This window comes from Rummeliibacillus sp. G93, assembly GCF_023515935.1.
Taxonomy (GTDB): domain Bacteria; phylum Bacillota; class Bacilli; order Bacillales_A; family Planococcaceae; genus Rummeliibacillus; species Rummeliibacillus stabekisii.
Genome location: NZ_CP097314.1, coordinates 2189760 through 3112505, shown reverse-complemented (window position 1 = coordinate 3112505; position 922746 = coordinate 2189760). Strand labels below are relative to the sequence as shown.

Annotated in this window: 901 protein-coding genes, 53 tRNA genes, 18 rRNA genes, 1 other RNA gene, 6 pseudogenes, 14 riboswitches and 4 other annotated features (1 of these 997 cut by a window edge); of the genes and pseudogenes, 728 read left to right on the top strand and 251 right to left on the bottom strand. The window is 38.4% G+C overall.

Annotation, left to right across the window (positions count from 1 at the left end):
* Positions 1-37 precede the first annotated feature (37 nt).
* From gltX to M2M59_RS16555, 57 genes are all read left to right on the top strand, one after another.
* Positions 38-1495: a glutamate--tRNA ligase gene (gene gltX / locus M2M59_RS15795; RefSeq protein WP_147197428.1), complete on the top strand. Its 1458-nt coding sequence runs from the start codon at positions 38-40 to the stop codon at positions 1493-1495.
* Positions 1496-1617: 122 nt separating this feature from the next.
* Positions 1618-1843 (top strand) — a binding site (T-box leader).
* Positions 1844-1911: 68 nt separating this feature from the next.
* A complete protein-coding gene (cysE, locus tag M2M59_RS15790) occupies positions 1912-2553 on the top strand; it encodes a serine O-acetyltransferase (protein ID WP_249775054.1) in 642 nt (213 codons plus the stop codon).
* A 6-nt stretch (positions 2554-2559) separates the two neighbouring features.
* Positions 2560-3960, top strand: a complete 1401-nt coding sequence (gene cysS, locus M2M59_RS15785) for a cysteine--tRNA ligase (protein WP_249775053.1) — start codon at positions 2560-2562, stop codon at positions 3958-3960.
* A 5-nt stretch (positions 3961-3965) separates the two neighbouring features.
* Positions 3966-4391: a Mini-ribonuclease 3 gene (locus M2M59_RS15780; protein WP_305882089.1), complete on the top strand. Its 426-nt coding sequence runs from the start codon at positions 3966-3968 to the stop codon at positions 4389-4391.
* On the top strand, positions 4388-5134 hold the full coding sequence (gene rlmB / locus M2M59_RS15775) for a 23S rRNA (guanosine(2251)-2'-O)-methyltransferase RlmB (protein WP_184117592.1): 747 nt from the start codon (positions 4388-4390) through the stop codon (positions 5132-5134). The genes M2M59_RS15780 and rlmB overlap by 4 nt, the downstream gene beginning before the upstream one ends.
* Before the next feature lie 9 nt (positions 5135-5143).
* On the top strand, positions 5144-5662 hold the full coding sequence (locus M2M59_RS15770; RefSeq protein WP_066790963.1) for an NYN domain-containing protein: 519 nt from the start codon (positions 5144-5146) through the stop codon (positions 5660-5662).
* Positions 5663-5720: 58 nt separating this feature from the next.
* Positions 5721-6368 carry an RNA polymerase sporulation sigma factor SigH gene (gene sigH / locus M2M59_RS15765; protein ID WP_066790960.1) on the top strand — a complete coding sequence of 216 codons (648 nt, stop codon included), beginning with the start codon at positions 5721-5723 and terminating at the stop codon, positions 6366-6368.
* A gap of 87 nt (positions 6369-6455) precedes the next feature.
* Positions 6456-6602: a 50S ribosomal protein L33 gene (gene rpmG, locus M2M59_RS15760; protein WP_084246973.1), complete on the top strand. Its 147-nt coding sequence runs from the start codon at positions 6456-6458 to the stop codon at positions 6600-6602.
* A gap of 42 nt (positions 6603-6644) precedes the next feature.
* On the top strand, positions 6645-6830 hold the full coding sequence (gene secE / locus M2M59_RS15755) for a preprotein translocase subunit SecE (protein ID WP_249775051.1): 186 nt from the start codon (positions 6645-6647) through the stop codon (positions 6828-6830).
* 100 nt (positions 6831-6930) lie between these two features.
* Positions 6931-7464 carry a transcription termination/antitermination protein NusG gene (gene nusG, locus M2M59_RS15750; protein ID WP_066790956.1) on the top strand — a complete coding sequence of 178 codons (534 nt, stop codon included), beginning with the start codon at positions 6931-6933 and terminating at the stop codon, positions 7462-7464.
* A 179-nt stretch (positions 7465-7643) separates the two neighbouring features.
* On the top strand, positions 7644-8069 hold the full coding sequence (gene rplK / locus M2M59_RS15745; RefSeq protein ID WP_066790954.1) for a 50S ribosomal protein L11: 426 nt from the start codon (positions 7644-7646) through the stop codon (positions 8067-8069).
* 126 nt (positions 8070-8195) lie between these two features.
* A complete protein-coding gene (gene rplA, locus M2M59_RS15740; RefSeq protein ID WP_066790953.1) occupies positions 8196-8897 on the top strand; it encodes a 50S ribosomal protein L1 in 702 nt (233 codons plus the stop codon).
* Positions 8898-8946: 49 nt separating this feature from the next.
* Positions 8947-9090, top strand: a sequence feature (ribosomal protein L10 leader region).
* A 32-nt stretch (positions 9091-9122) separates the two neighbouring features.
* The gene (gene rplJ, locus M2M59_RS15735; RefSeq protein ID WP_066790951.1) at positions 9123-9623 is read left to right on the top strand and encodes a 50S ribosomal protein L10; all 501 of its coding nucleotides are present in this window, start codon (positions 9123-9125) and stop codon (positions 9621-9623) included.
* Positions 9624-9694: 71 nt separating this feature from the next.
* Positions 9695-10054 carry a 50S ribosomal protein L7/L12 gene (rplL, locus tag M2M59_RS15730; RefSeq protein ID WP_066790948.1) on the top strand — a complete coding sequence of 120 codons (360 nt, stop codon included), beginning with the start codon at positions 9695-9697 and terminating at the stop codon, positions 10052-10054.
* A 214-nt stretch (positions 10055-10268) separates the two neighbouring features.
* On the top strand, positions 10269-10868 hold the full coding sequence (locus M2M59_RS15725) for a class I SAM-dependent methyltransferase (RefSeq protein ID WP_147197422.1): 600 nt from the start codon (positions 10269-10271) through the stop codon (positions 10866-10868).
* Between the two features lie 237 nt (positions 10869-11105).
* Complete coding sequence (rpoB, locus tag M2M59_RS15720; RefSeq protein ID WP_066790946.1) at positions 11106-14660, top strand: DNA-directed RNA polymerase subunit beta; 3555 nt, start codon at positions 11106-11108, stop codon at positions 14658-14660.
* Positions 14661-14788: 128 nt separating this feature from the next.
* Entirely contained in the window at positions 14789-18391 is a 3603-nt protein-coding gene (gene rpoC / locus M2M59_RS15715) for a DNA-directed RNA polymerase subunit beta' (RefSeq protein WP_147197420.1), read from the top strand.
* A 460-nt stretch (positions 18392-18851) separates the two neighbouring features.
* Positions 18852-19271, top strand: a complete 420-nt coding sequence (rpsL, locus tag M2M59_RS15710; RefSeq protein ID WP_066790943.1) for a 30S ribosomal protein S12 — start codon at positions 18852-18854, stop codon at positions 19269-19271.
* Between the two features lie 35 nt (positions 19272-19306).
* A complete protein-coding gene (gene rpsG, locus M2M59_RS15705; protein WP_066790941.1) occupies positions 19307-19777 on the top strand; it encodes a 30S ribosomal protein S7 in 471 nt (156 codons plus the stop codon).
* Positions 19778-19819: 42 nt separating this feature from the next.
* Complete coding sequence (gene fusA / locus M2M59_RS15700; RefSeq protein WP_147197418.1) at positions 19820-21901, top strand: elongation factor G; 2082 nt, start codon at positions 19820-19822, stop codon at positions 21899-21901.
* A gap of 145 nt (positions 21902-22046) precedes the next feature.
* Positions 22047-23234, top strand: a complete 1188-nt coding sequence (gene tuf / locus M2M59_RS15695; RefSeq protein ID WP_066790935.1) for an elongation factor Tu — start codon at positions 22047-22049, stop codon at positions 23232-23234.
* 364 nt (positions 23235-23598) lie between these two features.
* Entirely contained in the window at positions 23599-23907 is a 309-nt protein-coding gene (gene rpsJ / locus M2M59_RS15690) for a 30S ribosomal protein S10 (RefSeq protein WP_066790933.1), read from the top strand.
* A gap of 45 nt (positions 23908-23952) precedes the next feature.
* Positions 23953-24582, top strand: coding sequence for a 50S ribosomal protein L3 (gene rplC, locus M2M59_RS15685; RefSeq protein WP_066790931.1), 630 nt, complete (start codon positions 23953-23955; stop codon positions 24580-24582).
* A 26-nt stretch (positions 24583-24608) separates the two neighbouring features.
* Positions 24609-25232: a 50S ribosomal protein L4 gene (rplD, locus tag M2M59_RS15680; protein WP_249775050.1), complete on the top strand. Its 624-nt coding sequence runs from the start codon at positions 24609-24611 to the stop codon at positions 25230-25232.
* Positions 25232-25510, top strand: a complete 279-nt coding sequence (rplW, locus tag M2M59_RS15675) for a 50S ribosomal protein L23 (RefSeq protein WP_066790927.1) — start codon at positions 25232-25234, stop codon at positions 25508-25510. The genes rplD and rplW overlap by 1 nt, the downstream gene beginning before the upstream one ends.
* Before the next feature lie 40 nt (positions 25511-25550).
* Positions 25551-26381 carry a 50S ribosomal protein L2 gene (gene rplB / locus M2M59_RS15670; protein ID WP_147197414.1) on the top strand — a complete coding sequence of 277 codons (831 nt, stop codon included), beginning with the start codon at positions 25551-25553 and terminating at the stop codon, positions 26379-26381.
* Between the two features lie 60 nt (positions 26382-26441).
* Positions 26442-26723, top strand: a complete 282-nt coding sequence (rpsS, locus tag M2M59_RS15665; protein WP_066790923.1) for a 30S ribosomal protein S19 — start codon at positions 26442-26444, stop codon at positions 26721-26723.
* A 21-nt stretch (positions 26724-26744) separates the two neighbouring features.
* Positions 26745-27089, top strand: a complete 345-nt coding sequence (gene rplV / locus M2M59_RS15660) for a 50S ribosomal protein L22 (protein ID WP_066790918.1) — start codon at positions 26745-26747, stop codon at positions 27087-27089.
* A gap of 3 nt (positions 27090-27092) precedes the next feature.
* On the top strand, positions 27093-27749 hold the full coding sequence (rpsC, locus tag M2M59_RS15655; protein ID WP_147197412.1) for a 30S ribosomal protein S3: 657 nt from the start codon (positions 27093-27095) through the stop codon (positions 27747-27749).
* 1 nt (position 27750) lies between these two features.
* The gene (rplP, locus tag M2M59_RS15650; protein WP_147197410.1) at positions 27751-28185 is read left to right on the top strand and encodes a 50S ribosomal protein L16; all 435 of its coding nucleotides are present in this window, start codon (positions 27751-27753) and stop codon (positions 28183-28185) included.
* Positions 28175-28375 carry a 50S ribosomal protein L29 gene (rpmC, locus tag M2M59_RS15645; RefSeq protein ID WP_066790908.1) on the top strand — a complete coding sequence of 67 codons (201 nt, stop codon included), beginning with the start codon at positions 28175-28177 and terminating at the stop codon, positions 28373-28375. The genes rplP and rpmC overlap by 11 nt, the downstream gene beginning before the upstream one ends.
* Positions 28376-28395: 20 nt before the next feature.
* Positions 28396-28659, top strand: coding sequence for a 30S ribosomal protein S17 (gene rpsQ / locus M2M59_RS15640; RefSeq protein WP_066790906.1), 264 nt, complete (start codon positions 28396-28398; stop codon positions 28657-28659).
* 41 nt (positions 28660-28700) lie between these two features.
* A complete protein-coding gene (rplN, locus tag M2M59_RS15635; RefSeq protein WP_147197408.1) occupies positions 28701-29069 on the top strand; it encodes a 50S ribosomal protein L14 in 369 nt (122 codons plus the stop codon).
* Between the two features lie 35 nt (positions 29070-29104).
* A complete protein-coding gene (gene rplX, locus M2M59_RS15630) occupies positions 29105-29416 on the top strand; it encodes a 50S ribosomal protein L24 (RefSeq protein WP_147197407.1) in 312 nt (103 codons plus the stop codon).
* Positions 29417-29443: 27 nt separating this feature from the next.
* Positions 29444-29983, top strand: a complete 540-nt coding sequence (gene rplE, locus M2M59_RS15625; RefSeq protein ID WP_147197405.1) for a 50S ribosomal protein L5 — start codon at positions 29444-29446, stop codon at positions 29981-29983.
* Between the two features lie 17 nt (positions 29984-30000).
* Complete coding sequence (locus tag M2M59_RS15620) at positions 30001-30186, top strand: type Z 30S ribosomal protein S14 (RefSeq protein ID WP_147197404.1); 186 nt, start codon at positions 30001-30003, stop codon at positions 30184-30186.
* Between the two features lie 30 nt (positions 30187-30216).
* On the top strand, positions 30217-30615 hold the full coding sequence (gene rpsH, locus M2M59_RS15615; protein ID WP_066790894.1) for a 30S ribosomal protein S8: 399 nt from the start codon (positions 30217-30219) through the stop codon (positions 30613-30615).
* A gap of 32 nt (positions 30616-30647) precedes the next feature.
* On the top strand, positions 30648-31187 hold the full coding sequence (gene rplF, locus M2M59_RS15610; RefSeq protein ID WP_249775049.1) for a 50S ribosomal protein L6: 540 nt from the start codon (positions 30648-30650) through the stop codon (positions 31185-31187).
* A 33-nt stretch (positions 31188-31220) separates the two neighbouring features.
* Positions 31221-31580 (top strand): 50S ribosomal protein L18, encoded by a 360-nt coding sequence (gene rplR, locus M2M59_RS15605; RefSeq protein WP_147197400.1) that lies wholly within the window; start codon positions 31221-31223, stop codon positions 31578-31580.
* Positions 31581-31601: 21 nt separating this feature from the next.
* The gene (gene rpsE, locus M2M59_RS15600) at positions 31602-32105 is read left to right on the top strand and encodes a 30S ribosomal protein S5 (RefSeq protein WP_066790882.1); all 504 of its coding nucleotides are present in this window, start codon (positions 31602-31604) and stop codon (positions 32103-32105) included.
* 14 nt (positions 32106-32119) lie between these two features.
* The gene (gene rpmD, locus M2M59_RS15595; RefSeq protein ID WP_066790880.1) at positions 32120-32302 is read left to right on the top strand and encodes a 50S ribosomal protein L30; all 183 of its coding nucleotides are present in this window, start codon (positions 32120-32122) and stop codon (positions 32300-32302) included.
* Between the two features lie 32 nt (positions 32303-32334).
* On the top strand, positions 32335-32775 hold the full coding sequence (gene rplO / locus M2M59_RS15590; RefSeq protein ID WP_066790877.1) for a 50S ribosomal protein L15: 441 nt from the start codon (positions 32335-32337) through the stop codon (positions 32773-32775).
* Positions 32775-34061 carry a preprotein translocase subunit SecY gene (gene secY, locus M2M59_RS15585; protein ID WP_066790875.1) on the top strand — a complete coding sequence of 429 codons (1287 nt, stop codon included), beginning with the start codon at positions 32775-32777 and terminating at the stop codon, positions 34059-34061. Before rplO ends, secY begins: the two co-directional genes overlap by 1 nt.
* Positions 34062-34125: 64 nt before the next feature.
* Positions 34126-34779 (top strand): adenylate kinase, encoded by a 654-nt coding sequence (locus M2M59_RS15580; RefSeq protein WP_147197398.1) that lies wholly within the window; start codon positions 34126-34128, stop codon positions 34777-34779.
* A 410-nt stretch (positions 34780-35189) separates the two neighbouring features.
* A complete protein-coding gene (gene infA / locus M2M59_RS15575; protein ID WP_038179110.1) occupies positions 35190-35408 on the top strand; it encodes a translation initiation factor IF-1 in 219 nt (72 codons plus the stop codon).
* Between the two features lie 37 nt (positions 35409-35445).
* Complete coding sequence (rpmJ, locus tag M2M59_RS15570; RefSeq protein ID WP_000868344.1) at positions 35446-35559, top strand: 50S ribosomal protein L36; 114 nt, start codon at positions 35446-35448, stop codon at positions 35557-35559.
* 23 nt (positions 35560-35582) lie between these two features.
* A complete protein-coding gene (gene rpsM, locus M2M59_RS15565; protein ID WP_066790872.1) occupies positions 35583-35948 on the top strand; it encodes a 30S ribosomal protein S13 in 366 nt (121 codons plus the stop codon).
* A gap of 25 nt (positions 35949-35973) precedes the next feature.
* Positions 35974-36363 carry a 30S ribosomal protein S11 gene (rpsK, locus tag M2M59_RS15560; RefSeq protein WP_066790867.1) on the top strand — a complete coding sequence of 130 codons (390 nt, stop codon included), beginning with the start codon at positions 35974-35976 and terminating at the stop codon, positions 36361-36363.
* A 133-nt stretch (positions 36364-36496) separates the two neighbouring features.
* Complete coding sequence (locus M2M59_RS15555; protein WP_066790865.1) at positions 36497-37441, top strand: DNA-directed RNA polymerase subunit alpha; 945 nt, start codon at positions 36497-36499, stop codon at positions 37439-37441.
* Positions 37442-37492: 51 nt separating this feature from the next.
* A complete protein-coding gene (rplQ, locus tag M2M59_RS15550; RefSeq protein WP_066790864.1) occupies positions 37493-37873 on the top strand; it encodes a 50S ribosomal protein L17 in 381 nt (126 codons plus the stop codon).
* A gap of 392 nt (positions 37874-38265) precedes the next feature.
* Positions 38266-39111 (top strand): energy-coupling factor ABC transporter ATP-binding protein, encoded by an 846-nt coding sequence (locus M2M59_RS15545; protein ID WP_249775048.1) that lies wholly within the window; start codon positions 38266-38268, stop codon positions 39109-39111.
* A complete protein-coding gene (locus M2M59_RS15540) occupies positions 39087-39959 on the top strand; it encodes an energy-coupling factor ABC transporter ATP-binding protein (RefSeq protein WP_147197394.1) in 873 nt (290 codons plus the stop codon). Before M2M59_RS15545 ends, M2M59_RS15540 begins: the two co-directional genes overlap by 25 nt.
* Complete coding sequence (locus tag M2M59_RS15535; protein ID WP_066790861.1) at positions 39956-40759, top strand: energy-coupling factor transporter transmembrane component T family protein; 804 nt, start codon at positions 39956-39958, stop codon at positions 40757-40759. Before M2M59_RS15540 ends, M2M59_RS15535 begins: the two co-directional genes overlap by 4 nt.
* Before the next feature lie 20 nt (positions 40760-40779).
* On the top strand, positions 40780-41523 hold the full coding sequence (truA, locus tag M2M59_RS15530) for a tRNA pseudouridine(38-40) synthase TruA (RefSeq protein WP_147197392.1): 744 nt from the start codon (positions 40780-40782) through the stop codon (positions 41521-41523).
* A gap of 184 nt (positions 41524-41707) precedes the next feature.
* On the top strand, positions 41708-42145 hold the full coding sequence (gene rplM, locus M2M59_RS15525) for a 50S ribosomal protein L13 (protein WP_066790859.1): 438 nt from the start codon (positions 41708-41710) through the stop codon (positions 42143-42145).
* A gap of 21 nt (positions 42146-42166) precedes the next feature.
* Positions 42167-42559 (top strand): 30S ribosomal protein S9, encoded by a 393-nt coding sequence (gene rpsI / locus M2M59_RS15520; RefSeq protein WP_066790857.1) that lies wholly within the window; start codon positions 42167-42169, stop codon positions 42557-42559.
* 140 nt (positions 42560-42699) lie between these two features.
* A complete protein-coding gene (locus tag M2M59_RS16555; RefSeq protein ID WP_371923793.1) occupies positions 42700-42885 on the top strand; it encodes a CPCC family cysteine-rich protein in 186 nt (61 codons plus the stop codon).
* A gap of 217 nt (positions 42886-43102) precedes the next feature.
* Here M2M59_RS16555 and M2M59_RS15515 read toward each other — a convergent pair whose 3' ends face one another.
* The 3 genes from M2M59_RS15515 to bla form a co-directional block, all read right to left on the bottom strand.
* On the bottom strand, positions 43103-44485 hold the full coding sequence (locus M2M59_RS15515) for an SMI1/KNR4 family protein (protein ID WP_249775047.1): 1383 nt from the start codon (positions 44483-44485) through the stop codon (positions 43103-43105).
* A 184-nt stretch (positions 44486-44669) separates the two neighbouring features.
* Positions 44670-45263 carry a VanZ family protein gene (locus M2M59_RS15510; RefSeq protein WP_249775046.1) on the bottom strand — a complete coding sequence of 198 codons (594 nt, stop codon included), beginning with the start codon at positions 45261-45263 and terminating at the stop codon, positions 44670-44672.
* A gap of 840 nt (positions 45264-46103) precedes the next feature.
* Positions 46104-47030, bottom strand: a complete 927-nt coding sequence (gene bla, locus M2M59_RS15505; RefSeq protein ID WP_249775045.1) for a class A beta-lactamase — start codon at positions 47028-47030, stop codon at positions 46104-46106.
* Positions 47031-47299: 269 nt separating this feature from the next.
* Here bla and M2M59_RS15500 point away from each other — a divergent pair, with 269 nt between their 5' ends.
* The 3 genes from M2M59_RS15500 (at position 47300) to M2M59_RS15490 (ending at position 50010) form a co-directional block, all read left to right on the top strand.
* Positions 47300-49066 carry a BlaR1 family beta-lactam sensor/signal transducer gene (locus M2M59_RS15500; RefSeq protein ID WP_249775044.1) on the top strand — a complete coding sequence of 589 codons (1767 nt, stop codon included), beginning with the start codon at positions 47300-47302 and terminating at the stop codon, positions 49064-49066.
* A 28-nt stretch (positions 49067-49094) separates the two neighbouring features.
* Positions 49095-49475 carry a penicillinase repressor BlaI gene (gene blaI / locus M2M59_RS15495; protein WP_147197382.1) on the top strand — a complete coding sequence of 127 codons (381 nt, stop codon included), beginning with the start codon at positions 49095-49097 and terminating at the stop codon, positions 49473-49475.
* A 145-nt stretch (positions 49476-49620) separates the two neighbouring features.
* Positions 49621-50010, top strand: coding sequence for a collagen-like protein (locus M2M59_RS15490; RefSeq protein WP_147197380.1), 390 nt, complete (start codon positions 49621-49623; stop codon positions 50008-50010).
* A gap of 199 nt (positions 50011-50209) precedes the next feature.
* Here M2M59_RS15490 and M2M59_RS15485 read toward each other — a convergent pair whose 3' ends face one another.
* Both M2M59_RS15485 and M2M59_RS15480 read right to left on the bottom strand, forming a co-directional pair.
* Complete coding sequence (locus M2M59_RS15485; protein WP_147197378.1) at positions 50210-50749, bottom strand: PadR family transcriptional regulator; 540 nt, start codon at positions 50747-50749, stop codon at positions 50210-50212.
* Between the two features lie 45 nt (positions 50750-50794).
* Positions 50795-51982, bottom strand: coding sequence for a YhgE/Pip domain-containing protein (locus M2M59_RS15480; protein WP_249775043.1), 1188 nt, complete (start codon positions 51980-51982; stop codon positions 50795-50797).
* A gap of 323 nt (positions 51983-52305) precedes the next feature.
* Positions 52306-52520, top strand: a binding site (T-box leader).
* A gap of 45 nt (positions 52521-52565) precedes the next feature.
* Between M2M59_RS15480 and proS the strand changes: the two genes are divergently transcribed.
* The 3 genes from proS to M2M59_RS15465 all read left to right on the top strand — a co-directional run bounded on the left by proS (position 52566) and on the right by M2M59_RS15465 (position 55969).
* Positions 52566-54002, top strand: coding sequence for a proline--tRNA ligase (gene proS / locus M2M59_RS15475; RefSeq protein ID WP_249775042.1), 1437 nt, complete (start codon positions 52566-52568; stop codon positions 54000-54002).
* A gap of 118 nt (positions 54003-54120) precedes the next feature.
* Entirely contained in the window at positions 54121-54834 is a 714-nt protein-coding gene (gene cwlD / locus M2M59_RS15470) for an N-acetylmuramoyl-L-alanine amidase CwlD (RefSeq protein WP_066790837.1), read from the top strand.
* 70 nt (positions 54835-54904) lie between these two features.
* Positions 54905-55969 (top strand): Mrp/NBP35 family ATP-binding protein, encoded by a 1065-nt coding sequence (locus M2M59_RS15465; RefSeq protein ID WP_066790835.1) that lies wholly within the window; start codon positions 54905-54907, stop codon positions 55967-55969.
* Between the two features lie 47 nt (positions 55970-56016).
* On the opposite strand, the gene gerD is transcribed toward M2M59_RS15465, so the two are convergent.
* Positions 56017-56634, bottom strand: a complete 618-nt coding sequence (gene gerD / locus M2M59_RS15460; RefSeq protein WP_066790833.1) for a spore germination lipoprotein GerD — start codon at positions 56632-56634, stop codon at positions 56017-56019.
* Between the two features lie 148 nt (positions 56635-56782).
* Here gerD and M2M59_RS15455 point away from each other — a divergent pair, with 148 nt between their 5' ends.
* A complete protein-coding gene (locus M2M59_RS15455) occupies positions 56783-57505 on the top strand; it encodes a KinB-signaling pathway activation protein (protein ID WP_249775041.1) in 723 nt (240 codons plus the stop codon).
* A gap of 41 nt (positions 57506-57546) precedes the next feature.
* Here the strand turns inward: M2M59_RS15455 and M2M59_RS15450 are convergent, their stop codons facing one another.
* The gene (locus tag M2M59_RS15450; RefSeq protein WP_249775040.1) at positions 57547-58179 is read right to left on the bottom strand and encodes a hypothetical protein; all 633 of its coding nucleotides are present in this window, start codon (positions 58177-58179) and stop codon (positions 57547-57549) included.
* A 359-nt stretch (positions 58180-58538) separates the two neighbouring features.
* Here M2M59_RS15450 and M2M59_RS15445 point away from each other — a divergent pair.
* The 21 genes from M2M59_RS15445 (at position 58539) to M2M59_RS15345 (ending at position 80306) form a co-directional block, all read left to right on the top strand.
* Positions 58539-60086: ribosomal RNA gene (locus tag M2M59_RS15445) — 16S ribosomal RNA — on the top strand.
* Positions 60087-60277: 191 nt separating this feature from the next.
* Positions 60278-63206: ribosomal RNA gene (locus tag M2M59_RS15440) — 23S ribosomal RNA — on the top strand.
* Positions 63207-63319: 113 nt separating this feature from the next.
* A 5S ribosomal RNA gene (gene rrf, locus M2M59_RS15435) occupies positions 63320-63435 on the top strand.
* Together the 16S, 23S and 5S rRNA genes with 6 tRNA genes alongside form the textbook arrangement of a ribosomal RNA operon.
* A gap of 270 nt (positions 63436-63705) precedes the next feature.
* A tRNA-Thr gene (locus M2M59_RS15430) sits at positions 63706-63778 on the top strand.
* Positions 63779-63880: 102 nt separating this feature from the next.
* Positions 63881-63955 (top strand) — tRNA-Glu (locus tag M2M59_RS15425).
* Positions 63956-63975: 20 nt separating this feature from the next.
* A tRNA-Val gene (locus M2M59_RS15420) sits at positions 63976-64051 on the top strand.
* A 6-nt stretch (positions 64052-64057) separates the two neighbouring features.
* Positions 64058-64141: transfer RNA gene (locus tag M2M59_RS15415), tRNA-Tyr, on the top strand.
* Between the two features lie 5 nt (positions 64142-64146).
* A tRNA-Gln gene (locus tag M2M59_RS15410) sits at positions 64147-64221 on the top strand.
* Between the two features lie 4 nt (positions 64222-64225).
* Positions 64226-64298, top strand: a tRNA-Lys gene (locus M2M59_RS15405).
* A 176-nt stretch (positions 64299-64474) separates the two neighbouring features.
* Positions 64475-65377, top strand: coding sequence for an arginase (rocF, locus tag M2M59_RS15400; protein ID WP_066790722.1), 903 nt, complete (start codon positions 64475-64477; stop codon positions 65375-65377).
* Positions 65378-65725: 348 nt separating this feature from the next.
* Complete coding sequence (sigW, locus tag M2M59_RS15395; RefSeq protein WP_066790721.1) at positions 65726-66289, top strand: RNA polymerase sigma factor SigW; 564 nt, start codon at positions 65726-65728, stop codon at positions 66287-66289.
* 13 nt (positions 66290-66302) lie between these two features.
* Positions 66303-66923 (top strand): zf-HC2 domain-containing protein, encoded by a 621-nt coding sequence (locus tag M2M59_RS15390; protein ID WP_249775039.1) that lies wholly within the window; start codon positions 66303-66305, stop codon positions 66921-66923.
* Positions 66924-67154: 231 nt separating this feature from the next.
* Positions 67155-67997, top strand: a complete 843-nt coding sequence (gene cdaA, locus M2M59_RS15385; RefSeq protein ID WP_249775038.1) for a diadenylate cyclase CdaA — start codon at positions 67155-67157, stop codon at positions 67995-67997.
* Positions 67997-69316, top strand: coding sequence for a CdaR family protein (locus tag M2M59_RS15380; RefSeq protein ID WP_249775037.1), 1320 nt, complete (start codon positions 67997-67999; stop codon positions 69314-69316). Before cdaA ends, M2M59_RS15380 begins: the two co-directional genes overlap by 1 nt.
* A gap of 77 nt (positions 69317-69393) precedes the next feature.
* Positions 69394-70746 carry a phosphoglucosamine mutase gene (glmM, locus tag M2M59_RS15375; protein ID WP_249775036.1) on the top strand — a complete coding sequence of 451 codons (1353 nt, stop codon included), beginning with the start codon at positions 69394-69396 and terminating at the stop codon, positions 70744-70746.
* Positions 70747-70853: 107 nt separating this feature from the next.
* Positions 70854-71372 carry a type 1 glutamine amidotransferase domain-containing protein gene (locus tag M2M59_RS15370; RefSeq protein WP_184117595.1) on the top strand — a complete coding sequence of 173 codons (519 nt, stop codon included), beginning with the start codon at positions 70854-70856 and terminating at the stop codon, positions 71370-71372.
* Positions 71373-71855: 483 nt separating this feature from the next.
* Positions 71856-73658 carry a glutamine--fructose-6-phosphate transaminase (isomerizing) gene (glmS, locus tag M2M59_RS15365; RefSeq protein WP_249776039.1) on the top strand — a complete coding sequence of 601 codons (1803 nt, stop codon included), beginning with the start codon at positions 71856-71858 and terminating at the stop codon, positions 73656-73658.
* A gap of 210 nt (positions 73659-73868) precedes the next feature.
* Positions 73869-74705: a TnsA endonuclease N-terminal domain-containing protein gene (locus M2M59_RS15360; protein WP_249775035.1), complete on the top strand. Its 837-nt coding sequence runs from the start codon at positions 73869-73871 to the stop codon at positions 74703-74705.
* Positions 74686-76833, top strand: a complete 2148-nt coding sequence (locus tag M2M59_RS15355) for a Mu transposase C-terminal domain-containing protein (protein WP_249775034.1) — start codon at positions 74686-74688, stop codon at positions 76831-76833. The genes M2M59_RS15360 and M2M59_RS15355 overlap by 20 nt, the downstream gene beginning before the upstream one ends.
* The gene (locus M2M59_RS15350) at positions 76826-78457 is read left to right on the top strand and encodes an ATP-binding protein (RefSeq protein ID WP_249775033.1); all 1632 of its coding nucleotides are present in this window, start codon (positions 76826-76828) and stop codon (positions 78455-78457) included. Before M2M59_RS15355 ends, M2M59_RS15350 begins: the two co-directional genes overlap by 8 nt.
* A gap of 13 nt (positions 78458-78470) precedes the next feature.
* The gene (locus tag M2M59_RS15345; protein WP_249775032.1) at positions 78471-80306 is read left to right on the top strand and encodes a TnsD family transposase; all 1836 of its coding nucleotides are present in this window, start codon (positions 78471-78473) and stop codon (positions 80304-80306) included.
* Positions 80307-80387: 81 nt separating this feature from the next.
* Here M2M59_RS15345 and M2M59_RS15340 read toward each other — a convergent pair whose 3' ends face one another.
* A complete protein-coding gene (locus tag M2M59_RS15340; protein ID WP_249775031.1) occupies positions 80388-81560 on the bottom strand; it encodes a hypothetical protein in 1173 nt (390 codons plus the stop codon).
* A 411-nt stretch (positions 81561-81971) separates the two neighbouring features.
* Here M2M59_RS15340 and M2M59_RS16485 point away from each other — a divergent pair, with 411 nt between their 5' ends.
* The 11 genes from M2M59_RS16485 (at position 81972) to M2M59_RS15290 (ending at position 90986) form a co-directional block, all read left to right on the top strand.
* On the top strand, positions 81972-82103 hold the full coding sequence (locus M2M59_RS16485; RefSeq protein WP_256467883.1) for a hypothetical protein: 132 nt from the start codon (positions 81972-81974) through the stop codon (positions 82101-82103).
* Positions 82104-82461: 358 nt separating this feature from the next.
* Positions 82462-82779 carry an ArsR/SmtB family transcription factor gene (locus tag M2M59_RS15335; RefSeq protein ID WP_371923792.1) on the top strand — a complete coding sequence of 106 codons (318 nt, stop codon included), beginning with the start codon at positions 82462-82464 and terminating at the stop codon, positions 82777-82779.
* A 1-nt stretch (position 82780) separates the two neighbouring features.
* Positions 82781-83833, top strand: a complete 1053-nt coding sequence (gene arsB / locus M2M59_RS15330) for an ACR3 family arsenite efflux transporter (protein WP_249775030.1) — start codon at positions 82781-82783, stop codon at positions 83831-83833.
* A 12-nt stretch (positions 83834-83845) separates the two neighbouring features.
* A complete protein-coding gene (arsC, locus tag M2M59_RS15325; RefSeq protein WP_249775029.1) occupies positions 83846-84262 on the top strand; it encodes an arsenate reductase (thioredoxin) in 417 nt (138 codons plus the stop codon).
* Between the two features lie 62 nt (positions 84263-84324).
* Complete coding sequence (gene arsD, locus M2M59_RS15320; protein ID WP_249775028.1) at positions 84325-84693, top strand: arsenite efflux transporter metallochaperone ArsD; 369 nt, start codon at positions 84325-84327, stop codon at positions 84691-84693.
* Positions 84693-86468 (top strand): arsenical pump-driving ATPase, encoded by a 1776-nt coding sequence (arsA, locus tag M2M59_RS15315; protein ID WP_249775027.1) that lies wholly within the window; start codon positions 84693-84695, stop codon positions 86466-86468. Before arsD ends, arsA begins: the two co-directional genes overlap by 1 nt.
* A 1-nt stretch (position 86469) precedes the next feature.
* Positions 86470-86754 carry an iron-sulfur cluster biosynthesis family protein gene (locus M2M59_RS15310; RefSeq protein ID WP_249775026.1) on the top strand — a complete coding sequence of 95 codons (285 nt, stop codon included), beginning with the start codon at positions 86470-86472 and terminating at the stop codon, positions 86752-86754.
* Positions 86755-86763: 9 nt separating this feature from the next.
* Positions 86764-86967 carry a hypothetical protein gene (locus M2M59_RS15305; protein ID WP_249775025.1) on the top strand — a complete coding sequence of 68 codons (204 nt, stop codon included), beginning with the start codon at positions 86764-86766 and terminating at the stop codon, positions 86965-86967.
* Between the two features lie 3 nt (positions 86968-86970).
* The gene (locus M2M59_RS15300; protein WP_249775024.1) at positions 86971-88398 is read left to right on the top strand and encodes an NAD(P)-binding domain-containing protein; all 1428 of its coding nucleotides are present in this window, start codon (positions 86971-86973) and stop codon (positions 88396-88398) included.
* A 124-nt stretch (positions 88399-88522) separates the two neighbouring features.
* The gene (locus M2M59_RS15295; protein ID WP_249775023.1) at positions 88523-89020 is read left to right on the top strand and encodes a GNAT family N-acetyltransferase; all 498 of its coding nucleotides are present in this window, start codon (positions 88523-88525) and stop codon (positions 89018-89020) included.
* Between the two features lie 73 nt (positions 89021-89093).
* Positions 89094-90986: a TnsD family Tn7-like transposition protein gene (locus M2M59_RS15290; protein ID WP_249775022.1), complete on the top strand. Its 1893-nt coding sequence runs from the start codon at positions 89094-89096 to the stop codon at positions 90984-90986.
* Positions 90987-91972: 986 nt separating this feature from the next.
* Here the strand turns inward: M2M59_RS15290 and M2M59_RS15285 are convergent.
* Positions 91973-92329 (bottom strand): winged helix-turn-helix transcriptional regulator, encoded by a 357-nt coding sequence (locus tag M2M59_RS15285; protein ID WP_249775021.1) that lies wholly within the window; start codon positions 92327-92329, stop codon positions 91973-91975.
* A 176-nt stretch (positions 92330-92505) separates the two neighbouring features.
* Here M2M59_RS15285 and M2M59_RS15280 point away from each other — a divergent pair, with 176 nt between their 5' ends.
* Complete coding sequence (locus tag M2M59_RS15280; RefSeq protein ID WP_150285534.1) at positions 92506-92838, top strand: antibiotic biosynthesis monooxygenase family protein; 333 nt, start codon at positions 92506-92508, stop codon at positions 92836-92838.
* Positions 92839-93041: 203 nt separating this feature from the next.
* The gene (locus M2M59_RS15275; protein ID WP_249775020.1) at positions 93042-93866 is read left to right on the top strand and encodes an alpha/beta fold hydrolase; all 825 of its coding nucleotides are present in this window, start codon (positions 93042-93044) and stop codon (positions 93864-93866) included.
* Between the two features lie 133 nt (positions 93867-93999).
* On the opposite strand, the gene M2M59_RS16550 is transcribed toward M2M59_RS15275, so the two are convergent.
* Positions 94000-94179: a transposase gene (locus M2M59_RS16550; protein WP_223823632.1), complete on the bottom strand. Its 180-nt coding sequence runs from the start codon at positions 94177-94179 to the stop codon at positions 94000-94002.
* Positions 94180-94885: 706 nt separating this feature from the next.
* Between M2M59_RS16550 and M2M59_RS15270 the strand changes: the two genes are divergently transcribed.
* From M2M59_RS15270 to M2M59_RS15260, 3 genes are all read left to right on the top strand, one after another.
* On the top strand, positions 94886-95140 hold the full coding sequence (locus M2M59_RS15270; RefSeq protein WP_150285532.1) for a DUF7660 family protein: 255 nt from the start codon (positions 94886-94888) through the stop codon (positions 95138-95140).
* Between the two features lie 438 nt (positions 95141-95578).
* Positions 95579-96070, top strand: a complete 492-nt coding sequence (locus M2M59_RS15265) for a DUF2716 domain-containing protein (protein WP_150285531.1) — start codon at positions 95579-95581, stop codon at positions 96068-96070.
* Positions 96071-96187: 117 nt separating this feature from the next.
* A complete protein-coding gene (locus M2M59_RS15260; protein WP_249775019.1) occupies positions 96188-96640 on the top strand; it encodes a GNAT family N-acetyltransferase in 453 nt (150 codons plus the stop codon).
* 156 nt (positions 96641-96796) lie between these two features.
* Here the strand turns inward: M2M59_RS15260 and M2M59_RS15255 are convergent, their stop codons facing one another.
* Positions 96797-97249 (bottom strand): GNAT family N-acetyltransferase, encoded by a 453-nt coding sequence (locus M2M59_RS15255; protein WP_249775018.1) that lies wholly within the window; start codon positions 97247-97249, stop codon positions 96797-96799.
* A gap of 31 nt (positions 97250-97280) precedes the next feature.
* Positions 97281-98054, bottom strand: coding sequence for a Cof-type HAD-IIB family hydrolase (locus tag M2M59_RS15250; RefSeq protein ID WP_249775017.1), 774 nt, complete (start codon positions 98052-98054; stop codon positions 97281-97283).
* Between the two features lie 206 nt (positions 98055-98260).
* Here M2M59_RS15250 and M2M59_RS15245 point away from each other — a divergent pair, with 206 nt between their 5' ends.
* The 6 genes from M2M59_RS15245 to M2M59_RS15220 all read left to right on the top strand — a co-directional run bounded on the left by M2M59_RS15245 (position 98261) and on the right by M2M59_RS15220 (position 102319).
* On the top strand, positions 98261-98575 hold the full coding sequence (locus M2M59_RS15245) for an ArsR/SmtB family transcription factor (RefSeq protein WP_150285527.1): 315 nt from the start codon (positions 98261-98263) through the stop codon (positions 98573-98575).
* Positions 98576-98577: 2 nt separating this feature from the next.
* A complete protein-coding gene (gene arsB, locus M2M59_RS15240) occupies positions 98578-99624 on the top strand; it encodes an ACR3 family arsenite efflux transporter (protein ID WP_256467878.1) in 1047 nt (348 codons plus the stop codon).
* A gap of 15 nt (positions 99625-99639) precedes the next feature.
* Positions 99640-100053, top strand: coding sequence for an arsenate reductase (thioredoxin) (arsC, locus tag M2M59_RS15235; RefSeq protein WP_249776037.1), 414 nt, complete (start codon positions 99640-99642; stop codon positions 100051-100053).
* A 90-nt stretch (positions 100054-100143) separates the two neighbouring features.
* Positions 100144-100365: a hypothetical protein gene (locus M2M59_RS15230; RefSeq protein WP_249775016.1), complete on the top strand. Its 222-nt coding sequence runs from the start codon at positions 100144-100146 to the stop codon at positions 100363-100365.
* A complete protein-coding gene (locus M2M59_RS15225; protein WP_249775015.1) occupies positions 100352-101728 on the top strand; it encodes an NAD(P)-binding domain-containing protein in 1377 nt (458 codons plus the stop codon). Before M2M59_RS15230 ends, M2M59_RS15225 begins: the two co-directional genes overlap by 14 nt.
* A gap of 93 nt (positions 101729-101821) precedes the next feature.
* Positions 101822-102319 (top strand): GNAT family N-acetyltransferase, encoded by a 498-nt coding sequence (locus tag M2M59_RS15220; RefSeq protein ID WP_249775014.1) that lies wholly within the window; start codon positions 101822-101824, stop codon positions 102317-102319.
* A gap of 89 nt (positions 102320-102408) precedes the next feature.
* On the opposite strand, the gene M2M59_RS15215 is transcribed toward M2M59_RS15220, so the two are convergent.
* On the bottom strand, positions 102409-102804 hold the full coding sequence (locus M2M59_RS15215; RefSeq protein WP_249775013.1) for a VOC family protein: 396 nt from the start codon (positions 102802-102804) through the stop codon (positions 102409-102411).
* A gap of 286 nt (positions 102805-103090) precedes the next feature.
* On the opposite strand from M2M59_RS15215, the gene M2M59_RS15210 reads away from it, so the two are divergent.
* Entirely contained in the window at positions 103091-104182 is a 1092-nt protein-coding gene (locus M2M59_RS15210) for a DUF2157 domain-containing protein (RefSeq protein ID WP_249775012.1), read from the top strand.
* Positions 104169-104747, top strand: a complete 579-nt coding sequence (locus M2M59_RS15205) for a GDYXXLXY domain-containing protein (RefSeq protein ID WP_249775011.1) — start codon at positions 104169-104171, stop codon at positions 104745-104747. The genes M2M59_RS15210 and M2M59_RS15205 overlap by 14 nt, the downstream gene beginning before the upstream one ends.
* Positions 104748-104792: 45 nt before the next feature.
* Here the strand turns inward: M2M59_RS15205 and M2M59_RS15200 are convergent, their stop codons facing one another.
* The gene (locus tag M2M59_RS15200) at positions 104793-106046 is read right to left on the bottom strand and encodes a helix-turn-helix domain-containing protein (RefSeq protein WP_249775010.1); all 1254 of its coding nucleotides are present in this window, start codon (positions 106044-106046) and stop codon (positions 104793-104795) included.
* Between the two features lie 130 nt (positions 106047-106176).
* On the opposite strand from M2M59_RS15200, the gene M2M59_RS15195 reads away from it, so the two are divergent.
* The 10 genes from M2M59_RS15195 to M2M59_RS15150 all read left to right on the top strand — a co-directional run bounded on the left by M2M59_RS15195 (position 106177) and on the right by M2M59_RS15150 (position 112007).
* Positions 106177-106935 carry an SDR family NAD(P)-dependent oxidoreductase gene (locus tag M2M59_RS15195; RefSeq protein WP_249775009.1) on the top strand — a complete coding sequence of 253 codons (759 nt, stop codon included), beginning with the start codon at positions 106177-106179 and terminating at the stop codon, positions 106933-106935.
* 201 nt (positions 106936-107136) lie between these two features.
* Positions 107137-107397: a metal-sensitive transcriptional regulator gene (locus M2M59_RS15190; RefSeq protein ID WP_066790563.1), complete on the top strand. Its 261-nt coding sequence runs from the start codon at positions 107137-107139 to the stop codon at positions 107395-107397.
* Positions 107398-107455: 58 nt separating this feature from the next.
* Positions 107456-107803 (top strand): rhodanese-like domain-containing protein, encoded by a 348-nt coding sequence (locus M2M59_RS15185; protein ID WP_249775008.1) that lies wholly within the window; start codon positions 107456-107458, stop codon positions 107801-107803.
* A gap of 23 nt (positions 107804-107826) precedes the next feature.
* Positions 107827-108123 (top strand): rhodanese-like domain-containing protein, encoded by a 297-nt coding sequence (locus tag M2M59_RS15180; protein ID WP_249775007.1) that lies wholly within the window; start codon positions 107827-107829, stop codon positions 108121-108123.
* Positions 108124-108170: 47 nt separating this feature from the next.
* Positions 108171-108737: a sulfurtransferase TusA family protein gene (locus tag M2M59_RS15175; protein WP_249775006.1), complete on the top strand. Its 567-nt coding sequence runs from the start codon at positions 108171-108173 to the stop codon at positions 108735-108737.
* A gap of 64 nt (positions 108738-108801) precedes the next feature.
* The gene (locus M2M59_RS15170; RefSeq protein ID WP_249775005.1) at positions 108802-109197 is read left to right on the top strand and encodes a DsrE/DsrF/DrsH-like family protein; all 396 of its coding nucleotides are present in this window, start codon (positions 108802-108804) and stop codon (positions 109195-109197) included.
* Between the two features lie 90 nt (positions 109198-109287).
* Complete coding sequence (locus tag M2M59_RS15165) at positions 109288-110415, top strand: MBL fold metallo-hydrolase (protein ID WP_249775004.1); 1128 nt, start codon at positions 109288-109290, stop codon at positions 110413-110415.
* Positions 110416-110500: 85 nt separating this feature from the next.
* Positions 110501-110728 (top strand): sulfurtransferase TusA family protein, encoded by a 228-nt coding sequence (locus M2M59_RS15160; protein ID WP_249775003.1) that lies wholly within the window; start codon positions 110501-110503, stop codon positions 110726-110728.
* Positions 110729-110819: 91 nt separating this feature from the next.
* Positions 110820-111596 (top strand): sulfite exporter TauE/SafE family protein, encoded by a 777-nt coding sequence (locus M2M59_RS15155; protein WP_066790547.1) that lies wholly within the window; start codon positions 110820-110822, stop codon positions 111594-111596.
* A 21-nt stretch (positions 111597-111617) separates the two neighbouring features.
* Positions 111618-112007: a DUF302 domain-containing protein gene (locus tag M2M59_RS15150; protein ID WP_249775002.1), complete on the top strand. Its 390-nt coding sequence runs from the start codon at positions 111618-111620 to the stop codon at positions 112005-112007.
* A 107-nt stretch (positions 112008-112114) separates the two neighbouring features.
* Here the strand turns inward: M2M59_RS15150 and M2M59_RS15145 are convergent, their stop codons facing one another.
* A complete protein-coding gene (locus M2M59_RS15145; protein WP_249775001.1) occupies positions 112115-112807 on the bottom strand; it encodes an ArsR/SmtB family transcription factor in 693 nt (230 codons plus the stop codon).
* 136 nt (positions 112808-112943) lie between these two features.
* On the opposite strand from M2M59_RS15145, the gene M2M59_RS15140 reads away from it, so the two are divergent.
* Positions 112944-113837, top strand: coding sequence for a DMT family transporter (locus M2M59_RS15140; protein ID WP_249775000.1), 894 nt, complete (start codon positions 112944-112946; stop codon positions 113835-113837).
* A 205-nt stretch (positions 113838-114042) separates the two neighbouring features.
* Here M2M59_RS15140 and M2M59_RS15135 read toward each other — a convergent pair whose 3' ends face one another.
* Complete coding sequence (locus M2M59_RS15135; protein ID WP_249774999.1) at positions 114043-114375, bottom strand: winged helix-turn-helix transcriptional regulator; 333 nt, start codon at positions 114373-114375, stop codon at positions 114043-114045.
* Positions 114376-114541: 166 nt separating this feature from the next.
* Here M2M59_RS15135 and M2M59_RS15130 point away from each other — a divergent pair, with 166 nt between their 5' ends.
* From M2M59_RS15130 to M2M59_RS15010, 25 genes are all read left to right on the top strand, one after another.
* Positions 114542-115393 carry a VOC family protein gene (locus tag M2M59_RS15130; RefSeq protein ID WP_249774998.1) on the top strand — a complete coding sequence of 284 codons (852 nt, stop codon included), beginning with the start codon at positions 114542-114544 and terminating at the stop codon, positions 115391-115393.
* A gap of 208 nt (positions 115394-115601) precedes the next feature.
* Positions 115602-116039, top strand: a complete 438-nt coding sequence (locus M2M59_RS15125) for a MarR family winged helix-turn-helix transcriptional regulator (protein WP_147198018.1) — start codon at positions 115602-115604, stop codon at positions 116037-116039.
* Positions 116040-116107: 68 nt separating this feature from the next.
* Positions 116108-117055 carry a ring-cleaving dioxygenase gene (locus tag M2M59_RS15120; RefSeq protein WP_249774997.1) on the top strand — a complete coding sequence of 316 codons (948 nt, stop codon included), beginning with the start codon at positions 116108-116110 and terminating at the stop codon, positions 117053-117055.
* Between the two features lie 55 nt (positions 117056-117110).
* Complete coding sequence (locus M2M59_RS15115) at positions 117111-118088, top strand: ring-cleaving dioxygenase (RefSeq protein WP_249774996.1); 978 nt, start codon at positions 117111-117113, stop codon at positions 118086-118088.
* Positions 118089-118396: 308 nt separating this feature from the next.
* Positions 118397-119365, top strand: coding sequence for an ABC transporter ATP-binding protein (locus M2M59_RS15110; protein ID WP_249774995.1), 969 nt, complete (start codon positions 118397-118399; stop codon positions 119363-119365).
* A complete protein-coding gene (locus M2M59_RS15105; RefSeq protein WP_249774994.1) occupies positions 119358-120881 on the top strand; it encodes an ABC transporter permease/substrate-binding protein in 1524 nt (507 codons plus the stop codon). Before M2M59_RS15110 ends, M2M59_RS15105 begins: the two co-directional genes overlap by 8 nt.
* Before the next feature lie 85 nt (positions 120882-120966).
* Positions 120967-121524: a ribonuclease FAU-1 family protein gene (locus M2M59_RS15100; protein WP_147198032.1), complete on the top strand. Its 558-nt coding sequence runs from the start codon at positions 120967-120969 to the stop codon at positions 121522-121524.
* Between the two features lie 76 nt (positions 121525-121600).
* Entirely contained in the window at positions 121601-122659 is a 1059-nt protein-coding gene (locus M2M59_RS15095; protein WP_249776036.1) for an LLM class flavin-dependent oxidoreductase, read from the top strand.
* Positions 122660-122863: 204 nt separating this feature from the next.
* Complete coding sequence (locus M2M59_RS15090; RefSeq protein ID WP_249774993.1) at positions 122864-123316, top strand: MarR family winged helix-turn-helix transcriptional regulator; 453 nt, start codon at positions 122864-122866, stop codon at positions 123314-123316.
* Positions 123317-123335: 19 nt separating this feature from the next.
* Complete coding sequence (locus M2M59_RS15085) at positions 123336-123869, top strand: spermidine/spermine N(1)-acetyltransferase (protein WP_249774992.1); 534 nt, start codon at positions 123336-123338, stop codon at positions 123867-123869.
* Positions 123870-123876: 7 nt separating this feature from the next.
* On the top strand, positions 123877-124491 hold the full coding sequence (locus M2M59_RS15080; protein WP_249774991.1) for an FMN-binding negative transcriptional regulator: 615 nt from the start codon (positions 123877-123879) through the stop codon (positions 124489-124491).
* 196 nt (positions 124492-124687) lie between these two features.
* The gene (locus M2M59_RS15075; RefSeq protein ID WP_066790524.1) at positions 124688-124990 is read left to right on the top strand and encodes a metal-sensing transcriptional repressor; all 303 of its coding nucleotides are present in this window, start codon (positions 124688-124690) and stop codon (positions 124988-124990) included.
* A 12-nt stretch (positions 124991-125002) separates the two neighbouring features.
* Positions 125003-127387, top strand: a complete 2385-nt coding sequence (locus M2M59_RS15070; RefSeq protein ID WP_249774990.1) for a heavy metal translocating P-type ATPase — start codon at positions 125003-125005, stop codon at positions 127385-127387.
* A 30-nt stretch (positions 127388-127417) separates the two neighbouring features.
* Positions 127418-127627 (top strand): copper chaperone CopZ, encoded by a 210-nt coding sequence (gene copZ / locus M2M59_RS15065; protein ID WP_147198042.1) that lies wholly within the window; start codon positions 127418-127420, stop codon positions 127625-127627.
* Between the two features lie 289 nt (positions 127628-127916).
* Positions 127917-128765 carry a DUF6612 family protein gene (locus M2M59_RS15060; protein ID WP_147198044.1) on the top strand — a complete coding sequence of 283 codons (849 nt, stop codon included), beginning with the start codon at positions 127917-127919 and terminating at the stop codon, positions 128763-128765.
* A 160-nt stretch (positions 128766-128925) separates the two neighbouring features.
* The gene (locus M2M59_RS15055; RefSeq protein WP_147198046.1) at positions 128926-129072 is read left to right on the top strand and encodes a lmo0937 family membrane protein; all 147 of its coding nucleotides are present in this window, start codon (positions 128926-128928) and stop codon (positions 129070-129072) included.
* Between the two features lie 136 nt (positions 129073-129208).
* Positions 129209-129342: riboswitch (FMN riboswitch) on the top strand.
* 142 nt (positions 129343-129484) lie between these two features.
* Positions 129485-129618: riboswitch (FMN riboswitch) on the top strand.
* A gap of 144 nt (positions 129619-129762) precedes the next feature.
* Positions 129763-129893, top strand: a riboswitch (FMN riboswitch).
* 152 nt (positions 129894-130045) lie between these two features.
* Positions 130046-131131 (top strand): bifunctional diaminohydroxyphosphoribosylaminopyrimidine deaminase/5-amino-6-(5-phosphoribosylamino)uracil reductase RibD, encoded by a 1086-nt coding sequence (gene ribD, locus M2M59_RS15050; protein ID WP_249774989.1) that lies wholly within the window; start codon positions 130046-130048, stop codon positions 131129-131131.
* 10 nt (positions 131132-131141) lie between these two features.
* A complete protein-coding gene (gene ribE / locus M2M59_RS15045; RefSeq protein ID WP_147197149.1) occupies positions 131142-131780 on the top strand; it encodes a riboflavin synthase in 639 nt (212 codons plus the stop codon).
* Positions 131781-131798: 18 nt separating this feature from the next.
* Positions 131799-132989, top strand: coding sequence for a bifunctional 3,4-dihydroxy-2-butanone-4-phosphate synthase/GTP cyclohydrolase II (locus tag M2M59_RS15040; RefSeq protein WP_249774988.1), 1191 nt, complete (start codon positions 131799-131801; stop codon positions 132987-132989).
* Between the two features lie 15 nt (positions 132990-133004).
* Entirely contained in the window at positions 133005-133475 is a 471-nt protein-coding gene (ribE, locus tag M2M59_RS15035; protein WP_147196940.1) for a 6,7-dimethyl-8-ribityllumazine synthase, read from the top strand.
* A 180-nt stretch (positions 133476-133655) separates the two neighbouring features.
* A complete protein-coding gene (locus M2M59_RS15030; protein WP_249774987.1) occupies positions 133656-134780 on the top strand; it encodes an NAD/NADP octopine/nopaline dehydrogenase family protein in 1125 nt (374 codons plus the stop codon).
* Between the two features lie 206 nt (positions 134781-134986).
* Positions 134987-135421 carry a MarR family winged helix-turn-helix transcriptional regulator gene (locus M2M59_RS15025; RefSeq protein ID WP_147196944.1) on the top strand — a complete coding sequence of 145 codons (435 nt, stop codon included), beginning with the start codon at positions 134987-134989 and terminating at the stop codon, positions 135419-135421.
* Positions 135422-135440: 19 nt separating this feature from the next.
* Entirely contained in the window at positions 135441-136091 is a 651-nt protein-coding gene (locus tag M2M59_RS15020; protein ID WP_249774986.1) for a beta-barrel domain-containing protein, read from the top strand.
* A gap of 8 nt (positions 136092-136099) precedes the next feature.
* A complete protein-coding gene (locus M2M59_RS15015; RefSeq protein ID WP_249774985.1) occupies positions 136100-137923 on the top strand; it encodes a DHA2 family efflux MFS transporter permease subunit in 1824 nt (607 codons plus the stop codon).
* A 199-nt stretch (positions 137924-138122) separates the two neighbouring features.
* Positions 138123-138467 carry a hypothetical protein gene (locus M2M59_RS15010; RefSeq protein ID WP_249774984.1) on the top strand — a complete coding sequence of 115 codons (345 nt, stop codon included), beginning with the start codon at positions 138123-138125 and terminating at the stop codon, positions 138465-138467.
* A gap of 44 nt (positions 138468-138511) precedes the next feature.
* Here the strand turns inward: M2M59_RS15010 and M2M59_RS15005 are convergent, their stop codons facing one another.
* The 4 genes from M2M59_RS15005 to M2M59_RS14990 form a co-directional block, all read right to left on the bottom strand.
* Positions 138512-138793, bottom strand: a complete 282-nt coding sequence (locus M2M59_RS15005; RefSeq protein ID WP_066790495.1) for a hypothetical protein — start codon at positions 138791-138793, stop codon at positions 138512-138514.
* A gap of 9 nt (positions 138794-138802) precedes the next feature.
* Positions 138803-139192: an SHOCT-like domain-containing protein gene (locus M2M59_RS15000; RefSeq protein ID WP_249774983.1), complete on the bottom strand. Its 390-nt coding sequence runs from the start codon at positions 139190-139192 to the stop codon at positions 138803-138805.
* Positions 139193-139207: 15 nt separating this feature from the next.
* A complete protein-coding gene (locus M2M59_RS14995) occupies positions 139208-139570 on the bottom strand; it encodes a DUF2089 domain-containing protein (protein WP_066790488.1) in 363 nt (120 codons plus the stop codon).
* A 214-nt stretch (positions 139571-139784) separates the two neighbouring features.
* Positions 139785-141614 (bottom strand): hypothetical protein, encoded by a 1830-nt coding sequence (locus M2M59_RS14990; RefSeq protein WP_249774982.1) that lies wholly within the window; start codon positions 141612-141614, stop codon positions 139785-139787.
* 181 nt (positions 141615-141795) lie between these two features.
* Between M2M59_RS14990 and M2M59_RS14985 the strand changes: the two genes are divergently transcribed.
* The 7 genes from M2M59_RS14985 to thiE all read left to right on the top strand — a co-directional run bounded on the left by M2M59_RS14985 (position 141796) and on the right by thiE (position 146959).
* Positions 141796-142524, top strand: coding sequence for a hypothetical protein (locus M2M59_RS14985; RefSeq protein WP_249774981.1), 729 nt, complete (start codon positions 141796-141798; stop codon positions 142522-142524).
* 1 nt (position 142525) lies between these two features.
* Positions 142526-143260: a hypothetical protein gene (locus tag M2M59_RS14980; RefSeq protein ID WP_249774980.1), complete on the top strand. Its 735-nt coding sequence runs from the start codon at positions 142526-142528 to the stop codon at positions 143258-143260.
* Positions 143261-143286: 26 nt separating this feature from the next.
* A complete protein-coding gene (locus M2M59_RS14975; RefSeq protein WP_249774979.1) occupies positions 143287-143715 on the top strand; it encodes a GNAT family N-acetyltransferase in 429 nt (142 codons plus the stop codon).
* Between the two features lie 71 nt (positions 143716-143786).
* Positions 143787-143885, top strand: a riboswitch (TPP riboswitch).
* 54 nt (positions 143886-143939) lie between these two features.
* Positions 143940-144038, top strand: a riboswitch (TPP riboswitch).
* A 61-nt stretch (positions 144039-144099) separates the two neighbouring features.
* Entirely contained in the window at positions 144100-144780 is a 681-nt protein-coding gene (tenA, locus tag M2M59_RS14970; RefSeq protein WP_249774978.1) for a thiaminase II, read from the top strand.
* Positions 144767-145516 (top strand): hydroxyethylthiazole kinase, encoded by a 750-nt coding sequence (gene thiM / locus M2M59_RS14965; protein WP_147196961.1) that lies wholly within the window; start codon positions 144767-144769, stop codon positions 145514-145516. The genes tenA (M2M59_RS14970) and thiM overlap by 14 nt, the downstream gene beginning before the upstream one ends.
* Positions 145516-146382 (top strand): bifunctional hydroxymethylpyrimidine kinase/phosphomethylpyrimidine kinase, encoded by an 867-nt coding sequence (thiD, locus tag M2M59_RS14960; RefSeq protein ID WP_249774977.1) that lies wholly within the window; start codon positions 145516-145518, stop codon positions 146380-146382. Before thiM ends, thiD begins: the two co-directional genes overlap by 1 nt.
* Positions 146327-146959, top strand: coding sequence for a thiamine phosphate synthase (thiE, locus tag M2M59_RS14955; protein WP_305882088.1), 633 nt, complete (start codon positions 146327-146329; stop codon positions 146957-146959). Before thiD ends, thiE begins: the two co-directional genes overlap by 56 nt.
* A gap of 57 nt (positions 146960-147016) precedes the next feature.
* On the opposite strand, the gene M2M59_RS14950 is transcribed toward thiE, so the two are convergent.
* On the bottom strand, positions 147017-147718 hold the full coding sequence (locus M2M59_RS14950; RefSeq protein ID WP_249774976.1) for a hypothetical protein: 702 nt from the start codon (positions 147716-147718) through the stop codon (positions 147017-147019).
* Positions 147719-147862: 144 nt separating this feature from the next.
* Between M2M59_RS14950 and M2M59_RS14945 the strand changes: the two genes are divergently transcribed.
* From M2M59_RS14945 to M2M59_RS14920, 6 genes are all read left to right on the top strand, one after another.
* Positions 147863-148402, top strand: a complete 540-nt coding sequence (locus M2M59_RS14945) for a GNAT family N-acetyltransferase (protein ID WP_147196968.1) — start codon at positions 147863-147865, stop codon at positions 148400-148402.
* On the top strand, positions 148359-148832 hold the full coding sequence (locus M2M59_RS14940) for a GNAT family N-acetyltransferase (RefSeq protein WP_249774975.1): 474 nt from the start codon (positions 148359-148361) through the stop codon (positions 148830-148832). Before M2M59_RS14945 ends, M2M59_RS14940 begins: the two co-directional genes overlap by 44 nt.
* 24 nt (positions 148833-148856) lie before the next feature.
* Positions 148857-149756, top strand: a complete 900-nt coding sequence (locus M2M59_RS14935) for a TIGR01777 family oxidoreductase (protein WP_249774974.1) — start codon at positions 148857-148859, stop codon at positions 149754-149756.
* 114 nt (positions 149757-149870) lie between these two features.
* Positions 149871-150674: an alpha/beta fold hydrolase gene (locus tag M2M59_RS14930; protein WP_147196974.1), complete on the top strand. Its 804-nt coding sequence runs from the start codon at positions 149871-149873 to the stop codon at positions 150672-150674.
* Positions 150675-150691: 17 nt separating this feature from the next.
* Entirely contained in the window at positions 150692-151045 is a 354-nt protein-coding gene (locus M2M59_RS14925; RefSeq protein WP_249774973.1) for a PAS domain-containing protein, read from the top strand.
* Entirely contained in the window at positions 151042-151671 is a 630-nt protein-coding gene (locus M2M59_RS14920; protein ID WP_249774972.1) for a GGDEF domain-containing protein, read from the top strand. Before M2M59_RS14925 ends, M2M59_RS14920 begins: the two co-directional genes overlap by 4 nt.
* A gap of 76 nt (positions 151672-151747) precedes the next feature.
* Here M2M59_RS14920 and M2M59_RS14915 read toward each other — a convergent pair whose 3' ends face one another.
* Positions 151748-151942 (bottom strand): hypothetical protein, encoded by a 195-nt coding sequence (locus M2M59_RS14915; RefSeq protein WP_066790465.1) that lies wholly within the window; start codon positions 151940-151942, stop codon positions 151748-151750.
* 251 nt (positions 151943-152193) lie between these two features.
* Between M2M59_RS14915 and M2M59_RS14910 the strand changes: the two genes are divergently transcribed.
* The 5 genes from M2M59_RS14910 (at position 152194) to M2M59_RS14890 (ending at position 156160) form a co-directional block, all read left to right on the top strand.
* Complete coding sequence (locus tag M2M59_RS14910) at positions 152194-153531, top strand: TrkH family potassium uptake protein (protein ID WP_249776034.1); 1338 nt, start codon at positions 152194-152196, stop codon at positions 153529-153531.
* 18 nt (positions 153532-153549) lie between these two features.
* Positions 153550-154203, top strand: coding sequence for a potassium channel family protein (locus tag M2M59_RS14905; RefSeq protein ID WP_147196980.1), 654 nt, complete (start codon positions 153550-153552; stop codon positions 154201-154203).
* Positions 154204-154271: 68 nt separating this feature from the next.
* Positions 154272-154565 carry a plasmid mobilization protein gene (locus M2M59_RS14900; protein ID WP_147196982.1) on the top strand — a complete coding sequence of 98 codons (294 nt, stop codon included), beginning with the start codon at positions 154272-154274 and terminating at the stop codon, positions 154563-154565.
* A 262-nt stretch (positions 154566-154827) separates the two neighbouring features.
* Positions 154828-155310, top strand: coding sequence for a KGG domain-containing protein (locus tag M2M59_RS14895; RefSeq protein WP_147196984.1), 483 nt, complete (start codon positions 154828-154830; stop codon positions 155308-155310).
* Between the two features lie 292 nt (positions 155311-155602).
* Positions 155603-156160 (top strand): integrase, encoded by a 558-nt coding sequence (locus M2M59_RS14890; protein WP_147196986.1) that lies wholly within the window; start codon positions 155603-155605, stop codon positions 156158-156160.
* A gap of 47 nt (positions 156161-156207) precedes the next feature.
* Here M2M59_RS14890 and M2M59_RS14885 read toward each other — a convergent pair whose 3' ends face one another.
* On the bottom strand, positions 156208-157470 hold the full coding sequence (locus M2M59_RS14885) for a CYP152 family fatty-acid peroxygenase CypC (protein ID WP_147196988.1): 1263 nt from the start codon (positions 157468-157470) through the stop codon (positions 156208-156210).
* Positions 157471-157641: 171 nt separating this feature from the next.
* On the opposite strand from M2M59_RS14885, the gene M2M59_RS14880 reads away from it, so the two are divergent.
* The 7 genes from M2M59_RS14880 (at position 157642) to M2M59_RS14850 (ending at position 163907) form a co-directional block, all read left to right on the top strand.
* The gene (locus M2M59_RS14880) at positions 157642-158400 is read left to right on the top strand and encodes a polysaccharide deacetylase family protein (RefSeq protein ID WP_249774971.1); all 759 of its coding nucleotides are present in this window, start codon (positions 157642-157644) and stop codon (positions 158398-158400) included.
* The gene (locus tag M2M59_RS14875; RefSeq protein ID WP_147196992.1) at positions 158397-158939 is read left to right on the top strand and encodes an NADPH-dependent FMN reductase; all 543 of its coding nucleotides are present in this window, start codon (positions 158397-158399) and stop codon (positions 158937-158939) included. Before M2M59_RS14880 ends, M2M59_RS14875 begins: the two co-directional genes overlap by 4 nt.
* Positions 158940-159032: 93 nt before the next feature.
* Positions 159033-159404: a DoxX family protein gene (locus M2M59_RS14870; RefSeq protein WP_147196994.1), complete on the top strand. Its 372-nt coding sequence runs from the start codon at positions 159033-159035 to the stop codon at positions 159402-159404.
* 107 nt (positions 159405-159511) lie between these two features.
* Positions 159512-160441: a hypothetical protein gene (locus tag M2M59_RS14865; protein WP_147196996.1), complete on the top strand. Its 930-nt coding sequence runs from the start codon at positions 159512-159514 to the stop codon at positions 160439-160441.
* A 339-nt stretch (positions 160442-160780) separates the two neighbouring features.
* On the top strand, positions 160781-162589 hold the full coding sequence (locus tag M2M59_RS14860) for an APC family permease (protein WP_371859448.1): 1809 nt from the start codon (positions 160781-160783) through the stop codon (positions 162587-162589).
* 123 nt (positions 162590-162712) lie between these two features.
* Entirely contained in the window at positions 162713-162880 is a 168-nt protein-coding gene (locus M2M59_RS14855) for a hypothetical protein (RefSeq protein WP_158512605.1), read from the top strand.
* Between the two features lie 130 nt (positions 162881-163010).
* On the top strand, positions 163011-163907 hold the full coding sequence (locus M2M59_RS14850) for a DMT family transporter (protein WP_147197000.1): 897 nt from the start codon (positions 163011-163013) through the stop codon (positions 163905-163907).
* A gap of 22 nt (positions 163908-163929) precedes the next feature.
* On the opposite strand, the gene M2M59_RS14845 is transcribed toward M2M59_RS14850, so the two are convergent.
* From M2M59_RS14845 to M2M59_RS14835, 3 genes are all read right to left on the bottom strand, one after another.
* Positions 163930-164364 carry a GNAT family N-acetyltransferase gene (locus M2M59_RS14845; protein WP_249774970.1) on the bottom strand — a complete coding sequence of 145 codons (435 nt, stop codon included), beginning with the start codon at positions 164362-164364 and terminating at the stop codon, positions 163930-163932.
* 76 nt (positions 164365-164440) lie between these two features.
* The gene (locus tag M2M59_RS14840; RefSeq protein WP_305882087.1) at positions 164441-164755 is read right to left on the bottom strand and encodes a DMT family transporter; all 315 of its coding nucleotides are present in this window, start codon (positions 164753-164755) and stop codon (positions 164441-164443) included.
* The gene (locus M2M59_RS14835) at positions 164755-165096 is read right to left on the bottom strand and encodes a DMT family transporter (protein ID WP_147197006.1); all 342 of its coding nucleotides are present in this window, start codon (positions 165094-165096) and stop codon (positions 164755-164757) included. Before M2M59_RS14835 ends, M2M59_RS14840 begins: the two co-directional genes overlap by 1 nt.
* 53 nt (positions 165097-165149) lie before the next feature.
* Positions 165150-165246, bottom strand: a riboswitch (guanidine-I (ykkC/yxkD leader).
* A gap of 123 nt (positions 165247-165369) precedes the next feature.
* On the opposite strand from M2M59_RS14835, the gene M2M59_RS14830 reads away from it, so the two are divergent.
* Together M2M59_RS14830 and M2M59_RS14825 are read left to right on the top strand one after the other, a co-directional pair.
* Entirely contained in the window at positions 165370-166299 is a 930-nt protein-coding gene (locus tag M2M59_RS14830; RefSeq protein WP_147197008.1) for a 1,4-dihydroxy-2-naphthoate polyprenyltransferase, read from the top strand.
* A 21-nt stretch (positions 166300-166320) separates the two neighbouring features.
* Entirely contained in the window at positions 166321-167178 is an 858-nt protein-coding gene (locus M2M59_RS14825; protein ID WP_249774969.1) for a putative RNA methyltransferase, read from the top strand.
* A 221-nt stretch (positions 167179-167399) separates the two neighbouring features.
* Here M2M59_RS14825 and M2M59_RS14820 read toward each other — a convergent pair whose 3' ends face one another.
* Positions 167400-167879, bottom strand: coding sequence for a VanZ family protein (locus M2M59_RS14820; RefSeq protein WP_147197012.1), 480 nt, complete (start codon positions 167877-167879; stop codon positions 167400-167402).
* Between the two features lie 178 nt (positions 167880-168057).
* Between M2M59_RS14820 and M2M59_RS14815 the strand changes: the two genes are divergently transcribed.
* The 8 genes from M2M59_RS14815 (at position 168058) to M2M59_RS14780 (ending at position 173716) form a co-directional block, all read left to right on the top strand.
* Positions 168058-169050, top strand: a complete 993-nt coding sequence (locus tag M2M59_RS14815; RefSeq protein ID WP_249774968.1) for a YecA family protein — start codon at positions 168058-168060, stop codon at positions 169048-169050.
* 136 nt (positions 169051-169186) lie between these two features.
* Positions 169187-169375, top strand: a complete 189-nt coding sequence (locus M2M59_RS14810; protein WP_066790425.1) for a hypothetical protein — start codon at positions 169187-169189, stop codon at positions 169373-169375.
* Between the two features lie 336 nt (positions 169376-169711).
* Positions 169712-170002 carry a helix-turn-helix transcriptional regulator gene (locus M2M59_RS14805; RefSeq protein ID WP_244946711.1) on the top strand — a complete coding sequence of 97 codons (291 nt, stop codon included), beginning with the start codon at positions 169712-169714 and terminating at the stop codon, positions 170000-170002.
* A 156-nt stretch (positions 170003-170158) separates the two neighbouring features.
* Positions 170159-170698: a signal peptidase I gene (gene lepB / locus M2M59_RS14800; protein ID WP_066790420.1), complete on the top strand. Its 540-nt coding sequence runs from the start codon at positions 170159-170161 to the stop codon at positions 170696-170698.
* A gap of 10 nt (positions 170699-170708) precedes the next feature.
* Positions 170709-171176, top strand: a complete 468-nt coding sequence (locus M2M59_RS14795) for a low molecular weight protein-tyrosine-phosphatase (RefSeq protein WP_249774967.1) — start codon at positions 170709-170711, stop codon at positions 171174-171176.
* Positions 171177-171320: 144 nt separating this feature from the next.
* Entirely contained in the window at positions 171321-172169 is an 849-nt protein-coding gene (locus tag M2M59_RS14790; protein ID WP_066790415.1) for a KPN_02809 family neutral zinc metallopeptidase, read from the top strand.
* A 131-nt stretch (positions 172170-172300) separates the two neighbouring features.
* Positions 172301-173014 carry a YebC/PmpR family DNA-binding transcriptional regulator gene (locus tag M2M59_RS14785; protein WP_066790412.1) on the top strand — a complete coding sequence of 238 codons (714 nt, stop codon included), beginning with the start codon at positions 172301-172303 and terminating at the stop codon, positions 173012-173014.
* A gap of 141 nt (positions 173015-173155) precedes the next feature.
* Positions 173156-173716 carry a YdcF family protein gene (locus tag M2M59_RS14780; protein ID WP_249774966.1) on the top strand — a complete coding sequence of 187 codons (561 nt, stop codon included), beginning with the start codon at positions 173156-173158 and terminating at the stop codon, positions 173714-173716.
* A 101-nt stretch (positions 173717-173817) separates the two neighbouring features.
* Here the strand turns inward: M2M59_RS14780 and M2M59_RS14775 are convergent, their stop codons facing one another.
* A complete protein-coding gene (locus tag M2M59_RS14775) occupies positions 173818-174840 on the bottom strand; it encodes a YecA family protein (RefSeq protein ID WP_249774965.1) in 1023 nt (340 codons plus the stop codon).
* A gap of 222 nt (positions 174841-175062) precedes the next feature.
* Here M2M59_RS14775 and M2M59_RS14770 point away from each other — a divergent pair, with 222 nt between their 5' ends.
* The 4 genes from M2M59_RS14770 (at position 175063) to M2M59_RS14755 (ending at position 178696) form a co-directional block, all read left to right on the top strand.
* The gene (locus M2M59_RS14770) at positions 175063-176760 is read left to right on the top strand and encodes a M3 family oligoendopeptidase (RefSeq protein ID WP_147197022.1); all 1698 of its coding nucleotides are present in this window, start codon (positions 175063-175065) and stop codon (positions 176758-176760) included.
* Positions 176761-176939: 179 nt separating this feature from the next.
* On the top strand, positions 176940-178019 hold the full coding sequence (locus M2M59_RS14765; protein WP_147197024.1) for an AI-2E family transporter: 1080 nt from the start codon (positions 176940-176942) through the stop codon (positions 178017-178019).
* A 23-nt stretch (positions 178020-178042) separates the two neighbouring features.
* The gene (locus M2M59_RS14760) at positions 178043-178510 is read left to right on the top strand and encodes a hypothetical protein (RefSeq protein ID WP_249774964.1); all 468 of its coding nucleotides are present in this window, start codon (positions 178043-178045) and stop codon (positions 178508-178510) included.
* A 24-nt stretch (positions 178511-178534) separates the two neighbouring features.
* Entirely contained in the window at positions 178535-178696 is a 162-nt protein-coding gene (locus M2M59_RS14755; protein WP_190323509.1) for a hypothetical protein, read from the top strand.
* A gap of 49 nt (positions 178697-178745) precedes the next feature.
* Here the strand turns inward: M2M59_RS14755 and M2M59_RS14750 are convergent, their stop codons facing one another.
* Positions 178746-179747 carry an inorganic phosphate transporter gene (locus tag M2M59_RS14750; RefSeq protein ID WP_147197028.1) on the bottom strand — a complete coding sequence of 334 codons (1002 nt, stop codon included), beginning with the start codon at positions 179745-179747 and terminating at the stop codon, positions 178746-178748.
* Positions 179748-179762: 15 nt separating this feature from the next.
* Complete coding sequence (locus M2M59_RS14745; protein ID WP_066790398.1) at positions 179763-180383, bottom strand: DUF47 domain-containing protein; 621 nt, start codon at positions 180381-180383, stop codon at positions 179763-179765.
* Positions 180384-180624: 241 nt separating this feature from the next.
* Between M2M59_RS14745 and M2M59_RS14740 the strand changes: the two genes are divergently transcribed.
* The 4 genes from M2M59_RS14740 (at position 180625) to fumC (ending at position 184947) form a co-directional block, all read left to right on the top strand.
* Positions 180625-181152: an NfeD family membrane protein gene (locus M2M59_RS14740; RefSeq protein WP_147197030.1), complete on the top strand. Its 528-nt coding sequence runs from the start codon at positions 180625-180627 to the stop codon at positions 181150-181152.
* 76 nt (positions 181153-181228) lie between these two features.
* A complete protein-coding gene (locus tag M2M59_RS14735; RefSeq protein WP_147197032.1) occupies positions 181229-182755 on the top strand; it encodes a flotillin lipid rafts scaffold protein FloT in 1527 nt (508 codons plus the stop codon).
* A 133-nt stretch (positions 182756-182888) separates the two neighbouring features.
* Positions 182889-183434, top strand: coding sequence for a PCYCGC motif-containing (lipo)protein (locus M2M59_RS14730; protein WP_236717647.1), 546 nt, complete (start codon positions 182889-182891; stop codon positions 183432-183434).
* Between the two features lie 130 nt (positions 183435-183564).
* Entirely contained in the window at positions 183565-184947 is a 1383-nt protein-coding gene (gene fumC / locus M2M59_RS14725) for a class II fumarate hydratase (protein WP_147197034.1), read from the top strand.
* Positions 184948-184996: 49 nt separating this feature from the next.
* Here the strand turns inward: fumC and M2M59_RS14720 are convergent, their stop codons facing one another.
* On the bottom strand, positions 184997-185851 hold the full coding sequence (locus M2M59_RS14720) for a LysR family transcriptional regulator (RefSeq protein ID WP_147197036.1): 855 nt from the start codon (positions 185849-185851) through the stop codon (positions 184997-184999).
* A gap of 113 nt (positions 185852-185964) precedes the next feature.
* On the opposite strand from M2M59_RS14720, the gene M2M59_RS14715 reads away from it, so the two are divergent.
* Positions 185965-186945: a YeiH family protein gene (locus tag M2M59_RS14715; RefSeq protein ID WP_147197038.1), complete on the top strand. Its 981-nt coding sequence runs from the start codon at positions 185965-185967 to the stop codon at positions 186943-186945.
* A gap of 71 nt (positions 186946-187016) precedes the next feature.
* Here the strand turns inward: M2M59_RS14715 and M2M59_RS14710 are convergent, their stop codons facing one another.
* The 3 genes from M2M59_RS14710 to efeO are packed head-to-tail and all read right to left on the bottom strand — an operon-like array spanning position 187017 to position 190879.
* Complete coding sequence (locus M2M59_RS14710; protein ID WP_147197040.1) at positions 187017-188756, bottom strand: FTR1 family iron permease; 1740 nt, start codon at positions 188754-188756, stop codon at positions 187017-187019.
* The gene (gene efeB / locus M2M59_RS14705) at positions 188731-190008 is read right to left on the bottom strand and encodes an iron uptake transporter deferrochelatase/peroxidase subunit (protein ID WP_147197043.1); all 1278 of its coding nucleotides are present in this window, start codon (positions 190006-190008) and stop codon (positions 188731-188733) included. The genes M2M59_RS14710 and efeB overlap by 26 nt, the downstream gene beginning before the upstream one ends.
* 7 nt (positions 190009-190015) lie before the next feature.
* Positions 190016-190879 carry an iron uptake system protein EfeO gene (efeO, locus tag M2M59_RS14700; RefSeq protein ID WP_147197045.1) on the bottom strand — a complete coding sequence of 288 codons (864 nt, stop codon included), beginning with the start codon at positions 190877-190879 and terminating at the stop codon, positions 190016-190018.
* A gap of 408 nt (positions 190880-191287) precedes the next feature.
* Between efeO and M2M59_RS14695 the strand changes: the two genes are divergently transcribed.
* A complete protein-coding gene (locus M2M59_RS14695) occupies positions 191288-191791 on the top strand; it encodes an RNA polymerase sigma factor SigV (RefSeq protein WP_147197047.1) in 504 nt (167 codons plus the stop codon).
* A 4-nt stretch (positions 191792-191795) separates the two neighbouring features.
* The gene (locus M2M59_RS14690; protein WP_150285441.1) at positions 191796-192713 is read left to right on the top strand and encodes an anti-sigma-V factor RsiV; all 918 of its coding nucleotides are present in this window, start codon (positions 191796-191798) and stop codon (positions 192711-192713) included.
* A gap of 127 nt (positions 192714-192840) precedes the next feature.
* Here M2M59_RS14690 and M2M59_RS14685 read toward each other — a convergent pair whose 3' ends face one another.
* The 3 genes from M2M59_RS14685 to nhaC form a co-directional block, all read right to left on the bottom strand.
* A complete protein-coding gene (locus tag M2M59_RS14685; RefSeq protein WP_249774963.1) occupies positions 192841-193440 on the bottom strand; it encodes a hypothetical protein in 600 nt (199 codons plus the stop codon).
* Between the two features lie 228 nt (positions 193441-193668).
* Positions 193669-194829, bottom strand: a complete 1161-nt coding sequence (locus tag M2M59_RS14680) for a class I SAM-dependent methyltransferase (RefSeq protein WP_249774962.1) — start codon at positions 194827-194829, stop codon at positions 193669-193671.
* Positions 194830-194879: 50 nt separating this feature from the next.
* A complete protein-coding gene (nhaC, locus tag M2M59_RS14675) occupies positions 194880-196277 on the bottom strand; it encodes a Na+/H+ antiporter NhaC (RefSeq protein WP_249774961.1) in 1398 nt (465 codons plus the stop codon).
* A 533-nt stretch (positions 196278-196810) separates the two neighbouring features.
* Between nhaC and putP the strand changes: the two genes are divergently transcribed.
* From putP to M2M59_RS14655, 4 genes are all read left to right on the top strand, one after another.
* A complete protein-coding gene (putP, locus tag M2M59_RS14670; RefSeq protein ID WP_249774960.1) occupies positions 196811-198298 on the top strand; it encodes a sodium/proline symporter PutP in 1488 nt (495 codons plus the stop codon).
* A 61-nt stretch (positions 198299-198359) separates the two neighbouring features.
* Positions 198360-199052: a VOC family protein gene (locus M2M59_RS14665; protein ID WP_249774959.1), complete on the top strand. Its 693-nt coding sequence runs from the start codon at positions 198360-198362 to the stop codon at positions 199050-199052.
* 115 nt (positions 199053-199167) lie between these two features.
* Positions 199168-200433: a GTPase HflX gene (hflX, locus tag M2M59_RS14660; protein WP_147197059.1), complete on the top strand. Its 1266-nt coding sequence runs from the start codon at positions 199168-199170 to the stop codon at positions 200431-200433.
* A 426-nt stretch (positions 200434-200859) separates the two neighbouring features.
* Positions 200860-202347 (top strand): peptide MFS transporter, encoded by a 1488-nt coding sequence (locus tag M2M59_RS14655; protein ID WP_147197060.1) that lies wholly within the window; start codon positions 200860-200862, stop codon positions 202345-202347.
* A 150-nt stretch (positions 202348-202497) separates the two neighbouring features.
* On the opposite strand, the gene M2M59_RS14650 is transcribed toward M2M59_RS14655, so the two are convergent.
* Positions 202498-203754 (bottom strand): mechanosensitive ion channel, encoded by a 1257-nt coding sequence (locus M2M59_RS14650; RefSeq protein ID WP_249774958.1) that lies wholly within the window; start codon positions 203752-203754, stop codon positions 202498-202500.
* 301 nt (positions 203755-204055) lie between these two features.
* Here M2M59_RS14650 and M2M59_RS14645 point away from each other — a divergent pair, with 301 nt between their 5' ends.
* The 6 genes from M2M59_RS14645 to M2M59_RS14620 all read left to right on the top strand — a co-directional run bounded on the left by M2M59_RS14645 (position 204056) and on the right by M2M59_RS14620 (position 209916).
* On the top strand, positions 204056-205006 hold the full coding sequence (locus tag M2M59_RS14645; protein ID WP_066791983.1) for an ABC transporter permease: 951 nt from the start codon (positions 204056-204058) through the stop codon (positions 205004-205006).
* Entirely contained in the window at positions 204999-205949 is a 951-nt protein-coding gene (locus M2M59_RS14640; protein WP_249774957.1) for an iron chelate uptake ABC transporter family permease subunit, read from the top strand. The genes M2M59_RS14645 and M2M59_RS14640 overlap by 8 nt, the downstream gene beginning before the upstream one ends.
* A complete protein-coding gene (locus M2M59_RS14635) occupies positions 205946-206707 on the top strand; it encodes an iron ABC transporter ATP-binding protein (protein ID WP_147197065.1) in 762 nt (253 codons plus the stop codon). The genes M2M59_RS14640 and M2M59_RS14635 overlap by 4 nt, the downstream gene beginning before the upstream one ends.
* A gap of 16 nt (positions 206708-206723) precedes the next feature.
* Positions 206724-207707, top strand: a complete 984-nt coding sequence (locus tag M2M59_RS14630) for a siderophore ABC transporter substrate-binding protein (RefSeq protein WP_147197067.1) — start codon at positions 206724-206726, stop codon at positions 207705-207707.
* A 138-nt stretch (positions 207708-207845) separates the two neighbouring features.
* A complete protein-coding gene (locus M2M59_RS14625) occupies positions 207846-208448 on the top strand; it encodes a phosphatase PAP2 family protein (RefSeq protein ID WP_249774956.1) in 603 nt (200 codons plus the stop codon).
* A gap of 220 nt (positions 208449-208668) precedes the next feature.
* Positions 208669-209916, top strand: coding sequence for a YeeE/YedE family protein (locus M2M59_RS14620; RefSeq protein WP_147197070.1), 1248 nt, complete (start codon positions 208669-208671; stop codon positions 209914-209916).
* A 75-nt stretch (positions 209917-209991) separates the two neighbouring features.
* Here the strand turns inward: M2M59_RS14620 and M2M59_RS14615 are convergent, their stop codons facing one another.
* Entirely contained in the window at positions 209992-211200 is a 1209-nt protein-coding gene (locus M2M59_RS14615; RefSeq protein ID WP_147197072.1) for an MFS transporter, read from the bottom strand.
* Positions 211201-211377: 177 nt separating this feature from the next.
* Between M2M59_RS14615 and zupT the strand changes: the two genes are divergently transcribed.
* Complete coding sequence (gene zupT, locus M2M59_RS14610) at positions 211378-212190, top strand: zinc transporter ZupT (RefSeq protein ID WP_150285430.1); 813 nt, start codon at positions 211378-211380, stop codon at positions 212188-212190.
* A 397-nt stretch (positions 212191-212587) separates the two neighbouring features.
* Here zupT and thrB read toward each other — a convergent pair whose 3' ends face one another.
* A complete protein-coding gene (gene thrB / locus M2M59_RS14605; protein ID WP_249774955.1) occupies positions 212588-213496 on the bottom strand; it encodes a homoserine kinase in 909 nt (302 codons plus the stop codon).
* Positions 213493-214545, bottom strand: coding sequence for a threonine synthase (gene thrC, locus M2M59_RS14600; protein ID WP_249776032.1), 1053 nt, complete (start codon positions 214543-214545; stop codon positions 213493-213495). Before thrC ends, thrB begins: the two co-directional genes overlap by 4 nt.
* A 239-nt stretch (positions 214546-214784) precedes the next feature.
* On the opposite strand from thrC, the gene M2M59_RS14595 reads away from it, so the two are divergent.
* From M2M59_RS14595 to M2M59_RS14560, 8 genes are all read left to right on the top strand, one after another.
* Entirely contained in the window at positions 214785-215993 is a 1209-nt protein-coding gene (locus M2M59_RS14595; protein WP_249774954.1) for an MFS transporter, read from the top strand.
* A gap of 163 nt (positions 215994-216156) precedes the next feature.
* Positions 216157-216903: a gluconate 2-dehydrogenase subunit 3 family protein gene (locus tag M2M59_RS14590; protein WP_147197079.1), complete on the top strand. Its 747-nt coding sequence runs from the start codon at positions 216157-216159 to the stop codon at positions 216901-216903.
* Positions 216904-216918: 15 nt separating this feature from the next.
* Positions 216919-218628, top strand: a complete 1710-nt coding sequence (locus tag M2M59_RS14585; protein WP_147197081.1) for a GMC family oxidoreductase — start codon at positions 216919-216921, stop codon at positions 218626-218628.
* A 54-nt stretch (positions 218629-218682) separates the two neighbouring features.
* Positions 218683-218898, top strand: a complete 216-nt coding sequence (gene tatA / locus M2M59_RS14580; RefSeq protein WP_173668486.1) for a twin-arginine translocase TatA/TatE family subunit — start codon at positions 218683-218685, stop codon at positions 218896-218898.
* Between the two features lie 15 nt (positions 218899-218913).
* On the top strand, positions 218914-219798 hold the full coding sequence (tatC, locus tag M2M59_RS14575) for a twin-arginine translocase subunit TatC (RefSeq protein WP_147197083.1): 885 nt from the start codon (positions 218914-218916) through the stop codon (positions 219796-219798).
* A gap of 774 nt (positions 219799-220572) precedes the next feature.
* The gene (locus M2M59_RS14570) at positions 220573-221703 is read left to right on the top strand and encodes a M20 peptidase aminoacylase family protein (RefSeq protein ID WP_249774953.1); all 1131 of its coding nucleotides are present in this window, start codon (positions 220573-220575) and stop codon (positions 221701-221703) included.
* Between the two features lie 26 nt (positions 221704-221729).
* The gene (gene menC / locus M2M59_RS14565) at positions 221730-222842 is read left to right on the top strand and encodes an o-succinylbenzoate synthase (protein WP_249774952.1); all 1113 of its coding nucleotides are present in this window, start codon (positions 221730-221732) and stop codon (positions 222840-222842) included.
* A 129-nt stretch (positions 222843-222971) separates the two neighbouring features.
* Positions 222972-223898, top strand: coding sequence for a manganese-dependent inorganic pyrophosphatase (locus M2M59_RS14560; protein WP_249774951.1), 927 nt, complete (start codon positions 222972-222974; stop codon positions 223896-223898).
* Positions 223899-223944: 46 nt separating this feature from the next.
* On the opposite strand, the gene M2M59_RS14555 is transcribed toward M2M59_RS14560, so the two are convergent.
* Complete coding sequence (locus tag M2M59_RS14555; protein WP_249774950.1) at positions 223945-225315, bottom strand: FAD-dependent oxidoreductase; 1371 nt, start codon at positions 225313-225315, stop codon at positions 223945-223947.
* Positions 225316-225451: 136 nt separating this feature from the next.
* Between M2M59_RS14555 and M2M59_RS14550 the strand changes: the two genes are divergently transcribed.
* Positions 225452-226159 (top strand): DsbA family oxidoreductase, encoded by a 708-nt coding sequence (locus M2M59_RS14550; RefSeq protein ID WP_147197158.1) that lies wholly within the window; start codon positions 225452-225454, stop codon positions 226157-226159.
* Positions 226160-226274: 115 nt separating this feature from the next.
* On the top strand, positions 226275-226922 hold the full coding sequence (locus M2M59_RS14545) for an FMN-dependent NADH-azoreductase (RefSeq protein WP_066790332.1): 648 nt from the start codon (positions 226275-226277) through the stop codon (positions 226920-226922).
* A 112-nt stretch (positions 226923-227034) separates the two neighbouring features.
* Here M2M59_RS14545 and M2M59_RS14540 read toward each other — a convergent pair whose 3' ends face one another.
* On the bottom strand, positions 227035-227388 hold the full coding sequence (locus M2M59_RS14540; RefSeq protein WP_249774949.1) for a DUF2500 domain-containing protein: 354 nt from the start codon (positions 227386-227388) through the stop codon (positions 227035-227037).
* Positions 227389-227565: 177 nt separating this feature from the next.
* Here M2M59_RS14540 and murB point away from each other — a divergent pair, with 177 nt between their 5' ends.
* The 12 genes from murB to M2M59_RS14480 all read left to right on the top strand — a co-directional run bounded on the left by murB (position 227566) and on the right by M2M59_RS14480 (position 238218).
* On the top strand, positions 227566-228480 hold the full coding sequence (murB, locus tag M2M59_RS14535) for a UDP-N-acetylmuramate dehydrogenase (RefSeq protein WP_147197095.1): 915 nt from the start codon (positions 227566-227568) through the stop codon (positions 228478-228480).
* A 156-nt stretch (positions 228481-228636) separates the two neighbouring features.
* Positions 228637-229419 carry an exodeoxyribonuclease III gene (locus M2M59_RS14530; RefSeq protein WP_147197097.1) on the top strand — a complete coding sequence of 261 codons (783 nt, stop codon included), beginning with the start codon at positions 228637-228639 and terminating at the stop codon, positions 229417-229419.
* 308 nt (positions 229420-229727) lie between these two features.
* A complete protein-coding gene (locus M2M59_RS14525; RefSeq protein WP_147197099.1) occupies positions 229728-232088 on the top strand; it encodes a penicillin acylase family protein in 2361 nt (786 codons plus the stop codon).
* Between the two features lie 10 nt (positions 232089-232098).
* Positions 232099-232473, top strand: coding sequence for a fluoride efflux transporter FluC (locus M2M59_RS14520; protein ID WP_249774948.1), 375 nt, complete (start codon positions 232099-232101; stop codon positions 232471-232473).
* Positions 232470-232817, top strand: a complete 348-nt coding sequence (locus M2M59_RS14515) for a fluoride efflux transporter FluC (protein WP_147197103.1) — start codon at positions 232470-232472, stop codon at positions 232815-232817. The genes M2M59_RS14520 and M2M59_RS14515 overlap by 4 nt, the downstream gene beginning before the upstream one ends.
* 196 nt (positions 232818-233013) lie before the next feature.
* Complete coding sequence (locus M2M59_RS14510) at positions 233014-234138, top strand: GNAT family N-acetyltransferase (protein WP_066790321.1); 1125 nt, start codon at positions 233014-233016, stop codon at positions 234136-234138.
* 86 nt (positions 234139-234224) lie between these two features.
* A complete protein-coding gene (mntR, locus tag M2M59_RS14505; protein ID WP_066790320.1) occupies positions 234225-234644 on the top strand; it encodes a transcriptional regulator MntR in 420 nt (139 codons plus the stop codon).
* Positions 234645-234674: 30 nt separating this feature from the next.
* Positions 234675-235532, top strand: coding sequence for a CvfB family protein (locus M2M59_RS14500; protein ID WP_066790319.1), 858 nt, complete (start codon positions 234675-234677; stop codon positions 235530-235532).
* Positions 235533-235661: 129 nt separating this feature from the next.
* Entirely contained in the window at positions 235662-236597 is a 936-nt protein-coding gene (locus tag M2M59_RS14495) for a DUF1002 domain-containing protein (RefSeq protein WP_066790317.1), read from the top strand.
* Positions 236598-236713: 116 nt separating this feature from the next.
* Complete coding sequence (locus tag M2M59_RS14490; protein ID WP_147197106.1) at positions 236714-236995, top strand: GNAT family N-acetyltransferase; 282 nt, start codon at positions 236714-236716, stop codon at positions 236993-236995.
* A 191-nt stretch (positions 236996-237186) separates the two neighbouring features.
* The gene (locus M2M59_RS14485; protein ID WP_147197108.1) at positions 237187-237654 is read left to right on the top strand and encodes a DUF4064 domain-containing protein; all 468 of its coding nucleotides are present in this window, start codon (positions 237187-237189) and stop codon (positions 237652-237654) included.
* Positions 237655-237879: 225 nt separating this feature from the next.
* Positions 237880-238218, top strand: coding sequence for a hypothetical protein (locus tag M2M59_RS14480; RefSeq protein ID WP_223823624.1), 339 nt, complete (start codon positions 237880-237882; stop codon positions 238216-238218).
* Positions 238219-238262: 44 nt separating this feature from the next.
* Here the strand turns inward: M2M59_RS14480 and M2M59_RS14475 are convergent, their stop codons facing one another.
* Positions 238263-238913: a LytTR family DNA-binding domain-containing protein gene (locus tag M2M59_RS14475; RefSeq protein ID WP_066790308.1), complete on the bottom strand. Its 651-nt coding sequence runs from the start codon at positions 238911-238913 to the stop codon at positions 238263-238265.
* A 472-nt stretch (positions 238914-239385) separates the two neighbouring features.
* On the opposite strand from M2M59_RS14475, the gene M2M59_RS14470 reads away from it, so the two are divergent.
* The 4 genes from M2M59_RS14470 to M2M59_RS14455 all read left to right on the top strand — a co-directional run bounded on the left by M2M59_RS14470 (position 239386) and on the right by M2M59_RS14455 (position 242332).
* A complete protein-coding gene (locus M2M59_RS14470) occupies positions 239386-240171 on the top strand; it encodes a helix-turn-helix transcriptional regulator (RefSeq protein ID WP_147197110.1) in 786 nt (261 codons plus the stop codon).
* Between the two features lie 105 nt (positions 240172-240276).
* On the top strand, positions 240277-241125 hold the full coding sequence (yidC, locus tag M2M59_RS14465; RefSeq protein ID WP_147197112.1) for a membrane protein insertase YidC: 849 nt from the start codon (positions 240277-240279) through the stop codon (positions 241123-241125).
* Positions 241126-241301: 176 nt separating this feature from the next.
* Positions 241302-241547 carry a hypothetical protein gene (locus M2M59_RS14460; protein ID WP_249774947.1) on the top strand — a complete coding sequence of 82 codons (246 nt, stop codon included), beginning with the start codon at positions 241302-241304 and terminating at the stop codon, positions 241545-241547.
* 41 nt (positions 241548-241588) lie between these two features.
* Positions 241589-242332 carry a M15 family metallopeptidase gene (locus M2M59_RS14455; protein WP_249774946.1) on the top strand — a complete coding sequence of 248 codons (744 nt, stop codon included), beginning with the start codon at positions 241589-241591 and terminating at the stop codon, positions 242330-242332.
* 83 nt (positions 242333-242415) lie between these two features.
* On the opposite strand, the gene cls is transcribed toward M2M59_RS14455, so the two are convergent.
* The gene (gene cls / locus M2M59_RS14450) at positions 242416-243873 is read right to left on the bottom strand and encodes a cardiolipin synthase (protein WP_147197117.1); all 1458 of its coding nucleotides are present in this window, start codon (positions 243871-243873) and stop codon (positions 242416-242418) included.
* A 298-nt stretch (positions 243874-244171) separates the two neighbouring features.
* Between cls and M2M59_RS14445 the strand changes: the two genes are divergently transcribed.
* Complete coding sequence (locus tag M2M59_RS14445) at positions 244172-245497, top strand: L-cystine transporter (RefSeq protein WP_184117602.1); 1326 nt, start codon at positions 244172-244174, stop codon at positions 245495-245497.
* Positions 245498-245589: 92 nt separating this feature from the next.
* Here the strand turns inward: M2M59_RS14445 and M2M59_RS14440 are convergent, their stop codons facing one another.
* Positions 245590-246759: an MFS transporter gene (locus tag M2M59_RS14440; protein WP_249774945.1), complete on the bottom strand. Its 1170-nt coding sequence runs from the start codon at positions 246757-246759 to the stop codon at positions 245590-245592.
* A gap of 245 nt (positions 246760-247004) precedes the next feature.
* On the opposite strand from M2M59_RS14440, the gene M2M59_RS14435 reads away from it, so the two are divergent.
* Both M2M59_RS14435 and M2M59_RS14430 read left to right on the top strand, forming a co-directional pair.
* Positions 247005-247295, top strand: a complete 291-nt coding sequence (locus M2M59_RS14435) for a hypothetical protein (protein WP_147197123.1) — start codon at positions 247005-247007, stop codon at positions 247293-247295.
* Between the two features lie 305 nt (positions 247296-247600).
* A complete protein-coding gene (locus tag M2M59_RS14430) occupies positions 247601-247738 on the top strand; it encodes an Lmo0850 family protein (RefSeq protein ID WP_173668485.1) in 138 nt (45 codons plus the stop codon).
* A 160-nt stretch (positions 247739-247898) separates the two neighbouring features.
* Here M2M59_RS14430 and rodA read toward each other — a convergent pair whose 3' ends face one another.
* Positions 247899-249092 carry a rod shape-determining protein RodA gene (rodA, locus tag M2M59_RS14425; protein WP_147197125.1) on the bottom strand — a complete coding sequence of 398 codons (1194 nt, stop codon included), beginning with the start codon at positions 249090-249092 and terminating at the stop codon, positions 247899-247901.
* Positions 249093-249268: 176 nt separating this feature from the next.
* On the opposite strand from rodA, the gene M2M59_RS14420 reads away from it, so the two are divergent.
* The 7 genes from M2M59_RS14420 (at position 249269) to M2M59_RS14390 (ending at position 257760) form a co-directional block, all read left to right on the top strand.
* Entirely contained in the window at positions 249269-250174 is a 906-nt protein-coding gene (locus tag M2M59_RS14420) for a hypothetical protein (protein ID WP_249774944.1), read from the top strand.
* Positions 250175-250432: 258 nt separating this feature from the next.
* Positions 250433-251500, top strand: a complete 1068-nt coding sequence (locus tag M2M59_RS14415) for a D-alanine--D-alanine ligase (protein ID WP_249774943.1) — start codon at positions 250433-250435, stop codon at positions 251498-251500.
* Positions 251501-251522: 22 nt separating this feature from the next.
* Entirely contained in the window at positions 251523-252896 is a 1374-nt protein-coding gene (gene murF, locus M2M59_RS14410; RefSeq protein WP_249774942.1) for a UDP-N-acetylmuramoyl-tripeptide--D-alanyl-D-alanine ligase, read from the top strand.
* A gap of 178 nt (positions 252897-253074) precedes the next feature.
* Positions 253075-253770: an alpha/beta hydrolase gene (locus M2M59_RS14405; protein WP_249774941.1), complete on the top strand. Its 696-nt coding sequence runs from the start codon at positions 253075-253077 to the stop codon at positions 253768-253770.
* Between the two features lie 345 nt (positions 253771-254115).
* Positions 254116-255642 (top strand): degradosome RNA helicase CshA, encoded by a 1527-nt coding sequence (locus tag M2M59_RS14400; protein ID WP_280524629.1) that lies wholly within the window; start codon positions 254116-254118, stop codon positions 255640-255642.
* Between the two features lie 128 nt (positions 255643-255770).
* Positions 255771-256244, top strand: coding sequence for a PH domain-containing protein (locus M2M59_RS14395; protein WP_249774940.1), 474 nt, complete (start codon positions 255771-255773; stop codon positions 256242-256244).
* The gene (locus M2M59_RS14390; RefSeq protein WP_249774939.1) at positions 256237-257760 is read left to right on the top strand and encodes a PH domain-containing protein; all 1524 of its coding nucleotides are present in this window, start codon (positions 256237-256239) and stop codon (positions 257758-257760) included. The genes M2M59_RS14395 and M2M59_RS14390 overlap by 8 nt, the downstream gene beginning before the upstream one ends.
* Before the next feature lie 34 nt (positions 257761-257794).
* Here M2M59_RS14390 and M2M59_RS14385 read toward each other — a convergent pair whose 3' ends face one another.
* Entirely contained in the window at positions 257795-258403 is a 609-nt protein-coding gene (locus M2M59_RS14385; protein WP_249774938.1) for a rhomboid family intramembrane serine protease, read from the bottom strand.
* Positions 258404-258471: 68 nt separating this feature from the next.
* Between M2M59_RS14385 and acpS the strand changes: the two genes are divergently transcribed.
* From acpS to tsaD, 27 genes are all read left to right on the top strand, one after another.
* Positions 258472-258825 carry a holo-ACP synthase gene (acpS, locus tag M2M59_RS14380; protein WP_066790282.1) on the top strand — a complete coding sequence of 118 codons (354 nt, stop codon included), beginning with the start codon at positions 258472-258474 and terminating at the stop codon, positions 258823-258825.
* A gap of 53 nt (positions 258826-258878) precedes the next feature.
* On the top strand, positions 258879-260150 hold the full coding sequence (locus M2M59_RS14375) for a prolipoprotein diacylglyceryl transferase (RefSeq protein WP_249774937.1): 1272 nt from the start codon (positions 258879-258881) through the stop codon (positions 260148-260150).
* A gap of 174 nt (positions 260151-260324) precedes the next feature.
* Positions 260325-261449 carry an alanine racemase gene (gene alr, locus M2M59_RS14370; RefSeq protein ID WP_249774936.1) on the top strand — a complete coding sequence of 375 codons (1125 nt, stop codon included), beginning with the start codon at positions 260325-260327 and terminating at the stop codon, positions 261447-261449.
* 204 nt (positions 261450-261653) lie between these two features.
* Complete coding sequence (locus M2M59_RS14365; RefSeq protein WP_236717644.1) at positions 261654-261938, top strand: transcriptional regulator; 285 nt, start codon at positions 261654-261656, stop codon at positions 261936-261938.
* A 4-nt stretch (positions 261939-261942) separates the two neighbouring features.
* Positions 261943-262293, top strand: a complete 351-nt coding sequence (locus M2M59_RS14360) for a type II toxin-antitoxin system PemK/MazF family toxin (RefSeq protein WP_066790273.1) — start codon at positions 261943-261945, stop codon at positions 262291-262293.
* 296 nt (positions 262294-262589) lie between these two features.
* A complete protein-coding gene (locus tag M2M59_RS14355; RefSeq protein ID WP_147197141.1) occupies positions 262590-263003 on the top strand; it encodes an anti-sigma regulatory factor in 414 nt (137 codons plus the stop codon).
* Between the two features lie 189 nt (positions 263004-263192).
* Positions 263193-263534 carry an STAS domain-containing protein gene (locus M2M59_RS14350; RefSeq protein ID WP_147197143.1) on the top strand — a complete coding sequence of 114 codons (342 nt, stop codon included), beginning with the start codon at positions 263193-263195 and terminating at the stop codon, positions 263532-263534.
* The gene (gene rsbW, locus M2M59_RS14345; RefSeq protein ID WP_066790267.1) at positions 263521-263991 is read left to right on the top strand and encodes an anti-sigma B factor RsbW; all 471 of its coding nucleotides are present in this window, start codon (positions 263521-263523) and stop codon (positions 263989-263991) included. Before M2M59_RS14350 ends, rsbW begins: the two co-directional genes overlap by 14 nt.
* Entirely contained in the window at positions 263969-264748 is a 780-nt protein-coding gene (sigB, locus tag M2M59_RS14340) for an RNA polymerase sigma factor SigB (RefSeq protein ID WP_066790265.1), read from the top strand. The genes rsbW and sigB overlap by 23 nt, the downstream gene beginning before the upstream one ends.
* A gap of 103 nt (positions 264749-264851) precedes the next feature.
* Entirely contained in the window at positions 264852-267005 is a 2154-nt protein-coding gene (locus M2M59_RS14335) for a Tex family protein (RefSeq protein WP_147197145.1), read from the top strand.
* Positions 267006-267187: 182 nt separating this feature from the next.
* A complete protein-coding gene (locus M2M59_RS14330; protein ID WP_147197147.1) occupies positions 267188-267643 on the top strand; it encodes a SprT family protein in 456 nt (151 codons plus the stop codon).
* A 98-nt stretch (positions 267644-267741) separates the two neighbouring features.
* Positions 267742-267818: transfer RNA gene (locus tag M2M59_RS14325), tRNA-Asn, on the top strand.
* 1 nt (position 267819) lies between these two features.
* Positions 267820-267891, top strand: a tRNA-Glu gene (locus M2M59_RS14320).
* 10 nt (positions 267892-267901) lie between these two features.
* Positions 267902-267978 (top strand) — tRNA-Asp (locus tag M2M59_RS14315).
* Positions 267979-267985: 7 nt separating this feature from the next.
* Positions 267986-268060 (top strand) — tRNA-Gln (locus M2M59_RS14310).
* A gap of 17 nt (positions 268061-268077) precedes the next feature.
* Positions 268078-268153, top strand: a tRNA-Lys gene (locus tag M2M59_RS14305).
* Positions 268154-268215: 62 nt separating this feature from the next.
* Positions 268216-268301: transfer RNA gene (locus M2M59_RS14300), tRNA-Leu, on the top strand.
* A gap of 12 nt (positions 268302-268313) precedes the next feature.
* Positions 268314-268390: transfer RNA gene (locus tag M2M59_RS14295), tRNA-Arg, on the top strand.
* A gap of 24 nt (positions 268391-268414) precedes the next feature.
* Positions 268415-268488 (top strand) — tRNA-Gly (locus M2M59_RS14290).
* 123 nt (positions 268489-268611) lie between these two features.
* Positions 268612-270159, top strand: a 16S ribosomal RNA gene (locus M2M59_RS14285).
* A 191-nt stretch (positions 270160-270350) separates the two neighbouring features.
* Positions 270351-273279, top strand: a 23S ribosomal RNA gene (locus M2M59_RS14280).
* A gap of 63 nt (positions 273280-273342) precedes the next feature.
* A 5S ribosomal RNA gene (gene rrf / locus M2M59_RS14275) occupies positions 273343-273458 on the top strand.
* 141 nt (positions 273459-273599) lie between these two features.
* Positions 273600-274085 (top strand): pyridoxamine 5'-phosphate oxidase family protein, encoded by a 486-nt coding sequence (locus tag M2M59_RS14270; RefSeq protein ID WP_249774935.1) that lies wholly within the window; start codon positions 273600-273602, stop codon positions 274083-274085.
* Between the two features lie 128 nt (positions 274086-274213).
* Positions 274214-274666: a tRNA (adenosine(37)-N6)-threonylcarbamoyltransferase complex ATPase subunit type 1 TsaE gene (tsaE, locus tag M2M59_RS14265; protein WP_147197819.1), complete on the top strand. Its 453-nt coding sequence runs from the start codon at positions 274214-274216 to the stop codon at positions 274664-274666.
* A complete protein-coding gene (gene tsaB / locus M2M59_RS14260) occupies positions 274663-275370 on the top strand; it encodes a tRNA (adenosine(37)-N6)-threonylcarbamoyltransferase complex dimerization subunit type 1 TsaB (RefSeq protein ID WP_249774934.1) in 708 nt (235 codons plus the stop codon). Before tsaE ends, tsaB begins: the two co-directional genes overlap by 4 nt.
* A complete protein-coding gene (gene rimI, locus M2M59_RS14255) occupies positions 275367-275810 on the top strand; it encodes a ribosomal protein S18-alanine N-acetyltransferase (RefSeq protein ID WP_249774933.1) in 444 nt (147 codons plus the stop codon). The genes tsaB and rimI overlap by 4 nt, the downstream gene beginning before the upstream one ends.
* Entirely contained in the window at positions 275810-276829 is a 1020-nt protein-coding gene (gene tsaD, locus M2M59_RS14250) for a tRNA (adenosine(37)-N6)-threonylcarbamoyltransferase complex transferase subunit TsaD (protein ID WP_249774932.1), read from the top strand. Before rimI ends, tsaD begins: the two co-directional genes overlap by 1 nt.
* Positions 276830-277190: 361 nt before the next feature.
* Here tsaD and M2M59_RS14245 read toward each other — a convergent pair whose 3' ends face one another.
* The gene (locus tag M2M59_RS14245; RefSeq protein ID WP_249774931.1) at positions 277191-279128 is read right to left on the bottom strand and encodes an ABC transporter ATP-binding protein; all 1938 of its coding nucleotides are present in this window, start codon (positions 279126-279128) and stop codon (positions 277191-277193) included.
* A gap of 129 nt (positions 279129-279257) precedes the next feature.
* Here M2M59_RS14245 and M2M59_RS14240 point away from each other — a divergent pair, with 129 nt between their 5' ends.
* The 4 genes from M2M59_RS14240 to tatC (M2M59_RS14225) all read left to right on the top strand — a co-directional run bounded on the left by M2M59_RS14240 (position 279258) and on the right by tatC (M2M59_RS14225) (position 283302).
* The gene (locus tag M2M59_RS14240; RefSeq protein WP_147197830.1) at positions 279258-279893 is read left to right on the top strand and encodes a redox-sensing transcriptional repressor Rex; all 636 of its coding nucleotides are present in this window, start codon (positions 279258-279260) and stop codon (positions 279891-279893) included.
* Between the two features lie 165 nt (positions 279894-280058).
* On the top strand, positions 280059-282116 hold the full coding sequence (locus tag M2M59_RS14235; RefSeq protein ID WP_147197832.1) for a catalase: 2058 nt from the start codon (positions 280059-280061) through the stop codon (positions 282114-282116).
* A 221-nt stretch (positions 282117-282337) separates the two neighbouring features.
* The gene (locus tag M2M59_RS14230; RefSeq protein WP_066790243.1) at positions 282338-282529 is read left to right on the top strand and encodes a twin-arginine translocase TatA/TatE family subunit; all 192 of its coding nucleotides are present in this window, start codon (positions 282338-282340) and stop codon (positions 282527-282529) included.
* Positions 282530-282546: 17 nt separating this feature from the next.
* A complete protein-coding gene (tatC, locus tag M2M59_RS14225; RefSeq protein WP_147197834.1) occupies positions 282547-283302 on the top strand; it encodes a twin-arginine translocase subunit TatC in 756 nt (251 codons plus the stop codon).
* A gap of 117 nt (positions 283303-283419) precedes the next feature.
* Here tatC (M2M59_RS14225) and M2M59_RS14220 read toward each other — a convergent pair whose 3' ends face one another.
* The gene (locus M2M59_RS14220; RefSeq protein WP_249774930.1) at positions 283420-284136 is read right to left on the bottom strand and encodes a CPBP family intramembrane glutamic endopeptidase; all 717 of its coding nucleotides are present in this window, start codon (positions 284134-284136) and stop codon (positions 283420-283422) included.
* 190 nt (positions 284137-284326) lie between these two features.
* Between M2M59_RS14220 and groES the strand changes: the two genes are divergently transcribed.
* Both groES and groL read left to right on the top strand, forming a co-directional pair.
* Positions 284327-284611 carry a co-chaperone GroES gene (gene groES, locus M2M59_RS14215; protein ID WP_066790234.1) on the top strand — a complete coding sequence of 95 codons (285 nt, stop codon included), beginning with the start codon at positions 284327-284329 and terminating at the stop codon, positions 284609-284611.
* A gap of 51 nt (positions 284612-284662) precedes the next feature.
* Entirely contained in the window at positions 284663-286294 is a 1632-nt protein-coding gene (groL, locus tag M2M59_RS14210) for a chaperonin GroEL (RefSeq protein WP_066790231.1), read from the top strand.
* Positions 286295-286422: 128 nt separating this feature from the next.
* On the opposite strand, the pseudogene M2M59_RS14205 reads toward groL, so the two are convergent.
* The 3 genes and pseudogenes from M2M59_RS14205 to M2M59_RS14195 form a co-directional block, all read right to left on the bottom strand.
* A pseudogene (locus M2M59_RS14205) lies at positions 286423-286614 on the bottom strand (tyrosine-type recombinase/integrase); the annotation flags it as partial.
* A gap of 209 nt (positions 286615-286823) precedes the next feature.
* Complete coding sequence (locus M2M59_RS14200; RefSeq protein ID WP_249774929.1) at positions 286824-288119, bottom strand: MFS transporter; 1296 nt, start codon at positions 288117-288119, stop codon at positions 286824-286826.
* A gap of 189 nt (positions 288120-288308) precedes the next feature.
* The gene (locus tag M2M59_RS14195; RefSeq protein ID WP_249774928.1) at positions 288309-289073 is read right to left on the bottom strand and encodes an MBL fold metallo-hydrolase; all 765 of its coding nucleotides are present in this window, start codon (positions 289071-289073) and stop codon (positions 288309-288311) included.
* Between the two features lie 133 nt (positions 289074-289206).
* On the opposite strand from M2M59_RS14195, the gene M2M59_RS14190 reads away from it, so the two are divergent.
* On the top strand, positions 289207-289614 hold the full coding sequence (locus M2M59_RS14190) for an Lrp/AsnC family transcriptional regulator (protein ID WP_256467872.1): 408 nt from the start codon (positions 289207-289209) through the stop codon (positions 289612-289614).
* A gap of 523 nt (positions 289615-290137) precedes the next feature.
* On the opposite strand, the pseudogene M2M59_RS14185 reads toward M2M59_RS14190, so the two are convergent.
* Positions 290138-290341: pseudogene (locus tag M2M59_RS14185) on the bottom strand (tyrosine-type recombinase/integrase); the annotation flags it as partial.
* Positions 290342-290507: 166 nt separating this feature from the next.
* Here M2M59_RS14185 and M2M59_RS14180 point away from each other — a divergent pair.
* The 4 genes from M2M59_RS14180 to M2M59_RS14165 all read left to right on the top strand — a co-directional run bounded on the left by M2M59_RS14180 (position 290508) and on the right by M2M59_RS14165 (position 292849).
* Positions 290508-291161, top strand: a complete 654-nt coding sequence (locus M2M59_RS14180; RefSeq protein ID WP_249774927.1) for a uridine kinase family protein — start codon at positions 290508-290510, stop codon at positions 291159-291161.
* An 18-nt stretch (positions 291162-291179) separates the two neighbouring features.
* On the top strand, positions 291180-292271 hold the full coding sequence (locus M2M59_RS14175; RefSeq protein ID WP_249774926.1) for a low temperature requirement protein A: 1092 nt from the start codon (positions 291180-291182) through the stop codon (positions 292269-292271).
* A gap of 85 nt (positions 292272-292356) precedes the next feature.
* The gene (locus M2M59_RS14170) at positions 292357-292563 is read left to right on the top strand and encodes a (4Fe-4S)-binding protein (RefSeq protein ID WP_147197842.1); all 207 of its coding nucleotides are present in this window, start codon (positions 292357-292359) and stop codon (positions 292561-292563) included.
* A gap of 13 nt (positions 292564-292576) precedes the next feature.
* Positions 292577-292849, top strand: a complete 273-nt coding sequence (locus M2M59_RS14165) for a GNAT family N-acetyltransferase (protein ID WP_371923791.1) — start codon at positions 292577-292579, stop codon at positions 292847-292849.
* Positions 292850-293088: 239 nt separating this feature from the next.
* On the opposite strand, the gene M2M59_RS14160 is transcribed toward M2M59_RS14165, so the two are convergent.
* The 4 genes from M2M59_RS14160 to M2M59_RS14145 all read right to left on the bottom strand — a co-directional run bounded on the left by M2M59_RS14160 (position 293089) and on the right by M2M59_RS14145 (position 297616).
* Positions 293089-294468, bottom strand: a complete 1380-nt coding sequence (locus M2M59_RS14160; protein ID WP_249774925.1) for a YheC/YheD family endospore coat-associated protein — start codon at positions 294466-294468, stop codon at positions 293089-293091.
* Between the two features lie 390 nt (positions 294469-294858).
* The gene (locus M2M59_RS14155; RefSeq protein ID WP_147197846.1) at positions 294859-295275 is read right to left on the bottom strand and encodes a CotY/CotZ family spore coat protein; all 417 of its coding nucleotides are present in this window, start codon (positions 295273-295275) and stop codon (positions 294859-294861) included.
* Positions 295276-295364: 89 nt separating this feature from the next.
* A complete protein-coding gene (locus tag M2M59_RS14150; protein WP_249774924.1) occupies positions 295365-296387 on the bottom strand; it encodes a YheC/YheD family endospore coat-associated protein in 1023 nt (340 codons plus the stop codon).
* The gene (locus M2M59_RS14145; protein ID WP_249774923.1) at positions 296387-297616 is read right to left on the bottom strand and encodes an ATP-grasp domain-containing protein; all 1230 of its coding nucleotides are present in this window, start codon (positions 297614-297616) and stop codon (positions 296387-296389) included. The genes M2M59_RS14150 and M2M59_RS14145 overlap by 1 nt, the downstream gene beginning before the upstream one ends.
* A 1093-nt stretch (positions 297617-298709) precedes the next feature.
* Here M2M59_RS14145 and M2M59_RS14140 point away from each other — a divergent pair.
* From M2M59_RS14140 to M2M59_RS14130, 3 genes are read left to right on the top strand one after another with little or no spacing between them, the layout of a single operon-like run.
* Positions 298710-299204 (top strand): RNA polymerase sigma factor, encoded by a 495-nt coding sequence (locus M2M59_RS14140; protein ID WP_249774922.1) that lies wholly within the window; start codon positions 298710-298712, stop codon positions 299202-299204.
* Positions 299201-299749, top strand: a complete 549-nt coding sequence (locus M2M59_RS14135; RefSeq protein ID WP_249774921.1) for a zf-HC2 domain-containing protein — start codon at positions 299201-299203, stop codon at positions 299747-299749. The genes M2M59_RS14140 and M2M59_RS14135 overlap by 4 nt, the downstream gene beginning before the upstream one ends.
* Positions 299750-299751: 2 nt before the next feature.
* Positions 299752-300435, top strand: coding sequence for a YfjL-like protein (locus M2M59_RS14130; protein WP_249774920.1), 684 nt, complete (start codon positions 299752-299754; stop codon positions 300433-300435).
* Between the two features lie 68 nt (positions 300436-300503).
* Here M2M59_RS14130 and tatC (M2M59_RS14125) read toward each other — a convergent pair whose 3' ends face one another.
* The 7 genes from tatC (M2M59_RS14125) to M2M59_RS14095 all read right to left on the bottom strand — a co-directional run bounded on the left by tatC (M2M59_RS14125) (position 300504) and on the right by M2M59_RS14095 (position 305444).
* Complete coding sequence (gene tatC / locus M2M59_RS14125) at positions 300504-301271, bottom strand: twin-arginine translocase subunit TatC (RefSeq protein ID WP_249774919.1); 768 nt, start codon at positions 301269-301271, stop codon at positions 300504-300506.
* Positions 301272-301287: 16 nt separating this feature from the next.
* Positions 301288-301482 (bottom strand): twin-arginine translocase TatA/TatE family subunit, encoded by a 195-nt coding sequence (tatA, locus tag M2M59_RS14120; protein WP_066790201.1) that lies wholly within the window; start codon positions 301480-301482, stop codon positions 301288-301290.
* A gap of 51 nt (positions 301483-301533) precedes the next feature.
* Positions 301534-302112 carry an undecaprenyl-diphosphatase gene (locus M2M59_RS14115; RefSeq protein WP_147197862.1) on the bottom strand — a complete coding sequence of 193 codons (579 nt, stop codon included), beginning with the start codon at positions 302110-302112 and terminating at the stop codon, positions 301534-301536.
* 31 nt (positions 302113-302143) lie between these two features.
* Entirely contained in the window at positions 302144-303082 is a 939-nt protein-coding gene (locus M2M59_RS14110) for an LCP family protein (RefSeq protein WP_249774918.1), read from the bottom strand.
* Between the two features lie 20 nt (positions 303083-303102).
* Entirely contained in the window at positions 303103-303747 is a 645-nt protein-coding gene (locus M2M59_RS14105) for a helix-turn-helix domain-containing protein (protein ID WP_150285589.1), read from the bottom strand.
* Positions 303748-304041: 294 nt separating this feature from the next.
* Positions 304042-304953 (bottom strand): sigma factor regulator N-terminal domain-containing protein, encoded by a 912-nt coding sequence (locus M2M59_RS14100; protein WP_249774917.1) that lies wholly within the window; start codon positions 304951-304953, stop codon positions 304042-304044.
* Positions 304926-305444 (bottom strand): RNA polymerase sigma factor, encoded by a 519-nt coding sequence (locus M2M59_RS14095; protein WP_147197871.1) that lies wholly within the window; start codon positions 305442-305444, stop codon positions 304926-304928. The genes M2M59_RS14100 and M2M59_RS14095 overlap by 28 nt, the downstream gene beginning before the upstream one ends.
* Positions 305445-305664: 220 nt before the next feature.
* Between M2M59_RS14095 and M2M59_RS14090 the strand changes: the two genes are divergently transcribed.
* The 5 genes from M2M59_RS14090 (at position 305665) to M2M59_RS14070 (ending at position 310400) form a co-directional block, all read left to right on the top strand.
* Complete coding sequence (locus tag M2M59_RS14090) at positions 305665-306234, top strand: GNAT family N-acetyltransferase (RefSeq protein WP_249774916.1); 570 nt, start codon at positions 305665-305667, stop codon at positions 306232-306234.
* 209 nt (positions 306235-306443) lie between these two features.
* Entirely contained in the window at positions 306444-307484 is a 1041-nt protein-coding gene (locus M2M59_RS14085) for an ABC transporter permease (protein WP_249774915.1), read from the top strand.
* A gap of 1 nt (position 307485) precedes the next feature.
* Complete coding sequence (locus M2M59_RS14080) at positions 307486-308166, top strand: ABC transporter ATP-binding protein (protein WP_249774914.1); 681 nt, start codon at positions 307486-307488, stop codon at positions 308164-308166.
* A 177-nt stretch (positions 308167-308343) separates the two neighbouring features.
* On the top strand, positions 308344-309024 hold the full coding sequence (locus M2M59_RS14075; RefSeq protein WP_147197878.1) for a response regulator transcription factor: 681 nt from the start codon (positions 308344-308346) through the stop codon (positions 309022-309024).
* On the top strand, positions 309021-310400 hold the full coding sequence (locus tag M2M59_RS14070) for a HAMP domain-containing sensor histidine kinase (RefSeq protein WP_249774913.1): 1380 nt from the start codon (positions 309021-309023) through the stop codon (positions 310398-310400). The genes M2M59_RS14075 and M2M59_RS14070 overlap by 4 nt, the downstream gene beginning before the upstream one ends.
* Positions 310401-310573: 173 nt before the next feature.
* Here the strand turns inward: M2M59_RS14070 and M2M59_RS14065 are convergent, their stop codons facing one another.
* The 10 genes from M2M59_RS14065 to M2M59_RS14020 all read right to left on the bottom strand — a co-directional run bounded on the left by M2M59_RS14065 (position 310574) and on the right by M2M59_RS14020 (position 320332).
* Entirely contained in the window at positions 310574-311539 is a 966-nt protein-coding gene (locus M2M59_RS14065) for an ABC transporter ATP-binding protein (protein WP_249774912.1), read from the bottom strand.
* Entirely contained in the window at positions 311536-312531 is a 996-nt protein-coding gene (locus M2M59_RS14060; protein ID WP_147197883.1) for an ABC transporter ATP-binding protein, read from the bottom strand. The genes M2M59_RS14065 and M2M59_RS14060 overlap by 4 nt, the downstream gene beginning before the upstream one ends.
* Before the next feature lie 12 nt (positions 312532-312543).
* Positions 312544-313461: an oligopeptide ABC transporter permease gene (gene opp4C / locus M2M59_RS14055; RefSeq protein ID WP_066790174.1), complete on the bottom strand. Its 918-nt coding sequence runs from the start codon at positions 313459-313461 to the stop codon at positions 312544-312546.
* Between the two features lie 13 nt (positions 313462-313474).
* A complete protein-coding gene (locus M2M59_RS14050) occupies positions 313475-314431 on the bottom strand; it encodes an ABC transporter permease (RefSeq protein WP_066790172.1) in 957 nt (318 codons plus the stop codon).
* A gap of 150 nt (positions 314432-314581) precedes the next feature.
* Positions 314582-316294: an ABC transporter substrate-binding protein gene (locus M2M59_RS14045; RefSeq protein WP_150285579.1), complete on the bottom strand. Its 1713-nt coding sequence runs from the start codon at positions 316292-316294 to the stop codon at positions 314582-314584.
* Between the two features lie 681 nt (positions 316295-316975).
* On the bottom strand, positions 316976-318064 hold the full coding sequence (locus tag M2M59_RS14040) for an NAD(P)-dependent alcohol dehydrogenase (protein ID WP_249774911.1): 1089 nt from the start codon (positions 318062-318064) through the stop codon (positions 316976-316978).
* A gap of 41 nt (positions 318065-318105) precedes the next feature.
* On the bottom strand, positions 318106-318918 hold the full coding sequence (locus M2M59_RS14035; RefSeq protein ID WP_249774910.1) for a cytochrome c oxidase assembly protein: 813 nt from the start codon (positions 318916-318918) through the stop codon (positions 318106-318108).
* Entirely contained in the window at positions 318905-319408 is a 504-nt protein-coding gene (locus M2M59_RS14030) for a DUF2243 domain-containing protein (protein ID WP_249776028.1), read from the bottom strand. The genes M2M59_RS14035 and M2M59_RS14030 overlap by 14 nt, the downstream gene beginning before the upstream one ends.
* A gap of 117 nt (positions 319409-319525) precedes the next feature.
* Complete coding sequence (locus M2M59_RS14025; protein WP_066790161.1) at positions 319526-319783, bottom strand: DUF3243 domain-containing protein; 258 nt, start codon at positions 319781-319783, stop codon at positions 319526-319528.
* A gap of 117 nt (positions 319784-319900) precedes the next feature.
* The gene (locus M2M59_RS14020; RefSeq protein ID WP_249774909.1) at positions 319901-320332 is read right to left on the bottom strand and encodes a YugN family protein; all 432 of its coding nucleotides are present in this window, start codon (positions 320330-320332) and stop codon (positions 319901-319903) included.
* A gap of 253 nt (positions 320333-320585) precedes the next feature.
* Between M2M59_RS14020 and M2M59_RS14015 the strand changes: the two genes are divergently transcribed.
* From M2M59_RS14015 to M2M59_RS14000, 5 genes and pseudogenes are all read left to right on the top strand, one after another.
* Positions 320586-321083 (top strand): pyridoxamine 5'-phosphate oxidase family protein, encoded by a 498-nt coding sequence (locus M2M59_RS14015; protein WP_147197895.1) that lies wholly within the window; start codon positions 320586-320588, stop codon positions 321081-321083.
* 155 nt (positions 321084-321238) lie between these two features.
* Positions 321239-322399, top strand: coding sequence for an endonuclease Q family protein (locus M2M59_RS14010; protein WP_249776027.1), 1161 nt, complete (start codon positions 321239-321241; stop codon positions 322397-322399).
* Between the two features lie 221 nt (positions 322400-322620).
* Positions 322621-323238 (top strand): thermonuclease family protein, encoded by a 618-nt coding sequence (locus M2M59_RS14005; protein ID WP_249774908.1) that lies wholly within the window; start codon positions 322621-322623, stop codon positions 323236-323238.
* Positions 323239-323283 (top strand): annotated as a pseudogene (locus tag M2M59_RS16545) (excalibur calcium-binding domain-containing protein); the annotation flags it as partial.
* A gap of 222 nt (positions 323284-323505) precedes the next feature.
* Entirely contained in the window at positions 323506-325482 is a 1977-nt protein-coding gene (locus M2M59_RS14000; protein ID WP_249774907.1) for an acyltransferase family protein, read from the top strand.
* A gap of 58 nt (positions 325483-325540) precedes the next feature.
* Here the strand turns inward: M2M59_RS14000 and M2M59_RS13995 are convergent, their stop codons facing one another.
* Positions 325541-327577, bottom strand: coding sequence for a Na+/H+ antiporter (locus tag M2M59_RS13995; RefSeq protein WP_371923790.1), 2037 nt, complete (start codon positions 327575-327577; stop codon positions 325541-325543).
* 309 nt (positions 327578-327886) lie between these two features.
* Here M2M59_RS13995 and M2M59_RS13990 point away from each other — a divergent pair, with 309 nt between their 5' ends.
* From M2M59_RS13990 to M2M59_RS13980, 3 genes are all read left to right on the top strand, one after another.
* Complete coding sequence (locus M2M59_RS13990) at positions 327887-329275, top strand: protoporphyrinogen oxidase (protein ID WP_249774906.1); 1389 nt, start codon at positions 327887-327889, stop codon at positions 329273-329275.
* 27 nt (positions 329276-329302) lie between these two features.
* Positions 329303-329962, top strand: coding sequence for a class A sortase (locus tag M2M59_RS13985; protein WP_147197903.1), 660 nt, complete (start codon positions 329303-329305; stop codon positions 329960-329962).
* A gap of 135 nt (positions 329963-330097) precedes the next feature.
* Positions 330098-330523, top strand: coding sequence for an HIT family protein (locus tag M2M59_RS13980; RefSeq protein ID WP_147197905.1), 426 nt, complete (start codon positions 330098-330100; stop codon positions 330521-330523).
* A 41-nt stretch (positions 330524-330564) separates the two neighbouring features.
* Here the strand turns inward: M2M59_RS13980 and M2M59_RS13975 are convergent, their stop codons facing one another.
* Together M2M59_RS13975 and rpoN are read right to left on the bottom strand one after the other, a co-directional pair.
* Positions 330565-331140 carry a GNAT family N-acetyltransferase gene (locus M2M59_RS13975; RefSeq protein ID WP_147197907.1) on the bottom strand — a complete coding sequence of 192 codons (576 nt, stop codon included), beginning with the start codon at positions 331138-331140 and terminating at the stop codon, positions 330565-330567.
* A gap of 34 nt (positions 331141-331174) precedes the next feature.
* The gene (gene rpoN / locus M2M59_RS13970; RefSeq protein ID WP_147197908.1) at positions 331175-332464 is read right to left on the bottom strand and encodes an RNA polymerase factor sigma-54; all 1290 of its coding nucleotides are present in this window, start codon (positions 332462-332464) and stop codon (positions 331175-331177) included.
* Positions 332465-332735: 271 nt separating this feature from the next.
* Between rpoN and M2M59_RS13965 the strand changes: the two genes are divergently transcribed.
* Both M2M59_RS13965 and M2M59_RS13960 read left to right on the top strand, forming a co-directional pair.
* Positions 332736-333731, top strand: a complete 996-nt coding sequence (locus M2M59_RS13965; RefSeq protein ID WP_147197943.1) for a Delta(5) desaturase DesA — start codon at positions 332736-332738, stop codon at positions 333729-333731.
* A gap of 104 nt (positions 333732-333835) precedes the next feature.
* Complete coding sequence (locus M2M59_RS13960) at positions 333836-334441, top strand: response regulator transcription factor (protein WP_066790141.1); 606 nt, start codon at positions 333836-333838, stop codon at positions 334439-334441.
* 50 nt (positions 334442-334491) lie between these two features.
* Here the strand turns inward: M2M59_RS13960 and M2M59_RS13955 are convergent, their stop codons facing one another.
* The 3 genes from M2M59_RS13955 to M2M59_RS13945 all read right to left on the bottom strand — a co-directional run bounded on the left by M2M59_RS13955 (position 334492) and on the right by M2M59_RS13945 (position 337361).
* The gene (locus M2M59_RS13955; protein ID WP_249774905.1) at positions 334492-335466 is read right to left on the bottom strand and encodes a proline dehydrogenase family protein; all 975 of its coding nucleotides are present in this window, start codon (positions 335464-335466) and stop codon (positions 334492-334494) included.
* A 411-nt stretch (positions 335467-335877) separates the two neighbouring features.
* Positions 335878-336633: an ABC transporter permease gene (gene fetB / locus M2M59_RS13950; RefSeq protein WP_249774904.1), complete on the bottom strand. Its 756-nt coding sequence runs from the start codon at positions 336631-336633 to the stop codon at positions 335878-335880.
* Positions 336630-337361, bottom strand: coding sequence for an ABC transporter ATP-binding protein (locus tag M2M59_RS13945; RefSeq protein ID WP_249774903.1), 732 nt, complete (start codon positions 337359-337361; stop codon positions 336630-336632). Before M2M59_RS13945 ends, fetB begins: the two co-directional genes overlap by 4 nt.
* 150 nt (positions 337362-337511) lie before the next feature.
* On the opposite strand from M2M59_RS13945, the gene M2M59_RS13940 reads away from it, so the two are divergent.
* The 9 genes from M2M59_RS13940 to M2M59_RS13900 all read left to right on the top strand — a co-directional run bounded on the left by M2M59_RS13940 (position 337512) and on the right by M2M59_RS13900 (position 349242).
* Complete coding sequence (locus tag M2M59_RS13940; RefSeq protein WP_249774902.1) at positions 337512-338012, top strand: methylated-DNA--[protein]-cysteine S-methyltransferase; 501 nt, start codon at positions 337512-337514, stop codon at positions 338010-338012.
* A 101-nt stretch (positions 338013-338113) separates the two neighbouring features.
* Positions 338114-339595, top strand: coding sequence for a nicotinate phosphoribosyltransferase (locus M2M59_RS13935; protein WP_066790129.1), 1482 nt, complete (start codon positions 338114-338116; stop codon positions 339593-339595).
* Entirely contained in the window at positions 339592-340416 is an 825-nt protein-coding gene (nadE, locus tag M2M59_RS13930) for an NAD(+) synthase (RefSeq protein WP_147197917.1), read from the top strand. The genes M2M59_RS13935 and nadE overlap by 4 nt, the downstream gene beginning before the upstream one ends.
* Positions 340417-340611: 195 nt before the next feature.
* Positions 340612-341559, top strand: a complete 948-nt coding sequence (locus M2M59_RS13925) for an AAA family ATPase (protein WP_147197918.1) — start codon at positions 340612-340614, stop codon at positions 341557-341559.
* Positions 341556-342758 carry a DUF58 domain-containing protein gene (locus M2M59_RS13920; RefSeq protein ID WP_249774901.1) on the top strand — a complete coding sequence of 401 codons (1203 nt, stop codon included), beginning with the start codon at positions 341556-341558 and terminating at the stop codon, positions 342756-342758. Before M2M59_RS13925 ends, M2M59_RS13920 begins: the two co-directional genes overlap by 4 nt.
* Positions 342755-344962 carry a transglutaminase-like domain-containing protein gene (locus tag M2M59_RS13915; protein ID WP_249774900.1) on the top strand — a complete coding sequence of 736 codons (2208 nt, stop codon included), beginning with the start codon at positions 342755-342757 and terminating at the stop codon, positions 344960-344962. The genes M2M59_RS13920 and M2M59_RS13915 overlap by 4 nt, the downstream gene beginning before the upstream one ends.
* Before the next feature lie 34 nt (positions 344963-344996).
* Positions 344997-345098, top strand: a riboswitch (purine riboswitch).
* Between the two features lie 95 nt (positions 345099-345193).
* A complete protein-coding gene (guaA, locus tag M2M59_RS13910) occupies positions 345194-346780 on the top strand; it encodes a glutamine-hydrolyzing GMP synthase (protein ID WP_184117617.1) in 1587 nt (528 codons plus the stop codon).
* A 506-nt stretch (positions 346781-347286) separates the two neighbouring features.
* Positions 347287-347538 (top strand): hypothetical protein, encoded by a 252-nt coding sequence (locus M2M59_RS13905; protein WP_249774899.1) that lies wholly within the window; start codon positions 347287-347289, stop codon positions 347536-347538.
* 873 nt (positions 347539-348411) lie between these two features.
* Entirely contained in the window at positions 348412-349242 is an 831-nt protein-coding gene (locus M2M59_RS13900; protein ID WP_249774898.1) for a class I SAM-dependent methyltransferase, read from the top strand.
* A 74-nt stretch (positions 349243-349316) separates the two neighbouring features.
* Here the strand turns inward: M2M59_RS13900 and M2M59_RS13895 are convergent, their stop codons facing one another.
* A complete protein-coding gene (locus M2M59_RS13895) occupies positions 349317-349871 on the bottom strand; it encodes a flavodoxin family protein (protein ID WP_249776026.1) in 555 nt (184 codons plus the stop codon).
* Between the two features lie 118 nt (positions 349872-349989).
* Between M2M59_RS13895 and M2M59_RS13890 the strand changes: the two genes are divergently transcribed.
* From M2M59_RS13890 to M2M59_RS13880, 3 genes are all read left to right on the top strand, one after another.
* The gene (locus M2M59_RS13890) at positions 349990-350892 is read left to right on the top strand and encodes a LysR family transcriptional regulator (protein WP_249774897.1); all 903 of its coding nucleotides are present in this window, start codon (positions 349990-349992) and stop codon (positions 350890-350892) included.
* A 196-nt stretch (positions 350893-351088) separates the two neighbouring features.
* A complete protein-coding gene (locus tag M2M59_RS13885) occupies positions 351089-351778 on the top strand; it encodes a FadR/GntR family transcriptional regulator (RefSeq protein WP_249774896.1) in 690 nt (229 codons plus the stop codon).
* Between the two features lie 4 nt (positions 351779-351782).
* Positions 351783-353003, top strand: coding sequence for a CynX/NimT family MFS transporter (locus M2M59_RS13880; protein WP_249774895.1), 1221 nt, complete (start codon positions 351783-351785; stop codon positions 353001-353003).
* A gap of 82 nt (positions 353004-353085) precedes the next feature.
* Here M2M59_RS13880 and M2M59_RS13875 read toward each other — a convergent pair whose 3' ends face one another.
* On the bottom strand, positions 353086-353793 hold the full coding sequence (locus M2M59_RS13875; protein ID WP_249774894.1) for a YjjG family noncanonical pyrimidine nucleotidase: 708 nt from the start codon (positions 353791-353793) through the stop codon (positions 353086-353088).
* Positions 353794-353806: 13 nt separating this feature from the next.
* Complete coding sequence (locus M2M59_RS13870; RefSeq protein ID WP_066790092.1) at positions 353807-354424, bottom strand: pentapeptide repeat-containing protein; 618 nt, start codon at positions 354422-354424, stop codon at positions 353807-353809.
* 187 nt (positions 354425-354611) lie between these two features.
* Positions 354612-354713: riboswitch (purine riboswitch) on the top strand.
* Between the two features lie 111 nt (positions 354714-354824).
* On the opposite strand from M2M59_RS13870, the gene M2M59_RS13865 reads away from it, so the two are divergent.
* The 6 genes from M2M59_RS13865 (at position 354825) to pabB (ending at position 364010) form a co-directional block, all read left to right on the top strand.
* The gene (locus M2M59_RS13865) at positions 354825-356159 is read left to right on the top strand and encodes an NCS2 family permease (RefSeq protein WP_249774893.1); all 1335 of its coding nucleotides are present in this window, start codon (positions 354825-354827) and stop codon (positions 356157-356159) included.
* A gap of 426 nt (positions 356160-356585) precedes the next feature.
* A 16S ribosomal RNA gene (locus tag M2M59_RS13860) occupies positions 356586-358133 on the top strand.
* Positions 358134-358324: 191 nt separating this feature from the next.
* A 23S ribosomal RNA gene (locus tag M2M59_RS13855) occupies positions 358325-361253 on the top strand.
* Positions 361254-361316: 63 nt separating this feature from the next.
* Positions 361317-361432, top strand: a 5S ribosomal RNA gene (gene rrf / locus M2M59_RS13850).
* Positions 361433-361677: 245 nt separating this feature from the next.
* Positions 361678-362271: an anthranilate synthase component II gene (locus M2M59_RS13845; protein WP_249774892.1), complete on the top strand. Its 594-nt coding sequence runs from the start codon at positions 361678-361680 to the stop codon at positions 362269-362271.
* A 128-nt stretch (positions 362272-362399) separates the two neighbouring features.
* Positions 362400-364010 carry an aminodeoxychorismate synthase component I gene (pabB, locus tag M2M59_RS13840; RefSeq protein ID WP_371923789.1) on the top strand — a complete coding sequence of 537 codons (1611 nt, stop codon included), beginning with the start codon at positions 362400-362402 and terminating at the stop codon, positions 364008-364010.
* Between the two features lie 80 nt (positions 364011-364090).
* Here the strand turns inward: pabB and M2M59_RS13835 are convergent, their stop codons facing one another.
* Complete coding sequence (locus tag M2M59_RS13835; RefSeq protein WP_158512602.1) at positions 364091-364258, bottom strand: hypothetical protein; 168 nt, start codon at positions 364256-364258, stop codon at positions 364091-364093.
* Between the two features lie 886 nt (positions 364259-365144).
* On the opposite strand from M2M59_RS13835, the gene M2M59_RS13830 reads away from it, so the two are divergent.
* The 5 genes from M2M59_RS13830 (at position 365145) to purB (ending at position 371907) form a co-directional block, all read left to right on the top strand.
* A 16S ribosomal RNA gene (locus tag M2M59_RS13830) occupies positions 365145-366692 on the top strand.
* 191 nt (positions 366693-366883) lie between these two features.
* Positions 366884-369812 (top strand): 23S ribosomal RNA (locus M2M59_RS13825).
* A gap of 62 nt (positions 369813-369874) precedes the next feature.
* Positions 369875-369990 (top strand): 5S ribosomal RNA (rrf, locus tag M2M59_RS13820).
* Between the two features lie 181 nt (positions 369991-370171).
* Entirely contained in the window at positions 370172-370363 is a 192-nt protein-coding gene (locus M2M59_RS13815) for an NETI motif-containing protein (RefSeq protein ID WP_249774890.1), read from the top strand.
* Between the two features lie 248 nt (positions 370364-370611).
* Positions 370612-371907, top strand: a complete 1296-nt coding sequence (gene purB, locus M2M59_RS13810) for an adenylosuccinate lyase (RefSeq protein ID WP_147197648.1) — start codon at positions 370612-370614, stop codon at positions 371905-371907.
* 49 nt (positions 371908-371956) lie between these two features.
* On the opposite strand, the gene M2M59_RS13805 is transcribed toward purB, so the two are convergent.
* Positions 371957-372682, bottom strand: a complete 726-nt coding sequence (locus tag M2M59_RS13805) for a hypothetical protein (protein ID WP_249774889.1) — start codon at positions 372680-372682, stop codon at positions 371957-371959.
* A gap of 150 nt (positions 372683-372832) precedes the next feature.
* Here M2M59_RS13805 and M2M59_RS13800 point away from each other — a divergent pair, with 150 nt between their 5' ends.
* From M2M59_RS13800 to gatB, 9 genes are all read left to right on the top strand, one after another.
* Entirely contained in the window at positions 372833-374563 is a 1731-nt protein-coding gene (locus M2M59_RS13800) for an adenine deaminase C-terminal domain-containing protein (protein WP_249774888.1), read from the top strand.
* A 158-nt stretch (positions 374564-374721) separates the two neighbouring features.
* Positions 374722-375039, top strand: a complete 318-nt coding sequence (locus M2M59_RS13795) for a YerC/YecD family TrpR-related protein (RefSeq protein ID WP_147197654.1) — start codon at positions 374722-374724, stop codon at positions 375037-375039.
* A gap of 149 nt (positions 375040-375188) precedes the next feature.
* The gene (locus M2M59_RS13790; protein WP_147197655.1) at positions 375189-375881 is read left to right on the top strand and encodes a heptaprenylglyceryl phosphate synthase; all 693 of its coding nucleotides are present in this window, start codon (positions 375189-375191) and stop codon (positions 375879-375881) included.
* 31 nt (positions 375882-375912) lie between these two features.
* Positions 375913-378150, top strand: a complete 2238-nt coding sequence (gene pcrA / locus M2M59_RS13785; RefSeq protein ID WP_249774887.1) for a DNA helicase PcrA — start codon at positions 375913-375915, stop codon at positions 378148-378150.
* An 18-nt stretch (positions 378151-378168) separates the two neighbouring features.
* Entirely contained in the window at positions 378169-380175 is a 2007-nt protein-coding gene (gene ligA / locus M2M59_RS13780) for an NAD-dependent DNA ligase LigA (RefSeq protein WP_249774886.1), read from the top strand.
* A gap of 17 nt (positions 380176-380192) precedes the next feature.
* Positions 380193-381338 carry a CamS family sex pheromone protein gene (locus tag M2M59_RS13775; protein ID WP_249774885.1) on the top strand — a complete coding sequence of 382 codons (1146 nt, stop codon included), beginning with the start codon at positions 380193-380195 and terminating at the stop codon, positions 381336-381338.
* Between the two features lie 584 nt (positions 381339-381922).
* Entirely contained in the window at positions 381923-382216 is a 294-nt protein-coding gene (gene gatC, locus M2M59_RS13770; protein WP_066790065.1) for an Asp-tRNA(Asn)/Glu-tRNA(Gln) amidotransferase subunit GatC, read from the top strand.
* A 12-nt stretch (positions 382217-382228) separates the two neighbouring features.
* Positions 382229-383689 carry an Asp-tRNA(Asn)/Glu-tRNA(Gln) amidotransferase subunit GatA gene (gene gatA, locus M2M59_RS13765; protein WP_147197663.1) on the top strand — a complete coding sequence of 487 codons (1461 nt, stop codon included), beginning with the start codon at positions 382229-382231 and terminating at the stop codon, positions 383687-383689.
* A 1-nt stretch (position 383690) separates the two neighbouring features.
* Positions 383691-385118 carry an Asp-tRNA(Asn)/Glu-tRNA(Gln) amidotransferase subunit GatB gene (gene gatB / locus M2M59_RS13760; protein WP_249774884.1) on the top strand — a complete coding sequence of 476 codons (1428 nt, stop codon included), beginning with the start codon at positions 383691-383693 and terminating at the stop codon, positions 385116-385118.
* A gap of 47 nt (positions 385119-385165) precedes the next feature.
* Here the strand turns inward: gatB and M2M59_RS13755 are convergent, their stop codons facing one another.
* Positions 385166-385621 (bottom strand): ASCH domain-containing protein, encoded by a 456-nt coding sequence (locus tag M2M59_RS13755; RefSeq protein WP_147197666.1) that lies wholly within the window; start codon positions 385619-385621, stop codon positions 385166-385168.
* A 15-nt stretch (positions 385622-385636) separates the two neighbouring features.
* Entirely contained in the window at positions 385637-386773 is a 1137-nt protein-coding gene (locus M2M59_RS13750; protein ID WP_223823611.1) for an MFS transporter, read from the bottom strand.
* A gap of 145 nt (positions 386774-386918) precedes the next feature.
* On the opposite strand from M2M59_RS13750, the gene M2M59_RS13745 reads away from it, so the two are divergent.
* The 12 genes from M2M59_RS13745 (at position 386919) to M2M59_RS13695 (ending at position 395194) form a co-directional block, all read left to right on the top strand.
* A complete protein-coding gene (locus tag M2M59_RS13745) occupies positions 386919-387479 on the top strand; it encodes a thioredoxin family protein (RefSeq protein ID WP_147197670.1) in 561 nt (186 codons plus the stop codon).
* A 148-nt stretch (positions 387480-387627) separates the two neighbouring features.
* Positions 387628-388545: a diacylglycerol kinase gene (locus M2M59_RS13740; RefSeq protein WP_249776025.1), complete on the top strand. Its 918-nt coding sequence runs from the start codon at positions 387628-387630 to the stop codon at positions 388543-388545.
* A 359-nt stretch (positions 388546-388904) separates the two neighbouring features.
* Positions 388905-390251 carry a cytochrome ubiquinol oxidase subunit I gene (locus tag M2M59_RS13735; protein WP_147197671.1) on the top strand — a complete coding sequence of 449 codons (1347 nt, stop codon included), beginning with the start codon at positions 388905-388907 and terminating at the stop codon, positions 390249-390251.
* On the top strand, positions 390248-391273 hold the full coding sequence (locus M2M59_RS13730; protein ID WP_249774883.1) for a cytochrome d ubiquinol oxidase subunit II: 1026 nt from the start codon (positions 390248-390250) through the stop codon (positions 391271-391273). The genes M2M59_RS13735 and M2M59_RS13730 overlap by 4 nt, the downstream gene beginning before the upstream one ends.
* A 14-nt stretch (positions 391274-391287) precedes the next feature.
* Complete coding sequence (locus M2M59_RS16540; RefSeq protein ID WP_371859453.1) at positions 391288-391407, top strand: cytochrome bd oxidase small subunit CydS family protein; 120 nt, start codon at positions 391288-391290, stop codon at positions 391405-391407.
* 150 nt (positions 391408-391557) lie between these two features.
* A complete protein-coding gene (locus M2M59_RS13725; protein WP_249774882.1) occupies positions 391558-391899 on the top strand; it encodes a hypothetical protein in 342 nt (113 codons plus the stop codon).
* 26 nt (positions 391900-391925) lie between these two features.
* Positions 391926-392294, top strand: a complete 369-nt coding sequence (locus tag M2M59_RS13720) for a hypothetical protein (RefSeq protein ID WP_147197677.1) — start codon at positions 391926-391928, stop codon at positions 392292-392294.
* A gap of 16 nt (positions 392295-392310) precedes the next feature.
* The gene (locus tag M2M59_RS13715; RefSeq protein WP_249774881.1) at positions 392311-392793 is read left to right on the top strand and encodes a hypothetical protein; all 483 of its coding nucleotides are present in this window, start codon (positions 392311-392313) and stop codon (positions 392791-392793) included.
* A gap of 35 nt (positions 392794-392828) precedes the next feature.
* On the top strand, positions 392829-393188 hold the full coding sequence (locus M2M59_RS13710) for a MafI2 family immunity protein (protein ID WP_249774880.1): 360 nt from the start codon (positions 392829-392831) through the stop codon (positions 393186-393188).
* 21 nt (positions 393189-393209) lie between these two features.
* Positions 393210-393407 (top strand): hypothetical protein, encoded by a 198-nt coding sequence (locus M2M59_RS13705; RefSeq protein WP_249774879.1) that lies wholly within the window; start codon positions 393210-393212, stop codon positions 393405-393407.
* A 225-nt stretch (positions 393408-393632) separates the two neighbouring features.
* Positions 393633-394037, top strand: a complete 405-nt coding sequence (locus tag M2M59_RS13700; RefSeq protein ID WP_249774878.1) for a hypothetical protein — start codon at positions 393633-393635, stop codon at positions 394035-394037.
* 59 nt (positions 394038-394096) lie between these two features.
* Positions 394097-395194 (top strand): MutS-related protein, encoded by a 1098-nt coding sequence (locus M2M59_RS13695; RefSeq protein ID WP_249774877.1) that lies wholly within the window; start codon positions 394097-394099, stop codon positions 395192-395194.
* 47 nt (positions 395195-395241) lie between these two features.
* Here M2M59_RS13695 and M2M59_RS13690 read toward each other — a convergent pair whose 3' ends face one another.
* The gene (locus M2M59_RS13690; RefSeq protein ID WP_249774876.1) at positions 395242-395655 is read right to left on the bottom strand and encodes a VOC family protein; all 414 of its coding nucleotides are present in this window, start codon (positions 395653-395655) and stop codon (positions 395242-395244) included.
* Positions 395656-395820: 165 nt separating this feature from the next.
* Between M2M59_RS13690 and rlmD (M2M59_RS13685) the strand changes: the two genes are divergently transcribed.
* Complete coding sequence (rlmD, locus tag M2M59_RS13685) at positions 395821-397182, top strand: 23S rRNA (uracil(1939)-C(5))-methyltransferase RlmD (RefSeq protein WP_249774875.1); 1362 nt, start codon at positions 395821-395823, stop codon at positions 397180-397182.
* Between the two features lie 256 nt (positions 397183-397438).
* Here the strand turns inward: rlmD (M2M59_RS13685) and M2M59_RS13680 are convergent, their stop codons facing one another.
* Positions 397439-398140, bottom strand: a complete 702-nt coding sequence (locus tag M2M59_RS13680; protein ID WP_249774874.1) for a type 1 glutamine amidotransferase domain-containing protein — start codon at positions 398138-398140, stop codon at positions 397439-397441.
* 74 nt (positions 398141-398214) lie between these two features.
* Here M2M59_RS13680 and M2M59_RS13675 point away from each other — a divergent pair, with 74 nt between their 5' ends.
* Positions 398215-398565 carry a MerR family transcriptional regulator gene (locus M2M59_RS13675; protein ID WP_249774873.1) on the top strand — a complete coding sequence of 117 codons (351 nt, stop codon included), beginning with the start codon at positions 398215-398217 and terminating at the stop codon, positions 398563-398565.
* A gap of 120 nt (positions 398566-398685) precedes the next feature.
* Here M2M59_RS13675 and M2M59_RS13670 read toward each other — a convergent pair whose 3' ends face one another.
* Positions 398686-399654, bottom strand: a complete 969-nt coding sequence (locus M2M59_RS13670; RefSeq protein WP_249774872.1) for an NAD(P)-dependent alcohol dehydrogenase — start codon at positions 399652-399654, stop codon at positions 398686-398688.
* Positions 399655-399860: 206 nt separating this feature from the next.
* Positions 399861-400441 (bottom strand): annotated as a pseudogene (locus M2M59_RS13665) (Crp/Fnr family transcriptional regulator).
* Positions 400442-401138: 697 nt separating this feature from the next.
* Here M2M59_RS13665 and M2M59_RS13660 point away from each other — a divergent pair.
* The 5 genes from M2M59_RS13660 to M2M59_RS13640 all read left to right on the top strand — a co-directional run bounded on the left by M2M59_RS13660 (position 401139) and on the right by M2M59_RS13640 (position 404540).
* Positions 401139-401459, top strand: coding sequence for a PadR family transcriptional regulator (locus M2M59_RS13660; protein WP_066790021.1), 321 nt, complete (start codon positions 401139-401141; stop codon positions 401457-401459).
* Positions 401456-402010, top strand: a complete 555-nt coding sequence (locus M2M59_RS13655; RefSeq protein WP_249774871.1) for a DUF1700 domain-containing protein — start codon at positions 401456-401458, stop codon at positions 402008-402010. The genes M2M59_RS13660 and M2M59_RS13655 overlap by 4 nt, the downstream gene beginning before the upstream one ends.
* Positions 402003-402791, top strand: coding sequence for a DUF4097 family beta strand repeat-containing protein (locus M2M59_RS13650; protein ID WP_249774870.1), 789 nt, complete (start codon positions 402003-402005; stop codon positions 402789-402791). The genes M2M59_RS13655 and M2M59_RS13650 overlap by 8 nt, the downstream gene beginning before the upstream one ends.
* A gap of 114 nt (positions 402792-402905) precedes the next feature.
* Complete coding sequence (locus M2M59_RS13645; RefSeq protein ID WP_249774869.1) at positions 402906-403562, top strand: Type 1 glutamine amidotransferase-like domain-containing protein; 657 nt, start codon at positions 402906-402908, stop codon at positions 403560-403562.
* 477 nt (positions 403563-404039) lie between these two features.
* Entirely contained in the window at positions 404040-404540 is a 501-nt protein-coding gene (locus M2M59_RS13640; protein WP_147197718.1) for a DUF6584 family protein, read from the top strand.
* A gap of 24 nt (positions 404541-404564) precedes the next feature.
* On the opposite strand, the gene M2M59_RS13635 is transcribed toward M2M59_RS13640, so the two are convergent.
* From M2M59_RS13635 to M2M59_RS13615, 5 genes are all read right to left on the bottom strand, one after another.
* Entirely contained in the window at positions 404565-404897 is a 333-nt protein-coding gene (locus M2M59_RS13635; RefSeq protein ID WP_249774868.1) for a hypothetical protein, read from the bottom strand.
* A complete protein-coding gene (locus M2M59_RS13630) occupies positions 404894-405202 on the bottom strand; it encodes a hypothetical protein (protein ID WP_249774867.1) in 309 nt (102 codons plus the stop codon). Before M2M59_RS13630 ends, M2M59_RS13635 begins: the two co-directional genes overlap by 4 nt.
* 488 nt (positions 405203-405690) lie before the next feature.
* Positions 405691-406239, bottom strand: a complete 549-nt coding sequence (locus M2M59_RS13625) for a hypothetical protein (protein ID WP_249774866.1) — start codon at positions 406237-406239, stop codon at positions 405691-405693.
* A 455-nt stretch (positions 406240-406694) separates the two neighbouring features.
* The gene (locus M2M59_RS13620) at positions 406695-407744 is read right to left on the bottom strand and encodes a 2,3-butanediol dehydrogenase (RefSeq protein ID WP_249774865.1); all 1050 of its coding nucleotides are present in this window, start codon (positions 407742-407744) and stop codon (positions 406695-406697) included.
* A gap of 18 nt (positions 407745-407762) precedes the next feature.
* Positions 407763-408401 carry a GntR family transcriptional regulator gene (locus M2M59_RS13615; RefSeq protein ID WP_249774864.1) on the bottom strand — a complete coding sequence of 213 codons (639 nt, stop codon included), beginning with the start codon at positions 408399-408401 and terminating at the stop codon, positions 407763-407765.
* Between the two features lie 393 nt (positions 408402-408794).
* Between M2M59_RS13615 and M2M59_RS13610 the strand changes: the two genes are divergently transcribed.
* Together M2M59_RS13610 and M2M59_RS13605 are read left to right on the top strand one after the other, a co-directional pair.
* Positions 408795-409277 (top strand): NUDIX domain-containing protein, encoded by a 483-nt coding sequence (locus M2M59_RS13610; protein ID WP_249774863.1) that lies wholly within the window; start codon positions 408795-408797, stop codon positions 409275-409277.
* A gap of 236 nt (positions 409278-409513) precedes the next feature.
* The gene (locus tag M2M59_RS13605; protein WP_249774862.1) at positions 409514-409894 is read left to right on the top strand and encodes a VOC family protein; all 381 of its coding nucleotides are present in this window, start codon (positions 409514-409516) and stop codon (positions 409892-409894) included.
* Positions 409895-409970: 76 nt separating this feature from the next.
* Here M2M59_RS13605 and M2M59_RS13600 read toward each other — a convergent pair whose 3' ends face one another.
* Positions 409971-410549 carry a TetR/AcrR family transcriptional regulator gene (locus M2M59_RS13600; protein ID WP_147197729.1) on the bottom strand — a complete coding sequence of 193 codons (579 nt, stop codon included), beginning with the start codon at positions 410547-410549 and terminating at the stop codon, positions 409971-409973.
* A 57-nt stretch (positions 410550-410606) separates the two neighbouring features.
* Positions 410607-411350: an SDR family NAD(P)-dependent oxidoreductase gene (locus tag M2M59_RS13595; protein ID WP_249774861.1), complete on the bottom strand. Its 744-nt coding sequence runs from the start codon at positions 411348-411350 to the stop codon at positions 410607-410609.
* A 426-nt stretch (positions 411351-411776) separates the two neighbouring features.
* On the opposite strand from M2M59_RS13595, the gene M2M59_RS13590 reads away from it, so the two are divergent.
* A complete protein-coding gene (locus tag M2M59_RS13590; RefSeq protein WP_249774860.1) occupies positions 411777-412313 on the top strand; it encodes a DUF3267 domain-containing protein in 537 nt (178 codons plus the stop codon).
* Between the two features lie 271 nt (positions 412314-412584).
* Here M2M59_RS13590 and M2M59_RS13585 read toward each other — a convergent pair whose 3' ends face one another.
* Positions 412585-413937 carry an MATE family efflux transporter gene (locus tag M2M59_RS13585; protein WP_249774859.1) on the bottom strand — a complete coding sequence of 451 codons (1353 nt, stop codon included), beginning with the start codon at positions 413935-413937 and terminating at the stop codon, positions 412585-412587.
* 140 nt (positions 413938-414077) lie between these two features.
* Between M2M59_RS13585 and M2M59_RS13580 the strand changes: the two genes are divergently transcribed.
* The 3 genes from M2M59_RS13580 to M2M59_RS13570 all read left to right on the top strand — a co-directional run bounded on the left by M2M59_RS13580 (position 414078) and on the right by M2M59_RS13570 (position 416429).
* Entirely contained in the window at positions 414078-414758 is a 681-nt protein-coding gene (locus M2M59_RS13580; RefSeq protein WP_249774858.1) for a TetR/AcrR family transcriptional regulator, read from the top strand.
* Between the two features lie 111 nt (positions 414759-414869).
* The gene (locus M2M59_RS13575; RefSeq protein ID WP_249774857.1) at positions 414870-415685 is read left to right on the top strand and encodes a MerR family transcriptional regulator; all 816 of its coding nucleotides are present in this window, start codon (positions 414870-414872) and stop codon (positions 415683-415685) included.
* Positions 415686-415745: 60 nt separating this feature from the next.
* Positions 415746-416429 carry a DUF554 domain-containing protein gene (locus M2M59_RS13570; protein WP_249774856.1) on the top strand — a complete coding sequence of 228 codons (684 nt, stop codon included), beginning with the start codon at positions 415746-415748 and terminating at the stop codon, positions 416427-416429.
* Between the two features lie 5 nt (positions 416430-416434).
* Here the strand turns inward: M2M59_RS13570 and M2M59_RS13565 are convergent, their stop codons facing one another.
* Together M2M59_RS13565 and M2M59_RS13560 are read right to left on the bottom strand one after the other, a co-directional pair.
* Positions 416435-417136, bottom strand: a complete 702-nt coding sequence (locus M2M59_RS13565; protein ID WP_147197752.1) for a metallophosphoesterase family protein — start codon at positions 417134-417136, stop codon at positions 416435-416437.
* Between the two features lie 193 nt (positions 417137-417329).
* Positions 417330-418289 (bottom strand): polysaccharide deacetylase family protein, encoded by a 960-nt coding sequence (locus tag M2M59_RS13560; protein WP_249774855.1) that lies wholly within the window; start codon positions 418287-418289, stop codon positions 417330-417332.
* Positions 418290-418574: 285 nt separating this feature from the next.
* On the opposite strand from M2M59_RS13560, the gene M2M59_RS13555 reads away from it, so the two are divergent.
* From M2M59_RS13555 to M2M59_RS13525, 7 genes are all read left to right on the top strand, one after another.
* Complete coding sequence (locus M2M59_RS13555; protein ID WP_249774854.1) at positions 418575-419543, top strand: tRNA dihydrouridine synthase; 969 nt, start codon at positions 418575-418577, stop codon at positions 419541-419543.
* Between the two features lie 529 nt (positions 419544-420072).
* Positions 420073-420180: riboswitch (TPP riboswitch) on the top strand.
* Positions 420181-420284: 104 nt separating this feature from the next.
* A complete protein-coding gene (tenA, locus tag M2M59_RS13550) occupies positions 420285-420974 on the top strand; it encodes a thiaminase II (protein WP_249774853.1) in 690 nt (229 codons plus the stop codon).
* Entirely contained in the window at positions 420974-421597 is a 624-nt protein-coding gene (gene tenI / locus M2M59_RS13545) for a thiazole tautomerase TenI (protein WP_249774852.1), read from the top strand. The genes tenA (M2M59_RS13550) and tenI overlap by 1 nt, the downstream gene beginning before the upstream one ends.
* Positions 421598-421629: 32 nt before the next feature.
* A complete protein-coding gene (gene thiS / locus M2M59_RS13540; RefSeq protein ID WP_249774851.1) occupies positions 421630-421833 on the top strand; it encodes a sulfur carrier protein ThiS in 204 nt (67 codons plus the stop codon).
* A gap of 1 nt (position 421834) precedes the next feature.
* Positions 421835-422602 carry a thiazole synthase gene (locus M2M59_RS13535; RefSeq protein WP_147197765.1) on the top strand — a complete coding sequence of 256 codons (768 nt, stop codon included), beginning with the start codon at positions 421835-421837 and terminating at the stop codon, positions 422600-422602.
* The gene (locus tag M2M59_RS13530) at positions 422599-423618 is read left to right on the top strand and encodes a thiazole biosynthesis adenylyltransferase ThiF (protein ID WP_249774850.1); all 1020 of its coding nucleotides are present in this window, start codon (positions 422599-422601) and stop codon (positions 423616-423618) included. The genes M2M59_RS13535 and M2M59_RS13530 overlap by 4 nt, the downstream gene beginning before the upstream one ends.
* 92 nt (positions 423619-423710) lie before the next feature.
* The gene (locus tag M2M59_RS13525; RefSeq protein ID WP_147197769.1) at positions 423711-423992 is read left to right on the top strand and encodes an HNH nuclease-like protein HlpB; all 282 of its coding nucleotides are present in this window, start codon (positions 423711-423713) and stop codon (positions 423990-423992) included.
* Positions 423993-424047: 55 nt separating this feature from the next.
* On the opposite strand, the gene M2M59_RS13520 is transcribed toward M2M59_RS13525, so the two are convergent.
* From M2M59_RS13520 to M2M59_RS13510, 3 genes are all read right to left on the bottom strand, one after another.
* Positions 424048-424539, bottom strand: coding sequence for a hypothetical protein (locus M2M59_RS13520; RefSeq protein WP_249774849.1), 492 nt, complete (start codon positions 424537-424539; stop codon positions 424048-424050).
* A gap of 376 nt (positions 424540-424915) precedes the next feature.
* A complete protein-coding gene (locus M2M59_RS13515; RefSeq protein WP_249774848.1) occupies positions 424916-426334 on the bottom strand; it encodes an MDR family MFS transporter in 1419 nt (472 codons plus the stop codon).
* Positions 426335-426404: 70 nt separating this feature from the next.
* Positions 426405-426983, bottom strand: a complete 579-nt coding sequence (locus tag M2M59_RS13510) for a TetR/AcrR family transcriptional regulator (RefSeq protein ID WP_249774847.1) — start codon at positions 426981-426983, stop codon at positions 426405-426407.
* 218 nt (positions 426984-427201) lie between these two features.
* Between M2M59_RS13510 and M2M59_RS13505 the strand changes: the two genes are divergently transcribed.
* The gene (locus M2M59_RS13505) at positions 427202-427687 is read left to right on the top strand and encodes an HIT family protein (protein ID WP_249774846.1); all 486 of its coding nucleotides are present in this window, start codon (positions 427202-427204) and stop codon (positions 427685-427687) included.
* 63 nt (positions 427688-427750) lie between these two features.
* Here the strand turns inward: M2M59_RS13505 and M2M59_RS13500 are convergent, their stop codons facing one another.
* Together M2M59_RS13500 and M2M59_RS13495 are read right to left on the bottom strand one after the other, a co-directional pair.
* Positions 427751-428551: a helix-turn-helix domain-containing protein gene (locus M2M59_RS13500; RefSeq protein ID WP_249774845.1), complete on the bottom strand. Its 801-nt coding sequence runs from the start codon at positions 428549-428551 to the stop codon at positions 427751-427753.
* Between the two features lie 555 nt (positions 428552-429106).
* Complete coding sequence (locus tag M2M59_RS13495) at positions 429107-429868, bottom strand: SDR family oxidoreductase (RefSeq protein ID WP_249774844.1); 762 nt, start codon at positions 429866-429868, stop codon at positions 429107-429109.
* A gap of 259 nt (positions 429869-430127) precedes the next feature.
* A riboswitch (SAM riboswitch) is annotated at positions 430128-430241 on the top strand.
* Positions 430242-430333: 92 nt separating this feature from the next.
* Between M2M59_RS13495 and M2M59_RS13490 the strand changes: the two genes are divergently transcribed.
* From M2M59_RS13490 to M2M59_RS13460, 7 genes and pseudogenes are all read left to right on the top strand, one after another.
* Positions 430334-431413, top strand: a complete 1080-nt coding sequence (locus M2M59_RS13490) for an LLM class flavin-dependent oxidoreductase (RefSeq protein WP_249774843.1) — start codon at positions 430334-430336, stop codon at positions 431411-431413.
* Positions 431406-432353, top strand: a complete 948-nt coding sequence (locus tag M2M59_RS13485) for an ATP-grasp domain-containing protein (protein WP_249774842.1) — start codon at positions 431406-431408, stop codon at positions 432351-432353. Before M2M59_RS13490 ends, M2M59_RS13485 begins: the two co-directional genes overlap by 8 nt.
* Before the next feature lie 386 nt (positions 432354-432739).
* A complete protein-coding gene (locus M2M59_RS13480) occupies positions 432740-434209 on the top strand; it encodes an FAD-binding oxidoreductase (protein ID WP_249774841.1) in 1470 nt (489 codons plus the stop codon).
* Positions 434210-434220: 11 nt separating this feature from the next.
* Positions 434221-434751: a hypothetical protein gene (locus M2M59_RS13475; protein ID WP_249774840.1), complete on the top strand. Its 531-nt coding sequence runs from the start codon at positions 434221-434223 to the stop codon at positions 434749-434751.
* A 31-nt stretch (positions 434752-434782) separates the two neighbouring features.
* Positions 434783-434875, top strand: coding sequence for a hypothetical protein (locus M2M59_RS13470; RefSeq protein ID WP_371923788.1), 93 nt, complete (start codon positions 434783-434785; stop codon positions 434873-434875).
* Positions 434872-434988, top strand: a pseudogene (locus tag M2M59_RS13465) (hypothetical protein); the annotation flags it as partial. The gene M2M59_RS13470 and the pseudogene M2M59_RS13465, both read left to right, overlap by 4 nt.
* 226 nt (positions 434989-435214) lie before the next feature.
* Positions 435215-436438 carry an MFS transporter gene (locus M2M59_RS13460; protein ID WP_249774839.1) on the top strand — a complete coding sequence of 408 codons (1224 nt, stop codon included), beginning with the start codon at positions 435215-435217 and terminating at the stop codon, positions 436436-436438.
* Positions 436439-436581: 143 nt separating this feature from the next.
* On the opposite strand, the gene M2M59_RS13455 is transcribed toward M2M59_RS13460, so the two are convergent.
* The gene (locus M2M59_RS13455; RefSeq protein WP_147197794.1) at positions 436582-437481 is read right to left on the bottom strand and encodes a LysR family transcriptional regulator; all 900 of its coding nucleotides are present in this window, start codon (positions 437479-437481) and stop codon (positions 436582-436584) included.
* A gap of 122 nt (positions 437482-437603) precedes the next feature.
* Here M2M59_RS13455 and M2M59_RS13450 point away from each other — a divergent pair, with 122 nt between their 5' ends.
* From M2M59_RS13450 to M2M59_RS13440, 3 genes are all read left to right on the top strand, one after another.
* The gene (locus M2M59_RS13450) at positions 437604-439610 is read left to right on the top strand and encodes a YhgE/Pip domain-containing protein (RefSeq protein ID WP_249774838.1); all 2007 of its coding nucleotides are present in this window, start codon (positions 437604-437606) and stop codon (positions 439608-439610) included.
* Positions 439611-439945: 335 nt separating this feature from the next.
* Entirely contained in the window at positions 439946-440413 is a 468-nt protein-coding gene (locus M2M59_RS13445) for a MarR family transcriptional regulator (RefSeq protein ID WP_249774837.1), read from the top strand.
* A gap of 142 nt (positions 440414-440555) precedes the next feature.
* Positions 440556-441977: an MDR family MFS transporter gene (locus M2M59_RS13440; protein WP_249774836.1), complete on the top strand. Its 1422-nt coding sequence runs from the start codon at positions 440556-440558 to the stop codon at positions 441975-441977.
* A gap of 129 nt (positions 441978-442106) precedes the next feature.
* Here M2M59_RS13440 and M2M59_RS13435 read toward each other — a convergent pair whose 3' ends face one another.
* From M2M59_RS13435 to M2M59_RS13420, 4 genes are all read right to left on the bottom strand, one after another.
* Positions 442107-442751 carry a hypothetical protein gene (locus M2M59_RS13435; protein ID WP_249774835.1) on the bottom strand — a complete coding sequence of 215 codons (645 nt, stop codon included), beginning with the start codon at positions 442749-442751 and terminating at the stop codon, positions 442107-442109.
* A gap of 145 nt (positions 442752-442896) precedes the next feature.
* On the bottom strand, positions 442897-443352 hold the full coding sequence (locus M2M59_RS13430; RefSeq protein WP_256467915.1) for a phosphotransferase family protein: 456 nt from the start codon (positions 443350-443352) through the stop codon (positions 442897-442899).
* 500 nt (positions 443353-443852) lie between these two features.
* Entirely contained in the window at positions 443853-444350 is a 498-nt protein-coding gene (locus tag M2M59_RS13425; RefSeq protein WP_249774833.1) for a phosphotransferase, read from the bottom strand.
* A 56-nt stretch (positions 444351-444406) separates the two neighbouring features.
* Positions 444407-445684: an MDR family MFS transporter gene (locus tag M2M59_RS13420; protein ID WP_249774832.1), complete on the bottom strand. Its 1278-nt coding sequence runs from the start codon at positions 445682-445684 to the stop codon at positions 444407-444409.
* A 561-nt stretch (positions 445685-446245) separates the two neighbouring features.
* Between M2M59_RS13420 and M2M59_RS13415 the strand changes: the two genes are divergently transcribed.
* From M2M59_RS13415 to M2M59_RS13385, 7 genes are all read left to right on the top strand, one after another.
* The gene (locus tag M2M59_RS13415; RefSeq protein ID WP_249776023.1) at positions 446246-446719 is read left to right on the top strand and encodes a DUF2306 domain-containing protein; all 474 of its coding nucleotides are present in this window, start codon (positions 446246-446248) and stop codon (positions 446717-446719) included.
* 164 nt (positions 446720-446883) lie between these two features.
* A complete protein-coding gene (locus M2M59_RS13410) occupies positions 446884-447816 on the top strand; it encodes a tetratricopeptide repeat protein (RefSeq protein ID WP_249774831.1) in 933 nt (310 codons plus the stop codon).
* A 572-nt stretch (positions 447817-448388) separates the two neighbouring features.
* Positions 448389-450182, top strand: a complete 1794-nt coding sequence (locus tag M2M59_RS13405) for a S9 family peptidase (RefSeq protein ID WP_249774830.1) — start codon at positions 448389-448391, stop codon at positions 450180-450182.
* Between the two features lie 380 nt (positions 450183-450562).
* A complete protein-coding gene (gene abc-f / locus M2M59_RS13400; RefSeq protein ID WP_249774829.1) occupies positions 450563-452023 on the top strand; it encodes a ribosomal protection-like ABC-F family protein in 1461 nt (486 codons plus the stop codon).
* Positions 452024-452700: 677 nt separating this feature from the next.
* Positions 452701-454431, top strand: a complete 1731-nt coding sequence (locus M2M59_RS13395; RefSeq protein WP_249774828.1) for a pre-toxin TG domain-containing protein — start codon at positions 452701-452703, stop codon at positions 454429-454431.
* A 12-nt stretch (positions 454432-454443) separates the two neighbouring features.
* Entirely contained in the window at positions 454444-454947 is a 504-nt protein-coding gene (locus M2M59_RS13390) for an Imm6 family immunity protein (RefSeq protein WP_249774827.1), read from the top strand.
* Between the two features lie 578 nt (positions 454948-455525).
* The gene (locus M2M59_RS13385) at positions 455526-456098 is read left to right on the top strand and encodes a DUF5105 domain-containing protein (RefSeq protein ID WP_249774826.1); all 573 of its coding nucleotides are present in this window, start codon (positions 455526-455528) and stop codon (positions 456096-456098) included.
* A gap of 73 nt (positions 456099-456171) precedes the next feature.
* On the opposite strand, the gene M2M59_RS13380 is transcribed toward M2M59_RS13385, so the two are convergent.
* Complete coding sequence (locus M2M59_RS13380) at positions 456172-456747, bottom strand: DNA-3-methyladenine glycosylase (RefSeq protein ID WP_147197327.1); 576 nt, start codon at positions 456745-456747, stop codon at positions 456172-456174.
* A 97-nt stretch (positions 456748-456844) separates the two neighbouring features.
* Between M2M59_RS13380 and M2M59_RS13375 the strand changes: the two genes are divergently transcribed.
* On the top strand, positions 456845-457489 hold the full coding sequence (locus M2M59_RS13375; protein WP_249774825.1) for a hypothetical protein: 645 nt from the start codon (positions 456845-456847) through the stop codon (positions 457487-457489).
* 445 nt (positions 457490-457934) lie between these two features.
* Positions 457935-459998, top strand: coding sequence for an EAL domain-containing protein (locus M2M59_RS13370; RefSeq protein ID WP_249774824.1), 2064 nt, complete (start codon positions 457935-457937; stop codon positions 459996-459998).
* A 67-nt stretch (positions 459999-460065) separates the two neighbouring features.
* Here the strand turns inward: M2M59_RS13370 and M2M59_RS13365 are convergent, their stop codons facing one another.
* Complete coding sequence (locus M2M59_RS13365) at positions 460066-461304, bottom strand: MFS transporter (RefSeq protein ID WP_147197324.1); 1239 nt, start codon at positions 461302-461304, stop codon at positions 460066-460068.
* 156 nt (positions 461305-461460) lie between these two features.
* On the opposite strand from M2M59_RS13365, the gene M2M59_RS13360 reads away from it, so the two are divergent.
* On the top strand, positions 461461-462078 hold the full coding sequence (locus tag M2M59_RS13360) for a histidine phosphatase family protein (protein ID WP_249774823.1): 618 nt from the start codon (positions 461461-461463) through the stop codon (positions 462076-462078).
* Positions 462072-462452, top strand: coding sequence for a hotdog family protein (locus M2M59_RS13355; protein ID WP_147197322.1), 381 nt, complete (start codon positions 462072-462074; stop codon positions 462450-462452). The genes M2M59_RS13360 and M2M59_RS13355 overlap by 7 nt, the downstream gene beginning before the upstream one ends.
* Before the next feature lie 50 nt (positions 462453-462502).
* Here M2M59_RS13355 and M2M59_RS13350 read toward each other — a convergent pair whose 3' ends face one another.
* Complete coding sequence (locus M2M59_RS13350) at positions 462503-463129, bottom strand: TetR/AcrR family transcriptional regulator (protein ID WP_147197320.1); 627 nt, start codon at positions 463127-463129, stop codon at positions 462503-462505.
* Between the two features lie 156 nt (positions 463130-463285).
* Here M2M59_RS13350 and kynU point away from each other — a divergent pair, with 156 nt between their 5' ends.
* From kynU to kynB, 4 genes are all read left to right on the top strand, one after another.
* The gene (gene kynU, locus M2M59_RS13345) at positions 463286-464560 is read left to right on the top strand and encodes a kynureninase (RefSeq protein ID WP_249774822.1); all 1275 of its coding nucleotides are present in this window, start codon (positions 463286-463288) and stop codon (positions 464558-464560) included.
* An 80-nt stretch (positions 464561-464640) separates the two neighbouring features.
* The gene (locus tag M2M59_RS13340; RefSeq protein ID WP_249774821.1) at positions 464641-466047 is read left to right on the top strand and encodes an amino acid permease; all 1407 of its coding nucleotides are present in this window, start codon (positions 464641-464643) and stop codon (positions 466045-466047) included.
* Entirely contained in the window at positions 466032-466871 is an 840-nt protein-coding gene (gene kynA / locus M2M59_RS13335) for a tryptophan 2,3-dioxygenase (protein WP_147197314.1), read from the top strand. Before M2M59_RS13340 ends, kynA begins: the two co-directional genes overlap by 16 nt.
* Before the next feature lie 62 nt (positions 466872-466933).
* Positions 466934-467557, top strand: a complete 624-nt coding sequence (gene kynB, locus M2M59_RS13330; protein ID WP_249774820.1) for an arylformamidase — start codon at positions 466934-466936, stop codon at positions 467555-467557.
* Positions 467558-467707: 150 nt separating this feature from the next.
* Here the strand turns inward: kynB and rsgA are convergent, their stop codons facing one another.
* Together rsgA and M2M59_RS13320 are read right to left on the bottom strand one after the other, a co-directional pair.
* Entirely contained in the window at positions 467708-468745 is a 1038-nt protein-coding gene (gene rsgA, locus M2M59_RS13325) for a ribosome small subunit-dependent GTPase A (RefSeq protein ID WP_147197310.1), read from the bottom strand.
* Between the two features lie 264 nt (positions 468746-469009).
* Positions 469010-469174 carry a hypothetical protein gene (locus M2M59_RS13320; RefSeq protein ID WP_158512601.1) on the bottom strand — a complete coding sequence of 55 codons (165 nt, stop codon included), beginning with the start codon at positions 469172-469174 and terminating at the stop codon, positions 469010-469012.
* Positions 469175-469541: 367 nt separating this feature from the next.
* Between M2M59_RS13320 and M2M59_RS13315 the strand changes: the two genes are divergently transcribed.
* The 4 genes from M2M59_RS13315 (at position 469542) to M2M59_RS13300 (ending at position 474242) form a co-directional block, all read left to right on the top strand.
* On the top strand, positions 469542-470939 hold the full coding sequence (locus M2M59_RS13315; RefSeq protein WP_147197362.1) for an amino acid permease: 1398 nt from the start codon (positions 469542-469544) through the stop codon (positions 470937-470939).
* A gap of 295 nt (positions 470940-471234) precedes the next feature.
* Positions 471235-472683, top strand: coding sequence for an MFS transporter (locus M2M59_RS13310; protein ID WP_147197308.1), 1449 nt, complete (start codon positions 471235-471237; stop codon positions 472681-472683).
* A gap of 165 nt (positions 472684-472848) precedes the next feature.
* Positions 472849-473808 (top strand): EamA family transporter, encoded by a 960-nt coding sequence (locus M2M59_RS13305; RefSeq protein WP_249774819.1) that lies wholly within the window; start codon positions 472849-472851, stop codon positions 473806-473808.
* A complete protein-coding gene (locus tag M2M59_RS13300) occupies positions 473808-474242 on the top strand; it encodes a GNAT family N-acetyltransferase (RefSeq protein WP_249774818.1) in 435 nt (144 codons plus the stop codon). The genes M2M59_RS13305 and M2M59_RS13300 overlap by 1 nt, the downstream gene beginning before the upstream one ends.
* Positions 474243-474311: 69 nt before the next feature.
* Here M2M59_RS13300 and M2M59_RS13295 read toward each other — a convergent pair whose 3' ends face one another.
* Complete coding sequence (locus tag M2M59_RS13295) at positions 474312-475571, bottom strand: sensor domain-containing protein (RefSeq protein ID WP_249774817.1); 1260 nt, start codon at positions 475569-475571, stop codon at positions 474312-474314.
* Positions 475572-475884: 313 nt separating this feature from the next.
* Here M2M59_RS13295 and M2M59_RS13290 point away from each other — a divergent pair, with 313 nt between their 5' ends.
* The 3 genes from M2M59_RS13290 to M2M59_RS13280 are packed head-to-tail and all read left to right on the top strand — an operon-like array spanning position 475885 to position 478120.
* Positions 475885-476664 (top strand): transporter substrate-binding domain-containing protein, encoded by a 780-nt coding sequence (locus tag M2M59_RS13290; RefSeq protein ID WP_249774816.1) that lies wholly within the window; start codon positions 475885-475887, stop codon positions 476662-476664.
* A gap of 34 nt (positions 476665-476698) precedes the next feature.
* Positions 476699-477364, top strand: coding sequence for an amino acid ABC transporter permease (locus tag M2M59_RS13285; RefSeq protein ID WP_066789878.1), 666 nt, complete (start codon positions 476699-476701; stop codon positions 477362-477364).
* A 12-nt stretch (positions 477365-477376) separates the two neighbouring features.
* Positions 477377-478120: an amino acid ABC transporter ATP-binding protein gene (locus tag M2M59_RS13280; RefSeq protein ID WP_305882086.1), complete on the top strand. Its 744-nt coding sequence runs from the start codon at positions 477377-477379 to the stop codon at positions 478118-478120.
* A gap of 140 nt (positions 478121-478260) precedes the next feature.
* Here M2M59_RS13280 and bioA read toward each other — a convergent pair whose 3' ends face one another.
* The 3 genes from bioA to M2M59_RS13265 are packed head-to-tail and all read right to left on the bottom strand — an operon-like array spanning position 478261 to position 480891.
* Complete coding sequence (gene bioA / locus M2M59_RS13275; protein ID WP_249774815.1) at positions 478261-479622, bottom strand: adenosylmethionine--8-amino-7-oxononanoate transaminase; 1362 nt, start codon at positions 479620-479622, stop codon at positions 478261-478263.
* Entirely contained in the window at positions 479609-480328 is a 720-nt protein-coding gene (gene bioD / locus M2M59_RS13270) for a dethiobiotin synthase (protein ID WP_249774814.1), read from the bottom strand. Before bioD ends, bioA begins: the two co-directional genes overlap by 14 nt.
* A 20-nt stretch (positions 480329-480348) precedes the next feature.
* Entirely contained in the window at positions 480349-480891 is a 543-nt protein-coding gene (locus M2M59_RS13265) for a biotin transporter BioY (RefSeq protein ID WP_066789871.1), read from the bottom strand.
* Positions 480892-481008: 117 nt separating this feature from the next.
* Here M2M59_RS13265 and bioB point away from each other — a divergent pair, with 117 nt between their 5' ends.
* Both bioB and M2M59_RS13255 read left to right on the top strand, forming a co-directional pair.
* The gene (bioB, locus tag M2M59_RS13260) at positions 481009-482004 is read left to right on the top strand and encodes a biotin synthase BioB (protein WP_249774813.1); all 996 of its coding nucleotides are present in this window, start codon (positions 481009-481011) and stop codon (positions 482002-482004) included.
* Positions 482005-482269: 265 nt separating this feature from the next.
* The gene (locus tag M2M59_RS13255; RefSeq protein WP_249774812.1) at positions 482270-483085 is read left to right on the top strand and encodes an alpha/beta fold hydrolase; all 816 of its coding nucleotides are present in this window, start codon (positions 482270-482272) and stop codon (positions 483083-483085) included.
* A gap of 148 nt (positions 483086-483233) precedes the next feature.
* Here M2M59_RS13255 and M2M59_RS13250 read toward each other — a convergent pair whose 3' ends face one another.
* The 3 genes from M2M59_RS13250 to M2M59_RS13240 all read right to left on the bottom strand — a co-directional run bounded on the left by M2M59_RS13250 (position 483234) and on the right by M2M59_RS13240 (position 484716).
* Positions 483234-483665 carry a DUF5808 domain-containing protein gene (locus M2M59_RS13250; RefSeq protein ID WP_249774811.1) on the bottom strand — a complete coding sequence of 144 codons (432 nt, stop codon included), beginning with the start codon at positions 483663-483665 and terminating at the stop codon, positions 483234-483236.
* Positions 483666-483742: 77 nt separating this feature from the next.
* Complete coding sequence (locus M2M59_RS13245) at positions 483743-484324, bottom strand: DUF1648 domain-containing protein (RefSeq protein WP_249774810.1); 582 nt, start codon at positions 484322-484324, stop codon at positions 483743-483745.
* Positions 484324-484716: a GntR family transcriptional regulator gene (locus tag M2M59_RS13240; RefSeq protein WP_249774809.1), complete on the bottom strand. Its 393-nt coding sequence runs from the start codon at positions 484714-484716 to the stop codon at positions 484324-484326. The genes M2M59_RS13245 and M2M59_RS13240 overlap by 1 nt, the downstream gene beginning before the upstream one ends.
* A gap of 339 nt (positions 484717-485055) precedes the next feature.
* On the opposite strand from M2M59_RS13240, the gene M2M59_RS13235 reads away from it, so the two are divergent.
* Positions 485056-485331 carry a hypothetical protein gene (locus tag M2M59_RS13235; RefSeq protein WP_249774808.1) on the top strand — a complete coding sequence of 92 codons (276 nt, stop codon included), beginning with the start codon at positions 485056-485058 and terminating at the stop codon, positions 485329-485331.
* A 58-nt stretch (positions 485332-485389) separates the two neighbouring features.
* Here the strand turns inward: M2M59_RS13235 and M2M59_RS13230 are convergent, their stop codons facing one another.
* Positions 485390-485965 (bottom strand): uracil-DNA glycosylase, encoded by a 576-nt coding sequence (locus M2M59_RS13230; RefSeq protein ID WP_249774807.1) that lies wholly within the window; start codon positions 485963-485965, stop codon positions 485390-485392.
* Positions 485966-486112: 147 nt separating this feature from the next.
* Between M2M59_RS13230 and M2M59_RS13225 the strand changes: the two genes are divergently transcribed.
* From M2M59_RS13225 to M2M59_RS13185, 9 genes are all read left to right on the top strand, one after another.
* The gene (locus tag M2M59_RS13225; protein WP_249774806.1) at positions 486113-486874 is read left to right on the top strand and encodes a MerR family transcriptional regulator; all 762 of its coding nucleotides are present in this window, start codon (positions 486113-486115) and stop codon (positions 486872-486874) included.
* A gap of 259 nt (positions 486875-487133) precedes the next feature.
* Positions 487134-488555 carry an alanine/glycine:cation symporter family protein gene (locus M2M59_RS13220; RefSeq protein WP_147197286.1) on the top strand — a complete coding sequence of 474 codons (1422 nt, stop codon included), beginning with the start codon at positions 487134-487136 and terminating at the stop codon, positions 488553-488555.
* Positions 488556-488852: 297 nt separating this feature from the next.
* Positions 488853-489821, top strand: a complete 969-nt coding sequence (locus tag M2M59_RS13215) for a sensor domain-containing diguanylate cyclase (protein ID WP_249774805.1) — start codon at positions 488853-488855, stop codon at positions 489819-489821.
* 314 nt (positions 489822-490135) lie between these two features.
* Entirely contained in the window at positions 490136-491626 is a 1491-nt protein-coding gene (locus tag M2M59_RS13210; protein WP_066789854.1) for a malate:quinone oxidoreductase, read from the top strand.
* A gap of 253 nt (positions 491627-491879) precedes the next feature.
* Positions 491880-492872, top strand: a complete 993-nt coding sequence (locus M2M59_RS13205) for a helical backbone metal receptor (RefSeq protein WP_249774804.1) — start codon at positions 491880-491882, stop codon at positions 492870-492872.
* A 15-nt stretch (positions 492873-492887) separates the two neighbouring features.
* Positions 492888-493877 (top strand): FecCD family ABC transporter permease, encoded by a 990-nt coding sequence (locus M2M59_RS13200; RefSeq protein WP_249774803.1) that lies wholly within the window; start codon positions 492888-492890, stop codon positions 493875-493877.
* 2 nt (positions 493878-493879) lie between these two features.
* On the top strand, positions 493880-494665 hold the full coding sequence (locus tag M2M59_RS13195; protein ID WP_249774802.1) for an ABC transporter ATP-binding protein: 786 nt from the start codon (positions 493880-493882) through the stop codon (positions 494663-494665).
* A gap of 13 nt (positions 494666-494678) precedes the next feature.
* Positions 494679-495176: a HugZ family pyridoxamine 5'-phosphate oxidase gene (locus M2M59_RS13190; RefSeq protein WP_249774801.1), complete on the top strand. Its 498-nt coding sequence runs from the start codon at positions 494679-494681 to the stop codon at positions 495174-495176.
* 197 nt (positions 495177-495373) lie between these two features.
* On the top strand, positions 495374-497068 hold the full coding sequence (locus M2M59_RS13185; protein ID WP_244946719.1) for a methyl-accepting chemotaxis protein: 1695 nt from the start codon (positions 495374-495376) through the stop codon (positions 497066-497068).
* A gap of 73 nt (positions 497069-497141) precedes the next feature.
* Here the strand turns inward: M2M59_RS13185 and M2M59_RS13180 are convergent, their stop codons facing one another.
* Positions 497142-497558 carry a DUF1284 domain-containing protein gene (locus M2M59_RS13180; protein WP_249774800.1) on the bottom strand — a complete coding sequence of 139 codons (417 nt, stop codon included), beginning with the start codon at positions 497556-497558 and terminating at the stop codon, positions 497142-497144.
* A gap of 52 nt (positions 497559-497610) precedes the next feature.
* Positions 497611-498750, bottom strand: coding sequence for an FAD-dependent monooxygenase (locus tag M2M59_RS13175; protein ID WP_249774799.1), 1140 nt, complete (start codon positions 498748-498750; stop codon positions 497611-497613).
* Positions 498751-498885: 135 nt separating this feature from the next.
* Between M2M59_RS13175 and M2M59_RS13170 the strand changes: the two genes are divergently transcribed.
* Positions 498886-499371 (top strand): YehS family protein, encoded by a 486-nt coding sequence (locus M2M59_RS13170; RefSeq protein WP_249774798.1) that lies wholly within the window; start codon positions 498886-498888, stop codon positions 499369-499371.
* A 55-nt stretch (positions 499372-499426) separates the two neighbouring features.
* Here the strand turns inward: M2M59_RS13170 and M2M59_RS13165 are convergent, their stop codons facing one another.
* Positions 499427-500218 carry a TatD family hydrolase gene (locus M2M59_RS13165; protein WP_249774797.1) on the bottom strand — a complete coding sequence of 264 codons (792 nt, stop codon included), beginning with the start codon at positions 500216-500218 and terminating at the stop codon, positions 499427-499429.
* 328 nt (positions 500219-500546) lie between these two features.
* Between M2M59_RS13165 and M2M59_RS13160 the strand changes: the two genes are divergently transcribed.
* On the top strand, positions 500547-502862 hold the full coding sequence (locus M2M59_RS13160) for a hypothetical protein (protein ID WP_147197265.1): 2316 nt from the start codon (positions 500547-500549) through the stop codon (positions 502860-502862).
* Between the two features lie 165 nt (positions 502863-503027).
* Positions 503028-505397, top strand: coding sequence for a hypothetical protein (locus M2M59_RS13155; protein WP_147197263.1), 2370 nt, complete (start codon positions 503028-503030; stop codon positions 505395-505397).
* 149 nt (positions 505398-505546) lie between these two features.
* Here M2M59_RS13155 and M2M59_RS13150 read toward each other — a convergent pair whose 3' ends face one another.
* The 3 genes from M2M59_RS13150 to M2M59_RS13140 form a co-directional block, all read right to left on the bottom strand.
* Positions 505547-506074 carry a cupin domain-containing protein gene (locus M2M59_RS13150; protein ID WP_249774796.1) on the bottom strand — a complete coding sequence of 176 codons (528 nt, stop codon included), beginning with the start codon at positions 506072-506074 and terminating at the stop codon, positions 505547-505549.
* Between the two features lie 62 nt (positions 506075-506136).
* Positions 506137-507033: a 4-hydroxy-tetrahydrodipicolinate synthase gene (gene dapA, locus M2M59_RS13145; RefSeq protein WP_249774795.1), complete on the bottom strand. Its 897-nt coding sequence runs from the start codon at positions 507031-507033 to the stop codon at positions 506137-506139.
* Positions 507034-507142: 109 nt separating this feature from the next.
* Positions 507143-507323: riboswitch (Lysine riboswitch) on the bottom strand.
* Positions 507324-507410: 87 nt separating this feature from the next.
* Entirely contained in the window at positions 507411-508439 is a 1029-nt protein-coding gene (locus M2M59_RS13140) for a YsnF/AvaK domain-containing protein (protein ID WP_249774794.1), read from the bottom strand.
* A 168-nt stretch (positions 508440-508607) separates the two neighbouring features.
* Here M2M59_RS13140 and M2M59_RS13135 point away from each other — a divergent pair, with 168 nt between their 5' ends.
* From M2M59_RS13135 to M2M59_RS13110, 6 genes are all read left to right on the top strand, one after another.
* Positions 508608-509129, top strand: coding sequence for a D-glycero-alpha-D-manno-heptose-1,7-bisphosphate 7-phosphatase (locus M2M59_RS13135; RefSeq protein WP_249774793.1), 522 nt, complete (start codon positions 508608-508610; stop codon positions 509127-509129).
* Positions 509130-509450: 321 nt separating this feature from the next.
* Positions 509451-510557: an NADH-dependent flavin oxidoreductase gene (locus M2M59_RS13130; protein ID WP_147197254.1), complete on the top strand. Its 1107-nt coding sequence runs from the start codon at positions 509451-509453 to the stop codon at positions 510555-510557.
* Positions 510558-510833: 276 nt separating this feature from the next.
* Complete coding sequence (locus M2M59_RS13125; RefSeq protein ID WP_249774792.1) at positions 510834-512345, top strand: NADH dehydrogenase subunit 5; 1512 nt, start codon at positions 510834-510836, stop codon at positions 512343-512345.
* Entirely contained in the window at positions 512342-514942 is a 2601-nt protein-coding gene (locus tag M2M59_RS13120) for a DUF2309 domain-containing protein (RefSeq protein WP_249774791.1), read from the top strand. Before M2M59_RS13125 ends, M2M59_RS13120 begins: the two co-directional genes overlap by 4 nt.
* 85 nt (positions 514943-515027) lie before the next feature.
* Complete coding sequence (locus M2M59_RS13115) at positions 515028-515393, top strand: Na-translocating system protein MpsC family protein (RefSeq protein WP_249774790.1); 366 nt, start codon at positions 515028-515030, stop codon at positions 515391-515393.
* 107 nt (positions 515394-515500) lie between these two features.
* Entirely contained in the window at positions 515501-515866 is a 366-nt protein-coding gene (locus M2M59_RS13110) for a hypothetical protein (protein WP_249774789.1), read from the top strand.
* Positions 515867-516196: 330 nt separating this feature from the next.
* Here M2M59_RS13110 and M2M59_RS13105 read toward each other — a convergent pair whose 3' ends face one another.
* On the bottom strand, positions 516197-517198 hold the full coding sequence (locus M2M59_RS13105; protein ID WP_249774788.1) for a M23 family metallopeptidase: 1002 nt from the start codon (positions 517196-517198) through the stop codon (positions 516197-516199).
* 162 nt (positions 517199-517360) lie between these two features.
* Here M2M59_RS13105 and M2M59_RS13100 point away from each other — a divergent pair, with 162 nt between their 5' ends.
* The 4 genes from M2M59_RS13100 (at position 517361) to M2M59_RS13085 (ending at position 525017) form a co-directional block, all read left to right on the top strand.
* Positions 517361-519256: a PrkA family serine protein kinase gene (locus M2M59_RS13100; protein ID WP_147197358.1), complete on the top strand. Its 1896-nt coding sequence runs from the start codon at positions 517361-517363 to the stop codon at positions 519254-519256.
* Between the two features lie 160 nt (positions 519257-519416).
* Positions 519417-520586, top strand: coding sequence for a sporulation protein YhbH (gene yhbH, locus M2M59_RS13095; RefSeq protein WP_150285176.1), 1170 nt, complete (start codon positions 519417-519419; stop codon positions 520584-520586).
* A 58-nt stretch (positions 520587-520644) separates the two neighbouring features.
* Positions 520645-522045, top strand: a complete 1401-nt coding sequence (locus M2M59_RS13090; protein WP_150285175.1) for a SpoVR family protein — start codon at positions 520645-520647, stop codon at positions 522043-522045.
* Between the two features lie 242 nt (positions 522046-522287).
* Positions 522288-525017 (top strand): S8 family peptidase, encoded by a 2730-nt coding sequence (locus M2M59_RS13085; RefSeq protein ID WP_249774787.1) that lies wholly within the window; start codon positions 522288-522290, stop codon positions 525015-525017.
* 42 nt (positions 525018-525059) lie between these two features.
* On the opposite strand, the gene M2M59_RS13080 is transcribed toward M2M59_RS13085, so the two are convergent.
* Positions 525060-526667: a ribonuclease J gene (locus M2M59_RS13080; protein WP_371923818.1), complete on the bottom strand. Its 1608-nt coding sequence runs from the start codon at positions 526665-526667 to the stop codon at positions 525060-525062.
* Between the two features lie 265 nt (positions 526668-526932).
* Between M2M59_RS13080 and M2M59_RS13075 the strand changes: the two genes are divergently transcribed.
* Entirely contained in the window at positions 526933-527385 is a 453-nt protein-coding gene (locus tag M2M59_RS13075) for a universal stress protein (protein ID WP_066789814.1), read from the top strand.
* A 47-nt stretch (positions 527386-527432) separates the two neighbouring features.
* On the opposite strand, the gene M2M59_RS13070 is transcribed toward M2M59_RS13075, so the two are convergent.
* From M2M59_RS13070 to M2M59_RS13060, 3 genes are all read right to left on the bottom strand, one after another.
* Positions 527433-528179 carry an amino acid ABC transporter ATP-binding protein gene (locus M2M59_RS13070; RefSeq protein ID WP_305882084.1) on the bottom strand — a complete coding sequence of 249 codons (747 nt, stop codon included), beginning with the start codon at positions 528177-528179 and terminating at the stop codon, positions 527433-527435.
* 15 nt (positions 528180-528194) lie between these two features.
* Positions 528195-528854, bottom strand: a complete 660-nt coding sequence (locus M2M59_RS13065) for an amino acid ABC transporter permease (protein ID WP_066789802.1) — start codon at positions 528852-528854, stop codon at positions 528195-528197.
* Positions 528855-528985: 131 nt separating this feature from the next.
* Positions 528986-529759, bottom strand: coding sequence for an amino acid ABC transporter substrate-binding protein (locus M2M59_RS13060; protein WP_249774786.1), 774 nt, complete (start codon positions 529757-529759; stop codon positions 528986-528988).
* Between the two features lie 269 nt (positions 529760-530028).
* Here M2M59_RS13060 and M2M59_RS13055 point away from each other — a divergent pair, with 269 nt between their 5' ends.
* Positions 530029-530733: a DUF2935 domain-containing protein gene (locus tag M2M59_RS13055; protein WP_249776019.1), complete on the top strand. Its 705-nt coding sequence runs from the start codon at positions 530029-530031 to the stop codon at positions 530731-530733.
* Between the two features lie 61 nt (positions 530734-530794).
* On the opposite strand, the gene cysK is transcribed toward M2M59_RS13055, so the two are convergent.
* Together cysK and M2M59_RS13045 are read right to left on the bottom strand one after the other, a co-directional pair.
* Positions 530795-531718, bottom strand: coding sequence for a cysteine synthase A (gene cysK, locus M2M59_RS13050; RefSeq protein ID WP_249774785.1), 924 nt, complete (start codon positions 531716-531718; stop codon positions 530795-530797).
* 489 nt (positions 531719-532207) lie between these two features.
* Entirely contained in the window at positions 532208-532738 is a 531-nt protein-coding gene (locus tag M2M59_RS13045; RefSeq protein ID WP_249774784.1) for an AAA family ATPase, read from the bottom strand.
* Positions 532739-532993: 255 nt separating this feature from the next.
* Between M2M59_RS13045 and M2M59_RS13040 the strand changes: the two genes are divergently transcribed.
* The 10 genes from M2M59_RS13040 to M2M59_RS12995 all read left to right on the top strand — a co-directional run bounded on the left by M2M59_RS13040 (position 532994) and on the right by M2M59_RS12995 (position 543784).
* Positions 532994-533182 (top strand): hypothetical protein, encoded by a 189-nt coding sequence (locus M2M59_RS13040; RefSeq protein WP_066789788.1) that lies wholly within the window; start codon positions 532994-532996, stop codon positions 533180-533182.
* Positions 533183-533401: 219 nt separating this feature from the next.
* The gene (locus tag M2M59_RS13035; RefSeq protein WP_249774783.1) at positions 533402-535150 is read left to right on the top strand and encodes a protoglobin domain-containing protein; all 1749 of its coding nucleotides are present in this window, start codon (positions 533402-533404) and stop codon (positions 535148-535150) included.
* A gap of 185 nt (positions 535151-535335) precedes the next feature.
* Complete coding sequence (locus M2M59_RS13030; protein WP_249774782.1) at positions 535336-535890, top strand: VanZ family protein; 555 nt, start codon at positions 535336-535338, stop codon at positions 535888-535890.
* A gap of 56 nt (positions 535891-535946) precedes the next feature.
* Positions 535947-536099: a Fur-regulated basic protein FbpA gene (locus tag M2M59_RS13025; RefSeq protein ID WP_084246948.1), complete on the top strand. Its 153-nt coding sequence runs from the start codon at positions 535947-535949 to the stop codon at positions 536097-536099.
* A gap of 149 nt (positions 536100-536248) precedes the next feature.
* Complete coding sequence (gene asnB / locus M2M59_RS13020; RefSeq protein WP_066789777.1) at positions 536249-538075, top strand: asparagine synthase (glutamine-hydrolyzing); 1827 nt, start codon at positions 536249-536251, stop codon at positions 538073-538075.
* 156 nt (positions 538076-538231) lie between these two features.
* Positions 538232-539227, top strand: coding sequence for a C39 family peptidase (locus M2M59_RS13015; protein ID WP_249774781.1), 996 nt, complete (start codon positions 538232-538234; stop codon positions 539225-539227).
* 129 nt (positions 539228-539356) lie between these two features.
* A complete protein-coding gene (locus M2M59_RS13010) occupies positions 539357-540529 on the top strand; it encodes a carboxylate--amine ligase (protein WP_066791933.1) in 1173 nt (390 codons plus the stop codon).
* Positions 540530-540532: 3 nt separating this feature from the next.
* Complete coding sequence (locus M2M59_RS13005) at positions 540533-541234, top strand: cysteate racemase (protein WP_249774780.1); 702 nt, start codon at positions 540533-540535, stop codon at positions 541232-541234.
* Positions 541235-541320: 86 nt separating this feature from the next.
* Entirely contained in the window at positions 541321-542553 is a 1233-nt protein-coding gene (locus M2M59_RS13000) for a DEAD/DEAH box helicase (protein ID WP_249774779.1), read from the top strand.
* A gap of 1 nt (position 542554) precedes the next feature.
* Entirely contained in the window at positions 542555-543784 is a 1230-nt protein-coding gene (locus M2M59_RS12995; RefSeq protein WP_249774778.1) for an aminopeptidase, read from the top strand.
* A gap of 271 nt (positions 543785-544055) precedes the next feature.
* On the opposite strand, the gene M2M59_RS12990 is transcribed toward M2M59_RS12995, so the two are convergent.
* On the bottom strand, positions 544056-544433 hold the full coding sequence (locus tag M2M59_RS12990; protein WP_066789768.1) for a magnetosome magnetite crystal formation protein family: 378 nt from the start codon (positions 544431-544433) through the stop codon (positions 544056-544058).
* Between the two features lie 126 nt (positions 544434-544559).
* Positions 544560-544666, top strand: a riboswitch (TPP riboswitch).
* A gap of 124 nt (positions 544667-544790) precedes the next feature.
* Between M2M59_RS12990 and thiT the strand changes: the two genes are divergently transcribed.
* On the top strand, positions 544791-545354 hold the full coding sequence (gene thiT, locus M2M59_RS12985; RefSeq protein WP_147197224.1) for an energy-coupled thiamine transporter ThiT: 564 nt from the start codon (positions 544791-544793) through the stop codon (positions 545352-545354).
* 97 nt (positions 545355-545451) lie between these two features.
* Here thiT and M2M59_RS12980 read toward each other — a convergent pair whose 3' ends face one another.
* The gene (locus M2M59_RS12980; protein WP_249774777.1) at positions 545452-546162 is read right to left on the bottom strand and encodes a nucleotidyltransferase domain-containing protein; all 711 of its coding nucleotides are present in this window, start codon (positions 546160-546162) and stop codon (positions 545452-545454) included.
* A 240-nt stretch (positions 546163-546402) separates the two neighbouring features.
* Between M2M59_RS12980 and M2M59_RS12975 the strand changes: the two genes are divergently transcribed.
* Both M2M59_RS12975 and map read left to right on the top strand, forming a co-directional pair.
* Positions 546403-546915 carry a DUF2179 domain-containing protein gene (locus M2M59_RS12975; RefSeq protein WP_147197348.1) on the top strand — a complete coding sequence of 171 codons (513 nt, stop codon included), beginning with the start codon at positions 546403-546405 and terminating at the stop codon, positions 546913-546915.
* A gap of 183 nt (positions 546916-547098) precedes the next feature.
* Entirely contained in the window at positions 547099-547851 is a 753-nt protein-coding gene (gene map / locus M2M59_RS12970) for a type I methionyl aminopeptidase (RefSeq protein ID WP_249774776.1), read from the top strand.
* 18 nt (positions 547852-547869) lie between these two features.
* On the opposite strand, the gene M2M59_RS12965 is transcribed toward map, so the two are convergent.
* Positions 547870-548598 carry a tryptophan-rich sensory protein gene (locus M2M59_RS12965; protein ID WP_249774775.1) on the bottom strand — a complete coding sequence of 243 codons (729 nt, stop codon included), beginning with the start codon at positions 548596-548598 and terminating at the stop codon, positions 547870-547872.
* 313 nt (positions 548599-548911) lie between these two features.
* Here M2M59_RS12965 and M2M59_RS12960 point away from each other — a divergent pair, with 313 nt between their 5' ends.
* Positions 548912-549457, top strand: coding sequence for a GNAT family N-acetyltransferase (locus M2M59_RS12960; protein WP_147197218.1), 546 nt, complete (start codon positions 548912-548914; stop codon positions 549455-549457).
* A gap of 158 nt (positions 549458-549615) precedes the next feature.
* Here M2M59_RS12960 and mreBH read toward each other — a convergent pair whose 3' ends face one another.
* From mreBH to M2M59_RS12945, 3 genes are all read right to left on the bottom strand, one after another.
* Entirely contained in the window at positions 549616-550614 is a 999-nt protein-coding gene (gene mreBH, locus M2M59_RS12955; RefSeq protein ID WP_249774774.1) for a rod-share determining protein MreBH, read from the bottom strand.
* A gap of 248 nt (positions 550615-550862) precedes the next feature.
* On the bottom strand, positions 550863-551003 hold the full coding sequence (locus M2M59_RS12950; RefSeq protein WP_158512599.1) for a hypothetical protein: 141 nt from the start codon (positions 551001-551003) through the stop codon (positions 550863-550865).
* Between the two features lie 294 nt (positions 551004-551297).
* Positions 551298-552530: an aminopeptidase gene (locus M2M59_RS12945; protein ID WP_249774773.1), complete on the bottom strand. Its 1233-nt coding sequence runs from the start codon at positions 552528-552530 to the stop codon at positions 551298-551300.
* 300 nt (positions 552531-552830) lie between these two features.
* Here M2M59_RS12945 and motA point away from each other — a divergent pair, with 300 nt between their 5' ends.
* Positions 552831-553634 (top strand): flagellar motor stator protein MotA, encoded by an 804-nt coding sequence (gene motA, locus M2M59_RS12940; protein ID WP_066789754.1) that lies wholly within the window; start codon positions 552831-552833, stop codon positions 553632-553634.
* Entirely contained in the window at positions 553618-554424 is an 807-nt protein-coding gene (motB, locus tag M2M59_RS12935; RefSeq protein WP_066789752.1) for a flagellar motor protein MotB, read from the top strand. The genes motA and motB overlap by 17 nt, the downstream gene beginning before the upstream one ends.
* Before the next feature lie 106 nt (positions 554425-554530).
* On the opposite strand, the gene M2M59_RS12930 is transcribed toward motB, so the two are convergent.
* Positions 554531-554752: a DUF1128 domain-containing protein gene (locus tag M2M59_RS12930; protein ID WP_066789749.1), complete on the bottom strand. Its 222-nt coding sequence runs from the start codon at positions 554750-554752 to the stop codon at positions 554531-554533.
* A gap of 104 nt (positions 554753-554856) precedes the next feature.
* A complete protein-coding gene (locus M2M59_RS12925; protein WP_249774772.1) occupies positions 554857-556254 on the bottom strand; it encodes an alanine/glycine:cation symporter family protein in 1398 nt (465 codons plus the stop codon).
* Positions 556255-556426: 172 nt separating this feature from the next.
* Here M2M59_RS12925 and M2M59_RS12920 point away from each other — a divergent pair, with 172 nt between their 5' ends.
* Both M2M59_RS12920 and M2M59_RS12915 read left to right on the top strand, forming a co-directional pair.
* Positions 556427-556807 carry a YtxH domain-containing protein gene (locus tag M2M59_RS12920; protein WP_184117573.1) on the top strand — a complete coding sequence of 127 codons (381 nt, stop codon included), beginning with the start codon at positions 556427-556429 and terminating at the stop codon, positions 556805-556807.
* A 26-nt stretch (positions 556808-556833) separates the two neighbouring features.
* Positions 556834-557841 (top strand): YihY/virulence factor BrkB family protein, encoded by a 1008-nt coding sequence (locus M2M59_RS12915; RefSeq protein WP_249774771.1) that lies wholly within the window; start codon positions 556834-556836, stop codon positions 557839-557841.
* Positions 557842-558044: 203 nt separating this feature from the next.
* On the opposite strand, the gene M2M59_RS12910 is transcribed toward M2M59_RS12915, so the two are convergent.
* The 3 genes from M2M59_RS12910 to M2M59_RS12900 all read right to left on the bottom strand — a co-directional run bounded on the left by M2M59_RS12910 (position 558045) and on the right by M2M59_RS12900 (position 562350).
* A complete protein-coding gene (locus tag M2M59_RS12910; RefSeq protein WP_249774770.1) occupies positions 558045-559952 on the bottom strand; it encodes a heavy metal translocating P-type ATPase in 1908 nt (635 codons plus the stop codon).
* A 552-nt stretch (positions 559953-560504) separates the two neighbouring features.
* Positions 560505-562043, bottom strand: coding sequence for a fumarate hydratase (locus M2M59_RS12905; RefSeq protein ID WP_147197206.1), 1539 nt, complete (start codon positions 562041-562043; stop codon positions 560505-560507).
* 118 nt (positions 562044-562161) lie between these two features.
* Positions 562162-562350, bottom strand: a complete 189-nt coding sequence (locus M2M59_RS12900) for an SE1561 family protein (RefSeq protein WP_147197203.1) — start codon at positions 562348-562350, stop codon at positions 562162-562164.
* A gap of 167 nt (positions 562351-562517) precedes the next feature.
* On the opposite strand from M2M59_RS12900, the gene M2M59_RS12895 reads away from it, so the two are divergent.
* Positions 562518-562670 carry a hypothetical protein gene (locus tag M2M59_RS12895; RefSeq protein WP_184117574.1) on the top strand — a complete coding sequence of 51 codons (153 nt, stop codon included), beginning with the start codon at positions 562518-562520 and terminating at the stop codon, positions 562668-562670.
* A gap of 704 nt (positions 562671-563374) precedes the next feature.
* The gene (locus M2M59_RS12890; protein ID WP_147197342.1) at positions 563375-564532 is read left to right on the top strand and encodes an MFS transporter; all 1158 of its coding nucleotides are present in this window, start codon (positions 563375-563377) and stop codon (positions 564530-564532) included.
* Positions 564533-564788: 256 nt separating this feature from the next.
* On the opposite strand, the gene M2M59_RS12885 is transcribed toward M2M59_RS12890, so the two are convergent.
* A complete protein-coding gene (locus M2M59_RS12885) occupies positions 564789-565547 on the bottom strand; it encodes an SDR family oxidoreductase (RefSeq protein WP_249774769.1) in 759 nt (252 codons plus the stop codon).
* Positions 565548-565693: 146 nt separating this feature from the next.
* Here M2M59_RS12885 and M2M59_RS12880 point away from each other — a divergent pair, with 146 nt between their 5' ends.
* Entirely contained in the window at positions 565694-566257 is a 564-nt protein-coding gene (locus M2M59_RS12880) for a TetR-like C-terminal domain-containing protein (protein ID WP_147197199.1), read from the top strand.
* A gap of 237 nt (positions 566258-566494) precedes the next feature.
* On the opposite strand, the gene M2M59_RS12875 is transcribed toward M2M59_RS12880, so the two are convergent.
* From M2M59_RS12875 to M2M59_RS12865, 3 genes are all read right to left on the bottom strand, one after another.
* Positions 566495-567919: an MDR family MFS transporter gene (locus M2M59_RS12875; RefSeq protein ID WP_244946727.1), complete on the bottom strand. Its 1425-nt coding sequence runs from the start codon at positions 567917-567919 to the stop codon at positions 566495-566497.
* Between the two features lie 417 nt (positions 567920-568336).
* Positions 568337-569692 (bottom strand): 23S rRNA (uracil(1939)-C(5))-methyltransferase RlmD, encoded by a 1356-nt coding sequence (gene rlmD, locus M2M59_RS12870; RefSeq protein WP_371923817.1) that lies wholly within the window; start codon positions 569690-569692, stop codon positions 568337-568339.
* A gap of 85 nt (positions 569693-569777) precedes the next feature.
* Entirely contained in the window at positions 569778-570596 is an 819-nt protein-coding gene (locus tag M2M59_RS12865; protein WP_249774767.1) for a polysaccharide deacetylase family protein, read from the bottom strand.
* A 116-nt stretch (positions 570597-570712) separates the two neighbouring features.
* On the opposite strand from M2M59_RS12865, the gene recX reads away from it, so the two are divergent.
* From recX to M2M59_RS12850, 3 genes are read left to right on the top strand one after another with little or no spacing between them, the layout of a single operon-like run.
* Positions 570713-571537: a recombination regulator RecX gene (gene recX / locus M2M59_RS12860; protein ID WP_147197191.1), complete on the top strand. Its 825-nt coding sequence runs from the start codon at positions 570713-570715 to the stop codon at positions 571535-571537.
* Positions 571521-571844, top strand: a complete 324-nt coding sequence (locus M2M59_RS12855; protein WP_147197189.1) for a YfhH family protein — start codon at positions 571521-571523, stop codon at positions 571842-571844. Before recX ends, M2M59_RS12855 begins: the two co-directional genes overlap by 17 nt.
* A 3-nt stretch (positions 571845-571847) precedes the next feature.
* Positions 571848-572102 carry a YfhJ family protein gene (locus M2M59_RS12850; RefSeq protein ID WP_249774766.1) on the top strand — a complete coding sequence of 85 codons (255 nt, stop codon included), beginning with the start codon at positions 571848-571850 and terminating at the stop codon, positions 572100-572102.
* 101 nt (positions 572103-572203) lie between these two features.
* Here the strand turns inward: M2M59_RS12850 and M2M59_RS12845 are convergent, their stop codons facing one another.
* Complete coding sequence (locus M2M59_RS12845; RefSeq protein WP_249774765.1) at positions 572204-573196, bottom strand: metal-dependent hydrolase; 993 nt, start codon at positions 573194-573196, stop codon at positions 572204-572206.
* Positions 573197-573320: 124 nt separating this feature from the next.
* Here M2M59_RS12845 and mutY point away from each other — a divergent pair, with 124 nt between their 5' ends.
* From mutY to M2M59_RS12800, 9 genes are all read left to right on the top strand, one after another.
* Positions 573321-574400: an A/G-specific adenine glycosylase gene (gene mutY, locus M2M59_RS12840; protein ID WP_147197183.1), complete on the top strand. Its 1080-nt coding sequence runs from the start codon at positions 573321-573323 to the stop codon at positions 574398-574400.
* Between the two features lie 121 nt (positions 574401-574521).
* A complete protein-coding gene (locus M2M59_RS12835; RefSeq protein ID WP_066789721.1) occupies positions 574522-574752 on the top strand; it encodes a gamma-type small acid-soluble spore protein in 231 nt (76 codons plus the stop codon).
* Positions 574753-574876: 124 nt separating this feature from the next.
* Positions 574877-575422 (top strand): nucleoside tri-diphosphate phosphatase, encoded by a 546-nt coding sequence (locus tag M2M59_RS12830; protein ID WP_249774764.1) that lies wholly within the window; start codon positions 574877-574879, stop codon positions 575420-575422.
* 93 nt (positions 575423-575515) lie between these two features.
* Positions 575516-577264: an ABC transporter ATP-binding protein gene (locus M2M59_RS12825; protein ID WP_305882083.1), complete on the top strand. Its 1749-nt coding sequence runs from the start codon at positions 575516-575518 to the stop codon at positions 577262-577264.
* Positions 577265-578286: 1022 nt separating this feature from the next.
* Positions 578287-579306, top strand: coding sequence for an ABC transporter ATP-binding protein (locus M2M59_RS12820; RefSeq protein ID WP_249774763.1), 1020 nt, complete (start codon positions 578287-578289; stop codon positions 579304-579306).
* Positions 579278-580267 carry an ABC transporter ATP-binding protein gene (locus tag M2M59_RS12815; RefSeq protein WP_249774762.1) on the top strand — a complete coding sequence of 330 codons (990 nt, stop codon included), beginning with the start codon at positions 579278-579280 and terminating at the stop codon, positions 580265-580267. The genes M2M59_RS12820 and M2M59_RS12815 overlap by 29 nt, the downstream gene beginning before the upstream one ends.
* 23 nt (positions 580268-580290) lie before the next feature.
* Positions 580291-581904 carry an ABC transporter substrate-binding protein gene (locus M2M59_RS12810; protein ID WP_249774761.1) on the top strand — a complete coding sequence of 538 codons (1614 nt, stop codon included), beginning with the start codon at positions 580291-580293 and terminating at the stop codon, positions 581902-581904.
* Between the two features lie 101 nt (positions 581905-582005).
* Positions 582006-583010: an ABC transporter permease gene (locus tag M2M59_RS12805; protein ID WP_249774760.1), complete on the top strand. Its 1005-nt coding sequence runs from the start codon at positions 582006-582008 to the stop codon at positions 583008-583010.
* A 16-nt stretch (positions 583011-583026) separates the two neighbouring features.
* Positions 583027-583923 carry an ABC transporter permease gene (locus M2M59_RS12800; RefSeq protein WP_147197172.1) on the top strand — a complete coding sequence of 299 codons (897 nt, stop codon included), beginning with the start codon at positions 583027-583029 and terminating at the stop codon, positions 583921-583923.
* A 47-nt stretch (positions 583924-583970) separates the two neighbouring features.
* Here M2M59_RS12800 and M2M59_RS12795 read toward each other — a convergent pair whose 3' ends face one another.
* The gene (locus tag M2M59_RS12795) at positions 583971-585065 is read right to left on the bottom strand and encodes an FUSC family protein (RefSeq protein ID WP_249774759.1); all 1095 of its coding nucleotides are present in this window, start codon (positions 585063-585065) and stop codon (positions 583971-583973) included.
* Positions 585066-585372: 307 nt separating this feature from the next.
* Between M2M59_RS12795 and bcp the strand changes: the two genes are divergently transcribed.
* The 3 genes from bcp (at position 585373) to perR (ending at position 587368) form a co-directional block, all read left to right on the top strand.
* Positions 585373-585846: a thioredoxin-dependent thiol peroxidase gene (bcp, locus tag M2M59_RS12790; RefSeq protein ID WP_150285147.1), complete on the top strand. Its 474-nt coding sequence runs from the start codon at positions 585373-585375 to the stop codon at positions 585844-585846.
* A 3-nt stretch (positions 585847-585849) separates the two neighbouring features.
* Positions 585850-586791 carry a D-2-hydroxyacid dehydrogenase gene (locus tag M2M59_RS12785; RefSeq protein ID WP_249774758.1) on the top strand — a complete coding sequence of 314 codons (942 nt, stop codon included), beginning with the start codon at positions 585850-585852 and terminating at the stop codon, positions 586789-586791.
* Between the two features lie 133 nt (positions 586792-586924).
* Positions 586925-587368, top strand: a complete 444-nt coding sequence (gene perR, locus M2M59_RS12780) for a peroxide-responsive transcriptional repressor PerR (protein ID WP_184117575.1) — start codon at positions 586925-586927, stop codon at positions 587366-587368.
* 159 nt (positions 587369-587527) lie between these two features.
* Here the strand turns inward: perR and M2M59_RS12775 are convergent, their stop codons facing one another.
* Positions 587528-587908 (bottom strand): YgzB family protein, encoded by a 381-nt coding sequence (locus M2M59_RS12775; RefSeq protein WP_066789689.1) that lies wholly within the window; start codon positions 587906-587908, stop codon positions 587528-587530.
* Positions 587909-588035: 127 nt separating this feature from the next.
* Between M2M59_RS12775 and M2M59_RS12770 the strand changes: the two genes are divergently transcribed.
* The 24 genes from M2M59_RS12770 to M2M59_RS12655 all read left to right on the top strand — a co-directional run bounded on the left by M2M59_RS12770 (position 588036) and on the right by M2M59_RS12655 (position 597028).
* A complete protein-coding gene (locus M2M59_RS12770) occupies positions 588036-588911 on the top strand; it encodes a nucleotidyltransferase-like protein (protein WP_249774757.1) in 876 nt (291 codons plus the stop codon).
* 311 nt (positions 588912-589222) lie between these two features.
* Positions 589223-590770, top strand: a 16S ribosomal RNA gene (locus M2M59_RS12765).
* 98 nt (positions 590771-590868) lie between these two features.
* Positions 590869-590945 (top strand) — tRNA-Ile (locus M2M59_RS12760).
* Positions 590946-590957: 12 nt separating this feature from the next.
* Positions 590958-591033, top strand: a tRNA-Ala gene (locus M2M59_RS12755).
* Between the two features lie 110 nt (positions 591034-591143).
* Positions 591144-594072 (top strand): 23S ribosomal RNA (locus M2M59_RS12750).
* 127 nt (positions 594073-594199) lie between these two features.
* Positions 594200-594315 (top strand): 5S ribosomal RNA (rrf, locus tag M2M59_RS12745).
* Positions 594316-594330: 15 nt separating this feature from the next.
* Positions 594331-594407, top strand: a tRNA-Asn gene (locus M2M59_RS12740).
* Positions 594408-594414: 7 nt separating this feature from the next.
* Positions 594415-594506: transfer RNA gene (locus M2M59_RS12735), tRNA-Ser, on the top strand.
* A gap of 18 nt (positions 594507-594524) precedes the next feature.
* Positions 594525-594599: transfer RNA gene (locus tag M2M59_RS12730), tRNA-Glu, on the top strand.
* Positions 594600-594604: 5 nt separating this feature from the next.
* Positions 594605-594680: transfer RNA gene (locus M2M59_RS12725), tRNA-Val, on the top strand.
* Positions 594681-594720: 40 nt separating this feature from the next.
* Positions 594721-594797 (top strand) — tRNA-Met (locus tag M2M59_RS12720).
* Positions 594798-594801: 4 nt separating this feature from the next.
* Positions 594802-594878: transfer RNA gene (locus tag M2M59_RS12715), tRNA-Asp, on the top strand.
* A gap of 29 nt (positions 594879-594907) precedes the next feature.
* A tRNA-Phe gene (locus M2M59_RS12710) sits at positions 594908-594983 on the top strand.
* An 11-nt stretch (positions 594984-594994) separates the two neighbouring features.
* Positions 594995-595070: transfer RNA gene (locus M2M59_RS12705), tRNA-Thr, on the top strand.
* A 4-nt stretch (positions 595071-595074) separates the two neighbouring features.
* Positions 595075-595158, top strand: a tRNA-Tyr gene (locus M2M59_RS12700).
* An 8-nt stretch (positions 595159-595166) separates the two neighbouring features.
* Positions 595167-595240 (top strand) — tRNA-Trp (locus M2M59_RS12695).
* Positions 595241-595267: 27 nt separating this feature from the next.
* Positions 595268-595343: transfer RNA gene (locus M2M59_RS12690), tRNA-His, on the top strand.
* 40 nt (positions 595344-595383) lie between these two features.
* A tRNA-His gene (locus M2M59_RS12685) sits at positions 595384-595459 on the top strand.
* Positions 595460-595462: 3 nt separating this feature from the next.
* Positions 595463-595534: transfer RNA gene (locus M2M59_RS12680), tRNA-Gln, on the top strand.
* An 8-nt stretch (positions 595535-595542) separates the two neighbouring features.
* Positions 595543-595617: transfer RNA gene (locus M2M59_RS12675), tRNA-Gly, on the top strand.
* An 18-nt stretch (positions 595618-595635) separates the two neighbouring features.
* Positions 595636-595710 (top strand) — tRNA-Cys (locus tag M2M59_RS12670).
* 31 nt (positions 595711-595741) lie between these two features.
* Positions 595742-595822, top strand: a tRNA-Leu gene (locus M2M59_RS12665).
* Positions 595823-596305: 483 nt separating this feature from the next.
* Positions 596306-596488, top strand: a complete 183-nt coding sequence (locus M2M59_RS12660) for a hypothetical protein (RefSeq protein ID WP_249774756.1) — start codon at positions 596306-596308, stop codon at positions 596486-596488.
* Between the two features lie 117 nt (positions 596489-596605).
* The gene (locus M2M59_RS12655; protein ID WP_249774755.1) at positions 596606-597028 is read left to right on the top strand and encodes a hypothetical protein; all 423 of its coding nucleotides are present in this window, start codon (positions 596606-596608) and stop codon (positions 597026-597028) included.
* A gap of 488 nt (positions 597029-597516) precedes the next feature.
* On the opposite strand, the gene M2M59_RS12650 is transcribed toward M2M59_RS12655, so the two are convergent.
* Positions 597517-597951, bottom strand: a complete 435-nt coding sequence (locus tag M2M59_RS12650) for a MerR family transcriptional regulator (protein ID WP_249776017.1) — start codon at positions 597949-597951, stop codon at positions 597517-597519.
* A 254-nt stretch (positions 597952-598205) separates the two neighbouring features.
* Here M2M59_RS12650 and M2M59_RS12645 point away from each other — a divergent pair, with 254 nt between their 5' ends.
* The 5 genes from M2M59_RS12645 (at position 598206) to M2M59_RS12625 (ending at position 601904) form a co-directional block, all read left to right on the top strand.
* Positions 598206-599396, top strand: coding sequence for an MFS transporter (locus tag M2M59_RS12645; RefSeq protein WP_249774754.1), 1191 nt, complete (start codon positions 598206-598208; stop codon positions 599394-599396).
* A 52-nt stretch (positions 599397-599448) separates the two neighbouring features.
* Positions 599449-599868 carry a universal stress protein gene (locus M2M59_RS12640; protein WP_249774753.1) on the top strand — a complete coding sequence of 140 codons (420 nt, stop codon included), beginning with the start codon at positions 599449-599451 and terminating at the stop codon, positions 599866-599868.
* A gap of 222 nt (positions 599869-600090) precedes the next feature.
* Positions 600091-600309: a hypothetical protein gene (locus M2M59_RS12635; protein ID WP_249774752.1), complete on the top strand. Its 219-nt coding sequence runs from the start codon at positions 600091-600093 to the stop codon at positions 600307-600309.
* A gap of 1 nt (position 600310) precedes the next feature.
* Positions 600311-600820 (top strand): GrpB family protein, encoded by a 510-nt coding sequence (locus M2M59_RS12630; protein WP_249774751.1) that lies wholly within the window; start codon positions 600311-600313, stop codon positions 600818-600820.
* A 166-nt stretch (positions 600821-600986) separates the two neighbouring features.
* On the top strand, positions 600987-601904 hold the full coding sequence (locus tag M2M59_RS12625; RefSeq protein WP_249774750.1) for a DUF3885 domain-containing protein: 918 nt from the start codon (positions 600987-600989) through the stop codon (positions 601902-601904).
* A 147-nt stretch (positions 601905-602051) separates the two neighbouring features.
* On the opposite strand, the gene M2M59_RS12620 is transcribed toward M2M59_RS12625, so the two are convergent.
* Complete coding sequence (locus tag M2M59_RS12620) at positions 602052-603254, bottom strand: MFS transporter (protein WP_249774749.1); 1203 nt, start codon at positions 603252-603254, stop codon at positions 602052-602054.
* 247 nt (positions 603255-603501) lie between these two features.
* Between M2M59_RS12620 and M2M59_RS12615 the strand changes: the two genes are divergently transcribed.
* On the top strand, positions 603502-604080 hold the full coding sequence (locus M2M59_RS12615; protein WP_249776016.1) for a TetR/AcrR family transcriptional regulator: 579 nt from the start codon (positions 603502-603504) through the stop codon (positions 604078-604080).
* Between the two features lie 265 nt (positions 604081-604345).
* Here the strand turns inward: M2M59_RS12615 and M2M59_RS12610 are convergent, their stop codons facing one another.
* Positions 604346-604762 carry a MerR family transcriptional regulator gene (locus M2M59_RS12610; RefSeq protein WP_249774748.1) on the bottom strand — a complete coding sequence of 139 codons (417 nt, stop codon included), beginning with the start codon at positions 604760-604762 and terminating at the stop codon, positions 604346-604348.
* A 220-nt stretch (positions 604763-604982) separates the two neighbouring features.
* Here M2M59_RS12610 and M2M59_RS12605 point away from each other — a divergent pair, with 220 nt between their 5' ends.
* From M2M59_RS12605 to wrbA, 5 genes are all read left to right on the top strand, one after another.
* Positions 604983-605612: a flavin reductase family protein gene (locus tag M2M59_RS12605; RefSeq protein WP_249774747.1), complete on the top strand. Its 630-nt coding sequence runs from the start codon at positions 604983-604985 to the stop codon at positions 605610-605612.
* A 258-nt stretch (positions 605613-605870) separates the two neighbouring features.
* Positions 605871-606287 carry a GNAT family N-acetyltransferase gene (locus M2M59_RS12600; protein ID WP_371923786.1) on the top strand — a complete coding sequence of 139 codons (417 nt, stop codon included), beginning with the start codon at positions 605871-605873 and terminating at the stop codon, positions 606285-606287.
* 292 nt (positions 606288-606579) lie between these two features.
* Positions 606580-607035 (top strand): GNAT family N-acetyltransferase, encoded by a 456-nt coding sequence (locus tag M2M59_RS12595; protein ID WP_249774746.1) that lies wholly within the window; start codon positions 606580-606582, stop codon positions 607033-607035.
* A gap of 57 nt (positions 607036-607092) precedes the next feature.
* Positions 607093-607746, top strand: a complete 654-nt coding sequence (locus M2M59_RS12590) for an HAD family hydrolase (RefSeq protein ID WP_249776014.1) — start codon at positions 607093-607095, stop codon at positions 607744-607746.
* A gap of 127 nt (positions 607747-607873) precedes the next feature.
* Positions 607874-608485 (top strand): NAD(P)H:quinone oxidoreductase, encoded by a 612-nt coding sequence (gene wrbA, locus M2M59_RS12585; protein WP_249774745.1) that lies wholly within the window; start codon positions 607874-607876, stop codon positions 608483-608485.
* 40 nt (positions 608486-608525) lie between these two features.
* On the opposite strand, the gene M2M59_RS12580 is transcribed toward wrbA, so the two are convergent.
* Positions 608526-609506, bottom strand: a complete 981-nt coding sequence (locus M2M59_RS12580) for an EAL domain-containing protein (RefSeq protein ID WP_249774744.1) — start codon at positions 609504-609506, stop codon at positions 608526-608528.
* Positions 609507-609646: 140 nt separating this feature from the next.
* Positions 609647-609856, bottom strand: a complete 210-nt coding sequence (locus M2M59_RS12575; RefSeq protein ID WP_066789666.1) for a hypothetical protein — start codon at positions 609854-609856, stop codon at positions 609647-609649.
* Between the two features lie 102 nt (positions 609857-609958).
* On the opposite strand from M2M59_RS12575, the gene M2M59_RS12570 reads away from it, so the two are divergent.
* The 4 genes from M2M59_RS12570 to M2M59_RS12555 all read left to right on the top strand — a co-directional run bounded on the left by M2M59_RS12570 (position 609959) and on the right by M2M59_RS12555 (position 613370).
* Positions 609959-610210: a hypothetical protein gene (locus M2M59_RS12570; protein ID WP_249774743.1), complete on the top strand. Its 252-nt coding sequence runs from the start codon at positions 609959-609961 to the stop codon at positions 610208-610210.
* A 110-nt stretch (positions 610211-610320) separates the two neighbouring features.
* Positions 610321-611241 (top strand): S66 peptidase family protein, encoded by a 921-nt coding sequence (locus tag M2M59_RS12565; RefSeq protein ID WP_249774742.1) that lies wholly within the window; start codon positions 610321-610323, stop codon positions 611239-611241.
* A 109-nt stretch (positions 611242-611350) separates the two neighbouring features.
* Positions 611351-612271, top strand: a complete 921-nt coding sequence (locus M2M59_RS12560; RefSeq protein ID WP_249774741.1) for a S66 peptidase family protein — start codon at positions 611351-611353, stop codon at positions 612269-612271.
* 13 nt (positions 612272-612284) lie between these two features.
* Complete coding sequence (locus M2M59_RS12555) at positions 612285-613370, top strand: mandelate racemase/muconate lactonizing enzyme family protein (protein ID WP_249774740.1); 1086 nt, start codon at positions 612285-612287, stop codon at positions 613368-613370.
* 62 nt (positions 613371-613432) lie between these two features.
* Here the strand turns inward: M2M59_RS12555 and M2M59_RS12550 are convergent, their stop codons facing one another.
* The gene (locus M2M59_RS12550; protein WP_147196178.1) at positions 613433-614125 is read right to left on the bottom strand and encodes a B3/B4 domain-containing protein; all 693 of its coding nucleotides are present in this window, start codon (positions 614123-614125) and stop codon (positions 613433-613435) included.
* A 63-nt stretch (positions 614126-614188) separates the two neighbouring features.
* Between M2M59_RS12550 and queG the strand changes: the two genes are divergently transcribed.
* Both queG and trmL read left to right on the top strand, forming a co-directional pair.
* Positions 614189-615328, top strand: a complete 1140-nt coding sequence (gene queG / locus M2M59_RS12545) for a tRNA epoxyqueuosine(34) reductase QueG (RefSeq protein WP_249774739.1) — start codon at positions 614189-614191, stop codon at positions 615326-615328.
* A gap of 76 nt (positions 615329-615404) precedes the next feature.
* A complete protein-coding gene (trmL, locus tag M2M59_RS12540) occupies positions 615405-615878 on the top strand; it encodes a tRNA (uridine(34)/cytosine(34)/5-carboxymethylaminomethyluridine(34)-2'-O)-methyltransferase TrmL (protein ID WP_147196182.1) in 474 nt (157 codons plus the stop codon).
* A 219-nt stretch (positions 615879-616097) separates the two neighbouring features.
* Here the strand turns inward: trmL and M2M59_RS12535 are convergent, their stop codons facing one another.
* Complete coding sequence (locus tag M2M59_RS12535; RefSeq protein ID WP_249774738.1) at positions 616098-616670, bottom strand: DJ-1/PfpI family protein; 573 nt, start codon at positions 616668-616670, stop codon at positions 616098-616100.
* Between the two features lie 121 nt (positions 616671-616791).
* On the opposite strand from M2M59_RS12535, the gene M2M59_RS12530 reads away from it, so the two are divergent.
* Positions 616792-617109, top strand: coding sequence for a hypothetical protein (locus tag M2M59_RS12530; protein ID WP_249774737.1), 318 nt, complete (start codon positions 616792-616794; stop codon positions 617107-617109).
* A gap of 72 nt (positions 617110-617181) precedes the next feature.
* Here the strand turns inward: M2M59_RS12530 and M2M59_RS12525 are convergent, their stop codons facing one another.
* Together M2M59_RS12525 and M2M59_RS12520 are read right to left on the bottom strand one after the other, a co-directional pair.
* Positions 617182-617535 (bottom strand): DUF952 domain-containing protein, encoded by a 354-nt coding sequence (locus tag M2M59_RS12525; protein ID WP_249774736.1) that lies wholly within the window; start codon positions 617533-617535, stop codon positions 617182-617184.
* Positions 617532-618608, bottom strand: coding sequence for a hypothetical protein (locus M2M59_RS12520; protein WP_249774735.1), 1077 nt, complete (start codon positions 618606-618608; stop codon positions 617532-617534). Before M2M59_RS12520 ends, M2M59_RS12525 begins: the two co-directional genes overlap by 4 nt.
* A gap of 151 nt (positions 618609-618759) precedes the next feature.
* On the opposite strand from M2M59_RS12520, the gene M2M59_RS12515 reads away from it, so the two are divergent.
* Positions 618760-618915 carry a hypothetical protein gene (locus M2M59_RS12515; RefSeq protein ID WP_190323461.1) on the top strand — a complete coding sequence of 52 codons (156 nt, stop codon included), beginning with the start codon at positions 618760-618762 and terminating at the stop codon, positions 618913-618915.
* Positions 618916-618960: 45 nt separating this feature from the next.
* Here M2M59_RS12515 and M2M59_RS12510 read toward each other — a convergent pair whose 3' ends face one another.
* Positions 618961-620259 (bottom strand): NCS2 family permease, encoded by a 1299-nt coding sequence (locus M2M59_RS12510; RefSeq protein WP_249774734.1) that lies wholly within the window; start codon positions 620257-620259, stop codon positions 618961-618963.
* Between the two features lie 243 nt (positions 620260-620502).
* Between M2M59_RS12510 and M2M59_RS12505 the strand changes: the two genes are divergently transcribed.
* On the top strand, positions 620503-621330 hold the full coding sequence (locus tag M2M59_RS12505) for an aldo/keto reductase (protein ID WP_249774733.1): 828 nt from the start codon (positions 620503-620505) through the stop codon (positions 621328-621330).
* Positions 621331-621371: 41 nt separating this feature from the next.
* On the opposite strand, the gene M2M59_RS12500 is transcribed toward M2M59_RS12505, so the two are convergent.
* Together M2M59_RS12500 and M2M59_RS12495 are read right to left on the bottom strand one after the other, a co-directional pair.
* The gene (locus tag M2M59_RS12500; protein WP_249774732.1) at positions 621372-621896 is read right to left on the bottom strand and encodes a thioredoxin family protein; all 525 of its coding nucleotides are present in this window, start codon (positions 621894-621896) and stop codon (positions 621372-621374) included.
* 1 nt (position 621897) lies between these two features.
* Positions 621898-622323, bottom strand: coding sequence for a disulfide oxidoreductase (locus M2M59_RS12495; RefSeq protein WP_066789636.1), 426 nt, complete (start codon positions 622321-622323; stop codon positions 621898-621900).
* 191 nt (positions 622324-622514) lie between these two features.
* Between M2M59_RS12495 and M2M59_RS12490 the strand changes: the two genes are divergently transcribed.
* The gene (locus M2M59_RS12490; RefSeq protein ID WP_066789634.1) at positions 622515-623630 is read left to right on the top strand and encodes a GAF domain-containing sensor histidine kinase; all 1116 of its coding nucleotides are present in this window, start codon (positions 622515-622517) and stop codon (positions 623628-623630) included.
* Positions 623631-623643: 13 nt separating this feature from the next.
* Positions 623644-624285: a response regulator gene (locus M2M59_RS12485; RefSeq protein WP_249774731.1), complete on the top strand. Its 642-nt coding sequence runs from the start codon at positions 623644-623646 to the stop codon at positions 624283-624285.
* Between the two features lie 101 nt (positions 624286-624386).
* Here M2M59_RS12485 and M2M59_RS12480 read toward each other — a convergent pair whose 3' ends face one another.
* Both M2M59_RS12480 and M2M59_RS12475 read right to left on the bottom strand, forming a co-directional pair.
* A complete protein-coding gene (locus M2M59_RS12480) occupies positions 624387-625298 on the bottom strand; it encodes a cation diffusion facilitator family transporter (protein WP_066789630.1) in 912 nt (303 codons plus the stop codon).
* A gap of 92 nt (positions 625299-625390) precedes the next feature.
* Positions 625391-626737 (bottom strand): hemolysin family protein, encoded by a 1347-nt coding sequence (locus M2M59_RS12475; RefSeq protein ID WP_249774730.1) that lies wholly within the window; start codon positions 626735-626737, stop codon positions 625391-625393.
* Between the two features lie 657 nt (positions 626738-627394).
* Here M2M59_RS12475 and M2M59_RS12470 point away from each other — a divergent pair.
* The 4 genes from M2M59_RS12470 (at position 627395) to M2M59_RS12455 (ending at position 635664) form a co-directional block, all read left to right on the top strand.
* Positions 627395-629134, top strand: a complete 1740-nt coding sequence (locus tag M2M59_RS12470) for an ABC transporter ATP-binding protein (RefSeq protein ID WP_147196199.1) — start codon at positions 627395-627397, stop codon at positions 629132-629134.
* Positions 629134-630876 carry an ABC transporter ATP-binding protein gene (locus tag M2M59_RS12465; RefSeq protein ID WP_249774729.1) on the top strand — a complete coding sequence of 581 codons (1743 nt, stop codon included), beginning with the start codon at positions 629134-629136 and terminating at the stop codon, positions 630874-630876. Before M2M59_RS12470 ends, M2M59_RS12465 begins: the two co-directional genes overlap by 1 nt.
* A gap of 200 nt (positions 630877-631076) precedes the next feature.
* Positions 631077-634886: a DEAD/DEAH box helicase gene (locus M2M59_RS12460; RefSeq protein ID WP_249774728.1), complete on the top strand. Its 3810-nt coding sequence runs from the start codon at positions 631077-631079 to the stop codon at positions 634884-634886.
* Between the two features lie 7 nt (positions 634887-634893).
* Positions 634894-635664 carry a hypothetical protein gene (locus M2M59_RS12455; protein WP_249774727.1) on the top strand — a complete coding sequence of 257 codons (771 nt, stop codon included), beginning with the start codon at positions 634894-634896 and terminating at the stop codon, positions 635662-635664.
* Positions 635665-635703: 39 nt separating this feature from the next.
* Here M2M59_RS12455 and M2M59_RS12450 read toward each other — a convergent pair whose 3' ends face one another.
* Positions 635704-635907, bottom strand: a complete 204-nt coding sequence (locus tag M2M59_RS12450) for a YheE family protein (protein WP_249774726.1) — start codon at positions 635905-635907, stop codon at positions 635704-635706.
* Positions 635908-636036: 129 nt separating this feature from the next.
* Here M2M59_RS12450 and M2M59_RS12445 point away from each other — a divergent pair, with 129 nt between their 5' ends.
* The 10 genes from M2M59_RS12445 (at position 636037) to M2M59_RS12400 (ending at position 647594) form a co-directional block, all read left to right on the top strand.
* Positions 636037-637176, top strand: coding sequence for a DUF445 domain-containing protein (locus tag M2M59_RS12445; protein ID WP_244946691.1), 1140 nt, complete (start codon positions 636037-636039; stop codon positions 637174-637176).
* A gap of 68 nt (positions 637177-637244) precedes the next feature.
* Entirely contained in the window at positions 637245-637592 is a 348-nt protein-coding gene (locus M2M59_RS12440; RefSeq protein ID WP_249774725.1) for a YlbF family regulator, read from the top strand.
* A 160-nt stretch (positions 637593-637752) separates the two neighbouring features.
* Positions 637753-639267 (top strand): coproporphyrinogen III oxidase, encoded by a 1515-nt coding sequence (locus M2M59_RS12435; protein WP_249774724.1) that lies wholly within the window; start codon positions 637753-637755, stop codon positions 639265-639267.
* A gap of 245 nt (positions 639268-639512) precedes the next feature.
* Entirely contained in the window at positions 639513-640373 is an 861-nt protein-coding gene (locus M2M59_RS12430) for a DUF2785 domain-containing protein (protein ID WP_249774723.1), read from the top strand.
* A 516-nt stretch (positions 640374-640889) separates the two neighbouring features.
* Positions 640890-641819, top strand: a complete 930-nt coding sequence (locus M2M59_RS12425; RefSeq protein ID WP_147196210.1) for an ABC transporter permease — start codon at positions 640890-640892, stop codon at positions 641817-641819.
* Complete coding sequence (locus M2M59_RS12420; protein ID WP_147196212.1) at positions 641819-642754, top strand: ABC transporter permease; 936 nt, start codon at positions 641819-641821, stop codon at positions 642752-642754. Before M2M59_RS12425 ends, M2M59_RS12420 begins: the two co-directional genes overlap by 1 nt.
* A gap of 27 nt (positions 642755-642781) precedes the next feature.
* Entirely contained in the window at positions 642782-643840 is a 1059-nt protein-coding gene (locus M2M59_RS12415; protein WP_147196214.1) for an ABC transporter ATP-binding protein, read from the top strand.
* Positions 643833-644729 carry an ABC transporter ATP-binding protein gene (locus tag M2M59_RS12410; RefSeq protein WP_066789605.1) on the top strand — a complete coding sequence of 299 codons (897 nt, stop codon included), beginning with the start codon at positions 643833-643835 and terminating at the stop codon, positions 644727-644729. The genes M2M59_RS12415 and M2M59_RS12410 overlap by 8 nt, the downstream gene beginning before the upstream one ends.
* Positions 644730-644974: 245 nt before the next feature.
* Positions 644975-646612, top strand: a complete 1638-nt coding sequence (locus M2M59_RS12405) for a peptide ABC transporter substrate-binding protein (protein WP_147196216.1) — start codon at positions 644975-644977, stop codon at positions 646610-646612.
* Positions 646613-646808: 196 nt separating this feature from the next.
* A complete protein-coding gene (locus tag M2M59_RS12400; protein WP_249774722.1) occupies positions 646809-647594 on the top strand; it encodes an enoyl-CoA hydratase in 786 nt (261 codons plus the stop codon).
* 58 nt (positions 647595-647652) lie between these two features.
* Here M2M59_RS12400 and M2M59_RS12395 read toward each other — a convergent pair whose 3' ends face one another.
* The gene (locus M2M59_RS12395; protein WP_066789599.1) at positions 647653-647838 is read right to left on the bottom strand and encodes a YhzD family protein; all 186 of its coding nucleotides are present in this window, start codon (positions 647836-647838) and stop codon (positions 647653-647655) included.
* A gap of 133 nt (positions 647839-647971) precedes the next feature.
* Here M2M59_RS12395 and M2M59_RS12390 point away from each other — a divergent pair, with 133 nt between their 5' ends.
* Genes M2M59_RS12390 through yhaM form a run of 3 tightly spaced genes read left to right on the top strand, consistent with a single transcriptional unit; the run spans position 647972 to position 652999 of the window.
* Positions 647972-649183 carry a metallophosphoesterase family protein gene (locus M2M59_RS12390; protein WP_249774721.1) on the top strand — a complete coding sequence of 404 codons (1212 nt, stop codon included), beginning with the start codon at positions 647972-647974 and terminating at the stop codon, positions 649181-649183.
* Positions 649184-649205: 22 nt separating this feature from the next.
* Positions 649206-652064: an ATP-binding protein gene (locus tag M2M59_RS12385; RefSeq protein ID WP_249774720.1), complete on the top strand. Its 2859-nt coding sequence runs from the start codon at positions 649206-649208 to the stop codon at positions 652062-652064.
* Positions 652061-652999, top strand: a complete 939-nt coding sequence (yhaM, locus tag M2M59_RS12380) for a 3'-5' exoribonuclease YhaM (RefSeq protein ID WP_147196222.1) — start codon at positions 652061-652063, stop codon at positions 652997-652999. Before M2M59_RS12385 ends, yhaM begins: the two co-directional genes overlap by 4 nt.
* Before the next feature lie 38 nt (positions 653000-653037).
* On the opposite strand, the gene M2M59_RS12375 is transcribed toward yhaM, so the two are convergent.
* Positions 653038-653913, bottom strand: coding sequence for a peptidylprolyl isomerase (locus M2M59_RS12375; RefSeq protein WP_249774719.1), 876 nt, complete (start codon positions 653911-653913; stop codon positions 653038-653040).
* 157 nt (positions 653914-654070) lie between these two features.
* Between M2M59_RS12375 and M2M59_RS12370 the strand changes: the two genes are divergently transcribed.
* Complete coding sequence (locus M2M59_RS12370) at positions 654071-654181, top strand: YjcZ family sporulation protein (protein WP_147196225.1); 111 nt, start codon at positions 654071-654073, stop codon at positions 654179-654181.
* A gap of 94 nt (positions 654182-654275) precedes the next feature.
* Here the strand turns inward: M2M59_RS12370 and M2M59_RS12365 are convergent, their stop codons facing one another.
* The 6 genes from M2M59_RS12365 to M2M59_RS12340 all read right to left on the bottom strand — a co-directional run bounded on the left by M2M59_RS12365 (position 654276) and on the right by M2M59_RS12340 (position 657278).
* Complete coding sequence (locus M2M59_RS12365) at positions 654276-654461, bottom strand: hypothetical protein (protein WP_066789589.1); 186 nt, start codon at positions 654459-654461, stop codon at positions 654276-654278.
* 115 nt (positions 654462-654576) lie between these two features.
* Positions 654577-655161 carry a DUF3267 domain-containing protein gene (locus M2M59_RS12360; RefSeq protein WP_066789587.1) on the bottom strand — a complete coding sequence of 195 codons (585 nt, stop codon included), beginning with the start codon at positions 655159-655161 and terminating at the stop codon, positions 654577-654579.
* Positions 655162-655382: 221 nt separating this feature from the next.
* Positions 655383-655898 carry an HTH-type transcriptional regulator Hpr gene (locus M2M59_RS12355; RefSeq protein ID WP_066789585.1) on the bottom strand — a complete coding sequence of 172 codons (516 nt, stop codon included), beginning with the start codon at positions 655896-655898 and terminating at the stop codon, positions 655383-655385.
* A 117-nt stretch (positions 655899-656015) separates the two neighbouring features.
* Positions 656016-656390 (bottom strand): YtxH domain-containing protein, encoded by a 375-nt coding sequence (locus M2M59_RS12350; RefSeq protein WP_066789583.1) that lies wholly within the window; start codon positions 656388-656390, stop codon positions 656016-656018.
* A gap of 147 nt (positions 656391-656537) precedes the next feature.
* Positions 656538-656879: a DUF3147 family protein gene (locus M2M59_RS12345; protein WP_150285007.1), complete on the bottom strand. Its 342-nt coding sequence runs from the start codon at positions 656877-656879 to the stop codon at positions 656538-656540.
* A complete protein-coding gene (locus tag M2M59_RS12340) occupies positions 656880-657278 on the bottom strand; it encodes a MarR family winged helix-turn-helix transcriptional regulator (protein ID WP_147196229.1) in 399 nt (132 codons plus the stop codon). It lies immediately after the preceding gene.
* 294 nt (positions 657279-657572) lie between these two features.
* Here M2M59_RS12340 and M2M59_RS12335 point away from each other — a divergent pair, with 294 nt between their 5' ends.
* The 8 genes from M2M59_RS12335 (at position 657573) to M2M59_RS12300 (ending at position 663341) form a co-directional block, all read left to right on the top strand.
* Positions 657573-658100: a GNAT family N-acetyltransferase gene (locus M2M59_RS12335; RefSeq protein WP_249774718.1), complete on the top strand. Its 528-nt coding sequence runs from the start codon at positions 657573-657575 to the stop codon at positions 658098-658100.
* A gap of 9 nt (positions 658101-658109) precedes the next feature.
* On the top strand, positions 658110-659585 hold the full coding sequence (locus M2M59_RS12330) for an amidase family protein (protein WP_249774717.1): 1476 nt from the start codon (positions 658110-658112) through the stop codon (positions 659583-659585).
* A 112-nt stretch (positions 659586-659697) separates the two neighbouring features.
* Positions 659698-660216, top strand: coding sequence for an NUDIX hydrolase (locus M2M59_RS12325; protein ID WP_147196235.1), 519 nt, complete (start codon positions 659698-659700; stop codon positions 660214-660216).
* A 41-nt stretch (positions 660217-660257) separates the two neighbouring features.
* Positions 660258-661562, top strand: a complete 1305-nt coding sequence (locus M2M59_RS12320) for an acyl-CoA thioesterase/bile acid-CoA:amino acid N-acyltransferase family protein (protein ID WP_249774716.1) — start codon at positions 660258-660260, stop codon at positions 661560-661562.
* A gap of 23 nt (positions 661563-661585) precedes the next feature.
* A complete protein-coding gene (locus tag M2M59_RS12315; protein WP_147196239.1) occupies positions 661586-661864 on the top strand; it encodes a YesK family protein in 279 nt (92 codons plus the stop codon).
* A 71-nt stretch (positions 661865-661935) separates the two neighbouring features.
* Positions 661936-662340, top strand: coding sequence for a VOC family protein (locus M2M59_RS12310; RefSeq protein WP_147196241.1), 405 nt, complete (start codon positions 661936-661938; stop codon positions 662338-662340).
* A 43-nt stretch (positions 662341-662383) separates the two neighbouring features.
* A complete protein-coding gene (locus M2M59_RS12305; protein WP_249774715.1) occupies positions 662384-662833 on the top strand; it encodes an NUDIX hydrolase in 450 nt (149 codons plus the stop codon).
* Between the two features lie 37 nt (positions 662834-662870).
* Entirely contained in the window at positions 662871-663341 is a 471-nt protein-coding gene (locus tag M2M59_RS12300; protein WP_249774714.1) for a GNAT family N-acetyltransferase, read from the top strand.
* Positions 663342-663434: 93 nt separating this feature from the next.
* Here M2M59_RS12300 and M2M59_RS12295 read toward each other — a convergent pair whose 3' ends face one another.
* Positions 663435-663587, bottom strand: coding sequence for a hypothetical protein (locus M2M59_RS12295; protein WP_249774713.1), 153 nt, complete (start codon positions 663585-663587; stop codon positions 663435-663437).
* A 195-nt stretch (positions 663588-663782) separates the two neighbouring features.
* Between M2M59_RS12295 and M2M59_RS12290 the strand changes: the two genes are divergently transcribed.
* The gene (locus tag M2M59_RS12290) at positions 663783-664844 is read left to right on the top strand and encodes a DUF2332 domain-containing protein (protein WP_249774712.1); all 1062 of its coding nucleotides are present in this window, start codon (positions 663783-663785) and stop codon (positions 664842-664844) included.
* Between the two features lie 41 nt (positions 664845-664885).
* Here M2M59_RS12290 and M2M59_RS12285 read toward each other — a convergent pair whose 3' ends face one another.
* The gene (locus tag M2M59_RS12285) at positions 664886-665413 is read right to left on the bottom strand and encodes a tryptophan transporter (RefSeq protein ID WP_249774711.1); all 528 of its coding nucleotides are present in this window, start codon (positions 665411-665413) and stop codon (positions 664886-664888) included.
* A gap of 132 nt (positions 665414-665545) precedes the next feature.
* On the bottom strand, positions 665546-665971 hold the full coding sequence (locus tag M2M59_RS12280; RefSeq protein WP_066789561.1) for an HIT family protein: 426 nt from the start codon (positions 665969-665971) through the stop codon (positions 665546-665548).
* A 246-nt stretch (positions 665972-666217) separates the two neighbouring features.
* Here M2M59_RS12280 and M2M59_RS12275 point away from each other — a divergent pair, with 246 nt between their 5' ends.
* Both M2M59_RS12275 and M2M59_RS12270 read left to right on the top strand, forming a co-directional pair.
* Entirely contained in the window at positions 666218-666958 is a 741-nt protein-coding gene (locus M2M59_RS12275; RefSeq protein WP_066789558.1) for an ABC transporter ATP-binding protein, read from the top strand.
* Positions 666951-668132, top strand: coding sequence for an ABC transporter permease (locus tag M2M59_RS12270; protein WP_147196253.1), 1182 nt, complete (start codon positions 666951-666953; stop codon positions 668130-668132). Before M2M59_RS12275 ends, M2M59_RS12270 begins: the two co-directional genes overlap by 8 nt.
* A 58-nt stretch (positions 668133-668190) precedes the next feature.
* Here the strand turns inward: M2M59_RS12270 and M2M59_RS12265 are convergent, their stop codons facing one another.
* Positions 668191-668718 (bottom strand): antibiotic biosynthesis monooxygenase family protein, encoded by a 528-nt coding sequence (locus tag M2M59_RS12265; protein ID WP_249774710.1) that lies wholly within the window; start codon positions 668716-668718, stop codon positions 668191-668193.
* Positions 668719-669058: 340 nt separating this feature from the next.
* Between M2M59_RS12265 and hemE the strand changes: the two genes are divergently transcribed.
* From hemE to M2M59_RS12240, 5 genes are all read left to right on the top strand, one after another.
* Entirely contained in the window at positions 669059-670120 is a 1062-nt protein-coding gene (gene hemE / locus M2M59_RS12260; RefSeq protein ID WP_066789551.1) for a uroporphyrinogen decarboxylase, read from the top strand.
* Between the two features lie 83 nt (positions 670121-670203).
* Positions 670204-671136 carry a ferrochelatase gene (gene hemH / locus M2M59_RS12255; RefSeq protein WP_249774709.1) on the top strand — a complete coding sequence of 311 codons (933 nt, stop codon included), beginning with the start codon at positions 670204-670206 and terminating at the stop codon, positions 671134-671136.
* A 74-nt stretch (positions 671137-671210) separates the two neighbouring features.
* Positions 671211-671717, top strand: coding sequence for a FixH family protein (locus tag M2M59_RS12250; protein WP_249774708.1), 507 nt, complete (start codon positions 671211-671213; stop codon positions 671715-671717).
* A gap of 113 nt (positions 671718-671830) precedes the next feature.
* A complete protein-coding gene (locus tag M2M59_RS12245) occupies positions 671831-672400 on the top strand; it encodes a TetR/AcrR family transcriptional regulator (RefSeq protein WP_147196261.1) in 570 nt (189 codons plus the stop codon).
* A gap of 65 nt (positions 672401-672465) precedes the next feature.
* A complete protein-coding gene (locus M2M59_RS12240; protein ID WP_249774707.1) occupies positions 672466-675276 on the top strand; it encodes a YhgE/Pip domain-containing protein in 2811 nt (936 codons plus the stop codon).
* A gap of 179 nt (positions 675277-675455) precedes the next feature.
* On the opposite strand, the gene yhfH is transcribed toward M2M59_RS12240, so the two are convergent.
* On the bottom strand, positions 675456-675581 hold the full coding sequence (gene yhfH / locus M2M59_RS12235; protein ID WP_084246941.1) for a protein YhfH: 126 nt from the start codon (positions 675579-675581) through the stop codon (positions 675456-675458).
* A 139-nt stretch (positions 675582-675720) separates the two neighbouring features.
* On the opposite strand from yhfH, the gene M2M59_RS12230 reads away from it, so the two are divergent.
* The 6 genes from M2M59_RS12230 to M2M59_RS12205 all read left to right on the top strand — a co-directional run bounded on the left by M2M59_RS12230 (position 675721) and on the right by M2M59_RS12205 (position 682970).
* Complete coding sequence (locus M2M59_RS12230; protein WP_147196265.1) at positions 675721-676713, top strand: lipoate--protein ligase; 993 nt, start codon at positions 675721-675723, stop codon at positions 676711-676713.
* 98 nt (positions 676714-676811) lie between these two features.
* Positions 676812-677516 carry a response regulator transcription factor gene (locus M2M59_RS12225; RefSeq protein WP_066789539.1) on the top strand — a complete coding sequence of 235 codons (705 nt, stop codon included), beginning with the start codon at positions 676812-676814 and terminating at the stop codon, positions 677514-677516.
* A 2-nt stretch (positions 677517-677518) separates the two neighbouring features.
* Positions 677519-678517 (top strand): sensor histidine kinase, encoded by a 999-nt coding sequence (locus M2M59_RS12220; RefSeq protein WP_147196267.1) that lies wholly within the window; start codon positions 677519-677521, stop codon positions 678515-678517.
* 97 nt (positions 678518-678614) lie between these two features.
* On the top strand, positions 678615-679388 hold the full coding sequence (locus M2M59_RS12215; protein WP_249774706.1) for an ABC transporter ATP-binding protein: 774 nt from the start codon (positions 678615-678617) through the stop codon (positions 679386-679388).
* The gene (locus M2M59_RS12210; protein ID WP_221298000.1) at positions 679354-681294 is read left to right on the top strand and encodes an FtsX-like permease family protein; all 1941 of its coding nucleotides are present in this window, start codon (positions 679354-679356) and stop codon (positions 681292-681294) included. Before M2M59_RS12215 ends, M2M59_RS12210 begins: the two co-directional genes overlap by 35 nt.
* Before the next feature lie 119 nt (positions 681295-681413).
* Positions 681414-682970: a fatty acid--CoA ligase family protein gene (locus M2M59_RS12205; RefSeq protein WP_147196274.1), complete on the top strand. Its 1557-nt coding sequence runs from the start codon at positions 681414-681416 to the stop codon at positions 682968-682970.
* Positions 682971-683025: 55 nt separating this feature from the next.
* Here M2M59_RS12205 and M2M59_RS12200 read toward each other — a convergent pair whose 3' ends face one another.
* Positions 683026-684378, bottom strand: a complete 1353-nt coding sequence (locus tag M2M59_RS12200; RefSeq protein ID WP_249774705.1) for an amino acid permease — start codon at positions 684376-684378, stop codon at positions 683026-683028.
* 180 nt (positions 684379-684558) lie between these two features.
* Between M2M59_RS12200 and M2M59_RS12195 the strand changes: the two genes are divergently transcribed.
* The 15 genes from M2M59_RS12195 (at position 684559) to M2M59_RS12125 (ending at position 699256) form a co-directional block, all read left to right on the top strand.
* Entirely contained in the window at positions 684559-686532 is a 1974-nt protein-coding gene (locus M2M59_RS12195; protein WP_249774704.1) for a S9 family peptidase, read from the top strand.
* A gap of 195 nt (positions 686533-686727) precedes the next feature.
* Positions 686728-687372, top strand: a complete 645-nt coding sequence (locus M2M59_RS12190) for a DedA family protein (RefSeq protein ID WP_244946695.1) — start codon at positions 686728-686730, stop codon at positions 687370-687372.
* A 285-nt stretch (positions 687373-687657) separates the two neighbouring features.
* Entirely contained in the window at positions 687658-688890 is a 1233-nt protein-coding gene (locus M2M59_RS12185; RefSeq protein WP_147196282.1) for an EAL and HDOD domain-containing protein, read from the top strand.
* A 179-nt stretch (positions 688891-689069) separates the two neighbouring features.
* Positions 689070-689468, top strand: coding sequence for a cytochrome c551 (gene cccB / locus M2M59_RS12180; RefSeq protein ID WP_066789520.1), 399 nt, complete (start codon positions 689070-689072; stop codon positions 689466-689468).
* Between the two features lie 150 nt (positions 689469-689618).
* Positions 689619-690560 carry an HPr(Ser) kinase/phosphatase gene (gene hprK / locus M2M59_RS12175; protein ID WP_147196284.1) on the top strand — a complete coding sequence of 314 codons (942 nt, stop codon included), beginning with the start codon at positions 689619-689621 and terminating at the stop codon, positions 690558-690560.
* Between the two features lie 28 nt (positions 690561-690588).
* Positions 690589-691398 (top strand): prolipoprotein diacylglyceryl transferase, encoded by an 810-nt coding sequence (lgt, locus tag M2M59_RS12170; RefSeq protein WP_066789516.1) that lies wholly within the window; start codon positions 690589-690591, stop codon positions 691396-691398.
* Between the two features lie 36 nt (positions 691399-691434).
* A complete protein-coding gene (gene ppaX, locus M2M59_RS12165) occupies positions 691435-692094 on the top strand; it encodes a pyrophosphatase PpaX (RefSeq protein ID WP_249774703.1) in 660 nt (219 codons plus the stop codon).
* Positions 692087-692605, top strand: a complete 519-nt coding sequence (locus M2M59_RS12160) for an acyltransferase (RefSeq protein ID WP_249774702.1) — start codon at positions 692087-692089, stop codon at positions 692603-692605. The genes ppaX and M2M59_RS12160 overlap by 8 nt, the downstream gene beginning before the upstream one ends.
* A 198-nt stretch (positions 692606-692803) precedes the next feature.
* Positions 692804-694324, top strand: a complete 1521-nt coding sequence (locus M2M59_RS12155) for a tetratricopeptide repeat protein (RefSeq protein ID WP_249774701.1) — start codon at positions 692804-692806, stop codon at positions 694322-694324.
* Positions 694325-694414: 90 nt separating this feature from the next.
* Positions 694415-695362 carry a thioredoxin-disulfide reductase gene (trxB, locus tag M2M59_RS12150; RefSeq protein WP_147196293.1) on the top strand — a complete coding sequence of 316 codons (948 nt, stop codon included), beginning with the start codon at positions 694415-694417 and terminating at the stop codon, positions 695360-695362.
* Between the two features lie 276 nt (positions 695363-695638).
* Positions 695639-696121 (top strand): NUDIX hydrolase, encoded by a 483-nt coding sequence (locus tag M2M59_RS12145; RefSeq protein ID WP_249774700.1) that lies wholly within the window; start codon positions 695639-695641, stop codon positions 696119-696121.
* On the top strand, positions 696108-696995 hold the full coding sequence (gene rapZ, locus M2M59_RS12140) for an RNase adapter RapZ (RefSeq protein ID WP_066789497.1): 888 nt from the start codon (positions 696108-696110) through the stop codon (positions 696993-696995). Before M2M59_RS12145 ends, rapZ begins: the two co-directional genes overlap by 14 nt.
* A 4-nt stretch (positions 696996-696999) precedes the next feature.
* Positions 697000-697986, top strand: a complete 987-nt coding sequence (gene yvcK, locus M2M59_RS12135) for a gluconeogenesis factor YvcK family protein (RefSeq protein WP_147196297.1) — start codon at positions 697000-697002, stop codon at positions 697984-697986.
* 33 nt (positions 697987-698019) lie between these two features.
* Positions 698020-698967, top strand: a complete 948-nt coding sequence (gene whiA / locus M2M59_RS12130; RefSeq protein WP_147196299.1) for a DNA-binding protein WhiA — start codon at positions 698020-698022, stop codon at positions 698965-698967.
* A 31-nt stretch (positions 698968-698998) separates the two neighbouring features.
* Positions 698999-699256, top strand: a complete 258-nt coding sequence (locus M2M59_RS12125; RefSeq protein WP_147196301.1) for an HPr family phosphocarrier protein — start codon at positions 698999-699001, stop codon at positions 699254-699256.
* A gap of 230 nt (positions 699257-699486) precedes the next feature.
* On the opposite strand, the gene M2M59_RS12120 is transcribed toward M2M59_RS12125, so the two are convergent.
* Positions 699487-699558 (bottom strand) — tRNA-Arg (locus M2M59_RS12120).
* A gap of 180 nt (positions 699559-699738) precedes the next feature.
* Here M2M59_RS12120 and clpP point away from each other — a divergent pair.
* On the top strand, positions 699739-700329 hold the full coding sequence (gene clpP / locus M2M59_RS12115; RefSeq protein WP_066789483.1) for an ATP-dependent Clp endopeptidase proteolytic subunit ClpP: 591 nt from the start codon (positions 699739-699741) through the stop codon (positions 700327-700329).
* A 77-nt stretch (positions 700330-700406) separates the two neighbouring features.
* On the opposite strand, the gene M2M59_RS12110 is transcribed toward clpP, so the two are convergent.
* From M2M59_RS12110 to M2M59_RS12100, 3 genes are all read right to left on the bottom strand, one after another.
* Positions 700407-700865, bottom strand: a complete 459-nt coding sequence (locus M2M59_RS12110; RefSeq protein WP_147196303.1) for a spore coat protein — start codon at positions 700863-700865, stop codon at positions 700407-700409.
* A gap of 85 nt (positions 700866-700950) precedes the next feature.
* Positions 700951-701250, bottom strand: a complete 300-nt coding sequence (locus M2M59_RS12105; protein ID WP_147196305.1) for a hypothetical protein — start codon at positions 701248-701250, stop codon at positions 700951-700953.
* Positions 701251-701437: 187 nt separating this feature from the next.
* Positions 701438-702337 (bottom strand): TetR/AcrR family transcriptional regulator, encoded by a 900-nt coding sequence (locus M2M59_RS12100; RefSeq protein ID WP_066789477.1) that lies wholly within the window; start codon positions 702335-702337, stop codon positions 701438-701440.
* A gap of 175 nt (positions 702338-702512) precedes the next feature.
* Here M2M59_RS12100 and M2M59_RS12095 point away from each other — a divergent pair, with 175 nt between their 5' ends.
* Entirely contained in the window at positions 702513-704039 is a 1527-nt protein-coding gene (locus tag M2M59_RS12095; RefSeq protein WP_147196307.1) for a DHA2 family efflux MFS transporter permease subunit, read from the top strand.
* Positions 704040-704180: 141 nt separating this feature from the next.
* On the opposite strand, the gene M2M59_RS12090 is transcribed toward M2M59_RS12095, so the two are convergent.
* Positions 704181-704789 carry a spore coat protein gene (locus tag M2M59_RS12090; RefSeq protein ID WP_371859441.1) on the bottom strand — a complete coding sequence of 203 codons (609 nt, stop codon included), beginning with the start codon at positions 704787-704789 and terminating at the stop codon, positions 704181-704183.
* 165 nt (positions 704790-704954) lie between these two features.
* Between M2M59_RS12090 and M2M59_RS12085 the strand changes: the two genes are divergently transcribed.
* The 12 genes from M2M59_RS12085 (at position 704955) to M2M59_RS12030 (ending at position 716223) form a co-directional block, all read left to right on the top strand.
* Positions 704955-705533: a LemA family protein gene (locus M2M59_RS12085; protein ID WP_249774699.1), complete on the top strand. Its 579-nt coding sequence runs from the start codon at positions 704955-704957 to the stop codon at positions 705531-705533.
* On the top strand, positions 705530-706360 hold the full coding sequence (locus tag M2M59_RS16480) for a TPM domain-containing protein (protein ID WP_256467865.1): 831 nt from the start codon (positions 705530-705532) through the stop codon (positions 706358-706360). The genes M2M59_RS12085 and M2M59_RS16480 overlap by 4 nt, the downstream gene beginning before the upstream one ends.
* Positions 706361-706394: 34 nt before the next feature.
* The gene (locus M2M59_RS12075; protein WP_066789471.1) at positions 706395-706628 is read left to right on the top strand and encodes a glutaredoxin family protein; all 234 of its coding nucleotides are present in this window, start codon (positions 706395-706397) and stop codon (positions 706626-706628) included.
* Between the two features lie 379 nt (positions 706629-707007).
* Positions 707008-708060: a sugar-binding transcriptional regulator gene (locus M2M59_RS12070; RefSeq protein WP_371923785.1), complete on the top strand. Its 1053-nt coding sequence runs from the start codon at positions 707008-707010 to the stop codon at positions 708058-708060.
* A gap of 23 nt (positions 708061-708083) precedes the next feature.
* Complete coding sequence (gap, locus tag M2M59_RS12065) at positions 708084-709088, top strand: type I glyceraldehyde-3-phosphate dehydrogenase (protein ID WP_249774698.1); 1005 nt, start codon at positions 708084-708086, stop codon at positions 709086-709088.
* Positions 709089-709372: 284 nt separating this feature from the next.
* Positions 709373-710557 carry a phosphoglycerate kinase gene (pgk, locus tag M2M59_RS12060; RefSeq protein ID WP_249774697.1) on the top strand — a complete coding sequence of 395 codons (1185 nt, stop codon included), beginning with the start codon at positions 709373-709375 and terminating at the stop codon, positions 710555-710557.
* Positions 710558-710583: 26 nt separating this feature from the next.
* On the top strand, positions 710584-711345 hold the full coding sequence (gene tpiA, locus M2M59_RS12055; protein WP_066789460.1) for a triose-phosphate isomerase: 762 nt from the start codon (positions 710584-710586) through the stop codon (positions 711343-711345).
* Positions 711338-712864 carry a 2,3-bisphosphoglycerate-independent phosphoglycerate mutase gene (gene gpmI / locus M2M59_RS12050; RefSeq protein WP_249774696.1) on the top strand — a complete coding sequence of 509 codons (1527 nt, stop codon included), beginning with the start codon at positions 711338-711340 and terminating at the stop codon, positions 712862-712864. The genes tpiA and gpmI overlap by 8 nt, the downstream gene beginning before the upstream one ends.
* A gap of 19 nt (positions 712865-712883) precedes the next feature.
* A complete protein-coding gene (eno, locus tag M2M59_RS12045) occupies positions 712884-714179 on the top strand; it encodes a phosphopyruvate hydratase (RefSeq protein WP_249774695.1) in 1296 nt (431 codons plus the stop codon).
* Positions 714180-714314: 135 nt separating this feature from the next.
* On the top strand, positions 714315-714716 hold the full coding sequence (locus tag M2M59_RS12040; protein ID WP_249774694.1) for a VOC family protein: 402 nt from the start codon (positions 714315-714317) through the stop codon (positions 714714-714716).
* A 199-nt stretch (positions 714717-714915) separates the two neighbouring features.
* Entirely contained in the window at positions 714916-715200 is a 285-nt protein-coding gene (locus M2M59_RS12035; RefSeq protein WP_249774693.1) for a DUF3219 family protein, read from the top strand.
* A gap of 6 nt (positions 715201-715206) precedes the next feature.
* Positions 715207-716223: an LLM class flavin-dependent oxidoreductase gene (locus tag M2M59_RS12030; RefSeq protein ID WP_249774692.1), complete on the top strand. Its 1017-nt coding sequence runs from the start codon at positions 715207-715209 to the stop codon at positions 716221-716223.
* 897 nt (positions 716224-717120) lie between these two features.
* On the opposite strand, the gene M2M59_RS12025 is transcribed toward M2M59_RS12030, so the two are convergent.
* Together M2M59_RS12025 and M2M59_RS12020 are read right to left on the bottom strand one after the other, a co-directional pair.
* Positions 717121-717693, bottom strand: a complete 573-nt coding sequence (locus M2M59_RS12025) for a hypothetical protein (protein ID WP_249774691.1) — start codon at positions 717691-717693, stop codon at positions 717121-717123.
* A gap of 1 nt (position 717694) precedes the next feature.
* A complete protein-coding gene (locus M2M59_RS12020) occupies positions 717695-719107 on the bottom strand; it encodes an AAA family ATPase (RefSeq protein ID WP_249774690.1) in 1413 nt (470 codons plus the stop codon).
* Positions 719108-720377: 1270 nt separating this feature from the next.
* On the opposite strand from M2M59_RS12020, the gene secG reads away from it, so the two are divergent.
* The 13 genes from secG (at position 720378) to M2M59_RS11960 (ending at position 733043) form a co-directional block, all read left to right on the top strand.
* Positions 720378-720602 (top strand): preprotein translocase subunit SecG, encoded by a 225-nt coding sequence (gene secG, locus M2M59_RS12015; RefSeq protein ID WP_147196323.1) that lies wholly within the window; start codon positions 720378-720380, stop codon positions 720600-720602.
* A 117-nt stretch (positions 720603-720719) separates the two neighbouring features.
* A complete protein-coding gene (locus tag M2M59_RS12010; protein WP_249774689.1) occupies positions 720720-721466 on the top strand; it encodes an alpha/beta hydrolase in 747 nt (248 codons plus the stop codon).
* A 42-nt stretch (positions 721467-721508) separates the two neighbouring features.
* Positions 721509-723887 carry a ribonuclease R gene (gene rnr / locus M2M59_RS12005; protein ID WP_249774688.1) on the top strand — a complete coding sequence of 793 codons (2379 nt, stop codon included), beginning with the start codon at positions 721509-721511 and terminating at the stop codon, positions 723885-723887.
* Positions 723888-723939: 52 nt separating this feature from the next.
* Positions 723940-724407, top strand: coding sequence for an SsrA-binding protein SmpB (gene smpB, locus M2M59_RS12000; RefSeq protein ID WP_066789429.1), 468 nt, complete (start codon positions 723940-723942; stop codon positions 724405-724407).
* Between the two features lie 249 nt (positions 724408-724656).
* Positions 724657-725016: a transfer-messenger RNA gene (ssrA, locus tag M2M59_RS11995) on the top strand.
* A gap of 362 nt (positions 725017-725378) precedes the next feature.
* Entirely contained in the window at positions 725379-725534 is a 156-nt protein-coding gene (locus tag M2M59_RS11990; RefSeq protein WP_249774687.1) for a hypothetical protein, read from the top strand.
* 280 nt (positions 725535-725814) lie between these two features.
* Entirely contained in the window at positions 725815-726135 is a 321-nt protein-coding gene (locus M2M59_RS11985; RefSeq protein ID WP_256467864.1) for a site-specific integrase, read from the top strand.
* A gap of 1132 nt (positions 726136-727267) precedes the next feature.
* Entirely contained in the window at positions 727268-728476 is a 1209-nt protein-coding gene (locus tag M2M59_RS11980; RefSeq protein WP_249774685.1) for a GmrSD restriction endonuclease domain-containing protein, read from the top strand.
* Between the two features lie 203 nt (positions 728477-728679).
* Positions 728680-729021, top strand: a complete 342-nt coding sequence (locus tag M2M59_RS11975) for a hypothetical protein (protein WP_249774684.1) — start codon at positions 728680-728682, stop codon at positions 729019-729021.
* Between the two features lie 6 nt (positions 729022-729027).
* Positions 729028-729282 (top strand): DUF2726 domain-containing protein, encoded by a 255-nt coding sequence (locus M2M59_RS16535; RefSeq protein ID WP_371923816.1) that lies wholly within the window; start codon positions 729028-729030, stop codon positions 729280-729282.
* Positions 729283-730064: 782 nt separating this feature from the next.
* The gene (locus tag M2M59_RS11970; protein WP_249774683.1) at positions 730065-730757 is read left to right on the top strand and encodes an SLATT domain-containing protein; all 693 of its coding nucleotides are present in this window, start codon (positions 730065-730067) and stop codon (positions 730755-730757) included.
* Positions 730754-732148, top strand: coding sequence for a reverse transcriptase domain-containing protein (locus tag M2M59_RS11965; RefSeq protein ID WP_249774682.1), 1395 nt, complete (start codon positions 730754-730756; stop codon positions 732146-732148). The genes M2M59_RS11970 and M2M59_RS11965 overlap by 4 nt, the downstream gene beginning before the upstream one ends.
* Positions 732149-732416: 268 nt before the next feature.
* Positions 732417-733043: a serine/threonine protein kinase gene (locus tag M2M59_RS11960; RefSeq protein WP_249774681.1), complete on the top strand. Its 627-nt coding sequence runs from the start codon at positions 732417-732419 to the stop codon at positions 733041-733043.
* A gap of 9 nt (positions 733044-733052) precedes the next feature.
* On the opposite strand, the gene M2M59_RS11955 is transcribed toward M2M59_RS11960, so the two are convergent.
* Positions 733053-733235, bottom strand: a complete 183-nt coding sequence (locus M2M59_RS11955) for a tyrosine-type recombinase/integrase (RefSeq protein WP_249776012.1) — start codon at positions 733233-733235, stop codon at positions 733053-733055.
* Between the two features lie 294 nt (positions 733236-733529).
* Here M2M59_RS11955 and M2M59_RS11950 point away from each other — a divergent pair, with 294 nt between their 5' ends.
* Together M2M59_RS11950 and M2M59_RS11945 are read left to right on the top strand one after the other, a co-directional pair.
* Positions 733530-734249 carry a hypothetical protein gene (locus M2M59_RS11950; RefSeq protein ID WP_249774680.1) on the top strand — a complete coding sequence of 240 codons (720 nt, stop codon included), beginning with the start codon at positions 733530-733532 and terminating at the stop codon, positions 734247-734249.
* 624 nt (positions 734250-734873) lie between these two features.
* Positions 734874-735521, top strand: coding sequence for a hypothetical protein (locus tag M2M59_RS11945; protein ID WP_249774679.1), 648 nt, complete (start codon positions 734874-734876; stop codon positions 735519-735521).
* A gap of 78 nt (positions 735522-735599) precedes the next feature.
* Here the strand turns inward: M2M59_RS11945 and dcm are convergent, their stop codons facing one another.
* Complete coding sequence (dcm, locus tag M2M59_RS11940) at positions 735600-736850, bottom strand: DNA (cytosine-5-)-methyltransferase (RefSeq protein ID WP_249774678.1); 1251 nt, start codon at positions 736848-736850, stop codon at positions 735600-735602.
* Positions 736851-736979: 129 nt separating this feature from the next.
* Positions 736980-738452: a MutH/Sau3AI family endonuclease gene (locus tag M2M59_RS11935; RefSeq protein ID WP_249774677.1), complete on the bottom strand. Its 1473-nt coding sequence runs from the start codon at positions 738450-738452 to the stop codon at positions 736980-736982.
* Between the two features lie 157 nt (positions 738453-738609).
* Between M2M59_RS11935 and M2M59_RS11930 the strand changes: the two genes are divergently transcribed.
* Positions 738610-738897, top strand: a complete 288-nt coding sequence (locus M2M59_RS11930; RefSeq protein ID WP_249774676.1) for a hypothetical protein — start codon at positions 738610-738612, stop codon at positions 738895-738897.
* A 108-nt stretch (positions 738898-739005) separates the two neighbouring features.
* On the opposite strand, the gene M2M59_RS11925 is transcribed toward M2M59_RS11930, so the two are convergent.
* The 3 genes from M2M59_RS11925 to M2M59_RS11915 all read right to left on the bottom strand — a co-directional run bounded on the left by M2M59_RS11925 (position 739006) and on the right by M2M59_RS11915 (position 741837).
* Positions 739006-739518 (bottom strand): SMI1/KNR4 family protein, encoded by a 513-nt coding sequence (locus tag M2M59_RS11925; RefSeq protein WP_249774675.1) that lies wholly within the window; start codon positions 739516-739518, stop codon positions 739006-739008.
* 340 nt (positions 739519-739858) lie between these two features.
* Entirely contained in the window at positions 739859-741340 is a 1482-nt protein-coding gene (locus M2M59_RS11920) for a PH domain-containing protein (RefSeq protein ID WP_249774674.1), read from the bottom strand.
* Positions 741340-741837 (bottom strand): PH domain-containing protein, encoded by a 498-nt coding sequence (locus M2M59_RS11915; RefSeq protein ID WP_249774673.1) that lies wholly within the window; start codon positions 741835-741837, stop codon positions 741340-741342. Before M2M59_RS11915 ends, M2M59_RS11920 begins: the two co-directional genes overlap by 1 nt.
* Positions 741838-742199: 362 nt before the next feature.
* On the opposite strand from M2M59_RS11915, the gene M2M59_RS11910 reads away from it, so the two are divergent.
* Together M2M59_RS11910 and M2M59_RS11905 are read left to right on the top strand one after the other, a co-directional pair.
* Positions 742200-743990 carry a M3 family oligoendopeptidase gene (locus tag M2M59_RS11910; RefSeq protein ID WP_249774672.1) on the top strand — a complete coding sequence of 597 codons (1791 nt, stop codon included), beginning with the start codon at positions 742200-742202 and terminating at the stop codon, positions 743988-743990.
* A gap of 249 nt (positions 743991-744239) precedes the next feature.
* The gene (locus M2M59_RS11905; protein ID WP_249774671.1) at positions 744240-745193 is read left to right on the top strand and encodes a restriction endonuclease; all 954 of its coding nucleotides are present in this window, start codon (positions 744240-744242) and stop codon (positions 745191-745193) included.
* A gap of 153 nt (positions 745194-745346) precedes the next feature.
* On the opposite strand, the gene M2M59_RS11900 is transcribed toward M2M59_RS11905, so the two are convergent.
* The 4 genes from M2M59_RS11900 to M2M59_RS11885 all read right to left on the bottom strand — a co-directional run bounded on the left by M2M59_RS11900 (position 745347) and on the right by M2M59_RS11885 (position 748032).
* Positions 745347-745535: a hypothetical protein gene (locus M2M59_RS11900; protein WP_249774670.1), complete on the bottom strand. Its 189-nt coding sequence runs from the start codon at positions 745533-745535 to the stop codon at positions 745347-745349.
* Between the two features lie 257 nt (positions 745536-745792).
* On the bottom strand, positions 745793-746578 hold the full coding sequence (gene gdh / locus M2M59_RS11895) for a glucose 1-dehydrogenase (protein WP_147196344.1): 786 nt from the start codon (positions 746576-746578) through the stop codon (positions 745793-745795).
* A 40-nt stretch (positions 746579-746618) separates the two neighbouring features.
* Positions 746619-747470, bottom strand: a complete 852-nt coding sequence (locus M2M59_RS11890) for a GRP family sugar transporter (RefSeq protein WP_147196346.1) — start codon at positions 747468-747470, stop codon at positions 746619-746621.
* Between the two features lie 298 nt (positions 747471-747768).
* A complete protein-coding gene (locus tag M2M59_RS11885) occupies positions 747769-748032 on the bottom strand; it encodes a hypothetical protein (RefSeq protein ID WP_249774669.1) in 264 nt (87 codons plus the stop codon).
* A 200-nt stretch (positions 748033-748232) separates the two neighbouring features.
* Here M2M59_RS11885 and M2M59_RS11880 point away from each other — a divergent pair, with 200 nt between their 5' ends.
* From M2M59_RS11880 to M2M59_RS11865, 4 genes are all read left to right on the top strand, one after another.
* On the top strand, positions 748233-750515 hold the full coding sequence (locus tag M2M59_RS11880; RefSeq protein WP_249774668.1) for a leucine-rich repeat protein: 2283 nt from the start codon (positions 748233-748235) through the stop codon (positions 750513-750515).
* Between the two features lie 196 nt (positions 750516-750711).
* Complete coding sequence (locus M2M59_RS11875; protein WP_249774667.1) at positions 750712-751437, top strand: gamma-glutamyl-gamma-aminobutyrate hydrolase family protein; 726 nt, start codon at positions 750712-750714, stop codon at positions 751435-751437.
* Positions 751438-751454: 17 nt separating this feature from the next.
* A complete protein-coding gene (locus tag M2M59_RS11870) occupies positions 751455-751595 on the top strand; it encodes a hypothetical protein (protein ID WP_249774666.1) in 141 nt (46 codons plus the stop codon).
* Between the two features lie 238 nt (positions 751596-751833).
* Positions 751834-752973 (top strand): zinc-dependent alcohol dehydrogenase, encoded by a 1140-nt coding sequence (locus M2M59_RS11865; protein WP_249774665.1) that lies wholly within the window; start codon positions 751834-751836, stop codon positions 752971-752973.
* Positions 752974-752991: 18 nt separating this feature from the next.
* Here the strand turns inward: M2M59_RS11865 and M2M59_RS11860 are convergent, their stop codons facing one another.
* The gene (locus tag M2M59_RS11860; protein WP_249774664.1) at positions 752992-753621 is read right to left on the bottom strand and encodes a DUF2238 domain-containing protein; all 630 of its coding nucleotides are present in this window, start codon (positions 753619-753621) and stop codon (positions 752992-752994) included.
* Positions 753622-753792: 171 nt separating this feature from the next.
* Here M2M59_RS11860 and M2M59_RS11855 point away from each other — a divergent pair, with 171 nt between their 5' ends.
* The 8 genes from M2M59_RS11855 (at position 753793) to M2M59_RS11820 (ending at position 760827) form a co-directional block, all read left to right on the top strand.
* A complete protein-coding gene (locus tag M2M59_RS11855; RefSeq protein ID WP_066789338.1) occupies positions 753793-754254 on the top strand; it encodes a hypothetical protein in 462 nt (153 codons plus the stop codon).
* Between the two features lie 20 nt (positions 754255-754274).
* A complete protein-coding gene (locus M2M59_RS11850) occupies positions 754275-754724 on the top strand; it encodes an OsmC family protein (RefSeq protein ID WP_249774663.1) in 450 nt (149 codons plus the stop codon).
* A 427-nt stretch (positions 754725-755151) separates the two neighbouring features.
* A complete protein-coding gene (gene hutU / locus M2M59_RS11845; RefSeq protein WP_066789333.1) occupies positions 755152-756828 on the top strand; it encodes a urocanate hydratase in 1677 nt (558 codons plus the stop codon).
* Complete coding sequence (hutI, locus tag M2M59_RS11840) at positions 756821-758083, top strand: imidazolonepropionase (protein ID WP_249774662.1); 1263 nt, start codon at positions 756821-756823, stop codon at positions 758081-758083. The genes hutU and hutI overlap by 8 nt, the downstream gene beginning before the upstream one ends.
* 158 nt (positions 758084-758241) lie before the next feature.
* The gene (gene hutH / locus M2M59_RS11835; RefSeq protein ID WP_147196362.1) at positions 758242-759732 is read left to right on the top strand and encodes a histidine ammonia-lyase; all 1491 of its coding nucleotides are present in this window, start codon (positions 758242-758244) and stop codon (positions 759730-759732) included.
* A 289-nt stretch (positions 759733-760021) separates the two neighbouring features.
* Positions 760022-760192, top strand: coding sequence for a Fe3+ hydroxamate ABC transporter substrate-binding protein (locus tag M2M59_RS11830; RefSeq protein ID WP_249774661.1), 171 nt, complete (start codon positions 760022-760024; stop codon positions 760190-760192).
* 9 nt (positions 760193-760201) lie between these two features.
* Positions 760202-760444, top strand: a complete 243-nt coding sequence (locus M2M59_RS11825; RefSeq protein WP_249774660.1) for a hypothetical protein — start codon at positions 760202-760204, stop codon at positions 760442-760444.
* Between the two features lie 74 nt (positions 760445-760518).
* Positions 760519-760827 carry a DUF3784 domain-containing protein gene (locus M2M59_RS11820; protein WP_249774659.1) on the top strand — a complete coding sequence of 103 codons (309 nt, stop codon included), beginning with the start codon at positions 760519-760521 and terminating at the stop codon, positions 760825-760827.
* A gap of 86 nt (positions 760828-760913) precedes the next feature.
* On the opposite strand, the pseudogene M2M59_RS11815 reads toward M2M59_RS11820, so the two are convergent.
* Positions 760914-762101, bottom strand: a pseudogene (locus M2M59_RS11815) (MFS transporter); the annotation flags it as partial.
* Between the two features lie 186 nt (positions 762102-762287).
* Here M2M59_RS11815 and M2M59_RS11810 point away from each other — a divergent pair.
* Positions 762288-763184, top strand: coding sequence for a 5'-3' exonuclease (locus M2M59_RS11810; RefSeq protein ID WP_147196366.1), 897 nt, complete (start codon positions 762288-762290; stop codon positions 763182-763184).
* Here the strand turns inward: M2M59_RS11810 and M2M59_RS11805 are convergent.
* The 5 genes from M2M59_RS11805 to M2M59_RS11785 form a co-directional block, all read right to left on the bottom strand.
* The gene (locus tag M2M59_RS11805; RefSeq protein WP_249774657.1) at positions 763146-763688 is read right to left on the bottom strand and encodes a C39 family peptidase; all 543 of its coding nucleotides are present in this window, start codon (positions 763686-763688) and stop codon (positions 763146-763148) included. The genes M2M59_RS11810 and M2M59_RS11805 overlap by 39 nt on opposite strands.
* 76 nt (positions 763689-763764) lie before the next feature.
* The gene (locus tag M2M59_RS11800; RefSeq protein ID WP_147196371.1) at positions 763765-764085 is read right to left on the bottom strand and encodes a thioredoxin family protein; all 321 of its coding nucleotides are present in this window, start codon (positions 764083-764085) and stop codon (positions 763765-763767) included.
* Positions 764086-764285: 200 nt separating this feature from the next.
* Entirely contained in the window at positions 764286-764651 is a 366-nt protein-coding gene (locus tag M2M59_RS11795) for a DUF2188 domain-containing protein (RefSeq protein ID WP_249774656.1), read from the bottom strand.
* A gap of 84 nt (positions 764652-764735) precedes the next feature.
* Complete coding sequence (gene mgtE / locus M2M59_RS11790; RefSeq protein ID WP_371923784.1) at positions 764736-766097, bottom strand: magnesium transporter; 1362 nt, start codon at positions 766095-766097, stop codon at positions 764736-764738.
* 167 nt (positions 766098-766264) lie between these two features.
* Entirely contained in the window at positions 766265-766870 is a 606-nt protein-coding gene (locus tag M2M59_RS11785) for a general stress protein (protein WP_084246938.1), read from the bottom strand.
* Between the two features lie 450 nt (positions 766871-767320).
* Here M2M59_RS11785 and M2M59_RS11780 point away from each other — a divergent pair, with 450 nt between their 5' ends.
* The 10 genes from M2M59_RS11780 (at position 767321) to M2M59_RS11735 (ending at position 777249) form a co-directional block, all read left to right on the top strand.
* Positions 767321-769711 (top strand): 3-hydroxyacyl-CoA dehydrogenase/enoyl-CoA hydratase family protein, encoded by a 2391-nt coding sequence (locus M2M59_RS11780; protein WP_249774654.1) that lies wholly within the window; start codon positions 767321-767323, stop codon positions 769709-769711.
* 29 nt (positions 769712-769740) lie between these two features.
* On the top strand, positions 769741-770913 hold the full coding sequence (locus M2M59_RS11775) for an acetyl-CoA C-acetyltransferase (protein ID WP_249774653.1): 1173 nt from the start codon (positions 769741-769743) through the stop codon (positions 770911-770913).
* Positions 770914-770968: 55 nt separating this feature from the next.
* Positions 770969-772753, top strand: a complete 1785-nt coding sequence (locus M2M59_RS11770) for an acyl-CoA dehydrogenase FadE (protein WP_066789291.1) — start codon at positions 770969-770971, stop codon at positions 772751-772753.
* A 119-nt stretch (positions 772754-772872) separates the two neighbouring features.
* A complete protein-coding gene (locus tag M2M59_RS11765) occupies positions 772873-773229 on the top strand; it encodes an arsenate reductase family protein (RefSeq protein ID WP_066789288.1) in 357 nt (118 codons plus the stop codon).
* 78 nt (positions 773230-773307) lie between these two features.
* Positions 773308-773691 (top strand): glycine cleavage system protein GcvH, encoded by a 384-nt coding sequence (gene gcvH, locus M2M59_RS11760; RefSeq protein ID WP_066789285.1) that lies wholly within the window; start codon positions 773308-773310, stop codon positions 773689-773691.
* Positions 773692-773779: 88 nt separating this feature from the next.
* Positions 773780-774121, top strand: a complete 342-nt coding sequence (locus tag M2M59_RS11755; protein WP_066789282.1) for a toprim domain-containing protein — start codon at positions 773780-773782, stop codon at positions 774119-774121.
* Positions 774122-774135: 14 nt separating this feature from the next.
* Complete coding sequence (locus M2M59_RS11750; RefSeq protein WP_147196375.1) at positions 774136-774444, top strand: thioredoxin family protein; 309 nt, start codon at positions 774136-774138, stop codon at positions 774442-774444.
* A 56-nt stretch (positions 774445-774500) separates the two neighbouring features.
* Positions 774501-774606, top strand: a riboswitch (SAM riboswitch).
* An 89-nt stretch (positions 774607-774695) separates the two neighbouring features.
* Positions 774696-775721, top strand: a complete 1026-nt coding sequence (locus M2M59_RS11745) for a methionine ABC transporter ATP-binding protein (protein WP_249774652.1) — start codon at positions 774696-774698, stop codon at positions 775719-775721.
* Complete coding sequence (locus M2M59_RS11740) at positions 775711-776379, top strand: methionine ABC transporter permease (protein WP_249774651.1); 669 nt, start codon at positions 775711-775713, stop codon at positions 776377-776379. The genes M2M59_RS11745 and M2M59_RS11740 overlap by 11 nt, the downstream gene beginning before the upstream one ends.
* A gap of 51 nt (positions 776380-776430) precedes the next feature.
* Complete coding sequence (locus tag M2M59_RS11735; RefSeq protein WP_249774650.1) at positions 776431-777249, top strand: MetQ/NlpA family ABC transporter substrate-binding protein; 819 nt, start codon at positions 776431-776433, stop codon at positions 777247-777249.
* 37 nt (positions 777250-777286) lie between these two features.
* Here M2M59_RS11735 and M2M59_RS11730 read toward each other — a convergent pair whose 3' ends face one another.
* The gene (locus tag M2M59_RS11730; protein WP_249774649.1) at positions 777287-778192 is read right to left on the bottom strand and encodes a glutamate biosynthesis transcriptional regulator GltC; all 906 of its coding nucleotides are present in this window, start codon (positions 778190-778192) and stop codon (positions 777287-777289) included.
* A gap of 502 nt (positions 778193-778694) precedes the next feature.
* On the opposite strand from M2M59_RS11730, the gene sufC reads away from it, so the two are divergent.
* The 7 genes from sufC (at position 778695) to M2M59_RS11695 (ending at position 786101) form a co-directional block, all read left to right on the top strand.
* Positions 778695-779480, top strand: coding sequence for a Fe-S cluster assembly ATPase SufC (sufC, locus tag M2M59_RS11725; RefSeq protein WP_147196385.1), 786 nt, complete (start codon positions 778695-778697; stop codon positions 779478-779480).
* Between the two features lie 18 nt (positions 779481-779498).
* Positions 779499-780806 carry a Fe-S cluster assembly protein SufD gene (gene sufD, locus M2M59_RS11720; RefSeq protein ID WP_147196387.1) on the top strand — a complete coding sequence of 436 codons (1308 nt, stop codon included), beginning with the start codon at positions 779499-779501 and terminating at the stop codon, positions 780804-780806.
* Complete coding sequence (locus tag M2M59_RS11715; protein ID WP_147196389.1) at positions 780806-782038, top strand: aminotransferase class V-fold PLP-dependent enzyme; 1233 nt, start codon at positions 780806-780808, stop codon at positions 782036-782038. Before sufD ends, M2M59_RS11715 begins: the two co-directional genes overlap by 1 nt.
* Positions 782025-782462, top strand: a complete 438-nt coding sequence (gene sufU, locus M2M59_RS11710; protein WP_173668481.1) for a Fe-S cluster assembly sulfur transfer protein SufU — start codon at positions 782025-782027, stop codon at positions 782460-782462. Before M2M59_RS11715 ends, sufU begins: the two co-directional genes overlap by 14 nt.
* A 185-nt stretch (positions 782463-782647) precedes the next feature.
* The gene (gene sufB / locus M2M59_RS11705) at positions 782648-784045 is read left to right on the top strand and encodes a Fe-S cluster assembly protein SufB (protein ID WP_147196391.1); all 1398 of its coding nucleotides are present in this window, start codon (positions 782648-782650) and stop codon (positions 784043-784045) included.
* A 323-nt stretch (positions 784046-784368) separates the two neighbouring features.
* Positions 784369-785442 carry an AAA family ATPase gene (locus M2M59_RS11700; protein WP_249774648.1) on the top strand — a complete coding sequence of 358 codons (1074 nt, stop codon included), beginning with the start codon at positions 784369-784371 and terminating at the stop codon, positions 785440-785442.
* A complete protein-coding gene (locus tag M2M59_RS11695; RefSeq protein WP_249774647.1) occupies positions 785442-786101 on the top strand; it encodes a DUF3226 domain-containing protein in 660 nt (219 codons plus the stop codon). Before M2M59_RS11700 ends, M2M59_RS11695 begins: the two co-directional genes overlap by 1 nt.
* A 103-nt stretch (positions 786102-786204) precedes the next feature.
* Here the strand turns inward: M2M59_RS11695 and M2M59_RS11690 are convergent, their stop codons facing one another.
* Positions 786205-786717, bottom strand: coding sequence for a GNAT family N-acetyltransferase (locus tag M2M59_RS11690; RefSeq protein ID WP_249774646.1), 513 nt, complete (start codon positions 786715-786717; stop codon positions 786205-786207).
* Positions 786718-786952: 235 nt separating this feature from the next.
* Here M2M59_RS11690 and M2M59_RS11685 point away from each other — a divergent pair, with 235 nt between their 5' ends.
* The 4 genes from M2M59_RS11685 to M2M59_RS11670 all read left to right on the top strand — a co-directional run bounded on the left by M2M59_RS11685 (position 786953) and on the right by M2M59_RS11670 (position 790445).
* Positions 786953-787390 carry an SMI1/KNR4 family protein gene (locus tag M2M59_RS11685; RefSeq protein ID WP_249774645.1) on the top strand — a complete coding sequence of 146 codons (438 nt, stop codon included), beginning with the start codon at positions 786953-786955 and terminating at the stop codon, positions 787388-787390.
* Between the two features lie 184 nt (positions 787391-787574).
* Positions 787575-788846 carry a helix-turn-helix domain-containing protein gene (locus M2M59_RS11680; RefSeq protein ID WP_249774644.1) on the top strand — a complete coding sequence of 424 codons (1272 nt, stop codon included), beginning with the start codon at positions 787575-787577 and terminating at the stop codon, positions 788844-788846.
* Positions 788847-788858: 12 nt separating this feature from the next.
* Positions 788859-790067, top strand: coding sequence for an MFS transporter (locus M2M59_RS11675; RefSeq protein WP_249774643.1), 1209 nt, complete (start codon positions 788859-788861; stop codon positions 790065-790067).
* Between the two features lie 99 nt (positions 790068-790166).
* A complete protein-coding gene (locus tag M2M59_RS11670) occupies positions 790167-790445 on the top strand; it encodes a hypothetical protein (protein WP_249774642.1) in 279 nt (92 codons plus the stop codon).
* 297 nt (positions 790446-790742) lie between these two features.
* Here the strand turns inward: M2M59_RS11670 and M2M59_RS11665 are convergent, their stop codons facing one another.
* Positions 790743-791309 carry a GNAT family N-acetyltransferase gene (locus M2M59_RS11665; RefSeq protein ID WP_249774641.1) on the bottom strand — a complete coding sequence of 189 codons (567 nt, stop codon included), beginning with the start codon at positions 791307-791309 and terminating at the stop codon, positions 790743-790745.
* Between the two features lie 257 nt (positions 791310-791566).
* Here M2M59_RS11665 and M2M59_RS11660 point away from each other — a divergent pair, with 257 nt between their 5' ends.
* The 7 genes from M2M59_RS11660 to M2M59_RS11630 all read left to right on the top strand — a co-directional run bounded on the left by M2M59_RS11660 (position 791567) and on the right by M2M59_RS11630 (position 798082).
* Positions 791567-792421 carry a DUF72 domain-containing protein gene (locus tag M2M59_RS11660; RefSeq protein WP_249774640.1) on the top strand — a complete coding sequence of 285 codons (855 nt, stop codon included), beginning with the start codon at positions 791567-791569 and terminating at the stop codon, positions 792419-792421.
* A 3-nt stretch (positions 792422-792424) separates the two neighbouring features.
* Positions 792425-793255, top strand: coding sequence for a sulfite exporter TauE/SafE family protein (locus tag M2M59_RS11655; RefSeq protein ID WP_249774639.1), 831 nt, complete (start codon positions 792425-792427; stop codon positions 793253-793255).
* 12 nt (positions 793256-793267) lie between these two features.
* A complete protein-coding gene (locus tag M2M59_RS11650) occupies positions 793268-794629 on the top strand; it encodes a bifunctional metallophosphatase/5'-nucleotidase (protein ID WP_147196412.1) in 1362 nt (453 codons plus the stop codon).
* 45 nt (positions 794630-794674) lie between these two features.
* A complete protein-coding gene (locus M2M59_RS11645) occupies positions 794675-795778 on the top strand; it encodes an HD-GYP domain-containing protein (protein WP_249774638.1) in 1104 nt (367 codons plus the stop codon).
* A 50-nt stretch (positions 795779-795828) separates the two neighbouring features.
* On the top strand, positions 795829-796626 hold the full coding sequence (yunB, locus tag M2M59_RS11640) for a sporulation protein YunB (RefSeq protein ID WP_249776011.1): 798 nt from the start codon (positions 795829-795831) through the stop codon (positions 796624-796626).
* 142 nt (positions 796627-796768) lie between these two features.
* A complete protein-coding gene (gene lipA / locus M2M59_RS11635; protein ID WP_066789228.1) occupies positions 796769-797686 on the top strand; it encodes a lipoyl synthase in 918 nt (305 codons plus the stop codon).
* Between the two features lie 30 nt (positions 797687-797716).
* Positions 797717-798082, top strand: coding sequence for a YutD family protein (locus tag M2M59_RS11630; protein ID WP_147196418.1), 366 nt, complete (start codon positions 797717-797719; stop codon positions 798080-798082).
* Positions 798083-798102: 20 nt separating this feature from the next.
* Here the strand turns inward: M2M59_RS11630 and M2M59_RS11625 are convergent, their stop codons facing one another.
* The gene (locus M2M59_RS11625; protein WP_066789222.1) at positions 798103-798369 is read right to left on the bottom strand and encodes a DUF3055 domain-containing protein; all 267 of its coding nucleotides are present in this window, start codon (positions 798367-798369) and stop codon (positions 798103-798105) included.
* An 89-nt stretch (positions 798370-798458) separates the two neighbouring features.
* Between M2M59_RS11625 and M2M59_RS11620 the strand changes: the two genes are divergently transcribed.
* The gene (locus M2M59_RS11620) at positions 798459-798911 is read left to right on the top strand and encodes a type VII toxin-antitoxin system HepT family RNase toxin (RefSeq protein WP_147196420.1); all 453 of its coding nucleotides are present in this window, start codon (positions 798459-798461) and stop codon (positions 798909-798911) included.
* A gap of 1 nt (position 798912) precedes the next feature.
* Positions 798913-799680, top strand: a complete 768-nt coding sequence (locus tag M2M59_RS11615) for a TIGR01457 family HAD-type hydrolase (RefSeq protein WP_249774637.1) — start codon at positions 798913-798915, stop codon at positions 799678-799680.
* A 262-nt stretch (positions 799681-799942) separates the two neighbouring features.
* Here the strand turns inward: M2M59_RS11615 and M2M59_RS11610 are convergent, their stop codons facing one another.
* A complete protein-coding gene (locus M2M59_RS11610; RefSeq protein ID WP_066789217.1) occupies positions 799943-800179 on the bottom strand; it encodes a YuzB family protein in 237 nt (78 codons plus the stop codon).
* A 263-nt stretch (positions 800180-800442) separates the two neighbouring features.
* On the opposite strand from M2M59_RS11610, the gene M2M59_RS11605 reads away from it, so the two are divergent.
* From M2M59_RS11605 to M2M59_RS11595, 3 genes are all read left to right on the top strand, one after another.
* On the top strand, positions 800443-801507 hold the full coding sequence (locus M2M59_RS11605; RefSeq protein WP_249774636.1) for an NAD(P)/FAD-dependent oxidoreductase: 1065 nt from the start codon (positions 800443-800445) through the stop codon (positions 801505-801507).
* 583 nt (positions 801508-802090) lie between these two features.
* Entirely contained in the window at positions 802091-802291 is a 201-nt protein-coding gene (locus tag M2M59_RS11600) for a cold-shock protein (RefSeq protein ID WP_147196424.1), read from the top strand.
* 363 nt (positions 802292-802654) lie between these two features.
* Positions 802655-803221 carry a dihydrofolate reductase family protein gene (locus M2M59_RS11595; RefSeq protein ID WP_249776010.1) on the top strand — a complete coding sequence of 189 codons (567 nt, stop codon included), beginning with the start codon at positions 802655-802657 and terminating at the stop codon, positions 803219-803221.
* A gap of 228 nt (positions 803222-803449) precedes the next feature.
* On the opposite strand, the gene M2M59_RS11590 is transcribed toward M2M59_RS11595, so the two are convergent.
* Positions 803450-803776, bottom strand: a complete 327-nt coding sequence (locus M2M59_RS11590; RefSeq protein WP_249774635.1) for a YuzD family protein — start codon at positions 803774-803776, stop codon at positions 803450-803452.
* Positions 803777-803858: 82 nt separating this feature from the next.
* Here M2M59_RS11590 and M2M59_RS11585 point away from each other — a divergent pair, with 82 nt between their 5' ends.
* Entirely contained in the window at positions 803859-804107 is a 249-nt protein-coding gene (locus M2M59_RS11585; RefSeq protein ID WP_223823599.1) for a NifU family protein, read from the top strand.
* A gap of 61 nt (positions 804108-804168) precedes the next feature.
* Here M2M59_RS11585 and M2M59_RS11580 read toward each other — a convergent pair whose 3' ends face one another.
* Positions 804169-804852, bottom strand: coding sequence for a DUF2225 domain-containing protein (locus tag M2M59_RS11580; protein ID WP_147196431.1), 684 nt, complete (start codon positions 804850-804852; stop codon positions 804169-804171).
* A gap of 145 nt (positions 804853-804997) precedes the next feature.
* Between M2M59_RS11580 and M2M59_RS11575 the strand changes: the two genes are divergently transcribed.
* The 3 genes from M2M59_RS11575 to M2M59_RS11565 all read left to right on the top strand — a co-directional run bounded on the left by M2M59_RS11575 (position 804998) and on the right by M2M59_RS11565 (position 806349).
* Entirely contained in the window at positions 804998-805360 is a 363-nt protein-coding gene (locus M2M59_RS11575) for a HesB/IscA family protein (protein WP_147196433.1), read from the top strand.
* Positions 805361-805433: 73 nt separating this feature from the next.
* Positions 805434-805925, top strand: a complete 492-nt coding sequence (locus tag M2M59_RS11570) for an NUDIX domain-containing protein (RefSeq protein WP_249774634.1) — start codon at positions 805434-805436, stop codon at positions 805923-805925.
* A gap of 94 nt (positions 805926-806019) precedes the next feature.
* Positions 806020-806349 carry a YuiB family protein gene (locus M2M59_RS11565; protein ID WP_066789191.1) on the top strand — a complete coding sequence of 110 codons (330 nt, stop codon included), beginning with the start codon at positions 806020-806022 and terminating at the stop codon, positions 806347-806349.
* A gap of 83 nt (positions 806350-806432) precedes the next feature.
* Here the strand turns inward: M2M59_RS11565 and M2M59_RS11560 are convergent, their stop codons facing one another.
* Positions 806433-806903 (bottom strand): divergent PAP2 family protein, encoded by a 471-nt coding sequence (locus M2M59_RS11560; protein WP_260320795.1) that lies wholly within the window; start codon positions 806901-806903, stop codon positions 806433-806435.
* A gap of 150 nt (positions 806904-807053) precedes the next feature.
* Between M2M59_RS11560 and M2M59_RS11555 the strand changes: the two genes are divergently transcribed.
* The 3 genes from M2M59_RS11555 to M2M59_RS11545 all read left to right on the top strand — a co-directional run bounded on the left by M2M59_RS11555 (position 807054) and on the right by M2M59_RS11545 (position 809486).
* Positions 807054-808565, top strand: coding sequence for a leucyl aminopeptidase (locus M2M59_RS11555; protein ID WP_249774633.1), 1512 nt, complete (start codon positions 807054-807056; stop codon positions 808563-808565).
* 64 nt (positions 808566-808629) lie between these two features.
* A complete protein-coding gene (locus M2M59_RS11550; protein ID WP_190323477.1) occupies positions 808630-808776 on the top strand; it encodes a hypothetical protein in 147 nt (48 codons plus the stop codon).
* Positions 808777-808925: 149 nt separating this feature from the next.
* A complete protein-coding gene (locus M2M59_RS11545; RefSeq protein WP_249774632.1) occupies positions 808926-809486 on the top strand; it encodes a DUF5366 family protein in 561 nt (186 codons plus the stop codon).
* Between the two features lie 50 nt (positions 809487-809536).
* Here the strand turns inward: M2M59_RS11545 and M2M59_RS11540 are convergent, their stop codons facing one another.
* Together M2M59_RS11540 and M2M59_RS11535 are read right to left on the bottom strand one after the other, a co-directional pair.
* Complete coding sequence (locus M2M59_RS11540; protein WP_249774631.1) at positions 809537-811390, bottom strand: transglycosylase domain-containing protein; 1854 nt, start codon at positions 811388-811390, stop codon at positions 809537-809539.
* A gap of 87 nt (positions 811391-811477) precedes the next feature.
* Complete coding sequence (locus M2M59_RS11535) at positions 811478-812698, bottom strand: MFS transporter (protein ID WP_066789180.1); 1221 nt, start codon at positions 812696-812698, stop codon at positions 811478-811480.
* Positions 812699-812890: 192 nt separating this feature from the next.
* Here M2M59_RS11535 and M2M59_RS11530 point away from each other — a divergent pair, with 192 nt between their 5' ends.
* Both M2M59_RS11530 and M2M59_RS11525 read left to right on the top strand, forming a co-directional pair.
* The gene (locus M2M59_RS11530) at positions 812891-813481 is read left to right on the top strand and encodes a peptidylprolyl isomerase (RefSeq protein WP_066791907.1); all 591 of its coding nucleotides are present in this window, start codon (positions 812891-812893) and stop codon (positions 813479-813481) included.
* A gap of 17 nt (positions 813482-813498) precedes the next feature.
* Entirely contained in the window at positions 813499-813705 is a 207-nt protein-coding gene (locus M2M59_RS11525) for a hypothetical protein (protein ID WP_066789177.1), read from the top strand.
* Positions 813706-813750: 45 nt separating this feature from the next.
* Here the strand turns inward: M2M59_RS11525 and M2M59_RS11520 are convergent, their stop codons facing one another.
* Positions 813751-814926, bottom strand: a complete 1176-nt coding sequence (locus M2M59_RS11520) for a MalY/PatB family protein (protein WP_249774630.1) — start codon at positions 814924-814926, stop codon at positions 813751-813753.
* A gap of 76 nt (positions 814927-815002) precedes the next feature.
* Here M2M59_RS11520 and M2M59_RS11515 point away from each other — a divergent pair, with 76 nt between their 5' ends.
* A complete protein-coding gene (locus M2M59_RS11515; RefSeq protein ID WP_249774629.1) occupies positions 815003-815263 on the top strand; it encodes a DUF1871 family protein in 261 nt (86 codons plus the stop codon).
* A gap of 181 nt (positions 815264-815444) precedes the next feature.
* On the opposite strand, the gene M2M59_RS11510 is transcribed toward M2M59_RS11515, so the two are convergent.
* Both M2M59_RS11510 and M2M59_RS11505 read right to left on the bottom strand, forming a co-directional pair.
* Entirely contained in the window at positions 815445-815663 is a 219-nt protein-coding gene (locus tag M2M59_RS11510) for a helix-turn-helix domain-containing protein (protein ID WP_066789168.1), read from the bottom strand.
* Between the two features lie 373 nt (positions 815664-816036).
* The gene (locus M2M59_RS11505; RefSeq protein ID WP_249774628.1) at positions 816037-816273 is read right to left on the bottom strand and encodes a hypothetical protein; all 237 of its coding nucleotides are present in this window, start codon (positions 816271-816273) and stop codon (positions 816037-816039) included.
* A gap of 543 nt (positions 816274-816816) precedes the next feature.
* On the opposite strand from M2M59_RS11505, the gene yugI reads away from it, so the two are divergent.
* The gene (gene yugI, locus M2M59_RS11495; RefSeq protein ID WP_066789162.1) at positions 816817-817194 is read left to right on the top strand and encodes a S1 domain-containing post-transcriptional regulator GSP13; all 378 of its coding nucleotides are present in this window, start codon (positions 816817-816819) and stop codon (positions 817192-817194) included.
* A gap of 115 nt (positions 817195-817309) precedes the next feature.
* Here yugI and M2M59_RS11490 read toward each other — a convergent pair whose 3' ends face one another.
* Positions 817310-818614 (bottom strand): AAA-type ATPase lid domain-containing protein, encoded by a 1305-nt coding sequence (locus M2M59_RS11490; RefSeq protein ID WP_249774627.1) that lies wholly within the window; start codon positions 818612-818614, stop codon positions 817310-817312.
* Between the two features lie 136 nt (positions 818615-818750).
* Here M2M59_RS11490 and pruA point away from each other — a divergent pair, with 136 nt between their 5' ends.
* From pruA to M2M59_RS11475, 3 genes are all read left to right on the top strand, one after another.
* Complete coding sequence (pruA, locus tag M2M59_RS11485) at positions 818751-820295, top strand: L-glutamate gamma-semialdehyde dehydrogenase (RefSeq protein ID WP_147196454.1); 1545 nt, start codon at positions 818751-818753, stop codon at positions 820293-820295.
* Positions 820296-820387: 92 nt separating this feature from the next.
* The gene (locus M2M59_RS11480; RefSeq protein WP_249774626.1) at positions 820388-821593 is read left to right on the top strand and encodes an ornithine--oxo-acid transaminase; all 1206 of its coding nucleotides are present in this window, start codon (positions 820388-820390) and stop codon (positions 821591-821593) included.
* A gap of 98 nt (positions 821594-821691) precedes the next feature.
* Positions 821692-822936 (top strand): Glu/Leu/Phe/Val family dehydrogenase, encoded by a 1245-nt coding sequence (locus tag M2M59_RS11475; protein ID WP_147196458.1) that lies wholly within the window; start codon positions 821692-821694, stop codon positions 822934-822936.
* 52 nt (positions 822937-822988) lie between these two features.
* Here M2M59_RS11475 and M2M59_RS11470 read toward each other — a convergent pair whose 3' ends face one another.
* The 3 genes from M2M59_RS11470 to M2M59_RS11460 all read right to left on the bottom strand — a co-directional run bounded on the left by M2M59_RS11470 (position 822989) and on the right by M2M59_RS11460 (position 825059).
* Complete coding sequence (locus tag M2M59_RS11470) at positions 822989-823240, bottom strand: DUF378 domain-containing protein (protein ID WP_066789153.1); 252 nt, start codon at positions 823238-823240, stop codon at positions 822989-822991.
* 94 nt (positions 823241-823334) lie between these two features.
* Complete coding sequence (locus tag M2M59_RS11465) at positions 823335-824315, bottom strand: cation diffusion facilitator family transporter (protein WP_150285130.1); 981 nt, start codon at positions 824313-824315, stop codon at positions 823335-823337.
* Between the two features lie 12 nt (positions 824316-824327).
* Positions 824328-825059, bottom strand: coding sequence for an MgtC/SapB family protein (locus M2M59_RS11460; RefSeq protein ID WP_066789149.1), 732 nt, complete (start codon positions 825057-825059; stop codon positions 824328-824330).
* A gap of 121 nt (positions 825060-825180) precedes the next feature.
* Between M2M59_RS11460 and M2M59_RS11455 the strand changes: the two genes are divergently transcribed.
* The 31 genes from M2M59_RS11455 (at position 825181) to M2M59_RS11305 (ending at position 840867) form a co-directional block, all read left to right on the top strand.
* A complete protein-coding gene (locus M2M59_RS11455; protein WP_147196462.1) occupies positions 825181-826098 on the top strand; it encodes a DMT family transporter in 918 nt (305 codons plus the stop codon).
* A 239-nt stretch (positions 826099-826337) separates the two neighbouring features.
* A 16S ribosomal RNA gene (locus M2M59_RS11450) occupies positions 826338-827885 on the top strand.
* 192 nt (positions 827886-828077) lie between these two features.
* A 23S ribosomal RNA gene (locus tag M2M59_RS11445) occupies positions 828078-831006 on the top strand.
* A gap of 127 nt (positions 831007-831133) precedes the next feature.
* Positions 831134-831249 (top strand): 5S ribosomal RNA (rrf, locus tag M2M59_RS11440).
* Between the two features lie 8 nt (positions 831250-831257).
* A tRNA-Val gene (locus M2M59_RS11435) sits at positions 831258-831333 on the top strand.
* A 9-nt stretch (positions 831334-831342) separates the two neighbouring features.
* Positions 831343-831418, top strand: a tRNA-Thr gene (locus M2M59_RS11430).
* Positions 831419-831426: 8 nt separating this feature from the next.
* Positions 831427-831502, top strand: a tRNA-Lys gene (locus tag M2M59_RS11425).
* Between the two features lie 10 nt (positions 831503-831512).
* A tRNA-Leu gene (locus tag M2M59_RS11420) sits at positions 831513-831597 on the top strand.
* 36 nt (positions 831598-831633) lie between these two features.
* Positions 831634-831708 (top strand) — tRNA-Gly (locus tag M2M59_RS11415).
* A 5-nt stretch (positions 831709-831713) separates the two neighbouring features.
* Positions 831714-831802 (top strand) — tRNA-Leu (locus M2M59_RS11410).
* 28 nt (positions 831803-831830) lie between these two features.
* Positions 831831-831907: transfer RNA gene (locus tag M2M59_RS11405), tRNA-Arg, on the top strand.
* 4 nt (positions 831908-831911) lie between these two features.
* Positions 831912-831988, top strand: a tRNA-Pro gene (locus tag M2M59_RS11400).
* A 16-nt stretch (positions 831989-832004) separates the two neighbouring features.
* A tRNA-Ala gene (locus M2M59_RS11395) sits at positions 832005-832080 on the top strand.
* A gap of 21 nt (positions 832081-832101) precedes the next feature.
* Positions 832102-832175: transfer RNA gene (locus tag M2M59_RS11390), tRNA-Met, on the top strand.
* Between the two features lie 7 nt (positions 832176-832182).
* A tRNA-Ile gene (locus M2M59_RS11385) sits at positions 832183-832259 on the top strand.
* Positions 832260-832269: 10 nt separating this feature from the next.
* Positions 832270-832362 (top strand) — tRNA-Ser (locus M2M59_RS11380).
* 27 nt (positions 832363-832389) lie between these two features.
* Positions 832390-832466, top strand: a tRNA-Met gene (locus M2M59_RS11375).
* Between the two features lie 3 nt (positions 832467-832469).
* Positions 832470-832546, top strand: a tRNA-Asp gene (locus M2M59_RS11370).
* 19 nt (positions 832547-832565) lie between these two features.
* A tRNA-Phe gene (locus tag M2M59_RS11365) sits at positions 832566-832641 on the top strand.
* A 4-nt stretch (positions 832642-832645) separates the two neighbouring features.
* Positions 832646-832719 (top strand) — tRNA-Gly (locus M2M59_RS11360).
* A gap of 4 nt (positions 832720-832723) precedes the next feature.
* Positions 832724-832800, top strand: a tRNA-Ile gene (locus M2M59_RS11355).
* A gap of 8 nt (positions 832801-832808) precedes the next feature.
* Positions 832809-832885 (top strand) — tRNA-Asn (locus tag M2M59_RS11350).
* Positions 832886-832888: 3 nt separating this feature from the next.
* Positions 832889-832979 (top strand) — tRNA-Ser (locus M2M59_RS11345).
* Between the two features lie 7 nt (positions 832980-832986).
* A tRNA-Glu gene (locus M2M59_RS11340) sits at positions 832987-833058 on the top strand.
* 170 nt (positions 833059-833228) lie between these two features.
* The gene (locus M2M59_RS11335) at positions 833229-833750 is read left to right on the top strand and encodes a TraR/DksA C4-type zinc finger protein (RefSeq protein ID WP_249774625.1); all 522 of its coding nucleotides are present in this window, start codon (positions 833229-833231) and stop codon (positions 833748-833750) included.
* A 155-nt stretch (positions 833751-833905) separates the two neighbouring features.
* Positions 833906-835291 carry an isochorismate synthase gene (locus tag M2M59_RS11330; RefSeq protein WP_249774624.1) on the top strand — a complete coding sequence of 462 codons (1386 nt, stop codon included), beginning with the start codon at positions 833906-833908 and terminating at the stop codon, positions 835289-835291.
* The gene (gene menD, locus M2M59_RS11325) at positions 835281-837008 is read left to right on the top strand and encodes a 2-succinyl-5-enolpyruvyl-6-hydroxy-3-cyclohexene-1-carboxylic-acid synthase (protein WP_249774623.1); all 1728 of its coding nucleotides are present in this window, start codon (positions 835281-835283) and stop codon (positions 837006-837008) included. The genes M2M59_RS11330 and menD overlap by 11 nt, the downstream gene beginning before the upstream one ends.
* On the top strand, positions 836996-837820 hold the full coding sequence (gene menH, locus M2M59_RS11320) for a 2-succinyl-6-hydroxy-2,4-cyclohexadiene-1-carboxylate synthase (RefSeq protein ID WP_147196104.1): 825 nt from the start codon (positions 836996-836998) through the stop codon (positions 837818-837820). The genes menD and menH overlap by 13 nt, the downstream gene beginning before the upstream one ends.
* A 12-nt stretch (positions 837821-837832) precedes the next feature.
* On the top strand, positions 837833-838651 hold the full coding sequence (menB, locus tag M2M59_RS11315) for a 1,4-dihydroxy-2-naphthoyl-CoA synthase (protein WP_147196102.1): 819 nt from the start codon (positions 837833-837835) through the stop codon (positions 838649-838651).
* Between the two features lie 98 nt (positions 838652-838749).
* On the top strand, positions 838750-840186 hold the full coding sequence (locus tag M2M59_RS11310) for an o-succinylbenzoate--CoA ligase (RefSeq protein ID WP_249774622.1): 1437 nt from the start codon (positions 838750-838752) through the stop codon (positions 840184-840186).
* 114 nt (positions 840187-840300) lie between these two features.
* On the top strand, positions 840301-840867 hold the full coding sequence (locus M2M59_RS11305) for a manganese efflux pump MntP (protein WP_066789131.1): 567 nt from the start codon (positions 840301-840303) through the stop codon (positions 840865-840867).
* A 31-nt stretch (positions 840868-840898) separates the two neighbouring features.
* Here M2M59_RS11305 and M2M59_RS11300 read toward each other — a convergent pair whose 3' ends face one another.
* On the bottom strand, positions 840899-842821 hold the full coding sequence (locus tag M2M59_RS11300; RefSeq protein WP_147196096.1) for an FUSC family protein: 1923 nt from the start codon (positions 842819-842821) through the stop codon (positions 840899-840901).
* Between the two features lie 166 nt (positions 842822-842987).
* On the opposite strand from M2M59_RS11300, the gene M2M59_RS11295 reads away from it, so the two are divergent.
* The gene (locus tag M2M59_RS11295) at positions 842988-843422 is read left to right on the top strand and encodes a Dps family protein (RefSeq protein WP_066789125.1); all 435 of its coding nucleotides are present in this window, start codon (positions 842988-842990) and stop codon (positions 843420-843422) included.
* Positions 843423-843464: 42 nt separating this feature from the next.
* Here the strand turns inward: M2M59_RS11295 and M2M59_RS11290 are convergent, their stop codons facing one another.
* Positions 843465-844424 (bottom strand): metal ABC transporter solute-binding protein, Zn/Mn family, encoded by a 960-nt coding sequence (locus tag M2M59_RS11290; protein WP_249774621.1) that lies wholly within the window; start codon positions 844422-844424, stop codon positions 843465-843467.
* Positions 844425-844523: 99 nt separating this feature from the next.
* Positions 844524-844757, bottom strand: coding sequence for a membrane protein insertion efficiency factor YidD (yidD, locus tag M2M59_RS11285; RefSeq protein WP_066789117.1), 234 nt, complete (start codon positions 844755-844757; stop codon positions 844524-844526).
* Positions 844758-844965: 208 nt separating this feature from the next.
* Between yidD and M2M59_RS11280 the strand changes: the two genes are divergently transcribed.
* The 6 genes from M2M59_RS11280 to M2M59_RS11255 all read left to right on the top strand — a co-directional run bounded on the left by M2M59_RS11280 (position 844966) and on the right by M2M59_RS11255 (position 849391).
* Positions 844966-845220 (top strand): GlsB/YeaQ/YmgE family stress response membrane protein, encoded by a 255-nt coding sequence (locus M2M59_RS11280; protein ID WP_066789114.1) that lies wholly within the window; start codon positions 844966-844968, stop codon positions 845218-845220.
* Between the two features lie 107 nt (positions 845221-845327).
* Complete coding sequence (locus M2M59_RS11275) at positions 845328-846752, top strand: UDP-N-acetylmuramoyl-L-alanyl-D-glutamate--2,6-diaminopimelate ligase (protein WP_184117446.1); 1425 nt, start codon at positions 845328-845330, stop codon at positions 846750-846752.
* 572 nt (positions 846753-847324) lie between these two features.
* On the top strand, positions 847325-847636 hold the full coding sequence (locus M2M59_RS11270; protein WP_066789107.1) for a transposase: 312 nt from the start codon (positions 847325-847327) through the stop codon (positions 847634-847636).
* 51 nt (positions 847637-847687) lie between these two features.
* Positions 847688-848155 carry an RNA deprotection pyrophosphohydrolase gene (ytkD, locus tag M2M59_RS11265; RefSeq protein WP_249774620.1) on the top strand — a complete coding sequence of 156 codons (468 nt, stop codon included), beginning with the start codon at positions 847688-847690 and terminating at the stop codon, positions 848153-848155.
* The gene (locus tag M2M59_RS11260) at positions 848139-848918 is read left to right on the top strand and encodes an alpha/beta hydrolase family protein (protein WP_147196086.1); all 780 of its coding nucleotides are present in this window, start codon (positions 848139-848141) and stop codon (positions 848916-848918) included. The genes ytkD and M2M59_RS11260 overlap by 17 nt, the downstream gene beginning before the upstream one ends.
* A 17-nt stretch (positions 848919-848935) precedes the next feature.
* Positions 848936-849391: a hypothetical protein gene (locus tag M2M59_RS11255; protein ID WP_147196084.1), complete on the top strand. Its 456-nt coding sequence runs from the start codon at positions 848936-848938 to the stop codon at positions 849389-849391.
* A gap of 93 nt (positions 849392-849484) precedes the next feature.
* Here M2M59_RS11255 and pckA read toward each other — a convergent pair whose 3' ends face one another.
* Positions 849485-851071 carry a phosphoenolpyruvate carboxykinase (ATP) gene (gene pckA / locus M2M59_RS11250; RefSeq protein ID WP_066789099.1) on the bottom strand — a complete coding sequence of 529 codons (1587 nt, stop codon included), beginning with the start codon at positions 851069-851071 and terminating at the stop codon, positions 849485-849487.
* Positions 851072-851349: 278 nt separating this feature from the next.
* A riboswitch (SAM riboswitch) is annotated at positions 851350-851467 on the top strand.
* 247 nt (positions 851468-851714) lie between these two features.
* On the opposite strand from pckA, the gene metK reads away from it, so the two are divergent.
* Both metK and M2M59_RS11240 read left to right on the top strand, forming a co-directional pair.
* Positions 851715-852908: a methionine adenosyltransferase gene (gene metK / locus M2M59_RS11245; protein ID WP_249774619.1), complete on the top strand. Its 1194-nt coding sequence runs from the start codon at positions 851715-851717 to the stop codon at positions 852906-852908.
* 235 nt (positions 852909-853143) lie between these two features.
* Entirely contained in the window at positions 853144-853563 is a 420-nt protein-coding gene (locus tag M2M59_RS11240) for a YiaA/YiaB family inner membrane protein (RefSeq protein WP_147196080.1), read from the top strand.
* A gap of 44 nt (positions 853564-853607) precedes the next feature.
* Here M2M59_RS11240 and M2M59_RS11235 read toward each other — a convergent pair whose 3' ends face one another.
* Positions 853608-854132 carry a gamma carbonic anhydrase gene (locus M2M59_RS11235; protein WP_147196078.1) on the bottom strand — a complete coding sequence of 175 codons (525 nt, stop codon included), beginning with the start codon at positions 854130-854132 and terminating at the stop codon, positions 853608-853610.
* Between the two features lie 239 nt (positions 854133-854371).
* On the opposite strand from M2M59_RS11235, the gene M2M59_RS11230 reads away from it, so the two are divergent.
* The gene (locus tag M2M59_RS11230; protein ID WP_066789083.1) at positions 854372-855172 is read left to right on the top strand and encodes an alpha/beta hydrolase; all 801 of its coding nucleotides are present in this window, start codon (positions 854372-854374) and stop codon (positions 855170-855172) included.
* Positions 855173-855480: 308 nt separating this feature from the next.
* Positions 855481-856977 (top strand): alanine/glycine:cation symporter family protein, encoded by a 1497-nt coding sequence (locus M2M59_RS11225; RefSeq protein ID WP_249774618.1) that lies wholly within the window; start codon positions 855481-855483, stop codon positions 856975-856977.
* An 18-nt stretch (positions 856978-856995) separates the two neighbouring features.
* Here M2M59_RS11225 and M2M59_RS11220 read toward each other — a convergent pair whose 3' ends face one another.
* Together M2M59_RS11220 and M2M59_RS11215 are read right to left on the bottom strand one after the other, a co-directional pair.
* Positions 856996-857517 (bottom strand): isoprenylcysteine carboxyl methyltransferase family protein, encoded by a 522-nt coding sequence (locus M2M59_RS11220; protein WP_249774617.1) that lies wholly within the window; start codon positions 857515-857517, stop codon positions 856996-856998.
* 4 nt (positions 857518-857521) lie between these two features.
* Positions 857522-858586, bottom strand: coding sequence for a type III polyketide synthase (locus tag M2M59_RS11215; protein ID WP_249774616.1), 1065 nt, complete (start codon positions 858584-858586; stop codon positions 857522-857524).
* A 174-nt stretch (positions 858587-858760) separates the two neighbouring features.
* Between M2M59_RS11215 and M2M59_RS11210 the strand changes: the two genes are divergently transcribed.
* Positions 858761-859429 (top strand): MerR family transcriptional regulator, encoded by a 669-nt coding sequence (locus M2M59_RS11210; protein WP_249774615.1) that lies wholly within the window; start codon positions 858761-858763, stop codon positions 859427-859429.
* 43 nt (positions 859430-859472) lie between these two features.
* Here M2M59_RS11210 and M2M59_RS11205 read toward each other — a convergent pair whose 3' ends face one another.
* Complete coding sequence (locus M2M59_RS11205) at positions 859473-860045, bottom strand: tRNA 5-(aminomethyl)-2-thiouridylate-methyltransferase MnmM (protein ID WP_249774614.1); 573 nt, start codon at positions 860043-860045, stop codon at positions 859473-859475.
* On the bottom strand, positions 860042-861013 hold the full coding sequence (locus tag M2M59_RS11200) for a tRNA modification radical SAM protein MnmL/YtqA (protein WP_066789067.1): 972 nt from the start codon (positions 861011-861013) through the stop codon (positions 860042-860044). Before M2M59_RS11200 ends, M2M59_RS11205 begins: the two co-directional genes overlap by 4 nt.
* Before the next feature lie 443 nt (positions 861014-861456).
* Between M2M59_RS11200 and M2M59_RS11195 the strand changes: the two genes are divergently transcribed.
* From M2M59_RS11195 to M2M59_RS11170, 6 genes are all read left to right on the top strand, one after another.
* Positions 861457-862644, top strand: a complete 1188-nt coding sequence (locus M2M59_RS11195; RefSeq protein WP_147196067.1) for an MDR family MFS transporter — start codon at positions 861457-861459, stop codon at positions 862642-862644.
* 65 nt (positions 862645-862709) lie between these two features.
* Positions 862710-862923, top strand: a binding site (T-box leader).
* A 52-nt stretch (positions 862924-862975) separates the two neighbouring features.
* On the top strand, positions 862976-865393 hold the full coding sequence (leuS, locus tag M2M59_RS11190; RefSeq protein ID WP_147196065.1) for a leucine--tRNA ligase: 2418 nt from the start codon (positions 862976-862978) through the stop codon (positions 865391-865393).
* Between the two features lie 131 nt (positions 865394-865524).
* Positions 865525-866154 carry a Bax inhibitor-1/YccA family protein gene (locus tag M2M59_RS11185; RefSeq protein WP_249774613.1) on the top strand — a complete coding sequence of 210 codons (630 nt, stop codon included), beginning with the start codon at positions 865525-865527 and terminating at the stop codon, positions 866152-866154.
* Between the two features lie 52 nt (positions 866155-866206).
* Positions 866207-866908: a polysaccharide deacetylase family protein gene (locus tag M2M59_RS11180; RefSeq protein WP_147196062.1), complete on the top strand. Its 702-nt coding sequence runs from the start codon at positions 866207-866209 to the stop codon at positions 866906-866908.
* Between the two features lie 6 nt (positions 866909-866914).
* Complete coding sequence (locus M2M59_RS11175; RefSeq protein WP_147196059.1) at positions 866915-867532, top strand: DedA family protein; 618 nt, start codon at positions 866915-866917, stop codon at positions 867530-867532.
* A gap of 105 nt (positions 867533-867637) precedes the next feature.
* Positions 867638-868804 (top strand): MGDG synthase family glycosyltransferase, encoded by a 1167-nt coding sequence (locus M2M59_RS11170; protein ID WP_184117447.1) that lies wholly within the window; start codon positions 867638-867640, stop codon positions 868802-868804.
* A 36-nt stretch (positions 868805-868840) separates the two neighbouring features.
* Here the strand turns inward: M2M59_RS11170 and M2M59_RS11165 are convergent, their stop codons facing one another.
* Positions 868841-870094 (bottom strand): GGDEF domain-containing protein, encoded by a 1254-nt coding sequence (locus M2M59_RS11165; RefSeq protein WP_147196055.1) that lies wholly within the window; start codon positions 870092-870094, stop codon positions 868841-868843.
* 273 nt (positions 870095-870367) lie between these two features.
* Positions 870368-871627: a BaiN/RdsA family NAD(P)/FAD-dependent oxidoreductase gene (locus M2M59_RS11160; RefSeq protein ID WP_249774612.1), complete on the bottom strand. Its 1260-nt coding sequence runs from the start codon at positions 871625-871627 to the stop codon at positions 870368-870370.
* Positions 871628-871835: 208 nt separating this feature from the next.
* On the opposite strand from M2M59_RS11160, the gene M2M59_RS11155 reads away from it, so the two are divergent.
* Together M2M59_RS11155 and M2M59_RS11150 are read left to right on the top strand one after the other, a co-directional pair.
* Complete coding sequence (locus tag M2M59_RS11155) at positions 871836-873446, top strand: putative polysaccharide biosynthesis protein (protein WP_147196149.1); 1611 nt, start codon at positions 871836-871838, stop codon at positions 873444-873446.
* Between the two features lie 11 nt (positions 873447-873457).
* Positions 873458-874171 (top strand): pseudouridine synthase, encoded by a 714-nt coding sequence (locus tag M2M59_RS11150; protein WP_249774611.1) that lies wholly within the window; start codon positions 873458-873460, stop codon positions 874169-874171.
* Positions 874172-874355: 184 nt separating this feature from the next.
* Here M2M59_RS11150 and M2M59_RS11145 read toward each other — a convergent pair whose 3' ends face one another.
* A complete protein-coding gene (locus M2M59_RS11145) occupies positions 874356-874577 on the bottom strand; it encodes a DeoR family transcriptional regulator (RefSeq protein WP_066789033.1) in 222 nt (73 codons plus the stop codon).
* Positions 874578-874901: 324 nt separating this feature from the next.
* Here M2M59_RS11145 and pepV point away from each other — a divergent pair, with 324 nt between their 5' ends.
* The 5 genes from pepV (at position 874902) to M2M59_RS11120 (ending at position 881841) form a co-directional block, all read left to right on the top strand.
* Positions 874902-876293 (top strand): dipeptidase PepV, encoded by a 1392-nt coding sequence (pepV, locus tag M2M59_RS11140; RefSeq protein WP_147196049.1) that lies wholly within the window; start codon positions 874902-874904, stop codon positions 876291-876293.
* A gap of 182 nt (positions 876294-876475) precedes the next feature.
* Positions 876476-878785, top strand: coding sequence for a right-handed parallel beta-helix repeat-containing protein (locus M2M59_RS11135; RefSeq protein WP_249774610.1), 2310 nt, complete (start codon positions 876476-876478; stop codon positions 878783-878785).
* A gap of 98 nt (positions 878786-878883) precedes the next feature.
* Positions 878884-879891 (top strand): NERD domain-containing protein, encoded by a 1008-nt coding sequence (locus tag M2M59_RS11130; RefSeq protein WP_249774609.1) that lies wholly within the window; start codon positions 878884-878886, stop codon positions 879889-879891.
* Between the two features lie 133 nt (positions 879892-880024).
* Complete coding sequence (gene trmB, locus M2M59_RS11125) at positions 880025-880675, top strand: tRNA (guanosine(46)-N7)-methyltransferase TrmB (protein ID WP_147196044.1); 651 nt, start codon at positions 880025-880027, stop codon at positions 880673-880675.
* Positions 880676-880977: 302 nt separating this feature from the next.
* Entirely contained in the window at positions 880978-881841 is an 864-nt protein-coding gene (locus M2M59_RS11120; RefSeq protein ID WP_249774608.1) for a YtnP family quorum-quenching lactonase, read from the top strand.
* A 48-nt stretch (positions 881842-881889) separates the two neighbouring features.
* Here the strand turns inward: M2M59_RS11120 and M2M59_RS11115 are convergent, their stop codons facing one another.
* Complete coding sequence (locus M2M59_RS11115; RefSeq protein ID WP_066789000.1) at positions 881890-882204, bottom strand: peptidase M4; 315 nt, start codon at positions 882202-882204, stop codon at positions 881890-881892.
* Between the two features lie 190 nt (positions 882205-882394).
* Between M2M59_RS11115 and M2M59_RS11110 the strand changes: the two genes are divergently transcribed.
* The 10 genes from M2M59_RS11110 to M2M59_RS11065 all read left to right on the top strand — a co-directional run bounded on the left by M2M59_RS11110 (position 882395) and on the right by M2M59_RS11065 (position 893344).
* Entirely contained in the window at positions 882395-883444 is a 1050-nt protein-coding gene (locus tag M2M59_RS11110) for a M42 family metallopeptidase (protein ID WP_371923815.1), read from the top strand.
* 114 nt (positions 883445-883558) lie between these two features.
* A complete protein-coding gene (locus M2M59_RS11105; protein ID WP_371923783.1) occupies positions 883559-884089 on the top strand; it encodes a DUF84 family protein in 531 nt (176 codons plus the stop codon).
* 11 nt (positions 884090-884100) lie between these two features.
* Positions 884101-884691 (top strand): hypothetical protein, encoded by a 591-nt coding sequence (locus M2M59_RS11100; protein WP_249774607.1) that lies wholly within the window; start codon positions 884101-884103, stop codon positions 884689-884691.
* A gap of 12 nt (positions 884692-884703) precedes the next feature.
* A complete protein-coding gene (locus M2M59_RS11095) occupies positions 884704-885015 on the top strand; it encodes a thioredoxin family protein (RefSeq protein WP_066788983.1) in 312 nt (103 codons plus the stop codon).
* 69 nt (positions 885016-885084) lie between these two features.
* Positions 885085-885900, top strand: a complete 816-nt coding sequence (locus M2M59_RS11090) for a DUF1444 domain-containing protein (protein WP_371923814.1) — start codon at positions 885085-885087, stop codon at positions 885898-885900.
* Positions 885897-886505: a YtpR family tRNA-binding protein gene (gene ytpR, locus M2M59_RS11085; protein WP_147196040.1), complete on the top strand. Its 609-nt coding sequence runs from the start codon at positions 885897-885899 to the stop codon at positions 886503-886505. The genes M2M59_RS11090 and ytpR overlap by 4 nt, the downstream gene beginning before the upstream one ends.
* Positions 886506-886837: 332 nt before the next feature.
* Positions 886838-890362, top strand: coding sequence for a DNA translocase FtsK (locus tag M2M59_RS11080; protein ID WP_249774606.1), 3525 nt, complete (start codon positions 886838-886840; stop codon positions 890360-890362).
* A 440-nt stretch (positions 890363-890802) separates the two neighbouring features.
* Complete coding sequence (gene murC, locus M2M59_RS11075; RefSeq protein WP_249774605.1) at positions 890803-892107, top strand: UDP-N-acetylmuramate--L-alanine ligase; 1305 nt, start codon at positions 890803-890805, stop codon at positions 892105-892107.
* Positions 892108-892320: 213 nt separating this feature from the next.
* Positions 892321-892782: a DUF948 domain-containing protein gene (locus M2M59_RS11070; RefSeq protein WP_147196039.1), complete on the top strand. Its 462-nt coding sequence runs from the start codon at positions 892321-892323 to the stop codon at positions 892780-892782.
* A gap of 16 nt (positions 892783-892798) precedes the next feature.
* Positions 892799-893344, top strand: coding sequence for a YtxH domain-containing protein (locus M2M59_RS11065; RefSeq protein WP_249774604.1), 546 nt, complete (start codon positions 892799-892801; stop codon positions 893342-893344).
* Positions 893345-893395: 51 nt separating this feature from the next.
* Here M2M59_RS11065 and pilM read toward each other — a convergent pair whose 3' ends face one another.
* On the bottom strand, positions 893396-895546 hold the full coding sequence (gene pilM / locus M2M59_RS11060; RefSeq protein ID WP_249774603.1) for a pilus assembly protein PilM: 2151 nt from the start codon (positions 895544-895546) through the stop codon (positions 893396-893398).
* A gap of 181 nt (positions 895547-895727) precedes the next feature.
* On the opposite strand from pilM, the gene M2M59_RS11055 reads away from it, so the two are divergent.
* On the top strand, positions 895728-896813 hold the full coding sequence (locus tag M2M59_RS11055) for a bifunctional 3-deoxy-7-phosphoheptulonate synthase/chorismate mutase (RefSeq protein WP_249774602.1): 1086 nt from the start codon (positions 895728-895730) through the stop codon (positions 896811-896813).
* Between the two features lie 291 nt (positions 896814-897104).
* Positions 897105-898103 (top strand): catabolite control protein A, encoded by a 999-nt coding sequence (gene ccpA, locus M2M59_RS11050; RefSeq protein WP_066788961.1) that lies wholly within the window; start codon positions 897105-897107, stop codon positions 898101-898103.
* 52 nt (positions 898104-898155) lie between these two features.
* On the opposite strand, the gene M2M59_RS11045 is transcribed toward ccpA, so the two are convergent.
* The 4 genes from M2M59_RS11045 to M2M59_RS11030 form a co-directional block, all read right to left on the bottom strand.
* The gene (locus M2M59_RS11045; RefSeq protein ID WP_249776006.1) at positions 898156-899319 is read right to left on the bottom strand and encodes an acetoin utilization protein AcuC; all 1164 of its coding nucleotides are present in this window, start codon (positions 899317-899319) and stop codon (positions 898156-898158) included.
* Positions 899316-899966: an acetoin utilization AcuB family protein gene (locus M2M59_RS11040; protein ID WP_249774601.1), complete on the bottom strand. Its 651-nt coding sequence runs from the start codon at positions 899964-899966 to the stop codon at positions 899316-899318. Before M2M59_RS11040 ends, M2M59_RS11045 begins: the two co-directional genes overlap by 4 nt.
* A gap of 19 nt (positions 899967-899985) precedes the next feature.
* Entirely contained in the window at positions 899986-900618 is a 633-nt protein-coding gene (locus tag M2M59_RS11035; RefSeq protein ID WP_066788955.1) for a GNAT family N-acetyltransferase, read from the bottom strand.
* 290 nt (positions 900619-900908) lie between these two features.
* Positions 900909-903593, bottom strand: a complete 2685-nt coding sequence (locus M2M59_RS11030; RefSeq protein ID WP_249774600.1) for a transglycosylase domain-containing protein — start codon at positions 903591-903593, stop codon at positions 900909-900911.
* 708 nt (positions 903594-904301) lie between these two features.
* Between M2M59_RS11030 and tyrS the strand changes: the two genes are divergently transcribed.
* Positions 904302-905570 carry a tyrosine--tRNA ligase gene (gene tyrS, locus M2M59_RS11025; protein WP_147196027.1) on the top strand — a complete coding sequence of 423 codons (1269 nt, stop codon included), beginning with the start codon at positions 904302-904304 and terminating at the stop codon, positions 905568-905570.
* 120 nt (positions 905571-905690) lie between these two features.
* On the opposite strand, the gene M2M59_RS11020 is transcribed toward tyrS, so the two are convergent.
* Positions 905691-905942 carry a glutaredoxin family protein gene (locus M2M59_RS11020; RefSeq protein ID WP_066788947.1) on the bottom strand — a complete coding sequence of 84 codons (252 nt, stop codon included), beginning with the start codon at positions 905940-905942 and terminating at the stop codon, positions 905691-905693.
* Positions 905943-906096: 154 nt separating this feature from the next.
* Here M2M59_RS11020 and M2M59_RS11015 point away from each other — a divergent pair, with 154 nt between their 5' ends.
* From M2M59_RS11015 to M2M59_RS11005, 3 genes are all read left to right on the top strand, one after another.
* Positions 906097-906360: a metal-sensitive transcriptional regulator gene (locus M2M59_RS11015; RefSeq protein WP_066788944.1), complete on the top strand. Its 264-nt coding sequence runs from the start codon at positions 906097-906099 to the stop codon at positions 906358-906360.
* Between the two features lie 16 nt (positions 906361-906376).
* Positions 906377-906673 (top strand): rhodanese-like domain-containing protein, encoded by a 297-nt coding sequence (locus tag M2M59_RS11010; RefSeq protein WP_066788941.1) that lies wholly within the window; start codon positions 906377-906379, stop codon positions 906671-906673.
* An 81-nt stretch (positions 906674-906754) separates the two neighbouring features.
* Positions 906755-907528 (top strand): sulfite exporter TauE/SafE family protein, encoded by a 774-nt coding sequence (locus M2M59_RS11005; RefSeq protein ID WP_249774599.1) that lies wholly within the window; start codon positions 906755-906757, stop codon positions 907526-907528.
* 61 nt (positions 907529-907589) lie between these two features.
* Here M2M59_RS11005 and M2M59_RS11000 read toward each other — a convergent pair whose 3' ends face one another.
* From M2M59_RS11000 to rpsD, 4 genes are all read right to left on the bottom strand, one after another.
* Positions 907590-907895, bottom strand: coding sequence for a CotD family spore coat protein (locus M2M59_RS11000; RefSeq protein ID WP_244946683.1), 306 nt, complete (start codon positions 907893-907895; stop codon positions 907590-907592).
* A gap of 174 nt (positions 907896-908069) precedes the next feature.
* A complete protein-coding gene (locus tag M2M59_RS10995; protein WP_244946682.1) occupies positions 908070-908327 on the bottom strand; it encodes a transporter suffix domain-containing protein in 258 nt (85 codons plus the stop codon).
* 125 nt (positions 908328-908452) lie between these two features.
* Positions 908453-908962, bottom strand: coding sequence for a DUF3231 family protein (locus tag M2M59_RS10990; RefSeq protein WP_147196019.1), 510 nt, complete (start codon positions 908960-908962; stop codon positions 908453-908455).
* A gap of 1063 nt (positions 908963-910025) precedes the next feature.
* Positions 910026-910628, bottom strand: a complete 603-nt coding sequence (gene rpsD, locus M2M59_RS10985) for a 30S ribosomal protein S4 (RefSeq protein ID WP_066788927.1) — start codon at positions 910626-910628, stop codon at positions 910026-910028.
* A 392-nt stretch (positions 910629-911020) separates the two neighbouring features.
* On the opposite strand from rpsD, the gene M2M59_RS10980 reads away from it, so the two are divergent.
* Complete coding sequence (locus M2M59_RS10980; RefSeq protein WP_249774598.1) at positions 911021-912889, top strand: sensor domain-containing diguanylate cyclase; 1869 nt, start codon at positions 911021-911023, stop codon at positions 912887-912889.
* A gap of 14 nt (positions 912890-912903) precedes the next feature.
* On the opposite strand, the gene M2M59_RS10975 is transcribed toward M2M59_RS10980, so the two are convergent.
* A complete protein-coding gene (locus M2M59_RS10975) occupies positions 912904-913389 on the bottom strand; it encodes a GAF domain-containing protein (RefSeq protein ID WP_147196016.1) in 486 nt (161 codons plus the stop codon).
* An 18-nt stretch (positions 913390-913407) separates the two neighbouring features.
* Positions 913408-914202, bottom strand: coding sequence for a histidinol-phosphatase HisJ (gene hisJ / locus M2M59_RS10970; RefSeq protein WP_249774597.1), 795 nt, complete (start codon positions 914200-914202; stop codon positions 913408-913410).
* 145 nt (positions 914203-914347) lie between these two features.
* On the opposite strand from hisJ, the gene ezrA reads away from it, so the two are divergent.
* The 8 genes from ezrA to sppA all read left to right on the top strand — a co-directional run.
* Positions 914348-916033: a septation ring formation regulator EzrA gene (ezrA, locus tag M2M59_RS10965; protein ID WP_249774596.1), complete on the top strand. Its 1686-nt coding sequence runs from the start codon at positions 914348-914350 to the stop codon at positions 916031-916033.
* Between the two features lie 84 nt (positions 916034-916117).
* The gene (locus M2M59_RS10960) at positions 916118-917254 is read left to right on the top strand and encodes a cysteine desulfurase family protein (RefSeq protein WP_249774595.1); all 1137 of its coding nucleotides are present in this window, start codon (positions 916118-916120) and stop codon (positions 917252-917254) included.
* A 4-nt stretch (positions 917255-917258) separates the two neighbouring features.
* Positions 917259-918461: a tRNA uracil 4-sulfurtransferase ThiI gene (thiI, locus tag M2M59_RS10955; protein WP_150284816.1), complete on the top strand. Its 1203-nt coding sequence runs from the start codon at positions 917259-917261 to the stop codon at positions 918459-918461.
* Positions 918462-918540: 79 nt separating this feature from the next.
* Positions 918541-918747 (top strand): alpha/beta-type small acid-soluble spore protein, encoded by a 207-nt coding sequence (locus M2M59_RS10950; protein ID WP_066788894.1) that lies wholly within the window; start codon positions 918541-918543, stop codon positions 918745-918747.
* A 98-nt stretch (positions 918748-918845) separates the two neighbouring features.
* Positions 918846-919058, top strand: coding sequence for an alpha/beta-type small acid-soluble spore protein (locus M2M59_RS10945; RefSeq protein ID WP_066788891.1), 213 nt, complete (start codon positions 918846-918848; stop codon positions 919056-919058).
* A gap of 120 nt (positions 919059-919178) precedes the next feature.
* On the top strand, positions 919179-920759 hold the full coding sequence (gene mbcS / locus M2M59_RS10940; protein WP_249774594.1) for an acyl-CoA synthetase MbcS: 1581 nt from the start codon (positions 919179-919181) through the stop codon (positions 920757-920759).
* 70 nt (positions 920760-920829) lie between these two features.
* Complete coding sequence (gene rarD / locus M2M59_RS10935) at positions 920830-921741, top strand: EamA family transporter RarD (protein ID WP_249774593.1); 912 nt, start codon at positions 920830-920832, stop codon at positions 921739-921741.
* A gap of 66 nt (positions 921742-921807) precedes the next feature.
* Positions 921808-922746, top strand: partial view of a signal peptide peptidase SppA gene (gene sppA / locus M2M59_RS10930; protein ID WP_249774592.1) — the 5' portion only. It continues 72 nt past the right edge of the window; 939 of the gene's 1011 nt are visible here — the first part of the coding sequence; the start codon lies at positions 921808-921810; its stop codon lies off the right edge, out of view.

Sequence of the window (922746 nt, the reverse complement as noted above, 5' to 3'; positions counted from 1 at the left end):
AGTTGAATTTTTGAACGATTAATAGGAGGATTTAGACATGACTAACAAAGTTCGAGTACGTTATGCACCGAGCCCTACTGGACATTTACATATTGGCGGCGCACGTACAGCTTTATTTAACTTTTTGTATGCAAAACACCACGACGGAGACTTTATTGTCCGCATTGAAGATACGGATGTGGCCCGCAATATCGAGGGTGGCGAAGCATCTCAATTAGACAACCTAAAATGGCTTGGTATTGAGTACGACGAATCAATTGATATTGGTGGTCCATATGCGCCATATCGTCAAATGGAACGTTTAGAAATTTATACAGAATACGCAAATAAGCTAATTGATATGGGCATGGCTTATAAATGCTTCTGTACTTCAGAAGAATTAGAAGCAGACCGTGAAGCTCAGCAAGAGCGCGGCGTTGCGGCTCCTATGTATAACGGAAAATGCAGACATCTATCAAAAGAGGAAGTAGCTGCAAAAGAAGAAGCAGGCGAACCTTATACAATCCGTTTTAAAGTGCCGGAAAACGTTGTATATAAATTCGATGATTTAGTTCGCGGAGAAATTTCTTTTGAATCAAAAGATATCGGCGATTGGGTTATCGTAAAAGCAAATGGCATCCCAACATATAATTATGCAGTAGTTCTTGATGATCATATGATGGATATTACACATGTATTTAGAGGGGAAGAGCATTTATCAAATACACCAAAGCAATTAATGATATTTAATGCATTTGGTTTTGAACCACCTCACTATGGTCATATGACGCTGATCGTAAATGAAAATCATAAAAAACTTTCTAAGCGTGATGAATCCATTATCCAGTTTGTGAAACAATATAGAGATCTTGGCTACCTGCCAGAAGCGATGTTCAATTTCTTTGCTCTTTTAGGGTGGTCTCCAGAGGGTGAAGAAGAGATCTTCACAAAAGAAGAGCTTATCGAAAAGTTCGATGAAAAACGTCTATCTAAATCACCATCCATGTTCGATAAACAAAAACTAAAATGGATGAATAACCAATACATGAAGAAGTTGAATAGCGAAGAAGTAGTTGCTTTAACCCTTCCATTCTTACAAAAAGAAGGACTTCTTCCTGAAAACTTATCCGAGGAACAACAAGAGTGGGCTAATAAGTTGATTGGTTTATACCATGAGCAAATGAGCTTTGGAGCAGAAATTGTTGATTTATCTCGTATGTTCTTCACAGAGGAACTTGCATATACTGATGAAGAAAAAGAAGTTCTTGCAGGAGAGCAAGTACCAGAAGTAATGGCTGCGTTCAAAGAACAGTTACAACAGTTGGAATCATTTGAGCCTGCAGACATTAAGAAAGCAATCAAAACAGTGCAGAAAGAAACAGGCCATAAAGGCAAAAATCTTTTCATGCCAATTCGTGTAGCTACTACAGGTGAAATGCATGGACCAGAACTAAATGATGCACTTTCATTACTGGGCAAAGAAACTGTTGTTAAACGGATCGAAGCATTCATTTAGTAATACTTTTATTCATATGCTGTCGTAGGGCAGAATGGATGAAATAGGTTTATCATTTTTAATTGGTTTTTATTTTGATTGATTTTTTTTCGCTACATTGTAAAATGAAGCTAACAAATGATATAAAAGCGATGAAGAGGAGAAGTACGCAATTCATGCTCTATAAGAGAGGACCATCACCGGCTGAAAATGGTCTGAGCCAATGAATTACGGAAATGCACCTCTGAGCGTTAAGTTGAAATAGTCACTAGAGTAGACTTAGCCGGTAATCTCCGTTAAAAGATGTTCAAGCGGGAAGCGAGTATGCTTCCAATCAGAGTGGAACCGCGCATAGTAGGCGTCTCTGTCTTTCATTAGACAGGGGCGTCTTTTTTGTTGAATCCAAATGTCTTAGATATTTGTGGGGGAGGATTTACATGTTTAAGAATATGAAAGAAGACATTCAAACGATTTTTGATAATGACCCGGCAGCGCGAAGCACAATGGAAGTTGTATTAACCTATGCAGGCTTGCATGCTATATGGTCTCACCGTATTGCCCATGCTTTGTATAAACGCAAATTTTATTTTTTAGCAAGAGCGATTTCTCAGATTAGTCGTTTCTTTACAGGGATTGAAATTCACCCAGGGGCAAAAATTGGCCGGCGTTTCTTCATCGACCATGGTATGGGGGTAGTCATTGGTGAAACCTGTGAGATTGGCAATGATGTGACGATCTATCAAGGCGTGACATTGGGTGGTACAGGGAAAGAAAAAGGTAAACGGCACCCAACACTTCATGACAACGTACTAGTGGCCACAGGAGCAAAGGTATTAGGTTCGATTACAATTGGAGAGAATAGTAAAATCGGGGCAGGATCCGTTGTATTAAAAGAGGTTCCACCAAATGCCACTGTTGTAGGGATTCCAGGCAAAGTAGTCATCCAGGATGGCGTCCGTGTCAACCATAAACAAAAATTAGATCATCAAAACATACCTGATCCAGTAGAAGAACGATTAATGAAAATAGAAGAAAAAATAACCGCTTTAGAACAAGAAGAAAACAAAAAGGAGAGATAGTATTTTATGGGAATCCAAATTTTTAACACGTTAACAAGAGAAAAAGAATTATTTGTCCCTCTTGAAGAAGGAAAGGTTAAGATGTATGTATGCGGTCCAACCGTTTATAACTATATTCACATCGGAAATTCACGTCCTGTCATCGTATACGATACAGTGCGCCGTTATTTAACATATCGCGGATATGATGTGACATATGTTTCTAACTTTACTGATGTGGACGATAAAATTATCAAAGCAGCCAACGAATTAGGGGAAGAAGTGCCTGAGCTAACAGAACGTTTCATAAACGCTTATTTTGAGGATATCACTGCATTGGGCTGCCAAAAGGCGGATGCACATCCACGTGTAACTGAACATATGGATGAAATTATCGATTTTATTAAGGTGTTGGTTGATAAAGGCTATGCCTATGAATCACAGGGAGATGTTTATTACAGAACTCGTAAGTTCGAAGGGTACGGCAAATTATCACACCAGTCAGTAGATGATTTAAAAGTAGGCGCTCGCATTGAAGCGGGTGAGAAAAAAGAAGATGCTTTGGATTTTGCTTTATGGAAAGCAGCGAAGCCGGGAGAGATCTCATGGGAAAGTCCATGGGGCAAAGGACGTCCAGGCTGGCATATTGAATGCTCAGTAATGGTGCACAATCATTTTGGTGATACAATCGACATCCATGCAGGTGGTCAGGATCTAACCTTCCCGCACCATGAAAATGAAATTGCCCAATCTGAAGCATACAGTGGCAAAACATTCGCGAGATATTGGATGCACAATGGCTATATCAATATTGACAACGAAAAAATGTCAAAATCACTAGGGAATTTTATCTTAGTGCATGATATTATTCAGCAAATTGATCCACAAGTTTTAAGATTCTTTATGCTATCGGTACACTATCGTCATCCAATTAACTTTGCTCAAGATTTAGTGGAAGCAGCAGCTGCTGGCTTAGAACGTATACGCACTTCTTATACGAATTTAAAACACCGGTTGCAAGTATCTGCGAACCTAGAAGATGCCGATACATCGTACTTGGATGAAATCAAAAAGCAACGCCTGGATTTTGAAACAGCTATGGACGATGATTTCAATACTGCTAATGCTATTGCTGCCTTATTCAGCTTATCAACTGAAGCGAATAAGTACTTGAATCAAGAAAATACTAATAAAGAAGTATTATCTGCTTTTATTGATACGCTATCTGAACTTTCACATGTATTAGGCCTTGAGCTCGAGGTGAAAGAGGAATTAGTAGATGAAGAAATTGATGCTCTGATTGAAGAAAGACAACAAGCACGTAAAGATCGTGATTTTAAACGTGCTGATGAGATACGTGATCAATTGAAAGAAATGAATATTATTTTAGAAGATACACGCCAAGGTGTTCGATGGAAACGAGGTTAATAAAAGTGAAAGAACTGCGCACGGCGGATGTAAAACAACTGAACGCGCTGGCTTTAGCTTATATGGGAGATGCCGTTTTAGAAATTGCCATCCGTGAACACTTGCTACAAACTGGGCGAGTAAAGCCAAATGTTTTACACAGGGAAGCGACGCATTATGTTTCTGCTAAAGCACAAGCGATGGTCATTCGCCAAATGATGGATGAAACATTTTTTACAGAAGAAGAAATGGCTGTATTAAAAAGGGGACGCAACGCCAAGTCTGGCTCAGTCCCCAAAAATACAGATGTACAAACGTATCATTATAGTTCCGCTTTTGAAGCGGTTCTTGGTTTTTTATATTTAACGAAACAGCAAGAAAGACAAGAACAAGTTATTCAATATGCCATACAATTAGTCGAAAATAAGAGAGAAGAGGTGGCGAAAAAGTGACTGAACAAACAAAAGAAATGATTGCCGGAAAAAATCCGGTTTTAGAAGCTCTTCGTTCAACGAGAGACATCAATAAAATATGGATTGCAGAAGGCGTTAAAAAAAGCGGCATCAATGAATTGATAAGTATGGCAAAAGAACGAGGAATTATCGTACAGTTTGTTCCAAAAAAGAAGATTGATCAACTATCTTCCGAAAACCATCAGGGAATTGTGGCATCTGTTGCAGCATACAATTACGCAGAGCTTGATGATTTATTCCAATTGGCAAAAGAACGCCAAGAAGATCCGTTCTTTATTATTTTAGACGAACTTGAGGATCCTCATAATTTGGGCTCTATTATGCGGACGGCGGATGCGATAGGAGCACATGGCATCATTATTCCAAAGCGCCGGTCGGTAAGTTTGACAGCTGTAGTTGCTAAAGCATCTACAGGGGCCATTGAATACATCCCTACTGTACGCGTCAACAATTTAGCACAAACGGTAGAAGAGTTAAAAGAACGCGGTGTATGGATTGCAGGGACAGATGCCAAAGGTTCTGTTGATTATCGCAAAATGGATGCCACTCTTCCTCTAGCTGTCATTATCGGCAGTGAAGGAAAAGGAATGAGTCGTATCTTAAAAGAAAAATGCGATTTCCTTTACCACTTGCCGATGGTGGGTCATGTTACCTCTTTGAATGCTTCGGTAGCTGCTTCTCTTTTGATGTACGAGGTATACCGCAAGCGCCATGAGATTTAGGTGACATGAATGAATATACTCTTAGTTGATGGTTATAACATTATCGGTGCGTGGAAAGAGCTTCAACGTTTAAAAGAACATAAGCTTGTAGACGCAAGAGATCGACTGATAGAGTTAATGGCAGACTATCAAGCCTATTCTGGGATGCGAGTCATCGTCGTTTTTGATGCATACCTTGTACCAGGCATTGCCACAAAGTTGAAACAAAGTGATGTGGAAGTGATCTATACAAGGGCAAAGGAAACAGCGGATGATCGCATTGAAAAACTCACGGCAGAGCTGACTTCCAAACGCAATAAGATTTATGTGGCAACGTCTGATATGGCGGAGCAAAGCGTCGCATTTGGTAATGGCGCATTGCGAAAGTCAGCGCGTGAGTTTGAAATTGAGCTGCAGGAAGTCCAAATGCAAATAACGCATAAAGTAAAAAAAATCCAAACACAAAAGCCTAGTTCTAAAATCCCTTTATCAGCAGAAGTATTAGAAAAATTCGAACAAATGCGAAGAGGAAATAAATTGAGTGATTGACTGATAATTTCCACCTCCGTTATACTTGTTCTAAATAGCCATCTGGTGAGGTGATACTTTGGTAACAAGCGATCATTTGCAAGAGAAGCATATACGTCTTGAAGATTGTTCGGATGAGCAATTAGTCGAGATGGCATGCAATGCCGATTCAAACGCATTAGATTTTTTAATCAGCAAGTATAAACCTTTAGTGCGTTTAAAAGTAAAGTCCTATTTTTTAATTGGTGCTGATAAAGAAGATATTGTGCAAGAAGGAATGATTGGGCTTTATAAAGCAGTAAGAGATTTTAATGGCGAGAGAATCACATCATTTAAGGCGTTTGCAGAACTCTGTGTCAGACGCCAAATCATTACAGCAATTAAAGCAGCTACACGCCAAAAGCATATACCACTGAACTCTTATGTTTCGCTGGATAAACCTGTTTTTGAAGAAGAATCATCAGCAAAAACGCTTATGGATATGCTTTCAGGAGCAACAATTGATGATCCGGAAAAACTTATTATCCATCAAGAAGAGTTTAATAGCTTAGAAGAAAAGATTGGACAGGTATTAAGTGACTTAGAACGCCAAGTATTAACTCTATATTTAGAAGGCAGATCATATCAAGAGATTTCTGCGAGTTTGGACCGGCATGTGAAATCAATTGATAATGCTTTGCAGCGAATTAAACGCAAACTCGAACGCCATTTGGAAGTAGAAGTATAGTTTTGAGTGATTAAAAGGTTAGTTGACAGTATTTGTGATAGGTGATAGGCTTCTCTAAAGGGATTAAAGTGTAAAAAGGTGAGGACTATGGGGCAGAAAGTAGCATTAAGCTGCGAAAAATGCGGTTCTAGAAATTATCATTTACCCGCAACTAAGAATCATTCTATACGAATGGAGCTTAAGAAATATTGTTCAAATTGTAATGAGCATACATTACATAAGCAAACGAAATAATACGATTTAGTAGATAGACGATTATATTCGGAGGTTTGGTGAATGGGCAAGATAGGTGGATTTTTTAGCAGCGTTCTATCGGAAATGCGAAAGACAAGTTGGCCAAAACGCAAAGAATTAACAAAGTATACAATCATCATCGTGACAACTTTGCTATTTATGGCTGCCTTTTTTATGGTAGTTGACTTAGGTATTTCTAAATTATTGCGCTGGTACTTAGAATTGTGATTTAATAAGATTAATATGTTCGAATTAGCCCGTATATGAAACGGGTTTTTTCATTTGCCTTTTAGAAAAGGAGGGAAGGGCGGCAATCGCCCTATCTATTATGGAAAAAAATTGGTATGTTGTTCATACTTACTCAGGTTATGAAAATAAAGTCAAAGCAAACCTTGAAAAACGTGTTGAAACAATGGGGATGCAAGACAAAATCTTCCGTGTTGTAATTCCAGAAGAACAAGAAACAGAAGTAAAAGATGGCCGCAAAAAAACGTATATGCGCAAAACTTTCCCTGGCTATGTATTAGTAGAATTGATCATGACAGACGATGCTTGGTACGTTGTAAGAAATACGCCAGGCGTTACTGGCTTTATCGGTTCATCAGGCGGTGGTGTAAAACCAACTCCACTATTGCCGGAAGAAGTAGAAGCTATCCTTAAACAAATGGGTGAAACTGAAGGTAAAGTGGATCTAGACTTCAACGTAGGAGACTTAGTAGAAGTTTTAGAAGGACCATTTGCCCACTTCCAAGGTATTGTAGGCGAAATCCTTAGCGACAAAGAAAAAATTAGCGTAACCATCGATATGTTTGGTCGCGAAACAAAAATGGAGCTAGATTTTGACCAAGTTCTAAAAGTTTAATCTCTAGGGACTTGCCTTGTATTTTAAAAAGTGTTATCATTTCAAAGGTCATACTATAGGAATTATCCATACGTAGTAGGCATCAGTAATTTTAATGTTATCGGATTAAGCCGACAGACAAATATTGAGTGGGAGGGGCAACCCTATTACCACATCACGGACTTAAGGAGGTGTGTCTCGTGGCTAAAAAAGTTATTAAAGTTGTAAAACTTCAAATCCCAGCTGGTAAAGCAAACCCAGCACCACCGGTAGGTCCTGCATTGGGTCAAGCAGGTGTTAACATCATGGGATTCTGTAAAGAATTCAATGCTCGTACTGCAGATCAAGCAGGATTAATCATCCCAGTTGAGATTTCTGTATTTGAAGACCGTTCATTCACTTTCATTACAAAAACTCCACCGGCAGCAGTATTACTTAAAGTAGCGGCTGGTATTCAATCAGGCTCTGGTGAACCAAACCGCAACAAAGTTGCTACTGTGAAACGTGATAAAGTACGCGAAATCGCGGAAACTAAAATGCCTGACCTAAACGCAGCATCAGTAGAAGCTGCTATGTCAATGGTTGAAGGTACTGCACGTAGCATGGGTATTGTAATCGAAGACTAATCCCATTACTTGATAAAGTATTGTTTTTGAGGTTGCGATTGTTTCTTATAGTCATATTTGAAACACGCAGCCTTTATTCGTGGGAGGTTTAATCCGTTACAACCACAATCAAGGAGGAAATTTAAAATGGCTAAAAAAGGTAAAAAAATGCAAGAAGCAGTTAAACTTGTAAATCGTGATCAACTTTACACAATTGCAGAAGCAACTGAACTTGCTAAAAAAACAAGCACTGTTAACTTTGACGCAACAGTTGAAGTGGCATTTAACTTAAATATCGATACTCGTAAAAACGACCAACAAATCCGTGGCGCAGTTGTGCTTCCAAACGGTACTGGTAAAACTCAACGTGTATTAGTTTTCGCTAAAGGCGAAAAAATCAAAGAAGCAGAAGCAGCTGGTGCTGACTATGTTGGCGATGCTGAATATATCCAAAAAATCCAACAAGGCTGGTTCGACTTCGATGTAATCGTTGCAACTCCAGACATGATGGGTGAAGTAGGTAAACTTGGTCGTGTATTAGGACCTAAAGGCTTAATGCCAAACCCTAAAACTGGCACAGTTACATTCGACGTAACAAAAGCAGTTAACGAAATTAAAGCTGGTAAAGTAGAATACCGTGCTGACAAAGCTGGTATCGTACATGCGCCAATCGGTAAAGTATCATTCGATGCTGACAAACTAGCTGAAAACTTCTCAACACTTGTTGATGTAATCGTTAAAGCAAAACCTGCAGCAGCAAAAGGTACTTACATCAAGTCTCTTCATGTAACTACTACAATGGGACCATCTATCAAAGTTGATCCATTAACAGCAACTGCAGTAAAATAGTATTTTTTCATTGACAAACTATTGATCGTTTGCTATGATGAATAACGTTGTGATTTATCCATTTGTACCGTAGACCGTAGGGGCCTAGTGCTTAATGATCCTACCGAGGGCAAAGGAACTCAGACTCTTGTTTTAAAGATGATGAAATTCCGCCTCTTGTCTACTGATGGCAAGAGGCTTTTCTTTTGTCGGTATAAATGACTCATTCTTATAGGAGGTGTCAATATGAACAAAGCAGTTGAAATGAAACAAGCTGTTGTTCAAGAAATCGCTGACAAGTTTAAAAATGCAGCATCAGTTGTAGTAGTTGACTACCGCGGACTTTCAGTAGCTCAAGTTACTGAACTACGTAAACAACTACGTGAAGCTGGTGTAGAATTTAAAGTATACAAAAATACTTTAGTTCGCCGTGCTACTGTAGAAGCTGGCCACGAAGATCTAAATGAAGTTCTTACAGGCCCGAACGCAATCGCATTCTCTAATGAAGATGTTGTTGCGCCTGCACGTATCATTAATAACTTCGCGAAAGAAAACGAACAATTAGAAATCAAAGCTGGCCTTATTGAAGGTGCTTACGCTGACGTTGCAGAAGTTAAAGCATTGGCAGAACTTCCATCACGCGAAGGTTTACTATCTATGCTACTTTCTGTTCTTCAAGCTCCAGTACGCAACTTCGCTCTTGCAACAAAAGCTGTTGCAGAACAAAAAGAAGAGCAAGGCGCTTAATTTTAAGTGCAGCTTAAATGCACTTGCATAAAACAAAAAAACTAATACATTCCACATAGGAGGAAAATATAATGAATAAAGAGCAAATCTTAGAAGCAATCAAAGCTATGACAGTTCTTGAATTAAATGATTTAGTAAAAGCAATCGAAGAAGAATTCGGTGTTACTGCAGCTGCTCCTGTAGCAGTTGCTGGTGGCGGCGCTGCAGCTGCAGAAGAAAAAACAGAATTTGATGTTGTTTTAGCTTCTGCTGGCGATCAAAAAATTAAAGTAATCAAAGTGGTTCGTGAAATCACTGGTTTAGGTCTTAAAGAAGCTAAAGAAGTAGTTGATAACGCTCCTAAAGCTCTTAAAGAAGGCGCTTCTAAAGAAGAAGCTGAAGAAATCAAAGCTAAACTTGAAGAAGTTGGCGCATCTGTAGAAGTAAAATAATTTCTACTGATTGATTGTAAAAGCTCGTCAATTTGGCGGGCTTTTTCTTTATCTCAAATTAATGGGCATAAAGTTTTTGTGCCGACTTTTAATAGAGTATAAGTTTGGAGCATTTACCCGTGAAATTACTGATTAGAACAGCAATCAGCAGATAGAAGAACAGCTCCGTTTGTTAGAAGTTTTACGTTATCATTACATGATGGGGGTATTTTTCTTGTCAGAACATTATTATTCCAAAAATCCTCAAGTAGAAAGCAAGCCTTCTAAATGGCAATACACACTACGAGGTTTTTTATTTACTTTTGAGACAGATGCTGGAGTTTTTAGTAAAAGCGAAGTAGATTTTGGTTCCCGTGTATTAATTGATTGTTTTGTTATGCCTGATGTTGAAGGGCATGTTTTAGATGTAGGGTGTGGTTATGGCCCGATTGGATTGTCGATTGCAAAAAGTTATCCTGACCGAATCGTTGAAATGATGGATGTAAATGAGCGGGCGGTTAATTTAGCAAAAAAGAACGCTGAATTGAACGGGGTTCAAAATGTGCAAATTTATGAAAGTGATGCACTTTCATCTGTTCCGAACGGAAAAATCGCTGCTGTTTTGACGAATCCCCCTATACGAGCTGGTAAGAATACTATTTTTAGATTCTATGATGAGGCGTATGATAAGTTGGCGGATTCAGGCGAGTTGTGGGTAGTGATACAAAAAAAGCAAGGAGCTCCATCAACTTTTGATTATTTGGAATTAAAATTCTCAAAAGTGGAGATAGTAGAGAAGAAAAAAGGTTATTGGATTATCAAAGCGAGGAAATAAAAACTTATAGATTGACTTGACAAATGCGCTATGATATTATAATAAAATGCAAAAATATTAATTTGAAGGCGTTTGCCCTTTGGCTGAAAAGTGAATAGCAAGAGCTTTCAAATTTGAATTTGGTTAATCGGAAATGAGCTCATATTTGAACTTATTTTCTTTTTTGTCTTTCGTTATCATACAACATTTATATGGTTTCTGAAAGACCTATTATCGCTTTATTGAGGGGTGAATGAGTTGACAGGTCAACTAGTTCAGTACGGACAACACCGAAAGCGTAGAAGCTTCGCGCGTATTAAAGAGGTGCTAGAACTTCCGAATCTTATTGAGATTCAAACTGCATCTAACGAGTGGTTCCTTGAAGAAGGATTACGTGAAATGTTTCATGATATTTCACCAATTGAAGACTTCACAGGGAATTTATCACTAGAATTCGTCGACTATAGTCTCGGAGAACCGAAATATGATGTCGACGAGTGTAAACAACGTGACGTAACTTATGCAGCTCCATTACGAGTTAAAGTGCGTCTACTCAACAAAGAAACAGAAGAAGTAAAAGAACAAGAAGTATTCATGGGTGACTTCCCGCTTATGACGGATACAGGTACTTTTGTAATTAATGGTGCTGAACGCGTCATTGTTTCCCAATTAGTACGATCACCAAGTGTTTACTATCACGATAAAACAGATAAAAACGGTAAAAAAGGCTTTGGTGCAACAGTTATTCCAAACCGTGGCGCTTGGCTTGAATACGAAACAGATGCAAAGGACATTGTATACGTCCGCATAGACCGTACGCGTAAATTACCGATTACGGTATTGCTTCGCGCGCTAGGGTTTGCATCTGATCAAGAGATTATCGATTTGATCGGTGACAATGAGTTTTTACGCAATACGTTGGAAAAGGACAATACAGACAGCACAGAAAAAGCATTGCTTGAAATCTATGAGCGTCTTCGTCCAGGTGAACCACCAACAGTAGAAAGCGCAAAAAATCTGTTGTATTCTCGTTTCTTCGACCCAAAACGCTATGACTTAGCGAATGTTGGTCGCTATAAAATGAATAAAAAGCTTCATATCAAAAATCGTCTTTTCAACCAAACGATCGCTCAAACATTAGCAGATCCTGAAACAGGCGAGATATTAGTTGAAGCGGGTACATTAATCGACCGTCGCGTTTTAGATCGCCTTATCCCTTATTTAGAAAATGGTGTAGGCTTTAAAACCGTATCAAAAGTAGGCGGTGTCCTTGAAGGCGATATCCAAATTCAAGAGATTAAGATCTATGCACCAAATGACGAATCACAAAAAGAAATTAAAGTGATCAGCAACGCATATATCGATGAAGAAGTTAAACATCTTACTCCTGCTGATGTAGTAGCATCTGTTTCTTACTTCTTTAACTTGCTATATGGTGTAGGTGATACAGATGATATTGACCATTTGGGTAACCGTCGTTTGCGTTCTGTAGGCGAATTGTTGCAAAATCAATTCCGTATTGGTCTTTCCCGTATGGAACGAGTGGTGCGCGAGCGTATGTCAATTAACGACACTGCTTCTCTAGTGCCACAACAATTGATCAATATCCGCCCAGTTATTGCGGCGATTAAAGAGTTCTTCGGAAGCTCTCAATTGTCACAATTCATGGACCAAACAAATCCATTAGCTGAGCTTACGCATAAACGCCGTCTATCCGCTTTAGGACCTGGTGGTTTAACGCGTGAACGTGCTGGCATGGAAGTGCGTGATGTTCACTATTCTCACTATGGCCGTATGTGTCCGATTGAGACACCTGAGGGTCCAAACATTGGTTTGATTAACTCACTATCTAGTTATGCGAAAGTAAACAAATTCGGATTTATCGAAACACCTTACCGTCGCGTAGACCCTGAAACAGGTCGTTTAACAAGCCACATCGACTATTTAACTGCCGATGAAGAAGATAACTATGTTGTAGCACAAGCAAACTCTCCATTAAATCCAGATGGTTCGTTTGTTGAGGAAGAAGTTGTTGGCCGTTTCCGCGGTGATAACTCTGTGTTTAAACGTGATACAGTCGATTACATGGACGTCTCACCAAAACAAGTAGTATCAGCTGCAACAGCTTGTATCCCATTCTTAGAAAACGATGACTCTAACCGTGCCCTAATGGGTGCGAACATGCAACGCCAAGCTGTTCCTCTTTTAAATCCTGAAGCTCCATTCGTTGGAACAGGTATGGAACACGTAGATGCTAGAGACTCAGGCGCAGCAGTAGTTGCGAAATATCCTGGTATTGTCGAGCATGTTGAAGCACGTACTATTCATGTGCGTCGCATTGAAGAAATCGACGGTAAAGAAGTTAAAGGCGATTTAACAAAATATAAATTACAAAAATTCACTCGTTCTAACCACGGAACAAGTATCAACCAACGCCCGTTGGTAAAAGTCGGTGACCGTGTTCAACCTCGTGATATCTTAGCAGATGGTCCATCTATGGAAAATGGTGAGCTAGCACTAGGACGAAATGTTGTGGTTGCATTCATGACATGGAACGGTTACAACTATGAAGATGCTGTTATCATGAACGAACGTTTAGTGAAAAATGATGTGTATACATCTGTACACATTGAAGAGTACGAATCAGAAGCTCGTGATACAAAGCTCGGACCTGAAGAAATCACTCGCGATATTCCGAATGTCGGTGAAGAGGCATTGCGCAATCTTGACGAACGAGGAATTATCCGTATTGGTGCGGAAGTAAATGATGGCGATATCTTAGTAGGTAAAGTTACTCCTAAAGGTGTAACAGAACTAACTGCAGAAGAACGCCTATTACACGCAATCTTCGGTGAAAAAGCGCGTGAAGTACGTGATACTTCTCTTAAAGTGCCACACGGAGCAGGCGGTATTGTACTAGATGTCAAAGTCTTCAATCGTGAAGATGGCGATGAACTATCTCCAGGTGTTAACCAAATGGTTCGTGTCTATATTGTCCAAAAACGTAAAATCCGCGTTGGGGATAAAATGGCCGGTCGTCATGGTAACAAAGGGGTTATCTCTCGCATCTTGCCTGAAGAAGATATGCCATACTTGCCAGACGGCACTCCAGTAGATATCATGTTAAATCCATTAGGCGTACCTTCTCGTATGAATATTGGACAGGTATTGGAGATTCACCTAGGCATGGCAGCTCGCTATTTAGGCGTGTACATGGCTACACCGGTATTTGATGGTGCTTCAGACGAAGATGTTTGGAGAACAATGGAAGAAGCCGGCATGAACCGTGACGGTAAAACTGTTTTATATGATGGACGTACAGGCGAACCATTCGATAACCGCGTTTCAGTTGGGGTTATGTACATGATCAAACTGGCTCACATGGTTGACGATAAATTACACGCTCGTTCAACAGGCCCTTACTCACTTGTTACGCAACAACCACTTGGCGGTAAAGCACAGTTCGGTGGTCAACGTTTCGGTGAGATGGAAGTATGGGCGCTTGAAGCGTATGGCGCTGCTTATACTCTTCAAGAAATCTTAACAGTTAAATCCGATGACGTTGTGGGCCGTGTGAAAACATACGAAGCCATCGTTAAAGGAGAAAGCGTTCCTGAAGCAGGCGTTCCGGAATCTTTCAAAGTATTAATTAAAGAGCTTCAGTCTTTAGGTTTAGACGTAAAAATGTTGACTATCGATGATGAAGAAATCGAATTGCGTGATACTGAAGATGATGATGATCTTCAACCAAACGATTCATTCAATATTGCTTCGACTACAGAAGAAGAAGCATCAGTAGGATCAGCAGAATAAAAATATTTATAACTACAGGATACTGGACAGGACCGTTTGCGGGCTTGTCCTTATCCCCTTTTACCAATAAATATCGCCGAGCTAATGGAAAGTCACTTAAGACTTCAGAATAAAGGGAGGTAGGCTCCTTGATAGACGTTAATAATTTTGAATACATGAAGATTGGTCTAGCTTCGCCCGATAAAATCCGTTCATGGTCTTATGGAGAAGTCAAAAAACCAGAAACTATTAACTATCGAACACTTAAACCAGAAAAAGACGGTTTGTTCTGTGAACGTATCTTTGGACCGACAAAGGACTGGGAATGTCATTGCGGGAAATACAAACGTGTACGTTACAAAGGTGTTGTATGTGACCGTTGTGGAGTAGAAGTAACTCGCGCTAAAGTACGTCGCGAACGCATGGGGCATATCGAATTAGCTGCTCCTGTCTCACACATCTGGTACTTCAAGGGAATCCCGAGCCGTATGGGACTTATCCTAGATATGTCACCACGCTCACTTGAAGAAGTAATCTATTTTGCATCATATGTGGTAATTGAAGCGGCAGATACACCACTTGAAAAGAAACAATTGCTTTCAGAAAAAGAATACCGTGCGTACCGCGAAAAATACGGTAAAACTTTCGTAGCTTCAATGGGTGCCGAAGCAATTCAACAACTATTATCAGAAATTGATCTTGATAAAGAAACAGAAGCATTAAAAGAAGAACTTAAAACAGCACAAGGCCAACGCCGCACAAGAGCAATCAAACGTCTTGAAGTGGTAGAATCATTCCGCCATTCCGGCAACCGTCCTGAATGGATGATTCTAGATGTGCTACCTGTAATCCCGCCTGAATTGCGCCCAATGGTACAACTAGATGGTGGACGGTTCGCTACATCAGATTTAAATGACTTATATCGTCGTGTAATTAACCGTAACAACCGTTTGAAACGCCTTCTTGATCTAGGCGCGCCTGGCATTATTGTTCAAAACGAAAAACGTATGCTGCAAGAGGCTGTCGATGCACTTATAGACAATGGCCGTCGTGGCCGTCCTGTTACAGGACCTGGTAACCGTCCATTAAAATCTTTATCTCATATGTTAAAAGGGAAACAAGGTCGTTTCCGTCAAAACCTATTGGGTAAACGTGTTGACTACTCTGGCCGTTCTGTAATCGTTGTAGGTCCATCTTTGAAAATGTATCAATGTGGTCTTCCAAAAGGTATGGCAATCGAATTGTTCAAGCCTTTCGTAATGAAAGAATTAGTAGAACGCGGTCTTGCGCATAATATTAAATCTGCAAAACGTAAAATTGAACGTATGCACCCAGAAATCTGGGATGTTCTAGAAGAAATCATGAAAGAGCATCCAGTACTTCTAAACCGTGCTCCTACTCTTCACAGACTTGGTATTCAAGCGTTTGAACCAACTCTTATCGAAGGGAAGGCTATCCGTCTTCATCCATTAGTATGTACAGCTTACAACGCTGACTTCGATGGTGACCAAATGGCGGTTCACGTTCCACTTTCTGCAGAAGCACAAGCGGAAGCTCGTTTACTAATGCTTGCAGCACAAAACATTCTAAATCCAAAAGACGGTAAACCAGTTGTTACGCCATCTCAAGATATGGTACTAGGGAACTATTACTTAACACTTGAAAGAAAAGGCGCTATTGGTGAAGGTTCTGTCTTCTATGGACCAGAAGAATTAAATATTGCTTATCAAAATAACGAAGTGCATTTGCACTCACGTATTGCAATTAAAGCATCTTCTTTAAACAATAAGACATTTACAGAAGAACAAAACAATATGTTGTTGCTTACAACTGCTGGGAAAGTTTTCTTCAATGAAATCTTGGATAATTCATTCCCATATATCAATGAACCAACAAATACAAACTTGCATGATGCAACACCAGACAAATACTTTATTCCTACGACAACAGATGTGAAGGAACATATCGCTTCACAAGAACTTGTTAAGCCGTTTACGAAGAAGTATTTAGGTAATGTTATTGCAGAAGTATTTGCAAGATACCATATTACTGAAACATCCGTCATGCTTGACCGTATGAAAGATCTTGGCTTCAAGTACTCTACTAAAGCCGGTATTTCAATTGGTATTTCCGATATCATCGTATTACCAGGGAAACACGAGATCTTGCATAAAGCGCAAGAGCAAGTGGATAAAGTGATGAAACAATTCCGTCGCGGTTTAATTACAGAAGAAGAACGCTACGATCGCGTTATTTCTTTCTGGAGTGCTGCTAAAGACGAAATTCAATCAAAACTGATGGATTCCCTTCCAGCAGAGAACCCAATCTTTATGATGAGTGACTCTGGTGCCCGTGGTAACGCATCTAACTTTACTCAGCTTGCTGGTATGCGTGGTTTGATGGCCAACCCGGCCGGACGTATTATCGAACTTCCGATTAAATCATCATTCCGTGAAGGTTTAACAGTACTCGAGTACTTCATCTCTACGCATGGTGCACGTAAAGGTCTTGCCGATACAGCGCTAAAAACAGCCGATTCAGGTTACCTTACTCGCCGTCTAGTTGACGTAGCACAAGATGTTATTGTTCGTGAAGATGATTGCGGTACTGATAGAGGTTTAGCAATCTCTGCTTTGAAAGAAGGCACAGAGATTATTGAAACACTAGAAGAGCGTATGATCGGACGTTATGCGAAGAAAACAATTCGCCACCCAGAAACAAACGAAGTCCTTGTAGCACGCGACGAATTGATTACAGCTGAACTTGCTCGCCTAATTGAAGAAGTGGGCATTGAAGAGGTAACAATCCGTTCTGCCTTCACATGTAACACCAAACATGGTGTATGTAAAAAATGTTACGGTATGAACTTAGCAACAGGCGATAAAGTTGAAGTTGGTGAGGCTGTTGGTATCATCGCTGCACAATCAATCGGTGAACCTGGTACACAGTTAACAATGCGTACATTCCACCAAGGTGGGGTAGCCGGTGCCGATATTACACAAGGTCTTCCACGTATCCAAGAGATATTCGAAGCACGTAATCCAAAAGGTCAAGCGGTCATTACTGAAATCGCTGGTGTTGTAACAGAGATTGAAGAAATTCGCGAAGGCCAAAAAGAAATTACGGTCCAAGGAAAAGTTGAAACACGTAAATATTTAGCTCCATATAATGCACGTCTAAAAGTTCAATTGAACGAAAATGTGTATCATGGTCAAATATTAACAGAGGGTTCAATTGATCCGAAAGAATTACTTAAAGTTACAGATGTTTCTTCAGTAGAAGAATATCTATTAAAAGAAGTCCAAAAAGTATACCGTATGCAAGGGGTAGAAATTGGTGATAAACACGTAGAGGTAATGGTTCGCCAAATGCTTCGCAAAGTACGTGTTATTGAAGCTGGAGAAACAGACTTACTTCCTGGTACATTGCTAGATGTACACCAATTTGCAGAAGCAAATGCTGAAGCTATTGTTGAAGGTAAGATTCCAGCTACATGTCGACCAGTCATCTTGGGTATTACAAAAGCTTCTCTTGAAACAGAATCATTCTTATCTGCAGCTTCATTCCAAGAAACAACTCGTGTATTAACAGATGCAGCAATCAAAGGTAAACGCGATGAACTACTTGGACTGAAAGAAAATGTTATCTTAGGTAAACTTGTTCCTGCTGGTACAGGTATGCAACGTTACCGTCAAATTAAAATGGCCGATAACGAAACAGAAGAACAAGAAGAAACACTTGCGGTAGATTAGTTAAAAGTATGAGGGGAGGGGTAGTCCTCCTCCTCATCTTTTTAATAAATTCGTTGACAATATGATCAATGGATGATAATATATTTTAGGTTGATAGTTGGTTGTCTGTTGCACTCATCGATCTTGTATTGAACAAATGCATAGGATAACAAACAATCATTGGTAAGAAAACAAAACAGTACAGCATTGCAAGGGTATATTACCGAAGTTTTCGTTGCTCATATGCAGACGATCGAATGGCCACGCATGCGGTGCTTATAGCACAAAGAATTGGCATTCCCGTTGTATAGGTAGACTCGAAAAGAAGACTTGGTAGAGCCTACGCAATATAATAGAGCAACAATAGTGCGACCACTGAATATTGGTTTTTGCGATGATCACGCAAAAGCTTTGTTTTTTACCTTAAAATGAACCACCTGGATGTGTGGATTAAGAAACAGTATGAAGGGAGGAAAAATCGATGCCTACAATTAACCAATTAGTACGTAAGCCTCGTCAATCCAAAAGTAAAAAATCTAAATCACCAGCTCTAAACAAAGGTTATAACAGCTTTGTAAAATCATTGACTGATGTAAACTCACCACAAAAACGCGGTGTTTGTACACGTGTTGGTACAATGACTCCGAAAAAACCGAACTCAGCTTTACGTAAATATGCTCGTGTTCGCTTAACTAACCAAATCGAAGTTAATGCTTACATTCCTGGTGAAGGCCACAACTTGCAAGAACACAGTGTTGTTCTAATCCGCGGCGGCCGTGTAAAAGACTTACCAGGGGTACGTTACCACATCGTACGTGGTGCTTTGGATACTGCTGCAGTAAACGGCCGTATGCAATCTCGTTCTCTATATGGTGCTAAAAAACCAAAAGAAAAAAAATAATCTAATTATGCTTTTTAATGAAAGGAGGAAAACAAATGCCTCGTAAAGGTCCTGTTTCCAAACGTGACGTGTTACCAGATCCAATTTATAACTCAAAACTAGTAACTCGTTTAATCAATAAAATGATGGTAGATGGTAAAAGAGGTACTTCTCAAAAAATCTTATACGGAGCTTTCGAATTAGTAAAAGAACGCTCTGGTCAAGATCCACTAGAAGTATTTGATGCTGCTCTAAATAATGTAATGCCAGTTCTTGAAGTTCGTGCTCGCCGTGTCGGTGGTGCTAACTATCAAGTACCAGTTGAAGTTCGTCCAGAACGTCGTACAACTTTAGGTCTTCGTTACCTAGTGAACTACTCTCGTCTTCGTGGCGAAAAAACAATGGAAGAGCGTTTAGCAAATGAAATTCTAGATGCTTCTAACAACACTGGTGCGTCAGTTAAAAAACGTGAAGATATGCACAAAATGGCAGAAGCGAACAAAGCATTCGCTCACTATCGTTGGTAATCACAAACTAACCTTAATCCATTATGGAAGGAGAAAGACAGCATGACTAGAGAGTTCTCCCTTGAGAATACTCGTAATATCGGAATCATGGCTCACATTGATGCTGGTAAAACAACAACAACTGAGCGTATCCTTTATTACACTGGTAAGATTCACAAAATCGGTGAAACTCATGAAGGTGCTTCTCAAATGGACTGGATGGAGCAAGAGCAAGAACGTGGTATCACTATCACTTCTGCTGCTACAACAGCTCAATGGAAAGGCAACCGCGTAAACATCATCGATACTCCGGGACACGTAGACTTCACTGTAGAAGTTGAACGTTCTTTACGGGTACTTGACGGTGCAGTGACTGTACTTGATGCTCAATCAGGTGTAGAACCACAAACTGAAACAGTATGGCGTCAAGCAACAACGTACGGAGTACCACGTATCGTATTTATCAACAAAATGGATAAAATCGGTGCTGACTTCTTGTACTCAGTAAACACTTTGCATGAACGTTTACAAGCAAATGCTCATCCAATTCAGCTTCCAATCGGTGCAGAAGATGAGTTCAATGCTATCATCGACCTAATTGAAATGAAAGCTACTTTCTACAAAGAAGGCGATGACGGTTCTAACGCTGAAGTTCGCGAAATTCCAGAAGAGCACAAAGCTCAAGCTGAAGAATACCGCGAAAAATTAATTGAAGCTGTTGCTGAACTTGATGAAGATTTAATGGAAAAATACTTCGCTGGTGAAGAAATCACTAATGAAGAATTAAAAGCTGCTATCCGTAAAGCTACATTAAATGTTGAGTTCTACCCAGTAACATGTGGTACAGCATTCAAAAACAAAGGTGTTCAATTAATGCTTGATGCTGTAATCGACTACCTTCCTGCTCCAACAGACGTTGCTGCAATTAAAGGTACATCAGTCGATGGAGATGAAGAAATTGTTCGTCATTCATCTGACGAAGAACCATTCTCTGCATTAGCATTCAAAGTAATGACTGACCCTTATGTTGGTAAATTAACTTTCTTCCGCGTATATTCTGGTATCTTAGAATCTGGATCATACGTACAAAACTCTACAAAAGGTAAACGTGAACGCGTAGGTCGTATCCTACAAATGCACGCTAACTCTCGTGAGGAAATCTCAAAAGTATACGCTGGAGACATTGCAGCTGCTGTAGGTCTTAAAGCAACTACTACTGGTGATACTCTATGTGACGAAAAATCACTAGTGATTTTAGAGTCAATGGAATTCCCAGAACCAGTTATCTCACTTTCTGTAGAACCAAAATCTAAAGCTGACCAAGATAAAATGGGACAAGCTTTACAAAAACTACAAGAAGAAGATCCAACTTTCCGTGCTCACACTGACACAGAAACTGGTCAAACAATCATCTCTGGTATGGGTGAACTTCACTTAGACATTCTTGTGGACCGTATGAAACGTGAATTCCATGTGGAAGCAAACGTTGGTGCACCACAAGTATCTTACCGTGAAACATTCCGTTCTGGCGCACAAGTTGAAGGTAAATTTGTACGTCAATCAGGTGGTCGTGGACAATTCGGTCACGTATGGATCGAATTCCAACCAAACGAAGAAGGTAAAGGTTTCGAATTCGAAAACGCAATCGTTGGTGGTGTAGTTCCTCGTGAATACATTCCAGCAGTTGAAGCAGGTCTTCGCGACTCTCTAGAAAATGGTGTCCTTGCTGGATTCCCATTGATCGATATCAAAGCAAAACTATTTGATGGTTCTTACCACGATGTCGATTCAAATGAAATGGCATTTAAAGTAGCTGCTTCAATGGCACTTAAAAATGCAGTTTCAAAATGTAACCCAGTTCTTTTAGAACCAGTTATGAAAGTGGAAGTTGTAATGCCTGAAGAATACCTAGGTGATATCATGGGTAACATCACTTCTCGCCGTGGTCGCGTTGAAGGTATGGAAGCTCGCGGTAACGCTCAAGTTGTTCGCGCTATGGTTCCACTTGCTGAAATGTTTGGTTACGCAACAACTCTACGTTCTGCTACACAAGGACGTGGTACATTCTCAATGGTATTTGACCATTATGAAGAAGTTCCTAAATCAATTAGCGATGAAATTATCAAACAAAACAAAGGTGCATAATTTCAAAGTAATTTTTGATTGAATTTTACCTTTATATAAAGTATAAATAACATGTAAGCTATGTCATCTTCAGGAAGCAAGGGCCCTGCCTCCGAAGATACGTAACTATAAACTAAACTTATAACCTTGAGGAGGCAATTTTAAAATGGCTAAAGAAAAATTCGACCGTTCTAAAACGCATGCTAACATTGGTACAATCGGACACGTTGACCATGGTAAAACAACTTTAACTGCTGCTATCGCTACAGTTCTTTCTAAAAAAATGGGTGGAGAAGCTAAATCATACGATCAAATCGATAACGCTCCAGAAGAAAAAGAACGCGGTATCACAATCAATACTTCTCACATCGAATACGAAACAGAAAAACGTCACTATGCTCACGTTGACTGCCCAGGACACGCTGACTATGTTAAAAACATGATCACTGGTGCTGCTCAAATGGATGGCGCTATCCTTGTAGTATCTGCTGCTGATGGTCCAATGCCACAAACTCGTGAACACATCCTATTATCTCGTAACGTAGGCGTACCTTACATCGTAGTATTCTTAAACAAATGCGATATGGTAGACGACGAAGAATTACTTGAATTAGTAGAAATGGAAGTTCGTGATCTATTATCTGAATATGACTTCCCTGGCGATGATGTTCCTGTAATCAAAGGTTCTGCTCTTAAAGCTCTTGAAGGCGAAGCAGATTGGGAAGAACGCGTTGTTGAATTAATGAACGCTGTTGATGAATACATCCCAACTCCAGAACGTCAAACTGACAAACCATTCATGATGCCTGTCGAAGATGTATTCTCTATCACAGGTCGTGGTACAGTTGCTACTGGTCGTGTAGAACGCGGTCAAGTAAAAGTTGGTGACGTTGTTGATATCGTAGGTATCGCAGAAGAAACTAAACAAACAACTGTAACTGGCGTTGAAATGTTCCGTAAATTATTAGACTACGCTGAAGCTGGCGATAACATCGGTGCATTACTACGTGGTGTTGCTCGTGAAGAAATCCAACGTGGACAAGTATTGGCTAAACCAGGCACAATCACTCCACACACTAAATTCTCAGCTGAAGTTTACGTTTTATCAAAAGAAGAAGGTGGACGTCATACTCCATTCTTCTCTAACTACCGCCCACAATTCTATTTCCGTACAACTGACGTAACTGGTGTTATCACTTTACCAGAAGGTACTGAAATGGTTATGCCTGGCGATAACACAAAAATGAACATCGAACTAATTCACCCAATCGCTATCGAAGACGGTACTCGTTTCTCAATCCGCGAAGGTGGCCGTACAGTTGGTTCAGGCGTTGTTTCATCTATCGAAAAATAATTGTTTCTCGAAAACAATTTATTTATTAAGCTATCCCGAGTGCACACGGGGTAGCTTTTTTTGTATTTCAATGATTTGGCAAGAATTCTTATGGACAAAACGATTGCCAAACAAAGAGAAATTTAATATACTGGAATACGTGCAAAACAAGATTTAGTAGATATGAAGACTTTCTAAAACAATATATAAAGAAATTCGTGAAATCACTTGCTTATTCGCGAAAATCTATGTATAATATTTAATGTTGGTCTTTGACTGCGATGAAGCGGGAGGTTGCCGACACACCCGGCCGCATTGCCATGGCGCGTGTGTGGGAAATTTCCGTGGAGAATGTCTAGGAAATAGGCGAAAAGGAGGGAAAATAATGGCAAAACAAAAGATTCGAATCCGTTTGAAAGCATATGATCACAGAATTCTTGATCAATCTGCTGAGAAAATTGTTGAAACTGCGAAACGCTCAGGTGCAAGTGTATCAGGTCCGATACCTCTTCCAACTGAAAAATCCATTTACACAATTCTTCGTGCTGTTCACAAGTATAAAGATTCTCGTGAGCAATTTGAAATGCGCACTCATAAACGTCTAATCGATATCGTTAACCCAACTCCACAAACTGTGGATGCGTTAATGAAATTAGATTTACCATCAGGCGTTGATATTGAAATCAAACTTTAATGGTAAAAAATATATTAAATTAAATTATCTCAGGAGGTGTGACTAATGACCAAAGGAATCTTAGGTAGAAAAATCGGTATGACGCAAGTTTTTGCTGAGAATGGTGATTTAATCCCTGTAACTGTTGTTGAAGCTGCTCCAAACGTAGTTCTTCAAAAGAAATCAGTTGATACAGATGGCTACGAAGCAATCCAAATCGGTTTCGATGATAAACGCGAAAAGCTTTCAAACAAACCTGAAAAAGGACACGTAGCAAAAGCGAACACTACTCCTAAGCGCTTCATTCGCGAAATCCGCGATGTAAACTTAGCTGAGTACGAGGTTGGTCAAGAAGTCAAAGTTGAAATTTTCGCAGAAGGCGATGTAGTAGATGTAACAGGTGTTACTAAAGGTAAAGGTTTCCAAGGTGTAATTAAACGCCACGGACAATCTCGTGGTCCAATGGCCCACGGTTCTCGTTACCACCGTCGTCCTGGTTCAATGGGTCCTGTAGCTCCGAACCGCGTATTTAAACAAAAAAAATTACCTGGTCAAATGGGTGGCAACACAGTTACAATTCAAAACTTAACAATTGTTAAAGTTGATGCAGAACGCAACTTGCTACTTATCAAAGGTAATGTTCCTGGTTCTCGTAAAGCATTAGTAACAGTTAAATCTGCTATTAAAGCTAACTAATTTTCCGAAGAAAGGAGGAAACAGGAATGACAAAAGTTAACGTACTTAGTCAAACAGGTTCTTCTGTAGGCGAAATCGAATTAAACGATGCGATCTTCGGAATTGAACCTAATCAATCAGTATTATTTGACGCGATTATCGCTCAACGCGCTTCATTACGTCAAGGTACACATAAAGTAAAAAATCGCTCTGAAGTTTCTGGTGGTGGTCGTAAACCATGGCGCCAAAAAGGAACTGGACGTGCTCGTCAAGGTTCTATCCGTTCTCCACAATGGCGTGGCGGTGGTACTGTATTCGGTCCAACACCTCGCAGCTACAGCTACAAACTTCCTAAAAAAGTTCGTCGTTTAGCTCTTAAATCAGCACTATCTTCTAAAGTTGCTGAAACTAACTTTGTGGTACTAGAAGCATTGAAATTAGATGCGCCAAAAACAAAAGATTTCGCTAAAGTTTTAGCTGATCTTTCAATTAACTCTAAAGCATTATTTGTAACTGCTGACTTAGATGAAAACGTAGCATTATCTGCTCGTAACATCCAAGGTGTAACAGTTCTAACTGCAGCTGGAATCAACGTTCTTGATCTTGTAGGTCATGATAAAGTTGTATTCACTCAAGCTGCTGTAAAAAAAGTTGAGGAGGTGCTTGGTTAATGGAAGCACGTGAAGTTTTAAAACGTCCTGTCATTACTGAGCGTTCTTCAGAACAAATGGCAGAAAACAAATATACTTTTGAAGTTGACACTCGTGCCAATAAAACTGAAGTCAAAGATGCTGTAGAAGAAATCTTTGGCGTTAAAGTTGAAAAAGTTAACATTATGAATTACAAAGGTAAATTCAAACGTGTTGGCCGTCACGGTGGATACACTAACAAACGCCGTAAAGCAATTGTAAAATTGTCTGAAGGCGAAATCGAATTATTCGAAATGTAATATTCGTTCAATATGAACATTAAAGAAGGAGGGAACACAAATGGCGATTAAAAAGTATAAGCCTACCTCAAATGGTCGTCGTAACATGACATCATCTGACTTTGCTGAGATTACAACTAACAAACCAGAAAAATCATTGTTAGAATCTACTAAACGCAAAGCTGGTCGTAACAACCAAGGTAAAATCACTGTTCGTCATAATGGTGGTGGCCACAAACGTCAATACCGTGTCATCGATTTCAAACGTACAAAAGATGGCATTCCAGGACGCGTTGCTACTATCGAGTATGATCCAAACCGATCTGCAAACATCGCATTAATTAACTATGCTGATGGTGAAAAACGTTATATCCTAGCACCTAAAGGTCTAGTAGTTGGAATGACAATTGTATCTGGTCCTGATGTTGATATTAAAGTAGGTAACGCCCTACCATTATCAAATATCCCAATGGGTACAACAATTCACAACATCGAAATGAAACCAGGTAAAGGTGGACAACTAGTACGTTCTGCTGGTACATCTGCTCAAATCCTTGGTAAAGAAGGTAAATACGTAATCATTCGTCTTCAATCTGGCGAAGTTCGTATGATCCTAGCTGCTTGCCGTGCTACAATCGGCGAAGTTGGCAATGAACAACACGAGCTTATCAACATTGGTAAAGCAGGCCGTACTCGTTGGATGGGTAAACGTCCTACTGTACGTGGTTCTGTAATGAACCCTAATGATCACCCACACGGTGGTGGTGAAGGTAAATCTCCAATCGGTCGTAAGTCTCCAATGACTCCATGGGGTAAACCTGCACTTGGTTACAAAACTCGTAAAAAGAAAAACAACTCCGACAAACTTATCATTCGTCGTCGTAAAAAATAATGTGATTAGACTACGGTTCAATGATAGAGCCGTGGTGGAATCACGGAGGGAGGTTCCAAAATGGGTCGTAGCTTGAAAAAAGGACCTTTTGTTGATGAACACTTAATGAAAAAAGTGGAAGCTCAACAAGATTCAGAAAAAAAACAAGTTATTAAAACTTGGTCTCGCCGTTCTACAATCTTCCCGAACTTCATCGGTTCTACAATCGCTGTATATGATGGACGTAAACACGTGCCAGTATACGTGACTGAAGATATGGTAGGTCATAAGCTAGGCGAATTCGCACCAACTCGTACTTATAAAGGACACGGTGCAGATGATAAGAAAACTTCAGTACGCTAATTTGAGGGGAGGTTAATCCTGATGCAAGAAGCTAAAGCTATTGCTCGCACAGTTCGAATTGCTCCTCGTAAAGTCCGCTTAGTAGTTGATTTAATCCGAGGCAAGCAAGTTGGCGAAGCCGTTGCAATTTTACGCCATACTCCAAAAGCAGCATCTCCGGTAGTAGAAAAAGTGTTAAAATCTGCAGTTGCAAACGCTGAACATAATTATGACTTAGACGTTAACAATTTAGTGATCTCTAAAGTATTTGTAGATGAAGGTCCTACATTGAAACGTTTCCGTCCACGTGCACAAGGTCGTGCAAGTGCAATTAACAAACGTACAAGCCACATCACAATCGTGGTATCTGAGAAGAAGGAGGGATAATACGTGGGTCAAAAAGTACATCCAATAGGATTACGTGTTGGTGTCATTCGTGATTGGGAATCTAGATGGTACGCTGAAAAAGACTATGCTACATTACTACACGAAGACATCAAAGTTCGTAAATATATCGAAAAAACTTTAAAAGAAGCATCGGTTTCTAAAGTTGAAATCGAACGTGCTGCTAACAAAATCAACATTACAATTAGCACTGCGAAACCAGGTATGGTTATCGGTAAGGGCGGTACTGAAGTGGAAGCACTTCGTAAACACCTTAACGAAATGACTGGCAAACGTGTACACATCAACATCGTTGAAATCAAACGCGCTGATCTTGATGCTAAACTTGTAGCTGAAAATATCGCTCGTCAATTAGAAAACCGTGTATCATTCCGTCGTGCACAAAAACAAGCAATTCAACGTACAATCCGTTCAGGTGCTCAAGGTATCAAAACTCAAGTATCTGGTCGTCTAGGTGGCGCTGATATCGCTCGTGCAGAACATTATAGTGAAGGTACTGTTCCACTTCATACACTTCGCGCTGACATTGATTATGCTCATGCAGAAGCTGACACTACTTATGGTAAACTAGGTGTTAAAGTATGGATCTACCGTGGTGAAGTCCTTCCAGTTAAGAAGAACTCTGAGGAAGGAGGCAAATAATATGTTATTGCCAAAACGCGTTAAATACCGTCGTGTACACCGTGGCAAAATGCGCGGTCAAGCAAAAGGTGGTACAGAAGTTGTTTTCGGTGAATATGGTTTACAATCACTAGAAGCTAGCTGGATTACAAACCGTCAAATTGAAGCTGCTCGTATTGCTATGACTCGTTATACAAAACGTGGCGGTAAAGTTTGGATTAAAATATTCCCTCACAAACCATACACTAAAAAGCCTCTTGAAGTACGTATGGGTTCAGGGAAAGGTGCTCCTGAAGGTTGGGTAGCAGTAGTAAAACCCGGCAGAATTATGTTTGAAATCGGTGGGGTTTCTGAAGAAATCGCTCGTGAAGCACTTCGTTTAGCAAGTCATAAGTTACCTGTTAAATGCAAGTTTGTTAAACGTGAAGAAATTGGTGGTGAATCTAATGAAAGCTAATGAAATCCGTGAACTTACAACTGCAGAGATCGAAGTAAAAGTAAAATCACTGAAAGAAGAGCTTTTCAACCTTCGCTTCCAATTGGCGACTGGTCAATTAGAAAACACAGCTCGCATTCGTGAAGTACGTAAAGCGATTGCGCGTATGAAAACTGTGATTCGTGAAAGAGAAATCAGTGCAAATAACTGATAATGAGGAGGTTTGCAAGCATGACTGAGCGTAACCAACGCAAAGTTTACACAGGCCGCGTCGTTTCGGATAAAATGGATAAAACTATTACTGTTTTAGTTGAAACATACAAAAAGCACACGCTTTATGGCAAACGTGTAAAATACTCTAAAAAGTTCAAAGCGCATGATGAAAACAACACAGCTAAAGTTGGAGATATCGTACGCATTATGGAAACTCGTCCGCTATCAGCTACTAAACGTTTCCGTTTAGTTGAAGTTGTAGAAAAAGCGGTTATTATCTAATAAATTTCGGAATAAGACAAGTCCGAAGGGAGGTAACCTAAGTGATCCAACAAGAAAGTCGTTTGAAAGTTGCCGACAACTCAGGTGCAAAAGAAGTATTAGCTATTAAAGTACTTGGTGGTTCTGGTCGTAAAACTGCTAACATCGGAGATGTTATTGTTTGTACGGTGAAGAAAGCAACACCAGGTGGCGTTGTCAAGAAGGGTGAAGTTGTTAAAGCTGTTATCGTTCGTACGAAAAGCGGCGTTCGTCGTAAAGACGGTACTTACATCAAATTCGATGAAAACGCATGTGTAATCATTCGTGATGATAAATCACCACGCGGTACACGTATTTTCGGACCTGTTGCACGTGAATTACGTGACAATAGCTTCATGAAAATTGTTTCATTAGCTCCGGAAGTTCTTTAATTACATGAAAGTGCCAATCAAGGAGGTGCGACAGAATGCATGTTAAAAAAGGCGACAAAGTAATGGTTATTACAGGTAAAGATAAAGGTAAATCAGGTGTTATTCTTGCTGCTTTCCCTAAAAAAGATCGCGTGTTAGTTGAAGGTGTTAACATCGTTAAAAAACACGTAAAACCTAACCAACTTAATCCACAAGGTGGAATTGTCAGCCAAGAGGCAGCAATTCACGTTTCGAACGTAATGCTAATCGATCCTAAATCTGGCGAGCCGACTCGCGTAGGTTATAAAGTTGAAGATGGCAAAAAAGTTCGTATAGCAAAAAAATCAGGTGCAGTAATCGATAAATAAGTTTAAACAGAGAAGGGAGGTACAAACATGAACCGCCTAAAAGAAAAATTTGTTAACGAAGTTTCTCCAGCTCTAATGAGCAAATTCGAATACACTTCAACAATGCAAGTACCGAAAGTTGAAAAAATCGTAATCAACATGGGTGTTGGTGACGCTGTTCAAAACTCTAAAGTACTTGACTCTGCTGTTGAAGAATTAACTTTAATCACTGGTCAAAAACCAGTTGTGACTAAAGCTAAAAAATCTATCGCCGGCTTCCGTCTTCGTGAAGGTATGCCAATCGGTGCGAAAGTTACACTACGTGGTGAACGTATGTATGACTTCTTGGATAAATTAATTTCAATTTCTTTACCACGTGTACGTGACTTCCGCGGTGTTTCTAAAAAAGCATTCGATGGTCGCGGTAACTATACTCTTGGTGTGAAAGAACAATTAATCTTCCCTGAAATTGACTATGATAAAGTATCAAAAGTACGCGGTATGGATATCGTGATTGTTACTACTGCGAACTCTGATGAAGAAGCTCGCGAGTTGTTAACTCAATTCGGTATGCCATTCCAAAAATAATATAGGGAGGCGAGAACGTGGCTAAAAAATCAATGATCGTTAAACAACAACGTGGTGCGAAGTATAAAGTTCAAGAATACACTCGCTGTGAACGCTGTGGCCGTCCACACTCTGTATACCGCAAATTCAAACTTTGCCGTATTTGTTTCCGTGAACTTGCATACAAGGGACAAATTCCTGGCGTTAAAAAAGCCAGCTGGTAATCCCCTAATTTGGGAAGGAGGTAAATTGTAATGACTATGACAGATCCAATTGCAGATATGCTTACACGCATCCGTAATGCTAACATGGTCCGTCACGAAAAATTAGAGCTTCCGGCTTCTAATATCAAAAAAGAAATCGCTGAAATCCTTAAGCGTGAAGGTTTTGTTCGTGACGTTGAATATGTTGAAGATGATAAACAAGGTATTATCCGTATCTTCTTGAAATACGGCCAAAATAACGAACGCGTTATCACTGGTCTAAAACGTATTTCAAAACCAGGTTTACGTGTTTACGCTAAAACTGATGAAGTGCCTAAAGTGTTGAACGGTCTAGGTATCGCTTTAGTATCAACTTCACAAGGTTTGTTAACAGACAAAGAAGCTCGCGCTAAAAAAGTTGGCGGCGAAGTTCTAGCATACGTTTGGTAATTAGCAACAAATGAATGGAGGTGCAACATTAAATGTCTCGTATAGGTAAAAAGCCAATCGAGGTGCCTGCAGGTGTTACTGTATCAGTTGATGCTGATAACGTAGCAACTGTTAAAGGCCCAAAAGGCGAATTAGTTCGTGCTTTTAACAAAGATATTAAAATCGAACAAGAAGGCAACGTGATTACTTTAACTCGTCCTTCTGAATCTAAAGAACACCGCACAAACCATGGTACAACTCGTGCTTTGCTTGCAAACATGGTTACAGGTGTTTCTGAAGGTTTCTCTAAAACTTTAGAATTAGTTGGTGTCGGTTACCGTGCGCAACTACAAGGTAAAAAACTTGTACTTAACGTAGGTTACTCACATCCAGTTGAATTCACACCAGAAGATGGTATCGAAGTTGAAGTACCTTCTAATACGAAAGTAATCGTAAAAGGTATTTCTAAAGAGAAAGTTGGAGCTCTTGCTTCAAACATCCGTGACGTACGCCCACCAGAACCTTACAAAGGTAAAGGGATTCGTTATGAAGGCGAATATGTTCGTCGTAAAGAAGGTAAAACAGGTAAATAATGCTGCCTAAGCATTAGAAAGGAGTGACCCTTTGTGATTACGAAACAAGATAAAAATCAAGTTCGTAAAAAACGTCATGCTCGTGTACGTTCAAAAATTACCGGTACTACACAACGTCCTCGTTTAAACGTGTACCGTTCTAATAAACACATTTACGCACAAATCATTGACGATACTCAAGGCGTAACACTTGCTTCAGCTTCAACTATGGATAAAGAGTTCGAAGGCACTGCAAGCAACGTGGAAGCTGCTGCGAAAATTGGTGAAACAATCGCTAAACGTGCTGCTGCGAAAGATATCAAAGCTGTTGTATTTGACCGTGGCGGTTACTTATATCATGGACGTGTTAAAGCTTTAGCTGAAGCTGCACGCGAAAACGGGTTAGAATTTTAATAAGAAGGAGGTACACTTTTCATGGGTCTTAATTTTGACGCAAACAATCTAGAACTTGAAGAACGCGTAGTTACGATTAACCGCGTTGCTAAAGTTGTAAAAGGTGGACGTCGTTTCCGCTTCACTGCATTAGTTGTTGTTGGAGATCGTAATGGCCATGTTGGTTTTGGTACAGGTAAAGCTCAAGAAGTACCTGATGCTATTCGCAAAGCTGTTGAAGATGCGAAGAAAAACCTAATCGAAGTTCCACGTGTTGGTGGTACTACTCCTCACTTAGTGATGGGTAAATTCGGTGCAGGTAACATCATGATTAAACCTGCTGCTCCTGGTACAGGAGTTATCGCTGGTGGTCCGGTACGTGCCGTACTTGAACTTGCTGGTATTACTGATATTCTTTCAAAATCTTTAGGTTCAAACACACCAATCAATATGGTGCGTGCGACTATTAAAGGTTTATCTGAATTAAAACAAGCTGAAGAAGTTGCAAAACTTCGCGGTAAATCAGTAGAAGAATTATTAGGTTAAGGGAGGGAAATGACATGTCAAATAAACTAGAAATTACCCTCACTAAAAGTTTAATCGGTACTAAACCTGCACAACGCAAAACAATTGAAGCACTTGGTTTACGTAAAATGAACCAAACTGTTGAACATAACGATAACGTTGCTATCCGTGGTGCGATCACTAAAGTCGCTCACTTAGTAACAGTTACTGAAAAATAATTTTAAATTCTATAACAAGGAGGTGCCATCTAATGAAACTTCATGAGTTAGAACCATCTATTGGATCACGTAAAGAACGCAATCGTGTTGGTCGTGGTATCGCGACTGGTAACGGTAAAACTTCTGGTAGAGGTCAAAAAGGTCAAAATTCACGTTCAGGCGGCGGTGTACGCCCTGGATTTGAAGGTGGTCAAAACCCGATCTTCCGTCGTTTGCCAAAACGTGGTTTCACTAACATTAACCGCAAAGAATACGCAATCGTAAATCTTGATGCGTTAAACCGTTTTGAAGAAGGCACAGAAGTTACACCAGCTTTACTTGTTGAAACTGGCGTTGTGAGCAAAGAGAAAGCTGGCATTAAAGTTCTAGGTAATGGAACTCTTAACAAAAAGCTTACTGTAAAAGCTCATAAATTCTCTGCATCTGCACAACAAGCAATTGAAAATGTCGGCGGAAACATTGAGGTGATCTAATGTTTCGAACAATCTCTAACTTTATGCGCGTCAGAGATATTAGAAATAAAATCATTTTCACCCTTTTGATGTTGATAGTATTCCGCATAGGTTCATTTATTCCTGTTCCGAATGTCGACGCTGCAGTATTACAGCAAACTGACCAGTATAACCTAGTCGGTTTCCTAAATACTTTTGGCGGTGGAGCTCTTAAGAACTTCTCTATATTCGCTATGGGGATAATGCCTTACATTACAGCATCAATTATTGTTCAACTGTTGCAAATGGATGTAGTGAAAAAGTTTACCGAGTGGTCAAAACAAGGTGAAGTGGGACGCAAGAAGATTTCTCAATTCACACGATATTTCGCAATTGTCCTTGCTTTCATTCAATCAATCGCTATGTCTTACGGTTTTAACCGTATGTACGGCGGTTCATTGATTAGAGAAGAAGGAGTAATGACTTACATTACAATTGCAATCGTGTTAACTGCTGGAACTGCATTCTTATTATGGCTAGGCGAACAGATTACAGAAAAAGGTGTGGGAAATGGTATTTCCATTATCATCTTCGCTGGGATCGTTGCTGCATTACCAAATACAGTGAACCAAATTTATGCTCAACAGTTTGAAAATGCTGGTGATCAATTGTTCATCAACATTATTACGCTGGTGTTGATTGCTCTTGCTGCATTGGCAATTGTTGTCGGGGTTACTTACGTTCAACAAGCGAATCGTAAAATCCCTATTCAATATGCTAAAGGTACTGGGGCGCAACGTGGAGCTCAACAATCACACTTACCATTGAAAGTTAACTCTGCCGGAGTTATTCCAATTATCTTTGCAGTTGCATTCCTTGTAACGCCTAGAACCATTGCTACTTTCTTTGGAGATACAAGTGTAACAAGATTTATTGAAAAAACGTTTGATTACTCTCAACCTATTGGGATGATCATATATGTAGCGCTAATTGTCGCTTTCACATATTTCTATGCGTTTGTTCAAGTAAATCCTGAAAAGGTTGCTGATAATCTTAAGAAACAAGGTGCCTATATCCCTGGCATTCGCCCAGGAAAAAGCACGCAGGATTATCTAACAGCTGTTCTATACCGTTTAACATTTGTAGGTGCGATTTTCTTATCAGTGATTTCTGTTCTACCAATCTTGTTTATCAATATTGCGAATCTACCTTCATCTGCTCAAATTGGTGGCACTAGTTTACTAATTATAGTAAGTGTTGCTCTTGAAACGATGAAACAATTAGAATCACAACTTGTTAAACGCCACTACAAAGGTTTTATGAAATAAGGTTGGTTTTTTGGAACGGCCACGTTCCTAAAAACCTTCATACTAATAATGGAGGTGACTCCGTATGAATATTGTTTTAATGGGTTTGCCAGGTGCCGGAAAAGGTACGCAAGCAGATAAAATTGTTGAGAAATACGGTATCCCTCATATTTCTACAGGTGATATGTTCCGTGCCGCTATTCAAAACGGTACAGAATTAGGGTTGCAAGCAAAGTCATTCATGGATCAAGGAGCATTAGTTCCTGATGAAGTGACAATTGGCATTGTTCGAGAACGCCTAAGCGAAGCTGATTGTGACAAAGGATTTCTACTTGATGGATTCCCACGTACAACAGCACAAGCTGAAGCTTTAGATCAAATTTTAGCTGACCTAGGCAAAAAGGTTGAACACGTGATTAACATCGAAGTTGAACAAGATGATTTAGTCAAACGATTGACTGGCCGCCGTATCTGTAAAGTATGTGGATCCTCTTATCATCTTATTTTCAACCCTCCAAAAGAGGCGGGAATATGTGATAAAGACGGTGGAGAGCTTTACCAACGGGCAGATGATAATCCGGAAACGGTTAACAATCGCCTTGAAGTGAATATTAAGCAATCTCAACCGTTGCTTGACTTTTACCGAGAAAAACATATTTTAACTAACATTAATGGTCAGCAAGATATCAATGATGTATTTGCTGAGGTTGATGCTCTTTTAAAAGGTAACCGCAACTAATACCCGCCAGAGGGCGCAGATATCTGCAACCGCGGGAGTATGCGGTAGCATGACGGAATGATATTTTCGAGAGCTGCAAAAGCATATTGTACCCGGTCTATACGCCAATGAATAATAGAATAGATAAGTTGGGATTCTTTATTTAGGGTGGTATAATGGGTTTCGTGGAAAAGTATCTGTGTAAACGGGTATGCAGGATCTCATCTAAAGTAGCCGGGGAACGTGTGGGTATCAGGGCCATCCTGTGGCACATAGTCTTGGTTCGAGAAGCGAAGCCTGATGAGCGTCTTTCGAACATCTCTCATATAGTCTAAACATATGTTGAGCAAGCAGGCTACTGTTGCAACAAATTCTGCAGAATTTGATCATAGATCTGAATTGCATATATATATAGAAGGGAGACAGGGTCGATGGCGAAAGACGATGTAATTGAAATCGAAGGCACAGTTGTTGAAACTTTGCCAAACGCGATGTTTAAGGTAGAATTAGAAAATGGTCATACAGTGCTTGCCCATGTATCGGGTAAAATTCGTATGCACTTTATTCGAATCCTGCCTGGAGATAAAGTAACAATTGAACTATCTCCGTATGACTTAACTCGCGGTCGTATCACATACCGTTTTAAATAATCTTTTGCACTCCGGACCACTAAGGAGGTTAGGTTAGATGAAAGTGAGACCATCTGTGAAACCGATCTGCGAAAAATGTAAAGTTATTCGCCGACGCGGTAAAGTAATGGTAATTTGCGAAAATCCTAAGCATAAACAAAAACAAGGATAATTCCAAGGAGGTGTACATCATACATGGCACGTATTGCTGGTGTTGATATTCCACGCGAAAAACGCGTTGTAATTTCATTAACATACATTTTTGGTATCGGAAACACTACTGCTAAGAAAGTTCTTGCAGATGCTGGTGTTTCAGAAGATGCTCGTGTTCGCGATTTAACTGAAGACGAATTAAACAAAATCCGTGAACAAATTGATAAATACAAAGTAGAAGGTGACTTACGTCGCGAAACTTCTCTTAACATTAAACGATTAATGGAAATCGGTTCTTACCGAGGTATCCGTCATCGTCGTGGCTTGCCTGTTCGAGGACAACATACTAAAAACAATGCTCGTACTCGTAAAGGTCCACGTAAAACTGTAGCTAACAAGAAAAAATAATAGGTAAAGGAGGTTTCTTCTTAACATGGCACGTAAACAACAAACTCGTAAACGTCGTGTGAAAAAGAATATCGAATCCGGTATCGCACACATCCGTTCTACATTTAATAATACAATTGTAACCATCACTGACATGCAAGGTAATGCTGTTTCTTGGTCTTCAGCTGGTGCACTAGGATTTAGAGGTTCACGTAAATCTACACCATTCGCTGCACAAATGGCTGCTGAAACTGCTGCTAAAACGTCTATCGAACATGGTTTAAAAACTTTAGAAGTAACTGTTAAAGGTCCTGGTGCTGGTCGTGAAGCTGCTATCCGTGCACTACAAGCTGCTGGCTTAGATGTGACTGCAATTAAAGACGTAACTCCAGTTCCTCATAATGGTTGCCGCCCACCAAAACGTCGTCGTGTATAATAGTTGCAACTCACTAACGTATTGAGTACACTTTTTATACGCAATTAGAATATAATCATTTTGATTGGTTAGCATTCGATTTTATGATGGAAATAATACCATATATTCGATGTTTTGAAGGAGGGTAAATTGAATGATCGAAATTGAAAAACCAAAGATTGAAACCGTTGAGATCAGCAATGATTTAAAATACGGCAAATTTGTTGTAGAACCACTTGAACGTGGGTATGGAACTACTTTGGGTAATTCACTACGTCGTATCCTTCTGTCTTCTTTACCAGGAGCTGCTGTAACTTCAATCCAAATTGACGGCGTACTTCACGAATTCTCTACTATTGAGGGTGTTGTAGAAGATGTTGCATCAATTATTTTGAACATTAAAAAGCTAGCTTTGAAAATCTATTCCGATGAAGAAAAAGTTATCGAAATTGATTTTAAAGGTAACGGAGCAGTAACTGCTGCTGATATTACTCATGACAGTGATGTAGAAGTATTGAACCCAGATCTATACATTGCAACGGTTGCTACTAACGGCCATCTTCGTATGCGTATGTATGCGCAACGCGGACGTGGATATACTTCAGCTGATCAAAACAAACGTGAGGATCTTCCTATCGGCGTGATCCCGATCGACTCTATTTACACTCCAGTTTCACGCGTCAACTATACAGTTGAAAATACTCGTGTTGGACAATCATCTGATTACGACAAACTTTCACTTGATGTGTGGACAGATGGCAGCATCGGTCCAAAAGAGGCGATTTCGCTCGGAGCTAAGATTTTAACCGAGCATTTAAACATCTTCGTTGGTTTAACGGATGAAGCAAAAACTGCTGAAATCATGGTTGAAAAAGAAGAAGACCAAAAAGAAAAAGTTTTAGAGATGACGATTGAAGAACTTGATCTTTCTGTCCGTTCTTACAACTGCCTAAAACGTGCTGGCATTAATACTGTCTTAGAACTTGCTAACAAGTCTGAAGACGATATGATGAAAGTTCGTAACTTAGGACGTAAATCATTAGAAGAAGTTAAATACAAGTTAGAAGAGCTTGGTTTAGGATTACGAGAAGAAGACTAAGCGTATATAAAATAACTTAGATCAGTAAGTGTATAAAGGAGGGAAATATCCATGGGTTACAGAAAACTTGGACGTACAAGTTCTCAACGTAAAGCGATGCTGCGTGATTTAGCAACTGACTTAATCATCAATGAACGCATTGAAACTACAGAAACTCGTGCGAAAGAATTACGATCAGTAGTTGAAAAAATGATTACTTTAGGTAAACGCGGTGATTTGCACGCACGCCGTCAAGCTGCTGCATTTATCCGTCGTGAAGTAGCTACTTCAACAGATGCTGAAGGTAATGAATCAACAGTTTTTGCACTTCAAAAATTGTTTGATGATGTAGCACCTCGCTACGCTGACCGTCAAGGCGGTTATACTCGTATTATGAAAGTTGGACCACGCCGCGGTGATGGTGCACCAGTCGTTGTAATTGAATTAGTTTAAGTATAACGATTAATTGAGGGTGTAATTGTTCATCATATTTTGAACTGACTTACACCCTCTTTTTTCCAAATAGAAGATTTATACGACAAATTTAAAAGCTGAGTGTTATGATGAGCAGCACCTTATGCTGTCTCGTTTAGCTCTACGTACCCCGTTCCCGTTAAAGGCCTGAGCAACCTTTTTACGTGAGATCTCAAAGCGCATTTCTCTGAATGGGGTGCGCGCTTTTTTATTTATAATAGCTGGATATCTGAATCGACTTTTGCCTTAATGGACAAAGTCGTATTTTTTTACACTTTAAAATGTTTGACTAGCATTCATACATAAAACAATGTAAGTTAAGAATGAGTTGAGCAGAGCCAAGAACAGTTTAGCGAGAGGAGTATAAGCACATGCGAGAAATACTAACATTGAACAACGTTACGTTTACATATGCCCCTGAAGACAGTTCAATTAAGAATGCGATTGAAAATGTCTCATTTAGTGTTCAAGAGGGCGAGTGGATTGCCATTGTAGGGCACAATGGATCAGGTAAGTCTACGATTGCCCGTCTTATTAATGGATTAATTTTTCCTCAAAATGGAACGGTAGAAGTAATTGGAGAACCACTAAACGAGGATAACTTGTGGAATAGCCGCTCTCAAATTGGAATGGTATTTCAAAATCCAGATAACCAATTTGTCGGTGCAACAGTTCAAGATGATGTTGCGTTTGCATTAGAGAATAATGGTGTGCCACATGATGAAATGGTGAAGCGTGTTAGAGAAGCTTTAAAGCAGGTGAATATGGATGGCTTTTTGAATCATGAACCAAGTCATCTATCTGGAGGTCAAAAACAGCGTGTAGCTATTGCGGGCGCTCTTGCGTTGCAACCAAGAATGCTTATTTTGGATGAAGCTACGTCTATGCTTGACCCTCAAGGAAGACAAGAGGTGCTATCTATTGTACGAGAACTACGCGAGAAAACAGGGTTAACAGTTTTGTCTATTACGCACGATTTAGAAGAAGCCATGATGGCAGACCGCTTATTATTTATGAATGGCGGAAAGAAATTTGCAGAAGGAACGCCGTCTGAGATTTTTGCAATGGGTGATCAATTAGTGGAATTGGGTCTTGATTTGCCTTTTGCTTTAAAGCTGGGTAAGCTTTTGCAAATAAACGGTGTTAACCTTAGCGGCGAACCTATGACAGAAGAAGAGTTGGTGAATGATTTATGGATATCAAACTTCAAAAATTAAGCTTTGCCTATGCCCCTGGCACACCGTTTGAAAAAAGGGCTTTATTTGATGTGGATTTAGCCATAGCTTCTGGTAGCTATCAAGCGATTATTGGACATACTGGTTCTGGTAAATCAACAATCCTTCAACATCTCAATGCTTTATTAAAGCCTACGGAGGGTTCTATACAGATTGGTGATAAAGTAATTACGGCAGGCAAAAAAGAAAAAGATTTGCGGCCGATTCGCCAAAAGGTAGGGATTGTTTTTCAGTTTCCAGAACATCAATTATTCGAGGAGACGGTGCTAAAGGATATTATCTTTGGGCCGATGAATTTTGGTGTCCCTGAAGAAGAAGCTATGGAAAATGCTCGTGACTTGGTCAAGTTGGTTGGTTTGCCAGAAGCAGTGCTAGAAAAGTCGCCATTTGATTTATCTGGCGGACAAATGCGCCGTGTGGCAATTGCTGGCGTGTTAGCAATGGAGCCTGATGTCATTGTCTTGGACGAACCGACTGCAGGGCTTGACCCTAGAGGGCGTAAAGAAATTATGGACTTATTTTATCAACTACACCAAAAACGCAATTTAACCACTATTCTTGTCACACACAGTATGGAAGATGCCGCTCGCTATGCGGACCAAATTGCTATTATGCATGAAGGGCGATGCGTTTTAACAGGGACACCAAGAGAAATCTTTAGCGATATCGAAACACTGTCAAATTACCGTCTCGAAGTTCCGCAGATTATTCACTTTCAGAAGCAGCTAGAACAAAAGGCAGGCTTCTCATTTCCAAAATTATGCCTTACAGAGGAAGAGTTTGCATCAATGATTTCTGAATGGCTTCAAGAAAGGCGGAATCAATCATGATGGATAAGCTTATATTTGGCCGTTTCATCCCGGGTGACTCTTTTGTCCATAGGTTGGATCCACGAGCAAAGCTTATATTTGTATTTGCCTTTATCTTTATTGTTTTTATCGCGAATAACACAGCTACGTATGCTGCGTTGCTCATCTTTACAATACTAATTATTCTGTTGTCTAGAATTAAGCTTTATTTTTTGATCAATGGTTTAAAGCCCATTTTGATTTTAATGGCGTTCACTTTCTTCTTGCATATTTTCTTCACCAAAGAAGGGGATATACTTTATCATTGGAAGTTTATTACGATTTATGAAGAAGGCCTCCGCCAAGGGATCTTCATTTCCGTCCGTTTTTTAGTACTTGTTTTTGTTACGACGGTTTTAACACTGACGACTTCACCTATATCCATTACGGATGGTATGGAAGTGTTATTAAACCCATTGAAAAAATTAAAGTTGCCGATTCATGAATTGGCATTGATGATGTCCATTTCTCTACGCTTCATCCCTACTTTAATGGACGAGACAGATAAGATTATGAAAGCACAAACAGCAAGAGGCTCAGACCTTACATCAGGACCAATTAAAGAGCGTATAAAGGCTGTTGTCCCATTATTGGTGCCATTGTTCGTCAGTGCCTTTAAACGTGCTGAGGACCTTGCTACGGCTATGGAAGTACGCGGTTATCGCGGCGGAGAGGGAAGAACGCGTTACCGCCAATTGAAATGGCACGTTAGAGATACAATTGCCGTGCTATCAATTGTTGTAATGGGTGCTGTGTTGATTTATTTGAGAAAATACAGTTAAAGATATAGGAGAATGGACAGATGGAAAAAAGGTTGAAAGCGACCATTGCCTATGACGGTACAAACTTTTCTGGTTATCAAGTGCAGCCCAATCAGCGCACAGTACAAGAAGAGCTAGAAAAAGTCTTAACAAAGATGCATAAAGGAACCAAAGTAAATGTTACGGCAAGCGGCAGAACAGATGCCAAGGTACATGCGACAGGGCAAGTAATCCACTTCGATACATCATTGGATATTCCACTTGATAGTTATAGAAAAGCACTAAATGTCCAATTGCCGACAGATGTTCGTATAAAAGAGATGGAAGAAGTACCTGAGGATTTTCATGCACGCTATAAGGTAGTGAGTAAGAGATATCGCTACATATGGTCCTGTGAAGCCATACAAAGCCCTTTTAGGCGATTTTACGTCACGCCTACTAATGGAGTAAGGCCTGATATTAAAAAGATGATAGAAGCAGCTCAGCACATTATTGGCACCTATGACTTTTCTTGCTTTTGTGCAGCGAATACGAGTGTAAAAGATAAAGTGCGTACAGTCACTCTATTAGAATTTGAATGGCATCAGGATGAGTTGCACATGGTGATTGAAGGGAATGGATTTTTGTACAATATGGTACGAATTATAGCAGGTACTTTATGGGAAGTTGGGACCGGAAAAAGAAATCCAGAACAATTGCCTGAGATCATCGCTTCAATGAATAGAGGGAATGCCGGCAAAACTGCGCCAGCACAAGGTTTGTACCTTGAAAAAGTGAGCTATTAAAGCGAAAGCAACATGACCAGGTGTTTTTCTTGAAATGCTTGACTTATAATTCTATTTGGGTTAAGATGACATATGGTATTTTCATTACCCCACAAGATAAGCCCCGAATCTTAGCTTTTGAGGATAAAGAAAACAATTGGAACAGACAATAGAACAATCATTTGAATTGTAGGAGGATACTAAAATGCGTACAACATTCATGGCTAAAGGTCACGAAGTAGAACGTAAATGGTTAGTAGTAGACGCTGAAGGCCAAACTCTTGGTCGTTTAGCTTCTGAAGTAGCTGCTATTTTACGTGGTAAACATAAAGCAATCTATACACCAAACGTTGATACAGGTGATCACGTGATCATCATCAATGCAGACAAAATCGAATTAACTGGTAACAAATTAAGAGACAAAATTTACTACCGTCACACTCAATTTGCTGGTGGTTTGAAACAACGTACTGCTGGTGAAATGAAAGAAAAATACCCAACTCAAATGCTTGAGTTAGCAATTAAAGGCATGCTTCCTAAAAACACTTTAGGTCGTCAAATGTTCGGCAAATTGCACGTATACACAGGTTCTGAACACCCACACGCTGCACAAAAACCAGAAGCTTACGAGCTTCGCGGATAATAATTAGAGGAGGATACAACCTTGGCACAAGTTCAATATATCGGCACAGGCCGTCGTAAAAGCTCAATTGCCCGCGTACGTTTAGTACCAGGCGAAGGCAAAATCGTTATTAACAACCGTGACGTTGAAAACTACGTCCCATTCGCATCACTACGCGAAGTAATTAAACAACCATTAGTAGCAACTGAAACACTAGGTAGCTACGATATTCACGTAAACGTAAACGGCGGTGGTTTCACTGGCCAAGCTGGCGCAATCCGCCACGGTATTGCTCGTGCGTTGCTAACAGTTGACCCTGATTTCCGTCCAGCACTTAAATCAGCAGGTTTACTAACTCGTGACCCACGTATGAAAGAACGTAAAAAATACGGTCTTAAAGGCGCTCGTCGCGCACCTCAATTCTCAAAACGTTAATTTTGGCGTTTCAAGACTCTCAGTCATTTGGCTGGGGGTCTTTTTTATTGTTGAAACTTTTTTGCAGTATTAACAAACTATGTGATGGACTTCCGATATAATGAATTATACTTGTAGGAGCAGAAGGCAGTTTCTATGTAATGGCTAACGAGTATATATCTAAACTCATATCAGGAATAGTGGGGAGTCATATTGTGGTTGAAGGTCACGCAGAAAGATTTCTACCTTGTTCTTGCTGTAATTATGAGACATTAGTACAGCGAGGGGAATATGGTATTTGTCCAGCCTGCTTCTGGGAGGATGATGGTAACAATAAGCAGGTGTAGTAGGCCCGATCAAAGGACGTTCTCAGAAAGTAGAAGAAACTTTGTTACATATAGAGCTTGCTCAGAAGAAGTTAAATCAGTAACCTCAAACAGATATGAAATCTATAACAAGGCTGAGTGAGAGGAAACGTATAGACATATAATTTTAGATAGGAGATTACAAGGAGAAGAGCCCGCTTTTAAAGCGAGCTCCGTTCATTATAGAGGTATACACAACTTAGGCTTCTTGTAACTTATTTATAACTTCTTCTGAATATGAATCAGTAAACCGAATAATCCCGTGGTCCTGTATAATCCGTCCTTCTTTTTTGCGGACATCCAGCCAATCTGTAATGAAAGAGGGAGCATAACCGCCTTGACCAAATTCTCCGCCAAATGCGATTATTTTGGGGTAGGCTGCCACATATTGATCACGACTGGTGTCTGGATAGGACTTCGTATACAACCAGAATTGGGCATCATACATGAGATACGATAATTCATCAGCTTGAAAAGAAAAATTGCCTTTCTCTTCACAAATCTGTGTACAGATAGTGCGGATTTTCTGTTCAACTTGGTCTATTTCGATTACCCTTGAGCACAGTTCCTCAAGCAGAGGAGAAAATTTGCCATGTGCTACTTTATCCAGATCTTCTTCTTTGTCTTCCTCAGAAGTATCATATTCTTCATCGTTCACAAGGCCTTTGATAAACTCTTCAAAGTTATCGGCAAGGAAGGTAATTTCATAATCGTCTTCTTGATCGACATGAACAACTTCTGGTTCACCATCTATACCGCAAGCTCGATAGTCTAACATAACAACATCATGTCCGGCTGAAGGACAATCACAAATTACAACACCAATGTCAGGGTATCCCCATTCATCAATCATAAATTGGCTACCTAAGTCTCCACACAAAGAATAGCTTTTCTTACGGCCAATTCCCATGATTCCTGTAATGGCAATATGATCTTCTGCCCAGGAAGTGGGATCCTTTGTTGGGAAGTTGGTGTTGTTCGGCACACCGCCATTCCGTTGCTTCATCAAATCAATATAAGAAGAAGGAAGTTTGTATCCAAGCTCTTTCTCTATCGAATCAATTAAATCATCTGTCGGTAGCTCAGATTGATAAGACTCTCTCGCATACTCGCTGTCCTCCCAGAAATCCGCTAAAAACATATCCGAAAAAAGAACTTTTCCATTGACTGATTCGCAACGTGCCATGGAAGCTTTCTTTTTGGAAAGGCGAAGTTTTTCTCTTTTCTGCTTCTCCGCTTTCTGGTTGCTCCGTGTTAAAAAATACTCTGTATATTGATCTCCAGGGTCTAGTTGATCAGCTCTGCTAAAGGCTTGAGCCGATTCCTCATAACGCTTTAAATAATATAAAGCAAACCCTACCCGATAATGCCAGAGAGAATCCTGTTTGCCAGCCTCAGAAATTTTATCAAAGTGATAGAGCGCTTCTTCGTAAAGCCCCATATTGGTATAGGCTCTGGCCAAAAGGCTGATTGAGTCATAGTCCTGTTCTTCATCAGAAATTGTTAAAAGGAAATCGATAATTCGTTGATGTTCATCTGATTCATGCCACTCGTTTAATTGATCAATTAACTTTTGTTCCATTTCTACCTCCCAATAATTTATAAAATAATTTCATATGTATCTGGTTATATATCATCGTAAATGATAGTAAATGCTGCAGCTGAACATTCCAATTATACTTAAACCTAAGCACAAAATTACAAGTACAAAAAAGAATGTTTACACGATTCCATATCTCATTCAATGTTTGTCCTAAATCGCTTTCTTAAAAAACTGGTAAGCAAAGTATATATCCGATAAGAAAACTCACGTTATATAAAAATATATCGGCTAAGTCGAAAATACCGACTTTTAATTGAGCTTGTAAATATTCGATTAAAATTGCAAACACTTCAAAAGCAATTAATCTCTTCATAAACGTTTTTAATATGTTTGTGTATGCTAATAAAAAGTACATTGGTAAAAATATTAAGAGATTAATAACCATAACAATCAGTGAAAAATTATCACTTTTAATATCAGAAATAAATCCAAACGGATTCCAGGCATATAATCCAATTTCCGCGGAATATTGCTGATCAGGGCGAAGTAAGCCTAATACTAAAACCAGTAGATAGAGTGCCAGGAGTATATATCTATCAGTTTTAGTGTCCAGATTAAATATGATGCTCAATAATACATAGACAGTGAAAGTTATTATAAAAATTGCTAAGATGTTCTTTTCAATATTCTCCATGTTAGCAAAAAACATAGGCAAGATATTCATAAAGAATCCTACATATAGCAAGACACCTGCTATAACACTGATTAAAAATAACAAAATCTTCATCATCTTTTTTGATGTTACCGACTCAATCACAATCGCTCTCTTTCTTTTAAATTTTTAAACTAAGAAGACTCAAACTCTATTAAATGCCTTTTTTAGGACAACTCCACCCTATCATGAATAAAAAAAGTTTTCAAAAAATTCATCAAAGTATATATAGTTGTACATTTGTAACCTCCTCTGCATCGTCATTTATGTGAAAGGAGCATTCGTTTTAAATAAAGAGGTTGCAAAGAAGCTTGCTCAATTAATTACAGGGGAATTAATGCCAGAACGGAGGGCAGAAAATTTTGCTGTTGCATTCTTTTTTGTTTATTTAGTAATCCAGACACTATGTAACACGTAGAAATATTGCATAAAGAACAGAAGAGATCACTATTTCTATAAAGGCAGTTATGATGATTGAACAATTTTACCATATGTTACAATTAGGCTGATTTATCATTATAATTTATACATATTATAGAAACTTGTGTAAGGGATAATTGCTTCTCTATTAAAATGGAGGGTAAATAATGACGAAAGAAGTTAACACGACTGGATGGGATGCAGTTGATGAAGCAGTAACGAAGTTATATGGGGAACAGGAACCAAAGCATTATGGTACGGTGCTTTCTTGATTTAATAACAGGATCTTTGTGTGAATCACTGTGTCCAAACCATTTCTCGAAGTACCGAGAAAGGGTATTTTGATTATTTATGAGTAAATTTGAATAAACCAAGAATTAATGGCCGAGTAACATATGGATAAATAATTAAGAAACCCAACTAACTTCCATAAGAAAGTAGCTGGGTTTTAAAAAATAAAATCTATAATAAACATGGCCAAGTATAACCATGATGAACGGAAAGATCTCAGGCCTATTTTGTATATTATTTTAAAGCGTTTACTACAACTTTCGCAGCTTTTGCAATAAGAGCATCATCATAGGTTGCGTCCTTCGTATTGCGAGAAGAAAGGATAGCGATTACTATTGGTTTTCTATCGGGTGGCCAAACAACAGCAATGTCATTACGTGTTCCGTAGCCCCCTGCTCCACTTTTATCAGCAACAACCCAATCCTTAGGTACACCTGCACGTATTAATGTGTCCCCTGTGGCGTTCCCAACTAGCAAATCGGTTAGGAGTGCCTTCTTCTTTGTAGGAAGTACATCACCAATCACGAATTTTTGAAGATTTGATGCAAGTGCTCTCGGTGTACTTGTATCACGAAGGTCTCCGGGAGTGGTAAGGTTTAATTCAGGTTCCAAACGATTAGACTGTGTTACCTTATCTCCCATCTTCCTTAAGGCTTTTTCAAATCCAGTAGGACCTCCTAATTCATTGAAAAGTAGGTTTCCTGCTGTATTGTCACTATACCGGATAGCAGCAGTCGCAATATCCTTCACTGTCATTCCTGTATCTACGTATTTCTCAGTGATAGGTGAATAGGTGACCAAATCTTCCTTAGTGTAAGTGATAATCTTATCAAGATCCTTCATGGATTTTTGCTTAAGCATGGCACCTGTGGCAAGTGCTTTGTAAGTAGAAGCAAAAGCAAATCGTTCATCTGATTGATAGCTGATACTCTTTTTTGTTTTCGTATCAATCGCATAAACACCAAGACGGGCATCGAACTCACTCTCCAGCTTTTTGAAAGCTTCTTCAGTATGCGTGCCTTTTTCCTTAGGGGTTTTATGCTCAGGTGAAGCAGCAGAAGAATTAGTTGCATTCGTGCAACCAGCTAGCAGGATTAAACCTAGCAAAGATAAAAAGAGGGTTTTATTTAGTCTACATAATGTATTCGTTAATTTCTTCAAGTTATAACCTCATTTCTATTTCATCATTATTGTCTTAAATAGATTAAATCGTCTCCACCTTTCAAATCATATGTATTACACGTGTAATACAATACTACAACTGTAATCCTTGTTGGTCAACCTTTTTTAACAAGAGGGGAATTACAGAATGCATAAGTAGAAAGGGTGTTTGATAAACCATAACCGTCATGATAATATTTGAATATTACAGTTGTAGTTTTAGAGAGAATTTATTTAACTTCTTCGAATGAATAAAAGAGGTGAAAACATTGCTTTTTACATACTTCATCATTTGTTTTATAGTTTCTTCTTTAACGGTTATAGGAATTATGCTGGGAAGGAAGATTTTCCAAAAGCAGTTATCTGTAAAAGGGAAATATCATATGTGGTTTTTATTGATGGTGGCCTTGATTCTGCCATTTCTTCCTTTTCAGTTACTGCCTATTAAATATCCTTCTATCGATTTGGGTGTCAACCGACATAATGAACAAAAACCAGTGTTGGCGAATATTGAAGATGCTCAACATTCGAATTGGATACAGGATTATTCCTTATCTATTCATCGCATTAATATAGAATTTCTGGGGACGGTATTAACTTATATATGGATCGCAGGAATGCTAGTTATGTTATGGCTAGCAATAATTGCTTGGCTTGATATAAAGAAAATTAAACGAACAACATCCCCCTTAGTAAATAAAGATATACTGTTTTTATTTGAACAGTGCAAAAAGCAATTAGGTATATCGGGACAGATAGCAGTAGGAGAGTCAAAGCTTGTCAATTCTCCGATGATAATAGGTCTTCTAAGAAATTATGTTGTATTGCCTTCTAAATTTGATCAATGGCTGTCAAAAGATGAAATCAAATATATTTTGCTACATGAACTTAATCACTATAAATATAAAGATACAGTTGTAAATTACCTTATCCTCTTTTTCCAAATTATTTACTGGTTCAATCCACTAGTTTGGCTAGCTTTTCGAAAGATGCGATTGGATCGGGAAATCACCTGCGATTATGCAGTTTTAGCTTCCTTAGATGAGAATTATCACAAAGAATATGGGCTGACGATTATCCATTTTATAGAGAAAGTCTCGCAGCAGAAAAACCTAATTTTAGCCAATCAATTTAATGGCTTCAAAAAGCAAATGAAAAGCCGTATAGAGCATATTGCTTGTTATACAAAGGAATCGAAGCTTTTGAAACTGAAGAGTATAGTGGTTTTTATGATGTTAGGCATATTGGTGGGGAGTCAGGTTCCATTCATTTCAGCTATGGCTCAGAACCAGAATCGTTATGAGTTTACGAGTGAAAAGACTAGTTATTTGGATCCGAGTAATCTTTTCAAGGGGTATGATGGAAGCTTTGTCTTATACGATAACCAGGCTGACCAATATAAAATATATAATAAAAATAGAAGTACACTTCGAGTTTCTCCGGATTCTACTTACAAGATTTATAGTGCATTAATCGGATTGGAGTCCGATATTATATCAGGTGAAAATTCTAGCCTAAAATGGAATGGGACCAAGTATCCTTTTGATTCTTGGAATTCAAAACAAAATTTGTCGACTGCGATGAAAAATTCAGTGAGCTGGTATTTTCAAGAGTTAGATAGGCGAAATCAGACTGCAATCATTGAATCTTATTTAAAACGAATGAAATATGGCAATTCCGACATGTCGGGCGGGATCAGTCAATATTGGCTAGAATCATCTTTAAAAATATCACCAGTTGAACAAGTACAGTTATTAAAAAATTTCTATACTAATCGGCTAGGGTTTAAGGATAAAAACGTCCAAGCGGTTAAAAAGGCAATCAAACTTGAGCAAAAAAATGGGGTACTGCTATCTGGAAAAACGGGTACAGGCGTTGTAAATAACAAAGAAGTGAATGGTTGGTTCATTGGATATATTGAAAATGGGAAGAATACGTATTTCTTTGCAACCAATATTCAGAGAAAAGAAAAGGCATCGGGTAAAAAGGCGGCAGAAATAACTTTGTCCATTTTAAAGGACATGGGGATATATTAATTATTGATCTACTAAAGGAGGTTGTATGATGTCTAAAAATATTCCCAATATATCAGAGTCTGAATGGGAAGTGATGACGGTGCTTTGGAAAGAGGCGCCGCTTACTGCAAATGATGTAATCTCCGCCCTACAGAAACGAACTGATTGGAAATCAAAAACAATACGTACGCTCTTAGATCGTCTTGTTAAAAAAGAAGTCGTGGGAGTAAATAAAGAACAAAGGGTGTATACGTTTTTTCCGCTGTATGAGCAGGATGAATGTCAGCGTGCTGAGGCAGAATCGTTTATTAAACGTATTTATGGCGGCACACTGAAGTCTATGTTAGTACAGTTTATTCAGGAGGATAATTTATCTGAAGAGGATATAAAGGAATTAAGATCCATCCTAGATCCGAAGCAAAAAAAATAAAAACAGTAAGAATGCCCATATATCAGGGTATTCTTTTTTTATTTTGTATCAATTGGTACTCTATTTGATCTGAGAGTAATTGAACACAAAAGGACAATACAACATACACTACTTTAGAGTTTTATTTAAGGTGGTGATTTTTAAAATGAATAATCCATTCCAATTTCCAAGTTTCCCTGGGTCATCAGGAATGCCAAGTTTTCCAGGGTCTTCATTTCCAGGAATACCGGGGATACCAAGTTCTCCAGGACCATCATTTCCTGGAACGCCAGGCACTTCACAGGCACCAACTGCTCCGCCCCCATCATTTACTCCGCAACAGTCAACAACTGTTTCGCCATTAGCAGTAGATCCAGGAGCAATTAGAATGTGTCTGTTCCGTAATACGTACGTATGGCTAAACAATGGTGACGCATTTTGGTACTATCCTGTTTTCGTAGGTTCAAGATCCGTTTCAGGTTTCAGATGGACTGGTTGGACCTGGGTGATTTTTGGTATTGATACAAGGAGAATTAGCTCGTTTACGTGTTTTTAAAAACAATATTGCTTGGGCCTTGGTAGAATAAGCCATCGTATCATTATCTTGTTTGATGTACAAAATTGAACATGCATATTTATCATAAAAACCTCTTTCTGGTATAGCAGCGGAAAGAGGTTTGATATATAAGTTCTTATCAATTAATGTTAGAAAAAGCCAGTTCTCCTTTATTAGGAAAACTGACTGCTTTCATCTGTTATAGCTGCCCTTGTTGAATTCGATTAATTAGTTCCTCTAGCCAGAGAATCGTGTGTTCCGTTTTAGTTGATACATAACCTGTCATGTAGTTTACAAACTTCTCACTATCTTCATCTAGCTCAATCTGGTCTTTGAACCCAATTACGTGCGCCCATTGGCTTTCAATAGTTCGAGCTTTCTTTTCTAATATCTCTATTACTTTTTCTCGGTTCACATATTTGATATTTGCTATGCCCACGACCATATCTGTAATTTCTTTGGCATTCTCAAATAACTTGTATATGAGCTTGGGCAGCTCTTCGCGACCTTTTTCGGTAATCGCAAATACTTGCTTATCTGGTCGATTTTCTTCTTTTTTAATTTCAATAATTTCAATCAACCCTTTTTTAGCTAGGGAGTCAAAATTATAATATAGCTTACTTTCTGTTAATCCAGCTATTTGATCTAATGGAATTGGATCGGATAGGTGTTTTTTTAATTTATAAGGGTAGTTGGCACCCTCCATCAGTTTGCTCAATATAAAGATTTGAATAGACATACTAACACTCCTTCAAGAAGCATGTTAACTCTATTGTAACAAAAACTAGATAGTTGCTTCAGACGAATTCTTTAATTTGTCTGTTTCAGTGGAAGATTCCTCTACTGGGATAGGTTTGTGAATAAATGCAACAATCCCAATGTTAATCAACATAGCAGCTGCACCGACTGCAACCATTGACCAAATATATGGACTTGCACTGATACTTCCGTATAAGTCAGCAAAGTATCCTTGTACAGAGTAATACATTGGTGAAATATAGCTCATCCATTTATAAGGCAAGTACATCATATCGCGGGAAATAGTCGCGCCGTTTGCTAGTGTTTGAATGAGTAAAATTGGTAAGTTGAAAATCATGCCTACTTCTCCAACTAAAAAGATTAAAATAGCCGTGAAGTTGAAGCAGACCATGTAATTAAGAATTTGGTGTCCTAATACGCTGAAGAATAGGCTACCGCTCGGTTTATTAATTAAATATGCAATCCCTGTACCGGCTAGTGATGATACTACTGCCACTATCAATGCTGTTAATTGTACATAGCAGAATAAGCGAGTTTTACTTGCTTTTCCACGACTGCCCTTGAATACGCCTACTAATTGCATGGCACCAATCATCGCACCTGTATAACCAGCCATCGTTAAGAACATTGGCAACATGTTATTATTCATACCATCTGGCATCTCGTTAATTTTTACGACGTTTCCTACATACGACGTTTCAATCTTTTTAGCTAATTCAGCCGCTTGCTCTTTTGGTACATTCACGTTCATTAGAATGCCTTCTGCTGTCTGTTGAGAAAATTGAGTGCTAAATTGGTTATTGATTGCCATAATGACAGAATTGATAGAAGAGGAAACGGTTGTAGCTCCGGCTTCATTGATTGTAAAGTCGATGCTTGAAGATGTTTCACCTTTTTGCATATTCTTAGAGAATGTTTTTGGAATGTGTACAACTAACGCTAAATCATTATGCTCTAAATCCTTTAAGGCTTTTTTATTTGTTAAATCCATTTCAATTTTTTTAAACGGTAACTTCTCTTGTAACTGATCGGCAATCTTTGCACCGTATTCACCAGAATCATCATTAACTATGGCAATTGGTAATTTATCTATATTTCCTGGGATTGCTGAATAGCCAGGCAAGAAGATCCCTAACATGACAACCGCATAAAATATGCCCATGAATATGGCTCCGATTGCCCCTTTTGTTTTTAAGAATTGAGTAAACTTCATTTGTTGAATCCTTCCTTTTGCTAAATTCATTTATGCTTTATTTAAAATACTTTAATCAAAGTACTTTTTAAAAAGTATGTTAGTAGTTTATTTTAATTTAATCAGAAAGTCAATTGAAAAACGTGTTATTATCGTGAACCATTTGATAGAAGAACCAATTATAAAACCCCCTATCTATCGTCGAAAGTAACGGTAGGGGGAGCAGACTTATAAATCTTCTATCCATATTAGAAAAAGAATATGTTAATATGGTATACAAATTAGCATTTGTGTTGATACTAATGATTGAAGTATCTGAAACAAGTTGATATATTTGTTTATATATATAATCAGTGAAGTGATCAAGTAAATAAGAATTGTGAACCAGAAAGTATAGCCTAGGCTGGAAGCTATATCACCTCTTCTTATTGAACCCTGCCACGGAGATGTTAGTGAAAAGCTAACCGAGTCGTTTCGTTATAAACGTTTAGAGGGCATAAAGTTTATTTACGCCGAACTAAGGTGGTACCACGTCTACTAGCATAAAGACGTCCTTATTTGGACGCTTTATGCTTTTTTTATTTTTTCTAAGGAGGAAAAGAAAATGTCTCAAATGACAAACAATTTTTCAAAATGGTATATTGATACAATTCAAAAAGCAGATTTGATTGATTACACTCCAGTACGTGGATGTATTGCATTCAAACCTGACAGCTATGAGATATGGGAACATATCCAAGCGGAGATGGATAAACGATTTAAAGAAACGGGGCACCGCAATGCATACTTCCCAATGTTAATTCCTGAATCTTTTTTCCAAAAAGAAAAGGATCATATTGAGGGATTTTCACCAGAGCTTCCTTGGGTGACAGAAGCAGCAGGAGAAGAATTAGAAGAGCGTTTGGCATTACGTCCAACTTCTGAAACGATGATTGGCCATTTATATTCAAACTGGATTAAAAGCTACAGAGACCTTCCAGTTTTAATTAACCAATGGGCAAATGTTTTCCGTTGGGAAAAGAAAACTCTTCCATTCATTCGTACATCCGAGTTCCTGTGGCAAGAAGGTCATACTGCACATGTAGATGAAGAAGAAGCACGCAAAGAAACGATGCAAATGCTATCTATATATAAAGAGGTAGTTGAAGGACTTCTTGCTATCCCTGTTTATGATGGGCAAAAGACACCATCAGAACGTTTTGCTGGTGCGGTTGATACTTTCTCTATTGAAGCGATGATGAAAGACGGAAAAGCTGTACAAGCGGGGACTTCTCATTATTTAGGTACAAAATTTGCGGAAGCATTTGATATCAAATACTTGAATAAAGAAAACAAGCATACTTACGTGCATACAACTTCCTGGGGAACATCTACACGTTTGATTGGTTCTGTTATTATGGTTCACGGAGACGAAAAAGGCCTTGTCTTGCCACCAAAGATAGCACCTATACAAGTAGTGCTTATTCCGGTCGGTCCATGGAAAAAGAATCCTGCCATTATTGAGAAACTCGATGAAATTTTCGCAGCATTGAAAGCGAAAGGTATTCGTGTTCGTCTGGATGATTCAGATCAATCGCCCGGCTATAAATTTAATGAATGGGAGCTGAAAGGTGTTCCTGTCCGTATTGAGCTAGGTCCTCGTGACTTAGAAAATCAGCAAGCTTTAATGAAAGCACGCGATGAGGATGAAAAAGTCTCGGTATCTTTAGATGCTGTCATTGAACATGTAGAAAAAGAACTTGAAATGATGCAAACGCGTCTTTTAGAAAAAGCAAAAGCTTTCCGAACAGAGAATTCACACACGCATATTGAAACATTAGATGAGTTAACAGCCCATTTAGAAAAGTCTAAAGAACAAGAAACCATTCCTGGTTGGGTTTTAGCTGGCTGGTGTGGAGATGATGCGTGTGAAGAAACGATAAAAGAAAAAACAAAATTCACTACGCGAAACATACCATTCAATCCGCCAACAACAAAGCATACATGCTTAAATTGTGGCAAAGAAGCAAAACATACAGTGTGGTTTGCCCGCGCTTATTAATACTAATAAACAAAGCCCCTTTCTCATACAGCAGAGAAGGGGTTTTTGTTTTGCTTATGCTACCGACATATCGGGACAGTCTTCCGCATATGGTATGGTAAAAAGGTGGTGTCTGTGATTGAAACGTTGGATGATATGGAGTGTTGTTTTAGTAGCTTGTATTTTCATAGTTGTGTATGAGACCAAAGCATCTAATCGCGGATTCTTTATTTCCGAGACCTTGGGTGGTGTCAAGATAGCATTGGATGCGGGGCATGGGGGGATTGATGGAGGGGCGTCTACAGATAAGTTGATTGAAAAAAATGTAACGTTGGCTATTACGAAAGAAGTGGAAAAGCTTTTAAAGAAAAAAGGCGCAACGGTATATATGACAAGATCAAAGAATGATGATGTGATCGCCGAGCATACACCTAAAGCTGAATTTAACACTTTGAGAGAACGCAAAAAGCAAGACATATTCTTAAGAGAAAAATTAGTGAACAAGGAAAAACCGGATTTATTCCTAAGCATACATGCAAATGCTATTCCTGAAACAAAGTGGCGCGGAGCTCAAGTGTTTTACCATGCGAATGGGCATCCAGCAGGAGAATTGTTAGCTAATTCTATCCAAGACTCCATCAAGGAGAACCTAAAAAATACAAATCGTGAGGCACTAGCAATAAAGCAAGTATATTTGCTGAAAAAAGTGAAAATGCCAGCTGTATTAGTTGAAACCGGCTTTTTAAGTAATCCTGAAGAAGCAGAGCTATTGTCTTCTCCTGATTATCAACGAAAAATGGCGGAAGCAATTGTAGATGGCATTGAACGTTATTCCGAATCCTCTATTGAATAAGATATGCCATAATACTTATTTGTAAGCGTTATGATATACTAAAGGCAAACGCAATAGAGGAGTGTCTACAGTGATTAATGAACAACAAGTTCTGGAATTAGTGGGAGCATTAAAAGATCCTTTTCTACATAAATCCTTAAAGGAAACTGGTGGGGTTTTAGAGGTTTCAATTAAAGAAGAGAAAGAACATGTCAGTGTAAAAATTGCGATTGCGAAAACAAATACACCTGAACAACTTTCTCTTCAAATGGAAATCGTCAATACATTAAAGGAAGCAGGATTTAAAACAGTCGGCATCAGATTCCAAGAACTTCCTCAAGAAAATATCGAGCAATTCCGTGGAACTGCCACTCGTGCAGAAGCACAGGATTTGTTATCGCCTTTAAATAAAGTGAAATTCATCTCCATTGCGTCAGGTAAAGGCGGAGTGGGGAAATCTACTGTCGCTGTCAATTTAGCGGTTGCTTTATCACGTTTAGGGAAAAAAGTAGGCTTAATTGACGCAGATATCTATGGCTTTAGTGTACCGGATATGATGGGTGTACAAACTATGCCAATTGTAGAAGAGAATCGTATAATCCCTGTGGAACGATTTGGAGTAAAAATGATTTCAATGGGCTTCTTTGTCGAAAATAATGCACCAGTTGTATGGCGCGGACCTATGCTAGGCAAAGTATTGGATCAATTCTTCCGTGATGTTGAGTGGGGAGATTTAGATTACTTATTATTAGACCTTCCTCCTGGCACTGGGGATGTTGCGCTTGATATTCACCAAATGTTGCCTGAATCAAATGAAATCGTTGTAACAACGCCACACCCAACTGCAGCATTCGTAGCAGCTCGTGCTGGTGCTATGGCTATCAAAACAGAGCATACAATCCTTGGTGTGATTGAAAATATGTCTTGGTTCCAATCTGATGTATCAGGCGAAAAAGAATATGTATTTGGAAAAGGCGGCGGTCCAAAGCTAGCCGATGAATTGCGAACTGATTTACTTGGCCAAATACCTTTAGGACAACCAGATTGGAATGAAGTTGATTTTGCGCCATCTGTTTATGCCAAAAATCATTCAACAGGTCAAATTTATTTAGAAATTGCACAGCGTGTAAGTGATAAATTAGAGCAAGAAGATTAAGGTAAAAAAGTAGGGATGAAGCTAAATGCTTCATCCCTTTTTCATGCTTACTTACCGCCAACTCCTTTACCGGAGCCGCCGCCACCGCCACCTTGGCCACCATCACTGCCGCCACCGCCATCTGAAGACTTAGACTTTTCTCCTGACGATTCAATTAGCTTTGCCCACTTTTCTTGTAGCATTGGGCTTTTTATGACTTCAGCAATCACTTTTTCTAAATCTTCTTTAGAGCTTGCTGATTTCATGATTTTTTCTAATTGTTTTTGCATATCGGGTTGAGAGAAAAATTGTTCCAAGTCTTTTTGGAAAGAGGCATCCTTCATTAAATCTTTTAGGAGATCCTTTTGTTCCTTTTTCAAGCTTTTCGCAAATGTTTCGCGGAATTTAGGATCTTCAAATTGGGTTTTCCAATATTCTTCGGCCTTTTTAGAAAGCAATGTGTCCTCTATAGCAGAATTGACATCATCATGCTCGAGCACAAGCATATCCTTCATGGCCGGATCTTCTAGAAGTTTTCGTATGACTTTTTTTCCTTCCTCTGTTTGCAATGCATCTAGAGTGGATTTTTTTATATCTTCATACGATTGGCTTTGAGGAGGAGCAGCAGCGGAACAACCTGTTAAAAGAGCAAGAAGAAATGTAAAGATAATGGCTTTTTTATACATAACCTTCCCTCACTTTTGTGTATCAGTCGTTTCATTTATTGTTCACAAAAGCCCGTGTAATATGTATGGGGAACGAGAAGAAATAGATTTTTTAAATATTCATGTTAGAATGAAACAAGAACTTCTAAAAAAATGGAGGACACTCGTTGTGACGATACGTAATTGGTTGAAGTTTGCTTTAAGAGCGTTGATTATAGGCGGCTTGGTCACTGGGGTTATGAGTTTAATCGTTCGGTGGGGAAATTTTTATGGACCGCATTTTTCTAATGGTGAACTAACTGAAGCAATCAGCGGCTTATTGTGGTTTGTATTTCTTGGATTTACAATTAGCATGGTTTGCCAAATGGGGTATTTTGCCTATCTGACGGTGCATCAAATCGGGGTAAATATTTTCCGCTCATTAACTTTGTGGAATTGGGTACAACTATTGTTGATGATTATAGCGATTGCAGATGTGGTCTATTTCCGTTTTAGGCCATATGCCGATACTGCAAATGATTGGTTCCTATACATAGGTTTATTAGCGGTATTATTAGTAGCTGCTTTTTTGACGGCTATCAAAAAAGTCAAAATGACGAATAAAAAGCATATCCTTATCTCCGCTTTATTTTTCATGGTTTTTGTAAGTATTATCGAATGGTTGATTGCGCTTTGGGTTCGTACTGAAGGAGGCAATCAATATATCACGATTTTATTATTCCCAATTTTGGCTGTTAATGCATTCCAACTACTGGAATTACCTAAATATAATGCACAATCAGCAGCTGATTTGAAGAAAAGGGAAGAGCGCCGTAAAGAACATAATGCCTACGCTACAAAACAACAAGCGAATAATCAACAAACAAACCGCAAAAAAGCGAAACAAAAGTAAAGAAAGGCTATTTCCCTGGTTATGGTGAAATAGCCTTCTTTCTATTTAGGAAACTTTTTAGTGGTTGCGGAATAACCAAAAATAACTTCTTCAATTTGTCCAAATTGGTTACTCTCAATTAGTCGCTCTAAGTTTTTTATGGTGATTCTTTCTTCTTGATGATAAGGGATGGCAATAATGTCTCCGTTTGAAACCTTTATTTCTTTTGAATTTGTGCCCATTTTAGATGCTGCTAACATATTGATTTTTTGTTTCCATAAAGCATTTGAAACGTTTGGCAGGAAGATGTAATCTTTCGTTCTGAACCAAAGTGGAGGTTGTTTCATAATGGTGTTGAACAATTCTATATCTTGTTCCAGTTGAGAAGGGTTTTCCTCATATATTTCACTGCTTTTGCCTAATAAACCAACAGGAATGTTTTTAGACTTAATGACTTTTACGAGAGTTTTAGAACGTTCTAATAATGCTGGGTCTACCATTAATAATGGGTAAGGAGATTTTGTTTCGTTTAGCCATTTGATAAATTCCTCATCGGCATATGAAAGATCAATTGTTAATGCCTTTCCGTATGTTCCCTTTAAAATAACGTTTGGCTCATCTGTTAACCGAAATACACTAAGTAAATTGTTTTTAGTCGGAATAAAGACGAGTAGAATAGCTAACATTACTATCATCAGTAGCAGTATTCTTTTAATCAGTATGCTCACCTCCAAAGTATATATATGTTAGAGGCTTGTATTTTAAAACTTTATAAAAAAATAGTTGACTCATTTATAGTAAGAGAGTATAGTTGTTAACGTTGACTCGTCAGAATGAGCAAGACTGATAGTAAACGACTTAAATTATTTTAAAAAAGTTGTTGACTAATGGTTTTAACCATGATAAGATAGTTAAGTCGTTAAGGCGACAACGAAATGAACCTTGAAAACTGAACAAGCAAGATGTTAATCATTTAAACTTACTAACAACTGTTAGTTTTAAAGACATCATCGTAAAGATGATGCGCTAGTGAAATTTTGAGCAATCAAACACTTTTATGGAGAGTTTGATCCTGGCTCAGGACGAACGCTGGCGGCGTGCCTAATACATGCAAGTCGAGCGAATGACGAGGAGCTTGCTCCTCTGATTTAGCGGCGGACGGGTGAGTAACACGTGGGCAACCTGCCCTGCAGACTGGGATAACTTCGGGAAACCGGAGCTAATACCGGATAATCCATTTTACTTCATGGTGAAATGTTGAAAGGCGCTTTCGCGCCACTGCAGGATGGGCCCGCGGTGCATTAGCTAGTTGGTGGGGTAACGGCCTACCAAGGCGACGATGCATAGCCGACCTGAGAGGGTGATCGGCCACATTGGGACTGAGACACGGCCCAAACTCCTACGGGAGGCAGCAGTAGGGAATCTTCCACAATGGACGAAAGTCTGATGGAGCAACGCCGCGTGAGTGATGAAGGTTTTCGGATCGTAAAACTCTGTTGTAAGGGAAGAACAAGTACGTTAGGAAATGAACGTACCTTGACGGTACCTTATTAGAAAGCCACGGCTAACTACGTGCCAGCAGCCGCGGTAATACGTAGGTGGCAAGCGTTGTCCGGATTTATTGGGCGTAAAGCGCGCGCAGGTGGTTTCTTAAGTCTGATGTGAAATCTCGCGGCTCAACCGCGAGCGGTCATTGGAAACTGGGGAACTTGAGTGCAGAAGAGGATAGTGGAATTCCAAGTGTAGCGGTGAAATGCGTAGAGATTTGGAGGAACACCAGTGGCGAAGGCGACTGTCTGGTCTGTAACTGACACTGAGGCGCGAAAGCGTGGGGAGCAAACAGGATTAGATACCCTGGTAGTCCACGCCGTAAACGATGAGTGCTAAGTGTTAGGGGGTTTCCGCCCCTTAGTGCTGCAGCTAACGCATTAAGCACTCCGCCTGGGGAGTACGACCGCAAGGTTGAAACTCAAAGGAATTGACGGGGGCCCGCACAAGCGGTGGAGCATGTGGTTTAATTCGAAGCAACGCGAAGAACCTTACCAGGTCTTGACATCCCAGTGACCGCTCTAGAGATAGAGTTTTCCCTTCGGGGACATTGGTGACAGGTGGTGCATGGTTGTCGTCAGCTCGTGTCGTGAGATGTTGGGTTAAGTCCCGCAACGAGCGCAACCCTTGATCTTAGTTGCCATCATTTAGTTGGGCACTCTAAGGTGACTGCCGGTGACAAACCGGAGGAAGGTGGGGATGACGTCAAATCATCATGCCCCTTATGACCTGGGCTACACACGTGCTACAATGGACGGTACAAAGAGTCGCAAACTCGCGAGAGCAAGCTAATCTCATAAAACCGTTCTCAGTTCGGATTGTAGGCTGCAACTCGCCTACATGAAGCCGGAATCGCTAGTAATCGCGGATCAGCATGCCGCGGTGAATACGTTCCCGGGCCTTGTACACACCGCCCGTCACACCACGAGAGTTTGTAACACCCGAAGTCGGTGAGGTAACCTTTTGGGGCCAGCCGCCGAAGGTGGGATAGATGATTGGGGTGAAGTCGTAACAAGGTAGCCGTATCGGAAGGTGCGGCTGGATCACCTCCTTTCTAAGGAATTTAACGGAATACAGACTTCGTCTGTAGGATTAACATCTTGCTGTTCAGTTTTGAGGGTTCATACTCTCAAAACCTTGTTCTTTGAAAACTGGATAAAACGACATTGAAGAAATTCTTAAGTAACACATTTATTAAGTTTTAAATTTTTTAGGCTTAATAACTTAAAGGCTTTATAAGCCAACGGTTAAGTTATTAAGGGCGCATGGCGGATGCCTTGGCACTAGAAGCCGATGAAGGACGGCACTAACACCGATATGCTTCGGGGAGCTGTAAGTAAGCTTTGATCCGGAGATTTCCGAATGGGGAAACCCTCTATCCGTAATGGGGTAGAATCTTGACGTGAATTCATAGCGTCTTGATGGCAGACTCAGGGAACTGAAACATCTAAGTACCTGAAGGAAGAGAAAGAAAAATCGATTCCCTTAGTAGCGGCGAGCGAAATGGGAAGAGCCCAAACCAAGAGGCTTGCCTCTTGGGGTTGTAGGACACTCTATACGGAGTTACAAAGGAATGCGTTAGGCGAAGCGGTTTGGAAAGACCCACCATAGCAGGTAACAGTCCTGTAGTCAAAAGTGCATTCTCTCTTGAGTGGATCCTGAGTACGGCGGAACACGTGAAATTCCGTCGGAATCTGGGAGGACCATCTCCCAAGGCTAAATACTCTCTAGTGACCGATAGTGAACCAGTACCGTGAGGGAAAGGTGAAAAGCACCCCGGAAGGGGAGTGAAAGAGATCCTGAAACCATGTGCCTACAAGTAGTTAGAGCCCGTTAATGGGTGATAGCGTGCCTTTTGTAGAATGAACCGGCGAGTTACGATTACATGCAAGGTTAAGTTGAAGAGACGGAGCCGCAGCGAAAGCGAGTCTGAATAGGGCGAATAAGTATGTGGTCGTAGACCCGAAACCAGGTGATCTACCCATGTCCAGGGTGAAGGTAAGGTAACACTTACTGGAGGCCCGAACCCACGCACGTTGAAAAGTGCGGGGATGAGGTGTGGGTAGCGGAGAAATTCCAATCGAACCTGGAGATAGCTGGTTCTCTCCGAAATAGCTTTAGGGCTAGCCTCGTGATGAAGAATCCTGGAGGTAGAGCACTGTTTGGACTAGGGGTCCATCCCGGATTACCGAATTCAGACAAACTCCGAATGCCAGTGATTTATACACGGGAGTCAGACTGCGAGTGATAAGATCCGTAGTCAAAAGGGAAACAGCCCAGACCACCAGCTAAGGTCCCAAAGTAATTGTTAAGTGGAAAAGGATGTGACGTTGCTTAGACAACCAGGATGTTGGCTCAGAAGCAGCCACCATTTAAAGAGTGCGTAATAGCTCACTGGTCGAGTGACGCTGCGCCGAAAATGTATCGGGGCTAAACAATTCACCGAAGCTGTGGATAGACATCTACGATGTCTGTGGTAGGAGAGCGTTCTAAGTGCTGTGAAGTCAGACCGGAAGGACTGGTGGAGCGCTTAGAAGTGAGAATGCCGGTATGAGTAGCGAAAGATGGGTGAGAATCCCATCCACCGAATGACTAAGGTTTCCTGAGGAAGGCTCGTCCTCTCAGGGTTAGTCGGGACCTAAGCCGAGGCCGACAGGCGTAGGCGATGGATAACAGGTTGATATTCCTGTACCACCTCCCTGCCATTTGAGTAATGGGGGGACGCAGTAGGATAGGGTAAGCGCACTGTTGGTTATGTGCGTCCAAGCAGTAAGGCGTGAGAGTAGGCAAATCCGCTCTCTATAACGTTGAGCTGTGATGGCGAGCTCTTTAGAGCGAAGTTCCTGATTTCACACTGCCAAGAAAAGCCTCTAGCGAGGCAGGAGGTGCCCGTACCGCAAACCGACACAGGTAGTCGAGGAGAGAATCCTAAGGTGAGCGAGAGAACTCTCGTTAAGGAACTCGGCAAAATGACCCCGTAACTTCGGGAGAAGGGGTGCTCTAGTAGGGTGCAAGCCCGAGAGAGCCGCAGTGAATAGGCCCAGGCGACTGTTTAGCAAAAACACAGGTCTCTGCAAAACCGTAAGGTGACGTATAGGGGCTGACGCCTGCCCGGTGCTGGAAGGTTAAGGGGATTGCTTAGCGCAAGCGAAGGTGAGAACCGAAGCCCCAGTAAACGGCGGCCGTAACTATAACGGTCCTAAGGTAGCGAAATTCCTTGTCGGGTAAGTTCCGACCCGCACGAAAGGCGTAACGATCTGGGCACTGTCTCAACGAGAGACTCGGTGAAATTATAGTACCTGTGAAGATGCAGGTTACCCGCGACAGGACGGAAAGACCCCGTGGAGCTTTACTGTAGCCTGATATTGAATTTTGGTACAGCTTGTACAGGATAGGTAGGAGCCATTGAAACCGGAGCGCCAGCTTCGGTGGAGGCGTCCTTGGGATACTACCCCAGCTGTATTGAAATTCTAACCCGTACCCCTGATCGGGGTAGGAGACAGTGTCAGGCGGACAGTTTGACTGGGGCGGTCGCCTCCTAAAGAGTAACGGAGGCGCCCAAAGGTTCCCTCAGAATGGTTGGAAATCATTCGTAGAGTGTAAAGGCACAAGGGAGCTTGACTGCGAGACCTACAAGTCGAGCAGGGTCGAAAGACGGGCTTAGTGATCCGGTGGTTCCGCATGGAAGGGCCATCGCTCAACGGATAAAAGCTACCCCGGGGATAACAGGCTTATCTCCCCCAAGAGTCCACATCGACGGGGAGGTTTGGCACCTCGATGTCGGCTCATCGCATCCTGGGGCTGTAGTCGGTCCCAAGGGTTGGGCTGTTCGCCCATTAAAGCGGTACGCGAGCTGGGTTCAGAACGTCGTGAGACAGTTCGGTCCCTATCCGTCGTGGGCGTAGGAAATTTGAGAGGAGCTGTCCTTAGTACGAGAGGACCGGGATGGACACACCGCTGGTGTACCAGTTGTTCTGCCAAGAGCATCGCTGGGTAGCTATGTGTGGACGGGATAAGTGCTGAAAGCATCTAAGCATGAAGCCCCCCTCAAGATGAGATTTCCCATTACGCAAGTAAGTAAGATCCCTCAAAGACGATGAGGTAGATAGGTTCGAGGTGGAAGTGTGGCGACACATGGAGCTGACGAATACTAATCGATCGAGGACTTAACCAAATTTCTTAAGAACCTTCAATTCACGTTTATCCAGTTTTGAAAGAACAACTTTCTTTCAATAAGAAGGATTTCAAGACACGAGCAGTAGTGCGATGTGTATTGGAAGCCGTAAGTCTAGTAATGATGGCAAAGAGGTCACACCCGTTCCCATGCCGAACACGGAAGTTAAGCTCTTTAGCGCCGATGGTAGTTGGGGGCTTCCCCCTGTGAGAGTAGGACGTTGCTAGGCATATTAAGACACTGCTGATTCAATCAGTAGTGTCTTTTTTATTACATAAAATGTGAAGGCTTGTTGCCGTATAAATAGCCTTGAGATAGTTTTCTAATCATCACTTATTGTTTAAATGAAGGTAATAGACTTCATCCTATATAAAAATAATTTATTTAGTTAAAGTAATCAAATAGTTTTTCATTATATTGTTGACAAAAGATTGTATCCAATTTACAATTAAAAATGTCTTTGCCATTAGGATTAATGCGTTGTTATAATCTAATATATGCTTCCATAGCTCAGTAGGTAGAGTGCTTCCATGGTAAGGAAGAGGTCACCGGTTCAAGCCCGGTTGGAAGCTTATTTATAAAGGTTAAACTTTTTAGGTTAAAACTGTTGCTTTTTATAAATTAGTATGGTAAAATAATTCTTGTCTTGTTAAAGAGATATACATAAAGCGGATGGCCCCTTGGTCAAGCGGTTAAGACACCGCCCTTTCACGGCGGTAACACGGGTTCGAATCCCGTAGGGGTCACCATCTTATATAACTAATATTGTGGAGGATTAGCTCAGCTGGGAGAGCATCTGCCTTACAAGCAGAGGGTCGGCGGTTCGATCCCGTCATCCTCCACCATTTGTCGGAGGGGTAGCGAAGTGGCTAAACGCGGCGGACTGTAAATCCGCTCCTTCGGGTTCGGCAGTTCGAATCTGCCCCCCTCCACCATCTATTGGGGTATAGCCAAGCGGTAAGGCAACGGATTTTGATTCCGTCATGCCCTGGTTCGAATCCAGGTACCCCAGCCATTTTGAGTCATTAGCTCAGTTGGTAGAGCATCTGACTTTTAATCAGAGGGTCGTAGGTTCGAATCCTACATGACTCATTTCTTATATAAAACCTTCTTCTTTTATTAGAAGAAGGTTTTTTGTTGTTTCTAAATAAGTATAGATTCTAGTATTCCAGTTTTCTTTTTGAATAAACATACAAAAAAATGTGACGTTGAGCCATCCCTATAAAAGCGGTTACAATATTAGCAGAATACAAAGGGGGTATTTAATAATGAATACATCATTAAACATCACAATGATTGGGGTACCAATGGACTTAGGTCAACAACGCAGGGGTGTAGACATGGGGCCGAGCGCCATCCGTTACGCAGGCGTGCATGAACGTTTAGAAACGATTGGACATACGGTAGAGGATTTGGGGAATATCGTCATTGAACCTGCAAAAGAAGAGCCAAACACAAAACTACGCAATTTATCAGCTGTATTGAAAGCAAATACAGAGCTAGCTAATAAAGTGAATGAAATGGTTAAAGAAGAACACTTCCCATTAGTATTGGGCGGAGATCACAGCATTGCCATTGGTACTTTAGCAGGTCTCTCAGATCACTATAGCAATTTAGGTGTTATTTGGTATGATGCGCATGCAGATATGAATACAAGCGATACATCACCATCAGGTAACATTCATGGTATGCCACTTGCTATAAGCATGGGTTTGGGACATGATAGTTTAGTAAACATTAGAAACTATGCACCTAAAGTGAAACCAGAAAACATCATTATCATTGGGGCACGCTCAGTGGATGAAGGCGAAAAAGAACTTATCCGGGAAAAAGGCATTAAAGTGTATTCAATGCATGAAATTGATCGTTTAGGCATGACATATATTATGCAAGATGCAATCAACTACTTAAAGGACAGAAATGTAGATGGTGTTCATTTATCACTTGATTTAGACGGTATTGATCCAATCTATACACCAGGTGTAGGGACTCCAGTTCCAGGCGGTATTACATATCGAGAAAGCCATTTAGCAATGGAAATGTTGCATGAATCAAATCTTATTACGTCTGCAGAATTTGTTGAAGTAAACCCTATTTTAGATGAAAAGAATCAAACAGCTGAAGTAGCGGTAGCATTAATGGGTTCTTTATTTGGTGAAAAGCTAGTATAAAAATGGGCGACTGCCCATTTTTTTTTTATTTTAATTTACAAAATGGAAAACATAAATTAAAAATGTTGGATATTTCCTTCCTGATTCTTGTTATAATAAAGTGATGTAACAATCAAAGAAGATTACTAAACATCATTTTTTTTATCTAGGTGGAATGATAAGAGACCCTATGAAACTATTTGCTAATTTCAAGAGTTTTTGGACTGTAGGTTTATTATCTAATCATCACATGTCCTATAAGTTTTATGATGGAAACACGTTAGCTGATAAAATTTAATGATGAAAAAATGAAACCAAACAATACTGCGATACGTATAGTATGTAGCCGCATGGCGGAGGGGAATTCACATGGACTCGATCACGAACAAAAGAATAAAGCAAGTGCTGAAAGGTGACCAGCATGCGTATTCCGAAATTGTAAGCCTCTATCAACAGAAGGTCTACCAAATATGTTATCGTATGCTTAATAATCAGCATGAAGCAGAAGATATTGCGCAAGAAGCTTTTATACGGGCCTATACTAATTTACATACGTTTGATCTCAATCGGAAATTCTCAACCTGGCTTTTCCGGATTGCTACAAACTTATGTATAGACCGTATAAGAAAAAAGAAACCTGACTATTATTTAGATGCAGAGGTAGCAGGTACTGACGGGCTTGATATGTATTCTCAGATTTCTTCACCGGATCGATTGCCGGAAGAAGAAGTAGAAGGAATGGAATTGCAGGAGCGCATTCAATACGAAATCAGCTGTTTATCCGAAAAATATCGGACAGTGATTATCTTAAAATATATCGAAGAACTGCCGTTGCAAGAGATTAGTGAAATTTTGAATATACCGCTTGGAACGGTTAAAACACGTATACATCGCGGACGTGAAGCTTTAAGAAAGCAACTAAGTAATTTGTAGGAGGGGTTTCACAATGAATACATGCCCTAAAGAGATTGTGCAATATATGCATGAATATCTAGATGGGGATATTGCCAGTGAGCATGAGCAAGAGCTTCAAAAACATTTGTACAATTGCTCAGATTGCCGAAAGCATATGCAAGAGTTGGAAGATACAATCGCATTTGTGAAAGGCGCCATCGCTATCGCCACTCCTCCCCGTTTTGTAAATCAGGTTATGCAGCGGCTACCTAGGAGAAAAATGAAATACGGATTTCAACGTTTTATCCGCAGACATCCAATTGCTATTGCTGCCGCTTTATTTTGCATTTTTATGAGCGCATCCTTTCTGTCGGGCTATAAAAATGATCAACAGTTTTCATATACAAAACAGCCAAACTTGCAGGTTGAGGGGCAAACGGTCATTGTGCCTGAAGGTGAAACGATAAAAGGCGATCTTCTTGTCAAAAATGGAGATATTCTTGTGAAGGGTGCAGTTGATGGTGATATAACCGTGATCAACGGAAAGTATATGGCGTCCTCTGCCAACGTGACAGGGCAAATCGAGGAAATCGATGAAATGTTTGAGTGGCTATGGTATAAGATAAAAAACAGTGCTAAAAAAGCATGGTCTATTATAGATAATAATGAATAAACTAATGATTAAGTCTGCTATCACAGTAGGCTTTTCTGTTTTATCCCGTATTATGAAGCTACAAGAGACTTACATTAAACTTTAATAACCTGAATACTGTTCGTAAAGGCCCAAATGGCAATGGGGCTAAAAGAATGTCATTGCTTGTAAGGCCACTTCATCCGGGCAGAAAATAGAGCAGTTATGCTATACTTGATATAAACGTACTCGCTAGAAAAGTGGGGGATCCACATGTCTTTTATTAATGAATTTACACAGTTTACAAACAATCAATGGGTAAGAATGGTTTTAAACGTCATCGACATTCTGTTGGTCTGGTTGGTTATCTATAATATTCTTATATTAATCCGGGGTACAAAGGCCGTTCAGCTTTTAAAAGGCATATTCGTCATAATTATCATTCGGATTATTACAGTTTATTTTGGATTGACTACACTCGGCTGGATGACAAAACAGGTAATTGAATTTGGATTTTTAGCCATTATTATTATCTTCCAACCTGAATTGCGTCGAGCACTCGAGCAATTGGGGCGAGGCAAGTTGTTTGCTAGAAGTAATATGCAGGAGGAAGAAGAACAAACTCGGCTAGTTACTGCTATGTCCAAATCAGTAAGCTATATGGCTAAACGAAGAATTGGCGCCCTTATCTCCATTGAGAGAGAAACAGGTCTGAATGAGTATATCGAGACAGGGATACCGATGTATTCTGAGATTTCTTCAGAATTAATCATAAATATCTTTATCCCGAATACACCGCTTCATGATGGAGCAGTTATTGTACAAAAAAATAAAGTTGCAGCCGCTGCTTGTTATCTACCGCTTTCTGAAAGTCCTTTTATTTCGAAGGAATTGGGAACGCGTCATCGTGCTGCGATAGGCATTAGTGAAGTGACAGATGCAATTACTGTGGTCGTCTCTGAGGAAACAGGAGCTATCAGTTTGACGATCAACGGGGACTTGCACCGTGACTTATCAATTGAAGAGTTTGAGGTCCGCCTGAGAAATGCTTGGTTCGGAGGAGCTACTAATTCAGTAGGTGCTTCTAAATGGGGCTTATGGGGGGGTAAGAAATAATGGATAAACTTTTTGAGAGTCCATGGTTTCTTCGTATTATGGCGCTCCTGTTATCACTTTTGATATTTTTTACCGTTAAATCAGAGACGAGCACAGACAACAATACAACACCTACATCTGATCATCAAACGGAAGTAATTAAGGATGTGCCAGTAGAAGTTCTTTACGATAGTGAAAATTTAATTGTTTCAGACATACCAAAGACGGTAGACGTTTCGATTGAAGGTCCTTTAGCATTTGTCATCCGTACAAAAGCTATTAGGAACTATCATGTTTATTTAGATCTCAGCAAAGAGACAATTGGAGAGCACAAGGTTAAATTTAAATCCAAAGGCTTCTCAGATAAGCTGAATGTACAAATTGAGCCGTCTACCATCAATGTATCAATAGAGGAAAAGGTAACAAAGACATTCAAAATTGACCCTGACTTTAATGAAAGCAGACTATCGCCGAATTATTTCATTAAAACGATGACGGCGAATCCAAGTGAAGTGACTGTCACTGGTGCCAAAAGTGTTATTGATAACATCGCCTATATTAAAGCCATGTTATCTAGTGACGGTAACATTAATGAGTCTTTCACAAAAGAGGCACCTGTTAAAGTATTGGATCGCGATATGAATAAATTAGATGTCTCGATCAGTCCGGCTACAGTATCAGTTAAAGTTGATATTGGTGAATACAGCAAAGAAGTTCCTCTATCACTTAATATAAAAGGATCGCCAAAGGGTAAGAAAGTAAAATCGATTAAAGCAGAAGAAACGATGATTACATTATTCGGTTCTAAAAATGACTTGGAGAAGATTCAATCTCTTCCTGTCGATGTTGATGTTACTAAACTTAAAAAATCCGGCGATATATCCGTAAACTTGGATAAGCCCAATGGTGTGACAAAGTTATCATTCAATCAATTACGTGTACATGTAATAGTAGATGACACATCTTCATCTTCTGGTTCAGATCAAAATCAAGAGAAAGAAAAAGAAGACAAAAATGCAGACAATGAAGAAACAAAAGTAACAGAAGCACCCGTTTCTACCTCTACTGTTACGTTAAACGATATAGCCGTTAGCATAGAAAATTTAGACACTGACCAGTATGAAATAGAAGGCAATGCCAACCATTTTGTATCTGTTCTTGTGACTGGTGAAAAGCAACGACTTGCCAATATAGCCAAATCAGATATTCGGTTATATGTGGATGCAAAAGATGTAAAAGAGGGTATAAACAATCTGGAGATTATGGGTGAAAGCCCAAAAGGAACTACATGGAAGGCAAATCCAAATACAATGAAACTAAAAATTAGCCAAATTTCATAAAAGTGAAACTCCATAAAAGCAGGGGTTTCTTCTAGTTCATAAAATTGCATTTAGAGTTTTGAAGGAGAGAATACACAATGGGTAAATATTTCGGTACAGATGGCGTACGCGGAGTCGCCAATAGTGAACTAACACCAGAATTAGCATTTAAATTAGGGCGCTTCGGCGGCTATGTTTTGACAAAGGAAACAAGAGAACGCCCTAAAGTTCTAATTGGACGAGATACGCGTATTTCCGGGGAAATGTTAGAAGGTGCACTTGTAGCTGGTCTCTTATCAGTAGGAGCAGAAGTAATGCGTTTAGGCGTCATTAGCACACCAGGAGTCGCTTATTTAACTCGTGCGATGAGTGCGCAAGCAGGCGTTATGATTTCTGCATCTCACAATCCGGTAGAGGATAACGGCATTAAATTCTTTGGTCCCGACGGCTTTAAGCTATCTGATGCGGAAGAAGCAGAGATCGAAGCGTTACTTGACCAAGAACATGATGATTTGCCACGTCCAACTGGTGGAGCACTTGGCACTGTCAGCGACTACTTCGAGGGCGGTCAAAAGTACATCCAGTATTTAAAACAAACTGTATATGAAGAATTTACAAATATTCATATTGTGTTAGACTGCGCGCATGGTGCGACATCTTCACTTGCAACTCATCTGTTTGCTGACTTGGAAGCTGACCTTTCTACAATGGGGTCATCACCAAACGGCTTAAATATTAATGATGGAGTAGGTTCTACACATCCTGAGAAACTAGCACAGTTGGTTGTAGATAAAGGGGCAGATATCGGTCTTGCCTTCGATGGTGACGGAGACCGATTGATTGCTGTAGACGAAAATGGAAATATCGTTGACGGCGACCAAATCATGTATATCTGTGCCAAACATATGCATGAAGAGGGAAAACTGAAGCATGAAACAGTTGTATCTACAGTGATGAGTAATATGGGCTTTTATAAAGGATTAGAAGAACACGGTATGCATAGTGTTCAAACTAAAGTGGGAGACCGCTATGTTGTAGAAGCAATGCGCGAAGGAAATTACAATGTCGGTGGGGAGCAATCTGGCCATATTGTATTCTTAGACTACAATACAACAGGTGATGGCATGCTTACTGGTTTACAGCTTGTCAATACCATGAAAGTCACAGGCAAAAAGCTGTCTGAATTAGCAGCAGAAATGACTATTTATCCTCAAAAGTTGATCAATGTACGTGTAACAGATAAGCATGCTGTGACAGATAATGCTAAAGTAGCAGCAACTATTGCTGAAGTTGAACAAGAAATGAACGGCGAAGGTCGTGTCTTAGTACGCCCATCTGGTACAGAGCCATTAGTGCGTGTCATGGTGGAAGCACCGACAAGTGAAAAATGTGAAGCATACTGCACCCAAATTGCTGCTGTTGTCAGCGAGGAAATGGGATTAAAAGAATAATAAAGCAAAAAAGGAACTCATATAAGAGTTCCTTTTTTTGTTTAAAATTTGGCGATTGTGGAAAAGTACAAGTAGAGGCCAATAACGGCCCTATCTATGAAAAGGAGATGTTATCATTGGCTAAAGTAGCAACAGTAGTAACAAACCTAGTAGAAGATGTAGAATACACAGAACCTGTTAAAGCCCTTCGTGATGCAGGTCATGAAGTCGTAACAGTTGAAAAAACAGCAGGAGGCGAAGTTGAAGGAAAACATGGCACTAAAATTCAAGTCGACAAATCAATCGATGATGTAAAAGTAGACGACTTTGACGCATTATTGATTCCTGGTGGTTTTTCACCTGACCAATTGCGTGCAGACGAACGTTTCGTGAATTTCGCAAAAGCTTTCATGGATGCAAAAAAACCAGTATTTGCGATTTGCCACGGACCGCAATTATTAATCACTGCCAAAACACTAGATGGTCGTCACGCAACTGGCTATAAATCTATTCAAGTCGATATGGAAAATGCCGGTGTCAATTTCCAAGATAAAGAAGTGGTGGTATGCGAAAATCAACTGGTAACAAGTCGTACACCTGATGATATTCCTGCATTCAACCGTGAGATTGTCAATTTATTAAAATAGCCTAGACTGATACAATAGAAGCTAATCGAAAGAGCCTTCTTTCGATTAGCTTTTTCCATTACGTTTATAGTAAGCAACTAAAGGGTAATAGTGACATATGATAGTTATATCATCAAACTTGCATTTTATAATTGACTAAAAAAAGGCTTTTCAAGTATGATGAACATGCTGATTCTTTTTAAGTTAAGATCAGCGCATGCTAAGGAGGATTGTGTGCAAGCAAAAATCGGAAAAACAGTTATAGCGCCAGTACTGAAGAAATCGTGAATCTTCAGTAGACGAGGTGGAGGAGTATCGAAGTTTTCGGCGGATGCCTCCCGATCGCAATGCCCGATCGTTATCTTGCTTTTAAAGGACTCAAGTGATTGAGTAGACAGGGAAGCAAGAAGGCAAATTAGCAGCTGCATATGAATGACTTCGCCTGTAATAGGGGAAGCTTATTTACACGCGGCTAATTTGGCAAAGTTCGGAGGAAATATAGTTATGTGTGGTATTGTTGGATATAATGGTTTACTTGATGCGAAAGAAATTCTATTAAAAGGATTAGAAAAACTAGAATATAGAGGTTATGATTCTGCAGGGATTGGCCTATGCACAGAAGATGGAGTTGCAGTATTTAAAGAAAAAGGCCGTATCGCTGATTTACGCAGTATTGTCGATGAAAGAGCAGCCGCTACTGTGGGCATTGGTCATACACGCTGGGCAACACATGGTGTGCCAAATCAGCTGAACGCTCATCCTCACCAAAGTGCGTCAGGCCGTTTTACATTAGTGCATAATGGTGTATTAGAAAACTATCATCACTTGCAAGATGAATACCTAAACGGAGTTCAGTTAAAATCTGATACAGATACAGAAGTGCTTGTCCAATTGGTTGAGAAATTTGTAGAGGACGGCATGGCAACAGAAGAAGCATTCCGCCATACGTTAACACTTGTACACGGTTCGTATGCCCTTGCTTTATTGGATGCAGAAGAATGTGACACGATTTATGTAGCTAAAAACAAAAGCCCGCTTTTAGTAGGTGTAGGCGAAGGGTTTAATGTAGTAGCATCTGATGCGATGGCAATGCTACAAGTAACAGATCAATTTATCGAATTGCATGATGAAGAAGTTGTCATTGTTCGCAAAGACTCTATCGTAATCAAAAAACTGGATGGCACAGTAGTAGAACGTGCACCTTACACTGCAGAGCTAGATATGAGCGATATCGAAAAAGGCACATATCCACACTACATGCTAAAAGAAATCGATGAACAACCTGGCGTAGTTCGCAAAATTGTTCAAAACTATGAAGATGAAGAAGGCAACCTAGTGATTCCTTCTGACATCGCCAATGCTTTACATGTTGCAGATCGACTTTATATCATTGCAGCAGGTACTAGCTATCATGCAGGCCTTGTTGGCAAACAATACTTTGAGAAAATGGCAGGCATCCCTGTCGAAGTGCATATCTCAAGTGAATTCGGCTATAATATGCCGTTACTATCAGAAAAGCCATTCTTTATTTTCATCTCACAATCAGGCGAAACAGCAGATAGCCGTCAAGTGCTTGTGAAAATTAAGGAATTAGGCCATCCAATTTTAACTATTACGAATGTACCTGGCTCTACTTTATCACGTGAAGCGGATTACACATTGTTACTGCATGCAGGCCCTGAAATTGCCGTAGCCTCTACTAAAGCATATGTTGCACAAGTAGCCGTACTTGCAATCGTTGCCTATGTAGAAGCACAAGCGAAAGGCAAAGCACTGGACTTTGATTTAAAAGCAGAGCTTGGCATTGCAGCAAACAACATTCAAACAATCGTTGACCATAAAGAAGACATGGAACATGTAGCAGCAGATTTCTTAGAAACAACACGTAATGCTTTCTTTATCGGCCGCTCAATGGACTTTTATGTCAGCTTAGAGGGCGCGCTCAAACTAAAAGAAATCTCTTATATCCAAGCGGAAGGGTTTGCTGGAGGAGAGCTAAAACACGGTACAATCGCATTAATTGAAGATGGTACACCTGTATTTGCGCTTATTACACAAAAAGAAGTAAGCCTTAACCTAAGAGGTAATGTGAAAGAGGTAACCACTCGTGGTGCCAACGCTTGCATTATTTCGATGGAAGGCATGGAAGAACCAGGCGACACAATCGTCCTTCCACCTGTACACCCGCTTCTAACACCGCTTGTATCAGTTGTTCCATTACAATTGATCAGCTATTATGCATCTCTTGCACGTGGCTGTGATGTGGATAAACCAAGAAATTTGGCTAAGTCGGTTACAGTGGAATAGTTGTATTCCTAGTGAGTGAGTTATATGTGATTGCATAATAAAGATGTAAACTGAATAATAAAGATGTAAACTGAATAATAAAGATGTATACCGAATAATAAAGTTGTAAACTTAATAAAGTATAGTATGTAAAAAAATAATTATGTCTATAATCGTATTTGATGGAATTATTCCATCAAATACGATTTTTTTATGTGAGGAGTTAGATAGATGGCAAAAAGGAAAAATGGATGGACCAAAGAAAAAATTGCTCGTTATATGAAAGAAGGAAGAGGACAAGGTGAGCTAATAGAATATATCCCCTGGTTGAAGATTCAGGATGTTCCTTCAAGTGGGAATGTTACTCGTTTGATGGGATGGAAAACTAAACGACAGCACGAATTTTTATCCAATTTAGAACTTGGTTATTTTTATCTATTGGAATGGTCAAGGGATGTATACGATATTAGAGAGCAATTCCCATTAGATATAGAGTTGACATATAAAATTTCAGAAGAAAAGGGCATACCACATTCTATTGATAAGTCTACAAACACGAAGATTGTGATGACAACTGATTTTTTTATTACTGTCTTGAAAAATAATAAGAAATCCTTTCTCGCTCGCACAGTTAAACCGAGCAGTGAATTAGAGGATAAAAGGGTAATTGAAAAATTTGAAATTGAGAGAGAGTATTGGAATTCAAAGGGCGTAGATTGGGGAATAATCACAGAAAATGAACTGCCAGAATCTTTAATAAAAAACATTCAATGGGTCCATAAATATCGTTTGTTGGATTTGGACCAGGATGTAGATTTAACTAAAACCTTTCTTAAATCACTCATTAATGCTACTGATATAAACATAAGCATCATCCAATTTTGCAATGAATTTGATGATGAATATAATTTAGAAACAGGTATGGCGCTTAATTATTTTAAATACTTTATAGCTGTTAAAGTAATTGGTATAGATATGCAGCATCAAATTAAGATAAATAATTTAAAGAAAAGCGATCTAATTATTAGTGAAGATTGGAGAAAACAATTTGATTACATTAGCGGTTAATGAATTAATAAAGGATATAGTGAATGAGAAAATATATCGTCTTTTATGGATTGATGAAGTATACGATTTTTCTTATGTCATTGACATAGAAGATTCAAAAGGCGTACCAAAAATGTTCAAAATGAAGGAAATATATGAAGGTATAGTTCTAGGGACATTTATTAAGGTAGAATCTCCAAATACTGAAAAACAATTATTACATAAGATGAATATAAAAGGGCTTGCGATAAGGGATAAAGCTTGGTCAATTATCAAAGATATAGTAAAAGAAGAACCATTAATATATACAAGAGAATGGAGAGGGAAACAGATAGAAAAATTAGTTAGTATGAATGTATGTACAAAGGCCACTGCTTATAAATATTTACGTAGATATTGGCAGGAAGGGATGACAATTAATAGTTTGCTCCCTAATTATAATAATTCGGGAGCCAAAGGGAAGTTGAGGGAAGGCGGTGATAAGAAAAGAGGTCGACCAAGACTTAGTGATACTGAAGGGATAAATGTTACAGAAGAAATAAAGGCTGTTTTTAGAAAGGCCATAAAAAAGTATTATCTTTCAGATAAGAAAAATTCATTTATACATGCTTATAAAATGATGATAAAAGAATATTTTGCAGGCGATATTCATTTCAAGGATGGGAAAAAGTATATCAAAATTTTAGATCAGAATAGTATCCCTACGTTAGCACAATTTAAATACTGGTATAAGAAGGAATTTGATATTAACCAAATAATTATTAATCGAGAGGGAAAAAAGAAATTCGAACGTGATTACAGAGCCGTTCTTGGTTCGTCTACTTACGAGTCAATGGGTCCAGGTACACGTTATCAAATTGATGCAACAATTGGAAATGTATATCTAATTTCTAGTTATAATTCAGATTGGATAATCGGTAGACCCATTATATATTTTGTTGTAGATGTATTTACCCATATGATTACGGGATTATATATCGGTCTTGAAGGTCCCTCCTGGGCTGGCATGATGATGGCAATTGCAAATGCAACGGCGGATAAGAAAGAATTTTGTAGTAAATATGGAATTGAAATTTCTAATGAATGGTGGCCAGCTGAACATTTGCCTGAAATCATAGTGGGTGATAGAGGAGAATTAGAAGGATACAACGTGAATAGCTTAATTAATGGTTTAAATGTATCAATTGAAAACAATCCATCATTTCGACCAGACTGGAAAGGAATAGTAGAGAAACTATTTGATACTTCACAAGAAAAAATAAAACCATTCTTACCAGGATATATACAAGCAGATTTTGGCGAACGTGGTACAGAAGATTATAGACTTGGGGCCAAATTAACTCTTGAACAGTATACAAAAATCATAATTAATTTTGTCTTACATTATAATAGAAATTTCTATATGAGAAATTATTCTAGAAGTACAGATATGATCGAGGCAAAAGTTAAACCCACTCCAATTGAACTTTGGAAATGGGGGATTAGAAATAGAGCAGGTAGATTGAGGAAAGTAAATCCGGATATAGTTAAGTTTTATTTAATGCCTAGGGATAAAGCAACTGTAACTGCTAAAGGTATAAAATTCAAGGGAATGTTGTACAGCTGTGAAACTGCAATAAAAGAGTCATGGTTTGTTCTAGCCAGAAAAGATGGAACTTGGAAAGTCGAAATTTCATTTGACCCTCGACACATAAACAATATTTACCTTCATACTAATAATGAATCATTATTTGAAGTTTGTTCATTGCTTGATCACCAAGAAAGATATCAGGATAAAGCAATCGAAGAGATTGAACAATTAATAAAAAAAGAAGTACAAGATTTTAAAAAGAATGAACATCATTTACTTCAAGAGGAAATTAATTTTTTCAGTAATATTGAGTCAATTGTTGAGGAATCAGTTAGAGCCACAAATCAAACACAGACGAAGAATATAAAAAAGGCTCAAAAAACGAAACGTATTAAGGTAAATAGACGAGTAGAAAAATCTTTACTAAGAGAGCAAGAAGCATTCCAAATAGGTATTGGGGAAAAAAACAAGGATACAGATGTTATAGATTTTGAAAGTACTGGTAAAAATGGTGTTGAATCAAATAGACCTTCTATTAAAGAATTATTTAATAAAAGAAGAGGAAAAAAAGATGAATGATCAAAGAATTGTAACGTTAGAAAGTGGAAAAAGGGTACTATTAGCTGAATATCGAAAACAAGAAATCGTTGATTATAAAGAAAATCCTCTTATAGAAGCATTACCTCCAATTCTATCTTTGGAAGATGCTTTTGATCTACTTAGCTTTTTGCCGGAGTATCATCCAAGTGAAAGGAATTTATCTATACATCATCGCTATCATGCATTACTACGTTTATCACGCTTTTATCAACCAATTGCACAAACTTTAGATTTAGAACAACGTTTTTCACGATTTATTAGGTACGGCTATGTAAGTAGAAATCCTTTTCAAAAGCAACATGTTCAAGCACTTAATGAATTGCATACTAAGTTGTTGAATAATGAATATTTAGGTTTATCACCAGATATTAGAGCTTCAGCATCAAGTTTTACATTGATGGGTTTTTCGGGGATTGGTAAGACTTCAGCAATTGAAAGGATTTTATCATTATACCCACAAGTGATTTTACATCAACAGCCCTTAAATACAATTCAAATTGTATGGCTCAAATTAAATTGTCCATATGACGGCTCGTTAAAAACGCTATGTATGGATTTTTTTCAACAAATAGATATTCTATTAGGAACAAATTATTATGAGAAATACGGCAGGCGTTCTAATTCAATAAGCTCGATGGTCACAAGAATGGGTCAAGTTGCTCGATTACATACGTTAGGTGCCTTGATAATAGATGAGATACAACATCTGTTATCAGCAAAAGGTGGGGCATCAGAAGTTATGATGAACTTTTTTGTGACATTAGTTAACGAAATTGGGATACCTGTAATGTTTATAGGTACTATGAAGGCAAAAGTATTATTACAAAAAGATTTTAGACAAGCAAGAAGAAGTAGTGGACAAGGTGATATGATATGGCAACAAATGAAAAAGGATGATGATTGGGAAGTTTTAATTACGAGTATGTGGGAATATCAATGGACTAAAGAATATGCAGAATTAAACAAGGTAATGATGGATACAATTTATGAAGAAAGCCAGGGAATTGTAGATATTGCAGTGAAATTATTTTTCCTTGCGCAAACAAGAGCAATTGAAACTGGGGTTGAAAAAATTTCTCCAGCGATGATTAAATCAGTGGCAAAAGAAGATCTAAAACTACTACAACCAATGCTTAAAGCTCTAAAAACAGGGATTGAAAGTGAAATTGCAAAATATGAAGACATAATCCCTATGGATATTGAAGAATATTTACAGAATCACATACCTGTTATTGATATTAAGGCACAAATTGAGGCTAAAAAAGAGAAAATCGCTAAAAGTCGAATGGAAAAAGAGCTTTCAAAATTGGAAAAACTCATTATATCCTTAATAAATCTTGAAATTAACGAAAAAGACGCAGAGAGTGCTGCGAAATTTGTCTTAAAAAAGAATTCTGATTTAACAATAATGCAGTTGATGGCTGCATCAATAGATTACATTGAAAACAAAAAACAAAATAAGGTAAATGTGAAAAATAAAACAGGTAAAAACGAGTTAAAAAAAATTATAGACAATGGGAAAAAACAAAAAAAATCAGCTTATCAATCCTTAAATGAAAATGGTTATATTAAAAATCCCCTTCAAGATTTTATTTATATATAAAGGAGTATAAGGCATGTTAGCATTTTTTCCGAGGATATATGAAAATGAGTTGCTATATAGTGTTATTAGCAGGTATCACTATTTTTCGGGGAATTTAAACATTAAAGATACCACCAGGGATTTATTTGGTAAGGGTAAATTAAATATTATTCCTGATTTACCTACGGATTTAAATGCGTTAATAGAGAGAGTTCAACACTTTTCAGATAAGCGTCTTATTGATTGGCTAGATCAGCATACTTTATATAACTACTACACAAATTTCACTAATCTAAAGGTGAAGAAACATGTTTTAGAAAGAATGACTGAAAGCACTGGAAAGCACAGCTTACACCATATTACTGGCCAAGTAGCTGGAAATGTAAAAGAACATGTTTATTTTCGTTATTGTCCTGTATGTTTGAAAAATGATATAGAAGTCTACGGAGAAACGTATTGGAGAACATATCATCAATTACCGAGTGTTTTTGTGTGTATAGAACATTCCACGTTTTTAAGAAACAGTAATATGTCATATAGACAGAGAAAATCATCTTTTGCCCAACCAAGTTTGATGAATTGTACTTCAATTAATGATAGTAATCCAGTAACTTTTCCTAAAATGAGCTTTGAATTATTGCTCAAAATATCCATGGAAAGCTACAAAATAACCGTAACTGATTATAAATTTAATCAAGGGATGTTATTTGAAATATATCGATACTTACTCGGCCTTAAAGGATATAAAAATTTGAATGAAACAATAAATCAAGATAAGTTGAGAGAAGATTTCATATTGTTTTATGGGAAAGACTATTTAAGATTAATGCAGTCCATTCCTTGTGGAGTTGAAGGGAAATGCTGGTTGAAATCCATTACTAGAAAACATAGAAAGTCATTCCATCCGGTAAGGCATTTATTACTTATTAATTTCTTCGGGGAATCAGTAGATACAGTGCGTTATTGTCTCAATAAGAACGATAATCCGTTTGGAGAAGGGCCTTATTTATGCTTAAATCCTGCAGCATATCATTATCAGAAGCCGGTTATAACTGAATTAAAAATCTCTAGATGTTTAACTACTAAAAAACCTATAGCTACTTTTTATTGTACCTGTGGATTTATATATTCAAGAAAAGGTCCTGATATAGATCAAAAGGATAAGCAGAAAATCGGTCGAATTAAACAGTTTGGAGACCTATGGATGAAAAAGCTGCATTATTTAGTGTATGAGGAAAGGTTAAGTTATAGAGCGTGTGCTAAATTACTTAAAGTAGATACTAATACTGTTATTAAATATATAAAAAATCAAGGAAGACAAAATAAGAAGAACGATTATTTACCAAGCAACAACAGAGAACAATGGTTATTGCTGAGAAATAAATACCCCTCCTTATCTAAAACTGAGCTGAGAAAAGTAAATCCTGCACTGTATATGGTGTTATATAGAAATGATAAAGAATGGCTTAATGATAACTCTCCTGTAATACAGAGAAGGAAAGTACATGATGAACGAGTTGATTGGAGTATGAGGGATTATGAACTTTTAAATGAAGCCAAAAAAGCTGTTCAAGAATTAATGAAAAGTAAAAAACCTGTTAGAATTACAAAAAGTCTAATTGGAAAACGAATCAAACGTACCACACTTCTAGAAAAAAAAATAACAAAGCTGCCATTAACAATGCATTATATTAACTCAATAAGTGAATCGGTTGAAGAATATCAGAAAAAACGTATTAAGTGGGCAGTTAAACAATTGGAAAAGGAAGAATTGACGGTATCGAAAATTTGTCGAAAAGCAGGTATAAAAAAGTGCTATTATCAAGATTTAAAGGAATATATTAATAAATATATAAATGAACATCAATAAAGTTTCTGTTGTAATAGGATAACTTTATTGATGTTTTTATTTTTTAGAAAGAGCTTATGATGAAAATATACAATCATTAACCTAAATAGTTTGATTCTTAATTAGAGGACGTACTTGCTTATCAATATAATACTTAGGCGTCCATCCCTTAAAGATATTATCTAGTACATACGAATCGAAAAGGCTAATTCCTATATCCATAGTATTCCCTACTACGGCGCCTGACAGAGCGCCTATAGGTCCTGCAACTGTACTTCCAATAATACCTCCTAACGCTGTAACACCAAGTACTCTTGTTAGTTTCCCAATAGGTCTTTCTAAAATTGATTTAGAATTAGTAATTGTATTAATGTATTCTCTAGTGATTTCATATCTATCTGAGTGAGAAGATGTACTATCAATCCAAGCCCTAAACTTTTCAGCATTTTTACCTTCTCTAATTTTCGGGAGATCTTTAACATCAAATAAACCTTCGTTCACTAATTGTGAAAATGTTGGCACTCCCTCAATTCTAAAAATTTCATCTACAACATTTTCTATAGCATTTAAATCTTTTAATTTTTGAAATTCACTACGATTTAGGGTTAATAAATCAAAAGAGTTATATGTGTTCAATTGGTAAGTTGATAGTAAAGTTAGATCGTAACACTGTGTAGCAAGATTCACAAGTCGTTTTCTTTCCTGTTGATTTAAATCCATGATGTCCTTTTCCATTGGTAACCCTAAGTCAGTAAATAAATTGTCCTTGTAGCCCTCATGACCAAACCTAACAGCATCTTCTGCCAAGTTTTTGGGGGGTAACTTATAATTCTTTATTACTTTTCGAGTAATATTTCTTCTTATCTTTCTTGAATAGGAATTACTCAAAAATTTTAAGCCACTCATAATTGATTCTTCGGGATCTATATGAACGCTTGAGCTAAAGTTAAAAGACTGAAGAGGGAAAATGCCAGGAATATTATCCACATTATAAGTAACTCCTGAGTTCCATAATACAAAATTGATTGCTTTTTGTTCTAATAAAGCTTCAACAGTTTTAAGCCCTAAAGTATTTATTAAGAAAGCTATCGGAATATTCTCTCCATAAACTTTAAAAGTAATGCTGTCATGAACTAAGAGTTGTTCAATAAGAGAATTTTTGATACTTTCATACTCAAGTGGAAAATTATTTACATCTTTAATTAAGTGTTCATTACCTTTAATAAAGTATTTTCTTGTAAAGTCATTAAGATTATCATTATAAACCCCAACCATTAGTACTATCCCTTCCATAAAATCCAATTTAAATACAAAATTTCACTTTATTCCATTTTAATATACATTTTACTACAATAAAATTATTAAAAAATTTTATTAACATGATTTTTTTCTGTTGCATATAATAACTTATAAGAGTACGCTTATATAAGAAAACGGTTATATAACGGAGTGAGGTGAATCAGCGATCAATAAAGGAAATGCAGCTAAAGCAGTTAGTGATGCTAACCCTTTAAAATTATTAGCCAGTTTAAACAAAAACGAACTTTGTGTATGTGATTTAGGGGGATTAGAAACACTACAGGTTAAATGAAGTTCAAGCCCTTTACATTAAGGCTATTATCGATGAATTAGAGCCTATCTTATTGAATAAGTGTGCTTGTACTCTTGAAGAAGGTGAGACTTAACATGGGTTCAATAAAAGCTTATTTATCTAGCAAAGAAGCATCAGAACGGGAGGAATTGCAATTGTCAGAAACAGTCATATGCAACTTTTTCAATCAAATACATGGTGCTAATTGGAGGAGATATGTTTGTTAGGTCAGATATTTATAATGGGCATATATTTATTAATTATTTTAATGCTTTCATATATCACAATGGAATTTCAGAGAAATAAAATTAGTAAACAATATTTTTTAATTTGGTTAATAAGCGTTTTTTTAACCGGTCCTATAGCATTTATCATATATGTTATTTTGGATAAGAAAAAAGAAGTAACTAGTGAAAATTTAAAATAGGTATGTCCATTGAGGGGGATTCTATAAAGTATAATTAATTAACTGTAAGTAAAAGCTAACAGTCTCGCTTACAAGTAACACATTATTAACCTCTTGCATATATTATAAAATAAGCGTATTCTTATATAAGAGAATAATTATATATAGGGGGAGATAAAATGATTCAGCTATCAATAATGGAAAAGCAGCTAAAAGCAGTTAGTGATGCTAACCGTTTAAAATTATTAGCCAGTTTAAAAAATGGCGAAGTTTGTGTATGTGATTTAGTGGACATATTAGAAGTTTCTCAACCAGCTGTTAGTCAACAATTACGTAAATTAAAAGAGGCTGATATTATTTTAGAAAGAAAAAAGGGGACTTGGAAGCACTACAGGTTAAATGAAGTTCAAGCCCCTTACATTAAGGCTATTATCGATGAATTAGAGCCTATCTCATTGAATAATTGTGCTTGCACTCTTGAAGAAGGTGAGGCTTAACATGGGAAAACCTTTAACAAAACAGTTATCTTTTCTAGATCGTTATTTAACATTATGGATTTTCCTTGCAATGGGATTAGGTATAGTATTAAGCATTATTTTTCCAAACTTTAAGGATACATTAGATAAACTATCTGTCGGTACCACATCGATTCCTATTGCAGTAGGTCTTATTGTTATGCTTTACCCTCCACTTGCTAAAGTGAAATATGAAGAAATGTGGAGAGTATTTAAGGATTGGAAGGTATTAGTCCTGTCCTTATTGCAAAACTGGCTTTTAGGACCATTTTTAATGTTCTTCCTAGCAATCATCTTTTTACGTGATTACCCAGAATATATGGCTGGGCTTATCCTGATTGGGATAGCTAGATGTATTGCGATGGTTATTGTGTGGAATGATTTAGCGCGAGGTGATAATGAATATGTAGCTGGTTTAGTTGCATTTAACTCTGTATTCCAGATTTTATTTTATTCAACTTTTGCTTATTTCTTCTTGGATGTAATGCCTGGCTGGTTCGGTATGGAAAATTTATCTGTTTCAATTTCCATGTGGGAAATTACAAAAAGTGTTCTGATCTATTTAGGAATCCCATTTGCTGCAGGTATATTAACACGAGTTATCGGCATTAGATTGAAGGGGAAAGATTGGTATCAAGAGAAATTCATCCCTAAAATTTCACCCCTTACATTAATTGCTTTACTATTTACAATTGTAATGATGTTCTCATTAAAAGGAGATAAAATTGTTGCTTTACCATTAGATGTATTACGTATTGCGGTTCCTTTATTAATTTACTTCTTAATTATGTTTATTGTGTCATTCTTTGCATCTAAGAAGGCTGGAGCAAGTTATCCAGTAACAGCTGCGCTCTCCTTTACAGCTGCAAGTAACAATTTTGAATTAGCAATAGCAGTGGCAGTAGCCGTATTTGGAATTAACAGTGGGGAAGCATTTGCTGCAGTTATTGGCCCCTTAGTTGAAGTACCGGTTCTAATAGCACTTGTAGGTGTTGCGTTAAGATGGCAGAAAAAGTACTTTAAAATCAAATTATAGTGGAGTGTACAAATGAAAAAACTATATTTCTTATGCACAGGTAACTCTTGTCGTAGTCAAATAGCAGAAGGGTTTGGAAAAAAATATTTAGGCACTGAATGGGAAGTGCGCAGTGCTGGTATCGAAGCTCATGGATTAAATCCTAAAGCAGTCAAAGTGATGGAAGAAATCGGTATCGATATTTCTAAACAACAATCAGAAATAATTGACCTTGAATATCTAAACCATTCAGATTTAGTTGTGACTTTATGTGGGGATGCTGAAGATAAGTGTCCTATGACGCCTCCACAAGTTAAACGGGAACATTGGGGTTTCATGGACCCTGCGAAAGCAACAGGGTCAAAAGAAGAAATATGGAAAGTATTTCAGGATGTAAGAGATGCTATTGGTGAACGTATAGAAGATTTTGCGAAACAAATGCCTAGATAAGAAATTCTAGGCTTTGTTTTAAATATATATATAAGAAATTACTTATGTAGGGAGAGTTAATAATGGAGAAAATTGAAATTTATGATCCAGCTATGTGTTGTGAAAGTGGAATATGTGGACCATCTATTGATCCAGAATTATTACGCGTTTCATTTATTGTGAAAAATCTACAGAACAAAAATTATCCGATTGAGCGTCATAACTTATCAAGTGATCCACAAGCATTTGTAGACAATATACATGTAAATGAGATCCTTAATTCTTTGGGAGTAAATAAGTTACCTTATGTATTTTTAAATGGTGAGCTAATGATGACTAACCGCTATCCAACAAATGAAGAGTTTGCAGATTGGACTGGGGAAGATATCGGAGAACTAACTAAAAAACCGAAAGTACGTTTATCTTTAAATACAAAAGGCGGCGGTCTGTAATGGAACGCTTTACAAAACAACATTTCCCTAAAACGAAATATCTCTTTTTTACTGGCAAAGGTGGGGTTGGAAAGACTTCTGTTGCAAGTAGCTTGGCATATTCCATTGCTAGTGATAATAAGCGTGTTTTGTTAATTAGTACTGACCCAGCTAGTAATTTACAAGATATTTTCAATCAGTCTTTAACAAATGAACCATCCTTGATTCAAGGAACAACTTCGTTATATGCATTAAATTTAGATCCTGTGCAAGCTGCAAATGATTATAAAGAACAAGTAATCGCTCCATATAGAGATAAGTTACCTGAGGTAGCCATTCAATCTATGGAAGAGCAAATGTCTGGAGCCTGTACAGTTGAAATCGCAGCTTTTAATCAATTCTCAGCATTATTAACTGACCAAAAGGTTCATGAGGAATTTGACATCATTATTTTTGATACAGCTCCTACAGGTCACACGTTACGTTTACTGCAACTCCCAATGGCTTGGAGTGGTTTTTTAACAGATAATTCATCCGGAGCATCTTGTCTAGGACCTTTAGCTGGGTTAGAAGGTAAAAAACAAATGTACAAAAAAGCAGTCGATGTTTTATCAGATGCTAATCAAACTACATTGATGCTAGTTACACGTCCTGATATCAATCCATTAAGAGAGGCAGCAAGAGCTTCTCAAGAACTTTCCGAAATAGGAATCGATAATCAACAGCTAATAATTAATGGAGTACTAGAGGTTTGTGATTCAGAAGATGTTTATGCTAGTGCTTTCAAAAAACGACAGTCTTCAGCTTTGGATAAAATGCCAGAGGAATTAGTTGAATTACCTACGTATACCTTGCCACTCGCTCCATATACAATTACATCATTAGAAAGAATGGACGCATGGTTTAACAATAAACCTATCAATGAGTTCTCTTCAGAAAATATAGGTGAAGATTATCCATTTACTTCGTCTTCCATTCATAAGTTAATTGACGAGTTTATAGAAAATCCTAAACGTGTTATTTTCACGATGGGAAAGGGTGGCGTTGGAAAAACTACCGTAGCAACACTTATTGCTTTAGGTCTTGCCGAAAAAGGTAAACCTGTACATTTAACAACAACTGACCCCGCAGCGCACATTAAATGGATACTCGGTGATAATAAACCAGAATCATTATCCATTAGTAATATTAATCCAGAAACAGTTCTGGAGGAATATAAAAAAGAAGTATTACTAAAAGCAAGTGAATCAATGGATGAAGATGGTCTTGCCTTTGTACGCGAAGATTTAGAATCTCCTTGTACTGAGGAGATAGCTGTATTTAGAGCGTTTGCAGAAGTCATTGAATCACATCCAAATGAAATAATCGTTATCGATACAGCACCAACTGGTCACACTCTGTTGTTACTTGATTCTACAGAAAGCTATCATAAGGAAATAAGTCGTTCTTCTGGCGATATACCGATTGCTATACAACATTTATTACCTACATTAAGGGATCCAGCTAAAACATCGGTCTTAATTACAACATTACCCGAAGCAACACCTGTTTATGAAGCTGAGCGTTTACAAAATGATCTTAAAAGAGCTGGGTTGCATATTTCCCATTGGATTGTGAATCAATCATTCCACAATCTAAAAACAGAGCATCCTTTATTATCGCAAAAAGCTAAACATGAATCTAAATGGTTAGAGAAAGTTAATTCTTTATCGAATAAAAAAACTGTCTTAATTCCTTGGAGTCTAGAAGAACCAACAGGATTAGATGGATTACACAGTTTATTGGAGGAAAAATAAGATGAATATGACTGAAAAGGCAAAAGAATATATCTTAAATGCATTGGAAGAAAGTAATGTAGATACACTTCGTTTTTATGGAATTGCAGGATGTTGTGGAATGAATCTAGCGGTTGGTCTTGAGCCAGCTAAAGAGGGTGATCAAATAGAGATAGTAAACGACGTAAAAATTGCTATCATGCCTGAAATGGCTAAAGAATTACAAGGTGTCACTATTAATATTGAAGAACAAAATGGAGAAATGGGCTTGGTATTAGACGGGTACACACCAGGTTGTGGCTGTTAGGATTTTATTATGACTGTTAATCACTCAAGCACATTATCAGTAGAGTATTTTATAAGTTACTTGGAACTTGTGATGGATGCAAAACAAATCTCCTTAAAAGAAGCAAGTCAATATATGAATGAGCAATTTTTTAAAGGTAACCCTAATTTATATGGGGAAAATACTGCATTACAATTTAAGAAAGCAATAGAACAAATAGAAAAGAAGGGGTAAAAAATGAAAGAAATAAAACTATTTACTTCAAGTCAATCATCCTGCTGTGGAGAGGAAGTTACTAATAATTCTTGTTGTACATCAGAAACAGTAAATGAAACATCGTGCTGTTCTTCACCTGAAACTAAGGTAGTAGAAGCTTCAAGCCAAATACAATATAATTTAGATTTACCAGTAGCAATCATTGGTGCAGGACCTGTTGGTCTTGCAGCAGCAGCAAATTTAGCGTTACAAAAAGTACCTTTTATTGTTTTGGAGTCGGGTCAAAATGTAGCTCATAACATTCGTAAATGGCAACATGTTCATTTGTTTAGTCCATGGCAATACAATATTGATAAGGTTGCGCGCAAATTGCTAGAAAAAACAGACTGGAAATCTCCTCAAGATGACATTTTACCAACTGGGAAAGAATTAATAGAACAATATTTGGAACCATTAAGTGAACTGCCTGTGTTAAAAAAATCGATTCAATATAATTCAAAGGTTGTTTCTATTTCTCGGAAAGAAAATGACAAAATGAAAACCATAAATCGTGAAAAACAACCATTTGAGATTTATGTAGAATCCAATCGTGGATTGGAAATCGTAGAAGCCCGAGCCATTATTGATGCGACTGGAACGTGGGGAAATCCAAATCCAGCTACTTCTAATGGGGTTTGGCTTTCTTCTGAAAAGGAGTGCCAAGAACATATTGAATATGGAATCCCCAATATTATCCAGAATACGACTCGCTATGCCAATAAAACTATTGCAGTAATTGGCGGCGGACACTCTGCCATTAATACATTGCTTGAATTAGCTGATCTTCAAAATAAATACCCACGAACAAAACTAATTTGGATATTACGCAAAAAGCATGTATCGGATGCATTTGGTGGAGAAGAAAAAGATGCTTTAGAAGCACGAGGAGCGTTGGGAACGAAAATTCATTCATTAGTTAATGCAGGAAAAGTGGAAGTATATACACCATTCTACACAATGCAAGTTAAATCAATGGACGGACAATTAGAGCTTATGGGTCGCTATAATGATAAAGTGATATCCATTACAGACATTAATGAGTTAATTGTTAATGCAGGTAACCGTCCAGATTTTTCAATTGAACAAGAGCTTCGGTTATCTATCGACCCAGCAACAGAAAGTGTAGAAGCACTTGCACCGCTAATCGATCCAAATCTTCATAGTTGTGGTACAGTTCGCCCTCATGGAGAGGCAATTCTTCGACAACCAGAGCAAGGGCTTTATATTGTTGGAATGAAGAGTTATGGACGCGCACCAACATTCTTAATGGCAACTGGTTATGAACAAGTGCGTTCCATTACAGCCTATTTAGCAGGAGATGTAGAAGCTTCAAAACGTGTTGAGCTTGATTTACCAGAAACAGGAGTTTGTAGTATAAATCTAAATAATAATGAATCTTCTTGTTGTTAATTAGTAAATCAAGTGAAAGCAAAATCTTTAAGAAAGAAACCATTGTAATTAATGGTTTCTTTTCTTAAATAAAATTATATTATGTTTTACATAAACATTTACGTAGTTGTTAGGAGGATACTTTATGACAGATAATATTGTAATTAGAAAGATGTTAGATACAGACTGGCCAGCAGTGAAAAACATTTATTTAGAGGGTATTGCGACAGGAAATGCCACTTTTCAAACTGATGCTCCATCATTTGAAGTATGGACAACTTCCCATCATGCTACATGTAGGTTTGTTGCTGTAAAGGGAGACTTAGTTGTTGGATGGATTGCAATTAGTGCAGTATCTAACCGGGTTGTATATAAAGGAGTAGGAGAAGTAAGTGTTTATGTATCAATAAAGGCAAAAAGTGGAGGAATAGGGACATTGCTTCTTTCAAAATTAATCGAGGAAAGTGAAAATGAAGGTTTTTGGACATTACAATCTTCTATTTTTAAAGAGAATACTGCAAGCTTAAAACTACACAAGAAAATGGGATTCCGGGAAGTTGGATATCGGGAAAAAATAGCGCAGCATTACGGTGTCTGGAGAGATGTTTTATTATTGGAGCGTAGAAGTGAAATTGTAAATTAAATCCAATTATGCTTTTTCGTAGTTAAGGTTGTAAATTATAAATGGAAAAAGAAACGAATAACAAGGAGAAAAAATGATTGGTTACTTTCCAAAACCGTATAACGATGAGTTATATTACAGTATTTTAGCTCGATATCATTCTCATATAGGTAGTAATGTTAAATCAAGTACATTGAATGAACTAATAGGTAAAGCTCAACTTTCAGATTTTGAACTACCAGTGGGTGTAAATAAATTAGTTTCCGAAGTACAACAATTTTCTAAAGAATATTGTTTAAATTACTTTATCTATAATCACACATTAATTCCTTTGCTAAGAGCTTTTAAAAGTGAAGAATGGCTTAAAAGGCTAAAGCATAATCAATTTATTAATTCAAATAAAGTAAGTTTGTTTGGAAAGTTAAGTGGAGACGTAAAACCTAAGGAATATTTGTATTATTGCCCCCAGTGTTTAAAAGAACAATATAATAAATATGGGGAAGGATATTGGAAAAGGATTCATCAAATACCAGGTATATTTGTTTGTAATAAACATTCTATATCACTAAGTAAATATCCAATTCCTCTAGATATATTAAGATTACGTAGTAGTAAATTTGTTTTGCCTAGTACAAATGAAATTAAGATATGTAAAGATGATTACGATAAAGAAATACAACAATGTTTGCTAAATCTAACGGAAGATGTGGAATACATTTTAGAAAAGAATTTTGATTTCTTAACTGACGAGCAAATTTACAAGAAATATGAAATACTCTTTCAAATAAGAGGAATTGCTTTTCCAACGTTAAAGAGGCAGGAAAAATTAAATGAAGTAATATTAGGATACTACCCATTTGAGTTTCTTGAAACGTTAAATTCCGCTTTTAAAGCTAATGATAAATCTTCATGGCTAAAATATACTAATGGCGTTAAATCCTTAAAATACCTTCATCCAATTAGACATTTGCTATTAATTCGTTCAATTTGCGGATCAGCACGTAATTTCTTTGAAAAGGAATATACTTTTGAACCTTTTGGAAAAGGTCCTTGGATTTGTATGAATGCTTTAGCTGATCACTATTTAGAAAAGGTTGTTGAAAAAGTAGACATCAGTATTCATCGAACCAATAGAGAAATTCAAGGAGATATGATATGCAGTTGTGGTTTTAAATATCGATTAAGGGTAGGTGAAAAAAACCCCTTAGAAGTGAGATACTTTAACAATAGGATAATGGAGAGAGGCCATATATGGGAAGAAAAGTTCGACGAATTAATTAAACAAAATCTAACAACCCATGAAATAGCTAAGCTTACCGATTTATCTAAGCCTACTATAAGAAAGATTTTAAAAGATAGAGATAATATATATAAGAATAAAATTCAAAAGGAAAAAGAAAGAAAACAGAAGATATTTAGAAAAACTCAAGACTATAAATTAACTTGGTTAGAGTTGAGAGAGAACAACCCAACATATAATCGAGAGGAATTAAATAACATAAATAGGGCTGTATATGGTTGGCTTAGAAAATATGATGTGAAATGGTTAGAGGATAATTCTCCAAACAAAAAAGTGAAGCACAACTATAAAAAACGAAAAAATGATTTACATAAGATAGATACTGAATTCTCCATAAAAGTGAAGGGAACTGTTAACAAGTGGACAGACTATGAAAATAACCAGGGAAGGTTAGTTAGAAAATCAACAGCGAGGATAGCTGATTTGATTGGTCTTAAAAAGCCATTGAATTCTAAAAGAGACAGTATGCCATTGACCTTTACATATTTAGATTCTGCTTATGAATCCGTTGAAGAGTTCCAAAAGCGAAGAGTTAGATATTTTCTTGAAACAGTATTTAAAAATGAGAGAGTTTCAATTAATAAAGTTGCAGAAGTTGCAGGAATTAGGAAAAATTTAAGAGAAGGAGTTGGAGATATTAAAGAATATATACAAACTTTGGTTGAAAATCATAACAAGGTTTTTTAAAGGCGATGTTTTAAAATATTCATACTAAATTTAGATTAAATTAAAGTATTGCTGTAATTATTATATAGATTATACATAATTGCTCATCAAAGTTTACAACTTTATTATTAATACGAATACTATTACTTGTTTTATTTGTAAATTAAGTTTACAACTTTATTAATCAAAACTTTTTGAAAAAAGCTGTAACTTCAAGCATTTAAGCAAAGGATAGTTTACAACTTTATTATCTGTTCACATTATACTGTCTCTCTGTAAATAAGTTTTTCCCTCGTAATTCAAGTTCGTACCTGCTGTAAATAAGTTGGTACTGAACGGAGGGAAAGCGGGAGCAGATACAACATTAAGTATGCTTACTTCACCAGGATCGGGAGTCGTACCATCGGTACGATATCCCGATTTTTTGTTTGAGCGAATAATTGATCAAAGTGGGAAAAAGCCCGTATGACAACATTTGTGCTGAATAAGCAAGAGAAAAGAGCGGGAGGAAAAGCCTAAAAAAGGCTTGATCCATCTTACTTTTCCTCACTGTTTTATTTGATTGTTAGGGAAGAACTTTATTTCATTTTACTCTTCTTTAACTCCTGTTTTTTATCGGCTTTCCTTCCCGAAAGGGTTGTTCTATAGATAATGAGAACCTATTTGGAAACAGAGTGAGATTAATTCAGTATTTTATATAGAGAACAGAAAACAGTTACCTAATTGGTAACTGTTTTCTGTTCTAATAGTCGTGCCAGTAATCCTGTAGTAAAAAGTAAAGAAGCTCTACTTATGTTACAACAGGACAGAATCCCTATATTAAATGGGTTAGCGTCAGAAAAATTCCAAGGACGCCACCCCCTTTTTTAACTATATTAAGGAAGCTTTGATGTTCTTAAAGAATCTGTCGAGGCCATCTACTTAGAATTAAAATAGCTAAATCTTAGTACAACAATAAAATACCTTACATATAAGGTATTATAAGATGTTATAAGTTGGTTTCCTCATTAAGAAGCCTCTTCTGGTTGTGCGATTTCATATTCACCTTCTGCATACTCTTGCTCCGCATAATGGCTTCCCCATTGACAAAGCTCCTGCAAGATAGGTTTAAGAGATTCTCCAAGTTCAGTGGATGAATATTCAACCTTCGGTGGTACTTGATTATACATCTTTCTGCTCACAAGTCCACTGTCTTCAAGCTCTCTAAGTGTTTGAATCAGCATTTTCTGAGATATATTTGGGACAATGCGCTTTAATTCACTCGTTCTCTTTGGTCCATTCATTAAAAAGTGTAATACAAGACCTTTCCACTTTCCGCCAATAACTTCCTTTGTCACTTCAAAACCACAACTAAATTTTTTCAAGTCTAAACCTCTCCATTCCACATTTATTACTTTTTAGTTACTATATCACAAAAAAGTAGGTACTTCCGTTAATGTGCTTACTAAAGGATACTATATCTTGTAAGTTGTTCTTCAAGTACTTGGGGAATGGTGTAACGGAATCGCCGCAAAATATAAAATTTATAGGAGGAGTTAATATGACCAATCAACTAGTTCAACTCAATATTCGTTTTAAGGCTAAACCAGGGAAGAAAGAAGAATTCCGCAAGGAGCTTTTTTCTCTAATTGAGGAGATGTCATCCGAAAAGGCATTTATTAGCGCTATTGTTTCGGATAATCTGGATCAACCGGATGAACTGCTCATTTATGAAACATGGAAAGGCACGAGAGATAGCTGGCTTGATGAAGAATTTACTAAACCATACCGCAAGAATTACGAAGTAAGAGTGGATGATTTAATTGTGGAAAGAAGCGTTAGCTGGTTGCAACCTATCCGTGAATGGGGAAGTCATATAACGAATGCATATTAATTTTTATAAATGAGAAATAGCATCTACAACTGTACAAATGGGCGAAGTCACAATAGCTGTCTTCGACGATACCTGCGGCAACCTTATTAAGATAATGCAGGAGTAAACTTTATTTATGGTAGAAAAAGTTATGCAATAGAGTGTTTTTATAAACAAATTAACAACAACTTTATGTTGAGACCTACTAGAAGGAGGAAAGGATCATGGCATTTTTCGAAACAAGTGACGGCGTCAAATTGTATTATCAGCAAAAAGGAGAAGGACAACCGATTGTGTTCGTCCATGGCTGGTCATCAGATCATACAGCATTCGATCAACCATTTGAAGAATTGAGCAAAAAGTTCAATGTAGTGTCTTTTGATTTGAGAGGACATGGCGCTTCTGATCGCCCGGAGCATGGTTTGACATTGAAGAGATTCGCTTCCGATTTGGAAGAACTAATGGAGCATCTTAACTTGATGAATGTCACATTAGTTGGACACTCGATGGGGGTTTCTACGACATTCGAGTATGTAAAAAACTTCGGTGTATCCAGATTGAAGGCCGTATCGTTGTTCGACATGACACCAAAATTAGTCAATGAAGAGGATTGGAATTTAGGTCTTTATCACGGGAAATATATGAGGGAAGACTTATTGAATGATTTGACAGTGATCAATGATAGCTTGATGGAATTCGCAAAGCCTTTCTTTAAAGTGACCGTCCCATACATGACTGGTGAAATGATGGAAGAGCAGCTCAATTTAGTAGTCAACGGCAATACCCCTCATGTATTAGCGGCAATGTGGCATGCGATGGCAGTTGGCGATTATCGTGACGTGTTACCACAAATCACTGTACCAACACAAATTGTGTATGGAGATAAGAGTACACTTTACTCAAAAGAAACAGCGGAATACATGAAGGAACAGATTCCGAATTCTGAAGTGATTCCGTTTGAAAACTGCACGCACTTATTAGTTGCGGAAGATGTAGTAAAAACAGCAAAAGTAATTGAAGAACTTGCAAGTTCTATGGTGAATTCATAAATAATGAAGGGGCTGTCTAAAAAGTCCCTAAAATGAAGAAGGTGGAGAAAAATAAATCGTTTTCTCCACCTTTTTTTTGATTTTTCGTTTTATAAGGTGGTTTCTGCACAAGAGGCCTACCACTTTTAGCAAGTTATGAGCCATTGCACCTTTTCAGGTCCCCGTGTCGGTTCCCCTTCTCCTTTGTGCACAAAGCCTTCAGTGGACAATCACCACACTCTTCACATTCGTAGATTTTGAAGTCCTGTACAAAGCCGAGGGTTTCTTTTTCTTCATGTACTTCTTGAAGTGAACACGGCGGCCGTTCGGACAAATGAACAAGTTGTCCTCTTCTACATAATCCCAATTCTTTGCATTGTATGGATTGTCCGGTAGTCGGGTTTTTACATCGCCGCGAGCCACATGGCGGGAATGTTCTCCATTTAAACTAAACGGGGCTTTACTTCAATAATGATCTTCAACAATCGTGCGCGTTTGTTGAATAAGTACCGATAAAAATAATCAAGCCTGTAAGTATGGTATAAAGTAATTTTTTATATGTATAAATTATTTTCTATATAATGGTAGAACAGGCGACAACTTTTTAATATATAGGTAGGGCGTATTGGCGAAAATTTATTTGTTTTACTGGTGTTCCAGTCGAGAATTATTTTATCATGTAACATTAGGTTGGCTTTTAATAAAGGACGGATACAAATAATAAGATCTAATGAAAACAACCTCTGTGGGTAAAATATCCAGTAGAGGTTATTTTATTCTCTGAAAGTAGAGGAACTTTTATCCCAGTGAATTCTTCGAATCAATTCATAGAGGCGGTCATACAAGGTGACTGTTGATAGAGTTATTTACACAACAAAACCAGTTTCCTATGTTAATGTTATTATAAGGGTATAAAAAATATTAAACCTTGGGGATAGTGGAGGAGATTGATATTATTATTTGAATATTTAGTAAAAGTTTAATAGAAGAAGGAAATACCTAGTCTTTTGATGAAAATTATTAATAAAGGTGGCATAAAGATGGAAATATTTGAAATGGCAGATAACGTAAATAGTCCAGAAGATTTAATTGAATTTATAAATCAATTAAGAATGGATTTAAAAATTAATAAGGATGAGTGGAAGAATATAACACTTGAAGATTACTTAGAAGCGATGGAAGCTTGTGTTAATGAAATGGATGAATATAATGTATATGATACTCAAATACTTCCTAAGCAACCCTCTTGGAAGATTATATCTCTAATACTATTTGCTGCGAGTATATATGAATGATGTTTGACTATTGGGGAGCTTTGCTTTTGTACAACAAGGATTTATTAAATATACAAAACAATCATAATAAAGGCTTCAGATAAAGGTGGTATTCCCATAATTTTGCGCATTTATGAGGTAATACTGTAGAAAATAATCAAACTACTTTAAATTAACTAAAAAATGTTAAAGAAGCATCCATATTGATTAATGGATGCTTCTTATTAATCTTAGTGTAAAGGGTTTATTAGGGACTTTATTCAAACTTTATCTTAAAGCTACTACTGACATATTCACCTGAAATAAATAATCTAATTATGAACACGATTCAAAATTGGATCGTGCTTTTTACATAGAGGGACGAAAGGGAATAACCAACTTAACTGAAATAATGTAATAATAAAGTTGAGAATACAGATTATAAATGTTCAACTGTTTAGATAGTAAAGGGGGAGTTTAATGAAGAATTGGGTTCCGCTTTTAGAAAAAGAAATGGGTCAAATTTGGGACCGGATATATAATGATTTTGAATTCGAACCAAGTACGTCTATATTTCCATCTTTTAATGTTCCACACCCTTATATAACTTATAATGTTTCTGGCTATTTCGGAGATTCATCAGATTTAAGTGCTTATGATGACCTTGAAGAAAAAGTGTTAGATGTATTTAAAGAGTGCACAATGCTTGGAGAATATATACTAGCACTCGATTGGCAACACGAATGTTATTGGATAAATCCACGCTTAGAATTCGAAAGGGATGAATTCGGAGAATGGGTTATACCAATCTTTCCGAATGGTGATTACTATTTCTTTATTCAGAAGGATTTTATGTGGGGCATTTTAGGACATCCTTGGGAAAATAGTATAACTATATTTGGAAAAGAACTAATAGACGCTTTTAATAAAAACAAGCCTAGAATGTTTCGTAAGATTTTAAGACAGGGCTAATTCTTTAACTTTATATAGCATTGTAATAAATGAGTTCCCAACTTTAAGTCATATATAAAGAGATACGAAAAATGCCAATAAGGCATAGATAAAAAAATCTAATTGGGGGAAAGGGATTTGATTAAAGAAATTGATATGACGAATTCGAAATTTGCTAATGAAGTATTAAACGTTCAATTGTTATCGTATAAAGTAGAAGCAGAGTTAATAGATTTTTATGAACTGCCGCCACTTAAAGATACAGTTGAGAGCTTGCAACAAAGCGGAGAAACTTTTTATGGTTTTTATATAAAAGAAGAGCTAAGCGGAATCATTTCTCTAAAGATAGAAGAGGGTGTAATGGATATACACCGATTATTTGTCCATCCTAAACATTTTAGAAAGGGCATTGCTAGGGAACTATTAGATTTTGTTCAAAGCATTCGAAAAGAATTTCAAACAATTATTGTTTCAACAGGCTCTAAAAATGCACCTGCAATAAACTTTTATAAAAAGAATGGATTTGTAGAATTAAAAGAAATGATGGTTGATGGTGGTTTAACGTTGACCATGCTTGAGAAGAAAGTATAAAGTGAAAAAATTCTACTTTAGGATGTGCAGTAGCATATCCTGAAGGGTCACTCCCGTTCTGAATTAATTTATTCAAAACGGGTTTTTTATTGAAAAATAGAGTGCTTTCATGTTTTTTCAATTATTCTTGTAGAAGTTGAATAACAGCAATAATCCTTATTTCTCCAATTCCCAATTCAGCATATTGTTTTTAGGTTCCGTTCTTTTCATTTGCAGTTTTTCTAAGACCCTTATGGAAGAGTGGTTATCATGCAAGCATTCAGCGACTACTTTTTCTACTTTTCCAGTGGAGAAAGCCCAGTTAATTATTTCTTTCACGGCTTCTGTTGCATACCCTTTCTTTTGAGCGGAGGGGATAATTGCATAGCCTACTTCCACTGTTTTTTGTGAATCGGGTTTTCCTTTAAACCCCATATCGCCAATAATCGTATGATCTTCTTTATTGATCACAAGCCATACACCCCATCCTGAAAGAGAAGGGTCATCTTTTAATGCTAACAAATACATATCTACATGTAGACCGATTACATATTCTTCGGTTTTTGAAAACTCCTGTAATGCCTCTTTAGTGCACGGTGTGATTATAAGTCTTTCAGTTTGTAGTTCCATTTATATCTCCTTTTAATTAAACTATCGGGAGCTATATAATCCCGAATTTTTTTAAAGCAAAAGATATACCATCTTCGCTAGACTTTTTAGTCACAAAATCTGCAACCCTTTTCAATTCCTCATTGCCATTCTCCATGGCAATACCTAGTGCTACTAATTCCAACATATCAATATCATTCTCTCCGTCACCGAATGCAATGGCTTCTGACTTATCAAAACCAAAATAATTTAAAACTTTATTAATCGCTAATGATTTGGAAATGTCTTCTTGTAAAACATTCAATATAAAAGGATGCCATCTTTTCAATAGTAGATTTGGGAATTTTAATTTATAGCTATTCATCATGTCATCGTCTGCGAAAAGGCACATTAAGTACACTTCAAGATTATGTATATGTGGGTTTGAAGCAGGATAATCACTCAATGATAAAGTTTCCTTTAAGGCCTTTAATATGTTTTCATTCTTTACGCCATTCATACTGAAATCCTCCGTATAGAATGATAGGGCATGATTTTCAGTAGCGGCAAATTCAATAAAAGAGCGCAAAATGTCTTGATCCATAGGTACTTTATGAACAACATGTTCTTTATGTTTCACATATCCACCATTAGCAGTTATAAAGGTATCAATGCCTAACGCCCTTAACTCGTGACACATGGATAAGGGTCTACCTGTTGCGACGACAACCTTTAAACCCTTTCCTTTTAAAGCTAAGATGGCCTCTTTAGTGCTCTCTGAGATACTGCCGTCTCTATGGTCTGTCAAAGTTCCATCCACATCAAAAAATACAATCTTATAACCCATCAGAAGCCTCCTTTCGAAAGATAAAAGTCAGTATACTTAATTATATAAAAAAAATATATATTAACAAATCAAAAAATTGCGTCATCTTTTAATTATAAGTAATTAAATAGTAAGCTGAGTGTCACGAATTTTATACTCTTGCATATTTTAATAAATAAGCGTACGGTTATATAAGGTAATGCTTATATATAAATGAGGTGATGAGTATGGATTTACAATTGATGGAGAAGCAGCTCAAAGCGGTTAGTGATTCTAATCGATTAAAGTTGTTAGCCAGTTTGAAGAATGGTGAGGTTTGTGTATGTGATTTGGTTGATATATTGCAAGTTTCACAACCAGCTGTAAGCCAGCAGCTACGTAAATTAAAAGAAGCTGATATTATTCTAGAAAGAAAAAAAGGGACATGGAAGCACTATAGATTAAATGATAGTCAAACGCCTTATATCCAAGCCATCATTGATGAATTAGCGCCTATCCCATTGAAAAATTGCCTTTGCTCGATTAACGAAGGGGAGGCATAAATGTGAGAAAGCCATTAACAAAACAATTATCATTTCTCGATCGTTATTTAACAGTATGGATTTTCGTAGCGATGGGTTTAGGGATTGTGCTGAGCATGATTGCTCCTTCGTTTAAGGATACATTAGATAAATTATCTGTCGGTACAACATCTATTCCGATTGCCATAGGCCTTATAGTGATGCTGTATCCTCCACTGGCAAAAGTAAAATATGAGGAAATGTGGAGAGTATTTAAGGATTGGAAGGTATTAGTCCTGTCCTTGTTGCAAAATTGGCTTTTAGGTCCATTTTTAATGTTCTTCTTAGCAATCATATTTTTACATGATTATCCAGAGTATATGGCAGGACTGATTATGATTGGTATTGCACGTTGTATTGCTATGGTTATAGTATGGAACGATTTAGCGAGAGGGGATAGTGAATACGTAGCTGGTTTAGTAGCATTTAATTCCATATTCCAAATACTGTTCTACTCAACTTTTGCTTATTTCTTCTTAAATGTCATGCCTGGTTGGTTTGGTATGGAGAATTTATCGCTAACAATCTCCATGTGGGACATCACTAAAAGTGTCCTAACTTATTTAGGTATTCCATTTGCTGCAGGCATTTTAACGCGACTTATCGGTATTAGATTGAAGGGGAAAGAGTGGTACCAAGAGAAATTCATCCCTAAAATTTCACCTCTTACATTAATCGCTTTGTTGTTTACAATCATCATGATGTTTTCATTAAAAGGGGACAAAATTGTTGCCTTACCACTTGATGTGTTACGCATTGCAGTACCATTATTGATTTACTTCTTAATTATGTTTGTAGTGTCATTCTTTGCTTCAAGGAAAGCTGGAGCAAGTTATCCAGTGACATCTGCCCTGTCCTTTACAGCTGCAAGCAACAACTTTGAGTTAGCTATTGCAGTGGCTGTCGCTGTATTTGGTATAAACAGTGGCGAAGCATTCGCAGCAGTTATTGGACCGTTAGTAGAAGTGCCTGTTCTCATAGCGTTAGTAGGTGTTTCGTTGAAGTGGAAAGACAGATATTTTAAGTGCTGAAAAAGAGGATATAGAATAGAAAAATTGTACTTTTTATGCACGGGTAATTCTTGCCGTAGTCAAATAGCTGAAGGGTTTGGAAAAAAGTATTTGGATTCTGAATGGGAAGTACGTAGTGGCGGTATTGAAGCACATGGATTGAATCCCAAGGCTGTGAAAGTAATGAAAGAGGTAGGGATTGATATTTCTAATCAACAATCTGAAATGATTGATCGTGAATATCTAAATCAAGCCGATTTAGTTGTGACTTTGTGCGGAGATGCTGAAATTAGATGTCCTCTGACTCCCTCTCAAGTGAAACGTGAACATTGGGGGTTCAATGATCCAGCCAAAGCAACTGGTTCAGATGATGAGGTATGGCAAGTATTCCAAACAGTTCGCGATGCTATTGGTCAACGCATTAGAGAATTTGCTCAAACAAATGCCTAGAGATTCTAGGCATTATTTTCAATTTATATATAAGGGTTTACTTATATAAAATAGACTTGTATGTCAAGTTGTGACTGTTAGGAGATTAGAATGGTAGTTAATCATGCAAGTACATTATCAGTAGAGTACTTTATTCAATACCTAGAATTAGTGATGAAGTCGAGACAAATTCCTTTAAAAGAAGCGGAACAATATATGCGTGATCAATTTTTTAAGGGCAACCCACATTTGTATGGGGAAAGTACGGCTTCGCGTTTTATACAAGCAATACAACACATAGAAAAGAAGGAGAATGAAAATGAAAGAAATTAAACTATTTACGACAAATACATCATCATGCTGTGGTGCAGAAACAATAAAAGAAACTTCTTGCTGCTCAGAAATACCAAGCCAACTGTCGTATAATCTTGACTTACCAGTAGCTATTATTGGGGCAGGTCCAGTGGGTCTTGCTGCAGCTGCAAATTTAGCAATGAATAAAGTGCCTTTTATTGTTTTAGAGTCAGGCCAAGGTGTAGCTCATAATATTCGCAAGTGGCAACATGTTCATTTGTTTAGTCCATGGCAATACAATATTGATAAGATTGCACGCAAATTGCTAGAAGAAACGGACTGGGAATCACCTCAAGATGATATTTTACCAACTGGTAGAGAACTAATAGAACAGTATTTAGAACCATTAAGTGAATTGCCTGTGATAAAAGAATCGATTTATTATAATTCAAAGGTTGTTTCTATTTCTCGGAAGGAAAATGACAAAATGAAAACGAAAAATCGTGAAAAACAACCCTTTGAAATTTATGTTGATAATCATCAAGAACTGAAAATTGTAGAAGCGCGTGCCATTATTGATGCAACCGGGACATGGGGTAATCCAAATCCAGTTACTTCTAATGGCGTTTGGCTGTCTTCTGAAAGGGCTTGTCAGGATTATATTGAATACGGCATTCCCGATATTGTGCAGAATACAACCCGCTATGCAAATAAAACGATTGCAGTAATTGGTGGCGGGCATTCCGCCATAAATACATTGCTTGAATTAGCAGATCTTCAAATAAAATATCCACAAACAAAACTAATTTGGATATTACGCAAAAAGCATATCTCGGATGCGTTCGGTGGAGAAGAAAAAGATGCATTAGAGGCAAGAGGGGCTTTAGGTACGAAAATCCATTCCTTAGTTGATGCAGAAAAAGTGGAAGTGTATACACCGTTCTATACAATGCAAGTTAAGTCAATAAACGAACAAGTGGAGCTTATAGGTCGCTACAATGGTGAAGTGGTATCTATTAAGGAAATTGATGAGTTAATTGTTAATACAGGCAACCGCCCAGATTTTTCAATTGAGCAAGAGCTTCGATTATCTATTGACCCGGCAACAGAAAGTGTGAAAGCAATAGCACCGTTAATCGATCCAAATCTTCATAGCTGTGGGACAGTCCGTCCTCATGGGGAAGAAATTCTTCGTCAACCAGAACATGGACTATATATTGTTGGCATGAAAAGCTATGGTCGTGCTCCCACATTCTTAATGGCGACTGGTTATGAACAAGTTCGTTCTATTACTGCCTATCTCGCAGGGGATATAGAAGCCTCCAAACGAGTGGAGCTTGATTTGCCTGAGACTGGGGTTTGTAGTACAAATTTAAATAATGCCGATTCTTCTTGTTGTTAATAAAGGAAACAGGATATATATGAAAAGAGACCATTATAGTAGATGGTTTCTTTTCTTAATCATATAACAAGTATCACAGGGGGTATCTTTTGGATGGCGAATAATTTTGAAGTTAGAAAAATGTTAGATACAGATTGGTCTAGAGTTAAGGAAATTTATTTAGAAGGTATTGCAACAGGACATGCTACATTTCAAACTGAAGCACCGTCTTTTGAAGAATGGACTGCATCACATGATTCCACATGTAAAATGGTTGCTGTAAAAGACGGAATAATAGTTGGTTGGATAGCAATAAGCCCTGTCTCTAGTCGGAGTGTATATAAAGGAGTAGGCGAAATTAGTATATACATAACAACACAAGTAAAAAACAAAGGGATTGGTACAGTATTATTTTCAAAACTAATAGAGGAAAGTGAAAAACAAGGATATTGGACATTGCAATCTTCTATTTTCAAAGAAAATAAGGCAAGTTTAAATTTGCACAAGAAGCTAGGTTTTCGTAAGATTGGATACAGGGAAAAGATAGCACAGCATCACGGTGTTTGGAGAGATGTTATATTATTAGAGCGCAGAAGCAAAAATATAGTTTAATTGAATATATTATTATTTACATAAAGAAAAAGAAAGAACTGAAGTAGAGCGTATCAGTTCTTTCTTTTTTAATGGATATTTAGACTGCTTTATGGTGCAGTTACCATCCAGGTAACCCCGTATTTATCTACAAGGTCTCCATAGTATTCGCCCCAAACTTGTTTTTCAAAGGGATGCTTAAATTCGCCGCCTTCGCCAAGCTTTGCATATACCTCTTTAGCGTCATCCTCACTATCATATGTTAATGCAAGACTGATGGTGGTATTAAGAGGTGCCTGTTCTAAAGTATCGGACATCATAAGCGTATTGCCTCCAGCCACCTTCACAGCTAGATGCATCACCTTATCCTTTATTGCTTCCGGGGTTCCTGGGGTTTCGCCATATGTTTTAAGTGTAATGATTTCCCCACCTAGGGCCTCTACATAAAAGTTCGCCTGTCCTTTTGCATCTGTAGACATTAGATAAGGGTTTAATTGTATTCCCATTTTTAACAACCTCTCCAATTATAAATTTTGTGTTGAAGGTTAAAGATTCTTTTAATCTATATACGCCCATTTTGCTTTAATATCCTTCAAGGGTGTATAAAATTTTTAATTATAAGAAGAGGGAACTGTTTTCAAAAATAAAGCGTCCAGGTTTGTAATACTTTTACAAAAGAGTAACGGATATACGGTATTATAGGTATGTATCATAATTATTTTTGAATTTACGTACTATAACATAGTGGGAAATAAAGAGAAATTGGTGAAAGATCGAAAGGGGGTTAGCAATATGAAAAGGTCTATTAAGAAGTCGGAATATCAATGGTTGAAGAAGGAATTAGACTTTTTTGAGAAAGAAGGTTCCATTCAGGCTGCACAAAAAGAAGAACTTTTAGGGCACTACAAGATAACGGGTGATCCGAATTTTATTCGTATCCTTCTTACAGTGGGTGCATTTTTGATTGGGATCGGGATGTTGAGCTTTATAGCAAGTAATTGGATGTATATGAGTAAAACGGTAAAGTTTTTGCTCATAATTATTTCAGTGATTGGAGTCAATGGTGTCGGACTCAAAATAGAAAACCATAATCCAAAAATGGCCAGAACTTTGTTTTATATAGGCTTTTTGTTTTATGGTGCGGGTATCTTCCTGATAGGGCAAATGTTTAACTTGGGAGGTTCTTTCCGAAATGCATTTTTGGTATGGGCTTTAGGAGGGATACCTATTGCATATGTCTTGAAAGATAAGTTGCTACTCATATTCATAACAGCTTTACTATTTATCTATCAAATGAATTACATGTTCGATGGTGAGACTTCTCTGCCATATATTATGCTAGTTATCCTGCCTATTATGTATCTTATCAGTAAGCATATCCACTATTCAGTTCCTTATGTGTTCTTCATGAATATATTAACGATTCAATTTGCTGTTTTACTGGCATTTACTTTTATAGACTATGATAGTCCAATAGCCGTTCTTGCTATTTTATTTATATTTTTAATTGGTATCGCTATGCTGTTTATTCCTGTAAGGGAGAAGCTGAAGGGCATATTTGAAATTCAAGGACACCTAATTCACGGTGTCAGTGGGATCATCCTAACATTTGGCTACTTCTGGAGAAATTCATTGTTTGGGGAATCATTTTATATTGTGTTCAGTTTGGCGTATTTAGTACTAGTGCTCTTCTTTATTAAGAGAGGTAGCCTGCTGAATATTATGATTTTGTGCGTGTTAATCCTTCGTTTTTATATAGATATTTCTTATGACTTTTTACCAAAATCATTGGTATTTGTCATAGGGGGAGCCATATTCATTGGCTTCGGTATTTATATAGATAAGCAAAGAAAGAAAGGGGGAAAGTCAATTGCTGAAGAGTAACTGGAAGAAGTTAATTGCCTTTTCACTACCTATTCTTATATTGATAGGAATGTCTATTCCCCCATTTCTAACGATAACTACAGGAAACACGATAAAGCTAGAAACAAGACCAGTAGATCCCACTGATTTGTTCAGAGGGGATTATGTTAGAGTAAACTACAAAGCGGAAGAGGTAAATATTTCGAAATTAGACAAGGAATTAAAAGATTATTTTAGAGTGAATAATTCTTCTTTTTATGATAAGCCAGTAGTTGTCTATTCAGTCTTAGAGAAAAATGAAAATGGTATGGATATTGTGAAGAAGGTAGTAAAGGATCAACCTGAAGAAGGTATTTATTTAAAAGGGGAAATCAATTATTTTCCTTTGAACTCAAGCAATGGACCTGATAATCAAGTTGTAGAAATTAATTATCAATTAGATAAATTCTTTGTCCCCGAAAATACAGGGAAGGACTTAGAGAATGCCATTAGTCAGCCGGCAAACAAGACTTCTGCCATAGCAACTATTAAAGTCCGAAAAGGGCATGCCATTTTAGACAAAGTGGAAATTCAGTCGACGAAATAGATTAATTTAAAACGCAGATCCTCTCAGTGAGAGGCCTGCGTGTTTTTAGGTTTCACTAGACTGATGATCAGAATGAGCATTTCTAAACTGTCGGGGAGTTAAGCTCGTGTATTTTTTAAAGGTTTTTATAAAATAACTTTGATCATGGAAGTTTAGCCAGGTACCAATATCTGAAATAGAGTAATTTGTTAAAAGTAATAGTTTCTTTGCTTCTTCAACACGTTGCCTTTGCATGTATTCACTTATTGGTATTCCAACTTCTTTTTTGAATAATGATGATAAGTAATTTGGACTTAAATGACATACTTCTGCAAGCTGATCGAGAGTGATTTCTTCGTAAAGATGATCATAAATATAGTGATGACAAGTAGTTATTGTGGGAGAATATTTTTCAGTTTTTATTTGGTTCACCCGATTGGTAAAATCCTTTATCGCTTCTTCCGTTAATTTTAAAATGGTTTTTAAGGTGCCTAATTCCTCAATACGTTGGATATAGAAATCACTTAAAGTGAAGGCAGTTTCATCGTTTAATCCCCCTTCGATAGCCGCTCTACAAACAAGAGCTATTCCCGTAATCATTAAGTTTTTTTCACTTCTAAGGCGATTTCGTTTCGATAACAATCCTAATTCTGCCTCACCTATAATAGAGTAATCAAAAATATCCTGTAATTTATCAATTCGTCCGTTTTTGACATAATCAAGCAATATTTGTTCATAGGAAAGATTAGAATGAAAGATGAAATTTCGCCTTCCTTTTGACAGTTCAAGTTCTGGATTTTCAGTTTCGATGATGTCTAAGGCTAATGCTTTATTATTATGTATTACCATCGATTGATCTAGCTTTTTTTGGTACACCAAATAATAAACCAAGAGACTAATCGTTAGAAAGTGCTCACTGTCGATAATGGGAATGGATTGATAATATTCGATGAGTTTTCTTTTATGAAGCTTTCCTTTAAAAGAATCAAAAATTTTATTCACATCCTCATCCGTTACTTCGGATACAAGGGTCGGTCCTAAAATAATGGTGCCCCAAAATGAATTTGTATTCTTCAGGTTAATAAAGAAAAAATTCAATTTAGAATTTGAAAAAAAGATAGGAAAGTCATGTGGGCTTTCATCATAAGTGTAGACGCTGATCTGCTTTTTGATTTGATTATAGTATGGGTTATCCCTTAGGTTTCTCCCTGAAAATTCATGTTCTATTTCACCAAACTGATTGAGGTAAAAAACAGGTATATCATGAACTTTATAAATCATCTCACATATATAATGTAAATCCTGTATAGCTATTTCCATATAGAATATACTTCCTTTTAATTTTTTATGGAGCGTAGATAAGAACTATTAATCGTAAGATAATACAATATTAATTTTTAAACAAGTAATAAAATCATGGATGTAAGCTAATAAAAGGGAGGAAATGAACATGGAATTAGCAGGTAAAGTAGCTGTCATAACTGGAGCAGGAAGCGGAATTGGAAGAGCAAGCAGTCTAAAACTAGCAGGTAACGGTGCAACAGTGGTGTTAGTCGACTTTAATCAAGAAACAGGGGAAGAAACATTAAATCTTGTAAAAGAACAAGGCGGAGAAGGTATCTTCGTAAAGGCTGATGTTTCAAAAACTGAAGATGTACAAAATTACGTAAATAGTGCAATCGACACATACGGACGTATTGATATATTTTTCAATAACGCAGGTGTTATTCAACGATTCGCACCTTTTACTGCAGTAGAAGAATCTGAATTCGATCGTATTATGTCTATCAATGTAAAAGGTGTCTTCCTTGGAATGAAATATGTGCTGAAAGTGATGGAAGAGCAAGGAAGTGGTTCTATCATTAATACAGCTTCTACTGCAGGAGTACGTCCTGAACATAGTGTAGCTGTATATTCTGCAAGTAAACATGCGGTTATAGGTTTAACAAAAGGTGCTGCACTTGAATATGCGAAAAAAGGAATTCGCATCAATGCACTTTGTCCAGGTGGGGTCAAAACAACTTTAACAACTAATGTTGAAGCTCAATTTGCAGAAGGTGGCTATGTTCCAGAAGAGGTTTCCAACATGAGAATGGGACGTTATGCTGACCCAGCAGAGCTTGCTGAAATGGTTGCTTACTTAGCTTCAGATAAAGCAAGCTATATGACAGGTTCAGTTGTTCTTGTTGATGGCGGTTTAACTTTATAATATAAGAGTATATTTAATCCGTTTGCTTATCATTAGCAAACGGATTTTTTTACTACAGTCAGATCGCAAAATCTTCCTGTTTAATACGCACTTATTTAAACTAATTTAAAGAATGTAGATTTTCTTTTGTTGACAATATACCACGTGGGGTATATTATTGCTTTATGAACAAGAGAACAAAGAGATGAGGAGGGGGTATGAATGAATTCCTATGACGATAAAGTCAAAAATCGGATGAAACGAATCGAGGGCCAACTCAGGGGAATATTAAAAATGATGGACGAAGGTAAAGACTGTAAGGCTGTCGTCACTCAATTATCAGCTGTGCGCTCTGGTGTTGACCGTACAATAGGAGTTATTGTGAGCCAAAACTTACAAGAGTGCCTCTTGGAAGCAGCAAGTCAAGATGCTGCGAATGATTCGGTGCAAGAAGCAGTGGATTTGTTAGTTAAAAGTCGTTGATATACGATTTTTATTTTTAATCGTATTTTACCCTATAAGGTATGTGAGGTGAGTTTATATGGGCATGTGGATTATTATTGCTATTGTGATTCTGTTTTTCCTTTGGCGGTTAAGGCCTGTTAAAGGAATTAAAACAATAACTACAGTTACATTAAACAGGATAATAGATGATAAAGATAAAGTATTTGTGGATGTAAGAACACCTGGTGAATATAAAACTCGGCATATTCGTCAGTTTAAAAATATTCCATTAGGATCGGACTTTTCGAAACTTCCGAAAGACAAAGAGATTGTTGTGATTTGTCAAAGCGGAATGCGTAGCGCTCAAGCCTGCAAACAATTAAAAAAACTAGGCTATGAAAACATTACAAATGTTCGTGGGGGCATGAGTGCTTGGAGAGGTTAATAAGTATTGTAGGAGGGTAAACATTGAAAGAAATTACTGCAAAAGAAGTTCAACAACGTATAGAAAATGGTGAAAAGTTAAACCTAATTGATGTTCGTGAGGTAGATGAAGTACAAGCTGGCCATATTCCTGATATCATGCATATTCCACTAGGTTTGCTTGAATTTCGTATGCATGAGTTAGATAAAGCAAAACCCTATATTATGGTTTGCCGTTCTGGTGGACGTAGCGGCCAAGCAACACAATATTTACAAGGCTATGGGTTTGATGTAACAAATATGGCTGGTGGTATGCTTTCCTGGGAAGGTAATGTTGAGTAAATTTTTAATTTAAAATATACCCCACGTGGTAATAGGAGGTTTGTAAAATGCAAATAAAAGCAGATCAACAGCTAGATTGTAAGGGACTTGCTTGTCCTATGCCAATTGTCAAAACAAAAAAGGCAATGAATGAAGTAGAGGATGGTCAAATTTTAGAAATTCAGGCTACAGACAAAGGTTCTATTGCTGATTTAAAAGCATGGAGTGAAAGTGTTGGCCATCAGTATCTTGGGACAATACAAGAAGATGGAGTGTTACTACATTACATCCGTAAAAGTTCTCATGACACTGGAGAAGAAAAGACATTTGAAAAAACCATTACGAATGATGAAGTAATTGATCGTGTTAGTAAAGGCGGCATAATTTTGGATGTGCGCGAAGAAGCAGAATATGCATTTGGCCACATTGAAGGTTCTAAATCTATACCGATGGGAGAATTAGAAAACCGTTTAGATGAACTAAATAAAGATCAAGAGATTTATGTCATTTGTCGTACAGGTACACGCAGTGATTTAGCAGCACGTAAACTCTCTGACAAAGGTTTTACAAAAGTCTATAATGTCCTACCTGGAATGGCTTCTTGGCAAGGGAAAATATCCCGCATTAACGGGTAGTAAGAGCCCCACCTTAATAGCGGTGGAGCAGTATCAAATAATATATTATTGGAGGAATTTTATTATGTCTAACAAAGTAGCAATTATCGCAAGTAATGGTGGTTTATTTGACGCTTATAAGGTATTTAATATCGCAACTGCAGCAGCAGCAACAGAAAAAGAGGTAGCTATCTTCTTCACATTTGAAGGCCTAAACTTAATTCATAAACAAGCAATGCAACAATTGCCAATGCCAGAAGGACGCGAACACTTTGCAGAAGGATTTAAAAATGCAAATGTACCAAGCATCCCAGAACTTGTAGAAATGGCGCAGGAGTTGGGCGTGAAGTTTATCGGTTGCCAAATGACGATGGATGTAATGGGATTAACAAAAGAAGACTTCATTGATGGTATTGAAGTAGGTGGAGCTGTTACGTTCCTTGAATTCGCGAAAGATGCATCACCATCTTTAACATTCTAGTAGAATAGAAATAAATATGAGAAAACGAGTGGAAGGGTCATCCCTTCCACTATAAAAAATAAAAATAAATACCTATGGGGGTAGTGTGATATGACAATCAATAAAATGACAGCAGCACAGGTTGCTCGTAAGGTAATTGAAAAACAGCCGTTATTTATTTTAGATGTGCGTAACACAGATGCTTATGAAGATTGGAAAATTGAGGGCCAAAACTTTGAGTATTTAAATATTCCTTATTTCGAATTACTAGATGGAGTAGATGAAATCCTGCCAAAACTACCATCAAATCAGGATGTATTAGTGGTCTGTGCAAAAGAAGGTTCTTCGAAAATGATCGCTGAAATGCTTTCAGATGCCGGAAGAGATGTATTCTATCTTGAAGGTGGCATGAAGTCTTGGAGTTCTTATCTTGAACCTATTAAAGTGGGGGATTTAACTGGGGGCGGAGAACTTTATCAATTTGTCCGTCTAGGAAAAGGCTGTCTTTCGTACATGGTTATTTCTGAAGGAGAAGCAGCTGTAATAGATGCAGTTCGTTTCACAGACATATTTACAAACTTTGCAAAAGAGAAAAATGCTGAGATTAAATATGTTTTTGATACACATCTACACGCTGACCATATTTCAGGAGGACGGCACATTGCAGAGGCAACTGGTGCAACATACTACTTACCGCCAAAAGATGCAGATGAAGTAGTATTTGAATACATGCCTCTAGAGGACGATGTGACAGTAAAAGTTGGTGCCTCTCAAATTGAAGTGGGTGCTCTTTACTCACCTGGCCATACAATAGGATCTACATCTTTCATCGTTGATAGCAAGTATTTATTAACAGGCGATATTTTGTTTATTGATTCTATCGGACGTCCTGACTTAGCGGGCCTTGCAGAGGATTGGGTAGGTGATTTACGTGAGACTTTATATCATCGTTACCGCGAGTTGGCAGAGGATCTAATTGTTTTACCAGCACACTTTATGATCATCCAAGAATTAAATGAAGACGGAACTGTAGCAAAACGTCTAGGTGATTTGTTTGCACAAAACCATGGTCTAAATATTGAAAATGAAGAAGAGTTCCGTCATACAGTTACGGATAATTTACCGCCACAACCAAATGCATATCAGCAAATTCGTCAAGTAAATATGGGAAAAGTCACTCCTGATCAAGATGAACAAATAGAAATGGAGATTGGCCCAAATCGCTGTGCCGTGCGCTAGGAAAATCTGAAAGGTAAAAAGCAGAGGAGGAGTAGAGATAACTCCTTCTGCCAACAAATTTTATTAGTTAAAGGAGATTAATGAAATGGAAATAAACAAAGTTTTAGATGCAAAAGGATTAGCATGTCCAATGCCGATTGTACGAACTAAAAAAGCAATGGATACACTAGAATCAGGGCAAATCTTAGAAGTGCAAGTAACTGATAAAGGGGCATTAGCCGACTTAACAGCTTGGACAGCTGCAGCAGGCCATACACTTTTAGATCATAAAGAAGAAGCAGATGTATTAACGTTCTATATTAAAAAATCTTAATGATAAAAGTGAGTTGTGGTACGACTCACTTTTCTTTTTAACCGGAAGGCTTGCACACTTCAGGTTTAGTTGTTAGAAAGAAGGAAATAATATGGATATAAATTATATGCTACTTCTTTTTGCTATCGGTTTTATCGGTTCATTTCTTTCGGGCATGCTTGGAATAGGCGGTGCTATTGTTAAATATCCGATGCTCCTGATGATTCCGCCTCTATTTAGCTTTCAGGCTTTAACGGCGCACGAAGTCTCTGGGATTAGCGCACTAGATGTATTAGTTGTATCGATCGCAGGTGTTATAGGATTTCGTAAAGGGGGCTATTTAAATAAATCGTTAATTACTGTGATGGGGTTATCAGTTCTAGTAGGAACATTTATCGGCAGTTTTGGTTCGCAGAGTTTAACTGAGGAACAAGTTAACATTGTATATGGTATTTTAGCATTGTTAGCAGCTATTATGATGATCATTCCAAAAAAGGCGAAAGATGATCTTTCCTTAGCTGAAGTGACGTTCAATAAACCGCTAGCAGCTGGCTTAGCGTTCATTGTCGGAATTGGCTCTGGCATTGTAGGTGCAGGTGGAGGCTTCCTACTAATACCTATTATGTTGTTGATACTTCGCATTCCGACCCGAATGACCATTGCATCCAGCTTAGCCATCACATTTATCTCGTCTATTGCGGGATCAATCGGTAAAATCTCAACTGGGCAAATTGAATACAAAACAGCGATGATTGTAATTATTGCGGGTTTGATTGCAGCTCCTATAGGCGCAAAAATAAGCAAAAAAATAAACACAAAAGTCTTGCAAGGAATCTTAGCCGTTTTAATATTGGGAACAGCCATAAAAATTTGGGTAGATATCTTATAAAAAAATTGGAGGCTTGATCGTATGGATTTTCACTATACAGTGCTAACAACTAAAACAATAGATGAAGCAATTGAATCTATTGAAAAAAACCTAAAAGAAAATAAATTCGGGGTACTTTGGCAACTGAACTTAACGGAAACTTTACAGAAAAAAGGTGTCAACAGTTATCAAAAACCTTACAGAATACTTGAGGTTTGCAATCCAGTAGAAGCGGCCCGTGTACTAGCGCATAATCCATTAGTCGGTTACTTTTTACCATGTAAAATTGCGGTGTATGAAGAAGAAGGGCAAACAAAAATAGGTTTGCCTAAGCCTACAGCAATGATTGGTTTATTAAACGATGACGAGCTAGTTGGCATTGCGAAAGAAATTGAAGAAATCCTTATTGATGTCTTAGAGAAAAGTAAATAGCAGTAACGGAAAAATAGAGGGTTATCTTGCCAAAACATTGAATGGCGGATAACCCTTTTAATAGTTTGAACAGAAAAGAATATAATACATAAAACATACATTTAAAGCTATATTGAAATTTCCAGTCCAAAATATTCCTTAAAACCTATTTTCCCTTTGTCTGTAATTATAATTTCACGCGAATTCGCTCTAGCCTCTATCCATCCCAGTTCTATATACCTTACAAATAATCCATTTCCTAAAGCACCTCCCAAATGATGAGTGCGTTCACTCCAGTCGAGGCATGCATGAGAAAAGGAACGCCGTTTTTTAGATAAACCCACTATATCTACTCCTAGGCTATTAAAAAACCCTTCTCCTTTTACTGTTACAATAAACTGTTTATTACTTTTTTCTATGTATCCATTATCTAGCATTATAGTTGTTAATTTAACACTTATGCGTCCTGCTAAATGGTCGTAACAGGTTCTTGCATTTTCTAATCTTTTTAATTGGCTAGATTGTTTTAAAGAACGAATCTCGGGTGGGGAGGATATAGACATAAATACCTCAAGAGTATTAGCTACCTCTTCATTGGCTAATCGAAAGTAACGGAAACGCCCATGTTTTTCACATATTACAAGACTATTTTCTTCTAATTTTGAAAGGTGAAAGCTGGCTGTCTGAGGTTTGATGGAGGCCATGTAAGCTAGCTCGCTTGCTGTATGAAATTTTCCATCCATTAAAGCTGCCAGTATAGTTGCCCGTGATTTCTCTGTAAGTAAAGCAGTTAGGGCCGTGATATTAGGATGTATACTCAAATTGATCACCTCTGCATTCCATATTTCGATGAACATCGTATTATCTAACTTTTATAATAATACTAAGGAACCTGATCTACAAGGAAGGTGGGGTTTTTTAACTCTCAAATGAAATTGAATTGGAGGTTCAGTATTAATGAAAAAATATAGCTTTTTTACATTGATCATCTTGACTACTGTCCTTATGGGCTCATCTTTTGCCATAGGAAAAATTGGATTGGACTACTCATCTCCCTTGTTATTGGCCGGACTACGTTTCTTTCTAGCAGGATGTATTATGAGTGTTATCGTACTGGTACAAAAAAGACCACACCCTAGTGCTATAAAGGATTGGGGAAGAGTGATAATTATCGGTTCTCTACAAACTGCCGGAGTAATGGGATGCATATTTATAAGCTTAAGAACTATATCTGCCAGTGAGTCGTCTATTTTAACTTTTATGAATCCTCTTCTAGTTATTATTTTCGGGACTATTTTTATGGGCAACCGTTACAAATGGTATCAATGGAGTGGAGTCATTCTAGGATTTTTAGGAGTTGGAATAACCTTGGGAGGCATTAATGATTTTAGAATTGGGTTAGTCTTTGGAGCATTCGCTGCTATATTTTGGGCTCTTTCTACATTATTAGTTAGTAGATGGGGTGCTGATTTTAATACTTGGGTACTTTCCGCTTATCAAATGTTGTTTGGGGGATGCATTCTTATCATTTTAAGTTTACTACTTGAAGAGCCATTCTTTTATATTAATAAACATTCATTATGTATTCTCTTATGGTTAAGCATAATGTCTTCAATTGTTCAGTTTGCAGTATGGTACTTCCTTTTACAAAAGGGTGACCCAGGCAAAACGAGTTCCTATCTATTTTTAGCCCCTTTTTTTGGTGTTCTAACTGGGAACGTATTGCTAAACGAACATATTTCCTATTCGCTTATAGCGGGAGGTACTTTCATTTTAATAGGCATTTATCTTGTAAACAATAATTTCAAGAAGAAAACAATATTTGATACTAGTTATCCAAAGATAGATTGAGAATATAAGGAAAAAAGAGAGTAAATTAAGGAGCGATAAAAAGGTGGAAGATAAAACCTGGAAAGATTATTTTAATGAAATTATAAAGTATTATTGTTGTATAAATAATTACTTGTCTTTTTAGGTTATATCTTAAATCAAAAGGGTTATCTCGCCAAATCAATGAATGGCAGATAACCCTTTTTTATTGATAGATAATCCAATATTAATCTTCAAGGAACTCAGCATCCGGTTTAATCCAAGCTTGGGACCAATTTTCGATTTCTTTTAAAATAGATTCCATAGATTGTCCTTTTTCTGTTAGTGAGTATTCGATGATAACGGGAGTTTCTGGAATAACTTCGCGCTTGATAATATCTTGTGACTCTAAATCCTTCAATCGATCTGATAATACCTTTCCGCTTATGCCAATCGAAGTTTGAATTTCATTGAATCGTTGGGGACCCATCAGTAATTGATAAATAATTAACGCGGTCCACCTCTGGCTTAACAATGAAATAGCTTTTTCAAATTTAGGGCAAATTGTAGGTAGTTTCATTTTTTCAGTGCACCTCTCTTATAGTTGATTTTACCACAAAATGAAATTCAGTTATAATATTAAACTTAATAACTTGACAAAACTTAATAATATAAATAAACTTACTTACATAAAGTAACTTACTTAATAAAAATCAATTGTGCTTAATATAAGGAGGACTACAATAATGATATTTCATACTAAGCCCACTACATTTGTGGGGCATGTCAAAATAAAAGTGCAAAACTTGAATCGTTCTTTACAGTTTTATAAGGATATACTTGGTTTTAATATTTTAGAGCAAACAGCTTCTACAGCAAAACTAACTACAGATGGAAAAACCAGCTTTCTATCGCTTGAACAACCTGAAAACGTAATTCCTAAACAAGAAAGAACAACCGGCTTATATCATTTTGCCATCTTATTGCCGGAACAGAAGGACTTGGCTAATATTGTTGTTCATTTAGTGCAAAACGGTATTCGTTTTGGTTCTTCAGATCATCTCGTTAGCGAAGCACTTTACTTGAATGACCCAGATGGAAACCAGATTGAAATCTATCGCGACCGAGTTCCCTCTGAATGGAAATGGAACGACAATGAAGTAGACATGGCGGTTGATCCGTTAGACTTCGACACTTTGTTAAAGCATGCCACTCCGGATCAGCCTTGGGATCGTATGCCGAAAGCTAGTGTAATGGGGCACGTTCATTTACATGTGTCAGAGCTTATCAAAACGGAAGAGTTTTATGTGAAAGGCTTGGGAATGGAAGTCGTGAATCGTTTTGGAGATCAGGCATTGTTCCTTTCTTACGGAAAATACCATCATCATTTAGGTGTCAACACATGGAATGGTGTAGGAATTCCAGCACCAGCCGAGAACAGCGTTGGTCTCGAATCATTTACGCTTCTATTCGATAACGATGAGGTACGTAAACAAGCAGTAATGAACTTGGAGAAAATTGGTGCAAAGATTCTTGAAGAAGAAAACCAGTATGTGACTGTTGATCCTTCTGGCAATCGTATTGTATTAGCAGTATAAAAGTAAATTTCAACTAGATTATGGAAAAGCCCTTTATGAATGGTTATAGCCTCGGCTATCCGTTATAAAGGGCTTTTTTGGGTATCTTATAAGAAGGTGAGAACACATTTTAAAGGGAAATAAAAAAACATCTTTAATTCGAGATATTTTTCTTGTAATTTCTTCACTTGAGGTGTAAAGTGATAGTAACAAAAGGAAGTGAGTCGTATTGAAGAAGAATACTTTAGGTTCATTAATCTGGCTTCGCATTGCTCGTTTCACGCATCAAAGCAATTTATTATCAAATGACTTTTTAAAACAATTTGATATTACGGTTGCGCAGTTTGATGTATTAAATCAGGTTTCGATTTATCAACCTATCACACAAAGTCAGCTCGCCGAAAAAGCAACCTTGTCAGAGGGCGGTATTTCACGTATGCTCACACGGCTAGAAAAAGAGGGATATATCCAACGAAAGCAAGACTGGAAAACAAAATGGATTGTCCTTACTCCACAAGGGGAGCGCAAAATAGAGGAAGTTTTTGATCATCAGCTTGCTTTTCAAACGGCTATTCTTGATGAGTGTTTGACAGAGGAAGAACAGAAAACACTATATATGTTGATGAATAAGCTACAAAAACATACTGAAAACAAATTAGAGAATTAGATGCGCATGAATCTGCGCTATCATTTTTGATTATCACTTAACGTGTAAAGTAAAAGGGGGATTTATTTATGTATAAAATTGCAGGTCACCACCATATTTCAATGATTACCAAAAGTGCAAACAAGAATAATCATTTTTATCGGCATGTTCTTGGGTTGCGCCGTGTGAAGCTAACGGTGAATCAAGATGATGCATCAATGTATCACCTGTTTTTCGGGGATAAAACAGGTAGCCCGGGCACTGAATTATCATTCTTTGAAATTCCACCCGCAGGAAAAACGCATCGCGGTACAAATGCAATCACAAGAATTGGATTGCTGGTTCCATCAGAAGACAGCCTGCATTACTGGCAATCACGCTTAGATGAAAATGGCGTGGCTCATAGTGGGGTGGTCACTTATGCTGGCCGTCCTGCCTTGAAATTTGAAGATCCGGAAGGCCTTCGCTTAGTGTTGCTTGCTGCAAACGGTGAAAAAGTAGCGCACTGGGAAACATGGTTGAAATCTGAGGTGCCAGCTGAACATCAAATACAAGGGATGGGTCCAGTAGAAATTACAGTGAGAAGACTCGAAAAGCTAGCAAATACTCTTACGGATCTTTTTGGTTATACTACAGTACATTATTCAGAGGATGAAGCGATATTTCAATCCATCAAGGGAGAGCCTTTTGGTGAAATAATCGTGAAGTACCTAGATGGTCCTACTGAAAGACCGGGACGTGGCAGTATACATCATTTAGCCATCCGAGCAAAAGATGAAGAAGAGCTTGCTTTTTGGGAGGAGAAAGTACGGGCACGTGGCTTCCACACCTCAAGCATCATTGACCGCTTTTACTTTAAAAGCTTGTACTTCAGAGAATCAAATGGAATTTTATTTGAAATAGCAACAGATGGACCGGGCTTTGCAATAGATGGAGATGTGGAACACTTAGGCGAAAAACTTGATTTGCCACCGTTTTTAGAGGAACGCAGAGCAGAGATTGAAGCACATTTATCTCCGATTGAAGAAAATGAATAGAAGAACGTATAGATGCAATATATAAATTAAAACTATATTCTAGGAGGAATACAAAATGAACCATCTTAAAGGAATACACCATGTAACAGCGATTACGAGCAGTGCAGAAAAGAACTATGAATTTTTCACTTATGTATTAGGTATGCGATTAGTGAAAAAAACAGTCAATCAAGATGATATCCAAACATATCATTTATTCTTTGCCGATGATAAAGGTAGTGCGGGAACAGACATGACTTTCTTTGACTTTCCTGGTATTCCGAAGGGTATTCATGGAACAAACGAGATATCAAAAACATCTTTCCGTGTGCCAAGTGATGCAGCATTAGCATATTGGGAAAAACGCTTTGATCGATTAGAAGTTAAGCATACTGGTATCGTAAAACAATTTGGTAAGAGTACGCTCTCTTTTGTTGATTTTGACGATCAACAATATCAATTGATTTCAGATGAAATCAATACAGGAGTGGAATCAGGCACACCTTGGCAAAAAGGACCTATCCCGCTTGAGTATGCGATTACTGGCTTAGGACCTGTCTTTGTTCGAATTGCAAACTTTGATTACTTTAAAGAAATGATGGAGAAAGTTCTCTTATTTAAAGAGATTGCGAAAGAAGGGTCATTCCACTTATTTGAAGTAGGTGAAGGGGGCAATGGTGCATCTGTTGTTGTTGAGCACAATTCTATTTTGCCAGATGCCCGACAAGGATTCGGGACAGTACACCATGCGGCTTTCCGAGTAGAAGATCGAACTGTACTAGATGAATGGACAAAACGAATGGATAGCTTTGGCTTCCATACTTCTGGTTATGTGAATCGTCACTTCTTTGAATCACTTTACGCAAGAGTGGCACCGCAAATTCTATTCGAGTTTGCCACAGATGGTCCAGGATTCATGGGTGATGAACCATACGAAACACTCGGAGAAAAACTATCATTGCCACCATTTTTAGAGCCTAAACGCGAAAAAATAGAAAAACTGGTTCGCCCAATTGATACAGTAAGAAGCACCAAAGAATTCATCAAAGAATAAACATACTTCAAACCGAATGAGAACATTATTATTATAAAAATAAATGCCCTTTACACGACTTTATTTATCCGTTGTAGAGGGCTTTTTATATTTTATTCTAATCATCACTTAACTTTAAACTTCCTAGGTGGAGTTATATCCTTTACTCAAACAAACCTCATTAGAAATTGGATTCCAGCAACTAAGAATCATTGCGAGACCCAAAATCCCAAAGAACGGTAAATAGTTTTAACAATTAAAGGATTAAGGTATAGAACTAGAGAATGATTAGTTAACGTACGGAAACGAAAATATAAGGGGTCACTATGATGATTAAATTTGAAAATGTATCAAAGAGATACCAAGATGGAACCATTGCAGTCGATTCATTGAACTTGGAGATAAAGAAGGGAGAATTCTTTGTTCTTATTGGGCCTAGTGGTTGTGGCAAGACAACAACCCTAAAAATGATTAATCGATTGATTCCGCTGTCCGATGGAACCATATTTTTTGATGAACAGAAAATTAGTGAGTATGACATCCACGAATTAAGGTGGAATATTGGCTACGTACTTCAGCAAATCGCACTGTTTCCACATATGACAATCGAAGAAAATATTACTGTTGTCCCTGAAATGAAAAAATGGTCAAAAGAAAAGATGAAAGAACGAGCGTATGAACTGATGGACATAGTGGGGTTGGATCCTAAAATGTATGCAAATCGGAAACCTAAAGAATTATCGGGCGGTGAGCAGCAACGAGTCGGTGTGATACGAGCTTTGGCAGCTGATCCAGAAATAATCTTAATGGACGAACCTTTCAGCGCATTAGATCCGATCAGTCGCGAGAGGCTTCAAGATGATATGTTGGATTTAAAGAAGAACCTTAAAAAGACAACTGTTTTTGTCACCCATGATATGCAAGAGGCATTAAAACTGGCAGACCGAATTTGTATTATGGAAAAAGGGAAAATTGTTCAAATAGGAACACCTCGTGAACTTGTGTTGAATCCCGCCAATGATTTTGTAAAGAAATTCATCGGTGATCAAGCCCACAGTCCTTGGATGGCTGATGTTGATTTAGAGCGAATCATCCAACCACTTGGGCAGGGTGAAATGTTAGAAAATCTCGCTGTTATATCTGTATCTTCCTCTTTGAAACAAGTATTGGATAATCTGTCCCAACATGAACAACTCATTGTGGAAAGAGATGGAGAATGGATTGGCAGAATTAATCGAAAGTCCATTATCCAATTGTTATCTGAAGAATGGAATGAAGGGGGTCTGAGTAATGACTGAATTTTTGCATGTGTTTCAAGAAAGAAGAGGCGAGTTATTCGCTGCACTGCTAGAACACATTCAGATATCACTGATTGCCCTTATTCTTGCAGTCATCATTGCCATCCCTCTAGGTATTTATCTCACAAAACATCAAAGAATAGCAGAAGGAATAATTGGTATCACTTCTGTGATTCAGACGATACCTTCTCTAGCGTTATTGGGTATATTAATTCCATTATTCGGGATTGGGCGAATACCGGCCATTATTGCGTTAGTTGCCTATGCATTGCTTCCAATCGTACGAAATACGTTTACAGGAATAAATGAGGTGAATCCCGCATTAATAGAGGCGGCTAGAGCCATGGGAATGAACTTCAGAAAACGATTGCTGAAGGTCGAAATTCCGCTTGCGATGCCGGTCATTATGGCGGGTATCCGAACAGCCACAGTATTAATTATAGGAACGGCCACTCTTGCTGCATTGATTGGTGCAGGTGGGCTTGGTGACATTATTCTTCTGGGAATTGACCGAAACAATACGAATTTAATCCTTCTAGGTGCCATTCCTGCCGCTTTACTAGCGATTCTATTTGATTACCTGCTTAAAAAGCTTGAAAGCTTATCCTTCAAAAAGGCTTTCCTAGCCATTGGCTCTATCGGTGTTTTGGCGGTGGCTATTATATTGGCGCCTTTCATTGGACAGCAAGACCAGAAAATTGTAATTGCTGGGAAGCTTGGTTCAGAACCGGAGATCTTAATTAATATGTACAAGCTGTTAATAGAAAGTGAGACAGATTTAAAGGTGGAATTAAAGCCGGGACTGGGCAAAACTTCATTCGTATTTAATGCCCTCAAATCTGGCAGTGTGGATGTATATCCAGAGTTTACAGGTACAGCTATTTCTGAATTTCTAAAAGAAACCGCAAAGAGTACCGACCGGAAGGAAGTATACCAACAAGCCAAAACTGGATTATTGAACAAGTATGAAATGGTACTGCTGAAGCCCATGCAGTATAACAATACTTATGCACTGGCTGTGTCAAACCGTTTTGCAAATCAATATGGAGTCAAGTCCATTTCTGATTTAAAAGGAATACAAGATAAAGTTCATGCAGGATTCACACTGGAATTTTCCGATAGGGAAGATGGATATAAGGGAATTCAATCGTTGTATGGTATTCATTTTTCTTCCCTTGTGACAATGGAGCCGAAATTGCGCTATAACGCTGTCAAATCGGGTGAAATTAATTTAGTTGATGCTTATTCTACCGATAGTGAATTAAGACAATATAAACTAAAGGTACTGGAAGATGACCAACATTTATTCCCGCCTTATCAGGGAGCGCCTTTAATGAAAGAGGCAACTGCCAAAAAATATCCTGAAATGCTCAAGGCATTAAATAAATTGGCCGGAAAAATAACCGATGATGAAATGCGGACTATGAATTACGAAGTGAATGTAAAAGGGAAAAGTCCGACAGAAGTAGCGAAAGAATACTTGCAAAAGAATGCTCTGTTAAGTAACTCTAAATAAGTAAACAGCAGGAGAACTTTTGAATCTCCTGCTTATTGGTTTTAGGCTATTGCAGAACCTATGATAGGAGTTGAAATGAAAAGTAATGGCAGAATGGGATATATCAAGTATTCAAAGTTTTGATAAAGTAATCGAAAGAAAAATCCGTTATGATTCAACAATAGTGAATCATAATTGCCTCTTGCTGGAAGCGGATAGTCAATCTATAGTCCTTTTTCATAAAGTAGCTACCACCTTTACGATGGTAGCTGAACAAAATGAATTAATCATCCCTGAAGGCAGTTATACAGTAGCGTACTACTGGAGGGATCAGCCGTTTAATTTATATATTTGGAGAGATGAGAACGAAAACTATTTAGGCGCTTATTTTAATATCGTTAAAAATACAGGTTTCAAAGATAATGTCTTATTCTTTGAGGATTTGATTATTGATGTTGTCATTTTTCCGAATGGGGAGTACTTTATACTGGATGAAGATGAACTACCGCAACCATTAGCAATAATGGAAAACGGCTTTGTCTTACAATCATTAAATACACTAATTGAAAAGATTGATTCATTTCTTCCCCAGCTAATTCATAATGCTAACATGAATTTTCAACACAAAGAGATAATTCCCTTGGTTAAACAAAAAGATTCATAGGGAAAAATCGATGTGTAAGGAAAGAGAATGCATTGTGAAACGTTAAATTAAGAAAAGGTGTTGAATAAAAATGGGTATGGAAAAATACCGTATTGATGAAAGTAAGGGGATGGAGTTCGGGATATATACGTTGGGCGATCATTTAGCCAACCCACATACAGGTGAGCGCATTTCAGCCAAACAACGTGTTCAAGAAATCATTGAAGCAGCAAAGTTAGCGGAGCAAGCAGGAATTGATTTCTTTAGTGTAGGAGAAAGCCATCAAGAATATTTCGCTTCGCAAGCACATGCAGTGATACTATCAGCTATTGCACAAGCAACGGAAAAGATAAAAATCGGCAGCTCATCTACGATTATTTCTACTTCTGATCCTGTTCGCGTGTATGAGGATTTTGCCACGATTGATTTGATATCTGATGGACGTGCAGAGATTATTGCCGGTCGTGCTTCAAGGATTGGGCTCTTCGAATTGTTGGGCTATAATGTTCAGGATTACGCAGAACTCTTTGAGGAAAAGTTCGAGTTGCTGCTTCAGATTAATGAAAATGAAGTGGTGAATTGGAGCGGAGACTTAAGAGCTCCTTTAAGAAATGCAGTCGTGCTACCACGCCCTAAGAATGGTTCTTTACCGATTTGGCGAGCTGTCGGCGGTACTCCAACTAGTGCGGTTAAGGCTGGTCTTCAAGGCGTACCAATGGCTTTAGCAACGCTCGGCGGTCCAGTTTCCCATTTTAAAATGTCTATCGAGGCGTATCGCCAGGGATTAATGCAAGCAGGGCACCAACCAGCTGATTTTCCAGTTGCAACGACAGGCTTTTTCTATGCGGCAGAGACGACTCAGCAAGCACTAGCAGAATATTATCCGCACATCAATGAAGGAATGAAACGAACAAATGGATCTGGTTTCTCACGTCAATTATTTGAACAAGGTGCAGAGCGTGATAGTGTAATGCTTGTCGGCAGCCCACAAGAAATCATTGAAAAGATGTTATATCAACATGAACAATTTAGCCACCAACGATATATGGGACAGTTAGAGTTCGGTGGAGTACCGTTTAATAAAATCATGAAAAATATTGAATTGATAGGTACTGAAATTCTTCCTGCTATTAAAAAATATACAACTAAAAAATAGGGTGGGAGGGTATAATCCCCACTTGAATACACTCCAAATAAGCTGAATCTACACATAAAAGTAGATTCAGCTTATTTGTCATTACGGAAAGTAAGACTCCCATAATTTCGGTTTTTTATTGCAAATGCAACAAAAATACGCTACATTTAATTTAACTTAATTTTGTTGTATTTGCAACAATAAGAAGTATATGAGGTGTTTATAATGAAGGACATTCTTCGAGAAATTGGAATGATAGCCAGGGCTTTAGATTCGATTAGCAATATCGAGTTTAAAGAACATGATCTTACGAAGGGACAATATTTGTACCTCGTCCGAATATGTGAAAATCCGGGCATCATTCTCGAAAAGTTAGCAGAAATGATAAAGGTAGATCGAACGACTGCATCCAGAGCTGTAAAGAAATTAGATATGAATGGCTTTATTGAGAAGAAGGGAGATCAGCATAATAAAAAAATCAAAAGACTTTACCCGACAGAGAAAGGGCAAAGTGTTTATCCATTTATCATTCGGGAAAACGATCATTCCAATAAAGTGGCGTTGGATGGCTTTTCTGAAGAGGAAGCAGAGCGGGCATTACAGCTTTTGCAAAAGGTAAGAATGAACATCGAGAAGAACTGGGATTATGTGAAGAAGGGAAATAAGCGTAGTTATTAATACAAGGAGCGTATGGAAGATGAATCATAAAATAAGAGAGTGCAATCTTAGTGATCTTAAAACACTACAAGAAATAAGCATAGAAACATTCTATGATACATTCAAGGACCAAAACTCACCTAAAAATATGGCAGCCTATTTAGAAAAAGCATTTAATCTAGAACAACTTAAAGAAGAATTAGCTACAGCAGGATCTCAATTCTATTTTATTTATTTGAATGATGAAATTGCAGGTTATTTAAAGATCAACATTCTGGATGCGCAATCTGAAAAAATGGGTGATGATTCACTCGAAATTGAACGGATTTATATTAGATCATCATTTCAAAAGCATGGTCTTGGCAAATCCTTATACCAAAAGGCCATTGCATGTGCGAATGAATGGGGCAAAAAGAAAATATGGCTTGGCGTATGGGAAAAGAATGAAAATGCTATCGCATTTTATAAAAAGATGGGTTTTGAACAATCAGGTTCCCACTCTTTCTATATGGGCGATGAAGAACAAATTGACTTGATCATGGTGAAAAGTTTAACCAATTCATTCGAAGGGTGAGCTGAATATGTATATCCCAAAGCATTATAAGGAAACGAATATGGAAGAAATAAAAGAATTTATTCAAGGGAATTCTTTTGGGACGGTCGTATCAACAGAACAGGGAAAACCCATTGCAACCCATTTGCCATTGGAGCTACATAAAAAGGGTAATCAATATTACATAACCGGGCATATGGCACATGGCAATCCTCAATGGAAAACGTTTGAGAATGAAGATGATTCAATACTTGTTATGTATCAAGGCCCAGATGCTTACATTTCTTCTTCTTGGTATAAGCATGAAAATGTTCCAACTTGGAATTATCAAGCGGTCCATATTTATGGCTCTGCTAGCCTGATGACCCAACAAGAATTAGAAGAAGATCTTATTCTCTTATTACAAAAATACGAAAACCATCGCCAAAATCCTGTGTTATGGGAGAATCTTTCTCCTCAAGCGAAAAAGCAGATTAAAGGAATTGTTGGATTTAAAATTGAAGTAAAAGAAGTGCAAGCTGCTTATAAATTAAGCCAAAACCGCAATGAGGAAGATTATAATCGAATTGTTGAAAATCTACGGGATGAACAACAGGAAAACTCCATGCAAATGGCAGATTTGATGGAGAAGAGAAGAAAGTAGTAAGTGATTTTATGTCAGTTTAAATATCTTGCCAGTAGCCGTTGGCGGTTACTGGCAATTTTTTTATGTCGAAATTTCTACGGAAGTGTAATAAAGAAAAACGCAGATTTTTAAAAAATGCCCAAACAATTTCGTTGACATTAAATACTATAGGGGGGTATAGTATAGAAAAACAAGATATAAGGAAGTGGTTCTTTTGGATAAATTCTTGCACGATAAACCAAGCCATCCAAGATCAAAAGATGAGAAACAAGCGGTGATTAACCGATTAAAGAGAATTGAGGGACAGGTGCGAGGCATTCAGAAGATGGTAGAAGAGGACCGCTACTGTGTTGATATACTCGTACAGATTAGTGCCATCCAAGCGGCATTAAAAAATGTAGGTTTTACAGTAACCGAACGGCATATGAACCATTGTGTCACACATGCAATTGAGCAAGGTGAAGGTAAGGATATGATTACAGAGTTGATGAATGTATTAAAACAATTTTCTAAGTAAGGAGGATGTATGATGAGCGAAACAAACCATGCCACATTAGGCATAACAGGTATGACCTGTGCAGCATGTTCAAATAGAATTGAAAAAACATTGAATAAAATGGATGGTGTAGATGCTCAAGTAAATCTAACAACAGAAAAGGCATCTATTGATTTTGATCCTGACAAAACATCTCTAGATGATATCTCCAAAAAAATTGAGAACATCGGATATGGTGTTTTAACAGAGAAAGTGGACCTTGATGTATTTGGTATGACGTGTGCAGCATGCTCGAACCGTATAGAAAAGGTCTTGAATAAACAAGCAGGCGTGTCCAATGCTACTGTTAATTTAACGACAGAGAGCGCAATGATTGAATACAATCCAGGAATGGTTGATGTAGATTCTTTGATTGAAAAGATAAAAAATACTGGCTATGATGCAAAACCAAAAGCAGAAGCAGAGGAAAAGCAAACCCATAAGGAAAAAGAACTCCAAGGCAAGAAATTGAAATTAATTGTTTCAGCCATTCTTTCCGCTCCGCTTTTAGTTACGATGTTAGTTCATTTATTCCATATAAGCATCCCAAGTATATTTATGAATCCATGGTTTCAGTTTGCGCTAGCAACGCCAGTTCAATTCATAATCGGATGGCAATTCTATGTAGGAGCCTATAAAAACCTTCGCAATGGCGGAGCCAATATGGATGTACTCGTCGCTTTAGGAACAAGCGCAGCTTATTTCTATAGTTTGTATGAAGCAGTCAAAACTATTGGCCATTCAGCCTATATGCCGCATTTGTATTTTGAAACAAGCGCAGTTCTTATCACTTTAATTTTGTTTGGTAAATATTTAGAAGCAAAGGCTAAAACTCAAACTACTAACGCAATTTCAGAATTGCTCAATTTACAAGCAAAAGAGGCTCGCGTGGTCAAAGATGGAAAAGAAGTGATGATTCCAGTAGAGGAAGTAAAAGTGGGAGATCATCTAATTGTCAAACCAGGAGAAAAAATACCGGTAGACGGTATAGTCATGAAAGGTAAAACATCTGTTGATGAATCGATGCTAACAGGTGAATCTATCCCGATTGAAAAAGATCCGGGTGCCAAACTCATTGGTTCAACGATCAATAAAAACGGATCAATTGAAATGGAAGCAACCAAAGTAGGAAAAGATACAGCACTTGCATCCATCGTAAAAGTAGTCGAAGAAGCGCAAGGCTCGAAAGCGCCAATTCAACGTTTAGCGGATGTCATATCAGGCTACTTCGTACCCATTGTTATTGGGATTGCTGTGGTAACCTTTGCCATCTGGATTCTATTTGTAGAGCCTGGCCAATTTGAGCCTGCACTAGTCGCAGCGATTGCTGTACTAGTTATTGCCTGTCCATGTGCATTAGGGCTCGCAACACCAACTTCTATTATGGTAGGTACAGGAAGAGCTGCCGAAAGTGGAATTCTTTTTAAAGGTGGAGAGCATTTAGAAAGAACCCATCAATTACAAGCAATCGTCCTAGATAAAACAGGAACCATTACAAAAGGGAAACCTGAAGTAACTGATTTCTATGGTGACACAGAAGCATTGCAGCTGTTAGCAAGTGCAGAAAAGGGTTCAGAACACCCGCTTGCAGGTGCTATTGTAGCCTATGCGACAGAGAATGATATTGACTTCGTAGATGTAGAGTCATTTAACGCAATTCCTGGTCATGGGATCCAAGCAGAGATAGCTGGAAAACAAGTACTAGTCGGTAATCGAAAATTAATGATTGATCATCAAGTTGATATTGAAGGCAAGGATGAAAAATTAACCGAATTTGAAACTGAAGGCAAGACGGCGATGCTGTTGGCAATTGACGGTACGTATCGCGGTATTGTAGCAGTAGCGGATACAATTAAGGAAACAGCTCCACAAGCTATCAAAGAGTTAAAAGAACAAGGTCTGGAAGTAATTATGCTGACAGGCGATAATGAAAGAACAGCAGAGGCTATTGCGAAACAAGTAGGCATTGATCATGTCATCGCGCAAGTATTGCCTGAAGAAAAAGCAGATAAAGTAAAAGAAATCCAAGCACAGGGTAAAAAAGTAGCAATGGTTGGCGATGGTGTTAACGATGCCCCTGCCCTTGTGACAGCAGATATCGGGATTGCGATTGGCACAGGTACAGAAGTGGCTATTGAAGCAGCCGATGTGACTATCTTAGGCGGCGAGCTGCTGCTTATACCAAAGGCGATCAAAATCAGTCATGCAACCATTCGCAATATCCGCCAAAACCTATTTTGGGCATTCGGCTATAATACAGCTGGCATCCCTGTAGCAGCCATCGGTTTACTAGCTCCATGGATAGCAGGTGCTGCTATGGCATTAAGCTCAGTTAGTGTTGTGACAAACTCGCTTCGATTGAAACGGATAAAATTATAAGCGGTACACTTTGAAGGAGGTGAATACAGAATGGAAACGAAAACATTAGCCGTACAAGGTATGTCTTGCGGTCATTGCAAATCTTCAGTAGAAGGTGCTTTGAATCAATTGGATGGCGTATCATCAGCTGAAGTAAATTTAGAGGCTGGTAATGTAGCTGTTGCTTATGATGATTCAAAAGTAACGCTTGCTGCTATGAAAGAAGCGATTGAAGAACAAGGCTATGATGTGGAAGCATAATGCAAAAAGAAGAAGCTGATTTCCTATATGGAAACCAGCTTTTTTATTTTATGAAGAGGTGTTAACTACTAATAAAAAGTGGGAAAAGGCAATATCATACTAGTTCTATGGAAACAAACATAAGAAGACATAATACTCAGTGTGAGAAATTTGTATTAATTCATATGTCACCTTCCTTTTATTCCATTGAAATACAAAAAAATTAAAAATAGTAAATATGGTTGACTGCATTTTTTAGTGCTTCCTTTATACTAAATTGTAGGACGAAATATAAAAGAAGGAAGTGGAAGTGTTGAAAAAAATTCTTTCCCTTACAATGGGATTACTTTTGGTATTTATGCTAGGAGCATGTAACTCAAAGGCAGAACCAGTAAACAAACAAAATGGGTCTACTGCCAAAGCTGATTCAGGTTTGACATTAGAGCAAGTATTTAAAAAATCTACTGAAGCCTCTAAAAACTTAAAAAGTTACAGAACAAAAATGGAAGTTATACAAAATATCAATTCTGGTCAAAATAATGTAGAGACAGATACAGGTATCATCATGGATGTAGTTCAAAACCCTATGTCTTTCTATCAAAAGTTAATGATGAAGGCTCCAGAGTCTGACAAAATGATTCAAACAAAGAGCTATTTTACAAAGGACGGTATGTTTACGTATGATCCAAATTCAAAAAAATGGATGAAGTTCCCAGCGGAAATGGCGGATCAATTAGCGCAAGCTTCCAATCAACAAACAGATCCTATGGCAGAGATTAAGCAACTGAAGAAATTCGTCAAGGACTTTAAATTTAAACAAAATGATAAAAACTATATCCTATTATTAAATGCTTCAGGTGAAAAGTTCACTCATTTCATTCAAGAAAAGGTTCAAAAAACATTGCCAGCTGGAATGGCTAATTCTGCTGAATTGTTGAAAGATATGAAAATCAACAAAGTAGATTATGAGATTCATATCGATAAAAAGACATTTTATCCGACTATGTTAAATCTCAACATGGACATGTCATTAAATGCTCAAGGTCAACCAGTAAAGATAAAACAAGAGATCATGAGCAAGTATGAGAAATATAATCAAATTAAAGAAATAGTAGTGCCGGAAAAAGTAAAGAAAAAAGCAGTTGAAATTAATTCTTAATGAATTGAACTTCTATATAGTGATTAGACCAATTTTGCAGATTAGCAGCAGAATTATTGCGAGTGAAGATAATTTGGCAAGCATTTGTTTAGTAAATTGTTCTGCGGGGTAATAAATAAATGTAAATAAATTTAAATTATCTGCAGAAAGGATGTTTATGATGCTTTGGACGTTAATAGGACTTCTAGTTCTTTTCTGGGTACTAGGCCTTATATTCCATATTGGCGGAGGATTAATTCATATTCTTCTTGTCATTGCGCTGATTGTCTTTATTGTTCGCCTTTTCACTGGAACAGCACGAAGTTGAACGACGTAGCGTATAATAGAAAATAATAAAGAGTGCCTTAGAAGAGAATGCTTCTAAGGCACTCTTTTTTGAAGTGATTAAGATTAATAGCTTTCTTTTTTGTTTTACTAAGTTTATAATGATTTCGAATAAAAGAATATTCCTTCGGGGTCGGGTGAAATTCCCAATCGACGGTGATGAAGCAATTCTAAGCCCGTGAGCCTTTTTTAAAGGCAGGATTTTGGTGAGAATCCAAAGCCGACAGTATAGTCTGGATGGGAGAAGGATGTAGAGCAAGCTGAATGCCTTGTGAAGAAAAATATACTTCAATAGGTTTATTTAGTAATGACTTTTACATACGAATTCCAACACAACCCCGTAGAGAAATCTATGGGTTTTTCTTTTTTCTGAAACTCATACACAATTTTATATGGTTGTCCTTCGGGGTCGGGTGAAATTCCCAATCGACGGTGATGAAGCAATTCTAAGCCCGTGAGCCTTTTTTAAAGGCAGGATTTTGGTGAGAATCCAAAGCCGACAGTATAGTCTGGATGGGAGAAGGATGTAGAGCAAGCTGAATGCCTTATGAAGAAAAAAAGCACTTCAATAGGTTTATTTGGTGATGTCTTTGCAGCCAAATTCCACAATGTACCCCGTAGAGAAATCTATGGGTTTTTCTTTTTTCTAAAGCTCATACACAATTTTATATGGTTTGTCCTTCGGGGTCGGGTGAAATTCCCAATCGACGGTGATGAAGTAATTCTAAGCCCGTGAGCCTTTTTTAGGCAGGATTTGGTGAGAATCCAAAGCCGACAGTATAGTCTGGATGGGAGAAGGACGTATGGTGAGTGGTACCAGCCTTTGGAAGAAAAATACACCTTCCTAGGTTTATTTAGTGCACCCATTTTTACATACAATCTCCTAAACTCCTTAGTTGACAATAGCTAAGGGGTTTTCTATTTGTAATGAACTACAACAGATAGGGAGGAAAGAAATGACGGATGAATTTTATATGAGCCTTGCTTTAGATTTAGCAGGAACTACTAAGCAGCAAACGTCGCCAAATCCGGCAGTAGGAGCCGTTATTGTTTCAAATGGCGAAATAGTAGGCCTTGGCGCACATTTAAAGGCGGGGGGCCCGCATGCTGAAATTCATGCCCTACGAATGGCAGGATCACAAGCGAATGGAAGCACTGTTTATGTAACGCTGGAACCTTGCAGCCATTACGGAAAAACACCTCCTTGTGCTAACGCATTAATTGAAGCAGGTGTAAGTCGTGTAGTCATCGCTGCACAGGATCCCAATCCATTAGTTGCGGGCAAAGGATTGCAGCTTTTAAGAGATGCTGGGATTGAAGTAACAACAGATATTTTGCTAGAAAGAGCGCAGGCGTTAAATAAAGAATTCTTTGCTTATATTCAACAACGAAAACCGTTTGTTACTTTAAAACAGGCCATCACATTAGACGGTAAAATAGCAGCAAAAAGAGGAATCGGAGAGCAAATTACAAGTGAGGAATCACAGGTGGATGTTCATAAGGATCGCGAAAATCATGATGCCATTTTAGTAGGAATCGGCACGGTATGTTCAGACAATCCACGCCTTACCAATCGACTTGGAAATACAAAGAAGCAACCGATTCGAATAATTTTAGACACGCATTTAAGGATTACGCCAGATAGATTGGTGATAATGGATAGTTCCGCGCCAACGTGGATTGTAACAGGTTCAAAAGCTTCAGCAGAAAAGATTGCACAGTTAAGCCAGATATCACATGTGAAAATTCTGCAGCTTACAAAACCTTTAATTGACATAGAAGAATTATTACTAGAGCTGGGAAAACGCCAGATTATGAAGCTGTATGTAGAAGGCGGCCAAACGGTCAATGCAAGTTTTTTGAAATCCGGTTCAGTAAATCAATTAATCACATATATAGCGCCTAAAATTGTCGGTGGGAAAAATGCTATTCCAATGTTTTCTGACTTAGGAGTGACACAAATGGAGGATGCTTTGGAACTCGAATTGCAAGAAATCCACAAAATCGGTGAAGATTTGAAAATAGTATCTGTATTGAAATGAGGTGGAATTGATTTTTACTGGAATAGTAGAAGATATAGGCAAGGTCAAAGCAATCAAACGTGGTGGCCAAAGTATGCAATTAACAATAGAATCTCGAAAGATAACAGATGACATTCATTTAGGTGACAGCATTGCCATTAATGGGGTTTGTTTAACGGTTACCTCTTTTTCGGAAAGTGCCTTTACGGTTGATGTAATGCCGGAGACAGTGAAAGGGACGAGTATTCAATCATTGCAATTGGGTCATAGTATCAATTTAGAACGAGCAATGCCGGCAAATGGCCGTTTTGGCGGGCATTTTGTATCTGGACATGTGGATGGTACAGGTATTATTTTGCGCAAGCGCAAAGTGGAGAATGCGATATATATTGATATTGGTATTGCAGAGGAGCTCAGAAAATATTGTATTTTAAAAGGCTCGGTAGCTATTGATGGCATCAGCCTTACTATTTTCGATATTCAGCCACGCCAGCTCACAGTTTCAATCATTCCGCATACTTTAAGTGAGACAGTGTTAGGCATAAAAAAGGAACAGGATCTTGTCAATATTGAAAATGATTTGCTTGGCAAATACGTGATTCAGCATGCTGAGAGGCAACAAAAAGAAACACCAATGACGATGGATTTTTTAATGCAAAATGGATTTTAAAAAGAGGCGGTGTTTAATATGTTTCATTCAATAGAAGAGGCAATACAAGATTTGAAAAAAGGAAAAATGATTATTGTAGTGGATGATGAAAATCGTGAAAACGAAGGAGATTTACTCGTCCTTGCGGAGTATGCAACACCCGAAAACATCAATTTCATGGCTACTTATGGTAGAGGATTAATTTGTACGCCAGTATCACAGGAGCTGGCGGAACACCTTGAACTTTATCCAATGGTTCACAACAATACAGACAATCACCAAACAGCCTTTACAGTGAGCATTGACTATAAGGATACAACCACAGGCATTAGTGCATTTGAACGTTCGGAAACCATTATGCAGCTATTAAACAAAGATGCAGGTGAGGCTGACTTTCGGCGACCGGGACATGTTTTTCCACTCATTGCTAAAGAGAATGGCGTTCTCGAACGCCAAGGGCATACTGAAGCAGCAATTGATTTTGCTAGGATTTGCGGCAGTGAACCCGCAGCCGTTATCTGTGAAATTATGAGCGATAATGGTGAAATGTCTAGAGTACCGGAATTACTAGTGTTAGCTGAAAAATATAATTTAAAAATCGTTACCATTGCAGACCTCATTCGCTATCGTTATATCCATGAAAAACTAGCAAAACGCGAAGCATCTGTGAAAATGCCTACAACACTTGGTGAATTCCAAATGGTTGGCTATTCAAACAAAATAGATAGCAAAGAGCATATAGCTTTAGTAAAAGGGGAGTTGCGGGAGGAAGATGCTCCGTTAGTGCGTATTCACTCGGAATGCTTGACGGGAGACGTGTTTCATTCAAATCGGTGCGATTGCGGACCGCAATTGGAGAAGGCGATAGAAAAGATTGAAGCTGCTGGTACAGGTGTCATTCTTTACATGCATCAAGAAGGCAGAGGGATTGGACTGTTAAATAAACTGAAAGCCTATGAGCTTCAAGAGCAGGGCTTGGATACAGTGGAAGCAAATGAACAATTGGGCTTTCCAGCTGAAATGCGTGATTATGGACTTTGTGCCCAAATGCTCCGCGACTTGGGTGTAACTAGGGTTCGCTTAATGACGAACAACCCAGAGAAAGTAGAAGGGCTAAGGAAATATGGAATTGAGATTGTAGAACGAGTAGCGCTTGAAACTGAGGCTGTTGCTGAAAATCAATATTATTTACAAACGAAAAAAATAAAAATGAATCATATTCTTGCATAGGGAGTGTTACAACACATGGGACAAGTATTAGAAGCACAATTAATAGGAACTGATTTAAAAATAGGGATTGTTGTAGGTAGATTTAATGAATTTATAAATGCCAAATTGCTAGGCGGAGCAATGGATGGTTTAAAACGCCATGGCGTATCTGAAGATGATATAGATGTAGCTTGGGTGCCGGGAGCATTCGAGGTACCATTTATTGCAAAGAAATTGGCGGATACGAAGAAATATGACGCCATTATTGGTCTAGGTACGGTGATTAGAGGCTCCACATCTCATTATGATTATGTTTGCAATGAAGCGGCTAAAGGAATTGCAAATGTTGGATTAACTACTGGAGTGCCGGTTATCTTTGGTATTGTTACAACGGAAAACATCGAACAAGCAATCGAACGTTCTGGAACTAAATCAGGAAATAAAGGATATGATGCAGCTGTTTCTGCGATTGAAATGGCTAATTTAAATAGTTTGATTGGAGAATAAGCAATTATAAATGGTATGAGGCTTAGCATTTTAGCTAAGCCTCTTATTTTATTGGAAAAAATCAGGATGTTTAATGTGAGGGAAGTACGGGAATAGAAACATGAAAATGAAAAAATATGATGATTAATTTTAAATAGAAAAAACATGAAAACGCTATCATAGAAAGGGAGACTGTTATTTATGAAAATTACAATCGTTGGTTCTGGGCATGGAGGATCTGCTGCAGCAGCAGCGATGGCACAGGCAAGGCATGAGGTCAGCATGCTAAAACTAAGCAACCGACCAGATCAGCATTTTGAAAAGCTAAAAGAAACAAAAGAAATCAAGTTAGAAGGCATCGAAGGCAATGGTACATATCAGCTAGCAAATGTAACAAATAACCCTGCAGCGGCTATTCCTGAAGCGGATATCATTTTAATTTATTACGTTTCGAATTACCACGAGAATTTAGCTAAGGCGCTTGCCCCTTATCTCCAGGCTGAGCAAACGGTTTATATTTGCCCAGGGTATTTAGGTAGTTTACTCTTTAAGAGAGAAATGGAACGAATCGGACGAATTCAAGAAGCCCCATTATTTGTAGAAGGCGAAACACTTCCGTATAGCTGCCGTATTACATCCCCGGGTGTAGTAACTATTTATTCTAAGAACTATGGACACCCAATAGCAGCATTGCCGGCGAACCGTATTGAAGAGGCATGCAGAATATTAGAACCAGTACTGGACAACCCTATACCACGCGACCATATAGTAGAAGTCGCTCTCCACAATCCGAATCTCATCATGCATACTGTAGGGATTGCAATGAATGCTGCATATATTGAAAATTCAAATGGAACTTTCTCTATGTATACAGAAGGTTTTACCCCATCTATTTGGAAAGTGGCTAATGAACTGGATTGCGAAAAAATGGCGGTCTTAAGAAAAATCGGTTCATCTCCTCTTTCTTATATCGATGAATTTAAAGTGCGGACTTTTACAGATCCAGAAAAATACTCTGAAAAAGAAGCGTTCGCAATCTACGCAGACAGCGTAAGCGATTTGCATACGGATAAAGTTGAAAATCGGTATATTACGGAGGATGTACCAATGGGTCTTGGCTTACTTTATTCGCTTGGTAGAGAGCTTGGTGTTCCGACACCTGTTGCAAATTCCATTATGACATTGTCTGGCATTATGACAGATTCTGATTACTATAAACAGGCCCGTACGGTAAAAAGTCTTGGCTTCAAAGATGCAAGCGAGCTAATGAACGAAGTGGGCAACAAAGAAGATAAAATCTTTTTACAAACAGCACGTCAAAAGTAAAATAAGTAAAACACGTGTATGGCTGGAGAAGTTGCAGCATACCGTGTTTTTTATTTGGTTTTAAAGGGAAGAAGTTGGAAGCACTTTTTTATTTTTAGGATAAAGAGTTATTGTTGACATACTTTTTAGATGGTGTTATAAATGTATAGTCTTATTTCGTATGCGAAATATACGGAAGCGAATTAAATGTAAGCAAGGGGGAAGAAATGAAGAACGTCTTTAATAATGAGATTATCAATTCTTTCTATAGTATCTACATGCAGGAAAGAAAAATTTTACAAAGTGACGCAGAGAGAGTGGGTCTGACTGTTGTCCAGTTGAGAGCTCTTTATAAGATATCCGTTCGTCCGAATGTGCGATTGGCGGAACTTGCTGAGCGAATGAAATCGACGAACAGTACGATTAGTAGTGTGATTGATCGGTTAGTAGATAAGGAGCTTGTAGAACGGAAAACATCCGAGAACGACCGCCGGGCTATAACCATTTGCCTTACTATAAAGGGTGAGGAGAAATTGAGAGAATTTCAGGAGAGTAAATCGGAGACGGTTCAAAAGCTCCAAAGAATTAACGATTTGCCTGCGGAGGATATAAAACGTTTGTTAGAAATTCACCAAAAGATATTAAGTATTTTAAAGGATTAATGAAGGAGGAAGTTTTTTTATGAAGGCCAAACGCATGATTTTATTAAATGTGATTTTGCTTATAGTCTTAGTTGGAGGTGGGTTTGTAGGCTATTATTATTTCAATCAATCTATGAACTATATCTCTACAGATAATGCACAAATCGCAGGTCAACAAGTAAATATCGGAGCACCAGGCAATGGCAAATTGGTAAGATGGGATGGCAAGGTTGGAGATACATTTAGCAAAAACGATACAATCGGTACAGTTGATATGCAAGGTGCTGACGGGAAATCTGTTAACATGCCAATCAAAGCTCCACAAGATGGCACAGTCGTGCAAAGCAATGCTGTAGAAAATGCAATGGTTGCTGCTGGCACACCTCTTGCTATCAGCTATGATTTAGATCATTTATGGGTTACTGCAAACATTGAAGAAACAGATCTAGATAATATTAAAAAAGGTCAAGACGTAGACATTACAGTCGACGCATTCCCTAACACAACATTAAGCGGTAAAGTACAAAAAATCGGTTTAGCAACAGCCGGCACATTCTCATTGCTGCCTTCAAACAATTCATCAGGCAATTACACAAAAGAAACACAAGTAATTCCTGTGAAAATCTCAATCGATAGTTACGGAGTAAAATTAGTTCCTGGAATGAATGTAACCGTGCGAATTCATAAGTAGGTGATAGCATGTCAATTTATATCATTGGTTATATTCTCATATCCGTCATTCTGCTGATTGTTGTGAACTTTATGGTAAGAAGACAAAAGAATAGTAACACAAAAGATGAAAAAGTGACGCAAGGAACAATGGCTAACAAGAATCAAAAGATGGATTCTAAAAAGCCAGTAGAAGTAGAAGAGTTTAACAATGCTGCTCCTCAGCCAGTACAGGAGGAAGAGCATGCAGAAGAAATACAAGAACCTAAAAAAGAAGAGGCTACGGAGGAAGTGCCGCCTGTAAAAGAAGAGGCTAAAACTCCGCCTGCTAAAGTCATAGACAATAAGGGTAAATTACTCGTTACGATGATGATTGGTGCATTCGTTGCTATATTGAACCAAACATTATTAAATGTAGCCATCCCGCACATTATGAATGATTTAAGTGTATCTGCAAGTACTGTGCAATGGTTATCAACAGGCTACATGCTGACGAATGGGGTTTTCATTCCGATTACTGCGTTCCTTATCACAAGGCTGGGGACCAGAAAACTATTTATATCGGCCATTACGTCATTTACAATCGGCTCGATTATTTGCTCGCTTTCCACAACATTTTCACTATTAATGCTCGGAAGGGTTGTGCAAGCGGCGGGTGCCGGCGTTATCATGCCTTTGCTTATGACCGTATTCCTTACCATCTTCCCGCCTGAAAAACGCGGAGCGGCGATGGGACTATTCGGTGTTGCAATTTTATTCGCACCAGCAATTGGGCCAACATTATCCGGTTGGTTAATTGGCCATTATTCTTGGCGCGTACTATTTGATATCGTTATTCCAGTCGGTATAGTTGCAATTCTAATGGCACTTAAATGGATGGTTGATGTTGTAGAAATCACCAAACCAAAATTTGATACATTCGGTTTTATCTTTTCAACAATCGGTTTTGGCTTCCTGCTTTATGGCTTTAGTGAAGCAGGTAACAATGGCTGGGACAGTAAAGTTGTATTGATTTCATTAGCCATTGGTATCATCGGCTTAATTGCCTTTGCTTGGCGTGAATTAACAGTAGAACAGCCAATGCTGGATTTAAGAGTATTTAAATATGATATTTTCACGCTAACAACAATTATTAGTATGATTATAAATATGGCAATGTTCGCAGCCATGCTCTTGCTACCTATTTACTTGCAAAACATACGCGGTTTCTCAGCGCTGGATTCTGGCTTGCTCATGCTGCCAGGCGCGATTGTCATGGCGATTATGCTACCAATCTCAGGGAAACTATTCGATAAAATGGGAGCAAGATGGTTGGCAGTCATTGGATTGGTTATAACAGTAGTCACTACTTATCAATTCTCTAAACTATCAATGACTACTTCCTATAGCTATATCATGCTACTTTATGTAATGCGTATGTTTGGTATGTCGTTCTTGTCCATGACCGTATCAACAGAAGGGATGAATCAGCTACCTCAACATTTGGTGGGCCACGGGACATCTGCTTCCAATACAGCTAGAACCGTTGCGGGAAGTATCGGTACCGCCTTTTTAGTCACAGTCATGACAACGAGAAGTAATTTCCATACAGCAAATTACGGAAATGTCATCTCAAGCGACAATCCATATTTAACAAATCAGTTGCACAGTTTAGGTAGTACATTCTCAGCGATGGCTGGACTTCCTGCACAAGGAGGCCAAGTGTTGGCGACAAGTTCAATTTACGGGCAAGCTGTCAAACACGCGACAGTCAGTGGAATCAACGATGCCTTTATTGTTGCGACAGGCATTGCGGCTGTGGCATTAGTTTTAGCTTTCTTTATTAAAAGAGCTAAACCAAATGCAAAAGATTAATCTGTTTAATAGGCTGGATCCTTATTGGATTCAGCCTATTTTTTTGAGGAAATAGAGTATAATAGAATGCGAAAAATGATTATGTACCAATGAGGATGAGAATTTATAAGTGAGTGGATGAAAAGAGAGAAAGCATCGGAATAGAGTAAGGAATTGGAAGCTTGCTCTTTTTCTAGTGATAGAAGCAGGCTGGATTATATTGTTTCGCGAATGGTTTGATGAATGGCGGCAAAAGGGTTGGTTATATGTTGCTTCATATACAGCCTTATTTGCAATAGGATGTTTTTATATAAATGAGAAGTTGAGCCCCTTAAAGGACGAACGAAAAGAAGAGAAATTCAGCAAAAAATATCCTTTTATTAAAGATCTAGGGGAAGAGCAGACTTTCACTATTTATATGAAAAATGGCAAAGTTATAGAGAATGCTAGTCTTATGGTCCACATAAGCATGGAAATCATCGTTGCGACAAATTTAACGTTTGATGAGCTTGAATCAGAGGTGCATACAATAAAGCTAAAACACATAGAGTCTGTCAGTTTCTAATATATAGCCTTTTAAAAAAGAACCCTAATCATCAATTAGGGTTCTTAAAGTTTTACCTTCACCTCTGTACCATCTTTTGCTTTCACATCTACTAGTTGAATACCCTTATAATTCTTCAGTTCTTTAAGGATTGGCTTCAATGTTTTTTTGTCGAGATGAGGAAAGGTGAAGTCTATTTCTTTTCGTTCAAAATGATTTTTTGTCCATTTATTTAGATTTTTATGGAAAAGATTAGATGAAACAACGGTAATGGCAATATTTAATAATACATAAGGAACTGGAATGATAAATCGGAAGCCTTTTGTTTTTATTTTTACGTATATCATAAGAAATCACTAATCAATGATGACCGAAACGGTATCACCGTTTGCTGATTTGATATCAACAATTTGGCCATCTAGTTCATTTTCGATTGCTTCAATAATCAGGTTTATGTCTATATCCTTCATGTATTTCTCTGATTGAGGAATACTTGCTGCGATGCTATATCCAGCCATCAATACAACTTTTACAAGCTTAATCGGCACATTGACTGTTACATTATCACTTTCAGTTGATACCACACGAACCTTTAACGTTTTATCTAAATAGGTTGTTGGTTTTTCAGTAAGCTGATTATTTGGTTCTTCTTTCTCTTTTAAGATGTGAATCAATTCGGCTCCTTTATCAGCATCAATCTTTCCTTCTTGAATCATCGTGATGACTCTTGTAATTTCTTCTTTCATGTGGAGCGCTCCTCTCTACTCTTTTAAAAGCTTAATGGCTTCTTCTGGTGTAATTTCACCGTTTTCTAACATGGTAACAACTTTCTTTTCGTCTACTTCATTTTTCTTCTTCTGTTCATATCCAAGGGATGAGATGATGTCTGATAGCTTGCCTCGAACTGTCGGATACGAAATGCCCAGTTCTTTTTCAACTTCTTTAATATTTCCTCGGCATGTCAAAAAAACTTCTACAAATTCTAGCTGCTCTTTAGACAACGATGCCAGCTTTGATAATTCAAACTCATTTTCAATCGTAGTTTGGCAGTGTGAGCAATGTAGCTTCGTGATTTTCATTGTATTGTTGCAAACAGGGCAATTTGTGATTACTTTATAGGCCATAATGAAATTCCTTTCTTTGATTGATTTGATTATATAACAAGGATTAGAATGTTTAAAGTTATAATTTTAATTTTTATTAATAAAAATATAACTAATATTAATTTTAATATTAATAAAATTAATATGTGGTTTTATAATTTGTAATTGAACTTAAATGATGGAATTGGAGCCAAAAATGAAATAAAGCGAAAGCAGTTGCTTTCGCTTTTAGTATTTATTTTAGAAGACCTTTAGCTATTTTGCGATTTTCTCTATCTTTAGATTCTTTAGCCACTCGTTTGATGTGGGAAAGAATTGTAGGAGTATTCCAGTAATCTGTATCCCATTCACAAAAGGCGTTTAAAGCCATGTATTCAAATCTTCTATTATTTAATTGCATACATTTTTCTATAAAAGAAAGACCTATTCCTTCATAATCACTTATATAAGAAATCGCTATATCAATGCATTCTTCTTGTTCAGGCGTCATGTGTTGTAAATCAATTGCTTGCTGAATAAATTGGATAAGCTTTTCTACTACCTGCCGATTATGAGATTGCATGATGTATATGTAGAGCGATATATCATAGTTCCCATGCATGATTTTCTCCAAAAAAATATGAGATAAATCAAATTGTATTACCTGTGCAACGCGTATAGGAATATAAAGGTCAGGCTCTACATCTAAAGACTGTACTATAAGTGGTTTCCATTTAGAATTTTCAAGGATGGATTTAATCTCATTTTCAAGTGAAAGTTTTTCTGCCAGTGTTCCGTTATATTCCACGTAATCCCCCTCTACCTCACCCGTGATAAAGCATTGGATGACGGCAACGGGGTACAGTTTTTTAAGGGTAGTGGCATGTTTTTTTGCGTGCTGAATATAAGAATTTAGGACTTCTCTTGCATGTGGGTATTCGTCAATTGTATAGGATGGCCCTTCTTCTATAAGACCTTCTATTATTTGGCCTGCTCCGTTGTACAAGGATTCAGATATCGTAGGCTGTGCCAATGCCACGTCTAGCTCGCCTTTCATAGCGCAGTTATAGGCTAGATAGTGATTCATAATTGAATTTTCACAGCCATTTGTTAAAAGCCATGCTTTTATTTCGGCTGTTATAGGCTCCAAACGCTCTACGCAAGCGATTTTGCCCCAACCATTTACTTCTTTTGCTAGCAAATATAAATTTTCATGTGGATTCTTTGTACCCTGCAAAAAAGCATCTGCTACATATAATGTAAACTCTTCATGCAATCCTATTGTGTGTAAAAGTGTCAAATCCTCTTCACAATTTGAAAAACCAAGAATCATAATACCAAATTGCATGGCATACCGATGTGACGAGTGGTGAATAAACCAAAGTGCTTCATTGTGCAATGCTTCTCGATCTATACCTTCTTCTTGTTTTAACAACTCCCGAAAGATTCCAACATATTCAGCAAATTCCTTATCTCTTACTTTTTCATAAATAGCTCTGCGGGTTTTATGGTTAGGTATATTTAATTGTTTTAACAGTAATTTCAATAATGATTTTGCGTCAGAGGAAAAGCCGTATGTATCATCTATCAGCTGATCGGCTGCGCCAGGAGCAAAACGAATATCATCATCTTCTAGAAAATAATAAGATTCATCCGGCAATGTTTCATTCACAACTTTACCGTTTACTTTCACCTGATCAATGATAAAGGGGAGGATAGCTTGTCGATATTCTGATGGATTGAAGTCTAATACTTCTTTTTCTTTAAAAATAGTTGTGCCATCGACTTTTATAGTACAAACATAGGAAGTAAAGCCTCCTATGTCCGCGTCAATGATATAAGTTTCACCATCTATTTCAACTTTTTCTTTTAGTTTCTTGAATGTATAGAAGTGGGAAACAAAGCTTGGATATTGAACTTGTTTCACTAATGTTTGATCTACAAATAATTGTTTTGCATGAATATCCATAACGACTTTAATTATATGTCCCTTATAGTCTGTTTCCCATTCATAATGAATGTCCTCTTTAAATTCTTCTTTAAAATTCTGCCACTCTAAACGCATGAATCGCTTAAATTTTGACATGGGTCACCTCTTTAGCTCTCTTAATATACTGTCTATCATATAATAAAAGCTTATTGGTTTGTTAAATGCATTTACCAAAAAGGTAAAATTATTCTATATTGGTTGGATTCCTTATGACATAATGATGTATATAGGAAGTAGGGACATCATCCGAAAATGAGAAGCAGAAGGGGGAGATAGTGTGGTTACAATTGATTATTCATCCATTGCTATTATACCTGTCATAACTCTACTTTTAGCATGGTGTATCTGTGGTTACCTATTCTACCGTAACTATAAAAAACATGGAGGCGGCATTAAAATTTGGAAGGCTGTACTCGTGTTATTCGTAGGTCTTTTTTCTTTTTCTATTAACTTGAACATCTGGAGCACAGCGCTAAAACTATCCATTTTGCCTTTAGGGGTATGGATTTTATACTTTATATTAAAAGGCAGAAATCGATGGAAATCATATCGCTCTTTTGCTTGGCTGGGGTTTAGCTTCAATTTCATTTTTATAGTAGCTTCACTTGTAGCAATACCCTTTCAACAATGGATTTTTCCAGACAAAAAACCAGCAACATACCTAGCGAATTTAGAAAATGCAAAATTAATTACTATTCATCCTTCAGCAAAAAAGAAGATAGTGTTAGATAGAAAGAAGTTAGCAGGGAAATTCACACACTTGAAACAGCGGGAAATCTATAGCGATAAGTGGTTTTCAAGCCTTTATGAGATGAGTCCCTCAGAAATTAACAAAAAAGATGAACATTTTCCTTATCAGCTTGCAGGAGTAAAGCCGAAATGGGGAAGTGGGCTTCCATCACCGGCACTGTACATAGAAAAAGACGGAAAAGGAATTTTGATAACTACACCTCAGCAACAGCTTTATTACCGTTTAAATAATTCCGTGCTAAAGGAGGAGCAATAATATGAAGAAAAGAAAAGGAATGTTTGCTCTTTTAGTAGTGATTATTGGTATTATAGGTCTATTCTTCTATTATTCTTATTCAAAACCAACTCCTTTTCCAACAGAGGAAGCGCTGAAAAAGGATATAAATCAGACCTTCCCTGAGGCTAGCGTAAAAACAATACAAGATATAATCCACGTTGATGAACGCCATAAAGTGGTTCCTTTTATTTCTTTGAATAAAGACTATGGACTTAGCTATTGGATTTGGAAGAAGAATAAATGGCGAGTCGCTGAAGTGGATAATCGAGAAGAACCGATGATATGGAAGATAGAAGATAGAAAACGTCCAAAGTATGTATATGTGTGGAATATTTTTCATAAAAACAAGGTGGATTCATTTACATTTTATCTACTGAGGCAACGGGATTATATCACCTACGATAGGCAAAGTCTTTATATTCCACCAGTTCAAATGACAGAGAAAGTGCTATTGAATCATAAGACATATGGGGTTTTTTCTATTCCAGAAGATTGGGCTACGATTAAAGATTATGCTAGACCTGTTCAAACGGATTGGCTCTTCTCAAATGAGGAGGAAGGAGATTCGTTTAATTTTGGATGGAGACCGAATGCCAAGCCTGGTGTAAAAGAGCCGATTGAATTTACTAATAATGGAGAAAGCTTTTCAAACGGGGATATCATTTTACGCTTTCCGGAACGTTTCGAAAAGGGAAGTCGTGATCTTTATGAATGAGTATCGATAATCTAGGAGGTGTTTTTATGAAAATGATAAAAAATTTAAGCTCAAAAGATGAAATTATGGATGCCTTTCCGGTCATGAGCCAACTCAGAACACATTTAGATATAAACACATATGTAGAATTAGTGATGGAAGCGATGGAAAAGGAACAGTATAAGCTCTATGCACTCGTTGACTCTGATGAAATAGTTGCGGTGGTCGGATTCCAGCCAATGATTACACTTTATTATGGAAGATATATATGGGTATGTGATTTAGTGACAGATGCATCTAAGCGCTCGTTCGGTTATGGAGAAGAGTTGCTTGAATTTGTAGAAGCATGGGCGAAAGAATATAAGTATGAGTGTGTGGCCTTATCTTCTGGGTTGCAACGTACGAAGGCACACCGTTTTTATGAAGAAAAGATGGGGTACGACAAGGTAAGTTATGTGTTTAGGAAAGAATTCTAATATGTTGTAAAAAGCTAAGCTTGTTTTATCCTTGAATGGCATCCAGTTGAATGGTACGATGAATATAACTTAAATATTTGCAGGGGGACACGAAAGTGTTGAGAAGGTTTAAGCCTGACCCTTAGAACCTGACAGTTAATACTGGCGTAGGGAGCAAAGTACATATGATCGTTTTGTACAGCAGCTCTCCGTTTATGGGAGAGTTTTTTTGTACCCAACCAAATATTTTAGTGCGGGGGGACACGAAAGTGTTGAGAAGGTTAAAACCTGACCCTTAGAACCTGACAGTTAATACTGACGTAGGGAGCAGATGAAGGTATGAAATCTCTATGTCTACTCATAGGGATTTTTTGCGTCTACGTCCACTTTAAAGGAGGACGAACAGTGAGATTTGATGAAGTTGTTAGAGAAGAAGCAGATGCATATTGGGATGATAGCATGGTACACCCATTCGTGAAAGGGTTAGTACATGGCACACTGCCAATGGAGAACTTTAAATTTTATATGATGCAGGATGCCATTTATTTAAAGCATTACTCAAAAATATTGGCAATAGCAGCATCCAAATCGGAGACGAACCAGGAAATGGCCTATTATCTTGAATCAGCTAGAAGTATAAATGAAGCAGAACTTGAGCTCCACCGGACTGTTTTCAAAGAACTTCATATTGGAGAACAAGAACAAGCGGAGCTTATTCCTGCGCCAGCCAACAATAATTATATTAACCATATGTATAACGCCGTTCTAAACGAAAGCCTGCCAGTTGCATTTGCCGCGTTGCTGCCATGTCCTTGGTTATACCAAAGTATTGGTGAAGCGTATAAAGATGAAAAACCGACACAGAAGTTATACAGAGATTGGATTGAATTGTATAGCGGTAAAGAGTTTAAAGATCAACTGGACATCCAAAAGCAGATGCTCAATAAGTATGCGAAAGAACACCCAGCTGACGTTCAAAAGATGAAAGCATTTTTCCAAATGAGTGCCTATTACGAATGCAAGTTTTGGGATATGGCCTGGTCTTTAGAAAATTGGAAGGAGCTTTCACCTTATGAGCTTGCTTAAAATAAATCAGAAAAATCCTTTAATCCACTGTATAACAAATTATGTAGTAGCAAATTTTACAGCAAACGGACTGCTCGCGATTGGGGCATCGCCAGTTATGGCAGATGAAATCGCAGAGGTAGGAGATATGGTTTCTGTTGCAAGTGGTTTACTTGTTAATATTGGTACCATTAATGGCAGAACAAAAGAAGCAATGATTGTAGCTGGACGCAAAGCGAATGAAGTGGGAATTCCTGTCGTTCTAGATCCGGTAGGCGTAGGCGCCACTGCCTTTCGTCGCGAGACGGTGAAGAATCTATTGAGAGAAATTAAATTTGATCTTATTCGCTGCAATACTGGAGAACTTGCAGCAATCGCAGGTGTCAATTGGGACTCAAAGGGAGTAGACAGCGGCGTAGGAGAGATGGATACCGAGCAGACAGCAAAAGCTATAGCGAAACAGTACAACTGTTTTGTTATTGTCACCGGCGAGGTGGACATTGCAACAAACGGCGAAAGTATTGATTATATAGCAGGCGGTCATGAGCTCATGACGAAGATTACGGGTACGGGGTGTTTGCTTAGCGCTATTTGTACAGCAGCCTTAGCAGTAGAAAGAAATAACCTTTCTATCTTAACCGACGTTTTGAAAGACTATAAAAAGGTTGCCGAGATGGCATGCCAGAAGGAATGGTTAGGTGCTGTTCAACAAGAAGTACTTAATCAATTGCAACAGGTTTCAGGGGGGCGAGCATAATGAATATTGCCATGACTATTGCGGGTTCTGACAGCGGTGGAGGAGCAGGTATTCAAGCAGATCTAAAGACTTTCCAGGAGCTTGGCGTTTTTGGCACATCAGCTATTACGGCATTGACTGCACAAAATACGCTAGGTGTTGAAGGTATATACCCAGCCCAACCAGAATTTGTTCAGCAGCAAATCGAAGTAGTGATGAGGGATATGCCGATAAAAGCGGTGAAAACGGGCATGTTGTTTTCTGCCGAGATTATTGAAGCTGTAGCACATAGTTTGCGAGATAAAGAGACACAATTGGTAGTAGACCCAGTGATGATTGCGAAAGGTGGAGCATCTTTGCTACAACATGAGGCAGTGACTGCGCTGAAAAAATTCCTATTGCCGCGTGCAACTATTCTTACGCCAAACATACCAGAAGCAGAGGTAATAAGCGGAATCGAAATAAAAAGCCCAAAAGACTTAGAAAAGGCTGCAAACGCAATGCTTGCAATGGGTGTTTCATGCGTCATTATAAAAGGCGGTCATTTAGAAGGTAAGGATGCAGTAGATACTGTATTTTTTCAAGATGATTCGTTCTTTTCAATGCAAACGAAGCGAATTTCCACTGTTCAAACACACGGTACAGGATGCACCTTCTCAGCAGCGTTAACCGCTTTTTTGGCACAGGGCTTCTCTTTAAAAAGTGCCATAATAGAAGCGAAAAAATTCGTCCATTTAGCTATTCAACATCCATTAAATATAGGGAATGGACATGGTCCTACAAACCATTTTGCGTATAAAAAATTAAGCGGCAACTGTGAGGTGACAATTAGTGAGGAAAGAGGATTTAGCAGTTTATCTGATTATGGGCACGCAAAACTGCATTGAACCACCCCTCCAAGTGCTCGAACAAGCATTACAGGCTGGTATCACAATGTTTCAGTTGCGTGAAAAGGGTGAAGGGGCATTAACTGGCAAAGATCTTGAAATGTTTGCGCGTGAGTGCCAGAGGCTCTGCAAGCAATATGAGATCCCATTTATTGTCAATGATCATATCGAATTGGCTTTGAAGATAGAAGCGGATGGTGTGCATATCGGGCAAGAAGATATGGAGCTGGAAAAAATACGGCCGGAATTTAAGGGGAAGATGATTGGTGTATCAGTGCATACAAAAGAAGAATTGGTGCAGGCAGTGGATCAAGGTACAGATTATGTCGGGATAGGCCCTATATATGAAACGAAGTCTAAACAAGATGCCAAGAAGCCAGCGGGTGTTACATTTTTACAGGAGGCACGAAAGCTATATCCAACTCTCCCTATTGTAGCTATTGGTGGAATTACGGTCGAGAACGCACAGCCGTTAAAAGAGAGCGGAGCAGATGGTGTGGCCGTCATTTCAGCGATCTGCCAAAGTGAAGATTGCAGACCAGTGATTGGATCCCTTCAATCTATTTTTAAAGCATAATAAAAGCTGCATGAAATGTCTTAGCGACAACTTCATGCAGCTTTTTTAGTTCATGTATTATTTTGTTTCCTCTTGATCAATCCAGCTATAGCTTAGCTCCTCTGCTTTACCATGCTCATCTGTCTCGATTCGAACCGTTTTGTCTTCCAATTTGTTTTGAGATTTCGCTTCATCATCTAACTCAAAGTCATGCGTTTTCTGGAATGTTTTATTGCCATTTGGCGTTTGAAGAGTTAACTCTTTTGAATCGTTTTTAACGAGTTTGCCAATGATCTCTTTTTCATCGCCATCTCTATCATATACACCATCCTGATCTGCGAGTGTTTTGTCTGTTGGTTTAACACTTTCTGCAACGGCTTTATTTGTGGATACTTCCACAACCACTTGCTTGTCTTGCCAATCTCCTTTCATACCTTTTTTGTCGCTTTCAAATGATACTTTTTTTTGAATGGCTATTTGCTTTCCATGTACCTCTAAGGTAATCTCGTCGTTATTTTCTTTTACATATTTTCCTACTAGATCAAAGTCACCTTCTGATGAATCATTTTTATCTGGATCCTTTGAAAGGTTTTTTAGAGTTTTTAATTCGGTATTTTCATTAATGCTTGTACTTGTATTACTGCTCTCAGTTTGTTTAGGCTGAGAACTGTCCTTTTGAGGGCTTGTGCTTTTGGTATCATTGCCGCACCCTGCTAAGATAACCCCTGCTGCCAGAAATAGTGATGCTTTTGGTAGATACTTTTTCATATTATTGTTCAATTGACTTCACTCCCTAAACAATAGTATTTCCTTTTTCTTTAAAAGTGAAACGTAAAAGTTAGATTTAACAACAGAAGCAGGAAATAGTATGTGGTAGATAGAAGTTAACTAGAAAGAGTTATATATAGAAGGGAGTACAAAAACATGAAGTTAGTAATTCGGAAAATGAGTTATCCAGATATCCAAGAGGTCCAAGAAATCGCGCAGACGAGTTGGCATTCAACATACGAGGGAATCATACCGCGTGATGTGCAGGATCGGTTTCTTGCACAAGCATATAATCCAGACATGTTAGAAAAAAGATATTCTGGATCTCCTTTTTATGTGGCTGAACAAGAGGGAGTAATCGTTGGTTTCGCCAATTACTCGAATATACAGACTGGCCAATGGGTTGAATTGGCTGCCATCTATCTTCATCCTGAATATCAGAAGCAGGGGATAGGGACTGCTCTTTTACAAAAAGGCATTGAAGATTTGAAGCCAGCGTATGTATGCATAAATGTAGAAAAAGATAATACAATCGGTATGAACTTTTATAAGGCAAAAGGGTTTAAAGTAGTAGAGGAATTTGAAGAAGATTTCGATGGGCATCAATTACAAACGGTGCGGATGAAGTTAGATGTTAAAGAGGGAGAAACGTATGAAAAATCATCAGTCCAACAAGCTCCATTTTCAAAGAATTGAAGAGAATGAGCGCGCTAAGTATGTATCCTATTTGAAGCTAGCTGATGAGGAAGCAATAGTGCGTACTTATTTAAATAAAGGTGTACTTTATGGCATATGCAGCAATGTGGAGACTATCGGTGTGGCGCTATTTATAGAAATAGACGAGCATACGATTGAATTGAAAAATTTAGCTTTAGAAAATGCTTGGAGAGGGAAAGGGTTAGGTAAAGAAATTATAGCTGAATGTACGTTCCTGTTCACACAAGCTGGTTTTAAAAAAATGATTGTGGGAACGGCTAATTCTAGTATTGATAACATTGCTTTTTACCAAAAATGTGGCTTTCGTTTATCTGGGGTGAAAAAAGGCTTTTTTGCTGCGTATCCTACCCCTATTTATGAAAACGGGATTAGAGCGCTGGATATGGTAATGTTTGAGAAAGAGCTATGATAAGAATTTGGAGGTTATAACTATATGAAAATGGGTATAACGGGCGGTTCCGGATTTGTAGGGAAAAGGCTAGCAGAGCTGCTACTGGAGAATGGCCATGAAGTTTATATCCTGACAAGAGGGCATTCAAAAAAAGAAAATGGAATAACCTATGTGAAGTGGCTTGGTGAAGAAGATGCTCCTGAAAAGGAATTGGATTCAATCGATGCATGGGTTAACTTGGCAGGAAAATCGATTAATGATGGGCGTTGGACAGAAACGCATAAAAAAGAAGTAGTAGACAGCCGTATGTTAGCCACGGAGGAATTGATCCGCATTATCAAAGCAGTCTCATATAAACCGACTGTACTTGTTAACGCGAGTGCGATTGGCATCTATCCAGCTTCTACGACAGCTAGTTATACCGAAACATCTACAGAAAAGGCAACAGATTTTCTAGGTGGAACAGTTCAAAAATGGGAAGGTATGGCGAATAGAGCAGAAGAGGCAGGAGTAAGGACAGTCCTAGCCAGATTTGGCGTGATTCTTGGGGATGAGGGCGCATTACCGCTTATGGCATTGCCTTATAAGTTATTTGTAGGCGGTACAGTAGGAAGCGGAAGACAATGGGTTTCCTGGGTTCATGTAGACGATGTTGCTCGTGCAATCTTATATGCAATTAACACCTCATCTTTAAAAGGGCCAATTAATGTCACAGCCCCTACCCCACTTAGAATGAAAGATTTTGGTCGTGCAATTGGTGAAGTTTTAAGGCGACCTCATTTTCTTCCTGTCCCAAGCTTTATGATGAAGCTATTGCTGGGCGAAAAAAGCACAATAGTACTCGAAGGCCAAAACGTGCTCCCTCAAGCGTTGTTAGATTCAGGGTTTAATTATAAATACACAACAGCAGAAGAAGCGCTACAAGATATACTAGGTATATAATACTACCTAAATATTTATTGTATGTGTGTAATAAGTATTGCATTATGGTATAATTTATTAAAAAATAAAATCAATAAGTACTATATTGATGCTAAGATTAAAGGTGATGACAGTATGCTAGATTTTATAAAAAAGAATAATGTAAAAATGAGCGGTGAAGGAGAACAAGCTATCATTTTTGCCGCGGGTTTTGGCTGTGACCAAACTATGTGGCGCTATGTTGCACCGCAATTTGAAAAAGAATATCGCGTCATTTTATTTGATTATGTAGGAGCGGGAAAATCTGATTACTCTGCATATCAATCTGAAAAATATAAAACCTTAGAAGGCTATGCGCAGGATGTAGTGGAAATGTGCAAGGAGCTAAGACTGAAGGAAGTCATTTATGTTGGGCATTCTGTCGGTGCTACGATAGGTATGCTTGCATCACTACAAGAACCGGCGCTTTTTAAGCAGCTAATCATGCTTGGACCATCTCCTTGCTATATAAATGATTTGCCTTCCTATAAAGGTGGATTCGAACGAGAGGATTTAGATGGGCTTTTCGAAATGATGGAGCTTAACTACATTGGCTGGGCTAACTATCTTTCTAAAGTGGTCATGAAAAATTTGGAAAGACCAGAGCTTGCTGCTGAATTGGAGGGAAGCTTTTGCTCCACAGATCCACTATGTGCAAAAGAGTTTGCAAGGGCTACTTTTTTATCTGATTATCGCCATGTGCTTCAACAAGTAACTGTTTCAACGTGTATTTTACAGTGTAAAGACGATTCAATAGCACCGAAAGAGGTAGGCATATATATGAATGAACATATAAAAGAAAGCGCTATCTTTTTTATGGAGGCAACTGGACATTGTCCACATGTAAGTCAGCCGGAGGAAACAACGCAGTTAATTTTCTCATGTCTAGCGAATATTTAAGAGGTAGATGATTAAGTATGAATGAACAATTAAATTATGCCCCCTGTAGTTATTTACTGCTTGCAGAAAATGGGCGAATTTTGGATGCTAATTTTATGCTACTTCAATTGCTTGAATTTGAAATGTCTGAACTCAAAGGAAAGTCCATTCAGTCCCTTTTGACGGTTCCAAGCCAAACGTTCTATCAATTATTCGTATTGCCAATTATTGAAATGGAAGAAAGCGTAGAAGAAGTGTACATATCTTTAATGTCAAAGACAGGCAAAGAAGTTCCTGTTATTATGAATGCAATAAAGCAGTTAAACGATGGGGAAATAACAATTTCGTGTGCCATGATAGCAATAAAAAAAGGCGTGAATACGAAAAAGTGATATTAGCAGCTAAGAAGGAAGCTGAGGAAAGAAATATCGCTAAGAAAAAGGCAATCCAGGAACTAAACGGATTACGCAAGGAACTGGAGAATAAGCAACAGGAGTTAATCGGTATGAACACCATGCTTCAAGAGCTGGCGATGACAGACGAGCTTACAGGTTTGCATAACCGAAGGGGTTATTCAGAGAAGATGGTAGAATGTATCAGTCTATTTAATAAAACAGGCAACCCTTTTTCCCTATTAATTATCGATATTGATTATTTCAAGAAAGTGAATGACACATTTGGCCATCCGATAGGTGACCAAGTGTTAAAAACAATTTCCCAAATGATTCAAGAGAAGATAGGCGGCGAAGATATTGCGGCTAGAATCGGCGGAGAGGAATTTGCTGTAATTTTGGGAGAGGCCAATCAGAGAAAGGCTTTAGAGGTAGCAGAGGGTCTACGCGAATATGTAGCTGGTTCATTATGGACGATTCCTACCGTCACGATCAGTATAGGAGTAGCGACAGCGACAAGGGGCGTTACTGAGCAATCAATTCAAGCGCGTGCAGATGAAGCACTTTACACATCAAAAGAGAAAGGGCGCAATATGGTAACGCATGTAGCAGAGATTTATATGTAAAAAGTGAAAAGACGATTTTTTGTGAGCAGGGGGGCAAAAAAATCGTCTTTTTATATTAATAGGAATGGTAGCTGTCTTATTTTTTAAAAGAGAACATTTTAAATAGTTGTAATCTCTTTTTATCAATAATTTGTAATTCTTCTTTAATGATATGATGTTCATGTTTGGCTAACCATTGTTTTAATTCATGTTTATCCTTGCAGTTTGTTAGGTAAATTTGTCCTTCTGTACCAACAGCATTTACGGTATATCGGTTGTTTGTTTGTCTCATGTTAGCCACCTTTAAAGAGTAGTTATAGGGAACTTGTAAGTCGCTGCCTTTTTCTTCGTAAATCAATCTGTCATGTATAATATATGATATTTGAAGTTATTGTCAATACCCAAATGATTGATATAATCATATGCAGTTAAAGTAAAATTATTCGCATAATTCTAGTTAGCATGTGGTAATATATGAGATAAATTTAAATCAATCCGCGTTTAAAATAGGATGTCGGAAATTTCAAGAAAATAGGAGTAGCGATAGTGAAAATAAAGAGAAATATAAATCCATCTAAAACGTTGGTGCTCGGTTTTGCGATATTAATTTTGTTAGGCGCAACTCTTTTATCTTTGCCAGCTGCAACGGAGAATGGTGAGGGATTGCCCTTTTTGAAAGCCTTATTTACAGCTACGTCCGCGACGTGTGTTACAGGCTTAGTCGTGGTAGACACTGGGAGTACATTTTCTCTTTTTGGCGAGTTAGTCATTCTTTCTTTGATCCAAATCGGCGGACTAGGATTCATGACCTTCGCATCTTTTATTTTTATGCTACTAGGAAAGAGAATTTCCTTAAAAGAAAGGTTGGTATTAAAAGAGGCTATTAATGTAAATGACTTTACAGGTATTGGGATTCTGGTGAGAAGGATATTGCTTTTTACAGGGGTAATTGAATTATCGGGCGCTCTTCTTTTAGCGATTCGTTTTTCGTACGATATGCCAATTGGAAAAGCTATTTATTACGGAATCTTCCATTCTATTTCAAATTTTAATAATGCTGGTTTTGATTTATTGGGAGGATTTCGTAGTTTGACATCTTATGTGGATGATCCCATCATTGTTCTAACCATCTGTGTTCTAATAACACTAGGAGGAATTGGCTTTATTGTAATGAATGATTTGTATGAGTATAGAAAAACAAGGAAACTATCCTTGCATACAAAGATTATGCTAATCACATCTATATCTCTTACGCTTTTCGGGACAATAGCTATATATTTGCTTGAACTTGGCAATGCCAAAACATTTGGTCAACTTTCACCAGTAGGTCAAGTATTGGGTGCGTTATTCCAATCTGTAACTTCTCGTACTGCAGGCGCCAATACATTGCCTATAGGAGATTTAACGCACGCAACGTTGTTAATTATGATGTTTCTTATGTTCATTGGAGGAGGATCAGGTTCGACTGCAGGCGGTATCAAAGTAACAACCTTTGTCGTCTTAGTTGCAACAGTTTGGAGCCAAATAAAAGGGCGAGAAGATATTGTGATTTTTAAGAAAAGACTGGTAAAGGAAATCGTATTTAAAGCATTCACAGTAGCAATGTGTGGTTTTGCTATAGTTGCTTTTGTCACCTTCATATTAAGCATTACAGATACAGGGCATTACTTTATTATGTATTTATTTGAAGCAACATCAGCTTTTGGAACGGTAGGTTTGACAATGGGTTTAACAACTGAACTTTCACCGATCGGCCAACTGCTCATTATACTCACGATGTTTGCAGGGAGACTAGGTCCACTTACAATTGGTATTGCCATTACACGGAGACGCCAAAAAGAAACGTTCCATCGACCAAAAGGTAATATTATGATCGGTTAATGAATAGGAGTGAAAATGATGGTAGTTAGACAATACGCAGTCATTGGATTAGGTAGATTTGGAACAAGTATCGCACGCAGGCTGCATGAGGCTGGCCAAGAGGTGTTAGGTATCGATATTAATGAAGAACGAGTCAATGATGCTGAACAATATGTAACAGAAGCTGTTATTGCAGATGCTACGGAGAAGAAATCGCTTGTTTCATTAGAAGTTGATACGTTTGATTGTGTCATTGTAGCAATTGGTGATGACTTACAAACAAATATATTAACAGCGATGCTTTTAAAAGAGTTGGGTGTTAAAAAGACGATTGCAAAAGCCCTTGGCCGACGTCATGGAATTCTTTTAGAAAAAGTAGGTGTTGATTGGGTTATTTATCCGGAACGAGATATGGGCGAGAGGGTAGCGAACCAACTGTTATCCCCTAACATGCTAAATTATATTGAGCTTTCTAAAAACTATAATATCGAAGAAATAGTCATACCTAAGCACATGGAAGGTAAGACGTTAAGGGAACTTGATATCCGTGCAAAGTATAATTTAAGTGTTATCGCATTGTTGCGGGACGGAGAAATCATTGTTACACCACCTGTTGATCAACAATTCGAAAAAGAAGATCTTCTGGTAATGATTGGTCATAGAGACGATTTGGCGAAATTTTCGAGTTTATAGGTTGTGTGTTTGAATTTCCGAGAAAGTAGGTAAAGGTAGATAGAACTACTAGAAAGGATGATAAACATATGGCACAACAAATAACAATACAGCTGCAGGATGAAGAGATGACACAACTGGAAGCGAAGGCAAAAGAGCAAGGTTTGCCACTAGAAGAGTATGTACGTCGTCTTGTTGAGAATAATCTATTAGAAGAAAAACAATCTAATCCATCTGTAAGCGGTACAAGTGATGGCGACCAAATCGAAATTGCTGCAAATGAAGCGGTTTCTTCTGAAGGCAAACGCCGACAAGCATTAAGCAATGAAAATGATGTGAAGTTTAACGAATATTCTAGTACAGATGGAAGAACAAATCCGTAAAAAGAACTGCAGGCTATGGCTTGCGGTTTTTTATATAATGAAGGACATTCCTATGAAGACATGTTTAATAGAAAACGATAAGAAGGGGAGGAATCAGAAAGCAATATAATTACTAATTAAGCGATAAGTATATAAATATCTAAAAAATTTCAAAAAAAGAGTTTAATAATTTGGTCCGCGGGAATATAAATAATGAGCTTAACTAAGAAAGAATAAGTTCAAAAAAACATCAAAATACCAAACATACTAGGAGGAATTTAAAATGGCTAAAGACAATAAAGAACGTAAAGATGCAAAAATGACAGTGGAAGAAGCAGGACGCAAAGGCGGAGAAACAACAGCTGAAACACATGGCCGTGAATTCTACGAAGAAATTGGTAAAAAAGGTGGAGAAGCAACAGCAGAATCACATGGTCGTGAATTCTACGAAGAAATCGGTAAAAAGGGTGGAGAAGCAACAGCTGAAAACCATGACCGTGACTTCTATGAAGAAATCGGTAAAAAAGGCGGAGAAGCAACAGCTGACAACCATGATCGTGATTTCTACGAAGAAATCGGTAAAAAAGGTGGAGAAGCTACTTCTAAAAACCATGACCGTGACTTCTATGAGGAAATTGGCCAAAAAGGCGGAGAAGCTCGCAGCAACCAACGCTCTGATAGCGATGACAACGACGGCAAAATGAGCCGCGAAGAAGCTGGCCGTAAGGGCGGAGAAGCTCGTGCTCGTAAAAACCGCAAAAAATAAGACAGAGATTAATCAATAATTAATTAATCTCTATCATTACTAGGTGTATTTATTTTAGCACACAAAAGTGAAAATTACTAGGTAAGAGTGTTTGTGAGGATTTATTCCTCACAAACACTCTTTTTTTGTGTCAAAAATAGTATTTTTTAATATTTAGAATGATTTTTTTTATTGTGATGAATATTTTCCCTTGAATTTACATATTACTTCGTATATATTATATCAAGTTTGATTTTTATTGACGGGCTAGGCCCATTTCTTGCGAACGAACATTTTGAGGAGTTAATGCATTATGCAAGCACAGTACACATCACAACATTTTCAAGAACTTATTCAATCAATTATGGAAGTCGTTAATATAGGAAAAGAACTTAGAGAAGATCAATCAGGAATTAATATGAGCTATAATTTTATTGGAGATTATGTTAGCTTTGATCCATCTCGTTTGTTGAAGGCAAATGACGAACTAACACATAGAGTTTCAATTGAAGAATATGTAAAAGCCATTACGATTCATGAACTTGGCCATGCTATGGACAGGGATGCTTTGCTAGCATCGTTGACTAGAACTTTTGAGATTTTTGACTTAAAGGAGTGCCATACTTTTGATGAGTTTTATGCTGATCAAACATTAATGAGTGTGCTTATAGAAGAGCATGAAATGAATATAGTATTTGAAGAAACAGCATGGGAGAACGCAGAAAAGTTAAATCGTCTTTATCAACTTGTTGAGGAAGAAAGCTTTCATCTAATAAAAGAACATAGTTTATCTACTTATCGCAAATTATATCAGGAAGATTTGGAACACTTTCAAAAACTTCAAAGTGTGCCAAGTTTACAGCCTGCCTAATGAAAAAAAGCCCCCATATGGAGGCCTTTTTTATTGTAGAGAAAAAATTACCCTTTTTTAGGTTCCACATTCGTAAGAATAATTTTGCTCTTAGGAATGCTCGGAATGTCTGACATACTATAGCTTAAATCTTGTGGGGGCATTGTATATGTTAATTTGTTTACTAGATAATCAAGGCAGACCTTCAAAATCTCTACCGTTGCCCATTCACCAGCACAGCGATGTCCCATTACAAAATCACCGCCACCTTGTGGAATAAATGAAAAAGGACTTTCCTTCCAATCTTTAAATCGTTCAGGTAAGAACTTATCAGGATTTTCCCACTCATCAGGATCATGGTTTGTTCCATATAAATCTAATAGGGTAAGTGTACCTTCTTCAAAGTCATACCCCTTCCACGTAAAGCTTTCTTTTGTTGTGGCTCCTGTGAACGGGAAGAAAGGATAAAAGCGTCTTACTTCTTGAATGAACATTTGCGCATACGCTGGATCACCTGTTTCAAGTTTTTTTCGGTCTTCTGGATAATTGTGCAGAGCTAGAGCTAAAAAGTTTACAAAAATAGAAACAGCTACAATTGGGCGCAAGATGTTTAATATTTCGACCGCAACCACATGCTTATCCAATAAGTGATTATCTAAATCACGATGTGTAGCAAAAATCGATAAAATAGAATCCGCTGAAACGGTCACCTTTTCTTCCCGAATAGCCTCTACTAACTCAATGAGTGATTTTTCAATTCTATTACGTGACATTCTGCCACCCCAATTACGAGGACCTACTGCCGCTGGTGTCTCAAATAAAGATGTTAAATCTTTCGAAAGCTTTTGTATTTGGTCTTTTGATAGAGGTACACCTGCCCACTCACATGCAACTTTGGTCAGAAGTAATTGCATTTCTTCAAATAAAACGACCTGTTCTTGGCTTCGCCATTTGTCTACAGCCATAGCGAATTGCTGGCCGGTGATATCTGCAAGCTGTTGTAGCCGTTCCTTTGTCATAACGGACATAAACATTTTTTTTCGATGTGTATGTTCTTCACCATCAAGTCCTTGTACACCGCCTTTTCCAAATAGGGTTTGAATAACCCGTTCGGGTACGACGCCGTGACGAATAAATTTTTTATTATCGTAGAATAATTCTGCTGCTTCTTTGCCACTTAGACAAATTGCCTTTTTTCCAAGTACTCGCGTCTCAAAAACTTTGGAATTCAGCGTATTACGGCGATTTGCTAAAAATAAATAGCCTTCTTTTAATAAACTGAGAGTGTGATCAACGCCTTCTTCTTTGGGTAAAGTATTTTCATTTGGCATCTGTAAATTCATCCTCCTAAAACGCATGATTACTTAATATAAAGTGTTCCCTTTTTTACATAAAAAAAACTGCATTAAACTTATTTGAAGTTAATTTTCTATGTCTTTTTTATGAGGCATAAATTATCGCTATTTGTAAATAGTAATAATAAACGCTTTGGAGGTGATGATGTGACAAGGAATAAATTAATATGGATTGCTGTTTGTGTTCTAGTCATCTCCATTGGTTACGCTACCTTAAGCAAAGCGGAAAATAAGGGACGGCAATACTATGAGCAAACAGGACAAGTACTGTGGGATGTGAAAACAGATGAAAAAATGATTGCATTAACTTTTGATGATGGGCCAGATCCAACATACACGCCGGAAATTTTAGATGTGTTGTCAAAATATAATGCGAAGGCCACTTTTTTTGTGCTGGGCAAAAGTGCAGAAAAGCACCCAGATATTATTAAGCGTCAATACTCTGAAGGCCACGAATTAGCAAACCATACTTATTCACATCCGTATAAGGTCAATAGCAAGACATTAGTGGAAGAATTGAACCAAACGAATGAAATAATACACAATATCACCGGGTTTACACCAAGTCTTTTTCGACCGGTTGGCGGCAATTACAATGACCAAATGATACGGATAGCACAAAAAGAAGGCTATAAAGTCGTGATATGGTCATGGCATCTAGATACACAAGATTGGAAAAATCCTGGCGTTAACAAAATTACTAAAAAAGTATTAAATGGAGCGAGACCAGGCGATGTTGTACTATTCCATGATGGAGGCGGGAATCGGAAGCAAACTATTCAGTCTCTTGAGGTCATCTTAAATAAATTGCAGAAAAAAGGGTTCAAGTTTGTGACAATATCAGAATTAATGGGTAATATAAAGAAGGAAAATAATGAAAAGAGTTTAGAGGAGGAATTAAAGTGAAAGTCGTAGCAATTGTCGGAAGTATACGAAAAGAGTCTTATAATTTAATGTTGGCACAATATATCGAGAAAAAATATTCTAACCAATTTGATTTAGAAATTTTACGTTTAAATGATATCCCAATGTACAATCAGGATACAGAAAATGAGCCACCACAATCGGTGATTGATTTTAAACAAAAAGTAAAAGAAGCAGATGCTGTTCTTTGGGTAACTCCTGAGTATAATGCTTCTATTCCAGGTGTACTTGGTAATGCGATTGACTGGTTATCTCGTGTTGACCAAGTAATGATTGGTAAACCATCTCTTATTATGGGTGCTTCTATGGGCAACTTGGGCACAGTTAAAGCGCAAGGACATCTCCGCGATATTTTATTTGCCCCAGGCTTAGGTTCTCCAGTTCTTCAACGGAATGAAGTATATGTGGGAGCAGCACACAATAAATTCGATAGCAATGGAAACTTAACTGATGAGAGTACAGTGAAGTTTTTAGATTCTGTTATCGAAAACTTCATCGAATGGATGAAATTATACGTATAACGTTTAAAACAGCATAAATTTGCCTTTATAGATTCTAAAAAAGATCCCTCGCCTATATATAGTAATAATGAATATATAGTAGGGGGATTTTTAATGCTTAGAAAATATTCAGCACATGTTATTCAATTGCTCTTGTCTGTTGGCTTTATGTATTTTGGCTATTTGAAGCTGACCGCACATTCCATGCATGTTTCAAACTTTACGGAAGTATTTGGCTACGGAAAAGTAATCATGTACGGCGTGGGTGCACTCGAAGCAACTTCAGGGGTAGGCCTATTGCTTGGCTTCTGGAAAAAAGGTTTTGTGCCAATTTCTAGCTGTATCTTGGCTGCATTGATGGCAGGTGCCGTTTCCACACATTTAATTGTTGGACAAGGCTTGGATGTCGCTATTAAACCATTCATCCTTTTCGTCTTATCTGCTGTCATTTTTTTAATAGCTACGAGGGAAATTCCGAAAGTATAGAGCTGTCCTATGACGGCTTTTTTTATTGGAAGCAGGAGACAAGGCTACGTTTAGATTTAACAAAAATGGGAAGTGATATAATGAGACAAAAAAGGAGAGATGCCAACATGAAATATTCTGCAAAAATTTTAAGCTGTTTTGTCGCTGTTGGCTTGCTGACGGCATGTTCAAGCAATACTGACAAGAGTGCAGATCACCGAAATAATGATGAAGATAATCAAAAAACAGGACAAGTAGAAAAAAGTGACAATGACAAAAAAACAAATGAAACAGGTAGCACAAACACATTAGGTGGCACAGAGCCTGAGGCGGATATGGAAAAGGCGAATAAGGTAGAAGGGCAAGGCAATAAATCGAGCGATGATTCTTCCTCAAGTACGTCTAAAACGGGAAAAGAAGTAGACAAAACAAATAGTACAGTGGTTGAATCCATCCGGAAACAAATAAAAACAAACTTACCAGTGATGCTGCCAACTGATTTACCAGTAGAAGGCGGTAAATATTTGACTGCAAAAGTGCAATCAAATAACAATAATTACTCAGTTGTCTATTACCAAACGGACAAAGAAGTACCGATTAATGATGAATCTGTCAAAAAGTTAAGTAAAGACGATGTGATTGCGAAATTTACAGGACATCAATATGCGAGCACTGACGAGGCTTCCGACCAAATCGGTTTTGAAGAGTACAGTAAAGCCGGTGGGGAAAAAGTAGATCTAGGACATAACATTACAGGCTATCAAGATGCAGGTGCAGGTTCATTGTGGATTGGCTGGAATGAAGGTAGATGGTCACTTGCTGCTCGTACGACAACAGACAAGCCAAAAGATGGACTTGAACTTGCAAAGCAAGCCGTAAATTATTTAGAAGACAATACGTTGCCAGCACCTAAAGACCACGGTATGATTCACCTATCTGCCAAAAAGTCATCAGGTAACTTTGTGAAATGGCAAAATAATGGTGTCGTGTATTCATTAGAAAGAATAGAAGATTCAATGGATATGTTAAAAACCGCTACATCAGTGAAAAAAGACTAGAAATAAAGGGGAGGCTCATACAAATGAGTCTCTTTTTTTTTCTTCAAAATAACCTATTTACTTTTAATAAAAATGGGAGTAATATTACGGCACGCTTCATAATTTGATTGTCAGGCTACGAGCTAAAGAGATGCTTTTATAGAGCGGCGAAACTCATTGTAAAGCTTTTTTAGCTTAGGTCGGCCATCTTAAAAAAAGAGAAACTGAGGCTTGCATGGCTGCATAATATCTACAAGGAATTTATGCTCCTGCAGGTTATTTCTGCCTGCTTATAAAACAACGTTATGAAGCGATACGCATCCAAAGTAGGTGTTTTTATTGAGAATTTCAGTAAAACGAATGTTAATTGGCAAACCACTAAAATCAACAGAGCTAGGTGAGCAAAAACTGAGTAAAACAAAGGCGCTCGCTATTTTGTCATCAGACGCGCTATCTTCTGTTGCTTATGGGCCTGAACAAATATTAATTGTTCTAATGGCATTGGGGGCAGCAGCGTTTTGGTACTCCATCCCAATTGCTGTGTTTGTCGTGGTTCTGTTAGTGGCGCTTATTTTATCATACAGACAAGTCATTTTTGCCTATCCGCATGGTGGGGGGGCCTATATTGTTTCTAAGGAAAACCTAGGGATAACTGCGGGCCTTATATCTGGCGGTTCATTATTGGTCGATTATATTCTGACAGTAGCGGTAAGTGTATCTGCAGGAACGGATGCTATTACATCGGCATTTCCAAGCTTGCATGAATATAATATAGAAATCGCCATACTATTTCTTTTGTTTTTGACAATCATCAACCTGCGAGGAGTAACAGAATCTGCTTCAATCCTTGCATATCCTGTGTATCTCTTTGTTGCAGCCCTTATTATACTAATTGTCACAGGTATTTATAAAATCTTGACTGGGCAATTTTCGCCTAATCTCCATGCGGCAATTGGTACGCCAGTTGCGGGAGTCAGCTTATTTATACTGCTGAAGGCATTTGCTTCAGGTAGTTCCGCTCTTACAGGAGTTGAAGCCATTTCAAACGCGATTCCTAATTTTAAAAAGCCTGCTCCTGTCAATGCAGCCAAAACTTTATTGGTTATGGGCGGATTGTTGGCTGTGCTGTTTGCCGGGATTGTTTTCTTGGCTTATTATCTAGGGATTGCGCCGGATCCAAAGGAAACTGTTGTATCCCAAATGACAAGAGACGTTTTTGGACGGTCATGGCTTTATTTCTTTATCCAAGGAATTACAGCGCTCATTTTAGTATTAGCGGCTAATACAGGCTTCTCAGCTTTTCCGCTATTAGCGGTCAATCTTTCGAAAGACAAATACATTCCAAGAATGTTTCAAGTAAGAGGTGACCGTTTAGGCTATTCAAACGGCATCATTATGCTGGGCGTATTTGCCATGTTACTTATTCTTGTTACACAAGGATCTACAGAAAAATTGATCCCTTTATATGCAGTCGGCGTGTTCATACCGTTCACATTGGCGCAAACAGGTATGATGGTGAAATGGTGGCGAGAAAGGCCTAAAGGATGGCAAGGGAAGTTTTTGATCAATACAGTCGGCGCCTTTATTTCATTTGTTGTTGCGGCGATTTTCTTCTTAACGAAGTTTGATCATGTGTGGCCAGTGCTCATCTTTTTGCCAACATTGATTTATATTTTCCATAGGATTAAAAATCATTATGATTTAGTTGGCGAACAATTACGCGTAAATAAATTAACAAATGAACTTCCACGTATTGATGGAAATGTTATTTTAGTGCCGGTTGGAGGCATTAGTAAGGTAGTAGAACATTCTATCAGCTACGCAAAGTCATTGTCTCCAGATCTGTTAATTGCTATTTATGTAGCATTTGATAAAGAAGAATTGCATGCGTTTGAGAAAAAATGGGAAAGTAGATTTCCGGATGTTAAGCTTTTAGCTCTTTATTCACCATATCGGAGCATTGTTTCCCCGTTAACGAAAGCCATTGATAAAATTGAACATAAGGCTAATTGTGAAAACCGACAAGTGTCGATTATTATTCCACAGTTCATACCGAAAAAAGGGTGGCAAAATATATTGCACAACCAGTCTAGCCTATTGATCCGAACATGGCTTTTGTATAAACGAAATGTAGTGATTATTTCAGTACCTTATCATCTGACTAAATAAGAAAGTTTCAAAATGATAATAATAGGGTATATATAAGCATCTGAAATTTTGGGCATATTAAGTGAAGAAAACGTATAAAGCGCAAGGATACACTTTTCGCCACAAGTAAGGAGGCTTTACCCAATGAGATATTTACTGTTTTATGCTGGCCTGCTCTTATTGATTATTGGGCTGGCACATCCGCTTGGTATTGTTGAAGCTAATCTATTTAAATATATGTTGTACACCGGCATTATAGCGTTCGGTATAGGTGTACTATTATTGCCAGGTGAAATGGAAAATAGAGAGTAGGACGATTGAGCGCCTTATTCTTCTGATAGGAAGAAGCTGCTGAGGAAGCAGCTTCTTTTTTTGCGTACGAACTATAAAATTAGTAGTATAGTTATTATAACATTCAGTTAATTGAGAGAGGAGAGATAAGTTGAATAAATCTGCTGCAGTAAAAATGGCCGTTTCTATGGCGATATTTGGATCTGTCGGTTTTTTTACAATCCATACTGGTATTCCAGCTGAGGAGCTAGTTTTTGTCCGGTGTATTTTTGCGACTCTTTTTTTAAGCGCAGTTTGGGCTTTGACAGGTGGTTACAAAAGCGAAACATGGAGCAAAAAAGAGATGCTTTACACAATTATATGCGGCGTATTTCTTGTATTGAATTGGGTCTTTTTATTTAAAGCCTTCCATGATATGGCCATTTCACTCGCCATCTCTATCTATAATGTAGCGCCCATTTTTTTACTTCTTTTAGGAAGTGTTTTTCTAAAGGAAAAAATGTCGATTGGTGCAGTATTAGCAGTAATCGTCTGCTTTTTAGGAAGCTTTTTGATTGTCGGCACAAAGCAGTTTTCTTCATTCAGTATGTTGATGGATTCGGGATTTGTATGGGCCATTCTTTCAGCCATCTGTTATGCGATGACAATGTTTATTGGGAAGGGGATTAAAGAGCTTAGCACTTATGCTTTAACGTTTATTCAAACATCTGTTGGTATTGTGATGCTATTGCCGTTTATGGATTTTGGAGTCTTTAATGGTTTGAGCGGTTTAAATTGGTTTTATATTTTAGGGACTGGCATCATTCATACTGGCTTTGTATATTATCTCTTCTTTGATAGTTTACGTAGCCTTCCAGCCATCATTGTGTCTGCCTTAGTGTTTTTAGATCCACTTGTAGCTATTTTGCTTGATATTACTATTTTGGATTTTAGTCCAACCATCTGGCAAACGCTTGGCATGATTCTTATATTTGGAGGTATTCTATATACACTAAAACAGCCGGAAAAAAATACAGATAAAAAAGAAGCTGTCCAGGAAGCTAGTTGACTTCCTGAACAGCTTTTGTTCATTATAATGGTTTAATCATGAGCACATGCTCTATACCTGCATCTAAAAAGACGTCTGATTTAACTTCGTAGCCAAGCTTTTCATAAAAACCCTGCGCTTGCACTTGTGCATCTAATTTCGCTTTTTTAGCGCCCAGTTCTTTCGCTTTGTCTTCGCAAGCTTGGATGATTAAGCGCCCGATTCCATGTTCACGGTATTCTTTTGATACGGCAACACGTTGAATCTTTCCATAGTCTTCAAGTAAGCGAACACGTCCTGTACCTACAGCGATATTGTCATCAGTAGTGACAAGAAAATGTTTGCAGTTGCCGCCAAGATGATCTTGATCATCTAGTTCTTCCTCCGCTGGCACCTTTTGTTCGTCTACAAAAACCTTTAGACGGATATCAAATTCTCTTTGCAAATCTTCTTGTGTAGTAACTTCGAATACTTTCATCTCAAAACCCCATCTCCTCTTTTGCTCTATTATAGCTAAAAAAATTTTCAGAATATAGATTCTGCACAAAAAAGAATTAAGAAGCTAGTTTTAATCCGACAGCTGCAGTCAAAATCATGATGATGAAAAGAATACGACGCCAATTGGTCGACTCGCCAAAAAAGATCATGCCAACCAAGGCGCCACCAACTGTACCGATTCCAGTCCAGACGGCATAAGCAATCCCCATCGAAACAGTGTTCATGGCATATGACAATAATAAGAGGCTGACACCGAAGCTGATAATTAGGAGCAGAACCGTCGACAGTTTTCGAACTAATTGAAAACGGTTCATCATTGCAACTCCAAAAACTTCACAAAATCCAGCCAATATAATAGCAACCCAAGCCATTATGAATCACCCTCCGTCTCTGTTGATGCTGGCGTGACCAATTTTAGGCCTATTACTCCTGCCATTAAAAGAAGTAGCAATACAATTTTTATAGCATTAAGCGATTCACCAAATACAAAAGCACCTACGAGTACAGTGCCTGCTGTCCCTAAGCCTGCGAAAACAGTATAAACAGTCCCAACAGGCAAATATTTGCCTGCTACTAATAAAAGATAAAAAGTAAAACAAACAGCAATGACAGTCACAATCCATGCAAGTGGCGTGTGGGCATGTTTCAAGCCGACAACCCAACCTACTTCAAACAATACTGCGATTAAAACAATTAACCAATGTCTAAGCATAATATCTCCTTTCATGGAAAAAAGCCTGAAGAATACTGATGCGAACATCAGTAATCTCCCAGGCTTTTCTCCTTCCGTGGCATAGCAATTGCTATGTGATTTCTCTCGGACCAGACCAAATCACATTGCGGAACCCTAGAAATCAATCATTTATTTAATTAGCCTTATTCTAACAAATCATTTAGCCAAATTCAAACCACAATCCTTTTTGGCACAGTAGCGAAAAATCAGTTAAGATAGAGTAGTTATACAAAGTAGAAAGGAAGACTTACGATGAATCAAACTTCTTCACAGATTGAGGAAATTAGCACATTTAAGTTAATGTGGCAGCTGACTCGGCCCCATACATTGACAGCTACTTTTTCACCAGTCATATTAGGGACAGTACTTGCGCTGTTCGATATTAAAATAAATTGGCTTTTATTTATTGCGATGTTGGTGTGCTGTTTATGCCTCCAAATTGCTACAAACCTATTCAATGAATATTACGATTTCAAACGTGGTTTAGATACGGCTGAATCAATTGGGATTGGTGGTGCGCTTGTTCGTCATGGGACGAAGCCAAGTACTATATTGAATTTTGCCTTGATACTATATGCATTAGCTGTCGTTATAGGTGTATATATCTGTATGGAAAGCAGCTGGTGGCTAGTTGTTATTGGTCTTATAGGTATGGCAATCGGTTACTTTTATACAGGTGGGCCTTATCCGATTGCTTATACGCCATTTGGTGAATTATTTGCAGGGCTCAGCATGGGTTTTGCATTTGTATTGATATCTTACTATATTCAAACAGGGGATATTAGTTTAACAAGCGTTCTAGTTTCCGTCCCTCTTGGCATTTTAGTCGGTGGTATTAACATGGCAAACAATATTCGCGATATCAAAGAAGACACAAAAGGCGGACGAAAAACGTTAGCAATACTAGCAGGGCGTGAAAAAGCAATTAATATATTAGGCTGGTCATTTATCGTTTCATATCTTTGGATGATCGTACTCATCCTTTGTGGTATTGTCAGTCCTTGGTTGTTGGTTGTGTTGATTAGTGTACCAAAACCTATTAAGGCCATTAAAAGCTTTAAAGAAGCAGAATCTAATCCGCCAAAGTTGGGCCTAGCGATGAAGTCCACAGCTTTGACGAATACGCTTTACGGACTACTTTCTTCTGTAGGCTTATTACTTAGCTATATCACGGGATATTAAAATTTGCCGGGAGGTGTTTTGATGGGAATGACGAAGAAAGAAGCGAGCGCCAATTATATGCGGAAACACCAAGATATATTGTCTTGCCCTCTTTGTCAAAAAGAGATGAAGGTCACAGAGGAGTCCACCGTGATCTGCGAAAATCGCCATACATTTGATCTGGCAAAGCAAGGCTACGTTAATTTTATGACTCATCCTGCTCCATCTATGTACGGCAGTGAACTTTTCAATGCAAGAAAAAAGGTTATTGATAGAAATCTCTATCACTTGATGTATGAAACAATCGTTGAGCAGTTGAATCTTTATGAAAAAGATTTGACTGTATTAGATACAGGCTGCGGTGAAGGCTCCCATCTGTTAAAAATAAAAGAAGCTTATGAGCAGTCTGGGACATACAAAATGCACGCTGCTGGAATTGATATTGCTAAAGAAGGTATAGTGGCTGCTGCCAAAAATTACGGTGGAATGATGTGGTATGTGGGTGATTTAGCTAAAAGCCCATTTAAAGACCAAAGTTTCGATTGTATCTTAAATATCCTTTCGCCTGCTAATTATAGTGAGTTCCAAAGGCTTCTAAAACCCGATGGAGTCGTGGTCAAAGTCGTGCCACAAAGCGGTTATTTGAAAGAATTAAGAGATCAATTCTTTGTAGATGAAGATAAAAAGACATATTCTAATGCCAAAACGGTTGAACGATTTAAAGAACAGTTCAAAGAAGTAACAGTCGCTCGCATCACAGCAACCTTGCCGCTTGAAAAAGAACTCGTACCAGATTTAGTCCATATGACACCGCTTGGCTGGCATCAAAAGGAAGATATAAACGAGAAATCATTAAGAAAGATAACTATTGATTTGGATGTATGTATCGGCAAGTTTTAATGAAATGCTGTGTATAAGCGGAATTAGAAGCTAGAAGAACAAGATAGAAGTAGAAGGCGGCTATTTCTGCAGGAATAGCTTGAGCTGAAATTCCCGCAGGTACGTAGTGACGAGAAGACTGTCACCGAATACAAAATAATAAAAAGATAAACCGAACAAATGTGAAATTATCACATATAGTTCGGTTTTTTCATTACCTTATTTTTTTGTCATAGTCACTTTTAATGTGCTTTCTTTTTCGCACGTCGTTTCACAAGGATTGAGATGCCATTCCAGATGAGCAATAAGACAATGGCTCCACTAGTGTCTAAGAGTACATCTTGATAGGAAGCGGTACGTCCTGATGTAAAATACTGATGAAATTCATCTATCACCGCTAAAAGGCATGCTGCCAAGACAGCTAAGACAAAACGATACTTTCTTCTTGGTAAAGCAATATATACAGCAATCCCAATGGCACCAAATGTAAAGAAATGGGCAGCTTTTCGACATAGGAATTCAAGGAAATAATAGTAGCCTCTTGTATCTACAGAGATATCCATTCCATAGTAATAGAAGTGAAGTTTTGATAGTAAACCTCTGAATGGTTCATTGGGAAAATATGCTTGCAAGGTAGGGACAATAGTTTGCTGCTCATAGGATTGGCTTGAAGAAATAAAGATAGCCAAAATTAGAATAAGGAGCGGGATATATTTTTTCATATAAAAACAGTAACACACTTATAGTAAAAATTCATAGATTTTATGTAAACTTTCACTAGCTATCAAAAAATGATATGCTAAAAAAGCTCTTTATTTTTAATAAAGGCTTCGGTCAGTAAACCAGCTATAATTAGCGAAGGCTTGCTGCCGTAAGAGCAGGATAAAGGAAGTGTTAAGAATGCCAGGACGTAATGATCCATGCCCATGCGGGAGCGGAAAGAAATACAAAAAGTGCTGTGCGCAAAAAGCGGCTATAACAGTAGAAGATGTTTATATAGAAGAATTAGATCGTGTATTGCAAACTTTTTACGATGTGTATCCGTTAAGGAAAGACTATCAATCTTATATACAAATGGCGGATGAATGGAAAAAAAGCCTCTCCCCTTACTTAATTGAGGAGATGACAGAGGCCATTGTAATGGATTATTTCTTTTTCCATGAACGTACTGATATATGGACAAGTTATTTAGAGAAAACTAAAAAAGAAATGGTTCGACCTAAAACAATTGAAGTTCTAGAGACATGGAATCATCCGTATATGATTCTAGCTAGAGTTGTTGGAGTAGAGGACCACTATATTGTTGTTGAAGACATACTGACTAGAAAGCAAGTAAAAGTAAGAAGAGAAGGCGAAAAACCAGTTCCGCTGGATGTCCATGTTTTCTGCTTTATCTTGCCAGATGGTTCTGGAACGGAAGAGAGCTATTTAGCCATTTCAAGCATGATCTTCTTCCCGAAAGACCAACAACAGGTATTTGATACGTGGATCACGAGTTTTAAAGAACAAGAGCAAAGTGCAGAAGAGTTCTACAAGGCACATTCAATTGAATTGTGGGAGAGCTTAGGGGAAAATGGCTTTGACGGTTTAGAGTTTACTGATTTCGAAGCAGATGTATTCTTAAAAATAGAAGCATTCTTGGAAGAACGAAATCGTCCATGGGAAGAACTTGTAGATATAGTAGAAGACTATGTAGTTGAAATTCAGCCAAAAGCCCGGAAAGCCGTCGCCATCGCCGCAGGTGCCATCCGTTTTGGTAGCGAGGCAGGGCTATTCGAGCCTGTTGGAATGACAATCAAGGAAATAGCGGAGGAGTTTGGAGTTTCTGCTTCTTCTCTAAACAAATATTATAACGAAATAAAATCTTACTCAGAAACACGCGTGGCACAATAAAGAAAACTTTCATAAAGAATGTAAAAAAGCCTATTGGAAATATAGGCTTTTTGCATATTATTTTATATACAGAACGGTAGAAGATTCCTATTGCTAATGATAAGATGAAAAAAATAAATAACAGGAAGTGAGAGCCATGTTAAAAGGACTGCCATTTTATGTAGTATTAATAGCTATCGGTTCATTAAGCATTACGTTCGCTGTCACAAGAGATATCCCTATGAAAATGCAATGGGTATTGCTTATAGGCGGAACGTTAATCAATATTATCAGCCTGATTGCACTTATGATTTTTTTGGCAAAAAGTGACCGCCAGCCCAAATAAGAATAAACCATTTAGAATATTATCCTAAAAATATGATAAAAGTTATTACACTTTTAGAAAATTTAGATTACAATAGAATGAATGGCAAATAAATAGAGTCAAAACCAACCATTGTTAGTTTATGCAATGGAGCAACTTAAATTATAAGAATATTAACTATATTTCAATTTTCTGTAAATTTAATGTTGTATAGTCAATATTCTTGTTTAATCATTCCATTAGTTACTTACAATAATTTTAAGAGGGAATTTTTCATCGATGTTTATGCAACAATTAGCGGAAGTAACTACTGGCAAGGAAACAGAAAGCCTAATAATTCTTTAAAGGAGTGGTCTAGTGGTTACTTCAAATGTATATGACCCACAAGATGAAAATGTAGTACAACAAGAAAATTCACCAGATGCAATGATGGCAGTAAAGCGTAGTGAATTAATCTTTAAATATCGGATGGCTGTCGGTCTTACGCAATCAGAGCTAGCGCAGCAAGCAAATGTAACGCAGAAGACAATTAGTCGGATTGAGCGTGGAGATCGCAATGTAAGGCAAACAACATTGAAAAAAGTGTATCAGGTATTAGGGATACCGGATGAGGAGCTAGAGGCACTAAAAGTACAGCTCGATACATAAGGAAACAATGACCATATTTTAGGTAACCTGTACACCGATGTAGCTAAAAGGATTTATTTGGAGAATAATTTGTTTTTTAAATGACAGTTCCTTCTTGCTAGTGGCATAATATGATAGAGTTATTAAAGAAGGCCGCACATATAGAAGGTGATAAAAATGGAAAAAAGAAATATAGGCAAGGAATTGCTGTCATGGGTTTGGCCAATATTGCTTGCAGTCATTATTGCTGTAGTATGCAGACAGTTTTTGTTTTCTCCTGTAACGGTCAAAGGTGAGTCAATGGAGCCTACTTACCATAACAATAATAAAATTATTATTAGTAAGGTCAGTCATATCGACCGTTTTGATATTATTGTTTTTGATTCACCCGTTGAAGATGACCATTACATTAAGCGAGTTATCGGTTTGCCCGGCGATACAATAAAAGTAAAAGATGATCAATTGTATATCAATGGGAAGAAGTACAAAGAGCCATACCTCAAACAAGGCATTAAGGAATATGAAAGTCTAGGCGACAACTTTACGGAAGACTTTACATTAAAAGAAGTGTCAGGTGTAAAGAAAGTACCGAAGAATTCCTATTTCGTACTGGGTGACAACCGCCAAAACAGTAGCGATAGCCGCGACTATGGCTTTATCAAAAAGTCAGCTGTTACGGGAGAAGTGAAATTCCAATTCTATCCGCTGAAGTTCTAGGAGGTAAATGATGAAAGCTAGCGTACTTTTTGTGTGTCTGGGGAACATCTGCCGCTCGCCAATGGCCGAAGCAATCTTTCGCCACCTCGTGGAAGAAAAAGGGTTAACAGACGCATTTGACATTGATTCTGCTGGCACAGGTGATTGGCATATAGGTGAAGCGCCGCATGCTGGAACAGCACAAATTCTTGCTCAGTATCAAATACCTGCTAAAGGCATGTTTAGCCGCCAATTAAAGCAAGAAGATTATAGTCGCTTTGATTATATTGTTTGTATGGATGACAGCAATATTCAAAATGCCCTGCCGATGCTAGGTGTAAAAGAAAGTCCTAAGGTATTTCGTCTGCTTGATTTGGTCGAAGAGAAAAAAGATGTGCCAGATCCTTATTTTACGGGCGACTTTGAGGAAACCTATCAACTTTGCTTGGCAGGCTGTAAGGCATTGCTTGAGAAAATTGATGCTGACAAAAACAAATGACAAAATGAGATTCTTATTAAAACTGAACGCAAAAATGCAGAGTCAATTGCATTTTTGCGTTTTTTCTATTTTCGCTAAGTGTCTATAGGGGAATAAAACGGGGTATAAATAGATGGACTTCAATAAGGGCGGGTGATTTTTCTAATGGATTGGAAAGGAAGAAGAGAAAGTAAAAATGTAGAAGACCGTCGGGGGATGAGTGGACCTGCAGTTGTAGGTGGAGGCCTTGGCGGCATTGGTATTATCATCGTGATTATTTATACATTACTTGGAGGCAATCCTCAAGATATATTAAATACTGATACGCAAGCTCCGCAAAGCCAGAGTACCGGATATAAATCCACTGCAGAAGAGGATGAATTAGCGGACTTTGTTAAAGTCGTTCTCGCTGATACTGAAGATGTTTGGACAGATGTATTTGCAAAAGAAGGAAAAACCTATAAGGATCCAACGCTTGTGCTCTTCACAAACAGTGTCCAAACAAAATGCGGTAATATGAGCACAGCTGTCGGGCCATTCTACTGTCCAGGCGACCAAAAGCTATATATAGATCTATCGTTTTATCAGGAATTGAAAAACCAATTTAAAGCACCAGGAGATTTTGCTATGGCCTATGTTGTGGCGCATGAGGTAGGCCACCATGTGCAGTATCTGCTTGGCACCTCCTCCAAGGTTAGTGCACTTGAACAGAGAGCATCAAAGGCAGAGGCGAATCGGCTATCCGTCAAGCTAGAGCTTCAAGCAGATTATTATGCTGGGGTATGGGCGCACTATGTACAGGGTGAAGGATATCTAGATAAAGGCGACTTTAAAGAAGCTCTTACAGCTGCCAACGCAATTGGCGATGATACACTTGAGAAGAAAGCGCAGGGCTATGCAGTGCCAGAAACCTTCACGCATGGTACATCAGCTCAACGAATGAAATGGCTAGAACGAGGTTATAAATACGGCACCATTGAAGATGGCGACACTTTCAATGCGAAAGATCTGTAGCAGCTGTAGATAGATAGGCTAGCTTTTTCATTTTTCAATTATAGTGTATAATACAACAGTAATTTAATGGCTTATTGAATATGAAAAAGCAATTAGCATATCTATCGATTAAAAGAAAGAGAGTGAATCCGATGGGACGTAAATGGAATAACATTAAAGAGAAAAAAGCAGCAAAAGACCAAAGCACATCTCGCATCTATGCAAAATTTGGACGTGAGATCTATGTTGCTGCAAAACAAGGCGAACCAGATCCAGAATCAAACGGCGCTCTAAAAGTTGTGTTAGAAAGAGCGAAAACATACAGCGTACCAAAACATATCATTGACCGTGCAATTGAAAAAGCAAAAGGCGGCGGTGAAGAAAACTATGATGAGTTACGCTATGAGGGATTTGGACCAAGCGGTTCCATGATCATCGTAGATGCACTTACAAATAACGTAAACCGTACAGCGGCAGAAGTGCGCGCTACTTTCGGGAAAAACGGCGGAAATATGGGTGTCAGCGGTTCTGTAGCTTATATGTTCGACACAACAGCCGTATTTGCCCTAGAAAACAAATCAGCTGATGATGTACTCGAGCTATTAATTGAGTCAGACGTTGACGCACGTGATGTATTCGAAGAAGGGGATACAACTATTATTTATGCAGAGCCTGATCAATTCAATGCAGTCCAAGAAGCATTAAAAGCACAAGGGATTTCTGAATTCAATGTAGCGGAGTTAACAATGCTTCCACAAACAGAGGTTGAGCTACAAGGCGAAGATTTACAAAAATTTGAACGCCTGATTGAACTATTGGAAGACCTAGAAGACGTACAGCAAGTGTATCATAACGTAGACTTGTAAAATAAATGGTAGAAGGCCTGGTATAATTAATTGCCAGGCCTTTGCTATAGGGTGCTAGATTAAAAGAGATTTATAGATTCTATTAAAATACACAACAACATATAAAGTATAAAGGAATGGTATGAGGTGAAAAGGAAGAAGATGTGGATCATAGTAGTCATAGTTTTGGTAATCGCTGGCTTTTGGGTGTTGACGTCAAAGTGGTTAGCTGAAGGGGAAAAGCCAAGAGCAACAGGTACTAACAAATATTTAGTGGTCCTGGGGGCAAAGGTGAAAAAGGGAGCGGTTCCATCTAAGTCATTGGCATATCGTTTAGATGCAGCACTCGAATACGCTAAAAAGTATCCTGAAGTTCTGATCATCGTAACGGGTGGACAGGGTCCTGACGAAGATGCGACAGAAGCTTCTGTGATGAAAAACTATTTAGTAGACAGAGGGATAGATGAAAAAAGAATTAAGCTGGAAGACAAATCTACTACGACATATGAAAACCTCGTAAATGCTAAAAAAATAATAGGGAATGAGAGTAAGAAAATCACAATCGTTTCGAATGACTACCATCTGGCACGTGCGAAAATGCTGGCAGAGAATGTGGGATTAGATTGTGATGTTATTCCTGCAAAAACACCGAAAAGTGTCGAAGCAAAATCAAGATTGAGAGAACGTTTAGCTCTTTTAAAAACGGTCGTTCTTGGGAAATAAAAATAGCCACCCGCATAATGCGAGGTGGCTATTTTTAATATTCCCAGTTCTTTCTGAAAGAAAGAGCTGATAGGATGGAAAAGCCATGTTGGCTATTCTATCTATTTGTTCATGTATTCACTAATTTGGTCGCGGTATTTGGAAATAGAAGAAGCGGACACATTGAAGTAGCCTGCTACATCTTTCACTTTAACCAAACCGCCTTCTGGAATTTCACCATTTGCTTGTCCAGCTAAGACAGCGCCTGCAGCAACTGTTTCAGCTTTTTTCGCTTTGATTGCTGTCTCTTCAAGGAAGCTTGTTAGCAATTCAATAAATGCAGGTGCCACTAGTTTATGTTCTGTTAAATAGCGGTCTGTTAGTGTTAGTACCTCAGTTGTAAAAGGTGATAAACTCACAGTGCTATCAACTGTGGAAGCTACTTCATCATCTGCGCTTTTTATTTCCTGAGCTGCTTCCTCTACAGGTATATTTGCCTCTTCTACAAATGATTGATAAAGATCAAGTGAATCTTTATAGCCATTTTGAAGTTTTGAGCATAGAATCTCTGTGACATTTTCTTTATCTTCTGGAATAAATACAACACTGCTCGTAGCAGTAAGGCCATTTTCGCCTTGGCGTGCATCAGGCATAAATATACCGAATAACCAATTGCCGGAGAATGTTTTCGATGGAGTGCCGCTCATTACGTAACTTTTGTTTGTCACCATATCTGTAATAGAGATAGTTTCTGGTGTTTGGGCATCCACTTTAGCCAGCATATAAATAGGTTTTAGCCATGAAGTCAAAATATCGCTCACTTGCTTGCGAGTTTGCAATGTTAGCTGTTGATTGATATAGCTTTGCCATAGTTCAAGATGGTCGATGTAAATGTAAGTTTCCATCGCAATTTTATCTATTAATTTAATTGAAAAAGTTTGTTGTAAAGAATCTCGCCAAACTTGATTTCTTTTTTCTAATTGACGGTAATCTGCAGGATTGAAAGATTCCTTCACAAAGCCCTCCACAATACGATCAATCTCTTCGCTTACAAGTGTAGTAATATCGCCTTGAGCGTTTTTACCATGACACTTTTTGTATTTCTTTCCGCTGCCGCATGGGCAAGGATCATTACGACCTATCAATGTATTGCACCTCACTTTAAAAATTGCACATAAAAATAGGTTAGCACAATTTGAAGAAAAAAATAAGTATTATAATTTTTCCAGCGTCAAAAACTAAACAAACTATCAAAAAAGAATGATTTTCATGAGAATAGTTGAAATTTTTCTGAATATAATAAATAATGTAATCAATACTTCGCTTTACGAAGAGTACAAGTACATAATAGAAATGGGGAATAGTAGATGCTTACATTTAATGAATATCAATATACACGCCCAGACTTGGAAGACATGAAGAAACAATTTAATAGTCTTCTACAAGAATTCAATGAGTCAAAAACCGTAGAAGTGCAAAGTGATGTGATTGAACAAATCAATCGTTTGCGTAATGATTTCTCAACGAAATATAACTTGGTTTATATTCGTGCTTCTATCGACACAAACGATGAATTCTATCAAAAAGAGCGAGACTATTTAGATGAAATTACACCCGAAGTGGAAGAATTAACAACGAATTACTATAAAGCCCTTATTGCTTCCCCTTTCCGCAAAGATCTAGAAGAAAAGTGGGGCTCTCAATTATTTTCGCTAGCAGATAACCAAATCAAGGGATTCTCACCGGAAATTATGGATCTTATGCAAAAAGAGAACAAGCTAACATCTGAGTACTCCAAATTGGTGGCGTCTGCACAAATTTCTTATGATGGCAAAGAATTGACGCTTGCACAGCTTGGTCCTTATACAGAGTCTACAGACCGTGCGACACGGAAAGAGGCGAATGAAGCTCGCTTTGGATTCTTCCAATCGCATGAAGAAGATTTCGATCGTATTTATGATGAATTAGTCAAAGTGCGCCATGAGATGGCAGTCAAACTTGGCTATAAAAACTATGTAGAGCTTGGTTATGTCCTGATGAACCGAATTGATTACAACGCAGACATGGTTAAGAAGTACAGAGATCAAATTCGCGATGTAGTGGTTCCTTATGCAACAGAGCTTAGAAAACGCCAAGCAAAACGAATTGGTCTAGAAGATTTAAAGTTCCATGATGAGGGGCTGAATTTCTTAAGTGGCAATGCAACGCCAAAAGGAACGCCAGAGTGGATTGTAGACAACGGCAAAAAGATGTATGACGAGCTTTCTCATGAAACATCTGAGTTCTTCCACTACATGGTTGACCATGAGTTGATGGATTTAGTAGCGAAAAAGGGGAAAGAAAGCGGTGGTTACTGCACATTCATCGAAGACTATGACTCGCCGTTTATTTTTTCAAACTTCAACGGCACATCAGGGGATATCGATGTATTGACGCATGAAGCGGGTCACGCTTTCCAAGTATACTCAAGCCGAAAGATTGGAATACCAGAATACCTTTGGCCGACATTTGAATCAGCCGAGATTCATTCTATGAGTATGGAATTTTTCACATGGCCATGGATGGAATTGTTCTTTAAAGAAGACACAGAGAAGTATAAATTTGCGCATTTAAGCGAGTCACTTCTATTCTTGCCTTACGGTGTAGCCGTCGATGAATTCCAGCATGTCGTTTATGAAAATCCGGAAATGACACCGGAGGAACGAAAAGCTGCGTGGAAGAAAATCGAAGGTATCTATTTGCCACATCGTGATTATGATGGCATCGACTATTTAGAAAAGGGTGGCTTCTGGCAACGCCAAGCACATATTTATAACAGCCCGTTCTATTATATCGATTACACACTTGCTCAAGTGTGTGCATTCCAATTCTGGAAGAGATCTCGTGAAAACCATGAGGAAGCATGGAAGGATTATATCCACCTTTGCAAGCTAGGCGGAAAAATGTCCTTCACAAAATTGGTGGAAGAAGCAAATCTTGTTTCTCCATTCGAAGATGGCTGTGTAGATTCTGTTATGGTTGCGATTCGCGACTATCTTGATAGTGTAGCAGATGACCAATTATAGAATTATATAAACTGAAAATCCCGTTGCTCTCTAAGAGTACGGGATTTTTTTATTGAGCGTAAGGTGGCTATTTTCAGTTTATAGTTGAATAGCGTATACTGATATAAGAATATATAGTGAAACGTCAATTATTGTAGTTTTTACAGACTGTTATTAATGCCGAAGAGGAAGTGAACCATTTGACAAAGAAACTATGGTTTCAAGCGGGTGTCGGGATTCTATTAGCTCTATTGATTATTAAATATTTTCTAGAGATTAAATCCCTTTTCTATCCGATTGCAGTCATACTAAGTGCTATTTTTATTCCGTTGCTAGCTGGGGGCGTTCTATACTATGTCACAGAACCCATTCAGCGCTTTTTAGAAAAAAGAAAGTTTCCAAGATGGGCAAGCATCTTATCTATACTGGTCATTATAGGGGCTCTTATTTATGCGTTTATCGCCGTTATTGTGCCGCCAATCAATAACCAAATTAATCATTTGATTAAGGCAGCGCCCAATCTCGCAAATGAGCTTTCAGATATGATTGATTATATCTTAAAGAATCGTGAAAAATTCCCTGATCAGTTGAATGATGCGATTGAACGAATCACCAATTCGATACAGCAATACGCTGTATTTACAAGTAAGTTTTTGGTGCAACTTATTTCTAGCCTCGTATCCGGTGCCTTCATTTTAATTCTGGTACCATTTTTCTTCATCTACATGTTGAAGGATCATGAGAAGTTTGCCCCTGCGATCTATAACTTATTCTCAGGCTCACGTCGCCAATGGGTGAAAAAAACGTTAACAGATATTGATGATGTATTACGTAATTATATCCAAGGTCAAATATTAATCAGTTTTATATTAGCGACCCTTATTTTTATCGGCTATAAAATTATAGGCCTTGAATATGCGCTCCTGCTCGCTATGTTTGCATTTTTCATGAATATGGTGCCTTTTATCGGCCCATGGGTTGCGCTTGTGCCTGCCATCATTGTAGGCTTCCTAGACGACCCTATGAAAGCTGTATGGGTGTGTGTGGTAACACTTGTCGCTCAACAAATTGACAGCAACTTTATCACGCCCAACATTATGGGCAAGACGCTTGATATTCATCCGCTTACCGTTATTACGATTATCTTAGCTGCAGGCAATATCGCCGGGTTTATCGGAATTTTACTCGGAGTGCCACTCTATGCTGTCGCTAAAGTCATCGTCAAAAATGTCTATGAACATCGGAAAGATATTAAATCTGCTGCTACTAAAAATATATAGAGCGATATTAAAAAGGAGATTATATGCTAACATTTGAAGAAAAACAACATATCATTGAGAGTTTTAAAGAATTAACGCGTAAAGAGATATCGATGGGCCGTTTAAATTACCACTTTGAGGGGAGCCAATTTGAGAAGAAGATTGTAGTAGAGAAGCTTCATCCAAATGGTAATGGCTTTGTTTATGTTGGCGATTTGCTTCGTTATCCAACAGCCCAAAAAGGTCTTGTGAATATTAGAGATTTCACAGAGCAAGAACTGCGAGAAGTGGTCGAGGATTCAATCATGTATCTTTCAGAGGTTGACGAACCTGTAGAGGAAGAAAAATTTGAACAAACCTGGCTTAATCGAGACAAAGCAGAGCTTTTGCTTGTAAATGATGATCCTTATTGGAATATTTATCATGGAGAAAATTTAGAAGAAAGCTTTGGTACACGCGATGATGCTGAAGACTATTTATATGCAGAAGGATTTAAGCCGTCTGCCCAATAATAATGAATAGAAAAGGAGAAGACTATGTCTGGTAAAAAGATGACATTCCTAATCATTGGAATTGTTCTTGTATGCTTAATCTTAATCTACCTGTCTATTGCGACCTTCTTTAAAAATAATCCTCACCAACCTAATCAGACTGGCCATGCAACAGAGCTACATGTGGATAATAGTATTAGAGGATAAATAAGAAAAGCCGCTCCTAGGAGCGGCTTTTTTGTATAGCAAAATACTATTACATAAATAAGTTAAAAATATAAAAAATCAAAGCACCAAGCAATCCGGAGATTGGGAGTGTAATAATCCATGTCATGACTATTTTACGTGCCACGCCCCATTTAACGCCTTTTACATTTTGTGCAGAACCTACACCCATGATAGAAGAAGAAATAACATGTGTTGTAGAGACAGGCAAATGGAAATGGGTAGCTCCAAAAATAATGATTGCTGAAGATAAATCAGCAGCCACCCCATTTACAGGGCGAATTTTCATGATTTTGCCACCGACTGTTTTGATAATTTTGTATCCACCGATAGATGTACCCAAGCCCATAGCGGTTGCAGCGCTAATTCTTACCCACATCGGCACATCTCCGCCTTGGTTCACGAAACCGCCGGCAATTAAAGCCATAGTAATGATACCCATCGATTTTTGGGCATCATTCGTTCCGTGTGAAAAAGATTGTAGAGCAGCTGTGAAAATTTGCACTTTTCGGAACGAATTGTTCATACGGCTTAAGTTGCGATCTTTAAATACGAATTTAAACAGCGACATCATAAGGAAACCACCAATGATCGCGATAAAAGGAGAGAAGATTAGCGCCTTAAAAATTTTCCCAAATCCTTCATAGTTGATCACGCCGAATCCAGAAGATGCAATCGCTGCACCTGCAAGCGAACCGATTAAGGCATGCGAGGAGCTGGACGGGATACCGAAGTACCAAGTCAGTAAGTTCCAAATGATTGCAGATAGCAATGCAGCTAAGATAATGACAACACCATGTTTTAAAGCGAATGGATCTACAATGTCTTTTGCGATTGCTTGGGCTACCCCTGTAAAGGTTACCGCGCCGATAAAGTTTGCTGTAGCTGCCATAATAACGGCTGTACGAGGTGTTAACGCACGTGTAGAAACGGCAGTGGCAATCGCATTGGCTGTATCATGGAAACCATTAATAAAGTCGAATAATAGAGCAAAGATTACGACCAGTACAGTTAAAATCAGTATTGTATTCATGTATTACTACATCTCCTATGCGTTGCGCATGATAATCGTATCCATTGCATTGGCTACGTTTTGGCAATAGTCAGCCACTTCTTCAAGCTGTTCGTAGATATCTTTAAATTGAATAATGCGGATAGGATCTTTTTCATGTAGGAATAGTTGCTTAATGGAAGTACGCAATACTTCATCGCACTTACGCTCATAATCTTTAATTAAAATGGCATGATCGCGCATATTAATTAGTTTTTTATTTGCTAAATGCTGCATAGCAGCAGCAATTTCGTCGGTGCTTAACACAATGTATTTCAAGAAATCTCTCATATAATCATCGACTTCTGTAAGTGAAAACATTTCAAAGTGGGCAATGCAGCCTTCCACTCCATCTAGAATGTCATCCATGCGTACAGCTAATTCCAAAATATCTTCACGCTCGATTGGGGTCATGAAAGACTTGTTCAACATTTGAATAAGGTCATGGATCAGCGAATCGCCATCTGTTTCATATTTCTTCAGCGTAACGCTGAGTTCTTTTAAACCCGCAATGCTTGTAATTTTAAAGTCATCTGCATAATGAGATGCTTCCTTTAAATTCTCAGCAATTTTCAATAATGTTGCAAAGAAGGGATCTTCTTTTTTTGTGCTAAACATACAAAGCCTCCTAATTATAAAAACCGGTAGATGTTTTAAATAAAAACACAACTATAATAATAACAAATTGCGATATAAATCCCTACAAATTTCGTCATGGTCCGATTAAAATTTACATTCCCGTAATATTTAGATTGCACACATTTAAAATTAAATAATCAGAAAAAATGAAACTTTTGACCTTCTGAACCGTAGATATAGATAGTAACGAAGAAAGCGAGCGAAGAAGGGGGTGAATTCAATGGATTTTCACACTTGGTCGATTGAACAGTGGTATTTAAGCTTATTGATTATTTTAGCGATTTGTATGGTCTTTTATTTGTTTTTTGGCGATATGGTTGAGGGCGTAGGAGAAGGTATTCCTTTTTTTAATCCGGCAGTCATACTTGCATTTTTAACCTTTTATACTGCAATGGGGTGGGTCCTTGAAACTTTCACTGCACTAAATAGTATAAGCATTGCCATCATTTCAGTAATTGCCGCTATTATTTTAGATATTCTTTTATATTATTTTGTGCTTATTCCTTTAAAATCAGCCGAAGTTTCCATGGCCTATACAGAAGAATCTCTTGGAGGGCAAGTAGGAAAAGTTATCGTACCAGTGCCGGTTGATGGATATGGGGAAGTTGTAATCGAGACGGTGAATGGCATTATATCAAAAAGAGCGGCAAGCTATGATCTTGTGGAAATACCCTATGACGCAAAAGTATTAGTTATAGAAGTAAAAGAAAGTACTGTATTTGTAAGGGAGTATAGCCCGATTTTCTAAAGCTGCTTTTCAAGTGAAGAAGTAATATTTTTTGATAACTACTTGGATCAACATGTAAAAATAGGAGGAAAAAATTATGCCTTTAGCATTGATAGTTGGCGGAATTATAGTTGTTTTAGTATTGGCGATTATTGGCGTCTATGTAAAGAAATATCGTACGGCAGGACCAGATGAAGCATTGATTGTGACAGGGAGCTATCTTGGCTCTAAAAATGTCCATAAGGATGAAGCAGGCAACCGCATTAAGATTATTCGCGGTGGAGGTACATTTGTATTACCTGTATTCCAACAAGCAGAACCGCTTAGCTTATTATCAAGCAAACTGGAAGTTACTACGCCAGAAGTCTACACAGAGCAAGGTGTGCCTGTCATGGCCGATGGTATTGCTATCATCAAAATTGGTGGCTCTATTACGGAAATTGCCACAGCTGCCGAACAATTTTTAGGGAAGCCAAAAGAAGAACGCGAAATGGAAGCAAGAGAAGTATTGGAAGGTCATCTACGTTCCATCTTAGGCTCTATGACAGTGGAAGAAATTTATAAAAACCGTGACAAATTCTCGCAAGAAGTACAGCGTGTTGCTTCACAAGATTTAGCTAAAATGGGCCTAACGATTGTATCCTTCACTATAAAAGATGTACGTGACAAAAATGGCTATTTGGAATCACTTGGTAAACCACGTATCGCCCAAGTTAGACGCGATGCGGATATCGCGACAGCGGATGCTGAAAAAGAAACTCGCATCAAACGAGCGGAATCAGATAAAGAAGCACAAAAGGCAGAGCTAGAACGTGCAACTGAAATCGCGGAAGCAGAGAAAGAGAACCAATTGAAAGTGGCTGAATATCGTCGTGAGCAAGATATCGCAAAAGCGCGCGCCGACCAAGCCTACGAACTTGAAACAGCAAGAGCGAAGCAAGAAGTAACGGAACAAGAAATGCAAATCAAGATTATCGAGCGTCAAAAGCAAATCGAGCTAGAAGAAAAAGAAATTCTTCGCCGTGAAAAACAATACGATTCAGAAGTCAAGAAAAAAGCTGATGCAGATCGCTATGCTGTTGAACAAAATGCAGCGGCTGACAAAATGAAACAATTAGCCCAAGCTGATGCAGAACAATATCGTATTGAAGCTAAAGCGAAAGCAGAAGCTGAAAAAATTCGTTTAGACGGTTTGGCTAAAGCTGATTCTGAAAAAGCCCAAGGGGAAACAGAAGCAGAAATTATCCGCTTGAAAGGTCTTGCGGAAGCAGAAGCTAAACGTAAAATCGCAGAAGCCTTTGAGCAATACGGCCAAGCTGCAGTATTAGATATGATGATTAGCATGCTGCCTGAATATGCAAAACAAGTGGCGGGCCCACTATCTAATATCGATTCAATTACGGTTGTGGACACTGGCGGCGGAGCTGGTGGCGGCGCAAATAAGGTGACAGGCTATGCAACAGATTTGATGGCTTCATTACAAGAATCATTGAAAGCCTCTTCGGGTATAGATTTGAAAGAGATGCTAGAAAACTACTCAGGCAAATATAATATTAGACCAAGCATTGAGCGCTTAGTAGAAAGCAAAAATGACGCTCATACAGCAGCAACTGTAGAGAAATAACACAGATAACCTCATCGGAATTTTTTCCGATAGAGGTTATTTTTTTGAAAGCATCTTGACGTCAATTTGTCATACGACTGTTATACCCTGATAAGGTATAATGAAAGAAAAGCGTTTGAAGGAGTAGAACAATTTGAAGAAAAAGTGGTTATCATGTTTATTGGCGGGCACGATGCTTTTAGCTGCTTGTGGCAACAGTGCAGATAAAACAGCGAAAGAAAACCAAGATAGCGAGAAAGCAACTCAGTCAGAAAAGACAGAACACACGGCACACCAAGGGGGCCAGCATGAGTTGCCTAATGGTGATTTACAAGAGGAAACAGCATCAAGTGATATTTTGCCGAGTTTCTTGGACAAACAATCAGAGGATTTAAAATTGGTCTATCAGGCAGCAGGCAAAGCGACAGAAGTACTTAAATGGATGCCATGCTATTGTGGCTGCGCAGAAAGCGCAAATCATGAAAGCAATCTAAACTGCTTTATTAAAGAAGTTAAAAAAGACGGCTCGATTGTCTGGGATGATCATGGTACACGCTGCATTGTTTGTGTAGAAATTGCAATTAAATCCATTAAACAAGCACAGGAAGGCGTTCCTTTAAAAGATATCCGTAAAAAGATCGACGAAGACTATAAAGAAGGTTATTCGAAACCAACAAAAACACCAATGCCACCAGCTTAAAGATTAGATAGGTTCTTTCTAGCTTTCTCAGCAATTTGCTCATTCTAAACAGATTAGCAGACAAATAATGGGGAAAACGCTATCATATGAAGTGAGTATTCAACAATCTTAAGAAATGGAGTTGGAGAATTTGGACTATCGTATTGAACATGATTCCATGGGAGAAATTAAAGTACCTGCAACACATAAATGGGGAGCCCAAACACAGCGAAGCAAGCAAAACTTTAGAATTGGTTCTGAACATATGCCAATCGAATTTATCCATGGCTATGCATTACTTAAGAAATCAGTAGCGAAAGTTTGCGTTGATCTAGGAACCTTGTCACAAACAAAAGCAGATGCCATAGCACATGCGGCAGATGAAATCATTGCAGGCAAATGGGATCAAGAGTTTCCTTTAGTCATCTGGCAAACCGGAAGCGGCACACAAACAAATATGAATGTCAATGAAGTCATCGCACACCTTGGCAATGAGTATCTAGAAGCACAAGGCAGTGATGAGCGTTTGCACCCAAATGATGATGTCAATAAATCACAAAGCTCCAATGACTCATTCCCAACTGCTATGCACATTGCTTCAGCGATTGCGGTAGAGAAGAACTTACTTCCTGCGTTGGAACAAATAAAAGCAACATTGAAAACAAAATCTGAAGAATTCATGCAGTTAATCAAAATTGGTCGTACACACTTGCAAGATGCAACGCCTCTTACATTAGGCCAAGAAATCAGCGGTTGGCTTTACATGATTGAAAAATCAGAGGAAATGATTAAAGAAAGCGCTAAGCACATGCTAGAGCTAGCAATTGGTGGCACTGCTGTCGGAACAGGTTTAAATGCACCAGAAGGCTTCGATGAAAAAGTAGTAGCTGTTCTTGCGAAAGAGACAGGTTTGCAATTTGTACCATCGCCAAACAAATTCCATGCACTGACTTCTCATGACCAAATGGCTACAACGCATGGTGCAATGAAAGCTTTAGCTGCAGATTTGATGAAGATTGCCAATGATGTTCGCTGGTTAGCTTCTGGCCCTCGTTCAGGTTTTGGAGAAATTTCAATTCCAGAAAACGAGCCAGGTTCATCTATTATGCCAGGTAAAGTTAACCCTACACAATGTGAAGCAGTGACAATGGTGGCTGTCCAAGTGATGGGTAATGACGTTACATTAGGCATGGCAGCTTCTCAAGGTAACTTTGAATTGAATGTATTTAAACCAGTCATTCTGTATAACTTCATGCAATCAGTTGAATTGTTATCTGATGTCATCAGAAGCTTTGATGAACACTGCCTGCAAGGCATTACAGCAAATGAAGATAAATTAGAACACTTCTTAAACAATTCTTTAATGTTGGTGACAGCATTAAATCCACACATCGGCTACGAAAATGCAGCGAAAATTGCAAAACATGCCCATAAAAATGGATTAACGCTGAAAGAAGCCGCATTAGATACAGGACTTGTGACAGAAGAACAATTTAATGAATGGGTTGTACCAAGCAAAATGATTAAGTTTTAAAAAGTAAAGGCTGTGGATAAGCTTGCAAAGATGCAAGTTTTCCACAGCTTTATTTATTTCTCTTCAAATAGTCTAAAAATGTATCCGTTGTTTTGGTTAAAAAGGGAGTATTCAGATGGATTGCATGAAAGTCTCGCTGATAATGAAAGTCTTCTCGGCGGATGATTTGCAATTTATTTAGGTGAATTTCATCTTGAATGGTCCATTCAGAAAGCAATGCAAGTCCGAGACCATTCGCAACCGCTTCTTTAATCAGCTGAGTACTGCCAAATACCATCGTATGTGTTGGATTCAATCTATGCTCTTTTTTAAAATTGTCAAAAGCCTCTCGGGTACCCGATCCCTCTTCTCTTATAATCCATGTATGTGCGTCTAAGTTATGCACAGGTTGTCCAGACTTTGCTACTACAACTAAATGATCTGTAGCAATTTTGTGCGATTCTATCCACTTATTGTTGACAGTGCCTTCAATTATCCCCAAATCCAATGTTTGATCCACAATCTTTTCTGCAATCTCTGCTGTATTGGCAATACAAATGCTCGGGACAACTTGTGGATAAACATCAAGAAAGGCTGCTAGTCTTTTTGGAAGCAAATATTCCCCATAAGAGTAGCTCGCACCTAGCAATAAATCACCGCCCACATGGCTTGTTAAATCATCTAATTTTCGCTTCATGCTTTGGGACAGTTTATCTATTTCTTTTCCGTAATAGGCTACGATTTCTCCGGCCTTCGTTAATTGAATTTGCTTATGGGAGCGATCAAATAACTGGACTCCAAGCTCTTCTTCTAAATTCTTTACATACTGGCTGACAGCAGGCTGCGTCATGAATAATTCCTCCGCCGTACGGGAAAAATTCATATTCTTCACAACGAGGAGGAAAATGCTTAACTTATCATTCATATAACCATCCTTCTATAAGTAATTACTTATGATAAAGATTAAAATGATTAATTATCTTTTTAGGTGAGTACATCTTATCATATAAATAGAAATTATGAATTGGAGATGAGCGTATGAAACACAATAGTGGATTCTATAAAGGAATCTTAATGGTACTCATCATTGCAATAGCATCCTACTTCCTAAGCAAGGTTCCGATGCTCAATTATCTGGGACCTTTAGCTATAGCCATCCTGATAGCAGTGATTATACGTAATACACTGCCTTATCCACAAAAGTGGAAAACTGGCATCGATTTTGCCGCGAAGAAGATTTTGCGGTTTGCTATCATTTTGTATGGAATCCGTCTCAATATCGCTGTCGTTGCCCATGAAGGGCTGCCGTTGATTGCTCGTGCGGCCGGCGTTATTGTAGGAGCCATTTTGCTAACCATCATTATAGGAAAGCTTTTAAAGGTAGAAGATAATTTAATGATGTTACTGGCATTTGGTACAGGAATTTGTGGTGCCGCAGCCATTGCAGCCGTTTCACCAATCCTAAAGGCTAAAGAAGAGGATACAGCAATGGCTGTAGGTATGATTGCATTGATGGGCACCATTTTCTCGTTACTATATCCGGCAGTAGGGTCACTTTTACACTTAGCACCAGCCGTATATGGCTATTGGTCCGGCTTCAGTTTGCATGAAATTGCACATGCTGCACTAGCAGGCGCAGCCTATGGCGACGAATCCCTGACACCTGCATTGCTTTCAAAATTGAGCCGAGTTCTCTTATTGTTCCCTGTAACACTTGTGCTTGTAGGTTTCTTGAAGTTTAAAAAAGGGGGAACAGGGCAGAAAGCTTCCTTCCCTTATTTCTTACTAGGATTTTTAGCGGTCTCTGCGCTTGGCACCTGGGGAACACAGCAAGGATTCCTGAGTGCATCTGTAGAAGATGCCATCGCACAAACAGGCACATTTTTCTTAGCGGTTGCTATGGCTGCCCTTGGCATGTCTGTTGACTTAAAGGAATTGAAATCAAGAGCATTGAAGCCACTGTTAATGATGACGATTGTTTCCATTATTCTTAGCGGAGCTGTCTTGTTTATTGTTTAAGCTGCGAGATAGAATAGAATGAAATAAAAAGACTGTAGATTAGCTTTTTCAAGCTGTCTACAGTCTTTTTGCTAAGCAGTTGTTGCATTGCGTTTTTTAAATAGAATCGTAAAGATAATCAGCGCAAGAAGAATGGCCTGGCCGCTAATGGTTTCAATTGTTGGGTAAAAGCCAATCGTAGCCCATACTGGCATATGGCTCATAACATTCGAAGGTACAACATCAGTCAATTGCAACGTATGAATACTTACACCGATTATTTTAAATGCCAGCAAATAGATGAATATAGTCGCTACGGCAAAGAATTTATGAACAGGAATTTTATTTGTCGCACGCAATAAGATGAATGCTACAACAGCTAAAATGACGGCTGCAATCCCGATACCTAGTGAAAATTGGGAAGTAGACATTTTTGGTGCTATTCCCGCATAAAAAATCAGTGTTTCGGCCCCTTCGCGGAAGACGGCAAGGAAACTAATGAATGCCATTGCCCACACACTTTGTTTGGACATTGCATGGTTCATCTGTTTAGCAATATACGCATTCCAAGCTTTGACGTTCGATTTGCTATGCATCCAAACACCAACACCAATCATCATAGCAGCGGCAATTAAACCTACATATCCTTCAATCATTTCGCGGCTAGTATTGATTGTAGAGGAGTTGAACAGCGTTGACATTAAAATAGCTGCCACTGCACTACATGCAATCCCGAGTCCTGCTCCAATATAAATCCATTTTTCCATATGACGTTGGTCTGATTTCTTAAGAAATGCAATTAATGCGATCATAATTAAAAGTGCTTCTAAACCTTCACGCAGTAAAATAAGTGCAGAATCCCAGAGTGTATAATTTTGGTCGCCCTGAATTAATTGGATTTGTTGTTTTAGGTCTCCGAGCTTTGTTTGAATACCTTTTGCATCCACCTGATCTTTCATCAAATCACCAGCAATAATGGGCATTTCGCTTTCGATTTTTGTATAAAGGCCAGCATTTTTAGTGCGTATATCGCCTTCTACATTTGGCCAAGTGACGATGAACTGTTTGATAGTGGCGGAAGCCTTTGAATAATCATTGGCAACGATTTGCCCATTGGCTTTATCAATTAAATCAATGAGCGATTGCAGTGAATATGTGTCTCCTTTAGTAGAAGAAGCCACTTTTTTCCCTAGTCCAAAGTCATTCACTGTTTGCTTTAATACGTTAAACTGGTCTTGCATGGTATCAAAGTTGGGATGTTCGTCAGCTAGCGCAATGCGGATGAACGACATTTGTGTTTCAATCTTGCCGTAAGCAGCAATGTCTTGCTCTCTAACAGGTGTTTCTTTCTTCTTCCAATAAGCGTTGAATGTAGTATATGCTGCTGTCATCTTGGGTACATCGCCTTCTTTAATAGCAGCTTGAAGCTGGTCTAGCGCAGGATTCATCGCTGTCAGGAAGGACTGTCTTTCCGCTTTCTCATCAACAGGGTTTTCTGCTTTTTCTAAAGCTGTTAGAGCCTTAGAAAGAGTAGATAGGGCATCAAGACGTATGTCAGTTGAAGAAGCTGCTTGGGCTTCTTTCAATGCTTGGTCAACTGCTTTCGTTTCCTTGGAATCTTGTGAACGTACTTTCTTCCAATCTTGTGCAAAAGCAGAGAGCGCCTTTTCAGCCTTTTTATCATCGCCTTTTTTGCTGTCCATAATCGCATCGCTGATTGAAATATACAGGTTGCTATAGGATGCGGCTGCTGATACGGGTTTCATGGCAATAAAAGCAGCTAAAGTACATAGTATAAGAATTTGACTACAGCGTATTAAATAATGCTTCACCTATATAACTTCCTTTTTTTATACCTGGGAAGCATGCAAATAATGCGCTCCCACGATGGGTAATGTATTCATTCATTTTGTCTAAGCGGCCTAAACTGTTCTGTATCTTGATAAATTGTTTAGGATTTTTTTGAAACGAGATAAAAAGCAATCCGGCATCAAACGTGCCCGTAGCATCCATCACGCCAGATGAATAGGAAAATGATCTGCGTAATAAACGCGCATTTGACTTCTTCGCCAGGAACGTATGTGAAGTTTCAGGTACAATCGGATTGCCGTTTGCATCTTTACGGTCGATATCCATCGCTTCAAATTCGCCCTTCTTGCCAAGAGGTGCACCACTGTCGCGATGCCGCCCAAATGTTGCTTCTTGCTCTCTTAAAGCTGTACGGTCCCAAGTTTCTAAATGCATTTGTATACGGCGTGCTACTAAATAAGTGCCACCTGCCATCCATGGCTTCGAATCACCGGGCTGTACCCATACGACTTCGTTCATATCTTTTTCATTATCAGTTATAGGATTTTCTGTGCCATCTTTAAAAGCAAATAAGTTGCGTGGTGTTTCTTTTTTGCCATTTTTTATGGGGATAGAATTAAATCCGGCTTGTGACCATTTCAATGATACTTTACCGGAGGCCGCACGAATTAAATTACGGACCGCATGAAAAGCTACTTGCGGGTCATCAGCACAAGCTTGAATACAAATATCTCCACCCGTAAATGTTTCCTCTAACTGGTCCTTTGGAAAGTGGGGCAGGTCTTGTAATTCTTTAGGCTTCAGCTGTGCCAGCCCTAACTCTTTTTTCTCAAATAGAGAGGGTCCCACTCCAAATGTGATAGTAAGGTTATTGGCATCTAGCCCCTTTGCTTCACCTGTATCCTTAGGTGGGATAAGCGCATTTTCTGAAGCTGTGCCAATTAAATCGCCATTCATCATTTGGACTGCGAGGGGTGTCCACATTTGGAACAGCTCTTGCAGTTGGGATTTAGAGGTTACTAAAACATTTAATGATGCGAAATAGATACTTGTCTGTACAGCAGTCGAGATGCCTGACTGATGTTTTCCGTAAAAATCAACTTTATTGGCTACAGTAGATTGATCCTCTAAGATATCTTTTCCAAAGGCTTTAAGAACACCACCCATACCTGAAGCACCGATTGCTAATCCTACTGCACCTGCGCCAGTCATTTTCATCATTTGTCTGCGTGTGATTTTTTTATCTAGTAAACGTTCATCATTTGTTTTAGTCATTGCTTAATCACTCCATAATAATGCCCATTTGGCTTAATGGTTCACCTAAGTGGTTCACTGCTTCAGATAAAGCCTTGGTATCTTCTTTTGTAAGTTTGGTATAAGAGATATAGCCGCCATCTTTTGTTTGATATTTAGCTAATAGATCATTGACTGCTTCGAATTTTTCAGTTAAATCTTTGACTAATTTAGGGTCTTTATTTTCAATTTGGTCTTTCAAGATAGTGAAGATTTTTTCAGCACCTTCGACGTTTGCTTTGAAGTCATATAAATCTGTGTGAGAATAGATTTCTTCTTCGCCGGTAATCTTCGATGTAGATACTTCATTTAGCAAGTCCACTGCACCAGTTAGCATTGTATCAGGGGTTACTTCAACTGTTTCCACACGTGCGCGCAATTCCTTAGAGTCTGCTAGCAGCTGATCAGCTGTTTTTTCATAGCCTTTTGTTTTATTTTCTTTCCATAAGCCATATTCAATCTTGTGGTAACCAGTCCAGTCTTCTACTCCTTGTCCTTCCTCTTTTAAATCTGCCAAACGTGCGTCAATCCGAGGATCAAGGTCACCGAAGCTTTCTGCAATTGGTTCAGAGCGTTCAAAATACATACGAGCCACAGGGTAAATTTCCTTCGCTTTTTTTATGTCGCCTGCTTTTACGGCTTTCACAAACTTATCTGTTTCAACGATGAAATGGTCCATTTGGCCAAGCGCAAACTTTTTATATGCATCCACTTCCTTTTGTAAATTTGTAGAAGAAGTAGTTGTTTCCTCTTTTTTTGCGGCAGAGCTAGTCTTCGTATCATCTGAATTATTGCACCCTGTCATTAAAATGCTTCCTGCAAGCAGGACTGCTGCGAATGGAGTTGCTTTCATTAAAATAATCCTTCTTTCTCATATGGAATAATAGCTAAAAAATCCCTGCCCAATTTGGAGCGGCTATATAAGGGGAGGGGAATAAAAATTAAGCACGAATCTGTTTTCTGTTAGTAATGATAATCATTATCAAAAGAAAAAGCAATAGTTGTTTTTCTGAACTTTTAATAAAAATTAATAGGGGCAAAAATATTTAGAAAGATAATTAGAATTCATTAGATAAAATAACATTATTTTGGTTTTTTTATAAATATTAAAACAGTGTTTCTTCTTATATAATAGCAGTTCATATATTTCTCTTTTAAAGAAACAATATATAAGGATGAATTAAAAAGTTATTAAAACTTTCTACTACATGTGCGACGTCTTTTTAATGTATACACGTGATGATCTAAAGGAGCTCCTAAAATGAAAAGAAAAAAGCAATTGTTCTATGACGATGATCTAGTAGAGTGGATCAGGCAAAATAAAAAACAATTATACTGGCTTGCATACAGTTATGTTAAAAACGAGCAAGATGCGTTGGATATTGTTCAAGACAGTATTCAAAAAGCAATGCAAAACTATCAGCAACTGCTGAACAAGGAAAAATTGAAAAGTTGGTTTTATAGAATTGTTATAAATACATCGCTCGATTTCCTAAAAAAATTTCGCAGAGTTCAAGTGACAGATGACGAGACATTGCTCTATCTCTCATCGTCTAGTGAAGACCAGTATGAAAATCTAGATTTAGCTGGCGCATTAGAACGACTTCCGACAAAGTATCGGGAAATTGTGATCCTTCGCTATTTTGAAGATCTCAAGATTGAGGAAGTTGCCTATATCTTAAATGAAAATTCAAATACCATTAAAACTCGTTTATATAAAGCTTTAAAAATTTTGCGTATCGATATGGAACAGGAAGAAGGATGAGATGATGGACAAAAAGCTAAATGAATTGAAAAAACAATATCAGAATGCCCGCGTTCCAGATGAACTGGATGATATTGTCGAGGCAGCAATAATGAAAGGGAAGAAAGAAAAGATGAAGAATCATAAAAAAATGCCAACGGTCGTAACGAAATGGGTGGGAAGTGTTGCAGCAGCAGCAGCCATCTTTACAGTTGGATTAAATACAAGTCCTGCTTTAGCACAAACGGTTAACGATATACCGGTGATTGGCAAGGTTACGCAGGTTCTAACCTTCCGTGAATATAAGGAAAATGACAAGAACTATGGAGCAGATATTAAAGTTGCCAACGTAAAAGGCTTAGATAATAAAAAATTAGAACAAACACTAAACGAGCGTTACATTGCAGATGGACAAAAGCTTTATAGCCATTATGAGAAAACAGTAAAAGATTTAGAGAAAAAAGGCGGGGGGCATTATAGCGTAGACAGCGGCTATAAAGTACTCTTGAACGATCAACAACTACTAACGATTGAACGCTATGAGGAACAAACTGCAGCTTCTTCTTCGACTACAATGAAATACGATACGATTGATAAAGAAAACAAGATTGTATTATCATTACCAATGTTATTTAAAGACAAAGCTTATGTTGATCACATTTCAAGTTATATAAAAGATGAAATGATTAAAGAAATCAAAGAATCCAACCAAGAAAAAGTATATTGGGTACGCGGTGCAGGTGTGCCAGTTGATGATTTGGCAGAGGATGAACTATTCGAAAGCATTAAAACGAATCAAAACTTCTATATCAATAAAAAACATCAATTGGTGATTGCCTTCGATGAATATGAAGTAGCTCCTGGATATATGGGTGTTGTGAAATTTACTATCCCAACGCATGTGATTGAAAAAGATTTAGTGAGCAATAAATATATTAAGTGATGCAAAAAACCGTAGCATAACCAGGATCACCTGTTAAGCTACGGTTTTTAAAATGTATTGAACTCTGTTACTCTATAAGAGTTGCTTAATAATCTGGATGCAAAGCAAATATTCAGGTGAATTAAATCTATTTCTTTTTATAGACAATTTTATAATAGCTAGCTAGTCGTTTTTTTTCTGTGTAATATATTGGCACACTCATATTAGGCGTCCACTTTTTATAACGACTAAATTTGTAATCCGCATATAAACCGACTCTACTCCATTTCTTTTTATTGGCAGGAATATGAACTTCAACACCTTTTGTAAAATCGAAGCCTATGCCTAATGTCCCGTGCCATTCATAAGAACCTTCAAATCTAAAAGTTTTCGAGGCTGTCATAACATATAAATTAGATTTAGCCCAACTGCTAGTAGCATATCCTCCCTTTATTCCTTTTTTAGTTTTTGTGTCTATAAGTCTTCCGCCGCCTGGACTTTTAGATGAACTTTTCATAGTTAATAACTGATTACTAGTAGTTGATGCCAAAGATCTCATATAACTATTTTTATCTCTATTAGTATCAAAAACTAAAGTGGTATTGTTATCAACAACTAATTCATTCCTTTTTTCAAGGGTCTTAACTAAGTTGTTAGAGTGAGTTGCTGATGCGTGTTTAACATTAAAGCCGAATATTATTAAACTAAACATTAAAATTAAAATAGTTATTTTATTACTTTTAATCAAATAAACCCCTCCCTAATTAAATATTATTTGAAATGTAAATATTCTAACAGTTTATAAACTATCATTTTTACCGTTTGCTAATTAATATTTAATTCCTAATTCCCCCTCCATTTATAGGTACTTTTTTCCTCTTTGTACTTGTCTGAGAAGTTCATTCAAATTATAAAAAACCGTAGCATAAGCAGGCACACCTGTTTAGCTACGGTTTTTAATATACTTCTCATTTTATTATTTAAGGTATTCTTTCAATTCTTTTTCCAAGAACGGTTCGGCAGATAAAAAAGCTGTAAAGTCTTCATAACGTTTCCGCTGTTCTTGCTTTGGCTTCGCACCAGTATAGTACGCACGAATCAAAATGTTTTTAGGCGTATGTTCCATATCGATGAATTCGAGCAGTTGCGCATCATAGCCAACAAGCTTTAGAATTTCGGCACGAATTGAGTCTGTGGCAAGGGAAGCGAATCGTTCTTTGATCAAGCCATGCTGCAGCATGATGTCCAACTGAGGTGATTGGAGTTGGCGATTTAATTCATGCTGGCAACAAGGGACGCTTAAGATAACGCTTGCTCCCCATTTTACAGCGCGTGCTAATGCCATATCTGTTGCTACATCGCATGCATGCAGTGTGACGACCATATCAACTGTATTTTCATCGTTATAATCATTGATATCCCCAACTAAAAATTCTAGCCCATCATATTGAAGGTCCTTCGCAATTTGGCTGCATTCTTCAATTACATCTTTTTTCAGATCTAAGCCCGTGACACGAATATCTAAGCCCTGTTCAATCTTTAAATAATGGTATAAAGCGAATGTTAAATAAGATTTGCCGGAACCGAAGTCTAAAATTCGAATGGTGCGATCCTTTGGCAAGTAATCCAGAGAATCATGAATAAATTCAATGAAGCGATTTATTTGTTTGAACTTATCGTATTTTTGGTTTTTTACTTTTCCTTCAGGCGATTGAACACCTAGCCGAAGCAGGAAAGGGTAGGGAGTATCAGGGTTTAACAAATAATTTTTCTTTCTGTTATGTTGTAAATCAACTGATTTGGCTTCTGTTTTTTCTGCTTTCCATAACACTTTGTTTTTCTTCGAAAGCTGTACATGTATTTTTTCAGTCGTCATTTCGCCTTGGAATTGGCGGAATTGATCAAATAAGCTGTCTAGGTATGAAGCGATTTGATCCTTCGTTATATTTTCATGCTTAATGGTCTGTGCCGTCTGGTATTCAAGCTGGATATGGTAAATCCCTTTGAGCATTAAAGGCTTTAGCTTCACGCGTTTTAGTTCATTTGATTTTGCGCGTGGCTGGCTGATTGTTGCAGTCACCAGCAATTCATCCGTTAATTGCTCGAGGAGCTGTTGTTTCATTTCATTAAAGTCCAATAATATCGCCTTCTTTATGATTTAATTGCTCCATGTATTGTACCATAAATTTAATTTTTCACCTGCTCCTTTGGCAGATAACTGAGTGTCTTGCCAGTCCAGCCAAATACGATGGTAAGAAGAGGTGACAGCAAACAGAACAATGCGAATGGCAAGTAATCAATTGTAGGTACACCCAATACCTTTGTAATAAAGATACCGCACACGCTCCAAGGAATCAGTGGGTTCACGACAGTGCCGGCATCCTCTGCTACACGTGCTAAGTTCTTATTTTGTAAGCCAACTTTTTGAAATTGCGACTGGAATGCTTCACTCGTAAGCAGGATGGACAAATATTGTTCCCCAATTAGCGTATTGATTGATACAGCAGTAAGGGCAGCCCCAGTAATGACGGAACCGACACTCCTGAAAATGGTTTCTACCTTCAGAAGGATTGTTTGGACAATGCCTAATGTAAATAACAAGCCGCCCATGCTGAGAGCCAATATAACAAGCCCAATCGTAAACATCATGCTGTTAATGCCACCACGTGTTAATAATGAGTCAATATCTTGAATACCTGTTTCAGAAGTATAACCATTGAATAGAATATTCATTGCATCTCCCGCTCCGTAAGTATGATGGAAGTATGTGATGACAATGGCAACTGCAGAACTGGCTGCTAAGGTCATAATGGCCGGTGCCTTTTTTAATGTTAATAGAATAAGGATAACCAGTGGTATGAATGTGTACCAATGGATCATTCCTGTATCCAATAAGCCTTGCTGGAAGGAAGCGATTTTGGATTTATTATGCAGCGTTGCCGTCGGTGACATTATTGCATACAGTATGAATGATAGGATAAATGCGGGAACCGTTGTCCAGCACATATTCTTTATATGAACAAACAAGTCAACGCCCAATATTGCCGAAGACAAATTGGTAGTATCAGATAGGGGAGACATCTTATCCCCGAAAAACGCGCCGGAAACAATAGCGCCAGCAGTGACAGCAAGTGAAATATCCATTGCGCTTGCCATGCCAATAAACGCTACACCAACTGTTGCTGTTGTCGTAAGTGAGCTGCCGATAGCAACGCCAACCATACAGGTCACAAGGAAAACAATGGCATAAAAGAAGTGGGGCGTGATTAATTCAAAGCCCAGGTAGATAAAAGTAGGAATTGTGCCACTCATCAACCAGCTGCTAATTAGCACTCCAATAAAGAAAAATATAAAGATAGCGCCAAGTCCTGCGGAAGCGCCCTCAATCAGCCCTTTTTCTAATTCTTTATAAGCTACTTTTTTAAACAGCCCATACACCATTAATAACATAATTGATATGAGAATCGGCATATGCGGGGGGGCATCCAATTTTGCGATACATAGAGCCATAATGGCAATAATAACAACAATTAAACTAACTGCCTCTAGAAAACGCGGCATCATTTTTGCTTCTATACGAAACATCTCATCGTTCCTCCTAATCTCTTAATAAAAAATTTTAGTAAGGGACGAAGGGAAACTCCGCGGTACCACCCTTATTGCCAAAGCTTTCTTGGCCACTCTCGGAAATACAAGCATCCATGGTGTAATTCACGATTGGTAAAACCTTGGCTTACATCACCCGCCAAGTTTCTTTTTGCTGTACTTACCAATGCTACTTTAATTCCATCACTTGCATTTATTCACTTTTGCGATTCAACGCGTTGAAGTTATAAAGTATTTTACCACTTTATTTGCTTACGTCAATATGATTTAAAGAAAAAGAATAAGATGGAAAAATTCGAGCTCAGAAAGGAGTTAAAATAATAAAAGTAAAGTACAGGTAAACCTAGTGGGGATGCGTGCTTTCGTATTTTTATTGGATAAAGTAATATGTTAAGATAAATGAAATTGAATCAATTTTTAGTAGATTCAATGAATTCTTTTTTACATATTCCATAGAGCAAGATGTAAATGGAAGAAAGAATGAATATAGTAGAGAAAAAGGAGGAATTTCTATGTCGGATCATATGTATCAATTGCTGGCAATATTGATTTATATGATTGCCATGCTGGTGATTGGCTGGTATGCGTTTCGTAAAACGTCCAGTTTAACAGACTATATGTTAGGAGGGCGCTCACTAGGTCCGGCAGTTACCGCCTTAAGTGCAGGTGCTGCGGATATGTCGGGATGGCTTTTAATGGGATTGCCGGGCGCCATCTACGTAGGCGGTTTGATGGAAGCTTGGATGGCAATAGGGCTGACAGTAGGTGCTTATCTAAACTGGCTATTTGTTGCTCCTAGACTTAGGATGTATACGCAAGTAGCGAATAATTCTATTACGATACCGAGTTATTTAGATAACCGTTTGAAAGATAAAACAAAGTTGCTTCGTATTGCTTCTGGATTAATTATCTTAGTCTTTTTTACTTTCTACGTTTCTTCTGGAATGGTAACAGGAGGAGTCTTCTTTGAAAGCTCATTCGGCTTTAATTACCATACAGGGTTATTGGTAACTTCAGGAGTTGTGATAGCCTATACATTGTTTGGCGGTTTCTTAGCTGTGAGTTATACAGATTTTATTCAAGGGCTTGTCATGTTCTTAGCACTTATTATAGTCCCAATTTTCGGATTGTTCCTCACGGGTGGGTTTTCAGACACTACTCAATCGATACGTGAAGTAGATCCAAATCGATTAAGCTTTCTAACGGGAGCGACCGTAACAGGGGTCATCTCAGCAGTAGCATGGGGGTTAGGCTATTTTGGTCAGCCACATATTATCGTACGTTTTATGGCGATTAGCAGTGTGAAAGAAACAAAACAAGCGAGACGAATCGGCATTGGATGGATGTTCTTAAGTTTGTTTGGAGCTATCGCCACTGCTTTAATCGGGATTGCTTATTATCAACAAAATGGTTTAGAACTGAAAAATCCTGAAACCGTATTTATTGCTTTAGGCCAAATACTGTTCCATCCATTTATCGCAGGAATTATGTTAGCAGCGATACTGGCTGCGATTATGAGTACGATTTCTTCTCAATTGATTGTAACGTCTTCTGCTTTAGTAGAAGATATCTATAAAGCTGTGTTTAAAACCAATGCAACTGATAAGCATTATGTATTTTTAGGCAGAATGGCTGTATTGATTGTATCCCTTCTGGCGATTGCTCTTGCTTGGAATCAAGATAATAAAATATTAGACTTGGTATCATTTGCCTGGGCGGGCTTTGGGTCAGCGTTTGGTCCAGTAATATTGCTTACATTGTATTGGAAGAAGATTACGAACTGGGGAGCACTTGCGGGTATGGTCACTGGTGCCATCACCGCTTATGTCTGGGGATCTATTAAAACATTGCACAATAGTCTGTATGAAATTGTTCCAGGATTCCTTGTCTGTCTGATCGTTGCAGTTATTGTCAGTTTATTGACATATAGACCAAATCAAGAGATTGAAGAGGAATTTGACAGTACAGTTGATCTATTAGCGGAAGAAAAAAGAAAATAAACTAAAAAATTGCCTGTAGTATCTGAAAAGCTGCAGGCTTTTTTCTAAGGGGTGTCTAAATATGTTTGAACTCGATCATGTGGTTTATTTTACGAAAAAAACGCCAGAAGAAATTACAAAAGAAGTGTCGATTGAAAGTCTCCATCCTGTTATTGGTGGACAACACCTTCAGTGGGGAACTCATAATGCATTATTATACACAAGAGATAGTTATATCGAGTATTTAGCAGTTGAAGATGAATCAGTGGCTCGAAAATCTTCCCAGCCGTTAGTGCAACAACTGCTCTATGATTTGCCTGGCGGTGAAGGTTTTTATACGTTATGTCTAAGAACAGATAGTATAGAAGAGAAAAATATTTATTTCCGGAAGCTTGGGTACCGGACAACGGGTGTCATTCCGGCAGAAAGAAAAACACAAGATGGTGAGCTATTAAGATGGAAAATGCTGTTTATTGAGCAGAGGATTGGGGATGATCTGCCATACCCATTTTTCATCCAATGGGAGCAGCCTTTAGCCGTAAGGTACCAAAATCTAAAAGCAACTGGGATGGTACAAGAGGCAAATGAGAAACTGTTTATTGAACGCTGTCTGTTCAATGTAAGAAACACCGATCAAAAAATTACTCAATGGTCGAGACTTCTATCTTTGCCGGTAAACGGCAACACACTAAGACTTCCTAACACAACATTTGTATTCCAAGCTTTTAATGAACAGAAGGAACGTTTGCACAATATTGAATTAGGGAAAATTTGAATCGTAAACATTTCTTGTGATAGGATGGACATAATATATAGAAGAAAAGGAAAAGGAGAGTGGTTTATCTGCTCTCCTTTCTTTTAGCATCCAGTCGCATGAGGGAGGAACATACATGGAAGAATTGCAAGAAAAGGCGGTATTAGTTGGAGTCAATCTACATAATGATTTGCACTTTGACTACTCAATTGAAGAGCTTGGAAATTTAGCTGAGGCATTGAATGTAGAAGTAGTGGGTGTAGTTACGCAAAATTTAGAACGAGTCAATCCTTCACACTATGTAGGGACTGGTAAAATAGAAGAAATCAAAAGATATTATGAAGCAGTTGATGCAAACTTAGTCATCTTTGATGATGAATTATCTCCATCTCAAATACGAAATCTTGAAAGAGACCTGGAATGTAAGGTAATTGACCGGACGATGCTCATCCTGGATATTTTTGCAAGGCGCGCCAAGTCGAAGGAAGCGCAAATGCAAGTGGAACTCGCACAATTGCAATATATGCTGCCAAGATTAGTTGGTCTTCGCGATTCATTAAGTAGGCAGGGCGGCGGTACAGGCGGTGGTTTCAAAAACAGAGGTGCCGGCGAAACAAAGCTGGAGCTGGATCGACGTAAAATTGAAGATCAAATTGCTAAGCTTCATAAAGAGCTGGAGAGCGTAAAAGAACAGCGAGAAACGCAAAGGAAGCAACGACGGAAAAGCGAAATTCCTATTGTTTCCATTGTCGGCTACACAAATGCTGGTAAATCGACTATCATGAATCAGCTGCTTCAAAATACAAGCCAGGAAGAGCACAAGCAAGTATTTGAAAAAAATATGCTCTTTGCAACATTGGAGACTTCTGTAAGACAGATTTCATTGCCTGATAACAAGAGCTTTTTACTGACGGATACAGTTGGCTTTGTCAGCAAATTACCTCACCATTTAGTAAAAGCTTTTCGTTCAACATTGGAAGAAGCTAGAGATGCGGATTTGTTGCTTCATGTGGTAGATGCCTCTAATCCGGAAAATCAATATATGATGGAAGTCACCAATGATACGCTTGAAGCAGTTGGTGTAGTAGATGTTCCAACAATCAATGTCTTCAATAAAGCAGATCTTGCAAACTTGGCCTACCCATACACCAATCACAATCAGATATGGATGTCAGCTAAGGAAAGAAAAGGCATAGATGAATTGCTACAGCTCATTCGCAGCCATATTTTTAAAGATTATGTTACCTGCACACTCTGCATCCCGTATGAAAGGGGAGAGATCGTTTCTTACTTAAATGAGCATGCCCATATACTGGAGACATCCTATGAGGAATCAGGAACAGTCGTCAAAGCAGAAGTGAAGGAAGCTATTATGCAAAAGTACAAGCAATACTTAATTTAGTCCTCATGCTTAGCAAATTCACAAGGGACCTAGAAATATAATGAGACTGTAAACGTGCAGGTATTATAAAGCATGCTTACAGTCTTTCCTTTGGAATAGGGATTATGCTACTAAGTCGGACAAGGTTATTTGTATTTATAGAGCATACACGTTAAACTCTATTGTTTTTTTAATATTTTATTTTTAAATATACATATTTATTTAATAATTAATAATACTATTGAATAATAGGGAAAAACGTGCGGTTACCCCATATGAAATCAGAAAATATAAAATTTTCCACCATGAAAAATTTTTTTGACATAACACAAGTGTGCATGTATAATGGACAACATACTTCACTAAACTTTAAAGTTATGAAAAGAGATATAGTTTATAGTTAGAATTGTTGGACTATTTTTTATATTGAAAGAAGGAGAGTTTCTTATGGCAACAAGAGAGGAAATCGTAAAATCAGTCCCTCAAAAGGGATTCTTTGGTCATCCAAAAGGCCTGTTTAGTTTATTCTTTACTGAATTCTGGGAGCGTTTCTCATATTACGGAATGAAAGCAATTCTGATTTATTTTATGTACGATACCGTGAAAAACGGCGGTTTAGGCCTTAGTGAAACTACTGCCTCTTCCATTATGGCAATCTACGGCTCATTAGTTTATATGTCAGGTATTATTGGCGGATGGGTTGCTGACCGCTTATTAGGAACAAGAAGAACTTCATTCTGGGGTGGTATATTAATTATTGTTGGACATATATGTCTGGCGATTCCTGGAGGTTTGCCATTCTTATTCACTTCAATGGTATTTATTATTCTAGGTACAGGTTTATTGAAACCAAACGTATCTTCAATTGTTGGTGAAATTTATGCCGAAGGTGACAATCGTCGCGATGCAGGCTTTAATATTTTCTACATGGGAATTAATGCAGGGGCATTTATCGCTCCATTAGTTGTAGGTGCTGTAAAAGAGGAATACAACTATCACGTTGGTTTTAGTGTTGCTGCTATTGGTATGGCAATTGGATTATTCTTCTATACACATAATCAAAAGCAAAAATTAGGACTAGCAGGTATGGAACCTAAAAATCCACTGACTGATGTTGAACGTGGGAAAATCATTAAGAATTTCATAATTTCCCTAGTAATTATAGCAATTTTAGTTGTTATTGCGGCAATGGTTGGCCTCATTACAATTAACAATGTAGTTAACTTCTTTACAGTCATTGGTTTATTAGCACCAATTTGTGTTTTCATTTGGATGTTTACTAGTAAGAAAACAGAAGCGAAAGAAAAGTCTCACCTTCTTGCATACATCCCTTTGTTTATTACTGGTACAATGTTCTGGGTTATTCAAGAGCAAGGTTCTACTATACTTGCTACTTATATTAAGCAGCGTACAGACTTATCAATTGGCTCCTATAATATCCCAGCACCATGGTTCCAATCATTGAACCCATTATTCATTATTACAATGGCACCAATCTTTGCGGCTATTTGGATGAAACTGGGCAATCGTCAACCATCTACGCCAATTAAATTCTCATTCTCCTTGTTGTTTGCAGGGGCATCATTCTTGATTATGATTATTCCAGCAATCTCTTCAGGCGGTACAGAGTTAATTAGCCCATGGTGGATCGTTATTTCATTCTTCTTAGTAGTAGTAGGTGAATTATTAATGTCACCGGTTGGTTTATCGGCAACAACAAAATTAGCTCCGGCTGCATTTGCGGCGCAAACAATGTCACTATGGTTCTTGACTAGTACTGCAGCACAAGCATTGAATGCTCAATTAGCTAAGTTGTTTGATAAAATTTCTGAGGTACAATACTTCGGATTCCTTGGCGGTGCTTCCGTTGCATTATTTATCATCATGTTAATACTAAGTCCATGGATCTCTAAAAAAATGGGCGATATTAAATAAAATCGAAATTCGCTTTATAGCGATTTTAAAATAAGCTTGCTTGTAAATCAGTTTATATGGTTTGCAGGCAAGCTTTTTATTTTATTTCCATTAAGATAATATTAAAGCCTAATTTCCTTATTTAGAAATTAGGCTTTAATGATGGAGCGTTTATTCGTCTTTTGAATTCTTACTTTCTTTCTCCATTTTCGCTTCAAACTTTTGCAGTTGGCGACTAGCAAATTCTCGACCGCCAAGCCCAAATGATAGGGCAAATGCCACTGAAAGGCCAGCTATGACGAACAAGAAGGCTAGATTAACAATGCTTGTACCGAAGTGCAATTGTGAAAGGGCCATAAAGATTGCCATGATAAGAATGGCATACTTAACGATGCCGCCAAATAAACGATTGCCTGTAGCTTGGCGAATATAGTTACCAAGAAGGGTAGAGCCGATAAAGCCAAGCAAAATAATAACGAATGCACTTAATAGAAGTGGCAGGTAGCTAATAACAGCCATACCGATATCTTGTAGAACTTCTAGATGCAAAACATTGAGTCCTTCAACTGTAAAGAATATAATAATAAGTACTTGCACAACTTTACCAATAATTGTGGCAATATCAAATGATGGCATAGATGATTGTTGTTTTTGATTTAAATATTTTGATACATCGTCGATGCCTGTGCCTTTTAAGAGATTGCTAAGCAATTCTCCAATAAAACGTGCTAGAACGATACCAATAAGGATTAATATAACCGCTACAAAAATATTTGGAATCATATTGAGCACTTCATTTAACATAGCAGTAACTGGACGTGTAATGGAGTCGATTCCAAGTGTTTCAAGTGCAACAGTGACAATCGGAATCAGGATTAAAATGAAAACAACGTTAGACAGTACATTGGTAAGCGTAGTTTTACTATCAGGAGACATTACTTCTCCGTTTCCACGTTTGGTCAATTTATTGAACCATTTATCAATGTTGATTGTTCCTAAGATCATAGAAACGATGTTGCGGACAAATTTGGCTACAAAGTAACCAATCACTAAAATAATAGCAGCCATGAATAAGTTAGGTAGGAAATCGAGTGTTTTATCCATCATATTAGAAATAGGATTCGCTACTGAATTCATTCTCAACTGATCTAATACGCTCGGCAAGAACAATATGAACACAAGATAGTAAAGTATTTTACCAATAGAATTGAGCTTATTGTGGGCGTCCCTATCATCAGTTGCCATATGAGCTCTCGTCATTGCTCGTGATGCGCCGATTTTTTTGAGGCCTTTTGTAAAAATAGCTTGGATAAGAGTTGCAACAAGCCAAGCTACGACCAGTAGCAGAATAGCTCCTAATATATTGGGAATAAAGTTTGCTACTCTGTACCACATGTCATGAAATTCACCTGTAAATCGATTGACCATCTTTTTACCTCCAAATATAAAATATTCCTGTTGATATCGACTTTATTACCCTTGTCTACTAGGAATAAACATATTGTCGAATAAAGAGATTTTTCACTTTGTAGGGGTTTAGGCATTACTTTACGTACTATGATAACGAAAGAAATACTAATCTATAATATATAAATCCTTTTGATAATCATTTTCAATTAACGGTTGAAATATAATATTCAGATGCTATAATTAAGTAGGAGCAAGTGATAATGATTTTCATTTGCAGATGTATCACCTAATAAAGGAAGAGGAAGTAGACGGGATTGCCATGAAAAAACGATATTTATTGATAGCACTTGTTGTGTTGTCTCTTATCTCTCTCTTTGTGGGGGTAAGTGATATCACACCAAAGGACTTATTAAACTTACATTCAGAAAAGACACAAATTTTCCTCATCAGTCGCGTACCAAGATTGGTTGCGATTATTTTGGCGGGCTTTGGGATGAGTATTGCAGGCTTAATTATGCAAAGTTTGAGCCGCAATAAATTCGTATCGCCTACAACGGCTGGTACATTAGATGCTACTCGTTTAGGGATTCTTGTATCGATGCTGTTATTTGCAAACGCTTCGATGCTTGAAAAAATGGCGGTATCCTTCGTATTTGCGCTTGCCGGCACATTATTATTTATGCAAATATTGGACCGTATTAAATTTAAAGATGCGATTTTCATACCGCTTGTCGGATTGATGTTTGGGAATATATTGTCTTCTATCACGACGTTCTTTGCTTATAAGTCCAATGTGATCCAAAATATCTCAACATGGCTACAAGGTGACTTCTCGATGATCATGAAAGGTCGCTACGAACTGCTTTATATTAGTGTGCCTGTATTGATTATCGCCTACTTCTATGCCAACCGTTTTACAGTGGCTGGAATGGGTGAAGATTTTGCAAAAAACCTAGGGCTTGCTTATAAACGTATCGTTAATTTCGGCTTAATCCTTGTTGCTTTAGTTACTACTACTGTTGTTTTAACAGTTGGTATGATTCCATTTTTAGGATTGATCATTCCCAATATTGTCTCCATTTTTAAAGGAGACCACTTGCAAAAAACACTGCCACATACTGCGCTTTTAGGGGCTATATTCCTCTTAATCTGCGATATATTAGGCCGTGTCCTTATCTATCCATATGAGATTTCTATCAGCTTAATGGTAGGCGTCATAGGCAGTGCAGTCTTCCTATTCTTGTTATTTAGGGGGAAGGCGTATGCGTAATAGTATTAAATTAGCAATATTGCTAGGCGTTGCGCTTATATTTAGCGCACTGTATATTTTCCAAGGCTTGAACGGCAATTATGATTACATATTGCCTCGGAGACTAATTAAGATTTTGGCAATGGCTTTGACAGGTGTTTCTATCGCTTATTCAACGGTCATTTTCCAAACGATTACGCATAACCGTATTTTGACTCCAAGTATTATGGGGTTAGATTCTCTATATTTGCTTTTGCAAACGTTTATTATTTTCTTTTCTGGATCTGGCCATATTATCATTATGAACGCGCAAGTGAACTTCTTTGTGTCAGTTGTCGTTATGATAGGCTTTGCGCTAATCCTATACCAATTTTTATTTCGCGCTGGTGGGAAACCGATTTACTTTTTGCTGTTAGTGGGCATAATTGTGGGGACGTTCTTAGGAAGTATCACGACTTTTATGGAAGTTTTGATTGATCCAAATGAATTTACCCGCGTACAAGACAAAATGTTTGCTAGTTTCAATAATGTCAACGGTGATCTCGTATGGCTGGCATTAGTGGTAGTTGTGATTGTCATGATCTATGGTGTTAGAATGATCAATCAACTAGACGTTCTATCACTCGGCCGAGATACAGCGATTAATTTAGGTGTGCCTTATGATAAAGTGGTCAAGCGCATGCTGATCATCTCAGCGATACTTATTTCAGTATCAACGGCACTTGTTGGGCCTATTACATTCTTCGGTTTGATAGTAGCCAATTTATCTTATCAATTTTTCAAAACGTATAAGCATTCCATTTTGATTACGGGTGCGTCATTTATGAGTTTAGTTGCATTAATCGGAGGCCAATGGATAGTTGAGCGAGTATTTACATTCTCAACAACATTAAGTGTTATCGTCAATTTCATCGGTGGTATCTACTTTATTTACTTATTATTGAAGGAGAGTCGATCTGCATGATCCAAGTAAAAGAGATTTCCAAGTATTTTGGAAAGAAAATGGTCGTTGATAAGGTAAGTGTTGATATACAAAGAGGTAAAATCACTTCCTTTATTGGCCCAAATGGCGCCGGAAAATCGACGCTATTGTCGATGGTGAGCCGTTTACTTGATGCGGATACCGGTGAAGTATTGTTAGACAGCACTGATGTAAAGAGAGTGAAGTCCAATGATTTCGCAAAACGCGTATCTATTCTAAAACAATCCAATTTTATGAATGTTAGGTTAAGCATTCGTGAACTCGTTTCTTTTGGACGCTTCCCATATTCGCAAGGCCATCTTACTGAAGAGGACCAAAAAAAAGTTGATGAAGCCATTCATTATATGAACTTAGAGGATATCCAACATGATTATTTAGATGAATTGTCTGGTGGGCAACGACAACGCGCATTTATCGCGATGGTTATTGCTCAAGATACCGAATATGTTTTGCTAGACGAACCATTAAATAATCTGGACATGAAACATTCTGTTCAAATCATGAAGATTTTGCGTAAACTTGTTGATGAATTGGGCAAGACTGTAGTGATTGTACTTCATGATATCAACTTCGCATCCGTTTATTCAGATTTTATTGTGGCGCTCAAAGATGGAAAAGTCGTAAAAGAAGGGCCAACCAGTGAAATCATTAATTCCGCGTCACTCAAAGAAATATACGATATGGATATACCTATTCAAGAGATGAATAGCTGTCGAATCTGTGTGTATTTTAATTCATGATAAAGGGGAAAAACAAATGAAAAAGTGGTCATTACTAACATTAGTATTTGCAGTTCTATTTGTGCTAGGCGCATGTAATTCAAAAGATTCTAGCAAAGATAAAGGGAATTCTAATAGCGGTTCTAAAGAAACAATTGCCGTAACAAACGATTTCGGAGTACAAAATGAAGATGGTTCATCTGATTCTGTAAAAGATAAAGTTGATGTTCCGAAAAACCCGAAAAAAGTAGTTGTATTTGATATGGGCTTCTTAGATACACTTGATACACTTGGTGTAAAAGTTGCAGGTATTCCACAAGATTCAATTCCTGGTTACTTGAAAAAATATGAAGGTAGCGATTACGAAAACGTTGGTTCATTAAAAGAGCCAGATTTTGAAAAATTGGCTTCATTGAATCCTGATGTTATCTTTATTTCTGGACGCCAAGCTAGCCTTTATAAAGAATTCAGCAAAATTGCGCCAACTGTTTATGTTGGTTTAGATACATCTCGCTATATGGAATCATTTAAAGAAAACACAGAATTAGCAGGCAAAATTTTCGGCAAAGAAGATCAAGTGAAAACAGAACTTGCTAGTGTAGATGAAACTATCGCAAAAGTTCAAGGCGAAACAAAAGGTTTAGATAAAAAATCACTAATTATCCTAGGTTCTGAAGGTAAAATCAGCGCTTACGGTCCTGCTTCACGCTTCGGCTTGATTCACGATGTATTTGGTTTTAAACCAGTAGATAAAGGCATTGAAGTATCAACTCATGGACAAAACGTTTCGTATGAATATGTATTAGAGAAAAATCCAGATATCATCTTCGTAGTAGACCGCGATGCTGTTGTAACAGAAGGCGCTTCAGCGAAAAAAGATATCGAAAACGATATTGTAAAGAAAACAACTGCTTATAAAGATGGAAAAATGATCTACTTAAACCCAGAAGTATGGTACTTATCTGGTGGAGGTATCCAATCTGTAAAAGAAATGGTTAAAGAAGTAGAAAAGGCTTTATAATCATTGTTAACCCCTAGCCCAAGATGGCTAGGGGTTTTTTGTATGTATGATAAAGTGAAACTACTCTGGAGTAGCTTGCGTTAGATGAAGTAGGTTTGTGTATAAAAGGGTATGCTAATAAACAAGGGGGGATTGGGCATGTCAAAAATCATGTATTCCTTAGGCATTCTTGCTTTTGCTATTTTTATTTTTTTATGGATAAGTTTAAAGAATGAATGGGTAACGACAATCGATTTAGTAGCAGCTCATTTACTTAAGGGCAATGGATTTATTATTGCTTTCCATTATATTGGCGAACAAACATTTATCTTAACGATCGCTGTTTTGCTGCTAGTTTGGTTATGGATACGCGATCGCAATTATCGTGGCATGATGTTTACATTGTTGACGATCGGCGGAGGAAATATGATTAATCAATTTATTAAAGAATGGGTGCATCGTGCTAGACCAGACATTCCTAATCAATTGGCATCCTTTAGTTTTCCATCTAATCATGCAATGATGAGTGTCCTCTTTTTATTCACCATCGCTTATTTTATGACTGAGGATAAACGGAAGAGCACTTTTTCAATAATTGTACGGCTAGTAGCAATACTATTGGCTATATTAATCGGCTTGTCACGTATCGCGGAAGGCAGGCACTTCGCTTCAGATGTAGCGGCAGGGTGGACATTGGGGTTTGCTTGGTTTGTTATAGTTTGGGCATGGTATGTACGTCGCAAAAAATGGCAAAACACGTAGTCCATAACAATCCCCTAACAGAAAAGCTCAAAGGGGATTGTTTATTTATAGAGGTTTCAATAATTCAAATGAAGTCTTATTCTCCATTTTTATCTAGTAAATAACAAAATTTTATGTATTACAGATCAAATGAATAGCAAACTTCTTTACTTTTTATCGAAAAGAGACTATTATAAAGAACATAAAACCAAGTATTCTAATAGGATAAGAGGGGAAAAGTATGACTCAAAAAACTGTCTCAAATTGGGACCACAAATCAACAACAGTGGTTGCCAAGCTGAACCCTATGCAAAAACCGCTAGCTTCAGCAGGGATTCTTATAGCAATTATTCTTTTGATTTCGATTGTTTACGTGGCAAATTGGACCCAAGGTGTACTATTTATTATCGGCATTGCCCTTGGCATGACGTTATTGCATGCACGCTTTGGTTTTACCTCTGCCTTCCGTCGTCTGGCATCAGTCGGTAATGTGCAAGGGTTGCAAGCGCATATGCTCATGCTTGCAATTGCATCTATTTTGTTCGCGATTATACTCGGAACGGGCTTTAGTTTTACTGGAGTCGCTCCCGAGGGAAATGTTTCACCTGTAGGCACAAGCTTGCTTGTCGGTGCATTTCTTTTCGGGATTGGTATGCAACTTGGAAATGGATGTGCATCAGGAACACTTTACCAAGTGGGTGGAGGAACATCTTCCATGCTTTTAACGCTCATTGCATTCATTGCGGGATCTGTTCTAGGTGCATATAATTTCACATTTTGGATGGAGGACACACCTTCATTGCCAGCCATTTCGTTAGCTGAATCAACAGGTCTCGGTTATGTGGGCGCATTAATCGTCCAACTCATCGCATTTGCTGTCATCTACTGGATTACTGTTCAGATTGCGAAAAAGAAACGCCCACCGATGATGAAGCCTCTACCAACAACTAAAGGCTTTAAAAAAATGATTCGCGGTTCTTGGCCATTATTCGCAGCTGCTATTATTCTTGCATTGTTAAATGCATTGACTTTAGCGGTAAAAGGCAGCCCTTGGGGTATTACTTCTGCTTTTGCGCTATGGGGTGGCAAAGCATTAATGGCAATGGGTGTAGACGTGTCAAGCTGGGGCTTTTTCGCAGGTGCTAAAGGCAATGCCTTAAGCCAATCAGTGCTCCTTGATGCAACGAGTGTCATGAATTTCGGTATTATCCTTGGCGCATTTATATCAGCTGCATTCCAAGGTACATTTAAACCGAAGAAACTTCAACCGAAAGTAGCAGCAGCAGCTGTAGTAGGCGGTCTTATGATGGGTTATGGTGCCCGTCTTGCATTCGGCTGTAACATTGGTGCATATTTCAGCGGTATAGCTTCCTTCAGCCTTCATGGTTGGGTGTGGGCAGTAATGGCCTTTTTCGGCACATATGTAGCACTCTTTATACGTCCGCTCTTTGGATTGAAAAATCCAAAATCTACGGATACGTTTTGTTAAATACACTAGAATAACACCAAAAAGGCTTCTGTCATCCTAAACGATGACAGAAGCCTTTTTATTGTGTCTTAATCCTTATTGATTAGCATTGAGCGATTGGCGCACTGTAATCTTATGGATTGCAAAAGCAAGGATGCTCGCTGCGATTAAAAAGACTAAAACAATGCCTACGACACCGCTCCAGCCGAACTTAGACCAAAAGAGTCCGCCGGTTGTTCCGCCGACACTGGATCCTACGTAGTAGAAAAAGAGGTAAAGCGAAGAAGCTTGTGCTTTTTCATGTGTTGCTCTTTTTCCAACCCATCCACTTGCAATGGAATGAGCTCCAAAAAAACCGAAAGTAAGAATTGCTATTCCTGCAATCTTGATAAATAAGTTATCCGTCAATGATAAGAGAGCACCGGCAAGCATAAGCCCTATGCCGCTCAAAAGAATTTTGTAACGCCCGTGATGGTCCGCTAAACTACCCATCCATGCCGAACTGAATGTCCCTACAAGATAAATTAAAAAAATCCAGCCAACAATTGTTTGGCTAAGAGAATAAGGCGGTTCTATCAATTGGAAACCTATATAGTTGTACATCGTTACAAAAGATCCCATTAGCAAGAATCCAACACCGAATAAACTTAATAATGCAGGATCCTTTAAATGCATAAGAAGAGATTGGAATAGTGGCTTTAATGCAAGCTTATCTGGCTCAAAATGACGAGATTTTGGCAATAAAAAGTAAAATGCTATAGCAAGAAGCAAACTAATAATGCCAATCACAATCATTCCGACGCGCCAATTCGAATAATCGCTCACAGAACCCATCACAATCCGTCCGGCAAGACCGCCAATGGAATTTCCACTTATATAGAGCCCCATTGCCGCTCCTAAGCTTTTTGGATCGATTTCCTCACCTAAATAAGCCATCGCAATAGCTGGTAGACCTGCAAAAACAGCGCCTTGGACAACTCTCAAGATCAACAAGACGTGGTAGTTAGGCGAAAAAGCAATAAGAAAAGTTAAAATAGCTACCGCAATCATAGAAAATGTCATAATAGGTTTGCGGCCCCATGCTTCAGAAAGAGAACCTACTATTAACATACAAATGGCAAGTGATGCTGTAGTAAATGAGAGGGAAAGACTAGCCGCAGCCGGCGATATATGGAAAAATTTTGTTAACGTCGGCATCACTGGCTGCGTCATATATAAATTAGCATAAGTACTAAACGCGCCAGCGAATAATGCCAAGTTGGCTTTGCGAAAATCTAATGTTCCTCTTTTGATGTATTCCTCCATATTTTTCACCTCGATAACCTTATTATAAAACGCAATAAGAAAGAAATACATTTTCCTGTTTATTCCCAGAAAGAGGGAAGTGGTTCATCTTTTATTTTGGCTTTAAAGAAAATTGTTTCATAAAGGAAACATTAAGCATATAGTAAATAAAAAGTCAGTTCATAAAGGAGTATGTAAATGGATGCAAGTGTACTATATGCATTGGGGTTAACTCTTTTTGCAGGATTGGCAACAGGAGTCGGCAGCTTAATCGCCTTTTTTACCTCAAGAACGAATACTAAATTTTTATCATTTTCTTTAGGTTTCTCAGCTGGTGTTATGATATATGTTTCCCTTGTTGAGATATTTGTCAAAGCTAAAGTGGCACTAGTTGGGGAGCTAGGAGAGAAACAAGGCTATCTTTTTACAATTATCGGATTCTTTTCAGGCATGCTGCTAATAGCCTTGATAGATAAACTGATCCCGAAACAAGGAAATCCGCATGAAGTCAAAATGGTAGAAGATTTGAAGAAAGGCCCGTCACAACAAGATTATTCGAGCTTAATGAAGATGGGCGTTTTTACTGCCCTTGCCATTGGCATACACAACTTTCCTGAAGGGATTGCCACGTTTGTTTCCGCATTGAGTGATCCAAATTTAGGATTAGCGATTGCCATTGCTGTCGCAATTCACAATATCCCTGAAGGTATTGCTGTATCTGTTCCTATTTTCTTTGCAACAGGGGACCGGAAAAAAGCTTTTAAGCTTTCTTTTTTATCAGGCTTAGCAGAGCCGGTTGGGGCATTCGTTGCGTATTTATTATTGATGCCATTTTTGAATGATATTATGTTTGGTATGATATTTGCTGGGGTGGCAGGAATTATGGTTTTTATCTCACTAGACGAATTATTGCCGGCGGCCCGCAAATACGATGAAGCTCACTCGTCAATTTATGGCGTTGTTCTTGGCATGATTGTTATGGCCATTAGTTTAGTATTGTTGGTGCCTTAAGAGGATTGCTTGACGGCAATCCTCTTTCTTGGTGCAAAAAGAGGGCGGTACTACATTGCATGTCGAGCAGTTTCCAACTATAATGGCGAAGAATCACATCAAAGAATGTATCATCATGGGAAATTAGGGGAAGAAAATGGACAAGTTGCTTGGCAGTTTATTAATGGTTATATTTGTAGCAAACTTAATTTGGATTATTTACATAATCATAAAAGAATATAAAAAAGATAGCGCTAGTTTGTTTAGATCTATCTTTTTTGTCATATTCAATATTGTGTTTGATAATTATAGTCTCTATGCTGTCTTTGTTGTTTCCTGCTTTTTATTTGGAGTCATTCTGTTATTTTATTAATAACGAAAAAAGGGGTTGCCAATATGGCTAGCCCCTTACTGCATTCTAAATATACTCTGATACTTTTAGTTGAATCCCATTTCGATCAATGGAAACAGCTTTTATCTCATAATCCGGCAGGTGAGGACGCATCTTTTCAACAAATTCATCTACTTCTTCAGGTTGAACTAAAGAAATCATGGTTGGACCTGCTCCGCTGATCGCTGTCCCGTAAGCTCCATTTTCCTTCGCCAGTTCTCTAATTTTATTATAATAGGGAATTATATTTGCCCTGAAAGGTTCATGGAACAAGTCAGCTTCCATCATTTCACCTACACGTTTCCAATCATTCATTAATAGGGCGGCTGTTAATACATTAGCATAGGCACTTGCTTGTACAGCATATCCTCGGTCAAAAGTAGAAGGCAAGGCATCCCTTGCTTCTTGCGTTTTAAGCTCTACATTTGGGATGAAAAGGGCGAAGGCTATATCTATTTCTTTTACACTCAGCAGGCTTAGTCCTCCATTCGGCAACATAGCCCCGATTGTCAGTCCACCGCAGAGGGATGCCGTAGCATTATCTGGGTGTCCTTCTAAATCAGTAGTAATACGGCATTTCTCTTCTAATGTTAAGTTTAATTCACAAAGTTGATTAGCTAATTCAACCCCTGCAGCAATGGCAGCCGCACTGCTCCCAATACCACGAGCCAAGGGTAATTCGCTTTGTACAATCACCTTGCAGGAGGGGAGTATGGCACCATAGCATGATGCTGCATAGTTTGCGCTTTGATAGATTAAATGGTCTTCCGTATTTATTTTTTGAGGTAAATGAACTGATTGATGATCAAATGCCCATTGATCACTTAATGTTACATCTAAAGTTAAATATAGTCCTAGTGCAATTCCAATTGAATCAAAGCCTGGTCCTAGATTCGCTGTGCTGCCCGGTACTTGTATGTTCCATGTTTTGCTCATAGTAGTCCCTCGATATACTCACGGATTTCCTGTTCGTTATTCGAAAGTGTTACCACATTGACAGAGGATGCACTGACAGCTGTGTCAGGATCCTTCAATCCATTGCCTGTAAGGACCGCTACAACCTTGCTTCCTTTTGCGATAGAACCATCCGCTACAGATTGATAGACACCTGCAATAGATGCGGCTGATCCAGGTTCAGCAAAAATACCTTCTTTAGAGGCAATCAATCGATAGGCATTTAGAATTTCTTCATCAGTCACAGCACTGATTTTACCGTCCGATTCATCGCGTGCCATTTCTGCCAATAGCCAACTGGCTGGATTTCCAATGCGGATGGCCGTAGCGATTGTTTCAGGATGTGCTATTGGTTCGCCTCGGACAATGGCGGCAGCCCCTTCCGCTTCATAACCAAACATTCTTGGAAGAGATGTACCTTTTTTCTGTGCGTATTCTCTAAAGCCTTTCCAATATGCGCTTATATTACCTGCGTTGCCAACCGGAATAGCTAGGATATCTGGTGCGTCTCCTAATGCATCGCAAATCTCAAAAGCTGCTGTTTTTTGGCCTTCTAAACGATAGGGATTGACCGAGTTTACTAAGGTTACGGCTGTTGTATCACTGATTTGGCGTACAAGTTGCAATGCCTCGTCAAAATTGCCATCAATCTCGATGATTTTTGCGCCGTACATATAGGCTTGCGCTAATTTGCCTGCAGCAACTTTACCCTTTGGAATCACGATAATAGCCTCAATGCCTGCTCGTGCCGCATAGGCAGCCGCAGACGCAGAAGTATTGCCGGTAGAGGCGCAGATTACGCATTTGCTTCCCTCTTCTACCGCTTTAGCCACGGCCATAACCATTCCTCTGTCTTTGAAGGAACCAGTGGGATTTAAACCTTCAAACTTTACGTGCAAATCAATCCCCAGCTCTTCAGATAATTTGGCAAGATAGATTAATGGTGTATTTCCTTCGTGAAGTGTTAAAAGCGGTGTATTGCTGTTGATTGGCAAAAATTCCTTGTAATGATGAAGCAAGCCATTCCATATAGCGGTCATGATGATAATTCCTCCTTAGTAAGTGCAAAGTGGTGTACTTTCTAAAAATACAGTTGTTTATGTATAAGAGACACTTTATCAAAAAAAGAACCTGCTTTCAATGCTATCCTATCAATATTCTAAAATTTCGTAAAATATTTAAGATATTGTCACATGTTTACTGATGTTGTATAGTAAATACATATGAATGTTTACACGTGTAAAGACACTTAATGGGGGATGGGAATAGAATGAAACAAGCAGTAAATGCACAAGTTGTTTCGCGCAATAAATTATTGGGCGTTGCAGGTGTAGGATGGTTATTTGATGCACTCGATGTAGGTATTTTATCTTTCGTTATTGCGGCACTTGCAAGCGATTGGGGGTTAACCTCGGAACAGATGGGGTGGATTGGTAGCATTAACTCGATCGGCATGGCCGTAGGAGCGTTAGTATTTGGTATTTTTGCAGATCGTGTCGGCCGTAAGTCTGTCTTTGTTTGGACATTAATCATTTTTTCAGTAGGAAGCGGAATATCTGCATTTGCTTCTTCACTAGCCATTTTTATGGCATTACGTTTTGTGATTGGTATGGGACTAGGAGGAGAACTCCCAGTGGCATCCACATTGGTATCTGAAAGTGTGGAAGCGAAAGAAAGAGGAAGGGTAGTCGTATTGCTGGAAAGCTTTTGGGCAGTAGGCTGGCTACTTGCAGCGGTAATTTCATATTTTGTCATTCCGCATTATGGCTGGCGTGTTGCATTGTTGTTAACGGCGCTTCCAGCATTATACGCAGTTTACCTTCGTCTCCGTTTGCCAGATTCGCCACAGTATGAGGAGAAAAAAGAGAAAAGAAGCGTGCTACAAAATTTAGCGGCTGTTTGGTCTAAACCTTATGCAAAGCAAACAATCATGCTGTGGATCGTATGGTTTACGGTTGTATTCTCGTATTATGGTATTTTCTTATGGCTTCCGAGCGTTATGGTGGTAAAAGGGTTTAGCCTGATAAAAAGTTTTGAGTACGTATTAATCATGACATTAGCTCAATTGCCAGGTTATTTTACAGCTGCTTGGCTGATTGAAAAGTGGGGAAGGAAATGGGTGCTTTCTGTGTACCTGCTAGGCACGGCATTTAGTTCACTAGCATTTGGTCTGGCTGATAGCACTTGGCTTTTAATGGTTTCGGGAATGCTACTTTCTTTCTTTAACCTCGGAGCATGGGGTGCACTCTATGCTTATACACCAGAACAATATCCGACCGTGATAAGGGGCACAGGTGTCGGCATGGCAGCATCGGTAGGGAGGTTAGGCGGCATCTTTGGACCTTTGCTTGTTGGATCACTAATGGCAGGAGGCATATCGATTGGTTGGATATTCTCTATCTTCTGCCTTGCTATATTAATCGGTATCTTAGCTGTAATTGTACTTGGAAAGGAAACAAAGCAAACAATTATTAATTAAAAAGTAATTTTTAGGGACTAGCATAGGTTGCTAGTCCTTTTTTGTAATTATTTTTATTTAGAAAGATTAAATTCGAAACAAAAAGGGAACAAATTACCTTAAAGAGCAATTTTTTATTCAATAAATTGCTATGTAATTTTATGTATTTAAGGGAGGTAACAAATTGAGCAATGACAATCAAAAAGATATCTCAAGAAGGGATTTCTTGAAAACAACTGGTATTGCAACAGGAACTTTGATCGGCGGAGGTTTAATCGGTGGCTTGATCGGCTACAATTCGAAAAAAACTGCCGCACCGTCTAAAACTAACCAGTCACATTCGAACAAAACATCTGAGACTAGCCAAGGGAAGATGTACTTTACAACAGATGCAGATTTTAATGTTTTAGCGGCTGCTACGGAACGTATTTTTCCAAAGGATGATTTAGGTGGCGGAGCTATTGATCTTGGCGTCCCTTATTTTATTGACCGTCAGCTGGCAGGTCAATATGGCAGTAATTCGAAAGAATATATGCAAGGACCTTTCCATGATGGATCCCCAACGCAAGGCTATCAAACACGTTTAACGCGAGCAGAGATTTTCTCTGAAGGCGTTTCTAAGCTGGAACAAGAAGCGCAAAAACGCTATAAAAAAGGTTTTACTGATATTTCGGATAAAGAGCGTGACGTGATTTTAACGGCATTCCAAAAAGATAAGGTGAAGATGAAAGGCGTATCTGCCGCATTCTTCTTTAATTTGCTCCGGTCAGCAACCATTGAGGGCGCGTATGCCGATCCTCTATATGGAGGCAATCGCAATATGGAAGGATGGAAGATGAAAGGTTTCCCTGGACATCAAATGTCCTATATCAATGTGATTGAAAAAGAGGGATTCCAAAAAATTGCACCAAAATCTTTAGGTATGCATTAATAGGGGGTATGGATTATGGCGAAAACATTGCCAAAGGTTGATGTAGTAACAGTCGGTGTAGGCTGGACAGGCGGAATTGTAGCCGCAGAATGTACAAAAGCAGGATTGAAAGTAGTTGGCTTGGAAAGAGGTAAAGAGCGTGGAACCAAAAACTTTGCGAACGTCCACGATGAATACCGTTATGCTATTCGATATGAATTGATGCAAGATTTATCAAAAGAAACAGTTACCTTCCGTAACAACCGTAAACAACAAGCTTTGCCGATGCGCCAACTAGGTTCATTCCTGTTGGGTGAAGGGCTAGGCGGCGCTGGTACTCACTGGAATGGACAAACATTCCGTTTCTTACCGTATGATTTTAAAATTAAATCTATTACTGATAAAAAGTATGGAAAGAATTTCTTAGGATCCGATTACATCCTGCAAGATTGGGGGATGGATTATGATCAAATAGAGCCATACTACGATAAATTTGAAAAAATAGCCGGTATTAGCGGTGAAAAAAATCCACTTGGTGGCAAACGATCAGATGATTATCCAACAAAGCCGATGAAAAAGACACCTCTGTTGAAAAAGTTCGAGACTGCAACTAAAAAAATGGGGTATCACCCGTACATGATGCCATCTGCGAACCTATCTGCACCGTACAAAAACCAATATGATCAAAATATTAATGCATGCCAATATTGTGGTTTCTGCGAACGTTTTGGCTGTGAGTATGGCGCGAAAGCAACGCCGGAAGTAAGTGTTATTCCAGCAGCATTAAAAACGGGTAAATATGAAATTCGCTTTAACTCAAATGTTGTAGAAGTTCTTACTAAAGGAAATAAAGCAACAGGCGTAAGATATATTGATTCTGTAACAGGAGAAGAATATATTCAACCAGCAGATGTGGTTGTTCTCAGCGCATTTATGATGAATAACGCTAAATTGCTGATGATCTCTAAAATTGGTACTATGTATGACCCGAATACAGGTAAAGGAACTTTAGGGCGTAATTATTGCTATCAAATTATGCCAGGTGCAACTGGTTTTTACGATGAGCAATTTAATACATTTATGGGTGCTGGTGCGCTAGGTGAATGTTTAGATGACTTTAATGGCGATAACTTTGACCACTCTAAACTAGGTTTTATTCACGGTGCGAATATTGCATTAACCCAAATTGGTTTACGTCCAATTGGGAACAACCCAACGCATGCCGATACACCGACATGGGGAGCTGAGTTTAAGAAAGAATCAATCCAAAACTATACGCGTTCATTGTCTGTTGGTGGACAAGGTGCTTCAATCGCACATAAAGAAAACTACTTAACATTGGATCCGAAATATAAAGACGCATATGGCGTGCCTTTATTGCAAGTAAACTATAACTTTACTGATCAAGATCGTAAACTGCACCACTTTATTTCTAAAAAATGTGGCGATATTCTAAAACAAATGGATGCCAAAAAAGTAGAAGTTCGTGCAGATCTAACGGATTACAGCATCGTCCCTTATCAATCAACACATAACACAGGTGGTACTGTAATGAGTAAAACACCTGAGGATGGGGTAGTTAATAATTACTTACAACACTGGGATTGCGAAAATCTATTCGCAGTGGGCGCTGGTTCATTCCCGAATAACTCAGGTTATAACCCTACTGACACTGTTGGCGCTTTAGCGCTTCGCTGTTCTGAAGGGATTATCAAGTATAGCAAAAAAGGTGGATCTTTGGTTTAACCAATAACCTTCTCTAAAGCTAAATCAAAAATCAAATAAAAGGAGTGATGCATCATGGGCATAGGCGCCATTGGTATTCCTGGATTAATCATTATTTTAGTCATTGTACTTATCGTTTTTGGTCCAAAAAAATTGCCGGAGATTGGTTCTGCAGTAGGCAAAACTTTCTCTGAGTTTAAAAAATCTACTCAAGGCCTAATGGATGAACATGAAGAACCTAAAAAGGAAACGATCACAACTGTCAAAGTAAAGGATAAAAACGAAATTTAATTAGAGGGTGTTCGTATGGATCCGTATGAAGAAAATAAAAAGAAAGTACTTAGCCCTTTGGATAAATTAGACGAAAGCGAATACGAAGGGAGCGAAGAAGCTGCGGCTGTTGAGCCCGTCTCCCCAGCTCCTTCCGCCTCTCTCGAGATCGAAGAGGAGCAGGGATTGGAAAGCTCCTTTAGGGATACGAGCGAAGCATTTGTTGAACATCTGGCGGAACTTAGAAAACAACTTATCAAAGGGTTAGCTGTTTTTCTCTTTTTCTTTATTCTTGTATTTGCGACAGTCAACAAATGGCTTCCGTATGTAACAAGAGGGCACGACTTAGTCATCTTAGGGCCTCTTGAAGTTGTTAAATTTTATATGTCCATCTCTACAACAGTTGCTGTAGGACTTTCATTGCCATTCTTAATGCACTTTATATGGTCATTTATAAAACCGGGTTTAAAAGAAAACGAAAAAGGTTTTCTTGGTTTATATTCGCCAGTTATGCTTCTGTTATTTCTCTTAGGGGTGGCTTTCGGCTATTTTGTCATTAACCCAATTAGCTACCATTTCCTTGTAGGAATAGGCGAATCGAATTTCAACGTAATGATCTCAGCAGCTCAGTACATGAGCTATCTCATCATGACGACAGTCCCAATTGGATTATTGTTTGAATTACCGATTATTGCTATGTTTTTATCGACAATAGGTGTTCTAACATCGGATACGATGAAGAATATTCGAAAATGGTCTTACGTTATTATGGCCGTTTTCTCAGCACTTATAACACCACCTGATTTTATGAGCCAATTGTTGGTACTCGTACCGATGGTTCTTCTTTATGAGATCAGTATATATATCGTTAAGAAATTGGAAAGAAAAAGAGAATTACAAGAAGAAAGTTTTAGTTCATAAATAGGAAAAGCTTGTTGATCAGGAATAGCGGGTCAGCAAGCTTTTTTCTGCTTATGCTGCTGAGCGGAGATAATTAGTAAGGCTGAGTATCTGTAATTATGACGTGAGTGTCTGTAATAGAGGAATGAGTGTCTGTAATAGAGGAGCGAGTGACCAAAAAAGGTAGTTGAGTGGCCCTAATCGAGGCGAGTGACCGTAATTTCATCGTGAGTGACCTGAATAATCGGATGAGTGTCTGTAATAGAGCAGCGAGTGACCAAAAAAGGTAGTTGAGTGGCCTAATCGAGACGAGTGGCCGTAATTTCATCGTGAGTGACCTGAATAATTGGTTGAGTGTCTGTAATAGAGCAGCGAGTGACCAAAAAAGGTAGTTGAGTGGCCCTAATCGAGACGAGTGACCGTAATTTCATCGTGAGTGACCTGAATAATTGGTTGAGTGACCGTAATAGAGGAGTGAGTGACCAAAAAAGGTAGTTGAGTGGCCCTAATCGAGACGAGTGACCGTAATTTCATCGTGAGTGACCTGAATAATTGGTTGAGTGTCTGTAATAGAGGAGTGAGTGACCCCAATCCCCTCGAGACTTTCCGATAGGTTTGCCTTATGTAACAGCAGGGCATAAATCCTAATAATTGCAAATACAATTCCTTAAGGAGTAATAGTTTATTGAAAGTGAATACATCGAAATTCGTTAATTTATACGATTTATTTTTATAATTTACATGCATGTCCGTCAATTTCAAGAAAGGCTATTTAACGATAAAGGATGGGGTATGATGAAAGAAAAGTTAAAGGAAATAGAGTTGAAGCTCAAGGGAATATTTCAACATCTGCACGCTAATCCGGAAATCGCGTGGGAGGAATACCGCACAACAGAATATATTGAATCGTTATTGCAAGAAGAAGGTTATAAGGTCCATACATTAAAAGACAGTACGGGTCTGTATGTTGAGATCGGGGAAGGCAAGCCTGTTGTTGGTTTAAGGACAGATATGGATGCCCTTTGGCAGGAAGTAGACGGGGAAATGCGAGCCAATCATTCATGTGGACATGATGGGCACATGACTATGATTATTGGGGTGCTACTTCTTATGAAAAAGTTGTCAGTCGAGTGGAAGGGAACCTTGCGTGTTTTATTCCAACCGGCTGAGGAAAAGGGACAAGGGGCTCTTTCCTTTGTGGAACGGGGGTTGATCGATGATGTAGATTATTTGTTTGGTGTACATTTGCGTCCTATACAGGAGCTCGAAGATGGCACTTTTTCGCCGGCCATCCATCATGGTGCATCCATGACTATTTCCTCGGAAATTTATGGTGCTGAAGCCCATGCTGCAAGGCCGCATTTAGGTAAGAACGCAATCGAAGTGGGGAGCAGCCTAGTGGAAGCTTTAAAATCCATTCGTATCGATTCAATGATTCCCTATTCCGCAAAGGTAACGGTTTTCCAGGCTGGAGGCAGATCAGGCAATATCATACCCGGCAAAGCATTCATCAATGTGGATGTAAGAGCTCAAACGAACGAAGGCATGCAAGAGTTATATAAAGATATCCAGCGCATTGTTAAAGGAGTTAGCACTTTATATGAAGCAAATATTGAGTTAAAGGTTTTGACTGATATAGCGGCAGCGAAAGTAAATGAGGAAGCGGAAGAGATTCTAAAACACGCAATTATAGAATCTGTCGGTGAAGAAAAACTAAGGCCTGCCCTCTTTACACCTGGAGGGGAAGACTTCCATTTTTACAGCAAATTGAGGCCACATATTAAAGCTACTATGCTAGGATTAGGGTGTGGTTTATCCCCAGGGCTACATCACCCTGATATGACATTCAACCATGCCCGGCTTTTGCCTGGAGTTGAAATACTAACGAGATCAGTTTTAAAAGCAACTGGTTCAACAGTCAAATAATGAAACGAATATAGGTGAGTTTAAAGTTGAATATAGAACAAGTTAAGATCCGCCAATTAAAAATGCGGATGAAATCTCCTTTTAAAACCAGCTTTGGTAGCGTGCAGGATAAACAATTTCTTATTCTTGAAGCAAGGGATCGAGATGGTTTTATCGGATATGGAGAAGGCGTCGCATTTGAAGTGCCTTGGTATACGGAAGAGACGATGAAAACGAGCTGGCATGTACTAGAGGATTTTCTACTACCGCTTATTATGGGCAAAGAGATTCATCACCCGGATATGGTCAGCGAAATCTTTAGCAGTATCCGTCGTAACAACATGGCTAAGGCTACGTTGGAAACCGCGATATGGGATCTTTATGCTAAGAAGCAATCTATTCCTCTTGCAACCGCTTTAGGCGGACAAAAAGAAAAGGTGGCTGTTGGAGTGAGTATCGGCATACAGCCTACACATCAGCAGCTTTATCAAAAAATTGAGGATGCTTTAGAAGCTGGCTATCAACGTATAAAGGTGAAAATTAAACCAGGCGAGGATATTGCACTGCTTAATGCGATTAGAAATGAATATCCAGATGTCCCTTTAATGGCGGATGCCAATTCATGTTATACGCTTAATGATTTAGCATTGCTTCAAGAACTAGATCAATATGGTTTGTTGATGATTGAACAGCCGCTAGGCGCAAATGATATTGTGCAGCATGCGAAGCTTCAAAGTCAGTTAAAAACACCTATCTGTCTAGATGAAAGCATCACTTCATACGAAGATGCTGAGGCAGCGATTGATCTTGGAAGCTGTAAAGTGATGAACATCAAATATGCCCGAGTAGGCGGCCTGACGGAAGCAAAACGTATCCATGATTTGTGTGCTAAACATGAGATGGCAGTATGGTGCGGTGGTATGCTTGAGGCGGGTATCGGAAGGGCACACGCTATCGCCTTATCTACGCTGGCTAATTTTACGCTGCCAGGAGATACAGCAGGCTCTGCACATTACTGGGAAGAGGACATCATCACACCTGAAATTACGGTGAAAAATGGCTATATTAGCATTTCAAAAGAACGGGGAATAGGCTATGAAATCAATCATTCTGCGATTGAACGTTATACAGTGAAGGAAAAGGTTTATCGTGCGAAATGATGATGACTTGCTCCTGTTTTCCTGGCTATGGACAGGGAACATCTTTTTTGTGCGAATCTAGCGACTATATGTTATCTTTTTGATAAAATAAAAAAAGAATCGGTAATTCATTTTGGGAGGAATATATACATGAGTAACGTCCTAGTATTCGGACATAAAAACCCTGATACAGATACAATTACATCTGCATTAGTGTATGCATATTTAAAACAACAAATCGGCGTCGATGCTGAAGCTGTTCGCTTAGGTGAGCTAAACAATGAAACGGCTTATGCATTAGAAAAATTCGGCTTTGATGCACCCCGCTTGATTGAAAAAGCGACACCAGAAGTACAACAGGTCATTTTAGTCGACCACAATGAGCGCCAACAATCTGTAAATGATATAGAAGAAGTACAAGTACTTGAAGTAATCGATCACCACCGTATCGCAAACTTCGAAACGGCTGATCCTTTGTATTATCGTGCTGAGCCAGTTGGATGTACAGCAACCATCTTAAATAAAATTTTTAAAGAAAAAAATGTAGAAGTTCCTGCAAACTATGCAGGTTTAATGCTTTCTGCTATCATTTCTGATACATTGCTATTTAAATCACCTACCTGCACAGAAGAAGATGTGCAAGCAGCGAAAGAATTAGCAGAAAAAGCAAATGTGAATGCAGAAGAATATGGACTTGCTATGTTGAAAGCAGGTGCCGACCTAAGTGATAAAACATTGGAAGACTTATTATCATTAGATGCGAAAGAATTCGCAATGGGCGACCATAAAGTTGTGATTGCGCAAGTAAACGCAGTAGATATCAACGATGTCCTTGATCGCCAAGAAGAGTTAGAAAAATTGTTAGAAAAAGAAGTGCAAGATAAAGAGTTAGATTTGTTCTTCTTTGTAGTCACAGACATTCTAAACAATGACTCTGTTGCTGTACCGGTTGGTAAGGTTGCAGATAAAGCTGCTCCTGCATTCCGTTCAGTGCTAGAAAACAACCGTATTGTATTAAAAGGTGTTGTATCACGTAAAAAACAAATCGTCCCAACACTAACTGAAGTATTAGGCTAAAAATAAAGAGCTGACTCCCTGGAACAAGAGAGTCAGCTCTTTTTTTTCACAATTCAAGCGGGTCAACGGCAGGGCCTTCTATAACCAAGCCCTCTTTTGAAAAACGGGATCCATGACACGGACAATCCCACGTTTCATCCGCTTCATTCCATCTGGTTTTACAGCCCATATGTGTACAGCGAGGAGTAGAAGTTCGAGTGATATAGCCACCTACAAAATCAACTGCTACTTGGCTGCCGATTTTTAAAGCTTGTGCGAGTGCAGTGCCTAGCTTTGTATGGCTAGGCGAATAAAGATCTAAGCCCTTGTTTGGGGTACCTAATATGCCATCGCTAATTAGCTGTCCTGCGACAAGAGAGTTGGAGATTCCCCATTTTCTAAAACCTGTCGCAATCCAGACGTGTGGAGTCCCAGAGCCAAGCTGTCCAACATATGGAAGCAAGTCAGGTGTCTCAGGGTCCTGTGCCGACCATTTAAAAGGAATATCTTTTGCATCGAATCTGTCATGTCCCTCTGCTTCAATCTCATCATAATATTTATACGTATCCGATTTAGTGCCTGCTTTATGACTTGGCCCTGCAAGCAACAAATAATTTTCACCGTCAATCAGTGCTGTTCGTATAGATCTTACAGCGGTATCAACTGAAAGATATTGCCCTTTATAAGGGTCGGGTGTTTTAAAAGCAATAATATAAGAACGATTGATTTCTAATTTAAATAAATGCAGTCCCCTAAGTGCTTCAATGGGGTAATGAGATGCAATGACTAAATCTTTGCATGAAACCGTATGTCCGCTATGTGTTGTCGCCTTTTTATTTTGAATATCCACATGCTGAACTCGCGTATGCTCATAAACCTTCGTTCCTGCAGCCATGGCTTTAGCAAGCATTTCACGACCAAAACGAACAGGATGGATTTGGGCTTGCTCTGTCATTGAAACAGACAATTTCGTTGGATAAGGGATTTCACTCTTCGGATTCATTGTGCCAGCAATATTCAACTGTTTATAGGCATCCCATTCGTCTTCCAGCTTCTTTCTATTAAACTCTTCCTGTGTATACAGGATAGATGTAGAGGGCTGGATGACATCTGAGCCTACTAAATCGAATCCCGAAGAAACAGCCTTTTGGTTGAGTTTATAGTAAAGAGAAGCCCCATCACTTCCGAATTGCTTGATCAGTGTTTGATAGATGGCACCGTGCTGAGCTGTCAGTTTCCCGGTAGAATGGCCGGTTGCACCTCCCAATACGGAATCTCCTTCTAGCAATACTACGTCTTTTCCTGCTTTAGACAGATGATAGGCAGTCATTATGCCACTTAATCCGCCACCAATAATACATACATCTGTTTCGATTGATTCGCCAAGTGCAGCTTTTGAATGCTCTGTTGGTTGTTGTAGCCAAAGTGATTTATACATGTATAATCTCCTGTTTTTTCCTAGTTTGTGTTATTCATATGAAGTTTAAACATTTAGTTGTCATGGATTGAACGGCCGGGCAATAAAATTGCCTTTTGAATGAAGTGATAGATACAATAGAGGCGAGGTGATCATGATGAAAATAGAAGTTTGGTCAGATTATGTATGTCCATTTTGTTATATAGGTAAACGAGAATTAGAGAATGCATTGAATAAAACAGGATTTAAGGATCAAGTGGAAGTTGTCTTTAAAGGCTACCAGCTTAGTCCTGAATCGAAAGATACATCAGATGAAAGCATGTATGAAGTCGTTGCAAAGAAATATGGCACGACAGTAGAACAAGCAAAAATTCAATCACAAGGCATCATTGCCCGTGCGAAGGAATTGGGCTTGGATTATGATTACGACCACTTAAAACCTGCGAATACATTTAAGGCACATCGCCTTGCAAAATATGCAGCAACCAAAGGGTTAGGGGCCGAAATGAGCGAGCGTTTGCTTCGTGCCTATTTTATCGAAGCGAAGGAAATTGGCTTAACGGATACATTAGTTGAGTTGGCCGCAGAAGTAGGTATCGAACGCAAGGACGCAGAGGAAGTCTTGGCAAATGGCTCATTCGCTGACGACGTATTGCGAGATATACAAGAAGCAGCCCAAATTGGCGTAAGAGGGGTTCCATTCTTTGTGTTGAATGGGAAGTATGCGATCTCAGGAGCTCAACCTAATGAAGTGTTCGAAAAAGCAATTCAACAAGTCGCAGAGGAAGAAAATCTTCGTCCTACATTAAAAATGATGGGGCAAGATGGCCAGGGAATATGCACAGACGATCATTGTGATTTCTAAAAATTTCAGTCAAAAGTATGAAAACCCATTCGTTGACTTCGGATGGGTTTTACATTAAAATTAAAATATCTTGAATTTGAGATATAATATTACACGAAAAGAGAGTGTGTGACTAATGACAAACGTATTAGTTGTTAAAGCAAATAACCGCCCAGCGGATCAAGCTATATCAAGCAAAATGTATGAAACATTTATGGAAACTTTAAAAGGTTCTGATTTAAATGTGACTGTATATGACGTATATGAAGAAGATACTCCTTATTTCGGTCAAGATTTACTAGATGCTTTTGGTAAATTGCAAAATGGTGAAGAGTTGTCTGAGCTTCAACAACGTACACTTGCTGCTAAACAAAAAGCAATGGACGCACTTACAGCTGCTGATGTAGTCGTATTTGCATTCCCTCTATGGAACTTGACTATTCCTGCTAAATTACAAACTTTCATCGACTATGTATATGCAGCTGGTTTTGCATTCAAATACGATGAAGCAGGTAATATGATTAGCCTAATGCCTGAGAAAAAGGCTATCTTGCTAAACGCACGTGGTGGCATTTATTCTACTCCAGAAATGGCATCTATGGAAATGGCTGTTAACTATATGCGTAATGTATTTGGCGGCGTTTTCGGTATGGACATTATCGAAGAAGTTGTTATCGAAGGTCATAATGCAATGCCTGCTAAAGCACAAGAAATCATCGCTGACGGTTTAGAAGAAGTTAAAGCAGCAGCTAATCGTTTAGTTGAAATGGCTGTTAAAGCGTAAGCAACAAGTTAGAAATAGAACAATAAAAAGCACCTCCTATGTTAGAGATAACTCTAGCTTTGGGGGTGCTTTACTTATTATTGAACGGTTAGGGCTAAATTACAGTTTTCGTTCAAATTGATGATAGATGCGTTCCCTGGTATGTCAGCGTACCATTGTCTCCTTCAACAAAAGAACCATATACTTTACCGCTCACCCGCAATTCAACTCGTTCTCCGTTTTCTAATTCAAATGTCGCATAGTAGCTTGTGCTGGCACTTGTATCATGTCCTCCGCCGCTAACTTCGGTACGTTTGGCTACGATTGCAGCAGGAACAGTGAGGATAGGTGAGTTATTATTCGTTGTCCACGTGTTCAGCCCCTTGGCTGCACTGATAATTAAAATACCGATTACAATCACAAAACCAATGCCAACGATAATCGGTACAATCGTAAATAAGCTAAATCCTTGTTCTTCTAATATCATTCCTGCCACCCCTTACAATAATCCTATAATATGTATTTCAATTTATTATACGAATAGACCTAGAGAAAGTTTCAACCCATGTTCCGGTTGCTTTAGCCAAAGAATATTACTTGTAAAATGGGCCTTCGTTATTCATACTTAGTTATGAATAAGTATGAAGGGAATGGACTTTCGGAGATGAAAGAACAATGGATGAATGATTTAAAAACGATTGTAAATCCCGATGATATCAAAATAGATGAACCACTTAATAAATACACAATGACAAAGCTAGGCGGCAATGCAGATTTGCTTGTTATGCCTTCCACTGAAGAAGAAGCGGCAGAAGTTGTCAAGTATGCCCACCAGCATGACGTACCTCTATTTCTATTAGGAAATGGATCAAACATGGTCATCCGTGACGGAGGCCTTCGTGGAATTGTTCTAAACCTCTCTAAATTGGATGAAATCCGTATTGAAGGGACGACCGTGTATGCTCAAGCTGGAGCACTGATCATCGATGTATCAAGAGCAGCTGCCGCGCAATCATTGAGTGGCCTTGAATTTTCTTGCGGTATTCCAGGCTCGGTAGGTGGAGCGATGGCAATGAATGCAGGTGCATATGGCGGTGAAATTAATGATGTAATCGTCAGCTGCAAGGTCATGACGCCAAGTGGCGATATATTAAACCTGACAAAGGAACAGTTAGAACTCGGCTATCGCCAAAGCATTATTGCGAAGAAGGGTTATTACGCGCTTTCTTCCATTTTTGAATTGAAGAAAGGCGACCAAGCAACTATTGATGAAACGATTGCTGATTTAACATACAAGCGAGAGTCGAAGCAGCCTCTTGAATTTCCTTCAGCAGGCAGTGTATTCAAACGCCCCCCAGGTCATTTTGCAGGCAAGCTAATTCAAGATAGTGGCTTGCAAGGTAAAGGTGTGGGTGGAGCAGAAGTATCCACAAAACATGCCGGCTTTATCATCAATAAAGGCAATGCGACAGCAACGGATTATATTGAGACAATCCGTATGGTTCAGCGTACTGTAAAAGAGAAATTCAACATAGATCTTGAAACAGAAGTTAAAATTGTCGGCGAGGATGTAAAATAAGACTAGATATAATGTTAAGAAGACGCCTTCCGTTATACCATGGAGGGCGTCTATTTTTATAGATGGGTTAGCATGAAATAAACAGGGGAAATGTCTTTTCTAGTGAGGAATATTGTATTCTTCCAAAATCTATATTTTTTGAAGGAGTTTTATAGGATGAAATTTATATCATGGAACGTCAATGGTATTCGCGCATGCTTGAAGAAAGGGTTTCTTGACTATTTTCATCAGGAAGAACCAGATTTTTTCTGCATCCAGGAAACAAAATGCCAAACTGGGCAAGTAGAGATCGATTTGCCTGGGTATTATCAATTTTGGAATGATGCGGAGAAAAAAGGGTATTCAGGAACAGCCATTTTTACTAAACATGAACCTTTATCAGTCAGTTATGGTGTTGGCGATGCAGACACACAAGACGAAGGCCGAATTATTACATTGGAATATGAAAACTTCTACTTAGTAAATGTATATACACCGAATTCGAAGCGGGATCTGGCTCGTTTGGAGTATAGGCTGCTATGGGAAGATGAACTGCGTGCTTACTTAAAAGAGTTAGATGAAAAGAAACCTGTCATTTACTGTGGTGACTTGAATGTCGCACACCAATCAATCGATTTAAAAAACCCTAAAGCCAACATAGGGAACTCTGGTTTTACAGAAGAAGAAAGAGGCCGAATGACGAGACTATTAAACAGCGGCTTTGTCGATTCATTCCGCTCTGTTTACCCTGAAGCAACAGATCGTTATACATGGTGGTCATATATGAACAAAGTAAGGGAAAGAAATATTGGCTGGCGCATTGACTACTTTATTATCTCTAAAAGGCTTGAGGAATCTATAAAAAAAGTAGACATCCATCATGCAATAGCAGGAAGTGACCACTGTCCAGTTCTTCTAGAAATGAATATTGACCAAATGGTTGAGACTAGAACAGAATAAAATATTCTTCCTTCAATGATGAACATATTTACAATGGCATGCATTGGAGTACGGTGTCTCTTGCGGAAAAAAGCTTGAGCTGAATCCCCTCAGGATTAGACCGAAAAATTAAATGCTTATACTTTTTGTATAAAAGAATACTTACAGTAAACCGAACCAATGTGATGTTGAATTTCACATATAGTTCGGTTTTTTTACATAGCAAATAATAGACTTTTAACTACAGTTTCTAAGACGCAAAATTTCATCATATTTAAAGGGATATGGGGGGCGGGGAAGGAATATAGAGAAGATAAGGGGGATGAAGTATGAAAAAAGGGAAACGTATATGGAAATGGCTTTTAATAGCTGGCGGTGTGGCTATTGTTCTTATTATTGCGGCGGCATTATTATTAGATGCCTTTGTCGACAAATCGAAGCCGCAAATTGAAGGGAAAGTAGAAGTCGCAGGTTTAAAACAGGATGTAACGGTCACTAGAGATAAAAAAGGTGTTCCTCATATTAAAGCAAAGAACGATGAAGATCTGTATCGGGCACAAGGATATGTGCAAGCACAAGATCGTCTATTCCAAATGGATCTTTCTAGAAGACAGGCGAGCGGTATGCTATCAGAAGTGGTAGGAGAAAAAGCCATACAAACGGATAAATTTTTCCGAACATTCAGTCTTAGAGATGCAGCAGAAAAATCATTAGACGGTTACTCTGATGAAGCTAAGCAAGTATTATCATGGTATGCAGAGGGCGTGAATGATTATATCCAGTATGCAAAAAAGGAAGGAAAGCTGCCATACGAATTTAAATTACTTGGCTACCAACCAAAGCAGTGGACGGAAATAGACTCATTAACTATCGGGAAATATATGGCGTATGATTTAGGCGGTCATTGGGATATGCTGGCATTCCGGCACTGGGCGCTAACTAAGCTATCGTCAGAAAAAGTACAAGAATTAATGATTCATTATCCTGAAAATGCCAAATCTATTATTGAAGAAAATATTGAACATCCGGTAAAGGTGTCGAATCAATTCGATACATCACTTATACCAAATGAATTCAACGGCAGTAACAACTGGGTAGTGTCAGGGGACAAAACAAAGAGCGGCAAGCCATTGTTGGCAGATGATCCTCACTTAGGACTTAGTACGCCTTCGATTTGGTATCAAATGCATCTGTCCTCACCATCACAAAATGTCAGCGGTGTTATTTTTGCAGGGATCCCAGGGATTATCCTCGGACATAATGAAGACATTGCATGGGGCGTAACAAATGTGGGGCCAGACGTCCAGGATTTATATATCGAAATGCCAAACCCAGACAATCCTACACAATTTAAGTATGAAAACAAATGGGAGCAGGCAGAAGTACGTAAAGAAAAAATAAAAGTAAAAGGGCAAAAGGCAGTCGACTATGAAGTCGTTGTCACGAGACATGGACCTATCATCTCTGACCTCGCCTTTAAAAAGGAAAAGCCGACCGCCGTCTTTTCTATGCAGTGGACAGCATTGCAATCAACGCAAGAATTGCAAGCCATCTTAAATATGGATAAAGCGAAGGATTGGCATCAATTTGAAACAGCACTGAAAGACTTTAAAGCACCTGCGCAAAACTTTGTTTTTGCTTCCGCAAAGGACGGCACGATTGCCTATAAAGCAAATGGGCTAATTCCTATTCGCAAAAGAGGAGATGGCCAGTTCCCTGTGCCTGGCTACTCAAAGGATTATGGATGGAAGGGCTATATCGACTATGACAAGTTGCCAAAGGTTGTCAATCCGGATTCAGGCTATATTGCAACCGCCAATAATAAAGTGGTCGGCAGCGGCTATCCGTATCACATTACAGACTTTTGGGCACAGCCGTATCGGTATGAACGGATTGTGGAGATGCTAGAAGAGAAAGATGACTTTACAGCAGAAGATATGCAAAACATTCAGATGGATACAAAAAATTTGTATGCCAAAGAATTTTTGCCGTCTATGATTTCTTCAGTCAAGAAACAAGGGAAGGAAAGCAAAGCGGTAGAGCTGTTAGAAAAATGGGATTACAACGATACTGTATCACAAGCAGCGCCGCTTATCTTCCAACATTGGATGATCGCTATACAGGAAGGATTATTTAAACAGGCAATGCCAGCAGATGTGTATGCTATGATGCCAGGGAAATATAATATCACAGATGAATTATTACGGCAGGCATATAAAGGGAAACCAGGAGAATTTGTCGATGAAGCAGGCGGAGTAGATGAGCTTGTTACAAAGGCCCTGCAAAAGTCAGTGAAGGATTTAAAGGAAACATACGGGGATGACATGTCAAAATGGCAATGGGGAGAAGAGCACCAGGTCCAATTTAAGCATCCGATATCTTCTGCTTCTGAAGTATTAGCGTATGTACTCGATTCTAAGAAAGTGCCTGTGGCGGGGTCAAAAGTGACAGTTAGAGCAGCAGCGCCAGACCAAAACGGAATCGTCAATCACGGTGCTTCATGGCGTTTTGTAGCTGATTTAAGCGATTTATCCAAAGCCTATCATATTGTGGGGCCGGGACAAAGTGGCCACGTCAAATCCGTATGGTATAATGACCAAGTAGACGATTGGGTAAATGGCACTTATCATGAAACGGTGATAAAAGGCAAAGTACCAAACGGTCAAACATTAATTTTAAAGGCGAAGTAGTGAGTATAAAATGATTAAGAATATAGCGGCAGTGATGCTTGGCGGCATTGTTGGCACATGGATGCGTTATGGTGTCATGATTTCTGTGTCTGCCGAGTGGCTGCTTTGGATCGTAAATGGTGTGGGCAGTTTTGCCATGGGTGTATTAAATGGCCTCTTTGCGACCACTTCAAAATATGCAAGATGGAAGCTTTTTTTGACAACAGGAATGCTTGGAGCTTTCACTACGTTTTCCACCTTTTCAGCAAGCTGGCTAAAGTTGATGGAGCATCATGCACTCACCGCTGTAATCTATGCAGTGTTGATGACGGCTCTATGCGTAATTCTCGCATCATTTGGCTATCTAATGGGAATAGGGCGTAAGAAAGCAGGTGAACGCTCATGATATGGCTGATACTAGCTGTAGGTGGAGCATTGGGTGCTCTAAGCAGATATATGGTTACATTATGGATGGGAAGGTTGACGCAGCCATATTATGTGGCTACTTTTATCGTCAATAGCCTAGGCTCATTTTTAATGGGTTTGGCTCTTCATATAGCAGCTGATCAACAATTGCTTTCCGCCTTCTTTGCAACAGGCTTTTTAGGTGCTTTCACGACATTCTCAACATTCGCATTTGATACAGTTCGCTTGATGCAGGAAGGAAATCATCGTGGGGTGTTTTTATACCCTGCACTTACATTGCTTGCTGGGATTGCTTTCGTAACGTTTGGTTGGCAAATAGGCTAAGGTTTTAAGGTACTATAGAATAGTGCATGAAAAAAAGGCATAAAGAGAAAATTCTCTTATGCCTTTTCATAATGATAAAAGACTATTCAGCTAATGCCAAAATGTTCATAGTCAACAGTAAATAGAACAAATTATTTCATGGTATTTATTAAACCTATTTGTCACTGCTATAATAGTAGCCTAGGGGGTTGTTGCGTTGAAATTAATTGAGTGGACAATGGAAGAGCAAGAACAACTAATTGAATTTATGACAACAAATGTATGGCCATATCATATCAATTCGCATCCAGTCAGAGAGTTAATCGAAAAGACGATTGACGAGGGCGGCTACGAATCGGATGAATCAAAAACCTTTTGGCTTGTTAATGATGAAGATATCCAAGTAGGTATGGTAAAAATATATGATTTGCAGGATGATATCCCACTATTTGATCTAAGAATTGGCGAAAAATGGCGCGGCCATGGTTATGGCACCAAAGCATTGCGATTGGTCAGCGAGTATGTTTTTTCGTTGCCCGGCAATAAAATTCGACTTGAAGGCCATACTAGGCAAGATAACATTGCTATGCGGAAAACATTTGAAAATGCTGGTTTCGTAAAAGAAGCTCATCTTCGCAAGGCATGGTATGTCCCAAAAGAAGATGACTACTATGATGCTATTACATATGGCATTACTCGCCAGGATTACTTAGAAGGCAAAACAACGCCAGTAAGCTGGGACGACGAAGGTAAAAGTGATGAGGTTGATTATAAAGAAACATGGGATTTCGATGACAGTTTTGAATCTGAACGATTGATTATTCGAATGCCCCGTATGCAAGATGCAGATGCTGTTTGGGAGGCAATCTCTTACTCTGCAAAAACCTTGAAGCCATTTATGGAATGGGCTCAGCAAGCACCTAAAAAAGAAGAGACAAAGGAAAATATACGGGAAGCAATTGCAAACTTTATCGCAAGAAAAGACTTACGACTGCATGTGTTTTTAAAGGACGGCGGCCAATATATCGGCTCTACAGGATTGCATAATATTAATTGGCAAATTCCTAAGTTTGAGATTGGATACTGGTTGGATATGCGATATGAGGGAAAAGGATATATGACAGAAGCCGTGCAAAGAATTGTACAATTTGCTTTTGAAGAGTTAGGCGCTAATCGGTTGGAAATACGATGTGACTCAGATAATACTCGCAGCCGTGCCGTCGCTAGCCGTGCAGGATTTGAGTTGGAAGGCATTATGAAGCAGGATTCTTTCTCAGCTGATGGCAAGAGTTTGCGCGATACATGCGTATATGCCAAAATCCACCCCAGCAGATTGAGTTAAAACCTTTCGCAATAGTTCTACAAGTTACGTTTTAGACTTTCATGTAGTAAACTAGAGAGATAGATACTGAAAGAGAGGGTAAAAGGATGCCGACACCGAGTATGGAGGATCACATCGAACAAATCTATTTGCTAATTGACCAAAAAGGATATGCGCGTGTATCGGACATCGCGGAAGCATTGTCAGTTCTTCCTTCTTCTGTTACCAAAATGGTACAAAAACTTGATAAAGATGGTTATCTAATATACGAACGATATAGAGGCTTATCTTTGACGCCGAAAGGGTTAAAGCTAGGAAAGCGCCTAGTGGAAAGGCATAGCTTGCTTGAAGATTTTTTACGGTTGATTGGTGTAGAGGAAGAACGGATTTATGATGATGTGGAGGGAATCGAACATCATTTGAGCTGGAATTCAATCGAATGCATTGCAGATTTAAATCAAGTATTAGAAGAAAACCCTGAATTCATTCAAAAGCTGAAAGACTTAAAGACCAGCCCAGCAGAATGATTTCCTAATTAAAGAGAGGAGTTAGAATAGGTGGCATCACTACAATCTGGAGACGTTGTAAAATTAGTAGTAAAAGAACAGCGCGGATCTCAATATATCTTAACTAATGACGAAATAGAAATTCCATTGAATGCATCTGAAACAACGACAGAGTTAAAGGTAAATGAGAAGGTAGAAGTATTTCTTTTCGCTGACCGAAGAGGGAATTTAGCTGCAACGCTTGCCATTCCGCATATTCGCAAAGAAGAATACGGATGGGCACGTGTACTACATGTTAAAGACCGTGAAGGGGCTTATGTTGATATTGGCACATCACGAGAGGTGTTAGTTCCTGCTGAAGACTTGCCGAAGTTAAAGCCATTATGGCCAGAGCCGGGCAATCATATATATATCACTTTGCGAACTGATCGTGAGGGAGGGCTTTTTGGCCGTTTGATCACAGAAGAGAAAGTATTGGAAATGTATGAGGATGCTGAACCAGAGCTGTTCAACCAAAATATCCTTGCACGTCCATATCGCTTATTACCAGTCGGTACATTTTTACTTGGCGTTGATAAGCCATACCGTATCTTTGTTCATGAATCTGAACGTAAGAAAGAGCCACGTCTTGGAGCAGATATCTCTGTTCGTGTCATTGAGGTAAAAGAAGATGGAACGATTAATGCTTCCATGCTACCACGTGTTCATGAAAGATTATCAGAGGATGCAGAAGAGGTCTATAAATATCTGCAAGAAGTAGGCGGGAAAATGCCATTTAGCGATAAATCTTCACCTGAAGAAGTCAAAGAAATGTTTAACATGAGCAAGGGTGCATTTAAACGTGCATTAGGTACACTGATGAAAAGTGGCCGTGTGACACAAGAAGATGGATGGACCATTATAAAGTAATAGCAATAGAGCAAAAAGGTTCGGTGGCCAACCCAGAAACTTTTTGCTCTTTTTAGCGTATTATTAGTAGGCCTCATTGAAAGAAGATGTGGGTAAGTAGGATACAAACCAATTGGAGGAGGAACAATAATGAAAAAACAACTTGTAGCTGTTTTGGCAGCGTTCTGTTTGACTACTGCTATCGCAACACCTATTAAAAGTTATGCCAGCACAAGTACAACAGATTCATCGGGTGAAGTTGTCAATGAAAAATTAGGGGATCCTATTGTCGTTTATGGCGGTAGCCTTTCAGATAGTGAAAAAGCAAGCGTAAAAAGTAGTTTGGGGGTTTCCGGCAATTCCGGTATAAAAGAAATTACAATTACCGGTGCGGATATTGCTAAATATATTGAAAATGGAAATGCAAGTGCACGCCTATATTCTTCTGCAAAAATTACGCCTAAAAATGAAGGCAGCGGACTAGTTATTAATATTGTAACCCCAGAAAATATCACTGAAGTCACTTCGGATATGTATTCTAACGCAATGTTGACTGCAGGTATCGAAGACGCAACAGTTGAAGTAGCGGCACCTAAAAAGGTAACAGGCCACTCTGCTTTGGCTGGAATCTATAAAGCGTATGAAGTTACAACAGGTAAAAAATTAGACCCTGAACGGACAGATGTAGCCAACCAAGAACTTTCTGTAGCGACGGATATTGCCCAAAATTCCAATGTGGACGATAAAAAGGTTGGTGAATTGTTAACAGAAATTAAAAAGCAAATTGCAGAGCAAAAACCAGCTACAAAAGAAGATGTAGCTAAAATTGTCGATGAACAACTGAAAAAATTAGAAATCAGTTTAAGCGATAAAGACCGTCAATTACTAATCGACTTGATGAACAAAATTAGTAATCTCGATATCAATTTTGGCAAATGGTCATCTCAATTAAATGATTTAAGCGGTAATATAAAAGATAAATTGTCTAAAATCAATGATGATATAAAAAATGACACAGGATTCTGGGCAAGCGTTAAAAATTTCTTTAAAAAAATCATTGATGGTATCAGCGGCCTATTCGGTTAGAAAATAGTTGTTGGTTGAACATTACCCCCATTGGACGAGAGATGTATGATTTGGGCAAAATAGCAAAGGGTAATAGAAAGAGTGTGCTACACTATTTATTACAGGGGGTGTTATTCATGGATTTCCAATTAAACAACCGTGGAAGTGAAGGATATGCATTTGAATATAAAGAAGACGGTCAAGTGTTAGCAGAGCTAACATGGACGCAGCTTGGAGATATTATGGTAGTTGACCATACATTTGTAGATCCATCTTTGCGCGGACAGGGTTTGGCAGTTAAGCTGCTGGATCGTGCTGCAGAATACGCACGTGAGAAAGATTATAAAATCGAGGCTGTTTGCTCATTTGTACTGAAGGCATTCAGCTCAACCGATAAGTATGATGATATTAAAGCATAAAAGAACACGTTAACGGATTAGCCGATTTGCGGGTAGATATTATTTGCAAATTGGCTTTTTCGTCGTGGAAAGTTAAAGATGCATGAATCTTTTCCATAATTGGATACGTATACTACTATGAAGTGAGATTTCACTTAGTGAGAAGCTTTTTCTTACTTGAGTGTTAATGAAACTAAATATGAGGTGTATACATGAAAAGAACAGGAGAATTAGTTTTCGGCATTATTGGATCGCTCTTTAATTTGATTGCCATCTCTTTTGTGGGCTTACTTGTCGTCTCTATGTCAAGTGTTTCAGTCAACGAGCAATTCCAGAATGAACTTGTAACGGAGATGGAGAAAAACTATGCTAATAATCCGAATCTACAGGATATTGATCCACAAAGTTTTGCAGATACGGTAGTAGCGTTCACCGATGGTTTTGGACCATTCGGTTGGTTTTTCATTATCTGCTTTGTCATTAGCTTGGTATTAGGAATTGTAGCGTGTATTCAAGCATATAAAGCAAAGAACAAAAAAGCCAATATGGCAGGGTGGCTCTTTATCGTGGCTGCTATCTTTGCGGGCATTATTTCCTTTACTTCTTTCGCTTATTATATTGCAGCAATTATTTGCTTTGTCCGCAAACCGAAAACAGAAGATCAAACGCTTGTTAACTAATGGGAGGCCCTATCACAATCCAAACAGATAGGGCTCTTTAACTGTTAGGGAAAGAGCATATGTTTTCTGCCCGTCAGTTTAGAAGAAATATGTATAGATTTTTCAATGGTTGCAGATGATGTGGGGAGAAGCCCTTCAAAAATTATGATTGAAAAGGTGTAGGATTTTTAAAAAAGGGTATAGTTATCCTAGAACAAATTGATATAACGGGAGGAAATGATGAACATGGGAAAAAGTAAATCATTATTACTAGCAGGATTAGCGGCAGGAGCGTACGCTTATTTCCGTAAGAAAGAAAACCGCGACAAAGCAATGGAGGCATTCAACTCAACAAAGGATAAAGTAAATGAGTTTGTAGACAAAAACTTCTCTTCTTCCCCAGATGTAAAAGAAGATGCTGTAAGAACAACTACTGGTGATGGACATACAGATCCAGAACTTACGTATGATGAAGAAGATAGCAAAATGACATATGAAGGTTCAACAATGACAAGCATCAACTATGAAAATGCTGAACAAGATGATAAATTAAATGGCGTTAAGCCTCCTGAAGAAAATAAATAAATGAAAAAAGAGTTGTCTTTGTGACAACTCCTTTTTTATGTGTTTTAGAATCCTAAAGACCGGCGGAAGTAGCTAGCATAGCGCTGACTAACAGGTATCCGAGTTCCGTCTTTCATTATTAATAAGAAAGTGGAATGCGAATCGGGTTGAATTTCTTCGATATAATCAATGTTAACAATATAAGAGCGATGGCAACGTATAAAAGTATCAGGAGATAAGAACAATTCCAAATCGCTTAAGTTTAATCGATGGTATCCTTCTTTTTGGATTGATTTAACGTATGTTTTACGTAGCTGTGTTTCTAAGTAGATCACATTTTCATGTTTGACAGGATACCAGCAATCATCAACTTTAATGGTAATGTAATTAGTTAAAAAAGGAGAAGGTTTTTGTGGGAAAATAGCTGTAATTGCACCTTTTGTCTCCCCTTCTTCCATTAAAGGGATACTCATGCCATAGTAAGGTACGCCAAATACGTCTGATTCGATAAAAGAATTAATTTTTTGACCGTAGCTTAGTGCCTTGCGGGTAGCAGAGCCTTCAGGAATGTCATCGCCCGGCTTAATTTTCAAATCAATCTTTTTGCTTGGTTGATAATAGATATATTTTTCTGTATCTGAAATAACTATTGATGTGTTGTCAGGGAAAAATTCCTTTATAACTTCTATCAATTCCTCGATAGACTTTGGATCCATGAATACCTACCTCGTTTCTTTGCATTCATCATAATACAGTACTCCCTATAAAACATAGGATGATTAAGCACTGTTATAATTATTCTCTTCACATATTATGACACAATTCTATTATTGAAAATACTCCTTCGTGAAAAATTGTTGGTTTTTACACTGCTTTATATTAGAGAAATAAGAACGGTATATTTATAGTCGGTTAAAACGCGATTAAAAAGTAATAAATAGGGAAGAAATTTTAATTCTTTTAACTACAAAACCCAAAGGGGGACCCTAGCACCAATATAGCTATAATTTGGCTAATTTCCTGAAATGTATTTTTTATAAGAACTAGTACCCAATTTTTAAAAGAACCAATTTACTCAAATTTTCTTTAAGATTGGGTAATAAAACTATTTTCATATTACCATTTTCGTTATATAGTAAGATTAACGTGATAAAATACTGTGTAATTTTATAGAAAGATGGGGAGTTTATGCTGCAAAAACAATATTCCATTTCAGAAACAATCTCGAAAAAGTACTTTGAAGAAATTGAAATTATAGAAAACTACGAAGGCATAGAAGAGTTTTTTGAAATAGAAGCACAACTTTTAAGGCAGATTTACCAATTAGAGTTAAATGAGGCAAGGGCATCACTGCGCCAACTAATAGATATTTTAGCTATACGAGCTGGGAAAGAATTCATCCGTTCAGTAAGGCATTACTTTGTCATTTTATCATCTGTTGTCACAAGAAAATTACTTGAAAACCAAGCACCATCAAAGAAAGTGTTTGCGTTTAACACAGCATGTATACAAATGATCGATAAACAGATGAAAGATGCAGAATTCCTGCAATTTGCGGACGATTTAATAGAATTTTATATCTATGTCATCTCAGAAAGAAAACAACCATCCTATAGACACCAAACAGTAAATAAAGTCATTATGTACATAGATGATGAAGTCGAATCGGACTTTTCAGTCGAAGACATCGCCATGTATTTTTCCATTAGCACAAGCCATTTATCACGTATTTTTAAAGAGCATGTTGGCATAACTTTAGTAGAGTATTTAAATGTTCGAAGAGTGGAAGAATCTCAATATTATCTAAGGCATACAAATAAAAGCATATCTGAAATATCAGATCAATTCCATTTTTGCAATCAAAGCTATTACACACGTATTTTTAAAAAATACGTTGGTTGTACACCGAAGCATTTTAGAGACAAGCCTGAAGAAGAATATTACCGTTATAAATTACCAGAAAGACTATTATAATTTGAAATCGTTACATATATATTGAATAAACACAATTTTGATTTGATTAGTATCCTCTATATAATGTATACTTCACTATAGCTTGAGAAATTGTAGGTGAATATATTGAAGAAGAAACTTTGGTTAGTTTCAATGGTCGGTCTTGCTCCATTTTTGCTAGCTGGCTGTAGTTCAGTGCAAAATAAAGAAGGCTTTTTCTATAGTACATTTGTAAAACCGATGGATTTCTTGCTAGACTTTATTGGGAACTCCCTTTTTAATGGGAACTATGGCGCAGCGATTATTATAATTACTGTGTTAATCCGTTTTATTCTAATGCCTTTCATGTTGAAGAACTATAAAAATCAACAGGGTATGAAAGAAAAAATGGATCAATTGAAACCCGAAATGGACGAGATCCAAAAAAAATTAAAAGCCGCTAAATCAAAAGAAGAACAAATGGCTTTACAACAAGAGATGATGGGATTGTACAAAAAGTACAATGTCAACCCATTGAATATGGGCTGTTTGCCTGTCATTATCCAAATGCCGATTATTATGGGCTTATACTACTCCATTCGTTATTCGTCTGAAGTACAAGCGCACCATTTCTTATGGTTTAAGCTTGGAGACCCAGATATTGTTATGACACTTATCGCTGGTGCTGTTTACTTTGTACAAGCACAAGTTTCATTATGGACAGTGCCTGAGCAACAAAAAGCACAGATGAAAATCATGATGTACATTTCTCCAATAATGATCATGTTCATCTCGTACACTAGTATGGCTGCACTTCCTTTATATTGGTCTGTCAGTGGTGCTTTATTGATTTTCCAAACATATCTTGGACGTAAATTTTACTCTCAACATCCAGAGAAAGCAGTTGAAAAAACCGCTGTCCCTGATTCGGATAGAAAATTGACTCCTGCAGAAAAGCAGGCTGCGAAATCAGCAAAGAAAAAATCAAAAAAATAAAGTAACGATGCAAGAGTTATAATCATCGACTTGAGTGTTCGTGAACGATTCAAAGCATTTTAATGTAGAAGCCCTATCTTTTCAGATATGGATCTTACTACTTTTGAATGCGGTATAAACTTCTAAATCGAGGCGAATTTTGCCTCGATTTTTAATTGGTTAAGGGAGGCAACAAATTGAGTTCGAAAGCACTAACAGGTATACTTGTAGCGCTTACAAGTATTCTGGCTGTTATTTTTATTATTCGTCAAAATTTTGATTGGGCAGTTCTTTTCATTTCATTGATGTTTACGATTACAAACTCTTTCCGTGTAAAGGATATGGCAAGGCAAGGGTATACAAAAGAAGCGAAGTGGATGAAAGGGACGGCTATATTTTTTGGAATCGCTACGCTTGTTGTATTAGCGCTGATTCTTTTTTAAAATGATGTAGTCAGCAGTTTTAAATATAAGAGGTGTAAGCAATGATTAAAAAACATGTTAAGAAATCTTCATTTGCATTCCTGTCGATTGCGGCGCTTGCCGGCAGTATATTAGCAGGATGCAATGATATAAAACAAGAGCCATCTGACAAACCTGTTCAAAAGGAAGTATCTCATGATCCGGCAACAGAAAAGAAAAAGGCTAAAATTAAAGACGAGAAAGTAGATGCAGGGGGCTATATAATTGGTAAGAAATTGCCTAAAAAAGTCACGTATATGCAAGGTTTTTTGGTCGCAAGTAAGCAATATCCTTTGCCTGCAAGCTATGCGCCAGGAGAGAATCCGGAGGCTAGAGATGCATTTAATAAGCTAAATGCTGCAGCTTCTTTGGACGGCTTTCATTTTGATGCATTCAGCACCTATCGGTCATATGATCGTCAAGTAGAGTTATATAATGCGTATGTCAAACGCGATGGTAAGAAAGCAGCTGATAGGTATAGTGCTCGACCGGGTTATTCAGAGCATCAAACGGGTTTAGCATTCGATATCGGTGAAGTAGGAAATGAAGCGGCCTATGCAGATAATGCTTTCGGTAAAACAGAAGCTGGCAAATGGCTTGCAAAAAATGCACATAAATATGGTTTTATTATGCGTTATCCAAAAGGTAAAGAAACTGTTACAGGTTATATGCATGAATCATGGCATTTCCGTTATGTAGGTCCGAAGGCTGCAAAAGAAATCTATAAAAAGAATGAGACATTAGAAGAATATCTTGGTATTAAATAAATAGTAAAAGAAAAAAGCTTAAAGCAAGTTACTTGCTTTAAGCTTTTTCTATAGGGAGTATCCCGTAAATCCTGATTATCATTTTATAATATTGGAGATAATAATCGTGAAATTGATTCTTTCATCTTAATAGTCCGTGAACGGTTATCGTATAACTCTTGTGTAAGCTCTGTAGAAAGTAGCATGTCTTTTTCGAATAGCTCCGCTAGCTTATGAGATGTCTCGCGGTGATAGATAAAGGCATTTACTTCAAAGTTTAGCTTAAAACTACGGAAATCGATATTGGCTGTTCCTACTGTCGATGCTTCATCATCAATCACAATCATCTTAGTGTGCAAGAATCCATTTTCGTAAATATATATTCTGGCGCCCGCTTTCAATAGCTGTCCGACATAGGAGTAAGTTGCCCAATACACAAACATATGGTCTGGTTTGTTCGGGATCATAATCCGGACATCTATACCTGATAAACAAGCAATTCGAACTGCGTCCATAAAGCTGTCATCCGGAATGAAATAGGGTGTTTGGATGTAAATGTACTTTTGGGCCATGCCGATTAATTTAAGGTAGGCATTCTTAATTTGTTCCCATTCAGAGTCGGGACCGCTTGAAACAATTTGAATACTGACTTCTCCTTTACGCGTAATAGCGGGGAAGTAGTGATCTGCATATTGAATATCTTTTGTGTTGGAGGCTTGATTCCAATCCAAAAGGAATCTTGTTTGCATAGGATGTACAGAACTACCTTCAAGTCGCAGATGTGTATCTCGCCAATAACCAAACTTCTTCTTTAAACCAAGATATTCATCACCCACATTAAAACCACCGATATAACCAACGCGCCCATCAATAATTACAAGCTTACGGTGATTCCGATAATTCATGCGCGGATTAATCAGTGGTAAGATGGAAGGGAAAAATACCTCAACCTCACCACCTGCATCGATGAGTTCTTGGAAATGCTTCACATGCACGCCTCTAGAACCCATTTCATCATAAAGTAACCTTACCTGCACGCCTTGCTTCGCTTTCTTGGTAAGCTCCTTTACAATTTTGGTGCCTAGCCGATCAACGCGAAAAATATAATATTGAATATGAATATGATGTTTTGCAGATTCTATGTCTTCAAGCAATGCCTTGAATTTCTCCTCACCATCATTAAAAATCGTGACAGCATTGTCTTGCGTCAAAACCGCATGGTTGGTCGTTAAATTCATAAAAATCAACTCTTTGAAGTGCGCTGCGTCATCAAGACGAAACTCAAATGTATTTTCTTGAATCGCTTCCATTTGATATTCAATTAATTGATCAATCCCAATTTTCTTGCGTCCTTCCCATCTGAAAAGATGTTTCTTGCGGAGTTGCCTGCCCAATAATATATAAAGGATAAATCCAGCGACAGGCAAAAAGAAAAGAACAAGAATCCACGCCCAAGTTGACGTAGGCTCTTTTCTTTCTAAAAAAATGATAATAGCTGCTAGCAGGATGTTGGATACTAAAATAATGGAAACAATTAAGGAAGTTAAATTCGCTGTATCCATTTAGTAGTCACCTTCTTCCGTGTACTTCTCTTTAGTATAGCCTATATAATACCGAATTCAACTGGATAAAGAAACAAACATTACTTTCCTGTTTCGAAACGATTAAATTCAATTTTCATTTTATTTAACAGGAGATAAAGATGTTTTAAAAGTTTGAGTAAACCTACTTGACTAATAGGTTTTCTTGTTTTAATCTAAGAATACAATTTTTATAGAATGGGGTTGTGAAGGGTTGAATACCTTTTTAATAATAATAAACGTAATAGTCCTGCTATTGCTGATTGGCTTGCTTATTTATATGAATAAAAAGCATGTCTCTTTTTCTAAACGTGTATTTACAGGTTTAGGAATAGGTATCGTATTTGGGCTATTCCTGCACTTTGTTTATGGTCCAACGACAGATGTTGTCGTAAAAACAGTTGACTGGTTTAGCATTGTCGGAACAGGCTATGTGAAACTGTTACAAATGGTGGCTATGCCATTAGTATTTATTTCAATCATTTCAGCATTTACAAAAGTAGTTGCTGGTAAAAACTTCGGTAAAATTGCTGCTCTAATTTTATTTATATTAGTTGGAACTACAGCTATCGCTGCTTCAGTCGGTATAGCTTCAGCACTTGGTTTCCATCTTGATGCAACACAACTTGTACAAGGTGATGCGGAACAAGCGCGTGGGACAGAAATAGTTCAAAAATCAGAAGACCTTGGCGATAAGTCAATGCCACAACAAATCATTGATCTGCTTCCTGCTAATCCATTTTTAGATTTAACAGGCGCTCGTTCTTCTTCAACGATTGCAGTAGTTATTTTTGCAGCATTCTTAGGCTTCGGCTATTTAGCTGTAAGACGTAAAGATGAGAAAACAGCTGACATGATTAAAACAGGTATAGATACAATCTATTCACTTATCATGCAAGTCGTAAAAATTGTCTTGCGTTTAACTCCTTTCGGGATTTTAGCAATTATGACATCGACTATTGCTACATCTGACTTTGGTGCTATTTACAATATGGGTAAATTTGTTATCGCTTCGTATGTTGCGTTAGCAGTGATGTTTATTATCCATATGATTATCATTACTTTAACAGGTATGAGTCCTGTGACTTATATCAAAAAGGTATTGCCTACATTAGTATTTGCTTTTAGTTCACGCTCTAGTGCTGGTACATTACCCCTCAATATTCAAACACAAACAAACCGTTTAGGTGTTTCTGAAGGGATTGCCAATTTTGCGGGTTCATTTGGTATCTCTATTGGCCAAAATGGCTGTGCTGGTGTTTATCCTGCGATGCTTGCCATCATGATTGCACCTAGTGCAGGAATTAATCCATTAGATCCTGGATTTATCCTTACACTAATCTTTGTAGTTGCCATTAGTTCATTCGGTGTGGCTGGTGTCGGCGGTGGTGCAACATTCGCGGCTATCATCGTATTGTCTGCTATGAACTTGCCTGTCGCATTAGCGGGTGTTTTAATCTCAGTTGAACCATTGATTGACATGGGTCGTACAGCATTAAATGTAAATGACTCTATGGTAGCTGGTGTAACGACAGCACGTATCACTGGTGAGCTAGATAAAGACGTTTACAATTCAAAAGAACAACAAGATTTAGCTGAAATTTAATGATATTAAGCTGCCTTCTCTTTAAAAGGGGAGGCAGCTTTTTTTGTTGGAAAAATAAAAGCCTTCAACCAAATGATTGAAGGCTTGATGTACTAAATTTGTTTTTGTTCCCGCAATGTTTTCTTGCTTGAACGATAAACAAGGAGTACGAGTATACTCGCCAGTGCTAGCACGCCGGCTATATCGTAAACGAAATTTGCTTCTTTTGTTAAAACCCATGTGAAGAATAATGGACCAATAATCCTTCCCATATTGTCCATGGAATAAGAAAGACCAGCAGCAGTGCCATATTTCCCGCCCGATTCTTTAGAGGAGAGAGACGTATTCAAGGTTCTAGCTAAAGCATTACCAGCAGTAAATACACAAAGCGCGAATCCTGCGAATGCAAGGCTCTGTGTGAATGGGAATAATAACAAGCCGATTGCTGTGACAACTTGCGCCCCTATAAGCCATCTGGTTTCTTTTCCATCTTTGATGTGCCTCACAAGGCCGCCTTGTATTAAGAAATCAACAAAGCCACTGAACAAAAAGAGTGACCCTAACTGAGCAGAAGTAATTTGGATTTTTTCCATTTGGAATAATTGAAGTGTCGATTCAACGCCTGCTAGCAGGAATGTCACAATAAACGAGAAAATAAATAAGTATCTCACGCGATATTGAAAAAGCATGGAGGTCCCTTTTGGTATAATAGCTCTTTTTGTAGCTTCACCTTGTCGAACAGGTTCACGCAATACAATGCTTGCGTAAATAAGCAACAGGATGAGAAGAATGCTAGATACGGTGAATGGCGTGCTTAAACTAATCTGTCCAAGCAACCCGCCCAAAGCCGGTCCAAAGATAAATCCAAGACCAATAGACATGCCCATAAAACCCATATATTTGTTGCGGTTTTCTTCAGTCGACATATCGCCTATAAAACCAGTAACGGCCGTATAAAGAGCGCCTGAGAATAAACCGCCTATAATACGGGAAATATAAAGCATTGTTAACGATTTCATAAACAATGAAATTAATATAAAGCTTGTACTAAATCCAAGCAAACCAATTAAAATTAGTTTTTTTCGGCCCATCTTGTCACTCAGCATCCCCCATAAGGGAGCGGTAAAAAAGCTTGCAAGTGAATAAATGGTTAAAAGTCCGCCAACATGCATTTTGGCAAAGCCTTGATTTACTACTACTTCAGGTAAGACAGGTATGATCAAGCCAAATCCAAAATACACAAAAAACTGAACAGACATCAGTAAGAAGAGCGATTTTTTCATGTTAACCCAACTTTCTTTAAAGACATTCGATTCATCATCCAACCATTAGATTGAATAAATAGTGAAACGTTTCACCTATAATTTCTAGTATAAGGTGAACAACGGATGAATGCTAAGCCTAGCCTTGAGAAGTAAAGAAATTTATTAGTTAAGTGCTATTTGTAAATTAAATTCATTGTTTATGAGGGCTTTCCTTTCGGGAATAGACATCATAAGGATAGGAAGATTTAAGGAGGAATAGAGTAATGGATATCACAGTAGTAGCAAAAATGAAAACAAATGACGGATCAGAAGGGATTTTAGACTTAAAGGAGCCAGTATTAGTTGAAATGGAATCTGCACGGGAATTCAAAGTGAAAAATGCCTTAGAGTATCTTGGCCATACGGATATTAAAGCACAGTCGCTTGAAATGAATAAATATGTGGCCACAAGCGTATTTAATGGTGAGTCTTACCAAACGGAGATTTCATTTAGCTATGCCTTGCGGGCAAATGGGCAGTATTTTGAACTGCAGGAGTTAAAAGGAATGATATAAAAGGAGGGATAGAAGCTGTCTGACAAAAGGATCTCCATTTAAGACAGCTTTTTTCTTCTAGATGTGGTTTAGAGAGAGTTAAGAGGGGAATAATTATAATACATATAGAGATGGGTATCTAAGTTGTGAAGGTAGCCTATAAAAAAATCATTAATTATGTAACAATATTGAAAAATTTAAAGGGTTTAAAAATGGTATTATAGAAATGAATATATAGAAGCTTATTTGGTTAATTTAAAGTGGAGAAGCAACTTTTTAAAAACAGCTTCGTCAATGAATATAAGTAAAAAGAAGAGGTGGAAAGAATGTCAAGAGATGTAGATATCACAAAAATTATTTCAAATTTATCAAAACTTGGCGTAAAGGCGACTACTACAAAATCTCGCTTAGAATTATTAAAAGCATTAGCACCACCAAAATCATCTCCCCAAACGCAAAGCTAACTTAAGAGACATCCCAAACTTCGGCCCCATTACTAGTCGGAGTTTTTTAAAACGCCTCGGTCCAAAAATGCATGTATACCGAACGCAAACAACCGATAGCGTTTTATTATACATAAAAACGCCTAAAGAGCTTTTAGATGCTCTCTAGGCGTTTTTTTAGTTAAAAGTCATCATCGTCATCATGATTGCCAAACATATATGTGCGATGGTGGAATTTCATGCTGAAGACCAAACCTAATGCTAAAGCATTCCCCATCATAGCACTCCCTCCATAACTAATGAATGGAAGAGGTATTCCTGTAATAGGCAGTACCTGTGTTGTCATTCCTATATTTTCAAAGACATGGAATGTAATCATAGCAATAATGCCTGCACACACATACGTACAAAACGGATCTTTCATTCGTAGTGTGAGTTTTGTTAGGTGGAAGATTAGGAAGAAGAACAAGCAAATGACAACACTTGCTCCGATAAAGCCAAACTCTTCACCGATGACGCTAAAAATAAAATCGGTATGATTCTCTGGTACATATACTTCTTTATGCTTGAACCCTTTACCGAAGATTTCCCCAGAACCAATCGCATTCAACGATGCAATTAAATGGTAACCATCGCCGGAAGAATACGAGTAAGGATCTAGCCAAGAATAGATACGTGCTAGTTGGTAGGGGTCAAATTTTAGTTTATGGATTAAGAAGTCCTGCATATTAATGGCCATCCACAAGAGTGAACCGCCGACAACTGCTGCTATAGAGGCAACAGGTAGTATGATTTTCCATGGAATGCCGGCTACGATGATAACAGCGCTCGTAATAGCCAAAAATACAAGCGATGTACCAAGGTCAGGCTGTTTCATAATGAGACCAAGTGGCACCAATAGAACTAAGAAGATTTTTCCTAATAAAATCATATCTGTTTTAAAAGTCTTTAAGGGATGCGAGTCATGGTGTTTGCTGACGGTCCTGGCTAGCGCAAGGATATAGAAGGTTTTCATAAACTCGGATGGCTGGATATCTGCAAAACCTAAGTGGAACCAGCTTTTCGCTCCGTTTCGCGGTTCAGCGATTTGTCCAACGCCCCCTGGCGCTACCATTAAGACAATCAGTACTAGGATACCAGCTCCATATAAATACCAAGCCATCTTTTTGTATTGATCTGGGTCAAAGTACATCATGACTGCGACAATACAAGCGCCAACAAAATACCAAAAAAGCTGTTTTGGCACAAAGTTAGTGATATATTGGCCTGACATTTGGGCAGAGGAGATTGCCATCACGCTGACAATACAAAATAATATCAATATAAAAGCGAGCGTCCAGTCAAAACGATCGGAAAAATTTCTTTTTGAATTCATGATAGTCACCTATAGTAGTAGATTTGATACAAAAAAATATAGTGAAGCTTCAATCAATGGGCGCTTTTCTTTCTTTTTCCACCATTGATACTTGTGTTACCTGTTCTGGTTGGTCATTTATGCTAAACCTACCAGTAAAAACTACACTAGCCTATCAAATTTAAAGCAGTCTTTCAATGGGGAATCTGTTTTTTAAAGCATTTGGCATGTCCGAAAAAGCCTCACTTCTCTTATTGTATCATGGCCTGTATAAAGTGAAACGAAAATACATCACAAATGTTTCAAAAATGTTTATTTCCTCTTATAATAGTATAGGAAACGAGGTGATCGACTTGGCAAAAAAAATGCGAGCTGCTGATGACTATTTACATCATCTATATGTACACAAGAATGAAATAAACCAATTTGCGATGTTGAGCGGTTTGACTTTCCGCGAATTTGTCTCTGCAGTCGGTCCGCTTCAAAATATTTTGCTGCTGAAGAATGAGTATGATGATGGTTCGTTCAACATGCATACGCGATTAGAGTTTGTGGAAGAGAAAAGTATACCGAAATTTGTAAAGAAGGCCATGGATTCTAAAAAAGACTTGTGCTGGATTGATTTCTCGGATGAACGTAAACTAAATCTTCTAACTCCACAAGAACAAGCTGAATTGCTTTATATTGGACATAAAAAGGAAGCGATTCGGTCTCCTTTCTACCACCAATTGCAAAATAGATACGTTTATTTATCTTCCCAAGATGCAAAAACATCAAAAATTTATTTCCGCGACATGTCGGACTTAAGAAAACTTGTTACGCAAGTATTCAATAACATCATCCAAGAAAAAGAACGGACTAATTTTTGGAGACGAAAAACGGGGAATTTGATACCGATTATTAGTGAAGAATTGATGGGGAATTTCCGTGAAGATGTAGAAGATGGCGTATTGTTTTCATTATACAAAATTGAAAAACCGAAGCTCTCCTATGTTTTGGAATTACGCTCACTTTCTGAAGAGTACTTCCCTGATGAAATATGGGATGATTTAAATAATTTATTAAAGAGAACTCCGGATAAGGTATTAGAAGTACACAAATAGGAAATTACCTGGACAGTTTTTAAAAACGCACGCATTCCACCCATGTAAAAATGGATGAATCGTTGCACTATAAATCGCTTTTTTGAGATTCCTACATATCATAAGTAGGAATCTTTTGTTTTTTTACTGTATTATTACTTCAAAGTGCTATGATAGAAATATTAAATTACAGGGCGTATTAAATCATTTGTATTATTTTATGATGTAAATAAGTCGTGTTAAAATGGGAAGTAGAAAAAACTTGGAGGAATATAAAGAATGAAAAGAAAATTAGGCTTGTTATATGGTGGTAAATCAGCAGAACATGATGTGTCATTATCAACTGCCAAGGCTGTCATTCAAGCATTGAATTTTGATCAATATGATGTGTTTCCAATTTACATCACGCGCGAGGGAGAATGGCGAAAAGGCGCACAACTAACAATGCCTGTAGAAAATACTGATGACTTAGTATTCCAAATGGATGGAAACGAAGAAAAACCCAATGATATATCAAGTTTCTTAGTATCAGATGAGAAACCGTTTGATGTGATCTTCCCGCTACTGCACGGTACGAATGGTGAAGACGGTACTGTTCAAGGATTGCTAGAAGTATTGAATTTGCCTTACGTTGGCAATGGTGTTTTGGCTTCAGCGGCGGGTATGGATAAAGTTGTAATGAAACAATTATTCGAAGTAGCTGGTCTGCAACAAGTGCCATATGTGTACTTTATCCGTAAAGAATGGCAGAAGAAGCAGGAAGAACTGCTGAAAGAAATGGAAGATAAGCTCTCTTGGCCAATGTTTGTAAAACCTGCTAACTTAGGGTCTAGTGTAGGTATCAGTAAGGCGACTAATCATGAAGAGCTAATCAAAGCAGTGGATCTTGCTTTAAAATATGACCGAAAAATTGTCGTAGAAACAGGCATTACTGCACGTGAAGTAGAGATGGCCGTACTGGGCAATGACGAACCAAAGGTATCTGTTCCAGGTGAAATTAAACCAGTCACAGATTTCTATGATTATGATTCCAAGTACAATGATAATCAAACAGATCTATTGATTCCAGCACCTGTATCAGATAGCGTGATTGCTAATATGTCCGATATGGCTAAACGTGCATTTAAAATTATAGATTGTTCTGGACTTGTCCGTGCTGATTTCTTTGTGACAGCAGAGGATGAGATATATATTAACGAAATAAACACAATGCCTGGCTTTACGCCTGTCAGCATGTATCCAATTCTTTGGCAAAATACAAATCTCGCTTATAGCGATTTAATCGAAGAGTTGATTTCTTTAGCCATTGAACGCCATGAAGAAAAGCAACAACTTCAATACCAATAAAAAAGATTGAGTGTGATTTCTTGTGAAAAAAACATTGCAGCAAATTGCAGATTGGTTAGAACTTGACCAAAAAATGGATGAACGCCTGGTGACAGGGGTATCCATCAATACACGTACATTAGAAGAAGGCGACTTGTTTATACCGTTTCGTGGCGAAAAAACAAACGGTCATAAATATGTAGCTCAAGCCTTTGAAAATGGCGCAGTAGCTTCTCTTTGGCAAAAAGATGAGCCGAATCCACCGCAAGATGTGCCATTGCTATTTGTAGAAGATCCAGAGAAAGCTTTACAGCAAATGGCGGTTAAATATCGCGGAGAACATCTGGCTACATTCATCGGCATTACTGGGTCGAATGGGAAAACATCTACCAAAGACCTTTTAGCTGGAACGCTCTCTCCCTACTTTAAAGTTCAAAAGACAGAAGGTAACTTTAATAACCAACTTGGCTTGCCATTAACAATCCTTTCTTTAGATGAGGATACACAGTTTGCTATTTTAGAAATGGGTATGGATGGCTACGGACAGATTGAATTTTTATCAAAAATGGCAAAGCCAATGTTCACTGTTATCACCAATATTGGTGAAGCGCATATGGAAGCGCTGGGTTCTCGAGAAGGTATCGCCAAAGCCAAATTTGAGATTATTCAAGGTCTCTTGCCAGAAGGAAAGCTATATTATGATGGCGATGAGCCATTGCTACAACAATTAGTGGCAAAAGAGGCACATCTAAATACAAAATCCTTTGGTACCGGCCCATCCAATGACCTTCAGGTAAGCTGGATGGAGACAACAAAAGAAGGCAGTGTGTTCTGTGTAAAAGGAATGGTAGAAGGGGAGTTCTTTATTCCTGTTCTAGGTCAGCACCAAGTAAAGAACACGTTAGCCGCAATCTTGATTGCGCAGCAGGTTGGTTTAACTGACGAAGAAATTCGCAATTCTTTAGAAAATGTTTCTTTAACGAATATGCGGATGCAACTTGTAAATGGAGAGCAGGGCATATTATTTGTAAACGATGCCTATAATGCTGCTCCTACTTCAATGAAAGCTGCACTAGAATTCATGAAGACAACCACCATGCGCAAGGACAAATGGATTGTACTTGGCGACATGCTGGAGCTAGGCCAATTGGAACAGCAATACCATGAGGATTTAGCGGTGGAGATAGACTTGCAAGCCATCCATCATATTTGTTTATATGGACCTCGCATGAAACATCTCTATGATATGCTGAAAAACCAGGTGTCAGCAGAACGTCTCATCTGGACAGAACAGGATTATGAGCCCATCATCGACAGCATCCGCTCACAAGCGGACGAACATTCGATCATTCTCCTAAAAGGTTCACGCGGCATGGCTTTAGAGCATATATTAAAAGCATTCACGAAAGAGGATTAAAGAGAAAGCGTTTAGGGAAGACTAATTTTCCTAGGCGTTTTTTTTAGCTTGTGTTCACTGGAATAAAACCTCCATCCGTCTTTTATTGCCTTACGGATATGAGGAGGAGGGAATACTGCCACCCCCGAATATCCTCCTTGTCAGCGGACAAAAGTCTCAACAATGAGGAGGAACGAATTTGAAAATCGGTGTCTTATGCTTGCACGGTTTTACAGGTGGACGACATGAAATCAAGACGTTTACTCAATATCTAGAACAACAAACAGATTGGATTCTCCATGTCCCCGTTTTATCTGGACACGGCGACAAACTTAATCTTAGTCACTATACAGCAGAGCATTGGTTAATGGATGCAGAAATAGCCTACAGACGATTGTATAAGAAAGTAGATATGGTCTACATAGTAGGCTTCTCTATGGGTGGGATTATCGCTATGTATTTGGCGTTGCGTTATAAAGTTCAAGCTCTTGTTCTCTTGAGTCCCGCAGCCAGATATATTCGCACTAAACAATTTGCGATTGATTTAAGTAAATTATTTATGGATACCCTTCATGGAGATTATGAAAAAAATGATTTATTTCGGCTGTATGAAAAAAAGGTTATAGAGGTTCCCTTACATTCGGTGACAGAATTCACGCGCCTAGTACGTATAGTGTCGCCATATTATCGCAAAATAAATACACCGGTTTGTTTTGTACAAGGTAAAAAAGATGAGCTTGTTCCATATGGCACAGCAACTTACCTATACCAAACTGTAGCAAGCAAAAAGAAAGAATTAATCTTCTCCCCTGAAGGAAAACATCTCATCTGTTACAGCGATGATACAAAAGAGTGGTTTCCAAAGGTGTTAGAGTTTATGAGAGGGTGTGTATAAATAAATAAAGTATATAGAGTTTCATGTACGTTATAATTGCAAGAAAGTATTTACCGTGTTAGAATATTGAAAGCAATGGATACATTTTGTGCGGAGACTCTCCAAATGGATGGAGAGTACTTTTTTTTGAACATTACGGTTTATTCTACATTTATTATGAAATGTTTCAGAATTAAACCGCTCGGCAAAGACCGGGCTTTCCCTTTTTATATAAAATTCCTCTGTAAAATGCAGAGATAGTATATGTAACGGAAACGTTCCTACCATAAAGGCTCGATTTGCCCTATATTCATCTGAAAATGTAACCATTTGTCAACTGCATAGCAAAGAAGGAGAATGAGAAGTTTGACAAATTTTTCAGAATTAAATATTAGCGCTTCTACACAAAGATCCCTAAAACGTATGGGATTTGAAGAAGCTACACCCATCCAAGAAGGCACTATTTCATATGCCCTAGAAGGACGCGACATTATCGGTCAAGCACAAACAGGTACTGGTAAAACTGCTGCTTTTGGGATTCCGCTTATTGAAAAAGTCGACCCTAAAAACCCAGTCGTACAGGCTTTAATTATTGCCCCAACTCGCGAACTAGCGATTCAAAGCTCAGAAGAACTTTACAAAATTGGATATGACAAACGCGCTCGCATCCTTTCAGTTTATGGTGGCCAAGATATTAGCCGTCAAATTCGCGCGCTTAAAAACAAGCCTCAAATTATTGTGGGTACGCCTGGTCGTATTCTAGACCATATCAAACGTCGTACGCTAAAACTAGAAAACGTTGAAACACTTGTTTTAGACGAAGCGGACGAAATGTTAAACATGGGCTTCATTGAAGATATCAACACAATTTTAGAAAACGTGCCATCAGAACGACAAACATTGTTGTTCTCTGCTACAATGCCTGCACCAATTCGTAAAATTGCAGAAACTTTCATGAAGGAACCAGAAATTGTTAAAATCAAATCAAAAGAAATGACAGTTGAAAATATCGATCAATACTTCGTAAAAGCACAAGAACGCGAAAAATTCGATGTTTTATCTCGTCTTTTGAATGTACATCAACCGGAATTGGCTATTGTCTTTGGACGTACAAAACGTCGTGTAGATGAGCTAGCACATGCTTTAAATATTCGCGGTTATTTAGCAGAAGGCATTCATGGTGACTTAAGCCAAGCAAAACGTCTATCTGTACTGCGCCAATTTAAAGAAAATAAAATCGATATTCTTGTAGCAACAGATGTTGCTGCTCGTGGTTTGGATATCTCAGGCGTAACACATGTGTACAACTTTGATATTCCACAAGATCCTGAAAGCTATGTTCACCGTATTGGACGTACTGGCCGTGCCGGCAAATCAGGCCTTGCTGTTACATTTGTGACACCACGTGAAATGGGTTATCTGCGCATCGTTGAAGAAACAACGAAAAAACGCATGACGCCACTAAAACCACCTACTGCTGATGAAGCGTTGGTTGGCCAACAAGCTCTTGCAGTAGAGCAATTAAAAGAACTAGTAGAGAAAAATCATCTAAGTGATTATAGAGCGATGGCAGAAGAACTGTTGACTACACATGATGCAGTTGATTTAGTAGCTGCTGCTTTGAAATCTCTAACAAAAGAACCTGATGATACACCAATCAAAATTACTGAAGAACGTCCATTACCTATGCGTCGCACATCTTCTCGCGGCAACAGTAATGGTGGAGGTCGTAGTCAAGGTCGTGGCAATTACCGTGGCAATAGAAACGGTAGCTCTCGCGGTGAACGTGGAGAACGCAGCGGCAGCGGTCGCCGCAGCGATCGCAGCAGTAGCCGTCGTGAAGGTGGACGCCGTGATAGCGGACGTCGCCAACCTCGTCGTAGCGAAGACTAATATACAAAACATCTTGTTTCGAGCAGTCGAAGCAAGATGTTTTTTTTATGAAACAAAAGCAACTATCATACCGTATAGTAGAAGTAGGTAAAAAGCGCGAAGATTAAAAGAAGGGAAGTGTTCTAAGATTGCAGCCTAAATATCAACTATCTAAGAAGGGGTTAACGGTTTGGCGTATACATGCGGCGATTGAAAGTCTCAGTGTATTAGTAATCGCTCTCATTGCATGCGCACTCACTTATTATTTTGAGGGTCCGTACTGGATCTATGCAGTAAGCATTGCAGTCGTTATTATCTATAGTTTTTTAAATATGTATTTATTTCCAAACATTCGCTGGGATCATTGGCGATATGAAGTGAGAGAACAAGAGATTGAAATTCAACACGGCCTTTTTATTGTCAAGCGCACATTGATTCCCATGGTGCGTGTGCAGCATGTTGACACTTCCCAGGGTCCCATATTAAAGCATTACCATTTGGCGAGCATTTCTATTTCCACAGCTGCCACTATACATACCATCCCTGCTTTAACGGTAGAGGAAGCAGATGGATTGCGAGCGAGTATTTCAGAATTGGCAAGGGTGGCAGAAGACGATGTCTAATAAAATGAATCATCTCCATCCCATTACTATTCTAATTGGTTTTCTTCAAACCTTAAAAGGCTTGGTGATTCCAGGGGTTGTAATCTTGGTCGGCAATGGATTTCGCTATTCATTTAGTCCGGGCAGTCCAAAATTTATGGTTACCCTTTTGCTGCTTTCAGGTATCTTGTTGCTATTAGTCCTTATTTTGATTTTCTCTTTTATAAAGTGGAAGAAGTTTGTTTATTGGTTTGAAGAGGAAGAATTGAGAATAGAATATGGCTTATTCGTAAAAAAGAAGCGCTATATCCCTCTAGAACGAATACAGAGCTTAAATTATAAAGAAAGCTTACTTCATCGTCTATTTGGGCTAGTAAAAGTAAAGATTGAAACAGCGGCCGATAGCGGAGAGGCGGAAGCAGATCTGACTGCTATCACTAGAAGTCAAGCTGATCTGATTGAGGCGCAAATGAAGCGAGCAAAAGAATACCATCATTTTGAAAAGGCATCAGAAAATGACACACCTATCCTTGCGAAGGATGATAAGGAAGAACAGATACCGACCCGTACATTGGTTCATCAAATGTCCCAAAAAGATCTGTTGGTGCTGGCCACAACATCTAGCAGTATTGGTGTTGTATTTTCAGGTTTGGCTGCTGTGCTATCGCAATTAAACGATTGGATTCCGTATGATCAAATATATGGAGAAGTGAAAAACTATATAAAATTTGGCGTCGTACTTATTTGTGTTATAACGCTTCTCATTTTATTTGTATCATGGATGCTATCTGTTGCCATTACGTTTATCAATAATTTTGGCTTTCGTATAGAGAAAGAGGAGCAGCGGCTCTTCGTGTCGAAAGGGTTACTAGAGAAAAAAAGACTCACTATTCCTTTGAATAGGATACAAGGGGTTCGCATTGTGGAGTCGCCGTTTAGACAGTTGTTCGGATATGTCTCGATTGTTATTGAGAGTGCTGGAAGTTCTGGTGAGAAAAATGAAAAGAAAATTGTACTGCTTCCACTCATTAAAAAGAAAAATAGCTTTTTCATCTTACGAGAAATTTTCCCGATTGGTATTTGGACGGAGCCTCAATTAATAAAAGCACCAAAAAGAGCTTTATTTCGTTATATAAAAATCCATCTTTATTGGTCTATCCCGCTTGCAGCAGCTTTATGTTTCTTCCTCTTTCCTTACGGGGCATGGTCTTTAATTTTAATACCGATTGCTGTGTTGCTAGGGTATTGGCAATATCGCACTGCAGGGTTTAACATTACCTCCCAGCAGCTTACGATTGTTGAAAGAGGACTTAGCCGTACAACGCTTGTTGTGTGGAAAAAGAGAATTCAATCTCTCACGATGTCCCAAAGCTACTATGCGAAACAAAAGCATGTCGCTTCTGCTAAAGTTGTGATGATGTCAGGAAAGACAGGAAGCCATGCGAAGGTTAGACATTTTGATGATGAGAGAGTAAAAGATATTTTTGAATGGTATAAGCCGAATGAGAGAGAAATTGAACATACAAAAAGCTGGTAGAGTTTCTTAGAAACCTCACCAGCTTTTATGTATATTAATTTTTTTTAATCCAGCGAAGGACACGCTTGGGATGAAAGTCAAATAACCCGATAATCAATCCAGTCACTAATCCTGCAATATGTGCAGTTGCGTTCACATTGGGCTGCAAGAAAGTCATAATAACAGAGATCACAACAATCGGCATAATAATTTGTTTAAGCTGCGGCATGGTCTTTCGCGTATAGTACACCAATGCCAAAAAGGCGCCGAACAAACCAAAAACCGCACCGCTTGCCCCATAGCTCACATAATTTGCTGGCTGGATTAAATACGAAACGACATTCCCAATGAAACCAGATACAAAATAAATAGTGAAGAATCGGAGTTTTCCGGCAAGACGCTCTAACTCAGGACCGAAAACGTACAATGAAAACATATTAAAGAGCAAGTGGAAAAATCCTCCGTGGATAAACATAGAAGTGAGCAGCCGCCAATATTCGCCATCAGCAATTAAATAATTTGCTGCTGCGCCTTTAATAACAATATTGAGGCCTAACGGAGGAATGAGCCCAATTAAATAGACTGCGATATTAATACCTATTATTATCGAAATCACCGGATATAATAATATGTATTGTGAAAGTTTTTCTGTCCGATTAAACATGTATTCACCTCAACTTTAATATGATTATTATACATTGTTTTAATGGCTGAATGAAAGGAGAAACCAAGTTGATCAAAGGAATAGGACTAGATATAGTAGAAATCTCTCGAATAATGAAAGCGAATGATCTCAATCCACATTTCAAAGAAAGAATCCTCACAAAAAATGAATTAGCGATTTTCAATCAGTTAAAAACAAGACGCCAACTAGAATTTCTTGCAGGCAGGTTTTCAGCTAAAGAAGCATATTCAAAGGCAAACGGCACAGGAATTGGAAAGGAGTGTTCATTGCAGGATATTGAAATTTTGCCAAACGACAAAGGCCAGCCGATATTATATTTTAAACAAGAAATTGTCCAAGGCTTTGTAAGTATTACGCATTCAAAGGAGTATGCGGCCGCTCAAGTTGTACTGCTTGCATAAAACGTAGAGCTCGTTCATAGGATGTCTTATGGAAAATGAGAAAGGATGGGGTTTTGCGAAAACTTCTCACACTAGGATTGCTTTGTTTCGCAGCAGTATTGATGTTAGCAGCATGTGGATCAGATTCAAAGGAAGATATTGTCAAAAAGACAAGCAAGAAATGGGCGGATTCAAAGGGCTATGAAGTCAAAGCAAATATGGAAATTAAAACAACAGGTGATACTAAAAAGTATAACGTTGATGTATGGCATACGAAGCCAGAATTTTACCGTGTAGCTGTTTCAGAAGAAGGACAAGAAACATCTCAAATGATTATCCGCAATGAAGAAGGAGTGTTTGTAGTTACGCCTTCGATGAAAAAGACGTACAAGTTCCAAAGTGATTGGCCAAAGCAAAACAGCCAGGGCTACTTAATCAATTCTTTGGCGAAAGATTTAGCCTCTGATTCACAGGCTACTATGAAAGAAACAAAGGATTCATACATCTTTAAAGCGAAGACACGTAATACACATTCGAAGATGTTGCCAACACAACAGGTCTACATTAATAAAAAGACCTTGCTACCTACGAAAGTAGTTGTGTTAAACGAAGCAAGTGAAGAGCAAATCAAAATCACCTTCAAAAAAATCACGTTAGGCGTTGCTAAAAAAGCTGGGGATTATGACTTGCAAGATTTCACAAAACCTAGCGACTCAGATGAGGTGAACAAAGATAAAGCTAATGTAGATGAGAAAGCCGCAGAAGATGCAGCTAAAGATGCAGACGGAGAAGCTACTGCAGAGGAAAATAAAGAAGGTAATACAGAAGGAAAAACAGAAGGAACAGATGACAAAGCAGCTGTAAATGAAGAGGAAGCAGCAGGCGAAACAGCTCAAGAAGAGGCTGCGGAAGATAATGCTTCTAATGAAGAAAGCACAGCTGATGAAAACGGTGAAAAAGTGGCAACTTCAGCAGATGCAGATGCCTCCGGTGAAGAAGCTACCAATACAGATTTCGAAACGCACTATCCGGTAGTAGATTGGAATTTAAAATTAACTGATGAAAAATCAATGAACACAACTGCTGGTACTCGTAAAATTTTATCATTCGAGGGAGATAAGAGCTTCACTATTATTCAAGAAAAAACAACTAGAGCGGAACAACTGTATATTCCAGTATTCTCTCCGGGAGACCCTGCTGATCTAGGATTTACTGTAGGAGCGATCACGGACAACTCTATTAGCTGGGAAGCAGATGGCGTATCATACTTTATCGCCTCAAACGATCTAAGTAAGACGGAGTTAGTAGAAGTAGCATCCTCAATGGTAAATGGAGAAATGAAATAGTAAGGGAAGTATCGCTCAGTAAGATTGTAGAATTTCTTACTGAGTGATAGTCCCTTTTTGTTGCAGAAATCAATCTTCTTATCATGAACGATGAGCTATATTATTACATCATTATGTTTGACCAAATCCTTGGTTGGGACGATAATAGATAAAAACTAATAAGAGGGTATAGACATGCAAGGAAATGAAATATTTCGACCTACTAAGGCAATTATTGATTTATCAGCTATTCGCCATAATATTGTAAACTTGCGTAAGCATTTGCATTCAGATGTCTCTGTTATCGCAGTAGTAAAAGCAAATGCTTACGGACATGGCGATGTACAGGTGGCCAAAGAGGCACTAAAAGCAGGTGCTACTATTTTAGCAGTAGCCACCCCTGAAGAAGCATTGCATTTACGGCAGGAAATACCGCACACTCCAATCATGATTTTAGGTGCTTCTCCAATTGTTTTTGCGCCTATCGCAGCAAAAGAAGCCATTATCCTAACTGTTTTTTCAGAGGATTGGGTACGCAAAGTGGCTCCATTAGCCAAAGATTTCGAAAAGCCGCTTAAGGTTCATATAAAAGTTGATAGCGGGATGAATCGTATTGGTGTGCGCCAAGAAAAAGAACTACAGGCTGTATATGATGCGGCCAAAATGGTTAATAATATAGAAGTGGATGGTATTTTCACACATTTTGCTACAGCGGATGAAGAGAATCAAGAGCAGTATGAAATGCAATTGGGGATATTCCAAAAGATGATTGCCAGCTTACCTGAAAAACCACGCATAGTGCATGCTGCAAATACAGCTGCTGCATTAGTTAAAGAAAGTGCCCAATTCGATGCTGTGCGTTTTGGGATTTCTATGTACGGACTTGCACCATCTACTTATATTGAAGAAAATCTTCCATACCCTTTAAAAGAAGCGCTCGCATTAGAAAGTGAATTAGTACATGTGAAGAAAATTCAAAAGGGCGACAGAGTCGGCTATGGAGGTACATATATAGCAAAAGAAGACGAGTGGATTGGTACATTGCCAATAGGCTATGCCGATGGTTTGCTGCGTTGTCTTACTGGTCAAGAAGTTTTAATAGAGGGTAAAAGGGTACCAATTGTAGGAAGGATCTGTATGGATCAATGTATGGTGCGCCTGCCTAAAAAGTATGAGATTGGTGAGAAAGTGACACTAATTGGCAAACAACATGGAAATGAAATTCATATACAAGAGTGGGCAGAGCGTCTTCATACAATCGTCTATGAAATACCATGTATGATTTCAGAGCGGGTTCCGCGGGTATATAAAGAGCAATAATCATTTTTTCTGGCTCGCGCCAACTTGAAGTGAAATATAAATAGCGATAAAGAGCAACAGAGTTTCCTAGTAGTCGACAAATTCAGAAAAAAAACCGCGATAATGTCAAATGCTTACTGATATTGTCTTTTCAATATTATATTTTAATGTTAGGATTATGATAGTTGAGAACATATTGGCGATTTGTTTCTGGAGGTGTTGGCTGTGAACCACAAAGGACTCGAAAACGTTCTGATTCAGATGCCAGAACGATTGGTTTCTGAAAGTATAGAACAAGCATATAGACAAATAGTATTAAAAGACGCAAATGATTTAGTATATATTCCGACAAAAAGATCTATTCATACGAAACAAAAAAATCACATGCGAGAAGCAATGGTTAAAGGATATGTAGAAATGTCACAGATTAACTTATCTATATGTAGTGAATGCTTACATGTTGAGTATGAAGCGGAACATATGGTGGAGCGACTCGTAAGCGGAGGATGAAAACTTGAACGTAAAACGTGGAGACGTTTTTTTTGCAGATTTATCACCAGTAGTCGGGTCTGAGCAAGGTGGCACCAGACCCGTACTGGTTATTCAAAATGATATCGGAAATCGATTTAGTCCAACTGTTATTATCGCAGCAATTACAGCTCAAATTCAAAAGGCGAAACTCCCAACTCATGTGGAAATTGACGCTAAGAAATATGGATTTGAACGGGATTCGGTTATTTTGTTGGAACAATTGCGGACGATCGATAAATCACGATTAACAGATAAAATCACGCAGCTAGATGGTCCTTTAATGGTAAAGGTAGAAGAAGCTTTGGAAATAAGTTTAGGGCTATTAAAATTTTAAGCATACATATTGAAACACCAGATGCTAGTCATCTGGTGTTTTTCTTTGTCTCTTTACAACTTATTTACAATGAATATTCAAAAAATGGAGTGTAATATTTGTAACTATATTATACAATTAGAAAAAGAATCCATTATAGAAAAATTAAATATTTTCAGTTTATTTAACGTATAAACTATTAGGTCCCTAATCATCATATTTTTATATGATGACTGATTTGTGTGTGTGAAAAAGGGAAAATCTTCATCTGATATTAAACAGATTGTTATTAAATAAGGATTTGGAGGTAGGCGCTCATGGAAGGTTCTTCGATAGATATTTTAACGGAGTGGGATATTGTCACTGCACGGCAGCTTGGCCGCAAGGAAGCTAAGTCGATTGGATTCGATATTATTGACCAAGCACTTATTGCTACAGCGATTAGTGAATTAGCCAGAAACATTCACTTATATGCAGAGAGTGGAAAGATTGAAGTGAAAAAATTAATACAGGAAAAATCAGTTGGCATTTATGTAATAGCATCGGATAATGGACCAGGTATTCCACAAATCGATGAATTGTTACAAAAAGATTTGGCCACAACAAAAGGCATTGGGTTTGGGCTGCCTGGTGTAAAAAGAATCATGGACGAGTTTCAGTTAGATTCACAACTTACTATAGGAACAACCGTGAAAATTAAAAAATGGTTATCAATCAACAAAGAAGAATAAAAAAAATAAAAAAGTTTTATTTTTAGGTTTAACCCTTATATAGTGCGGGTATTCCATATATGTTGGTCTAAAAATTGAAAGCAATAAATGATATACATACTTTCAAACAGGAACAATAACTTGTAGTATTTTAGTTAATGCATCGGTTTTTTATGCATTTTTATAGAGAACAATACAGGAGGGATAGAGATGGACTTTAAATTAGACGTAGTAGAAGAAACAGGAAAGGTTCAAGCAATTCTTCAAGGAGAAATAGATGCTTATACTGCTCCTGTTTTAAGAGAGCAATTGGATGGTATTTCTATATCAGAAGGCACTCAAGTAGAATTGAACTTTTCAAATGTAAATTATATGGATAGCACAGGTTTAAGTGTTATCGTTGCTTTTTATAAAAGCGTTGTAGCAAATGGTGGAGATATCGTACTTACTTGCCTATCTGAACGCCTAAAACGCTTATTTGACATCACAGGTTTAACGGATATTATGAACATCGAAGTTAGGAAGGTGATTTCAAACAATGAGAGAATTTGATTATATGGAGATGCGCGTTCCTGCTAAAACGCAATATGTTGGTGTTGCTCGACTTGCTATTTCAGGATTGGCGAACCGTGTAGGTTTTTCATATGATGATATTGAAGATGTGAAAATTGCAGCGAGTGAAGCAATCACCAATGCGATTCAGCACGCATATGCAGACAAAGAAGATGGAGAAGTTGTAATCGGCTGTGCCTTGTATAAGGACAAAATGGAAATCATGGTGGCCGACTATGGACGCAGTTTTAAATTCGAAGAGGTAAAAGAAAAGGTCGGTCCTTATCACGAAGAAGAAGATGTACAATTTATTCGTGAAGGAGGATTAGGTCTATACCTTATTGAAAGCCTTATGGATGAAGTGAAAGTACTCAACGACAATGGCGTGACTGTTTTCATGACAAAATTTGTATCACGAGAGCAGGTGAATGACCATGCGGAAACAATCTCCTTCTAGTTCGGCATCAAAAGAGCAAGTATTAGAATGGATCCAGCGTTTTCAACAAACTGAAGACGACGAGGCGCAAACTAATTTAGTTTTGCATTATCAATATTTGGTTGAATCCATCGCAAGAAAGTATTCTAATGGGCGCTCTTACCATGATGACATAGTACAAGTCGGCATGTTAGGCCTGCTTGGTGCTATTAGAAGGTTTGATTCTTCCTTTGGTCGTAGTTTTGAGGCTTTTGCGGTACCGACGATTATCGGTGAAATCAAACGCTACTTGAGAGATAAAACATGGGATGTCCATGTGCCAAGGCGTATTAAAGAACTTGGCCCCAAAATTAAAGCAGCTGTTGAGTTTTTAACAACCGAAACGCAACGTTCACCCCAAGTTGCAGAAATTGCAGAATATCTTGAAGTAGAAGAAGATGAAGTGTTGGAAGCGATGGAAATGAGCCAAAGTTATCAAGCACTTTCAATGGACAGACCTATTGATTCTGATGGCGATGGTAGCACTGCAACGTTATTTGATATAGTAGGGAAGCAGGATGATGAATACGAAAAGACAAACCGCCGTATTATTGTGGAAAACGCAATGAAGGAATTGTCAGAAAGAGAACGTCAAATTATTCAGCTTACATACCTTCAACAGCTTAGCCAGAAAGAAGCTGGGGAGATGCTGGGTATATCCCAAATGCATGTCTCAAGATTGCAGCGTAAAGCTATCAAGAAACTGCAACAAATTATTGTTGCGTCAGGTGGTATTTAAAAGAAGGACAGTTCAACTTTTGTTGAACTGTTCTTTTTTGTTGCGAATAAGCAATGGCTACTCTATGTTAAAATAGGGAAGTCAAAGGAAGGATAGTGAATAAATGGACACTCAAAAAATGCATCAGCTTATTGCGAAAGAAATCGGCATTCGCACACAACAAGTAGACCAAGTAATTCAATTGTTAGAAGCATCAAATACTGTACCCTTTATAGCTCGCTATCGAAAAGAAGCTACAGGATCACTAGATGAAGTCCAAATTAAAGCGATTGAAGATCGCTATCATTATGTAATGCAGCTAGAGCAACGTAAACAAGAGGTTCTGCGTATTATCGAAGAACAAGGGAAGTTAACTGAAGAACTTACAAAAGATATTAATGAAGCTACTGTTTTGAAACGTGTAGAAGATTTATACCGACCATACAAACAAAAAAGAAGAACAAAAGCAACGATTGCAAAGGATAAAGGACTTGAACCATTGGCTGATAGCCTATTGCAATTTAACCAAACAGAAGTAGAAACCCTAGCTCTGCCTTTTATTAATGAAAATGTAGAAAGTGTTGAAGAGGCCTTGCAGGGAGCGAGTGACATTTTAGCTGAGAGATTTGCTGATGATGCAGCAATAAGAGAAAGCATTCGTCAGATTTCTTGGAAACAGGGAGTCATTCAATCAACTGTGAAAGCTAAAGAACTCGATGAAAAAAGTGTATTTGAAATGTATTACGACTATCAAGAACCTGTAAATAAAATTGTTCCTCACCGAATTTTAGCTATTAATCGTGGAGAAAAAGAAGATATATTAAAGATTGGCATTGAAGTGCCGACTGAATCTATCTATCAACTCATGCGGAAAAAATGGATTGTATCCACATCATCACCTTCTTCCAAACTAGTTGAAGTGGCTATAGAGGATGCATATAAACGATTAATCCAGCCATCAATTGAGCGTGAGATACGCAATGAATTGACAGATAAAGCCGAAACACAGGCTATCCATATTTTTTCTGAAAATCTCAGAAATCTTCTATTGCAGCCTCCAATGAAAGGAAAGTATGTTTTAGGCGTAGACCCTGCGTATAGGACGGGCTGTAAATTAGCTGTAGTTGATGATACTGGTAAAATGCTTGAGATATCGGTTATTTATCCACATACAGCAAAAGCAGACATTAACAAATCCAAATCTATATTTAATGATTTGTTGAATCGCTATCCTATTTCTATTATTGCGATAGGGAACGGTACTGCATCCAGAGAGACAGAACAATTTGTTTCGGAATGTTTGAATGAATCCAATGCGAGTGCAGCTTATGTAATCGTTAATGAAGCAGGTGCAAGTGTTTACTCTGCCTCGCCAATTGCTAGAGAGGAATTCCCGGATTTACAGGTAGAACAGCGGAGTGCTGTCTCTATTGCAAGGCGATTGCAAGACCCACTAGCTGAGTTGGTGAAAATCGAACCAAAAGCTGTAGGTGTTGGCCAATACCAACACGATGTATCTCAAAAGAAACTTGCAGAACAACTCACCTTTATTGTAGAAACAGCAGTAAACCAAGTGGGGGTAGATGTGAATACAGCTTCTTCATCATTGCTTCAATATGTTTCAGGCCTATCAAAAACAGTAGCAGAAAATATCGTCAAAACAAGAGGAGAACAAGGAAAGTTTACTGCTCGCACGCAGTTAAAGAAAATACCTCGACTTGGTGCTAAGACTTATGAACAAGCTATTGGATTTTTAAGAATCCCAAATGCAAAGAATCCATTAGATTCAACTGCTATACATCCAGAGAGCTATGATTTAGCAAACCGCATATTAGAAGCGGTAGGGTTAGATAAAAAACAAATAGGCACGGCAGAGGCAGAACAAGCAATTGCAAATTTAAATATAAAAGAGCTAAGTAAAGAATGGGAGATTGGCGAAGTTACATTGAAAGATGTGATTGATTCATTAATGAAACCTTCTCGGGATCCGCGGGATGCTTTTCCACAGCCCTTGCTTAAAAAAGATGTTTTAAAAATGGAGGATTTACAGCCAGGAATGGAACTTCAAGGAACAGTCCGCAATGTAGTCGACTTTGGAGCGTTTGTCGACATTGGCGTAAAGCAAGATGGACTTGTCCATATCTCAAAGCTGAAAAAAGGTTTTGTTAAACATCCATTAGACGTAGTTTCATTGGGGGACATTGTCACTGTTTGGGTAGACAATGTAGAGAAGGATAAAGGTAGAATTGCTCTAACAATGCTTCCACCTAATCAATAATAATTAGTTTTTATATTTAAAGAGGCAAAGAAAATTAGCGGTGGTTTGTTATGAGGCAAGTACAGCCATCTGTCCATTTAAAATCTTAGCTTCCACCGCTAGTCTCTTTGTTTTTTCTTGCGTAAATAAAAAACAGCAATATTCAAAACGAGAGTATACTTATTTATAAGGAGGGACATAATATGACAGATTGCGAACTACAAGAGCTCGTCTGCCAAATCTCCAAAGAAGTATTTCATAAACCATTTCGCCATCGGGCATATTTTAATTCTCGCCTCCGAACAACAGGTGGACGCTATTTGCTTAAATCTCATGATATAGAGGTTAACCCGAAAGCTTATGTGCAATTTGGTTTGAAAGAAGTAGAAGGAATCATCCGTCATGAGTTATGCCATTATCATCTTCATATAGAAGGAAAGGGATATAAACATCGTGATGCAGATTTTCGGACACTTTTAAAAGAAACAAATGCTCCTCGATTTTGTTCGAATTTAGAACAAAAGAAGAGACCGGTAAAGCGTGCTCAATATATCTATGTATGCACAGAATGCGGGTTAAGGTATAGCCGTAAGATACGTATGAACACAGATCGATATAGATGCGGCAAGTGTTTAGGGAAGCTAAAGATAATTAATTAAACTTTTTTTGAAATAAGGGTTGACGTTTTATGGACAACCCCTTATACTTATAAAAGTCGACAGGGTGATAACACGCTGACACGACAGAATAATACTTTTCCGAAGTAGCTCAGTTGGTAGCAGCATCTGACTGTTAATCAGAGGGTCGCAGGTTCGAGTCCTGCCTTCGGAGCCATGGCCCCTTGGTCAAGCGGTTAAGACACCGCCCTTTCACGGCGGTAACACGGGTTCGAATCCCGTAGGGGTCATTTTCATAACGGTCCGGTAGTTCAGCTGGTTAGAATGCCTGCCTGTCACGCAGGAGGTCGCGGGTTCGAGTCCCGTCCGGACCGCCATTATGAATGGGGTATAGCCAAGCGGTAAGGCAACGGATTTTGATTCCGTCATGCCCTGGTTCGAATCCAGGTACCCCAGCCATTCTTAATAATAGCTACGAGTCATTAGCTCAGTTGGTAGAGCATCTGACTTTTAATCAGAGGGTCGTAGGTTCGAATCCTACATGACTCACCATTTTTCTTCTTGACACATTAAGTTGAACATGCTAAAATAGTTATTGTTCGTTAAGTCGAAATGCGGTCGTGGCGGAATGGCAGACGCGCTAGGTTGAGGGCCTAGTCGGGGCAACTCGGTGGAGGTTCAAGTCCTCTCGATCGCACCAAAAATTATATATGCGCCCATAGCTCAATTGGATAGAGCGTCTGACTACGGATCAGAAGGTTGTGGATTCGACTTCTGCTGGGCGCACCATTTATTCAAAAATATATTAACTACGCGGGTGTAGTTTAGTGGTAAAACCACAGCCTTCCAAGCTGTTGTCGGGAGTTCGATTCTCCTCACCCGCTCCATTATATGAACCTTGAAAACTGAACAAGCAAGATGTTAATCATTTAAACTTACTAACAACTGTTAGTTTTAAAGTCATCATCGTAAAGATGATGCGCTAGTGAAATTTTGAGCAATCAAACACTTTTATGGAGAGTTTGATCCTGGCTCAGGACGAACGCTGGCGGCGTGCCTAATACATGCAAGTCGAGCGAATGACGAGGAGCTTGCTCCTCTGATTTAGCGGCGGACGGGTGAGTAACACGTGGGCAACCTGCCCTGCAGACTGGGATAACTTCGGGAAACCGGAGCTAATACCGGATAATCCATTTTACTTCATGGTGAAATGTTGAAAGGCGCTTTCGCGCCACTGCAGGATGGGCCCGCGGTGCATTAGCTAGTTGGTGGGGTAACGGCCTACCAAGGCGACGATGCATAGCCGACCTGAGAGGGTGATCGGCCACATTGGGACTGAGACACGGCCCAAACTCCTACGGGAGGCAGCAGTAGGGAATCTTCCACAATGGACGAAAGTCTGATGGAGCAACGCCGCGTGAGTGATGAAGGTTTTCGGATCGTAAAACTCTGTTGTAAGGGAAGAACAAGTACGTTAGGAAATGAACGTACCTTGACGGTACCTTATTAGAAAGCCACGGCTAACTACGTGCCAGCAGCCGCGGTAATACGTAGGTGGCAAGCGTTGTCCGGATTTATTGGGCGTAAAGCGCGCGCAGGTGGTTTCTTAAGTCTGATGTGAAATCTCGCGGCTCAACCGCGAGCGGTCATTGGAAACTGGGGAACTTGAGTGCAGAAGAGGATAGTGGAATTCCAAGTGTAGCGGTGAAATGCGTAGAGATTTGGAGGAACACCAGTGGCGAAGGCGACTGTCTGGTCTGTAACTGACACTGAGGCGCGAAAGCGTGGGGAGCAAACAGGATTAGATACCCTGGTAGTCCACGCCGTAAACGATGAGTGCTAAGTGTTAGGGGGTTTCCGCCCCTTAGTGCTGCAGCTAACGCATTAAGCACTCCGCCTGGGGAGTACGACCGCAAGGTTGAAACTCAAAGGAATTGACGGGGGCCCGCACAAGCGGTGGAGCATGTGGTTTAATTCGAAGCAACGCGAAGAACCTTACCAGGTCTTGACATCCCAGTGACCGCTCTAGAGATAGAGTTTTCCCTTCGGGGACATTGGTGACAGGTGGTGCATGGTTGTCGTCAGCTCGTGTCGTGAGATGTTGGGTTAAGTCCCGCAACGAGCGCAACCCTTGATCTTAGTTGCCATCATTTAGTTGGGCACTCTAAGGTGACTGCCGGTGACAAACCGGAGGAAGGTGGGGATGACGTCAAATCATCATGCCCCTTATGACCTGGGCTACACACGTGCTACAATGGACGGTACAAAGAGTCGCAAACTCGCGAGAGCAAGCTAATCTCATAAAACCGTTCTCAGTTCGGATTGTAGGCTGCAACTCGCCTACATGAAGCCGGAATCGCTAGTAATCGCGGATCAGCATGCCGCGGTGAATACGTTCCCGGGCCTTGTACACACCGCCCGTCACACCACGAGAGTTTGTAACACCCGAAGTCGGTGAGGTAACCTTTTGGGGCCAGCCGCCGAAGGTGGGATAGATGATTGGGGTGAAGTCGTAACAAGGTAGCCGTATCGGAAGGTGCGGCTGGATCACCTCCTTTCTAAGGAATTTAACGGAATACAGACTTCGTCTGTAGGATTAACATCTTGCTGTTCAGTTTTGAGGGTTCATACTCTCAACACTTTGTTCTTTGAAAACTGGATAAAACGACATTGAAGAAATTCTTAAGTAACACATTTATTAAGTTTTAAATTTTTTAGGCTTAATAACTTAAAGGCTTTATAAGCCAACGGTTAAGTTATTAAGGGCGCATGGCGGATGCCTTGGCACTAGAAGCCGATGAAGGACGGCACTAACACCGATATGCTTCGGGGAGCTGTAAGTAAGCTTTGATCCGGAGATTTCCGAATGGGGAAACCCTCTATCCGTAATGGGGTAGAATCTTGACGTGAATTCATAGCGTCTTGATGGCAGACTCAGGGAACTGAAACATCTAAGTACCTGAAGGAAGAGAAAGAAAAATCGATTCCCTTAGTAGCGGCGAGCGAAATGGGAAGAGCCCAAACCAAGAGGCTTGCCTCTTGGGGTTGTAGGACACTCTATACGGAGTTACAAAGGAATGCGTTAGGCGAAGCGGTTTGGAAAGACCCACCATAGCAGGTAACAGTCCTGTAGTCAAAAGTGCATTCTCTCTTGAGTGGATCCTGAGTACGGCGGAACACGTGAAATTCCGTCGGAATCTGGGAGGACCATCTCCCAAGGCTAAATACTCTCTAGTGACCGATAGTGAACCAGTACCGTGAGGGAAAGGTGAAAAGCACCCCGGAAGGGGAGTGAAAGAGATCCTGAAACCATGTGCCTACAAGTAGTTAGAGCCCGTTAATGGGTGATAGCGTGCCTTTTGTAGAATGAACCGGCGAGTTACGATTACATGCAAGGTTAAGTTGAAGAGACGGAGCCGCAGCGAAAGCGAGTCTGAATAGGGCGAATAAGTATGTGGTCGTAGACCCGAAACCAGGTGATCTACCCATGTCCAGGGTGAAGGTAAGGTAACACTTACTGGAGGCCCGAACCCACGCACGTTGAAAAGTGCGGGGATGAGGTGTGGGTAGCGGAGAAATTCCAATCGAACCTGGAGATAGCTGGTTCTCTCCGAAATAGCTTTAGGGCTAGCCTCGTGATGAAGAATCCTGGAGGTAGAGCACTGTTTGGACTAGGGGTCCATCCCGGATTACCGAATTCAGACAAACTCCGAATGCCAGTGATTTATACACGGGAGTCAGACTGCGAGTGATAAGATCCGTAGTCAAAAGGGAAACAGCCCAGACCACCAGCTAAGGTCCCAAAGTAATTGTTAAGTGGAAAAGGATGTGACGTTGCTTAGACAACCAGGATGTTGGCTCAGAAGCAGCCACCATTTAAAGAGTGCGTAATAGCTCACTGGTCGAGTGACGCTGCGCCGAAAATGTATCGGGGCTAAACAATTCACCGAAGCTGTGGATAGACATCTACGATGTCTGTGGTAGGAGAGCGTTCTAAGTGCTGTGAAGTCAGACCGGAAGGACTGGTGGAGCGCTTAGAAGTGAGAATGCCGGTATGAGTAGCGAAAGATGGGTGAGAATCCCATCCACCGAATGACTAAGGTTTCCTGAGGAAGGCTCGTCCTCTCAGGGTTAGTCGGGACCTAAGCCGAGGCCGACAGGCGTAGGCGATGGACAACAGGTTGATATTCCTGTACCACCTCCCTGCCATTTGAGTAATGGGGGGACGCAGTAGGATAGGGCAAGCGCACTGTTGGTTATGTGCGTCCAAGCAGTAAGACGTGAGAGTAGGCAAATCCGCTCTCTATAACGTTGAGCTGTGATGGCGAGCTCTTTAGAGCGAAGTTCCTGATTTCACACTGCCAAGAAAAGCCTCTAGCGAGGCAGGAGGTGCCCGTACCGCAAACCGACACAGGTAGTCGAGGAGAGAATCCTAAGGTGAGCGAGAGAACTCTCGTTAAGGAACTCGGCAAAATGACCCCGTAACTTCGGGAGAAGGGGTGCTCTAGTAGGGTGCAAGCCCGAGAGAGCCGCAGTGAATAGGCCCAGGCGACTGTTTAGCAAAAACACAGGTCTCTGCAAAACCGTAAGGTGACGTATAGGGGCTGACGCCTGCCCGGTGCTGGAAGGTTAAGGGGATTGCTTAGCGCAAGCGAAGGTGAGAACCGAAGCCCCAGTAAACGGCGGCCGTAACTATAACGGTCCTAAGGTAGCGAAATTCCTTGTCGGGTAAGTTCCGACCCGCACGAAAGGCGTAACGATCTGGGCACTGTCTCAACGAGAGACTCGGTGAAATTATAGTACCTGTGAAGATGCAGGTTACCCGCGACAGGACGGAAAGACCCCGTGGAGCTTTACTGTAGCCTGATATTGAATTTTGGTACAGCTTGTACAGGATAGGTAGGAGCCATTGAAACCGGAGCGCCAGCTTCGGTGGAGGCGTCCTTGGGATACTACCCCAGCTGTATTGAAATTCTAACCCGTACCCCTGATCGGGGTAGGAGACAGTGTCAGGCGGACAGTTTGACTGGGGCGGTCGCCTCCTAAAGAGTAACGGAGGCGCCCAAAGGTTCCCTCAGAATGGTTGGAAATCATTCGTAGAGTGTAAAGGCACAAGGGAGCTTGACTGCGAGACCTACAAGTCGAGCAGGGTCGAAAGACGGGCTTAGTGATCCGGTGGTTCCGCATGGAAGGGCCATCGCTCAACGGATAAAAGCTACCCCGGGGATAACAGGCTTATCTCCCCCAAGAGTCCACATCGACGGGGAGGTTTGGCACCTCGATGTCGGCTCATCGCATCCTGGGGCTGTAGTCGGTCCCAAGGGTTGGGCTGTTCGCCCATTAAAGCGGTACGCGAGCTGGGTTCAGAACGTCGTGAGACAGTTCGGTCCCTATCCGTCGTGGGCGTAGGAAATTTGAGAGGAGCTGTCCTTAGTACGAGAGGACCGGGATGGACACACCGCTGGTGTACCAGTTGTTCTGCCAAGAGCATCGCTGGGTAGCTATGTGTGGACGGGATAAGTGCTGAAAGCATCTAAGCATGAAGCCCCCCTCAAGATGAGATTTCCCATTACGCAAGTAAGTAAGATCCCTCAAAGACGATGAGGTAGATAGGTTCGAGGTGGAAGTGTGGCGACACATGGAGCTGACGAATACTAATCGATCGAGGACTTAACCAAATTCTTAAGAACCTTCAATTCTCGTTTATCCAGTTTTGAGAGAACAAAATCTCTACATACAAGTGGAGTGATGATGGCAAAGAGGTCACACCCGTTCCCATGTCGAACACGGAAGTTAAGCTCTTTAGCGCCGATGGTAGTTGGGGGCTTCCCCCTGTGAGAGTAGGACGTCGCTTCGCAACCAAGCACAGCTGATTTTTCAGCTGTGTTTTTTTATATTCTTTTCTATAGCATTTATATAAAATTAACGAGACTCATTCATTGATTAGCCTTCAGAAAAACAGGGTAAACTAAAGTAACTAAAAAATGGGGTGAAGTTAATGAATAACAATTATGATGCAAATGAAGTTGAAAAAGTAAGAGAGCTCATTAAAGATGTAGAAACAGCTATGCTGACAACAATTTCACAAGACGGATTAGTATCTCGTCCGATGAAGACTCAAGAAGTTGAGTTTGATGGGGATTTATGGTTCTTCACGAAAAAGGAAACCGAAAAGTATGATGAAATAAAAAAAGAAGCAGACGTAAATGTATCTTATGCTGGTAAATACTATGTCTCTGTACGAGGTAAAGGCACAATCGTAGATGATGTAAACAAGAAAAAGGAATTATGGAGTGCAGCTTATGAAAAGCTTTTAAATACGAGCTATGACGATCCTAATTTGATTTTAATCAAAGTGGAGGCAGAGTCAGCAGAGTATTGGGAAACAGGCAATATGATGAAAAGCATGGTTCATCTTTATAAGAAGATGAGAGGTAATGATGATGACACCAACAAAATGAATAATACGATTGAGCTCGATTAATATTTAAAAACTATCTTCAATTTTTTAATTGAAGATAGTTTTTTATATAGCATTAAAATGTGGCAGTTTGAACATTTCAGGAGATTTAGGTAAACTAGGAGTAATGAGAATGTGAGAGGACGAGTCTTATGACGATGGAAATCATGGTTGCTTCTTTAGAAGAGACCACAGAGTTGGCTATGAAATTGGCCGATTTATTAGAATCAGGTGATGTACTCACTTTAGAGGGAGATTTAGGTGCAGGGAAAACAACCTTTACGCAAGGTATCGCCAAGGGTTTAGGCATTACGCGAACAGTTAACAGCCCTACATTTACGATTATGAAACAATATGAAGGTAGATTACCTCTTAATCATCTTGACGTATATCGGCTTGCGGACGGCGAAGAAGATTTAGGATATGATGAATTATTCTATGGTGATGCCGTTTCGATCATTGAATGGGCTCATCTAATAGAATCAGATTTACCTGCTGATCGTTTAGCCATTGAGATTAAGCGGATTGACGATAATAAAAGAAAGTTTATATTAATACCTTTTGGGAAACGGTATGAACTATTGTGCGAGGAGTTAAAAAAGTGATTTGGTTAGGAATAGATACAGCAAATTCACCCTTGGCAGTAGCTATTGTGAAGGATGGAAAAATTGTAGCGGCAGAAACTAGAAATATGAAAGTAAATCATTCAGCTAGTGTTATGCCGGCTATTGAAGATATTATCAAAAAAGCAGGCCTTTCACCAAGTGATATAGATGCGATTGCGGTTAGCCAAGGGCCCGGCTCTTATACGGGGGTCAGGATTGGCGTAACCGTAGCTAAAACATTAGCATGGACGCTTCAAATTCCATTGGCTGGTGTATCCAGCTTAAAAGTATTAGCCGCAAATGCTGGTATATATCAAGGCCTTGTGTGCTCGGTCATTGATGCAAGGCGTGAAAATGTGTATGGCGGTGTATATAATTCCGCTCATCAATTAGAATCGGTTATTGATGATGGTCATTATAGCATGGCTTCTCTTTTAGAGAAATTAAAAGAAATAGGTCAACCTGTCCTTTTTGTTGGGCAAGATGTAGATGTTTTCTGGCAACAGATTAAACAACAATTAGGAGAGCTTGCTACGCGCGCTCCATATACGTTTGATTTACCTAGTGCAGGGCAGCTCATTTATCTAGCGGGGCAGAAAGAATTGCCGGCAGTGGAAGACACACATCATTTTGTACCAACTTATTGCCGACTGGTAGAAGCAGAAGCCAATTGGTTAAAAGAACAGAAGGAACAAAAACGATGATTACTTATAGAGAGATGACAGTTGAAGATGTAGAAGCCGTCCATGCGATAGAGGAAGCCTCTTTTCCTACACCGTGGACAGTAGAGGCGTTTTATCAAGAAATGATTCGTAATACACAAGCCACATATATTGTTGCTGTAGAAGAGACAGGGCAGCTTATAGGCTTTTGTGGTATGTGGATTGTACTTGATGAAAGCCAAATTACAAATGTTGCGGTCCTTCCGGAAGGTCGAGGCAGAGGTATTGGAGAAGGACTTATGCGTGAAGCGATAATGACAGCGAAAGAAAGAGGCGTTGTCATCATGAGCCTTGAAGTGAGGGTTTCCAATACGGTTGCTCAAAACTTGTACCGAAAACTTGGGTTTCAAGCAGGCGGTATAAGAAAAGGGTACTATACTGATAATCAAGAGGATGCTCTTGTGATGTGGGTGAATTTATAATGGAAAATATATATATATTAGGAATTGAAAGCAGCTGTGACGAAACAGCCGCATCTGTAGTGAAGAATGGAACTGAGATTGTCTCAAATGTGGTAGCATCACAAATTGAAAGCCACAAACGCTTTGGAGGCGTCGTGCCAGAAATCGCTTCTAGGCATCACGTCGAACAAATTACTGTCGTTATTGAAGAAGCGTTAAAGCAGGCGAATATACAACTTGCTGATTTAAATGCTGTCTGTGTGACAGAAGGCCCTGGCTTAGTAGGCGCTTTATTAATTGGCATCAATGCGGCAAAAGCATTTTCCTTTGCACATGGTTTACCCCTTATTGGCGTACATCATATTGCAGGTCATATTTATGCCAATGCACTAGTACAGCCTATGGAATTTCCACTATTAGCTCTAGTCGTTTCCGGAGGCCATACTGAATTGGTTTTGATGAAGGAAGACGGCAATTTTGAATTAATTGGTGAGACGCGTGATGACGCGGCAGGCGAAGCTTATGATAAAGTGGCAAGGGTATTGAACATTCCGTACCCAGGCGGCCCGCAGATTGATCGATTGGCACATGAAAGCGATGGTGAAGTTGATTTCCCACGCGTATGGCTTGAGCCAGATTCATATGACTTTAGCTTTAGCGGGTTAAAATCTGCTGTTATTAATTATAAACATAACGCAGACCAACGAGGAGAGGTTATCAATCCAATGCATGTGGCGAAAGGGTTCCAAGATAGTGTAGTGGAAGTATTGACAGCCAAAACCTTAAGAGCTGCTCGGCAATACAATGTGAAACAAGTGATAGCAGCTGGAGGTGTATCAGCCAATAAAGGTTTAAGAGATGCACTAACTGCAACCTTTAACAAAGAGGGTATACCTTTTTATGTGCCACCATTAAAGTTATGCACAGATAACGCTGCTATGATAGCAGCTGCAGGGACTTCTATGTTTAAAGCGGGTAAAAGAAGCGATTTAGCGTTAAATGGCCGACCTGGATTAGAGTTGTTGTCATGGAATAAGTAAAGTTATACACAGAAAAGGACTTTCATGTAAAAGTGAAAGTCCTTTTTGTAATAAAAAGTGTGAAAATTCTAAAATAATCCACAAATTGTGGACAGTTTGTGGATTAAATGTGTAATAACTAGATATAGTAGCAGTTTATACACATTTTTATGTGTATAACTAGAGTAAAATCTGTGGATAATGTGGAAAACTATTTTGAACCATTGAAAAATAAGGATTGCTTATGTGAATAAATTTGTGGAAAAACATAGATGGAAAATTAGCTATTGACCAATATATAGACAATATATGTGTTGTTACGACAAAAGGAGCTATCAAATGATCAATCATTCGACAGCTCCTTTTTATAACTAATAGTTATTCACAGCATCTCAAGCTCTTCATTTAATTCAAGCCATTCTAATTCGAATACATCATGCTGCTCTTTCAAATCATCTAATTGAGTTTGCAATTCCAGTACTTTTTCATGGTTCTGGAAGATTTCAGGGTCACAAAGCATCTTCTCAATGTCTTCTATTTGCTGGTTTAGCGTACTTAGCTGTTGTTCAATCTCTTCTATACGCCTGGTTATTTTTCGAATCTTTTTCTTCGCTTCTTTATCAATTTGCGTTGTTTTTTGTTTTTGATCGACTATTTCGATTGGCTTTTGTATTGCAGCCTGTTTTTCGGCAGCTATTTCTTCAAGCTCATGCTTCTTTTCAACGTAATAGTCGTAGTCGCCAAGATATTCAGTTGTCCCATCATGCGAAAGTTCAACTACTTTAGTAGAGATACGATTGATAAAATAACGGTCATGCGAAACAAATAGCAATGTGCCAGGGTAATCCACCAATGCATTTTCCAATACCTCTTTACTGTCCAAATCAAGGTGGTTAGTCGGTTCATCAAGAATGAGGAAGTTTGCCTTTTGGAGCATTAATTTTGCCAAAGCAAGCCTTGCCTTTTCGCCACCTGATAAATCACGAACAATTTTATCTACATCTTCACCTGAGAAGAGGAAGCGTCCTAAAACTGTCCGAATGTCCTTTTCATTCATTAAAGGCCATTCATCCCATAGTTCTTTTAATATCGATTTATTGCTATCTAGCTTTGCGAGTTCCTGATCATAGTAGCCGATTTGAACATTTGTGCCGAAATGGATTGTTCCAGAAAGCGGTGATTCATCTTTTATAAGTGTCTTTAATAATGTCGATTTTCCCACACCATTCGGGCCGACTAAAGAGATCCGATCTGTACGATAAACATGCAGCTGGATATTTTGAGAGACAGGAATTCCTTCGTAGCCTATTGTTAAGTCATTCACCTGCAACACATCATTGCCGCTTTGGCGTTCAATCTCAAATGAGAAAGTAGCGGATTTTTCATCTCCTTCTGGAGAATCCATCCACTCTGTTTTTTCAAGTATCTTGCGCCTGCTTTGTGCGAGCTTTGTTGTAGAGGCTCGTACAATATTTTTTTGTATAAAGTCTTCTAGCTTTGCCTTTTCGCCTTGTTGCTTTTCATACAGCTTGCGGTCACGTTCATAGTTTTTTGCCTTTTGATCCAGGTAATTACTGTAGTTTCCAGTAAATTTGTTGACATGGTGGCGTGATACTTCATAAACGATCGAAACGATTTGATCGAGGAAATAACGGTCATGGGATACAATTAAAATCGCTCCATCATAACTCTTTAAGAAGGTTTCGAGCCAGTTTAGTGTCTCGATATCTAAATGGTTGGTTGGCTCGTCCAAAATCAACAGATCGGGCTTGCTTAATAATAGTTTTGCAAGGGCGAGACGTGTACGCTGCCCTCCAGATAGCTCAGATATTTTTTGATCATAGCTGTCAGGATAGAACTGCATGCCGTGCAGAATAGAACGTGTATCAGCTTCATATTGATAGCCGCCTCTTTCTTTGAAATCATGCTGCAATTGATCATATTCTGTCATGACCTTTGCATATTGATCAGGATTTTCATAGACCGCAGGATCAGCCATATTCAGTTCTAGTGTACGAATGGTTTGTTCCAGCTTTTTCAACGGTTCAAAAATCGTCATCATTTCTTCCCAAATAGATAGGGTCGATTCTAATCCGGCATGTTGGTCTAAATAGCCAAGCCGAATATCCTTTGGTTTAATGATTTCGCCAGAATCATATGAAAGTTTGCCTGCGATAATTTTTAAAAGGGTGGATTTTCCCGCGCCATTTCTTCCAACGAGGGCAACGCGGTCACGATGCTGCACTTCTAATTTAACTCCGCTTAAAATTTCATCACCCATATAAGATTTATATAATTGATTGACCTGTAAAACGATCATATATTTACACCTCAGTTCACTCCTAGTTTATAGGAAGTCGAAAGGGTATGCAACGAGGATTACTTTGCAAAAAAGCTAATTATCATGTACTATTGAAGGGATTTTGATTTGCTAGCAGGAGGAAAAAGCGTGAAGTCCACAAGTAAAATTCCACAAGCTACAACCAAAAGACTGCCTCTCTATTACCGCTTTATCTTAAAGTTTGCAGAGGATGGGCAAGAAAGAATCTCTTCCAAAGAATTAAGTGAAGCGATGAACATTGACTCTGCAACAATTCGCCGTGATTTTTCCTATTTTGGAGCACTCGGCAAAAAAGGGTACGGCTATGAAGTCCAATATTTATTAACGGTCTTTCGCGGTGTATTAGATCAGGATGAACGTATGAACGTAGCCATTATAGGAGTAGGGAATCTTGGCAGTGCTTTGTTAAAATATAATTTTCAAAAGAACCATAATATGAAAATTGTTGCAGCATTTGATACAAGCGGAACAAAAGAAGGTAAGTATATCAATGATATTCCTGTTTTTCCGCCAGAATTATTAGAAGAAAAATTTTTAGAATACAAAGCGGAGTTGCCTGTTTTAACGATACCCGCCCGTTCTGCACAGCAAATGGCCGATAGGCTTGTCGCGATGGGGGTAAAAGGCATCTTAAATTTCGCTCCTGTCACATTGCATGTTCCTGATGATGTACGTGTACATACAATCGATTTGACAGTAGAACTACAGACATTAAGCTATTTCATGCGTAATGACGAAAGATAGATTAACTTCTATACAAATAGATAAAAGTGGCGCACAAGTTATTTACTTGTGCGCCACTTTTTTTGTTGAAAGGTGACTTCCAAACCTTAAATGAAATGTATATCGAGATAAATGATTGCATATGGTTATAACGTTAGTCATTTATAAGATAGGTTAGGTGATTATATGGATAAGTACTCGCAAAATAAAAAATCAGTTAAAAAAGATGCGAAGCAAGAACAATTAGATCAATATCGTAAAAGTAATGCAGGAAAACCGTTAACAACCCAGGAAGGGCGAAAAATTTCTAATGACTCGGAAACATTAAAAGCAGGGGTCCGTGGTCCTTCTCTTCACGAGGACTATTGGTTCCTTGAAAAAATGTCGCATTTTGTACATGAAGAGATTCCTGAACGAATCGTGCATGCTAGGGGCTATGGAGCCTATGGGGAGTTTGAATGTTATCAATCGATGGAGCACGTGACTGAGGCGTGCCTTTTCCAAGAACCCGGAAAAAAGACGCCTTTAGCTGTTCGTTTTTCTACTGTCCAAGGCCCGAAAGGTTCATATGATACGGCACGAGACTTGCGTTGCCTAGGCGTTAAGTTTTATACAGAACAGGGCAATTATGATTTGACTACCATTGCGATGCCTGTATTGATTAACCAAGATCCGATGAAATTCCCTGATGCCATGCATGCATATCAAAGTAAGCAGAGTGACGACATCCCAACAGCTACAGGTGCACATGACCGCTTTTGGGATTATGTAGCGAATAATCCAGAAGCACTTCACATGGTAACATGGATTATGTCTGACCGCGGCATCATAGAGAATTACCGAGTAATGGAGTCTTGGTCTATTAATACTTATTTATTCGTCAACAAAAAAGGCGTAGCAACGTTTGTCAGGTTTGTTTGGAAGCCGGTTCTAGGCGTACACTCTCTTCTACAAGATGAAGCTATGAAAATTGGCGGTATTGATCCAGATTTCCATAGAAAAGATTTACGTGAAGCTATTGATAAGGGAGCGTTTCCTGAGTATGAACTAGGTGTACAATTAATCGCGATGGAGGATGAGTTCAAGTTTGACTTTGATATATTGGATCCCGCAAAATTTTGGCCTGAAGAGCTTGTACCAGTTCAACTTATCGGTAAGATGACCCTCAACCGTAATATTGACAACTATTTTTCAGAAAGTGAGCAAATCGCGTTTAACCCCGCAAACGTAGTGCCGGGCATTGGCTTTTCAAATGATCCTGTTTTACAAGGTAGATTAATAGCCTATAGGGATGCACAGCAATATCGCCTTGGCAGTGCCAACTATCTCGAATTACCTGTAAATAAACCGCTCTGTCCTTTCCATAATAATCAGCGCAGAGGTACCATGAGAATGAGAATTGATGAAAACGAAGTAAACTATCATAATAACTCGTTAATGGGCAACACACCTCATACATCGTCACCGGAAGAAGGAGGCTATGTTCATTATCCGACAAAAGTGGAAGGTCATGTTATTCGGGGAAGAAGTGAGTCATTCAATGATTACTTCTCACAAGTGCGAATCTTTTGGAACAGCTTGACGCCTATCGAAAAGCAACACACTATTGAAGCATTTAGCTTTCAGCTAGGAAAAGTAAAAAGTGAATCTGTTCGAGAGCAAAATGTCGATTTAATCGTAAATGTAGACAGAGAGTTAGCTTGCATCATTGCGGATAATATCGGTGTAAGGCAGCCAAGTGGTACCAATGTGCCCGTTGATACCGTCTATCCTTCCCTCAGTCAGGCTAATACACCGAAATATCCTTACACGCAAAAGGTAGGCGTTCTCATTGGCGATGGGTTTAATGGTCAAGAGGTGATGCAAGTTCTTAACTTCTTAGAGAGCAATGGGGTCTTCATTGATATTATAAGCGAAAGACTTGGAAATGTGACCGGAACAGATGGAACGCAAATCAAAGTCAACCAAACCTTCATTACAGGAAGCCCGTATTTGGTTGATGCTCTTTATGTAGTCGGGGGAACTTCGAAATATCCAGCGAAGTTTATGCAAGATGTTTCTGACTTCGTACACAATGCGTATAAGCATTATAAACCTATCGGCGTAGGCACAAGCGGACAGTCATTCATCCAACAATCGCAAAATAATAATTTAGAGGGCGTAGTGTTTGCAGCTAATAATCCAAACTTTAATCAAGATTTCTTGAATGCAATTACGCAACAACGTTTCTGGAGCAGAACGTAAGTAAGAAGAGCAAATAGCATATGTTTCACTTAATTACTGGCTAGCTATTTAGCCAGTTTTTTTATTATGTATGCAAAGAAGACTCTTTTGTAGCAAATATATTCAATCGAAGTAGAGTAGGGAAATTGTAGGTAAATATTTCACAATAAAATCATGAATAGAATAGCCAAAAGCCTATTTTTACGTTAAAATAGGAGCAAGTATATGAGGAGGTGTCTGTAATGGGAATTAGTGCTGGAACTGCAGTAATTTTAGGAGTCGTTGCCATACTAATTTTCGGACCGAAGAAACTACCAGAGCTTGGTAAAGCAATGGGTTCTACTCTCCGTGAATTTAAGCATGCTACAAAAGGTTTAGCTGATGATGATGAGCCGAATAAAGTATCTGAAACAAAAAAGATTGAAGATAAATAAGTTAGGATGTTTAGTAAATGAATAACACAGAACTAACTATTGTCGAACATATAGAAGAATTAAGAAAACGGCTGATGATTGTTGCCGTTTTCTTTGTGGTTGCAGTGATTGGTAGTTTCTTTCTAGCACAGCCACTGATCCACTTTTTGCAATTTAGTAATGAAGCAAAGACCTTGCAGTTGCATTCATTTAAAGTGACGGATCCCGTCAATATTTATTTCCAGGTCATTTTTGTACTGTCGATTGTTATGACATCGCCTGTTATTTTATATCAACTATGGGCCTTTATCACGCCTGGATTGTTTCCAAAAGAGCGTAAAGCGACATTACGGTATATCCCATACATTGTTTTCCTATTTGTGCTCGGCGTTATGTTTTCATACAAGGTTTTATTCCCTTATATGATTCATTTCATGACAGAGATGTCTGCGGAAATGGATATTCAACAAACGATCGGCATTAATGAGTACTTCCAATTTTTACTCCAGCTGACGCTGCCTTTCGGTATCGTATTTGAGTTACCTATGGTCGTGTTGTTTTTAACACGGCTTGGTATTATTACACCTCAAATGCTCAGCAAGTTCAGGAAGTATGCCTATTTCATCTTGTTGGTCGTTGCAGATATCATTACGCCAACAGATGTTCTGTCGCTTTTTATCGTGTCTATTCCTCTATGTATACTGTACGAGATTAGTATTATGATTTCTCGAGTAGGCTATCGAAAATATATTAGAGCAGAACAGCAAAGACAAATAGAAATGCAACAACAATAGAAGAATGAACTGTAATCAAACGAAACTATTTGATTGCAGTTTTTTTATGCAAATGAAACAAAACCCTTCTTATAAAAGAAGGGTTTTGTGTATAGTTGGAGAAATAGAGAGTATAGCTTACTGATGCTGTTCTAAAAACTTCACGATGGGTTCCTGATAGAGCTGAATAGCGGTCACAAATCCATTTAGCATCATATGGGCAATGATAGACGTTATAATACGCCTTGTACGATAATAAAGAAAAGCGAATATAAAACCAGAAATGGCATAGATAATAATGTGGCTAAAGTCAAAGTGGATGACAGCAAATACAAGCGAGCTGATCAACGCAGCAATAAAGAAGTTCGTCGTTTGAACAAGTGAGCCAAATATAACTCGCCGAAAAACAAACTCTTCTAGGATAGGACCGATAATAGCTAGCGCCAAAATAGCAATAGGTGCCGCATCTGCTATCGTTGTAAGGTTTGCTGTGTTTTCAGAAGCCTGAGTAATGCCTAAGCTGTGTTCGATGATCCCACCGATCCACTGGCCAACAAATACAAGGAAGAATCCAATAATCCCCCAAAGAATAGATGTAGGGATAGATTCGGGTTTTTGTTTGAAAATTTTCCAGAAGTTTCGATTAAAGGCTATCACAATAAGAGATAATAGAAGAGCTACTGCAAAACTTATGACGATATACCACCCATTAATAGTGAGGACCAATTCTTCTTTCCCCATAGTTGGATATCTTTTTTTCATGAACAGTGCAAACGGTCGCATGAAAACGACAGAAGAGAGCTGCATAGCAAGGTAAATCAATAAAATATATAACGCGGTTTTGTGTGATTTCAAACTCAATTTCCTTTCTGTTTTCTGCCTGTTTTCTTTATTGTAAATTAACTGAGAATAAAAACAAAATTTTTAATGCTTACCGCTTGCAAATGAAATGGGAATTCATTAATATAATAATTGTGTTAGCACTCAATAGTGAGGAGTGCTAATAAGCTAAGTATATACACATAATTCTAGGAGGTTGTTTCAATTGTTAAAACCATTAGGCGATCGTATTATTATCGAAGTTGTCGAAGTTGAAGAAAAAACTGCATTCGGCATCGTACTCCCAGACTCTGCAAAAGAGAAACCTCAAGAAGGAAAAGTTGTTGCAGTTGGTACTGGATTCTTAACAGATGGTGGTCAAGTGGTTCCACTTAACGTAAAGAGTGGGGACAACATTATTTTCTCTAAATACTCTGGCACAGAGGTAAAATACGAAGGCAAAGACTATTTAATTCTTCGCGAATCAGATGTTTTAGCAATCGTTGAATAAGAATAATAAACGTAAATGAAAAATAGATAAAATTTCAGGAGGTAATTTTTAATGGCTAAAGATATTCGTTTCAGTGAAGACGCACGCAGCGCTATGTTAAAAGGTGTAGATAAACTTGCAAACGCAGTAAAAGTAACATTAGGACCTAAAGGGCGCAATGTCGTGCTTGAAAAGAAATTTGGTTCACCATTAATCACAAATGACGGTGTAACAATCGCTAAAGAAATCGAATTAGAAGATCCATATGAAAACATGGGTGCAAAATTGGTTTCAGAAGTAGCTTCAAAAACAAACGAAATCGCTGGTGACGGTACGACTACTGCTACAGTTTTAGCTCAAGCAATGATTCGTGAGGGCTTGAAAAACGTAACAGCTGGCGCAAACCCAGTCGGCATCCGCAAAGGGATCGACAAAGCGGTAGCTACTGCTATTACTGAATTACAATCAATTTCTCAACCAGTTGAAAATAAAGAAGCTATTGCACAAGTAGCAGCTATTTCTTCAGCTGATGATGAAGTGGGCGAATTGATCGCAGAAGCAATGGAACGCGTAGGTAACGACGGCGTTATCACAATCGAAGAATCTAAAGGTTTCACAACAGAATTAGATGTTGTAGAAGGTATGCAATTTGACCGTGGCTACCTATCACACTATATGGTAACAGATACTGATAAAATGGAAGCAGTATTAGATAACCCATACATCTTAATTACAGATAAAAAAATCTCAAGCATTCAAGATGTGCTACCAGTTTTAGAACAAGTAGTTCAACAAAGCAAACCATTACTAATCATTGCTGAAGATGTTGAAGGTGAAGCTTTAACTACTTTAATCTTGAACAAACTTCGCGGTACATTCAATGTAGTGGCTGTGAAAGCTCCTGGCTTCGGTGACCGCCGTAAAGCAATGCTAGAAGATATCGCTATCCTAACTGGCGGACAAGTGATTACAGAAGATATCGGTTTAGACCTAAAACAAGCTTCAATCGAAATGCTTGGCCATGCTGGCAAAGTAGTTGTAACAAAAGACCACTCTACAATCGTAGAAGGTTCAGGTTCAACTGACGCAATCGAAGCTCGCGTAGGTCAAATTCGTGCTCAATACGAAGAATCTACTTCTGAATTCGATAAAGAAAAACTACAAGAACGCCTTGCTAAACTTGCTGGCGGCGTAGCTGTCATCAAAGTTGGTGCAGCAACTGAAACAGAATTGAAAGAACGCAAACTTCGCATTGAAGATGCTCTTAACTCTACTCGTGCAGCAGTAGAAGAAGGTATCGTTGCAGGTGGTGGCGTAGCACTAGTAAGTGTCTACAACAAAGTAGCTGAAATCGGCCAAGCAGAAGCAGGCGACGTGGCAACAGGCGTGAAAATCGTATTACGTGCTCTTGAAGAACCAGTACGTCAAATCGCTGACAACGCAGGCCTTGAAGGTTCTATTATCGTGGACCGCTTAAAACGTGAAGAAGTGGGCACTGGCTTCAACGCTGCAAACGGCGAATGGGTAAACATGATTGATGCAGGTATCGTAGACCCAACTAAAGTTACACGTTCTGCACTTCAAAACGCAGCATCTGTAGCAGCTCTATTCTTAACAACAGAAGCAGTAGTAGCTGACATTCCAGAACCAGCTGGAGCAGCACCTGCAATGCCTGATATGGGCGGTATGGGCGGCATGATGTAACTTCCACAGGATGTGGTGGCTTAGGCTTTGCGACTGAAGTCGCGGTTTTAGCCTAAGTTCCTATGTATGAACCCTTGATATGATTGGGTTTGTATGTAAGGTGAAAGTGAACTTCTAACATAGAATATTTAATTGAGGCTTCTCATTAGTTGTAAAAACTTTTGGGAAGCTTCTTTTTTCATTTCTTTTGTTACATGGAGATAGACAATCTTGGTGATTTGATCTTCTGAATGTCCAATTCTATCCATAATTTGTTTTAGTGCTACACCAGCCTCTGCAAGAAGTGATATATGAGTGTGTCGTAAAGTTAATATAGGATTTTTTTACAAAAGGGTTTGTTTAGTTCAAGAGTAAACTAACGAAACATTTTCAATGCTTCAGTGGGGATAAGTTAATAAAACCCTCTCATAACTAAGATTGTTTGAGAGGGTTTTATTTAAAGTTGTAGATTTAGGGGTGTAAGTATAATGGAAAATATAAGCTTTCAAGTACTAAAAGCATATCGAATAAAATTTACATCCCCCTAGCTTCAGCTTTTTACTCGTGAATACCAAACAACTATAGGAATAAGTAATAATGATAAAACGGCTCCGGAAATTGAAAGTATTGTATAACTAGAATGCGCGACAACCATTCCTGACAATGCTCCACCAGCTGCTCCTGATAGTGCTACAAAGACATCGAATGTACCTTGTGTTTTTGCACGTACAGATTGATGTGTTGAATCTATAATTAGAGCAGTTCCCGTTAGCAAACCAAAGTTCCAACCTACACCTAGTAATACTAGTGCAAGGATTAGCATTAATAACGAGTTTGCAGGTGCAAAAGCTGCTACTATTCCAGCTGCAAGGAGTGTAGCCCCTGAAGCTATAGCCATAGTAGTGCGACCAAACTTATCTACTAATAAACCGGTCAATGGGGAAGGCAGATACATCGCTGCAATATGAAACCCTATTACTAATCCCACTTCGCTCAAACCGTGACCGTGATGTCCCATGTGAACTGGAGTCATTGTCATAATAGCTGTCATGATTAGTTGGGCTAAAATCATAATTACAGCTCCTATCACAATTCCTTTTTTGTTTATAGTAATATTTTTTAGGCTTCCTCCAGACGGTACTTTATCGACTTTTTTCTCAGTATTCACAATCGCTGTAGCCACCAGCAACGGATCTGGACGAAGAAAAATGAAGAGTATTAAACCAGCAATTATAAAAGCTGCTCCTGACATGATAAACGGACCAGCTAAAGTAGGAACACCAATTGAATCTGCAAATTTTCCCATCGTATTAACTAAGTTAGGGCCTACTACAGCTCCTAAAGTAGTAGAAACTAAGGCCATACTTGCAGCAGTTGCTCGTTGTTTCTCATTTGCAAGGTCTGTCCCTGCATACCGAGCTTGAAGATTAGAAGCCATACCTGCTCCATAAATAAGGAGGGCAGCAAATAAAAGGGTAATGCTGTTGATTGCAGCCGCAATTATAACACCTATAGCACCTAATCCACCTATAAGGAAACCACCAGCAAGTCCAGCTCTACGACCAAACCGTTGTGAGGATGCTCCTATAAGTAGGGCAGCTAAGGCAGATCCAAAAGTAAAAAGGGCAACTGGAATTCCGGCTGCATTTTCTGAACCTAACATTTCTTGTGCAAGAAGCGCCCCCACTGTTATCCCAGCACCAAGTCCTGCTCCCCCAAAAATTTGAGAAAGAATCAAGATTTTTAGTGTTTTTTTATACAGTTGGTTTTGTTTTTCAGGAAAATCAATATATTCTTGTAACCATAGAGGTTGATGTGTTGATGTATTTTCAAGTTTTTTTGCCACGAACTCTACCTCCTAAACGAAATAGCTTTATCACTCTTCGAATTTATTTGTCATCCTTTATGCATGTTATTTCATATATTCGAAATACTAATATTTGAAGAAGGTCACAATTAATTGGTAGATAATTATGACCTTCTTATTTTTAATTCTTAAATATCAGTCAGCAAGACAATATTGTCGGTATTAATATTAAAATGAGTATGATTCACCATCTTCTGGTACTAAAATGTTACTTGAAAATTCTTTTTCTTTACTAAAGTTTTTTAATTCTTCTCTAGATAGTGTCCAATGGTTAACTGCTTCCATATGAACAGAAATAACCTTAGCATTAGGAGCCGCCTTGTGTACTTCATAGACGTCTTCTTTTCCCATAATAAGAGAACCATATTCTATAAATTGATTATCTCCGCCATTGACGATAATAATATCTGGTTTATGGGTATCTAATTCTTCCTGTACACCTTTATACCAGACTGTGTCGCCAGCTACATATAAAACTTTTTCACTTCGGTGTTTGAACACAACTCCACAAACTTCACCTATTATTTTTAATAGCTCTTCGCCTCTACCATGTACACCTTTTGTTTTTACTAATTGTATACCTTCAAAAATAGTGTCTTGTTGTAGTACCTCTACATTTTTGAAACCACTTGCTTTTACTTCTTCTGCATCTGCCTCATTTTGAACAAACATTTTGATTTCTTTTGGCAATACGTTTTTTGCTACTTCATCAAAGTGATCTAGGTGTAGATGAGTAACAATTACTGCATCAAGTCCATCCAGAATGTTATCAATTGATGTTGGCAAGCTCACCAAAGGATTGAATGTATCTTGTCTGATTGTATCAGGGAAGGTAGAGTACGTACCTTTCTCTGCTAACATAGGATCTATTAAAAACTTTTTATTTGCATATTCTACAACAATTGTTGCATTTCGAATTTGAGTAATATTCATATTTACAATTCCCTTTCTTTGTTTTGTCTTGTTTGACCTAATAAAGTGTATAATATGAGCAGCATTCAAATACATAGATAAAATAAAGTGTTTTAACTCTTTGACTTTATTTTCGAAAGGAGTTAACTTTCAATTGGATCAAACAGATAAAAAAATAATAGAAGAATTAAGTAGCAATAGCCGAATTACAATGAAAGAATTGGGAGAGAGAGTACACTTAACAGCGCCGGCAGCTTCAGCTAGAGTACAGAAATTAGAAGAGAATGGAGTTATTGAGGGATATAGTATTAAAGCAAATCAAGCAAAATTAGGGTGCTTTATGTTTACCTTTATTAATATATATATAGAAGGAACACACCACCTTCCATATCTCTCATTTATCCAAAAACAGGAGAAATATATCATCAATAATTATAAAATCAGTGGAGATAGCTGTTACCTTTTGGAGTGCAGGTTTCCAAGTAATGAAGCGTTAAATCAATTTTTATTAGAGCTAAACAAGTATGCAAATTATAAATTATCTATTGTTATTAATAAATAATGCATTAATAAACATGTGGGGATTGTGAATGAACGCATTTTGACTATGGAAACCTGAGATAGCTGTAGCATTTCTTTTTCTTATTCCAAATTTTGTTTCTGAAGAATTGGATTTGCTAACTGAGATATTTGTTATGCAGTTAAAAGAAAGAGGGATTAAATATTCATTATTAGTTAATATGAAAACTGTATAACAATTATTTAAATTAATGTTCTATTCAATCCTTAATTAATTTGTTAAATAAGAACCGCTAACATTTTGCTAACGGAATCAAATAAAAACAATAAATTTCCGTTAAAGATATTACAATCAACATTTTTACAAACGTTGATATATCGCTCTTTTCACACACATTATTAATGTTAATGCACATTTTTACGAGCGGCATGATGTAACTTCCACAGGATGTGGTGGCTTAGGCTTTGCGACTGAAGTCGCGGTTTTAGCCTAAGTTCCTATGTATGAACCCTTAATATGATTGGGTGTGTATGTAAGGTGAAAGTGAACTGCTAACATAGAATATTTAATTGAGGCTTCTCATTAGTTGTAAAAACTTTTGGGAAGCTTCTTTTTTCATTTCTTTTGTTACGTGGAGATAGACATTCTTGGTGATTTGATCATCTGAATGGCCAAATCTATCCATGATTTGTTTAAGTGCTGTACCAGCCTCTGCAAGAAGTGATATATGAGTGTGTCGTAAAGAGTGTGGGGGTAGTTTAAAATTCATGAATAAGTGTTATATCAAAATTGGATATTTATGTTAGAGTGTAAATGAGGATTGAAGAATTGCTTCTAACGAGACAGGTTAGTGGAACAAGGAAGGGTGGGCTTTTATAATTTGCAGGGTGCTCTTTTAGCAAATGATAAAAAAACTTTAGAAATGAGAGTGAATGATGAACACATTAATTCAAAAAATCATAAGTTGGATTCATAATTCGGATAAGAAGTTGGTAATTGGGATTTCTGGTCATGGTGCTGCTGGAAAGACGACTTTTGCGCATATGTTAATGGAAGAGTTAAAGTGCGATGTTAACTATCTTAATACGGATCCATACATAGTGAGTTCAGCAATTCGAAAATATGCAATGATTGACTATATACATAAAGGAACATTACATCGCTTTAAAATGACAGCATGCCATCCCGCAGCACATCATGTACCTTCCTTAGAAAGAGATCTATTGATGCTTAAAGAAGATATGAATTTACGTACGATAGATACACATTATCTTAAAAGTGAAATACTCTCTTCACAAAAGAAAGTAAACATTGTAGAAGGGATGAGTGTTGCTTTTGCTGATCAGGTATTATTTGATTTACTAATTTATTTTTATACAGATGGTGATACGGAACTTGAGAGACGATTCGGTCGAGATATAGAGGAAAGAGGAACGGATATCGAATATTTAAAGCAGTCTCACAATGAGCGACGCATTCAGTATGAAGTGTTTATGCATCCATACAGTAAAAATTTCGACATTATTGTTAAAGCTGCCATGGAAACAATTTATATAGAGAAAAATATGTTGGATACTAAGTTAATTTAGTTTTGGAGGATTGGTATAATGGAAGAAAAAAAGGTCACTTGGTTAGAGCTTTTTTATGATTTGCTAATTGTAGCAGCTATCGCTACTGTAACTCATATTTTAATACATGTGGAAAAAGGATACATACAATCAGATTATCTATTAAAGTTTGTACTGATTTTTATTCCCATCTGGTGGGCTTGGGTAGGACAAACGATGTTTACCAATCGCTACGGGGAAGATTTATTTCATCACCGTATATTTTTGATTTTACAAATGTTCTTTGCACTCATCATGATTGCTAGTTTATCAGTAGATTTCGATTCGTATTATAGATCTTTTCTAGTAGGCTATATTGGACTAAGGGCATTAGTCGCAATTCAATATCTTGTTGTACAACGGACAGAGGTAGGGACTCGAAAGAAAGCTGCACTCTTTTTTGGAAAGTACTTTTGGGTTGGTATTATTGTTTCATTGTGCTCCCTCTTTTTTGACTCATGGATTAGGTATCTTATATTGTATACAGGTATATTTCTGGATATCTTAATACCAATTATTGGGCGGAAACGATTGGTGATGGTACCTACAAATACAGCCCATTTATTTGAGCGCTTTGGTTTATTTACTATCATTCTCTTCGGCGAAACTTTAGTCAGTACACTGGCTGTAATTCAACCAAAACAAGGTGATTGGAATTCCATATTATTTACTTTAGTTTCATTCGTTTTAATCATATCAATGTGGTGGCAATACTTCGATAATTTAGAAAAGAAAGTGAATAAATCTATAAAAACAGCAGGTCAAACGATTATATATGGTCATCTATTCATTTTGATGTCTTTAAGCATGATTGCAGCGTCGATAAGATTATTATTTATGCACGAGGTTAATTATTATTTTATTTTATTTTTTGTTTTTGGATCGGTATTACTCTACTTTTTATCAACTTCATTTGTTTTTCATCAATATAGATATAAGGAACAACGATTAAAAATATATCACTTAGGTTTATTTTTAGGGATTTTAGTTGGATTTTTAATTCTTAATTTAATCATTTCAGTACCTAATATTTTAATTATGGTAGAATTAATTGTATTTTTTGTTATCTATGCTAAGTTAACAACTTTTTAACTAACTATGGAAGTAATTTCCTATTTTCGTAAAGAGATTAGATTTATAGTTTACTATGAATCTAAAAATATGAGGAGTGATAAAAATGGGATTAAAAGAGTATAAAGGCGAAAAAATTACAGTTTCTTTTGACGGGGAAATTTGTAAACATGCGGCTGAATGTGTTAAAGGGTTACCGGAAGTTTTTAATGTGAATGCTAGACCCTGGATTTCTCTTGATAAAGCAGATGCTGAAAAAGTAGTTGAGGTAATTGATAGATGTCCAAGCGGTGCATTAAAATATAAAATTTAAGGTGGGATTAAGGTTGCTGGAGATTAAACAAGGTAGTCAGTCATTTTATATAGGTGATGAGAAAAATAGTGAAGCAGAAGTTCATTTTGTTCGTGTAGGAGAAACTCGGATTATATTAGATCATACACATGTAGCAGAACATTTAAGAGGAAAGAATGTAGGACAACAATTAGTAAAAGCTGTTGTTGAATATGCTGAAAAAGAAAAATTACATGTTATTCCACTTTGTCCTTTTGCAAAAGCTGAGTTTGACAAGAACCCTGAATATCAAAAGTTATTAGGGTAACTTTAAAGTAGAGGAGTAAATTATGTACTTCTCTATTTTATGTTGAATACATATTATAAAATGACCAACAGGATGTGGTGGCTTAGGTGTTGCAATTGTTGTCACGGTTTTTAGCCTAAGTTCCTACGCTCTGTATCTAAGTTAAAAGTGATCTGCAAGTAAAAATACTCCCTCTGTATAGAGGGAGTATTTTTACTTTGATTAACTATCAGGTAGTTGTGTGAAAGAGGTATGAACTGTCACCAAAGTAGAGCTGACTGTTCAGAATCCTTCTTTTCCTTAGGGAACCCAGCCAAATATTTCGCGTATAGCATTCTTGATTTTCTCGCTATTTTATTGGTGCTCTTAAGCCCAGCCTTCGAAAATTTCAAGTATGGTGAACGATTGTTTAGTTCAATTATCCAAATACGAAGATCTCGGTCAATGGCTATATCAACGCCGGATTTGAAGATGGAATCATATTTATCAATCTCTTTAACAGCTTTAATGGAAATTTCAGACATTTTTTGTCGGATACTCAACGCCTCAGATTCAGATAGGTTGAATAATGTTAAAATTAAGGATTGTGCGTTATGCATTCTTCCACCACTTGAGAGGTTGCTAATACCGCTGCCTTTCTTTCCTTTTCTGCCGACCATCCCTACGTCTTCCCACTGTCCACTCTGATCTTTTATAAGAGCAATTCGAAAATCAAGGGGATGATTTTTTTCGATTTCTATATCTATTTGTTGTTGTATAATAAAATTTTTACTTTTGAATTTAGAGTTCACATAATCCAGTAGTTCGGTATCAGAGGAAAATCGAATCGTCGTATTTTTCTTTTTTTGCCGGAACTTGACGCAATAATGATCATGTTCTGCAATAAATTTTTCAATACCAATTCCTTGAGATCCTGAGAGTGGTTTTACATAAATAGTGCCAAGTTCTTTAAGATACTTTAAAATATCTTCCGGCTTCTTATATAAGAATGTTTTGGGTAAATGGGGAAGCAAATCTGGATTTGAGCGAAGCCGCTGATACATTTTCCATTTATTAATACCTGCTAGATGAAAAAATCGTGGTCCATAAAGTTTTTTTAAATAGTTCTTTTTGTCATTAGACAAGGAAGTTCTTTTAACCATTACGGAAGGAAACGGGAAAGTCCCTTCTTCCCATTTTTTCGAAGATGGGTTGTAAAAATAACCATGGACCCTAGAGTTCTTTTCATCTACCCCTTCCTCCGATAATGCTAAGATGACGCCCCTTACGAATCGATACTGTTTCTTTATTTGTTTAAGCTTTTTTATTTGTTTCAGTTTATTCACACTCTTTTTAAGCTTCTTTTGAGAATTTGTTATCAACACACCAATAAATGGGCCGATGATTATTTCACCGTTCTGAATTGCAATTTCATAATCCGCTTCTAAAGGAAGCTTTAGATATTCTATGACACTGTTAGATAATCCTATTTCGTTTTCTTTTATTGTATCTAATTGTTTACAAATGACCTCCGTTTTTTGAAAACCAAAATGAATCGTAGTGTTTACCATTGTTTCGTCAAGTTTGTTTCTTTGGTTAGGGTGTAACATGAGGCATGGACTATCGTCATTAATAGGAATTAATTTAAATATGCTATTCAAGTAATAACTTCCCTTCATATTGTTATTATATTTATCAGGAGTGTATTTCAAAAATTTGTCCCTATTTTGGTCTCAGTAGAAAAGTATAATGTTATTTTACTTATGCATTTACTAGTGGCAATTTAGCTAGTAACAAAGGGGGTCAACTATTTATAGACGATTCACAAAGTAATTTTATATGATGAAAGGATGATGGAAAGAAACGGAGCGACCTCACCAATAGATTGTATTAAACACTATGGTATAGAGTTCCATCCACCAAGAATTGTAATGTTTTTTTCAACTTTTTTGGATTTGTCCCTTTCCTATATGTGAAAATCGCAACTACTTTTTACAAAATAGTTGCGGCTTTCACTGTAACGCAAATTGAATTGGTTTATCTATAAAACATTAATATTTTGGTTCAATTTCAGGGAGTGGTCGATTTACTAGATTTGGTGGAAACGAATTAATTGCGCAGATACAATGTAAGTCTACAATAATACAGCTTTTCGTTTTCCGAAGTGAGTACAATTCATCATCGAATGTGTCAATCAAATTTCCGTCCATATCTATGGCTTCAAGTAGTGACAATTCTGCACAGCAAGTTTCCTCATCATATTTTTCTAATCGAAAAAAAGGAGTTACTGTGCATTTTGTGAATGCTTTTAAAGGCTTGAGATTGTTTTTCATCAAAAGCATAAAAGGTATGGTATCTGTCGTCGGAGAAAAGCATATAAATTGAAACTCCTTTAGTTGACCAGATAATATACTTTGTTCCCTTTGTAATGTTTTCATTGCTTTGCAAACGCAATTTTTGTTATCCACTAAACCTCCCCCTCCTTGGTGGATAATTCTTCGTGTGCTATATTCCTATCGTATGGTGGATGATAAAGAAAGGGGTGGGTGATTGTACTTCAATCTAATGAGTTTTTTTGATTAGCGAGATAAGCAGCATATGGAATTGTATTCATTGCAGCGTCCAATTCCCGATAAACTAATCCAGGTCTCCAATTCACTTCAAAGATCCAGAGTCTTTTATTTTCATCGATTCCAATATCAATCCCTAATTCATCAAATTGGTTGTTATATAGGGCTTCAAACTTTTGTAAAAAACGCTTGGGGAACTGTTCCAACATTCTTAGAATATCGTAGCTTTCTTCACCATATTCTTTTTCCAAGAAAGTTTCGAGCTTCCCAATATAACCTCCTGCACTTATGTTACTAATAATTCCATCATCTGAACCGATGCGTGGATAAATTAACGTAATGGCCCACTCTCCGTAGCCATTTTTCTGCATATGAATTCGAAAGTCAAACGGGAATCCATCCTTTGTTCGGCTTGATATATAAGGTTGAATGAGATATTCCTTTTCATTAATAACTGTTTCAATTTTTGTGCGTAACTCAGTTACACTCACAACTTCTCGATGAAAACCTTCTAACAACTCAATCTGATCTCCAATACGTTCTATAAAAATTAAACCTTTTCCCTGACTTGACGATAAAGGCTTTATAATTATTTTTTTGTATTGTTCTAATGCACTTAAAACATCTTGTGGATCCTTGATTGTTTCAGAAGGTATTAGATAATGAGCATATTCAGGTATAGTCTTTATTTTTTCAAATACTTGCATTTTGTTGCCTATTGGATGACTTGTAAAAGGTATGATTTTTTTAAGCCGCCTAGATACTTTTTTCTGATATGAAGTTTTCATACCTGCAACATTATAAATTACATCTGGAAAAGGCATCTCTTTTAGCACCCAATTTCCATTTTCATATTGATAGCCTTGAATAGTTTTTTCTTTAAATTTAACACCACTAGGAGAGAAGAAATAAAAATCAATACCTTCCATCTTTGCAACTGAAGCACAAATAAAAGCTTTTTTAATCTTATGAGGATGTTTTCTATAATGAAGCATTGCAACAATCACCATTATATCTCCTCCGATAATGGTTCTATATAGAATTTTATTTGGTTATAAGCATTCATTGCGTTTGCCTTCGCTTCTTCTAAGGTATCGCCGATTGCCATCACATACCCATAACGATGGCCCATGGATATAGGTGGCCTAATGACTGCTTTTTTACGTGTTTTAATATAAACCTCTCTTACTCCAGGTTCACTTGAAGCTCTTTTTTTACCTGTCACCTTTAAAAGACGGCCGACTGCGTTTATCGTAATATAGTGTGTATAAAGATGTTTTTCGTGTTTCCTAACTAGGTTAGGTTCATCACCAAGATAAAGTTTAATCGTTTCTTCTACTAGATTTATTCCAAACGCTTCTTCTATCATTCGATTCATTGCTCCCCCGGATATTCTAGGGTTAATCTCAATTAGCTTCCAATTTCCATTCACATATCTAATCTCGAGATGGCAGGCAGCGTTAGTTACTTTTAAATCGTTCATGATTGATTCAACTGTACTGCTTAGCTTTTTATAAAGTTCATCCTTTACATTTAGCTGAACAGCATAACCGGTTATAATAAATTTCAATTCTTTTGTAATCTCTTGTTTGAAAATAGCGACAATATTTACTTTCCCTTTATGGACAAGGACTTCCACTAAATATTGCGGCCCATCTAAATATTCTTCAATCAATATTTGTTGATCGGGATATAATCTTAAGAATTTCTTCATGATCTTTTTCAATTCAATTTTATTTTCAACTAAATAGACATCCTTCGATGCTTTAGACATTGGTGATTTTACAATGAAAGGGTATTCATGTTCTTTATTAATAAAATCGCTGAGATTGGCCATGGGCTGAAAAACTTCAAATTTAGGAGTTGTTGAATTTTCTTTTAAAGCACTTCTTGTTGACGTTTTATCCTCCATATTTCTCAACGCTTCTACAGATATCTGTGAATTACATAATTCATTTGAAAGCTGTGCGGCTAATGATACGAATGGATCTACAAAACTAATAATTGTTTTAATGACTTTGCCCTGTATTTGAAGCTCGCTAATCTTCTCCCTTATATGGTCCTCTGTCATTTTTTCAAAGTGAACCATTTTTGTAATATCGGGGAACTCTTTTCTTTGCTCTAAGAGTCTTTCTTTTTCTGTAAACAAAACGGTGAAAAAACCTAATCGAGCAGCAGTTTTTACTGCTTCTCTACTAGAACCACTTTTTGTGGTTTCAATAAAAATGATAGTCTCCAATTTATCACTCTCCAAAGGAAAAAACTTAGGTCATTGGAAGTCCCTAAGCATCCAAGTATTTTTGACTTGCGATAAAGTAATGTTTTACAAATCCCCCATTCTGATTTAAAGAGAGTTGAAAGCACCAGGACCATGCAATGTTTTTCTTTTAAGCATTTGAACAATGTACAGATGTATTAGTGATTTGCGGAGTTATTTTTAGATGAGTAGAATGATTTTATTGAATAGAGTCATATGAATGCTACTTTGAAGGATACGAGGTATTGTTTATCTTTTAGTAGCTTGTTTGTACATGTCCTTACCCTGATTCCCCAAACATGCTTGAAAAAGAAGCATTTGTTAGTACGGAGAGCAACTTTTTATCTCGCGCTTCATACAAGCAAGAATAGGTGGGGAGATATTACTTTAACGCTACATGATCAAGGTGGAGACATCATTCCTTTTCTAGATCGTTTTCCTTCGTTTATTCATTCAGCAGCATTATAACGACCCGAGGGGAAAGCTAGTTAAGTTCCTTCCAAGCTCGTCGTTCATAATTGATGCTTGAATATTTTTTAGTCTCGATTTCTCATTGAAACATTGAAACAAATGGAATTAGTATGGGCTTAGGCTTCGATAACGAGTATTTAAAATGAAACCCCAGTTTTCCCCAACCAATAATCTTATCTATTTTTTTCTTACTTCGTAAATCACTTTTTTATCAAATACACTATATATATATGAACTATCAATAGTGGTTGTATAGGTAAATTTACTATATGTATTTAATTTTATACGCAATTAATCTATTCGTTGCTTCTAGTTATTATCTATTCACTAGAAGTGGCAAATTCACTCTAAATAAAAGACTAAGAGACAAAAGGATTTTCTTTTTGTCAGGAGTTCCTACTGTCTGGCAAGGTTCCGTACTAATAGAGAATGTAGAAGGTGTCCGATTGGTCATTAAATTATTTATTGTTATAGACAACTGTTTTATAGAGTTGTATCCAACTACTCCTTTAGATAAGGAATTGATAAATATTTTTATAAAAGTTGTAACGAAACATCTAGTCGAGGTATTAATGATTTGAACAGCAAGAGAGAGAGGGTCGTTATGAATAAGCTTGAAGAAGAATACGAAGAAATCCAACCGAAAATTTACGCATTTTTTTATGCAAAGACAGGAAATCAGGCAACTGCTCAAGACCTTTGCCATGATACCTTTTATGAGGCATGTAAAAACATCGCATCATTTAATGGTGTTTCCACCTTATCGACTTGGATGTTTTCGATCGCAGTGAACTTATTGAAGAAGCATTACCGAAAAAATAAGTATCAGCGTAGCTTAATGCAAAAACTCTCCTTGATGCCAGAAACGGAAATCAATACTTTAGAAGAATTAGCCGAAATCAAAGAGGATACAAAAAAACTTTTATATCATATTTCAAAGTTGGAAGATTCAGCGAGAGAGATTGTACTGCTTCGTATATACGGAGAGCTGAGTTTTGCGGAGATTGGTGTATTAATCGGTAAATCTGAAAACTATGCACGGGTTAATTTTCACCGATTGAAATTAAGAATTCAAAAAGCAATGGAGCTGACTTTATGAAGACAAACTGTGCGGTGACGCAAGACTTACTGCCATTATATGAAGAAGAGTTATTGCATCCGGATACTCAACGGTTTGTTGAGGAACATTTGCAAAGCTGCCAAGAATGCCGGCATATAGCGGAACAATCACAAATTCCACTGCCTGCTGAAGTAAAACTCCACGGTGCTTCAAAAAACATGCTTCGAAATATAACCGTGAAATTGACGACAATACAGATTTTCTTTGTAGCAATTGCCTTTGTATTAGCTATGAGTACGACCATTATGAATGACAACAGTGGGTTTATCCTGACCTACGCCATTTTGGGAGCAATCACGTATCTGTTCTACCGATCTGTCCTCGTTACAGTCCTGCTTGCGGGCGTACCGAATTTCCTGTGGAATTGCCTGATATATATGACGAATTGGTTCGGTAAATTCTATGCTGACAGTTTTTCGGAAGCTCTTCAAATAGCACTGACTACTTTGATTATTCACCTGTTGGTTACTGTTATTGGAATCCTTATCGGCTTTTGTATTCTTAAAATAAGAGAGGGAAAATGAATATGAAAAAGAAAATAATATATAGTGTATTTGCCATTTCATTAATTGCCGTCATCGTAGTTGCTTACATACAAATGAGCGGAAATACAATGGATAAACATAAAGCAAAAGAGAGTCTTGAAGCGTTTTTAGAACAAAATTATCCGGATATGAATTACAAGATTAAGCGATCTGTAGAGTATGGATGGACTGACAGTACCTATCAGTTTAAAGTAGTGAAAAAGGATCTATCAGCAGTTGAAACCACCTACTCATTCTATGTCTCAGGTATCGAACCCTATGAAGTCTTTAGTGATACGATTCATGAGTCTAACATAGACAAAGAGGCATCTAAAAAACTAAATACGGAGGCAGAGAGGTATATTCGAACGCTCCTTCGGAAAAAAGTGCCGCAAGTCGATTCAGTGGATACTGATGTAGAAGTATACAGTAAAGTCGCCAAGGAATGGACGCCTCAGGTTAAAACCCCAAAGCCCATCATAATTATGCTAGAGATCGAAAAAGGGAAGCTAACAAAAGAACAGATGCTACAACAGTGCAAGCTGATGCAGAAACTGTTGAATGACCAATCAATCGATTATGGTATGGTTGAGGCGGGGTATCGCAGTATAGTGAACGGGGAAGAAGATTATGAATATGTTAGCTTTACTCCAGAACAGAAACTGACAATACATGATGTAAAATAAAATACCTGTTGTTATGTTAAGGTGGCATTTTGGGATTTACAACCTTTCCAATAAAAAATCCTTCTACCTTATAGGGTAGAAGGATTTTCTTCTGCTACGATTGACCTTTCACTCTCCGACTTCAAATATTTTCGATAGCCAAAACGAGAGATTATGATGCTAATCTCATACAAAATGCATAAAGGTATAGAGACTATAAATAGCGACATAACATCCGTTGGTGTAATAATATCCGCAATAACCATCAAAATGAAGTAGGCGTACTTCCGAAATTTGCTGAGCATATGCGGCGTGATTATCCTAAGTCTTGTTAAAAATAGGACAACCATTGGCAATTCAAAGACAATTCCAAAGGGGAGTGTCAGCTGAAGCAAAAATTGAAAGTATTCGTTAATGCCAATAGTTTGCTGAATATCCATGTCTGTAGACATTTCTGCCATGAAATGAATCATATAAGGGAATAAAATCTTATATGAAAACATAACGCCAAGCAAAAATAAAAACACAATATAAGGGATATACCTCAATGTGGCCTTTCGTTCTGTCGGATATAAACCTGGCGTGATAAAGGCCCATAGCTGATATAAAATAATAGGTGACGTCATAACAATTGCCAGTACAAAAATCACTAGGAAATAAATATTGACTGGATCTGTTACTTTAAAAGAATGGAGCTGTAATGTCTTTGCTTCATTGCTAAATTGCAAAAAGTGGATGAGAGGTTGTGCAAGAAAAAAACTAGCTATCACTGCCACCACAAAGAATACAGCAATAATCATCAATCGTTTCCTTAATTCATCTATATGTTCAATAATCGTTAGTTCAGTCTTGTTCATTTATAAACATCCTAGCTTATTTATCTTCAGATTTTGTAGATTCTGAAGGCTTTTTAGACGGCTCATCATCTTCCATTAATCCGTTTGTAGCTTTTTTGAATTCGCGAAGGGTAGTACCCATAGCTTTTCCTAGTTCAGGCAGTTTCTTTGGTCCGAAAATGATTATGGCAACAACAGCAAGTATAATTGCCGTTACAGGACTAATTCCCATTCATAACACCTCCTAGATATTTAATAAAATGAACAACAAAATATGCGATGCCTATCTATAATTTTTAAAAGAGAGCTTATTGAAAATGTCTATAATAAAGTTGTATAAAGGATTAAGGATTCTCGCTTGTGTCACAACAAGTAAAGAAACACAAAATCCGATAAAACCACCAGCTAAAACATCCAAGGGGTAGTGCACTCCGATATAAATCCTTGAAAGTGCCATAACACATGCTAATCCAAGCAGTATCAATCCGGCTTTTCGTCTATTCCAAAAAACTGCAAACGCCAAGGCAAATGATCCAGCAGCATGGTTACTGGGGAAAGAAGGGTCCATATTTGATTTGTTGAATAATAGTGTTACTGAATGGTCAACAAATGGTCGTGGTCGAAAATGGACGATTTCAATAATCATGTCTATCCCAAGTGTAAGAATGACAATAGTTAATGCAGACAAAACGATCTTCTGATTTTGTTCTTTATTTTTAGACCTTGAAAACCAAAGACAGATAAAAAATAATCCAAATAGCAGAGGGCCATATTTTGAAAAGTAGAGAACTAGATGATCAATAAAGATACTTTTTCCTGCAAATTGGTTAATGAGTTTAAAAATTTGATAATCTAAATTCAATGGTGACCTCTCCTATATGAAGTAGTTTTACTTATTGGGTTTTCTTTTGTTCACTAGTAGTCAAAAATGTTTTTAGGGCTTTTTTGTTCTTTTCAAGATCTGCATCTAACACAGCACCTACAATTTCATTTTTGTTCTCATAAGAATCTGCTATAGGAATACGCAATGTTTCCATGCCTTTTGATTTTCCAGCTAGTAAACCCTTAGCAATTGTAAGGATTGTTTTATTATCCACATTGGTCTCAATATAGCTATCAGCCGTTCCAAGTATCTTCGGTAAATTCACCAATGTTTTCATACTGATGGCTTGTTCTTTCACTTTTGTTAAGACTTCTTGCTGTCGTTCTACACGCCCAAAATCACTTAAACGATCATGTCGATATCGTACATAACCTAGTACCTGATCGCCATGTAAAGTTTGTTTACCGGGATGCAAAGTCATACCAATGCCATATTCCATAGTAGAAGGAATATCCACAGTAATACCATCAGGTGCTAGTAGATCAATTATTCTAGAAAATCCTTTAAAATCGACAACAGCATAGTAATTTGCATCAATATCGAAATTTTGTTTTATGGTTTCTCTTAAAAGCTCAGGTCCGCCAAATGCAAAAGCACTATTTATTTTTTGCATACCATGTTTTGGGATATCAACATATGTATCTCTCATGATAGAAACAAGCTTTACGTTATTCGTTTTTTGATCATAGTGCGCAATCATTAAGGTATCTGATCTCGAATGTTCTTCTCCTCTTGAATCACTTCCTATTAACAATACATTCATCTTTCCAATATGCGTATCTGCACCTTCAAAAGGTTTAAATGTTGTTTTCACCTCTTTAGAAGGCCCTTTCTCTGCCGAAGCTAAGCCGCTATTATATTGATAACACCAATAAGTTACACCAGCTATAATGATCAAAATGAATGTTAAGAAGAGGTTTCTAAATACTTTCCGTTTACTACGTTTCATAAATTCACCTGCCTAAATCATTATGGTTTTAATAATGCATTCGTAATAAGTTGTACAGCAATCGCATCGTCTAAATAGCCGATGGGCAGTAAATAATCCGGAATCACATCAACTGGGATAATAAAATACAGTAATGAACTACCGATTAGGGCTAATTCAAAAATAGAGCCTTTCCTTGATATAAACCTTGTATGAAAGTCCTTTAATTTATTAATGAAGGGTCCTACACTACCAACTTCCTGTATTTTTTGTTTAAAACCATTAGTAATTGTATTTTTTCCTTCTTCTGTTTCTGCATATGCTTCATAGCTTTTTAACTTTTGCTTCACTCGTTCAATTGAAAAATTCTCGTCATTAATATTAGAATCCTTAAATATAGATTGTATTGCACCAATAGACACATGAAGATCCGAATCTAATTCTCCAGTATTCTGTTCTAGAGGATAGCCTGCTGCTTCAAATAGTTTAATTAAAGGAATTCCTAGACATTCTGCAAATTTTTCTAAATGTTGAGGAGTTGCTTTTCGTTTATTATTAATGATTCGTGAAATTGTGGCTGTATCAATTCCAGTGAGCTCACTAAAATTGCGCATGGATAATGAACGTTCTTTTAATAATTGTCTCAGCAACAAACCGAGTTCAGAACTATTATTTGGCTTGGCCATATGTAGTCTCCTTTCATAAAAACACTATAAAAATAATTTCTTTAATTGCGAATATGAAACTATCATTCTCAAAAAGAATATAGTTAAATTGACAAATTGTCAACACTGCGTCAATAAAAAGGGAAATGGACTATTTGAAGTTGAGGACTAATAAATAACTTCCATTTTATTTAATTCAAAGATATAACAGACCAGAGTGGTGAGAATAAAAGCTAAGCTAGAAGCATTGATATAAAAATAATGCCAACCATTTGCTGGTTGGCACTACTTTTTTCTGCTACGAAGTAATCTTGTCTATTTCGTTGGTTGAATATACGGCACAATCGGTACTGTCACGCCTATCGATGCACCTCTAATAAAGTCTTTCCCAAGTAATTCTTTAAAATTTTCAGTGCGACCAGTTAGCATGACCCCTAACAAAGTTACTTCGTTAAACGGCTTGTTTTTATTCTTGGCAATATATTCTTGGATTATCTCCAATGATTGACTTGAATCGTATTTTTTAAGGTTGTTAACAAAATCCTCGAACGAATCTTTTGAGAGTTTAGAATCGGAATAACCATAAACTTGTACGCCTGATGGTCCTGGTGCTTCATCTACTATCTCGGACATCATATATAGCCAAGCTATATTTAAATTTTCGGGTATGTAATCGCGTACTTGTTTCATTGTTAACGGCTGCTTGAATGAGATTGCCACCTCAGCTACCTGATTTTTTATTTGAATTACAGCTGGGAGCTGATTTTGAACACCACCATAATATTGTTTAATCGCAGGATGATAAAACGTGGCGAACCTTTGCTTTGTTTGTTTATCGTACTCAAAATAAGTATCCCCGTTCTTGTGGAAGCCAGGTGTTCGTTCGTTGCTATCACCAGAAGTACCAAACAATGAATAAGTACTTGTTAATGTACTCCAAGGGACTAGATAACCATCTATATCTTTTGAGCGATATGTGATAATATTGCCGCCGAACATCGTAGAATTGCTTGTTACCTGGGAATCAATATTAACATTAGGTTGAGAAATAGCGTTCTCTAAAAATAAACTTTCATGTAATTGAGTTGTATTTCGGGCAGTTAAATACATGCCTATTCGGCTAATTATAAATAGTAGGGTAATACAAACGATAAAAGAAATAAGAGCAATTTTAACCAATTGTTTTCTTTTTGCTTTTTTTAATGCCTTTTGAATCGATGAATCCATGCATTAATCCCTCCATTTTCTGTATGGATTGTTTTTCGTGCCCGGTAAAGCTTTTGCTTAATATTGTCCTCACGTAAATGAAGTAATTGTGATATTTCCCCATAAGTTAATTCATAATAGTATTTTAAAATAAAAATCTCTCTATACTCCTTTTTAACATTTTTTAATAAATACATAATTTCATCTTGATTAAAAAGCTGATCAAAATCAGTATTTCCACTAGCTAACTTAGATTGAATTTCATCAGATAGTGGAACATTATGCTGAAATTTTTTTCTTTTTAAATCAATAAAGTCATTGAGGGCCACTCGATAAAACCACGGACGAATTGTTTTTTCATCCAGGTTACTTAACATGGAATAGATTTTATAAAAAGTATTTTGAATAATATCTTCTGCATCTTCTTTTGATGCTCCCTTTGAGCGTAAAAGTAGAAACACTTCCTCTCCAATTTGAATCAGATAGGAGGTAAACGCGTCTTTTTGATTCATATTTTTCCTCCTCATTGATACAACGGATGAAGTGCTAAAAAAGTAGACAAAAAATAAATATAATTAAAAGATTAATTTACCATATACTGCAATAAATCTACTTACCATAAATAAAAAGGAGAAGATTTTAAAATATCTAAATAGTTAATATATGATATAATGTTCCAATGAGTCCAACAAAAAGATGGGACTGAAATTAGTCAAAAATAGGGGTGTCAGCTTGGGGAATATCAACACGTTGATGGTTGAGAACAGTCAAATGGAAGGTGAAAGGATTCTTTTGCGTCCAGTTTCGTTTGAGGATGCTGAGGATATGTTTGAATATACATCAGATGAAGAAACGACTCGTTTTCTTTATGCAGAGCATAAAGATTTAGATCAGACGAAGAATTTTATAGCAAATTATTTTATAAAAGAACCTATTGGCAAATATGCTATCGTGTTAAAAGACAGCAACAAAATGATTGGTGCGATTGAGTTCAGAGTGCATGAGTATAATCATAGCGGAGAACTGGGGTATACCATGAATCGGCATTATTGGGGTAAAGGCTATGCGACAGAAGCAGGGAAGTTGATCCTCGACTTAGCCTTTAATATCCTTGGCTTAGAGCGTGTATTTGCAGCGTATGAGGTGAAGAATGTAGCATCTGGAAGAGTACTAGAGCGCTTAGGTATGAAGTGTGAAGGCATCCTTCGAAAGAGTGAAATGATCAAGGGTATATTAGTAGATAGCGCGTATCATTCTATATTAAAAGATGAATATATGCTTTCTCGTAAAAAGGAAGGCTAAGAGATTTCTAATTTAAACTTCGAGCGTAAAATAATAAGGCTAGTTTTCATTTATTAACATGAAAACTAGCCTTTGTTTATCGTGAATCACATAGCAACAGTTCAATTTTTCCGAAGGTCAGTGTTAACTCTAAATTTAACAGCTGTTCATCGTCTGTTCATATTAATACTTTATAGTGAAAGTATAGAAAACGAATTGGAGGAATAGTGATGAACTTAGCATGGAAAGAAATGAAAAAAAATAAAGCAAGATTTTTAATTTTAGGCTCCATAGTATTTCTTGTAAGTTTATTAACTTTTATTATATCTGGTTTGGCAAATGGATTGTCTCAAGACAATGCTGCCTTAATTAAAGATTTACCCACAGGCCAGTTTTATATGACCAAGGACTCAGATCAAACCTATAACCTGTCTAAGATAGATGCAAGTACAGAAGATAAAATGTTAAAAAATACTCAGGACGCAGTTGCCTTCTCTATACAAATGGGTTTTCTAAATGATCCAGGCGAGAAACAACGAAGCGTTGCATTTGTAACATCAACGAATACCAAATCTAAATTGTTTCCAAATATAAAGAAAGGCGAAGTTGTATTAGATAGTTCTTTGAAAGATAAAGGTATAAAAATTGGGGATGCCTTAACGAATAATCAGTATAGCGGAAAGTTAACTGTAAAAGGTTTTGTAGAGCAAAAGAAATTTAGCCATGCTCCAGTTGCTTATATAAATATCAACGACTATAAAGAAATTTACCGAGTGAAAGAAATGCAATTGGTCTTCGTGCCTGGGGATAAATCTCCCAAACATATTACTGGATTACAATCCTTTTCAAAGAAAGAATTTCTCAATACCATTCCGAGTTTTAATGCAGAACAGATGTCTTTAAATATGATTGTTTGGTTCTTAGTAATCATTAGTGGGATGTTGTTTGCCATCTTTTTCTATATGATGAATGTTCAAAAGATTGGTTTATACGGCATATTGAAGGCGATTGGCATAAAAACAAGAAAACTTTTCCAAATGATGTGGACGCAAATGGTTTTTATCACAATCATTTCACTTGTATTGTCTATTGCATTCAGCCAGATCTTCAATCTAGTGGCTCCTAAAGGAATGCCTTTTAGTTTAACGTTTGAGACAACTTTCCTATTATCTATTGTTTTCTTAATAATAGGTTTTATTGGTGCTACGCTGTCAGGAATACAAATAAGAAAAGTAGAACCATTGCAAGCAATCCAACAAGGAGAGGTTTAGTATGCCATTATTTACTCTTGATGAAGTTAGAAAAACGTTTACCAATGGAGAAATAAAAGAAGAAATTTTGAAAGGAATTAACCTTTCTCTTAAAGAAGGGGAAATCACAGCACTAGTGGGTGCCTCAGGTTCAGGGAAAAGTACACTTCTAACAATTGCGGCTGGATTACAGCCTGCAACAAACGGGCAAGTAGTATTCAATGGAAATAATATTGCGACAATGAATGATGAACAAATTCGTCAAATTCGTGCAAGTGAATTTGGATTTGTATTTCAATTTGCACACCTTGTTCCTTTCCTAACAGTGGAAGAACAGCTATTGCTAATGTTAGATGTATCTGAGTCAAAATTAAATAAACATGAACAAAAAACAGAAATTGATCGAATTCTAAAGCTAGTTGAAATGGAACATAGAAAAGATGCATATCCTTCTTCATTATCTGGAGGGGAGAAACAACGTGTTGCCATTGCCCGTGCTATCATTCACAAACCGAAAATTCTCTTCGCAGATGAACCCACTGCAAGTTTAGATTCAAAAAAATCAAAAGATGTGATGATGTTGATACGAGAGTTAACAAAAACGTTGAATATCACGACTTTAATGGTCACCCATGATGAAGAAATGCTTTCTTATGTAGACCGTGTTGTCAAAATGAGTGATGGGTTGGTATTAGAAAAATAGTTGTAAAATTGGAGATGCCAAGAGTCTAGAATTAAATGTAAATAAACAGCCCATACTTTTATTTTAGGGGGCTGTTTATTTGTTATACAAACACTTAATGAAAATCACACTGACAGCAGCTAAAGCATTCTATATTTTGACCATAATCTAAAGAAAGTGTGAAAGGGAGCATGTAGAGTGATGAATATACTGATAGTGGATGATGATATCAATATCCTACAGGTAGTAGATATTCACTTAACCGAATCAGGTTATAAGGTGTTGCAAGCAAAAGACGGGAACGAAGCGTTGAGGGTATTGAATGAAGTAGCTTGCGATCTAGCTGTAGTGGATGTAATGATGCCATTCATAGATGGTTATACATTAACCAAAGAGATTCGAAAAAAATATAATATCCCAATCATTCTTTTAACTGCTAAAAATCAAATCGAAGACAAAGAAGAAGGGTTTCGATCTGGAACTGATGATTATCTGGTGAAGCCTTTTGAAATGAAAGAGTTGAGATTTAGAATTGAGGCATTACTACGAAGATATAATAAACAAACAGACGATACTATTGTCCGTTTAGGAAATACAACGATAAATAAAAATAAATATGAAGTACAAATGGGAGAAAGAACCTTAATTTTGCCACTCAAAGAATTTGAATTATTACATTTCCTCGCTTCAAATCCTATGCACGTTTTCTCTCGAGATCAAATAATTGAACAAATATGGGGACTAAACTATGAGGGAGATGAACGAACAGTGGATGTTCACATCAAGAGATTGAGAGAGCGTTTTTCTAAATCAACCGATGATTTCCAAATAAAAACAGTTCGCGGGGTTGGATATTTATTGGAGGCTAATCCAAGGTGAAAACTCTGTATGTAAAATTTATCGTGATTACGCTTGGCATTATGATTTTTAGCGGGATTTTTGCTTTTATTATCTCTAATACGTATTATCAGCAAAGACTAAAACCTTTGAATGATCAAAAGAATACAAGGATCGCACTAGATATTGCTGAGTTTGTGACTGATCATCCAACTATAAATCTAGAAGAATATCTAGAAAACGTATCATCCATCGGCTATCAAATTTACCTAGTTGACAATTTGGAAGAAGAATCTTACTTTGGAGCACGTTTTAGGGAAAATAAGCTCTCGAATGCCACGAAAGAGCGCGTATTAAATGGAGATATTTTTCATGGTATTCTCAACTTCCCGCAAGAAACATTTGTCACTGGATTTTTTGCAAATGAATTGAAAAATACAATTGGTGTGCCTTTAATCCATGATGGAAAGAAATATGCTCTTTTCCTTAGGCCAGATATTAAACTTCTTTTTAATGAAATGCATATCTTGTTTGGATGGCTCCTTGCTCTATCCATTTTATTGAGCATTACTTTAGTTATCTTTAGCGCAAAGTATTTAGTAACACCAATTACAAAACTTACATCGGCTACAAAGTTATTATCTAATGGAGATTTTAATGTCAATCTTGATATTACACGTCATGATGAATTAGGAGAACTATCGCTTAGCTTTTTGCAGATGGCGAGAAAACTGGAAAAGGTGGACGATAGAAGGAAGGAGTTCATTTCGAACATTTCTCATGATATCCAATCTCCTTTATCCAATATTAAAGCATATACAGACCTATTAGAAAATGAATTAATAAGCAGGGAAGATAGAAGCCAGTATGTTTCTATTATTAACGATGAAATTAGAAGGCTTTCTACATTAACGAAACAATTATTGCTTCTTGCTTCGTTAGATCGTGATGAAGATATCTTAAAAAGAAAGCTATTTAATGTTGGTAAGCAAATGAAAGAATTAGTCAAAAATTATCAATGGCAAATGGATGAGAAGGGTATTATGCTTGGTTATTCATTGCCGGATATAGAAATTATGGGGGATCTATCGTTGCTTAATACGGTTTGGGACAATCTCTTAACAAATTCGATTAAATATAATAAACCTAATGGCAGTATAGAAATTTCTATTAAAACAAAAGGAAACTGGTTAGTTGTATCGTTTGAAGATACCGGTATAGGATTGAATGAAAAAGATATTGAAAGGATTTTTGACCGTTTTTATCGTGTGGATATCGCACGCACTCGAACGGTAGAAGGGACCGGATTAGGACTATCCATCGTTGCTACCATTGTAAAGATGCATGGGGGGAAAATCAGTGTGAGTAGCACTGAAAATGTGGGGACTAATTTCACTGTAGAACTGCCTATCGATTAGATTGGCTGAGTAATCTGCAGGAACGGTACAAGGAGATAGTAGCTAAGCCAGTTAGAAAATGCCGTCAGGGAAGAAAACTCCGTGCTCGGGTACCTCTTCAATTGAAAAAAACCTGCCCTATATGAGCCAAGTAATCTATAGGGCGGTTTTTATTATAGTTTATTAAAAGAAAGTTACACATAATGACAAGCGACTTGATGGCCTGCCCCCACATCTCTAAGCGCTGGAACTTCTTGAGCGCATCTTTCTGTAGCAAAAGGGCATCGTGTTCTGAATTTGCATCCACTTGGGGGATGTACAGAACTAGGAATTTCACCCTTTAATATAATTCTTTCTTTTTTGATAGTAGGATCAGGGATCGGCACTGCTGACAATAATGCTTTTGTATAAGGGTGTAGCGGATTCGTAAATAATTCTGTGCGGTCAGCTACTTCTACAAGGTTGCCCAAATACATAATGCCAACCTTCGTGCATAGATGCTCAACGATACTTAAATCATGTGAAATGAATAAGTATGATAGCCCGTTTTGTTCCTGCAAATCTTTAAACAGGTTGATGATTTGTGCTTGAATCGATACATCTAATGCTGCTACCGGTTCATCCGCCACAATAAAGGTTGGATTTAAGGCCATTGCTCTAGCAATGACAATTCGTTGCCGCTGCCCGCCAGAAAATTCATGTGGATAGCGATCGATATAATGGTGAGAAAGACCACATTTTTCTAGCGTTTCGGAAACGATGTCACGAATATCACCTTTATCAGCTAGTCCGTGATCCATCAACGCCTCGCCGATGGCATCACCAATGCGCATTCTAGGGTTCAGTGAACTATATGGATCTTGGAATACCAATTGCATTTTCGGACGTATCTGCCGAAGCTTTTGTTTATCTACTCCAAAGATATCTTCACCCATAAATTTGACCGTACCCTCTGTTTTTTCATGCAGCCTTAGTATTGTATGGCCGACTGTCGACTTTCCGCTTCCGGATTCTCCGACAAGGCCAAATACTTCTCCTGGCTTTATGATAAAATCAACGCCATCTACTGCTTTTACATATTGCTTCTTTTGTCCAAATACACCGGACTTAATCGGAAAATATTTTTTTAAGCCATTTACTTCTATGATTGATTCGGTCATATCTTTAATCCTTCCTTACGGGGTGCTTCCTTGTATAACCAGCAAGCAACACAATGAGTTGTCGACTCGGATGTTAAAGCAGGCATCGATTGGCCACAAATATCCATTCGGTACTCGCAGCGATCTTGAAAGAAGCAATGGTCGCCTAATGTAGAAAGGTCAGGCACCTGGCCAGGAATGGTATAGAGGCGTTCTTGAAATTTATTAATGACTGGCTTTGCGTGAAGCAGACCTTTTGTGTATGGATGTTTTGGCTCTTTAAATATTTCCAGGACTGTCCCTTCCTCAACGACCTTCCCGGCATACATAACCACAACACGGTCAGCCATTTCAGCTACTACGCCAAGGTCATGCGTAATAAAAAGAATAGAAGTTTGCAATTCTTTATTAATTTCTTTTAAAATCTCTAAGATTTGCGCTTGTATCGTTACGTCTAAAGCAGTTGTCGGCTCATCGGCAATAATCAACTTAGGATCACATGAAAGGGCAATCGCAATCATAATTCGTTGCAGCATCCCGCCGCTCAATTCATGAGGATATGACTTCATGAGTTGTTTGGTTCTCGACAAACCTACTTTTTCCATCAATTCAATACATTTATCGTAGGCTTCATTTTTACTTAGTTTTGTATGTTGAAGAAGGGGTTCCATCATTTGATCTCCGATTGTATACACAGGGTTCAATGCGCTCATCGGTTCTTGGAAAATCATTGCAATATCATTGCCACGTAGATTGCGTAATGCTTTATTGCCAAGTGTCAAAATGTCTTGGTCTTGAAAAAGAATTTGCCCGCCTTCAATGACACCAGGTGCTTCAATCAGCTTCATGATGGACATAGCGGTGACACTTTTTCCGCAGCCTGATTCGCCCACTAAGCAAACAATTTCTCCTTTGTTGACAGTGACATTGACGTGGTTGCTTGCTTTAACGGAGCCGTGTTCCGTATAAAAGGTAGTCTGTAAATCTTTAATTTCTAGTAACGGAGTTGCCAAAATCAACCCTCCTTATTGCTTCATTTTTGGATCCAATACATCGCGAAGACCATCGCCTAGCAGGTTGATGGAGATAACAGTCAAGAATATCGCAAAACCAGGCGGGACCCATAGCCATGGTCGCTGTTGGAAGTCTATTAATGAGTTAGCAGAATCAATCATATTTCCCCAAGAAGCGGCAGGTGGAACAACACCTAAGCCTAGGAAACTTAATGCCGACTCACTTAGAATCGCTCCGGCCACATTCAAAGTGGCCACTACGATAAGTAAGGGAACAGTGTTTGGAAGCAAGTGAGAGAAAATTTTTCGTCGATCCTTTAATCCCAATACTTCTGTCGCTTTCATAAAGGCTTGCTCTCGAAATGTTAAAATCTCTCCTCGTACAAGCCTTGCTAAACCAGGCCAGCCAACAAAGCTAAGCATCAGCATAACAAGGTAAATACGATATTCTGGTTCTACTTTCAGTTCTGATAGTAAAGCACCCATTAGTAGCAGCAATGGCAAACCGGGAATGGACATCAATACATCCGCTAGCCGCATAATAATCGTGTCAGGCCATCCGCGATAATAACCGGATATGGCGCCTAAAGCTGATCCTAAAATAATGGATATGACCATAGAGGCTAAACCTACTGTTAAAGATATGCGTCCAGCAAGCATGAGCCGAGTCAATACGTCACGTCCGAACTTATCTGTCCCCATCCAATGAAGAGAAGAGGGTGGTTGGTTTATGATGGCACTATTTACGGATTGGCCTGCATACGGAGAAAGGAAAGGTCCGATAAAACAAAATAAAAAAATGAAAACCAAGAAATAGAGACTCCCCATGGCCAGCTTTTTTTTGCGGATTTTTTTCCAAGTATCCTTCCAAAGAGAAGGCCGTTTTGTTGATTGTCCATGGTTTGCATGTTTGACTGTCGCTGAATTCATTTTTTCACCTCCATTATTTCAAACGAATTCTAGGGTCGACCGCAGCATATGCAACATCTGCGAATAGATTTCCCAGTATCGTTAAGAAACTTAAAAACATTGTGAATGTCATTAGAACCGGATAGTCGCGATTATTTAATGACTCTAGCTGTACTTGGCCAATGCCAGGCCAGTTAAATACCTGTTCAATGATGATTGCCCCTGAGAATAGTGCAGGCAACTCAAATGCCAATAAAGTGATACATGGCAGTAGGGCATTTTTTAATGCATGTTTAAAAATAATTTTGCTTTCTTTTAGCCCTTTAGCGCGTGCTGTACGAATATAATCCTGACGTACAACCTCCAGCATGCTAGTTCGTACATATCGAGTCAGACTTCCTGTACCAAGTAATACCAATATAAATACGGGAAGAATCATATGCCGTCCTATTTCCACATAATGGGCTAATCCAGTAGTATTGCTCCCGACGTCAATCATCCCGCCTACAGGCAATAGATTCATATCAATCGCAAAGATCTTAATCAGCAATAAACCAATAAAGAAGGAGGGGATAGACATAGCGGCAAAAACAAAGAATGTAACGAAGCTATCAAATATAGAATATTGTTTCATCGCAGAATACACGCCAGTTATTAATGCAATAATCCATGTGATGACCAAAGAGATGATAGAAACGATAAATGAATTCCAGATGAATTGATTGATTACCTTTGTCACCGGTTGTTGGTATTGGAATGAAAATCCTAGGTCGCCGTGGAATATCCCAGCAATCCAATTAAAATATCGTTTGATGACAGGCTCATTAAAACCATAAAATTCCCTTAGTTCGGCAGCGCGTTGAGGAGTAAGAGAAGGATTTGAGTCCACATAATCTCCTGGAAGCAATGCGAATAAATAAAAGATTAGAAACGATGTTCCAATCAATATGGGAATCGAAATAAGTACCCGTCGGATAATATATTCTTTCAACGTAAAACCCCCATCAGAAAAGAGGAGGAGCATACACTCCATCCGCTTTTAAATGAATTTCACTGTGATCGCGGTTAGCTAAATGACCAACGTCTGTCACAGGCTAATAATTTTCTTTGCACAATGCGACATACCGATTGAGGATCGCACTTACTTTGTAATGTCAACCTCAGTTAAACTTGAAAGGATACCATTGTAAGGATCTTGTTTGACTCCGTCGATTCGGGAGCTAACACCATTTAAAATCTTGCGATAGTTTAATAGAATGATTGGTGGGTTATCAGCAAATTCTTTATATAATTCGTGATAAATTTCTTTTCTCTTTTCTTGGTCTAGTGTATTTTGACCTTCTTCAATCAGCTTATCGAGAGCCGGATTTTTGTACCCGTTATTCTTATCTGCATTTTTAGAATGGTAATCTGCTACCACGTCATTTGGATCCATAATCATTGGAGTAGAGAAGGAAGCCAAGTCATAGTTTCCTTTGTCTACTTTTGAAACTAATGCATTAAAGTCGGAGAACTCTGGTTTAAGATTGATGCCAATTTCCTTATAATTCTCTTTGGCAATCGGGATTAAGCCATCATCAGATTTAGCGCTTAGATAAACAAGTTCTAGCTTTTTGCCATCTTTTTCACGAATGCCGTTTTTGCCAACTTTCCATCCTGCTTCATCCAATAATTCTTTTGCTTTTTTAGGGTCATAGTTAAACTTTCTGACACCTTCATCGTTGTATGCCCATGACACGGGCGCGATTGGAATATTCGCTACTTCGCCATATCCTTGGTAAACAGTATCAATGATTTGTTGGCGATTCAGCCCATAGTTTAGTGCTTGGCGTACTTTGGCATCCTTCATATACTCTTTTTTATTGTTAATAGAGATAAAGCTAATTGGTGTGCCAGTATAGATATCGATGTTTGCAAATCCAACTGATTTCAATTGTTCTAGGTTATCCGCATTTGCTGTGAAACCAGCAAAGTCTACATCCCCAGCTTGGAAATACTGTAGGCCATTTTCATTGGCGATTTTATAGATGAAATGCTTAATCTTCGGTGCGCCATTCCAATAATTTTCATTTGCTACATAGCGTACTTCTTGATTTGGAATATACTTGTCGAATTTGTATGGACCAGCTCCCATTGGCTTTTGATAAAGATCTTTTAAATAATCGAGGTTGCCAAAGTGATAACCTTTACCATAATAAGCTTTTGAAAGGACAGGACCTCCCAAGATACTTAGTGCTTGCACATCAACAGAGTCTGTTTTAATAGTAATTGTTTGGTCATCAACGATTTCGATACCTTTGATTGTTTTTGCTTTGCCTTTTTTATAGTCTTCGCCGCCTATGATATGGGCACGGCTAATATCTGTGTCACCTGCGTATGATGGGTCATGTAGTATGGACAATGTAAATGCGACATCCTCGGAGGTTACAGGCTTACCATCACTAAATTTCGCATTTTTTCGAATATGGAAAGTATACGTTTTTCCATCCTTCGAGATTTCCCATTTTTCAGCAAGCTTTGGTGTGTATTCGCCTTTCTCATTGATATCAACTAAGCCGTCAAAAATAGGTGAAGATACATTGCCGTCATATCCGGTTTTATAGAAGTTCGGTAAAAAAGCACCGCCTGGATTAGTCGAGAGAGTAGCAATAAACGTATCCTTGCGATTTAACGCTTTTGCCGGAACGCTATCTGGGCTTGCTGCTTTCAGCGATTCATCCTTGATAGAGGCAACCTTCGAAGATTGACCTGAACTTGTATTGTTTGAATTATTTGTCGCCTGTTCACCGCATGCTGCTAATAACAAAGAAGCAGCAGCAAAAGGAATAATTAATTTTGTAAATTTTTTTCTCAATTTGAATCCTCCTTGGAATGTTTTCTAAAAACTAAATAACGTTTGAAAATCGTTCTTACATGGATATGATAAAGAATTGTTTCAGATTCCCTTTACTTACATATTTTTTATCTTATAATACCGATAAATATAGTAGGGTTTTAAACTAAAAAAATAAGCTTATTACAATTAGCCTCCTTCTAGATATGTATAAACGGCAATATAAGGATTCTACCAGTATGAAAATCCAAAAATATAATGTAGCAGCATTAGCTCATACCCTAGAGCAAAAAGCTTTTTTACTGCTTAATAGAATGTATTATTTCTAAATTATGATAGTAGTATTTCCAAATTTACGTTTCATTAGGTAAGATTTATACCGTTTTCAGAAATAATATATATCTATTCGATTTTAATGTCAATAACCTTTCTAAATTAACTGATAGCTTGAAACAGTGGTTTGCTTGTTAAAATTCCCTCATCATTTATGTTAAAAATATGAATCTAACTCCCCATCTTGTTGACTTCATTCAGTGTATGTATAGTTTCTTTCATATGCTCCAATTATTGATCTCAAAACAGAAGAAATAAAAAATAAAGTGGAATGGGCTCCTCTTTTTGGTAAGTAAAAAGGATGGCAACTATTCCACTTTAATATCAAAAATTTATTAAAAAATATTTTTAAAAGGGGCTGGTTATGTTTTATTGAACGCGTAAGATTGGTTTAATCGCCTCACCCTTTTTGGAGGCTTCAAATGCTTCATTGATTTGGTCAAAGTCATAGAATTTCACTAATTTATCAAAAGGAAATAGGCCGGCTTTGTAATACTCCACTAATTGTGGGATAAAGACATTCGGCACGGCATCCCCTTCAATGACTCCTACTATTGTTTTTCCTTCTGCCATTAGATCATTATGGACATCAATCGTCATTTCAGGTGTTACACCAACAATTGCAGCCACACCAAGTGGACGTAATGCCTGCAAACATTGACGGACTACTGGCGGAACCCCAGTTGTATCAATTGCATATTTATTGCCGCCTTTTGTTAATTTTTTGATCTCTTCTACCACATTAGTCTTTAATCCATTAAAGGCATGCGTTGCACCTAGCTCTTTTGCTAGCTCTAAGCGAGAGTCATTAACATCGACCACAATAATCATCTTACATCCAACTATCTTGGCCGCCATCACAGCACTCAATCCAACAGCGCCAGCGCCATAAATTGCAATCGTAGAGCCGAATTCTGGTTTAAGTTTATTTAAAACCGTGCCAGCTCCTGTTTGAATTCCACACCCTAATGGACCTAATAAGGCTAAATCTACATCTGGATCTACTTTCACTACATTGCGCTCATGTACAACGGCAAAAGTGCCAAAGGAAGATTGGCCGAAGAATGTTGATAATTGCTCGCCGTCTTGGGATAAACGATGCGTATAATCGTCATTGACACCACCAAAATTCAAATCATTAAACGTTTCACAAACAGCAGGGTGTCCAGTTAAGCAATTGTCGCAATGGCCACAATGAGCGAAGGATAATACTACATGATCACCCTTGGCAAAACGGGTAACGCCTTCACCTACATCTTCTATGATGCCGGCGCCTTCATGACCGAGCACCGCGGGAAGGGGAGCGATAGCTGCATCACGCGCAACCGCATCAGTATGACATACACCTGTAGCGACAATTTTGACTAATACTTCATTTGCTTTGGGAGCTGCTAAGTCTACCTCTTCGAGAGTAAATTCTTGGCCTTGCCCATGTGTAACTGCTGCTTTAATTTTCATATTAAATATGCTCCTAAAGTAGTTTTTTAATTTAATCTAATTTAATTTGCTGTACTATTTGCTGATACAGTAGCCCGTGGCCGTGTAGATCTATACCATTGCAAACAAAGCATAAAAATAATGGCACAATCAATGACGTCTCCACCATAATACATAATTATACTGCCCAGCTCTGCCTGGTACTGCGGTACTCCAACGGGCGGATGAGCGTAAATGTATTTAGATAAAATACCGTGGCCCGCTAAGGCAATGGTTAATACAATGGCGCGGTATAGAAAGGGCGTACGATGGGAAACAGGGTCAATATAAATCATTGATACAGTAAACAAATAACCAGCCACAAAGATGTGGAGGTGAATTAGAACATAGATCCACATGCTTTCATGCATAAGTGAATATAAGGGAGTGGTGTATAAAAGCCAAAGTCCACCTATATTTAAAAGGGACGCAATGACTGGGTTTGTATACATTCTGCTTGGCCAGCTTTTCAGCAGCCGAGTTAGGTTTCGTGCTTTGGCGACAGGTAATGTACGTAACAAAAGGGCCATAGGTGAAGCAAGCGCCATTAGCAGTGGGGCAAGCATTCCTAAAAGCAGGTGACCAACCATATGTGCGGTGAAATTTGTGTGAGCACGCCCTGCTATTGGTCCTAATAATGAGGCTGCTGCAAACAAAACACCAAAAAGCCACAGTATAGTGCGCTTTACCGGCCATGGTTGATATCGCTTATTCGAAAGAACGACCGCAAGGATATAGAAGACCAAAGCCAATATAAAGAAAAGCCCCAAAAAGAATTGAGGCATTCCTCCAGATAAAGAGTGGACTGTAGAATGCATATTGCTATGGCTGTTCATCAGTCACACTCCCAACAGGCTGAAGTCTGCTACGCGTCTTAAACACAAGGAACAGCCCTATAAGTAACATAATGATAGCTAAAATATTCCATACTAAATCATAGATGATGAGGTTATCGACATATCGAATTTGGTGAAGCTGCATGACTTTGTGATGGACGGTGCCGTCATAAAGCTGAAATCCTCCTAGACCAATCAGCACGCCTCCCCACCACCTTACTGGAGCAAAGGCATGGCGGCGATTGACATCGGCTAAAAGGAACGAACCGCCAATGGTCGCAAACCAGCCGAATGCATGGAAAATACCATCAGATAACAACCCGATATGAAGTGTTGATTTGTCATAAAAATGGTGCCACTGAAGTATTAAATGGAAAACAACTTCATCTATAAATGCGGCAATACCTACTCCAAAAAGAAAACCAGACCATACGTTTCGTTTCGAGTAATGAGATTGATTTGTCTGTTGTTTATTATTCATAACGGCCATATTCTTCTCCTTCAAAACGTTTTCATACAGTAGTTTTTCCTTCATCTGCCACCTTTTAAACAATTATTTGTAAGGAAACAAAAACCCCAAACAGCAGCGCTATTCGGGGTTTTGATGTTATTGTAAGTTCTTGTTTTGGACTAACTTAACAACACAGCTAGCTAGTGCTTCTTTTTCGTTTTCATTTGCAACGCCCCACATATCGGAAAGCACGCGTTGTTGTTCATTCTTCGGGTCAACATTGTTTGCGAGATAATCACCGATTTGCATCGCTGCTTGTTTAATCGCATTGTTTGGCATACCTGATTGTTCTGCTTGGTTGACATGTTGTCCTAAGAATGATGTCCATTGTTGCCAGTTTTCTAATAGAGCCATTTGAATTCCCTCCTTTTGATAGGTTCAGTATGTGTAGAATTCATTTGGCTATGTATAGTGTTGTAATTTTTTTTGTAAAAAAGAAGACACTCCTCTAAGAGAAGTGCTTTCGTCTTTTTATTGTACTATATGGTCGCCACCCAATGATCGAAGCATTTTATTAATTTTCTCTTCACCAGCAATTACCCAACGGCTTTTGTCCACAATTTTACCGTCTTTGTCAATTGGTTCTTGGAATTGACTTAGGCCAGTTGTAGCGGTCACCAGCGAATGTTCATCATAATCTAGACCTAAGTTGACCACATGCTTGATGACAAAAGGTTTGCCAAACTGAATATAGGTAGCGTGATGGTCCAAATCTCCGTCCAGTGTCCAAAAAGGCATACGGAGATAAATGGTCTCACCGCCATCACGGTGGAGGATAGAATCGAATTTTCCTTCATGATATTCAAAGTTTGAGCAAAAACTACAGCCATGAGACTCAAATACATCGCGAATGACACCAAAATACGATTTTTTACCTTCAATCTGTGAATCAAATTGGATCATACTGTTCACCTCATTAGAATTTATCTGACATAACAGGTTATTGGCATTCATCATCTAAAGACTGGACAATTACCTGTAAAAGCCCGATGATACACTCCCACTTAAATGGAAAACCATCGAGTGAGTGTCACTTTACTTCATATTGTTAACCAAAATGCTTCCAATCATTCTTTTGGATATGTAAATATTTTGGAGGTTATATATGATGTATTTTATATATATGTTAGAATAGTAAGAAAAAAGGGGTGTTCATATGCGCGGCGCAATCCAAAATAAACGTGTGGAGATTTCACAAGAGGATGCAAAGCATTTTTTGAAGATGGCAAAAGTAGCACATGTGGCAACAGTAGATAGTGATGGATTTCCTTATGTTATCCCGCTTGTGTATCTTTATGAGAATGAAAAAGTATATCTACATATCGGCAATATAAGAGAAAGCCACTTTTGGGAAAACATCAAAGAAAATCCGAAAGTATGTATTGAGGTAAGCCAAATGGGTGATTTGCATCCTGGGAAAAAATATGCTTGCCAATCTGCACTCGTTTATACAAGCGTTGTCGTTTTCGGCACCATCAGACGAATTGAAGATGAAAAAGAGAAGGAACTATTTTTTGATCGATTGCTTGAAAAATACGGTGATCCTTCATGGACGTTTGAAAGAAAAGGCTATCCCATCCTACCCAAGATTGAATTATTTGAAGTAGACATTGACCGATTAACAGGAAAGCTAAATGAAGGGCTAATTCATTAAATTGGAACAGCTGCATAGCCTGCAGCTGTTTTTTTATATGGGCAAGATTCTTTTCTAGACATATTTGCGCTTTCTCAGGACAGACTAATGTGTACGTTTAAAATATTGTTAATTTGGGAATATAAATTAGAACATCTAAGGAGTGATATCACTTGTTGCATGATTATTATGCAGATTTACATATTCATATTGGACGTACCTGGAAGGGGCGACCAGTAAAGATTACAGGAAGCAAAACGCTGACTTTGGAAAATATATTAAAAACAGCAACCATGAAAAAAGGATTGGACATCGTTGGAATAATTGATTGCCATTCGCCCGAAGTATTGGAAGAAATGGCTGCATTAGTAGAGGCAAATCAATTGATAGCATTAGAGGGTGGCGGGCTTCGCTTTGAAAGCACTACATTAATCCCAGGTGTTGAGATAGAGGTCAATGATGCAAATTGTAAGGGACCGCTACATGTCTTAGCTTACTTCCGATCCATGGAAACGATTCGTACCTTTTCAAATTGGATGAGCAACCATATCACGAATATTAATTTGAGCACCCAAAGAATAGCCTGTGACGCATTGACTTTACAGCATAAAGTACATGAGCTTGGAGGTTTATTTATACCTGCACATGTTTTTACACCTTTTAAGAGCGCTTACGGAAAGGGTGTTGAAAAAAGCCTTGCGGAAGTATTTGATATGGACCAAATCGATGGTATTGAACTTGGACTGAGCTCAGATACAGACATGGTCAAAGGTATTCAAGAGTTAGAGAAATACACATACGTTACAAATTCTGACGCACATTCATTAGGTAAAATGGCCAGAGAATATCAAAAAATCCGATTAGAAGAGCCCACTTTTGATGAGCTGAAAAAAGCATTAAAAGAGGAGGATGGACGAGCTATTGTGGAAAACTATGGGCTGAATCCACTTTTAGGGAAATATCACGAAACCGCCTGTGCAGACTGTGGGTTTAGAACAACAGAGATTCCATGCCCAAATTGTGGCGGAAAACATCTGACGAAAGGTGTTTCTGTGCGCATTAAAGAACTATCCACACAGGACGAATCAAGTAGAGAACGCCCTCCATATATCCATCAAATTCCATTAGATTTTATTCCGGGAGTAGGCAAAAAAACAATGGAAAAGCTTCTAGCAACATTTGGGACAGAAATGAATATTCTTCACGTCATTTCAAGAGAAGAGTTAGAAACGGTAGTGCCCGAAAAGATTGCAGACTTAATCGATAAAGGAAGGAAGGGAGAGCTTTCATTGGTAATGGGCGGTGGCGGTGCCTATGGTAAAGTGAAAACCACATAAGTAGAGGGAAGCAGCAAGCTAAGACTAAGTATCTCTGCTATTTATAACAGGCTAGTTTACGCTGCCTCTTGAAAAGCATCACCAAGCTAAAAACAGTAAATGTAGGAAAAGTGATAAATATAATGGTGTGTTTCAAAAATTTATACTATTTTCCATAAGAATATGGTACCTTAATTTATAAAGAAATTACCTTTCTTTATAAATTTTTAGAGGTGGGCATATTGAAAAAAGTATCAGTAGCTTTAATTGTTTGGATGGTCGTAGCTTTTATCATAATGGGGCTTACTATCCCTGCTGATGTAAATGCTAAGGCATCAGCGAAATTTACAGATTCTCTGACGAAATGTGTAGATGGCGATACAGCACACTTTAAGAAAGCAGGCTATTCACGATTCCTTTATGTGGATACCCCAGAATCAACGAAAAAAATTGAGCCTTATGGAAAAACAGCATCACAATACACATGTACGAAACTTAAAAAAGCTAAAAAAATTCAATTGCAATATGATGGGGCAAGAAAAGATAAATACGGACGCACACTTGTATGGGTATGGGTGGACGGCCAGCTATTGCAAGAGTTATTGGTGAAAAAAGGCTATGTAAAGAAATTCTATGATTATGGCACTTATTCATACGAATCAAAACTTGTGCATCTTCAAGCGATTGTAAAGAAAAAGAAAAAGGGTCTATGGAGTGGTAAGAAGGAACCGTCTGTAGCCAAGACTTCATCAGCTAAAAAGAAAAAGCCTGCTACTACCAAAAAAACAAATTTTAAAAATTGCACCGAATTACGCAAGTACTATCCCCATGGTGTTTCTAAATCTCATCCTGCGTACTAGTCAAAGATGGACCGAGACCATGATGGATGGGCATGTGAAAGATAAAAAAATTTAGAGCCGACATGTACCTAGATGTCGGCTTTTCTGCTAATTTAAGAGGAACTTATTTACCGATTTATGTAATTTTTTGTTATAAGACGAACTTTGCGATAGGATATAATAGGATGAAATAAAATTTTTTGTCGCTTTTTAGCAAAATTTAAAAACAAACTGTCGTTTGAATCGTCATATATAAGATGGGAAGATAAGTGGAAAGTGGTGAAATATATGCCAAAGCCGATTCAAAAAAATCATAGATACATAGGCGGATTAGATGGTCTAAGGGCAATCGCTGTTCTTTCGGTGATTCTTTATCATCTTCATGTTGGAGGAATTGCCGGCGGCTATCTGGGAGTAACGATATTCTTTGTGCTGTCAGGCTATTTAATCACAGATTTGCTGATCAATGAGTGGAATACGACGGGGAGAATTGACTTCAAGAAATTCTTTATCAGGCGTTTTAGAAGGCTAATTCCCGCTTTATTTGCCATGCTGCTATTGGTTGGTTTTTGGATTACGTTATTTCAACGATCATTTTTAATAGGATTGCGTGAAGAAATATTATCTGCTGTCTTTTATGTCAGCAATTGGTTTTACGTTGCACAACATCATTCGTACTTCACAAAGTTTGCTCCACCATCTCCATTGCAGCATATGTGGTCACTCGCTGTTGAAGAGCAATTCTATATTATTTGGCCGTTGGTGATGTTAGTAGTTCTCCGATTTGTAAAGATGAGCGGGAAGGTAGCGATTGGTATCTGCTCCCTCGCATTCATCTCTGCTATAGCTATGTTTTGGATGTACACGCCGGGCGAGGACCCGAGCCGTGTTTATTATGGCACAGATACAAGAGCCTTCTCGCTTCTCATTGGTGCGGCGCTGGCATTCGTATGGCCAAGTCGTAAATTAAAAGCCAATATTACAGATGAAGCCAAAAAATTATTAAATGGAGCAGGGATCATCAGTGCGTTAGTACTGTTACTCATGATTATTTTTATGCATGAAGAAGGTCCGTTTCTTTACGAAGGCGGGATGTTGTTAGCATCTCTTGCGACAGCAGTGCTGATTGCTGTCATCGTCCATCCGGCGAGTTGGATGGGTGAAATCTTAAGCTTTCGCCCGTTATTATGGGTTGGTGTTCGCTCTTACGGGATATATATTTGGCATTTTCCGTTTATTGTCTTGATGGGAGCAGGTCTTGAAGGTGTGCCTATACCATTCTGGAAGACGCTAATCATTATTTTAATGACAGTTTTATTTGCAGAGCTTTCATGGCGTTTTGTGGAGGATCCCATTCGAAAGGGCGAATGGAAGGTTTGGGTATCCAAATTTAAAACACATGAATGGTCATGGAAGTGGAAAGATTGGACATTACCTTACCGCATTGGATCAGCGATGCTTGGATGTATAGTCATCATTTTTATGATGGGCATGATTTCTACGCCGACTGATACTCAAGCAAGCAGCAGGGCGCTAGAGCAGCATCTGCTGAATGAAGAGAAAAAATTAGAGAACTCTTCCGATACAACAGAGCCGAAGAAAGAGAAGCAAGATGCTGCTAAAAAGGAAGTTACTTCACAAAAAGAGAATTCCAAAGATAACAGTACAAGAGAAGAAGCGAAGTTGGCACAAAAAGAAAAAGAAGCACAACTAGCGAAAAAGAAAGAACAGGCTGAAAAAAAAGCAAATGAAAAAAAGAAAAAGAAAAAGATTGTTCCAGGCACTGTTCCCTCTTCACTTAGCGTCACAGCTATTGGAGATTCAGTTATGCTAAGTGCTGCCTCTGCATTAAAGGCACAAATTCCGCAAATTGTCGTCGATGCAAAAGTAGGGCGACAAATGTATGATACGTACGATGTCGTCACATCATTGAAAAGCCAAGGAAAGCTTGGCAAAGTAGTTGTTGTCGGACTTGGTTCTAATGGCGACTTTAGCGGACCACAGCTAGAAGAATTACTAAACACCATTGGAAAGACTAGGCATATTTATCTTATCAACACGCGCGTTACGCGAAATTGGCAGGATAATGTGAATCGCAAATTGAATGAGGCTATTAAAAAAAGAGACAATGTCCGGCTGATTAATTGGTATGAAGCGACAGAAGATGAAGAACAGCTATTTTATAATGACCATATCCATCCAAATGCTGAGGGTGCGAAATATTATACAGCGCTCATTAGCAGTGAAATTGCGAAACATGAATAAACGATATGCAAAAAAGACACGCAAGAGTATTTACTCTCGCGTGTCTTTTTATAATCACTTATTCTACCTGTTCATACAGATTAACACTTTCGATGTAATTGATAAATCTGCGTAATTCTCGTTCTTGTTCCCGATTGATTTCGCCCATTTCATACATATGATGAACCTCGGCTCTTTCTGTTTCAGTAATTACAGATCGGAGTTCATCTTTGATTTCCTCTTGTTTATTCGTATCCATTGTAACTGGCTTTTTCAGCTGGTTAAGGGCTCTTTCGTATTCAAATGAAACGATATAGTAGAGGTCTGGTTCATTTGAAATTGCTGCTTGTTCTTTCAGATAGATTAGCGCTTGTTGGTACGTGTTTCTTCGCACATCTTGTCTCATCTTGATATAAGAAATGAACTGCTCTTTGTCTAACCGATACTTTTTACGAGTAATACGCCATTCGTGAACAACGCGATAAAGAATATATAAGACGCCTTTCCGCATGTTTTGATGGATGGCTCTTTTTCGCTCTATAAAAGCAGTTTGGAATCCGATATACATATCCTCATCCAGGTGGTTGCCTTTATGCAGCTCCTGAATGTATTGCTCTTCGATAGATAAAGCTTTTAAGCGGATTTTCATAATTTCGCTCTGATATCCAGGATTTCCAGTTTTAGCAGCATTGCCGTCCAGCTGAGCCTGGCGGAAGAGTTGCTGATATTCGCCAATTAATTGATAAGCTGCTGTCCGATTTTTATCGTTTATCTCACGATGGATCTGTTTAATAGATGCCATCAAGATTTTCTGCTTGGCTTCATTGAAGCTTAATGAGTCAGCTTTTTCTTCCTTTGTTTCCTCGGTATCAATGAGGAGTGGAAGGAAAACGGTAGCCACAAGCAGTGTAAACAAAATGACGGCGGAAGCTAGAAATAAAAGGAGCGAACGTTCAGGGAAGAGCTCCCCATTTTTTGTAAAGAACGGCAGTGATAAGATACCGGCCATTGTGACAGCACCACGCACGCCTGTCAGGCTGCTTAGTAAGCTTGTTTTTAAGGTTGGTTTTTCTTCATCTCTACCTTTTTTGTATTCATAGATAGCACCTATGTGTGACCAAATGAAACGGATCACTAATATAGCGGTACCTATTGCCACGGCATACCCTATTAGCTTCCAGTTATTAATGCTCTCATTTTCAATGGAGGCTTCAACTGTGGAGGGAATGTTTAATCCTAACAGTAAAAAGACAATTCCATTTAAAATAAATAGCACGATTGACCACGTATTTTCAGTAAGCAATTGCTCCTCTGCTAGTACTGTTTCTGTTTTATCTTTAACGAGGGCTTGCGTAATACCTGCTACAACTACGGCAATAACACCGGAAGCATGGAACAAATCTTCTGCCGCCAGGTAAACAAGGAATGGTGTTAACAGCTGGAGCAACGTATGGAACACAACGTCTCGAATCCCTGCACGTCTTAATGAAAAGCGGATTTGGGTTAGAATGATGCCAACAACCAAACCGATTAATGCGCCCACTAAAAAAGTGTATGAGAAGTCAATTAGCGCTTCTTTAATGGAGAAGTAGCCAGTAACAACAGCTGCTACTGCATAGTTGAAGGCAACAAGGCCAGAAGCATCATTAATCAATGATTCGCCTCGTACTACATTTAAAATTTTCTCTGGAATTTGTATTCTTTTAGCAATCCCATTGACAGCAACAGGATCTGTAGGCGAAAGAATAGCAGCAAGCGCAAAAGCGGCTGCAAGCGGTATAGATGGTATTAACCAATGGATAAAGTAACCGCCGGCTATTGTGGTGATTAGTACAAGGACGATGGCATTGCCCAAGATAGGCATTCGCATATTCCAAAGCTGGTCCCTTGGAAAATTACGGCCATCATTGTAAAGTAGGGGAGCTACGAATAACAATAAAAACCATTCTGTCTTCAATTCTAAGGTTACATTGCTAAATAGAAGGGCTACAATGACACCTAAAGCGACTTGTATGAGCGCTGTAGGAATTGAGGGTATGTAGTGGCTAATAATGTTAGAGATAAGTAAGCAGCCCATTAAGACGAAAATAATCATCAGTAAATCCAAAAATATCATCCTCTCAGTTGGAAGAAAACTGTATTAATTTTGCAAAAATTATATGAAAGCCCCTAAGTACTGTTACTGATTTAAAGTGGAAAAGCGGGGGTGTATATTAAAAGAATAAAATGTATAAAAGAGTTCTACAACTAATAACCCTTCGAATTGACTATTTTTTTTTTTGACACATTCACTAATAACTCCATCATTTAAAATTAAACTGTGACCAAAATCATGGCAGCAAGTTTTACGAAAGATTATACTAAAGCATGGATAAAGGTGATAACACCTAGCAGGAAACAAGCAAACTAAAAGGAGATGGACAGCTTGCAGACAGTTGTTGTAATCGGTGGAGGCATCACGGGTCTTTGTACCATGCATGAACTCCAAAAACAGAAAGTAGAAAAAAATTTGCCTCTCCGCCTCATTCTCGTAGAAAAGAATAACCATCTCGGCGGAAAAATGCATTCTGTACGCGAGCAAGGATTCATTATGGAGACAGGAGCTGACTCAATCGTTGCTCGCCATAAGAGTGTGTTGCCACTTGTACAAGATATAGGCTTAGAGAGTGAACTTGTCTATAACAGCACAGGTATTTCTTATATTTATAGCCATAACAAGCTGCATGCCATACCAGCAGATAGTGTATTTGGCATTCCGACAAGTATAGATTCACTTAATAGTAGTACCCTCATTTCTGAAAAGGGTAAACAAGATGCATTAAATGATTTTGATTTAGCGGAAAACCCATTTACAAAGGATAGCTCGATCGGCGAGTTCCTTGAATATTATTTAGGGAAAGAGCTTGTAGAAAAGCAGATTGCACCTGTACTGTCAGGGGTTTATTCAGGTGATTTATATAAATTGACCATGGCTTCAACACTTCCTTATTTGCTGGATTACAAAAATCAGTACGGCAGCATTATCAAAGGTTTTGGAGAGAACCGAGAGCAGTTCCAAAAAAGCGCCGAGAAAAAATTTATCTCCTTTAAACGAGGGCTATCACAGCTTATTGAAAAGCTAGAAGAAACCCTAACAGATGTTGAAATCGTCAAGGGATTAGAGACAAAGGCAATTTTGAAGAGTGGAGACCGCTATTTATGTGAATTCGATAATGGCGATAGCATAGAAGCAGATACGATAGTGTTATCTACACCGCATCAGTCTGCGAGCACATTACTGCGCGACGAAAAGATTCAAACAGAACTGAATTCAATCCGCAATGCCTCCATTATTGCTGTATATGTAGGCTTTGACATTCCAGACGATCAATTGCCTGCAGACGGCACAGGCTATATTGTGTCTGAAAACACCGATGTATTATGTAATGCTTGCACATGGACTAGTCGAAAATGGAAACATACCTCAGAGTCAGGGAATCTGTTAATTCGTATGTTTTATAAAAGCTCAAACCCCGCATTTGAACAATTAAAGGGATTGAATGATGCCCAATTGGTTGACGTTGCACTTAAAGACATAAGAAAATCACTTAAAATTGAAGGAAAACCGGTCGTATCAAATGTAACTAAATGGACAGATTTAATGCCTGTCTATGGTATGGACCATGCGAAAATCGTTCAATCTCTAACAGAGCAAATGGAAATGGAGTATCCGAATGTATATTTGGCTGGCTGTTCATATTATGGTGTAGGAATAGGGAATTGTATTCAAAATGGCCAAGATACCGCGCGGAAAATTTTGGACTTTAACAAGTAAGTAAAATTCTAAAAAGAGAGGTTTTCTATGACTAGAAAAATATTATTGGTTGCAGGAACCTTATTGCTTCTTGTTGGAATGACGTTAAGCTTTCAAAAACCGATCATGACCTTTTTAGTTGGCCAGATGTCAAAAGAGACGATACAAAAAGCCAGTAAGCCAACTGAAAAAGAAGATAGGCATTCTTCGTTTGATTTTGCCCAAGTGAAGAATGTAACACTTCGGGATGTTTTAGATGCACGGACGAAGAAAAAAAATATTCATGCGATCGGCGCCATCCACATTCCTAAAGTAAAGCTTCAGCTACCTATTGTTTATGGCATCTCGAATGCCAATTTGACAGTCGGAGCAGGTACGATGAAAAAAGAGCAAGAAATGGGAGAGGGGAATTATGCCCTCGCTGCCCACAATATGAATGATGGAAAGACACTATTTAGCCCGTTGACTAAAGCTAAGAAGGGCATGAAGGTGTATCTAACGGATTTTCAAGAGATATATGAATATCGAATAGAAGATATGTCTTATGTACAGCCCACTCAGGTTGATGTGATTCAAGATATCGGTCAAAAACGACTTATCACACTTGTCACATGCAACGCAGATGGTACCCAAAGGCTTATTGTCAGAGGTGAGTATGTAAGGCAATTCCCTTATAAAGCAAATAACAGTTACTTTTTGAACACGTAGAATTTCATGATTGCTCTAAACCCAAGGCGGGGCAGTTGGCTAATGCTGACTGCCCTTTTTTTATTATATATTTTTAAAATATTACAAAATTTAGAAAACGAGTATATAATAAGATACAAAGGGGAGGGGTATTAAATGGACTGTTTTGGATGTAAATTAGCAAATAAAGAAGAAGCTGTTCACATAGTATTCGAAGATGATTATGTTAGTTGTATTTTAGACCACAAACCTTATAATGAGGGACATGTTCTGATATTGCCGAAAAGACATATACAATACTTTGATGAATTTGACGAACATTCGGCAAAATCGTTAATGAAGGCATCAGGAATGATGTCCAAAGCTATAAATAAGTTGTTTAATCCAGAGGGAATTACGGTATGCCAAAATGGTGGGGCTTTTGATGAACTCACACATTTTCATATGCACATGGTTCCGCTATATAAAGGACAAAACTTTGCGGAATTTTTTACTGAATATGGCGATACTGACATTGAAGCAGAAAATAAATTAGCCGAGACAAAAAGAAAACTCATAGACACAATAAAGGGATTGGATTAAAATCCAATCCCTTTTTATTTGTGAACGGAACAGGGCCAAATTCATATATTTTGAGAAGAAAAAAATTCGTCATCCAAGATAGAGTACATTTTGATATCACGCTGAATTCCCTTGGTATACATGGATTTTCGCATAACTCCTTCAAAGGACATACCGATTTTCTCCATCACGCGTGCGGAACCAATATTTTCTGCCATGCATCTTGCTTGAATGCGGACTAAATCCATGTGAGTAAAGCCGTATTTTATCACTTCGTATGCAGCTTCTGTTACAATGCCCATTCCCCAATAATCCTGAGACAGGCAATATCCAATCTCAGCAACATGATAATTTGGCTGCCACATTACGAAATCAATAGTGCCGATTAGCCTTCCATTTTCTTTATACTCGATGCCCCATGGCGCAATTTTTTTTACCCGATATTGGGCGAGCACAAATTCAATAAATCCACTCGTATCAGCTAGTGACTTATGTGTGTCCCATGTCACGTATTTTGAGACCTCTTCATTTGAAGTGTAGGCATATATATCTTCTTTATCTTCCAATTCGATTTTTCTAAGTAGGAGACGATCTGTTTCGAGCGTAGGTAAGTCACCGAATATTGTTTCCATCTGTATGGATCCACCTCTTATCTTAGTGTCTATCTAACTATTAAATCCACTGTTTACGCATGCTGGCCGATGGAATATTGAGCTCATCACGGTATTTGCTGATCGTTCTTCTGGCAATCTGGATTGCATACTCCGTGTTGAAATACTCAGCAATTTTTTGATCTGAGAAAGGCTTTTTCTTGTTTTCAGTTCCTATAAATTGTTTTAAAAGGGCTTTCACCTTTTCTTGTGAGAATTGATGCCCGTTAGCACTCTCTACCTTCGAGGAGAATAATGACTTTAATTCAAATAGGCCAGCTGGTGTTTGGATATACTTGTTGGATGTCGCACGGCTAACAGTTGATTCATGCATATCGATTTCCCTGGCTACTTCCTTTAATGTTAAAGGAAGTAGCTCTGATAAACCGTTCCTAATAAAGGCCGGCTGTTTTTCTAATAGGACATGCATAATCTTGATAATCGTTTGCCTGCGCTGTTCAATGCTGTTGACAAGCCATTGATAGTTTTTGTACTGCTCTTTTATATACTGTTTTTCTACGCCATTGCTGGTTGGGATATGTAAGTTTTGTTCATTCAATGTAACTGATGGCAAATAGCGATCATTCAAAAAGAATGCAAACCCGCCTCTTTCTTCAATCACAATAATATCTGGCTGTGCAAATTCGGTTCTATCTTGTTTTAATAAACATGGTTTAGGATTGAAAGATAAGATGCAGTTATTTATATAAGCGACTTCCTCTACGGAACAATTCAGCTTTTTGGCCATTTCTTTCCACTTTTTTTCTGCAATTAAGGGCAAGCATGTTTTGATTGCCTCTTTTAATAAATAGTGCTGAGGAAACCGTTCGTTGCACTGAAGGGTTAAGCATTCTTCAATTGTACGAGCGCCAACACCTGCTGGGCCAATTTGCTGTAAAAGGCAAATCCCATGGGAGAGATCTACATCTGTGTAGGGGCAGTTCTGTTCATCTATCTCTAGATAGCCGAAATCATTGAGGTTATGAATAATATATTTTAAAAGGTCTTTCGTTGTCTTTTCTTTATAAGTGACATTAACAATTTGTATTAATTGATCTCTTCCATTTTCCTCACGAGCCTTGATCATCTCCTGAGGCATGCCCGCAGGTTTTATCGCCCACTCAGAAGAAATCCTTTCAATTTGGGGAGAAGGGGGAGAATCATGCAATTCAATCAATGGGTTCTCTAGCTCTTGTTCCCGTATGAATTGTTCCAAATCTGTTGTTGAATATTGTAGCAGTTCAATCGATTGGCGGAGTTGAGACGTCATTAAAAGCTTTAGTTCTTGCTTTTGGTTTAGAAGTAATTCCATAAAAAAGCCCTCCCTATCAGATCTTTTCATAAAATCGTAATGAATTATGCTGCTTCATGTATAAAATATTATACTTTATGTATCCGGCAAATGAAATAGACAGTCAATAGTTTATTAGATGGTCAAACATGATAAGTGTCATATTATCCTTATGACATCTATGTCTATGGGGATGACTCTACCTCGCTTAAAATAGTATCAAGAGATTAAAAAGCTGGGGGTGGAGTTTTTGACAGATCGCGAAAAAACGAAACAATTAAGAAAAGCAGTAATGCCATTTGCGCAATCAGAAATGAAAAAAAGTATTTATCAAATGATTAATACCATTGTGCCGATGTTAATTCTTTGGGTGATCGCCTATTTGATTTTGCCATATACAGTGATGGGTGCAATCCTTCTAAGCATTGTTGCCGCAGGTTTTGTAGTGCGAACGTTCATTATTTTCCATGATTGTACACACGGTTCTTTTTTCAAAAACAAGAAAGCAAATGACTGTGTGGGGTTTGTGACAGGGGTGCTTACATCTTTTCCGTACGAAAAGTGGAAGAGAGAGCACATGATTCACCATGCATCAAGCTCAAACTTGGATAAGCGGGGAATCGGCGATATTTGGGTTATGACAGTTGAGGAATATATTAGCGCTACACCATGGCGCCGTTTCTGCTATAGAGCGTATCGCCAGCCAATTGTGATGTTTGGTTTAGGGCCTCTTTATCTAGTATTGGTATCCAATCGCTTCAACCGTAAAGATGCAAGGAAAAAAGAACGCCTAAACACATACGCGACAAACTTGGGACTTGCTGCATTGCTTGTTGGCCTCGCATTGCTGACAAATATCCCCTCCGTTTTGATTATCCATGGGACGACCATGTTTGTAGCGGGTGCGCTAGGTATTTGGCTCTTTTTCATTCAGCATACCTTCGAGGATTCATATTTTGAAAATGAATCAGAATGGGATTATGTAAAAGCGGCAGTGGAGGGAAGTTCTTATTATGAATTGCCGATTGTTCTGCAATGGGTAACAGGCAATATTGGCTTCCATCATGTTCATCATTTAGCGCCGCGCATACCAAATTATCATTTAGCAGATGCGCACCAGCAAACACCGCCTTTGCAACGGGCTACTACAATCACGCTAAAAACAAGCCTAGAATCACTACGCTATAAATTGTATGATACATCGCAAAAAAGCTTTGTGACGTTTAAAGATGTCAAAAAAAGAGTGCGTACACAAAAATATAAAAGAAAAGTGCCGCACTATTTATAAAGAAAAATTCCACAAAAAGCTGTTCCAGTCAAATGGAATGGCTTTTCAATTATTTGCTAGTATAATGGACATAAAATGCCTTCGGTCAAAGAGGAGGATGCAAAGTGATTAAAATTGTTATAGCAGAAGACCAGGGAATGCTGCTGGGCGCGCTCAAGTCTTTAATTAATATGGAAGCAGATATGGAAGTAGTAGGGGTAGGCTATAATGGCTTAGATGCCCTAACACTAGTAGAAGAGTTTCAACCTGATATTGTCATCATGGATATCGAAATGCCTGAGAAGACAGGGCTCGATGCTGCCGAAGAACTAAAAGATAAAGACTGTAAAGTGATCATCCTGACGACGTTTGCACGGCCAGGATACTTTGAGCGTGCACGAAAAGCAGGTGTGAGAGGTTATTTATTAAAAGATAGCCCAATTGAGGAATTAGTTAATGCAATACGAGTCATTATGGATGGAAGACGGATATTCGCACCAGAACTAATCGATATTGTTTATGAGGAAGAAATCGAAAATCCTTTAACCGATCGCGAAAGTGAAGTATTAGAACTTGTCGCAAAAGGGAAGACAACGAAAGAAATTGCCGCTGAACTTTTTCTCTCCCCGGGTACTGTACGAAATTATATTTCCACAATCCTAGATAAATTAGAAGTCAGCAACAGAATTGAAGCTATTGCCCGTTTTAAAGAAAAAGGGTGGAATAAATAAGATAAAGCGGATTCATGTAAATATGAATCCGCTTTATCTATTTTAATATATTACTTGCGGCGTTTTGTTAAACGACCAAGGGCAAACCCTGCAGCAGTCAAGCCGATTAATGTGTTTGTCTTTTTGTTGAACACTTGTTTAACAACTAACTCTAAGTTTTGTGGACGCTCAGCTAAACGGCGCATAAAGTACCCGTACCAATCTTGGCCGAATGGTACGTACGTGCAGAAGTTATAGCCTTCTTTTGCAAGCTCAAGTTGCATATCACGACGGAAGCCATACAGCATTTGGAATTCATACTTATCCTTTGGAATGTTGTGTGCCGCGATAAATTGTTTCATATGGTTGATTACATTATGGTCATGTGTTGCAATTGATGTGAATTTGCCATTCAATAAATGGTACTCTAACAGCTCAATATAATTGCGGTCGATTTCTTCTTTTGTTTGATAAGCTACTTCGCTTGGCTCTTTATAAGCGCCTTTTACGATGCGAAGGCGATAGTTTTTATATTTCTCGATATCTTCTTTTGCACGGAAAAAGTATGCTTGAATAACAGTTCCGATATTATCGTGCTCGCGTGACAATTCCTCAAGCAAGTCAAATGATGGTTGTAGGCGTGCATAGTTTTCCATATCGAAGTTAACAAAGATATCATAGCGGTCTGCTAATTCGACAATTTCTTTCAAATTTTCATAGCAGAAATCATAATCAATATCTAAACCTAGTTGAGAAGGTTTTAAACTGATATGCGCATCTACCCCTGTTTCGTTAACGGCTTCAATTACAGCTAAGATTTGATTCTTTGCAGCTGTAGCTTCAGCTTTATCGTGAACAAACTCCCCCAAGTTATCGATTGTGCACGAAATGCCATGTGAGTTTAACTCTTTAATGCTTTTAATCATTTCATTGATATTCGTACCAGCTACAACACTCGCAGCTCCCATTTTAAGACCATATTTTTTCGCATTGTTGTTTAAAAACTGGTTTTCAGACAATGCGATGAAAAAATCTTTAAGTGACATATGCTACTTCCCCTTGTTGTGAATATTTTATTTTTTTCAATTATATCATATTTAACGAAAAAGTCATTCTGTTCAAAGTTAAATGAAAAAAATAATTTTAGGAAAGTTTCAATCAATTAGCGCGCTGGTGTCCCGTTGTAACGTTTTTATATTCATTTCTTATTTTCTTTTTAAGCAAAAAAGTTGTTGAAAAGCTAGGAGGGGTTTATGATAAATGTGTTCGGACAGAAGAGTTTTATATAGAATGATTAGGCTCTTTTGTGTCGAATTATGTTGCTTTTTAAGAAAACAAGTTGCAATTGCACAATAATATAAGTAACTTAGTATTGAGGTACAAATTTAATATTATGACAGAAAAACGTTTTCCCTACATGGAATAGGAAAAACGTTTTTTTATTTGCCTAAATTCTATTACTCTTTCTCTTTCAACAACTGCATCCGCTCATTAAATAAGGAGGGGTATGATAGGAAGCCGAGAAGAATGCTCGAAATGGCAGCAGTAGTAAGAAGTATAAAGAGAATTAAAAGTTGAAACTGAACAGCTTGTACAGGGTCTGCGCCAGCAATAATTTGACCGCTCATCATGCCGGGCAATTGGACTAAACCAATCGTCTTTTGGCTTTCGATTGTCGGTATCATGCTTGCTTTTATAGCTCTGGTCAATTGTGTATGAATGGCTTGCCGCGGCGTTCCGCCAAGTGTCAGGATGAGCTCGGTTTGATCGCGATGGGCATCGACTTCAGCCTGAAACCGATTTAAAAAGAGAATCGACAGCACCATCGAGTTGCCGATTGCCATCCCGCTAATAGGTATAATATATTGCGCTGTTGGCGGCACAATGTGAAATCCAAGCAATATAGATTGTACTAATATCTCAATCGCTATAAGCGTCAAGGCAATCTTCCATGTGATGCCTTTTATTTTGCTGCCTTTTTTTCTGGCATTGCCTGTAGCGACACCAATCATCAATGCAACCATGAATAGGATGTAAACAAGATGGTCTGATTCGAAGATGAATTTCAAGAAATACCCGACAGCAAGCAATTGAATAATGGATCGAACGGTAGCGATTAAAACATCTTTTTCTAACTGAAGATGAAGTGTATTAGATAGTAGCAGCGGGATTAAGACAAAGACGAGTGTAAGCGAGAGTGTACCGTAACTCATACCAACTCCCCCTTAATAAACCGTTTGGTGATTTCTTCATTTGGATTCTTTAGCAGAGAGCTTTCTCCTGCTTCTATTAGTTTTCCCTCTGCCATTACCCATGCATAATGTCCCATTCTGACGGCCTGTTCTAAATTATGTGTAATCCAAATAATCGTCGTTTGGTCCTTTTCATTCAACCTTTTAATCAATGTTTCTACTTCCTTAATAGAAGAAGGATCAAGCGCAGAGGTAATCTCATCTAATAGAAGAATGCTCGGACGGTTCACTAATGTACGTGCAAGCGATACGCGCTGTCGCTGGCCACCGGATAACTCGCGAATAGACTTCTTCAAGTTTTCGGGTTTTAATCCTACATCATCTAATAATTTAATCGCTTCCTTTTTATCTAATGACCGATTTTGCAGCTGCCTTGGCAAAGCTAAATTTTCAAAAACTGTGCCGTTCAGCATGGGTGCAGATTGTAGCGCCATGCCCGCACGTCGTCGTAGTGAAATCGGATCTATTGAAGCTATAGGCGCTTGATCGATGAAAATTTCACCAGCTGTAGGGGAGATTAATCCGTTGCAAAGCCGAAGCAAAGTCGTTTTTCCTGCCCCTGAAGGTCCTACAAGCGCCGTAATCTTACCTGCTGAAATAGAACCTGTAATATTACGTAAGATATGCTGTTCTCCTGTTTCGTACTCTATATGTTTAAAGTGAATGGCTGAAGGTTCGATTGAATTCATATGTAACTCCTAGTGAATAGTGTTTCTTCTAATGTAACATACTTGGTTTTTTGATAGAATTATTACCAATATCTATTCATTTAGTAAGCAAGGCTTCATTTTCTTGCTCTCTAAAATTACTGAATTTTGAAAGCTACAGGGGGATTCAAAGTGCATTTATATTGGACACGCTTGGAAGATGAACAATGTTCTTTAGTTTTGGCAGCGACCGATCAAGGGGTGTGTTGTGTCGGGATCACATTGGAAGAAGTACAAGAATGGGGAAGTAAGTATCTAGGCGACGCCGAATTAGTGGAAGCTCCAGAAAAAATGGCCTTCTACAAAAGCCAATTACAAGAATATCTTGCGGGGGAAAGAACAATTTTTGATTTGCCGCTCGATTTAAAGGGTACACCTTTTCAACTGAAGGTTTTCGAAGCATTACAGCAAATTCCATATGGGTCAACGGTCTCCTACGCAGATATAGCAGAAGCTATCGGCAATCCGAAGGCTGTGAGAGCAGTCGGTGGTGCAATTGGCAAAAACCCTGTTCTCATTGCGGTGCCATGCCACAGGGTTATCGGTAAGAACGGAACTTTAACTGGATTTAGCAGTGGAATTCCGTTAAAGAAAACGTTATTGACCATTGAAAAAGTGCCTTTTAAGGAATAGTGCTCCCTTTTTGTGGCAACTACTGCCTTAGGAAGATATATTCAGAGACAATTGGTGTATACTATGTTTTAAGTAAAATGTGGAAGAAGGGACTATGAAAAATGAAATCACATTATCCAGATGATAGCCTAGCGCTGCATACAGATCTATATCAAATTAATATGGCTGAGTCCTATTGGGCAGATGGAATACATAATCGAAAAGCAGTTTTCGAATTATATTTTAGAAAATTGCCGTTTGGCAATGGCTATGCAATCTTTGCAGGTTTAGAAAGAATACTGGACTATTTACGAGAGTTTCGTTTTAGCGAATCAGACCTTAACTATCTTCGTGAGGAACAAGGTTATAGAGAAGACTTTTTAGATTACTTAAAAGACTTGCAGTTTACAGGTGATATTTATTCGATGGAAGAAGGGGAGCTTGTATTCGGCAATGAACCCATTCTCCGGATAGAGGCACCTTTAGTAGAGGCACAGCTTATTGAGACAGCTTTGCTAAATATTGTGAACTACCAAACATTGATTGCAACTAAAGCAAGCCGCATTAAGCAAGTAGTCAAAGAAGATATCGTCATGGAATTCGGCACAAGACGTGCGCAAGAAATGGATGCGGCAATTTGGGGATCACGTGCAGCATTTATCGGTGGGTTTGATTCTACAAGTAATGTTAGAGCTGGAAAGCTATTTAATCTTCCAATTGCTGGAACGCATGCACATTCTTTGGTACAAGCCTATAAAAATGACTATGAAGCATTCCATGCATATGCACGCCGCCATAAAAATTGCGTATTCTTAGTAGATACGTACGATACATTAAAGTCCGGAGTACCAGCAGCCATTAAAGTTGCGAAAGAATTAGGCGACAAGATTAATTTCTTGGGAATCCGTCTCGACAGCGGCGATATCTCCTTTTTATCAAAGGCTGCCCGCAAAATGTTAGACGAAGCAGGTTTCACGGATGCCAGAATTGTGGTATCTAATGATTTAGATGAATATACAATTTTGAATCTCCTTGCGCAAGGCGCTAAGGTCGACACTTGGGGTATAGGCACCAAACTAATCACAGCATATGATCAACCAGCATTAGGAGCAGTATACAAACTCGTTTCGTTGGAAGACGAGCAAGGGAACATGCAGGATCGCATTAAGATTTCCGCTAATGCAGAGAAGGTAACGACTCCTGGATTGAAAAAAGTTTACCGTATTATTGATTTAGAAAACGGAAAAGCGCAAGGAGATTACATCACCATGCATGATGAAAATCCAGAAGCGGAAGAGCGCCTGAAAATGTTCCATCCTGTGCATACCTTTATCTCAAAATTTGTTACGAACTTTGCTGCTAAAAACCTTCATAAGAAAGTAATTGAAGACGGTAAGCAAATCTATGAAACACCTTCAGTACAAGAGATGAAAGAATATGCAAAAGACAATCTCAACTTCTTATGGGATGAATATAAACGCTCATTGAATCCGGAAGAATACCCTGTCGACCTTAGCCAAAAATGTTGGGACAATAAAATGCGCAACATTCAAGAAGTTAGAGATATGGTGCACGAATTACATTTAGGAGGAGATAATAGATGACATTGCAACAGAGAATAATCGAAGAATTGCGTGTGCAGCCTGAGATTAATCCTGAAGAAGAAATTCGTAAGTCCATTGATTTCTTAAAGGAATATGCGAAGAAGAATTCATTCGTCAAAGGTTTCGTGCTTGGCATATCAGGCGGACAGGACTCGACATTAGCGGGCAAACTGGCACAGATGGCTGTGGATGAGCTAAATACGGAAAACGGGGATAATAAGTATTCCTTCTGGGCAGTAAGATTACCATATGGTATCCAAAGAGATGAACAGGACTGCCAGGATGCGCTGACCTTTATTAATCCCACTTTCACCTATACAGTGAATATTCAGCCTGCAGTAGATGCGGGTGTCCAATCGTTAAAAGAAGCGGGCATTAAGTTGACAGACTTCCTAAAAGGAAATGAAAAAGCGCGTGAACGCATGAAAGTGCAATATGCCATTGCTGCTCATCATAGTGCAGTGGTACTTGGTACAGACCATGCGGCTGAAGCCATCACAGGTTTCTATACCAAATTTGGTGATGGAGCAGCAGATCTTATGCCGCTCTTCCGCTTAAACAAATGGCAAGGAAAGGCGATGCTTTCAGCGCTTGATTGTCCAAAACACTTATATGAAAAAGTGCCAACAGCTGATTTGGAAGAAGATCGTCCTCTTATTCCGGATGAAGTAGCACTTGGCGTATCGTATGACGAAATTGATGATTACTTGGACGGCAAGGAAATCCCTGAAGCGGCTCGCAAGAAACTAGAGGATTACTATTGCAAGTCCCAACATAAACGCCATATGCCTATTACGATTTTTGATGATTTTTGGAAATAACTTCATACACTACTCAACTAGAAACCGGTTCTTAAAAAGATAGAACCGGTTTTATTTTTGATGGCGCTTCTAAAATTCTTTCGCAGTGGAAAGACTGGGAACTCAATAGGTTTTTTGCCACAGTGTACATTAGCCTATATAATAAGAGAACTACGAATCGATTTTCATGATACATAACGGTAGAGGAGGACAAGTATGGAAGCGCAAGAAAAAATTCAAGCCATCATACGAAATATTGAAAAGGTGATGATTGGCAAAAGACATATAGCAGAGTTAAGTATTGTTGCACTATTAGCGGAAGGCCACATATTGCTCGAAGACGTACCGGGCGTTGGGAAAACCATGATGGTGCGCGCTCTTGCAAAATCCGTTAGCGCTAATTTTAAACGGATTCAATTTACACCTGACTTGTTGCCCTCTGATGTGCTTGGTGTATCAATCTATAATCCCAAAGAGATGGAATTCCGTTTTCACCCAGGTCCTATCATGGGAAATATCGTGCTAGCGGATGAAATAAACCGTACATCTCCTAAAACGCAAGCCGCTTTGCTTGAAGCGATGGAAGAAGCAGCTATTACGGTTGAAGGAAAGACAATTGAACTAACCAAGCCTTTCTTTGTCATGGCCACCCAAAACCCTATTGAATACGAAGGGACGTATCCACTGCCAGAAGCTCAATTGGATCGTTTCCTCTTAAAATTAAATATGGGGTATCCCTCGCATGAGGACGAAATGGAAGTCTTAAGAAGGGCTGAAGGATCGCGTCCTATAGAAACACTGGAGGCTGTTCTTTCATTAGAGGAATTAAAAGAGATTCAAAAAGAGATCAAGACGGTCCATGTAGATGAACTTGTCAAAACCTATATTGTAGACCTTTCCAGAGCCACACGAGAGAATCCGTCTGTATTCCTTGGAGTCAGCCCGAGGGGATCCATTGCTCTGATGAAAGCCTCTCAAGCCTATGCATTCTTAAAGGGCCGACGCTATGTGACGCCTGATGATGTCCAATATTTAGCGCCTTATGTATTTTCTCATCGGATTATTTTGAACTCGGCTGCAAGATATGATGAAATTTCGGCTGAGGATGTGATTGGCCGCATGATCATAAATACTCCAGTTCCAGTTAAAAGGGCATTGTTATGATGAAGCGCCATGCAATAGGGCGAGGTTTGCAAGCATTTATTCGATTATTCTTGATTTTGCTGTTGCTTGCAATCTCTCTTTCCTTCGCTTTAATGCAGGGGGGCTTTGTCAGCTGGTTTATCTTTTTTATGTTTCTGCCCTTTGCCTTGTATTCAACTCTGCTATTTTTCTGGCCATTTCGCTTTTCTGCAGAACGGACAAGTATAAAAAAGCAAGCCGTACAGGGGGAATCATTGATAGTGGAGACGACCATCAAGCGGATGTTCCGTTTTCCGCTACTGTATGTGATAGCTGAGGAAAAGGCCGCTGAAGGCGCACTTCCCATAAAGGAAGAAGATACCCGACAAGTAACAATGCTAGGAACAAAGAAAAGTTTTGTATTTGCTTATGAAGCGACTGAACTGAAACGAGGATATTATGAACAAGCAGGCATTGAGCTGACTGTAACAGATTTCTTTGGGTGGATGAAAAGGAAAGTATTTGTGCCATCACCGTTAACTATTGTGGTGACGCCTAAAATTACTGAGATGAAATATACAAGCCCACCTCTGCAAAATAAAAGTAGTACTGGGAGCTCTAATCTTTCATCGAAACGCGATCACACGGTGGTATCTGGTGTTCGTGACTATCAGCCAGGAGATCGGATGTCATGGATTCATTGGAAGACATTCGCGAAAACACAAACCTTGCAGACCAAAACCTTTGAAAGCCAACAGTCAAAAGAGTGGTGCCTGATCCTGGATGGGACACAGGAAGAGCTATTTGAAGAACAAGTGGAATTCTGTGCATCCATATTAGCTGCTGCTGTCAAAAAGCGCGAAACGTTGTCTTTTTTATTTGCAGGGGCTAAACAAGTATTCATCCAAGGCATCCACACGAATGATCAGTTGAAGCAAGCGTTATATAAAATGGCCCAATTACAACCAGAACCAATAGAGCAGTTTGAAAAAAGCCTGCCGGAGCATCGTTTGCTCGAAAATAATTCAGGCATCTATTTTGTCACGAGCAATCTTTCGAAAGAATGGGCTCAGGTATTGCAAAGAACGTCCAAACAATCAGGACCAGCAGTGTGTTTTTTACTTCGGCCGCTGGAAGATAGTGTGGAGAAAATAGGCGGACTAATAGATCAAAGTATCCGCATTGTACCTCTTACGCCATCACAGTTTCCTAACGCCTTTATGGAGGTGATGAAGCCATGAGCAGAACAATTGCAAAATGGGCTCAAAAAATAGGGCTTTACCTTCTTGTGTTCCTGATGTTATGTGAATGGCTGATACCAGTCGTGAACTTAACCTCTACAGGGCACCTTGGATTGTTTCTACTGTTTATCATTTTATGCCTAGCGGGCAATGCCTTTAATATCAATATTGTGCTTTCCTTTGTGGTGAAGATTATTTATATTGCCTGGTTTTTGATGTATGTCTATATGGGCACAGCTGTTTTTTCACTAAATAGTTTTACGCGTATTATTAGCGAGTTTACTGGAAGTATAGGAGCTGTCACAAACGGCGACTGGAACGGCATCGCAGATTCATTCCGCAGTATCTTATTCTTTGTTCTGCTATGGATGGCGATTTATCTCATTCACCATTGGATTACTGCCAAGCGTTCCATTTTTTATTTCTTTTTGGTAACCATCATTTTTTTAAGCCTGTTAGATACATTTACGGAGTATGATGCTAAGTATGCCATTATCCGCACTATGATTGAAGGAACCCTATTAATGTCAGGGTTATATCTTTATAGGTTGCTTGAAAGCGAACGAGCTATACCGAAAAAAAGAAGCAGCTTCAAATGGCTGCTGCCATTTGCGTGTATGATTGCAGTTTGTACATTATTCGCCTATGTGGCACCTAAGAAGCAGGCAGTCGTTGCTCCGCCACAGCCGCTCAAGAAACTGCTAGATATGCAGCAAAACCAGACTGGAGAGATTGGCAAGATTGGGTACGTCGAAGATGACGAGAAATTAGGCGGTCCTTTTGAAGAGGATCATAGACCTGTTTTTGTCGCGACGGCTAAAGAAAACCAATATTGGCGCATTGAAACGAAAAATATTTATACAGGTAAAGGCTGGGTAAGAAAAAAAGGGGACATATATGTTCATACTTTTGACTATGGCGAAAAGATACCTATGTCGCTTAAACCCGGCAAACAGAAAAACCGAGAACATGCAGAAATTGAGCTGAAGAAAGACTACAAATTTGTACTTCAGCCATATGGACTGCAAAAAATGGATGAACAAAATATGGGCGATCAATTTTATATCGAGATTGATAGCGAAAAAATCCGTCCGACAATGGATGGCAAAAAAATTGTCCTGCCATCCTATTCAATGACCTACTCCAAGCCAGAATACAGCCTGAAGGCTTTAACAAGAACTAGGACGTCTGACTTGAAGGGATTATCAAAGGATTTCAAGCCTTATTTACAAGTGCCGAAAACCTTGCCTGCCAGAGTAGAGAAACTGGCTAAAACTATTACAAAAGATGAAAAGAGCTTATACGGCAAGGCTAATGCCATTGTTTCCTATTTTCAAAACAACGGCTATAAGTATTCACGCTTAGAAGTAGGAACACCCGAGGGAAAACAAGATTATGTAGATCAATTCCTGTTTGATACGAAATCGGGCTACTGTGACAACTTCTCTACCTCAATGGCGGTCATGCTGAGGACGATTGGCATTCCTTCTAGATGGGTGAAGGGATTCTCAGAGGGCGATGAAGTGCCGATGAGCGATAACAAACATCATTATGTCGTGACTAACAATAATGCCCACTCATGGGTAGAAGCCTATTTTCCAGGTGTAGGGTGGATGTCCTTTGAACCGACAATCGGCTTTGGTGGGTTTGATAATGTGCTAAATGATGTGAAAAGCAAAGAGAAAAAATCAGCCATCAATCCAAAGCAAAAAGAAAATGAACAACAAAAAGTAGAAAAGAAGGAAAAAGAAGAAAAGAAAAAAGAAAAGAAAGTAAAAAAAGAAAAGAAAAAAGAAAAGAAACAAGTAGAAAAGAAATCAGCTATTAATCAAACGAACAACTGGAGCGCTATTTGGTTGGGTATCTTGATTGGTGCCGTTGCCATTCTTCTGCTTTTATTCTTTACCCGCCGCAAGTGGATGCCGAAATGGCTGATCTTTAAGCATCGTACAAAAGGCTACCGCCATTTAGATGCAATGTATGAAGATTTACTAAAGCAACTGAAGCGAGCAGGACACAGAAGAAAAGAAGGACAAACCCTCAAAGACTTTGCTGAGCATGTGGATGCCGCATACAGTACAGACAAAATGGGCATCTTAACAAGAGCAATGGAGGAGCGTCTTTACAACAAAGATGTACCTGGTAAACCGAGCGATGAACTAATCGAATGTTGGAAATATTTAATCAATCGGACATCAGGTTGATTTTGCGTCGTATTGCCTGTAAAATGAAGAAAACTAACAATAAATGAACGACCCTCATATATGTTCGAAGATATGGTTCGAATGTTTCTACCAAACTACCGTAAACAGTTTGACTATGAAGGCAATTTAGACGATGGATGATTTATGCATGCATTCGTTTATTTTGCTTTTGTATAATTTGAAACGCGTATGAAGGAGCTTTCTTTCGTGCGCGTTTTTTTATACAAGGCGATGTTCATTACTAATAAAAAAGAGGTGGAACTGTTGTCAGTTAGTACAATTTTAAAGGATCAAGAAAAAATTATCGTTCTTGATTTTGGAAGCCAATACAATCAACTTATTACCCGTCGAATCCGTGAATTTGGCGTTTACAGTGAATTGCACCCTCATACTGTTACAGCTGAGGAATTAAAAGAAATGAACGCGACTGGGATTATCTTTTCCGGTGGTCCCAATTCTGTATATGATGAAAATGCATTTCGCATTGATAACCAAATTTTTGAAATGGGTGTGCCTATCTTAGGTATTTGCTACGGCATGCAATTGATGACACATTCTTTAGGCGGCAAAGTTGAACCTGCTGATCACCGCGAGTACGGTAAAGCCGAAATCAATATTGTTGAAGACAATGCTCTATTTGCTGAGCTTCCAAAAGACCAAGTTGTATGGATGAGCCACGGCGATTTGGTAACAGCTATTCCAGAAGGTTTTAAAACGATTGCGACAAGCAAATCTTGCCCAATCTCTGCTATGGCCAATGCTGAGCGCAAGTTCTATGCTGTTCAATTCCACCCAGAAGTTCGCCACTCTGTATACGGCAACGATATCCTACGTCACTTTGTATTCGATGTATGTGGTGCAAAAGGTGATTGGTCGATGGATAGCTTCATCGAGATGGAAATTCGCAAAATCCGCGAGCAAGTCGGCGACAAAAAAGTGCTTTGCGCACTATCAGGCGGCGTGGATTCTTCAGTAGTAGCTGTATTAATCCATAAAGCAATCGGCGATCAATTAACATGTATGTTTGTAGACCATAACCTTTTACGTAAAGGCGAAGCAGATAGCGTAATGGAAACATTCGCTGATGGCTTCCACATGAATGTTATCAAAATTGATGCACGCAAACGTTTCATGGACAAGCTTGCAGGCGTAAGTGATCCAGAGAAAAAACGTAAAATTATCGGTAACGAATTCATCTATGTATTTGATGATGAAGCATCAAAATTAGAAGGCATGGACTTCTTGGCACAAGGCACTCTATACACTGACATTATCGAGAGCGGTACAGCAACAGCTCAAACGATTAAATCTCACCACAATGTTGGCGGCCTTCCAGAAGATATGCAATTTGAATTGATTGAACCGCTTAAAACATTATTCAAAGATGAAGTGCGTGCTCTAGGTACTGAATTAGGTCTTCCAAAAGAAATCGTATGGCGCCAACCTTTCCCAGGTCCTGGTCTAGCTATCCGTGTACTTGGCGAAGTAACTGAAGATAAATTAGAAATCGTCCGCGAATCAGACGCAATCTTGCGTGAAGAAGTAGCAAAAGCCGGCCTTGAAGATCAAATCTGGCAATACTTCACTGTGCTGCCTGACATCAAATCTGTCGGCGTCATGGGCGACCAACGCACATACGATTATGCAATCGGTATCCGCGCGGTAACCTCAATCGACGGTATGACTTCTGACTGGGCACGTATCCCATATGATGTACTAGAAAGAGTTTCTGTACGTCTAGTCAACGAGGTTAACCATGTGAACCGCGTACTGTATGATGTAACGAGCAAGCCACCTGCAACTATTGAGTGGGAATAATAAGGGCAAGTATTATAGTGTGAATATGCTATAAATACAGTTATATCAATGTTTTAGTTGATATTGGTTCTGAATTTTTTTAGAATCACATGTCACTTTTTATATGTCAATTTTTAAACTCTCTTTTATTTAGTTTCTTTAACTAAGTAGAAGGGAGTTTTTTTATTTGGTTAAATTAAATTAATTGATTGATGATTGTAGTTTGAATCAGCAAAAGAAGATCAAAAATCATAATAGAAAGATATAGAACAAGAAAGGAAAGGAAAAGAACAAAGGAGTAAAAAGAAGAAGGATAAAGTACTTACGGAATGATAGTTATAGAAAGTACATAATGGGCTAAATATTAAAATCAGTAAAAATGTATAGGGAGGGAGTGCTATATAGGGCTAGTCAGTTGTCTACTAAATATGCACGCCATTTTTAGTGGTAAGAAATGCTAGTTATCCAATTGGTAGTAATTTAAAATATAAAGAAAAACAAGAGAACAACAAGAGGGGCACTATATTATGGAGATAAATATTATTTTTGCGATATTTGCAATAGGTGGCTTTTTTCTGATGGGTGGGGCTATATTTGGTAAGAAAGAAGATATTGATAGTTTTAAGGTAGGGTCAGGGTCTATTTCTACTTTAGTTGAACTAATATATGAATTTACTTATATATTTTCTCCTACTTTAATAAAAAGAATACTGTTATTCCTTTTGGGTTTAATTACAGCAGTTATAAGTATTATAATAATTTTGGCAAATGGGTTGTAGAGGCTGCAATTCTAAGATAATAATTTTAGTTAGTTTATAATCATTTTAACGATCAGTTTGACGGGGCAATAGTGTATCAACGTTCGTTTGACTTGCTGATAAGGTAGAAATGGATGTAAGCGGGTTAGAATAAAGGTTCTTAATGAACGCTTGAAACAACAGTAATACCGACGGGTGTTGTCGCTGACTTGGCGATTATGCCCGTCTTTTTATTTATAAGCTTTAAAAATGGTTCATCCAATAAACTCCTATTAATAGGATAGACATCACTAACATAAAGTGTATATATTTCTTAACTTTAAATAATCTGCTTATGAAATAAAGTAAAAATATTACTCCTAAGAAAATTAATATATCCAATGGTATCATCCTTTAGCTAAATATTAATAAGTAACATATTATACTATATAATGAATTCTTTGGTTATGGTAAAACGTTAGTCTACACGCTCCATTTGATTGACAAAATGCGAAGATAATATAACGCATACTTTATGATAAATTCGCTCAGTTTCAGGAAAAATAACTGTAAGTAAAATAAGACTCTCTTTTATTCACATTCATAGTGATAAAGGAGGTCTTTTTATCGTTAAAATACTAAGCCTAGATGTTCTTAGGAAATTTAGTGATACCTGTTTATAAGTAAACAGAGCAAAAAATAAGTAGGTATTAAAAATAAATATACAATTAATCAAGTTATGATATTATTAATTCACAAATAATTTTTAGAATATTCTTTAAAGTGGGAACCGATTTATTTATTGAGGAATGTATTTTTTCTATATAAAAGCTTTTATCAAGAATTAAATCCCTAAAAGAGGTACAGTATTCAGATGATATAAACATAACGACGTATAACTGCTAGTCAGGAGGAATGAGGTTGAAATCAATAGAATTAAGCGAATCAACATTAACGTTTCTATCTACATACAAGCTATTTGAAGAAGATGAAGTTCAGCAAGTTCAGTTACAACATCGATTAGAATTAGTGAAGGAATTTGAGATAAAAAGAGGTATGAGAATACTAGAAATTGGGTGTGGCCAAGGTGATACAACAGTCGCCTTAGCTGACGCAGTGGGAGAAGACGGGAAGGTTGTCGGAATTGATATTGCCAGTCGTGAGTATGGAGCTCCTTTGACATTAGGTCAGGCTACAGACATGATTAAGAAGTCTACATTGGGAGAGCGCATTACGTTTCATTTTGAAATGGATTTTGACGCATTTGGCGCTAACGAAGTATTTGATATAGCAGTGTTATCCCACAGCTCTTGGTACTTCAAAAGGCCGGAGGATTTACTTCGCTATTTTAAGAAATTGCGAAAAATAGCTAAACGTATTTGCTTTGCGGAATGGGATCTTAACTTCACTGACATAACCCAGCGTGCCCATTTTTGTGCAGCTTCCATTCTGGCCTTACACTCTAACTTTGTAGACAATGATGGAAATATACAAAACTTGTTTCATAAAGTACAAATACAAGAGATGCTTGAACAGGCAAACTTTCAAATAGAGAAGCAATGTACAGTCAATGCCAAGTATTTGCAGGATGGGCAGTGGGAAACAAGTTATGCGAATAGCTTTCGTAAAGAGTTCAGCGTTGCTCCTCAAATGATACAAACAATGGTTAACAGTTACTTTGAACTGATGAATACCCCAAATGACAATGTGCAATCATTAAATAGTTTTGTTATAAGTGCAAGGTGAATAATATTGAGGTATTGAGAGCTAGGAATTCCTTGTGTATAAGGGTTTCTAGCTCACTTTTGTAGTCTCGATTTTTATTCTGATAGTAGTATTTGTAACTGATCATTAAGCTGTTCAGCCGCAAATAAAGCTACTTTATCTTCAATAATCTCTCCAGGCTTGTTTCCTTCGCCAAGAATATATCCTGCAAAATGTACTCCTACAAAATCAAAAATAAATTGGAACTGTTGAATCATTGGTAAACCCTTTAGATGAGGTTCATCTCCTCCTACTGAAATAACATAGGCGCTTTTTTGGGACATTTGTTTTTTGAAGTCTGGATAGTTTGAGTCTTTCAATGTTTGTGACCATCGATCAATAAAGTTTTTCATTGTTCCTGACATGCTATACCAATAGATTGGCGTAGCGAAAATAAGAATGTTGTGTGGAAGAATGCGCTCAATGATGGAATTGTAATCATCATCGACTTCTTGAAATCCTTCCTCTGCATGTCGTTTATCTACTATTGGTTGAATTACATAATCGTTTAGATAGATTTCTTCTACCATTAATCCTTCTATCACTTTTTTGGTTAAACTCTCGGTATTTCCGTTTGGACGGCTTCCGCCATAAAGAACAACAATGCTCATCATTTGCTTCCTCCATTTGTTAAATTGATTATTTCTATTTTATAATGAAAGTATGAATCGTAAAAACGGATTATTTTGATTGAATCAATCGAAAAATACGATTTAGAAAGGCGAGAATATGGAAAACAAACAACTTATTACGTTTATGGTAGCTGCTGAAACATTGAACTTTACTCAAACGGCAAAAATGTTAAACTTTGCGCAATCGAGTGTTACAGCCCAAATAAAATCGTTAGAAGCAGAACTTGGAACACCTTTATTTGAACGTTTAGGGAAGCGTCTTGTTTTGACAGAAGCTGGACGGAAATTTCTTTTATACGCTGAAAAAATGATCAAACTTAATGAAGAAGCGAAGATGGCGATCGCACAAGATGGAGAACTTTCAGGCACCCTTATAATAGGCGCTCAAGAAAGCCAATGTACATATAGGTTGCCGGGCATATTGAAAGAATTTAAAGATCGATACCCAAACGTAAAGTTGATGTTTAAGCCTGCACATTCAGATGATTTGGCTAGAGAGCAATTAATGAATGGGATGCTTGATGTAGCTTTCATCATGGATATATCTAAACCGGAAGAGGCTTTAACGATAAAACCCCTAATCCAAGAAGATATAAAATTAGTAGCATCACCTAGCCATCCATTAGCATCTAAATCAGAGATCTACCTTAAAGATATTGAACAGGAAACTCTTCTCTTAACTGAAACAGGCTGTTCTTATCGCACTCTTTTAGAAAATTCTTGTCATTCAGCAAAAGTGTATCCAATCAATAAGTTTGAATTTGGCAGTATTGAGGCGATTAAGCAATGCGTGATTGCTGGAATAGGTATTGCCGCATTGCCAACAATGGTTGTGGAACAAGACATAAAGCTAGGGAGAATAGTGGAATTGAAGTGGGAAAATAATATTCCTCCTATCTTTACGCATATTGCTTGGCATAAGGATAAATGGATGTCCCCTCCGTTGACAGGTTTTATTGAATTAACCCAACAATACTTCCAAAAATTTCAGGGTCAATAAATAGAAAACTGCTAAAGGTTTCGACGCTCTTCTTAAGAGAGATCGTAACCTTTATTTTGTTTTCAGGTGAAAGATGAGTTGCATTTAGCATGGGATAAATTTAATAGAAAAAGTAAATCCCATTGACAATTTAATTTATCCATGATAATTTTACCGATATACCAATCATCCTACAAATTTTAAAGGAGGTATAAAAATGATTCAAAAAACGAACAAAATGAATCTAGTAGAACAGGTTGCGACTCAAATAGAGCAGTTGATTGAATCTGGAAGCTGGGAAGTAGGAAAGAAAATACCTCCTGAAATGGAGCTAATGGAAAAGTTTGATGTCAGCCGCAATACACTTCGAGAAGCAATCCGGGCATTAGTCCATGCGGGATTGCTTGAAACGAAACAAGGCAGCGGAACGATTGTACGCTCTACTAATTCTCTTGGAGCTGCGCTTAAGCGATATGTGAAAAAAACAGCTTTGCTTGAAATTCTTGATGTACGTTTAGCTTTAGAAAAGCAGGCTGCACAGCTAGCCGCCGAGCATAGAACAGAGGCTGATTTAGCGAAGCTTGAAGAATATATTCAACTTTCTCGTCAAGCTGTCAAAAGTAAGGATTGGGCACAATTTATCGAATTAGATATTCGTTTTCATAAAGCGGTTGTATTGGCATCTACCAATCAGCTCCTCATTGATTTATATGAACCGCTGCTAGAAACCATCTATTCTTTTGTGCAGGATTTAATGGCAATGAATGCGACTTTTAAATTTGAAGAAGAGCTTCACATCGATTTATTGTCAGCCATTCGTGGCCAGAATAAAGAAGCTGCAGCTACATATGTGGAAAACTATATGGAGTTACTAAGAAAAGAAATTATTAAAATGACAGGGGAATAACAGCATGAATCAGAAAGCCATGTCGTCTACATCAAATAAAAAAACAAAAAATGGCTGGTTATTACTTATTGGCGTGATTTTAGTCGGGTCTAATTTGAGGGTTCCTTTAACTTCAGCAGGCTCGCTCATTCCTTTTATACGTGATGATCTAGGCATCAGCAATACTCTTATAGGAACTATCACAACATTGCCGTTGCTTGCCTTTGCACTACTTTCTCCATTTGCTCCTAAAATAGCAAATCGGTTTGGTATGGAATTAACGATTACGTTCTCGCTAATCCTGCTTATTATAGGGATTGCAGTACGATCAGTTTCTGGCGTTTTTTATTTATTCGCTGGAACGATTTTAATAGGGATGGCCATTGCAATTGGTAATGTTCTGATCCCGGGGATTGTGAAAATGAATTTCCCGCAGAGAATAGGATTCATGACCGGCATATATGCTATATTCATGAATCTCTTCGGTGCACTAGGTTCAGGAGTCAGTGTACCTATCGCTTCGACGGGTAACTTAGGCTGGCAAGGAGCACTTGGTATATGGGGAGTGTTGACCATCATATCTTTGCTGCTTTGGCTTCCGCAGCTTAGTAAAAGTCAGAAGGGCGAGAAAGTAAAAGTTAATGTGAAAGCGGAGAAGAAAAGTAGTTTGTGGCGTTCGCCACTAGCATGGAAGATAACTATATTTATGGGCGGACAATCACTTATGTTTTATACATTAATTACATGGCTGCCCGATATTCTCCGTGTAATTGGTTTTAACTCAAGCACTGCTGGGTGGATCGTATTTATCATGCAGCTTTCCATTATTCCTGTAACGTTTATTGTTCCAATCATAGCGGAAAAATTGAAAAACCAAGTTGGACTGAGTATCATAACGATTACTTTGTTTATCCTTGGCTTTGCAGGACTTCTACTAGGAATTCGTGTGCTCATTCCTGTATGTGCCATCATGCTTGGCATTGCTGGGGGAAGTGCCTTCAGTCTAGCTATGATGTTCTTTACATTGCGGACAAGGAATGGGAAAGAAGCGGCGGAATTATCAGGGATGGCACAGTCCTTCGGGTATCTGTTAGCGGCTGTTGGACCAGTTCTTGTCGGTACACTTCATGACTTGACTGGTGGATGGACAATCCCACTCATCCTCCTCATCTTCATCTCATTCGTTCTACTCATAATGGGAATTGGTGCTGGAAAAGTAGGATATGTTACAAATGAAGCAGAGTAACTTTGCTAAAGACTAAATAATAAACAAAAGCCTAGAAACCCATATACTTGGGATTCTAGGCTTTTTCTATTCTTATAAAAAGTTATTCAATTGAAGCAACTTCTTCTCCTAATAGAGCAAGTAGTTCGTCCAGTGTCTGTACTTCATAGGTGCTTTCAATACCGTTATGAGGTGCTTTTGCTGGATTCATCCATACAGAATCGATGCCTGCGTTTGTGGCCCCTTTAATATCAGAAGTGAGACTGTCACCAATCATTAAGGTATTTTCCTTTGTCATAGCTGGGTACTTCTTGAAAATTGCTTCGAAAAATTGGGTATTTGGTTTTTCAAATCCCACTTCTTCTGAAATGAATAAATCATCAAAGAAGTCGATAATCTTGGCGTCAGTCAAACGTTGTCTTTGTGTGATGCCGATGCCGTTTGTCCCAGCGACAATGGTGTAGCCGTGATTTTTTAAAGCAGTTAAGAGGGCGAGAGCGCCATCAAGCATTTTGTGTCCTAGGTTTAAGAGCGAACGATATTCCTTTTCTGCCAATTGGCCATCTACTTTTTTTTCATAAAGTTCAAAGAAAGCGGCGAATCGTTGATTAAGTAGGTCAGCTTTGCTTAAACTGCCTTTTTCTATTTCAGCCCACAACTTCTTGTTCATCGCTTTATAGGCGCTAACACTTTCTTCGTTAAAAGGTACTTCATATTTTTTGAACAGCGATTCTAACGCTTTGATTTCGGTATCCTGAAAATCTAATAATGTATCATCTAAATCAAAAATTAAAAAATCATATTTTTTCATGGGAAACACCTCTTTAGTTTTTAATCGTTACACCGAGCATAGCCGCAATGGCTGGGGCTTGGTCAAAACGGATAGAGAGGCCTTTTGCTAAACTAGGGGTCAGCTTAATGTCCACGAAGTCAGAGGAGGATAGATCCACTCCCTTTAATTTGCTCTCTGAAAAATCCGCTAGCTGGAGATTGCATAACTCAAAACTGGTTTGCTGGAATTTACAATTGTGAAAGAAAGCTTCTTCTAGCTGGCTTTCTCGGAAGCAAACCTGATTCATTTTACCTTCAGAGAGGATAGCGTAATTCATCAAGCAATTCAGCCAGCTTACATCTTTACATGTGCTTCCTATAAATTGCGTTCCGAGCAGTTTGCAGGTTTGGAATTCACAGCGATAGAATATTGACTTGTTGAAATTAAAATTAGACAAATCACATTTTTGGAAGATTACATCTAGGAATTCCGTTTGTTTATATTCGGCTGTGCTGAAACGGCAATTCTCAAATTTTACTTCTTGGATTTGTTTCCTGCCAAATTGACAATCAATCTCACAATCAATCAGAAGCGTGTTGTCTTCTATTTCTTCAAATAATACATACTCACTTTGGATGGTTTGTGTGTAATGTGCAGAAGGTTTTTTCATTTTTGGTTAGCCTCCTCAATGCTTTCTCCTAATGATGTCATATATGAAAGCTAAAAGTAAATGGTTTAACTTGATATGCGAACCGTTTTTCTATAAAAATGAATTAGTTACGAACTATTATTCGAAGTATATATAAATTGTTCGTAAATTTCTATTGAAACTCTAGCTGTTGCATGCTATATTATCGAAGTAAATTAAATAAAGTCGTCGTATAATGTCGGGAATATGGCCCGAAAGTTTCTACCGAGTTACCGTAAATGACTTGACTACGCATATATATAAAAGGGGAACCTTTTATTTCATTAGTTATGGATACTAGTGAAATTTGCAGACAGTCAGCTCATCGGGAGTTGACTGTTTTTTCTTTTCTGGCGTATAAGGCGGCATATGGAGGATTAACATGAAGAAATATTTTCAATTTGAGGAGCTTGGCACTAACTATCGTCGAGAGATAATTGGCGGTATTACAACATTCTTAGCAATGGCCTATATATTAGCATTAAATCCACTCATCCTGACACTAGCAGATGTAAAAGATTTGCCAGCTGCCATGCGCATGGACTATGGTTCTGTATTTGTAGCTACAGCCTTGGCTGCAGCAGTGGGTTCGTTCATTATGGGATTTGTCGCAAGGTATCCAATCGGCTTAGCACCAGGGATGGGGCTTAATGCGTTCTTTGCATACACTGTCATCTTGACTTACCATATCCCGTGGCAAACTGGCCTGACGGGCGTATTTTTCTCAGGTGTTATCTTTATCATTCTTTCATTAACAGGCATCCGTGAAACGATTATCAATGCTATTCCTGTTCAGTTGAAATATGCCGTATCAGCAGGTATTGGTTTCTTCGTAACATTTGTAGGTTTAAAAAATGCTGGAATCGTCGTAGCGAGCAAAAGTACTTTTATTACATTAGGCGATTTTACAGACGGTAATGTACTACTAGCGATTATCGGGATTGTTATCACGGTAATCTTAGTAGCACGTAAAGCGAAAGCAGGTATATTCTATGGAATGGTCATCACCGCTATAATCGGTATGATATTTGGATTAGTGGAAGTTCCGAAAGCGATTGTTTCAGCTATTCCTAGCGTTGCACCAACATTTGGTGTTGCATTAGATCCGGTTATCCATGATCCAAGTTCTTTATTCAATGTGAAATTTCTAGTTGTTGTACTGACATTCTTATTTGTAGATTTCTTTGACACAGCAGGCACATTAATGGCCGTAGCCAATCAAGCAGGCTTAGTTAAAGATGACAAATTACCACGCGCGGGGAGAGCCCTTATGGCAGATGCCTTAGGCACGACAGTTGGTTCCATCTTTGGGACTTCTACTACAACGGCATATGTTGAATCTACTGCAGGCGTGGCAGCAGGCGCAAAATCTGGTTTCACAGCAGTAGTAGTAGGGATTATGTTCTTACTAGCTCTATTCTTCTCTCCATTATTGAGTGTTGTGACTACAGCAGTGACAACACCTGCATTGGTTATCGTCGGCGTCATGATGGCTTCCTCGCTTCGTTTAATTAAGTGGGATGAATTTGAGATCGCGGTACCAGCATTCTTGACGATGTTCATGATGCCAATGGGATATAGTATTGCTTCAGGTATTGCGGTAGGTTTCATTTTCTACCCTATAACAATGCTTTTAGCAGGAAGAAGAAAAGAAGTTCACCCATTGATGTATGTTTTATTCTTTGTCTTCTTGGCCTACTTTATTTGGGTACGTTAATAGAAGGAGCAGCTCCGATGCACTTGCATCAGGAGCTGTTTTTTATTTAATAGAAAACTGACATTTAAAAGTGAGGTAGAAATATAGAGGTTATAGAAGGAATAATCGCAACATATATACGAAATTTAAAAGATAGAAGAAAAATTTGTGTAAAACTGTTGACTTTAGTTGAATAAGGGCGTATATTAGATTTCATGTTGTTGCGACAAAGCATGACAAAATATCTCAACTAAATTATTTTTAAAAAGTTGTTGACTTTTAAATAAAGAAGTTGTAAGATAGATTAAGTCGTTAAGGCGACAACGAAATGAACCTTGAAAACTGAACAAGCAAGATGTTAATCATTTAAACTTACTAACAACTGTTAGTTTTAAAGACATCATCGTAAAGATGATGCGCTAGTGAAATTTTGAGCAATCAAACACTTTTATGGAGAGTTTGATCCTGGCTCAGGACGAACGCTGGCGGCGTGCCTAATACATGCAAGTCGAGCGAATGACGAGGAGCTTGCTCCTCTGATTTAGCGGCGGACGGGTGAGTAACACGTGGGCAACCTGCCCTGCAGACTGGGATAACTTCGGGAAACCGGAGCTAATACCGGATAATCCATTTTACTTCATGGTGAAATGTTGAAAGGCGCTTTCGCGCCACTGCAGGATGGGCCCGCGGTGCATTAGCTAGTTGGTGGGGTAACGGCCTACCAAGGCGACGATGCATAGCCGACCTGAGAGGGTGATCGGCCACATTGGGACTGAGACACGGCCCAAACTCCTACGGGAGGCAGCAGTAGGGAATCTTCCACAATGGACGAAAGTCTGATGGAGCAACGCCGCGTGAGTGATGAAGGTTTTCGGATCGTAAAACTCTGTTGTAAGGGAAGAACAAGTACGTTAGGAAATGAACGTACCTTGACGGTACCTTATTAGAAAGCCACGGCTAACTACGTGCCAGCAGCCGCGGTAATACGTAGGTGGCAAGCGTTGTCCGGATTTATTGGGCGTAAAGCGCGCGCAGGTGGTTTCTTAAGTCTGATGTGAAATCTCGCGGCTCAACCGCGAGCGGTCATTGGAAACTGGGGAACTTGAGTGCAGAAGAGGATAGTGGAATTCCAAGTGTAGCGGTGAAATGCGTAGAGATTTGGAGGAACACCAGTGGCGAAGGCGACTGTCTGGTCTGTAACTGACACTGAGGCGCGAAAGCGTGGGGAGCAAACAGGATTAGATACCCTGGTAGTCCACGCTGTAAACGATGAGTGCTAAGTGTTAGGGGGTTTCCGCCCCTTAGTGCTGCAGCTAACGCATTAAGCACTCCGCCTGGGGAGTACGACCGCAAGGTTGAAACTCAAAGGAATTGACGGGGGCCCGCACAAGCGGTGGAGCATGTGGTTTAATTCGAAGCAACGCGAAGAACCTTACCAGGTCTTGACATCCCAATGACCGCTCTAGAGATAGAGTTTTCCCTTCGGGGACATTGGTGACAGGTGGTGCATGGTTGTCGTCAGCTCGTGTCGTGAGATGTTGGGTTAAGTCCCGCAACGAGCGCAACCCTTGATCTTAGTTGCCATCATTTAGTTGGGCACTCTAAGGTGACTGCCGGTGACAAACCGGAGGAAGGTGGGGATGACGTCAAATCATCATGCCCCTTATGACCTGGGCTACACACGTGCTACAATGGACGGTACAAAGAGTCGCAAACTCGCGAGAGCAAGCTAATCTCATAAAACCGTTCTCAGTTCGGATTGTAGGCTGCAACTCGCCTACATGAAGCCGGAATCGCTAGTAATCGCGGATCAGCATGCCGCGGTGAATACGTTCCCGGGCCTTGTACACACCGCCCGTCACACCACGAGAGTTTGTAACACCCGAAGTCGGTGAGGTAACCTTTTGGGGCCAGCCGCCGAAGGTGGGATAGATGATTGGGGTGAAGTCGTAACAAGGTAGCCGTATCGGAAGGTGCGGCTGGATCACCTCCTTTCTAAGGAATTTAACGGAATACAGACTTCGTCTGTAGGATTAACATCTTGCTGTTCAGTTTTGAGGGTTCATACTCTCAAAACCTTGTTCTTTGAAAACTGGATAAAACGACATTGAAGAAATTCTTAAGTAACACATTTATTAAGTTTTAAATTTTTTAGGCTTAATAACTTAAAGGCTTTATAAGCCAACGGTTAAGTTATTAAGGGCGCATGGCGGATGCCTTGGCACTAGAAGCCGATGAAGGACGGCACTAACACCGATATGCTTCGGGGAGCTGTAAGTAAGCTTTGATCCGGAGATTTCCGAATGGGGAAACCCTCTATCCGTAATGGGGTAGAATCTTGACGTGAATTCATAGCGTCTTGATGGCAGACTCAGGGAACTGAAACATCTAAGTACCTGAAGGAAGAGAAAGAAAAATCGATTCCCTTAGTAGCGGCGAGCGAAATGGGAAGAGCCCAAACCAAGAGGCTTGCCTCTTGGGGTTGTAGGACACTCTATACGGAGTTACAAAGGAATGCGTTAGGCGAAGCGGTTTGGAAAGACCCACCATAGCAGGTAACAGTCCTGTAGTCAAAAGTGCATTCTCTCTTGAGTGGATCCTGAGTACGGCGGAACACGTGAAATTCCGTCGGAATCTGGGAGGACCATCTCCCAAGGCTAAATACTCTCTAGTGACCGATAGTGAACCAGTACCGTGAGGGAAAGGTGAAAAGCACCCCGGAAGGGGAGTGAAAGAGATCCTGAAACCATGTGCCTACAAGTAGTTAGAGCCCGTTAATGGGTGATAGCGTGCCTTTTGTAGAATGAACCGGCGAGTTACGATTACATGCAAGGTTAAGTTGAAGAGACGGAGCCGCAGCGAAAGCGAGTCTGAATAGGGCGAATAAGTATGTGGTCGTAGACCCGAAACCAGGTGATCTACCCATGTCCAGGGTGAAGGTAAGGTAACACTTACTGGAGGCCCGAACCCACGCACGTTGAAAAGTGCGGGGATGAGGTGTGGGTAGCGGAGAAATTCCAATCGAACCTGGAGATAGCTGGTTCTCTCCGAAATAGCTTTAGGGCTAGCCTCGTGATGAAGAATCCTGGAGGTAGAGCACTGTTTGGACTAGGGGTCCATCCCGGATTACCGAATTCAGACAAACTCCGAATGCCAGTGATTTATACACGGGAGTCAGACTGCGAGTGATAAGATCCGTAGTCAAAAGGGAAACAGCCCAGACCACCAGCTAAGGTCCCAAAGTAATTGTTAAGTGGAAAAGGATGTGACGTTGCTTAGACAACCAGGATGTTGGCTCAGAAGCAGCCACCATTTAAAGAGTGCGTAATAGCTCACTGGTCGAGTGACGCTGCGCCGAAAATGTATCGGGGCTAAACAATTCACCGAAGCTGTGGATAGACATCTACGATGTCTGTGGTAGGAGAGCGTTCTAAGTGCTGTGAAGTCAGACCGGAAGGACTGGTGGAGCGCTTAGAAGTGAGAATGCCGGTATGAGTAGCGAAAGATGGGTGAGAATCCCATCCACCGAATGACTAAGGTTTCCTGAGGAAGGCTCGTCCTCTCAGGGTTAGTCGGGACCTAAGCCGAGGCCGACAGGCGTAGGCGATGGATAACAGGTTGATATTCCTGTACCACCTCCCTGCCATTTGAGTAATGGGGGGACGCAGTAGGATAGGGTAAGCGCACTGTTGGTTATGTGCGTCCAAGCAGTAAGGCGTGAGAGTAGGCAAATCCGCTCTCTATAACGTTGAGCTGTGATGGCGAGCTCTTTAGAGCGAAGTTCCTGATTTCACACTGCCAAGAAAAGCCTCTAGCGAGGCAGGAGGTGCCCGTACCGCAAACCGACACAGGTAGTCGAGGAGAGAATCCTAAGGTGAGCGAGAGAACTCTCGTTAAGGAACTCGGCAAAATGACCCCGTAACTTCGGGAGAAGGGGTGCTCTAGTAGGGTGCAAGCCCGAGAGAGCCGCAGTGAATAGGCCCAGGCGACTGTTTAGCAAAAACACAGGTCTCTGCAAAACCGTAAGGTGACGTATAGGGGCTGACGCCTGCCCGGTGCTGGAAGGTTAAGGGGATTGCTTAGCGCAAGCGAAGGTGAGAACCGAAGCCCCAGTAAACGGCGGCCGTAACTATAACGGTCCTAAGGTAGCGAAATTCCTTGTCGGGTAAGTTCCGACCCGCACGAAAGGCGTAACGATCTGGGCACTGTCTCAACGAGAGACTCGGTGAAATTATAGTACCTGTGAAGATGCAGGTTACCCGCGACAGGACGGAAAGACCCCGTGGAGCTTTACTGTAGCCTGATATTGAATTTTGGTACAGCTTGTACAGGATAGGTAGGAGCCATTGAAACCGGAGCGCCAGCTTCGGTGGAGGCGTCCTTGGGATACTACCCCAGCTGTATTGAAATTCTAACCCGTACCCCTGATCGGGGTAGGAGACAGTGTCAGGCGGACAGTTTGACTGGGGCGGTCGCCTCCTAAAGAGTAACGGAGGCGCCCAAAGGTTCCCTCAGAATGGTTGGAAATCATTCGTAGAGTGTAAAGGCACAAGGGAGCTTGACTGCGAGACCTACAAGTCGAGCAGGGTCGAAAGACGGGCTTAGTGATCCGGTGGTTCCGCATGGAAGGGCCATCGCTCAACGGATAAAAGCTACCCCGGGGATAACAGGCTTATCTCCCCCAAGAGTCCACATCGACGGGGAGGTTTGGCACCTCGATGTCGGCTCATCGCATCCTGGGGCTGTAGTCGGTCCCAAGGGTTGGGCTGTTCGCCCATTAAAGCGGTACGCGAGCTGGGTTCAGAACGTCGTGAGACAGTTCGGTCCCTATCCGTCGTGGGCGTAGGAAATTTGAGAGGAGCTGTCCTTAGTACGAGAGGACCGGGATGGACACACCGCTGGTGTACCAGTTGTTCTGCCAAGAGCATCGCTGGGTAGCTATGTGTGGACGGGATAAGTGCTGAAAGCATCTAAGCATGAAGCCCCCCTCAAGATGAGATTTCCCATTACGCAAGTAAGTAAGATCCCTCAAAGACGATGAGGTAGATAGGTTCGAGGTGGAAGTGTGGCGACACATGGAGCTGACGAATACTAATCGATCGAGGACTTAACCAAATTCTTAAGAATCTTCAATTCACGTTTATCCAGTTTTGAGAGAACAAAATCTCTACATATATGTGGAGTGATGATGGCAAAGAGGTCACACCCGTTCCCATGCCGAACACGGAAGTTAAGCTCTTTTGCGCCGATGGTAGTTGGGGGCTTCCCCCTGTGAGAGTAGGACGTCGCTTTGCAATCAAGCACCGTACAATCGTACGGTGCTTTTTTATGTGGAAAAATCTTTTCTCCCGACTCTTTTAAAACATAAATTAAATTTAAATTTTCAATTGTTAAAGAAAACTTTTTAATTGCAGTGCTTCTTATTGCTTAATGCTTTAAAAAGGCAAGATCATTCACCATTCTGAATCCTGCCTCTTTCATCCTGTGCACTTTCACTTTAGAATAGAATTAATGTAACTATGAAGGGGTGAACAATCTATTGATTCTTATTATAGATAATTATGATTCGTTTACATTTAATCTCGTACAATATATTCGTAATATTGGTGAGGAAGTAATGGTTTTACGCAATGACCAAGTAACAATTGAGGAAATAACATCCATCAAACCTGATGTCATTTTAATTTCACCTGGACCTGGGAATCCATCAACGGCAGGAATTTGTCTGGAAGTGGTAAAGGAATTTTATCAAACCATCCCCATCTTAGGTGTTTGTCTAGGTCATCAAACAATTGCCCAAGCATTCGGAGGGATTATAAAAAAAGCTGTAAAACCTATGCATGGTAAAGTATCAGCTATTCAACATAATTCTCAGGGAATTTTCAGTGATTTGCCTTCGCCACTTAAAGTGGCAAGATATCATTCGTTGATTGTTGATGAAAAAACACTTCCTGATTGTTTGCAAATAAGTGCTACAAGCGAAGATGGAGAAATTATGGCTCTGCGTCATAAACAATATCCTGTGGAAGGGGTACAATTCCATCCCGAAGCCATCTTAACGGAGCACGGCCAGCAAATGATTGGTAACTTTTTTGAAAATAAACTCAAAGGGAATAGACTATGCACACAATAAAAGAACAAAAAGAACCTCTTTTATCCTTCGAATTTGCAGGTAGTGAGGGGGAGATACACCCCCTGACTTTTCGAAATCCTATGAAAATTATATGTGCCACTACAGTAGAGGATGTAATGGGTTGTCTAATGGAAGTCGAAGAAGCTGTAGAGCAGGGCTTTTATGCAGCAGGCTATTTATCGTATGAAGCTGCACGGGCATTTGATGAAGCTATGAAAGTAAACAATAAAAGTGAAATGCCATTACTGTGGTTCGGTATATATGCTGAGCCTCTTCAAGAAATAGTAGGAAGCAACGGCCGTTATACAATAAGTGAATGGGTCCCATCTGTTTCGGTCGATGAATATCATTCAGCTATTAAATCGATTAAGGAATCCATTGAAAATGGTGATACATATCAAACGAATTATACAATACGCTTGAATTCTTTGTTTAAGGGAGACGAGATTGCATTTTTCGACAAATTAAGAAGAGCACAATCATCTAATTACTCTGCCTATCTACAGACGGGTGATTATAGTATATTGTCCGCGTCGCCTGAACTATTCTTCCATCTTAAAGGAAACAAGCTGACAACCCGTCCGATGAAAGGAACCATCAAAAGAGGAAAAACTTCAGATGAAGATGAAGCAATGGCGGATGAGCTGTATCATTCAGAAAAAAACAGAGCAGAAAATGTGATGATTGTCGATTTACTGCGAAATGATCTTAGTGTTGTCGCAAAAACGGGAACTGTGAAAGTAGAAACATTGTTTGAGATAGAACGATACCCAACAGTCCATCAAATGACATCTACCATTACAGCAGAAATCAAAGAAGATATAGCTCTTACAGATATCTTTAAAGCACTTTTTCCTTGTGGTTCTATCACGGGTGCACCCAAAATTAGAACAATGGAAATTATAGAGAAACTAGAAGGTTCTCCTCGTGAGGTTTACTGTGGGACAATCGGTTATATCACCCCAGCAAAGGAAGCCATATTTAATGTGCCGATTCGAACAGTAATGATTAAGAACGAAACAGGTAAAGCCACTTATGGAGTAGGGGGAGGCATTACATGGGATTCGACTGCTGAAGATGAATATCATGAAGTAGTAGCAAAAGCTCTTTTACTTGAAGAAGAGCGCCCCCTTTTTTCATTGCTGGAGAGTCTTTTACTGTCAGATGGTGAATACCTTTTGCTAGATGAGCATTTGGAGAGACTTCAAGCTTCTGCAAAGTACTTCAACTATGAAGTAACTATAGAAAGTATTCGTAGTGATTTGTTAAGACATGCAGAATCCTTTTCTAATGGAGATTATAAAGTTCGATTATTGGTCAATCGCACTGGGGAACCAGTAATCGAAGTGCAACCAATAGCCAAACAGTCTCCTGATCTTAAATGCAGATTAGCAGATCAACCTATAGATCAGAACAATCCTTTTTTATATCATAAAACGACAAATCGTGAAGTATATTTGGAGTTTCAAAGAAAATATCCTGATTCTTATGATGTATTGTTATGGAATAATGAAGGGGAGTTGACCGAATTTACGAATGGTAATCTGATTGTTGAAATGGATGATGAGTACTATACACCACCTGTAAGCAGTGGCTTACTTGCTGGCACGTTCCGCAATTCTTTGATATTAGAGGGGAAAGTGTTAGAAAAAACGTTGACAGTTGAGGATCTAGAAAAGTGTCAGAATATCTGGTTCATCAATAGCGTAAGGAAATGGGTACCTATCACGTTAATATGAAACTCAACACTTAGTAAATAAAAATAAAAGCACAACTAGTTTTTAGTTGTGCTTTTTTAGGTACATCACCCTTGGTGGTTTTATGAAATGGATGAATATAGATGAGTAGTGTTAGTCACGCGCTTAGCCATTGCTTTAGCATAGGCACGCTTACGCTGACGTTCGAGGTTTTCTGAGACAGTTAACCGAATGCATAATAACCGTTCTTCTTTTGGGAGACGTAGCCATTCAGAGGATTGGATTAGCATAAGAAAACTCCTTTCGATTGTACATTCCAATGAAATATTAATCCTGGCCAATATTCATCTAAGATGCATTTATACGACAAGTAAGTAATCTAGCTGATGATACCGACTCTAGCTTATGAAAAAGAAGAGTGGGTTATTCGTTTTTTTAGTGTGATTATATGGTGAAAAACTATATGTTGTTTTAACTTTCCGTCTGTAAAAGTCTTTGATAGATAAATCAAACAGTAATTTGGAGCATATAAGTTACCAAATATAGGATGAATTTAACTAGTGAAGTTAATTTAGCCTGTTTGGTGAGAAGTTAAACATAAAAAAACTAGAATTTATTATTTAGAAGTTTTTTGAATGTGTTTTTAGTGAATGGAGAGTTAGGACCTGAAATCGAATTGTATTATCTTTATTAAAGTTGAAAAAGAGGTTATACCTATGATGAAAATGCACTAGCTGATAGGTTTAAAGAGATGATAAGCTTCTGTTTGTTAGCGTAAAGGGATGATAGATGTTTGCAGGACAGTAGAGGTAAAAAAATAAGTAAATTAGTTATTGACTTATATTTAAAAATATAATATTATATTTAAGTCGCAACAAACGACGAATCATTATCAATCTAATAGTTAATAATTTATTTGAATAAAAACGTTGACTTACTCGTTTAGTTCTGGTAATATTATTGAGTCGCTGTTAAAACAATATATTGAAATAAAAAAGTTGTTGACAAAGACATTGAAGATATGATAAGATATAAAAGTTCGCTAAAGAACTTAAACATGAACCTTGAAAACTGAACAAGCAAGATGTTAATCATTTAAACTTACTAACAACTGTTAGTTTTAAAGTCATCATCGTAAAGATGATGCGCTAGTGAAATTTTGAGCAATCAAACACTTTTATGGAGAGTTTGATCCTGGCTCAGGACGAACGCTGGCGGCGTGCCTAATACATGCAAGTCGAGCGAATGACGAGGAGCTTGCTCCTTTGATTTAGCGGCGGACGGGTGAGTAACACGTGGGCAACCTGCCCTGCAGACTGGGATAACTTCGGGAAACCGGAGCTAATACCGGATAATCCATTTTACTTCATGGTGAAATGTTGAAAGGCGCTTTCGCGCCACTGCAGGATGGGCCCGCGGTGCATTAGCTAGTTGGTGGGGTAACGGCCTACCAAGGCGACGATGCATAGCCGACCTGAGAGGGTGATCGGCCACATTGGGACTGAGACACGGCCCAAACTCCTACGGGAGGCAGCAGTAGGGAATCTTCCACAATGGACGAAAGTCTGATGGAGCAACGCCGCGTGAGTGATGAAGGTTTTCGGATCGTAAAACTCTGTTGTAAGGGAAGAACAAGTACGTTAGGAAATGAACGTACCTTGACGGTACCTTATTAGAAAGCCACGGCTAACTACGTGCCAGCAGCCGCGGTAATACGTAGGTGGCAAGCGTTGTCCGGATTTATTGGGCGTAAAGCGCGCGCAGGTGGTTTCTTAAGTCTGATGTGAAATCTCGCGGCTCAACCGCGAGCGGTCATTGGAAACTGGGGAACTTGAGTGCAGAAGAGGATAGTGGAATTCCAAGTGTAGCGGTGAAATGCGTAGAGATTTGGAGGAACACCAGTGGCGAAGGCGACTGTCTGGTCTGTAACTGACACTGAGGCGCGAAAGCGTGGGGAGCAAACAGGATTAGATACCCTGGTAGTCCACGCCGTAAACGATGAGTGCTAAGTGTTAGGGGGTTTCCGCCCCTTAGTGCTGCAGCTAACGCATTAAGCACTCCGCCTGGGGAGTACGACCGCAAGGTTGAAACTCAAAGGAATTGACGGGGGCCCGCACAAGCGGTGGAGCATGTGGTTTAATTCGAAGCAACGCGAAGAACCTTACCAGGTCTTGACATCCCAGTGACCGCTCTAGAGATAGAGTTTTCCCTTCGGGGACATTGGTGACAGGTGGTGCATGGTTGTCGTCAGCTCGTGTCGTGAGATGTTGGGTTAAGTCCCGCAACGAGCGCAACCCTTGATCTTAGTTGCCATCATTTAGTTGGGCACTCTAAGGTGACTGCCGGTGACAAACCGGAGGAAGGTGGGGATGACGTCAAATCATCATGCCCCTTATGACCTGGGCTACACACGTGCTACAATGGACGGTACAAAGAGTCGCAAACTCGCGAGAGCAAGCTAATCTCATAAAACCGTTCTCAGTTCGGATTGTAGGCTGCAACTCGCCTACATGAAGCCGGAATCGCTAGTAATCGCGGATCAGCATGCCGCGGTGAATACGTTCCCGGGCCTTGTACACACCGCCCGTCACACCACGAGAGTTTGTAACACCCGAAGTCGGTGAGGTAACCTTTTGGGGCCAGCCGCCGAAGGTGGGATAGATGATTGGGGTGAAGTCGTAACAAGGTAGCCGTATCGGAAGGTGCGGCTGGATCACCTCCTTTCTAAGGAATTTAACGGAATACAGACTTCGTCTGTACGATTAACATCTTGCTGTTCAGTTTTGAGGGTTCATACTCTCAAAACCTTGTTCTTTGAAAACTGGATAAAACGACATTGAAGAAATTCTTAAGTAACACATTTATTAAGTTTTAAATTTTTTAGGCTTAATAACTTAAAGGCTTTATAAGCCAACGGTTAAGTTATTAAGGGCGCATGGCGGATGCCTTGGCACTAGAAGCCGATGAAGGACGGCACTAACACCGATATGCTTCGGGGAGCTGTAAGTAAGCTTTGATCCGGAGATTTCCGAATGGGGAAACCCTCTATCCGTAATGGGGTAGAATCTTGACGTGAATTCATAGCGTCTTGATGGCAGACTCAGGGAACTGAAACATCTAAGTACCTGAAGGAAGAGAAAGAAAAATCGATTCCCTTAGTAGCGGCGAGCGAAATGGGAAGAGCCCAAACCAAGAGGCTTGCCTCTTGGGGTTGTAGGACACTCTATACGGAGTTACAAAGGAATGCGTTAGGCGAAGCGGTTTGGAAAGACCCACCATAGCAGGTAACAGTCCTGTAGTCAAAAGTGCATTCTCTCTTGAGTGGATCCTGAGTACGGCGGAACACGTGAAATTCCGTCGGAATCTGGGAGGACCATCTCCCAAGGCTAAATACTCTCTAGTGACCGATAGTGAACCAGTACCGTGAGGGAAAGGTGAAAAGCACCCCGGAAGGGGAGTGAAAGAGATCCTGAAACCATGTGCCTACAAGTAGTTAGAGCCCGTTAATGGGTGATAGCGTGCCTTTTGTAGAATGAACCGGCGAGTTACGATTACATGCAAGGTTAAGTTGAAGAGACGGAGCCGCAGCGAAAGCGAGTCTGAATAGGGCGAATAAGTATGTGGTCGTAGACCCGAAACCAGGTGATCTACCCATGTCCAGGGTGAAGGTAAGGTAACACTTACTGGAGGCCCGAACCCACGCACGTTGAAAAGTGCGGGGATGAGGTGTGGGTAGCGGAGAAATTCCAATCGAACCTGGAGATAGCTGGTTCTCTCCGAAATAGCTTTAGGGCTAGCCTCGTGATGAAGAATCCTGGAGGTAGAGCACTGTTTGGACTAGGGGTCCATCCCGGATTACCGAATTCAGACAAACTCCGAATGCCAGTGATTTATACACGGGAGTCAGACTGCGAGTGATAAGATCCGTAGTCAAAAGGGAAACAGCCCAGACCACCAGCTAAGGTCCCAAAGTAATTGTTAAGTGGAAAAGGATGTGACGTTGCTTAGACAACCAGGATGTTGGCTCAGAAGCAGCCACCATTTAAAGAGTGCGTAATAGCTCACTGGTCGAGTGACGCTGCGCCGAAAATGTATCGGGGCTAAACAATTCACCGAAGCTGTGGATAGACATCTACGATGTCTGTGGTAGGAGAGCGTTCTAAGTGCTGTGAAGTCAGACCGGAAGGACTGGTGGAGCGCTTAGAAGTGAGAATGCCGGTATGAGTAGCGAAAGATGGGTGAGAATCCCATCCACCGAATGACTAAGGTTTCCTGAGGAAGGCTCGTCCTCTCAGGGTTAGTCGGGACCTAAGCCGAGGCCGACAGGCGTAGGCGATGGATAACAGGTTGATATTCCTGTACCACCTCCCTGCCATTTGAGTAATGGGGGGACGCAGTAGGATAGGGTAAGCGCACTGTTGGTTATGTGCGTCCAAGCAGTAAGGCGTGAGAGTAGGCAAATCCGCTCTCTATAACGTTGAGCTGTGATGGCGAGCTCTTTAGAGCGAAGTTCCTGATTTCACACTGCCAAGAAAAGCCTCTAGCGAGGCAGGAGGTGCCCGTACCGCAAACCGACACAGGTAGTCGAGGAGAGAATCCTAAGGTGAGCGAGAGAACTCTCGTTAAGGAACTCGGCAAAATGACCCCGTAACTTCGGGAGAAGGGGTGCTCTAGTAGGGTGCAAGCCCGAGAGAGCCGCAGTGAATAGGCCCAGGCGACTGTTTAGCAAAAACACAGGTCTCTGCAAAACCGTAAGGTGACGTATAGGGGCTGACGCCTGCCCGGTGCTGGAAGGTTAAGGGGATTGCTTAGCGCAAGCGAAGGTGAGAACCGAAGCCCCAGTAAACGGCGGCCGTAACTATAACGGTCCTAAGGTAGCGAAATTCCTTGTCGGGTAAGTTCCGACCCGCACGAAAGGCGTAACGATCTGGGCACTGTCTCAACGAGAGACTCGGTGAAATTATAGTACCTGTGAAGATGCAGGTTACCCGCGACAGGACGGAAAGACCCCGTGGAGCTTTACTGTAGCCTGATATTGAATTTTGGTACAGCTTGTACAGGATAGGTAGGAGCCATTGAAACCGGAGCGCCAGCTTCGGTGGAGGCGTCCTTGGGATACTACCCCAGCTGTATTGAAATTCTAACCCGTACCCCTGATCGGGGTAGGAGACAGTGTCAGGCGGACAGTTTGACTGGGGCGGTCGCCTCCTAAAGAGTAACGGAGGCGCCCAAAGGTTCCCTCAGAATGGTTGGAAATCATTCGTAGAGTGTAAAGGCACAAGGGAGCTTGACTGCGAGACCTACAAGTCGAGCAGGGTCGAAAGACGGGCTTAGTGATCCGGTGGTTCCGCATGGAAGGGCCATCGCTCAACGGATAAAAGCTACCCCGGGGATAACAGGCTTATCTCCCCCAAGAGTCCACATCGACGGGGAGGTTTGGCACCTCGATGTCGGCTCATCGCATCCTGGGGCTGTAGTCGGTCCCAAGGGTTGGGCTGTTCGCCCATTAAAGCGGTACGCGAGCTGGGTTCAGAACGTCGTGAGACAGTTCGGTCCCTATCCGTCGTGGGCGTAGGAAATTTGAGAGGAGCTGTCCTTAGTACGAGAGGACCGGGATGGACACACCGCTGGTGTACCAGTTGTTCTGCCAAGAGCATCGCTGGGTAGCTATGTGTGGACGGGATAAGTGCTGAAAGCATCTAAGCATGAAGCCCCCCTCAAGATGAGATTTCCCATTACGCAAGTAAGTAAGATCCCTCAAAGACGATGAGGTAGATAGGTTCGAGGTGGAAGTGTGGCGACACATGGAGCTGACGAATACTAATCGATCGAGGACTTAACCAAATTCTTAAGAACCTTCAATTCACGTTTATCCAGTTTTGAAAGAACAATTGTCTTTCAAATAGTCTAGTAATGATGGCAAAGAGGTCACACCCGTTCCCATGCCGAACACGGAAGTTAAGCTCTTTAGCGCCGATGGTAGTTGGGGGCTTCCCCCTGTGAGAGTAGGACGTTGCTAGGCATATTAAGACACTGCTGATTCAATCAGTAGTGTCTTTTTTTTGTTTCTCGGAAGTCTATTGTTTCTAGCAACGGACGTCAAACTTAGGTAAACTATAAAAGAGAGCAAATGGCCTTTTACAAAAAAACAAAATGCATAGGCGGCGTATAAAGCGTTGCGAATCTTATAAGGAAGTGGCAATGTGGCAAAAAAACAAATTTGGTATGAAGTCGAAGAATCGGAAACAATAGAAGAGTGCTTGGAGAGAATGAAAAAGGATGGCTATATGCCGGTCGGCAGAAAAGAGGAGCCTCTTTTTCAAATTATCAATGGAGAACCTGTACCGATACGCCAAATCATAAAATTTAAAGGTATACCCTTTGAACAAGAATAGACTGACTGTTCAAAATCGAACTTTATTTTATTTTAGTTGAAGTAACGTTCGGATATTGCGTTGACTTACTACTTTTGCATTGATAAAATGAAATTGAAAAAGTCTTCGTTAGGAAAGTAAAAATTGCGTCGGTTACAGCGTAAAAATCAATGATAATGAGGAGGGAACCGTAGAGTCAAATATGTGACATCTAAAAAGCCTAGAGTGAATAAGCTGTGGCTTTTACGGATTTTGACAGCGGGAAAACGATGATCGAACGTTATACTCGTCCGGAAATGGGCGCCATTTGGACAGATGAAAATAAGTACAATAATTGGTTGGAAGTTGAGATATTAGCTGCAGAAGCATGGGCAGAGCTTGGTGATATTCCAAAGGAAGATGTAGCAAAGATTCGCGAGCATGCTTCATTTGATATCAATCGAATTTTAGAAATTGAAAAAGAAACTCGTCATGATGTTGTGGCTTTTACTCGAGCTGTATCTGAAACACTTGGCGATGAACGCAAATGGGTGCATTATGGCCTTACTTCAACAGACGTCGTAGATACTGCATTGTCTTACCAATTAAAACAGGCAAATGCGATATTACGTGAAGATATTAAACGTTTCATCGATATTTTGGCAGTAAAAGCAAAAGAACATAAATATACGGTCATGATGGGACGTACACATGGCGTACATGCAGAACCCACGACATTTGGTCTAAAGCTTGCTTTGTGGTATGAAGAGATGAAACGTAATATGGAACGCTTTGAAGCAGCCGCTAAAACGATTGAAACAGGGAAAATTTCTGGAGCAGTAGGAACTTACGCAAATATCGATCCGTTCGTGGAAGAGTATGTTTGCAGCAAATTAGGTCTTCAAGCAGCACCTATTTCCACTCAAACATTACAACGAGATCGCCATGCTGAATATATTGCAGCATTGGCATTGATTGCTACTTCTATTGATAAATTTGCTACAGAGATTCGTGGGTTGCAAAAATCTGAAATACGAGAAGTAGAAGAATTCTTTGCGAAGGGACAAAAAGGTTCTTCTGCTATGCCACATAAGAGAAATCCAATTGGATCAGAAAATATGGTCGGCCTAGCGAGAGTAATTCGTGGCCATATGGTGACTGCTTATGAAAATGTATCACTTTGGCATGAACGTGATATTTCTCATTCGTCTGCTGAACGCATCATTTTGCCTGATACAACTATTGGTTTAAATTATATGTTGAACCGCTTCGGCAACATCGTGAAAAACTTAACGGTTTTAGAAGACAATATGAAACGCAATATGGATAGCACATTTGGACTAATCTACTCACAGCGTGTGCTTCTTGCATTGATTGACAAAGGACTATCTCGTGAAGAGGCATATGATACTGTACAACCTTTAACAGCTCAAGCATGGGACGAACAAATTCAGTTCCGCGAGCTTGTGGAAGGGAATTCAGTCATTAGCTCACATCTTTCTGAAGAAGAGATTGCTGATTGCTTCGATTACCATTATCACTTAAAAAATGTAGATTTGATTTTTGATCGTCTTGGCTTAAACTAAAAAAACTGCCCAGCTTTGGGCAGTTTTTTTGCATCATACTGTTTCTGTCTTACTGTTTTTGTGAAGATTGATTTGAATTAGAGGACTGGTTATTTTTATTTTGTTGGTTTTTTGATGATTGATTCGATGAGTTCGATGACTGGCTCATGTTTGATTGTTGAGAATTGTTCGATTGCTGGCTATTATTCGATTGCTGGTTATTACTTGATTGCCCACTATTATTCGACTGTTGGCCGTTTGCTTGCTTGCCTGTACCGGATAATGAAGAGAAATCTTGCATTAATTGCTCAATATCAGGAATGACGGAAGAGTTGGATGAAGCATTGGCATTTGAGCTAGAACCGCTTGATCCACCTGAACCTCCGTTATTGCTGTTTGACTTGGATTTGCCACCTAGGCCCATAGCAGCTGAAGCTATGCTGGCAAGAGATGATCCTGATCCAGAATTGCTTGAGCCTCCTGAATTACCTGAGTATCCAGAGTTACTTGAGCTTCCTGTTGTGCCGAAGCCTCCAGAGTTTCCTGAGCTTCCGGAATTGCCTGATTGCAATTCACTAACCATGGTGGACAGATAGTTGCTTAAGAAGGATTTAGTTGGACAGAATTTCGCGACCCCTTCACCCATCTTCATCGCACCAATCATAATCATAGCCTTCGCGCGCATACAATCAGGTTTATGGGCTAGTCTACCGACACCTAATGCAGTCATAGTAGCACCGCATGCAAAACGCATATAAGCACTTTTTACACTGATATTTCCACCTGTTGTCGTCATCAATTTAACCTCCAGTTATCATTCAAATTTTATTTCTTTGCTTTCCAGAAGCGCTATGATACGATTATTTTACCATCCAAAATATTCAAATTACTTTTGGGCGTATCCCAACCATAACATAAGCACAAACTTAGAAAGGAGATGGATGTAATGCTTGAGCCGAATTGGAAAATTACTGAACTTAGAAAGCAAGTGGCAGTAATTGATGGTAAAACAGCACCCACGATTGTTATTACAAATGCACGTTATCTACATAGCATGTACAAAAAATGGGTGGAGGGGAATATATGGATTTTAGGCGACCGAATTGTATATGCCGGCCCTAAAATGCCTGTAAATATAGAAGGAACAGAAATTGTAGATGCAAGTGGCAAGACGATTGTACCCGGCTATATTGAACCGCATGTACATCCATTTCAACTTTATAATCCCCAAACTTTAGCGGATTATGCGGCACAATTAGGGACAACTACGTTAATTTCGGACAACTTAACATTCTTTTTGCATACCGCAAATGAGAAAGCGTTTTCAATGTTAGACCAATTAAAAAAATTGCCATTTTCATTTTATTGGTGGGCTCGCTTTGATTCGCAAACCGAGTTACAAGATGAACACAAGTTCTTTACGCCAACAGCTATCCATGATTGGTTAGAAAGAAGCGATGTTCTTATGGGCGGCGAGCTAACTGGATGGCCCAAGCTAGTAGCAGGCGATGACCAAATGCTGTATTCATTGCAAGAAGCTCATATGTACGGCAAAAAAATAGAGGCACATTTACCAGGATCCTCTTCTCGGACCCTTGCAAGATTAAAATTATTTGGCGCGGACGGCGATCATGAGGCCATGACAGTAGAAGAAGTGGAAAACAGGATTCTTCACGGCTATGGTGTCACTTTACGCCATTCATCTATACGCCCGGATTTACCCGACTTATTGAAAGGTATTTTAGAAAAGGATTTGAACCTCTTTGATCATTTGATGATGACAACTGATGGAGCGACACCATCATTCTATGAAAAGGGCATCATGGATCAATGCATTCAAGTAGCGCTCGATGCAGGAGTAGATCCAATTGATGCGTATCAAATGGCCTCTTATAACATTGCTAGATATTATAATATGTCTGATGTGCATGGATTCATTGCAACGGGCCGTTTCGCTACACTTAATATATTAGAGGATGAATACCATCCTGTTCCAGAAAGCGTGTTATCAAAAGGCGTATGGTTAAAACGCGATGGGCAAAAAGTAAGAACATTAGAAGGTGTCGTCTTTTCAGCATTGCCGCCATTAAATCTGTCATTTGATTTAACAGAGGAAGATTGCCAGTTCTCCATGCCGTTTGGGATTGAGATGCTGAATGATGTAATTACCAAACCATATAAAGTATCTGTTCACCCAAATCATGGACATTTAAGCGAAGAACATGATGAATGTTTCTTAATGCTCGTAGACCGAAAAGGGCAGTGGCGCGTGAATACACTCATCAAAGGGTTTGCGAATAAGCTCCAAGGCTTCGCATCTTCTTATTCTTCTACTGGTGACATTATTTTAATTGGGAAAGATATAAAAGAAATGCTGCATGCGTTTAATGTAATGAAAGAAATGAACGGCGGCATCGTCCTAGTAGAAAATGGCGAGGTTATTGAAAGCATCCCATTGCCGCTTTGCGGTGGATTATCTGTAGAACCGGTTGAGCATTTAATCCAGCAGCAAAACGCTTTGGCTAATGCATTGGCTGAACGAGGCTATGCGCATGGCGATGCGATTTATACTCTATTATTCTTGCAATCTACACACTTGCCATATGTTCGAATTACACAGCAGGGAATTTATGAAGTCATGAAGAAAAAGGTTCTATTCCCATCCCTTATGAGGTAGTAGTGCACTAAAGCGTGAAATTGATATATATCCTATAATGGTGGTAAAATAGAGTAGAAGAAAGTTGTCTTCTTGCTGTACTTTGCCCTTTAGGGTGTATGCCTTCTAAAGCCTAGTCACAAAGGCTAGTACACAAGCAAGGGAGGGGGAAAACGGTTATGCAAATTGATAAAATTAAAGGCCATCAAACAGAACAATTATTTAAAGCCGTTTTATCATTGAAAAATATAGAAGAATGCTATGAGTTTTTCGATGATTTATGTACAATCAGCGAGATTCAATCATTGGCACAGCGTTTTGAGGTCGCTCACCTTTTACGGTTGAAAAAGACATACGAAACAATCAAAAAAGAAACAGGCGCCTCTACTGCTACCATTTCAAGAGTACGCCGCTGCTTCGATTACGGCAATGACACGTACGATGAAATGCTAGGGCGTCTTTACCCAGACGAATCGCCTTATCAAGCGCCTAAATAGGGACCACAAAGAAAAGACTGGACCAAGTGTTCAGTTTTTTCTTTTTATAAAGATGTTGATCAACAAAAGAATGCATTTGTAGATTTAGCATGTGAAATAGTTTGTGTATACTAGGTATGATAGAAAGTGAATAGGGGGCTTTTGAAAAAATGATGGATTGGCGGCATGTATTTAAGCTGGACCCAGCAAAGGAGATTTCAGATGACGCATTAGAAGCAATTTGCGAATCTGGTACCGATGCGATTATAGTAGGAGGTTCAGACGATGTAACGATAGATGGAGTGCTCGACCTGCTAGCGAGAATTCGGCGCTTTACTGTGCCTGTAGCATTAGAGATTTCAAATATAGATAGTATTTCGCCGGGATATGATTATTACTTCATTCCAACGGTGTTAAATAGCAGTGATACATTATGGGTGAAGGATCTTCATCATGAAGCGATTAAGGCATTTGGCGATGTGATGATGTGGGAGGAGCTTGTAGCAGAAGGCTATTGTATCTTAAACGCTGATTGCAAAGCTGCAAAATTATCCAAAGCTAAAACGGACTGTGAGCCAGATGATGTCATGGCTTATGCAAGAATGGCAGAGAACTTTTTCCGTTTGCCGGTCTTTTATATGGAATACAGCGGCACATACGGTGACCCTGAACTTGTAAAATCCATTGGAGAAGAACTTTCAACAACTAAGCTTTTTTATGGAGGCGGTATTGCTTCAGAGGAACAAGCGGCAGAAATGGCTTCTTACGCGGATACAGTTGTCGTAGGCAATGTAGTGTATGATAATTTGAAAACAGCACTGAAGACAGTAAAGGCTGTTAAAGAGACAGTGAAAAATGTATAATAAGAACAAATGTTTGTAAAGGAGAGTGCATATGGAACAGCTGACAAGAAATTTGCTGAGTGGCATGAATAAAGAACAAGAAGAAGCAGTTAAAACAACAGAAGGCCCTCTCCTCATCATGGCGGGAGCAGGTTCAGGAAAAACGAGAGTATTAACACATCGAATTGCTTATTTGGTCATCGAAAAGCAAGTCTATCCTTCCAAAATATTAGCGATCACCTTCACTAATAAAGCGGGTCGCGAAATGAAGGAGCGGATCAACAACTTGCTTGGCCAAGGAACAAGCGAACGGATGTGGGTATCTACGTTCCACTCAATGTGCGTGCGCATATTAAGACGAGATATCGACCGCATTGGCTATAGCAAGAGCTTTACCATCCTTGATACCTCTGACCAACTGACCGTAATTAAAAATGCTCTAAAAGAGCTAAACATCGATCCAAAACGATTCGATCCGCGTTCCATGCTGAATGCGATTAGCTCAGCCAAGAACGAGTGCATTGATGCTGCCTCATATAAAGCTCAAATCAATGAGTCTAACCCATATGAACGGACTGTAGCGCAAGTATATGAGAACTATCAAAAACGCTTGAGAAAGAATCAATCATGCGACTTTGATGATTTGATTATGCTTACAATCCGTCTTTTTGAAGAAGTACCTGAAGTCTTGGAATATTATCAAAATCGTTTCCAATACATTCATGTGGACGAGTACCAAGATACCAATAAATCTCAATACCTGTTAGTCAAAATGCTTGCAAAGAGATTTAAAAATCTTTGTGTTGTAGGTGACTCAGATCAATCAATTTATCGCTGGCGCGGTGCTGATATTCAGAACATCCTATCATTTGAGAAGGATTATCCGAATGCCAAGGTTATTATGCTTGAGCAAAATTATCGTTCTACATCGCGCATCTTACAGGCGGCTAATGACGTCATAGAAAATAATACGAGCCGTTATCCTAAGAAGCTACGTACGGAAAACGAAGATGGAGAAAAAATCTATCTGTACCGCTCCTATGACGAAAAGCAGGAAGCACAGTTCGTCGTTAAGACTATTCAAGAATTGATGGAGACAGAGAATCGTTCTGCAGATGATTTTGCTATTCTTTACCGTACAAATGCCCAATCGCGGGTAATGGAAGAAATGCTTGTCAAATCCAATATGAACTATACCATTGTCGGCGGTACAAAGTTCTATGATCGAAAAGAAATTAAAGACTTGCTGGCCTATTTGCGTCTCATCGCCAATAATGATGATGATTTATCGCTCGCACGTATTATCAATGAGCCAAAACGGAGCATTGGCGCTACATCATTTGAACGCATGGCTCAATTTGCTATTGATCAAGATCGTTCCATATTCGATGCATTGGCTGAAGCTGATTTTATGGGATTATCTGCACGTGCAACAAAGGCGGCAATCGAATTCCGTGAGATGATATTGAATCTGACAAAAATGCAGGAGTTTTTGCCGGTCACAGAATTAGTGGAAGAAATCTTAACTAAATCCGGCTACCGCGATATGTTGAAGAATGAAAAAACAATTGAAGCGGAAAGCCGTTTAGAAAACATTGATGAGTTTATATCTGTTACTAAAGCATTTGAGGATCAAAGTGAGGACAAATCCTTGGTTGCCTTCTTAACTGATCTAGCGTTAATTGCTGATATTGATACATTGGATAAAGAAGATGAAACGAAAGGCTCTATCGTTTTGATGACGATGCATTCGGCGAAAGGGCTAGAGTTCCCTGTCGTGTTCATTATCGGTATGGAAGAAAATATCTTTCCGCATTCCCGGTCATTGCAGGATGATGATGAGATGGAGGAAGAAAGAAGGCTCGCTTATGTGGGTATTACAAGGGCTGAACAGCGCCTTTATTTAACATGTGCTCAATGCCGGACAATCTTTGGCCGCAGCAGCTTCAATACGCCTTCACGCTTCTTGCAGGAAATTGGTTCTGAAATACTGGAAGAAATAGCTTTGCGCGATCAAACAAATGGGCATACTAGCTTTAATGCGCCAAGACGCCATCCATCAGGCTATGCACAGCCACGTCAAACTGTGATTACACCTACCTATAAACAAACAGGTGGCGATCAGATTGGTTGGAAGGCTGGCGACAAAGCCTCTCATAAGAAATGGGGCGTAGGCACGGTAGTAGCAGTGCGCGGAGAAGGCGAAAATACTGAATTGGATATTGCTTTTGCTAGCCCAACCGGCATTAAACGGTTACTTGCAAAATTTGCGCCAATCGAAAAAGTTTAAAAGTGTGGAGGAAACAGAATGGACCGAGTTCAATTGGAAAACAGAGTGGCGGAGTTAAACAAACTTCTTCATGAATACGGGCACGCTTACTATGTATTGGATCAGCCCATCGTACCTGATGCTATCTACGATCAATTGCTGCATGAATTGATTGCTATCGAAGAAGAAAATCCTGACCTTATTTTTCCGGATTCACCAACAAGGCGAGTGGGCGGAGAAATACTGACAGGGTTTAACAAAGTGACGCATCAATATCCGATGTTGAGTTTAGGAAATGCGTTTAATGAAGAAGATCTAAACGATTTTGACCGCCGTGTACGCCAGGTGGTTGGAGATCAGGTCACATATGTATGTGAGCTGAAAATTGACGGTCTAGCGATTTCACTCCGTTATGAAGACGGGCTTTTTGTACAAGGTGCCACGCGCGGGAATGGGACAGTTGGCGAGGACATTACAGAAAACCTGAAAACTGTTCATTCCATTCCGCTGCGTTTAAAAGAACCTGTCAGTATTGAAGCACGTGGCGAATGCTATATGCCGAAGCGTTCATTTACTAATTTGAATAAGATGAGGGCAGAAAAAGGCGATGAGCTCTTTGCTAATCCGCGAAATGCTGCAGCTGGTTCGCTTCGCCAGCTTGATCCAAAGGTGGCAGCGAGCAGAAATTTATCGACATTCATATATGCGATGGGTGGCAACGGCGAAGCATATGGCCTTGAAAGCCATAGTGAGGCACTTGATTATATGGACCATTTGGGCTTTCAAACAAATCATGAGAGAAGAAAGTTCACTAATATGAAAGAAGTAATGGCGTATATCGAGGAATGGACAGAGCAACGCCCAACACTGCCGTATGAGATTGATGGCATTGTCATCAAAGTAGACAGCTACAACCAGCAAGAAGAACTAGGGAATACCGTCAAAGTTCCTCGCTGGTCTATCGCGTATAAATTTCCAGCTGAGGAAGTTGTAACAACTGTTTTAGACATTGACTTAACTGTGGGCCGGACAGGGGTTGTGACACCGACTGCGATCTTGCAGCCAGTCCAAGTAGCAGGAACAACTGTTGGGCGTGCAACGCTTCATAATGAAGATATCATTCGTGAAAAAGATGTGCGCATCGGCGATCAGGTCATCATCCGAAAAGCGGGTGACATTATTCCTGAAGTGGTATCTGTACTGTTTGATCAACGAAAAGAGGATAGCGAACCTTTCGTTATGCCGACACATTGTCCGGTATGCGACAGTGAACTTGTACGCATTGAAGGGGAAGTAGCCTTGCGCTGCGTCAATCCGCAATGCTTTGCCCAAATATCAGAAGGAATGGCACACTTCGTCTCACGCAATGCCATGAATATAGATGGATTGGGTGAAAAGGTTGTAGAACAATTGTTAAGGTCTGGACTGGTTAAAGATGTATCTGATTTATACCGCCTTACTGTTGATGAATTGGTACAGCTCGAGCGCATGGGTGAGAAATCTGCAACCAATCTAGTGAGCGCGATTGCAGCCTCTAAGGGGAATTCATTAGAGCGCTTATTGTTCGGCTTAGGCATCCGACATGTCGGAGCCAAAGCAGCAAGGCTGCTGGCTGAAGAATTCGAAACGATGGATCGCCTAATCAGTGCGACAGAAACAGAATTAGTGAACGTCTTTGAAATTGGCGATAAAATGGCGGATTCAGTCGTGACGTATTTCGATAATGAAGACGTGTTGGCCTTGATCTCACGTTTAAAAGAAGCTGGTGTCAACATGAATTACCTTGGCAAGAAGGTGAACGCAGCGGAAATCGACAGTCCATTTTCAGGAAAAACAATTGTCCTGACCGGTAAATTAGAACAATTGACAAGAGACGATGCAAAAGTGAAAATAGAAGAGTTAGGCGGCAAAGTCACAGGCAGCGTCAGCAAAAAGACGGACCTGGTCATTGCCGGAACAGAGGCAGGCTCTAAACTCGCAAAAGCCGAAGATTTGGGCATTGAAGTGTGGGATGAGGACCGCCTGCTTGAAGAATTAAGAGAGTAAAGGAGTTTTCACAGGCAATGAACCGACTTCGCTTTATACCCGCAATGCTTGTTACAGCAATGCTTGCGGGCTGTAGTTTGCCTTCTTTATCGAAAGATTCATCAGTTGTTCAAACCAACACAAAAGATAAAGAAGAAACAACTATCATTCCAAGTATGCAAATCGATGACCAATACTACCGTACACTTTTACCGTATAAAGAAAGCGCAAGTAGAGGTTTGATTGTTTCCAATATCAATACAAAGTACGACGTGAAGGAAGCAGAAAGCGGGCTTTTACGTTTATCGCAACAGGCATTTGATCCGGACAAGTACTTTTTCCAAGAAGGACAATACCTAGATAAGGATACGGTTACTTCGTGGCTGGCACGGGGTAACCAAGATCCTGAGGGGTTAAACCCGAAAGAAACAAAAAATATGACGCCGGATGAACGTGCCAAAAAAGCGCCTATCTATTTGGCCCATATTGTAGAGCAGAATTATCTGCAAAAAACAGGGAAAAACAAAGTAAAGCTTGCAGGCATTTCCATCGGCCTTGCGCTCAATTCAACCTACTATTATCAAAAAGAAGAATATGGCGCTACATATGATGAGCCAATTGATATGTCCATGATTGAATCTCAGGGCAAAAAGATGGCATCACAAGTAGTCAAACGACTGCGCCAAATCGACGGCTTGTCAGAAGTGCCGATTACAGTCGGATTATTTAAACAACAAAGCAAATCAGCTATTACGCCAGGCACATACTTTGCTTATACAGATGTAGATAAAGGAAGCGCCTCAATTAAAAGCTGGAAAAAAGTAAATGAAAAATATGTATTATTCCCAACAAGCGATTCAACAAACAAGTATCGGGATATCAATGAAAACTTCAATTACTTTAAGCAGGATATTGATAAGTATTTCTCAAACTACACTAATATCGTAGGTACTGGTTTCTATCAAAATAACAAAATCAAAAAGCTAGAAATCCAGATTCCTATTAAGTTTTACGGGACTTCCGAAATCATTGGGTTTACTCAATATATGGCGGGAGAAGTCATGGACCAATTCCCTAAAGGTCTAGAGATTGAAGTGAACGTAACGTCCGTCAATGGTCCAGAAGCGCTTGTCGTGAAAGAAGCCAATGCGGACGAACCGTATATTCATATTTACAATGATTAATAGATGTATTAGAAAGAAGAGCTTAAAGGGTTTATCCTTTAAGCTCTTCAGACTGTAGACAAACTCTAAGGATTTGGAGTTTGCGTGCAGTCTTTTTTCTTTTAAAACGGAATCAACAGGAAAACTGTTGATTTCCGCTGGGAGCGGACGCTTTCCGGGGGGCACGGCTTCAGCCGCTTCCTTCGCTTTGCTCCGTCCAGGGTCTTCAGCTCGTGCTGATCCCCAGGAGTCGCCGCTCTCCTCTCCAATCAACAAGTGTCTATCTACTACTCGATGAGGTAATGAATATAATGTAAAAATCAAGTCAACGAACGTGAACAGAAGGCGATTTTGACCATTGAGCAGTTGAATCCGCAAGATCACTTGGTTCGTAAGCTAGATGCGGCGTTTGACTTTTGAAATCTGTGAGGAACGGAAAGAAACGGTTGAACGTAGCTTATACATTCTGTTTGCGATACAACAAACTGAAAAACCTTTGCCAGCAAGCGTTCAGACAGTGCTTTAGCGAAGGGAAGTGTGTTGCACATTCCTTTGGTATAATGATATTATTATCGGTATGGTTATTGAATTCGGAGGTGTAAAAAATGGCGAAACTTTCAAAGGAAGAAGTAAAGCATGTCGCGAAACTTGCGAGACTTGCAATTACAGAAGAAGAGGCAGAAAAGTTCGCGGAGCAATTGGGCGCGATTACTGATTTTGCTGTGCAACTAAATGAACTCGATACAACAAATGTTCAACCAACAACGCATGTATTGCCGCTTGTTAACGTATTCCGTGAGGACGTAGCAGTTAAAGGTTTAGACCGCGATGTGATGATGAAAAACGTGAAAGAACAACAAGATGGACTAGTTAAGGTACCACCAATTATTAAAGATTAAGGAGGGAATCCCGTGTCTCTATTCAAAAAATCAGCGAAAGAATTGCAAGAGCTATTACATAGCAAAGAAATCACCATTGCTGACTTAACAAAAGAAGCTTATGACCGCATTGATGCATTAGACGGTGAAGTAGGCGCATTTTTAGCATTAAATAAAGAACAAGCACTAAAAGAAGCGGAAGAAATGGATAAAGTTCCATTTGAAGAACGCGGACCGCTATTTGGTATGCCAATCGGCGTGAAAGACAATATTGTAACAGAAGGTTTGGAAACAACATGCGCTTCTAAAATTCTAGAAGGCTTTAATCCAATCTACAATGCAACCGTTGTCAATAAATTGAAAGAAGCAGGCATGGTGAACGTCGGCAAAATCAACATGGACGAATTTGCAATGGGTTCTGCCAACGAAAACTCATCGATCAAACCTGTGCATAATCCATGGAATTTTGAACATGTACCAGGTGGTTCTTCAGGTGGTTCAGCAGCAGCAGTTGCAGCAGGCGAAGTACCATTCTCATTGGGCTCTGATACAGGCGGCTCTATCCGCCAACCAGCGGCTTATTGCGGTGTGGTTGGTATGAAGCCAACATACGGCCGTGTATCTCGTTTTGGTCTTGTAGCATTCGCTTCATCTCTTGACCAAATTGGACCGATTACACGTAATGTACGCGACAATGCGCTACTATTAGAAGCTATTGCAGGAGTGGATGCGCATGACTCTACATCTGCTAATGTAGAAGTGCCTCACTATGTAGATCAATTAACTGGCGATATCAAAGGTCTTAAAATCGCAGTGCCAAAAGAATACCTCGGCGAAGGGGTAGGCGAAGCAGCACGCAAATCTGTACTAGAAGCAATTGAAAAATTAAAAGAACTAGGTGCAACTGTTGATGAAGTATCCCTTCCTCACTCAAAATATGCTCTAGCAGCTTACTATATTCTGTCTTCATCTGAAGCATCATCTAACCTTTCTCGCTTTGACGGTATTCGTTACGGCTTTAGAGCAGAAGCAGATAACTTGGATGATTTGTATACAAAAACTCGTGCAGAAGGCTTTGGCGATGAAGTAAAACGCCGTATCATGCTTGGCACATACTCACTATCAGCGGGTACATATGATGCGTATTACAAAAAAGCGCAACAAGTCCGCACATTAATCAAACAAGACTTCGATAAAGTATTTGAAGAGTACGATGTAATCGTTGGCCCAACTTCTCCAACAGCAGCATTCAAACTAGGAGAAAACTTGGATGATCCGATGACTGTCTATGCAAATGACATTTTGACAGTGCCAATCAACTTAGCGGGCGTACCAGCCATCTCAATTCCATGTGGATTTGATAATGGTCTTCCTCTTGGTCTTCAAATCATCGGTAAATACTTTGAAGAAGGTACTGTATACCGAGTGGCTGATGCTTTTGAAAAAGCAACAGATTACCACGAAAAAACACCTCAAACTTGGGAGGTAAAATAACATGAATTACGAAACAGTCATTGGTTTAGAAGTGCATGTGGAGTTAAAGACGAATTCAAAAATCTTCTCACCATCACCAAACCAATTTGGTTCAGAACCAAATACCAATACATCTGTGATCGACCTTGGGTATCCTGGCGTGCTTCCAGTTGTGAACAAAGAAGTAGTTAACTATGCTATGCGCGCATCATTGGCGTTAAACATGGATATCAACCAACACACTAAATTCGACCGCAAAAACTATTTCTATCCGGATAATCCGAAAGCGTACCAAATTTCACAATTTGATGTGCCAATCGGCGAAAATGGTTGGATTGAAATTGAAGTAGGCGGCGAGAAAAAACGTATCGGTATCACACGTCTTCACATGGAAGAAGATGCTGGTAAATTAACGCATGGTAAAAATGCTTCACTTGTAGACTACAACCGCCAAGGAACACCATTGGTTGAAATTGTATCTGAACCAGATATCCGCACACCGGAAGAAGCATATGCATATCTAGAAAAATTAAAAGCAATCATTCAATATACAGGCGTTTCAGACGTGCGTATGGAAGAAGGCTCATTGCGCTGTGACGCCAACATCTCTATCCGTCCTTATGGCCAAGATGAGTTTGGTGTTAAAACAGAATTGAAAAACTTAAACTCATTCAGCTTTGTGAAAAAAGGGCTTGAGTATGAGGAACAACGCCAAGCAGCTGTATTAAACGCAGGCGGTGAAATCAAACAAGAGACTCGCCGATTTGATGAGAAAACAGGTAAAACATTCCTTATGCGTGTTAAAGAAGGAACAGACGATTACCGTTACTTCCCAGAACCTGATTTAGTGGATATCGTCATTGATGATGAATGGCTAGAACGTGAAAAAGCTGCTATCCCTGAATTGCCGGATGCACGTAAAGAGCGCTATGCTTCTGAATACGGCGTCCCTGCGTATGATGCGCATGTATTGACGCTATCAAAAGAGACAGCTGATTTCTTTGAAGCAACTGTTGCAACAGGCGCGGATGCAAAACTTTCATCTAACTGGTTAATGGGTGAAGTATCAGCATACTTAAATGCAGAACAAAAAGAGCTTTCTGATACAGCTCTTACACCAGAAGGACTTGGCGGCATGATCAAACTGATCACAGCTGGCACGATCTCTTCAAAAATCGCGAAAAAAGTATTCAAAGAGTTGATTGAAAACGGTGGCGAAGCAGAGAAAATCGTCAAAGAAAAGGGACTTGTCCAAATTTCAGACGAAGGCGCATTGCTTAAAATGGTCACTGAGGTGCTTGATCAAAACGCACAATCTATTGAAGACTTCAAAAATGGTAAAGATCGTGCAATTGGCTTCTTAGTAGGTCAAATCATGAAAGCTTCACGTGGACAAGCTAACCCTCAAATGGTGAATAAAATGCTACTTGAAGAAATTCAAAAACGCTAATTCTAATAAAAAACGCTTGGAGATGAGATGATCTCCAAGCGTTTTTTTTATTTACTTTTTTCATCCACTAATTCAAAACGTTCACATACGAGCAGCATATCTTCTGAAAACTCTAGGCCAACTTTACTTAACGCTTCTGTAAAGAATTCTACATGAACCTCTTTCCAATAACGATATGTCCGGTCTCCTTCACCTTCAGCAATAGCAAATTCTTCTGGCACTTCATTCATCGGCATAATCTTAACATCCACTGTTTTGATAATAGCCAAGGGCTCGTCTTTGCTATTTAAAATAATGCTGTAGTCATTAACAGCAGGAAGTGGCTCTTGTTCTATTTCATACAAAATATGACCAGAACAAGTAGCTGTCTTCACTCCATCGATGACCAATTGCGCCAAATAATCTGGATCTCCGCCGAATTGCCAGGCACTGACCTTCGATGGCTTTTCTTTCTTTTGCTTATCCCAATACATATTCCAATATAGCTGTGATGCTTCATTCATATTTAACCCCAACCTTTACTTTCTTTTTCTTATTAACAAGTAAACGCCAAATAATCCTGCAAGAAACGAAATGGAACCGAGGAGATAATAAAAGAGATGCCCACCCCATTCATGGTAAATAAAACCGCCAACAGAGGATGATACGATGCCGGAAAGGCCAAAGAACAATAGCGCTAATACAGTTTGCCCTGTGGCGCGCCATTCCCGTGGAACGATTCTGTATAAATTCTGGATGGCAGCCGTATAGTAGATTGGGAATGTAAGTGCTTGGAAGAGCTGAATGATCGCTAGCAACAATGCGCTCTCCACAATACCTGATAAGAAAAAGCGAAGCGCATAAAAGAATATAGCGATCGTCATGATTAGCAGTTCTTTTCCTTGTCGCAGCCACCAAACACTGAGGGCAAAGATCACGATTTCACTTGCAGCAGAGATGAAAAACGCAATGCCGACAAGTGAGGGGTCGCCTCCAAGTGAGCGAATATGTATGCCTAAAAATGTATCATTCATCCGGGCCGGAATAGAGCTGAGGAAGACTAAAAGTAAAAACAGCTGCATTTCTCTATTTTTTAATACTTTTTTCAGCCCATCAATTGTCACAGGAGCAGAGCTTGTCGGGACATCAGGCATTTTCCACATAACAGCAAAGCTAATAATCCCAATCACAACGAAAAGAATAGACACGCTGCTCATGCCGAACCATTTCATCACATAGCCGACAACCAGTGATAGGACCGCATAGCCGAGAGCCCCATATGTACGTACAGAACCATAGTTGGTGCCGATGGTTTCAGTCATGGTGAATGACAAACTTTCAGTTAAGGGATCAATTGGCATTAAGAAGAAGTAAACAACCATTGCCGCTATGATCAAACCTACAAAGCTATTCATATGAAATAAAAGAAATCCGCTAATCGCTGCCATAAAGATTAGAAGTAGCAACACTTTGCGTAGCGTTTTCCTGCGGTCGCTAATCATGCCCCATAGTGGCTGTGCAATAATCGTCACAAATCCGCCAGCACCGATAATCAATCCAACTTCATTGGTTTCAAGCCCTTGTCCATCTAAGAAGACAGGCAAGAACGGAATAAACAATGCAAGCATACCGAAAAATAAAAAATTGTGCGCCTTTAAAAGACGTTGAACACTCAAAAAATAACCTCCTTCTATACTAACCTCCTGTAACATACTACAGCGAGGTAGAAATCCCATTATAGCAGGAATTTCAATGAATGGAGAGTGTCTTTTTGCGAAAAAGAGGTAAAGTGATTACACTAAAGAGAAGGAGGGGATTTTCATGAAAACAGAAGAACAGTATTTTGCAGAAGGAACACCGATCAAAGACTATATGGATCAAATGGATACCCATCAAGAAGCGAGCATGCATGTGTACAATGAATTCGAGCTGCCAGAGGACGGTCCATTTATTTCACTGCTCAAAGAAAAGAAACCCCATATTTTAGCGATTACAGAAGACTGGTGCGGAGATGCAATGATGAACAACGCCATTTTAAGACGCATTGCTGAAGAGGGCGACATCGAGGTGCGCACAGTACTCCGTGATGAAAATGAAGAGTTGATTGACCAGTATCTAACGAATGGCGGACGTGCGATTCCTATCTACATCTTTCTAAACGAACAAGGAGATGTTATTGGCAAATGGGGACCGCGTGCACCACAGATTCAGGAGTATATGACTAAAGGTAAGAGTGAATTGCCAGATGCTGAAGATCCTGCTTTTGAGGAAAAACAAAAAGAGCTATTTGCACATATTACAAGGGAATATGCTACAAATGAGAAGTTCTGGAGTTATGTTTATGAAAGCCTAAGTCGCGCGCTCATCTTAGCCCTATCGTAATGGGGCTATTTGCAGAAGGTGCCTATTCGTTATAAAATAGATGTTGGCTATCCAGTAAATGGGGGCTTAATGGCCCCTTTGCTGGAACTTAAGCATGAAGGATTCGTTCTCTTTATAGAGAAATTTTGTAAAGTAGGAAGGTAGAATGATGAAGCGAGCACGTATCATTTATAACCCCACATCAGGCCGCGAAGCTTTTAAAAAGCACTTGCCTGACGTATTAGCTAGACTGGAAGTGGCAGGCTATGAGACATCTTGTCACGCGACTACATGTGCGGGTGACGCTACGAACGCGGCCAAAGCTGCAGTAGAAAGAGGCTTTGATGTCATCATCGCCGTGGGAGGCGATGGCACGTTAAATGAAGTGGTTGCAGGTGTAAGTGGTTTTGAAAACAAACCATTAATTGGGCTAATCCCAATGGGCACGACCAATGACTTTGCGCGCGCAGTCCAAATCCCGCGCGATATCGATAAAGCACTTGATATTATTATTGAAGGCAACAGCATCCCAGTAGATGTTGGATGTGCCAATGATCGTCACTTTATCAATATTGCAGGACTTGGCAGAATTACTGAGCTGACATATGAAGTGCCGAGTAAATTAAAGACAGTTTTAGGCCAGCTAGCTTACTATCTAAAAGGCATCGAGATGCTGCCATCCATCAAAGCTACAAAAATGCGTATTGAATATGATGGAGAAGTATTTGACGACGAAGTAATGATGGTGTTAATTGCCTTGACTAATTCCGTCGGCGGCTTTGAAAAACTCGCGCCTGATGCAAGCCTGAATGATGGGCTGTTCTCTGTGTTCATTCTTAAAAAGTGCAATATAGCTGATTTCGTCAAGCTTGTTACACTTGCAAGTAGAGGCGAACATTTGCGAGATCCTCATATTATCTACACAAAGGCAAGCCACTTGAAAATCACTTCAGACGAAAAAGTGCAGCTAAACTTGGACGGAGAGTATGGCGGGGATGTGCCGGCTGAGTTCACCAACTTAAAACGCCACATAGAATTATTAGTCCCAATCGAAAAAATGAAAGAAATCGACCGACCACAAGATTAATAAAGGGCTAGAGAGCAAAGATGCTTTCTAGTCTTTTTTTATGTTTTTCATCTTAGTTGACTAATGAAAAGCTATTTCATACATTCTCAAGCACCTAAAATTTCACCTCACTTCAAATTCTCGTTTGAAACATGAATAAAAGACGCATAATGCGAGTATCATACCTAATTGGGAAGATTTAAAAATTATTTAGTTAGAATAGTGAAAAAATTATTGTAAGAGGGTATACGTCCTAGAAGGGAGGAAAGAGCATGTATAAACAGCAGGAGCGAAAGTTAATCATTGCAAGTTTCATCGTGGCGGGCATTATGCTGCTCTCGATTCTGGGCAGAATTTTTGGTCATTAGGGAGGGAAATAGATGGTAAATGAACATGCCGTCTTTTACAGCAGGTTGCTGACAGAATTTACTTTAACTTTTCATATTATTTATGCCACGATTGGCGTTGGCGTGCCGCTTCTTATCATGATTGCTCAATGGATTGGCATTCAGAAAAATGATGAGCACTACATATTGCTTGCGAGAAGGGTAGCGCGCGGCTTCGTCATAACAGTAGCAGTCGGTGTCGTGACAGGAACCGCCATTGGACTTCAGCTGTCGCTGTTATGGCCGAACTTTATGCAGCTTGCAGGGAATGTCATTGCTTTGCCGCTCTTTATGGAGACATTTGCATTTTTCTTTGAAGCAATTTTCCTGGGCATTTATTTATACACATGGGATCGCTTTGAAAACCAAAAGAAACATTTTTTACTACTAGTGCCGGTTGCATTAGGCGCTAGTGCCTCAGCTGTATTTATCACCATTGTTAACGCATTTATGAATGCCCCTCAAGGATTCGAACTGGTAGATGGAGAGCTTGTGAATATCCAGCCACTTGTAGCTATGTTTAACCCAGCCATGCCGACAAAGGTAGGTCATGTACTGGTGACAGCTTATATGACTTCTGCCTTTATCCTAGCTTCCATTGCTGCTTTCCGTTTGTTAAAAGGGTCTAATCATATCTATTATAAAAAGTCCTTATATCTATTTATGAAGCTTGGTCTCGTTTTCTCTATTGCAACGGCCATGCTCGGTGACTTCTCCGCGAAGTATCTGGTTGAATATCAACCGGAAAAACTTGCTGCGGCAGAGTGGCATTTCAAAACAGAAAAAGGCGCATCACTCTTGGTGTTTGGTCTGCGTGACGGGGAGGATGTAAAGTATGCTATTCGGATTCCTTATGCTCTAAGTATCCTGGCCCATTACAACCCGAATTCGGAGGTAACAGGGCTTGATCAATTCCCTGAAGATGAAATTCCGCCGCTTTATATCCACTTCCTTTTTGACTTGATGGTATCAATTGGCTTCTTTATGGTGGCTGTTTCAGCGATATATATCATTGGCAAGCTGAGGAGCTGGCGTTGGATTCATTCGAAGTGGTTTAGATGGATTATGGTATTAGGCGGTCCACTGGCAGTCATTGCAATCGAAGCAGGCTGGTGGATGGCAGAGGTAGGTCGCCAACCGTGGATTTTAGTGAATTATATGAAAGTCGCAGAGGCTGCGACATCAAGCAATCATGTGGATCTTATGCTATTACTGTTCTGCATTATCTATCTCATTCTTGGCGTCGGCAGCGTAGTTGTTCTTCGCCGAATGTTCAAAAGGAATCCGATTGAGCGGGAGATTGCCGATCGGAAAGCGGAAAAAGGCGGTGATTTATCATGAGTTTAGAAATACTCGGCATCTCTGTCCTATGGTTGTTTTTGTTTGGCTATGTGATGATTGGCTCTATTGATTTTGGAGCAGGCTTTTTCAATGCCTATAGCGTCATTACAGGGAAAAAGCATATTCTGACCAATATTATTCAGCGCTATCTGTCGCCTGTATGGGAGATCACCAATGTATTTTTAGTCTTTTTCTTCGTCGGCATCGTAGGGTTTTTCCCGAAAACGGCCTTTTACTACGGCACGACACTGCTTGTGCCTGCGAGTATCGCGCTGGCACTGTTGGCAATTCGAGGGAGCTATTATGCATTTGAATCCTATGGTTCTAGAGGACATGTTGGCTATTCCTTTATGTACGGTGCTTCAGGGCTATTGCTTCCTGCATCTCTCTCGGTGGTCCTGACCATTTCAGAGGGCGGTTTTATCCGAATGCATGGCAATAACCCTGTGCTCGATTACCAAGCATTATTCACCAGTCCATTAACATGGAGCATCGTATTGCTCGCCATTGCCGCGGTCCTCTATATATCGGCCGTCTTCCTTACATGGTATGCGAATGCGGCAGGAGATGCAGATGCGACAAGGCTATTACGTAAATACGCGCTCATCTGGTCCGTTCCATTAGCCATCACTGTAGTTGGTATCATGGTAGAGCTGCGCAAGCATAATGAAGCTCATTATGCGCGGATGGTAGATATGTGGTATTTATTTGCTATATCGGCTCTTATGTTTATCGTGACTGTCGGATGTATCTGGATGAAGCGCAACTATGGATTAGCGCTATGGCTATTGGTCGGTCAATTCGCTTTAGCATTCTTTGGCTACGGCATATCACATTATCCATATTTACTGTATCCGCATTTAACAATCTATGACTCATTCACAAACGAAGCCATGGCTATTTCTTTAGTCATCGCCTTTGTACTAGGGTTATTGCTGCTTGTCCCTTCACTCTATCTTGTTCTCAAATTATTTTTATTTGATAAGGACTATGTTCGCGGCAAAGGAAACCATCATGCGTAGAGGAGGAAAGCCCGATGGAACATTTTCTAATATTTTATGCACCATTTATCGTCGTCATCCTGTCCATACTAATCGGCTTTTTCGTTGCTTCTAAGGATGGAGCTGTCAGGGAGGAAGAGGAGAGCCAGTCTTAATAGCTATACATTATCCAAGGGTTTATATGACCCTTGGGTTTTTTTATTTATTTGGATGTTCGATAAATCAATAAGAGGTTTATGGTAAAGTAGACAAAAAGATACTTTTAAATAAAGTTAGCTTAGGTATAAGGATAAGGTAAGGTGAATATGAAGAAAAAATCACAAGCATACTTTAAGCTTAGCGCCGATGATGTGTTAAGTATAGTAAATGATTATCTAGAAGAAAAAATTAGTTGGGGAACGTACAATTCTAAGTTAAGCTTTATTCTGGATGACGATAAAGATATTAGAGTTATAGCTGCTTATGGAGATATTAATGATCAAAGTATAGATACTATTAACCTTGAAAAGTTAGATAAAGAAATAGATTTTAATGGGGAAGTGTCGACTTTACCAGACAGCTCTTTATTGAAGCCACAGGATTTTCAAACAAGAGAAAAAGTAAGAAAAAGAATCAAAGAGTTAAAAAAGGATATAGGAGATTTTTAAGATCTCACTACTTTGAGGGGGAAATGATGGAAATATATCCGGATGAATTAGATTTCATTTCTTTATTTTGTGTTGATGCAAAAACAACTAACAATCATCTACCTTATCATTATAGAGAAAGCTTTTACGAGTTTACTATTCATGAATTACAGTATAAGGTAACTCTTTTTCCAAGTGTTGATGAGTTTTCTATGAAAGTTAAGAATGTATCAATAGGCGCCACAATATTTGAGTCTTCTTACAAAACGGTAAGTAAAATTGAGATTCTGAAGGATACAAAACATGAAGCAGCCTTTAGATTGTTTTTACATGAGGATAGCGATCGTTTCTGTATGATTATTGACATTGCCATTAAACCATACTTTTCTGTAATGATAAAAGAAGACTTTACATAGCAGGAGGAAATTTCATTTGAAAAAATTCCGAGGGAAGAGACGTTACTTTCGTAATTTATGGAGAGAGACAAAAGTTAATAATTATGATTTGAAGATTGAGAAGGATAGTTGGTTCGACTTATGGCATACTCACCTCGACTTTTACGGGTATGGAAATAATAGTTTGAGGATAAGAAAAGAACATATGAAAGCAAACATAGCGCTATATAAGGACTTTCAAGAAACACTTCAAGAACTTGAAATGCCTTATCAACTATGGATTGAAATAGTGGAAGAAGATGCAAGCTTAGATGCTATTTATCTACATACCTCAAACCCTAATGAAAACAATTTCCCCTTTAAAATAGATAACGTAAACAGAAACTGCACGATTCCAACATATTTAAAAGAGGTAATAAACCTGAATGAATTTAATGTGGGACAATATAAAAGTGAATCGAGTACCATCTATCTAATTCAGAAAAAGCTATTAGAAAAGAGAGAAGAAAGTATTTGTTAAAGAGTAAACTACTTAATTTATTTAGAAGAACTTTATTGAACAATGATGATTATGAAGCGGAAAGTGAAAATCAAATAATGGATTATTCACCAAATGAAAATAATTTGATTTTATCGACACATAGAGCATTATGCGAGGCTATCCCACATAATGTACGAGGTATTATTTGTAGGTACGATAAAGGAATACTCTCTTGGAAAGTATATTTTGACGGCCCCTATACTGAGGATGAGAAGGATATATTGAGCACTGCATGTACGGAAGTGTTTTCAGACTTTGTTGATTATATAGAACATGTGAATGAGCAATATATAGAGCTGCCTTATCCTTCGAAAATGGAATATGCGCCTATAAAAGAATGGGCTTTTAAGAGATTTGAAGGACTTAGTGAATAAAATTAAGAAGGAGGGATTATGATGGAAGTTTCATCTTCAAGTTGGGTGGATTGGCTTCTTTTAGGTCCTGTAATTATATATTTAGTGCTAATTATAGTCGGAGTATATATTGTATTAAAAGTCATTAAGTTTATGAATGCCAAAATAAAATTGGACAAAGAGAGAAATGAAAAACTCGATGAGCTAATAAGAGCTATGCATCAAGAGAAAGAAGAGTAACTTATATCTGCTAGACCTAATATTTAAAGATTAAGGTCTTTTTTAGAGGCTAGCTTTTAGGTAATTAATTGATATAAAAAGGAAAATAACCTAACATAAGGTTAACAACTAATTATCTGAAAATGAGGGACAAGCATGTTCTATATCCTTGGAATAGCCGTATGTATCCTATTGCTGCCTTACTTTAAATACACCAGATCGGTGGAAACGAAAAAGAGAGTGGAAGTGGAATGGGAAGAGAAACGATTTTTACCGCCTACAGAGCCTTTGGAGTCTGTGATGTCATACTGGGAGTCAACCCCCAAGCAGCCAAACGTTCATCATATCGACTCGATTACCTGGAATGATCTCTCCATGAATGAGGTTTTTCAAAAACTTAATTATACACAGACCTCAATTGGCTCTGAATATTTATATAATCAGTTGCACACCATCCAGCTTGAAAATCAAGATGCCAATGAGCCCTTATATGAGTTAATGGAACAAGACCATGAGCTTCGGAACAAGCTGATTTATATTCTGAGAAAGCTAGGGAAAGAAAATTACTCTAATTCGTCCTCTTTTTTTATAAAAACTACGGGAACATTACGCATATTTGGTTTTATATCCTCTGTGGCTTTTTACCAGTAGCAAGCATTATTACAGCTTTTTTTAACCTAAAGGTGGGCATAGGGGCTCTGGTTCTATCCATGGTCTTGAATATCCTGATTTACTATAACAAAAAGCTGCATCTAGACAGTAGCTTATACGAGACATCTTATATTGCGGGAATTATCCGTGCAGGCAAGCGTCTTGCCAAGGTGAAAGATGTCGCCTTTCAGCCCTACGCTACAGGTATTCGTAAATGCATTAAGCCCATTCGCAATCTATTACATTTCGAGAAGGTTATTTCACTCGGCAAGGGTAAAGGCGAACTAGATGGTCTGTTTGAATACATACGAATCATTTTTTTGCTGGATTATATTTCGTATTATTTTATGATCAGCATGATCTCAAAATATAAGAAAGAATACGAAATGCTCTGGAAAACAATAGGGGAGATAGATGCAGGTATTGCTGTGGCTTTCTATCGCCATTCTACAGAGGGCTATTGCACCCCTGATTTTACTGAGAAAGAAGAAGTAACGTTTACTGATTTGTATCATCCACTTATTAATAAACCTGTAAAAAATTCATCCGAGATTCTTAAACAGACGTTGATTACAGGTTCCAATGCTTCAGGAAAATCCACCTTTATGAAGGCTGTCGCGATTAACGCGATATTGGCTCAAACCATTCATACAGTCCATGCTAAATCTTGGAGCATGAAGCCTAGCTATGTCCTTTCCTCCATGGCTATTCAGGATAATGTCATCGACGGGGACAGTTATTTCAAAGCGGAAATCAAATCGTTAAAACGTATCATCAAAAAAATCGAATCAGGTGTTCCTTGCTTAGTATTTATCGATGAAATTCTTCGTGGGACGAATACAGTGGAACGAATTGCCGCATCTGCCTCTATGATGGACTGGCTGACAAAGCATCCGGGCATGATTATGATCGCATCACATGATATCGAATTGACAACCATCGCTGGATTTGATAACTATCATTTCCGAGAAACAGTCCAAGATGATGGTGTCTATTTCGACTATCAAATTCATAAGGGTCCATCCACCACGAAAAATGCGATTAAGCTGCTAGAGATTATGGACTATCCTTCTTCTGTTACAGCTTTGGCAAACTCATTAGCAGAGGAGTTTGATGAGAAGGGAGAATGGCGTTTTCCCGCAGAAACCACGAAATAACGATTCAAGAAAAAGAGGTAACATTCGAGTGGCTTTTGCCACTCGAGTTATATATCATATTTTTCTTTAAAAACCGGACTTAGTTCACTCCAAATATCAAATTTATTGCCATCCAAATCATAAAACACAAAATTTCTTCCGGCATGTCCTCTGTTTTCAATCTCTCCTACATGTACTTCTTTTTCAATAAATTCACGATGAATGGTTTCTAATGCATGCATCCCGTTGACTTCAAATGTCAGAGAAAAGCGTTCATTGCCATGTGCATCATAAAAGTTGAAGCTTTCGTCTGCTGAAGATCGAACGAGGAAAACACTTTGATTGGCTAAGTCAAGAATCGCCTTTTCTTCGTCTTTATAATTTAATATCGCACCAAGTTTATTTACATACCATTCACTTGAGAGTCCAACATCTGAAACTGGTATATAAATAGTACCAACTCTTTGTAATTTTTCCGCCATCTGATTTTCTCCTTTTTCGGCCAATTTATGTTATATATTGTTCTATCGATACCCAGCTAATTCCTTTTATCTTCAGGAGTTTGTAGGGATTCTTTTTCTAAGCTCTTGGATTTTTTCTTTTCCGCTCACGTGATACAATAGAGGAACTGAAACGGAGGATGCAGAATGACAGCACCAGTTAAGAAAAATGATCGTTTAACGGTTGATATAGAGGATTTAACACATGATGGAGCAGGCGTCGCAAAGATAAACGGTTACCCGCTCTTTGTTCAAGGCGCGTTGCCCGATGAGCGAGTAGAAATCCATGTACTAAAAACATTGAAAAACTATGGCTTTGCCAAAATTATAAATATAGAAATTCCTTCACCTGACAGGGTCGATGCAACATGCCCAGTGTATGATCAATGTGGCGGATGCCAGCTACAACACCTATCCTATGCGGGGCAACTGAAATGGAAGGAAAAAATGGTGCGCGATGTGATGGAACGTATCGGCAAAATTGATGTGCCTGTCCTTCCAGTGAAAGGCATGGAAAACCCATGGAATTACCGTAACAAAGCGCAGATTCCATTTGGCGTAAATGGGGAAGCACCGATCGCTGGATTTTATAAAACTAAATCCCACGCCATCGTCGACACAGAACGCTGCTTAATTCAAACACCGGAAGCGGACGCCATTTTAGAAGGGTTAAAACCGCAGCTTTGGAAGCTCGGCATCAAACCTTATAACGAAGAAACGAAACAAGGCATGCTGCGACACGTGGTAGTTCGAAAAGCGCGCGCGACAGAGGAAGTCATGGTTGTCCTTGTCACAAAGAAACGTAAATTCCCGCAGGCAGAAGAAGCAGTGGCACTTATCCGTAAGCTTATTCCGAATGTCAAATCGATTATGCAAAACATCAATGGGGAAAACACTAATGTCATCTTTGGCAACGAAACCATCAACCTATGGGGTCAAGACACGATTGAGGACCATATCGGTGACGTACGCTTTGATATCTCAGCACGTTCCTTCTACCAAGTGAACCCAATCCAAACTGAAGTACTGTACAAGCAAGCGTTAGATTATGCAAATCTAACAGGCGAAGAAACAGTCATCGACGCATACTGTGGTATTGGAACGATCTCCTTATTTATGGCTAAAAAAGCTAAATTTGTGATGGGGGTTGAAATTGTTCCTCAAGCGATTGAAGACGCCAAACGAAATGCTAAACTAAACTGCTTGGACAACACTTACTTTGAAGCTGGCCCAGCCGAAGAAGTCATTCCTCGCTGGTACAAAGAAGGCAAAACGGCCGACGTTCTAATGGTAGACCCACCAAGAAAAGGCTGCGATGAAGCATTGCTTAAAACCATCCTAGAGCAACGTCCAAAACGCATTGTCTATGTCTCATGCAATCCATCTACATTGGCAAGGGATTTAAGAATTCTAGAAGACGGCGGCTACAAAACAAAAGAAGTGCAGCCAGTGGACATGTTCCCGCATACGGGGCATTGTGAAGCGGTTGCTTGGTTGGAGTTAGTGTAATAATAAAATAAAAAGCAGACGTTTTAGAAGTGCATTATGCACCTCTAATTGGCCGTCTGCTTTTATTATTATCTTATGAATGAACTGAGCCAAAATTTCGGGTGTCAGTTCAGTTAATAACTTTTTAGGATTACATACAGGTGCATCAGTTCGTATGCAGGAATCTGGTATTTTTAGGAGAAATCACCCATTATTATTGTTTAATAGTTTAAATCTTTCGCTAAAAATACGTTTTGCATAGAAATTAAACTGACATCTACATAGGTGAAGATTCAAGTGATTTTAATACTTTAATTACTTCTTTGGCAACTGCGCCACCTGAAGCGGGGTTTTGTCCTGTGACGATACGATTATCAGTTACAGTGAAAACTGACCAATCAGCACCTTTTACATAATTAGCCCCTTTACGGATAAGTTCATCTTCAGTTAAAAATGGAACTGCTTTATCTAGCCCCACAGCAATTTCTTCTGTGTTAGTAAAACCAGTCACTTTAGTATTTTTAATTAAATATTCTCCGTCACCATTTTTAATGTTTAATAATCCAACAACTCCGTGACAAACAGCAGAAACAACGCCACCGTTAGCATAAATAGTACTTGCAATGTTTTGTAGGCTTTCATCTTCTGCGAAATCCCACATAACTCCATGACCACCTGCATAATAGATAGCATCATAATCATTTGGGTTAATAGAGTCAGCTGATAAAGTAGTGCTTAGTTTATTTAAGAAATCAGGATTTGTGTAATATTTCCAATCTAATTCGGTCATTTGATCAGCTTGTAAACTGTGTGGGTCAAGTGGCGTAAAACCACCTTTAGGGCTCACGTAATCAATTTGGTATCCTTCTTTTTCAATTTCATCTGCAAAGTGAACAGCTTCCCCTAACCATAATCCTGTTGCACGTTCTAAATTGGGATACTTAGATATATTCGTTACGACTAATAAGATCTTTTTCATTATACAAGCTCCTTTATGTTTGATACTATCAAGCTTAAAGGTTAAACCATACTTTAAGTCAAGGAGGACACTTCGTGTATACAATTCAACAAGCGAGCCTCTTAATTGAAATTCCTGCAAGTTCAATTCGATACTATGAAAAGATAGATTTAATTCCACCAATTAAAAGAAATGAACAAGGGCATCGAATATTTGACGAACAAGATATTGAACTATTAAAACTAATTAAGTGTTTTCGAAGTCTAGGGATGTCAATTGAGGATATAAAAGAAAATATTTCAACGTTGAGATTAGAACAAGAAGAGATTAATACGCAAGCTATACTAATCCAGCATAAGAAAAAACTAGAAGAGCAAATTGGTGTTTTAAATTCATTTATAAGTGAAATTGATCAGAAAATCATTAAATTACCAGATACAGAATAAAAATAATCTATAACGATTTAGCTGCGTGCTTCTACCATGTCTCTTCATTTTATTGACCACAGTCCGCACGCACTACATTGTGAAGCGGTTGCTTTAGGGATAAAGCATGGAAAGCCCAGGTTAGATAGTAATCACCACTTTACCTTGAGCATGACCTTCCTGAAAGTATTCAAACCCCTCAGTTATTTCACCTAGCTTAAACCGCTTATCAATTATTGGTTTTACTTTACTAGTCTCAAGTAATTCTTTTAAATCATTTAAGTCTTTTTGATTTGCTTTTTGTAATAGGCTACTTATTTTTTTACTTCCAGTCATTGAAATAAAAGGACCAAGAAATAATGTTTGATATAATTGAGATTCGGAACCTCCTACGTGCACAAAATTCCCATTTATTTTTAAGATACGTTTATAAGTTGAAAGGGAATTAGAGCCATTGACCCCAAGAACTAAATCATAGTATTCCTGATGATGAGTGAGACTCTCTTTTGTATAATCGATGATATGGTCTGCCCCTATCGAACGTAATATTTCTACATTTCTTGTACTACATACTCCCGTTACTTCAGCACCGAATGCTTTAGCAATTTGTACCGCAAAAGTACCAACGCCACCAGATGCACCATAGATTAATACTTTATGTCCCGATTTAATTTTCCCTTTATCACGAAGTCCTTGTAAGGCAGTCACACCAGCCATAGGAGCAGCTGCTGCTTCCTCAAAAGAGATATTTTTTGGCTTAAAGGCTAAGGCATATTCGGGTACCGTTACATATTCAGCAAAACCACCCCAACCACAAACAGAGAGATCGCCAAACACTTCATCTCCTACTTTGAATTGCTTAACGTCTTTCCCAACAGCTTCAACTGTACCAGCTATGTCACCACCTGGAATTGAGTATTTTGGTTTCGTCAGTCCGAAGGCAAATCTGGCTAAGAAGGGTTTGCCTTTCAAAAGAACTAAGTTCCCAAAGTTTAAGGATGCTGAATGAATCTTTACCAATACTTGATTCTCAGTAGGGTAAGGCTTTTCCACATCTTTTAATTCAAGGACATCAGGTGAACCATATTTATTACAAACAATAGCTTTCATAAAAATCCCCTCCAGATTAGTCTTTTTGGTAATTAAATAATAACAAGGGGGTAAATACCGTTCATTGACTTAAGTTAATTTGCAAAGGATTTTATAAATTTTTTCAAAGGATAGGGGGAACTTGGTTCATAATGTTTGGCTATAGTCTTCAGTGACTTGTTGACGATAAAGAGGTGAGATGATTACTAAATGAGGAGGCATCAATTTTAATAATTACTGGTTTTAATTCGCTTTTTAATTCTACTTAATGATTCAGGAGTAATTCCAAGATAACTAGCCAATTGATGTTGTGGTACACGGTCAATTAACTGGGGGCGTTGCCTTAAAATCGTTTTGTATCGATCTTCTGGAGAAGAGCTAATAAATTCACCTAATTTTTCTTGCATCTCACCAAGGTTTATTTCCATCATTTTTCGTATCATCATTTCAAGTTGCGGGTATTTATTAAACATTATATTTTCAGAATCAACATCACCAACAACTAATATACAATCATCGACACAGACTAATGAATACTTTGACAGCTCATCTTGAGTCTTTTCGTTGGTAAGTGGTATAGCTTGTTCTTCAGTAAAAAAATTTGATGTTACCTCTTTACCTGATTCCTCTATAAAAAACTGCCTTACACACCCCATTAAGACGAAATAACATTTGATAGTGGTCCTTGTCTAAGAAGGTATTTTCCCTTTTTATATTCCTCAATCTGTAAACTTTCAGAAATTACTTGCTGTTCATCTTCGCTCATTGAAGTAAAATCAGACATATACTTTTTGAGTATATCAATCATCTATTTTCTCCCTTTCTAATGAGACAATTTTATATAACTTTACATTTCAACACTTTTATCCAGTTCATCTGTATGAATAAGCAATTCTTTTAACGTTCAAATAAAAAGGTACCTTAGTAAAGAAAAGATTTATAAAGCATATAGAAATTAATCTAATAACATTCCTAAATAAAATTTTAGCCACATTAAAGAGGGATAGGTTCTACGATTGTAGGACCTATCCAATTAATAAAAACCCACCAGCACCAAGGCGTTGCCACGTACAGTCTACACATTGCGAAGCAGTCGCTTGGTTGGAGTTAGTATAATAATTTACGAAGAACGGTTTATGATTTTGGAATCCGTTTTTTGTTGCGTAGAAAAGGATTTGTTAAATTTATTGAACTATCGGACAGCTCCGGTTTTATAGCGGTATTTAAACTTGATCAACAATCGATCCATAATATAGAGTACGCTTCTTTTATGAAAAGTTACCAAACGTGAACTGAGCCACAATTGTAAAACGCAAATAATAAGAAGATGAATTTTGCTTTCAATCAGTCTAAAATTTATTTACAGTTTTAAGTGTTTTTTTATTTTAGTACCTTGCAATGTACAGTAGTGTGTAGTAAATTACATTACAAGAGTTATTATTTTTTGTTCAGTACTGTTTAATGTGTAGTAGTACTTACATATACCATAAAGGAGCTGCGGTTTATTGAATGTACAATTTAAGAAAGGCATCTTGGAACTATGCGTGCTTGTGTTGCTTGATAAGAAAGACCGGTATGGCTACGAGCTTGTCCAAGAAATTTCTGATCAGATTGAAATATCGGAAGGGTCCGTTTATCCTCTGTTACGAAGATTGACGAAGGAGGAATACTTTACGACATATTTACAAGAGTCATCAGAAGGGCCACCACGTAAGTATTATAAACTAACCGATAAAGGGCGGGAATATCTTTACGAATTGCTGACAGATTGGAAAGAGTTTTCTAATGGCGTAAATCAATTAATTGAGGAAGGGGTACGCAAATGAACAAAGAGCATTTTTTAAAGCAGTTAGAAAGTTCTCTAAAAAAGCTTTCTTTAGAAGAAAGACAGGATATACTGCAAGATTATGAGGAGTACTTCTCAATAGGAATCGAAAAGGGAAAATCGGAGCAAGAAATCGCAACATCCCTTGGCCAACCAAAAAAAATTGCGAAGGAGCTGCTGGCTTCCTATCATCTTGATATGGTCGAACAAAAGACTTCTGCAAGAAATATTACAAGCGCAGTTTGGGCTGTGATTGGGTTGGGATTCTTCAATTTCCTTATTGTCTTCGCACCATTTTTAACTTTGGTATGCCTTGTAATTTCAGGGTGGTTAGTTTCTGTAGCATTCATTCTTTCACCACTCGGAATCATAATTAATCTATTTCTTGGTCAATTTAGAATAGCTGATATGTTCTTATCGCTTTGTCTTTGTGGGATTGGAATATTCGTAGCGATGGGGATGTTTGTTGCGACAAAAGCTATAACTAATGGATTTATTCGTTACTTGAAATATAACATTACTTTTGTGAAAAGAGGGATAAAGTATGAATAAAAAGTTATCAATCCTTGCTCTGCTTCTATTATTAATTGGTGGTGTAGGCAGTTACTTTACATTGTCACAATTTTCTCAGGATGAAATTACGTCAGAGAAAAAGGTAAGTTCTGATATGGTAGAGGAAATCCAAATTTCCGCTGATAATGCAAGTGCAGAAGTTCTCCCAACTTCGGATACAGAGACTAAAGTACAGCTTGTAACAAAAGGTGTGGACGTTTCTAAGTTAGATTTTACTGCCGAAGTAGAAGGAAAGAAATTGATTATTAGATTAAAAGATAAAAGAACCTTCTATATTGGATTTAACATACAATCATCTCATTTATACGTATATGTCCCACAAAAGTTGTATCACTCCATTATGATCGATAATGATAATGGAAAAGTAAAAATGTCGGAGCTGAATGTAAAGAATCTGAATGTGCAAACAGATAATGGCCGCATCGAATTAAATAAAATTGTATCAGAAAACGTTGATGTGAGAAGTGCAAATGGCAAGTTAAATCTTAATGAAGTGGAAGGAAATATTAAGGGCTCAGCAAATAATGGTAAAATAGTGCTCATTACAAAGGATTTAGATCGGAATATACAATTAGAAAGCGACAATGGAAAAATTTCAATTAAAACGGAGAAGGAACCGACTAATACCACTTTTAAAGTATCCTCCGACAATGGGAGTATCAATATCCTCGATAAATATGAGGGAAATACAGTCATTGGAAAGGGCGAAAATCATGTTGATTTAAAATCTAATAACGGGAAAATCGAAGTGGTAAAATAGAATTTTTAATTACGATAAAGAAGAACTGTTATATGTACTACCAAGGATGAAAAATGAAAACAGAATGAGTAACGCAGAAATTTATATTATTTACACTTTACTTAGGGAGGACTTATGAGATCTCACTATTATTTAGGATGGTTTAACGACTTTTTTCCAGAGAATCTGGTCAGGGTGTTGTGTGAGGATATTACTGATAGAAAATCGGTTGTTATGATTAGCTCAAATCCAGACTTTTTTGAAGAAAATGGCACTGCTGAACGCTCCTGGCTTGACCAGGCGGGCATTATGTTCAATGAATATCATTTAATTAATTATCATGTACAGAAGGAAGATGCCCAAACCTTAATTCAAAATGCTTCAGTCATTTTCTTGTTGGGTGGAGATACTCTTAAACAAAATGCTTTTTTGAAGGAATATGAATTGTTGGATGAGGTTAAAAAAAGCAGTGCCGTTGTGATGGGGGCAAGTGCTGGTGCAATCAACATGTCCGCTAAATGGTTATGCTCGAAAAACTTTGGCTATGAAGTAGAAACAAGTTTTGTTTATGATGGAATCGGTCTTGACAATTTCTCTGTTCTATCCCATTTTGATCTTGAAAATAACATTACATTGGTAAAAGACGAACTGTCTCCCTTATCGGAGAAAATAAATATTTATGCGACAAACAAAGATTGTGCTGTACGTGTAAAAGGAGATAAAATAGACATTTTAGGCAACGTATTTTTAATTTCCCACTCTAAGATTCAGAAATTGGATGAGACTCTCTAATGGATATTGCTTGGAAATTGGAGAATTTATTAAAGAACTAATTAGTAGATCATTTACAACTAACAAAGTGATTTAGTTGAATAAGCAATAGTAGAAGACGAATAAGAAAATAGACTCTATCTCACTACAAAAGGAACCGAGCCAAGATTTATTAAACCTACCAGCATCAATGTTTTGTCATATGTACTTCGCACATGCTAAGTGTTAGCGCAACTTATTTTTAAAAAAGGCAACTAACCCTTATGGTTGTTGCCCTTTTTAAGGTATTTTATAAGTACAGTTTCATAATAATTCTTTTAGAAGTTATCCATGTCGAAACAATAAAACGACAGCTTATTGGCTGAGTGTGCATCCTGTCCCTTTTGAGGGCTTATCCCATTAATTGAGATTTTTTTAGGGTAACAATTAAAATAATGAAATAAAAATACCATCATGAACTAATTAGAAAAAGAGTAATTTCCATAAAAGAGGGCGTTCATAATAGAAAAGAAAATAGCTAAGACTTTAAAACGAATAGAAGAGGATATTAAAAATGATGACTTGGGGAAAGCAAGGGATAGATTACATGGATTAATTTCAACCTTTCCGAATGAATTAGATCTACGTAAAAAGTTAGGAGACATTTATTTTAAATTAAAGTATCCTGCAATGGCTGGCCGATACTGGTATTTAGAGAAGAATAAGACTCCAGGAATGATAAAAGCGTGTATTGTATTCGAAAACTCCATGGGGAATGACGTTAATAAAATAGCCAGAGCCTTGAAGTATAAAGGTGACATTGAAATTTTAAAAGGACTGGAATTAGACCCAGAACTATTATCAATACAACATAAAGTAAAAGAAAAAATAATAGAAGAATCAGATGAATCAAAAGAAGATAACCATAAACCGGTGATTTTCGGTTGCCTATCCATAATGATTTTAATAATTACTTTTACATTAGTTGGAGTCTATACAGTTTTTAATTGGATATTTTAATATGTTTTTTTGTATTTTTTTATGTTACCCATCTATCTTATATTTGTTAAACGCTTTAGTGGGCTGTTTACGCTTTTCAAAGATTTCGGTGTCATGGTAAGGAGCTTCTAAGTTCTCCCAATTGAATTGATCATCAACGCATGCTACATATAAATCATAGCCTTCACCATCATTTGGGAAAAACACATCTTTTTTCTCTCCGTATTGAAGCGCTTGAGTAATTTGATCTTGTAGTCTTTGAAGAGCTGCTCGATTACCAATGATATATGCGTTATCATGCCACATTTGTTGACCATAAATATGTAAAGTTTCTTCTTCTTCAAAATACTTTAATGATGCTTCGATTTGCACAATCATTTTATAGGTTCATCGTCCGTAATAAACATGTCTTGGTGAAACGAAGAAAAGCCCTTTGACTGTAGTTTATTTATAAACCGATTCTTTAAAGCACATTCCTGTACGAATAAATATATTTCTTGATGTATTTCACTCTCATATAAGATAACCTGAATAAACTCTGAATTTCTTTTGAATATAAACTGTTTAAAGTTCGGCAGCGATACTTTTTCTTCCGCTAAGAAAAAGCCTTTTGATGAAATAACGATTCTCGAAAAATGGACATGCTGTTTGCAGCTAGAAGTGTACCAATATAAGTTACTCATATAAGACTCCTTTTTTAGTTGGTTTTATAATACAATGAGAAAAAAGATTGAAAATCGAATAGTATGAAGAAATTCTTCATTGGATAGGTTTAGTTAGCAATCATTAATTTGTTTGGAATAATTATAAGGTTATTCACTTCAATGGATTTAATAAGTTCGTCTAATAACAGCTTAAATACAAGGAAAATCGATAGAAACATAGAAAAACTCAGAGAATTAGAATGCTTTAATGAGTTATATATAGATGAACGTCATCACAAAAGTTTTTATGTAAATTTAAAAGTAAGAAAATATCTTCAAAGTCATATTCTCGTATCACGACTACAAAATAGTGAAAAATCGAAGAAAAAATTTATTCATTTGTTAGAAGAGGTAGTACAATTACGCTAAAAATAATAATTTAAAACCGCATTTACTCACATTGATAAACCGTTATAAAAGTAAGTGAGGTTAACGAAAAAATCTTTAAAATGTTAAGAGAATACGTTTTAAAGGTTATCCTTATTTTCAAAGATACGCATAGTGGTAGCATTGAAAATCAATTTTATAGGTTGTCCTTCAAGAAATGTTTCAGCGTTTATGTGAAGTAAATGACCTTCCCAATTATTAAATTGAATATAACCTACAGGTATAGAGTTCTCTATAAGTTTAGAATTCTCTCGTTGAACTAATTCATCTATTGATTTAGTGATTGTAAAAATTGTATAGTAGTCTGAAAATAGCGGCTTTCCATCTGGAGAAAAGGTTACATTGGTAATTGAAAGACCCCTTTCGCAGAAATCAAGTACTTGATAATTTGATAGGGTTTCACAATCAATCTCATATAAGAATGTATCTGTAAGAACATAACAAAATTTGTTTTTAGGAGAAAGGGCGACAGTGTTAGGTTTGCCTTGAAATTGACCATAAAACTCATTGTAATTTTCATCTTCGAATTTCACCCAAGTCCACTCTGCAGTCGAGAATGGAGCAACAAAAATTTGTTCTGGATATTTTCCTGAAATGGGCTGTTTAGTAATTGTTGCGGATAATAGCATTTGAATGTCACCTTCTTAATTATTCAATCTGTTTATATGGTTTATTATATAGTATTTCTATAGTTATTTATTTTTTGTTGGCAACTAGTTAAAAGAGGGTGAGGGTTCCTTCTTTTAGTATACTGTTAATCTCAATCATTCATGTGCCTATAAACTTTTTACGATTGCCATACCTAAGCCAGTTACCTTCAAGTTCTGGTGATATTAAAATTGAGCTACTATGATAAGAAAACTCATATTATTGGTGATGGCACTATTATACTTTTAACTGAAATGGAAGATGGTAGTATTATTGTGATTAATAGAAACATGGAATATTAATATAAGATAAAAGCAAATTAAGGAATCTCCACTTCTAAGGTAAATATCATATCATCATTAGAATGTATAAAAAGAGCATAGCTATTTCAGCTGTGCTCTTTTTTAGCTTAGATATATATTAATCTCTCAATATATTATTTTTCGCCACTCATCGCAACTAGGATTTTAGATTGAGTTTTGTCGTTCGTTAACGTTACGAATCCGTTATCAACAATTTCATCTAGTTCAATTTGGCTTGTGATGATACCTTGTGGATTTAGTTGGCCAGTGCTCATTGCATCAATTGTTCTTTGGAAAATTGATGGTGTGTAGACAATGGAAGATAAGATATTTACACCTGTGTTTGTAAGTTGAATTGGATTCCATTCGATAGGTCTTGCAAAAATTGAGACTATCATCATGTTACCACGTGGTTTAGTTACATCAATTGCTTGTTTAAAAGTAGGAGCAACGCCCGCCACTTCAAAGGATACATCCACCCCGTCAGCAACAATTGTACGAACTGCTTCTACAGGGTCTTCTTTGCCTGAGTTAATAACATGTGTTGCACCTAATTCTTTTGCTTTTTCTAATCGGCTATCAGATAAATCCAATACGATAATTTTGCTTGCACCTGAAGCTTTAGCAGCAATTACTGTAAATAACCCAATTGGTCCAGCACCGAACACTGCAACTGAATCTCCTAAAGTAACGCCTGCATCTTTCACAGCTTGTACGGCAACAGCCATTGGTTCTACTAACGCGCCATCTTGTAATGTTAGGTTTTCTGGTAAACGATGTAACGATGTGACAGGAACATTGGCATATTCCGCAAATCCACCGTCTCCATGCAAACCAATGAAGTTAAACCCATCATAACGATCGACATCTTCATGTTTTTTTCTATATGTTAATGTAGGGTTAATTACTACACGGTCTCCAGATTTAAAGTTAGTCACTTTAGAGCCGACTTCTTCAATAATACCAGCAAATTCATGACCCATTGTGATTGGGGCCATTTCACCTGTTAAATCAGCTTTCGCATCAACAGGAATGAAGACAGGTCCTTCTTGATACTCATGTAAGTCACTTCCACAAATGCCTGCCCATGCTACTTTTACTTTCACTTCATCTTCTCTTAAAGCTCTTAATTCAACCTCTTCAACTCTAATATCTTTTACACCGTGCCAAACTGCCGCTTTCATATATATTACCCCCATAAATTAATTAAAATGGTGCCATAATATAACATCTTTAATAGCCATTCGGGCCTTTTCGAAATCCGACAATTCTATACACTTAATAAAGGTATAAATGGTTTCGTGATAGGATTCAAGTAGATTCATTTTCCATTTTGTTTGAGCTGCTACATTTGTAACAAATATAGTTTCTTTAAAGAACCGCAGCATCGCAATATTTCCTGAAACCTCAAAAAACACTTCTAACAAGTGAGCAAATGAAACAACATATTCATAAATATTCTCAGCTGACTTTTTTTGCTTCATCGATTCAAAACGAAGCATTAATTCATTTTGCAAAACGGAATTCCATTTTGGTTCACAACTAGTAAGAGCAAAATTCAAAAGGGAATAAAGGGCTTCCAAATAATCCTTTAATTCCTGATCTGAAATAGTCTTTACTCTTACTCCTTTATGTTGTACTTTTTCAACCACACCATCTTTTTGCAAAAGATAAAGAGCCTCACGGACAGGCGCATGACTTACTTGCAGCTCTTTTGCTATTTCTGCTTCTATCAATCGCTGACCTTGCTCATAATAGCCTGAAAATATGCGGAATAATAATTGTTCAGCTATTTGTTCTGAAATTGTTTTTTTTGAAATTGGATTTTCATTGAACCCCATCAAACCACTCCAATAAATTTAATCCTTATATTTTAACATAGTTTAATGTATAGAGTAGCTAACTAAGAAAGTTATTGATTATGGATTATAAATTATAGATTATCGATAATCTATGTGTAATACTTTAATATAAAAATTCATTCGATACAATAAAAATGTTTTAAGACTATTTTTTTTGTTAATTTCATTAATTAGTGAGAGACTGTAAATAATAGTATGAATCCACTATAAATTTTCATTTATAGTATTTTAAATCTATTGTCATGTGTTTATAAGCTATAGAAGTTCACCTTAATAGCATTTGGTTATAGACTTGATATATCTAATGAAAAGAATATAAGCTGTTTGAGGTTGTGTTAAGGAGAGCGATAAAATTCAGCGAGGGGTGTTGGAATGAGTAAAGAAAATTTCGAAATACCTGTACACTGTAAGGGGATTGCAGTGGTTTTATTGAAGAAGTTTGGTGAGGAATATAAAGTGCTTTTGCTAAAACGAGCGACTCCTATTTTGAAAGATGCATGGTGTTATATTGGAGGGAGTATTGAAGAAGGCGAGAGTGCATGGCAATCTGCTTTTAGGGAAATTGAAGAGGAGACTGGGATCACAGAGATTTCACTATATACTTCGAATAAATTCGATCAATTTTACTCACCTCATGAAAACTATATTTATATGGCTCCGGTGTTTGTAGGGTATGTGAATGACGACCAGCATGTAAACTTAAACTATGAACATAGTGAGTATAAATGGCTGAGTTTTAATAATGCGATTGAACAAGTCACCTTGCCAGGAAACGATGAAGTACTTACTTTTATTGAAAAACATTTTGTGAAAAATACTCCCTCTAAGTTATTGCGTGTAAGAAATTATAAGTAGACTCAGAGCGAGATAAGAGAAATTAATTAGTTACTCAGCTCATGTTATGGCTGAACTAACGGGTCTATTGTTGGTTAGAAATTTTGAGTGATTTCGCCAATACATTTGAAGGACGATAAGATTATTTCAATATATTTTAGAAAATTCATAACTTTATTGAAGAGATACTCAGGAAATGGTAGAATTCAAAGACTTCTAGTTTAACTCATAACAAACGAACAAAAGGAGTGTTATCCATGATTAACAATGTAGGTCAAATCATGTTGTATGTAGACGACCAAGACAAGGCAAAGGAGTTTTGGACAGAAAAAGTAGGGTTTAGTGTGATTTCGGAGGAAGATAATGGACAAGGTATGAAATGGATTGAGATTGCTCCAACCAAAGAAGCTGAAACAAGCATTATCCTCCATAACAAGGAGCTTATTGCGAAAATGTCGCCTGAGTTAAACCTTGGAACACCTTCTTTAATGTTCTTTTCAAACAACTTTGATGGGCTATATAGAGATTTATCAAACAAACATGTAACAGTCGGAGAAATCGTAAATATGCCTTCAGGTAGAGTATTTAATTTCGCAGATAGTGAAAATAATTACTTTGCTGTAATGGAAAAAAGATAAAAATAAAAGAGCTAGTACGAAGAGTCTGTTGGATAACTCTTTGGTACTAGCTCTTTGTTTAACCTTCTATAGAGTGTTAGTCAATATAAGGACCATATATAGAAATTTCAATTAAACTGTTCGCCATTTCTTCTGGGCTTGTTTCATAATTTTCTTTGATCCAAAAGACGATGCTTTCAACATAAGCGCCGGTTACATAAGAGATAATTAAGTCTATCTTTACACGCAGCTTTTTATCCTGTAGCGCGTAATAAATACCCTCTGTTATATATTGCTTCATAATTTCTTTTACGCCATTGATAAAAATCGCATCGGGTTGATAAACAAAGAATGTCTCATATGCAATATGCTTCGCTTGAATATGTTGAAACAACAGCATTAGGTTTTCGGGAATTTCTTTCTTAGGAATCTCAGATAAACGCCTCGGATTTTTAATTGTTAATGCTTTTTTTAATTCAGCCAAAACACTTTCATGGATATCAAAGCGAAGTTCTTGGATGTCTTTGTATAATTTATAAAAGGTAGGCCTAGTTACTTCAGCTGTATCACACAGTTGCTGAATCGTAAACTGGCCTTGTCCTTTTAATTGCAATGTTAAATACGCTTCATGCAATTTTTCTTTTGATTTCAATTGTCTTGGATCTATACGTTTCATTTATTTATCACCCAATACAATTGTATCACGATTTAATTTGGACTAACCACCTATACATTAAAGAGCAGTCCAACCACCATCAATCACAAGCTCTGCACCTGTCATAAAGCGTGATTCTTCACTCGCTAAGAATACTACCCCATGTGCCACATCTTCTGGATTACCAAAGTAAGGTAATTGTGTATGCATTTTATAATATGGCATTGCATCTTCCATTGATGGAGCAGTCATTGGTGTAACAATAATTCCTGGATGTACAGAGTTTACACGGATTTTGTCTTTACCGTATTCAACAGCAGCGGATTTTGATAAAGAGCGTAATGCACCTTTTGCTGCTGTGTATGGGCTTGAGCCTGCCATCCCTACAATGCCTCCGATAGAAGAGATGTTAATGACAGAACCGCCATCAACTTTTTGCATTTCAGGAATAGCATATTTCATGCCCAATACACAACCGTTTAAGTTAATGTCCATTACCCAGTTCCACTCGTCCATTTCCATAGTTGCGAAGTTTTTGCTCATCGCAACGCCTGCATTATTAACAAGTACGTCTACTTTACCGTATAGCTCAACTGTTTTAGCTACAACGGCTTTCCATTCTTCTTCAGATGCTACATTTTGTTTAATACCAGTGATTTCTCCACCAGCTGCTTTCACATCAGCCACTACTTCATTTAATTTTTCTTCATTTAAGTCAGTCGCTACTACTTTTGCGCCTTCCTTCGCAAATAAACGAGCTTCTGCTGCACCCATACCATTTGCTGCCCCTGTAATAATCGCTACTTTTCCTTGTAATCTCATTGTCCATACCCTCTTTATTGATAATTTTTTGGATTGTAATAAAGCTAAAGCTTAATACTTTCCCTTCAAAACTAATTTACATATTGTAAATTAGTTTTGATTTATGAGATATATTTTAGTGTATCAAGTATAAAAAGTAAATGGTAAATATAAACAACTGTTTATTATATAAAATAGTTGTCGATTGAAACATTATTACAAGAATGCATAATAGTTAGCGTTTGCTAAATAGAATGCTTTCTTTGTTTTGTTTACAATGTGTAAATGAGTTTTATTTATGATTAGATGAACGAAGGAGAAAAGCTATTTTCTAAGACTCGGTTAGTTTGTTCTTTTTTAGAAGGAGTAAAGGTATTTTTGAAGAATTATTATAGTAGGTTGGTTTATGAAATTTATCTATGGAAATGAAGGGGGGAATGGACGTTTATGATACTATGGTTTCGCCACTTGCCAAGATTAAATATAGATTTAGCAGAGTGGAATCCTTTTATAAAAAATAATTGGTTTCGAGAACACTTTATGAAGTTTGTTTATTTACTCCAAATCATTATTCTGCTGATGCCTAACTTTTTTTATATAGGTTTCGGTTCTCTTAATATATTCACTCTTTTCTTATTAGGTATATTAATCTTGATCCCTCATGAATTGCTCCACATCATCGTCATAAACAAAAAAGGTAATATAAGCTTAACATTTCGGGGTGTATTTTTCTGGCTACATACAGATGCCATTTTATCTAAAACTAGATTTTGGATTTTTATGAGTTTGCCCTTGATTGTATTATCAGTAGTGCCTGCTTTATTCTCATTCCTTGCATCCGGGAATATCAAATCAACTTTATTAATTATCAGCTGGATCAATTTATTGATTTCTGCCGCTGATATTATTAATTCCTTTTTAATTGCCATTAAGCCAAAGAACTCTATATTTTATAGAGGCTATTACCGCGTGGAAAAGAATTAAATACATAACTCTAGCAGGAGGGTGAAGATGCTAAGAAGAAGTCCTTCAGAATGGTACGATTAACGAGGAATTATATAACTTGGCGTGGGAAGAAAGAAAAAAGCTAGCAAGTATAATAAAGGATAAAGAATTTGGATTAATAGAATGACAGAGACTCATAAAGAGTATCTATTAAAGAATGCTAAATTGGATTGTTGAAAGTAGTTTGAAACTCTAAAAAGGCAGGGTTGGAGGTTACTCTTACTCTGCCTTTACAAGTATATATATGTTTTTACTGTACCAAGCTATCAATCTCTGGTTGCAGCTTATTTCGTAAAACATATAGCATAATAGCGCCAACAAGGAATGCGACGGCTTCTGCAATAACTAATGACCAGATTACCCCATGGAAGCCGTTTGTTTTATTTGCGATAAATAATACTGGAATCAGTGTAATTCCTTGAATTATAGACATGATGAAAGCAGCTGTACCTTGAGCTGTTGCTTGGAAAATCCCCGTAAACAAGGTCGTAATGCCTGTAATGAACAAGGATAAAAATGTCACATGCAAAATATAGCTGCCCATATCAATTAATTGCGGGTCATTTGTAAATAGGCCAATTAAGTGATCGGAAATCAAATAGACAATGATGCCGAACAGGACTGCTAACGCGACAATCGCTTTAATAGTAAAACCAATCGTTTGCTTCATGCGCAATTTATTCGCTGTAAAAGAGAAGGCAATCAATGGTACGACACCCTCGCATAACCCCATCAGAATAAACTCTGGAAATTGTAATAAACGCGATGATATACCATAAGCCGCTACGGCCTGGTCGCCATATTCAACAAGAAAATGGTTCAGGATGAGTGACATGGCACCTAAAAAGATACTCATTATAAAGACGGGAACACCAATTTTAAATACATTGCTCAAAATCTCTTTGTTCGCTTTAAACCATTTTATGGATATAGTTAAAAACTGGCTTTTATTACTCATATGGAAGGCGTAAAATGCGCTTGCAACTATATTCGAAATGACAGTAGCAGAAGCGACGCCTATTACACCCCAGTGCAACACGAAGATGACGACCGCATCGAGAATAATATTTACAACAACACTGAGAATCATACCGACCATTGAGGTGATAGCCGCACCCTCGGACCGCACGATATTTTCTAATGTGAAGAATAAAATGACAATGGGTGAACCAAGAATCATGATCATGACATAGTCCTTTGTGAATTTGAATGATTCAGATGTTGCCCCAAGACCGTGCACAATAGAATTAATGAACGGGAGACCCGCCATGATTACAATAAGACCGAGAACTAAACTGCTGTAAAAAGCGAAAGATGATACATGCTTTACAGAGTCATATTTTTTCTCTCCAAGTAAGCGGGAGATGAATGTGCCGCTACCCATGCCAATTAAGTTGCCTAGCGCCATAATAAATGCGAATAATGGCAAAGTTAATGCGAGTGCCGTCAACATGGTCGTATCGTGAAGTGTACCTAGGAAGTAGGCATTTAAGATGGAATAGATCACACTCATCGAAGTGCCAAGCATCATCGGCACTGCAAAATGAGCTACAGCTTTTGCGACTGGTGATTCTTCAAAATAATAGATATTATCTTTATCCATAGTGGATCACTGCTTTCTGTAAGTATTTTGATATCTTAATCTAACGGTGTAAGGTTGAGCCTTACAGTGTTAGATGTTATCATGGGTTTAATAATCTGTAAAGAAAAAACTTACACTGTTAGATAAAAGGGTGGATGATGATGAAAAAACAGCAGCCTCAAATTTCAGAAGATAAAATTTTAGAAACTTCATGGGAGCTTCTTGGGGAAAATGGCATTGAAAAATTCAGCATGAGACGATTGGCCGATCGCTTAGGAATACAGGCCCCTTCTCTATACTGGTACTTCAAGAGCAAACAGAATCTCTACCAGCGTTTAGCGAATCAGATATCCAAAATCATTTTAGAAGAGTTCCATTCAGAAGGGGATTGGAAGGAGCAGCTAACAGAGCTTGCGGTAACTGTGCGAAGTGTGCTGAGCCGATATCCTTGTTCTACGCAGCTCATGATGATGACACTGCCTCACGAGCCAGACATCATTCGATTTACGAACCGTATGCTACTTTGCGTGGAATCTACTCCGCTTAAGCAAGAGCAAAAAATGCAGGTAGTCACTACGCTTGTGAACTTTGTTTTTTACTTCGTGCTAGATGATTATCAACATGAGCGCAATATTTCCGTTATGCTGAAGGAACAGAGTGAGCTTCCGGGAGAGCAGATGATTAATCTTCTTAATTCAATGAGCGACAGCGATGCAGGACTGTTTCGAAGAATGTTCACGAATGGCTTGTTTGAGCTGATGGGGACAGATGAGGCCTTTGATTTTGGCTTAAAGCTCATTCTATATGGTGTAGAACGGGTGATAGTGGAGCAAGTGAAGTAGTCAAATTACTTTTTTCAAGCGACATACCAAACTAATAATGCAGTTCCTACAGAGTGTGAAGGAACTGCATTCATCCTTAAGGAAAATGTACATGGCTAAAGGGGGATGGAGATGAAGAATAAATTCTCAATAGGTGAAATGGCGAAGCTTCATAATACGACCATCAAAACCTTGAGATACTATGATGATATTGGGTTGTTGAAGCCGATTCAAACTGATTCGCACAACGGGTATAGATATTATTCAACGGAACAATTTGAGCAACTCAACACCATTCAGTATTTAAAGCAGTTAGGTTTTTCCTTAAAAGAAATCAGTAAACATTTGGAGCATCGGGATATTGATGGATTCCTGGAATTGCTGCAGAAACAGAAACAACTAACTGAAATGAAAATAAAAGAGTTAGAACGGATAAACCGTAGATTTGAAACCCGAATAGAAGAGATCCATTCAGCCAGAGAAATAAGGGAATTGGAAGTTGCCTCGATAAAGCATATAAAAGAGAGAAAAGTCGTAAGGTTAATGGAGAAGATTCAGTCGGAGCCAGAGTTAGAAGTATCCTTACGCCAATTAGAGAACATAGCCAATATGAATTCTTCTATATTTATAGGTGGTGTAGGGCTCACAGTGAGTCTCGAACATATTAAAAATAACAAATTCGATGTATATAACTCCATATTTATTCTCCGGGAAGAAGATAAGCAAAATTCATTAGAGACCACTATCCCTGAAGGGCAGTATGCATGCATCTATTACAGGGGGAATCACAGCGATTCTCCCCGTTATTACAAAATCCTGTTGAATTACATACATGCCCAGCGTTTTCATATTATAGGGGATGCCATAGAAAGAACTATCATTGACCATTTTATTTCGGGAAGTAAAGAGGACTACCTGACAGAAATTCAAATTCCAATAAAGTATTGACCCTTCCCTTACAGGAGGGTTTATATTTTTAGTAAGAACATAGAGATAAGGAGAAGGAATATGTTCGGTACAATCTTTAATACACTCATGATAATCATTGGAAGCATTGTGGGAAGTGTCTTTAAGAAGGGGATCAAGGATGAATATCATACGATTCTGATGCAGGCCATGGGGTTAGTTGCCATGGGATTAGGCATCAATGCCATCGTGCAACATTTGCCTTCCAGCCAATACCCCGTGCTTTTTATTGTTAGTTTAGCGATTGGGGGATTGCTCGGCCAAAGACTTGATTTGGAAGGGAAGTTCAATGCTTTAGTAAATAAATATTCTAAGGGTAATTTAGCTGAAGGGTTATCAACTGCCATCTTATTATTTTGTATTGGTACATTGTCTATTATCGGCCCTATAGAGGCTGCATTAAAGGGCAATTATACATACCTGCTTGCGAATGGAATGCTGGATGGAATCACGTCGATTGTTTTAGCCTCTACATTTGGAATAGGGATCGCTTTTGCTGGGATTGTTTTATTTCTATGGCAAGGATCTATTTATTTAATCGCGTTGTTAATGGAGAGCACCATTAATAATAGTCTTCTAAATGAAGTAACAATTGTAGGTGGTTTCTTGATATTGGCTTCTGGTTTAAGCATTTTGGGCATTAAGAAATTTAATACGTTAAATCTGTTGCCATCACTACTGATTCCACCGTTTCTATTTTTAATTATCCATTTTTTCCATTTATAATAAGATTAATCAACGTAGTAAACTTTCGAATTTAAAACGTCTAAACAATTCAACCTTCCACCATATGCACAGCCACCATCAATGCCAATAATGCGATTATCTCCAAAATAAACATCGTTGCTTTCGTGCAAATAATTGGTTGGTGTATGTCCAAATACAACAGTTTTATCGCCATTATATCCTTTGTGGAATTCTTCGCGAATCCACACTAATGTATAAGGCTCTGTTGACTCTATTGGTGTTTCAGGGTGAACGCCTGCATGAACAAAAATATGGGTGTCTGTTTCATAGTAGTATTGAAATTCTTTTAATATTTCAATGTGTTTGCGGATGTCATCGTTTAATTTAATAGGCTCAGGCATTTCAGTAGTTGTATACCAATACTCTGCATCGTCTTTTTCAATCGTATATCCATAGTTTTGAAGGGTTTTTATGCCACCGTTATAAAGCCATCTTTTCAAATGCATCGGATTACCATCAAAAGCATCCATCATCATCATTTCATGATTGCCAATTAAAGCAATAGCACCCTCACTTTTTAACTGAATCACTTTATCCAAAACGGCTCTCGAATGAGGGCCTCGATCTACATAATCACCTAATAACAGCAATTGATCTAGGTTTTTGTCATATTGTACAAGCTCTAAGAGTCGCTCGAATTTTTCTAAATCCCCATGTATATCGCTTATAGCTAGGATTCTTTTCAAAACACACATCTCCTTTAACTGTTAAAATGGTTTGTTTTAATAGTAACAAATCTATTTTTACTTTTATACTAGTTTTGTAAAAATTCAATCAATAAGGTTCTAAAATGAAATAGCTTTATAATCCTGCTAATTTTAACGAATAAAGTAGACGCCTAATATCATGGACGTCTACTTTATTCACTGTTCTACTGGATTATTTAAATGAGCTGCAACGATTACTGCATTGAAAGGTATATGGCGCCATGTTGTTGGCTAGGGTTTTTGTGTGATAGCCATTGTTATTCAGATAGGTTAATAGTTTTGGCAAATGGCGGATGGTCTCTGGTTTATCATGCATCAGAACAATTGGGGCCTGGCCCAATTTGTCCCATGATTGGATATCGCGGATTGTTTTTTGGACGTAGCGCTGGTCTTTCAATGACCAATCATCCGAATCCACAGTCCAGTCCCAAATTTTAAAGTGTTGTTCCCCTAATAAAAGTCGCATATCGATTGTTAGATATGGGATGCTTCCATATGGCAAACGGATGAGTTGAGAATGTACTGCCGCAACATTTTGTAGGATTTCTTGAGCTTTCAACATTTCGTTTAGCGGTGCACTGGCTGCTGCGCTGTATAGTTTATTGGCATCGTGTGACATACTGTGCAACCCGACCCCAAACCCTTCATTCACCATTCTTTTAATTACTTTAGGATGGGCCTTAATATTAGAGCCAATCATGAAGAAAGTTGCTTTAGCATGATAGCGGTCAAGTATATCAAGTAAATGGCCGGATTCAAGAGTAGGGCCGTCATCAAAAGTCAGATAAACGGTTTTCCTCCTGTGTTCTTTTTTTAGATGATTGATTGCTTTTTTATGTACAACTTCCTCATGTGCGTTTTCCTTTTTCCTTTCTTTTTGCGTTATTTTCCGGTTTTTATCCGAATTCTTCTTTCCGGCTTGTCCGGTTACATTTGAAGAGGCAGTCGGCGATTTCTGGCTTTTCTTTTCTTGTGGTGTTGCGGCCTGCTTTTTTTCAACCGCAGGATTATCATTATCTGCTGAGGATCCAATAGGGCCAATCAAATAAACGCCCAGCAGGATTGCTGCGAGTATAACTCCTAAGCCTATGCTGACTTTCCCTTTCGCTCTCTTTTTTCCTTGTCGTTTCATCTTTCGAGCAACCTCTCTTTCTTAGTGTGTTTTGTATGATGGATTGAACCTGATTTTTGCGCTATTATGCATTTACCTTTATTAATATGACTTACCAGCACTATGAAAAGTTTTGAGGAAAACAAAATGTTTGTATTTGGTGGTTTCTTTTAAAAAAGAGTTTAAGAAAAAATGGATTAAAGATAAAATAGAAAAGCTAGGTTATACTCTAGAAATAGAATGTGTTAAATTCATAAACAATGTAAATAGGATGTACAGGATATAGATGAAAGGATTTGTATGAATATGAAAGAAAACTTTTGGCGTGACTTGCCACGACCATTCTTTGTGCTGGCTCCCATGGAGGATGTGACTGATGTTGTATTTCGCCATGTCGTGAGCAAAGCAGGACGCCCGGATGTATTTTTCACCGAGTTTACAAACACGGATAGTTATTGCCACCCAGAAGGAAAGAACAGTGTGCGTGGACGTTTGACTTTTACGGAAGACGAACAGCCAATGGTGGCACATATCTGGGGAGACAAGCCCGAGTATTTCCGTGAAATGAGTATCGGAATGGCGGAGATGGGGTACAAAGGCATCGATATTAATATGGGCTGCCCTGTTCCAAACGTAGCGTCTAGAGGAAAGGGTAGCGGTCTTATTCTTCGACCAGATGCAGCTGCAGAAATCATCCAAGCAGCAAAAGCAGGAGGACTGCCTGTTAGTGTTAAAACAAGGCTAGGCTACTCAGATCTAAATGAGTGGGAGGACTGGCTAACGCATATATTGAAGCAGGATATTGCCAACCTTTCGATTCATTTGCGAACAAGAAAAGAAATGAGTAAAGTAGATGCCCATTGGGAGATGATTCCGGCAATCAAGGAATTACGTGACCGTATTGCACCTGACACAATGCTTACCATCAATGGAGACATTCCTGACCGACAAAAAGGTCTTGAGCTTGCTGAACAATATGGAATAGACGGCATCATGATTGGTCGCGGTATCTTTAAAAATCCGTTTGCGTTTGAAAAAGAACCAAGAGAGCATAGCAGTCAGGAGCTTCTAGATCTTTTAAGATATCAGCTAGATTTGCACGATCAATATCAAGAACTAGTGCCACGTTCCATTTCGGGACTTCATCGTTTCTTCAAGATCTATGTCAAAGGATTTCCTGGTGCTGGCGAATTGCGAAATCAATTGATGCACACGAAATCTACGGATGAAGTGCGTGCGCTGATTGATGGTTTTGAAGTAAAGAATGTTGATTAGAAAGCAATAGCCAAACCTAAAAAAGGAAAAAGATTATCTCAGCCCGTGATTGAGATAATCTTTTTTAGTTATAACGGGTGTCTTGTGAGACTACAATATAATAAAATTTTTAACTAGAAAAGAGAAGGACTATGGAGAAGCTCGGATTATATAAGGAAGTTTACATATCGTAAGTAATAGAGTGGCGGTAGCATTCCTATATTTACAACCGTTCGGTGGTGAGATACAACTGTTCCTGGAAGATTTACCACCGCATCCACCCGATTTACAACCGCTCTTCACAAGTTTACTTCCGAAAGTTAGCAATTTAAGTCCTATCTGTCCTAAATGAAGTAAAATATGGTCGCCCGCAAAAAGGTTATAAAAAGAGATAAAGATTTTCAAATTGAAAATTACGTTGTGCTGTGATTAGGTGCCCAACAGCAATCAATCCTAAGGAAAGGGATGTTACTAAATTTCACCATATCTGTCCTTGACAATCCATTCAATAATGTTAAGATAATATCGAATGTTACTAAAACTTCATATGATTTACCACTAGGGGTGCCATTAGAATGGCTGAGATCAAAGTGTGACTTTGAGACTCTTGGAACCTGATTTGGTTTATACCAACGTAGGGAAGTGGCACGGCAGAAATTTTATTTTTTGATACATATAATTTCTAATACCCACTTTCTTTGCGTAAAGGAAAGTGGGGTTTTTTTATTCCATTTTCCTAACACTATTTTTGGAGGGATTATGATGAAATTTTCAGAGCAGTTACGACGTGAGGCAGATTCTATTTGGGAAGCAAGTTTTCAGCATCCATTTGTGACAGGGATAGCTGATGGAAGCTTGCCATTAGAAAGCTTCCGCTATTACGTGTTGCAGGATTCTTATTATCTTTCTCATTTTGCCAGGGTGCAGGCATTGGCGGGAGCAAAGGCACCTGATTTGCACACAACGGCTCGCATGGCTATTCATGTACAGGGTACAGCTGAAGCAGAATTGAGTCTGCATGCTAATTTTTCAAAGCAATTAGGCATTACTGATGCTGAAATTGCTGAGTTTAAGCCTGCTCCCACTGCCTATGCGTACACATCTCATCTATATCGAGCGGCATTTACTGGTCATATTGGTGATATTATTGCAGCGCTTCTTCCATGCTATTGGCTTTATGATGAAATCGGTCAGCGTTTAAAGGGAAATACGCCAAATCAACCAATCTATCAAGAGTGGATTGCTGCATACGGTGGCGATTGGTTCCATGAAAAAGTGGTGGAGCAAATCGAGCGAATCGATGAGATTGCTGAGAGGGTTACAGAATCAGATCGCTTGCAAATGCTCGAGCATTTTATGATCAGCAGCCAATACGAATATTCATTTTGGGAGATGGCTTATCAGCATGAAGATTGGCCAATCGTGAATAAGGATTCGATGGTGAGAGGCTAATGAATCGAGAGCTGCATATTGTTTCGACAGGCAGACAGCCTATTCCTGAAATGATTCGGATCGCCAAAGATATTCATCCATTCATTGATGCTTTCCATATCCGTGAAAAGCAGAGAACTGCCAGAGAACTAATGGAAATCGTAAATCAACTGAAGGCAGAAGGTGTGCCTTTGGATAAAATCATCATCAACGATCGACTGGACGTCGGAGCGGTCACAAAGGTGAAGGGCGTTCAACTAGCTAATCATAGTTTGGATATCGCGGTTGTGAAGGATGTTTTTCCAGCATTACGGCTAGGATGTTCGGTTCACACAGTAGAAGAAGCGATATATGCGAGTGAATGTGGCGCAGATTATGTGATATATGGCCATATCTTCCCTTCACAATCCAAGCCGGACAAAGAACCACGAGGCCTAGAAAAATTAAAGGAATTAACTATGAACGTAAAAGTTCCAGTGATTGCGATTGGCGGAATTCAATTTGAGAATGTAGAACGAGTGTTGGAAGCAGGAGCAAGCGGGATTGCAGTCTTGTCAGGAGTGATGTTGGCAAACAATCCAGTACAGGCAGCGAAAAAGTATTCTGCAAAATTGAGGTTAACGGAAAGTCCTTTATCAAAATAAATTGATTAGCACACGTAAAAGGAAGTGAGCGGATGAGACTCCAAATAAATGGTGAATCTCTAGAAGTTCCCGAGCAAATAAGAGTTGTGTCAGATGTGATTCATCACTTTGGATTAGAATCTAAGGTTTTCATTATGGAATTAAATCATAACATTTTAGACAAAAGTCGCTATTTCGACACAGCTGTATCAGAAGGCGACAAAATAGAGATTGTACACTTTGTTGGAGGTGGATGAAATGTTGAAAATTGGGCCATATGAATTTCAATCAAGACTTTTATTAGGAACAGGAAAGTACCCAAACTTTGATATTCAGAAAGAAGCCGTGGAAGTATCAGGAACGGACATCCTTACGTTTGCCGTTAGAAGAATGAATATTTTTGAGGCGAGCCAGCCGAATTTCCTGGAGAAAATAGATTTAGCGAAGTATAAACTATTACCCAATACAGCAGGGGCCACTACGGCTGCAGAAGCGGTTCGCATCGCCAAGCTGGCAAAGGCATCTGGCTTATGTGACATGATTAAAGTCGAAGTCATCGGTTGCCAAAAAACCCTGTTGCCTGACCCGTTCGAAACATATAAGGCATCTGAAGAATTATTGAAAGAAGGATTTATTGTCCTTCCTTATATCTCAGATGATGTATTGCTAGCTAAAAGATTGCAAGAATTAGGCGTCCATGCAATCATGCCTGGCGCTTCTCCAATAGGCTCTGGTCAAGGCATTATCAACCCGCTTAATTTAAGTTTTATTATTGAGCAGGCAACTGTACCCGTTATTGTAGATGCAGGTATTGGTGCGCCATCTGATGCGGCTATTGCTATGGAAGCAGGAGCGGATGGAGTCCTCTTGAATACTGCTGTTTCAGGTGCTGGTAATCCCGTGAAAATGGCGAAAGCAATGAAGCTTGCCATTGAAGCAGGACGCTTAGGCTATGAAGCAGGTAGAATAGCGAAAAAAAACTATGCAACGGCTAGCAGTCCAACCGAAGGAATGAGCATCGGGTGAGTGAGCGTTATTCAAGGCAAGAATTATTTGTGCCTATCGGTAAAGAAGGCCAAGAGAAAATTAGGCAAAAGCATGTACTTGTAATTGGTGCAGGGGCACTCGGAACGGGAAGTGCAGAAAGTCTCGTACGTATGGGGGTTGGTAAGCTGACTATAGTTGATCGAGATTACGTAGAGTGGAGTAATCTTCAAAGGCAACAATTATACGATGAGGAAGATGCCAAGCAACGCGTACCTAAAGCTATTGCAGCGCATAAACGATTATCACAGTTAAATAGTGAAGTAGAAATCCATGGTCTTGTTCAAGATGTTTCAGCGACTGAAGCAGAGCAACTTATAAGGGATGTGGATCTCATAATGGATGCCACAGATAATTTTGACACACGCATGATTCTAAATGATGTAGCACAAAAATATAACATTCCATGGATTTATGGTGCTTGTGTCGGAAGCTATGGATTAAGCTATTCCATTATCCCGGGGAAAACGCCTTGTTTAAATTGTTTGCTGGAGACAGTGCCAATTGGTGGATTAACGTGTGATACGGCAGGCATAATCAGTCCCGCTGTCCAAATGGTAGTGGCTTATCAAATCACTGAAGCGCTAAAGATTTTGGTTGAGGATGATTGTTCTTTAAGGAATCAGCTTATATCCTTTGATTTATGGAAGAATCAACATACTTCTATCATAGTCGATCAGTTAAAGAAACAGAGTTGTCCATCCTGTGGCGATCATCCAACTTATCCTTACCTAGAACATCAAAGTCAATCAAAAGTAGCAGTGTTGTGTGGACGCGATACGGTTCAAATTCGACCGTCTCATAGAATCACAGTAGACTTAGAAAACGTAGCAAACCTACTATCTAAGCAAGCGGACTCAGTCGTACGAAATCCATATCTTGTTTCGTTTAAAATGGGCGATTTTCGTCTCGTCCTATTTAAAGACGGACGGGCATTGATACATGGCACGAAGAATATTGAGGAAGCTAAATCATTTTATTATCGTTATTTAGGATAGCTAAGGAGTATGCTTGTGGGGTATAGATGTCTAATCAACAGTTATACTAATCAAAACTGTAACAGGGAAATTCTTTAGAAAAGGGCGATAGAATGGTGGCAATATGTGAGCTATGTGGGCGAGATGGAGTGGAAGTGACCATCCATCATTTACTTCCGAAAGAGATGGGCGGTACTTTTGGTGATACTGCCAAACTCTGCATACCATGTCACAAACAAATACATGCCCTTTATACAAATAGCGAAATTGCAGCTCGATTATCCACATTATCAGAATTACGTGCAGATCCAGCGATAAGACGTTTCATCAAATGGATTCGAAAGCAGCCCTCTAGCAAGATGGTGAGGAATAAAAAGGTGAACCGGAGAAAATAGAGGAGCATGCTGTTTTGAGTAGAACAGCATGCTTTTGTTATGACTTGATGTGGTATCAAAGCTCCACATCTTCTGGATCAAACCATTCACCAGTAAGCAAATCAAGTGCATTTCCTGCATCATGGATTTCAAAATATGAAGGAATGCCAATTTCTTTACCGTTCGCTTGGTTGAAGCATTGATAAACCCAACGACCGATTTCTGCAATACAGGCTTCTTCCACACCCTCTTTTTCATAGAACTCTTCTAATGTATCTGACCACTCTTCCTCCAACCATTCATCTACTAAAAATTCATCAAGTAAATCGACTGAACCCGCGAAACCTTCATCTACCTCTTCTTCAAAAACCTCATCAAACATATCTTCTCGAGTAGATAAACTGAAGTAGAGAGTAGGTTCACCTATACTACTTTCTATAAATATTGCGTTTACCTCTTCCGCAAAATTCATCTCTATTAAACTGCCTATTTTCTCCACCAATTCATTTGTCTTTTTAGACAAATTGGAACGAATCATCTCTAAATAGTTTTCTACACCGTATTCCATATAATCACCCCTTAAAAAGTATATAATTAGTATAACATTCCAATTATGGATGTAAAATGTATGGTGCTAGAGCTATTTGTTAAACAAGTTATACTATTATGATTTAGTCCATTAATATACCTCTTATAGCAGTGTTAATAGTGTTTTTACGGTGATTTAAATTATCTTTTCTTTTTCCTTTGTCTGTTTCAAGCAAAGCAGACGAAAACACCGCAAGTAAAAAAGTCTTCTTATAATAATTGCTCAATGTGTCTCAGATCGTTATTTTCTAATAAAAACAGCGACAAACACTAGATTAATAGTGCTTGCCACTGTTTGAAATATTTCCAAGATTTCATTTTAAAAACGTTTAGTAGATTTGCTTTGTATAAACTACTTACCCTTTTCCCACAGGCTCTCGCTTCACAAAAAGTGATAAAATAAGCCCGATGATTGTAAGGGCAAGGATAAAGATGTACGCATGTTTTGTTCCTTCTGCCATTAATTCACCTGGTGTAGCGTTCGGGAATTTCTCCATATGCAATGTTTGGCCATTTACCAATAATGTAATTGCCAACGCTGTACCGATACCACCAGCAATTTGTTGTAATGTGCTCATGACTGCGGCACCATCACCATATAATTTGCGAGGTAATTGATTTAATCCATTTGTTTGCGCAGGCATGATAATCATGGAAATACCGATGAAAAAGATAGAATGTGCCAAAATTACTTGCCAAATTGGTGTATCTGCAGAGATTGTAAAAACAAAAAGTAAGCTTGAAATAAACGCTAAAAGATACCCAAGTGGCAAAAATTTCTTTGCACCATACTTATCAAATAGCTTTCCTACAAAAGGAGAACAAAAAGCGTTCAGGGCACTACCAGGTAAAAGAATCATCCCAGCTACTGTCGCACTAAATAATAAAGATCCTTTTAGATACATTGGTAATAAAATGGCTGATGATAATATGAGAAGCATACCACTGAATAATAACAACGCTCCTAATGTAAACATCGGGAATTTAAACACTCTCAAATTAATCATTGGCTGCTTCATTTTCATTTGACGGATACTAAATAATATAATGGACACGGCACCTACAATAAATGGTGCATATACCGAAACGGAGTTAAATGATTTTTCCGCAATATTACTTAAACTATACATCAAACCGCCAAATCCAAGTGTGGATAACAGGATAGAAAGCAAATCAATAGAAGGTTTTGTAATCTTGGATACATTATCAATCTGTTTAAGCCCGATAATAATTAAAGCTACATAAAAGATAAGACTTATCCAGAAGATATAAGCCCAATCCAACGAATCAACAATAAGACCAGCTAAAACAGGGCCAACAGCAGGTGCTGTTGTAATGACAAGTCCCATTAATCCCATCACAGCTCCACGTTTATAGATAGGGAAAATAAGTAAAATAACATTCATCATTAATGGTAAAATAATGCCCGTTCCAAGAGCTTGCACGATACGACCAATTAGTAAAACTGTAAAACTAGGTGCTACTGCAGCTAAAATTGTTCCTACAATAGAGAAGGTTAATGAACCGACTACTAATTGTTTTGTTGTAAACCATTGAATGAGTAGGGATGAAACAGGTACGAGAATACCAATTGTTAATAGATAGCCCGTCGTAAGCCACTGGGCAGTCGTTGGTGACACACTAAAATCTGACATAATATTAGTTAGTGCCATATTCAAGGCGGTCTCACTAAAGAGTCCGATAAATGCGGCAAACATAAGTACAGAAGCCATAGCTTTAGGGCTACGTACTGGCACAACTTGAGATGAAGACATAAAATACTCCTTTCTTTCATGAAAATAATTAGACCGGTCTATATAATTTTACGATAAATAAAGTCCCTTTTTACTGAGACAGTAGTAAAGGGATCATCTTATTCACGTGATGTAATGGCTCACTCGATTTTTTTGTAAAACATAGCGTAACGCCTCCTTCAATTAAGGCACTAATTGTTTCACTAATCAAACAAGCACGATCTTCACTATAGCCACTCGATTTTAATTTATCGTAAAAAAGTTTTTCCCAAATTATAAAGGTTTCTTCACAGGCCTGGCGTAAATTCTCATTGACAAATACAGTTTCCATCGCGAGCAATCCGAGTGGGACGTTTTTAAATTGTGTTTTTCGTTCTATGTCTTTAAATCTTTCCGCAATAGTTCCAATATGATATTGAAATGCTTCGACTGGGTCATCATAAGTGGCAAGATTTTCATTAATTACTGTTGAAATCGTCTTTGCAGATAAATTAATCGCTTCAATCGCTAATTGCTCCTTACCATTAGGGAAATGATAATATAACGAACCTTTAGGCGCTCCACTCTCTTTAAGTATTTCACTTAACCCTGTAGCATGATAACCTTTCAAATGAAAAAGCAAGGTAGCTGCTTCTAAGATTTTCTCACGGGATGTTTCTTTACTAGACATAGATCATACCTCCATCAAATTATAACGAACGGTCTATATAATAATAAAAGTGTCGTTTGGTGTTGTCAATCTAAATTTATTACTATGTAAAAGCAATCTAAAGGTGAACTCCTCCCAATTAACGAGTATGTGCATTGCTATTTTTATGTCAAACAGCTAATATAGAAAACCAAAAGCAGAACAGGTTAACAGAACTAAAAATAACAAGGGGGAATTGTATGAGAGAAATAACTTTATCAAACGGAAAGACTGTAAAAGTTGAATGTTTAAGCTGTGCATTAACTAGTGGACTTATTGAGCCAGATGGTGGTGTTGTTATTGAAACTGCCCATTTTCATGCCCATCAAGATGTTGCATATCCAATAAAAGGACTAATCATATTAGCTTCTAAACGCCATATTAAATGCTTTGATGAATTAAATGAAGCAGAAAAATTGGATTACATAAACTTACTAACAAAGATAAGAAAAGCCCAAAGGGAAGTGTTAGGTATAGAATATGTTTATTACTTTTACAATGAAGACACAACTCACCATTTTCATACCTGGATGGTTCCAAGGTATGAATGGATGTATCAATTTGGACGTTCAGTAGAATCTGTCAGACTTGTTCTACTTCATGCACGTAACCACATGAATAGCGAGGAAAATATTAAGGAAGTAATGTATGCAATTCATGCTTTGGGTAAAGAATTGAATAAGTAATATAATATAAAAAATTATCTTAAGATTGTTATCCAGATAAGTGATAACAATCTCTTTTGATTTCTATAGAAATTCCAATCTAATCTCACTCCCATTCCGACTCTCCTCCTCATAAAACTCCATCACTTCTACCGTAAACCGATCTAGTATTCTATCTAGCTTTTTATACATATAGCCAAAGGGATTGGTGATGAACTGCCTTTTAGTTTGCTGAATAGTTTCTTTGAAGGCTGTAAAGCTGATATCTTCGAGCTGTTGTTTGCGGACTTGGTAGATTTCCCATTCCAGCAAGGGTTTTAGTTGCTTGTACACGACATCCACAAATTTCTTTGTTTCTGAGGTGTTGCCAGTGGTTGATAAAAGATAATGAAAAATTCTATTACGCAAAGATGTATTTAACATCGGGTATGTATGTTTACCGTATTGATGTTTAGGATTAGAAGATAAAGATGGTTCCTGTTCCAGTTGCGCTGCTTCAACCTTACTCTCACAAGGAGTTTCAGCTTCTTCTTGATGTGCCACGGCCAATGTGTCATCACAAGGTAAAATAGAAAAGATGTTGGCGCCTTTGATGCCATTCATCTTTTTTGTTTGGATGCGTTTGATAATCTGAAACTCTTCTAAACGTTTGAGCGTGCGGAAAACAGTTCGGACAGAAATGCCTAAAGCACCTGCAATTGTTTGTGCCTTTAAGTGGCAGGCACCTGGATAATCCAATGCATGCGAAGCCATTTTATAAAGAACGGCCTTATCGGATGGGGTCAAATTGTAGTAATGCTTGCGGATGTGTTGTTCCACTTGCTCGTCCATTTCTTGTATAGTTGTAAAAGATGTATAAGGTGCTAAATATTCAAAACGTGCCATGTTTTCTCCTTCTTTCAGCTTTTATATAGTAAATAGATGAAAGTAGGGAAAAGGGGACATAAAATAAAAAATATTTTTGTTTACAATATAAAGAAGAATGTACAACAATTTATTGTACACTCCTCAATTTAATGTGTGAGATGTGAATTTATTTTAGATAAGATGATAATCTGAATGGGATGAGATGGTATTTGAATGAATGGGTTGACATTGTTTACACATTTTCTTAAATGTTTTGTGCAAGAGCGTTATCACGACCACGTATTTTATTAGATACTGCTTTAATTCTTACAAAATCATTCACTACATATTGAATGCGATTAGATAATGCTTCTACAGTAGCAACTATTTTTGTTTTCGCTAGAGCATCTTGTTTGCCGTGCTGTTTACCGCTCTTTTGTTATTGTGTATCTCACACATTAGTATTCTATGAAGTAAACGGTTTTTGATCTGTACTCATGTCCGTGATTCTTAAAATACTTTGAATTGGTTTACCACTATTACAGAAAAAAACTCGCCGATTGCGGCGAGTTTTTCTTTTTTAATTCAAGCATGTTATTCAATAGTATGTTTCATGGCATTATACATATTGGCTACGTGCTCATCTGACTTATCTCGTGGCATGCGGAGTCGTTCAACGGAAGAGCCGTACCCGATTTCTTGTTCGCCTTCTTGTAAGCCTTTGAAAATGCCATCTGCAAATTCGTCTAATGGCTCTCCATTTGTATGCAGTCCGGCACCGCCTAGGTCTGTGTTGACTGCTGGAGGGGCAACTTCAATCACTTCTACACCTGTTTCGGCAAGTTGGTGACGTAAGCTCATCGTAAAGGAGTGGAATGCTGCTTTTGTAGCTGAATAGATTGGCGCGATAACCATCGGGGTAAAAGCTAACCCAGATGTAATGTTAATAAAAGTGGCTTCTTCTTTTTTAGCGAAATAGGGTGCAAAAAGCATCGTTATATGGAATGGCGCTTCAATGTTGGTCGTAATTTCTTGATTGAAATAAGCCCAATCGTTCTTTGCATCTGCTTTTAATATGTTAAAACGTTGTTGCATTCCTGCGTTGTTCACTAACACATTCACTTCGGGATAGTTTTCTGTTACCCATTCGAATAGGGAAATGCGCTCAAATTCACTGCTTACATCGCTTTGATGAATGATCAGCTCTGGAAATTTTTCTTTTGCCTGCTGAAGAACATTTTCTCTCCGTCCTGTAACGATCACTTTGTTTCCTGCTTTTAAAAATCTTTCTGCAAAAGCTAAGCCAATTCCAGAACTTCCGCCTGTGATAAGGATTGTATTTCCTGAAAGTTTCAATGTTATTCCTCTTTTCTAATAGCATGTGGTTCTGATAAAAATACAGGATGCTGTACTGACAATTTTTCAGTAGCCCATGGTAGTATATCCTAATACTACCCACTAACTATAGGGATTAACATCGTTCAAATGCTTAGAAATAATCATAAACCTCCTTTTCTTATTAACTTAGTTAGGATTAATGGCATAATCTATTGACAATGGTTCATATTATGGGTAATATTCATTTTAATTTGAAATTTCAAAAATCAAATAATTCAATCTATCCAGAGAGGTGGAGGGACATGGCCCTTTGAAACCTCAGCAACAGGTTCTGCTAATGTAGTAGAATACTGTGCTAATTCCATCAGGCATATAGCTTGGAAGATAGGAGAAGACAAACTTGTTTTGTTAAAAGTCTCTTTCCCTATCTCGGGAGGAGACTTTTTTATTTGTTATAAATAGCTGGGGAAAAGGAGTGGAGAAATGAAGTACGGATTTTGGTTGCCTATTTTTGGTGGTTGGTTGAGAAATGTAGAGGAAGAAAATATGCCACCCACGTATGAGTATGCGAAAACAATCATTCAATCAGCAGAAAAGTGGGGATATGATACAACATTAATCGCGGAACTATACTTAAATGATATTAAAGGCACTGACAAAGATTCGTTAGAGGCATGGTCTACGGCGACAGCTTTGGCAGCAGTAACAGAAAAAATTGAGATCATGGCAGCAGTTCGCCCCGTATTTCATAATCCTGCTGTAACTGCGAAAATGGCGGCAACTATTGACCATATTAGCAAGGGGCGTTTCACATTAAATGTAGTTTCGGGTTGGTGGGCTGAGGAGGCGAAGCAATATGGCGGCGATTTTACTGAACATGACCAGCGCTATGATAGAACGGCAGAGTTTATTGAAATTTTGAAAGGCTTATGGACGGAAGATACATTTTCATATCAGGGGAAGTTTTATCAAATAGATCAGGCAAAGCTTTCGCCTAAACCAGTGCAACGTCCTCATCCGATTTTATATGCTGGCGGTGAAAGTGAAAAAGGCAAACAAATCATTTCATCATTGTGTGATGCTTATGTCATTCATGGTCATACAGTGGAGGAAGCGAAGGCTAAGATTTCTGATATGAAGACGCGTAGAGAAGAAGCTGGTCGTGAGCCCTTTAAAACCATTGGAATGGCAGCCTATGTGATTTGCCGTGATACGGAGGAAGAAGCGCAGGAAGAGTTAAAACGAATTACAACGGTGAGCAATCTAAGTGGATATGCAGGCTTTAAAGACTTTACATCTAAGTCAGAGCTTGAACATCAAATTCAGTTACAGGATTATTCAGTATCTAATCGCGGAATCCGACCGAATTTAGTTGGCACACCTGAGCACATTGCAAATCAAATTATAGCCTTTGAGGAAGCTGGAGTTGATTTACTATTATTACAATGTTCTCCACAGCTAGAGGAACTAGGACGCTTTTCGAAACAGGTTATGCCGAAAGTGGAAGAATTAAAATCCACAATCATAGAAAACAAAAGCAGGGGGCAGGAATATCATGTCTAAAATATACGTAATTCATGAGAATAGTGAATGGACAGAACATCTATTTAAAAGATTAGAAGAGTTAGAACTTCCTTATGAAGATTGGAATCTTGTAAGAGGGACAGTTGATCTTACGTCTGTTCCACCTGAAGGGATTTTTTACAATCGCATGAGTGCTTCATCTCATACACGAGGCAACCGCTTTGCTCCAGAGTTAACAAGTGCTGTTCTCTCTTGGTTGGAGCACCATGGCAGAGTAGTGATCAATGGAAGCCGTGCCCTTCAGCTAGAGGTAAGTAAGGTCTTACAGTACTTAGAACTAGAGAAGTACGGCATCAAAACACCGAAAACAATTGCTGCAGTAGGAAGAGAAGAAATTCTTAAAGCAGCGGAGGAATTTGGCACAAAGAAATTTATAACAAAGCATAACCGAGCTGGAAAAGGGCTTGGGGTACAGCTTTTTACGTCTGTAGATGCTCTGCAAAACTATATTGATAGTGATAGCTTTGAGGAACCAGTCGATGGAATTACATTGCTGCAGGAATATATCGAGTCTCCTGAGGCTTTTATTACACGTAGTGAATTTATTGGTGGAAAGTATTTTTATGCTGTTCGGGTGGACACTTCTGAAGGCTTTGAATTATGTCCTGCCGATGCATGTGCAATTGATGATCTTTTCTGCCCTGTTGGAGAAGAAAGCGCCAAACCTGCAAAATTCCAGATTAGAGAAGGGTTTGAACATCCTATTTTTGAGAAATATGAACGTCTGCTAGCAGCCAATGATATTAAAATCGTGGGTATAGAGTTTATCCAAGATAAAGAGGGCCAAATTTACACATATGATATTAACACGAATACCAATTACAACAGTGAAGCGGAAGCCAACGGAGATATTTATGGAATGCTTGAAATTGCTAAGTATTTAGGTGGAGAGCTTAAAAAATTGGAAGTGACTGTTTAGGTAGCGAGTTAATCTTGGCTTGCGTATGGCCAAATCAATTGGACAATAAAAAACGGCTGAGGCCGTTTTTTTTTTGCTTTTTCAAAGCAAAACAATTGCAGTACAAGATTTAAACGGCACTAATTTAGTAGCTTTGCGAGGACAACGCTTTTTCTGTGGGATTGTCTGAAGTAAACATTTTTAGAAGAAGTTAAATCAATATAAAAGTGCAGGTTTCTTAAACTGATTTTGATTATATGATGTTTTAGTATATTTTCAATGGATTTATAAACTATTGTTTGAATATCTTGCGCATGTTATGAAAATAACCGGGTTTTTTCCATAGCTGACATTGTATAATGAACGTATTATTATTCCAGCTCACAGTATGACAGGGAGGAGTTGCTATGCGAAAGATAACCGAGCTACTCAAAAAACCGTGGTTTCTAGGGAGTATAGTTGTTCTGTTCGTGGGCGCGATCTTATGGAACATCCCTATTGAGAAAAGAAAGTATGGGATTTCCCAAAGCGGTTTAGTAACAGACTACACGGGCCTTCTTCCTGAACGTGTTGAAAAGGTCGTGACTGCGGAAAACCGAAATGATTTGCAAAGGATTGTAAAAGAGGCAAATAAGAACGGCCAGAAGATCTCAATTGCTGGGTTGCAGCATTCGCAAGGGGGTCATACATATTATAAAGATGGTGTTGTTCTCGACATGCGGACTTTCAACAGGATACTAGAAATTAACAAGCAGGAAAAAAAGATTCGAGTAGAAGCAGGAGCTACTTGGGAAAATGTCCAAGAGGCAATACTCCCATATGGTTTAGCCTTGAAAGTGACACAGTCTCAGTCCATTTTTACAATTGGCGGTTCCCTTTCAGTAAATGCACATGGGCGGGATATCCGCTTCGGTCCTTTAGCAGAAACAGTCAAAGAAATGACGTTATTAACCCCAAAAGGTGAAATAAAGAAAATTACTCGGGATGATCCAGGTGAATGGATGAAGTACGTATTTGGCGGATATGGATTATTCGGTGTAATTTTAGATGTAACATTAGAATTGACGGAAGATGATCTATACACCATCCATACACAAAAGTTGAAGACTAGCGAGTATGAATCCTATTTCAATCGATTAATGAATCAAAATAATACAGCAATGCATTATGCCCGAGTGAGTGTGGCGCCAAGCTCCTTTTTAGACGAAATGTATGTCATCGATTATAACTACACTGGTAAACAGGCGCAGAAAACTTTACTCAAAAAAGAACAAGGTGTCCGTCTATCCAAACTCGCCCTTGATTTGGGACGAAGAGGCGGTACTTTAGAGGATTTATTTTGGAAATCACAAAAAATATATATCAGTTCACTTGATGGAAAAGAGATTACGCGGAATAACGCCATGCGCTCGGAATCTACATTCATGGAATATACGAAGCCTGGTCGGGTGGAAGTGCTTCAAGAATTCTTTGTACCAGTTCAAGCCTACGAAGACTATATAAATGAGTTAAAGCAGGTTATTCCAATGAACGACAAAAAAGAGGATTTCAAAGTTCATAACATTACGGTTCGATATGCGGCGAATGACAACTTAACGTCGTTGAATTACGCCAAAGAAGATATGTTTGGTCTTGTAGTACTAATACAGCATGGATTAAAGGAAAAAGAAATAGAAAACGCCACATCGCTCATCCAGAAGTGGACAAACTTAACGCTCAAATATGGAGGGACCTATTACCTGCCTTATTACCGGTATCAAACAAAGAAACAATTTAGGAAGTCTTATCCTAAGTGGCAAAATTTTGCTGACGAAAAGCAGAAGAGGGATCCAAATCACGTCTTTCAGAATTTGTTTTATGAACACTACGTAAAGTGAAGGAGTAGAACATGAATCATAAAAATGCAGGCGTAATCCCGCTTGTGGCAACAGTAGGACAGGCCATTATTTTTCCTTATTATATTGTTTGGCTGAAGGAAGTATCGTTGACATTCACTTTATTTGCCTGGTTCTTTGCTGCATTTTCGTTTGCGGCTGCTTGGGGGTACCAAATCTTTCAGTCGAAAAAGAATAAGGACCAGTCTTATATCATTTTGGTGTATGGAGGAATGGGCGTTGTGTACCTTCTAGTTGGCAGTATCAATCAGTGGTCTGAAAGCCTTCCTTACGCGGTAGCGCTGTTGCAAGTTTTTCTTGGTGTATTACAGGGTTACTTTCGTGCATGGCATTCTGAACAAGAAACATATCATTTACATGCTGTTCACCATTATTTAATCGTCGGGTTCATGATGATTGGTTTTACCTTTATTAAAATAATTTCTCCCGTTGTATATATTACAATTTTTGGTTTTTTGTTGTGTTTGTGCAGCTTGTGGGAGCTTATTTGTAAAAGAAAATTTCGCTTATCTAAAAAGGTTTAATCGGGTCAATCATAAGTTCCTTGGGGATTCGGTGGGGGTGCCAGCTCGTATTTGCTGGCTAGAATATGGCGATCGTCATCGCTTCGCTTTAAAAGTAAATGAAATGGTTCGAATGGGGAATTGAGCTCAGATCCTGGCCTGGGCGTTGTTCGCCACGCAGATGCGGGTTAGGATATCGCCATCCAAACGGCGAAAGAAAAAAATGTACACATCCCGATGCTGAATAAAAAGGGATAAAAAGATAGCTAGATAATAAAAGGCAATGCAGAAAAATCTGCACTGCCTTTTTTGATGAAATAAATTACCTAATGAATGAAATATATGTTTGACTATATGGTTACTATACACCTTAGGATATAAGTAAGGAGAATAATAAGTAAGTAACTAGGGAAATGGCATGGCTATTTAAAAGCAACAAACATTTTAGGAATTGAATGAAAAAGGAGATAGAAGAGGGAATTTTATGGTGAAATCAATGAAAGATCAAAAAATGGTTATTGTTATATTGTTAAGTAATATTTTTATCGCATTTCTTGGAGTTGGATTGATTATTCCAGTCATGCCATCATTCATGAATTACATGCATTTGTCAGGTGGTTCTATGGGAACCCTCGTAGCCGTGTTTGCGGTATCGCAATTGATTGTTTCGCCTTTTGCAGGTAGGTGGGTTGATAATCTGGGAAGAAAAATCATGATTGTTTCAGGTTTATTTATTTTCAGTTTATCAGAGCTTATTTTTGGATTAGGAACGAACATCTTCATTTTATATATATCAAGAGCATTGGGCGGCATTAGTGCGGCATTTATTATGCCTGCTGTTACAGCCTATATAGCGGATATTACAAGTCTTGAGGAAAGACCAAAAGCAATGGGCTATGTGTCAGCTGCGATTAGTACTGGATTTATTATTGGACCGGGTATTGGTGGGTTTATTGCTGATATGGGCATTCGTATGCCATTCTTCTTTGCTGCAGCGATCGCACTCCTCGCAGCCGTTTCTTCAACCTTCATATTAAAGGAACCCATATCAAAAGAAGAGCGCAAAATCAATTTATCAAAGGGTAAAGAGACTACATTCTTTAAAGATTTAAAGGAATCAGTCAAGCCGATTTACTTAGTTGCATTTATTATTGTCTTCGTTTTGGCGTTTGGCTTATCAGCCTATGAAACCATTTTTAGCTTGTTCTCAGATCATAAATTCGGTTTTACAGCTAAGGATATTGCAACGATTATTACGCTTAGCTCAATTGTCGCTGTCATCGTTCAAATCGTGCTATTTGGAAAATTGGTTGAGAAACTCGGAGAAAAAGGGCTGATCCAGCTTTGTTTAATCGTAGGTGCTATTTTAGCCTTCGTTTCTACTATGATTTCTGGATTTATAACCGTCCTAATTGTCACTTGTATCATATTCCTAGCCTTTGATTTACTGCGTCCAGCACTAACTACATCTTTATCTAAAGCAGCGGGCAATCAACAAGGGTTTGTCGCTGGTATGAACTCGACGTATACAAGTCTAGGAAATATATTTGGCCCCGCTCTAGGTGGTTTCTTATTCGACATCAACATTAACTTCCCATATATTATCGCCGGTATATTTATGCTAATAGGCTTAGCCTTTACGTTGATATGGAAAAGTAAGAGAGTGGAAGAAGTATCAAATGGGTCTGGATTGAAAGAAGCCAATTAAAAAGCTAAAATCAAATCTCGACTATACGTAGTGAGTGCCTTTGCCAATTACGAAGGTTAATAAATACCAAATTCAACACTTAAATAGATTTTTTAAGCCCCCTAACTGTAGGGGGTTTTTTTATTTAGCATAGTGCTAAGATTTCAATCCTTTTTAAGCCTAGTAGACAAAACGTTAAAATAGTCTTTCACAAATTCTCTAAATTGCTGTGCAGTCTCTGACAGATAGTTGCTTTTAGACCAAGCTAGCCCGATTGTCCGTAGACAATGAGGCTCTGTAATGCGAAGGCTATGTGGGAATTGACCAAATTGATGAAGCAAAGTCATTTCTGGAATAAAGGCAATACCTAATCCTTGTTTCACCAAGTCACCAATCACCGTAGGATCATCACCTTCAAAGGCGATATGAGGAGTGAACCCTGCTTCGTAGCAAAACTGGTCCGTTAAATTACGGAATCCATAGCCAGTATGCATTTGAATAAAGGATTCATTTTTTGCTTCCTCTAGTTTAATCGTATCTCGATTTGAAAAAGGATGCCCGGGTGGTACGATGAGATAGACTTCTTCCGTGATCAGCGGTTCCCATACGATATCTGGGGCGTCAATAGGAATGGAAGATAGGCAATAATCGATTTTCCCTTCCACTAATTGTCCCTTTACGAAAGAGGAAGGCTGTAGAAACTGCTGGAATTTTACATTCGGATAATGAGATAAAAAGCTCTTTAGAAGATCAGGTAGAACGCGTGGAATGGTAACAGCCAGTGTAATCTTGCTTTCCTGCTGATTGGAGAGCTCTAAAATTTCCTTCCTCCCTTCATTTAACTCCAAAAATACTCTATCAACGCGTTTTAAAAACAACTTCCCAAACTCATTTAATTTGATCTGACGATGTTCTCTGTTAAATAGAGGTGCACCCAAATCTTCTTCCAATCTTGATATCGTTTTACTGAGAGAGGGCTGGGCAATCTGCAGCTTTTTGGCCGCTTTTGTCATATGCTCTAGCCTTGCAACAGTCTGGAAATAATGTAGCTGTAATAGTTCCAAAGATGGTAGTCCTTTCATATATAGATTTGAAGCTATCATTTAATAATTAATAATGTATTATACAACATGCATAAAAGTAATTACTATAAGTAAGGTGAAAAAAATTGAGGATGTGATAATACTTGAAGGGCTTACAATTGATTAAGCGCGATTTTATGGCAATGTGGAAGCATTCTCATGGACGTATTGCATTAATTTTTCTTCTAATTGTACCTTTAATCTATGCCGGATTCTTCTTAGCAGGATATTGGAATCCCTATGGCAAATTAGATAACTTGCCCGTAGCGGTAGTAAACAAAGATACTGGTGCTATGATGGGCAAAGACCATATCAAAGCAGGTAAAGACTTTGTAAAGGAATTAAAAGAGAACAAGGAATTGGATTTCCACTTTATTTCGGAGGAGAAGGCCAATAAGGGGCTGAAAGATGGGGATTATTATATGGTGATTACCGTTCCCGAAGATTTTTCAAAACACATTAGTACCCTAATGGATAAACATCCAGTTCCTGCACAACTTCTGTCAAAGACAAATCCAGGCGGAAATTTTGTAGCTTCGCAGATCAGTACAACTGCAATAGAAAAAATAAACGAGAAGATCTCAAACAGTATTACCAAAACATATGCAAAAGGTGTGTTTGATAAATTCCAAACACTCGGCAAAGGTTTAAAGAAAGCTGGAGACGGAGCAGATGAACTTCACACAGGCATAACGAATGCTAAAGATGCCGTTGCAAAATTGAATAATGGATTTGGCCAGCTTGATCAAGGCATGAATCAATTGTCCACAGGTAGCCATAAGCTTCTCAATGGGGAAGAGACACTTTCAGCTGGTGCAGCCAACTTGGAAAAGGGTTCACTTTCATTAGCGGATGGCACCAAAAAACTGTCGGCAGGCATGAATACGCTGAAGACTGGTGAACAGCAGGTTGCTAACGGGGCAAAACAATGGTCCTCTAGCAATGAAAAACTGCTTCAAGGACAAACAAAAGCAAATAACACGGCAAAGCTTTTGCAGCAGCAAATGGATGCTTATACAAAATCGCATCCTGATGCGAAGAAGGACCCAGCATTTCTAAAGATGCAAGCAATGGCAACTGGACTTGCACAGGCAACTGAACAGCTTGAAACAGGACAAACACAGCTTGCACAGGGAGCTGAAAAGATAACTGCTGGACAGGAAAGTGTTCATGCAGGAATGGAAAGTTTTTCTGCTAATTTGGACAAAGCAGCATCTGGAGCAAGTGAATTAGCAGCAGGCACAACTAAATTTAGCAATGGCTTCGAAGAATGGAGCAAAGGCTATACGACATTAAATAGTGCCATCGATAAAGCAGCCGAAGGAACAAAACCGTTTAAAGAAGGCACAGCTAAATTAATGGATGGAATGGGCCAATTATCTGATGGCTCTAGTACCCTTTCCTCTAAATTGAAAGTTGCTGCTTCAAAAACAAGTGGCATCTCTAATAATGATGCGTTGACGGATATGTTTTCTGAGCCAGTAATTTTGAAGGAAACAAGTCTTTCTAACGTGCCTAACTATGGATCGGGCATAGCACCTTACTTCCTATCACTTGCTTTCTATGTGGGTGGTATTATGGCATCAAACATCCTGCCGCTTGGCAGAAGAAAAGAACGCATTGTAAATGGTACGCATCATTTGATCAACAAATTGGGGCTTGTCTATACGATTGGTTTTATACAGGCAATGATTGTGGACGCGATTGTATTAGGCGTCATTAAGCTAGAGGTGGCAAGTGTTCCACTATTTATGCTTTCTAGTGTAATTGTCTCCTTTACCTTTATGACATTTATTTTAATGCTGGTTACTGTATTTGGTTTAGTAGGGAAGTTCCTAGCCGTTACTTTCCTTGTTTTCCAACTAGCAACCTGTGGTGGGACATTCCCAATGGAGCTTGGAACTCCACTGTTAAGCAAGGTAGGGCAATGGATGCCTATGGCTCATTCGCTCAAGAGTATGCAGGAGGTCATTTCTCTAGGAAATTGGCATGAACTGCAATCTCAATTACTTTACTTAGTCATTTACCTTGCTGCAGCTATTTTGATTGCATGGGTGGCAAGCCATATTCAACATCGTGAAAAACCGGCTGAGGAAGTCGTAACTTCATAAGGAAAAGGGAGGGCATATGCCTTCTCTTTTTTGTTGTCTTGAAACAATCGTGAGATTATATGAGAGGAGTGGTGTATAGTAATTTAAGATTTAAAGTTAAATCCTATCATAACGTCAGCAATAAACAATCGACTAACTTCTCAATAAACTGATTCATCTACTCTACGAAATATTCAGTTTTGGATTATAAGCATTTATGTATATTATCTATAGAGTGAAAGCTTATAAATGAGGAAGTAATCGCCATTCTGCACTAATATTATGTTGATTGATAAAAATAAAAACGAAAAAAAGCTATAATAGAAGTGATGTACCAATTTAACGGGGGGCAGGCAATGAACAAAGAAAAACAGCTCTTAATGAATTTCAATGATGTATACAACAAAATCGTGATGCTTAATAAGCCAAAGATGGAAGAGAGCCTGAAGGGACATAAGCCTTCTGAAGTGCATTGTATTGAATCAATTGGAAAAAGCGGCAGTGCAAATGTAACGCAGCTTGCGGAATCCCTTTATATGACGAGAGGTGCCATAAGCAAATTAACGAAGAAGCTTTTAGAAAAGGGGCTAATCGAAAGCTACCAAAAGCTTGATAATAAAAAAGAAATTTATTTTAGGCTTACTGAATCTGGGAAAGAAATTTTTACAATACATGAAGAGTTACACAATGAATTTCGAGAGCGAGATAAAGTTGTATTTGAACAACTAACCGAGACGCAATTTGATAGCATGCTCGGTTTTTTGGAAACCTATAGCAGGCATTTGGACGAAGAAATAAAGAAACAAGACGTACCTCATCACTAAATGCTTATTCATAAATCTTATTGTAACAGTCTGATCCATCGATCAAGACTGTTTTTTTAAATTATATTTTTATTGACTAGGAAACAAAATGATGTTATTTTTGTTTCTGTGGAAACTAAAATAATTTAAAGGGGCTTAATATATGAACAAAAACATATCACAGAAAGTAGGAATACCTAGAGAAATTCTTACAGCTGCTTGGGCAATTGCGCTTGGTGCGATTGCTCCAATGCTTGACTCTACCATGGTGAACATTGCAATTGACAAACTAACAAATGATTTTCATACAACACTTGATACTATCCAGTGGGGGATTACAGGATATATACTGGCTCTTGCAATTGCCGTTCCCGTATCTGGCTGGCTTATGAACAAGTTTAACGGAAAGAATATCTTCATCGGGGCAGTTATTGCCTTTGGTCTTATTTCTGTTTGTGCAGGGCTGAGTTGGAATATTTCTAGCTTTATCATCTTTCGATTGCTACAAGGGTTCAGTGCAGGGATTATTACAACGCTTATGTCAACATTATTGGTCAAAACAGCCGGCTCAGAAAATTTAGGAAAAGTAATGGCCATCGTCAGTACACCAATGATTTTAGGGCCAATTTTAGGCCCTGTGATTGGCGGTTTTATAGTCCAAGGAGCATCATGGCATTGGATTTTCTTTATTAATGTGTTTATCATTTTGATTTCTGTGCCATTTATGCTGAAAACAATTCCCGACTTCGAGCCATTCAATAAAGAGAGCAAACTGGATGCATGGGGAATTGTCAATTTGTCTGTCATGAGCGCGACATTGATTTACGGTGTAACAAAAGCAGCAGCCTATGCATCATTCTCCAATGAGAAAACTATCTTTTGGATTGGGATTGGTTTTGTTTTTGGTGGAATTTATCTCTTATATAATAGAATGAATAAAAATCAAACTGTGCTACCGCTGAATTTATTTACGCATAAGAGTTTCTTAGCCTCAAGCACTGGATTGTTTTTGGCGAATATTGCTATTATGGGACCCATGTTAATACTGCCGTTGTTTTTTCAACGAATATTGCATTTTACCGCAATGGAAGCAGCGCTTGCATTAATCCCACAAGGAGTGGGAATGCTTGTTGCGCGTCCAATAATCGGGAAAATGATTGATAGGATTGGAGCTAGAAACGTTGTTATCGTTAGTCTTGTTCTTTCTTTATTTGGAACCTTTCCGCTTCTCTCTATTACGGGTCAAACAAGCCTGGTTTGGATTTCTATTATATTATTTATTCGTGGAACTAGCGTTGGGGGAATAATGCTTCCATTAATGAGTGACGCTTATACGGGTCTCGACGATAAGGAACTTCCAGAAGCAGGCGTTGGCATCAATATGATTGAAAATATTGGTTCAAGCTTTGGTTCGGCATTAATTGCAACAGTTGTGGCAACGACCGTACAAGGTTTGCAACCAACACTCAATAATGAATTAAAAGGATATCATGCTGGTTTTTTGGTTTCCGCACTTGTCCTTATAGTCATTTTTATTCCAAGCATCTTCCTTACACATAAAAGGAAAGATTTAGAAAGAACTTAGGTGGGATGAGGACACTGAAATTCATGTGCATAGTGAACAAGGAAAAGGGATTGAAATTACCGTTATTCTGATGCAATAGTTTATGAAAAAAGCAACTGACTGATTCAGTTGCTTTTTTTGTATATTCACTTAGAGAAAAGGATGATAAACCAACAGATAGCCGATTAAAGTCATGGCGCTGATAGTTGCTATATACATGAGTTTATTGTTTGCTTTTTGATAAAACCAGCTGCCTATTAGGAGTAAACTAATGAAATCGAAAAACAGCTGAAATAAAAAAGTATGATGATTGTATAGATAGATGCCCACAGCTAATGTTTCCGCAGCTAACCCACTTACAGGCAATGCATATAAAAGACTGCTGATCCTATTCTCTTTGTTCCAATAGTAGAGTACGTAACTAATAGCACTACATACTAAAGCAAAAACGCTATAAAGTATAAAAAGATTCCATTGAAATTCTTCTTCGTAGAACCTTGGTGTGAAAAAGCCGAGTAAATATTTTAAAAGGTAAAAGCTTACATTCATACCCATTAAGTATACGAATACATTAATAGCCGCATTTATATTTGAGACACTAAAGTAGATGACCAATGTTACTGTGACCATCCAGAAGCCATATAATGTGGCGATTGAACTTAGACTCCAAAGATTATTATAAGGAAAGAAGTCTGTTAACCTACTGATAATCCCGGTAGCTAGTCCTATACAGAAAAAAAGACTGTAGGATTTTAAAGTATGTTGGTTATTTGTAGAATGTATCGCTACTGCCATTCAATTGCTCCTTCTTGTGTAATAAGCTGTATTCATCTTTTTATGACATAGGCTGCTTTCCTTTTCCACTCAACTGAAAAGTCAGCAAAAACGCGAATGCTCCGATGAGGGTAGAGTTGGCCAAGAGATTAAAAGCTCAAACAGATTATCCATCACAAATTTGAATGACAATATTCATTAGCCTTTTATTTTCTTCAGAAGAAGATACGTTTTCGTCTAACATGGCTCCTGCAATTATTGGCAACCATTGGAGTATTTCGCTTTTGGATATGTTTATATTACAACAATATAAGTGTAAATATAGCTCAGCTAATTCAATGGAATGCTGAGATAATAATAAATAAGTACGACATACGTCTGCACGGATATCCCCAGCACTAGCATCTACCCAATCAATGATACTAACTACATCTTCGTTCATAATTAGATTAAATGGGTGCAGATCCCCATGGCATAATCTGGGTTCATACTTTAAAGAGTTTAACCTACTAAATAACGCCTTTTTTTGTCTTTGATTTAGGGATGGAGCTGATTCAATCTTACGGCTAACTTTTATATCCATACGTTCAATTTCCTCTGATTCTACCTTGACTTCATGTATTCTTTTTTGAATATTAACAAGGACATTAATCTGGGTTCATACTTTAAAGAGTTTAACCTACTAAATAACGCCTTTTTTTGTCTTTGATTTAGGGATGGAGCTGATTCAATCTTACGGCTAACTTTTATATCCATACGTTCAATTTCCTCTGATTCTACCTTGACTTCATGTATTCTTTTTTGAATATTAACAAGGACATTAATCTGGGTTCATACTTTAAAGAGTTTAACCTACTAAATAACGCCTTTTTTTGTCTTTGATTTAGGGATGGAGCTGATTCAATCTTACGGCTAACTTTTATATCCATACGTTCAATTTCCTCTGATTCTACCTTGACTTCATGTATTCTTTTTTGAATATTAACAAGGACATTAATCTGGGTTCATACTTTAAAGAGTTTAACCTACTAAATAACGCCTTTTTTTGTCTTTGATTTAGGGATGGAGCTGATTCAATCTTACGGCTAACTTTTATATCCATACGTTCAATTTCCTCTGATTCTACCTTGACTTCATGTATTCTTTTTTGAATATTAACAAGGACATTAATCTGGGTTCATACTTTAAAGAGTTTAACCTACTAAATAACGCCTTTTTTTGTCTTTGATTTAGGGATGGAGCTGATTCAATCTTACGGCTAACTTTTATATCCATACGTTCAATTTCCTCTGATTCTACCTTGACTTCATGTATTCTTTTTTGAATATTAACAAGGACATTAATATATTGCTCAGCCTCATTTTGATTTTTTAATAGACGATGCCCTAAGGTTTCACCGTTGATGTATTCCATTATTATTGCCTGTATTCCGTTTATCTTTCTAACCTCTAATACTTTTGGAACATTCAGCCCACATGAATAGGCAAACTCTTGTTTCTTAGCTTCATATAATGATTCAGTAGGTGGTAGATTTTCTTTGAAAACCTTTACTATTTTATTATTCCATAGATATAGATTGGCAGTATTACCGGTAGCGATCAGATTTCCTTTAAAATTCATACCTTTCCTCCAATCAATCATTTATTAAATTTTGAACTCAGACTCCAAGGGTCCTTCTATGACACACTTCGCTTTACTTTTCCACTCAACTGAAAAGTCAGCAAATACGCGAATGCTCCGATGAGGGTAGAAAAAGCCAATAGATTAAAAGTCCATGTGTAGCCAATCCAAGCTGACAGCGGAATAGCAATAGGTGCAAGCGCTCGACCAATCGTGAAGCGAAGGCTGCCTGCTGCAAAGTATTGACCTCTCATATGCTCCGGTGAGATTTTGGCGATAAAGCTATCTTGAATGCCTACGACAATTAGTTCCGCAGTTGTGAAAACAAACATGCCTAAAATGATCACCCAAATACTGGTCGTATAACCGAAAATCAGCATAGCTAGGCCGTATAAGCAGGAAGACATGATAAATACATTGCGTTCTTTATATTTCGTCATCCATTTTGAAATAAATACCGTAAAGAGGGCAACGAGCAGTCCATTTTCGGCAACAACCCAACCGAATGCCTTCTCTCCTGAAGCTTTAAGGGACCAATCACCAAAAGAAAACAGATTCTGTACGGGAATCATTTCTTTCATGTAAACGGCGAGTAATAGATCCATTTGCATAAAAGCTTGCGCTGCGAAAATGCCGCCTATGATAAATAACAAAAAGACCTTATCCTTAATAATGACCTGATAATCCTTCAATTGCTCTTTTATCACAGTGAGCCAATTACTAGCTTGCTCATTGGATGTGGATGACCCTTCTAGAGATGCCGGCGTGGTTTCTCTGATGAATGCATAAATTAAAAAAGCGACAAAAAAGCTGGCTGCGGCACTTGTGATTAAGAGTCCGAATCGATGATCGAAGAAAAAGATGCCGCCTAGTATGGGGCCGATTACCACGGAGATATTGATAGCTGTATAGAAAACAGCGAACACCTCGCTGCGATGCTTTTCAGGAACCACATCGGCCACCATCGCATGGCTGGCCGGCATATAAAAGGAACCGAAGAAACCAAGTATGGAGAAGCAAATAAAGCTGAGCATAGCCGATTGAAGCCATGGTGAATTGGCTAAAGCAAAGGCAATGAAAGCAAGCCCTTGGCCGAACATCGAGATGAACATCATTCTTTTTCGGCCAAATTTATCGGCGCAATAGCCGCCAATCAAATTGGTGAAGACGCCTACAAGCTGAGAGACGATAAGTAAGATGCCTGCGAGCCCTTTTCCCAGTCGGTCTGAAAAATAAATGGCCATATACGGCAAGAACATCCAAAGTAACATGTTAGTTAGAAATTCACCGTAAAGCCGGACCTTCAAATTGCGGTCCCAATCCTTCCATTTCATATGTAATTCCCTCAATTCTATGATGTTTACAAATTGGGAATCCTTTCGTTATTTCTATTAATTAAAAATTTTCCCACTTTTAAAAGTTACCATGTCCTTTCCCTACATACAACCGTTTTTGAAGAGGTCAGATTTCTCTACATGCTAAAGAAGGGGAAAACAAAACCCCTTCTTTCTATTATTATCCTTGATACTGTTTTCAGAGTGACTGCATAGGAGATTTCATATGAACTGGAACAACCTAAAGCAATTTGTAAGTATTAGCTTCATAGCTTTCTTACTTACTATTCTTATTAAAGTTGCATGTTTATCATAAATACCAACGTTTAGTATTGCGAAAAATAAAGAGTAGGGTATAATGTGAGTACTTATTAAGTACGGACACCAAAAACTCAATTCATTATAATTACAAGACAACACTAATACTGTTAGCCATGAGAGTAGACGCGGAAACGTCTACTCTTTTTTTATCGCTGTTTTCGTAAATATTGTTGATTTAAAGGATATTTAACTTTACACTAAAAGGAAATTTAAGATATATGTGTTATAAGTATTGAGGTGATGTTATTGTTTAACGTATTTTTAATAACTCATATAGTTACAGGGATGATTTGTTTAATAAGCGGGATATTTGCAATGTCTTCTAAAAAGAAGAGAGGGAAACATACTGTATCTGGCGAGATATACCACTGGTCTTATGTTTTTGTATTTATAACAGCTTTGGTTATGTCGGTAATTCATTGGGAAAAAAGCCAATATTTATTCTACATCGCTCTGTTTTCTTATGGGCTTGCATTATTGGGCTATTTAGCGGTCAAGAAGAAGTGGAAAAATTGGATAGGTGCTCACATAGGAGCAATGCTAGGTTCTTATATAGGTATTGTAACTGCAACTTTAGTAGTTAATATTCCGAGTATACCAGTTTTAAATGAACTGACTATTTTGTTATTCTGGTTTCTACCTACAATAATAGGAACTCCGCTCATATTTAAAGTAGGTAAAAAATACGCTCCAAAAAAAGAAGTTAATTTTTAAGCGCTTCTTACATTTTATAGCCGTCTAAAACCCTGTATTGCCGGAGTTTCTTATTCAACAATCGGGCGCTTTTCTCCAATAAGGAAGAGTGTCTTTATTTATGGAAAAGACCATTGAATAAATATATTATATAATAAAAATCATTGGAAATTTGGGAGAAACGATTGAATACTAACCAAAAGGCAATAGAGCTATTTGAACAAAATGACTATGAAGAGGCTTTAGAGCTTTTTCAAAAAGCACTAAGAGAATCTAGGAATATCCAGTCACTGAATAATCTTGCTTGGATATACAGCTACGAGGAAGAGAATGATCAAAAGGCTCTCGAATTAATAGAAGAAGCCATTGCTATGAATCCTAAGACGTATTTCCCTTATAACTTACTCGGGGAAATTTACTTGAGGCAAAAAAAGTGGAAACTTGCTTTAGATACATTATTGAAATCCATTTCGATTCAACCTTCCAATGAAGCTTATCATAATTTAGCTTTAGCAAAGTACCATCTTGGAGATTTCACGGAAGCCTCTAACTTTTTTCTACGAGTTGCAGGCGATTCTGATGATGTGATGTTAAGCCATGTTAAATGTTTAATTGATCTTGGAATGAAAAAAGAAGCAAAAGAGAAATTAGATGCATTTAATCCAGGTGCAGATGATTATGTAGGGGAAATTGAAGTTGCTGATTTGTATGTTGAAATGGAATGTTTTGAGAAAGCGATCTTTTGGTTTGAAAAAGGATGGAAAGAATACTTGAAAGAACCTTATTGGGTTACTAGGTATATCTATTCTCTTTCTAATACAAAAAATAGTAACCGTATCAATGAAGTAGTATATGAAGCTATTCAGCAAAAGGACGAAGAGATTAAAAATGCGCAGGAAGAAGAATGTGATGAGAATTGGACAGAAGATGATAAAGAAGAATATATTCAGCAATTACTTGCAGACAAAAATGATTATAAGAATATGGTCGAAATATCATCTGAACAAATCCCATCTATAGAATTTGAACCTTCAATAACTGGGGGCTGCTATTTGTTTGGTTGTAAACGTCATAACCATTGTGAATACGAAGAGGTAACAGAAGAGATTGACTTCTGAAGAAATAATTAAAACTTTTCCTTCTTAACTATGTCTTATTGTGAAGGAACACAGATAGAAAATGATCAAGCTTTTTTATAAAACCGATATTTAAATCTGCTTAAAAGGATGCATTTTGATCAACCTTTCTCAAAATGGATTCTTTTTATTTATCGATAAATACTGGTTAGTAGGGTATTCATAATTGGGAGCGATTGTGGATGAACAAGAATAGAAAATGAACAACCTTTTTCACAAAAAGGGATCCTTTAATGTAAGGTGAAATTCAGGTTTACAGGGTGTTTTCTAGATAACTTTATTTTAAAGCACAAAGACAAAATTCACTTTCAGCTTCGAGTGAGTTTTGTCTTTTTATATAATCATATACTTGAAATGTCCGGTGTACCATTTTCTAGAAAGGTCATATTTTAAGGTTATTCCTGTATTATTTTGCATATCGATATGATGCAGAAAAGTCTCCTTTAATATCTTTTTTCTTAGATTTAAATTTTATAAGGTCATAGTGGGAATGTTTGCTATAATTAAGAATATACTGATTTTTGCGAATATAATAATGAGGAGTGTGTTTAATAATGATTTCTTTTCCGAAACCAGATGTTTCACAGTTTTTAAGAACGTTTTCGATTGAAGATTTTGCGGTCAGCCCTGATGAAAAGCAGATTGTTTTCAGTACCAATTTGAGTGGAAAGTATAATTTATGGGCGATGGACTTGCCTAATACATTTCCTTATCCTCTGACAACGATTGATCAAAGCTGCCAGGCACTCTTGTATGATAAACAAAGCAAATTCATTATTGCTGGATTTGATTATGACGGGAATGAAAATACTCAATTCTATGGGATTCCTCTAAAAGGCGGGGTAATGAAAGAAATCGTTCATGAAGAAAATACGCGTAATTTCCAACCGTTTTTATCTGAAGATGGGAAAAAACTTTTTTATACATCATCTAAAGAAAACCCTTCTTACTTGAATTCCTATTGTCTACATTTAGAAACAGGGGAAGAAACGAAGGTTTTAGAAGGGAATGGAGGAGCGACCTATCTGATTAGTCAAAGTCCAGATGAGTCTTCGTATCTTTATTTGAAAATGTTTGCGAATACTTATATGTTGATGTATGCAAAACGTGGTGATGAGGATATCTTACTCACGCCTCCAACGGATAAGCAACATACTGTAAGTGATGGCGTGTTTGTATCAGATTCAGTGGTCTATTTGTTGACGGATTATGAAGCGGACTTCACATACCTGGCTTCTTATAATCTGGATACGCAAGAATTTAAAAAAATAATAGAAATAGAAAACGAAGGATTTAGCAGCTTGCAATATGATAAGGAACGAAAGCTTTTGTATATCGCTAGCGAAAAAGGTGTAGAAGACCATTTGTATGAATACAATTTAGAAAATGGCGAGTGGGATCAGCTAAAGACGCCTGCTAGTGTCATTGAAAAGCTGGTTGTGGAGAAATCAGGCACTTTGTATTTATTAGGAAGAGGCGCCACAAATCCTCGCAATATTTATAAAAAAGTAGAGGACGAGTGGGTATCTTTAACAAACTACACTGTGCCGGGTGTAGAAAAGGATGATATGGTCGAGCCTGACGTGATTACATACCCGTCCTATGATGGGCTTGAAATCGAAGCATTATTTTTCAAGGCGAAAAAAGAAAATGATAATGGTGAAATTATCTTCTGGCCGCATGGCGGGCCGCAAGCATCAGAACGGAAGTTTTTCAGAGCTTCTTTCCAATTCATGTTGAATCAAGGATTTAGTATATTTGCGCCAAACTTCCGCGGTTCTTCAAGTTACGGATTAGAATTCATGAAGATGGTGGAAGGAGATTGGGGTTACGGGCCACGTCTCGATAATGTCGCAGGTTTGGATTGGCTCATCGACAATGGGTATACAGAAAAAGGGAATATCTTATTGATGGGCGGAAGCTACGGCGGTTATATGGCATTGCTTTTACATGGACGCCATGCGGACTACTTTAAGGCAGTTGTTGACATTTTTGGTCCTTCTGATTTATTCTCGTTTATTCAATCAGTGCCGGAAGACTGGAAGCCGATTATGGATCAATGGGTAGGGAATCCAGAGAAAGATAGAGAAAAGCTGATTGAATACTCGCCAATTACCTATCTAGACACGATGACCAAGCCGATGCTTGTCATCCAAGGTGCAAACGATCCTCGCGTCGTAAAAGAAGAATCCGATCAAATCGTCAAAGCCTTACAGGAAAAAGGGTGCGATGTGGAATATATGTTGCTAGAAGATGAAGGGCACGGCTTCTCGAAAAAAGAAAATGAAATTGCCGTATACCAAAAGATTCTCTCGTTCTTTAATCAGTTTATTGGGGTGAAAGTTTAGTTTTAATGACTACTATGAAATTAGCTTTTAATTGATACTTTGATGTAAAGAAGGTGCCCATATTGGATTACCTTTAAAATGAAGATTGAAGATTCCTATAATTTTAAATATAATATAATAAAATTGAAGGGATGATGGTTGGACGATGAGCAAATAATTCTATTTTACAGGTAAAATGTATACGCATTTACATGAAATAGGATTAGTCTGTCCAATTATTATACCTTGAAACGCGCTTGTTGGCGTATTTATGTATGTTTACTAATCCTTCTGAAAGTTTTCAGGAGGTTTTTTTATTGGCTATGCGTATGCAATCTTACTAAGTAATGGAATTATTAAATGCATAATCTAAAAACCTCTCCCATTGGAGGTAATAATGAATGCCGATTGAAATGAAAAATGTATGTTTTAATTTTGATTCTCTAGATCACCCCTTATTTGAAAATGTGAATATTACAGTTGATACAACTTGGCGCCTTGGACTATTTGGTAGAAATGGTCGGGGTAAAACAACGTTATTACGATTACTAATGGAGCAATATTCTTATACAGGTAAGATTACCAGTGATGTAGATTTTGTTTATTTTCCGTTGAAAATCAAGAGCAAGAAAAAATTGACCTTCTATGCTATTGATGAATTGGTTTCAGTGGAGTTGTGGAAGCTGGAACGCGAATGCCATCTACTGTCCTTAGACAGAGAATTATTATGGAAACCATTTGAACAATTATCTGGGGGTGAACAAACGAAAGTATTACTAGCTGCATTATTTTGTGAAGAATCGAAATATCCTCTTCTAGACGAACCGACGAATCATTTGGATCTTCATACTCGAAAAATTGTGGCAAATTATTTAAAAAAGAAGAAAGGATATATTATTGTCAGTCATGACCAAAATTTTGTAGATGATGTGGTGGATCATATTCTTGTTATAGAAAAGAGACAACTTGCTATTTTAAAAGGAAACTTTACAAAGTACGAACAACAAAAAATGATTCAAGACCAATTTGAAATAGAGCAAAATAGAAACTTAAAATCAGAAATTGAACGCTTGAAAAAGACTGCTAGAGAAAAATCAGATTGGGCAAATAAAAAGGAAAAGTTATCTGGCAATGATTCATTTGGAAAAGCACAAGCAAAACGCATGATGAAGAGATCTCAAGCCATTGCGAAGCGTACGGAAGAGAAAATCGAAGAAAAGACCAAGCTGTTGCAAAATATCGAAACAGTGAGCGATTTAACTGCCAATTGTCTATTTAGCCACAGGACTCCAGTATTGCGGGTGCGTAATTTCACTTTGTTCTATGGTGATAGACCGCTTTTTAAACCTATTACGTTTGAATTATGTCAAGGAGAGCAATTGGCACTTATAGGGCCAAATGGCAGTGGCAAAACATCTATATTGAATTATATTATCAAACAACCATTTGCAGGCAGTGTGAGTGGTGAAACATTTATTCCGAAAGAGTTATCAAAAAGTATTATTCGACAAAATTATGATAACAACAGTGGTTCATTAAAGAATTTCGCTGGTCAAAATGCCATTGACTACTCTTTATTTCTCTCTAATTTGCGTTTATTAGGGATGGAGAGGGATATGTTTGATGTTCAGATTGAACAAATGAGTAGCGGACAAAAGAAAAAGGTTGAGCTTGCAAAGTCTTTAGGCATTCCTGCCGAATTTTATATTTGGGATGAGCCTTTAAATTATTTAGATGTGTTTAATCATGAGCAAATTGAAACCATGATATTGAAATATAAGCCGACATTGTTATTCATTGAGCACGATGAAAAATTTTTATCGAAAATTGCTTCAAAAGTTGTAGAAATTATTCCTTATTAAATCTAAAAATGTTTTGCTTCTAATATAGAACAAAATAAGTATTAGATATTTAGGGGGTTGAATCGCATCTTTTAGATGAACTATTGCTTTACATAATTTTATCTTGTGAAGGAGTTGATTCTATTGAATTTATTATCTAAAAAGTTATTAGGAAACTCTATGTTTGAATGGTTAATCTTTATTCTTGTTTTTCCTATCGGTTTATATTTTATATTTATCAAGATAGCCCTCTCGGATTTATCTTTTTCATAGCAGGAGTGGTCTTTATTGTTCTTTTTGAGGCTGCAGTGAAAAGAAAAAAAGCCAAAAGCAAGATTAATTAAGTAAAACCTAATACATGATCTCTTTAACTTCAGATGGCAAAGTACTTAGTGATCTATTTTTTGCAATACCTATTTACCAAAAGAAGCAGAAGGAGTAATTAGATATATACCAATAAACTTATGATGCAATTTCAAATGCAGGTTTTTTTTAGTAGGAGAAATCGAATCCTTTTATCTTTATTTCATATTTTTAATAACTTTATATTTTTTATTAAAAAAATGAGGTGTTTTGTTTAGGTCCTGTATAACCTATAATGCTCATTGACGCCTGTATGCCCCTTTTTTAAAATTAATTTATAAATTTTTTACAATTGAGGAATTAATCTTAAGTTGTTTTATAAGGTGGTGTAGCAGGTGAAGATTCTCTATGAAGAGTCAAAGTGGAAGAGTATAGCTTCGGCACTTGAAAAAGTGAATGAAGCACACAAATATGACAATAAGTATGAGCATGCAGATGACCTATTTAAGGATTCTAAGAGTGAAATAGCAGACAAAGACATCGATAGAGCCATTTCTTTTAGCCCTCAGACATACCAACCAGAAGCGAAATCCATACGCGAGAAGTACAAAAAATTATATGATTATGCCAAGGGAATTGGTAAAATTATAGATGAAAAAGTAGACGAACCGTTCTATAAAAGCATCGATGAATATATGCAACAGATGGCTGATATGAATGTTTCTGCGTATACAACAGCGAATACGATTAACGTTCAAACAGGGCCCTTTTTTTATAGGCATGATAAAAAGGAAATCAAGTTAACTGATTTATATGAAGCGGACACGGAGTATTCTGATAACCTGAAAGCTGAATATGAGGCGTGGAAGCTGCAAAACCCAGATGTCAAAGCTTCTCAAGAGGATTATGAAACAGCCGCTTTAAATAGTGGTGCCTTTGAATATGAAGGAATCCGTGCGGGACAGGAGAAGAAAGAATTTTGGTTTAATTTAATTGCTACAGGGGTTGTGGTAGGCCTAACGATTGTCTGTCCGCCCGCTGGGCTCGTGGCAGGTGCTGCCTATACGGCCATTGATGTCGGCGGAGCTATCACGGGGGAAGACCTCATATCCGGCAGAAAACTCTCTGATAATGAACGACTAGTAAGAGGGGCATTTGCGATTGTGCCGGGTGCCGGCGCAGCTGCGGGAAAAGCCTTATTAAAAAATATGCCAGCTCTTGCGAATGTAATGAAATCAGCTTATAAAACAGTTGAGAATGCAGGGGGATCTGCCTTAAAGTCGACACTGGAACATGCGAGGAATCTAGGAAAAGCCCATGGTGATCAGCTGAAATTTACCTTAAAGCATCCCGTTCTCGCTGCAGTCACATCAAAGACAGGCCAACAAACAGTCCGCCAATCCGCCAAATTTATCGACAATGCCCTCCGTCCAATCGAAGTCCGTGCGGTTCAAACAAACGCTGGGAATCTAGTCACTGGTGTAGAGCGAGGACTTCCATCAGGCAAACTCCCTGCGAAAGCGGATGAGTATCTAGCTATCAAACAGGCCGAGAAGGATGGGGTATTGGCTGGTAAGGGTACGGGTAGGGATATAAGTAAAATAGAAATCGGGAGGGCCGATTTAGATGTTCTACGTAAAAAATTAAATGTACCTGAGACACATACAATAGCTGTGGGAAAAACTGATATATCAGAATTAAAAGGCAAGCTTTTTGAGGGGAGTTCAATTAAGGTTCGAAGAGAAGCTGGATTACCCGATTTAGATGTGATAATGCCCAATAGAGATATAAGAGCTCCATATGATGGAAGTAATCCGCGTCATATACAATTTATGAAGCACGCTGAAGAAGGAGTTATTAATGAATTTGATATTGAAATCAAAAAATTAGGCATTGATCCAAATAAGGTAGAAGGAACTCTTGCGATACATCAATCAAATCCAAGAGGTGTTTGCTCGATATGTACTCAAGGAATGACTAATCCAAAAAAAGAAGCAGGAATATTTATGCAGTTGACTAAAAAATATCCCAATTTAACAATTGAAGTGACAACTGAAGTTAAAGAAGGTATAAGGGTATCTGGAAAGGAAAGTTTTATTCTTAAGAATGGAAAATTAATTAATTAAATGAGGGATTTCATGTTAGAAAAATTTGTAAAGTTAGAAGCGGATAAGCAAGTTGCATTTTTATTAGGATTAAGTGAAACAATTGTTGATTTGTTAAATACTTCACCAGCGTATAAGGATATAAGTAAAGCTTTGGAAGTTTGTTGGGGATGGCTTGAAAATAAGGAGTACTCTGGAGATGATATATATTTTTTATTAGACGATGGTACAGAATTTACAGGGTTATTTATGCAAATGCAAGATGAAGATAATGCTTTAAAAGGATTAGTTTGGGGTTGTATTGTAGATGCAATATCTTTTACAAATTGGAGAGCTTATCAGTTTGATAATGAAGAATATTTACCTGCACCCATAGAAAATGTAGACGAAAGTATATTACAACAGTTTCTAGATGGTTTTTATGAGATAAAAACTATAAATATAAGAGTTGTTCAAGAATTCATTAATTATTTAAAGGATAGTAATACGTCGCTAAAAAAAGTTGATATTCTAAAATTTTTCGAAAAGCAACAATAAATTTTAAAGCACATGATTATCTAAGATAATCATGTGCTTTTTTGCTTTTATTCCTAAGAATTCTTTCTTGTCAGAATCTCATATCTAAAATAAGAGGAATGAAAAAATTTTTACAATTGGTATTAAAGGATATTTAGTTATTTATTACCTAATTTCAAAATATATTTAAGCAAATTATCATTGGAATAGAGTGAAAGAATATAATCCCTATTATTCATTTTATCTCACTTGACATCTCTCTCTTCTTGCTCTTTAAATAATCGAAGAAACCATTACCATAACTTAATTAGGATTATTATATTATGGTGAGATAGTGAAGAAGTAAATATTTGCGGTGAAATTAATTGTGATGGCTAGTTTAGAACCTTAAATTACGGGTTGTTGTATAAGGGATTACAGTATAAAAATTGTCTATTCTCGAAAGAAAGAGTCATTATTTGTCTAATTATAGAAAGACAAAGTATAAGTCTAAAGAATTAAAGCCTTCAGGAGTACTCATCTGTCATCATCTTTATTCCATTAATGCTAAAATTTAGTTTTTTATTTGTTATAATGGAAATATATTAGGAGGTAGACTGATGAAAAAAGTATTTAGCATGATTGGTTTATTGTTATTAACCAGTATTTTAATGGTAGGATGTGGAGCGGCACAACCAAAAGATACGGTAAAGGTTTTTTTCACTGCTTTTAAAGATGGAGATTTAAAGAAAGCTAGTACATATGTGAAGGGCGATATAGATCTTACTAGAAACGGAGATGCGGCTGAGAATAAGAAAGTGTTAGAAGCGATCTCCAAAAGATTTTCTTTTGAAGAGCCGAAAGAGGTTTCGAACGAAAAAGATAAAGCTGTTGTATCTGTCAAAGTAAAATCAGTTGATGTAAGTGAAGTCTTTAAAAAGGTGATAGAAGAAATGAAACCTCAACTTAACAGCGGCAAAATTACGGATCAAGAAGAAATGAATAAAATGGTGAGTGAATTATTAATTAAGCATATGCAAGATAAGGACATAGATTTAGTATCAAGAACAGAGAAACTGAATCTTAAAAAGAACAAAGACGGAGAATATAAAATCTTGAGTGATGATAATTTCCGTAACGCATTTTTTGCTAATCAAGATAAGGTACAAGGTATACTGCAAGGCATGGAGTAAAAATTTTATGCTCCATTAAAAAAACGGCTATAAACGCCGTTTTTTTTAATGGGAAATTGTAGTTTACTACAATTTATTTGGATACATAGGGATTCCCAGTTATCCAAAAACGCCATGGATAATCCTTGGCTTCGCCAGAATTGCCGATGCCGATACGTGGGCCAGAGGAGATATCCTCTGGTAATATTCCTGCTGCAATATAGAGAGGTGGTTCAGTAAAGAGGCCGCCATAATCATTCATAGTTATGCCAAGAGCTTTTGTTAATTTGCCTGGACCGCTCGTCAGTTTTTTTAAATCTGTTAGTCCTCTCCGTTCTTTCATTAATTCAATTCCCGTATGAGGTTCTACTGCTCGAATGAGGATGGCTTCGGGCTTATCTGTGCCGGAGCTTACGACGTTTACCAGCGTATGGGTATGCATTTGGTACGTATAAATATGGCCGGCTTCTGAATACATGATTTCAGTGCGTTTGGTGCGTCTACCGCCAAAGCTATGGGCTGCGCGATCACCGGGTCCCATATAGGCTTCGGTCTCAACAATATAGCCGGCAGTGGTTCCTTCATTTGTTTCCTTTACAAGTAAGCAGCCAAGCAAATCTCGGGCGAGTTCCAGAGTGTTTTTTTGGTAAAATTCAATAGGCAGAATCAACTTGTCCGCCTCCTTTCTTTATATTTTTTCCCTTTGCACCATAAAAATAACAGGTTACGTACATACCAATTTAAAAATAAATAAGGAGAAAATCCAAATGATTAAAAACAAAAAATCTTTCATCGCTTCCTGTATTCTTTTAGTAATTTGTATGAGTTTATTTTTTCCATTTCCAAATAACAAAATGCTTGGAGCTCGTTCAGTCTTTATGTCTTTTCCTATTCAGAATGAAAATGGTTATGTTTTGATGGGCATTGTAGGGTCAATTTTATACGTTATAGCTATGATTTTGTTCGCCCGGTCTCTGAGAAAATATCATATACGAACAATTCTAGTAGTTGTTATTATATATTCTCTTTTGCCGTTGCCTTTGATTGCAGTCTATCAGAAGACAATCGCAAGCGGAATTGCTGCAGTTTCATATGATGGAAAGGGTACCTGTAATTTTGAATCCCCGATTAAGGGGCTATTGAAAGGGGAGTGTGATCTCTCACTGTATAATCACAGCAGTAAAAGAGTCATTATAGAATTAGAGTTTTTAGATGAATATACAGAACCTATGGAGTCATCAGTAATGAATATAAACGGGCCTTTTAGGATTGTACTAGAACCCAACCATAAAAAAAGAGTTCATCTAAAAGAGTTGCTTGATGTTTCCGACTTGTCCGAGTACATAGAAAGTGGGACTTCAAATGAAGTTCACTTTAAGATAAGTGACACACACAAAACACGTATTTTTTAGTTAAAGGCCATAAAGAAGAAATATCATTTTTGTGAAAATAGTCTCTATTATGGTTATTTAAAATAGTAATAAAGTTATTTGTTTACATTTAAAATCAGGTCATTGTATAATTATATATACTTATAAAAAATAGAGGATTTTAAATATCATGGTAAATTCTTCGTTCTACTTTTTTAATGTTTATAGTGTATTATTGACCATTTGCCTTTCTTTTTTAGGCTGCTACCTTGCCGTTGAATTTAGCAGAAAACTAAGAATCGCTATACATAAATTAAAAAAAATGATTCTTTACTCATTTATTTTAGGCTTTACTTTTTGGTCTGCGAACCTGTTAATAGTCTTTTCGGTTGGTGCTCCGGTAAATAATCAATACTACTACTTTTTATTGAATTTCTTGTGTAGCTGTATCGGTGCCTTTGTGTCTTTGTATGGGGCTCAAAGGGAAATGGAGACTGAGATACAATATATTGCTACAAGTCTGGCGCTAGGATTGTTTATTATAGTTGCAGACTATGGTGCTTTTACTGTTTTATATCATCAATACATAGAAATGAAGCCTGTTTTGGTAGTAATGGCCTGCTTGCTGATTTTCGGCATGTCCTTTTCTTTAGTACGTTTTTTAATTCAGATTACGAGAGAAGAGATATATAGCCTTTACACAAAATGGAAAAATATCGGTTGTTTAATGGCTGGTATATCCTTAGGGATCATTCCTTATCTCATACTGATATCATTTTTTGATTTTTCAAGTGTACATGCAGCACAGCAGGAGCATCAGTTCATTCTTTTACCTTTTATCTTATTAATTGGAGCTAACATCTTTTTAACGCTTATTCCAGATTTATTTGGTGAAGTGATTCTCAAAAAAAATGTGGAGTCATATAAATCGCTGTTCAATCATAATCCGGATGCTGTATTTTCGGTTGATTTAGCAGGCAATATTCAGGATGTGAATGAAGAGGCATCTCGGTTGTCTGGATACAGTATTGAGGAATTATCAGGTATGTCCATTCAAGCACTCATCAATGAGCCTGAAAAAAATATGTCCAAATTATTTAAAGAAGTGATTAATGGCAAAGTGACGCTGACAGAATCAAAGCTCTTACGTAAAGATGGCAGCTATGCAGATGTCTCCATAACAGCGGTCAGAATGATTATTGATCATATAACCATTGGTGCCTATGGCATTGTCCAAGATATTACAGAGCAGAAAAGGGCACAGGAGAAGCTTACATATATTGCTTATCATGATGATCTAACAGATCTTCCGAATAAACGGAGCATGGAAAAAAGAGTAGGTCAGACGATTGAAGAAAATGCGCACTTTGGTTTAATCTATATTGATTTTGATCGATTTAAACGAATTAATGATAATTATGGACATAAGTATGGAGATATGGCATTAAAAAAAATGTCTGCTCGTTTAAACGAGTTAATGCCTTCAGATAGCCTACTTGCAAGAATAGGTGGAGATGAGTTTTTAGCTTTTATTCCCCAAAAACAAGATATAGAAGACCTTGCAAAAGACATTCTATCAGCTTTTTCTTCGCCTATTAAGGTACATGACAATGAATTCCAAATTACCTGTAGCATCGGCATTTCCTGTTACCCAGAAGATGCAACTTCGCTAAAGGATTTATTCATTTTCGCAGATTTAGCCATGTATCAGGCGAAAGAAAATGGTGCTAACAACTATATTAAATACAGCAAAGAAATGACTGGGCATGTGTTAAATAGGCTTGAGCTTGAGAATGATTTGAGAGATGCATTAACAAATCATTCGATTATGGTCTATTATCAGCCGAAATATAATAGTCAAAGCAATCGTATGATTGGAGCAGAAGCTCTAGCAAGATGGCAGCATCCGAAATACGGCTATATCCCACCGAATATATTTATAAGAATAGCGGAGGAGTCGCAGCTCATCATTGAATTAGAAAGAGAAATCATTAAGATAGTCTTCGGACAAATTCGTAGATGGCTCGATGAGGGGAACCAAGTGCCGAGAACGTCAATTAACTTATCATCGGTGCAATTTTATCGTGATGATTTAATTCCTTTTTTGCAACAAGCATTGGAAACATATCAAATAAGCAGTGAGTATATTGAGTTTGAATTAACAGAATCGATTATTTTAAGAGACAGGATTAATGTGAATGAACGTTTCGATGAACTCATTGACATGGGCTTTGAACTTTCGATTGATGATTTTGGCACAGGCTATAGTTCACTCAGCTACTTGCATAAATTGGCGATCAACCGTTTAAAAATTGATAAAAGCTTTATCGATGATTACCAAGAAAACGGAGAGGTTATTGCGACGATTATCTCCCTGGCAAAACAACTGAAGCTGAATGTGATTGCAGAAGGAGTCGAAACGAGGGAACAAATTGATTTCTTAAGCGACCTATCCTGCTATGACATCCAAGGGTATTACTTCTCACCACCGCTTCCTGTCTGTGAATATGAAGGGAAGCTGCAAACTCTTAAACAACCTATAAACAAATAAAATATTTGAAAAATGAAACACCTTATTGTTTTGCTTTAAAAGCCAAACAATAAGGTGTTTTTAAAACTCAGCTCATAGCAACTTGAATATTCTTTTTTGTAAAAGCTTTTAATACAAAAAAGAAATATAGAGTTGCGATGAAATAGATAAAGGATGTAATACTGAAAACAGCTGCATAGCCCCAGTAAGAGCCATAAGTGACAACCAGTGTTGTGGAAACAGGGCCCATAAAAGCCCATCCTAAGTTGAAGGCCATCTGGTTTGCAGAATTTGCAACACCTTTAGAACGATCGTTCACTAACGACATCATCAAAGACATTTGAATGGGATTACCTGCATTCATAAGGGCTTGCCGAAATAGAAAAGCAATCGATGCTATAAATAGATTTCCGGTGAAAGCTGTGATGAGTAAAAAAGGTAGAGATAGCATTTGCAAAAGCACAACTGCTTTCACCTCGCCGAACCTCTTGACCACTGCAGGCCCTAGAAACATAGCGATGGCAGTTCCTGCTTGGCCAACGGATAAAATTAGGCCAATCGCTGAGTTGGATGCATGGAAACGGTCCGCAAAATATAGATTCAAATAGGGAATGACAAGACCAGAGCCTGTTCCAATCAATAGTTGGGAAAGGAAAAAAATTAAGATTATCTTGCGACTTACCGATCCTATCGGCTCCCTTAATAAAGGCGGCTGTTCAGCATCCTTTAAAGGCTCTGCTAATTTAGCGAAAGGAATCATGGCACTTGCAAAAATGATGGAGCCAATTAACAATGCCAAGCGAATAGCGCTAATATCTTCAACAAGTAGTTTGAATACATCTGTTAAAAAACCGCCTAACAAGTTGCCGATAACATTCGCCGCTGTGGTAATGGCAAAGTGAAAGCTGAATAGATGTACCCGCTGATCTGCTGTTGAATTTTCTGCAAGCATGGGAATCACCATAACCTGAAAAAATGCCGTAGCTCCACCTAATAAAAAGGCGATGCTTAATAAAAGGCTCGCTGATTCTAACACGGATCGTAGCAGCATAAATATACCTGCTGCGGCAAGGCCAAAGAGAAGTATCTTTTTCCTGCCTTTACGATCGCCCATTATGCCGGCTGGCAAAAGAAATAAAGCCGTGGCAAGTGATGTGAGAGAGATAACCTGCCCGTTCATCGTATCTTCATAGCCTAGTGACCGAATATAGAAATTATAAATAATCGCTGTAATGCCTAAACCAATTTGGATAAAAATATTTCCTAACAATAGTAATTTAATATTTCGGTTATACGACTTGAAAAAAGTAATGGATTCACGAAACATAATATAATTCGCCTTTCTAATTATTCGTTAATCTAAATATAATGCGGCTGATAAAAATTGTAAATACAAAAATTTTAAAATAGACTGAAAAATCAATAGACGTTAGACTTAATGTGTATATCAAAATTAGTAAAGTGGTAAGGGGAGCGGATGGGAATGGAATTATTGGTCATAAGGCATGGACAATCAGAGGCGGATATTCTGGAGGTGCACGAAGGAAGAGCTGATTATCACTTGACCGAACTGGGAGAAAATCAGGCTCGAAAAATGGCTAGTCATGTACAGGAACATTTTCCACCGGACATTATCTTGGCAAGCACGTTGAAAAGAGCCAGTCGTACAGCTGAAATTTTACAAGAAGCGATTGGTTGTGAGATTAGTTATTTTGATGAATTAAGAGAGTTTGATAATGGCGTTTTAGCAGGACTTTTAAGGAAGGAAGCAGCCGTGAAATATCCTTTGCCATCAGGGGGAAGGCCAGCCCATATTCCAATACAAGATGGGGAATCAGCAATCGAGTTACGTTATCGGGCTGAGAAGATATTTCAACAAATCATATACGATTTTAAGGAGACGGAAAGGATTGCCATTGTATCCCATGGGGGGCTGATTTCAAATTTCCTAGAGGCTTTTCTTAATCTGCCAGTTCAGGCGAAATTTCAATTTCATACAGGAGATACAGGAATTCATTTGCTCGAGTTAAAGGATGATATACGTGCAGTAAAGTTTATGAATAGTCTGCAGCATCTAAAAAAGGGGAAATTACATTGTTGAAGACAGGGGACATAATCCATTTTGAACGGACTTTTACGAAGAGAGATGTAGAGATGTTCACAGCATTATCCATGGATGAGGGTGACCATCATACACAGCCTGATGGACTTGGAAGAGTGGTGGTTCAAGGTTTGCTGACTGCTACTATGCCCACAAAAATAGGTGGAGAATATAATGTGCTGGCACGCACGATGAACTTTGAGTTTTTCAGGCCTGTCTTTACTGAGGATACGATTCAGTGCCAGGTAAAGATTGAGAAAGCAGAGCCGGATCATGCAAATAGAATCGCTATATTGGCGAGTTTTCTTTGTACCAATCAGTTGGAGAAACAAGTTTTGAGTGGCAGCTTTTCTGGCGTCATCTTAACAGAATAACGAGATAACCCAGTGTCCCAGACGTGCTGATTACGCAGGGACACTTTTCTTTATTCATTCGTTTGATAGAGTCCTCCTGTGTAGACAGCCGTGATAGTTTTCGCGATCTCTTCCACTGTACCTTGCTGTTCATTGCGGACAATTTCCCACAGGTACATTTCATTTGTATAGAACCAGCCGCGGGCTACAAGCTTGTGGTTGAGTTCTGTTTTGGCTAGTCCGTATTTTTGAGCGTATGCAATATCCTCAGAAATTCGTTGGATGAACTTTTCACGGATAGCATTCCACTTTGCTGAAATGGAGGGGGAAGTGCCAATGGCTTGCTCGAACAATTGCAGCATGTTACGTTCCGTTTCAGCCATTTTCAAAAAATCCATTGCCTGTGAAAGGATAATATCGCGTGCTTCTTCCTTTGAATTGGGTGAAAATGAAACTTCCGCTATTTGATAGAACTTTTCCATTACATGATCCATTAAGACGATGAGAATTTCTTCTTTCCCGCTGAAATGGACGTAGGCAGTGCCATAGCCGACCTCTGCTTTTTTAATAATTTGAGAAATAGTTGCATTTTGAAAGCCTACCGTTAGAAATATTTCGCGAGCAGCTTGGAGGAGCTTTTGTTTTGTTTTGATAGAACGTAAATGGCGTTTGTCTTGCACCTCTTCTTTGTTAGTCATCTGTTTTGCCTCCTCATATTCTTTCACATTAGCATATAAAGAAATACTTTAAAAGGAAAGATGTATAATAGTATAAATTTTCAGAATACATTATTGACGTAATGTCATATTTATTGGTATAGTCTTTTAAAAAGATGACAAGAGGGAGGATTTACAATGACAAAGTCAACTTTAGAATACGCGAAACAACTAGATGAAAGAGATACATTAAGAAGATTCCGAGAAGAATTCTATCTTCAACCAGGTACCATTTATATGGATGGGAACTCTTTAGGTTTGCTTTCAAAAAGGGCGGAGCGTACGCTTTTCGAGTCAGTGGATGATTGGAAAAAATACGGTATCGACGGATGGACACAGGGCCAACATCCATGGTTTGAACTATCTGAGAGATTAGCAGAAATGCTGGCGCCGCTAGTAGGGGCGAGAGCAGAAGAAGTGATTGTCACCGGTTCAACAACGGTCAATCTGCATCAATTAGTAGCAACCTTTTATCAGCCTGAGGGGAAACGCACAAAAATTGTTGCGGATGAACTGAATTTCCCTACAGACATATATGCCCTGAAAAGCCAGCTTCGCATTCATGGCTTTGATCCTGAACATCATTTAATCGAAGTGAAAAGCAGGGATGGCCGTACAATTGAAGAGGAAGATATTATTGCTGCAATGAGCGATGAAGTGGCATTAGTGATTCTTCCAACTGTGCAGTATCGCAGCGGTCAACTTTTGGATATGAAAAGGTTGACAGATGAAGCGCATAAACGTGGGATTTTAATTGGTTTTGACGGCTGCCATTCAGTTGGCTCGATTCCACATGCTTTTAGTGACTGGGATGTGGATTTTGCCTACTGGTGTAACTATAAATACTTGAATGGTGGCCCTGGGGGTGTGGGCGGTTTGTATGTAAACCGGAAGCATTTTGGTGCAGAGCCTGGCTTGGCTGGATGGTTTGGTTCAAGAAAAGATGTTCAATTTGACCTTTTGCATACCTTTACTCCTGCAGACACTGCCGGCGCCTATCAAATCGGGACACCACATGTATTGAGCATGGCACCGCTTTTAGGCTCACTCGAAATGTTTGCAGAAGCGGGAATGGAACAGATTCGAAAGAAGTCACTCGATATTAATGAATACTTCATGGAGTTAATTGATGCAGAACTAGCTGATTTTGGTTTTGAAATCGGAAATCTCCGTGATGATGTCCGTCGTGGCGGCCATGTTTGTCTCGAGCATCCGGAAGCTGCCCGTATTTGCAAATCTCTAAAGGAACATGGGGTTATTCCAGATTTTCGTGCTCCGAATGTGATTCGCCTTGCACCGATTGCCCTTTATACATCATACGAGGATGTGTGGAATGTAGTGCAGATTTTAAAAGAGATTATGGATGAAAAGCAATATGAGAAGTTTACCAATGAGCGAGAAACAGTTGCATAGATTGTTAGATTTATATATCTTGGAATGAATAAGGAATACCACAGTGTTATGACTAACCTGTAAAGGAAAGGCGGATTCATATGGAAAAAGGTTTAAAGAGGGAGCTGAAAACCAGGCAACTGACAATGATTGCGATGGGATGTGCAATTGGGACGGGGCTATTCCTTGGGAGTGGGCTCGCCATTAGTACGGCAGGTCCCGGCGTCCTTCTCAGTTATGCTTTGGGCGCGTTTATCATTTTGTTGCTTATGGGGTGCTTAGCTGAAATGACTGTCGCCCATCCTTCATCAGGTTCGTTTGGGCTGATTGCGGAAAAATACATTCATCCTTTCGCAGGCTATCTTGTCCGGTATTCCTACTGGATCGCAAATGTGCTGGCTGTTGGAGTAGAAGTGAGTGCCATTGCTGTTTATATGAAGTACTGGTTTCCCCACGTGCCGGGCATGGTCTGGATTCTGCTTTTTGGTGTCGTACTGATTTATGTAAATGCAACGAGCGTAAATACATTCGCAACGTTTGAATACTGGTTTTCAATGATTAAAATTAGCGCAATCATCGGTTTTATTTTATTGGGGGCGTACATCTTGCTCGGACCATCTGGCGGCTCTTCGACAATAGGACCGCAAAACCTTGTGGATAGCGGAGGATTCCTACCATTTGGTTTAAAGGGCGTCTGGATTGCCGTATTTATTTCCTTGTTTAGCTTTTTAGGAACAGAAATGATAGCGGTTACTGCAGGAGAAGCGGAGGATCCGGATGTGGCTGTACCTAAGGCATTGAAAGCGACAGTATTCCGCCTTTCCACTTTTTATGTCATCACCTTAGCGATTATGCTGATGATTGTTCCTTGGAAAAGTGCTGGCATTGATAAAAGTCCCTTCGTGAAAGTAATGGAGATTTTGAATATCCCGGGTGCTTCTGGAATTATGAACTTTATTATTTTAACAGCTGCTTTATCTGCGATGAACAGCCAATTATACGCGTCAACAAGGATGGTATTTTCTTTGTCTCGGGCAAAATCAGCGCCAGCAGTTTTCGGTAAGTTAAGCAAAAAGGGTGTACCGTTGTATGCTCTTGCAATTTCAGCAATGGGTATCATCATGGCTGCTGTTGTTAGTGGATTATTCCCAGGGACATCCTATGCATTTATGATGGGAATTTCCATGTTTGGCGCCATTTTTACTTGGTTCATGGTTTTTGTATCGCACTTATTCTTCCGTAAGAAATGGGAGAGAGCAGGCGGTCGTCAATTGCCTGTGAAGATGATCGGCTTTCCATATTTGACGGCATTAGGAGCCATTCTCTTGGTCAGCTTAATGATTACTACCTGGTTTACGTCATTTAAAATACTGCTTCAATTTGGTATTCCATGGCTCGCCTTTTTAACCGTTATCTATTTTCTTTTCCACCGTAAAAAAGTAAATACGCCATTACAGCAAGGGAACATGAAAGACGACGAGGAGGATTTAGAATGGAAAACTCAGTGAGTAACAATTTAGAAAAGGGCATCCAATTGGATTTTGAAAAGGAGATGTCATACGGCGATTACCTACGCCTTGATCAAATTTTGACAGGTCAGCATCGGCTTTCAGACCACCACGATGAAATGTTGTTTATTATTATTCACCAAACGAGTGAGCTTTGGATGAAGCTCATTCTGCATGAACTACATGCGGCGATTGAGTGTATTCAAAAGAACGAGTTAGAACCATCCTTCAAGATGCTATCGCGCGTTTCTAGAATTCAGCAACAGCTTATTCAATCATGGAGTGTTCTTTCCACGTTGACGCCTGCCGAATATATGGAATTCCGTGATAAGTTGGGGCATTCCTCTGGGTTTCAATCCTACCAAAACCGCTTGATTGAGTTCGCACTTGGAAATAAAAACGCTCGCACGCTTGCGGTTTATGAACATCAGCCGGAGGTTTATCCATTGCTGACGAAGTCTTTAAAGGAACCGAGCATTTATGATGCAGCCATTTCAGCGCTTGCCAAGCATGGTTTAAAAGTGGATGAAAAAGCGTTAAATCGTGATTGGACACAAAACTATGAACCGAATGAAAGTGTAGAAGAAGCGTGGCTGACAGTATACCGCAATACAGATCAGTACTGGGATTTATATGAATTGGCAGAGAAGCTGGTGGATATCGGCAATCAGCAGCAGCTTTGGCGTTTCAACCATATGACAACTGTCGAACGAATCATCGGCCACAAAATGGGTACAGGCGGTTCATCCGGCGTCAATTATTTAAAAAAGGTATTGGATCACCAATTTTTCCCTGAGCTACTGAGTTTACGCACAAAGCTGTAAGGTATTTTAAGGAGCTTTTTATGCAGAAACAGTGAACAAGAGAATGAGGAGGGAAAATGAACATGGATTCGTGGATTGATATCTCATTGCCACTAAATCAACAGACGGCAGTTTGGCCAGGTGATACGCCATTTACGTATGAGGTGAATTGGAGCAAAGAAGAAAGCGGATCAGTCAATGTTGGCCGTATTACAATGAGCATTCATACAGGTACACATATTGATGCACCATTCCATTTTGATAATGATGGAAAGAAAGTCTCAGATCTTGATGTGAATGTGTACATTGGGAAAGCCCGTATCATTCATTTGCCGGTACCTTCTTCTATTGGGGTAGAAGCACTCGCTGGTGTAGATTTAGAAGGAGTCAGCCGTTTATTGATTCGCACGGATGTATGGCCGGATCGAAGCGTTTTTCCTACAGCGATTCCAGAAATTGAGCCGGAGCTTGCTTCTTATTTGGGAGATAAAGGAATTCGTTTGCTAGGCCTAGATTTGCCGTCCGTGGATCCGATTGATAGCAAAGAGCTGTTATCTCACCATGAACTAACAAAACATGGCATTCACATACTAGAGGGCTTGGTGTTAGACCAAATTGAACCAGGAGATTATGAGCTGGCTGCATTACCACTTTTCCTAGCAGAAGCAGATGGGAGCCCAGTCCGCGCAGTAGTGAAGCGTCTGTAGTGAGTATTTAAAATAAGAAGGATCTTTTTGCATGTCTATAGCAAAGGGTCCTTCTTTTATATGTTAAACACAAAAAAATACAGACAGAGAAAACACAGTTAGTCTTCTCTGTCTGTATGGGTGGCATTTATTATATAGTCTGCATCGCAGTTACTTGCGAGTTTTTCTTTTGCCTTGTTGTGTTTTTTGATTTGCCTTGCGTTCGAGATATGCCAATTCTTTTTGGAGTTTTAAGTAGTTCGCATAACGCTGTTTCTCTAAAACACCCTCATCGAGTGCTTTTTGAATGGCACATCCCGGCTCGGAATGGTGATTGCAGTTACGGAATTGACACTGGTTTGCAAGCGACTCAATATCTTTAAAACCAGAGTCTACACTATCGTTTTCATTCCAAAGCTGAAATTCTCGCATTCCTGGCGTATCAATTAAGATACCGCCAGCTGGCATTTTAATCAATTCGCGATGTGTAGTCGTATGGCGTCCTTTCGCATCATCTTCGCGGATGTCTTGGACCGCCATCCGGGCCTCTCCGCAAAGAGCATTGATAAGCGATGATTTGCCTACGCCAGAAGATCCCAGAAGAGCGGCTGTTTTACCGTTTTGTAGCATATCAGAAAGCGTATCAATACCTTCGCCTGTCTTTGAGCTCACAGCGACGACATCCGCGCCAATAGCCACTTGTTTTGCTTGATCTATATAATCCTCAGGATGGTCACAGACATCCTTCTTAGTTAAAACGACAACCGGCAATGCGCCAGAATCGTAGGCAGCCACTAAATATCGCTCTAAACGTCGTGCATTAAAATCATCATTCATAGAAGTAACAAGAAACACGATATCTACGTTGACGGCAATAATCTGTTCGGTGATTGCCATTCCTGCAACCTTCCGAGAGAAGAGAGAAGTCCTCGGCAAAAGGGAATGGATGATGCCTTTTTCCTCGCCTGGCATCTGTTCCACAGCAACCCAGTCACCGACTGCTGGGAAATCCCGCCGTTCAGCTGCAGCATGTGTAAAGCTGCCTGAACAGGTGGATAGCCATTCTCCTTCTGCTGTGACCACTCTATACATCCGTTTATGTTCTAATGTTACACGGCCTGGAACATAATGACGTTCCGCCGTTTCAAAATTATTTTTCCATTCATCTTGTCGTATATTATTCCAACCGTATTCGTTTAATTGATTCAAAGCATATTCCTCCTGTTATTTGCAAAATAAAAAGCATGGTCCGAGAACGGAAACCATGCTTCACCGCGCATAACAGAATAAACATGCCTAATTTATATTGGCATGGCAGGTGAATATATGGTCCCGTTCATTTGTGCAATAGCCTTATTCATCGTTACCATATAAATCACCTTCCTTCTGTAAGTTATCTCTAAGATAACAGGAAAAACGAATAACGTCAACATAAAATATAAATTATTTAAAATGTTTAGAAAAATATTTGTATTACTTATTCATTAATTTAATAATATGTTCCTTTGGATCCCAGCAATCAAATTTATATGCTGGTTTGGTTTCATAACCAAGCCTTGAGCAATAATATTTCATTCCTTCTGCTACTCTCTCCGCTTTGAAATGCTGACATGTTGCACAGCAATGGAAATCCTTCATTATAGGAACCTCCGTCTCTACTAATTTGGTATTAACTTTATCACATCGCCATTGGCCACGAAAGATATAAAAAACAAATGGTTTCTATATTCTATGTATTCATTGTTAATAGCATTAGGGGTAATATTATATCCGCTTTTAAAGAAGGAAAAAGCAAGGGTAAGTGGTTTTCAAGCGTACACCGAGGGGTAATTAAAATCTGTTAGTAGTAAAGATTAATAATATTGCAAAAATATATTGCGTATGCGACATAATTCGATTATATTTTTAGTAGCCAAAATGAGTGGCTATTCATCAAGGGGAGACAGGGGGAAGAAGTTTGAATGAGTTAAAGGGGAGCAACACAAATCAAGGATTACAAAGAACGATGAAAGCACGGCATTTGTTTATGATATCACTGGGGGGAGTTATCGGATCGGGTTTATTCTTAGGCTCCGGTTATACAATTAGCCAGGCAGGGCCGGCTGGTGCTATTCTTTCATATTTAGTTGGCGGATTTATCATGTTCTTAACGATGTTATGTTTAGGTGAGTTATCTGTCGCTATGCCGGTTTCTGGTTCGTTCCAAACATATACAACAAAATTTATTGGTCCTGGCACTGGTTTTGCACTAGGCTGGCTTTATTGGTTAGGCTGGTCTGTTACAGTTGCGCTTGAGCTGTTATCATCTGGCCAGCTGATGCAACGATGGTTCCCAGATTCGCCAGTTTGGATATGGTGCGCTATATTCGCCATTGTATTATTCTCATTGAATGCGCTTTCAGCTCGAGCTTTTGCTGAAACCGAATTCTGGTTCGCGAGTATTAAGATATTCGCTATTATTGCGTTTATCGTTTTAGGAGGAGCAGCGATTTTTGGTTTAGTCCCAATGCATGGTGGACAAGCTGCACCGTTTTTGAGTAACTTCACAGCAAACGGCTTTTTGCCGCATGGTATAGGTGCACTGCTTATTACAATGATAGCTGTTAACTTCTCATTTCAAGGAACAGAGTTAATTGGGATTGCTGCGGGTGAAAGTGAAGAGCCAGAGAAGACGATTCCAAAATCAATTAAGCAAACGGTTTGGCGTACGCTGTTTTTCTTTGTATTAGCTATCTTTGTTGTAGCAAGCTTGATTCCAATGAAGCAAGCAGGCGTGGTAGAGAGTCCGTTCGTTGTCGTATTTGATAGTATCGGTATACCATATGCTGCAGATATAATGAACTTTGTCATTCTAACAGCATTATTATCAGTCGCAAACTCAGGAATATATGCTGCAACACGTATGTTATATGCTATGTCTACTGAGAAAATGGCAAGCCCTGCACTGACAAAGTTGAATAAACGTGGTGTTCCAATTAATGCACTTCTATTAACAATTGGCATTGCGTTATTATCCTTACTTTCAGGATTCTTTGCAGAAGAAACGGTATTCGTTTGGCTATTGTCGGTCGCTGGATTAGGTGCTCAGGTTGGGTGGATTTCTATTTCCGCTTCACAAATTGCATTCCGCAGAAAATTTATTCGCGAGGGTGGTAAAGTGGAGGATCTGAAATTTAAAACGCCACTGTTCCCACTTGTTCCAATTGTTTCGTTAACATTAAATTGTATTGTATTGCTCAGCCTTGCTTTTGATTCTGAACAACGGCTGGCACTGTATCTAGGAACACCATTTGTTATCGTATGCTATCTGATTTATCATTTCAAAATTAAAAAGAAACGTGAAAACTTAGGTGTAGGCGAACAACAACTGCAATTGAAAGAAAATAAAACAATGACTGTCTAACTGACATGTAAATCTTCAATCTCTTCGGAGGTTGGAGATTTTTTTATTTTGAATGGATGGTGGGTTTGAGTTAAAAATAATCGGTTATAAAAAGAGTTGGAGAGAGATATGGGTGAGCAGATAAAAACTAAGGAGAGAGTAGAAATAAAAAAGTACTACATGCTTCATTGATTATTTTAAAAACATCTGTACTGAAAGATAAATTTCTTAAAAAAGGGCAATATAAAAACATATATAGCGCTTGCTTAATTAAATGCTTTTATAAAAGATTATTTACCGAAGAGGAGTTGTTTATGTGGATCAAGACAATTTAACAATAGAGCCCGGCGATATTAATGTTGTGAATTCGAAAAAAACACGAAAAGCAGTAGTAGCGACGGGCATTGGAAATGCGATGGAATGGTTTGACTTTGGCCTGTATGCTTATTTGGCTGTTACGCTAAGTGAACTCTTTTTTACAGGTGTAGGTAACAGTGGTCTGCAATTAATCTTTACGTTTGGTACTTTCGCTGTTGCCTTCCTTGTGCGGCCAATTGGGGGAATTATCTTTGGGCGGATAGGTGATCTTCATGGGAGAAAAATTGTATTAAGCGTCACCATTATTATGATGGCCTTTTCAACTTTGATTATCGGTCTATTACCTACGTATGAAAAAATTGGTGTCTGGGCTCCCATTTTATTGTTGCTTGCCCGTATGATTCAAGGTTTCTCCACAGGCGGCGAATACTCTGGCGCCATGGTGTATATTGCAGAATCTTCCCCTGATAAGAAGCGAGGAAGGTGGGGAAGCGGTCTTGAGATTGGTACACTCGTCGGCTATATTGCAGCCTCAGGCATTGTGACTTTACTGACAGTATTCTTATCTGATGACCAAATGAATTCCTGGGGATGGCGATTGCCGTTTCTGATTGCTGCACCGATCGGACTGATTGGTTTGTATCTTCGTCGTCATCTAGAAGAATCTCCAGTTTTTGAGGAGATGGAACAAGCGCAGGAGGATGCATCACAGCCAACCTTTAAGGATATTGTGAAGCATTACAAGAAGGATTTGCTGTTAAGCATAGTGATAGTTGCCTTTTATAATATTACCAACTATATGATTTTATCTTATATCCCATCTTATTTGACTGAGACGCTGAAGATTAATCAAACGGCTGGGTTAATTATTTTGCTTATTGTAATGGTGCTAATGATTCCGCTTGCGTTATATTTCGGACGGCTTAGCGACCGTATAGGCAACAAGAAAGTTGTGCAAATCGGTTTAATTGGCTTATTAATCTTTGCCATCCCAGCTTTTTGGATGATGGGTACAGGCAGAATAGGCTTCGTCTTTGTTTCCATTTTGCTGCTCGGCCTGTTTTTAAGTTGTTATGAAGGTACAGTGCCTTCTTTGTTGCCATCATTATTTTTCACAGATGTTCGTTACCGTGCATTAGCAGTATCGTTCAATATTTCCGTCTCCATCTTTGGAGGAACGACCCCGCTTTTAGCTTCATATCTTGTTCATGCGACCAATAATACTCTCTCACCTGCTATTTATTTAGTCGTCGTCAGCTTGATTGGCTTGATTGTATTTACATGGTTATTCACTAGCACTTCTGGGATTGCCCTAAAAGGTTCATACCCAACGGTCGATACAAAAAAGGATTTCAAGGATGTTCTAAGACAAGACCCGGAAGAGGCTTTATGGTGGAAGGATGAAACCATTGAAGCGAAAGAGAACAATAAAACAGAAGGTACTTAAGTAAAAAAGGCAATGCAGAAACGTCTGCTTGCCTTTTTTGTTTATAAAATGCCGACCAAATTGTTATTGTATTTTTATGCAGGATACGTTAGCATTATCGTTATTAACTGAATTAACAAAAAATTAGTAGCGTATGATTAAAAGAGTAATTGGAGAGTCGGAATTATGAAGGGAATGAATAGAAAGACAGGTCTTACACTTGTCATTATCGGAGCAGTGCTTTGGGGGATTAGCGGCACGGTTTCGCAAAAATTATTTCAGCAATATCATGTCAATGTGAATGGACTTGTGACGATACGGCTGCTAGTAGCAGGTGTTCTACTTTTGGGGATGCAATCTTTTAGAAGTACACGTTCCCACGTTTTTGACGTATGGCGAAATAAATGGAGTGCCCTTCGGCTACTGATCTTCGGGCTTCTCGGCATGCTTGCGGTTCAATATACATACATGGCATACATCAAACACGGTAATGCAGCGGTGGCGACATTGTTGCAGTATTTAGCGCCAGTAATGATTATTCTTTACTTATTGCTCCGTAGACAAACAGTTTTTTCACGACATGATGTAGCAACTGTTTTGCTTGCATTGATGGGCTGTTTTTTACTACTGACGAATGGATCAGTTTCCAATCTTTCAGTGCCACCTGTTGCTGTTGTCTGGGGCCTATTATCTGGGCTTGCATTGGCTTTTTATACTTTGTATTCAGTGCCTTTACTTGCTCAGTTTGATTCTCAGGTGATCGTGGGCTGGGCCATGATTATTGGCGGAGTCGCGCTTAGTTTGATTCATCCGCCGTGGCAAATAGACTTTTCAAGTTTTTCCCCAGTTGCATATATGTATTTACTATTCGTCATTGTATTCGGCACGATGATTGCATTTTGGTTTTATATCGAAAGCCTTCAAAGTCTCTCCCCAAAAGAAACCAGCCTTTTTAGCAGTTTAGAACCTCTGGCAGCAGTACTTACAACTGTATTTTGGTTAAGAGAACCTTTTGGTATCTTTCAATGGGTTGGAACGCTCTGTATTTTTGGAATGATTTTGTTATTGGCATTTCAAAAGAAGCCTTCTTCTAAAGAAAAGAAAGTTGTAGAAACAAACTACAATGAAAAGAGTGATGTGGGATAATGATTACGTTTAAGGATATAGACCGACATAATTTTATGAATGTCATTAATTTGAAAGTGGCGGATGAGCAAAAAAACTTCGTAGCAACGAATTTATTTTCACTTGCACAAGCAAAAGCTTATCCGGAATGTATTTGCTTAGCTATCTATGCTGAGGAGGTTCTAGTCGGTTTTACTATGTATTGTATTGATGCGGATGACGGAGAGTATTGGATTTACCGTTTAATGATTGATGCGCAATACCAGGGGAAAGGGTACGGGAAGGCTGCTATGAAAAAACTGATGAGCTTAATCCAAGAAGATACAGCTCATCATATGATTTATCTAAGCTTTGAGCCAGAGAATGAAGGAGCAAAAGCACTGTATGAAAAATTGGGCTTTAAAGGCGATGGTAGAGTAATCGAAGGGGAAATTGTGTATAAGTATAGCTATTAATAGATGAATTATCAAAAGTTGATTTAAACGGTGTGAAAACGGGAATCTACCTAATAGATTCCCGTTTTTTTATTCTATAGAGAAGTTGTTCTTACCGTCTTGTTTGATGCGATACATAGCATTATCGGCCTTTGTAATGAGAGAAAGAAAATCTTTACCGTCATCCGGATAAACGCTAATTCCAATGCTGCCTGTCACACTGATTGTATGACCTTCAATTTCAAATGGCTGCTTAAAGGCCTCTAAGATGCGTTGTGTTTTTTCCTTTATGCTTTCTATATCCCAAATATCTTCTAAGATGAGAATAAATTCATCTCCACCATAGCGGCAAATAAAATCGTTCTTCTCTACATAGCTTTCTAAGTGTGCAGCTGTCATGACAAGCAATTGATCGCCGATTTCATGGCCAAGCGAATCATTAATGCTTTTGAAATTATCCAAATCCATGAATAAGAAAGCAACTCTTTTCTTGTCAGTCGTATCTTCAATGATAGTTGCCATTTTTTTATGCAAAAAGCGTCTATTAGGTAAATTTGTAAGCTGGTCATAATGAGCTTGGTTGTAGATAACCTTTTCTAGCTCTTTTCTTTCGGTTATATCGTGTGCAATAGTTGACAGGAATTCCACCGTACCATTTTCAGTTTTATGAGCGACTAGCATGTGGGAAACCGGTATTTCAATACCCTCACCATTTATAACGGTTGTTTCACCTTTCCAATAGCCTTTTTCTATTGCTGTAGGAATGCCTTCATTTTTAATAAAATCAGTCAACCATCTACTCGTTACAGATTGAATATTTTCCTCCGTAATGCCAAGAATGTTGCGTGCGGCTGGATTGTAATAGAAGCTATTTCCGTTGATATCTAAAGTTGCAATAAAACTAGGCGAAGCATCTAAAATTTCTATTAGCTGTTTCTGTTTTTGTTCTATTAGTTTTCTTTCAGTGATATCCCGGTCTACCCCTATATAGCCAATACATTCACCTTCGTCATTTAAAATAGGAGAGCCGCTCGTTTCTAAAATAACTTCATGCCCATCACGATGCAAGTTAATATTTTCTAAGCTGTTAATTGGCAGCTTGTTCGCAACGTGATACTGAAAAATGGGTCCTATCCGCTCTCCCTCATCTGGTTCCATCAAATCGAATGGAGTTCGGCCTATTATTTCATCTGGTGTATAGCCTAAAATCTGTTCAATTTGCGGACTTGCGTAGGTATAAACTCCATTAGCATCCACTTCCCATATCCAATCACTTACTTGCTCCACAAGCTTGCGATATCTTTCATCATCTGCTTGAAGAGTAACATTACTCAATATATGTTTTTCCATAAATACCATCCTAAAATTTCTAATTGTAAGAAAGATTATAGCAAAAAATGGTGAAAAGACTATATCTTTTTTTCTAAGAAATGTTAAAATTTTTTATTTTGAAAAAGTAAAGTCTCAGAATCTTTTAGTTGCTGTCTAGTTTATTAAATCGCATGAAATAGAGGTATACGAGCTTTTTGGTGAAGAATCATATACCGATAATCTAAAACTATGCTAACCGCTTTTTTATATTTATAAAAGATTTAGAGGTTATTTTCAGCAATTGAGGGGTAAGTAACAATATAACTTGCTTTGGAGAGAGGAGAGATGAAGCATGAAAAAAACATACATATTTACCTTGTTAGGCTTGTTATTGATCGGTTTGCTTTCTGGATGTGCAGAAAAGGAAAAGCTTAGCGATGGCACAGAGCTAGTTGAGAAAGGTAAGTTTATATATGCTGCTTCCGGAGAGTTCAAGCCATTTAGTTATATGAAGAAAGACCTTACTATGACAGGTTTTGATATTGCAGTAGGAGAGGCTGTTGGTAAGGAATTGGGTCTTGAACCGGTACAAAAAAGGATGAAATTTAAAGGGTTAATAGAAGGGATTAAAACAGGTAGAGCGGATGTTGCTGTTGCCAGTCATACGATAAATGATGCTCGTGCAAAGCATGTCGCATTCTCTACACCTTATTATTACTCTGGCCCACAAATCTTTACAAGGCCAAACAGCAAAATTAAAACAACTAAAGATCTAAAGGGCAAAGAAGTGGCGGTTGCCAAAGGTTCTACGTATGCAGACATTGCTGGTAGATATACGAAAAATGTCAAAACATACGATAGTGACATTACAGCGTTAAAAGCGCTTAGCATGGGGCGCCACGATGCAGTAGTGACGGACTTTGTTACAGGTAAAAGTGCGAAGAAGGAAGGCTTTAAGATTAAAGGCCAACAATTAATTGAACGAAGTGAACAAGCTATTGTATTGCCGAAAGATAATCCGAATCTTCTTAAACGTGTTAATGAAGCGCTGGATCATCTGCGTGACGATGGCACACTTGCTAAAATCAGCAAAAAATACTTTGGCCAAGATATCACCAAAAAGCCAGAATAATTACTAGATATTAATAAGGAAGGAAGTGGGTAACATGCCTAGCTTTTCACATTTTTTTGACACACTTATAAGCAGCAAAGGTTTATTTATAGATGCGATGATGGTCACCCTCGAATTGACGGTTGTATCTATTTTAATCGGTATTATTTTTGGGTTATTCTTTGCCCTACTAAAAATTTCACGTATTAAAGTTCTTGGTTATATTTCAAATTTATATGTATTCCTTGTGCGGGGGACTCCGCTGATTGTACAAATCTTTATTCTATACTTTGGTTTTAGTGGTATTTTCTTAATCTCAGATTTCTGGGCAGCAGCATTAGCGCTTGCTTTCCATAATGGGGCATATATCGCTGAAATTTTCCGCGGGACTATTCAATCTGTGGACAAGGGACAAATGGAAGCAGGTCGTTCTCTTGGGATGACTAGAAGTACGACTATCCGTCGAATTATTCTTCCACAAGCATTCCGAAGAGCATTGCCACCACTTGGCAACCAATTCATCATCGGTCTGAAGGATTCATCATTAGCTGCCTTCATTTCCATGAATGAGCTGTTCAACGTAGCTACGACACTTGGTTCCAATAACTTTGATGAGATGACGTATTTATTGATTGTAGCCGTGTACTACTTAGTACTTGTTGCAATATTAACATTAGCTGTTAGCTTGTTTGAAAAGAAATTAGCAGTGAGCGACCGATAGGAGGTTACTAGAATGAGTGAAAGAGAAATGATACGAATTGAACACTTAAACAAGTCTTTTGGTGATTTGCATGTTTTAAAAGATATAAATCTTTCTGTACATGAAAGTGATGTGGTTTGTCTTGTCGGGGCATCTGGTTCGGGGAAGAGTACATTATTAAGATGCTTGAACTTTCTAGAAAGAAAGGATAATGGGAATATCTTTATCCAAGGCGACAACATTATGCCAAAAACGCATGATATGAATGAGGTAAGACAAAGAGTTGGCATGGTTTTTCAGCATTTTAACTTGTTCCCTCATAAAACAGTCATTGAAAATATTATTGAAGCACCAACCGTTGTAAGGAAAGTATCAAAAGAAGAGGCAATTGCTGAAGCAAAAGAATTACTTAAGAAAGTTGGACTTGAGGATAAAGCAGATGTCTATCCAAGCAAACTATCCGGCGGTCAAAAACAAAGGGTAGCGATTGCTAGAGCACTTGCAATGAAACCGGACATTATGCTTTTCGATGAGCCTACATCCGCGCTAGACCCTGAGCTTGTTGGTGAGGTATTGGCGACGATGAAAGAATTGGCTGATGAAGGGATGACAATGGTTGTCGTAACGCATGAGATGGGCTTCGCACGTGAGGTAGCGGATTGGATTGTCTATATGAACGAAGGTCAAATTATCGAATTAGACCGTCCTGAAGAATTCTTTGAAAATCCAAAAGAAGAACGGACGAAGGAATTCCTAAAAACCACCGCGCTTAAATAATCATAGGTAATGATATTTAAAAGGATAGAAGAGCTTGAAGTAACTTGCTCTATCTATCCTTTTTTATTTTTGTTATTGGCATTCACAAGGGGATTTGGATTTTATAAATCCTCTCGATAAATACATAGTCTGATCAAGATTTACATGTTTTCAGATATTGATTGATATATTATATCAATTGCTTTCCGAAGATCGTCTTGGTCCATTGCTAATATAGGAATGAATGTCAATACTTGATCCAATTGTCGTATTATAAGCCCTTTTTTTCGTGCTGTTTGTACAATATTATCAAGTTTATTTTCTTCAAGAGGAAATACAGCCTTTGTTTTTTTATCTTTAACAATTTCTATACCTACCATTAATCCTCTTTGACGGATATCCCCTACAATACTCAACCTATGTAACGCTTTTAATTGTTCATGGACGAATAATGCATTAACTTGAACTTTTTCAAGTAATTTTGTTTCCTCAATTAATTGTATATTTCTTAAGGCAACTGAACAGCTTAACTGGTTACCGGTATATGTGTGACCATGATAAAATGTTTTATGCTCATTTTTTTCACCTAGAAAAGCATCAAAGATTTTTTTACTCGTAATCGTTGCTGCAAGAGGCATATAGCCACCAGTAATACCCTTTCCACAACATAGAATATCAGGTATAACTCCTTCCTGTTCACAGGCAAACATTGTCCCGGTTCTACCAAATCCAACTGCTACCTCATCACAAATAAGAAGCACATTGTATTTTCTACAAAGAAGCTCTACTCCCTTTAAAAAATCTTGAGGATGTGTGATAATCCCTGCAGCTCCCTGTACTAAAGGTTCAATAATAATGCCGGCTATTTCATCAGATTTCTCTTGAAGGAGGTTTTCCAATCTTTGTAGGCAAAAGTCTCTGACGTCTTCGGCTCGATCAAATTCTGTCATCCGATACACGTAAGGTGTAGGTAATGAAACTCGTTTAAATAGCAATGGTTTAAAGATTCGATGATACAAATCCATACCGCCCACACTAACAGATCCAATTGTATCGCCATGGTACGCATCATCTAAGGAAATAAATGTATTCCTATTTTTGTATTTAATGGGATCGATATTTTTCCAATATTGGTAAGCGATTTTTAAGGCAATTTCAACAGAGGCAGAACCTGTGTCAGAATAGAATACTTTGCATAAGTCACCAGGTGTAATTTCTGCTAATTTTTTTGCTAGTAGGATTGAAGGAACATTAGCAGACCCTAGCAAAGTAGAGTGAGAGAGTTTGTTTACTTGGTTTATCAAAGCATCATTTAACTCAGGAACATTATGACCGTGAACATTCACCCAAAGTGAAGCATAACCATCTAAATATTTATTGCCCTCAATATCAAATAAACAACTTCCTTGTCCCTTTTCAATAATCAAAGGTTTACTTTGTTGATAGTCTCTCATTTGTGTAAATGGATGCCATACATATTCCTTATCCCAGAATTCTAAATCCTTGGTATTAGTGGTATTCATAAAGGAAAACCTCCTCTAGCTGTTGTTTAAATATTTTAGACTGAATGGAGCGTACTGAATGGTCTTCCAATTCGTCCTTGACGTTTTCAAGAAATGGAAGAGTGAATATAGGCAGCTGTACGATCCGTTGGAGGGTGTTCAAGTTGTCTTGATGGATAATGTTTGTTTCTTCAAATGAATTAAAAATTATTGACTTAATAGGTACGTTATATTGTTCTGCATATTCATTTGTAGTTAAAACATCGTGAATAGAACCCAGTCCACTTCGGCTAACAAGAATAGCGGGTATATTCGCTTCATTAATAAAGTCTTTAGTCATATAAAAATCGTTTTCCCGTTCAATTAAGGGAACAGCGAGGCCTCCAGCCCCTTCTACTAGTACAATATCATTTTCTTTCTCTAAATCTTTCATTCTTTGGAGGATTGATTCAATATCCACATCCATAGCACCTCCCTGTAGCTTAATTGCTAGATGAGGTGAAGTTTCAGCTTCAAAAGTATAGAATCCAGCATTTTTAATACCAGTAACAGTCGAAAACCAATCTAAATCCGGATATGTATTAGTTTTCTTAATTAATCCTGTTTGAAAAGGTTTAAATACTGTTGTTTTTATTCCAAGCTTATTTAATGCAAAAAACAAAAATCCAGTACTAATTGTTTTTCCAATTTCAGTCCCTGTGCCTGTAATAAATATTGATTTCCCCATATTTCTATGCAACTCCTTGTTTAATTAATAAGTTTTACTCTTAAACGCAATTTATAGATGATGACCGCACTAACAGCAGCAAGCACTACATCACCGGGAGCGGGAAGGTAGAAACCAAATATCAGTGTTTCATGAAAAGATAGCGGTTTTTCAATTACCCACTTCATTATTCCGTAAAGCCATGTGCATCCGCATACATACACAACAAGCAGTGTACCTAAGTTTGCTAAAAAGATAGACGGAATTTTAGTTAATCTAAATCTTTGAATGAGCCAACCATTTACATAAGACCCCAGTACAAACCCAATTAAGTAACCAAATGTTGGCTTAAGAACATATAATGGACCACCTCCTCCAGTGAAGATTGGTAATCCAACTAATCCTATTAACACATAGCAAAGTTGACTCAAACTTCCGATTTTCGGTCCTAAAAGAGAACCAGCAAGATAGACAGATAGAATCTGTAATGTAAAAGGGATAAAGGGGATTGGAATCTTAATAAACGCCCCTACTGCAGTAAATGCAGCGAATAGTGCCGTAAAAGCAATTGTTTTATTTTTCATGTTTTAACCTCGGTGTTTTATTTTCCTTGAATATTATTCTGCATGATTTATAATTTATATGTCAACCAATTTGTTTTTTTGGTTAACATATATTGAGTGATTCTATTAAAAGGGGAAATGTACATGATTAAAGAAAAAGTACTAGAAGAATTGGCGGAACAAGTGATAAAAGGGAAGGCATTAAATAAAGATGAAGCACTTTCACTGTTGCGGATAGACGATAAAGATGTTTTAGCATTAATGAATGCGGCTTATAAAATTCGATCCTATTACTTTGGTAATAAAGTGAAATTAAATATGATTATTAATGCGAAATCAGGCCTTTGCCCAGAAGATTGCGGATATTGTTCACAATCAATTGTTGCAGAAACGCCAATAGAGAAATATGCGTGGCTTACAAAAGAGACGATTATCCAAGGTGCCAATGAGGCCATCTCTCGCAAGGCAGGTACATACTGTATTGTTGCATCTGGTAGACGCCCTACTGATAGGGAAGTAGCCCATGTGATTGAGGCAGTAAAGGAAATTCGCGATACAACAGATTTAAAAATTTGTTGCTGTTTAGGATTTTTAAAACCAAATCATGCCCAAGCATTAGCAGATGCGGGCGTGCATCGCTACAATCACAATATAAATACACATCGTGATCAATACGAGGAAATTTGTTCAACACATACGTACGACCAGAGAATTGATACAGTACAAGAGGCAAAAAAGGCAGGGATCTCCCCGTGTTCTGGTGCTATTTTTGGAATGGGGGAAAGTGAAGAGCAACAGGTAGAAATGGCCTTTGAATTGCATGATTTAGATGCCGATTCAATCCCATGTAATTTCCTTATCGCCATAGAAGGAACACCATTGGGTGGAAAAAAAGAATTAACGCCTGTGCAATGCTTAAAAATTCTTGCTATGATGCGTTTTATAAACCCAACGAAAGAAATTCGTATTTCTGGCGGGCGAGAAAAAAACCTTGGAACCCTTCAACCTTTAGGGCTATTTGCGGCTAATTCCATCTTTGTGGGAGATTATTTAACTACCAAAGGACAACAACCGTTAGATGACTGGAAAATGATTGATGATTTAGGATTTGAAATTGAGGAATGTGCTTTGTAAAAGGAGCTTATTTATTACAATGAGGATTAGATTTTTGGCACCCATTATCTTATCGGGAATATCTAGCAATAATTCTTTGTAGAAACAACTAGCAAGCTAGGAATCTCATCCTAGTTTGCTTAGTTTAACCAAAGCATTATGGGAAGGGTAATAAAAGGCAAAAGGTCATTGTCAGTTAATTCCCTTAATAAAGTAAACATTTATGGTAATATAGATCTAAAAATTGCAAATTGTAAGAACGACTGTTTAGAAAGAGGGAGAAAAAGTGGCATATTGTAAAGCTCGACAGGCAGAAATCTATTATGAAGAGATAGGTGATGGTACACCAATTTTATTTATACATGGATTTACACCTGATCATAGATTAATGAGTGGTTGTATGGAACCAATATTTACTTCAAGGGATGGATGGAAAAGGATTTATGTCGACTTACCGGGAATGGGGCTAACAAGGAATTATAAAGAAATTAGTAATACCGATGATATGTTAGATACGCTTATAGATTTTATTGAAGTAGTCCTTCCTAATCAAGAATACATAGTTGTAGGAGAATCTTATGGTGGCTATTTAGCAAGTGGACTTATTGAAAAACAAAAAGATAGAATACTTGGGGCTGCTTTTATTTGCCCTGTTATTATTCCTCGACAAGGCAATAGAGACGTTGAGAAACATACAATATTAAGAAGAGACGAGGCATTTATAAAAAAATTATCAAAGGAAGAATTAATGAACTTTAGTAGTAATCAAGTAATACTTGATGAGTACAATTGGTTACGCTATAACAACGAAATTTTAGCAGGATGTAAAATTGCAGATGAGCAATTTTTGGAGAAAATTAAGAATAACTATGAATTAACAATTAAAGTCCATCAGACTATTTTTTCTCGACCTAGTTTATTTCTTTTAGGTAGACATGATTCTTCTGTGGGATATAGGGATGCGCTTAACATTATGGAATACTATCCAAGAGGAACATTTTCAATTCTGGATAATGCAGGTCATAATTTGCAAATCGAGCAATCCACTCTATTTAATTCATTGATCAATGAATGGTTAGATAGAACAGAAGAATTATTATAAGTTCAGTCTAATAAATAAAAAAAGGTACATCACTATATACAGGTGATGTACCTTTTATCTTTTGCTAATCATAGCACTACATTCATTTAACTAAAATTTTGCAGGTATATTCCTGAATTTTAGGTGTAAGCAACGTTAAATTGTCTTTCTAGCCTAAAAATAATGGTAGCCCCGTTGCCAAGAAAATAATTGCCGCGAGTATGATCCAAGAAAGCGGGTGAGCCCAGTTATTTGTCCAGCCTACGCCAAATCGTTTTTCCAAAAAGATAGCTGGGTCATTGCGATTGAAATAAAAGACTCCTAGCTTCCAATGCTGGTCATCATCTCGATCAATTAAATCTCCATTTACTGTAGAGACCACACTTCGAACACGGCTTCCGCCTTGCCCTGTTGTGATCGATAATACAATAGCTCCAATGCAAATGACTAAAGTAAAGAGAATCGGTCCATATAGTTGCAACTTGCTGTCAATCTGATAAAAAAGTGATAGCTGTGGCACCGTTAAAATAAGAATCAGTGCAAGGCCTGTTAAAATAGTAAACAATGACCATCTGCGTCGAAAGATAATGTTTTTTTGCAAAGACTCCTCAGGATTTGCAGAAGATACCTGTTGTTTTGCTTTTGCAATCACGACATTAATGAAGAGCATCAATAATGTTAGATAGATTTGTTAATCGGCATCAGCATGACAGAACGATAAGATTTGGTCGACCAGCTTGTAACTTCGCCATTAAAGTCATACTGCATAGGAAAACGAGAAGGAATATCATCAAAATGTAATAATGTAAAAATCAATGTGGCGAAAGATATGGCTAAATGAATAACAAACCAGTAGTTAGAGTAAGTGAGCTTTTGATGTCTGAACTGTGTATTAATAGTGATCTTTTGCGGCTTCCTCATCCAATCAGGATTTTGTTCTTTTAACTTTTTCATCTTTCCATGGAAGAAAAGATAAAGGGCAAAGGATGCAGCAAGAAAAATGAATATCATGGCAGTGTACAAGCCGGCGATTTTATTCTCGCTCATCCCAGAACCTAACCATGCAAGGATGGCAGTTAAGATAATGGCAAGGACACTGGCTGACCAAGCGTATGTTTTACGCATTTGTTTAATGTTAGATTGTACATAAACTTCTTCAGGAATAGAAACACCAAAGCTTTCTGTTTTTCGTGTCCAATAGGGAATAAAAATAGTTGGAATAAATAATGGAACCAACATAAGAATTAAAAAGATGAACATCAACTCTCACTCCTTTTCTCGAAATTCTTATAAATTTGTAAACAAAGCTTTTGAAACTCATCAAGGGATACATCCCTGCAAATACTTTCGGCTATTAAGGGACGGAGCTTGGCAGATAGCATAGTGTAGTAGGATTCATCTGCTTTTTGAACACCATCCGGGTGGATAACCACGCCTTTTTGTCGATGAATCTGGATAAAGCCTTCTTGCTTTAACTGTTGGTATGCTTTATTGACGGTATGAAGATTGATACCTAGATCTGCGGCTAGGGATCTGACAGACGGCAATCCTTCACCTGGCTTTAACTCTTTTTTAGCGATTCCTTCAATAATCTGTTGTTTTAATTGTGTATAAATGGGTTCTTCAGTTTCAAGATCAAGAGAGATAAACAAACTTTTCACACTCCTTTTTTGTGTTAACTGTTATATATAATGTATAACAGACAAACAAAGGTGTCAACATATTTTCTGAAAAATATAAATCCGTTCTATTGTTTAGTAAAAAAGGGGAATAAGTGATATATGCCAATCGTAGTTAGTAAATGAAGTGTGTTTTTAGAGTTGTTCATGATAGATAGTGAATCAGGCTAGACGATGTTTGAACCTGGAGGGTGACAATTAACGAGTGAGCAGCGAAGAAATTTAGGATGAACTATAGTCAAATGTATACTTTTTTCAGATTCCCTAATACTAATTCAGATTATCTAGTTAGCAGGAAGGGAAGAGAGAAATTTGGCAAAGCACTCAGATACAAGCTGGAAACAAGACCATCTCAGCACATTATTCGGTAATTCTGTACAAAAGGCAGACCGCATGTTAAAAATTGCGAAGTCACATCCAGAGGAAATCGCGGTTGAGCATGCATTTGATCAAATTGCGCACAGCGAAAATGCGAAGAAAAATGCAGAGGAATATGGAGAGCATCTTGATATGGTAGAGCTAAATGCAAAACAATTAGAGCTCATCAAGAAAGATTTGGAGCAAGTACAAAAGATGATTAAAGAATAATAATGTAAAATCCCCACCGGAAAAAATGGTAGGGGATTTTTAAATGGCGATGTTAGTTTTAATGGTCTTTTGAAGAACTTCGAATGTTCTCTGCAACCAATTGAAAGTCCTCCAGAAATTTTGACCATAGATTTGGACGTCGTCTTACCGCGAAAGGATGATAGGCGACAGTAGTTTGAAAACCGCGCACATCGTAAAATTTCCCTCGTAATGTTTTTACATCTGCAGCTTCATCTTGAAAAAAAGACTGGACTGCCACATTCCCAAGACAGAAGACGAGCTTTGGATTTGTAATAACCAATTGTTGTTGGAGATGTTGGAGACAGATTTCGCGTGTTCTTTCTTTATCATATGCTCGCTTTGGCTTTCTTTTAAGCACATAGGTGACATAGAAATCATCTGCTGACAATCCCGATTCATGTACGGCTCTTTGCAGCGTTTGGCGTGTAGTACAAACGTAAGGGTGTTCTTCTCGATTTTCTCGTTCTCCAGGGTTATCCAATAGGATAAGGATAGGTGCCTTCGGATTTCCCTCGCCCCAAATCATACGAGATCCTTGCTGGAAGAGGCCGCAGTCCTGGCAGTTTTGCTGGCTTTCCGGTGTTGGATCTTCTGGCCATAAGCAAAAATTCAACTAATCTCCCTCCCTTATGTGTATTTTTGTATTTAAGTTATATTGTGCTCATTTGTTTTAAAAAAATAGCCTTACTATAGAATTATCCTTGACCCTTACGCAACGGAAAGGCTTATGATTTTTATTAAAGAGAAGGGAGGGTGTGGAATGGAATATAGCGTGAAAGAATTAGCGGAGCTGTCAGGAGTGAGCAGTCGAACACTTCGTTATTATGATGAAATCAGCCTTTTAAAACCAGCGCGCTGGAGTGAAGCAGGCTACCGAGTTTATGAAGAAAAGCAAGTGGATTTGCTGCAGCAAATTTTATTTTATCGCGAACTGGGGATTGAACTGAAGGAGATTAAGAGAATCGTATGCGATCCTTCTTACGACCAACTGGAAGCGTTAAAGGGTCATTATCGAGAATTAGAGCAAAAGCGCAATCATCTCGATCAATTGCTTAGTACGGTAAGACAAACAATTAGTAGCAGGGAGAGGGGAATAAGAATGAGTGATTCAGATAAATTTGCAGGTTTCAAAGAACAATTAATAGAAGAAAACGAAAAAAACTACGGCAAGGAAGCACGTGAAAAATATGGTGAGTACACCATTGATGAGAGCAATGCAAGATTGAGGGATATGTCGGAAGAGAATTTCGAAAAGATGAAGGCTCTTGAAGAGGATATTTTTCAGTTGCTGAAAGAAGCTTACGCGACGGGGAATCCAGCATCAAAGAAAGCACAAGAGCTAGCTGATAAACATAGACAGTGGCTGTTATACTCATGGAAGAGTTATTCAAAAGAAGCGCATGCAGGGCTAGCGGAAATGTATGTGGCAGATGAACGATTCAAGGCATATTACGAGAAAGTGGTTCAGGGTGGAGCGCAGTTCCTAAAAGAGGCTATTTTAAACTATGTTGCATCAGAATAAGTTTATGTGGGGCGCATTCCTAATGGGAATGCGCTATTTTTCATTCTTTTGTATAAAACTATTTAAATTTAACCATTCCTTTACTTACTAAAGTTATCATTGATATAATTTAAAAGTTATATAAGCATAAGATTCTATCTGAATACGTAAAATCGCTTCATCAGAATGATTTCTTTTTTAATAAAGCGAATAGCACCTGAAGTCTAGCGGGGACGATTCGGACGTACATGCTAAATTCAGTTAATATAGGAGGGGAAACATGGACAACTTAAACAATATCGTAAATAGCACGAATGAGTATCTCTATTCATATGTATTGATTATTTTATTAATCGGGGCAGGTCTCTTTTTTTCGATTCGAATGAAATTTATTCAATTTCGTATGATTCCTGAGATGTTTAGGCTGCTAACAGAAAAAACGCCAACAGACTCATCGGGGAAAAAGGGGATTTCATCCTTCCAGGCCTTCACCATCTCTGCGGCATCCCGGATTGGGACGGGCAATATAGCCGGGGTTGCTACAGCAATTGCTATTGGTGGTCCTGGAGCAGTTTTTTGGATGTGGATGATCGCCCTAATTGGCGGTGCATCAGCTTTAATTGAGAGCACATTAGCACAAGTGTATAAAGTGAAAGACAAAGAAACGGGATTATATCGCGGTGGTCCAGCCTATTATATGGAGAAGGGGCTTAATAAGAGATGGATGGGTGTTCTCTTTGCCATCGTAATTACATTAACATACGGCTTTGTTTTCAATGCGGTACAAGCCAATACGATTACGATTGCGTTTAAGGAAAGCTTTGGAGCAAACCGTTTAGTAGTGGGCATAATCTTGGCTGTGTTAACAGGTATTATCGTCTTTGGCGGTTTGAAACGAATTGTTAGTGTAACACAAGTTATCGTACCTGTTATGGCTATTGCCTATATTGCAGTTGCATTTCTTGTTATTCTGCTAAATATTACTGAACTACCGCATGTATTGCTGTTGATTATCAAATCTGCCTTTGGCTGGGAAGAAGCCTTTGCAGGGATGGTAGGCGCAGCGGTGATGCAGGGAATCAAGCGTGGTTTGTTCTCAAATGAAGCTGGGATGGGTTCTGCGCCTAATGCAGCAGCCACTGCTTCTGTTACGCATCCTGTTAAGCAAGGATTAATCCAAACATTGGGCGTATTCATCGATACAATCCTTGTATGTACTTCGACAGCTGCCATCGTTTTACTGAGTGATGCCTATATGCAGAATGATGCAAAGTCTGTAAACCTAACACAACTTTCTTTAGTATCAAACCTAGGCGATTGGGCAGGAATATTCTTGGCTATAGCAGTATTTTTATTTGCTTTTAGTACGGTTATTGGCAACTATTACTATGGTGAAACAAATATAGGGTTTATTAAAGACTCTAAAACAGCTATGTTTATTTTCCGTATTTTAGCGGTTGGCTTTGTGTTATTTGGTTCTTTAGCTAAAGTCGATTTAGTTTGGAATTTGGCGGATCTCTTTATGGCGATGATGGCGATTATCAATTTAATTGCTATTATATTGCTATGGAAGGTTGCAAAACCAGTCATTCGCAACTACCTTGATCAACGGAAACAAGGGAAAAACCCAGTGTTCTATAAAAAAGATGTCCCAGAAGTGGGCGATATTGAATGTTGGGGAGAAGACGAAGAAAATCGTTAAACATTAGAACACATTCCATTAAGGAATGTGTTCTTTTATTTTGTTGAGAAATAAATGATATTATTTTACGATATTTTATAAAAGCGAATTGTTATTTATTGTTAAATTAGTCATTTAGGTATTTATCTTTAAGTAAATAATTGGCGTATAATGTTTACAGATAATATATAAAGGGTAAATGTTAGGTCATATGGCTTAATAATATATAGTGAAAGCAGATTATACATATAACTTTTGAATTGATTTTTTAGTAGGTTTTTTGATATCAAGGTCTAAAAATAGGGGAGGTAATCTTTTGTGATAGGGTGGTTTTCTTTTTTTTCAGGCTTGCTAGGTGGGGGGATTATTAGCTTAATAGTATTGGGAAATAAGATGTTGAAATGGAAAGGTACTTATAATGAAAAGAAAAAGATTAGCCAATTGGTAGAAACGTCAAAAGATATTATTTATTGTTATCAAGTGAAACCGGAGAAGAAATTCCAATATCTTAGCCCTTCTATTAAAACAATTTTGGGAACAAATCCTATGCAAGAAGCTTATAGCAATCCAAATTGGTTGTTTGATATTATTCATCCGGATGATTACAATCTACTCCAAAATAAGATAAATGGAAAAATGGACTACAGCAAACCGATCATTCAACGCTGGAAAAACAGTAAAGGAAAGTATATCTGGCTTGAAGAAAATGCAACACCTATTCTTGAAAACGGAGAATTTATTGGGGTTCAAGGTATTGTGCGGAACATTGATGAAAAAGTCAAATTGCAGCATGAGCTGGAATACCAGATTGCCCATGATCCACTAACGAAAATTTATAATCGGGCCTATTTCCAAAAACAAATGAAAAAGTATAATGAACAAAAAAATGTTCCAGTGGCTATTTTGTTATGTGATCTAGATGGTTTAAAGTATATGAACGACCATTTTGGCCATGAGCAAGGCGATTCTTTTATCATTGCATCAGCAAAACTTCTAAATTACTATTCCACTAGTGAAATCATTGTAGCCCGCATTGGCGGCGACGAATTTTCAATTATTATGGTAAACGCAACAAAGGAGAGTGCGCAAAAGCTTTATAGTGACTTGCATAAAGACATTGAACAGTACAATGAAAATAATGTTAGTGTAAAAATCAGTATGTCTATCGGCCTTTCCTTTGCCGAGAATTCGTATGGACAAATGGAACATCTTTTAGGACTGGCGGATCAGCACATGTACAAGAATAAAAAGCAAAGAAAAAGAAAACGCCTATTAGTGGAGTGTTGAGTTGGATCAATCTAACCGTGTTAGTAGTATAAAGACAACAGTTTTTCTAGCGGAGGAGACAATTGTTTGCTGTATTAACACGATATTTTCAATCTTTTTGTACAATATTGCTACTTATTGTTTATAGATAGCTTACCGATATGATATTTAGTTTTGGAGGCATTTTCATGAATAACTTATTATGATACACTAAGGATAGAAAAAAACTGATACAGAAAAGGTGTTTGATCAGGTTGCGCCTTGGTTTTATTGTGGTTTCTAAGAGGGAGCGCCTACATCCTTTCTGCAAATCTTAGGGTATAAGGAAGGTAAAAATGAGTAACAGACAAACTACTACAGATGTTATCTTAATTGGTGCCGGAATCATGAGTGCAACTTTAGGAACATTCCTAAAAGAGTTAGCGCCAGACTGGAAAATTAAAGTATATGAAAAGCTTGATAAATCAGGGGAAGAAAGTTCAAACGAATGGAACAATGCAGGTACAGGACACTCTGCACTTTGTGAACTGAATTACACGCCTGAAAAAGCGGATGGTTCAATCGATATTACGAAAGCAATCCATGTAAATGAACAGTTTCAATTATCAAGACAATTTTGGTCATTCCTTGTAAACAATAATCTTATCAGCAATCCTCAAGAATTTATTATGCCACTGCCACATATGAGTTTAGTGCAAGGCGAAAAAAATGTTGAATTTCTAAAGAAACGTTTTAAAGCGCTTTCTGAACATCCATTATTCCAAGGTATGGAGTTTTCAGATGATGCAGAGAAGCTAAAAGAGTGGATTCCAGTCATCATGAATGAGCGCGCATCAAGCGAACCGATTGCGGCTACAAAAATTGACTCTGGAACAGATGTAAACTTCGGTGCTTTAACACGTATCCTTATTGAACAATTGCAAGGACAAGGTGTAGAAGTAAACTATAAACATACGGTTGATACCATTAAACGTACAAGCGATGGTTTATGGGAAGTTAAAGTGCATAGCGAAGATGGCAAAATCGAATATCAAACAGCGAAATTCATCTTTATCGGTGCAGGCGGCGGCAGCTTGCCATTACTACAAAAAACAGGCATTCCTGAAAGTAAGCATGTAGGCGGTTTCCCTGTTAGCGGTTTATTCTTAGTATGTAACAACCCTGACATCGTGGAACAACACCATGCGAAAGTGTATGGTAAGGCAGCAGTAGGTGCGCCTCCTATGTCAGTTCCACATTTAGATACACGCTATATCGACAACAAAAAGTCTTTATTATTCGGACCGTTTGCAGGATTCTCTCCAAAATTCCTTAAAACAGGTTCCAATATGGACTTAATTGGTTCTGTCAAACCAAACAATGTATTCACTATGTTAGCAGCAGGGGCAAAAAACCTTTCACTAACAAAATATCTTGTTGAACAACTAATGCTATCTAAAGAACAACGCATTGAAGAATTGCGAGACTTTGTACCAAATGCGAAAAGCGAAGACTGGGACATCGTCGTAGCTGGCCAACGTGTTCAAGTCATCAAAGATACTGAAAAAGGCGGCAAAGGTACATTGCAATTCGGTACTGAAGTTATCACAGCTGAAGACGGTTCTGTTGCAGCATTATTAGGTGCATCTCCAGGTGCTTCTACTGCTGTTCACGTAATGCTAGAAATCATTGATAAATGTTTCCCAGAACAAAAGAAAGAATGGGAACCAAAAATCAAAGAAATGATTCCTTCTTACGGTATCAAACTAGGGGAAAACCCAGAGTTGTTTAACAAAATCTTTGCTGACACAACAAAAGCTCTTCGTTTAGATGCAGAGAACAACTAGGTTTTATCATTTAGAATAATAGATTTAAAGAAAAGCTTCTCACTTAGGTGAGAAGCTTTTTTTATTTATCACATTCTTTTGCTTACACCATCGATAGTTGTATTTGTTTTTTAATAACTCGTATTTTTGGTGTTAGGTCTTAATGACCGAAATGAGAATTTACGTTGACAATTGAGAATGAGAATTGTTATCATTTTAAATGAAATTGAAAATCATTATCATTTAAAATACAATCTAGCGGAGGGAAAGCAGTTTGAGAAAAGTAATCATACCTATGATGGCGGCTGTCACACTATTAACAGCAGCATGCCAGGCAGATTCAACGAACGAGAAGACAAAAGAAAGTAGTGAGCAAAAAGTAGAATTAAAGAAAACGGCTGCCAAAGCAAAAGATAGTATTCAACCACAAGATGGTGTAAATGGGAAAGTGCTGAAGGAAACTTTGAGCAAAATGCCGGATGAAGTTCCTGAAAGAGTAATTACAACCTCCGTTCCTATTGCAGAAATGCTACATCTGCTCGGTATTACACCAGTTGGGGTACCGCAATCAACAAATCCACTTCCAAAAGATTTTGAAAGTATTAAAAAGATAGGTTCGCCTATGCAGCCTGATCTAGAAGTCATCTCTAGTCTGAAGCCAGATTTAATTCTTGGCTCGGATTCGTTACAAAGTACGCTAGATAAAAGTTTGAAGGAGATGGATTTAAAGGCTGCATATTTACCAACTGAATCATTAGATGACTTAAAAGTAAGCTTTAAAACATTAGGTACTTATTTTGATAAAAAGGTTGAAATGGATAAGGTGTTGAATACTATTTCAGCAAAAGAACGTGAATTATCGAATGCAACGAAAGGCAAGGATAAGCCGACCGTTATGCTCATGATTGGCACTTCTGATTCCTTTATGGTAATGAGTGAAGAATCATATCTAGGAAGTCTGGTGAAGGAAACTGGTGCAGACAATATTGCCTCATCCGTCTTTCATGTAAAAGATACCTATTCGCCCATTAATATGGAAAAAGTGGCAGCAGCAGACCCTGATGTCATTTTAGTTTTGGCATCAGGGGATCATGGGGCTCCGAAAGATATGTTTAAAAAGGAAGCAGCAAATAATAAAGTTTGGAAAAATTTAAGTGCCTTTAAAAATGACAAGGTTCATATGCTGGATTACAGCACATTCGGGGTTACATCCATTGACCATGTTGGGAAGGCCTTAACAGATGTCTCAAAATACTTATATCAATAAGAAAGAGGATTAGCAGTGAAAAGAAATACAAAAAGCTGGAATATCATTCTTTTTACATATGTACTTGTTGCTGTCGCAGCCGTTCTTTCCATTGGAATAGGGAGTGTATATGTACCTGTACCAGCTATTTTAAAAACAATATTCGGCTCCCATCCAGAAGCAGTAAACGAAACAATCATTATGGATATCAGATTGCCTCGTGTATTGCTGGCATTGATAATCGGTGCAAATATAGCCATCTCAGGTGCGTTACTGCAAGCGGTTATGGGAAACCCTCTTGCTGATCCGGGGTTAACTGGCGTTACGAGTGGTGCATCTGCCGCAGTCTTGGTCATTATGTTGATTTTGCCGCAATATACAAACCTAATACCGGTAGCCGCTTTCGCTGGCGGAATATTCGCTGCCTCCATTGTTTACGCATTAGCATGGAAAAAATCCGGAATATCTCCTATTACCATTATCTTATCGGGTGTAGCTGTGAACGCACTATGTGGAGGGATAGTAGGATTTATGTCTATTTTGTATAGTGATAGATTACCGTCAGCCATTCAATGGTTGAACGGTAGTTTGGCCGCAAAAGGGAGCAATGCTTTATTCATGATACTTCCTTACGCGCTGGTTGGCTGGATTCTATCTATCTTTGCTGTCAGAAAGGCTAACATCATTCGGCTTGGCGACCAGGTGGCAGCTAATCTCGGGGATAATGTACATCGTACGCGAATATGGCTTTCCTTGCTAGCAGTTTTCTTGGCCGCAATTTCTGTAGCCGCTGTTGGCATGATTGGTTTCGTAGGGCTTATTGTTCCGCATATGGCGAGATTGATAGTAGGGTCTGATTATAAAGTTTTGTTGCCGATGAGTACAGCGCTTGGTGCACTGGTATTGCTTGTAGCAGATACGGGAGGGAGAACGTTATTCGCACCGCTTGATATACCAGCAGGCATCCTAATGGCTGTCATCGGCGGACCCTATTTCCTATATTTAATGAGAAAGCGGGCGTTTTAACGATGCTAAAACTTGATTCAATATCAGTTCGTTATGAGAAGAAAGAGGTTGTCCATAATGTCTCTTTCTCTGTAAAACAAGGGGATGTTCTCTCAATCATTGGCCCGAATGGTTCTGGCAAATCGACCATATTAAAAGCCATCACAGGTTTCATTCCTACTCATACAGGCACTATCACTTTTGAACAGAAGGATATTCAACAATATACGACTAAGCAAATTGCTCAAAATATTTGTATGCTTAGCCAAAAGAATCAAGCTCCAAATGACATGTTAGTGAAGGATTTGGTGGCTTATGGAAGATATCCTCACAAAAAGTGGTTTGAACGATTGAATCATGAAGATCAGGATATTGTTCATTGGTCGCTTGAAAAAACACATTTAGCAGACTATAAGGATCGAATGCTAGCATCCTTATCTGGAGGAGAAGCACAAAGGGCATGGATAGCAATGGCTCTTGCGCAGCGCCCGAAACTTTTGCTGCTAGACGAACCCACTACATACTTAGATATAGCACATCAGCATGAAGTTCTAGAATTAGTAAGAGAACTGAATGAAGACATGGGCATTACAGTCATGATGGTCTTACATGATTTAAATCAGGCATCACGTTATAGTAATCACCTTATCGTCGTACAGAATGGATGCAAGATAATGGAAGGAACACCGACTCAAGTGATGACATCAGATATGCTACGTGATGTCTATAATATGGAAGCGGAAGTAGTCTCTATGTCCAAAGAAGATGCGCCACGCATTCATTTATTGAATACAATCAGGCAAAAATGAAAGGATGAATAAAATGACAAAAACAATTGATTTAGAGAAACATAAAAATAATTATCTTCAGTTTATGAAATCACGCAAAAATGTAATGCTCTGTATGATGGATGAGGTCGGGAAGCCATTTAGTAGCTATGCTCCTTTTGTTATGGTTGACGGCAAATTCTATATTTATATTAGTAAAATTGCAGAACATTATCGCTTGCTTGAACGTAATTCTGTGATTGATGCCATGTTTATTGCAGATGAGGCAATGACGCCCAATAAATTTGCTACAGAAAGAGCTCGTTTTGAATGTAATCCTAAGAATATGGGGAACGAACAGCATGAGGATATATTTGCTCTTTTTAACGAAGACCATGGACAAAATTTAATGGATGTACTTCGAGGGTTAGACTTTTCTCTATTTGAGCTAACACCTCAAAAGGGCAGGTATGTAGTAGGCTTTGGAATGGCCTTTGACTTAGATATTAATGGAGAATCATTTGTACATGTAGTAGTAGATAAAAAGCAATAGCCTTGCCGTTTCAAGCATATTGTTGTAAACGGCAGTAACCCTATAAGTTGCCAAAAAGCTCAAGCCACCCCCTCGGTTTGAGTTTTTTTATATGGTTAAATATATTTGTCGATTTATGTTTGAATTTATAAAGCTTTAGCCCTTTTCTACCGATATAATAGTAGTTGACTCTTTGGGAAAGGATTATGGTGCTAAATTTGAACAGATTATTTCAGTTAAATAGTATTAGAAAGAAAATTGTATTTGGCTTTTCAATTGTGATAGCCCTTGTTGTAATATTGGGTGTATTTAATATTCTTGCCATCCAAGCACTCAATAAAAATACGAATGATATGGTTAAGAAGGAAATTCCTTTGTTAAAACTTGATGAGCAAATGGCTTTAAATATGTCTGAAAGAACTTCATTAATCCGAGGGTATATTTTGTATGGAGATTCAAGCTTAAAGGATGAGTTCAAGAGCCAAATAGATGAAAGTATCGCACTTGAGAATAAATTGCTGAAGTTAAGCAACTCCACACAAGTCAAATCCTTAATTGATAAAAAGGTGACGTGGGGGGAACAAATAAATCGTGTGATTGAAGAGTATGATAACGGCAATAAAGAAGAAGCAAAGAGAATCATGGCGACAGAAGTAAAGCCGCTTGAAAAAGAAATTATGGATGGCTTTAAACAATTATCAAAGGATAGAGAAGAGAAGATAGCCAAAGATGGTGAAGAATTCGCTTCATACGGTACATCCTCACTTATATTTATATTAATCCTTACGGCTGTTGCGGCTATTGCTGCAGTGTTAATTGAAATTAAAACCGTACGCGTTATTTCCCGTCCTATCATTGGTTTAGTAGCTAGAGTGAAAGAAATGGCTAAGGGTGATTTAAGCCAAGAAAAAATAGAACCTACATCGAATGATGAAATTGGAGAACTAATCCTAGCGACGAATGAGATGAACGAAAATACAAGACTAGTCTTGGAAAAAATCAACTCTTTATCTAATGTTGTGGCAAGTAGAAGCGAAGAATTAACACAGTCTTCGATGGAAGTCAGAACGGGTACTGAACAGATTGCCACAACTATGCAAGAGCTTGCTTCTGGTGCTGAAACGCAAGCAGATAGTGCGAGCAACTTAGCTATGATTATGGGATCTTTCGTTGAAAAGGTAGAAGAAACAAATGAAAATGGTAGTCTCATTCAACAAAACTCTGAAAAAGTACTTTCATTAACAGAGCAAGGGACTTCACTAATGACATCAACTACTGAGCAAATGGCTAAGATTGACCAACTGGTAAAAGATGCGGTAATGAAAGTCCAAAGTTTAGATCATCGTTCACAGGAAATTACTACTTTAATATCTGTTATTAAAGATGTAGCAGACCAAACGAACCTACTTGCCCTAAACGCGGCGATAGAAGCGGCAAGGGCAGGGGAACATGGTAAAGGTTTCGCTGTTGTTGCAGAAGAAGTAAGAAAACTGGCAGAACAAGTAGCACTTTCAGTAAATGATATAACAGGCATAATTACAGCAATCCAAAGTGAATCAGGCAGTGCGGTATCATCCTTGCAAGCAGGATATACAGAAGTAGAACAAGGAACAATTCAAATAGAAAATACAGGTATGACATTCAATGAAATCAATGGTGCAGTCACTGAAATGGGACAAAACATCCGTACGGTGTCAGGGAACTTGTCAGAGATTAAACGCCACACACTTTCAATGAATGCATCTATTGATGAGGTCGCTTCTGTTGCTGAGGAAGCAGCCGCAGGAGTAGAACAAACAGCAGCTTCCGCACAGCAAGCTAGTAGTTCAATGGAAGAAGTAGCCGACAGTTCAAAACATCTTGCAACATTAGTAGATGAACTGAATGAATTGGTTAGCCGCTTCAAGATTTAATAAAGAAGAAAAGGAAGGCGCTGTTATAAGCTCCTTCCTTTTTGATTTGTTTTTTATTATCGCTATCTCTTACTTATTTTACTTCCACTAGACCTTTCCCTTCATGAATGTACTGTATACCTTCTTCACAAACGCCAAGGGAACGCCAGGAACAGGATGCGCAGACGGTTCCGATGTCGAGCGGAACTACATTCTTTTTAACACATGCTTCAATGTCGGACCACGGAATAGTTTGTCCATATTGAAGGCCGAGTTTTTCTAAAATAGCTTTATCCATTTTATAAATATCTTGGTCTTGGCAATGATATTCCCCGGATTCTGGAAATTTATCACACAGATGGTCAGGGCCTTTGACAACTTGAATTAAAGTGCTTGGCTCTTTTCTTAATGTTTGATGGAGCTTAGTCATATTTTCCACGTATTCCTCTGAATACCCCATTCCTCTATAGCCAAGAAGGCAAAAGAGGTGATGGCCGCGTAGCTTGTACATCGTCGTTTCCTCCTAAAGTGTTCGTTAACCTATTATAACAAATGGTTAACAATTAGCCATTTAATTTCCGTTGAAATAGAAATTTGAGACGCCAGTTTAAGAGAGCTGAAGGAATGAAGGGTAAGACTGCATTTCGTCCATTAGCCAGCAGTGCATTTGACCACTGGGAGGCCCAGCCGATTTGGCGGGAAACTTGAATGACTTTTTTTGTATGGTCTACACGTTCCTCTTCATATTCTTGGAGCGCATCTTCTAAATCGAAGTGACGTAATGCATTAGCGAGTGTTACGGCGTCTTCAATTGCTTGGCCTGCTCCTTGACCCATATTAGGAGTTGTCGCATGTGCAGCATCACCTAACAAGACTACTCGGTCAAATACAAATCTCGAGATAGGTTTAAGATCATAAATATCATGATGAAGGAAATGCTCATCTTTTGTTTGTTGAATCATTTCAGCAACGTTTGGCGGGAACTTTCTGAAATGATAGGAGACTTCACGCTGAGTCAAAGTGGCAAAAAAGTGACTTTTTTCTGCTGCTTTCATGCATGCAAACCAGTATAGCTGGTTGCCATTCATCGGGGCGAATCCGACTCTGCCTTCAGAACCCCAAATCTCATAGGATGTTTGCTCATCAATTAATCCATTGTTCTCTGTAATGCCGCGCCAACATGTATAACCAGCATAGCGAGGAACACTATTAGGAATGTAGCTTTTTCGGATGAGGGAATGGATACCATCTGCTGCAATAAGAAGATCTGCCTCTACTTTTTCGCCATCATCAAATGTTGCGGTGACTTGATGGTCATCTTGTTTTACCTGCACTAACCGTTTGTTGAATGAAATCCATTCCTTAGGGATATGGTGATAAAGGATTTCATGTAGCTTTCCTCTATGAATCGTAATATTTTCTTGCCCATATTTATTTTTTATTTTTTTAAAATCAATCGAGTTCAAGATTTTGCCGTCTTTATTAAGAAATAGCTGTGTAGTGAGTGGTGTACCATATGCGAGTACATCTTCACCTATACCAAGCCCCATCAATGCTTCTAGTGCATTGGAGCCAATACCGATACCTGTACCTAACGGCTTGAAATCGTCCGCTTTCTCATAAAGATGCACCTCTGCCAGCTTTGAAAGAGCGAGGGCTGCTGTAAAGCCACCAATACCACCGCCTATAATAATAATCTTCATGTAGCTCCCTCCCTTATTTTTGTATGTTAATATATGACATATTATAGCACGAGATAGAAGTACTGCATGACTTGGTTGTTTCAAATGGTAATATGCCTTAAGATAAAGGAATGATAAGAAGTGAGGAGTTTTTAAATGGAAAATAACGATATCCTGATTAGGCTTCGATATGCCTTGGATCTTAAAAACCAAGAAATGAAAGAGATTTTTAAATTGGGAGGCAAAGAATTTACACAAGAGGAGATTCTTAAGATTCTTACAAAGACTTCCGAAGAGGAAACAGATGATAGCCAATTGAAAGTAAATGATAAAATGATGGCATTCTTTCTAAATGGCCTTGTAACATTCAAAAGGGGCAAACATGATCCGAAACCGGGACAAGCGCCAGAAGCTCCTCAAGTAAAAGAACATGTCAATAATATGCTATTGAAAAAGGTAAAGGTTGCTTTGCAGCTGACGACTGAAGATATGCTCGACATTTTAGATGAGGGCGGAATTGCTGTGTCAAAAGGAGAGCTTGGGGCTATTCTAAGGAAAGCAGGACATCGTAATTATAAAGAGTGCGGCGACAATTTCGCGCGGAAGTTCTTAAAGGGCCTAACGATTAGATTAAGAGGGTAACAAGCAAAAAGCGTCTAATGACGCTTTTTGTTTTGCACAGATATTTACATTCCACTTAAGGAAGATAGAAAAAACGTCTCGTATTTTCTGTGGCTTGCTGAGCAAGTTCTTCAACAGATACGCCCCTATATTTAGCAACTTCCGATACAATATGCGGAAGGAAGGCTGGTTCATTTCTGCCGTTTTTAGGTTTTGGCGTCAGTGTGCGAGGTGTCAGATAAGGTGCATCTGTTTCCACCATTAAGCGATGTAGTGGAATGAATTTTACTGCCTCCTGCAACTCTTTCCCACGCCTCTCATCGCAAATCCAACCTGTTAAACCAATATGGAAGCCCAACTCTACATATTGCTGCACTTCTTCAGCGCTCCCTGTAAAACAATGAACAACAGAACGGTTAATCAAGTCTTGGTGGTTGTCCATTATTTCTAAAAACCGCTGATGAGCATCCCTTACATGAAGAAAGAGAGGCAAGTCCATTTCCCGTGCAAGGTTTAATTGGGCAATAAAGCAGTCCTCCTGTATATCTTGAGGTGAGTACATACGATTGAAATCAAGACCGCATTCACCGATAGCCACCACTTCTTGATGGTTAGCCAATCCACGTAACTGTTCTATTGACTGTCCATTAAATTCAGAAGCATCGTGTGGATGGATACCCGCTGTGGAAAAAAGAGTGTTAGGGAATTCTTTTGCCAATCGAAGGCTTTTTTGGCTTCCTTTTATGCTTGAACCAGTCAGAATCATATGAGTGACTCCACTTGAAACCGCACGTTCTACGACTTCTTGTGTATCCTTTGAAAAACGCTTGTCCGCAAGATTAAGCCCAATATCTATTAATGAGTCCATGTTATCCCTCCTAAAAGCTTACCTCTATTTTACCCTAGATGATAAGGGATGTTTAATCGTTTACTCTGCTTGAGTTACTTCTGGTTTGTTTCGATTACAGTTAGCATTAACCTGTTTCCTCCCCTAAGGCTTATTGAGGCTCCTCAAATTCGGTGATGGCTTTGTGATGGACTTTGTGCCTTGTTGGGATATTGATAAGGGGCAAAACTTACTCTTTCGAGAATAGTGGATAGTAAAATAGAATCATTTTATATAAAACAATAACAAAAAATACTGTATATTGCTAAAATAGTATAATAAAAGGAAGATATTGGAGGGGATTCTATTTATGAAAAAGATAGCATTAGCAGCAGCCACAACGGCAATGTTGCTATCTTCAGTTGGAACAACCGAGGTAACACCAGCATCAGCCGCAACAACTGTGCAACTAAAAGATGGTGTACTCGTAAATAAGGCAACAGGTAAGGCAGTAGAGGGGTACAAAGTATATAATGGTTGCTTATACAAAAATGGTTCACTAGCACCTGGCTATGTTAAATATGGCAGTGGGAAAAATTTAAAACTATACCATAATGGTAGGCTTAAAAAAGGTTACTATAGAACAAAGGATGATAAATATCAGTTCCTAGATGGATCATTGATTCCAGGTAAAGATTTTTATGACAATGGCCTAGAAGAACTTTATTACCAAGATGGTGTTTTAACAAAGCGAATATATGTCAATCCTTCAGATGGTAAACTATATGAAAATACGAAGCTGAAAAAAGGCGATTATGTTATTCATAGCTTTGATGATGATGATAATCCTCATTTGAATCTTTATACCAATGGCATTTTATCGAAAGGCTATCATTTTGCCGATTATAAAAAGAAAATGTATTTATTTAAAGACGGACACATTTCTCTTGCTACCCTTTATAAGGGCAAATTGTACCAAGATGGGCTTCCAGCACCAAAGAATAAAGTTATCTCAGATGGGAAAGACACGTATTATTACAATGATGCGCTAGCAAATGGTGCTATCAAAGAGTACGTTTATAAAAATGGGAAGAGAGTACGCAATATAACGGCACAAAAATTCTTAGACAAATTAGCAGAAGTCCAAAAGCTAAGCGCGGCGACAGAAGTGAACTCCGTAGCGTTAAATGCAAAAATAGCCAATTTATTAACCTACTATACGGAAAATTACGAAACAATTTACCAAAGCTATACAGTGTACGAGAAAGTGACAACATTAACATCGAAACTAAATGATTTAAAAGAAATTGTAGGGAAGCTAGATCATACAGAAGCAACAATAGCGAATGATAAAGCAGTTAGAGAAAAATTAGGCTCTTTATATGATAAACAAAGGCTTAAACATGTTAATGGGGACATTTTAGACGGCGAATATAAAGGTAATATTTACAAGAAGGGCCGTTTGATGGGTTCGCGTGAAAATGTCGACCTAAAGAATACCACTGCAGCATATAAAAAATTGTCTACTGATAAATCAGCGACAATGCAACAAACAATCGGTGCTCTAACAGCACAAGTAATGGCGGCAAAGTCAGTCTTAGCAGCAGCAAAAGCACCAAAATATCCAAATTTAAAATTTAATACGCCTCAGGCAGAAGAAGTACTACGTGATAGCTTAATACAGCGTCGTGCACTAATAAAAAAAGCAGCGCAACAACATGAAACAGTAAATACCGCTACTTTAGAAAACGAACTTCTTGCAGGTTTTACAGAGCTTGGCGAAAAAATATCGTTTGAACAAGCTTCAACTACAGCAACGTACAAACCACTTGCTGCGGGGGAAGTTGCAAAGGGAACATTTGATGACAAGGGATTTGCATATTACGCTATTAATGTCGATCAAGTAGAAGGAAACTATTACTTTGTTGGAAATCATGAAGTGTCAAATCTAGCTTTTTGGATGAGTGACACAAAAGAAGCAATCAACGATAGTGATGAAGAAGTTGCGAAAAAATTACGCTATCTCGAAAAAGGTGTTTACTATGTAGCGATAAAAGGAAAACCAAATGCACCATACCGCTTCAAACTATACCAACAAACATATAACTATACGACAATGAAAGAACTTCCTTCTGGTCCAAATGCTTTAAGTACGCCTAGAGTAAAATTACCGTATTACCAATATTCAACCCCTTCAGTTGATATCAACCTAACAACGGATGAACATATCATGTTGTATGGCGTATCAAACGAAGATCCATTTAAAAGAACGGTTGAAAATATTGTGTTGACGAATAAAAAAACAGGTAAAACATATCCAGTCGTTCATATTTCGACAACACACTTCTCATCAAATGCACCAAACGGCAAGTATTCATTGTCGATTATACCTACTCAAAAAGGTGTTCCAGGACATGTGGGGATTCGCTACGAAACGACACCCCATTTAAAAATCAATAAACCAAATCAAGAAAGTCGTTTTTATACACTGAACGTTAAAAAAGATACGAAATTTAAATTTGAGCTAACGGGTTCTGGAAAAATGCTATTATACGATCACAACCATCACCTAGTGAAAAAAGCAACAATCGCAAATGGAACTGATAAACGGGAGTTTGTCTATACCGTGAAAAAAGGCCGTTATAGCCTCAAAGCTCCTTTGACTATTAAAGTTACACCGAAATAAAAGGTATTCGCTAATTAAATCAGTAGAAAAGGAGAATCTTGTGTAAAGATTCTCCTTTTCTATAGATAGTAAAATAGAATCATTTTATATAAAGTTAATAACAAAATATGCTTTATTTTGGTAAAGTGGTATAACAAAAGGAATGTGCTGGAGGGAGTTCTATTTATGAAAAAGATAGCATTAGCAGGAGTCGCAACAGCGATGTTACTGTCATCGGTCGCGGCAACTGAGGCAACACCAGTATCAGCAGCCACGACAACTGTACAATTAAACAAAAAAGGTGTACTCGTAAATAAGGCAACAGGTAAGATTGTGAAAGGATATAAAGTATTTAATGGTGACTTATACAAAAATGGTTCATTAGCACGCGGTCGCGTTAAATATGGGAGTGGGAAAAATTTAAAACTGTACCGTAATGGTCACCTTCAAAAAGGTTACTATATCACACGGGATTTTAAATATTTTTTTAGAAATGGAAAATTAGTACCAGGTAAAACTCTAGAAGATAGTAACTTGAATGACTGTTATTATCAAGATGGTGTTTTAACAAAGCGTATTTATGTTAAATCAGACGGGAAATTATATGAAAATACAACTCTGAAAAAAGGCGATTATGTTATTCGTGACTTGGACGATGACTATGAAGATGTGGAGCGTATGACGCTTTATACAAATGGTATTTTATCGAAGGGCTATCATTTTGCCGACTATAAAAAGATAACGTATTTATTTAAAGATGGTCGCATTCAACAAGCATCACTTTATAAAGGAAAACTATATAAAAATGGCAAACCAGCACCAAAAAATGAAGTCATTTCAGACGGGAAGGACACCTATTATTACAATGATGCGCTAGCGGATGGCGTTATTAATGATTACCTATATGAAAATGGCAAGAAATTATATAATGCAACGGTAAAAAACTACTTAGACAAATTAGCTGAAATCAAGAAACTAAGTATAGCACTAACGATAGATTCAAAAGTGTTAAATACAAAGCTGGCAGAGTTTTTAGCCTACTATACTGAACATTATTATGCGATTTATCAAAACTATCTAGTGTGCGATGATGAGGATTGTTCAGAGGAACCAGCTTATAAAATATTAACAGCGCAATTCAATGATTTAAAAGAAATTGTAGGGAAGCTAGATCATACAGATGCAACCATGGCAAATGATAAAGCCATCAGAGAAAAATTAGACTATTTATATGATAAACAAAGCATTCATAGCGCAAATGGTGAGATTTTGAATGGGGAATACAAAGGGAATATTTATACTAACGGCCGTTTAATTGGTTCGCGTGAAGATGTTGCCTTAAGCGCTGCTACTTCGACATATAAAGGATTGTCTACTGATGAGTCGGCGACGATGCAACAGAAAGTCGATGCTTTAACATCGCAAGTAAAGGCGGCAAATGATGTGTTTACATCCGCAAAGGCACCCGAATACCCTTATACATCATTTAATACGCGTGAAGCCGAGGAAGTGCTCCGCGAAAGTCTAATTCAGCGTCGTGCCCTTATAAAAAAAGCAGTACAACAACAAGTTTCAGTGAATACAGCTGCTTTAGAAGAAGAACTTCTCGCTGGCTTCGCTGAGCTTGATGAAAAAATAACATTTAATCAACCCTCTACCACAGCAACGTACAAACCACTAGCGGTGGATGAAGTCGCAACAGGAACATTTGATGACGATGGCTATGCATATTTTGCCATCACGATCGATCAAGTAGAAGGGAACTATTACTTAACTGGAAATGCGGATGTACCAGAACTTTCTTCTTGGATCAGTAATGCAAAAGAAACAATCAATGGTGCGGATGAAGCGGTGGGGAAAAAATTACGGTATCTTGAAAAAGGTGTTTATTATATGGCCGTGCAAGGCAAACCCAATGCATCTTACCGTTTCAAACTATATCAAAGAACGTATAACTATACGACAATGGCTGAACTTCTTTCTGGCCCAAATGCTTTAAGGACGCCTAGGGTGAAATTACCGTATTACCAATATTCAACACCATCCATTGATATCAACCTAACAACTGATGAACATATCATGCTGTATGCAGTATCAAACGAAGATTCATTTAAAAAAACAATTGAAAATATTGTGCTGACGAATAAAGCAACGGGCAAAACATATCCAGTCGTGCGTATTTCGACAACATTCTTCTCATCAAATGCGCCAAATGGCAAGTATTCATTGTCGGTAACACCTACGAAAAAAGGCGTTCCTGGGCATGTGGGCATACGCTATGAAACATCACCACATTTAAAAATCAATGAACCGAACAAAGGTAGCTATTTTTACACATTGAATGTCAAAAAAGATACAAAATTTAAATTTATGTTAACCTCAAAATATGGTCAAGCATACTCTGATGAAAAGATGCGCTTATACGATCATAATCATCACCTAGTAAAAGCTGTAACACTTGCAGAAGGAACCAAGCAACGTGAGTTTGTCTATACCGTGAAAAAAGGACGTTATAGCATTACTGGAGAAATGATTATTACAGCTACTTTGAAATAAACGCTTTCATTAATTAAATTAGTAGAAAAGGAGAATCTTGCGCAAAAAGATTCTCCTTTTCTTATGTTCAAAATTTAAAAGGAAGAATCACTCTTTATACAGAAAAAGCAGCCTCCCCATAAGGCGAAAGCTGCTTGTTTAATGCTTTTTTATTGGGGTTCCTCCGCTTCGGCGATTGCTTTGGTTTGATGGACCGTGCCACTTGGATGGTTAGGAGGTGCATAGATTGAATACAGCTTAATTGGTTTGTTGCCTGTATTCGTCAGATTATGCCATGTACCAGCTGGAACAAAAAAGACATAATTATCCCGCACTGGTTGCTGGAAGTCTAAGAACTGTTTATTTTTGCCCATTTGTACAAGGCCTTCGCCTTCTTCAATGCGAATAAACTGGTCCGTATGCGGATGAATCTCCAAACCAATATCTCCTCCGACTGGAATGCTCATCAGAGTAAGCTGCAAATGCTCACCGGTCCACAGCGCTGTGCGATAGTTCGTATTTTGTTTTGTTGCTGTGTCTATATTGACAGCAAAAGGTGCTGGGCCATAATCTCTTAAATAAACACTATTCGGACTTTGGTAGGTTTGCTGGTATTGATTTTGAAACTGGTAAGGGGAGGGGCTATTCGGATAATAGTGGTGGGTTGTTCCGCAAGATGGACAATGATAGTGATACAAAACATCATTCCTTTTTTTACTATACTGTACGCTTCTTGCGGAACTTTGGTGCCTATTTTAAGTTAGCTTCTTAAAGCTGTGTCTTCTTTACATACAGACTGCAATAGATGCTGCAACTCAGTAGTTTCTTCTTCATTAAGGGGTATTAAAGGCAAACGTACACCGCCTACTGCTATTCCTCTCAAATTCAGAGCAGCTTTTACAGGGCAAGGGTTAGGTGCGCTAAATAATCCTTTGAATACAGGGAGGAGTCTACGATGATCTGCCGCAGCTTCCGTCACATCCCCGTTTTTAAACTTTTCCATCATCGCTTGCATTTCATTTCCAATTATATGGGAGGATACGGAAATAACGCCAGTAGCACCAATCGATAGAGATGGCAGTGTTAAATGGTCTTCTCCTGTATAGACACTGAAGTCATTGGGTGTTTGCGTAATGAGTTCAGCCATTGCATCCAAGTTTCCGCTCGCATCTTTGATGGACACGATGTTATTAATCGCGGCAAGGCGAGTGACTGTTTCAACGGATAGATTGACAACACTTCTTCCAGGGATATTGTAGAGAATGATTGGTAGCTGTGTTGATTCCGCAATTGCTTTGAAGTGCTGATAAAGGCCCTCTTGTGATGGTTTATTATAGTAAGGTGCAACAAGCATAATTCCATCCACACCTATGTCTTCAGCAGACTTAGTCAGTTCAATGGATGCCCTTGTATTATTAGATCCTGTGCCTGCAATAACAGGAATCCTATGGTTTACTTCATCTACGACAAATTGAAATAAACTGATTTTCTCTGCTGTTGTAAGTGTAGGGGATTCACCTGTAGTACCAGCTATCACAATCCCATCTGAGCCGTTTTCGATAAGATAATTAATCAGCTCACGAGTAGCTCTAAAGTCAATATTTCCTTGTTGGTCAAATGGGGTCACCATCGCCGTTATAATTCTTCCAAAATTCATTGCTTCTCCACTTCCTTTTCATTTTTTGGAGAAGGGCAGTATAGAAAATAACGCAAAAAAAGCAGCAACGTGACTACGTTGCTGCGAGAATTCATAAAGTCATCTCCATGCGTACGATAGCCCTCCATATAGTTTCCTACATGACAGTCCTGTGTTTATTCAACAGCAGGCCCAGCAATAGAGAAATATGAGTTTCTCTAAGCTTCGGCAAATTCCCCTTTCCACTGCAGTAGTCGGATCTCATCATCCTCTTGCAGCTTACTCATGGTTTTTGCGCCTCTATCCTTATTTCAAAAGATATTGAAATAAGTGAATATTCAATTACAGAAAGTATAGCAGTCTAGCTATGCTTTTACAAGATAGAAAGCCAAATATTATTATATTTCTCTGTTTTTAATATCGGCATTCATATTGCCAGCTGTAAGCGTATCATCAAGATTGTTCTTTTTAAGGTCATTATCGTTTTGATTTGCAGGATCGTACAATTCTTGCTCTGTAATAGCACCACGATTTGCATCATCTACATCGCTATCTGTGACAGAAGCATCACCAGTCGTTTCAATGCGTGCTTCCTCGCGTTTTAGATTATCAGTGACTTGTTCTGTTTCGGTCACTTGTTTTTTACCAATGACTACTTCTTCGTTTACCACTGGTTTTTTCGTCACTTCAATTTGTTCTTCGACGATTGGAATACGGATGGTGTCATCTTCACCCATTGGAGCATAAGCATCTGTAGTGGCAGCTGCTTCATCAGTAACTTTTCGTCTTTCTACATACACTTCATCATGTGTGACAGGTACATTGACTGTTTGTGGTTCTTCCACAACATCTTTGTGAACTTCAACTTCACCAGTTTGTACTTGGTCTTTTTCTACATCAAGTTGTTCTTTGCGCAACTTTAATGTTTGCTCATCTGCTACTGTATTATTAACATCCACTGTATCATTAGGAGCTACTGTGGTATCAAGACCTACATTTGCCTCTTGGTTGTCTACTGGTGTTAGTGGGTCAGCAGTGCCTAAAAGGGCATCATCTTCTTTGTTTGCTAAAAGTAGAATACGGCCATCGTTAATATCGCGTTCGTAGCGACGAGCAGATTCTTCATCAAAGCCAAGTGTTAAGAAATATTCGTAATAAGATGCATGGTCCACATCTGTGTGGAAATCACCTTTAAATACTGCTGCTAGGCGATCGAAGAAACCTTCATCTTCTTCCATATTGCGACCGCCAACATCTTCTGTTAGTACGCCTGTTTCATTTTTTACGACTGATGGAGCAGAAGGGAAGTTTGTTGTATTAAGTGCAATTGAGAAATCGTCAGTTGCATATCCTTTTTGGCGATATTCATCAATAGCTTTAATCACTTCCGCGCTTGAGTTATAAATTCCTAATACTTTTTTATCCATGTGTATTACCTCCATTATTTGTTTCATTTTTTTGATATGCGATTACAACATAAATATACCCGAATCTCTTTCATCGAAACGCTTAAGCATAAAAGAATGTTTGTTTTAGAATTAGTAAAATGTGACAATGATGAAGAAGATAAACGCTAAAGAAAGGTGCTTATATATATGAAAAAAGCCGTATTTTTAGATCGTGATGGGGTCATTAATGAGGTACTAACCAAGCGGGTAAAGTTTGTGAACAAACCGAAAGATTTATATTTCTTGCCAGGTGTTCCTGAAGCCATAAAAAAATTGAATGCCTATTTTGATTTTGTGTTTGTGGTCACCAATCAGGGCGGTGTAGGTCTTGGATATATGAAAGAATCGGAATTGAAAAAAATCCACTTGCATATGATTGAGGAGTTAAAGAAACAGGGAGCCCATGTGGATGAGGCAGTCTATTGTCCACATAAACCAAAAGCTGGTTGTGCTTGCCGGAAGCCTAACAGCAAGTTAATTGAAGACCTAGCAACAAAATATGAAGTTGACTTATCAAAATCCTTTATGGTTGGTGATACCGATACAGATATAATGGCGGGGAAGAAAGCAGGGACGAAAACAGTTTATTTAGGTGAACGCAATCCACTAGCCGATGCAGTATGTAATGACTTGAGCGAAGCGGCAGAATGGATTATAACACATCAGTAATTCCATGTTAGGAGACTAAGAGGGCGGGAGAAATTGAATTGCAGTTGTTTTTCAACGAAATAGCTATATTGAAGTTGGATCAGCGAAGACAACTCAGGGCTTACCACTACTCTTAGCAAAACGCAGCTATTCCCACTTCATCTCCACATCAAATTAGTATCTTTAAAATATACAAATCAGGGTTTTTCAGTAACCACAAAACTATTGGAGAACGTGAACTAGTAAGAGGGGCCTTCCCAGAAAGTTTCAATTCTTTGACACATGATTACTTGCAGAATACGATAAATTAGTGAAGAAATAAAAAATAGGAGGTCAATATGTATGGCAGATTTATTTGAAGAATATACCTTGAAAAACGGAGTAGCATTGCGCAACAGAGTCGTAATGGCACCAATGACGAACTACTCTGGCAATGCCGATGGAACCGTTACTGATGCGGAGGTTGCTTATTATGCACGCCGTTCAGAAGGCGTCGGTATGATTGTGACAGCCTGCACGCATGTATTAGAAAACGGTAAAGGTTTTCCAGGACAGTTTGCCGGATATGATGACAAGTTTATCCCTAGCCTAAAACGCGTGGCTGATGCGATTCATACAGGAGGAGCAAAAGCAGTGCTTCAAATTTTCCACGGAGGAAGACGATCTATTCCAGAAGAGGTACCAAATGGCGAAATCGTAAGTGCAAGTGATGTCGCTTATCCAGACAATGCAACACCAAGACCCATGACAACTGATGAAGTAAAAGAGGCAGTCAAAGCGTATGGCGAAACAACGCGTCGTGCGATCGAAGCAGGCTATGATGGCGTTGAGATTCATGGAGCTAACACATACTTATTGCAACAATTTTTCTCTGCCCACACGAACAAAAGGACCGATGAATATGGTGGAGTAATTGAAAATCGTATGCGCTTTCCTTTAGAGGTTTTACGTGAGGTAAAACAAGTGGCTGCAACGCATGCTAAGGAAGCCTTTATCATTGGCTATCGCTTCTCACCTGAAGAACCTGAAGAAAACGGGATTACAATGGATGATACTATCCAACTTGTAGATGCTTTGGCCGCAGAAGGGCTGGATTATCTGCATGTATCGCATATGGAATTCTTCGCGAAGCCGCATCGTTTTACTGGCGACCAAGAAAAAACACGTGTCCAACTGTTAATAGAAACGATCAATGGCCGGACTGCTTTGATTGGAGTAGGATCAATTTATAGTTTCGATGATGCAGTGAAAGCATTGGAGACAGGTGTTGATCTTGTGGCATTAGGCCGCGAATTATTAATTGAACCGGATTGGGTACAAAAAGCGCAAGAAAATCCGTCATCCATTAGAACAGAAATGGATATGTCTATGCAGAAAGAATTAGCGATCCCTGACCCGATGTGGGGAGCTCTAAAAAGACCGAATTGGATTCCTGGAATGAAGGCTTGACTTGACAGAATTTTTGACAAATAGTATGCTACTAATAATGAGTTAGTTATAGAACATTTTAGCAAAGAGCTATAGCGATATGGCTTTTTGAAAAAATGAAACTATAATACGGTATTCTTCTAAAAGGAAGAATGAATATTAAAGGTAGACGATTAATCCCCATTCAAGATGGGTTCGTTAAAAGTAAACCGATAATTTCTTTGTTTAATAGTGCCTTGCGCCTTTTAAATGATGAAATTGTCGGTTTTTTTATGTAAAAAAAAGGAGGGATTTTGGATGTCGTGGCCACTATTGTTTCTCATTTTTCTTGGACTTTCTCTAGGGAGCGGATTGTGTATCCTGCATCCGCAAGTCCCGCTTCGATTCATTCGCATTCATATCGGCATACTGGCATTAGCACCAATTGCCGCTTTATTAGGTCTTATTTTTTCTAAAGGAGATTATTTCCTAGGAGTATTGCATTTCGATTCATTATCATGGCTCTGGTCTCTGTTTGTTTTGACAATTGGATTAATCGTTCAGCGATATTGTGTCCATTATTTGCTAGGCGATAAGTCATACCGCAAGTACTTTGCACTTTTAACTATTACTACTTCAGCTGATGCCCTGGCATGGTTATCTGATGATGTTCGCCTTTTATTTATTGGATGGGGGCTAACACTATTTTGTTTAACTGTCTTAATCGGATTAAGGAAGGAATGGAAGGTAGCGCAGCATGCTGCAAAAGTATCCCGCGGCTATCTATTAGCTAGTTTGCTGGCACTGGGCCTTGCGTTATTCTGGTTAGCGTACAGTACAGGCGAATGGCGTTTATCAACTATACTGACCTCTGATACATTAGGTTTGTTAACTGGTTATGAAAAGACAGGAATTAATTTATTGCTTCTTGTGTCAGCGCTCATTCCTGCTGCTCAATGGCCAACACATCGTTGGCTACTTGATTCTGTTGTTACACCAACACCTATTTCAGCTGTTATGCATGCTGGGATTGTTAATGCGGGAAGTATTATGCTTGCTCGTTTTTCTCCATTGTTTAATGGGGACTTGGCGCAGATAATTTTACTTGTTATTGCAGGCCTTTCTGTCTTAATCGGCACAGGGATTATGCTTGTGCAAGTGGATTATAAACGGCAGTTGGTGGGATCAACAATAGCACAAATGGGTTTTATGCTGGTGCAATGTGCACTAGGCGCCTATCTTGCAGCTATTACACATGCAGTATTGCATGGTTTGTTTAAATCTACTCTTTTCTTGCAAGCAGGTTCAGCTGCCAAGGCAAAAGCGCCTGTTACTTCTAAGGACCAAGCAGCTTCTGTTATATGGACAGTTGCAGGTGGTGCGCTTGGAACACTTATAGGATTAGGGCTTTGGCTGACAGCTAAAGGAGAAGGCTATCAGCTGATTAGTGCTCTTCTACTCGGCTGGTCGATTGCCCTTGCATGGGCACAGTTGGTAGCGGCACACCCTACTGCTACTGGAAAAATCGCAGGTTTCTTCTTATTAGTTGCAGGTGGACTTGTTTTTAAAGTCGTTCATACACTGTTTTACAACATTTTGCAGGGGACCATCGACAGCGATTTCCATCAGCCGTTTATACTATCGATTATTGTTTTAGTTGTTTTACTAGCTGCGATTGTATGTGGAACTTGGCTGATTCGAAGGAATAATAAAGTATCCTTTGCGCTTTATCTATGGCTAGTTCGGCTTGGAGAACCTAAAAAACGTCTCGCGGAAAGCCATCCAAACTATCTTGCACAATTATTAACGAAGGAGGGGAATTATCAATGAGTACGGCGTCAACACTTCACTATGATGAGGGATTTAAACCGAACGATCGCTCGCTTCAAGAGATTGTAAAAAAAGCGAGCGAGGTCATTGTGCCCCTCGGCGATATTAATAACTTTGCAGCAAGAAGCCCTTGGGCGGGACTCGAGCACCAGACTTTTGACCAAGTGGCAAAAAGGCTGAAGGAGACGGGTGACATTGACATGTATCCTAATCATGCCATCGTCTCCTCTGCTGCTCGTAAGGGAGAAATTGATTTGGCCATCTTAGAAGATGGGTTGAATGCATGGCTTGATGAGCAGTTGATATGCTTGCCTAGAGAACTCGCGAAAGAATATTGCCGTAATGTATTACAACAAGAATCAAATTCCTTCACTACAAGAGAATTGCCTGGCGCAAAGACTGCTGCACTTTGGTATAGTAAATACTTTTCACCCACTAAAAATAAACATTCCATCTTAACAATGAGTCAACGTGTGCAACAACCAGGAAACGAATCTCTTGTAGAAAATGTAAATCTACATGTGATTAAATGGTGTAAATTATATTTGGATGAATCACTTGCGGTGTGGTCCATGCCCAATAAAGAGGCTGGATTTTATGCAGCATGGCGCCAAATGGCTAAATATGATCGCACGCTTACTCATGAAACGCGCAGGCAACTTGATCAACTAAATCAAAATGCAGAGCAAGCATTGATGGAAGTGCTTCACAGTATGGATATTCCTAACACAGAATGGCAAGAATATTTGGAGGCTCACCTCCTTGCACTACCAGGATGGGCAGGTATGATACGCAGCCGTGAAGAAGAATCAGCGGCACTGCTTTTAGAATATCTGGCTATGCGGCTATCTCTTGAATATATATTCGTAAAAGAATATCTTCCGTTGCCAGAGCCAGTGCAAGATGATGTTCAACTCATTGAAAAACTTGTTATTAGCTGGGTTGAATTTGGCAGAGAGAGACTCGAGGATTGGGCAGAGTTAGAACCAGAGGAAATAAAAGCACGCCTTATGCTCGCAAATCGCTTCGATTCCTTTGTCCAAGGCCGCCTTTGGCTAGAAGCTTGGGAGAAAACGTATGAAAAAAATCTTCAAGAATGCTTGCCGACTAAACCTACAACAATAGAAGAAGCAAAAACAATCGCAGCACAATTTGCTTTTTGTATTGATGTACGTTCTGAAACGTTCAGAAGGCATTTAGAAAGAAGCGGGCCATTTGAGACTTTTGGGACAGCTGGATTTTTTGGCTTGCCAATTGAAACAAACGAACTTGCAAGCTCCAATAGCCATAATTCATTGCCGATTATGTTTAAGCCTTCTCACAAAGTGCTTGAATCTACGGACAGGGACCAGCTAGAACAATACATTGAGCGGGCACATACTGCCCATTCCGTTGGGAAAACATTTAAAACAATGAAACAAAATATGCTGACGAGCCTGCTATTGCCTGAAATCAGCGGACCATGGCTTAGTATTCAAACATTAGCACGAAGCTTTATCCCGCAAAAAGCTGGTGAAGTCATGCGACAAATGAGCGAAAAATGGCTTAAAAAGCCAATGACAAAATTGACGCTTCATTCTCCAGATGAAGGAGCAGGTGAATTGCCTGTAGGTTTTACGGAAGAAGAACAAGTATTTTATGTACGGCAAGCCCTTCAAACAATGAGTTTGACAGAGAACTTTGCCCCATTGGTTGTTATTTGCGGTCATGGAAGCCAAAGTCGAAACAACCCATATGCATCAGCTCTTGATTGCGGGGCATGTGGAGGAGCATCAAGCCAATTTAATGCACGTGTGTTGGCGACATTATGTAATCTATCTAATGTTCGTGAGACTCTTGCCAAAGAAGGCATTCACATACCAGAAGATACTGTTTTTGCAGCGGCTGAGCATATTACTTCGTTGGATGAGTTGAAATTTACGTATCTGCCAGAATTACCGGTAGCTGTAAAAAATTCATTCCAGCTTATTCAAGGGGCTCTTCCAACTGTGCGTAAGAGTGTAAACGCTGAAAGACTTGCTCAGCTTCCGACACTCCATCCTGATTGCCTAGATCCGGAAGAGGAGGTACGCCGTTTCGCTGACGATTGGAGCGAGGTGCGTCCTGAATGGGGGTTAGCGCGGAATGCTGGATTTATAATCGGCGAACGGACCTTAACGGAAGATTGTGACCTAGAGGGAAGAGTATTTCTTCAAAATTATCAGTGGCAGCTAGATCCAACAGGCGATATACTGGCTAGTATCATTGCAGGCCCTGCTCTAGTAGCACAATGGATTAACTTACAATATTATGCGTCTACAGTAGCTCCGCATTATTATGGCAGCGGCAATAAAGCCACACAGACGATTACTGCGGGAGTTGGCGTCATGCAGGGTAATGCAAGCGATCTTCTTTTTGGACTTCCATGGCAATCTGTTATGATGTCTGATGAAGAGGCGTACCATGCACCTATACGTTTATTAGTGGTCGTGCAAGCGCCTAAGTATAGGGTTCAGCAAATCTTAGAACAGAATGCGGAGTTCCGCCAGAAGCTACAGAACGGCTGGATTCGCCTTTCGTGCATCGATCCAGATGGCATATGGCACAGTTTTTCATAAGTTATTGCTTTACGTGATTACCTTCGCATTATTAAAATAGAAGCAGAATGACTAAAATGCCAACAGGTTAGCGGGAGATTGAAAAATGGATAAAACTAGAGGAACGGTAGAATCGGAAATCAGCAAAGCTTTGACGCACTGGGAGAAGAATTATTTAGGGCGCGGATCGGTTTCAGTGAAATCGGATATTTTGCGAGACATGATTATTGTCGTGCTACAAGGTATCCTAACGCCTGCAGAATATTCTGTCTGTGAAAAGAAAGAAGGATTGCTAAGGGTAAAAGATCATCGCAATAGTCTTGTAGAATCAGGAATAGATGAATTAAAGGCAATTATCAGATCGATCACAAACCAAGAGGTTTTAAGCTTCCACACAGATATAAGCACACAAACAGGAGAGCGAATAATGCTCTTTAAGCTGTATAAAGATTTACAAAGTGAATTAAGTTAATTATTTACCCATTCTATCTGTGAAAAAAAGTGAAATCTTTCTAATGATTTCACTTTTTTCTTATAATGTTTGAAACAAAATCTTGATATACATAGAGGTATCTCATCATGCTATTTATTACTAAAAAATCGCTTGAAAGTCTTGCTGAATCTCATAGAGAGCCAGATATGCTTCTTTGTTACGCGACGCCTCAAGGCTTATCAGCTATCACCAATCGAGCTATACTACTGATAAATGATAATCATATGATTGTTCTTTTTCTAAATCTATTCTCCACCAAAATAGTACATAAACTTATTTTTGAATTAGCTGAAATCCAAGATCAAAAGTATGCTACTAAAGATCCGCTTACAGTCCTATGGTCTTTCAATTTAAAGAGGCAGGCATGGAAGTTTAGAATTCCCACCAAAATATTGACTCTTGGCTCGATGCAAAGAGAATTTTTAATGTTTGTAAAACAAAATATCCTGTAAATGATAAAAGATAATAATGAGTGTTGCCTATGAAAAAACCGAACAATGTGAAAAAATCTCACATTTGTTCGGTATTTTTTGTTCTTCTATAGAATTCATTCAGTATGAAGAACTTTTGGTGATCCGTTCCAGAGGGCATTTTCTACGAGGCTTGCCTTCAATTTCCATAAATCCAATCCTGCGGAGCTTTAAAGCTCATCCGCAGAGTCGCCGTCTACTACACACCACTTTTAAATAAGATTCATCGTTTTTTGAAGTGGATTCTATGAAGTCCAAATTTTTAGCTTTGTAAAATCTCCTTTTGTTCTGTTTATCCAAACCTTGGTTTCGTTAGTTCTTTTTAAGTTGGGCTTTCGCCGTCCTTTCCCATTGTAGAAGGGAAGGGTAAGGGTCATAAGCCCATTCATAACGGCCGTTAAATTTATAAATACCATAGTGGAGATGCGGTGGAAACTTACCTGAGGTTCCTTCACTTCCATAACCTGAGCTACCTACATAACCAATTATCGTTCCAGGTTTGACGATATCACCGACTTCTATTTCTTTGGCATAGGAGGAAAGATGAGCATAGTAATGATAGGAATTATGGTGATCCCGAATGCCGATTCGCCATCCACCAAATTTGTTCCATCCTTTTGTGACGACAACTCCATATGAAGCAGATAATACCGGCGTCCCATAGTCAGCAAAGATATCTGTTCCTTCATGAATACGCCTTCCGCCCCAACCACGGTTAGCTCCCCAGGTTCCCTTGAAGGTATAATTATATCCGAGCGCTACGGGGAAAGTGTACTGGTCTAAGTTGATATCTTGATATTTTTTATATAATGATGCAATGGCCAAGACTTGATTGACGATCGTCTCATTGGTGTAATAATCCCATAAAGCTTTTTTGAAATCGGCTTCTGATGGTCCGTAATGACTTAAGTAACTGGCCATCGTATAGATTATGTCAATGTCATTTTCAGCATCAGCCACACCATCTTTATCTCCATCAAGCCCCATGCCACCAAAATAATCAATCGTAGTTGGTGAATTATCCTGTATTAAAGGATTAAAAGGGCCTGCCCAATATTCATCAGAAAAGCGGATGGCAACTACGCCTTCCCGTGATGGAATATCTTTTCGTACTGCCTGAATATTACGTTCATACTGATCAATAGCAGCTAAGAAATACCAAGGTACCAACATATCTTCAAATTGAACATAAAGAGACATTCGCTGCTTTAGCAGGTCTTCTTTAGATGTTTCCGTTTCAGCTAATACATTTAGAGGAAGAACCATTTGAATAGATGAGAGTGTTAGTAAGAATGCGATAATCAAGCGATTCATCAAAATCCTCCTTTCCTTCTTCGATAGAATATCCAAAAATGTTGATTTCATAAGCCATTGTCTAAAAATCATAGTAGTTCCATAAATCCCTTAATTAATTAGTTATCATTCGAAAGTTCCTAACATATCATGGTTAAAACAGGCCTGAATGGAGGGATAACAATCGATATTTTAAATAAGTTTAAACGTTACCGTGAAGAAGAAAACAGGCTGAAGTGGGAAGGTACTTTTGCAGACTATTTAGAGATAGTCAAAGAAAGGCCTGAAGTGGCTCAAACTGCTCATTCGCGCGTTTATAATATGATTAAAAGCTCTGGTCTCAATGAAAGAGACGGCAAGAAAATGTATCACTTCTTTGGTGAAGAAATTTTTGGACTTGAAGAAGCCATTGAAAGGCTGGTAGAAGAATACTTCCACCCTGCAGCAAAACGATTAGATGTAAGAAAACGTATCTTGTTATTAATGGGGCCAGTCAGCGGTGGTAAATCCACGATTGTGACTATGCTTAAACGGGGATTAGAACAGTATTCACGTACAGATGAGGGAGCAGTTTATGCGATTAAAGGCTGCCCAATGCATGAAGATCCGCTTCATCTCATTCCACCCCATCTGCGTAACGACTTTTATGAGGAATACGGCATTCGTATAGAAGGAAATCTTTCGCCTCTAAACACAATGCGCCTTGACCAAGAATATAGGGGAGAGATTGAAAATGTGCAGGTAGAACGCATCTTCTTCTCTGAAGATAAACGCGTAGGTATCGGCACATTCACACCATCCGATCCGAAATCACAAGACATCGCTGATTTAACCGGAAGCATCGACTTTTCAACGATTGCAGAATACGGATCAGAATCTGATCCAAGAGCCTATCGTTTTGATGGTGAGTTAAATAAAGCGAATCGCGGAATGATGGAATTCCAGGAAATGTTGAAGCTAGACGAAAAATTCTTATGGAATCTCCTTTCCTTAACGCAAGAAGGAAACTTTAAAGCAGGTAGGTTCGCATTGATTAGTGCGGATGAATTGATTGTGGCACACACAAATGAAACGGAATACCGTACGTTTATATCCAATAAAAAGAATGAAGCCCTACATTCACGTATTATTGTCATGCCTATTCCTTATAACCTGAAGGTGAGAGAGGAAGAACGGATTTATGAGAAAATGATTCGCGACAGTGATATGAATCATATTCATATAGCACCGCATGCATTAAAAGCAGCCGCGATTTTCTCTGTTTTATCCAGGTTGGAAGTACCTAAAAAACAAGGAATCGATCTTGTAAAGAAAATGAGACTGTACGACGGCGAGAGTGTTGAAGGCTATAATTCTGTAGATGTGGAAGATTTGAAGAAAGAATATCCGAACGAGGGCATGCATGGTATCGATCCACGCTATATTATCAATCGAATTTCTTCAGCGATTATTCGCAAGAAGTCACCATCAATTAATGCGCTGGATGTCCTTTTAGCTTTAAAAGATGGGCTTGATCAGCATGCTTCCATTAGTCAGGAAGATAAAGACAAATACATGAATTTTATTGCCATTGCTAGAAGAGAGTATGATGAGATTGCGAAAAATGAAGTCCAAAAGGCATTTGTCTATTCATATGAAGAATCTGCTAAGACGCTGATGAATAATTATTTAGATAATGTAGAAGCCTTTTGCAATAAAAATAAGCTGCGTGACCCGCTGACAGGGGAAGAACTAAACCCAGACGAAAAGCTAATGCGTTCAATCGAAGAACAGATTGGTATTTCAGAAAATGCGAAAAAAGGCTTCCGCGAAGAAATCTTGATTCGGATCTCTGCTTATGCGCGTAAAGGAAAACGATTTGAATATAACTCGCATGAACGGTTAAGAGAGGCTATTCAGAAGAAGTTGTTCGCCGATTTAAAAGATGTCGTGAAAATCACGACTTCCTCCAAAACACCGGATGAATCGCAGTTGAAAAAAATGAATGAAGTAATCGCAACTTTGGTGGATGAACATGGATATACAACTACTTCTGCCAATGAATTGCTTCAATATGTTGGTAGTTTATTGAATCGCTAAGTGTTAAGGAGTGTCCACATTTTTTAAGGACACTCCATTTTTTTATATCAAAAAGTTAAATAATTCAATCTCTATGCATAGTATAAGTAAAGCATTAAGAATTATCCCAATGCAAACGCCAAGTGCAGAGTTTCAAAATTAAGAGATGGGTGAGGATATAATGGCTGAAAATCCGAATAAGCATTTTGTCATTTCACAGGAAAATTGGTCTCTCCATCGCAAAGGGCATCAAGACCAGCAACGCCATATGGAAAAAGTAAAAGAAGCTATCAAAAGCAATTTGCCTGACTTAGTCAGTGAAGAAAACATCGTGATGTCGAATGGGAAAGATGTCATTAAGATTCCCATTCGTTCATTAGATGAATACAAAATTCGTTATAACTATGACAAATCGAAGCATGTAGGCCAAGGAAAAGGAGACAGCAAAGTTGGAGATGTGATCGCCCGTGATGGCAGCGGCCAACAAAATGGGCCAGGCAGAGGGAAGAAGGCCGGCGACCAAGCTGGGGAAGATTACTATGAGGCAGAGGTAAGCATAGAAGAAGTGCAAAGTGTATTGTTCAAGGAGCTTGAACTGCCGAACTTACAGGAAAAAGATAAAGCAGAAATCCAATCGGAAAAAATTGAATTTAATGATATACGTAAAAAAGGGTTAATGGGCAATATTGATAAAAAACGGACTATACTGAATGCCATCAAACGAAATGCGATGAAGGGGAAAGCCGAGATTGCCCCTATTTATAATGATGATCTTCGTTTTAAGACGTGGGATGAGGAGATTAAACACGAATCAAAAGCTGTGGTACTTGCAATGATGGATACAAGTGGCTCTATGGGAAGCTTTGAAAAATATTGTGCGAGAAGCTTCTTCTTTTGGATGACACGTTTCCTGCGCACCAAATATGAAAGCGTCGAAATTGAATTTATCGCACACCATACGAAAGCGAAAGTAGTCACGGAAGAGGAGTTTTTCACAAAAGGGGAAAGCGGAGGAACGATTTGTTCATCTGCCTATGTGAAGGCTCTTGAACTCATTAACGAAAAATATCCACCTTCTAAATACAATATATATCCTGTCCATTTTTCAGATGGAGAAAATATGTCTACTGATAATGATGCTTGTTTAAAACTTGTACAGCAACTAATGGGCGTGTCCAGCATGTTTGGATATGGAGAGGTCAACCAACATAATCGTTTTTCAACGATGATGTACAACTATAAAAAGATTGTAGACCCTAAGTTTCGCCACTATGTCCTTAAAAGTAAACATGATGTATATGAAGCGTTGAAATGCTTCTTCCAAAAAGAAGTCGAAGAACAAAAGTTATAAGATTCAACACAGCTAGAGATAGAATGTTAGGTTAATAAGCGCGGAGGAGGATTAAAAAATGGAAAGAGAACTTCAAATAGCAATCGAAGAAATTACGGAGATTGCTAGTGGTTTTGGGTTAGACTTTTATCCAATGCGCTATGAAATTTGCCCCGCGGAAGTAATCTACACAATTGGCGCTTATGGAATGCCAACACGTTTTACCCATTGGAGTTTTGGAAAACAGTTTCATAAGATGAAGCTGCAATATGATTTAGGCCTAAGTCAAATTTATGAACTTGTGATTAATTCAGATCCTTGCTATGCTTTCTTGCTTGATACGAATTCATTAACTCAAAATAAATTAATCATCGCACACGTTTTAGCTCACTGTGACTTCTTTAAAAATAATATTCGTTTTTCCAATACACGAAGAGACATGGTGGAAAGTATGACTGCTACTGCAGAGCGTATTGCCCACTATGAAAGGCTGTATGGAAAAGATGAGGTAGAAGAGTTTCTAGATGCTATTTTAGCGATTCAAGAGCATATTGATCCTTCATTAATGCGGCCACAGCTCGGCGAAAAATCAGAAGAAGTGGACATAGGAGCTCCACGGAAAAGAAAATCGCCTTATGACGAGCTTTGGAATTTAGAACAACAAGAAGAAGAGCCTCTATCCACTCGCTTCAAGAAAAAGAAATTCCCCGAGGAACCAGAAAAGGATCTCCTCTTATTTATTGAAACACACAGCCGCGAGCTGGAGGACTGGCAGCGAGATATTTTGACGATGATGAGAGAGGAGATGCTCTATTTCTGGCCGCAATTAGAAACAAAGATTATGAATGAGGGCTGGGCATCTTATTGGCATCAACGCATTATGCGAGAGTTAGATTTATCGACGGAGGAAACAATTGATTATGCTAAGCTGAATGCAGGTGTTCTCCAACCATCCAAAACCTCTATTAATCCTTATTATTTAGGAATTAAAATTTTTGAAGATATTGAAGAGAGATACAACAATCCAACAGAGGAAATGAAAAGGCTTGGCGTAGCACCCAATTCGGGTCGCCAAAAAATGTTCGAAGTGCGAGAAGTTGAATCGGATATGTCCTTTATTCGTAACTATTTAACGAAAGATCTAGCGAAACGGGAAGATCTCTATTTATTTGGAAAACAAGGATCTGATTATCGAATTACAGATAAAGACTATGTAGCAGTGAGGGACCAACTCGTTCAGATGCGCGTCAATGGTGGCTTCCCTTACATTGTGGTCGAAAATGGTGATTATCTAAGAAATGGAGAGCTCTTTTTAGTACATGGCTATGAAGGAATGGAGCTGGATCCTCGTTATTTAGAACAGGTCCTGCCTTATGTTTATCAGCTGTGGGGGCGGCCCGTGCATCTTCGAACAGTAGTAGAAGATAAATTTGTCCTTTATTCTTATGATGGAAAGAAAAACTCAAGAAAGTATCTTTAATACTGATTAACCCATGGAAAACTCTATGGGTTTATTTTTTTTCTAATAATAAACTAAAAACTAGGTATTATAGCTTATTATATAGGTAAATGTATTTAACTAATAGTTCTATTTGCATGTATTGATATAAGTCAATAGTTGAGAATATGAAAATTGTTAAAAAACCCTGTTGAAGAATAGAATAAATGAGCTATGATGGATTAGGATGTTTTTCCAAAAAAAGTTTAATAGGAGGTTTTTAAGTGAAGCAAAATAACACTCGCAAAATTGCTGTTTGGCTATTAGCATTTGCTATCATTCTAGGATTGACGCTTCCGCCGCAACAAAGCTTTGCAGCAGAAACGACTACTGCAACAGCAATTGATGATGCGACAGCTATAACAAATGGCGCGACCGTTAAAGGTTCATTTGACCAACCAGGTGTATATTGGTACAAAGTTACACCAACGAAAGAAGAAGTTTCAAAGTACTCACATATAAAATTCGATATAAACAGTGACCAAGTTGTAAATGTATCTGTTTATCCTAATAAAGCAAAAGCAATCGCGGATGATGCTTTTGAGCAATACGTAACAGGGACAGTTTCTGATCAAGCTGCTACTATTTCATTCCCTTACGCATGGGAAGGACCTTATTATGTGAAGGTGGAATACAGTGGCTTTGCAGATGATCTTCCGATGGAAGGTCTTAGTGAGGATGAAGGTAGTAGCACTGACTCAGTCAACTATAGTATCACAGCAAAATCTGTTAAGCTTTCTCCGGCTAAAGAAGAAGCAACAGGCTCTGTATGTCCTGTTGAATACAGTGTCGCAAAACAAAAAAGTGCTACACAAATCTTAAAAGATATCCGCCTATTCCGTGATGGTACTTTAGCAAAATCAACACAAGGCAAGCAGCTATCATCTTTATACTACAAAGCAGCACCATTCCTTGTGGCAAAAATGATTTTTAACAAAGATACAAAGCAAGATGTGTACAAGCATTTGGTTGAAATTCAACCGCTTATCACTGATCTAAACCAAAATGGCGGAAACAGCACACGTGTTATTAGCAAATCAGAAGCAAATGCGATTAAGCAGCTTTTCGACATTGCACATGCTGCAGTACCAGCTAAGTTACAACAAAGCATGGATGCTATCGCGAAAAAAGTACAGATTGATAGCCTAGCGGGTGAAGATTTAGTAGCTATCGCGAAAAATGTTGGTATTAAATTAAATGGAAACTCAGCTTCCGGTAAATATATTGTTAAATTAAAAGATGGCAAGACATTGAAATCTGTACAATCTAAAATCTCAGGTAACAAAACGTTCTCTACATTATCAACTGTTGACCACTCAGATGAGTTGCTTGACAATACGTATGTAGTAGAAATGGATGCAAAAACAGCAAGCATGAGTGCAAAAGCTCAAACGAAAGCACTTCAAGCAACTGTTTCCCAAGTAGAAAAGTTAAATGACGTAGAATATGTAGAGCCTGTCCAAACCTACCATGCGCTATCTAGCGATGTTTTATCAAGTTATCAATGGTCATTAAAGAATCTTGGTAAAAATGAAGGAACAAAAGGCGCTGATGTTCAAAACGATAAACTTCAATCACTATTAAGCACTAAAAAAGTTAAAGATACAGTCATTGCAGTTGTAGATACTGGCGTTGACTATACTCTTGCTGATTTAAAAGGACATGTTGATCCGTCTATCGGCAAAAACTTTGTTGACGAAACAACAGGTCCATTAGATGATAATGGTCACGGTACGCATGTAGCGGGCATTATAGCAGCAGAGGCAAATAATGGATATTCAATTCAAGGGCTTGACCAGCACGCAAAAATTATGCCTGTCAAGGTGTTAACAGCTGATGGAGCAGGCGATACAGAAACAATCGCTAGAGGTATTAAATACGCTGCCAGCCATGGCGCAAAAGTAATCAACCTAAGCCTTGGTGGTTCATATAGCCGTACACTTGAGGCAGCAATGCAATATGCATCTTCAAAAGGTGTAGCAGTTATTGCAGCATCAGGAAATGATGGACAAATGGGCATTTCTTATCCTGGACGTTCTCGCTATGCTATTTCTGTAGGTGCTACAAACGATTGGGACATTGTATCAGATTACTCCAACTTCGGTGAGAAATTAGACCTTGTTGCACCTGGTACGAATATTCCTAGCCTTGTGCCAAACGGTAATGTGACATATATGAGCGGTACTTCAATGGCAGCACCTCACGTAGCAGCTGTTGCTGGATTATTACGTTCTGTTGATTCTACATTAAGCGTTTCTGATATCAAAACAATTCTTCACCAAACTTCAAAAAATGTAACCTTTGAAGGGAAAGATAACACTGGTGAGGACGGCAGCATCTTTGATATGTTGTTAGGCGGCGACATGGATCCGGAAGATTTCGATCTTCGTGTCGGTACTGATCTTGTATCAGGCTATGGCCGCTTGAATGCATTTAACGCAGTAAGTACTGCAGATTTACGAGTAAAAGTACATCCAATTCTAGAAAGAGCAACTTCAGTAACAGGTAGAGCAAAAACTGGTTCTAAAGTTATCGTGAAAAAAGGCTCTAAAGTGATTGGTAAAGCCACTTCAGTACATGGAAAATTCAAAGTGAAAATTCCTGCACAAAAAGTGAATCAACACTTAACAATGACAGTGACGAATCCATCATATAAAGCTGCTTCAACATTAGCCTTGTATGTAGCAAAGGACAATCGTCCGGCAGCACCAGAAGTAAAAACTATCACAACTAAAACAACTGTTGTGTCAGGTTTTGCAAAACCTAAATTACAAGTAGTTATGAAAAATTCAGCTAAAAAAGTAATTGGCAAAACAACAGCTTCAAAGAATGCTCAATTCAAAATCAAGCTAAAAAAACAAAAAGCCGGCACGAAATTATATTTCAATACGGTTGACTCTAAAAAACGCACAAGCAAAACAGTCACAGTTACTGTGAAAAAGGCGAAAAAATAAAAGATAAAAGCCCCTACTATAGGGGCTTTTTCTTTTGGCTTTTTATATCTCAAAAATTATAGGCAAAATCATCGGTCTTCTTCTTGTTTGTTCAAATAAATATTGGCCAACCGATTTTTTTACTTTGCGCTTTACGATATTCCATTGCTGTGCGTCTCTACCCTCTAAATCTTCTATTGTAGATGCGACGAGGCGGTTGACATTTCCGAGCAATACTTCATTATCTTTCGCATAGACAAAGCCACGGGAGATGGTGTCGGGAGGGGCAGTCATGCTGCCGTCTTCTTTGCTTATGGTGAGTACAATGACGAGCATCCCATCTTCAGCAAGCTGTTTTCGGTCGCGTAAAACAATTTCGCCCACTTCGCCTATGTCAATGCTGTCGACATAGGTATCACCAGCATGAATTTTACGTGTTTGCCTTGCTTCTCCTTTTTCAATATCCAGCACGTCTCCGTTTTGCATAATAAAGGTGTTGCCTTCCTCTACGCCGACAGACTCAGCCAACTCACGGTGAAGATACAGCATTCGATATTCGCCGTGAATCGGAACAAAGTATTTCGGTTTCATAAGTGTCAGCATCCATTTCAAATCTTCTTGGTAGCCATGTCCGGAAACATGCATGCCTGTAATGCTAGATGAGCCATAGATAACTTTTGCTCCAAGCTGGAAAAGATTATTGACAATACGTGATACATCTTTTTCATTGCCCGGAATAGGAGAGGCTGAAAAAATAACAGTGTCTCCAGCATGGATTTGAACATCACGATTATCTGATGTCGACATTCTGGAAAGCGCAGCTAAAGGCTCCCCTTGACTGCCCGTACAAAGTACCACGACTTCTTCAGGGGGCAGACTCATAACAGTTCGTGCATCTACTAATAATCGCGGAGGTACCTGCAGATAGCCTCTTTCAATCGCAATTGGAACGACAGTGAGCATGCTTCGTCCTAACAAAGCCACTTTGCGGTTTGTCTTTACTGCTGCATCGATAATCTGCTGAACACGATTGATATTGGAAGCAAAGGTAGAGATTATGATTTTCTTCTCTGCCGCGAAGAAAGCTTCATCAATATGTTTTCCCACTTCTTGTTCAGAAGGAGCGGACCCTGGGCGTTCAGCATTGGTACTCTCTGATAAAAGAGCCAATACGCCCTTGTTGCCGATTTCGGCCATTTTATGAACATCTGAATATTGAGCATTCACAGGTGTTAAATCAAACTTAAAGTCACCTGTATGTACAATGATTCCTTCTTCAGTAGAAAAGACAATTCCCAGGCAATCTGGAATACTGTGACTCGTCTTAAAGAAGCTCACTTCTATGCGATCAAATGCAATCACTGTATTGGAATTTATTTCATGAAGCTTTGTTTTACGTAATAGCTTATGCTCTTTTAATTTGACTTCAATAAGGCCAAGGGTAAAACGAGATGCATAAATAGGAACATTTATCTTCTTTAGGAAATAAGGGATGCCACCAATATGATCTTCATGGCCATGCGTGACAATCAGACCGCGAATCTTTTCTTTATTTTCCATGAGATAGGTGATATCCGGGATAATCAGGTCGATCCCCAATAGACTTTCATCGGGGAACTTACCGCCACAGTCAATAATCAAAATTTCATCTTCATCTTGGATAGCATACATATTTTTGCCGATTTCATTTAATCCGCCCAATGCAAAGATGGATAAAGCGCTCGTATTCTTTTTAGCCAACTGTATAACACTCCTCTTGCCAGATTTCTTATCTTCATCCCTAGTATGGCGTAATAGAAAAGCAGTTATGCAAATGTAATAAAGTGAAATGTTTTAAAAAATACACAAATACTAAAAAACGTCTGAGCTGTTCTATCTCTGATTTGAAATAACTTGAAAAAGGGTATAAATTGAAAAAGAAAAGGGGGAAAATGAAATGATTGGAAATTACAAAAACATACTTATAGGTATTGATGGCTCTAAAGAAGCTGAGTATGCCTTAAAAAAGGGCGTTGAAATCGCTAAACGTAACCAAGCTAAGCTACACTTGGTGAATATCATCGATTCAAGAGCGTACGCTGTATTAGACTCTTATAACCTAACAGATGAACAAAGAAATGCAGAACAATTTGCTAAAAGTCTATTAGAAGGCTACAAAGAAGCAGAAACGGCTGGCGTTTCAGATGTTAATTTAATGGTTGAATACGGCTCACCTAAAACAGCTATCACAGGGGATATTGCTAAACAAGTGGAAGCTGACTTAATTATTTGCGGTGCAACAGGACTAAATGCGGTAGAGCGCTTCTTAGTCGGTAGTGTTACCAATGCGATTGTCCGCACTGCAAACTGCGATGTGCTCGTTGTCCATCCACCATACTTAGAAGATTAATAAAAAAAGTTGGCCACAACTATTTGTTGGCCAACTTTTTAAATGGATTATTTTAAATTCCGGCGCAAAAATGCTTTTGTCCGTTCAAATTGTGGGTTGTCAAAGACTTCTTCGGGTGTGCCTGCCTCCAGGATTTCACCTTGATCCATAAAGAGGACACGATTTGCGACTTCACGTGCAAATCCCATTTCATGCGTTACCACAATCATCGTCATTTGCTCTTTAGCCAATTCTTTCATAACGCTTAACACTTCTCCTGTAAGCTCAGGGTCTAGTGCAGACGTTGGTTCGTCAAACAACAGAATGTCCGGCTGCATCATGAGGGCTCTTGCGATCGCCACACGCTGTTTTTGGCCGCCTGATAGGTTAGAGGGATAGGCAGATGCTTTATCTGCCATGCCTACTTTTTCTAACAATTCCATACTGCGACGACTAAGCTCTTGAGCAGATTCTTTCTTTACAAGCTTAGGTGCCATTTCTAAATTTTCCTTTACCGTTAAATGAGGAAAGAGATTGAAATGTTGAAACACCATGCCCATTTTGGTAGATGCTTTCTTTAAATCTGAAGGTGAGGCATAAGCACCTTTATTTACGAGATATTCACCATCAATATTGATAGTGCCATCATCTATTTTTTCAAGGTGCACCAAGCTTCTGAGCATAGTACTTTTTCCTGAACCAGAGGGACCGATAACGGCTACCACTTCGTTTTTTTGTACATCAAAGGTGATACTTTTTAATACTTCTAGATCGCCAAATGTTTTCTTTAGATTGGTCACTTCCATTATTGCCATATCAATTGCTCCTCTCTATTCAAATGTAAACCGTCGCTCGATCCACTTGAAAAGCAGTGTTAAGATTAGTGTCATGATTAAATAAATAATGCCAGCTATAAAGAATGGCACAATAGTGAAGTCCCGATTTACAGCTGTTTCCGCAAAATGTAATAATTCTGGTACAGCGACTGCATATAAAAGAGCTGTATCTTTAATTAATGTCACAGATTCATTTGCAAGCGATGGGATGGCAATCCGAAACATTTGTGGCAGAATAACACGCACTGTAGTTTGGAACTTGTTTAAGCCCAGTACTTGAGCTGCTTCATATTGGCCTTTATCGATAGCCAATAAACCACCTCGGAATATCTCTGCAAAGTATGCCGCGTAATTTAGGATGAATCCGATACACGCTGCAGTAAAACGGTCTAATACTAAATATTGTCCGATTCCCGGTATCATCGGTAAACCAAAACAAATAATTAATAATTGTAGCAAAAGCGGCGTGCCCCGCATGATATAAATATAAGCTTGGGCTAATAAGGAAAGCAGTTTGATGCTGCTGTTGACAGCTAATGTTAATAAAAACCCAAGCGGAATGGATAGCACAATGGCTATGATAAATAATAATAGCGTCATTTGAGATCCTTGAAGCATTGGCTTTAGAATCGTCAGGATATAATCTAAACTCATGTCATTTCCTCCTATAAGGCTCGCGCGCCTATTGTCCGCACAGCGAAAGCAATTCTTCCTATACGAATAGCATGTTTAAGGAATGGGCACCCAAGCCTCAAAATAAAGGGAGAATCATTTCTTTATTGTTGTTACTTTAACACCTTATCCTCGCCGAACCATTTGTTTGAAATTTTCTTCGCAGTACCGTCTTCGTTCATACTGTCTAAAGCCTTTTGAAGTTTATTTAACAGCTTTTCATTGCCTTTTTTCACACCGACACCATATTCTTCAGGTGATAGCGATTCATCTAATACTTTAAATGTGTCAGGATCTTTGGCCATATAATAATCAATTACCACTTCATCAATAATCACGGCATCTGTTCGACCGCTTTTCAGATCATTTAATGCCATTACATTATTTGCATACTCACTAGTACTTTTGAGAGTAGCTTTAACAGGGCTCGCATCTAAAGCGTCCGCAGCAGAAGATTGAGCTTGCAGACCGACGATTTTGCCCTTTAAATCTTCTAATGAAGAAAGGTCTGTTTTAGCTAGCGTTGCAACGACTTGCGCATTTTTTAGATAAGGTTTAGAAAAGTCTACTTTTTTCTTTCTTTCGTCCGTAATGGTATAACCATTCCAGATTAAGTCAATACGTCCGCTATTTAATTCGGATTCTTTCGCTTTCCATTCAATAGGCTGAATATCTACTTTATAGCCCATTTTCTTCGCAGCAGCTTTTGCATAGTCGATATCAAAGCCTACTAAGTTATTATCTTTATCTCGAAAGCCCATTGGCGCGAATGAGTCATCTACACCGATGGTCAATGTTTTTGAATCAGAACTTGATTTGCTGGAACATCCAGCAAGTATGCCTAGCAGCATAATGGATGTAAGGAAAAGCATGGATAAACGTTTCATATTTCAGACCCCTTGCTTAATAGATTTTTATTTATACTTTAGTACACTAGTATGCTAACACGATAAAATTATAACATCCTTTTGTTTTTGAGTAAAATATTTTTTTAGATTGTTTTTAAGAGCTTAGTAAAAAAGATTGTATAAATTTATACATAGTACAATCCTTCATCACAATAGACTGAGGGTAGAGTGATTTTGAAGGAGTGATAGAGGTCGCTGATTATTTAAAAAGTGCAGTGTATGAACATGACTTTTGGCTAGAAATCCTAATGAATCATGGTCAATTTATTCGTGACTCGTTATATGAATCTGAAAAAGAAGCGATTGAGAAGGCAAAAGGTTTTATCAAGCGTTTTAAGGAGCTTCATGGAAAAGTAAAGACATTAGATATTGCAAGTGCGCCAAGCTTTGCAAGTGAGGCCAATGAAGCAGCAGAGCAATTAAAGCAATTCAAATTCGATATAATTAGACGTCAGTTAGAAGGCAAGATAGGAATTCATTTAACCCCTTCGTTTATTGGACATATGGTGCTGGAGCTAGAAGAGTACCAGAATGTTTTGGGTTATTTAGAAAAAGGAGAAGTTCCGCCCATTTTTCATGAGTTGCACCATCACTTATTATGGTTGAGAGATGCTTATGGGCATGCGGGAACAATAAACGATAATATGGATGGAGTGGAAAAGAGGCTAAAAGAAAAAAGCCATTTGTTCACTCAGCATTTTGAACAGTTTTATTTAAAGGCAGTGGAGTTAACTACTTTTTTACAGGCTAATATAGATTCTTTCCCAGCGTTGAAACGATTTAATAATGAAGTAGACGTTGAAATGAATTTGTTTAAAACATTTTTGCTAGAGTTAGAGGAACACGAGCTAAGTGCAGAAGTATTAAGCAGCTTTACAGCACCCATGGCAGAACATATGGCAAAGGAGGAGCAATACTATTTATTGAAGTTAGCAGAATCGAGAAGTGCATAGGAAGGCAAGAAATAAAGAGATTGAAAAACCCAAGAATACTTGATTCTTGGGTTTTTGATTATTAGTCTTCAAATAAATCGGATGATAAATAACGCTCGCCTGTGTCTGGTGCAATGCAAAGCACTTTAGCAGTAGGTGGCAGCTTTTTAGCTACTTGAACTGCCATAAAGGCTGAAGCAGCACCTGAAGCGCCAACAAAAATACCTTCTTCCGCTGCAAGGCGGCGTGCCATGACTGTAGCATCTTCATCTTCAATATGAAGAATATCATCATAGATATCTCGGTTTAAAATAGAAGGGACAAACCCAGGGCCTGTGCCAGGAATTTTATGCGGTCCAGGTTGGCCGCCAGAAAGAACTGGTGAACCCGCTGGCTCTACTACGTAGATTTTTAAATCAGGCAACTGTTTTTTTAGCTCTTCACCTGTGCCAGTTACTGTGCCACCTGTACCTGCTGTTAAGACAAAGGCATCCAATGAACCATCAAATGTATCTAGGATTTCCACAGCAGTTGTTTTACGATGGGCATCCGCATTAGCTTGGTTATCAAATTGCATAGGAATGAAGCTATCTGGAATGTCTTTTGAGAGACGTATAGCCTCATCGATAGAACCTTGCATCCGAAATTCGGATGGAGTCAAATGAACCTCCGCACCATATGCTTTCATAATTTTAATACGTTCCTTTGTTGCATTATCAGGCATCGTAATGATGCAGGGGTAACCTTTTACTGCACACACCATAGCAAGACCAATTCCTGTATTTCCTGACGTCGGCTCAATGATTGTGCTCTTACCAGGAATGAGTTTTCCTTCTTTTTCAGCTCTTGTAATCATATTGAGAGCTGCACGGTCTTTTACGCTCCCTCCAGGATTAAAAGACTCTAATTTAATAAAGACTTCTGCTCCAGTTGCTTGGGGAATTTTATTCAACTTAACGATTGGAGTTTTTCCGACTAAGTCAAGAATAGAATGATAGTAGTTCATTCTAAAGCCACCTTTCAATACCATTTTCAATTCTTCTAAATCCATTTCAAAAACCTTTACAATAGTGTATTAACGAAATGTGAAATTTTTAATCATTCATAATGTCAATTCATCTCACAGGACAAAAGGCCATCCATTTATTGAAATTGATTCTGTATCTACACCTGCATTTTAATTATTCTTATAAGATTACTATGATATATAGTAATACAGAGAATTTTTATTTTCAATGATATTAAATTATTGAAGTATTCTTTAAACAAAAAGAAAAGGCTTGTTTTGTCAAACAAACCTTTAATATATTCAATTGGATTATGATTGTTGAAGATCTTTTTCAAATAAAACCCCTTAGTATAGGAATGATAAATAGAATGTAGGTATACAGGTTAATAAATTATCTGTATATACCGGTATTCTCACACTTTCATTTGGAAAATTATTCGTATGTATTGTATAAACATATTACTAGTTAATTAGAAATAATTTAGTTTAAAAAAGGCTTAACTTTTCTTTTATTTCTTGAATGATTTCAATGATACTAGCCTTTTCTGTATCTATATACTCTCCAAAATCATATTGATTGTAGGCCTCTAAACATTTATCGGTTTGTTGAAAACACCAGTTGCCTTCTTCCTCTCCACGTAATCTTAACCTTTCGTAAATTGTCTCTTTACTTGCACTCAAACAAAAATGATAGGTTTGATCATCAATACTTTTAAATCCGTTGTAAATGAAACGAAAGTATTCTATTTTCCTAATCGTCATTGGCACGATAAGATTAATCTTATATTTTGTAATTAACCTTTTTGCCACATCAACAGTTAACTCTTTCCATAATTCTAAATCTTGAAAGTCTCCTGTAATGGATTCTGTTCTCTTTATATCAATAGGAATAACATTTCTTAACATATAACCTATCTCTTCAGGGTCATATATCATGCTATGTTCAATTTCGTTTTGAAGCGTATTTGCAATAGTAGTCTTACCCACACCAAATGCTCCATTTATCATTATAATCATTACATCATCTCCTCACTTTCTATTTGTTAATCAAATTATAATTATTTATAAAAATGAATACTAATCTTATTTAAGGCAGGCCTGCTTTTTTGCTTTTTAATTGCTGTTTCTGGGTACTTATTCTATAAATAAGTCCTTGGAAAAATAAATTTGTCCAATTTGTGAATGAATTGTTGACATTTTGTGTCCGACTAGCGTATTATATAGACATAAAGTTGTCACAATTGAACGTTTAAATTAAAGGGGGATGCCAAAATGAATTTTAATGATCTTATCCTAATAGCCGTATATTGCATGAGCATTCCGTTGGTTTGCGCAGTATTCTTCGATGCGTTTTACGCAGAGAAAAAGAGACGTAGCTTTTCATTGAAAAGAGTCTCTGGCTGGTATGCTTTATTCTTTGTTTTATCTTTTGTTCCAACAGTTATGTTTTTTGCATCATAAATATGATTTTAAGTAGGGAGCCATTAAAAATGGCTCCTTTTTTAATGATTGTTACCTAAAACACTATGTAAATAGTGTAAAAAAACTAGATATAAAGTTGTATTAAAGTGGTTAGAACTCCATTATAATAAGGGGAATACGTTCCCTATAGACATAATTTCTTGTTGCTTTTGAATAAATATATAGGGTGTGTTGCTGAAAACGAAGGAGGATCATCTTATGTTTCCAAAGTTAAAAAAACACTATCAATATTTCTCTTCCACACCTGGTACCGATCTTGTCGCCAATGAAAGATTTCAGCGCAAACTTGATTTTTTGGGACTTTCCTCTATTAGGAGGGAAGCGGTAAAAGATTTATGCGACCTGTATATTGAACATCACGAAAAAATCTTGACGAGCTTCTACGAACATTTAATGGCTATTCCAGAGTTTAAAGAAATAATCGATATGTATTCACATGTTGATCGTCTAAAAATAACCTTTGACCGGCACTTCCGTAGCCTTTTCCAGGACGACTTGGATTTACAATATATTTTTGATCGCCGTAAAATCGCGCATACACATGCGAAAATTGGTGTATTGCCAGATTGGATGATTTCAGCATATACCTATATCAATCAAATGATTATTCCACTGATTATTAAAAAGTATAGCCGAGACATTGAAAAGGCAATGGATGTCCTTTTAGCTTATGAAACGTTAGTAAGTATAGACCAGCAAATCATTGTTGAGACCTATATAGAAATACAAGCAAACTCTATTGTAGATGGATTAGGCGAGATTATTTCCTATAATACTAGGCTTGATCAGATTAAGGATTTGAGGGATTTTCAAGAAATTCAAATGCAAAACGTCATGGTTGTAAATGAAGCGATGGAACAATTAGAAGCGGGTATAGAAGAAGCATCTTCATCTATCCAACACATCACCTATGACACGCAAACAGCATTGAAGGAATTGAATAAAGGTATTAGCTCGTTACAATCAGTACAAGAGTTGCTAGCAGTAACAGATGAAGGTCAAGGAAGCGTTAATGAACATGTCTCAGATTTGGTTAGTACAGTCAATAATGTCTCTCAGCTGGTAAAATTTATTCAAGACCTAGCGGAACAGACAAACCTACTTGCATTAAATGCATCGATTGAAGCCGCAAGAGCAGGAGAGGCTGGTAAAGGTTTTGCCATTGTAGCAGAGGAAGTAAGAAAACTGGCAGATCATACAAAGATCTCTGTTAAGTCTGTGCATGAAGACATTCAAAAGCTCTTAATTACTACAAAAAAGATTAATGAATTAACAACTAAATCAGCAGAAGATTTACATATTGGCTCCCTTGAAGCAACAGGCATTACAAAGACATTAGCTGCTTTGAATGAAAACCTACAAGATCAAGGTGAAAATATCGAAGATGTCGCTTCAGCCTCTAAGCAGCAAGCTACCGCTGCTAATGAAATCGTAGACAGGATACGCAATATTGCTGAGCATGCTGTGAAAAGCAAAGAATTATCCCACACAACGGGAGAAATCATTTATACACTTAGCAAAATGATTATTGATTATCGTACAAATACCATTTCAAAGAACTTTATTATCAGCCAAGAAGATGTGATATCACTAGCTATTACCGATCATCTGCTCTGGCGTTGGCGTATCTACAATCTACTTAGCGGTTTTGAACAATTGAGCGTCGAGGATATTGGAACGCACAAAGAATCACGGCTTGGTGAATGGTATGATGGAATGGGCAGAGAATTGCTTGGAGATGAACCTGCATTTAAGGAATTAAAAATACCACATGAACAAGTACATGAAATCGCAAAATTGGCCATAAATGCTTATAACGCTAACAAGAATCAACTTGCAGAAAAATATTTAGCTGAATTGGAAGCTTGTTCGCAAACTGTGATTGAAAAATTAGAATCACTTAAAGAGGTAATTCTTTCAAGAAAAGCCCCATACCTAACAAAATAAAATAGTAGGAAGTTAGTGCTGTAACGTAGGGAAGTAGTTCTATCTTTCTTAAAAATCCAATTTTATTAGAGATATTTATGGTGAGCACGCAACCTAATGTTATATAATTTGTCCTGTTAGATAGAGAGAAATGAGTGAAGAAGTTGTCTTATATACTTCAATACACACTTGATATGCTAATTGTTATGATGATTGCTGTACCCTTTGTTATTTTCATTCGTTTACGGATGAAAAGAAAACAAAAGGCCTCTCAACGTAATCCGCTTCGTGAAGCAGGAATAATTATTTTTGGGATTTATTTAGTGGGCTTGTTTTATGAAACCATAATCCCTAAAAATGGCGTTAGCTTTAGCTATGCGGAAAAGCGAATCACGGATACCGATTCTTTAGGAATCAATCTCCATTTGTTTCGTGTATTCACAGATGTATATAACGCCATCCATTATTTAGGTTTATGGCAACCGTTTTTTATTAACTTTCTCGGGAATATCGCTATTTTTATGCCCATTGGATTTCTTCTTCCAATGTTATGGCGGAAAATGGAAAAATTCTTCTATTTATTGATCGTCGGATTTTGTTTATCCCTTTTTATTGAAACGATGCAACTTCCCCAGTACCGAAGCACAGATGTTGATGATTTATGGCTTAATACGTTAGGCGCTCTATTGGGTTTTCTGGTTTATCACCAACTAGTTAAAAGAATGCCTTGGCTGAAAGAAAAATTCAAAAGAAGAGTTTAAATAAACTTCAAGATGGGGAAAGTTTAAATGGCATTAATGTTAAGAGGAGATACAGCATGAATAAGCAATCAACAATCGAAGAAGAACAAAAAAAAGATGATCTAATAGATAACCTAATGAAGCTTGGTGTATTCAAGCTGCAAGATCTGCAACTTTACCAAGTTTCATTGGAAGTTTTGAAGAAAGAATATAAAAAACGGACAAATTAACGGATTGCTACTCAGTGGCAATCTTTTTCGGTATGTAAGGGTACATATAAATGGAAAAATAGAGTATAATCAAGAGATGTCGAAAGTTGTCAATGACATTGGCTAAAACATGAATTAAAGTGAATTGATATAGATAGGAGATATTAAATATGTGTGGATTTACAGGATTTATCGGTGAGGTTTCAAACCCTGGCCTTGTACTAGAAAATATGATGAACCAAATTATACACCGCGGCCCGGATTCAGCGGGAGACTTTACAGATGGACTAGCAGCTCTTGGATTCCGTCGTCTTAGTATTATTGATGTAGAGCACGGCAGCCAACCGCTTTATAATGAAGACCAATCATTAGTATTAATTTTTAATGGTGAAATCTATAACTTCCAGGAAATTAGAGAAGATCTTCTTGCTTGTGGTCATACGTTTAAAACGGATACAGATAGTGAAGTATTGATCCATGGGTATGAAGAATACGGCCCTAAGCTTGTCCAAAAGCTACGTGGTATGTTTGCTTTTGTGATCTGGGATCGCAATAAAAAGCGCTTATTCGCTGCACGTGATATGTTCGGTATTAAACCTTTCTATTATGCACATATGAATGGAACGCTATTATTTGGCTCTGAAATTAAGAGTTTCTTGCCTCATCCGCATTTTGAGAAAACATTGAATGAAAAAGCATTAAAACCTTATTTAACATTCCAATTCCCTGTATTGAATGAAACTTTCTTTAAAGGTGTATTCAAATTGCCAGCAGCTCATTATTTGACTTTTGAAGATGGCAAGTTAGAAGTGACACGTTATTGGGAACCAAAATTCCATCCGGAAGAACGTCCTCTTGATGAGATTGTCGATGAGATCGATGACACTGTCCGCGACTCTATTAAAGCACATGAATTTTCAGATCCAAATGTTCAAGTGGGTTCATTCTTATCATCTGGTGTTGACTCAAGCTATGTAGCTTCTGTATTAAAACCGGATAAAACTTTCTCAGTTGGTTTCAGTGCACAAAACTTTTCTGAAATTGATAATGCAAAAGAATTATCAACTGAATTAGGTATCGAAAATATTAATGAAGTACTTGATCCTGAAGTTTGCTTCAATAAATTAGATGAAATTCAATATATGATGGATGAACCACATTCTAATCCCTCTATCGTTCCACTTTATTTCTTAGCAGAATTAGCACGTAAACACGTGACAGTTGTATTGTCTGGGGAAGGTGCAGATGAATTATTCGGTGGTTATGCAGAGTATGATGAAACACCTTCTATGCGTAAATATAAAAAAATACCTCAATTAATTCGTCGTCCAATTGCAGAAGTAGCTAAAGTTTTGCCTGAACTTAGAGGCAAACACTTCTTAATGCGCGGAGGTCTACCAGTAGAGCAAACATTTATTGGACAAGCGCATATCTTTGAAGAAAAAGAAGCGACTGAGATATTGGCAGATCGTTACAATCATGCGCCTACTGTAGAAGACTTAGTAATGCCTGTTTATAAAAAAGCTGCAGGTGAAGATGATTTAACGAAAAAACAATTGCTAGATTTGAATTTATGGTTAGTAGACGACATTTTATTGAAAGCAGATAAAATGAGTATGGCGCATTCTATTGAATTGCGTGTACCATTCCTTGACCGTGAAGTTATGAAAGTAGCATCTAAAGTGCCATCACGCTACCGTGTCAATGAACAAGATACAAAATTTGCTTTCCGTAAAGCTTCAGAACGTGCATTACCATCAGAATGGGCAAACCGCAAAAAAATCGGGTTCCCTGTGCCTATCAGACTTTGGCTGCAAGAAGACAAATACTTCAACAAAATTAAAGAGGCTTTTGAATCGCCAGTTGCAGCACAATTCTTTGATCAACAAGCAATCGTTCAATTATTAACAGACCATTACGAAGGAAAAGCGAAAAACCAACGTAAAGTATGGACAATCTATATGTTCCTAGTATGGTACAACAAATATTTTGGCTAATATTCCCTTTCCCTATAAATTGCAATCTAATCAGTGTACCTGATTGAGTGTTCCAGTTGGGCATACAGGCAACAATTCACCGACCCTTATCATTAGCTTAAATGGTAGGGGTCGGTCCCTGATGCCTGTTATCCGGGATATAAAAGGATGTTATGCATGTTAAAGAGAAGTATAATGCCTCGGCATGTGCTCCTCTTTTGCTTTATATTGCTTTTTTCCGTTTATCTAAGCGGTTGCAGCAGTGTATTTCCAGCAAAAGAGGGAGAGCAGGATGAGGGCATAAAAGTGTTGACCGTCGCCTTTGGGAGCAGAGAACCCATACCCAATACAAAGGTAATCGTCCGTGACTTAGATACAGACAAATTAATTACCACTGCAATTGGGAACAGTGAAGGCGAATTGACGTTACATTTGGAGAGGAATCGCAGGTATTTGTTCATCCCCTCACATGAGGATTTTAAGAACGAAGAAACAGCGAATGTCTCCAAAGTGATTAAGATTAAAGATGATACAACTTATGTGGTTCTGGAAACCTACAATCAAGAAGATAAAGCAATGGACGTGCCTGTTGTTCTGCAAAAACCTGAGCTTCCTCACGGATGTGAAATAACTGCAATGACCGCAGCATTCAATTATTATGGTCTAAACTTGTCTAAAGTAAAGATGGCTCGCAATTACTTGCCTACACAGCCATTAATTAATCGTGACGGCAAACGAATAGGCCCTGACCCGGCAAAAGCATATGCTGGTGATCCAGCTAATGTGAATACAGGTACCTATGTGTTTGCTAAAGTAATTGAAAAAGCAGCGAAGAAAGTATCAAAGGATTATCATGCAGATATTCAGGTACAAAACCTCACAGGCGCAAGCAAGCAGAAGATTATTAGTACTGTCAAACAGGGCATCCCTGTCATGATGTGGGTAACACTCGATTTAACTAAGCCACAAACAAAGGAAGGCTGGTATATCGAGGGAACCATGAAAAAAATGTCCATGTACCGTAATCTGCATGTTGTGGTGCTTACAGGTTACGATGATGGAAAGGTCATTGTAATGGATCCATTGCACGGTTATGTATCACATTCCGCGTCCAAGTTTTTTGCGAGTTATAAAGACTTAGGCAAGCAAGCAATAGCTCTTAAGAAACACTAAAGCAAATCTATTCGTATATTCGTGATATAAATGAAAATATGGTACACTAATGGCATTAAAATAAGAAATTAAGTGAGATGATCAGCGTTGGCAAAACAACCATTTTTACCTATATTAATCGGCTCAGATATGAACGCCTATGGCATGGCTCGCTCATTCTATGAAGCATACGGCATTAAGCCCATTGTGGTCGGCCGAGCACATTTAACAGCAACACAAAATAGCCGTATACTCCATTTCAGACAAGTTCCCAACCTAAAAGAGAACTTCCTAGAAGAGATGAAGAAAATTGCAAAAGAATATAGAGACCAAAAATTGCTTCTTATGGGATGCGGCGATGACTATGTCAAACTTATTATTAAAAATAAACCTGCCCTAGAGGAGCATTTTACCGTTCCATATATTGATGAAGCGTTGATGGACCGTATTTTGTTAAAAGAAAACTTTTATAAAATATGCGATCAATATCAATTTAGTTATCCGAAAACAGACACATGCACATATGAAACGCATGAAAACTTTGAAGTGAAATTCAACTACCCCATTATTATCAAGGCATCAAACTCAGTCGCATATTGGGCTTGCGAATTCCCGGGCAAAAAGAAAGTATTCTTAGCACAGGATGAAGCGGAAAAAGATGCGATTTTAAAAGCGATATACAGTTCGTCGTATAAAGATCATTTAATCATCCAAGAATACATTCCAGGTGATGATTCCTATATGCGTGTTTTAAATGCTTATGTTGCAACAGACGGCAAAGTAAAATTAATGTGTTTAGGAAATCCAATTTTAGAAGAGCATACACCAGAAGGAATTGGAAGCTATGCAGCAATCATTTCGACATATGATAAAGAGCTTCTTGACCAAGTGCGTTATTTCTTAGAGGATATCGGCTTTACTGGTATCGCCAACTTTGATATGAAGTATGATGAACGTGACGGCAAGTATAAATTATTTGAAATCAATTTACGTAACGGTCGAAGCAGCTACTATGTGACTGCTGCTGGCTACAACTTAATGCAATATGTAGCAGATGACCGAATGCTGCATCTTGAACAAGAGTGCACATATGCGCAAAATGAGCATCTTTGGACCATTATTCCAAATGGCGTACTGTTCAAATATGCAGAAAATAAAGAGCTTAAAGCAAAAGCGCGTAAGCTAATCCAAGAGGGCAAATCAACCAACTCGCTGTTCTACAAAGAGGACATGAACTGGAAACGTTGGATCAAACTAACGTTGAACAGTCTGAATTATTATCGCAAGTACAAAAAATACTTTAACAAAAAAGGTTTGTCATAAGAAATGGACAAGTTAGTACTGGGGATTATTGGCGGGGTTGGGCCGCTTGCAACGATGCTACTCGGAGAAACCATTGTAAGAAGAACAAAGGCGTTTAGCGACCAAGAGCATATGCACTTTATTATCGATAATGATACGCGCATTCCAGACCGGACAGCATTTATCCTTGATCAGACACAGGCTAGCCCGCTTCCTTTTATGGCGGAAGATGCAAAAAAACTAGTGAATGCTGGAGCGGAACGAATTGTTATTCCTTGCAACACAGCACACTACTTTTACGATGAATTGCAAAAGGAAACAAAGGTACCGATTTTGCATATGATTCGGGAGACAGCTAAAAAGGCAAAGCAGCTTCAAGCAAAACGTGTGGGGATACTTGCTACAACAGGAACACTTTCGTCGAACTTATATCAAGAAGCTTTAGTCCAAGAAGGTCTTGAACCGGTTGTTCCAGATGAAAAATTGCAAAAGCGCTTGATGTCTATTATCTACGATCATGTGAAGGCAGGCAAAATGATATCAAAATCAGTTTGGCAGCCAATCGAGGATGAGATGAAGAAAGCAGCTTGTGATTATATCATTCTAGGATGTACAGAGCTGTCAGTTGTAAACCGTTCTTTAGCGCTTGATAATCGATATATCGATGCGCTTGTCGTGCTTGCAGAGCGTGCAATCGAAAGCTGCGGCTATGAGTTAGCGGATTAGTATAAAACTTTTCTTAGGAATTTAAAGGGCCCGTCTACAGAGGCGGGCGTTACATACATTAGAAAAAGAAAGAAGGTGCAGGCATTATGGCATTTTTAGATTTATTAAATGAAGATTTACAGCAAAAATGGAAGTTTCCATCTACAATGCCCATTCAAGAGCAGATGGTAGAAGCATTTTTGGAGGGAAAAGATGTAGTAGCTGAGTCTCCTACAGGAACAGGTAAAACGTTAGCGTATCTGTTGCCGATTTTACAAAAGGTAGATGGTGCTAAAAAGGCAACTCAAGCCCTTATTGTAGCTCCATCGCAAGAGTTGTGCATGCAAATCGTAGAGGTGATCCGTACATGGATTGCTGGCACAAATATTACTGTAGTCCCTTTGATTGGCGGTGCAAATCCACAACGCCAAATTGAAAAGCTAAAGAAAAAGCCAACGATAGTTGTAGGAACGCCAGGACGTTTAAATGAACTTATTACAAGCAAAAAACTAAAATTGCATGAAATTAACATGATTGTTTTAGATGAAGGGGACCAACTATTAAGTCGGGATTATCGTGTTATCGTAAAAGGCTTTATAGATGGAGCAGCTCATGGCAGACAAGTAGCTGTGGTGTCTGCAACGGTAACAGAAGAAATTGAGCTTGTGGCAAATAGAATGCTTCATGATCCGGTACGCATCAAAATAGCAGCAACAGAGGTTCCAGCAAGCGGTAAGGTCGAACATTCCTTCATAAAAATAGAGGAACGAGATAAGACAGAACTATTGCGAAAACTGTCAAACCTTTCAGGGTTGCGTGGACTAGCTTTTATCAATAACTTAGACCAAGTGATGATGAAAGAATCAAAGCTAGGTTTTCGCAATGCGCCGATTGTAGCCTTGCATTCTGAGATGAAAAAAGAGGAAAGAAAATCAGCGATTGAACGTTTCCGCAAGGGTGATGCGCGCGTCCTTCTCGCTACAGATATTGCGGCAAGGGGCTTAGATATAGAGGGGCTAACACATGTTATTCATGTCAACGTGCCATTCACAAAAGAGCAATATATCCACCGTTCAGGCAGAACAGGAAGAGCTGGCAATAGCGGGGAAGTACTTACATTACTTGCACATCATGAAGAACAAGCATATCTAAAACGCATGAGAGAATTAGAAATTGAGCCAGTTGAGAAAAATTGGTCAAATGGCCAATTAAAAGAGGGAAAGGCAGAAGCCAAACCTAACAAAGGGAATAAACGCTATTCAACGAATGGTACAAATGCAAACAGAAAAAACAAGGGCGATGGGAAGAAACCTTATCACGCAAAGAAAAGAGGGAAATAATATGACGTTTGAAGAGAAGCTAGAACAATTTGCTGAGCTTACAGTAAGAGTGGGCGCAAATATACAAAAGGGTCAAACCATGTTAATCAATACAACAACAGAGACAGTTGAATTTACAAGATTAGTGGCAAAAAAAGCGTATGAAGCAGGGGCTGCACGCGTAACGGTTAATTTTTCAGATGATGTGATTGACCGCGCTTTTTACGACAATGCACCAGCTGATGAATTTGCTAAATTTCCACGCTGGATCAGTGAACAACGAGATGAGTTGATTGAGCGTGGGGGTGCTCTTTTGTGGATTGATGCGCAAGATCCGGATAACCTTACGGGAGTGCCAGTTGAAAAACTATCCGCACAGCAAAAAGCATCAGGCAAAGCGCTTGAAAACTATCGCGATGCAGTGATGAACGACAAGATTGCGTGGTCTATTATTGCTGTACCATCGAAGAAATGGGCTGCAAAAGTATTCTCTGATTTAAAAGAAGAAGAGCAGCTGCCAGCATTATGGGAAGCGATCTTCAAAACGGTTCATATTGGTGAAGGAAATGCTGTAGACAACTGGGAACAACATTTGAAAAACCTAGATGCGAGAGCAGATCTTTTAAACGCAAAACGTTATCAAAAGCTGCATTATAAAGCGCCTGGCACTGATTTAACAATTGAATTGCCAGATAAGCATATTTGGTGCACAGGTGCGAGCCATACACCTGCTGGTTCTTCGTTTGTAGCAAATATGCCAACAGAAGAAGTGTACACAATGCCATCAAAATACGGTGTGAACGGCTTTGTATCGAATACAAAACCGCTTGTTTTCCAAGGTAATGTTATCGATCAATTTAAGCTGACATTCGAAGGTGGAAAGATTGTAAAAGCTGAAGCAGAGGTTGGTCATGATTTGCTGCAAGAATTAGTCAAAGCGGATGAAGGTTCTAAGTACCTTGGCGAAGTTGCTCTTGTACCACATGAGTCGCCTATCTCTGCATCAAATATTCTTTACTACAATACGCTTTTCGATGAAAATGCCTCTAACCACCTGGCGATTGGCGAAGCTTATCCGACATGCTATGAAGGTGGAAGCAGCCTGACAAAAGAGGAGCTCGAAGAAAAAGGTATTAATACATCAATTACTCATGAAGACTTCATGATTGGTAGCGGAGAAATGGATATCGACGGCGTTCTAGCAGACGGTACAGTTGAGCCTATTTTCCGCAATGGCAGCTGGGCATTTTAAGTAGTCATGCTTAGGTGTTGCTATACCTTTTAATCTCAACTTAAAGTTCATATAAAAAAACGCCGTATTCCACAGAGAATACGGCGTTTTTAGTGATTATTTTTTCATTGCTTTTTTATCATGTCTTGCATCAATCACTTTTAAGATGATTGGATAAACAACTGGTGCGATTTTGATTACAGTTTTTATTACTTTTCGTAATTGCATATAGTAGCACTCCATTCATTGATGAGCTTGTGTATATTTAACTAATAGCCATATTAACAGTATTTTAAACTTTGAGTACTTTAATTCCTTGTACAATATTCCAAATGAACACGCCTAGCGAAAGGATAGCTTCTACAACAATAAAGATAAGCCATGCTCCCATAATCCACATACCATCATTGGACGATGCATCTGGACTCCCTGTTTCAAATGAATAACTATAAAAACCGGCTCCAGCCACCACGGCCATAAATATAATGACGCCAATAATGGTAGGGACCAGAAGAAGAAGGTGAGAGAGTAAGGCGCGCTTAGCATGCCTTTTCACTTCTTGTTCCTTTACAGCAAAATACACGATGACGGGCAAGATAAATCCAGCAAAAAATATACTAAAATAACACAAAGAAGAGATTACACGGTTATTATTGTTTTCCAATTCCAATTTTGACACCTCCATATATCTATACATACGCACAGGGCTCACTGAAAGATTCAGAAAGATGAAAATTACCATGGCAATTTAAAATCAAATCAAGTACAATAAATGTGTTCAATTAAATACTGATGTATCGACCACGAGGGGAGCCGCAAATGGGCGGCTGAGAGTGAATCCGAAATTCTAACCCTTTGAACCTGTAAGTTAATGCTTGCGTAGGAATGTGGATAGAGACCGACTTATTTCGATGTTAGGGCTATCCTAATGTCGTTTTTTATTTGGGTGGAAATCTTCTGGAATACTTGTTTACGGGAATACGCTTTAGGCAAGAGTGGGCTGCATCGAAATACGGGAGGAAGTATATTGAATAAGAAACGTTTATTAATGATGATTGAAATCGCCATATTTGCAGCAATCGGATTTGTATTGGATAAGCTGTCCTTTAGTCTATGGCCACAGGGCGGTTCTATTAGCCTTGTAATGGTTCCGATTGTACTGATGGCATTTCGTTGGGGGACAATGGCTGGACTCGTTACAGGGCTATTAATTGGCGGATTGCAAGTGTTAATAGGGGGCGCCTATGTGTTAACGCCTTTGCAAGGCTTCATCGATTATTTCTTTGCATTTACAGCTGTAGGCTTAGCTGGTGTGATGCGAGGAATGATGATTGCTGCCAACCGACGTGGCCAAACTGGCAAAATGATCGTTGCTATAACAATTGGAACATTTATTGGCGGATTATTAAAATATGCAGCACATACATTGGCGGGAATCGTGTTCTTTGCTGAATATGCAGGAAAGCAAAATGTATATTGGTACTCTATTGTGTACAACGGCTCTTATATGATTCCTGCTATTATTTTAACGATTATTGTCGTTGCGCTGCTCTTTAAGTCTGCGCCACGAATAGCTAACCCGAAAAATTAATGAGGGAAGACTGCTAATTACATTAAGAATTCGTCTTGGTATTAGCAATACAATGAACAAACGCTCAGATACATTCTGAGCGTTTTTATTTATTAGGTTATTTTCCTAAAGAGAAGCCTTCAAATAATCTTCCACCAAATGGTTGAAGGACTTGATCAGTCAGGCATACAATCTTACCAATATCATTTGATTTATAATATGCGTCGAATGCTTCAACAAATTCGTTTGCAAGTTTCTTGTCATGATGAACTAATGAACGATAAACCCATTTTGATGTACCAATCCATTTGCCATTACTTCGAAGGATGAATTCACTAACTAATTCGCTGAGTGTGCTCGCAATAAAAATGCCTTCAGCTCTATTTTGACAACCGATTAAATCATCTAACACATCCGTAACAAAATATCGCTTTATGTCCATTGTTTCTTTTGTCCAATCTTCTGGCCCTTGTTCTATTAAGTCTTTGGCTTCCTTTCTAATAGCCGATAATACTCCTGTATCTTTTAAAATTTTGCCCTCACTTACCATTCTTGGCATTGTAGGCCTTCCTTCTTTACAATCACTTACAAAAAAGAAACGATAAGACTTCAAATTATGAACAAACAGTTCAATATTCCATCCAAATTCAATAAGGGACTCACGATAAGAAAAAGGAAAACTTTTGTCAAATATGATGATATCTAAATCAGAAGTTTCAGTTGCTTGTCCTCGAACAACACTCCCAGCTAAGATAGCTCCCTGACAATTATGAAAATGTTTTTCAACAAACTGTAAGGCTGCTTCTAGTGGATCAAGTCTATTCTTCATATAATTTCCACCCTTCTTGTTTTAAGGTATCTTCTTCGGCAGAAGCTAAAAGTTTATAAGATTTGATTACCTAAAAATTCTATAACAATTTTATCGTATTTATTCCGATCTTCTTTAATAAAGTTTGCTAATACTAGCGAATCGTAACGGAACTCAATTCGTTTTTTTAGTTTCATGACTGGGTATGGATTGTAATAAATCTACATACTAATAATTGATTGCGGGGTGAATCTGTTGGAGATGCTTTTACTAATTATTATTATCAATATTGTTTATATGACACTGGTAACATTGCGGATGATTCTTGTGATAAAAGGATATCGAATTGTAGCATCCCTGATGTCTGTAGCAGAGGTCTTTATCTATTTGATGGGGTTGAAGATTGTGCTGGATAATTTAGACCGTCCGCTCAATATATTAGCTTATTGCGTAGGATGGGGATTAGGCGTTTATTCTGGTGGTCTCATTGAAAGCAAACTAGCGCTAGGTTATATGATCTTTGATGTGATTGTTGACAGAGAACAGCAGGGGTTGGTTAGCAAATTGAGGGATGAAGGCTTTGGCGTCACAGCATGGATTGGTAATGGTAAAGATGGGGAACGTCTCTGTTTGAAAGTGATTGCCAAGAGAAAAGAGGAAAGGTATTTCCGAGATTGCATTACAAAAATAGCCCCATCTGCTTTTGTTGTTTCCTATGAGCCGAACATTTTGAACGGCGGTTTTTTCTTAAAGCGCAAGCACTTATTTCTATAGAAACGCATATGTTAATTTAGAAAAGTATACTTAATTTACCTCGCATTTTTAAATTCTAAGTAGCTGTTTGGTTAGCAGGTTATGAGGGGGAATAGAGAAACCTCCACTGAGCCGGTTTTCACTTCATCACAGAATTTTGTGGTATAGTTAAATAGCGAGATTAATCAGAAGGGATCGTTTTACATGATTGCAAAAACGCAAGAAGAAATAGATGCTTTGATGAAAGCTGGCCGTGCTATGGCCGAAATTCGTGAGGCTTTAAAAGAAGCGGCCAAGCCAGGGGTAACGACTAAAGAATTGGATGATTTGGCTGGAAAGCTATTTGACGAGAAAGGTGCGGTTTCTGGACCTAAAGCAGAATATGATTTTCCAGGATACACATGCTTAAGCGTCAATGAACAAGTAGCACACGGCATCCCGAACAATTATAAATTAAAAGCAGGCGATTTGATTAACATTGATGTGTCTGGACATGTGGATGGTTATTATGCAGATACCGGCATTTCGTTTATCGTAGGAGATGTGGATAATGCAGATATCCAAAAAATCTGTGATGTAGCATCAAGTGCATTCGAACGTGCTATGACGAAAGTTAAAGCAGGTTCTAAACTAAACCAAATCGGCAAAGCAGTAGAGCGTGAGGCGCGTGATCACGGCTTAAACGTCATCATGAATCTGACAGGACATGGAATTGGGCGCTCTCTTCATGAAGAACCACAACACGTTCTTAACTATTTTGATGCTTGGGAACGTACAATGTTGAAAGAAGGTATGGTTTTAGCTGTAGAACCATTTATCTCACAAAAAGCGGAGCATATTGTTGAAGCAGGTGATGGCTGGACATTTGTAACGCCAGACAAATCTCTTGTTGCTCAGCTTGAACATACCATTATTGTCACTAATGGTGTGCCTATTATTACAACAAAGTTAGATTAAAAAACAAAGCCCTTCTGATTATTCAGAGGGCTTTGTTTTTTTAATTAGTAAAATTCCAACGAGCAGGACGCCACTTAAAAATAAAGCAGCAGTCGAAACGAGCAATTCATCAAAGCCGTTCTTAAATGCTATACCGATAAATGTCCAAATATATACGATAGGAAAAACATAGTCGTCATGGTGATATCGCAAATGGAGTGCTGCTGCTGTGCCAACAGTAAGTGCGATAACTGTCCATAAAGGATCGCTTAAACTTAAGAAATTCCAGTGATTATGTGTAAATAGAAATGCAATATTCATAAATGCAATGATACTTTCCCAAGCTAGGAATAAAGAAATAGGAATTCGCCCACTCCAAGTATTTTGCCAATTAGGATATGTAAAATATAGCCCAATTAACGACAAAACCATCAACAATATGGCAATAATAGACCATGTGAAATATTCATAATGCCACAAGTAAAGCCATAAAATATTAAATAGAGCACTGAAAGAAAATAAGGCTGTTTGCACTCCCGTTATGTTCTGCTGTGCCTGCCGTTTTTTCCATTGCAGGTAAACCCACAAACCTAAAATAATATAAATAAAGATTTTAATTACAGAAACATATCCAGCAGGGCTAAAAAGGACGGTATAGCGGTTGGAGATTTCACTTGTTGTATAACCGTTCAATGGCATCAAATTTGCCATAACGCTAAAAACGGTCATTGCGATAAAGCTAAGCGAAATGATGAGTAGCCTGCCCATTAAAATCTCCCCCTTTAACATAAACTGTAGAATAACAATATGCCCAAAACTAATATTTTTACAAATGATAGAAGTGAGCTGTAATAATAACAAAAAACCACTATCTTTAAGTATACATTCGTTTTGCTTTAACAACAAATATCATTTTCGTGAAATTTCCAGTAAAATAAAAAAGAGAGCATTCGGAAATTTTAGGAAAGGATACATATTTAGTGAAAATGCGCAGTATTTCTTATTATGGGGTACATAACTCTTATAAGTTGCGAAAAGATTCTAACACAATAGAGATTTTTAAAAGAGGGTGAGAAGTAACATGATTGTTATAGAGGGGCAACGATGTTTTCTACGGGTATTAATGGAGTCAGATGTCACGCCATTTACGAATATGGTTGCGCGCAATATGCGTTATTGGTCAGTACATGAACCACTGCATCCGCCCGAATATTATACTGAAAAGGTTCAATTAAAAAAAATACAAGAATCAATTCAGCAAATGCGTCTAAACCGTGAGTATAGCTTTGGCATATTTGATATACAAACCAAGGAAATGGTAGGGCATATCTCTTTGTATTCGATAAAGCGTATGCCATTTTCAAGCGCATTTGTGGGTTATTCAATGGATGAATCCCATACTGGCAGAGGAATTGTAACGGAAGCTCTTTCACTTGTTGTCAAATTTGCTTTTAATGATTTATGCCTGCATCGTTTAGAAGCTTATGTTTCTCCTAAAAATATAGCTTCAGTCCGTGTACTTGAAAAAGCAAAATTTAACCGAGAAGGATTACTCCGAAGTCTTCTATATATTAATGGGAAATGGGAAGATCATTATTTATATTCTTATTTAGAGGAAGATTATTGAAAGGGTAAGGCCCGGTGGAGGAAATGGTCGAATAACGCCCGCAAATTACTGAGGGGATTGTAGGAAAATGTCGTGCTATTTCCCGGGGAATAAGTCGAATAATAAAAGAAAACACATGGCAGCTTCGATAAAAAGCGCGCCATGTGTTTTTGTGTAAATTATTTCTTAAGGAAATGAATGGTATCAATCGATCTACCTGTGCCGACAGCAACAGATTCAAGAGGTTCTGGCGCAAGATGAACAGGTACATCCAATTCATTTGAAAGCCATTCTGTCATACCTTTTAACAGTGATACACCGCCAGTCAATATCACACCTTGATCTACAATATCACCCGATAGTTCTGGAGGGCAGCATTCAAGGGTCCTGCTAATTAATTCTAATATCGCTAAAAGGTTCTCTTTTAAACAATTTTGTATATCATACGAATTCACAGAGATAATCTTAGGTAAACCAGTAACGATATCGCGTCCTCTGATTTCCATTGTTTTGACAGGATGGTCAATCAGCGCGTAACCAATTTCCTGTTTTACTTTTTCAGCAGTAGGCTCACCAATCAGGACGTTGAATTCCTTGCGTGCATATTGAATAATTTCTTCATTCATATGGTCGCCGCCAAGTTTCAATGTGTTAGAGGTTACAATTCCGCCGAATGATATAATACCGACTTCTGTTGTACCGCCACCAATGTCTACAATAACGCTCGCAATAGGATCGCTTACAGGAAGATCAGCACCTATAGCAGCTGCCACAGATTCTTCAATTAAAAATACTTCCTTAGCGCCGCATTGTCTTACCGCATCTTGAATCGCCAGTCTTTCAACGGATGTTGCTCCTGCGGGAGTACAAACCACAACGTTTGGTTTGCGTAGAGAAGAGCCCATTATTTTTGCAGCCTTTTCCATCATTGACTTGATTAAAGCAGTAGTCATATCAAAGTCAGCGATCACACCGTCTTTTAGAGGACGAACTGCCTGAATAGCTATCGGCGTTTTGCCGACCATTTCCTTTGCTTCAGTACCTGTCGCTATCACTTGGTTTGTATTCACATTATAAGCTACGACAGAAGGTTCATTTATGATAATTCCTTTATTTTTTGTATATATTAATGTATTGGCAGTGCCCAAATCGATTCCAATAGTTGTTGGCGAAAACATGCGTACAATTCCTCCTCGAATAACCTTAGGTTCTATAAGTATATGATATTTTTAGAGGGATCAGCATGTTATATTATGGTATGTAACAATCATTACAGAGGTAGATAGATAGAAGGTTGATATATAAACCCAATAAATGGTAGTTTAAAGGAATTAAAGATACAAATAAAAGTGAAATTGTGATGAAAATGTTAATAGATTGTGAAATAAAAAGAGCAGCCTGCTAGATTACAGGCTGCTCCTTTTTATTAGAACTTAGTTTCTGGTTTTGGATCGATAATATGAGAAGTTGAAGAATTAAGCCCATCACGCAAAAAGTGAACAAGAATAGCGCCAGTGCCCATAATTGCGAAGAATACGCCTAATACAGTAACCATAAAAGTTGCCATTATCATAGCCCTCCATGTATTAAATAATTTTATTCCGCATTAGCGGATGGTAAACCCCAAAACGAAAGTAAGTGCAAACGGGAAGGTTAGGCTGGGGTTTATTGCCCGTAACTGCCCGATTGGTAAAACTAACAATTAGTAGGAAATAACCTACTAACTGTAGTTTCACTTTATATAAATAGTATACATGATTTTTTCTTGAATTATAAGGTTAAAACAGGTTTCTATAAGATTAATAGAACACTATTATTATACCACTTTTACGTGAAAATAAATTGGTTATTTATGGGGAGCTTAGAATGCCCAGTTTCCATTGCGGAAAACAGCTTCTGAACGTCCATCTTCTGTAATGCCTTCAATGTCCATATCTTTGGAGCCAACCATAAAATCAACATGCATAATGCTTTGGTTTATACCGTGTTTTTCGAGTTCTGCAGCAGTCATTGTTGTGCCATTTTCAATACAGAATGCATAGGCGCTACCGATTGCCAGATGGTTAGAAGCATTTTCGTCGAATAGCGTATTATAGAAAAGTAAGCCAGAGTTGGAGATTGGCGAATCATGTGGGACAAGAGCTACTTCACCTAGATAATGTGAACCCTCATCTGTTTCAACTAGATTTTTTAAGACATCTTCGCCTTCTTCTGCTTTTACATCCACAATTCTTCCATTTTCAAATGTTAATGTAAAGTGATCGATGATTGTGCCTGCGTAGCTAAGTGGCTTTGTGCATGTGATGTAGCCATTAACACCATCTTTATGAGGCGCAGTGAACACTTCCTCTGTCGGAATATTAGCCATGAAAGGTTTTCCATTTTGATTTTTGCTTCCGCCACCACTCCACACATGTCCCTTCGGCAATTCGATCGTTAAATCTGTACCCGGGGCAGTGTAGTGTAATTTTTGATATTTTTTACCGTTTAGATATTTTACTTTTTCATGTAATACTTCATCATGAGCTTCCCAAGCTTCAAGCGGATTGTCTAAGTCAGCGCGGACTGTTTTAAAGATAGCCTCCCATAGGGCTGGTACTTGTTTATCTTCCTCTAGACCAGGAAAGACCTTTGCAGCCCATTCTTTAGAAGGTGTACCTATAATGTTCCAACTGATTTTATTAGATTGGGAAGCTTGGCGGAAGTGCTGCAATGCCTGACCTGCTGCCTTTTGTTGAAGTGCGATTTTTTTAGGGTCAACACCTTTTAAAAGATCAGGGCTTTGTGATTTGATAGTCATAAATGCTGCACCATGGTCTGCTAACCAGTTTTTCTCTTCTGCTTGCCAAGGGGCAAAGAAACCAAAAGCATCTTCTGGTGCCATGTCATAATGCATGCGTGTAAGCAAATCATCTGAATAGTGGACAAAGACTTCTTTTGCTTCTGCTTCGTAAGCCTTCTTCACAACTAATCGAACAAACTCAGCTTGGTCAATTGATGCTTGGATAAACAGATATTGGCTCGGTTGAAGATTCACCCCCACCTTTACTGCCAATTCGGCATAACTATCTAACTTCTCTTGAAACGTTTTCATGAAAGATCTCCTCCAAAATTGTTCATTTACAAATCAGTGGGATAGAAAGCATCCGTAGATACTTCTATGCCAACATAGTTTGAAGATGAACTTTAAATTCTATGATAATTTTATCAATTTAAAATAGTTTTGCAAATACTCGCGTCATAATTGTAGCGAACATTATTTGTCTACAAATATTTTATAATTCACGAAGTTTTTGGATTTTAGGCAAATATTCTAGTTTGTTCACGGTAGAATATTAACATTAGAGAGAAGTAACCGAAATAATAACAAGAATGACACTTTGGAGGTACAGAAATGGATTTATCATCAATTGTTGGTCTTATTATGGGGGTCGTTGCCCTAATCGTTGGGATGTACTTTAAAGGTGTAACGCCCGATGCCTTAATGAATCCAGCAGCTATATTCATAATTATTTTAGGGACAATGGCAACCGTAACAATTGCCTTCCCAATGAGTGAATTAAAAAGATTGCCAAAACTTTTTAAAATATTGTTTACCGAACAAAAGTTAGGTAAAGACACGGACATTATTAAATTATTTGCAGAATGGGCAGACCTGGCAAGAAGAGAAGGCTTGCTTGCGCTGGAAGGAAAAGTGGCAGAAATCGATGATCCTTTCCTTAAGAACGGCCTGTCGCTCGCAATTGATGGACAAAATGCTGATTATATCCGCGATGTCTTATCAGAAGAAGTAGAGGCTATGGAAGAACGCCATAGTGCTGGAGCTGGGATGTTCACACAAGCAGGTACATACGCTCCTACTTTAGGGGTTTTAGGGGCGGTTGTTGGTCTGGTTGCCGCACTAAAAGATATGAATGATATTGAAAAACTAGGCCATGCGATCTCGGCTGCGTTTATTGCAACATTACTCGGGATTTTTACAGGGTATGTTCTTTGGCATCCATTCGCCAATAAGCTTAAACGAAAATCGAGCAATGAAGTACGCCAAAAAATGCTAATGATTGAAGGGATTCTTTCCGTATTAGAGGGAGAGGCGCCGCGTGTCATTGAACAAAAGCTTGCTTCTTACTTAACAAAAGAAGACCGCAAAAAAATATTGGGCGAAAGCGGGGCGAGCGGCCTTGGCGAAGAGAGCTAAAAAGCATAAAAAAGAGCATGAGGAAATTCCAGAAGCATGGCTGCTTCCTTATTCAGATTTATTAACTTTATTACTGGCATTGTTTATCGTACTTTTTGCTTCGAGTACAGTAGATAATCAAAAGCTGCATGAGCTTTCTTCTGTATTTAATGCAGTATTTGATGGGGGGAAGGGCGTTATGGACTATCCTTCTGATACAATGCCGAACGATCCGAAGAGCGATGAGACGAGCAAAAATTCAGCATACCTGGAAGACCAAAAATCTTTATCCAAGATTAAAGGTAATGTTGATGATTTTATAGCGGTCAATGAACTAGAAAAACAATTTGAAACCAAGTTAACTGACGAAGGACTTCTGGTGACGATACGAGACAGCGTATTATTTGATCCAGGGAAAGCGGTAGTTAAAAGCGAGTATGAGAAAACAGCGAGGGAATTATCTAAGCTTCTTGTATTTGATCCAAAACGGAGTGTTGTAATTACAGGTTATACGGATAATGTGCCGATGCATACGGCCGAGTTTTCATCGAACTGGGAACTCAGTGTAATGCGTGCTGTAAACTTTTTGAAGCTAATCGTAGATCAAAACCCTAAATTAGATTCTTCTTTCTTTAGTGCAAAAGGATATGGAGAAAATAATCCAATCGCGTCTAATAATTCTGATGAGGGGCGTTCTAAAAACCGACGGGTTGAAGTTCTCATCCAACCTTTAGTGAAAAAAGATGGCTCTTCAACAAATCCTACAATCAATAAAGATGCTTCCGTTAATGAATCGAAAACTGGAGAATAGAAAAATAGCTTGAGCTGATTCAAAAGTAAAATAATAAAAAGAAACCGAACCAATGTGAAATTAAATTAAATTTCACATATAGTTCGGTTTTTTCATTAGCCTATTTTTAGTCACGCAATGAGCCAAGTTCTGCTACAATTGCTTGCATTTCGCTAGGACTAAAAGCATCGCGCTTCATCACCATATCATATAAGTAAACCAGATCTTCATAATGATTGGTGCTGAAATGTTCAGGCTTCATCGCATCTGCATTGACCATGCGAAGCTTTTCTTTTATGGCCTCAATCATGAAAGTTACATTTTCTGTTGTCGGTTCTGTAAGATTCAAAGGGATTCCTCCTGCTTTTGATAGATGTATACTATAGTATCATTTCACTTATAGCCTATGATTGTCAATTCCTTTTACGATTGGGCCAGCATTTTATACTAGTATCAGCTCGCTTTTTTAGAATCAGGCATATCCATCTGTTTTGCTAGAGCTTTTTCTTCTTTTAGTTTATTTTGAATCCGCTTCGTTTCATAAACTACAATGCCAGAAAGGCCTAATAAGCCGATCAGGTTAGGAATAGCCATTAATCCGTTTGCGATATCTGAGAATGTCCAAATAAGATCCAATGCAACGGTAGAACCGACGAATACGAAAGCAACAAATATTACGCGGTAAATATATATAGCTGTTTGACCCTTGAAGAGATATTGTAAACATTTTTCTCCATAATAAGCCCAACCTAAAATTGTAGATGAGGCAAAGAAAATAAGACCAATCGCTACAACATAAGGACCCCAACCACCCAAGAAGTGACTGAATGCTGCTGTTGTCAGTTCATTTGCTTGCAAACCTTTATTTGTATAAACACCAGACATGACAATTGTGATTCCTGTAATTGAACAAATAAGGAATGTATCTAAAAACACTTGCGTCATTGAAACCAATGCTTGTCGTCCCGGCAGATCCGTTTTAGCAGCAGCAGCTGCGATTGGTGCAGAACCAAGACCTGCTTCATTCGAGAATACCCCACGTGCAACACCATAACGTATAGCTGCACCAACAGCTCCGCCAAGAGCAGCTTCGCCTGTAAAGGCCATTTTAATAATTGTAAGGAAAGCAGCTGGTATTTCGGTAATATTCATAATCATAATTATAAGTCCTGCTGCAAGATAAAAGACCGCCATAATAGGTACAAAAATAGCTGTTACATTTCCGATAGATTTAATGCCGCCCAAAATGACAAGCGCGACAAAGGCAGTTAGAATGAGCCCAGTGATCCAAGTAGGTACACTAAATGTAGCATTAACAACGCCTGCAACTGAATTAGATTGTGTTCCATTCCCAATGCCAAAAGAAGCTAGTACGCCAAAACAGGCAAACAAAACAGCCAGCCATTTTTGTTTTAGGCCGTGTTCCAAATAATACATCGGACCGCCAGCCATTTGCCCTTTCGCATCTTTTACACGATAGCGAACAGCTAGTATAGCCTCACTATACTTAGTCGCCATGCCGAAGAAAGCCGACACCCACATCCAAAAGACAGCCCCTGGTCCACCTAAAATAACGGCTGTTGCTACACCAACAATGTTTCCGGTTCCAACTGTAGCAGCAAGAGCTGTTGTAAGTGCTTGAAACTGGGAGATATCACCATCTGCCGTTTTGTCGTGTTTTTTCGAGAATACTAATCTCAAAGCTTGTGGAAGAAGTCTGATTTGCAAAAAGCTGATTCGAAGTGTGAGAAAAATGCCTGTGCCAACAATTAAGACAATAAGCGGTATTCCCCAAAGCATTGATGAAAAATCCCCTAAGACCTCGTTCAGCTTTGCTAAAAAATTGGTCATTCCATTACCCCCTTTTTGAATTTAAATTTCTATAGTTAAGAAATTCCATAAAACAACAATTAAAAATCCCTTTAAATAGGTAAGGAGTTTTTTAACGGGCAAACTGTTTTACATATAAATCAGTAGGGTATAATAGGCATATAACATTGTAAAAGTATGGAGGAGGATTATTATGTCAAATAAATTAGTTACAGGATTAGCATTAGGAGCAGTAGCAGGTGCAGCACTTAGTATGGCAGACCGTAATACACGTCAAACAACAAAAAAAGTACTGAAACGCTATTGGGTAGACATGCAATATTTTGCAAATAACCGAGATGAATTAATGAATAGTATCCAAGCAAGAACAGGGAAAGTTAAATCTCTATACAATACATTTATGAAAGACAAAGACTTCTATATGAAAAAAGTAGAAGAAATCCAAGAACTTACACCGAAAGTTAAAAACATTGTGATGGAAACGAAAGATACATTTTCATCTAATATCAAAGATGTAAAACAACAATTACCTTCAACCAATACCGAATCAAATGAATCTGTTATTCATCTATAAGTTGAAGAAGATAAAGGGGCGGGATTATGGAGAAGGGACACGAATTTGGTCTTTCAGCAGATTCCGAGACAACCAAAACACGGAAAGGCGATGCTGCTGAATACATCGATAAAGATACATTTGTGCAATTAGAAAACGAAGAAAACCTGGATAAAAAAGAAAAGAAAAAGAAAGAGCGTCACTTTGATATTACAACAAATAAGGGTTTTATCATGGGGCTTATCGAGAAAGTGAAGAAAGAAGACATCGGGGGATTTGGAGCGCAATTAGCTTATTTCTTTTTACTCTCCTTATTCCCGATGCTGCTTTTTATCGTGACATTGCTGCCGTATCTTCATTTATCCGTTAGCCAAGTATATACACTTTTAGAAGAAGTTATGCCTGACCAAATCTATTCTCTTACGTCTGATACACTTTCTGAAGTTTTAAAGAATCGTCATGGCGGCTTATTGTCGATCGGTATTCTTGGTACGTTATGGTCAGCATCTAATGGTGTAAATGCGCTAAATAAATCATTGAATCGCTCTTATGACCAAGAAGAGACGCGGCCATTTCTTAAAGTAAGGCTTTACTCTTTAATATTCACGATTCTATTAATCGGCTTAGTTGTAGTGGCACTTGTATTGCCTGTATTCGGTGAGCAAATTGGTAAACTATTATTCTCTGCATTTGGATTAGAGAATGGTTTTCTCGCCGTTTGGAACAAGTTTCGTTATATTTTGCCTCCCGTTGTTATATTTATTGTCCTCACTCTTATGTATTGGTTGATGCCAAACATGAAGTTGGATTTAAAAAGCGTATGGGTTGGCGCCTTGTTCTCTACATTGGCTTGGTTAATCGTTTCATATGGTTTTTCTTTCTATATCAACAACTTCTCAAATTACTCCGCTACTTACGGAAGTATCGGTGGTATTATCATTCTCATGCTTTGGCTATACATCACTGGTATTATCCTGATGGTTGGCGGGCAAGTGAATGCCCTTGTACAAAAGAGAAGAGAAATACAGGAATCAAAAAGTCATAGAACAGCTTAATGAAAAAGCGGCAGGTCATTCTATATTGAATGACCTGCCGCTTTTTAAATAATTTATTTTAACACGCTTCTACGGGGCAGTAAGACGCCTATTTCAAAACCTAAGTGTAGTAAAGAAGTTTAAATGGGGGATAACTGCCCGTAGAAGTCCGATTGGAACACTCACCATCAGCAGGGAAGAGAAAAACCCCTACTGAGTCAAGTTTACTTTATTTTCTTTAGTAGGCGTAAGCCGTTTAAGATAACCAGGATAGTGCTACCCTCATGTCCAACAACTCCAAGAGGCAAATCGACTGCCTGCATGAAATTCGAGATAATTAATAGGGTAATAACAGCAATGGAGAAGAACATATTTTGTTTTACAATTCTTTGCATTTTTCGTGAAAGCTTCACTGCATAAGCAATTTTGGTTAAGTCATTCTTCATAAGGACCACATCGGCTGTTTCTAGCGCTACATCTGTTCCTTCGCCCATAGCGATACCAGATGTAGCAGTTGCTAGGGCGGGGGCATCATTAATGCCATCTCCCACCATGGCAACATGGTGATAGGAGCCCATCAATTCTTTGATATGATTTACTTTTGTCTCAGGCAAGCACTCGGCAATATATGAATCTACTGCCGCTTCCTTTGCAATAGCTTTTGCCGTTACTTCATTATCACCTGTTAGCATGACAGTCTGGATTCCCATACTTTTTAAAAGAGAGATAGCATGCTTTGCTTCCGGGCGAACGGTATCCTTCATGGCAGCAAGTGCTAGGATTCTAGTATCATCTGAAAGAAAGATTACAGTTTTACCTTGTTCGGCTAGCTCTAGTGCAATATTATTTTCAAATTCCCGAGCCAATTGTTCTCCAACAAAATCTGCTTTTCCGACTTTATAGGCTTTTCCTGCAACAATTCCTTTCAAGCCAAAGCCAGGCAAATCTTCAATTTGTGCTTGTGGATAGTTTGTAAGCTCATTGGCTACAGCGTATTTTGTAATAGCTTGCGCAAGAGGGTGGTTAGACTTCGCTTCAATTCCGGCAAGAAGCGAAAGTAAAGCCTTCCCATCTTCGCCTTTGGCTGCAACGAAGTCAGTTACAATAGGTTTACCTTGCGTAAGTGTGCCAGTTTTATCAAAGGCAATTGCTTTTAATACACTTAAATGTTCAATATGGAGTCCGCCTTTAAATAGAATCCCATTTTTTGCGCCGTTTGAAATGGCGGATAGAGTAGCGGGCATAATAGACGCTACGAGCGCACATGGTGAAGCTACTACAAGTAGAACCATTGCACGGTAGAAGGTGGTTTGGAAACTCCAATCAAGTAAAAAGTGTGGAATAAACATCATCAAAGCTACTGCTAGGAGCACACATTTCACATAGGTACCTTCAAAACGTTCAATGAATTGCTGAGAAGGTGATTTTTCGCTCTGTGCTGATTGAACGAGGTCAATTATTTTTTGAAATAATGACTCCATATTCGATTTTGTCATCTTCATTGTAATAGCACCTGAGAGGTTTACAGTACCAGCAAATACATCTGTTTTAATGCCTTTAGAGACTGGAATGGATTCGCCAGTAATGGCTGCTTCATCGAGAGTCGTCATCCCATCGATGATTACACCATCTGCAGGGACACGTTCACCAGGTTTAACAAGTAAATGGTCGCCGACTTGTAGAGTGGAAATCCCAACTCTTTCAATCTCGCCATTATCTTTTACAAGCCATGCTTCTTCCGGCTGCAAATCCATCAATGCGGAGATTTCTTTATGGCTTTTGTTCATGGCATAAGTTTCTAATGCACCGCTCACTGCAAATATAAAGATGAGGATGGCGCCTTCTGTCCAATAGCCAATGATTGCTGATCCAATAGCTGCTAATATCATTAGAAATTCTACATTTAACTCTTTGTTTGCAATCGTTTCTTCCACGCCTTCTTTTGCTTTCGCAAAGCCGCCTACAATAAATGCGATCACATAGAAAACGATAGAAGGTGCCGTATGCCCATCTTTTCCTAGTAACCAAGCAATTAATATGAACAATCCTGAGAAAATAGCTGCTATCAGTTCACCATGTTCTTTTATTTTCTCAATTAGATGAGTATTATTCTCTTTTACAATTTCCAACATTCATCCCTCCTGATAATGAAAATCAATATCAAAACCTTTATTAAAGGTGATTATTCAACCTTTAGTAATTAATTAATAGTAATTACTTATTTATAATGATTATAACATAAGGGTACAAAGAGAGGAAGAGTATTAATTCAAAAATAAAATGATTAACTAGTTATTTTTTGTATGGCGTTTTACTGAGGTTGGTCCAGAACTAAAGCAGCTTCTTTCAAAGGTAAAAAAGGTGAATCTCATTTAGTATGGTGTGTATAGAGGACAACGACTCCTGCGGGAATAGCTTGAGCTGAAAGCCCCGCAGAAACGTAGGGACGAGGAGATTGAAGCCAAGCTTGCGGGTGCGCAGTCTGGAATGGAACACAAGAAAGTCTTTATTATAAGAATGAATTTGAAAGAGAATTAATAAATAGAACTAATTTGAAATAACATTTTTGACCGAGTCTCTTACCCAGCTACTACTTTCACAGTGTATGCAAGGGAAGAAAAAGCGGGAAACAAAAAGGGTATTAAGCAATTGTTGCTTAATACCCTTTTTTATACTATTTTATTCTATTTAAAGACGGGCTCTGCATGTGCCGCCAGTTTTTCTAATGAAGATTTTTGGACATCAGCATGCAATGAGTTGCCGTGCGAATCCATTGTCACAACTGCTGTGAAATCTTCTACATTTAAATGCCACATGGCTTCTGGAATCCCAAATTCCATTAGATCAACACCATCGACAGACTTGATACAGTCAGCATAATACTGTGCTGCTCCGCCAATTGCATTTAAATAAACACCACCGTGTTCTTTAAGCGCCTGTAATGTTTTTGGACCCATGCCACCTTTACCCATAACAGCACGAATGCCGAATTTTTTCATAATGTCGCCTTGGTATGGTTCTTCGCGAATAGATGTAGTAGGACCAGCTGCTTTTACAACCCAACGATCGTCTTCATCCTTTGCCATAACAGGGCCACAGTGGTAAATGATTTGACCATTTAAATCCACCGGTGCATCATGTGATGTTAAATGATGGTGGATGGCGTCACGGCCTGTGTACATACGTCCTGTAATTTTAACTACGTCTCCAACTTTAAGTGAACGGATTTGTTCCTCTGTAATTGGTGCGCGCAGCTCAATCACTTCTTTTGATGGTTGATCATCTTGTGTTGCTGCTGTTTCGTCAAAGGCAATTTTTTCGCCATCTTGATAATGCCAATTTTTGATTTCGCCAGAATTAGCATCAAGATCGATAGCCATACGACGGTATGCCCAACAGTTATATGCAACAGATACAAAGAAGGAAGCAGGGATACGGTGCATCACACCGATTTTACAGCCTAGTAGTGTCGCTTCACCGCCAAATCCCATAGTTCCAATGCCCAATGTATTTGCTTTTTCTAGTATGTAATCTTCCAATTTTGCTAGTTCAGGATTTGGATTTACGTCGTCTACATGGCGGAATAACTGTTCTTTGGCAAGATCATATCCTGAAGAGCGATCGCCTCCAATACCTACTCCAATGAATCCGGCTGCACAGCCTTGTCCTTGTGCTTGATACACTGAATGTAAAATGCATTTTCGAATGCCTTCTAGGTCGCGGCCAGCACGTCCAAGTCCTTCTAATTCGCATGGAAGGCTATATTGAATATTTTTGTTCTCACAGCCGCCACCTTTTAGAATTAACTTCATCTCAATATAATCTTTTTCCCATTGCTCAAATTTAATAACGGGCACGCCTTCGCCTAAATTATCGCCGCTGTTTTTACCTGTTAGGGAGTCAACTGCATTTGGGCGGAGTTTCGCATCTTTTGTAGCGCGGATAATCGCATTTTTGATGCATTCTTTAATTTCAAGCTGATTAACGCCAACCGGTGTTTTAATTTTAAATGTAGGTAGACCGGTATCCTGGCAGATAGGTGATACTTGATCATCCGCCATAAAAATGTTGTTGGCAATTGTATCTAAGCTCATAGCAGCGCGAGTTCCTGCATTTTCTGCATCTTTCGCTTTTTTAATTGCACGTCTGACATCCTTCGGCAAATTTGTCGATGTTTCAGTTACTAAATCATAGATGCTTTGTTCGAGCACTTCGAGATTCATAGCTTTCAGCTCCCTATAAAATGTTGTCAAGCATGCTTATTATAACCTGCTTAAAATATGAAAAAAAGAGCACAATTATGCGCTCTTTGATTTTTATCCATTCGGGAGTATTTATTTGTTAAATTTCAGGACGGTCTTTAAATTGTTCCATCTTATCTTCTAAATCGTCCATCATTCCAATAAGGCGATCGATATCCTGTAAATCGGCAGTTTCTGGATCAATAGCATCCAATACTTCCATAAAGATTTGAAGGCGCTCTTTTAAGTAAGTTACTTGTTGCTCTTTGTCTGTGATTGACTTGCTCATTGTACCACCTCATTTCGTCCTATCCATCGTATACGAAATGAGATAATAATTCAAATCAAAAACAGAATTAGGAATAAAGTATGATTTAAGTATTTTGTCGATTATGAAAATTTACAAAATTAAAGTTATATGTTATTCTATTTTTAATTTAAAAGAAAGGAGGCCCGATGAGGAATCAGTTTTCCTTCTCAATACTTCTGGAGGGAACATTGGAAGAAGAGCTGGTTGAAATCATCGAGAGATTGGAGGGATTAATGAAAGAAACATATAGCGTTCTTACTGAAAATCCTAATTTTGTGAAGGGAGGGCAGTTCCGTTAGCCAAAGCGCCTGATTGTTGGTGTAAATGTAAATCACAATGAGCCTACTTATAACTAAATGCCTTAGGATAAATCTAAAGAAAGGATGTATACTTTTTAGACAGCAGTGAAAGGCAACGAAGATTATTGAACAAGCGATTCTTCAAGTTTAGCGTGTAGGAAATGTTGTTTACGAGTTTGCGAGATCAAGCTTTATCAATAAAATGAATTAGCTTAAAAAAAGACATGTGAAAAGATGTTGTCATGCAAATGTTGGCTACGGAGTTAAACAGTTCTCAGAATAAGGCTGAAAATTGTTTAAAACCAAGAAAAATATGATATTAACAGATTGAAGGGCCCAGTACACGTATCGTTAAAGTGGACTGGGTCTTTTTATGTTGTTTTTTAAAAGGAAAAAATAATAGTAAACTAGATTCCCTACTTTCTGTTTAAATGTTACTATTATTTTTAAGCGATGCTAGAGGATTTCAAAGGCACAAAGTACTTATAAGAAAAGTAAGTTGAAAATTCATTTTCAGGGCATGCTTAATGGATGTAGAAGGTCTCCCGCACGAACCTATCAAGAATGTAAAACCCCAATCAGACTTAACGGAAACAGTAAGTTGAGAATGTGTTTTATTAGTCAAAAGCCGGTTGGGGATAGGGAAATACATAGAATATTATTAACTAGCAAAGGAGTTTAGATTTGTGGAATTAAATGAACGAATGGCCCAAAAGAGATTCTGGATCCTTGTGATCATTGTGTCGATTTCTGGGTTCTCACAAGGCATGCTGATGCCGCTCATCTCTGTTATTTTTGAACAGGACGGTGTATCATCGTCCATAAATGGATTAAACGCAACGGGTCTTTATATCGGGACACTACTTATTGCACCATTTGTCGAGCAGCCGCTTAGAAAATTTGGCTACAAGCCAATTATAATTATAGGCGGTGCACTAGTTTTTAGTAGTTTGTTATTATTTCCTTTTTGGAAGAATGTATGGTTTTGGTTTATCTTACGATTGCTAATCGGCATTGGAGATCATTCTCTCCATTATTCAACCCAAACATGGATTACAAGCTCTGCACCAGCTAATCGCTTAGGTAAAAATATTGCCATATATGGCTTGTCATTTGGGATTGGTTTTGCAGTTGGTCCTTTCTTTGTACCGCTTACGAAGATTTCTGAAGCATTTCCATTCATTTTATCCTCGATTCTTTGTTTAATTGCATGGTCATTTATTTTCTTTGTGAAAAACGAAAAGCCAGAGCCTATTCAAACAAAAGAAAACGGGAAGATGCTCAAACGATATGCCGTTACTTTAAAGTATGCATGGGTCGCATTTTTGCCACCGCTTTGCTATGGCTTTTTAGAATCTACATTAAATTCCTTATTTCCTGTCTATGCATTGAGAAAGGAAATAGACGTATCAATGGTTTCTGTTATATTGGCGGCCTTCTCAATCGGAGGAATCCTCACACAATTCCCGCTAGGCACGCTAGGAGACAAAATTGGCCGGCGTAAGGTAGTGTTAATGGCCTTTTTAGGAGGAGGTTTATTCTTTGGGGTAGGCAGTTTCTTGGAATCCAATAGTATACTTGTGGCAGTTTGTTTCTTTTTAGCGGGTACGTTTGTCGGGTCCATCTTCTCTCTTGGTATTTCCTACATGAGCGATTTGACACCGCGGGAGCTGTTACCAACTGGGAACTTACTCTGCAGTATTTTCTTTAGCTTCGGTAGTTTGTCCGGTCCACTCTTCGGAGGTATCTATCTGCAATATGTGCATTTTAGCTTCTTACTGCTCATATCTATTATTTTGCTGCTCATTTTTACAGTTAGTGCTGTATTTGGAAAAGAGCAAAAGAAAGAGGAACTGGCATAGGAGAGTTCTTTTATCTGTTGAAAAAGGTGAAGTAGTTTAAATGGTTCGTATGAAGTCTGTTTGTTTATACGTCTTCGATTCGTTGCGTTTTCAATGTACATGGATTATAAGAATGGATCTATGCTCGGCTATCTACTGATGACTGTTGCTATGTTGTTCAATCTAGCATAATAAAAGGCTCCAACCATCGAGATCCGATGTTGGAGCCTTTTTTCGTTTCTGCTTTCGATTTGTACAAACGAATTAGATGAACAGATTAGTATGCAATCCAACCGCCGTCAGCAGCGATAATTTGTCCATTTACAAAGCTCGATTCATCAGAACCTAAGAAAACAGCTAGTTGTGCAATTTCCTCTGGTTTACCTGTCCGTGGCATTGTACCTGAGCCAGTCATTTGACGACCCATACCAAATTGAGACACATTTGTCATAGATGAACCGATGTTTGTTTCCACGCCACCCGGAGCGATTCCGTTGCAGCGGATGCCTGAAAGAGCATACATATAGGCAGTATTTTTTGTAAGCCCCGTAACAGCATGTTTAGAAGCCGTATAGGCAGCGCCTGCGCGTGCACCTTGTAATCCGCCTGCTGAAATATTGTTCACAATGACGCCGTGTCCTTGTTCTAAGAAGATGTTTGTTGCGATGCGCATTGCACGCATAACGCCTGTCGTATTAACAGCAAATACGCGATCCCATTTTTCATCTGAGATTTCACCAACTGGTTCCATGCCGTCCATGATGCCTGCGTTGTTAACTAAGATATCTAACTTGCCAAATTCTTTTTTAGTTTCTGCGAATAACTGTTCTAAATCTGCTAATTCAGCAACATTCGTTCTGTTGGCGATGGCTGTACCGCCAGTTGCATTAATTTCCTCAGCCACAGCTTGAGCACCTTCAAAATTGTAGTCAGAAACAACTACTTTAGCACCTTCTTTAGCGTAATGCTCTGCAATTGCCTTCCCCATACCTGAAGCCGCACCTGTGACGATCGCTACTTTATCCATTAATCTCATTCTAAACATCCTCCCCTTAATCTTATTTTACAACTGTTCAATAAAATAATAATATTGAATCATAGCAGCTTCAATAAACAAAAAAATTCAAAACGTACAATATTGAACAGAAAACGTAAAAGTGTTTGATAAAGGGGAAATGCTAGATGAATAAAAATGATTTGCGTGTATTAAAAACAAAGCAAAGTATACATTTAGCTTTAATTAAACTGCTTAAAAAGAAACCATTAACACATATCAAGGTCACTGAGCTTTGCAGAGAAGCAAATATAAATCGAGGGACATTCTATTTTCATTACCAAGAGGTAGGGGATGTGTTTAAAGAATTTTATGAAGAGATTATGGTAGATTTAAAAGAATCCTACCAAGCACCTTATCTCCATACGAATTTTCTTGACGTAGCAAATTTGGATCCTAAAACAGTTCGGATTTTTCATCATATAAAAAAATATGAGGATTTTTATAAGATAGTATTTTCTCAAGATGTCTCCACACATTATTATTTCATGTTATTTGATGAAATACGTTCTATTTGTATAGAAGATCAGAATACGCTTCAACAATATGGAGAATTGAACGATTATTTATATTCTTACTCGGCGAATGCAATTATGGGCTTGATCATAGAGTGGTATCGCCATGACTTTAAAGATTCGGCTGATGACATGAATGTCCATCTAATCAATATCCTTAAATTAAGAGAAGCCTGAATGAAAAAACGGCAAAAAGAAAAGGCGTAACATAGGTTAAGCCTTTTTCTTTTTGCTATTTAATGTAATTAGAACAGCTATTTTAATGTCAGCAGTGTCACGGATTCAACGTGTGTTATCATTTAAAGGTTTATATTTCTAATATTGTCCATATTTTTACAACACAATCTATTTATAGACTTAATCAACTCGGTCCTTAAAAATAATGGTCGATTTCATACCCTAAGAAATGTAATGTTACACATGGACTCTTTTAATAAATAGACTAACAATTAAACCAGTAATCGCCACGATAATCGCAAAGATAAAGGCATCTTGAACTCCTGAAGTGAAAGCAAGTAATTGATTTAGTGGGTTTGTCGCATCGGTTACGTTTTTTAGATACTTTTCAGTTCCAGAAGATAAAATAGAAATCGCTACCGCCGTACCAATTGCACCGGCGACTTGTTGAAGTGTGTTCATGATTGCCGTTCCATCAGGATAAAGCTCACGTGGTAATTCGTTTAAACCGTTTGTTTGAGCTGGCATCATGATCATCGAAACACCAATCATCATGCAGATATGCATAGCAATCAAGAATCCAGAAGATGTATCTAAATCAATCGTTGAAAAGCCAATTAAGGAACCTGTGACTATAATAATGCCAAGGATAACTAACCATTTTGGTCCGAATTTATCAAATAAGCTACCCATAACAGGTGACAATAACCCGTTTACAATTCCACCTGGTAATAGCAGAAGTCCTGCAGCAAACGTACCTAAAGCTAGCGAATTTTGCAAGTACAGTGGCAATACAATCATTGAAGAAAGAATAACCATCATACATATTAGTACGAGTATTAACCCAACAACAAACATAGGGTATTTGAATACACGAAGTTTTAACATTGGTTGTTCCATTTTTGTTTGGCGAATGCAAAAGAGCAGTAACCCAATAACACCAACAATAATAGCAGTAATTACAGTTGAATCTCCCCAACCACCATCACCTGCAATACTAAAACCATAAACCACCCCTCCAAATCCAATTGTTGATAAAATAATGGATAAGATATCAATTTTAGGCTTCGTTGGTGTTGAAACATTTTGCATATACACTATTCCAAAAACAAGGGCGATCACTAGAACCGGTAAAGAAAACCAGAAAATATAATGCCATGTTAGTGTTTTTAAAATCAACCCAGAAAGTGTTGGGCCAACAGCGGGAGAAAAGGAAATAACAAGTCCCATTAATCCCATGATTTTACCTCTTTTATAGGGTGGAACAATTAATAAAATGGTATTAAACATGAGAGGTAACATTAATGCCGTACCCATTGCTTGAACTACACGCGCCAACATTAAGAAAGCGAATGTGGGGGCAATAGCAGCTATAAATGTTCCGATTATAGATAATGTAATGGAAACAATAAACAATTGCCTTGTTGTAAACCATTGTAAAATTAAACCAGAAACAGGAACAAGAATTCCTAGAGTTAATAAATAGCCAGTCGTAAGCCATTGAACGGTAGTCTCATGAATTTTAAAGTCTACAATTAAAGTACCTAATGCCATATTTAAAGCTGTTTCGCTAAATAAACCAATAAATCCAGCAATCAAAAAAGAGACGATAATGGGAACTACTTTATATTGCTCCGATTCCTCGTCCTTTGTTTGATTCATTTGAGCATCGATATTCATTTTTTGCCTCCTTTTAGTTTGTGAATGCATTATTAGAATACTATATAAATCTAACTATATGGCAAGTATGATTGAAAGAAATTATGTTAGTTATTCTTCTTTCCAATCCCCAGTGTATTAAGCAAGCACTATAATTGCCACAATATTTCCTACGTATTCTCTTTTTTTAATAAATTGATAGTGGCATATGTTATCACCGTCCCCTACAGCTTTTAAATCGCAAAACATTCTACGTAAATCGAATCCCCTTCACGTAATTGCCAGAATATATTTTATTGATGGTTCAGCCCATCAAATATTTTAATCCCATGTAAAAATACGCTCCTAGGCAAAAAAAAACCCCCGAACCTTTAGTCCGAGGGCACATACAAAACACCACAATATTGGAGACAAGACAAGCTATTTCAATGTCAGCAATGTCACGGACTCAACATGCGCCGTTTGTGGGAACATATCCAATGGTTGAATATATTCTACGTTGTAGACTTTCATTAATTCCTGCAGATCTTTTGCTAACGTAGATGGGTTGCAGGATGTGTAAACAATTCGCTTTGGCTTTACTTGTAGCAATGTGTTGATAAGGCTTGGCGCTAATCCTGTACGTGGTGGATCGACTGTTAAAACATCTGGTATGAAGCCTTCTTTTTGCCAGATATCTAGCCATTTTTCTGCTGTGCCTGCCACATATTTTGTATGCGTGAAGCCATGCTTCTTCGCATTTTTTTTCGCATCCTCAATGCTTTCAGGGATGATATCCATTCCGCGCACTTCTTTGGCCTGATCTGCAAGCCAAAGACCAATAGTACCGACGCCGCAATAAGCATCTACAATCTTTTCCTTGCCTGTAAGCCCTGCTGCTTGTTTGATTTCATTATACAGATGTACTGTTTGGCTTGGGTTTAGTTGGAAGAATGCGCGTGCTGAAAGGTCAAAAGCAAGCTCACCCAGTTCTTCGTGAATTGTATCTTGCCCATAAAGAGTAATCGTTTGATCACCGAATATAAGGGAAGTTTGGTCGTTGTTGATATTTTGAACAATCGACACAATCGATTCGTCTATTCCTTTTAATTTTTCAAGCAGTACTTCTTTATTTGGGAAATTTTTGCGCGCCGTGATAAGGACAAGTTGAATTTCTCCCGTTTGAAGACCTACCCGCACAACAATTGTTCTGACAATGCCTTTATGTGTTTTACTGTTGTACACAGGAATATCGAGTTCTTCAATAATCTTCTTTGCTTTATTCGTGATAGCAGTAGTTCTAGTATCTTGGACAAGGCAATCGTCAATATCGAGTAGCTTATGGCTGTTTTCCGTATAAAGTCCGGCAGCTACATGGCTACCGATTTTACGAACTTGAAATTGACTTTTATTCCGGTAATGCCATGGATCACTCATACCGATTGTTTTTCTGATGTCTATCTGCTTCGCGCTATTTTTCACATACTTATGCAGAGCTTGTACAATGACATCTCGCTTTGCCTTCAGCTGGTCTCCATATTTCATGTGCTGTAATTGGCATCCGCCGCACAAATCATACACAGGGCATGGCGGTGTTTGTCTTGCTTTTGACTGTTTATGAATTTTGATGATTTTAGCTTCGGCAAAATTGCGGTTGATTTTAGTTAGTTCAGCATAAATGTCTTCTCCGGGCAAAGCCCCCTTAACAAAAACAACATTGCGTTTATAGTAGCCGATACCTTCACCATTAATGCCTAATCGTTTTATCGTAAGCGGGATTCGTTGTCCCAGCTTCATTATCGTCGCTTGTTGATTCAAGAATTACACGTCCTTTTTTCGCTTCATTCCCCATTATAACGAAAATAGACGCAGCAGCAAAGAATCAAGAAGCATCCTTTTCCTTGTCTTTTGAAGAGGAGCCAGTACCAGAGTTCATCAAATTGTTGATGGATTCAAAACGGTAGCCTTTTTTCTTAGCATCTTTAATAAATCGAGGCAGCGCTTCAGCGTTATCAGGTGAAACGGTATGCATTAATATGATTGCGCCTGGATGCATTTGAGACATCAAGTTGTCGTATGAATATTTCCAGCCTTGTGGTTGATCCTTAAGCCAGTCTTTAAATGCGACAGACCAGAAAATATGACGATATCCTGCCTCATTACCGACCCGCAATAACTCTTCACTAAATACTCCTTCAGGCGGTCTTGCATACACTGTACGCTCTACATCTGTAATTTCAGCGAGCTTTTTATCAAAATTAGCCCATTCGTCTTTCATTTGTTGTTCAGTTAGACGAGCCATATTCGGGTGCTTATCCGAATGGTTGCCGATTTCATGACCTTCTTTTACCATACGTTTAACTAGCGGTGTTGCGCTCGATAAGTAATGGCCTGTTAAGAAGAATGTGCCTTGTATATTTTCTTTTTTCAATGTATCTAAAATGGATGCTGTATAGCCATTTTCATAACCACAGTCAAATGTCAGATACATAATTTTTTCTTCTGGGCTGCCTTTATAGACAGCATCATATTTTTTTAGTAGTGCATCATACTCTGCACCAGCTTCTGTAGGAACTTCATTTGTTGTTTTTTTAAAACCCCAACCATATTCTTTTGCAAATGCATCAAACGGATTTGTTGTGATGCCTGTTGCTAAAATAGTGGCTGCAATGGCAATGCCGGCGAGATGTTGTTTAAACATTTTTCACGCATCCTTTCTTTTTGTGTTAGCTTGTGTGTAATACCAGGAATTATGCAGTTAGGGATAATTGTTTTTAAACGAAGTCTTGTTATACTTATATAATGGAGGTGGACCGAATGTCTCGTGTAATTACAAAAATAAGCGCCCAAAAAAGGAACCAAGAGCGTTATAATATATTTCTTAATGAAGAATATGCATTTAGCGTGGACGAGGGTATTCTTATTCAATATGGTCTGACAAAAGGAAAGGTACTCGATTCATTAACGGTTGAGGAAATTGCATTCGACGATGAAATTCAACGAGCTTTCAATCGATCACTTTCCTATTTGAGTTATCAAATGCGCAGCGAACATGAAGTCCGCCAAAAATTGAAGGGTTTAGAATTTGGGGATGCGGTGATCCAAGAAGCATTGCAAAAGCTAAAAAAGCTTGGCTTCTTAAATGATGAAAGTTACTCCAGGGCTTTAGTCGAAACAAAAAAGAAAACAGCCAAAAAAGGGCCAAGAGCGATTAAGATGGACCTGAAAAAAAGGGGCATCGAAGAAAATCTGCAGCAGAGAGTACTTGATGAATTTTCTGAAGATGAGCAAGCCAAGATTGCTAAACAGCTAGCGGAAAAGGTTGTGCGAAGTGAGCATCGCAAGACACCCGTCCAAATAAAGCAAAAAATACAGGATTTGCTACTGCGCAAGGGCTACTCCTATTCAATTTGCGAAAGAGTAATCGAGCAAGTGGATTTATCCAAAGAAGATGAAGAATGGCAAGATATGATAGAACTGCAAGGTGAAAAGGCGTGGAAGAAATACGCCTCAAAATATACAGGATACGAATTGCATATGCGGGTGAAACAAGCTCTATATCAAAAAGGATTCCCTGCAGAAGTGATAGATGATTTTATTGAACAAAAGGAAAAGGAGCAGGACAATGGAGAAGAAATTTAGCGAAATGAACCCTACTGAATTACGGGAAACAATTGCCACACTAAAAGAAAAAGCAAGAAAAGCGGAGCAGCTTGGTATTCTAAATGAGTTTGCTGTATATGAACGGAAAGCATTAGTGGCACAGTCGTATTTGTTAAACCCAGAAGATTTTAAATCAGGTGAGATGTATCGGATTGCAAACGACCCAGGGATGTTCTTTAAGGTCGATTATTTAAAAGGTGTGTATGCATGGGGCTATCGCTTAGGCGGCAATCATTATGAAGAAGCCCTTCCGATTGCTATGCTAACACCTGTAAAGGAGAGCTAAGAGATGGAACGAATTATCAATGAATTAGTTGCAAAACTGCAAGACAAAAATCCGAAAATATCAGAGGAGAAAGCGCGTGTTTGGGTGGAACTTCTTTGGTCTGATTTTGAAGCCACCTATGCTAAAGCAGGCTACGACTATCAAGGAGCTGAAATGTCGGAGAAAATCATCTCGCAATGGATAGACAGCTACGGTAGCCAGTTAAATGAATTTGTAGCTCGTAATCCAAAATATGCGCACCTTTTAAATGAAGAATAGATTTTTGGCTAAAATGGACATGTTAAACTATTGCTTAGGTTGTCCTTTTATACAAAAAGAATGACCGTTTCTTTTATAGAAACGGTCATTTTGATGGCCTTTTAACGGATTCCTTCTGATTTCACTACTAATTTTTTCTGTAATTTGTCTTCGCTGAAAATCCAACCTGTAAAGGATTTGACGATGGTTAGATCTTTTGTCAGATGTGCGATTGCAACAAATGGATAATAATTATTGCTGCGATACCTAAGATCTATGAGACGTACTTCTGTTTTCCCATCACCCAATTGATTGACCTCCCACCGATATAGTGGAGAGAAAGAGACAAATGTTTTAAAATTCGGGTCTTCCAATACTTTATGGAAAAGTGGCGTATCCGGCAATGGTTCAATTTTAAATTTGTCGTAAATGGTAATTGAACGCCCATAAGCACGTCCCACATAGTGATGAGTAGCAGAGTTGGCTGCTACTCTATATTGGAAGAAACGTGACGTAGGCGATAAAATAATTCTTTTAGCATCAGGTATTGTATTATGGACCGCTTTCTTGACTGATCGTTGAAGAAAGAAACGTACCACATAATAGATGAATACCACACTGTACAAAGAAAACATGGTAGGTACTGGGTCCGCACCGAATGCCCAAAACATTAAGGCGATCACATGCAAGGCGAAAATAATCGGATCAAACGTATTAATCCAGCCAAGTGCTACCCATCGCTTAGAGAAGGGGCGCAATGCCTGTGTGCCATACGCATTAAAAATATCTACAAAGACATGTAAAAAGACTGCAAGGAATGTCCAAAGCCAGAGATGAAAAAAATTAGTATGCGGGAATACTAAAAAAAAGACAGATGAAATTAAAATCGGCCATAATAGAACCGCTGGAATGGAGTGTGTAATTCCTCGGTGATGGCGTATATATATAGCATTGCTGCGCAATTTCAAAACAGTATCAATATCAGGCGCTTGGGAACCAATAATTACGCTTGTAATGACGGCCATAGAAGTGGATGAGCTGCCGGCAACAACTGGGTCAACCATAGCCAAGCCGCCTAGCGCAATTCCCATTACTAGATGTGTTCCAGAATCCAAAATGATCAACTCCTTATAACATGGGAGTATTGCTTATACTTACTGTTTACCCTTTTAGGCAACAGTTTACACTATAATGCCCACTTTGTATGTGAATTAAAAATGAATTAAAAAGGTGGAAAACATGAATTTTCATTATCAATATAAAAAACAATTCCAAGAAGCATTAGTTCAATGGTTTATTCGAGAAAAAAGAGATTTGCCTTGGAGACACACGCATGATCCGTACAAAATATGGGTGTCAGAAGTTATGCTACAGCAAACAAGAGTAGATACTGTCATCCCTTATTACAATCGTTTTATCGAAGAATTTCCTACTCCGGAGGATTTAGCGCAAGCACCTGAAGAAAAACTATTAAAGCAATGGGAAGGTCTTGGTTATTATTCGAGAGCTAGAAATCTGCAAGCAGGCGTCAGAGAGGTTGTAGAAAAGTATAGTAGTACAGTGCCTGACAATCGCCCGGAAATTATCAAATTAAAAGGTGTTGGCCCTTATACCGCGGGTGCTATTCTAAGTATTGCCTATAATAAAGCCGAACATGCAGTCGATGGCAATGTAATGCGCGTGCTCAGCAGAGTTCTTTTGATTAAAGAAGATATCGCTTTACCTAAAACGAAAAAAATATTTGAACAAGCCGTTATGGAATTAATTGATCCAGCGTATCCTTCTGAATTCAACCAAGGGTTAATGGAATTAGGAGCGCTGATTTGTACGCCAACTTCACCCAAATGCCTCCTTTGCCCGGTACGCGAATTTTGCACTGCTTTCCAGGAAGGCCGTCCAGAAGAATTGCCGATTAAAACAAAAAAAACGAAAATGAAAGACCTTTTTTATGATGTGTTTGTTGTGCAAAATGAAAAGAAACAGTTCTTATTAGAAAAAAGACCTGGTAAAGGTCTGCTTGCAAACATGTGGCAATTCCCAATGGTAGAAAAATCAACAACTCCAAGCGAAGGTTTCCTTGCGGATTCTTACAATGTAGATCTTGTAAGCCGCGAAAGATTATTGTCCTTCAAGCATATTTTTTCACATCTAACATGGAATATGGAGAGTTACTATTTGAAGGTAGAACAGAACGGACAACCAACAGAATCCAGCGTTTGGTTTACAGAGGAAGAAATAAAAGCTCTGCCACTGCCTGTACCTATGCAAAAGATTTGGGCTGCATGGAAAGAAACCGAAGCAAAACATAAACATGCTTAAATTTTACCTTGTACACAGTTTATTCTCCTAGTGAGTATTAGTGTGGGTTGCTTGCTGAATTTAATAACCATTGTATAAAAAACATCATACTGCACAACTTATAGTCGTGGAGGTGATTACATTGAGAAAAAAATTCAACGGCGAAACAGATGTTCAAGGTGTGAAAAAGTTAAACCAACAAGCTGAAGCTAAAAAGCAACAAGCTTCTGGGCGTCTTGCGGGGCAAAACACTGAGGAGTTTGGTGCTGAGACAGATGTTCAAGCTGTCAAAAAGCAAAACCAACAAGCAGAACGCGCTAAGCAGCAAGCTTCTGGTCTTTATGGACAAAACAATCCAAATCAAAATCAATAGCTTTTAACAAACAAATTGGTGGAGGATTATCCTTCACCAGTTTTTTTGCTACACGTTTTTGACGAGGATTGTTATAATGTTACAAAAGAACGCTCATAAGGGGTGTTTGAAAGGTGGTCTTTCAATGGCAATTCCGTCAGAAGGGGAAATCATACAAATACATAGTTATAAACACAACGGCAAGATCCACCGAGTTTGGCAGGAAACGATGGTATTAAAGGCTACTAAAAATATCGTAATCGGTGCGAATGATAAAACATTAGTCATTGAGTCAGACGGGCGTACATGGGTTACACGGGAACCGTCCATATGTTATTTCCATGCAGAGCATTGGTTTAATATTATTTGTATGTTAAGGGAAGATGGAGTATATTACTATTGTAATATGAGCTCACCATTTGTATTTGACCATAATGCTGTAAAGTATATTGATTATGATTTGGATATCAAAGTATTCTCGGACATGTCGTATACACTACTTGATGAGGATGAGTATGAGCAGCATAAAAAGGCAATGGGCTATCCACTAGTGATAGACCATATTCTTAAATCCAATGTTGACAAATTAATCAGCTGGATAGATAAACGTAAAGGGCCATTTGCGCCAGACTTTATTGAAGCGTGGACAAACCGCTATAAGTTCCAAAAAGAACTGCATAATCCTAAGTAGCTTTCGCTTGTCTTAAACGCAATGCAAAAATTGAAAAGGAGTTGCCCGGCGGATCAGGGCAGCTTTTTTTCGTTTGAAAGGAACGTGATGTAATTGGGCAGTATGAAACGCTATTTGCGCTTCGTCAAACCATATAGAGTGAATATATTTGTCACTTTTATACTCGGAGTTATTAAATTTGCTATACCACTTTTTACTCCAGTGCTTATTAAAATTGTCATAGATGATATTATAGGCGCAAAAGACCTCTCGACTGAAATGAAAACAAAGGAACTGTTTTATTGGCTTGGCGGTACCGCGATTTTATTCTTTATTATTCGTCCGCCGATTGAGTATTATCGCCAATATTTAGCTCAAAAGTTAAGCAATAATATTTTGTATGATATTCGCCAAAAAATGTACGTCCACCTTCAAAAATTAGGATTAAAATTCTATTCTAACAATCGGGTAGGGGATGTCATTTCTCGTACAATCAATGATGTTGAACAAACGAAAGAATTTGTCATGACTGGGTTAATGAATGTGTGGATTGACTTATCTACCATTATTATTGCCATCGTTGTCATGATGAAATTGGATGTAAAGTTAACGCTTGTATCTTTAATCGCCTTTCCATTCTACGCGATTAGTGTACGATATTTCTTTAGCCGTCTGCGTTCACTAACAAGGGAACGATCAAAGGCATTGGCAGGTGTTCAAAGTTACCTGCATGAACGTGTTCAAGGCATGAATATTATTAAAAGCTTTACATTAGAAAAACATGAACAAAAGATATTCAGCGGTACAAACGGAGAATTCTTAAACAAAGCATTAGACCAAACAAGATGGAATGCGAAGACCTTTGCAGTAGTTAATACGATTACAGGAATTGCTCCATTAATCGTTATCGGCTTTGCAGGCTATGAAGTAATTAATGGACATCTTTCTGTCGGTACGATGGCTGCTTTTGTTGCTTATATAGATAGCTTGTACAATCCATTGCGCAGATTGGTCAATTCATCCACAACCTTAACCCAAGCCGTCGCATCAATGGACCGCATGTTTGAACTTTTTGATCAAACATATGAAGTAGAAGATGCGAAGGATGCTAAACCATTACCACAAGTAAAGGGTAAAATTGAATTCGACCATGTGTCTTTCCGCTATAATGATGACGGTCAAGATGTACTGAAAAATGTTAACTTTGACATTATTCCGGGCCAAACGGTAGCACTTGTCGGTATGAGTGGCGGTGGTAAGTCGACGATCATCAGCTTGATTCCTCGTTTTTATGATGTCCAAAAGGGCGCTGTAAAAATCGATGGGGTGGATATTCGGAAAACGACACTCTTATCATTGCGTTCCCAAATAGGTATTGTTATGCAGGATAATATATTGTTTAGCGATTCTGTGAAAGCGAATATCTTAATGGGTAATCCAGATGCGTCAGACGAGGAAGTCATTGAAGCTGCCAAAGCTGCCAATGCCCATGAATTTATATTGTCACTTCCTGAGGGGTATGATACAAAAGTGGGCGAAAGAGGCGTAAAGCTATCCGGCGGACAAAAACAGCGGATTGCCATCGCACGAGTGTTCTTAAAGAACCCGCCTATCCTTATTTTGGATGAAGCTACTTCTGCCCTTGACCTAGAAAGTGAAGCATTGATTCAAGAATCTCTTGACAGGCTAGCGCATAATCGTACAACGGTTATTGTGGCGCACCGCCTATCTACGATAACACACGCAGATCAGATTTTAGTCATTGATCATGGGGAGTTGAAAGAACAAGGTACCCATCAAGAACTTCTAGAAAAACAGGATGGAATTTATCATAACTTATTCCATATCCAAACATTAGAATAACGTTCAATCGGCCTCCATTTTTGATAAGGCCTCAGGCTGTAGACAAACTCATGGGTTTAGAGTTTGCTGCAGTCTTTTTTTATAGAATCACCACTAAAACTGTTGATTTCCGTTACGAGCGGACGCTTTCCGGGAGGCACGACTTCAGCCGCTTCCTTCGCTTCGCTCCGTCCAGGGTCTTCAGCTCGTGCTGATGCCGCTCTCCTCTCCAATCAACAAGTGTCTTCTACTACTCGATGAGGTGATAGATATGATGAGGAAAATCAAGTCAACGAACGTGAACAGATAGAGATTTTGACCATTGAGCAAATGCAAAGTAAAAACAAACAAAAGATGATCAGCGGAATATTTGGCAGGACTACCTGGACGTTGCAGAAGACTTGAGTTACTACTATGAGATCCAAGCTATCTATGAGAAACGGAAAGAAAAGGTTGAAGTTATCGTTTCAGGTGCGAAAGAGAAGTGTGGAATGCAATGTACAACCCTGAGGGGCCTAAAAGACTTGTCTATACCTTCAAAGAAGACACCTAGTTGATTGGAGTGCATGGCGGCGACTCCAGGGGGATCAGCGCAGCGCGAAGACCCCGCAGGAGCAACGCGACGAGGAGGCTAAGGGCAAGCCCCCGGAAAGCGTCCGCCAGGAACGGAAATCAACGTTGATTTCTCCTCTGCTGATTTAGAAGCAGAAAACACAGAAGGGGTTAAAATCATTTCGATTTCCAACCCTTCTCTCCACAGTCTGCGGCCTCCATTTCGTGGAGGCCTTTTTGTTCGCAGTCGAAAAGGAGTGTCTTATCTCATATATATACGAATCTAGCAGAAGCTCAAAAGTAAAAATACTATTGACAAAATATTATGATTAATAGATAATTCAGAAATATATTGCAATTAATTATGCAATACGACCTAAAACGGTTTAGGGTACCTTTAATCACTCTATTAAACTTTAGAGCGAGGAAGGAACAAGCTTTTAAGCGCATATATATAAAATAGAAGATAAGACTCTTGAGGGAGTGATGGGATGGAACGGAAGGAGCTATTACAGGTTAAAGGTTTAGAAACAACATTTTTTACAGAGGATGGAGCAATTCCTGCAGTTGATAACATTGATTTTTCGCTAAGAGAAGGTGAAATTCTTGGCATAGTAGGAGAATCAGGCTGCGGCAAAAGCGTAACGTCCCTTTCTATTATGGGGCTTGTACCTTCCCCGCCAGGAAAGGTCACAAACGGTGAAATTCTCTTAGAAGGCACGGACTTATCAAAGTTTTCGGATAAAGAAATGCGAAAAATTAGAGGGAAAGAAGTAGCTATGATTTTCCAAGAGCCTATGACATCGTTGAATCCCCTTTTTACAATAGGTAATCAATTAACGGAAGCCATTTTGATTCACAATAAAAAATGGTCCAAGAAAAAAGCAGAAGAACGTGCCATTGAAATGATGAAGTTAGTGGGGCTTCCCCGTTCAGAAGAGCTGCTAAAAGAATATCCTCACCAATTATCAGGAGGAATGCGGCAAAGGGTCATGATTGCAATGGCTTTAGTTTGCGATCCAAAAATCTTGATAGCAGATGAACCAACAACTGCGTTGGATGTTACGATTCAAGCCCAAATCCTCCAACTTATGAGGGATTTAAATAAACGGCTTAATACGGCTGTTATGCTAATCACGCATGATTTAGGCGTAGTGGCTGAAACGTGTGAACGAGTTGTCGTTATGTATAGTGGGCAAATTGTTGAGGAAGGACCTGTTGATTTGATCTTTAAGGATCCACAGCATCCCTATACAAAAGGATTAATCCAATCTGTGCCTGATATGAGGTTTAAGAAGGATCGATTATACTCCATTCGAGGAAATGTACCAAAACCCGGAAGCATTACGCAGGGGTGCCGTTTTGCTGCACGCTGCGAATGGGCGCATGAACGCTGTTTACAGGAGAACCCTCCTCTCTATCAGACAGGAGAGCACCATAAGACAAGATGCTTTTTAGTAAGCGGCAAGGAGGCACACATTGATGACAGAGCCATTGTTGAAAGTAAATAACTTAAAAAAGTATTTTCCTATTCGCAAAGGAATCCTAGGCAAGGAACAAGGAAACGTCAAAGCCGTAGATGATGTGTCGTTTTATGTATATGAGGGAGAAACCTTAGGCATAGTAGGAGAATCCGGCTGCGGGAAATCCACTACAGGGCGAATGATTATGAAACTGCTTGACCCGACAGAGGGCTCCATTGAGTTTGAAGGAAAAGATTTAACAAAACTATCGAATGCTGAGATGAGAAAGGCGCGCCGTGAAATTCAAATGGTCTTCCAGGATCCTTTTGCATCACTTAATCCGCGGCACACTATTGGCAAAATACTAGAAGAGCCTTTGATCGTCCATGGATTAGGCAATGCCAAGGAACGAAAGAAAAAGGTGCTCGAACTCTTAGAAATTGTAGGGTTATCAAGTTATCACGCCAATCGTTATCCGCATCAGTTCAGTGGTGGGCAAAGGCAACGAATCGGCATCGCTCGAGCACTTATGACCAATCCTAAGCTCATTATTGCAGATGAGCCTGTTTCAGCACTAGACGTATCGATTCAAGCACAAGTATTAAATCTTATGCAAGATTTGCAAAAAGATTTAAAGCTTACTTATATATTTATCGCGCATGATTTGGGGGTTGTACGGCATATCAGTGATCGAGTGGGTGTGATGTATTTAGGAAAGATGGTTGAAATCGCTGAAAGCGAAAAGCTTTATGCCAATCCGCTTCACCCATATGCAAAGGGCCTGCTTTCTGCAGTACCTGTACCTGAACCAGATTTCAAGCGAGAGCATGTATTGTTATCGGGCGATATTCCAAGCCCCTCTAATCCACCGAAAGGGTGTACTTTCCATACAAGATGTCCTTTCAAGATGGAGCAATGTACCTCAATTGTTCCAACGTTAGTAGAAGTTGAAGAAGGTCATTCTGTAGCCTGCCATCTATATGACGAAGGCTATGTTAATGATAAATAAAAAGGGAATTTGGGGGTTATTCAATGAGAAAAAGGAAATTATTATCTTTCGGCGTATTGTTGATCGTGTTCCTTTCGACCATCCTTGCAGCTTGTGGGTCAAACAGCAAAGAAGGTGGAAGCGGGGATACGGGCAAAAGCGGCAATGAAAAAGAGAAAACATTGATTTTTGGGCGCGGGGGAGATTCCGTATCGCTTGACCCGATTGCAGTAACAGATGGCGAATCCTATAAAGTAACGAAAAATATTTTTGAAACACTGATTGAATTCGGGGAGCAAGATACAACATTGCATCCAGGCCTTGCGACAAAATGGGAACCTTCTAAAGATGGCTTGACTTATACATTGGATTTACAAGAAGGCGTTAAATTCCATGACGGCACTGACTTCAATGCAGAGGCAGTTGTGAAAAACTTTGAACGATGGATGAACGGGAATGCAGATAAATTCCCTTACTTTATTTCTATGTTTGGCGGCTTTAAAGGCGACAAGGATGCTGTCATTAAAGAAGTAAAAGCTGATGGAGATTACAAAGTAGTGTTTACGCTAAACAAACCTCAGGCACCATTCTTGAAAAACCTTGCGATGAGCTCATTTGGTATTGCGAGCCCAACCGCATTTGAAAAAGACGGAGATAAGTTTGGCGATAACCCTGTAGGTACGGGACCATTCAAATTTGTTTCTTGGAAACGCAATGATTCTATTACAATCGAAAAAAATAAAGAGTATTGGAAAGATGGCGAACCAAAATTAGATAAAGTGGTCTTCCGTTCTATCCCTGATAACTCAGCACGTTTGAATGCATTAAATACAGGTGAAATTGATTTGGCAGATGGCATTAATCCATCTGATTCTGCTTCTATCAAGAGCAATAATCAATTGCAAATCTTTGAACGCCCATCTATGAATGTTGGCTACCTTGGGTTAACTGTTACTAGACCTCCTTTTGACAATGTGAAAGTACGTCAAGCTGTTAACTATGCAATCGATAAGAAAGCAATCATCGATGCATTTTTCGAAGGTCAAGCAGAAGTGGCGAAAAACCCAATGCCATCATCAATTGAAGGCTACAATGATGATGTAAAAGAATATACGTATGATCCTAAAAAGGCGAAAGAATTGCTAAAAGAAGCTGGCTATGACGGCAAACAAATCGAATTATGGGCAATGCCAGTACCAAGACCTTACATGCCGGATGGCCAAAAAGTGGCTGAAGCTATCCAAAAGAACTTAGCGGATGTAGGCATGAAAGCAAAAATCGTAACGTATGAATGGGCTACTTATTTAGATAAAGCTTCTAAAGGAGAAGCGGATGCATTCTTGCTAGGTTGGACCGGCGACAATGGAGACCCGGATAACTTCTTGTACACATTGTTAGATGAAAGCAATATCGGAAGCAACAACTACACGTACTTTAAAAATAGCGAAACACACAAAATATTACTTGAAGCTCAAAAAGAAACAGATCAGGAAAAACGCAATGAATTGTACAAAAATGCACAAGACATTATTGCGGAACAAGCGCCATGGGTACCACTAGCACACTCAACACCATTATTAGCGGGCAAAGCTGATCTTGAAGGATTCAAGCCGCACCCAACGGGATCTGATCTATTATCTCAAGTTGATTTTAAATAATACAAAATGGCATTTTGAAAGAGTAGACTCACCTTCCCTTCTGTTAATGGAAGGTGAGTTTTTATAAATCTGCCATGACAACATGACAAAGAGGTGAGGATATGCTTCGGTATATAGGCAGAAGGCTGCTACAATTAATCCCTGTTTTGCTCGGAATGACATTTATCGTATTTTTAATGATCCGCGCGATTCCTGGTGATCCAGCCCAAGTGATATTAGGCCAACAAGCAACAAAAGAAGCCGTTGCGGCATTGCGAGCAAGCCTAGGATTGGACAACCCATGGTATATACAGTATTTCCACTACTTAGGTGATTTGATAACGGGCGATTTAGGTGAGTCAATGCGTACCAAAACACCAGTAGCCGACGAATTATGGCCATACTTAGCTGCAACGCTGGAATTATCCCTTTGCGCTATGATTTTAGCCGTAATCATAGGCGTCAACGCCGGTATTATTTCTGCTTGGTTCCAAAATTCTTGGTTCGATTATGCAGCGATGATTATTGCGTTGATTGGTGTATCTATGCCGATTTTCTGGCTAGGATTAATGGGACAATGGATTTTCGGCATTCAATTAGACTTTTTACCAACTTCAGGACGTGAAGACCCGCGTAACCCGGTCAATCCGATTACTTCCTTGTATCTCATTGATACATTGATTCAAGGGCGTTTTGATCAGTTTATAGTAGTTCTTCAACATTTAATTCTGCCAGCTCTAGCGTTAGCGACCATTCCAATGGCGATTATTGCACGGATGACACGTTCAAGCATGCTTGAAGTAATGCGTTCTGATTATGTACGCACAGCTCGTTCAAAAGGACAAAAAATGTTTTTCGTTGTCTACAAACATGCTTTGAAAAACGCGATTATCCCTGTCTTGACAGTAATCGGACTTCAAACAGGCCTCTTGCTTGGCGGTGCAATTTTAACAGAGACTATCTTCAGCTGGCCAGGAATCGGAAGGTATATCTATGACGCCATTGGATTCCGTGATTATCCAGTGATTCAGTCCGGTATTCTCATTGTGGCGTTTATCTTTATAATGATTAATTTAGTTGTGGACATTCTGTATAGCATTATTGATCCGCGAATCAAATACAACTAAGAAGGAGGCGTTTTTTATGACTCAAATAGCGCCTAATGCAGCGCCAAATGCCAAAGCACCAACTGACCAAACAGTAGGGCCATGGAAAGAAGCATGGCGCAGCTTTAGAAAAAACAAAATAGCAGTCGTTGGTGCCATCATTGTCGTGTTCTTTATTTTACTTGCCTTTATCGGTCCACTGATCGTATCGCAGGGGATTAACGAACAACAATTGAGCCAGCGCCTGCAAGCTCCGTCTGCAGAACATTGGTTTGGCACAGATGACTTCGGACGAGATATCTTTTCACGTGTGGTGCATGGTGCAAGGCTTTCACTTATGGTTGGTTTCTTATCAGTTATTGGCTCTGTCATTGTCGGCAGTCTATTAGGCATCATTGCCGGCTATTATGGACGGTTTGTTGATACTGTTATCTCTCGACTCTTTGATATTATCCTAGCTTTTCCTAGTATTCTATTAGCCATTGCAATCGTTTCTATTTTAGGTCCATCTTTAAAAAATGCCCTAATCGCTATTGGCATCATCAATATACCGAACTTCGGCCGATTAATTCGCTCAAAGGTATTGAGCGTGAAGCAAGAGGAATATATAACAGCGGCGAAAGCAATTGGGATGAGTGATAAACGACTTCTATTCTCTCATGTATTGCCGAACTCGATGACACCTGTTATTGTTCAAGGTACGCTTGCTATTGCTTCTGCGATTATCGAAGCGGCAGCCCTCGGTTTCCTTGGCCTTGGCGCACAAGCACCTCAGCCAGAGTGGGGGAAAATGCTTGCGGATGCAAGGATTTACCTCATCAATGCACCATGGACTATGATTTTCCCTGGACTTGCGATTATGCTGACAGTTCTAGGCTTCAATTTAATGGGGGATGGCTTACGCGATGCGCTAGACCCAAAAATGAAAAATTAAAAAAGAAGTGGTTCAGCAAATTATGCTAACCACTTCTTTTTTGTTGATTATTCTATACGGTTATCAAGCTCCACTTTTAAAAGCTCATCTGCATGGTGATTTTGATAGGCCATAATAATCGTATCCAACTGCTCAAGGTTTTCTTCGTAATCTAATATACGGGACAAAATGTGAAGCAGATGGTAGCTTGAAAATTCTTCATCACCCTCATCGGCATGAGCAAATACAATGTGCTTTGCAAAGATATCCATTACTTCATTGCGCTGTAAATACTCTTCTTGTCCCACCCATGTTGTCGGTTCTGACTTCAATTTACCTGAATATTTCAAGAAGAGCTGTTCGTGATACGTTAATAAGTAATCCAATCTTTCTTGAATGATAATACGAAATCGCTCAGGGAGATTAGCGATTTCATTTTCATGAAGATGCAATCGATTTAGCACTTCTATACTTTTTAATGTGGTCGCAATCATCTGGCGATAGACCACAAGCTTTCTAGCTTTAATATATTTACTTTTGCCTATATGTGCACGCTCTTCTCTAAATAAATAGTATAAAGAATTAATGCGCTCATAGCGTTGTTTCAGCCCGCGCAATGATTGTTTCGTAGAAGAGTGCTCAGATGCTTGGCGCACTGCTAACCGAATCCAACGAATGATATCATCTTGTACGATATTAATGGCAGAAAAGAGCCGTGTTTCGTATCGCGGAGGAAGAAAAATTAAATTGACAATAAAAGCGGCAAATACGCCAACCATTACGGTTGCAAATCGAATGAGTGCAAAGGTGATAAAATTTGCGCCTTGGGCCTCCATAATGACAATCATCGTGACCAAGGCAAGGGAAATGCTACTTTCCAGCTTAAGTCTGATCATTAATGATAAGGTGACGATTGCTGCCAACCCGACGGCTACATACTCATGGCCAAAGATGAAAACAAAAAGAACAGCTATGACTGCACCAATAATATTCCCTTGTATTTGTTCAATAATTGTACGATAAGACCGGTAAAGTGACGGCTGCATCGCAAAGATAGCCGCAATACCTGCAAATATAGGAGTTGGACAATGCAAGGCTTTGGCCACATACAGTGCAGTGATTATTGCCAATCCAGTTTTTAAAATACGGGCACCTAATTTCATTTGAAGTTAGTTCCCTCTCTTTCTTTACGTTATTAAATAAATAATCCATTCCTGATGTTCGAGTTTTCTTCTTCCTCTAACTCATACCCGCCAAAAGATATTGAAAATCACAACGTGTCCTTATTAAAGGTTATGCAGATGTGAACAGAACCAATCGGGCTTTCGAAATAAGCAGTTGAAAGCAAATTCATACTGCTCCTTAAAGCAGACAATTTATATCATCTTATTGTAGTCAAACTTTCTACAAAATACCATAGAAATTGTTACAATGAGAATAGAAAATATTATTAAAATCGGAGGGAATACAATGAACAATCTAGAAGGCAAGATTGCACCAGCTTTTACCTTGAAAGATGAAAGCGGAAATATGGTCTCACTGGAAGCGTTTAAAGGAGAAAAATCAGTGGTACTTTATTTTTATCCGAAAGACATGACACCGGGATGTACCACAGAGGCATGTGATTTCCGAGACGCACACCAAGATTTCTCGGATTTAGATGTAGTAATACTTGGTGTCAGTCCAGATAATGAAGGAAAACATTCGAAGTTTATTGAAAAACACGGCCTTCCATTTTCCTTGCTTGTAGATGAGGATCACACTGTAGCAGAAAAGTATGGCGTGTGGAAGTTAAAGAAAATGTATGGCAAAGAGTATATGGGCATCGAGCGTTCTACCTTCTTTATTAATAAAGAGGGGATCATTGAGAAAGAATGGCGCAAAGTCCGTGTTAAAAACCATATCGAGGACGTGTTAAATACTATAAGCGGCAAAGGGGAATAGATTATGAACATTTATTTTACATTCGATCCACGGCCTGATTTAAAGGAAGACTTAGTAAAGAACTTTCCAGACCAAGAATTTGTCTTTCAAAACCGAATTGACGATGGCCTGAAAAACGCAGATATAGTAGTAACTTATGGTGAAGACCTGACGGGAAAACATGTTGATGAAGCAGAACACTTACAATGGATTATGGTGTGCTCAGCAGGTTTGGAAAAAATGCCTCTTAAAGAAATTGCAGAGAAGGGGATTGTTGTTTCCAATGTACGCGGCATACATAAAACGCCAATGGCAGAATCGGTACTTGCTCATCTTTTAAGCTATCATCGTTCACTACCTTGGATATACGAAAAACAAAAACAGCGGGAATGGAGCCGAAAGCATAAATCTACGGAAATTCAAGGCACTACAGCACTCATACTTGGTCCAGGTGCGATAGGCGGGGAAATTGGCAGGTTATTACAAGCCTTTGGAGTCAAGACAATCGGGTGTAACCGTTCTGGTCATACAGCAGCCTATATGGACGATATGGTTGATTTTGCGAACCTAGAATCAGTGCTGCCACAAGTGGATACGGTCATTTCTGTTCTGCCAAGCACGGAAGAAACGCATTATCTGCTTAAAGACAACCATTTTAAAGCAATGAAAGATACCGCTTTATTTATGAATTTTGGACGTGGCGATTTGGTTGAAACGGATGTGTTGAAAAGAGCCTTGGAGCAAAAAGAAATAGCTTATGCAGTTTGTGATGTGTTTGAAGATGAACCATTGCCGGAAGACCATCCTTTCTGGACGATGGATAATATAACTGTTTCGCCCCATATCTCAAGCCAATCATCCCGCTATCTTGAGAGAAGCATGGAGATCTTCAAGCCAAATCTAGAAAAGTGGCTAAAAGGAGAGCAGGACGTAACAAATAAGATTGACCCATTGAAAGGATATTAACGCTTTGAACGCGCTTCGAGAATAGCCGAAATAGTATTCGACAGTTAGAAATATTGACAATTGCATCTCACTTTAAGTAAACTATTTATAACGATTATAAATAAATAATACTTATGAAGTGAGGTGCATGGCGATGTCCGACACACAACTTAAGAGCGCGCTAGACACGTTAAAGACTACCGGCGTAAGGATTACTCCTCAACGTCATGCGATTTTAGAATATTTGATAGAGACGATGTCGCATCCTACTGCCGATGACATTTATAAAGCATTAGAGCATAAATTCCCTAATATGAGTGTAGCAACTGTATATAATAATTTACGTGTATTTCGTGAATCAGGCCTTGTTAGAGAATTGACTTATGGTGATAATGCAAGCCGTTTTGATTTTGTGACGACAAAGCATTATCACATTATTTGTGAGTCATGCGGCAAGATTGTGGATTTTCATTATCCTGGCCTTGATGAAGTGGAGCATTTAGCTGCACACGTGACAGGATTCAAAGTGAATTCCCATCGTTTAGAAGTCTACGGCACATGCCCAGACTGCGAAGAAAAAGCAACAAAATTACAATAGAACGATAAGTGGAATGCTGCACCCCAATCGCGTGCGGCTTTTTTTTATTCCTGTAATGGAAAATCTCGAGTGTCGTTTCACTTTAAAGAGTGCAATATGGTAGACTATTAAAATAAATAGAAGAAAACCCCTGTTCCATTGGAAACAAGGGTTGTCTAATTAAAGCTCAGGTTTATGGCCATGTTTTGACTTGTTGTTATAATCTTGGTCGAACTCTTTACCTTCTAATGACTTGTCTATTGTTAAAGGTTCACTACAGAACATGCACATATCGACGCGGCCCAACATCTTTGTATGTTTATGGCAACTAGGGCATTCAACCATCACGGCTTGGGTAGATAGGAATCCAATCCAAGCATAGACGACTGTGCTTCCTATAATACAGAGTATACCGAGTGTCATAAAAATGATAACGAGCCAAAGATGTTCTTTAAATATAATGGCACCATACATAATTATAAAACCGGCAAAGATTAACATAAGAGCGAACGAACGGATTTTATTGATTTTACTTTTATAAGGTTTTTTATTGGATGTCATTTTACAAGCCTCCTAACGTCAAGGATACTAAAATCCTACATGTAAGGCAATATGAATTGGTAATCCAAGGAGGAATCTGAATGAATGATGTCGAATTAAACTATAACTTTTCTGAGGAGGATTTTTCATGGAGCAGTTACTTCGTCCAATCTACCAGGAACGCGCAAGTAGGCCAAACACACTCGGTGTTATTATAGTAGGAAAGAAAGAAGACGTAAGCCCGAAGACAGACACATTTGATACGATATTATTGATCATTACAAAAGAAAATAAGGTGCCTGTTTTCACAAAGCACTATACATTTGATGGCAAAAAAGCGGCAATGCATATTATTACAGAAAAGCAGCTGCATAAATGGCTACTAGTCGGTACAAACAAGAAGTTAATAGATTGGATTCTTTTCGGCAAAATTTTGTTTGACCGCAATGAGTATCTAACCAATCTAAAGCAGACGGTAAAGGATTTCCCTTTCTATGGAAGGAATATTAAGATGGGTATTGAGTTTGCTAAACTTGTTCGCCAGTATTTAGAAGGAAAAGTATGTTTTGAAAAAGACAATCATTTAGATGCTTATGATCATATGATAGAGTCATTGCATCATTTTGCCCGGTTAGCTATTTTGGATAAAGGATTATATCCAGAAATAACTGTGTGGTCTCAAGTTAAACTGATTGATGCGGAAATTTATAAACTATATAAAGAGTTGATTGGCAGTGATGAAACAATTGAAAAAAGACTAGAGCTTTTATTTTTAGCAAGTGAGTTTCTAATCCACTCACGCACTGCAGATGGAGCACGTCATATATTAAATGTTATGGTACAGCAAGATTTCTGGACAATTCAAGAGCTGCATGAACACGAAGAATTGAAAAATTATTCAGTGGATCTTGAGGTATTTATCGAATTCTTAATCAGCAAAGGTTTTATTCAGGTAGAAACGGTTGAAACAAAAGGCAATGGTCTATATCATAGACACTATAAGATTGACCCAACAACCATTTAATTGATTTTGGTCGTTTTTAAATTTATTTAGAAAACATGTTGACATTGGTTTGTATGTTATTGTATTATATTAATTGTCATTAAGAGATGACGAGATTACTTCACTAAAACTTGATAAAAACTTTTTCGCAAAAGTTGTTGACAAGAAAAAACGAAGATGATAAGATAGATAAGTCGTTAAGGCGACAACAAAATGAACCTTGAAAACTGAACAAGTAAGATGTTAATCATTTAAACTTACTAACAACTGTTAGTTTTAAAGACATCATCGTAAAGATGATGCGCTAGTGAAATTTTGAGCAATCAAACACTTTTATGGAGAGTTTGATCCTGGCTCAGGACGAACGCTGGCGGCGTGCCTAATACATGCAAGTCGAGCGAATGACGAGGAGCTTGCTCCTCTGATTTAGCGGCGGACGGGTGAGTAACACGTGGGCAACCTGCCCTGCAGACTGGGATAACTTCGGGAAACCGGAGCTAATACCGGATAATCCATTTTACTTCATGGTGAAATGTTGAAAGGCGCTTTCGCGCCACTGCAGGATGGGCCCGCGGTGCATTAGCTAGTTGGTGGGGTAACGGCCTACCAAGGCGACGATGCATAGCCGACCTGAGAGGGTGATCGGCCACATTGGGACTGAGACACGGCCCAAACTCCTACGGGAGGCAGCAGTAGGGAATCTTCCACAATGGACGAAAGTCTGATGGAGCAACGCCGCGTGAGTGATGAAGGTTTTCGGATCGTAAAACTCTGTTGTAAGGGAAGAACAAGTACGTTAGGAAATGAACGTACCTTGACGGTACCTTATTAGAAAGCCACGGCTAACTACGTGCCAGCAGCCGCGGTAATACGTAGGTGGCAAGCGTTGTCCGGATTTATTGGGCGTAAAGCGCGCGCAGGTGGTTTCTTAAGTCTGATGTGAAATCTCGCGGCTCAACCGCGAGCGGTCATTGGAAACTGGGGAACTTGAGTGCAGAAGAGGATAGTGGAATTCCAAGTGTAGCGGTGAAATGCGTAGAGATTTGGAGGAACACCAGTGGCGAAGGCGACTGTCTGGTCTGTAACTGACACTGAGGCGCGAAAGCGTGGGGAGCAAACAGGATTAGATACCCTGGTAGTCCACGCCGTAAACGATGAGTGCTAAGTGTTAGGGGGTTTCCGCCCCTTAGTGCTGCAGCTAACGCATTAAGCACTCCGCCTGGGGAGTACGACCGCAAGGTTGAAACTCAAAGGAATTGACGGGGGCCCGCACAAGCGGTGGAGCATGTGGTTTAATTCGAAGCAACGCGAAGAACCTTACCAGGTCTTGACATCCCAGTGACCACTCTAGAGATAGAGTTTTCCCTTCGGGGACATTGGTGACAGGTGGTGCATGGTTGTCGTCAGCTCGTGTCGTGAGATGTTGGGTTAAGTCCCGCAACGAGCGCAACCCTTGATCTTAGTTGCCATCATTTAGTTGGGCACTCTAAGGTGACTGCCGGTGACAAACCGGAGGAAGGTGGGGATGACGTCAAATCATCATGCCCCTTATGACCTGGGCTACACACGTGCTACAATGGACGGTACAAAGAGTCGCAAACTCGCGAGAGCAAGCTAATCTCATAAAACCGTTCTCAGTTCGGATTGTAGGCTGCAACTCGCCTACATGAAGCCGGAATCGCTAGTAATCGCGGATCAGCATGCCGCGGTGAATACGTTCCCGGGCCTTGTACACACCGCCCGTCACACCACGAGAGTTTGTAACACCCGAAGTCGGTGAGGTAACCTTTTGGGGCCAGCCGCCGAAGGTGGGATAGATGATTGGGGTGAAGTCGTAACAAGGTAGCCGTATCGGAAGGTGCGGCTGGATCACCTCCTTTCTAAGGAATTTAACGGAATACAGACTTCGTCTGTAGGATTAACATCTTGCTGTTCAGTTTTGAGGGTTCATATAAAAAACTATATTGTTACCCAAAAGGGGCCTATAGCTCAGCTGGTTAGAGCGCACGCCTGATAAGCGTGAGGTCGATGGTTCGAGTCCATTTAGGCCCACCATTTTTTGATTTTGGGGCCTTAGCTCAGCTGGGAGAGCGCCTGCCTTGCACGCAGGAGGTCAGCGGTTCGATCCCGCTAGGCTCCACCAAATTGTTCTTTGAAAACTGGATAAAACGACATTGAAGAAATTCTTAAGTAACACATTTATTAAGTTTTAAATTTTTTAGGCTTAATAACTTAAAGGCTTTATAAGCCAACGGTTAAGTTATTAAGGGCGCATGGCGGATGCCTTGGCACTAGAAGCCGATGAAGGACGGCACTAACACCGATATGCTTCGGGGAGCTGTAAGTAAGCTTTGATCCGGAGATTTCCGAATGGGGAAACCCTCTATCCGTAATGGGGTAGAATCTTGACGTGAATTCATAGCGTCTTGATGGCAGACTCAGGGAACTGAAACATCTAAGTACCTGAAGGAAGAGAAAGAAAAATCGATTCCCTTAGTAGCGGCGAGCGAAATGGGAAGAGCCCAAACCAAGAGGCTTGCCTCTTGGGGTTGTAGGACACTCTATACGGAGTTACAAAGGAATGCGTTAGACGAAGCGGTTTGGAAAGACCCACCATAGCAGGTAACAGTCCTGTAGTCAAAAGTGCATTCTCTCTTGAGTGGATCCTGAGTACGGCGGAACACGTGAAATTCCGTCGGAATCTGGGAGGACCATCTCCCAAGGCTAAATACTCTCTAGTGACCGATAGTGAACCAGTACCGTGAGGGAAAGGTGAAAAGCACCCCGGAAGGGGAGTGAAAGAGATCCTGAAACCATGTGCCTACAAGTAGTTAGAGCCCGTTAATGGGTGATAGCGTGCCTTTTGTAGAATGAACCGGCGAGTTACGATTACATGCAAGGTTAAGTTGAAGAGACGGAGCCGCAGCGAAAGCGAGTCTGAATAGGGCGAATAAGTATGTGGTCGTAGACCCGAAACCAGGTGATCTACCCATGTCCAGGGTGAAGGTAAGGTAACACTTACTGGAGGCCCGAACCCACGCACGTTGAAAAGTGCGGGGATGAGGTGTGGGTAGCGGAGAAATTCCAATCGAACCTGGAGATAGCTGGTTCTCTCCGAAATAGCTTTAGGGCTAGCCTCGTGATGAAGAATCCTGGAGGTAGAGCACTGTTTGGACTAGGGGTCCATCCCGGATTACCGAATTCAGACAAACTCCGAATGCCAGTGATTTATACACGGGAGTCAGACTGCGAGTGATAAGATCCGTAGTCAAAAGGGAAACAGCCCAGACCACCAGCTAAGGTCCCAAAGTAATTGTTAAGTGGAAAAGGATGTGACGTTGCTTAGACAACCAGGATGTTGGCTCAGAAGCAGCCACCATTTAAAGAGTGCGTAATAGCTCACTGGTCGAGTGACGCTGCGCCGAAAATGTATCGGGGCTAAACAATTCACCGAAGCTGTGGATAGACATCTACGATGTCTGTGGTAGGAGAGCGTTCTAAGTGCTGTGAAGTCAGACCGGAAGGACTGGTGGAGCGCTTAGAAGTGAGAATGCCGGTATGAGTAGCGAAAGATGGGTGAGAATCCCATCCACCGAATGACTAAGGTTTCCTGAGGAAGGCTCGTCCTCTCAGGGTTAGTCGGGACCTAAGCCGAGGCCGACAGGCGTAGGCGATGGATAACAGGTTGATATTCCTGTACCACCTCCCTGCCATTTGAGTAATGGGGGGACGCAGTAGGATAGGGTAAGCGCACTGTTGGTTATGTGCGTCCAAGCAGTAAGGCGTGAGAGTAGGCAAATCCGCTCTCTATAACGTTGAGCTGTGATGGCGAGCTCTTTAGAGCGAAGTTCCTGATTTCACACTGCCAAGAAAAGCCTCTAGCGAGGCAGGAGGTGCCCGTACCGCAAACCGACACAGGTAGTCGAGGAGAGAATCCTAAGGTGAGCGAGAGAACTCTCGTTAAGGAACTCGGCAAAATGACCCCGTAACTTCGGGAGAAGGGGTGCTCTAGTAGGGTGCAAGCCCGAGAGAGCCGCAGTGAATAGGCCCAGGCGACTGTTTAGCAAAAACACAGGTCTCTGCAAAACCGTAAGGTGACGTATAGGGGCTGACGCCTGCCCGGTGCTGGAAGGTTAAGGGGATTGCTTAGCGCAAGCGAAGGTGAGAACCGAAGCCCCAGTAAACGGCGGCCGTAACTATAACGGTCCTAAGGTAGCGAAATTCCTTGTCGGGTAAGTTCCGACCCGCACGAAAGGCGTAACGATCTGGGCACTGTCTCAACGAGAGACTCGGTGAAATTATAGTACCTGTGAAGATGCAGGTTACCCGCGACAGGACGGAAAGACCCCGTGGAGCTTTACTGTAGCCTGATATTGAATTTTGGTACAGCTTGTACAGGATAGGTAGGAGCCATTGAAACCGGAGCGCCAGCTTCGGTGGAGGCGTCCTTGGGATACTACCCCAGCTGTATTGAAATTCTAACCCGTACCCCTGATCGGGGTAGGAGACAGTGTCAGGCGGACAGTTTGACTGGGGCGGTCGCCTCCTAAAGAGTAACGGAGGCGCCCAAAGGTTCCCTCAGAATGGTTGGAAATCATTCGTAGAGTGTAAAGGCACAAGGGAGCTTGACTGCGAGACCTACAAGTCGAGCAGGGTCGAAAGACGGGCTTAGTGATCCGGTGGTTCCGCATGGAAGGGCCATCGCTCAACGGATAAAAGCTACCCCGGGGATAACAGGCTTATCTCCCCCAAGAGTCCACATCGACGGGGAGGTTTGGCACCTCGATGTCGGCTCATCGCATCCTGGGGCTGTAGTCGGTCCCAAGGGTTGGGCTGTTCGCCCATTAAAGCGGTACGCGAGCTGGGTTCAGAACGTCGTGAGACAGTTCGGTCCCTATCCGTCGTGGGCGTAGGAAATTTGAGAGGAGCTGTCCTTAGTACGAGAGGACCGGGATGGACACACCGCTGGTGTACCAGTTGTTCTGCCAAGAGCATCGCTGGGTAGCTATGTGTGGACGGGATAAGTGCTGAAAGCATCTAAGCATGAAGCCCCCCTCAAGATGAGATTTCCCATTACGCAAGTAAGTAAGATCCCTCAAAGACGATGAGGTAGATAGGTTCGAGGTGGAAGTGTGGCGACACATGGAGCTGACGAATACTAATCGATCGAGGACTTAACCAAATTTCTTAAGAACCTTCAATTCACGTTTATCCAGTTTTGAAAGAACAAGAAAAGTTTTTCTAAAAAAGCAGTTGACTTAATTAGAAAAAAAGTGATATAATAATTCTTGTCTTTGAGAAATAACATGTCTAGTGATGATGGCAAAGAGGTCACACCTGTTCTCATGCCGAACACAGAAGTTAAGCTCTTTAGCGCCGATGGTAGTTGGGGGCTTCCCCCTGCGAGAGTAGGACGTCGCTAGGCTGTTGATTTTATTATTCCGAAGTAGCTCAGTTGGTAGTAGCATCTGACTGTTAATCAGAGGGTCGCAGGTTCGAGTCCTGCCTTCGGAGCCATTTTTTTGGAGAGTTGTCCGAGTGGCCGAAGGAGCACGATTGGAAATCGTGTAGGCGGGTAACCCTGTCTCAAGGGTTCAAATCCCTTACTCTCCGCCATGACTTTTCAATACATATGGCCCCTTGGTCAAGCGGTTAAGACACCGCCCTTTCACGGCGGTAACACGGGTTCGAATCCCGTAGGGGTCACCATTTTCGGAGGATTAGCTCAGCTGGGAGAGCATCTGCCTTACAAGCAGAGGGTCGGCGGTTCGATCCCGTCATCCTCCACCATTTTAAGAACTTTATCAATCAAATAAGCATATATTATTATCGCGGGGTGGAGCAGTTCGGTAGCTCGTCGGGCTCATAACCCGAAGGTCGCAGGTTCAAATCCTGCCCCCGCAACCAAAATGGTCCGGTAGTTCAGCTGGTTAGAATGCCTGCCTGTCACGCAGGAGGTCGCGGGTTCGAGTCCCGTCCGGACCGCCATTTTAAATTATAATATTTAAAGTTATTATGGGTCGGTAGCTCAGTTGGTAGAGCATTAGATTGAAGCTCTAAGTGTCGGCAGTTCGATTCTGTCCCGACCCACCATAATAATTTTTGCCGGTGTAGCTCAGTTGGTAGAGCAACTGACTTGTAATCAGTAGGTCGAGGGTTCGACTCCTTTCGCCGGCACCATTCTGGAGGGGTAGCGAAGAGGCTAAACGCGGCGGACTGTAAATCCGCTCCTTCGGGTTCGGCAGTTCGAATCTGCCCCCCTCCACCATTCTTTACAGGGGCATAGTTTAACGGTAGAATAGAGGTCTCCAAAACCTTTGATGTGGGTTCGATTCCTACTGCCCCTGCCAATATAAAACCTTTAAATTTACATAACGGCGGCTGTGGTGAAGTGGTGAACACACCGGATTGTGGTTCCGGCATTCGAGGGTTCGATCCCCTTCAGCCGCCCCATATATAAAATGTAAAGATTAGGTTTTCCTTTAATACAATGGCGATTGTGGTGAAGTGGTTAACACACCGGATTGTGGTTCCGGCATTCGAGGGTTCGATCCCCTTCAGTCGCCCCATTTTGGGGTATAGCCAAGCGGTAAGGCAACGGATTTTGATTCCGTCATGCCCTGGTTCGAATCCAGGTACCCCAGTTATATATGCGGAAGTAGTTCAGTGGTAGAACATCACCTTGCCAAGGTGGGGGTCGCGGGTTCGAACCCCGTCTTCCGCTCCATATATTTTATAATGCCAAGGCGGCATAGCCAAGTGGTAAGGCAAAGGTCTGCAAAACCTTTATTCACCGGTTCAAATCCGGTTGCCGCCTCCATATAGTTAATTACACTATATAAACACATCATGCCGGTGTGGCGGAATTGGCAGACGCGCACGACTCAAAATCGTGTTCCTTTGGAGTGTCGGTTCGACCCCGACCACCGGTATCATAACATCGTTTGCCAAGCGATGAAATCAACGTTTCTCTATTGTGGGGAAGCGTTTTTTTTTGTGTTTATTTTTAGTTAAAATACGTTGGTTTTTGGTTTTAACAAATAGTCTTTAATCGTGCGAATCAATCGTGTGAATAGGTTCAGTGGGATTATATATGGCAAGACGTAAGTCCTTGTAACGTTACCGAAAAAATGATTCAAGAAAATGTAATCTAATATAAAAATGGACGCTATCTAAAACGGGTAACGTCTCTTTTATTACCTTATCGAATATTGAATTCCCGACCCCTTATTTTACATGGATACAACCGCCATTATGATTAACTGACTAATATAATAAGATAGAAGGTAATTGAACAAACGGGGCCAGTATAGAGCAAGAAGGATTAAAACACCTTTATGGTAAAATACAAGTAGAAATTTGTTTAAACTTTGTTCAATAAACAAAGTTACAAAAATAGGGGAGAAACTATAGGTGTGAAAAACAAAGATTTAATCAATAGTTTAATACCATTAGGAATGATTTTTGGTGGTACCATCGGTATAATTTTAGGAATTTTTTTCGAATCAATCTCCCAAGGTTTTTCAATTACATTGGGGGCTGGAATAGGCTTATTATTTGGAACCATTGCTTATGGATTTTATAGCAGAAAAGGGTAGAACTACGTTAAAGGGGTTGCCCCCGACCGCCAGTATCCAAATTACGGATTTGGGGAGGTTTTTAATTTATATTGTGATATATAATAAGTTATCACGGCTGAAAGAGAGAACTATAATATGATTACAATTAAAAATGCAAAAGCTTATTTTGAAACGACACTGGATTTTGAAAATGATAAGGTAGCTACGATATGGGAGAAGTTTAAAGTGTTTTGTAGAGAAGATATTCAGGGAGAAGAAGAAAAAGAAATCTTATTTGAATGTGGTGTTTTTAAATTTACAGGAGAGAAAATGCTACACTTTAATTTTGTCCGCCAATTTACAAAGTATGAAGATGATGAGTATGGAGGAATGGAACAATTACATTGTGAATTTTTATTTGAATATACTAAAGAAGTAAAACGTTTAAAAGCTACAGAATGGTCAATGGATTATGAAAGTTTAGATGAATTTTTCGCCGCTGTAGAAGATTTAAAAGCATTTCAAAAAGTACTTCAATTGACACCTATTAAACGTGAGTTGTACCAAGAAGAAGTTTAAATATAAGCAACATAACCATACACAGTTGAAAAAACATTCCGGAATGAATGTCTGCGAGATATTAGAAAAGTGACAACCCGATTATAAGATCGGCTATGTCGCTTTTTCTTTTGAATCAACTTATGTAATAGTGCTATTGCAAATAACAGCATCTATAACATAAAATTGGGCACTTTTTTAAAAAAACTAGGAGAATATAATAATCTTTTATGTCCTTTGTTTCTAGATTTAGAAAAAAGTAATAATATTATTCTGCTATTAGTAATTTCATTTTTTTTGTCCTATTTAATTGTCATGTAAAAGTTTTGGTATATAACTCTACTGAAACACCAGAAAGAAGGACAACAACATTGAAATATCTAACAGATTCTATTACAACAATAGACTATGAAGAATGGTTCAATACGGTTAACGGTTAGTTGATAGGGGCATACATCTATCAATTTTCTAAACAAACAAGGCCGGGCATGGTTTTCGCCCGGTCCTTCTTATTCTTCCTCTTCCTGAAATCGAATCAGCGCTGCTCGTGCGCGATCTCGAAGCGAAACTAAGTCGGCTTCGACATTTAGGATTTTCTTCTTTTTTTGCTCAATAAGTTTAAGTTGTTCTTCAACTGTATCTGTCACTTTTTGTAATTTTTCTCGTTGTTGATCTGTACCTTTTACTTTCCGATAGTCCATTTTTTGAAACTCTAATGTGTCACTAAGCGTGATAAACTCTTGTAATTCTTGCAAGGTAAAACCCATGACTTCTTTTGCATTTGTAATTTTCTTAAGAAAATCGACATGTTCCTGGGTGTATAGTCGAAATCCACCATCACTTCTTGGAGGTGAGGGCAAAATGCCAATTTGTTCATAGTAGCGTATTGTGCGCTTTGTTAAACCACTTTGTTTTGCGACATCATCAATTTTTAAGCCGTCCATTTTTTCACCTAATTTCTCATCCAAGGATGAAATCAAATTCGTTCAAACTTCTTACTAATAAAATAACATACATGACGTATTCATTTCCACTAAATTAACGTTGACGTAAACGTTAATAATATTTATACTTTATTAAGTAAGCCAAATGTATGTTAATAGTTTTTTTGCGTGAAAATAAGTTTTGGGACTCATCATTCCATTTCTCGTTTTCATTTTTTATTTTAATTTTTAATTCAAAAAGGAGATAAAGATGTATGAATGAAGAATTATTAAAGACACAAGGAAAATCAGCTAAGCAACCTCTTGTTGTATGGGCAATATTTTTTGCGTGTATTATTTCATTTATGGGATTAGGTCTTGTTGATCCTATTTTGCCAGCGATTGCAGATCAGCTTCATGCAACGCCAAGCCAGGTTTCGTTATTATTCTCAAGTTATAACCTGATTACCGGTGTGGCCATGTTAATAACAGGTGTTGTGTCAAGTCGAATTGGTGTTAAATGGACATTATTAACCGGTATTTTATTTACGATTATATTTGCAGCTTTGGCAGGTGCATCGAATGGTATTTGGGAGATTGTTGGATTTAGAGCTGGTTGGGGATTTGGGAACTCATTATTTATTGCTACAGCCTTATCCGCTATTGTAGGTTTATCATTTGGAGGCACGGCAAAAGCGATTATTTTATATGAAGCGGCTATTGGACTTGGAATTTCGGTTGGTCCACTGCTTGGTGGAGAATTAGGATCTATTTCATGGCGAGGACCGTTTTTTGGTGTAAGTGTATTGATGATCATTGCCTTTTTAGTTTTGTTATTCAAAATGCCACAGGTTCCGAAGCCAAAGGTCAAAAGCTCTGTGTTAGATCCAATTAAAGCTTTAAAATTTCCAGGACTATTTTTACTCGGATTAACCGCATTTTTATATAATATCGGATTTTTCACCTTAATGGCCTATTCCTCATTTGTGATGAATTTGGATGAACATGGATTAGGGTATGTATTCCTTGGTTGGGGACTATGTTTAGCCTTTACGTCAGTATTTGTCGCTCCGAAGCTGCAAGCTAAATTTGGAACAATCAAATCGATGTGTGTGATGTTAACACTGTTTGCGCTAACTCTATTAGCGATGGGGATTTGGACGGATTCCTCAACGACTGTCATAGTTGCTGTTATCATCGCGGGACTATTCTTAGGAACAAACAATACATTAATTACGACTGCTGTTATGCAAGTGGCGCCGGTAGAACGTGCTACTGCATCTGCAGCATACAGCTTTGTTCGTTTTATTGGGGGCGCTATTGGGCCATGGCTCGCGAATAAGCTAGCTGAATCGTTTAGCCCACATGTTCCATTTGTAACAGGTGCTATTTTTGTCCTCTTTGCGATGTTTGTTATTGCATTTGGACGAAAATATTTAAAACATGTTGATAAAATTGCCCACTAAGGCATGATTGAAAAGTCTAAGGGGAATGGAAGAGTGAAAGGAATGAGTATTTATGTATAGGAAAGTAGTCGTTGCACTCGACGGATCAGAGCCTTCTGCACATGCTTTGCAACATGCAGCTAAATTGGCCAAAATAATGAATAGCGAAAAAATAACAATTTTGCATGTTACGAAAAATTTGCCATTGCAAGAACCGATTTTCAATATTGACTTAGATCAATTGTTTGCTGACGAAGACCAGGAAGTATTGGCACCAGCGATTCAATTTTTATCTGAATCCGGTATCGTGTATGAAACGCACACTTTTCATGGTGATCCGGCCAATGTCATTGTAGCATACGCCACAGAACATGATTATGATGTCATTATCATGGGAAACACAGGGAAGGGTATTATTAAAGAAGCATTATTAGGAAGTGTCAGCCATCGTGTTGCACATGCAGCGCAATGTCCTGTAATTATTGTAAAATAAAACAATCCTTAACTATGTTTAAGGTAAGAGCACAAGCCGAGTCCATGGTTTGTGCTCCTTTTTGTATAGGGGAAGTAATTTAAAGATATTTATGATATAGACTTAAAAAGTATCAAGGGTATTTTGATCTGCTTTATCTAGAATGAGGGATATTACACATTATTTTAAGTATTGTTAAATTAATGGAAGTTTTATGCCGCTGCTAAAAAAGGGCAAATGGTATTGAGTGATTATCATCCTTTGAGAAAATGTATTAATGCTGATGATAAGGATTTTAATTATTTTTATAAGGAACTTCAAGCTGGTGATGTAGCATATAAAAATCTTTTGAAAATGAACAACAAGACATTCCCAATGTTACGAGCAAGAAATAATCTGAATACATTTATGCTATCATATTCTAATGGAGAAAAAGCGATTAAAATATATAAGGGGTGGTAAAATGTTAGGATTACCTAAGGGAGAAGTTTTTCTAACTCCATGGACACAAGAATGGGAAAGAGAATTTTTATTAGAAAAGGAGAAAATCAAAAAAGAATTAGGTGAGTCCATTGTGGAAATTCACCATATTGGTAGTACTGCTGTAAAAAAACTAAGTGCAAAACCAATTATTGATATTGCAGTGGAAATCATTGATTTTAACGAAGGTGAGAATTACGTTTCTTCCTTAGAAAAGATAGGATATTCATATAAAGGAATAAACATTTTACCTGATAGACACTATTTCAGTAAAGGTGAACTAAGAACTCATCAAATTCATATGTATCAAAGTGGAAACAAATATTTATACGAACAATTGAAATTCAGAGATTATTTGAGTAACAATGAAGAAGCAAGAATTGAATATGAACAACTTAAACTCAAATTATCGGAATTACATAAAAGTAATAAACATAAATATGCAGAGGATAAAACTTATTTTGTTAAAACAATCTTAGAAAAAATTCAGTAGACGTTTCCCAAATAATGAATAAACGTTTCTTACATATGTAAGAAACGTATTTTTACTTTTCTTCAATACAGTCCTTACATTTTTTTGATGATAAATTTTCACATCTTCGGGTTCTGGTATAATCAGGGTATTAAAGTAGTGAAGTAATAATTAAGGGAGTTTAAAGATGGAGCTATTTAACCAATTGAAGAATAACTCAAAATATAGGCTTCGTTTTGAACTGGGGCTTGTCGAACTAGAAGGCAAAGAATATTTTAAAGAAATTTATCATCGTATATTTTCTATTTTTGACTTTCTTTTTGATACGAATGATACGATTATGTTTATTACAGCTATTAATGAATCTGTTGAATATAAAGGAAAAGATTTGCCTAATATACAACGTTTCCTTAAAGACAAAAAGTTAATATATGGATTAAGTTGCAAAACAGTACCTTATGAGTTTGATGAAGAGGATATTGAAATGAGGACAACTCTATACAGTTTAAAGGTTAAAAAGGAGTCTATCCGTAGAAATTATCTTTTTCAAGCAATTAGTAATCAGGATTTTGCGAGAAAGCCTAGCATAATGGGAAATGTTTATTTGCTGAATTTATCACAAAATACATTATTGCACATGTATGATGACCGTGGATGTGATGTTTATGGTTTAAATAAAGAAAATCTATTGCCTTTATATCATAAATTTAGAAAATGGATCTTAGACTATAATCGTATACAAATTGATCATATTTTTGAGGAAGGGTTATTTAATTACTCTGAATCATCTACTGAAATGGAAGATAGACTTATAACCAATACATTTAGAGAAAATGAAACAGAGATTAATTTATATGGAGGCAATACATGCATAATTACTCATCAACTTGAAATACCACAAGAAGATGTAGAGAAATGTGTATATGAGATGAAACAAACAGGATTTAAAATTGAAATTGACAAAAATCAACTTGATTGTATTGTTCTTAAAGCCATAAAGACTGAAGCACTTGCAATGATTGATTATCAAACTGAATTGATGTCTTTATATTCAAAGAAGTATAACGGAAAGTATGAAGGTTGGTCAGCGAAAAGAGAACGTTAATAAAAGTAAATAATAAAAACACATAATGCCAGTGTTTACTGCGTTTATGTGCATTATATTGTATATAAATTAGTTTGATGTAATTAAGAATAAAGCGAGTTTGGAATTTAGTAATTCCAAACTCGCTTATTTTATTTAGTATTAAAACTACTTAGCATTATTTTTTTCAGTAGCAAAATATAATAAGGAAAGTATAGAAGGAATTATTCCAATCCATAATGCAGTGCTCCATCCACCCATTGAGTAGGCCCAGCCGCCAATTGCCGATCCAATTGCACCACCAAAAAAGAACATTGCCATGAATAGACCATTCAGACGATTACGAACTTCTGGACTCAACGAGAAAAGCGCACGTTGACTGAGTACAAGATTTGCGGATACACCGGCGTCTAACAATAAAGATGAAATTACTAGTATAGCTATACCAATAGGTGAGTTAGTATGGATAATAATTGGTAATAAAAGAGAAATGACAACCGTAAGAAGTGCTATCCCAGTTGCAAGTTTCGTCACTCCACAATCTGCAATTCGCCCTGTAATAGGCGCGGCTACTGCACCAGCAACTCCGACAAGGGCAAATAATGCAACTTCTTTCTGAGAAAAATGAAATGATTGGCTAGTTAACAGTTGAGGAACTGTTGTCCAAAATAAACTAAAAGATGCAAACACACCTGCATGATATGCAGCCCGGCGACGTAATATTGGTGTTGTTCGTAACAAATACCACATAGATTTGAGGAGGGCTATATAGTGAGTGTCCGTTGAAGGCTTTCTTCTAGGTAATACCTTTGAAAGTACAATAGCCAAAACCATAATAGCTATGGCAGATAAAATAAATATAGCATGCCAGCCAAAAAAATCAGCAACTAGGCTCGACAGGGGGCGTGATAGCATGATTCCGAGTAACAGACCGCTCATGACATTGCCGACAACACGACCGCGTGACGAATCGGATGATAGATATGATGCAAAAGGAACAAGTACTTGCGCAGCAACCGAACCTAAACCTATGACAAACAAAGCAAATAAGAATAGAAATATTTGTTTCGTCATTGCTGTAATTACAAGGGCTACTGCCGTGATAAGTAAAGAGGAGACTATCAGCTTTCGGTTTTCAAGAATATCTCCTAAAGGCACGATAAACAATAAACCGACAACGTATCCAATTTGGGTTAACGTAACAATTAAGCCAGAAGTGTTTGCTGACAAACCGACTGATGAGCTAATTATCCCAACAAGAGGCTGTGCGTAATATAAATTAGCTACAATGATACCACATGCGATAGCCATAAGAATAGTTAACCAAGTTGGAATCTTCTTTTCAATTGTTTGTTTCTTTAAATCAATCATTTAGTACAACTCCTTCTATGGAATATATATTGCTTAACAATAAACAATACCGTGGGTTAGATTCCCTCCATATTTGATTTTATAGTTTTCATTTTATAATACTGAACGTACAGTTTATAAAATGATTAACCATATAATATACTGAACGTTTAGTTTTGTAAATAGGGAATTCAAACTTTCTGTTTTAATATTAAATTGTTATACTGAACATACAGTTTATTAATTCCAAAGAAAGTTGGTAATTATGATGAATGGAAAAAGAGGCAGACCACGTAACTTAGAAGCACAAAAGTCAATTCTGTCAGCTTCTTATGATTTATTGTTGGAAAATGGGTTTCAAGCTCTCACAGTTGATAAAATCGCCAAATATGCTCAGGTTAGCAAAGCAACTATTTATAAATGGTGGCCAAACAAGGCTGCAGTAGTGATGGATGGTTTCCTTTATGCTGCCTCTGAAAGATTGCCTGTGCCTGATACTGGTTCGGCATACAATGATATTTTAACTCACGCTACAAATTTAACTATATTTTTGACGAGTCGTGAGGGGACGATAATTACGCAATTATTAGGTGAAGGCCAGTTTGATTCCGGATTAGCAGATGCCTATCGTGCTCGATATTTCCAGCCCCGCCGACTTGAAGCAAAGAGTCTCTTGGAAAAAGGAATTCAGCGTGGTGAATTGAAAAAAAGTATCGATATTGATATATGTATTGATTTAATTTACGGTCCGATTTTCTATCGATTACTTGTGACTGGCGAAAGATTAGATGAATCATATGTACGACAATTAATATTAAATGCTTTTGAAGGTATTCGTTCTTCCTAGATATAGAGTTAATCCAATAAACGTATTTTTAATCTATATGATATCAGACTAATCAAAAACTACTGATCAAAGCAAATGGTAATGTTTTACTTTGAGAAGGCCAAGAGTAATCCAAACTATTTGTGCGGACATCGTACACTTACAATTCTGTAAGAATGAAAATCACTGGAGTAAATTAAAAGCCACGAATGTTGCAAAATCAACGTTTCGTGGCTTTTCTTATGAATATGTAGTGGCGACATGCTTTCAAGTAATACTCAAGATCCTATTTCATAGGTATTTCGTTTCTTTCTTTAGAAAGCTCGAAGTAACCGGATAATTTTTCTTTTGTAAGTGAAATCATGTGCTCTAATTCCTGCTGCTTAGCTTCTAGGTCCATCAGATATTTCGAAAGTATTTCTGTTCGTTTATTTAACGTCTGAGTATATTTTGTAGGGTCTTCCCCTAATTCTATTTTTTCCATCACACAACCATCTCGAGTGAATTCTGTGATCTCCTCAAGTGATAGACCTATCTTCTTTAGATTAGTCAGACACTGTATATATGATACCTCGCTCTCGGAGTAGGACCGGGCTCCTCCTTCTTTGCGACTTGGACTCTTAAGAACTCCGATTTTCTCGTAATAACGCAATGTATATGGGGTTAAACCTGTTCTTTCTGACACTTGGCTAATGGTGAGCATGTGATGCATCCTCCTATGTAATACTGAATTGAAGTTATCATACACCTTAGAGCTAACTCTAAGTCAAGTATTTATAGTTTTTAAAATACCTTCTTGACTTCGAGTCGACTCTAATTTGTATACTGTAGCCATAATAATTTAGGAGGAATTGTATGACTTCTGAAGTATCATTAATCAATCTTTTTTAGATAAGCGATAATCAAGAGAGGATGAAATTAACGTGGAAATTATTCCGGAAAACCTTACGTGGAAAGACAGATACAAATTATACACAGGCACTATCTTGCCTAGACCGATTGCTTTGGTCTCTACTATTTCAAAGGGAGGTATTCCTAATCTTGCGCCTTTCAGTAATTTTTGCGGTGTATGTCCTTCGCCATTTATGGTAGCCTTTGCCCCCTTGATTCGACCCGAAGATGGTACGAAGAAAGATACCACACTTAACATTGAAGAGACGGGACAATTTGTGATCAATATTGTTACGGAGGATATTGTAACGAAAGTGCATGATACATCCATAGAATTTGCGCCTGACATAGATGAGTTTCAAGAGACTGGTTTAACACCTATTCCAAGCTCGAAAGTGTTACCGTATCGAGTTAAAGAAAGTCCTATACAAATGGAATGTGTGCTAGAGAACATGCTAACATTTGGGGAAGGTCCAGGATCATCAAACCTCGTTATTGGTCGTGTAGTGAAAATACACATCGAAGATACACTATACAAGGATGGGAAAGTAGATTTGGCCAACCTTAAGCCGGTAGGGCGTCTCGCAGGGCCCTATTATGCGAAAATGTCAGAGTTATTTACTTTGCAAAGCCCAACGAAGCTAAGTAATCTTTTAAGATAATTTCTTTGTTCAGATCACTAGATCCTAACTTAGTTTGCAAACCCATGATTAAGCGTTTCTTACATTTTGTAAGAAGCGTCTTTTTATTTGTCTTAAAAGTATGTCTACCTGATTTTAATGAAGGAGAATTTAAAACGGTAAGGCAAACGAATTTACCATTACTAATCTGTTTAATAGTTAAAGGAAATCTGATCTTTATGTTGAATTTTACCTGTATAAAAGGAACTGAATAGAAATTGACTTGTGGAGGAGAAAATTTTGCATATAAGTAAACCTAACCTCATTAAGTTAGATGAGATTGTAAACATCGATATAGAGGTAATCGGAAACGATAGTAGACGTCAGTCCATTAAAAAAGCTATCGATGAAGGGAGATGTATAGTAGTTAAAGATAATAATTCCATTGTTGGTTTTTTAATTTATGATACTCATTTCTTTGAATGTAGCTTTATTTCTTTAGTCATCGTTAAACCAACTGAAAGGCGAAAAAGGTATGCTACATCACTTATTGAGCACTTTATAAGCATTGCTCCAACTAAGAAAATATTCTCTTCTACTAATCAATCAAATAAAAGAATGCAAAAAGTTTTTAAAGCTAATGGTTTTAAACAAAGTGGATTCATTGAAAATTTAGAAGAAGGCGACCCAGAAATAATCTATTTTAGAAAAGTATAATAATTGATCTATTAATAGATAGACACCATTATTGATCTGAATATGAAAGGAAGTTGGAAAGAGAATGTTCAGTGGAACAGTTTCGAAGGGAATTTAATCATTGATGATTTAGCGGAATTATCTTCAATTATCTCAAATCTGAGTAAGCAAATTATCGAATCCTATTAAGCTATCGGTGCATTACTCTAACAACAGGGTAATGCTTTTTTCTTTTGGAATAACTTAAGTAGAACAATAAAGGAGATTATCACCAATAAGTCGTATATATAACTATTAAATGGGAGGGGGTAGCGTGTATCAATATTTTAATGGGTTAGTCATAAGAGAGGGAACAGATGGGATTCCTGCTGAAAGTGTAGAAGTCTTGTTTGAAGATGCGGGATGGGCAAGGAATACTCCAGCTTGGCAAAAAGAGAAATACTCACTTATTTTCAAAAACTCTACCTGGGCATTTACTGTTTGGGATCAAAATCAAATGATTGGTATGGTCAGAGTCCTTTCAGATCAAATTATGGCAGCTAACATAATGGATTTAGTCGTTTTATCAGAGTATCGCGGAAAAGGTATAGCTAAAAAACTTGTGGAGCTTTGTGTTCAAAAACTTCCCCATGGTGATTGGTTTGCCCATACTTCTGCAAACAATTTTAGTTTTTATGAAAAATGTGGTTTTGAGGTAAAAGATCTAACCCAAAATGGTACATGCGCGTATTACGGCTATATAAAGGCAAGGAAAGATGGGCATAGGTAAGTTTATAGTATGTATTTTATAGAAAGGTAGTGTGGTTAATTGAGCGGTTATAAGGCAATGCTCTTTGATTTAGATGATACGTTGCTTAATCGGGATAGAGCAGTAGATAAAATGTTCTGCTTAGTTTTAGAAAAGTGTTATGAGGATGTTGAACATTCAGTACAACAGCAGATGTTAAAGAAATTTAAGGTCTATGACAAAAGAGATTATGGTTATAGCGATAAAACAAAGGTTCTAGAATCATTTTTTGATGATTTCCCACCAAAATATAGATTGCCACGCAGCAACATTCAAGAGTTTTGGAACAAGCATTTTCCGCATTGTTTTTCTATAGACCAACATACAATTGATATTGTAAATAATATTAAGAGACATATGAAAGTTGCCATTATCACGAACGGCTTGACTGTGAGACAAAAAGCTAAAATAATGAACACCAATTTGAATAGTTGCTTTGAAATAGTAGTTATTTCTGAAGAAGCAGGCTTTAGTAAACCAGACAAGCGGATATTCGAAATAGCATTAAATAAGCTGGGTGTGCAACCGGAAGAAGCATTATTTGTCGGAGATGACATCGAAAAGGATATTGGTGGTTGTCAAAGCACAAATATAAAAGGCATCTGGTTTAATCCTTATATGCTAGAAAATGATGCTGAAATAATCCCATACGCTGAAATAGATTCTTTGGATAGATTATTAAGTTACATATAAATGTGAAACGGATTTGATTGTATTCTGTCTATCCATGGTGCTTATTTGGAATAGTTTTTTGTTTTAAATATTGAAACTCCTTTTATTTGGGTATAAATATACTATCCACAAAAAAGGAGAGGAAGAAATGTCTAAAGTAAAGTTAGCAGTGATTTTCTACACAATGGGTGGTACGAATTATCAGCTTGCCAAATGGGCAAAAGAAGGGGCAGAAGAAGCAGGGGCAGAGGTTAGGATTTTGAAGGTTGAAGAGCTCGCACCTCAATCAGTAATTGAAAACAATGAAAAATGGAAGAAAACAACCGAAATGATTAAGGATATTCCAGTTGCTAAGTCTGAGGATATTGAGTGGGCGGATGGTATTATCTTTAGTGTGCCGACACGTTTTGGAACAATGGCTTCTCAGCTGAAGCAATTTTTAGACACACAAGGCGGTTTATGGGCTTCAGGTAAAACTGTTAATAAGGTTGTCAGTGCCATGACCTCCGCACAAAACCCACATGGTGGCCAAGAAGCGACCCTGTTATCACTTTATACATCGATGATGCATTGGGGAGCTATCATTGCAGCACCTGGCTACAGTGATCCTGTACTATTTAAAGCAGGCGGCAATCCATATGGAACAAGTGTGACGGTCGGACAAGATGACAAAATGGTAGAAGATGTTGAAGCATCAGTTAAATATCAGGCCAAACGTACTGTGAACGTTGCACAATGGGTTAAGAATGGCCAACAATAATTAAAAGAAAAGCTAGCCTTATTAACAGGCTAGCTTTTTCTTATTGAGGCACAGGAGAGGGCTTTCCAAATAGATATCCTTGGAATAACTGGTAACCTTGTTGTTTTAGCCATTCAAAGTCTTCCCGTTCTTCTACACCTTCTGCAAGAGGAGTAGCGCCTACTTCAATTGCTTTATGTAAAAAGGCCAGGGCTGTTTTTTGTTTTAATGGATCAGCTGCTACGCCTTGTACATATTTCATATCCAGCTTTATATAATGCGGTTTGAGGGCAGCTACTGAATCGATGGTGTTAAAGCCTGCACCTACATCATCCAGTGCATATTCGAAGCCTCTTTCTTTATAATAAGTAAGTATTCTTTTTAGATGGTCTAGGTCTTCTACTTGCTCAGATTCCACTACTTCAAATACAAATTGGTGTGGTTCGATGCCTAGTTTTTTTGCAAGGGCCACAGTTGTTGCTAAACAGTGTTCAGGTGAGTAAATAGAAGTTGGAATAAAGTTGATGAATACTTTCTTATTTATAGCGGCAGAGTTTTTAACTGCGTTCATTCTGCATAAGCGGTCCAGTGCATAAAGCCTGCCTCTTTTTTTTGCTGCACCAAATAGTTCATTTGGAAAAATCATCTGTTCATTTTCATCTAGAAATCTCGAAAGAATTTCATAGGCATATGTTTCTTCATTTCTATCAACAATTGGCTGGAAGTGGCATGATACTCTTTCATCTTTTATCACATTATCGACCCAATCACTATTTAAATATTGATCGATAGCAGAAAGAGCTTGCCATGCTTGTTGATCTACTCGAAAGGTAACCTCTTCTGGTGTCATATGGTGATAGAAGAAGTCCATTAACTCTTTCACACCACTTTCACCTACTAGCAATGCATTTTCAGAAGCACTTAGTTTTATCTTTCTTCTTTTCAAATGATTGATGACTTCTTCACGCATCGCAATATTACGGGTGCCTTCAAGCTTAAATTCATATTCTAACTCATTTATAATACAGCTTTTACACGGCAAATTGCCCACCATCCTCCTATATGTAGTAATTCCTCAGCACTATCATACTCAATTATTTCGCAGATGTATGATAAGTGCAATGTATTTTCTCTATGGAGATAGTAATAATCTAAAAAGAGCCCATTGCAGGCTCTTTTGTATTACTTTTTATTCGTTTGTTGAGTTTTGTTGTGGTTGATACTATTGTTTTTATTTTTTGCTTTAGAATCAAACTCAGGACCGAACTCTTCATTAATATTGTCATTTGGATTATTGTTATTGCTGTTGCTGACGTTGTGGTCTGTGCTTTGATAGACATCAAAAGGATTATGAGTTCTCGTATTGATTGTTGCTTTGTTGTTTTTGCTCATAACTAGTCACCTCCTCGTTTTAATGTGCACAAAACAGTGAGTTTTATGTGTATAATTTTTCCTCTATTTGCCGAGCATAGGGAAAAACGATGGAGGGATTCTATGCAAGCGAGTACTGATTCTAAAATTCTTTTTTGCTATAATTGCGAAACAAAAACGATTTTTCATCATCAAGACCTGAAACGACACAGCTATGTTGAAAGTCATTGTGCCAATTGCGGTTGGCTAGAATGGCAAAATAGAGCGATAGAGCGCGAGAAGGATAAATGGATTTTATATAATAAAGAACAAGGTATTGGCATCGAAATAGTGGATATTCCTAAAACAGGAGAATGGGAGCGAAAGAGCGTGTAGGAGCAGGCGATGTCCTGCTTTTTTATTTTGTGAAGCGAGTGGTTTTGTAGCCAATCATCCTGTTTGTTTGCTAAAGTAAAGAAGAAATTACTTGTTTAGGAGCTGCAATGATGAAAATACGTCCAAAACGTTTACAAAAGGGTGATACAGTTGGTATTATTGCGCCATCTAGTCCACCGAATATTGAAAGACTAACTAAAGCACTAGAATTCCTCGAAGAACTAGGCTTACGCTATGTGCTAGGTAATACAATTCAACGCAGGGAGCATTATTTGGCAGGCACAGACCGAGAACGTGCCGCTGATTTGCAAGAGATGATAGAGGATCCAACAATCAAGGCCATATTCTGTACAAGTGGCGGTTATGGAGCAGCTAGAATAGCAGATCGAATCGATTACTTACTATTGGAAGAGAACCCTAAGATTTTTTGGGGCTTTTCAGATATTACATTTTTACATACAGCAATTGGTATGTATGCTGATCTGGTTACTTTCCATGGTCCGACACTGTCTAGCATTGGACGCGAACAAGTAGCAGAGCGTACAAAGCTCATGTTCAACCAACTGTTTGAGCCAGCTGAGATTTACTATGATGAACGTATATCGAAACTTACGACCATTTCAGGTGGACGTGCGCGAGGTGAATTAACAGGCGGCAATCTGACCTTGCTTGTAAATAGCTTGGCAACAAAATTTGAAATCAATACTGATGGTAAAATATTGTTGATTGAAGATATCGGGCTGGAGCCAGCACAAATTGACTCACTTTTAAATCAGCTGAAACAAGCGAGGAAGTTTGAAAGAGTTGCCGGTATTGTAGTTGGCGACTTTGTCGAAACAAATCAACGGGAATATGAAGATTCACCGACTCTTCATGAGTTATTGGACAGTTATTTTGGCCATATGAATATTCCTGTTGTGAGTGGTTTTAAAATAGGTCATGATGAGCTAAATGTCGGCATACCTTTAGGAGTAGATGCAATATTGGATGCGGACAATAAAGAGTTGGCTATTTTGCCAGGGGTGGAATAGGCAGAAAAAGATCGGACTTTCTATTGAAGGAAGCCCGATTTTTTTATAGATGATATTAATTTTACCCATCATCATGAGCATCCATTTTTAGGAAGGGGAAATAAAGCGAATGAAGAGACAGGTGAAGAGATTGCAGCGGGGCGATACAATTGGCATTATCGCGCCAGCAAGCCCGCCAAATGAAAAGTTCTTGAATAAATCATTAGAGTTCCTGCAAGAACTTGGTTTGGATTATAGATTTGGGGATTCACTCTTGAATGTAGACGGCTATTTGGCGGGGACAGATGACGAGCGCTTGAACGACTTGCACCAAATGTTTGCGGCACCTGATATTGCCGGTATTTTTTGTGCTTGTGGCGGTTACGGTACTGCACGGTATGCCGACCGAATTGATTTTGACTTGATAGCGCAAAATCCTAAAGTTTTTTGGGGCTATTCTGATATTACATACTTACATACCGCTATCGGAAAATATGCTGATATAATGACATTCCATGGCCCTATGCTTGCATCTGATGTAGGTAAAGGCACGTTTCAAGTGAAATCTGCGGAAATGTTTCAACAATTATTTGCTCCGAGTATACTTCACTATGATGACACATTCGGTCCTATCCAAACATTTATGCCTGGTCAATGCCAAGGCGAACTCACAGGCGGCAATCTGAGCTTGCTGGCCAGTAGTATAGGAACACCTTTTGAGTTGGAAACATTCGGCAAAATTTTAATGATTGAAGATATAGATGAGGAACCGTATCGAGTAGACGGTATGCTGAACCAGCTGCGCTTGGCGGGGAAACTGCAGGGAGTAGCGGGTATTATAATTGGTGATTTCTCGCATGCTGAGCCGAAAAGAAAAGAGTCACAGACATTAGATGAGGTATTTGGACATTACTTTGATGATTTGCATGTACCCATCGTGAAAGATGTCAAAATAGGGCATTGCCAACCGCATTTTGCAGTCCCGCTTGGAGCGCATGCCTTTTTGGATGCGGATGAGAGAACATTTTCAATTCAACCAGGCGTTCGATAGGAGGGAAGCCACCTTGAAGATTCAGTCGGTCGATACGTATAAAGTTGCCATTCCATTAAAAAAGACATTCAAAACAGCACTACGTACAGTCAATGTAGCAGAGGCAATCTATATAAAAATCACATTGGAAAATGGGTGGTATGGTGTAGGAGAAGCTCCGCCAACGCATGTTATTACGGGCGAGTCTCTTTCAAGTATCCAATTTGCTGTAGAAGAAGTGTTTGCACCCTTAATTATTGGCAGTGATTTGCACAGTTATGAAAGACTTTTCCATACACTGCACCGTTCAATGGCTGGAAATACGAGTGCTAAAGCAGCTGTTGATATGGCTATTTATGATTTGTTGGGACAAAGCGCTAACTTGCCGTTATATCAGTATTTAGGTGGCGCCAAGAATTCTGTTACGACAGATTATACAGTAAGTGTTAATGCTCCTGAGATGATGGCGTTGGATGCCAAAAAATATGTTCAGGATGGCTTCCATACTTTAAAAGTTAAAGTCGGAATTGGAGACATCAAAGAGGATATAGTGAGGCTTGAAGCGATACGGCAAGCTATTGGACCCAATCCCAAGATCCGAATTGATGCCAATCAAGGCTGGTCTGCGAAAGACGCGGTAAAAGCAATCCGTGAGATGGAACAGAGGGGACTTGGTATTGAGTTTGTCGAACAGCCTGTGCCAGCTCATGATTTGTCATCATTAAAATACGTGACAGATAGAACACTCACACCTATCATGGCGGATGAAAGTGTCTTTTCGATTTATGATGCAAAAGAGATTGTCGAAATGCGTGCCGCAGATATGATGAATATTAAATTAATGAAAACAGGCGGTATCTATCAAGCTTTGAAGCTTGCTGCATTAGCACAAAGCCAAGATATGATTTGCATGGTGGGAAGCATGATTGAAACAAAGCTTGGGGTTGGAGCGGCCGCCCATTTTGCAGCAAGCCAGCCTAATGTTGAGTATTATGATTTTGATGCGCCACTGATGTTAACCAAGGATTTATTACGTGGAGGGATTCAATACAACGGGGCTCACATTACATTTTCGAATACTCCTGGTTTAGGAATCGACGGGATAGAAGGTATATGCTGAATTTTCAAAGGGGAAGAAAAGCACGAATCATTGGATTGATTCGTGCTTTTATATGTGCTTTTTTATAGTTCAATTTCTGGTTGAGTTGTTGAAAGAAGATCTATTGTATAATCTCCTCCATGTATTTGAGAAAACATATTCCCAGCAGCGCCAAGTAGCTTCATGCTTTCTTCCTCCGATAAAGAAGGGCGAAGATAGAATAACTGGATGGCATTAGTCGTTTGTTCTGTGACTGCTGTTCGTTTAGAATCAACGAATGGACTCCCAAATGGTCCTTCGTAATCTTTTGAATAGGCTATTCCTTTTAAAGAATTATAACGTCCGTTCAAACCCTCGTACCCTGTATTTTCATCACCAAGGGCAATCTCAATGTCACCTTGAATAAGGTCTGCATCATAAATTCCTACTGGAATCTCATATTGAAGCGAAAAGAAATTGTTCAGATCTACTGCAGAGTGGAAGGGTTGCAAATAGTTTTGCTTTGCAATTCGTCGTAAAAGACTTTCCGCTGAGAGTCTATAGCGATTGGGGTCAGCACCAAGCGCCTTCCAGGTTTTACGCCATTCTGATATGCCGGGTCTTTCCGTGACAGGTGATTCCTGTAATTCTAAATAAAGGTTTTCTTGATACAATTGTGTCCGTCCTTTAATCATTTGAGGAGATTCGGAGACGATTATTTTGGTATAATGGATCATGCCGATTTTAAAATCAGGCACTATCGTAGTAATGGATGAGTCTAATCTTATTTTCGCCATATACATCACCTAACTTATCATTTTCTTTAGTTTAACATAGAGAGTGAGTGACATAACAAATAAATGAAACCATTGCAATTACAGCAAGAATTAATCGCCTATGCGAAGAGCATCGGTGTGGATAAAATAGGCTTTACATCTGCAGCGCCATTTAGCGATTTAAAAAACAAGTTACGCATACAACAAGAACTGGGTTACCAATCGGGTTTTGAAGAATCGGATATTGAAAAGCGTACAGATCCTACGCTTCTCCTAGAGGATGCCGCAAGCATTATTGCGATTGCTGTGGCGTATCCTTCTAAAATGAAAAACGCCCCGCAAGGAAAAAGGGGAGCAAGAAGAGGCATCTTCTGCCGAGCATCATGGGGAACGGATTACCATACAGTACTGCGCGAAAAGCTAGCACTAATCGAAGCGTTCTTAAAAGAAAAGGCGCCAGGCTGCCGAATCCGTTCAATGGTCGATACAGGAGAGTTATCAGATCGCGCTGTTGCTGAACGTGCAGGTATAGGCTGGAGCGGAAAAAACTGCGCCATAATTACGCCTGAATTTGGCTCTTACGTCTACTTGGGAGAATTAATTACAGACTTACCATTTATGCCAGACGAACCGATAGAGGACCAATGCGGAGATTGCACTCTATGCCTCGATGTGTGTCCGACTGGCGCTCTAGTTCAAGGAGGCCAACTCAACGCACAAAAATGCGTAGCTTTCTTAACGCAAACGAAAGGTTTCTTGCCTGATGAGTACCGCGGGAAAATTGGCAATCGTATTTATGGCTGTGATACATGCCAAACGGTTTGTCCGAAAAATAAAGGGAAAATCAATTGGCTGCACGATGCATTCCAACCGGATCCGGAAATTGCTAAACCACTGCTTGAGCCGTTATTAACGATTTCGAACCGAGAGTTCAAAGAGAGATTTGGCCATATCTCCGGGTCTTGGCGCGGGAAAAAACCAATCCAGCGCAACGCGATTATTGCACTTGCTCATTTTAAAGAAGAAGCTGCTCTACCAACTTTGATTAAAGTGTTCCAGCAAGACGAACGCCCAGTGATCAGAGGAACAGCCGCTTGGGCAATCGGTAAAATTGGCGGAGACGGTGCAAAAGAAGTGCTAGAAAAAGGGGCACTCATTGAAGAAGATGAAGAGGTCCAATTTGAAATTCAAAAAGGCTTAGATTTATTACTAGCACAAAAATAAACTACTGCGGACGAGGGGACTCACCGGCTCGACCTAAGTAGTCTTTAAATAGCAAAACATAAAGGAAGTGTTCAGTGTGTCATTACACATTGTGTTATATCAACCAGAAATACCGGCAAATACCGGCAATATTGCAAGGACATGCGCAGCGACTAATACGCATTTGCATCTCATCCGACCTTTAGGTTTTTCAACAGATGATAAAATGCTGAAAAGAGCAGGCCTAGATTATTGGCATAGCGTAAACATCACATACTATGATTCGATTGATGAATTCTATGAGGCCGTACAAGATGGGACTGTTTACTATATAGAGACATTCGGCACGAAGACGTATTCAGATTTTGATTATAGTAACTCAGACGAAGAAATCTACTTTATGTTTGGGAAAGAAACAACGGGTATTCCAAGAGAGGTTATCCATAACCCAGAAGAGCAGTGCTTGCGTATTCCACAAAGTGATCATGTTCGTTCGATGAATTTATCGAATACAGCAGCTATCGTGATATTTGAAGCACTCCGCCAGCAAGGATTTAAAGGATTACAGTAAAAGTAAAAAAGGACAGCCATAATAGGCTGTCCCTTTTTATTAACATATTATTTTACAGGTTTGTCCTCATAACCAGCAGTAAAGATAGCCACTAAGAATGACAAAATCACACCAAGAATTAAGATTAATCTCATGGTTGTACCCTCCTAATTGAATGAAAAAATGAAAAGTTCTCTTACAAGTATAGCCTAATTTTTGTGAAAATGAAACGCTATTTGTTTAAGAATTGTGGCGATTAAACGATGGTTCGAAAAGGTACTTGTTATACCAACTCTTATCAAACTCTAAATGTAATAACTCACCAAACTGTATTGCAAAATCTATAAAAGAGGATCCTTTAGCAGTTAACAGATTGCGATCAACTACAACTGGAGAATCTACAAATATACCTTCGTTGAAAGTTCCTAAAAAGGCACGCTGGTCTTCCGTTAATCCAGTTGTATATTTTCGCCCATTTAATAATCCACTCATAGATAAAAGATAGGGAGCGCTTGAAATGGCTCCTATGACGATATCTCTCTGCTTAAAAAGATTTAGAAATGATTTTAATTCAGTGTGATTAACTAAGTGTTCGAAATCATCGACTCCTGGAAGTACGATACTATCTAATTGATGTATATCAATATCCTTTATAGTGGTTTCAGGGATACATGGAAGACCAGCTTCTCCTTTAACTACTTCATGCTCTAAACCAATATATATGGATTGCTTCTGTCCTTGCATAAGTACAGATAAGAGTACCGATAATTCATATTCGCTAAATCTGGGATATAAAAGGATTCCTGTGTACATATGTTTATTCTCCTATGATTTTGAGTGAGTAGATTTCAACTAATATATTCCTAACTTTAATAATTCTGTATATGTAGTAAAATGGAAATGAAAATCAATCAGGCTATAGTGAGGGGTTCAATTGGGTACAAAAGATTACTTTAAAAACTTATTGAAAATCGTCTGTGAAGATGAAAATTTACCATTGCAAAAAGTAAAATATACTCGTACTGATAATAATGTGTATATCAGTATTAGGAATAATATAAAAGGAGACGTAGAGTTAGATGTTATAGAAATCTTAAGTAACTTACTTCACATTTTAGTTCCTTTGAAAATAGATTTTACGCACTATTACACTTTATATCCACATAAAAAAGGGCTAGACGAATTTGTAATAGTATTTAAAAAAGAAGATTATTTAAATTTGAATTTAAAGCTCGAAACAGGAGATTTTTAAGTAAATTGAAACCCCACTTTATATACGACTGTCTTGTTCGTGTTAAAGAGGGGTTTTTATTTACCTCTCATATTATTCCTGATAACTCCTCAATTCCTCACTTAAAAGAAAATCCCCATGTTCATCTCTTAAGAAGGGAAGGACATCGACAATGGCGTCAAGGTTTAATTCACCATAGATATGTGGATATTCTCTTCCATAATTGCCGTCGTCCTCCCATTTGATTTCTGCTTCGACTTTATCGGTGTCTATGCACAACAGCGATAATGGATCTTTTATTTCCTTAAAGTATGGAGCTACACGCCAAAAGTCTTCGATAGAGGCGCAATGGATAAAATTACTTGAACCAAGCAATTCCTTACCATAATATTTGTCTTTCTTAACAGTTTCCCATTCTTGTTGTGTTAAGCAATGTAAAATGATCATTCTCTTTCTCCGTCCTTTGATAGTAGTTCTTGGCATACCCCTAAAAAGAGGTGAGGTTCATCTGGACTAAGATGAATTTTAGTCACCTTTTTCGTAAAGCCATACATCAATTTTACTTCCTGTGGTGTGTAGCAATCAATTTCAATAGCAGGCTTTTCTTTTATAAAATCGGGAAGAACGGCATCAAGCGTTATATCTGCTTCCGCTTTAGATAGTTTTTCTGGTCCTTGATATATGTGTACACTTTTTATTTGTGTTAAGGGAATGGATATTTGTTTCATCACACCAATTTGCATATGCAGCATTTTTTCTGTCATTATAATGGGGCATAATCGAACTGCCTGAATCTCAGCCACAAATATTATGAGCCCATAGAGATTTAACATTAAAAGAATGACGGAGACAGTAGGACTCCAATTATGAAGCAGCCAGTGAAAACCAATAGATTCAAAAATGAGAGCATGAATAAGCATGATATACACTGCGATAAAGCTTGTTTTTTTATGGAATGTAAAGGTTCTATATTTAGTCGATGCAATAGGAGGCTCTGCTTTCCAAGAAAATAAGCTGTAATACCAGATAGATAATTCAGTACTGAACATATCTAGGGTTCTAGAGTACTTTAAATGATTAGCAAGACCTGAGCTTAATCGGTATTGAAATATGGGGATGCCCTCCTGTGACAGCTTGAATTGCTTCATCATGGCAGGAAGCTTAGTTAGCAGCTTATATACCACATAAAGTTCTAATGAGATAAAGAGCCCTTCTGCTATAAATAAAATGATAGGAACAAATGAATAGCTTGAATAAAGACCGCCTGGGACTATAAGGTTTGCTGTGTAAAAGCCAATAATTATGACTGGAAGCACATACTTCAAGGAATACTTTTTACGAATGATAAAGAGATAGGTCAGTAAAGGAATAACCAGCATGAAGTCTAACATAGTGCCTAACACCATGTTTTTTGGAACAGGCTGCAAGGCTTCAAGACGATAGGCGAGTGCATTCGAGCCCACTACAGCTGTAAGAAGAAAAAGAAACCAAAACCTTTTTGTTTTTGAAATAGAAAGCATCGTATTCTCCTTTCTAATTTCATTTTATGAAATTCCGTATGGAAATGGTAGTATCAGATGTGAAAAAATTCCTACATTTTGAGGGGCGCATATTTTCGGAACAAAAGGGTATAGATAAAGAAGTAATGCCAATAAGAAGGGTGGTTTGTATATGGATAAGGATAAGATTGAACAAGAGAATGGTTCAATGGCCACTTCATTTGAAGAAGTGCAACAGCTTGGCAAGCAAATGGAAAAACGCCGAGATGAAGAGGATTTAGAGGAAGCAGGCCGTCAGCCAGATCCAGAACAATTTGATGATGAATAAACAAAAGGCTGTCCCGTTATATGAACGGGACAGCCTTTTTTATCGTTATTGCAAGAATATCAGCTGGATAGCAAATAGGATGGCAAATAGGTAAAGAAGCGGGTGCACCTTTTTCGCCTCGCCTTTCACTATTTTTAGAATTGGGTAAGAAATAAAGCCGAATGCAATACCTGTTGAAATGCTAGATGTTAAGGGCATAATCATAATAATCAAGAATGCCGGGAATGCTTCATCAAAGCTATGCCAGTCAATGTCTTTTACAGAAGATATCATCAATGTACCGACAATAACAAGTGCTGGTGAAGTAATAGCAGAAACGCCGGATACAGCTGTCACTAAAGGACCGAAGAAAGAGGCAATGATAAAGAATACTGCAACTGTCAATGATGTTAAACCAGTTCGGCCGCCAGCTGCTACGCCTGCGGAAGATTCTACAAAGGCAGTAGTCGGGCTTGTCCCGAACATTGAACCAACTATTGTTCCTAGTGAATCAGCTAATAATGCCTTGCGCGCACGAGGCAATTCATTGTTTTTCATCAAACCTGCTTGTTTCATGACACCCACCAGTGTACCTGTAGTATCAAACAGCGTTACAAGAATGAAAGAAAAGACCACACCATAAAGTCCATAATGAATCACGTTTGAGAATGCTTCGATTGGATTCCAAACGAGGATGCCCTTTGGTAGGTGAGGCAGAGCCACAACATGGTGGATTTTAAGCTGCCCTGTTACTATTGAGATAATACCTGTTATAACCATCCCTATAAACAAGGAACCTTGAATATTGCGGACCATTAGAATAACGGTAATTGCAAGGCCAACTAATGTTAGCAGTGCATTTGCCGAAGATAAGTCACCTAAAGCTACAAGTGTACTATCGCTTTTTACGATGACATCACCTGATTTCAAACCAAGAAAAGCAATAAATAAACCGATACCGGCTGTGATGGAGCGCTTAATGTTTTCAGGAATAGCTGTGATCAGCTTTGCACGAAGTGGTGTAAGCGATAGAATAATGAACACAATCCCTGCGACGAACACCGAAGAAAATGCGGTCATATAATCCATTTTTCCGTTAGAGCCAAGAACAACCGAGTAGGTGAAAAAGGCATTTAAACCCATTCCCGGAGCGATAGCGATTGGATAATTAGCACAAAGCGCCATCCATAAGGTACCAACCACGGCGGAGATAATGGTCGCCATAAATACTTGGTCAACAGGCACGCCTGCATCATGCAAGATTTTTGGGTTAACCACAATGATATATACCATAGCTAGAAATGTTGTCATTCCAGCAGTTAATTCTGTTTTTGCATTAGTATTATATTCTTTTAGACGAAACAATTGAAAACCTTCTTTCTAAATACGAACGATAAAAACAACATATTATATATTATTCGTTCTTACGTTAAATTTCAACCCTAAATCAGAAATCCGATATTCTCTAAATACTCAGGCAATAGTGTATAATAGAATGAAACTTTAACTTCAATGGAGATATTATGCCCTATTGAAGAAAGTGCCAACACACTTTTTAGGCTGTTACCCCATTCATGTGAGGTAAAAACACAATAAGGAGGAGTTAATATGTATTCAATCACTTCTACAAAAAAATTACATAATGGAATCGAAATGCCACGTTTTGGTCTTGGTGTCTATAAAATGACAGAACCAGAAGAGGCATTCAATGCGATCAAGAAGGCGTTAGATACTGGATATATTGCAGTAGATACAGCTGCATTATATGGCAATGAAAAACAAGTAGGTGAAGCTGTACGGGCATCGGGCAAAAGAAGAGAAGAAATTTTCATCACATCGAAAGTTTGGAATACAGATCAGGGATATGATGAAACATTAAGAGCATTTGAAAAAACGTTGAAAGAATTAGATACAGATTATTTAGATTTGTATCTTACACATTGGCCGGTACCGGATAAATTCATGGATACGTATCGGGCAATCGAGCGTTTATATGAAGAAAAGCTAATCCAAGTGCCTGGGGTTTCGAATCATGAAATCCATCATTTAGAAAAAATATTTGCACAAGCAAATATCCAGCCAATGGTGAATCAAGTTGAGCTGCATCCTTATCTTACCCAAGAAGAGCTTCGCCAATTCTGCCAAAAGCATGATATTGCGATTACTGCATGGTCACCACTTGGACGCGGGGAAGTATTGAAGGATGAAACCATTCGAGCGATCGGCGAAAAATATGACAAATCAATTGCTCAAACAATTATCAGATGGCATCTGCAAAGCGATCATATTGTTATTCCGAAAACAGTTACACCAAGCCGTATTGAAGAAAATGCTGAAATATTCGATTTTGAATTAAGTCAAGAGGATATGAAAGCAATTGATGGGCTGAACCGAGACCAACGTTTTGGCTCACACCCTGACCATTTTAATTATTAAAAAATAGTCCATCCTTTTTTAGGATGGACTATCTTTATATCTTACTTATCTTTATCTTTCAAAATCGACGCTTCAAAGAATTGCTTAAACGTCTCTTTTGTTTGTTCTCCTACCACACGAAGCTGTTCCTTGCCATCTTTATAGTAAACAAGGGTTGGCGTACCTTCGATTTGATATTGATCCCATCCTTGTTCAAATTCAAGAAGGTTGTACTGATCTACGTGAACACCCATATCTTTTGCGAGAGGCATAAGGATTGGCGAAACTTTTTTACAATGTGGACAATCTGATTTGAAGAAATAGACCATTTCTCTTTTGCCACTTGCAATTTTCTTTTCCAACTCTTCTGGCAAGATGATATTTTGATAATTTTTATCATCCAGCAAATTAATAGTTGATTGTTGAAGCGAGTCTTTTTTATACGGATTGTCAGCTAGTTTATCTTTGTTTGATTGGTTATTCAAGAAGTAGAGTGCTACAAATGCAATAACTACAATTAAACCGATAACTAATAGGACTGTTAATTTATTGTCATTCTTTTTTGTATTCGATGTGTTTTTAGCCAAATTATTTTTCCCCCTTAAGAACGTTCAGCATAAATATGCTTGTAGCAGCAATTAAGATAAAAGCTATGAGTGATAGAAACGGTATCGTGATAAAACCGAGCCAATTGATGTAATCGCCTATGCACGACACACGGCCGCATGATACAGCGGAATCTTGTAAGAAAGGAACCTTTTGGATTCCATAGTGATAGAGTGCTATACATGCACCTATACAAGAGAAGATAGCTGTAGTGACTGCGATGCGCGCATTTTTTTGGATATAGGCTACGCCAATAATAATGACGAGCGGGTACATAAAGATGCGCTGAATCCAGCATAACTTGCACGGCTCATAATGCTGCACTTCAGAAAAGAACAGTGAGCCCATCGTTGCGATTAGTGATACCACCCACATAAATAGTAAGCTATTTTCCAACTTTTTTGTCATGAGTAAACTCCTAATCTTTCAAAATTGAGATATTGATTGTTGCTATTTTAGCATACCTGCATAATGGTGAAAAGTGCAAGCAGACTTACTTGCTAACTTGCTAACTTTTGGACATGCCAACATAAATGCCAATATTAGCTAATAATGATATGATGAATAGTATCAGTAAAAGGAAGAGGGAGCGGTAACCGATGCAGCCGACAGATCATTCAAATATACGCTTATTAAAAGAGATTGCAGAACTGCTAAATGAAGGAACTGAATTAAAGCCCATGCTAGAAGGGGCTCTCCGAAAATTTTTAGGGGGGACCAACTTTGAGACAGGCTGGATTTTCTTCATCAACGGTAAAGGAAAGCATGAACTTTTAGCACATGATAATTTACCGGAAGCTTTGTCCTATAATAAGTGCCAATTTTTAGAAAAGGGTGGCTGCTGGTGTTTATCGAAATATCGCAATCAAGAATTAAAGAAGGCTTCCAATATTATTGAATGTCAGCGCCTAGAAAGCGCAGCTTCTGCTAATGTAGGCGATTGTGCACGTATCACACACCATGCAACAGTACCGCTTCAATCGGGAAAGGAACGTTTTGGTTTACTAAATGTTGCTTCTCCAAATACGATTCGCTTTACTAATGATGAACTGGCACTACTTGAATCTGTAGCTTTCCAAATGGGTTCAGCTATTAAACGAATTCTGTTAACAAAACAAGAGCAGGAATTAGCATTAGTGCAAGAACGTAATCGATTAGCGAGAGATCTACATGATTCTGTGAATCAACTCTTATTTTCTGTCACATTGACTTCTCGTGGCGGAGAAGAGATGACTGATCAGGTTGAAATCAAGGAAACATTTAAGGAGATACAAAATTTGACGCAAGAGGCGTTAACAGAAATGCGGGCGCTCATCTGGCAGTTACGTCCTAAGGGCTTGGAAAGCGGACTGATGGAAGCAGTGAAAGGGTACGCTGAAATGCTCGGTTTACAGTTGAAAGTGAAAGTGACGGGGGTACTGCAATTGCCATCTCGTATTGAAGAAACGCTTTTTCGACTGACGCAAGAGGCCTTAAATAATATACGTAAACATGCAGGAGTAAAGAAGGCTGAAATTTTTGTCACCATTACAAATCGAGATGTACTGCTCGTTATTAAAGATGAAGGTCGTGGATTCCAAGTGGATTCACTCGTAAATCTACCATCGTTTGGGCTAAGGAGCATGAAAGACCGAACAACTTCTTTAGGCGGTACTATTGATTGGGTTAGTGAAATTGGAAAGGGGACGGAGATTTTAATCCGCCTGCCATACTAGGGGGGAAGAAAAAATGATAAAAGTGTTAATCGTGGATGATCATCATGTTGTAAGAAGAGGCCTTTTGTTTTTCTTGAAAACACAAAAGGATATCGAAGTTGTCGGGGAAGCGAGTAACGGTAAGGAAGCGATTGAACTGACAGCATCGCTTCAACCTGATATTATCCTTATGGATTTGGTGATGCCTGAAATGGATGGAATCCAGGCAACCAAGCACATTAAAGCGAAATATCCAAATATCCAGATTATCATGCTGACAAGCTTCTCTGATCGCGATCATGTAGTTCCTGCCATAGAAGCGGGAGCAGCAGGGTATCAATTGAAAGACATTGAACCAGATGAGCTTGTGTTGGCCATCCGTAGAGTGATGGACGGAGAGAATATTATGCATCCGCAAGTAACCACTCAGCTTATCCAAAATCAAGAAATGACCAGCGAACTGCCACATATGCTGCATCCATTGACTAATAGGGAACAAGATGTCTTGGGAGAATTGACGAAGGGGAAAAGCAATAAAGAAATTGCGTCCTCTCTTTTTGTAACAGAAAAAACAGTCAAAACCCACATCTCTAACATTTTTGCAAAGCTTGAAGTACAGGACCGTACGCAGGCTGCATTGTACGCAGTTAAACATGGACTAACATCAACTGAATAACTTATTTGGATTCGAGTAATATAGATACACAAAATAAAACCGAGCAGATATGAAAATAAAATTCATATCCGCTCGGTTACTTTTATATGAGCATTTTTAGGCTATTTTTTATGTGGATTAAATATATTTTGATCCAGAACTCGTTCTAATCCTTCTGGTTCGATGTGGACAAGTGAAACAGCAAAAGGCTTCGCTAGTTTAATTGTATTTTCAATTTCCTCTGTAATCTGATGGCTTTGCCAAACATCTAATTGGGGATCGACCGTTACGGTCAAATCTACAAATATTAGGTTTCCATGATTGCGTCCCTTTAAATCGACTAGTTCAATCACACCATCTACATTTTTAATGAGAACGGACAAAGCCTCTAGCTCTGCTTCATCGAAACCATCTGTCAACGCATGGACAGCTTCAAAGAAAATATCATAGGCCGTCTTAATAATTAAAGCACCTACTAAAAATGCTGTGATGGAATCAATAATTGGAAACCCAAAGATAGCACCCAAAATACCAATGGCAGTTCCGAAGCTGACCCAAGCATCTGAACGATTATCATAAGCTGCTGCTTTAATAGCAGAGCTGTTAATTCTTTTTGCTAGGCGAATATTGAACATATATACCAGAAACATGACAATGCCACTGCCAAGGGCTACAACAGCTGTTAAAAGGGATGGAGCCGTATGATGTTCCTCAAAAAAGCTTTTCCCAGCATTTAATAGTACCTGCAAACCAACAATTGCCATGATAAATGACGCGATAAGGGAGGAGATGGTCTCTGCCCGTAAATGGCCATATTGGTGATCTTTATCTGGTGGCTTCTGTGAAATCCTAAGGCCTACTAGAACGGCCGCGGAGGCAATGATATCTGTAGTATTGTTTAGTCCATCTGCTTTTAAAGCTGTCGAATGGCCGATAAAGCCAATGATTAGCTTTACGCTGCTTAAGACTAGGTACGTCAGAATACTGAGCCAGGCTCCTTTTTCCCCTTGTCTTAAGTTTGTATATAAGTCCACAATGTTTCCTCCTCGCAAAAGTTTCAAACAAGCGAAAACGACGCACACTACAGAATAGTGTGCGTCGTTCCATGTTTTGTTAAACAAGATAATTAGTTAGGCTGTATTGGTTCTGCTACAGTAGCAGCAGTCTCTGAACTCTTTGGAAGTTTGATTACTTCTAAGTATAGTATATGGTGGCCATCTAATTCTTTAATAATAAATTCATAACCTTGCTCAGTGATTTTCTCACCTTTAATCGCTTCAAAATCTTTTGTCATAAACCATCCGCCAATTGTATCGATATCATCCTCTTCAATACGAATGCCTAAGAAGTCATTTACATTTTCAATCAGCATCTTAGCATCGAAAATAAAATGATCCTTGTCAACTTTACGAATCTCAGGCACTTCATCTTGGTCGAATTCATCACGGATGTCACCAACGATTTCCTCAATAATATCTTCAATTGTAACAAGGCCGGATGTGCCGCCGTATTCATCCATTAAAATAGCCATATGAATACGTTCACGTTGGAATTTTAAAAGTAAATCACTAATTGGCATTGTTTCAAATACCCGTATAATCGGCTGCATATATTGTGTTACTGATGTAGCGCCTTTTGCCGGATTTTTGATATACGCTGTAAGCAAATGCTTCATATTTACAAGGCCGATAATATGGTCCTTGTCACCTTCAATAATAGGGTAGCGCGTATATTGTTCAACACCCATTACTTCAAATACTTCTTTTAGTGTCAGTTCTTTTTCAATGCCAATGATTTCTGTACGAGGGACCATGATTTCCTTGGCTGTGCGATCATCGAATTCAAAAATGCTATTCACATATTTGTATTCGGATTGGTTGATCTCGCCGCCTTTTAAACTATCGGATAAGATAATCCTTAATTCTTCTTCCGTCATGGCAACCTCAGATTCATTTGTAGGTTTAAGGCCAAACAGTCTTGCTAAACCATTTGCGGACGAATTTAAAATCTTAATGAATATAAACATCACATTGTGGAAACCAATTAAAAATCCGGAAACGCCGAGTGCGACATTTTCTGCTTTTTGAATGGCCAATGTTTTTGGTGCCAATTCTCCGACGACAACATGTACAAATGTCACAATCGAGAAGGATATGATAAATGAAAGGAACGTTGTAACACTATTATTAAGTTGCAGCAAGTTAAAGAGCGGCTCTAACAATTTGGCTACTGTTCCTTCACCTAACCAACCGAGACCGAGTGAGGTAATCGTAATACCCAGCTGGCACGCGGATAAATATTCATCTAAATTAGAAATTACTTTTTTCGCTTTAATGGCTTTTTTGTTGCCTTCAGCGATTAATTGATCAATACGAGTTGTTCTAACCTTTACGATAGCAAACTCTGTTGCTACGAAAACTGCTGAACATGCGATCAAGACAGCAAACGCTGTCAATCGTATGGCTATGTCCAAAGACTTCCTTTGTTCCAAGACCCAAATGAGGGGGAGAACAAAGTGTACACCTCCTGTGAAATGAAAAATATTTTAGTAAGATAATCATAAAATATTTAGCGAAAAAAAACAAATCATCACCTTCTATTTGTTATGATTTACTAATAAAATTGGTCTTTTGCCACCAAATAGGGGAAATAGTATATTCATTGGTAGTGTATTAACTCTATTAAAGTACCTATCAAAAGACGTGAAAAATCAGAAAAAAGGGTTGATTAAATATAAAATAACTAATTTTATAAATTTTTAGAAAAATCATTGACACTAACAAAAACGCAATGCTAATATTAAGGAACACTAAATAATAAATGGGAAATGGAGGTAATTAACATGAAAATGATACGCAACAATCTTATAACTCAATATCATAATGTTTCTCCTGCTCCTATTAACTTCAATTGAATTAGTAGATGTTACGGGAGGGTTCCGTACTCTTTTATGCTGGCGCATGCTCTTATAAGGGTATGCGCTTTTTTGTGTTCCTAATTCAATCATTAGTGTAAAACAAACAAAGGAGAGAGCAGTATGTACTATCAAAAAATGAAAAAGCATTTAAACAAGGATTCGATAGAAGATGGCTAGCTAAGAAAGCGAAAGAAGAGAGGAAGGAAAAGATAAATGTTCGATGTATTAGTGAAATTACAGTGGTTTTTTAAAGAAAATAGAAAAAGATATACAATCGCAGTGGCCTTGCTTATAGTGGCTAACGCTTTTGAAGTTATTCCACCATGGCTAATCGGCAAGTCGATAGACGCTATCCATAGAGAAACGCTGACGACTACCTTGCTGTTTCAATTCCTTGGAGGATTGGCAATTGTCATGACTTTAGCTTATATTGTCAACTTCGTATGGCAATTCCAACTATTTGGCGGCTCAAACGTGATTGAACGTAGGCTGCGTAAAAACTTAATGCAGCAATTTTTACGAATGTCTCCGCCATTTTACGAACGTAACCGTACAGGTGACTTGATGGCAAGAGCTACCAATGATTTACGAGCTGTTTCTGAGACAGCGGGTTTTGGTATTATGACACTCTTAGATTCTACCTTATATCTAGGTACGATATTGCTGATGATGGCTTTTTCTGTATCTTGGAAATTAACGCTAGCAGCTATTATTCCACTACCTATTTTAGCGATTACCATGCAAATGCTAGGGAAAAAAATTCATGAAAAATATACAATCGCCCAAGATGCGTTTGGCCATATGAATGATAGTGTACTAGAGGCAGTTGAAGGTGTGCGTGTTGTTCGTGCATATGTGCATGAGAGAGAAACAGAAAACAAGTTCGGTGAAATGACAGAAGATGTATACAAAAAAAATATGGATGTAGAACGGATTGATGCATGGTTTACACCCATCACAAGAGTCTTAACAGGCCTAAGCTATATGATCGGTCTTGGATACGGAGCCTATTTGGTTTCCATCGGGGATATAACACTAGGCAAACTGATTTCGTTTAACGTGTATCTTGGTATGATCGTTTGGCCAATGTTTGCAATTGGCGAGCTGATCAATGTCATGCAGCGGGGAAATGCATCGCTTGACCGTGTGCAAGAAACGCTAAATGAAACAGAAGATGTGAAAGATCCGTCCGCACCAGTCGTAGTGGAAAGTCCAAATTCAATCGATTTCCAAGACGTCACATTCCAATATCCGCAATCACAGTCTATTAACTTAGCTCACTTGGATATTTCATTGAAGAAGGGGCAGACATTAGGGATTGTAGGGAAAACAGGGAGTGGCAAAACGACAATTGTCAAACAGCTACTAAAAGAGTATCCGACAGGTGAAGGGGCATTACAAATTTCTGAAGAAGAAATCGGTGCCCAAAGTAAAGAACAAGTACGGAAGTGGATTGGCTATGTGCCTCAGGATCATGTGCTTTTCTCTCGTACGATTAGAGAAAATATTCTATTTGGAAAACAGGATGCGACAGAGGAAGAGCTGAAAGAAGCGATCCGTGTTTCATGTTTTGATAACGATTTACAGATGCTGCCGATGGGATTAGATACCATGGTAGGAGAGAAAGGCGTTTCACTTTCTGGAGGGCAAAAGCAACGGATATCTATTGCACGTGCTTTAATCCGTGATCCTGAAATTCTTATTTTGGATGATTCTCTGTCAGCTGTGGATGCAAAAACAGAAAGCAGAATCGTGAAAAATATCCAAGAGGAAAGACAGGATAAAACAACGATTATTGTGACACACCGTTTGTCTGCTATCATGCATGCAGATTGGATTATCGTCCTTGAAAACGGAAAGATCATAGAAGAAGGAACGCATAGCGATCTCCTCAAGCAAAACGGTTGGTATAAAGAGCAACACAATCGCCAGCAGATCGAGGGGGCGAAATAATGAACACTACACAAAGACTTTGGCAATACGCGCTGCTTTATAAAAAAACATTGCTGATAGGGCTAATCCTCTTGGCTATCGCCGTAGCAGCAGATTTGGCAGGACCGTTTGTCGCCAAGAAAATCATTGATGACCATATCGCCAAATCAGTAACAAATGGTTTGGAATTCAAGCCTATTGCAATTTTATTGGCGGTATTCTTCGGCCTAGCGGTGACAACAGCTATCTTCCGTTATGGCCAATATATCATGCTGCAAGTGGGCGCGAACCGCATTATTCAAAAAATGCGAAATGATGTCTATAAGCATATTCAAACATTGCCGATCAACTATTTTGACCGACTGCCAGCAGGTAAGGTGGTCTCACGCGTAACGAATGATACAGAGGCCATTCATGATTTGTTCGTGACAGTTGTCTCGCAATTTGCGGCTAGCTTCATGACTATCTTCGGTGTCTACATTGCGCTTTTCATCTTAGATTGGAAAATGGCCTGCTACGCATTGCTTGTTATTCCGATGCTGATTGTATGGGCCATTCTTTACCGTAAATATGCGGCGAAATACAACCATATCGTTCGTGGGAAACTGTCAGATATGAACGGTATGATCAATGAATCAATCAACGGTATGACGATTATCCAAGCGTTTGGTCAAGAAAAGCAAATTGAAGGCGAGTTCAATGAATTAAATGATGAATATTATAAATATCAAAACAAACTAGTTTTCTTGGATGCTGTGACTTCTCACAATTTAGTAAATGTCATCCGATCACTGACATTTATTATGTTCATCTGGTATTTTGGAAGCGCAGAGTTGGATGGTCAAACAGCCATTTCTGTCGGGATGCTATATGCATTTGTAGACTACATCACTAGGCTTTTTAACCCTGTTACCAATATCGTCAATCAGCTTGCACGCCTTGAAAGAGCAAACGTTGCCTCTGAACGTGTATTTGAATTGCTAGATGAAGAAGGGGAAGCAGTCGATGATACCCGTATTCCACGATATAAAGGTGATGTAGCATTCAACCATGTATGGTTTGCATACAAAGATGAGGAATATGTATTAAAAGATATTAATTTTGAAGCAAAGCAAGGGCAGACAGTCGCGCTAGTGGGTCATACGGGATCTGGCAAAAGCTCCATTATGAATTTGCTGTTTCGTTTTTACGATGTAACGAAAGGGTCGATTACCGTTGACGGCAAAGATATACGAGACTGCTCCCGCCAAACTCTTCGCGAACATATGGGGATTGTTTTACAGGATCCGTATTTATTCACAGGGACCATCGCATCGAATGTTAGCTTAGATGATCCGCATATCTCAAGAGAGACTGTGGAAGAAGCGCTAAAAGCAGTTGGCGGAGATCGCGTGTTAGAGAACTTGCCAGGTGGACTGGATGAGCCAGTGATTGAAAAAGGAAGCACTCTGTCATCTGGACAGCGCCAGCTCATTTCTTTCGCTCGTGCGCTTGCATTCAATCCAGCGATTTTGATATTAGATGAAGCAACGTCCAATATCGATACAGAAACGGAAGAAATCATCCAACATGCAATGGATGTATTGAAAAAAGGACGTACGACATTCATCATCGCCCACAGGCTATCTACTATTAAAAATGCAGACCACATTTTAGTACTAGATAGAGGCGAGATTGTGGAACAAGGAACGCATGATGAACTTCTGCTTCATGGCGGAAGGTATAACCAAATGTATAAACTGCAGTCCGGTGAAATAAAGTAAAATTCACTTGGTAGAGTTAGAAAAAATAAGATGACTTTTTTCTAAGCCTTACATGCAAAAAATCCAACGATGAGGAATCTTTCTTCGTTGGATTTTTTCTTTTTGGCAAATTTCCACACCACGCATAAGGCAAAAAACTGGTATGATAGAAATTAGTTTTTTAAAAAAGATATTGAGTTAAAAGAAAGGAAGTTATGTTCATGGGACAAGTTATTGCTAAGCCAAGCACATTGCGTACAAACATCATATTAACGAACAAATCACGTGCAGGCATATTAGCATTCATGAAAGATGAACAAGCTTTTTTTCATCTTCAAAAGTCGTTTGTAGTCCATATTGAACACGTTCAAAACACTGCAAAAGATGAAATGGCAGCTACACTTTATTTTGGACCAGACGAGAACCAATCACTCTCCAAGGTGCTAGATGGTTGTGTTGGCGTGATGAATTGTGTCGTGAAATATGACGGGCTGCTAGCAACAAACTTTCGCGTACTTAACAGTGGTGTTCCTGTTCACACAAATAGGCGGCTAAAGACTACCATTGATTTTGCTATCAATGCAAGTAACACAGTTGGTTTGCCAATCGAGCTGCATAATGCGATCCGTCAATTGCCTATTGCAGAGGAACGATCTAAATATGTTCAAAAGCGGATCGCCAGCTGGGAAGGCTACTTAAGTATACAAGAACGCGATGCAACGATGGACGACTTCCGTGCTACATTTACAGATTATAAATGCAACGAAAATTTCACTTATATGACTATTGCCATCAATGGGATAAAGGAAAAAGAGTGGCAAAAAGTGAAGGGTTTAAGCGTTAAAATTCAAGGAGCGAAAGAAGACCTTGGAACGGTCATTAAATCAAATCCAAAAAAGAAAACAGTCGAAATCGAACTGCGGCCGTTTATTCAAAGTCAGCTTCGAAAGGACAAATGGCATCCGAAAACGAAAGAATTAGTGTTTAGCAACTTTGCGACACTTAGCCAAATCAGACGTCTTCGCAAGGGGTTCAGTGATTTGGAGAAGGGGCTTGCTGCCAATGCAAATTTAGAAAAAATCCTATTCGAAGAGAGGCCGAGAATTAATCAGCCTAAAAAGAAAGTTTCATTGGATTTCGATAATCGCCTAAATGAATTTCAGAGAGAAGCTGTTGCCGGAGCTCTTTCAGCGGAAGATTTATACGTCATTCAAGGTCCGCCTGGTACAGGGAAGACGACGGTTATATCAGAAATCTGCCAGCAAAATGCCAAGGCTGGTCTTAGAACATTAGTAGCGTCACAATCCAACTTGGCTGTCGACAATGCGCTAAGCAGGCTCCTCTCAAATAAAGATATCCGAATTCTTCGCTATGGACGTACGGAAAGCATCGAAGAAGAAGGAAAAAGGTTTATTGAAGAGAATGTAGCGCAATATTGGCGAGAGCAAACGCTGCATGATCTAGAAGAAGAACTGTCGAGACAAACCGACAATACAGCATTATTAGATGAAAAAACAGCCAAAAAAGAAGCCGAACTTCAAGGACTGAGGTCTGAAATTAAAAGCCTTCAAAAGAAATTGGAGGAACAAAAGCGGGCCGAAGTAGAGGTTGAAGCAACACAACAAGAAATCAAAGAATTAAAAAAGAAATTGGGCGCTTTAAGAAAAGAATCACGTGAAGCTGAGGAACGCTTAGAAGCCATCAACAAGCAAAAGGCACAAGAAGAGCAACAAATCAGGGAGTTCGAGGAGTTGCTTGGGCAATATGGTTCTCTTAGCCAGTTAGAAGAGCTAGAAGTCCAAAAACAATCCGAAAAAGCAAGCCTACAAAAAAATATTTCATATTTAAACAACAAAAGTGAGCTAGAAAAAGCAGAGCACGCTTTGAAAAACGCACGGCTTGCCTATGGAGAGTGGCATGAAAAACATCAAGCATTGCAAAAAGCTCAGCAGGATGTTGAAAGCTGCGGCAAAATTCAAGAACTGCAGGGAATCATGGAGAAAAACGGCATTCAGCCGAATGCAAAGATAGAGTGGCAACAGCAATCATTTGAACGCATTCAAGCGCAGATGTTCGGATACACCGAGTGGAAAGAAGTAAGAGAACGCTTATTTTCTGCAATCGGCTACTTAGAAGGTAAAATTGGTCCCTCAAAAAGCGAGGAAATTCAAAAACAAGTAGAAGCTCAAGCCGCAAATGGCTATTCTTCATACGCTATCAGAGAAATTGATTCAGCGATTGATCATTTCAAAAGGTTTTTAGTAGATACAAAAGAAGTCTATGTTAACCAACTGTATGTATATCTTGAACGCCTATATAACCGTCGCATCTTTGTCGACGAACAATTTGGCATGCTTGAAAACCAACGGCAGGAGATCATGCGCCTGTTCCATATGATGAAGGAAGAAGCAGCGAGTCTCGTCTCTTATCTTCTGAATGCTTCATTACAGCATAAAAGCAGCTTGATGAATGCAGGGAACAGATGGAAAAGTGAAGTAGAACAGTTACAGCAAAGATTGCCAGATTCATCTGAAGAAGATAAAGAATTGCTGCCGCTTGAAGAATTAAAAGAAATTCTCGCAGGGCAAGAGAGAGACCTACAAGAACTTCTAGCACACAAACAAAAAATCCAAATTACCACGCCAAAAATCGAAGAGATAAAAGGGCAGCTGGAACACTCTTTAATAGAAGAAAGTGAAATTTCTGCACAGCTCGCTGAAATAAAGAAAGAAAGCCAAAAAACGAATGAAGAAGGCTTGGCACAAGAGAAAAAATTAAAAGCATTGGAAGAGCTGCTCCGAGAAGATGTAACGCGCAAACTCGATTATGTCAAAGAAGCAATTCAACATGTAGAAGTCGCAATTGCAGATTTGCAGCATGAGAAGCAGCAATTGCCAATAAAGCAAGAGCTCCAAAAGCAATGGCACAAGCTACTGCTTGAAGCTAGCGAACATGATTTAGATGAAATTAAAAAGCTATATGTAAACCATGCTAATGTGATTGGGACTACCTGTGTCGCATCGGCTAGGAAAGAATTTATGGACAACTACCCTACATTTGATGTTGTGATCATTGATGAAGTGTCGAAAGCAACACCACCTGAATTGTTGCTACCAATGCTTAAAGGCAAAAAGATTATTTTGGTAGGAGACCATCACCAGCTTCCTCCGCTTATTGGCGATGATACATTGGAAGAAACGTTAAAGGCCATGATGGAGGAAAACAAAGAGTTAGATGAAACAAACGAATTAAAGAAACTGCTGAAAGAGTCATTATTTGAACGCCTGTTTAAAAACCTTCCGAAGACAAATAAACAGATGCTGGCAATTCAGTACCGTATGCATGAAAAAATTATGGATACGATTTCTCCATTTTATGAAAATGAAGACGATCGACTTCAATGTGGGCTCGAAGATTCTGATACAGCACGAGACCATTTCTTAGAAAGCCACTTTGTAAAGCGCCATAATCATTTATTGTGGGTTGATACACCAAATGAAAAACCGTATTTAGAAGAGCAGATGAAGAACGGCAAAAGCCGATATAATCCAGGCGAGCTTGATATCATTCGAGATATGCTGCGGGATCTAGATCATGCGACAGAAATGGCAATCAGTCAAGGTAGTCTAGAAGCTGGTGTGAAGAAGAGTGTTGGCGTGATTAGCTTTTACGGAGAACAAGTGAAGAAGATCGACCATTTAATTCAACAGGAACTACAATTGCCGAACCTTCATTTGCGTACAGGGACAGTTGACCGTTTCCAAGGGATGGAGATGGATGTCATCATTGTTAGTATGGTCCGCAACGCTACACATAAAGGCGGAGACATTGGATTTGCAAATGACTATCGCCGTTTGAATGTAGCATTGTCTCGAGCAAGGGAGTTACTCGTATTAGTCGGCAGTACTGAAATGTTTACAAAGCGTGCCAAACGAAAAGAATCCCGCAACATGTACAGCCATCTGCTACAAGTGGTGAAAGAGCAGAAGGGATGGCTTAATCATGAAGGAAATCCCGTTGTAAGGAAGTAGAAGAAACATGATAAATGAATTAGAGAAAAAGCTCACAGAGCAAGTAAACAAAGACCCGCAAGTTAAAATTCTATCCATATCCCGCTGGTGTTTTCCTGTTCAAACGGTCGAGTGTATCTTCCATCCAGTGAAGCGAGAAACCATGGATATTTTGATGAAAATGATTCTATTAAGCGTCCAGAAAGCAGAAATAAAGAATCCGAAAGAACTCAGTGATTTATTGCTAGTGGAAGAGCTGTTTGTGTTGGATTTATTGCAAAAGCTTATGCGTAAAGGTTTGGTTGAAAAAGAAGTCTATTACCAGTTGACCGTTAAAGGGGAGCGTCAGCTGGAGAATGGCATCTATGAAGAGGAAATGGAAGAAGAAACACAGCAGCTTCTCTATAGCGCTACCCATCATCTATTGCTTTCAGGAGATATGGATAAAGTAGACCGTATCGATGAACTACCGGAACCATTCAAATATGCAAGCGAAGAGACGATTGATCTAGACGAAATGGAGATCATCGATGCGCTTCAAAAAACACGCGAAATGCAGGAAGAGGAAGATCAAGACGAGGAGAAAGTTCAAACATTCATTACGTCAATTAATTCCAAAAAAACGATTCAAATTCACGATGTACCATGTATTCAATACGTCCTCTATAATCGTGACAGTGATTTACTATATGTACGCGTTTGGAATACATTAACGGATCAATGGGATGAAAACCTTGAAAATATGCTGGCAGCTAAAGATCTGCTCGATTTTAGGAGAGAGTATTTGGAGAAAGAATAATTCGCTCGTATGCTTGTACACGCTACGAGCGAATATGTATTAGTCATACACATGAAAAAGCATTAATTCATGTACCATTTTTTTTACTTTTTCTTCATCTGGCGGAATGGCACCAGTCCATTTAATACTGCCATCTTGTTCATATATGCCTTCATAGCGATTTTGCTTATAAAAAAAATGTATAGTCCAACCAGGCAATTGCTGATTGCCAAAGAATGGCTTATAACTAAAATGCTGAATCACAAATCCATCTCCCTTCTCCTACTTTAGTATAAGTTGCGACTGGATTATTTGAAAGAAATTGCTAATATTTTTATTATCATGAACGTCTCTGTTATAATATAGCTACTTCAGAGAAACGGGTGAAAAAGGTTGAATACTATACTGACAATCGTATTTATGACGGTAATTGGCGCAGTGATTGGCGGATTTACAAACCATATCGCTATCAAAATGCTTTTTAGACCGCATAATCCTATATATATCGGTTCGTGGCGCGTTCCATTCACGCCAGGTTTGATTCCGAAACGAAGAGAAGATTTAGCAAGGCAACTAGGGAAAACAGTAGTGAATTATTTGCTGACGCCTGAGATGTTTCGCAAAAAACTATTTACCGTAAAAAACAGGGAACTAGTAGAAGGCTGGTTGAATGACAAAATCCGAAAGCTCTTATTCACGGATGAAAAAACACTCAACGATTGGCTGACGCAAATAGGCGCTGCTCATATGCCTGATATAATAGAACAAAAAATGGATCAGGCTGTAGCGGAGCAGTTGGACAAGATAAAGAACGTACTATCCAACGAATCGATTGAGTCTTTGCTTCCAGAATCATGGGAAGCAAAAGCGAATAAAAAGATTCCAGAAATGTCTCGTTACATTTTAGAAAAAGCAGGCGGCTATTTTGAATCGCCTGAAGGAACACAAACAATCAAACGTTTGATCGATGACTTCTTAGAATCAAAGGGAACAGTTGGCGGCATGATTCAAATGTTTTTAGGCGATTCCAAATCGCTTGTAGGCCGTGTCCAAAAAGAAATCAACAAATTCATTCATGCGCCTGGAACGATGGTTTTATTAACTAATCTCTTGTCTAATGAATGGCAAAAAGTAAAAGTCCAATCTGTTACGAATTTATTTGGAGATTTAGATTTCACATCAACGACATACAGGATCCAAAGCTATGCGAAAAAGGAACTTGCGTTGCAAAGCCGTTTGGACAAGCCACTTGTGCATTACTGGCAAGAAGGACCAGAATGGTTTGCTAGCAATATAGTTCCGCAAATGACTGAAAAAGGTTTTGTTCTTGCTGAAAGTCAGCTTGAAGATGCCATCAAACGCTTAAATCTAGAACAAATCGTTAAGGAACAGGTAGACTCCTTCCCAGTATCTGTACTGGAGGATTTGGTGCTAGGCATCTCGAAAAAAGAATTCAAGATGATCACTGTATTAGGTTTTGTACTTGGAGGACTTATTGGGATTATTCAAGGAATTGTGGTGACTATCTTCTAATTGAAGAGCCTTTTGAATATATCTACTAGAGAGTAAATGACGAAAACAAAAAGAAAGCAGGGGATCATATGGTTAACATTTACAACGAAATCAATGCATTAGAAGGAACTTTCCGTAAAACTAATGAATATTTAGCTTTGAAAAAAGCGATTGAAACAGTAAAGGGCGATAAAGAGGCAAAGGCTATTTTTAAGAGTTTCAGAGAGGTACAAATGAAACTTCAGAAAAAACAAATGCAAGGCGAGCAAATTGGCGAAGATGAGTTACAATATGCTCAAAAAACTGCACAGCTAGCTCAGCAAAATAAAAAAATTGCCAACATGCTGCAAGCAGAAATGGCTTTAAGCGGATTGATTGAAGAAATTAATCGTACATTAGTCAAACCAATTGAAGGATTGTATAATGAATTAAATTAGTTTTGTACTGCAGGCAACGTGAAAATACGTTGTCTGTGTTTTTTTTTTAAAGAGAATGCACCTATAACTAATTACGCTTTGAACGATAAAATTTGCTACAATAGGTGAGATGGTTTGAAATCAGAGGGATTGAAACACATGGTAGAAAGAAGTGACTGGAATGAAAGTATTAAAAATAAATCCCGCATATCCGCAAGACTTTATGCGTGTTTTTCATGATATTACAAACTTATTTTTTGAAGATACAAAGATAGCGAAAAAAGAGATGGTGCCTGATTTAGAGGTGCATTTTACACATTCAATCAGTGATGACCATCTAATTAAAACAGAGGCAGAACTACATGCAGAGGATGAAATTTACCGAAGCCATTATGAACAACAATATGAAAACGAAGGCACGGAAAGAGAACAGAAGATTCGTTTGAAAAGAGCTTTATCACATGTTTTGCTCGATACCTTAGAGCAAATGACAGAAATTAAGCAGCAGTGGGGAATCCTAACGGGTATTCGTCCGACAAAGCTTTACCATAAATTTCGTAAAGCAGGCTTAACAGACGAAGAGATTCATCAAAAATTGGTATCTGAATTTAGCTTGTCAGATGAAAAGATACACATGCTGAAGAAAATTGTTCAAACACAATTAAAGACGATTCCTGATTTAGATCAGATTCACCAAGAAGTCAGCATCTATATAGGTATTCCTTTCTGTCCAACGAAATGTGCGTACTGTACGTTTCCTGCATATGCGATCCAAAGTAACAGAAAACAAGGACGTGTTGCGACATTCCTAGATGGCTTACATTATGAAATAGAAGAAATGGGCAAGTGGCTTAAAGAGAATAATATAAAAATCACTTCTGTTTACTTTGGAGGAGGTACGCCCACTTCAATAGAAGCAGATGAAATGGATGCGCTATACAAAACGATGTTTGATTCATTCCCATATATGGAGGAAGTCCGCGAAATTACAGTAGAAGCAGGAAGACCGGATACCATTACAGAAGAAAAGTTAGAAGTGCTGAAAAAGTGGGGAATTGATCGCATCAGCGTAAATCCTCAATCGTATACAGACGAAACGTTGAAAGCGATTGGACGACACCATAGCGTTCAAGAGACCATAGATAAATTTTGGATGGCTAGAAAGTCTGGCATGAATAATATTAATATGGACTTGATCATCGGCCTTCCAAATGAAGGGCTAGATGAATTTGAACATTCAATAGAAGAAACAGAAAAAATGATGCCGGAATCTTTGACAGTCCATACACTAAGTTTCAAACGCGCTTCTGAAATGACGCATAACAAGGAAAAATATAAAGTGGCGGATCGTAAAACAGCGGAAGCCATGATGCACCGTGCTCATAGCTGGACAGAGGAGAATGGCTATACACCGTATTATTTATATAGACAAAAAAATATTTTGGGGAATTTAGAAAATGTCGGCTATTCGCTACCAGGCGAAGAAAGCATCTATAATATAGCAATCATGGAAGAAGCTCAAACCATCATTGGCTTAGGATGTGGTGCTTCTACAAAGCTTGTTAATAATGCCACAGGAAAAATTAATCAGTATCACAATCCCAAAGAACCTGCCCAATATATTTTAACGTATCAAGATGCCTTCGATAAAAAAATCGACGCACTTAACGAACTATATGATATTGTGAAGAAATAAGCACCCATGCAATTTCTATACGGATTCTGTATAGAAATTGCCTTTTTATTTCCAAATACAGACATATCTTGTAGATAATCAGGCTATACATAAATAACACATATTTAGCATAGGATAAATCATGTTAGGCAACGGACAACCTAGAGCAATAATGGTATAATAATTAGTACAATACAGAGTAAACGACATTATTCGACAGATTCATAGTCTTTAGTCGGCCGACTATTCGTATTGGAGGTTTAATTATGGACGAATATGCACTCAAAACACAACTAACGGCAATCCATCAAGGAGAAGCCGAAGAAGAACAAAATCTATCTGAAATCATAACAGCGATGATTGAACATATAGGTTCTCCAGATAGCGAGCTTAGAGAAAATCTTATCTACCAAACACTCTCTCGCTATATTGAAGACAACCGTTTGTCAGATGAGATGCTGACAGATCTCTTAAAGCTAGCTTTAAGTGATGATTATTTATTTTACGAAATTGGGGATGTAGGAACAGATCATATTTTCAAAAGAGCGTCTGCTGTCTTATTAATTAAGTGGATTCTCACGAAGGATCTAGAACGCGCATTCCTTTCGTTGCCGCTCCTCGATAAAGCGAGGAACGAATTAGTCTTATATCTAGATTTAGAACAAGATTTAAGAGGCTATATCCCCGAAAAGGGATGGGCATGCACGATTGCTCATACAGCAGATGCAATTGATGTCTTAGTAAAGAATCCAAAATTGGATGTAGAGCAATTCCCTTCTATATATGAAGCTCTTGTGAATAAAGTATTTACAGCAACCATTGTATATGTAGATGACGAGGAAGAACACTTATTGGCACCGATCCTAACAATGCTTGGAATAGGATTATGTGTTGAAACGGTTAGCGGCCTTTCTCAGAAAGTACCAGTCTTTTTGGAACTCCAAAAAGAAAAGATGGAAGAGGAAAAATACGTAAGACTCTATAAAAATAGCAAAAATTTCTTAAAGAGCATGTATATTGCAACCGAAGAAAAGGAAGAATGGCTTCCTATCCACTCAAAGATTAATGAATGTTTGACTAATATTAATCAGCTGCACCCTCAAAGAAGCTATATTGGAAAAATTTAATACTCCAAGACCTTCTCATTCATTTAATGAAAGAGAAGGTCTTTTTTATTAGAACTTATTAGGTTAATTAAAGCTAAATGTATGAAAAAAGTGCTATTACGACAATAAATAGATTAAAAAGAGAATTTAATATTAATTTCTAAGTTACCTATCCTATAATATCCGACATGAAAAATGACGATTTTCACTTTCTATCGCAAAATACGTAAAAAAATAATATAAATGTGACAATAGACTGAATATACTGGAACTAATATTTATGCTATTTTATTTATTTTTATTAAGTTAATTAACTATTTAGATGATTATCTATAAATAAAAATACAAAATCAACTAATAAATTGGGAAAACGATGACATTTTTGAATTAGGCTAATTGTATCTCATTTAAAAATATTCTATCAACTTCTTTTTTTCTTGTTATTAGTTTGATATAGTATTAACAAGCAAGGTTGTCGAAAAGCTGTTTTTGGTGACGACAACTACTTCTAACTATTAGATTGAGGAGGATATGAGAATGGTTAAGTATATCTTAAAAAGGCTTGCCTATATATTAGTTGCATTGTTTGTAATTGTTACAGCAACGTTTTTCTTAATGAGAATTGCTCCAGGTAGTCCTTTCGCCAGTGAGAAAAGTGTACCGCCTGAAATTCAAAAAGCATTAAATGAGGAATATGGATTGAATAATCCTTGGTATATCCAATATAAAGATTATTTGGTTTCCACTGCAAAATTTGATTTCGGTGAATCAATGAAATATAAAGGTCGTTCAACAAACGATATGATTTCTGAAAGTTTCCCAATTTCACTTACTTTAGGGATTGAAGCAATGCTATTAGCTGTTGGCTTCGGTATATTAATTGGTGCGGCATCCGCGCTTTATCATAATAAATGGCCCGATTATCTCGGAACCACGTTTGCCGTCTTAGGCATATCTGTCCCGTCCTTTATCTTAGCAGGTTTATTGCAGTATTTTGTTGGCTTAAAGTGGGAGTTACTGCCGATAGCCGGCTGGAATGGCTTCATGTATAGCGTTTTACCAGCTATATCTATTGCCATTATGGATATGGGCTTTATTGCAAAACTAACGCGTTCAAGTATGCTTGAACAGAATCATAGTGAATATGTAAAAATGGCCCGTGCCAAAGGGATTGGCAAGTGGACAACTCTTTTCAAGCATTCATTGCGTAATGCTTTAATGCCGGTTGTAACTTATTTAGGACCACTAGCGGCTGGTGTTATTACAGGTAGTTTCATTGTCGAACAAATCTTTGCGATTCCTGGCTTAGGTAAATACTTCGTTACAAGTATTTCAAATCGTGATTACACTGTAATCATGGGTACAACAGTATTCTATTCAATTATTCTTTTATTTGCGGTATTACTCGTAGATATTCTATATGTAATTATCGATCCACGTATTAAGTTGAAAGGAGCGAAAAAATAATGACGCAATCATTTAAAGAAATTCCAAAAATTTCAAAAGATAAGTTTAAAATTATCGGACGAAATGATAAAGATACAGAAAAATTAGCAGATAAATCCGTATCTTTCTGGAAAGAAGTAAGGCTGCGATTTTCTCATAATAAGCTAGCTGTGTTTGGTTTAGTCGTATTAGTAATCGTTGCATTGCTTGCTATTTTCGTTCCTTTGCTTTCTCCATATAGCTATCGCGAACAACTAGGTCTTTATAATGCACCACCTTCTTCAAAACATTGGTTTGGTACAGATGACCTTGGACGAGATGTGTTTGTACGTGTTTGGGTTGGAGCTCGTATCTCCTTATTTATTGGTCTGTCAGCAGCGATAATTGACTTAATTATTGGCGTGACATGGGGTGCAGTTTCAGGTTTATTGGGCGGACGTGTAGATGATATTATGATGCGTATTGCCGACGTTCTTACAGCGGTTCCTTATCTATTAGTAGTTATCATCTTGCTAGTAGTAATGAAACCAGGTTTAATTCCTTTAATTGTTGCTTTATCTATCACAGGTTGGGTAAAGATGGCTCGTATTGTACGTGGTGAAGTATTATCTATTAAAAATCAGGAGTATGTACTTGCAGCAAGAACTCTAGGTGCTGGCACGAAGCATATTATCCTAAAACACCTTGTACCTAATGCTCTAGGTGCAATCTTAGTTACTATGACATTAACGATCCCAAGTGCTATTTTCACAGAGTCATTCCTAAGTTACTTAGGATTGGGTGTTTCTGAACCAATGGCAAGTTGGGGAACAATGGCCTCAGAAGGGAACAAAGCGCTTGATACGGCACCATGGCGCCTAATCTTCCCAGCAGTATTTATTTCATTAACAATCTTTGCGTTCAACGCAGTAGGTGACGGTCTTCGTGATGCGCTTGATCCAAAATTACGTAAATAATAATCTTTTAAAGAAGTAGGTGAGAGTATGAGTGAAACATTATTAGAAGTAAAAGATTTGAAAATAAACTTTAAAACTTATGCAGGGATTGTCCAAGCGGTACGCGGTGTAAACTTTGATTTAAAACAAGGCGAGACATTAGCCATCGTTGGGGAGTCAGGCTCCGGGAAATCCGTTACAAGCAATGCGTTGATGAAACTCATTCCACAACCACCTGGCATATATGATCAGGGGCAAATTCTCTTCGAAGGAAGAGATTTGATCCCCTTGACAGAAAAAGAAATGACAAAAATCCGTGGTAATGAAATTGCGATGATCTTCCAAGATCCGATGACTGCATTAAACCCAACAATGAAGGTTGGTAAGCAGATTATGGAAGTGATTTTAAAGCATAATAAAAAAGCCACTCGCGACTCAGCTAAAAAGAGAGCGATTGAATTGTTGGATGAAGTAGGGATTCCTTTCCCTGAAAAACGGTTCAAACAATATCCACATGAATTTTCAGGCGGTATGCGTCAACGTGTAGTTATTGCGATTGCGCTTGCAGCAGAGCCAAAACTATTAATCGCCGATGAACCGACAACAGCACTTGATGTAACAATCCAAGCGCAAATTATAGAACTAATGAAGAAAATTCAAAAGAACAGTAATACATCCATTATTTTCATTACCCATGATTTAGGTGTTGTAGCGAATATCGCGGATCGTGTAGCTGTTATGTATGCTGGCCAAATAGTCGAATATGGTTCAGTAAATGAAATCTTCTATAATCCAAGACATCCTTATACATGGGGATTGCTTGGCTCTATGCCGGATTTAGAAAACAGTGAAGATGAATTATTGCGCACAATTCCAGGTTCACCGCCTGATTTAACTAATCCTCCAAAAGGGGATGCATTTGCACCACGAAATGAGTTTGCTATGCAAATTGATTATGAAGAAGAACCGCCAATGTTCCAAGTTAGTGAAACACACTTTGCGAAAACATGGCTCTTACATCCTGATGCACCGCAAGTTCCAATACCGGAGGCTGTGCAAAAACGTATTGATGGTTACTTAGCAAAGGACGGTGTTAAACATGTCTGAGAAAATTCTAGAAGTCAAAAACTTAACGCAGCAATTTGGTTCTATTAAGGCTGTTGATGGTATTAGTTTTGATGTTTATAAAGGTGAAACATTGGGTCTTGTAGGGGAATCAGGCTGTGGTAAATCGACAACAGGCCGTTCCATTATCCGTTTGTATGATATGACAGATGGTGAAATCAGATTCAAAGGTGAAGATATTAATGGGAAAAAATCAAAAAGGGATTTAAAAGAATTTAATCGTGAAATGCAGATGATTTTCCAAGATCCCTATGCTTCATTAAATCCTCGTATGACAGCGGGCGAAATTATTGAAGAAGGCTTCGAAATACATGGCCTCTATAAAAATAGGAAAGAACGCAAAGAAAAAATAGGTTCTTTACTAGAAGTAGTAGGTCTAAATCGTGAACATGCGAACCGCTATGCGCATGAATTTTCAGGCGGACAACGCCAACGTATTGGTATTGCTAGAGCGCTAAGCTTAAATCCAAGTTTCATTATTGCGGATGAGCCGATTTCAGCACTAGACGTATCCATTCAAGCGCAAGTCGTGAACTTATTGAAAGAACTGCAAAGAAAACATGGTCTTACTTATCTGTTCATCGCTCACGATTTATCAATGGTGAAATATATTAGTGATCGTATTGCAGTAATGAGACGCGGAAAAATCTTGGAGCTTGGGACTTCAGAGGAAATCTATCAGAATCCGATACACCCTTACACGAAGTCATTGCTTTCAGCAATTCCATTGCCAGATCCTATTTCTGAAAGTACACGTGTAAGAATACCGTATGAACACGAAGACACTGATGCTGAAGCAACAATGCATGAAGTATTTCCGGGACATTTTGTATACGGTACAGATCAACAAATTGCAAAATGGTATAAATAGTTTTGTCTTTTATTTAATAATGAAAGATTTACTATATAAATCAGAGAGAAGCTATAGTTATATAACTAAAAATACAGAAAATTATAATAAAAGTATGTAAATAAGCTATATAATTAAAATATAAGAAAATTAAATTATCACTGAAAAATTAAATAATTTTCTTTTTTTATATAGTTTCCTCTGATATAGTTATAATAGTTACTCTTTGCTAGTAGCTAAAATGTACACCATAGAGGGGGATATTTATGAAGAAAAAGTTTTTATCGCTAGTGCTATTATCAGCATTAATGCTAGTGCTTGCGGCATGTAACTTTGGCGGTTCTAAAGACAAAGATGAATCATCTGGCTCAGGCTCTAAAGGCGGAGACAAAACATTGAATCTATCAATCACTTCAGAGCCACCAAGTTTAAATCCACAACTTGCTAATGACAGTACTTCTGGTGCGGTTATTCGTGCAGCATTTGAAGGTCTTACTCGTGTAGACAAAGACGGTAATGTTCAAAATGCAGCAGCAGAAGATGTAAAAGTAAGTGACGATAAATTAACGTATACATTCAAGTTGCGTGATACAAAATGGTCAAATGGCGATTCTGTAGTAGCTGGCGATTTCGCTTACGCTTGGAAATGGGCATTAGATCCAAAGAACGCTTCTGAATACGCTTCAATTTTGTACCCAATTAAAGGTGCAGAAGCATACAACAGCGGAAAAGGTTCTGCTGATGATTTAGGTATTAAAGTAGTAGATGACAAAACATTAGAAGTAACACTTGAAAATCCAACACCTTACTTCTTAGAATTAACAGCATTCTATACATACATGCCTGTTAATGAGAAAGTAGTAAAAGACAACAAAAAATGGTTCGCTGAAGCTGGCGATACTTATGTAACAAACGGTCCTTTCACATTAAGCGAATGGAAACACAACGACTCAATCACTCTTAAAAAGTATGCTGACTACTGGGATAAAGACAACGTAGCTTTATCTACTGTTAACATCAAAATGGTTGAATCTGAAACAACTGCTAACCGTATGTTCAAAAGCGGCGATATCGATTACTTAGGTTCTCCATATCAAACAGTACCACTTGATGCAATGGACGCTTACAAAAAAGACAAATCTTTAAAATCAGTACCATATGCAGCAATCTATGAATACAAATTCAATACAAAAGGTAAATTCACTAAAAATGCTAATATCCGTAAAGCATTATCTTATGCAATCGACCGTCAAGGCTTAGCTGATAATGTACTAAAAGGCGGACAAAAACCAGCAATGAGCAATGTACCAGTTGCAATTGAAGGCTTTGAAGAAGAAAACAACAAATTCAAAGACAACGATATCGAAGCAGCGAAAAAAGCGCTTGCAGATGGTATGAAAGAATTAGGCATTAAGAAAGCAAGCGATATCAAAATCGGTATTTCTATCAACACAAGTGAAGCACACGCTGCTATCGCACAATACATTCAAGAAGGCTGGCACAAAAACCTAGGTATCGAAATTAAAATCGATAACTCTGAATGGCAAGTATATCTTGATAAAGTAACTGCTTTAGACTTCGACGTTGCTCGTATGGGCTGGATCGCTGACTATAACGATGCTTACACATTCTTAGAGCGTTATGATACAGCTAAAAATGGTAACAACGATACAGGCTGGGAAGATCCGAAGTACAAATCTTTACTAGTTTCTGCTACAAAAGAAACGGATGAAAACAAACGTCTTGATTTGTTAAAACAAGCTAACACATTACTAGCTGAACAAATGCCAATTGCACCAATCTACTTCTACGTTAACAACTACGTAGCAAAAGATTATGTGAAAAACATGGCACCTAACAAAATCGGCGAAATTGATTTAAAAGCTGTAGATATTCAAAAATAATTTTGATTATCGCAAAAGTTAAGACTGCTTCCATCGAATCAAATCGATGGAACGCAGTCTTTTTTTTATAATGAGTCTATTAGGATAGATAGTAGAAATTGTATATTAAAAATTAATTTTATTATGACAGCAAAATAAAGAGGTTTTTACATAAAAAAATCGAATTTATTCATTAAGCATAGAATGGGGGGAGAATATGAGATTTCAAAGTATAACGTTTGAAAAGAATGGGAGATTAGCGATTATAAGCTTGAATCGTCCCAATGCGATGAATGCTATGGATGATACGATGCTCCAGGAATTGGCAGAGTGCTTTGAATTGCTTAAAAATGATGGAAGTATTCAAGTGCTTATGCTAAAAGGGAGTGGCAAAGTATTCTCTGCTGGCGGCGATATTAAAACAATGCTCGGAACAGGAGAAGATTCAATTGATATGCTACAAGCTATGGATACAATCTCTCGCATGATTAGAGCTTATTATACGCTTCCGATGATTACAATCGCGGCTGTCCATGGAGCTGCAGCTGGGCTTGGATTTAGTCTTGCATTAGCAAGTGATATTATTATCGCTGAAGAGAATAGCAAACTTGCCATGAATTTTATCGGCATAGGATTGATTCCAGATGGAGGCGGCCATTTCTTTATGAAAGAAAGAGTCGGTGTACCAAAAGCGAAACAGCTGATATGGGAAGGCAAGACGTTGGATGGTCCTTCAGCAAAAAGTCTGGGGCTGATTGATCAAGTAGCGGAAAAAGGGACAGCTGTTGAACAAGCTGTACAATTGGCACAAAACTTACTACATTCACCTCTAGCAGCCATGATTGAAACAAAAAGGATTTTAAATGGCCATAAACAAAAAGAATTAGATGAAATATTAGCGTTAGAAGCAAAAGGCCAACAGCTAATGAGACAAACTAGTGACCATTTAGAAGGTATACAAGCATTTATAGAGAAGCGTGACCCACATTTTGAAGGAAAGTAAAAAGAGACATTTCAACTTGAAATGTCTCTCTTTTCATTTATTCTTTCTAAAACTTCAACTAAACATGAAATAGAATTAGCTTGCCTTGAGGATCTACAAGACGATGAGTTTTTTCGCTATAGCCTAATTCTTCAATTTTTTCTGCCCCTTGTGATTTTGCTGTTGCTTGATCTGGAAAATCCCAAGCTTCATCTTTTAAAATTTCTCCCGATTTCTCGAATGCTGTAAAACGGTATGTTTGCATTCTAATCACCCCTTATATGAATATGTATTCATTATACAAAAAAATTGAAATAGCTGTACAATATATCGATACAAAATGTTAGAATAGTATGATAAAGTAAGAACAAATATTCGTATAAGGAATGAGGGATACAATGTCATCTATACGATTTTTCCACTGTGCTGATTTGCATCTGGATAGCCCTTTTAAAGGAATGTCTGATTTACCTTCCCATGCTTTCAAACGGCTTAGAAATAGCACATTCGATGCTTTTCAACAATTGATAAATGATGCCATACAAGAAAGACCAGATTTTATTTTAATAGTAGGCGACTTGTATGACGGAGAGGAAAGAAGTCTTAGAGCCCAACAAATTTTTCAAAAAGGGATGGAGCAGCTGGCGTTGTATAATATCCCTGTCATAATTAGTTACGGAAACCATGATCATCTAAGCGGCAAGTGGACACGTTTCTCGTTGCCGTCCAATGTCCAAGCTATGCCAGCAGAAACCAAGACCATCACTCTTCATATAAGAGGAATGAACGTCAATATAACGGGGTTCAGTTATCGCGAAAGACATATTCCACAAGCGATGGTACAGAGTTATCCAGCTGCAACAGATCGAGAAGCAATACATATCGGCATGCTGCATGGCAGTATTCGTGGGGATGCTACGCATGATGTCTATGCGCCTTTTACAATAGAGGATTTATTATCAAAACAATATGACTACTGGGCACTTGGCCATATCCATAAACGCCAGATTTTGCATGAGAATCCGATGATCGTATACCCTGGTAACATTCAAAGTAGGCACCGTAAGGAACTAGGAGTAAAGGGTTTTTATGATATCGAACTATCTAAGGGGCAAGCCACCTACAATTTCAGGCCTGCTTCCGCCGTAGTCTTTGAAGAAATAGAAGTGGACTGTGAAAACATTCTGCATGCAAATGATTTGCTGAAAGTCTGTACTGAAGCAATCGAAGGATTTCGTAAAGAATACGGTGCTGGCCTCGTATGGCTCCATTTAAAAAATATCGATGAACGAGCCCGCACGTTGTTTGAAGATACACAGCTTGCAGAGTGGGTTGATATTATGCGAGAAGAACAAGAGAATGAAACGCCATTTGTTTGGATACAAGCTATTGCTGTCGACCTGTCTAGCATTTCTCACTATAAACCTACGTTTGCATCAGAATCAGTTTTGCAGGCGATCAATGAATGGTCTGATGATGAGATGAGAGAAATTCTTAAAGAACTTTACCAACATCCAAAGGCTGGGCGCTTTTTAGATGAACTGACCTCTGAAGATTTAAAGAATCTTAGGTTTGATGCTGAGCATCTGTTTAAATTAGGCTTTCAATAAATAGAAGGATAGGGGGCATCATATGCGTATTCGTCGACTGGCTATTTATGGTTTTGGCCAACATGAAGAAATCAATATAAAGCTTCAGGAAGGGATCAACGTGTTTTATGGGATGAATGAAGCCGGGAAAACAACAATCCAGCAATTTATCCTTCAAATACTGTTTGGCGTTCCACAAAAGAATCAACAGCTCCCACGTTATGAGCCTAAAAAAGGAGGCAAATATGGTGGGCTGATTGTTCTGGAAGATGAGGAATTTGGTGTTTGTACAATAGAACGAATCCGAGGAAAGGCTGGAGGCGAAGTAACTGTCCACCTTGAAAATGGTGAATCGGGTGGTGATGAACTATTATCAAAAATTCTGCATAACTATAATAGACAGAGCTTTGAAGCTATATTTGCTTTTTCGGTGCATCCCCTCCAGCATATAGAAAAGCTCTCTGAGGAGGAACTGAGCCGTGTGCTTTTAGCATCAGGGACTACTGGTATTGACCAGCTATCAGCCCTTGAGCAAAAACACGATAAAATACAAAAAGAACTATTCAAAAAATCTGGGAAGCTTCCAATCATCAACAAACAATTAAATGAGATAGCCGCACAAGAAGCAGCCTTGAAAGAATATAAAAGAACATTAGAGGAATATGAACCTGCCATCGAAAGAATTGATATCCTTGAAAATAAATTAGCTCAATTAGAAAATGATGAAGAAAGACATCGACAAAAGATACAAGAGTTAACCAAATACAAACAGATTTATCCATTGTTAAAAAGAAGAAAAAAAGCTCAAGAAGAGCTTTCATCTATTCTCTATACTACTTTTCCAGTCAAAGGTCTTAGTCGACTAGAACAATTGGAAGAAAGGCATTTAGCCAATGAAGCGTCATTAGGAAGTATAAGGAAAGAGCTTAATCGTTTAGAAGATGTGCTAAAAAAAGAATGGGATGAAGATCATTTCTTAAAAGTGCAGAAACTGTTGAATAGAGATAGTGAATGGCGGGAATGGCAAGCACAAATTCGCCAATTGAATAGAGAGATAGAAAAACAAAGACAAAGTATGGATGAGCAATTTCAATTAGTAGGTGTCATTCAGAAAGATGAACAGCGATCATTGTTGGAAGCGGAGGTTTCCATACAGCAGGAAAATCAATTCTATCATCACTTGAAAGAGTTGAAACATCATGAAGACCAATTGGACATGCAGCAAAATATTCTTGATCAAATTCAAAAAGAAATACACTCACTAAGCTACAAGCTTGATGAAGTCTATCAAAATGCACCGACAGAACAAGAGCACACACGTTTAAAACGTTGGCAAGAAGAACGCTCCTCTCAATCACAGGAAGAAAATAGGCAGTCGATTAAAGGAGGCAAACAGCAACCGGCAAAACTATTGGCCTTTGGATTAGCAGTAGTTTCACTTGCTGTAGTTTTTATGTTCAACAGAACTGAGCTTGGCTTTATTGGATTGGTGGCTGCTATCTTTATCTTTATAGCGTTTGATCGAAAGAAAACAACACAGAGACAGAATGGACCACATGCCGCTAATGACGCTGAGATGAGAGAAATTGAGGGGCATATTCTTCAATACGATCAGCGAGTGCTATTCATTGAACAGCAATTAGAAGACAAAGAAAAGGATCAAAAAGCTGCTTTGCAAGAGTTTAATGATCTAACAATTAAAATGAATGAGAGTAAAAGAAAGCTCACTGAATTTCTGCACGCTTATCGAATAGGCGGCCAATTCCAGTATGAGTTGTACAATGAACTTTTCCGTCTGATTCGTCAACTACAACAAGCAAATAAGCAGCTTGAAATGAATCTTGAGCAATTACAAACACTTGAACATCTTAGCGCTGACAGGCTCCAGGAAGGCTATGAAATCTGTGGCATCGCTTGTACAACTGAAAACTTTGCGGCTGTATTGAACAGCACGCACCAACAATTAATGCAGCAAAAAAATACCTATGAAAATGCGATCGCTACAAAGCAACAACTTCTTTCTAAGTGGGATGAATTAACGCTTCTCCAGCAATCTTATATGGATGAAATGAAAAAGTTATATGCTGAAGCAGGGGTCGACACGAAAGAAGAATTCTATAAAGCTGGGGAACAATCTGTTTTGAATGCTAATCTAACCACTGAATTATCACAGATTAATGATCAATTGTCTTCCTACGATACAGATCTTCTGGATCTAGACTTGTCAGATGAAGAAGCAACGGCTCGTTTAAATGACGAGATGGAGCATGAAAAAAGTATACGTGAAGAGAAAAATGCCCTGTTAAAAGAAAGAGCAGAGTTGATTGCTAAAACAGAACATCTGTTAGAAGACGATCAATACAGAAATCAGCTACAGTTATTTGAGCAGCAAAAAGCAAAGTTAAACCAAGAGGCAAAAGATTGGATTGTATCAAAATTGATCTCACATGCGATTGCCCAAACAGTCACGAGTTTAAAAGATAAAAAGCTGCCTGCTGTATTAGAGGAAGCCTCTCGATTTTTCGGTCTTTTAACGAACGGACGCTATGATTCACTTTATATCAATTCCGACGGTTATTTTGAAACAGGGGCTACAGATGGCATGCACTATTCAATGTCTGAACTATCGCAAGCAACGAAGGAACAAGCATATATTGCACTTCGCTTTGCATTAGCAAAATCCTTGAAAAATTCTGCGTCGTTTCCGCTTGTTATGGATGACCCGTTTGTCCATTTTGATACTTTGCGGATTCAGAACATGGTACAATTAATTGAGCGCATGATGAATGGCCATCAAATACTTTATTTTACTTGCCATGAAAGAATGCTAGATAAGTGGAGTAATGCGAAAATTATCCATGTAGAAGAATTAAAAAATGAAAGGGGATTGACTTCGGTATGAATGGGGTTGCAACATTACAAGCAGGAGCACCAGTCGATCAATATTTGCTCATTAAACAAGCGACAAAAGGCGTAACCACAGTGGGTAAGCCTTTTATGACACTCATTTTGCAGGACAAAAGCGGGAGTATTGAGGCCAAGCTTTGGGATACAGGAGAAGAGCAAGAGAAGTTGTATCAAGCTGGCGGCATTGTTCGCATCGGTGGCGAAATTCATGATTACCGTGGAAAACTTCAATTGAGGATAAAGGCGATACGCCCGGTAAAAGCGGATGAGAACATATCTGTTACAGATTTAGTCCAGTCTGCAGAAATACCGAAAGAAGAGCTATTCAATCAATTAATGGAATTCTTCTTTGAAATTCAAAATCCAACGATATCTCGTATTACAAGATATTTAATCATGGAAAATCAACAATCATTGATGACATATCCAGCAGCTACGAAAAATCATCACGATTATGCATCTGGATTGCTCGATCATGTTGTTTCTATGCTGAAGCTTGGAAAAGCAATAGCAGACTTATATCCAGTGCTAAATCGGGATCTTTTGTATGCGGGCATTATCTTGCATGATATTGGTAAGGTAATAGAGCTGTCAGGACCTATTTCAACAAGCTATACGGTAGAAGGTAATATGCTTGGCCATATTTCAATAATGGTAACTGAAATAGCGATTGCAGCCAAAGAATTAAATGTGGATGGGGAAGAGGTTATGCTATTGCAGCATATGGTTCTATCACATCATGGCAAAGAAGAGTGGGGCAGTCCGAAGAAGCCTATGCTTCAGGAAGCTGAAATCCTCCATTACATCGATAATATTGATGCCAAGATGAATACATTAAAACGTGCACTTGGTAAAACGAAGCCTGGAGAATTCACAGAACGACTTTTCCCATTGGATAATCGTTCATTCTATAAACCAACAATAGAATAAAAAAAGCCCTGGATCATGGATCCAGGGCTTTTTATGCATTATTTTGCAGTTGCTGAGCTTTTAAATTGAGCTAATGCGTCTTTTAAGTCTTTGTCTTTAATTTTCACATCTGCATCTTTTACAAGTTTAGATACTTTTGACAACAGTTGTGATTGGTCAGCTTTTTGAAGTTGAAGTTTTTTCTTGATTTCAGCTTTGTTATCTTCATAAGAGCCTTTCACTTTTGCATCGCGCTCATCTTCTAATTTAATGATGTGATAGCCATATGATGTTTTAACAGGTTCACTGATTTCACCTTTTTTAAGAGCATAGGCAGCTTTAGTAAATTCAGGGACCATTTTGTCTGGACCGAACCAACCAAGTTCGCCGCCAGCTTCTGCTGAGCCAGTATCTGTAGAGTTTTTCTTAGCAAGCTTAGCAAAGTCTTCACCTTTATCTAATTTTGCTTTGATGTCTTTAGCTGTTTTTTCATCAGCTACAAGAATGTGGCTTGCTTTCAACTCTTTTGACATCTCATCATAATAAGATTTCATATCTGCTTCTGAGACTTTTACGCCATCAGCCATAGCAGCTTCTTGTAAAAGGTTCAATTTAATGCTGCGTTTGAATGATTTGTCATTTAGATTTTGAGCTGCCAACGTTTGTTCGTAGTTTTCGCCCATTTCTTTCTTTTGTTTTTCGTATTCTTTATTAACTTCTTTATCAGACACTTTATATTTATCGTTCAATACTTTTTCAATGACAATCAATTGCAATGCTGATTCACCAACGGAATCCTTCATTTCACTGTAAAGCTGATCTTTTGTCACATCGCCGACTTTTGAAGTTGCGACTTTTTCATCTCCGGCATTTCCGCATGCTGATAACGCGAGTACAGATGCTGCAAGTGTTAATGATAGTACAGTTTTTTTCATCTTTCTAATCTCTCCCAACTTGAGTTCCTACTACTTATGCACATGTAACTATACCATAGAACGATGAGAAAAGGAAAAGGTTGCAGGGGAAATCGCCTAAAGAAGTTTTAAAGTACTGAATAAGATATAAAAGAAATGAGCAAAGGAGGTGCTAAGAATGAGTGGTGGAGGACACGGCGGCTACGGCGGTAACTACGGTTCCGGTTTCGCTTTATTGGTAGTTCTTTTCATTTTGTTGATCATTGTAGGTGCAGCTTACATCTACTAATTGAAGAAGGAAAAGCCGCTTACATTGACTTGTAAGCGGCTTTCTTCTTATACACTATAGGCACGAAAAGACTCATGACCATGCATAGTCTATTTTAAACTGTAAACATCATTTCTAAGTAAAATGATACAAGTAAGATTGTGATCAGTACATTAATAGTGCGATAAATTTTAGGTTGTTTCTCCTCGGGGATTTCTTTCTGTGCGCAAAGTGTAAAAGTCATGCGGTTAATTTGGAACAGATAGAATACCGAGAATAGGACGACAATAGCGATGATCAAGTCTTTTCCTCCCCTCTATTAATACCCCTTAAGCATAACAAAAGAGAGATAAATATGACAAGCCAGTTCTCTTTTTATGCCCCACAAAAAAGTAGAAAAAAGAAACAAGCAAAAATCATGGGAGATGAGTAAAGTTTCTGCTTAGGACAGTTTCACTCTCATTGTCATAGGAAATCAAAATTTCAAAGCCTTTATCTGTCTCTTCTATAAATGCTTTTTTAGGTGAATGGATTAAATGTTTTACATACAGCAAATCGATTACGCACAAACCACAGTGATAGGCCAATAAAATGGCGAAATAATGACGGTAAGTCGAATAAATCAAGCCACCCATAATGAGTATGCTATTGAGCACGACAAAAGGAATCGTCAAAGCAATCATATAGCGTAGTTTAATAATTGGTTCGGTAATACGAATGGAAAGCAAAGGAATAACACCAAATTGCTTTTCAAGCTTAAAACGCAACCGATTGTGACAACGAGCCAATGGTAAAAAGTGCAGTAACTTATGTGCCGGATAAACCATTAAAAAACCAGCCAAAAATAATGGGAATAATCGATCTGTCACTGGACTGTCCCGATAGGCAGTCATCGTAATATAAAAGAAAGAAAAGGCCAGTAACATAAAAATAGCTGAGAAAAGAAATAGTCGATGATGGCCGTATTGTTTTTTGACATTAATGTGTTTCCAGCAGTGCACCTCTTAGCATCTCCTTTTCTATACGAATAAAAAGCTTAGATACATACAGTAAAGCTTTTTATATAGAAAATCAAGATGAATTTTTTACGTCTCAACATCGTCTACAATGCACAGGAATTTGGCATTAGAAAAAGTACATAAATCTACAAAATTCCACCATGTATTTCGAAAAAAATAAATCCAATATCATCCCAGTAAAAGGCATGATATTGGATATAAAGTCAATCTTCCATCTTCTTTAATGAAACTTCAAAAATCTCCATGAAATCATCGCCGTAGATATTACGAATGAGGGCGATTAATTCGAAAAATTGTGGAAATTCGCCATACAACTCTCTTAGAGGGATAGAACCATCGATCACAGTATGTCTCGAATGATTAAAGTTTCCATACAGTTCTAAAAGTAATTCGTGGCCTTTCTCGGTTAGTTCAACATATGTATTTCGTTTGTCATTATCGCGTTTTGAAAATGACAGCAAGCCGCGCTCTTCTAAATTTTTTGAAAAATTAAAAGCTGTCGAAACATGCATAACGCCGAACTTAGCAATATCCGAGATAGAAGCGCCTTTTAGATTGTTTGCAATAAGCAATACATGATGCTCGTTAATATTTAACCGGTAGGGCTTAATCCATGCTTGCCAATCCTTTTCCACGGCTTTCCAAAGAGCCTTGGATAATTGGGCAATACGTTGTGAATAAAGCATGGCTTCTTTAGCCGCGATCATTTCTTCAGACATAGCGATCACCACTTTCGTCATTTCTTCATATTATAGCATTTTCATAAGTAGTATAGAATGAAATTCGAAAATATTAAAGAAGGAAATTTTTTTGTAATACTATATTGCCCAAGTAAATTATTTCTTTTTGCGATTTTTAAATTCTTCCACTTGTTGTTGAATTTCTTCCACAGAGCTTTGTAACGATTTGATATCGCTTTGCAATTTGTTTTGAACAGGCGTTGTTTCTTGTTTCCATTCATTAACGGAAGATTTCACATCATCCACAAAGTGTGGAATAGTTGATTTTGATTCTTCTTTAATTGTTTTAATAGAGTCTGTCATATTTTGAACCTGAGTTTTTAGGTCTTGTAGTTGTGCATTCATTGAATCTTTTGTATCTGAAAGAGATTTGCGAAAGTCCTTCCCAGATTGAGGTGTTGTGAATAGCATTGCTGCTGCTCCTCCTAATAGGCCAGTAGTCATGCCAAGTAAGAAATTAGAGATTTTCATAGTATTCAGTCTCCTTTCATTATTATATTCATTTCCTTTATATACTATATTAAAACATGTTTTTAGAAAAATAAATTGTTATTTTTTTGGACTGCTAGGTAGAGAAAAAAGAATCAGGTCTTCATAGTTAACCTTTTCATATGCACACTATGAAATAAAAGCGCCTATGATAAATTTTTGCCCGATTAAAAATACGCCCCAAACAGCTATGCCTAATGATAATGCCAATGCAAGATGTAAAGAGTGTTTTAAGGAAATATATATGACAAACAGCATAATCGCAGTTGCCGGAAAACCTGCCAGAACACCGAGTGTAAATTTATTGATTGTATGCGTGGCTTCTCCTTGAATCGTTAGCCAAATAATACTTAATATACTGATCAATGGTAATGCAGCTACTATACCCCCGTATAAAGGGAATCGTCTTGCCAATTCTGTAACAACGCCAATAATGACTGCTGAACTTAAAATTTTTAGAAGTAAGTACATTTATTTGGATACCTCACTTAATAGTTGAAACGCTTCAACTATCTTATTTCTCTCATCGTTTGTTAATTTATTTAGTGCTTCTTGCAATTTTTCTTCGTCTAGCTCCGTGTTTTTTTTCAAAATAGCTTTACCTTTATCAGTTAAATGGAGATAGACTTTTCGTTGATCCTCAATGGATCTTTCTTTATGGATCCATCCATTATCTACTAACTTTTTCACATGCTCCGAAGCGGTATTATGTGAAATTGTCAGATGATCTGCAATATCACGGATTGTAACAAATTGTTTTTTCTCTACAATTTGCAAAATACGAACACTTCGGTGGGAAATAGCTTCCTCTTGGTTAGGGTGTAAATAGAAATAAATATTAGTAAAATATTTATTTATATCTTGAATCATATAAAATGCACTCCTTTTATATCGTTTATACAGATTATATCGTATTTATAGATATAATTGTAGTGTTTTAATATCCTTAATGTCAGAATTTCAATGAAAGGAATATAATTTGGAAAAAAATCCTATTAATTAGCAGGAGTTACATAGATTAAATGCGAATATTATATTTAGTAGATTTTGTCGATTTTTTTATTGTTAGGGGCTTTTTAGTGCAAATTGTAATCGAATGCTAGAAATCGGGAACAGCTTTTATTCAAAGGTCAGTCGTAATTCTATATGAATCGAGGTAGAGTCATGGAAATAAGAAGGGCACAATCGAATGATGCATCAGGAATTGCAAAAGTTCACGTGGATAGCTGGCGAACAACTTATAAAGACATTATTCCAGAGGACTTTTTAAATAATTTGTCGTATGCGAAACGTACTGAGTTATGGGAGAAAAACATTGCTAGTGAAGATAAGTATGCCATTGTTGCGGTCAATAATGAGGGTCAAATTGTTGGATTTGCGGACGGATGGAAGAGAGAAGACAACCTGGTGGAAAACGCATGTGATCTGACCTCCATTTATATCCTAGAGGAGTACCAAGGAAAAGGCATGGGGAAGTTGCTGATGAAGGAACTATTCAAACATTTTAACCAAATGGGTTATGAAAGAATTTTTGTAGAGGTCCTAGAAGAAAATAAGACTCGCCTATTTTATGAACATTATGGCGCTAGATTAATCAGAAAAGTCCAAATTCAAATTGGCGGGAAAATGTTGAATGAATTGATTTATGAATGGGAGAATGTCGATGAAGTGGTACAAAAACTTAGGGATTGAAGAACTAGCATGGATATAAGGTTTAAAAGTTTTTTAAAAGAAGAACTCACTATCAATGAAATTCAAGAAGCAATGAGTGAAGATAAAATAACTTCAAAAGAGCTCGTAATGTACTATTTATATCGAATAGCTAAGTATGACCAAAGCGGGCCAACCATCAATTCTATGCTTGAAATAAACCCAGAAGCCATATTTATAGCTGAAGCGTTAGATAATGAAAGAAAGCTAAAGGGTGCTAGGGGACCATTACATGGTATTCCAGTTGTCATCAAAGATAATATTGAAACAAAAGATTCCATGCATACGAGTGCAGGAACAATTGCCTTAGAAAATCATTTAGCTAGGCAGGATGCATTTCTGGTGAAGAAGCTCCGTGAAGCAGGTGCTGTTATTTTAGGTAAAACAAATATGACAGAGCTAGCCAATGCCGTGTCGAGTGATATGTGGGCAGGATACAGTTCAAGAGGGGGACAAACATTAAATCCTTATGGTGACCCCAAACTATTTGTTGGGGGATCTAGTTCAGGATCTGCAGTGGCAGTTGCCTCGAACTTTTCAGTGTTATCGGTAGGAACAGAAACTGATGCCTCCATCCTTAGCCCGGCTATTCAAAACTCAGTAGTTGGTATTAAACCAACTGTCGGTTTAATTAGTCGAAGTGGCATTATGCCTTTTACATACTCACAGGATACGGCGGGGCCATTCGCAAGAACTGTTACAGATGCGGCCATTTTACTTGGTACCTTAATAGGGACAGATGAAAATGATATTGCCACCTATAAAAGTGAAGGAAAATCACCACAAGATTATACAGGATGCTTAGATTCAAAAGGATTATTCGGTGCTAGAATCGGAATATTTAATAACATTTCTGAAAACTACAAAGAGTCAGAGGAATATGATGAACGATTATTTAATAATTCTATTCAGTTAATGATTGAACAAGGTGCTGAAATTATTGAGAATGTAGAAATTCCCTCTTTTTATAGAGAATGGAATTGGGGTGTCTCAATGTATGAATTAAAGCATAGTTTAAACAATTATCTCGCTAAATTACCAGCTTATATTCCTGTTCACTCAATATCTGAATTAATACAATTTAATAAGAGTATCAAAGAAAAAGCATTGAAATATGGTCAGGATAAATTGGAACAAAGAGAAGAAATCTCTAACACGTTAAGAAATCTTGAATATTTATTGTCGAAAATAGAAGATATATATTTTTCTCAAGAACAAGGAATTGACCATGCGTTGAAAAAATATGAATTGGATGCTATTGTCTTCCCTTCATATATTGGATCAACCATAAGTGCTAAAGCGGGTTATCCATCCATAGCTATACCTGCGGGATATATGGAAAGTGGAAGACCCTTTGGTATAACTTTTGCAGGTACAGCCTTTAGTGAAGATGTCTTAATCAAACTAGCTTTTGCTTTTGAACAAGCTGCTAAGTGCCGAAAGCCTCCGGAATTCTATAAAGTATGAAATGACTTCTCTTACAAATCAGACGTAAGAAGATTAATCTGAAAAGTCCAAAGGTATTTAATGGAGAACCTGTATAAACTTGTACCAATTACAATCGGACGGGGGAATCTGCATGGAAATGTGGGATGTTTACGACAAAGACAGAAAGCTGACAGGTAAACAGATGAGACGCGGTGATGCTTTTGAGCAGGGGGACTTTCATTTAGTTATACATGTGTGTCTTTTTAATCAGCAAGGTGAAATGCTGATTCAACAGCGGCAGCCGAATAAGGATCATTGGCAGAACATGTGGGATCTTACGGTGGGCGGCAGTGCATTAGCAGGAGAAACGAGCCAACAGGCTGCAGAAAGAGAAGTGGAAGAGGAGATTGGTCTTGTGCTTAATCTTCAAAAACTGCGACCTTCTGTAACAGTTAACTTTGAGTATGGATTTGATGATTACTATGTGAGTGAGATAGATGTAGACCTCCGGAAACTGCCACTGCCAACTGAAGAAGTAAGCCAAGTAAAGTGGGCAGCTAAAGACGCCATTTTTCATTTAATTTCGGAGGGCCAATTTATTCCATATCACGAGTCATTGATTTCATTATTATTTGATACGAGACATATGATAGGAGCACATAAAAACTAGTGGATCATGACGGCTAACGAAATTTACATAGGAGGAAAGCAATGAATCCAGTAATACATGTTGCACAAAATAGTCCATTACTAGATACATCTCTAGAAATCCAAATTTCAAACCTTCCACCCCATCAGGTTGTAACAGTCCAAGCAAAAATGCGGGATAACCTTGGAACTAGCTGGCAATCGTTTGCAGAATTAAAGTCTGATTCTAAAGGAGAAATTAACTTGGCGAAAGCACAGCCGCTATCAGGTACGTATTCTGCGTCTGATACTATGGGACTTTTTTGGTCAATGATTCCGCTGACTCATGAGCCAAAGAGAAAAACGCCTCTACAGCCATTGGAAACAAAAATAACGATCATGAAGGAACATGAAATCTTAGCCACTCATTCTGTTACGCGTCATGTAGTTTCTCCAGCAGTGGATAGAATTCCATTACGTGAACGAGGGCTGATTGGTACATTCTTTTGTCATTCAAAGAGCGGTCCACTCCCTACCATCATTGTATTAGGTGGATCAGAGGGTGGGTTGCGAGAAAGTAATGCCGCATTGTTAGCTTCCTATGGATTTAATACATTAGCTTTGGCGTATTTTGGTATGGAAGATTTACCAAAAGAGCTAATAGACATCCCTTTGGATTACATTGAGAAAGCCATTGATTGGTTGACTGATCATCCAAAGGTAGACGATACAAGAATTGGGTTAATGGGAACGTCTAGGGGTGGTGAACTAGCCCTGTTAAGTGCTTCCATTTTCCCGTCTATCAAGGCAGTTGTAGGCTTTGTGCCAAGTGGCGTTATTTATCCAGGGATCGGGCAATCAGCCATTGGAGTTCCTTCATGGCAATTTAAAGGGAAATCATTTCCCTTTGCTTATGGTGAGGTGCCAAAGGAAGTTGGCGAAGAAATTCAACAGGCAAAACAATCAGGAAAGCCTATATCATGGCGCAAAACCTACCACTTTTGGGCAGTAGGTGAGAAAGAGGCAGAAATAGAAGTAGAAAATATTAAGGGACCAGTTCTTTTGATTTCAGGTGGGGATGACCAGCTATGGCCTTCAGATGTGTTATCAGAAAAAGTGATAATCAGATTGAAAGAACACAATCATCCTTATGATTATGAGCATATCAATTATCCAGAAGCAGGACACTCTTTTGGCCCTCCTGGTTTACCAACCACTCAATTGGTTCTCCCTTATGGGAACGGAATGCAATTGTTGTTTGGCGGAAATCCAACAGATAATGCACATGCACAATTTGATGCGTGGCAAAGAGTAAAAGTGTTCTTTGATCAGCACTTAGCCAATTCCTCAATCTCTACGCTAGGTTCGTTTAACAGGATAACAGAATAGAATAATAATGGAGGTGATAAAAAATGAGTACATTAATGCTGGCGGGATGGACGCCTATTTTGGTTCTAGGGATTCTATTTCTTATGGTTGTTTACTTTATTGCCCACAAGGTATCTAGAAAAACTTTATATTCAGTGTCAATTATATTGAGTTTAATATGTATCGGTTTAGTAATTTATAGTATATATTTTGTTCGTGGGTGGGATGGATTGGGTTACTTATTTACTGCTGTAAGTATTCTTGCAGGAACATGGATCGGCACTCTAATGGGACTATTCAATACTAAGAAACAAGCGTATTAAATTATAAATAGACAGGGCTAATTTTTTAGCCCTTTCAGTCTTGATTAGACAAGAAAAAGGAGTAAGATTTCATGCTTAAACGTTATATACACCATTTGTGTATACAAACTAATACATATAAAGAAAGCTTAGAATTTTATACAAAGGCATTAGGGTTTGAAGTGGTTGAGGAAACACCAAAATTTCATGGACGAGCATTTAATACTTGGTTGAAGTTAGGTGACTTTTATATCGAATTACAAACAGGCAAGTTTGGTGAAAAGCTAGTCGAGGCAAATTCAAATAGTGAAGGACTAGTTCATTTCTGTTTATGGGTGGAAAACCTTCCACTAGAAGTCGAACGATTAAAAGAATTGAAATCCCATTTTATTTTGAAGGATGGAAAAATTATCTATCATGTCGAAAATGGATCCTTATGTAAGGTGAAAGCACCTGAAGGAACGATTGTGGAATTACGTACTAACAAAGGAATTTAAAGGTGAAGTGTTAAAACTAAAATATAAATGAGATGAGAAATATATGATTTTAGTTGTTAGTGTATCGATTACAAAAGATAAGGAATTATTAATGATTGAAGAAAAAAGAGATTCTGGAATCGTTAAATGGAATTTTCCATCGGGGAGAATAGAAAAAAATGAAGATATTATGGCCGCTGCCATTAGAGAAGTCAAAGAAGAAACGGGATTAGATGTAGAATTACTTCTTACAACTGGCGTTTATAACTTTACAAGTGATTCAAGTGATCAGGTTATTTTATTCCACTTTATAGGAGGAATTGTTAGCGGAGAAGTGAGCTTACGTGAAGAAGCGATTACTAATTATAAATGGGTCCATTCAAAGGACATTTTAGCTATGACTGATGGTTCATTAAGGAATGCGAAAGTGATCAGACAAATAACGAAGAATATAATCAATCGAAATTTTTATTCAACTGCTTTATTTAATAGAGACTTATTGAAACAGTCATAGTGAATGAAAGTTAATAAATTGATAAGTGGGTGATAGGATGGAGATCAGCCTAGTAAAGGCAAAAGATAATGATGCCCAAGCTATTTTAGATATGCAAGTAGCAGCATTTAAACCATTGGCTAGAGAAATACAAAGATATGAAATCAATCCAGCGAATGAAAGCATTGAAAAGGTATTAAAAAGAATTAATAGAGAGGATGGTAGCTTTTTTAATATCGAAGCTGGAAACAAGCTGGTAGGGGCTATATGTATTTCGTGGAAAGAGGAAACACAATTTTGGATTAGCCCTATGTTCATCTTACCTACATATCAAGGAAAAGGAATTGCTCAGAAGGTTATTCATTTAGTTGAAGAAATGTACCCTCAGGCTGTTAGTTGGGAGTTAGCAACGATAGTAGAGGAAAAGAGGAACTGTTACTTATACGAAAAGATGGGCTATAAGCAAACGGGGTTCAGCAAAAAAATAAATAATCAAACCACGCTAATTTATTATAAGAAAATGTGTTGAAACAAGCTGACCTGCTGGTAGGCACTTTATACATTAGCAGAACAATTTGAATTAAGACAGGCTTCTGCATTGATCATGTATAGAAGCGTGGTTCTAATCTTTTTTAAAGATAGAGTACCAAGGATTACCTATAAAAAATAAAGGAAAAGTAATTAAAATAAGTAAGTTACACCAGCTAAATCCATTTGCAAAAGCAATGATCATCACACCCAGGAAACCAGTTGTCTTTAAGCTGATTTTACCCATAAAATCCCTCCATTTATATTATTTAAACATGACGTTTTTATGATTTCAATATATTTGTAGTTTAGTAGTACAACTGTAAAAAAAGAGCTAGATGCTGAAATCTTTATGCACGAGTATTTAGGAACACTTGAATTATTAAGAAAAGGTAAGTAGCAGTGATTTGCAATATAACAGTCCGTTAAAGGAGGATTATTTATGCAAAATAACGATACGTTAAAAAGATTATCTCAAAGGTTTATTACATTCGCGGAAACAGAATGTAAGGACTCCAGTGAATTATATGAAACACTTTCATTGGCCATTGCAAATGATGATGAACTCCTAGAATTGTGTACAGTTGCGCGTAGTGGACAGCCTGTTCCTAATTTATTATTTGGAGCTGTCCATTATCTTTTATTAAAAGGAACCGAACATAAACTAAAAGAGTTTTATCCTAGCATTGTGGTTGAAGCGAAATTACCTAATGAAGCATTCGATTACTTTAAAGAGTTTTGTGTGCAACATAAAAATGACATTATTCATCTACTGCAGACGAAACTGGTTCAAACGAATGAAGTGCGAAGATGCGCTTATCTTTATCCTGTATTTAGCTTTATTTATGCAAAGTCACAAAAACCCTTAGCGCTTATTGAAATTGGTACAAGTGCCGGTTTGCAACTTCTCTGGGATCAGTATTCCTATTCCTATAAAGAAGATGAAGTTTTTGGAAATACAGAGTCAAGGTTACATATCACCTCAGTCTTAAAAGGCGAGATTGCTCCTCATGTTTCCTCAACACCGCCACCTGTGTCATCAAGAGTAGGAATTGATTTAAATACAGTCGATTTAATGGATGAGGAAGAATATATATGGCTGAAATCGCTCATATGGCCAGAGCACAAAGAAAGACTTGCGATGTTTGTGAGTGCTGCCAGTTATATTGAAGAATGTCCTGTTCTATTGGTGGAAGGGGATGGCGTTTCGTTATTGAGAGATCTTGTGAGCCAACTTCCAACAAATAGTACGGTCTGTTTATTTCATACACATGTAGCTAACCAAATGCCACAGGAGACAAAAGAACAACTTTTAAGTATTGTAAAATCCATTGGTCAGGAACGGGATGTTTTTCATATCTACAACAATATTCAAGACCGCAATTTACACCTCGATTACTACTTGAACGGAGTAGAACACCAACAGACAATCGCTGAAACAGAAGGACACGGCAAGTGGTTTAAATGGTTGCTGCAGGAAACTGAGACGACATCAAAACTATAATTCTTATAAAAAAGAGCTAACCCATTTAGGTTAGCTCTTTTTTATGCTTTCGTTATAGCTGTTATAAAATTAGATCGCTTCACTAAGTTCACGATAATTGGATAGATGATGATAAAAGCGATTATATTCATCGCTGTAGCCGGCAATACAACTGTTAGGAAAAGCAGTGTAAATGGAACCTTTGCACCTATAAGGAAAATAGCAGTGCTAAGGAACACGCTACCAGATACAATTGTGCCAACTCCCACTAGAATCGTTGATACAGGGAGCTTATGGGCTACCTTTTTCAGTAAAGCCACTGCCGCATAAATAATAAAGGCTGTGACAATTTTATCGATAATATTCGGTACAAAACCTCCAGGGAAAGTAGAAAATAACCCCGAAATGACACCTGTTGCAATGGCAAGCAGAAATACTTCTTTTGGACGGGGGAACAATAATATTCCGATTAACATCATTGTCAGCATGAAATCTGGCTTCATGCCTCCATTAAAGCCTGGAATCACCACATACAATGCGGCACCGATCCCTACAAGCAATGCCATTAACACAAGATTTTTTGTCTTCAACTCTCATCTCTCCTATTCTATTGACTAAACTCAACTCTCGTTCTCCTTTCGTATCCTCCTGATCGAAAGCGAAAACTTATATTGATTTTACAATTGCCATCGTTAAAAGGCAAGGGGGTATCCTTGAAAGATTTATTTATTCAAATTCGCGATTACTTCGTCTGCTAATGTTTTTAACATTTCTGGAGCAAACTCATCTTCTTTTGTAATCCAAGTTGTTTTAAATCCATCCGTTTCATCATATCTTGGTATAAAGTGCAGATGGAAATGGAAGACACTTTGACCGGCCGCTTCTTCGCAGTTGTTCAATAAATTCATCCCTGCAGGCTGGAAACTATCTTTGATAGCATTTGCTATACGCGGTGCTACTTTAAAAAGATTGGCTGCAGTTTCTTCAGACATTTCATAGACATTTTTCACATGTTCTTTTGGGATAAGCAATGTATGGCCTTTTGTTAATGGCATGATATCCATAAATGCATAGACATATTCGTCCTCATAAATCTTTGTACTTGGAATAGAGCCGTCAATGATTTTGCAAAATAAACAATCGCTCATAATAACACACCTTTCACTAATTTGCTTTTCATTTTACCATATTTGGAACTCTTATATAGAATGAAGTAAAATTGGGTTAGAGATCTTCCAGTGGGAAGAGAAGCGGCCGATAATTAGATTTGTCGCTCCGTAGAATGCGTTATTTAGATTGAAAATAGCAGCGTATTCGTTGAAAAGCCCTTAGTTTGTTCTATATAGATAGAAGAATTTTTGCTAAACTAGAAGAAGAATAGGAGTGACGTAGAAATGACGGTATTACAATTACAGTCAGTAACGGGCGGCTATACAAGAAAGCCTGTAATTCATGATTTATCTTTTGCAATTGAACCAGGAGAGTTAGTTGGATTGATCGGTCTTAATGGTGCGGGTAAAAGTACAACAATTAAGCATATTATTGGCTTGATGACGCCGCAAAAGGGTGAAATATTGCTTAATGGCGTTTCCATTAAGGATGATATAGAAACCTATCGTTCATCATTCTCCTATATTCCAGAAACCCCCGTTCTTTATGATGAGCTAACATTGAAAGAGCATCTTGAATTAACGGCAATGGCATACGGAATTGACGCTGAAACAAGGGACAAGCGTGTAGAACCGCTATTAAAAGAATTTAGAATGGAAAAAAGACTGAACTGGTTCCCATCTCATTTTTCAAAAGGGATGCGGCAAAAGGTGATGATAATGTGCGCCTTTTTAGTAGATCCATCACTATATATTATCGATGAGCCGTTTGTTGGCTTGGATCCATTAGCAATCCAATCATTGCTTGACCAAATGGACGAAAAGAAAAAAGAGGGAGCTTCTATTTTAATGTCTACGCATGTACTGGCGACTGCTGAGAAATATTGCGATAAGATTTTGTTGTTGCATAACGGCAATCTGCGGGCTCATGGCACAATGGATGATTTGCGCCAAGCATTCAATATGCCTCATGCTACGCTCGATGATTTATACATCGCGATGACAAAGGAGCAGCATTATGAATAATTTGCTTGATGTGTGGCGCGTGCGATTTGGCCATTATATGGGCGAAATCCAAAAATACATGCGATACGTTTTCACCGGACATTTGGCGATTGTCATAATGTTCGTTCTTGGAGCGGGTGGCTACAAATACAGTGAATGGCTTAAAACAGCTTCTAGCGATTTTCCTGCCATTTGGCTGACAGGTGCTATTATTGGTCTAGTGGTCGGTTTAAGCCGTCCAGTTACCTTAATACGAAAGCCTGATGAAGTCTATTTATTGCCACTTGAAACAAAGTTGCCTTTGTATTTTAAAAAGGCGCTCAAATATACGTTCAGTTCCCAAATAATCTTGGTGCTGGCTCTTTATCTAGTAACTTGGCCGATGCTGCGACAAGTGGCAGGATTAAAGCCATCTCTCATATTTGTTGGATTAGTAGTAGCACTCTTAATAAAATACTGGAATGTACACAGCGAGTTTATGTATAGATGGGCATACAAAGGCCATTATGCCTGGGTAGACCGTCTTGTACGCATGATTATTTCTGGTGTCCTCATCAGTTCGATTCTATCAGTGCAAATCATACCGATTGTTGTGCTGGTAGTGATTCTAGTAGTGTATCCAATTAACTGGCGTAACAAAATGAAAGAATTGCCATTCCCATATGAGCATTTTGTTAAATTGGAAGAAAATCGCATGATGGGTATCTATCGATTTGCCAATTATTTCACGGATGTACCACATATTCATGGCAGTATTAAACGTAGAGCATGGTTGGATTTCCTTTACGGGGTTATTCCTTATGCTAAAAAGAATACGCAGGAATATTTAGTTTTCCGTACATTTATTCGAACAGATGACCACTTTTATCTATGGGTAAGATTAACTGCGATAGCCGCTTTAGTAGCCGCATTTGTTCATATGCCGATTGTGATTGGCGTAATTGTTGGTGCAATGGCCTTCGCTACAGCTATTCAGCTGAAACAAGCGCTCACATCGTCTAACGATTTTCGAATGGACATGCTGTTTCCTTTACCAGACAATTCACGTCAATTAGCAAGCGTAAAAATTGTCCGTTATACCATCATTGTCCAAGGTCTCATTGTTGGGCTTGCGGGAATCATGACACCTTACTTCTATATTCAAGCATTGATTGTATGGGTTGTAGGGGAGATGACCCTTCGTTTGAGCAAGTAAATAGAATAAAAGAAGATGGAATGCCAGTTGGCTCTTTCCATCTTCTTTTTTATTATTATTATTCCTCTTCTTCTTCTAGTTTGGTTGTGGTGTATGTTTTTACGTATGGATGGCTGACAAAGATGTTACCTGTATCCACTCCATTGATATTCTTTTTGGGATGTTCGAAGGTTTCTTTGTAGGTTTGGCTTGCTTTCCACGCTTCAAATGAATGTGGACCATTCCAGACAGTCAATGAGATATAAGCTTCATCTTGGAAAGGACGTGGTCGTAATAGTCGATATGAAATAAAGCCTGGTTCCTGTTTCAGTTTTTCAATTACTTTTAAGAAGTTATCTTCAAATACAAGATGGCTTTCTTCTTTTACAGGAATATAGTTTAACGCGTAGAATCCATTTTGTTCGAGTTGACCTACTTGATGGACAATCTCGTAGCTTTTAGGCGTAGCGAAGACGCTTTTCTTCTCAGATTCATGAAGCAGGACAGTTTTGTCGGACCCATAAAGTAAAATCATATTTTCATTGCTATGCTTTTGTTGAATGCTTTCCATAAATTCTGGTGTGCCTGATGTTAAATATACGTACATAATTTATTCCTCCTAATGAAAGTAAAAAATAAGCGCTGGAGAAAACCTTTACTTTATTATATGTATTCCCTAATAGCTTTAAGTATAAACGTTTGCTAGGTGAGTTAATAATAGAAACAGTTACTAAAGGGTATAAGTGAGAAAGGACTGAAATGGAAGCCAAAGTTCACTAGACTATTGCTGATTGCAAGGCATTGTCAAAATAATGTCGCAAATTCCTACGTTTTTTTGACAAATTGCACGTTGAACTATACAAGTCTGAAATAAACGTCTATCATAAAATTGGATATGAATGTCGAGTCAAACTAATTTACTAATTGTGAAAGGAAGATTACTTGCCATGGGAACATTTAATGATACGCTCCTGCGCGCGGCGAGAGGAGAAAGAACGGCGTACACGCCAGTTTGGTATATGAGGCAAGCGGGTCGTTCGCAGCCGGAATATCGCAAAATTAAAGAAAAGTATTCACTAGAGGAGATTACTCACCAACCGGAGCTATGCGCTTATGTAACACGTTTGCCAGTGGAAAACTATAATGTAGACGCTGCCATTTTGTATAAAGATATTGTTACACCGCTTCCTGGAATGGGAATAGACGTGAAGATTAAAGAAGGAGTCGGACCGGTTATTACCAATCCAATCAGGACTGCAAACGATGTCAGCAAGCTGCAAGAGTTCCATCCTGAAGAACATGTACCATATGTGCTTGAAACGATTAAACTTTTAACAGAAGAACAGCTGGATGTTCCTTTAATTGGCTTTGCCGGTGCACCATTTACGTTAGCAAGCTACATGATTGAAGGGGGCCCTTCTAAAAACTATGCGTTAACAAAGTCCTTTATGGTATCAGAACCAAAAGCGTGGTTTGTCTTGATGGATAAATTGGCTGATATGATTGTTACTTATCTAAAAGCTCAAATCAAAGCAGGCGCGAAAGCGTTCCAAATTTTCGACTCCTGGGTAGGCGCATTAAGCCAACAAGATTATTCCATCTTCATCAAGCCTGTGATGGAAAAAATCTTTAACGAAATGAAAGACGAAGGTGTGCCAATGATTATGTTTGGTGTTGGTGCAAGCCACCTAGCTATGGAGTGGCATGACCTTCCAGTAGATGTAGTCGGTTTAGATTGGCGTTTGCCAATTAAAGAGGCACGCCAAATGGGCATTACTAAACCGGTACAAGGTAATTTAGATCCTACATTGCTATTAGCTGACTGGTCAGTACTAGAAAATCGTACGAAGGAAATTATTGACCAAGGATTACAAGTACCTGGGCATATCTTCAACTTAGGCCACGGTGTATTCCCATCTGTAAATCCGGACGTCTTAAAGCGTTTAACAGCGTTTATTCATGAATACAGCGCACAAATAGTAAAAGCAAACGCAAGCACTGCAAAATAACGTCTAAGCATTTAAAGGGAAAGAAAACTGTTATATCCCTTTATATTTGAGCATAAGAAAAATATAAATGAGGTGTCTTAACTATGAAAAAACAAATCGGACTTTTAGTAATGGCATATGGAACGCCAAATAGCGAAGAGGATTTAATTCCTTACTATACGCATATTCGTCACGGTCACCGTCCAAGCGATGAGCATATTGAAGACTTGCGTAGCCGTTATCAAGCAATCGGCGGCATCTCACCTTTAGCAGAAACAACAAGAAAACAAGGTAAAGCGTTAGAAGCACGCTTAAATGAGATCCAAGATGACGCAGAATTCAAATTGTATATCGGTCTAAAACATATTGCACCATTCATTGAAGATGCAGTAGAACAAATGCACAATGACGGCATTACAGAAGCTGTATCAATCGTACTTGCACCGCATTTTTCATCTTTCTCTACCAAGTCTTACAACTCAAGAGCTTTAGACAAAGCTGCTGAACTTGGCAATCTAACAATCCATACGATTGACAGCTGGTATAAAGAAGAAAAATTCCTGCAATATTGGACAGAAAAAATTAATGCAGAGTTCGATGCAATGTCTGATGAAGAACGTGAAACAGCATGCTTGATCGTTTGTGCACACTCACTTCCTGAAAAAATTATCGCAATGGGTGACCCATATGCAGATCAATTGCATGAAACAGCTGAAATTCTGCAACAACGGACTGGCGTGAAGAATATGGAATTTGGATGGCAATCAGCAGGCCAAACAAAAGATCCTTGGCTTGGACCTGATGTTCAAGATTTAACTCATGATTTATACAATAACAAAGGATACCGTTCATTTGTGTATACACCAGTTGGATTTGTAGCTGAACACTTAGAAGTGCTATATGACAATGACTATGAATGTAAAACAGTTTGCGAAGAATTAGGTGCTAACTATCATCGCCCTAAAATGCCAAACAACAACCCGTTATTCATTGACGCGTTAGCAGATGTTGTACAAAAAACATTGGCGAATGCCTAAACAACAACTTAACTCTATCTCTTAAGGGATAGAGTTTTTACTAAGAGAACACTCTTTCTAAAAGGAGATAAGAAATGAAAAAAGCTTTTATTAGTGTTGCTATCATTGCTGGTGTTCTAGCAGGATGCAATAATGCAGATACATCTAAGAATGATGATACCTCTAAAAATGCAAGCCAATCTGCTATAGAGGTGAAGGTGGATATCCAAACACCTGATCATGTAAAGGCGAAGAAAGATATAGAATTAGTGGCACACGTTACACAAGCGGATAAAGCTGTGGACGATGCAGACGAAGTGAAATTTGAAGTATGGGAATCAGGCCACCGTGATAAAAGTGAAATTTTAATGGGTGAACTCGATAAAGACGGTGTGTATAAAGCAACAACTAAATTTAGCCATGATGGTGTTTACTATATGTATGCACATACTACTGCACGCGGCCTGCATGTAATGCCAAAGAAAAAAATAACTGTAGGCAAACCAGACCTCAGCAAAGTCAAAGAAGATAAAGATGATGGAAAAATGGATATGAATATGATGGATATGGATCATTCTAAAAAGGATGAAGACGACCATTAATAGCTGAAAAAAATAGTTGCACATTCTAAAAATATGATGTAGTATTATTGACCAGATGACTGAAAATGTTTTCTGGTCAATTTTATTTTTGAGGGAAGTAGGTGAGAAACAAGATGGATCGTAAGCAAGAGATTCTAGAAGCGGCTTCCAAGTCTTTTTCACTGTTTGGGTACAAAGCGACTACAATGGAACAAGTCGCTAAATTAGCGAATGTTGGGAAAGGAACTATTTATACTTTCTTCGCCAATAAAGAAATCCTGCTTCAGGAAATTGTATTAAAAATGATACTAGAAATGAAAGCCGAAGTAGAGGTTGAAATAGATCCTACATTGCCTTTTAGAGATAATGCACACCGTGTATTGATGAAAATCCTGCAATTCCGTGAGGTACATCAACTTTATGCGAAGCTGGTAGAGGAAGAAAAAGAACTTCGAACACCAGCGGTTAAAATTATGCTCGAACGGGTAGAAAGTGAGATAGTATCCTATATTGCTGAAAAATTTGATATTGCGATAGGAAAAAAGGAATTGCGTGAATGTGATTCTGAGCTTGTTGCATATTTGTTATATAAAGCATATATTGCTTTTGTAGCCGACTGGGGTCAAACACATGAAAAAGAGTTAACCGAAGACCAAATCGCTTCATTGTTTCAAAACACTATTTTTCGTGGGCTTTTGCCCTAATTCTTTTTGAATAAAATTGACCAATTGAACAATTGGGTCAGTTGGTATTAAGGAGGACTAAAAGCGTGATTAAAGCAGAATGGAGTGCAATTTTTCATTCTAAAAAGGTTTTAGTTGCTATCATCGCCATTTTATTTGTTCCTATTATTTACGCGGGTACATATTTATGGGCATATTGGGATCCATACTCACACTTGGATGAGCTCCCAGTAGCTATTGTAAATGATGATACTGGAGCAAAATTGGATGGCAAAAAACAAAACCTAGGGAATGACCTTGTCGAAAGGTTAATCGACAGTAATAAATTTAAGTTTAAGGAAGTCTCCGATTCAGCCGGAAAAGATGGTTTGAAGAATCGCGATTATTATTTAGAAATTCTTATTCCAAAAGATTTCACTAAAAATGCAGGTTCTTTATTAGAAGATGATCCCGAACAAATGAAGATCATATACCGGCCAAATGAAGGGTATAACTTCTTGGGAAGCCAAATCGGGAATTCAGCAATCGAATTGGTTCGTAAAGAAGTCAATAAACAAGTATCAGCAACTTATGCAAAAACATTATTTGCTAATATAAAGAAAATGGGCAATGGATTTGGCGATGCAGCCGATGGTGCTGGCAAACTAGCAACAGGTGCCGGCAAGCTGGATAAAGGCGCAAATCAGCTCAATGAAGGTGTTCAATCTGCAAAAGAAGGCTCCACAAAACTGAATAACGGAGCACAATCAGCCAAAAATGGCGCCTACGACTTAAAAAATGGCGTGGATTCAGCAGCGAACGGTGCGAATAAGCTGAATGACGGTGCGAATTCAGCAGCCACTGGTGCAAAGGATTTAGAAAATGGCATAAACTCAGCAGCAGATGGCGCGAATAAATTAAATGATGGTGCGAATTCGGCAACCACTGGTGCAAAGGATTTAGAAAATGGTATTAACTCAGCAGCAGACGGTGCGAATAAGGTAAATGACGGTGCCCAATCCGCTATCAATGGCTCGAAAGAATTGCAGAATGGTATCAACTCAGCTAAGAGTGGTTCCACTCAATTGCAGACAGGTTCATCTGACTTGAAAAAAGGAACAGAGAGCCTTGTTTCAGGGTTAGAAGGCAATACAGCTAATATTCAGGCTTTAAATAAAGGCGCACAATTAGTAAATAACGGCGTGGCAACATTAAGCGGTAGCTTGTCTCAATTAGTGCCCGGAGCTGCGTATGTTTCAAACGGTGTGACAAAACTGGTGAATCTTATTGGTGAATTTCCTAATCAAGTCCAGTCATTAAAAACAGGTGTTGCAGATATAAATGGCAAAGCAACCAACCTGACAGCTAATAGCTCATCTTTATCTAACAATACGAAAAAGTTAATTGAACAAATTAATAATATGGATATTCCGGCAGAGCAAAAACAAGCATTGCTTCAGACCGCTAATGCAGTAGATAAAGATGCGACAACTGTGAATACAGGAGCTGGAGAACTGAGTAAAGTTACTTCACAAGTAAACCAAAGTGTAAGCAACATTAGTGCACCAAGTACGGGAGACGACTTATCTAAACTAAAACAAGGCGCAACAGATGTATCGAAAGGTCTAGATAAAATGAATCAATCTGTCTCTAATGAACTTGCCCCAGGAACAAAAGATTTGGCAGACGGCACAAGCCAGCTTGCAGACAAATGGAACAGTTCAATTGAGGGTGCGAAAAAATTAGATGCAGGTGCTGGTCAGTTAAACACAGGTATTTCTTCGCTTGATAATGGATTAGGCCAATTGCAAACAGGTTCAGGTAAATTAACTTCAGGTCTTGGTACACTAAGCAATGGCACAAACTCACTTGCAAATGGTATGGGTAAACTACAAAATGGTTCTACTCAATTAACGACAGGATTAGGTACATTAAGCAATGGTACCAAATCATTAGTTGGCGGTCTTGGTCAATTGCAAGCAGGTTCAGGTCAATTATCAACAGGATTAGGTACATTAAGTAACGGTACCAAATCATTAGTTGGCGGAATGGGTCAATTGCAAACAGGCTCAGGTCAGCTGGCAACAGGTTTAGATACATTAAGCAACGGTACCAAATCATTAGTCAGCGGATCAGCACAGCTATCTGATGGTTCTAGCCAGCTTGCATCAGGTGCAGGCGAATTGCAAGACGGTGCAGATAAACTGCAAGATAAACTAGCAGATGCCCATGACCAAGCTTCTAAAATTAAAGCAAATCAAAAAACGTATGATATGGTCGGGGAACCGGTCGAAGTAGAGAAACAAGAAGTAAATAAAGTACCAACCTATGGTACAGGTTTTGCTCCATTTATGCTTTCTCTCGGCTTATTCGTTGGAGCCCTCATGCTGTCGATTATTTATCCATTTGTAGACTCAGCAATCAGACCGAAAAACGGCTTTTCTTGGTTCTTAAGTAAAGTATCCGTTTTAGCTGTTGTTGGATTGATTCAATCGACTCTTGTTGTCATTATTGCTTTATTTTTCCTAAAAATAGAGGTAGTCAATGTACCAGCGTTTATATTCATGACTGTTTTGGCAAGCTACACATTCTTAGCACTAATTCAAATGCTTGTTTCCATCCTAGATAATCCAGGCCGTTTTATTGCGATCATAATCTTGGTATTGCAATTAACAACAAGTGCGGGTACGTTCCCATTAGAATTAGTGTCAAAACCATTACAAGTATTTAATAAATTCTTACCAATGACGTATTCAATCCAAGGGTTTAGAGCAGCAATCTCCACAGGCGATATGAGCTTCTTTGCCTTTAATGCAGTTGTATTAATTTCCTGCATGGTTGTATTCTTAATCATTACTTGCGGCTATTTCGTTTTACGTTACAAAAAACGTTTTTCAAGAGAAGCAGCAGCTGAATAATTAAAAGAAAAGACCAGAGAATTGTATTCTCTGGTCTTTTCTATGTATCTAATAGAAAAAGGATTGTGAATGAGATTCACAATCCTTTTTCTGCGATTTTGTTGTAAGCAAATGTTGTAAGCAAATTACTTATAGGTTCATTCTCTAAGGAATGAGCACAAGAGCAAGTAATATGGATGTTATAAGGTATTGCAATGTTCACAAGTGTTTGCATAGCACTCACTTTGTTCATCGATTTTTTCGCCACATTCTACACAGTGTTTATCAGGTAAGTTTTTGAAAAATTCTACAACGTTTTCTAACATTGAATTCTCCTCCTTAACATATCTGTTATATTACTGCTTTGTTATAATGTATTGTATTATAACAGGTGGAGAAATGTCAATACAAAAACCCAAATATATTGTAAAATAAACGTAGTATTGTAACTGAGGAGTGTATTCAATGTATTTTATAGATAATAAAGGAATCACAGATCCACGTATTAATTTGGCTATTGAAGAATATGCACTGAAAACGTTAAATGTGGAAGACGAATCTTATTTGCTTTTTTATATAAATCAACCATCTATCATTATTGGAAGAAATCAAAACACAATTGAAGAAATTAATACAGATTACGTGGAAGATCAGAATATTATTGTTGTGAGACGCTTATCAGGCGGCGGCGCAGTCTATCATGATCTGGGCAATTTAAATTACAGCTTTATCACAAAAGATGATGGCGAATCATTCCAAAACTTTAAGAAGTTTACGCAGCCTGTTGTGGATGCGATGAAAAACCTAGGTATCCAATCGGAGCTGTCTGGCCGCAATGATATCCTGGCTGAAGGACGCAAAATTTCAGGGAACGCTATGTTTTCTACAAAAGGCCGCCTATTTAGCCATGGTACTCTTTTGTTTGATACAAATATTGATGAAGTCGTAAATGCATTAAAAGTGAGAAAAGAAAAAATTGAATCAAAAGGGATCAAATCTGTCCGTTCTCGTGTAGCTAATATTGTGGACTTTATGGACAAACCAATCACAGTTGAAGAGTTCCGAATGGAAATCTTAAAATCGATATTTGGCGGAGAAGAAAATATTCAATACTATGAATTCACCGATGAAGATTGGGCAAACATTCATAAACTATCAGAGGAGCGATATCAACAGTGGGATTGGAACTATGGCCAATCACCGAAATTCAATATTCAACGCTCTAGTAAATTCCCATCCGGTTTTATTGACTTGCGCTTAGAAGTCAACAAAGGCTTGATGGAGGATGTGCATATCTTTGGCGATTTCTTTGGCGTAGGGGAAATGAAAGATATCGAAGAAGCTTTAAAAGGAAAAAGATATAGCTTAGATGCAATAGGAGAAGCTCTTGAAGGAATCGACATCCCGACTTATTTTGGCGGTGTATCGAAAGAAGAATTCCTAAAGCTTATATACTAAACGAACAAAAAAGTTGTTTCTGTACAGGCAGTCACACTAATCGGCTGTCTGTGTAGGAATCCAATAGAAACGAACACTTATTGAAAGGGGGGAGTTTAATGGCTACACATCGGATCCTTATTGTAGAAGATGATTTAAAAATAGCATCTCTGTTGGCGGAAACGCTCAGAAGGTATCATTATGATGTAAAGGCAGTAGAATCCTTTGAAAACATTTTGGAAGAGTTTCAAATGTTCAGCCCTCATATTGTCCTGTTAGATATCAATTTGCCTTCATATGACGGTTATTATTGGTGTCGCCAGTTAAGACAAGTGACTACATGCCCCATTATATTTATTTCGGCTCGCTCAGGCGAAATGGATCAAATCTTTGCATTGGAGAATGGCGGAGATGATTTTATAACAAAGCCATTTAATTACGAAATTGTTCTAGCTAAGATTAAAAGCCATTTAAGAAGAACATACGGGGAATATGCGGCAACCCAAAAAGAAAGAGTCATTAAACTTGGGCAATTTCAGCTTTATATAGAAAGAATGGAGCTCCACAGTAAGAACGAAATTATACCTCTGCAGAAAAAAGAATGTGTCATTCTGGAATTATTAATGGGCTCGACTCCAAAAGTCGTGACGCGTGAACAGCTTTTAGAAGAGCTATGGGATGATCAATCATTTGTAGATGAGAATACGCTTAATGTGAATATGGCTCGCGTACGAAAAAAACTCTCCGATTACTCCATCCAATCTTCTATCGAAACAGTTCGGGGCGCTGGTTATCGATTTGTATTATGTGAAGAGGAACAATAACAATGGATTCTATCAAATTATTTATAAAGGATCATATTGGTTTTTTAATCTTTAATCTGCTCCTAGTTTTATTTATTCTTTTGCTCTATTGGCTAGATGGCTTTAGAAATACAGATACAGCCATATATACAGTAATCATTTCAATCATTTTGACTATTACTTTCCTATTCACACGCTATGTTATGAGACAGTCCTTCTATGGGAAAATACTGCAAAAACCTTTAAAGATGGAAGAGGCTTTGCAGAAAAATGCTAAAATGCCGGAAAATATAGCCACTGAAAAGTATATACACGAGCTATACCGGTTATATGAATTAGAAGCTCAAGCCCTATACGCTCATCAAAAAAGGCAAATGCAGTTTATGAATCAATGGGTACATCAAATGAAAACGCCCATCAGCGTTTTGGAGCTGTTGCTGCAAGATGAAACTGAACTGGACCGAGAAAGTGTACGAGAAGAAGTCGAGCGATTAAGGCGAGGTTTAGAAACCGTTTTGATGAATGCGCGTCTAGATACTTTTGAAGAGGATATGAAAATTGAACAGGTAGCATTATTACCATTGGTCAGCTCGGTTATTAATGAAAACAAACGTTTATTTATTAAAAATCAGGTATATCCTCAAATTAAAGTGGACGAAGATTGTATAGTAGCGACAGATGCAAAATGGTTTAAGTTTATCGTTGGGCAATTCATTACAAATGCGGTGAAATATACGTTTGAAAAAGGGAAAAAAGTATATATATCATCCTCTCATGACCATGGGCACGTCATTCTTACCATTAAAGATGAAGGCATTGGAATCCCGCCTTCTGATTTAAAACGTGTAACCAAAGCCTTTTTCACAGGAGAGAATGGCCGGAAAACAGCCGAATCGACCGGTATGGGACTATATTTGGCAAAAGAAGTATGTGAGAAACTTGGCCATCATATGGAGATTGATTCAGCAGTCGGGGAAGGTACAACAGTGCGCATTTCTTTTAAGTGTCACTTCCACGAATGAATTTGACTAGACCTACAAAAATTCTGTTTCCCTAGCTTTGTCTACCCGTTTATGTGAAAGAAAGCCTTCTAGAAAATGATAAAAGCGAGGAATTCATATGGCATTATTGAATATACAAGACGTGACAAAAGTATATGAAGGAAAAGTAACGCACCGTGCAATCAATCAGTTAAGCTTTGAAGTTGAAAAAGGCGAATTCTTGGCTGTTATGGGTCCATCAGGAAGCGGAAAAACCACATTGCTTAATATGATTTCAACTATAGATACGCAAACATCTGGCGACATCGTAATAAACGGGATCAAACCCTCTGAACTTAAGAAAAATGATTTGGCTTACTTTCGAAGAAGGCAGCTAGGTTTTGTTTTTCAAGACTTCAATCTTTTACAAATGCTAACGGTTGAGGAAAATATGGTGCTGCCTTTGTCACTGGATGACCAAGATCCTTCCATGATGCAGGAAAGGGTGCAGCTGGTTGCCAAACAATTGGGCATAGAAGATATTCTGCAAAAAAGGCCAAATGAGATATCAGGTGGCCAAGCTCAACGGACAGCAATCGGACGGGCCATCATTCATAAGCCATCCCTTCTGTTGGCTGATGAGCCTACAGGAAATCTGGATTCCAAGGCTTCAGGAGATGTTCTGCAATTGCTTGGCCGTATTAATAAAGAGGAAAATACAACCATCGTGATGGTAACGCATGACCCGATTGCAGCAAGCTATTGTGACCGTGTACTTTTTATAAAGGATGGCGAGTATTTTAACGAAATTTATAAAGACAACCATCGTCAAACCTTCTTCCAGGCGATTTTAAATGTGTTGAGCTTATTAGGAGGGCATGTCGGTGACTTTTCGACAATTCGCATTCCGTAACGTAATCAGAAATCGTCGAGTCTATGCAGCTTTCTTTCTCTCAAGTGTTGCCTCTGTTATGGTTTTCTTTATTTACTCAATGCTGATGTTTCATCCCAAACTCGAAAATGAATTTCTGCAGGAAATTGCTTTTCAAGGGATGGTCATAGCAGAAGTAATTCTTGTTTTATTTATGTTGTTCTTTTTGCTGTACTCGATGAGAGCCTTTTTGGAGGCACGCCTAACGGAATTTGGCTTATTGCTTCAGTTAGGGATGGAAAAGAGAAAGCTAAATAAACTGATACTATTTGAGACAATGATTATCGGTATGGCAGCAATTATTGTGGGCATTCTTTTTGGCTATGCCTTTGCAAAATTTTTCTTTATGATTGTTCGAGAGATTTTGCAGATTGATAGCCTTCCGTTATATTTTTCTTGGAAACCATTTGCGCTGACCATTAGTATTTTTACAAGCCTATTTGTCATCATTTCTTTTATTAGCGTAATGTTTATAAAGGATGTTCATTTAGTCAGCTTGTTGAGAGGTTATTGGCGGAATGAGCAGTTATCCAAGTTTTCCGTTTGGAGAGGGCTCCTCGGTATGCTGTTGCTGTTGGCAGCCTATATAATGGCAAGCCAAATACAAAAACAGTATCTAGTCATCTTTACAATATTGACTCCGCCTTTTGCCGTGCTGGGAACGTATTGGTTTTTTACAGACTCCGTACCTTTTTTATTATCACGCTTACGGGCACATAAGAAATGGTACTGGAAGAAGTACCATATCATATCGCTTGCAAAGATATCTGCTATCATGAGGGAAAATGCAAGAATGTTTTTTATCACATGTATGGTATCGACATTAGCCTTTTTAGCTGTTGGAACGCTGAGCTCTATGTCTACATTTACGCATCAGTATCATCAGCTCAATCCGTTAGGCCTTGTCTACTCTAGTAAATATGGAAATCCGTATGAACGAGAGCATATTACAGGGTTGATTAATGAATTAGAGGAGAAGGGGCTAAGTTATCACTTAAATAAATTTGATATCAAACGTCAAACTTCCTCCTATACAAAAAGGTCTGTCAAGATTATGAAGCAGTCGGATATCAATCGATTGGCCATTGTTTTTGGCTATCCAGTCGTCAATTTAAGACCTGGTGAGGCGATGTTTTTGCCGTATTCACTCGATTCTATTAATGAGTTAAAGACGAAAAAAGTAAATACGGTCCTTGAGGAAAATAACGTTTCGCTTTCCATTGATAAGGTCTACCCGAAGGTGCTATTTTCGCCGACTGAATTAGGTACGAATGTGATTATCGTTAATGACATTGACTTTCACATGATTATAGATCCTATCCAAGGAGCAGAAACAAGACAATCAACAACCCATATCTTTGTATTCTATGTGCCACAGTGGACTGAGACGAAAGATATTGGAACAGATTTAGATGTAATGGTTTCGAACGCCTATGTGGCCAATAAGCAGGATCAGCTGCCTTTCTACTTTGAAAATCCGGGTTTAGACTATTCATTTTTCCGTTCTACTTTTGCGTTATTGTTATTTATCGGCCTGTTGGCATCAACCGTCTTCTTCCTTGCTTCTGGCAGCTTTATATACTTCAAGTTATATACAGGTCTTGAAGAAGACAAAAAACAATTCGATACACTCCGTCGAATGGGCGTAACACATAAAGAACTAAGAAAAATTGTCGATAGCCAATTAATTACGCAATTCTTCTTACCATGGGGATTGGCAATGCTCCATAGCACATTTGCCTTTATGGCGTTGCAAGTATTCTGGAAAGGCATAGCAGATCTCTCTATCATAAAAGAAACGATCATCGTGTTGGCAGGGATTACGGCTATCCAAATTTGTTACTTTTATTTGATTCGTTGGCGTTACCTTGCACATATAAGAGCTTAATCAAAAACAATAGACACTAGAAATAGCTGTCTATTGTTTTATTATTCTGATTTCTATATAATAGAGGAGAGTAAAAATGAATGACTATTCATTTTATTCTAACAAAAAGGGGTGGGAATATGAATTTAGTGTCAGAGATTTATAACACATCTTTAAAGCAAGCCGACAAGATTGCGTATCATTTTGGGGGAAAAGATACGACATATGGGGAGTTTGAAGAGTCCGTTTCGAAGCTTGCTACTGCATTAAAGGATTTAGGGGTAGAAAAAGGGGATCATGTGGTTTTCTTATTAGGAAATACACCGCATTTTATTATCTCTTTATATGCCACAATGCGTATTGGAGCTACAGCCATTCCAGTGAATCCACTGTATACGCCGGATGAGATTACATATATTGTTCGAAATGGAGATGCGAAAGCGATCATCGCGTTAGATGCTTTGCTTCCGCTCGTAGAGGCTGGCTTAAAGGCTTTCCCAGAAGTAGAAACATATATTGTCTGTGAAACAAATGAAAATACAATCGAAAAACTGAAAGCATTACCGCCAAATATAAAAGAAAGAGTCCATTCATTTGGACAAATTATGAAAGAATCTTCACCTTCTGTAAAGCCGATGGAGATTGATAGCGATGACACGGCTGTTATTTTATACACGTCGGGTACAACAGGTCGCCCAAAGGGTGCGATGTTGACGCATGGTAATCTTTATTCAAATGCTCGGGACATTGCAGACTATTTAACCTTCACTGCGGAAGACCGCGTGATTACTACATTACCTGTATTTCATGTTTTCGCGCTTTCCGTTGTAGTAAATGCACCATTACTAACATCAGCCGAGTTGATCATAACACCTACTTTCAGTCCAAAAGAAATCTTCCGTATTGGAAGAGAATTCAAGCCAACTATTTTTGCTGGTGTTCCAACTATGTACAACTTCCTTTATCAATATCCAGAAGGAAACCCAGAGGATTTAAAATCCCTGCGACTCGCAATCTCCGGGGGTTCTTCTATGCCGGTCGCGTTGCTTCATAACTTCGAAGAGAAATTCAATGTTCGCGTTTCTGAAGGCTACGGATTATCGGAAGCTTCACCAGTTACTTGTTTTAACCCACTAGATCGGGAACGCAAGGCAGGTTCTATTGGTACGAATATCGTAAATGTTGAAAATAAAGTGTTCAATGAGTTAGGAGAAGAAGTGCCGGTCGGAGAAGTCGGAGAGCTTGTTGTAAAAGGACCGAATGTAATGAAAGGGTATTATAAAATGCCAGAAGAAACAGCTGTGGCCATTCGTGATGGTTGGCTGTATACCGGAGATTTGGCGCGAATGGATGAAGAAGGATACTTCTATATTGTCGATCGTAAAAAAGATATGATTATTGTCGGTGGCTATAACGTCTATCCGAGGGAAGTAGAAGAAGTATTCTATGGCCATCCTGGCGTTCTGGAAGCAGCAGTAGTGGGCATTCCAGACCCTAACTTAGGAGAAGAAGTATTAGCATATGTTGTATTGAAGGACCCTTCAATTACGGAAGATGAATTGCATACCTATTGTAAAGAGCATCTAGCAAAATACAAATGTCCAAAAGAAATTATACTATTAGAAGAGCTACCAAAAAATACAACAGGTAAAATACTGCGTAGAAATTTAAAAAGCCAAGCATTGTCTCGTGCATAAGGAATACAAAAAGATGGTTTGGGGTTGTCTCCCAAAACCATCTTTTTTATGCCTCTTATGCTTTTTTGTATTTTACGAGATATAAAACGACTAAGAAAACGATCCAAATCGGACCGACTATAAGTGCGACGCGTGTATCTGGGAACACAGCCATTAAGCATACGACTAACACTAAAAAAGCAATAGCAAGGTATGAGCTGAATGGATATAAAAACGCTTTATAGCTCAATTTAGAAACTTGAGTTTCGGATAAGGATTTACGGAATTTCATTTGACTAATCAATATGACAATCCATGTCCATACAGCGCCAAACGTAGAGATGCTTGTCACCCAAACGAAAACTTTTTCTGCTACCACATAGTTTAGAAGTACACCAATCAGCAAAACGAATGCTGAAGCGATGATTGCAACTGACGGAACACCGCCTTTGCTTACCTTCTTAAATAGGACAGGTGCCTGGTTTTGTTCAGCTAGATTGAACAACATACGGCCTGTACTAAAAATACCACTATTGCAACTAGATAGAGCAGCTGTCAAAACCACAAAATTGATAATCCCTGCTGCATAGCGTAATCCTATTTGATCGAACATCAATACAAATGGGCTGTTATTGGTATCTATCTCATTCCATGGATAAATCGACATGATAACAGTCAACGCACCAATATAGAAGAGCAAAATTCGCCATAAAACAGTGTCAATCGCTTTAGGAATCACTTTTTTGGGATTTTTAGCTTCACCTGCTGTAACACCAATCATTTCCACACCTAGGAATGCAAACATGACGATTGGGAGCGAATAGAATATTCCTTTTACACCGTGAGGCATAAAACCGCCGTGGCTCCAGAGATTGCTAATGCCGACTGCAATTCCGCCATTGCCAATTCCAAATAGGATAACACCTAGGCCCAATACAATCATTGCGACAATAGCAAATATTTTAATGAAGGCAAACCAAAATTCAAATTCGCCAAATGCACTAACGGCAATTAAATTAATGATTGTCATGAGAATTAAAGCTGCTAGCGCCCAGACCCATTTCGGAGAATCAGGGAACCACAATTGCATATAAATGCCGACTGCTGTGATTTCCGCCATACAAGTGGCAATCCATAAAAACCAATAGTTCCAGCCAGTAATAAATCCTGCCATTGGTCCAAGATAATCCTGGGCATAACGACTAAAGGAACCGGCGACTGGATTTTCGACAGCCATTTCACCAAGTGCTCGCATGATGATGAAAATGACAATCCCTCCAAGAGCATAGGCGATTAAAATAGAGGGACCAGCTAACTGAATAGCGCCTGCTGAACCTAGAAATAATCCAACTCCAATAGCAGCGCCAAGCGACATCAAGGTGATATGTCGGGACTCCAACCCACGTTGAAGATGTGGTTTTTTGCTCATAAGTAAAACTCCTTCAATCCTTAAAATAATATTTACTCTAGCATCATACCATATTAAGGACTAGATAAAAAAGAATAATCTGAATTCTGTTACTATATAAGTAAAAAAGCATAAAAACATTTCCTTAGTATTACGAAATAAGTTATAGTATAAATAATCTGAAAATAAGGAGTGTTAAATATGAAAAAAACGATTCAAACGCATGACTTGTTTCAATTGACTTCAGTAGGGGCACCTGTTTTATCACCTAGTGGGAAAGAGGCTGTGGCGATACAAACAAAGATGGATAAAGAAAAGAATAAGTATTTTTCGTATTTAATCCATATCGATTTGGAAACGAACGATGTAATGCCATGGACATTTGGAGAAGAGCGAATTTCATCTGTTAAATGGTCAAATGATGGCCGTTCCATTGCTTTCTTGTCGACAAGAAAAGAAAAAAACCAGTTATTTGTGTTATCTGTTGGTGGTGGAGAAGCAAAACAATTGACTGAGTTCGACAAGGGTGTCGACTCATTTCTATGGGCTCCGTCTAATGAAGAAATTTGGTTTTCTGCACGCGTAGAAGACGGAAAAGAATTTACTGATAAAAAGGAAGAGAAAAAAGAAGAATTACCCGAAGCTTATGTAGTAGACGGAATGAAATATAAGCTCAACGGTGTAGGATTACTTCCGCAAAAAACACATAGCCAAATTGGGCAAATTAATATTCATAGTAAGACAATCAACCGATTATTTACTGATACATATGATTATAGCTTGCAAGATATTTCACATGATGGGTCGAGCTTAATTGTTTCAGTGAATCGCGTAGAGAACACAGATAATGATTGGCGTTCACCTATTATTTTGATCAACCTAAAGACCAAAGAAGAGGAAATCATAGTTGAAGAGGAAGGATATTACGGATCTGCTGCCTTTTCATTTGATGATCGGTATATTGCCTATTCAGGTAGTGATTTTGCATATAAAAATGCAGCGCAAGCCAATCTCTTTATATATGATAGAGAAAACAAGCATTCTTGGAATTTAACACAAGCGCTTGATTTGCCAGTAGGAGACTTATCAGTTGGCGATGTGCAGCAAAATGCAGAGCTAAAAACAGTAGTGTGGACTGAGCATAATGACTTGTACTTTGTCTTATCCACATTTGGCGATGTAAGACTGTATTATGCAACTCTAGAAGGAGCGATTTATCCTGCAAGCCCTGAAGATGAGCATATCTATGGATTTGATGTATCAAGAGACGGAAAAACCGCTATTCTGGCTGTAAGCAACCCTGTGTTTCCTGGAGAGCTTTTCAAGTATGAGATTGCACTTGGGAAAAGAGAACAAATCACACATTACAATGATGCATGGCTTGAAGAAACAACGCTTGTACAACCGGAAAAAATAAGCTATGAGGGTGATGAAGGTTGGACTGTGAATGGCTGGATTATGAAGCCTGCTACTTTTAAAGAAGGCGAGAAATATCCACTCATTGTCGAAGTTCATGGTGGACCGCACACTATGTATGCCAATACGTTCTTCCATGAGCTGCAATTGTTAGCTGCACAAGGCTATGGAGTGTTATATGTGAATCCACGAGGTAGCCATAGTTATGGTCAACAGTTCGTTGATGGGTGTCGCAATCATTATGGTGAAGGGGATTATGAAGATATAATGGCAGGACTTGACCATGTCCTGGCTAACTATAATTGGATTGATACGAGCAGATTAGGCGTGACAGGTGGCAGTTACGGCGGCTTTATGACCAATTGGATTGTCGGTCATACAAATCGTTTTAAGGCAGCAGTCACACAACGTTCTATCTCAAACTGGGTAAGCTTCTTTGGCGTTTCAGATATCGGCTACTATTTCTCTGAATGGCAGATTGGTGCTGACATGACGGATGTAGAAAAACTTTGGCACCATTCACCATTAAAATACAGTCAAAACATCGAAACACCACTTTTGATATTGCACGGGGAAGAGGATGATCGCTGTCCGATTGAGCAAGCAGAACAGCTATACATTACTTTAAAGTCGATGGGCAAAACAACACAATTTGTCCGTTTTCCAAAAGCTGAACACAACTTATCACGCACAGGATTGCCTAATTTAAGAATTCAAAGACTAGAGCAAATCTTAGATTGGTTTAAGAAATATTTATAAGAGGGCATAATTCAAGTATTTCAATCTTTATATAAAAGATATAAGTTAAGTAGTCCGTTGATGTTAATAAAATTTTTCCGAAACCTTCTATTGAAGCAATCGTTTGTATTGTATATAAACTTCTAAACAGTGACATCATTTCGAGAAAAATGTATGATGGTTAAGATGATACTATAGAATGAGAGTGAAAGAATGATTGATCTAATAGTAGGGTTATTTAATTTTATTATGCATATTGACGAACATTTAAAAAGTATAGTCAGCCAATATCCAAAGTGGGTATATGGAATACTATTTTTAATCGTATTCGTGGAGACTGGTGTTGTTATTATGCCATTCTTGCCGGGCGATTCATTACTATTTGCGGCTGGAGCCATGGCTGCCATTGGTGGTTTAAACCTATGGACTGTTCTTGGCATATTCTTTGTAGCAGCCGTATTGGGCGATTCATTGAACTATGAAATCGGTAAGAAAGTGGGCGGAGCTATTTCAAACCACCGCTTTTTTGGTCGATTTATAAAAAAAGAAAATTTGGATCAAGCGCATGCCTTCTTTGAAAAACATGGCGGTAAAACCGTTATGATCGCTCGGTTTATGCCATTAATTCGTACGTTCATTCCATTTGTGGCAGGAGCCAGCAAAATGCGTTATCCATACTTTATTATGTACAACGTGGCAGGTGCATTGCTGTGGGTACTAATCGCAGTCTTTTGTGGTTACTTCTTTGGAAACATCAAAATTGTGAAAGATAACTTTTCTGTTTTCATTTTAGGAATTGTATTTGTTTCAATTCTGCCAGCCATTATTGGTTTGATCGCTCCGAGGTTTAAAAAAAAATAAAAGTATAAGAAAGCATCCCTTGTAAAAGATAAATATTTATAAGGGATGCTTTCTGTCGGTTAAAAAGGTTTTTATAACTTTTTACAGATATTTTTGAAATAAATGTTATAATATTGAATAAAAGTGAAACTTCGCTCAAACGAAATTCTACCGAGTGTTAGTTGACTAATCGGGCGTTAAAGGCAAAGGATTCTCACCAATATTTTATCAATTTATTTACATATGGGTGGGATCAAAACCAAGTTAAAAAGAGATAAAAGTAGCGTAAAGCGGAGGGGCGTCAAAATGGAAGTCTTTATTGGTAGGCAGCCTATATTTAATGGCTTTGATCAAGTTCAGTCATATGAATTGTTATATAGAAGCGGGAGTGAGAGTAATAGATTCCCTTCCATTGATGCTGATTTAGCAACAGTAGATGTGATTGTTAATTCGCTCTTCTCTATCGGGATGGATGTCCTGTCGAATGGAAAGCCTTGTTTTATCAATTTTACAGAAAATTTATTGATGAGCGATATTTTTGACCACTTAAATCCTGTGCAGTTTGTTATCGAAATACTGGAGGATATCCCTATAACGAAGTCTTTAATCCGTCGTTTAAAAGAATTAAAAGTAAAGGGCTACCGAATAGCGCTTGATGATTTTGTTTTGCATGATTTCTCTGCGACTTACGAAGAATTATTTACATATATAGATATCATTAAGGTAGATTTCTTGAATACTAAAAAAGAGGACCGGCAAAAAATTGAAATGCTGGTCAAACGAAAGTTTCCACATATCACGCTTTTGGCAGAGAAGGTTGAAACAAGAGAAGAATATGAAAAAGCATTAAAAAAAGGATACAAACTGTTTCAAGGCTACTACTTTATGCAACCGCAAATTATTAAAGGACAGGATGTGCCTGCTAATTTATTGCATTATTATCAGGTAATTGCATTATTACGAGCGGAAGAGCCTGATATCAACCAAATTAGCGAGAATATTGAACATGACATTGCATTATCGTACAAGCTTCTACAGTTAATCAATTCCTCCGCTAAACGCACAAAATCCAAAATCAGATCGATCAAACAAGCGATACTGCTCCTAGGTCTAGAGGATCTGAAAAGATGGGTGTATATCTTAATTTATCGTGAATCACAAAAGTTTAATACAGGTGGCACATTTGATGAATTGATGAAAACCTCTTTAGTACGTGCTAAAACATGTGAGTTATTAGCGAAACATACTAGAAAAAAGAATATGTCTGAGTATTTCTTGATAGGTATGTTTTCGTTAATAGATGCCATACTACAAAGGCCTATCCATACAATCCTTCAGCATATGCCTTTAACGGACGAAGTAGCAGAGACAATCTGCGGTGGGGATACGGATATGCAGCCGTTTCTTCAGCTAGCCATCGCCATAGAGAGAATGCATTTAGAGCAAGTCAGTGTATTAGCTGACGATTTAGAGATCCCGTATGATTCCATTGTTTCTATTTCGAAAGCTTCTGCCAAGTGGGTTAATACTATTTGCTAAAAAATGAACTATTATTGTTTAAAAAGAAAAAATACGGGTATAAATAAAGGGCTATTATTTTATAGTTCTAATTGCATGAAAGCGTCACAATTAAATAATATCACCATGTTTAATTTGTGAATGTCTTTGGTATACTTACTGTGTAAGCGTACTAATCCCAATCCCTAGGAGGTATGATGATGAAAAAAGCTTTATTAGCAATGTTGTTCGGTTCAGCGCTTGTACTAGGTGCTTGTGGTGGCGGAAATGATAGCGATAAAGACAAATCCGCTACTGATACTACAACAACTGAAAACAATAAGACGGATAATACCGCAGACAACAATAAGACTGACGAGTCTACTTCTAACTCAACAGCAAAAGTTGATGCAGAAGCGGTTACACAACAAAAATGTATTTCATGCCACGGCAATGAATTACAAGGTGCAGTCGGTCCTGACCTAAGAAAAATTGGTTCACAGCTATCTGAAGATCAAATCAAAGATGTCTTGAAAAACGGTAAAGGCAACATGCCAGCTGGTCTAGTAGAAGGCGATGAACTAGATGCTGTTGCAAAATGGCTATCTGAGAAAAAATAATGATTTAAACTAGCTTTCATCTAAGGGAGCTAGTTTTTTTGTTGTTTAAATAAATACTATACATAACCAAGCAAAGTTGCATGATATGTTCTTCTATATACTTATGTTAGAATGTTGATAGCATAGAGATTTGAAAAGGTGGTCAGAAAGATGGCATTAGACCAAGTGAGTACAAAGGACATTATTGAAGCATTACATCTGACGTTAATTAGCGGTGAAGAAGGAATTGGCCGCCATATTTTAACAAGTGATATATCGCGTCCAGGCCTAGAAATGGCGGGGTATTTTACGCATTATCCGGCAGAACGCGTACAGCTATTAGGAAAAACGGAGCTGTCTTTCTATGAGTTGTTGTCAGAGGAAATACAAATTGACCGAATGAACAAGCTTTGTTCAAAAGAGACACCCGCAATCATTGTTTCACATGATATGGAAGTGCCAAAGGCTCTTGTAGAAGCCTCTAAAAAACATCAAGTCCCAGTGTTAACAACAAAACTGCCAACAACCCGTTTTTCGAGCCAGTTGACCAATTATTTAGAAAGTCGTTTAGCGCCTTCTACAGCTATGCATGGCGTACTGGTCGACATTTATGGCATTGGCGTACTGCTTACAGGAAAAAGTGGTGTGGGCAAAAGTGAAACAGCGCTGGAATTAATAAAAAAAGGGCATCGTCTTGTTGCGGATGACTGTGTAGAAATTCGCCAAGAAGGAGAAAGCTTAATTGGAAGTGCCCCTCCTTTAATCAATCATTTATTAGAAATTCGTGGACTAGGTATTATCGATATTATGACGTTATTTGGGGCGAGCGCTGTTCGCAAGCATAAACGTATTTCTCTCGTTGTCGATTTAGAAATTTGGGATTCTGAAAAAACCTACGATCGGCTAGGTCTTGAAACGGAAACACTGAAAATTATTGATACAGAATTACCTAAGCTAACAATCCCTGTAAGGCCGGGAAGAAATTTATCTGATATTATTGAAGTAGCTGCTATGAATCACCGCTTGAAAACGCTAGGCGTTAACGCAGCAGAAGAATTCTCTAAAAGATTAAATCGAGTGATTGAAGAGAAAGATGAATCAGGATTAAAGTAAAGCAGATGGAATGGAAGGAGCAACGAATGTGTTTGATTCAATTTTATTAGCCATAGATCCTGTGGCACTTAAGCTCGGCCCTATTTCGGTCAGATGGTATGGAGTCATTATTGCAACAGGTATTGTAATAGCCTATATCGTAGGACAACGCGAAATGCGCAAAAGAGGGTTTAATGAAGATTTTCTAACCGATTTACTAATATGGGCAGTGCCCATCTCTATAATTTGCGCGAGAATTTATTATGTCATTTTTGAATGGCCATATTATGCTTCACATCCAGATCAAATAATACAAATTTGGCATGGAGGCATAGCCATCCATGGTGCATTAATCGGTGCATTCATCACGGCGATTATTTTCACACGTAAACGAGGCGTTAGCTTCTGGAAGGTAGCTGATATCTTGGCCCCTTCACTCATTATCGGACAAATCGTTGGCCGTTGGGGAAACTTTATGAACCAAGAGGCATATGGCGGTGTTGTGAGCCGTTCATTCTTAGAGAGTTTGCATTTGCCAAATTGGTTAATTGAACAAATGAATGTAAATGGCTTCTATCATCATCCTACATTTTTATACGAATCGTTATGGAATCTAGTAGGATTGGTTCTATTATTATTGCTTCGTAAAGTGAACTTACGGCGTGGGGAAATATTCCTTACATATATAATGTGGTATTCGTTTGGTCGTTTCTTCATCGAAGGAATGCGTACAGACAGTTTGTTGATCGGTAATTTGAGAATGGCCCAAATTGTATCGCTAATTGGTTTAATCGTGGGCGCCATCCTAATTATTTACCGCAGGGTAACAATAAAAAAACCCGTGCGCTATAAGGATTAGGAGAAGTTATTGGACAGGAAAAGGGGTATGTAAAAAATGACAGATACAAAATTTAAAGGATTGCTTTTTGACTTTGATGGAACATTGCTAGACACGAATGAACTGATAATCCAAACATTTTTATATGTGTTAGATGCGGAATTTCCCGGGAAATTTACAAGAGACGACATGCTTCCTTTTATCGGGCCGACATTAATCGAGTCATTTTCATCCATAGATGCTGAAAAGGCTGAAGATTGGATATTGAAATACCGCGTTTGGAACGAAGAACATCATGATGAGCTAGCAAAGGAATTTGATGGTGTAAAAGAAACGTTGGAATTGCTTTATGAGAAAGGAATTCGCCTAGCAATTGTCTCAACAAAAAGAAGAGAACCATTATTAAAGGGTCTTCGTTTGCTAGGGGTTGAACATTTGTTTGAAGTAATTGTCAGCATAGATGAAGTAACACATGCCAAGCCAGATCCCGAGCCAATCCTATTAGCCCTAAACAAAATGAATCTTAATAAAGATGAAGTAATAATGATTGGAGACAACTCCCATGATATTGAAGGTGGGAAAAACGCGGGTGTCAAAACGGCAGGTGTTGCCTGGTCTGCAAAAGGAGAAGAATTCTTGATGAATTTCAATCCGGATTATATGCTACACCACATCACTGACTTATTAGCTATAATAGAGGAGCCTGTGCATGCGTAGAACAGAGAGGTACCCTGTTACAGGGTCCACCTCTCTTTGGCAAATCTATAAGACCGTTTCTTTTTGGAAAGTCGCCAAATGCTTTATCGTGATTGAAATCGCTCGCTATACCCCTTTCCTTTCTATGAAAAATTGGTTGTACCGGACTTTCTTGAAAATGGAAGTCGGAGAAAAAACATCTTTTGCATTGAAAGTCACACCAGACACAATGTTTCCTGAACGGATAAAGGTAGGCAGCGATACCATTATTGGCTTTAATACAACTATCCTCGCTCACGAGTATTTAGTTAATGAGTATCGCTTAGGCGATGTTATCATTGGGGATCGTGTTATGATTGGGGCCAACACGACTATTCTTCCAGGAGTTGAAATTGGAGACGATGCGATTGTCTCAGCTATGACACTTGTAAACAAAGATGTGCCAGCAGGCGCATTTGTAGGTGGCAATCCAATGAGGATTATTTATCCAAAGGAAAACAAAGCCTCTGATGGACCAAATACCACTAAATAAGTAGAGATGCGAGGGAGCTCCACTCAACGAGACAACACAATGTATCGCTGACTGGAGCTCCGATTAACTTCTCGCTAAGTAGATGAGGGAAGATTTTTTACGTATGAAATGAACAATTATATGATATAATGGTGGATACTATGTTTAAGGAACGTATGAAAGCGTTCCTTATTTTATTTCGGAGGATCATTTCAAGATATGAAAAGTGAACATAATACGCGGAAAAATGTTGTTTCCTTTATTCCTAGCGGAGAATTTTACTATAAAAAAGCTGTACAAGCACTAAATCGAGATCAAGAAGGGAAAGCGCATAAATATTTAAAAAGGGCAGTGGAGCTTAGCCCAGATGATTCTCTTATTTTATTGCAATACGCTATTCTCGAATTGGAAGCGGGGCAGCTTGACCATGCCTTAGATTTATTAAAAAAAGCAAATGAGATTGATCCCAATGAGCCCGAGATTCTCCTCTTTTTAGCAGAAGCTTCTGCTCAAGCTGGCTTTACAGATGATGCTAAATATTATGCGGAAGAATATCTTCGCCTTGATGAAATGGGTGAATATGCGGAAGAAGCCATTGATATTATTGAGTTTGCTACGTCAATGGAAGAGAGCGGCTTTTCACTTCAACCAGTGGAACGTGAGGTTGCTTATTTGCAGGAAAAAGCCAGAAAGTATATGGAAACTGGCGAATTAGATGAAGCTATTACCATATTAGAAGAAATTATTGCAGATCATCCAGATGTCTGGCCTGCATACAACAATCTATCACTTGCCTACTTTTATAAAGGTGATGCAGAACAAGCAAGAGCCTTGTTGTACCAAGTGTTGAAAGGGAATTATGGCAATTTGTTTGCATTATGCAATCTAACGGTCATGGCCTATTATGAAAAAGATGATAGCGAGGTCGAGGAATTAAAGTCATTGCTTGTGAAGCTTTGCCCATATTCCTTTGAACAGCGCTATAAACTGGGTGCGACATTAGCTTTAATCGGCTGTTATAAAGAAGCATACCATTGGCTACATAGTATGAAAGTGCAAGGCTTTCAAGGAGACTCTGGCTTTTACTTTTGGCTATCACATGCCTCATATTTTACTGGCCATGAAGAAGAAGCGAGAGAAACATGGGATGAGCTGATTGCTATTGATCCAGAAAAGAAAGGGTTTGAACCTTGGCTAATCAATAATGCGCTGGAAGATGAAGAAGCTATTGAAAACAATCGAAATTTCATTATAGAAAAATTAGAAAGTGGCTATAGTAGCGAGAGGCTGCTTGGTTTATTTTTGCTTGGCAAATCGCCGTACCAGCAAGAAATCGTCGGCCATCCTAGCATTATCAATGTAGATGAATACACCACTATCGAAAAATTATTTTTGGCGTATGCACTAGATCAAGACTTTTTAGGAGACGGCGAACGTATAAAAGTGTTTTTGAAAGCTATTGAAGTAGCAGAACTTCTATATAAGGAATTCATGCCACTGAAGCTACACGACACATTTATATTCCAAATGTGGTTAGTTCTTTTTGAACGAGCATGGGAAAAAGAGTATCTATTTAAAAATCCTAAAGCTCTTGCAGCGGCAACTGAATATATGTATAAATCGTCGCGCACGAAGGATATCACAAAAAAAGAGATTGCTAAGTACTATGGTATATCTTCACAGACTTTAACGAAATATGTGAATGAACTTATTCAGTATTTGCCTTTATTTGATCAATAGAGTCATGCTGCAAGCAGATATCTTGTCATAATGAAAGGATATCCTCTAAGATTAGAACTAATGAAATAGATCCAACTAGGAGGAGCAAACATGTCAGAAGAAAAAATTTATGATGTTGTGATTATTGGTGCAGGACCTGCCGGAATGACAGCAGCAGTCTATACATCACGCGGTAATCTTTCTACTTTGATGTTAGAAAGAGGTATTCCAGGCGGACAAATGGCGAATACGGAGGAAGTCGAAAACTATCCTGGTTTTGATTCCATTTTAGGACCTGAATTATCGACTAAAATGTTTGAACACGCCAAAAAATTTGGTGCAGAATATGCTTACGGCGACGTAACAGAAATCGTTGATGGCGAAGAGTACAAAACAATCAAAACGACTTCTAAAGAATTCAAAACACGTGCAATCATTATCTCTACAGGTGCTGAATACAAAAAAATGGGTGTACCTGGCGAGAAAGAGCTTGGTGGCCGTGGCGTCAGCTATTGCGCTGTTTGTGACGGAGCATTCTTTAAAAATAAAAACTTGATTGTAGTTGGCGGCGGAGATTCTGCAGTCGAAGAGGGAATCTATCTAACACGTTTCGCGAACAAAGTGACAATCGTGCATCGCCGTGATCAATTGCGCGCGCAAAAAATTATTCAAGACCGTGCATTTGCAAATGAAAAAATTGATTTCATTTGGAACCATACAGTAAAAGAAATCCATGAAAACGATGGAAAAGTTGGCAGCGCAACGCTTGTATCTACAGTTGATGGTACAGAACAAGAAATGCCAATTGATGGTGTATTCGTTTATATCGGAATGCTGCCTTTAACAAAACCGTTTGAAGACTTAGGCATCTTAAACAAAACTGGTTATATTGAAACAAATGACTTAATGGAAACTTCTATTAAAGGCATTTATGCAGCAGGTGACGTAAGAGAAAAATCATTGCGCCAAATCGTAACAGCGACAGGCGATGGCAGTATCGCTGCGCAAGCAGTCCAACATTATGTAGAAGAATTAAAAGAAAAATTTGAGGTTCAATAATTGTAATATAAACTCTACATTGTTGACATCTCTCTGTTAAATAAAAGGGCTATAATATTCGCATAACCCCTTATAAGATTAATATTTCTTGTGGCTGATTCTTTTCGTTTTTTTAGGCGAAAGAGTCAGCTTTTTTTTTCGATATTTTTACTAGGAAGAGTTATAGACAGGCTTTGTCCGATGGGGTAAACTGAGCGGATGTTAATTCCTTTGTACTCATGGTGCAGTAGCCTGTATAATATAATTATATGGACAAAGAGAAACGAGGTGTCGTGTGTGCAAAGAATCGCCAATTTATTAGTGATGAAAGACGATCAAGTACTATTATTAAAGAAGCCACGACGCGGCTGGTATGTAGCACCGGGCGGTAAAGTAGAGGGCGGCGAGTCGATTTTTGAAGCGGCGAGCAGAGAATTTTATGAAGAGACAGGCGCTTCTGCCATTCACCCCCATCTAAAAGGTGTATATACAATGGTCATTAAACGAGATGAAGAGATCGTGAATGAGTGGATGCTCTTTACCTTTGTGGCTCAAGATTTAGAAGGTGCCCCATATAAGGAAACACGTGAAGGGATACTTGAGTGGCATCCCGTTGAAGAATTAAAAACATTGCCTATGGCAGAAGGTGACCGTACAAATTTGCTTTATGCTGTTGAACAGACTGGTACTCAATATGGAACGTTTACATATACAGAAGACTTCCAATTGCTGGAGGAGCGCATTCAAATGTCCTCTGAAAGGAATGATGATCATGTCTAATCAAAACGCCGTAAACGAATTAATTATTATCACAGGAATGTCTGGTGCAGGAAAAACCTTGGCTATTCAAAGCTTTGAGGATCTGGGTTTTTATTGTATTGATAATTTGCCACCTGCTTTATTGCCAACATTCCTTAATCTAATGAAAGAATCCAAAAAGGAGATATCACGTATTGCAGCCGTAATGGATTTACGCGGCGGTGATTTTTTCTCCGCATTGAACGAAGCGCTAGAGCAGATTGAAAAAGAAGATTTAGTTGCGACAAAGATTCTGTTTTTAGATGCGGATGACGAGTCGCTTGTCAGACGCTATAAAGAAACAAGGCGTACCCATCCTTTAGCGGATAATGGACTGCCATTGATGGGGATTCAACGTGAAAGGGATCTCTTGGCAGATGTCAAAGAACGTGCGCAATATATTTATAATACAACGAGCATGAAGCCTAGAGAGCTTCGCGAACGCATCCGTGCCCAATTTTCAGAAGTGAATTCACGTCAATTTACAGTGAACGTCATGTCATTTGGCTTTAAACATGGCATGCCAATTGATGCGGATCTCGTGTTTGATATACGCTTTTTGCCAAATCCTTATTATATAGAGGGGCTCCGTCCAAAAACAGGATTAGATGAAGATGTTTCTTCATATGTATTGAAATATGACGATACAAAAGCATTGATTCAAAAGCTAACAGATTTGTTCCAATTTATGATTCCGCTTTATCAAAAAGAAGGGAAAACGCAGCTAGTTATTGCGTTTGGATGTACTGGCGGTCAACATCGCTCGGTTACATTAGCAGAGTACTTTGGCCATCTTTTGGACGAACAGGCTCCAACTGTTATTACCCACCGCGATATAGCGAAGAGAAAGGAATAATGCTATGCAAAAAGCACTTACGCGTGTTGCTATTATCGGCGGTGGCACTGGATTATCTACATTACTTAGAGGCTTAAAAAAATGTCCCATTGATTTAACGGCAATCGTAACAGTAGCAGACGATGGCGGTAGCTCAGGGAGAATCCGAGATGATTTTCAAATCCCACCGCCCGGCGACATTCGCCAAGTAATCGCTGCGTTATCAGAGGTTGAACCGCTGGTAGAAGAAATGTTCCAATATCGCTTTCAAGGAAAAGAAGAGCTAGGGGGCCATTCTCTAGGGAATTTGATGCTTACAGCGTTAACTGCTATAACGGGTGATTTTTCGCATGCAATCGCCGAAATGAGCCGAGTATTAAATGTACATGGCAAAGTGTTGCCTGCAGCCAATCAGAGAATCACGCTTATGGCTGAGCTTGAAAATGGAACGATTGTCAAAGGGGAATCTAAAATCCCTTCGTATAATCAAAGAATTCAGCGTGTATTTTTATCGCCGGCGGATGTGTTGCCTGTGCAGGAAGCAGTGAGCGCTATTGAGAGTGCTGATATCATTATTATTGGTCCTGGTAGCCTTTATACAAGCATCTTGCCTAATTTATTGGTAAATGGTATTCGTGAAGCTGTATTGAATGCAAAAGGCCATAAAATTTATATATGCAATCTGATGACGCAAGCAGGTGAAACCTCTCATTATTCTGCCGCAGATCATGTCCAAGCGCTAATCGATCATGTGGGTGCGAACTTCCTTCATACCATCTTGATTAACAAAGAAGAGCTTCCACTGTCAATTCGAGAAGCATACAGCAAAGAATTAGCGGAGCCTGTCAGGTTTGATGTGCCAAGACTTGAAGGAATGGGGCTAGAGGTCATTAAAAAGGATATAGCATCCATTCATGATGGCGTAGTGCGGCATGATGCCAATAATGTAGCGGCATGGATTGTAGAATATGCAACAAATTATCAACAGAAAAAGCAATCTTCGGCGAATTAGCGTCTAAAATATAACAAGGAAGGGGGGATTGCTATGTCATTTGCTTCTGAGACGAAAAAAGAGCTTACACAAGTGGAAGCAAAGGATAGCAGTTTAAAAGCGGAGCTCTCTGCCCTCATTCGAATGAACGGTTCATTATCGTTTGCCAATCGACAACTGAGCCTAGATGTCCAAACAGAAAATGCTGCTATCGCTCGTAGAATGTATACAATCATCAAGAAATTTTACAACTATCGAATAGAGCTTTTGGTGCGGAAAAAAATGAGGCTGAAAAAGAATAATGTCTACATTTGCCGCGTACGCGAAGGTGCAAAGGAATTGCTAGAAGAGCTGCAGATTGTAACAGGGAATTTTCTGTTTCATCATGATATCGAAGAAAAAATCATTCCTACACCTGATGAAAAAAGAGCTTATTTGCGCGGCGCATTTTTAGCGGGGGGCTCTGTTAATAATCCGGAGACATCATCGTATCATTTAGAGGTGTATTCTCTTTATAAAGAACACGGTGATGCATTGATGGAACTGATGAATGTCTTCGAGCTGAATGCCAAGACAATCGAACGGAAAAAGGGCTTTGTCACATATTTGAAGGAAGCAGAGAAAATTTCCGATTTTCTAAGTCTAGTGGGTGCTCATCAAGCGATGTTGAAATTTGAGGATGTTCGGATTGTTAGAGACATGCGCAATAGCGTGAATCGTCTAGTGAATTGTGAAACAGCCAATTTAAATAAAACAATCGGTGCAGCTATTAGACAAGTGGAAAACATACGCTTTATTGATCAAGCAATCGGGATCGATCAATTGCCAGAAAAACTTCAGGAGATTGCTAGGCTTCGAGTAGAGTATCAAGATGTGACACTAAAAGAGCTAGGGGAAATGGTCTCGACAGGCACAGTCAGCAAATCAGGTGTCAATCATCGTTTGCGTAAGATTGATGCGATTGCAGACTCACTTAGAGGCGGCGAGACAGCGAAAGTATAAAATAAGCTTACTGGAAGGATTGGATGATTGAATGGTAGAACAACAGGCAAAAGTAAATTTGAAATCAGGTTTGCAAGCAAGGCAAGCCGCTTTATTTGTTCAAGAAGCAAACCGCCATGCAGCTGATATTTTCTTGCAAAAAGACGATAAGAAAGTAAATGCCAAAAGTATAATGGGCATTATGAGTTTGGCGCTAGCACACGGAACACCTGTTATTTTAAGCGCAAGCGGAGATGATGAGGATCAAGCTCTTTCTAATCTAATCCAACTTATTGAAGTTGAAGAGTAACACAATCAACTATTGAAAAAAGCCTCTATTCGCAAAAAATGAATAGAGGTGATTTTTTTTATACCGAATTGGGTATAAATAGTATAGTTCTCCCTTATTGCACAGATCCTCATTTCTTGGATTTGTGCGTTGTTTTTGTTTCTTCCTTTTAAGCAACAAAAGTCATAAGTGGAGAAATAAAAAACGTTGCATGCCAAAGTTGGCAGCAACGCTTAAGAGGATTTCAATAACGCCCTCGGAGGGAATCGAACCCCCAGCCTAAGAACCGGAATCTTATGTTTTATCCGTTAAACTACGAGGGCATATATACTTAACGACTGTTTTATTATACAGATAAAACAAACAAATATCAATAGAGGAAAAAAACAATCGTAACATTTGACCTTTGTTGACCATAATGTGTAATATAATGGTACAGCTGAAGAAGAAGCTCAGCAAATGTCATTATGTATTCTATTTTTTAATTGAGGAGGCTATTTCTTATGAACTTAATACCTACAGTTATTGAACAAACAAACCGCGGTGAACGTGCCTACGATATTTATTCACGTTTATTGAAAGACCGTATCATCATGCTAGGCAGTGCAATCGACGACAATGTGTCAAACTCAATCGTTTCACAATTGCTATTCTTAGAAGCTGAAGACCCTGAGAAAGATATCTTCCTTTATATCAACTCTCCAGGCGGAAGCGTTACTGCAGGCATGGCAATCTATGACACAATGCAATTCATCAAACCAGATGTCCAAACAGTTGGTATGGGTATGTGCGCATCTATGGGCTCATTCTTGCTAACAGCAGGCGCTAAAGGCAAGCGCTATGCATTGCCAAACTGCGAAGTGATGATTCACCAACCTTTAGGTGGAGCACAAGGGCAAGCAACTGAAATTGAAATTGCTGCGAAACATATTCTTAAAACACGCGAAAAATTAAATGCAATCTTATCTGAACGCACTGGCCAACCAATTGAGGTTATTGCGCGCGATACAGATCGTGATAATTACATGAGCGCTGAACAAGCGAAAGATTACGGCTTAATCGACCACATTATGGAACGCAACGAGCTAAAATAATAAGAGAGACTGCAACCATAGGTAAACTATTGGTTGCAGTCTTTTTATTTTGTATAGGAAGTATGGAGTTGTTTTATCTATAGAATATCCAATTGTGCAACCAGAGCTACTAGAATTTGAAGTAGTAATTGTAGGGAAATTGCAACGTCTGTATCTGTTGTTGTTACATTTACAGAACGGGAGTTAACGATGACAAGTTTTTGGCGATTCGCTTGACGAATTTGTGCTCTTTGTAATAACTCTTGTGTCACCGTTTCTGCACGCGAACTATCTGCGATTGTAATATTCACTACAATAGCTATAGCAACTTGTAAAGCTGCCTGTAGCGAAACAGCTACCTGTGTATCAGTTGTTTCCACAGTAATATCACAAGAGTCACGGATAATAATAATCTCATTTGAGGATTGATCAATATCCGCTATTTCAGCGGCATTATTATCTATGTCTCCGTTGTTATCGCGGCAAGGATCACACGGATGGTCCATGTTTTGATCATGTGCAGTCCATTTGTTATGAGAAGCTTCATATTCATTCATTTTTCACCCCTCCTTTCATCCTTTTATAGTAGATGCTTTTATGAACGATCTTGTATAGACAAAGAACATGGGTAAGGAATAAATTTTACTTTTCCTTATCTTCATTATCTGTTTTAGTCTTCTTGAGTTTTTCTCTAAGTGGGCTTGAGGGCTCTTCCTTAGTCTCTTTTTCAGTAATTTTTTTTGTGTTTTGTGACTGAAGGAACTCCTCGACCTGCTCTTTTAGTTGATTCACAGTACTTTTTAATTTTTCCCGCTGCTCATCTGACACCTTTTCCCTAATTTCATCCATATTGACTTTGTTCTTTGAAAAAATATCCGCTATGAATATTTCAATAAATTGATTTGAAAGGCTGTATAACTCCTCACGATTTTTCTTAAACAACTATTCCACCTCCCCTCTTATATTGCATATTCATAAAAAATAAGAAGGGCAGGGCGGATGTACAACATTTTAGAGTTTCGCTTGAAAAATAGGTACATGATTTTAAATAAACGTGTACCTAATGCAAATTTAGACAATACTAAAACCAAGCAGTTCATCCAATGGTAAATGAATGAACTGCTTGGTTTCAAAATTGTTCGTCGTTCTGTTCAATTCGGACAAGCCGCCAAATATAGTTGGCGATTTCCCTTGCTTCCGCTGCATGAGTTGTTTTGGCGAAAGCTTTACGAAACGGTGTTAAAAGCGCCTCGATAATGAAGTATTTAGGATTCGATTCGCTTAATTCGCTTAACAAATAGCTTGCATATTCCAGACCCTTTTTGGAATCACATGGTCCTAATCCCTTAATGAAACCATCAAGCTGTTGTGTTACCATCTCCTGACTCATGATATGATGTTCTACATTATTCTTTATAAAATGTATAGTCTCAATACCGATAATGACTTCTTTCGTTTCAAGCATACGGGGGATAATAGCATCGATATTGCGAAGGGACATTTTGATGATAGCTTCTGGCTCTACATAGCGGTCTTCTGCAAAAATTAAAATACGGAGAGTATGCTGAATCATCGCAAATACTTGGATGGCACATTCATAGCTCATAATGCTGATTTCATCACCATATACTTCGACAAGTCTTTTGGCTAGCCATTCAAGTTCTTGGAGATGGTGGCTCATTAGGGCCATTCGTAATGATTCATCCTGTGAATTTGAAACAGATTCAAAAATTCGCATTAAATTTTGCTCACGATTAATCTGCATCAAGACGGCTATTTGTTTAGCCAGTATGTCAATATCCTTTATATCCTGGCCGAAGATTAATTCATGGCGTCGGATACTCGTTTCTTCTCGGCTTTCACGCAAGATGGCGATGAGGCAATCGTTTTTTGAAGGGAAATAGTTATAGAAGGTTCCTTTAGAAATCTGGGCTCCCTGGATAATGTCCATTATAGAAGTTTCTTTGAAGCCTTTTTCAATAAAAAGCTGCCTCGCCACATCAAGAACTTTTCTTTTTCGCGTATTCATTTAGTCACCTTTTCGTCATAAATGATTTTAAATTATACCAGTAGTCTATACCAAAAACGCTTTCATATCAATGTTTTTGAGAGGTTAATAATTTTTAGTTGAAAAAAGTGAACTAGCGGTATAAAATAATAAACATCCAATAAAAATGAGATATAAAGAAGAGTGAGGGGAAAATATGAGTAATCAACAAAAACCACCTTATGGAATGATAGCTATTCTATTTGTTGGTGCTTTTGTTTCTTTTTTAAATAATACTTTAATGAACGTTGCCTTGCCGACCATCATGACAGACTTCGATGTTACTTACTCGCAAGTTCAATGGTTGTCAACAGGATATATGCTTGTGAGCGGTGTGTTAATACCGGCATCCGCATTTTTTGTCGTTCGCTTTAAGAACCGCCATTTGTTTATTGCAGCGATGTCTATCTTTACGATTGGTACAATTATCGCCGCTGCAGCGCCAAACTTTAGTGTTTTAATCGCAGGTCGTATGGTACAGGCTGCAGGTTCTGCTGCAATGTCACCACTTCTTATGAATGTAATGCTTGTCAGCTTCCCAGCTGAAAAACGTGGTTCTGCTATGGGTATCTTCGGTTTAGTAATGATCGCAGCGCCAGCAATCGGTCCGACATTATCTGGTTATATTGTCGAGCATCATTCATGGCGTATGCTTTTTGAAATGATTATTCCATTTGCAGTACTAAGTCTTTTGTTTGGTATCTGGAAATTGAAAAACGTAATGGATACAAGAAAAGTATCACTAGATTATCTATCTCTAGTATTCTCAACAATCGGATTTGGTGGCCTTTTATACGGCTTTAGTTCTGCCGGTGATAAAGGCTGGAGCGATCCACTTGTTTACGGTACGATTACAATCGGAGCGATTGCGCTTATTATCTTTATCTTTAAGCAACTTCGCATGGAAGAACCGCTTTTAGATCTTCGTATTTACAAATATCCAATGTTTGCATTAGCATCAATCATCTCAGCAGTAGTATCTGTAGCGATGTTCTCTGGTATGATTTTAACACCAGCTTATGTACAACAAGTTCGCGGCATTTCGCCATTCCACGCTGGATTAATGATGCTTCCAGGTGCAATTGTGATGGCATTCATGTCTCCGATTACAGGTAAGCTATTTGATAAATTTGGTCCACGGATATTAGCTTTCATTGGTTTAACGATTACAACTGTGGCTACGTATTTCTTAACTAAATTAGAAGTAGATTCATCTTACACTTATATTATTACTGTTTATACCGTCCGCATGTTCGGTATGTCTATGGTAATGATGCCGATTATGACAAACGGTTTGAACAGCTTGCCAATGTTGAAAAACCCACATGGTACAGCGATCAACAATACTGTTCAACAAGTTTCTGGTGCAATCGGTACAGCGATTTTAGTAACTGTTATGAATAACCACATCAAATCAAGTGCAACAGAACTAGCAGCTGAAGCGAAAGCAAAAGCTGTAAAAGCTGCTAAAAAAGCGGCTGAAGCAGGAATTACACCTTCTTCTCCAACAGCGGAACAATTAGCAAAATTGAAAGCCCAAATTACACAAACAGCATTGTTAGATGGTATCAACTATACATTTATGGTTGCAACGATCATTTCTGCTGTAGCTCTTGTGCTATCAATATTCCTAAAACGTGTACGTGTAGATAAAATAAACAAACCAGAAATGGAACAAAAATAAGCATGAAAAAAGCGCTTTTGGTGATGATACCAAAAGCGCTTTTTGTATGCTGTTTTTATCCCGCATAATGGGAGTAACATTTGCTCAACTCACTAAAGACGGATGATTGAAGAAAATCCCTATCTCCCGTGAAGTTTCACCTTATTGCAATTGACTACTTGTAGTGTCGTAGCAATTTGTAATTGTCACCGTATCTTGTGATGATAATTGAGGTACTTGGTAGTAGCCTTTGCGGTTTTGGTAAATGGAGACTTCGTACGCCATTTCAATGCAGTTAGGGATTGAATCTGCTAACACGCGGCGTACAACAGGGTTTGTTGTTTCGAGAGAGGCAGCTAATTTAGCTGTTGCAGTAGCTTTATGTGAGCTCAATAAATAGCCTGAAATCATCTCGTCATTGAGTTCGCTAGCTTGTGTAATTGGCTTTTTCGGTTGGCCTGGTTTAATGCCATAAGTAAATTTATTGTTTTCAGTCATTTCATAATGGCCTGTTGGTTGTGATGGATCACGTCCTGTTTTGAAGCATTCCACCAGGGTATTGTATTCGTCAACACAGAATTGATATTGACGGTCCATCATGTTGCGTAGCTCAGGATCTTGAATTTGATCGCGTAGCAATACGCATTGGTCTAACCCGCCGATTACAGTTGATAATGTTTCATGCATGTCCATTACTTCATGTGCGCCATGGTTGTACTTTGCTGAATCCACATGATACATTTCGTTTGATTGGTTTTGTTGGTTTGTCAAATTAGTACCTCCTTTTTTTCGCGCTCTCACGCAGAAATAGTATGGACTGCTTCAATGCTTCCATACATTCAAAATCGCCAACCGTTTCGGTACACCTAACCAGAAGAATGTTTTATAATTTTTATTAAGGAGAAATAATATAGTAAGAAGACAGGAGGGAATGAATTGAAGAAACTTTTAGCACCTATTATTATCATTATTGCTGTAATTGCACTCATCGCTGCGATGCTAGTGCCACGATATAACAAGCTTGTCTCGATGGATGAGCAAGTGGATTCCAAATATGCACAAGTAGAGAACCAATTGCAAAGAAGGGTAGATTTGATTCCAAACTTAGTGAATACAGTAAAAGGATATGCGAAACATGAGGAAAGCATAATGAAAAGCATCGCTGATTCTCGCGCAAGATTGGCATCAGCCAAAACACCGCAAGACCAAGCGAATGCCAATGATGAATTAACCGGCAATTTGAATCGATTGCTTGTTATCAGTGAAAAGTATCCAGACCTAAAAGCGGATAAAAACTATCGCCAGTTAATGGATGAACTTGCAGGCACAGAAAATCGATTAGCTGTTGCGCGTGAAGATTATAATGAAGGCGTCAAAGAATACAATGGACTTGTACGCAAGTTCCCAGGAAGTCTAGTCGCAGGCATGTTTAATTTCGAAAAACGGGAATACTTTAAAGCAAGTGCCAATGCACAAAATGCACCAACTGTTGATTTTGGAGACGATAATCAATGAAAAAGCGCAGATTCCTTTTAGGGGCAGTCTGTGCGCTAATCGCCTTACTAAGTTTTTCAGCAACCTCTCAGGCTAAGGGACAACTGCCTGAAATGGATTATTATGATGACACACCATATGTGCAGGATTTCGAGCATAAATTGTCCGATGACACACAGCAGGAATTAAATACGTTGGCGGAAAAACTAAATAAAGCAACAGGTGCCTCTATTGTCATTCTTACAACAGATACCTTGAATGGCTACGAGGCGCCAGAGTATGGCACCAAGGTAATCCGCAAATGGGGAATCGGCAGTAAGCAGAAAAACAATGGCGTATTAATATTTGCAAGCTTTGCACAAAAAAAGGGAGAACGGGATGCATACATTTCAGTCGGCCAAGGCCTTGAAGGCGCATTACCAGACGGCAAAATTGGACGAATACTTGATGACTACATGTATCCTTATTTAGCCCAGGATAATTACGATGAAGCATTTCGTTCCGTCTTCATCAAAGTATATAACGAAATAGCCAAAGAATATGATTGGAACGGGCAGTTAGATAACCCTCAAAAACCGGAAGAAGAGGAAGGCGGTCTTTCGACGACAACGATTATTATTTTAGTTATTGTCGGCCTCATCATTTTCTCTTTCTTCTCCAAAGGAAACGGAGGAGGCGGCCCAGGTGGACCTGGTGGAAGAGGACGCTTTGATGACAGTAGCTTCCCTGGAGGCTTTGGAAACTTCGGCGGATTTGGAAATGGCTCATCCGGTGGAGGTAGCAGTGGTGGCTTCGGCGGATTTGGCGGAGGCTCATCCGCAGGCGGCGGTGCAGGCCGCAAATGGTAACACAGTTTAAAAAATGAATGTAGTGAGGATAACTATGGAAATCACGTATTACAGCAGGCCCAATTGTGGTCTTTGTGAAGAAGGGAAATTGCTGTTAAAGCTAGTATGTGAAGATTTTCCCTTCCAACTCAATGAAATTAATATTGAAGAAGATGAAGAAATTCATGAGAAATATATGCTAATGATCCCTGTCGTCATGAAAAACAATGAAATCATTCAGTATGGCCAGCTTGATTATGTAACATTGCTTGAAGGTATACAGGAATAAGCGTATCGAAATGATTTTACAATAGAATAAGTCACTCAATTGAAATGGGAATAGCGAAGACTTCTGCGGGAAAGTGAGACAGACGAGACCTCTCAGTGAGGAAAATCGTCGCTCGCCCGCGGAAGATCAGCTATTCCCACTTCTGCATATAAATATAAGAGAAGACTGCGGAGGAAAAGTGAGAAGGCTTGCCATCCGTCTGGAACAGAAATCAACAGGTACATTTTTCTTGCAAGAGCATCTTCTGGTGAAAAATCATTATATAGTTCAAAAATTTGCAAGTAACGTTCACAAAATGTATACTTATTTCAGGAAGTGAATTTTTTTGTAGTAAGTGGGACATTTTTTAAAGTGCTGGGACAAAATTAGTCCTGTTAGTATGAGAGGAGAGAGAAAGGACATTATTACAGTATCTGAAGCTCAATTAAAAATATTGCCGGAAATGTCTGAACTTCTTCATACGCGTTATCGTTTTTTACAAATGATTGATATGTTGGGTCCTGTAGGCCGAAGAGGTCTTGCAGAGAATCTTTCTGTTGGAGAAAGAGAAGCCCGCAAAGAAACGGATTTGCTGCGAGAACAAGGCTTGATTATTGCAAGCCATTCCGGCATGAGAATATCCGAATCGGGTAAAGAAGTATTAGAGATTCTAAAGCCTCTTGTCTATGAATGGTCAGGCATTTCTGTAATGGAAAAACAACTGACTCAAAAATTAGGCATACAAAGAGTGCTTATTGTAGATGGTGATATCAATGAAACGCCTTCTATTAAAATCCTTCTTGGATTAGAAGCGGCCAAAGTGCTGAGCAAGGTTGCGAAAGAGAAGGAAATCATCGCTGTGACAGGTGGAAGTACATTAGCTGCAATCGCAGACAGTGTAACCCCGTCTGACCAGCCGAACAATTTGACTTTTATCGCAGCAAGAGGCGGCATGGGCGTCGATGATATGAGACTACAAGCCAACACGATTGCAGCGACATTTGCCCACAACTCAGGTAATGCTTATCGTACGTTGTACTTGCCAGAGCATTTAAGCGAGACAGCTTATAAAGCAATCATTGAAGAACCAATGGTCAAAGAGATGATTGATTTATATGATCGGACAGATGTTGTTATTCACGGCATCGGGTCGGCGATCGAAATGGCGTCAAGGCGAAATTCCACAGAAACAGAGAAAAGTAACCTTCTCGAGCATGGCGCTGTCAGTGAAGCTTTTGGTTATTACTTCGACGAATCGGGTAAAGCTGTACAAAGGATTCAAACTGTAGGGATCCAACGCGAACAAGTAAATAGGTGTAAAAGTATTATTGCGGTAGCAGGTGGGAAGAATAAAGCAGCAGCGATTCTTTCATACTTTAAACAGGGAGCAAATCAGACGATTCTCGTCACAGATTCTGCCGCAGCGAAGGAAATGCTTCACTTACTAAAATAACAATTTAACTGGAGGAAATAAAAATGACTTTAAAATTAGCGATTAATGGTTTTGGACGTATTGGCCGATTGGTATTCCGCGAAGCGTTTAAACGACAAGATATCGAAATCGTAGCAGTAAATGACTTAACAGATTCAGCTATGCTTGCACACCTTCTAAAATATGATTCTGTACACGGTATTTTAGATGCAGAAGTTTCTGCTGAAGGCGATGATCTAGTTGTAAATGGCAAAAAAGTTCGCGTTTACGCTGAAACAAATCCTGCAAAACTTCCATGGGGTGATTTGAATGTAGATATCGTTGTAGAATCTACAGGTCGTTTCACTGATTATGATTCAGCTCATAAACATGTGGAAGCAGGCGCTAAAAGAGTCATCGTTTCTGCACCTGGTAAAGACATGCCGACATACGTAATGGGCGTAAACAATGATCAATACAATGCAAAAGAAGATGTAGTTGTATCAAACGCTTCATGTACAACAAACTGCCTATCTCCAGTGGCAAAAGTGTTGGATGAACAATTTGGTATTAAACGTGGCATGATGACAACTGTCCACTCTTATACAAATGACCAACGTATCTTGGATTTACCGCACAAAGATTACCGCCGTGCACGTGCAGCAGCGCAATCTATGATTCCAACAACAACTGGTGCAGCTGTTGCAGTAGCAAAAGTATTGCCACAATTAAAAGGCAAATTAGATGGTATGGCGATTCGTGTCCCAACACCAAACGTATCTCTAGTTGACTTAGTTGTTGAATTAGAAAAAGATGCTACACCTGAATCAATCAACAGCGCATTGAAAAATGCATCAGAAAATGAACTAAAAGGCGTAATGGCTTACTCTGAATTACCACTTGTATCAATCGATTACAACGGCAATACTTCTTCATCTACAGTAGATAGCCTATCTACAATGGTGCTTGAAGGCAACCTAGTAAAAGTACTGGCTTGGTATGATAATGAATCTGGTTATTCTACACGCGTAGTGGACTTAGCGGAATACATGGCTAAACAAGGCTTCTAAGTCAAACTAATCGTCAAATGACACTGTGCGTAATCCTGCATGAACGGGCAGCATAACCACTACAAACTTATAGATAAACAAGAAAAACTAGTGGGAGACAACTGCCCGTATATGTGCAAATTATCGAAACGAAAGACAAGGAGATAAAAAATATCCCCTTTGTGTCAAGTTTCACTTATAATGGATTATGGCAAAAAAGGAGAAGCGTATTATCTGACTTCTCCTTTTTTTGCGAATGTAGTAAGCGCTTTATTCAATCATTTGATAATTGGAGGATTGGCAAAATGAATCAAAAAAAGACAATGAATGATGTAGAAGTACAAGGGAAACGCGTATTTGTCCGAGTTGATTTCAACGTACCAATGGAAGACGGTAAAATCACAGATGAAACACGTATTAAAGCAGCATTACCAACGATTCAAGCTTTAGTAGAAAAAGGTGCAAAAGTTATTTTAGCAAGCCATTTGGGTCGCCCAAAAGGCGAAGTAAAAGACGAATTCCGTCTAACAGCTGTTGGCGAACGCCTTTCTGAATTACTAGGCAAAAACGTTCAAAAATTAGACGAGTCTATTGGCGAAACTGTTGAGAAAGCAGTAGAAGCTATGCAAAATGGCGACGTTATCTTACTTGAGAATGTCCGCTTCCATAAAGGCGAAGAAAAGAATGATCCAGCACTTGCAGAAAGCTTTGCGAAGTTAGCGGATGTTTATGTGAATGACGCATTCGGCGCTGCTCACCGCGCACACGCATCTACTGAAGGTATTGCGAAATACTTGCCAGCCGTAAGCGGATTGTTAATGGAGAAAGAATTAGATGTATTAGGCAAAGCTTTATCTAATCCTGAACGTCCTTTCACAGCAATCATCGGTGGTGCGAAAGTTAAAGATAAAATCGGCGTAATTGAAAATCTTCTTGAAAAAGTAGATCATTTAATTATTGGCGGTGGTCTTTCATACACATTCATCAAAGCACAGGGCTATGAAATCGGCACTTCATTGTTAGAGGAAGATAAGATTGAGTTAGCTAAATCATTTATCGAAAAAGCAGCTGAAAAAGGTGTGAAATTACATATGCCTGTAGATGCTGTGGTAGCAAACGAATTTTCGAAGGATGCAGAAACAAAGGTTGTCGACATTGATCAAATCCCAAGCGATTGGATGGGACTAGATATTGGACCGAAAACAGTTGAAGATTATGCAGACGTAATCAAAAATTCGAAGCTGATTATGTGGAATGGGCCAATGGGTGTCTTTGAAATGGACAAATTTGCAAACGGCACAAAAGGCGTAGCAAAAGCTATGGCAGAGACAAACGGCTATACAATCATCGGCGGCGGCGATTCTGCTGCAGCTGTTGAAAAATTCCATGTAGCAGATCAGATGGACCATATCTCAACAGGTGGCGGTGCATCATTAGAATTTATGGAAGGCAAGGAATTGCCAGGCGTTGTAGCGCTAAACGATAAATAGTAAAAACAAATTGGAGGACGATTAGTGTGAGAAAACCAATTATTGCAGGTAACTGGAAGATGTATAAAACTTTATCGCAAGCTGTGGAGTTCGTACAAGAAGTAAAAACATCCATTCCTGAGAGTACAAAGGTAGACGCAGTAATCTGCGCACCAGCATTATTCTTGCCATCACTTGTAAAAGAGGCAGAGGGTTCAGCGCTTGAGATTGGTGCTCAAACGATGCATTTTGAAAATGAAGGTGCATTTACAGGCGAAATTAGTCCAGCCCAATTAGAAGATTTGAAAGTAAACTATGTGATTTTAGGGCACTCAGAGCGCCGTGAATACAATAATGAAACAGATGAAAGCGTCAATAAAAAAGTGCATGCTGCATTTGAACATGGCATGACACCAATCATTTGTGTTGGCGAAACACTTGATGACCGGGAAAAAAGCCATACGATGGTGAAAGTGTCATCTCAAGTAGGAGCTGCATTAAAAGGTCTTACAAAAGATCAAGTCGCTAAAACTGTGATTGCGTATGAACCAATCTGGGCAATCGGCACAGGTAAAACAGCTACTTCAGAAGATGCCAACACAGTATGTGAAGGAATCCGTAAAACAGTTGCAGACATCGCTGGTGAAGAAGCTGCAGAAGCAGTTCGCATTCAATATGGTGGTAGTGTAAAACCTGCAAACATCAAAGAATTGCTTTCAATGGAACATATCGACGGTGCGTTAGTCGGCGGTGCAAGCTTAGAACCAGATTCTTATTTGCAATTATTGGAGGCGGGTGCAAATGCCTAACAAACCAGTAGCATTAATTATTCTTGATGGTTTCGGCTTCCGTGATGAAGTATTCGGGAATGCCGTGGCACAAGCGAAAAAACCAAACTTTGAGCGTTATTGGAATCAATTTCCGCATAATATGCTGACAGCTTCAGGTGAAGCAGTCGGTCTTCCAGCAGGACAAATGGGGAACTCTGAGGTAGGCCACTTAAATATTGGTGCAGGCCGAATTGTTTATCAAAGTCTTACAAGAATCGATAAGTCGATCCGAGAAGGCGACTTCTTTGAAAACAGTGCACTTTTAGATGCGATAAGTTATGCAAAAGAAAAGCAATCTAAACTCCATCTCATGGGACTGTTATCAGATGGCGGCGTACACAGCCATTATGAACATCTATTCGCTTTACTGAAATTGGCAAAAGATCAAGGGATTAAAGAAGTATATGTCCATGGTTTCCTTGATGGCCGTGACGTGGGTCCGAAAACAGCTGTCACATACGTGATGGAAACAGAACGCCAAATGGCTGAAATCGGCGTCGGCGAGTTCGCAACGATTAGTGGTCGTTATTATGCAATGGACCGAGATAACCGTTGGGACCGTGAAGAAAAAGTCTACAAGGCATTAGTGGATGGAGAAGGCGTCGAGGCAGAATCTGCTGTTGCAGGTGTAGAAGCTTCTTATAAAAACGATGTCACAGATGAATTCGTAGTGCCATTCGTGATTAAAAAAGAAGAAAAACCTGTCGCAACCATTGAAGACAATGACGCGGTGATTTTCTTTAACTTCCGTCCAGACCGTGCGATTGAGCTTTCAACAGCGCTAACAAATCCGTTGTTTGACGGCTTTGAACGAAGCAAAAATCATCCTGAAAACTTGAAATTTGTTTCTTTCACGCATTATAGCGATACAGTGCTTGCTGAAGTAGCATTCCATAGCATCGATTTGAAAAATACGATTGGTGAAGTATTGTCTAACAACAACCTACGCCAACTGCGTATTGCGGAAACAGAGAAATATCCGCATGTTACATTCTTTATGAGCGGCGGTCGAGAAGAGAAATTCGGCCTGGAAGAACGGATTTTAATCAACTCACCAAAAGTAGCGACATATGATTTGAAACCTGAAATGAGCGCTTATGAGGTAACAGACGCATTGGTAGAAGCAATTGAAGCGGATCGTTTTGACGGCATCATCTTGAATTTCGCCAATCCAGATATGGTCGGTCATAGTGGTATGCTTGAGCCGACAATTAAAGCCATTGAAGCAGTGGATGAATGCTTGGGACGAGTAGTGGATGCACTTCTTGCCAAAGGCGGCGCTGCGATTATCACAGCAGACCACGGAAACTCAGACGAAGTAGTAACGCTTGAAGGTATGCCAATGACAGCTCATACAACAAATCCAGTCCCTGTGATTGTGACAAAAGAAAATATTGTTGTAAGAAGTGGCGGAATTTTGGCAGATTTGGCTCCGACCATGTTAAAATTACTAGGAGTGGACCAACCACTTGAGATGACAGGAAAACCATTATTTTAAAACCAAGGAGAGTAAAAAAATGCCAATTATTACAGACGTACAAGCTCGTGAAGTATTAGATTCACGCGGTAACCCAACAGTAGAAGTAGAAGTATTTACAGAATCAGGCGCCTTCGGACGTGCAATCGTTCCATCTGGCGCATCTACAGGGGAATATGAAGCAGTAGAATTGCGCGATGGCGACATAAGCCGCTACCTTGGCAAAGGTGTTTTAAAAGCTGTAGACAACGTAAACAACATCATTGCACCAGAACTAATCGGTAATTATTCAGTGCTTGACCAAGTATCAGTGGATGAGCACATGATCGCTTTAGACGGTACAGAAAACAAAGGTAAATTAGGCGCAAACGCAATCCTAGGCGTGTCTCTAGCTGTAGCACACGCAGCAGCAGATTACCTTGATATGCCTCTATACCAATACATCGGCGGCGTGAATGCAAAACAATTGCCAGTACCAATGATGAACATTGTAAACGGTGGAGAACACGCGGATAATAATGTGGATATTCAAGAATTCATGGTTATGCCTGTTGGCGCTGAATCATTCCGCCACGCATTACGCATGGGTGCTGAAATCTTCCATTCCTTGAAAGCAGTCTTGAAAGAATCAAACTACAGCACATCTGTAGGTGATGAAGGCGGCTTTGCACCAAACCTTTCTTCAAATGAAGAAGCATTATCTACAATCGTGACTGCGATTGAACGCGCTGGCTACAAACCAGGCGAAGAAGTAATGCTTGCGATGGACGTTGCATCATCTGAACTATACTCAGACGAAGACAACAAATATCACTTAGCTGGTGAAGGCGTGACAAAAACATCAGAAGAAATGGTTGCATGGTATGAAGAATTAACATCTAAATATCCAATCATCTCAATTGAAGATGGTCTTGATGAAAACGACTGGGAAGGTCACAAAATGTTGACTGAACGCATCGGTAACCGCGTCCAATTAGTAGGGGACGATCTATTCGTTACGAATACGAAAAAATTGTCTCGCGGTATTGAAGAAGGCGTAGGTAACTCAATCCTAATCAAAGTAAACCAAATCGGTACATTGACAGAAACTTTAGATGCGATTGAAATGGCGAAACGTGCTGGCTACACAGCTATCATTTCTCACCGTTCAGGCGAATCTGAAGATACAACAATCGCTGACATTGCTGTAGCAACAAATGCGGGCCAAATCAAAACAGGCGCTCCATCTCGTACAGACCGTGTTGCGAAATACAACCAATTACTTCGCATCGAAGATCAATTGGCTGGCACATCTCAATACAACGGTATTAAATCTTTCTATAACTTGAAAAAATAATAGAACGATTATTTAAAACCTCCTATATTTTATAGGAGGTTTTTTATTTATAGTGGCGAAAGATAGCTTATTGTCTTTTTAAGAAGCAATAGGGTTAAGCAGTATGAAACTAATTACAAAGCGAGGTTGATCTAAATGGAAAAGGTTACTCCATTCTTAATGTTCCAAGGTGGCAAAGCAGAGGAAGCAATGAATTACTATACTTCACTTATTGAAGAATCCGCCATTGAAAGTATTGTTCGATATGGCCCAGGCGAAAATGGGGAAGAGGGAACCGTGATGCAGGCATTATTTTCATTAAAGGGCCAAGAGTTCATGTGTATAGACAGTGCGCCTGTGCACAATTTTACGTTTACACCCTCCTTTTCTATCTTTCTTACGTGTGATTCGGAAGACGAGCTGACATATCTTTATGAAAATCTACTTGCAGATGGAGAAGCGTTAATGCCACTAGATAACTATGGCTTCAGTAAGAAATTTGGCTGGGTGAATGATAAATTTGGTGTATCGTGGCAAATTAATCTTCCAAATGATTAATTGAAATAGAGTTTACAGAAGGGAAATATACGATTTTAAATCTCTCTAAAAGCTAAAAAATCAACCAAAGATCTTTCTTAGTACACATTTCTTTACAGCCTCCTATCATTTGTGGGAGGCTTTTATTAAAGGGAGAGGGCAATACTCTCTGTTAAGATGAGGAATAAAACATCCGAAACTAAAAATAGGAGTGATTAAATTGATCAGTAAAATGATTTTAGACGATAGAACGATACAATTAACTAATTATGAAGAAGAAAAAGTAAATGGATTATATCAAGTGTCAGTTGAGTTTGATGTGACAAGTGAAGAATATCATGATGTAGCAACACTGCTTTACAAAGGGACGTTTGATGTAAAGATACCGGAGAAAGATATAGCTTTTCGAGGGACCATCCATAACTATTCCACTTCTATTACAAACCTGTACAACGAAGGGGAAGTAGGACAGTATAAATTGACTCTGTTAGAAGTAAAGGATTGAGCTGAAATGAGGTTAAGCATACTAGACCAGTCACCTATTTCTTCAAATCAAACTCCACCTGATGCATTGAATGAATCAATGAATTTAGCAAAAGCAGGAGAAAAGCTAGGTTATACGCGATACTGGATTTCCGAACATCACGATCTGCCTGGGCTTGCATGTTCTGCGCCAGAAGTGATGCTAAGCTATATTGGCGCTCACACACAACGCATTCGCATTGGTGCTGGAGCAATTTTATTGCCTTTCTATCGGCCTTTTAAAGTGGCAGAAACCTTTCATATGCTAGCCACATTATTTCCGAATCGTATTGACCTCGGGTTAGGACGAGCTCCAGGAGGATCAGCAGAAGCGACGAATGCATTGTCCGATAACTATTTGCAAAGTGTTTATAAATTTCCTGCCGCAGTGAAGGAGTTACTTCATTTCTTAGACGACGACTTCCCAGCGGAAGCGGAATACTCCAAAATCTCTGCATCTCCTTTACCTGAACATCCGCCAGTACCTTGGCTTCTTGGTACAAGTAAAAAAAGCGCATTGCTCGCAGCAGAGAATGGCATGCCATATACGTTCGGCCATTTTATGAGTGACAATGAGGGTGCACCAATCGTCAAAGAATATAGGGAGGCCTTTATACCACGCAAAGAAGGGCAAACGCCACAAGTCATCGTCACCGTCTCTGCGATTTGCGCTGAGAGTACGGAAAAGGCAGAAGAAATGGCACTAAGCTCCTTCATCTGGTCTTTGCAAAAAGACAAAGGAGAAGGGCTGCAGGGTGTTCCTTCCATTCAAGAAGCGAAGCAATATCAGCTGACGGAAAAAGAAAAGGAATCGTTAAATAGTACGAGACAAAACATGATCATTGGTAATCCGCATGAAGTGAAACAGAAACTAAACGAATTGAAAACAATGTATGGAGCAGACGAAATTATGATTAATACCATTGTATATTCGCCAAAGGATCGAATTCAATCCTATCAACTAATTGCGCAAGAAGTGTTGGGTAGCACAATTCTTCCTCTTTAGAATAGAATGTACTCTAATCAGGAGCATGTAGCAGGAGTAGATACTAGGTAAATGTTAAATTATCTAGAATGTAGCTTAATAGCACGCTTCAGTTGAAGCTATTACTTAATAAAATATAAATAATTAGTGTAGAAGTACTCTATCTAAAGAGGGAAGAGTAATTTATGTTTTAAAAAGAAAAAATAATTAGAAACGATTTAGTTTTATTAAAAATCAGTAAAGGATAAAAGTAATTAGCTTTTTGCAGTAGTATTCTTAATGAAATGTGTAACAATATATAACTTTTGTACTTTTTAAAATTCTAACAAATTTCGGGAACAATATCCTAAAAATATTTCGATATATAGAAACGCTGTTGAAAGATTGCTGCTGTTGATATATTAGAAGTCGATGAACATCAGAAACTTTTACTAAAGCAAGCGATTGAATTAGCATCTCCGCATGCATTAAATGGAATAAGGATAATCAAAAGTTACGAGAAATAAATAAATATAGATAAGCCTGGAAAGTCAATTGGAAGTAACGGTAAAAGGAAATATTGAAATATATTATTTGGTGTTGGCTTGGAATAAAGTTTGATTAAAAGTATGCAACTATAAGTGTTGTTTCACAATAAAAAATTCTACTGTTTTGAAAAAGTTTAATCAAAACAGTAGAATTTTGTACTTTTAAAAAGTTTGATTTAAATATGCCATACAGACATTTAGATAATATTTAATGAACACATCATGGCTTCAATTTATGCAGAGCTTAGAACATGAAAAGATGTCTGAAATAGCTATACTAACGGAATTGTGTTCTTTTTTGACGTTAATCCACAGAAATTTTTAAAGAATTTCTTTCTAATATTTCTTAATAAATCATTTAGCCGTTGCAAAAGTTTTATATGTATTTTTGCTAAAATTGAACCCTTTTACTTTGGAGAAATTCGATTAGTTTATCGACTGTAGTTATAGAGTCATCAAGTTTAGCAAATTCATTCTTAACTGTTTCAATACCGTCAATTTTTATTGAAGTATTGGATAATGGAAATATTTTTTGAATATCAGTCTTAGAATTTGGAACTTGCAAATCAGTCTTTTTTAACACATCCTCCATATTTAAATCATTATGGAAAGTTAAGTACTCTATTTTGGAATTTAAAATTAAATCTTCATTCAAATTCAATAGTTCTCCAGAGATATAAGGATTTTTTAGATGTAATAGGTCTGATCCATCAGACATAGGGTACAATTCATCTATATCCATTAGAATCAGTACATAGACTTTTGAATATTCTTCTAACTTTGACTGGGTTAGAGTGCCCTTATTTATTTCTCCTTTAAGATAACTTTTCAACATATTTATCTGAATACTACTTTTACCGTTCTTTTTTGATAACACTGTCAAGGGGATACGATAAGTGGAAGCTATATATTCAATAAAAAGCTTTTCAGTTTTCCCATGACATACAAAGAAATAAGTTTCCATATTAATGATCTCCGCTAATATTCAATATTAAGCTAATTTCTTCTAGGTCTAAATCCATATCAAAGGGTGTTCCACCTAATTGACGTTCTAAGTATAGCTTAAAGATATTGTGGTTTTTTTGAATATTCTTTTCCATTTTTTCCAAACTTATAATTCGTTTCGAAGCATTTGAATCAAGTTCTATTAGGTAAATCTCTTTTGGGCCTATTATATCTTGCATCAAGGTGGTATTATGCGTAGTAAATATAAGTTGTCCTACTTCACACTCGGAATCTTCAATTAATTCCATTATTGATTTAATAATTCGTTTCATTAAAAGATCGTGGATACCCTCATCTATTTCGTCTACTATAACAGTTCCTCCCTCAAGAAAGGCAACGATAAATGGGAATATAGCTAAAAGTTGTTGGGTTCCTGTGGACTCCAGATTGTGAGGTACTTCCATTAATTTACCTGATATGATTTTTTGGAAATATAATTTATACTTAGCTTCTTTTCCATTCTTATCTTCAATTTTATAAAAAACTTTTTGAATATCAGTATATAACATAGGGAAATACTGATTTAAAGCTTCTTCCATTTCAGTTAACTCTGTTTCGAATTGTACTTTAAAATCTGGTTTGTCGTAATTTTTAAACTCTCCTTGAGCTATTCTAGCAAGAAGGCGTTTTTTGCTTGCTAATGACATTGAAGAAGAATTCTTTGCTTTATAAAGAACATTAATTTCACCTAAAAAATTTAAAACACGCTGTAAATTATAGTTAATATCCTTAATTGAATCCTTATTTAGTTGAGTACTAACATAGTATTTATATATACTTAAAAATGAATGTTGTCCCCAAACAGAAGATACTTCGTTTTTAAGCGAGTTCTCTATTTGTTTATTAGATGGGAAAAGTTGTGGAGACAAATGAATCTTCATTCCATTTTTAAAATCTTTTTCAATTTTATAAAGGGTTCCCTTTTGTTTATTTATAAGGAAAATTAAGGATTCAAAGACTAGTCCATTTTGGTCAAAGTGGATTTCATACTCACCTTCATCTCCATTTAATTCAAATATGATTTTAATTGTAGTTGGAGAATAGTTACTATTCGACGAGACTAAAGGCAACACATTATTTTTTTCAATTAATTCACTAAAATTTACATTTAAAGAAAAATCGTATTTCATTTTTTCCATTATTATGTCTTTAAAATTTTCGTTATCAGAAATCAATTCAAGTAATTTTTTAGAAGCATGGACCGTATCTAAAGATAAATCTATAAAATGCAATACTGAAACAATTGTTGATTTACCGGATCCATTTTCACCATAGACAGCTGCTAAATTTTTGATTTCTTTATTATTCTTACTTAAATCTAAAACGAAATTATCGAATGATTTGAAGTTACTAACTTCTATTTTCCTTAGCAATAAAGACACCTACTTTTTATACAATTTGTATAAATATATACTAACTTTAAATCAATTTTAAAGCAAGTTTGAGTTTAATACATAATATATGTTTAAATCATTAATTTTATTCAAGTATTAATTTATTATAAAATTTATTCCTGGATCTTTACATTAGGTTCCCCTTTAGTGCTTGCAAGAGACTTTATTTTTTAGTATAAAATTGTTAGCCCAAAATAAAATAATAAATTTGATAAAAGTATGCTGCCTATTCGTTTTAATACCTGTTACACGTGTAGACCTCCTATCGATGAAATATCTTGAAATATTTTATCCAAGATCTATACTCCGAACCAATATCTGTGCTTCAAACTTCTTTAATTCATTTTTATACTACTTTAATCTAATGGGTGACAAGATTTAATTTTTTCCAAACTGTATAACTTTCTGTGTCAGAAACTAAAAAGGCTTATATAGTTACAATTAACAAAAGGAAAATTGATCATAGAAGAGATAACTATTGAAGATGCTTCTCGATAGTACTTAAAAAAGCATTGAAAATGTACTTTGTTTATCCTCGTAAAAATTAAGGCTATAGATTATAATTTTATTCTTAGAATCTTAAAAAAGATGTTTATAATTTAAAAGAAGTAAAAGCTCCTATTGAACAAGTATTAGAAAAATTTTGTGATCAGTAATTTACTAATCGGGTATCTAAAAAAATAAACCAGCGTAGTTTACAGAAATCAATTGTGGAAATTTCACCAGAAGTAATTGGATAAGTGGTCGTCTTTCTAGCTTTAGACATTGCAAGTTTCTGTAACGGGTATTTTATATAGTCGATGGTGGTCAAGTTTCTCACTAAATTCAATTTTATAGAATAATGAAAAAACAATTGCTCTGTAGTAAAAATGAGAAATTGCAATTGTATGGTAACTTTTTTTATGGTTATAACCAGCTTGGGAATTTTAGTGAACTTATAAGCTCACTATTCTCGGCTCAATAATTAGGACAAACTTATAATTTTTAAATTTTCAATCATAAAATCTAGCAATGGTACTTCAAATTTTCACTTTTTTGTCGTAAAAGCTATAGAAGAATGTTAAAATAAAAGATAACTATAGGTTCTCACCGATGATTCATACAACATGACCGGAATAGTGTTTCGTTTTCCAGTAGGCATAGCTTTTGGTGTTGATCCTAAATTATCAAAACATAGTCTTCAAAAACTTAGTTTGCATTACATACAGCCAAAACTGTCGTGATGTTTTATCTGGAGGTGGAACTTTCTATGCATACAGTCATAATGACGCTTCTTCTAATTGTATCTTTAGGTTTGATTATTCTTGTGTTGCTACAATCAAGCAAAAGCGAAGGGCTTTCAGCACTTTCTGGTGGCGCAGAGCAGCTTTTCGGTAAACAAAAAGCACGCGGAATGGATCTAATACTTGCTCGTATAACAGTCGTGTTAGCTGTTTTATTCTTTATTTTAGCCATCGCCATTGCGAAAATTTAATGCATAAAATCGCCTAGCCGCTTTATGGTTAGGCGTTTTTGCATATTTAGCTTATAATTAGTGGAATAGAGTGCGATTTGCGCTAGCAGATGAATGATTAGAAGGAGTGGACGCTTAATGAAAATCGTATTACCAGAACCATTCTTTTTCGAAGCAGGCCCACGCGCCGTATTACTATTGCATGGCTTTACAGGGAATTCAGCGGATGTACGGATGCTTGGCCGATACTTGGAAGAGAACGGCTACACATCACTTGCGCCTCAATACAAAGGACATGGCGTACCGCCGGAGGAACTAATACATACCAATCCAGATGAGTGGTGGCAAAGCGTACTGGATGCTTATCATACATTGTTGGATGCAGGCTACAAGGAAATTGCTGTGGCAGGATTGTCTCTTGGAGGCGTTTTTTCGTTAAAATTAGGTTATTCTTTTCCGGTTAAGGGAATTGTGACTATGTGTGCCCCGATGAGTATGAAGACGACCGATTTGATGTTTGAAGGTGTGCTTCAATACGCGGAACGATTCAATCGTTATTTTGAAAAAAATGATGAAGCAGCACAAAAAAGAATAGACTATCTAAAAGAACAAGGAATGCCTTCCTTAAAGGAATTGCGTGAACTCGTATATGATGTGCGCGAACACGTAGATGAAATATATGCGCCGATTTTAGTGGTGCAAGGCAGGAAAGATAACGTTATTGATGTCCAATCTGCACCGTATATTTTTGAGACTGTAGAATCAAATGATAAAAAAATCAATTGGTACGAAGAGTCAGGGCATATCATTACATTAGATAAAGAACGTAAACAATTGCAAGAAGATATTCTATATTTCTTAGAAACGCTTGATTGGTATGAGTAAAAAAAGTGACTTTGCAAATGCTACTTAAAGGAGGGAAGAACGATGAATACAGAATCAGTATTTGAAAAAAAATTATTAGAATTAATGAAAGACGAGGATTATAAGCCACTGACTGTCTCAGAGCTAGAAGAACAACTCGGCTTGCAGGATGCAGTGGACTTTAAAGAACTTGTCAAAACGCTCGTTCAACTAGAACAGCAAGGAATGATTGTGCGTACAAGAACCAATCGTTACGGCATGCCAGAACGCATGAACTACCTGCAAGGGAAGTTTATCGGCCATGCAAAAGGATTCGGCTTTGTTGCACCAGCAGAAGAAGGCATGGATGATGTGTTTATCCCGCCAAGCGACATTAACGGTGCTGTCAATGGAGATACCGTGCTGATACGCATTTCTTCAAATTCGTCAGGTGATCGCCGCGAGGGTTCGATTGTGAAAATTTTGGAACGTGGTATCACGAAGGTAGTAGGTACATTCCAAGCGAATAAAGGATTTGGCTTTGTCGTACCAGATGAGAAGAAATTGCCGATGGACTTGTTTATTTCGAAGAACCATACCCTAGGTGCGATGGATGGCCATAAGGTAGTGGCTGAAATCATCGAATGGCCAGAAGATAATCGTTCTGCCACAGGGATGATTACCAAAATACTAGGCCATAAAAACGATCCAGGCGTTGATATCCTGTCAATTATCCACAAGCACGACATCACAGTGGATTTCCCGCAGGAAGTATTAGATGCAGCGAAGGCTGTACCGGAGGAAATCTCAGACAAAGATCGTGAAGGCCGCCGCGATTTGCGAGACCAAATGATCGTAACGATTGATGGTGAAACAGCGAAGGACTTGGATGACGCTGTCACTGTAACGAAAAATGATGATGGCACATACCGCTTAGGAGTTCATATAGCCGACGTCAGTTATTATGTGCAGGATGGCTCAGCTTTAGACCGTGAAGCATATGACCGCGCAACAAGTGTTTATTTAACAGACCGCGTGATTCCAATGATTCCTCATCGTTTGTCTAATGGGATTTGTTCATTAAACCCGCAAGTGGATCGATTGGCGCTTTCATGCGAAATGACGATCAACAAAAATGGTGAAGTGATTGACCATGAGATCTTCCAAAGTGTCATCAAAACGAGAGAACGTATGACATACACGAATGTGTATAAAATTCTGGAAGAAAATGATGAAGAACTAAAAGAACGTTATGCAGATCTTGTCCCAATGTTTGAAGATATGAGAGACTTAGCAAAAATTCTTAACAACCGCCGTATGAATCGCGGAGCAGTGGACTTTGACTTCAAGGAATCATATGTCACAGTGGATGAAGAAGGCTGGCCAACAGATATTCTATTACGTGAACGTACAGTCGCTGAGCGCTTGATTGAAGAGTTCATGCTTGTTGCCAATGAAACAGTGGCAGAGCATATTGACCGCATGAATTTGCCGTTCATCTACCGGATTCACGAAGACCCTAAACCAGAGAAGTTACAACGCTTCTTCGAATTTATTACGAACTTTGGCTTAATCGTTCGCGGTACAGGGAATACAGTAGAGCCAAGAGCACTCCAGGAAATCCTTGAGTCTGTAAAAGATATGCCGGAATATCCAGTAATTTCAACGATGATGCTTCGTTCGATGCAACAAGCTAAATACAGCCCTGAATGTCTAGGCCACTTTGGTTTATCAACGGAATACTACACGCACTTTACGTCACCAATCCGTCGTTATCCTGACTTAATCGTTCACAGATTGCTGCGCACGTATCTGATCAATAATGACAGAAGCCGTGAAACAGTCAGCTACTGGGGCGGACAGATGGATGAAATTGCTGAGCATACATCCAGCAGGGAACGCCGTGCAGTTGATGCAGAACGTGATACAGAATCGCTCAAAAAAGCGCAATATATGGCAGATAAGATCGGCGAGAAATTTACAGGTATCGTCAGCTCGATTACCAACTTCGGTATGTTCATCGAACTTGAAAATACTGTCGAAGGCCTTGTGCATATCAGCAATATGACAGATGATTATTATAACTTTGATGATCGCCAAATGATTATGGTCGGCGAACGAACAGGTCGCATCTTCCATATTGGGGATGAAGTAGAAATCAGCGTCTTGGAAGTAAACGTTGAAGAATCAGCGATTGATTTTGAAATCGTCGGCATGCCAGAAGCCAAACGTCGCACGAGAAAACAAGCGCCTGTAGTCATCCGTGCGAAATCAAAAAGCGGAGAGCAAGGCAGAGAAAAAGGCAGAAACAAGAAAGATAAATATCAACCAAGTGGCGCAAAAGTGAATGGCAAAACCCGCAAGCAAGAACGTAAAGCCTCAGGGAAATCCGGCGGCAAAAAAGCGTACTATGAAGGCATTGCCAAGAAACAACAAAAACGCCGTAGTAAGAAGAAAAAATAAGAGAAGAGCGTTTCGCTCTTCTCGCATCCATATTTTATAGAGGTGAGTTACGATGCCAAAAGGTTCTGGAAAAGTATTAGCACAAAATAAAAAAGCCGGATTCGATTACTTTATTGAAGAAACCATCGAAGCAGGCCTAGTTTTAAACGGCACAGAAATCAAATCCATCCGCCAGGGGAAAGTGCAATTGAAGGATTCCTTTATCCTTATCCGTAACGGCGAAGCCTGGATTTCTAACATGCATATCAACACATACGAACAAGGGAACATTTTCAACCATGATCCATTACGAGTTCGAAAATTGTTGCTACACAAAAAACAGATCAACCAGCTGCGTGTCGATGTTAAACGCGATGGCTATACCATTGTACCGCTAAAGATGTACATAAAGGATGGCTATGCCAAACTGTTGATTGGTCTCGGTAAAGGTAAGAAAAACTATGATAAACGTGCAGACCTGAAGAAAAAAGAAGCAAATCGCGAAATGGCTCGTGCCGTCAAAGCGAAAAATCAATTCTAAAATTTACCGCTTGAAGGTTGGGGGAAGCTGTACTATACTCTAATTCCGGCCTTGATGAAAAACAGTTCAAGAGCCGATGCTAAAAGCGTATGACTTGAATTTCAGCACGATTTATCATATACTATCACTATAGCAATGCCAGTTCATAGTATGTCCTCATACTATTCCGAAACAGCTGTTTATTCAGCACCTTAATGGTTTTCCGCCTCTGTAAGTTCTACTAGGCAGAATAGACGGAGCCTATATTAAGGGGACGTTACGGATTCGACAGGGATGACTTGGACTTGAGTTGCGCGTCGGAGGTCTCGGCTTCGTCAACAACGGAAGTTATATAATAACTGGCAAAACAAACAACAACTTAGCTTTCGCAGCGTAAGCTCGAAACTGCCTGACTGCTCTATCGCCCATGTAGCGTAGCCGGGCTCAACTTTAGTGGGATACGGTTGCTAGTGCCACTTGAGCTAGCAGCAAGAGACTTCCAAGTTAGCGCACAGGACGCCTGTTTGTCGGCATAATGCTTGCGCGAATCCGCAAATAGACAAACTACACGCGTAGTAGCTTGAGTTACAGTGTCTTTGGACGTGGGTTCGACTCCCACCGTCTCCATACAAAAAGTGGCTGCAAACGCAGTCATATCAACGATTATACGAGATAGGGATTTTGAACGGGAGTTGGACTCCTGTTCAAAATCCCTATTTTTATCCCTAAAGTAATTTACACATGACTTCTAACATAACAAATTAGGAGGTCTTTTATTATGTTTCAAGAAATCGTAAACATGGTCTATTTGCAGTACCAGAAGAAGGAGGTACACTAGCGTACATCAATAATAAGAAGCGAGATGCGATTACAGTAGTAGATGCAATGGAACAGGTTTTCCAACAAATGCGAGTAGGTGGTAATCGTGAACGCACAATCGAAAGTACAAATATATCTTTGAACAGTTTGTTGAAGTAACGAAGGTTCGTTATGTGGAAGATATATCGCTCAATACAATCTATATCTATTTAGATACGTTAGATGTAGCACAAGAAACAAAGCTAATTCGATTGAAATCAATTAAAGCTGTATTGTCCCGCTTCTTCAATAACGGATGGATTCAAACAAAATTTTGGTCTGGTATTTAAATTAAAATTGATAAGAAGATAAAGAAAGGCAAAACAGAGGAAGATGTAGAAAAGCTGCTCCAATTAATCGATACGACAACATTTATTGGTTTACGTGATGTAACAGCTATTCTAACAATGTACAAGACAGGAATTCGTATTCGCACCATTGGGAAGTAGAAAGAACATCATATAGACTTTGACAATCTATATTTAAAAATTGATGGCTCAGCAATGAAGAATCACAAAAATCTTTAACGCCTATAGATAAGGAACTTGCTAAGCTATTCAAGCTGCTTAAATGAATAAAGGTATTCGCTCCTACCATGGAACAGATAATACAAATGTATTTATTACACAAAATGGTTGCACAATGAACAGTAGCAAGTCATCAAATAATGCAATCACTAAGCAATTGAACAAATATAGTAAGAAATTTGGCTTACAGAATATTAACGCACATGCACTTAGACGTGCCTATGCAAAGAATTTGCTCAATAAGGGAGCAAGTGTACCACTTATTAGTAAAGCTCTTGGACACTCTGATATAACTGTTACCACTCAGTATTTGGATTTGGATGTAGACGAGGTTGCTAGGGACTTGCGTGGCTATTTAGATTAGATGGAAATAATAGTTTGTAGATTGATATAAGCCAAACAAAAAAGACAAATAATTCGCCACCCTAGGTTGGTTTATTTGTCTTCGCACAAAGAGCCAACATATAAATATGGTCTTGTTCCTGAGGATTTTGGGATATGTCTAGAGGGGCTCGTTATAACTCTGCCCTAAAGTATTTAAATGCCTCAAAAGGTAAAAGAAAATGTTTGATAGTAATTATATCAGAAGATGGGATGATTGATATTAAGACAGAAGAAGATAGATATATGCGTTTTATAGCAGAAAAAATAATAATCGAGAATTCTACACTTATATAATTGTTTTTAGATATAAAAACTATAATAGTGTACTTTATAGACTAATATTTCAGTAGACTACCGCTATTCCTTGACAAGAAGGTATGATATTTTAAATAGATTAGAATTTGGGATTGGGGATAACTTAGATTTGAGTTATCCCTTTACTTATGGAACAGATTGTTGTACTGGGGTCGGTAATCTAATATGTTCACAAACTAATAAAACTGTGATTTTATGAATTAGAATGGGGAAGCAAATTTAGATCAATTGAATTACTAAAAGAAGTGCAGCAAGAAAAAAGTGAAATAATAGTTGTAAGAAAGGACATTTAATTAATTAGGATGTCTTTTTTAAATTGTTAAGCCACTCTCATCCACGCACACATTCGGTAAATTTCCGACACGACATAAATATTTGTACTGTTTTAGCCCACTGAATTGAAAATTACATTGTAATAAACTGATATAGTTCGATGCGATATCCGATAAGTGTTAGGTAACCTATTGCATTTATGTATACTTAACGAGTTATTTTGCTAAGTAAAATAGATTTCAAATTTATAATTTATTGATTTTAAAATCTCTGGGTTATTTAGGTAAACCGCGAGATTTTCCACAAAGCTGCAAATAGTATAATAATCTAGCTTCGATAATAATTTATGCTATTTACAGGAATTTAATTCTAAGGTAATTTTTAAAAAAGAAAGTAAAGCTAGATTGATTTGATAATTAAAATGGCTAAAAATATATATTTTAAACTAGCTGCTAAAATTGTTTGACAATTATAGCAGCTAGATGATATATTGTGAGAAACTATTAATTTAAGGAGTAATTCATATGAATTCAACAATAAAGAAATCTTTATCAACCCTATCAACTAGTGCATTATTTGATGCAAGTAAAGAAAAAAGAGAAATCAATATTAGACAGCTATGTGAGGATATTGAAGAAAAGAAACTTGTCATTCCTGTTTTCCAAACTTATATTAGATGGATAAGTGAAAAAGTTGCAGCATTATTTAATTATCAGTTACATGGAGCGGCACCAATTTCACCAATTTCAGTAAATCTTATTACAAAGCCTGAAATGGTAGTAGAACAAATGAATTTTATTACACGTGAACTTTTAAGTGGCGAGGAAATGAAAAATAAAATGTCAGTTGCTGATGGACAGCAAAGGTTGTCAGCCAACTATAAAGCTTTTGTTAATCATGATGATATTAGTAATGTAGTGCTTGATATCAGAAAAGGTAAGTTCATAGTGCTAAATGAAGGAGATAAATTAGCAGTTCATCAAATTCCTGCTGGAATCTTGTACAATAAGGATACAGCGGTATTTAAAGAGTATATTAGAAACAGTAAGTTTTTAAAACAAGAGGAAGTGAAAGATGTTTTAGAAGATGTTCGAAGAAAACATTTCACATATACGTATGTCATTAATGTAGCTACGGATTTAAGCAAAGAAGACCAACAGAAATGGTTTGAGGTACTAAATTTAGAGGGAAGTCGTGTAACGGAAAATATGGTTTATTTATCTGAAATGCTCATAAAGGGTTTAGATTTTTATACCAATTATGTGTTTCCATTCGTAGACAAATTAGAGGATTTTGGATTGGGATATCTTTTCCCAAGAAAGTCAGCTGAAGTATCTATCCCGTTAGCAACATTAAATACTTCGTATTATAAATTTACAGGTTTACCTAAGACAAGCAACTCAAGTCCTATACCTTCTGATGCGAAACCTAAACCTATTGGTAAATTAGAAGTTGCTGAGATTAAAAAGATTATTGATGAAACGCTAAAAGCTATGGACAACGTTTTAGTATTTATCCGTGAAAATGCAACGTTAATTCCAAAGATTGAACGTATAGACATTATTACTTATCTAATTGGTTTATTTGTAGAATATGAGATTAATAGCGAAGTTGATGGAAAGCAAAAAGAATATATTCTTAAATGGTGTCAGAGCATTAATTTTGTAAATAATTCAAATACGGAAAGACGGGAAAAATTTGATTGCTTGATTGATGACTATAAGAAGCTATAAATATTGCGATAGAACATGAAATCAATTCATGTTCTATTTTATATACAATGAAGATTACGAAGTGTATTTATAAGCGGGAGTAGCTTGAAAATAGAGTATTAAAAAGGTTGTATAAATTACTTAGCCTTTATTTAGATTAGGTACCATCAATTGATTGAATCATGGTATTTAAATTCTTAGATTGGTGTCATAACTTAACTCTGATGACACCAAAAGAGTATATAAATGAACATAGTTGTAGGAGATGCAAATATGAAAATAGCGAATGGTACAAGAATCAAAAAGAAAAAGCTCTTAAGAGTATATTGGAAATTGTTGAACAAAATGAACATGAGTTGTTAAGTAAGTATATAGACAATAAAACCAAGATTTTAATAGATTTTGGGTGTGGGCATGACCCGAATTGGATAATACCTATTCATTATAAAAATGGTCAAGAGTGTCAAGAATGTACAAGGAATGATAGTAAAGGTGAAGCTAGAATTAAAAAATTTCTAGATAAAAATAAATTGAATTTCAAAGGACAATATACTTTTAAAGATTAAGTTTATATACAAAGGCTTAGATTTGATTTTGCTATAATAAAAGATAGAAAACCTGTAGTGTTAATAGAGTACGATGGAGAACAACATTTCAGAGCAACTGAGTATATGGGTGGAGAAAAGAAGTGGAAAGAGAATCAGATAAGAGATAAGCTAAAAAATGCTTATTGCCTAGAGAATAATATAACATTAATTAGAATTGAATATACACAATTTAACAATATCGAAACTATCCTAGAGCAAAAATTGTTCAATGGTGAATAATTAAGTACAAGTGAGGCATTACAATTTTATCCAAAAGTCTGCTATTATGATAAAAGCTTTCAGGAGCAGTTAGGCTAGCCCTAACTTTTCCATATACACTTATTGGGAAGTGGTAGTTGACCAATAAAGCTAGACAAGTTAATTAAAGAGCTGCAACAAGTTAGTTAAGGGACTTCTTAAGGGGTCTCTTTCTTTATATCCTGGTAGTATGGGGGGCGTAATTCCACATTTTTAGTAGGCTATTGAGCGGGGGAGCATCATGGTTGGTTCATCCACACACCAAGAAGTACCCTTTTTGAAATTAATTTGAAAAACGATTTAATTCCTTTATGTGCCAATTGTCATCGTATGGTATATAGAAGAAAAACTGACGTGTTGGATTTAGAAAAACTAATAAAAATAATTAAATCTAATTCATGATTAACACAAAATTCCCATTTTCTCATAAAATATCCGAATACTACTTAAAGAGTATACTATAAAATTATTGATTTATAAATTTTTCTAGGAGGTCTAGAACAATATAAAAGAACCTCCTAAAAGGAACTATTTTCTATATTAGTATTGAATTTTGAGTTTATAGATGAGATTATATTTATTGGGGGTCTCTTTGTCTAATTTTATTTATATTACATAGGTTAGATAAGATTCCATATTATTTTATGGAGTATGCTAATTAACGGTCAAAGAAATGGACCTTAAAAGTCATCGTAATAGAGATGAATCAACTCAACTAAAATATAGAGTCCTCCAATCCATCGTTTTATGAAGGAGATACGACAGTGTGTATTATTAAATTATTTAAATGTATTTTCTGTGGAAGAGAAGGTAAGGACGAAAGTGCACAATGGGATATCTCAAAATTAAACGGTAGGGATGCCATATTAAAAGCAATGACAAAATTTAAAGATAATAGGGTATGGGTAACTAAAAAAGCACGAATGGAAGCAGAAAAAAGAATGAATTTTAATAATAATGTTTCCATTGTGTTGATAAATTATTATACTTTTTTAGTTTTAGTGTTATCAATAATATCTTTGAAATGGGAATTAGGAAATATTTTAACTTTTGTAAGTGTACTGATTTCAGTTGCGTTATTTGGTGTGTCATTATATATCACATTGTATGGATATAAAGAAAAAGCATTATCATATAAAAGTTGCTATATTGAACTAACAGCTTTAGAGTCTGAACTCGAAGTGTTACTTCTAAATGAAAAAATATCTGATGAAGATTTATTAAATGAATACGGTTCGTTATTGTCAAGATATGACAAAATAATGGATATGGATGATAATCATGCCGATATAGATTTTATATCACATTTAAAAAATCAAAAAGATAAAAAATATATGGGATGGATGCAATTTAAGTATATCTTTCATTGTACAGTCAAATATTTATCAATCAGTTTATTATATGCATTTCCAATAATTGGGGTTGCTTTTTACTTATTAGGATGGGGTAATAAATGATGTTTAAACAGGCAAACCAAATTCTATACGACGAATTTAAAAAGGAAAATATTTTAGAATTATATAATACATATATTACTAATAGCACTGCTGTTGGTATTGATAAGATGACTAAGAAAATATTTGAAAGAAATTTAGATGAACATATTGACACTATTCAAAGGAAAGTTATAGATGGGTCATATCGTTTCACATATTATAAGGAAAAATTAATAATAAAGAATAGAAATAGTTATCCTAGAATGATATCTATACCCACTATAAGGGATAAAATTGTATTGAAAAAATTACAAATATTGCTTCGGGAACTATTTGAAATCAATCCGCCCTTAGTACAAACAGTCATTCAGAATATAAAAAATCAACTAAACAGTTTTTCAAGTTTTATCAAAATCGATATTTCTAATTTCTACGGTAGTTTAAATCATAATATTTTAAAAAAAAGATTAAAAACTAAAATCAAGAAAACAGAAATCAGAAATTTATTAATGAATGCAATACAAAATCCAACAGTACCAGATAGTCATACTCGGAATAACTCATATAAAAAATCTGATAAAGGTGTCCCTCAAGGTTTACCAATTGCAAATACATTAGCAGAAATCTATATGAAAAAATTGGATGATAGATATGGAAAAAAATTGAATTTACGTTATTTTAGATATGTAGATGATATTTTGATTTTATGTGATAAGAGTGAGTTGACTAAAATTAAGCAAGATATATTGAATGATTTAAAATTATCTTATGAATTGCCTATTAATACTGATAAAACTATTCATGGGGATATAAAAGAGGGATTTGAATTCTTGGGGTATGCTGCTGAATTTAATGAAAAGAAAAATAAAATGATTCTTACAATAAAAAAATCTGCAAAATTAAAATTTGAACAGTCATTAGTCGATTTATTTGCTAAGTATAGTAAATCAAATATTTCTCCTCAAGAATTTATGTTTTATTTAAATTTAAAAATTACAGGTTCTATTAGTAAAAAAGTAGATGAAAAAAATGAGAAGATTGAAAAGAAGTTTGGATGGTTATTCTTTTATTCTCAATTAGATGATGTAAAATACTTGCATCACTTAGATTATTTAGTAGAAAAATTTATTGACCAGTATAATCTAAGAAGCAAGTTTGAGGCTGCAGATGCACAACATAAAAAGTTTTATAAAGCATACTATGAAATTATACAAAATCGTTCCAAGTCTCAATATATATTCAAGCCAGATGACCTTAGTATATTTAAAAAAAAACAAATGTTGATTAATGTATTCAAAGTTTCAAAGTCTAAATTAAATACTGAAGAATCTATTGAAAGAATCTTTAAAAAGAAAGTATTTAAACCGATAAAATATTTACATAAAGATATACAACATTTAGGTTATAATTAGAGGTAAGTTTATTAAAACCTTGATATACCAACTAAGGCAGTCTTTTAGCTCTTTCAGCGCATTTCTAGCAACATTATTCTTAATTGTAAAATTTCAATGAGTGTCAAAATCCTTGATATATAAGGGTTTTGGCATTTTTTTAATTTCATTCATTTCATTGGATTACAAATAGTTTCAACAAACCGTAGCTAAAGACGTAGCTAAAAGTATATTTTTAATATACAATAAATGTAAATTAGTTTATAATGTTTTCAAGGAGGTTTTTTATATGTCTTTAGTCGAATTTAGAGAAGAACAATTTCCTTTATGGGAAGCAATGTTAAAAGAGCTTTTTGAAAATGATGTACCTTTTTATAAAGAATGGTCAACTCTCAATGACATCAAAAATGTTTTGAACTTTATTGGTGAGCATCGAGCACTTAATCATACATTTATGCCTGAAGGTGGAGGCGAAGATTTACTTAGCTGTACTTTGTCTAATGAGCCAAACTGTATAGACATGATTTTAGGCGGAATCATTCATAGAGTTAAGCCTAAAAAGCTAACTTTCCATTGGTTTAAAGATGCAGAATATCAATGGGGATATTTTATGTTAGACACAGATCAATTAGAACCCACTGGTATATACGATAATGTGCCATTTAAGTTTGAAGAAGTTGTTGAGGTAACAAATCTTCATTATATACCTCGTCATCATTGGGATTCTGGAGAGTATAATGGTAGAGACTTACCTAGCAGTTCAAGATTAGTAATAAGATTTATTTCAGGGAAATTTGCCATTTTCTCAAAAGCTTCTACGTATAATGCCAATTCTTCTACTTATGATGGCAGACATGATAAGTTTAGTGTTGAAGAATTTGCTAATTATATTGAAAGAAATGCTTCAAATAATTAATTTGTCTGTTTAGTTATTTAGATTTTTTTCAAACTTCTGAATCGCATTTTCTTTTGCTTTAGCAGAAACATGAGTATAGATATTCATCGTCGTTTGAATATCGTTATGTCCTAAACAATCCTGTACTTCTTTAATTTTTGCTCCCGCTTCAAAAAGTAGAGAACAATGTGTATGACGCAATCCATGTGTAATAATTTGTTTGAGATTGTATTTCTTTTGAACTTGAATAATCCATTTATGTGTTTTTTTAGATGTAAAAATTCATTATGTTCGTTGCTGAAGACTAATTGATTAGGCGATTTTGTATTAAATCCTAATTTGAAATAGTCTTCTTTTTATGTTTTACGCCATTCTTCGTTAAAATGAGAATTCCAAAGAAATTATTTCGAAAATAGACCTATTGAACTGATTTAATTACAAAATATTTAGTATGATAGATTTAATAAGTTAAATGGTTATTTAAAAAATAAATTTAGGGGATATGAAATGATTGGAAGTTCAGTATTAAACATCGAAAGATTTTTAGAGAATATTAGAAAAGAAGTAACTGAAATGTATAGTATCATACAAAAATTAGAAGAGATATATCTGTATGGTCAAATAGATAACTATACAGATAGAGAATTGTGGGATTTTGATGACGAACTAATAGCGATTATTGGTAAAGTAGATAATAAAATTCAATTTGCATTAGAATATTATGATTTACCAAAATTACTAGATAAATATAAAGTTGGTTTAGATAAGTTTGAAGATAGGTCAAAATTAGATTACTTTGAAGAGGCTGGAGTATTGGACAGTCCTGTATATCACTATATGATCGACTACATACAAATGATATCTTTCATTGAAACAGTAGTACCTTCTATAAATGTAAGTAATATACAGAGTCAAGTGCAAGATCAAGTACAAGAGCAAGTACAAGAGCAAGTACAAGAGCAGCAGCAAAGTCAAACTGTAGATTTTTCAGAATTACTAGATAAAATGAAAGAGATAGAGTTTTTAGATGCTAATAAACAGACAGAGTACAATTCAATGTTATCAAAAATAGATGAGGGTAATGCTGAAAATAATAAAGGGATTTTAAGTAATATTAAATCCTATTTACATGATGTAGCAAAAGAATCTAGTATAGAAATTATCAAAGAGAAAATTCCTGGTCAGATACCCATGTTAATAAAACTGATTACAAGTTTCATGAATTAGAGACGAAGTTTTACTCATATTTAGAGTTTTGGGAGATTGAGTGTAAAGATTGGTTACCTTGATATCTACAAAATGGGAGTATTTTTTATTTCAAGTGTGGCGGGAATTAAAAAAAGAAGGTGAATAATCACCTCCTAAAATTGCTCTTACAACGCATATTTTTACTAGCAATAAGGTCCTCAAGTGCGGTTTAGATATTACATTATTATCCAATATACTACAATATAATCAAAAAGAATATAAGCACTTCCACATTGTATCGAAAAGTCTTGCAATTAGAAGTCAGCGACTATGAACAACTGTTATTATTTTTGTGCGTTTAATATACTTTGAAGTTTATTATTTTAAAAGTAGCTATCTTAAATTGGGATAGCTACTTTTATTTTATCTAGTTAGTTTTCGTTACTTGAATAAATAAGCGTGATTCTATTAATAGGCTTTCTATAAGAACTAAGGTAAATTCTACCTTATTAAGTATAATGGATAAGTTTTTTATTTTACTTTTTGAATGAAATTCCTTACTCATCGATTTGAAGTATAGTTTAACTAATTATCTGGATATTATTTTAAAATTAATAGTAAATTAGTATATAATTATATTAGTAAGAAAGGAAGATATTTTATATGAGTAATTTCAAAAATGATTTATTAGCAGAACAAGAGTTAGGCAAATACTTAGACAAATACTTTTATCCTAGGTTAGGAGTTATTTCAAACGTTTGTAGAATTACTGAAAAAAATGAACAATATTTAGGCGTTGATTTAAGTGCAGTTATCTCAGGAAATAGTATCTTAATTGATGAAAAAGGATATTTAAGTATCCCTAACATTGGAAAAACATTTGTTTTAGAACTTAGTTATTTTAACAAAGAAAAAAAACTTAAAGTAGGTTGGCTTTTTGATGAATCAAAAAAAACAACTCATTATTTATTCTGTTGGAATAAACGAAATGAAGAAATTAAACATAGTGAAGTTAAGGAAAAGGATTTCCATTACATTATGGCTATGTTAGTAGATAGACAAAAGTTATTGAAATACTTAAAAGATACCTATGGAGTAAGTAAAGAAACCGCTAGATTTAAAGTGCAAGAAATCATCGAAAAGAATAAATTTGGCTCTTTGGAGACATTAAATGAAAATACAAAATCAAAGTTTTATTACACTAAAGATAGAGTAGAAAAACCAATAAATATTGTGATGAGGAAAGAAGAATTAGCCAAAATCTGTGAGGGACATTATCTAGTAAAAAGAACTGAACTCAAAAAGGTTTAAGCAAATTTACTCATCTCTCTAAAGATAATAAATAATAACTAATAAATAAAAAAGCGACTTGAATAATTCAAGTCGTTTTTATATATTCAATGAAATTTGTGCAATATTGTGTGTTTCTTGATTATCAATTTCTTTAATTGTTTTACCCATTTTTTCGATTAGATGTGTGACAAGTGCATTCCCCATACAGAAATAGCGCATACGATTACCCATTGTTGCTGTCCAATTATCGGGAAAGCCATTTAATCGTTCACATTCAATCGGAGTTAGGAAACGTTTACGTCCATTAATTTCAATAATATGAGAGCTACGATTTGTTGTACCTTCACTAGTCAGCATTGTTCTTCCGGGAAGGTCAAGAGAATCAACCGGAGACATCCCACCTTCAGAGAAAATATATTTATGCCCATCTTTGGAAGTACGTTCAATTTTTTTAGGACCACGCAAATAAACAAATTTTTCAATAGTAGTTTCTGATAAATAAAATTTCTCATCAATCTCAGATTCATTCTGTAAAATCTCTTTTAATGGAATAGGGTGTGGATTAAGTGCTTCTGTATGCACTGAATGAATTTTGCCCTCAATCATGATTCCAGATGGATGATAACCAAATGAAAATTCATCTGATATTTCAATAATATCTTTTGGTAATACTGTTTTTACCTCACGATTTTTATATATATCTTGTTTTACAGGAAAAGTAGATGCAAAAAATCCATCCTTTAATAAGATATCTGATGTTTGTTTGTTTAATTGACGTTTAGCATATGCAAGTGACTTATCATATGCGAAAATGAATATACGACGTCTGCGCTGAGCAGTACCATAATCGGCTGCATTGATAACACGCCATTCAACGATATAACCTAGGTCCCGGAATGTCGCAAGCATAATAGAAAAATCACGACCACGTTGTTTAGAAGGTGATTTCAAAAGTCGATCAACATTTTCAAGTAAGACATATTTTGGATGAGATACTTCTATAATCCGTTTAATTTCCCAGAAAAGAACACCCTTTTTACCTTCAATGCCTTGTTCTTTCGATAAAGAACGTGCTACCGAATAATCTTGGCAAGGAAAACCACCAACAAGTAAATCAATGTTCAAATCTTCAAAAGTTTTATTTGAAACTCTTCCTATATCTTCATTAGAATTGACGCTTGATGGAAAGTGTAAATTGTAACAATCAAACGCATCTTGTGCCTTTTTTGAAGGCTCCCATTGATTGGCCCAAACAGTATTGAAAAGATTCTTATCTGCTTTTTCAAGACCTACACGAAACCCACCGACTCCAGCAAATAATTCGACAACAGTTAAGTTTTTCTTCATATTTTATATCCCTCTCTCATTGTCTTTATTATATAAAATTGGGATAAAAAGATCAACAATTTTATTTTAAAACATTTTATTAGTATCAAATGAATATTATTTTATCATAAACAGGGACATAAAACGAACTTAAAGAAAATCAACATCTTCAAGCATTGATACGGCTATACTTCCTTTCATCCATAAATATTGTTTGTACATTTTTATGCCATTTAATTCTAAGGGCTTTTTAGAAGCGTCTTTTCCAGAACCACGTACAAAAAATGGATAATCTTTGGATTTAGGAAAGTTAATTTTTGTTTTTATAGTCTTGGTTTTGGGATTAGTAATAGGTACTCCACTTGTAGTAGTTTCGACTTTTTCTTCCAATAAATCATTATTAACTAAATAACGTATTTGTTCCCAGACGGATTTGATTTCATTTTCTAATATATTTTCGTTAATTGCTAATCGTTTAAAACCAATAAATTTATTGTCTAATAGCTTAGCTTTTACCGAGGGTTCTTCGAAAATTATACAAAGAAACTGTTGTCCGTTAAAATAGCTATATACAAATGATTCTTCAAAGGTTGTTTGTGAATTTGTCCACTCTTTAAAATCAATTTGGAATAACTTCATATCTTCGGTACGAGCGCCCGAAGGGGTAAGCACGACAGATTTAGGAATGATACCAATCTTACTAAATAATTCAATTTTGCTTAACTTTTTAGCTTTGCCACCGAACATTTTTACAATTATTTGCTCGGTAATATTCTTGGATACATCTTCGTTAGTATTTAATTTTATATTAATATTTAATTCATCAATCAATTCACGAACAGTTCTATTTTGATATTTTAGCGTTAGACGATGTAATTCTTCATCTAACTCTTTGAAAGAAGAGTATGTTTCGCCAAGTTTTTCTAAGCCATTTCCAAAATACTCTTGTACTATAGTAGAGACTGTCGTACGTTTTAAACGAAAACGAGGATGATTTGGCCATTTTGGTGCAGTATCTATTAACATTAATTGTTTACGTAACTCTGAAGAAAGACGTGGATATTCTTCTTTGGGATTTTCATAAGTATCTTTTAAATATTGAATAAAATCACGAACAATGAGCCAATCATTTTTAAGAATTTGCGTATCTTCAACTGAAAATTCATGAAAATGAAAACCTTTAATTTTGAAATTTGCGTATTCAATTGCGGGGACAGTTTCTGACGAATCATAATGATAATAAACTAATAGCATGTGCTCTAACTTGTGCCAGAAGCTTGATGTTTCAAAAATTTCATCTGTGATACTTTCTGGAGATACGGCCGTAATGGACATAGGTTCCTTAGCTTCATAAATGAAATCACTTTTCTTTTTTGGTTTACGAATACCAGTAGTTTTAAGTTCTGTATCGATACCATCAACAATTAAATCTGGATTTTTATCTGAATCAGGTGGATATCCTAAAATAGAACGTTCTACTACATCACCAGCTATACCAGTTATTTTAGGATGTTTTTTTGCTCGATCAAAAACATTGTTTATATCAGCTTGACCAAGTGTTTTATTGACGACACTACTAAATATTCTTTCTAATTCTTTTCGTTCGAATTTGTGTAAAGCCATCGTGAAGGCCTCCTCTTGATGGAATTAAAGCATTATTCATTATAATATATTAATTATTAGTATGCGTGAAAAATATCATGAATAATTTCCAATTTAAACAAACTAACAGAGCTGGTTTTTATAATAAATCATAAAATTAGTTGAAAGGAGAATTTACATGAGGAGTTTTCGTACTCTTGAACAAGCAAAAAAGGATTTGCTAGTAATCCAACAGTATATAGATTTACTTGAATCCTATGAACCTATTACACTCACACAACAGGTAGTACATACGTATGCCCTCCTTGGTAGTATTCAAAAAACAGCTGAAGCAATGAGTAAATGTGGAAATAAAATTACACCTGAAGAAGTAACAACATATATAACTAGTAGTGCAGCGCCAGAGGATATATTACATAAGCTTATAAAAAGTCTATATCGAAAAAGAACTAGAAAAAACCGATAGATGATATTTTAAGTATCTTATCGATTTTAAATAAAGCTTATTAAAAACTTCATAAACTTTTTAACTTGGATAATATTTAAATAATCTTCCACTTAAAGGATATGATACCTAAAGCAAACCTTTTCTTTTCTTTGCTCTTTTAGGATTTATTCGAAACAATTGATTTATAAAGTCATCAAAAGTGTCAGCAATTTTATGAAATTCCCATTCTTCTTCATCCGAAAGATAGTTTTCAACTATATAGACAACAGTTGGATGTTCCTTTTCCTTTCGATAGTCTAAAACGAGCCATTCATGAAAGTCTGTCCAAAGAACAATTAATCCTTGTGGAAGAACTGCTTCTTTAAGAAGCTCTTTGGAAGATAATATACTTAAATCATCTTTTTCAAAATGAATTGGCTCTATGCTAGGAAGAGCGTCTTTGTATTCCGTGTAATAAGGAAAGTTTAGTTCACCGCCATTCTGCTCTTTCATCAGTTGAATAAAGGATGATGGGAAGTGAACGTCCAATATATTTTCAGCTCTACTTATTATTTCATCGTTAATAGGATATTCAATACGATTATTTTTCGGTTCCTTATTCCAAAAATTCTCGCCTCTATAAAAATCTTTATTCAACATACGAATCACCCGCCATTTAATATTTCTACTGATTATAACGCACTATAAGGGTTTTAACCCATTGCAAAGCAGCTGATGTATGTCTAATTCTTCAGTGTCAGGCATCAAAACAAAGGTGAATGTTATAACATTCACCTTTATGGCGGCACACTCAATATTAAGTATCAAAGGAAGGGTTACTTTACCTCTCAGGTAGCAGCGATTCCTTATGGAAAAGCGAGATAACAAAGAAGGATTGCCACTCGAGTGGCAATCCTTCTTTGCATAGTTGGAAAACAATCGTAGCTTTTCAATAGCTATAATCCCAGCTGTCCTCGCGATATCTCATGTGATTAAACGTTTATTTTAAGAGAACTTCTGTAACTCTTTTCGCATACCATTGGTAAAATCGTTTTGCATCTTGGATTGGTATGTCTGATAAGGATTCGTATCGCACGGGTTTTGCTCGGTTGATAAAGCCGATTGTGGCAAGACCCATCCATTGCTGCAATTTTGATCGTTTCACTGACACTTCAGCAATTTTGTCACGCCGGGTGATGAACGTTGTTTTTTCGAACATTCCTTGGCTTAGTTGAATTTGACTGCCCGTAAGCGCATAACGTGTGTTGTGATAAACAATCAACCGCCTGGCTACTATGAAGGCTAGCAAAACGGCAGATGCGATTGCCCAACCATATGTAAAGTCCAACAATGCAGGTTTGAAATACACAAGAAGGATAGTCGCAATCAGCCAGAACCAATACGGTTTTATGAGTCGGGCGGCCAATGATTTGCACGGCAGCTTCTTCATGTGTTGGCACACTTCATAGTCTGGCAGCAATTCGGAAATGATCGAATAGGTTCGCTGCATGGGCAAAAACGGATAGAGTGTACTGACTTCGTTGTCATCATCCCCGAGGTCTCCTATGCTAATCAACTTCACTTCTGCTAGTCCGAGCAACCGTTTCATAAACGATTGTGTAATTTCCACAGCTTGCACACGGTCTTTCGCAATCGAAAAAGCTCTTTCATCCAATACCCCTTTTGAAATATAAATCCGTTTGTCATCAGATGCAATTTCATACTTTCCATACTTCACGAACGTGATAAGAATACCCACACTGATAGATAGCATAATTACGATTGCTAGGAATCCTGCAATCATCCATCCAGATGATAGAATTGACTCGAACCAACCTTCTGCCGTGTCTTCAAGATGAAAAAGTGCACCGATTTTTGCTAATAATGAAGAAGCAATGGCGAGGAAGAATAGGAAACTGAGTGAGGTAAATGATGCTTTCACAAGATCTTGGTGTGTCGGCGTAAAATGAATTACTCGCTCCGTTTCGTTCCAACGGCCACCATCGGGCTGTGGTTCATCATTCATAATTTGGGAATCCGGATGGCTAGTCCTTTTCACCAAACTTTCTAATCGATCTGCTTCTGACCGGGTCAGCACGGGAAAGGGAACATTCGCATTTACACCTGATGTACCTGTTTCAAAAGTGATGGAAGTCATACGCAATAGTTTATGCAAAAAGGATGTATATCGTTGTACGTTCTGGATTTTTTCATAATTGATCGTGCGTTCTGTCTTTTCAAATATGCCCGATTTCAGATGAAACGCCCGTTCATCTGTGCCGTATCGATTCGTAAACAGTTTCCATATACTTGTGACTACTGTGTAGACAAAAGAGACAAGCAAAACCCAGCCCATAATCCGGAAAAAGGTAGAATCTGAGCCTTTATTTAAAAAGAGAATCACAGCAAGAATCCCAAAGTTCTTAAAAAAACCAATGATATCAAAAAGAACTGTCAGTGGGTGGTAGTGTTTCATATCCATTAGTCATCCACTTCCCTGATTTTTGCCATCCGCGCAATCTGGTTTCGAACTTCAACTGCTGTATCCTTTGGCAGAGCCGGAATTTCATGGCTCGATCCCATCGTCTCAATAGCCAGTGAATACAGGCCAAATTTACGTAAAATGGGTCCTTGATTCATTGAAACAGCTTGAATCTTTGCCATTGGCACCAATTCATGGCTCTCGTAAAATGCTCCTGCTTTTAGCTGCAAAAAGTCCTCGTCGATGCCATAGCAGAAATGGCGCACTAAGAAAACAGGACGCAGCCCCACAGACCAAACCGCAGACAACAGAATCAATTCTGCTAATACAAACAGTAGCCAACTCACCCAATTCCACCAAGAGAAATAGGTTGCTATACCATACAAAAAGGCAACTACACCAAGCGAAATCGCATGTGAAACCGCCGATCCCCAGCGCAGAGCGGGCACGGCTTCTTTTATTAACCGCATTTCTGGTGCTTTAATTTCATTTTCCATTGTAACCCCTCCAAGCGGTCATTTCTCCTTATTACAACAAATTTCGCATTTGTTTTCAAGGTGTGTTGGAGAATGGAAGGGTTCCCGGGATTCCGTTTCCCTAACAAGTCTTGCTGCAAATTGTGAAGTTAGCGTAGGACTTAAAATGTTCAGATTCGGGGGCACAACTTCATTTTGCGATTGTAAATAGAGGGGGAAGAGTTGTAAAACTTGTGAGAACGGTTGTAAATATGAGCTGAGCGGTGGTAAATATCCCGAATTCGGCTGAAAGCATACGCTGGCATATCGAAATGAGCTGACTTTTAGTAGTTTACCAGAAATTTCTGTATAATTAGAATATACATTCAAAGGAGGAGAATGAAATGGAGCAAACAAAAGAATACATACAAACTTGGGATTTGGATCAGATTTTTACAGGGGGAAGTCAATCGCAGAGCTTAAAAGAGACCATATCAAAATTAACGAAAGAAATGTCGAAGGTAGATGAAAGTATCGAACGTTTTGATGCTGCAAAAGCTTCGGCAAATGATTTGGTAGAAATCATTAATCAGTTGGGGCCATTACAGAAACAATTGCGGGATGTCTTTGCCTACATTGGCTGCCTCAGTGCACAAGATGTAAATGATTCAGATGCAGCAGTATTAGTAGCAAAGTCTGGAGACTTAAGCGCAAAAATGGGGACAGTAAGCTCTAAACTAAATCAAAAGCTAAAAGATATTAAAGAAGAGGCTTGGGCACAAATGATACAGTCTCAAGAATTAAAAGAGATTGCTTTTTCACTTAGCGAAGCAAGACGTAAGGCAAAAGAAATGTTGCCGATAGATCAAGAAGTATTAATCAATGATTTGGCTGTTGATGGCTATCATGCATGGAATCAGATGTACGATACGATTGTTGGCAGTATGTTTGTCACTGTGGAGGAGAAGGGTGAAAGTAAACAGTATTCAATGGGACAAGCATCCAATATGATGTCCAATTCTGACCGCAATGTACGGAAGAAGACATTTGATTTAATCCAACAGGAGTGGCAGAGAAATGCTCCATTGTTTGGGCAATCCTTAAACCATCTGGCTGGATTCCGATTACAAGTATATAAACATCGTGGATGGAATGATGTATTAAGAGAACCACTGGAAAATAATCGAATGCAAAAAGAAACGCTTGATGCCATGTGGACAGCGATTGAGCAGAATAAAGAACCATTTGTAGCATTTTTAAATAGAAAAGCAAAGTTACTTGGTGTGGAAAAACTGAGTATGTATGATATTGGCGCCCCTCTCGGAAAAAGTGAAACAAAAGTATCTTACACCCAAGGAGCTAATCGGATCATCGAGCAATTCCAGAAGTTTAGCCCTCAAATGGCCGATTTTGCAAAAATGGCATTTGAAAATCGCTGGATTGAAGCAGAAGACCGAGCCGGGAAACGCCCAGGAGGATTTTGTACAAGCTTTCCAAATAAAAAACAGACACGTATCTTTATGACATATTCAGGAACAGAATCTAATATCGCGACACTGGCCCATGAACTCGGACATGGTTTCCATCAACATGTGATGAATGATTTGCCAATCCAAAATCAACGGTACGCTATGAATGTGGCAGAAACTGCCTCGACTTTTGCCGAAATGATTTTGGCAGATGCAGCAGTTCGACAAGCAACATCAAAAGAAGAAAAAGTAGCATTGTTGGAAGATAAAATACGCCGAGGCATCACATTCTTTATGAATATTCATGCTCGTTTCTTATTTGAAACAAACTTTTATGAGGAACGTAAAGATGGCATGGTCCCGGTAGAAAGGCTCAATGAATTAATGGTTACCGCACAGAAAGAAGCATATTGTGATACGCTTGATGAATATGATCCAATGTTCTGGGCTTCCAAGTTACATTTCCATAAGACAGGAACACCATTTTATAACTTCCCGTATACATTCGGTTATTTGTTCAGCCTTGGCATCTATGCACATGCTTTGGAACAGGGCAATGATTTTGAAAATGAATATATCGCCCTTTTGCAAGACACTGGCCGTATGACGGTGGAAGATCTAGCGAAAAAGCATTTGAATGTCGACCTAACGAAACCAGACTTCTGGGAAAAGGCAATTCATTTATGTATTGAGGATATCAATGAGTTTATGCAACTGACGGAGTAATTGGAGTAAATATTCTGAAATAAAAGGAGTAACTAGAAAATTCTAGTTACTTCTTTTTGATATGGTATTTAAAGATCATCAGTTTTTTCATACGCAACGGCAGAAGATCTATTCTCAAATGGTATGATTGATGGGAATAAGTTTATTGATAGAGTTCCAGACTTAGAGTGGTAAAATAATACATGTAATTAGCTTGACTAGAACTTACTTATAGAAAAGAGAAATGGGCTATTAATCAAGGAGGCAACTATGAATAATGATTGGTCTAAATTAAAACGCTCTTCAAATGGAATTCCTACGTATGATTCATTAATTCCTTATATTTTAGAAGTTATAAAAAATGGGGAAGAGGCGACCAACGTCGTTATTAAAGAGAGGGTATGTGATTATTTAAATGTACCTCAACACATTGTGGAAGAGAAATACCCTAATTATCTAGAAAGCGAAAGTATATTACATAACCGATTTAGCTTTGCCTTTAGTGATTTATCTAAAGCAAATGCAGTTGACCGCGTTAGAAGAGGCGTTTATAAAATAAATGAAAATGGGGAATTTTTATTAGATAACTATGGAGATCAATTAACTAAAAAAGTCTTAGAAGAACGTCCTGAATATATGCAATATATGAATGAATTGAAATTGCGTAATGAAAGAACAGGTGGAGCCACAATTGAAAATGTGGAGGAAAATGATGAGCCGAAAATTGAAATTGGGAGCCTAGTTCAGACTATAAACAATGAAATCGCGATTGAACTTCTGGATATTGTTCGTGGGAGCGATCCTATATTTTTTGAAAAGCTAGTAGTGGATTTACTAGTAGCCATGGGGTATAGCGGAGAAAATGGCGAAGCTAAAGTAACCAGCCAATCAAATGATGGAGGGATAGACGGTATTATCAATCAAGACCCCCTAGGAACAAGCACTGTATACATACAGGCAAAGAGATATAAAGAAGATAATGTAGTTGGAAGATCAGCCATCCAAGCGTTTTATGGAGCTCTTGCAGGAGTAAATGCAGATAGAGGGGTGTTTATTACAACTTCCCGTTATACTAAAAATGCAAAAGAGTTTGCCAAGAACCAAGGTATCGTGTTAATTGATGGCATCCAGTTAACTGATTTAATGCTTAAATATCAAGTGGGGGTAGAGGTAGCTCACCAATATACAGTATTTAAGATAGATGGAGATTATTTTGAGGAATAAACTAACCTAGCTTATTATTATAAAATCTGTACATGCGAAAGTGCTCTATATAAAACAGCCTAATTTTTATGATTAGGCTGTTTTTTTATAGAAATTAATTTTTAAAAAACTTTATTTAGTGGGCAATATATTTCAATTTTTAGTTTGGTTTAATTATTTTTCATTTTTTGACGTTATGTATAAATAGACATAAATGATAAGATCAATTGTTAAAAATGATAAACCTATGATCAACGTATAGTATTTGAAGAAATCTCCAGTAGAATAACCACCTGCATAGAATCCATATAGAAAGATGAAAACAATTCCTAATATTGCACAGGCCCTTTGGACTTTTTCCATGATGTGTTCTCCTTTAGGTTAATAATTTATTTATAGATATTGGTAAATGATCCACTTTTATTATATATCACCTCTATCCATAAAAAGCCATAGCCATGTGATGGAATGAAGCTATAAATACAATTTCATTTAAAGACGAGTGAGCGAGAACTAATTTATCCATACATAGAGGATATGGATGAGGAAATTGATGATGTAAAAGCAACCAGTAAAAGAAAAAGGACATGGCTTAAGACCATGTCCTACATACATATAGTTTAGCCTCGTCCCGCTTGGAATGAAGGATATTTCGTCATACCGCCATCCACAAATAGGGTAATCCCTGTTACATAGCTTGCTTCTGAGGATGCTAAAAATGCGGCTACAGATGCTACTTCCTCTGGCTTACCGATGTAACCCATTGGAATCATGCTTTCAACGTCAGCACGTTGTACGGGATCAGCAAATTTTTCTGCGTTGATTGGTGTATTCATGGCACCTGGCCCGATATTATTGACGCGGATCCCTTTTGGCGCGTATTCAAGAGCTAATGTTTCAGACATTAATTTAATACCGCCTTTACTTGCTGCATAGTGAACAAATAATGGCCAAGGAATCATTTCATGCACACTAGACATGTTAATAACGTTCCCTTTAATATCATTTTCAACAAAATACTTGATCGCTTCACGGCTTCCTAAGAAAGCGCCTGTTAAATTTGTATCTAATACTTTGTTCCAGTTATCTAAGGATAACTCGTGCGAAGGTGATGGATTTTCAACACCTGCGTTATTAATCATAACGTCTAAGGTGCCAAATTCTTTAATAGCCGTTTGCACAAGATTTACGACGTCTTCTTCTTTTGTGACGTCCCCTTGAACAGTAATGGCTTGTCCGCCTGCTGCTTCTATTTCTTTTTTGACCTCTAATGCTTCATCTTTACTTTTGTAATAGTTAATTACGACTTTTGATTGTTCTTGACCAAAACGAACGGCCATAGCGCGTCCTAAACCTGTTGATCCACCTGTGATGACAACTACTTTACCTTTTAAATCAGTATACAAAATAATTCCTCCTCGTGTTAATTTGATTCTTATTCCATCCTTAACTTTTCGCTAATCCAAGGAAGACTCCACCTAAAACAATGAGTACGATCCCGATATAAATAGCAATCAGCTGGGTTCTTGTCTTTTTTTCTCCTAGTAAGAAAATACCGCCAAGCGTTGATATAACTATTCCCATTTGGGACAATGAGAAACTTGTGGCAACACCCACTTTAGGTTGTGAAATAAATAAGAACATATTTCCTGCCGCCCAGATTAGACCGGGGATAATATTGCGAATGGCATATTTATTAAAGGGTTTATGTTTGTAGGTCAGTATTAATCCACCAATAACCATACCGATGGCTTGTGGGAATAAGGCCGACCACCCGCTGACATCAAACAAGCGAGCAACTACTACATAAACCAGATATCCGATGGTTGAAACAATCAGTGTCAAAACACCTTTTTTAAATTGTCCTGATTGTTCTTCATTTTTTCCTGATTCTAGTGACGTTAACACGATGCCAATCACAATGAAGATAAGGGCTAAAACACCTAAGATAATCGTTTTTGCCGTTGACCATTCATGGAAAACGATGACGCCAAACAAAGCTGTGGATACCAACTGCATACCAGTCGAAATGGGCATTGTTTTGGAAACGCCGATATAGTCAATCGATTTTAGCTGATTACTTTGACCCAGTGCCCAAAATAATCCGGAAACAACGCCTACAATAAAAATAAGCGGCGTCAATTCGGGCCGGACTACTAGATAAATCACAGCTGAAAAAATCAGTGCGCCTAGTGTAGTCCCTAGCGTTTGCGTGTATGGGCCTCCACCTAACTTAACATTGAACAAAACGATGCTTCCCCAGAAAATAGCGGGAAGTATGGCTAAAAAGATATCCATTTGATAGTAACCTCCTTTCCCAAACGAATTATTATCTTTTCCTAGAATAGACACCGTTATGTATCTGGTGTTTAAATTCTTTAACGTGCGAGACATATTTTAGAAATCAGACTCTACTTTCGTATTATTTGATGCATGCAAAGAAACAATACATATGATAATGTTTCTTATTTTTCACAAAAAAAGAAGCACTCTTATTGATTGCCCATAAAGCCATATTCTAAAACTTAGTCTTAGGCTAAAGCAGGGAATCAATTGAGTGCTGTAAATTCATGCATATTTTTAGTGGGGGTAAACTCTATGTATATAATGCTTTGTGAATGACATATTTGGCTTCTTCCACATTTTTTTTATTGACCAAGATGGCATACTGCGTTTGATATTTCGAGTTAATCCCGAAATTTCCAAAGCTTCCTCGACTCGATCCAAGGCCAAACCAGCCAGAGGACAAGTCTTTTATCTTATACGTATACTTGATGCCTCCTGTTGCTAAGGCACCTCTTACCTTTGCTAAATCCTCTAGAGAATATGTAGCATAAATTTCTTCTTTGAAGAACGCCATATAATCCCTCCTCTAGTAAAGATTATTCGTTGCAGTTTTTAAAGATACCTCTTCATTAACAACAAAGTATAAGACCCTTATCTTCAACTTCGAAAAGGAATATTACCTCCTTTCTACCTATTTACTTGATTTACATTCCTTGGAATAATGAAAAAAGTGATAATAGTATTAAAGACTTTACATATAAGGGGAAGAAAACAGTGAAAATTAGTAAATTTATAATAGCGCTTTTTATAGGCTTGTCTTCATGGTATTCCATGCATGGCCTACACGCGAAAGCTCAACTCATCGAAAATGGCGAATGGAAGTATGAAATAGTAGGCGATCATGTAGAGCTAGCACATTATTTGGGTAAGAGTAAAGAGGTTGTTATACCTCAGAAGATAGAGGGGATGCCCGTTACGATTATTCGATCTGATGCGTTTTTGTATTTGGACGTTCGATTGACGAGCGTGGTTATTCCAGATGGCATAGAAAAGATTGGTGCTTGGGCCTTTGCTAATAATCTCTTAACCTCTGTAACACTTCCTGATTCTGTTACTGTTATTGGCGATGCGGCTTTTTCTAGAAATAAATTAACATCAGTTGAAATCCCTAAAAAGGTTACCAGCATCGGAAAGTCTGCTTTTATGTTAAATCAATTAACTTCTGTGACATTGCCAGAGGGATTAGAAGAAATCGGCGCATCATCCTTTACCGGTAATCGACTGACTTCTATTGATTTGCCGTCTCATTTACAAATAATCAATTCAAGGGCATTTGAAGACAATGAAATAAAAACGTTGACATTGCCGCCAAACGTTCAAAGTATTGGGAATAGAGCGTTTGGTACTAATAAGTTGACATCACTTACGATAACTCATGCTGTAGAAATGAATGATTATGTGTTTGAAGGTAATCAACTGGCTGAGGTGAATCTACCAGATGAACAAACGAGTATTTCAGATGGTGCCTTTTCAAGGAATAATTTGAGTCATATTACGTTGCCTAAGTCGTTGCAATCTATTGGTGATTCTGCTTTTGACAACAATCATCTGACTAGTATTGACATCCCAGCAGGTGTAAAAAAGATCTCTGATTTTGCTTTTAATAATAATGAACTTGAGCATGTGAATTTAAACCAAGTAGAATCAACAGGTTATAGCAGTTTTTCGCAAAACCAATTAAAAGAGATAGAATTGCCGAAGACGCTTACTACAATTGGCCGAAGCAGTTTTGAAAGCAATAAGCTCACTACTGTTGTGATACCAGATAATGTTATAGAAATGGAAAATAACGCTTTCCAATGGAATCCGTTAAAACGTGTGTCTATTTCCAAAAATATTGCGGTAATGCCAGAAATACCTTTTGGAACAAAATCACAGACACTGGTAGATGAAAAAGGCAGAAACATATATCTTATGGGTTGGTTTACTGACGCATCGTATACAACTCAATGGAAGCCACAAGCTGGACAAACTGTATATGTGAAATGGAATCACCAACCGACACTCACCGGTGTAACCAATACGAGTGTCCGCCAAAGTACATTATTTGATCCCATGGAAGGTATTTCAGCGATAGATGAGGAAGATGGAGACATATCCAAAAAGGTGAAAATAAAAGGCAACTTAGATACAGAAGTGCCAGGTACGTATACGCTAGATTATAGTGTGACAGATGCGGATGGTTATTATACTTCATCATCTCGTACGATAAGGGTAATATCGTATGCGAAACCTATTTTTCATTTCAACGAACCTGACTCCATGCCTGTAGGAGTGCCAACTAATCTGTACGATGTGACTGTTACAGATAATGAAGATGGAGCTATTAATAATTTCGAAGTCATCGGCAGCGTAAACAGAAATGTGATAGGCCGCTATCTTGTGGTATATATAGCAAACGATTCTGATGGAAATGAGAGAAGAGTAGAACGTACTATAACAGTTTTACCTGGTATAGTCGAAAATGTTAAAGTGACAAAACGAACAACGTCCTCACTAGCATATCAATGGACAACCCAAAATGGAGCAACGGGTTACAAGATTTATGTATATGATAAAAACGGGAAATTACTACAGACGAAGAAGACTTCAAAATCAAGCATCGTTCTTTCATCTTTACCAAGTGGAGCATCAATTAATGTGAAAGTGCGTTCTTATAAAACATTTGTGGAAAAAACAATGTATGGACCGATGAGTACAGTCTCCAAAACGGCGACTCTACCAGCAAAGCCAAAATTAAAATCTGTTAAAAAAAATAGTGCAACTTCCCTGACAGCAAATTGGGGTGCTATAAACGCAACAGGTTATGAACTTCAATATTCCTATAGCAAAAGCTTCACTAAGGCTACGACAAAAACAGTAAATGTAACAAAATCGTCAGTTGTTTCAAAAAAGGTGGCTGGGCTAATAAAAGGGAAGAAGCATTATGTTCGAGTGCGTGGATATGTAACAAGTAATAAGGTCAAATACTATGGAGCTTGGAGTAATATAAAATAGAATTGAATCTTTCGAAATCCTTATTCAAAAATACTCTAAGGGATAGCTATTCGCTATCTCTTTTTTTCTTTTAATAAAAACTCAAAGCATTGCACAAAATAAAAAAGGAATTCTCCATTTTCTTAGAGAATATATAGTACTAATGTTTTCAGCAATACACTGAAACAAATTTCATCAACTTTCGAGGAGGTTCACCATGACAAAACCAATTATCGGTATAACTAGCTCATACATAAAACAGGGGATGTATATGGAAGGTACTTATGTACATCACGATTATCAAAAGGCCATAGTGGAAGCGGGAGGCGTGCCGATCGTTTTGCCTGTTGCGCCTTCTGATGTACTGGATCGTTATGTGGATATGTGCGACGGCTTTATTTTTAGCGGCGGGGAAGACGTGGATCCACGATTTTATAATGAAGATCCTCATCCTAAACTGGGCTTCTTTTATACAGAGCGGGATGAGTCGGAGCTTTATCTGATCAAAAAAGTGGTAGAAAAGAAGAAGCCTGTATTTGCCATTTGTCGCGGAATTCAGCTGCTCAATGTAGCGTTAGGTGGGACTGTCATTCAAGACATTCCTTCTCAAAGAAAAAGTGCCCTACAGCATTCTCAAACAATCCAACGTGATAAAACGAGCCATGTAGTTCACATCAATAAAGACAGTAAGCTATATCAGCTGTTGAATAGGGAAACTGTAATGGTCAACAGCCTGCACCATCAGGCGATTAATCAGCTAGCCGATGGATTGATTACTACAGCGACTGCCCGAGATGGCATAATTGAAGCGGTAGAACTAGAGGGGAATCCATTTGTGATGGGCATTCAGTGGCATCCCGAATCCATGGTGCAAAAAGATAAAACCATGATGGTGTTGTTTGAGGTATTCGTTCGAGAGGCAGGCTCGTCTACTAAATCTTAAGTCAGAAGGAGAAGATCATGGACTGGATTGTCGGGATAGCACTCATCGTCCTCGTTTTCTTTTCAAGCAGTATTATTGAAAGGCATTTGAAGGATATTAAGAAACAAAACAATGAATTGATCAAACTTTTAAAAGAAAAGAATAGTGAAAAGTCATAAGCCTTTCCGCTCTAGCGGAAGGCTTTTTTATTGATAGTTGCTTCGCTTTTATAAAAATCAAATGTTTATCTCTGCATACAAAGAGGCTATAGAAGGAATAATAGGGATAATGTATTCTTTATGCTGCATTAACGGACAGTGAATCGAAGAGATAAACTTCCCGTAAGCCCGATTGGTTCAACTAACACTCCATAGAGGGTGAGGTTTCACTTTATACAAATTGTGAGGAGATGATTTTTTGAAGGCTGTAACGTTTCAAGGAATAGAAGATGTGAAAGTAAAAGAAGTTCAGGATCCAACTATCCACAAAAAAGATGATATTATTGTTCGCATTACTTCCACGGCAATTTGCGGCTCTGACCTACATATCTACAAAGGGTCAATGCCAGCTCAAAAAGATATGGTGATTGGACATGAGCCAATGGGGATCGTGGAAGAAGTGGGGCCTGACGTGACACGCGTGAAAAAAGGCGACCGGATAATCTTGCCCTTCAACGTATCATGCGGGGAGTGCTACTATTGTAAAAATGAAATGGAGAGCCAATGCGACCATGCCAACGAAAATCCAGAAGTAGACGCGGGTGCTTACTTCGGTTATACAGAGCGGTATGGTAACTATCCAGGCGGACAAGCGGAATATTTACATGTACCATACGGGAACTTCATGCCGTTCGTCATTCCTGAATCATGTGAGCTTCCAGATGAAGCATTGCTATTTTTATCTGATGTCATTCCAACAGCTTGGTGGAGTGTTGAATCAGGTGGCGTAAAAAAAGGTGACACTGTCGTGGTATTAGGCTGCGGACCTGTGGGCTTAATTACGCAAAAGTTTGCATGGATGAAAGGTGCTAAGCGAGTAATCGCAGTCGATCATGTACCGTACCGCCTGCAACACGCGAAAAAAATGAACAATGTAGAAATCGTCAATTTTGATGAACAAGACGAAGCTGGATTATATATTCGTGAAATTACAAAAGGCGGAGCAGATGTAGTCATAGACTGTGTCGGCATGGATGGAAAGAAAAACGCTCTTGAAGCAGTTGGACAAAAGTTAAAAATCCAAGGTGGTACGACGAGCGCATTGAAGATTGCAAAGGAAGCCATCCGTAAATTTGGTACACTGCAAGTAACTGGCGTGTACGGCGCGAAGTACAATCAATTCCCACTCGGCAATCTATTTGAACGAAACATCATTATGAAAATGGGCCAAGCACCTGTCATTCATATGATGCCAATGCTGTTTGATATGATTACGAAAGGTGAGTTTGATCCGACTGAAATCATCACACATAAAATTGCATTGGATGAAGCAGATAAAGCATACAAGATTTTCAATGATCATGAAGATGAATGTATTAAAGTTATCCTAAAACCATAAAACGAAAAAAAAGGGATCTTATGACGATCCCTTTTTCTTTTGGAGAAATTTATTATGCCATTTGGTGAAAATAAGGAGTGCTAAAATAGTGCCGATAAGTGCCATGGTCATATCCCATTCCGAATCCCACTTGTCACCCTGCAAGCCAAGGAAGCCTTTGGCAAATGATTTTCCTTGAACCATCTTATAGGTTAGCATTTCCACGATTTCATATAGTGCAGAAATCATCATCAGAATGCTAAAGCAATAAAAAGTGAGCCAAAACCCTTTTCGAATATGAGCAATACGTATTAAGACTTCACGAAAGATGATGGCTGATAATCCCATCATCAAGTGGCCTAAGCGATCATAGTAGTTGCGCTTTAAATCATACTTCTCTTTTAACCAATGAAAGAACGGCTCATCTTGAAAGGTGTAATGTCCGCCGATGAATTCTAGGATGGCAAGAATAGCCAGAAAGGTATAGGAAAGAGAAGTAAAGGTAAATTTTTTATATGTAAAAAGTGCAACGATTACAATAAGCGCAAAAGGACCAGCATCCGCAGCCCAGCCGCCATAGGATTTCGGATTAATTAAGGACCAAACCATAAAGCCAAGAACAATAATAGCTAAAAAAAGGTGATAATAATTCCTTTTGGTTTCTTGCAAGGTGATCCCCCCTCTTTTTTTCAGTATGCCCATATTCACATAGGGTAAGTCATTTAGTTGGAACAATAAGGAGATCACAGCGTCTTATAGAAATAGCTAAACTTCTGTCTGAATAGCCCCAAGGTACTCCTTATGGCATAATAAAGTTAACTAGTTGTAAGAGGTGGAAATGTGGAAAAAAGAAAACGATTATTACAAGGTATTTTAGTGATAGCAATTATAGAGATTTTAAGTTTTTATTTTATTGGCAGAGACTATCTGTTTATTAACGGTTTAGATAATATGATTGCCTATGTGGTGGCAGGCGGTATATTCTTTGCGGTGAGTTACTTTTTATTAGTGGAAGTGAGCAACTTCCGTAAAAAGTATATATTGATTGGGATTGCCTATGTGTTATTGGTGATCGCTCCGTTTGTCTATAAAAATCATCTCCCGCATTTCAAAGTGGAGGATGCTGAGCAAATCATTCTACGTACAGAAGGTGGACGCGTAGTGAAAGACCGAGAGCTGGGACAAACCATGTTGAATTACGCAGGAGAAGAAGTATACATTATTGCATTGAAGAAAGACGGCAAATTGAAACGCTTTGCCTTTAACCCGACAACAGAAAAGTACTTTTCAATTACGGATTAGATTAGAGAGGGGAACATCTAATGGCAGAACATCTATTTAAATTAAAGGCAAACTGGCCAGGAGGACGAAACGAGGTAGGCGAGATTGAAGCGGGACAACTGAAAACCCAAATCTCAATCCCGCCAGAAATGGACGGACCTGGCATTGGCACCAATCCAGACGAAATGCTGCTAGGTGCTGCTGCTACATGTTATATCATCTCACTTGCGGCCATGATTGAACGAGCAAACCTCAAAACCATCTCGCTCACCATGGAATCAGATGGAGTGGTGGACGTCACAAACGGCGTATTCACCTATAAAAAAATCACCCACAAACCCAGAATCATCATCCCAAGCTCCTACACAGAAAAAGAAGAGCGTCATATCGTAAAACTAGCAGAAAAAGCAGAAAAAACCTGCATGATCAGCAAAGCCATCCAAGGAAACGTAGAATTGGCATTGGAAGTTACGATAGAGGTAGAACAATAACAGCAATTAAATAAAACGAAAACATAGCATGGCCATTCTTCGTGATGAGCCATGCTATTTTTGTGATTGAAAGCCGCGAATTAGCATTTATCATTCGGAAATGAATTGAAGTGGAAACAATGTAGACTCCTGCGGGATAGCGAGGAGGCTTAACGCTCGCCCGCGGAAAGCGTAGTTGTTTCCACTTCTTCTCTAACCATTTTTTAGTTGCCTTCAGATTAGAGGCTTACGCCATGCCCGCGGAAAGCGACCGCCTGTAGCGGAAATCAACATGACATAACCAACAAACCCTTCAAAATTCTCCATTTCACCCCTTTAACACATTAAAAAAGCAGTCTGCTAGCATGCGACAAATTTTGCCTATTTCCATAGAAAAAGCAGAAAATTTGTGTAATGATAGGGTTAACAATACAAAGGGGGTACTGTTATGGGAATATCAGATGAAAAAGTAATTCGTTACAGAGGGAAAGAACTACATACAAAAGGGTGGCTACAAGAAGCAGCACTTCGTATGCTCATGAACAACCTAGATCATGAAGTAGCAGAGCATCCAGACGAGCTAGTTGTCTACGGGGGCATTGGGAAAGCCGCTCGTAACTGGGAAGCATTCGACGCTATCGTCAAATCACTGAAAGAACTAGAAAACGATGAAACACTACTTGTACAATCAGGCAAGCCAGTAGCCATTTTCAAATCACACGAAAATGCACCGCGCGTTTTAATCGCCAATTCAAATATCGTGCCAGCCTATGCGAATTGGGAAACATTCCACGAGCTAGACAAAAAAGGCTTGATGATGTATGGCCAAATGACTGCGGGAAGCTGGATTTACATCGGCTCACAAGGAATTGTACAAGGCACATACGAAACATTCGCAGAGCTAGCAAAACAACACTTCAACGGCTCGCTTGCACATACGATTACAGTAACAGCAGGCCTTGGCGGAATGGGTGGAGCACAACCACTAGCAGTCACAATGAATGGCGGGGTATGTATTGCGATTGATGTCGACGAAACAAGAATTGACCGTCGTATCGAAACACGTTACACAGATGTGAAAGTCAAAACATTAGATGAAGCTATTGAAATGGCTGAAAAAGCAAAAGCAGAAGGTAAAGCGCTTTCAATTGGTTTGCTAGGAAATGCTGCTGAAATTCTGCCAGAAATGATTGCACGCGGCTTCAAACCGGACGTGTTAACAGACCAGACTTCTGCGCATGACCCATTAAATGGCTACACACCTGTAGGCTATACACAGGAAGAAGCAAGTAAATTGCGTAAAGAAAATCCAGATGAATACGTGAAGAAGTCAAAAGATTCAATGAAAAAACATGTAGAAGCTATGGTTAACATGATGGACCTTGGTTCTATCACATTTGACTATGGTAACAACATTCGTCAGGTTGCTTTTGATGAAGGATTTGAAAGAGCATTCGACTTCCCAGGCTTTGTACCGGCGTATATCCGTCCACAGTTCTGCGAAGGAAAAGGGCCATTCCGCTGGGCTGCCTTATCAGGAGATCCAGAAGATATTTACAAATTAGATGAAGTCTTATTACGTGAATTCAGCGATAACGAGCATTTGTGCAATTGGATTCGTATGGCACGCGAAAAAATCGAATTCCAAGGCCTACCATCACGTATCTGCTGGTTAGGATACGGAGACCGTGCGAAATTTGGTCGCATTATCAATGATATGGTGGCATCAGGTGAAATCTCAGCGCCAATCGTTATTGGCCGCGATCATTTAGACTCTGGATCTGTTGCTTCACCGAACCGCGAAACAGAAGCAATGAAAGACGGCTCTGATGTGGTAGCAGACTGGCCAATTCTAAATGCACTAATCAATGCCGTTGGCGGTGCGACTTGGGTATCTGTCCATCATGGCGGCGGTGTCGGCATGGGCTATTCATTGCATGCGGGCATGGTAATCGTAGCAGATGGAACAAAAGAAGCTGAAGAACGTATCCAACGTGTATTAACAACAGACCCGGGTATGGGTGTTGTAAGACATGTGGATGCTGGCTATGAATTAGCAGAAAAAACAGCGAAAGAAAAAAATATCAAAATACCAATGATGAATAGGAAGGGTTTAAATGTCTAAAGCAGTTTGGATTCAACACGCAGCACAGCTAGTGACGATGCATTTGCCGGAGCATGTCGGACCACGGACTAAAGGGGATATGTCTGAGTTGGGCTTGATAGAAGATGGCTCCGTATGGCTTGAAGATGGAGTTATTCAAGCAGTCGGTACGACATCAGAATTGAAAGAAATCTATGAATCTAGAGCACAAGAAGCAGAGATTGTAGATGCAACAGGACACCTTATTACACCAGGACTTGTGGACCCGCATACACATGTGGCATTTGGCGGCAGCCGTGAACGTGAATTTGAAATGCGTTTAGAAGGCGCTACGTACATGGATATTATGAATGCTGGCGGCGGTATTCATGCCACAACAAGAATGACAAGAGAAGCAAGTGAAGAAGAATTGATTGAGCAAACTTCAAAACGTCTTGATTCATTCCTTGCGCACGGTGTCACAACAGTCGAAGGGAAAAGCGGCTATGGCCTGGATTTAGAAACAGAAATGAAGCAATTGCGCGTTATGAAATATTTGCAAGAGCATCATGCTATCGACTTGGTTCCTACATTCATGGGTGCACACGCGGTGCCGGCAGAATATAAGGGCAAAGAGGAAGAGTATGTCAACCTCATCATTGAAACGATGCTACCAAAAGTAGCGGAGGAAAAGCTAGCTGTATTCAACGATGTGTTCTGTGAAGTAGATGTGTTTACACCAGAACAATCAAAAAGAATTTTAGAAGCTGGCAAGGAGCTTGGACTTACTCCGAAGATTCATGCAGATGAAATTAAACCGTATGGCGGTGCTGAATTGGCAGCGGAAGTGGGCGCGATTTCAGCTGAACATTTATTAAAAGCATCAGACGAAGGAATCGAAAAGATGGCAGAAGCAGGAGTCATCGCATGCTTGCTACCTGCAACAGCTCTTTATTTACGAGAAGAAGCCGCTCGCGGCAGAGTGATGGTAGACCGTGGAGTGCCTGTGGCCATTTCAACGGATTGTAATCCAGGCTCTTCTCCAACGACTTCAATGCCTTTAGTCATGAACCTAGCTTGCATTTCCATGCGCATGACGCCTGCAGAAAGTCTTTGTGCTGCTACTTATAACGCAGCCTGTGCTATTGGCATGGAAGATAAAGTCGGTTCGATTGAAGTAGGCAAACAAGCGGATCTCGTACTTTGGGACGTAGAAAATTATCAAAAATTACAATACCTATTTGGTGTGAACCACGTACAACAAGTATGGAAAAAAGGCGTACAGGTAGTAGGATAATTATTTCAGGAGGAGATGTAGAGCATCTCCTCTGATTCTGAATCAGACCTAGAATCACTGCTATAATCTCGCAACACTTTGCAGTTATAAAGCAATTCTCATTGGCTGATACAAGATTCATAGATCATCAGAGGTAGACATGAAGGGAGCAAGGAGCAATGGTAGTATTAAACGGCAGCCAATTAACAATTGAACAAATGAAAGCTATTCTTTTTGAAAATGAAGGCGTTGAAATCGCTGAATCTGCTCGAGAAGCCGTAATCAAAAGTAGAACGGCTGTAGATCAAATTGTACAACAAAATAAAACGGTTTATGGCATTAACACAGGGTTTGGCAAGTTCAGCGATGTAAGTATAGCAGAAGAGGATACGAGACTTTTACAGCTTCACTTAATCCGTTCGCATGCATGTGGTGTTGGTGAACCATTCAGCGAAGTAGTATCGCGTGCTATGGTCGTGCTTCGATTGAACGCATTATTAAAAGGGTTCTCAGGTATTCGCTTAGAAGTACTAGAGCGCTTAGCTTACATGGTTAACCATCGCATCCACCCAGTCATCCCACAGCAAGGTTCTCTTGGGGCATCTGGCGATTTGGCGCCATTGTCACACCTTGCGCTTGTGCTAGTAGGAGAAGGCCTAGTATTCCAAAGCGGAAGACATGTGCCGTCTGCAGAAGTATGGCGCGATGAGCTTCTATTGCCAATCGAGCTAGAAGCAAAAGAAGGCTTGGCGTTGATCAATGGTACGCAAGCAATGACAGCTCAAGGGGTAGTCGGTTATATTGAGGCAGAAAAACTTGCCTACGATGCAGAGTGGATTGCAGCTATGACTGTCGAAGCTTTACGCGGTATTACTGACGCTTTCCATCCAGCGATCCATGAAGCAAGAGGCTATAAAGAGCAAATCGAAGTAGCAGAAAGAATGCTAGAGTGGTTAAAAGACAGCAAGCTTACAACCGTGCAAGGTGAAATGCGCGTACAAGATGCATATTCACTACGCTGCATCCCGCAAATCCATGGTGCAAGCTGGCAAGTGCTAAACTATGTTAAAGAAAAACTAGAAATTGAAATGAATGCAGCAACAGATAACCCGCTTATCTTTGATGATGGAGAAACAGTTATCTCAGGTGGTAACTTCCATGGACAACCAGTTGCATTTGCGATGGATTTCTTGAAAATAGGCATTGCTGAATTAGCGAATGTTTCAGAAAGAAGAATCGAAAGACTTGTAAATCCGCATCTAAATGATGGTTTACCACCATTTTTAAGCCCTCAGCCAGGTATGCAATCAGGTGCGATGATTATGCAATATGCAGCAGCCAGCCTTGTTTCGGAAAATAAAACATTGGCACATCCGGCTTCAGTCGATTCTATTCCGTCATCTGGAAACCAAGAGGACCATGTGAGTATGGGAACAATTGGATCAAGACACGCATACCAAATTATTCAAAACAGCCGTCGCGTACTAGCAATCGAAGCCATCTGTGCAGCGCAAGCAGTTGAATATAGAGGCGTTGAAATGATGTCACCAAAATTGGGTGGCAAATGGCAAGACGTGCGAAATGTTGTGTCTAGTTTTAATAGAGACCGTAACTTCAGCGTAGACATTGAAAGTGTTGCGAGTTATTTGGGACGTATTACTGTACAATAATATAAAGTGTTAGATTTAGAGAAGAGACGAGTTTGCATATGTGTTATGCAAGCCGTCTCTTTGTTTATGTTTATTGAAATGCCCAATTGAATTGAAATGATCACATATATTGAGTGATAATCTTGACGTTATCCATCAACAGTATGTAGGATAGAGTAAAAGTATGGTAGAAGAAACTAATTATATCCAATTGTCCTTTGGTTAAAGTGCAATAATATAGAAAATGAAAAATAATAAATTACATAGCGATGACAAATGAAGAAATATCCTGAATGAGGAGGTTTTGTAAATGTTTAAACGTACGCTATATTGCTCTATTTGCAACCGAGAAGTTCGTGATGGGGAAGAAATTTACGCGAAGATGAAAGTTCCGAAGCATTCGATTATGGTCGAAATTAAATCTTATTTAAAAAAAGAAAGTATTATTTTTTGTGCAAATTGTATTAATAAAGTGAATTAATGAGGTTTTATGGCGGTACAGCAAGGTGGTGTTGCAATGAAGAACATTAAGGATGCTTTAAGTATAGCTTTAGGGTTAATTATTATTAAGTTAGTTTTCAGACTGATTCCACCCTGGGATGGGTTTACAATGCTCTTTGAAGATGGTATCTGGATGGGGATAGGAATTATTTTAACTTCTTACATTGTTCTATTCCTTATCGTATACATAATAATTAGTATTAGAAGACGTAAAAAAGCTGATGGAAATTAACTTATGCTTGTTTCTCAATAATAATAAAAGGTTTTAAAGGTAATAAAAGCTTACTTTTAAAGTGAGGGATAAATATGGTTGTAATGATAATTGTCATCGCATTATTCATAGGGATCGGTATTATATTCATCAATGGCAAAGGTTCCTCTTTGATTGCAGGCTTCAATACAATGTCACCTGAAGAAAAAGAAAATTACGATACGGTTGCACTTTGCAAGTTTATGGGGAAAATGATGTTTGTATTATCATTCTGTATGTTGTTCTGGCTTCTCAGCGAGGTGTATGCAACGGATTGGCTATTTACAGTAGGGATCATTTTATTCATCGGTGCCGTAGCATTTATGTTGATTTATGCTAATACAGGAAATAGGTTTAAAAAATAAATGGTAGTAGTGTTATTAACAATTTAGATAAACCAACGAGAGCATAAATTGTTTATAAACAATTTATGCTCTTCAAATTAATTAGGTTAAATCCTAATGATTTTTCTTTTTACTTTTAAAATAAAAAACCCACATGTTGATGTCATACATATAATAAGGCCTATCATTAAATACAAGTTTCGAATAGATACAAAATTTACCCCAATCGTAGCAATCAAAATACCTGTAGGAAGCATTGATCGCATAATTAACAAGCGAATAGAAGTTACTTTGCCCATTAAATGATTGGGGATAACTTGTTGGATAAGCGTAATATTATATATGTTAAATATAGCTATTACAATTCCCGCTATACATTCAGTAACTAAAGCTAAAGAGTACCAAGGAGTAAATGCTAAACTTACATATGTACATCCACCAATAAACAAAGCTCCGAACAGAATCGCAATTTCATTAATTATTTTTATTTTGGAAGTCAACAGTGCCCCAATCGTATATCCAATAGGAAAGCCAGCCATAAATATCCCATATGCAGAATAAGGTTGATTTAAGATTGTCGTAATATATGGAAGAGTTGTGACGATTGTTACGCCAACGCCAAATTGAACAAAGCCAAAGAAAACGCCTAACCAAACAATTAAAGAATTCGAAATGTAGGTTTGAAAGCCTTCTTTAAATTCCGCTATCCATGGTCTACGTTCGTTACCATTTATTTTGGGCTCTTTTACAAAGACAAGGGTGATTGAACTAAAAATAAATGCTATGGCAACAATCATTAATATCCAATGTATCTTAAATAAATCTACAAAAATACCTGCCAAAATAGGTCCCATAACAGCCATAATTTGACGGACACTATCTAATGAAGCATTTGCTTTTGCTAATTTATCCTTCTCTATAATTGTCGGTAAAATAGCTTGATTAGCAGGTGTGAAAATAGGCATTATTAAACCAGAAATAATTTGAATAATATAAATGACAATGATACTTAATGCATTTGAGAAGAGTAGAATGACTAATAAAAGTACTAATATTGCACGGACACCTTGGCATATTATCATTGTGTATTTTCTGCTCCATCTATCAATATATGGGCCAATAAATAATTGCATAAAAAACGATGGTACATAATAGATAAGCCATACTAAACCTAATGCACTCGCAGAGCCGGTCAAATTATAAATTAAAATTGAATTACAAAAAGTAAAAAAAGCTCCTCCTAATTCAGAGGTCGCACTACTTAACCAAATTGCCCTAAAACTATTAAACATAAAGCTCCCCCAAAAACTGTAATTATCAACTCTACTTTCTTTCTATCTTTATTCTACAAATATTTCCAAAATCCTTGTTATGCTGTTATTTCCTCAATAGAATAGTTGTGTTCGCTCTGATTATCGGGGGACTAAAAGACAAACGTTCAAAACGATTTTTGTTATAATCATAGTATACTTGTATTTAGAATGGAGATTTTTATTTTGGATAAGCAACCACATTTATTGCTCATTGATGGAATGGCGCTATTGTTTCGTTCGTTCTTTGCGACAGCACCAATGCATCAATTTTTTAGAAAAAGTGATGGCACGCCGACTAATGGTGTCCAAGGATTTGCCAGGCATGTACTAAGTGCACAGTCAATTATGCGCCCAACACATATTGCTGTTTGCTGGGACATGGGGGTTCATACATTCCGTAATGAATTGTTTGATGGATATAAAGCGAATCGCCCAGCTCCTCCGGATGAACTTAAGCCGCAGTTTGATATGGCAAAGGATGTATCCGAGATGATCGGTTGGCAAAACTTCGGTATTGTCGGCATGGAAGCGGATGATACGATAGGGTCGATTATCGACCAATGGAGCGACAAAGCGAGAATCACAGTCATAAGCGGGGATAAGGATTTACTTCAATTATTGAATCCTTCTACTACTATTGCATTAACTAAAAAAGGCTATACAGAGTATAACATTTATAATGAAGAACGATTTATGGAAGAGTATGCTATTGATCCACCACTTTTTGCGGATGTTAAAGCATTCATGGGAGATACGAGCGATGGGTATCCAGGTGTGAAAGGAATTGGTCCAAAAACTGCATTGAAGCTGATTCAAACATACGGTTCTGTTGATGGTGTATTAGCGTCAATTGATGACTTGAAACCAGCGCAACGCTCGAAAATTCAGGAACATGAAGAAATACTAAAACTATCGCTACAACTAGCACGAATTAATAAAAATGTACCGATTGAGGGAACACTTGATGATTGTGAACTGCCGATCTGGGATCACTCAAAATTAGAGCAGCTTACAATGGAAGGGTACTCACTCATTTCCCGTCATGCTCGCTCCCTCATGTTTTAGTGCAATTAGCTTAAAGAAACGAAGAATAGCGTGGTTCTTATGATAAGAGATCTCACGGATTTGGCTATCACGATGAGGGCTGCCATTATCATGGATGATTAAAATTAAATCATCCCTTTTCTTTTCAAAACCTATCATTGGCACATAATGATAATCAAAATCGCCTTTCGTAAAAAAATGAAGGGTAAAGTACCGATCAAATTTTAGAATTACAGGACGTCCTTCATTTATTTCATGTAAAGCATCATCAACACTACATTTGCGCCCGTCATAGGATGGGCTCAGCAGCTTCCGTAAGTTTCGGATTAAGCGATGGGAGAACAAGCCAATCGGTGTGCATCCTAGCAATTGGTAGAGTTCGTTGATGCTTTTATGTTCTTCTTGAAGTGAAAGGTAGCGAAGAATCACAAATACGGTAGTAGGTCCGCATGCGGAGTTACGGTACTTCTCAAGGATGGATGGTGCATATTGTGAGTGGCCAACTAGGGGCAACTGTATTCGCATTTTTTTACCTCCATTAAAATAATTAGAGAACGATTGAAAAAAAGGCCTACTGTTAGAAGTAGGCCTTTTTTGTGTCTTAAGCTTGTTGTGCGTCTAAGAATGCCATTACATCAGTTGGCGTTTTTGCATTTGCTGAGTGTAAGTGAGCTAATTTTTCGCCGTCTTTGAAAATCAATAGGCTTGGAATACCCATTACTTGATATTTTTCAGCAAGCTCAGGGAAATCATCACGATTGATTTCATACCATGTATATTGGTTGTAGTCTGAGATTATTGGATCAATAAACATATTCATGCGTGTGCAATCTGGGCACCAGCCTGCAAAGAATTTCACCACAACGGGTTGAGCGGATGAAATGATTTCGTTAAATTGTTCTGCTGTTGTAATTGGTTGCATTATTTACACCTCATAGTCTTTATTATATAAACTCTTTGCCATTTGAGTAAGCCAAAAGGAAAAGTCTCATTTATATCTAGTATGTTATCACAAAATGCTCGTATACAGGTAATTACCTGTTTCGCAAAAGAAATGCGTGAGGTGCAGGGTTTTCCTTCAATAAAAAAAGCCGCCATTATCTTAAATAAAGGCGGCTAGTCTTATTCGTATAACGTATGTTCAAGTTTCCCATCAGCATAATAGACATCAAGTATACCGTCATATTTATTTACATAAGGCTTCCCTTTAGCAAGCAAATCTTCTTTGGAGCTTTCTGTAAAAATGGCATGCGCACTGTCTGATTTTTTCAAGACCCAATCATGGTCGCTTGGCTTTGCTTCGAAGCGAGGGCGCTCATTGCTGCTTCCTTCCACATATTCATGTGCTTTTGCAGTTGCAATGGCAATCGCACGTCCTTCTTCATAACCTTCATCCAGCAGGGCATTGGCGATCTCAATCGCTTTGTTTCGGACATCTGTTTCTAAATTTTTCATGGAAGCGGGATAATCCTTTTTGGTCCATGGCATATAAAACACCTCCTGCTGGCTAAATTCCCGTTATAGCAAAGTGATAAACGCTGGAGGCTTTCTAAACGAATGACAGCCTATTTTTTACGTTAACTTGGAAAGAAACATTGTAGCAATGCCAAAATAAATAAGCAGCGATAAGATATCGTTGATTGTCGTAATCAGAGGTCCTGACGCCACTGCGGGATCTACCTTAAATTTATTCAAGATAAGTGGAATTACCGTACCCGCTATTGTGCCGATGATTAAAGTACATAAGAGTGAGGAGCCGACAACAAGTCCAAGGATCATACTTCCTTGCCAAATAAACGCGATGATCGATATGACTACTCCGCAAATAATGCCAAGGCTCACCCCAACAATTAATTCTCGGAGAATAAGCTTTAATGCGGCCCTAAATGTTATATCCTCAGAAGCAAGTCCGCGAACTACTACGGCGAGCGACTGTGTCCCCGTATTGCCCGTCATGCCCGCGATAAGTGGCATGAAAAAAGCGAGAGCTACAACTGCTTCAAGTGTTGCTTCGAAACGAGAAATGATACTTCCTGAAACTAAACCAATGAATAATAGCAATATGAGCCATGGAAGTCGTCGGTAAGTAGCGACAAATGGCTTCGTGTGAAAGTCAATTTCTTTCCCTGAAGCAAACAGCATTTCAATGTCACGATTAGCTTCACTCACTACAATATCAAACACTTCATCTGCACGAATGATGCCTACTAATATATTGTCCTCATTTACCACTGGCAGTGAGACGAAATCATAGCGGCCGATCATTCTAGCAACCTCCGCTTGAGTTGTTGTATCAAGCACCTTGGCGATGGATGTCTCCATCACATCTGCAATACATTCGTCTGGCTGCGCTAAAAGGAGATCACGGTAGGAGATAACGCCAATGAGCTGTTTTTCATCATTAATAATATACACATAGTTCAAGTAATGGGCGAAATCCTTATAATGCTTTAACTTATCGATAGTTTTCGAAACAGAATATGATTGATGTACCCACACATAGTTAGTGACCATAATACGGCCCGCTGCATCCTTAGGATATTTCATCCTTTTACGTATATTTCTTTTTTCTTCTTGCCTCAATTCAGCGATTAACTTTTCTACTTGCTTATCAGGAAGATCAGAAAGCAAATAGGATAAATCCTCGCTTTTCATTTTATCCAGCAGTTCTGTTGACCGGATAGGACCGACAACTTTTAATACATGCAGCTGTTCCTTTTTATTTAAGAAAGCCAGCATTGAAATTAGTTTTTCGGTGGCGATTGTTTCTAAAAAAAGCGGGACTCGCTTTCGAGGTAGCCTTCGATATTGTGCTGAAAGTTCTCTTGGTTCCATTGAATCAATTGCCTTTGACAACGATTCAATGTTTCCATCGCGCAATAATTGGATAAGCGCTCTCGCGATATGGTCGCGGCTTTGTGGTTGTTTTTCCATTGCCATATACACCTCGCTTGTCATTCATTCTTTAAATAGCTTTCAACTCTCTATGCCCTTTCAGGGGAGAATGAAAACAATAGGAAAGAAACTTGTAACGAACATAAAAAAGAACCATTCCTATTCACGGAAGAATAGAAACGGCTCTCAATGTCTAATAGATTATCCTAGAAAGAATTTTTACGGATTCTATCTGTAATGATTGTTTCCCTTTCACCAACTGGACGTACTGTTTCATTGGTTACGTTAGGATCATTTGTTAGGTTAGGGTTATTAGTTACAGTAGGATCATTAGTCACATCAGTCGTACGACGGACTGTTGTATTTGTTGGAGTATAATGATCAGAATCCACAAGGACTAAGATTTTACCGTTTTCGAAATCCTCATTATAACGTTGTGCTTCATCATCCGGAATACCCATACCGATTAATGCACCTGCCAAACCACCAACACCTGCACCAGCTGCGGCACCTGTAATACCGGCGATAATTGGGCCTGCTGCTACGATAGGTCCAATCCCAGGGATAGCTAATGCACCAAGACCTGTCAAAATACCACCTAGACCGCCTAGCACACCACCTGTCGCTGCGCCTGTTGCAGCTCCTTCGCCTGCCATCGTATCCGTTTCTTCTGTTACATTCTCCATTTGTTGAGTATCTTGACTGATAACGGATATTTCATCAGCTGTATAACCTTGTCTTTTTAATTCTTGAATTGCTGCGATTGCTTCATTATCTGTGTCATAAACACCTACGACTTGTCTTTTTACCATTATGAAAATCCTCCTTTATTTTTGTAAGAACTAACTCTATTGAATAAATACCCCCTTAACTTGAGAGTAAAACGTCTTTAAAAGTTATTAGTAAATCGTTCAATTTCAATTCCTTAAAAATGAGAACACACCTTTACTTTACAGCGTAGCGGAAGACGGCGACTCCTGCGGGAAAAGCTTGAGCTGAAAGCCCCGCAAGAATGAAGTGATGAGGAGATTGAAGCCAAGCCCGCGGAAAGTGCCGTCTAGAGCGAAGCGAATTATCAGTAGACTTTAAGAAAGTAGAAAAAGTAAAAACTACTTATCTATACATTTTTTATAAAAGTCAGATTTTTTCATTGCGAAAATTCAATAAATAGTCTAAAATAAATGACAGATAAGGAAGTTTTATTTTTTTTGATTATAAAATGAATGAGTATTCATTCAAAAGGGGAAAGGGAGGATTCGCTCATGGCTTATCATATTAGAAAAGCGGCTGTTATTGGTTCGGGGGTAATGGGGTCAGGCATTGCGGCTCATTTAGCCAATGTTGGCATTCCTACATTATTGCTTGATATCGTGCCAAGAGAGCTTACAAAAGAAGAAGGAGCAAAGGGGCTAACATTAGACCAACCAGCAGTCCGCAATCGATTTGCTTCTACAGCTGTACAAAAGCTGTTAAAACAAAAGCCAGCGCCACTAACTTCAAAAAAGAACCTTCAATTAATTTCAGTCGGCAATATAGAAGATGATTTATCAGCATTAAGCGAGGTTGACTGGGTCATTGAAGTTGTCGTTGAAAACTTAGCAATCAAAAAAGATTTATATAAAAAAGTCGATGAAGCCAGAAAACAAGGCAGCATCATCAGTTCCAATACATCAGGCATCAGCATCAATGCAATGGCAGAGGGGCGCTCAGAGGACTTCAAACAACATTTCCTTGGTACACACTTCTTCAATCCGCCACGCTACTTAAAATTGCTTGAGGTGATACCAGCACAGGATACATTGCCGGAAGTCGTTTCATTTATGAAGGAATTCGGTGAAGACCGCTTAGGCAAAGGCGTTGTTATTGCGAAGGATACGCCTAACTTTGTCGGCAACCGTATCGGTACATACGGCTTAATGAAAACCTTGCAAGTCATGAAGGAAAAAGGATATTCAGTGGGTGAGGTTGATTCGGTAACTGGTACATTAATCGGCCGTCCGAAATCGGCTACTCTTCGCACACTAGATGTTGTGGGGTTAGATACATTCGTCCATGTGGCGAACAACGTACACGAAAACACAACAGGGGAAGAACAAAAAGTATTCGAAGTGCCTTCTTATCTGCAACAAATGGTTGAAAAAGGCTGGTTAGGCGCTAAATCAGGCCAAGGCTTCTTTGTGAAAAAAGGTAAAGAAATCTTAGAGCTGAACTTAGACACATTTGAATACGAGCCTGTGAAGAAGCTAAAAACTCCTTCTATTGAAATGGCGAAGCAACAAAAAGGTTTGGCAGCTAAAGTAAAAACATTAACTTATGCAAATGACCGTACAGGTGAATTGTTATGGAGTGTCTTTGCTCCAACCTTAGTCTATTCCGCAGAATTAGTAGGCGAAATCGCTGATGATATTGTGGCTATCGACAATGCAATGAAATGGGGCTTTGGCTGGTCACAGGGACCATTCGAAATGTGGGATGCCATCGGCGTAGCAGAGTCAGTAGAGAAAATGAAAGCGGAAGGCTACGAAATCCCTTCATTTGTAAAATCTCTATTAGATGCAGGTTATACAACGTTCTATTCAGAGATTGATGGAGACTTAGCATACTTTGACGGCCAGGAATACAAATTATTGCCCGTTAATGAAAAATCAATCGATCTAAAACGCTACAAGAAAAAACACGGCGTTCTGAAAAGTAATTCTGGCGCTAGTTTAATAGATTTTGGCGAGGGCGTATTGTTGTTAGAATTCCATTCCAAGTCAAATGCGCTTGGTCTCGATATTATGCAAATCTTAAATCACGGATTAGATCTTCTAAATCAATCAGATCAGTACAAAGGGATGGTCATTGGGAACCAAGGCAAAAACTTCTCAGTTGGCGCAAATCTGGCAATGATTTTAATGGAAGCTCAAGACGACAACTTGTTTGAACTTGATTATATTGTGAATACATTCCAACAAGGAACGCTTCGCATCAAGTATTCAGAAAAACCGATTGTAGTAGCTCCATTCGGCATGACGCTTGGCGGCGGAAGTGAAGTTTGCTTACCGGCACCTCATATTCAAGCAACGATGGAAACATACATGGGCTTAGTGGAAGCAGGCGTTGGGTTAATTCCTGGCGGTGGCGGAAACAAAGAGCTATATATCAAGCATCTAAAAGGATTGCCAAAAGGCGTGGATGTTGATTTACAAGCGATCGCATCAAAAGTATTCGAAACAATTGCAATGGCTAAAACTTCAACTTCTGGCGAAGAGGCAAGAGAAAACAATTTCTTAGATTTCGCAGATGGCATTAGCGTGAATGCTGATCACCAATTATATGATGCAAAACAAGCTGTATTGGCGATGGCAGAAGCAGGCTACACAGCACCGATTCGCGAAAAAGTACCGGTGACAGGTAAACCGGGCTATGCGACATTGCTGCTAGGTGCTCAAAACCTATTGCAGTCAGGTTATATCAGTGAACATGATCTCTATATTGCTAAAAAATTGGCTTATGTTCTATCCGGCGGAAATGTCCCATACGGTACATTGGTGGATGAACAGTACCTGTTGAATTTGGAAAGAGAGGCATTTATCAGCCTTGTAAGTCATCCAAAATCACAAGCGAGAATGCAATATATGTTAATGAAAGGCAAACCGCTGCGTAACTAATCGTTACCATGCACGAAGGGGGAAAACACATGCGTGAAGCCGTAATAGTAGCAGGTGCGAGAACACCGATCGGAAAAGCAAAGAAAGGGTCTTTAGCAACTGTAAGACCCGATGATTTAGGCGCATTAGTAGTGAAAGAAACTTTGAAGCGTTCGGGATACGAAGGTCCAATAGATGACTTAATTATAGGCTGTGCGATGCCGGAAGCAGAACAAGGAATGAATGTTGCTCGCATGGTAGGTGCACTGGCAGGGCTTCCTGATACAACGCCGGCCGTGACCGTCAACCGTTTTTGTTCTTCTGGATTGCAGTCGATTGCTTACGCAGCTGAACGAATTATGCTTGGCCATGCAACAGCAATCATTGCAGGCGGTACGGAGTCGATGAGCATGGTGCCAATGATGGGGCATGTCATTCGACCAAATCTTAAACTAGCAGAAGAGGCGCCAGAGTATTATATGAGCATGGGCCATACTGCGGAAGAAGTAGCTAAGAAATACGAAGTCAGCCGAGAAGATCAAGATGCATTTGCTGTACGCTCACATGAAAGAGCTGCAAAAGCTATTGCTGAAGGCAAATTTGCAGATGAAATTGTGCCGGTTGAAGTAGAGCAGCACTATGTAGATGAAAATAATAAACCGCAAGTCAAAACATTTACCTTTGATAAGGATGAAGGTGTTCGTGTTGGGACGTCTGCTGAAACATTAGCCAAATTACGCCCTGCATTTTCTATTAAAGGGTCAGTAACAGCTGGTAATGCTTCGCAAACATCAGATGGAGCTGGGGCTGTGCTAGTCATGGACCGTGAAGAAGCAGAAAAGCAAGGCCTAAAGCCAATGGCAAAATTTCTAGGCTTCGCAGTAGGTGGAGTGCCTCCTGAAGTTATGGGGATTGGACCGATTGTGGCCGTACCAAAAGCATTGAAGATTGCAGGTTTATCAATAGAGGATATTGATTTATGGGAGATCAATGAAGCGTTTGCTTCACAATCAATCCAAGTCGTTCGTGAATTGGGCATTGATTTAGAAAAGGTAAACGTAAATGGAGGAGCTATTGCTCTTGGTCATCCATTAGGTGCAACAGGCACAGTGCTTACCTTAAAGCTGATTCATGAGTTAAAACGCCAAGGTAAAAAATACGGGGTTGTTACCATGTGTATCGGCGGCGGTATGGGCGCAGCTGGCGTCTTCGAAATATTATAGAGTAGAAATACAACTTGTACTTAAAGAAAAATTTAAATAAAGGGAGAGATTCAGAATGGCAGAAAATACATTAAACCTAATTAAAGGCGGCAGTTTTTTAACAGAGGATCTGGAAGCAAATCGTGTATTCACTCCGGAAGATTTCACTGATGAACAAAAAATGATTGCTAAAACAACAGAAGACTATGTTCACAATGAAGTACTACCTGTTGTGGAAAATCTAGAAAATCATGAATTTGAACATTCCGTGCGTTTATTAAAGCAAGCTGGCGAATTAGGCTTGTTGGCAGCCGATGTACCAGAAGAATATGAAGGCCTTGGTCTTGATAAGATTTCATCTGCGTTAATTGCAGAAAAAATGGCACGAGTAGGCGGCTTCTCAATTACACATGGTGCACATGTAGGAATTGGTTCACTGCCAATCGTATTATTCGGCAATGAGGACCAAAAGCAAAAATACTTGCCAAAACTAGCTTCTGGCGCATTGATTGCTGCTTATGCATTAACAGAACCAGGATCAGGCTCTGACGCATTGGGTGCTAAAACAACTGCCAAGTTAAACGAAGAAGGAACTCATTACATTCTGAACGGTGAAAAACAATGGATTACAAACGCTGGTTTTGCTGATGTATTTGTTGTATATGCAAAAGTAGATGGCGATAAATTCTCAGCATTCATTGTTGAGCGCAACTACCCTGGCGTATCAACAGGCGCAGAAGAAAAGAAAATGGGGATCAAGTCTTCTTCAACTCGTACTCTAATTTTAGAAGATGCGAAAGTGCCTGTTGAAAACTTGCTTGGTGAAGTAGGACGCGGCCATGTGATCGCATTCAACATTTTAAATATCGGCCGTTACAAATTGGGCGTAGGTTCAATTGGTGCTTCAAAACGCGCGCTTGAATTGGCAATCGCTTATACAAACCAACGCCAACAATTTGGCACACCAATCTCTTCCTTTAACTTAACAAAAGAAAAATTATCGACAATGGCTTCAAGATTGTATGCATCAGAATCGCTAATTTACCGTACAGTTGGTTACTTTGAAGAACGCATGAGCCACTTAAGCCCTGAAGAACAAAAAGACGGCAAAAAAGTAGCTGCAGCAATCGCAGAATATGCAATCGAATGTTCAATCAATAAAGTATTTGGTTCTGAAACATTAGATTATATCGCGGATGAAGCTGTTCAATTGCATGGTGGTTATGGTTATATGCAAGAATACGAAGTAGAACGCATCTACCGTGACTCACGTATCAACCGTATCTTTGAAGGTACGAATGAGATTAACAGATTGATTGTACCAGGCACATTTGTGAAAAAAGCGATGAAAGGCGAACTACCTTTATTGCAACAAGCACAAAGCCTGCAAGCTGAATTATTGTCAATGATGCCAGAAGAAATCGGTGATGAGCCATTAGCACAAGAAAAACACCTTGTAAAAATGGCGAAGAAAATTGCCCTATTGGCTGCAGGTACAGCAGTACAACGCTTTGGTGCAAAATTAGAGCAAGAACAAGAAGTACTTGTGAATATTGCCAATATCGCGAACCAGCTATTTGCAATGGAATCTGTTGTATTACGTTCTGAAAAAGCGCTTAGCCGTGATGGATTTGATAAAGCGGCACAAAAAGTTTTGTATACAGAAATCTTCTGCCAAGAAGCATTTGCTGAAATTGAAAAAGAAGCAAAAGAAACTATTTTGGCATCAGTCGAAGGTGATGAATCACGCATGCTATTATCTGCATTGCGCAAATTAACTCGCTATACACCTTACAACCTGATTTCTAAAAAACGCCATGCATCTGTTAAATTAATCTCAGCTGAAAAATATACAGTCTAATCATAAGTAAATAAACCTTTGGAATCCGGTCATACTAATCATGTGGCCGGATTCCTTGCGTATAAATAAGTGTCGCTCTACAATAGTAGGAGTATTTGTAGAGGAAAGAAGGAATGTTTATGCCAATCAATTTAATACAATATCCTAATTGTACAACCTGCAAAAAAGCGAAAGCTTGGCTGCTGAATCACAATATTCCATTTACGGAGCGTCACATTGTTGAAAGTACGCCTTCTGCGGAAGAAATTAAATCGTTTTGGAAGCTTAGTGGCTTGCCGCTGAAAAAGTTCTTTAACACCTCTGGGAAGAAATATCGTGAACTTGAGCTGAAAGATCGACTAAAGGATATGAGCGAGGAAGACCAGCTTGCATTGCTTGCGTCAGACGGTATGCTTCTAAAGAGACCTATCGTTACAGATGGTCAAAAAATCACCTTAGGTTTTAAAGAAGAAGATTTTGAAAATACATGGAAGTAGCTTATAGAATTGCTTGTTTTTAGATAAGGATTATGTCAAAATTAATATGAATATAAATACATATTTGGAGGGGTAGAAATGAGTAATATTCCAGCAAGTTTGCGTTATTCAGAAGAGCATGAATGGGTGAAAACAGAAGACGGTAAAGTACGCATCGGCATTACAGAGTTCGCACAATCTGAACTTGGCGATATCGTATTCGTAGAACTTCCAGAAGTAGGCGACGAAATCGTAGCAGACGAACCATTTGGTAGTGTTGAATCTGTTAAAACAGTTTCAGAATTATACGCGCCAATCTCAGGTAAAGTAGTTGAAATCAATGGAGAGTTAGAAGACAGCCCTGAATTCGTTAACGAATCACCATATGAAAAAGCATGGATGGTTGTTGTAGAACCTTCAGATTCATCTCAAATCGATGCGCTATTATCTGCTGAACAATACGGCGAATTAATCGAAGAATAATCTTATTCAAGCGCCTCACTATTCTGTGTTGGCGCTTTTTATATCAACTGAGAGTATCGTCTGACTATCCAATGAGGAGGTGCGGGCATTGCCTGATAAAGTGCTTATAGTAGAGGGAAGGCAGGATAAGCTTCAAATAGCACCTCTATTGACAGAAAGCATTCCAATTATATGCACCAATGGAACGATTAGCGCAAGCAAGCTAGAAGAGTTGCTAACCCCTTACGAACAATATGATTTATACACATTATTCGATGAAGATTACTCAGGCGACCGCTTGCGGGCACTGATGAAAAAAGAGTATCCAGAGGCATATCATTTGCGTACACTCTCCTTATATAGACAGGTAGAAACGACTCCAAGAAAATATTTGGCAAGGGTCTTATTAGCAGCAGATTTCGAAATTGACCCTGCTTATTTTATAGAATAGGGATGATCCAATCGATGCAAGAATGGTCAATTGAAGAATGGGAAAACACGAAAAAAAGCGGCCAATTGTGCGCTTTTTATCTCTATACGCCCATGTGTGGTACATGCATGGTTGCCTCTAAAATGATGGAGGTCATCCAACAAACATTCCCACAAATCCCAATGGGTAAAATCAATTTGAATTATGCTGAAGAACTGGCATATGAATATCAGGTGGAAAGTGTTCCTTGCCTGTTAATCGCTGAAGATGGCGAAGTGCATGACAAAATATACGCTTTTCAGTCTGTGTCATATTTGTTTGAAAAGTTTCAAAAAAAGGATTGACGAACAAAATTCAGCATGGTAAAGTAACTAGCATAACCTAATTAAATATTGCGTTGCTCTTATTAAGAGAGGTGGAGGGAAGTGCCCTATGAAGCCCGGCAACCGTCACAGTTTGTGATATGGTGCCAATTCACACAAAGTGTAAACTTTGGAAGATGAGAGAACGGTTTTCGTATAAATACAATACGTAAGGCCTTTCTGTTTATCTTTAACAGAAAGGCCTTATTTTTTTTGATGAAAGGGGTTTGGCTATGATTCTCTTAAAGAATGTACTAAAAAAATATAAAACAGCAAGTGGATCCCTTACAGCTGTCCAAGATGCCAATTTGACGATCAGAAAAGGTGAAATATTTGGAATTATCGGTTACAGCGGTGCTGGTAAGAGTACAATGATTCGTTTATTAAACGGGTTGGAAAAACCGACTTCAGGCACCGTACAAGTGAGCGGGTACGATATATCCACCATTAAGGGAAAAGAACTGAGACAGGCAAGACAGAAGATCAGCATGATATTCCAGCATTTCAACCTGCTATGGTCGCGGACTGTGGAAGAAAATATCGCCTTCCCTCTTGAAATAGCGGGCGTTGGAAAAGAGGCACGCCAAAAGCGAGTAAGCGAATTAGTTGAAATGGTTGGCTTAAAGGGAAGAGAGAAAGCCTATCCAGCCCAATTGTCAGGTGGGCAAAAACAGCGCGTAGGAATTGCAAGGGCATTAGCCAATAATCCAGAAGTGTTGCTTTGTGACGAAGCAACCTCAGCGCTCGATCCGGAAACAACAGATGCTATCCTAGATTTGCTTTTAGACATTAATGAAAAGCTGGGCATTACAGTTGTGCTTATCACACACGAAATGCATGTTATACGCAAAATCTGTCATCGAGTGGCCGTGATGGAGGCTGGGCAAATCGTTGAGCAAGGCAATGTTCTAGAGGTGTTCCAATCGCCAAAAGCAGAAATTACAAAAAAATTCGTTTCTCAGGTAACAGAATCAGCAGAACATAAAGAATCGATTTCGCAAATGTTGGATGATCCAAACAGCCAATTAATTCAGCTGACATTTGTCGGCAAGAAAGCTGAGCAGCCAGTGATTTCGCATTTGATTCGCACATTCGATGTGGATGTAAATATTGTGCACGGAAATATTTCCGCTACCAAAAGCGGTCCATACGGCACACTGATCGTTCGCATTGCAGGCAATGAAGAAAATATAAATAAAGCCATTCAATACTTAGATGGGGAAGACGTTAAATCGGAGGTGATCCAACATGCTAACTAAGTTATTTCCAAATGTGGATTGGCTAGCAATGTGGGAAGCAACACAGGAAACTATTTATATGACAGTAGTCTCAACTGTGTTCACCTTTGTCATAGGGCTTCTATTAGGGATTATCCTATTTTTGAGCAGTCCGAATCAATTATGGGCAAATAAGCTAGTCAATTGGCTGACAGGATCAGTCGTGAATATTTTCCGCTCTATTCCATTTATTATTCTGGTGATCCTCCTTATCCCGTTTACTAAAATGCTATTGGGAACGCTTCGGGGAGCGAATGCAGCATTGCCGGCATTAATTATCGGCGCTGCTCCATTCTATGCAAGACTGGTATTGATTTCTTTCCGGGAGATTGATAAAGGGGTCATTGAGGCAGTCCGATCTATGGGCGCTAAAACAAGTACATTAATCTGGAAGGTCTTAATCCCAGAATCATGGCCAGCTTTGATATCTGGTATTACAGTGACAGCTGTAGCATTAGTCGGTTATACAGCAATGGCGGGCATCATTGGAGCAGGTGGCCTTGGCGACTTAGCCTTTTTAGATGGCTTCCAACGTAGCCGTACAGACGTCGTATTCGTTGCCACGGTGTTTATATTAATCATCGTGTTTGTTATCCAAATAGTGGGTGACTTTATTACAGCAAGACTTGATAAACGATAATTTGGTTGAACCGTTCAGACGTTCACATAAAACGAAAGGGAGTTATGAAAAATGAAGAAACTTGTAGCAGGAATTCTTACCGCATCATTGGCACTTAGCCTAGCAGCATGCGGAAACAAAGACAAAGCAGGATCAGACAAAGAATTGGTAGTGGGTGCATCTAATACGCCTCATGCCATCATTTTGGAAAAAGCGAAGCCAATTCTTAAAAAAGAAGGCATTGATTTGAAGATTGAAAAATATCAAGATTATGTGTTGCCAAACAAAGATTTAGATAATGGTGATCTTGATGCTAACTACTTCCAACACATTCCGTATCTTGAAGAGCAAATGAAAGATAATAACTATGATTTTGCGATTGCCGGCAAGATTCACATCGAACCAATCGGCGTCTATTCACAAAAATATAAATCACTTGATAAGTTGCCAGATGGAGCGACTATTCTAATTTCCAACTCTGTGACTGACCAAGGTCGTACACTTCAATTGCTTCAAGCAAACAAGTTGATTACGCTTAAAAAAGGTGTAGATCCTACTAAAGCAGTCATTAAAGATATTGATGAAAATCCGAAACACTTAAAAATCGATGGCGGCACTGCACCTGAAATGCTAGTGCAAATGTACAAAAACGGAGAAGGCGATGCAGTTGTCATCAACTCTAATTTCGCTATTGATGCTGGTTTAGTCCCAACAAAAGACGCTATTGCTATTGAAAGCTCTGATTCACCATATGTAAACGTAGTAGCAGTGAAGAAGAAAAATAAAGACAACAAAGCAGTGAAAAAACTAGTAGATGCCCTGCATTCAAAAGAAATCCAAGACTTCATTACGAAAGAATGGAAAGGGTCAGTTGTACCGGTTTCTAAATAAAACAAAAAGGTGTAAGCATTTAATGCTTACACCTTTTTTATAATTTAAATTGCGACAGCCGTGAGAATAGTTGGCATACAAAGTCTAAAAAGATTTTTTCAGAAGGGGCCAGGTCACGATTGCGTGGATAGATAACCCCAACATTTCGTGTGAATGGCGGATTGGTGAGCGTCAACTTAGCTGTACGACGAGGTGTAGCATCGTAAAATGCACTTTCCGGTAGTAGGCTTACGCCGATTCCTGCGGCAACCAAGCCCTTTAAAGCATCTAAATCTTCACCCATCGTTGTGATATGTGGTGTAAAACCGACGGATTTGCAAGCTTCTACAGCAACCTGATGTAGTATGTAATCTCTCGGAAACACAACAAAAGGATCTTTATGAAGGTCGGCCAATTGGATTTCCTTTTTATTTGCCAGGCGATGGTTTTCAGGGACCAAAGCGGCGATGTTTTCAGTAAAAAGTATTTTTGTATCAATCAATTCTTCGTTTGCTGGAACAGGCCCTAAGAAAGCTAAGTTTAATTCGCGATCCTTTACAGCCTGGATCAGATAGCGATAAGACCCTTGGCGTAATTGAAAGGAAACCGTCGGATGTTCTTTCTTGAAGGCTGATATGATGGTGGGCAGCAAAAAACTAGCCAGGCTTGTAGGGAAGCCGATTTTAATCGTTCCTTCTTCAGGGTTCAAGTATTCTTCAATCTGTTTTTGTGCAAAGTCGATGGCTTTCAATGATTCCAGTGTGTGTTCATAAAATACTTTGCCTATAGGCGTAAGCTTCACATTTCGACCAATGCGTTCAAATAGTTTAACACCTAGTTCATCCTCTAAATTGGCGATTTGCCTGCTGACTGCTGATTGTGCCACTTGCAGTCTTTCAGCAGCAATCGAAATATGCTCTCTTTCTGCTACAGCGACAAAATATCGTAATTGGCGTAATTCCAAACCGACACTCACTCCTTTCTATCTAATTTTTCGATTAATTCTAATTGAATTATATATGTTTTGGATGTTTTTTAAAATGGAAAGCCAGTTTCCCATAAAAAAAGAACACATTGCCTTAATAGTGAATCATGAATCTGGGTAGAATAGGGCGAGGTGATTCTATGAAAGCGAAAGATCTTATTTTGATTGTTTTAAAAGAAATGCGTGTCAGAATGGGAGAGGATATGTGGATGAAACTAGAATAGTAAAGGGGTTAACACAGTTTTCATAGTGAAATCAATTCTCAATTAGAATCCTTCTATTGAAAATCATTTGATTTTCATTTAAGCTGATAGATAGTGAGCCCAAAATGTTTTGAAATAATGTATACCAACTATCTTTGATTAGGATGAGAAACATTTTCAAATGATTTGCAAAGGGCTTTTTTTTGAGATAAAATTAGAATGATATTAAATTAGAAATGACAGCAAACATTTCATTGAAAATAAATGGGGGTAATACAATGTCAACTTTAGTCATTAAAGATCTTCACGTCGAAATTGAAGGCAAAGAGATTTTAAAGGGTGTTAATTTATCACTCAATACAAACGAAGTACATGCAATCATGGGTCCAAACGGTACAGGTAAATCTACATTAGCTTCTGCTATTATGGGCCATCCAAAATATGAAGTAACATCTGGTTCTATTACTTTAGATGGCGAAGATGTACTAGCTATGGAAGTAGACGAACGCGCAAAAGCAGGTCTATTCCTAGCAATGCAATATCCTTCAGAAATCAGCGGTGTTACTAACGCAGACTTTATGCGTTCTGCAATCAACGCAAAACGCGGCGAAGGCAACGAAATTTCACTTATGAAATTCATCCGCGAATTAGATGAAAAAATGGACTACCTAGAAATGCCTGAAGAAATGGGCCAACGTTACTTAAATGAAGGATTCTCTGGCGGTGAGAAAAAACGTAATGAAATTCTTCAATTAATGATGTTAAAACCTAAATTCGGTATCTTAGATGAAATCGACTCTGGTTTAGATATCGATGCATTAAAAGTTGTATCTAAAGGAATCAATGCAATGCGCGGCGAAGGTTTCGGTTGCTTAATGATTACCCACTATCAACGCCTATTAAACTACATCACACCTGATCATGTACACGTAATGATGCAAGGTCGCGTAGTTAAATCTGGTGGCGAAGAGTTAGCTCAAAGACTAGAAGCTGAAGGCTATGACTGGGTTAAACAAGAATTAGGAATCGAAGACGAAGAAGAAACTACAGGACAAGAAGCATAAGAGGGAGGATGAGCCAACATGACGGTTGAAACAAAATTAACAGTAACCGCCGAAGATGTACGCTCTTTCTCTGAAGCCCAAAGCGAACCTAGCTGGTTGACTGAGCTTCGTGAACGTGCACTAGCGGATGTAGAGAACTTGCCAATGGCAAAACCAGATAAAACAAATATCGAAAAATGGAACTTCACTGAATTTCCATCACTTTTAGTGGAGAGCGCTCCATTTGCTTCTTTGGAAGATTTGCCAGCAGAAGTAAAGGCAATCGTAGACATTGAAGGTCAACAAAACATTTATATTCAACGCAATAACACGCCAGCTTTCTTACAATTATCAGAAGATCTAGCAGCTCAAGGCGTTATTCTTACAGATATCCATACAGCAGCACGCGAACATAGCGAGCTTGTACAAAAGTACTTCATGACTGAAGGCGTAGAAGTGAATCAGCACAAACTGACATCTTTGCACGCAGCTTTAGTTAATGGCGGTGTGTTTGTCTATGTACCAAAGAATGTGGTAGTAGAAGAACCAATCCAAGCCATTTTCCTTCATGACAATGAAGATGCTTCATTATTCAACCATGTATTGGTTGTAGCAGAAGCAAACAGCTCTGTCACTTATGTGGAAAACTATCTTTCTACTATGGAAGAAGCAAAAGGACAAGCTAACATTATCTCAGAGGTAATCGTAAACGATAATGCAAAAGTTACGTATGGCGCTGTAGATGTGCTTGCAAAAGGTTTGACAACTTACGTGAACCGCCGAGGCATTTTACATCGTGATGCGACAATTGATTGGGCACTTGGCTTGATGAATGACAGCGATACGATTTCTGAAAACATCACATACCTAAAAGGTGATGGTTCACATGCAGATGCTAAATCAGTGGTTGTAGGTCGCGGCGAACAAAGCCAAAACTTTACTACAGAAGTAAGACATTGGGGTAAAGCATCTAACGGTTATATTTTGACTCATGCTGTAATGAAAGATGCGGCTCGTGCTATTTTCAACGGTATCGGCAAAATCGAGCATGGTGCAACAAAAGCGGATGCAGAACAAGAATCACGCGTTCTTATGTTAAGCAAAGATGCTCGAGGCGACGCTAATCCAATCCTATTGATTGAGGAAGATGATGTAACTGCTGGACACGCAGCTTCAGTTGGCCGCGTTGACCCAGTTCAGTTGTACTACCTAATGAGCCGAGGCATTTCAAAAACAGAAGCAGAACGTTTAGTAATTCATGGATTCTTAGCCCCTGTCGTTAACAAATTGCCAATCGAAGGCGTTAAAAAACAATTGACGGAGGTCATTGAAAGGAAAGTTCGCTAATGATTAATGAAGATATTCGAAGCTATTTTCCAGTATTAAACCAAGAAGTAAATGGTCATCCTCTAGTCTATTTAGATAGTGCTGCTACAACTCAAAAGCCAATTCAAGTGCTTGAGGCTGTGAAGCGCTACTATGAATACGAAAACTCAAACGTCCACCGTGGCGTTCATACATTGGGCAATCGTGCAACAGACTCCTATGAAGGAGCGCGTGAGAAAGTCCGCAAATTTATCAATGCTAAGTCAACGGAAGAAATCATCTTTACGCGTGGTACTACTGAAAGCTTAAATATGATTGCAGCAAGTTATGGCCGCGAAAATGTAGGTGAGGGCGATGAAATTGTCATCACCTACATGGAGCACCACTCCAACTTGATTCCTTGGCAACAGCTTGCTAAAGAAAAAAATGCAACACTTAAATACGTCGAGTTGAATCCTGATGGTACTATTTCAATGGATACAGTCAAAGAAGCAATTACAGATCGTACTAAAATCGTTGCGATGTCTTCAGCATCTAATGTACTGGGCACAATCAACCCGATCAAAGAAATCACAGCTGTTGCTCATTCACATGGCGCAGTTATGGTGGTAGATGGGGCACAAGGTGTACCTCATTTTAAAACAGATGTACAAGACTTAGATTGTGATTTTCTAGCATTCTCCGGCCATAAAATGTGCGGCCCAACTGGTATTGGTGTATTATATGGTAAAAAAGAGCACCTAGAAAACATGACGCCAATATCCTTCGGGGGCGAAATGATCAGCACAGTTGATTTGTATGAATCTACATGGGCAGACCTTCCTTGGAAATTTGAAGGCGGCACACCAAACATCGCCGGTGCGATTGGACTTGGTGCTGCGATTGATTTCCTTGAAGAAATCGGCATGGACAGAATCGTGGAACATGAACGTAGATTAACTCAATATGCATTTGAACAAATGGCAAAGATTGAGGGCATTTCAATTTATGGTCCAACAGATCCTGCAAAACGTTCAGGGCTGATAACATTCAACCTAGAAGGCGTACACCCACATGATTTAGCGACAGCGCTAGATATGGAAGGCATTGCAGTACGTGCTGGCCATCACTGTGCACAACCATTGATGAGATGGCTCTCCTGTGCAGCAACAGCCCGTGCAAGCTTCTATATTTATAATAATGAAGAGGATATTGACCGACTTGTTGAAGGGTTGCGTAATGCAAAGGAGTATTTTGCTGATGTCAATGAATAAACTTGATCAACTTTATCGTTCTGTCATTATGGATCACTATAAAAAGCCACGCAACAAAGGCGTGATCGATGACTCAAACATTTCTATCGATATGAATAACCCTACATGTGGTGACCGTATCCATTTGTCACTACAAGTTGAAGATAACATCGTAAAAGATGCGAAATTTGACGGAGAAGGCTGTTCAATTTCAATGTCTTCCGCTTCCATGATGACACAAACTATCATCGGGAAAACAACGGAAGAAGCAGTAGAACTAGCACATGTCTTCTCTGAAATGATGCTTGGCCATGAGCATGACGAATCATTGGACCTTGGCGATGTAGAAGCACTATCCGGTGTCTCTCAATTCCCAGCTCGAATCAAATGCGCAACACTTTCTTGGAAAGCGATGGAAAAGGGTATTAAAGAATTAGAATCATAATTCCATTTGGGAAGCGGAAGATGACGACTCCAACGGAAAATGCTTGAACTGAAAGCCCCGCAGGAACGTAGTGATGAGGAGATTGAAGTCAAGCCCGTGGAAAGCGTCGTCTGAAGCGGAACATTTACACTACATCTAAAAGTAACTTGCAGTGCAAGTTAGGGATAATAAGAGGAGGAGAAATAATGGCTAAACAAATGCCTGAAATTGGCGATTACGAGTACGGCTTCCATGACAAAGACGTATCCATTTTCCGTACAGAACGTGGGCTAACTCCTGAAATCGTAAAAGAGATCTCAAAAATGAAAGATGAGCCAGAGTGGATGCTTGACTTCCGCTTGAAATCATTAGACATTTTCTATTCAAAACCAATGCCTCAATGGGGCGGCGACTTATCCGGTTTAAACTTCGATGAAATTACGTACTACGTAAAACCATCTGAAGCAACTCAGAAATCATGGGATGAAGTACCTGCTGAAATCAAAGCAACATTTGATAAACTAGGTATCCCTGAAGCAGAGCAAAAATATCTTGCCGGTGTATCTGCACAATACGAATCAGAAGTGGTATACCACAACATGAAAGAAGAGCTTGAAAATTTAGGCGTTGTCTTCAAAGATACAGACTCAGCTCTTCGTGAAAACGAAGATCTTTTCAAAGAATACTTCGGTAAAGCAATCCCGCCAAATGACAACAAGTTTGCAGCATTGAATTCAGCTGTATGGTCAGGTGGTTCATTCATCTATGTACCAAAAGGCGTTGAACTTGAAACACCACTTCAAGCTTATTTCCGTATCAACTCTGAAAACATGGGTCAATTCGAGCGTACTTTAATCATCGTGGATGAAGGCGCAAGCGTGCACTATGTAGAAGGATGTACAGCACCTGTTTATACAACAAGTTCATTGCACAGTGCGGTTGTAGAAATCTTCATCAAAAAAGATGCATACTGCCGTTATACAACAATCCAAAACTGGGCAAACAACGTGTACAACTTGGTAACAAAACGTGCAACATGTGAAGAAAATGCAACAATGGAATGGATCGATGGTAATATCGGTTCTAAACTTACAATGAAATACCCAGCATGTATCCTAAAAGGCGAAGGCGCACGTGGTATGACTTTATCTATTGCGATTGCTGGACGCGGCCAAAACCAAGATACAGGCGCTAAAATGATTCACTTAGCACCAAACACATCATCAACAATTGTTTCTAAATCCATCTCAAAACACGGTGGTAACGTAACATACCGTGGACAAGTAAAATTCGGTAAACGCGCAACAAATGCTCGTGCCAATATCGAATGTGATACATTGATTATGGACAACGAATCAACTTCAGATACAATTCCTTACAATGAAGTGATGAATGATCAAATCGCTCTAGAACACGAAGCGAAAGTATCAAAAGTATCAGAAGAACAATTATTCTACTTGATGAGCCGTGGTGTTTCTGAACAAGAAGCAACAGAAATGATCGTAATGGGCTTCATCGAACCATTCACAAAAGAACTTCCAATGGAATATGCGGTTGAAATGAACCGTCTAATCAAATTCGAAATGGAAGGTTCTATCGGTTAACAAAAATAAATAGGAGTGTATCAATAATTTAAGCGGCCTTCATATAGTCTGATACCGTTTATTCTTAAGATACTCTCATCAGGAATCCGTATACTTTTTGTACGGATTCTTTTTTTCATGAAGAGATAAGTACATAACCAGGCTCTCTTTGTTTTGGGAGATTAAGTTGTTCTAAATGACAATAAAAGAAATGATATTAGTGAATACTCGTACAGTTTAACAAAAGTTATTTCCTTATAAAAAAATTCTGATATATTAGTAATATATCCTGTTGAAAATAATGTATAATATCAAATGAGAAACAAGCGTGGGGGGGAATCTCTTTGATTTCAGAACTAAAAATTAATAATTTTAAAGGATTAACAAAACTTAATATACAAAATTTCTCAAGAATCAACTTGTTTGGTGGAAAAAATAATGCAGGGAAAACAACTATTTTAGAAGCATTATTTTTATTTTATGATCGTCTTAACCCTAATATGTTAATAAGACAATATAATTGGCGTGGGATGAATGAAATTCCTTTAAAGACAGAATCTCTTTTTGCTCCCATTTTTAATAGTTTTAACTTAGACAAAGAAATAAAAATAGAAATTACGGAAAAAGGAAAATCACCTGAGAAAATGTTAATAAAATATATTAATGATTTCTCAAAAAGTACAGCAATAATTCAAGGTAATGATAATATAAATAATAATTTTGATGATAATTTCTTTTCATCAAGTTATTTAGACATTATTTTTAAAAATGGTAAAAATCCTAAACAAGAACTTAAAATAATGATAAATCAAAACGGTCTTTCGCTTAATGTAGAAAATGGAAGACCTTCAGAGAAACAAGCACGATTTTTATCTGCGAAAAATAATACTCATCCAAATGAAAATGCTATTCTTTACGGTGAACTCGATATTAATGGTGATACAGAAGTTGTTTTAAATTTTTTAAGAATGATAGAACCAAGATTAAAAAGTCTTACATCGATAACATTAAGTAATAACATGTCATTATTATATGGAGATATAGGTGTTGGGAAGAAAATTCCCATAAACTATATGGGCGATGGGATAGGTAGAGTTTTAACCATTCTATTATCAATTATTTCTAATAAAAATGGTCTCGTTTTAATTGATGAGATTGATAATGGCATACACTACACGATTATTCCGAAAGTATGGGATATTATTTCAGAGGTTGCTGAAAAATATAATTGTCAAATTTTTGCTACTACACACAGTTATGAATGTTTAGCTTCGGCCATAGATGGAATATCACCTGATAGACATGATGAATTTAGGTACATTAGGGTTGAGAATACAGAAGAGAATAATCAAATTGGAAAGATTTTTACTTATGAAACTCTAGAAGTTGCCATTAGTAATGGGTGGGAGGTACGCTAATGCCAACTATACCTAATTCAAAACGAATTACTTCTGAGGAAGATTCTCGTATTTTAAAACCAAAACTCCTATTAGTTGAAGGAAATGATGAAGTTATTTTTTTTAAAGAGCTCATTAAAAGAAACGAATTACTCGTTAGAAAAGAGAATGAGATACAGATAGTATCTTTAGGAGGAGTAGAAAAGTTCAAGACACAACTAGCAGCATTAAAGAATCGTACTGGTTTTGAGAATGTTAAATCAATGGCGGTAATTAGAGATGCAGATAGTAGCAAAGAATCTGCCTTTCAAAGTATAAGTAAAATTTTAACTAATAATGGCTTTTCTTCTCCCAGCGAACAATTAAAATATTCTAATGATAATGTACGTGTAGGAATATTTATAATGCCGGGAAGTGAGGAAGGCACGATGTTAGAGGATTTATGTCTTAGAACAAATTCCGACCATCCATTAATGGACAAAATTGATTTCTATATAGATTCATTATCAAAACTAGAAGGATTTGAAATGCCAAGGAATATATCTAAAACAAAAACGTTGATTTTCCTGGCCTCCATGCCGAAAATTGTTAATAACTTAGGGTTGGGAGCACAAAGAGGATATTGGAATCTAAATCATGCTTGTTTAAATCCACTTATTAATTTTATAAATGAATTATAAGATTTTTTTAGCCCTCTTAACTTCAAAAAAGAAAAAGCATTTTATGGTAATCATTTAAAGGAGACGAACTACAATAGTTCGTCTCCTTTTTTAATACCTATTATTATTCCTCTGTAGGATTTTTAGGTCCATTCAGTTCTAATTGATAGAAGGCTAAATCAAGCCACCTATTGAATTTATATCCTGCTTTTTGTATGGTGCCTGAATACACAAAGCCAAAGTTTTTGTGCATCGCAATACTTTTTTCATTCGTTGCATCAATTCCCGCGATAAGAGTCATATACTCCCGGTCTTTAGCAATTGCAATAATTTCCTTCAATAAAGAGGATCCAATTCCTTTTTTCCTGTACTGTGTATCTACATAAACAGAATGTTCAATAGAATATTTATAGGCGGGCCAGGCTCTAAAAGGGCCGAATGTCGCAAAACCAACTACTTTATCGTCTTCTTCACATACGACTATTGGATAACCTTCTGCTCTCTTTTGTTCAAACCAAGCTTCCCTGCTTTCAAGTGTTTGGGGGGTATAGGAGTAAACAGCTGTTGTATGGAGTATGGCGTCATTATAAATATGCAAAATGTCGACTAAATCTTTTTCAGTGGTTTCTCTGATCATTTTTCTCTTCCTTTCAAATGGTCTTTTCTTTTCATTGTAGAATGTTCCATGCAAAACGTAAAATTGTACTTATGAGTCGTTTGCTATAATATAAAGTTCAACTACAGATAAGACACTTGCATTACCAACATTTAAAAGAAAAGGAGGGTTTAACATTACCAAAATTAAAGACGTTTTAGATGAACTAAAAAGTCAGTTAGACGAGAATTTTACAAGACTTGAACCTACTGGAATATTGGACATAGATGACAAAGAAATTCTGCGTGAGGTATGTACATTTAATGAGGCTGCAACAGAAGATGAGATTAATTTAGTAGAAAAGGAATTGGGTATTACAATGCCTATTGACTATCGAGATTTTTTACTACTTCATAATGGCATGACATTGTTTAGTTCTTACCTTACTAGTTATACTTTTTTTAGTTTAGATGAAATCCGCACAAATTTTTTGATTGTACAAAAGGATTTTAAAGAAGAAGATCTTGAACCTACTAAGGATTATCCTATTGGGGAGTACCCGGATGTTGGCTATATTATGATAAGTGACGCATTAGTTACGAAATATTCTTCACAAGGTGCAATCTATGTGGGCCATATCCTGCCTGAAGAAACAGAAGAATCATTTGTTTCTTTTGTAGAAAATGTGATTAAAAAAACAGGGGAGTTCTTTTGAGAGGATCAAAGCCTTACAGAATATTAAACGATTAGGGACCACCTCAGTATGTGGTCTTTTTTATTTTCTATTACGATTGTGTAAGTGGGTCCAGCTTTTATGCTTAAGTATCGATTGTAATCTTCATTTACACAATATTTAAATATCTCTTTTTGTTACACTATAGTATAAGGGGTGACGACAAATGGAGAAAGAGAAATATTGGGGGAAACTCATTAAATATCACAGGCAAATGCAAGGACTAAAGCAAGATGATTTAGCAATTGGGATTTGTACAGCTTCTTATTTGAGCCGAATAGAAAATGAAGTTGTGATGGCTGACGAGAATGTTTATACCATGTTATTTGAGCGTCTTGGCATTGATTTTATAACAGAGCAAAAACAAGTAAAACAGGTGAATATGCAACTAGAGAATTTTTATGAACAGCTTCTTACAAATCAAACATTGAACGATCAAGAGTTGAATGACTTAGTATCCTGGCAGTCGAATGAATTGCATCAAACGTTGCAATTACGAGCTAAACTTGTCTATATTCGTTATCTCCTTTCATTAGATCATTTAAAAGAAGCGGGGGACCAATTGCAAAAGATCGAAACATTTATTTCCTGGCAACAGGATAGGGAAACCCAAATGTATATTGGAACTTCTACATACTTTTGTTTATCGACTATGAACTATACCGCGATTTTAGAACGAGAAGATAAGCTGCATTTACGTTATTTATTGCTTACCACAAACCAATTTGAATTAGCTAATTATGATTACCATTTAGCATTCGCCGCACACCGAGCTTATGCCTTTCAACAAGCTTTAACGTATATTGAAAGAGCAAATCAATCATTTACTCATTTTTACAAGCCACTCTTTCAATTAAAGCTGTATTCCATGAAAGGTGTAATCTTGAATGCACTTGGCCGATATGGCGAAGCAATGAGAGAATTTGAGGCTGGTATGAATTTGTTGAGCTATGTACAAGAAATTCAGACAGCACGACAATACAGCTCATTAATGAATAATATTGCATTCTGTTTTGAGAGTCAGGGAGATTATGAGCGTGCCCAGCAACATTACCAGAAAGCCAATGACTATCAAGAAGATTTACATACCGTTGCCAATTGGATGCGGGCGAGTTATAGAGCAAATGATTTTGAGACGCTTAGTTTGCTATTCGATCACTATCCACAAGATCGTTTTTCAATTGGACATCATCTCTATCAATGGGAGCTATTATCTATGGCACTGCATCCAGAAGAGCATACTTTGGAGCGACTGCAAGATATCGAACGACGTGCCTTTATTTATTTTGATGAACAGAATCATTTAGAGCTAATACTGTTTTATGTCCCCCTTTGGGCAACATTTTATGAGCGTCTACAAGCCTATAAACCTGCAAGTGCTTGTTATCGTAGAGCTTTTAAAGCAAGTGAAAAGTCTCGATGTTTATTGAGTCATTAAGGGGGAGAGGCAATGGCGTTAAACAGAAACTATCTATTAATCTTAACCGGATTTGGAATTTCTAATTTAGGCAACTGGATTTATTTAATTGCTTTAAACTTATCAGTATGGCATCTAACTCATTCACCAGCAGCCGTGTCTGGGCTCTTTATTGTAGGTCCGGTAGCTCGTATCTTTTGTAATTTTTTCGCCGGGACATTTATTGACCGTCATAATAAAAGGCGTATCATCATCTGGAGTGATATTGTGCGAGGCATCATTGTTTGTCTAATGCCTTTTGCACAATCCGTTTGGTTGATCTATCTGTTCATTGGGATTGCTAATATTGCAAGTTGTTTTTTTGCTCCTAGCAGTACAGTCCTGATTGCAAAATTAGTCAATGATCAGGATAAACAACGCTTCAATGCGATTAATAGTACTATCGGTTCTGGCTCTTTTATGCTGGGACCAGCGCTCGCAGGAATCATCATAGGTGCGACGAATACATCAGTTGCCATGTGGATAAATGGCTTATCATTTTTTGTTTGTGCATGGCTTATCTTTTTATTACCTAACACTGAACATGTGAGAGATGAAGAACGCGAAAGAATAACAGTGCATCTGATATGGAAAGATTTTAAGCATGTATGGGAATATTGTAGAAAAAAGCTGCCCTATCTTCTATTTTTTATATTCTATTCTCTTGCATTGATGATAGCTTTCGCTCTAGATTCGCAGGAAATGACATTTATTAAACAGTACTTGTTAGCATCTGATAGCCAATATGGCATCACAGTAACGATGGCGGGCGTCGGAGCTATTTTAGGAGGAGTGATGGCAGCAGCTGCTGCAAAACGCTTTTCATACAGCTTGTATATTGGTTGCGGCCTGACCCTAACTCTCTTTAGTTATTTTTCTTTTTACGCATCACACTCCATCCGTTTTGCTGTGATTAGCCTTATGCTACTTGGCTTTTGTATGGCATTCAGCAATACAGGGTATGATACATTCTTTCAAAAAACTATACCGACAAATCTGATGGGGCGCTTTAGTAGCACGTTAAGCCTTGTTCAAAGTATACTTCAAATCACATTTACCTTTTGTATAGGCATGCTTGCCGAGTGGTGGACAGTACAGGCAGTGGCTTTGATTTTTTCAAGTATAGGCGTTATGTTAGCACTTAGTTTATTTTTTATTATTTTACGAAATACTTCCTACTTTGCTTTTGAAAAGCAAAAATAAAGGCTAGGTAGTTAGTTCAAACCTAAATCTACTACTCTAAAGCCTAGGTCAAAATCTAAAACAAAAATGAATACATTCAGGCTAATAGGAGGCGATCAAATGAAAGAAGAACAAGAATACGATTTAGAAAATGCCACATTCGAAACACTTATGCAACTCCTAGAAATTGGACATGAAATTGAATTTACTTATAAAAATAAAGAATACTTTATTCCAAAATTTCAGGACGGTCGATCATTAATATTAGATTCAGAAGAATTATGTGATTACACACATGATATCAATAAATTTATTAAAATAGCACAAGTCGATGGAATGACAATTGGAGAACTATTTAAAAATCATAATGATAAAATAGAATTCGGGACTATTTATTAAAAATAAAATAGAATCAAAAAGAACACCTAGTTTTTAACAGCATGCAAGGTGTTCTTTTTATAATAATTTTTAGATTCCAATTCCATCCTGCAGTGACTGAAATGTTTTTTCTTCCACCTCGGACTCAGTGTATATTCGCACAAGTCGAATTTTTTACTCCCGAAATCCTTAAAACACTTTTAAACAAAAATTAAGACGAAAATTTTATAATTGGAATTAATTTCTAGGGCTGCTCTACTTCATTAAGAGTTATTCCTTTGCTAGATGACTCTATTTCTTTTAAATAAAAGATATATGTTATTTTGCTTGGCGATAGTTATCTTCTTTTAATGAGAGAATATCTTCGACAGCTTGAGGGGGTGCACCGTATATTTCCTCAGAATGATAGCTGTGAATCTCTTTGTAAACAGTTTCCATTGTATCGATAGCCCAACGCGGTGATTTAATTGTTGGAGACCAGTAGAATAGGTCCAAATCAATTACCTCTTTTGTGACGGGATGGATCCGTGTGTATTCCACATCATTCATTCTCCTAAAGCCAGATCTCTCGTAAAAGCGGACACGTTTTCTAGTATCGGGGGAGTCGGCTGAAACTGGTTCTACTTCGAGGATAATAGGTTTCTTTTTCTGCTTTAGGTGATTTAATACCTTACTTCCGGTTCCCTTGCTTCTGCCTCCACTGTAAACCAAGATGAAATCGACAAATACGAAATCCTCTTTTTCAAAGTATACAAGAACGAAATTAGGACCTTCTTCAACTTTGTAAAACTCTCCTTTATCAGCTAAAAGCTTATCAAAGTGTTCTTTCGACTTTAATTCACTTTCAGGAAAATAATCTTTTAATGCTGTGTACCAATTGTTCATTAGATGAATCGCTCCTCTTGTTTTTTTTCGAACTGTGAACCTCTACTTCTTACATACCTTAAATAATAAAATGTAAACAAAATTGAAGTTTTTATCACTTTGGAGAAAAGGGTAAATTCATAAAACTACCAAGAGGTGAGGAGCAAGATGGAGTATGCTAGATTGCTTCCAAGATAAATTGGGGCTACTGGTTGAATTAATATAATTCGTAAACAGCCCTATGATATGATAGATAAAGAAAGTTTAGGAGGGGAAATATGATTAAAATTGGTTTAACTGGTTGGGGAGACCACCCAAGTTTGTATCGTTCCAAAGGTTCTTCCAAGGACAAATTATATGATTATAGCAGCCATTTTCCCATTGTTGAAGTGGACACATCTTTTTATGCGATTCCTTCTAAACATAATATCGAAAAATGGATTGCGGAGACACCAGAGCATTTTCAATTTGTGGTGAAGGCATATCAAGGGATGACAGGGCATTTGCGTGACGACATACCTTTTGAAAGCAAGGAGGAGATGTTCAGTGCTTTTAAAGAGGCAGCGCAAACCTTTCAAGAGGCAGGGAAATTGGCGCTAGTTTTAGTTCAATTTCCACCATGGTTTGATTGTAAAAAGAGCAATGTTGACTATATCCGCTATGTGAAACAGCAGCTGAAGGATTTTCCCATAGCCATCGAATTTCGAAATCAGACATGGTATAGCGAAAAATGGCGGAATAATACGCTTCAATTTTTAAAACAGGAACATCTTTGCCATACAGTGTGTGATGAGCCGCAAGCAGGCGTAGGTTCTGTTCCTCTCGTTCCTGTCGCTACATCCGATAAGGTATTGCTACGCATACATGGCAGAAATATTTATGGCTGGAGAAATCCTGGCAATAGTGAGCAGTGGAGAAAAGTGCGCTTTCTTTATGATTATAATCAAGAGGAATTGCTTCAATTGAAAGAAGCTGTGGAAGATTTGCAGCAGCAATGCAAAGAAGTGTATGTATTATTTAATAACAACTCAGGCCATCATGCAGCGAAAAATGCGCATACACTAAAGGAGATGCTAGGCATCGAATTTGAAGATCTATCTCCAAAACAATTGGATCTTTTTGAAGGAGAGTAACGAATGGCATATGTATTATTGGCAGTCATTGGTGTTTGTTCAGGAATCATTGGTGCGCTTGTAGGACTTGGCGGCGGTGCTATTTTGGTGCCAGCTGCCTTATTCATCAGTTCCTCAACCGGAATGCTTACAGATTTGACGCCCCAAAAAGTGGTTGGTCTTTCTGTGGTAATGATGATTGCGACCGGATTATCTTCTACTTTGTCGTATATGAAATCAAAAACGGTGGATTATAAAAGTGGGTTAATATTTTTTATAGGAAGTGCGCCCGGTACTATACTAGGTGCGTATGTTAATAAAGGAATAAATCTGCCGTCGTTTAATTTATACTTTGGTATATTGTTGATTGTTTTAGCAGCCATCCTTCTTTTTCGAGACTATATGAAGCCTGTTCAATGGTTTGTACAACATGGCAAGAAGCGGATCTTTGTAGATGAGGTTGATGGTAAAAGCTATGAGTATGGCTATCCATTGTGGTTTGCTGTTTCCTTAACGTTTCTTATTGGCTTTGCCTCTGGGCTATTTGGCATCGGAGGCGGTTCGATGATTGTTCCAGCAATGATTATTTTATTTTTGTTCCCGCCACATGTTGCGATTGCGACTTCCATGTTTATGGTATTTCTTTCATCAATCATTAACTCTGCCAGCCATATTTACCTTGGTCATGTACCTTGGCTTTACGTGCTGCCAGTCGTTCCGGGTGCCTATATAGGGGCGAAAATAGGAGCAGCATTAAATAAAAAAATTAATTCAAAAATGCTTGTTGTATTATTAAGAATTATATTATTACTTCTCGGAGTTCATTCAATTTATGAAGGAATTGTCGGGAATTAGAGAGGTGCTTGCATGTTAGAGACTATTCATATATACCATACAAATGATGTGCATAGCCATCTGGATTATTGGCCAAGAACGGAAGCATTTTTAACAAAACAAAAGAAGCTACATGAGGAAAAAGGGGAGAGCTGCTTTATCTTAGATATCGGCGATTTTATTGATCGTTCGCATATTTATACTGAAGCTACATTGGGCCAAGGGAATGTCAAACTGTTAAATAATGCTCATTATGATGCAGTAACAATTGGAAATAATGAAGGCATAACTCTCTCAAAGGATGGATTAAATAGTTTATATAAAAATGCTCAATTCGATGTTATTGTGGGCAATTTGAAACTTGATGGTCAGACACCTAGCTGGGCAAAGCCATATACCATCTATCAAACAGCACAGGGTACAAAAATAGGAGTAGTAGCTGCTACAGCTGAATTTAAAACGTATTATGAGCCGCTTGGATGGTCAATAGATGAGCCATTGAAATCCTTGCAAGATACGGTTGAGGCGATTCATTCAGAAGTGGATCTCGTTCTTTGCATGTCTCACTTAGGCATTCATATGGATGAACAGCTTGCAGTGCTATGCCCTAAAATCGATGTTATTTTTGGCTCACACACCCACCATGTTCTTCAACAAGGAAAAGTAGTGGGCAAAACATTGTTAACGGGCGGCGGAAAGTATGGAACTTATGTAGGTCATACAGTAATTACTTATAATCAAAGCCATCAAAAAGTGGAGAGAAAAGAAACTGAACTTCAGCCTACAACCGAGATGCCAGCTGTAAAAGATGAGAAATCATTTAATACAAAGCTGATAGAAGAAGGAAAGAGCTTGTTGAATTATCCTGTCTTTATAGCAGAAAAATATTTAAACAAGGAATGGTTCCATCATTCTGCGCTATCCCGTTATTTTGCAGAAGCTTTATTAGAATTCTCACAAGCAGATTGTGCTTTGTTTAACGCTGGGATTTTTCTACGTGATTTGCCTAAGGGTGAGGTAACTGCATTTGAAGTACATCAATGTTTGCCACATCCCATCAACGCTTGTGTGATTGAAATTAGCGGGAATGAATTAAAACAATCCTTAGAGCTGATAGATCAATCTATCCAATGGCCCTATAATGAGTTAAAAGGCCTAGGGTTTCGAGGAGTAGTTCTTGGCAAAATGTTAACATACGGATGTTCCCTGCAAAATGGCCAATTATATATAAATGGAGAAAAAGCCGCTGATCATAAGGTATACAAGCTGGCAACGTTGGATATGTTTACATTTGGATTTTTCTTTCCAGAGTTCAAAAAGTTGCCTAAAACATACTTGTTACCACAATTCTTACGTGATATTCTGATTTTATATGGAAAAAAAGTAGTCAAATAAGTATTATTTTAATTAGATTGACTTTGAAAGAATGGGGAAAAAGCCATGCGGTTGATAACAACTACAGTTTTAAAAGCAGGTATGATTATTGGCAGAACAATTTGGAATGAGGCGAATAGACCACTATTGCAAAAAGGAGCAAAGGTTTCTGAACCTATGATTAAGCGGCTGCAACAGTTGAATATTCACTATGTCTATATTGATGATGAGATTTCCTCCAATATTGAAATAGAAGAAGCTATTCCTATTGATATGCGTTTAAAAGCAGTCACCCAAATCTCCTCCTCATTTAATAAATTGAAAAATGTAAAAGGGAAGGAAATGACCTATTGCTTAGACCAGGAATCGAAGCACTTTGCGGGCATTATTGATGATTTGCTTGATAATATCATGAAAAGCCGCGAGGTTCTTACTGTATTAAGTGATGCTTTCCTCTATGATCATTATATTTATCAGCACTCTATGCAAGTTGCGATCTATTCAATCGCTATTGCAAAAGAGATGAATTACAGTGCAACAGAATTACGCCAAATTGGCATTGGGGCCATTTTGCATGACGTTGGAAAGATGATGATTCCACAGGCCATACTTTCAAAACCGGACAGGCTGTCAGATCAAGAATATGAAACAATGAAGCAGCATGCCCAATTTGGGTTTGACTTGCTTCGAAACTTACATACGATTTCCCTATTATCAGCGCATTGTGCATTTCAGCATCACGAGAGATTGGATGGTAGTGGCTATCCTCGTGGCTTATTAAATTTTGAAATCCATCCCTACGCAAAAATAATAGCTGTAGCAGATGTCTTTGATGCAGTGACCTCCAACCGGGTTTATCGAGAAAAGATGATGCCATCGCATGGTGTAGAGATTATTAAAAAAGGCAGTGGCACATTGTATGATGAACAGGTGGTCGAGGCTTTTCGGCGGTCGGTCTCCTATTATCCAAACGGCACAGTTCTACTTTTGTCAGACGGCAGAAGAGGCATTGTCTGCAAGCAATATAAGGACAATCCAGAACGTCCATGGCTGCGGATTTTTGAAGAAAGAGGCAGGATGGTGAAGGCAACTTATGAGCTGTTGCTCGCAGACTGTCCAGAAGTATTTGTCGAATCGATAGACGATGCATTTGTCCCTGATATTGAATAATAAATGCCTTCTAGTCATATAAGTGATTAGGAGGTATCTTTTTGCGCTTAATGAAGAAAAGAAAGAAATTATTTGTGGTAAAACGGTCTCGCTTTTTGCCCGTAGTGCTGGGAAGCATTGTAGGCTGTGTGCTTCTTTTCTTTTATATAATAAATGTTCGCCTGATGCCTATCTTTTTACAATACGCGGAAGCTGAAACCAATAGCATTGCGTCTTATGTAATTAGCCAAGCTATTTATGCCGATAAAGATGGTGAACAAAATAATTATGATATTATCGAAAAGGTCGATCCTGATAGTAATGGAGATTCAAGCATGACAGATACAAAATTAGATACTGCAGCTATCAACCGAATCATTTCCGAAAAATATAAATTAGTGCAGTCTTATTTAGAAGAAGCGGAAAGTGGAAATTTAGATCATTTGCCGAAAGCTGACAATATTGAATATGATGTGGATGCCATGCAAAAGGATGGAGGAATTATTTTTTATGTACCCCTTGGGTTAGCCACAGGCATGCCAATGCTTGGCAACTTAGGCCCAAAAATTCCGATTCGTTTTCATATAGTCGGCCATGTAAATGTAGATGTAGAAAGAAATATTAAAGAATTTGGTATAAATAATGCATACGTAGAACTCAGTGTTAAAACGAAAGTCAATGTCCAAATCATTGTACCATTTGCCAGCAAATCAGCCATCGTCGAGCAGACAAATCCGGTAGCAGCCACGTTAATTAAAGGTGGTGTTCCGAATGTCTATTCAAAAGACGGCAGCACATCCCCTTCAGTCGAAGTACCTATACCTACAGAAGGAAATAAAAATAAAGAGCAAAATGAAAATGCACACTAGGGATTAGGGTTATGATGACAAATTATAGTTGAATAAATCCAATAAATGCTATATTAACCTAGACGCGGTTGTCTGAATGCACTGGTTATGATAAATTGACAACAGGGATGATTATTTTTTTATGAAGGGATGGGATTACATCATGACCACATGTAAACCGACAAAGGAAGAGCACATTCGAAAACCGGATTGGCTAAAAATCAAGTTAAATACCAATGATGAATATAAAGGTCTTAAAAAATTAATGCGCGAGAAGAATCTTCACACAGTTTGTGAAGAAGCGAGATGCCCGAACATTCACGAATGCTGGGGAGAACGCCGTACAGCTACATTCATGATCCTAGGAGATGTTTGTACGAGAGCATGCCGTTTTTGCGCTGTTAAAACAGGTCTTCCGAATGAATTGGACTTAGCAGAGCCAGAGCGCGTAGCAGACTCTGTACAGCTGATGAACCTAAAACATGCTGTTATTACAGTGGTAGCACGTGATGATTTGAAAGATGGAGGAGCAGGTGTATTAGCGGAGACGGTAAGAGCAATTCGTCGTAAAAACCCATTCACCTCTATTGAAGTATTGCCATCTGATATGGGCGGTGTGAAGGAGAACTTGCAAATTTTAATGGATGCAAAGCCAGATATTTTAAATCACAATATCGAAACAGTGCGTCGATTATCTCCAAGAGTTCGTGCCCGTGCTACATATGAACGTTCTTTAGAATTTTTGCGTCGTGCAAAAGAAATGCAACCAGAAATTCCGACAAAATCTTCACTTATGATCGGACTTGGTGAAACAGAAGAAGAAATAATTGAAGTAATGGATGATTTACGTGCCAATGATGTGGATATCATGACAATTGGCCAATATTTGCAGCCGACAAAAAAACATTTGCCTGTGAAGAAGTACTATTCACCAATAGAATTCGGCAAACTACGCAAAATTGCAATGTCTAAAGGATTCAAACATTGTGAGGCTGGCCCGCTTGTACGCAGTAGCTACCATGCAGATGAGCAAGTAAATGCAGCGACAAAGGAAAAACAAGCACTTGGCGAGCAAGCGTAATCACCTTATAAGAATGGAGGGTGAGCTTACATGATTTTAGCGGACCAATGGATGTATGATTTAATTGAAAACCATAAAGAAGGATTTAAACAAGAAGATTTTGATAGCCGCTATAGCGAGATTCTAACCAAATATGATTATATTGTTGGTGATTGGGGCTATGGCCAGCTTCGCTTAAAAGGTTTTTACGAAGATAAAAATCAAAAAGCTAATTTTGATACACGCATTAGCACATTGCAGGATTATTTATATGAGTACTGCAACTTTGGCTGTGCTTACTTTGTCTTAAAGAAAATGGGCAAAGCTAAGAAAACGGAAGAAATAGTAAATGCAGAGACGAATCAAGAAGAGGTAACTATAGAAGAAGAGCAAACAAAAACAACGCAGGAGCAGTAAATTGCCCCAGCGTTGTTTTTTTAGCCGATTAATTCATATAAATATTCGCGTAGTTCTTGAGCCTCTTCAGGCGGACGGTTATAAACAGCTTCTATATAGCCGGGTTCATCCAAATCATCACTACCCAAAATAGCAAAGCGGCTATATTGCATATCAAGAACGAGCAATTTACCGTAAAAACGTCCGCTTTGCATAATTGCTAAGTCGTAACGTTGATTTTCACCCATAAAGCTGACGAATCTTGTTTGGGTTTCTTCCAAATCATCGTATAAGAAAAATCTTTCCATGTGAACGCAGCCCCTTCCAATCCTAAAAATTATGGTACTATAGAAGAGGACAAACTATCAACCTTAAACATGTGACTGGAGGCTTTACAGTGTATTTTGTTGACCGTAAAAAAATTGTGAAAAACCTAGAATATATGGAAGAGCTAATCACTACGTATGAACAAAGTAATGATTGGCTAGAGGACCGCGTACACCGTTTAGCAGTTGAACGCATTGCCAATATATTGATTGAGGCGATTATCGATGTGGGTAATAGCATGATTGATGGATTTATTATGCGAGATCCAGGCAGTTATGAGGATATTATAGATATTTTAGTGGACGAATCAGTTATTACCTCTGAGATGGACGAGCCGTTGAAAGAACTGATTGGCTTGCGTCGTGGACTTGTACGCGATATTTTAGATGTAATCGACGAAGAAGTAGTCAATGTATTGACAAAGAACTTGGCTGCTATTAAAGAATTTTCTCCAAAGGTGAAAGATTACTTAACAAATGAGTTAGGCCCTGTGACTGCTTTTATCCCGGAAGGTGAAGAGTAAAATGAAATCCTATTTAGCGTATATATTTGACCTTGATGGAACGGTGTACAGAGGAAAAGAGGTAATTGAGGATTCGAAGACCTTTATTTCGTATTTAAAGGAAAAAGGCATTGAGCCTTTTTATGCCACAAATAATGCAAATATGACTGCTGCCCAAGTACAAGAGAAACTTAAAAAAATGGGTATCGAAACAAGCATTGACCGGATTATGACCTCAGCAATTGCGACAGCAAAATACATTGCAACAGCTTATCCCCAAAAAACTGCAAAAGTTTTAGGTGGAGATGGCTTAAAACAAGCCTTACTTGATGAGCGGGTTGAAGTAGTCACTGAACAACCGGATGTAGTTGCACAAGGTATGAATACAGAACTAACCTATCATATGCTGGCAGATATCTGTTTTGATATACAAAATGGCGCATCCTTTGTCGTGACTAACCCTGATGTAAAATATCCAACTGAAAGAGGATTTGCACCAGGAAACGGTGCACTTGCCGAAATGGTGCATACAGTAACTGGCGTCGAACCCCTCTATATAGGTAAACCAGCAAGCAATATGCTTGAGCTCATACGTACTAGTTTTGACCTGCAAAAAGAAGATATGATTATGATTGGCGACAATTATGATACAGACATGATGTGTGGCATCCAGTATGGAATAGATACATTACATGTCAATACCGGCGTTTCCAGAACAGACGACGTAAAGAAAAAAGAATTGCGTCCTACATTTACAGTAGACACGTTGATTGAATGGGTCGGGAATTAACTAAATTAAAAAAGAAGGGACTTTCTGTGGATAATATCAGAAAGTCCCTTCTTCGTATTGAAATAATTAATGGCAGTAAGATTCATTAATAGAAACTACGTAGAAGTGGAAATGGCGGAGACTCCTTGGGGATTAACGAGCCAGGTGAGACCCCGCAGAAAGCGAAGCGAACGAGGAGGCTCACCGCTCGTCCCCAGGAAAGCGCAGCTATTTCCACTTCGTTTCCTAGTACCTATCTATCTCCGACTCACTAGAACATTCCTTAGAATAAAGGATTTTCTTCTATGAATTGATAAATGTTCTTTGTCAGTTCTTCCGGCGTTTCGCCTTCTACCATTTCGCCATTAACAAGCGCATAAAGCGATTCTGAACATCTTGTACAATAGCTTAAACAGCCATATTCCAACACATCTATGTTTGGATCTTTTTCTAACGCTTCAAATGTATCTTGAGAGCCGTTTGCTAAATTGCTCACGCAAAATTCAACAAGGGGATTCATTCTACCTCACCTCATTTCGAATGCTACTATTATTTTGTATATTCGTCAATGTTGAGCATGCGTTAATCTTTATTTATTCGTCATTTCTCTGCCTAATCAATTTAACCTCAACGCCACATACTTGTTTAATATTTAAAGAAAAACCCTCGGATTAATGTTTCAATTTATATTTGTGAAACTTCTCACAAGTGTATTGTGAAAAACATCACAATCAGTTATAATGGGGATGAAAATGTGACGAAATTGTTAAAAGGGAGATTTCGATGAGACGTTTAGTATTATTGGGCGGAGGATACGGCAACATGCGCGTACTAAGCCGCTTATTACCCAACAACTTACCTGAAGATATTGAAATTATTTTAGTAGACCGCACCCCGTTTCATAGTCTTAAAACGGAATTTTACGCATTAGCCGCAGGTACAACACCTGAAAAGGAAATTCGCGTAAATTTCCCCCAACACGAACGCCTGTCAAAAGAGTATGGTGAAATCGTGAAAATCGATATTGAAAACAAAGTGGTTGTGCTAGAAGAAAATCGTGAAATTGCATATGATGACTTAATCATTGGGCTTGGATGCGAAGATAATTACCACCATGTACCTGGAGCAGACGAACTAACATACAGCATCCAGACAATGGCGAATTCTCGTCTGACTTACAATGCGCTTGGCGGCCTTCCGTCAGGTTCTACTGTAGCTATTGTCGGCGCCGGCCTAAGCGGCATTGAGCTTGCGAGTGAGCTGCGTGAAAGTCGAGAGGATTTGACAATCAAATTATTCGACCGTGGACCGCGTATTTTAAAGGACTTCCCAGAGCGATTAAGCAACTACGTAAAAAAATGGTTTGACCGTCATAATGTAGAGGTCATAGCGCAATCAAATATTACAAAAGTAGAAGATAAGATACTTTATAATCACGAAGAGAAAATTGTAGCAGACGCCATTGTATGGACGGCAGGTATCCAGCCAGTAAAAGTTGTCCGCGATACAGGGTTAGAATTAGACAAAGGAAGAATCGCAGTTACTCAATATATGAATGTACCAAATGATGAACATGTCTATATTGTAGGGGATTGCGCGGCATCACAATTTGGTCCTAGTGCTCAGCTTGCAGAAGAACAAGCGGAGCATATCGTCAAAGTCATTAAACTACGCTGGAGCAATCAGTCTCTTCCAGAAAAAATGCCTGAAATTAAATTAAAAGGATTTATGGGAGCTCTAGGAAAGAAACAAGGCTTTGTTTATATGGCCGATACGACTGTCACAGGCCGTATCGCTCGTCTAATGAAATCTGGATTGCTGTGGATGTATAAGCGTCACAACGGTTAATAATTAGCTAGAAACGTTGCTATATCAGCGTTCCTAGCTTTTTTATATTGGCTGAGTTAATATCACATATTTATCACATTCCACTTTTAGAAATGGACAATTCCATCAAATCACCAAACTTATTCACCATTTTCTCCTGAGCATCTTTTTTCATTTTTTCTGAAACGTGAGTATAAATGTTATAAGCGGTTTTTGAATTTTCGTGCGAACACGATCCATAATGGTTTTTAAATCAACGCGAGCTTCAACGAGTAAAGTAATATGTGTGTGGCGTAAAATATGCGGTATGTTAAAGCATACTCTATAGATAAATATATGGTATAATCAACCTGTGAGAATTCATTGATACGCTCAAAGCCTGTCTTCTTGTGGAGGATAGGGCTTTTTTTATTTACTTGAATCTAAATATTAGACAAACGTGTATTCATGGTATATTATTAAGGTAATAAAAGTACTTTATAGAAATAACTTGAATTTACATATTACAAAGAGTAATCGTGTTTGTTCGGTACTTTTTGTAATATGTGAATTTTTTTCTTTAAAAAGCTTATATATTAATAATTTTTTAATGGAGGTCATTTAAATGACACAAGGTACAGTAAAATGGTTTAACGCAGAAAAAGGTTTCGGATTCATCGAAGTTGAAGGCGGAGCAGACGTATTCGCTCACTTCTCAGCAATCCAAGGTGAAGGTTTCAAATCTTTAGACGAAGGTCAAAAAGTTGAATTTGAAGTTGAAGAAGGCCAACGCGGACCACAAGCTACAAATATTGTTAAACTTTAATTTTAATTAATTCGGCAGAATGTCTAAATAAAATTGCATGAAGATGAGTAGCTTTTTGTAGCAGGTAACTTAATTGTTACCTGTTTTTTTACATTTTTTATTTTTGATAAAATAGTGTATCGTCATCTCGGAGAGGATTTAAAATTCGAAAGGACGGGTTGGTTTTGTATAATCTCATTGCTGTTTATTTAGAACAAAACGAAACAGACATGTATTATTCGGCGTATGATTTTAGGGACTCTGAGAGAATTGAAGATGGAGAAAGAGATTTTTGAATTCATGCGATAAAGGAATGATTGATTTTATTCTTTAAAATTAGATGCAGTACAGAAGAAATATATGAATGGAATAGGTGGAAGAGTTATGGTGATTAACGCGAAGCAAAGAAGAATTATTTTAGATTTAGCAGTTACATTAGATGGTTTTATTGAAGGGAAAAATGGAGAAGTTGACTGGTGCATTATGGATCCTGATATGGAGTTTACTAGTTTCTTGAATCAAATTGATACTATTTTATATGGTAGAAAAAGCTACGATTTATGGGGACAATATATTCCTAAAGACAATGACTCAGATTCCGAAAAAGAAATTTGGGAAATGATCCATAGCAAAGAGAAGTATGTGTTTTCTAGAACAAAAAGAGAAGCTAATAATGAAGTAATGTTTATAAATGAAAATATCGCTGAAGAAGTGAATAAACTGAAGAATGAGCCTGGAAAAGACATCTGGCTGTATGGGGGAGCAAGTCTTATTACAACTTTCATAAATTTAGGGCTTGTTGATGAGTTTAGATTATCTATTCATCCAGTTATCTTAGGTGAAGGAAAACCCATGTTCATTGAAATAAAACAGAGATTGAATTTAAACCTGGTTGACACCAGAACATTCTCTTCTGGTGTGGTGCAACTAATTTACCGTTATACACGATAGTAATTAACGCGTATGATGCCTCTGATTTCTAATTTCATTGGGCCAGTTGCAATATTATAACTTAAATCCTGTTTATTATAAAATTTCTTTACATCGCAGTACTTAGAAAGAAGTTTATTATCTTTTGCGTCTATTGTAGTTTCTTTTATATTTTCTATAGACACACCACAAGCACTTAGCAATAACAACATGTTTAAGATTTAGGTATAAAAAAAGAACCCCAACAGCCTAGGCTTGCTGGAATCCTAATCGTTCAAGCTCTTTATAGATTGGTTTTAATTGAATATAACCCTCGCCGATTACTTCATTATTAATTAGCACAAGTGGGTAAAAGAACTCATCATTTAAAATGCGCTCAGCCCATTCTTTGTGGCGTGCATTCTCAATTGGTTTTTCGATATCAATATAGGAGATGGTGTATAGCGGTTGTTCGTATTTGCGATCAATTGCCGCTTGAAGCCATTCATACGTATCCTTGGAAGATGGTGCATTGACACAGCTGGCACATTGGGTGCTTGCGCCATACACTTCTATTGCAATAGAATGATTTTCCATTACCATTAAGCCTCGCATTTCTTTATTGGATTTTTTACCTTATAAACATTATAATAATTTTAGGGAAAGGAGTCGATAGTAAATGACAGAACATGTGCAAGAATCAGAAATGTTTAACTCAGTTCAAGAGGTTTTAGATAAATTGCGCCCATTCCTTCTTCGTGACGGCGGGGACTGCCAACTTGTTGATGTAGAAGACGGTATTGTAAAATTGCGTCTGCTTGGAGCATGCGGTAGCTGCCCAAGTTCTACCATCACACTAAAAGCAGGCATTGAACGCGCACTTTTAGAGGAAGTACCTGGAGTTGTAGAAGTAGAACAAGTATTCTAATGAATGTATAAGGCTATCCATGAACCGGTCAATGCTGGTTATGGATAGCCTGTTATTTTATTTATGAACTTTCTTTTTCCTCACGCATACGTTGCCACTGGTCTTTGGCCATTTCCAAAATCTTAGGCTCATTAAATAGACGTTGTTTCTCAATAACTTTAGAGAAGTAGCGTATTGCCTGCTCTTTATCTCTCATACGCCTTGATATCTCTGCAATAAGATAGAGTACCCGGAGCTCGTTCATAGATGTTCCCTTATAATCCTCTACAGAATAAGATTCGATATATTGCTCTCTAGCAATTTTCATAAATCTGATCTCCATTTCTGTTTGGTTGCTCATTCTATATAGCCAGGCTATTCGTAAAGCTAACCCTGCTAATGTAATATGTTTTTCTTTTTTATAATTACCGCAAACTAGACCAAGCTGATAGGCTTGAAGTGCATCGGCAATCGAACGTTCGCCCGCAAAGCTGTGCTTTTTCCAATGTGCAGAAATATGCTGGTCAAGAGTTTCTTTGACGCCAGGTGCAAAATATTTTGAAAAATCTTCCGTGAAAGAAAAACCGCAATGTTCACATACAAATACATTATAAAATAATGGATTAACGTCATTTTCATAAATGGGGCGAAAATCACTTTCATTTTCTTTTACTTTTATGAAATTAGAACGAACTTTCATCGTCTTAAATTGTTGCTTGCAGTGCAAACACTCTATTTGCTTTTCGTAATAAGGAGAAAGCTCCATAGCAATAGCCCCATTTCTAATAGTGAATATAGTAGAATTATATCATAAACGTGTAAAAGAAAATTTGATTTTTTTGTGAGCGTTAGCGTTTTACTGATACGGCAAAAATTGATATGATGAATATATAAGAAAGAGGTGGATACGGATGACACAAGTTGTGAATATTACAGAAGCAGCAGCATTTCATATTAAAGAAATGATGCGAAACAATAAGGAAGAGGGATCTTTCTTACGTGTAGCCGTAAAAGGCGGCGGTTGTAGCGGCCTTTCCTATGCAATGGGCTTTGAACGCGACCGTCAAGAGGGAGACCAGCTTCTTGAAATACAAGGACTACAAGTTATTGTTTCAAGTGAAGATGCACCAATTATTCAAGGAACAACCATTGATTTTAAACAATCGCTTATGGGTGGCGGATTTACCATCGACAATCCAAATGCCATTGCATCATGTGGCTGCGGCTCATCGTTCCGAACAGCAAAAGTTACAGGAACTCCTGAAAATTGTTAATGTCTAATATAACAAAAGGCCTATTGGTTGTGTTCGCACAGCGATAGGCCTTCTTTAAACATGGGGGGATTAAATGAGTAACAAAGATCGGGGGAAGGTTTGGCTTGGTGTTGCCGGGTTAGTTGAGAATGAAAACGGTGAATGGCTCGTTGTAATGAAACGGTACGGTGGGCTTGATGGCATGTGGTCATTGCCAGCCGGGTTTGTCCAACCAGGCGAGACACTTGACCAAGCATGCCATCGTGAATTAAAAGAAGAAACAGGAATCGAAGCTTCACTACAGGGATTGCTGGGTCTGCGGACAGGCGTTCTTAGAAATGACATTAGCGATAATATGGTAGTTTTTTATTTAACAGCAAATACCCTGGAGCATTCAATCAAAGTACAGTTGGATGAATTATATGATGTAAAGTGGATGTCGCCGGAAGCATTGAAAAACGATACGCGTACATCTCTTATGATTTTAGAATTAGTGGACTCTGCATTAGAAGCTAAACCGGCAACGCTAGAAAAGCTGGAAAGCGATAATATTTTTGGCTATACCGACTACAAATTGTACTTCTAGTAAAATCGCATCTAGTAAGAAAAAACCACCAAGTCATTGAAACCATTGTCTCTATCAGTTACACTAATGTGAGAGAATATGGAGGAATAAACAGATGACTGGTGGATTTTCAATTATCCAATTAATACTATCGATGCTCATTTTTATAGTAATGTTTTTTGGCATCGGCTTCTTGCTAAATATGTTGCTGCGTGCTACATGGTTTATGGCATTCTTATATCCAATTGTCGTGATCTTTATTGTAGATAATGTAAGCTTTTTAGATTATTTCTTCAAAGCGGGCACAGCATTTCCAGCATTGGGCCACCGCTTGGCATCTTTGCAACTCGCTGATATTTTAATTCTTGCTAGCGGGTTAGTGGGTGCTATTATTGCAGGAATAGTCATGAAGATTCTGCGTAAAATGGGCTATCAAATGTTTTAATTATGTAATCTATATCGTTAAAATCGAAAAGAGATGTCAAACGCCAGGGGAATGGCGTTTGACATCTCTTTTTATATGGGCAATTAAAAGTAATAAATGATACAAGATAAGAGTATGCCCAATAAGCAGCCGAAAAAGACTTCAATCGGACGGTGGCCAAGCAATGTTTTCAAATCTTCCATCTTTTCCTGACCATTTTTTTCTGGTAACGTCTTTGCCTTTTCGACAAAGGTTTGCAAATCCTTACGCATTTGATTAATGACAATAGCTTGCTGTCCTGCTTGATAACGAATGCCTGTAGCATCGAACATGACAATAATGGAAAAGACAGCTGAAACAGCAAAGAGTGAGGATGTAATACCGTGTTCAAATGCAATAGCGGTTGTAAGAGATGATACAGCCGCGGAGTGCGAGCTCGGCATGCCTCCTGTAGATGTGAATAGGCCAAAGTCTACTTCCCTTGTTGCTATAAAGTGAATAGGGATTTTCACAAACTGTGCGATAAAGATGGCCAGTAAAGCGGATATTAATGGTGTGCTTTGTAAAAATTCCAAATGTATCATCACCTTTTAGCAGTTATATCTTTACTATACCATAAGGCTTTTTCTACTTCATTTCTAAGCAACCCTATTGCGAACATTTCGTAAATTGAAATACTTTGCTATAATGAATTGAGAAAATAATAATAGAAAAGAGTGAAAAGTATGCAGATTACACAAGAAATCAAAAGTTTTGCGACTGTAGATTCGGACGTTCTGATTGTTGGTGTGTCAAAAAATCAAGAAAATGTAGAGAAATGGGCTGAATTTGTACAATTCTTCGGTGAACCCATGGAAGAATGGGTAAAAAGCGGCGATATACAAACAGATACAAAATCAATTACAAAGATTCCTGTATTTACAAAAGAAGCAAAGGTAAAACGCCTTTTGTTTATCGGACTTGGCAATCGTAAATCCCTTTCAAAGGAAACATTACGCGCGGGATTTGGTTTAGCAGGAAAAGCTCTACATAAGATGAAAGCAAGTAAAATTTCCCTATGGGCAGACTCCTTTACAACAGATGAAATTCTTCCTGAAGAAGTTTCTAATTTAGCTGCTGAAGGCATTGTGATGGGGAGTTATACTGTTGAAAATTATAAAACCACAAGCAATGAGCAGGATATCACAATTGAACAAATCAGCTTTATTACAGATGCAGAACCTGAAAAAGTTTTTGCAGGATATCATAAAGGAGAGGTCTATGCGGCTGCTGTAAATGAGGCGCGTACACTGATCAATAGGCCAGGGAATTTGCTGACATCTACAAAATTAGCAGACTATGCAGTTGAATTGGCAAAAGAATATAATTTGGAAGTAGAAATACTAGATAAAGCCCAACTAGAGGAATTGGGCATGGGTGCAATTCTTGCTGTCAATAAAGGATCAAAAGAAGAGCCTCGCATGATTACATTAAAATACCAAGCAACAGAACAATGGGAAGATGTCATTGGACTGGTCGGTAAAGGTGTAACATTTGATACTGGCGGTTACTCTCTTAAAACAAAAACGGGCATCGTTGGCATGAAAGGTGATATGGGCGGAGCAGCTGCCGTTCTTGGTGCTATGCGTATTGTCGGTGAAATGCGTCCAAACAAGAATGTTATTGGCGTCATTGGATCTACCGATAACATGATTTCTGGCGAGGCGTTTAAGCCGGATGATGTCATTACTACTTTCAGCGGCAAAACAGTAGAAATTTTGAATACAGATGCAGAAGGCCGTCTTGTACTTGCAGATGCAGTAGCTTATGCGAAACAACAAGGTGCCAATACGCTCATAGATTTAGCGACTCTTACAGGTGGCGTAATCACTGCACTTGGTTATGATAAAACGGGTGCTCTTACTAATGATGAAGCCTTCTATCGTTCTTTTGTAGAAGCGGCAAACAAAACAGACGAATTTGTATGGCAGCTTCCTTTAACAGAAAATGATAAAAAGCGTATTCGGAAAAGTGATGTGGCAGATTTGAATAATTCTCCTGGCGGTGATGGCCACATGATTTTTGGTGGCGGATTTATCGGTGAATTCGTTGGCGACACACCGTGGATTCACTTAGATATCGCAGGGACTTCAGATGCGATGAGTGCATATGATTTCGGTCCTAAAGGCGGCACAGGCGTTATGGTAAGAACCCTCGCAACATTTATTGATCAACTCGCTAATAGTACAGAGGAATAAATAGGCCAAATCCTAATCAAGCACTATCCCTTCTCATAAGATAATACAGAGAGGAGGGAGCATGATGTATCCATTCGGGTTTGGTTATGGAGGTTTCGGCGGGCCGTTCTTAGGTGGTTTTTTAGGTAGTTTTGTGGGCTCGGCTTTCCGTCCGTATCCAGTATATCGTAGACCATTCTATCCAGTTTATAGAAGACCTTACTGGTGGTAAAAATAAAAAGTTTCTATTCTATCATTGTTTGATAGGATGGAAGCTTTTTAGTTTACCAAACTTTACATATAGATGGGTTGAAAGCAACGGGTAAAATTAGCTATTATGGTATAGTGTGAAAAATCGATTGATTAAAGGAATTTATTGAAATGAGAAACCCATATGTATACGGATATTTGCCGTTCATTACCATTATATTATTTAGTTTGACCTTCGGGCTTTTTACAGTGACTGAATCTCTAACTTTATTTAAATCAGTAGGGATTTATTCAGGAATGCGAGAGTTTTTATCAGAAATCCAACTGCGTATTTTTCTATTGATTGTCTTTGCTTTAGTTTATTTTATGGTGCTAGCTGCATTTAAATTAATAGGTGAGACAATTCATGAATTAGCCATGCTATTTTTCTCAAAGGATGCGGAAGGCAAGACGGTGCATGAAGCACGTGGGGGGTATGTTATTTTTTTCTTTGGTGGCATTGCTTCTGCGGTAGGAATTTCGTCTTTTTGGCTATTGGCACTTATTTTTGTCTTGACCGTGTTTATTTATTTTGTTTATGTCATCTACAAACTGAGCAACCATATGACTCTTGGCGCGACAGTCGGTGTAATGCTTTTTGAATTAACTATTTGGCTTATCTTTTTAGCATTGATTGTCTATGTCGTATTTAAACTATACAACGGCATTGTTTCGAGTTTGCCATTTTCATAAGGTAAGGAAAGAGCACATTGAATGATGTTTGACCATTCAACGTGCTCTTTTTATGGTTGCATGATTTTTGAGAAAATGCGGTGATGGACTTTAGCAGATTCTAATGCTTGCATGTTTTGCGGTTGGTCATAGCCAATCCATACAGCAGCGGTATAACGGTCGGTCAAACCAGCGAGCCAGTAATCACGATAATCGTTTGTAGTACCTGTTTTCGCACCTACATAAGGAGCGTCTACATGAATACCAGCACCTGTCCCGTTCTTGACAACATCAGCCATTAAAAAGCGGATATGTTCAACAGTGCTTGGAGACCAGACATTCCTCGAAGGACTTTTCCATTTATATAAGAGGTGGCCGTTTTGGTCTTTCACACTCCGAATTGTGTGTGGTGTCCGGTAATCTCCATCTATAAAGCTCGTATAGGCACTTGCTAGATCTGCAGTGGTAAGGCCGTGTGTCAAGCCTCCAAGAGCAGATGGATATTCATAATCCTCTTTACCGATTGGTAAATGGAGTGGCTTTAAGTATTGGAAAGCTGGGGCTATCCCCACTTGTGCTAATAACCGGATAGCTACTGTATTGTAGCTATATCTAAAGCCTTGTTGGATGGTCACATTGCCAAGTACTTGACCACCATAGTTTTTGGGACAGTAATTGCCAATACAATAAGGAGCTCCGCTCACAATTGTATTAGGTGTTGCTTTCGTCTTTTCAAAATACGGTGCATAATCTATAAGTGGTTTGAATGCTGATCCTGGTTGCCGAGCCGCTTGGTAACTGCGGTTAAAGTCATACTTTCTATAATGCTTTCCCCCATAAATACTCACAATCTCACGGGTATCATTATAGATAACCACTGCAGATGATTGGAGGGTGCCATAGTGAGTTAACAGGTTATCAATTGCTGTTGTATCCATCGCTTGTTTAGTAGAAGATAAGGCTGTCTCGATAACAAGCCCTTTATTCAGCAAATGGTTGACGCGCTTTGATAGTTTTGCTTCTACTTTTTTGCGCTCGAGCGGTGTTTTGGCCAACTGCCGTTCTTTCGTATAGCCTTCCTTAGAGGCAACGAGTGAACGAAATTCGTTGATCACATAGGTGCTATAGGCAGGGTAGAGCTGCATTTTTCTTTTTAAGGCGAAAGTAATTTTTTCTCGTTTCACTTTTTGGGCTTCTTGTTGGCTCATAATCCCTTTTTCAGTCATTTTATCTAGTAAGCGCTCTTGCCTTTTTTTCGTGTTTTCAAAATGGCGAAGCGGATCATATATTGTAGGATTATTCGGTATGGCTGCTATAAAGGCCATCTGAGCTTTGGATAAATGCGTAACGGGCTTATTAAAGTAATAGGTAGCAGCACCATTTACACCATATGCGCCATTCGCAAAATACATTTCATTTAAGTACATATTAAGTATTTCATCTTTTGATGTTTTACGTTCAAGCTCGTAGGCGTAAAAAATTTCAAGTAATTTTCGCTCATATGTTTTTTCCTGAGACAAGTAACGCATGCGGACTAACTGTTGCGTAATTGTGCTGCCGCCTTGAGAAGCACTGCCGTTTTCATTATTTTGGACAAATGCTCTGGCAATGCCAGATAGGTCAAAGCCAATATGTTCATAGAAATCCGCATCCTCGCTATTTATGAACAGCTGTTGCATAAATGTAGGTATATCCGATAATAAGAGCGGCTTTCTCCATTCTGTATATTCCTCTGAAAAAGTTTTGTTGTCCCGATCCTTTAAAACAGTAGGATTCAATATATTGGGTGCCTCCAATTTTATAGTAGAGGTGAATTCTTTTTCAAAAGCTTCGGCTGTCTGCATTTCTTCTGAAATCTTTCCGATAAGAATAAATAGCAAAGGCAGACTGCATAAAACAATAAAAAAACCTACTGCTCTTCGCACGAAATTTTCTCCTTTATTCTTTAAATATGGGTATTAAGCCATTTAAAAGAATAGCATATTTCCTTCGCGAGTAGCAGTAGATTCTAATTATTTTTGTTCCAGTATATCTTCCAAATGCTGAACAGCCTTTTTTCGAGCAAAATGAAGGGTAAACCAAGCGATAACAAATAAGGCACCTGTTACATAAAAGACAGAAGAGATGCCAAAAATACCACTGACTATTCCACCAAACACAGGACCAATGATATTTCCTAAAAAGCGGAAGCTAGTATTATAGCCCATCACTTCGCCTTGTACCACTACTGGCGCTTCTCTACGGATTAAGGCAGTTGTGGCAGGTATCAATCCACCCATTGCTATTCCGTATAAGAATCGAAGTATAACGAGTTGCCATAAAGCGGTTACCATGGCTTGCGGTACCATAAAGACTACGGCTATTAATAGAAGCATAAGCATAACTTTTTCATATCCAATATGGTCTCCGAGCCGCCCCCAAATACGAGCAAACAGCAGGTTTCCTAGACCTGTTGCGCTGAACGTCAGCCCTGAAAGGAATGTCAATTGGGCAGTTGTGGTAGTTAGTTCTGATACATAAAGTGACAATAGCGGCTGAATACTAAAGTTCCCGATCTGAATAAGAGCTGTAATTAACATAACATTAAATAATAGACGGTGTTTAGTGATACCACGTAATACTTCCAATTGTGTATAATGGACAGCATTAACCTTTCTTTTCTTGCGGATTTCATGGACAAGCGTGATGACAAGTAAGGTTGCAGTAGCAATAGAAGCAGAAGTGATATAGAAGGTGTATTTAAAGCCAAATGAATCGGCTAGCAAACCGCCGACAATAGGTCCAAACAAAGAACCAGTGACACTTCCCATTTGTAATGTCCCTAAAATCTTCCCAGCTGATTCCTTGGGTGTTTGTGAGCTAATAAAGGCTAGTGATGTTGGGATAAACCCAGTTACTACCCCCATGGCCAATCGAAGGAAAAAGAACTGTTCTACATTTTGAACATGTCCCATAAAGAATATACTGACAGACAGACCTATACCGTTAATAATCAAAATCGGCTTATAGCCAAAGCGGTCAGCAATGCGCCCCCATATGGGAGACATTAAAAAAGCCGTAATAAAGGTAGCGCCAAAAATCAAGCCAGACCATTTTTGAACGTATGCTTCTGTAAAGTTGCCTAATGTGTTGATATACAACGAAAGAAAAGGCATGATCATCGTTGTTGTTCCGGAAACAAGCATATTGGAAATCCACATGATGATAAAATTGTGTTTTTGTTTTGGATTCATATACTCACTACTTTCTGTAATATTAATACAAATTAAATCCTTCCATCAGCAATGCTAATGAAAAAAAAAGTTAGTTATGATAGACTAGGATTGCTATATGATAGTTGTTTATTTACTGGAACGATATATGTATCTTTCCCCACAACTTAATTAACAAACATTTAATCTTAAGGAGATGCGAATATGTCAAATTTGTACCCACAATTGTCAAATGAAGTAGCTGACAATGAAGTATTAGTTGAAATGAACACGAACCAAGGCAGCGTTAAAATCAAATTATTCCCTGAGTTGGCGCCTAAAACAGTTGAAAACTTCTTAACACATGCTAAAAATGGTTACTATGAAGGAATCATTTTCCACCGTGTCATTAAAGATTTCATGATTCAAGGTGGAGACCCAACTGGTACAGGTATGGGTGGAGAAAGTATTTATGGTAGCTCATTTGAAGATGAATTTAACCCTGAATTAATGAATATTCGCGGTGCGCTTTCTATGGCAAATGCTGGTCCAAATACAAACGGCAGCCAATTCTTTATCGTGCACATGTCTGAAGTGCCAGCAAATATGATTGGCCAAATGCAAGATGCTGGATTCCCAGAAGAAGTAATCCAAGCTTATAAAGAGCGCGGAGGCACTCCATGGTTAGACGGCAAGCACACTGTGTTTGGACAAGTTGTAGAAGGCATGGATATCGTCGATAAAATTGCAGATGCAAAAGTAGGCTTCCAAGACAAGCCAGTAGAAGATATTGTCATCCAATCAATTAAAGTAGTCGAAAAATAACAAGGGGCGTTCACTAAATGAATGCATGGATATTAAACGAATTCCTTTACTTTCCAGAAGATAAGTCAGAATATATACCAGCCGTTATTGAGCTAGCTATTATTCTAGTGTTATGTGTTCTTGTTTTTAACTTTTTTAGAAGAAAAGCAAGAAGAGATGCCGAGAAGACAAAAGAACTGGAAGAAAAAATTGCAAGAGACAAAAACTCCTCAAAACAGCATTAAAAGAACTCCTGTATTAGTCGTAAAAAACTAATACAGGAGTTTTTGTTATGTTAAGGCATGGGTGAACCGTTTTATTCCCTCTTCTACTAGTGAACGAGGGCAGCTGACATTCATGCGCAAAAAACCTTTGCCTTGTTCGCCGTATTTAGAACCAGGCTCAAGAGCCAATCGCCCTTTTGTGAGTAGCAAATCCATGATTTCCTCCTCTGTTTTGCCTGTCTTTCGGTAATCAATCCACAGCAAGTATGTAGCATTCGGTTTATAAATATGAATGCCTTCGATTTCAGTTAAACGGCTAATGGCAAGGTCCATATTTTCAGAAATATAGGGTAGCAATTGTTCTAGCCATTCTTCTCCTTCTTTTGAATACAAAGCTTTTAGTGCCACACCGGCAAAAATATTTAAGCTCATTTGAGCATGCTTCACCATATGTTCTCGCAACCGCGCTCGCAACTCTTCATCTGAGACAATCATCATGGCTACTTGGATACCTGCGATATTGAAGGTTTTAGTCGGTGCCATACATGTGATGATTCTATTTTTAGCATCGCCTGCAACTTGAGCAAGAGGTGTATGTTTTCGACCATCCAATATAAGGTCTGCATGGATTTCATCTGAGAGAATTAGCACATTGTTTTTCTCGCAAATGCTGATGATTTCTTGAAGAGTTTCGATAGACCACTCAAAGCCGCCAGGATTATGAGGGTGGCATAAGATAAACAGTTTTACGTCTTCCTGTTGCGTCATATTGTCAAACTTTTCAAAATTAAAGCTGTATACGCCGTCTACCTCATTCAATGGGCATTCTTTTACCGTACGATTTAAATTCTTTGGTACATTGAAGAATGGGGGATAGATGGGTGGCGTGATGATGACCGCTTCATTTTCCTTTGTAAATGTTTCTACAACTGCTGCAATGGCCGGTACTACCCCTTGCTGATATAAAATCCACGATGGATCAATTGTAAAACCATGACGTTTTTTGGCCCAGTCAACAAAAGCCTGAGTACCTTCTGCATCTTCAAATGTATAGCCAAAAACAGGGTGCTCAAGGCGTTTTTTAAACGCATCAATTAAAACGGCAGGCGCAGCAAAGTCCATATCTGCAATCCACATCGGCAGTATATCATTCGGGTCTTCTAATTGATAAATTTCAGCCATTCGATCCCATTTTACTGAGTTTGTAAGAGATCTATTTTCTATCTGATCTAATATGCTCAAAACAATTCCCCTTTTCTTTTTTTACAATTATGTTATCATATCCAATAGAATAAGAAAGCAAATAAGGTGAAAAACGATGGAAAATATCGAAATGAATAGAAAAGCCATTCTTACATTAGAGGCTTGGAATCCATTTAATATGAAAGATTTTCGCTATGATACAGAGGCAGCGGATGTAGTAGCGGCCCTGCAATATATTGATGATCCTTCTGAAATGGGCAAAAAAATTCAGCATATATATGAACAGTCATTTGAGCAATGGATTCCGATCGAGAAGTGTGTTGAGATTTCGTACAAGCTATTGGCTATTAAATTTGAAGCGAAATGCATAGTATAAGTGAATCTGCTTTATATCTAAAGAAAAAAACCAATGAAAACAAGTGAATTGTTTTCATTGGTTTTTTATTATTGGCGAATGAACGAGCTTTTGACCCCACAATTCAAATAGTGGGGGTAAGTGCCCTTAATTCGCGATTAATTTCATACACTTATAGGAAATAACCTGCTAAGCGAAGTTTTTATTCTGCATCCTGTGTAAGGCCATCTACTAAATTAGATACTGGGACTTCAAGCGCATTTGATAATATTAATAACGTCTGAGTTGAAGGTACTTCTTCACCTGATTCAAAGCGCGCTAATTTTTCAACGCCTACTCGAGTTTTTAAAGATAATTGATCAAGCGTCAGATTACGTTCTTGTCTCAACTTTGCTAATTGTGTTGAAAGATGATCTTGCATAAAACAGCACCCCTTGTCGGAAATTTTTCTCTACTTTGTGGGGGAGTAAAACACCCACTCATTGGAGCTTCATGTGAAGTCTTACCAATATCTGATGAATCATAATGCAGTCCTATCATCAAAATAATAGGGAAACTTCTCATTTATTACCTAATAATAGTATAACATGTAATTCCTTTAATCAAAAATATGTTTCATGGCAACTCTCACTATTCACAATTTATACATAATTCTAGCGTAATTCAAACACACTGATAATCTACTAAAAGCTACTTTAAAGAAGTTTTCGTAGATTTCTTGTATAAACACGATGAAGCAATTGGCACTAATATTGAATAGCAAAAGAACCAAGAATCCAATAAAAAATACAGAATCAAAAGGAATTTGTTGAAAAACAGCTTGCAAGACAATAAAGGACACTTAAAGAAGGCTTGTCCCATCGCCAACAAAAATGTTTTTTCCCAGTATGATATGACCAATCTGGGACAAACATGAATTTAATTCCTTCAAATGCACCGTCTAGTGTGATTGAACGGACAGCAAGGACAATGAAAAACATGAATAATATCGGTATCATCCATTTACTTGCTTTTTCAATACCGTTTTTCACCCCTCCTAGCACAATCCAAATTGTCAAGATCATAAATAATAAATAATGACTACTTCTCACAGATTTTGGGTAAGAGTAGTGAAAAGATGGCTATAAAAGGTTTGGCTTGTGCTGGTAAGCTTGAATGATATCGTCCGCATAAGATACTCAATATCCAGCCGCCATTATTGCCAGTCATGTAGGGGAATTTCAAAATAGCGCCTAAGCCTATCGCACTTCCCGTAGCGACCAGTATAAAACTGATTTTGATGCGAATTGATCCCTATTGGACACGTTTTGTGTCCTCCTTTCAAGTAAGGATTGTTTTATTTTACAACAATAATTTATTAGAAAGTACCGAAGTTTATAAAAAAATAACAAAGCTGAATATTCATTGTTGTTGAGCCAAACAATTACAAACTGGCTGTAGCCATCCAAAAAATAAGTGATTATATACTTCTTAGGATTCTTTTCAAAAATGAGGAATTTTTGCTCGACATAACGGTCTATGCTATAATTTTGTTGAAAAAATGTATATAGAAGTCACGGAAAGTAGGAAGGATTATGGCGAAAAAATATAAAGTAGGAGATGTGCTTACAGGAAAAGTAACTGGTATTCAGCCATATGGCGCATTTGTTGCATTAGACGAGACGACCCAAGGGCTTGTGCATATTTCAGAGATCACGTATGGTTTTGTGAAAGAAATTTCTGATTTTCTGACAATTGGACAAACAGTAGAAGTAAAAGTTTTAGAAGTAGATGATGACGCAAAAAAAATCAGCCTATCTATTCGTGCATTAAAAGAGCGTCCACCTATGAGAAAAAAAGAAGCAGTCCCACGCAAATCGCTTCAAGACCGTGTAGATGAAAGTGATTCAGTTGGATTTAACTCGTTAAAGGTTAAGCTTCGTGATTGGATTGAAGAATCAGGTATTAAGTAAAAAAGCTAATTCGCATATTATTTTGCGAATTAGCTTTTTTTTTCGGATTGCAAATTGGGGAAACTTCTTCTCAAGCCTTACTAGGAAGTTGTAGGCTACAAACCACCGAAGAAGATTATTTTCTTATTTTGCGAAGACGGTATTGCAGATTCTGCCTGCTCATGCCGAGAGCGGCTGAAGCTTGGGTAATATTGTGATTATATTTTTCCATTACTTTATTTAAATAATATTCTTCTGCTTCTCTCAAGTAGTCATCAAGTGGAAGTAGTTCTTTTTCTTGCTGTACGACAAAATAGTCTGCACTTTTTGAAGAAGAACTGTATGTTTGTGTTTTCCATTTGAAATGGAGTGGTAGCAATTCATAGGTGATTTCATCTTCGTTCGTAACCATAGACATAATATCGTCGAGCAGTATTTCTAATTCCTTCAGATTTCCTGGCCAATCATATTCCATGAATAGTTGCTCTACTTCTGTACTCAAGCCACTCACCGTTCTTCTAAAGCGATTGCTATACCTTCGTAAATAGTCATTTACGAATGGCTTTATATCTTCTCTTCGTGTGTTTAATGGCGGAACTATTATCGTTAAGGCAAAAAAGTAATAGAGCTCTTTGTGCAGTTTGCCTGTTGCAATAAGATCAATTGGATCACTTCCAATGCTTGCAATAAATTGGTGTGATGATTGCTTATATTCTTCGGCTAATGTTAAATACTCTTGCTGCAAATCAAGTGGCAAGTATTCAATCCTTTCACAAAAAATAGTGCTAGGCTCAGCCTTTTGCAGTTGTTTCTTCAAGCGTTCAATCATTGCTCTATCTGCACGCTGGCAAAAGAGAGTCGTGAAATTTCCCGCTGCTCGTGTTGAGGCATGATGGATGGCTTCAGCAATTAAATCTTTTCCTGTGCCAGATTCGCCTACAAGCAATACAGGAAGGCGAGCGGCGACAGCTTTTTTAGCTGTTTTAATCACTTCCTGCATCGGTTCTGAAACCGCAGTTATTTGTGAAAAAGTAATTGATTCACCGTAGCGTCTCATGGGTTGATACACTAGTTTTTCTAGTGTGGTAATATCTCGTGCAAACTCAATTGCTCCAATGAATTTTCCATCTTGGATAATGGGAAATGTGTCATTGATTGTTGTGATCTCTTGTCCATTTTGATTCCAATAAGTTTGCTTCACATTTTGGATAGGTTCTTTATTTTGCAAAACTTTGAGCAGGGTACTATCTTCTTTATCAAAATGAAACAACTCTAATATTGATCGATCGTGAACGTCTTCTAAGTGAAGACCTTCAATTTCCATCATTTTTTCATTGTAAATCAGCGTTTTGCCATGTGCATCGACTGCGTGAATGCCTACTGATGCATGCTCTGTCGCAAATTGATAAAACGGCAAAAGATTCTGTGTTGGATTCTCCATTTTTATCACCTTAAAAAATTTTTTTAGATTTTTTTAAATTTTTACTTGAAAAACGCAATATTATTTTGCATTATTATAAGTGTAATCGATAAAGTAATGCAAATTTTTTTTGCGCTCACATAAGGAGGACTAAGAAATGATTCCGTACACAACTGAACCATTAACAGATTTTTCAAAAGAGGAAAATCGCCAAGCATATGAAGTAGCCTTGAAAAAGGTACAAAGCGAAATTGGACAAGATTATCCATTGATCGTTGGGGGAGAAAGAATTACAACTGAAGACAAAATTGTCTCTTATAATCCTGCTAAAAAATCTGAAGTAGTAGGTCGCGTTTCAAAAGCAAATAAAGAAATCGCTGAAAAAGCAATGCAAGTTGCAGATGCAACATTTAAAACATGGAGCAAAGTAAAGCCAGAAGTTCGTGCTGATATTCTATTTAAAGCAGCAGCAATTACAAAACGTCGCCGCCACGAAATGTCTGCATGGATGACACTTGAAGCAGGTAAACCATGGGTAGAAGCAGATGCAGATACAGCAGAAGCAATTGACTTCCTAGAATACTATGGTCGTCAAATGTTAGCGCTTAAAGATGGCAAACCTGTACAAAGCCGTCCTGGCGAATACAATAAATTTGGTTATATTCCATTAGGTGTTGGCGTTGTTATCTCACCATGGAACTTCCCATTCGCTATTATGGCGGGTACTACAGTAGCTGCAGTTGTAACAGGAAATACAGTGTTACTAAAACCAGCTTCTACAACACCAGTAATTGCATATAAATTTATGGAGATCCTTGAAGAAGCAGGTCTACCAGCTGGTGTAGTAAACTACATCCCAGGCCCAGGCGCTGAAGTAGGAGATTACTTAGTTGATCATCCACGTACTCGTTTCGTAAGTTTCACAGGTTCACGCGATGTAGGTCTACGCATCAACCAACGTGCAGCTGTACAAAACGAAGGACAAATTTGGATCAAACGTGTTATCGCTGAAATGGGTGGTAAAGATACGATTGTTGTAGATAAAGAGGCTGACCTTGAGCTAGCTGCACAATCTATCGTTAAATCTGCTTTCGGTTTCAGTGGTCAAAAATGTTCTGCATGTTCACGTGCTGTAATCGTCGAAGATGTATATGATCAAGTGCTTGATCGCGTAGTAGAACTTACAAAAGAATTAACTGTTGGAGATCCAACAGATCACAATAACTTTATGGCTACAGTAATTGATGAAGCAGCATTTAAGAAAGTAACAAGCTACTTCGAAGTGGCTAACAGTGAAGGCCGCATCGTAGCAGGCGGTACTGCAGACGATTCAGTTGGTTACTTTGTTCAACCAACAGTTGTAGCAGACGTAGCACCAGATGCACGTGTAATGCAAGAAGAAATCTTTGGTCCAATCGTAGCAATTTCTAAAGCAAAAGATTTCAATGAAGCACTTGATATTGCAAACAACACTGAATATGGTTTAACAGGTGCTGTCATCTCAACAAATCGTGACCATTTAGAAAAAGCACGTGAAGAATTCTTTGTTGGAAATCTATACTTCAACCGTGGATGTACTGGCGCAATTGTTGGTTACCAACCATTTGGTGGCTACAACATGTCAGGTACTTGCTCTAAAGCAGGCGGTCCAGACTTCTTAACATTGCATATGCAATCTAAATCTGTATCTGAAACTTTATAATGTAATAGATGAAGAGGCGGGCAAACTCGTTTGCCTGCTTCCTTTTAAAAGAGGATTGTAAGCGCGTTCACTCAAACAAGGGGGAAAAAGAAATGACAACTACTTCAACTACATCAAGCAAAATCATTGCTCAAACAAATGAATTTGGTGCAAAAAACTATATGCCACTACCAATCGTTATTTCCGAAGCGGAAGGTGTATGGGTTAAAGATCCAGAAGGCAATAAATACATGGATATGCTTTCTGCTTATTCTGCAGTGAACCAAGGGCATCGCCACCCGAAAATCATTGAAGCACTAAAAGAACAGGCAGATCGTGTAACATTAACTTCACGTGCGTTTCACAGTGATCAATTAGGCCCATGGTATGAATTGGTAAGTGAAATGACTGGTAAAGAAATGGTATTGCCAATGAACACAGGCGCTGAAGCAGTAGAAACAGCATTCAAAGCTGCTCGCCGCTGGGCATATGATGTGAAAGGTGTAGAAGATGGCAAAGCAGAAGTAATTGCTTGCAACGGCAATTTCCATGGACGTACGATGCTAGCTGTATCTTTAACATCAGATCCTGAATACCGTCGTGGTTTTGGTCCATTGCTACCTGGTATTAAATTAGTTGATTACGGTGATCTAGAAGCACTAAAAGCAGCTATTACACCAAACACAGCTGCATTCATTATTGAACCTATCCAAGGGGAAGCGGGTATTATCATTCCTCCAGCTGGTTACCTAAAAGCTGCTCGTGAACTTTGCCGTGAAAATAACGTTCTATTTATTGCGGATGAAATTCAAGCAGGTCTTGCACGTACAGGTAAAATGTTTGCCTGTGAATGGGAAGATGTAAATCCTGATATGTACATTTTAGGAAAAGCTTTAGGTGGCGGTGTATTCCCAATTTCTTGCGTAGTAGCAAATAAAGAAGTATTAGGCGTCTTCAACCCAGGGTCACATGGTTCAACATTCGGCGGTAATCCAATGGCATGTGCAGTATCAATCGCATCACTAAATGTATTGCTTGACGAAAAACTTGCAGAACGTTCATTAGAATACGGCGAATACTTCATGGATGAATTGAAGAAAATTGATCATGAGGACATCAAAGAAGTGCGCGGACGTGGTTTATTCATCGGTATGGAATTAACTACAGAAGCTCGTCCTTACTGTGAAAAGCTAATGGAATTAGGGCTGTTGTGCAAAGAAACACACGACACTGTAATCCGTTTTGCGCCACCACTTGTTATTACAAAAGAAGAACTTGACTTTGCTCTTGAAAAAATTCGTGAAGTCTTCAAAAAATAAGAAAATAATAGTAAACTTTGAAGTAGAACTATGTTACAATGTTTGCACCTAGAACTACACTAACCATTATTATGAATAAAAGAGGCGAAAAAAACAAAATGGCTGAAAATCTTAACCTGTTTACATCTACACAAGCAGTGATCCAAGAAGCACTTCAAAAATTAGGATACGACGAATCAATGTACGAACTTTTAAAAGAACCGCTTCGTATGCTTGAAGTACGTATCCCCGTAAAAATGGATGATGGTTCTGTTAAAGTATTTACTGGCTATCGTGCGCAACATAACGATGCCGTGGGACCAACAAAAGGCGGTGTTCGCTTCCATCCTCAAGTTTCAGAGGAAGAAGTCAAAGCTTTATCTATGTGGATGACTTTAAAAGCAGGTATTGTTGATCTACCTTATGGTGGTGGTAAAGGCGGAGTTATCTGTGATCCACGCCAAATGTCTATGGGAGAAGTAGAACGTTTAAGCCGTGGCTATGTTCGTGCGACGAGCCAAATCGTTGGACCGACAAAAGATATTCCGGCTCCGGATGTATTTACCAACTCACAAATCATGGCATGGATGATGGATGAATATAGCCGTATGGATGAATTTAATTCACCTGGCTTTATCACAGGAAAACCAATTGTTCTTGGCGGTTCGCAAGGCCGTGACCGTGCAACAGCTCAAGGCGTAACAATTGTTATCGAAGAAGCTGCAAAACGCAAAAACATCGATATTAAAGGCGCCCGTGTTGTAATTCAAGGTTTCGGTAACGCAGGTAGCTTCTTAGCTAAATTTATGAGTGACTTAGGTGCAAAGGTAATTGCTATTTCAGATGCATACGGTGCTTTACATGATCCAGAAGGTTTAGATATTGATTATCTATTGGATCGCCGTGATAGCTTTGGTACAGTTACAACTTTATTTGAAAATACAATAACAAACCAAGAATTGCTTGAATTAGATTGTGATATCCTTGTGCCTGCAGCTATTGAGAACCAAATCACTGCTGACAATGCGCATAATATCCAAGCTAAAATTGTTGTAGAAGCAGCAAATGGTCCTACAACAACAGAAGCAACAAAAATTCTTTATGACCGCGGCATCTTATTAGTTCCAGATGTATTGGCTAGTGCTGGTGGCGTAACAGTATCTTACTTTGAATGGGTACAAAACAATCAAGGTTACTACTGGTCAGAAGAAGAAGTAAATGAAAAATTGCTTAAGAAAATGGTTGAAGCATTTGATAATGTCTATAGTGTTGCAGAAACACGCAATATTGACATGCGTTTGGCTGCATATATGGTAGGTGTGCGAAAAACTGCAGAGGCTTCACGTTTCAGAGGCTGGGTATAAATATAACAAAAGGAGAACATTCATTATATGTTCTCCTTTTTATATTGCAAATTTACATGTTTCTGATTGGGCGTACATTGTCTTTTTTTACAACACGATAGTTTCGTCTTTCTGAAACAAAGAACATACTTAAACTAATAAGCCCAGCAATCGCCACAAGAGTATAAATTGCTCGTGCACCAAAGCTTTGTTGTCCTGCGCCAAATAGTGTTGCTACTACATCAAATTGGAAAATACCGATTAGTCCCCAATTAAGAGCACCAATAACTGTCACTAGAAGTGCAAATTTTTGTAATCCGCTCATTCTGTTCACCTCCACTACTAGTTTGTTGCATTAAGCATGAAATAATTCACATTTAAAACAAAAAAATACGAGAAGAAAAGTTCTTCTCGCATTCTTAGCTTAGAGCATCAGGCCGTTCTCCAATATGCTTCCAGTCTTTCACTTCATTATCTTCGTCAAATGAGACAGTTACTTTTGAGACATTTTTTTGCGATAACAGTATATCAACTAAATGATCTCGTATATCATCCACATATGCAAAGCTTAAAGTAGGATCCACCTCAGCGATCAATTCAACATGAAGTGATTCTCCTTCTTTTACTACTTCTAACTGTTTAATATCTCTTATATTTGGATCATCTAATACAAGATAAGCGATATGGTTTAACATTTCCTCATCTGTTTCACCGATGACTCCACGCGCGTTTTCAAGGAATACAACACCCACTACATAGAACATCATCAAGCCGATGAGGATGGAAGCGATACCTTCCGCTTGCATAAACCCTGTAGTATGGGATATTACAACAGATAAAAGAGCGAGAACTCCGCCAGATGTAGCGACTAAATCCTCCATAAACACTAACTTTGTTGCTGGTCTTGCACTTGAAAGGTGTGTAAAAGCTTTTGGGATAGCTGTCATAGCATTTACTTTTGTACCTGCATCATGGGCAATTTCCTTAGATGCTTTTAAAAGAACTGATCCTTCCAACACGATACCAATCAATAACACAATCACACTAATCCAAACTTTTGAGGATTCGACGGGATGGGTGATTTGGTGCCAGCCTTCTATTACTGTCTCATATGACAATATGCCGACGATAAGGACAGCACCTAAACATACAAGATTGACCAATCGTCCAAAGCCTTTTGGGAATTGCTTAGTTGGCGATTTTTTAGATAGGGCAGAGCCGATAAAAACAAAGAATTGGTTAGCTGCATCGCCCAAGGAATGCATCGTTTCTGCAAACATAGCTACGTTTCCTGTGAACACATAAGCAATTAATTTGATGATGCCTAAGAACAAATTCACAAATGCTGCGAGTAGGGAAGGTTTATTCCCGTGCTTTAAAAGTTTCCATAAATCTTTCATCAAAGAACTCCTTTAAGACAGTATTTCAATTTCTACTTCTTCTGTATAAGGAAGTTTTTTTATGTCGCTGTATAACGAAAGGGTATCAAGTTTTTTAGATATGCTAGAACAGCGTAATGTTACTTGATGCTGTAATTCATTATTGGACAATCGTACATCCTTTATACAAAGATGATCTATCTCCATCTCACCGTCTTTTAAATATTGTAAAACATCTTTTATATTTTGTGCATCTCTTAAGTATAGCGTGATAAAAATATCTTTAGCACGAAGCCGTTTTGGTCCTATTTTAAAGAAGAGGGGAGCAATACCCTCCACGCCAATTAAAACAATTACGACTGCAATAATAGCTTGCAAATAGAAACCAGCCCCAACGGCGATACCAATCCCAGCTGCCCCCCATATCATGGCTGCGGTTGTAAGCCCGCTTATATTGTCGTTGCCTTTACGTAAAATAACACCTGCCCCTAAAAAACCAATACCGCTCACGATTTGTGCTGCAAGCCGTAATGGATCCATATTAATATTGACGCCTGGTACTGGCCTTGTATTAAAAACGGCCTCAATGGAAACGACAGTCAGCAAACAACTAAACGTTGATATCACTAAGCTGGTTTTTAATCCAACAGGTTTTTTTTTCAATTCCCTTTCAATGCCTATTCCTAAACTTAATGTAGCGGCAATAATTAATTTAATAATCGTCTCATAGGAGAGAGATTGCTCAACGAGTGAATAAGAATACATGATAGTCTCCGCCTTTCCAAAAATACCTTGTGAATATAGTAGATTAATGTAAGAATAATAGATATTGTATAATTACAAAGAGAGTAATACTTCTTAGTATAACAGCTTGGGGATGAGTCATTTGAACAAAGAAACAGTACGTCCATTAATCGCAATAATGATTGGAGTTATTTCCGTAGCTACTTCTGCGATCATGGTAAAATTAATTGAAGCAGATTCAGGGATTATTGCTTTTTATAGAATGCTTTTCTCTGTCTTGTTAATGGCTCCTGCTTTTTTAATACGCAATTTACACGAACTTAAAACTATTCAAAAACGAGATTGGCTTTTTTCGATCATCGCTGGTGTGTTTTTAGCCTTCCATTTTATCCTATGGTTTGATTCGTTACGCTATACATCGGTAGCTAGTTCCACGGTGCTTGTTACTTTACAGCCATTGTTTGCTATAGCTGGCACTTTTATTTTCTTTAAGGAACCTATTTATCTTAAAACAGTGATTGCTGGACTTATTGCCATCATAGGCAGCGTCCTTATTAGCTGGGGAGACTTTAAAGTAGGTGGACTGGCCTTTTATGGTGACCTATTGGCACTTATTGCTTGTGCTTTGGTTACAGGATACATGTTATTTGGCCAAGAAGTACGCAAAAGAGTTTCGCTGACTACTTATACTATACTTGTTTATACAACAAGTGCTGTAACGCTGTTATTTTATAATTTAATAAGAGGAGAGTCATTTGGTCATTATTCAGCTATGACATGGTTTTGGTTCTTAATGCTAGCAATTGTCCCGAACTTACTAGGGCATAATCTGTTTAACTGGGCACTGAAATGGGTTTCTGCAAATGCTATTTCAATTGCAATCTTATTTGAGCCAGTTGGTGCATCTATCCTTGCCTACTTTGTTTTCAAAGAAAGCTTGACAGCTACACAGGTTTTAGGAGGAATCATTGTTATTCTCGGTATTACATTGTTTGTAATAGATATTTCAAAGGTGAAGAAAATTATTTCAAAAAAACTATTGATTACTGAAAAGAAATAAGTTATAGTAAGTAATGTCGTTAAGACGTTCGCCACTTTTGAAAAATAAGTATTTTAAAAAAGTAGTTGACTAGATCTTGCGATAATGATAAGATATTAAAGTCGCTAAGTTGATAGCGAGATGAACCTTGAAAACTGAACAAGCAAGATGTTAATCATTTAAACTTACTAACAACTGTTAGTTTTAAAGACATCATCGTAAAGATGATGCGCTAGTGAAATTTTGAGCAATCAAACACTTTTATGGAGAGTTTGATCCTGGCTCAGGACGAACGCTGGCGGCGTGCCTAATACATGCAAGTCGAGCGAATGACGAGGAGCTTGCTCCTCTGATTTAGCGGCGGACGGGTGAGTAACACGTGGGCAACCTGCCCTGCAGACTGGGATAACTTCGGGAAACCGGAGCTAATACCGGATAATCCATTTTACTTCATGGTGAAATGTTGAAAGGCGCTTTCGCGCCACTGCAGGATGGGCCCGCGGTGCATTAGCTAGTTGGTGGGGTAACGGCCTACCAAGGCGACGATGCATAGCCGACCTGAGAGGGTGATCGGCCACATTGGGACTGAGACACGGCCCAAACTCCTACGGGAGGCAGCAGTAGGGAATCTTCCACAATGGACGAAAGTCTGATGGAGCAACGCCGCGTGAGTGATGAAGGTTTTCGGATCGTAAAACTCTGTTGTAAGGGAAGAACAAGTACGTTAGGAAATGAACGTACCTTGACGGTACCTTATTAGAAAGCCACGGCTAACTACGTGCCAGCAGCCGCGGTAATACGTAGGTGGCAAGCGTTGTCCGGATTTATTGGGCGTAAAGCGCGCGCAGGTGGTTTCTTAAGTCTGATGTGAAATCTCGCGGCTCAACCGCGAGCGGTCATTGGAAACTGGGGAACTTGAGTGCAGAAGAGGATAGTGGAATTCCAAGTGTAGCGGTGAAATGCGTAGAGATTTGGAGGAACACCAGTGGCGAAGGCGACTGTCTGGTCTGTAACTGACACTGAGGCGCGAAAGCGTGGGGAGCAAACAGGATTAGATACCCTGGTAGTCCACGCCGTAAACGATGAGTGCTAAGTGTTAGGGGGTTTCCGCCCCTTAGTGCTGCAGCTAACGCATTAAGCACTCCGCCTGGGGAGTACGACCGCAAGGTTGAAACTCAAAGGAATTGACGGGGGCCCGCACAAGCGGTGGAGCATGTGGTTTAATTCGAAGCAACGCGAAGAACCTTACCAGGTCTTGACATCCCAGTGACCACTCTAGAGATAGAGTTTTCCCTTCGGGGACATTGGTGACAGGTGGTGCATGGTTGTCGTCAGCTCGTGTCGTGAGATGTTGGGTTAAGTCCCGCAACGAGCGCAACCCTTGATCTTAGTTGCCATCATTTAGTTGGGCACTCTAAGGTGACTGCCGGTGACAAACCGGAGGAAGGTGGGGATGACGTCAAATCATCATGCCCCTTATGACCTGGGCTACACACGTGCTACAATGGACGGTACAAAGAGTCGCAAACTCGCGAGAGCAAGCTAATCTCATAAAACCGTTCTCAGTTCGGATTGTAGGCTGCAACTCGCCTACATGAAGCCGGAATCGCTAGTAATCGCGGATCAGCATGCCGCGGTGAATACGTTCCCGGGCCTTGTACACACCGCCCGTCACACCACGAGAGTTTGTAACACCCGAAGTCGGTGAGGTAACCTTTTGGGGCCAGCCGCCGAAGGTGGGATAGATGATTGGGGTGAAGTCGTAACAAGGTAGCCGTATCGGAAGGTGTGGCTGGATCACCTCCTTTCTAAGGAATTTAACGGAATACAGACTTCGTCTGTAGGATTAACATCTTGCTGTTCAGTTTTGAGGGTTCATACTCTCAAAACCTTGTTCTTTGAAAACTGGATAAAACGACATTGAAGAAATTCTTAAGTAACACATTTATTAAGTTTTAAATTTTTTAGGCTTAATAACTTAAAGGCTTTTATAAGCCAACGGTTAAGTTATTAAGGGCGCATGGCGGATGCCTTGGCACTAGAAGCCGATGAAGGACGGCACTAACACCGATATGCTTCGGGGAGCTGTAAGTAAGCTTTGATCCGGAGATTTCCGAATGGGGAAACCCTCTATCCGTAATGGGGTAGAATCTTGACGTGAATTCATAGCGTCTTGATGGCAGACTCAGGGAACTGAAACATCTAAGTACCTGAAGGAAGAGAAAGAAAATTCGATTCCCTTAGTAGCGGCGAGCGAAATGGGAAGAGCCCAAACCAAGAGGCTTGCCTCTTGGGGTTGTAGGACACTCTATACGGAGTTACAAAGGAATGCGTTAGGCGAAGCGGTTTGGAAAGACCCACCATAGCAGGTAACAGTCCTGTAGTCAAAAGTGCATTCTCTCTTGAGTGGATCCTGAGTACGGCGGAACACGTGAAATTCCGTCGGAATCTGGGAGGACCATCTCCCAAGGCTAAATACTCTCTAGTGACCGATAGTGAACCAGTACCGTGAGGGAAAGGTGAAAAGCACCCCGGAAGGGGAGTGAAAGAGATCCTGAAACCATGTGCCTACAAGTAGTTAGAGCCCGTTAATGGGTGATAGCGTGCCTTTTGTAGAATGAACCGGCGAGTTACGATTACATGCAAGGTTAAGTTGAAGAGACGGAGCCGCAGCGAAAGCGAGTCTGAATAGGGCGAATAAGTATGTGGTCGTAGACCCGAAACTAGGTGATCTACCCATGTCCAGGGTGAAGGTAAGGTAACACTTACTGGAGGCCCGAACCCACGCACGTTGAAAAGTGCGGGGATGAGGTGTGGGTAGCGGAGAAATTCCAATCGAACCTGGAGATAGCTGGTTCTCTCCGAAATAGCTTTAGGGCTAGCCTCGTGATGAAGAATCCTGGAGGTAGAGCACTGTTTGGACTAGGGGTCCATCCCGGATTACCGAATTCAGACAAACTCCGAATGCCAGTGATTTATACACGGGAGTCAGACTGCGAGTGATAAGATCCGTAGTCAAAAGGGAAACAGCCCAGACCACCAGCTAAGGTCCCAAAGTAATTGTTAAGTGGAAAAGGATGTGACGTTGCTTAGACAACCAGGATGTTGGCTCAGAAGCAGCCACCATTTAAAGAGTGCGTAATAGCTCACTGGTCGAGTGACGCTGCGCCGAAAATGTATCGGGGCTAAACAATTCACCGAAGCTGTGGATAGACATCTACGATGTCTGTGGTAGGAGAGCGTTCTAAGTGCTGTGAAGTCAGACCGGAAGGACTGGTGGAGCGCTTAGAAGTGAGAATGCCGGTATGAGTAGCGAAAGATGGGTGAGAATCCCATCCACCGAATGACTAAGGTTTCCTGAGGAAGGCTCGTCCTCTCAGGGTTAGTCGGGACCTAAGCCGAGGCCGACAGGCGTAGGCGATGGATAACAGGTTGATATTCCTGTACCACCTCCCTGCCATTTGAGTAATGGGGGGACGCAGTAGGATAGGGTAAGCGCACTGTTGGTTATGTGCGTCCAAGCAGTAAGGCGTGAGAGTAGGCAAATCCGCTCTCTATAACGTTGAGCTGTGATGGCGAGCTCTTTAGAGCGAAGTTCCTGATTTCACACTGCCAAGAAAAGCCTCTAGCGAGGCAGGAGGTGCCCGTACCGCAAACCGACACAGGTAGTCGAGGAGAGAATCCTAAGGTGAGCGAGAGAACTCTCGTTAAGGAACTCGGCAAAATGACCCCGTAACTTCGGGAGAAGGGGTGCTCTAGTAGGGTGCAAGCCCGAGAGAGCCGCAGTGAATAGGCCCAGGCGACTGTTTAGCAAAAACACAGGTCTCTGCAAAACCGTAAGGTGACGTATAGGGGCTGACGCCTGCCCGGTGCTGGAAGGTTAAGGGGATTGCTTAGCGCAAGCGAAGGTGAGAACCGAAGCCCCAGTAAACGGCGGCCGTAACTATAACGGTCCTAAGGTAGCGAAATTCCTTGTCGGGTAAGTTCCGACCCGCACGAAAGGCGTAACGATCTGGGCACTGTCTCAACGAGAGACTCGGTGAAATTATAGTACCTGTGAAGATGCAGGTTACCCGCGACAGGACGGAAAGACCCCGTGGAGCTTTACTGTAGCCTGATATTGAATTTTGGTACAGCTTGTACAGGATAGGTAGGAGCCATTGAAACCGGAGCGCCAGCTTCGGTGGAGGCGTCCTTGGGATACTACCCCAGCTGTATTGAAATTCTAACCCGTACCCCTGATCGGGGTAGGAGACAGTGTCAGGCGGACAGTTTGACTGGGGCGGTCGCCTCCTAAAGAGTAACGGAGGCGCCCAAAGGTTCCCTCAGAATGGTTGGAAATCATTCGTAGAGTGTAAAGGCACAAGGGAGCTTGACTGCGAGACCTACAAGTCGAGCAGGGTCGAAAGACGGGCTTAGTGATCCGGTGGTTCCGCATGGAAGGGCCATCGCTCAACGGATAAAAGCTACCCCGGGGATAACAGGCTTATCTCCCCCAAGAGTCCACATCGACGGGGAGGTTTGGCACCTCGATGTCGGCTCATCGCATCCTGGGGCTGTAGTCGGTCCCAAGGGTTGGGCTGTTCGCCCATTAAAGCGGTACGCGAGCTGGGTTCAGAACGTCGTGAGACAGTTCGGTCCCTATCCGTCGTGGGCGTAGGAAATTTGAGAGGAGCTGTCCTTAGTACGAGAGGACCGGGATGGACACACCGCTGGTGTACCAGTTGTTCTGCCAAGAGCATCGCTGGGTAGCTATGTGTGGACGGGATAAGTGCTGAAAGCATCTAAGCATGAAGCCCCCCTCAAGATGAGATTTCCCATTACGCAAGTAAGTAAGATCCCTCAAAGACGATGAGGTAGATAGGTTCGAGGTGGAAGTGTGGCGACACATGGAGCTGACGAATACTAATCGATCGAGGACTTAACCAAATTTCTTAAGAACCTTCAATTTACGTTTATCCAGTTTTGAGAGAACAAGAAATAGTTTTTTAAAAAAAGTTGTTGACTTTTCTAGAAAACATGGTATAATAATTCTTGTCCTTAAATAAATAATAGGTCTAGTAATGATGGCAAAGAGGTCACACCCGTTCCCATGCCGAACACGGAAGTTAAGCTCTTTAGCGCCGATGGTAGTTGGGGGCTTCCCCCTGTGAGAGTAGGACGTTGCTAGGCTGTAATATGGAGGATTAGCTCAGCTGGGAGAGCATCTGCCTTACAAGCAGAGGGTCGGCGGTTCGATCCCGTCATCCTCCACCATATTTATTCGCCGGTGTAGCTCAGTTGGTAGAGCAACTGACTTGTAATCAGTAGGTCGAGGGTTCGACTCCTTTCGCCGGCACCACTTAAAATGAGTCATTAGCTCAGTTGGTAGAGCATCTGACTTTTAATCAGAGGGTCGTAGGTTCGAATCCTACATGACTCACCATTTTAATCACGCGGGTGTGGCGGAATTGGCAGACGCACTAGACTTAGGATCTAGCGCCGCAAGGCGTGGGGGTTCGACTCCCTTCACCCGCACCATTTTAAATTAAATATTGCCAGATTAACACAGCATATGCGGAAGTAGTTCAGTGGTAGAACATCACCTTGCCAAGGTGGGGGTCGCGGGTTCGAACCCCGTCTTCCGCTCCAAATATGCCGGGGTGGCGGAACTGGCAGACGCACAGGACTTAAAATCCTGCGGTAGGTGACTACCGTACCGGTTCGATTCCGGTCCTCGGCACCATTTTTATAAATTAGAGAAATTTACATATGCGCCCATAGCTCAACTGGATAGAGCGTCTGACTACGGATCAGAAGGTTGTGGATTCGACTTCTGCTGGGCGCACCATTTCCGGGAAGTAGCTCAGCTTGGTAGAGCACTTGGTTTGGGACCAAGGGGTCGCAGGTTCGAATCCTGTCTTCCCGACCATTAAAAAAATTAATTTGGGGCCTTAGCTCAGCTGGGAGAGCGCCTGCCTTGCACGCAGGAGGTCAGCGGTTCGATCCCGCTAGGCTCCACCAAATTTTAAAATATAATATCATGGCGGCCTAGCTCAGCTGGCTAGAGCGTACGGTTCATACCCGTAAGGTCGGGGGTTCGATCCCCTCGGCCGCCATATTAAAGGACCTTTAGCTCAGTTGGTTAGAGCAGACGGCTCATAACCGTCCGGTCGCAGGTTCGAGTCCTGCAAGGTCCACCATTTAAATATCGGAGGAATACCCAAGTCTGGCTGAAGGGATCGGTCTTGAAAACCGACAGGCGGGTCAAACCGCGCGGGGGTTCGAATCCCTCTTCCTCCTCCATTATCACAAAATAATATATAACATTATCGCGGGGTGGAGCAGTTCGGTAGCTCGTCGGGCTCATAACCCGAAGGTCGCAGGTTCAAATCCTGCCCCCGCAACCAAATGGTCCGGTAGTTCAGCTGGTTAGAATGCCTGCCTGTCACGCAGGAGGTCGCGGGTTCGAGTCCCGTCCGGACCGCCATTTTTTTCAAAAGCATTATGGGTCGGTAGCTCAGTTGGTAGAGCATTAGATTGAAGCTCTAAGTGTCGGCAGTTCGATTCTGTCCCGACCCACCATGATGCGGGTGTAGTTTAGTGGTAAAACCACAGCCTTCCAAGCTGTTGTCGGGAGTTCGATTCTCCTCACCCGCTCCAAAATGGGCCTATAGCTCAGCTGGTTAGAGCGCACGCCTGATAAGCGTGAGGTCGATGGTTCGAGTCCATTTAGGCCCACCATTTATTATTCCGAAGTAGCTCAGTTGGTAGCAGCATCTGACTGTTAATCAGAGGGTCGCAGGTTCGAGTCCTGCCTTCGGAGCCATGTGGGGAAGTACTCAAGTGGCTGAAGAGGCGCCCCTGCTAAGGGTGTAGGTCGGGCAACCGGCGCGAGGGTTCAAATCCCTCCTTCTCCGCCATACAATTGGCCCCTTGGTCAAGCGGTTAAGACACCGCCCTTTCACGGCGGTAACACGGGTTCGAATCCCGTAGGGGTCATACTAAGTCTTTAGAACAGTTTATGTTCTAAAGACTTTTTTATTTTTATGTTAATCCGTTCAATATTTCGAGAATTTCCATCTCATCTTTTTTCTTTTCTTAAAAATCGAAAAATGGCTTTGAAAAGTTGTTTTTGGGGAATAAATAAGAAAGAATGGGAGGCTAAGTATATGAACGAACAACAATTACAACATTTAAAGAATGAATTATTGGATGAGCTGAAACGTATTGAAGAAAGGCCTGATAATGACAGGGTTTTTGAATCAACGGAGCTCTCTAACTATGATAACCATCCTGCTGATCAGGCGACAGATCTGACAGACCAAGCAACAGAGCTTGCAATGGATAAATTCCATGACTTTCAAAAAGAAGAAATTAAAGAAGCGCTTCGGGCCATGGAGGCTGGTACGTATGGTACCTGTGTAGTGTGTGGTAAAGAAATTCCTTACGAACGCTTAGAAGCAATGCCTAGAACTTTGACTTGCATAGAGCATGCGGAGGATACACTAGATACAACGGAACGTTCAGTTGAAGAAGGAGTTCTGACAGGGAATACTTCACATCCGAGCAATTTGAAGGATTACCGTGTTGACGGCGAAGATAGCTTTCTGGTTGTCGAAGAATATGGCTCATCAGATTCACCATCTGATAAAGGAAGCGAATCTGATGGAATTTATGATACAGATTTATAAAAGACTGCATTTACGCAGTCTTTTTGTTTTGTCCAAATTCCATGATTAGTCATTAAAAAAGCAAATAAGTGCCGAAAATTAATGAAAGTTGTATGATAGAATATATAGAAGTATGTACTTAGTAGATAAATGATCTACTGACGGAGGTAATTTTCATGAATCATCAGTTGTCGTCAACAATCGGCGACCAAAAGGATACAGAAAAAACAACACTGCAGTTTTTCTCAGAAACAATCGAAGTTAGCTCTTTGTCTGCATTAGCCTTTTTTCATGCGGGTGAAGAAGAATTTACTGGACAACGTTTTTTCTGGCAAAATCCTGATCAAACTTTTACGTTAGTTGGCTTAGGCCATGCACATATAATCGAAAGCGGATTAAATGAGGGACGTTTTGAAGAGGTCGACCAGCAATGGAAGAAGCTCACGCAGCATGTACTCACAAATGAGGAGAATGTAAGACCCGTATTATTCGGAGGTTTTACATTTGATCCTGCCAACACACAGTCAGGCGAGTGGGATGATGTGCCAGAAGCATTTTTCGCAGCTGCTACCTACCAGTTAATTATCCGTAACGGACACAGCTATATTAGCACAAACTATATAGCAGAACGGGAAGAAGCAGGACTGTTTCAGAAGCTTTGCAAAAAAAGAGATGAACTTCTCCGTGCAAGCTACACATTTGAGAAAGTGGAATACGCTAAACCAATAGTGGTTGAAAGTACAGAGCCCAATAAAGCTGCTTACCTTACATCGATTGAACAAGTAACAAATCTTATTCAAAAGAAAGAAGCGGACAAGGTAGTCATTGCGCGTTCACATGTTTTGAAATTTCAAGAGCCAGTTGCTTCAGCAAATGTACTTGCACAGCTAATGAATGAACAACAAAATAGCTATCTGTTTGGCTTAGAATATAAAAACCATTTCTTTTTTGGCGCCTCTCCTGAACGTTTAGTAAAAGTGCAAGATGCTTACGCATATTCATCATGTATAGCGGGTTCTATTAAACGTGGGAGATCAAGCGATGAAGATGAACGTTTAGGGCTTGAATTATACAATGATGCGAAGAACCGTTCAGAGCATCAATACGTAGTGGATATGATCGGCAAGACATTTAAGGATAATTGTTCTTCTTATTCAATCCCTAGCCAACCTGAACTATTAAAAATCCGGGATATCCAACACTTATTTACACCTGTTGAGGGACATTTAAAGAATGGAGCTACGATTTTGCAATTGGCGAAAACCTTGCATCCGACTCCTGCTTTAGGCGGTGTGCCGCGAATGCGCGCTATGGAAGTGATACGCCAATATGAACCGATGAACAGAGGTTTATATGCAGCACCAATTGGTTGGCTGGATGATCGAAATAATGGTGAATTTGCGGTTGCAATACGATCAGCATTATTAAATTCGAATAAAGCCTTTTTATATGCGGGCGGAGGCATTGTAGCTGATTCAACGCCACAAAGTGAGTATGAAGAGACACTTGTAAAATTCCGCCCAATGGTTCGCGCTTTAGGGGGTCAATTAGATGACGAATAAAGAGATTTTAAATAACTATGTATATAAACTTGTGAGTGCATTGCATGCTACCGGCATAAAAGATGTTGTAGTGAGCCCTGGCTCTCGTTCTACGCCACTTGCTTATGCATTTGCCAACAGTAAAGAATTTACGCTATATCGACAAGTGGATGAGCGGTCAGCTGCTTTTCTTGCATTGGGACTTGCCAAGGCTAGTACAAAACCTGTTGTCCTTGTATGTACATCGGGTACGGCAGCAGCAAACTATTTCCCAGCGATTGTAGAAGCTAAAATAGCACGTGTGCCTTTAATTGTATTAACGGCAGATCGCCCTCATGAGTTACGTGAAGTAGGAGCACCCCAAGCGATTGCACAAACTCATCTTTATGGAGATCAAGTAAAATGGGCAGTTGATTTTCCAATACCAGATGACTCACAACAGACATTGCCGTTTATTGAGCGCCATATCGCTCGTGCGGTGGCTATTGCAAGCACGCATCCATATGGACCAGTTCATGTCAATGTGCCGTTTAGAGAGCCATTATTGATTGATTTTCCGGAACATTTGCCAGTAGCCTCCTTTACAGAGAGCATATCCTCTCAATTGAAGCCAACTGAGCATGCAATGAATTTGTTTGAAACAGTCATTGAACAAGCGAAAAAAGGGTTTATTATTGTTGGGGAATTATCAGGTCGCACAGATATTACCTATATGTGGCAATTGGTTCGCCGGCTAAAATGGCCTGTTCTCGCTGATAGTCTATCCCAATTGCGAGCGAATGTGCCAGAAGACTGCGAGGCTTATATTATTGATCAATACGATGCATTGCTGAAAAATGATGCATTTAAACAGATGGCAGCAGCAGATACAGTGATCCGCTTCGGCGCTCAGCCTGTTTCTAAACCATTAATGCAATTTTTAACGTATTGTGAGCCAAGTACCTATTTGGTAGTAGATGAAGATCCGATGTTTCGTGATTCGCTTTCTCTCTCAACCATGCATATTCAGGCATCTATCGATCAGTGGCTAAATGATCTTATCATCAATCCAGCAAATATAGATTCAGCTTATGTAAATCTGTGGACACAATCAAATGAAGCTGCAGAAGCTAAAGTTGAAACATACAAGCTAGAAGAGACTGATGAAGGGGCAATGGCAGCTGTTTTATTCCAGTCATTGCCAGATGGAAGTAATTTATTTGCAAGTAGCAGCATGCCGATACGAGATGTCGATACTTTCTTTTTGAAAACCTCGCGTGATATTCATATTTACGCTAACCGAGGAGCAAATGGCATTGATGGGGTTGTATCCACGGCAATAGGTACGCAATTGGCAACAAAGCGGGATACGTATTTGTTAATAGGCGATTTAGCGTTTCTACATGATAGCAATGGATTAATTGCTACACGATATCAAGCTTGTGATATAACGATTGTCATTATGAATAATGATGGTGGTGGCATCTTCTCTTATTTATCGCAATCGACAGTTGAACAACATTATGAGGAACTATTTGGCACACCTTCAGGACTTCAATTTGCTGATTTGGCAAAAATGTATGATGCAGAGTACGAACCTGTCCATACAAAGGAAGAACTTAAGAAAGTAGTGCAACGGCCGAAAGCTAAAGCGTTACGAATTATAGAAGTGTTCACCAATCGTGCGCAGAATTTAGAAGCACATCGTAATCTTTGGGATGCAATTGGCAAGGAGTTAGACAAGAAATGGCAAGTGTAATGACAAGTATTCGTGGCCAGAATATCCATTATCAAGTGGTTAATCCAGAAGCAAAAACGACCATAGTTTTTCTCCATGGCTTTACAGGCAGCACAAAGACTTGGGAATCCACTGAACAATGGATATCCAAAAAGTATCGTATGATTTCAATTGATTTAATGGGCCATGGTTTAACGGATTCTCCTTATAGCGTAGAGGCCTACTCGATGGATGAACAAGTGGAGTTGCTGCGTGAATTCTTCGAAGCCCGCCGAATCTATACGTGTACATTGGTTGGTTACTCCATGGGAGGTAGAGTGGCACTAGCTTTTGCCATCAGGTATCCTGATAAAGTGAAAAAGCTAGTTTTAGAAAGTGCCTCTCCAGGTTTAAAGACCGAAGAAGAACGTAGAACCCGGATAAAAAATGATCGGCAGTTGGCAGAGCGTATTGAAAAAGATGGCGTAGAAGCATTTGTGAATTATTGGGAGACCATTCCTTTATTTGAATCACAAAAACATTTGCCAGCTGATATTAAACAGCAAGTAAGAGATGAAAGGCTAAACCAATCACCTGTTGGACTTGCCAATAGCTTGAGAGGAATGGGGACGGGTAAGCAGTCGTCCTATTGGCATGAGCTTAAACATTTTCAAAAACCTGTTGTCATGCTGACTGGAGAACTCGATCGAAAATTTATTCAAAAAGCAATAGAGATGAAAGAAGAGTTTCCAATTTGCGAGCATCATATTGTGCCAGCAGTTGGCCATGCAATACATGTGGAAAATCCTCAAATCTTTGCTACAATAATAAAGGAACATTTAGAAGACGAATAGGAGGACTCATTAATGACTCGTGAATGGGTAACAGAACATGTCTACGAAGATATCAAATATGAATCTTATAATGGCATCGCAAAAATAACAATCAATCGTCCAGAAGTGCGCAATGCCTTCCGTCCGAAAACAGTAACGGAAATGATTGATGCATTTACACGTGCGCGCGACGACGCTAAAATCGGCGCAATTATTTTGACTGGCGAAGGCGAAAAAGCATTCTGCTCAGGTGGAGACCAAAAAGTACGCGGCAATGGCGGCTATGTTGGCGATGACAACATTCCACGTTTAAACGTGCTTGATCTTCAAACATTAATCCGCAAGATTCCAAAACCGGTTGTTGCTATGGTTGCAGGATTTGCTATCGGTGGTGGACATGTACTACATATCGTATGTGATCTAACAATCGCTGCTGACAATGCTATCTTTGGACAAACTGGTCCAAAAGTAGGTTCATTCGATGCTGGTTATGGTGCTGGCTATTTGGCACGTATCATTGGTCATAAAAAAGCACGCGAAATTTGGTACCTATGCCGCCAATACAATGCACAAGAAGCGTTGGATATGGGGCTAGTCAATACCGTCGTACCATACGAACGCTTAGAAGATGAAACTGTACAATGGTGCGAAGAGATGCTTGAAAAATCTCCAACTGCACTACGTTTCCTAAAAGCATCATTCAATGCTGATACAGATGGTTTAGCAGGATTACAACAATTCGGCGGAGATGCAACATTGCTTTATTATACAACGGACGAAGCGAAAGAAGGCCGTGATGCGTTCAAAGAAAAACGCAAGCCGGACTTTGGTCAATTCCCACGTTTCCCATAAACCGAAGAGTACTCATTTTCTAAGGAGTCAACGTAAACGTTGACTCTTTTTTTCTGTGGTAAAATAAAAATAATAGAACGGAGAAGGTGAATGAAATCATGGTTCCAAATTGGATCATCCAACGCGCAAGCTTGACGCCAAATCGTATAGCATTGCGTTTTCAAGACAAATCATGGACATATCAAGAGTTAAATGAACAATCTCTCCTCATTGCAAAACAATTAGTGTCCCTTGGCATCATGCGTGGAGACCGAGTTGCCCTCTATGCTTCTTCTACAGCTGATTTAATCTTCATGATAGGCGGATGCATGCACTTACAATGTGAAATGGTCATGTTAAACTTACGCTTAAGCAAAACGGAGCTGGCCTATCAGATAGAGGATGCAAGAGTATCAGCTATATTAACGGAGGATAGTTTGGTTGATAAGCTGCCTTCTAGTGATACAAGAATCTACGCTTTCACAGATATTTTTGCTTCTGAAGGGAAGGGGTTTAGTCCTTCTAGTGAATGGAATGAGTCTGATACGATGACTATTATGTATACCTCAGGTACAACAGGCTTTCCGAAAGGTGTGCGTCAGACGGTAGGAAATCATCTTTCCAGCGCTACGTCATCGCTTTATAATACGGGGCTATTAAAAGAGGAAGCGTGGCTGTGTACAGTACCGCTATTCCATATCAGCGGATTTTCAATGTTTTGTAAATGCATATTACATGGTGTGGAACTTGTGCTTTATACAAAATTTGATGCTAAGAAGGTAGCTGATCAATTAGTAGAAGGCTCTGTGACGCGTATGTCTGTTGTTTCAGTAACACTTGCAAGGATTATCGAAGAATTAGAAAATCGTGGGGAGAGGGCTTCTGAACGCTTTCAAACGATGCTTGCGGGCGGAGGACCAGTACCGATTGATTATTTGGAGCGAGCAGCGGAGCTTGGAATTGAGATTGCCCAAACGTATGGGATGACAGAAACAGCCTCACAAACCACTACTCTTTCCAGTGAAGATGCTATGCGGAAAATTGGGTCAGCCGGGAAGCCGCTGTTCTTTAACCAAATTTCGATTGACGGTGCAAATGAGCCTTTCGAGGAAGGCGAAATACTGATTCGGGGACCTCATGTCACACCAGGTTATATTGGTCGATTTAAAGAAAAATCTGCCTTACAAGAAGGGTGGCTACATAGCGGTGATATTGGCTACTTGGATGATGAAGGCTACCTATTTGTTGTTGATCGTCGTGCGGATTTAATTATTTCAGGCGGGGAAAATATATACCCAGCTGAAATTGAAAATGCATTAATCTCGCATCCTGCTGTTAGAGAAGCGGGTGTCTGCGGTGTTGAGGATGAAAAATGGGGTCAAGTGCCTTATGGCTTTGTCGTTACCAAAGGGAATATAGACGAAAAAGAACTGCTAAACTACTGTAAAGAACATTTAGCGGGCTATAAAGTGCCGAAGCGGATATTTATTGTCAAGGACTTACCGCGCAATGGGGCGAACAAGCTGTTGAGGAGAGAATTGCCAAAGCTTATATGATGTGAATAAAACACTTTCTTTATAAGGAAGTGTTTTATAGCTTTTTCTCAGCCCAATTCCTTTCTGTCTTATCGCATAAAATAGGCAATACCTATCTATGCGAAGGAGAATGAGATGCACTGGATAACGATTATATTGATTGGCATTGCGGCTAATTTAGATAATTTAGGGATAGGACTGGCATATGGCATAAAAAAAACGAGAATTCCCTTGCTTTCTAATGTAACCATTGCCTTCATATCTATGGCCGTTACGTATATTTCCGTCAAGATTGGGAGTGCCATAGCCCATTATTTATCGCCTCATCTTGCAGATATGATTGGGAGCTTCTTATTGGCAGGGATAGGTATTTATATGATTGTTGATGATTTGTTGAAAACCAAAAAAGATTTCAACCTGGATAAAATAGATAAAGATCAAAATAATATAATATCATTCAAAGAGGCTGCATTGCTTGGGCTTATACTATCTATCAATTGTTTGGCTACGGGAATTGCGATAGGGGCCAATGGAATTTCGGCAATTTGGACAGTTTTATCCATCGGCTTTTTTTCTGTTGTGGCTTTTTCGATTGGCGGAGAATTTGGCTTGCGCATATCGAAGACGGTCATTGGCAGAAAGGCTACTATCCTTTCAGGTGTACTACTTATTTTTATCGGTATTTTTGAATTGTTTATATAATGGCAAAAAGCCTTCCAATCCGGAAGGCTTTTTATGTTTGATTTGTGACTCTAGTTTGATAAAGATTGAGTGCATCTTGAAGGTTTAAAATTTCTTTTTTTATTTTGCCGTAGCCCTTAATTAAAGGTACATTGTTTTTTGCTGTGATTTGCTGTTGCTCCATGTTTTTAGCCATGGATTCAAATAGATAGAGCAATTTTGATAAGTTTTCTTCCTCTAACACGACCGATTGGGATGTCTGGTTCAGTGAGCTTAAATGGAAGCTGAGCTGCTCCAACGAAGCGATAGCTGGCCATAAGAAATCTAAAGTCTTATTGCTAGGTAATTCTCCTAATGCAGTCGTGTAGACTGTCCGAAGATTTGTCATATTTATTTGCATCTTGCTCATTTTATTGGTACGGTCTGTTGCTGAGTATTGTGTTTGAGCTGAAAATAAATTAAACAGTAGCTCTGATTGACTACGAATCGTTTTGGCAATAATATTTGGCAGTCTGCTTGAAGCAGTTCGTCTGCCGATTAGGAGCACGCCTATTAACCCAATAATCGCTCCAATAATAATGTCTGTCACGCGTGTAGTTGCAAAGAAAGAAAGATTATTAATCTGTGTTGTATTCTCTGCAATTAAAATGGAGTTTGGCGTTAAAAATATAACCGCGAACGCATAGTTTTTCACGATAAATAATTCTGTAAAAAAGCTAAAGACAAGACTGCACAATGCCACTAAGATACCTGTTGGCTGATTGTAGAGAATAACGGATGCAATCAATACACCTAAGATTGTACCAAGTGATCGTTGGATGGCTCGGTGAAAAGTACTTATAATGGTAGAGCCCATCATAACAGCTGCACAGGAAGCAGGAATCCAATATGAACGTTGAAAGTCAAATGAGAATGCAATTAATGCAGCAATGATTAAGACAAAGCCGTATTTTATCGAATTGGTAAAGACAATGGAATCCTTGTCCAATGCATGGCTCAGCGATTTAAATGCAGAAGGCTTAGATATGTTTAATTCAGCATTTATATTTTTTAAAGTCTTATTCAAAATAGCATCAGCATCATATATTTTTGACAATAAAGCGCTGATCTTTTGAGTCGTTTCTTTAGGTTGTAAAATTGTTTTTACACCAGAGGAGGGATTATCAATCAAGTCAGCAAGAGCTTTGACAGACTGCCCGACTTCTTTAGGGAGTTTTGTATAGCCATCTGCAACAAGTTCCAGAATATCTGAGAAAATGAGGTTGGCTTGATTGTTTAGCAGATAAAGTCGCTTGTAACTAAGAGAGCTGTGCCAAGGAGAATAGCCGGCTAATAAAACGGTATCTGCATTATTTAAGATCTGAACCGTTTTTTCACAAGCTAAATCGAATTGATCTGTGCCCACTTTGTCGATTAATCTTGCAATTTCTGTATAAACTGCATGGACTGCTTTGGTTTCTGGGCCATATGGATGCCAGAACCAGCCAATCATAGCGACTATCCAAGAAAAAATGCCGCCTAACATTACAAGGCCACCGTATAGCCATGCAAGATGGGGATCAGGGTGTGTTGCAGAAGACATTGAAAATATCATCACGAAGAATATAGATGCAGGGCCAGGTATTTTTAGTGCACCAAATATGAAAGTCACTAATGCTCCTACAAGGCCTATTAATAAAGAAAACAATATAGTCGAAGAGGACGTCAATACACCTAACATCATAAGTACAGAAAAGCTGGCTGCAACAAGGAAAATTTTCTTCGCTCGTTGAAGATAAGGTTCATTCCATACATACAAGTAAGCAAAGCCGCCAATCGAGGCCATTAGTCCGTATGAAAAATGGTTAAATAAAATGCCTATTAAAGTTGGAGTTGCAGAGCAAATGCCGGCACATAGCGCCCGAGACAGTGGAAATGGTGTCTTGTTTATGGCAAATGCTCCTTTTACCCATTGGATTAAATGAGATCGAAACATATATTACATTACACCTCTATGTTGTTGAATTCGTAATAAAAAAGTTATCACTTACTTTAGTATATCAAATTTAAATTAGTTAAGACGAACAATTCATATGTTTAATTTGTTCAAAGAGAAGGAATACTAAACGCGAGAAGAAATTAATATTAGGAGAGTGTACGTTATGTCTAATTTACAACAACAATTAAATCAATTGGTATCTCAATGGTCAGTGTTATATACAAAGCTTCACAATTATCATTGGTATGTAAAAGGACCAACATTCTTCACATTGCATGCCAAGTTTGAAGAGCTATACAACGAAGCAGCAGAACATCTGGATAATATTGCTGAACGTATTTTATCTCTAGGTGGCAAACCAGTAGCAACTATGAAAGAGCATCTAGAGATTTCGAATGTCCAAGAAGCTCAAGGCAGCGAAACAGCTGAACAAATGGTGGATACACTGATTAAAGATTTTAATCTGGTTATGGAAAGTTTGAAAGCTGGTATGACAGAAGCATCTAATGAAAATGATGATATGACAGAGGATTTACTTAACTCCATTTATCAAAGCTTAGAAAAGCATGTATGGATGTTAAATGCATTCTTAGGATAAAATAAAGATGGCCCATCCAATTTTGGATGAGGCCATCTTTTATTAATTCAGCGCTTTTTTAAATGTGTCTATGTTACGTTGCATTAATGTAAAGTAATCTTCTTTATGTTGAATATCCTCTTTTGTCAGTACACTTAAATTGTGGAGTGTTAGAGGTTGTGCTCCGATATCGTTCTGAATGACTTTAGCAAGGTTTGAAGAAACATTTTGCTCGAATAAAATGTAGCGTACATTGTCCTCTTTTGCTTGGTCCACAATATGAGCCAGTGTTTTTTGTGATGGTTCATCCTGGGAGTTAAGACCAGCGATGGCTACTTGATTCAATCCATATGTGCCTGCAATATAGCCAAAAGCAGCATGTGAGACAAAGAATGTTTTATGCTTTGCATTGTTTGCCATTGTTTTGTAATCGTTATTCAACTTGTTTAAATCTTTAACAAGTGATTCATAATTCGTCTCAAATTCAGATTTGTTCTTAGGTTGTGCTTTTACTAAAGCATTCTTAATAGATTTTGCTAAATCTTGGCTGATAACTGGCGAAAGCCAAACATGTGGGTCATACTGGCCATGCTCGTGACCGTCTTCATGATTTCCTTCATGTTCGTCTTCTTCCTTGCCGGTACTGACAGCAAGTTTGTCTTTTGATACCTGTGCGGCCGTCTCAACCATTTGGACTTGTTCATTTTGAAGAGATTTTTTTGACTTTTCAACGAATCCTTCAAGTCCTAAACCAACGTAAAAGAAATAATCTGCATCTGCTAAATTCATCATATCCCGCTGCGTTGGTTCGAATGTATGTTCATTTGAGCCAGGTGGATAAATAGATGAAACATTCACATGGCTTCCACCAATTCGTTTTGCGAAATATTGAAGTGGATAAACAGTTGTGTAAATATTAAGCGTCTTTTTATTGGCCGTGTCTTGTTTATTTTTAGTCGTTCCACAAGCAGCTGTAAATAAAGCTATGACCGTTACTAAAAAAATTATATAAAACTTTTTCATTATAGCACCTCATAAATAGTAATCATTACGATTTGTTTTTTAAACAATAACTACTATACAAGATATCTGTAGAAAATACAATAAAAAAAGCCCCGAAAATTAATTCTTTTTCGGAGGCCATTCTTCTGGCACTGGATCATAGCCGCCTTCACAAAATGGTTGGCAACGTAATATCCGTCGAATCGCCAAGTAGCTACCTTTAAATGCACCATGTTTTTCAATAGCTTCAATTCCGTAGTTAGAACAAGTAGGGTAAAAACGGCAGCTAGGTGGCTTTAATGGTGATAGCACTTTTTGATAAAAGCGAATAGGCAGTATGAGGATTTTTTTCAATATATGTCAACTTCCTTTATAATCTATTGATTAATCTACTTTATTTTACTGCAACTGCTCTAAAAAAAATAGTAATCTTCCTTTAAGAAAATAGTAAAAGCAAGCGCTTGGTATATAACTATTTTTAAAAAAGGAGTTTAATTTCATTCTATCGGGGAATATATAAGCAGAGCCGAACAAACAGAAAGAAAGAAAGGAAGTTGATATCATGTTAAGTTTTATTTGGTTTTTAATTATCGGAGGTATCCTAGGTTGGTTAGCAGGTCTAATCTTAGGTAAAGATATTCCAGGCGGTATTATCGGTAACATTATTGCTGGTATTATTGGTGCATGGATTGGTGGTAACTTATTAGGTGAATGGGGACCAAAAGTAAGTGATTTCTATATTATTCCGGCTCTATTAGGTGCAATCATTTTAATCTTTATTGTCAGCCTAATTATGAAAGCAATGAGAAGAAAATAACAGGTAAAAGCGCAAATCCTTTTGGATTTGCGCTTTTATTTTGTATAGAAGCCCGAGTTACGGCCATGATAAGCATAATTCGTTGCAATGCTTTAAGAGGTGAGAAAATGAAATTAAAGGAACTAATCTCATGCCTGGCTTGCGAAATAGATGAACAGCATGGGGAGATAGAGATTAAAGGGATTTCCACGAATTCCAAAGAAACTCTACCAAATGAACTCTTTGTGGCTATACAAGGATACCAAACGGATGGGCATCAATATATTGACAATGCAATTGCAGCTGGTGCCATAGCTGTTGTGGGGGAGAAAAAATTAGACCATGTTACGGTACCTTATTTTCAAATAGAAAATGGACGCTCAGCGTTGGCCCAATTAGCTTGTACTTTTTATAATCACCCATCAAAAAGGAAAACAATGATTGGGATTACCGGAACAAATGGTAAAACTACCACCTCTTATATGTTAAAGCATATCTTAGAGAGCACAGGAAATAAATGTGCTTTATTTGGTACTGTACAAAATGAAATCAACGGCAAAGTATGCAATTCTGCCAATACCACACCATGCCCGCTACAGCTGAATAAACAATTAAATGCAAGCCGGGATGAATATATCTTGATGGAAGTTTCTTCACATGGAATTGCCCAGCATCGTGTTACCGGTGTTGAATTTGATTATTGTTTATTTACAAACTTAGACCATGATCATTTAGATTTCCATAAAACCATTGATGATTATTTTTCTGTAAAAGCACGTTTATTTGACCAAATGAAACCTACTGGCAGAGCAATCATTAATCGGGGAGATCGATATGGCGAGATATTAGCAAACCGTTTATTAAAGAATAATTCCACATTCTATTCAATGGGGGATAAACCCCATCATGACCTTCACCTTACATCCATCCAAACCCGAAAAGGAACCTTCGCATTACAAAAGAATTCTATTCACACACTTCACCTTAAAATTGAGGGCAAACATAATATATTAAATGCTGCGCTAGCGTTTTTAACGGCAAGTGAGATCGGTATTCCTCCCCAAGAAATTATTCAAGCACTGGAGAGCTTTTCAGGAGTTCCAGGACGCTTTGAAAAAATCACCCACCCAAAAGGTACCACTATCGTCGTTGATTATGCACATACAGCAGATGCTTTCAATTATTGTTTAGAGACAGCGAAAGAAGAAGGGGCAAACCGTATATTCCATGTCTTTGGTTTCCGAGGAAATCGAGATACAACAAAACGTAAGGACATGATCCAAAACTCCAAAAGTAATAGCGATGTACAAATTCTTACCTTCGATGATTTAAATGATCTGAGCCAGGAAGAGATGAAAGAAGCATTAGAGCAAGTGAATGATGGATGCCTGATTATTCCTGACCGCACCCTTGCAATACAAAAAGCCATAGATGAAGCAGATGCAAATGATTGGGTATTTATTACTGGAAAGGGAGCTGAGATGTACCAGCAAGACTTTGAATTGCCGACGAGTTCAGATATTGATACTGTAAATTTTCTTGTTGAACAATAAGTGTACTCTCAAAACACATCTCCCCCAATTGTTGGAGATTTCATATAAATGCCCCACAATTGCCGGTTGTGGGGTTTTAAATATTTTTTATTTGGTACCACTTTTTATCTGAATAAAGAAAGAATAAACCAGCAGACGACGAATATGACTATCCCATAATAGGTTCTCATTCTCCATATCCTGCATATACCGAATAAGGCTAATAAAAGGGCTGTCGTATAAATACCAAGGCTTAAAAAGCCAATCATGGTTCCGAGCGTGCTGCTCATAAATAAACTTACAATAAAAAGAAAAATCGATATGATAAATAATACTGTCATTCGCACTGCATGTTTAGAACGAGGAGAGAATATAAGTGTGAGCGCATCAAGAAATAGACCAATAAGAAGACCAGCTAAGAAGACACCAGTGAATAGATGCATAGTCTCACCACTTTCTGAATTTTCCGTTTCCTTATATAATATGCAAGTTGAAAGACAAGAAACGTTTTAAATGCCTAATCCTCGTATAAAAAAATAAAACACAACCATGCTATAAAAAATGTGGCCAATCAAATAAAGGAGGATTACATCATGTCAGAACAAGTAGATGCCTATGTGTCAGTAATGCATAAATATTATAATTTTTCTCCAGACCTAGCACCTTGGGAATTCCAAATAAATACGAATGCTGAAATGTTAAAGGTACTTGATTTACTTTTTAGACAAATGCAAGGATGGGAAGCAAGTGGTATGTGGCGTGCACACCTTCCAGCTGTTCCTTATCATCTTGATGCACAAAACAATGAAGTAGATAAACGGTTGGCTAAAGTTTATGCCATCATTCATGAATACGGCGATGAAGAGACTAAGAAATTTATTGAAGGAATGCCTTATTACAGTTGATGGATTGATTTACCTTCGTTACACTTATAAAAACAAGGAGTGAGCGAAGGTATGTTTACATATACAGATTTAAATGGCTTTGGTTGTGAACTCTCTTTTAAAAAGAATTCTTTTTCCATAAAACCTCAACATGTGTTGGTATTAGCGAAATATAAAGGGAAATGGTTGTTGACCGAGCACCCTCTTCGCGGTCTTGAATTTCCGGGCGGTAAGGTAGAGAAGGGGGAAATGTTAGAAGATGCGGCAAGAAGGGAAGTATATGAAGAAACAGGGGCCGTGCTCTCAGATATAGTTTGGTTTGCCACTTATATAGTTCACGCAGAAAGGCCTTTTACGAAGGCGGTATTTATAGCCTCTGTCCAAGCAATCGAACAAAATCACCAGTATAAAGAAACAGCTGGCACATGTCTGTTGGATGATGAAGAATTAGATCACTGTAACAATCTAAGTTTTTATATGAAAGATGCAGGGATGAAAAAAATGTTAGAGAAGGTGAGTGAACGTGAATATCAATGGTGATATCCATTACATGAGGGATTATCCATCGCCCAATCCAAATGTCAAACTTGCCGAGATTACATATTGGTCGGAAGGTTTAAAAGTGAAAGGGCTTCTTGCTACGCCTATACAAAATCCAAAGAGTGAAGGAATCCTATATTTGCGAGGTGGGATTCAAAATGTAGGGATGGTACGTCCTGCTCGCATTACACAGCTTGCGGCAAATGGCTTTGTCGTATTCGCGCCGTATTATAGAGGTGTACGCGGTGGTGAAGGAAAGGATATGTTTGCTGGCGAAGACCGCTTTGATGCAGTAAATGCTGTCGAAGTGCTGAAGCGTTTCTGTGACAGTGAGAGAATTCATTTGTTCGCATTTTCTAGAGGTGGGCTTATGGCTCTTTGGACTGGTATTATTCGAAATGACATCACGTCCATTGTTACATGGGGAGGCGTCTCTAACATTGAGTACACATACGAAGAACGGGTTGATATGCGTCGGATGATGAAACGCGTATTCGGAGGTTCTCCTATGACCAATCCAGCTGCATATGAAGAGCGCACGCCTTTAGACCGAATAAAAGAAATTAATGCTTCGGTCTTAATCATTCATGGGATGAAAGATGACAATGTGAGTTTTAAGCATGCTGAACTACTTGAAGAGCGCTTAAAGGAATTAAATAAAAGAGTTGAAACCTGGTATTATCCCGAATTCACTCATTACTTCCCTGGTGTAGCCAATCGCAATGTCCTCCGAGGGGCATGCCAATGGATGAAACTACAATAAAATAAGTAGGTGAAAAGATGGGTTATCTTAAAGCGACAAATGATGTAAGGCATAAAAGTGATACCTTGCCGTTTAAAAAACGCTATCCTTTCTGGCAGGAATTATGGGAGGCTTATTCTGGACCCTATAATGAGCTGCAGGTGCAAAATTGGAAGGAAGAAAGCAAGGCAATTCAAGAACTGGAACAATTCAGTTTTAGTTCACAGGATGAAGGCTTAGTAAAAATTCAGCGTGTCACCTTAAATGATAAAATAAGAGATTATTTTATTCACCACTCAGCCGATTCAAAAGAACAGTTAAAATGGTTTTCTATTCTGTTCCATGATGATCATGGAATAGAAGGCATAGAAATAAGAAATTATGCAGAAGAGATTTTCTTTAATCAACTAACGAGAGAAGATGCCGAACCTATTCTTGAGATGTTTAAGAAATACGATACAGAAGCAGAATTTTTTCCAGATGACACAGATTAAAAAACCAAAAATCCCCGGCTAGCCTTTTGGCCTGTCGGGGATTTTTTTGCGATTTGGATTTACTTATAGGTTGTAAGCGATAAGTTGTAGCAATTAAACGATTGGCGCGCCTTTTTCAGAAATATCTTTTGAAATGACGCCGAATTTTTTAAAGTTTTCATGGAACATGCCAGCAAGTTCTTTAGCTTTTTGATCATAAGCATCTTTATCCGCCCATGCATTACGCGGATTTAAAACTTCTGTTGGCACGCCTTCGATTTGTGTAGGCATAGATAGACCAAAGAATGGATCTTGCTCTGTGAATACATTGTCTAGCTTGCCGTCGATTGCAGCGCGAACCATTGTACGAGTATAAGAAAGTTTCATACGGCTGCCTTCACCATAGCTGCCGCCAGTCCAGCCTGTATTAACTAAGAATACATTAGCTTCATGAGCATCGATTTTCTCACCCAACATTTCTGCGTATACAGAAGCATGTAGTGGGAAGAATGGAGCGCCAAAGCATGTAGAGAATACTGGTTCTGGTTCTACGACACCGCGTTCTGTTCCAGGAATTTTGGAAGTGAAGCCAGATAAGAAATGATACATCGCTTGCTCTTTCGTTAATTTACTGATTGGAGGCAATACGCCAAACGCATCAGCTGTTAAGAAAATAATTGTTTTAGGGTGACCACCAACAGATGGACTTGCAATATTTTCGATATTTTGGATTGGGTATGCAGCACGTGTATTTTGAGTTAATGTAGTATCATCATAGTCAGGTATGCGTGTTTCTGGATCGATTGTTACATTCTCAAGCACTGTGCCAAATTTGATAGCATTATAGATTTCTGGTTCTTTTTCAGCAGAAAGGTTGACTGTTTTCGCGTAGCAGCCTCCTTCTATATTGAATACTCCATTGTCTGACCAGCCGTGCTCATCATCACCAATTAATTTGCGATTGCTGTCAGCAGATAAAGTCGTTTTACCTGTACCGGATAGGCCGAAGAATAATGCTACATCGCCTGATTCACCAACATTTGCAGAGCAGTGCATAGACAGAATACCTTGTTGTGGTAATAGGTAATTCATAATGCCGAAGATTGATTTTTTCATTTCGCCAGCATATTCTGTGCCGCCGATTAAAATAATGCGTTTTTCTAGAGATACGAGAATGAATGTTTCAGAAGATGTTCCGTCTACTGCTGGATCAGCTTTAAAGGTAGGAGCAGAAACAATAGTGAAATCTGCTTCATGTTCTTCTAATTCTTCAGCTGTAGGGCGGATGAATAATTGATGTGCAAATAAATTATGCCATGCGAATTCGTTCACAACACGAATGCCAAGACGGGATGAAGGGTCAGCACCCGCAAATCCTTTGAAAACAAAAATTTCTTCTTTTTCTTTTAAATAGTCTACTACTTTCGTATATAATGAATCGAAAACTTCTGAAGAAATAGGTTGATTGATTTTACCCCAATCAATTTTGTCTTTAGAGGATTCTTCTTCTACCATAAATTTATCTTTAGGAGAACGTCCTGTATATTTGCCAGTTACTGCGCGAACAGCACCATCTACCGTTAAGATTGCCTCTCCACGTGAAGTTGCTTTTTCCACTAATTGTGGAACTGAAAGCTGTTCTAAAATATTGCGCCCTTGTAATAAATCATTCAGTTCATTCGCAATTTCTACTGAATTCATCTGTGTACGTACCATCCTTTTTATATTATTACCCTTGCTAAGTGGGTGAGTATTAATCTTTTCGAGAATTAGTATAACACATTAAGCGTATTAGTCTATACTAATAACTCGTTATTTTTTAAAAGTTTTCTATATAAATTAATTCATTAATTTACTTTACGAAAACGCTTAACTACATCACACAACAAAATTCATCAAAAATCAACTTTTTTCTTTATTTTTTATCGAAAATTTGACTTTCTTGTTCAATTCGCTTACTATATGCTATAGAACGGATACTCTTATCCCGAGCTGGTGGAGGGTCAGGCCCTAAGAAACCCGGCAACCTGCATTTTATCAAGTGTTAAATGCGCTGGTGCTAATCTGATGCAAGGAATATTCCTTGAACGATAAGAGTGAAAGGTGCTTACGAAACATATCCTTTCCTCATTGTGCGAATGAGCGAAAGGTTTTTTTGTGTAAAAATTGAGGCAAATTGATTTTGTTTCATATTAATATATAGCATGTATGTAAGGGCACTTTCTATATCCTCGTGTTTAAAAAGCAGCTAAAGCTTGGCGTTTAATCCATTTAAACGGACATGGGTAATGAGTACCGTATCACTTTCGAGAGGATCTCGTTGATTTAGGAGGAAACCAACCAAATGACTAACAGAAGATTATTTACTTCAGAAAGCGTAACAGAAGGACATCCAGATAAAATTTGTGACCAAATTTCGGATGCCATTTTAGATGCCATTATTGCAAAAGACCCGAATGCGCGAGTTGCATGTGAAACAACTGTCACAACAGGCCTTGTCCTTGTTGCAGGAGAAGTGACGACTTCAACATATGTTGACATCAAAGGAATTGTAAGAGATACAGTAGCTGAAATTGGTTACACACGCGGTAAATACGGTTTCGATGCAGAAAACCTAGCAGTACTTGTAGCAATTGGTGAACAATCACCGGATATTGCACAAGGTGTAGACCAAGCACTGGAAGCTCGTGAAGGCAAAATGTCAGATGCAGATATCGAAGCAATTGGTGCAGGGGACCAAGGGTTGATGTTCGGCTATGCTTGCAATGAAACACCTGAGTTAATGCCGCTTCCAATCAGCTTAGCTCACAAATTGGCACGCCGTTTAACAGAGGTTCGCAAGACAGGTCAACTTGCATACTTGCGTCCGGATGGAAAAACACAAGTAACAATTGAGTATGATGAAAACAACCATCCAGTACGTGTGGATACAATTGTTATCTCAACTCAACATGATGAAGATGTAACATTAGAACAAATTCAACAAGATCTTAAATCAACAGTAATCAATAATGTAGTGCCAGCTGAATTACTGGATGAAAACACAAAATACTTCATTAACCCAACAGGCCGCTTTGTAATTGGTGGACCAAAAGGGGATGCAGGTCTTACAGGACGCAAAATCATCGTTGACACATACGGTGGGTATGCGCGTCATGGCGGCGGTGCATTCTCAGGGAAAGATGCAACAAAAGTAGACCGATCTGGAGCATATGCAGCTCGTTATGTAGCTAAAAATATTGTAGCTGCAGGCTTAGCAGAGCGCGCAGAAGTTCAGTTAGCTTATGCAATCGGAGTAGCTCAGCCAGTTTCTATTTCTGTAGATACTTTTGGTACAGGAAAGGTCACAGAAAGCAAATTAGTAGAAGCCGTTCGTGAGACATTTGATTTGCGTCCTGCAGGCATTATCAAAATGCTTGATCTTCGCCGTCCAATCTATAAACAAACAGCGGCTTACGGACACTTCGGTCGTGTTGATTTAAATGTACCTTGGGAAAATACAGATAAAGCTGAAGAATTGAAAGCTAAATTTAAATAAATAGAGTTTCTTGCTATGGAGGTTTTTCCTCCTAAGCGATAAGCTGATTCTTATGAGAACCCTGTCACATTTGTGATAGGGTTTTTGGTTTTTATTCTCCATTAATCTTGATAGGTTGTGAACAAACTATTCTTTAAAAATAAAATGAAGGCAAAGTAAAAGCTTGATACATTTTCGGTTCATAACCTTTTCTCTCTTTGAATAAGTTAATAAGAAGTTCAAGGAGGAGAGATGGTTGAAAACAAATGAATTCTTTTTTCTCACATGGGCTGCTTTTTTAACCGGCTTTGGTTTTGTCTTAGTTGCGATTTGGAATACAGATTGGCAACTTGTTGAGCGAGGATTCTATACTATTTTGTTGGGGTGGATTACTTTTTCTGCTTTTTCACTTGTAAAGACAATTCGCGATCGGCATGACGGAATTAAAGTAACAAAAGAATATTTGCTCCTTTGTTATTTATCAACGATTGCTTCATTTGGAATAGGGATGATAAGTGTTTGGAATACAGACTGGGACCTTGTCGAAAAGGGATATTATTGGCTAGGGATTATTTTTGTCTTATACACCTCTTTCGCGCTATCAAAGGAAATACGTGACAGACAATATGGTAAGTCACTCAAAGGCAATGGCAATGGAGAGGAACAAGAAGAATAAAAAGTAAAAAGATGGCCTCCCTTTTGAGAGAAGCCATCTTTTTATTATCTTTCTGAATTTTGTTGGACAGATTTATAGAACTGGCCCTTTTCATGATATTCGTTGATAATGCGGACCATGTCTTTTTTATCTTCATCAGTTAATTCCCGTACTACTTTAGCTGGTCGGCCGAAAGCCATTGTATTCGGAGGTATTACTTTTCCTTGTGTCACAAGGCTCCCTGCCCCGATGAATGCTCCCTCGCCAATTTCTGCGCCGTCTAAAACAATTGATGCCATACCAATAAGCGCACCTTTTTTTACATGGCAGCTATGTAGTGTCACTTGATGACCGATTGTTACCTCATCTTCTAGGACAAGCGGTCTGCCAGGACTTTGGTGTAAACAGCACAAGTCTTGTACGTTCACTTTACTTCCAATAATAGTAGGGGACACATCACCTCTAATCACTGTATTATAAAATACAGATGAGTCTGGTCCAATTGTGACATCCCCAGTGATAACGACATGATCTCCTATGAAAACAGAGGGATCGATATTTGGTTTTTTGTTGTGATAAGGGTAAATCATCGAAAATTCGCCTCATTTCAAGCTATGATGTTATTAATATCGTAACAAATGGTAGATTGGAAGGAAACTGAAATCTGTAAAATACGTTAAAATAGAGTGATACGACAATCAGTGAATTTTATCTTCTCTGATTGTTACCTAAACCTATCAGGTATTGAAGGTCAAAATATAGAAGTATATCATTCTAATTTTTGGTAGCCGTTAATACGAGAAAAGTGAGAATTGAGGAGCGGAATAGAATGTGGAAATGGGAAGCAGAGGGACAAGCGAAAGCTGTTGTTGTTTTTATACATAGTGCATATGAACATCATCGGAGATATCCTTGGCTTATTGAAAAGCTACGTGTATCTGGCATGCATGTTATCACAGGTGATTTGCCTGGTCATGGCGAAGTGAGCCGGAAAAAGAAAGCGCATGATGAAGGGTTTAAAGAGTACCTAAAGTTCATTCGACAAATGATGGAGGTTGCTATAAATTATAATTTACCAATCTTTATAATGGGGCATGGCCTTGGCGCAAGCCTTGCAATGGAATTAATACAAATACGGAAATACGAATGTGCAGGCATGATACTAACATCTCCTTGGCTGCATCTTACACATCAGCCATCAAAATTTTCTAATGCTCTTTCAGGTATTAGCAAACTAACAGGGAATTTAAAGATACAGCATGATATACCAATCAAAAATCTTTCGCGCAGTTACGAATTTTATAAAGAACAAAAGGACGATCCCTACTATTTTTCAGGCATTACAGTGGGATGGTATAAAGAACTGCAGCAGTTTATGAAAGCATTGTGGACAAAGAGAGAAACAATTCCGGATATCCCAGTCTTGCTGATGAATGGGGGCAGTGACAAAATTGTATCTCCAGCCTATAGTAAAAAATGGCTTTCTCAACAAGAAACGTCTGAATTCCAATATAAAGAGTGGAAATCTTGCTATCACGATCTTTATCAAGAACCAGAACGGGAAGATATCTATCAATATATGGAATCCTTTATGTTTAATGCTTTACGCAATATCGGTTATATTATCTAATTTAAATTAAATGGAAGTGTGTTTTTAAGAGGTAAAATTCTTTTGTGCCGTAGCAAAAGAAATATATATCTGGGCATATGCTTTAATTTTGCATATGTCTTTTTTTCGTCACATATTCAGATTCTAGGCGGCATATCATGAGTAAATCTTACTACTAAAGAGTTGAGGAGGAGTCGAAATGAAATAGCAAAACAAGTTATGTATTTATAAGGTAAGAAAATAAAAAAGATTATTTCGAAAATTTTGTTTGCAATCTATCAATATTTAAAATATATTGAATTATAAGAAAACTATAAAGGGGTTTTTTTATGGGGGATTTTGTTGCAGCAATAAATGACATTTTGTGGGGGCCGTGGATGATTTACGGCATATTGGTTGTTGGATTAGTCTTTTCAATCATTATGAAGTTTCCACAGGTAAGATTTATTAAAGACATGGTTTTATTAATGTTCAAAGGGGAAAAATCGGAAAAGGGGATTTCTTCCTTTCAGGCATTATCTATTGCCTTATCAGGACGTGTAGGTACCGGTAATATTGCAGGTACAGCTACTGCCATTGCATTCGGTGGTCCTGGTGCTGTATTTTGGATGTGGATGATTGCTTTTATTGGAGCGGCTACTGCATATGTAGAGTCAACACTAGCACAAATTTATAAAGAAGAACGAGATGATCAATATCGTGGCGGTCCTGCTTACTATATTGAAAAGGGAACAGGGAAAAAATGGGCTGGTATTATTTTTGCCATTGCAGCATTGATGGCGATGGCCGTCCTAATGCCTGGTGTTCAGACAAACGCTATTTCAGATGCTATGCATAATGCTTTTGGTGTTAGCCAGTGGATAACTGGATTGATTGTAACTGTTCTATTAGCAGTTATTGTTATCGGTGGAGTTAAAGCAATTGCGACTGTAGCACAATATGTAGTGCCATTCATGGCTATTTTGTATATGATTATGGCTGTTGTTATTATTGGTATGCATATTGGTGAAATTCCACATGTATTAAAGCTTATCTTTGAAAACGCTTTCGGATTTGATTCTGCTTTTGGTGGTATGCTTGGAGCGGCGATTGCATGGGGAGTAAAACGTGGCGTCTTCTCTAATGAGGCTGGCCAAGGTACAGGAGCTCATGCGGCAGCTGCTGCGGAAGTTTCTCATCCGGCTAAACAAGGCCTTGTTCAAGCTGCTTCTGTTTATATCGATACATTATTGGTTTGTTCTGCTACAGCATTTATGGTTTTATTTTCTGGTACCTTTAATGTATTCGATGAAGCTAAAAAGAAATTTATCTTCTTAGGAGACTTCGGCTCAGGCACTATCGCTGATCAAGTATCCGCAGGTTCTGCCTATACGCAATTTGCGGTAGACCAATCATTCCCTGGGTTCGGCTCAGGCTTTGTAGCAATAGCCTTGTTCTTCTTTGCTTTTACTACTACCATGGCCTATTACTATATTGCTGAGACAAATATTGCGTACTTATTTAAAGGGAAAACTCAAGTCATCGCAATGTGGATTACACGTATTGTGTATTTAGCAGCCAACTTCTATGGCTCATACAAAGCGTCAACACTAGCATGGGCTCTTGGAGATGTCGGCCTTGGATTGATGGTTTGGATTAATGTGATTGGTATCCTGATTGTTGCGAAGCCGGCCATTAGGGCATTGAAAGATTATGAAAGACAGAAGAAAGAAGGCAAAGATCCAGTGTTTGATCCTACTCCTTTAGGAATAAAAGATGCAGATTTCTGGGTTGAATATAATAAAGAGAAGAATGCAAAAGACAATAAAAAACGAGAAGCCATTTAGGCTTCTCGTTTTTCTCGTTTAATATTGTTCCTGGTTTTTATAAATGCTATTCAGCGCACGCTCTTCTTCAGGAATCCGTATATACATCATCAACATGTTTAATAGGGTGAAGAAAATAGCCGTTACATATGCTTGGAATATCAATGGAATGACAAGGATTTCTAGTGCAACGATGACATAGTTTGGATGTGGAATCCATTTATAGGGACCTTTTTTTACCAATTGGGCGTTAGGCAATACAATAATTTTCGTGTTCCAAAAATGGCCGAGCGATTTAATTGCCCAGATCCTGCCTAATTGAAGGACGATAAATACTGCAAGTAGCCATGGCCATATCGGACTTAATGTCGATTCCTTTACCAGGTACTCGATGAATAATGAAGCCAAAAAAGCGACATGAAGTATCACGATATACTTATAGTGTGCCTGCCCAAATTCAATTGCTCCTTGGCTTTTCATATAACGTTCATTATTTCTGGCAACCCGGAGTTCTACTAGCCGTTGAATGCAAATTAGTGCAAATACGATTATAAATAGCATACATTCACTCCCATTCCAATAAAACAAGTTCACCGCTAAAACCTGGTCCAAGTGATGCCATTAAACCTTTTTCACCTTTGGATGGCTTGTTTTCCATAATATATTTCAAGACATATAAAACAGTTGGAGAAGACATATTGCCGTGATTTTTTAAAATATGAGAGCTCGGTGCTAACAAGTCATTTGGCAGATTGAGAGCTTTTTCATAGGCGGTAAGGACCTTTTTGCCACCAGGGTGCAAAATAAATTGTGTGAGATCTTGTGCCTTGGAATCATGAGTATTTAAAAAGTCATGCACAAAAGGGGCAAACCAGTTTTCAACAATTGGCGGGATACTCTTAGAGAAAATAACATGCAAGCCGCTATCCTCGATTCGCCAACCCATTACATCTTCTGAATGAGGCATAAGACGGGAAGCATTTCCTTTGATTGAAGGCAAAGTTTCTTTTGAAGAAAGTGATGCTTCATCACCTGCAACGAGAGCGCATGCTACACCGTCACCGAATAAAGATGTCCCGATAAAATTGCTCTTATCCAAATCGTCTGGCTGGAATGTAAGGCTGCATAGTTCCAGGCATACGACAAGTACTACCGCATCGGGATGGGCAAGGCAATAATCATTTGCTCGGCTAATCCCCGCAGCGCCACCTCCGCATCCAAGTCCCCAAATAGGAATTCGGACGATATCAATGGGAAGTGAGAGCTGGTTCATAACGCGTGCTTCAATGCTTGGTGTTGAAATGCCCGTGCTTGATATGAAGATAATGGCATCGACTGCTTCTTTTTCCACTGATGCTCTTTCTAAACAGTCCTCGATTACTTTCGCTGTATACTCTGTAGCAAGTTCTACGTATAATTCATTTCTTTCTGAAAAACTGTGTTCTTCTTTATACCATTCGATTGGCATAGCCAGTTGGCGGTTATGTATTTCGCCATTTTTGAATACTTTCAAATAACGATCAAGTTTGGCTATCTTCCCAGAAAAAAGTTCTTTTATAAATTCCTCTGCCATATTTTGAGGTAATGCATAGGGAGGGCAGTGTGTACTGACTGCATGAATTTTGGGCATTTTAGGATCTCCTTTTTCTTCTCGTATCAAAATAGTGTACGATTTACTATTTGGAAAAATACGTATTCCCTAAAATTAATTCTATAAAACTATGCACACTTCCTAACAGAAACATAACAATATGCTACAATAATGATAATTGAGAAGGTGTCACAATAGGTTAGGAGGGTTTTTGTGGCTCATACATATACAATGGCAAATTTTGCCCAAATTGTTGGCATTAATAAATCGACGATTCGGCATTACATTTCAATATTAGAAGATTACGGTTACCAAGTAGAACGTGACGGACGAAATTATCGGAAGTTTTCAGATCAAGACGTAGCAATATTGCAAGCATATAGTTCACTGCATAAAAATAAAGGATTAACCCTTAAAGAAGCGGCTGAGGTAGTAGTAGCACCGAATTTTAACATCCAAGAGGTAAGTATTACCGTAGCCAATCCTGTGGTCATTGATCGAAAAGAGGAAATCCAGCGTTATGAAGAATTGAGCCATGCGATGGAGCTATTGGCAGAGCATATCCATGGTGTAGAAGTCCAAAACGCTCAGCTAATTCAATTGATTCAAGAAGAGCGAAGACAAAATGTCTTGTTGGCAGAGCAAAATGATTCCATGAAAAGGGAATTTAGGCAAGTCGTTGAATCGCTCGCGCCATTGACTGAAAAAAGGCAAAATGATAACCGTCAAATGGACCGTATTGAACAGCAAAACAGTGCAATTATGGCTGTGCTCAATAAACTGAATGTGTGGCAGCATACACAGGAGATTGAACAAAATGAGGAAGATAAAAAACAAAGGGTACAAGAGAATGGTATTCTTTCTCGTTTTTTTGGAAAGTAAATGAAAAAAGAGTTGTCCATAGATTTACGGACAACTCTTTTTCTTATGCCATTTCCTTCACTTTTTCTAAAGCAATGATAAATGGCGGATCATTTTTTTGATTAATAAACTCATATCTCAATACATGGATATATTTTTGCGGCAATGTACTCACATATTCTATCAGCGCATCTCGTTCTTCCTTGCCACCGTGATGTCCATGATAAACAACTAGAATAATCATGCCGCCAACATTTAAAAGCTGCAGTAAGTCTTGGATGGCTTTTAAGGTTGTGGAAGGCGTTGTAATAATTTCATGATCACTACCTGGCAAATAGCCGAGATTGAAAATAGCTGCCTGTACCGGTTTTAAGACATGTTTAGCTACATGTTCGTGTCCATCTAAAATGGCTGTAACTCGATTTTCAAGGCCTGCTTCCCGTACACGCTCTTCTGTCGAAGAGATCGCTTGTTGCTGGACATCAAATGCATAGACATGGCCCTCATTGCCGGCTAACTGTGCTAGGAAGGCCGTATCATAGCCATTTCCTGCAGTTGCATCCACTACTATGTCACCAGGACGAACGGTCTCTTTCAAAAGAAATTGTGCGTATTGCAGTACACGTTGAAGTTTCATCGTGTTCCCACTTCTTCTTTTTGATAATGCTTTCCTTGATAACTTCCTCTACGTTCTAGTTCAGCATCGATGCCATTTAATACTTCCCATTTGTTCACAGACCACATAGGACCAATCATTAAATCAATCGGTCCATCACCAGTAATTCGCTGTACGACCATTTCTGGCGGAATGACTTCTAATTGATCTGCGACAAGATTGATATAGGCATCCTTGTCCATCAACTCAAGCATACCTTTTTCGTATTGCTTTACAAGCGGTGTTCCCTTTAATAGGTGAAGTAAATGAATTTTGATTGCTTGTACATCTAGCTTCGCCACTGCACGGGCAGTTTCCATCATCATGTCATAATCTTCAAGAGGTAAGCCATTGATAATGTGTGTACATACACGAATGCCATGTTTGCGGAGTTTCTCCACACCTTCCACATATGTCGTATAATCATGTGCACGATTAATTAAATTGGCTGTCTTATCATGCACAGTCTGTAGTCCAAGCTCGACCCATAAGTATGTGCGTTGATTCAATTCTGCCAAGTATTCCACGACATCATCAGGTAAACAATCAGGACGTGTTGCAATACTTAATCCCATAACACCTTCACATGCTAAAGCTGCTTCAAATTTTTCTTTTAGGACAGGAAGCGGTGCGTGTGTGTTCGTATAAGCTTGGAAATAAGCCATAGTTTTGCCGTCTTTCCACTTATGCTGCATTTTCTCTTTAATTTTTTCAAATTGAACAGAGATAGGGTCCACACGATCGCCAGCAAAGTCACCAGAGCCTGCTGCACTGCAAAAAGTACATCCGCCAAATGCAACAGTGCCGTCACGGTTAGGACAATCAAAGCCTGCATCAAGCGCTACTTTGTACACCTTGCAGCCAAATTCATCACGCAAATAGCGATTCCATGTATAATAACGTTTCCCATCAGAGGGAAACGGGAAATCAGTATAATTAATATCAGTCATAGTATAATTTCACTCCTCAACTATCTATTTTAACATGACAACGTCAAAGGGGAAAAATTTCTTTTATCCTGCTTTAACTTGTAGGAAGACTTCTACTTCAAAAATTTAAGCATAGCAAAGAAATTTAAGTAGGGGTTAACTGCTCGTAAAAGACCAGGTGTGATGAGAAAATCCTTATCTCGCGTGAAGTTTCACTTTATGTGAAATGCTATTAGAATAGAAAAAATAATTTTCTTCATCTATTTAGAGGGAGGGGATGGAGTAGAGGAAAATCTCGAAAAAACGTGGTTTGGGAATATCTTGGCAACTATAATTATTGACCTTCTAGAAGACAATGGAAACGGTCGTTTAATATTTGAGCTTAATTATGAAAAGATGGTTGTAAATAGGATCAAAGATTTGTTACTATTGCTTAGATATTCGAAATAAATGGGGGACTTGGAATGCCTAGAAGTGTTTGGTTATTAATCATCGGTATGCTGATTAATACTGTCGGCAGCTCATTTTTATGGCCGATGAATACGATTTATATGCATGATGAACTCGGACAGTCGCTCACAATAGCGGGGCTCGTACTGATGGCCAATGCTGCAGCTGGTGTAGTAGGCAATCTTTTAGGCGGGTATGTCTTTGACAAATTTGGCGGCTTTAAGTCCATCATGATAGGAACAATCATATCCATTATAGGCCTTACGTGTCTTGTGTTTTGGCATGGCTGGCCGCATTATGTCTGGTTTTTGACATTAATAGGTTTTAGTGGTGGGATTGTATTTCCGAGTATGTTTGCAATGGTCGGAACAGCATGGCCAGAAGGCGGGAGAAAAGGATTTAATGCCATTTATCTCGCTCAAAATTTAGGGGTAGCATTTGGCCCAGCTCTTGCAGGTATTGTTGCAAAGCATAGCTTTGACTATTTATTTATTGCCAATCTAGCTATGTATATCGTCTTCTTCTTTGTGGCATTCACATATAAAGGAATTTCTACAGAATACGCCATTGCGCCTGCATCTGTAATAAGTGAAGGCTCAAAAGTAAAAGATCGTTCATCATTCTACGCATTGAGTATTTTGGGGATTGGTTTCTTACTTAGTTGGCTCGTCTATACCCAATGGACAACAACAATTTCATCTTATACACAAACATTGCATATTTCTCTGAACCAATACAGCTTGCTTTGGACAGCGAATGGTTTGCTAATTGTACTGGGCCAACCATTGATCAATCCGATTATTAAAAAAATGGGCGAACGTTTCAAGGAACAAATTTTTCTTGGTTTAGCTATTTTCGTCATTTCCTTTGTAGTGGTTAGCTTCGCGGGAACATTTAAAATGTTTTTAGTGGCGATTATCATTTTAACATTTGGTGAAATGTTTATTTGGCCGATTGTACCGACAATTGCCAGTACGTTAGCACCTAAGGGTAGAGAAGGGTTTTATCAAGGTATGGTCAATAGTTTCAGTGCTATAGGCAAAATGATTGGTCCATTCTTAGGCGGTGTTCTAGCAGACCAATATGGCATGAAGATTACGTTTTATGTATTAATCGGGATTCTGCTCATTGCTTTTATCCCATACATGCTTTATGATCGACCGTTAAAAAATAAACATAAAGTGGAAAAAGAAACGATATAATTCATTGAATTTGTTAAATCTCTTGTCAATTACAGTATATTGAATTAGAATAGGATTCAATATATGTAATGACAGCGAATGGGAATAGTAGGTTGTACTTGATTTTTTTAGAGAGTTGGCGGTAGGTGAAAGCCAGCAAATCAATCAACTGAACTCGCCCAGGAGTCGCTATGGTGAACCATTGATAGCCATTGCCGTTAATCCGCGTTAAGGAATCAAGTTGAGTGTTTTACACTAATTTGGGTGGTACCGCGGGAGATATAGGCTCTCGTCCCTTTTATAGGGACGAGAGTTTTTTTATTTTCAAGAATATGAGTATGGAGGGTCAAGAATGAATTTTAATCATCAAGAAATTGAAAAGAAATGGCAGAAGTATTGGGCTGACCACAAAACTTTTAAAACAACAAATGAAGAATCGAAGCCGAAGTTTTATGCATTGGATATGTTTCCATATCCCTCAGGTGCAGGCTTGCATGTAGGGCACCCAGAAGGTTACACAGCAACAGATATCCTTTCACGCTTTAAGCGTCTGCAGGGTTATAACGTGTTGCATCCAATGGGATGGGACGCATTTGGTCTTCCAGCAGAGCAATATGCTCTTGACACTGGAAATGACCCAGCTGAGTTCACACAAAAAAATATTGATACATTTAGACGCCAAATCCAAGAATTAGGCTTTAGTTATGACTGGGATCGCGAAATCAATACGACTGATCCAAACTATTATAAATGGACACAATGGATCTTTATTCAGCTATATAAAAAAGGTCTTGCTTATATCGATGAAGTAGCAGTCAACTGGTGTCCAGCACTTGGCACAGTACTTGCGAATGAAGAAGTAATTGATGGCAAGTCTGAGCGCGGCGGACACCCTGTAGAACGACGTCCAATGAAACAATGGATGTTGAAGATCACAGCCTATGCAGATCGTTTAATTGATGATTTGGAAGATGTGGATTGGCCAGAGAATATTAAAGATATGCAACGTCACTGGATCGGTCGTTCTGAGGGTGCTGAAGTAGACTTCTCTATTAAAAATTCAGATAAGCAGTTCCGTGTATTTACTACACGACCTGATACTCTATTTGGTGCAACTTATACAGTTCTTGCACCTGAACATGCACTTGTGGATGAAATTACAACTAAAGAACAGCGCGAGGCTGTAGAAGCATATCTAGAAAAAGTCAAAGTTAAGTCTGATTTAGAACGTACAGATTTAGCGAAAGAAAAAACAGGCGTATTTACAGGTGCCTATGCAATCAACCCAATCAATGGTCGAGAAATACCGATTTGGATTGCAGATTACGTTCTAGCAAGCTATGGTACAGGTGCGATTATGGCAGTACCAGCACATGATGAACGCGACTTTGAATTTGCGAAACAATTCAACCTACCAATCATTCCTGTATTAGAAGGTGGCGATGTTTCTAAAGAAGCCTTTACAGGTGATGGCCAACATATTAACTCTGATTTCTTGAATGGATTAGACAAAGAAGAAGGCATTCAAAAGGCAATTACATGGCTTGAAGAAAATAAAGTAGGCGAGAAAAAAGTTTCGTACCGTTTACGCGACTGGTTATTCTCCCGCCAACGTTATTGGGGAGAGCCGATTCCAATCATTCATTGGGAAGATGGCACCATTACAACAGTAAAAGAAGAAGATTTACCATTGGTGTTGCCGAAAACAAAGGATATCCATCCATCAGGTACCGGTGAATCGCCATTGGCCAATATTGATGAATGGGTAAATGTCGTAGATCCTGAGACAGGTAAAAAAGGCCGACGTGAAACGAATACAATGCCTCAATGGGCAGGTTCAAGTTGGTACTTCCTGCGTTATATCGACCCGCATAATAACGAACAATTGGCAGACCCAGAGTTATTGAAACGCTGGTTGCCTGTCGATATTTATATCGGCGGCCAAGAACATGCAGTGCTACACTTGTTGTATGCACGTTTCTGGCATAAAGTGCTTTACGATTTAGGGGTAGTACCAACAAAAGAACCTTTCCAAAAATTATTCAACCAAGGGATGATTCTTGGTGAAGGTAATGAAAAAATGTCTAAATCTAAAGGTAATGTTGTCAATCCGGATGATATTATTGAAAGCCATGGAGCTGATACACTAAGACTTTATGAAATGTTCATGGGACCACTAGAAGCATCTATTCCTTGGTCTACGAATGGCTTAGATGGAGCACGCCGCTTCCTAGATCGTATATGGAGACTCTTCATCAACGAAGAAACGGGCGAGCTTTCTGAAAAAATTAAAATATCGAATGATACAACTTTAGAAAAAGTGTATCATCAAACAGTTCAAAAAGTGACGGACAATAACGAGCATATTCGTTTTAATACTTCTATTTCTCAAATGATGGTATTCATTAACGAATGTTACAAAGCTGATGTGGTGCCTCGTGAGTATGCAGAAGGATTTGTTAAGATGCTTGCACCAATTGCACCGCATATAGCGGAAGAATTATGGGCAAAATTAGGTCATAGCGAAACCATCACATATGAAGAATGGCCAACATTCGATTCATCTAAATTAGAAGATGATGAGATTGAAGTGGTTGTACAAATCAATGGCAAAGTTCGTGCTAAATTGATGGTTTCTAAAGATGCAGGACGTGAAGAATTAGAGAAAACGGCGCTTGAAAATGATCAAGTCCAAGAACAATTGGCAGGCAAAGATATTAAGAAAGTGATTGCTGTGCCAGGCAAATTAGTCAATATTGTCGCGAAGTAATTGGCGAAATAAAAACCTTCTTCCTAGTTGGAAGAAGGTTTTTTGCTAAAATAATCCAACATAAAAACGAAACCTTCTGTGACTAAATACGTATAATTAAGGACGAAAAAAATTTGAGAAGAGGTCTATAAATGGAATCACAATTTCCAAAGGTCCTTCGTTTCTTCACTCTGTTATGGTTGTTTACAGCGATAGGATTATTTGCAGGGGTTTACGTACCACAACCGATGGTTTTGCCAATCAGCATAGTAACAGTCATCTTATTGATAATTGTTATGGTTAGCCGTGCTGCTCGGAAGGCGAGTAAATTCATATCTGTGCTGTTTGCGTTTCTAACTGGCATTACGCTGTATAGTTTGCTGAATTTCTATATTGGAGCGTTAGGCGGAAAGCTTGTTTTGCTTATATTTGGCTCTACTGCACTTATTTTTATCGTAGCAGGGCTCATCGGCTATAATACAAAACGAGATCTTTCTAACTGGTGGAAATTCTTATTCATCATACTCATCGGAATATTAATTTTTTCAGTGATTAATATCTTTGTAGGATTTAGCGATATGATGATGATCGTTCTTAGTGGAATTGGAGTGTTACTCTTCATCGGCTATACGCTATATGATATGAACCAAATTGCAAAAAGTGTCATATCGGATGAGGAAGTACCGCTAGTGGCATTAAATTTGTATTTGGACTTCATTAATTTATTTACCAATCTACTGCGACTCATCTACCATCTGAAACGAATTTTTGATGATGATTAGTAGATTAGTTTTCGGGTAAGGGATTACTATTGACGGAAAAGGGCTGTGGAATATGAAATTATTGTTAATTATTATACTTTGTCTAGTCATCTTGTTTTTATGTTACGGCCCACTCCCGACCGTTTTTATTCGCATAAGCAAGCTAGGGATTTACAAGACCATTCCTGGAAAACAGATTGCGTTAACATTTGACGATGGACCACACGGAGTTTATACACCGGAATTACTGGACTTATTAAAAAAATATCACGTAAAAGCTACATTCTTTGTAGTTGGAGACCATGTGAGAAGAAACCCTCAAATTGTTAAACGGATGGCAGATGAAGGGCATACTATAGGTATTCATCATAATCAACATGTTTCCAATTGGTTAACTGGTCCATTAGAACTGAAAAAGCAATTAACGTTGGCTAATCAGGCAATCGAAGAAGCGACAGGGGAACCGGTACAATTTTACCGTCCGCCATGGGGACATTTTAATTTGTTTACATTATTCGTCGGAAAAAAATATAAAAAAATCATGTGGTCCCATATTTTTGGCGACTGGAAAGTAGAAAAAGCACGGAATGGTTTGCTAGAAGAACTGAAGCAATATGCAAGTCCTGGTTCTATCTTTGTATTACATGATAATGGCGACACACAAGGCGCTGAAAAGGAGGCACCCTCATATATGCTGCGAAATTTGGAGCTTTTTTTAGAAGATTGTCACGAAAAAAATATAGAATTCATCACACTGAAAGATGTGTGGGAATAAGTTGCTATGAATATTGATCAATTAATGCATTATTTAAGTCTTTATGGATATGTTATTCTTTTCATTTGTTTATTTTTCGGAATTGTCGGTATTCCCGCTCCTGAAGAATCATTGTTATTTTTGACAGGAGTTCTAATAAGTTATGGAAAGCTGTCAATGGCTCATTCGCTCATTTTTATAGAATTAGGTGCCTTCATTGGTATGATAGTAGCTTATCTTTTGGGCAAATACCTAGGGGCTCCTTTCATCAATCGCTTTGGCAAATATATTGGACTCAATTCGGAGCGGTGGGCGAAGATTGAAAACAAATATAATAAGAATGCATATAGAACAATTACTTTCGGCTTTTACCTGCCGGGCATGCGTCAAATCAGCCCGTACTTTGCAGGAATAACCAAGACGCCACTTAAGCCATTTATTCTTTTTTCTCTCATTGGCAGTATTATCTGGACCATGCCTTTTGTTTTGTTGGGTTATTTTACTGCGAATACGATTTATATTAATCCGGATTATGTACCATATTTAGGAATTATATTATTTATACTATTTATTGTTTATTTTATTGTGAAAAAGATAATAGGACGATCTAAGAAAAATAAGTCAAGTAATGATTCTGATCAATGACTGTTTTTTAGTTAGAGAGAGCGGGTAATGACAGATAGTAAAGAAGGACAAATTCCCTTCAACCTTATCTTAAAAATCGTGCTATTTGAAAAGGGGTTCTTCGATATGAAAAAAATATTATTCTTTCCGCTATTGCGGATGCAATCCGGCCATCATCAAGTCGCAGATGCTTTAATGGACATGGTGAGGGGCCGCAATGAAGAATATGAGATAAAGAAGATTGATTTGATTAGTTATTGGCATCCAGGATTAGAGAAAATGCTCTCTCGAAGCTATTTGAATTGGATTCGCCTATTTCCTAACTCTTATAATTTTATTTATAGTAAAAGATACTGTACAGCAAACCAGCCAAAAAAATTCTATGAAAACCATTTTTTAAAGAAGATGGAGCAACTGATTGAACTAGAAAAACCTGATGCTATCGTTTGTACACATGGCTTTCCATCATGTCTGATCAGCCGATTGAAAATGCAAGGGAAATGTGAGGTCCCTGTTATCAATGCCTATACAGATTTTTTTATTAATGGTATTTGGGCAAAAGAAGGCATCGATTTACACTTTGTACCGAGCAAGGAAGTGAAAGAGCATCTAATTCGTGAATTTGGTATCCCTAGAAAACATATTATTGTTACAGGCATACCCGTTCATGAGGAAATTAAAAAAGGGACAAGTAGAAATAAGAGAAATGATAGACCCCATATATTAGTAGCTGGCGGTAATAGCGGTCTTGGCGGGATATCAAGCCTGACTACTGAATTAAAAAAGCATCCTGAATTTCAATTTTATATTCTTTGCGGAAACAACAAAAAACTCTACGATGAAATTCATGGATGGAAAGAAGCACATATTAAGCCGCTGTCATATATTAGCTCAAGAACAGAAATGGACAAGCTATATGATAAAATGGATGCCATTATTACTAAACCTGGAGGTGTGACGATTAGCGAGGCTTTACGTAAAAAGCTACCAATCATCGTTCATTCGCATCTTCCGGGCCAAGAAAAAATTAATTTAGATTATTTAAAGAAACATAATCTTGTCGTAGAATTATCCAAAGAAATGCCTATTGAATCTCAATTAAATGCTATTTTGAATGATAGCCAAATATTGGAATCATGTGCACGTTCAATAGAATGTTATGAGGATGAAATAGAATTAGAGCTAACAAGCCAACTACATGAAGTCTTTAAATGGCTTCTTGGCAATGGCAGGACAATACAACCTGCATACGAATACAGCCCGACTCTTCAATGGGAGATGGTTAGAGGATAACCCAAATGAAAAGGCCTTAGCATGATACTCATTATGCTAGGGCCTTTTATGTTTGATGATCGGCTGAAGATGATAGAGAACTTCTTCGTCTTCCATTAATTTAAAGCCATTACGGCCAGCTTTTTTAATATCATAAAGGAGGGCGTCTGCTTTATGCATAAACTCTTCAATCTCATCGTTCGTCTTAATCTTTCCTCTATAGGCTCCTGCGCTGAATGTAAGTTGGTCTGATACCTTGGATGCTGCATTAGAAAGGTTGAATTGTTGAATATCCCTGAGCACTCGTTTATAAATAATCACGATTTCTTCCGGTCGTTGATCAGGTATCAGCATGATAAATTCCTCGCCTCCCATCCGCGCAGCAAAAGAGTTTGTAGAGAGAGCTATATGATTTAATACTGTTGCTACACGAGATAGCACCATATCCCCATAAGCATGTCCATAGTAATCGTTGTAAACCTTAAAATAATCAATATCGAGCATTAAAACGGTAAGTGTATAAGGATGAACCCGTTCCTCAAGAGCAGCTTTGTATTGATGAAAGCCTCTTCTGTTAGCGATTTTTGTCAGTTCATCAGTTGCAGATAACCGTTGCAATTCTGTATTGGCTGCAGCAAGTTCATTTGCTAATTGTCTTGAGCGAGTAGACTCCCTACATAAATATTTCTCTTGTTGAAAGGAAGTAATAAAGTTTTGATAATTAAAATGGGCAACAACAAGTAAAACAGGAGTAAGAAATATAGCCAGGTGCATCTCGAATGTATATCGAATGTATGGTTCGTCTAAAGTAAAGTAGTTTAATATATATGCGATTACTGCTACGATCAAAGGTGCTATAAAATAACGAAGACGCATGATAAAGAAACTAGCACAAATCACTAATGACATAATATAAGCAACTGTATGATGTTGATAATGAAAGTCTATTAGTGAGATACTTAAACTAAGGATCAAGAGCCAACAAATATAGTAAGCCGTAATTTCTTCGAGCTGTTTATAATAGTCAAGGCTGCCATTTTGATTGAACTTTTTTGGATTTGCTAATAGTAAGACCATGAAATTGGAAAGAAACATTAAGCCATAAGGAATTATATAAACACTATGGTAATGGGGGTAACTCTTGAAAAAGAAATGGCACCAAACTGTAGCAAGCACTAGACCTAAGCTTACCCACAGAAAGAATTTGGCCAGAGCGTACATGCGTTTGAAATTCTGCTGAGCTAATTGTTTATAGAAATTAGGATCATTTTCAAACGGAATAGAAGATGGCTCTTTTGGAGTCGTTTGCATGCAAATTATTCACCCCTTTAAAAATAATAATAATTTTGCATTCTTACTATAAGAATAGGCTTTAATATGAGAGAAATAAAGAGGTAATTAATGTATATTCATATATTTAGTCAAAAAATTGACAAACAAGTGAATTTATTCATTATCTATCGAAAAATCAATAACTAAATAAATCCGAACTAAATGTAAAATTACATTTGTTCGGTTTTATTTTAATTATTTTCTATTGCGAAAAGTATTTTGTAACATTGGTGTCCAAGCCTCATCTTTCATTTAATCGATGGATGAGGCTGCACTCATTCCAGCTATTCGGCCTGTTACAAGTGCAGATGTAATGTTATAGCCGCCTGTATAACCGTGAATATCTAAGACTTCTCCACAGAAGTAAAGCCCTGTTTTCTTTTTAGATGCCATTGTTTTTGGTTCTATCTCTTTCACAGAAACACCCCCACCAGTAACAAAGGCTTTTTCTAAAGGCTGAGTGCCGTTGACCAACATTTCAAAACCAACCAACTCATTTGCTAGATGGCGTGCTGCTTCTGAGGAAAGTTCTGCTCCTGTTAGCGAATCGTCGATATTTGCCTTCTCCATTAAGAAGATCAGCCAGCGCTCAGGCACAATCCCTTTCCATATATTTTTTAATGCCTTTTTAGGCTCTTTTTTCGCCAAGCTTAATAGATACTGAAAAGCAGATTCTGCATTATAGCCAGTTAGCCCAGCAATCCGAATTCGGACAGGCTTGCCGCCATTTTTCTTCATTTCTTTTACAACAAATTGGCTGCAACGCAAAATAGCTGGTCCACTTAAACCAAAATGGGTGAACAACATGTCCATTTTGTGCGTTATAATAGTTTTGCCTTTTTTGTTTAAGACTGAAACTTCAGCGTCGCGAAGAGCTAGTCCTTGCAACTCTTTGCTTTTAATAAACGTCTCATTGGAGATTAAAGGGACTTCCGTCGGATATAGATCTGTTACAGTATGTCCCGCCTGCTCAGCCCAAGGGTAGCCGTCACCAGTGGAACCCGTTTGTGGGACGGCTTTGCCGCCGACTGCAACTACAACCGCCTTTGCTTGCAGATCTGTACCATCTTTTAAGCGGACGCCTCTTATTCTTTCGACATCCATCAATAATTTCGCAACGGTAGTATCTTGGCGGATTTCGACTTGTAAGCGTGCTAATTCCCTAAGCATTGCCTCCACTACATCTTGGGCTCGATTGGAGACAGGGAACATGCGTCCATGGTCTTCCTCTTTCAAAGAAACACCTAGATTTTCAAAGAAAGAAATAATATTTTCATTGTTATAAACAGAGAAAGGACTATATAAAAAACGGCCATTGCCAGGAATATGTTTAATAATTTCATCAATCGGGAGTCGATTTGTGACATTACAGCGTCCACCGCCTGATATTGCAAGCTTTCTCCCTAATTTATGTCCTTTTTCTACTAAAAGAACTTTTTTATTCTCAGTGCCTGCAGCGATGGCAGCCATGAGACCTGAAGGGCCACCGCCAATTACGATTACATCATACATAAAATGGAACTCACTTTCTTTTTTTATATTTATTATACATGATAAAAGAAAACTATTTGAGTAATTGCATGGCGAGTTGTAAACTAACATTTAGGTTTATTATTTTAATGGGCAATAAAAGCCAATACGAAAAGTAGCGGCTCGAGAAATTGTCAATCAAAGCCCGGTTAAATTGGATGATTCCGAATTGGAAGGATTGTTGGGTAATATGTCTTCATTAATGAAAGGAACTGCCATTCTAACGATTGGTATGTTTTTATCGAAAGTCTTGGGCCTCGTTTATATTTTTCCGTTTTATGCGATTATTGGGCAGAAAAACGTGGCTTTATATTCGTATGCCTATGTTCCGTATACAATTATGCTATCTGTAGCCATCTCAGGCGCACCGATTGCAGTATCAAAGTTTGTAGCGAAGTATAATAGCCTTGGTGATTATGATTCAGGGCGTAAGCTTGTCCGCTCGGGCTTGCTTATTATGACCATTACAGGTTTTTTATCTTTTTTAGTTCTATATTTTATGGCTACTCCAATAGCACATATGGTCATCAAAGATGAAGAACAAATTTTTAATGTAGCTCAAATTGCCGGCGTTATTCGTTGGGTAAGTTTTGCATTGATTGTGGTTCCTTTCATGAGCTTAGTGCGAGGTTTCTTCCAAGGTTACGACCATATGGAACCAACTGCCATATCACAATTAATTGAACAAATTGTTCGTATTATTGTTCTCTTAATCGGATCTTTCTTAGTCATGAGGGTTTTTCATGGTACAGCGCAAACAGCTATTTCATTCGCTGTATTTTCTGCTTTTATAGGAGCTTTGGGTGGTTTGCTCGCCCTTTGGTATTACTGGCGAAAGTTTAAGCCAGAGTTTAATTTGAAGCTACAGAACAGCGTTTCAACAGGTCAGCTTTCTTATAAAAGTATCTATAAAGAAGTTGTGACTTATTCCATTCCATATGTATTTGTAGGTATTGCCAATCCTTTATTCCAGCTAGTGGATATGCTGACGTTTAATACAGCGATGTCTAATATCGGACTAGCAAAGGTATCGGATGATTATCTAGGAATGCTGAATTTTACAACACAAAAGATTGTGATTATACCTGTCATGCTTGCGACAGGGTTTTCTATGGCACTTGTGCCGGCAATCACCAATTACTTTACAAAGAATCAGCATAATGCCTTGATCAATACAATGGATAAAACCTATCAAATTCTTTTATTTATCACGTTGCCAGCAGTAGTGGGTATATCGATATTGTCTGCAGACATTTATCATCTGCTTTATTCAGAGAGCGCAGTTGCTTCAAGTATTTTAGCTGCTTATGCGCCGGTTGCCATTCTGTTTGCATTTTTCCAAGTGACGGCTGCGCTGTTACAAGGTATCGATTATCAAAAATGGATTGTCTTTAGTTTATTGACAGGTATTCTTGTGAAGCTATCTCTGAATATACCTCTGATTGAGGCGATGGAAACACAAGGCGCGATTCTTGCAACAGCTATTGGTTATATGGTGTCAATCGTTATTAACATCCTTGTATTGAAAAAAGCGTTACATTATAAGTCAAAAGTGGTTGTAAGAAGGTCAGTGCTTATTATTCTACTGACGCTCATTATGGCTGCCTCTGTCATCGTTACACATAAGCTACTTGTTCTGATGTTTGGTGTAGCGCATTCTAAAATTGCTGCGCTACTGTATCTCATTGTATGTATTACGGTGGGTGGTCTCGTGTATGCCTTTTTATCGCTCCGCACAAAGCTTGCACAAAAGTTGTTAGGTGATAAGATTGCAAAAATTGCACGTAAATTTGGAATGTAGGAGAGAGTTTTATGCGTTTAGATAAATTATTGTCAAACATGGGTTATGGTTCACGGAAAGATATAAAGAAATTACTAAAAACAAAGGCAGTCTCTATCGACGGGGAAGAGGCCAAAGATCCTTCATTACACGTGGATCCTGAAAAACAGAGCATAACGGTGCTTGGCGAGCGTGTCATCTATCAGGAGTTCATTTACCTAATGATGAATAAACCTGCAGGCGTCGTCTCTGCGACAGAGGATTTATATGATCAAACGGTTATTGATTTGATTGATCCTTTCTATGCGCATTTCGAACCGTTTCCTGTAGGTCGTTTGGACAAAGATACGGAAGGCTTCCTTCTTTTAACGAATGATGGATCTCTTGCACATCGATTGCTGTCACCAAAAAAACACGTGCCGAAAGTATACTATGCAACAATTGATGGCTGTGTAACTGAAGAAGATGTAGTGGCATTTCGCCAAGGTGTGGTATTGGAGGATGGTTACCAAACAAAACCAGGCGAATTAAAAATTATAAAATCAGGTGCGTCATCAGAAATCGAGTTAACGATATCAGAAGGAAAGTTCCATCAGGTCAAAAGAATGTTCGAAGCGGTGAGCAAAAAAGTAACCTATTTGAAACGACTATCGATGGGGAACTTAGAACTTGATGAGAGTTTAGAAACTGGAGAGTATAGAGAGTTAACGCCAGAAGAGATTGAACAGATCGATGGCTGGAACTAGTGAGTAATTTGTTTTTTATAAAAAAATAAGCACCAAAAAGAATGACCAAGCGACGCAGCATGGTCATTCTTTTTTTTACGTAAATTTAATTTCATTCATAACATAAGACGAATGGCCATCAGCATATTGGCTCGGTTCATCGTCTATTCAACGAAAAGCGTGAGATCCAACTCGTCGAATCTTTCTAAGATGTCATTTTCACTTTCTTACGCGTCGTTGTCCATCTGCCTCGACTTGGGCTTTCGACCAAATCATTAAAGGCTAACACATTCAAATCTCTCTGAATGGTGCGAGGAGTGATGCCGAATTCATCGACAAGGTCTTGTGTAGTCACAGTTCCCTTACTGTGTATATACATGTACACGTCCTTAATTCGATTGAGCATCCGATCAGTTGTGTGTTTCAATATTGAACACTCCTTCATCTTAATTCTAAAAGACTAGCGGACGACAATAATTGCGAGGTATTCAGGCTCCTAATTTAGTTTGCCTTAGACATCCCCTTTTCAAATTGGTTTGTCAAAAGTTATTTGACAATTTCATTATAACGAATCTTTTAGTTGATTTCCAACCTTTTGTTTGATTTAAGAAGTTTGGCACATACATAAATAGAGCCATAGACGAACGAAAATATTAGAAAATGGAAAAAGGTTCGATTTTTGGTTTGTCCTATGTGAATACTCTCAAAACAGTGTAAAATATAGTTGGAATGTAAAGGAGGAATAAAAACTATGGAATGGTTACAAAAAGCACAGGAAAGACAAGATGAACTAATTGCAGAGTTGCAAGAATTAGTGAGAATCGAAAGTGTCTTGGATGAGAGTATGGCTACAGAGGAGATGCCGTTCGGCGAAGGGCCGAGAAAAGCGTTGGATTGGATGCTTTCACAAGGTGAGAAGCAAGGATTAAAAACAAAAAATATTGATAATATGGTTGGCTACATAGAAATGGGAGAAGGCGATGAATTAGTCGGTATTCTCTGTCATGTTGATGTAGTGCCAGCAGGAAGTGATTGGGTGCACCCTCCATTTGGTGCTGTAGTAGAAGATGGCAAGTTATTTGGACGAGGCGCCATCGACGATAAAGGACCAACAATGGCTGCATGGCTTGCGATGAAGATGGTGAAAGATGCAGGTATAACATTAAACCGCAGAGTCCGGATGATTGTAGGATCAGACGAAGAGTCAGGCTTCCGTTGCGTTAAAAGATATGTAGAAAAAGAAGAAATGCCTACATTAGGCTTCGCGCCAGATGCAGACTTCCCGATTATTAATGCTGAAAAAGGAATCGCTGAGATTTCTTTCCGTCAACAAGCATCTTCAAAAGAAAACGAACAATTAATTTCATTCCATGCGGGGCATCGAATGAATATGGTGCCGGATTTTGCTGAAGCCATTGTACGCAATATGCCTGAAGAAGCTGAAGTTATTTTTAATGCCTATTTAGCTTCATCACAATTGGAAGGATCTATCGAAAAGACAGAAGAGGGACATAAATTAGCAGTAAAAGGTAAATCAGCTCATGCAATGGAGCCGAACGCTGGGATTAACGCTGCGGTAAAACTTGCTCAATATCTAAACACAGTGTTGACAACACCTCAATCTAAAGAATTTACAGGGTTCATCGTAACAGCTTTCGCAAATGAAACAAGAGGTCATGCGCTAGACCTTGCATTCACTGATGAAATGTCAGGCGATACAACGTTGAACGCAGGCATTGTGACATTTGAAGAAGGAAAAGGTGGAAGAATAGATGTCAGTATGCGCTATTCAGTAACATATCCTTATGAAGAGAAAATCGCTGCTGGTAAACAAGCGACTGCTAAACTTGGATTTGATCTAGTCGTGGATGATAATTCAGAACCACACTATGTAAAACCAGAAGAAGAATTAATTCAAAAGCTTTCTAAAGTATATGAACGAAATACGGGTGAGAAAGCGGAATTATTATCTATTGGCGGAGGCACATATGCACGTGAATTGCCAACAGGCGTAGCGTTCGGCATGTTGTTCCCAGGCGAACCAGACGTCGCTCACCAAGCAGATGAATTTGTAGTAATTGAAAATCTCGTAAAGGCTGCTGCCATCTATGCAGATGCAATCGTGGAGCTTGGAACGAAATAGTGATAGGAAACCTCCGTCTAATTTAGATGGAGGTTTTTTGGTTGTTGATGAAATAGTTGTTTTGTGAAGAGGAACCAAGACAGCGTTTAAAGGAAAGTAGTTCAGGAAGGATAATTGTATATCAGCAGTACATAATAAAGCCAAGTATGAAAATTAGTGTGTAAAGTAGGAGTGATCTTTCTATGTGTTTTGCTAAACGTTTTTTATACATAATTTTACTATCCTTTATCCTGTCATTGATTTTTTGCAAATTTGACCTTTTTGATGCCACAGCGAAGCAAAAAGATTACACTATCTCACCAAATACGAAACCTCTCAATAAGAAAATACAAGGCTATTCCACTTATACAAAAGAAACGAAAAACTACTACACCATTCGATCTTATTTAGAGGAGCTGGAAAAAAAGGGTGGAGGCAAGCTTGTATTGAAAAAAGGCAAATACTCTATTACCAATACATTATTCGTACCTTCAAACGTAACTATTCAACTAAATAACGGAGTGATTTTGAAAAAGAGTATGAATACGGGAAGCGGGAACACATTAAAGCCTTCGTATTCCATGTTCCAATTGGTAGCGCCTAGCATGGTAAAGAAGATAGGCATGCAATATGATTATAACGGTTCTACAAATATCAATATAATAAGTGGTGGAAAGGCCACCATTGATTTGAATCATCAAAAAAATGTAAATGGAATAATCGCAGGACATAATGAGAACCTGCTTATTAAGAATATTCAATTCCTTAACGCGAATGAAGGGTATTTTATACAATTAGCCGCTACAAAACATGCGACCATTCAGAACAACACATTCCTTCATCAACATTCTTCTTCCAAACCAGTCATCAGTTTGGACACAGCAGAAGAAAAGAATGGTAACTATCAGGTCAGCTGGAGTATGTACGATGGAACGCCGAATGTGCATACGACAATTGAACAAAACTATTTCTACGATATTTACCAAGCGATTAGTTCAAAAAATGCTACAGATGGAAAGCCTCAAAACAAAATCGTAATTCGAAAAAACAAAATAGCTCACGCAAGCTCGAATATGATTGTGATGAACAACTGGCGTCTATCAACAGTTGAAGACAACACTCTAGAAGATGCAAAAGGCTATGGGGTTTATGTTTTGGGATCCTATAAGCCTGTCATCCGTCTGAACCAATTGAAAAAAATGAAGATTCCCGTCAAGCTAGCAGAGTATACTTCTAATGGCACAGTGAGCGAAAACACGGTCACTCTTAGCAATAAAAAAGCACTTGCTTCGAATAAGGGTGAACAGCTTAAAGAATATGCCATCCCCATCGAACACGACCAGTTTTTAGAAAAAATTGAGATTACCAATCTAAAGGATCTTAATAAGGCTGTATATACTGTCACCCCAAAGTCAGTTACCTTAAATAAGGAATACCTCTTACGTAATTCTTATACAGACCAGACAAAGCAGTACTATGCATTGCGCTCTTACATGGAGCAGCTTGAGAAGCAAGGTGGCGGAAAGCTTGTTTTTAAAAAAGGAAAATATACGATTACTAATGTTTTATATGTGCCGTCCAATGTGACACTTGAGTTTGAAGATGGCGTCGAAATAATTAAAGGTGATCATACAGGGAGTACGACCATCAACCCTTCTAATTCCATCTTCCAGCTGATCCGGCCTTCTTTATCAAAGAAAGAGCGTGTTGTAGGTGGCCATAAAGGTGAAAAAAATATTCGCTTTATTGGCAAGGGGAAAGTGATTTTTGATCTGAAGTTCAAATTATTCAGCTTTGCGATTATCATGGGGCACAATAAAAATGTAGAGATACAAAATATACAGTTCAAAAATATGAACGGCGGGCACTTTATTGAAATGGACGCCTCGGAAAATGTAATCATTCGAGATAACGAATTTTTCAATTCCATTCCATCCGCTCGACATGTGAAAGAAGCAATTAACCTAGATACACCGGATAAAACAACTCTTGGGTGGAGTTCTGAATGGAGCAATTTTGATCGAACAGCCAATAAACGGATTCTAATTCTCAACAATCGGTTTAAGAATTTAGATCGAGCTATCGGAACTCATAAATATTCAGAGGGACATCCACATAAACAAATCGTTATTTATGGAAATACAATTGATACGACGAGAAACGATGCTATACGAATAATGAACTGGATAAACCCCACCATTGCAGAAAACGTAATAAAAAATGTGGCCAAAGGCGATCGAGAAAAACGTGGTATTCTATCTAGTGGAGCAATTCACCCCAAAATCCAATACAATACTTTTGAAAAAGTGGGCCGCCCCATCCAATTTATTGCTTGGCAAAATACAGGGCCAGGGGAACAATATAAAGAAATTAAAGACAAGCTTTCAAATGCTGAAAAGGAATTACTTAAGACAAATGATTTGATAGATACAGAAGAAGTATTTGCCCGCATTAACAATGAGTATCTAGAGTACAACAATCCAGAAAAAATCTTGTTATTAAACTGGCGCTAATAATGGGTATATAAAAAACATGGTAAAATAAATTTGCGAGATACCCCCATTTTTATGGGGGGTACATAAAAAGAAAACTTCATATGGGAGGTGTTCATTTGGCACAGCTAGTAAAATTGCAAGATTATGTTTCTAGATATGAAAAAGACTTAAAGAGATACACAACCCAATTTGTCCGCCTTAAAAAGGTACAATGGATCCGTATGAAAAGCGATTGGGAGACAGGTAACATTCATGGTGAGCTTGAGGTAGAAGAAGCAGAAGAAAAACCAAAAAAGAGCTTTTTGCCACGTTTTTTCCGTAGAAAAAGTAAAAAAACACAGGATGATGAATACATCGAAGATGGTACAGAAGCTTTTTTTACAAAGAATGAAAAAGAATTAACTGGAGAGTTGGCTCCAGATATGCACGAAGAAGAAAACGCATATACATTTCAGCCGTCTTTCTATTTCGCACCGCAAACAATGGATGATTTAAAACGTATGTATATTGATCAGTTGTTTCAGTTTCAAATGAAATGGGCGAGCTCAACTTTGCGAGAGGAATCACATCTAAACCCGAGATACACACGAGATACGTTGCTGCGTGCATTTACACAACGTTTGCCAGATAGCTATTTATTATTATATCGACCTGTTTTTCAAATCAAACGGGCTCCTGTAGAAGCGGGTATTATCTTGTTAACTCCTACACAATGTCTTTGTATCGGAGTCCTGGAAGAGGAGGTCCAAGCAGCTTTTATTCCAGATGGTAGCCGCTTTTGGACGAAGAAAATTGGCAAGATTGACAAAAAGATTTTAAGTCCGCTAATTGGATTAAATCGAACAGAAAGTATTGTAAAGCAAATTTTTCGAGAAAATGGCATTGAGATGCCTATCAAAAAAATTGTGCTATCTAGAAATGGTTATATTAATGATACAAATACGAGCTTTGGTATCGAATATATCGATAAAAAAACATATCCAGATTGGTTTAGCTATTTGAAGAAAAATTCATCACCTATGAAGGCAATGCAATTAAAAGCAGCGCAATCACTTTTGCAAAACGTATTAACTACTTCGTACAATAAGATTGACCCAGGTGAAGATGCAGCTTCGCAATATTAGTAGGATTTGCAGAGATTAAAAGAAAAAAATACTGATCTTTGTCATCTTTTTGGCCGTAAAGCCCTTGACTCAACCTATAACTTCTTGAATAATTAAATGTTGATTATATGAATAAAAGAAATGAGGAAATATAATGAGAGTTCGTAATAAACCGTGGGCTGGAGATTTTATTAAAGCACACCCTGAAATCATTATACCAAATCCAGAAGAATATAAAGGAAATTGGCAAAAACTATTTGGTAATGACCATCCGCTTCATATCGAAGTAGGATCCGGCAAAGGTCAGTTTATCACCGGAATGGCACTTCAAAACCCAGACATTAATTATTTGGGAATTGAATTATTTGATAGCGTTATTGTAAAAGCTGCTGAAAAAGTGATCGCTGCGGGTACACCAGAAAATGTTCGTTTATTGCTTATTAATGGCGCTGATTTAGAGAAATACTTTACTAAAAACGATGTGGATCGCCTTTATCTAAACTTTTCGGATCCATGGCCTAAATCAAGACATGCCAAACGCCGTCTAACGCACGAAAGCTTCTTGAAAATATATGAATCCATCTTAGTTGATGAGGGAGAAATCCACTTTAAAACCGATAATAGAGGGTTGTTTGAGTATTCATTAGTCAGCGTGTCTCATTACGGCATGCTGCTAAATAAAGTCTCACTTGACTTACATGTGGAAATGCCTGAAGACAATGTGATGACTGAGTATGAAGAGAAATTTTCTTCGAAGGGACAACCGATCTATCGTCTTGAAGCTCAATATCAGCTTAAAAAATAGCTAATATATTTTAACTTTCGCGAATATGAAATAGAAAAAGCGCATGGTAGATCAAGCCATGCGCTTTTTATTAGGAAGAATTTATTGGAAAACGTTTTCTACTAAAGAATAGAATAATGGCCCCTATCATAAGCAATAGATATACTCTAATTTTTCTAAATTATGTTACAATTATAACGGTAGCTACTATCGGTGCTGTCTTAAGTTGAGACTACTAGAAGAAAAAATAAGAGATTATTATTGATTTCTTCATGAGCATAACCGATTTTTCAGTGGTCTTATTACACAAAGGGGGATTTTCAATGGATACATTTCAATTTCATGATATGACGTTAACGTGGTTAAATGGGGGAGTAACCTATTTAGATGGCGGCGCGATGTTTGGCGTTGTGCCAAAGCCTTTATGGTCAAGAAAATATCCTAGCAATGAAAAAAATCAAATTGAACTTCGAACAGACCCGATTTTGATTCAGTATAAAGGGAAAAATTTATTGATTGATGCAGGTGTGGGCAATGGGAAATTTACAGAGAAGCAGCTGCGCAATTATGGTGTGGAAGAGCAATCGAAAATCGATGATAGTTTAAAAGAGTTAGGACTTACAACAGAAGATATTGATATTGTGCTCATGACTCATTTGCACTTTGATCATGCATGTGGATTGACCAAGTGGCAAAATGATGAATTGGTGTCTACGTTCCCTCATGCTAAAATTATGGCCTCACAAATTGAGTGGGATGAGATGAGAGAACCGAATATTCGTTCAGCCAATACGTATTGGGAAGAAAATTGGAAGCCAATTATAGGACAAGTTCAAACATTTGAGGAAGAATTGGAAGTAATGCCTGGCATTACAATGTTCCATACAGGTGGTCATAGTGAGGGACATGCTATTATCCGGCTAACACAAGCAGGAGAAACAATCATCCATATGGCGGACATAATGCCGACACATGCGCATCAAAATCCGCTATGGGTACTCGCGTATGATGATTATCCAATGACATCTGTCTTTGCAAAAGAAAAACTGGTAGACGAAATACTAAAGAACGGCTATTGGGTAAGTTTCTATCACGATGCCCATAAACGATTAATCAAATGGGATCAATCTGGAAAAGAGATTATTGCAGAATTGCCGCGTACGAGAGAGACACATACAACAGCATAACAAAAAATCCCTCATCTTATTTGTAAGATGGGGGAATAGATTAATAAATTATACTTTTACTAAATCGACTACTGAACCTGTTCTTGCATCTGCTGAGAATTCAAAGTTCACGGTTTCTCCTTCTTGCACACGAGATATACCGCCTTTGTATACAGGAATTTCAATGTTTTCTTTGTAAACTGTTTCTGGTTGCATATAAATCCATGAACCATCAATAGGACCTTGTTCTTTAAAAGCTTCTTTTATATTGTTGAGAACATGGTCTGCATTTTCGTACGGACTTACTTTTTCGCCGACCCGTTTTACTACATAAGCAGCTGAAATACCAGTTGCAACGCCTAATAAGAAGTCTCCTAATTTCATTATAAATGCCCCCTTTTCATATATACAGTGTATCACAAATAGATTGAAATGAACATTCAGAGGGTAATAGGATAGGTGGTCATAAAACTTCGCAATTCGAAATATAGAAGTGGAATTTTCCTACTATTTTGTCTACAATAAAAGAGACTGTATAAAGGGAGGCTTCACTGTGAAACAAGATACATTAGAGATGTTTAAGACACTTACTGAATTGCCAGGAGCTCCAGGCAATGAACATGCTGTACGTGCATACATGCGAGCAGAATTATCTAAATACGCGGATGAAATTGTACAAGATAACTTAGGTGGCATATTTGGACTAAAAAAAGGTGACGAAAAAGGTCCACGCATTCTTGTAGCTGGACATATGGATGAAGTAGGATTCATGGTGACAGGCATTACGGATAATGGCATGATTCGCTTCCAAACACTTGGCGGCTGGTGGAACCAAGTTATGCTCGCACAACGTGTGGAGCTTTATACGAAAGACAGCAAGATCCCAGGTGTGATTGCTTCAGTACCGCCACACCTATTAACATCAGAAATGCGAGAGAAACCAATGGAGATTAGCAATATGCTGATAGATATCGGTGCTGACAACAAAGAAGAAGCTGAAAAGGCGGGTGTCCGTCCAGGTCAACCAATTCTTCCAATCTGCCCATTCACACCTATGGTCAATCCGAAAAAGATTATGGCCAAGGCTTGGGACAATCGCTATGGCTGCGGTCTTTCCATTGAATTATTAAAAGAATTAAAAGATGAGGTATTGCCGAATACGCTTTATTCAGGCGCAAATGTAATGGAAGAGGTCGGCCTGCGAGGTGCAAAAGTAGCGGCTAATATGATTAAACCTGATTTATTCTTCGCATTAGATGCAAGCCCTGCAAATGATGCCACAGGTGATAAAACACAATTTGGCCAACTAGGTAAGGGAACATTGCTTCGCATATTGGACAGAACGATGGTTACGCATAAGGGCATACGAGAGTATGTTCTTGATACAGCAGAATCCAATAACATTCCTTATCAATATTTCGTTTCACAAGGCGGCACGGATGCAGGTGTAGTCCACACTTCAAATGATGGTATACCTAGTGCAGTAATTGGCGTTTGCTCACGCTACATTCATACGCATGCTTCTATTGTGCATACAGATGATATTGATGCAGCAAAAGAATTGCTCGTTCAATTAGTAAAAAATGCGGACCGTTCTACACTAGAATCAATCCGTCAGCAGTAGTCATAGATATATACCAGTGCTTGGATTGTGGAAACTATTCATGCCTATTTGATATAGTAAGGGGAGATTTCCTAATAAGGGGATCTCCCCTTAACTTATTGCGAGGAAGTGTTTATGATGAAAGTAGGAATTGGTACAACAAATAAAGCAAAAGTATCAGCGGTAATTTCAGTGGTGACAAAGCATTTTCATGATATATTAACGTTCGAACATTTATCGGTTTCTTCTGATGTTTCTCCTCAGCCTATGTCTACTGAAGAGACAAGGAGGGGCGCTATCAACCGTGCGAAAAAAATGTTGGCAGAGTCAAATGCAGATCTAGCCTTCGGTTTAGAAGGCGGCGTTACGATAATAGAAGATATCATGTACCTATGCAATTGGGGAGCCTTAGCTTTGCCGAATGGCAAGGTGTTAACTGCTGCAGGAGCTCAAATTCCTTTACCGCAAGAAATTGCCAGCAAACTGACTAGCACACAAGAGCTTGGCCCAATAATGGACGAATACACAAAACAGCTGGATACTAGGCAAACTGCCGGTGCGATTGGCGTTTTTACAGATGGATTGATTGACCGCAAAGAGATGTTCGAACATATTCTTCAAGAGCTAGTTGGTCAATACTTTTTCTATCAAAAAAACTCGAAATAGCATGAAAAAACATGATAGTTGCATTGACCTATCGGGCATTCTACAATGAAATTAGTAAAAGTACGAATGGAGGAATGGACATGTTCCGTCAATGTACAAGACTAATGATTTGCAGTGCGTTTGTATTCACTGTAGCAGCATGTAGCAATAATGTGGATACAAAAATTTCAAAAGGCTTTGAAAGTGCAGACCAAGTTTTTGAGCAAAAACCAAAGACAAGTACTGCCTCAACAGAACATCTGCAATTTTATTTGCCAAAGGACTTTACGATTAAATCATCTTCGGATGAAACAAATATACTTCTTAAAAAAGGTGATGAAACTTTTTCATTATTCATTAACCCGCATGAGCCAAAGCAAAGCAAGCAGTTTTACAAGGCTATACAACAAAAGGAAAAGGATGCCATTGTAAAGGAACAGACTTATGAGAAAGACGGTCAATTTGGCTTTGCAAGTGTGTTAGAGGACGATAATCACAATTATCGGGTAGTCGCAGGTACTGGCGGAGTCAAAATTACTGGCGTATCAGGCCAACAAAATATTGACCATACGATTCCTGAGCTAATGGAAATTGCCCATTCTGTACAAATAAAAAATAAGTGAGGTAACGATTAAATGGAAACACTACAATCTGTCGAACAATTTCATGAATTAAAAGGACAAGGGAAGCATGTCTTCTTATTTACTGCTGGCTGGTGTCCGGACTGCCGCTTTATTGACCCATTTATGCCAGAGGTTGAAAAGAAATTTAGCGAATTCACATTTGTTTCAATCAACCGTGATGACTTTATTGATTTATGTGTGGAATTGAATGTATACGGCATCCCAAGTTTTATCGCTTATTCTAATGGGGAAGAAACTGGCCGTTTTGTTTCAAAGGACCGCAAAACTCAAGAGGAAATCGAAAAATTCCTGCAAGCACAATAAAATTCGCAGAGGGACAGTGAGCTATCTGGACTTTTGATAAACAGTAATTTTCCAAAAGGAGTGAGTACGATTAAAGCGAAAGAATTAGTAGCTATTTTAAAAGACCGTCTAGGGGAAACTCACTATGAATGGAAACTAGAAAATAAGACCAACAAATTGCGAATAGACCAACGTTCAACTGGCAAGGGGATGGATCTTTCTCTTGGTGATGTGCTAACTAAATATGATGAGCGCAAAGATAAAGCAATTGATGAAGTTGTCTATACCATTGAACAGACATTCGAGGCATTGAAAGCAGAAAAAGAGCAGGGATTCAAAGATCTCTCGAATGTCTATCCAGTCATTCGTTCTGGTTCTTTTCCTAAGAAGTCTAAAGAAGGACAACCGTTTCTCACCTCAGAACATACAGCTGAAACGGTTATCTACTATGCACTTGATTTAGGCACTACATATAGGCTTATAGATGAGTCAATGCTCAGTCAATTAGGTGTGCCTGCTGAAAGAGTAAAAGAATCTGCACGTTTTCAAGTTCGTAAACTTCCTACACATGTAAAAAAAGATGAGGTAGGCGGCAATATCTTTTACTTTTTGAATGAAAATGATGGCTATGATGCAAGCCGAATTTTAAATGACGCTTTCTTAAAGGAAATGAAAAGCCAAGTAGAAGGGGATATGACGGTGTCCGTACCTCATCAAGATGTTCTCATTATAGGAGATATAAGAAATAATACTGGATATGATGTGCTTGCACAAATGACCATGCATTTCTTTACGGTTGGGGCTGTGCCTATTACCTCATTGTCCTTCATATACGAAGATGGCAAACTAGAACCGATATTTATATTGGCTAAAAATAGAGTGAAGAAGGAGCAAGGAGAATCATGATCGTATCATACAACAAAGAATTTGTAGGGGATGTTTTACTCGTTCAGCTTTCAAGTGAACCTATTGTAAAAACAGAAATCGAAAAACATAACGACCTAGTATTTTTAAAAGAAAAGGCAACAGGTGAAGTCAAAGGCTTTAATCTATTCAATGCAAGCAACTATTTGAAAATTGAAGAAGCAGGGAATGTATCCATTACAGAGGAACTGATCTCTGAATTGAAAGATGCCGTCAATAAAAATGATGCTCATTTAGACTTTGATGTTGATCTGTCTCCTAAATTTGTTGTTGGCCATGTGAAAGAAGTATCTGAACATCCAAATGCAGACAAATTACATATTTGCAAGGTAGATGTTGGCGAAGATGAACCCCTACAAATTGTATGCGGAGCACCAAATGTTGCGGAGGGGCAGCGCGTTGTAGTAGCAAAAGTAGGAGCAGTTATGCCTTCAGGAATGCTTATCAAAGCTTCAGCGTTACGAGGAGTAGATTCATACGGCATGCTTTGCTCAGCGCGTGAATTAGCTATCCCTAATGCTCCTCAAGTTAAAGGAATTATGGTACTTGAGGAAGATGCAAAAGTGGGAGCAGCATTTGAAGTATAGTTATCCCGCCATTATAGCCATATTGGTTGTTTAAAGTAGGATATTTAAATAGAGCTTGAATTAAAATATATAACCGTCTCCAATTCAATTTGGAGGCGGTTTTTTTCAAAGAGATCATCGTTAAGGAAATCTACTGTCCTGGGCTCTGGGTGTTGGATTGACCTAAAAATGAACAAGTAACTCTAGTAAAATATCCCCGCGATTTTTTTCGAATCACCAAATTCTACGTGAAAAAATAGGGAGTTGTGACAGATTCGTCTCAAACGCGTTGCATGAAGCTATTTGTTACTGCTAAAATGTAGTCAATGATTTAGAAAAGAGTGGTGCATATAATGAGTTGGTTTAAAAAAATCGTAACTCGAATTCTAGGCGATGAAGCAGAAGAAACGCCAGGAAAAAATCAGACCTACAATGAATATGAAGAAGATCAACCTTATCAATCATATGATCAATTTGGAGAAAACAATTCTGAAGATTACTATAATGAAAATGAATATGACTATACTGCTTATAGAGATGAAATGATAGAAACAGAACAATCTCAGGAACCGCATCCGTCATTTAACTTTCCAATGGTTTCAGATGAATATGTGAAAGAAAGTAATGAGGAAGAAGCTGAGGACTATAATATTCCTCCTGCAGAGACGTCTGGATTCTTTGAACAGCCAAGGCAGCATACGAAAATCCATTCAACTTGGCAAGATAGACAACAATCTACTGTAAGGCCTAAAGACTATTCTCCATTTAGTCGAGAGCCTAGAGGATTAAAAGGTGTAGTGGAAAAGCAAAGTAGGGAAACCTATAACCCTTTTCGATCAAGTAACGCTAAGCCTATAAAACCAGCTCACGAGCCATACAAGCAAGAGACGAAGTATGAAAAGAAGACATTCAAGCAAGAGACCAAGTATGAAAAAAAGGCAATTTATCCTTCTCAAGAAAAAGAGATAAACAAAGATAGAGAGAAAGAAAAAGCGGATGCGAAGCAAGTAGACTACCCAGTGAAAAAGAAGTTCGTCCCAACAGATGTGCCTTCACCAGTCTATGGTTTTAAGAGACCAAAGCCTCCAAAAGATATTCATAAACTAATAGATGAAAAGGAAAAAAAGGCAAAAGAGCCCCTTCCAAAGACAACAGAAGCTTTGATTGATAGTCATATGAACAAGCAAAAGTCTAATGGAAATGAAACAACAAAAGCAGATTTACCTGCTAGCGGGTCCATAATAAAGCCTGAGTTACCAAAAAATCTAGACAAGGGAATAGAAGAACAAGTAGGACAGGTTCCAAATAATACATCTCAACATATAGTTGAAGAAAAGACTAAAATTCAGCAATCGCCTACACTAGAAAAATTGCCTGCCAAATCAGAAAGTGAACACATGATTGTAGAAACAAATAGGAGTGGGAAAGAAGATTATAAGCATGAAGGCGAATGTAATGAAATTGTGCAAGGACCTGTACATGAAGAAAAAGCGCAGGTAATTGAAACCAACGTTGAAATTGCAGCTGATGCAATAGAAGAACAGGAAGTAATAGAAGAACAGGAAGTAATAGAAGAACAGGAAGTAATAGAAGAACAGGAAGTAATAGAAGAACAAGAAGTAATAGAAGAACAGGAAGTAATAGAAGAACAAGAAGTAATAGAAGAACAAGAAGTAATAGAAGAACGAGAAGTAATAGAAGAACAGGAAGTAATAGAAGAACAAGAAGCAATAGAAGAACAGGAAGCAACAGCAGAACTAGAAGAACTAGAAGTAACAGAAATACCAGAAGAGATAGTACAAAACAAAAATTCAGGTAGCAAAATTCCATTTAATGTGGTCATGCTAAAAACAGATAAGAAAAAATTAGATCCATTTAGCAACATAGATATATCATGGTCAGGAAAGAAGTTGCCAATTAACCAGCCTGTTGTAGAAGAAATAACTAACCCTGTCAACGATGAGACTGTACAAGAAATAGAGACGTTGAATCGGAAAGAAGCAACAGAGGCAAATAGTGTAACTGTTGAAGAGCATGAATTACTAGAAGTACAGAAAGCTGAATTAGAAACAGTGCAAGCATTTGAAGGAGAAATACCTGAAAATGATGAAGATGAAATACCAAATGCAACAGAGCATTCAGGTAGCAGAGTTCCATTTAATGTGGTGATGTTAAAGACAGATAAGGAAAAGCTAAACCCTTACAGCAACATTGAGACACCATTGAGGAATAAAACATCCTTCAGTACTCCTTCAAAACAAGAAGCTGTACAGACTAAAGAAGTGCCAGCAGCTTCAATGCCAAAGCAATCAGAAATAGAAGAAGAAATCCAAGAAGAGATTATCGAAAAGTCACCAGAGGTTTTGCAGGAATCTTATCCAGCTCAGATAGATACGGAAACAGCTTCTATCGAAGACAAAAAAGAGAAAGTCGAATACAAACCTTCTACAGTAAACGAGCATTTGGACGAAGCAATCGCTTATTTAAAGCCGCCTGAAGAGCAAACTGAGGATTTTGGTTGGATGGATGCACAAGGTGAAAAACTGATTGAAGCATTATCTTACTTCCAAATCGATGGGGAGATTGTTCAAATTGTGCAAGGGCCTGCAGTCACACAGTTTGAAATAACGGTAGGCCACGGTGTGAAGGTAAGTAAAATCCGGAATTTGGCGGATGACTTAAAGCTGGCACTTGCAGCAAGAGATATACGTATTCAAGCTCCAATACCTGGTAAAAGCTCAATAGGTATTGAAATACCAAATCGTGCATCACGTGCTGTCCGACTTACCGAAGTTGTAAAACATTCTTCTTTCATTAACTCAGATTCTCCTCTTGAAGCAGCACTCGGTTTGGATTTGACAGGAGAACCGATGACGATTGATTTGCGGAAAATGCCGCACGGAATGATTGCAGGGGCAACAGGGTCTGGTAAATCCGTTTGCATTAATTCACTATTGGTTAGCTTATTATTAAAAGCAAGCCCACAGGATGTTAAATTAATGTTGATTGACCCTAAAATGGTGGAATTAGCGCCATTTAATCATATTCCGCATTTAGTAAGTCCTGTCATCACTGATGTGAAAGCAGCAACTGCTGCACTAAAGTGGGCTGTGGAAGAGATGGAGCGACGATACCAGCTATTTGCACATGCTGGAGCGAGAGATATTACCCGCTACAATAAAATGGTAGAAGCAGAACGTAAGTTTTCTCTAAAGATGCCTTATTTAGTCATTGTAATTGATGAATTGGCTGATTTAATGATGATGTCTCCTCAAGAAGTAGAAGAATCCATTTGCCGAATTGCACAGAAAGCTAGAGCTTGTGGTATTCATCTTGTACTTGCGACCCAAAGGCCGTCTGTTGATGTTATTACAGGATTGATTAAATCTAATATTCCTACACGAATTGCATTCTCTGTATCATCACATGTGGATTCACGTACGATCTTAGATAGCCAAGGCGCTGAACGATTATTAGGTAGAGGCGATATGCTTTATTTAGGTAACGGAATGTCTGCTCCGGTTCGTGTACAGGGAACATTTGTAACGGATGATGAGATTGAAGAGGTTACATCCTATGTAAGGTCGTTAGGCGAACCAGATTACTTATTCCAACAAGAAGAGCTACTAAAAAAAGTTGACTCTATTGAAGAACAAGATGAACTATTTGAAGAAGCCTGCCGATTCATTTGTAGGGAAGGAACTGTTTCTGTATCCTCATTGCAAAGAAAATATCGCATAGGTTATAACCGTGCAGCAAGATTAGTAGATATGATGGAGGCGCAAGGTTTTATTTCAGAATCCAAAGGCACTAAACCAAGAGATGTCTTTTTGACTGAACAAGATCTTGAAAACATATTCAACGGCTCCCATGTATAATATCACGCGTAATTCCCATACTTTATTTACTTTATAAGCATAATGTATACCGCAATAACAGGCGCTTGGCCCCACAATAGCACTGAGAGTGATATAAAGAGGTATAGAAGTGGGGACAACAACCTGTTAATTTTTAATTTAAATACTTTCCTCAGTTAGAGGATCAAGATTACACCGTTAAGTGAAAGTTTCATTTTATTGAAATATACGGATAGTTTAGAACCGCATAGTTTCATGTTATAATGGTAGTTGTTTTAATAAGGCATCGACATAAAAAGAGTTATATATAGAAGATGGCTGGTTGCTTATTTTAGACTAATCTGCCATCTCTTCATCCTTTATGCTTTTGAAAGGATTGTTGAATGACATGAAATTTATAGCGAGCCGTTACAGAGATTTGATTATTCAAGGGTAAGGAGACTTTCCCGGGAGGTTTCAACATGACAGTTTATCATTTTACAGGTATTAAAGGTTCAGGAATGAGTTCACTTGCACAAATATTATTCGATTCAGGTGAATCTGTGCAAGGGTCTGATATTAAAAAACATTTCTTTACTGAAGAACCGCTAAGAAAACGAAATATTACAATTTTGCCGTTTGACCCTGATAATATTAAGGAAGGGATGACTATTATTGCGGGAAATGCTTTTCCAGATAGCCATCCAGAAATTATACGGGCAAAGGAAATGAACTTGGAAGTAATACGCTACCACACATTTTTGGGCGAATATTTGGAAAAATTTACTTCCATTGCTATTACGGGAGCTCATGGTAAAACATCGACAACCGGTTTAATGGCTCATGTACTGGAAGGAGCTACTCCTACATCCTATCTTATAGGAGACGGTACTGGTGGAGGAATGAAAGATGCTAAGAACTTTGTTATGGAAGCCTGTGAATATAGGCGCCATTTCCTAGCTTATCATCCAGATTATGCAGTAATGACAAATATAGATTTCGATCATCCAGATTATTATAAGGATATTGATGATGTATTTAGTGCATTCCAATCAATGGCATTGCAAGTGAAAAAGGCGATTGTCGCTTGTGGTGACGATGAGTACTTACAAAAAATTCAAGCCAATGTTCCAGTTGTATATTATGGTTTTGGCTCACAAAATGACTTTGAAGCACGCAATGTAGAAAAAACAACAGAAGGTACATCTTTTGAGGTGTATGTTCGCAATGAATACTATAGTAAATTCTTTATTCCAATGTACGGAGATCATACAATCTTAAATACATTGGCTGTTATTTCGCTTTGCCATTATGAAGGTATTCCAGCAGCCCTTATTCAAGAGAGACTGCATACGTATCATGGAGTAAAACGCCGCTTTACTGAAACAGAACGAGGAAGCCGCATATTAATCGATGACTATGCGCATCATCCAACTGAGATTAGTGCGACCATAGAATCAGCCCGCCAGAAGTACCCTAATAAAGAGCTGATTGCAATTTTCCAACCTCATACGTTTACACGTACGCAAGCTTTCTTAAAGAATTTTGCTGACAGCTTAAGCGGGGCAGATTGTGTTTATTTGTGTGATATTTTTGGCTCAGCTCGTGAAAAGGGAGGCGCCTTATCAATCGAGGATTTGGCGAACTTAATTGAGGAAAGCCATTTGTTAAACAAAGAAAACATCAACGAATTGTTAAGCCATGAAAATGCGGTATTTTTATTTATGGGAGCTGGAGATATACATAAATTCCAGACCGCATTCGAAGAACTTTTACAAGAAGCATAGTAAAGAAAACTGCAGTACAGACTTTTCTGTTTCTGCGGTTTTTTTATGGTTAAAAGCGGTTATATATAAGGCAATTGGCTCTTTTATCAGCTTAGTTAGAGTTTTAACTGGCAGGAGTTCAAGAAAGTTTGTAGAATGTAATTAGGTAAGTGATGTTTAAATACACTTATTTTGTGGAAAAATCCAATATATACAGAAATGGAGGGTTTAAAAATGATTGTCATTTTATACATCGCTGCGTTGCTAGTGGGAATAGGAATTCTTATTTTGTGCATTAGTTTAGCTAAGACACTAGGCGCCTTGAAGAAAACAATGGATCATGTTGCTGGTACAATGGCTGGCATCGAAGGACAAATGCAAGGCATTACACGAGAAACTACAAACCTACTAGAAAAAACAAATCTACTTGCTGCTGATATTCAAGTGAAATCACAAGAATTGAATTCTGTTGTAACAGCAGTTAAAGGATTTGGAGATTCAGTGAAAGGATTAAGTGATTCAGTTAAACATGTCACTTCTTCTGTTAACACGAATGTCTCAAGAAATAGTGAGCAAATCGCACAAGTTATTCAATGGGGAAATGCTGTTTTAGGCATTCGTGCACAAATGAAAAAGCAAAAAGCTGCGAATACCATCTATGATGATGCAGCAACAAGTAATAATCGTAATATCTAAAAGGGGGCTACTTTTGATGGAACAAAAACCAAATTATGGCGACGTAAGAAAAATAGGTTATGAGAATCAGGATCAAACATATTTGCCAAAACCCTATGAATCACGTTCGGACGCTTTATACGCGGTAGATGAAGACAGCGTCAATATGAAAGACTTTGTCATCGGTGCTTTTGTCGGCGGTATTTTAGGGGCTGCAGCAGCTTTATTCTTAGCTCCAAAAGCAGGTAAAGAGCTTCGCAACGATGTAGTAGTACAAGCAGGCCAATTAAAAGAAAAAAGTGCTGGCATTACAAACTCTGCAAAAGAAAAAACAGCAGAGATTTCTAAAAAAGTCCAAGTGCAATCTGGCCAATTGGTTGATAAGGTGAAATCATTGAAACCAGCTGCTACTCCGCCGCTTGATGATGGAACTGTTTCTTCAGAAGGTGAAGAGCCGCTTGATATTATGGAAACAATGGAGAAAACAATTGCTGAGTATGAATCAGAAAACAATGAACCTACGGCAGTAAGCAATGCTGTAGAAGAAGCAATGTCAGCAATAGAAGAATCTCAGAAAAAATAAAAAATACGCCAGAGTTAATTACTCTGGCGTATTTTTTATGCTTTAGGTTTTTTATTTCACAGCAGGAACTAACTGAATTGATAATTGATCTCCCCCAAATATCTCTGCTTCTACAGTAGAAGGTTGGTTATTTCGAAGAAGTGTAAATGTGCCCTTGAATTGTTCGGGCATTTTCCAATCAGCATATCGAAACACATCACGGAATTTAAAGGAGTCAAGTTGGATTGCTTTAAACTCTACATGATCGTTTCTATTTAATTGTGTTGTAAAGGGAACGGGTTCACCATTAACGATAGCTTGATAGCATTCTTTTTCTAATCGTACCTCTCTCTGTTGAAAGGATACAGTTATCTGTTTAGCAGACAAAAGATTCATCTGCGCCATTACAGTTTGTACCGAGGGACACTCTCCCTTCTTAATATGAATCACATCGCCGTCTTTCACTTTAGACTGGATGGATGCAGGAAGATTGTTGACTAAAATTGAACCTTCAGCATTTTGGATAGTATAGGATTGTCCATCCAATGAAATAGGGAATGGCTCTAGCCACTGGACGAGATGACTTTGTCCGGTTAGTCGTAAACACTCTTCTATGGTATGGGAATGGTCAAATACCAAAACATCTCCATCTGATAGGCTTGCAGCGACATCTGCGTTTTGTGTATTTAATCTAATGCTTGGCTCGATTTCATGCAAACTATCATTTATAGTTATGTTCGCTGGACCGTTATACTCAATAATATCTGCAATGGTAGCAGTACCAGCTTCTCCATCTTTACCTTCAATTAAATATATGCTATCACCATTTTTAATTGGTTTTTTGATACTCGCTTTTTCGTTATTTACAATGATCTCAGTCGGTTCGCCGTGACCGCCGGGTACAAATATATCCTGCCCATTTACATTGACACACATGGCTAGTCCAGGCTTTCCGTATAGTCGATTAATATTGATATTGGCAGATAGCAAGGCATCTGCAACGGTCATTTCTTTTAGCTCGAATAAGCGGACTGTTTGCTGATTCACTTCGACAGACATGTACCTGATCGGTGTATTTTTTGCAGCCATCGCAATACCAATAGGTGTCACTAGCTCAGGTGAAGCCGACACATGTTCTTCAAATGTCAATTTTTGAATCGCATCAATTCCACGAACAGCAGCACGATTAGAAGGAATCTGAAGGAATTTGCAGATTTCGGTCGTGATCTCGGGGGTCAGGCTTCCACCCCCTACCAGAAGTATTGCTTTTGGGGCAGTATGATTATTTAAATGAAAAATCTCTTGGCCAATAGCTTCCGCAAGCGATGTGACAGCAGGGCGCAAGATATCAACGATTTCTTCTTTCGGATAGCTTTGCTCAAAACCAAGAATATCAGCAATCAGTACTTCTTCCTGTGTTGATAAGGATCTTTTCACTTCTTCTGCAACAGGGAAATCCAGTATATAATGATCGCTTAAGGCTTCTGTAATCTCATCTCCGGCAGTTGGTACCATGCCATATGCTACAACAGTCCCTTTATTTGTGATAGCGATATCAGAAGTGCCTGCTCCTATATCAACCAATGCAATATTTAATCGACGCATTGTAGAGGGGATTAGCGCATTGATTGCTGCAATCGGTTCTAACGTAAGGCCTTCCATTTCTAAATCTGCGCGCTTTAAAGCAGCAATTAACGATTCGACTACGACTCTAGGAAGGAAAGTCGCAATGACTTCTACCTCTGCCTCTTCTCCTTGCTGATCTAGCAGGCTACCAATTTCTTGGCCATCTAACCGATAGTATAAAACAGAGTAACCTACGCAATAATAATGACTGCCTCTCTTTTGTTCTTTATGCTCTAGTAACTGCCGGCTTGCTAATTGTACAGCTGCTAATTCAAGACGATGAATATCATCTTCTGTAAGAGGCTGACGGTTGATTAAATTAAGCTTTGTTGAGGCCTGCTCTGTTTTTAAGGCTCTTCCTGCTGCAGCTACACTTACTTTAAGAAGAGGACCATGTATTTCCTCTAATTCTTCTTTAATTTCTTTTATAACTGATGAGACATGAATCACATTATGTATTTGGCCATCTACCATGGCACGTTCCTTATGCTCCTTTGAAATTAAATCAACAACATGGAACTGTTCTCCCTGTTGTTCAAGAATAATGCCGACAACGGAGCGGGTACCGATATCTAACGCAAAAAATTTACTAAACACATACACACAACCTTTCCAAAAAATGAATATAAGTAAGAATAACTTTATCGCGTTGAAGCGTTAAAGAAAATATGCGTGACATTCATATTAAAAACGATTATAATAATCCTATTATCATAAAATGTATCATAGTTTTCAGACTTCTGAAAGGTCTGGATACACGGGAGAGAGGAGAAACGGCATGAGTCATCAAAATTTAGATCACCTGCGTGACCGCGTTGATGAATTAAACCTTGAGATATTACGTTTAATCAATGAACGTGCTGAAGTAGTTCAAGAGATTGGAAAAATTAAAGAGAAACAAGGTGTCAACCGTTATGATCCCCTTCGTGAACGGCATATGTTAAATCTATTAAAAGAACATCACGATGGTCCGCTGAGCCAAGGGACTGTTGAACATATCTTTAAGGAAATCTTCAAATCTGCATTGAAGCTTCAAGAGACTGATCATAAGAAAGAGCTGTTAGTTTCACGGAAGCAGAAGAAAGAGGATACGATTGTAACGATTAATGGCGAAACGGTCGGCCAGGGCTCACCAACATTCGTATTTGGCCCTTGCGCAGTAGAGTCATATGAACAAACGGCCCTTGTGGCAGAGGCTATCAGTCATAAAGGATTAAAATTAATGCGAGGCGGGGCATATAAACCACGTACTTCTCCTTATGATTTCCAAGGGTTAGGCTTAGAAGGGCTAAAAATCCTAAAAGAAGTAGGGACTAAATATGGTCTAGGTGTGGTTTCTGAAATTGTTACGCCAGCACATTTGGATGAGGCGCTTGATTATATAGATGTTATTCAAATTGGTGCGCGTAATATGCAAAACTTTGAATTGTTAAAAGCCGCTGGTGAAACGAAGAAACCTGTGCTATTAAAACGTGGTCTTGCAGCTACGATCGATGAATTTATCAATGCAGCTGAATATATTATTTCTAAAGGGAATGATCAAATCATTCTTTGTGAACGCGGTATTCGCACATATGAAAAAGCAACTCGCAACACATTGGATATCTCAGCTGTTCCTATTCTGAAACAGGAAACACATTTGCCAGTATTAGTGGATGTTACGCATTCCACTGGACGTCGTGATTTGCTATTGCCTTGCGCAAAAGCTGCCATTGCGATTGGAGCAGACGGTGTTATGGCAGAAGTTCATCCAGATCCAGCTGTTGCTTTGTCAGATTCACAGCAGCAAATGAGTATTCCGCAATTTGATGAATTCTACAATGAAATGCAACAGTTCATGAAAAATTATCAAATCGAAAAGTAATAAATAATGGAATGGCAAGCAGTGCCTCTACTTAGATTGGATACAATCTTACCTATTTTTAAAGACAAACGGCGATTCGTTAGTTGAGTCGTCGTTTTTAATTTCTTGAAAAACGTTTTCATTCTATCGTATTATAGAGGGTATAACAAAGTGTAGCATTACATAGCGGAAGAATATTCTGCTTTCACTGTGTATTGGAGGACCCAAACGGGCAGTGATGTGCAGTTGACTTTTTATCAAAACGAAAGGTTATACTGTCTGTTAACACGACATAAAGAAGGAGGCAAAAAATTGACCGTTACAATATATGATGTAGCACGCGAAGCAAATGTTTCGATGGCTACGGTTTCACGCGTGGTCAATGGCAATCCAAATGTGAAACCCACAACAAGAAAAAAAGTCCTCGATGTAATCGAACGCTTAGAATATAGACCAAACGCAGTAGCGCGTGGATTAGCAAGCAAAAAGACGACAACTGTAGGCGTTATTATCCCTGATATTTCAAATGTTTTCTATGCTGAATTAGCGAGAGGAATAGAAGATATCGCGACTATGTATCGTTATAATATTATCTTATCTAACTCTGACCAAAGGGAAGAGAAGGAGTTGCAGCTGCTAGATAATATGTATGGCAAACAAGTTGATGGGATCGTGATGATGAGCGACCAAGTAAGCGAAGAGCTGCAAAATAAAATGAGCCATTCACCTGTCCCTATCGTACTTGCAGGTACATTAGACGAGATGAAGGAAATAGCATCTGTCAATATTGATTATTTGCAAGCGGCCTATGAAGCGGTGAAACATCTAATTGCCAATGGCCACCGCCGCATCGCCTATATATCTGGTCCTTTCTCTTCAACCATTAATAAAAAATTTAAGTTTGAAGGTTATAAGAAGGCCTTAGAAGAAGAGGGCATTGCGTTAGATGAAGATCTTGTTATTGCAACTGAGGATTCATACGATAGCGGTTTGGAGGATTTTGAAACACTTAGCCAACTAGCCGATCCACCAACTGCCTTTTTCGCTGGAAGCGATGAATTGGCCATTGGCATCATCCATGGAGCACAGGATCTAGGCAAGAGTGTGCCAGAGGACTATGAAGTCATCAGCTTTGAGAATTCAAAGCTTGCACGTATGGTAAGACCACAATTAACTAGCGTTGTTCTTCCTTTGTATGACATCGGAGCTGTATCGATGCGTTTATTAACAAAATACATGAACAAAGAAAATGTAGAAGATGGCCAAGTTATATTGCCATATCGCATGATTGAAAGAAATTCTACTAAATAGTGTGTAAAGAAAAAGACGTCATTCTCTAAATAGGGAATGCGTCTTTTTTATATTAATGAGAGTTTTGTTTTGTGCGTATTTGATATAGTGCTTTATCTAATATTTGTTGGTTCTTTTCACTAATCTCAGCTTTGCGTGGAATCGGATCATACATATTTTCCGGATCATCCCAAGTTGGAATAAGGCGTACAGGGGATTCTTTTTGCCACTGGTCGAGCCAAGATTGAGGGATGTTGCCTATTGGTGTACCCTTGTCCGTCATTTCTGTCCAAACCATGGACCAAGCTCTTGGTACTACGCGCCAGATATCATATCCTCCACCGCCAACTGCAATCCATTTACCATCGCAGAATTCATGTGCCAGTTCATGGGCTAGCTTAGGTATTTCTCTATAGATATTCATTGTACCGCATAGATGTGTTAATGGGTCAAAATAATGAGCATCGGCTCCATTTTGAGAAAGAATGACATCAGGTTTAAAATACGCCGTAATTTCCTTTAATGCTGTTTGATAAACATCTAAGAAAGATTCATCCTCAGTGAAGGCGTCTATCGGAAAATTAAAGGATGTCCCATATCCAGATCCATTGCCACGTTCAGTTACAGCCCCGGTACCAGGGAACAGGTAGCGCCCCGTTTCATGGATAGAAACTGTACAAACGTTGGGGTCGTCATAAAAGCTCCATTGCACGCCATCACCATGGTGGGCATCGGTATCTATATATAAAACACGTGCGTTATACTTTTGCTGCATATATTTAATAGCGACTGTACTATCATTATAAATGCAAAATCCAGAAGCCCGCGCTTTAAAACCATGATGTAGTCCGCCACCGAGATTAAGGGCGTGCTGTGATTTGCCTTGCATGACAAAGTCGCAGGCTGTCAATGTAGCGCCGACAATTTTAGAACTGGCTTCATGCATATTTTGAAAAATCGGCGTATCTTCTGTTCCGATACCAAAAGGCTCTCCAAGCTTTGCTGTTAGATGACCATGCCCTGCCATTTTTACGGCTTCAATATAGCGCGAATCATGTCCAAGCAAAAGCTCCTCATCTGTTGCATCGCGAGGAGTTATGATATCCTCATCATCTAACGCATGAAAGCTTTTCAAAAGGTCTACTGTAAGTTCAAGCCTCTTCTGATTGAAAGGATGTGTTTCAGAGAATTTATAATCCAACTGTTCAGGTGAGTATACGAATACCGCTTTTTTCATTGGCGAGATTTGGTTGGAATATTGGGCCATAGCACATCAAATCCTTCCTTGCGTAGCTCATCAATAATTGGAAGCGGATTCATTATTTTTAGCCGAATAGACAATATTTTATTTTCATCGTCTTTCGAATCCGGATAGATTAAAACACTTAATATACTTGCGTGATGATTAGCAAAAATTTTGGTAACTTCGTGTAGCGCTCCAATTCGGTCTTGGACTCGTATCTCCATTTGTGAGCTTGGCTTAGTCGCACCCGTAATTTCAATATAAGTGTAAAGTAAATCTGTTCCTGTGATGATGCCAACCAGTTCTCCTTTGCTGACGATTGGCAAGCAGCCGATGCGATGCTCATAAAGAATAAGGGCTACCTCTTCAACAAAGTCTAGAGGATGCCCAATGATAGGGTTTGTTATCATTATTTGATCCAATGTTCGGTGATAAAGTGATGTGTCACCATCTTTTAATAGGGAAGAAGGTAATGCATTTTTTAAGTCTCTTTCTGTTACTAAGCCTAAGAGTTTTCCATTCTCATCTACAACTGGCACATGGCGAATCTTTCTTTCTTTCATAAGCTTTGCAGCATCTGCCATCGTGTTAGTAGGCTGTAATGTCAGTACTTGTTTATTCATAATCTCTTCAATTAACATATGGTCACCCCTTTAGGTATCACTTGTTATAGCGATTGACTATGCGTAAGGAATTAAATCTATCAATCGATGTTTGGTCCACACGTTTGCCGATTCGAACCATCAAACAATTGGCAGGATGTGAGGCAATCTCAGGCTCATCCGTTGCAGCAACCTCTAGCCCGCCTGCCTGCATCATCTTAATCATCATGTCTCGGTATTGCCAGATTGTAAGCCCTGTACGCTTTAAATCCCAATGCCAATAATATTCCGTCGTAATGACTATATAATCTTCCATCATATCATCAAGCATCGACACCTGAAGCAGGCTTTTGCCGATCCGATTTCCTCGATATTCTGAGGCGACCTCTATGGCGCCTAATTCTATTAAGTTTTCTAAATTGCCTTCCGACCATCTTTCTAATGGATCTGGATGAAGGAATGTGGCGTATGCGATAATTGTATTATCCAACCGAGCAATCATCATTCGGCCCTCTGGTCGTTTCGCTATTTCTATAATAGCAGCAAATTGTTTTTCAGGTGTCCGAAAAGCCGTCAAATCTTGATGGAATGAAAGTTTTTGTAATTCCTCTGGCGGGACAGGGCCTTCAATTATAATCTTGCCATGCGCTGTGTCTAGTTCTCTCGCATGATAACGCCGGATGTGTTCCATTCATTCACCACCTTCAGTGAGTTATTATAAGTATTATACATGACTAAAGCAGAAAAAAACGGAGGAATTAAGAATATTGTATGGATGATTTCAGAAAGGGGAATTTGTGCAATCTACAAAAAAGAATTAATATTCTTGTAAAAATGTACTATAATAAAAGATGGTTGGAGGGAGAAAGTTCAACTAAAGGGGTATTTATAGAGCTGGTCTGCATCCGCTTTCTATGGATTCATGAACAGCAAAAAAGCATTTCACCGTATGGGAGCGGTTGAAATGCTTTTTTTTGCTTTTTAATCATCATCTGGCTCAGTTTTGTGGCCGTCATCTTTTTTGTCGTCTGATGCATTGTTTGAGTTATTTTGATTGTTATTTGACGCATTTTCGTCTTTATCTTTGTCTTTATCTTTATTTGGATTTGTTTGACCCGTTTGATTTGATTGGCTGCTGCCTTGGCCGATAGACTTATCCTCTGAATTGCTAGTAGAGGAGTTGTTATTCTGTTGAGTATTTTGTTTGTTTCGTGTCGTAGACTGTGTTGATTGAGAATTGCTATTTGGCTTGTTTGCTGAGCGATTTTGCGTTTGTGATTTCTTTTCTTTCAATGGTTTAGGTCCATAGATTTTTGAAGGATCCCCGCCAAACGGAGCCAACATATTTTGGATAAATGTATCCGATAAGCGACCACCAGAAAAACCAGTTTCAGGTCCGGGTACCATCACATTTGCATTGAATAAATCGGTTCTTGAGTGTCCAGCACATGCAGATGTAAGAGCATTCCCTGTATAGCCACAGAATGTTCGGCTGACTACTCCAGTAGGTTGCTTAAATGTTTTTCCTCCTGCAGTTGCAAGACCTGGGTTTGTATCATACAAGGCATTCATTAGGCGAGCCCATAATAAGTTTACACGTGTACTTGGAATGCCATAAACAGCATTGCCTTGATTTAATGTTTGTGGTTGATCATACCCCATCCAAACACCTAAGGAAATGTCAGGATTATAACCTACAAACCAAACATCGTTATAGTTTGTTGAAGTACCTGTTTTTGCTGCAAAGTCTGCTCTGAATTTCAAATTGCTATTGGCGGTTGTTCCGGTGCCTGATTTTAATACATCGCGAAGCATATCAGTTGTAATATAGGATGTTTGATCACTATAAACTCGTTTAGATTTTACTTTGTGTTTATACACTACTTTGCCTTCATTATTAACTATCTTGCTGACCATATATGCATCAACAAACTTTCCTCCATTAGCAAAAGTAGCATATGCATTTGTGTCTTCCTCAACAGATATACCATTAGCTATGCCCCCGAGTGCAGCTGCATAAGCCGTATAATCAGATGGTGCTATACTTGTAATCCCGTTTTTCTTTAATAGCTCCATAGGTTTCCGATTCATAATTTTTGCGTACAAACGGACAGCAGGCAAGTTTTGAGAGTCTTTTAATGCTTCCCGGGCAGATATCAAACCGCGTTCATCTGTCTCTGTATAGTTTGTAGGCTTATATGCATTTTCCCCAACACCAATTTGGAATTTCACGTCAGGAACCGGACTTCCAGCTCCAATCAAGCCATATTGAATGGCAGGTGCATAGACGAGCAAAGGTTTCATTGTCGAACCATTTGAGCGAGTAGTTCGAGATGCATGGTTGACCTCTTTAATATTATGATCCCGACCACCGACGAAGCTGAGAATCTTACCTGTTTTATTCTCTATCACAATACTACCTACTTGAACAGGATCTGGGGTAGTGCTAACCTTACCTGTTTCTTGGTCAGTTTTTTGGGTGCTAAGTGTTGGACCATAATACGGGAAATTATTTTTAACTTCTTGCATATGATCATACATTTTTTGGTCGATAGTTGAATAAATTTTATAGCCTTTTGACCTCAGTTCACGGTCAGCTAAAATGGTGTATTTCTCTTTTAGTTTGTCTTCATTCTTTAGTCGATTTGTATCGATACCATCTTTTTTAGCTAAAATTCGTGCCATAATTTCTTTGGCTCTATATTCAATTTCATACGTAACATAAGGATACTTTTCTTCTGCTTGTACTTCAGGCTTCCTAAAGTCTTTCACAATATTATATTTTAATGCTTTTTTGTACTGCTTATCAGTTATATAGCCTGTATCGTTCATTCTGTACAATACAGTTTTCATCCGATTAATACCTAGGCGTAGGTTTTCTTTATCTTTTAACACACCTTTTTGTGTGAATGGTGTATACGCGTAAGGTGATTGTGGAATCCCTGCGATATAAGCTGATTGAGCTAGGTTTAGTTTTTTAGCACTTTTATTAAAAATACCTTGTGCTGCTGTTTCAATGCCGGCAATATTCCGTCCACTGGCATTCCGACCATAAGGAATAACATTCAAATAGGCCTGTAATATTTCATCCTTTGACATAAAGTGTTCTAAACGCATAGCTAATAGTAATTCTTTCGCCTTCCGTTCATAGGACACTTCATTTGTAAGTATTTGGTTTTTGATTAATTGCTGTGTTAGAGTTGAACCGCCTGTTTGGGTAGACGAGTTGCTAACATCTTGAAAAACACCTCGTAATACTGCTTTCGGTACAATTCCATTGTGCTGATAGAAGTATTCATCTTCTGTTGCAAGCACTGCATCAATAACATAAGGAGATATTTTGTCTAGCGTTGTTCTTTGACGCTCAAGGTCAGTCCTCATTTTTCCTAAATATTTATTGCCAGCAAAATAGAGGGTACTCGTCTCCTCATAATTAAAGATTGCTTGTCGCATTTCGCTTTTTGGCATATTCGGCTCATGCTTTACAAGCGAAGCGAAGTAGCCAGCGCCAATCGAGCCGACAAATACCAGCCCCATCACAACAAACAGAATGAAGATCAAAAATAAATTCCAAATGACACTAGAAGTAATACGGAAATACTTCATCCCTGTTTTCTCGGCTAATTGATCGAGCTTTTGATTTATAGTGGCTATCCATTCTTTCATTTTTTCAATCACACGCGACCAATGCTAAAAAGTCATATCAATTGTTAGATGATTCACTTTTAGCAAGAGGCCTACCTCCTTTTATAGTATGAATTCCAAAAGAAATGCGCACTACTGCTATAATAGTGCCCATCCAAAGGCTACCTCGGTAGCATCTGTTGTACTAAGAAGTCCAGGTTATAGGCACAATTACTTGCTATGATTCTAATGTTTTTGTATAAAACAGAACATAATAAAGAATACTATTCTTTGTACGTCTGCCTAATGCAGACTGGTGAAGTATCATTTTATATAGTCTATCTCTTTCTTTATGTATTTATACAAATATTTTAGTATACAAGCAATAATCCAAAGTGCTATTTTATAACCTTTTAAAATATTGTCTATTATACCATAAGTCGAATCAACGACAAGATTACTTATTGACAACAACTTAAAATGCAGTAAAATAGTCATTAATATATTCTTGCGATGAAGCATGCCTGAGTAATGGCCATATTTCCTGTTTAGAGAGCTAGCGGTTGGTGCAAGCTAGTCATAGTATGGACGTGAATTACACATGGGGAGCAAGAACGCAGCCGCTGCGATAAAGCGATTTAAGCGGAAGATGAAAATCTTCAAGCTGGGTGGTACCGCGTTAAATTAGTAATTAACGTCCCTGCATTTTTAAATGCAGGGGCGTTTTTATTTTTATTAGGAGGGAAAAAGATGACAAATGCACTACTAGAAGACTTACAATGGCGAGGATTGCTATATCAGCAAACAGATGAGGAAGGCATGGAAAAGTTATTGACTGAAGAGAGTGTTTCTTTATATGTAGGCGTTGATCCGACTGCTGACTCGATGCATATCGGCCATATTGTACCTATGTTAACTCTTCGTCGCTTCCAACAAGCTGGACATAGACCAATATTGGTAGTTGGCGGCGCAACTGGTATGATTGGCGACCCATCCGGAAGACAATCAGAACGTAGTCTTTTGACAGCTGAACAAATTGATAACAACGTAGCAGGGATTAAAAAACAATTAGAACAAATTTTTGACTTCTCTGAGGGTGAAAATGGCGCAAAACTTGTTAATAACTACGATTGGGTTGGAAAATTAAGTACAATTGAATTCTTACGCGACTACGGCAAGTTAATCAACATTAATTACATGCTAAGCAAAGATACTATTGCTTCTCGTTTAGAATCTGGATTGTCATTTACTGAATTTACGTATACCTTGATTCAAGGGCTGGATTTTAACCATTTATATGATCATTACAATGTTAAAATCCAAGTTGGTGGTTCTGATCAATGGGGTAATATTACAACAGGCCTTGAAGTAATTCGTAAAACGCATGACGAAGAAGCAAAAGCGTTCGGTTTTACAATTCCATTAGTAACCAAATCAGATGGGACGAAATTCGGTAAAACAGCAGGGGGAGCGATATGGCTTGATCCTGAAAAAACGTCTCCTTATGAATTTTATCAATTCTGGTTGAATACTGCGGATGCTGATGTGATTAAGTATTTAAAAATCTTTACGTTCCTAAGCAGGGAAGATATTGAATCGTTGGCTGAGAAAGTGGAATCAGAGCCGCATCTTCGCGAGGCTCAAAAAACATTGGCTGCGGAAATGACAAAGCTTATCCATGGAGAAGCAGGGTTAGACCAAGCACTTCGCATTACTGCTGCATTGTTCTCTGGTGATTTGAAATCACTTTCAGCAGACGAAATGAAAGTTGCTTTTTCAGGCGTACCATCAGTTGAATTGCAAAAAGAAGAAAAAAATATTGTAGATCTATTAGTTGAAGCAAACATTTCTTCTTCTAAACGCCAAGCACGTGAAGATGTTACAAATGGCGCTATTTCAATTAACGGGGAAAAAGTGAAGGATCTTGACTATGTAGTCGATGCAAAAGATCGTATGGAAGATGCGTTTGCTATCATTCGTAGAGGTAAAAAGAAATATCATATGGTGAAATTTAATTAAAAAAGAAACCGCAATGGGGAAAAGTTCAGTAATTCCCAACATTGCGGTTTTATAATTTTAGAAGTAATGTGTGTAGCTTGATTCAATACATTGTTTAAACTTATTTTTTTGCAAATCTATTTAAGAAAATCTTTTAAATCTGTTAATAATGCGGCTTGCTGTATTCGGATCATATCCTAGCACCCATTCACCATTTATAGAAGTCTGTGGTGCTCCTAGTCGACCGGTTTTTTGCATTAAAAATTGTGCCACGTCTGGATCGTTGCCAATGTGGACTTCTTTGTAGGGTAAGTTTTGATCCTGCAAAAAACTTTTCATCAATTCGCAATAACCGCAATTCGATGTAGAGTATATCGTTATATCAAGTTTCATCATATCTTCCTCCCTGATTATACCCTAATAGGTATGTAAACTATACAACATAGGGTATTATAATGCAAGAGGGATAAATCTGTTCTTCTTGATTTGATACCTCTCTGGGTATATTATATAAGCATATGAGTAGAAGTTCCTGTGAGGTGAGTATATGGAATATAATGATCAAATTCGCAACCGTTTAAAAAGGATTGAAGGGCAGCTACGAGGTGTTCTGCGAATGATTGAGGAAGATAAGGATTGTAAGGATGTCATCACGCAACTCTCTGCCTCTCGCTCAGCTATCGACCGTACTATTGGACTGATTGTGAGCACCAACTTAGTGCATTGTATGAAAGAAGAAAAAGATTCAAACGGCAAGGATTCAGAAACGTTGATTAAAGAAGCGGTTGAATTATTAGTCAAAAGCAGATAATAAAGGGGAGATAGTCATGAAAACAATTACACCAAGCGAAGTAGCAAAGAAATTAGCTGAAGGACAAGCACTTTCTCTTATTGATGTACGTGAACCTGAGGAAATAGCTTCTGGGAAAATTAGTACAGCAAAAGAGATTCCGCTAGGCACATTACCTGAAAATCTAAATGAATTAGACAAAAATAAGGAATATATTATGGTCTGCCGTTCAGGCAATCGAAGTGGACAAGCAACTCAATATTTGGAGGAACAGGGATTTCAAGCGGTCAATATGGAAGGTGGAATGTTGGCTTGGGACGGTCCTATTGAATAGCTAGCTATATAGAAGGAAATAGGGTATGCAATCCGCGTGCCCTTTTTTGCTTGTAGTTAATATGAGAATAGGAGGGGAAGAATGGGGCTAATCGTTGTATTAATGATACTTGGGATTATCGGTTCCTTTTTTTCAGGGTTAGTAGGTGTCGGTGGGGCCATTGTGATGTACCCTTTATTATTTTTCGTACCACCCTTGCTTGGTTTCGAAAAATTTACTTCGTTAGAGGTATCCGGCTTAACGGCATTTCAAGTATTTTTCTCAACATTGAGCGGTATATTGACACATAAAAATGATGGTTCTCTGCGAGGTAATCTTATATGGCTAATAGGGCTTCCTGCGTTAGTCAGTGGTTTTATGGGCGGATTAGTCTCCAAGGAAGTACCTGATACATATTTAAATATGTTATATGGCATTCTAGCTATTGTTGCAGTATTGATGATGTTTCTTCCTAAGAAGGATGCAGGGGAAAATGGATGGGCGAAAAATGTGACAGGTGTATTAGCTGTTGCTACAGGTATTATCGTCGGCTTTGATGCAGGTATGATAGGAGCAGGAGGAGCATTTCTCTTTGTCCCTCTAATGATTCAAGTCATCCGAATTCCAACACGTACAGCTATGGCGACATCTCTTGCCATAACCTTTTTATCTTCTATAGGCACCATCATTGGAAAAATATTATCACATAGCATTGATTATCGATTGGCAATTTGGCTGGCGATTGCTGGTTTAATTGGTGCGCCTATTGGTGTTCGAATTAGTAAAAAATTGTCTGTTCAAAAATTACAGTGGACGTTCGCTGGCCTTCTAATCATAACAGCAGCCAAAATATGGTGGGATGTATTTTGGGGTTAATAGAATAATAAAAGCTAAGACGTTATAAGCAAACGCCTTAGCTTTTTTCATTATTCAGTGACTAACAGCGACCTCTGTGATGCATTTGGTGTCTTGGATGAGGCATTGGCATTGGGCAAACTGTGTTATTTTCAACGCATTCTTCCACAACAGAATGTGTTTCTGGGAAGTAGTGTTGATTGTTGATTACATGCCGATTAACTGTTGTTACATGTGTTGGATGGATATGTGGTACGACAGTAGGAATAATATTAGTTCTTACAATTTGCCGTGTAGGAGATACCCGCGGCGGATCATACTGTGCTGGTAACATGTTTGGTGGGCAGCATATTGGCATATTGCAATGGTGAGGATGTCTTCTATTCATTCAAATGACCTCCTTTGTGTGTTAAGGTGTGTGTCCTTAATAAGATATGACACTTGTAAATAAACACAGCGGTCATTTGCCTATTGATGCTATGGGTTTTTCCGAACTGAAAACTAAATGGATAACTTTACATTGCAAAAAAACAACAATATATCTTAATGTGTATGTGATGATTCATTTATTTCTCTTTGCTTTTTTCCACGTGTTAGGATTTAAATAACTTTTGAACTTTGCGGCTGCTTCTTTCCCAACGAGCAAAGCACCAATCCAAAAGATAATTTCTGCAATTATGAGAACGCTAGTTATAATTCCTGCCTTTAACTTTGTTGAGATAGGGAAAAATGGAGTCATAACAGGTATTAGCCATAGAATCATAGAGAAGATTAATAGTCCAATTCCTAGTTTATAAACGAATTTTTTTTCTTTAGGCAATACGAGAATCCTCCTGTTGTTATAGTTTATGTATAAAACTATAGAGGAGTACCGGCGAAATCACAAGGTTTAATAGTGAAGCTATAAATGAAAGAAGGCTACCCAAATGGTAGCCTCAACTCTTTTTATTCATCTGGGTAGTTTAAATGCAATGGCGGCATAATAAGCCATCCTTTTTCTTTTTCCAATTTGAGCACTTTCCCTGCAAATTGTCCTTTTTTCATATGGAACTGAGCGTACATCATGGCGATGTCTTCTCTGATGGACATGCCGAGGGCTTGACTACAAGCCATTAATCCAGTAGCTGTGTCTGCAGCAAGCATTGCACAAATTTCCGGATCGTTAAATTTAGCACCGGCTGGAATATCCTCTAAATTAGCATTTGGTCGTTCAGGAGGTGCTGGTGGAAGGGCAATCCCATTTACTTTCAACAAAGTTTCTAATTGCTCATTTTCTTCTTTGCAGCATTGAATAGCTTCCTCAAGGAGTTTGCCTAATTCTTTATCACCTGTATGATTGTATAATGTTTGGTAAGCCGCAATTAAACCATTATTAGTCGCGAAATTCGTCCAAATAGTGATTGCTTCTCCATAATTTAATGGCTGATCTTTCGGATTTCCGCTTAACATACCCATTCTTAACACTCCACTCGTATTTTAATAATATGACTTAAATAGAATGTGCAAACAAATGGTATTTATACATCAATCCTTTTTAAAAATGCTGCATCTGATAAAGTGGGCAATTAATAATCCAATATATCCATTGATCAAAGGATCACTTAATATAGTGATTCTTTATTTAATTAATATAATCTCATATTGGTTTAGTGAATTATTTAATTCATTTGTCCCTCCAATGAAGAATATAGTAAAACAGGGAGAGTGATATAATGAATTTTGAAAATTACAAAAATGTTCAAGAAATAAAAAGATTTGAAGGTTAAATAAAAATTGCGATGCAATTTGTAATAACAAAAACAATTTTCATGGAAGGTGCCAGAACAACCTGTAGGTACGGGGCTTCCCGGGGCTGCTATATTTATTAAACTAGATGTTCCTTTCCGTTATTCAAGCTGCTTAGATTTTCATGGAGTACAGAAAATGATTTCATTACCGTTTAGGAATTGTTATAGCCTGGTGCAACAGAGTATCATAGATATTTCAACGTAGCGTTAAGAAACTGGGTCAACGAAGAGATAAAACATTTATAATTGGAATATAAAACAACAGCGCAGATTATGCTTGATATTATCTAATTAATGTAAGAATTTTTAAAATTAGTATATAATAAATGAAGATACAATAATTTACTGAATTTGTAGAACTACTAAAACAGCGTTAACAAAAATCGGAGAAGCTTTTGCAATAGAAGATATGCGTGATCTTATTGATTTCAACAAAGAAGAATAAAAGATAAAAACGGCACTCTTTAGACTTATCTAAGGAATGCCGTTTTTTCGCCTGCTTTTAATATTTGTTAATGCTCCCCCACCAGTATTATCAAGGGTTTGGAGGCTCCCCCAGTGCTTTTGAAGCTGCATATTGATGATTAATCAAAGGGTTCCCCCAGTACATCCCCCAAAAAAACGAGTGATTATGGGGAGAATTGGGGAACAGAGAAAAACAAAAAACCTTGCAACCGTTGATATAACGGGAACAAGGCTTTTAAAAAGAGTTCTTTTGAAATCTTTAAAGACTATCTTGAGTAGTACTCAACGATAAACGCTTCATTGATTTCAGCAGATAATTCGCTGCGTTCTGGAAGACGTACAAATGTACCTTCTTTTTTGTCAGCATCGAATGAAAGATATTCTGGAACGAAGTTGTTTACTTCGATTGATTCGCTAACGATTGCTAGGTTTTGAGATTTTTCACGAAGAGAAATCACTTGACCTGGTTTAACGCTGTATGAAGGAATATCAACGCGTTTGCCATCAACTAATACGTGACCATGGTTTACTAATTGGCGAGCAGCACGACGAGTGCGAGCTAAACCAAGACGGTAAACAAGGTTGTCTAAGCGAGTTTCAAGAAGGATCATGAAGTTTTCACCATGAACACCATTCATTTTACCAGCTTTAACAAATAGGTTGTGGAATTGACGTTCGTTCATACCGAACATATGACGAAGTTTTTGTTTTTCTTGTAATTGTAAGCCGTACTCAGACAATTTTTTGCGTTGAGTTGGGCCGTGTTGACCTGGAGCGTATGGACGCTTTTCGATTTCTTTACCTGTACCGCTTAAAGAAATACCTAAGCGACGTGATAGTTTCCAAGATGGACCTGTATAACGAGACATTAATAGTCTCCTCCTTTGGTTTTTTATTTAGCATAAAATAAAAACCAATTGTATTTAGCTCCATTGCCATTTTATTTTCATGTATCTTCGCTCATGCAGCCGAAGAGTTACCAATACACCGTCTATTAAATAGAGGAATAAAATGAACAACCAAACCATACAACCGCTGCGTTTATTTTACACAAAGAATATTGTAGTATTTGGACTGTTTTCTGTCAAGCAAATCAATTAAATATAGTTGAGGAATCCAGTGGCAAAAAATTACACAGTGATTTATAATTGAGATTATCGGAATAAATTATTAATTATTAATAGTTTAATATACTTATTTATTTTATTCGTAAATAGTCATAACTACTTAGATAATGGTCAAAGAAAAAGGTGATATAATATTGAGAAATCTCCAAATAATACAAAACATTAAAAGCTACCTATTGGATTTTTGGATTGCTCATGTAGATCAGTCGTTGACAGATACTGAATATTTGCATGAATTTCAAATGATCGCCAAACAAGAATTTAAAATGAAAAAAGTAGAATATTTAAAGCTAGAACACGGCTTATTATGTCCATTGCCAAATTCAACCTTACAAGCACTTCCGTTTAATTCGATTGCACCTTATGTGGAAGAAACACATCCTTTATCTGAAACAAGTGCAAAGCTGATAAATAAAGTACTTAAAATAGATAGTGACGTCATCATTCTAAAAGATGAAAAAGACCATATTTTTGCCTTAATTATTGTTGAAAACACACCTGAGTGGCAATGTTTTGCCTCGACGCCTTACGTAAAAGAATTAGAAACGTTGTTATCTAGTCTAATATTGTCTCTAATAAGTAAAGAGAAAAACTTTTATGGAGCAAAATTAAATGGGGAATTATATGAAATGACGGCTATTTTTCATTCCACTATGAATATTAATACAATTTTAGAGGCGATGATTCAAAGCATTAAAAGGACATTTCCACAATTTAAATCAAAATTGATCTTATCGAATGACCAAGACCGTCTACAAATTGAAGATGTAGAGGTATTTGATTATTTATTAGAAAGACCTTCTACGATTGAAGCTTATGTATCAGGAGAGATTACATCGGAGGAAGCCAAGGATATCAACAATTACTTGCTGAATGTGCCTATTATTGGAAAGCAAGGCATATATGGTGTGCTTCAGATTTTTGCTTCACCTAATTATCATTTTAGCTCAAAAGAAAAGAAATTCTTGTCTCATTTAGCACAGACATCTGGCAATGCTCTAGAAAATGCAAAACTTTATCACCAGTCGCATCGCCTAGTAGCAGATCTGCAGCTAATCAATGAAACATCGCAAAGGTTAAATATGAAGCTTAATAAGGAAGAAATCATTACTTTTTTGACAATGCAACTAAAGAAATCTTTTTTGCCATCAGAAATTTGCTTTGTCTTTAAATCTCATGATGGTTATCAATATATGGGAGATACGGCTGCTTTCTTTTGCGAGGAAAACGCTTCTGTGTACAAAGAATTTATAGCAACACACTTTGAGAAAAGTATGGAGCCTCTCTTTATAGCTGAGTTTAGCCAAGTGGTGGCAGAAAAGACAAAGTATAATTCAATGATCGTTGTCCCTATTATTATAAATGAGAAGGTACAAGGATATTGTGCAATATTCCATGTGGACTCTTACTATTTCTCATTTGATAGTTATAAACTAATGCAGTCTTTAATTCGACATTCCTCATTAGCAATTTCTAATATTCTACTTAGAGAGCAACTCCAGGAAATGATTGATAGAGACCACTTAACAACACTGTATGCTCGTAAATATTTAGAAAGATATATCGAACGTTCTATGGAAGTAGATGATTTCGGCGCATTTATTTTATGCGATATTGACGATTTTAAGAAGATAAATGATACGTACGGCCACCAGACAGGTGATGTTACTTTGCTTATGATAGCAAAACATCTACAGGGTTTGGTAGAGAACCAAGGTATTTGTGCACGTTGGGGAGGAGAAGAAATGGCCATTTATTTGCCAAACAAAGGACTTGATGAAACAATGGCTTTAGTTGGCAAGATTATTAATAGCATACCACAAGTGACTAGCCCTCCAGTTACTATTTCATCAGGTATCGCATTATGGAGAAGCGATGCACGGTTTACGTACCAACGTGTTTTTAAAAATGCTGATGTGGCTCTTTATGAAGCTAAAAATACAGGGAAAAATAAATATTGCATCTTTCAAGGACCGCCTATAAATGAAAAAGCTGATGCTTAAGCATCAGCTTTTTATTATAGGTGAATATGACGGACTAATACATTAACGAACTGTTCAAGACCAGCTTGATCGTCGTTACTGAATCTATTTTTTATAGGGCTATCAATATCTAACACCCCATAGAGCTCTCCATTAACGATTAGAGGGACAACAATCTCTGATTGTGAAGCACTGTCACAAGCAATATGTCCAGGGAAAGCATTGACATCCTCTACAACTAACGTCTCTCGCGACGAGGCTGATGTACCACAAACGCCTTTGCCAAGCGGGATATGCACACATGCAGGGAGTCCTTGGAAAGGTCCTAGCAGCAATTCATTATTTTTCATAAGATAAAATCCGCACCAATTAATATTATCTAAAAATTGGTTAAGTAAAGCTGAAGCATTGCTTAAATTCGAGATGGAATCCATTTCTCCATCTAATAATGCATCCAATTGCTTAGCTAGTAATTGATATTGAGCTGTAATATCGCCGCTGTAATTTACTTTTTGAAACATTCCTATACCTCCCGTTGTTTAGCGATCAAATGGAAAAAGTCCTTCCTCATAAGGATGCAAATCATCTGGGTGATGGGCATCTGAACCATGAATAATAGGAATTCCTAATGATTTTGCGTATGATATATATGATACGGTTGGATGTGATCCATTGCAATAAAGTTTTGATAGAGTAGCATAATTTACATCCAATTCATAGTTGTGTTTTGCTATGAGTTTTAAAATATCTATTAATTGTTGTTTAAATAGTAGATTTTCTTGTAGCTCATCAGTAGGGAAAAGCAAAGGATTGCTGATTCTCTTTGGCTTATAATTCCCTAAGTTTGATTGGATAGATTTTGATATGGTTTTATAATATAGGTTGTAAACGGATTGTAGCGTATCTTTTTTTCTTGCGAGACTTGTCAATTGATCAAAAGAATGGTCGACACATGTATAAGATTGACCACACTTGAGGAATCGGACAGTTAACATTGCATCATCGATATGTGGGCCTATAAGGTTTAAAAAACTTGTCGTTTCTCTTTCATAGTCTTCAAGATAATCTACCTCAAAGCCAATGCGAATATGAATGAGTTCTTTATATTTTTCTTTAAGTCTTTGCATTTCATCCATGTAAACAAGTAAAAGTCCAGGGCTCATTGTTCGGCCTTCTTTCGGGCAAAAGTCGACAAAATTTGAAGGCAATGGGGCATGTTCTGTAAAGGTGATATCCTCATAGCCTAATTTAATTGCTTTTTTGATATAATCTTCACAAGGAATCGTAGTGCCATTAGGACAAAAAGAGGTATGAATATGGGCGTCACGTTTCATAAAATCCCTCCATTTTTAAAAAATTAATCGAATTATAGATAAATTAATAAGAAATCATTCATATAGATAAACAAAAAAACAAAAAACATGGTAATATTAAGCTTAATTAGATGCTGAAAAACTGATTAGGGACAGGGGGCTTACGATGAGTTTTTTCATTGCCGCAATCATCGTATTATGTATAATTATAGCAATTGTCTTTATATTTCGTCGAAAACATCGAACTGAAATTCAAAGACTAGAACAAAATAAGCAACAAATTCAAAATAAGCCAGTGCTAGAAGAGTTGATGAAAGTAAAAGCTCTCAACATGAATGGTCAAACAGAAGAAATGTTTGAACGTTGGCGAAATAAATGGACAGAGCTCATGGATGTTGAGATGCCGAAAATTGACGAACTACTCTTTGATGCGGAAGAGCAAGTAGACAAGTTTCGTTTTGGCAAGGCGACAGAAATAGAAAAAGATATCGATTCGCGCATAGCTGAGTATGACAATGAAATGGCCATCATTTTGAAAGAGTTGGATGAATTAGTTGGAAGCGAAGAGAAAAATAGAGTTGAGATTGAACAGTTGAAGGAACAATATCGTTCGGCTCGTAAGACTCTCCTTGCCCATCAATATTCATATGGTCCTGCTGCTGTTCCGCTTGAGAAAAGACTAGAAACATTTACTCCACAATTTGAAGAATACGAGGAATTAACGAGCTCAGGAAATTACCTGAAGGCAAGGGAATTAGTTGTGAATCTAAGTAATGAAGGACAACAAACCTTTAAATTGATTAATGAAATCCCAACGCTTCTTACAGAAATTCAACACAAAATTCCATCAGATATTCATGAAATTAGAAATGGGCACCGAGAGATGGAAGACCAATCCTACTTCCTTGTACATTTGGAGATTTTAGACAAGCTAGAGGAAATGGAAAAAAGTTTAGCTGAATTCAAACAAAAAGTAGCTGATTTGGATATTGATAATGTTCAACAGCAAGTGGAAGTAATAAAAGATGAAATTGAATCCTTCTACGATGCATTAGAAAAAGAAGTCATTGGGAAGAAATATGTTGATCTTCATTTTGTTTCTATCGGCGAGCAACTGGAATCAACTTTAAAAGCGACAGAAGAAATGGCTATAGAAGCGGAAGCAGTCCAAAAAAGCTATCGATTGCCTTCACGGGAAGCAGAAATTCCTAAAAACTGCAAACAACAGCTGCTGGCTCTTCAACAACGCTATGACTTTTTAGCTGTAGAGGTACGAGAAGAACAATCTGCTTATTCAAGCATGGAAGAGGTTCTAAAAGAGCTGAAGGACTCAATAGAAAATCTATTCCAAGAACAAAAACAATTTGCTGAACGCATGAACAACCTTCGCATAGATGAAAATAAAGCAAGAGCTACATTGAACAACTTAAGAAAAATGCTGTCTGATACTGAACGAATGATACATAAAGCAAATCTGCCAGGTATTCCGGAGGAAATGGATGCCAGATTAGAAGAAGCTACTGAAAGAATCTTTATTGTGGTCAACAATCTGCAAGAGATCCCTCTTAATATGGAAACGGTTTATAAGAACTTGGAAATTGCAGAAAAATGTATAGAAGAAGTTCGGCAAACAGCAGTTGAAATGCTTGAGAATGTTCAATTAATTGAATCAATTATTCAGTATGGAAACCGTTACCGCAAGACAAATCCAGCCATGCATCAACAATTATTAGAAGCTGAAGCAGCATTTCGTGATATGAGGTATGCCAAAGCTCTGGAGACGGCTGCAACTGCCGTAGAAGCGGCTGAGCCAGGGGCTATGAAAAAAATTCAAGTACTTGCCAAGGATTAGGTTTGGCGTTCATAATAGAAATGCATTAAGCCACCGCACAGGTTTTTGTGCAGGTGGTTTTCTTTTGGAAGGAAGGTACCAACAATGATTTATTTAGACCATAGTGCGACAACAAAACCGAATAAATCCGTTTTAGAAACATTTGTCCAAGCGAACGAACGTTATTATGCAAATCCAGCTTCTCTACACCAAATGGGTGTTGAAACAAACACGCTTTTGTCGAGAGCAAGAGAACAAATAGCGGCTATTATAAAAACAGAACCTGAACAAATTATTTTTACCTCTGGTGGAACTGAATCGAACAATTTTGCCATCAAAGGATTAGCAAGAGCTAATAAACACCGTGGAACAAAGATACTAATTTCTGCTATCGAACACGCGTCTGTTGAAGAAAGTGCCAAAGCGCTAGAAAAAGAAGGTTATACAGTAGAAAAAGTTCAAGTAAATGAATACGGTGTTATTTCAATAGAAGACTTAAAAAAGAAATTAACAAAAGATACGGTTATAGTCAGTATCATGCATGTAAATAATGAAATAGGAGCGCTTCAACCTATTTCAGAAATTGCTCGTATTGTGCATGAAAACAGCCGTGCCTTTTTCCATATGGATGCTGTGCAGAGTTTCGGGAAAATTCCTGTTCATTTTGCCGGAGAAGAAGGACCAGATGCTCTTACTGTTTCTGGCCACAAAATTAATGGTTTAAAGGGCACTGGTTTCCTAGCTCTTCGCAAACAAGTAAATATCGAAACAATAATTCATGGCGGCGGGCAAGAAATGGGATTGAGAAGCGGTACGGTGGCGGTACCACAGGCTGTCGCTTTAGCAAAAGCTGTAAGAATGGCGCATGAAACACAACCTGCACATGAAGAACAATTTAGCCAATGGCGTGATGATTTGCATGCCTTTTTACAACAGTTTCCGTATGTTCGCACTCTATCCTCTAACAACGGTGCACCACATATAGTAAGCTGTGCTGTACAAGGGCTTCGAGGCGAAATATTAGTCAATGCTATGCAGCATGAAGGGTTTATTATTTCTACATCAAGTGCATGTTCTTCTAAGGATCATAGCATCAGCCATGTAGTCAAAGCCATAGAAATTGATCCTTCCTATGAAAAAGGAGTAATTCGGATAAGCCTTGGTGAAGGTATTACTGAAAAAGATATACAAGCATTCAAAACTGCGTTTAAAAAAGTAATGATGCAAGTAAAGGAGTTTTAAATAGATGAAATGGCATGAAATATTAATAAGATACGGAGAAATCACAACAAAAGGCAAGAACAGAAAATTATTTATTAATCGTCTTAAAGAAAATTTGCGGTATACCTTTGCAGATATCCCAAACATGCGTATCCGTTCTGAAAGAGATCGTATGTATTTGAGCAGTGAGGTAGACACTGAGATGGAGGAAATTCTGAACCGTCTGCCTCATATCTTTGGGATTCACTCCTTTAGCCCTGTAGCAGAATGTGAACCAACAGTTGAAGCTATGAAGGAATTAGCTGTTGAAATCGTACAAGGGTTGGACTACGAAGGAAAAACATTCAAGGTAAATGCAAAACGTTCATTCAAAAACTTTCCTCTAGATACGTATGAATTGCAACAAACAATAGGTAGTCATGTATTAGGCACATTGCCAGGCATGACCGTTCAAATGAAAAAACCAGATATTGAACTGCGAGTAGAGGTACGTGAAAAAGCTGTTTACATGATGGTAGATGTTATTGCAGGTGCAGGTGGTTTGCCTATTGGCTCGAACGGAAAGGCGCTACTACTTCTTTCTGGTGGAATTGACAGCCCTGTTGCAGCTTATTATATGATGAAACGTGGCGTTCGAATTGAAGCCATCCATTTTTTCAGTCCGCCATTTACAAGTGATCAATCATTAACTAAAGTGAAAGAACTATGCGATAAGATTAGCCGTTTTGGCGGTAATATTCGCCTGCATATTATACCTTTTACTGAAACCCAACAAACTATTCAAAATAGTGTACCTGAAAACGTCACAATGACTTCTACACGCCGAATGATGATGAAAATTGCGGACGAGGTACGAAAAGAAATAGATGCAAAAGCGCTTGTTACAGGCGAAAATTTAGGACAAGTTGCTAGCCAAACGCTAGAAAGTTTAGCTGCCATTAATGATGTAACGACAACACCTATTTTGCGTCCATTAATCACATTTGATAAGTTAGAAATCATCGATGTAGCACAGAAAATCGGTACGTACGATATTTCAATTCGACCTTATGAAGATTGCTGTACAGTATTTACGCCAGCTAATCCAAAAACAAAGCCGAGAGTTGAAAAAATGAATTACTACGAAAGCTTTACTGATTTCGAAGAAATGATTCAACGTGCTGTGAAAAACCGTGAAATTCACTCATTCCCTAAAACAAAAAGTGATGATTTCTCTGAGTTGTTGTAAGAGGTTTTAATTTTTTTTTAAATACCTTGTATGTTTTTTCGCTTCTGAGACATTCTATATGCACAAGGAGGTGAACAACATGTCAAACAACAACTCAGGTTCAAGACAATTAGAAGTACGCGGCGCTCGTCAAGCGATTGACCAAATGAAATATGAAATCGCTCAAGAGTTCGGTGTAAACCTTGGTGCAGAAGCATCTTCTCGTGCAAACGGTTCAGTAGGCGGAGAGATTACTAAACGCTTAGTAGCAATGGCTGAACAACAAATGAACGGTTTACAAAAATAAGTTGGGTCATACCTTAGCATACCCAATTTTCACAAAGGATAGGATTTGAAATAAGCTTTATTAAAGTTTATTCACTTCAAAAAAGGGAGGGTAACAACATGTCAAACAACAATTCAGGTTCAAATCAATTAGAAGTACGCGGTGCTCGCCAAGCGATCGACCAAATGAAATACGAAATCGCACAAGAATTCGGTGTAAACCTTGGGGCAGAAGCATCAGCGCGTGCTAACGGATCCGTTGGCGGAGAAATTACTAAGCGTTTAGTTGCGATGGCTGAACAACAAATGAACGGTTATTCCCAAAACAAATAATTGAATATAGAAAAAAGCTGAGGAAGAAATAATTCTTCCTTGGCTTTTTTAATGGAGTAAAAAGTTGGACAGTATTCTGAAAATTCTATATAATACTTCAACAAAGGGGAGTGATTTTCAATGAAACGAGAGGAATTAATTGCACCTGAAGTATATAATCTGGTCAGAGAAATAGAGAAATATGCAGCGGAACCTACGAAAACGGCTTTACGCTTTGAAAACGAGCATGGAAGTATAGATACCATCACGTATAAGGCATTAATCCAGAAAGCAAATCAAATGGCAAACGTATTTGCGAGCCATGGCTTGCAAAAAGGTGATGTTGTTCTTATTATGGTACCGCGTTTAATTGACGCTTATATTACATATATCGCAGCATTAAAAGCAGGGCTTGTTGTGATACCAAGTTCTGAAATGTTAAGGGCTAAGGAGATTGACTATCGTCTAGCACATAGCGGAGCTAAAGCTGTTATTGCCTATGAACCATTTATAGAACAATTTGAACAGGTAGAGAATCTTCAGGACGTCCAACAGTATGTGATTGGCCAAGCCCCTGCTCCATGGATTGAACTGATTCAAGAAACAGAGCAAGCGTCAGATGTGTATGAAATGGCTGATACGAAAAGCAGCGACATGGCATTTCTTTCTTACACCAGTGGCACAACTGGTAATCCAAAGGGTGTTGTGCATACGCATGGATGGGCATATGCCCATTTAAAAACAGCAGCTGCACATTGGCTTGGTATTCAAGAGGGAGATTTAGTATGGGCAACAGCAAGCCCTGGCTGGCAAAAGTGGATTTGGAGTCCCTTCCTGTCAGTACTGGGAAGCGGAGCAACTGGTCTTGTTTATAATGGCCGCTTCCAGCCGGAAAAATATTTATCACTTCTCGAAAAATACAAGGTTCAAGTATTGTGCTGTACACCTACTGAATACAGGCTGATGGCAAAGGTAGACAATCTTGATGCATATGATTTAACGACATTGCGAAGCGCAGTTTCCGCCGGCGAACCGCTAAATCAAGAAGTGATTAATCTCTTTAAAAAACATTTCGATTTAGATGTAAGGGATGGCTACGGACAAACCGAAAATACATTATTGATTGGCAATTTGAAGGATGAACCATTTAAACCAGGTTCTATGGGCAAACCTACACCGGGCAATCTTGTAGAAGTGATTGATGATGAAGGTAATCCATGTCCAGCTGGTGTAGTGGGCGATATAGCTGTCCATCGATCAACTCCAGCATTGTTTAAAGAATATTTGAATGATCCAGAAAGAACGACAAGACAGTTCAGAGGAGATTACTATGTTACAGGAGACCGTGCTAGAAAAGATGAAGACGGATACTTTTTCTTTGAAGGTAGGAACGATGACATCATTATTAGTTCAGGGTATACAATTGGTCCATTTGAAGTGGAAGATGCTCTCGTAAAGCATCCGTTAGTTCAAGAATGCGCAGTAGTTGCTAGTCCTGACGAGGTGCGCGGCAGCATAGTAAAGGCATTTGTTGTATTGAAGGATCACTCAATAGCTTCAGACGAATTAGTGAAAGAGCTTCAAAATCATGCAAAGGAACTGACAGCACCTTATAAATATCCGCGTGAGATTCAATTTGTTGAGGAACTTCCTAAAACGACATCCGGAAAAATAAGACGAATAGAGTTACGAGAACACGAGAATAGAAAACTACATTCTTAAGTTATTGAAAAGACTACTTATTATTGGTAGTCTTTTAATTATGGCTAGAAGCCAAAAGGAGGCGAGTAGGATGGAAAATGAAAAAAAGGGGATAGTTGCATCAGTCTTTGCGTATATATTGTGGGGACTATTTCCTCTTTATTGGAAAGTGATTCAGCATGTTACAAGTGGTGAAATATTGGCTAGCCGCGTGATTTGGTCATTTATACTTACACTTATTTTTGTCCTGCTGATTAAGCAAGGAAAAGTATTAGTTAAAGATTTTCGGGAATTATGGCAAAATCAAAAAGCATTTTGGAGTTTATGTTTGGCAGCTTATTTAGTATCGGCAAACTGGTTTATTTACATATGGGCAGTAAATCATGATCATATTATCCAGACAAGCTTAGGTTATTATATGAATCCGATTTTTTCTATTTTGCTTGGCATTATTTTCTTGAAAGAACGAATGACGAAAGCACAGGTGCTAGCGCTACTAATGGCGGCTATTGGCGTTATTATTTTAATTTCATCTTATGGGCAGATTCCATGGATATCCATTGGTTTAGCTTTAAGTTTTGGGTTTTATGGATTATTGAAAAAGCAAATCGCTTTGGATGCAACAAGAGGGCTTGTCATTGAAACAATGTTTATCTTCCCAGTAGCGATTATCTATTATTTCTATCTTTATTTCCAGGGAAATATGTCGTTTCTTCATGTCGATATGAAAACAAATGTGTTTTTAATAGGAACAGGTATTGTAACGGCTCTACCGCTTGTTTTATTCGCAGTAGGGGCACAAAATATCCCTTTATATTTAGTGGGCTTTATACAATATATTGCACCAACCATGACGTTAATTCTAGGTGTATTTCTTTATCATGAATCATTTGGCCACACAGAATTAATTTCATTCTCATTTATTTGGTTAGCCTTAATTATCTTTTCGATTTCAACCATCTTGGAAATGAGAAAAACATACAGACTTTCACACAAGTCATGAAAATGATGAAACATTTAACGGTTTGTCTCGTATGTTTATAATGCAGGGTGAAAAGGAGGGTCATAAATGACAGTAAAAAGATGGGTGGCGCTTGGCATAGCAATCGCACTATTTGCCATGTCTGCCTTTGTAAGTATTGCTTTATCATTTGCTAAAATGGACTTCAAAAAAGGGTTAGAATCTGTTGCTGATCTAGATAGTACATATGATTATAATGTGTTAAAAAATGGAAATCCATCGAAGCAAATTGCAGTCCTTACTGTGAATGGAACGATACAAGACACTGGTGAGAGCACTTCTATTTTCAGTAGTGAAACATATAATCACCAGTATTTTATGGATCAATTAGAAGATATCAAAAAGAATAAGAGTGTTAAAGGTGTGTTGCTTAAAGTAAATTCGCCTGGTGGAGGTACGAATGAATCTAAACAAATTTATGACAAAATAAAGGAAATAAAAAAAGAAAGAAACATTCCTATTTATGTTTCAATGGGTTCAATGGCCGCTTCAGGCGGTTACTACATCTCTGCACCAGCAGATGTTATTTATGCTGATGAAGAAACATTAACTGGTTCCATTGGTGTCATTATGCAAGGGATGGATTATAGTAAATTAGCGAAAAAATTAGGGATTGAATTTAACACAATTAAGACAGGTCCGTATAAAGATATAATGAACGGTTCGCGTGAAATGACACCTGCAGAAAAGAAATTGCTTCAAAACATGGTGAATGATTCTTACGGACGTTTTGTTAAAGTAGTAGCAGATGGACGCGGCATGTCTGAAAAAGAAGTTAGATCTATTGCTGATGGACGCATTATGAATGGTTCTCAAGCGGTGAAAGCAGGCTTAGTGGATCGTTTAGGTTATAGTGAGGATGCATTAAAAGCGCTGATGAAAGATAACAAACTTCAAGGAGCAGAGGTATTTGAATATAGTACTGACGAAGGTTGGGGATCCATTTTCTCTGCGAAGTTAAGTAGTAAACTTATGCCTTCTGCTGAA

Excerpts from the sequence above, each read along its gene's own strand:
- gltX (WP_147197428.1), top strand. The coding sequence starts at position 38 with ATGACTAACAAAGTTCGAGTACGTTATGCACCGAGCCCTACTGGACAT.
- cysE (WP_249775054.1), top strand. The coding sequence starts at position 1,912 with ATGTTTAAGAATATGAAAGAAGACATTCAAACGATTTTTGATAATGAC.
- cysS (WP_249775053.1), top strand. The coding sequence starts at position 2,560 with ATGGGAATCCAAATTTTTAACACGTTAACAAGAGAAAAAGAATTATTT.
- M2M59_RS15770 (WP_066790963.1), top strand. The coding sequence starts at position 5,144 with ATGAATATACTCTTAGTTGATGGTTATAACATTATCGGTGCGTGGAAA.
- rpmG (WP_084246973.1), top strand. The coding sequence starts at position 6,456 with ATGGGGCAGAAAGTAGCATTAAGCTGCGAAAAATGCGGTTCTAGAAAT.
- secE (WP_249775051.1), top strand. The coding sequence starts at position 6,645 with ATGGGCAAGATAGGTGGATTTTTTAGCAGCGTTCTATCGGAAATGCGA.
- nusG (WP_066790956.1), top strand. The coding sequence starts at position 6,931 with ATGGAAAAAAATTGGTATGTTGTTCATACTTACTCAGGTTATGAAAAT.
- rplA (WP_066790953.1), top strand. The coding sequence starts at position 8,196 with ATGGCTAAAAAAGGTAAAAAAATGCAAGAAGCAGTTAAACTTGTAAAT.
- rplJ (WP_066790951.1), top strand. The coding sequence starts at position 9,123 with ATGAACAAAGCAGTTGAAATGAAACAAGCTGTTGTTCAAGAAATCGCT.
- rplL (WP_066790948.1), top strand. The coding sequence starts at position 9,695 with ATGAATAAAGAGCAAATCTTAGAAGCAATCAAAGCTATGACAGTTCTT.
- rpsL (WP_066790943.1), top strand. The coding sequence starts at position 18,852 with ATGCCTACAATTAACCAATTAGTACGTAAGCCTCGTCAATCCAAAAGT.
- rpsG (WP_066790941.1), top strand. The coding sequence starts at position 19,307 with ATGCCTCGTAAAGGTCCTGTTTCCAAACGTGACGTGTTACCAGATCCA.
- fusA (WP_147197418.1), top strand. The coding sequence starts at position 19,820 with ATGACTAGAGAGTTCTCCCTTGAGAATACTCGTAATATCGGAATCATG.
- tuf (WP_066790935.1), top strand. The coding sequence starts at position 22,047 with ATGGCTAAAGAAAAATTCGACCGTTCTAAAACGCATGCTAACATTGGT.
- rpsJ (WP_066790933.1), top strand. The coding sequence starts at position 23,599 with ATGGCAAAACAAAAGATTCGAATCCGTTTGAAAGCATATGATCACAGA.
- rplC (WP_066790931.1), top strand. The coding sequence starts at position 23,953 with ATGACCAAAGGAATCTTAGGTAGAAAAATCGGTATGACGCAAGTTTTT.
- rplD (WP_249775050.1), top strand. The coding sequence starts at position 24,609 with ATGACAAAAGTTAACGTACTTAGTCAAACAGGTTCTTCTGTAGGCGAA.
- rplW (WP_066790927.1), top strand. The coding sequence starts at position 25,232 with ATGGAAGCACGTGAAGTTTTAAAACGTCCTGTCATTACTGAGCGTTCT.
- rplB (WP_147197414.1), top strand. The coding sequence starts at position 25,551 with ATGGCGATTAAAAAGTATAAGCCTACCTCAAATGGTCGTCGTAACATG.
- rpsS (WP_066790923.1), top strand. The coding sequence starts at position 26,442 with ATGGGTCGTAGCTTGAAAAAAGGACCTTTTGTTGATGAACACTTAATG.
- rplV (WP_066790918.1), top strand. The coding sequence starts at position 26,745 with ATGCAAGAAGCTAAAGCTATTGCTCGCACAGTTCGAATTGCTCCTCGT.
- rplP (WP_147197410.1), top strand. The coding sequence starts at position 27,751 with ATGTTATTGCCAAAACGCGTTAAATACCGTCGTGTACACCGTGGCAAA.
- rpmC (WP_066790908.1), top strand. The coding sequence starts at position 28,175 with ATGAAAGCTAATGAAATCCGTGAACTTACAACTGCAGAGATCGAAGTA.
- rpsQ (WP_066790906.1), top strand. The coding sequence starts at position 28,396 with ATGACTGAGCGTAACCAACGCAAAGTTTACACAGGCCGCGTCGTTTCG.
- rplX (WP_147197407.1), top strand. The coding sequence starts at position 29,105 with ATGCATGTTAAAAAAGGCGACAAAGTAATGGTTATTACAGGTAAAGAT.
- rplE (WP_147197405.1), top strand. The coding sequence starts at position 29,444 with ATGAACCGCCTAAAAGAAAAATTTGTTAACGAAGTTTCTCCAGCTCTA.
- rpsH (WP_066790894.1), top strand. The coding sequence starts at position 30,217 with ATGACTATGACAGATCCAATTGCAGATATGCTTACACGCATCCGTAAT.
- rplF (WP_249775049.1), top strand. The coding sequence starts at position 30,648 with ATGTCTCGTATAGGTAAAAAGCCAATCGAGGTGCCTGCAGGTGTTACT.
- rpsE (WP_066790882.1), top strand. The coding sequence starts at position 31,602 with ATGGGTCTTAATTTTGACGCAAACAATCTAGAACTTGAAGAACGCGTA.
- rpmD (WP_066790880.1), top strand. The coding sequence starts at position 32,120 with ATGTCAAATAAACTAGAAATTACCCTCACTAAAAGTTTAATCGGTACT.
- rplO (WP_066790877.1), top strand. The coding sequence starts at position 32,335 with ATGAAACTTCATGAGTTAGAACCATCTATTGGATCACGTAAAGAACGC.
- secY (WP_066790875.1), top strand. The coding sequence starts at position 32,775 with ATGTTTCGAACAATCTCTAACTTTATGCGCGTCAGAGATATTAGAAAT.
- M2M59_RS15580 (WP_147197398.1), top strand. The coding sequence starts at position 34,126 with ATGAATATTGTTTTAATGGGTTTGCCAGGTGCCGGAAAAGGTACGCAA.
- infA (WP_038179110.1), top strand. The coding sequence starts at position 35,190 with ATGGCGAAAGACGATGTAATTGAAATCGAAGGCACAGTTGTTGAAACT.
- rpmJ (WP_000868344.1), top strand. The coding sequence starts at position 35,446 with ATGAAAGTGAGACCATCTGTGAAACCGATCTGCGAAAAATGTAAAGTT.
- rpsM (WP_066790872.1), top strand. The coding sequence starts at position 35,583 with ATGGCACGTATTGCTGGTGTTGATATTCCACGCGAAAAACGCGTTGTA.
- rpsK (WP_066790867.1), top strand. The coding sequence starts at position 35,974 with ATGGCACGTAAACAACAAACTCGTAAACGTCGTGTGAAAAAGAATATC.
- M2M59_RS15555 (WP_066790865.1), top strand. The coding sequence starts at position 36,497 with ATGATCGAAATTGAAAAACCAAAGATTGAAACCGTTGAGATCAGCAAT.
- rplQ (WP_066790864.1), top strand. The coding sequence starts at position 37,493 with ATGGGTTACAGAAAACTTGGACGTACAAGTTCTCAACGTAAAGCGATG.
- M2M59_RS15545 (WP_249775048.1), top strand. The coding sequence starts at position 38,266 with ATGCGAGAAATACTAACATTGAACAACGTTACGTTTACATATGCCCCT.
- M2M59_RS15540 (WP_147197394.1), top strand. The coding sequence starts at position 39,087 with ATGGATATCAAACTTCAAAAATTAAGCTTTGCCTATGCCCCTGGCACA.
- M2M59_RS15535 (WP_066790861.1), top strand. The coding sequence starts at position 39,956 with ATGATGGATAAGCTTATATTTGGCCGTTTCATCCCGGGTGACTCTTTT.
- truA (WP_147197392.1), top strand. The coding sequence starts at position 40,780 with ATGGAAAAAAGGTTGAAAGCGACCATTGCCTATGACGGTACAAACTTT.
- rplM (WP_066790859.1), top strand. The coding sequence starts at position 41,708 with ATGCGTACAACATTCATGGCTAAAGGTCACGAAGTAGAACGTAAATGG.
- M2M59_RS16555 (WP_371923793.1), top strand. The coding sequence starts at position 42,700 with ATGGCTAACGAGTATATATCTAAACTCATATCAGGAATAGTGGGGAGT.
- M2M59_RS15515 (WP_249775047.1), bottom strand. The coding sequence starts at position 44,485 with ATGGAACAAAAGTTAATTGATCAATTAAACGAGTGGCATGAATCAGAT.
- blaI (WP_147197382.1), top strand. The coding sequence starts at position 49,095 with ATGTCTAAAAATATTCCCAATATATCAGAGTCTGAATGGGAAGTGATG.
- M2M59_RS15490 (WP_147197380.1), top strand. The coding sequence starts at position 49,621 with ATGAATAATCCATTCCAATTTCCAAGTTTCCCTGGGTCATCAGGAATG.
- M2M59_RS15485 (WP_147197378.1), bottom strand. The coding sequence starts at position 50,749 with ATGTCTATTCAAATCTTTATATTGAGCAAACTGATGGAGGGTGCCAAC.
- M2M59_RS15480 (WP_249775043.1), bottom strand. The coding sequence starts at position 51,982 with ATGAAGTTTACTCAATTCTTAAAAACAAAAGGGGCAATCGGAGCCATA.
- proS (WP_249775042.1), top strand. The coding sequence starts at position 52,566 with ATGTCTCAAATGACAAACAATTTTTCAAAATGGTATATTGATACAATT.
- gerD (WP_066790833.1), bottom strand. The coding sequence starts at position 56,634 with ATGTATAAAAAAGCCATTATCTTTACATTTCTTCTTGCTCTTTTAACA.
- M2M59_RS15450 (WP_249775040.1), bottom strand. The coding sequence starts at position 58,179 with ATGATAGTAATGTTAGCTATTCTACTCGTCTTTATTCCGACTAAAAAC.
- rocF (WP_066790722.1), top strand. The coding sequence starts at position 64,475 with ATGAATACATCATTAAACATCACAATGATTGGGGTACCAATGGACTTA.
- sigW (WP_066790721.1), top strand. The coding sequence starts at position 65,726 with ATGGACTCGATCACGAACAAAAGAATAAAGCAAGTGCTGAAAGGTGAC.
- M2M59_RS15390 (WP_249775039.1), top strand. The coding sequence starts at position 66,303 with ATGAATACATGCCCTAAAGAGATTGTGCAATATATGCATGAATATCTA.
- cdaA (WP_249775038.1), top strand. The coding sequence starts at position 67,155 with ATGTCTTTTATTAATGAATTTACACAGTTTACAAACAATCAATGGGTA.
- M2M59_RS15380 (WP_249775037.1), top strand. The coding sequence starts at position 67,997 with ATGGATAAACTTTTTGAGAGTCCATGGTTTCTTCGTATTATGGCGCTC.
- glmM (WP_249775036.1), top strand. The coding sequence starts at position 69,394 with ATGGGTAAATATTTCGGTACAGATGGCGTACGCGGAGTCGCCAATAGT.
- M2M59_RS15370 (WP_184117595.1), top strand. The coding sequence starts at position 70,854 with ATGTTATCATTGGCTAAAGTAGCAACAGTAGTAACAAACCTAGTAGAA.
- glmS (WP_249776039.1), top strand. The coding sequence starts at position 71,856 with ATGTGTGGTATTGTTGGATATAATGGTTTACTTGATGCGAAAGAAATT.
- M2M59_RS15360 (WP_249775035.1), top strand. The coding sequence starts at position 73,869 with ATGGCAAAAAGGAAAAATGGATGGACCAAAGAAAAAATTGCTCGTTAT.
- M2M59_RS15350 (WP_249775033.1), top strand. The coding sequence starts at position 76,826 with ATGAATGATCAAAGAATTGTAACGTTAGAAAGTGGAAAAAGGGTACTA.
- M2M59_RS15345 (WP_249775032.1), top strand. The coding sequence starts at position 78,471 with ATGTTAGCATTTTTTCCGAGGATATATGAAAATGAGTTGCTATATAGT.
- M2M59_RS15340 (WP_249775031.1), bottom strand. The coding sequence starts at position 81,560 with ATGGTTGGGGTTTATAATGATAATCTTAATGACTTTACAAGAAAATAC.
- M2M59_RS16485 (WP_256467883.1), top strand. The coding sequence starts at position 81,972 with ATGGGTTCAATAAAAGCTTATTTATCTAGCAAAGAAGCATCAGAACGG.
- M2M59_RS15335 (WP_371923792.1), top strand. The coding sequence starts at position 82,462 with ATGATTCAGCTATCAATAATGGAAAAGCAGCTAAAAGCAGTTAGTGAT.
- arsB (WP_249775030.1), top strand. The coding sequence starts at position 82,781 with ATGGGAAAACCTTTAACAAAACAGTTATCTTTTCTAGATCGTTATTTA.
- arsC (WP_249775029.1), top strand. The coding sequence starts at position 83,846 with ATGAAAAAACTATATTTCTTATGCACAGGTAACTCTTGTCGTAGTCAA.
- arsD (WP_249775028.1), top strand. The coding sequence starts at position 84,325 with ATGGAGAAAATTGAAATTTATGATCCAGCTATGTGTTGTGAAAGTGGA.
- arsA (WP_249775027.1), top strand. The coding sequence starts at position 84,693 with ATGGAACGCTTTACAAAACAACATTTCCCTAAAACGAAATATCTCTTT.
- M2M59_RS15310 (WP_249775026.1), top strand. The coding sequence starts at position 86,470 with ATGAATATGACTGAAAAGGCAAAAGAATATATCTTAAATGCATTGGAA.
- M2M59_RS15305 (WP_249775025.1), top strand. The coding sequence starts at position 86,764 with ATGACTGTTAATCACTCAAGCACATTATCAGTAGAGTATTTTATAAGT.
- M2M59_RS15300 (WP_249775024.1), top strand. The coding sequence starts at position 86,971 with ATGAAAGAAATAAAACTATTTACTTCAAGTCAATCATCCTGCTGTGGA.
- M2M59_RS15295 (WP_249775023.1), top strand. The coding sequence starts at position 88,523 with ATGACAGATAATATTGTAATTAGAAAGATGTTAGATACAGACTGGCCA.
- M2M59_RS15290 (WP_249775022.1), top strand. The coding sequence starts at position 89,094 with ATGATTGGTTACTTTCCAAAACCGTATAACGATGAGTTATATTACAGT.
- M2M59_RS15280 (WP_150285534.1), top strand. The coding sequence starts at position 92,506 with ATGACCAATCAACTAGTTCAACTCAATATTCGTTTTAAGGCTAAACCA.
- M2M59_RS15275 (WP_249775020.1), top strand. The coding sequence starts at position 93,042 with ATGGCATTTTTCGAAACAAGTGACGGCGTCAAATTGTATTATCAGCAA.
- M2M59_RS15270 (WP_150285532.1), top strand. The coding sequence starts at position 94,886 with ATGGAAATATTTGAAATGGCAGATAACGTAAATAGTCCAGAAGATTTA.
- M2M59_RS15265 (WP_150285531.1), top strand. The coding sequence starts at position 95,579 with ATGAAGAATTGGGTTCCGCTTTTAGAAAAAGAAATGGGTCAAATTTGG.
- M2M59_RS15255 (WP_249775018.1), bottom strand. The coding sequence starts at position 97,249 with ATGGAACTACAAACTGAAAGACTTATAATCACACCGTGCACTAAAGAG.
- M2M59_RS15250 (WP_249775017.1), bottom strand. The coding sequence starts at position 98,054 with ATGGGTTATAAGATTGTATTTTTTGATGTGGATGGAACTTTGACAGAC.
- M2M59_RS15245 (WP_150285527.1), top strand. The coding sequence starts at position 98,261 with ATGGATTTACAATTGATGGAGAAGCAGCTCAAAGCGGTTAGTGATTCT.
- M2M59_RS15230 (WP_249775016.1), top strand. The coding sequence starts at position 100,144 with ATGGTAGTTAATCATGCAAGTACATTATCAGTAGAGTACTTTATTCAA.
- M2M59_RS15225 (WP_249775015.1), top strand. The coding sequence starts at position 100,352 with ATGAAAGAAATTAAACTATTTACGACAAATACATCATCATGCTGTGGT.
- M2M59_RS15220 (WP_249775014.1), top strand. The coding sequence starts at position 101,822 with ATGGCGAATAATTTTGAAGTTAGAAAAATGTTAGATACAGATTGGTCT.
- M2M59_RS15215 (WP_249775013.1), bottom strand. The coding sequence starts at position 102,804 with ATGGGAATACAATTAAACCCTTATCTAATGTCTACAGATGCAAAAGGA.
- M2M59_RS15210 (WP_249775012.1), top strand. The coding sequence starts at position 103,091 with ATGAAAAGGTCTATTAAGAAGTCGGAATATCAATGGTTGAAGAAGGAA.
- M2M59_RS15200 (WP_249775010.1), bottom strand. The coding sequence starts at position 106,046 with ATGGAAATAGCTATACAGGATTTACATTATATATGTGAGATGATTTAT.
- M2M59_RS15195 (WP_249775009.1), top strand. The coding sequence starts at position 106,177 with ATGGAATTAGCAGGTAAAGTAGCTGTCATAACTGGAGCAGGAAGCGGA.
- M2M59_RS15190 (WP_066790563.1), top strand. The coding sequence starts at position 107,137 with ATGAATTCCTATGACGATAAAGTCAAAAATCGGATGAAACGAATCGAG.
- M2M59_RS15185 (WP_249775008.1), top strand. The coding sequence starts at position 107,456 with ATGGGCATGTGGATTATTATTGCTATTGTGATTCTGTTTTTCCTTTGG.
- M2M59_RS15175 (WP_249775006.1), top strand. The coding sequence starts at position 108,171 with ATGCAAATAAAAGCAGATCAACAGCTAGATTGTAAGGGACTTGCTTGT.
- M2M59_RS15170 (WP_249775005.1), top strand. The coding sequence starts at position 108,802 with ATGTCTAACAAAGTAGCAATTATCGCAAGTAATGGTGGTTTATTTGAC.
- M2M59_RS15165 (WP_249775004.1), top strand. The coding sequence starts at position 109,288 with ATGACAATCAATAAAATGACAGCAGCACAGGTTGCTCGTAAGGTAATT.
- M2M59_RS15160 (WP_249775003.1), top strand. The coding sequence starts at position 110,501 with ATGGAAATAAACAAAGTTTTAGATGCAAAAGGATTAGCATGTCCAATG.
- M2M59_RS15155 (WP_066790547.1), top strand. The coding sequence starts at position 110,820 with ATGGATATAAATTATATGCTACTTCTTTTTGCTATCGGTTTTATCGGT.
- M2M59_RS15150 (WP_249775002.1), top strand. The coding sequence starts at position 111,618 with ATGGATTTTCACTATACAGTGCTAACAACTAAAACAATAGATGAAGCA.
- M2M59_RS15140 (WP_249775000.1), top strand. The coding sequence starts at position 112,944 with ATGAAAAAATATAGCTTTTTTACATTGATCATCTTGACTACTGTCCTT.
- M2M59_RS15135 (WP_249774999.1), bottom strand. The coding sequence starts at position 114,375 with ATGAAACTACCTACAATTTGCCCTAAATTTGAAAAAGCTATTTCATTG.
- M2M59_RS15130 (WP_249774998.1), top strand. The coding sequence starts at position 114,542 with ATGATATTTCATACTAAGCCCACTACATTTGTGGGGCATGTCAAAATA.
- M2M59_RS15120 (WP_249774997.1), top strand. The coding sequence starts at position 116,108 with ATGTATAAAATTGCAGGTCACCACCATATTTCAATGATTACCAAAAGT.
- M2M59_RS15115 (WP_249774996.1), top strand. The coding sequence starts at position 117,111 with ATGAACCATCTTAAAGGAATACACCATGTAACAGCGATTACGAGCAGT.
- M2M59_RS15110 (WP_249774995.1), top strand. The coding sequence starts at position 118,397 with ATGATTAAATTTGAAAATGTATCAAAGAGATACCAAGATGGAACCATT.
- M2M59_RS15105 (WP_249774994.1), top strand. The coding sequence starts at position 119,358 with ATGACTGAATTTTTGCATGTGTTTCAAGAAAGAAGAGGCGAGTTATTC.
- M2M59_RS15100 (WP_147198032.1), top strand. The coding sequence starts at position 120,967 with ATGGCAGAATGGGATATATCAAGTATTCAAAGTTTTGATAAAGTAATC.
- M2M59_RS15095 (WP_249776036.1), top strand. The coding sequence starts at position 121,601 with ATGGAAAAATACCGTATTGATGAAAGTAAGGGGATGGAGTTCGGGATA.
- M2M59_RS15090 (WP_249774993.1), top strand. The coding sequence starts at position 122,864 with ATGAAGGACATTCTTCGAGAAATTGGAATGATAGCCAGGGCTTTAGAT.
- M2M59_RS15085 (WP_249774992.1), top strand. The coding sequence starts at position 123,336 with ATGAATCATAAAATAAGAGAGTGCAATCTTAGTGATCTTAAAACACTA.
- M2M59_RS15080 (WP_249774991.1), top strand. The coding sequence starts at position 123,877 with ATGTATATCCCAAAGCATTATAAGGAAACGAATATGGAAGAAATAAAA.
- M2M59_RS15070 (WP_249774990.1), top strand. The coding sequence starts at position 125,003 with ATGAGCGAAACAAACCATGCCACATTAGGCATAACAGGTATGACCTGT.
- copZ (WP_147198042.1), top strand. The coding sequence starts at position 127,418 with ATGGAAACGAAAACATTAGCCGTACAAGGTATGTCTTGCGGTCATTGC.
- M2M59_RS15055 (WP_147198046.1), top strand. The coding sequence starts at position 128,926 with ATGCTTTGGACGTTAATAGGACTTCTAGTTCTTTTCTGGGTACTAGGC.
- ribD (WP_249774989.1), top strand. The coding sequence starts at position 130,046 with ATGACGGATGAATTTTATATGAGCCTTGCTTTAGATTTAGCAGGAACT.
- M2M59_RS15040 (WP_249774988.1), top strand. The coding sequence starts at position 131,799 with ATGTTTCATTCAATAGAAGAGGCAATACAAGATTTGAAAAAAGGAAAA.
- ribE (WP_147196940.1), top strand. The coding sequence starts at position 133,005 with ATGGGACAAGTATTAGAAGCACAATTAATAGGAACTGATTTAAAAATA.
- M2M59_RS15030 (WP_249774987.1), top strand. The coding sequence starts at position 133,656 with ATGAAAATTACAATCGTTGGTTCTGGGCATGGAGGATCTGCTGCAGCA.
- M2M59_RS15025 (WP_147196944.1), top strand. The coding sequence starts at position 134,987 with ATGAAGAACGTCTTTAATAATGAGATTATCAATTCTTTCTATAGTATC.
- M2M59_RS15020 (WP_249774986.1), top strand. The coding sequence starts at position 135,441 with ATGAAGGCCAAACGCATGATTTTATTAAATGTGATTTTGCTTATAGTC.
- M2M59_RS15015 (WP_249774985.1), top strand. The coding sequence starts at position 136,100 with ATGTCAATTTATATCATTGGTTATATTCTCATATCCGTCATTCTGCTG.
- M2M59_RS15005 (WP_066790495.1), bottom strand. The coding sequence starts at position 138,793 with ATGATATACGTAAAAATAAAAACAAAAGGCTTCCGATTTATCATTCCA.
- M2M59_RS15000 (WP_249774983.1), bottom strand. The coding sequence starts at position 139,192 with ATGAAAGAAGAAATTACAAGAGTCATCACGATGATTCAAGAAGGAAAG.
- M2M59_RS14995 (WP_066790488.1), bottom strand. The coding sequence starts at position 139,570 with ATGGCCTATAAAGTAATCACAAATTGCCCTGTTTGCAACAATACAATG.
- M2M59_RS14990 (WP_249774982.1), bottom strand. The coding sequence starts at position 141,614 with ATGTCAAAATTTAAGCGATTCATGCGTTTAGAGTGGCAGAATTTTAAA.
- M2M59_RS14980 (WP_249774980.1), top strand. The coding sequence starts at position 142,526 with ATGAAGAAAAGAAAAGGAATGTTTGCTCTTTTAGTAGTGATTATTGGT.
- M2M59_RS14975 (WP_249774979.1), top strand. The coding sequence starts at position 143,287 with ATGAAAATGATAAAAAATTTAAGCTCAAAAGATGAAATTATGGATGCC.
- thiM (WP_147196961.1), top strand. The coding sequence starts at position 144,767 with ATGAGCTTGCTTAAAATAAATCAGAAAAATCCTTTAATCCACTGTATA.
- thiD (WP_249774977.1), top strand. The coding sequence starts at position 145,516 with ATGAATATTGCCATGACTATTGCGGGTTCTGACAGCGGTGGAGGAGCA.
- M2M59_RS14945 (WP_147196968.1), top strand. The coding sequence starts at position 147,863 with ATGAAGTTAGTAATTCGGAAAATGAGTTATCCAGATATCCAAGAGGTC.
- M2M59_RS14940 (WP_249774975.1), top strand. The coding sequence starts at position 148,359 with ATGAAAAATCATCAGTCCAACAAGCTCCATTTTCAAAGAATTGAAGAG.
- M2M59_RS14935 (WP_249774974.1), top strand. The coding sequence starts at position 148,857 with ATGAAAATGGGTATAACGGGCGGTTCCGGATTTGTAGGGAAAAGGCTA.
- M2M59_RS14930 (WP_147196974.1), top strand. The coding sequence starts at position 149,871 with ATGCTAGATTTTATAAAAAAGAATAATGTAAAAATGAGCGGTGAAGGA.
- M2M59_RS14925 (WP_249774973.1), top strand. The coding sequence starts at position 150,692 with ATGAATGAACAATTAAATTATGCCCCCTGTAGTTATTTACTGCTTGCA.
- M2M59_RS14915 (WP_066790465.1), bottom strand. The coding sequence starts at position 151,942 with ATGAGACAAACAAACAACCGATATACCGTAAATGCTGTTGGTACAGAA.
- M2M59_RS14905 (WP_147196980.1), top strand. The coding sequence starts at position 153,550 with ATGGTAGTTAGACAATACGCAGTCATTGGATTAGGTAGATTTGGAACA.
- M2M59_RS14900 (WP_147196982.1), top strand. The coding sequence starts at position 154,272 with ATGGCACAACAAATAACAATACAGCTGCAGGATGAAGAGATGACACAA.
- M2M59_RS14895 (WP_147196984.1), top strand. The coding sequence starts at position 154,828 with ATGGCTAAAGACAATAAAGAACGTAAAGATGCAAAAATGACAGTGGAA.
- M2M59_RS14890 (WP_147196986.1), top strand. The coding sequence starts at position 155,603 with ATGCAAGCACAGTACACATCACAACATTTTCAAGAACTTATTCAATCA.
- M2M59_RS14885 (WP_147196988.1), bottom strand. The coding sequence starts at position 157,470 with ATGCCAAATGAAAATACTTTACCCAAAGAAGAAGGCGTTGATCACACT.
- M2M59_RS14870 (WP_147196994.1), top strand. The coding sequence starts at position 159,033 with ATGCTTAGAAAATATTCAGCACATGTTATTCAATTGCTCTTGTCTGTT.
- M2M59_RS14865 (WP_147196996.1), top strand. The coding sequence starts at position 159,512 with ATGAAATATTCTGCAAAAATTTTAAGCTGTTTTGTCGCTGTTGGCTTG.
- M2M59_RS14860 (WP_371859448.1), top strand. The coding sequence starts at position 160,781 with ATGTTAATTGGCAAACCACTAAAATCAACAGAGCTAGGTGAGCAAAAA.
- M2M59_RS14855 (WP_158512605.1), top strand. The coding sequence starts at position 162,713 with ATGAGATATTTACTGTTTTATGCTGGCCTGCTCTTATTGATTATTGGG.
- M2M59_RS14845 (WP_249774970.1), bottom strand. The coding sequence starts at position 164,364 with ATGAAAGTATTCGAAGTTACTACACAAGAAGATTTGCAAAGAGAATTT.
- M2M59_RS14840 (WP_305882087.1), bottom strand. The coding sequence starts at position 164,755 with ATGGCTTGGGTTGCTATTATATTGGCTGGATTTTGTGAAGTTTTTGGA.
- M2M59_RS14835 (WP_147197006.1), bottom strand. The coding sequence starts at position 165,096 with ATGCTTAGACATTGGTTAATTGTTTTAATCGCAGTATTGTTTGAAGTA.
- M2M59_RS14830 (WP_147197008.1), top strand. The coding sequence starts at position 165,370 with ATGAATCAAACTTCTTCACAGATTGAGGAAATTAGCACATTTAAGTTA.
- M2M59_RS14825 (WP_249774969.1), top strand. The coding sequence starts at position 166,321 with ATGGGAATGACGAAGAAAGAAGCGAGCGCCAATTATATGCGGAAACAC.
- M2M59_RS14820 (WP_147197012.1), bottom strand. The coding sequence starts at position 167,879 with ATGAAAAAATATATCCCGCTCCTTATTCTAATTTTGGCTATCTTTATT.
- M2M59_RS14815 (WP_249774968.1), top strand. The coding sequence starts at position 168,058 with ATGCCAGGACGTAATGATCCATGCCCATGCGGGAGCGGAAAGAAATAC.
- M2M59_RS14810 (WP_066790425.1), top strand. The coding sequence starts at position 169,187 with ATGTTAAAAGGACTGCCATTTTATGTAGTATTAATAGCTATCGGTTCA.
- lepB (WP_066790420.1), top strand. The coding sequence starts at position 170,159 with ATGGAAAAAAGAAATATAGGCAAGGAATTGCTGTCATGGGTTTGGCCA.
- M2M59_RS14795 (WP_249774967.1), top strand. The coding sequence starts at position 170,709 with ATGAAAGCTAGCGTACTTTTTGTGTGTCTGGGGAACATCTGCCGCTCG.
- M2M59_RS14790 (WP_066790415.1), top strand. The coding sequence starts at position 171,321 with ATGGATTGGAAAGGAAGAAGAGAAAGTAAAAATGTAGAAGACCGTCGG.
- M2M59_RS14785 (WP_066790412.1), top strand. The coding sequence starts at position 172,301 with ATGGGACGTAAATGGAATAACATTAAAGAGAAAAAAGCAGCAAAAGAC.
- M2M59_RS14780 (WP_249774966.1), top strand. The coding sequence starts at position 173,156 with ATGTGGATCATAGTAGTCATAGTTTTGGTAATCGCTGGCTTTTGGGTG.
- M2M59_RS14770 (WP_147197022.1), top strand. The coding sequence starts at position 175,063 with ATGCTTACATTTAATGAATATCAATATACACGCCCAGACTTGGAAGAC.
- M2M59_RS14760 (WP_249774964.1), top strand. The coding sequence starts at position 178,043 with ATGCTAACATTTGAAGAAAAACAACATATCATTGAGAGTTTTAAAGAA.
- M2M59_RS14755 (WP_190323509.1), top strand. The coding sequence starts at position 178,535 with ATGTCTGGTAAAAAGATGACATTCCTAATCATTGGAATTGTTCTTGTA.
- M2M59_RS14750 (WP_147197028.1), bottom strand. The coding sequence starts at position 179,747 with ATGAATACAATACTGATTTTAACTGTACTGGTCGTAATCTTTGCTCTA.
- M2M59_RS14745 (WP_066790398.1), bottom strand. The coding sequence starts at position 180,383 with ATGTTTAGCACAAAAAAAGAAGATCCCTTCTTTGCAACATTATTGAAA.
- M2M59_RS14740 (WP_147197030.1), top strand. The coding sequence starts at position 180,625 with ATGGATTTTCACACTTGGTCGATTGAACAGTGGTATTTAAGCTTATTG.
- M2M59_RS14735 (WP_147197032.1), top strand. The coding sequence starts at position 181,229 with ATGCCTTTAGCATTGATAGTTGGCGGAATTATAGTTGTTTTAGTATTG.
- M2M59_RS14720 (WP_147197036.1), bottom strand. The coding sequence starts at position 185,851 with ATGAATGATAAGTTAAGCATTTTCCTCCTCGTTGTGAAGAATATGAAT.
- M2M59_RS14715 (WP_147197038.1), top strand. The coding sequence starts at position 185,965 with ATGAAACACAATAGTGGATTCTATAAAGGAATCTTAATGGTACTCATC.
- efeB (WP_147197043.1), bottom strand. The coding sequence starts at position 190,008 with ATGACTAAAACAAATGATGAACGTTTACTAGATAAAAAAATCACACGC.
- efeO (WP_147197045.1), bottom strand. The coding sequence starts at position 190,879 with ATGAAAGCAACTCCATTCGCAGCAGTCCTGCTTGCAGGAAGCATTTTA.
- M2M59_RS14695 (WP_147197047.1), top strand. The coding sequence starts at position 191,288 with ATGAAAAGAAAAAAGCAATTGTTCTATGACGATGATCTAGTAGAGTGG.
- M2M59_RS14690 (WP_150285441.1), top strand. The coding sequence starts at position 191,796 with ATGGACAAAAAGCTAAATGAATTGAAAAAACAATATCAGAATGCCCGC.
- nhaC (WP_249774961.1), bottom strand. The coding sequence starts at position 196,277 with ATGTTTCGTATAGAAGCAAAAATGATGCCGCGTTTTCTAGAGGCAGTT.
- putP (WP_249774960.1), top strand. The coding sequence starts at position 196,811 with ATGTCGGATCATATGTATCAATTGCTGGCAATATTGATTTATATGATT.
- M2M59_RS14665 (WP_249774959.1), top strand. The coding sequence starts at position 198,360 with ATGTTTGAACTCGATCATGTGGTTTATTTTACGAAAAAAACGCCAGAA.
- hflX (WP_147197059.1), top strand. The coding sequence starts at position 199,168 with ATGGAAGAATTGCAAGAAAAGGCGGTATTAGTTGGAGTCAATCTACAT.
- M2M59_RS14655 (WP_147197060.1), top strand. The coding sequence starts at position 200,860 with ATGGCAACAAGAGAGGAAATCGTAAAATCAGTCCCTCAAAAGGGATTC.
- M2M59_RS14650 (WP_249774958.1), bottom strand. The coding sequence starts at position 203,754 with ATGGTCAATCGATTTACAGGTGAATTTCATGACATGTGGTACAGAGTA.
- M2M59_RS14645 (WP_066791983.1), top strand. The coding sequence starts at position 204,056 with ATGAAAAAACGATATTTATTGATAGCACTTGTTGTGTTGTCTCTTATC.
- M2M59_RS14640 (WP_249774957.1), top strand. The coding sequence starts at position 204,999 with ATGCGTAATAGTATTAAATTAGCAATATTGCTAGGCGTTGCGCTTATA.
- M2M59_RS14635 (WP_147197065.1), top strand. The coding sequence starts at position 205,946 with ATGATCCAAGTAAAAGAGATTTCCAAGTATTTTGGAAAGAAAATGGTC.
- M2M59_RS14630 (WP_147197067.1), top strand. The coding sequence starts at position 206,724 with ATGAAAAAGTGGTCATTACTAACATTAGTATTTGCAGTTCTATTTGTG.
- M2M59_RS14625 (WP_249774956.1), top strand. The coding sequence starts at position 207,846 with ATGTCAAAAATCATGTATTCCTTAGGCATTCTTGCTTTTGCTATTTTT.
- M2M59_RS14620 (WP_147197070.1), top strand. The coding sequence starts at position 208,669 with ATGACTCAAAAAACTGTCTCAAATTGGGACCACAAATCAACAACAGTG.
- M2M59_RS14615 (WP_147197072.1), bottom strand. The coding sequence starts at position 211,200 with ATGGAGGAATACATCAAAAGAGGAACATTAGATTTTCGCAAAGCCAAC.
- zupT (WP_150285430.1), top strand. The coding sequence starts at position 211,378 with ATGGATGCAAGTGTACTATATGCATTGGGGTTAACTCTTTTTGCAGGA.
- thrB (WP_249774955.1), bottom strand. The coding sequence starts at position 213,496 with ATGAGCAAAACATGGAACATACAAGTACCGGGCAGCACAGCGAATCTA.
- M2M59_RS14595 (WP_249774954.1), top strand. The coding sequence starts at position 214,785 with ATGAAACAAGCAGTAAATGCACAAGTTGTTTCGCGCAATAAATTATTG.
- M2M59_RS14585 (WP_147197081.1), top strand. The coding sequence starts at position 216,919 with ATGGCGAAAACATTGCCAAAGGTTGATGTAGTAACAGTCGGTGTAGGC.
- tatA (WP_173668486.1), top strand. The coding sequence starts at position 218,683 with ATGGGCATAGGCGCCATTGGTATTCCTGGATTAATCATTATTTTAGTC.
- tatC (WP_147197083.1), top strand. The coding sequence starts at position 218,914 with ATGGATCCGTATGAAGAAAATAAAAAGAAAGTACTTAGCCCTTTGGAT.
- M2M59_RS14570 (WP_249774953.1), top strand. The coding sequence starts at position 220,573 with ATGAAAGAAAAGTTAAAGGAAATAGAGTTGAAGCTCAAGGGAATATTT.
- M2M59_RS14560 (WP_249774951.1), top strand. The coding sequence starts at position 222,972 with ATGAGTAACGTCCTAGTATTCGGACATAAAAACCCTGATACAGATACA.
- M2M59_RS14555 (WP_249774950.1), bottom strand. The coding sequence starts at position 225,315 with ATGTATAAATCACTTTGGCTACAACAACCAACAGAGCATTCAAAAGCT.
- M2M59_RS14550 (WP_147197158.1), top strand. The coding sequence starts at position 225,452 with ATGAAAATAGAAGTTTGGTCAGATTATGTATGTCCATTTTGTTATATA.
- M2M59_RS14545 (WP_066790332.1), top strand. The coding sequence starts at position 226,275 with ATGACAAACGTATTAGTTGTTAAAGCAAATAACCGCCCAGCGGATCAA.
- M2M59_RS14540 (WP_249774949.1), bottom strand. The coding sequence starts at position 227,388 with ATGATATTAGAAGAACAAGGATTTAGCTTATTTACGATTGTACCGATT.
- murB (WP_147197095.1), top strand. The coding sequence starts at position 227,566 with ATGAAAGAACAATGGATGAATGATTTAAAAACGATTGTAAATCCCGAT.
- M2M59_RS14530 (WP_147197097.1), top strand. The coding sequence starts at position 228,637 with ATGAAATTTATATCATGGAACGTCAATGGTATTCGCGCATGCTTGAAG.
- M2M59_RS14525 (WP_147197099.1), top strand. The coding sequence starts at position 229,728 with ATGAAAAAAGGGAAACGTATATGGAAATGGCTTTTAATAGCTGGCGGT.
- M2M59_RS14520 (WP_249774948.1), top strand. The coding sequence starts at position 232,099 with ATGATTAAGAATATAGCGGCAGTGATGCTTGGCGGCATTGTTGGCACA.
- M2M59_RS14515 (WP_147197103.1), top strand. The coding sequence starts at position 232,470 with ATGATATGGCTGATACTAGCTGTAGGTGGAGCATTGGGTGCTCTAAGC.
- mntR (WP_066790320.1), top strand. The coding sequence starts at position 234,225 with ATGCCGACACCGAGTATGGAGGATCACATCGAACAAATCTATTTGCTA.
- M2M59_RS14495 (WP_066790317.1), top strand. The coding sequence starts at position 235,662 with ATGAAAAAACAACTTGTAGCTGTTTTGGCAGCGTTCTGTTTGACTACT.
- M2M59_RS14490 (WP_147197106.1), top strand. The coding sequence starts at position 236,714 with ATGGATTTCCAATTAAACAACCGTGGAAGTGAAGGATATGCATTTGAA.
- M2M59_RS14485 (WP_147197108.1), top strand. The coding sequence starts at position 237,187 with ATGAAAAGAACAGGAGAATTAGTTTTCGGCATTATTGGATCGCTCTTT.
- M2M59_RS14480 (WP_223823624.1), top strand. The coding sequence starts at position 237,880 with ATGGGAAAAAGTAAATCATTATTACTAGCAGGATTAGCGGCAGGAGCG.
- M2M59_RS14475 (WP_066790308.1), bottom strand. The coding sequence starts at position 238,913 with ATGGATCCAAAGTCTATCGAGGAATTGATAGAAGTTATAAAGGAATTT.
- M2M59_RS14470 (WP_147197110.1), top strand. The coding sequence starts at position 239,386 with ATGCTGCAAAAACAATATTCCATTTCAGAAACAATCTCGAAAAAGTAC.
- M2M59_RS14455 (WP_249774946.1), top strand. The coding sequence starts at position 241,589 with ATGATTAAAAAACATGTTAAGAAATCTTCATTTGCATTCCTGTCGATT.
- cls (WP_147197117.1), bottom strand. The coding sequence starts at position 243,873 with ATGGATACAGCGAATTTAACTTCCTTAATTGTTTCCATTATTTTAGTA.
- M2M59_RS14445 (WP_184117602.1), top strand. The coding sequence starts at position 244,172 with ATGAATAAAAAGCATGTCTCTTTTTCTAAACGTGTATTTACAGGTTTA.
- M2M59_RS14440 (WP_249774945.1), bottom strand. The coding sequence starts at position 246,759 with ATGAAAAAATCGCTCTTCTTACTGATGTCTGTTCAGTTTTTTGTGTAT.
- M2M59_RS14435 (WP_147197123.1), top strand. The coding sequence starts at position 247,005 with ATGGATATCACAGTAGTAGCAAAAATGAAAACAAATGACGGATCAGAA.
- M2M59_RS14430 (WP_173668485.1), top strand. The coding sequence starts at position 247,601 with ATGTCAAGAGATGTAGATATCACAAAAATTATTTCAAATTTATCAAAA.
- rodA (WP_147197125.1), bottom strand. The coding sequence starts at position 249,092 with ATGAATTCAAAAAGAAATTTTTCCGATCGTTTTGACTGGACGCTCGCT.
- M2M59_RS14420 (WP_249774944.1), top strand. The coding sequence starts at position 249,269 with ATGGGGAATCTGTTTTTTAAAGCATTTGGCATGTCCGAAAAAGCCTCA.
- M2M59_RS14415 (WP_249774943.1), top strand. The coding sequence starts at position 250,433 with ATGAAAAGAAAATTAGGCTTGTTATATGGTGGTAAATCAGCAGAACAT.
- M2M59_RS14390 (WP_249774939.1), top strand. The coding sequence starts at position 256,237 with ATGTCTAATAAAATGAATCATCTCCATCCCATTACTATTCTAATTGGT.
- M2M59_RS14385 (WP_249774938.1), bottom strand. The coding sequence starts at position 258,403 with ATGTTTAATCGGACAGAAAAACTTTCACAATACATATTATTATATCCG.
- alr (WP_249774936.1), top strand. The coding sequence starts at position 260,325 with ATGCAAGGAAATGAAATATTTCGACCTACTAAGGCAATTATTGATTTA.
- M2M59_RS14355 (WP_147197141.1), top strand. The coding sequence starts at position 262,590 with ATGGAAGGTTCTTCGATAGATATTTTAACGGAGTGGGATATTGTCACT.
- M2M59_RS14350 (WP_147197143.1), top strand. The coding sequence starts at position 263,193 with ATGGACTTTAAATTAGACGTAGTAGAAGAAACAGGAAAGGTTCAAGCA.
- rsbW (WP_066790267.1), top strand. The coding sequence starts at position 263,521 with ATGAGAGAATTTGATTATATGGAGATGCGCGTTCCTGCTAAAACGCAA.
- sigB (WP_066790265.1), top strand. The coding sequence starts at position 263,969 with ATGCGGAAACAATCTCCTTCTAGTTCGGCATCAAAAGAGCAAGTATTA.
- M2M59_RS14335 (WP_147197145.1), top strand. The coding sequence starts at position 264,852 with ATGGACACTCAAAAAATGCATCAGCTTATTGCGAAAGAAATCGGCATT.
- M2M59_RS14330 (WP_147197147.1), top strand. The coding sequence starts at position 267,188 with ATGACAGATTGCGAACTACAAGAGCTCGTCTGCCAAATCTCCAAAGAA.
- M2M59_RS14270 (WP_249774935.1), top strand. The coding sequence starts at position 273,600 with ATGAATAACAATTATGATGCAAATGAAGTTGAAAAAGTAAGAGAGCTC.
- tsaE (WP_147197819.1), top strand. The coding sequence starts at position 274,214 with ATGACGATGGAAATCATGGTTGCTTCTTTAGAAGAGACCACAGAGTTG.
- rimI (WP_249774933.1), top strand. The coding sequence starts at position 275,367 with ATGATTACTTATAGAGAGATGACAGTTGAAGATGTAGAAGCCGTCCAT.
- tsaD (WP_249774932.1), top strand. The coding sequence starts at position 275,810 with ATGGAAAATATATATATATTAGGAATTGAAAGCAGCTGTGACGAAACA.
- M2M59_RS14245 (WP_249774931.1), bottom strand. The coding sequence starts at position 279,128 with ATGATCGTTTTACAGGTCAATCAATTATATAAATCTTATATGGGTGAT.
- M2M59_RS14235 (WP_147197832.1), top strand. The coding sequence starts at position 280,059 with ATGGATAAGTACTCGCAAAATAAAAAATCAGTTAAAAAAGATGCGAAG.
- M2M59_RS14230 (WP_066790243.1), top strand. The coding sequence starts at position 282,338 with ATGGGAATTAGTGCTGGAACTGCAGTAATTTTAGGAGTCGTTGCCATA.
- tatC (WP_147197834.1), top strand. The coding sequence starts at position 282,547 with ATGAATAACACAGAACTAACTATTGTCGAACATATAGAAGAATTAAGA.
- groL (WP_066790231.1), top strand. The coding sequence starts at position 284,663 with ATGGCTAAAGATATTCGTTTCAGTGAAGACGCACGCAGCGCTATGTTA.
- M2M59_RS14195 (WP_249774928.1), bottom strand. The coding sequence starts at position 289,073 with ATGAATATTACTCAAATTCGAAATGCAACAATTGTTGTAGAATATGCA.
- M2M59_RS14180 (WP_249774927.1), top strand. The coding sequence starts at position 290,508 with ATGAACACATTAATTCAAAAAATCATAAGTTGGATTCATAATTCGGAT.
- M2M59_RS14175 (WP_249774926.1), top strand. The coding sequence starts at position 291,180 with ATGGAAGAAAAAAAGGTCACTTGGTTAGAGCTTTTTTATGATTTGCTA.
- M2M59_RS14170 (WP_147197842.1), top strand. The coding sequence starts at position 292,357 with ATGGGATTAAAAGAGTATAAAGGCGAAAAAATTACAGTTTCTTTTGAC.
- M2M59_RS14150 (WP_249774924.1), bottom strand. The coding sequence starts at position 296,387 with ATGGTGATTGTTGCAATGCTTCATTATAGAAAACATCCTCATAAGATT.
- M2M59_RS14140 (WP_249774922.1), top strand. The coding sequence starts at position 298,710 with ATGAATAAGCTTGAAGAAGAATACGAAGAAATCCAACCGAAAATTTAC.
- M2M59_RS14135 (WP_249774921.1), top strand. The coding sequence starts at position 299,201 with ATGAAGACAAACTGTGCGGTGACGCAAGACTTACTGCCATTATATGAA.
- M2M59_RS14130 (WP_249774920.1), top strand. The coding sequence starts at position 299,752 with ATGAAAAAGAAAATAATATATAGTGTATTTGCCATTTCATTAATTGCC.
- tatC (WP_249774919.1), bottom strand. The coding sequence starts at position 301,271 with ATGAACAAGACTGAACTAACGATTATTGAACATATAGATGAATTAAGG.
- tatA (WP_066790201.1), bottom strand. The coding sequence starts at position 301,482 with ATGGGAATTAGTCCTGTAACGGCAATTATACTTGCTGTTGTTGCCATA.
- M2M59_RS14110 (WP_249774918.1), bottom strand. The coding sequence starts at position 303,082 with ATGAAACGTAGTAAACGGAAAGTATTTAGAAACCTCTTCTTAACATTC.
- M2M59_RS14105 (WP_150285589.1), bottom strand. The coding sequence starts at position 303,747 with ATGGCCAAGCCAAATAATAGTTCTGAACTCGGTTTGTTGCTGAGACAA.
- M2M59_RS14100 (WP_249774917.1), bottom strand. The coding sequence starts at position 304,953 with ATGGATTCATCGATTCAAAAGGCATTAAAAAAAGCAAAAAGAAAACAA.
- M2M59_RS14095 (WP_147197871.1), bottom strand. The coding sequence starts at position 305,444 with ATGAATCAAAAAGACGCGTTTACCTCCTATCTGATTCAAATTGGAGAG.
- M2M59_RS14085 (WP_249774915.1), top strand. The coding sequence starts at position 306,444 with ATGAACTTAGCATGGAAAGAAATGAAAAAAAATAAAGCAAGATTTTTA.
- M2M59_RS14080 (WP_249774914.1), top strand. The coding sequence starts at position 307,486 with ATGCCATTATTTACTCTTGATGAAGTTAGAAAAACGTTTACCAATGGA.
- M2M59_RS14065 (WP_249774912.1), bottom strand. The coding sequence starts at position 311,539 with ATGACCGAATCAATCATAGAAGTAAATGGCTTAAAAAAATATTTTCCG.
- opp4C (WP_066790174.1), bottom strand. The coding sequence starts at position 313,461 with ATGAATTCAGCGACAGTCAAACATGCAAACCATGGACAATCAACAAAA.
- M2M59_RS14040 (WP_249774911.1), bottom strand. The coding sequence starts at position 318,064 with ATGAAAATTAAAGCAGCAGTTACACATGGGCAAGGCCAAGAATTTACT.
- M2M59_RS14035 (WP_249774910.1), bottom strand. The coding sequence starts at position 318,918 with ATGAACAGCCATAGCAATATGCATTCTACAGTCCACTCTTTATCTGGA.
- M2M59_RS14030 (WP_249776028.1), bottom strand. The coding sequence starts at position 319,408 with ATGGCCGTTATGAATAATAAACAACAGACAAATCAATCTCATTACTCG.
- M2M59_RS14025 (WP_066790161.1), bottom strand. The coding sequence starts at position 319,783 with ATGGCTCTATTAGAAAACTGGCAACAATGGACATCATTCTTAGGACAA.
- M2M59_RS14020 (WP_249774909.1), bottom strand. The coding sequence starts at position 320,332 with ATGATCCAATTTGATTCACAGATTGAAGGTAAAAAATCGTATTTTGGT.
- M2M59_RS14015 (WP_147197895.1), top strand. The coding sequence starts at position 320,586 with ATGCGCGGCGCAATCCAAAATAAACGTGTGGAGATTTCACAAGAGGAT.
- M2M59_RS14000 (WP_249774907.1), top strand. The coding sequence starts at position 323,506 with ATGCCAAAGCCGATTCAAAAAAATCATAGATACATAGGCGGATTAGAT.
- M2M59_RS13995 (WP_371923790.1), bottom strand. The coding sequence starts at position 327,577 with ATGATATTTTTGGATTTACTGATGATTATTTTCGTCTTAATGGGCTGC.
- M2M59_RS13985 (WP_147197903.1), top strand. The coding sequence starts at position 329,303 with ATGACTAGAAAAATATTATTGGTTGCAGGAACCTTATTGCTTCTTGTT.
- M2M59_RS13980 (WP_147197905.1), top strand. The coding sequence starts at position 330,098 with ATGGACTGTTTTGGATGTAAATTAGCAAATAAAGAAGAAGCTGTTCAC.
- rpoN (WP_147197908.1), bottom strand. The coding sequence starts at position 332,464 with ATGGAATTACTTCTAAACCAAAAGCAAGAACTAAAGCTTTTAATGACG.
- M2M59_RS13965 (WP_147197943.1), top strand. The coding sequence starts at position 332,736 with ATGCCATTTGCGCAATCAGAAATGAAAAAAAGTATTTATCAAATGATT.
- M2M59_RS13955 (WP_249774905.1), bottom strand. The coding sequence starts at position 335,466 with ATGTCACTTAAAGATTTTTTCATCGCATTGTCTGAAAACCAGTTTTTA.
- fetB (WP_249774904.1), bottom strand. The coding sequence starts at position 336,633 with ATGAGTTACGGTACACTCTCGCTTACACTCGTCTTTGTCTTAATCCCG.
- M2M59_RS13945 (WP_249774903.1), bottom strand. The coding sequence starts at position 337,361 with ATGAATTCAATCGAACCTTCAGCCATTCACTTTAAACATATAGAGTAC.
- M2M59_RS13935 (WP_066790129.1), top strand. The coding sequence starts at position 338,114 with ATGAAATCACATTATCCAGATGATAGCCTAGCGCTGCATACAGATCTA.
- nadE (WP_147197917.1), top strand. The coding sequence starts at position 339,592 with ATGACATTGCAACAGAGAATAATCGAAGAATTGCGTGTGCAGCCTGAG.
- M2M59_RS13925 (WP_147197918.1), top strand. The coding sequence starts at position 340,612 with ATGGAAGCGCAAGAAAAAATTCAAGCCATCATACGAAATATTGAAAAG.
- M2M59_RS13920 (WP_249774901.1), top strand. The coding sequence starts at position 341,556 with ATGATGAAGCGCCATGCAATAGGGCGAGGTTTGCAAGCATTTATTCGA.
- M2M59_RS13915 (WP_249774900.1), top strand. The coding sequence starts at position 342,755 with ATGAGCAGAACAATTGCAAAATGGGCTCAAAAAATAGGGCTTTACCTT.
- guaA (WP_184117617.1), top strand. The coding sequence starts at position 345,194 with ATGTTCATTACTAATAAAAAAGAGGTGGAACTGTTGTCAGTTAGTACA.
- M2M59_RS13905 (WP_249774899.1), top strand. The coding sequence starts at position 347,287 with ATGGAGATAAATATTATTTTTGCGATATTTGCAATAGGTGGCTTTTTT.
- M2M59_RS13900 (WP_249774898.1), top strand. The coding sequence starts at position 348,412 with ATGAGGTTGAAATCAATAGAATTAAGCGAATCAACATTAACGTTTCTA.
- M2M59_RS13895 (WP_249776026.1), bottom strand. The coding sequence starts at position 349,871 with ATGAGCATTGTTGTTCTTTATGGCGGAAGCCGTCCAAACGGAAATACC.
- M2M59_RS13890 (WP_249774897.1), top strand. The coding sequence starts at position 349,990 with ATGGAAAACAAACAACTTATTACGTTTATGGTAGCTGCTGAAACATTG.
- M2M59_RS13885 (WP_249774896.1), top strand. The coding sequence starts at position 351,089 with ATGATTCAAAAAACGAACAAAATGAATCTAGTAGAACAGGTTGCGACT.
- M2M59_RS13880 (WP_249774895.1), top strand. The coding sequence starts at position 351,783 with ATGAATCAGAAAGCCATGTCGTCTACATCAAATAAAAAAACAAAAAAT.
- M2M59_RS13875 (WP_249774894.1), bottom strand. The coding sequence starts at position 353,793 with ATGAAAAAATATGATTTTTTAATTTTTGATTTAGATGATACATTATTA.
- M2M59_RS13870 (WP_066790092.1), bottom strand. The coding sequence starts at position 354,424 with ATGAAAAAACCTTCTGCACATTACACACAAACCATCCAAAGTGAGTAT.
- M2M59_RS13865 (WP_249774893.1), top strand. The coding sequence starts at position 354,825 with ATGAAGAAATATTTTCAATTTGAGGAGCTTGGCACTAACTATCGTCGA.
- pabB (WP_371923789.1), top strand. The coding sequence starts at position 362,400 with ATGGAAGTCGAAGAAGCTGTAGAGCAGGGCTTTTATGCAGCAGGCTAT.
- M2M59_RS13835 (WP_158512602.1), bottom strand. The coding sequence starts at position 364,258 with ATGCTAATCCAATCCTCTGAATGGCTACGTCTCCCAAAAGAAGAACGG.
- purB (WP_147197648.1), top strand. The coding sequence starts at position 370,612 with ATGATCGAACGTTATACTCGTCCGGAAATGGGCGCCATTTGGACAGAT.
- M2M59_RS13805 (WP_249774889.1), bottom strand. The coding sequence starts at position 372,682 with ATGACGACAACAGGTGGAAATATCAGTGTAAAAAGTGCTTATATGCGT.
- M2M59_RS13800 (WP_249774888.1), top strand. The coding sequence starts at position 372,833 with ATGCTTGAGCCGAATTGGAAAATTACTGAACTTAGAAAGCAAGTGGCA.
- M2M59_RS13795 (WP_147197654.1), top strand. The coding sequence starts at position 374,722 with ATGCAAATTGATAAAATTAAAGGCCATCAAACAGAACAATTATTTAAA.
- M2M59_RS13790 (WP_147197655.1), top strand. The coding sequence starts at position 375,189 with ATGATGGATTGGCGGCATGTATTTAAGCTGGACCCAGCAAAGGAGATT.
- pcrA (WP_249774887.1), top strand. The coding sequence starts at position 375,913 with ATGGAACAGCTGACAAGAAATTTGCTGAGTGGCATGAATAAAGAACAA.
- ligA (WP_249774886.1), top strand. The coding sequence starts at position 378,169 with ATGGACCGAGTTCAATTGGAAAACAGAGTGGCGGAGTTAAACAAACTT.
- M2M59_RS13775 (WP_249774885.1), top strand. The coding sequence starts at position 380,193 with ATGAACCGACTTCGCTTTATACCCGCAATGCTTGTTACAGCAATGCTT.
- gatC (WP_066790065.1), top strand. The coding sequence starts at position 381,923 with ATGGCGAAACTTTCAAAGGAAGAAGTAAAGCATGTCGCGAAACTTGCG.
- gatB (WP_249774884.1), top strand. The coding sequence starts at position 383,691 with ATGAATTACGAAACAGTCATTGGTTTAGAAGTGCATGTGGAGTTAAAG.
- M2M59_RS13755 (WP_147197666.1), bottom strand. The coding sequence starts at position 385,621 with ATGAATGAAGCATCACAGCTATATTGGAATATGTATTGGGATAAGCAA.
- M2M59_RS13745 (WP_147197670.1), top strand. The coding sequence starts at position 386,919 with ATGAAAACAGAAGAACAGTATTTTGCAGAAGGAACACCGATCAAAGAC.
- M2M59_RS13740 (WP_249776025.1), top strand. The coding sequence starts at position 387,628 with ATGAAGCGAGCACGTATCATTTATAACCCCACATCAGGCCGCGAAGCT.
- M2M59_RS13735 (WP_147197671.1), top strand. The coding sequence starts at position 388,905 with ATGGTAAATGAACATGCCGTCTTTTACAGCAGGTTGCTGACAGAATTT.
- M2M59_RS13730 (WP_249774883.1), top strand. The coding sequence starts at position 390,248 with ATGAGTTTAGAAATACTCGGCATCTCTGTCCTATGGTTGTTTTTGTTT.
- M2M59_RS16540 (WP_371859453.1), top strand. The coding sequence starts at position 391,288 with ATGGAACATTTTCTAATATTTTATGCACCATTTATCGTCGTCATCCTG.
- M2M59_RS13725 (WP_249774882.1), top strand. The coding sequence starts at position 391,558 with ATGAAGAAAAAATCACAAGCATACTTTAAGCTTAGCGCCGATGATGTG.
- M2M59_RS13720 (WP_147197677.1), top strand. The coding sequence starts at position 391,926 with ATGGAAATATATCCGGATGAATTAGATTTCATTTCTTTATTTTGTGTT.
- M2M59_RS13705 (WP_249774879.1), top strand. The coding sequence starts at position 393,210 with ATGGAAGTTTCATCTTCAAGTTGGGTGGATTGGCTTCTTTTAGGTCCT.
- M2M59_RS13695 (WP_249774877.1), top strand. The coding sequence starts at position 394,097 with ATGGTCTTGAATATCCTGATTTACTATAACAAAAAGCTGCATCTAGAC.
- M2M59_RS13690 (WP_249774876.1), bottom strand. The coding sequence starts at position 395,655 with ATGGCGGAAAAATTACAAAGAGTTGGTACTATTTATATACCAGTTTCA.
- rlmD (WP_249774875.1), top strand. The coding sequence starts at position 395,821 with ATGACAGCACCAGTTAAGAAAAATGATCGTTTAACGGTTGATATAGAG.
- M2M59_RS13680 (WP_249774874.1), bottom strand. The coding sequence starts at position 398,140 with ATGAAAAAGATCTTATTAGTCGTAACGAATATATCTAAGTATCCCAAT.
- M2M59_RS13670 (WP_249774872.1), bottom strand. The coding sequence starts at position 399,654 with ATGAAAGCTATTGTTTGTAATAAATATGGTTCACCTGATGTCCTTGAA.
- M2M59_RS13655 (WP_249774871.1), top strand. The coding sequence starts at position 401,456 with ATGAACAAAGAGCATTTTTTAAAGCAGTTAGAAAGTTCTCTAAAAAAG.
- M2M59_RS13650 (WP_249774870.1), top strand. The coding sequence starts at position 402,003 with ATGAATAAAAAGTTATCAATCCTTGCTCTGCTTCTATTATTAATTGGT.
- M2M59_RS13645 (WP_249774869.1), top strand. The coding sequence starts at position 402,906 with ATGAGATCTCACTATTATTTAGGATGGTTTAACGACTTTTTTCCAGAG.
- M2M59_RS13635 (WP_249774868.1), bottom strand. The coding sequence starts at position 404,897 with ATGATTGTGCAAATCGAAGCATCATTAAAGTATTTTGAAGAAGAAGAA.
- M2M59_RS13630 (WP_249774867.1), bottom strand. The coding sequence starts at position 405,202 with ATGAGTAACTTATATTGGTACACTTCTAGCTGCAAACAGCATGTCCAT.
- M2M59_RS13625 (WP_249774866.1), bottom strand. The coding sequence starts at position 406,239 with ATGCTATTATCCGCAACAATTACTAAACAGCCCATTTCAGGAAAATAT.
- M2M59_RS13620 (WP_249774865.1), bottom strand. The coding sequence starts at position 407,744 with ATGAAAGCGGCAGTTTGGCACGGTGTAAAAGATATTAGAGTTGAAGAG.
- M2M59_RS13615 (WP_249774864.1), bottom strand. The coding sequence starts at position 408,401 with ATGGGGTTCAATGAAAATCCAATTTCAAAAAAAACAATTTCAGAACAA.
- M2M59_RS13610 (WP_249774863.1), top strand. The coding sequence starts at position 408,795 with ATGAGTAAAGAAAATTTCGAAATACCTGTACACTGTAAGGGGATTGCA.
- M2M59_RS13605 (WP_249774862.1), top strand. The coding sequence starts at position 409,514 with ATGATTAACAATGTAGGTCAAATCATGTTGTATGTAGACGACCAAGAC.
- M2M59_RS13600 (WP_147197729.1), bottom strand. The coding sequence starts at position 410,549 with ATGAAACGTATAGATCCAAGACAATTGAAATCAAAAGAAAAATTGCAT.
- M2M59_RS13595 (WP_249774861.1), bottom strand. The coding sequence starts at position 411,350 with ATGAGATTACAAGGAAAAGTAGCGATTATTACAGGGGCAGCAAATGGT.
- M2M59_RS13590 (WP_249774860.1), top strand. The coding sequence starts at position 411,777 with ATGATACTATGGTTTCGCCACTTGCCAAGATTAAATATAGATTTAGCA.
- M2M59_RS13585 (WP_249774859.1), bottom strand. The coding sequence starts at position 413,937 with ATGGATAAAGATAATATCTATTATTTTGAAGAATCACCAGTCGCAAAA.
- M2M59_RS13580 (WP_249774858.1), top strand. The coding sequence starts at position 414,078 with ATGAAAAAACAGCAGCCTCAAATTTCAGAAGATAAAATTTTAGAAACT.
- M2M59_RS13575 (WP_249774857.1), top strand. The coding sequence starts at position 414,870 with ATGAAGAATAAATTCTCAATAGGTGAAATGGCGAAGCTTCATAATACG.
- M2M59_RS13570 (WP_249774856.1), top strand. The coding sequence starts at position 415,746 with ATGTTCGGTACAATCTTTAATACACTCATGATAATCATTGGAAGCATT.
- M2M59_RS13560 (WP_249774855.1), bottom strand. The coding sequence starts at position 418,289 with ATGAAACGACAAGGAAAAAAGAGAGCGAAAGGGAAAGTCAGCATAGGC.
- M2M59_RS13555 (WP_249774854.1), top strand. The coding sequence starts at position 418,575 with ATGAAAGAAAACTTTTGGCGTGACTTGCCACGACCATTCTTTGTGCTG.
- tenA (WP_249774853.1), top strand. The coding sequence starts at position 420,285 with ATGAAATTTTCAGAGCAGTTACGACGTGAGGCAGATTCTATTTGGGAA.
- tenI (WP_249774852.1), top strand. The coding sequence starts at position 420,974 with ATGAATCGAGAGCTGCATATTGTTTCGACAGGCAGACAGCCTATTCCT.
- thiS (WP_249774851.1), top strand. The coding sequence starts at position 421,630 with ATGAGACTCCAAATAAATGGTGAATCTCTAGAAGTTCCCGAGCAAATA.
- M2M59_RS13535 (WP_147197765.1), top strand. The coding sequence starts at position 421,835 with ATGTTGAAAATTGGGCCATATGAATTTCAATCAAGACTTTTATTAGGA.
- M2M59_RS13525 (WP_147197769.1), top strand. The coding sequence starts at position 423,711 with ATGGTGGCAATATGTGAGCTATGTGGGCGAGATGGAGTGGAAGTGACC.
- M2M59_RS13520 (WP_249774849.1), bottom strand. The coding sequence starts at position 424,539 with ATGGAATACGGTGTAGAAAACTATTTAGAGATGATTCGTTCCAATTTG.
- M2M59_RS13515 (WP_249774848.1), bottom strand. The coding sequence starts at position 426,334 with ATGTCTTCATCTCAAGTTGTGCCAGTACGTAGCCCTAAAGCTATGGCT.
- M2M59_RS13510 (WP_249774847.1), bottom strand. The coding sequence starts at position 426,983 with ATGTCTAGTAAAGAAACATCCCGTGAGAAAATCTTAGAAGCAGCTACC.
- M2M59_RS13505 (WP_249774846.1), top strand. The coding sequence starts at position 427,202 with ATGAGAGAAATAACTTTATCAAACGGAAAGACTGTAAAAGTTGAATGT.
- M2M59_RS13500 (WP_249774845.1), bottom strand. The coding sequence starts at position 428,551 with ATGGCACGTTTTGAATATTTAGCACCTTATACATCTTTTACAACTATA.
- M2M59_RS13490 (WP_249774843.1), top strand. The coding sequence starts at position 430,334 with ATGAAGTACGGATTTTGGTTGCCTATTTTTGGTGGTTGGTTGAGAAAT.
- M2M59_RS13485 (WP_249774842.1), top strand. The coding sequence starts at position 431,406 with ATGTCTAAAATATACGTAATTCATGAGAATAGTGAATGGACAGAACAT.
- M2M59_RS13480 (WP_249774841.1), top strand. The coding sequence starts at position 432,740 with ATGCGAAAGATAACCGAGCTACTCAAAAAACCGTGGTTTCTAGGGAGT.
- M2M59_RS13475 (WP_249774840.1), top strand. The coding sequence starts at position 434,221 with ATGAATCATAAAAATGCAGGCGTAATCCCGCTTGTGGCAACAGTAGGA.
- M2M59_RS13460 (WP_249774839.1), top strand. The coding sequence starts at position 435,215 with ATGGTGAAATCAATGAAAGATCAAAAAATGGTTATTGTTATATTGTTA.
- M2M59_RS13445 (WP_249774837.1), top strand. The coding sequence starts at position 439,946 with ATGAACAAAGAAAAACAGCTCTTAATGAATTTCAATGATGTATACAAC.
- M2M59_RS13440 (WP_249774836.1), top strand. The coding sequence starts at position 440,556 with ATGAACAAAAACATATCACAGAAAGTAGGAATACCTAGAGAAATTCTT.
- M2M59_RS13435 (WP_249774835.1), bottom strand. The coding sequence starts at position 442,751 with ATGGCAGTAGCGATACATTCTACAAATAACCAACATACTTTAAAATCC.
- M2M59_RS13425 (WP_249774833.1), bottom strand. The coding sequence starts at position 444,350 with ATGAATTTTAAAGGAAATCTGATCGCTACCGGTAATACTGCCAATCTA.
- M2M59_RS13420 (WP_249774832.1), bottom strand. The coding sequence starts at position 445,684 with ATGAAATGGAAGGATTGGGACCGCAATTTGAAGGTCCGGCTTTACGGT.
- M2M59_RS13415 (WP_249776023.1), top strand. The coding sequence starts at position 446,246 with ATGTTATTGTTTAACGTATTTTTAATAACTCATATAGTTACAGGGATG.
- M2M59_RS13405 (WP_249774830.1), top strand. The coding sequence starts at position 448,389 with ATGATTTCTTTTCCGAAACCAGATGTTTCACAGTTTTTAAGAACGTTT.
- abc-f (WP_249774829.1), top strand. The coding sequence starts at position 450,563 with ATGCCGATTGAAATGAAAAATGTATGTTTTAATTTTGATTCTCTAGAT.
- M2M59_RS13390 (WP_249774827.1), top strand. The coding sequence starts at position 454,444 with ATGTTAGAAAAATTTGTAAAGTTAGAAGCGGATAAGCAAGTTGCATTT.
- M2M59_RS13385 (WP_249774826.1), top strand. The coding sequence starts at position 455,526 with ATGAAAAAAGTATTTAGCATGATTGGTTTATTGTTATTAACCAGTATT.
- M2M59_RS13375 (WP_249774825.1), top strand. The coding sequence starts at position 456,845 with ATGATTAAAAACAAAAAATCTTTCATCGCTTCCTGTATTCTTTTAGTA.
- M2M59_RS13370 (WP_249774824.1), top strand. The coding sequence starts at position 457,935 with ATGGAGACTGAGATACAATATATTGCTACAAGTCTGGCGCTAGGATTG.
- M2M59_RS13365 (WP_147197324.1), bottom strand. The coding sequence starts at position 461,304 with ATGTTTCGTGAATCCATTACTTTTTTCAAGTCGTATAACCGAAATATT.
- M2M59_RS13360 (WP_249774823.1), top strand. The coding sequence starts at position 461,461 with ATGGAATTATTGGTCATAAGGCATGGACAATCAGAGGCGGATATTCTG.
- M2M59_RS13350 (WP_147197320.1), bottom strand. The coding sequence starts at position 463,129 with ATGACTAACAAAGAAGAGGTGCAAGACAAACGCCATTTACGTTCTATC.
- kynU (WP_249774822.1), top strand. The coding sequence starts at position 463,286 with ATGACAAAGTCAACTTTAGAATACGCGAAACAACTAGATGAAAGAGAT.
- M2M59_RS13340 (WP_249774821.1), top strand. The coding sequence starts at position 464,641 with ATGGAAAAAGGTTTAAAGAGGGAGCTGAAAACCAGGCAACTGACAATG.
- kynA (WP_147197314.1), top strand. The coding sequence starts at position 466,032 with ATGGAAAACTCAGTGAGTAACAATTTAGAAAAGGGCATCCAATTGGAT.
- kynB (WP_249774820.1), top strand. The coding sequence starts at position 466,934 with ATGGATTCGTGGATTGATATCTCATTGCCACTAAATCAACAGACGGCA.
- M2M59_RS13320 (WP_158512601.1), bottom strand. The coding sequence starts at position 469,174 with ATGAAGGATTTCCATTGCTGTGCAACATGTCAGCATTTCAAAGCGGAG.
- M2M59_RS13315 (WP_147197362.1), top strand. The coding sequence starts at position 469,542 with ATGAAAGCACGGCATTTGTTTATGATATCACTGGGGGGAGTTATCGGA.
- M2M59_RS13305 (WP_249774819.1), top strand. The coding sequence starts at position 472,849 with ATGAAGGGAATGAATAGAAAGACAGGTCTTACACTTGTCATTATCGGA.
- M2M59_RS13300 (WP_249774818.1), top strand. The coding sequence starts at position 473,808 with ATGATTACGTTTAAGGATATAGACCGACATAATTTTATGAATGTCATT.
- M2M59_RS13295 (WP_249774817.1), bottom strand. The coding sequence starts at position 475,571 with ATGGAAAAACATATATTGAGTAATGTTACTCTTCAAGCAGATGATGAA.
- M2M59_RS13290 (WP_249774816.1), top strand. The coding sequence starts at position 475,885 with ATGAAAAAAACATACATATTTACCTTGTTAGGCTTGTTATTGATCGGT.
- M2M59_RS13285 (WP_066789878.1), top strand. The coding sequence starts at position 476,699 with ATGCCTAGCTTTTCACATTTTTTTGACACACTTATAAGCAGCAAAGGT.
- M2M59_RS13280 (WP_305882086.1), top strand. The coding sequence starts at position 477,377 with ATGAGTGAAAGAGAAATGATACGAATTGAACACTTAAACAAGTCTTTT.
- bioA (WP_249774815.1), bottom strand. The coding sequence starts at position 479,622 with ATGAATACCACTAATACCAAGGATTTAGAATTCTGGGATAAGGAATAT.
- bioD (WP_249774814.1), bottom strand. The coding sequence starts at position 480,328 with ATGGGGAAATCAATATTTATTACAGGCACAGGGACTGAAATTGGAAAA.
- M2M59_RS13265 (WP_066789871.1), bottom strand. The coding sequence starts at position 480,891 with ATGAAAAATAAAACAATTGCTTTTACGGCACTATTCGCTGCATTTACT.
- bioB (WP_249774813.1), top strand. The coding sequence starts at position 481,009 with ATGTACATGATTAAAGAAAAAGTACTAGAAGAATTGGCGGAACAAGTG.
- M2M59_RS13245 (WP_249774810.1), bottom strand. The coding sequence starts at position 484,324 with ATGTTCATCTTTTTAATTCTTATGTTGGTTCCATTATTTATTCCAACT.
- M2M59_RS13225 (WP_249774806.1), top strand. The coding sequence starts at position 486,113 with ATGGAATATAGCGTGAAAGAATTAGCGGAGCTGTCAGGAGTGAGCAGT.
- M2M59_RS13220 (WP_147197286.1), top strand. The coding sequence starts at position 487,134 with ATGGACAACTTAAACAATATCGTAAATAGCACGAATGAGTATCTCTAT.
- M2M59_RS13210 (WP_066789854.1), top strand. The coding sequence starts at position 490,136 with ATGAGTAACAGACAAACTACTACAGATGTTATCTTAATTGGTGCCGGA.
- M2M59_RS13195 (WP_249774802.1), top strand. The coding sequence starts at position 493,880 with ATGCTAAAACTTGATTCAATATCAGTTCGTTATGAGAAGAAAGAGGTT.
- M2M59_RS13190 (WP_249774801.1), top strand. The coding sequence starts at position 494,679 with ATGACAAAAACAATTGATTTAGAGAAACATAAAAATAATTATCTTCAG.
- M2M59_RS13180 (WP_249774800.1), bottom strand. The coding sequence starts at position 497,558 with ATGTACAAGCTACGCGGCCATCACCTCTTTTGCCTTCTTGGCTATAGA.
- M2M59_RS13175 (WP_249774799.1), bottom strand. The coding sequence starts at position 498,750 with ATGAAGATTATTATTATAGGCGGTGGTATTGGTGGCTTTACAGCAGCC.
- M2M59_RS13170 (WP_249774798.1), top strand. The coding sequence starts at position 498,886 with ATGGAAAATAACGATATCCTGATTAGGCTTCGATATGCCTTGGATCTT.
- M2M59_RS13165 (WP_249774797.1), bottom strand. The coding sequence starts at position 500,218 with ATGGACTCATTAATAGATATTGGGCTTAATCTTGCGGACAAGCGTTTT.
- M2M59_RS13160 (WP_147197265.1), top strand. The coding sequence starts at position 500,547 with ATGAAAAAGATAGCATTAGCAGCAGCCACAACGGCAATGTTGCTATCT.
- M2M59_RS13155 (WP_147197263.1), top strand. The coding sequence starts at position 503,028 with ATGAAAAAGATAGCATTAGCAGGAGTCGCAACAGCGATGTTACTGTCA.
- dapA (WP_249774795.1), bottom strand. The coding sequence starts at position 507,033 with ATGAATTTTGGAAGAATTATAACGGCGATGGTGACCCCATTTGACCAA.
- M2M59_RS13140 (WP_249774794.1), bottom strand. The coding sequence starts at position 508,439 with ATGGATAAAAAAGTATTAGGAATTTATAACTCAAGCGCGGAAGTGATT.
- M2M59_RS13135 (WP_249774793.1), top strand. The coding sequence starts at position 508,608 with ATGAAAAAAGCCGTATTTTTAGATCGTGATGGGGTCATTAATGAGGTA.
- M2M59_RS13130 (WP_147197254.1), top strand. The coding sequence starts at position 509,451 with ATGGCAGATTTATTTGAAGAATATACCTTGAAAAACGGAGTAGCATTG.
- M2M59_RS13125 (WP_249774792.1), top strand. The coding sequence starts at position 510,834 with ATGTCGTGGCCACTATTGTTTCTCATTTTTCTTGGACTTTCTCTAGGG.
- M2M59_RS13120 (WP_249774791.1), top strand. The coding sequence starts at position 512,342 with ATGAGTACGGCGTCAACACTTCACTATGATGAGGGATTTAAACCGAAC.
- M2M59_RS13115 (WP_249774790.1), top strand. The coding sequence starts at position 515,028 with ATGGATAAAACTAGAGGAACGGTAGAATCGGAAATCAGCAAAGCTTTG.
- M2M59_RS13110 (WP_249774789.1), top strand. The coding sequence starts at position 515,501 with ATGCTATTTATTACTAAAAAATCGCTTGAAAGTCTTGCTGAATCTCAT.
- M2M59_RS13105 (WP_249774788.1), bottom strand. The coding sequence starts at position 517,198 with ATGAATCGCTTGATTATCGCATTCTTACTAACACTCTCATCTATTCAA.
- yhbH (WP_150285176.1), top strand. The coding sequence starts at position 519,417 with ATGGCTGAAAATCCGAATAAGCATTTTGTCATTTCACAGGAAAATTGG.
- M2M59_RS13090 (WP_150285175.1), top strand. The coding sequence starts at position 520,645 with ATGGAAAGAGAACTTCAAATAGCAATCGAAGAAATTACGGAGATTGCT.
- M2M59_RS13080 (WP_371923818.1), bottom strand. The coding sequence starts at position 526,667 with ATGTATGCTATCCAAGATGAAGATGAAATTTTGATTATTGACTGTGGC.
- M2M59_RS13075 (WP_066789814.1), top strand. The coding sequence starts at position 526,933 with ATGATTGGAAATTACAAAAACATACTTATAGGTATTGATGGCTCTAAA.
- M2M59_RS13070 (WP_305882084.1), bottom strand. The coding sequence starts at position 528,179 with ATGGCAATAATGGAAGTGACCAATCTAAAGAAAACATTTGGCGATCTA.
- M2M59_RS13065 (WP_066789802.1), bottom strand. The coding sequence starts at position 528,854 with ATGAGTTTAGATTATATCCTGACGATTCTAAAGCCAATGCTTCAAGGA.
- M2M59_RS13060 (WP_249774786.1), bottom strand. The coding sequence starts at position 529,759 with ATGAAACGTTTATCCATGCTTTTCCTTACATCCATTATGCTGCTAGGC.
- M2M59_RS13055 (WP_249776019.1), top strand. The coding sequence starts at position 530,029 with ATGAATCATGGTCAATTTATTCGTGACTCGTTATATGAATCTGAAAAA.
- cysK (WP_249774785.1), bottom strand. The coding sequence starts at position 531,718 with ATGAACTACTATCATTCTATTCTTGACTTAGTCGGAAAAACTCCAATC.
- M2M59_RS13045 (WP_249774784.1), bottom strand. The coding sequence starts at position 532,738 with ATGATTATAATGATAAATGGAGCATTTGGTGTGGGTAAGACTACTATT.
- M2M59_RS13040 (WP_066789788.1), top strand. The coding sequence starts at position 532,994 with ATGAATTTTAATGATCTTATCCTAATAGCCGTATATTGCATGAGCATT.
- M2M59_RS13035 (WP_249774783.1), top strand. The coding sequence starts at position 533,402 with ATGTTTCCAAAGTTAAAAAAACACTATCAATATTTCTCTTCCACACCT.
- M2M59_RS13030 (WP_249774782.1), top strand. The coding sequence starts at position 535,336 with ATGATGATTGCTGTACCCTTTGTTATTTTCATTCGTTTACGGATGAAA.
- M2M59_RS13025 (WP_084246948.1), top strand. The coding sequence starts at position 535,947 with ATGAATAAGCAATCAACAATCGAAGAAGAACAAAAAAAAGATGATCTA.
- asnB (WP_066789777.1), top strand. The coding sequence starts at position 536,249 with ATGTGTGGATTTACAGGATTTATCGGTGAGGTTTCAAACCCTGGCCTT.
- M2M59_RS13015 (WP_249774781.1), top strand. The coding sequence starts at position 538,232 with ATGTTAAAGAGAAGTATAATGCCTCGGCATGTGCTCCTCTTTTGCTTT.
- M2M59_RS13010 (WP_066791933.1), top strand. The coding sequence starts at position 539,357 with ATGAACGCCTATGGCATGGCTCGCTCATTCTATGAAGCATACGGCATT.
- M2M59_RS13005 (WP_249774780.1), top strand. The coding sequence starts at position 540,533 with ATGGACAAGTTAGTACTGGGGATTATTGGCGGGGTTGGGCCGCTTGCA.
- M2M59_RS13000 (WP_249774779.1), top strand. The coding sequence starts at position 541,321 with ATGGCATTTTTAGATTTATTAAATGAAGATTTACAGCAAAAATGGAAG.
- M2M59_RS12995 (WP_249774778.1), top strand. The coding sequence starts at position 542,555 with ATGACGTTTGAAGAGAAGCTAGAACAATTTGCTGAGCTTACAGTAAGA.
- M2M59_RS12980 (WP_249774777.1), bottom strand. The coding sequence starts at position 546,162 with ATGAAGAATAGACTTGATCCACTAGAAGCAGCCTTACAGTTTGTTGAA.
- M2M59_RS12975 (WP_147197348.1), top strand. The coding sequence starts at position 546,403 with ATGCTTTTACTAATTATTATTATCAATATTGTTTATATGACACTGGTA.
- map (WP_249774776.1), top strand. The coding sequence starts at position 547,099 with ATGATTGCAAAAACGCAAGAAGAAATAGATGCTTTGATGAAAGCTGGC.
- M2M59_RS12965 (WP_249774775.1), bottom strand. The coding sequence starts at position 548,598 with ATGGGCAGGCTACTCATCATTTCGCTTAGCTTTATCGCAATGACCGTT.
- M2M59_RS12960 (WP_147197218.1), top strand. The coding sequence starts at position 548,912 with ATGATTGTTATAGAGGGGCAACGATGTTTTCTACGGGTATTAATGGAG.
- mreBH (WP_249774774.1), bottom strand. The coding sequence starts at position 550,614 with ATGTTTTCGCCAACAACTATTGGAATCGATTTGGGCACTGCCAATACA.
- M2M59_RS12950 (WP_158512599.1), bottom strand. The coding sequence starts at position 551,003 with ATGGCAACTTTTATGGTTACTGTATTAGGCGTATTCTTCGCAATTATG.
- M2M59_RS12945 (WP_249774773.1), bottom strand. The coding sequence starts at position 552,530 with ATGAAAACGTTTCAAGAGAAGTTAGATAGTTATGCCGAATTGGCAGTA.
- motA (WP_066789754.1), top strand. The coding sequence starts at position 552,831 with ATGGATTTATCATCAATTGTTGGTCTTATTATGGGGGTCGTTGCCCTA.
- M2M59_RS12925 (WP_249774772.1), bottom strand. The coding sequence starts at position 556,254 with ATGACCAATTTTTTAGCAAAGCTGAACGAGGTCTTAGGGGATTTTTCA.
- M2M59_RS12920 (WP_184117573.1), top strand. The coding sequence starts at position 556,427 with ATGTCAAATAAATTAGTTACAGGATTAGCATTAGGAGCAGTAGCAGGT.
- M2M59_RS12915 (WP_249774771.1), top strand. The coding sequence starts at position 556,834 with ATGGAGAAGGGACACGAATTTGGTCTTTCAGCAGATTCCGAGACAACC.
- M2M59_RS12910 (WP_249774770.1), bottom strand. The coding sequence starts at position 559,952 with ATGTTGGAAATTGTAAAAGAGAATAATACTCATCTAATTGAGAAAATA.
- M2M59_RS12905 (WP_147197206.1), bottom strand. The coding sequence starts at position 562,043 with ATGAATCTCGAAGTGCTCGAACAAAGCATCTATGATTTAGTAACTGAA.
- M2M59_RS12900 (WP_147197203.1), bottom strand. The coding sequence starts at position 562,350 with ATGAGCAAGTCAATCACAGACAAAGAGCAACAAGTAACTTACTTAAAA.
- M2M59_RS12895 (WP_184117574.1), top strand. The coding sequence starts at position 562,518 with ATGAGGAATCAGTTTTCCTTCTCAATACTTCTGGAGGGAACATTGGAA.
- M2M59_RS12890 (WP_147197342.1), top strand. The coding sequence starts at position 563,375 with ATGGCCCAAAAGAGATTCTGGATCCTTGTGATCATTGTGTCGATTTCT.
- M2M59_RS12885 (WP_249774769.1), bottom strand. The coding sequence starts at position 565,547 with ATGAGATTAATGGATAAAGTAGCGATCGTCACAGGTGCGGCTTCAGGT.
- M2M59_RS12880 (WP_147197199.1), top strand. The coding sequence starts at position 565,694 with ATGAATAAAAATGATTTGCGTGTATTAAAAACAAAGCAAAGTATACAT.
- M2M59_RS12875 (WP_244946727.1), bottom strand. The coding sequence starts at position 567,919 with ATGAATCAAACAAAGGACGAGGAATCGGAGCAATATAAAGTAGTTCCC.
- rlmD (WP_371923817.1), bottom strand. The coding sequence starts at position 569,692 with ATGAAGCTGGGACAACGAATCCCGCTTACGATAAAACGATTAGGCATT.
- M2M59_RS12865 (WP_249774767.1), bottom strand. The coding sequence starts at position 570,596 with ATGTTTAAACAACATCTCGCCGGCATTGCCATTGCAGCCACTATTTTA.
- recX (WP_147197191.1), top strand. The coding sequence starts at position 570,713 with ATGTCTCGTGTAATTACAAAAATAAGCGCCCAAAAAAGGAACCAAGAG.
- M2M59_RS12855 (WP_147197189.1), top strand. The coding sequence starts at position 571,521 with ATGGAGAAGAAATTTAGCGAAATGAACCCTACTGAATTACGGGAAACA.
- M2M59_RS12850 (WP_249774766.1), top strand. The coding sequence starts at position 571,848 with ATGGAACGAATTATCAATGAATTAGTTGCAAAACTGCAAGACAAAAAT.
- mutY (WP_147197183.1), top strand. The coding sequence starts at position 573,321 with ATGAATTTTCATTATCAATATAAAAAACAATTCCAAGAAGCATTAGTT.
- M2M59_RS12830 (WP_249774764.1), top strand. The coding sequence starts at position 574,877 with ATGGCAATTCCGTCAGAAGGGGAAATCATACAAATACATAGTTATAAA.
- M2M59_RS12820 (WP_249774763.1), top strand. The coding sequence starts at position 578,287 with ATGGAACGGAAGGAGCTATTACAGGTTAAAGGTTTAGAAACAACATTT.
- M2M59_RS12815 (WP_249774762.1), top strand. The coding sequence starts at position 579,278 with ATGACAGAGCCATTGTTGAAAGTAAATAACTTAAAAAAGTATTTTCCT.
- M2M59_RS12810 (WP_249774761.1), top strand. The coding sequence starts at position 580,291 with ATGAGAAAAAGGAAATTATTATCTTTCGGCGTATTGTTGATCGTGTTC.
- M2M59_RS12805 (WP_249774760.1), top strand. The coding sequence starts at position 582,006 with ATGCTTCGGTATATAGGCAGAAGGCTGCTACAATTAATCCCTGTTTTG.
- M2M59_RS12800 (WP_147197172.1), top strand. The coding sequence starts at position 583,027 with ATGACTCAAATAGCGCCTAATGCAGCGCCAAATGCCAAAGCACCAACT.
- M2M59_RS12795 (WP_249774759.1), bottom strand. The coding sequence starts at position 585,065 with ATGAAATTAGGTGCCCGTATTTTAAAAACTGGATTGGCAATAATCACT.
- bcp (WP_150285147.1), top strand. The coding sequence starts at position 585,373 with ATGAACAATCTAGAAGGCAAGATTGCACCAGCTTTTACCTTGAAAGAT.
- M2M59_RS12785 (WP_249774758.1), top strand. The coding sequence starts at position 585,850 with ATGAACATTTATTTTACATTCGATCCACGGCCTGATTTAAAGGAAGAC.
- perR (WP_184117575.1), top strand. The coding sequence starts at position 586,925 with ATGTCCGACACACAACTTAAGAGCGCGCTAGACACGTTAAAGACTACC.
- M2M59_RS12775 (WP_066789689.1), bottom strand. The coding sequence starts at position 587,908 with ATGACATCCAATAAAAAACCTTATAAAAGTAAAATCAATAAAATCCGT.
- M2M59_RS12770 (WP_249774757.1), top strand. The coding sequence starts at position 588,036 with ATGGAGCAGTTACTTCGTCCAATCTACCAGGAACGCGCAAGTAGGCCA.
- M2M59_RS12655 (WP_249774755.1), top strand. The coding sequence starts at position 596,606 with ATGATTACAATTAAAAATGCAAAAGCTTATTTTGAAACGACACTGGAT.
- M2M59_RS12650 (WP_249776017.1), bottom strand. The coding sequence starts at position 597,951 with ATGGACGGCTTAAAAATTGATGATGTCGCAAAACAAAGTGGTTTAACA.
- M2M59_RS12645 (WP_249774754.1), top strand. The coding sequence starts at position 598,206 with ATGAATGAAGAATTATTAAAGACACAAGGAAAATCAGCTAAGCAACCT.
- M2M59_RS12640 (WP_249774753.1), top strand. The coding sequence starts at position 599,449 with ATGTATAGGAAAGTAGTCGTTGCACTCGACGGATCAGAGCCTTCTGCA.
- M2M59_RS12630 (WP_249774751.1), top strand. The coding sequence starts at position 600,311 with ATGTTAGGATTACCTAAGGGAGAAGTTTTTCTAACTCCATGGACACAA.
- M2M59_RS12625 (WP_249774750.1), top strand. The coding sequence starts at position 600,987 with ATGGAGCTATTTAACCAATTGAAGAATAACTCAAAATATAGGCTTCGT.
- M2M59_RS12620 (WP_249774749.1), bottom strand. The coding sequence starts at position 603,254 with ATGATTGATTTAAAGAAACAAACAATTGAAAAGAAGATTCCAACTTGG.
- M2M59_RS12615 (WP_249776016.1), top strand. The coding sequence starts at position 603,502 with ATGAATGGAAAAAGAGGCAGACCACGTAACTTAGAAGCACAAAAGTCA.
- M2M59_RS12610 (WP_249774748.1), bottom strand. The coding sequence starts at position 604,762 with ATGCTCACCATTAGCCAAGTGTCAGAAAGAACAGGTTTAACCCCATAT.
- M2M59_RS12590 (WP_249776014.1), top strand. The coding sequence starts at position 607,093 with ATGCTCTTTGATTTAGATGATACGTTGCTTAATCGGGATAGAGCAGTA.
- wrbA (WP_249774745.1), top strand. The coding sequence starts at position 607,874 with ATGTCTAAAGTAAAGTTAGCAGTGATTTTCTACACAATGGGTGGTACG.
- M2M59_RS12575 (WP_066789666.1), bottom strand. The coding sequence starts at position 609,856 with ATGAGCAAAAACAACAAAGCAACAATCAATACGAGAACTCATAATCCT.
- M2M59_RS12570 (WP_249774743.1), top strand. The coding sequence starts at position 609,959 with ATGCAAGCGAGTACTGATTCTAAAATTCTTTTTTGCTATAATTGCGAA.
- M2M59_RS12565 (WP_249774742.1), top strand. The coding sequence starts at position 610,321 with ATGAAAATACGTCCAAAACGTTTACAAAAGGGTGATACAGTTGGTATT.
- M2M59_RS12560 (WP_249774741.1), top strand. The coding sequence starts at position 611,351 with ATGAAGAGACAGGTGAAGAGATTGCAGCGGGGCGATACAATTGGCATT.
- M2M59_RS12550 (WP_147196178.1), bottom strand. The coding sequence starts at position 614,125 with ATGGCGAAAATAAGATTAGACTCATCCATTACTACGATAGTGCCTGAT.
- queG (WP_249774739.1), top strand. The coding sequence starts at position 614,189 with ATGAAACCATTGCAATTACAGCAAGAATTAATCGCCTATGCGAAGAGC.
- M2M59_RS12535 (WP_249774738.1), bottom strand. The coding sequence starts at position 616,670 with ATGTACACAGGAATCCTTTTATATCCCAGATTTAGCGAATATGAATTA.
- M2M59_RS12525 (WP_249774736.1), bottom strand. The coding sequence starts at position 617,535 with ATGATCATTTTACATTGCTTAACACAACAAGAATGGGAAACTGTTAAG.
- M2M59_RS12520 (WP_249774735.1), bottom strand. The coding sequence starts at position 618,608 with ATGCTTTCTATTTCAAAAACAAAAAGGTTTTGGTTTCTTTTTCTTCTT.
- M2M59_RS12515 (WP_190323461.1), top strand. The coding sequence starts at position 618,760 with ATGGATAAGGATAAGATTGAACAAGAGAATGGTTCAATGGCCACTTCA.
- M2M59_RS12505 (WP_249774733.1), top strand. The coding sequence starts at position 620,503 with ATGTATTCAATCACTTCTACAAAAAAATTACATAATGGAATCGAAATG.
- M2M59_RS12495 (WP_066789636.1), bottom strand. The coding sequence starts at position 622,323 with ATGACAAAAAAGTTGGAAAATAGCTTACTATTTATGTGGGTGGTATCA.
- M2M59_RS12490 (WP_066789634.1), top strand. The coding sequence starts at position 622,515 with ATGCAGCCGACAGATCATTCAAATATACGCTTATTAAAAGAGATTGCA.
- M2M59_RS12485 (WP_249774731.1), top strand. The coding sequence starts at position 623,644 with ATGATAAAAGTGTTAATCGTGGATGATCATCATGTTGTAAGAAGAGGC.
- M2M59_RS12470 (WP_147196199.1), top strand. The coding sequence starts at position 627,395 with ATGTTCGATGTATTAGTGAAATTACAGTGGTTTTTTAAAGAAAATAGA.
- M2M59_RS12465 (WP_249774729.1), top strand. The coding sequence starts at position 629,134 with ATGAACACTACACAAAGACTTTGGCAATACGCGCTGCTTTATAAAAAA.
- M2M59_RS12460 (WP_249774728.1), top strand. The coding sequence starts at position 631,077 with ATGGGACAAGTTATTGCTAAGCCAAGCACATTGCGTACAAACATCATA.
- M2M59_RS12455 (WP_249774727.1), top strand. The coding sequence starts at position 634,894 with ATGATAAATGAATTAGAGAAAAAGCTCACAGAGCAAGTAAACAAAGAC.
- M2M59_RS12440 (WP_249774725.1), top strand. The coding sequence starts at position 637,245 with ATGGTTAACATTTACAACGAAATCAATGCATTAGAAGGAACTTTCCGT.
- M2M59_RS12435 (WP_249774724.1), top strand. The coding sequence starts at position 637,753 with ATGAAAGTATTAAAAATAAATCCCGCATATCCGCAAGACTTTATGCGT.
- M2M59_RS12430 (WP_249774723.1), top strand. The coding sequence starts at position 639,513 with ATGGACGAATATGCACTCAAAACACAACTAACGGCAATCCATCAAGGA.
- M2M59_RS12425 (WP_147196210.1), top strand. The coding sequence starts at position 640,890 with ATGGTTAAGTATATCTTAAAAAGGCTTGCCTATATATTAGTTGCATTG.
- M2M59_RS12420 (WP_147196212.1), top strand. The coding sequence starts at position 641,819 with ATGACGCAATCATTTAAAGAAATTCCAAAAATTTCAAAAGATAAGTTT.
- M2M59_RS12415 (WP_147196214.1), top strand. The coding sequence starts at position 642,782 with ATGAGTGAAACATTATTAGAAGTAAAAGATTTGAAAATAAACTTTAAA.
- M2M59_RS12410 (WP_066789605.1), top strand. The coding sequence starts at position 643,833 with ATGTCTGAGAAAATTCTAGAAGTCAAAAACTTAACGCAGCAATTTGGT.
- M2M59_RS12405 (WP_147196216.1), top strand. The coding sequence starts at position 644,975 with ATGAAGAAAAAGTTTTTATCGCTAGTGCTATTATCAGCATTAATGCTA.
- M2M59_RS12400 (WP_249774722.1), top strand. The coding sequence starts at position 646,809 with ATGAGATTTCAAAGTATAACGTTTGAAAAGAATGGGAGATTAGCGATT.
- M2M59_RS12395 (WP_066789599.1), bottom strand. The coding sequence starts at position 647,838 with ATGCAAACATACCGTTTTACAGCATTCGAGAAATCGGGAGAAATTTTA.
- M2M59_RS12390 (WP_249774721.1), top strand. The coding sequence starts at position 647,972 with ATGTCATCTATACGATTTTTCCACTGTGCTGATTTGCATCTGGATAGC.
- M2M59_RS12385 (WP_249774720.1), top strand. The coding sequence starts at position 649,206 with ATGCGTATTCGTCGACTGGCTATTTATGGTTTTGGCCAACATGAAGAA.
- yhaM (WP_147196222.1), top strand. The coding sequence starts at position 652,061 with ATGAATGGGGTTGCAACATTACAAGCAGGAGCACCAGTCGATCAATAT.
- M2M59_RS12375 (WP_249774719.1), bottom strand. The coding sequence starts at position 653,913 with ATGAAAAAAACTGTACTATCATTAACACTTGCAGCATCTGTACTCGCG.
- M2M59_RS12370 (WP_147196225.1), top strand. The coding sequence starts at position 654,071 with ATGAGTGGTGGAGGACACGGCGGCTACGGCGGTAACTACGGTTCCGGT.
- M2M59_RS12355 (WP_066789585.1), bottom strand. The coding sequence starts at position 655,898 with ATGTCTGAAGAAATGATCGCGGCTAAAGAAGCCATGCTTTATTCACAA.
- M2M59_RS12350 (WP_066789583.1), bottom strand. The coding sequence starts at position 656,390 with ATGAAAATCTCTAATTTCTTACTTGGCATGACTACTGGCCTATTAGGA.
- M2M59_RS12345 (WP_150285007.1), bottom strand. The coding sequence starts at position 656,879 with ATGTACTTACTTCTAAAAATTTTAAGTTCAGCAGTCATTATTGGCGTT.
- M2M59_RS12340 (WP_147196229.1), bottom strand. The coding sequence starts at position 657,278 with ATGATTCAAGATATAAATAAATATTTTACTAATATTTATTTCTATTTA.
- M2M59_RS12335 (WP_249774718.1), top strand. The coding sequence starts at position 657,573 with ATGGAAATAAGAAGGGCACAATCGAATGATGCATCAGGAATTGCAAAA.
- M2M59_RS12330 (WP_249774717.1), top strand. The coding sequence starts at position 658,110 with ATGGATATAAGGTTTAAAAGTTTTTTAAAAGAAGAACTCACTATCAAT.
- M2M59_RS12325 (WP_147196235.1), top strand. The coding sequence starts at position 659,698 with ATGGAAATGTGGGATGTTTACGACAAAGACAGAAAGCTGACAGGTAAA.
- M2M59_RS12320 (WP_249774716.1), top strand. The coding sequence starts at position 660,258 with ATGAATCCAGTAATACATGTTGCACAAAATAGTCCATTACTAGATACA.
- M2M59_RS12315 (WP_147196239.1), top strand. The coding sequence starts at position 661,586 with ATGAGTACATTAATGCTGGCGGGATGGACGCCTATTTTGGTTCTAGGG.
- M2M59_RS12310 (WP_147196241.1), top strand. The coding sequence starts at position 661,936 with ATGCTTAAACGTTATATACACCATTTGTGTATACAAACTAATACATAT.
- M2M59_RS12305 (WP_249774715.1), top strand. The coding sequence starts at position 662,384 with ATGATTTTAGTTGTTAGTGTATCGATTACAAAAGATAAGGAATTATTA.
- M2M59_RS12300 (WP_249774714.1), top strand. The coding sequence starts at position 662,871 with ATGGAGATCAGCCTAGTAAAGGCAAAAGATAATGATGCCCAAGCTATT.
- M2M59_RS12295 (WP_249774713.1), bottom strand. The coding sequence starts at position 663,587 with ATGGGTAAAATCAGCTTAAAGACAACTGGTTTCCTGGGTGTGATGATC.
- M2M59_RS12290 (WP_249774712.1), top strand. The coding sequence starts at position 663,783 with ATGCAAAATAACGATACGTTAAAAAGATTATCTCAAAGGTTTATTACA.
- M2M59_RS12280 (WP_066789561.1), bottom strand. The coding sequence starts at position 665,971 with ATGAGCGATTGTTTATTTTGCAAAATCATTGACGGCTCTATTCCAAGT.
- M2M59_RS12275 (WP_066789558.1), top strand. The coding sequence starts at position 666,218 with ATGACGGTATTACAATTACAGTCAGTAACGGGCGGCTATACAAGAAAG.
- M2M59_RS12270 (WP_147196253.1), top strand. The coding sequence starts at position 666,951 with ATGAATAATTTGCTTGATGTGTGGCGCGTGCGATTTGGCCATTATATG.
- M2M59_RS12265 (WP_249774710.1), bottom strand. The coding sequence starts at position 668,718 with ATGTACGTATATTTAACATCAGGCACACCAGAATTTATGGAAAGCATT.
- hemE (WP_066789551.1), top strand. The coding sequence starts at position 669,059 with ATGGGAACATTTAATGATACGCTCCTGCGCGCGGCGAGAGGAGAAAGA.
- hemH (WP_249774709.1), top strand. The coding sequence starts at position 670,204 with ATGAAAAAACAAATCGGACTTTTAGTAATGGCATATGGAACGCCAAAT.
- M2M59_RS12250 (WP_249774708.1), top strand. The coding sequence starts at position 671,211 with ATGAAAAAAGCTTTTATTAGTGTTGCTATCATTGCTGGTGTTCTAGCA.
- M2M59_RS12245 (WP_147196261.1), top strand. The coding sequence starts at position 671,831 with ATGGATCGTAAGCAAGAGATTCTAGAAGCGGCTTCCAAGTCTTTTTCA.
- yhfH (WP_084246941.1), bottom strand. The coding sequence starts at position 675,581 with ATGTTAGAAAACGTTGTAGAATTTTTCAAAAACTTACCTGATAAACAC.
- M2M59_RS12230 (WP_147196265.1), top strand. The coding sequence starts at position 675,721 with ATGTATTTTATAGATAATAAAGGAATCACAGATCCACGTATTAATTTG.
- M2M59_RS12225 (WP_066789539.1), top strand. The coding sequence starts at position 676,812 with ATGGCTACACATCGGATCCTTATTGTAGAAGATGATTTAAAAATAGCA.
- M2M59_RS12220 (WP_147196267.1), top strand. The coding sequence starts at position 677,519 with ATGGATTCTATCAAATTATTTATAAAGGATCATATTGGTTTTTTAATC.
- M2M59_RS12215 (WP_249774706.1), top strand. The coding sequence starts at position 678,615 with ATGGCATTATTGAATATACAAGACGTGACAAAAGTATATGAAGGAAAA.
- M2M59_RS12210 (WP_221298000.1), top strand. The coding sequence starts at position 679,354 with ATGTCGGTGACTTTTCGACAATTCGCATTCCGTAACGTAATCAGAAAT.
- M2M59_RS12205 (WP_147196274.1), top strand. The coding sequence starts at position 681,414 with ATGAATTTAGTGTCAGAGATTTATAACACATCTTTAAAGCAAGCCGAC.
- M2M59_RS12200 (WP_249774705.1), bottom strand. The coding sequence starts at position 684,378 with ATGAGCAAAAAACCACATCTTCAACGTGGGTTGGAGTCCCGACATATC.
- M2M59_RS12195 (WP_249774704.1), top strand. The coding sequence starts at position 684,559 with ATGAAAAAAACGATTCAAACGCATGACTTGTTTCAATTGACTTCAGTA.
- M2M59_RS12185 (WP_147196282.1), top strand. The coding sequence starts at position 687,658 with ATGGAAGTCTTTATTGGTAGGCAGCCTATATTTAATGGCTTTGATCAA.
- cccB (WP_066789520.1), top strand. The coding sequence starts at position 689,070 with ATGAAAAAAGCTTTATTAGCAATGTTGTTCGGTTCAGCGCTTGTACTA.
- hprK (WP_147196284.1), top strand. The coding sequence starts at position 689,619 with ATGGCATTAGACCAAGTGAGTACAAAGGACATTATTGAAGCATTACAT.
- ppaX (WP_249774703.1), top strand. The coding sequence starts at position 691,435 with ATGACAGATACAAAATTTAAAGGATTGCTTTTTGACTTTGATGGAACA.
- M2M59_RS12160 (WP_249774702.1), top strand. The coding sequence starts at position 692,087 with ATGCGTAGAACAGAGAGGTACCCTGTTACAGGGTCCACCTCTCTTTGG.
- M2M59_RS12155 (WP_249774701.1), top strand. The coding sequence starts at position 692,804 with ATGAAAAGTGAACATAATACGCGGAAAAATGTTGTTTCCTTTATTCCT.
- trxB (WP_147196293.1), top strand. The coding sequence starts at position 694,415 with ATGTCAGAAGAAAAAATTTATGATGTTGTGATTATTGGTGCAGGACCT.
- rapZ (WP_066789497.1), top strand. The coding sequence starts at position 696,108 with ATGATCATGTCTAATCAAAACGCCGTAAACGAATTAATTATTATCACA.
- yvcK (WP_147196297.1), top strand. The coding sequence starts at position 697,000 with ATGCAAAAAGCACTTACGCGTGTTGCTATTATCGGCGGTGGCACTGGA.
- whiA (WP_147196299.1), top strand. The coding sequence starts at position 698,020 with ATGTCATTTGCTTCTGAGACGAAAAAAGAGCTTACACAAGTGGAAGCA.
- M2M59_RS12125 (WP_147196301.1), top strand. The coding sequence starts at position 698,999 with ATGGTAGAACAACAGGCAAAAGTAAATTTGAAATCAGGTTTGCAAGCA.
- clpP (WP_066789483.1), top strand. The coding sequence starts at position 699,739 with ATGAACTTAATACCTACAGTTATTGAACAAACAAACCGCGGTGAACGT.
- M2M59_RS12110 (WP_147196303.1), bottom strand. The coding sequence starts at position 700,865 with ATGAATGAATATGAAGCTTCTCATAACAAATGGACTGCACATGATCAA.
- M2M59_RS12100 (WP_066789477.1), bottom strand. The coding sequence starts at position 702,337 with ATGAATACGCGAAAAAGAAAAGTTCTTGATGTGGCGAGGCAGCTTTTT.
- M2M59_RS12095 (WP_147196307.1), top strand. The coding sequence starts at position 702,513 with ATGAGTAATCAACAAAAACCACCTTATGGAATGATAGCTATTCTATTT.
- M2M59_RS16480 (WP_256467865.1), top strand. The coding sequence starts at position 705,530 with ATGAAAAAGCGCAGATTCCTTTTAGGGGCAGTCTGTGCGCTAATCGCC.
- M2M59_RS12075 (WP_066789471.1), top strand. The coding sequence starts at position 706,395 with ATGGAAATCACGTATTACAGCAGGCCCAATTGTGGTCTTTGTGAAGAA.
- M2M59_RS12070 (WP_371923785.1), top strand. The coding sequence starts at position 707,008 with ATGAGAGGAGAGAGAAAGGACATTATTACAGTATCTGAAGCTCAATTA.
- gap (WP_249774698.1), top strand. The coding sequence starts at position 708,084 with ATGACTTTAAAATTAGCGATTAATGGTTTTGGACGTATTGGCCGATTG.
- pgk (WP_249774697.1), top strand. The coding sequence starts at position 709,373 with ATGAATCAAAAAAAGACAATGAATGATGTAGAAGTACAAGGGAAACGC.
- gpmI (WP_249774696.1), top strand. The coding sequence starts at position 711,338 with ATGCCTAACAAACCAGTAGCATTAATTATTCTTGATGGTTTCGGCTTC.
- eno (WP_249774695.1), top strand. The coding sequence starts at position 712,884 with ATGCCAATTATTACAGACGTACAAGCTCGTGAAGTATTAGATTCACGC.
- M2M59_RS12040 (WP_249774694.1), top strand. The coding sequence starts at position 714,315 with ATGGAAAAGGTTACTCCATTCTTAATGTTCCAAGGTGGCAAAGCAGAG.
- M2M59_RS12030 (WP_249774692.1), top strand. The coding sequence starts at position 715,207 with ATGAGGTTAAGCATACTAGACCAGTCACCTATTTCTTCAAATCAAACT.
- M2M59_RS12025 (WP_249774691.1), bottom strand. The coding sequence starts at position 717,693 with ATGGAAACTTATTTCTTTGTATGTCATGGGAAAACTGAAAAGCTTTTT.
- secG (WP_147196323.1), top strand. The coding sequence starts at position 720,378 with ATGCATACAGTCATAATGACGCTTCTTCTAATTGTATCTTTAGGTTTG.
- M2M59_RS12010 (WP_249774689.1), top strand. The coding sequence starts at position 720,720 with ATGAAAATCGTATTACCAGAACCATTCTTTTTCGAAGCAGGCCCACGC.
- rnr (WP_249774688.1), top strand. The coding sequence starts at position 721,509 with ATGAATACAGAATCAGTATTTGAAAAAAAATTATTAGAATTAATGAAA.
- smpB (WP_066789429.1), top strand. The coding sequence starts at position 723,940 with ATGCCAAAAGGTTCTGGAAAAGTATTAGCACAAAATAAAAAAGCCGGA.
- M2M59_RS11985 (WP_256467864.1), top strand. The coding sequence starts at position 725,815 with ATGAATAAAGGTATTCGCTCCTACCATGGAACAGATAATACAAATGTA.
- M2M59_RS11980 (WP_249774685.1), top strand. The coding sequence starts at position 727,268 with ATGAATTCAACAATAAAGAAATCTTTATCAACCCTATCAACTAGTGCA.
- M2M59_RS11975 (WP_249774684.1), top strand. The coding sequence starts at position 728,680 with ATGACACCAAAAGAGTATATAAATGAACATAGTTGTAGGAGATGCAAA.
- M2M59_RS11965 (WP_249774682.1), top strand. The coding sequence starts at position 730,754 with ATGATGTTTAAACAGGCAAACCAAATTCTATACGACGAATTTAAAAAG.
- M2M59_RS11960 (WP_249774681.1), top strand. The coding sequence starts at position 732,417 with ATGTCTTTAGTCGAATTTAGAGAAGAACAATTTCCTTTATGGGAAGCA.
- M2M59_RS11950 (WP_249774680.1), top strand. The coding sequence starts at position 733,530 with ATGATTGGAAGTTCAGTATTAAACATCGAAAGATTTTTAGAGAATATT.
- M2M59_RS11945 (WP_249774679.1), top strand. The coding sequence starts at position 734,874 with ATGAGTAATTTCAAAAATGATTTATTAGCAGAACAAGAGTTAGGCAAA.
- dcm (WP_249774678.1), bottom strand. The coding sequence starts at position 736,850 with ATGAAGAAAAACTTAACTGTTGTCGAATTATTTGCTGGAGTCGGTGGG.
- M2M59_RS11935 (WP_249774677.1), bottom strand. The coding sequence starts at position 738,452 with ATGGCTTTACACAAATTCGAACGAAAAGAATTAGAAAGAATATTTAGT.
- M2M59_RS11930 (WP_249774676.1), top strand. The coding sequence starts at position 738,610 with ATGAGGAGTTTTCGTACTCTTGAACAAGCAAAAAAGGATTTGCTAGTA.
- M2M59_RS11925 (WP_249774675.1), bottom strand. The coding sequence starts at position 739,518 with ATGTTGAATAAAGATTTTTATAGAGGCGAGAATTTTTGGAATAAGGAA.
- M2M59_RS11920 (WP_249774674.1), bottom strand. The coding sequence starts at position 741,340 with ATGGATATGAAACACTACCACCCACTGACAGTTCTTTTTGATATCATT.
- M2M59_RS11915 (WP_249774673.1), bottom strand. The coding sequence starts at position 741,837 with ATGGAAAATGAAATTAAAGCACCAGAAATGCGGTTAATAAAAGAAGCC.
- M2M59_RS11910 (WP_249774672.1), top strand. The coding sequence starts at position 742,200 with ATGGAGCAAACAAAAGAATACATACAAACTTGGGATTTGGATCAGATT.
- M2M59_RS11905 (WP_249774671.1), top strand. The coding sequence starts at position 744,240 with ATGAATAATGATTGGTCTAAATTAAAACGCTCTTCAAATGGAATTCCT.
- M2M59_RS11900 (WP_249774670.1), bottom strand. The coding sequence starts at position 745,535 with ATGGAAAAAGTCCAAAGGGCCTGTGCAATATTAGGAATTGTTTTCATC.
- M2M59_RS11890 (WP_147196346.1), bottom strand. The coding sequence starts at position 747,470 with ATGGATATCTTTTTAGCCATACTTCCCGCTATTTTCTGGGGAAGCATC.
- M2M59_RS11885 (WP_249774669.1), bottom strand. The coding sequence starts at position 748,032 with ATGGCGTTCTTCAAAGAAGAAATTTATGCTACATATTCTCTAGAGGAT.
- M2M59_RS11875 (WP_249774667.1), top strand. The coding sequence starts at position 750,712 with ATGACAAAACCAATTATCGGTATAACTAGCTCATACATAAAACAGGGG.
- M2M59_RS11870 (WP_249774666.1), top strand. The coding sequence starts at position 751,455 with ATGGACTGGATTGTCGGGATAGCACTCATCGTCCTCGTTTTCTTTTCA.
- M2M59_RS11850 (WP_249774663.1), top strand. The coding sequence starts at position 754,275 with ATGGCAGAACATCTATTTAAATTAAAGGCAAACTGGCCAGGAGGACGA.
- hutU (WP_066789333.1), top strand. The coding sequence starts at position 755,152 with ATGGGAATATCAGATGAAAAAGTAATTCGTTACAGAGGGAAAGAACTA.
- hutI (WP_249774662.1), top strand. The coding sequence starts at position 756,821 with ATGTCTAAAGCAGTTTGGATTCAACACGCAGCACAGCTAGTGACGATG.
- hutH (WP_147196362.1), top strand. The coding sequence starts at position 758,242 with ATGGTAGTATTAAACGGCAGCCAATTAACAATTGAACAAATGAAAGCT.
- M2M59_RS11830 (WP_249774661.1), top strand. The coding sequence starts at position 760,022 with ATGTTTAAACGTACGCTATATTGCTCTATTTGCAACCGAGAAGTTCGT.
- M2M59_RS11825 (WP_249774660.1), top strand. The coding sequence starts at position 760,202 with ATGGCGGTACAGCAAGGTGGTGTTGCAATGAAGAACATTAAGGATGCT.
- M2M59_RS11820 (WP_249774659.1), top strand. The coding sequence starts at position 760,519 with ATGGTTGTAATGATAATTGTCATCGCATTATTCATAGGGATCGGTATT.
- M2M59_RS11810 (WP_147196366.1), top strand. The coding sequence starts at position 762,288 with ATGGAGATTTTTATTTTGGATAAGCAACCACATTTATTGCTCATTGAT.
- M2M59_RS11805 (WP_249774657.1), bottom strand. The coding sequence starts at position 763,688 with ATGCGAATACAGTTGCCCCTAGTTGGCCACTCACAATATGCACCATCC.
- M2M59_RS11800 (WP_147196371.1), bottom strand. The coding sequence starts at position 764,085 with ATGCAACCAATTACAACAGCAGAACAATTTAACGAAATCATTTCATCC.
- M2M59_RS11795 (WP_249774656.1), bottom strand. The coding sequence starts at position 764,651 with ATGCCATGGACCAAAAAGGATTATCCCGCTTCCATGAAAAATTTAGAA.
- mgtE (WP_371923784.1), bottom strand. The coding sequence starts at position 766,097 with ATGGAAAAACAACCACAAAGCCGCGACCATATCGCGAGAGCGCTTATC.
- M2M59_RS11785 (WP_084246938.1), bottom strand. The coding sequence starts at position 766,870 with ATGGTAAAAAGACAAGTCGTAGGTGTTTATGACACAGATAATGAAGCA.
- M2M59_RS11780 (WP_249774654.1), top strand. The coding sequence starts at position 767,321 with ATGGCTTATCATATTAGAAAAGCGGCTGTTATTGGTTCGGGGGTAATG.
- M2M59_RS11775 (WP_249774653.1), top strand. The coding sequence starts at position 769,741 with ATGCGTGAAGCCGTAATAGTAGCAGGTGCGAGAACACCGATCGGAAAA.
- M2M59_RS11770 (WP_066789291.1), top strand. The coding sequence starts at position 770,969 with ATGGCAGAAAATACATTAAACCTAATTAAAGGCGGCAGTTTTTTAACA.
- M2M59_RS11765 (WP_066789288.1), top strand. The coding sequence starts at position 772,873 with ATGCCAATCAATTTAATACAATATCCTAATTGTACAACCTGCAAAAAA.
- gcvH (WP_066789285.1), top strand. The coding sequence starts at position 773,308 with ATGAGTAATATTCCAGCAAGTTTGCGTTATTCAGAAGAGCATGAATGG.
- M2M59_RS11750 (WP_147196375.1), top strand. The coding sequence starts at position 774,136 with ATGCAAGAATGGTCAATTGAAGAATGGGAAAACACGAAAAAAAGCGGC.
- M2M59_RS11745 (WP_249774652.1), top strand. The coding sequence starts at position 774,696 with ATGATTCTCTTAAAGAATGTACTAAAAAAATATAAAACAGCAAGTGGA.
- M2M59_RS11740 (WP_249774651.1), top strand. The coding sequence starts at position 775,711 with ATGCTAACTAAGTTATTTCCAAATGTGGATTGGCTAGCAATGTGGGAA.
- M2M59_RS11735 (WP_249774650.1), top strand. The coding sequence starts at position 776,431 with ATGAAGAAACTTGTAGCAGGAATTCTTACCGCATCATTGGCACTTAGC.
- sufC (WP_147196385.1), top strand. The coding sequence starts at position 778,695 with ATGTCAACTTTAGTCATTAAAGATCTTCACGTCGAAATTGAAGGCAAA.
- sufD (WP_147196387.1), top strand. The coding sequence starts at position 779,499 with ATGACGGTTGAAACAAAATTAACAGTAACCGCCGAAGATGTACGCTCT.
- M2M59_RS11715 (WP_147196389.1), top strand. The coding sequence starts at position 780,806 with ATGATTAATGAAGATATTCGAAGCTATTTTCCAGTATTAAACCAAGAA.
- sufU (WP_173668481.1), top strand. The coding sequence starts at position 782,025 with ATGTCAATGAATAAACTTGATCAACTTTATCGTTCTGTCATTATGGAT.
- sufB (WP_147196391.1), top strand. The coding sequence starts at position 782,648 with ATGGCTAAACAAATGCCTGAAATTGGCGATTACGAGTACGGCTTCCAT.
- M2M59_RS11695 (WP_249774647.1), top strand. The coding sequence starts at position 785,442 with ATGCCAACTATACCTAATTCAAAACGAATTACTTCTGAGGAAGATTCT.
- M2M59_RS11690 (WP_249774646.1), bottom strand. The coding sequence starts at position 786,717 with ATGATCAGAGAAACCACTGAAAAAGATTTAGTCGACATTTTGCATATT.
- M2M59_RS11680 (WP_249774644.1), top strand. The coding sequence starts at position 787,575 with ATGGAGAAAGAGAAATATTGGGGGAAACTCATTAAATATCACAGGCAA.
- M2M59_RS11675 (WP_249774643.1), top strand. The coding sequence starts at position 788,859 with ATGGCGTTAAACAGAAACTATCTATTAATCTTAACCGGATTTGGAATT.
- M2M59_RS11670 (WP_249774642.1), top strand. The coding sequence starts at position 790,167 with ATGAAAGAAGAACAAGAATACGATTTAGAAAATGCCACATTCGAAACA.
- M2M59_RS11665 (WP_249774641.1), bottom strand. The coding sequence starts at position 791,309 with ATGAACAATTGGTACACAGCATTAAAAGATTATTTTCCTGAAAGTGAA.
- M2M59_RS11660 (WP_249774640.1), top strand. The coding sequence starts at position 791,567 with ATGATTAAAATTGGTTTAACTGGTTGGGGAGACCACCCAAGTTTGTAT.
- M2M59_RS11655 (WP_249774639.1), top strand. The coding sequence starts at position 792,425 with ATGGCATATGTATTATTGGCAGTCATTGGTGTTTGTTCAGGAATCATT.
- M2M59_RS11650 (WP_147196412.1), top strand. The coding sequence starts at position 793,268 with ATGTTAGAGACTATTCATATATACCATACAAATGATGTGCATAGCCAT.
- M2M59_RS11645 (WP_249774638.1), top strand. The coding sequence starts at position 794,675 with ATGCGGTTGATAACAACTACAGTTTTAAAAGCAGGTATGATTATTGGC.
- yunB (WP_249776011.1), top strand. The coding sequence starts at position 795,829 with ATGAAGAAAAGAAAGAAATTATTTGTGGTAAAACGGTCTCGCTTTTTG.
- lipA (WP_066789228.1), top strand. The coding sequence starts at position 796,769 with ATGACCACATGTAAACCGACAAAGGAAGAGCACATTCGAAAACCGGAT.
- M2M59_RS11630 (WP_147196418.1), top strand. The coding sequence starts at position 797,717 with ATGATTTTAGCGGACCAATGGATGTATGATTTAATTGAAAACCATAAA.
- M2M59_RS11625 (WP_066789222.1), bottom strand. The coding sequence starts at position 798,369 with ATGGAAAGATTTTTCTTATACGATGATTTGGAAGAAACCCAAACAAGA.
- M2M59_RS11615 (WP_249774637.1), top strand. The coding sequence starts at position 798,913 with ATGAAATCCTATTTAGCGTATATATTTGACCTTGATGGAACGGTGTAC.
- M2M59_RS11610 (WP_066789217.1), bottom strand. The coding sequence starts at position 800,179 with ATGAATCCCCTTGTTGAATTTTGCGTGAGCAATTTAGCAAACGGCTCT.
- M2M59_RS11605 (WP_249774636.1), top strand. The coding sequence starts at position 800,443 with ATGAGACGTTTAGTATTATTGGGCGGAGGATACGGCAACATGCGCGTA.
- M2M59_RS11600 (WP_147196424.1), top strand. The coding sequence starts at position 802,091 with ATGACACAAGGTACAGTAAAATGGTTTAACGCAGAAAAAGGTTTCGGA.
- M2M59_RS11595 (WP_249776010.1), top strand. The coding sequence starts at position 802,655 with ATGGTGATTAACGCGAAGCAAAGAAGAATTATTTTAGATTTAGCAGTT.
- M2M59_RS11590 (WP_249774635.1), bottom strand. The coding sequence starts at position 803,776 with ATGGAAAATCATTCTATTGCAATAGAAGTGTATGGCGCAAGCACCCAA.
- M2M59_RS11585 (WP_223823599.1), top strand. The coding sequence starts at position 803,859 with ATGACAGAACATGTGCAAGAATCAGAAATGTTTAACTCAGTTCAAGAG.
- M2M59_RS11580 (WP_147196431.1), bottom strand. The coding sequence starts at position 804,852 with ATGGAGCTTTCTCCTTATTACGAAAAGCAAATAGAGTGTTTGCACTGC.
- M2M59_RS11575 (WP_147196433.1), top strand. The coding sequence starts at position 804,998 with ATGACACAAGTTGTGAATATTACAGAAGCAGCAGCATTTCATATTAAA.
- M2M59_RS11570 (WP_249774634.1), top strand. The coding sequence starts at position 805,434 with ATGAGTAACAAAGATCGGGGGAAGGTTTGGCTTGGTGTTGCCGGGTTA.
- M2M59_RS11565 (WP_066789191.1), top strand. The coding sequence starts at position 806,020 with ATGACTGGTGGATTTTCAATTATCCAATTAATACTATCGATGCTCATT.
- M2M59_RS11555 (WP_249774633.1), top strand. The coding sequence starts at position 807,054 with ATGCAGATTACACAAGAAATCAAAAGTTTTGCGACTGTAGATTCGGAC.
- M2M59_RS11550 (WP_190323477.1), top strand. The coding sequence starts at position 808,630 with ATGTATCCATTCGGGTTTGGTTATGGAGGTTTCGGCGGGCCGTTCTTA.
- M2M59_RS11545 (WP_249774632.1), top strand. The coding sequence starts at position 808,926 with ATGAGAAACCCATATGTATACGGATATTTGCCGTTCATTACCATTATA.
- M2M59_RS11535 (WP_066789180.1), bottom strand. The coding sequence starts at position 812,698 with ATGAATCCAAAACAAAAACACAATTTTATCATCATGTGGATTTCCAAT.
- M2M59_RS11525 (WP_066789177.1), top strand. The coding sequence starts at position 813,499 with ATGAATGCATGGATATTAAACGAATTCCTTTACTTTCCAGAAGATAAG.
- M2M59_RS11515 (WP_249774629.1), top strand. The coding sequence starts at position 815,003 with ATGGAAAATATCGAAATGAATAGAAAAGCCATTCTTACATTAGAGGCT.
- M2M59_RS11510 (WP_066789168.1), bottom strand. The coding sequence starts at position 815,663 with ATGCAAGATCATCTTTCAACACAATTAGCAAAGTTGAGACAAGAACGT.
- yugI (WP_066789162.1), top strand. The coding sequence starts at position 816,817 with ATGGCGAAAAAATATAAAGTAGGAGATGTGCTTACAGGAAAAGTAACT.
- M2M59_RS11490 (WP_249774627.1), bottom strand. The coding sequence starts at position 818,614 with ATGGAGAATCCAACACAGAATCTTTTGCCGTTTTATCAATTTGCGACA.
- pruA (WP_147196454.1), top strand. The coding sequence starts at position 818,751 with ATGATTCCGTACACAACTGAACCATTAACAGATTTTTCAAAAGAGGAA.
- M2M59_RS11480 (WP_249774626.1), top strand. The coding sequence starts at position 820,388 with ATGACAACTACTTCAACTACATCAAGCAAAATCATTGCTCAAACAAAT.
- M2M59_RS11475 (WP_147196458.1), top strand. The coding sequence starts at position 821,692 with ATGGCTGAAAATCTTAACCTGTTTACATCTACACAAGCAGTGATCCAA.
- M2M59_RS11470 (WP_066789153.1), bottom strand. The coding sequence starts at position 823,240 with ATGAGCGGATTACAAAAATTTGCACTTCTAGTGACAGTTATTGGTGCT.
- M2M59_RS11465 (WP_150285130.1), bottom strand. The coding sequence starts at position 824,315 with ATGAAAGATTTATGGAAACTTTTAAAGCACGGGAATAAACCTTCCCTA.
- M2M59_RS11460 (WP_066789149.1), bottom strand. The coding sequence starts at position 825,059 with ATGTATTCTTATTCACTCGTTGAGCAATCTCTCTCCTATGAGACGATT.
- M2M59_RS11335 (WP_249774625.1), top strand. The coding sequence starts at position 833,229 with ATGAACGAACAACAATTACAACATTTAAAGAATGAATTATTGGATGAG.
- M2M59_RS11330 (WP_249774624.1), top strand. The coding sequence starts at position 833,906 with ATGAATCATCAGTTGTCGTCAACAATCGGCGACCAAAAGGATACAGAA.
- menD (WP_249774623.1), top strand. The coding sequence starts at position 835,281 with ATGACGAATAAAGAGATTTTAAATAACTATGTATATAAACTTGTGAGT.
- menH (WP_147196104.1), top strand. The coding sequence starts at position 836,996 with ATGGCAAGTGTAATGACAAGTATTCGTGGCCAGAATATCCATTATCAA.
- menB (WP_147196102.1), top strand. The coding sequence starts at position 837,833 with ATGACTCGTGAATGGGTAACAGAACATGTCTACGAAGATATCAAATAT.
- M2M59_RS11310 (WP_249774622.1), top strand. The coding sequence starts at position 838,750 with ATGGTTCCAAATTGGATCATCCAACGCGCAAGCTTGACGCCAAATCGT.
- M2M59_RS11305 (WP_066789131.1), top strand. The coding sequence starts at position 840,301 with ATGCACTGGATAACGATTATATTGATTGGCATTGCGGCTAATTTAGAT.
- M2M59_RS11300 (WP_147196096.1), bottom strand. The coding sequence starts at position 842,821 with ATGTTTCGATCTCATTTAATCCAATGGGTAAAAGGAGCATTTGCCATA.
- M2M59_RS11295 (WP_066789125.1), top strand. The coding sequence starts at position 842,988 with ATGTCTAATTTACAACAACAATTAAATCAATTGGTATCTCAATGGTCA.
- M2M59_RS11290 (WP_249774621.1), bottom strand. The coding sequence starts at position 844,424 with ATGAAAAAGTTTTATATAATTTTTTTAGTAACGGTCATAGCTTTATTT.
- M2M59_RS11280 (WP_066789114.1), top strand. The coding sequence starts at position 844,966 with ATGTTAAGTTTTATTTGGTTTTTAATTATCGGAGGTATCCTAGGTTGG.
- M2M59_RS11275 (WP_184117446.1), top strand. The coding sequence starts at position 845,328 with ATGAAATTAAAGGAACTAATCTCATGCCTGGCTTGCGAAATAGATGAA.
- M2M59_RS11270 (WP_066789107.1), top strand. The coding sequence starts at position 847,325 with ATGTCAGAACAAGTAGATGCCTATGTGTCAGTAATGCATAAATATTAT.
- ytkD (WP_249774620.1), top strand. The coding sequence starts at position 847,688 with ATGTTTACATATACAGATTTAAATGGCTTTGGTTGTGAACTCTCTTTT.
- M2M59_RS11255 (WP_147196084.1), top strand. The coding sequence starts at position 848,936 with ATGGGTTATCTTAAAGCGACAAATGATGTAAGGCATAAAAGTGATACC.
- pckA (WP_066789099.1), bottom strand. The coding sequence starts at position 851,071 with ATGAATTCAGTAGAAATTGCGAATGAACTGAATGATTTATTACAAGGG.
- metK (WP_249774619.1), top strand. The coding sequence starts at position 851,715 with ATGACTAACAGAAGATTATTTACTTCAGAAAGCGTAACAGAAGGACAT.
- M2M59_RS11235 (WP_147196078.1), bottom strand. The coding sequence starts at position 854,132 with ATGATTTACCCTTATCACAACAAAAAACCAAATATCGATCCCTCTGTT.
- M2M59_RS11230 (WP_066789083.1), top strand. The coding sequence starts at position 854,372 with ATGTGGAAATGGGAAGCAGAGGGACAAGCGAAAGCTGTTGTTGTTTTT.
- M2M59_RS11225 (WP_249774618.1), top strand. The coding sequence starts at position 855,481 with ATGGGGGATTTTGTTGCAGCAATAAATGACATTTTGTGGGGGCCGTGG.
- M2M59_RS11220 (WP_249774617.1), bottom strand. The coding sequence starts at position 857,517 with ATGCTATTTATAATCGTATTTGCACTAATTTGCATTCAACGGCTAGTA.
- M2M59_RS11215 (WP_249774616.1), bottom strand. The coding sequence starts at position 858,586 with ATGCCCAAAATTCATGCAGTCAGTACACACTGCCCTCCCTATGCATTA.
- M2M59_RS11205 (WP_249774614.1), bottom strand. The coding sequence starts at position 860,045 with ATGAAACTTCAACGTGTACTGCAATACGCACAATTTCTTTTGAAAGAG.
- M2M59_RS11200 (WP_066789067.1), bottom strand. The coding sequence starts at position 861,013 with ATGACTGATATTAATTATACTGATTTCCCGTTTCCCTCTGATGGGAAA.
- M2M59_RS11195 (WP_147196067.1), top strand. The coding sequence starts at position 861,457 with ATGCCTAGAAGTGTTTGGTTATTAATCATCGGTATGCTGATTAATACT.
- leuS (WP_147196065.1), top strand. The coding sequence starts at position 862,976 with ATGAATTTTAATCATCAAGAAATTGAAAAGAAATGGCAGAAGTATTGG.
- M2M59_RS11185 (WP_249774613.1), top strand. The coding sequence starts at position 865,525 with ATGGAATCACAATTTCCAAAGGTCCTTCGTTTCTTCACTCTGTTATGG.
- M2M59_RS11180 (WP_147196062.1), top strand. The coding sequence starts at position 866,207 with ATGAAATTATTGTTAATTATTATACTTTGTCTAGTCATCTTGTTTTTA.
- M2M59_RS11175 (WP_147196059.1), top strand. The coding sequence starts at position 866,915 with ATGAATATTGATCAATTAATGCATTATTTAAGTCTTTATGGATATGTT.
- M2M59_RS11170 (WP_184117447.1), top strand. The coding sequence starts at position 867,638 with ATGAAAAAAATATTATTCTTTCCGCTATTGCGGATGCAATCCGGCCAT.
- M2M59_RS11165 (WP_147196055.1), bottom strand. The coding sequence starts at position 870,094 with ATGCAAACGACTCCAAAAGAGCCATCTTCTATTCCGTTTGAAAATGAT.
- M2M59_RS11160 (WP_249774612.1), bottom strand. The coding sequence starts at position 871,627 with ATGTATGATGTAATCGTAATTGGCGGTGGCCCTTCAGGTCTCATGGCT.
- M2M59_RS11155 (WP_147196149.1), top strand. The coding sequence starts at position 871,836 with ATGTCTTCATTAATGAAAGGAACTGCCATTCTAACGATTGGTATGTTT.
- M2M59_RS11150 (WP_249774611.1), top strand. The coding sequence starts at position 873,458 with ATGCGTTTAGATAAATTATTGTCAAACATGGGTTATGGTTCACGGAAA.
- pepV (WP_147196049.1), top strand. The coding sequence starts at position 874,902 with ATGGAATGGTTACAAAAAGCACAGGAAAGACAAGATGAACTAATTGCA.
- M2M59_RS11135 (WP_249774610.1), top strand. The coding sequence starts at position 876,476 with ATGTGTTTTGCTAAACGTTTTTTATACATAATTTTACTATCCTTTATC.
- trmB (WP_147196044.1), top strand. The coding sequence starts at position 880,025 with ATGAGAGTTCGTAATAAACCGTGGGCTGGAGATTTTATTAAAGCACAC.
- M2M59_RS11120 (WP_249774608.1), top strand. The coding sequence starts at position 880,978 with ATGGATACATTTCAATTTCATGATATGACGTTAACGTGGTTAAATGGG.
- M2M59_RS11115 (WP_066789000.1), bottom strand. The coding sequence starts at position 882,204 with ATGAAATTAGGAGACTTCTTATTAGGCGTTGCAACTGGTATTTCAGCT.
- M2M59_RS11110 (WP_371923815.1), top strand. The coding sequence starts at position 882,395 with ATGTTTAAGACACTTACTGAATTGCCAGGAGCTCCAGGCAATGAACAT.
- M2M59_RS11105 (WP_371923783.1), top strand. The coding sequence starts at position 883,559 with ATGATGAAAGTAGGAATTGGTACAACAAATAAAGCAAAAGTATCAGCG.
- M2M59_RS11100 (WP_249774607.1), top strand. The coding sequence starts at position 884,101 with ATGATAGTTGCATTGACCTATCGGGCATTCTACAATGAAATTAGTAAA.
- M2M59_RS11095 (WP_066788983.1), top strand. The coding sequence starts at position 884,704 with ATGGAAACACTACAATCTGTCGAACAATTTCATGAATTAAAAGGACAA.
- ytpR (WP_147196040.1), top strand. The coding sequence starts at position 885,897 with ATGATCGTATCATACAACAAAGAATTTGTAGGGGATGTTTTACTCGTT.
- M2M59_RS11080 (WP_249774606.1), top strand. The coding sequence starts at position 886,838 with ATGAGTTGGTTTAAAAAAATCGTAACTCGAATTCTAGGCGATGAAGCA.
- murC (WP_249774605.1), top strand. The coding sequence starts at position 890,803 with ATGACAGTTTATCATTTTACAGGTATTAAAGGTTCAGGAATGAGTTCA.
- M2M59_RS11070 (WP_147196039.1), top strand. The coding sequence starts at position 892,321 with ATGATTGTCATTTTATACATCGCTGCGTTGCTAGTGGGAATAGGAATT.
- M2M59_RS11065 (WP_249774604.1), top strand. The coding sequence starts at position 892,799 with ATGGAACAAAAACCAAATTATGGCGACGTAAGAAAAATAGGTTATGAG.
- M2M59_RS11055 (WP_249774602.1), top strand. The coding sequence starts at position 895,728 with ATGAGTCATCAAAATTTAGATCACCTGCGTGACCGCGTTGATGAATTA.
- M2M59_RS11045 (WP_249776006.1), bottom strand. The coding sequence starts at position 899,319 with ATGAAAAAAGCGGTATTCGTATACTCACCTGAACAGTTGGATTATAAA.
- M2M59_RS11040 (WP_249774601.1), bottom strand. The coding sequence starts at position 899,966 with ATGTTAATTGAAGAGATTATGAATAAACAAGTACTGACATTACAGCCT.
- M2M59_RS11035 (WP_066788955.1), bottom strand. The coding sequence starts at position 900,618 with ATGGAACACATCCGGCGTTATCATGCGAGAGAACTAGACACAGCGCAT.
- M2M59_RS11030 (WP_249774600.1), bottom strand. The coding sequence starts at position 903,593 with ATGAAAGAATGGATAGCCACTATAAATCAAAAGCTCGATCAATTAGCC.
- tyrS (WP_147196027.1), top strand. The coding sequence starts at position 904,302 with ATGACAAATGCACTACTAGAAGACTTACAATGGCGAGGATTGCTATAT.
- M2M59_RS11020 (WP_066788947.1), bottom strand. The coding sequence starts at position 905,942 with ATGAAACTTGATATAACGATATACTCTACATCGAATTGCGGTTATTGC.
- M2M59_RS11015 (WP_066788944.1), top strand. The coding sequence starts at position 906,097 with ATGGAATATAATGATCAAATTCGCAACCGTTTAAAAAGGATTGAAGGG.
- M2M59_RS11010 (WP_066788941.1), top strand. The coding sequence starts at position 906,377 with ATGAAAACAATTACACCAAGCGAAGTAGCAAAGAAATTAGCTGAAGGA.
- M2M59_RS11005 (WP_249774599.1), top strand. The coding sequence starts at position 906,755 with ATGGGGCTAATCGTTGTATTAATGATACTTGGGATTATCGGTTCCTTT.
- M2M59_RS11000 (WP_244946683.1), bottom strand. The coding sequence starts at position 907,895 with ATGAATAGAAGACATCCTCACCATTGCAATATGCCAATATGCTGCCCA.
- M2M59_RS10990 (WP_147196019.1), bottom strand. The coding sequence starts at position 908,962 with ATGGGTATGTTAAGCGGAAATCCGAAAGATCAGCCATTAAATTATGGA.
- rpsD (WP_066788927.1), bottom strand. The coding sequence starts at position 910,628 with ATGTCTCGTTATACAGGTCCATCTTGGAAACTATCACGTCGCTTAGGT.
- M2M59_RS10975 (WP_147196016.1), bottom strand. The coding sequence starts at position 913,389 with ATGTTTCAAAAAGTAAATTACAGCGGCGATATTACAGCTCAATATCAA.
- hisJ (WP_249774597.1), bottom strand. The coding sequence starts at position 914,202 with ATGAAACGTGACGCCCATATTCATACCTCTTTTTGTCCTAATGGCACT.
- ezrA (WP_249774596.1), top strand. The coding sequence starts at position 914,348 with ATGAGTTTTTTCATTGCCGCAATCATCGTATTATGTATAATTATAGCA.
- M2M59_RS10960 (WP_249774595.1), top strand. The coding sequence starts at position 916,118 with ATGATTTATTTAGACCATAGTGCGACAACAAAACCGAATAAATCCGTT.
- thiI (WP_150284816.1), top strand. The coding sequence starts at position 917,259 with ATGAAATGGCATGAAATATTAATAAGATACGGAGAAATCACAACAAAA.
- M2M59_RS10950 (WP_066788894.1), top strand. The coding sequence starts at position 918,541 with ATGTCAAACAACAACTCAGGTTCAAGACAATTAGAAGTACGCGGCGCT.
- M2M59_RS10945 (WP_066788891.1), top strand. The coding sequence starts at position 918,846 with ATGTCAAACAACAATTCAGGTTCAAATCAATTAGAAGTACGCGGTGCT.
- mbcS (WP_249774594.1), top strand. The coding sequence starts at position 919,179 with ATGAAACGAGAGGAATTAATTGCACCTGAAGTATATAATCTGGTCAGA.
- rarD (WP_249774593.1), top strand. The coding sequence starts at position 920,830 with ATGGAAAATGAAAAAAAGGGGATAGTTGCATCAGTCTTTGCGTATATA.